General features: G+C 52.4%; 689 protein-coding genes, 8 tRNA genes, 4 pseudogenes and 1 riboswitch (2 of these 702 cut by a window edge). Of the genes and pseudogenes, 320 read left to right on the forward strand and 381 right to left on the reverse strand.

The window, feature by feature from the left end; translation table 11 throughout:
- The 4 genes from SH302x_RS18715 to SH302x_RS18730 all read left to right on the forward strand — a co-directional run.
- Nucleotides 1-1,277 carry the 3' portion of a glycoside hydrolase family 2 protein gene (locus SH302x_RS18715; protein WP_479364035.1) on the forward strand. It extends 1,015 nt beyond the left edge of the window, so only the last 1,277 of its 2,292 coding nucleotides appear in the window; the start codon falls outside the window, past its left edge; the stop codon is at nucleotides 1,275-1,277.
- 118 nt (nucleotides 1,278-1,395) lie between these two features.
- On the forward strand, nucleotides 1,396-3,735 hold the full coding sequence (locus SH302x_RS18720) for a hypothetical protein (RefSeq protein WP_479364036.1): 2,340 nt from the start codon (nucleotides 1,396-1,398) through the stop codon (nucleotides 3,733-3,735).
- 531 nt (nucleotides 3,736-4,266) lie between these two features.
- Nucleotides 4,267-5,601: a metallophosphoesterase family protein gene (locus SH302x_RS18725; protein ID WP_479364037.1), complete on the forward strand. Its 1,335-nt coding sequence runs from the start codon at nucleotides 4,267-4,269 to the stop codon at nucleotides 5,599-5,601.
- A gap of 42 nt (nucleotides 5,602-5,643) precedes the next feature.
- Entirely contained in the window at nucleotides 5,644-9,594 is a 3,951-nt protein-coding gene (locus SH302x_RS18730; RefSeq protein WP_479364038.1) for an ATP-binding protein, read from the forward strand.
- A gap of 31 nt (nucleotides 9,595-9,625) precedes the next feature.
- Here SH302x_RS18730 and SH302x_RS18735 read toward each other — a convergent pair whose 3' ends face one another.
- The 3 genes from SH302x_RS18735 to SH302x_RS18745 are packed head-to-tail and all read right to left on the reverse strand — an operon-like array spanning nucleotide 9,626 to nucleotide 13,151.
- Nucleotides 9,626-11,080, reverse strand: a complete 1,455-nt coding sequence (locus SH302x_RS18735; protein ID WP_479364039.1) for an MlaD family protein — start codon at nucleotides 11,078-11,080, stop codon at nucleotides 9,626-9,628.
- On the reverse strand, nucleotides 11,080-11,646 hold the full coding sequence (locus SH302x_RS18740) for a paraquat-inducible protein A (RefSeq protein ID WP_479364040.1): 567 nt from the start codon (nucleotides 11,644-11,646) through the stop codon (nucleotides 11,080-11,082). The genes SH302x_RS18735 and SH302x_RS18740 overlap by 1 nt, the downstream gene beginning before the upstream one ends.
- A gap of 32 nt (nucleotides 11,647-11,678) precedes the next feature.
- Nucleotides 11,679-13,151: a PhoPQ-activated protein PqaA family protein gene (locus SH302x_RS18745; RefSeq protein WP_479364041.1), complete on the reverse strand. Its 1,473-nt coding sequence runs from the start codon at nucleotides 13,149-13,151 to the stop codon at nucleotides 11,679-11,681.
- Between the two features lie 236 nt (nucleotides 13,152-13,387).
- On the opposite strand from SH302x_RS18745, the gene SH302x_RS18750 reads away from it, so the two are divergent.
- Both SH302x_RS18750 and SH302x_RS18755 read left to right on the forward strand, forming a co-directional pair.
- Nucleotides 13,388-15,058: a sensor histidine kinase gene (locus tag SH302x_RS18750; protein WP_479364043.1), complete on the forward strand. Its 1,671-nt coding sequence runs from the start codon at nucleotides 13,388-13,390 to the stop codon at nucleotides 15,056-15,058.
- Between the two features lie 10 nt (nucleotides 15,059-15,068).
- Complete coding sequence (locus SH302x_RS18755; protein ID WP_479369287.1) at nucleotides 15,069-16,442, forward strand: sigma-54-dependent transcriptional regulator; 1,374 nt, start codon at nucleotides 15,069-15,071, stop codon at nucleotides 16,440-16,442.
- 155 nt (nucleotides 16,443-16,597) lie between these two features.
- On the opposite strand, the gene SH302x_RS18760 is transcribed toward SH302x_RS18755, so the two are convergent.
- From SH302x_RS18760 to SH302x_RS18780, 5 genes are all read right to left on the reverse strand, one after another.
- Nucleotides 16,598-16,810 carry a hypothetical protein gene (locus SH302x_RS18760; RefSeq protein WP_479364044.1) on the reverse strand — a complete coding sequence of 71 codons (213 nt, stop codon included), beginning with the start codon at nucleotides 16,808-16,810 and terminating at the stop codon, nucleotides 16,598-16,600.
- Between the two features lie 148 nt (nucleotides 16,811-16,958).
- Nucleotides 16,959-18,590 (reverse strand): sulfatase, encoded by a 1,632-nt coding sequence (locus SH302x_RS18765; protein ID WP_479364045.1) that lies wholly within the window; start codon nucleotides 18,588-18,590, stop codon nucleotides 16,959-16,961.
- Between the two features lie 61 nt (nucleotides 18,591-18,651).
- A complete protein-coding gene (locus tag SH302x_RS18770; protein WP_479364047.1) occupies nucleotides 18,652-20,487 on the reverse strand; it encodes a sigma-54-dependent Fis family transcriptional regulator in 1,836 nt (611 codons plus the stop codon).
- A 112-nt stretch (nucleotides 20,488-20,599) separates the two neighbouring features.
- On the reverse strand, nucleotides 20,600-21,778 hold the full coding sequence (locus tag SH302x_RS18775) for a sugar transferase (protein WP_479364048.1): 1,179 nt from the start codon (nucleotides 21,776-21,778) through the stop codon (nucleotides 20,600-20,602).
- A 72-nt stretch (nucleotides 21,779-21,850) separates the two neighbouring features.
- Nucleotides 21,851-23,524 carry a GumC family protein gene (locus SH302x_RS18780; RefSeq protein ID WP_479364050.1) on the reverse strand — a complete coding sequence of 558 codons (1,674 nt, stop codon included), beginning with the start codon at nucleotides 23,522-23,524 and terminating at the stop codon, nucleotides 21,851-21,853.
- A gap of 430 nt (nucleotides 23,525-23,954) precedes the next feature.
- Here SH302x_RS18780 and rpsR point away from each other — a divergent pair, with 430 nt between their 5' ends.
- Nucleotides 23,955-24,221 (forward strand): 30S ribosomal protein S18, encoded by a 267-nt coding sequence (gene rpsR, locus SH302x_RS18785; RefSeq protein WP_479364051.1) that lies wholly within the window; start codon nucleotides 23,955-23,957, stop codon nucleotides 24,219-24,221.
- A 637-nt stretch (nucleotides 24,222-24,858) separates the two neighbouring features.
- On the forward strand, nucleotides 24,859-26,004 hold the full coding sequence (locus tag SH302x_RS18790; RefSeq protein WP_479364053.1) for a fatty acid desaturase family protein: 1,146 nt from the start codon (nucleotides 24,859-24,861) through the stop codon (nucleotides 26,002-26,004).
- Between the two features lie 166 nt (nucleotides 26,005-26,170).
- Here SH302x_RS18790 and SH302x_RS18795 read toward each other — a convergent pair whose 3' ends face one another.
- From SH302x_RS18795 to SH302x_RS18805, 3 genes are all read right to left on the reverse strand, one after another.
- Complete coding sequence (locus SH302x_RS18795) at nucleotides 26,171-26,374, reverse strand: hypothetical protein (RefSeq protein WP_479364055.1); 204 nt, start codon at nucleotides 26,372-26,374, stop codon at nucleotides 26,171-26,173.
- A gap of 284 nt (nucleotides 26,375-26,658) precedes the next feature.
- Complete coding sequence (locus SH302x_RS18800) at nucleotides 26,659-27,123, reverse strand: hypothetical protein (protein WP_479364056.1); 465 nt, start codon at nucleotides 27,121-27,123, stop codon at nucleotides 26,659-26,661.
- Between the two features lie 347 nt (nucleotides 27,124-27,470).
- Nucleotides 27,471-27,899 (reverse strand): DUF6210 family protein, encoded by a 429-nt coding sequence (locus tag SH302x_RS18805; RefSeq protein ID WP_479364057.1) that lies wholly within the window; start codon nucleotides 27,897-27,899, stop codon nucleotides 27,471-27,473.
- Here SH302x_RS18805 and SH302x_RS18810 point away from each other — a divergent pair.
- Nucleotides 27,851-28,069, forward strand: a complete 219-nt coding sequence (locus SH302x_RS18810; protein WP_479369325.1) for a hypothetical protein — start codon at nucleotides 27,851-27,853, stop codon at nucleotides 28,067-28,069. The genes SH302x_RS18805 and SH302x_RS18810 overlap by 49 nt on opposite strands.
- A 115-nt stretch (nucleotides 28,070-28,184) precedes the next feature.
- On the opposite strand, the gene SH302x_RS18815 is transcribed toward SH302x_RS18810, so the two are convergent.
- Together SH302x_RS18815 and SH302x_RS18820 are read right to left on the reverse strand one after the other, a co-directional pair.
- The gene (locus SH302x_RS18815) at nucleotides 28,185-28,403 is read right to left on the reverse strand and encodes a type II toxin-antitoxin system HicB family antitoxin (protein WP_479364058.1); all 219 of its coding nucleotides are present in this window, start codon (nucleotides 28,401-28,403) and stop codon (nucleotides 28,185-28,187) included.
- A gap of 538 nt (nucleotides 28,404-28,941) precedes the next feature.
- Nucleotides 28,942-29,958, reverse strand: coding sequence for a hypothetical protein (locus SH302x_RS18820; protein WP_479364060.1), 1,017 nt, complete (start codon nucleotides 29,956-29,958; stop codon nucleotides 28,942-28,944).
- Nucleotides 29,959-31,152: 1,194 nt separating this feature from the next.
- Here SH302x_RS18820 and SH302x_RS18825 point away from each other — a divergent pair.
- From SH302x_RS18825 to tnpC (SH302x_RS18840), 4 genes are all read left to right on the forward strand, one after another.
- A complete protein-coding gene (locus tag SH302x_RS18825; protein WP_479363897.1) occupies nucleotides 31,153-32,385 on the forward strand; it encodes an ISL3 family transposase in 1,233 nt (410 codons plus the stop codon).
- A gap of 565 nt (nucleotides 32,386-32,950) precedes the next feature.
- Entirely contained in the window at nucleotides 32,951-33,334 is a 384-nt protein-coding gene (tnpA, locus tag SH302x_RS18830; RefSeq protein ID WP_479364062.1) for an IS66 family insertion sequence element accessory protein TnpA, read from the forward strand.
- Nucleotides 33,335-33,360: 26 nt separating this feature from the next.
- Entirely contained in the window at nucleotides 33,361-33,750 is a 390-nt protein-coding gene (gene tnpB, locus SH302x_RS18835) for an IS66 family insertion sequence element accessory protein TnpB (protein ID WP_479363297.1), read from the forward strand.
- A gap of 72 nt (nucleotides 33,751-33,822) precedes the next feature.
- Nucleotides 33,823-35,565 carry an IS66 family transposase gene (tnpC, locus tag SH302x_RS18840; RefSeq protein WP_479363298.1) on the forward strand — a complete coding sequence of 581 codons (1,743 nt, stop codon included), beginning with the start codon at nucleotides 33,823-33,825 and terminating at the stop codon, nucleotides 35,563-35,565.
- A gap of 103 nt (nucleotides 35,566-35,668) precedes the next feature.
- On the opposite strand, the gene SH302x_RS18845 is transcribed toward tnpC (SH302x_RS18840), so the two are convergent.
- The 42 genes from SH302x_RS18845 to SH302x_RS19050 form a co-directional block, all read right to left on the reverse strand.
- A complete protein-coding gene (locus SH302x_RS18845) occupies nucleotides 35,669-36,244 on the reverse strand; it encodes a hypothetical protein (protein WP_479364063.1) in 576 nt (191 codons plus the stop codon).
- Nucleotides 36,245-37,572: 1,328 nt separating this feature from the next.
- Nucleotides 37,573-37,899: a hypothetical protein gene (locus SH302x_RS18850; protein ID WP_479364064.1), complete on the reverse strand. Its 327-nt coding sequence runs from the start codon at nucleotides 37,897-37,899 to the stop codon at nucleotides 37,573-37,575.
- A 137-nt stretch (nucleotides 37,900-38,036) separates the two neighbouring features.
- On the reverse strand, nucleotides 38,037-38,294 hold the full coding sequence (locus SH302x_RS18855; RefSeq protein WP_479364066.1) for a hypothetical protein: 258 nt from the start codon (nucleotides 38,292-38,294) through the stop codon (nucleotides 38,037-38,039).
- Nucleotides 38,295-38,463: 169 nt separating this feature from the next.
- On the reverse strand, nucleotides 38,464-39,012 hold the full coding sequence (locus SH302x_RS18860) for an immunity 22 family protein (protein ID WP_479364067.1): 549 nt from the start codon (nucleotides 39,010-39,012) through the stop codon (nucleotides 38,464-38,466).
- Entirely contained in the window at nucleotides 38,942-39,460 is a 519-nt protein-coding gene (locus tag SH302x_RS18865; protein ID WP_479364069.1) for a hypothetical protein, read from the reverse strand. The genes SH302x_RS18860 and SH302x_RS18865 overlap by 71 nt, the downstream gene beginning before the upstream one ends.
- Nucleotides 39,461-39,577: 117 nt before the next feature.
- Nucleotides 39,578-40,381: an ATP-grasp domain-containing protein gene (locus tag SH302x_RS18870; protein WP_479364070.1), complete on the reverse strand. Its 804-nt coding sequence runs from the start codon at nucleotides 40,379-40,381 to the stop codon at nucleotides 39,578-39,580.
- 111 nt (nucleotides 40,382-40,492) lie between these two features.
- Nucleotides 40,493-41,179: a hypothetical protein gene (locus SH302x_RS18875; protein ID WP_479364071.1), complete on the reverse strand. Its 687-nt coding sequence runs from the start codon at nucleotides 41,177-41,179 to the stop codon at nucleotides 40,493-40,495.
- An 818-nt stretch (nucleotides 41,180-41,997) separates the two neighbouring features.
- On the reverse strand, nucleotides 41,998-42,585 hold the full coding sequence (locus SH302x_RS18880; protein ID WP_479364073.1) for a hypothetical protein: 588 nt from the start codon (nucleotides 42,583-42,585) through the stop codon (nucleotides 41,998-42,000).
- Between the two features lie 2,134 nt (nucleotides 42,586-44,719).
- The gene (locus tag SH302x_RS18885; RefSeq protein ID WP_479364074.1) at nucleotides 44,720-45,364 is read right to left on the reverse strand and encodes a rhodanese-like domain-containing protein; all 645 of its coding nucleotides are present in this window, start codon (nucleotides 45,362-45,364) and stop codon (nucleotides 44,720-44,722) included.
- A 382-nt stretch (nucleotides 45,365-45,746) separates the two neighbouring features.
- Nucleotides 45,747-46,274, reverse strand: a complete 528-nt coding sequence (locus tag SH302x_RS18890) for an Xre family toxin-antitoxin system antitoxin (RefSeq protein ID WP_479369288.1) — start codon at nucleotides 46,272-46,274, stop codon at nucleotides 45,747-45,749.
- A gap of 196 nt (nucleotides 46,275-46,470) precedes the next feature.
- Entirely contained in the window at nucleotides 46,471-46,641 is a 171-nt protein-coding gene (locus SH302x_RS18895; protein ID WP_479364076.1) for a hypothetical protein, read from the reverse strand.
- Between the two features lie 297 nt (nucleotides 46,642-46,938).
- Complete coding sequence (locus SH302x_RS18900) at nucleotides 46,939-47,403, reverse strand: hypothetical protein (protein WP_479364077.1); 465 nt, start codon at nucleotides 47,401-47,403, stop codon at nucleotides 46,939-46,941.
- 131 nt (nucleotides 47,404-47,534) lie between these two features.
- Nucleotides 47,535-48,035, reverse strand: coding sequence for a hypothetical protein (locus SH302x_RS18905; RefSeq protein ID WP_479364078.1), 501 nt, complete (start codon nucleotides 48,033-48,035; stop codon nucleotides 47,535-47,537).
- A 117-nt stretch (nucleotides 48,036-48,152) separates the two neighbouring features.
- The gene (locus SH302x_RS18910) at nucleotides 48,153-48,635 is read right to left on the reverse strand and encodes a hypothetical protein (protein WP_479364079.1); all 483 of its coding nucleotides are present in this window, start codon (nucleotides 48,633-48,635) and stop codon (nucleotides 48,153-48,155) included.
- Between the two features lie 114 nt (nucleotides 48,636-48,749).
- Nucleotides 48,750-49,379 (reverse strand): hypothetical protein, encoded by a 630-nt coding sequence (locus tag SH302x_RS18915; protein WP_479364081.1) that lies wholly within the window; start codon nucleotides 49,377-49,379, stop codon nucleotides 48,750-48,752.
- Nucleotides 49,380-49,430: 51 nt separating this feature from the next.
- Nucleotides 49,431-50,096: an EF-Tu C-terminal domain-related protein gene (locus SH302x_RS18920; protein WP_479364083.1), complete on the reverse strand. Its 666-nt coding sequence runs from the start codon at nucleotides 50,094-50,096 to the stop codon at nucleotides 49,431-49,433.
- Between the two features lie 37 nt (nucleotides 50,097-50,133).
- On the reverse strand, nucleotides 50,134-50,685 hold the full coding sequence (locus tag SH302x_RS18925) for a hypothetical protein (RefSeq protein ID WP_479364084.1): 552 nt from the start codon (nucleotides 50,683-50,685) through the stop codon (nucleotides 50,134-50,136).
- A gap of 108 nt (nucleotides 50,686-50,793) precedes the next feature.
- On the reverse strand, nucleotides 50,794-51,447 hold the full coding sequence (locus SH302x_RS18930) for a hypothetical protein (protein ID WP_479364086.1): 654 nt from the start codon (nucleotides 51,445-51,447) through the stop codon (nucleotides 50,794-50,796).
- Between the two features lie 89 nt (nucleotides 51,448-51,536).
- Nucleotides 51,537-52,013, reverse strand: a complete 477-nt coding sequence (locus SH302x_RS18935) for a hypothetical protein (RefSeq protein ID WP_479364087.1) — start codon at nucleotides 52,011-52,013, stop codon at nucleotides 51,537-51,539.
- A gap of 88 nt (nucleotides 52,014-52,101) precedes the next feature.
- Nucleotides 52,102-52,590, reverse strand: a complete 489-nt coding sequence (locus SH302x_RS18940) for a hypothetical protein (RefSeq protein WP_479364088.1) — start codon at nucleotides 52,588-52,590, stop codon at nucleotides 52,102-52,104.
- A complete protein-coding gene (locus SH302x_RS18945; RefSeq protein WP_479364090.1) occupies nucleotides 52,587-53,372 on the reverse strand; it encodes an alpha/beta hydrolase in 786 nt (261 codons plus the stop codon). Before SH302x_RS18945 ends, SH302x_RS18940 begins: the two co-directional genes overlap by 4 nt.
- A gap of 247 nt (nucleotides 53,373-53,619) precedes the next feature.
- Complete coding sequence (locus tag SH302x_RS18950) at nucleotides 53,620-53,973, reverse strand: hypothetical protein (protein WP_479364091.1); 354 nt, start codon at nucleotides 53,971-53,973, stop codon at nucleotides 53,620-53,622.
- A gap of 742 nt (nucleotides 53,974-54,715) precedes the next feature.
- Nucleotides 54,716-55,084, reverse strand: coding sequence for a hypothetical protein (locus SH302x_RS18955; RefSeq protein WP_479364092.1), 369 nt, complete (start codon nucleotides 55,082-55,084; stop codon nucleotides 54,716-54,718).
- Between the two features lie 98 nt (nucleotides 55,085-55,182).
- Nucleotides 55,183-55,788 carry a hypothetical protein gene (locus SH302x_RS18960; protein ID WP_479364094.1) on the reverse strand — a complete coding sequence of 202 codons (606 nt, stop codon included), beginning with the start codon at nucleotides 55,786-55,788 and terminating at the stop codon, nucleotides 55,183-55,185.
- A 342-nt stretch (nucleotides 55,789-56,130) separates the two neighbouring features.
- Nucleotides 56,131-56,535, reverse strand: coding sequence for a hypothetical protein (locus SH302x_RS18965; protein ID WP_479364095.1), 405 nt, complete (start codon nucleotides 56,533-56,535; stop codon nucleotides 56,131-56,133).
- A 454-nt stretch (nucleotides 56,536-56,989) separates the two neighbouring features.
- The gene (locus SH302x_RS18970; protein WP_479364097.1) at nucleotides 56,990-57,433 is read right to left on the reverse strand and encodes an ankyrin repeat domain-containing protein; all 444 of its coding nucleotides are present in this window, start codon (nucleotides 57,431-57,433) and stop codon (nucleotides 56,990-56,992) included.
- Nucleotides 57,434-57,541: 108 nt separating this feature from the next.
- Entirely contained in the window at nucleotides 57,542-57,982 is a 441-nt protein-coding gene (locus SH302x_RS18975) for a hypothetical protein (RefSeq protein WP_479364099.1), read from the reverse strand.
- Between the two features lie 447 nt (nucleotides 57,983-58,429).
- Nucleotides 58,430-58,822 (reverse strand): hypothetical protein, encoded by a 393-nt coding sequence (locus tag SH302x_RS18980; protein WP_479364101.1) that lies wholly within the window; start codon nucleotides 58,820-58,822, stop codon nucleotides 58,430-58,432.
- A gap of 456 nt (nucleotides 58,823-59,278) precedes the next feature.
- Nucleotides 59,279-59,665 carry a type II toxin-antitoxin system VapC family toxin gene (locus SH302x_RS18985; RefSeq protein ID WP_479364102.1) on the reverse strand — a complete coding sequence of 129 codons (387 nt, stop codon included), beginning with the start codon at nucleotides 59,663-59,665 and terminating at the stop codon, nucleotides 59,279-59,281.
- Entirely contained in the window at nucleotides 59,655-59,879 is a 225-nt protein-coding gene (locus SH302x_RS18990) for a hypothetical protein (protein ID WP_479364103.1), read from the reverse strand. The genes SH302x_RS18985 and SH302x_RS18990 overlap by 11 nt, the downstream gene beginning before the upstream one ends.
- A 790-nt stretch (nucleotides 59,880-60,669) precedes the next feature.
- On the reverse strand, nucleotides 60,670-61,263 hold the full coding sequence (locus tag SH302x_RS18995) for a hypothetical protein (RefSeq protein WP_479364104.1): 594 nt from the start codon (nucleotides 61,261-61,263) through the stop codon (nucleotides 60,670-60,672).
- A gap of 760 nt (nucleotides 61,264-62,023) precedes the next feature.
- Complete coding sequence (locus SH302x_RS19000; RefSeq protein WP_479364105.1) at nucleotides 62,024-62,248, reverse strand: hypothetical protein; 225 nt, start codon at nucleotides 62,246-62,248, stop codon at nucleotides 62,024-62,026.
- A gap of 582 nt (nucleotides 62,249-62,830) precedes the next feature.
- Nucleotides 62,831-63,646, reverse strand: coding sequence for a hypothetical protein (locus tag SH302x_RS19005; RefSeq protein WP_479364106.1), 816 nt, complete (start codon nucleotides 63,644-63,646; stop codon nucleotides 62,831-62,833).
- Between the two features lie 109 nt (nucleotides 63,647-63,755).
- Complete coding sequence (locus SH302x_RS19010; RefSeq protein ID WP_479364107.1) at nucleotides 63,756-64,184, reverse strand: hypothetical protein; 429 nt, start codon at nucleotides 64,182-64,184, stop codon at nucleotides 63,756-63,758.
- Between the two features lie 96 nt (nucleotides 64,185-64,280).
- Nucleotides 64,281-64,682, reverse strand: coding sequence for a hypothetical protein (locus SH302x_RS19015; RefSeq protein WP_479364109.1), 402 nt, complete (start codon nucleotides 64,680-64,682; stop codon nucleotides 64,281-64,283).
- Between the two features lie 375 nt (nucleotides 64,683-65,057).
- A complete protein-coding gene (locus SH302x_RS19020) occupies nucleotides 65,058-65,774 on the reverse strand; it encodes a leucine-rich repeat domain-containing protein (protein ID WP_479364111.1) in 717 nt (238 codons plus the stop codon).
- Nucleotides 65,771-66,109 (reverse strand): hypothetical protein, encoded by a 339-nt coding sequence (locus tag SH302x_RS19025; protein WP_479364112.1) that lies wholly within the window; start codon nucleotides 66,107-66,109, stop codon nucleotides 65,771-65,773. The genes SH302x_RS19020 and SH302x_RS19025 overlap by 4 nt, the downstream gene beginning before the upstream one ends.
- A 75-nt stretch (nucleotides 66,110-66,184) precedes the next feature.
- Entirely contained in the window at nucleotides 66,185-66,778 is a 594-nt protein-coding gene (locus tag SH302x_RS19030) for a hypothetical protein (protein WP_479364113.1), read from the reverse strand.
- Between the two features lie 96 nt (nucleotides 66,779-66,874).
- Nucleotides 66,875-67,522 carry an RNA ligase family protein gene (locus SH302x_RS19035; RefSeq protein ID WP_479364114.1) on the reverse strand — a complete coding sequence of 216 codons (648 nt, stop codon included), beginning with the start codon at nucleotides 67,520-67,522 and terminating at the stop codon, nucleotides 66,875-66,877.
- Nucleotides 67,523-67,616: 94 nt separating this feature from the next.
- Nucleotides 67,617-68,102, reverse strand: a complete 486-nt coding sequence (locus SH302x_RS19040) for a hypothetical protein (RefSeq protein ID WP_479364115.1) — start codon at nucleotides 68,100-68,102, stop codon at nucleotides 67,617-67,619.
- Between the two features lie 452 nt (nucleotides 68,103-68,554).
- Nucleotides 68,555-68,773, reverse strand: coding sequence for a hypothetical protein (locus SH302x_RS19045; RefSeq protein ID WP_479364116.1), 219 nt, complete (start codon nucleotides 68,771-68,773; stop codon nucleotides 68,555-68,557).
- A 2-nt stretch (nucleotides 68,774-68,775) separates the two neighbouring features.
- Complete coding sequence (locus tag SH302x_RS19050; RefSeq protein WP_479364117.1) at nucleotides 68,776-69,249, reverse strand: type II toxin-antitoxin system VapC family toxin; 474 nt, start codon at nucleotides 69,247-69,249, stop codon at nucleotides 68,776-68,778.
- Nucleotides 69,250-69,774: 525 nt separating this feature from the next.
- Here SH302x_RS19050 and SH302x_RS19055 point away from each other — a divergent pair.
- On the forward strand, nucleotides 69,775-69,900 hold the full coding sequence (locus tag SH302x_RS19055; RefSeq protein WP_479364118.1) for a hypothetical protein: 126 nt from the start codon (nucleotides 69,775-69,777) through the stop codon (nucleotides 69,898-69,900).
- Between the two features lie 621 nt (nucleotides 69,901-70,521).
- Here SH302x_RS19055 and SH302x_RS19060 read toward each other — a convergent pair.
- The 4 genes from SH302x_RS19060 to SH302x_RS19075 form a co-directional block, all read right to left on the reverse strand.
- Nucleotides 70,522-71,052 carry a hypothetical protein gene (locus tag SH302x_RS19060; protein WP_479364119.1) on the reverse strand — a complete coding sequence of 177 codons (531 nt, stop codon included), beginning with the start codon at nucleotides 71,050-71,052 and terminating at the stop codon, nucleotides 70,522-70,524.
- Nucleotides 71,039-71,167: a hypothetical protein gene (locus SH302x_RS19065; protein WP_479364121.1), complete on the reverse strand. Its 129-nt coding sequence runs from the start codon at nucleotides 71,165-71,167 to the stop codon at nucleotides 71,039-71,041. The genes SH302x_RS19060 and SH302x_RS19065 overlap by 14 nt, the downstream gene beginning before the upstream one ends.
- Before the next feature lie 911 nt (nucleotides 71,168-72,078).
- The gene (locus SH302x_RS19070) at nucleotides 72,079-72,603 is read right to left on the reverse strand and encodes a hypothetical protein (RefSeq protein ID WP_479364123.1); all 525 of its coding nucleotides are present in this window, start codon (nucleotides 72,601-72,603) and stop codon (nucleotides 72,079-72,081) included.
- Nucleotides 72,604-72,608: 5 nt separating this feature from the next.
- The gene (locus SH302x_RS19075; RefSeq protein ID WP_479364124.1) at nucleotides 72,609-72,884 is read right to left on the reverse strand and encodes a hypothetical protein; all 276 of its coding nucleotides are present in this window, start codon (nucleotides 72,882-72,884) and stop codon (nucleotides 72,609-72,611) included.
- 657 nt (nucleotides 72,885-73,541) lie between these two features.
- On the opposite strand from SH302x_RS19075, the gene SH302x_RS19080 reads away from it, so the two are divergent.
- The gene (locus SH302x_RS19080; protein ID WP_479363345.1) at nucleotides 73,542-75,005 is read left to right on the forward strand and encodes an IS701 family transposase; all 1,464 of its coding nucleotides are present in this window, start codon (nucleotides 73,542-73,544) and stop codon (nucleotides 75,003-75,005) included.
- A 957-nt stretch (nucleotides 75,006-75,962) separates the two neighbouring features.
- Here the strand turns inward: SH302x_RS19080 and SH302x_RS19085 are convergent.
- From SH302x_RS19085 to SH302x_RS19115, 7 genes are all read right to left on the reverse strand, one after another.
- Entirely contained in the window at nucleotides 75,963-76,529 is a 567-nt protein-coding gene (locus SH302x_RS19085) for a hypothetical protein (RefSeq protein ID WP_479364125.1), read from the reverse strand.
- A 1,424-nt stretch (nucleotides 76,530-77,953) separates the two neighbouring features.
- Nucleotides 77,954-78,334 (reverse strand): hypothetical protein, encoded by a 381-nt coding sequence (locus SH302x_RS19090; RefSeq protein WP_479364127.1) that lies wholly within the window; start codon nucleotides 78,332-78,334, stop codon nucleotides 77,954-77,956.
- Between the two features lie 597 nt (nucleotides 78,335-78,931).
- On the reverse strand, nucleotides 78,932-79,456 hold the full coding sequence (locus tag SH302x_RS19095; RefSeq protein ID WP_479364128.1) for a hypothetical protein: 525 nt from the start codon (nucleotides 79,454-79,456) through the stop codon (nucleotides 78,932-78,934).
- A gap of 18 nt (nucleotides 79,457-79,474) precedes the next feature.
- A complete protein-coding gene (locus SH302x_RS19100; RefSeq protein WP_479364130.1) occupies nucleotides 79,475-80,527 on the reverse strand; it encodes an SMI1/KNR4 family protein in 1,053 nt (350 codons plus the stop codon).
- Nucleotides 80,528-80,644: 117 nt separating this feature from the next.
- Complete coding sequence (locus SH302x_RS19105; RefSeq protein WP_479364131.1) at nucleotides 80,645-81,193, reverse strand: hypothetical protein; 549 nt, start codon at nucleotides 81,191-81,193, stop codon at nucleotides 80,645-80,647.
- 68 nt (nucleotides 81,194-81,261) lie between these two features.
- The gene (locus tag SH302x_RS19110) at nucleotides 81,262-81,930 is read right to left on the reverse strand and encodes a hypothetical protein (RefSeq protein ID WP_479364132.1); all 669 of its coding nucleotides are present in this window, start codon (nucleotides 81,928-81,930) and stop codon (nucleotides 81,262-81,264) included.
- Nucleotides 81,931-82,069: 139 nt separating this feature from the next.
- Nucleotides 82,070-82,627 (reverse strand): hypothetical protein, encoded by a 558-nt coding sequence (locus tag SH302x_RS19115; RefSeq protein WP_479364134.1) that lies wholly within the window; start codon nucleotides 82,625-82,627, stop codon nucleotides 82,070-82,072.
- A 1,434-nt stretch (nucleotides 82,628-84,061) separates the two neighbouring features.
- Between SH302x_RS19115 and SH302x_RS19120 the strand changes: the two genes are divergently transcribed.
- The 24 genes from SH302x_RS19120 to SH302x_RS19235 all read left to right on the forward strand — a co-directional run bounded on the left by SH302x_RS19120 (nucleotide 84,062) and on the right by SH302x_RS19235 (nucleotide 117,994).
- A complete protein-coding gene (locus SH302x_RS19120; RefSeq protein ID WP_479364135.1) occupies nucleotides 84,062-84,247 on the forward strand; it encodes a hypothetical protein in 186 nt (61 codons plus the stop codon).
- Nucleotides 84,248-85,929: 1,682 nt separating this feature from the next.
- Nucleotides 85,930-94,545 (forward strand): Calx-beta domain-containing protein, encoded by an 8,616-nt coding sequence (locus SH302x_RS19125; protein ID WP_479364136.1) that lies wholly within the window; start codon nucleotides 85,930-85,932, stop codon nucleotides 94,543-94,545.
- 1,132 nt (nucleotides 94,546-95,677) lie between these two features.
- On the forward strand, nucleotides 95,678-96,445 hold the full coding sequence (locus SH302x_RS19130) for a hypothetical protein (RefSeq protein WP_479364137.1): 768 nt from the start codon (nucleotides 95,678-95,680) through the stop codon (nucleotides 96,443-96,445).
- A gap of 433 nt (nucleotides 96,446-96,878) precedes the next feature.
- A complete protein-coding gene (gmd, locus tag SH302x_RS19135) occupies nucleotides 96,879-97,997 on the forward strand; it encodes a GDP-mannose 4,6-dehydratase (protein WP_479364139.1) in 1,119 nt (372 codons plus the stop codon).
- A 37-nt stretch (nucleotides 97,998-98,034) separates the two neighbouring features.
- Nucleotides 98,035-98,238: a hypothetical protein gene (locus SH302x_RS19140; RefSeq protein WP_479364141.1), complete on the forward strand. Its 204-nt coding sequence runs from the start codon at nucleotides 98,035-98,037 to the stop codon at nucleotides 98,236-98,238.
- 423 nt (nucleotides 98,239-98,661) lie between these two features.
- Entirely contained in the window at nucleotides 98,662-99,216 is a 555-nt protein-coding gene (locus SH302x_RS19145) for a Uma2 family endonuclease (RefSeq protein ID WP_479364142.1), read from the forward strand.
- 448 nt (nucleotides 99,217-99,664) lie between these two features.
- Nucleotides 99,665-99,901 (forward strand): hypothetical protein, encoded by a 237-nt coding sequence (locus SH302x_RS19150; RefSeq protein ID WP_479364144.1) that lies wholly within the window; start codon nucleotides 99,665-99,667, stop codon nucleotides 99,899-99,901.
- Nucleotides 99,894-100,472: a DUF6036 family nucleotidyltransferase gene (locus SH302x_RS19155; protein WP_479364145.1), complete on the forward strand. Its 579-nt coding sequence runs from the start codon at nucleotides 99,894-99,896 to the stop codon at nucleotides 100,470-100,472. The genes SH302x_RS19150 and SH302x_RS19155 overlap by 8 nt, the downstream gene beginning before the upstream one ends.
- 325 nt (nucleotides 100,473-100,797) lie before the next feature.
- Nucleotides 100,798-101,352, forward strand: coding sequence for a Uma2 family endonuclease (locus tag SH302x_RS19160; protein WP_479364146.1), 555 nt, complete (start codon nucleotides 100,798-100,800; stop codon nucleotides 101,350-101,352).
- An 884-nt stretch (nucleotides 101,353-102,236) separates the two neighbouring features.
- Nucleotides 102,237-102,488 (forward strand): hypothetical protein, encoded by a 252-nt coding sequence (locus tag SH302x_RS19165; RefSeq protein ID WP_479364147.1) that lies wholly within the window; start codon nucleotides 102,237-102,239, stop codon nucleotides 102,486-102,488.
- The gene (locus SH302x_RS19170; protein ID WP_479364148.1) at nucleotides 102,485-103,057 is read left to right on the forward strand and encodes a nucleotidyltransferase; all 573 of its coding nucleotides are present in this window, start codon (nucleotides 102,485-102,487) and stop codon (nucleotides 103,055-103,057) included. The genes SH302x_RS19165 and SH302x_RS19170 overlap by 4 nt, the downstream gene beginning before the upstream one ends.
- Nucleotides 103,058-103,128: 71 nt before the next feature.
- On the forward strand, nucleotides 103,129-104,013 hold the full coding sequence (locus SH302x_RS19175) for a GDP-mannose 4,6-dehydratase (protein ID WP_479364149.1): 885 nt from the start codon (nucleotides 103,129-103,131) through the stop codon (nucleotides 104,011-104,013).
- Between the two features lie 261 nt (nucleotides 104,014-104,274).
- Nucleotides 104,275-105,537: a glycosyltransferase gene (locus tag SH302x_RS19180; RefSeq protein ID WP_479364150.1), complete on the forward strand. Its 1,263-nt coding sequence runs from the start codon at nucleotides 104,275-104,277 to the stop codon at nucleotides 105,535-105,537.
- A 196-nt stretch (nucleotides 105,538-105,733) separates the two neighbouring features.
- Complete coding sequence (locus SH302x_RS19185) at nucleotides 105,734-106,849, forward strand: glycosyltransferase (RefSeq protein WP_479364151.1); 1,116 nt, start codon at nucleotides 105,734-105,736, stop codon at nucleotides 106,847-106,849.
- Between the two features lie 214 nt (nucleotides 106,850-107,063).
- Nucleotides 107,064-107,756, forward strand: a complete 693-nt coding sequence (locus tag SH302x_RS19190; protein WP_479364152.1) for an FkbM family methyltransferase — start codon at nucleotides 107,064-107,066, stop codon at nucleotides 107,754-107,756.
- A gap of 4 nt (nucleotides 107,757-107,760) precedes the next feature.
- Complete coding sequence (locus SH302x_RS19195) at nucleotides 107,761-108,429, forward strand: class I SAM-dependent methyltransferase (RefSeq protein ID WP_479364154.1); 669 nt, start codon at nucleotides 107,761-107,763, stop codon at nucleotides 108,427-108,429.
- 403 nt (nucleotides 108,430-108,832) lie between these two features.
- Entirely contained in the window at nucleotides 108,833-110,074 is a 1,242-nt protein-coding gene (locus tag SH302x_RS19200) for a hypothetical protein (RefSeq protein WP_479364156.1), read from the forward strand.
- Nucleotides 110,071-111,207, forward strand: coding sequence for a glycosyltransferase family 4 protein (locus tag SH302x_RS19205; RefSeq protein WP_479364157.1), 1,137 nt, complete (start codon nucleotides 110,071-110,073; stop codon nucleotides 111,205-111,207). The genes SH302x_RS19200 and SH302x_RS19205 overlap by 4 nt, the downstream gene beginning before the upstream one ends.
- A 230-nt stretch (nucleotides 111,208-111,437) precedes the next feature.
- On the forward strand, nucleotides 111,438-112,094 hold the full coding sequence (locus tag SH302x_RS19210; RefSeq protein ID WP_479364158.1) for an FkbM family methyltransferase: 657 nt from the start codon (nucleotides 111,438-111,440) through the stop codon (nucleotides 112,092-112,094).
- Nucleotides 112,095-112,143: 49 nt separating this feature from the next.
- Nucleotides 112,144-113,706: a lipopolysaccharide biosynthesis protein gene (locus SH302x_RS19215; protein ID WP_479364159.1), complete on the forward strand. Its 1,563-nt coding sequence runs from the start codon at nucleotides 112,144-112,146 to the stop codon at nucleotides 113,704-113,706.
- Between the two features lie 22 nt (nucleotides 113,707-113,728).
- Nucleotides 113,729-114,781, forward strand: a complete 1,053-nt coding sequence (locus tag SH302x_RS19220; RefSeq protein ID WP_479364160.1) for a nitroreductase family protein — start codon at nucleotides 113,729-113,731, stop codon at nucleotides 114,779-114,781.
- A 36-nt stretch (nucleotides 114,782-114,817) separates the two neighbouring features.
- Complete coding sequence (locus SH302x_RS19225; RefSeq protein ID WP_479364161.1) at nucleotides 114,818-115,870, forward strand: polysaccharide pyruvyl transferase family protein; 1,053 nt, start codon at nucleotides 114,818-114,820, stop codon at nucleotides 115,868-115,870.
- 451 nt (nucleotides 115,871-116,321) lie between these two features.
- Nucleotides 116,322-117,401 (forward strand): glycosyltransferase family 4 protein, encoded by a 1,080-nt coding sequence (locus SH302x_RS19230; RefSeq protein ID WP_479364163.1) that lies wholly within the window; start codon nucleotides 116,322-116,324, stop codon nucleotides 117,399-117,401.
- Nucleotides 117,398-117,994, forward strand: coding sequence for a class I SAM-dependent methyltransferase (locus tag SH302x_RS19235; RefSeq protein WP_479364164.1), 597 nt, complete (start codon nucleotides 117,398-117,400; stop codon nucleotides 117,992-117,994). Before SH302x_RS19230 ends, SH302x_RS19235 begins: the two co-directional genes overlap by 4 nt.
- A gap of 83 nt (nucleotides 117,995-118,077) precedes the next feature.
- Here SH302x_RS19235 and SH302x_RS19240 read toward each other — a convergent pair whose 3' ends face one another.
- Nucleotides 118,078-118,425 (reverse strand): hypothetical protein, encoded by a 348-nt coding sequence (locus tag SH302x_RS19240; protein ID WP_479364165.1) that lies wholly within the window; start codon nucleotides 118,423-118,425, stop codon nucleotides 118,078-118,080.
- Nucleotides 118,426-118,479: 54 nt separating this feature from the next.
- Here SH302x_RS19240 and SH302x_RS19245 point away from each other — a divergent pair, with 54 nt between their 5' ends.
- From SH302x_RS19245 to SH302x_RS19300, 12 genes are all read left to right on the forward strand, one after another.
- Entirely contained in the window at nucleotides 118,480-119,310 is an 831-nt protein-coding gene (locus tag SH302x_RS19245; protein WP_479364166.1) for a glycosyltransferase family protein, read from the forward strand.
- Nucleotides 119,311-119,356: 46 nt separating this feature from the next.
- A complete protein-coding gene (locus tag SH302x_RS19250; protein ID WP_479364167.1) occupies nucleotides 119,357-120,586 on the forward strand; it encodes an acyltransferase family protein in 1,230 nt (409 codons plus the stop codon).
- 239 nt (nucleotides 120,587-120,825) lie between these two features.
- Nucleotides 120,826-121,947, forward strand: coding sequence for an acyltransferase family protein (locus SH302x_RS19255; protein ID WP_479364169.1), 1,122 nt, complete (start codon nucleotides 120,826-120,828; stop codon nucleotides 121,945-121,947).
- Nucleotides 121,905-122,741 (forward strand): class I SAM-dependent methyltransferase, encoded by an 837-nt coding sequence (locus SH302x_RS19260; RefSeq protein WP_479364171.1) that lies wholly within the window; start codon nucleotides 121,905-121,907, stop codon nucleotides 122,739-122,741. The genes SH302x_RS19255 and SH302x_RS19260 overlap by 43 nt, the downstream gene beginning before the upstream one ends.
- An 87-nt stretch (nucleotides 122,742-122,828) precedes the next feature.
- A complete protein-coding gene (locus tag SH302x_RS19265; RefSeq protein WP_479364173.1) occupies nucleotides 122,829-123,965 on the forward strand; it encodes a glycosyltransferase family 4 protein in 1,137 nt (378 codons plus the stop codon).
- A 322-nt stretch (nucleotides 123,966-124,287) separates the two neighbouring features.
- Nucleotides 124,288-125,574 (forward strand): glycosyltransferase family 4 protein, encoded by a 1,287-nt coding sequence (locus tag SH302x_RS19270; protein ID WP_479364175.1) that lies wholly within the window; start codon nucleotides 124,288-124,290, stop codon nucleotides 125,572-125,574.
- Nucleotides 125,571-127,364: an exosortase U gene (gene xrtU / locus SH302x_RS19275; RefSeq protein ID WP_479364177.1), complete on the forward strand. Its 1,794-nt coding sequence runs from the start codon at nucleotides 125,571-125,573 to the stop codon at nucleotides 127,362-127,364. The genes SH302x_RS19270 and xrtU (SH302x_RS19275) overlap by 4 nt, the downstream gene beginning before the upstream one ends.
- 2,282 nt (nucleotides 127,365-129,646) lie before the next feature.
- The gene (locus SH302x_RS19280; RefSeq protein ID WP_479364178.1) at nucleotides 129,647-131,293 is read left to right on the forward strand and encodes an autotransporter-associated beta strand repeat-containing protein; all 1,647 of its coding nucleotides are present in this window, start codon (nucleotides 129,647-129,649) and stop codon (nucleotides 131,291-131,293) included.
- Between the two features lie 764 nt (nucleotides 131,294-132,057).
- Nucleotides 132,058-133,428, forward strand: coding sequence for a tetratricopeptide repeat protein (locus SH302x_RS19285; protein WP_479364180.1), 1,371 nt, complete (start codon nucleotides 132,058-132,060; stop codon nucleotides 133,426-133,428).
- A gap of 634 nt (nucleotides 133,429-134,062) precedes the next feature.
- Complete coding sequence (locus SH302x_RS19290) at nucleotides 134,063-135,997, forward strand: tetratricopeptide repeat protein (protein WP_479364181.1); 1,935 nt, start codon at nucleotides 134,063-134,065, stop codon at nucleotides 135,995-135,997.
- 1,630 nt (nucleotides 135,998-137,627) lie between these two features.
- The gene (locus SH302x_RS19295; protein WP_479364183.1) at nucleotides 137,628-140,093 is read left to right on the forward strand and encodes a polysaccharide biosynthesis tyrosine autokinase; all 2,466 of its coding nucleotides are present in this window, start codon (nucleotides 137,628-137,630) and stop codon (nucleotides 140,091-140,093) included.
- Between the two features lie 840 nt (nucleotides 140,094-140,933).
- Nucleotides 140,934-141,719 carry a PEP-CTERM sorting domain-containing protein gene (locus SH302x_RS19300; RefSeq protein WP_479364184.1) on the forward strand — a complete coding sequence of 262 codons (786 nt, stop codon included), beginning with the start codon at nucleotides 140,934-140,936 and terminating at the stop codon, nucleotides 141,717-141,719.
- Nucleotides 141,720-142,250: 531 nt separating this feature from the next.
- Here SH302x_RS19300 and SH302x_RS19305 read toward each other — a convergent pair.
- Nucleotides 142,251-142,682, reverse strand: coding sequence for a HugZ family pyridoxamine 5'-phosphate oxidase (locus SH302x_RS19305; RefSeq protein WP_479364185.1), 432 nt, complete (start codon nucleotides 142,680-142,682; stop codon nucleotides 142,251-142,253).
- 715 nt (nucleotides 142,683-143,397) lie between these two features.
- Here SH302x_RS19305 and SH302x_RS19310 point away from each other — a divergent pair.
- Nucleotides 143,398-144,765, forward strand: coding sequence for an IS4 family transposase (locus SH302x_RS19310; RefSeq protein WP_479364187.1), 1,368 nt, complete (start codon nucleotides 143,398-143,400; stop codon nucleotides 144,763-144,765).
- A 152-nt stretch (nucleotides 144,766-144,917) separates the two neighbouring features.
- On the opposite strand, the gene SH302x_RS19315 is transcribed toward SH302x_RS19310, so the two are convergent.
- From SH302x_RS19315 to SH302x_RS19325, 3 genes are all read right to left on the reverse strand, one after another.
- Nucleotides 144,918-146,516 (reverse strand): Do family serine endopeptidase, encoded by a 1,599-nt coding sequence (locus SH302x_RS19315; protein WP_479364188.1) that lies wholly within the window; start codon nucleotides 146,514-146,516, stop codon nucleotides 144,918-144,920.
- Between the two features lie 529 nt (nucleotides 146,517-147,045).
- Nucleotides 147,046-151,638, reverse strand: coding sequence for a PVC-type heme-binding CxxCH protein (locus SH302x_RS19320; protein WP_479364190.1), 4,593 nt, complete (start codon nucleotides 151,636-151,638; stop codon nucleotides 147,046-147,048).
- A gap of 80 nt (nucleotides 151,639-151,718) precedes the next feature.
- Nucleotides 151,719-152,834, reverse strand: coding sequence for a Gfo/Idh/MocA family protein (locus SH302x_RS19325; RefSeq protein WP_479364192.1), 1,116 nt, complete (start codon nucleotides 152,832-152,834; stop codon nucleotides 151,719-151,721).
- A 1,189-nt stretch (nucleotides 152,835-154,023) separates the two neighbouring features.
- Between SH302x_RS19325 and SH302x_RS19330 the strand changes: the two genes are divergently transcribed.
- The 8 genes from SH302x_RS19330 (at nucleotide 154,024) to SH302x_RS19365 (ending at nucleotide 164,534) form a co-directional block, all read left to right on the forward strand.
- Nucleotides 154,024-155,877, forward strand: a complete 1,854-nt coding sequence (locus SH302x_RS19330) for a peptidylprolyl isomerase (RefSeq protein WP_479364193.1) — start codon at nucleotides 154,024-154,026, stop codon at nucleotides 155,875-155,877.
- Between the two features lie 408 nt (nucleotides 155,878-156,285).
- On the forward strand, nucleotides 156,286-157,869 hold the full coding sequence (locus tag SH302x_RS19335) for an aldehyde dehydrogenase (NADP(+)) (RefSeq protein ID WP_479364195.1): 1,584 nt from the start codon (nucleotides 156,286-156,288) through the stop codon (nucleotides 157,867-157,869).
- An 83-nt stretch (nucleotides 157,870-157,952) separates the two neighbouring features.
- Nucleotides 157,953-158,906 (forward strand): SMP-30/gluconolactonase/LRE family protein, encoded by a 954-nt coding sequence (locus SH302x_RS19340; RefSeq protein ID WP_479364197.1) that lies wholly within the window; start codon nucleotides 157,953-157,955, stop codon nucleotides 158,904-158,906.
- 296 nt (nucleotides 158,907-159,202) lie between these two features.
- Nucleotides 159,203-160,558 (forward strand): DUF2062 domain-containing protein, encoded by a 1,356-nt coding sequence (locus tag SH302x_RS19345; protein WP_479364199.1) that lies wholly within the window; start codon nucleotides 159,203-159,205, stop codon nucleotides 160,556-160,558.
- Nucleotides 160,558-162,261, forward strand: a complete 1,704-nt coding sequence (locus SH302x_RS19350) for a hypothetical protein (RefSeq protein WP_479364200.1) — start codon at nucleotides 160,558-160,560, stop codon at nucleotides 162,259-162,261. The genes SH302x_RS19345 and SH302x_RS19350 overlap by 1 nt, the downstream gene beginning before the upstream one ends.
- A gap of 283 nt (nucleotides 162,262-162,544) precedes the next feature.
- Entirely contained in the window at nucleotides 162,545-163,069 is a 525-nt protein-coding gene (locus tag SH302x_RS19355; protein ID WP_479364202.1) for a c-type heme family protein, read from the forward strand.
- A 100-nt stretch (nucleotides 163,070-163,169) separates the two neighbouring features.
- Nucleotides 163,170-163,814 carry a hypothetical protein gene (locus SH302x_RS19360; RefSeq protein ID WP_479364203.1) on the forward strand — a complete coding sequence of 215 codons (645 nt, stop codon included), beginning with the start codon at nucleotides 163,170-163,172 and terminating at the stop codon, nucleotides 163,812-163,814.
- 36 nt (nucleotides 163,815-163,850) lie between these two features.
- Nucleotides 163,851-164,534 carry a hypothetical protein gene (locus tag SH302x_RS19365; RefSeq protein WP_479364205.1) on the forward strand — a complete coding sequence of 228 codons (684 nt, stop codon included), beginning with the start codon at nucleotides 163,851-163,853 and terminating at the stop codon, nucleotides 164,532-164,534.
- 8 nt (nucleotides 164,535-164,542) lie between these two features.
- Here the strand turns inward: SH302x_RS19365 and SH302x_RS19370 are convergent, their stop codons facing one another.
- The 9 genes from SH302x_RS19370 to SH302x_RS19410 form a co-directional block, all read right to left on the reverse strand.
- The gene (locus SH302x_RS19370; RefSeq protein WP_479364206.1) at nucleotides 164,543-165,358 is read right to left on the reverse strand and encodes a DUF4198 domain-containing protein; all 816 of its coding nucleotides are present in this window, start codon (nucleotides 165,356-165,358) and stop codon (nucleotides 164,543-164,545) included.
- Entirely contained in the window at nucleotides 165,358-165,927 is a 570-nt protein-coding gene (locus SH302x_RS19375) for a DUF2271 domain-containing protein (protein WP_479364207.1), read from the reverse strand. The genes SH302x_RS19370 and SH302x_RS19375 overlap by 1 nt, the downstream gene beginning before the upstream one ends.
- Before the next feature lie 10 nt (nucleotides 165,928-165,937).
- The gene (locus SH302x_RS19380) at nucleotides 165,938-166,588 is read right to left on the reverse strand and encodes a PepSY-associated TM helix domain-containing protein (protein WP_479364208.1); all 651 of its coding nucleotides are present in this window, start codon (nucleotides 166,586-166,588) and stop codon (nucleotides 165,938-165,940) included.
- A gap of 309 nt (nucleotides 166,589-166,897) precedes the next feature.
- A complete protein-coding gene (gene hpf / locus SH302x_RS19385; RefSeq protein WP_479364209.1) occupies nucleotides 166,898-167,209 on the reverse strand; it encodes a ribosome hibernation-promoting factor, HPF/YfiA family in 312 nt (103 codons plus the stop codon).
- Nucleotides 167,210-167,419: 210 nt separating this feature from the next.
- Nucleotides 167,420-168,253, reverse strand: a complete 834-nt coding sequence (gene larE, locus SH302x_RS19390) for an ATP-dependent sacrificial sulfur transferase LarE (RefSeq protein ID WP_479364210.1) — start codon at nucleotides 168,251-168,253, stop codon at nucleotides 167,420-167,422.
- A 210-nt stretch (nucleotides 168,254-168,463) separates the two neighbouring features.
- Nucleotides 168,464-170,077: a DUF4912 domain-containing protein gene (locus SH302x_RS19395; RefSeq protein WP_479364212.1), complete on the reverse strand. Its 1,614-nt coding sequence runs from the start codon at nucleotides 170,075-170,077 to the stop codon at nucleotides 168,464-168,466.
- Between the two features lie 173 nt (nucleotides 170,078-170,250).
- Nucleotides 170,251-171,741, reverse strand: coding sequence for a DEAD/DEAH box helicase (locus tag SH302x_RS19400; protein WP_479364213.1), 1,491 nt, complete (start codon nucleotides 171,739-171,741; stop codon nucleotides 170,251-170,253).
- The gene (locus SH302x_RS19405) at nucleotides 171,738-172,730 is read right to left on the reverse strand and encodes a putative 2-dehydropantoate 2-reductase (RefSeq protein WP_479364215.1); all 993 of its coding nucleotides are present in this window, start codon (nucleotides 172,728-172,730) and stop codon (nucleotides 171,738-171,740) included. Before SH302x_RS19405 ends, SH302x_RS19400 begins: the two co-directional genes overlap by 4 nt.
- Nucleotides 172,731-172,760: 30 nt before the next feature.
- Nucleotides 172,761-174,029, reverse strand: a complete 1,269-nt coding sequence (locus SH302x_RS19410; RefSeq protein ID WP_479364216.1) for a hypothetical protein — start codon at nucleotides 174,027-174,029, stop codon at nucleotides 172,761-172,763.
- 471 nt (nucleotides 174,030-174,500) lie between these two features.
- On the opposite strand from SH302x_RS19410, the gene SH302x_RS19415 reads away from it, so the two are divergent.
- From SH302x_RS19415 to SH302x_RS19435, 5 genes are all read left to right on the forward strand, one after another.
- A complete protein-coding gene (locus SH302x_RS19415; RefSeq protein WP_479364218.1) occupies nucleotides 174,501-174,797 on the forward strand; it encodes a WYL domain-containing protein in 297 nt (98 codons plus the stop codon).
- A 217-nt stretch (nucleotides 174,798-175,014) separates the two neighbouring features.
- A tRNA-Leu gene (locus SH302x_RS19420) sits at nucleotides 175,015-175,097 on the forward strand.
- A gap of 67 nt (nucleotides 175,098-175,164) precedes the next feature.
- Nucleotides 175,165-175,533, forward strand: a complete 369-nt coding sequence (rpsL, locus tag SH302x_RS19425) for a 30S ribosomal protein S12 (protein WP_479364220.1) — start codon at nucleotides 175,165-175,167, stop codon at nucleotides 175,531-175,533.
- A 66-nt stretch (nucleotides 175,534-175,599) separates the two neighbouring features.
- On the forward strand, nucleotides 175,600-176,070 hold the full coding sequence (gene rpsG / locus SH302x_RS19430; RefSeq protein ID WP_479364222.1) for a 30S ribosomal protein S7: 471 nt from the start codon (nucleotides 175,600-175,602) through the stop codon (nucleotides 176,068-176,070).
- Between the two features lie 1,046 nt (nucleotides 176,071-177,116).
- The gene (locus tag SH302x_RS19435) at nucleotides 177,117-177,398 is read left to right on the forward strand and encodes a hypothetical protein (RefSeq protein WP_479364224.1); all 282 of its coding nucleotides are present in this window, start codon (nucleotides 177,117-177,119) and stop codon (nucleotides 177,396-177,398) included.
- A 100-nt stretch (nucleotides 177,399-177,498) separates the two neighbouring features.
- Here SH302x_RS19435 and SH302x_RS19440 read toward each other — a convergent pair whose 3' ends face one another.
- Nucleotides 177,499-179,529, reverse strand: coding sequence for a hypothetical protein (locus tag SH302x_RS19440; protein WP_479364225.1), 2,031 nt, complete (start codon nucleotides 179,527-179,529; stop codon nucleotides 177,499-177,501).
- A 266-nt stretch (nucleotides 179,530-179,795) separates the two neighbouring features.
- Between SH302x_RS19440 and SH302x_RS19445 the strand changes: the two genes are divergently transcribed.
- The 4 genes from SH302x_RS19445 to SH302x_RS19460 all read left to right on the forward strand — a co-directional run bounded on the left by SH302x_RS19445 (nucleotide 179,796) and on the right by SH302x_RS19460 (nucleotide 185,376).
- On the forward strand, nucleotides 179,796-180,476 hold the full coding sequence (locus tag SH302x_RS19445) for a hypothetical protein (RefSeq protein ID WP_479364226.1): 681 nt from the start codon (nucleotides 179,796-179,798) through the stop codon (nucleotides 180,474-180,476).
- A gap of 209 nt (nucleotides 180,477-180,685) precedes the next feature.
- Entirely contained in the window at nucleotides 180,686-182,680 is a 1,995-nt protein-coding gene (locus tag SH302x_RS19450; protein WP_479369289.1) for a YjhG/YagF family D-xylonate dehydratase, read from the forward strand.
- Nucleotides 182,681-182,739: 59 nt separating this feature from the next.
- Nucleotides 182,740-184,554, forward strand: a complete 1,815-nt coding sequence (locus tag SH302x_RS19455; RefSeq protein WP_479364227.1) for a SulP family inorganic anion transporter — start codon at nucleotides 182,740-182,742, stop codon at nucleotides 184,552-184,554.
- Nucleotides 184,555-184,584: 30 nt separating this feature from the next.
- Complete coding sequence (locus SH302x_RS19460; protein ID WP_479364229.1) at nucleotides 184,585-185,376, forward strand: hypothetical protein; 792 nt, start codon at nucleotides 184,585-184,587, stop codon at nucleotides 185,374-185,376.
- A gap of 30 nt (nucleotides 185,377-185,406) precedes the next feature.
- On the opposite strand, the gene SH302x_RS19465 is transcribed toward SH302x_RS19460, so the two are convergent.
- From SH302x_RS19465 to SH302x_RS19495, 7 genes are all read right to left on the reverse strand, one after another.
- Nucleotides 185,407-186,489 carry a redoxin domain-containing protein gene (locus SH302x_RS19465; protein ID WP_479364230.1) on the reverse strand — a complete coding sequence of 361 codons (1,083 nt, stop codon included), beginning with the start codon at nucleotides 186,487-186,489 and terminating at the stop codon, nucleotides 185,407-185,409.
- A gap of 92 nt (nucleotides 186,490-186,581) precedes the next feature.
- Entirely contained in the window at nucleotides 186,582-186,815 is a 234-nt protein-coding gene (locus SH302x_RS19470; RefSeq protein ID WP_479364232.1) for a hypothetical protein, read from the reverse strand.
- On the reverse strand, nucleotides 186,815-187,426 hold the full coding sequence (locus SH302x_RS19475) for an RNA polymerase sigma factor (RefSeq protein WP_479364234.1): 612 nt from the start codon (nucleotides 187,424-187,426) through the stop codon (nucleotides 186,815-186,817). Before SH302x_RS19475 ends, SH302x_RS19470 begins: the two co-directional genes overlap by 1 nt.
- A 619-nt stretch (nucleotides 187,427-188,045) precedes the next feature.
- Complete coding sequence (locus SH302x_RS19480; protein WP_479364235.1) at nucleotides 188,046-188,426, reverse strand: type II toxin-antitoxin system RelE/ParE family toxin; 381 nt, start codon at nucleotides 188,424-188,426, stop codon at nucleotides 188,046-188,048.
- Nucleotides 188,423-188,671, reverse strand: a complete 249-nt coding sequence (locus tag SH302x_RS19485) for a ribbon-helix-helix domain-containing protein (protein WP_479364237.1) — start codon at nucleotides 188,669-188,671, stop codon at nucleotides 188,423-188,425. Before SH302x_RS19485 ends, SH302x_RS19480 begins: the two co-directional genes overlap by 4 nt.
- Nucleotides 188,672-189,275: 604 nt before the next feature.
- Nucleotides 189,276-191,018, reverse strand: coding sequence for an IS66 family transposase (gene tnpC / locus SH302x_RS19490; RefSeq protein WP_479363298.1), 1,743 nt, complete (start codon nucleotides 191,016-191,018; stop codon nucleotides 189,276-189,278).
- A 72-nt stretch (nucleotides 191,019-191,090) separates the two neighbouring features.
- Nucleotides 191,091-191,276 (reverse strand): hypothetical protein, encoded by a 186-nt coding sequence (locus tag SH302x_RS19495; protein WP_479364238.1) that lies wholly within the window; start codon nucleotides 191,274-191,276, stop codon nucleotides 191,091-191,093.
- Between the two features lie 92 nt (nucleotides 191,277-191,368).
- Here SH302x_RS19495 and SH302x_RS19500 point away from each other — a divergent pair, with 92 nt between their 5' ends.
- Nucleotides 191,369-192,832, forward strand: coding sequence for an IS701 family transposase (locus tag SH302x_RS19500; RefSeq protein ID WP_479363345.1), 1,464 nt, complete (start codon nucleotides 191,369-191,371; stop codon nucleotides 192,830-192,832).
- 26 nt (nucleotides 192,833-192,858) lie between these two features.
- On the opposite strand, the gene tnpB (SH302x_RS19505) is transcribed toward SH302x_RS19500, so the two are convergent.
- The 8 genes from tnpB (SH302x_RS19505) to SH302x_RS19540 all read right to left on the reverse strand — a co-directional run bounded on the left by tnpB (SH302x_RS19505) (nucleotide 192,859) and on the right by SH302x_RS19540 (nucleotide 199,293).
- Nucleotides 192,859-193,101, reverse strand: coding sequence for an IS66 family insertion sequence element accessory protein TnpB (gene tnpB, locus SH302x_RS19505; protein ID WP_479364240.1), 243 nt, complete (start codon nucleotides 193,099-193,101; stop codon nucleotides 192,859-192,861).
- A 26-nt stretch (nucleotides 193,102-193,127) separates the two neighbouring features.
- Nucleotides 193,128-193,511, reverse strand: a complete 384-nt coding sequence (gene tnpA, locus SH302x_RS19510) for an IS66 family insertion sequence element accessory protein TnpA (RefSeq protein WP_479364241.1) — start codon at nucleotides 193,509-193,511, stop codon at nucleotides 193,128-193,130.
- Between the two features lie 112 nt (nucleotides 193,512-193,623).
- Nucleotides 193,624-193,779, reverse strand: coding sequence for a DUF1580 domain-containing protein (locus SH302x_RS19515; protein ID WP_479364242.1), 156 nt, complete (start codon nucleotides 193,777-193,779; stop codon nucleotides 193,624-193,626).
- On the reverse strand, nucleotides 193,772-194,008 hold the full coding sequence (locus SH302x_RS19520) for a MerR family transcriptional regulator (protein ID WP_479364243.1): 237 nt from the start codon (nucleotides 194,006-194,008) through the stop codon (nucleotides 193,772-193,774). Before SH302x_RS19520 ends, SH302x_RS19515 begins: the two co-directional genes overlap by 8 nt.
- A gap of 145 nt (nucleotides 194,009-194,153) precedes the next feature.
- Nucleotides 194,154-196,187 carry an ATP-binding protein gene (locus tag SH302x_RS19525; protein ID WP_479364244.1) on the reverse strand — a complete coding sequence of 678 codons (2,034 nt, stop codon included), beginning with the start codon at nucleotides 196,185-196,187 and terminating at the stop codon, nucleotides 194,154-194,156.
- Between the two features lie 122 nt (nucleotides 196,188-196,309).
- Nucleotides 196,310-197,491: a tyrosine-type recombinase/integrase gene (locus tag SH302x_RS19530; protein WP_479364245.1), complete on the reverse strand. Its 1,182-nt coding sequence runs from the start codon at nucleotides 197,489-197,491 to the stop codon at nucleotides 196,310-196,312.
- 120 nt (nucleotides 197,492-197,611) lie between these two features.
- Nucleotides 197,612-197,685 (reverse strand) — tRNA-Arg (locus tag SH302x_RS19535).
- A 507-nt stretch (nucleotides 197,686-198,192) separates the two neighbouring features.
- Nucleotides 198,193-199,293: a TerC family protein gene (locus SH302x_RS19540; RefSeq protein ID WP_479364247.1), complete on the reverse strand. Its 1,101-nt coding sequence runs from the start codon at nucleotides 199,291-199,293 to the stop codon at nucleotides 198,193-198,195.
- A gap of 310 nt (nucleotides 199,294-199,603) precedes the next feature.
- On the opposite strand from SH302x_RS19540, the gene SH302x_RS19545 reads away from it, so the two are divergent.
- From SH302x_RS19545 to SH302x_RS19560, 4 genes are all read left to right on the forward strand, one after another.
- On the forward strand, nucleotides 199,604-200,557 hold the full coding sequence (locus SH302x_RS19545) for a rhomboid family intramembrane serine protease (RefSeq protein ID WP_479364248.1): 954 nt from the start codon (nucleotides 199,604-199,606) through the stop codon (nucleotides 200,555-200,557).
- Nucleotides 200,558-200,593: 36 nt separating this feature from the next.
- Nucleotides 200,594-201,739, forward strand: a complete 1,146-nt coding sequence (aroB, locus tag SH302x_RS19550; protein WP_479364250.1) for a 3-dehydroquinate synthase — start codon at nucleotides 200,594-200,596, stop codon at nucleotides 201,737-201,739.
- Between the two features lie 253 nt (nucleotides 201,740-201,992).
- Nucleotides 201,993-202,988: a GTPase gene (locus tag SH302x_RS19555; RefSeq protein WP_479364252.1), complete on the forward strand. Its 996-nt coding sequence runs from the start codon at nucleotides 201,993-201,995 to the stop codon at nucleotides 202,986-202,988.
- Between the two features lie 2 nt (nucleotides 202,989-202,990).
- Nucleotides 202,991-204,007 carry a sirohydrochlorin chelatase gene (locus SH302x_RS19560; RefSeq protein WP_479364254.1) on the forward strand — a complete coding sequence of 339 codons (1,017 nt, stop codon included), beginning with the start codon at nucleotides 202,991-202,993 and terminating at the stop codon, nucleotides 204,005-204,007.
- Nucleotides 204,008-204,757: 750 nt separating this feature from the next.
- Here the strand turns inward: SH302x_RS19560 and SH302x_RS19565 are convergent.
- From SH302x_RS19565 to SH302x_RS19585, 5 genes are all read right to left on the reverse strand, one after another.
- Nucleotides 204,758-206,092 carry an HD domain-containing protein gene (locus tag SH302x_RS19565; RefSeq protein WP_479364255.1) on the reverse strand — a complete coding sequence of 445 codons (1,335 nt, stop codon included), beginning with the start codon at nucleotides 206,090-206,092 and terminating at the stop codon, nucleotides 204,758-204,760.
- 9 nt (nucleotides 206,093-206,101) lie between these two features.
- Nucleotides 206,102-206,827: an ABC transporter ATP-binding protein gene (locus SH302x_RS19570; RefSeq protein WP_479364256.1), complete on the reverse strand. Its 726-nt coding sequence runs from the start codon at nucleotides 206,825-206,827 to the stop codon at nucleotides 206,102-206,104.
- A gap of 193 nt (nucleotides 206,828-207,020) precedes the next feature.
- On the reverse strand, nucleotides 207,021-208,310 hold the full coding sequence (locus tag SH302x_RS19575; RefSeq protein WP_479364257.1) for a nucleotide sugar dehydrogenase: 1,290 nt from the start codon (nucleotides 208,308-208,310) through the stop codon (nucleotides 207,021-207,023).
- A 209-nt stretch (nucleotides 208,311-208,519) separates the two neighbouring features.
- On the reverse strand, nucleotides 208,520-209,311 hold the full coding sequence (locus SH302x_RS19580; RefSeq protein WP_479364258.1) for a transposase: 792 nt from the start codon (nucleotides 209,309-209,311) through the stop codon (nucleotides 208,520-208,522).
- Nucleotides 209,312-210,437: 1,126 nt separating this feature from the next.
- On the reverse strand, nucleotides 210,438-211,196 hold the full coding sequence (locus tag SH302x_RS19585; protein ID WP_479364259.1) for a PEP-CTERM sorting domain-containing protein: 759 nt from the start codon (nucleotides 211,194-211,196) through the stop codon (nucleotides 210,438-210,440).
- 422 nt (nucleotides 211,197-211,618) lie between these two features.
- On the opposite strand from SH302x_RS19585, the gene SH302x_RS19590 reads away from it, so the two are divergent.
- A complete protein-coding gene (locus SH302x_RS19590; protein ID WP_479364260.1) occupies nucleotides 211,619-211,903 on the forward strand; it encodes a hypothetical protein in 285 nt (94 codons plus the stop codon).
- Nucleotides 211,904-212,082: 179 nt separating this feature from the next.
- On the opposite strand, the gene SH302x_RS19595 is transcribed toward SH302x_RS19590, so the two are convergent.
- From SH302x_RS19595 to SH302x_RS19655, 13 genes are all read right to left on the reverse strand, one after another.
- Nucleotides 212,083-212,277, reverse strand: a complete 195-nt coding sequence (locus SH302x_RS19595) for a hypothetical protein (protein ID WP_479364261.1) — start codon at nucleotides 212,275-212,277, stop codon at nucleotides 212,083-212,085.
- A gap of 51 nt (nucleotides 212,278-212,328) precedes the next feature.
- A complete protein-coding gene (locus SH302x_RS19600; RefSeq protein ID WP_479364262.1) occupies nucleotides 212,329-213,147 on the reverse strand; it encodes a glycosyltransferase family 2 protein in 819 nt (272 codons plus the stop codon).
- Nucleotides 213,148-213,151: 4 nt separating this feature from the next.
- Nucleotides 213,152-213,793 (reverse strand): methyltransferase domain-containing protein, encoded by a 642-nt coding sequence (locus tag SH302x_RS19605; RefSeq protein WP_479364263.1) that lies wholly within the window; start codon nucleotides 213,791-213,793, stop codon nucleotides 213,152-213,154.
- Nucleotides 213,794-213,806: 13 nt separating this feature from the next.
- On the reverse strand, nucleotides 213,807-214,364 hold the full coding sequence (locus SH302x_RS19610; protein WP_479364264.1) for an LbetaH domain-containing protein: 558 nt from the start codon (nucleotides 214,362-214,364) through the stop codon (nucleotides 213,807-213,809).
- A gap of 22 nt (nucleotides 214,365-214,386) precedes the next feature.
- Nucleotides 214,387-216,024 (reverse strand): exosortase U, encoded by a 1,638-nt coding sequence (gene xrtU, locus SH302x_RS19615; protein WP_479364265.1) that lies wholly within the window; start codon nucleotides 216,022-216,024, stop codon nucleotides 214,387-214,389.
- Between the two features lie 21 nt (nucleotides 216,025-216,045).
- Complete coding sequence (locus SH302x_RS19620; RefSeq protein ID WP_479364267.1) at nucleotides 216,046-217,020, reverse strand: hypothetical protein; 975 nt, start codon at nucleotides 217,018-217,020, stop codon at nucleotides 216,046-216,048.
- Between the two features lie 148 nt (nucleotides 217,021-217,168).
- Nucleotides 217,169-218,263 (reverse strand): glycosyltransferase family 4 protein, encoded by a 1,095-nt coding sequence (locus SH302x_RS19625; protein WP_479364268.1) that lies wholly within the window; start codon nucleotides 218,261-218,263, stop codon nucleotides 217,169-217,171.
- Nucleotides 218,253-219,539, reverse strand: coding sequence for an O-antigen ligase family protein (locus tag SH302x_RS19630; protein ID WP_479364269.1), 1,287 nt, complete (start codon nucleotides 219,537-219,539; stop codon nucleotides 218,253-218,255). The genes SH302x_RS19625 and SH302x_RS19630 overlap by 11 nt, the downstream gene beginning before the upstream one ends.
- A 62-nt stretch (nucleotides 219,540-219,601) precedes the next feature.
- Nucleotides 219,602-220,525: a class I SAM-dependent methyltransferase gene (locus SH302x_RS19635; RefSeq protein ID WP_479364271.1), complete on the reverse strand. Its 924-nt coding sequence runs from the start codon at nucleotides 220,523-220,525 to the stop codon at nucleotides 219,602-219,604.
- A gap of 110 nt (nucleotides 220,526-220,635) precedes the next feature.
- Nucleotides 220,636-221,799 carry a glycosyltransferase gene (locus SH302x_RS19640; protein WP_479364272.1) on the reverse strand — a complete coding sequence of 388 codons (1,164 nt, stop codon included), beginning with the start codon at nucleotides 221,797-221,799 and terminating at the stop codon, nucleotides 220,636-220,638.
- A 37-nt stretch (nucleotides 221,800-221,836) separates the two neighbouring features.
- The gene (locus SH302x_RS19645; RefSeq protein ID WP_479364273.1) at nucleotides 221,837-222,745 is read right to left on the reverse strand and encodes a class I SAM-dependent methyltransferase; all 909 of its coding nucleotides are present in this window, start codon (nucleotides 222,743-222,745) and stop codon (nucleotides 221,837-221,839) included.
- Between the two features lie 96 nt (nucleotides 222,746-222,841).
- A complete protein-coding gene (locus SH302x_RS19650; protein ID WP_479364274.1) occupies nucleotides 222,842-223,600 on the reverse strand; it encodes an FkbM family methyltransferase in 759 nt (252 codons plus the stop codon).
- 49 nt (nucleotides 223,601-223,649) lie between these two features.
- Nucleotides 223,650-225,080 (reverse strand): oligosaccharide flippase family protein, encoded by a 1,431-nt coding sequence (locus SH302x_RS19655; RefSeq protein ID WP_479364275.1) that lies wholly within the window; start codon nucleotides 225,078-225,080, stop codon nucleotides 223,650-223,652.
- 714 nt (nucleotides 225,081-225,794) lie between these two features.
- On the opposite strand from SH302x_RS19655, the gene rfbB reads away from it, so the two are divergent.
- The 3 genes from rfbB (at nucleotide 225,795) to rfbA (ending at nucleotide 228,999) form a co-directional block, all read left to right on the forward strand.
- Entirely contained in the window at nucleotides 225,795-226,895 is a 1,101-nt protein-coding gene (gene rfbB, locus SH302x_RS19660; RefSeq protein WP_479369290.1) for a dTDP-glucose 4,6-dehydratase, read from the forward strand.
- Between the two features lie 137 nt (nucleotides 226,896-227,032).
- A complete protein-coding gene (locus SH302x_RS19665) occupies nucleotides 227,033-227,905 on the forward strand; it encodes a sugar nucleotide-binding protein (protein WP_479364276.1) in 873 nt (290 codons plus the stop codon).
- Between the two features lie 236 nt (nucleotides 227,906-228,141).
- On the forward strand, nucleotides 228,142-228,999 hold the full coding sequence (gene rfbA, locus SH302x_RS19670; protein WP_479364278.1) for a glucose-1-phosphate thymidylyltransferase RfbA: 858 nt from the start codon (nucleotides 228,142-228,144) through the stop codon (nucleotides 228,997-228,999).
- 782 nt (nucleotides 229,000-229,781) lie between these two features.
- Here rfbA and SH302x_RS19675 read toward each other — a convergent pair.
- Nucleotides 229,782-231,041, reverse strand: coding sequence for a cation:proton antiporter domain-containing protein (locus SH302x_RS19675; protein ID WP_479364280.1), 1,260 nt, complete (start codon nucleotides 231,039-231,041; stop codon nucleotides 229,782-229,784).
- A gap of 414 nt (nucleotides 231,042-231,455) precedes the next feature.
- On the opposite strand from SH302x_RS19675, the gene rtcA reads away from it, so the two are divergent.
- The 4 genes from rtcA (at nucleotide 231,456) to SH302x_RS19695 (ending at nucleotide 237,072) form a co-directional block, all read left to right on the forward strand.
- Nucleotides 231,456-232,499: an RNA 3'-terminal phosphate cyclase gene (gene rtcA, locus SH302x_RS19680; protein WP_479364282.1), complete on the forward strand. Its 1,044-nt coding sequence runs from the start codon at nucleotides 231,456-231,458 to the stop codon at nucleotides 232,497-232,499.
- Nucleotides 232,496-233,893, forward strand: coding sequence for an RtcB family protein (locus SH302x_RS19685; RefSeq protein WP_479364283.1), 1,398 nt, complete (start codon nucleotides 232,496-232,498; stop codon nucleotides 233,891-233,893). The genes rtcA and SH302x_RS19685 overlap by 4 nt, the downstream gene beginning before the upstream one ends.
- A 180-nt stretch (nucleotides 233,894-234,073) precedes the next feature.
- On the forward strand, nucleotides 234,074-235,444 hold the full coding sequence (locus tag SH302x_RS19690; RefSeq protein WP_479364285.1) for a Gfo/Idh/MocA family protein: 1,371 nt from the start codon (nucleotides 234,074-234,076) through the stop codon (nucleotides 235,442-235,444).
- Between the two features lie 170 nt (nucleotides 235,445-235,614).
- Nucleotides 235,615-237,072: a 3-deoxy-D-manno-octulosonic acid transferase gene (locus SH302x_RS19695; RefSeq protein WP_479364286.1), complete on the forward strand. Its 1,458-nt coding sequence runs from the start codon at nucleotides 235,615-235,617 to the stop codon at nucleotides 237,070-237,072.
- A 182-nt stretch (nucleotides 237,073-237,254) separates the two neighbouring features.
- Here the strand turns inward: SH302x_RS19695 and SH302x_RS19700 are convergent, their stop codons facing one another.
- From SH302x_RS19700 to SH302x_RS19710, 3 genes are all read right to left on the reverse strand, one after another.
- On the reverse strand, nucleotides 237,255-238,025 hold the full coding sequence (locus SH302x_RS19700; RefSeq protein WP_479364287.1) for a hypothetical protein: 771 nt from the start codon (nucleotides 238,023-238,025) through the stop codon (nucleotides 237,255-237,257).
- Nucleotides 238,026-238,029: 4 nt separating this feature from the next.
- A complete protein-coding gene (locus SH302x_RS19705; protein WP_479364289.1) occupies nucleotides 238,030-238,479 on the reverse strand; it encodes an ATP-binding protein in 450 nt (149 codons plus the stop codon).
- A gap of 101 nt (nucleotides 238,480-238,580) precedes the next feature.
- Nucleotides 238,581-238,940 (reverse strand): STAS domain-containing protein, encoded by a 360-nt coding sequence (locus SH302x_RS19710; RefSeq protein ID WP_479364290.1) that lies wholly within the window; start codon nucleotides 238,938-238,940, stop codon nucleotides 238,581-238,583.
- Between the two features lie 357 nt (nucleotides 238,941-239,297).
- On the opposite strand from SH302x_RS19710, the gene ygfZ reads away from it, so the two are divergent.
- Together ygfZ and SH302x_RS19720 are read left to right on the forward strand one after the other, a co-directional pair.
- Nucleotides 239,298-240,278 carry a CAF17-like 4Fe-4S cluster assembly/insertion protein YgfZ gene (gene ygfZ, locus SH302x_RS19715; RefSeq protein WP_479364292.1) on the forward strand — a complete coding sequence of 327 codons (981 nt, stop codon included), beginning with the start codon at nucleotides 239,298-239,300 and terminating at the stop codon, nucleotides 240,276-240,278.
- Nucleotides 240,279-240,311: 33 nt separating this feature from the next.
- Nucleotides 240,312-241,682: a hypothetical protein gene (locus SH302x_RS19720; protein ID WP_479364293.1), complete on the forward strand. Its 1,371-nt coding sequence runs from the start codon at nucleotides 240,312-240,314 to the stop codon at nucleotides 241,680-241,682.
- A gap of 20 nt (nucleotides 241,683-241,702) precedes the next feature.
- Here the strand turns inward: SH302x_RS19720 and SH302x_RS19725 are convergent, their stop codons facing one another.
- From SH302x_RS19725 to SH302x_RS19735, 3 genes are read right to left on the reverse strand one after another with little or no spacing between them, the layout of a single operon-like run.
- Nucleotides 241,703-242,884, reverse strand: coding sequence for an FtsX-like permease family protein (locus SH302x_RS19725; RefSeq protein ID WP_479364295.1), 1,182 nt, complete (start codon nucleotides 242,882-242,884; stop codon nucleotides 241,703-241,705).
- 34 nt (nucleotides 242,885-242,918) lie between these two features.
- Nucleotides 242,919-244,103: an ABC transporter permease gene (locus tag SH302x_RS19730; RefSeq protein ID WP_479364297.1), complete on the reverse strand. Its 1,185-nt coding sequence runs from the start codon at nucleotides 244,101-244,103 to the stop codon at nucleotides 242,919-242,921.
- A 4-nt stretch (nucleotides 244,104-244,107) separates the two neighbouring features.
- Nucleotides 244,108-245,277, reverse strand: a complete 1,170-nt coding sequence (locus SH302x_RS19735) for a hypothetical protein (protein WP_479369291.1) — start codon at nucleotides 245,275-245,277, stop codon at nucleotides 244,108-244,110.
- 320 nt (nucleotides 245,278-245,597) lie between these two features.
- On the opposite strand from SH302x_RS19735, the gene SH302x_RS19740 reads away from it, so the two are divergent.
- Entirely contained in the window at nucleotides 245,598-246,734 is a 1,137-nt protein-coding gene (locus tag SH302x_RS19740; RefSeq protein ID WP_479364298.1) for an ATP-binding cassette domain-containing protein, read from the forward strand.
- A 38-nt stretch (nucleotides 246,735-246,772) separates the two neighbouring features.
- Complete coding sequence (locus SH302x_RS19745; RefSeq protein WP_479364300.1) at nucleotides 246,773-248,224, forward strand: aldehyde dehydrogenase family protein; 1,452 nt, start codon at nucleotides 246,773-246,775, stop codon at nucleotides 248,222-248,224.
- A 50-nt stretch (nucleotides 248,225-248,274) separates the two neighbouring features.
- Here SH302x_RS19745 and SH302x_RS19750 read toward each other — a convergent pair whose 3' ends face one another.
- The 3 genes from SH302x_RS19750 to SH302x_RS19760 all read right to left on the reverse strand — a co-directional run bounded on the left by SH302x_RS19750 (nucleotide 248,275) and on the right by SH302x_RS19760 (nucleotide 253,847).
- On the reverse strand, nucleotides 248,275-250,545 hold the full coding sequence (locus tag SH302x_RS19750; RefSeq protein WP_479364302.1) for a WD40 repeat domain-containing protein: 2,271 nt from the start codon (nucleotides 250,543-250,545) through the stop codon (nucleotides 248,275-248,277).
- A 24-nt stretch (nucleotides 250,546-250,569) separates the two neighbouring features.
- Nucleotides 250,570-253,311 (reverse strand): leucine-rich repeat domain-containing protein, encoded by a 2,742-nt coding sequence (locus SH302x_RS19755; RefSeq protein WP_479364304.1) that lies wholly within the window; start codon nucleotides 253,309-253,311, stop codon nucleotides 250,570-250,572.
- Nucleotides 253,312-253,400: 89 nt separating this feature from the next.
- Entirely contained in the window at nucleotides 253,401-253,847 is a 447-nt protein-coding gene (locus tag SH302x_RS19760) for a hypothetical protein (RefSeq protein WP_479364306.1), read from the reverse strand.
- 123 nt (nucleotides 253,848-253,970) lie between these two features.
- On the opposite strand from SH302x_RS19760, the gene SH302x_RS19765 reads away from it, so the two are divergent.
- The 5 genes from SH302x_RS19765 to SH302x_RS19785 all read left to right on the forward strand — a co-directional run bounded on the left by SH302x_RS19765 (nucleotide 253,971) and on the right by SH302x_RS19785 (nucleotide 260,836).
- Nucleotides 253,971-255,695 (forward strand): fatty acid CoA ligase family protein, encoded by a 1,725-nt coding sequence (locus SH302x_RS19765; RefSeq protein ID WP_479364308.1) that lies wholly within the window; start codon nucleotides 253,971-253,973, stop codon nucleotides 255,693-255,695.
- 467 nt (nucleotides 255,696-256,162) lie between these two features.
- The gene (locus SH302x_RS19770) at nucleotides 256,163-257,128 is read left to right on the forward strand and encodes an SPFH domain-containing protein (RefSeq protein ID WP_479364309.1); all 966 of its coding nucleotides are present in this window, start codon (nucleotides 256,163-256,165) and stop codon (nucleotides 257,126-257,128) included.
- 14 nt (nucleotides 257,129-257,142) lie between these two features.
- A complete protein-coding gene (locus tag SH302x_RS19775; protein WP_479364310.1) occupies nucleotides 257,143-257,355 on the forward strand; it encodes a type II toxin-antitoxin system antitoxin in 213 nt (70 codons plus the stop codon).
- Nucleotides 257,356-257,717: 362 nt separating this feature from the next.
- Nucleotides 257,718-259,211, forward strand: coding sequence for a glycerol kinase GlpK (glpK, locus tag SH302x_RS19780; protein ID WP_479364312.1), 1,494 nt, complete (start codon nucleotides 257,718-257,720; stop codon nucleotides 259,209-259,211).
- Nucleotides 259,208-260,836, forward strand: a complete 1,629-nt coding sequence (locus SH302x_RS19785) for a glycerol-3-phosphate dehydrogenase/oxidase (protein ID WP_479364313.1) — start codon at nucleotides 259,208-259,210, stop codon at nucleotides 260,834-260,836. The genes glpK and SH302x_RS19785 overlap by 4 nt, the downstream gene beginning before the upstream one ends.
- On the opposite strand, the gene SH302x_RS19790 is transcribed toward SH302x_RS19785, so the two are convergent.
- Both SH302x_RS19790 and SH302x_RS19795 read right to left on the reverse strand, forming a co-directional pair.
- A complete protein-coding gene (locus SH302x_RS19790) occupies nucleotides 260,806-261,702 on the reverse strand; it encodes a DNA adenine methylase (RefSeq protein WP_479364315.1) in 897 nt (298 codons plus the stop codon). The genes SH302x_RS19785 and SH302x_RS19790 overlap by 31 nt on opposite strands.
- Before the next feature lie 42 nt (nucleotides 261,703-261,744).
- Nucleotides 261,745-261,826: transfer RNA gene (locus tag SH302x_RS19795), tRNA-Ser, on the reverse strand.
- Between the two features lie 385 nt (nucleotides 261,827-262,211).
- Between SH302x_RS19795 and SH302x_RS19800 the strand changes: the two genes are divergently transcribed.
- A complete protein-coding gene (locus SH302x_RS19800) occupies nucleotides 262,212-263,744 on the forward strand; it encodes an arylsulfatase (protein ID WP_479364316.1) in 1,533 nt (510 codons plus the stop codon).
- Here the strand turns inward: SH302x_RS19800 and SH302x_RS19805 are convergent.
- Complete coding sequence (locus SH302x_RS19805; protein ID WP_479364317.1) at nucleotides 263,722-266,895, reverse strand: efflux RND transporter permease subunit; 3,174 nt, start codon at nucleotides 266,893-266,895, stop codon at nucleotides 263,722-263,724. The two genes, SH302x_RS19800 and SH302x_RS19805, sit on opposite strands and share 23 nt — an antisense overlap.
- 245 nt (nucleotides 266,896-267,140) lie before the next feature.
- On the opposite strand from SH302x_RS19805, the gene SH302x_RS19810 reads away from it, so the two are divergent.
- Nucleotides 267,141-267,683, forward strand: coding sequence for a hypothetical protein (locus tag SH302x_RS19810; RefSeq protein ID WP_479364318.1), 543 nt, complete (start codon nucleotides 267,141-267,143; stop codon nucleotides 267,681-267,683).
- 855 nt (nucleotides 267,684-268,538) lie between these two features.
- Here SH302x_RS19810 and SH302x_RS19815 read toward each other — a convergent pair.
- The 6 genes from SH302x_RS19815 to SH302x_RS19840 form a co-directional block, all read right to left on the reverse strand.
- On the reverse strand, nucleotides 268,539-269,414 hold the full coding sequence (locus SH302x_RS19815) for a hypothetical protein (protein ID WP_479364319.1): 876 nt from the start codon (nucleotides 269,412-269,414) through the stop codon (nucleotides 268,539-268,541).
- 188 nt (nucleotides 269,415-269,602) lie between these two features.
- Nucleotides 269,603-270,001: a hypothetical protein gene (locus SH302x_RS19820; RefSeq protein ID WP_479364321.1), complete on the reverse strand. Its 399-nt coding sequence runs from the start codon at nucleotides 269,999-270,001 to the stop codon at nucleotides 269,603-269,605.
- A gap of 10 nt (nucleotides 270,002-270,011) precedes the next feature.
- Nucleotides 270,012-274,154 carry an RHS repeat-associated core domain-containing protein gene (locus SH302x_RS19825; protein ID WP_479364322.1) on the reverse strand — a complete coding sequence of 1,381 codons (4,143 nt, stop codon included), beginning with the start codon at nucleotides 274,152-274,154 and terminating at the stop codon, nucleotides 270,012-270,014.
- Between the two features lie 27 nt (nucleotides 274,155-274,181).
- A complete protein-coding gene (locus SH302x_RS19830) occupies nucleotides 274,182-275,504 on the reverse strand; it encodes a hypothetical protein (RefSeq protein WP_479364323.1) in 1,323 nt (440 codons plus the stop codon).
- 231 nt (nucleotides 275,505-275,735) lie between these two features.
- Complete coding sequence (locus tag SH302x_RS19835; RefSeq protein ID WP_479364325.1) at nucleotides 275,736-277,970, reverse strand: type VI secretion system Vgr family protein; 2,235 nt, start codon at nucleotides 277,968-277,970, stop codon at nucleotides 275,736-275,738.
- A gap of 305 nt (nucleotides 277,971-278,275) precedes the next feature.
- Nucleotides 278,276-278,755 (reverse strand): Hcp family type VI secretion system effector, encoded by a 480-nt coding sequence (locus SH302x_RS19840; RefSeq protein WP_479364326.1) that lies wholly within the window; start codon nucleotides 278,753-278,755, stop codon nucleotides 278,276-278,278.
- A 419-nt stretch (nucleotides 278,756-279,174) separates the two neighbouring features.
- On the opposite strand from SH302x_RS19840, the gene SH302x_RS19845 reads away from it, so the two are divergent.
- Entirely contained in the window at nucleotides 279,175-280,590 is a 1,416-nt protein-coding gene (locus SH302x_RS19845; RefSeq protein WP_479364327.1) for a DUF1501 domain-containing protein, read from the forward strand.
- A 7-nt stretch (nucleotides 280,591-280,597) separates the two neighbouring features.
- The gene (locus SH302x_RS19850; RefSeq protein WP_479364329.1) at nucleotides 280,598-283,492 is read left to right on the forward strand and encodes a DUF1553 domain-containing protein; all 2,895 of its coding nucleotides are present in this window, start codon (nucleotides 280,598-280,600) and stop codon (nucleotides 283,490-283,492) included.
- A gap of 234 nt (nucleotides 283,493-283,726) precedes the next feature.
- Here the strand turns inward: SH302x_RS19850 and SH302x_RS19855 are convergent, their stop codons facing one another.
- The 8 genes from SH302x_RS19855 to rplU all read right to left on the reverse strand — a co-directional run bounded on the left by SH302x_RS19855 (nucleotide 283,727) and on the right by rplU (nucleotide 297,004).
- On the reverse strand, nucleotides 283,727-287,395 hold the full coding sequence (locus SH302x_RS19855; protein ID WP_479364330.1) for a trypsin-like serine protease: 3,669 nt from the start codon (nucleotides 287,393-287,395) through the stop codon (nucleotides 283,727-283,729).
- A 227-nt stretch (nucleotides 287,396-287,622) separates the two neighbouring features.
- Nucleotides 287,623-288,306, reverse strand: a complete 684-nt coding sequence (locus tag SH302x_RS19860) for a 3-keto-disaccharide hydrolase (RefSeq protein ID WP_479364331.1) — start codon at nucleotides 288,304-288,306, stop codon at nucleotides 287,623-287,625.
- A gap of 43 nt (nucleotides 288,307-288,349) precedes the next feature.
- Complete coding sequence (locus SH302x_RS19865) at nucleotides 288,350-290,362, reverse strand: PDZ domain-containing protein (RefSeq protein WP_479364332.1); 2,013 nt, start codon at nucleotides 290,360-290,362, stop codon at nucleotides 288,350-288,352.
- A gap of 40 nt (nucleotides 290,363-290,402) precedes the next feature.
- Nucleotides 290,403-291,440: a flotillin-like protein FloA gene (floA, locus tag SH302x_RS19870; RefSeq protein ID WP_479364333.1), complete on the reverse strand. Its 1,038-nt coding sequence runs from the start codon at nucleotides 291,438-291,440 to the stop codon at nucleotides 290,403-290,405.
- Between the two features lie 228 nt (nucleotides 291,441-291,668).
- Nucleotides 291,669-293,336 carry a GH39 family glycosyl hydrolase gene (locus tag SH302x_RS19875; RefSeq protein ID WP_479364334.1) on the reverse strand — a complete coding sequence of 556 codons (1,668 nt, stop codon included), beginning with the start codon at nucleotides 293,334-293,336 and terminating at the stop codon, nucleotides 291,669-291,671.
- 137 nt (nucleotides 293,337-293,473) lie between these two features.
- Entirely contained in the window at nucleotides 293,474-294,784 is a 1,311-nt protein-coding gene (gene hemA, locus SH302x_RS19880; RefSeq protein WP_479364335.1) for a glutamyl-tRNA reductase, read from the reverse strand.
- A gap of 10 nt (nucleotides 294,785-294,794) precedes the next feature.
- Nucleotides 294,795-295,700 carry a hypothetical protein gene (locus SH302x_RS19885; protein WP_479364336.1) on the reverse strand — a complete coding sequence of 302 codons (906 nt, stop codon included), beginning with the start codon at nucleotides 295,698-295,700 and terminating at the stop codon, nucleotides 294,795-294,797.
- A 989-nt stretch (nucleotides 295,701-296,689) separates the two neighbouring features.
- Nucleotides 296,690-297,004 carry a 50S ribosomal protein L21 gene (gene rplU / locus SH302x_RS19890; RefSeq protein ID WP_479364337.1) on the reverse strand — a complete coding sequence of 105 codons (315 nt, stop codon included), beginning with the start codon at nucleotides 297,002-297,004 and terminating at the stop codon, nucleotides 296,690-296,692.
- Nucleotides 297,005-297,210: 206 nt separating this feature from the next.
- On the opposite strand from rplU, the gene SH302x_RS19895 reads away from it, so the two are divergent.
- Nucleotides 297,211-299,232 carry an ATP-dependent helicase gene (locus SH302x_RS19895; protein ID WP_479364338.1) on the forward strand — a complete coding sequence of 674 codons (2,022 nt, stop codon included), beginning with the start codon at nucleotides 297,211-297,213 and terminating at the stop codon, nucleotides 299,230-299,232.
- 916 nt (nucleotides 299,233-300,148) lie between these two features.
- Here the strand turns inward: SH302x_RS19895 and SH302x_RS19900 are convergent.
- From SH302x_RS19900 to uvrA, 5 genes are all read right to left on the reverse strand, one after another.
- A complete protein-coding gene (locus SH302x_RS19900; RefSeq protein ID WP_479364339.1) occupies nucleotides 300,149-303,397 on the reverse strand; it encodes an efflux RND transporter permease subunit in 3,249 nt (1,082 codons plus the stop codon).
- A gap of 12 nt (nucleotides 303,398-303,409) precedes the next feature.
- Nucleotides 303,410-304,708, reverse strand: a complete 1,299-nt coding sequence (locus SH302x_RS19905; RefSeq protein WP_479364340.1) for an efflux RND transporter periplasmic adaptor subunit — start codon at nucleotides 304,706-304,708, stop codon at nucleotides 303,410-303,412.
- Nucleotides 304,709-305,008: 300 nt separating this feature from the next.
- Nucleotides 305,009-305,494 (reverse strand): peptidylprolyl isomerase, encoded by a 486-nt coding sequence (locus tag SH302x_RS19910; RefSeq protein ID WP_479364341.1) that lies wholly within the window; start codon nucleotides 305,492-305,494, stop codon nucleotides 305,009-305,011.
- Nucleotides 305,495-305,539: 45 nt separating this feature from the next.
- Complete coding sequence (locus SH302x_RS19915) at nucleotides 305,540-306,148, reverse strand: peptidylprolyl isomerase (RefSeq protein WP_479364342.1); 609 nt, start codon at nucleotides 306,146-306,148, stop codon at nucleotides 305,540-305,542.
- A 348-nt stretch (nucleotides 306,149-306,496) separates the two neighbouring features.
- The gene (uvrA, locus tag SH302x_RS19920; protein WP_479364343.1) at nucleotides 306,497-309,130 is read right to left on the reverse strand and encodes an excinuclease ABC subunit UvrA; all 2,634 of its coding nucleotides are present in this window, start codon (nucleotides 309,128-309,130) and stop codon (nucleotides 306,497-306,499) included.
- 513 nt (nucleotides 309,131-309,643) lie between these two features.
- Between uvrA and atpB the strand changes: the two genes are divergently transcribed.
- From atpB to atpD, 7 genes are all read left to right on the forward strand, one after another.
- Nucleotides 309,644-310,972 carry a F0F1 ATP synthase subunit A gene (gene atpB, locus SH302x_RS19925; protein WP_479364344.1) on the forward strand — a complete coding sequence of 443 codons (1,329 nt, stop codon included), beginning with the start codon at nucleotides 309,644-309,646 and terminating at the stop codon, nucleotides 310,970-310,972.
- 91 nt (nucleotides 310,973-311,063) lie between these two features.
- On the forward strand, nucleotides 311,064-311,342 hold the full coding sequence (gene atpE, locus SH302x_RS19930; protein ID WP_479364345.1) for an ATP synthase F0 subunit C: 279 nt from the start codon (nucleotides 311,064-311,066) through the stop codon (nucleotides 311,340-311,342).
- Nucleotides 311,343-311,420: 78 nt separating this feature from the next.
- The gene (gene atpF / locus SH302x_RS19935) at nucleotides 311,421-312,167 is read left to right on the forward strand and encodes a F0F1 ATP synthase subunit B (protein ID WP_479364346.1); all 747 of its coding nucleotides are present in this window, start codon (nucleotides 311,421-311,423) and stop codon (nucleotides 312,165-312,167) included.
- Between the two features lie 5 nt (nucleotides 312,168-312,172).
- Nucleotides 312,173-312,793, forward strand: coding sequence for an ATP synthase F1 subunit delta (gene atpH, locus SH302x_RS19940; protein ID WP_479364347.1), 621 nt, complete (start codon nucleotides 312,173-312,175; stop codon nucleotides 312,791-312,793).
- A gap of 79 nt (nucleotides 312,794-312,872) precedes the next feature.
- Nucleotides 312,873-314,381 carry a F0F1 ATP synthase subunit alpha gene (gene atpA / locus SH302x_RS19945; protein WP_479364348.1) on the forward strand — a complete coding sequence of 503 codons (1,509 nt, stop codon included), beginning with the start codon at nucleotides 312,873-312,875 and terminating at the stop codon, nucleotides 314,379-314,381.
- Between the two features lie 107 nt (nucleotides 314,382-314,488).
- Nucleotides 314,489-315,385, forward strand: coding sequence for an ATP synthase F1 subunit gamma (gene atpG / locus SH302x_RS19950; protein WP_479364349.1), 897 nt, complete (start codon nucleotides 314,489-314,491; stop codon nucleotides 315,383-315,385).
- A 63-nt stretch (nucleotides 315,386-315,448) separates the two neighbouring features.
- The gene (atpD, locus tag SH302x_RS19955) at nucleotides 315,449-316,897 is read left to right on the forward strand and encodes a F0F1 ATP synthase subunit beta (RefSeq protein ID WP_479364350.1); all 1,449 of its coding nucleotides are present in this window, start codon (nucleotides 315,449-315,451) and stop codon (nucleotides 316,895-316,897) included.
- 387 nt (nucleotides 316,898-317,284) lie between these two features.
- Here the strand turns inward: atpD and SH302x_RS19960 are convergent, their stop codons facing one another.
- Together SH302x_RS19960 and SH302x_RS19965 are read right to left on the reverse strand one after the other, a co-directional pair.
- Entirely contained in the window at nucleotides 317,285-318,214 is a 930-nt protein-coding gene (locus tag SH302x_RS19960; protein ID WP_479364352.1) for an N-acetylglucosamine-6-phosphate deacetylase, read from the reverse strand.
- Nucleotides 318,215-318,249: 35 nt separating this feature from the next.
- Entirely contained in the window at nucleotides 318,250-318,990 is a 741-nt protein-coding gene (locus tag SH302x_RS19965; RefSeq protein WP_479364353.1) for a glucosamine-6-phosphate deaminase, read from the reverse strand.
- A 167-nt stretch (nucleotides 318,991-319,157) separates the two neighbouring features.
- Between SH302x_RS19965 and SH302x_RS19970 the strand changes: the two genes are divergently transcribed.
- On the forward strand, nucleotides 319,158-320,804 hold the full coding sequence (locus SH302x_RS19970; RefSeq protein ID WP_479364355.1) for a tetratricopeptide repeat protein: 1,647 nt from the start codon (nucleotides 319,158-319,160) through the stop codon (nucleotides 320,802-320,804).
- 225 nt (nucleotides 320,805-321,029) lie between these two features.
- Here SH302x_RS19970 and tsf read toward each other — a convergent pair whose 3' ends face one another.
- Entirely contained in the window at nucleotides 321,030-322,016 is a 987-nt protein-coding gene (gene tsf, locus SH302x_RS19975; protein WP_479364357.1) for a translation elongation factor Ts, read from the reverse strand.
- 137 nt (nucleotides 322,017-322,153) lie between these two features.
- Nucleotides 322,154-322,921, reverse strand: coding sequence for a 30S ribosomal protein S2 (rpsB, locus tag SH302x_RS19980; RefSeq protein ID WP_479364358.1), 768 nt, complete (start codon nucleotides 322,919-322,921; stop codon nucleotides 322,154-322,156).
- A 306-nt stretch (nucleotides 322,922-323,227) separates the two neighbouring features.
- Here rpsB and SH302x_RS19985 point away from each other — a divergent pair.
- Nucleotides 323,228-323,298 (forward strand) — tRNA-Gln (locus tag SH302x_RS19985).
- A 168-nt stretch (nucleotides 323,299-323,466) separates the two neighbouring features.
- Here the strand turns inward: SH302x_RS19985 and SH302x_RS19990 are convergent.
- The 5 genes from SH302x_RS19990 to SH302x_RS20010 form a co-directional block, all read right to left on the reverse strand.
- Nucleotides 323,467-323,619 carry a hypothetical protein gene (locus SH302x_RS19990; RefSeq protein WP_479364359.1) on the reverse strand — a complete coding sequence of 51 codons (153 nt, stop codon included), beginning with the start codon at nucleotides 323,617-323,619 and terminating at the stop codon, nucleotides 323,467-323,469.
- A gap of 29 nt (nucleotides 323,620-323,648) precedes the next feature.
- Nucleotides 323,649-323,915, reverse strand: a complete 267-nt coding sequence (locus tag SH302x_RS19995) for an MBL fold metallo-hydrolase (protein WP_479364361.1) — start codon at nucleotides 323,913-323,915, stop codon at nucleotides 323,649-323,651.
- Between the two features lie 53 nt (nucleotides 323,916-323,968).
- Nucleotides 323,969-326,095 (reverse strand): tetratricopeptide repeat protein, encoded by a 2,127-nt coding sequence (locus SH302x_RS20000; RefSeq protein WP_479364363.1) that lies wholly within the window; start codon nucleotides 326,093-326,095, stop codon nucleotides 323,969-323,971.
- Between the two features lie 400 nt (nucleotides 326,096-326,495).
- Nucleotides 326,496-327,458, reverse strand: coding sequence for an ABC-2 transporter permease (locus SH302x_RS20005; protein ID WP_479364365.1), 963 nt, complete (start codon nucleotides 327,456-327,458; stop codon nucleotides 326,496-326,498).
- The gene (locus SH302x_RS20010) at nucleotides 327,443-328,366 is read right to left on the reverse strand and encodes an ABC transporter ATP-binding protein (protein WP_479364366.1); all 924 of its coding nucleotides are present in this window, start codon (nucleotides 328,364-328,366) and stop codon (nucleotides 327,443-327,445) included. The genes SH302x_RS20005 and SH302x_RS20010 overlap by 16 nt, the downstream gene beginning before the upstream one ends.
- A gap of 215 nt (nucleotides 328,367-328,581) precedes the next feature.
- Here SH302x_RS20010 and polX point away from each other — a divergent pair, with 215 nt between their 5' ends.
- Complete coding sequence (gene polX, locus SH302x_RS20015) at nucleotides 328,582-330,318, forward strand: DNA polymerase/3'-5' exonuclease PolX (RefSeq protein ID WP_479364368.1); 1,737 nt, start codon at nucleotides 328,582-328,584, stop codon at nucleotides 330,316-330,318.
- Nucleotides 330,319-330,486: 168 nt separating this feature from the next.
- Here polX and SH302x_RS20020 read toward each other — a convergent pair whose 3' ends face one another.
- Both SH302x_RS20020 and SH302x_RS20025 read right to left on the reverse strand, forming a co-directional pair.
- Nucleotides 330,487-331,782: an outer membrane protein assembly factor BamB family protein gene (locus SH302x_RS20020; protein WP_479364370.1), complete on the reverse strand. Its 1,296-nt coding sequence runs from the start codon at nucleotides 331,780-331,782 to the stop codon at nucleotides 330,487-330,489.
- A gap of 77 nt (nucleotides 331,783-331,859) precedes the next feature.
- The gene (locus SH302x_RS20025) at nucleotides 331,860-332,351 is read right to left on the reverse strand and encodes a DinB family protein (RefSeq protein WP_479364372.1); all 492 of its coding nucleotides are present in this window, start codon (nucleotides 332,349-332,351) and stop codon (nucleotides 331,860-331,862) included.
- A 143-nt stretch (nucleotides 332,352-332,494) separates the two neighbouring features.
- Here SH302x_RS20025 and SH302x_RS20030 point away from each other — a divergent pair, with 143 nt between their 5' ends.
- Nucleotides 332,495-333,229: an SDR family oxidoreductase gene (locus SH302x_RS20030; protein ID WP_479364374.1), complete on the forward strand. Its 735-nt coding sequence runs from the start codon at nucleotides 332,495-332,497 to the stop codon at nucleotides 333,227-333,229.
- Between the two features lie 87 nt (nucleotides 333,230-333,316).
- Here SH302x_RS20030 and SH302x_RS20035 read toward each other — a convergent pair whose 3' ends face one another.
- Nucleotides 333,317-334,270: a DUF3500 domain-containing protein gene (locus SH302x_RS20035; RefSeq protein ID WP_479364375.1), complete on the reverse strand. Its 954-nt coding sequence runs from the start codon at nucleotides 334,268-334,270 to the stop codon at nucleotides 333,317-333,319.
- Nucleotides 334,271-334,597: 327 nt separating this feature from the next.
- Between SH302x_RS20035 and SH302x_RS20040 the strand changes: the two genes are divergently transcribed.
- A complete protein-coding gene (locus SH302x_RS20040; protein ID WP_479364376.1) occupies nucleotides 334,598-335,101 on the forward strand; it encodes a hypothetical protein in 504 nt (167 codons plus the stop codon).
- Nucleotides 335,102-335,261: 160 nt separating this feature from the next.
- On the opposite strand, the gene SH302x_RS20045 is transcribed toward SH302x_RS20040, so the two are convergent.
- Genes SH302x_RS20045 through SH302x_RS20065 form a run of 5 tightly spaced genes read right to left on the reverse strand, consistent with a single transcriptional unit; the run spans nucleotide 335,262 to nucleotide 341,080 of the window.
- Nucleotides 335,262-339,179 carry an FtsK/SpoIIIE domain-containing protein gene (locus SH302x_RS20045; RefSeq protein WP_479364377.1) on the reverse strand — a complete coding sequence of 1,306 codons (3,918 nt, stop codon included), beginning with the start codon at nucleotides 339,177-339,179 and terminating at the stop codon, nucleotides 335,262-335,264.
- A gap of 2 nt (nucleotides 339,180-339,181) precedes the next feature.
- The gene (locus tag SH302x_RS20050; RefSeq protein WP_479364378.1) at nucleotides 339,182-339,424 is read right to left on the reverse strand and encodes a hypothetical protein; all 243 of its coding nucleotides are present in this window, start codon (nucleotides 339,422-339,424) and stop codon (nucleotides 339,182-339,184) included.
- Between the two features lie 17 nt (nucleotides 339,425-339,441).
- Nucleotides 339,442-339,948, reverse strand: coding sequence for a hypothetical protein (locus tag SH302x_RS20055; RefSeq protein ID WP_479364380.1), 507 nt, complete (start codon nucleotides 339,946-339,948; stop codon nucleotides 339,442-339,444).
- On the reverse strand, nucleotides 339,941-340,213 hold the full coding sequence (locus SH302x_RS20060) for a WXG100 family type VII secretion target (protein ID WP_479364381.1): 273 nt from the start codon (nucleotides 340,211-340,213) through the stop codon (nucleotides 339,941-339,943). Before SH302x_RS20060 ends, SH302x_RS20055 begins: the two co-directional genes overlap by 8 nt.
- Nucleotides 340,214-340,240: 27 nt before the next feature.
- Nucleotides 340,241-341,080: a hypothetical protein gene (locus tag SH302x_RS20065; protein ID WP_479364382.1), complete on the reverse strand. Its 840-nt coding sequence runs from the start codon at nucleotides 341,078-341,080 to the stop codon at nucleotides 340,241-340,243.
- Nucleotides 341,081-343,163: 2,083 nt separating this feature from the next.
- Between SH302x_RS20065 and SH302x_RS20070 the strand changes: the two genes are divergently transcribed.
- Nucleotides 343,164-344,228, forward strand: a complete 1,065-nt coding sequence (locus SH302x_RS20070; protein WP_479369292.1) for a pentapeptide repeat-containing protein — start codon at nucleotides 343,164-343,166, stop codon at nucleotides 344,226-344,228.
- Nucleotides 344,229-346,039: 1,811 nt separating this feature from the next.
- Here SH302x_RS20070 and SH302x_RS20075 read toward each other — a convergent pair.
- Nucleotides 346,040-347,539 carry a hypothetical protein gene (locus SH302x_RS20075; protein ID WP_479364384.1) on the reverse strand — a complete coding sequence of 500 codons (1,500 nt, stop codon included), beginning with the start codon at nucleotides 347,537-347,539 and terminating at the stop codon, nucleotides 346,040-346,042.
- 114 nt (nucleotides 347,540-347,653) lie between these two features.
- Nucleotides 347,654-348,973, reverse strand: a complete 1,320-nt coding sequence (locus SH302x_RS20080; RefSeq protein WP_479364386.1) for a UDP-glucose dehydrogenase family protein — start codon at nucleotides 348,971-348,973, stop codon at nucleotides 347,654-347,656.
- A 244-nt stretch (nucleotides 348,974-349,217) separates the two neighbouring features.
- On the opposite strand from SH302x_RS20080, the gene SH302x_RS20085 reads away from it, so the two are divergent.
- Nucleotides 349,218-350,177, forward strand: coding sequence for a serine O-acetyltransferase (locus SH302x_RS20085; RefSeq protein ID WP_479364387.1), 960 nt, complete (start codon nucleotides 349,218-349,220; stop codon nucleotides 350,175-350,177).
- Nucleotides 350,178-350,190: 13 nt separating this feature from the next.
- Here the strand turns inward: SH302x_RS20085 and SH302x_RS20090 are convergent, their stop codons facing one another.
- Nucleotides 350,191-351,834, reverse strand: a complete 1,644-nt coding sequence (locus SH302x_RS20090; RefSeq protein WP_479364388.1) for a sigma-54-dependent transcriptional regulator — start codon at nucleotides 351,832-351,834, stop codon at nucleotides 350,191-350,193.
- 388 nt (nucleotides 351,835-352,222) lie between these two features.
- Here SH302x_RS20090 and SH302x_RS20095 point away from each other — a divergent pair, with 388 nt between their 5' ends.
- Nucleotides 352,223-352,459 (forward strand): DUF4339 domain-containing protein, encoded by a 237-nt coding sequence (locus SH302x_RS20095; RefSeq protein WP_479364390.1) that lies wholly within the window; start codon nucleotides 352,223-352,225, stop codon nucleotides 352,457-352,459.
- Between the two features lie 147 nt (nucleotides 352,460-352,606).
- Nucleotides 352,607-352,864 carry a hypothetical protein gene (locus SH302x_RS20100; RefSeq protein ID WP_479364391.1) on the forward strand — a complete coding sequence of 86 codons (258 nt, stop codon included), beginning with the start codon at nucleotides 352,607-352,609 and terminating at the stop codon, nucleotides 352,862-352,864.
- An 18-nt stretch (nucleotides 352,865-352,882) separates the two neighbouring features.
- Here the strand turns inward: SH302x_RS20100 and SH302x_RS20105 are convergent, their stop codons facing one another.
- The gene (locus SH302x_RS20105; protein ID WP_479364393.1) at nucleotides 352,883-354,625 is read right to left on the reverse strand and encodes a PP2C family protein-serine/threonine phosphatase; all 1,743 of its coding nucleotides are present in this window, start codon (nucleotides 354,623-354,625) and stop codon (nucleotides 352,883-352,885) included.
- 579 nt (nucleotides 354,626-355,204) lie between these two features.
- Here SH302x_RS20105 and csrA point away from each other — a divergent pair.
- The 5 genes from csrA (at nucleotide 355,205) to SH302x_RS20130 (ending at nucleotide 364,994) form a co-directional block, all read left to right on the forward strand.
- Nucleotides 355,205-355,417, forward strand: a complete 213-nt coding sequence (csrA, locus tag SH302x_RS20110; RefSeq protein ID WP_479364394.1) for a carbon storage regulator CsrA — start codon at nucleotides 355,205-355,207, stop codon at nucleotides 355,415-355,417.
- Between the two features lie 790 nt (nucleotides 355,418-356,207).
- Entirely contained in the window at nucleotides 356,208-359,012 is a 2,805-nt protein-coding gene (locus tag SH302x_RS20115) for a flagellin N-terminal helical domain-containing protein (RefSeq protein WP_479364395.1), read from the forward strand.
- A gap of 249 nt (nucleotides 359,013-359,261) precedes the next feature.
- On the forward strand, nucleotides 359,262-361,979 hold the full coding sequence (gene fliD, locus SH302x_RS20120) for a flagellar filament capping protein FliD (protein ID WP_479364396.1): 2,718 nt from the start codon (nucleotides 359,262-359,264) through the stop codon (nucleotides 361,977-361,979).
- A 183-nt stretch (nucleotides 361,980-362,162) separates the two neighbouring features.
- Entirely contained in the window at nucleotides 362,163-363,266 is a 1,104-nt protein-coding gene (locus SH302x_RS20125) for an exonuclease domain-containing protein (protein WP_479364397.1), read from the forward strand.
- 447 nt (nucleotides 363,267-363,713) lie between these two features.
- Entirely contained in the window at nucleotides 363,714-364,994 is a 1,281-nt protein-coding gene (locus SH302x_RS20130; RefSeq protein WP_479364398.1) for a reverse transcriptase family protein, read from the forward strand.
- Between the two features lie 50 nt (nucleotides 364,995-365,044).
- Here SH302x_RS20130 and SH302x_RS20135 read toward each other — a convergent pair whose 3' ends face one another.
- The 6 genes from SH302x_RS20135 to SH302x_RS20160 all read right to left on the reverse strand — a co-directional run bounded on the left by SH302x_RS20135 (nucleotide 365,045) and on the right by SH302x_RS20160 (nucleotide 371,374).
- Nucleotides 365,045-365,818 (reverse strand): uracil-DNA glycosylase family protein, encoded by a 774-nt coding sequence (locus tag SH302x_RS20135; RefSeq protein WP_479364399.1) that lies wholly within the window; start codon nucleotides 365,816-365,818, stop codon nucleotides 365,045-365,047.
- 4 nt (nucleotides 365,819-365,822) lie between these two features.
- Nucleotides 365,823-366,770, reverse strand: coding sequence for a class I SAM-dependent methyltransferase (locus SH302x_RS20140; RefSeq protein WP_479364400.1), 948 nt, complete (start codon nucleotides 366,768-366,770; stop codon nucleotides 365,823-365,825).
- A gap of 75 nt (nucleotides 366,771-366,845) precedes the next feature.
- Nucleotides 366,846-367,535, reverse strand: a complete 690-nt coding sequence (locus tag SH302x_RS20145; RefSeq protein ID WP_479364401.1) for a DUF4190 domain-containing protein — start codon at nucleotides 367,533-367,535, stop codon at nucleotides 366,846-366,848.
- 53 nt (nucleotides 367,536-367,588) lie between these two features.
- Entirely contained in the window at nucleotides 367,589-369,043 is a 1,455-nt protein-coding gene (locus SH302x_RS20150; RefSeq protein WP_479364403.1) for a hypothetical protein, read from the reverse strand.
- Nucleotides 369,044-369,798: 755 nt separating this feature from the next.
- Nucleotides 369,799-370,287, reverse strand: a complete 489-nt coding sequence (locus SH302x_RS20155) for a hypothetical protein (protein WP_479364405.1) — start codon at nucleotides 370,285-370,287, stop codon at nucleotides 369,799-369,801.
- 205 nt (nucleotides 370,288-370,492) lie between these two features.
- Entirely contained in the window at nucleotides 370,493-371,374 is an 882-nt protein-coding gene (locus SH302x_RS20160) for an RHS repeat-associated core domain-containing protein (protein ID WP_479364407.1), read from the reverse strand.
- Nucleotides 371,375-371,703: 329 nt separating this feature from the next.
- Here SH302x_RS20160 and SH302x_RS20165 point away from each other — a divergent pair, with 329 nt between their 5' ends.
- Nucleotides 371,704-372,840: a XylR family transcriptional regulator gene (locus SH302x_RS20165; protein ID WP_479364409.1), complete on the forward strand. Its 1,137-nt coding sequence runs from the start codon at nucleotides 371,704-371,706 to the stop codon at nucleotides 372,838-372,840.
- A gap of 27 nt (nucleotides 372,841-372,867) precedes the next feature.
- Here the strand turns inward: SH302x_RS20165 and SH302x_RS20170 are convergent, their stop codons facing one another.
- Nucleotides 372,868-374,418 (reverse strand): B12-binding domain-containing radical SAM protein, encoded by a 1,551-nt coding sequence (locus SH302x_RS20170; protein WP_479364410.1) that lies wholly within the window; start codon nucleotides 374,416-374,418, stop codon nucleotides 372,868-372,870.
- 380 nt (nucleotides 374,419-374,798) lie between these two features.
- On the opposite strand from SH302x_RS20170, the gene SH302x_RS20175 reads away from it, so the two are divergent.
- Together SH302x_RS20175 and SH302x_RS20180 are read left to right on the forward strand one after the other, a co-directional pair.
- Nucleotides 374,799-375,497: a pirin family protein gene (locus SH302x_RS20175; RefSeq protein ID WP_479364412.1), complete on the forward strand. Its 699-nt coding sequence runs from the start codon at nucleotides 374,799-374,801 to the stop codon at nucleotides 375,495-375,497.
- Between the two features lie 137 nt (nucleotides 375,498-375,634).
- The gene (locus SH302x_RS20180) at nucleotides 375,635-376,261 is read left to right on the forward strand and encodes an FMN-dependent NADH-azoreductase (RefSeq protein ID WP_479364414.1); all 627 of its coding nucleotides are present in this window, start codon (nucleotides 375,635-375,637) and stop codon (nucleotides 376,259-376,261) included.
- Here SH302x_RS20180 and hemC read toward each other — a convergent pair.
- Nucleotides 376,258-377,178 carry a hydroxymethylbilane synthase gene (gene hemC / locus SH302x_RS20185; protein WP_479364415.1) on the reverse strand — a complete coding sequence of 307 codons (921 nt, stop codon included), beginning with the start codon at nucleotides 377,176-377,178 and terminating at the stop codon, nucleotides 376,258-376,260. The genes SH302x_RS20180 and hemC overlap by 4 nt on opposite strands.
- Before the next feature lie 253 nt (nucleotides 377,179-377,431).
- Here hemC and gap point away from each other — a divergent pair, with 253 nt between their 5' ends.
- The 3 genes from gap (at nucleotide 377,432) to SH302x_RS20200 (ending at nucleotide 379,986) form a co-directional block, all read left to right on the forward strand.
- A complete protein-coding gene (gap, locus tag SH302x_RS20190) occupies nucleotides 377,432-378,430 on the forward strand; it encodes a type I glyceraldehyde-3-phosphate dehydrogenase (RefSeq protein WP_479364417.1) in 999 nt (332 codons plus the stop codon).
- Between the two features lie 197 nt (nucleotides 378,431-378,627).
- Complete coding sequence (gene queF, locus SH302x_RS20195) at nucleotides 378,628-378,990, forward strand: preQ(1) synthase (RefSeq protein ID WP_479364419.1); 363 nt, start codon at nucleotides 378,628-378,630, stop codon at nucleotides 378,988-378,990.
- 3 nt (nucleotides 378,991-378,993) lie between these two features.
- Nucleotides 378,994-379,986 carry a sugar phosphate isomerase/epimerase family protein gene (locus tag SH302x_RS20200; protein ID WP_479364420.1) on the forward strand — a complete coding sequence of 331 codons (993 nt, stop codon included), beginning with the start codon at nucleotides 378,994-378,996 and terminating at the stop codon, nucleotides 379,984-379,986.
- Nucleotides 379,987-380,013: 27 nt separating this feature from the next.
- On the opposite strand, the gene SH302x_RS20205 is transcribed toward SH302x_RS20200, so the two are convergent.
- Entirely contained in the window at nucleotides 380,014-382,260 is a 2,247-nt protein-coding gene (locus tag SH302x_RS20205; RefSeq protein ID WP_479364422.1) for a hypothetical protein, read from the reverse strand.
- Between the two features lie 130 nt (nucleotides 382,261-382,390).
- On the reverse strand, nucleotides 382,391-383,095 hold the full coding sequence (locus tag SH302x_RS20210) for an SDR family NAD(P)-dependent oxidoreductase (protein WP_479364424.1): 705 nt from the start codon (nucleotides 383,093-383,095) through the stop codon (nucleotides 382,391-382,393).
- Between the two features lie 176 nt (nucleotides 383,096-383,271).
- On the opposite strand from SH302x_RS20210, the gene efp reads away from it, so the two are divergent.
- Entirely contained in the window at nucleotides 383,272-383,844 is a 573-nt protein-coding gene (gene efp, locus SH302x_RS20215) for an elongation factor P (RefSeq protein WP_479364425.1), read from the forward strand.
- Between the two features lie 42 nt (nucleotides 383,845-383,886).
- Nucleotides 383,887-385,176: a M48 family metallopeptidase gene (locus SH302x_RS20220; RefSeq protein ID WP_479364427.1), complete on the forward strand. Its 1,290-nt coding sequence runs from the start codon at nucleotides 383,887-383,889 to the stop codon at nucleotides 385,174-385,176.
- Between the two features lie 4 nt (nucleotides 385,177-385,180).
- On the opposite strand, the gene SH302x_RS20225 is transcribed toward SH302x_RS20220, so the two are convergent.
- The 3 genes from SH302x_RS20225 to SH302x_RS20235 all read right to left on the reverse strand — a co-directional run bounded on the left by SH302x_RS20225 (nucleotide 385,181) and on the right by SH302x_RS20235 (nucleotide 394,192).
- Nucleotides 385,181-386,332 carry a helix-turn-helix domain-containing protein gene (locus tag SH302x_RS20225; protein WP_479364429.1) on the reverse strand — a complete coding sequence of 384 codons (1,152 nt, stop codon included), beginning with the start codon at nucleotides 386,330-386,332 and terminating at the stop codon, nucleotides 385,181-385,183.
- Nucleotides 386,333-387,017: 685 nt separating this feature from the next.
- Nucleotides 387,018-387,869, reverse strand: coding sequence for a carbon-nitrogen hydrolase family protein (locus SH302x_RS20230; RefSeq protein WP_479364431.1), 852 nt, complete (start codon nucleotides 387,867-387,869; stop codon nucleotides 387,018-387,020).
- The gene (locus SH302x_RS20235) at nucleotides 387,866-394,192 is read right to left on the reverse strand and encodes a UvrD-helicase domain-containing protein (protein WP_479364432.1); all 6,327 of its coding nucleotides are present in this window, start codon (nucleotides 394,190-394,192) and stop codon (nucleotides 387,866-387,868) included. The genes SH302x_RS20230 and SH302x_RS20235 overlap by 4 nt, the downstream gene beginning before the upstream one ends.
- A 233-nt stretch (nucleotides 394,193-394,425) precedes the next feature.
- Here SH302x_RS20235 and SH302x_RS20240 point away from each other — a divergent pair, with 233 nt between their 5' ends.
- The 3 genes and pseudogenes from SH302x_RS20240 to SH302x_RS20250 all read left to right on the forward strand — a co-directional run bounded on the left by SH302x_RS20240 (nucleotide 394,426) and on the right by SH302x_RS20250 (nucleotide 395,666).
- Nucleotides 394,426-394,728, forward strand: a complete 303-nt coding sequence (locus SH302x_RS20240; protein WP_479364433.1) for a putative quinol monooxygenase — start codon at nucleotides 394,426-394,428, stop codon at nucleotides 394,726-394,728.
- A 149-nt stretch (nucleotides 394,729-394,877) separates the two neighbouring features.
- Nucleotides 394,878-395,222 (forward strand): annotated as a pseudogene (locus SH302x_RS20245) (transposase); the annotation flags it as partial.
- 27 nt (nucleotides 395,223-395,249) lie between these two features.
- Nucleotides 395,250-395,666 carry a hypothetical protein gene (locus SH302x_RS20250; protein WP_479369326.1) on the forward strand — a complete coding sequence of 139 codons (417 nt, stop codon included), beginning with the start codon at nucleotides 395,250-395,252 and terminating at the stop codon, nucleotides 395,664-395,666.
- A 183-nt stretch (nucleotides 395,667-395,849) separates the two neighbouring features.
- Here SH302x_RS20250 and SH302x_RS20255 read toward each other — a convergent pair whose 3' ends face one another.
- A complete protein-coding gene (locus SH302x_RS20255) occupies nucleotides 395,850-396,377 on the reverse strand; it encodes a KdsC family phosphatase (RefSeq protein ID WP_479364435.1) in 528 nt (175 codons plus the stop codon).
- Between the two features lie 41 nt (nucleotides 396,378-396,418).
- On the reverse strand, nucleotides 396,419-397,486 hold the full coding sequence (locus SH302x_RS20260) for a KpsF/GutQ family sugar-phosphate isomerase (RefSeq protein ID WP_479364437.1): 1,068 nt from the start codon (nucleotides 397,484-397,486) through the stop codon (nucleotides 396,419-396,421).
- Nucleotides 397,487-397,902: 416 nt separating this feature from the next.
- Between SH302x_RS20260 and SH302x_RS20265 the strand changes: the two genes are divergently transcribed.
- The 3 genes from SH302x_RS20265 (at nucleotide 397,903) to SH302x_RS20275 (ending at nucleotide 399,617) form a co-directional block, all read left to right on the forward strand.
- Nucleotides 397,903-397,974 (forward strand) — tRNA-Gln (locus SH302x_RS20265).
- 145 nt (nucleotides 397,975-398,119) lie between these two features.
- Nucleotides 398,120-398,506: a tellurite resistance TerB family protein gene (locus SH302x_RS20270; protein ID WP_479364438.1), complete on the forward strand. Its 387-nt coding sequence runs from the start codon at nucleotides 398,120-398,122 to the stop codon at nucleotides 398,504-398,506.
- Between the two features lie 88 nt (nucleotides 398,507-398,594).
- Nucleotides 398,595-399,617 carry a PP2C family protein-serine/threonine phosphatase gene (locus tag SH302x_RS20275; protein ID WP_479364439.1) on the forward strand — a complete coding sequence of 341 codons (1,023 nt, stop codon included), beginning with the start codon at nucleotides 398,595-398,597 and terminating at the stop codon, nucleotides 399,615-399,617.
- A 63-nt stretch (nucleotides 399,618-399,680) separates the two neighbouring features.
- Here the strand turns inward: SH302x_RS20275 and SH302x_RS20280 are convergent, their stop codons facing one another.
- The 3 genes from SH302x_RS20280 to SH302x_RS20290 all read right to left on the reverse strand — a co-directional run bounded on the left by SH302x_RS20280 (nucleotide 399,681) and on the right by SH302x_RS20290 (nucleotide 402,132).
- On the reverse strand, nucleotides 399,681-400,370 hold the full coding sequence (locus tag SH302x_RS20280; RefSeq protein WP_479364441.1) for a TIGR00266 family protein: 690 nt from the start codon (nucleotides 400,368-400,370) through the stop codon (nucleotides 399,681-399,683).
- Nucleotides 400,371-400,382: 12 nt separating this feature from the next.
- Nucleotides 400,383-400,604 (reverse strand): hypothetical protein, encoded by a 222-nt coding sequence (locus SH302x_RS20285; RefSeq protein WP_479364443.1) that lies wholly within the window; start codon nucleotides 400,602-400,604, stop codon nucleotides 400,383-400,385.
- Nucleotides 400,605-400,761: 157 nt separating this feature from the next.
- On the reverse strand, nucleotides 400,762-402,132 hold the full coding sequence (locus SH302x_RS20290; RefSeq protein WP_479364445.1) for a hypothetical protein: 1,371 nt from the start codon (nucleotides 402,130-402,132) through the stop codon (nucleotides 400,762-400,764).
- A gap of 229 nt (nucleotides 402,133-402,361) precedes the next feature.
- Between SH302x_RS20290 and SH302x_RS20295 the strand changes: the two genes are divergently transcribed.
- The gene (locus SH302x_RS20295; RefSeq protein WP_479369293.1) at nucleotides 402,362-404,809 is read left to right on the forward strand and encodes a protein kinase domain-containing protein; all 2,448 of its coding nucleotides are present in this window, start codon (nucleotides 402,362-402,364) and stop codon (nucleotides 404,807-404,809) included.
- A gap of 68 nt (nucleotides 404,810-404,877) precedes the next feature.
- Here the strand turns inward: SH302x_RS20295 and SH302x_RS20300 are convergent, their stop codons facing one another.
- From SH302x_RS20300 to SH302x_RS20320, 5 genes are all read right to left on the reverse strand, one after another.
- Nucleotides 404,878-405,957 (reverse strand): lysylphosphatidylglycerol synthase transmembrane domain-containing protein, encoded by a 1,080-nt coding sequence (locus tag SH302x_RS20300; RefSeq protein ID WP_479364447.1) that lies wholly within the window; start codon nucleotides 405,955-405,957, stop codon nucleotides 404,878-404,880.
- A 22-nt stretch (nucleotides 405,958-405,979) separates the two neighbouring features.
- Nucleotides 405,980-406,774, reverse strand: coding sequence for a glycosyltransferase family 25 protein (locus SH302x_RS20305; protein ID WP_479364449.1), 795 nt, complete (start codon nucleotides 406,772-406,774; stop codon nucleotides 405,980-405,982).
- A 113-nt stretch (nucleotides 406,775-406,887) separates the two neighbouring features.
- Nucleotides 406,888-407,535 (reverse strand): uracil phosphoribosyltransferase, encoded by a 648-nt coding sequence (gene upp / locus SH302x_RS20310; RefSeq protein ID WP_479364451.1) that lies wholly within the window; start codon nucleotides 407,533-407,535, stop codon nucleotides 406,888-406,890.
- A 162-nt stretch (nucleotides 407,536-407,697) separates the two neighbouring features.
- Nucleotides 407,698-409,830: a hypothetical protein gene (locus SH302x_RS20315; RefSeq protein WP_479364452.1), complete on the reverse strand. Its 2,133-nt coding sequence runs from the start codon at nucleotides 409,828-409,830 to the stop codon at nucleotides 407,698-407,700.
- A 213-nt stretch (nucleotides 409,831-410,043) separates the two neighbouring features.
- Entirely contained in the window at nucleotides 410,044-410,307 is a 264-nt protein-coding gene (locus tag SH302x_RS20320; protein ID WP_479364453.1) for a hypothetical protein, read from the reverse strand.
- Nucleotides 410,308-410,793: 486 nt separating this feature from the next.
- Here SH302x_RS20320 and SH302x_RS20325 point away from each other — a divergent pair, with 486 nt between their 5' ends.
- Both SH302x_RS20325 and SH302x_RS20330 read left to right on the forward strand, forming a co-directional pair.
- The gene (locus SH302x_RS20325; RefSeq protein ID WP_479364454.1) at nucleotides 410,794-411,633 is read left to right on the forward strand and encodes a hypothetical protein; all 840 of its coding nucleotides are present in this window, start codon (nucleotides 410,794-410,796) and stop codon (nucleotides 411,631-411,633) included.
- Nucleotides 411,634-412,093: 460 nt separating this feature from the next.
- Nucleotides 412,094-413,206 (forward strand): amidohydrolase family protein, encoded by a 1,113-nt coding sequence (locus tag SH302x_RS20330; RefSeq protein WP_479364455.1) that lies wholly within the window; start codon nucleotides 412,094-412,096, stop codon nucleotides 413,204-413,206.
- A gap of 280 nt (nucleotides 413,207-413,486) precedes the next feature.
- On the opposite strand, the gene SH302x_RS20335 is transcribed toward SH302x_RS20330, so the two are convergent.
- Nucleotides 413,487-414,134 (reverse strand): FMN-binding negative transcriptional regulator, encoded by a 648-nt coding sequence (locus tag SH302x_RS20335; protein ID WP_479364456.1) that lies wholly within the window; start codon nucleotides 414,132-414,134, stop codon nucleotides 413,487-413,489.
- Nucleotides 414,135-414,246: 112 nt separating this feature from the next.
- Between SH302x_RS20335 and SH302x_RS20340 the strand changes: the two genes are divergently transcribed.
- Nucleotides 414,247-414,615, forward strand: coding sequence for a YidH family protein (locus SH302x_RS20340; RefSeq protein WP_479364457.1), 369 nt, complete (start codon nucleotides 414,247-414,249; stop codon nucleotides 414,613-414,615).
- Here the strand turns inward: SH302x_RS20340 and SH302x_RS20345 are convergent.
- Complete coding sequence (locus tag SH302x_RS20345) at nucleotides 414,612-415,943, reverse strand: DUF1552 domain-containing protein (protein WP_479364458.1); 1,332 nt, start codon at nucleotides 415,941-415,943, stop codon at nucleotides 414,612-414,614. The genes SH302x_RS20340 and SH302x_RS20345 overlap by 4 nt on opposite strands.
- Complete coding sequence (locus SH302x_RS20350; RefSeq protein WP_479364459.1) at nucleotides 415,940-418,264, reverse strand: DUF1588 domain-containing protein; 2,325 nt, start codon at nucleotides 418,262-418,264, stop codon at nucleotides 415,940-415,942. Before SH302x_RS20350 ends, SH302x_RS20345 begins: the two co-directional genes overlap by 4 nt.
- A gap of 471 nt (nucleotides 418,265-418,735) precedes the next feature.
- Between SH302x_RS20350 and lepA the strand changes: the two genes are divergently transcribed.
- Nucleotides 418,736-420,532: a translation elongation factor 4 gene (gene lepA, locus SH302x_RS20355; protein WP_479364460.1), complete on the forward strand. Its 1,797-nt coding sequence runs from the start codon at nucleotides 418,736-418,738 to the stop codon at nucleotides 420,530-420,532.
- A gap of 26 nt (nucleotides 420,533-420,558) precedes the next feature.
- Here lepA and SH302x_RS20360 read toward each other — a convergent pair whose 3' ends face one another.
- On the reverse strand, nucleotides 420,559-421,014 hold the full coding sequence (locus SH302x_RS20360; RefSeq protein ID WP_479364461.1) for a hypothetical protein: 456 nt from the start codon (nucleotides 421,012-421,014) through the stop codon (nucleotides 420,559-420,561).
- Nucleotides 421,015-421,463: 449 nt separating this feature from the next.
- On the opposite strand from SH302x_RS20360, the gene SH302x_RS20365 reads away from it, so the two are divergent.
- Both SH302x_RS20365 and SH302x_RS20370 read left to right on the forward strand, forming a co-directional pair.
- Nucleotides 421,464-422,459: a magnesium transporter gene (locus tag SH302x_RS20365; RefSeq protein ID WP_479364462.1), complete on the forward strand. Its 996-nt coding sequence runs from the start codon at nucleotides 421,464-421,466 to the stop codon at nucleotides 422,457-422,459.
- Nucleotides 422,460-422,605: 146 nt separating this feature from the next.
- Nucleotides 422,606-423,574 (forward strand): mechanosensitive ion channel family protein, encoded by a 969-nt coding sequence (locus SH302x_RS20370; protein ID WP_479364463.1) that lies wholly within the window; start codon nucleotides 422,606-422,608, stop codon nucleotides 423,572-423,574.
- Nucleotides 423,575-423,817: 243 nt separating this feature from the next.
- On the opposite strand, the gene SH302x_RS20375 is transcribed toward SH302x_RS20370, so the two are convergent.
- The 5 genes from SH302x_RS20375 to SH302x_RS20395 all read right to left on the reverse strand — a co-directional run bounded on the left by SH302x_RS20375 (nucleotide 423,818) and on the right by SH302x_RS20395 (nucleotide 430,607).
- Entirely contained in the window at nucleotides 423,818-424,249 is a 432-nt protein-coding gene (locus SH302x_RS20375) for a hypothetical protein (protein ID WP_479364464.1), read from the reverse strand.
- A gap of 541 nt (nucleotides 424,250-424,790) precedes the next feature.
- Nucleotides 424,791-426,977 (reverse strand): S9 family peptidase, encoded by a 2,187-nt coding sequence (locus SH302x_RS20380; RefSeq protein WP_479364466.1) that lies wholly within the window; start codon nucleotides 426,975-426,977, stop codon nucleotides 424,791-424,793.
- Between the two features lie 93 nt (nucleotides 426,978-427,070).
- Nucleotides 427,071-428,408 (reverse strand): NupC/NupG family nucleoside CNT transporter, encoded by a 1,338-nt coding sequence (locus SH302x_RS20385; protein ID WP_479364467.1) that lies wholly within the window; start codon nucleotides 428,406-428,408, stop codon nucleotides 427,071-427,073.
- Between the two features lie 150 nt (nucleotides 428,409-428,558).
- On the reverse strand, nucleotides 428,559-429,617 hold the full coding sequence (locus SH302x_RS20390) for a hypothetical protein (protein ID WP_479364468.1): 1,059 nt from the start codon (nucleotides 429,615-429,617) through the stop codon (nucleotides 428,559-428,561).
- A 357-nt stretch (nucleotides 429,618-429,974) separates the two neighbouring features.
- Entirely contained in the window at nucleotides 429,975-430,607 is a 633-nt protein-coding gene (locus SH302x_RS20395; RefSeq protein WP_479364469.1) for a hypothetical protein, read from the reverse strand.
- A gap of 590 nt (nucleotides 430,608-431,197) precedes the next feature.
- Here SH302x_RS20395 and SH302x_RS20400 point away from each other — a divergent pair.
- Nucleotides 431,198-432,724: a hypothetical protein gene (locus SH302x_RS20400; RefSeq protein ID WP_479364470.1), complete on the forward strand. Its 1,527-nt coding sequence runs from the start codon at nucleotides 431,198-431,200 to the stop codon at nucleotides 432,722-432,724.
- On the opposite strand, the gene SH302x_RS20405 is transcribed toward SH302x_RS20400, so the two are convergent.
- Nucleotides 432,721-432,924, reverse strand: coding sequence for a hypothetical protein (locus SH302x_RS20405; protein ID WP_479364472.1), 204 nt, complete (start codon nucleotides 432,922-432,924; stop codon nucleotides 432,721-432,723). The two genes, SH302x_RS20400 and SH302x_RS20405, sit on opposite strands and share 4 nt — an antisense overlap.
- Before the next feature lie 190 nt (nucleotides 432,925-433,114).
- Here SH302x_RS20405 and SH302x_RS20410 point away from each other — a divergent pair, with 190 nt between their 5' ends.
- Entirely contained in the window at nucleotides 433,115-434,122 is a 1,008-nt protein-coding gene (locus tag SH302x_RS20410; protein WP_479364473.1) for an AAA family ATPase, read from the forward strand.
- Nucleotides 434,123-434,157: 35 nt separating this feature from the next.
- On the opposite strand, the gene SH302x_RS20415 is transcribed toward SH302x_RS20410, so the two are convergent.
- The 5 genes from SH302x_RS20415 to SH302x_RS20435 form a co-directional block, all read right to left on the reverse strand.
- Nucleotides 434,158-435,009, reverse strand: coding sequence for a peptidoglycan-binding domain-containing protein (locus SH302x_RS20415; protein ID WP_479364475.1), 852 nt, complete (start codon nucleotides 435,007-435,009; stop codon nucleotides 434,158-434,160).
- A gap of 300 nt (nucleotides 435,010-435,309) precedes the next feature.
- Complete coding sequence (gene fliW / locus SH302x_RS20420) at nucleotides 435,310-435,792, reverse strand: flagellar assembly protein FliW (protein WP_479364476.1); 483 nt, start codon at nucleotides 435,790-435,792, stop codon at nucleotides 435,310-435,312.
- Between the two features lie 102 nt (nucleotides 435,793-435,894).
- Entirely contained in the window at nucleotides 435,895-437,877 is a 1,983-nt protein-coding gene (flgL, locus tag SH302x_RS20425) for a flagellar hook-associated protein FlgL (RefSeq protein ID WP_479364478.1), read from the reverse strand.
- A 2-nt stretch (nucleotides 437,878-437,879) separates the two neighbouring features.
- A complete protein-coding gene (flgK, locus tag SH302x_RS20430) occupies nucleotides 437,880-439,580 on the reverse strand; it encodes a flagellar hook-associated protein FlgK (protein ID WP_479364479.1) in 1,701 nt (566 codons plus the stop codon).
- A gap of 18 nt (nucleotides 439,581-439,598) precedes the next feature.
- Nucleotides 439,599-440,120, reverse strand: coding sequence for a hypothetical protein (locus SH302x_RS20435; RefSeq protein ID WP_479364481.1), 522 nt, complete (start codon nucleotides 440,118-440,120; stop codon nucleotides 439,599-439,601).
- Nucleotides 440,121-440,299: 179 nt separating this feature from the next.
- On the opposite strand from SH302x_RS20435, the gene SH302x_RS20440 reads away from it, so the two are divergent.
- Nucleotides 440,300-442,135 carry a phosphoenolpyruvate carboxykinase (GTP) gene (locus SH302x_RS20440; RefSeq protein WP_479364483.1) on the forward strand — a complete coding sequence of 612 codons (1,836 nt, stop codon included), beginning with the start codon at nucleotides 440,300-440,302 and terminating at the stop codon, nucleotides 442,133-442,135.
- 123 nt (nucleotides 442,136-442,258) lie between these two features.
- On the opposite strand, the gene SH302x_RS20445 is transcribed toward SH302x_RS20440, so the two are convergent.
- The 6 genes from SH302x_RS20445 to SH302x_RS20470 all read right to left on the reverse strand — a co-directional run bounded on the left by SH302x_RS20445 (nucleotide 442,259) and on the right by SH302x_RS20470 (nucleotide 448,152).
- Nucleotides 442,259-443,626, reverse strand: a complete 1,368-nt coding sequence (locus tag SH302x_RS20445) for an IS4 family transposase (protein WP_479364484.1) — start codon at nucleotides 443,624-443,626, stop codon at nucleotides 442,259-442,261.
- Between the two features lie 159 nt (nucleotides 443,627-443,785).
- Nucleotides 443,786-444,601: an enoyl-ACP reductase FabI gene (locus tag SH302x_RS20450; protein ID WP_479364485.1), complete on the reverse strand. Its 816-nt coding sequence runs from the start codon at nucleotides 444,599-444,601 to the stop codon at nucleotides 443,786-443,788.
- Between the two features lies 1 nt (nucleotide 444,602).
- Nucleotides 444,603-445,622 (reverse strand): ketoacyl-ACP synthase III, encoded by a 1,020-nt coding sequence (locus SH302x_RS20455; RefSeq protein WP_479364486.1) that lies wholly within the window; start codon nucleotides 445,620-445,622, stop codon nucleotides 444,603-444,605.
- Nucleotides 445,623-445,742: 120 nt separating this feature from the next.
- Nucleotides 445,743-446,885 (reverse strand): cyclic dehypoxanthinyl futalosine synthase, encoded by a 1,143-nt coding sequence (mqnC, locus tag SH302x_RS20460; RefSeq protein WP_479364487.1) that lies wholly within the window; start codon nucleotides 446,883-446,885, stop codon nucleotides 445,743-445,745.
- Nucleotides 446,886-447,722 carry a menaquinone biosynthetic enzyme MqnA/MqnD family protein gene (locus tag SH302x_RS20465; protein ID WP_479364488.1) on the reverse strand — a complete coding sequence of 279 codons (837 nt, stop codon included), beginning with the start codon at nucleotides 447,720-447,722 and terminating at the stop codon, nucleotides 446,886-446,888.
- Between the two features lie 85 nt (nucleotides 447,723-447,807).
- The gene (locus tag SH302x_RS20470; protein WP_479364489.1) at nucleotides 447,808-448,152 is read right to left on the reverse strand and encodes a histidine triad nucleotide-binding protein; all 345 of its coding nucleotides are present in this window, start codon (nucleotides 448,150-448,152) and stop codon (nucleotides 447,808-447,810) included.
- Nucleotides 448,153-448,400: 248 nt separating this feature from the next.
- Here SH302x_RS20470 and uvrB point away from each other — a divergent pair, with 248 nt between their 5' ends.
- The 3 genes from uvrB to SH302x_RS20485 all read left to right on the forward strand — a co-directional run bounded on the left by uvrB (nucleotide 448,401) and on the right by SH302x_RS20485 (nucleotide 454,117).
- On the forward strand, nucleotides 448,401-450,479 hold the full coding sequence (uvrB, locus tag SH302x_RS20475) for an excinuclease ABC subunit UvrB (RefSeq protein ID WP_479364490.1): 2,079 nt from the start codon (nucleotides 448,401-448,403) through the stop codon (nucleotides 450,477-450,479).
- Between the two features lie 15 nt (nucleotides 450,480-450,494).
- The gene (locus tag SH302x_RS20480) at nucleotides 450,495-451,070 is read left to right on the forward strand and encodes a Uma2 family endonuclease (protein WP_479364491.1); all 576 of its coding nucleotides are present in this window, start codon (nucleotides 450,495-450,497) and stop codon (nucleotides 451,068-451,070) included.
- A 332-nt stretch (nucleotides 451,071-451,402) separates the two neighbouring features.
- Nucleotides 451,403-454,117, forward strand: coding sequence for a protein kinase domain-containing protein (locus SH302x_RS20485; RefSeq protein ID WP_479364493.1), 2,715 nt, complete (start codon nucleotides 451,403-451,405; stop codon nucleotides 454,115-454,117).
- A gap of 2 nt (nucleotides 454,118-454,119) precedes the next feature.
- Here SH302x_RS20485 and SH302x_RS20490 read toward each other — a convergent pair whose 3' ends face one another.
- The 4 genes from SH302x_RS20490 to SH302x_RS20505 form a co-directional block, all read right to left on the reverse strand.
- Complete coding sequence (locus SH302x_RS20490) at nucleotides 454,120-454,698, reverse strand: RNA polymerase sigma factor (protein ID WP_479364494.1); 579 nt, start codon at nucleotides 454,696-454,698, stop codon at nucleotides 454,120-454,122.
- Between the two features lie 85 nt (nucleotides 454,699-454,783).
- Nucleotides 454,784-458,959 carry a DEAD/DEAH box helicase gene (locus tag SH302x_RS20495; protein WP_479364495.1) on the reverse strand — a complete coding sequence of 1,392 codons (4,176 nt, stop codon included), beginning with the start codon at nucleotides 458,957-458,959 and terminating at the stop codon, nucleotides 454,784-454,786.
- 261 nt (nucleotides 458,960-459,220) lie between these two features.
- Nucleotides 459,221-459,304, reverse strand: a tRNA-Leu gene (locus SH302x_RS20500).
- Between the two features lie 76 nt (nucleotides 459,305-459,380).
- A complete protein-coding gene (locus SH302x_RS20505) occupies nucleotides 459,381-460,616 on the reverse strand; it encodes a Glu/Leu/Phe/Val family dehydrogenase (RefSeq protein ID WP_479364497.1) in 1,236 nt (411 codons plus the stop codon).
- A gap of 254 nt (nucleotides 460,617-460,870) precedes the next feature.
- On the opposite strand from SH302x_RS20505, the gene SH302x_RS20510 reads away from it, so the two are divergent.
- Nucleotides 460,871-464,248, forward strand: a complete 3,378-nt coding sequence (locus SH302x_RS20510; RefSeq protein WP_479364499.1) for a serine/threonine protein kinase — start codon at nucleotides 460,871-460,873, stop codon at nucleotides 464,246-464,248.
- Between the two features lie 82 nt (nucleotides 464,249-464,330).
- Nucleotides 464,331-465,386 carry an ROK family protein gene (locus tag SH302x_RS20515; RefSeq protein WP_479364501.1) on the forward strand — a complete coding sequence of 352 codons (1,056 nt, stop codon included), beginning with the start codon at nucleotides 464,331-464,333 and terminating at the stop codon, nucleotides 465,384-465,386.
- On the opposite strand, the gene SH302x_RS20520 is transcribed toward SH302x_RS20515, so the two are convergent.
- From SH302x_RS20520 to SH302x_RS20530, 3 genes are all read right to left on the reverse strand, one after another.
- Nucleotides 465,383-466,522, reverse strand: coding sequence for a GNAT family protein (locus SH302x_RS20520; protein ID WP_479364503.1), 1,140 nt, complete (start codon nucleotides 466,520-466,522; stop codon nucleotides 465,383-465,385). The genes SH302x_RS20515 and SH302x_RS20520 overlap by 4 nt on opposite strands.
- A gap of 191 nt (nucleotides 466,523-466,713) precedes the next feature.
- Complete coding sequence (locus SH302x_RS20525) at nucleotides 466,714-469,062, reverse strand: ABC transporter permease subunit/CPBP intramembrane protease (RefSeq protein ID WP_479364504.1); 2,349 nt, start codon at nucleotides 469,060-469,062, stop codon at nucleotides 466,714-466,716.
- A complete protein-coding gene (locus tag SH302x_RS20530; RefSeq protein ID WP_479364505.1) occupies nucleotides 469,059-469,949 on the reverse strand; it encodes an ABC transporter ATP-binding protein in 891 nt (296 codons plus the stop codon). Before SH302x_RS20530 ends, SH302x_RS20525 begins: the two co-directional genes overlap by 4 nt.
- Nucleotides 469,950-470,363: 414 nt before the next feature.
- Here SH302x_RS20530 and SH302x_RS20535 point away from each other — a divergent pair, with 414 nt between their 5' ends.
- Entirely contained in the window at nucleotides 470,364-471,581 is a 1,218-nt protein-coding gene (locus tag SH302x_RS20535) for a hypothetical protein (RefSeq protein ID WP_479364506.1), read from the forward strand.
- A gap of 223 nt (nucleotides 471,582-471,804) precedes the next feature.
- Here SH302x_RS20535 and SH302x_RS20540 read toward each other — a convergent pair whose 3' ends face one another.
- A complete protein-coding gene (locus SH302x_RS20540) occupies nucleotides 471,805-472,167 on the reverse strand; it encodes a 4a-hydroxytetrahydrobiopterin dehydratase (protein WP_479364507.1) in 363 nt (120 codons plus the stop codon).
- Nucleotides 472,168-472,342: 175 nt separating this feature from the next.
- Here SH302x_RS20540 and SH302x_RS20545 point away from each other — a divergent pair, with 175 nt between their 5' ends.
- From SH302x_RS20545 to SH302x_RS20555, 3 genes are read left to right on the forward strand one after another with little or no spacing between them, the layout of a single operon-like run.
- A complete protein-coding gene (locus SH302x_RS20545) occupies nucleotides 472,343-474,658 on the forward strand; it encodes a DUF1592 domain-containing protein (protein ID WP_479364509.1) in 2,316 nt (771 codons plus the stop codon).
- A 50-nt stretch (nucleotides 474,659-474,708) separates the two neighbouring features.
- On the forward strand, nucleotides 474,709-475,998 hold the full coding sequence (locus tag SH302x_RS20550; protein WP_479364510.1) for a DUF1552 domain-containing protein: 1,290 nt from the start codon (nucleotides 474,709-474,711) through the stop codon (nucleotides 475,996-475,998).
- Nucleotides 475,991-477,559, forward strand: coding sequence for an O-linked N-acetylglucosamine transferase, SPINDLY family protein (locus SH302x_RS20555; RefSeq protein ID WP_479364512.1), 1,569 nt, complete (start codon nucleotides 475,991-475,993; stop codon nucleotides 477,557-477,559). The genes SH302x_RS20550 and SH302x_RS20555 overlap by 8 nt, the downstream gene beginning before the upstream one ends.
- 1 nt (nucleotide 477,560) lies before the next feature.
- Here the strand turns inward: SH302x_RS20555 and SH302x_RS20560 are convergent, their stop codons facing one another.
- The 3 genes from SH302x_RS20560 to SH302x_RS20570 all read right to left on the reverse strand — a co-directional run bounded on the left by SH302x_RS20560 (nucleotide 477,561) and on the right by SH302x_RS20570 (nucleotide 482,233).
- On the reverse strand, nucleotides 477,561-478,067 hold the full coding sequence (locus SH302x_RS20560) for a GNAT family N-acetyltransferase (protein WP_479364513.1): 507 nt from the start codon (nucleotides 478,065-478,067) through the stop codon (nucleotides 477,561-477,563).
- Nucleotides 478,067-480,814, reverse strand: coding sequence for an MGH1-like glycoside hydrolase domain-containing protein (locus SH302x_RS20565; protein WP_479364515.1), 2,748 nt, complete (start codon nucleotides 480,812-480,814; stop codon nucleotides 478,067-478,069). The genes SH302x_RS20560 and SH302x_RS20565 overlap by 1 nt, the downstream gene beginning before the upstream one ends.
- Before the next feature lie 141 nt (nucleotides 480,815-480,955).
- On the reverse strand, nucleotides 480,956-482,233 hold the full coding sequence (locus SH302x_RS20570; protein WP_479364517.1) for an A24 family peptidase: 1,278 nt from the start codon (nucleotides 482,231-482,233) through the stop codon (nucleotides 480,956-480,958).
- A gap of 349 nt (nucleotides 482,234-482,582) precedes the next feature.
- On the opposite strand from SH302x_RS20570, the gene map reads away from it, so the two are divergent.
- Together map and hemE are read left to right on the forward strand one after the other, a co-directional pair.
- Entirely contained in the window at nucleotides 482,583-483,383 is an 801-nt protein-coding gene (gene map, locus SH302x_RS20575) for a type I methionyl aminopeptidase (RefSeq protein ID WP_479364518.1), read from the forward strand.
- A 96-nt stretch (nucleotides 483,384-483,479) separates the two neighbouring features.
- Nucleotides 483,480-485,363, forward strand: a complete 1,884-nt coding sequence (gene hemE / locus SH302x_RS20580) for a uroporphyrinogen decarboxylase (protein WP_479369294.1) — start codon at nucleotides 483,480-483,482, stop codon at nucleotides 485,361-485,363.
- A gap of 69 nt (nucleotides 485,364-485,432) precedes the next feature.
- Here hemE and SH302x_RS20585 read toward each other — a convergent pair whose 3' ends face one another.
- The 6 genes from SH302x_RS20585 to SH302x_RS20610 all read right to left on the reverse strand — a co-directional run bounded on the left by SH302x_RS20585 (nucleotide 485,433) and on the right by SH302x_RS20610 (nucleotide 491,142).
- The gene (locus tag SH302x_RS20585) at nucleotides 485,433-486,158 is read right to left on the reverse strand and encodes a hypothetical protein (RefSeq protein ID WP_479364519.1); all 726 of its coding nucleotides are present in this window, start codon (nucleotides 486,156-486,158) and stop codon (nucleotides 485,433-485,435) included.
- 159 nt (nucleotides 486,159-486,317) lie between these two features.
- Complete coding sequence (locus SH302x_RS20590; protein ID WP_479364520.1) at nucleotides 486,318-486,569, reverse strand: hypothetical protein; 252 nt, start codon at nucleotides 486,567-486,569, stop codon at nucleotides 486,318-486,320.
- Nucleotides 486,570-486,694: 125 nt separating this feature from the next.
- Complete coding sequence (locus SH302x_RS20595) at nucleotides 486,695-487,528, reverse strand: DUF1559 family PulG-like putative transporter (protein WP_479364521.1); 834 nt, start codon at nucleotides 487,526-487,528, stop codon at nucleotides 486,695-486,697.
- Between the two features lie 4 nt (nucleotides 487,529-487,532).
- Nucleotides 487,533-488,471 (reverse strand): SDR family oxidoreductase, encoded by a 939-nt coding sequence (locus SH302x_RS20600; RefSeq protein WP_479364522.1) that lies wholly within the window; start codon nucleotides 488,469-488,471, stop codon nucleotides 487,533-487,535.
- Nucleotides 488,472-488,774: 303 nt separating this feature from the next.
- Entirely contained in the window at nucleotides 488,775-490,187 is a 1,413-nt protein-coding gene (locus SH302x_RS20605; protein ID WP_479364524.1) for a hypothetical protein, read from the reverse strand.
- Between the two features lie 49 nt (nucleotides 490,188-490,236).
- The gene (locus SH302x_RS20610) at nucleotides 490,237-491,142 is read right to left on the reverse strand and encodes a hypothetical protein (protein WP_479364525.1); all 906 of its coding nucleotides are present in this window, start codon (nucleotides 491,140-491,142) and stop codon (nucleotides 490,237-490,239) included.
- Nucleotides 491,143-491,649: 507 nt separating this feature from the next.
- Here SH302x_RS20610 and SH302x_RS20615 point away from each other — a divergent pair.
- Together SH302x_RS20615 and SH302x_RS20620 are read left to right on the forward strand one after the other, a co-directional pair.
- A complete protein-coding gene (locus tag SH302x_RS20615; protein ID WP_479364526.1) occupies nucleotides 491,650-492,162 on the forward strand; it encodes a hypothetical protein in 513 nt (170 codons plus the stop codon).
- 104 nt (nucleotides 492,163-492,266) lie between these two features.
- A complete protein-coding gene (locus SH302x_RS20620) occupies nucleotides 492,267-493,175 on the forward strand; it encodes a hypothetical protein (RefSeq protein ID WP_479364527.1) in 909 nt (302 codons plus the stop codon).
- A 5-nt stretch (nucleotides 493,176-493,180) separates the two neighbouring features.
- Here SH302x_RS20620 and SH302x_RS20625 read toward each other — a convergent pair whose 3' ends face one another.
- Both SH302x_RS20625 and SH302x_RS20630 read right to left on the reverse strand, forming a co-directional pair.
- Nucleotides 493,181-494,320 (reverse strand): trans-sulfuration enzyme family protein, encoded by a 1,140-nt coding sequence (locus SH302x_RS20625; protein ID WP_479364528.1) that lies wholly within the window; start codon nucleotides 494,318-494,320, stop codon nucleotides 493,181-493,183.
- Nucleotides 494,321-494,338: 18 nt separating this feature from the next.
- Nucleotides 494,339-495,796: a trans-sulfuration enzyme family protein gene (locus tag SH302x_RS20630; protein ID WP_479364529.1), complete on the reverse strand. Its 1,458-nt coding sequence runs from the start codon at nucleotides 495,794-495,796 to the stop codon at nucleotides 494,339-494,341.
- 123 nt (nucleotides 495,797-495,919) lie between these two features.
- On the opposite strand from SH302x_RS20630, the gene SH302x_RS20635 reads away from it, so the two are divergent.
- Nucleotides 495,920-497,164 carry a hypothetical protein gene (locus SH302x_RS20635; RefSeq protein WP_479364530.1) on the forward strand — a complete coding sequence of 415 codons (1,245 nt, stop codon included), beginning with the start codon at nucleotides 495,920-495,922 and terminating at the stop codon, nucleotides 497,162-497,164.
- Between the two features lie 86 nt (nucleotides 497,165-497,250).
- Here SH302x_RS20635 and SH302x_RS20640 read toward each other — a convergent pair whose 3' ends face one another.
- On the reverse strand, nucleotides 497,251-497,727 hold the full coding sequence (locus SH302x_RS20640) for a DUF4339 domain-containing protein (protein WP_479364531.1): 477 nt from the start codon (nucleotides 497,725-497,727) through the stop codon (nucleotides 497,251-497,253).
- A 238-nt stretch (nucleotides 497,728-497,965) separates the two neighbouring features.
- Nucleotides 497,966-499,372, reverse strand: a complete 1,407-nt coding sequence (locus SH302x_RS20645; protein WP_479364532.1) for a HEAT repeat domain-containing protein — start codon at nucleotides 499,370-499,372, stop codon at nucleotides 497,966-497,968.
- Between the two features lie 365 nt (nucleotides 499,373-499,737).
- Here SH302x_RS20645 and acs point away from each other — a divergent pair, with 365 nt between their 5' ends.
- The 10 genes from acs to SH302x_RS20695 all read left to right on the forward strand — a co-directional run bounded on the left by acs (nucleotide 499,738) and on the right by SH302x_RS20695 (nucleotide 510,605).
- Nucleotides 499,738-501,702, forward strand: coding sequence for an acetate--CoA ligase (gene acs / locus SH302x_RS20650; RefSeq protein WP_479364533.1), 1,965 nt, complete (start codon nucleotides 499,738-499,740; stop codon nucleotides 501,700-501,702).
- A 138-nt stretch (nucleotides 501,703-501,840) separates the two neighbouring features.
- Entirely contained in the window at nucleotides 501,841-502,425 is a 585-nt protein-coding gene (locus SH302x_RS20655; RefSeq protein WP_479364534.1) for a hypothetical protein, read from the forward strand.
- Between the two features lie 186 nt (nucleotides 502,426-502,611).
- Nucleotides 502,612-503,823: a polyphosphate kinase 2 gene (gene ppk2 / locus SH302x_RS20660; RefSeq protein WP_479364535.1), complete on the forward strand. Its 1,212-nt coding sequence runs from the start codon at nucleotides 502,612-502,614 to the stop codon at nucleotides 503,821-503,823.
- Between the two features lie 89 nt (nucleotides 503,824-503,912).
- On the forward strand, nucleotides 503,913-504,860 hold the full coding sequence (locus SH302x_RS20665) for a class I SAM-dependent methyltransferase (RefSeq protein ID WP_479364537.1): 948 nt from the start codon (nucleotides 503,913-503,915) through the stop codon (nucleotides 504,858-504,860).
- A 142-nt stretch (nucleotides 504,861-505,002) separates the two neighbouring features.
- On the forward strand, nucleotides 505,003-506,763 hold the full coding sequence (locus SH302x_RS20670; protein ID WP_479364538.1) for a cyclic nucleotide-binding domain-containing protein: 1,761 nt from the start codon (nucleotides 505,003-505,005) through the stop codon (nucleotides 506,761-506,763).
- 12 nt (nucleotides 506,764-506,775) lie between these two features.
- Nucleotides 506,776-507,585, forward strand: coding sequence for a hypothetical protein (locus tag SH302x_RS20675; RefSeq protein ID WP_479364540.1), 810 nt, complete (start codon nucleotides 506,776-506,778; stop codon nucleotides 507,583-507,585).
- 4 nt (nucleotides 507,586-507,589) lie between these two features.
- Nucleotides 507,590-509,770 (forward strand): hypothetical protein, encoded by a 2,181-nt coding sequence (locus SH302x_RS20680; RefSeq protein ID WP_479364542.1) that lies wholly within the window; start codon nucleotides 507,590-507,592, stop codon nucleotides 509,768-509,770.
- A gap of 132 nt (nucleotides 509,771-509,902) precedes the next feature.
- Nucleotides 509,903-510,115 (forward strand): hypothetical protein, encoded by a 213-nt coding sequence (locus SH302x_RS20685; protein WP_479364544.1) that lies wholly within the window; start codon nucleotides 509,903-509,905, stop codon nucleotides 510,113-510,115.
- Between the two features lie 42 nt (nucleotides 510,116-510,157).
- Nucleotides 510,158-510,412: a hypothetical protein gene (locus tag SH302x_RS20690; RefSeq protein ID WP_479364545.1), complete on the forward strand. Its 255-nt coding sequence runs from the start codon at nucleotides 510,158-510,160 to the stop codon at nucleotides 510,410-510,412.
- Nucleotide 510,413: 1 nt separating this feature from the next.
- Nucleotides 510,414-510,605, forward strand: a complete 192-nt coding sequence (locus SH302x_RS20695) for a hypothetical protein (RefSeq protein ID WP_479364547.1) — start codon at nucleotides 510,414-510,416, stop codon at nucleotides 510,603-510,605.
- Between the two features lie 82 nt (nucleotides 510,606-510,687).
- Here the strand turns inward: SH302x_RS20695 and SH302x_RS20700 are convergent, their stop codons facing one another.
- Nucleotides 510,688-511,200 carry a hypothetical protein gene (locus SH302x_RS20700; protein WP_479364549.1) on the reverse strand — a complete coding sequence of 171 codons (513 nt, stop codon included), beginning with the start codon at nucleotides 511,198-511,200 and terminating at the stop codon, nucleotides 510,688-510,690.
- 127 nt (nucleotides 511,201-511,327) lie between these two features.
- Between SH302x_RS20700 and SH302x_RS20705 the strand changes: the two genes are divergently transcribed.
- Nucleotides 511,328-512,791, forward strand: a complete 1,464-nt coding sequence (locus SH302x_RS20705) for an IS701 family transposase (RefSeq protein WP_479364550.1) — start codon at nucleotides 511,328-511,330, stop codon at nucleotides 512,789-512,791.
- On the opposite strand, the gene SH302x_RS20710 is transcribed toward SH302x_RS20705, so the two are convergent.
- The 5 genes from SH302x_RS20710 to SH302x_RS20730 all read right to left on the reverse strand — a co-directional run bounded on the left by SH302x_RS20710 (nucleotide 512,780) and on the right by SH302x_RS20730 (nucleotide 519,762).
- A complete protein-coding gene (locus SH302x_RS20710; protein WP_479364552.1) occupies nucleotides 512,780-513,490 on the reverse strand; it encodes a hypothetical protein in 711 nt (236 codons plus the stop codon). The genes SH302x_RS20705 and SH302x_RS20710 overlap by 12 nt on opposite strands.
- Before the next feature lie 22 nt (nucleotides 513,491-513,512).
- A complete protein-coding gene (locus tag SH302x_RS20715) occupies nucleotides 513,513-514,637 on the reverse strand; it encodes an RHS repeat domain-containing protein (protein WP_479364553.1) in 1,125 nt (374 codons plus the stop codon).
- 2,477 nt (nucleotides 514,638-517,114) lie between these two features.
- On the reverse strand, nucleotides 517,115-518,410 hold the full coding sequence (locus SH302x_RS20720) for an RHS repeat domain-containing protein (RefSeq protein ID WP_479364554.1): 1,296 nt from the start codon (nucleotides 518,408-518,410) through the stop codon (nucleotides 517,115-517,117).
- A 399-nt stretch (nucleotides 518,411-518,809) separates the two neighbouring features.
- A complete protein-coding gene (locus SH302x_RS20725) occupies nucleotides 518,810-519,505 on the reverse strand; it encodes a tyrosine-type recombinase/integrase (RefSeq protein WP_479364555.1) in 696 nt (231 codons plus the stop codon).
- Nucleotides 519,506-519,537: 32 nt separating this feature from the next.
- The gene (locus SH302x_RS20730) at nucleotides 519,538-519,762 is read right to left on the reverse strand and encodes a hypothetical protein (protein ID WP_479364557.1); all 225 of its coding nucleotides are present in this window, start codon (nucleotides 519,760-519,762) and stop codon (nucleotides 519,538-519,540) included.
- A gap of 173 nt (nucleotides 519,763-519,935) precedes the next feature.
- On the opposite strand from SH302x_RS20730, the gene SH302x_RS20735 reads away from it, so the two are divergent.
- A complete protein-coding gene (locus SH302x_RS20735) occupies nucleotides 519,936-520,154 on the forward strand; it encodes a transposase zinc-binding domain-containing protein (RefSeq protein WP_479369295.1) in 219 nt (72 codons plus the stop codon).
- Between the two features lie 800 nt (nucleotides 520,155-520,954).
- Nucleotides 520,955-522,445 carry an IS91 family transposase gene (locus SH302x_RS20740; protein WP_479369296.1) on the forward strand — a complete coding sequence of 497 codons (1,491 nt, stop codon included), beginning with the start codon at nucleotides 520,955-520,957 and terminating at the stop codon, nucleotides 522,443-522,445.
- A gap of 403 nt (nucleotides 522,446-522,848) precedes the next feature.
- Here SH302x_RS20740 and SH302x_RS20745 read toward each other — a convergent pair whose 3' ends face one another.
- The 3 genes and pseudogenes from SH302x_RS20745 to SH302x_RS20755 form a co-directional block, all read right to left on the reverse strand.
- A complete protein-coding gene (locus SH302x_RS20745) occupies nucleotides 522,849-523,331 on the reverse strand; it encodes a hypothetical protein (protein WP_479364559.1) in 483 nt (160 codons plus the stop codon).
- A 78-nt stretch (nucleotides 523,332-523,409) separates the two neighbouring features.
- Entirely contained in the window at nucleotides 523,410-524,504 is a 1,095-nt protein-coding gene (locus tag SH302x_RS20750; RefSeq protein ID WP_479364561.1) for an RHS repeat domain-containing protein, read from the reverse strand.
- 353 nt (nucleotides 524,505-524,857) lie between these two features.
- Nucleotides 524,858-525,103, reverse strand: a pseudogene (locus tag SH302x_RS20755) (tyrosine-type recombinase/integrase); the annotation flags it as partial.
- Nucleotides 525,104-525,847: 744 nt separating this feature from the next.
- Between SH302x_RS20755 and ileS the strand changes: the two are divergent.
- Nucleotides 525,848-529,297 (forward strand): isoleucine--tRNA ligase, encoded by a 3,450-nt coding sequence (gene ileS, locus SH302x_RS20760; RefSeq protein WP_479364563.1) that lies wholly within the window; start codon nucleotides 525,848-525,850, stop codon nucleotides 529,295-529,297.
- Here the strand turns inward: ileS and SH302x_RS20765 are convergent.
- Together SH302x_RS20765 and SH302x_RS20770 are read right to left on the reverse strand one after the other, a co-directional pair.
- Entirely contained in the window at nucleotides 529,281-530,906 is a 1,626-nt protein-coding gene (locus tag SH302x_RS20765) for a hypothetical protein (protein ID WP_479364564.1), read from the reverse strand. The genes ileS and SH302x_RS20765 overlap by 17 nt on opposite strands.
- Before the next feature lie 179 nt (nucleotides 530,907-531,085).
- On the reverse strand, nucleotides 531,086-532,102 hold the full coding sequence (locus SH302x_RS20770) for an ATP-grasp domain-containing protein (protein WP_479364565.1): 1,017 nt from the start codon (nucleotides 532,100-532,102) through the stop codon (nucleotides 531,086-531,088).
- Here SH302x_RS20770 and SH302x_RS20775 point away from each other — a divergent pair.
- The gene (locus SH302x_RS20775) at nucleotides 532,090-532,923 is read left to right on the forward strand and encodes a thiazole synthase (RefSeq protein WP_479364566.1); all 834 of its coding nucleotides are present in this window, start codon (nucleotides 532,090-532,092) and stop codon (nucleotides 532,921-532,923) included. The genes SH302x_RS20770 and SH302x_RS20775 overlap by 13 nt on opposite strands.
- A gap of 326 nt (nucleotides 532,924-533,249) precedes the next feature.
- Nucleotides 533,250-534,872, forward strand: coding sequence for an RNA polymerase sigma factor (locus tag SH302x_RS20780; protein ID WP_479364567.1), 1,623 nt, complete (start codon nucleotides 533,250-533,252; stop codon nucleotides 534,870-534,872).
- Between the two features lie 207 nt (nucleotides 534,873-535,079).
- Here the strand turns inward: SH302x_RS20780 and infC are convergent, their stop codons facing one another.
- Nucleotides 535,080-535,586, reverse strand: a complete 507-nt coding sequence (gene infC, locus SH302x_RS20785; protein ID WP_479364568.1) for a translation initiation factor IF-3 — start codon at nucleotides 535,584-535,586, stop codon at nucleotides 535,080-535,082.
- 333 nt (nucleotides 535,587-535,919) lie between these two features.
- On the opposite strand from infC, the gene SH302x_RS20790 reads away from it, so the two are divergent.
- The 14 genes from SH302x_RS20790 to SH302x_RS20855 all read left to right on the forward strand — a co-directional run bounded on the left by SH302x_RS20790 (nucleotide 535,920) and on the right by SH302x_RS20855 (nucleotide 553,074).
- A complete protein-coding gene (locus SH302x_RS20790; protein ID WP_479364569.1) occupies nucleotides 535,920-536,759 on the forward strand; it encodes a M48 family metallopeptidase in 840 nt (279 codons plus the stop codon).
- 63 nt (nucleotides 536,760-536,822) lie between these two features.
- Nucleotides 536,823-539,918 (forward strand): FAD-binding and (Fe-S)-binding domain-containing protein, encoded by a 3,096-nt coding sequence (locus SH302x_RS20795; RefSeq protein ID WP_479364571.1) that lies wholly within the window; start codon nucleotides 536,823-536,825, stop codon nucleotides 539,916-539,918.
- 42 nt (nucleotides 539,919-539,960) lie between these two features.
- Nucleotides 539,961-543,074, forward strand: coding sequence for a M20/M25/M40 family metallo-hydrolase (locus SH302x_RS20800; RefSeq protein WP_479364573.1), 3,114 nt, complete (start codon nucleotides 539,961-539,963; stop codon nucleotides 543,072-543,074).
- Nucleotides 543,075-543,243: 169 nt separating this feature from the next.
- Nucleotides 543,244-544,224: a type I phosphomannose isomerase catalytic subunit gene (locus SH302x_RS20805; protein ID WP_479364574.1), complete on the forward strand. Its 981-nt coding sequence runs from the start codon at nucleotides 543,244-543,246 to the stop codon at nucleotides 544,222-544,224.
- Between the two features lie 4 nt (nucleotides 544,225-544,228).
- A complete protein-coding gene (locus tag SH302x_RS20810; protein ID WP_479364575.1) occupies nucleotides 544,229-545,065 on the forward strand; it encodes a TrmH family RNA methyltransferase in 837 nt (278 codons plus the stop codon).
- The gene (locus SH302x_RS20815) at nucleotides 545,062-545,784 is read left to right on the forward strand and encodes a metallophosphoesterase (protein WP_479364577.1); all 723 of its coding nucleotides are present in this window, start codon (nucleotides 545,062-545,064) and stop codon (nucleotides 545,782-545,784) included. Before SH302x_RS20810 ends, SH302x_RS20815 begins: the two co-directional genes overlap by 4 nt.
- Nucleotides 545,785-545,787: 3 nt before the next feature.
- A complete protein-coding gene (locus SH302x_RS20820; RefSeq protein WP_479364578.1) occupies nucleotides 545,788-546,519 on the forward strand; it encodes a CDP-alcohol phosphatidyltransferase family protein in 732 nt (243 codons plus the stop codon).
- A 158-nt stretch (nucleotides 546,520-546,677) separates the two neighbouring features.
- The gene (locus SH302x_RS20825) at nucleotides 546,678-547,781 is read left to right on the forward strand and encodes a substrate-binding domain-containing protein (protein ID WP_479364579.1); all 1,104 of its coding nucleotides are present in this window, start codon (nucleotides 546,678-546,680) and stop codon (nucleotides 547,779-547,781) included.
- Nucleotides 547,748-548,989, forward strand: coding sequence for an ABC transporter permease (locus tag SH302x_RS20830; protein ID WP_479364580.1), 1,242 nt, complete (start codon nucleotides 547,748-547,750; stop codon nucleotides 548,987-548,989). The genes SH302x_RS20825 and SH302x_RS20830 overlap by 34 nt, the downstream gene beginning before the upstream one ends.
- A complete protein-coding gene (locus tag SH302x_RS20835; RefSeq protein WP_479364581.1) occupies nucleotides 548,986-550,509 on the forward strand; it encodes a sugar ABC transporter ATP-binding protein in 1,524 nt (507 codons plus the stop codon). Before SH302x_RS20830 ends, SH302x_RS20835 begins: the two co-directional genes overlap by 4 nt.
- Nucleotides 550,510-550,570: 61 nt before the next feature.
- Nucleotides 550,571-551,371: a site-2 protease family protein gene (locus SH302x_RS20840; RefSeq protein WP_479364583.1), complete on the forward strand. Its 801-nt coding sequence runs from the start codon at nucleotides 550,571-550,573 to the stop codon at nucleotides 551,369-551,371.
- Nucleotides 551,372-551,660: 289 nt separating this feature from the next.
- Complete coding sequence (locus SH302x_RS20845; protein ID WP_479364585.1) at nucleotides 551,661-551,834, forward strand: hypothetical protein; 174 nt, start codon at nucleotides 551,661-551,663, stop codon at nucleotides 551,832-551,834.
- Nucleotides 551,803-551,973 carry a hypothetical protein gene (locus tag SH302x_RS20850; RefSeq protein WP_479364587.1) on the forward strand — a complete coding sequence of 57 codons (171 nt, stop codon included), beginning with the start codon at nucleotides 551,803-551,805 and terminating at the stop codon, nucleotides 551,971-551,973. The genes SH302x_RS20845 and SH302x_RS20850 overlap by 32 nt, the downstream gene beginning before the upstream one ends.
- Before the next feature lie 123 nt (nucleotides 551,974-552,096).
- Nucleotides 552,097-553,074 carry an NAD-dependent epimerase/dehydratase family protein gene (locus tag SH302x_RS20855; RefSeq protein WP_479364588.1) on the forward strand — a complete coding sequence of 326 codons (978 nt, stop codon included), beginning with the start codon at nucleotides 552,097-552,099 and terminating at the stop codon, nucleotides 553,072-553,074.
- A gap of 57 nt (nucleotides 553,075-553,131) precedes the next feature.
- Here SH302x_RS20855 and SH302x_RS20860 read toward each other — a convergent pair whose 3' ends face one another.
- The 4 genes from SH302x_RS20860 to SH302x_RS20875 all read right to left on the reverse strand — a co-directional run bounded on the left by SH302x_RS20860 (nucleotide 553,132) and on the right by SH302x_RS20875 (nucleotide 557,448).
- Entirely contained in the window at nucleotides 553,132-555,084 is a 1,953-nt protein-coding gene (locus SH302x_RS20860) for a TolC family protein (protein WP_479364590.1), read from the reverse strand.
- A 279-nt stretch (nucleotides 555,085-555,363) separates the two neighbouring features.
- Complete coding sequence (locus SH302x_RS20865) at nucleotides 555,364-555,864, reverse strand: Hsp20/alpha crystallin family protein (protein WP_479364592.1); 501 nt, start codon at nucleotides 555,862-555,864, stop codon at nucleotides 555,364-555,366.
- Between the two features lie 179 nt (nucleotides 555,865-556,043).
- Nucleotides 556,044-556,691, reverse strand: coding sequence for a hypothetical protein (locus tag SH302x_RS20870; protein WP_479364593.1), 648 nt, complete (start codon nucleotides 556,689-556,691; stop codon nucleotides 556,044-556,046).
- 301 nt (nucleotides 556,692-556,992) lie between these two features.
- Entirely contained in the window at nucleotides 556,993-557,448 is a 456-nt protein-coding gene (locus tag SH302x_RS20875; RefSeq protein ID WP_479364594.1) for a hypothetical protein, read from the reverse strand.
- Between the two features lie 328 nt (nucleotides 557,449-557,776).
- On the opposite strand from SH302x_RS20875, the gene SH302x_RS20880 reads away from it, so the two are divergent.
- Nucleotides 557,777-558,181, forward strand: a complete 405-nt coding sequence (locus SH302x_RS20880) for a hypothetical protein (protein ID WP_479364595.1) — start codon at nucleotides 557,777-557,779, stop codon at nucleotides 558,179-558,181.
- A gap of 14 nt (nucleotides 558,182-558,195) precedes the next feature.
- On the opposite strand, the gene SH302x_RS20885 is transcribed toward SH302x_RS20880, so the two are convergent.
- The 4 genes from SH302x_RS20885 to SH302x_RS20900 form a co-directional block, all read right to left on the reverse strand.
- Complete coding sequence (locus SH302x_RS20885) at nucleotides 558,196-559,161, reverse strand: response regulator (protein ID WP_479364597.1); 966 nt, start codon at nucleotides 559,159-559,161, stop codon at nucleotides 558,196-558,198.
- Between the two features lie 23 nt (nucleotides 559,162-559,184).
- Nucleotides 559,185-561,512, reverse strand: a complete 2,328-nt coding sequence (locus SH302x_RS20890) for a PAS domain-containing sensor histidine kinase (protein ID WP_479364598.1) — start codon at nucleotides 561,510-561,512, stop codon at nucleotides 559,185-559,187.
- Between the two features lie 15 nt (nucleotides 561,513-561,527).
- Nucleotides 561,528-562,154 carry a hypothetical protein gene (locus SH302x_RS20895; protein ID WP_479364599.1) on the reverse strand — a complete coding sequence of 209 codons (627 nt, stop codon included), beginning with the start codon at nucleotides 562,152-562,154 and terminating at the stop codon, nucleotides 561,528-561,530.
- Nucleotides 562,155-562,366: 212 nt separating this feature from the next.
- Entirely contained in the window at nucleotides 562,367-562,957 is a 591-nt protein-coding gene (locus SH302x_RS20900; protein ID WP_479369297.1) for a DJ-1/PfpI family protein, read from the reverse strand.
- Nucleotides 562,958-563,230: 273 nt separating this feature from the next.
- Here SH302x_RS20900 and SH302x_RS20905 point away from each other — a divergent pair, with 273 nt between their 5' ends.
- The 4 genes from SH302x_RS20905 (at nucleotide 563,231) to SH302x_RS20920 (ending at nucleotide 572,020) form a co-directional block, all read left to right on the forward strand.
- Nucleotides 563,231-564,187, forward strand: coding sequence for a cytochrome c (locus SH302x_RS20905; RefSeq protein ID WP_479364600.1), 957 nt, complete (start codon nucleotides 563,231-563,233; stop codon nucleotides 564,185-564,187).
- 267 nt (nucleotides 564,188-564,454) lie between these two features.
- Entirely contained in the window at nucleotides 564,455-566,992 is a 2,538-nt protein-coding gene (locus tag SH302x_RS20910; RefSeq protein ID WP_479364601.1) for a helicase HerA domain-containing protein, read from the forward strand.
- Nucleotides 566,993-567,023: 31 nt separating this feature from the next.
- Entirely contained in the window at nucleotides 567,024-570,365 is a 3,342-nt protein-coding gene (locus tag SH302x_RS20915) for an efflux RND transporter permease subunit (protein WP_479364603.1), read from the forward strand.
- A 203-nt stretch (nucleotides 570,366-570,568) separates the two neighbouring features.
- Complete coding sequence (locus tag SH302x_RS20920; protein WP_479364604.1) at nucleotides 570,569-572,020, forward strand: RecQ family ATP-dependent DNA helicase; 1,452 nt, start codon at nucleotides 570,569-570,571, stop codon at nucleotides 572,018-572,020.
- Nucleotides 572,021-572,026: 6 nt separating this feature from the next.
- On the opposite strand, the gene mnmA is transcribed toward SH302x_RS20920, so the two are convergent.
- The 3 genes from mnmA to SH302x_RS20935 all read right to left on the reverse strand — a co-directional run bounded on the left by mnmA (nucleotide 572,027) and on the right by SH302x_RS20935 (nucleotide 575,005).
- A complete protein-coding gene (gene mnmA / locus SH302x_RS20925; protein ID WP_479364605.1) occupies nucleotides 572,027-573,163 on the reverse strand; it encodes a tRNA 2-thiouridine(34) synthase MnmA in 1,137 nt (378 codons plus the stop codon).
- A gap of 271 nt (nucleotides 573,164-573,434) precedes the next feature.
- Complete coding sequence (locus SH302x_RS20930) at nucleotides 573,435-574,220, reverse strand: alpha/beta fold hydrolase (RefSeq protein ID WP_479364607.1); 786 nt, start codon at nucleotides 574,218-574,220, stop codon at nucleotides 573,435-573,437.
- A gap of 17 nt (nucleotides 574,221-574,237) precedes the next feature.
- Nucleotides 574,238-575,005, reverse strand: a complete 768-nt coding sequence (locus SH302x_RS20935) for a glycerophosphodiester phosphodiesterase (protein ID WP_479364608.1) — start codon at nucleotides 575,003-575,005, stop codon at nucleotides 574,238-574,240.
- 331 nt (nucleotides 575,006-575,336) lie between these two features.
- Here SH302x_RS20935 and SH302x_RS20940 point away from each other — a divergent pair, with 331 nt between their 5' ends.
- Nucleotides 575,337-576,677: a glycosyltransferase family protein gene (locus SH302x_RS20940; RefSeq protein WP_479364609.1), complete on the forward strand. Its 1,341-nt coding sequence runs from the start codon at nucleotides 575,337-575,339 to the stop codon at nucleotides 576,675-576,677.
- A gap of 146 nt (nucleotides 576,678-576,823) precedes the next feature.
- On the opposite strand, the gene SH302x_RS20945 is transcribed toward SH302x_RS20940, so the two are convergent.
- Nucleotides 576,824-577,066 (reverse strand): hypothetical protein, encoded by a 243-nt coding sequence (locus tag SH302x_RS20945; RefSeq protein ID WP_479364611.1) that lies wholly within the window; start codon nucleotides 577,064-577,066, stop codon nucleotides 576,824-576,826.
- 525 nt (nucleotides 577,067-577,591) lie between these two features.
- Between SH302x_RS20945 and SH302x_RS20950 the strand changes: the two genes are divergently transcribed.
- The 3 genes from SH302x_RS20950 (at nucleotide 577,592) to rpsT (ending at nucleotide 580,086) form a co-directional block, all read left to right on the forward strand.
- On the forward strand, nucleotides 577,592-579,436 hold the full coding sequence (locus SH302x_RS20950) for an ABC transporter ATP-binding protein (protein WP_479364613.1): 1,845 nt from the start codon (nucleotides 577,592-577,594) through the stop codon (nucleotides 579,434-579,436).
- Between the two features lie 129 nt (nucleotides 579,437-579,565).
- Nucleotides 579,566-579,647, forward strand: a tRNA-Ser gene (locus SH302x_RS20955).
- 166 nt (nucleotides 579,648-579,813) lie between these two features.
- The gene (gene rpsT, locus SH302x_RS20960) at nucleotides 579,814-580,086 is read left to right on the forward strand and encodes a 30S ribosomal protein S20 (protein ID WP_479364614.1); all 273 of its coding nucleotides are present in this window, start codon (nucleotides 579,814-579,816) and stop codon (nucleotides 580,084-580,086) included.
- A 117-nt stretch (nucleotides 580,087-580,203) separates the two neighbouring features.
- Here the strand turns inward: rpsT and SH302x_RS20965 are convergent, their stop codons facing one another.
- From SH302x_RS20965 to SH302x_RS20975, 3 genes are all read right to left on the reverse strand, one after another.
- Complete coding sequence (locus SH302x_RS20965; RefSeq protein ID WP_479364615.1) at nucleotides 580,204-581,178, reverse strand: GDP-mannose 4,6-dehydratase; 975 nt, start codon at nucleotides 581,176-581,178, stop codon at nucleotides 580,204-580,206.
- A 102-nt stretch (nucleotides 581,179-581,280) separates the two neighbouring features.
- Nucleotides 581,281-582,972: an archaeosortase/exosortase family protein gene (locus tag SH302x_RS20970; protein ID WP_479364616.1), complete on the reverse strand. Its 1,692-nt coding sequence runs from the start codon at nucleotides 582,970-582,972 to the stop codon at nucleotides 581,281-581,283.
- 286 nt (nucleotides 582,973-583,258) lie between these two features.
- Nucleotides 583,259-583,810, reverse strand: coding sequence for a transcription termination/antitermination NusG family protein (locus SH302x_RS20975; RefSeq protein WP_479364618.1), 552 nt, complete (start codon nucleotides 583,808-583,810; stop codon nucleotides 583,259-583,261).
- A 360-nt stretch (nucleotides 583,811-584,170) separates the two neighbouring features.
- Here SH302x_RS20975 and SH302x_RS20980 point away from each other — a divergent pair, with 360 nt between their 5' ends.
- The 9 genes from SH302x_RS20980 to SH302x_RS21020 all read left to right on the forward strand — a co-directional run bounded on the left by SH302x_RS20980 (nucleotide 584,171) and on the right by SH302x_RS21020 (nucleotide 599,147).
- Nucleotides 584,171-590,269, forward strand: a complete 6,099-nt coding sequence (locus tag SH302x_RS20980) for an alpha-2-macroglobulin family protein (protein ID WP_479364619.1) — start codon at nucleotides 584,171-584,173, stop codon at nucleotides 590,267-590,269.
- Nucleotides 590,270-590,475: 206 nt separating this feature from the next.
- Nucleotides 590,476-591,597: a UDP-3-O-(3-hydroxymyristoyl)glucosamine N-acyltransferase gene (gene lpxD / locus SH302x_RS20985; RefSeq protein WP_479364620.1), complete on the forward strand. Its 1,122-nt coding sequence runs from the start codon at nucleotides 590,476-590,478 to the stop codon at nucleotides 591,595-591,597.
- 45 nt (nucleotides 591,598-591,642) lie between these two features.
- Nucleotides 591,643-592,569: an LpxI family protein gene (locus SH302x_RS20990; protein ID WP_479364622.1), complete on the forward strand. Its 927-nt coding sequence runs from the start codon at nucleotides 591,643-591,645 to the stop codon at nucleotides 592,567-592,569.
- A 15-nt stretch (nucleotides 592,570-592,584) separates the two neighbouring features.
- A complete protein-coding gene (locus tag SH302x_RS20995) occupies nucleotides 592,585-593,850 on the forward strand; it encodes a DUF6340 family protein (protein ID WP_479364623.1) in 1,266 nt (421 codons plus the stop codon).
- A 72-nt stretch (nucleotides 593,851-593,922) separates the two neighbouring features.
- Complete coding sequence (locus SH302x_RS21000) at nucleotides 593,923-594,873, forward strand: alpha/beta fold hydrolase (protein WP_479364625.1); 951 nt, start codon at nucleotides 593,923-593,925, stop codon at nucleotides 594,871-594,873.
- A gap of 310 nt (nucleotides 594,874-595,183) precedes the next feature.
- Complete coding sequence (locus SH302x_RS21005; RefSeq protein WP_479369298.1) at nucleotides 595,184-595,963, forward strand: NRDE family protein; 780 nt, start codon at nucleotides 595,184-595,186, stop codon at nucleotides 595,961-595,963.
- 99 nt (nucleotides 595,964-596,062) lie between these two features.
- Nucleotides 596,063-596,341 carry a hypothetical protein gene (locus SH302x_RS21010; RefSeq protein ID WP_479364626.1) on the forward strand — a complete coding sequence of 93 codons (279 nt, stop codon included), beginning with the start codon at nucleotides 596,063-596,065 and terminating at the stop codon, nucleotides 596,339-596,341.
- Nucleotides 596,342-596,386: 45 nt separating this feature from the next.
- On the forward strand, nucleotides 596,387-596,824 hold the full coding sequence (locus SH302x_RS21015) for a hypothetical protein (protein ID WP_479364627.1): 438 nt from the start codon (nucleotides 596,387-596,389) through the stop codon (nucleotides 596,822-596,824).
- A 115-nt stretch (nucleotides 596,825-596,939) separates the two neighbouring features.
- Entirely contained in the window at nucleotides 596,940-599,147 is a 2,208-nt protein-coding gene (locus SH302x_RS21020) for a hypothetical protein (protein ID WP_479364628.1), read from the forward strand.
- A 319-nt stretch (nucleotides 599,148-599,466) separates the two neighbouring features.
- Here the strand turns inward: SH302x_RS21020 and SH302x_RS21025 are convergent, their stop codons facing one another.
- The 5 genes from SH302x_RS21025 to SH302x_RS21045 all read right to left on the reverse strand — a co-directional run bounded on the left by SH302x_RS21025 (nucleotide 599,467) and on the right by SH302x_RS21045 (nucleotide 602,774).
- Nucleotides 599,467-599,835 (reverse strand): hypothetical protein, encoded by a 369-nt coding sequence (locus tag SH302x_RS21025; protein ID WP_479364630.1) that lies wholly within the window; start codon nucleotides 599,833-599,835, stop codon nucleotides 599,467-599,469.
- A gap of 79 nt (nucleotides 599,836-599,914) precedes the next feature.
- Nucleotides 599,915-600,331, reverse strand: coding sequence for a hypothetical protein (locus SH302x_RS21030; protein WP_479364632.1), 417 nt, complete (start codon nucleotides 600,329-600,331; stop codon nucleotides 599,915-599,917).
- Nucleotides 600,324-600,779 carry a hypothetical protein gene (locus SH302x_RS21035; protein WP_479364633.1) on the reverse strand — a complete coding sequence of 152 codons (456 nt, stop codon included), beginning with the start codon at nucleotides 600,777-600,779 and terminating at the stop codon, nucleotides 600,324-600,326. Before SH302x_RS21035 ends, SH302x_RS21030 begins: the two co-directional genes overlap by 8 nt.
- Nucleotides 600,780-600,793: 14 nt before the next feature.
- On the reverse strand, nucleotides 600,794-601,558 hold the full coding sequence (locus tag SH302x_RS21040; protein ID WP_479364634.1) for a TIGR04255 family protein: 765 nt from the start codon (nucleotides 601,556-601,558) through the stop codon (nucleotides 600,794-600,796).
- A gap of 358 nt (nucleotides 601,559-601,916) precedes the next feature.
- Nucleotides 601,917-602,774 carry an excisionase family DNA-binding protein gene (locus SH302x_RS21045; RefSeq protein ID WP_479364636.1) on the reverse strand — a complete coding sequence of 286 codons (858 nt, stop codon included), beginning with the start codon at nucleotides 602,772-602,774 and terminating at the stop codon, nucleotides 601,917-601,919.
- Nucleotides 602,775-603,200: 426 nt separating this feature from the next.
- Here SH302x_RS21045 and SH302x_RS21050 point away from each other — a divergent pair, with 426 nt between their 5' ends.
- The 3 genes from SH302x_RS21050 to SH302x_RS21060 all read left to right on the forward strand — a co-directional run bounded on the left by SH302x_RS21050 (nucleotide 603,201) and on the right by SH302x_RS21060 (nucleotide 608,701).
- Nucleotides 603,201-605,969, forward strand: coding sequence for a chemotaxis protein CheW (locus SH302x_RS21050; protein ID WP_479364638.1), 2,769 nt, complete (start codon nucleotides 603,201-603,203; stop codon nucleotides 605,967-605,969).
- Nucleotides 605,970-605,982: 13 nt separating this feature from the next.
- Entirely contained in the window at nucleotides 605,983-606,411 is a 429-nt protein-coding gene (locus SH302x_RS21055; protein ID WP_479364639.1) for a chemotaxis protein CheW, read from the forward strand.
- An 88-nt stretch (nucleotides 606,412-606,499) separates the two neighbouring features.
- Nucleotides 606,500-608,701: a methyl-accepting chemotaxis protein gene (locus SH302x_RS21060; protein ID WP_479364640.1), complete on the forward strand. Its 2,202-nt coding sequence runs from the start codon at nucleotides 606,500-606,502 to the stop codon at nucleotides 608,699-608,701.
- 130 nt (nucleotides 608,702-608,831) lie between these two features.
- Here SH302x_RS21060 and SH302x_RS21065 read toward each other — a convergent pair whose 3' ends face one another.
- The 3 genes from SH302x_RS21065 to SH302x_RS21075 all read right to left on the reverse strand — a co-directional run bounded on the left by SH302x_RS21065 (nucleotide 608,832) and on the right by SH302x_RS21075 (nucleotide 611,544).
- Nucleotides 608,832-609,629: a hypothetical protein gene (locus SH302x_RS21065; RefSeq protein WP_479364642.1), complete on the reverse strand. Its 798-nt coding sequence runs from the start codon at nucleotides 609,627-609,629 to the stop codon at nucleotides 608,832-608,834.
- A gap of 141 nt (nucleotides 609,630-609,770) precedes the next feature.
- Nucleotides 609,771-610,820 (reverse strand): class I SAM-dependent methyltransferase, encoded by a 1,050-nt coding sequence (locus SH302x_RS21070; protein ID WP_479364644.1) that lies wholly within the window; start codon nucleotides 610,818-610,820, stop codon nucleotides 609,771-609,773.
- Nucleotides 610,821-610,908: 88 nt separating this feature from the next.
- Nucleotides 610,909-611,544 carry a TlpA family protein disulfide reductase gene (locus SH302x_RS21075; protein ID WP_479364645.1) on the reverse strand — a complete coding sequence of 212 codons (636 nt, stop codon included), beginning with the start codon at nucleotides 611,542-611,544 and terminating at the stop codon, nucleotides 610,909-610,911.
- A gap of 442 nt (nucleotides 611,545-611,986) precedes the next feature.
- On the opposite strand from SH302x_RS21075, the gene cyaB reads away from it, so the two are divergent.
- The 4 genes from cyaB to SH302x_RS21095 all read left to right on the forward strand — a co-directional run bounded on the left by cyaB (nucleotide 611,987) and on the right by SH302x_RS21095 (nucleotide 616,264).
- Nucleotides 611,987-612,541, forward strand: a complete 555-nt coding sequence (gene cyaB / locus SH302x_RS21080) for a class IV adenylate cyclase (protein ID WP_479364646.1) — start codon at nucleotides 611,987-611,989, stop codon at nucleotides 612,539-612,541.
- A 110-nt stretch (nucleotides 612,542-612,651) separates the two neighbouring features.
- Nucleotides 612,652-613,875: a PQQ-dependent sugar dehydrogenase gene (locus SH302x_RS21085; protein ID WP_479364647.1), complete on the forward strand. Its 1,224-nt coding sequence runs from the start codon at nucleotides 612,652-612,654 to the stop codon at nucleotides 613,873-613,875.
- Between the two features lie 201 nt (nucleotides 613,876-614,076).
- Nucleotides 614,077-614,775 (forward strand): YMGG-like glycine zipper-containing protein, encoded by a 699-nt coding sequence (locus SH302x_RS21090; protein WP_479364648.1) that lies wholly within the window; start codon nucleotides 614,077-614,079, stop codon nucleotides 614,773-614,775.
- Nucleotides 614,776-615,406: 631 nt separating this feature from the next.
- Entirely contained in the window at nucleotides 615,407-616,264 is an 858-nt protein-coding gene (locus SH302x_RS21095) for an RHS repeat domain-containing protein (protein WP_479364649.1), read from the forward strand.
- A 616-nt stretch (nucleotides 616,265-616,880) separates the two neighbouring features.
- On the opposite strand, the gene SH302x_RS21100 is transcribed toward SH302x_RS21095, so the two are convergent.
- Together SH302x_RS21100 and SH302x_RS21105 are read right to left on the reverse strand one after the other, a co-directional pair.
- Nucleotides 616,881-617,045, reverse strand: coding sequence for a hypothetical protein (locus tag SH302x_RS21100; protein ID WP_479364650.1), 165 nt, complete (start codon nucleotides 617,043-617,045; stop codon nucleotides 616,881-616,883).
- A gap of 103 nt (nucleotides 617,046-617,148) precedes the next feature.
- On the reverse strand, nucleotides 617,149-618,756 hold the full coding sequence (locus SH302x_RS21105) for an IS91 family transposase (protein ID WP_479364651.1): 1,608 nt from the start codon (nucleotides 618,754-618,756) through the stop codon (nucleotides 617,149-617,151).
- Nucleotides 618,757-618,965: 209 nt separating this feature from the next.
- On the opposite strand from SH302x_RS21105, the gene SH302x_RS21110 reads away from it, so the two are divergent.
- The 4 genes from SH302x_RS21110 (at nucleotide 618,966) to SH302x_RS21125 (ending at nucleotide 625,162) form a co-directional block, all read left to right on the forward strand.
- The gene (locus SH302x_RS21110) at nucleotides 618,966-621,056 is read left to right on the forward strand and encodes an MTBMA_p00010-related P-loop-containing protein (protein ID WP_479364652.1); all 2,091 of its coding nucleotides are present in this window, start codon (nucleotides 618,966-618,968) and stop codon (nucleotides 621,054-621,056) included.
- A gap of 223 nt (nucleotides 621,057-621,279) precedes the next feature.
- Nucleotides 621,280-622,266 (forward strand): tyrosine-type recombinase/integrase, encoded by a 987-nt coding sequence (locus SH302x_RS21115; protein ID WP_479364653.1) that lies wholly within the window; start codon nucleotides 621,280-621,282, stop codon nucleotides 622,264-622,266.
- A gap of 493 nt (nucleotides 622,267-622,759) precedes the next feature.
- Entirely contained in the window at nucleotides 622,760-624,040 is a 1,281-nt protein-coding gene (locus SH302x_RS21120) for an RHS repeat domain-containing protein (protein ID WP_479364654.1), read from the forward strand.
- Nucleotides 624,041-624,049: 9 nt separating this feature from the next.
- Nucleotides 624,050-625,162 (forward strand): hypothetical protein, encoded by a 1,113-nt coding sequence (locus tag SH302x_RS21125; protein WP_479364655.1) that lies wholly within the window; start codon nucleotides 624,050-624,052, stop codon nucleotides 625,160-625,162.
- Nucleotides 625,163-625,416: 254 nt separating this feature from the next.
- Here the strand turns inward: SH302x_RS21125 and SH302x_RS21130 are convergent, their stop codons facing one another.
- Both SH302x_RS21130 and SH302x_RS21135 read right to left on the reverse strand, forming a co-directional pair.
- Nucleotides 625,417-625,608 (reverse strand): hypothetical protein, encoded by a 192-nt coding sequence (locus SH302x_RS21130; protein ID WP_479364657.1) that lies wholly within the window; start codon nucleotides 625,606-625,608, stop codon nucleotides 625,417-625,419.
- A gap of 1 nt (nucleotide 625,609) precedes the next feature.
- On the reverse strand, nucleotides 625,610-625,864 hold the full coding sequence (locus SH302x_RS21135) for a hypothetical protein (protein ID WP_479364658.1): 255 nt from the start codon (nucleotides 625,862-625,864) through the stop codon (nucleotides 625,610-625,612).
- Nucleotides 625,865-626,249: 385 nt separating this feature from the next.
- Here SH302x_RS21135 and tnpA (SH302x_RS21140) point away from each other — a divergent pair, with 385 nt between their 5' ends.
- The 3 genes from tnpA (SH302x_RS21140) (at nucleotide 626,250) to tnpC (SH302x_RS21150) (ending at nucleotide 628,763) form a co-directional block, all read left to right on the forward strand.
- Nucleotides 626,250-626,585 (forward strand): IS66 family insertion sequence element accessory protein TnpA, encoded by a 336-nt coding sequence (gene tnpA / locus SH302x_RS21140; protein WP_479364659.1) that lies wholly within the window; start codon nucleotides 626,250-626,252, stop codon nucleotides 626,583-626,585.
- On the forward strand, nucleotides 626,582-626,965 hold the full coding sequence (tnpB, locus tag SH302x_RS21145) for an IS66 family insertion sequence element accessory protein TnpB (RefSeq protein WP_479364660.1): 384 nt from the start codon (nucleotides 626,582-626,584) through the stop codon (nucleotides 626,963-626,965). The genes tnpA (SH302x_RS21140) and tnpB (SH302x_RS21145) overlap by 4 nt, the downstream gene beginning before the upstream one ends.
- A 79-nt stretch (nucleotides 626,966-627,044) precedes the next feature.
- On the forward strand, nucleotides 627,045-628,763 hold the full coding sequence (gene tnpC / locus SH302x_RS21150; protein ID WP_479364661.1) for an IS66 family transposase: 1,719 nt from the start codon (nucleotides 627,045-627,047) through the stop codon (nucleotides 628,761-628,763).
- Between the two features lie 1,032 nt (nucleotides 628,764-629,795).
- Here the strand turns inward: tnpC (SH302x_RS21150) and SH302x_RS21155 are convergent.
- Nucleotides 629,796-630,482 (reverse strand): HD domain-containing protein, encoded by a 687-nt coding sequence (locus SH302x_RS21155; protein ID WP_479364663.1) that lies wholly within the window; start codon nucleotides 630,480-630,482, stop codon nucleotides 629,796-629,798.
- A 385-nt stretch (nucleotides 630,483-630,867) separates the two neighbouring features.
- Here SH302x_RS21155 and SH302x_RS21160 point away from each other — a divergent pair, with 385 nt between their 5' ends.
- The 6 genes from SH302x_RS21160 to SH302x_RS21185 all read left to right on the forward strand — a co-directional run bounded on the left by SH302x_RS21160 (nucleotide 630,868) and on the right by SH302x_RS21185 (nucleotide 639,531).
- On the forward strand, nucleotides 630,868-633,342 hold the full coding sequence (locus SH302x_RS21160) for a PSD1 and planctomycete cytochrome C domain-containing protein (protein WP_479364664.1): 2,475 nt from the start codon (nucleotides 630,868-630,870) through the stop codon (nucleotides 633,340-633,342).
- 25 nt (nucleotides 633,343-633,367) lie between these two features.
- A complete protein-coding gene (locus tag SH302x_RS21165; protein ID WP_479364666.1) occupies nucleotides 633,368-634,777 on the forward strand; it encodes a DUF1501 domain-containing protein in 1,410 nt (469 codons plus the stop codon).
- 83 nt (nucleotides 634,778-634,860) lie between these two features.
- Nucleotides 634,861-635,832 (forward strand): ABC transporter ATP-binding protein, encoded by a 972-nt coding sequence (locus SH302x_RS21170; RefSeq protein WP_479364667.1) that lies wholly within the window; start codon nucleotides 634,861-634,863, stop codon nucleotides 635,830-635,832.
- Nucleotides 635,833-635,834: 2 nt separating this feature from the next.
- A complete protein-coding gene (locus tag SH302x_RS21175; RefSeq protein WP_479364669.1) occupies nucleotides 635,835-636,881 on the forward strand; it encodes an ABC transporter permease in 1,047 nt (348 codons plus the stop codon).
- 280 nt (nucleotides 636,882-637,161) lie between these two features.
- On the forward strand, nucleotides 637,162-638,319 hold the full coding sequence (locus SH302x_RS21180) for a DUF1573 domain-containing protein (protein ID WP_479364670.1): 1,158 nt from the start codon (nucleotides 637,162-637,164) through the stop codon (nucleotides 638,317-638,319).
- Between the two features lie 231 nt (nucleotides 638,320-638,550).
- Nucleotides 638,551-639,531 carry a hypothetical protein gene (locus tag SH302x_RS21185; RefSeq protein WP_479364672.1) on the forward strand — a complete coding sequence of 327 codons (981 nt, stop codon included), beginning with the start codon at nucleotides 638,551-638,553 and terminating at the stop codon, nucleotides 639,529-639,531.
- Between the two features lie 89 nt (nucleotides 639,532-639,620).
- On the opposite strand, the gene SH302x_RS21190 is transcribed toward SH302x_RS21185, so the two are convergent.
- From SH302x_RS21190 to SH302x_RS21205, 4 genes are all read right to left on the reverse strand, one after another.
- Complete coding sequence (locus tag SH302x_RS21190; RefSeq protein WP_479364674.1) at nucleotides 639,621-641,024, reverse strand: Gfo/Idh/MocA family protein; 1,404 nt, start codon at nucleotides 641,022-641,024, stop codon at nucleotides 639,621-639,623.
- Nucleotides 641,025-641,142: 118 nt separating this feature from the next.
- Complete coding sequence (locus SH302x_RS21195; protein ID WP_479364675.1) at nucleotides 641,143-642,252, reverse strand: aldose epimerase family protein; 1,110 nt, start codon at nucleotides 642,250-642,252, stop codon at nucleotides 641,143-641,145.
- A 229-nt stretch (nucleotides 642,253-642,481) separates the two neighbouring features.
- Nucleotides 642,482-643,195 (reverse strand): hypothetical protein, encoded by a 714-nt coding sequence (locus SH302x_RS21200; RefSeq protein WP_479364676.1) that lies wholly within the window; start codon nucleotides 643,193-643,195, stop codon nucleotides 642,482-642,484.
- Nucleotides 643,196-643,210: 15 nt separating this feature from the next.
- A complete protein-coding gene (locus SH302x_RS21205; RefSeq protein WP_479364677.1) occupies nucleotides 643,211-644,044 on the reverse strand; it encodes a hypothetical protein in 834 nt (277 codons plus the stop codon).
- A 1,107-nt stretch (nucleotides 644,045-645,151) separates the two neighbouring features.
- Between SH302x_RS21205 and SH302x_RS21210 the strand changes: the two genes are divergently transcribed.
- Nucleotides 645,152-645,922 carry a hypothetical protein gene (locus tag SH302x_RS21210; protein WP_479364678.1) on the forward strand — a complete coding sequence of 257 codons (771 nt, stop codon included), beginning with the start codon at nucleotides 645,152-645,154 and terminating at the stop codon, nucleotides 645,920-645,922.
- Nucleotides 645,923-646,196: 274 nt separating this feature from the next.
- On the opposite strand, the gene SH302x_RS21215 is transcribed toward SH302x_RS21210, so the two are convergent.
- From SH302x_RS21215 to SH302x_RS21250, 8 genes are all read right to left on the reverse strand, one after another.
- The gene (locus SH302x_RS21215) at nucleotides 646,197-647,759 is read right to left on the reverse strand and encodes a glycoside hydrolase family 32 protein (RefSeq protein WP_479364679.1); all 1,563 of its coding nucleotides are present in this window, start codon (nucleotides 647,757-647,759) and stop codon (nucleotides 646,197-646,199) included.
- A gap of 188 nt (nucleotides 647,760-647,947) precedes the next feature.
- Nucleotides 647,948-648,643 carry a response regulator transcription factor gene (locus tag SH302x_RS21220; RefSeq protein ID WP_479364680.1) on the reverse strand — a complete coding sequence of 232 codons (696 nt, stop codon included), beginning with the start codon at nucleotides 648,641-648,643 and terminating at the stop codon, nucleotides 647,948-647,950.
- 19 nt (nucleotides 648,644-648,662) lie between these two features.
- On the reverse strand, nucleotides 648,663-650,327 hold the full coding sequence (locus SH302x_RS21225; protein ID WP_479364681.1) for a sensor histidine kinase: 1,665 nt from the start codon (nucleotides 650,325-650,327) through the stop codon (nucleotides 648,663-648,665).
- A 261-nt stretch (nucleotides 650,328-650,588) separates the two neighbouring features.
- Nucleotides 650,589-651,932: a vWA domain-containing protein gene (locus tag SH302x_RS21230; RefSeq protein ID WP_479364683.1), complete on the reverse strand. Its 1,344-nt coding sequence runs from the start codon at nucleotides 651,930-651,932 to the stop codon at nucleotides 650,589-650,591.
- 177 nt (nucleotides 651,933-652,109) lie between these two features.
- Nucleotides 652,110-653,138, reverse strand: a complete 1,029-nt coding sequence (locus SH302x_RS21235; protein ID WP_479364684.1) for a zinc-binding alcohol dehydrogenase family protein — start codon at nucleotides 653,136-653,138, stop codon at nucleotides 652,110-652,112.
- A complete protein-coding gene (locus SH302x_RS21240; protein WP_479364685.1) occupies nucleotides 653,135-654,088 on the reverse strand; it encodes an aldo/keto reductase in 954 nt (317 codons plus the stop codon). The genes SH302x_RS21235 and SH302x_RS21240 overlap by 4 nt, the downstream gene beginning before the upstream one ends.
- Nucleotides 654,089-654,096: 8 nt before the next feature.
- On the reverse strand, nucleotides 654,097-655,347 hold the full coding sequence (locus SH302x_RS21245) for a tagaturonate epimerase family protein (protein ID WP_479364686.1): 1,251 nt from the start codon (nucleotides 655,345-655,347) through the stop codon (nucleotides 654,097-654,099).
- Nucleotides 655,348-655,418: 71 nt separating this feature from the next.
- Complete coding sequence (locus SH302x_RS21250) at nucleotides 655,419-656,858, reverse strand: N,N-dimethylformamidase beta subunit family domain-containing protein (protein WP_479364688.1); 1,440 nt, start codon at nucleotides 656,856-656,858, stop codon at nucleotides 655,419-655,421.
- A gap of 284 nt (nucleotides 656,859-657,142) precedes the next feature.
- Here SH302x_RS21250 and SH302x_RS21255 point away from each other — a divergent pair, with 284 nt between their 5' ends.
- Nucleotides 657,143-658,093: a dihydroorotate dehydrogenase gene (locus SH302x_RS21255; RefSeq protein WP_479364690.1), complete on the forward strand. Its 951-nt coding sequence runs from the start codon at nucleotides 657,143-657,145 to the stop codon at nucleotides 658,091-658,093.
- Nucleotides 658,094-658,160: 67 nt separating this feature from the next.
- On the opposite strand, the gene SH302x_RS21260 is transcribed toward SH302x_RS21255, so the two are convergent.
- On the reverse strand, nucleotides 658,161-661,496 hold the full coding sequence (locus SH302x_RS21260; RefSeq protein WP_479364691.1) for a DUF4332 domain-containing protein: 3,336 nt from the start codon (nucleotides 661,494-661,496) through the stop codon (nucleotides 658,161-658,163).
- Between the two features lie 1,082 nt (nucleotides 661,497-662,578).
- Here SH302x_RS21260 and SH302x_RS21265 point away from each other — a divergent pair.
- Entirely contained in the window at nucleotides 662,579-663,157 is a 579-nt protein-coding gene (locus tag SH302x_RS21265) for a DUF6580 family putative transport protein (protein ID WP_479364693.1), read from the forward strand.
- 53 nt (nucleotides 663,158-663,210) lie between these two features.
- Here the strand turns inward: SH302x_RS21265 and SH302x_RS21270 are convergent, their stop codons facing one another.
- Nucleotides 663,211-664,722, reverse strand: a complete 1,512-nt coding sequence (locus SH302x_RS21270; protein WP_479364694.1) for a PDZ domain-containing protein — start codon at nucleotides 664,720-664,722, stop codon at nucleotides 663,211-663,213.
- A gap of 262 nt (nucleotides 664,723-664,984) precedes the next feature.
- Here SH302x_RS21270 and SH302x_RS21275 point away from each other — a divergent pair, with 262 nt between their 5' ends.
- A complete protein-coding gene (locus tag SH302x_RS21275) occupies nucleotides 664,985-666,025 on the forward strand; it encodes a sugar phosphate isomerase/epimerase family protein (RefSeq protein ID WP_479364696.1) in 1,041 nt (346 codons plus the stop codon).
- A gap of 108 nt (nucleotides 666,026-666,133) precedes the next feature.
- Here the strand turns inward: SH302x_RS21275 and thiS are convergent, their stop codons facing one another.
- The 6 genes from thiS to SH302x_RS21305 all read right to left on the reverse strand — a co-directional run bounded on the left by thiS (nucleotide 666,134) and on the right by SH302x_RS21305 (nucleotide 670,163).
- Complete coding sequence (thiS, locus tag SH302x_RS21280) at nucleotides 666,134-666,337, reverse strand: sulfur carrier protein ThiS (protein ID WP_479364698.1); 204 nt, start codon at nucleotides 666,335-666,337, stop codon at nucleotides 666,134-666,136.
- A gap of 15 nt (nucleotides 666,338-666,352) precedes the next feature.
- Nucleotides 666,353-666,766 (reverse strand): 30S ribosomal protein S9, encoded by a 414-nt coding sequence (rpsI, locus tag SH302x_RS21285; RefSeq protein ID WP_479364699.1) that lies wholly within the window; start codon nucleotides 666,764-666,766, stop codon nucleotides 666,353-666,355.
- Between the two features lie 74 nt (nucleotides 666,767-666,840).
- The gene (gene rplM / locus SH302x_RS21290) at nucleotides 666,841-667,293 is read right to left on the reverse strand and encodes a 50S ribosomal protein L13 (protein WP_479369299.1); all 453 of its coding nucleotides are present in this window, start codon (nucleotides 667,291-667,293) and stop codon (nucleotides 666,841-666,843) included.
- Nucleotides 667,294-667,467: 174 nt separating this feature from the next.
- Nucleotides 667,468-668,457 (reverse strand): NAD-dependent epimerase/dehydratase family protein, encoded by a 990-nt coding sequence (locus SH302x_RS21295; RefSeq protein WP_479364701.1) that lies wholly within the window; start codon nucleotides 668,455-668,457, stop codon nucleotides 667,468-667,470.
- A 40-nt stretch (nucleotides 668,458-668,497) separates the two neighbouring features.
- Complete coding sequence (locus tag SH302x_RS21300) at nucleotides 668,498-669,436, reverse strand: hypothetical protein (protein WP_479364702.1); 939 nt, start codon at nucleotides 669,434-669,436, stop codon at nucleotides 668,498-668,500.
- Between the two features lie 46 nt (nucleotides 669,437-669,482).
- On the reverse strand, nucleotides 669,483-670,163 hold the full coding sequence (locus SH302x_RS21305; protein ID WP_479364704.1) for a hypothetical protein: 681 nt from the start codon (nucleotides 670,161-670,163) through the stop codon (nucleotides 669,483-669,485).
- A gap of 312 nt (nucleotides 670,164-670,475) precedes the next feature.
- Here SH302x_RS21305 and SH302x_RS21310 point away from each other — a divergent pair, with 312 nt between their 5' ends.
- Nucleotides 670,476-671,936: a sigma-54-dependent transcriptional regulator gene (locus SH302x_RS21310; RefSeq protein ID WP_479364705.1), complete on the forward strand. Its 1,461-nt coding sequence runs from the start codon at nucleotides 670,476-670,478 to the stop codon at nucleotides 671,934-671,936.
- A 188-nt stretch (nucleotides 671,937-672,124) separates the two neighbouring features.
- Here the strand turns inward: SH302x_RS21310 and SH302x_RS21315 are convergent, their stop codons facing one another.
- The 4 genes from SH302x_RS21315 to SH302x_RS21330 form a co-directional block, all read right to left on the reverse strand.
- Nucleotides 672,125-674,905, reverse strand: coding sequence for a PAS domain-containing hybrid sensor histidine kinase/response regulator (locus SH302x_RS21315; RefSeq protein WP_479369300.1), 2,781 nt, complete (start codon nucleotides 674,903-674,905; stop codon nucleotides 672,125-672,127).
- A gap of 320 nt (nucleotides 674,906-675,225) precedes the next feature.
- Nucleotides 675,226-676,281: a M28 family peptidase gene (locus tag SH302x_RS21320; protein WP_479364706.1), complete on the reverse strand. Its 1,056-nt coding sequence runs from the start codon at nucleotides 676,279-676,281 to the stop codon at nucleotides 675,226-675,228.
- 27 nt (nucleotides 676,282-676,308) lie between these two features.
- Nucleotides 676,309-677,028, reverse strand: coding sequence for a two-component system sensor histidine kinase NtrB (locus SH302x_RS21325; RefSeq protein WP_479364708.1), 720 nt, complete (start codon nucleotides 677,026-677,028; stop codon nucleotides 676,309-676,311).
- A 33-nt stretch (nucleotides 677,029-677,061) separates the two neighbouring features.
- Nucleotides 677,062-678,342 (reverse strand): S24/S26 family peptidase, encoded by a 1,281-nt coding sequence (locus tag SH302x_RS21330; protein ID WP_479364710.1) that lies wholly within the window; start codon nucleotides 678,340-678,342, stop codon nucleotides 677,062-677,064.
- Between the two features lie 234 nt (nucleotides 678,343-678,576).
- On the opposite strand from SH302x_RS21330, the gene SH302x_RS21335 reads away from it, so the two are divergent.
- Together SH302x_RS21335 and SH302x_RS21340 are read left to right on the forward strand one after the other, a co-directional pair.
- Nucleotides 678,577-680,298 (forward strand): glutamine--tRNA ligase/YqeY domain fusion protein, encoded by a 1,722-nt coding sequence (locus SH302x_RS21335; protein ID WP_479369301.1) that lies wholly within the window; start codon nucleotides 678,577-678,579, stop codon nucleotides 680,296-680,298.
- 25 nt (nucleotides 680,299-680,323) lie between these two features.
- Complete coding sequence (locus tag SH302x_RS21340; protein WP_479364712.1) at nucleotides 680,324-680,569, forward strand: hypothetical protein; 246 nt, start codon at nucleotides 680,324-680,326, stop codon at nucleotides 680,567-680,569.
- A gap of 81 nt (nucleotides 680,570-680,650) precedes the next feature.
- Here the strand turns inward: SH302x_RS21340 and SH302x_RS21345 are convergent, their stop codons facing one another.
- Together SH302x_RS21345 and SH302x_RS21350 are read right to left on the reverse strand one after the other, a co-directional pair.
- Complete coding sequence (locus tag SH302x_RS21345) at nucleotides 680,651-681,313, reverse strand: glycosyltransferase family 29 protein (RefSeq protein ID WP_479364714.1); 663 nt, start codon at nucleotides 681,311-681,313, stop codon at nucleotides 680,651-680,653.
- Nucleotides 681,297-681,473, reverse strand: coding sequence for a hypothetical protein (locus SH302x_RS21350; RefSeq protein WP_479364715.1), 177 nt, complete (start codon nucleotides 681,471-681,473; stop codon nucleotides 681,297-681,299). Before SH302x_RS21350 ends, SH302x_RS21345 begins: the two co-directional genes overlap by 17 nt.
- On the opposite strand from SH302x_RS21350, the gene SH302x_RS21355 reads away from it, so the two are divergent.
- From SH302x_RS21355 to SH302x_RS21365, 3 genes are all read left to right on the forward strand, one after another.
- On the forward strand, nucleotides 681,474-684,008 hold the full coding sequence (locus SH302x_RS21355) for a PSD1 and planctomycete cytochrome C domain-containing protein (protein WP_479364717.1): 2,535 nt from the start codon (nucleotides 681,474-681,476) through the stop codon (nucleotides 684,006-684,008).
- 3 nt (nucleotides 684,009-684,011) lie between these two features.
- Nucleotides 684,012-685,445 (forward strand): DUF1501 domain-containing protein, encoded by a 1,434-nt coding sequence (locus SH302x_RS21360; RefSeq protein WP_479364718.1) that lies wholly within the window; start codon nucleotides 684,012-684,014, stop codon nucleotides 685,443-685,445.
- 192 nt (nucleotides 685,446-685,637) lie between these two features.
- Nucleotides 685,638-686,561 (forward strand): SHOCT domain-containing protein, encoded by a 924-nt coding sequence (locus SH302x_RS21365; RefSeq protein ID WP_479364719.1) that lies wholly within the window; start codon nucleotides 685,638-685,640, stop codon nucleotides 686,559-686,561.
- Between the two features lie 37 nt (nucleotides 686,562-686,598).
- Here SH302x_RS21365 and SH302x_RS21370 read toward each other — a convergent pair whose 3' ends face one another.
- Entirely contained in the window at nucleotides 686,599-687,786 is a 1,188-nt protein-coding gene (locus tag SH302x_RS21370) for a glycosyltransferase (RefSeq protein ID WP_479364720.1), read from the reverse strand.
- A 194-nt stretch (nucleotides 687,787-687,980) separates the two neighbouring features.
- Between SH302x_RS21370 and SH302x_RS21375 the strand changes: the two genes are divergently transcribed.
- Nucleotides 687,981-689,909 (forward strand): prenyltransferase/squalene oxidase repeat-containing protein, encoded by a 1,929-nt coding sequence (locus SH302x_RS21375; protein WP_479364722.1) that lies wholly within the window; start codon nucleotides 687,981-687,983, stop codon nucleotides 689,907-689,909.
- A gap of 65 nt (nucleotides 689,910-689,974) precedes the next feature.
- On the opposite strand, the gene SH302x_RS21380 is transcribed toward SH302x_RS21375, so the two are convergent.
- Together SH302x_RS21380 and SH302x_RS21385 are read right to left on the reverse strand one after the other, a co-directional pair.
- A complete protein-coding gene (locus tag SH302x_RS21380; protein WP_479364723.1) occupies nucleotides 689,975-691,132 on the reverse strand; it encodes a sialidase family protein in 1,158 nt (385 codons plus the stop codon).
- Between the two features lie 74 nt (nucleotides 691,133-691,206).
- Nucleotides 691,207-691,857: a death domain-containing protein gene (locus tag SH302x_RS21385; protein WP_479364724.1), complete on the reverse strand. Its 651-nt coding sequence runs from the start codon at nucleotides 691,855-691,857 to the stop codon at nucleotides 691,207-691,209.
- Between the two features lie 143 nt (nucleotides 691,858-692,000).
- Between SH302x_RS21385 and SH302x_RS21390 the strand changes: the two genes are divergently transcribed.
- From SH302x_RS21390 to lpdA, 4 genes are all read left to right on the forward strand, one after another.
- A complete protein-coding gene (locus SH302x_RS21390; RefSeq protein WP_479364725.1) occupies nucleotides 692,001-693,893 on the forward strand; it encodes a tetratricopeptide repeat protein in 1,893 nt (630 codons plus the stop codon).
- Between the two features lie 274 nt (nucleotides 693,894-694,167).
- Nucleotides 694,168-695,370, forward strand: coding sequence for an NAD(P)/FAD-dependent oxidoreductase (locus tag SH302x_RS21395; RefSeq protein WP_479364726.1), 1,203 nt, complete (start codon nucleotides 694,168-694,170; stop codon nucleotides 695,368-695,370).
- 300 nt (nucleotides 695,371-695,670) lie between these two features.
- On the forward strand, nucleotides 695,671-696,282 hold the full coding sequence (gene rpsD / locus SH302x_RS21400) for a 30S ribosomal protein S4 (protein WP_479364727.1): 612 nt from the start codon (nucleotides 695,671-695,673) through the stop codon (nucleotides 696,280-696,282).
- Nucleotides 696,283-696,377: 95 nt separating this feature from the next.
- On the forward strand, nucleotides 696,378-697,802 hold the full coding sequence (gene lpdA / locus SH302x_RS21405; RefSeq protein WP_479364728.1) for a dihydrolipoyl dehydrogenase: 1,425 nt from the start codon (nucleotides 696,378-696,380) through the stop codon (nucleotides 697,800-697,802).
- Between the two features lie 7 nt (nucleotides 697,803-697,809).
- Here the strand turns inward: lpdA and SH302x_RS21410 are convergent, their stop codons facing one another.
- The 7 genes from SH302x_RS21410 to SH302x_RS21440 are packed head-to-tail and all read right to left on the reverse strand — an operon-like array spanning nucleotide 697,810 to nucleotide 705,638.
- A complete protein-coding gene (locus tag SH302x_RS21410; protein WP_479364729.1) occupies nucleotides 697,810-698,670 on the reverse strand; it encodes a hypothetical protein in 861 nt (286 codons plus the stop codon).
- On the reverse strand, nucleotides 698,667-699,650 hold the full coding sequence (locus SH302x_RS21415) for a cytochrome c oxidase assembly protein (protein ID WP_479364731.1): 984 nt from the start codon (nucleotides 699,648-699,650) through the stop codon (nucleotides 698,667-698,669). Before SH302x_RS21415 ends, SH302x_RS21410 begins: the two co-directional genes overlap by 4 nt.
- Before the next feature lie 3 nt (nucleotides 699,651-699,653).
- The gene (locus tag SH302x_RS21420) at nucleotides 699,654-700,094 is read right to left on the reverse strand and encodes a hypothetical protein (RefSeq protein ID WP_479364733.1); all 441 of its coding nucleotides are present in this window, start codon (nucleotides 700,092-700,094) and stop codon (nucleotides 699,654-699,656) included.
- Between the two features lie 2 nt (nucleotides 700,095-700,096).
- A complete protein-coding gene (gene ctaD, locus SH302x_RS21425; RefSeq protein ID WP_479364735.1) occupies nucleotides 700,097-702,625 on the reverse strand; it encodes a cytochrome c oxidase subunit I in 2,529 nt (842 codons plus the stop codon).
- A gap of 8 nt (nucleotides 702,626-702,633) precedes the next feature.
- Complete coding sequence (coxB, locus tag SH302x_RS21430) at nucleotides 702,634-703,695, reverse strand: cytochrome c oxidase subunit II (protein ID WP_479364737.1); 1,062 nt, start codon at nucleotides 703,693-703,695, stop codon at nucleotides 702,634-702,636.
- A gap of 39 nt (nucleotides 703,696-703,734) precedes the next feature.
- The gene (locus SH302x_RS21435; RefSeq protein WP_479364738.1) at nucleotides 703,735-705,141 is read right to left on the reverse strand and encodes a cytochrome b N-terminal domain-containing protein; all 1,407 of its coding nucleotides are present in this window, start codon (nucleotides 705,139-705,141) and stop codon (nucleotides 703,735-703,737) included.
- Between the two features lie 17 nt (nucleotides 705,142-705,158).
- Nucleotides 705,159-705,638, reverse strand: a complete 480-nt coding sequence (locus tag SH302x_RS21440) for a QcrA and Rieske domain-containing protein (protein WP_479364740.1) — start codon at nucleotides 705,636-705,638, stop codon at nucleotides 705,159-705,161.
- Between the two features lie 316 nt (nucleotides 705,639-705,954).
- Between SH302x_RS21440 and SH302x_RS21445 the strand changes: the two genes are divergently transcribed.
- Entirely contained in the window at nucleotides 705,955-707,274 is a 1,320-nt protein-coding gene (locus tag SH302x_RS21445) for a ferredoxin reductase family protein (RefSeq protein WP_479364742.1), read from the forward strand.
- 171 nt (nucleotides 707,275-707,445) lie between these two features.
- On the opposite strand, the gene SH302x_RS21450 is transcribed toward SH302x_RS21445, so the two are convergent.
- Complete coding sequence (locus SH302x_RS21450; protein ID WP_479364744.1) at nucleotides 707,446-708,891, reverse strand: TonB-dependent receptor; 1,446 nt, start codon at nucleotides 708,889-708,891, stop codon at nucleotides 707,446-707,448.
- Nucleotides 708,892-709,306: 415 nt separating this feature from the next.
- Here SH302x_RS21450 and SH302x_RS21455 point away from each other — a divergent pair, with 415 nt between their 5' ends.
- On the forward strand, nucleotides 709,307-710,410 hold the full coding sequence (locus tag SH302x_RS21455; RefSeq protein WP_479364745.1) for an endonuclease/exonuclease/phosphatase family protein: 1,104 nt from the start codon (nucleotides 709,307-709,309) through the stop codon (nucleotides 710,408-710,410).
- 22 nt (nucleotides 710,411-710,432) lie between these two features.
- Nucleotides 710,433-711,635, forward strand: coding sequence for a methionine adenosyltransferase (metK, locus tag SH302x_RS21460; protein ID WP_479364746.1), 1,203 nt, complete (start codon nucleotides 710,433-710,435; stop codon nucleotides 711,633-711,635).
- A 150-nt stretch (nucleotides 711,636-711,785) separates the two neighbouring features.
- On the opposite strand, the gene SH302x_RS21465 is transcribed toward metK, so the two are convergent.
- From SH302x_RS21465 to SH302x_RS21490, 6 genes are all read right to left on the reverse strand, one after another.
- Entirely contained in the window at nucleotides 711,786-713,216 is a 1,431-nt protein-coding gene (locus SH302x_RS21465) for a DUF1501 domain-containing protein (RefSeq protein WP_479364748.1), read from the reverse strand.
- A 31-nt stretch (nucleotides 713,217-713,247) separates the two neighbouring features.
- Nucleotides 713,248-716,355: a PSD1 and planctomycete cytochrome C domain-containing protein gene (locus tag SH302x_RS21470; protein ID WP_479364750.1), complete on the reverse strand. Its 3,108-nt coding sequence runs from the start codon at nucleotides 716,353-716,355 to the stop codon at nucleotides 713,248-713,250.
- Nucleotides 716,356-716,583: 228 nt separating this feature from the next.
- Complete coding sequence (locus SH302x_RS21475) at nucleotides 716,584-717,144, reverse strand: tetratricopeptide repeat protein (RefSeq protein ID WP_479364751.1); 561 nt, start codon at nucleotides 717,142-717,144, stop codon at nucleotides 716,584-716,586.
- Between the two features lie 105 nt (nucleotides 717,145-717,249).
- On the reverse strand, nucleotides 717,250-718,503 hold the full coding sequence (locus SH302x_RS21480; protein WP_479364753.1) for an MlaD family protein: 1,254 nt from the start codon (nucleotides 718,501-718,503) through the stop codon (nucleotides 717,250-717,252).
- Nucleotides 718,504-718,524: 21 nt separating this feature from the next.
- Entirely contained in the window at nucleotides 718,525-719,439 is a 915-nt protein-coding gene (locus tag SH302x_RS21485) for an ABC transporter ATP-binding protein (RefSeq protein ID WP_479364755.1), read from the reverse strand.
- A gap of 24 nt (nucleotides 719,440-719,463) precedes the next feature.
- Complete coding sequence (locus tag SH302x_RS21490; protein WP_479364756.1) at nucleotides 719,464-720,324, reverse strand: MlaE family ABC transporter permease; 861 nt, start codon at nucleotides 720,322-720,324, stop codon at nucleotides 719,464-719,466.
- A gap of 468 nt (nucleotides 720,325-720,792) precedes the next feature.
- On the opposite strand from SH302x_RS21490, the gene SH302x_RS21495 reads away from it, so the two are divergent.
- Nucleotides 720,793-722,043 (forward strand): tetratricopeptide repeat protein, encoded by a 1,251-nt coding sequence (locus SH302x_RS21495; RefSeq protein ID WP_479364757.1) that lies wholly within the window; start codon nucleotides 720,793-720,795, stop codon nucleotides 722,041-722,043.
- Nucleotides 722,044-722,074: 31 nt separating this feature from the next.
- On the opposite strand, the gene SH302x_RS21500 is transcribed toward SH302x_RS21495, so the two are convergent.
- Complete coding sequence (locus SH302x_RS21500) at nucleotides 722,075-722,533, reverse strand: DinB family protein (protein ID WP_479364758.1); 459 nt, start codon at nucleotides 722,531-722,533, stop codon at nucleotides 722,075-722,077.
- 182 nt (nucleotides 722,534-722,715) lie between these two features.
- Between SH302x_RS21500 and SH302x_RS21505 the strand changes: the two genes are divergently transcribed.
- On the forward strand, nucleotides 722,716-723,945 hold the full coding sequence (locus tag SH302x_RS21505; RefSeq protein ID WP_479364760.1) for a GIY-YIG nuclease family protein: 1,230 nt from the start codon (nucleotides 722,716-722,718) through the stop codon (nucleotides 723,943-723,945).
- Between the two features lie 81 nt (nucleotides 723,946-724,026).
- Nucleotides 724,027-727,335, forward strand: coding sequence for a PVC-type heme-binding CxxCH protein (locus SH302x_RS21510; RefSeq protein ID WP_479364762.1), 3,309 nt, complete (start codon nucleotides 724,027-724,029; stop codon nucleotides 727,333-727,335).
- On the opposite strand, the gene SH302x_RS21515 is transcribed toward SH302x_RS21510, so the two are convergent.
- Together SH302x_RS21515 and SH302x_RS21520 are read right to left on the reverse strand one after the other, a co-directional pair.
- Nucleotides 727,291-728,052 (reverse strand): prolipoprotein diacylglyceryl transferase, encoded by a 762-nt coding sequence (locus SH302x_RS21515; RefSeq protein WP_479364764.1) that lies wholly within the window; start codon nucleotides 728,050-728,052, stop codon nucleotides 727,291-727,293. The genes SH302x_RS21510 and SH302x_RS21515 overlap by 45 nt on opposite strands.
- A 720-nt stretch (nucleotides 728,053-728,772) precedes the next feature.
- Nucleotides 728,773-729,015: a hypothetical protein gene (locus SH302x_RS21520; RefSeq protein WP_479364765.1), complete on the reverse strand. Its 243-nt coding sequence runs from the start codon at nucleotides 729,013-729,015 to the stop codon at nucleotides 728,773-728,775.
- 9 nt (nucleotides 729,016-729,024) lie between these two features.
- Here SH302x_RS21520 and SH302x_RS21525 point away from each other — a divergent pair, with 9 nt between their 5' ends.
- The 3 genes from SH302x_RS21525 to SH302x_RS21535 all read left to right on the forward strand — a co-directional run bounded on the left by SH302x_RS21525 (nucleotide 729,025) and on the right by SH302x_RS21535 (nucleotide 730,060).
- Nucleotides 729,025-729,174: a hypothetical protein gene (locus SH302x_RS21525; RefSeq protein ID WP_479364767.1), complete on the forward strand. Its 150-nt coding sequence runs from the start codon at nucleotides 729,025-729,027 to the stop codon at nucleotides 729,172-729,174.
- A 388-nt stretch (nucleotides 729,175-729,562) separates the two neighbouring features.
- On the forward strand, nucleotides 729,563-729,724 hold the full coding sequence (locus SH302x_RS21530; RefSeq protein ID WP_479364768.1) for a DUF3309 family protein: 162 nt from the start codon (nucleotides 729,563-729,565) through the stop codon (nucleotides 729,722-729,724).
- 129 nt (nucleotides 729,725-729,853) lie between these two features.
- Nucleotides 729,854-730,060, forward strand: coding sequence for a hypothetical protein (locus tag SH302x_RS21535; protein ID WP_479364769.1), 207 nt, complete (start codon nucleotides 729,854-729,856; stop codon nucleotides 730,058-730,060).
- 823 nt (nucleotides 730,061-730,883) lie between these two features.
- On the opposite strand, the gene SH302x_RS21540 is transcribed toward SH302x_RS21535, so the two are convergent.
- The 7 genes from SH302x_RS21540 to SH302x_RS21570 all read right to left on the reverse strand — a co-directional run bounded on the left by SH302x_RS21540 (nucleotide 730,884) and on the right by SH302x_RS21570 (nucleotide 740,255).
- Nucleotides 730,884-733,232, reverse strand: a complete 2,349-nt coding sequence (locus SH302x_RS21540) for a DUF1553 domain-containing protein (RefSeq protein ID WP_479364771.1) — start codon at nucleotides 733,230-733,232, stop codon at nucleotides 730,884-730,886.
- Between the two features lie 49 nt (nucleotides 733,233-733,281).
- Nucleotides 733,282-734,661 (reverse strand): DUF1501 domain-containing protein, encoded by a 1,380-nt coding sequence (locus SH302x_RS21545; RefSeq protein WP_479364772.1) that lies wholly within the window; start codon nucleotides 734,659-734,661, stop codon nucleotides 733,282-733,284.
- A gap of 242 nt (nucleotides 734,662-734,903) precedes the next feature.
- On the reverse strand, nucleotides 734,904-735,596 hold the full coding sequence (gene bioD / locus SH302x_RS21550) for a dethiobiotin synthase (protein ID WP_479364774.1): 693 nt from the start codon (nucleotides 735,594-735,596) through the stop codon (nucleotides 734,904-734,906).
- A complete protein-coding gene (gene gluQRS, locus SH302x_RS21555) occupies nucleotides 735,593-736,594 on the reverse strand; it encodes a tRNA glutamyl-Q(34) synthetase GluQRS (protein WP_479364775.1) in 1,002 nt (333 codons plus the stop codon). Before gluQRS ends, bioD begins: the two co-directional genes overlap by 4 nt.
- A complete protein-coding gene (locus tag SH302x_RS21560) occupies nucleotides 736,594-737,505 on the reverse strand; it encodes a lipase family protein (RefSeq protein WP_479364776.1) in 912 nt (303 codons plus the stop codon). The genes gluQRS and SH302x_RS21560 overlap by 1 nt, the downstream gene beginning before the upstream one ends.
- A 1-nt stretch (nucleotide 737,506) precedes the next feature.
- Complete coding sequence (locus SH302x_RS21565; protein ID WP_479364777.1) at nucleotides 737,507-738,829, reverse strand: citrate synthase; 1,323 nt, start codon at nucleotides 738,827-738,829, stop codon at nucleotides 737,507-737,509.
- A 55-nt stretch (nucleotides 738,830-738,884) separates the two neighbouring features.
- Nucleotides 738,885-740,255 carry a hemolysin family protein gene (locus SH302x_RS21570; protein WP_479364779.1) on the reverse strand — a complete coding sequence of 457 codons (1,371 nt, stop codon included), beginning with the start codon at nucleotides 740,253-740,255 and terminating at the stop codon, nucleotides 738,885-738,887.
- Nucleotides 740,256-740,496: 241 nt separating this feature from the next.
- Between SH302x_RS21570 and SH302x_RS21575 the strand changes: the two genes are divergently transcribed.
- Nucleotides 740,497-742,482 carry a cation:proton antiporter gene (locus SH302x_RS21575; RefSeq protein ID WP_479364780.1) on the forward strand — a complete coding sequence of 662 codons (1,986 nt, stop codon included), beginning with the start codon at nucleotides 740,497-740,499 and terminating at the stop codon, nucleotides 742,480-742,482.
- Between the two features lie 5 nt (nucleotides 742,483-742,487).
- Here the strand turns inward: SH302x_RS21575 and SH302x_RS21580 are convergent, their stop codons facing one another.
- The 16 genes from SH302x_RS21580 to cutA form a co-directional block, all read right to left on the reverse strand.
- Entirely contained in the window at nucleotides 742,488-743,234 is a 747-nt protein-coding gene (locus SH302x_RS21580) for a carbon storage regulator (protein ID WP_479364782.1), read from the reverse strand.
- A gap of 66 nt (nucleotides 743,235-743,300) precedes the next feature.
- Nucleotides 743,301-743,522: a translation initiation factor IF-1 gene (gene infA, locus SH302x_RS21585; RefSeq protein WP_479364784.1), complete on the reverse strand. Its 222-nt coding sequence runs from the start codon at nucleotides 743,520-743,522 to the stop codon at nucleotides 743,301-743,303.
- 308 nt (nucleotides 743,523-743,830) lie between these two features.
- Nucleotides 743,831-744,478, reverse strand: a complete 648-nt coding sequence (locus tag SH302x_RS21590; RefSeq protein ID WP_479364786.1) for a sigma-70 family RNA polymerase sigma factor — start codon at nucleotides 744,476-744,478, stop codon at nucleotides 743,831-743,833.
- 11 nt (nucleotides 744,479-744,489) lie between these two features.
- Nucleotides 744,490-746,364, reverse strand: a complete 1,875-nt coding sequence (locus SH302x_RS21595) for a serine/threonine protein kinase (RefSeq protein ID WP_479364787.1) — start codon at nucleotides 746,362-746,364, stop codon at nucleotides 744,490-744,492.
- Between the two features lie 135 nt (nucleotides 746,365-746,499).
- Nucleotides 746,500-748,068 (reverse strand): phytoene desaturase family protein, encoded by a 1,569-nt coding sequence (locus SH302x_RS21600; protein ID WP_479364788.1) that lies wholly within the window; start codon nucleotides 748,066-748,068, stop codon nucleotides 746,500-746,502.
- Between the two features lie 40 nt (nucleotides 748,069-748,108).
- Entirely contained in the window at nucleotides 748,109-751,255 is a 3,147-nt protein-coding gene (locus SH302x_RS21605) for an efflux RND transporter permease subunit (protein WP_479364789.1), read from the reverse strand.
- 45 nt (nucleotides 751,256-751,300) lie between these two features.
- Nucleotides 751,301-752,599 carry an efflux RND transporter periplasmic adaptor subunit gene (locus SH302x_RS21610; RefSeq protein WP_479364790.1) on the reverse strand — a complete coding sequence of 433 codons (1,299 nt, stop codon included), beginning with the start codon at nucleotides 752,597-752,599 and terminating at the stop codon, nucleotides 751,301-751,303.
- Nucleotides 752,600-752,800: 201 nt separating this feature from the next.
- Complete coding sequence (locus SH302x_RS21615; protein ID WP_479364791.1) at nucleotides 752,801-753,922, reverse strand: MBL fold metallo-hydrolase; 1,122 nt, start codon at nucleotides 753,920-753,922, stop codon at nucleotides 752,801-752,803.
- 7 nt (nucleotides 753,923-753,929) lie between these two features.
- A complete protein-coding gene (locus SH302x_RS21620) occupies nucleotides 753,930-754,919 on the reverse strand; it encodes a zinc-dependent alcohol dehydrogenase family protein (RefSeq protein ID WP_479364792.1) in 990 nt (329 codons plus the stop codon).
- Between the two features lie 29 nt (nucleotides 754,920-754,948).
- Nucleotides 754,949-756,274, reverse strand: a complete 1,326-nt coding sequence (locus SH302x_RS21625; protein ID WP_479364793.1) for an aminotransferase class I/II-fold pyridoxal phosphate-dependent enzyme — start codon at nucleotides 756,272-756,274, stop codon at nucleotides 754,949-754,951.
- 64 nt (nucleotides 756,275-756,338) lie between these two features.
- Nucleotides 756,339-762,683, reverse strand: a complete 6,345-nt coding sequence (locus tag SH302x_RS21630; protein ID WP_479364794.1) for an SDR family NAD(P)-dependent oxidoreductase — start codon at nucleotides 762,681-762,683, stop codon at nucleotides 756,339-756,341.
- Nucleotides 762,684-763,306: 623 nt separating this feature from the next.
- The gene (locus SH302x_RS21635) at nucleotides 763,307-764,596 is read right to left on the reverse strand and encodes an OmpP1/FadL family transporter (protein WP_479364795.1); all 1,290 of its coding nucleotides are present in this window, start codon (nucleotides 764,594-764,596) and stop codon (nucleotides 763,307-763,309) included.
- 871 nt (nucleotides 764,597-765,467) lie between these two features.
- Entirely contained in the window at nucleotides 765,468-767,114 is a 1,647-nt protein-coding gene (locus tag SH302x_RS21640) for an efflux transporter outer membrane subunit (protein WP_479364797.1), read from the reverse strand.
- Between the two features lie 282 nt (nucleotides 767,115-767,396).
- Complete coding sequence (truD, locus tag SH302x_RS21645; protein ID WP_479364798.1) at nucleotides 767,397-768,599, reverse strand: tRNA pseudouridine(13) synthase TruD; 1,203 nt, start codon at nucleotides 768,597-768,599, stop codon at nucleotides 767,397-767,399.
- Nucleotides 768,600-768,622: 23 nt separating this feature from the next.
- Nucleotides 768,623-769,744, reverse strand: coding sequence for an endo-1,4-beta-xylanase (locus SH302x_RS21650; protein WP_479364799.1), 1,122 nt, complete (start codon nucleotides 769,742-769,744; stop codon nucleotides 768,623-768,625).
- A gap of 92 nt (nucleotides 769,745-769,836) precedes the next feature.
- The gene (cutA, locus tag SH302x_RS21655; protein ID WP_479364801.1) at nucleotides 769,837-770,157 is read right to left on the reverse strand and encodes a divalent-cation tolerance protein CutA; all 321 of its coding nucleotides are present in this window, start codon (nucleotides 770,155-770,157) and stop codon (nucleotides 769,837-769,839) included.
- A gap of 236 nt (nucleotides 770,158-770,393) precedes the next feature.
- On the opposite strand from cutA, the gene SH302x_RS21660 reads away from it, so the two are divergent.
- On the forward strand, nucleotides 770,394-772,019 hold the full coding sequence (locus SH302x_RS21660; RefSeq protein ID WP_479364802.1) for a trypsin-like peptidase domain-containing protein: 1,626 nt from the start codon (nucleotides 770,394-770,396) through the stop codon (nucleotides 772,017-772,019).
- Between the two features lie 145 nt (nucleotides 772,020-772,164).
- On the opposite strand, the gene argC is transcribed toward SH302x_RS21660, so the two are convergent.
- Complete coding sequence (gene argC / locus SH302x_RS21665; RefSeq protein ID WP_479364803.1) at nucleotides 772,165-773,181, reverse strand: N-acetyl-gamma-glutamyl-phosphate reductase; 1,017 nt, start codon at nucleotides 773,179-773,181, stop codon at nucleotides 772,165-772,167.
- A 146-nt stretch (nucleotides 773,182-773,327) separates the two neighbouring features.
- Nucleotides 773,328-775,910 (reverse strand): protein-disulfide reductase DsbD family protein, encoded by a 2,583-nt coding sequence (locus tag SH302x_RS21670; protein WP_479364804.1) that lies wholly within the window; start codon nucleotides 775,908-775,910, stop codon nucleotides 773,328-773,330.
- A 68-nt stretch (nucleotides 775,911-775,978) separates the two neighbouring features.
- On the opposite strand from SH302x_RS21670, the gene SH302x_RS21675 reads away from it, so the two are divergent.
- Both SH302x_RS21675 and SH302x_RS21680 read left to right on the forward strand, forming a co-directional pair.
- On the forward strand, nucleotides 775,979-776,779 hold the full coding sequence (locus SH302x_RS21675) for an SAM-dependent methyltransferase (protein WP_479364805.1): 801 nt from the start codon (nucleotides 775,979-775,981) through the stop codon (nucleotides 776,777-776,779).
- 257 nt (nucleotides 776,780-777,036) lie between these two features.
- Complete coding sequence (locus tag SH302x_RS21680; RefSeq protein WP_479364807.1) at nucleotides 777,037-778,410, forward strand: serine hydrolase; 1,374 nt, start codon at nucleotides 777,037-777,039, stop codon at nucleotides 778,408-778,410.
- A gap of 11 nt (nucleotides 778,411-778,421) precedes the next feature.
- Here the strand turns inward: SH302x_RS21680 and SH302x_RS21685 are convergent, their stop codons facing one another.
- Nucleotides 778,422-779,348, reverse strand: a complete 927-nt coding sequence (locus SH302x_RS21685) for a LysR family transcriptional regulator (RefSeq protein WP_479364808.1) — start codon at nucleotides 779,346-779,348, stop codon at nucleotides 778,422-778,424.
- A gap of 120 nt (nucleotides 779,349-779,468) precedes the next feature.
- Here SH302x_RS21685 and SH302x_RS21690 point away from each other — a divergent pair, with 120 nt between their 5' ends.
- From SH302x_RS21690 to SH302x_RS21715, 6 genes are read left to right on the forward strand one after another with little or no spacing between them, the layout of a single operon-like run.
- Nucleotides 779,469-780,761 (forward strand): MFS transporter, encoded by a 1,293-nt coding sequence (locus SH302x_RS21690; RefSeq protein ID WP_479364809.1) that lies wholly within the window; start codon nucleotides 779,469-779,471, stop codon nucleotides 780,759-780,761.
- A complete protein-coding gene (locus tag SH302x_RS21695) occupies nucleotides 780,758-782,470 on the forward strand; it encodes a cyclase family protein (protein ID WP_479364810.1) in 1,713 nt (570 codons plus the stop codon). The genes SH302x_RS21690 and SH302x_RS21695 overlap by 4 nt, the downstream gene beginning before the upstream one ends.
- Entirely contained in the window at nucleotides 782,467-783,819 is a 1,353-nt protein-coding gene (gene otnK / locus SH302x_RS21700) for a 3-oxo-tetronate kinase (protein WP_479364811.1), read from the forward strand. The genes SH302x_RS21695 and otnK overlap by 4 nt, the downstream gene beginning before the upstream one ends.
- A complete protein-coding gene (gene otnC / locus SH302x_RS21705) occupies nucleotides 783,812-784,444 on the forward strand; it encodes a 3-oxo-tetronate 4-phosphate decarboxylase (RefSeq protein ID WP_479364812.1) in 633 nt (210 codons plus the stop codon). The genes otnK and otnC overlap by 8 nt, the downstream gene beginning before the upstream one ends.
- 30 nt (nucleotides 784,445-784,474) lie before the next feature.
- Complete coding sequence (locus tag SH302x_RS21710) at nucleotides 784,475-785,611, forward strand: isocitrate/isopropylmalate dehydrogenase family protein (RefSeq protein WP_479364814.1); 1,137 nt, start codon at nucleotides 784,475-784,477, stop codon at nucleotides 785,609-785,611.
- A 1-nt stretch (nucleotide 785,612) separates the two neighbouring features.
- Nucleotides 785,613-788,078 carry a DUF5060 domain-containing protein gene (locus tag SH302x_RS21715; protein ID WP_479364816.1) on the forward strand — a complete coding sequence of 822 codons (2,466 nt, stop codon included), beginning with the start codon at nucleotides 785,613-785,615 and terminating at the stop codon, nucleotides 788,076-788,078.
- A 321-nt stretch (nucleotides 788,079-788,399) separates the two neighbouring features.
- Here the strand turns inward: SH302x_RS21715 and SH302x_RS21720 are convergent, their stop codons facing one another.
- Nucleotides 788,400-790,226 (reverse strand): phospho-sugar mutase, encoded by a 1,827-nt coding sequence (locus SH302x_RS21720; RefSeq protein WP_479364817.1) that lies wholly within the window; start codon nucleotides 790,224-790,226, stop codon nucleotides 788,400-788,402.
- 95 nt (nucleotides 790,227-790,321) lie between these two features.
- The gene (locus SH302x_RS21725) at nucleotides 790,322-790,981 is read right to left on the reverse strand and encodes a PEGA domain-containing protein (RefSeq protein WP_479364818.1); all 660 of its coding nucleotides are present in this window, start codon (nucleotides 790,979-790,981) and stop codon (nucleotides 790,322-790,324) included.
- Nucleotides 790,982-791,318: 337 nt separating this feature from the next.
- Here SH302x_RS21725 and SH302x_RS21730 point away from each other — a divergent pair, with 337 nt between their 5' ends.
- Nucleotides 791,319-792,623 carry a PP2C family protein-serine/threonine phosphatase gene (locus SH302x_RS21730; RefSeq protein WP_479364819.1) on the forward strand — a complete coding sequence of 435 codons (1,305 nt, stop codon included), beginning with the start codon at nucleotides 791,319-791,321 and terminating at the stop codon, nucleotides 792,621-792,623.
- Nucleotides 792,624-792,655: 32 nt separating this feature from the next.
- Here SH302x_RS21730 and SH302x_RS21735 read toward each other — a convergent pair whose 3' ends face one another.
- Nucleotides 792,656-793,846, reverse strand: coding sequence for an LptF/LptG family permease (locus SH302x_RS21735; RefSeq protein ID WP_479364820.1), 1,191 nt, complete (start codon nucleotides 793,844-793,846; stop codon nucleotides 792,656-792,658).
- Between the two features lie 367 nt (nucleotides 793,847-794,213).
- Between SH302x_RS21735 and SH302x_RS21740 the strand changes: the two genes are divergently transcribed.
- From SH302x_RS21740 to SH302x_RS21760, 5 genes and pseudogenes are all read left to right on the forward strand, one after another.
- On the forward strand, nucleotides 794,214-795,155 hold the full coding sequence (locus SH302x_RS21740) for an OmpA/MotB family protein (protein WP_479364821.1): 942 nt from the start codon (nucleotides 794,214-794,216) through the stop codon (nucleotides 795,153-795,155).
- A gap of 190 nt (nucleotides 795,156-795,345) precedes the next feature.
- Nucleotides 795,346-795,516, forward strand: a complete 171-nt coding sequence (locus tag SH302x_RS21745; RefSeq protein ID WP_479364822.1) for a hypothetical protein — start codon at nucleotides 795,346-795,348, stop codon at nucleotides 795,514-795,516.
- Between the two features lie 68 nt (nucleotides 795,517-795,584).
- Nucleotides 795,585-796,442, forward strand: a complete 858-nt coding sequence (locus SH302x_RS21750; RefSeq protein WP_479364823.1) for an integrase core domain-containing protein — start codon at nucleotides 795,585-795,587, stop codon at nucleotides 796,440-796,442.
- A 221-nt stretch (nucleotides 796,443-796,663) separates the two neighbouring features.
- Complete coding sequence (locus tag SH302x_RS21755) at nucleotides 796,664-797,161, forward strand: EAL domain-containing protein (RefSeq protein ID WP_479364824.1); 498 nt, start codon at nucleotides 796,664-796,666, stop codon at nucleotides 797,159-797,161.
- 262 nt (nucleotides 797,162-797,423) lie between these two features.
- Nucleotides 797,424-797,618: pseudogene (locus SH302x_RS21760) on the forward strand (IS481 family transposase); the annotation flags it as partial.
- 356 nt (nucleotides 797,619-797,974) lie between these two features.
- On the opposite strand, the gene SH302x_RS21765 reads toward SH302x_RS21760, so the two are convergent.
- Nucleotides 797,975-799,561: an ADP-ribosylglycohydrolase family protein gene (locus tag SH302x_RS21765; RefSeq protein ID WP_479364825.1), complete on the reverse strand. Its 1,587-nt coding sequence runs from the start codon at nucleotides 799,559-799,561 to the stop codon at nucleotides 797,975-797,977.
- Nucleotides 799,562-799,686: 125 nt separating this feature from the next.
- Nucleotides 799,687-800,328, reverse strand: coding sequence for a GntR family transcriptional regulator (locus tag SH302x_RS21770; protein ID WP_479364826.1), 642 nt, complete (start codon nucleotides 800,326-800,328; stop codon nucleotides 799,687-799,689).
- Nucleotides 800,329-800,559: 231 nt separating this feature from the next.
- Here SH302x_RS21770 and SH302x_RS21775 point away from each other — a divergent pair, with 231 nt between their 5' ends.
- The 7 genes and pseudogenes from SH302x_RS21775 (at nucleotide 800,560) to SH302x_RS21805 (ending at nucleotide 811,618) form a co-directional block, all read left to right on the forward strand.
- Nucleotides 800,560-800,958, forward strand: coding sequence for a hypothetical protein (locus SH302x_RS21775; protein WP_479364827.1), 399 nt, complete (start codon nucleotides 800,560-800,562; stop codon nucleotides 800,956-800,958).
- 28 nt (nucleotides 800,959-800,986) lie between these two features.
- On the forward strand, nucleotides 800,987-801,184 hold the full coding sequence (locus SH302x_RS21780; protein WP_479364828.1) for a hypothetical protein: 198 nt from the start codon (nucleotides 800,987-800,989) through the stop codon (nucleotides 801,182-801,184).
- A pseudogene (locus tag SH302x_RS21785) lies at nucleotides 801,132-802,133 on the forward strand (transposase); the annotation flags it as partial. The gene SH302x_RS21780 and the pseudogene SH302x_RS21785, both read left to right, overlap by 53 nt.
- A 231-nt stretch (nucleotides 802,134-802,364) precedes the next feature.
- Nucleotides 802,365-805,037, forward strand: a complete 2,673-nt coding sequence (locus tag SH302x_RS21790) for a ComEC/Rec2 family competence protein (protein WP_479364829.1) — start codon at nucleotides 802,365-802,367, stop codon at nucleotides 805,035-805,037.
- Nucleotides 804,997-806,877, forward strand: a complete 1,881-nt coding sequence (locus SH302x_RS21795; RefSeq protein WP_479364830.1) for a prenyltransferase/squalene oxidase repeat-containing protein — start codon at nucleotides 804,997-804,999, stop codon at nucleotides 806,875-806,877. Before SH302x_RS21790 ends, SH302x_RS21795 begins: the two co-directional genes overlap by 41 nt.
- 73 nt (nucleotides 806,878-806,950) lie before the next feature.
- Nucleotides 806,951-810,157, forward strand: a complete 3,207-nt coding sequence (locus SH302x_RS21800) for a PSD1 and planctomycete cytochrome C domain-containing protein (protein ID WP_479364831.1) — start codon at nucleotides 806,951-806,953, stop codon at nucleotides 810,155-810,157.
- 9 nt (nucleotides 810,158-810,166) lie between these two features.
- Nucleotides 810,167-811,618 carry a DUF1501 domain-containing protein gene (locus tag SH302x_RS21805; RefSeq protein ID WP_479364833.1) on the forward strand — a complete coding sequence of 484 codons (1,452 nt, stop codon included), beginning with the start codon at nucleotides 810,167-810,169 and terminating at the stop codon, nucleotides 811,616-811,618.
- A 946-nt stretch (nucleotides 811,619-812,564) separates the two neighbouring features.
- On the opposite strand, the gene istB is transcribed toward SH302x_RS21805, so the two are convergent.
- The 3 genes from istB to SH302x_RS21820 all read right to left on the reverse strand — a co-directional run bounded on the left by istB (nucleotide 812,565) and on the right by SH302x_RS21820 (nucleotide 817,214).
- A complete protein-coding gene (istB, locus tag SH302x_RS21810; RefSeq protein WP_479363697.1) occupies nucleotides 812,565-813,410 on the reverse strand; it encodes an IS21-like element helper ATPase IstB in 846 nt (281 codons plus the stop codon).
- Entirely contained in the window at nucleotides 813,407-814,624 is a 1,218-nt protein-coding gene (istA, locus tag SH302x_RS21815) for an IS21 family transposase (RefSeq protein ID WP_479363699.1), read from the reverse strand. The genes istB and istA overlap by 4 nt, the downstream gene beginning before the upstream one ends.
- A gap of 676 nt (nucleotides 814,625-815,300) precedes the next feature.
- Nucleotides 815,301-817,214: a ferredoxin gene (locus SH302x_RS21820; protein ID WP_479364834.1), complete on the reverse strand. Its 1,914-nt coding sequence runs from the start codon at nucleotides 817,212-817,214 to the stop codon at nucleotides 815,301-815,303.
- Between the two features lie 278 nt (nucleotides 817,215-817,492).
- On the opposite strand from SH302x_RS21820, the gene SH302x_RS21825 reads away from it, so the two are divergent.
- Nucleotides 817,493-818,773: a tetratricopeptide repeat protein gene (locus SH302x_RS21825; protein ID WP_479364836.1), complete on the forward strand. Its 1,281-nt coding sequence runs from the start codon at nucleotides 817,493-817,495 to the stop codon at nucleotides 818,771-818,773.
- Between the two features lie 6 nt (nucleotides 818,774-818,779).
- Here SH302x_RS21825 and SH302x_RS21830 read toward each other — a convergent pair whose 3' ends face one another.
- Nucleotides 818,780-819,691, reverse strand: coding sequence for a Vgb family protein (locus SH302x_RS21830; RefSeq protein WP_479364837.1), 912 nt, complete (start codon nucleotides 819,689-819,691; stop codon nucleotides 818,780-818,782).
- A 132-nt stretch (nucleotides 819,692-819,823) separates the two neighbouring features.
- Here SH302x_RS21830 and SH302x_RS21835 point away from each other — a divergent pair, with 132 nt between their 5' ends.
- The 4 genes from SH302x_RS21835 to SH302x_RS21850 all read left to right on the forward strand — a co-directional run bounded on the left by SH302x_RS21835 (nucleotide 819,824) and on the right by SH302x_RS21850 (nucleotide 825,609).
- On the forward strand, nucleotides 819,824-822,094 hold the full coding sequence (locus SH302x_RS21835; protein ID WP_479364838.1) for an outer membrane protein assembly factor BamB family protein: 2,271 nt from the start codon (nucleotides 819,824-819,826) through the stop codon (nucleotides 822,092-822,094).
- Nucleotides 822,095-822,157: 63 nt separating this feature from the next.
- Nucleotides 822,158-823,798 carry an outer membrane protein assembly factor BamB family protein gene (locus SH302x_RS21840; protein WP_479364840.1) on the forward strand — a complete coding sequence of 547 codons (1,641 nt, stop codon included), beginning with the start codon at nucleotides 822,158-822,160 and terminating at the stop codon, nucleotides 823,796-823,798.
- A gap of 2 nt (nucleotides 823,799-823,800) precedes the next feature.
- Complete coding sequence (locus tag SH302x_RS21845; RefSeq protein WP_479364841.1) at nucleotides 823,801-825,210, forward strand: N,N-dimethylformamidase beta subunit family domain-containing protein; 1,410 nt, start codon at nucleotides 823,801-823,803, stop codon at nucleotides 825,208-825,210.
- A gap of 3 nt (nucleotides 825,211-825,213) precedes the next feature.
- Nucleotides 825,214-825,609, forward strand: a complete 396-nt coding sequence (locus SH302x_RS21850; RefSeq protein WP_479364843.1) for a hypothetical protein — start codon at nucleotides 825,214-825,216, stop codon at nucleotides 825,607-825,609.
- 5 nt (nucleotides 825,610-825,614) lie between these two features.
- On the opposite strand, the gene SH302x_RS21855 is transcribed toward SH302x_RS21850, so the two are convergent.
- From SH302x_RS21855 to SH302x_RS21870, 4 genes are all read right to left on the reverse strand, one after another.
- Nucleotides 825,615-826,958 carry an ATP-grasp domain-containing protein gene (locus SH302x_RS21855; RefSeq protein WP_479364844.1) on the reverse strand — a complete coding sequence of 448 codons (1,344 nt, stop codon included), beginning with the start codon at nucleotides 826,956-826,958 and terminating at the stop codon, nucleotides 825,615-825,617.
- Nucleotides 826,955-828,238: an alkaline phosphatase family protein gene (locus SH302x_RS21860; protein ID WP_479364845.1), complete on the reverse strand. Its 1,284-nt coding sequence runs from the start codon at nucleotides 828,236-828,238 to the stop codon at nucleotides 826,955-826,957. Before SH302x_RS21860 ends, SH302x_RS21855 begins: the two co-directional genes overlap by 4 nt.
- A 20-nt stretch (nucleotides 828,239-828,258) precedes the next feature.
- Complete coding sequence (locus SH302x_RS21865; RefSeq protein WP_479364847.1) at nucleotides 828,259-829,353, reverse strand: Mrp/NBP35 family ATP-binding protein; 1,095 nt, start codon at nucleotides 829,351-829,353, stop codon at nucleotides 828,259-828,261.
- A 95-nt stretch (nucleotides 829,354-829,448) separates the two neighbouring features.
- Nucleotides 829,449-830,252, reverse strand: a complete 804-nt coding sequence (locus tag SH302x_RS21870) for a class I SAM-dependent methyltransferase (protein WP_479364848.1) — start codon at nucleotides 830,250-830,252, stop codon at nucleotides 829,449-829,451.
- Nucleotides 830,253-830,417: 165 nt separating this feature from the next.
- Here SH302x_RS21870 and SH302x_RS21875 point away from each other — a divergent pair, with 165 nt between their 5' ends.
- From SH302x_RS21875 to SH302x_RS21890, 4 genes are all read left to right on the forward strand, one after another.
- The gene (locus SH302x_RS21875) at nucleotides 830,418-830,804 is read left to right on the forward strand and encodes a DNA-directed RNA polymerase subunit alpha C-terminal domain-containing protein (protein ID WP_479364850.1); all 387 of its coding nucleotides are present in this window, start codon (nucleotides 830,418-830,420) and stop codon (nucleotides 830,802-830,804) included.
- Nucleotides 830,805-831,414: 610 nt separating this feature from the next.
- Nucleotides 831,415-832,176 (forward strand): efflux RND transporter periplasmic adaptor subunit, encoded by a 762-nt coding sequence (locus SH302x_RS21880; RefSeq protein ID WP_479364851.1) that lies wholly within the window; start codon nucleotides 831,415-831,417, stop codon nucleotides 832,174-832,176.
- Nucleotides 832,177-832,236: 60 nt separating this feature from the next.
- Nucleotides 832,237-833,673 (forward strand): efflux RND transporter periplasmic adaptor subunit, encoded by a 1,437-nt coding sequence (locus SH302x_RS21885; protein WP_479364852.1) that lies wholly within the window; start codon nucleotides 832,237-832,239, stop codon nucleotides 833,671-833,673.
- 19 nt (nucleotides 833,674-833,692) lie between these two features.
- A complete protein-coding gene (locus tag SH302x_RS21890) occupies nucleotides 833,693-835,807 on the forward strand; it encodes a hypothetical protein (RefSeq protein WP_479364854.1) in 2,115 nt (704 codons plus the stop codon).
- A gap of 8 nt (nucleotides 835,808-835,815) precedes the next feature.
- Here the strand turns inward: SH302x_RS21890 and SH302x_RS21895 are convergent, their stop codons facing one another.
- Nucleotides 835,816-836,538: a Bax inhibitor-1 family protein gene (locus SH302x_RS21895; RefSeq protein ID WP_479364855.1), complete on the reverse strand. Its 723-nt coding sequence runs from the start codon at nucleotides 836,536-836,538 to the stop codon at nucleotides 835,816-835,818.
- A 330-nt stretch (nucleotides 836,539-836,868) separates the two neighbouring features.
- On the opposite strand from SH302x_RS21895, the gene SH302x_RS21900 reads away from it, so the two are divergent.
- From SH302x_RS21900 to SH302x_RS21920, 5 genes are all read left to right on the forward strand, one after another.
- The gene (locus SH302x_RS21900; RefSeq protein WP_479364856.1) at nucleotides 836,869-838,002 is read left to right on the forward strand and encodes a phenylacetate--CoA ligase family protein; all 1,134 of its coding nucleotides are present in this window, start codon (nucleotides 836,869-836,871) and stop codon (nucleotides 838,000-838,002) included.
- Between the two features lie 136 nt (nucleotides 838,003-838,138).
- Complete coding sequence (locus SH302x_RS21905; protein WP_479364858.1) at nucleotides 838,139-838,831, forward strand: AIM24 family protein; 693 nt, start codon at nucleotides 838,139-838,141, stop codon at nucleotides 838,829-838,831.
- 32 nt (nucleotides 838,832-838,863) lie between these two features.
- Nucleotides 838,864-839,916 (forward strand): thiamine phosphate synthase, encoded by a 1,053-nt coding sequence (gene thiE / locus SH302x_RS21910; RefSeq protein WP_479364859.1) that lies wholly within the window; start codon nucleotides 838,864-838,866, stop codon nucleotides 839,914-839,916.
- A 102-nt stretch (nucleotides 839,917-840,018) separates the two neighbouring features.
- Nucleotides 840,019-841,755 carry a peptide MFS transporter gene (locus SH302x_RS21915; RefSeq protein WP_479364860.1) on the forward strand — a complete coding sequence of 579 codons (1,737 nt, stop codon included), beginning with the start codon at nucleotides 840,019-840,021 and terminating at the stop codon, nucleotides 841,753-841,755.
- Between the two features lie 80 nt (nucleotides 841,756-841,835).
- Nucleotides 841,836-844,820, forward strand: coding sequence for an exo-alpha-sialidase (locus tag SH302x_RS21920; RefSeq protein ID WP_479364861.1), 2,985 nt, complete (start codon nucleotides 841,836-841,838; stop codon nucleotides 844,818-844,820).
- Between the two features lie 23 nt (nucleotides 844,821-844,843).
- On the opposite strand, the gene SH302x_RS21925 is transcribed toward SH302x_RS21920, so the two are convergent.
- Nucleotides 844,844-849,895, reverse strand: coding sequence for an Ig-like domain-containing protein (locus SH302x_RS21925; protein WP_479364862.1), 5,052 nt, complete (start codon nucleotides 849,893-849,895; stop codon nucleotides 844,844-844,846).
- Between the two features lie 232 nt (nucleotides 849,896-850,127).
- On the opposite strand from SH302x_RS21925, the gene SH302x_RS21930 reads away from it, so the two are divergent.
- From SH302x_RS21930 to trpC, 4 genes are all read left to right on the forward strand, one after another.
- Entirely contained in the window at nucleotides 850,128-851,111 is a 984-nt protein-coding gene (locus SH302x_RS21930) for a lysophospholipid acyltransferase family protein (protein ID WP_479364864.1), read from the forward strand.
- A 45-nt stretch (nucleotides 851,112-851,156) separates the two neighbouring features.
- Nucleotides 851,157-851,915 (forward strand): DUF8091 domain-containing protein, encoded by a 759-nt coding sequence (locus tag SH302x_RS21935; protein ID WP_479364866.1) that lies wholly within the window; start codon nucleotides 851,157-851,159, stop codon nucleotides 851,913-851,915.
- A 176-nt stretch (nucleotides 851,916-852,091) separates the two neighbouring features.
- On the forward strand, nucleotides 852,092-853,675 hold the full coding sequence (purH, locus tag SH302x_RS21940) for a bifunctional phosphoribosylaminoimidazolecarboxamide formyltransferase/IMP cyclohydrolase (RefSeq protein WP_479364868.1): 1,584 nt from the start codon (nucleotides 852,092-852,094) through the stop codon (nucleotides 853,673-853,675).
- 13 nt (nucleotides 853,676-853,688) lie between these two features.
- Nucleotides 853,689-854,474 carry an indole-3-glycerol phosphate synthase TrpC gene (gene trpC, locus SH302x_RS21945; protein ID WP_479364869.1) on the forward strand — a complete coding sequence of 262 codons (786 nt, stop codon included), beginning with the start codon at nucleotides 853,689-853,691 and terminating at the stop codon, nucleotides 854,472-854,474.
- A gap of 142 nt (nucleotides 854,475-854,616) precedes the next feature.
- Here trpC and SH302x_RS21950 read toward each other — a convergent pair whose 3' ends face one another.
- The gene (locus SH302x_RS21950) at nucleotides 854,617-856,089 is read right to left on the reverse strand and encodes an SHD1 domain-containing protein (protein WP_479364870.1); all 1,473 of its coding nucleotides are present in this window, start codon (nucleotides 856,087-856,089) and stop codon (nucleotides 854,617-854,619) included.
- A 373-nt stretch (nucleotides 856,090-856,462) separates the two neighbouring features.
- On the opposite strand from SH302x_RS21950, the gene SH302x_RS21955 reads away from it, so the two are divergent.
- Nucleotides 856,463-856,536, forward strand: a tRNA-Arg gene (locus tag SH302x_RS21955).
- 215 nt (nucleotides 856,537-856,751) lie between these two features.
- Here SH302x_RS21955 and SH302x_RS21960 read toward each other — a convergent pair.
- Nucleotides 856,752-857,054, reverse strand: a complete 303-nt coding sequence (locus tag SH302x_RS21960) for a hypothetical protein (RefSeq protein ID WP_479364871.1) — start codon at nucleotides 857,052-857,054, stop codon at nucleotides 856,752-856,754.
- Nucleotides 857,055-857,157: 103 nt separating this feature from the next.
- On the opposite strand from SH302x_RS21960, the gene SH302x_RS21965 reads away from it, so the two are divergent.
- Nucleotides 857,158-857,457, forward strand: a complete 300-nt coding sequence (locus SH302x_RS21965) for a DUF6429 family protein (RefSeq protein ID WP_479364873.1) — start codon at nucleotides 857,158-857,160, stop codon at nucleotides 857,455-857,457.
- Nucleotides 857,458-857,524: 67 nt separating this feature from the next.
- Here SH302x_RS21965 and SH302x_RS21970 read toward each other — a convergent pair whose 3' ends face one another.
- The gene (locus tag SH302x_RS21970; protein ID WP_479364875.1) at nucleotides 857,525-857,812 is read right to left on the reverse strand and encodes a hypothetical protein; all 288 of its coding nucleotides are present in this window, start codon (nucleotides 857,810-857,812) and stop codon (nucleotides 857,525-857,527) included.
- 40 nt (nucleotides 857,813-857,852) lie between these two features.
- Entirely contained in the window at nucleotides 857,853-858,710 is an 858-nt protein-coding gene (gene ilvE / locus SH302x_RS21975; RefSeq protein WP_479364876.1) for a branched-chain-amino-acid transaminase, read from the reverse strand.
- Between the two features lie 323 nt (nucleotides 858,711-859,033).
- Between ilvE and SH302x_RS21980 the strand changes: the two genes are divergently transcribed.
- Entirely contained in the window at nucleotides 859,034-861,796 is a 2,763-nt protein-coding gene (locus SH302x_RS21980) for a YidC/Oxa1 family insertase periplasmic-domain containing protein (RefSeq protein WP_479364878.1), read from the forward strand.
- 266 nt (nucleotides 861,797-862,062) lie between these two features.
- Here SH302x_RS21980 and SH302x_RS21985 read toward each other — a convergent pair whose 3' ends face one another.
- Nucleotides 862,063-862,983 (reverse strand): NAD(P)-dependent oxidoreductase, encoded by a 921-nt coding sequence (locus SH302x_RS21985; RefSeq protein ID WP_479364880.1) that lies wholly within the window; start codon nucleotides 862,981-862,983, stop codon nucleotides 862,063-862,065.
- Nucleotides 862,984-863,577: 594 nt separating this feature from the next.
- Nucleotides 863,578-865,884 carry a TolC family protein gene (locus SH302x_RS21990; RefSeq protein ID WP_479364882.1) on the reverse strand — a complete coding sequence of 769 codons (2,307 nt, stop codon included), beginning with the start codon at nucleotides 865,882-865,884 and terminating at the stop codon, nucleotides 863,578-863,580.
- Between the two features lie 660 nt (nucleotides 865,885-866,544).
- Between SH302x_RS21990 and SH302x_RS21995 the strand changes: the two genes are divergently transcribed.
- The 3 genes from SH302x_RS21995 (at nucleotide 866,545) to SH302x_RS22005 (ending at nucleotide 870,333) form a co-directional block, all read left to right on the forward strand.
- The gene (locus SH302x_RS21995; protein WP_479364883.1) at nucleotides 866,545-867,144 is read left to right on the forward strand and encodes an RNA polymerase sigma factor; all 600 of its coding nucleotides are present in this window, start codon (nucleotides 866,545-866,547) and stop codon (nucleotides 867,142-867,144) included.
- A 17-nt stretch (nucleotides 867,145-867,161) separates the two neighbouring features.
- A complete protein-coding gene (locus SH302x_RS22000) occupies nucleotides 867,162-869,423 on the forward strand; it encodes a WD40 repeat domain-containing serine/threonine protein kinase (RefSeq protein WP_479364885.1) in 2,262 nt (753 codons plus the stop codon).
- Between the two features lie 250 nt (nucleotides 869,424-869,673).
- Complete coding sequence (locus SH302x_RS22005; protein ID WP_479364886.1) at nucleotides 869,674-870,333, forward strand: tetratricopeptide repeat protein; 660 nt, start codon at nucleotides 869,674-869,676, stop codon at nucleotides 870,331-870,333.
- A gap of 522 nt (nucleotides 870,334-870,855) precedes the next feature.
- Here the strand turns inward: SH302x_RS22005 and SH302x_RS22010 are convergent.
- Both SH302x_RS22010 and SH302x_RS22015 read right to left on the reverse strand, forming a co-directional pair.
- The gene (locus tag SH302x_RS22010; protein ID WP_479369302.1) at nucleotides 870,856-871,596 is read right to left on the reverse strand and encodes a 3-keto-disaccharide hydrolase; all 741 of its coding nucleotides are present in this window, start codon (nucleotides 871,594-871,596) and stop codon (nucleotides 870,856-870,858) included.
- A gap of 156 nt (nucleotides 871,597-871,752) precedes the next feature.
- Complete coding sequence (locus SH302x_RS22015) at nucleotides 871,753-872,037, reverse strand: hypothetical protein (RefSeq protein WP_479364887.1); 285 nt, start codon at nucleotides 872,035-872,037, stop codon at nucleotides 871,753-871,755.
- A 396-nt stretch (nucleotides 872,038-872,433) separates the two neighbouring features.
- On the opposite strand from SH302x_RS22015, the gene SH302x_RS22020 reads away from it, so the two are divergent.
- A complete protein-coding gene (locus SH302x_RS22020) occupies nucleotides 872,434-872,763 on the forward strand; it encodes a calmodulin-binding protein (protein WP_479364889.1) in 330 nt (109 codons plus the stop codon).
- 185 nt (nucleotides 872,764-872,948) lie between these two features.
- Nucleotides 872,949-874,742, forward strand: coding sequence for an alanine/glycine:cation symporter family protein (locus SH302x_RS22025; protein ID WP_479364890.1), 1,794 nt, complete (start codon nucleotides 872,949-872,951; stop codon nucleotides 874,740-874,742).
- A gap of 33 nt (nucleotides 874,743-874,775) precedes the next feature.
- Here the strand turns inward: SH302x_RS22025 and SH302x_RS22030 are convergent, their stop codons facing one another.
- The 3 genes from SH302x_RS22030 to SH302x_RS22040 form a co-directional block, all read right to left on the reverse strand.
- Nucleotides 874,776-877,106 carry a site-2 protease family protein gene (locus SH302x_RS22030; protein ID WP_479364891.1) on the reverse strand — a complete coding sequence of 777 codons (2,331 nt, stop codon included), beginning with the start codon at nucleotides 877,104-877,106 and terminating at the stop codon, nucleotides 874,776-874,778.
- A gap of 13 nt (nucleotides 877,107-877,119) precedes the next feature.
- Nucleotides 877,120-877,989 carry an efflux RND transporter periplasmic adaptor subunit gene (locus tag SH302x_RS22035; protein ID WP_479364893.1) on the reverse strand — a complete coding sequence of 290 codons (870 nt, stop codon included), beginning with the start codon at nucleotides 877,987-877,989 and terminating at the stop codon, nucleotides 877,120-877,122.
- Between the two features lie 188 nt (nucleotides 877,990-878,177).
- The gene (locus SH302x_RS22040; RefSeq protein ID WP_479364895.1) at nucleotides 878,178-880,430 is read right to left on the reverse strand and encodes an efflux RND transporter periplasmic adaptor subunit; all 2,253 of its coding nucleotides are present in this window, start codon (nucleotides 880,428-880,430) and stop codon (nucleotides 878,178-878,180) included.
- Nucleotides 880,431-880,629: 199 nt separating this feature from the next.
- On the opposite strand from SH302x_RS22040, the gene SH302x_RS22045 reads away from it, so the two are divergent.
- The 3 genes from SH302x_RS22045 to SH302x_RS22055 all read left to right on the forward strand — a co-directional run bounded on the left by SH302x_RS22045 (nucleotide 880,630) and on the right by SH302x_RS22055 (nucleotide 884,764).
- Nucleotides 880,630-882,078 (forward strand): BamA/OMP85 family outer membrane protein, encoded by a 1,449-nt coding sequence (locus tag SH302x_RS22045; RefSeq protein WP_479364896.1) that lies wholly within the window; start codon nucleotides 880,630-880,632, stop codon nucleotides 882,076-882,078.
- 130 nt (nucleotides 882,079-882,208) lie between these two features.
- On the forward strand, nucleotides 882,209-883,915 hold the full coding sequence (locus SH302x_RS22050; RefSeq protein WP_479364897.1) for a BamA/OMP85 family outer membrane protein: 1,707 nt from the start codon (nucleotides 882,209-882,211) through the stop codon (nucleotides 883,913-883,915).
- Between the two features lie 33 nt (nucleotides 883,916-883,948).
- On the forward strand, nucleotides 883,949-884,764 hold the full coding sequence (locus SH302x_RS22055) for a segregation and condensation protein A (protein ID WP_479364898.1): 816 nt from the start codon (nucleotides 883,949-883,951) through the stop codon (nucleotides 884,762-884,764).
- An 859-nt stretch (nucleotides 884,765-885,623) separates the two neighbouring features.
- Here SH302x_RS22055 and folE read toward each other — a convergent pair.
- Nucleotides 885,624-886,259, reverse strand: coding sequence for a GTP cyclohydrolase I FolE (folE, locus tag SH302x_RS22060; protein ID WP_479364899.1), 636 nt, complete (start codon nucleotides 886,257-886,259; stop codon nucleotides 885,624-885,626).
- A 495-nt stretch (nucleotides 886,260-886,754) separates the two neighbouring features.
- On the opposite strand from folE, the gene recA reads away from it, so the two are divergent.
- The 5 genes from recA (at nucleotide 886,755) to SH302x_RS22085 (ending at nucleotide 892,159) form a co-directional block, all read left to right on the forward strand.
- Nucleotides 886,755-887,810 (forward strand): recombinase RecA, encoded by a 1,056-nt coding sequence (gene recA, locus SH302x_RS22065; protein WP_479369303.1) that lies wholly within the window; start codon nucleotides 886,755-886,757, stop codon nucleotides 887,808-887,810.
- Between the two features lie 242 nt (nucleotides 887,811-888,052).
- The gene (locus SH302x_RS22070; RefSeq protein WP_479364901.1) at nucleotides 888,053-889,762 is read left to right on the forward strand and encodes a hypothetical protein; all 1,710 of its coding nucleotides are present in this window, start codon (nucleotides 888,053-888,055) and stop codon (nucleotides 889,760-889,762) included.
- A gap of 134 nt (nucleotides 889,763-889,896) precedes the next feature.
- Nucleotides 889,897-890,556, forward strand: a complete 660-nt coding sequence (gene trmB, locus SH302x_RS22075) for a tRNA (guanosine(46)-N7)-methyltransferase TrmB (RefSeq protein ID WP_479364902.1) — start codon at nucleotides 889,897-889,899, stop codon at nucleotides 890,554-890,556.
- 63 nt (nucleotides 890,557-890,619) lie between these two features.
- A riboswitch (cobalamin riboswitch) is annotated at nucleotides 890,620-890,855 on the forward strand.
- A 130-nt stretch (nucleotides 890,856-890,985) separates the two neighbouring features.
- On the forward strand, nucleotides 890,986-891,912 hold the full coding sequence (locus SH302x_RS22080; RefSeq protein WP_479364904.1) for a DUF4465 domain-containing protein: 927 nt from the start codon (nucleotides 890,986-890,988) through the stop codon (nucleotides 891,910-891,912).
- Nucleotides 891,913-891,943: 31 nt separating this feature from the next.
- Nucleotides 891,944-892,159 (forward strand): DUF1289 domain-containing protein, encoded by a 216-nt coding sequence (locus SH302x_RS22085; RefSeq protein WP_479364906.1) that lies wholly within the window; start codon nucleotides 891,944-891,946, stop codon nucleotides 892,157-892,159.
- Here the strand turns inward: SH302x_RS22085 and SH302x_RS22090 are convergent.
- From SH302x_RS22090 to SH302x_RS22110, 5 genes are all read right to left on the reverse strand, one after another.
- Nucleotides 892,156-893,154 carry an RluA family pseudouridine synthase gene (locus tag SH302x_RS22090; RefSeq protein WP_479364907.1) on the reverse strand — a complete coding sequence of 333 codons (999 nt, stop codon included), beginning with the start codon at nucleotides 893,152-893,154 and terminating at the stop codon, nucleotides 892,156-892,158. The two genes, SH302x_RS22085 and SH302x_RS22090, sit on opposite strands and share 4 nt — an antisense overlap.
- Nucleotides 893,151-894,023, reverse strand: a complete 873-nt coding sequence (locus tag SH302x_RS22095) for a YfgM family protein (RefSeq protein ID WP_479364908.1) — start codon at nucleotides 894,021-894,023, stop codon at nucleotides 893,151-893,153. The genes SH302x_RS22090 and SH302x_RS22095 overlap by 4 nt, the downstream gene beginning before the upstream one ends.
- A gap of 139 nt (nucleotides 894,024-894,162) precedes the next feature.
- Entirely contained in the window at nucleotides 894,163-894,807 is a 645-nt protein-coding gene (locus SH302x_RS22100) for a class I SAM-dependent methyltransferase (protein ID WP_479364909.1), read from the reverse strand.
- 24 nt (nucleotides 894,808-894,831) lie between these two features.
- Nucleotides 894,832-895,857: a CDP-alcohol phosphatidyltransferase family protein gene (locus tag SH302x_RS22105; protein WP_479364911.1), complete on the reverse strand. Its 1,026-nt coding sequence runs from the start codon at nucleotides 895,855-895,857 to the stop codon at nucleotides 894,832-894,834.
- Nucleotides 895,858-895,912: 55 nt separating this feature from the next.
- The gene (locus SH302x_RS22110; RefSeq protein WP_479364913.1) at nucleotides 895,913-896,215 is read right to left on the reverse strand and encodes a phosphatidylserine decarboxylase; all 303 of its coding nucleotides are present in this window, start codon (nucleotides 896,213-896,215) and stop codon (nucleotides 895,913-895,915) included.
- Nucleotides 896,216-896,564: 349 nt separating this feature from the next.
- Between SH302x_RS22110 and SH302x_RS22115 the strand changes: the two genes are divergently transcribed.
- The 5 genes from SH302x_RS22115 (at nucleotide 896,565) to SH302x_RS22135 (ending at nucleotide 902,071) form a co-directional block, all read left to right on the forward strand.
- The gene (locus tag SH302x_RS22115; RefSeq protein ID WP_479364915.1) at nucleotides 896,565-897,101 is read left to right on the forward strand and encodes a sigma-70 family RNA polymerase sigma factor; all 537 of its coding nucleotides are present in this window, start codon (nucleotides 896,565-896,567) and stop codon (nucleotides 897,099-897,101) included.
- A gap of 16 nt (nucleotides 897,102-897,117) precedes the next feature.
- Nucleotides 897,118-898,140 carry a hypothetical protein gene (locus SH302x_RS22120; protein ID WP_479364916.1) on the forward strand — a complete coding sequence of 341 codons (1,023 nt, stop codon included), beginning with the start codon at nucleotides 897,118-897,120 and terminating at the stop codon, nucleotides 898,138-898,140.
- A gap of 211 nt (nucleotides 898,141-898,351) precedes the next feature.
- Entirely contained in the window at nucleotides 898,352-899,578 is a 1,227-nt protein-coding gene (locus SH302x_RS22125; protein WP_479364917.1) for an SHD1 domain-containing protein, read from the forward strand.
- A 50-nt stretch (nucleotides 899,579-899,628) separates the two neighbouring features.
- A complete protein-coding gene (locus SH302x_RS22130) occupies nucleotides 899,629-900,942 on the forward strand; it encodes a Gfo/Idh/MocA family protein (RefSeq protein ID WP_479364918.1) in 1,314 nt (437 codons plus the stop codon).
- A 157-nt stretch (nucleotides 900,943-901,099) separates the two neighbouring features.
- Nucleotides 901,100-902,071: a Gfo/Idh/MocA family oxidoreductase gene (locus tag SH302x_RS22135; RefSeq protein WP_479369304.1), complete on the forward strand. Its 972-nt coding sequence runs from the start codon at nucleotides 901,100-901,102 to the stop codon at nucleotides 902,069-902,071.
- A 31-nt stretch (nucleotides 902,072-902,102) separates the two neighbouring features.
- Here SH302x_RS22135 and SH302x_RS22140 read toward each other — a convergent pair whose 3' ends face one another.
- From SH302x_RS22140 to SH302x_RS22150, 3 genes are all read right to left on the reverse strand, one after another.
- Entirely contained in the window at nucleotides 902,103-903,611 is a 1,509-nt protein-coding gene (locus SH302x_RS22140) for a hypothetical protein (protein ID WP_479364919.1), read from the reverse strand.
- 78 nt (nucleotides 903,612-903,689) lie between these two features.
- Nucleotides 903,690-904,463, reverse strand: a complete 774-nt coding sequence (locus tag SH302x_RS22145) for an arginyltransferase (RefSeq protein WP_479364920.1) — start codon at nucleotides 904,461-904,463, stop codon at nucleotides 903,690-903,692.
- A gap of 61 nt (nucleotides 904,464-904,524) precedes the next feature.
- Nucleotides 904,525-905,310 (reverse strand): HpcH/HpaI aldolase family protein, encoded by a 786-nt coding sequence (locus tag SH302x_RS22150; RefSeq protein ID WP_479364922.1) that lies wholly within the window; start codon nucleotides 905,308-905,310, stop codon nucleotides 904,525-904,527.
- Between the two features lie 320 nt (nucleotides 905,311-905,630).
- Here SH302x_RS22150 and SH302x_RS22155 point away from each other — a divergent pair, with 320 nt between their 5' ends.
- The 11 genes from SH302x_RS22155 to SH302x_RS22205 all read left to right on the forward strand — a co-directional run bounded on the left by SH302x_RS22155 (nucleotide 905,631) and on the right by SH302x_RS22205 (nucleotide 920,039).
- A complete protein-coding gene (locus SH302x_RS22155) occupies nucleotides 905,631-906,356 on the forward strand; it encodes a cytochrome c3 family protein (RefSeq protein ID WP_479364923.1) in 726 nt (241 codons plus the stop codon).
- The gene (locus SH302x_RS22160) at nucleotides 906,353-909,724 is read left to right on the forward strand and encodes a TAT-variant-translocated molybdopterin oxidoreductase (protein WP_479364925.1); all 3,372 of its coding nucleotides are present in this window, start codon (nucleotides 906,353-906,355) and stop codon (nucleotides 909,722-909,724) included. The genes SH302x_RS22155 and SH302x_RS22160 overlap by 4 nt, the downstream gene beginning before the upstream one ends.
- 101 nt (nucleotides 909,725-909,825) lie before the next feature.
- Nucleotides 909,826-911,283, forward strand: coding sequence for an NrfD/PsrC family molybdoenzyme membrane anchor subunit (nrfD, locus tag SH302x_RS22165; protein WP_479364926.1), 1,458 nt, complete (start codon nucleotides 909,826-909,828; stop codon nucleotides 911,281-911,283).
- A gap of 65 nt (nucleotides 911,284-911,348) precedes the next feature.
- Complete coding sequence (locus SH302x_RS22170) at nucleotides 911,349-912,992, forward strand: quinol:electron acceptor oxidoreductase subunit ActD (RefSeq protein ID WP_479364927.1); 1,644 nt, start codon at nucleotides 911,349-911,351, stop codon at nucleotides 912,990-912,992.
- A gap of 20 nt (nucleotides 912,993-913,012) precedes the next feature.
- Nucleotides 913,013-914,233, forward strand: coding sequence for a quinol:cytochrome C oxidoreductase (locus tag SH302x_RS22175; RefSeq protein ID WP_479364929.1), 1,221 nt, complete (start codon nucleotides 913,013-913,015; stop codon nucleotides 914,231-914,233).
- 34 nt (nucleotides 914,234-914,267) lie between these two features.
- Nucleotides 914,268-914,588: a hypothetical protein gene (locus SH302x_RS22180; RefSeq protein ID WP_479364930.1), complete on the forward strand. Its 321-nt coding sequence runs from the start codon at nucleotides 914,268-914,270 to the stop codon at nucleotides 914,586-914,588.
- Nucleotides 914,589-914,616: 28 nt separating this feature from the next.
- Nucleotides 914,617-915,486, forward strand: a complete 870-nt coding sequence (locus SH302x_RS22185) for an SCO family protein (RefSeq protein WP_479364932.1) — start codon at nucleotides 914,617-914,619, stop codon at nucleotides 915,484-915,486.
- 91 nt (nucleotides 915,487-915,577) lie between these two features.
- A complete protein-coding gene (locus SH302x_RS22190; RefSeq protein WP_479364933.1) occupies nucleotides 915,578-916,666 on the forward strand; it encodes a cytochrome c oxidase subunit II in 1,089 nt (362 codons plus the stop codon).
- Between the two features lie 96 nt (nucleotides 916,667-916,762).
- Entirely contained in the window at nucleotides 916,763-918,436 is a 1,674-nt protein-coding gene (locus SH302x_RS22195) for a cytochrome c oxidase subunit I (RefSeq protein ID WP_479364934.1), read from the forward strand.
- An 88-nt stretch (nucleotides 918,437-918,524) separates the two neighbouring features.
- The gene (locus SH302x_RS22200) at nucleotides 918,525-919,607 is read left to right on the forward strand and encodes a cytochrome c oxidase subunit 3 (RefSeq protein WP_479364935.1); all 1,083 of its coding nucleotides are present in this window, start codon (nucleotides 918,525-918,527) and stop codon (nucleotides 919,605-919,607) included.
- A gap of 18 nt (nucleotides 919,608-919,625) precedes the next feature.
- Nucleotides 919,626-920,039: a cytochrome C oxidase subunit IV family protein gene (locus SH302x_RS22205; protein ID WP_479364936.1), complete on the forward strand. Its 414-nt coding sequence runs from the start codon at nucleotides 919,626-919,628 to the stop codon at nucleotides 920,037-920,039.
- Between the two features lie 13 nt (nucleotides 920,040-920,052).
- On the opposite strand, the gene SH302x_RS22210 is transcribed toward SH302x_RS22205, so the two are convergent.
- Both SH302x_RS22210 and sthA read right to left on the reverse strand, forming a co-directional pair.
- A complete protein-coding gene (locus SH302x_RS22210) occupies nucleotides 920,053-921,474 on the reverse strand; it encodes a hypothetical protein (RefSeq protein WP_479364937.1) in 1,422 nt (473 codons plus the stop codon).
- 313 nt (nucleotides 921,475-921,787) lie between these two features.
- Nucleotides 921,788-922,746, reverse strand: the 3' portion of a protein-coding gene (sthA, locus tag SH302x_RS22215; protein ID WP_479364938.1) for a Si-specific NAD(P)(+) transhydrogenase. 430 nt of this gene lie beyond the right edge of the window; the window shows 959 of its 1,389 coding nt (coding positions 431-1,389); its start codon lies off the right edge, out of view; it ends in the stop codon at nucleotides 921,788-921,790.

Genomic DNA, 922,746 nt, shown 5'->3' on the forward strand with positions numbered 1-922,746 from the left:
GCAAGCAAGTGATCGACGCCCAGGGTATTTGGTACACGCAAGTCTCTGGTATTTGGCAAACTGTTTGGTTGGAACAAGTCAGCCAAAAACGCATTGAAGACCTGACCATTTCCACCAACGCGAGCGAAGGTTCGATCCAAGTTCGCGTTGACGTCGATGGCGGACCAGCGGATCAGATTCGAATGGTTGTGAAGGATGGCGAGAACACCGTGGTTGAGACGACGAGCAAGACGTCAGACGTCTCTGTCAAAGTGCCCAACGCAAAACTTTGGTCTCCTCAGAATCCTCACTTGTATGCGCTGGAGATTAGTTTGCTGGATGCCAGCGGCCAAGTGATCGATCAAGTCCAGTCGTATGCTGGAATTCGAACGGTTGGCAAGACGCAAGATGCCGACGGCTTTTGGCGTTTAACATTGAATGGCGAAGTGATTTTCCATTTTGGCCCGTTGGATCAAGGCTGGTGGCCAGATGGCTTGTTAACTCCACCTTCGGATGAAGCGATGCTGTTCGACATCGAGTATCTGAAAGAGTCTGGCTTTAACATGATCCGTAAACACATCAAAGTTGAGCCTCGCCGTTACTACTATCATTGCGACCGATTGGGCATGATGTTGTGGCAGGACCAAGTCAGCGCTGGCAACAATCCAAGATGGACACGGATGGACCCGAATCCCGAAGACGCGAATTGGCCGGACCAGCACCACCAGCAATATATGCTTGAACTAGAACGCATGGTCGATCATTTGGAAAGCCATCCGTCGATCGTGATGTGGGTTCCATTCAACGAAGCTTGGGGACAACATCGTACGATGGAAGTGGGCCAGTGGATGGTCAAACGTGATCCCAGTCGCTTGGTCAACGTGGCCAGCGGCGGGAACTTTTGGCCCGTGGGAGACGTTGCTGACCATCACAATTACCCGCATCCCGATTTTCCCTTTGACGCTCAGCGTTACAAAGATTTCGTGATGGTTGTCGGTGAATTTGGTGGGCACGGTTATCCCGTTCCCAATCATCTGTGGAACGTCAATGCGGACAACTGGGGTTACGGTGGATTGCCAAAGAACGAAGCGGAGTATCGCGATCGTTATGTAACGTCGTTAGAGATTTTGAAGGAGTTGCAGCGTAAAGGAATCGCGGCTGGTATTTATACACAGACGACCGATGTGGAGGGCGAGATCAATGGCCTGATGACTTATGATCGCAAGGTCATCAAGATTCCGGCCAAAGAGTTGTCCAAGCTGCATCAACCGCTATTGGATAAACCGCTGGGCAAGTAACGCATGCGAGTTCACCCTAGTGCGAATCGATGAGCCGGAAAGCGTTGGCCTCCGGTTCATCGTCGCTGGCGGGATGCTCTCTAGAGCGTTCCTGCTGATCAAATCAATGATCCGCTAGGTGGAAGATACTGTACAGGCAGACCCGATTGTGAGACACTGCGGTTTCCCTATCCAGTGGAATTCAACCAGCGCAATTGTCATGCAAAACAGCCTCTTCAACTTTCAAAAGTTCTCCAGGCAACAGATTATTTCGGCGATTCCCGTAGCACTAGCGCTGCTAATCTTCGTGGTCATTTCGCTTACGCCGCGTAGTCCATACTTGCGGCATAGTTGGGATGAAACGTATGCAATTCCGTTGTCTCTGCTGAGCGTCTGGTATTGGCTCCATTTCCCCAGGACTTGGTTTGCAAATAGTGTAGCGGTCGCGGTCATCGCTCTGACGACTTTTGTATCGTTGGTATCGGATTTCGAAGACCCTTACAAGTACGCCACATTTCACCACTTGGTTGCGATTGCCAGTGCGTCGTTCGTAGCCATTCTTGCACGAGTTTTTTCAGGTTCGAGAATTGAGCTCGGCAGCGATTCTGCCTTACGTTGTCCTGTACAAGATACGAAGCATGCGACCTTGTTCGACTATATCGCCTTAGTCGCCAGCGGAGCTATCGTGGCCTACTGGCTTGCAACAATGTACTACGGCAAGGAACTTCACGTTGTTTTTGTATCAGCAACTTATTCGCTGGCAACATGGACAATGTGGCACGCGATTCAAATTCGAAGGAAGTGGCAAAGGTATATCGCCATTCTGGGAGTAGCGTTGATCTGCTTTGCCGCGATACATCATCTCTCTCATACCGGAGTCGATAATCGTCATTTACTTTACTATAGCGAGTACGATTTAAACAACTTCTCTCTGAGGACATTCTGCTCAACGTTCCTGATGTTATTTGCCTTTGTGTATACATGCCGTCGAAGTGGATTGATCGTCCAGTCTGCAGCCGCGTCTGCTAGCATTGGCACTGTATTCCTCACGCTGACGCGGTACTGCATATTAGCAACGTATTCTGGATTGCTTATCGTCAATGCCTTATTTCCGCACGGGCACAATCCACTTGAAGAGCGAAAGTACGGTGAGGCAGGTTGGCCACTCGTATTTGCGAGCGCACAATTCATCAGCGAGCAACTTGCATTCAGAGAGTTCGAAACATACTCTTACCATCGAGAGTTTTTTGCTTCGGCATTGCTGGTAAACTTGCTTGTGCTTGCGGTGTCTATCGCGTTGTTTGGATTCGGACTCTCTGCCTTGTTTAAAGGATTTCGACCAGAAAATCGCATCGGTTCGAAAAACTGGAGATGGCAGTGCAGCAGCGGTCTGGCGATCATCACTCTGAGCGCTGTTGGGTCGATCTTGCTGGCGTGGTGGACTGGCGGTCATAGGAATGTCGACCAGCATGATCTCGAAACTGCCAACGCTCATTTCTATGCAATTACCGACACATCCGTTCCACCGCTTATCGAGCGATTGTTCTATCCTGAAGGGATTACCAGAGTCAGCAGCTTATTCGGAACTGCATCGAATCTTACGGATTGCACTCGAGTTCTACGGAGTGTTCAGAGCATGGAACTTGATCGCGTTGACTTAGAAACAGTGTCGACGCTTGCTTCGTATCCCCTATTGCAATCCCTGTCGATCAGCGAGCCAATTGGGACGACAGTTTTTCGGGAGCTGATGCAGAAACTAAGGTTAACGCATATTGATTTCTGTGTCACAGAAGATGCGGAATTGGTGTGTGATAGCAAGTTCTTAAGGGTGTTGACTATCTTTTGCGAAGGCGAGTCAACAAGTGTCATTGTTCGCGACGGAAAGAGTCTTGTAAGCCTGACAGCGATACTTGGAGCGGTGCAGTCGAATGCCGTTACTATCGAGAACTGCAGTTCGCTGGAAAAGTTAGATCTGAACCTCATATCGCATTCAGCCGATCTGAAGATTGCGAACTGCAAGTTGCTATTAGAAGTTAGTGTTAGAGGTGACCCGTCGCACCCAACGGGCATGCAGGTGCTTAACGCTAACCTTGCCGATTCGCGAGTTAGATCTTTGGAGTGTCGCAATCTATCGCCGAAAACAGTGGTCAGTCCCACTTCCGAAACTATGTCGATGGACCTCTTGTTTGATCGCCCGACGCCTGACAACATTTTTGAGGGACTAGAATGTTCAGGCCTGCATGATGTGCTTTACCGGGGAGACAAAAATGGGGCCGTGCTTCTTATGAAGCACATGGAGGGGGTGACAGGCCTCGATGCGATCTATATCCGGCTTCCGGAAATGTCACCGGAAAATTTTTGGAACGGGTTTGGTCAGTATCATGCTCCGTGCACTGTGATCGTCGCGGCCTATGGTCTTGATGAATCCCAGGAAGAATTATTGCGATCTACCGCGCCGCCCTTGTATCAGCTCAACTAGTAGACTTAGAGTTGAACTTCCCTTACCGCATCCAACTTATTGATCGTTAGAGTTGGATTTTGCAGCTCAGCTGTGGATTTTCAATAGTCGTCGTTCGCACCGCCGAACGAAACGGCCATAATCGTATCGTTTGCGTAGCAAGCGTCGATATTGCAGCCCGCCTTGTTGATAGCTCACAGGCTAAGAGTATTCTTGGCAGTAAATCGACTGCGGCTACAATCGATTGCGCAAGCGGTCCTGTAAATCGCCGACTAGTTTCTCCAATTTGCTCACATCCATCGCGGCAATCTCATTGTCAGTCCATTCGGGCAGCTTTAGCAATGGTTGTAGCAACCGTACTTTGCCAATCTGCTGCCCAATTGAAAGACCTTCTGATGAATTCCACGCAGTTTGCTTGGCCCCAAAGCCCCCGCCGCAAAACAGCTTTTCTTCAGATTCTCCATTTTACCCAGAAAACCGATGTTGGCACAGACTCACCAATTACACTAGACTACCTCATGTTAGACCACCGTACTGGCGTAATGAAACGCAATGTGTGCTAGCAAATTAGTCTCACTAGATGCTCACGATGATTGGGAGCCGATAAAGATGGGGAAGGAATCCTTTCGATTTATTCACGCCAGCGATTTCCATTTGGAACGACCGCTGACGGACCTGCCGGATCTGCCAGATCACTTGCGAGCAGCCATTATTGACGCCCCGTGGAAAGCGGCGGAGGCGGTCTTTGAAAGCGCTGTGCTTGAAAACGCGGACTTCATGATCTTGACCGGCGATCTATTACACCCCATCGCCTCAGGCGCTTGTGGGCCAGCTTTCCTCCTCGAACAATTCGAATCGCTGCAAAAGAAAAATATCCCAGTCTATTGGATCACCGGAGAAGTCGACGCGCTGGATCGCTGGCCAGAAGCGGTCGCTCTGCCAGCCAACGTCCATCGTTTCTCCGATCGCAAGTCAGAACAAGCCACCTTCCGTCGAGCGGGAGTCCCGATTGCAACCATCATTGGCCGATCGTGCGATGGACGTCAAGCGATCAATGCAGCGGAATTTCATTTCGATGATGACGACCTGTTTCGCATCGCGGCCGCCTATGGCAAAGCGGACGGCGACTCGTTAGCGGGCGAACGTATCGATTACTGGGCGCTGGGCGGCATTCATGCTCGCAAGAATCTTGCCAACGATGGGCACCATATCTATTACGCTGGCACCACGCAAGGACGCTCGATGCTGGAGCAAGGTAGCCACGGCTTCAATGTGTGCGAAGTCGATGCGGCCGGTTCCACTCGCGTTCATACCATCGATTGCGACCTATTTCGTTATAGCGAGCAAGTGATTGATGCTGATGACATGGCTATTGCCGGTGATCTGCGCGCGATGATGGCCAAACGTGTTCAAAAGCTGCAAGCACAAGCGGCTGGTCGGCATATCTTGCTGAGCTGGAAGGTGCAGATGGACTTGGAGAACGCGTCGGTGGTCGGCCCCGCAGCACTCGAAGAAATGCTCGTGTGGCTGCGCCGCGAATTCGGGCATGGATCGCCGTCGGTCTGGTCAACCGATATCGAAGTGATTCCTCCGAAGTCTTTCCCGAACAAATGGATGGAAGAAGACACGATCTTGGGTGACTTTTTAAGAACTGCCACCGATGCTCGCAAGGCTTCATCCAACGCTTTTCCACTGAACGCTTTAATCGACACCGAAACGCCAGGTGGACTGATTTGGCAATCGACCTTAGGGCAAGAAGCGACGGGCCATCATCGCAAGAGCGAACTGGATTTGGCAACACTGCTAGGAGTTGATCTCTTGCGTGGCCACAACGTTGATCTACTGTCATGCACACGTCGTTTTGGTTACATCGAGACCAAAGAGTAATTTTGTACGAGAAGGTAATGGAGACCTTTCCAGGAGCAAGCCATGAAGATTCGCGATATTCAAATTGACGGGTTCGGCGTATGGAGCGGGCTGAGCGTCGATTCGCTGCCAAGCTCGATGGTGGTTTTTTACGGGCCCAACGAAGCGGGTAAAACCACGTTGATGCAGTTCCTGCGGGCGATGTTTTATGGCTTTACGCCCGAGCGTCGTTTGCGCTACCTGCCTCCGGTTCACGGTGGAAAACCCGGTGGCATCATGCGCGTGTCTGGTCCGGGCGGAGGATACGAGATCGCTCGTCGTGCTCAATTGGATGTCGAAAGTACTGCTGGGCAACTGGCGGTCACCAGCGCCGATGGTGTCAGCCAAGGCCAACATCGCTTGTCTACTTTGCTGGGCAATGTTGACGAGCGGATCTTCTCGAACGTTTTCGCGATCGGCCTGCGCGAACTACAAGAACTGAACACACTGGATGATACCGCTGCGGCCGACGAATTGTACAAGCTGTCCAGCGGCATGGACCGCGTCTCGCTGGTGGACGTCATTCGAAAACTAAAGTCCGCGCGACGACAAATCGTGGCTCCCGATAGTGAAAAGGGACAGATGCAAGCGATCATGCTGCGTCGCGATAAACTGCGTGAAGAGCTGGAGCAACTGAACAATCGCTCGCGCCGCTGGAGCGAACTAGCGTCGATTCGCAAGTCGCAGCAAAAAGAAATCCAAGAGCTGCGAACTCGCATTGAAACCCTGACGCTTGAAGCCAAAACGATCGAGTTGGCGATTCAAGTCCGAGACCCTTGGAAGCAACGCAGCCAGCTTCGCGATTCGGTCAAACAACTCAACGCTCGTCTGGACCTGCCCGATGATTCCGAAGAGCGACTGAAGAAGCTGCAATTGGAGATCGATGAAAAACGGCTGGCAATCGAAGAACTTAAAGAGCAACGCGATGGAATTCGTCGCGAGTCGGATGCACTGCCGCTGAACAAAGGCATCATGGGATTGGCGACACGGATCGATGTAGCCAATGAACAGGGGCCTTGGATCGCCGCGTTGCAAAAGCAGATTCATCAACTGACAACTCAAGTCAACGAAGCTCGCGAAGACCTGATCGAAAACGCGAAGCGATTGGGACTGACCGATGAAGACCAAGAATCGTTGTTGAACGACAAACGTATGGCCAATCTGCCAGACCTTTCATCGCAAGCGATCTCTCAGCTAGCTGGCCCCGCCAAAGACGTTCGCACTTACCAAGTGCGATTGAAGCAAGCTCGCGTGCGTTTCGCTAACGAACGAAAAGAGGTCGACAAGCTTACGGAGAAGGTCAAGCACTTTTTAGAACTGCGCAAGCAGCCTGACCTGCCTACCGCATTGGCTCAACAACAAACCTTACTTGGAAACCTACGCAAGCTGGCTCAAGTCGACGAGCGAGTCGACAAGCTGATCAAGCATCGTAAAGAATTGGACACCGAGGCGGTCAACCTTGCCAGCTACCAAACACTGCCGCTGGAACGCATTGGTGTCTTTGGCGTGTTGTTCGTCGCTGGCGGATCACTGCTGTTGGTCGGACTGCTGACGCTTGGGACCAGTTTCGCCGAAAACATTATTCCTAAGAACTCGGCCATGTTCATGGCATTCCTGGGCGCGATCGTATTGATGTTTTGGTACATGTGGATTCAAACAGACCAAAAATCTGCCTCCGGTGACCTCAGCGATTGTGAAAGCCAGATCGATGCGTTGATGGCTCAGATACGTAAGACTCAACAAGAGCGCGAAGAGGTGCTGAAGCTAGTTCCTGAGCAAGGCGGCGTGGTTGAGCATCGCATTCGAGATGCAGAAGCGGAACTCAGTAATCTCGAAGCCTTGCTGCCCATCAGCCATAACCTGGAAGCCGCTCAATTGCGACTGAAGACAGTCACGCGTGAAGCAAAAGAAGCGAGCGAAGGTTTACGCACCAGCCTTACGCAATGGAAACGTACGCTGCAAACATTGGGCTTGGCTGAATCGCTATCGCCCAAGAGCATTCGCATTATGGCCGAAGGCTACGAGTCGCTGGTTCAAAGCCGACGACGCCTGAAAGCTCGCGAAGACGAACTGGAGCAACGAAAAATTGAACTGACGGCAATCGATGCCAAGATCGACGCGCTGCTACGTCAGGTGCTCGCTTTGAGCGGTGCATCCGCCAGTGCGGCTCGCGGGAAACCGACCGCCAGCGAGGGCAATTCCCCAAGCGATCGAGCTGCGAATTCGGGGAACAAGGATTACTCCAAAGCGCAAGCGGCCACAACGCAACGACTGGACCATAAACAAGATCCAAAGCAACGTGTCCCAGCACCCATGTCGTTCTCGAGCGCCACGGCCGGTTACGATACTTCTGATTCGCCAACAGACAAGCTCGCACGTTTGCAATCGATCATTGCGGGACAGCAGCAATTTATCTCCAAGCGACGTGAGCTGAAGGGGGAATTCGACGAGCTGATTCGCAAACACAAAGCGCTGCGAAAAACTACCGAACGCATCATCCGATCTCGCGATGCCTTGCTCGCGGAACTGTCCGTGGAAGATACCGCTCAATTGGCATCCCTGTTGGCCAAGAAGCGTGAGCACGAAAAACTGTTGGCTCAAATTGACGAACGCGAATCGCGAATCCAAGCGATCATCGGTGGCAATGTACCTTACGAAACCGTTGGCCGACTGCTGGAGAACGCGCAAGCGGCTAGCGAATTGGAAAAGCGTTGGGAAGTCATCTCGCAACACATTGGCCAAGCCGAACAACGAGTCTCGCAACTGCTGGAACGACAAGGCGAAACGCAACAAGAAATGAAAACCATCGCGGGCGACCGACGTCTGCTGGAGATCAAGACGGAACTTTCCGTACTGGATCGACAACTGGAGTTAACCGCTGAACATTGGCGAACACTGGGCATCACCAGTGCGATGCTCAACCGCGTTTGCGAAGTGTATGAAACAGAGCGCCAACCGGAGACATTACGTGAAGCGAGCGTCTTCCTCAAGCAATTGACCGATGGCAAGTACCGACGTGTATGGACTCCGTTGGGCAAGAACGCTTTGCGAGTCGAGAATGATAAAGGCCAGGACTTGCCGATCGAAGTGCTCAGTCGCGGGACACGTGAAGCGGTTTTTATTGCTTTGCGATTGTCACTAGCGGCCGCTTACTCACGACGCGGCGTGATGTTGCCATTAGTGCTGGACGATGTGTTGGTGAACTTCGACTCTGAACGTGCCAAACATGCGGCTCGAGTGCTGCGTGATTTCTCGCAGTTAGGCCATCAAACAATCTTCTTTACTTGCCATGAGCACATCATGCGCATGTTCCATGAGATCGATGTCGAAGTCCGCGTCCTGCCCGCTCAAGGCAAATCTGGCGAAGCGACGATCTATCAGCCTGAACCGGAAGAAGTCGTCTACGAGTACGAAGAAGTGTCCGAAGATTCGCAGGCTCAGGAGTACGAAGAAGCTTATGACGAAGTAGAAGACGAAGTCGAATCTCCGGTCGTCGAGGTGGTGACCGAAGAAGTCGTCGAAGAGGCCGTTGAAGAAACACCGGTTGTTGAGGAAGTGGTCGAAACTGTAGTCACGATTGAGCCGCAGCCGCAATTGCCGCCAGAACCTGAGCCCGAGTTGGTTCCTGAACCCGTCGTCGAGGAGCGTCCGCGAAGAGTCCGCGCACAACCGAAGCCTTACCGAGAGGTGGTGGAGTTGGTGGAGGAGCCTGCCGTCGATCATTTGTGGTACGAGCGCGAGACTCCCAATCGTCGGTCTGATCCACTTGAGCGAGAGTATGCAGAGCTTGAGCAAAGCGGGGACGACATGAGCAACACTTGGCTGGATGCAACCAATACGCCAGGTGTAGCCTGGGATTGGGATACATTGTCGATTGAGTCTGCGGAAACAGCACCGAACGTACAAGCCAGTCGATTGCGATTAAACGAAGAGCTCGCCAAGCAAGGCACGTCTCCTTGGTGGCGTAGTTCGTAGTACCGGGACTACGAACACTTCCTACAAACACCTACTTCGGAATTGGCATCAAGGCATACACCGACGCCTCTTCGTCAGCAACCACGATCGCCACCACTGCACGCTGAGCGAGATCCAGAACGACCGAGCCATGCAACGGCTTCGGTAGCTTGGCTGGATCATTCAACGTCACACCATTCTGCGAGACCGACAGACTCGTCGACTCCAACGGCAAGTATCGCTGGTTGCCTTCGCACAATAGCAAGCCCGTCCCTTTTCGCATCGCTGCTAAATCCATCGGTTTCAATTGCTGCGCAGACCAGCTCTCCGCCGCACCAGGAAAGTCTGGCACATGAGCACGATACGCTTGCCCTTGGGCATCCGAACGCAGGCTGACCGCGGACAACGGCCACGACTTGCCTGCACATTCAAACGTCGCGGAATTATCAACGCTGCCTTCTGGCTGCTTGAATAAATCAGCAGGGCCCAGCAACGTACCGTCATCCAGCGCTAGCACCCAGCCGACACGCTGCTGCGATCGCTTCAAACCGTAAAACGAAGTCGACCATTTGAGAGCCGCTGGCTGCATCATTGGCAACGACTTCAAATCTAAACGCAAACCCGGTCCCGAAGCGATCGGCGTTTGCCACTGCCGCCATTGCTCTTCCGCTTTAGCGAATAACTCAAAGCGATGGCCAATTGCAACTTGTGCTCCGGGTGGTTCCGGCGTAGCGAACTCGATACCCCCCAGAGCGATACTTGATAGCGTGTTGGTCTCCATCGCAAAACCGCTGAACCCCATGTTCATTTTGAGGCCACTGCTGTTCCAGAAGACGGTGTTGTTTCGTACCAAGGATTGATAGTCCGCATCGATGGTGGCATTGATGCGAACCCATCTGGAATCTGGTGACAGGCCTATGGATTGGATGCGTCCCACTTCCATACCGCGATACAGAATCGGCGCTGATGCTTGCAGGCCAGCGAGGTTGCTTGTTTCCAAAACTATCTCCAGTGCATCGCCTGGCAACTGCGTAACCGGCGCAGACGGTAAACCATCAAAGACCGTGCATAACTCCGGTTTGCGTCGCGATGGATCAACGGCTATGTATTGTCCTGAAAAGATTGTCTCAAGGCCACGCAAGCCCTGCACACTGGCCTCTGGACGCACGATCCAGTAGCGTGTTCCAACCGTTGCAACTTGTTTAGCATCGGCGCGAATAAACGCAGTGACCAGGACTTGTTCCAAATCTTCCGATAACTGAATCTTCTTGATTTCGCCTATTGCGACTCCGCGGTGCCGCAGCAGATCACCAACTTGCAAGCCTTCCCCTTTTGAGAATCGAATCGTAATTTCGGTGCCTGCTGGCTGTCTTGCGGTGTACGCTGCATAGACGGCCAACGCGACTGCACACAGACTAACGACCAATACCAATCCAGGTATCCCTCGTTGAGGAAGTTCGTTTTTCGCAAGTGCTTTAGGAATCTCGGGCTGCTGGGTTGATGCCATTACGTAGGTTGCTCCTGCGTCCAGATAGCGTGAGGATTAAAGTAGATCGACGCCAGCATATTGCAAATAACGCAGGCCACGAAAGCGATCACCGCAGGGCCAAGCTGAAACTGGATCATGCTGCCCAGTTTGACCAGCATGACCAAAAGTGCGAGCAGTAAGACATCCATCATCCCCCATCGACCGGCAGCTTCTACGAACCGATAGACCCAGGCTCGATGGCGATGGCCGGACCACTGCAGTAGCGTCAATTCGAGTATCCCTAAGATTTTCACAAACGGTAACACGATTGAAAACAACAATACGATCACGCCCACAAACCAACTGCCATGTTGAATCAGCTCGATGGTGCCACCTAGCAAGGAGCTAACATGATGAAATCCAAACTGGTCGATCCGCAAGATCGGCAGCAGTATCGCGGGGAAATACAAGATCAACGCCGCCAACGCAAACGCCAAAGCGGGATCGCGACTCCAATGTTTCGCCGCACATGTTCCAAGGGAAGTGTGGCAGCGACAACAAAAGAAGGTCGCTTGTTCGGCGCGAGCATCAACTTTTTGTATCATTCCACAACAATGACAAGCCTTTAAGTCTTCCATCACTGCGCGGCCTTGGAAAGGATCGTAACATTGGTCGACAAGTATGCCGTGTTGGCTTCCTGCTTGGTCACAAGCTCGGCAAAGAATGCTACGTTCGCGTCATTCTCGTGCTCGATCGCGATCGCATAACGTCCGTCCGCTTGGCGAAACATTGGCAGTGTAATCCACTGGGCATTGCGAAAGTCCTTCGAGTTGGATCTTGCAATCCACAGCGAGCAACTTTCGGGCTCTGTGTCCGGAGTGACCGTGAGTTTGCCGTTGCCTTCGGAGATCGCTTGATAAGCCCACGCCATCGAAGGCAGCGTTTGCTGCTGCTTTCGACTGACATGCAGTGCGGCTAGACTGTTGGTCAAGCGTTCGAAGTCCTTAATCCCGTGCCCATTGTTCGGAATGTACAATACATTTTTTGGGCCGACCAAGTCATCCCAGTACAGGTTGCAAGCATCCAACGTCCAGTAACGATCATTGGTTCCAAAGATCAACAGCTTGGGCAAATCAAGCACTTTGCGATAGGAGTATGGGTCGACGATTTGGCGTAACTCTTCTCCGCGCGGTGTGGCAAGATACTTCGGCAAATCCAGCGTGGTGTAATCTGCGATCTCGTCGCTGTAGACGCCCCAAGTTGCGAGCTGGTGGTCCATCTGCTTGGGCATATTCAGCATATCGATCACGATTGGGGCAATCGCATCGACGCGTTGGTCGACCGCTGCTGTAAGCCAAGTCGTCCAGCCGCGCTTACTGGCTCCGCTAACGGTGAAACGCAAAATCGGGTACTGGAACCGTTCGATCATTTGTTCTTGAGCGACCCCCATGGCCCCCACAGCGGCTTTCACCATGGGCAGCAGCAGCGGCCAGTCTTCGCCTTCGCCCATCAGAAATCTGCGAAACGTTTCGGCAATGATTGCGTCTTCAAAACGACCATCCAAGATCGGCTGAAAGGGGACTTGTTCCAGCAACACGACCGGCGAGTTGGTTTTGGTAGCCAGCGAACTGAGCACTGGAAACTCGCGGGGTAAGTTTAAGCTTTGCGGTGGGCGACCAGCCCAATCGGCTTTCCATGATCCGCCGCCGATAAACAAAATGGCTGAATCGCCACTTATCGCCAAGCCACGCGAGCTAGCAGAAGCGTCGCTGCCCTCCCCGTCGTCGACCGCTTCAACCGCCGCTTGTGGCAAGATCAGCCACATCACATGCCGCCAAGGAATGCCTTGCCACGTCTGCGAAGTTACATTGTAGCGCAGCCAAGTGCAATTCTCTGCACTTCCTGATTCGGCCAGCTCGTAACCGAAACTGTCGTCGGGCTTGGTAACATAAGCGTGCAGCGGCCCCGGCAGCACATGCCGATCCGAATCTGAATGAATCTGCGGAGCTGCGACGACGATCTGAGCCAGCGCGTGTCCACTGCCATGTACTGCCAAGACAACGAGAAGGCAAAAGGAAAACAGGTGCCGCGGGAGGGGTCGTAATAGCATATTGCGTCAATCGTCCACGAGGGTTCGAGATCTAGGAGTGCGTTCCATCCAATCGTACCCGCTAGCGTTGGCGTAGCAACATCCCTGCAGCGGACAACTTTTGCTGCCATTACTTCGGGTGTTTCTGGGGAATTGCTCTGTTGCCCGCCTCGCAAGGTTTGGTATAGCTGCAAGGCACTCTGCCGATCGCTCCTTTAACGGCGGTTATCCCACTGCACATTGTAGCTCGCTCGCCGATGAGTCCGACCTCAACCAACAACAAATCATTCTCAAGCCGCAGGACGATTCGCAAGAAATTGTTGATCGCAACCATCGTGCTCGGGATCGTGGTGATGGTTTTGGGCTACAGCAGCCTGCGCGGCGTGTACGCTTATCGAGATCTAGCAGCCACATTAAGCCATCGCGCTAACGAGTTTCCGATTACAGCACAACTTGTGCGGCACGTCGACGATCTGCGGCATTCGTTTCGCCATATATACGATGAAAGCAACCTCACACCGAAGCTGTTTTCCACCGACAACCGCTGGGGCGAGCGCCGACGATACCGCGATTCCATGCGAGACTTGAAAGAGTCGATCGCTCGCTATCAAGCGAAATTGGATTCCAACTACGTCGAAAATCCATACTTGTCCGATAGCTCATTAGAAGAAGCTAAGCTCGCTCGCATCACAACACTGTTGGAAAACATCTCCAATCGATACCGAGGCGATGATGTCACGATCGATGCCATGACAGCGGCCATTCAAGCACAGCAGTTAAGCGAACTGGCCGAGATGGTTCATCAACTGCCCTCGCTACTTCACACACGCATGGCTAGCGTGCGAGATGAAGTGCGAATCCAGTATCGAATCTGGATCGCGATGACTTGGTTCTCGTTCGCCGTAGCCGCATCGTTGCTCACCGGCTTGATCGCCTATGCAAGAATCGCCGTCATTCGCCCCTTCAAGAAGCTTTTGGAAGGCGCTCGTCTGGTCGCTTCAGGAAAATTCGAACACACCATCGAGATCGATTCGGAAGATGAGATCGCTGAGCTTGCGTTTGTCATCAACAAAGGAACGAAGACATTCCTTGATATCCAGAACGATCTGAACCACGAAGTCATGGAACGCTCGCAAGAAGTGATCCGCAACGAACAACTGGCCAGCGTCGGCTTTCTGGCCGCTGGTGTCGCTCACGAAATCAACAATCCGCTAGCATCGATCGCTTGGAGTGCCGAAGCCCTGGAATCGCGGTTGCACCGCATCCTACATCCAATCGCGGAAAAGACGGGAGTCGAAATCCCCGAACTGGAGACGCTAAAGACGTACCTCAAGCGAATCCAAGACGAAGCGTTTCGATGCAAGGGCATCACCGAACGGTTGCTGGACTTCTCGCGGCTCAGCCAAGTGGAACGCAAGCATGCGATCGACCTTGTTGATATCGTGCAAGATGTCATCGAATTGGTGCGACACTTGGGCCAATATCGAAACAGCAAGATTCGTTTCGAAGCGGACTCCGACGCGATGGCTTGGGCCTCGCCACAAGAGATGAAGCAGGTCGTACTGAACTTATTGACGAACTCGCTCGATGCCCTGCTGCCCGAACGCGATGATCAGGAAGTGCGTGTGACCGTTCGGTCCGATCATCAGTGGGTTAGCCTGACGATTGAAGACAATGGCTGTGGCATGACCGACGAAGTGCGTGCTCATTTGTTTGAACCATTTTTTACCCGTCGACGCGATGGTCGCGGCACTGGCTTAGGCCTGCCGATCACCAGCCGCATTATCGCGGACCATGCCGGACGTATCGCTGCCAGTTCCCGCGGCGTGAATCTCGGTTCTAAGTTTGAAGTGTTAATTCCTACAGTTTCTTCTCATTCCAATCATGAATCAAAACAACAAACGATCGCCGTCTCCGCAGCCGCCTGACCCCAGCAGCTTGTCGATCCTGTTCGCCGACGATGAACGTTCGCTGCAAGAATTGATGCGCATGGAGCTGCCTCAAATGGGGCATCGCGTCACCGTTTGTCCCGACGGACACACGGCGGTGGCCGCTTTGCAAATGGATACCTACGACTGCTTGTTGGTTGATTTGGATATGCCGGGCATGAACGGCATCGAAGTCATCCGCCGCGCGCACTCGATCTCGCCTGCCACGGAAGCGATCGTATTAACGGGGAAACAATCGCTGGAAACCGCGGTCGCTGCGTTACGATTTGGGGTCGTCGATTATCTTTCCAAGCCATGCAAACTGAGCGAACTGGAAAGTCTCCTTGCGCGCATCGCAGCGCGACGTGAACTGCGGAAGCAATACGTTGCCTTGCAGAACGGAACGCCATCGGAACAGCGTAGCGCTCGTCAATTAATCGGCAACCATCAGAGCATGGGCGTCGTTCAAAAGCTTACGTCGAAAGTCGCTCCGACCAATTCGACCGTGCTCATTCGCGGTGAAACGGGGTGCGGCAAAGAATTGGTTGCCCGAGCGGTCCACGATCGCTCCATGCGCAAAGACAAACCTTTTGTCGCGATCAATTGCGGTGCACTGCCTGAAAACTTGATTGAAAGCGAACTGTTTGGCCACCGCCGAGGTGCGTTCACGGGTGCAGATATGGATCGCGAAGGCTTGTTCGAAATGGCCAACGGCGGCACCGTCTTTCTTGACGAAATTGGCGAGTTACCTTTGGCGATGCAGGCCAAGCTGCTGCGCGTTTTAGAAAGCGGCGATGTGCGTCGCATCGGCGACAATCAAGTCAAACATGTCGACGTCCGCGTCGTGTGTGCAACGCATCGCGACTTGGACGACATGGTTGAGCAGGGGTCGTTTCGCGAGGACTTGTTGTTCCGCATCAATGCCTTTGAAATCACAGTCCCTTCACTGCGAGAACGTATCGACGATGTGGAACTGCTGGCCCGCCATTTGTACCTCAGGTTCCATCCCGAGCACGCTTCCCAACAAAATATCTTTTCGCCCGAGACAATCGAAGTGCTTAAGTCGCATCAATGGCCGGGCAATGTTCGCGAACTGGCCAATGTGATTGAGCATGCGACGATTTTGTGCGACAGCCTGCCGATTCAACCCTGCCATCTTCCAAAACATTTCAGCGATCGTCGCTTGCGTAAGGAAGTACGCAACGCGGCGAACGTGGGATTAAGCCCAATGAGTCTGAAGGAACTAGAAGCCGTCGCTATTATGGAAGCAGTGCAGCGTCATGGCGGGAACAAGCCCGCTGCCGCTGAAGAGTTAGGCATCAGTTTGAAGACGTTATACAACAAACTGAACCAGAGTGACTTACCGCTGAAGCGTGCAGGTTGAGTCCTCCGTTCGTAGTACCGCCTTCAGGCGGAATGCACGCGCAAGGAAGACCGGCTAAAGCCGGGACTACGAACAATAGCCGGGACTACGAACAATAGCCGGGACTACGAACAACAGCCGGGACTACGAACCGAGTTAGTCTGTACCGAACCGGATTACGGCTGGTAGACGTAGCCGGGTTGATTCGGACAAGAAGCGCCCTGTTGATAAACCGGAATCGGTGGCGGCATCTGCATCGATGGACGCGTTCCGAAATGACACATGCCCAACCGGTCACACTTCCATTGCTCAACCGATCGCATCACACCGCAACCTGAGGCAGAAACGATAGCTACCAACATGATCGCCAAAAAACAGATTTTGCTCATAATCGAACCTCAGCTATTAAAAAAATCGCAGCTTTCGAAAAATACCACGACGTTAACTAAAGGCAAATTATTTCGTTCAGGAGTTCTGCGGTAGCCGGTCCAGTTGTTACAGACCGTACGCTACAACCGCTGGCGGAACTCACCGCGGCTATCTATTACCAGCCACCGGCCTGGCGGGATCGCTCCGACCATCTGCTGTGTTCGGATCGTAATCGGGATTGAACGTCGGATACTTCCCCGCCACGTCCTCCAACCAATCGCTCAACATCTGTCGCATCTTCGTGACTTCCGGGCGATCTAAATTCAAAGGCTTACCTTCGCCAAGATCATCGCTGAGATCAAACAGTTCCTCACGTTGATCTTCGTACCAGCGAATCAGCTTTAGATTACCGTACCGAATCGCAGACGCAGGCGCGCTGCCTTGGTTACCATAATGCGGGTAATGCCAGAACAGCGGTCGGTTCCGTGGGTCCGAATCAAACGTTGCATCTGTAAGCTCGCGTGCCCGTCGCGATTCCTCATACAATTGAGCTAGCGGCCGCCCATCGTATGTCGTGGTATAGTCGGGATCAGCCAGCGCGTGCAATGTTGGAGCTAGATCAACGCTGCACACAGGGACGTCGGAAGTTACCCCAGTGGGAAATCGCTGTGGATAACGGACAATCATGGGAACGCGAATGCCTCCTTCATACATCCATCCTTTGCCTGCACGCAGCGGCGCGTTCGATGTGGGATAGCCCTCGCTAGTGGACAAGCCTCCATTGTCGCTGGTGAAAATGACTAGCGTTTCGTCGGACAGGCCCTGAGCTTCCAGAGCGTTTAGAACTGTTCCAACCGCTTGATCCATAGCTTCTACCATTCCAGCGTACACCGCGTGGTCTTGGATCAATCGGACTTGTCGTGGAGGTTCTTCGCCAAAAACTTTTCGTTCTGCCGACAAGCTTTCCCGTTTGCGTTGATACTTGGCTTCCAGGTCCGGACGCGCCATCAATGGCGTATGAACTGAATAGAACGCCAGATAAGCCACGAAGGGCTTGTCCTGCACTTTACAGTTCTCGATAAAACTGGCCGTCTGGCGCGCCAGCCGATCTGGAAGATGTTCACCTTTGGGACCATCGCTCAGACGCGGGTTACCATACGGACTAAAGTACTTGTCGCCGCCGTAGGGACCTCCTCGATCGATGCCACCCAAGTTGAAATCGAATCCTTGGTGTTCTGGCCAGTAAGCTTCACCGCCCAAGTGCCATTTGCCGGCAAAAAAGGTTGCGTAACCTGAGCCTTTCAAGGCCTCCGCAAACGTCTGGTATGACAAATCCAGCTCATGCCGATACCCTGCTGGCACCAGCTTCGTGTTGCGTTTCCAGTTTGCGCCGCTGGCGGCTCCTATGTAATCGGTGATGCCCGTCCGTTGAGGCCACAAGCCTGTGACGATACTGGCTCGTGTTGGGGAGCATACCGGACAAGCAGCATACGCATCCGTAAAGCGGACGCCGGTGCTGGCCAGTGCGTCCAAATTGGGCGTCTCGTAAAAATCGCTGCCGGTACATCCTAGATCAGCCCACCCCAAATCGTCTGCAACAAAGACAACCGCGTTGCGAACTGGTCGCCGCGAATCTCCCAACGCGATTCCATCCGTACATGCCAATGTGCATATGGAATAGAGCGAGACGAGAAATCTCGTCGGATGAGGAACAACAGATCGATTCTTTCGAAGCGATCGCGCGTATCGCAAAAATACTACGGTTAAGATTCGGTGTATCGCTGTGTTCTGTGTCAACATGAATCGTTCCAATAGTTTGAGAGGTTCACTGATGCGATTGCGTAACGCAAACGTTGGTCCGCTATCGCTGCTTCATGCCCAACTGCTTCATCTTGCGATAGAGATTGCTGCGCTGCAGACCCAGCGTCTCAGCCGCCTGCGTCATGTTCTTCTCGGCCGCTTCGATATGTTGCTCGATCACCATCGCTTGAAACTCATTGGTTGCGTCCACCAACGTCTTGTCGCGAAAATCATTCGATTCAGCCATTTGGCTTTCTCGGGCGCTGGCTACAAAACGAATATGTTCCGCGTCGATCTTTGCGTCTGGGTGAAGGGCCGCAACTCGCAGCATGACGTTTCGCAACTCGCGAATGTTTCCAGGCCAAGCGTGGGACTTCAGTTTGTCGAGCGCTGCGTCGCTGAGCGTTTGAGCTTCTCGACCAAATTCCATGGCAAAGGTCTGCAAGAAATGGGTCGCCAGCGGTTCAATATCACCGCCGCGATCACGCAGCGAAGGGATCTCGATCGGCACGACGCTTAAGCGATAGTACAAGTCTTCGCGAAACTTGCCAGTCGCAATCAAGCTGGGAAGATCTTGATTGGTCGCTGCAATCACCCGTACATTGACGGATATGGAATCGGAACCACCGACTTTCACAACGGTCCGTTCCTCAAGAACTCGCAGCAATTTCGCTTGGCCGCTCAAGCTCATGTCGCCGATCTCGTCCAACAGCAGAGTGCCACCGCTGGCAAGCTCGAACTTGCCCACTCGCGATTCGTGCGCGTCGGTAAACGCTCCTCGTTCGTGGCCAAACAACTCGCTCTCCAGCAACGTTTCCGTGATCGCCGCACAATTGACTGCCACGAAAGGCTGAGCAGCGCGAGCGCTGGCGGCGTGAATCGCTCGCGCGGCAACTTCCTTGCCGGTTCCATTTTCGCCCAGCAGCAGCACGGGCAAATCCGTTGCGGCAATCGTTTTGAGTTCCTGCTGCAACTTAACAGCCGACGGACTGCTGCCGATCAACTCAAAGGGCTTGGGTTGCGAGTTCACCAGTGCGTTGCGACCGCTGAGCAACGATTGGACTTGTTGCGTGGTGGCGATGGCCGAAGCGGCAATTGCGGCCAATGGCACAAGCAGCTTTTCGTCGATGGCCGTGAAGCTGCCGGACTTTGCGTTGATCAATTCGAAAACCCCCAGTGCTTTGCCACGCCGATCTAACAGCGGCACTGCCAGCAAGGATTGAGTGCGATAACCGCTGACCTGATCCACGCTGCGATTGACTTCGTCCGTTGGATCGTCAGACTTCCAACGCTTGGCCTGCAGCGATTGATAGACCGCTCCTACAATGCCTGCGTTGTCGGGGACACGCAACAATCCTTTGGAAATCCCAATGGCGGGATAGCCCACCAGTTGATGAGCTTTTCTATCGGCCAAAAAAATACTCGAACGGTCCGCGTCAAACATTTCTACGGCCGCTTTGGCAATCGCGTCAAGCAGCTCTTTGATATCGCGAATCCCTACCCAGTGGCTGGCCTGGATGATAATTTCTTCCAAGCGTCGCTTCTCTGCCAATTCGCTATCGGACTGGTTGAATGAATCGACCAACGAAGCGATCCACGAAGAAGATCGCAGCACGACGTCGGGCCGAGCGTTTGAATCTTCGAACCAATACAACACCGAGTCAAACGATTTGGTCGGCACGAGCATGAATGCAAACGGCTCGCTGCGTTGAATGATCCCTTCGCGATTCAGATTCCCGGCGGCGGTTGAAAGCTGCGATTGTTGCTCGGGCCTCAGCGCCGAGCTGCTCATGGGTTGCCAACGTTGGTCTGCTTTGAACAGGAAGCCTGGCCGACTGAGCCCAGCGGCAGCCGAAATCGATTCGAGAATGTTGGCCAGAAGTTGGTGGGAAAGCATGGGGGCAAGCTGTTTTCTTGAGTCCAATCGGTGTAAAACGAGCGAGCGATTGTAACAAGAAATCAGCCAACTTGGGCAAATTAAACCTGATTAGGTACAGGTGTCGTACTGGTTAGTGCCCAACGCGTCCCAAAAAGACGGATGCGAATGTTTTAACGACCAGCAACAAATCGCCGCGCAACGAACGACGATCGCCATAACGCAAGTCCATCCGCATCCAATCGACGAACGGGATCTTGCGGCTTTTGGAGATCTGCCAATCGCACGTCAATCCTGGCTTGGTATCCAAGCGGCGGCGTTGCCACGGTTCGCAGTCGGCGTCTTCGTCACACGGCAGTGGACGTGGGCCCACGATCGACATCTCTCCCTTCAGGACGTTGATCAACTGAGGCAGTTCGTCGATCCCTGTGCGTCGCAGAAAATGCCCTACCTTGGTGACGCGAGGGTCGGCGATCATCTTAAAGGCCGGGCCATCGCGTTCATTGCGTTCTTGCAGCGATGACTTCAGCGATTCTGCATCTTTGACCATCGTCCTCAATTTCAGGATATGAAACTTGCGACCATGTTGGCCAGTTCTTGCTTGCGTAAAAAAAGCGGGGCCTTCTGAAGTGCAGCGAATGACAATTGCCGCCGTCGCGATAATCGGAGCGGCAACCGCTAGGCCAGCCGCCGAGGCGGAAACATCAAACGCTCGCTTCCACCATGGATAAGGCCGCGCGACATACTGATAGATATTCCCAATCGAAACGCTTTGACAACTTACAGGAATTTGCGCAAAGCCCAAATCCGATTTGCCTTCGATTGCGTGATCAAGTATTTGATAAACCGCATCACCGGTCATACGATCGTGCGACGAGTCATCCTTGTCATCCACAAGATCTTCTTTGGGCAACGGTGTCGGCGGATAGTTTACCACCTTCGCTCGAAAGAAGATCCCTTCATCCGCAGCCAAACTGGTAATCGACGTTAGAACTTTGCGAGTCGAACGGTAATCGGCCATCGGCAACAAAATGGCCACTTGGCCACCATCCAGCAAACCGCGTTCGTCTGTGATCCGCAAACGGTTGTGCAAAATGTCCGCGAATTTTTTCAAGCGTTTCTTGTATTCCGAAGAACTGCAATAAAGCTCGGTCACAATCAAGCCAAAACATTGGCCATATCGGTCGCAACGAATGCGTTCCTTGACCAATGCAACCTTCATCTGCTGAGGTGTCAGCAATTGGGCGACGGTCAGCTTGTTAAGCGTATCTGCAGAAATCTGGGGAGTCGTTGGCGTGTAGGCGGCTGACATTCGGCGTGGGTAACTTGAGGTAATGATCAAACAAAGGTGTACATCAAAGGTGGCGCAAGTAATCGAATCCGACTATCCGCGAATGTTTTCTGTCACGTGCACTTTAACCTTGCGGTCAAGTGCGCGTTCCAACTCGACGGGGACTTCCGAACCATTGGCCCGTCCCGACAAAATAGCGTAATCTTCATTCATCGCATGCCGCGTCAAAACCTCATGCAAGCCATCGACCCGATTGGGTTGGCGATAGCCATTGACGGGCGATAGATCATCGTTGACCAATCGATTGGACGATTCACGATAAATCGCCAACGCACACGAGAACAAGCCCGAGAACAGCACGACAATCGCCAGGCCAATCGTTCGCGGTGGTCCGCTCTTCTTAATCACATGCGTCGCTTCCTGACTGATTTGCAAAGCGCTGATCAAGGCCTGATCCAATTCCGCTTGCCGACGAGATTCTTCGCGTTTGTGGCTGTAGTTCTTCAATTCGTCGCGAATCATCTCGACCGAACGAGTCAGTTCCGCCACCTTGATTTCGTCGCCATTGAGTTGCTCGATTTTGCTCTCGTTGGCCGTGATACTCGATTCCAACGACGCAAGCCTGGCTTGTAACGCCTCCAGGCTGCCAACAGCCTTCAGCTTTGTAATCATCAGTTCCTGACGAACCGGATTGATCGCCTCGGCGCTTTCATCAAACTGAGCGTCTTGTTTTCCGAAGGCATTGCGAGAATCATTGAGAGCTTGCCGAGCTTTCACCAACAAAGGATGGCTGTCAGAATACTTCGATGCAAGTTCTGCTTCGGCGACTTCCAACTTGTACAGGTCACCACGCATTCCATCCGAAGCCGCTGATGATCGCGCGGTCGCTTGGCTCTTGGTCATCACTGGTTCAGCCTCGATCAACGCATTCAAACGATCGATTTCCGCTTGCCGCGACACCAATTCGGTTTGCGTTTTCAATAAGTCTTCTTGCAGAACGCCTGATTCGCGGTGCAGCAATTCACGCTTGGATTCAATTGAAATCGCTTTCATCTTGTTTTTGTAAGCAGCCAGTTCCGCTTCCGCGTCTCGCATCCGAAGCAACGTGGTTGTGTACTCACCATCAAAAAAGTTTTGCGAGCCGACCGTGCGGTGAACTTTGACATATTGCTCTTGGAACTCTGCCATTAAAGCTTCAACGATATCGTGCGCCAGCAAGCTGGTATGCGCTTTCGCTTTGATTTGAACCGTGTTCCCTTCCTTGTCGCCGGTTATTGCAATACGATCAGCCACGTACTCGACCGCACCTTGAATCCGCTCCAGTTCAGCCGTTTGTTCTGCGGTTAAGCCCTCTTCCAAATTGTCGTTCATCCCCAAGTACTTATCCATGAACTCGCCGAGCTTCTCCTTCTGCATGCTCAGCCACGACCGCTGCTCAAGAATGCGGTCCACGCCCACACGACGTACCGTGCGTTCCAACATCAATCGCGACCCAAGCATGTCTTTGATCGATTGGATCTCGGACTGCCGAGTGTCCATCAAGCTGGCGGTTTGAGATGTAGTTGCCGATGGGTCGATGGTTACAGTCCCGCGTCCAGCGTTGAGGTAAAATTCGCCCTCGCTGCTGAAGGTATCGCGCAGCATCATCAAAGCGACCAGACCGAGCAAACACAAAGCACCTGCAATGAGCACAACACTGACAATTCGACGCCCAATGGCGTTGAAAATCTCACTGATGGTAAGAAACTCTTCCTTCGCTTTGATCATTCCGCTAGTCCTCTTGAAACGCTGATTGCATGGCACGCGGATACAAAAGTTCAACCTGAACAGTACAAATGTCTCCAAGCCCGTGCGGCTTCTATCATAGCTACAACCATTGCTACCAAAAGAATCACGCCAAAAATTTGGAGAAAATAATCGTTTCCGACGGCGGGTTAAGCTACACATCTCAAAACATGTGCTATGCCGCGAAAGTCGGTTGAGCCCTACTATCCGACATTGAGGCGTGGCAAAGTCGCATACCGGCACTTTGCGTGGAAAATACGGGTCAGAGTAAGGTTTGAGACTTGTTTGCAAGAAAATCTGGCGATATACTCCCCAACCCGGCACCGCCAAGTAGACAAACGCGAAAATACGCGTTTTTCAAGCTGGCCGCCGCCGGTTGATGTACAACGTCCCTCAAAATGTTGATTTAAGCGTGATTAAGCAATCGAAACCAATGCGTCGCCGGCCGCGTACGCGAATCAAGGTCAAACGAAAAGATCCCCTTTTTGTAGATGGCAAGCGTCCTAACCCGATGTATGTGGACTACAAGGATATTGATCTGCTGTCCAAACTGGTCAATCGCCACGGTCGGATCGTCGGTCGTCGCAAGAACGGCTGCACCGCCGTCAGCCAACACGCCGTTACCAAAGCGGTGAAGCGAGCTCGGTTTATGGCTTTGATGCCTTACGTTGCCGAATAGCAGTTCGCCGTCTGGCTAACTCTTCCCCGTCCTGTTAGTTCAGTGCTCAGATGCATCACTGGTTTTGACTGCGTCTGGCTTTTGCATGCGCCCGCCAGTCTTCAAAAATTGAAATCTTAGGGTGGGATGAGCTGAAGAGTCCTTTGCGAAACTCCGCCCCCCTCCCCGCCACTTGCTGACTCCGCGACAAATAAATCCGCCGCGGGAACGAAACAGCTCTCGCCATGCTGGCTGTTGTTTCGGGTCTGGCTTCTACCAGGGCAAGTCATTTTTTGAATCCAGGTCAATCAGCCGTTGAGCGTTAGCTCACGATTTCCAAGAGAACCGATGCTAACGCATTCCGGCTAATCGCGCAGACTGAAAAACTGACTTGCCCTGTGGCTTCTACGTCAGCTATTTGCCATCTAAACAGCAAATGTTAAAATAGGGTGATCGGGTACAATAGTTAGCTTTCGCAAACACGCTTGTAAATTACGTGCACTTGCGTCGATAGTCAAACAACAAGGAATCCACATCAACAACCATCCGATGCGAGCCGTCCGTACGCCTGCGCTGAACAGCATGTACCCAGCCACTTTTCACAGTGCAGCTCAAGCTGTTGGCAATATGAAGCTCTGCAGTGACCACCCTAGACACGATGAGTACAGCAACCGACGAAACGGAGCTTTTGGAAACACCTAGATTCTCTTTGCGACAAGCAAGGAGCTTGGTAACGGGGCTCAATAAACCCAATCCGAAGATCTATTGGATTGACTTTCTAGCAAGCATCTTGACCGGACATTTCTTGTTCGCCGCTTTACTGTACAGCCACTTGTGGTTGTCGGGACCGACCGCACTGGTTTGGACCGCGAAAGCCGCGATGTACGTGGGAGTCGTGCTGCTGTTTATGCGCTCGGCGATGTTCACTCACGAATTGGTGCATTTACCCAAAGAAGGGTTTAATGGCTTTCGTTTCGCTTGGAACTTGCTGTGTGGCATCCCGTTCTTGATCCCGTCTTTCATGTATTACCCGCACGTGGATCACCATCGCCGCAAAAGCTATGGGACAGACGACGATGGTGAGTACTTGAATCTATCGCATCAACCGCCCCGCGCGATCGTGATCTACATGCTGCTGACCTTAGTGACACCGATCGCTGGCTTTTTCCGCTTTGCATTGCTCAGCCCGATCGGCTGGATATTCCCAGCGGTCCGACGCTGGAACTTCCGCCGAGCTTCGACCATGGTCATGGACATCATGTACGAGCGACCAGAAGCTGGAAAACGCGTTATGCGGATCATGACGATTCAGGAAGTGTTGTGTTTTCTGTTCTGTATGTGGTTTATGTTCCGATCGCCCATTCGCTACGGCGTTTGGTATGATCCGCTTTGGCTACAAGGTTACTTGGTCGCGGTAGGCTTGTTATTGGTGAATAACATTCGTACGCTGGGCGCGCATCGCTGGACCGGGGAAGGTTCGCAATTGAGTTTTGAGCAACAACTGCTTGACTCCTGCGACTACCCGCATCGGCCTTGGTTTACTGAGCTTTGGGGGCCTATCGGAACTCGCTACCATGCGACGCACCATTTGTTCCCAAGCATTCCGTATCACAATTTGGGCAAGGCACATCGAGCTTTGCTGGCTGGTCTCCCCCAAGACAGCATTTTCCGCGAGACGGTGAAAGTTAGCCTGCTGGGTGAGATTTATCAGCTTTGGCAACGAGCGATTGCTTCGCGAGAGCATCTGCAATTCAAGCCCCGAGCGGTTGCCCAACAATCAGACTCGCAGTCCAACGCTGCATAAATAGCAAGTGGTATCTACATGAGTCTGATGGACTTTATAACAGCCGTCAGCCTACCTTGCTGAGTGAAACTGCAAGGGTTCATTAAACCGCTTGGGCGATAGCCCCGGTTGTCCAAAGAGACGCCACAAAAACACGAGCCATTTAGCCGCTGGGCGATAGCCCCGGTTATCCAAAGAGACGCCACAAAAACACGAGCCATTTAGCCGCTGGGCGATAGCCCCGGTTATCCAAAGAGACGCCACAAAAACCGGGGCTATCGCCCAATGGCTGATCGAGGTGCGAACGGTTACCACGCATCATGGCTACCTTCGCGTAGTCGGCAAGTGCACTGACTTCGCCAACGCACCAGATGCTTTTCAAGACCCCCATGAGCTTGACTCATGAGTGAATGAGTTTTGCATTTAGCCTACTAGCAAAACGTTTGCTCGTGCCAGATAACCACGCACGGGGCAGCGTAAGATCAAATGCCCGTCATCGGCGACTTATCGAGCTGAACGGGGCCTGAAGCCCAAAGGAAAACCCAAGTTAGTTTGCACTGATTCCACGACCGCAACCATGCCGGGCTTCTTGAACCATGGACTTGAGCATCGGCTCGAAGACTCGCGATGTCAAATCCTTCTTTGTTCTGCTCCATTCTGCGACGCGGATTGAAGCTAATTCGCGACTGGGTTCGTTACGCGGCGCCATGTTTCATTGAATACGCCCCTGGGATCGATTTGACGAAGAGTGTCACCATCAATTTCGAGTTTAACAGTTCCCTCTGTCCCGATGAATGTCTCGGTAAGTTCTCCCGCAAAGTCGGTCTTTGTTTTTAGATCAGATCCGTCAAACTCATATGTGCCACCATGAAGAAAGACGATTTTTCCGGCCTTATCCGGTTGGAGTACGCACCAATGAGTTCCGTTGAACATCTTCAATCGAGTCCCAATGCCGGACGGCGCCCCCGGATTCTCGGCTTTCTCCAATTTCCACGTACCAATCAGCTTGGCGCTGGCGTCTTGTTCCGCAACGTTCGATTTCTCATCGGCAGAAGTGCGAGTCTCGAACACGTTAGACAACGTGAAGAATGGGAGGAGCAGTGCAAGTCCGATCAAGCCTTGGTTGCTGATTCGAATCATGTTCAAATTCCCACGTATTATGTTAGCGAACAGAATTTCTGTGGGAGCAGAACGATGGCATTGACTGAGTCACCGACAATTAACATTGACTTCACGAACGACGCGATCGTCGGCTCCCGTCCACGTACGCCCAACATGGGAGTATGTTTATTGAGTGCGGAACTCGCGAGAGTTCTCAGTCCCCTGTGTTTAGTTCCGATATTCTTACAGGAGTCAGTATACCAAACGCTAACGATCAGCCAACCCGAGCAAGAGACTCAACGAAAGTCAAAAACGGTTGATCGAGGGATTGGCTGTGGCATCGTTTTGTTATTCGATAATTGTAGCGATTCATTTTCCAGAAGCAATCAAGTAGGTACAAGCATGCCGACCACAGCAGATGGAGCAAAGTCAATGTACGAAACGGAATTGAAGGAATCATTAGAACGCGACTTTCTCGGGCAACATGTCGCCATCGTGAGCCAATCCCGACGCCATTTTGTACGGCCTACGTTTTTGGAGGCGGCCTTAGCGGTTCGTGAGGCGGAACCCGACCATATTCCGTTTGTCATTCGAATCGGACACCACCCGCCCCATTTAGGGCCCACGAAATGGGCTGTCAGTCGCTCAACGAGTTCGATCCTGTCTCCCGCGATCGGGACAATATATCCCTCAAGTTCCATCTGGTAGCACGAATGCCCTCCGGTCTGGTTCCGGTACCTAACGCCCGTCTGGGAGGGGATGATCAATGCCGGTCCAACAAGCTCGTAGAGTAGTATCGTCGTTTTTGATTGCATACATACTCCAAGGACGAAAGCTTGAAATCACGCAGCCGCCGCGTTTGATTGACCATCGGATCGGCACTCTGCCGGCGGCTCGCTTGCATTTCTTGGTTCGTCAATTATGGTTCTGGGATTCCGAGGTCACGACAGATTTTGCGAACCAAAAATCATTAATTTCACGGTAACGCGGCACGGCACTCGTCTGATTATTGGCCGGATTAACGTAGAGGCTGTGCTTGGCACCTTCGCGCAGAAGCCCGCATCCGTTAGATGCCAAGTACCGCTCGAGATCTCGACGCTTCATGATGATGTCAGGTCAAATGGCTCTCTCGAGACAGTTTTCCCCACGATGGCTTTCGCAGCGAGTTCTCGGTTGGCATCGAGCACCATTTGCACAGCCTCGCGAAGATTATCTCGAGCCTCCTCGAGCGTATCACCTTGCGTATTAGCCCCAGGCAATTCTTCAACAAAACCGATGTACCCTTCAGGCACCGCCATAAAGACCGCTGTAAGTTTCATGATTGATCTCCTGTGATGCATTGTAGCCTGTTCGGTTATCTGAAGCAAAGCCGCAGTTCAAGATCGTCTGTCTTCAACGATTTATCACGTAGAATAATGTGGTAGCGACCACGACACCAAAACACAGTACGGCCCGCGCAAGCAGGAGCGAAGTATGCAATGCGGTATGAGCGTCAACCCCTGAGTACCAGCCAACGAAGAGCTCTCGTTGGAAATTCGTATTCACCGCAATCTAAAAGCTTGTCTCAACACTTCCAACAGAACCAATATCAGCACTTCGCTAAGCCAATGAGCACGCTGGCAACACGGTCAAGAGTTCGTCAACAACGAGTTGTTGGGTTAAACCACGACTTGTTAAACCAAACCTAGCCTACAGACCAAAGCAAAACCCAAGTTAAGCTGAATCGATTCTGCGGCCGCAACCATCCGGGCTTCTTGAACAAAGGACTTGAGCATCGGCTCGAAGACTCGCGATGTCAAATCCTTATTGGTTCGCGAACCATGGCCGACCCAGCAATATTGAAAACTGAAAAAGTACCTACTGTTTTCGATTCGATTCGTCCGCACTCAATTTACTTCGGAACGACCGAGTCATTTCTTTGAACTGCGGCTCGAATTGTTCGCGGGCTTCTAACCTTACTTGCCCCCAAATTCGATAGAATTCCGTTGGGCCCTTGAATATGGCCGCGACATAGAAGAACTCGGGTTGATTGCTGCGATCGTCGTGAACTGTAGACAGCCCCTCAAATGCATCTAGTCCATCCACTTTCAGTGCAAGAACTTGTTCCGTTCGAAGATCTGAGTGTCCAGCAGATTGAGCATCCGACGTAATCAAATCGTTAAACCACTCGCGTCGATTGTTAGGAGCAACTGGCAACTTGGTATAGAGAACCAGAAACGACGCTTCCCCATTTTTCTGTGGTTTTGGCTTGCCTGATTCTCGATAAATAACGCTTTGCATCCCTGGAAGTGCTTGGCCTAATTTCAGATCCTTAGTCTGAACCAACGAGTAATCAAGTTGATTCAACGGATCCGTCATGCGTTCAGGATTGTATTTGGCCGAAAGTAGGCAACGCTTGAGCTGGTCTTGAATGAGTGCATTTGAGCTTTCTGGAGTAACCGCGGAGATCATTATCGTCTGCTCGTCTTTGCCTGCGATCAGCACCTGAACTTTTTGCCTGATGCCGCGTTCATGCAGACTACTTCCCAAAATCAGCACTCCTTCAATATCGCCGACTCGTACCTTCTCTTTCGATGTTATCTTAAGGTTCTTGCCTAACTCTCCGGACGTGAGCTCCTCTGCATGGCTTTCTGGCGTCCCAGACATTCTCATTACAATAATCGCCGCACCCCACTCCGCAATTGCGTAAGCATCGGTGTTCCCCTGACGCGTTGCACCCTTTGGAAGGTGTAGCGAAATGCCGGTACCGACAATCTCGGTATACGATTCAGCATGGTTTTCGATTTGCCGCTTGTCGACTTGCGCGTTCGCGACGATGGAGAAAGCAACAATTGCGAATGTTGCAGAAAACATTCTAAAAATCTTAACTGTCATGAGTTCCTCAAATGGAAACGCAACCCGCGAACGGCGGCCATCACCGAGCACGAGGAGTTGACTCAACGCAAGTCAAAAACGCCCGATCGAGTGCTTCGTGTGCATGTACGCCCAACATGGGCGTGAGTTTGTGGGGTGCGGAACTTGCGAGAGTTCCTAGCCCCTGTGTTTAGTTCCGATATTCTTACAGGAGTCATTATACCAAATGAATAGCTCGTAAGAAACAGACACGAGGCGAAGGCAACTGCGGAAGGGTAACACACCGTGGGAAAGAGTCTGCAAATCACTTTGACCAACGCCAATCTGACAACAAACAGCTTGGTCAGTCATCCACTAGATGTCCGGAACAGGCTTGCTCTTAAGAGATGAAACGTTCCCAGTAGTGGACCCGCATGCTAGGTGTTGTGAGAGGCAGCACGGGTAACCGGGCCCCGATCTCGATCGCTTTGTTCGGACTTCCATGGCCGCCTAGGCAGGGATACGGCATTCGTCTCTCGTGATCTAATGTCTTCGACAATTCTTGACAGGTCGTTATCAAATTTCGATGCCAGCTCGCGCTTGATGCGTAGGATCTCGTCATTAATGGTATCGTTGGTCACGTCAAATCCCCAATAGTTCGTCTGGCGAGCAGATCAAAGGCGGTGTATACCCATTATCCTTACATATTTGCTCGATAAGCAGTCTGGTTTCAGCGTTTCCGATATGGGTGAAGTTCAGCGTCACGAGGTATTGTAATCCATTAACCGCGGCAAGGGAAATATGAAGAGCATCGCGTGGCTCTGTTTGTGGGATTCCATGGCGAGAAATCAATTCGTTGGCTAGCGATTGCACGCGTTCTTGCCCGGAGGATCGAGTGCCGTCGTCCGCGCTGCTGACGTGTCAGTCTCAGTCAGAGACCGTCTCCGACATCACACTACCGTACCACAGGTGACTTCAACATTCAGCAGGGACAAGAGTGCAAGCGACAGACTTTAGATACCACTGGCTTGTCCAGTGGAGTTTCATGTTTCTCGCTAATACGATGGTACTGCCTGCAATGCCCCCTCTTTGCTCGGCGGCTTTGCCGCCGAGCAAAGAGGGGAGGGACGGGGGCTGAGCGGTTATGTAGCGAGAAGCGTAACAATCCACCCGGCGGTTCTTCGTGGAATTTAGTGGGTAGGTGCGTAGATTTGGCCGTTAGCGTATTCTTTGTCTATGAAAGAAGCAACTACTACTCACTATCATGCGTTACTTGGTTTGGACGACAACTGGAGCGTGCAATCGGTTGATTTTCGCCCTGCTGAGAAGGCCGTAGACATTCACATCAATCATACCGGAACAACTCTGCGTTGTCCTCGCTGTGATGCCGCCTGCTCACAAGCCGATCTTGCCCCTGAGCGAACTTGGAGGCATTTGGATACGATGCAATTTGTGACTCGCATCCACGCCTTGGTTCCCAGAAGCAAATGCTCTCAGTGCGGCGTGTTGACCATAGCGATTCCATGGGCCCAAAGGCACGGACGTTTTACGCTTATGTTTGAACAAGTTGCCATTGAAGTCATTCAAGCTTGCTCATCGCTCTCAGCGGCCGCTAAGCTACTGGGAATAGATTGGGCGGCAACTAATGGCATCATGCAGCGTGCGGTGGAGCGTGGGCTCCAACGCCGAAACATGGACGAAATTGAGCATGTTGGTATCGATGAAAAGAACTTTGGTAAAGGGCAGGATTACGTTTCGGTCTTGACCGACTTGGATCAGCACCGCGTGCTAGAAGTTGTTCCTCAGCGGACGCAGCAGTCTGCAGAAAAGCTATTAAAAACCTTGCCCGAACCACAAAGAGCGAAGATCAAAGCGGTTGCCGCTGATATGTGGAAGGCATTCCTAGCTGCCATCAGGGAAGTGTATCCAAACGCTGCTATTGTGCACGACAAATTCCACGTCAGTAAGTACCTTGGAGAAGCAGTTGATCTTGTCCGCCGCCAGGAGAGTCGATTGCTTGCCGAGAGAGGTGATGAGCGACTCAAGGGCACTAGGCAACTACTGCTATTTGCACGTGAGAAATTGTCGGAGGCGGATCGAAACTATCTCTACCAGTTGCAGCATTCGGACATCAAAACAGGTCGAGCATGGTCGCTTAAGGAGAATTTCAGGCACTTCTGGGAATGTACCGATCGAGACACTGCTGAGATGACGTTCGCTGGCTGGTACGGATGGGCCACACGCTGCCAAATCAAACCGATGGTGAAAGTCGCCAAGATGCTCAAGAGGCACTATGAGGGTCTTATGGCCTACATAGACCATCGAATAACCAACGCGATCAGCGAAGGCTTCAACAGTCGTATCCAATCCATCAAAAGTTCAGCTCGCGGATTTCGCAACTTCGACAACTACCGTACTCGGATCCTGTTCTTTTGCGGTAAACTCAACCTCGACTTGGAAATCCCTTAATCACTAAATTCCACGAAGAACCCACCCGGCAAGCGGGAGGCATTCCAGAGCCATGACGCTTGTCGCGTTCCTTCTGAGCCTAACGTCAGCGGTAACCGAGTCGCCGCCAAGAGACTCGGATTTCAGAAACCGTCCGATTCCGCGACTTCGGTGCACGTACGCCCAACATGGGAGTATGTTTATTGAGTGCGGAACTCGCGAGAGTTCCTAGTCCCCTGCGTTCATTTCCGATATTCTTACAGGAGTCAGTATACCAAATGAATAGCTCGTAAGAAACAGACACGAGCCGAAGGCAACTGCGACCTGCGGCGACTGGGAGTGGGAAGGAAGCCTGCGAAGCACTTTGACTAACGCCAATCTAACAACAACCAGCTTGGTCAGTCATCCACTAGATGTCCAGAACAGGCTTACTCTTAAGAGATGGAAACGGCCCCAGTAGCGGCCTCGCAGTAAGCGTACATCAGAACCAGTGGGTTTTTAGTCGGCGGGGGCTTGATTTGGAGGGTAGGGTTTGATAGCGGCGACCGATGGGGTTGCCGAAACCTCTATGCCAGGAACCTACAGCATGACTCGTGATCTTTCCAAGTCCCAACTCTGGGCTCAACGACTCCTACGTTTTCAGTCGTCGGGTCTTAGCATCGCTCAGTTCTGTCGAAATGAAAACCTTTCGTTCCATGTCTTCAACTATTGGAGAAAGAAGCTTCACTCCAGTCCAACAGCCCTTAATCCTAATCCAACAACTCTTAGCGCAACGTCACCAAGCCAAACGCAATCCGATTCAAGCAACAATACGCTTCACTTCACCATCGAAACACGTGGCATCAAGATCCTTTGCCGCTCTGATTCCTCCAGCGCTGTCGAGACTTTGTTGACATGGGCCGCTCGACAGCATGACAACTCCGGCGATCATCTAGACGCCGGTTTCCAGCAACTCATTGTTCGCAATTAGCCATCCGCAACTTATTGATTCCGTCTATGCTCGCTGTCGCCTCAACCACTCGGGTCTACCTCTACATGCAAGCGGTCGACATGAGACGTTCCTACGATGGCCTGCACGCCATCGTCCAAGCCAACTTTCAACGCGATATTCGACTTGGTGATTATTTCATGTTCATCAATCGTCGTCGTGATCGCGTCAAGATACTCTGGTGGGATCGAGATGGGCTCGCCATCTTCATGAAAAGATTAGAAGCTGGTACCATCCAGGTGCCACTTACTTCAAGCCAGTCCAAGAGCCTAGTCATTGATCACGCTCAGCTTTCCATGTTGCTCAGTGGCATCGATGTCTCCAACATCAAGCGTCGAAAACGATTCTCGGTGCAGGCTCATGTTAGCAACAATACTACCTCGTCATCAGGCTTGTAAAATCTCTTTATCAAGTTACTCTTTTTTGAAGATATTGCGGAACCACTTTAGGGCTTCATGCGTTCAATAAGTATGCAAGACGCGACCTCGAATAATCATCCATCTGACAAGCCTCTCTCGGCAATCGAATTGCTGCAGAAAGAGAACGAGCAACTCAAGGCCAAGCTCCAATGGTTCGAGACAGAGTACCGCAAGTTGGCAGCGATGCTTGCCAACATGCACAAGAAAAAAGAGAAGCATATTTCGCCCGGTGCGACTCCTTGGCTCCCCTTCGATTCGCAAGAAGAACTTGAGCAAGCTCGGCAAGAAGCGGAGGCCGAAGCACAAAAGGTTCTGGATGACGCTCAATCCAAAAGCACGCCCAAAGCCAAGAAGAAACGCAATGAATCGCTCCCGTCGCACCTTCCTGAAGTGAAGGAACTTCGCGATGTTCCAGAGCAAGATCGCATCTGTCCAGAGCATGGTCCCATGGCGATGATCGGTGTCGATAGGACCGAAACCTTGGTTTATGAACCAGCCAAGCTTTATAAGCGAGTGATCGAGAACCCCAAGTATGGCTGCCCATGTTGCAAAGAGCATGGAATCGTTTCTGCCGAGCGACCAACCGGATTGGTTGAGGGTAACAAATACGATTCGAGTATCGGTGCGGTGGTGGTCGCTCAGAAGCTTGACTTGCATCTTCCGCTGTATCGTCAGACGGATGTCTTTGCCAGCAGTGGTTGGACGCCCAGTCGTTCGACATTGCAGAATCTGATGGTGCAAGTGGACTTTGCGTTGCTTGGGTTCTTCATGTTCATGGCCAGGCGTGTGCAGAAGGACTCCGCAGTCGGACTGGATGAAAGCAGTTGTCGAATGCTGATGCCAGAGGAGGAGCCGAAGGTTAAACCCGGTGACCTGAAGACGCAGCGGTTGATCGAGAAGATGCGTGAAGCGAAAGGCAAGGGTGAAGATAGCTTGATAGGGAAGATGTGGGCTTATCGGGGTCTAGATCAAGCGCCCTATAACATCTTTGACTTTCGGATATCGCGTCACCGGGATGGCCCGGATGAATTCTTTCGAGAGAGTCGCTGTATTATTCAAGGTGATTGTTTCTCAGGAAATGAAGCCGTGGTGCTTGATAACCGCGATCGCTTGCAGTTCGCGGCTTGTTGGGCGCATGCGCGTCGTAAGGTTTACGAGGTGTCCAAGGAGAATCCGTATCGGCAAAAGCTGTTGGATATGCTGCAGGGGCTTTACGATGTGAACGCGCGCGAGCAGGGGATGAATGCGGAATCACGAGTGGAGCATCGTCAGCGTTATGCGGTACCGTTGTTGGAGGCGATGAAGAAGTACATTGATAGTTTGGATGAAGGGCAATTGTTTCCCAAGTCGGACATGGCAGGAGCGTTGGGATATATCCGTAACCACTGGGATGCTCTGACGATCTACACGGCGCATGGCCAGATTCCGATCGACAACAATCGCGTAGAGCAGTTGATGCGTCAGGTGGCATTGGGACGGAAGAACTGGTTGTTTGTTGGCAACGTGGAATCTGGCGAGCGGGTGGCTAGGTTGATGAGCATTGTGAGCAGTGCCAAACGTCACCACTTGGATGTCTGGCAGTACTTGAAGGACATTTTGGATCGCGTACTAGCAGGCGAGACTCAATACGAGAAACTTTTGCCGGACGTATGGAAGCAGGAGCATCCCGAAGCGATTCGCGAGTACCGGGCAGAGGAAAGCCGCTATAAATCAGACCGCAAGCAGATAACACGAGCCCGCAGAATCATCTCCGCCAAACTCAAACGCCAGCAAACCCAGGGCCAATCCAACTAACCCCAACAACTGGTTGTGGTGGACGCTTACGCCTCGCATGCTAAGTTGTATGAGTAGCGTCCAGCGTAACCGGGCCCCTATCTCGAGCGCTTGGTTCGTTGAATTATGCTACGACGTTTCTTAACATTTGTCTTCCAAAGGCCATAAGGTCGGGATTGGTGGCGGAGGTTTGCGACGTCCAGCTTAGTAGCAAATTGCGAGGACGCGAAATTCCACGAAGCTCGCATGCATATGCCCACGACGCGATTCCCTCAAGTCCAGACGCGATGCAATGATCATTTGGAACGCTCAAGGCATGTTCCATTACATCCAGACCAGCATCAATATGGTTCGATTCCGTTTCTTCGCATGGGAACAGTACAAATCGATCCCAAAAGTTTTCGCATAAGTATTGCATTGTTCCAGTTTGGGACGCTTGGGACCGAGGATAGGTATAAGGGGCGATGCAATATCTGGCGAAAAAATTGTCATACAGTTTCTTGAGATTGAGTATGCCACGAATCCGTCGTTCCTTTGTACTTGCGCTAAGGTAACAGAAAGGAAAGTCAGTCCGGCAGTTGCTATAAGCCATTGAAAGTCCCAGCACGAGTTGTTCTGGATTGAAGAGATTGTGAATGTCAGGGTCGTCCAACATTCGATCAAGATGATCGAACGCTTCGTCAAGCGAAATTGCATTCATTGCGTCAGAATGTTCGACGCCCCAAGAATCATAGGGCGCTGCGTGGCGGAAGAGTTCCGCTACCCAAACGTTGTATTCCAAAACGCCTCCTCATCGAACGCCACGATTTACGGGGTTCGTGCTGAAAATTTATCGTCATTAACCGCTGGCTCGCGGACTCCCGTGGAATCGATTGTTAAGCGCGCTAGCCGGTGAGCAGCGGCGATCCAGAACCGGTGCGGAAACCTAAATGTAAATTTTCGTTTACCTCGCTTTGGTTTCCTTCCTCTCCTTTAATCACGATCTATTACCCACCCTGGATACGTGCAAAAATACAACAACCCGGTCAGCAAAACGAGTGCACAATCGTCCGAAACTTGAGAAAAAACTACTTCATCCTGAAACATCCTATCCTCATTGCTTCGCGAAAACAGTTTATACACATTCACTTTTCCCATGTTTAACCGGTATCGGCCAACCGTCTCTTGAAACCGTACTGACGGCTTCCAAACGTCAACCGATAACTTTGTATTGCCGGAAAAGTATAGCACTGCTCGATTACAACAACTGAACATCCCCCAAAACGTTGGGATTTCGAGTCGACCCGCGACGCTCCCTGAGTTGCTAGCTAGCGATACATACCCTCGCCCACTGATAGGGCTTCGCTTTCCGTTGAATTCAACGTTGCCGAACGGAGTAGCGAGACTGCCATCGAACTTATGGCTGATCAGGCCCGAGTGTCGCCCCAGCAGCGTCAGCATTCCTCCGGTTTTGCTCTGGGTCGACAAATGAATGGTTGTCTCGATAGGAGCGCAACCAGAAACACGATAGCAGTTAATTGGACGCAGGCCGGCAATAAAAGCTGAAACTTTTGTCATGATCTGGTAGTTCATCACGGCAGTGAACTTTTATTTGTTGGGCTTCACCATTGCGGTCTATCGCAGAACGGCAGGGTTCAGCGAGCCCGAGCAGTTGACTTTGGCGCAAGTCAAAACTACTGATCGGCCGCTCCGTTGCAAGTACGCCCAACATGGGCGTATGTTTATTGAGTGCGGAACTCGCGAGAGTTCTCAGTCCCCTGTGTTTAGTTCCGATATTCTTACAGGAGTCAGTATACCAAATGAATCGCTCGTAAGTAACAGACACGTGCCGACAGCAACTGCGGAAGGGTAACTCGCCGTGAGATGGCAGCCTGCAAAGCGAGCCAAACTGCCTATTCCAGCTCGCGTTCATCCGATGGTTCTGCACCGTCTCTCAGCGCAACTCAACAAACCGGTCCCCGTTTTTTTTAAATTCTGCATATCCGGGCATCTGCGGTCCCGTTCGAATCAATGGTTTGCGATCATCAACTAATTCGTAGATCTCTTCGCACCAGTTTTGGGTGTCGGGTCGTGACCGTAATACTGCCAACCGAACACAGCCACAGCCTTCGCTGCGCGAGGTTTTATCAATTGGTCATATTCACCCCGTTCGAAACCGAAGGGGCTGTGAACGGCCAATCGTTCGGTATTTGCGAAGTTGATCGATAGAACCGTACAGTAAAAGTCATATCCAGTCGGTTGCTGCATGGATTCACCATAGCGACAGACAAATATCCGCCCTGCAACGATGACTTCACAATACTGGTTGCGATAGTCAGCGAACCATTCTGCGAGTGTATGGGTCTTGGTCATCATTGAGGTGTAGAACGTACGCGGTCACTGGGTAAGGGTGATCGGAGCGGAGGCGGTATAATGGCGATGCCAACCGCCGAAGCGGAGAGCACACCTACTCAGGTGCACACATCGATCTGCTGTTTATTACCCCCTCCGGATTATCCGCTGACCGCAACTGCTGCACCCGCGATCCGCAAAAAGATATTTAGCGCAAATCCCACGGTCACAATCCAGAACGGAATCTTCGCCTCTTGGTAATTTAACAGTCCGTACACGAAGGTAAGCGGCGGAATGACAAGACAGCCAATACCCCAAAGAGCCTCCTCGTTGCTAAACGCGAGGACGACAATCCAAAGCCATCCAATTACACCGACGGCAAAAAATGTAAGTAGAACGATCGAGAGCAATGTCGTCATTGGCGTTAGTCTTCCGCGTCGGTGGAGTTGTTCAGTGTTATAGCTGAATAACAAATCAGTGGCAGAACGCCACACGTCACCCGGTCGCGGCAAGTAACGTCTCTAAAAGTCAAAGCACCCGACCTGCGACTTGGGTGCACGTGATTGTTACTCTTGTTATTAGTTCGTATCAGAATATTCCGACAGAATCGAGTGATGATCGATTAGACGTGCGGACAGTGTTCGGAGAATTAACACAAATGATAGTGTCAATCAATGTTGGTTCAAGACGTATGTTCAGAAATTGATCTGCGTGCGAGATTCCGTGAATAGCCGCAAGAAGATCGGTTTTCGCGGGGTAAAACGTACGTTCGATCGCCATTGTCCCAAATGCCTCCAATCCGATCTCAGTCATGAACTTTAAAGAAACTAGGTCGCCGTCCTCTGTGTAGTTTGGATCGACAAACTGAGTCAGTTCATCCTCGTTCGCAAATCTACCACGCGAAACGAAAATATACACGAAATTAATCTCGTCCATTGTCAGGTGCGATTGCAGCCCTTTCCAAGTGTAACGATGGCCATCAACCGGCACGCGCGAGTAACGCCACCATGTCAAAACCGGCCGATCGCTTGCTTCGGTGGACGTCTTTGTTCTGCCTGCTTTTGCGTTACAGGCTCTCGATCCAGTAGATCTGTTTGTGGCCCCGGGATTCGAGTTCACGTACAAGACATTTCGCATCCAGTTCTGATGTGGGATAACCAATTGTCATTGGATTTCCATCGTCACCCTGCCTCCATGCCTGGCAGCAAGACTGGCGTCGCAGGTCAGGCATCGTGTTCGAGAAATGCTCCAACGCCCATTCACGATCAAGCCTAAAAGCGTCCTCTGGATAAACCGAGATTTCCTGCCTCCAGTTTTCTAGGTGTCGCATCGCATGATTCGCATTCGGCTCTGTGGCGCAAACATGGCCACCATCACAAGCGTGAACGAACTCGAAGCCAAGCTGGAGACCACAGTCGTATTCAATGATCCAATAATCAGCATCGCCAAGTCCATCGACCCACTCAACCACAGGCTCCGAGCCAATCCATCGCTTGAAATTCTCTCGACAAATATGAATTTGAAGCAAATCGAACCAAGGACGATCTTTGCATCCAAACACAGTTCTTGGGTCAACGAGCTTCATGGTTTCTCTGGCAGAACGACAGCGATCAGCGGGCGAAAATGGCGCGCGTGATCTTGAACAAAGTGTAAAGCCGAAACACCATTTCCGCTCCTTTGTATTGCTTGGTTCTGCCACTTTTCATGCGATGGAAGCGATTGTCGATACGGCGTCAATTATCGCGCTTGCATCGCAGGCGTAAAGATCCGCACCACCAAAAGGGTTCAGTTCTAGTAGCCGAAGTTGATTATTGCATTCACAGACGTCAAGGACGTAAACAATTTCAGGTTCGGGAATCGACGCAGCAACGTTAGACGCGAAGCTCGCTGCGGCTGAGTTCAATTGCGCGGCAACCGGTTTACGCGTCTTGGGATCGTATGCCGAACCTGCGATGACCGCGCGATTCGCAATCACGAACCGCCATTCATCACCAATGTTCTGGACGGGGGCGGCAACAACAGGAATGGTCTCATCATCGTAGTAGAAGCCATGATCAAGTTTTGCAAGCGTAAGCGTGGCAACCTCGACGACCCGTCCACTGAATGGTTTCAGCGGGCTATCGGGCCGTACAAATATGCGATCAGTCGCCCTCAATCGTTCTGCAATCCCTCTAGCGTTGGCGACCAGTTCATCCGCCGCGCAGATCGTCCAATCAAAGTGCACAAGCCACTGTCGAGCGGACTCGTACCATGAAGAGCACCGAAATGAGTTAACCGAACAGAACGATCCTGGAATCCAATGAAGGTCATCGGCAATTCGAGCCGCATTACCTAGCGAGCCGTGGAATACAACATTCGATTTAGGAACACGCGACGGTACTCCGTCAGACCACCACGCGTCAGTCCAATCAACGAGACGATGCCCTTGCTCCCGGATGGCTTTCCGGATCGGTTCATGTGTGTCAGGGAAGATGTTGGGTTCCAGCACCCACGTTACGTCAGGCATGTATGCATATGTGGCAGGACGGTAGTCATCACCGGGCACAAGGAGTGAGGCAACCACTGCCAAACCGCGTCATCGAGTGCTCCGTGTGCATGGCTTTGTTATCGCACCATGTTAGTAATGCGATTCGAGAAACGTATTGTACGGGATACCATTGTGGACGCCAAACGCAAATCGTTGCCCAAGCGTGATTGCGTAGTCATGGTAGTCATCAATGTTGTCGCAAGCGAAAAGTAGATCAACAAATGCGTTGGTCATCATCGATATCAATTCAAGGTTCCGATTTGTATTTCGTTCCGGTAGACCTCCGCAGTAAATTGCGCCATTACCAAACTGATCTGTGCAAACAAACGGAATCTGGATCAGTGTTCCTGATTGAATTGTTTCGGCCACAAAATCTGTGTTGAGCATCAATCGGTCTGCGTATGTTTCGCCGTCGCACCAAGATTCGCCATCCAGGTTGTCGGGCGATTGCTGGAAGTCGAAAAGGGTCTGCAAACGACCACGGAACCATGGAGCATTTGGAGACTCCGACAACATTGCATTGTTGGCACTGGCTTTTGCAAAGTCTGTCAATGTGATCCATGTTCGACCGCGCACCTCGATCGAGGCGGGAGCAAAGTGAAATGTCCCCGATTCAACTCGGGGCTTCCCAACGTGACGAACAACTCCGAACAATTGCACCGCTTCAGTCATGTTCAGTTTCAGATGCGATAACGCCACCGATGACCGAGCAGTGGCAAGTAAATTCTCCATCAGGAAGCGGCCGATCCACCGCTTCAGTCCATGTACGCCCAACATGGGCGTGGGATGGAAGCCTGCAAAGCACTTGGAGCAACGCCATTCTATCAACAACTGGCTTGGTCAGTCTATTCGATGCCTGGAATCGGCTTGCTCTTGAAAGATGAAACGGCCCCATTAGCAGACCCGCATGCGAGGTGTTTTGAGAGAGGGCTCGCGCAACCTAGCCGCTTATCTCGATCGCTCTATTCTGCATCAAGTTAGTAAATTGGGTCCGAATGACCACAACAACCAGAGAGGAAGCTGTATCACGACCGACCCGAGAAAGTAAGGCAAGATGCTTGGCACTTCTCGTGTTGTCTGAACGGCCCAATGAAACAACAGCATTGCAGTCGCGCCAGACAGTATGATCAGTATTATACCCACCCACCAATATGAAAGTGAATACGGATAGGAATCATGTTCAATTGGCAAATACCAACCGATTGCCGTTGCATAAGCATTTATTGCAGCAGACAAAGGAAATAACAGCCAAACAACAAGACTCCCTGCCCATATTCTGTTCCGATCGCGCTTGGATCGCTTGGGAAAAAATGCATATGCGAAGTAGCCAGCAAGACAAGAAGCCGGAAAGATGCTGTAAATACCAAGTTGCGCAGCGAGTGCACACGGCTTTGCGGTTAAGTATCCGGCTAGCAGAGAAAGGAGAAATCCACAAAAGCAAATTTGGATATGTAGGCAGGTTGGATCGGTAGACCATCTTTGACGGGCAGGAACCGAATTAGGAGCATCATATGGATTCAAGACCGGTCAAACCTCCAATGCCGAACGGCAGGGGGCAGCGGACAGGCGCAAGTGAGCAACCATTTTCAAATCGCTTATTCGCCCGCTCCCTCTGCAAGCCTTTGTTCTCCCTTTTCTTCTGGTACCGAACTGGTGTAATCATACATTTCGTGTGACCATCGTGGATCACCGCCATCATGTTTCACCGGAGATTTCGAAATTCGATGAACGTATCGGTCTACAAGTACATCGTATTTGCCGCGTCTTTCATACGTTGGTCGGAAATCATCGCGCAGAGCACGTAACTCATTCAACACAACATTTGCCCGGTCGTTTTCGAGTTCAATGATCGTGTTCTGAATGAGATCTTTGGTCGCGCCAGAGAAGTAGATGTTGGATTGAAGCCGTTCGAGCGAAGCAACGATCCATGCCACACCGAATGACATGCCTATCGCGCACACGCCTAATGCTATTCGCGCACCACGGTTGTTATAGAACTCAGAAATCAGCCAAGCGATCGGAAACGCGACTACCAAAAACAGTACTAGTTCAAGCATTAGTTTGCCTTGTTGTGCTGTGACCAACTTGATTGGGCGAACGACGGCGGAAGCGGAGTTGCCGCCAGAAAACTCTGATTCAAAGCCCGCACCTTCGGTGGCTCCGCGTCCACGTACGCCCAACAAGGGCGTGAGTTTCCGAGGTGCGGAATTTGCAAGAGTTCTCAGTCCCCTGTGTTTAGTTCCGATTTTCTTACAGGAGTCAGTATACCAAAGGAATAGCTCGTCAGAAACAGACACGAGGCGAAGGCAACTGTGACCTGCGGCGACTGGGCGTGGGAAGGAAGCCTTCAAAGCACTTTGACCAACGCCGATCTAGCAAGTACCGGTTTGGTGAGTCTATCAGAGGTCTGGAACAGGCTTGCTCTTAAGAGTTGAAACGGCCCCCGTAGCGGACCCGCATGTCCGGTGGTGTGAGAGGGGTCCCGGGTAACCGGGCTCCTATCTCGATCGCGTTGTTATCGCAATGTGTCTCTTGGCACTGGAGGTCGTGGTTTACGATAGCATATTGCGTTCACGATGTCTTGCGCCCAAGGCAATAGTTCTCCATTGTCGTCAAGACAGTACACCAACTGGTTGTAATCGTTTATTACGTAATCGCAATTAGCAGGATCGTTATGCAATTGGCGGATTACCGAAATGTCGCGTCCGCCGTATCGAAGAGCATTGACACAACAATGCCTAAGAGCCAAACAAGCGTGATCGATTTCGTCTTGGGTTGCGGGTTGTTTTACGAAGTATGTCGTAATGTTTAATTCGTTAAGTTCAGCGAGCAAGTCGGGAGCGACGGATTCGGGTCCACCGCAAGCAAGACAGTCTCCCATCCAGCAGAGATTTGACTCGCTATCTGCAGAATTTTCACCGGTTGCGTAGAAGTCGCCTTCAGCGTTACAGCGTAGTCGTCGTGGATGCTGTCGATTACTCATCTTTGAAAGCGATAAAGAATCCATGTAAGTCGTGGGTTTGGGGTGGGAGCCATTCGATTAAAATCTGGCGGCTCGGGCCCGTGATCTTGGGTCGCGTTAACTCAACCATTGTCACATTCTTCCAACCCCAAACCTTACGGACTTACAAAGATGATCATTCTCGCTCTGGACCTGGGTAAATTCAAGACCATGTGCTGCTTCCTCAATACCGACACCCACAAACACTCATTCCGGACCGCTCCCACTGAGCAAGAATATCTGACCACTTCAAACACGACACAGTCCAGTACTTCGCAGTGCCGATGAGCACCGAGGCAATACGATCAAGGGTTCGTCAGCAACGAGTTGTTGAATCAATCCACGAGTTGTCAAACCAATTCTAGCCTACCGACCATAGCAAAACCAAAGGTAAGCTGAGTCGATTCTGCGCCCGCAACCATCTGGGCTTCTTGAACAAAGGACTTGAGCATCGGCTCGAAGACTCGCGATGTCAAATCCTTATTGGTTAGCGAGGCACGCGTTCTTGCCCGGAGGATCGAGTGCCGTCGTCCGCGCTGCTGACGTGTTAGTCTCAGTCAGAGACCGTCTCCGACATCACACTACCGTACCACAGGTGACTTCAACATTCAGCAGGGACAAGAGTGCAAGCGACAGACTTTAGATACCACTGGCTTGTCCAGTGGAGTTTCATGTTTCTCGCTAATACGATGGTACCGCCTGTAACGCCCCCCTCTTTGCTCGGCGGCTTTGCCGCCGAGCAAAGAGGGGAGGGACGGGGGCTGAGCGGTTATGTAGCGAGAAGCGTAACAATCCACCCGGCAAGCGGGAGGCATTCCAGAGCCATGACGCTTGTCGCGTTCCTTCTGAGCTAACGTCAGCGGTAACCGAGTCGCCGCCAAGAGACTCGGATTTCAGAAACCGTCCGATTCCGCGACTTCGGTGCATGTACGCCCAACATGGGCGTATGTTTATTGAGTGCGGAACTCGCGAGAGTTCTCAGTCCCCTGTGTTTAGTTCCGATATTCTTACAGGAGTCAGTATACCAAATGAATCGCTCGTAAGTAACAGACACGTGCCGACAGCAACTGCGGAAGGGTAACTCGCCGTGGGAAAGAGTCTGCAAATCACTTTGACCAACGCCAACCTGACAACAAACAGCGTGGTCAGTCATCCACTAGATGTCCGGAACAGGCTTGCTCTTAAGAGATGAAACGTTCCCAGTAGTGGACCCGCATGCTAGGTGTTGTGAGAGGGGTCCCGGGTAACCGGGCCCCTATCTCGATCGCTTTGTTCGGCATATTCTTCGCACGTCAGTGAACGTAACTAGTTAGGCCTTAATCTGGCTTAGTCGGATTTCGTTTCTGTCGATAGGCTTCGCCTTCAAATTTGATCGGTGTGTTGGCAGGATCAACAGCCGAATCAAGTTCCCACACATTACTATATCCGTAAATGTATAGCGTGATGTAGGTTGGGATATTCAATCCAGCGGCTCGTCCTTTGACAAGGGCAGCGGTCCTCACATCATCCGAACTGACCGCAGTCTCGGAAGTTGCGATTTCCCCGAATTGTACGTCGTCGTAGAAAGCGCTATCCTGAATATTGTTTCGACAATAGATTAACACTCTAGTGTCTCGTGTCGGAATAATCTCACGCAAGCTTGCTTCAGAAAATGATGTGTAGGGAAGATTCCTGCTTCTAACGACGCGAAGAACTCGGTGAGACTCTTGTCCTCGTGCGTCAAGAACTACTGTATTTTCATCATTTGCCATCTCGGCAAACTCTTCTTCGGATAAGCGGCGAGCGACGCGTAGCTCTTCCGCAAGTTTCGCGAACTCGATAAATGAAGCTGAGTCGCAGGCGTCACCGGTAACTTTCAGAGCTGGAAAGGCAGTTGAAAAGTAGTCATCTCCATGGAGGACGGCAAAACCGCTCAATACGACTAATGATACTGTTACGAGATTCTTGCCAGCTCTCACCATGATTCTCACTTTCGCCGAACGTTACGGATCACCAAGTCGCCGGAGTGATCGCTCCATTGTCAAAACGCACCATTCGGCGACTTCGGTTCACGTACGCCCAACATGGGCGTGAGTTTGTGGGGTGCGGAACTCGCGAGAGTTCCTAGTCCCCTGCGTTTATTTCCGATATTCTTACAGGAGTCAGTATACCAAATGAATAGCTCGTAAGGTACAGACACGAGGCGATGGCAACTGCGGAAGGGTAACACACCGTGGGAAAGAGTCTGTGCGTAGCGGAACCGAGTGCTAGGTGTCGTGCGAGGGGTCTCGCGCAACCTAGCCCCCTTTCTCGATCGCTTTGTTATCGGGCCTTGCTTCGGCAACCTTCCGAATACTCTTAGTATCAAACTGAAACGGTTGCCCAGTGTCCACTTGCAATTCCTTGATATCTGGATGAGCTGGGATTCACAAGTAGGTTCGACTCTAGTGGATTGATAGCTGACGGAACGACAAGGACAAGTGGCCGATTACCATGCAACGAACAATTCTCAGGCAAGAGCCATTCATGTGCCTTGTCTCTATCGCCGAGGATTTCAGATGCCATAACCAAGACCTTGCTTAATCGGTAAATCAACTCCGATTCAGCAGGTTTGAGCCTGGATGCTGTAGCCTTACGCCGCGCGGCCGTTCGTTTTGCGATGCGAAGAGATTTGTAGATTACATCTTCGCTTATTGCGGATGACTTGACCACGCATGCAATTACCTTTGAAGGAAAGCCCGCTCTGATAATTTTGATGAACTCAAAATCCGATTTCGGGGATCCGACAACGCGTCCATGGACTCCGGTAATCTTTTGACATACTCCATCGCCAACTCCACAATTCAGGCTGTGCCATATAACATAATTCGCAATGCCACATGACAAGTCCACAGGAAGGCCGGACTTAAACTGAGGTGTATAGGTTTTGCAGGGTTTTTGGCTCAATAAAGCGGAATGCGCCAGCCCGATAACGCCTCAGTCCACCAAGCGGAACTGGCGAGAGTGACTGCACCTCACCGGTAAAGCTCTGCGGCCGCAACAGTAACCGTTCACGCCTCGATCATGCAAGCTACAAAAACACGAGCCATTAAGCCGCTGGGCGATAGCCCCGGTTGTCCAAAGAGACACCACAAAAACCGGGGCTATCGCCCTGCGGCTGATCGAGGTGCGAACGGTTACGACGCATCATGGCTACCTTCGCGCCGTCGGAAAGTGCACTGACTTCGCCAATGCCCCAGAAGCTTTCCAAGACCCCCATGAGCTTGACTCATGGGTGAATAAGTTTTGAAATTACCCCACGCCACCTTAGCCTATCCCCTCCCTGTCATGCTCACTAGCAAAACGTTAGCTCGTGTCAGACAAGCACGCACGGGGCAGTGTAAGATCAAAGACTCGTCATCTGTGACTTATCGAGTTGAACGCCGCCGGCAGCCCAAAGCAAAACCCAAGTTAGTTTGCACTGATTCCACGGCCGTAACCATCCCTGGCTTCTTGAACTAAGAACTTGAGCATCGGCCCGATGTCTCGCAATGTCAACTCCTTATTTATTGGTACATCAGAGATTGGTAATAGAGTGTCGTGATTTTAAAAACCTCTGTTTCAAGTAAATGAAGCTAGCCGGGGCTAGCATCGCGAGTAGCCCAAAAATAATACCAATGAAGACGCGACAGAGCCTCATTTCCATTTCGGAGTTAAACACAATTGTGACAGGGCAGATAATCTCCCCAGAGCTATCTTCAACTGCCCTTTTCAAAACATAGGATCCTACTGCTGGCTCAATTGGGTAGCCAATAATTCCCAAATCAATCTTCTCTATCCAACGATCCTTCTGTAGCAAAAGCTTTCTGTGAAAGACTGGTCCTGGTGGAGACCCACCAACTGGGACATAGATCATAATATCCGCTTCTTCTTTGATGACTGCGGTAACTCTCCAAAGTGGATCGGCCAATGAAAACACCAGCCAAAACACGGTCGCCACAATCGCAACAAAATATAACATGTAACTCAGGGAAAAACGCATTTCTTTCAACCACTTGCAAGCTGACGAACGGCCGTGTTCACCGAGATGCGGCAACTGACCTAGTTTCTCAAAACCAGCTACTTACGCATCTTCGTTGCAACGCTTTCCTCCCCATTCAGTACTGCCCATCGTTACGATACCCACACATGATTTCCATAATACTCGAGGCCAAAAAGTCTTTTGATGATTGTGAATTCGTAACCATGCCCTGCCAAAGGGCCTGTTTGCACGTTGATGCGATAATATAGAAAGTACTTCGTTCCTGCGCCGCGTTCTATGTTCAGGTAACCATGATTATCGAATCCTTCGGATTGAAAGACTCGGCCTGCCTCGAATGAGTCAAGTATTCTAACGTTCCGATCATTCAAGCGTGCGATCGACTGATCTTCTAAGCGGCAATCGGTAAACGTCATAATGACGTTATTACCTTTGGCAAAGTTTAGACCGTCTCGCGATTGTTTGTTTCCAGGTAGCGGATTGCCATGAAGCGCCCATTCTGTGAGCTTGGCAATGACAATCCGTTCGTCGGATTCTGTTATGTCGCGACGGAGAGTAGTGAGGCCAAAAGTTAGCGACGCAATAGTAACCGCAATGAGTCCAAGTTTAAAGGATCGCTGTCGGTTTAGATGCATGATGATTTCCTCCGAGATGGCGAACGCGACTAAGCTCAACGGTTGCGATAACCGAGTGGCCGCGGTTAAGGCCCAACTGGTAAACGCGCTGTCGGCCACTCCGCGTTCATGGCTTTGTTATCCACCGATGTCTGGCTTTAGATATTGCTTCCAAATGATATGAGTGAGTTTCTCGTCGTCAGCGCGTGTTACAATTAGGGTCGTCGACATGTTTGCAGCGTTAACAATAATGGTGTGAATTGAGAAGGGAAGTCCTTCTGAATCATCGCTAAACACTGCAGATCTACCAGCGCTTGGTTGAATCCCTAAATTTTCGTCATTCTTTGGATTCCGCGAGAGCAACTCGCGGTAAAACGCGATGACCTTATCCACTGGGTCAACGGTTGTCATTGTAGTCTTTAGTACGATCGAGTAATCGGTGTTTTTTCCGTCCGAGCTAGTTGTGGCGGCATCGGACATTTGTGACTTACCAATTTCAGCGTCAGGGTATCGCCACTTCATAATAGTCCCAAGTAGCAGTATCGGTTCATCTGCATACGCAGGCAAGGAGAGCAAAGCGGTAAATAGAAAAGCTATCGAAAATCTTGCAATTAAACGCATTGATCGGCGCTCCATAAGACAATTGTGAATCTTCGCATTCTAACTTGCCGATACCGGCGTCATTTCAGTAGGATAACACCACCGATAACCCAGCGGCAGCAAAAAATGTTGTTTTCAAGAAATGCCTGATCCGCCGCTTAAGTTCATCGGATTGTTCGTCGCTTCCTCATTGGCACGTTTTAGCGTCCAGCGTCCTTCAAGTCGCGTGTAGCTTCCAATGTGATAACCAATCACATTATATGCCGGATACGACTCCAGAATGCCACTCCAGATAGAGCCAAGTTCTAGTCGTATTGTCCCGCCACATGCGATGTGAGGAATGGTTCCTTGCCCATCGGCATTGAGATCACCTTCGAATTCATGAAGGTCAATACTAGCACAGGTAAGGCAACGCGGAGGGGAATGACGCTGAGCGATAAGGTCGAGGTAGCCACGCAAGATCTTTCGGTGAATCTTCCGAACTGGTGATTTTGAAACAGTTACTTGTCGAGTAAATTGCCAATCGTTAATTCCCCATTGAGCAAAGTTCCAGCGAGTTCGCCAAAGTTCCTTCTCAATTTCTGATCGAAGTGGAAGATCTTCCGATTGAGATACACCGCAATTCTCGCACCAAATCCATCGCCCTCGAACAGGCAGCAAAATCCCGCTTCCAGTTTCATACAGTCCTTCAACGCGATCCCATCCTTCCACGACTTGAACGTCGTAGGTGCAAACATCGCATTTGGCACGTCCACATTGAGGCATCTTTGGTTCGACAGCGCGCCACCGATAACAGCGGCGGTAAAAAAGTTGATTTCAAGAAACGCCTGATCCGCCGCTTGGGTTGATCGGATTGTTTGTCGCTCCCGGTTTTGGCACGGCGTTGTTTGGGTGAATGAACTCGCAATGGTCCAGCAATTGTTCAAGCCGATCGTCGACGACCACATTAGGTTTCGGCAGGAAGCAGACGAAGCAATCTGCGATGCCCAATTTAGTCGCCACGTCGCGAGAGTATTGAGCACCCCCGCGACTCCAACAATATAGCACGTTCCCGGCATTGAACATTTCGCGAACATATCGAATCGTGTTTGGTATTGGAATTTGTTTTGAACCAAATGATCGAATCAGTGTGTCGTCTACGTCGACGAAGATCGCGGACTCTTTCTGGGAAGTTGGATTGGTCATTGTTTGATCTAAAATCTCAGTGATCGTTCCACAAGCGATGTTATTCTGTCCCTCTGCTAGTGTAAACGAAGAGCCATGTTGAAGCCGCGATTGTTGCAGGTCAGGGCGATTGAAGGAAAGAAGTGCGTCCGTAGCGTCCCCCGGTTCAATCCAAATATCCCCCGGTATTGTAACCGAAACATCGTTGTCTTGACCGCGATATCGAAACTGCGGTCGGTAGCCCGTTGTGAACGCGCCGCGACGCCCACCAACTACGGTTGGAGTTGTCAGCAATTTCACGCGCAGATGAGGTTCCATTGTATTGCGACGAACGCCCCGATTCACCGAGTCACGGCTAGTAACGTTTCCATTTTTGAGAACTTATGGCCGCGACTGCGGTGGAATCGACTGTTCTGTCGATTTGTTTCGCCGACTGTGTCAGGTCGGTCATTGCAAAGTGGTTAATTGTAATTCGATCGGAAGGAACGAACGTCGTCAAGCAATCGGATACAAGTTGCAGTTGTTTGCCGGTGAGAACAAGGTCTTTTCCGATAATCCATGTCTTGTTCCGCGTGTCTACCAGGATCATCTGCCTTTCTTCAAAGTCAATGTAAAGCGTCAAAACTTGATCGTAGCGAATGACCCGACAATTTTGTTCTTCTTCGACGCTGCCAAATCGAATTTGGATATCGTCCACTTCAATGAAACGCGTTGTCGGCCAGATAATTCGTTTAAAGGATGCGAGGAAGGTGACGACGGTGATTCCGCAGAGAAAAGCGCCGAATGGCCATAAACCATCGACGCCCGAGAACACCGAAAAAAGTCCGAAACCAACCGTGAATAGCGACAATGCGACGGCAGCCGTTATTTCAGCGCTGTCGTTTGTTCGGCGTTCGAATCGAATCACGTTTCATTTCTCCAACAGAACGGTTGGCATCGCCGAGCACGAGCAGATTACTCGAGGCAGGTCAAAGCGGCGGACCGAGCGCTTCGTGTGCATGCCGTTGGTCTGCCTTCATTTCTTTGGTTCGGGAACATTTGCAGTGATACTAACTTCACATTTTGGCAACAGCTTTTTCAACTCAAGCTCGAGTTCGGAACTCTCCTGTGTGAGGTCGACGAAAATCTGTTTCGCATTCTTGAGCAATGACAATTTGCGTACTCCAGCTTGTGTGATTTTGGATGCGGTGTTGACGTTTTCGATTGATAGGACTTCTAGGGCTTCCCAATGTGATATGACTTCAAGGCACTCATCATTGATGGGAGTTTCCGTGATGATTACGCGAGTCAGCCGTTCGCATTTTGAAAAATGCTTGAAGCCAGTGCCGTCAAACTTGCAATCGCTAATTTGAATTTCTTCAATCGCTTCAAGATCGTTACAGTGCTCAAATGCTTTGTCATCCGCCAGAATATGAGACAAGAATAATATCCGCATGTCACTCAGCGGCTTCAACAATTCGAATGTGTCATTTGTGAATTGATCTCCAATGAACCCAATCAGTACGGTCTTGCTTGGCAATTCCCAATCCCCACCTAATTCGATGATCTTCCTCACGGACTTTTGCTGATCCAGAGGTTGGTCAAGAATGGTCTTAGTCGATTGAGCAAGTGCGGTAACGCCGCACCACTGCGTCAACGTTAGAACTAGCAGTAAATAATATGGTTGCATGTGGAGCGAAGTGTTGGCAGAACAGCGGCTAAAACCCAATCGCCGAGATTGGTATTGATGTAAGTAAACGCGAGACCGGCGACTTGCGTTCATAGCTTGGCTCTGCCAGCCTCGATCGCTTCGCCAGTCAGCAAGCGGTGAGCCGTACAGTATACTGTCAGAAACCAGATACCATTGAGCATCATGACCATCGAACTAAAAACCACAAATACATCCAGCCGTATTTTCAGGGAAGCGCTGAGTACCCAAGAGAATCCAATGATTCCAATGGAAGCGTACCATGATGGGTGCCACCAAGGACATGCCGATCTAAGCACCCTGTGGCGATGTTTCGTCTCGGGCGTCTCTCCTCCCTCCGCTGAATTCAGGCCAAGCTTTGTGTAGGTGATGATGAAGGGAATTGCTAACAGCGCAGAAATCACAAACGACACTCCCGTCACATCCATCGGGCGAACGAAGAACCCGATACCTTCGCCGAGCGCAAAACACAGCATCGCCACGGAAGTTGAGATCGCTATCATACCGTAAACGCGGGCGATTCGAATTTGAGTAACCGTTAACATCATGCAGCTCACTTGGCAGAACGGAACGGCTCAGCGGGCGACGGCGAACGACTCTACCACCGCCGCTCCGTTGCAACCGATGGTCACCCAACTATTCTACCGGATGCTTCTTGCGGTATCGAGCCTGTCCGACGAACCCTGCGGTGATCGACCAGGGTAAAGTGATCGCAGTCAAAGCGGTGCCGATTGCGCCAAACAAAGCAAACGCCGACTCAGTAGTCGATAGTTCAATGATACGCGAAGTACCATCTGCGGTGTTGCGCTGAATGCGTCGATGCATCGTCGCTTCGGCGTAGAATGTCGGCACGATCGGGACAACAAAGAGTAGTGACCAAAGCGTACCGTTGCGAAATCCGGTTTTGAATCCGTGCCATCGCGAGGTTCGCGTCCGCGGAACTGTCCCGGCATCGGTAATGGCGGGCGATTTGTAAGGGTTCGAGGAATGGCTATCCAAAATAACGGTTTCCGTGTTTGCACTAAGGCGGGGAACGCTACGGATCACCAAGTCGGCGCGATGATCTCTCCTTTGGCAAAACGCACCGTTCGCCGACTTTGGTGCATCCGATTGTTCGTTGGTCATTTGCTGGCAGTTTCAACGCGCGTGATGAACCCGTCCAGGTGTTTCAAGTAGGCGTCAGTTAGCCAGTCGTTGTGATCAGCGCCTTCGATTGTAACAAATTGTTTTGGTTCGTTCGCCGCGCGGAAAAGCTTTTCGCCCGTTGAAAATGGAATCGTTCGGTCCACGCTGCCGTGACTTTGAAGCAATGGGCCGCGATAACGGCGAACCAGCGCAACCGAGTCGAGTTTGTCTTGTGGAACTAACCAAGACAATTTCGGATAGTGAACGTCGGCAACTTCGCGAAGCGACGAGAAAGTGCTTTGCAGGATCAGACCTCGCGGTGGTGAGTCAGCCGCCAATTGAACAACAATTGCCCCACCAAGCGATTCACCCATGAGAATCATTTCCGAGTCCTTGACGGCCGCAAGTTCGCACAGTTTCGACCGAGCGGCCGTTGCATCTTGAATTGCCCCTTCGACGGTTGGAGTGCCCTCGCTGCGTCCGTATCCACGATAGTCAAACATAAATACGGATACTCTTGCTTGGGTCTGCAAATATCGTAACCACGGAGCCCGTGATGCAACGTGCCCGGCGTTTCCGTGTGCGATAAGCACCACGGCACGTGCGTCATCGGCGGGGCAATACCAGCCATGCAATTTCGTTCCGTCTTCCGCAGAAAAGGAGACGTCTTTGAATTGCAAATCCTTTGGATTCCAATTTCCATTCGGGAATTTGGACGGAAAGAACAGCAGAAGCTCATCGATTGATTGCGTTTTAGCCTCGGTTGTCGAGTCAGACTTCAATGATTCCTGTGCGTAGCAACGAGTCGTCAATAAAAGTGGGAGAAGGGCCACGATGAGAGCAGCAATCCACCGATTCACCATAACGCACCTTCAGGATTCGACCAACGAACGATCATGTTAACCGAGCCCCCGCCAACAAGGATTCCATTTCGAAAATGAAGGTCGAGAGCTTCGGTCCATCATTTTGTTCGTCGCTATGAAGTTTTGTCGAGGGTCCGAAAATGCCGAATCACCGTTCACAAACGCGCTATTTGCGTCGCCCAAGTAACGATTCGACAAAGCTTAAGGCAATTCCTAACGGAAGCATTATAGGCATCCATATCCATTTATACCACGCGATCAATGGTCGATCGGAGCGGACATATTGAACGTATCCGTCATGGTCGATCATGAGTTCGGGTTTTGACCATCGAGAATTGTAGCCCGTTACGAATGCTTCTTTGTGTTCCCAACTCCTGAGGCACTCCTGATGTGCGGCCGTATCAACCATTCGCGAGAGAGGTGGATCAAGTGCGACCATCGTCGTTGCAATCCAATTGTTAGAATCGCCAAGCAATTCGCCACACAACGAGCAGCACGAGTCATTGCCGAGGAGTGCCATTCAGCCCTCTGTGAAAGTTGGTTGTCTCGATGCGACGAACGACTCGCATTAGCGGGTCGGCGCGAGATGCGTTGATTTCAAAACCGACCCGACCGCCGCTCCGTTGCATGTACGCCCAACATGGGCGTGAGTTTGTGGGGTGCGGAACTCGCGAGAGTTCCTAGTCCCCTGTGTTTAGTTCCGATATTCTTACAGGAGTCAGTATACCAAATGAATAGCTCGTAAGAAACAGACACGAGGCGAAGGCAACTGCGACCTGCGGCGACTGGGCGTGGGAAGGAAGCCTGCGAAACCATGGGTAAGCGCCGAGTCTTTCGACCGCCATCAGTGCGTCACTACCCCACTCGGATGGTTTCTCGCCAAGACCTGCGAGGTCGTAAACGTAGTGCTCAGAAAACAACTATTTAGAAACCGCATAGAGGCCGGTCGCTCTAGCCGAGCGTGCATGAGAACGCGAAGGCAAATCGGAAACGGAGGATTAAAGCCACGTGCTCTTTGGAGTCTCAGTTGAGATCAATCGGAATCGGCGGCCACGGCAAAGCCAGCCTTAAGCTCAGTGTAGGAACCAGACCGACGCCAGCGGATGACACCTCCAATGTCACCCGCCGCCAACTCGCTCTGCACCTCCGATACCGCGTTTACCAGCGAGGTTCGAACCGCCGGATGCGGACCCGCATGTCCGGTGGTGTGAGAGGGGGCCCTGGCAACCGGGCTCCTATCTCGATGCGATTGTTACCCCAGGTCATTTCGCGATCACGTAGTCGAGTACGTTCGCCAATCGTTGTAACAAATCAGCGGCGGATTCCTCGTGTCCACCAAAATGATACACGATTTCAATTGGACGTTCCGGCATCACTATGCATTTGAGAAACAGTTCATCGGAATGACGATCATCCGTGCAGATCATTTCAACGGATTCAGCTAGTGATTGCAAGCGTTCGTCTGCGGTCTTTTGATCAATGTCCGGCATTGCTGCGATCAGCCGGTCAGCAATGAGCTTCATTGCTCGGCTATGATCGACAACCACGCACGCGAACTCGTCGTTCGCGCGTTGCACAACAGTCGCGATATCAAGCCATGACGAGGAAGCATTCGGCGTTAGTGATGTCATTCTTGTTTGCGTGGGGTAACGGAACGCGTCACCGGGTACGCGCGAGAGACTTTCAATTTCAAAACCGGCAGACTCGCGTACTCCGGTGCACGCGATTGTTATTGCTCCGTCTTCGCTTGATCCAGAATTTTGCCGAGACGGTCGCGAAAGAACGTCAGATTCTTGAGTCGAAACTCTGTCATTCCGTGCGTTTCAATCTCGCGACTTAGTGAGTCCATGGAATCCACCAAAGCGCGAATACGAAGTTGAGTGATGGAAAGTCCTTCATGCTTTGCCAACCAAGCTGCCACGTTCTCTTTATTGAGCGCGTAGTGTTCACGAAAGCCTTTCGGCCAGGCGCTCTCGATCTGGTATTGAATGATTTCGAATGACACTTGGCCAACTGTCGGCTTATGGACGGTTGCCCCGTGGAACAGCCCATTATCAATGATGGTTTCGTCGTCGATGCGCTTGAGCAACGCTGGAAAGGCCTCAGTCCCTGCGTCACGCAAGTCGGCGTGTGAGTGCGTGGCAGTCCCTCGGTCGCCAGCAAGTTTGTCGATCAGAGCATCGAAATCAGGTGATACGATTAAGATGGTGAGGACGACGACGGCATACATTTGCGATCTCAGTGCAATAACGACCAAAATCACCCGGTTGCCGCCAAGTGACATTGATTTCAGGAAACGCCCGATCGGCAACTCGGGTGCATGTACGCCCAACATGGGCGTGAGTTTGTGGGGTGCGGAACTCGCGAGAGTTCCTAGTCCCCTCTGTTGAGTTCCGATCGTCTTATTGGAGTCAATATACCAAATGAATAGCTCGTAAGAAACAGATACGCGGCGAGGGCAACTGCGACTTGGGCGAACAGGCGTGGGAAGTAAGCAACAAAGCACTTTGACTAATGCCAATCTAACAACAACCCGATTGGTAAGTCTATTAGAAGTCTGGAACAGGCTTGCTCTTAAAAGATGAAACGGCCCCAGTTGCGGACCCGCATGCTAGAAGTTGTGAGAGGGGTCCCGGGTAACCGGGCCCCTATCTCGATCGCGTTGTTATGGCTCATTCTATCGTATACGCACATTGCCGTCATCCTCTGCGTCGCTACCGACATTGGCCCACATGTACCAGTTACCATCGCCCCTCGGTGTAATCGTTAGTCGCAAACCGCCGTGCGTGTCCCGATGCTCGTAGAATCGTATCGCCTTGTCGTTGGGTGAATACGCGCTCGCACCAACTTGGATCTCAGAACAGGTGAAGACATACTCGAGCATTGGGCATCCCTGGACAGGTTCGACATGGTCAGCAGCAAGTCCAATCGTTCCGTATTCGGGTGTGATCCAAAGCAAGTATCGGAGCCGCGCGTCCGCAAAACTCAAATGGTGTGTTGAAAATCTAGGATCCTCGGCCTCAAATAGCTCGTGTTGAGCATCGAAGAACTCAATGATTTCTTCGAGATTGAATTTCATCATGAATCATTGATGCCAGAACGTCGGCGGTAACCGAGCCGCCGCTAAAAAACTATGATTTCAAAAAACGCGTGATCGGCGGCTTCGGTTCACGTACGCCCAACATGGGCGTGAGTTTGTGGGGTGCGGAACTCGCGAGAGTTCTCAGTCCCCTGTGTTTAGTTCCGATATTCTTACAGGAGTCAGTATACCAAATGAATAGCCCGTAAGAAACAGACACGCGGCGACGGCAACTGCGACCTTCGGCGACCAGGTGTTGGAAGGAGTCCTCAAAGCACATTGACTTACTCGATTCTAAGAATGGCTTGCTTGTTGTGCCAAAGGGAATTCTGGACGAAGCATATTCTGAAAGGATGAACCGGCCCTAGTCGCTGATCCGCCTGCTGGGTGTCGTGAGAGCGATCCCGGGTAACCGGGCCCCTATCTCGATTGGTTTGTTATCCGATTACTGATCAGATTATGCTGTTTCATGATCCGGTGGTGGCCAAGGCCACTCATCCCACTCAAAGTTGCGTACTCCGCCAACACTGCGTAGCCATGATCGAAAGTTAGGCTCCCCATGGCAAACGGCCCAGTCAAGTGGTGTTCCACCGCTCGAATCCACGCTGTTAATCTCCGCTCCGTGTGTATGGAGAATTTTCGCAGCAGCATATTGGTTGTGAGCACAAGCATAGCTAAACGCTGTCTCTCCGTCATCGTTCGCCCAATTGACATTCACACCACTTTCAATCAGTACTTGCATCGTTGCCAAATGTCCTAATTGAGATGCAATGGAAAGCCAACCATCAAGAACTGACTGGCCCTCAAGCGAATTGGCATCAATGGTCTTACGCAACGAGATCGCATCATCACGCTCGATTGCTGCCGATATTTCAGATTCGATGTTTCGGTCTGATCGCATTGTTTCGGATAACGGGAGCCATCACCGTGCATGGTCGAAAATGCAACCACCGCAGAACCGCGTTTTCGAGTGCTCCTTTGTATGGCTTTGTTCTGCCCTTATGGCATGTTAACGATCGATCTCGAGGGTTGGACGACCATGTTCATAAGAGACGTTTATGTTCGGATGCTCCCAAAGCGACCATTCCGTCTGTTCAGTTCCCCGGGTGCTCAGTTGCCATCCGCAGTTGAAGCGTATCAACAATTCTTCGCGGGTGTCGAGCGTCACAGAGAGGACACGAGAATCTCCAAGCAGCTTCAATACCAGCGATTCTGTCAGTTCAGACCGAGGTATCTCAAAACCGAAGTCGTCCGAAAGCAGCCAGTCGTAACCAGCGAATATGTGTCGTTCATGCTTAGTGCGACCGGAACATTGATAAACGCCGACTGAAGGTCCAAATTCGAGGTAGAGTGCTAGGTAATCGCCGAACCAAATCCTCGATACGGGCAACGAATCGAAATGAGAAATGAATTCGAAGAATTCTCTGTCATCAAGCTGTCGTTTCAACATTGAAATCTTCGGGGCAGAACGACAGCCGTCACCGGGCCGCCGGAGAAACGCTCCCCATCGGCAAGCCGCGTGATCGCCCGCTCCGTTGCATGTACGCCCAACATGGGCGTGAGTTTATGGGGTGCGGAACTCGCGAGAGTTCCTAGTCCCCTCTGTTGAGTTCCGATCGTCTTATTGGAGTCAGTATTCCAAATGAATAGCTCGTAAGAAACAGATACGCGGCGATGGCAACTGCGGAAGGGTAACACACCATGGTAAGGAAGCCTGCAAAGCACTTTGACTAACGCCAATCTAACAACAACCAGCTTGGTCAGCATCCACTAGATAACCAGAACAGGCTTGCTCTTAAGCGATGAGACGGCCCCAGCAGCGGGCCCGCATGCCCGGTGTTGTGAGAGGGGCCCCGAGTAACCGGACTCCTATCTCGATCGCATTGTTCGCGGGCTCTTATTCCGGGTTGTCAAGCAAAGTATCGCGAACATCAAAGTAGATCGCCCCTATTGGATCACCACGACTCGGATTCTCCGCGAGCGTTCCGTTTGTATTTCTCCAGTTAAGCTCATCTAGTACTGCGGATTCAATGACAACGCCCCATGAATCATTGAGCAGTACCGGTTCCGGGAGGCAAGCGGATATTGTAAACCCTTGCATGTTTTTTGCGGTCAAGTGTGTTAGCACAAAAGGTCCATCAGCCTTAGGACGCATTCGTAATCCTTCGTCGACCCAGCTAACTTCAGGCCGTGACCAGTACTTGAGGTAGGCAGCTAACGCTTGGAGCCCTGTTGTAAGGATGATGCACAACAGACAAAAGCTGTTTATGTATGTTAATGTCTTTATCATTTGACTAGAAAGGGTCCGATAACGACCGAAATCACACGGTTGCGGCCTAGTGACTTTCCATCAGGAAACGCGCGACCCGCAACACGCGTGCATGTACGTCCAACATGGGCGTGAGTTTGTGGGGTGCGGAACTCGCGAGAGTTCTCAGTCCCCTCTGTTGAGTTCCGATCGTCTTATTGGAGTCAGTATACCAAATGAATAGCTCGTAAGAAACAGACACGCGGCGAAGGAAACTGCGGAATGGTAACACACCATGGTAAGGAAGCCTGCAAAGCACTTTGACTAACGCCAATCTAACAACAACCAGCTTGGTCAGCATCCAATAGATAACCAGAACAGGCTTGCTCTTAAGCGATGAGACGGCCCCAGTAGCGGCCCCGCAAGCCCGGTGTTGTGAGAGGAGTACCAGGTAACCGGGCCTCTATCTCGATTTTTTGGTTCTGTGGGCTGTTGGATTCACCACCGCACAACGTGTAGTCGCTCAATGCTTGTAAAGTGCTCATCTCGCGTCACCAAGGATAGCGAGTGCTGTACCGCGGACGCCGCTATCCAGATATCGTTTTCGGGAATGGGGCGACCTTTCCTACGCAGAAACGCTTTCAGTTCGCCATAGCTGCGTGCCGTCTCAGCATCGCATGGAACCGATACCGCATCGCGAACAAAATCAAGCAGGCGTTGGATATTGTCGTCGACCTTGTTCGAGTTCAACGCCCCGTAGAAAAGTTCACCGATCACCGTGCTGGAAAGATAGAGCTGCGAAGACGGATCCGGCCTTTGAAGTGTTTGGTCCGCAGTCAGAAATGCGATCACGACGTTGGTGTCTAAGAGATATCTACCATTCATTCAAATTGACCTGTTCGCATCCCGCTTCAATTGCCTCAATCATAAATCGGCCTTCGTCGGCGTCGATGCTACCAATGTGCTTGTCGATCGCTTGTACCGACATGCCGGTGCCGATAAGTCGCAGCGAACGCACGTATTCCAGTACGCGCTGCTGAACTTCAGGCGAAAGTTGCCCAAGTTCATTAGTGATTTGTGATGAAATGTCGGTGCTCATGAGCCCATTCTACATCAGAGAAGAAATTCAGGAAACCGTATTAATAATGCGGCACACGGCGGTTCCGAAAAGTGCCCACAGAACGACTAAGTTCAACGGCCCCCGACGTGTGATGCACTAAAGCTCGACACCGCTTGGGAGTGGGGCAGTAGCACGTGCGCCCAACATGGGCGTGAGTTTATGGGGTGCGGAACTCGCGAGAGTTCCTAGTCCCCTGTGTTTAGTTCCGATACTCTTACAGGAGTCAGTATACCAAATGAATAGCTCGTAAGAAACAGACACGTGGCGAAGGCAACTGCGACCTGCGGCGACTGGGCGTGGGAAGGAAGCCTGCGAAACCATGGGTAAGCGCCGAGTCTGTCGACCGCCATCAGTGCGTCACCTACCCCACTCGGATGGTTTCTCGCCAAGACCTGCGAGGTCCTAAACGAAGTGCTCAGAAAACAACTATTCAGAAACCGCATAGAGGCCGGTCGCTCTAGCGGAGCGTGCATGAGAACGCGAAGGCAAATCAGAAACGGAGGATTGAAGGCACGTGCTCTTTGGAGTCTCAGTTGAGATCAATCGGAATCGGCGGCCACGGCAAAGCTAGCCTTAAGCTCAGTGTAGGAACTAGACCGACGCGAGCGGATGACACATCCAATGTCAGCCGCCGCCAACTCGCTCTGCACCTCCGATACCGCGTTTACCTTCGAGGTTCGAACCGCCGATACGGACCCGCATGTCCGGTGGTGTGAGAGGGGTCCCGGGTAACCGGGCCCCTATCTCGATCGCATTGTTCGTCTTACATTTATTCATTTTCGCGCCACCATTTCGCTTCTTCAACGAGAGACTGTCGCATGTTCGGAGTTGCATCTCGTAGCCACAAGTTGATTGTGTTGAGGTATTCATGGCAAGCTATCCCGTCCGCGAATTCTACGGCCAGTGAATGGTCAATTTGAGCAAGCATCCGAAAGGCAATTGCACGACGTGTGACGATGCTGTGATCGTCTGATCGCCTTTCAGATAGCACAATTTCCTTTAGGCATTCAATTGCGAGTGGGTAAGTCGTACCCAGGCATCCCAGAGCGTTGATGGCGTAGGCGGAAACCTCAGTGTTTGTGGTGTGTGCCAATTCAATGATGAAATTTAATACATCGACGTGAAAGGAATTATTTGGATCAAATCCGATCTGGCGAACGATGTCGCCCAACGACAACGCACCATATCCAAGAAGGGCGATTTGAATTTTGTCAAGTTCGTTCGAAGCTAAGTCAACCGCGCGGCAACATTCAAGCAGCTTTGGGAGATGCTTTGCAGCACGTAGTCCCTCCGAGCGAAGAATCAGCGCCGCTCCGAATTGGGTTCGTACGGATGCGGAATCTAATGCCTCGTCGAAATTCAATTGCAACCTCCTAGACGAACGACACGGATCACCAAGTCGGCGCGATGATCTCTCCATTGCCAAAACGCACCTTTCGCCGACTTTGGTCCAAGTACGCCCAACATGGGCGTGAGTTTGTGGGGTGCGGAACTCGCGAGAGTTCCTAGTCCCCTGTGTTGAGTTCCGATATTCTTACAGGAGTCAGTATACCAAATGAATAGCTCGTAAGAAACAAACACGAGGCGAAGGCAACTGCGACCCGGGCGACCGGGCGTGGGAAGGAAGCCTGCGAAACCATGGGTAAGCGCCGAGTCTGTCGACCGCCATCAGTGCGTCACCTACCCCACTCGGATGGTTTCTCGCCAAGACCTGCGAGGTTACGTACAGAAACCGCATAGAGGCCGGTCGCTCTAGCCGAGCGTGCATGAGAACGCGAAGGCAAATCGGAAACGGAGGATTGGTAGATGCGGAGCTTGTGCAGGGATAATTCACGCTCTTATTTGGGGAGATCTGCCGATGTCCCTGCCTGAAAACACGTAGGTCCTTGCGACCGAAACTCAGGGCGTTGCAAAGGCGACTTTGCTCGCACATCAGCAGAAGTCAGCAGCGGCCGTAGTACTGATCTTCGAAGTCCAATCGAAACAGGAAGGGCCAAACGAATCTTGTTAAGGAAGAACTAGCCATAACCTCGAACCGTCCGAAACACATAGAAGCTAGCTTGCGCATTCCCACGGAAGCCGAGCATCATAAAGCCACGTGCTCTTTGGAGTCTCAGTTGAGATCAATCGGAATCGGCGGCCACGGCAAAGCCAGCCTTAAGCTCAGGGTAGGAACCAGACCGACGCGAGCGGATGCCACCTCCAATGTCACCCGCCGCCAACTCGCTCTGCACCTCCGATACCGCGTTTACCAGCGAGGTTCGAACCGCCGGATGCGGACCCGCATGTCCGTTGGTGTGAGAGGGGTCCCGGGTAACCGGGCCCCTATCTCGATGTACGCCCAACATGGGCGTGAGTTTGTGGGGTGCGGAACTCGCGAGAGTTCTCAGTCCCCTGTGTTGAGTTCCGATTTTCGTACAAGAGTCACTATACCAAATGAATAGCTCGTAAGAAACAGACACGCGGCGACGGCAACTGCGACCTTCGGCGACGGGGCGTGGGAAGGAAGCCTTCGAGTTCGTTGGTTAGAAGAGGTTGAAAGTGAACCCGAAGAATAGCATTGAAGTGGACACAACCCGGCCAAATCAAACGCACCTGGCAGTGTGATCGCTAGAGTTCTGCGCTGAAGTTGGAAAGTTGTATCCACCGCAATCCAAAATCTTACCTCAACACTTCCAACAGAACCATCATCAGCACGCTGCAGAGCCAATGAGCACCCAGGCAATACGGTCAAGCGTTCGTCAACAACGAGTTGTTGAATTAAACCACTGGTTGTCAAGCCAAACCTAGCCTACCGACCAAAGCAAAACCCAAGTTAAGCTGAATCGATTCTGCGGCCGCAACCAACCCGGGCTTCTTGAACAAAGGACTTGAGCATCGGCTCGAAGACTCGCGATGTCAAATCCTTATTGATTCGTTCTTGTCATGCGTTATTCCAAGGAGAGCTCGCACGTTCGATTTGCACCGCACTTGATTCGAATTGTCTTTCCTCTAGCAATGACCGTATTGAGTTGCAGCTTTTCTGATTGAACTACTACGGTTTGTGGATCGTTTGAGTCTACATGAGAACCAAGTTCCATGATCAATGAGACGGACCAACTGCCGTCTCCCTTTGGTTCAAGCATACCAAGAATCACAGTCCCAGTTTTTGGAGCATAGTCTTGTTCTGCTCTAGCGCGTAAAGGCTCAGATGAGTAACGAATTTTGCCGCCAAAAAACGGTTTCTTTATTCTAACGTCAACCAAAACTTTTGACTCAATTGATTCATCAATCAAACGAACCTTCAGCGGGATACGCTGTTCTTCAATTGCAGCCTCGTTTACCGAAGACTTCTTAAGTGTATAAACAACCCCACGTGGGTCGGATCCCATGCCACGGGTGATCGATAGTTTCTCACCCTCAAGACGGATGGACGCATCAAACGTCGAATCCCTGCGTTTAACGTTAACAAACGATGCTTCAACACGATCTGCGGATTCATTAATAATATCGGACAATTCGTAAGCGATATCGCCATCTGTACTGTGGATGGTCCATGTACTTGCCGTAAACACATGAAGCGCATCTGCTTTCCGCGAAATTCCCATGACGGCATTAGTAACATTGTCTGTTTCCCATGTTCCCGAAATCTGATCCGTGAATCGGAGTCCCCCCTCTTCGTTGCGGTCGATCAATTGCGCTGATGCTAATGGGATTAATGCAAAGGCGAACAACAAGGCGATAGTAACAATTCGAAGTTGAAACACGGATGAAGTCTTTCTTCTGAAAGAACGAACGACACCCATCACCTAGCCCCCGGAAGAGATGTCTCTAAAGTTAGGAACGCACCGGCGGGGGCTTAGGTGCATGGGATTGTTATTTGCTTGTTTTTGGTTGTGGATAGACGACATTGACCGGTTCCCCGTCAGGGACGTCCACGTTTATGCGACCATTGTATACGAATACGTCAACGTCGAGTCTATTCGCAACAAATTGTGGCAACCAATCCGGAAGTTCATCGACGTATTGATCCGTAGTGCGATTCCAACCAATCAGGTAAACAGGGCCAGGCTTTACCATTGCTTCAAGTTCCTCTGGGGAGGCGGTTGACTCAATTTCGTCCTCAATGTCGGCCCAACCATGTTCACGAGAGACATTCAAGGCAAAGGGGAGAAACGGTACGTTGACCCACATCCATTCGTAGACATTTTCAGAGTCGTGTTCAAATGACTCGGGTGCGGCACTCGGCGCAAGCAGTAATCCGATATCTGGGAACTTCCGATTGAATATGGCCTTGAGGTACACGCACGCCTTTGCAAATAACGATGGCGGTAACCGAGTCGCCGCCAAAAACTATGATTTCAAAAACCGCGCGATCGGCGACTTCGGTTCACCGCTTGGTTATCGGGCATGTTCGGCTTTGTGTCGGGCTGCTTCACGTACCACATTATCTCGGTCTTCCAAAAGTACCGCAAGCACTCGTTGCGTGATCTTCGCGTTGCATGCAAGTGCCGAGCGAACCGACGGATCACTGTCGTTTGACAAAGTGAGTTGAATTGATTCTGGAATTTTACGTTTACGTGCTACCATATCACGAACTTTTGAATCTTGATCGTTGGCCAAAATCTGCAGAATCTCGATTAGAACGGTTTTGTTGTGAGCTACCCAGAATCTCATGTCTGGCATCTGTTCGAGAATATCGAGCCAAACTTGGAGTGGTGCGTCATCGTGAGCAGCGCGATGATACTCTGCTTCGATGGTGCTCTCTCGCAACAATCGGAATTGCTCAGCAGATTCGATCATGGTTCGCTTCAGCCCGATAACGCCCGTGTTCAGCGGCTGAAGTTTGAGATATTGGAGTGATTGAGAGTAATTTAACAAGTCCGCTGCAACACATTGTTCGGCCGCGGTAGAACACGGGCGTTCGGCCGCGGTAGAACACGGGCGTTCGGCCGACGGTAGGGATGATGCGGCGAGCGTTGGATATTTAACTAGACGATATAGGATCGTTAGTTCGGTAAGACGGGCGGCGATGCTGAGGTACAAAGCTCGCCGCCGTCGGCCGAACGTTAGGGATCACGAAGTCGCCGCGTTTGATTTTCAATTGCCAATGGACGCGTTCGGCGACTTTCGTGCATCCCTTGGTTCGCCATTTTTATGCGATAGACGCGCCATAGGTTACGGTGCCTCGTTACCTTTCGGTAGTTTATCACCGTCCCATGCTACATCAAGGGATTCGTGGACAAGCCATATCTCGGGCCGTAGCATCTTAAGGTCTCGTGCGCCTGCCAATGTGATTTCTGTCCCTGTCAAGTTAACGCCTTCGAGTCCACGGATTGAGGCAAGCGAGCTAATGGCGGAGTCGGTTACATTCGTGTTCGAGAGGTCCAGAATCCTCAATTGGCCTACATCCTTCAGTTGTTCCATCGATGTATCTGATGCACTGGTTGAGCCTAGCATCAAATGCCAGATATCGGCGTTTCTCAAATTGCGCAGATTGATCTCTTTGTCCCCGTAGCCCGTGAGGTCGAGACGATCAATTTTGACATAATCCGGCAGTCCCGGATCGTCAATTTCTCCCGTAAATGAAACGTAGCTCAAGTGGTTACGGTTGTTGAATTCAAAGCTGTGAGCGCCCGCACTCTTTAATTGGGATGAGGCGCTCTGTTGCAACCGCCATCCCTCAGTGAAGATCATGAGATAAAGCGATGCGATCGCGGCAATGCCGACAACGACGAATAGTGTCTTGAGCTTGAATCGCATCGAGGTCTCTAAATGGCGAACGACCGCGTTCACCGAGACGCGGCGATAAACCTGAATTCTCAAAACCAGCAATTCACGCGTCTTCGGTGCAACGCATTGTTCGTCCGATCTAATCGTTTCTATGCAAATCATGATGCCAGATCGGCGTTAGTTGTACTCGCGCTTGACGCCGGATCACGGCCGTTTGCAGAGGAGAGTATATCCCAATTGCGTTTTATGAAATAGAGATAGGCCAACACGAGAAACCAATCCATCGCGAATCCGACCCACCTAGCAGTTTCCACCGACACATCCATGGCTGAGAATAGGCGTCCGATCACAACAGCAGACAGATACGTCACGACGAGCATAACGCCAGCGGCGATGAATGGAACGCTTGCAGCTTTACCGGGATGGATTCCGATCTCCTTGGCTCTCCGAAAAAAGCCAACTGTTGCAATGAATGCGACGATCACGATTAGCAACATAGAATTCGAATAGCCACTTATTGTCTCGAAGGACGAACGACCGCGATCACCCAGTCGCGGCAAGTAAACTCACCATCACAAATCGGCCGACCCGCGATTTGGGTGCATCGCTTGGTTCGTCCGGGAATTGCGAAATCGCTGCGAGACTTCGACAGCGTTCTTGGATGACGCTCCGTCCCATGGAAGATCAATAAGTTGTTGCTGATCCCGTCTGGTAAACGATAGCGTTAACGTATTTTTTTTGATTCTAGTGGATGCCCATTGGAAACGATATCCGTCAAGTTCGAGACCGGAAAGTATTTGTCCAGCCAGTCTCTCAGATTCTCGATTGCAGTCTTCCCATGTGAAATCATTTGAAGCGAAGGAAATCGCGAGATCAAATTCGATTTCGGGAAATACGAGCTCCAGGCCGTTTGCGTTTGTCCATTTTACAAGTCCCAGCTCGCGACTAACATCTACCGTAGTGTCACCGCAGCCCAGAACGCCACAGTCGCAACGTCCAACAATCAGCTCGCCACTGGATCGCAATGCAGGTTGCGAGAGGAATTCCGGCGGATCAAGCCCGAGTGTGGATGCGTCAAGCCAGTCGTCGCCATCGATGAGAATGCGCACTTGATGGTCGTTGCTCTGGAAACAAGGCAGTATTCTGAATGCGATAGTGTGGATCATCGTTTACGGACGAACGACTGCGTTAACCGGGTTGCCGCCAGTCAACTTGCCATGTGTGAAACCGTCTACGGCAACTCCGGTTCAACGCTTTGTTCGCTACTCCCAATAGTCTTCCCACTTATCTGCAAACGCTTCCTTCAGTCGCTGCATGTAGGCATTGGTCTTGATCTTTGCCATCCAGACTTTCCCGTCGGACTCACCCTTGCAAACCACGCCCTCAGCCACGCCAAATCGACCTTCTCGAACATCGTCTGCGAATTTGCCGGTTAGCTTACCGCGATAGACCGTCCGTGCAATCGGAAGATTGACCAGATCTTGTACGAATTGGGCTGGCGAAAGAAAGCCGTGCGCGGTTTGCACGTCAATGATGACCAGACGTTTCGTGTCAGTCGACAGGTGCTTACCTGCAAAAGAGTGGTCACCGAGGAACTCTGTGAAGACGATCAGTTCGCTTGAGCCGTAGTATTCAAGACCGGACAAAACTGAAGACAGTTGTTCCACAAAGGCACCAAGGAAGACCTGCGAGCATTCCTCGAGGCCGGGATGCGCCGAGTTAAATGCTGCGATTCCTTGATCATCAAGGTCGAACCGATCTCGACGTGTGCCGAATGCATACCAACCGAGCGTAGCGTCCCAGACCCAATGGATGTTGGTGCCATCGTATTTCTCGAACGCAATGCAGGTGCCAAGCGGTGCATCACCGCTGCCGGGCATCTTCGGATAGACGAGATTAGTACGAGCCACAGAAGGAATACTTGTCTTTGGTAGCGAACGGTGGGATTAACTCAGTTCGCGGGTTTGATTGATTAGTAAGTTGGATGGCCTCGCGAACTTGAGTTCAATCCTTGGTTCGCCGGAGTCGCTCGAAGAATTCGTCACGTCGTTGCTGTGAGAGTCTATCATCGGACTCGATTGCCACAGATTCGTTGTCTCGTAGTGATTCAATCGTACCGACCGCAGTTGTGCCGAATTGCTTTGCTGGCGCTGCTGACTCCGATGATTCCCCGAACACCGAGGTCATTATTGTTGAAAACAAGGAAGGCTGTTTGGGAATGAGTTGATCATCTCTGAATTGCTGAGTTCGATCAATGTACTCGATGCGACGTTCAATTTCCGTGCGGGCTTCAGGAGGCATCTCGTCGAACTGTTGCAGCTGTCGTTTATCAGCACCCATGAACAGTCCGATTTCCGGAACAAAGACTCCGCCCGTTTCAAACGCTATGTGCTCGGCTGCAATGTAAACGTCGCGTTTATAGTTCACTCCTCGCGCCCACCACCCTAACGCAAACGCTGCTGGAAGCATCAAGAATGCAAGGACACTCATACGTGGTCTTGGGACCTTCACATCTAGCCTCAATGTTTGGCGAACGCCACGCATCAGCGGGCCGGCGCGATTGATGCTGATTTCAAAACCGACCCGACCGCCGGCTCCGTTGCATGCGATGGTTCGTGGATCTTTTTGTCAGTCCTGCCGAACCCGCCGCTGTTGCTGGGAGTATAACCGATTCCTGCTCGCCCCTGCAATGTTTTTGTCAGCCCTGCACGAGCCCTGGGCAATCAAGCTGGTTGTTCGCGTTGCGAGTAGTCGCGGCGGTATGGAACGAATCAAGGCACCAGTAGTGAAGCTCGCAGCGTGCTGAGCTTTTTGTCTGTTGAGTTACACTCCAGCGCCGCCGCGAACGCTAAACTCGAGCTAAGTCTTCTTTTGGTTTTGTCTTACATGGGTCAGCGATAGTCCCGACGTTGCGTTGGACTTTGAGCCAAGAACGACCGCGATCACCCAGCCGCCGGCGAAGACGCACCAATGGAAACCGCGTCGTTCGGCGGCTTGGGTGCATCGCTTTGTTCGGACTTCCACCTACGTGGTGGGAAGCTAACCGTGTTCCTTTCACGAGACTTAGCGTCGGCAATAATGAGGTCGAGATCATTACCAAAACGTCCCGCCAACTCACGTTTGATTCGAAGAATTTCGTCGTTAATTGAGTCAGTTGTCATTCTTAAGCTCCCAGCAATTCATCAGGCGAGCAAATCGAAGGCGGTGTGTATCCACAATCACGACAAATTTGCTCGATGGTGGCACGAGTCTCCGCGTTTGCGATATGGCGAAAATTCCACGTCAATAAGTATTGTATTCCATTGACAGCCGCAAGGGAAATGTGAAGTGCGTCGCGGGGTTCGGTTTCGGGGATCCCATGTCGCCTCATAAGCTGAACCGCTAGGTTTCTCGCGTCTGCCGAAACGTCAAGAACCTGAATTCCATCAATCAATTGAAGTCGCTCGTTGGCGGCAATCGAATCACCAGCGCTACATTCGTCAACGACAATTTGCGACACTACCAGTTCGTATCCGTCGCGTATTTCCCACCAGCGACGAGAAGAAAGCTGACGCGCTGCGACGATGATGTCAGCCTGTTGTCGAGCGGCGATATGCCCAACAACAGTCGTTTCAACGTACACGGACGGTTTGCTCATTGTTCTTTATGTCCGAACGGGTGCGATGACCGAATGCGAGCGGGGGACTCTGCGCAAGTCAGAACGCTTGATCGAGCACTTCGCGTCCATCGCTTTGTTCGTCGGTAGTTTTCGGGTTTATTGACGGTTAACGTTATTCGTCCCAGGGATCTTTTAGATTCCTCGCACGAACATGCCTAACCAAAAAGAACGGCAATCCAATTGTAGCAGCAAAGATAAGGGGCAACCAGAATCCGGCTACCACCATCGGAAGGGAATTCCACATCCTCGATCCACTGTCTTTGTCTAATACGTCGAGCCAGATCCACAAAGCAAACCAGAAAAGAAAACTGGTTAGTGCGATCCCGAAAGAAACCAACAAGAATCGTCTTGAACATATATGCAGGACAACTGCCGCTGGAGATACGACAAAAAGGCATGTCGCAAGAATCGCGCCGCCAGCACCAGCTGAGGGATCAATCACGATTGCCTGCCATTTGTTGTAATTGATTCATATAGCCAGTGGCGAACGCAAGCATTCCAAGCATGAAAATCCACCAACATTTTCACCGACGAACGGTGCCATTGACCGAGCCCGAGCAGTTGACTCAACGCAAGTCAAAACGGCCGATCGAGGGCTTAGTGTCCAATGGATTGTTATTGCAATTCTAGCGTCTCGAGCGTTCAATTGCACTAAGTAGCGGCCCGGGGTATATGAAAACCACGTTCACATCAAGGTAAGCGGCGTACTCGGCAAGACGATTCCAGTCGCTAGGTTTATCACGCAATAGAACGCCTCGAATGGGCTTTTCGGCCAATTGCCAAAGTTGGTCAAGGTCAAGTTCCTGCCCGTTTTGTTTCCACGCTATTAAACCCCTCTGACGACTAGGGATTGTCGAAAAGAACGCCGTCAATCTGCCGTCGCGCGCGTTTCTCGGCGTAGTCGTAAACGGATGATCTTGCGGAGGTTCAATCTCAATTCGAGGTGGCGCGTCGGATGGTAATTTTCTTTCAAAGATGGGGCCGCGATTCCATGCTCTAGGTCTCGGTTCATATTGGATCCTTACGTAGCCAGGCTTTTCTGGATCGCGGGTGATTTTGCAAAAATCCGAAACCGAGAAGGGAGACTCCTCTTGGGCAGCGCATACAGACCAACCAGTCACGAGCAAGAACAGAGCTGCTAGTTTGCTCATCGCCTCATCCTTGTGCAATAACGACGGCGGTAAACGAGTCGCCGCCAAAAAACTTTGATTTCAAGAAACGCGTTATCGGCGACTTCGGTTGACCGCTTGGTTATGCCAGATTTGTCTTGCCGAGGTCGTCGTATTCCGGCCAGCCCCAACCGCCATTGAAGTCCTCAATATCGAGTTGAACGTCGCCATAGGATTTGAGAGGCATGAACCCCCCATCCGCTTTTGCATTCAAAAGGACGTCCAAGATCATTTCGCCTATTGCAACAGTAAATGGGTCATCACCATCCTCGCTCTCTTCTTCGGCGTCCTCCTGTAACGCAGGAACAACGAATTGTGTTCCATCAATCTTGATCACAGTAAAATCTTCGCCTTCGAAACTGGATTCGATTGCCTCGATCCAGTGACCAAAATCGATTTGTCGGTCTTCGTCGAGCTTTGTCGTCCATTGCCCATCGCGTTGATGTTGGGGACGCGCATCCGCGTGAATGAAAATCCATCCAGATTGATCGCACGAATAGCCGATTTCAATCGCAGACAGTGACGCTGGTTTGGCAGCGGCAATTGTTTTGACGTTTGATTCGAGTTCGCGACGGAAAACTTTGGCGTCCTCGCGTAGGTCAATTGTTCGCATTGGGTGTGTGCCTCAAATTGATTGGCATAACGCTGGCGATCACCGAGCCGCCGGAGACACGCTCTCCATTGACAAACCGCGCAGTCGGCAACTCGGGTGCATGTACGCCCAACATGGGCGTGAGTTTGTGGGGTGCGGAGCTCGCGAGAGTTCTCAGTCCCCTGTGTTTAGTTCCGATATTCTTACAGGAGTCAGTATACCAAATGAATAGCTCGTAAGAAACAGACACGAGGCGAAGGCAACTGCGACCCGGGCGACCGGGCGTGGGAAGGAAGCCTGCGAAACCATGGGTAAGCGCCGAGTCTGTCGACCGCCATCAGTGCGTCACTACCCCACTCGGATGGTTTCTCGCCAAGACCTGCGAGGTTACGTACAGAAACCGCATAGAGGCCGGTCGCTCTAGCCGAGCGTGCATGAGAACGCGAAGGCAAATCGGAAACGGAGGATTGGTAGATGCGGAGCTTGTGCAGGGATAATTCACGCTCTTATTTGGGGAGATCTGCCGATGTCCCTGCCTGAAAACGTAAGTCCTTGCGACCGAAACTCAGGGCGTTGCAAAGGCGACTTTGCTCGCACATCAACAGAAGTCAGCAGCGGCCGTAGTACTGATCTTCGAAGTCCAATCGAAACAGGAAGGGCCAAACGAATCTTGTTAAGGAAGAACTAGCCATAACCTCGAACCGTCCGAAACACATAGAAGCTAGCTTGCGCATTCCCACGGAAGCCGAGCATCACAAAGCCACGTGCTCTTTGGAGTCTCAGTCGAGATCAATCGGAATCGGCGGCCACGGCAAAGCCAGCCTTAAGCTAAGTGTAGGAACCAGACCGACGCGAGCGGATGCCACCTCCAATGTCACCCGCCGCCAACTCGCTCTGCACCTCCGATACCGCGTTTACCAGCGAGGTTCGAACCGCCGGATGCGGACCCGCATGTCCGGTGGTGTGAGAGGGGTCCCGGGTAACCGGGCTCCTATCTCGATCGTCTTGTTCGCCTAGCATCCCATTTTTTGGTTGATACTGGGTAGCTCAGTCAAAGTTTACTGACAACACTCCAGCCTCACTAAGTTCTAACAAGAGTTCGCGAAGTTTCTTTTCATATTCAGCCGGCCCAAAATTACAAAAACGCGAGGAAACTGGATAGCATTCTGCATAGCAAGCGAACAGAAATGTGTCACGTATCATCGGAAAAAAATCGACGTAAACTCCGCCTTCACTGTCATCTACTATGATCAAATCGTCCCATAACCAACGAACGGGAATCCAACATCTCAGCTCGATCTCGGCGCAAAATGTTTGCCCGCGTTCATCTCGTTCAAACAGATTGATTCCGATTCCGTAGCTCATAAATATCTGGATGATGGAGAACTTTGTACTCCGCTTGATGTTCGCGGAAAACTTTAAGGACTTTGTAATGTCATCTGGGATTTCTTTCGCACATGCCCTCTCAAAAACGTCAACGGCACGCTGCAGCGTAAAGCGACTTTCGCAATTGGATAGATCCTTCATCTCGTCTAGAACATTCTTCCAGATTGCATCGGTGCTTGCGTTCATGTCAGTCATCGGTGAGGAGAACGACAGGGAGCACCGAGTCGCTGGACATCCGCTCGCAATTGGCAAACCGCGTGATCGGCGGCTTCGTGTGCATCCCATTGTTCTTCCTTCGTCAAATTACGGACCGTCCATTTGGTGAAGGACAAGTAGGTCCGTGACATTATCGTCATCATCGAGTACGAGAGCAACAGACCATATGTGGGATACCAAGAATCCTGCGCTCTCTGTTCGGTGGCATCTAAGAAATCGAGAGTTCGAAATGGATTTGTATTCACGCTCATCACCGATGATTCCTGGGCTTTCAGAAAACGAAGCATCGACGAGCAGGTCGCATTTGAATCTTGCTTTTTCCATTTCGGCCCGGGCGGTTGCCAACGGAGTCCCGATTGGAATCCGATTTGAAACGCCGTGAATCATATCATCGCGATTGTCGGCCCGTATTCGATGCGATGAAAGTGACTGGCATCCGCAAACAACGAGCAAAGTGAGTAGAAGCGTGATTCGTTGCATCAGTGAATCCATTCAAACGCAGAGCGGCACCGTTCACCGGGCCGCGGCGATAAACTAAATTCTCAAAACCAGCCATTTACGCGTCGTCGGTGCAACGCCTTGCTATTATGTAGTGCTTTCGTTTGTATAGCAATTTTGCAATTACACCACCGGCTATAGCAAACAAGACATTGAAAACACAATTTCCGATGTAACGAATTCTAGTTGATGCAGCATCCTGATATCTGGAATCATTCAGGAAGTATCTATAGTCGGTATTTCGAGTCAAGCGTTCATTCGGATTCCAGTTGGTGTATGCACCATTTGGAGAAAGAACTGCACTTTAGGGAATCTCATCAATCAAGTCGAGGATTGATCTTGCCACGAAAAAGGCCCTTCGGGAAATTGGAGGTTACCACACCAAACCAATCATCCACAAAGGGCCAAGGATGGCTAAGCGTAAACACTCCGGCAGACCTCCACAAGCTCAACATGCTGCGAAATCCACGTCGTCTCAACACGACAAACGGCAGAGGTTGGTTACGGCCAATCCGAATCGTCAATCCACTGAAGCTGCCAGCGTGCCACTGCTGGGCGGTATAGCCACACTCACTACCGCCATGAGCAGCTTGCTGGACAAGCGAATCGCGTTCCGGCTGCCGATTGTTGTTGCCGGAGCTTTGCTGGCCGGAGGTCGCCGGACGGCCGCCAGTTGGTTTCGATGTGCGGGTGTCAAAGACGATTGGGATCGCTTTTATGAACTGCTTCAATCCGTCGGCAAGAACGCCGCTGCGTTGGCGTTTGCGGTTCTTGGGGTAATCCTCAGAAAGTTTGATCCTGGTGAAAAAGGTTACTGGACGATGGCCATCGACGATTCGCCAACCAGACGATTTGGGCCATGCGTGGAGGCGGCCAACATTCACCACAATCCGACTCCTGGCCCGGGTGATGGAGACTGGCTCTACGGACACAACTGGGTCTGCTTGGCGATGCTGATAAGCCGTCCGCTGTTTGGCATAATCGCGCTGCCCATATTGTCGATGTTGTACGTTCGCGAAGTTGACATCACCAAGCTGAAACAGCGATATGAATGGGAATTTCGCACTAAACACGAACTCGCCTTGGAGCTCTGCCGAAAAGTGATGCGGACCCTTAGAGCCCTGGGAAGCAAGGCTGGGTTCATCGTCGTGTTCGACGGAGCGTATGCAGCGATGGTGTTGATCCGACCGCTGATTGCCGAAGGGGCGATCATAGTGACGAGGCTGCGTAGTGACGCCAAGCTGTTTGAGCTTCCCGTGAACAAAACCGGACAGCGTGGTCGGCCTCGCAAATACGGCAAGAACCGTATCAGCCTCAAAAAGCGAGCGACTAATCGTCGAGGTTGGAAAACGATTAGCTACTGTTGTCGCGGCGTTATGGTCGAGCGTCGCTACAAGACATTTTTGGCGACAAGCCAAGTTGTGGGTGGGACAGTTCGAGTGGTACTGCTGGAATACACCAGGGGTAATTGGGCGGCGTACGTTAGCACTGACGCTTTGATGAGCGTCGAGATGATTCTGAAGACAGCGTCGGATCGGTGGGCGATCGAAGAGCATTTTCATGACGTCAAAGAAATCTGGGGTGCAGGTGAGCAACAAGTTCGTAACGTGTGGTCGAGCATTGGCTGCTGGAACCTGTGCGGATGGTTGTATACACTGGTTGAATTGGAGTGTTGGGATCACACGAGTGAACAACTGGTGGACCGAAGCGATCGTCCATGGGACAATCCAACTCGCCGTCCTTCGCACAATGACCGCCGGCGAGGAATAGCCCGGAAAATGCTGCGCGAAGTATTTTTGAGAGATCTCCAATCTGCCGCCGATCCATCAAAAATACGCGACCGATTCGAAAGACTCTTGGCCCTAGCGGCATAAGCCTAGCACGCTATTCCAACAATCCCCTAAAGTGCAGGAAAGAAGGTATTCAGTAAGGGTCCCAGGAAGCGAGTAGAATTCGCGATGCGCAAGCCCGCCTACCAAGTAATAAAATCCAATACCAAAAATCGCGTAGCCAATCCAATATGGCCGCTCTTCCTCACTAGTTACGAATATCATTAGCAAAGAGAGAATGAGCTGGATCGCAAGAAAAGTCGACAACGTAGCAACAAGTATACGTTCGAGAGTAAGGATCCCAGCAAATCCCAGTGCAACGAAAGTAACGACCAGTAAAATGCTTCTTGTGGTCAATGTGGCATCCAAAGTAAAATAACGTCCAAGTTCACCGATTGACACAGCGTTCACAGATTGGCACATTGAATGCTTTCTTGTTCAGTAACGCACTGAGTGCCACTTCGGTGCAACGCATTGTTCGTCGATCAGTCGGAATCCAGGGTTCGGTTAGGCCAACTCCTCGATTCATCTGGTCCGTCTGGAGGATCGGTCAAGTATACCGCACGAATCGGTTCTGAGATTGGTGAAAACGATGGGTCATTTACATCAATCGGTGAGCGCGTGCCACGAAAGTATACGATTCCTCCATGCGCAACGAATGCTCGTAGTGCCTTCCGAACCAAATCGATCGCAAGGCACAATGATTGAAAAGAGTCTTCGCCGCCATTTCGAGTTTCGGGGAATAACGGTTCAAATGCAATTGGACATTCAACGTACGATCTTCCGTTTAGAGTTGTCCCTTCCAGAGGTCGGCCGATCTCGAGCGTTGCAACAAATACAGCACCATGTTTGTCGCGGCAGTCGAAGGTAGTCGAAGCAATTATGTCTTGCATTTCTGTCAATTCGACAAACGGCTGCGTTCACCGAGACGCGGCGTTAAACCTAAATTCTCAAATCGGCAGGTCAAGCGTTTTCGGTGCAACTCCTTGTTCTGCAATCTTCCTATTTAAATCCTCTGAGTTCCTTCTCTATCTCTTGTTCCATTTTCTCCGATAGTTCAGGAAATCGCTTCATAACATACTCGCTCGAATTTATGCGCCAAATCCTCGCTCGATCTTCTTCTGCAATTACATCGAAAAAAGTTCGCATCCAGGTGCAAGATCCTGCATAGGCTGAAACAAGTTTGCGATCACGCGCAATGACTGTAGTCCACGAGAAACCGTCTGGTTCAAAATTGAGGATTTGATATGGCCCTATTTCTTTGCTAGTAATCGGTTCACGTAGTTCGATAACCTGCTCGACATCTTGCCCCGCTTGCAGGCTGTTCAGGTGCAAGGCTCGAAGCAATGGATCAGTTGTTTGATCCAAGACGGTCAGGGAATTATCCATAGACAACTCGACTACAGGAGAGCGTTCTAATCGTGAAACAAGTAGAACGCTTGTAGCAATCGAAATCGCTAATCCAAGCATGATCGTGAGTTTTATTAAGAACTTCATTGTTGCAGAACGGCGGCGTTGACCGGGCCGCCGCCAATCAACATTGACTTCATGATTGGCGCGATCGGCCACTCCGCGTCTAACGCCTTGTTATTTTGCGTCAGTGATTCAGTATAGCCAATTCCATTCGTTTGGCGACAAACGGCGGACGTATTCGAGATCCAAACGCGGCGATTCATCATTGACGGCAACTATACGGAATTCGTGATGGCCATTGCCAATTTCGGCAGGTGCCGCGTTCACGATTCGGAAGCGAGAGGAATAGTGATGTGCAAGTCTCGGCGAAGAAAGGAAAAACTCACCGCATGATGCCATCATAAATGCGTGCATTGTTTCGCCAACCGCTGGAACGACGGTGTTAGTTTCCATGCAATGATAGTCAATCCCGAGACTATTGACAGCAAGTGATTTTTCGCCGCATTGTGGGCATTGCGTATTGTCCGCCTCGTGATTGCCGAACTCCCTGGCGTTAAGATACCGGGCTCGCATATTCGATGCCCGTATTAGGTCTGTTGTTTGAAATTGTTTGTTGCAATGTGTGCATTGAGGTGTCACGTAGCGGAATGGAACCCTAAGTGGTCGGTCAACCGTCTTGCAATGTCGACAGCGATAAAGCTCCTCGATGAAGCAGAATGGTTCAGTTTGAAATCCACATGTGCATAGCAGTGTCGCTTCGCCAGCAGGTAGGGAAAAGTCCGTAGGTTGCTCGTTCATTGTTTCAGCGACTTAACGCTACACATCAGCGGGTCGGCGCGATTGATACTGATTTCCAAACCAACCCGACCCACGGCCCCGTTTTCAACCCGTTGTTATTCCGCAACTACTTTAGTATTGGTCCTGAAATGGTACCATGAAGGGTTCGTTCTGAACATCCGCGAACTCTCTTCTGAATCGCACGACCGATTCAAGAGTTCCTTGAATGTCGATTGCCCGTTGTAGCGATTCGGCCATCTCTGAATATCGTTTGAGTTTCATCAACGCGTATGATTTCCGATAGTGTGCGGTAAAAGATCGCGACTAAATCGCCAACGATGAGTCAAATTCAGATATGGCATCTTCATAGTGTCCGAGTTCAATTAACGACTTTCCCGCGTAATTTCTGGATGAGATGCCCCAAGGGTTAATGCGCGCGGCAGTTCTGAAATCTCCCACTGTTAATTCCATTTCGGCGGCATTAATAGGGTCGTGAATTCTGACGCCACCACCTGCATCGTAGTGCCGCCATCCCAGTTGCCAATAAACAGAGTAGGCTAACCACCAGCAGCAACCAAGAACCATTGCACCTGTGAGAAAACGCTACAACCGAGTTTTTTTGGATTGGCTAAAGAGATTTCTTTAGCGGAATAATGTCCGCCGTCACCGAGACGCAGCGATAAACCTAAATTCTCAAAAATTGCTATTTACTCGTCTTCGGTGCAACGCATTGTTCGTCGTTAGCAGTTTCATGTTTATAGCGGCGTTGAGAAGCAAAACCAAACATGCGAAAAAACACGTGATCAACGCAGAAGTCCAAAGTAGACCATACCAACCACAATAGCAAGTTGAAGCAGACAAAGCATCCAAATTACAAGCAATACCTTGACGGGCATACACGAGATCTGTAATTGTCCCTCTTTTTCCGGGCTGAATGCAATGGCTGTGAAGAGAATTGCGAATGGGCCAATGAAGGCAAACACGAACGCTCCTATGAAGAGAGCATACCAAATTGACGGAAAAAGTTTAACGGCGGAGATCGCGAATGCGACGAACGCCGTCCCGAGCATAATCGGTGCTATGCCAAACTGCCGCTTTTTGACGCGCAGTCTTTCGTTCTTGTAATCAGTTGCGCCGTTCATGTCCTGGTGCGAGCCAAATAAGTCTGCTGCAATAGCCAACAAGATTGAGCACATAGCGTCAATTTGCAGTATAAAACTTAAATCGACGAACGACACCCATCACCGAGCCTCCGCCAAAGATGTCGATAAAGTCAAACGCCGCCAATCGGCCACTTCGGTGCATGGTTTAATTACTTGGTTTCTTGCCGATTCCATTTCGGTTTCAGCCATCAATCGGTAGCGCTCTGGTGCATTTTGCACACACCCTGGCAGCCTGATCAATACTTGACTGGCAATATGGACAAATTTTCTGCGGACGACTAGCTAGGTTAATGAGCAAGAACAAAGGACCGAAAATCACCGCGTGAGGTAGCGAGAATAAGACAACAAACAACGCCCGTTCGGGACGCGCCGATTTTGTGAGCAGTAGAAATGAACCCACAAGCCCGAGGCCGCTCCAGATAAAGATGAATGGGAATAGATTCATACGCGTTGAGTCACCTAGGGTCAGCCTGTTGGAGCTTCGTCCGACCTACAGTAAAAGTTGTGGTTCGTTTGCATTTGCCAAATAACGGCGGCAATCACCCAGCCCGAGCAGTTGACTCAACGCAAGTCAAAACGGCCGACCGAGTGCTTCGTGTACATGCCATTGTTACGCTTTCAGTGCAGGTAGTCCACTGCGATCGAGTCCCAGTCTAATGTCCGAATCGCTTGCCTCACGGAATCATCAATCGGAAAGGCAAAGTTGTTCTGAAACCATACGATTGTCAATTCAGATCCATCCTTGCTTTTGTCCCGTGCTGGCTGCAAAGATGAGAAACGCCCAAAGCAAACCGTCCCTGGCAGAGTAGCTGGGGTGCCAAAAGGATATTTCCCGTCATACTCAATTGTCGTTTCCGATGGTTCGATCAAATGAACCTTGATTTTCCAAAGTTCCGCGGCTTCGTTACAGATGTATGGGACCATTCTCGCATTGCGCTCGTGAGTGGGCAAGCCTTCAATGAGTCCTTCGTACGTTCGGAACTGGTAGAGTCGCACCAACGCGATCTCACGTCCGGAAGCCAATTCAGTAGTCGAAGGTTCTGTCAAGCGGATTCTCTTAGCATAACGACCGCGATCACCGATGTCGCGGCCAGTAAATCTACCCTCAGGAAGCGGCCGACCCGCGACTTCGGTGCATCGCATTGTTCTTCCATCTTCATGCTACAGATAGAGTCCGTCGGGTTTCTCCATCATTGCGATCATATTCTCAACGAGTTTTGCGCGGCGAGCAGCGCCCGCACGGCGAAATAGTTCGGACAATCGCGTGCCAAATGAAGTCGCAGTAAATCCGTAACTTTCGCGAAAAGATGTTGTCTTTAGTGCCGCCCGGTCGCCCAAGTTGAGCCATAGAAAAATGGCGTCGAGAATTTGTCCACGATGAACGTATTCATCAACCATTGCAATCGACAATTCAAAGTCTCGGCTCTCCGCAACACCGGTTTTGAGCGTTAGGGTCGAAACCTTTTGCATGAATGGATCGTCTCGGATAGATTCATCGACCTCCCTGATTTGTTGGAGCCACATAAGTGCTTTGCGCGCCCAATCTGGTCTGAACGAACCGGGTAGGATGTGATCGGCCCAAAAGCAACCGCCCCAAAAAGCAAGGGGACAAATAAGCGACTGACGCAAGTAGATCGAAGCGTGCGATTGCCGACGAGTTCGCCGAAGTAGATATCCAAGTCCGAAGTGTGCAGCCCCGTATTCCGGAAGAAGTTCGATTGCTTTGCGATAGTGCGATTCCGCGTCGTCAAGCCGATCCTCTGCGACCAGTTGGTCGGCAACGGCGCAATTCCGGAAGGGTGAGTTCGGATCAATTGACAATAACAATTTGTGATCGTCTGCAGCAACGACACCCGTGATGTCGATCGTTGGTCGCGGTACATTTGCCGAGTCAAAAGCGGATTCGAACTCGTAAGTAAGTTTGCGGTCTTCGTTGCGAGCAAGTTGGCAACGACCGGCAGAAGGCATGTCACCATGCTCAGGGATTAAAGCGTAAGCATCGTGGCTGCTATAGGCAACCATCGGCGGTAATTCTTCGCGCCCAATTGGCCAGTAGAATCCGTGGTAGTCGCCGTTCCCGGTTCCAGCGAATGGAAAGAAACCGATAGGCGGATATACAAGGGAATGGACTCTTGATCGAATCGGTGTGCCATCAGGATAGGAGGCGCCCTCGACTTTGAGAATGTCATCGTCATATTCCGTGGGCATCAACATACGATGTCAAATCTACGAAGGCAGAACGACGGCGGTAACGTGGACGCACACGGCGATGTTCTAAAGCAAAAGCCGGATGGATCGCGGCACCGGTGCAACGCATGGTTCGTTGTGGTCCTAATCTTGATCGCATTTTTGCAGATAAGCATACTGCTGCGACAGGACTGCAATACGATCTGCGCTTGTTTCGATCTCTATGTCGGATCGAATGTTTTTTAGCATTTGCTGACGACACTCACGCTGCAACGTTGTCAATGACTGATGTGACCTTGGTCGCCACCAGTCTGAAAATGTCTCTGCTTGAATAACGGAATAGTGTGAGGTTAACTTGTTGCTGCACTCGAAATCCAACATTAATCGCAGTATGTCCTCACAAGCAGCTCCAATCGTGGGACTTGAGATTTGATATGTCCCATCTGCCATTGCGATGACTTCTTCACGTTGAAAAAATGTTGTGCTGGCAGCCGATTTATTCGCCAAGTTGCGAATCAGAGAAGGTATCGATTCCACACCGCCCGATTTCAAACGACCAAATGCCTTTTCGACAACGGAGTCAGCGTTGTCGGCGCTAAGTTGTTGAATACAAATCCCGTAATCGGGCTTTTCTGTTGAGCAACCAACTGCCGCCATCAAAATCATAAGTATGTGAAATCTCATCTTAATCATCGACGAACGTCCGCTTTCACCATGCGACGGCGAGTGATCGACCATGGGAATAAAACGCCCCACCGTCGCTAGGGTGCATCGCCTGGCTCGCCCAATGCTGTCTGCACAATTGGAATGGAGGAAGTCGAAATCCTTTGGACATTTTTTAATGCCAAAAAAGTTACCAGCAGATAAATTGACGACGGTATCAATGCGATTTCTGCCATATCCTTGACCCAGTCAATGGCGGATGAAAGCGGCGGGAAATGGTAGATGTTCGGATTCCCGGCATTCACGTGGTTGAAATGGTTGAAATAGATCAATCCAACGAAAAATGCCCAAATCAAATAGACTAAGTAGCTTATGAATGCACCTGTTCGAAGGCTGATTTCGAGTCGCTTTTGGAGCCAAAACGCTATGAGCGCCGGAACCAAAAACGTCGCAATAGGGGCAATAGGGAGAGTCCAGTTTTCGGTTTCCACATATGCTCTGCCCACGCCAAAAGTAACGCCTACGATAAGCATCAAAACGAAAACATCCGTGATCGAGAAGGTCCTCAACCGTCGATGGGGTCCTGGCTTTGCCTTATCAGTATAAAAGCAAATGAAGTGATTGACACCAAAGAACAGGAGCAAAGAACCGAATGTTGAAGGGTTCGAAAAGAAGGCATTGAGCTTGTCCGTAAAAAACGATGCAAATATGAGTATTATGGCGACCAAAACCTGGAAACCAACACTGTACGTCAATGTTGCCTTCACTTGAGGCTCCGCATTTACAACCAAGGAGGCCGAATAAACTCAATCGACGAACATCCGCGTTCACGGGGCAGCGGGAGTTGACGTTGATTTCAAAAGCCGCTGGCCAAGGCCGCTCCCGTGCATGCGATGGTTCGCCAGCTTATCGCGAAAATACCGGATCGAACGTTGGAAGATTGTGGTCGCCGCGAAGTATTTCTCCGCCCAACCGTTCTATTTGGAATGCTCGAGCCCATTGGTCATTCGAGCGCAAGCCATGCGCAACCTGAGTGACGGCATTGATTAGTCCGTACATTGTGAAATCGGCTGCATCAGTGAATGCAGATTGAATGTCCGATTGTTCGTCGTCATTAATTAACCCCTGTGCGGAGAGGTGACACAAGAACTCGTAGGGCGTGATGATCATTTGCTGTGTAGTGGCCCGAAATCGAGCGAGATCAACATCGAGGCCATCGCCGCTGAATGAACGAGCGATGACAGCTTTGATCTTCAGTGGCCAATTTGCAGGCGGCGCATCAGCGGTTGAGATCGTGAACGATTGCCCCTTTTCGCATTCGAGCAACGCGCCGTTTTCACACGAGACGCGAAACGCTCGGGCACAAGCTAACGTTTCGAAGTCGCCAGATTCGGAGTTTTGCAGGAAGAAGCCAGCGTTCATTTTGTCGCCGACGTCGAGATTGCGGCCGAGATCATGAGCCAACACTGCCAGATGGAGTTGGCCGTTTTGCTCATGGCAATGATCGACGGCGAAATTCCATGGTAAGTCGCGAAGCGCTTCGATGACGTGGTTAAGCAGTTCGAGATTGCCGATCGCATTCGGAGCAATATCGCGATGACGTAAAGCAAGACCATCACGAATGTCCGGACGACCTGTGCGTAGTCGGTTTCGCGGGAGAACGTTGGAAACGGCATCAGTGCGTAGTTCATGACGAGCTCCTATTGATGGCGAACGACGGCCGTCACCGGGCGACCGCCAAAAGCCTTTGGTTTCTAAAATCCGCTCGATCGACCACTCCGGTGCATGCGATTGTTATTTTCCGTTCCAGACAAAGCAGTTCGGTATTAGGATCCGAAATTTTGCGATTGCCTCTTCGGTTACACGAGTTTTGTTGACATTGAGGTGGCGGAGTTCCGTCAGTTGCGTTAGGTACTCGAGTCCAGCGTCTGTCACGTCGGTTCCAGCCAAGTCGAGATCATCCACAACCACAAATTCCTGGAAGACGCAAAGTTCGGCGTCAGTTATAGCCCCCCTAACGAATGACACCAGAACTCTCTTTGAGTCCCAGAGCACCAACCCACCTTTCGCGGCAATTTTTTCACGGCAGTGAGATGTTCGCGATACAGTTTGTTTTCAGTCTCTATCGCAACGGAATCGCATTGAATCCAGTAGTTACGACGTACGATGAGGTCCAGGAATGCCATCGGGGAGAAAAGAAACTCCGCAAATCTGGATCGCCCCGCATATCGTGCAAACCGCATTCGCATCACTGCTTCTCGATTCGCAAACAAAGACGTTTCAGGTGTGAGTGTCGAGAGATATGCAAACGTGTACAAGGAGTGACGTCGCTGCGATCACAATGAATGCGATTATGGAGTCAGCAGTTTCCGAAAATATCATTTTAATTATCCCGGGTTCGGTTCTGGATACGCGATATCTCAGGTTTTATCCCAGGGTAGAACGCATTTTGCGCAGTTCCGAAGGCTGTGCCAAGTTGATTGGCCTTTGTTTGAATACCGGATAACTTCCTGCTTATCCCGGCTTTGGTGGACGGTCGAGTCGGCTCAGATTTGCGCTGATGCTTTCACTCATGAGTGACTCTCGCTTTTGGGCAGCCGCTGAAAAATTTGCCAGTCGCTTGGACCGCTGAGCAACTTTCGCTTTGTTGGACTGCCAGGAGCGTCGATGGCAAAATTGCATTTGCCCGGCCGGGTGGTGTATGTACTTTGAATTTGCATTGAAGAGGTCTACATGCCAATTCGGTTGTTTAAAGCTCGAAGCGCAAACGCTACGCGCGACAAGAAGGATTAACTTTGGTCCCCACGCTTACTGGGCACGTTCGCTCGGTCCATCGGTTTAAGTGATACACAGCCAATTTCCATCGAAGTCGAACCGGTAATTGGCTACCTATAATCCATGCGGCCTACCGGACGGCCCGCTTGGCAACGGTTGCAATTAGTCAGAGCCTTGGAAGCTTATCTGGCCACGGTGCTGGGGCACCAAGACGTCGCGGCAACGATGATTTATAGGCACGAGATGAATCGTCCTGGGATTTCGGTGATCAGCCCGCTGGATCGCGTTGGGCAACCATCCGGCAGATAGCTTGTCGCCGTTGCATCATCGTCCATGAGTTTACTTGTCAACGGCGCGGACTTCGTTCCCGTGGGTAGCACCGTTGGTGTACTTATACTTTTATTAGGGAGCGAGTCTCGCGGATGGTTTGGTGTTGGACAGGTTGGGTAGGTTTCGTTTTGAGTGTGGCTTGGCAAGCGAGCAGGTTGCATCGCGTGGCACGAGCGTTCTATTTTACAGAGGCTGAATGCCGCCGTGTTGTAGCTTGAAGCGGCACGAAGGGGCATTTTGAGGATTTTTTTCTTGGTTCTGCCTGGTGAGTGGGATGTAGGCTGGTAACCAGTAAAGCCAAGCACTGCGATTAACCGCGTGGGGATCGCTACATGTTTGTGATGGTTGGTGACGCGGCCCGATGGGCACGCGGTTAAACGAAGAGGGTGCGGGATCATCAGGCTATCGCGCGTGCAAATGCTGCTCCCTCCCCGGACGCTCGGGGAACTCGCGGCCGACCCTCCCAAGTTGGGAGGGTGAAGTGGGAACGCGTACGCCTAGCGGCTGACGGTTAAACGAAAACGATGCTGGATCATGTGGTGCGTTGGCGTTGATATGCTGCCCCCTCCCCGGACGCTCGCGGAACTCGCGGCCGACCCTCCCGAGTTGGGAGGGTGAAGAAGGAACGCGTACGCCTAGCGGCTGACCGTTAAACGAAAACGATGCTGGATCATGTGGTGCGTTGGCGTTGATATGCTGCCCCCTCCCCGGACGCTCGCGGAACTCGCGGCCGACCCTCCCGAGTTGGGAGGGTGAAGAAGGAACGCGTACGCCTAGCGGCTGACGGTTAAACGAAAACGATGCTGGATCAATTGGTATGTGGGCGTTGAAATGACGCTCCCTCCCCGGTCGCTCGCGGTACTCGCGGCCGACCCTCCCGAATCGGGAGGGTGAAGTGGGCGGGCGGATGTTGTTTGTAGTACCGCCTTCAGGCGGAATGAAGTTGTGTTCACAGCGAGCATCCGGCTGAAGCCGGGACTACGAACTAAGACCGGATGACGGCGGGACTATGAACTAAGACCGGCTGAAGCCGGGACTACGAACGTGGTACTCGCGGCCGACCCTCCCGAATCGGGAGGGTGAAGAGGGCGGGCGGCTGCTGTTTGTAGTACCGCCTTCAGGCGGAATGAAGTTGTGTTTACAGCAAGCATCCGGCTGAAGCCGGGACTACGAACAAAGACCGGATGACGGCGGGACTATGAACTAAGACCGGCTAAAGCCGGGACTACGAACGTGGAACTCGCGGCCGACCCTCCCAAGCTGAGAGGGTGAAGAGAGTGCGGGATCGTAGGCCGGTAACAAGGTCGCGATGTTGTTGCCGGAACTGCGCAAAGCCAATCGATAATCGTTCGACTGGGTTAGTGACGTTGGTCAGGATAAAGCGACCGAAGTTCCGGCAAAGGGGGGCTTTACTTGTTACCGGCCTACGCCACTCCCGAATCGGGAGCATGAAGAAGAGAGGATGGTATACGGTAGAAGTTGAGATGCTCCATGGCAGCCTGAATTGCAAACCGGCACGTTTCGAAATATTTCAAAAAACCTATCGATGAGTAACGACTTTTCTAGTTGAACAAATTTTTCTTGCTAAACTACCACCTTGTTGAACACCTAACTCTGCTGTGTTCCCCGCCCCCGTATTTGATTTACATCACGGTTCCTCTATGCGCACTGGTCGTTTCTCGCTTAAGTCCCGTATACAACAATCTCTAAAACGTAATTTTCGTAAACTGCTTGTGGAGTCGCTGGAAGATCGACGACTTCTGACGAGTGTGCCTAGCTTAAGTGCGGCTATCGTCGCAGACTTAAACGCAACGGTCATTTCGTCGAACCCGACCGAAGCGATCACGATCCAAAATACGACTTATTTTGCAGCTTCATCCGCAGAACATGGTTCAGAGCTTTGGTCGACCGATGGTACTATCAACGGAACCACGATGGTCGCAGATCTGGCTGTCGGCAGCATCAATGGAACGCCACGAAATCTGACGGCTCTCGACAATCGCCTGGTCTTTGTTAGTGAATTCGCTGATGAGGACTCTCCCAGCCTCAGTACAGGCTTATTCACGTACGATGGCAGTGTGGTGACGCGGCTAGCAACGCTGGCTGAGATTTCGTCTGGGTTTGGCGAAAGCTCTGCGGTGTTTGCCCTTGGGAACGAATTGATTGTGGTCTTTCAAGACAGCTTTGGCACCAGTCTATGGAAGACTAACGGCGAAGTCAGTGGTACTCAACTGCTGTCCAATAGTTTGGTGCCTGCTTCGATGAGCATGACGACCGTAACGTATACGTCAGCGGTTCTGAACGATGTCTTATTGATCAATTTGCCAGGTGATGGATTCAGCACATCTTCGACGTTGATTCGCACCAACGGTACGTCGATCGGCACTCAAATCATTCGTAGCAGCGACCCTAGTTTCGGTCCAGATGCTCCGCCAGCAGATATCGTTGTCGCTGGCGGCAAAGCGTTCTTTGTTTCCAATTCATCACTGGATGGTTTGGGGCTGTACGCAACTGATGGAACGGCGGCAGGAACCACATTGGTAAAAACAATCAGTGATGGGTTTTCGATGGCGTCATTGGGCTCGATGGTCGAGTTCGATGGCCTGCTGTACTTTACCTATAACGATGGCTTCGAAGGCAATGACTTGTGGAAGTCCAATGGGACAGCCGCAGGAACGACGCTGGCCGTGGATATCGAACCAGGATTGAACAGCGGGATTGAATCGAAATTGTTTGTATGGCAAGGCGCACTGTACTTTGCGGCCCGCAGCAATGGCAAAGTCGAGTTATTCACCAGCGATGGAACTGCCTTGGGGACACAGCTCGTTTTTGACTCTGGAACTACTTTCGGATTGATTCCGCAACGATTCGCAAGCTTGCCGGGATCGTTTGTCTTTGAGACTTGGGATGGTCAGCTTTGGGGTTCGGATGGTACGTCGACCGGAACGCAATTGCTTGCCAACACAGGCGGATTCTCCTATACCGCGTCGGGTAGTCATCTGTATTTCGTAGCAAATACTGCTGGCTTTGGACGCGAGCTATGGAAGACCAATGGGACGGTAGCTGGCACGCAGCGGTTGTCGGATTTGAACCCTGGCGTTCTGGATGGCGTGGATCAGATCCTAGCCGCGAACTCCAGTGGCGTGATCTTCCGAGGCACCAGTGCGATAGGCACCGAATTGGGCTTTAGCAATGGTACGGTCAGCGGGACTTATTTGATTGACGTAGCGCAGGGAACGCCACCGGCGGACATCGTGGACTACGTGGCTGTTGGAAGTGATTTTTACGTCTCGGCCATTATCGATGGCCAACGTCAGTTGCTGAAGGTGAATAGCAACACAGGTGTTAAGACGGTACTGAGGACGTTTACCTTCAGTTCGCCTACAAACTTAGCACATTGGAATGGCCATGTTTACTTCGCGGCATCGGCTGCTTCCGCTCAAGGCGTTGAATTGTGGCGTACCGACGGAACCGTCAGTGGCACGATACTTTGGAAGGACCTTAACCCCGGCAGCGCGAACAGCAGCCCTCGGAATTTCACGGTGTTTAATAACAGCTTGTTCTTCACTGCAAGGACGGCTGCCAACGGTGAAGAGATGTGGCAGATTGATTTGGGCGACGCGCGGGCGACTCTGTACAAAGAGTTTGTTCCGGGAAGTGCGAGTCCCGATATTTCGTCGATTCAGGTCGTTGGTCAACATATGTATGTGGTCGCCGATTCGATCTTGTATACCACGCTGACGACTGGGGCAGTGACTACGCCACCGCTGAGTGTATTGCACGACAACGTTGGCCGGGGAACGTTGATGCCTTGGGAATCAACGTTGTATTTTGCAGGATACTCGCCGCAGCATGGTTACGAGTTGTGGCGAACCAACGGCACTTTGGGGGGCACTTACATGGTTGCCGACTTAGTGCCTGGCCCCGACAGTTCGTATCCAGGGGGCGGAGTGTCTGTTAGTTCTGGACCTGATTCGGGTGGCGCTGGCGTCGAAAGCAAGCTGATCTTCCGCGCTTCGGTAGCAGAGAACAACCATCAGCTTTGGGCGACGGATGGCACGACGCAGGGGACGGTGCGGTTGACGAATTTTGCGGTCACGCCCGGCGAGTATGGAAATGACATAAGCTACCTGCCATTGCGTCTGAACAGTCTTGGTGGTGTTGTGGTGTATGAAGCTTACGATCCAGTGAATGGTCGCGAGTTGTGGGTTAGCAACGGCACGGTTGCTGGTACGCAATTTTTAGCGAACTTGCGACCAGGAGCTTTTCCTGATCCAAATTTAAGTTTAGACCCCGAAGTAGAGCGATGGAAATGGGAGTCGATTCGCGAATCGATCGTTCATGCAGGACGGCTGTACTTCCGATTGGATAACGGCAGTGGTGGTCCCGAGCTATGGACGACCGATGGTACGCTTGCCGGAACGGGCCTGGCCGTCGAGCTGATGCATGGTGCGACCGGCGGCTATCCTACAAAGTTCAAACTCTTCAATGGCGGTTTGTATTTTACCGCGGATACTCGCGAGTACGGAATTGGAACACTGGAAGGAACTGGCGAACTATTCAAGCTGAATGAGGCCCCAACCTTAACCGGACATACGGCGATCATTACGCCTGGCGCAATGCTGACACACACGCTGGCTGGATTCGATCCGGATGGGAATGCGCTGTCGTACGAGTTCGTAACCGAGCCGAACCATGGGAGCGCGTCGATTACCGGTGGGGTGTTGACGTACACGCCCAACCCTGGGTTCACGGGTTCAGACGTGATGCTGGTTCGAGCCAGCGATGGTTCACTGTCATCCAACACGGCGACAATTCGTGTATCGACGCTTGCTGCGCCCAATCGGCTGTCGTTTACGTCTGCCAGCTCAAGCGTGGTTGAACAAACTGGAGTAACTCGCCTCACTGTACAACTCGATGCACCGGCGTCGGATTTAACCAGTATCCCTTATACCATTGAGGGTGCGACGGCGGCGGCCAATCGAAATGAAGATCGAGGGCTAGTAACGTTCCTGGCGGGAGAGCAAACAGCGGAGATTCTAGTCTATCTGCAGGACAATGACCGCTACCAACCGAATAACCAAACAATTGTTGTTTCGTTGGAGGAGACTTTGGTCATTGGACATGGCGCGATTCCAACGCATACCGTCACCATTTTAGATAATGATAGTTTGCCAGTTGTCTCATTCCCTGATCCATGGCAAACGATCGTGGAAGACGATGTTGTGGTAGCGGTGGCAGTAGGCTTAAGCAATCCATCCGATCAAGTGGTCACGACGACGGTTTCACTCTTTGCCAATTCAGGCGCGACGGCGGGTGTCGATTTCATGGCAGCACCTCAGACGGTCGTCACGTTCTTGCCAGGACAAGTCCGCAAGTTGATCCCGGTCCGAATTGTGGAAGACACCTTGGCGGAAGGTCGCGAGTCGGTCTTGGCACAGATTTCCAGTGTGACCAACGCAACGGTTTCGCAGGACCCAAACAAGTTCCGTCATTTGGTATTCATTCAAGACGATGATATCTCGACGCTTTCACTGAGCCCATCCAATCAAGTGCTCCAGGAGGGTGGAACAGCGAGTATAACGCTGACTCGCAGCGGCGGGAACATGTCATTACCGTTGGAAGTCAACTATACGTTTTCCGGTTCAGCTCAACTTGGCAGCGACTTTACCAGTACAGCGGGCACTTCGTTTTTCTTTGCTCCCGGCCAAACCGAGGTCACCAGAGCATTCCAAATTGCCAGCGATGGGGTCGTTGAAGGTTTTGAGGCCTTCACGCTGATTCTGAACTCCAGCTCTGGCTACATCTTAGGCGAACAAGATTGGGCATATGTTGGAATCTTTGATTCGGACTCGTTGTCACCGAAGATTACGGTATCGCAAACAGAAGTTTATGAAAGTAAAGCATCCAACGGACAGAATCGAACGGTAGATGTCACGGTTTCCCTTTCCAAACCATCGGCCGATACCGTGACGATTCCGGTTCGATTGAGATACGAACAGATTCCACCGCCATCACCGCCACCGCCAGTACTTCCCAAGCCAGTCTATCCAGTCATTGTAAATGGAAAGATTCAACTTCCAGCACATGCGTTTGATCCATTGCCCGTACAAAGACCTTCGAACGACAATATTGCTCGATTCAGCCAAGATTTTCTGTTCGACATCTCAAACTTTGTTTTCGCACCTGGTGTTACAAGTATCACGAGACAATTGGAGATCTTGGCAGACGATGATGTTGAGCGAGACGAATGGATTGGTATTTCGATTGAAAAGGGCAATTTGCTGGCGGATAATAAAGACCTGCATGCGAATATTTTGGTTAAGAACGACGACCGAAACGTCATTTTGTCAGGACCAACTAGCGTTAAGGAAGGTGATGGTTCTTTCGTGATCACAGCGACACTAAATGAGCCCGCTGATATTCCTATCAGTTTCCCAGTCCAGATTTCAGGTACGGCTAATGTTTTTGGTTCGCCCTTGGACGTGACCTTCACAGGCTTAAACCCACGTTCCCCGCAACTGTTTTTCAGCCCGGGGGAAAAGACCAAACAGTTTACGGTGAACATTGTCGACGACAACCGACCCGAGCCAACCAAGGATTTGTACTTCAGAATTGTTCGAACTGTCGAAGGAAAAGTTCAGCTTTTGACTCGCCATGATGTACAACTGCTCGATAACGATACGCCTCCTGTGGTAAGTTTTGGAGCAGGTGACAGATCGCTGATTAGCTACGACGCGAACCTGCATATCATACCGATCCAATTGAGTGGCGTGGCAGGCATTGCCGGCCGAATAGACTTGGAGTTCGGAGGTACTGCGAAGCGAGGGATTGACTATGAAGTCACATTTGGCCTAAAGCCCGGCACCAACTCAATTGATGTCGGTGCCAGTACAACCCAATTCTTCCTTGGTATTAAACCGATGATTGCGATCGATTCCCCGTCTAAAACAATCGAAATCACTATCGTGAAAGCTAGCAATGTTTCGGTGCCGACGTCCGTCCCAAAGACAACACGCGTGCTATACAGCCCGTTTGCAAAACTGTTTTTTCCTCCTCCATCACCCTTAGAGCCAATTATGGCTGGCCAATTTCCATTCAGCATTGAGGCAGCGAGCAAAATTAAGGCCACTGGCTCCGACAACGGAAGCACTGCGTCAGGAGTGGTGACAAACGATAAAATAACTACGTCGACTGGCTCCCTCATGATTTCAACGGCGGCTAAAGGCCTGTTAGCGGGAAGTACCGGATTCCTCGACCTGAACTTCAATGGCGTCAGAGACTTTTTAGATCTGAATGACAATCTGCGGCATGATGAAGGTGAACCGCTGGAGCCATTTGCGACCACAAACGCCGACGGCACATTCGCGTTTGTGTTGTCTCCAGAGTTTGATCGTGATGGTTCGGGTATTCTGGAACCATCGGAAGGTCGAATAGTATTGGTGGGTGGGACGGATTCATCGACAGGACTGCCTTGGGAGATACCTTTGACATCACCGGCAGGGAACTTTGGTGTATCACCGCTATCGACCTTGGTGGAGCATGTTGTGCGTCGTGGCGGCTTGGATATTCCATCGGCGATGAGCAAGACAAGTGACGCGCTTGGAATTCCTGGCTATGAACTAACCAGTCGGCTTGCTATTTATCAAATCTTGGATGGAGATCCGCTGGCCGAACTCGCTTACGCAAGACAAATTCAGATTGCCAGTTTAGCGATACTAGCTGGGAAGTTTGCAGAAGGAACTGGGGGTGACATATCGCAGAGTGCACTCACCGCGTTCAATGCAATGGCCAGCCGAGTGCTGCCAGAGGGAAGCTCGGCAATTCTATCGGAAACCTCGTTTGTTCGCGGGGTTTTAACTGAGGTCAACGCGCAGCAGGAAGCTCCTGCTAACGCGACGTTAATTGATGAGTTGTCGGGCGTCATTGCCAATGCGCTCGGTCAATTGGACGACCTGGCTTCCACCTCATTTTCCAGTCCGCGCACATTCCTAGAGCATTTGACTCGCATCAAGAAGATTCTGAACGGCGAATTTGCAAATGAAGTACGTGCAATTGGTGCAGGAACTCAAAGCGTCGCTAGCCTTACGGCTGCCTATAACAGCGCCACTTTCCCGGTGCTCATTCCACTACAAACGGTTGGCGATGTAATACCGCCGGCGATTGGAGTGTTAAACACATTTGTGATCGAAGGATCGAATGGACAAACATCGTCGATGGTGTTTGAGATCGCCATGTTGGGAGAACATTCGTTGCCTGTCTCCGTGAACTATGCCACGCAGGATGGAACAGCAACCGTTGGAGAGGATTATGTTGCAACTTCTGGCATATTGACTTGGGAGCCAGGAGATACGTCCAGCCGATTTGTGACGGTGGATATACTTGGGGATAACGTTGCGGAATCCGACGAGTTTCTCTTATTGTCACTCAGCCAACCGGACGGAGTTGCCGTACGTGTTGCGGATGGGTATGGATTCATTCTCAATGACGATGAATTCGAGGTCACCTTACCAGGCGGCGAGGCCTTGAATAATGTGTCGATCAGCAGATCGCTCGATCAACTGGTGGTTATGGAAAACAATGCGCTGGTGCGTGATTTGACACTAGCCTTGCCAAGTGTTTTGACTTTAAATTCGTCGGATAGTGAATCGACCGCGTTTGAATTGCACTTTATTGAATCGAGTTTGCGATCCGATTACTACGAGCTGAACGGCGGCTCTCTGGCGTCTTCGGATAGCATCGTACTCTACGGCAGCCAGTTGAGTTACCTGGCGCATGGTGGACCGGATGGATCACTTGCGGCCTTCAAGCTGCAATCACGGAATGCGGGCGGAGCCTCTGTAATTGCTTACCAAGACATAGAGCAGGTTGTCTCGAATTTCGATTCAGTGGATACCGTTCAGCTTCGGCTGGATGCTGCGACAGCCTATGCGACGCTTTCAGACGCAGATGCAAATGAAGATGGTGCCCTGTTGTTTGCTACGCCCAACGGTAGCACTAGCGTTGTCTTTAGAAATCCGAACATTGCCGTTCAAATTGTAAGTTTCCACCTAGGTTTTGCGCTGACGCCCAGTGTGCTCGATCCAGGGTTTGAGGGCAACATCGAGGTGCTGCGGGGTGGCACGATCCTGTCTACGTTGACGATCGACAGACTTTCTCCGGTGGACAGTGAGTTGTTGACGCTTTCCACCGAAGATCCATTGTTCTCTAATTCACCGACGTTCGAGTTCGCGACAGGCGAAGGCGATACAGGGAATTCGTTTTTTACGATTGAGAATAATGCCCTAAAGTTAATCGCGCCTTTGTCCGGCCTTGCGGGCTCAACATTAAACTTACGGATTAAGTTATCCAATGACTTAGGTGAGTCTGTCGAGCAGGTGTTTGCTTTAGAGCTAGAAGGGACAGCCAATTCCGCTCCAACTGATGTTTCACTTAGTGCATTGAGCATCAATGAGAATTTACCCGCTCAAAGCGTCGTTGGCACCTTTTTGACAACCGATGAAGATGTCGGTGACGAGTTCACCTATTTGCTGGTGGAAGGGTATGGGGACGAAAACAATTCCTCGTTTGTTATCGATGGCGATCAATTGAGGACCATCGCCGCTTTTGATTTTGAGCTAAAGTCATCGTACAAGATTCGTGTTCGATCGACCGATAGCGGTGGTTTATCGGTTGAAAAGGACTTAACGATCCATATCAACGATCTGCCCGAACTAGTGGGTAATGTCATGGTCGGTCAAGGTGCCGATCAACGATCGCAAGTCACGCAAATCTCCTTTACGATTGATGGAGTTGTTGCCATCGAAGACGGCGCGTTCAGTGTCGTCAAGCGAGGCGTGAACGGCGGTAACGTCCCCCTGTCGACTGATGCTACCGTTAACTCAAATGGCCAGACGGTGGTAACATTAAGCTTCTCGGGTCCCTTTACTCGGGGACCGAACAATGCCTTGGTGGATGGTTACTATCAGTTGAACATTAATGGGACCTTGATAGCACGTTCTGGCCAAATGCTGGACGCTAATCGAGATGGGGTTGGCGGCGATACCGTCGAATTTGGGAATGACGCGACCGACGATTTCTTTGCGTTGTATGGGGATACGTCGGGTGATGGAGTCGTCGATTTGATCGAGTTCGGGCAGTTCAGGTCTACATTTGGAAAGAGTCCTGGACAAGCTGGCTATAATCCATTGTATGACTTCGATGGTGGCGGGGTTCTGTTGACTGACTTTGGTCAGTTCCGCTCTAATTTCGGCAAGCCAAAACTGCCTTGGCAATAATGCTTTATCGATCGTGAGTTGTAGCTGCTCAGTCATGGCCCCACCGGAACAGGTCCGGTGGTGGCCCTGCGGCTCCGACCGCAGGGATGTTTATAGTACCGCCTTCAGGCGGAATGAAGTTGTGTTCACAGCGAGCATCCGGCTGAAGCCGGGACTACGAACCAAGACGGGCTGACGGCGGGACTATGAACTAAGACCGGCTGAAGCCGGGACTACGAACGTGGAACTCGCGGCCGACCCTCCCAAGCTGAGAGGGTGAAGAGAGTGCGGGATCGTAGGCCGGTAACAAGGTCGCGATGTTGTTGCCGGAACTGCGCAAAGCCAATCGATAATCGTTCGACGGGGTTAGTGACGTTGGTCAGGATAAAGCGACCGAAGTTCCGGCAAAGGGGGGCTTTACTTGTTACCGGCCTACGGGGATTGTTTAACCGCGCGGGCATCGCTTCGCGTTTGTGATGGTTGGTAACGCGGCCCGATGGGCACGCGGTTAAACGACGAGCATCCTCCTTCGTTTAAGCGTCAGCCGACAAGCGTACGCGGGGTAACCAAGAAACCACGCGGCGATCAACCGGAACAATCGGAACTTTTTCCAAACGGCGCTTGCGAACCTCTAATGGCCGCTTATCTTGATTGCATTAGCCTCAGCCCATCCCATTTGCCAACTGAACACGGGTCAACTACTCTTAGCTGCCACCCACGGGAACGAAGTCCGCGCGGAGCTAGCCAAAACCCGTTGCAACTCGCCGTTTCCTTCGGCCAGGCCGCTAACGTCGACCGGAACAAGTAAAGCCCAGTCCGCGTCGGAGTATCGGTCGTTAGATCCACAGCAACCGTCCGCTCTCTTCAACCTCCTTCCGGGGAGGGGTGTTTCGTTTAACCGTCAGCCGCTAGGCGTACGCGTTTCTTCTTCACCCTCCTTCGGGGAGGGTCGGCCGCGAGTTCCACGAGCGACCGGGGAGGGGCGTTTCGTTTAACCGTCAGCCGCAGCAAACAGTAGCAGACATCACTCTGTGTGCCGTCCGCAGAAAAGCCATGTCACGGCACAGCGGAGTGTGCCTACTACCTTGGCACCAAGAACCAAGAACCCGCTTTGCGGCAACTAAGAACTTCCGCGCAGCGGAACGAACCGACCATGATCCCCTATTCCCCTGAGTACTTCGCAGCCCGTGACGCGGCGCTACGCATCGCAACTGCGGGCTTCGAGGGGTTAGATGAGATGGAGCCCAAATTGCCATGTGGGCATGCTTATGGTCTCCACAAGAGTGCGATGCTGACGAGTGACTATCGGGTTCGTTTAAGGAGGGGGATCGTGGACGTTACGCCTCAAGAAGTCATTGACTGCTTGATTCAAGCAAACATCAAAAATTGGTGTTTAATGGGGCTGCATGGTTATGTTGGTTATTTGCCGATGCCTCGAGCAACTCAAGATGTCGACGTGATGGTTCCTTACAGCCAGCGAAAACGTGCCGCGGATGCAGTGGGCGCGCGTTGGCCAATGTTGACGCGAGTGGAGCTGCCACAAGTCATCAGGTTTCTCGATTCGACTGATTTAGATCCAGACGGAAATGCGAAACCGGTCGTCGATGTGATGAATCCGTGGAGTGCATTTCAAGAGACGATTTTGCGAGAGCATGTGCTTACCGATGAGAAGACCGGCAGTCGTTATCCGACGGTCGAAGCGGCCCTGGCATCCAAATATGCAGCGCTGGTTTCCCCCAGTCGCAGTCGCGAGAAAAAGGAATACGATGCAGGTGACTTTCGCAAGATCGCAAAGGCGAACCATCACCTGGTGAATCGCGATTTGTTGCATGCATTAGGCAACCAGATATGGGAAAAAGGCGGCGACGAGGTGCTTAAGTTCATCGAGCTCACGTTGACCGATAAACCGCTACCAATTTAGACATCGGCCCCCCACGCAGCGGCTAATTAGAACCAAGCACCTTTTCGTTTAACCGTCAGCCGCTAGGCGTACGTGAAAGTAGCAGGCACACTCCGTGTGCCGTCCGCTCTTCTTCACCCTCCTTCCGGGGAGGGTCGGCCGCGAGTTCAGCGAGCGACCGGGGAGGGGGCATGTTCGTAGTACCGCCTTTAGGCGGAAGTCTCCAATTTGAGAACATATACCCATTGCCAGCTAAAGCCGGTACTACAAACAGCAGGCGTATGCGTTTCTTCTTCAACCTCCTTCCGGGGAGGGTCGGCCGCGAGTTCCACGAGCGACCGGGGAGGGGCGTTTCGTTTAACCGTCAGCCGCTAGGCGTACGCGTCCTTCAAACCACTACCAATGCCGCCTGAAGGCGGTACTACAAACTAAGAACATCGCGAAGCGATCACCCATGAAACGCGCCATCATCACCGGAATCACAGGCCAGGACGGCTCTTATCTCGCCGAACTCCTGCTGGAAAAGGGCTACGAAGTCCACGGGATCAAGCGCCGCGCGTCCTCCTTCAATACCGCTCGCGTCGACCACATCTACCAATCGCCTTACGATGAAGCGTCCAGGTTCAAACTGCACTACGGCGACCTGACCGATTCGTCCAACTTGACCCGCATCATCCAAGAAGTCCAACCCGACGAAGTCTACAACCTGGGCGCTCAATCGCACGTCGCCGTCTCGTTCGAATCACCCGAGTACACCGCCGATGTCGACGGCATGGGGACACTGCGATTACTGGAAGCCATCCGCTTCCTCGGACTAGAAAAAAAGACACGCTTCTACCAAGCGTCCACCTCAGAACTATTCGGCCTAGTGCAAGAAATCCCTCAAAAAGAGACCACGCCGTTTTATCCCCGATCACCGTACGCTTGTGCGAAATTGTACGCGTACTGGATCACCGTCAATTATCGCGAATCGTACGGCATGTACGCTTGCAACGGCATCCTCTTTAATCACGAATCGCCCCGTCGCGGCGAAACGTTTGTGACTCGCAAGATCACTCGCGGCATAGCCAACATTGCTCAGGGTTTAGAAAAGTGTCTTTACTTGGGCAACATGAACGCACTACGTGACTGGGGGCATGCCAAAGATTATGTCCGCATGCAGTGGATGATGTTGCAGCAGGAGACTGCCGAGGATTACGTCATCGCCACCGGCCAGCAGATCAGCGTCCGCGAGTTCGTTCGGAAGGCGGCACTAGAAGCCGGCGTAGAGCTTGAGTTCAGCGGCCGGGACGCGGGCGAGATTGCCACCGTCAGCAAGATCCTGGACGCAGAAAAAGCACCAGAGGTCTCCGTTGGCGACGTTATTGTCCGAGTCGATCCACGCTACTTCCGTCCCGCTGAAGTCGAAACCTTACTGGGCGATGCCAGCAAAGCGAAAGACAAACTGGGCTGGGAATGCGAGATCACGGTCGAAGAAATGTGTGCCGAGATGGTCGCCCACGATTTAGAGAATGCCCGCAAGCATGCGCTGCTCCGACACCACGGTCACGACGTCAGCGTGGCGATTGAATGACAGAACCAAGAACCAAGATCCCGCTTTGCGGCAACCCATGCTTTCCCCCGAAACCCTAGAATCTTATCGTCGCATGACGCCTGGCCAGCGGTTGAAACTGACGATTCAGCTCATGCAAGGGATGGAAAAAGCGTTATGTAGTGGGACGTCCGAGCAAGTTGAGCGAAAATTTGCGTTGCTGCGGCGGGAAAACGAATTGCGAAATCAAAACATGCTTCAAGCCATTGCGGCATCCAGGTAATTTTATTGGAAAACCCCGTCATTCGTGCTTTGTGGGAGATCATTGATTCTCTTGACGCGCATAGGGTTGATTATGTTTAGCCGTCAGCCGCAGGCGTACGCGTTCTGCTTCACCCTCCTTCGGGAGGGTCGGCCGCGAGTACCACGAGCGACCGGGGAGGGGAGTTTCGTTTAACCGTCAGCCGCAGGCGTACGTAAAGTAACCAAGCACCAAGTACTTTCTTAGTTTAACGCATCAACCGTAGGCCGACTCTCCAGACCCGACTTCAAATACACGACGATGGGGCAGGAGCCCCAACCTACGAATCAAATCATTAGCCGCAATGCGCAGCATACTGGCTCTTTAGTAAATAAAACAACGCACTCGACGCCCGCTCACTGCGCGCTGCGGGTAATAGAACTAAGTACACACGCAGCGAAAAAAATGCCGACCGTTTACCATTCGCAATCCGTTACAGCAGAGGAGCTGCTTAAAGTATCCGCTGATGGCAATCGATATGAACTGATGGAAGGAGTCTTACTTATGATGTCACCGGCAGGAGGACAACATGGTCGATTGGCGAATCACTTAGCATGGCTGCTTAGTAATCATGTCAATGCAAACGCATTAGGGATCGTGTTCGCTGCTGAGACCGGTTTTCGAATTGCGAGCAACCCCGATACGGTTCTCGCGCCCGATGTGGCGTTTGTTAGCCAAGCGAAATTTCAAGGTTTCGAGCATGAGACAGGTTATTTGCCGCTCGCTCCAGACTTGGTTTTGGAAGTTCTCTCGCCCAGCGACCGATTTTCACGCGTCGAAGCGAAGGCGATGGCATGGCTGGATGGTGGCTGTCGCTTGGTGTTGCTTGTTAACCCTGAGAATGAAACCGTACATGCCTATCAATCGCGTCAGCATATCCAAGTCTACGAGAAGCATGAAACCATTGATTGTCATCCCGTTGTCAAGCATTGGTCGTTAGCCTTAGATCAGGTCTTTTGATGTTTTGTGACCGCCTCCGCTAGGCAATGGTAGCAGGCATCACTCCGTGTGCCGTCCGCTCTCTTCACCCTCCTTCGGGGAGGGTCGGCCGCGAGTTCCACGAGCGACCGGGGAGGGGTGTTTCGTTTAACCGTCAGCCGCAGGCGTACGCGTTTCTTCACCCTCCTTCGGGAGGGTCGGCCGCTACCGTAGGCCGGAACAAGCAAAGCGCAGTTCCGGCAATAAGATGCTAGCAATACAAATCCGGCTAAAGCCGGTACTACAAACAGCAGGCGTACGCCTCCTTCTTCACCCTCCTTTCGGGGAGGGTCGGCCGCGAGTACCGCGAGCGACCGGGGAGGGTGGCACCCCCTCATCGTCAACTTGCCAGATGTTTAACCGTCAGCCTCGCTAGGCCGCCGCGTCTTACAACCAAGAACCAAGAACCAAGAACCAAGAACTAAAAGTCATGACCAACCTACCCTCATTCGCGTCTCAATGGGTCCAGCAGTGGAAAGACGCGGCTCCTCGCTTGCAAGCCATTCGCGACGAAGAGCTACGTCGATTGGGTAATGGTGCCAAGGTACCGAGTCCTAGCTATCGCATCTATGATAAGTATCCTGAACGGCACGGAATGGTGATTATGCAGCAGTGGTTTATGCGAGGCTACTTATTGTCGCAGGCCAAGCTGAAGATAGATGAATGACGTTGACCTCGCAGATCTGATTTCGGCAGCAGCTAGGCTTCAAGCCAGTTGGAGAGCGATCGGTTTTCAATTTTGTTTCATTGGAGGTTTGGCAGTCCAACATTGGGGCGAGCCCCGTCAAACCAACGATGTAGATGCAACGATTTGGACTCAGTTTGGAAACGAGCGACCGGTCATTCGCCTTTTAATGGAGCAGTTAAAGGGGCGAATTGAAGACGCGGATCAGTTCGCTTTAGTGAATCGAGTGTTATTGGTTCAAGAAGCGAGTGGAGTGGACGTTGATGTTTCGCTTGCCGCATTTCCTTACGAGCAAGAACTTATTGGTAGAGCACAAGAGCAATCCTTTCGAGGTGTAGGCTTAGTGATTTGCGGGCCGAGCGATTTGGTCATATTAAAAGCGTTTGCCAATCGTCCTCGCGATTGGCAAGACATCCGTGGCATCCTGATCCGCAGCGCCTCGCAGTTGGATTGGAAATTGATTGAGTCTGAATTACGAGTCCTTGCGGAACTCAAGGAGGAACCTGAGATCCTACAGAAGCTCGAAAAACTCCGAACTGAAATCATCCACTAAGAACTAAGAACTAAGAACTAAGAACCTTTTCGTTTAACCGTCAGCCGCAGGCGTACGCGTCCTACTTCACCTTCCTTCCGGGGAGGGTCGGCCGCGAGTACCACGAGCGACCGGGGAGGGGTGTTTCGTTTAACCGTCAGCCGCCTACGTACCTCAGCGACTCCGCTCGCTGAGACAAATCCAATCCCCCCGCGGTCGGAGCCGCAGGGCCACACCAAGCTCCCCTTCGTTTAACCGTCAGCCGCAGGCGTACGCGATCTTCAAACCACTAGCCAATTCCGCCTAAAGGCGGTACTACAAACCAAGAGCCAAGGACGAAGCTATTATGTCCACTGTCCTTCAATTGTCGCTTGCCGAATATGACTCGATGGTCCTTGTTGGGGCATTTGATCGAATTGCGCAAAAGGTAGAGTTGATTCGAGGAGAACTTGTAGCGATGAATCCAGCCGGACCGCTCCACGATGACCTAGTGACATACCTTACAGATTGGTCCGCAGACCACCGCGACCGCGCAAAGACAACCATTTCGTCTCAAACAGGCTTGAATCTTGCAGAGCAAGTCAGTCGTCCCGAGCCCGATTTGCTCTGGTTGCGCAAAGATCGTTATCGGCATGCGCACCCTAATGCGTCAGATGTCCAACTAGCGATCGAGGTTGCCCAAAGTAGCCTTGCCTATGACTTAGAACAGAAACGATTGCTATATGCGTCGGCCGGGATAGTTGAATATTGGATCGTGGACGCCATGTCATGCTGCATCCACGTGTTCACGGACCCAGTTGAAGGCGACTACCGTGTCCGACAGATCTTCAAGATTGGGGAAACACTCGCTCCCCAAATCGCTCCCAATGCAAATCTCCACCTATCCGATCTCTTCAGCTAAGCCCTAGCACATCGGGAAGCGATCAACCAAGAACTTCATTCGTTTAACCGTCAGCCGCTAGGCGTACGCTCTGCTTCACCCTCCTTGGGGAGGGTCGGCCGCGAGTACCACGAGCGACCGGGGAGGGGCGTTTCGTTTAACCGTCAGCCGCTAGGCGTACGCGTCCTTCTTCACCCTCCTTCGGGCAGCGTCGGCCGCTACCGTAGGCCGGAACAAGCAAAGCGCAGTTCCGGCAATAAGATGCTAGCAAGACAAATCCGGCTAAAGCCGGTACTACAAACAGCAGGCGTACGCGTTCTGCTTCACCCTCCCGATTTGGGAGGGTCGGCCGCGAGTTCCACGAGCGACCGGGGAGGGGCGTTTCGTTTAACCGTCAGCCGCAGGCGCCCGCGTCCTACTTCACCCTCCTTTTTGGGAGGGTCGGCCGCGAGTTCCACGAGCGACCGGGGAGGGGCGTTTCGTTTAACCGTCAGCCGCAGGCGTACGCGTTAAGGACCAAGCCGTGAGCTGTAAGTTTTAAGTTACAAGCACCAAACTAAACCTATTGCCGGAACTTCGACAACGGGCGAGACGCCCGGGCACCGCAGAAACCACCTTTTCGTTTAACCGTCAGCCGCAGGCGTACGTGAAGTAACCAAGAACCAATAACCAATAACCCGCGCAGCGGAAACTAAGAACCTCTTCGTACCGGCACCTTTGGAACTTTTTCCAATTAACACTTGCGAACCGCTAATTGCGGCTTATCTTGCTTCAAATAGCCTTATCCTGTTTCCAAATACTAACTGAACACAGAACAACTGCACTTAGCTGCCACCCACGGGAACGAAGTCCGCGCGGAGCCAGCAGATTGAGTAGCATCTAGCACCAAGAACCCGCGAAACGGTATGCCTACAGAAGCCGAGCAAAGATTCATCCAAGCGTGGCGATACGCGGCGCCGGAACTGGAAAAGATCAATCGCCGCGAATTGCAGGAGCTTGACGAAACTGCAGGACTGCGAATGATCGGTGCTGAAGCCAAACCAGCGCATACGCACAGCGGTTTGATTGAATTTCAGGCGTGGATGATGCGCTTGCGGGTCATGCAGTTGAAAAAGCAACTATCCCAGCAGCGAATGCCGTCGCCAGCAGACGAATGATTGACCAATCGCTATGGCAGACGGCTCTCGAACTCCAAGAAAACCTGAAAGCAGCGGGGCATTGCTTTTGTTTCATCGGCGGCCTCGTTGTCCAGCGCTGGGGGCAACCGCGAGTGACTGGGGATGTCGATGCCACGGTGCTGTGCGAATTTGGAGACGAGAAGGAGCTCGCCGAAGAAATATTGCGGCTTTATAAGAGCCGAATTGAAGATCCTGTACCGTTTGCAATTCAAGCCCGCATCTTATTATTGCAGGATGCGAGAAGAAATAAAATTGACCTTTCCATCGGCGGCCTTGACTTTGAACATCGAATCATTGAGCGATCGTCCTTTTGGGGTGTTCAGGGCGGTGGCCAAATTCGCACTTGCAGTGCTGAGGACCTTGTTGTCCTAAAAGCATTCGCTTCCCGAGATCAAGACTGGGTCGATATCAAAAACGTTTTGATCCGGCAATCGGCAAAGTTAGACCGAGACCTTATTCGTGAAGAGCTAAGACCGCTAGTCGACCTCAAGGAAGAACCGGAAATCCTAGCCCGGCTCGAAGCCCTATTCTTAGCCACTAGCCCCTAGCCCCTATCGCCCCCTCCGCCTTCATCACCGGCATCACCGGCCAGGATGGTTCCTACCTGACCGAGTTGCTTTTGGACAAAGGCTACACGGTCCACGGGCTGGTACGTCGGTCCAGCAATACAGTTCGGTTGCGACTGGACCATCTGACCTCCAACGAAGAACTTTACGGCACTCGGCTTTTTCTGCACTACGCAGACCTAGACGACACCACCACGGTTCGGCGGTTGCTCAACAGATCACAACCCGACGAGCTGTATCATTTGGCAGGCCAAAGCCACGTTGGAGCGAGTTTTGAAATCCCCGAATCGACTTGCGAGTTCACCGCGATGGGAACCTTGAGGCTTTTGGAAATCCTTCGGGATCTAACCAAACCCTGTAAGTTCTTGAATGTCGGTAGCAGCGAAATTTTTGGGGCTCCTAAGCAGTGCCCACAAAATGAAGACACTCCGATGACGCCCGTTTCCCCGTATGGTGTTGCCAAAGCGTTTGCGACGCAAATGGTACGAGTTTATCGGGATGCCCACAACTTTTTCGCATGCAATGCAATCTGCTACAACCACGAGTCACCACGCCGTGGAGAATCGTTTGTGACTCGCAAGATTGCGAAGGCTGCGGTTGCGATCTCCCAAGGGCGACAGAAGATCCTGACACTCGGCAATATCGACGCCAAGCGTGATTGGGGGTTTGCACCAGAGTACGTCGATGCCATGTGGCGAATGTTGCAGCAAAATCACCCCGCGGATTATGTCCTTGCGACCGGTGTCCAACACAGCGTACAGGATTTTTTGAACGCATGTTTCCAAGCGATACGAAAGCGATGGCAGGACTACGTTCACTTTGACCAGCGATTCATGCGGCCCAGTGAAGTCAGTAACTTAGTGGGGGACGCCCGTAAAGCTCAGCAGCAACTAGACTGGACACCAACCACGTCGCTGTCTGCGATGGTTCAGACCTAATGCGGAACGATACTGAAATCTTGTATACAAAAATCAACTAGCTGCTTGCGGTTTACCACTATATTCCGACAAATGTTAAGAAACACTTGATTATTCTGTCATGTTTACCTTACATTCACCACTATCGCTTGTGCGGGTTGCGCAGGGCTTCGCGACTTGGCCATGTCATGAATAGATTTCTTAGGTACTTATGGCAGTTGTGACCGTTTCATTAAAAGGGTTTCAGCTGCAGCTAACTGGCGGGGAAAGTAAGACGACGGTATGAGCGAACTTACGACGAAACAATTTCGGGTGTGCCATCTTGCGAAGTACTTCCATCCTTTTCGAGGTGGAATTGAGACACACGTGCGGGAATTGACGCAAGCGCAACTGGCCGACGGAATGAAAGTGGATGTGGTGTGCATCAATCATCGTCGGTCCGATGGCTCGGATGCGTGGAGCAGCCGGACGGCCTGGACACCGACGGTTACCGATGACTGCCAAGGGATTTCGGTGCGGCGATTTGGAAAGTTCGGAACGCTTGCCAGATTCGATTTTTGCCGCGGCATCAGCCGTCATATTCGTGCGATTGAAAAAGATGTCGATGTATTCCATCTGCACGTACCCAATCCCGTTATGTGCGTCGCGTTGGCATTGGCCAAACCCAGAAAACCTATCGTGGTAACCTACCACAGTGACATCGTAAAGCAGCGAATCATTCGTAAGCCGTTCAGTGTCCTTGAAAACCGGGTATTTAAAAACGTTCAACGGATATTGGCGACGACGGCGCCTTACGCAGCCAGTTCCGAGGTTCTCAAAAAGTATGCCGATCGCGTGAACGTTGTACCATTTGGATTGGAACTGGAGCGATTCCTCAATCCGTCTCCGTCAGCTGTGGCGCACTGCGAGCAGTTTCGAGAGTTGGCCGGGGATCAACCGCTGTGGTTGTCGGTTGGGCGATTGGTCTACTACAAAGGATTCAAGACTGCGATTGAAGCCTTGCCGCATGTACCGGGCAAACTAATGATCGTCGGTCAAGGTGGCTTGCACGAAGCGCTGCGTGAACTGGCAGTGCAACTGAAAGTGGCCGATCGAGTCATCTGGAAAGATCATCTCAGCGATGACGAGCTGGTAGGTGCATACCATGCGGCGCGTGGATTTTGGTTCCCCAGCATTTTGCGTAGCGAAGCGTTCGGATTGGTTCAGGTGGAAGCAATGGCGTCCGGTTGTCCAGTCATTAACTGCAATATTCCTGGATCCGGTGTACCTTGGGTCAGTTTGGATGGCGTTTCCGGAGTTACCGTTCCGGTGGGCGATGGTCAGGCATTTGCGGCGGCGGCCAATTCTCTGCTGGATGATAACGTGCGAGGTCGGTTAAGCGACGGCGCCCGAAACCGTGCTACAACCACGTTCCAGTCCCAACGCATGGTCAAGCATATCGAACGGATTTACATCGAGCTCACCGGGGTCACGGTAACGCGGCCAGAGCGAGACGGTCATACCACCTTACAATTAAATGATCTGGTCCTTGAATCGTCGCTGTGATTTTTTACAGTGACGCCCACCTTCAGTGACAAATACCTATCAATGAAGCTGGCATGGTGTTTGTAGTACCGCCTTTAGGCAGAATAGTTTTACTTTTTCCGCACGTGCTGCCGCTTAAAGGCGGTGCTACGAACAAAGCACAAATGGCATTGAGTTTAAACGTATCAATGACAAAAGCAGCTTTTGTAACTTGTTGATGCGGATCCTACACCTCTACGCGGGCAATCTGTACGGCGGCATAGAAGCGCTGCTTCTTACGTTGGCACGTTGCCGAGACCTGTGCCCGCAGATGGAACCCGCGTTTGGACTGTGTTTTGATGGTCGCATCAAAAGTGATTTAAAGGACACAGGCGTTCGCGTTTACGATCTGCCAGGGGTTCGATTTAGTCGCCCTTGGTCTATTTTCAAAGCGAGACGTCGTCTAGGGCAAATATTGGCCAGCGACAAATTTGACGTAGTGGCAACCCATGCGAATTGGCCGCATGCAGTTTTTGCACCTGCGGTTCGCCAAGCGAAGGTTCCCCTAGTCAGTTTCGTACACGATGCATTTCGTACAGTTGGTTGGCTAGACCGATTGGCAGCCAGGACGCCGCCTGATCTGGCGATTGCCAACAGCAAATATACCGCTCAGTTTGTCCCAACTGTGTTTGGCTCAACCCCCGTGGAAGTCATTTACCTGCCGGTTGAATCAAGAGCCGTGGAATTGACAGATCAGCAACGAAATGAGATCCGTCACTCACTGAATACGCCCGTCGATGCGACAGTCGTGATCCAAGTCAGTCGCATGGAAGAATGGAAAGGGGCTCACAATACGATCGCTGCTTTAGGAAAGCTGAAGGACGATCCCCGGTGGATTGCTTGGATTGTGGGCGGCGCACAGCGACCAAGCGAGGTTGCTTATGAGAAAACGTTAAGGCAACTTGCTGACGAACACGGCATAACCGACCGAGTTCGATTTCTAGGACAGCGGCGAGACGTTCCAACCTTGCTTGCCGCCGCAGATATCTTCTGTCAGCCGAACGCTCTTCCAGAACCGTTTGGTATCGTTTTCATCGAAGCGTTATATGCAGGGCTCCCCGTGATCACGTCAAACGTTGGGGGCGGAGCAGAGGTGGTGACAAGTCTCGTTGGCAATAGGGTTCCTCCGAACAACGTTCATGATTTAGCTGCTTCGATAAGAGGCTTCGTTGAGTGTCACGATCCCGGCCTAGAATTGTCCGCCAAAGCCCGCGCGCAGGCACTTTGTAGTCCGATGTCACAGTTGGCCGCATATCGTTCTAGAATCGCTACGGCCCTAAGTACTAAGCTTTAAGCAATTGTTGAATCACTTTTCAAAACCGTGGTTTCGATACCAACCTTCGGTTGCTATTTCTCGTCTCTGGAAGTCACTGAGAACGCCACGTTCCAACGTCGCCGTCCGGTTACCATGGGGAACGAAAATTGAAGTTAATCCGCGAGAGACGATAGGTCGCTCGATATGGTCGACTGGAATCACGGACCTCGTTGTTTGTGAATCAATTTGCAGATTGCTTCGCGCAGGAGATACCGCCTATGACATCGGCGCGAACATTGGATTCATGACTGGACTGATGGCGGCAAGCGTGGGCCCTAGTGGAAAGGTCTGTTGTTTCGAACCAAATCCTAATGTTTTGCCACTTCTGAAACGCAATCTGGAAAGAATGTCGCTGGACGGGCTGCGTGAGCCCACTCTTCATGAATGTGCGGTTGCTGCGTCGACTGGTGAAATGACTTTGCACTGCCCGACGGACGCGGACGGCAATGACGGGATTGCACATCTTTCGGAAGATAGTAGTGGTGGTATCCGAGTCCCAGTCAAAACCTTAGACGATCTTCAGAAAATAGATAACGATCATATTCGCGTCATGAAAGTGGATGTGGAAGGATTTGAAGCCGAGGTTTTTCGGGGCGCTACTTCGGTGCTGAAGAATCGCCACGTGGATTATATAATTTTTGAAGAACATCGAAACGAAACCGCGGAGTCATTTGCCGTATTGCAAGATTACGGTTACGAAGTTTACCGACTCGGCTGGAGTTCGTCGTGCGTATTCAGTGTCCCGCTGAGCAGCGGGCCAATACATTCTAGATTCGAACCGGCGAACTTCATTGCAGCGCCGCGAACAGAATTCGTTCAGGCAGCGTTTCACGACGACGGATTCCGCATTTTCAATAAAGACTTTTGGCGCAAGAAACCGGTTTGAAACAATGGTGACCTATTCAACTAAACAACGAGCTGAACTTAGCCGCGGTACCAGTGCAAAGGCCATCTACGACATGGTCTCCCATGTTATTCAACAGCGCCATTCATCGAAAGGATTAATAGTCGATGTAGGCTGTGGTACGGGCAACCTGTGGAGTTTCGTAAAAAACAGCTTTGATCGTTATGTCGGCGTTGACGTCAAACGCTTTGATGGATTTCCGACTGATGGCGAATTTCTTGAGTTAGACCTTGATACGGGAAAGGCGCCGCTGCCAAATGACTACGCGGATGTCGTTGTCGCAGTTGAGACGGTCGAGCATCTTGAAAATCCTAGAGCCCTATTTCGTGAACTCACACGGATATGCAAGCCCGGCGGCCTGGTAATCGTAACCACCCCAAATCAATTGAGCCTTTTGAGTTTGCTGACGCTATTGTTGAAAAACCAATTCAACGCATTTACGGATCCATGCTACCCAGCTCACATCACGGCGTTATTGGAGATTGATCTCCTTCGTATTGCAAAGGAATGTTTGCTGCTGACGCCAGAGGTACATTACAGCAAGCACGGCAGAATTCCTGGCACTGCACGCCATTTTCCTGGCTGGCTTAGCAATTTCCAGCCCCGGAAATTTTCGGACAATCTTTTGGTGCTTGGACGAAAGCCGACCATATAAAATGCAAACTATGAACGTCGCGAGGGATGCTTTTCGTATAATTGGCACCGTGGTCTTCCGAGCTGTGTACAGCGGTCAATTACTAACGTAGCCTGGGTGCCTCAATCGGCAAGAATCAGCATCGTTCTGAAAGTATCGTGACGCTTATGTCAAATTACATTCTGCTCAACTCGCTCATTACGCCATTACGATCTGATTGCCCGTAAACAACTGACTCCCCGCTCAAACGTCCTACCGCGGCTTAGAATTCACGCGTATTAACTTGGCGACACATTACCTATCGCGTCGAAACTTTGCCTCTGCCCAAAAGAACTCGTCATTTCTAGGGGAATTTCGTAAATCGTTCTGGCTATTGGCTGCGCTTTTCGTTCCGCTGGCGTGCCAACTTGCGCTTTGCGTCGAAGTGCTCGCACCAATTCGAGTTGTCTTCCGCGGCGCTGCATTCGGTTTTTCATTAGTAGCGTTTGCCGCTCTACTGAGTCGAAAGCAGTTTGTAAAAAGCTATCCTCCGCAAACTCTTGCGGTGTGGGTTCTCTTTATTGTCTTTCTCGGGATCGTCAATCCCGAAAGCGCAGGACTGCTTGCTTGCATCGCGACAATTGGCTTCTATGCCGCGGTTATTTCGCCCGTTTTCTGGGTACCGAAATTACGCGTTACGTCCCAAACGCTTCGGTACATCGGCTGGGCGATGTTTTTGTTCCAGGCCACTAGTGCGTCGTTCGGAATCTTGCAGGTCTACTTTCCCGGTCAATTCCAACCGGCGTTATCAGATGTTGTAGAGAGCAGCCAATTCGGCATCGATGCCTACAGAATTCAACTTGCGAGTGGCGAAAAGTCGATTCGCCCGATGGGATTGACCGATATGCCGGGGGGAGCAGGTGTCGCAGGGTACCAAGCGTTTGTGTTTGGATTGGCAATCTATCTGTGCGAGAGAACCGTGTTCAGGTTCTTAGGATTGGGCGGGATTGGTGCAGGCCTGTTTTGTATCTACTTGTCGCAGATTCGGTCGCTGTTGATTCTCGCGGTCGTCGTCTTGATCGCCGCAGTTCTTGTGTTGATCGCCAGTCGACAAACCAAAGTTGCTGCGCAATTGGCATTCATCGGCGGTGCGCTTTTCGTCGCGGCGTTTTTCTGGGCCATTGCGGTTGGTGGTGAGAACACGCGCGCTCGTTTTGCCTCGCTCATCGAAGATAAGCCAGCGGAAGTGTATCAGTCGAACCGTGGAAAATTTTTGGAAAGGACGATCACAGAAACATTGCCTGATCATCCTTTTGGAGCGGGCCTTGGCCGCTGGGGCATGATGTACTCGTACTTTGGTCGTCGATCCGGGGTCGAGATGATTTGGGCGGAAATACAATGGACCGGATGGGTTTTGGACGGCGGAGCATTGCTTGTAATTGCTTACGTCGTCGCGATTTTAATTGCGATTCGTCTGACACTGAAAGCTAGCAGCGTCCCCTCGGATCCTTGGCTTCATCGATTTGCGATGATCATCGTAGCGTATAATGTCGGGGTTTTTGCACAGACTTTTGGGTCGACGCCCTACTCGTCCCAGTTGGGGCTTGAGTTTTGGCTGCTTAACAGCGCCATCTTCGTGTGCGCCAATCAAGTGCGGTCAAAATCAATCGTGAAGGCTTTGGCTTGAACCACCTTCCGCCCTGCGTAGCGATCATCACCGGTGACTTCGTAAAGACCGGAGGAATGGACCGAGCGAATTATGCGCTGGCCAGCTACCTGGCGAGAAGTGGAGTGCAACTTGAACTTGTCGCTCATCGCATTACACCAGAGCTATTGAATTATCCCAACGTCACTTTTCACCAGGTCCCTAAACCTGCCAAATCGTACTTTCTCGGCGCCCGTTTGCTTGCGAAGCGAGGGCATGAGGTTGGTGAGCGAGTCGCGAAACGCGGCGGGCGTGTGATCGTAAACGGCGGTAATTGTCCTTTCGGCGATATTAACTGGGTGCATTATGTGCACGCAGCGTACAAGCCCCAAGCAAGCTCGGTTCTTCGGCGCGTCAAGCGAAGGCTGATGCACCTCCGCTTTCTTCGACTAGAACAAAATTCACTTTCAATAGCGAAGCGAGTGATTGTCAACTCACATGTAACGCGTCAAGACGTGGTCAGGCATCTCGGAATTCCTCAGAGCCGAATCTCCGTGGTCTATTATGGAATCGACGGGGAGACATTTCGTCCGCCGAGTGAGGGCGAACGACTGGCATTGCGGCAAAAGTTGGGTTGGGGCAATTCTCTTAGAGTTATGTTTGTGGGAGCCCTTGGAGACCGGCGCAAAGGTTTTGACACCGTCGCCCGTGCATGGTCGCTATTGTGCTCAAGGAAGGACTGGAATGCGAAATTGGTCGTTATCGGTTCCGGGTCGGAAACCGTGCAGTGGAAAGCGTTCCTAGAGCAAAGAGGCGGCGGTGATTCACTCGAATTTTTGGGGTTTCGTTCCAACGTTCCCGAATACATGCGTGCCTCCGATTGTCTCGTGGCACCAACGCGTTACGAGGCGTATGGACTTGGTGTCCACGAAGCGTTATGTGTTGGGTTGCCGGCGTTCGTTAGTGCATCAGCGGGTGTTGCGGAGCGGTACCCTGAATCCTCGTCTGACCTGCTACTTAAGTCACCTGATGACGTTAATGAATTGGCTGTTAAGTTGGAGCGTTGGCACGCAAACCCGATGCTTTGGTCGAATCAACTTAATGACCTTGGAAAAAGTCTGCGTTCCCGCTCCTGGGATGACATGGCTTCCGAGATGCTTGACAGGATTATTTAGATCGAACACTGAGTTCGGTTCAAGGAAAGTCATGTACGTTGTCAGAGTCATAACAATTTCCGTGCAAACATATGTGAGCTATTATGCTCGCAGCGTAGTAAAGGCATAAATCGAACATGAGCTTGCTTATCGACTTCCTCCGTCCGATTACATTTCGAGGGAAGGCACGCGTTCTGAAGCGGCTTGTCCCGAGTCAGGGCACGGTATGCGCCACAGTTAACGGGTACAAGATGACGCTGGATTTGCACGATTACTGCCAGCGAATGATCTATATGGGCGCCTACGAACGTTTGGAAACGTCTATTGTGAAGTCGGTGCTGCGCCCTGGTTCGACGTTTGTCGATGTTGGGGCCAATGTCGGTTATTTTAGTCTGCTCGCTAGCAAAATCGTCGGGCCTTCGGGAAAGGTGTTGGCCTTCAAGCCCAGCATATATGTAGCAGACCGATTATCCGAAACCATTCGAGTCAATTCCATACGCACGATCGACTTGTGCCGATGTGGTTTGGGTAGCACCAACTCGCAAGCCGTTCTGTCGGACCCACATCCTTCAAATCACACACCCAGCTTTCTATCACCGGGCACCGGTTCGCCCGTTGAAATTCGAGTCTTGGACGAAGTGTTGGACGAAAAAAAGATTGAGCGGGTTGACCTGCTGAAGATCGACGTAGAAGGGTTTGAGTTGAAGGTGTTGTCAGGAACTCAGCGGGCGATCTCTGAGGGAAAGATTCGAAACATACTTATCGAATTCAATTCGCACTGGCTAAATAAAGCGGGCACTTCTTCAAAAGAACTTCACGAATGGCTAGTGAGTACTGGATTCAGTTGTGCGGACACTCCACAAGCGCCTGACGGTCCGCTGTGTAATCGGATTTACGTAAAGGTTTAACTCGTGGCGACCTCGATAGATTGATTGATCTGAATCAGACTTCGCTAAATTGAGCACATCTGAAACAATACCTGTCGCGTATGAAACTAAGCGTGAACAAGTTCTAGCGACGCGAACCGGACGCGCAGCTCTTTCTTGGCTATGGGGTATCGCGTTTACAGTCATTACTTCTCTCGTCGGGCTGGTAAGTGCGCCAGTCTTGCTTCACTATCTCGGCGACGAAAGGGTAGGGACGTGGCGTGCGGCGACCGAGATGAGCGCTTATCTGATTGTGGCAGATCTAGGCGTGTCTCTTGCTGTGGCAATTCTAATAACGCAACGTTGGCATGTGCGCAAGGAACAGTCGTTCGGTTCGATCATTAACGGCGTCGTCGAACTGCAGTGTAAGTTGCTGCTACTGGTTGTACCGATTCACATTGCCGCCTCATTGCTAATTCCGAACCTTATTGAACTTACAGCCCCCGTTCGTCGCGAGCTTACAATCGCGTTACTAATTGGTGTCATACCGGTGGCGGTCTATCCGATTGGATGGGCCCGTTCAGCGTTGGATGCCGCTCAGTTAGGTTATGTAATTCATGTGTCGATGATTTTGCAGTCACTATTCATAACGGTCCTTTCGGTCATACTCGCAATAGCCGGTTTAGGCTTGATTGGACAGGGCATCGCCGTATCGATGGGAGCAATTGTCTGCAGCGGAACATTTTGGATTGTTGCCCGAAAAAAGCTGGATATTAGCACGACACATTCAGAAAAAATAACATTTGGCAAACTCTGGCCAAACGCGCGTGCTTCGGTCACGAATAGTCTCGCGAGGAGAGTGCAAACAATGTCCGATTCCGCAATTGCAGCACTCGTTCTAGGGCCTTTCGCCGTCACTAACATGTTTCTGACTCAGCGTCTTATTGTGCTTACAACGGGCCAAGCTGGCGCGCTTGCAAATGCGACATGGGCGGCATTGCAGGATGTGGCATCGGACGGTGACTCCAATCTATTTTCAAAAAGGTACTGCGACGTTATTCGAATGATCAGCTCACTAGGGCTGGTCATTGGGTCCGCTGCGCTCGCTTTCAACGCTCCGTTTGTCCGCCTTTGGGTTGGTTCTGATTATTTTTCAGGGCCATTTCTCGGTATTGTTACATTATTGAATGTGGTTGTGTCAGCAGTCGTACTCGTACCGGCTTGGGCACTTGATATGTCTGGGGCTCCCGGGGCACGGACCCCAGGGTGCATAGCTGCCGCTTGTGTTAAACTTCTCCTCGCATACCCCTTGCTGCTTTTGCTTGGAGCTTCGGGCGTCGTTGTCGCCGCCCTGTTCACTTCGACGTTCATAGAATTTGCCTGGAACACGAGCAAGGTTAAACAAAAATTTGGCGTCGCAATTGCGGCACAGTGGCAGGCCTTAGGTAGTGGTGTGCTGCGAAGTATGCCTGTACTCGCCACTGGAATTCTCATCGCCCTTTCCGTTCCATCTGATATTTCCACCAAAATTGCGATTGAGTTCGGCCTTGCATTCGGTTTGTTCTGCTTCACATATTGCTGGTTCGGAGTGTTACGGGCAGAAGAACGGCAGCAGGTCAGACACAAACTGGCGCTAGTTTTGCGACGCCGATAGAGCCCGAAACAATGATTGACTAATGAATCCAATCCACCAAATCAGTCAAACTGCGAGGTCGTTTGCATATCGTCTCATGTGCCGATCTCCCTTACTTGCAACACTAGCTTATGCCCGCAATCGAGACTTCCAATTGGAAGCATGGGCATATGTCAATGGATTGGTTCAGGCACGCTGCGACCAACCGAGCGCTGCCGGATGGCGTTATCGTTTGCGCACCAATACGCACATTCTGGAGAAGGGGATCAGCGCGAAGGATCGTCGCGAAGTTTTCGGTGCTAAGCTTATCACGGGCACGGTTCGTGACCTGCTTACGCTTGAAAGCCTGCTTTCATCTGACGCAGATGACGACGACCGTCGGATGCACGAATGGTCGTCGGACGTACTAACTGTCTACTTCGGAGTCGTCGGTTCAGATCCCCGCATCGATGCCGCGCGTCGTCAATTCGAAGCAAGACCATGCGCGTCCCACGGTGGAACCGGCGGCGGGCCGTATCTGCGTGCCGAGCCATCTGAAGAAGGGGTATCTTACAACGATCTGTTGCAACTTGCCCGACAACGAAGAAGTGTGCGCAGTTTTTTGGATTTGCCAGTTCCCCGATCACTTGTCGATCAAGCCGTTGAAGTGGCCGCACTTTCACCAAGCGCCTGCAATCGACAACCGTTTCATTATCGCTTTATCGACGACGCCAGTCTAATCGACAAGCTTCGTGACGTGCCAGGCGGTATTAGTTGCTTCAATCGGTTGCCGATGTTGCTTGTACTCACCGGCGATATGCGTGGATGCGTCGAAAGTGTCGTGAATCGGCACGCGATCTACGTCGATGCATCACTTTCCGTTATGTCGTTCCAGTTCGCGCTTGAAACGCTGGGGCTATCGTCCTGCTGCGTCAATTGGTCCGAAACGCGTGATAAAGACCTCCGCGTTCAATCGTTACTAGGCACCCCTCCCTTCGAGCGAGTCGTGATGTTTATGGTCATCGGTTACCCTGACCGCTCGTGCCTCGTCGCTCACTCGAGTAAGAAAAGCCTCGAACGACTTCGCAGTTATAACAAAAACGGGTCACTCGATTAGTTCTTTGACGTCCATTCAATCCTTCTGAGTTTCCTTATGCGTGTTGGTACCTTGGCATTTCATTACGCTTACAACTATGGAGCGGTATTACAGTCCACCGCGCTACTTCGCGCATTATGGGAGGTCGGAGCGGATGCATGCGTAATCGACTACCGTTCGCCTGTCCATTTCGTCGAACGCCTCAAAACGCGAAATCCCTTGCGGTTGCTGCGTGCAATGCGGACGGATCGTGCGTTCAAGCAGTTTCGTGCAGAAGCATTAGTTTTGTCTGCTCCTTTGAGCACGCTCGAATCGCTTACCGCCCTAAGTCGCGAATTTGATGTCCTCGTCGTGGGCAGCGATCAGGTTTGGAACCTCCACAAAGCGTCTGAACCGGCATTGTTTCTCGATTGTCCGCTTCATGATGGCTGCAGACGGGTCGCTTACGCGGCTTGTTTTGGTTGTGATGATTCACCACCGCATCGTGTAGCACAGGTTGCGCAAGCCATCGAGCGATTTGACAGCGTCACTGTTCGCAACGAAACCAGCCAACGGGTTTTGTCACGAGACTTTAATCGACACGCTGAGGTTGCCGCGGACCCTACGCTACTCGTTGACCTCTCTGACCTTGCCGCCGAACGCCTTGTCGCCGAGGATTACACCTACGCCTTCTCAATTACGTCATCCAATCGGCTGGTGGTCGAGCAAGCAATCAGGTCCCTTCGAACAATTGACAAAAGGTCCATTGTCACTTCGGCAATGACTTGGGCCCCACGCGGGACGCACAAGGTTATCTCGGGCGCTGGCCCTAAGCAGTGGCTTTCTCTGGTGAAACATTCCAAGTTCATGGTCACCGATTCATTTCATGGAACAGTTTTTGCAATCAGGAATCGCGTTCCATTCGCTGTCTGCTTCGCTGGTGATACTAGCGCACGGATGGCTGACCTGCTCTCGCATCTTGGACTGAACGAAAGGATGACTTCTAGCCCAACGAGAGACTGGCTCACCGAGCTGGCAAATGTCGAGATCGAATGGGACCAAGTGCATCACAAAATTGCCAAACTACGCGAACGCTCAATCGCTCTCCTCGCCGACTCATTGAATGTATAGCACCTAGCTGAAACGGTCCCCATACAGCCATCTTTGAGTGCACAGCTTTTACGAATCAACCTAGTCACAGCGTTCCTCGCAACCATGAATTACGATTCCTGGCTGCTTTTGGACAAACATTCACTGCCCCATTCCAAGCGATTCGAGAACCATTCGACGTACGATAGACTTGAATCTTTATAACGCGGGGAGGTCAAAGCGGGTAGCCCCGCTCGTAGTCCCTCGTTATCAGAACGTCGCAAAATTGGTTCTCCGTGCAAGAGCAAACCCAGCAGCAAGCCTCCATTTTTTATATTCAGAATCTACATAAAAGTACTGGTGCAAGATCGCCGCAATGTCCGTTTTATCCAATAAGGGAAACATTTCAAGAAACGCTCGTTTGAGCCCAAGAAAACTACTCACCATTGGGCACTCCTACGTGCTTCGGGTGAATCGGATCTTAGCAAACGAAATGCAAAAACAATCGAATAACGCGTGGGAAGTCACCGCCGTTGCGCCAAATTACTTTCATGGAAAAAACGACATCCGACCCGTTGAATTCGATCCCGATCCGAATGAGGTCATTCGTGTCGCCGCCATTCCAGGTCGTTTTTCAAAACGAGTGCATTTTTTCCACTACGGTTCTCAACTCAAGACAATCTTACGAGAAGGCTTTGACTTGGTGCACGCCTGGGAAGAACCATACATTACTGTGGGCCTGCAAATTGCAACGGCCACCCCCAAGCATGTTCCGCTGGTGTTTCGCACCGCGCAAAGTCTAAATAAGAACTATGTCTTCCCGTTCAACTGGATCGAGCGCTACTGCGTCGATCGGATGAGCGGGTGGATTTTTAGTGGCCGTCTTGTGGAGAAAAATTTGTTAGCGAGACCCGGTTACGCCCAGCGGCCGCGATGCCAAGCACCTCTCGGATTCGACCCCGCAATGATTTACGTCAACCGCAGGCTAGGCGACGAAGTAAAACGTAAGTTCAGCTGGGACAACTCGGTTCCTGTCATTGGCTATCTCGGACGGTTCGTCGAAGACAAAGGGTTGGCGGTTTTGATGGATGCTTTAGATCAAGTCGATGCTCCTTGGCGATTGTTACTCGTAGGAAACGGTCCAATGTTGCCAACACTGCGCAAATGGGCTGAGCGACACACCACACGCGTTGGTTTTTGCACGGACGTCAAACATCAAGATGTCAACGCTTACATCAACGCCATGGATATCCTTTGCGCACCCAGCTTGACGATGCCGAATTGGCGCGAGCAATTCGGACGAATGCTCGTTGAAGCATTTGCGTGTGGTATTCCTGTGATTGGTAGTGACAGCGGCGAGATTCCTTATGTGATCGGAGACGCAGGTGTCGTAGTGCCAGAGCGGGATGCCGTCGAACTTGCTCAAGCAGTCGAGGCAATGCTCGGCGATGAGAAACGCCGCCAGGAACTTGCGGCTCGTGGTCTGGACCGCGCGCACGCAGAATACACTTGGGGTCGAATCGCTAAAAAAACGGTTGGCTTCTTTGAAGAAATTTTGGAAACATCGAAATGAATTTAAAGTTCTGGTTGCAACGCCCGCACCTGATACTTCCCCGGTTGCGATTTTGGCTCTACGAACGGGCCAACACCGATAAGCCGTGGCTTTGTAGGGGGACCGTTGAGTTCTTGGACCGTCACCTTGATGGCAATATGAAGGACGTGGAGTTTGGTAGCGGACGAAGCACGCGTTGGTTGGCCACAAAACTTCAATGGCTGGTCAGCGTGGAACACAACGCCCAGTGGCACAAGATCGTCACCTCCCAACTCCAGGAGTCGGGCGTAAAAAACGTTGATTATAGGATGGTTTCACTGGATCATCCGGACACAATCCCCGACAAAGGGAAGTTCGAAATCACACCGACATATGTCGCAGTGTTGGATGAGTTTGAGGACGCGTCAATCGATTTCGTTCTGGTAGACGGTCATTACCGAACTACGTGCGTGCAACACGCCATCGGCAAGATCAAACCAGGAGGATTTTTGGCAGTTGACGATACGAATATGTGGGACCGAATCGGTGGCGTGCCGGTTCCTGAAAGCTGGAGTTGTGTGGAGACCAGTTCGAATGGCCTCAAGACGGCGAAAATCTGGCAACGTCCGTGTTGATGGATTACGAAGTCGACTTGCATGCGCCATTGAGCAAACCTTGAGGTCTCCGTAGGCGAGATAAGATTAACAGCATTCAAATTTTAACCGGTGAGTATCCGCCCGATCACGGCGGCGTTAGCGACTACACGCAAACGCTTGCCGAAACGCTGGCAGTCGACGATTGGGATGTTCATGTTTGGGCACCCGGGGCCCGCGAATCTCACGAACGGGTCTCCAAGACCCTGACGCTGCATCGCATTTGCGGTCGATTCGGTCTGATCGCTTTGAGGCAGTTGGGGCGCGGGATGAGGTCGATGCCTCGACCACGCCGCCTGCTTGTGCAGTATGTCCCCCACGCCTTCGGGTGGAAAGCGATGAACCTCGCATTTCCGATCTGGCTTTTGTACCGAAGTTGCTGCAAAGGCGATCAAGTCGAGGTGATGTTTCACGAGGTCTCTTACCCTTGGGTGCGTTCGCCGCTGAAGCATAATCTAATTGCTGCGATGAACCGAATCATGGCGGCCCTCTTCGTTATGGCCTCCCAGCATATTTTTGTATCAATCCCGGCGTGGATTTCTCTGCTTCCATTTCGCCGTCGCAAGCCAATTGACGTCTTGGGAATCCCCGCCAACATTCCCAAAGCCGCTGATCACTTTGACCGTGATTCGCTTCGCACACAGATTTTGCCTTCTTCCAATCAAGGCCAGTACATTGTCGCTCACTTCGGAACCTATGGATCACTGATCGGATCGACGCTGGCCGCCACGATCACTGCTTTGCTGCGGGCTAGAAGTGACGTCATGGTGTTGCTGCTTGGTGGTGGTGGCGACCGATTTCGTGAATCATTGCTGGAGACGCTTCGCTCGCAAAAAAGAATGAGTGAAAAGCCAAACGATGGGTGCAGAGACGGGACGGAAACTTGCGACGTTGCCGACCGGATTGTCGCAACAGGGCGGTTAAGTGCAGTGCAAGTCGCGGAACATCTCGCCGTGGCCGACGTCGCCATCCAACCCTATCCCGATGGTTGTAGCGGACGCCGCGGATCGTTGATGGCGTCATTGATCAATGGCGTTCCGGTGGTTACTAATCTTGGGCATCTCAGTGAACCGCTTTGGGCCGATTCAGGAATTTGTGTCGTCCCAAAGCCCGACGAAGCAGCAGCTCTCGTTACAGCGATTGGAGAATTGCTCGACGATCCGGTGCGACGTGAAGCAGTAGGCAAAGCAGGCGAAAATGTCTACGCCGAACATTTTTCATTAGAAAATACGTTACGAGTGCTACTAAGTGCCGAAGCGAATGCGCAATCTTGCAATCTCGACCGATCCACGGCGTGATGCGTTTGCTTAACGCCCGGAATGCAATCGGAGTGTTGACTGAACGATGAGTAGTGTCCTCCAATCCGATCGTACAGAGCATTCGAGCGAATCTACCGCTGGCAAGCCTCGCCCAGAATATGTGAAGTGCTTAGACGGTGTGAGAGGCATCGCAATTCTCATGGTATTATTTTTTCACACCAACGGTCAATTGATTTTCCAAACGAATGCGAGACAAGAAGAGTCTTCATTTGGTCGCATATTCTCATGGATTGCGGACCAAGGATCGCGCGGGGTTGACCTGTTCTTTGTCCTGAGTGGATTTCTTATTACCGGAATTTTGCTGTCCTCGCTCTCAGTTCCTAGTAAGCGATACTTTGTAAATTTTTATATGCGCCGGTCGCTTCGGATTTTCCCCCTTTACTTTGGGATACTTTTTGTAGCATTTGTCGTGGTTCCGATTTTGGGCATTCAATATACGACTGCGGGCATGAAACAAGCGTCGGACAATCAGTTATGGCTATGGCTGTACGCCTCGAACTTTGGCATGGCTTTGCAGGGATTATCGTTCGGACGATTTGGCCACTTCTGGACACTGGCGATCGAAGAGCATTTCTATTTGGTGTGGCCCGCGATTGTGCGAATTTTCGAGGGGAAGAAATTACTTTGGGTTTGCCTAACGATCATCATTGGGGCGACCATCTGTCGGTTGGCGTTTGTCGTTAATGACCAATTGCCTGCCGCGCACTTGTTGACGCCCTCCCGTGCGGACGCGCTCGCTCTCGGTGGCCTTCTAGCGTGGTGTCTTTTGAAGCAGGATGGTCGCTACGATGTTTCGGCGGCATTACGAGATTATGCATGGTGTTGTTTTGCCGTGACCTTGTCGATCGCTTTGTGGGTAGCATACTTGCCCAAATCATCGCTGAGTCCCTACCTCGACAAAGTCCTGATGCCAAGCCTAGTGGCGGCCTGCAGTGCTTCTCTCATCGTCGTTGCGTTGCCGTCAAGTGTTGCCGTGAGCGCATCCTGGCTGCAACGACTGTTGTCACACGGCCTTCTTTGTAGCTTCGGGAAATACAGCTACGGGATTTATGTCTATCACGTCCCTCTCATACCGTTGACTTATGTCGCCTCTACGAAGCTTGCGAGCAAGGTTGGTGTAACGCCCGATTCATTCCCATTTTCCGTTCTATCAATCTTGTATTTTCTCATTACCTGTGTCGCCTGCCTTTGTGTATCGAAGTTGAGTTGGGTGTTTTACGAAAAGCCATTTCTCAACTTAAAACGATACTTTTGATCAGAATGCCGTTGGAAAAACATGTTCTCTTCGTTTTCCAAGTACGACGTTGAATAGTTATGTAGTCTTTGCCGCTGCAAGATACGGCAGGCGGTTACTATTCGTCGGTGAATCTTGAATCATTGATTGCCTCACATTATGAGAATCGCTGATCAACGCCAGAGCGATTGGGGCTTGACTTGGCTGTAATTGTCGCACAATCGAGACCCGAAAAGGAAATCGTAAAAGAACGAGACTCGGTGGACCTACCTGCGAAGCCCGCACTCGCTTCGGATATACCCAGCCTTACAGGGATCCGTGGCATCCTCGCGCTTTGGGTGGTGATCTATCACTTTTGGCCCGATGTACTGGCGCTATTTCCTGCCTGCGATCTCTTTTCGCCGATCATCGGTAGAGGGCATTATGCTGTCCCTGCCTTCTTCATTCTCAGTGGTGTGGTGCTAGCACACAACTACCGGCAACTGGGGGGCTCGCCAACTCTTAGTTCATTTACTCATTTTTTGTTCAAGCGGCTAGCACGAATTTATCCGGTCCACTTTGTGTCATTGATGGTCGTTTTGGCAATGGTGGTCGTGAGCCGAAGCCGCGGATGGAGCATTGATGAGTCTGGGTACAGTTGGTCCGACTTCGGACTGAACCTTTTCCTAGTTCACACATGGGTACCCCATTTTTCACTCAACTGGAACTATCCGTCATGGTCCATTAGTTCGGAATGGTTCGCGTACCTGTTTTTCATTCCATTAATGGTTCTATGCCATAGGTTGTCGGAACGATTGGCTTGGTTGGCATTCGCAATGTCGATCATTGGTACGCTTGCAATTTACTACAGTCCCAAGGATATGCCGTTTCGCGAGTTGCTCTGTGTCGTGCCGACTTTTGCATCAGGCGCGATCTTTGTGTACGCATGGCATGCTAGCACCACTTCGAATGTCGCGTCCATAATCCGATCTACCGCCAGTCGATTGGAAATTGCTCCTTTGGCTCTGATTATCGCGAGTTGCTACGTACCATCGCCTTATTCCTCCGCCTGTCTACTGCTATCGTTGGGAGCATGCATCGCATCGCTTTATGTCGCGGTCCCAACAAACAATAGGCTGTTTAGCTGGAAGCTCGTAAGAAGCCTCGGGGAGGTTTCGTATTCGTTGTATATGACTCATACACTAGCGCAGAAGATTTTATATCAACTGCTGCCGTCGCGGCAGTATGTTGATTCAGGTGTGGTCAGCAAATTAATGATCGTTATCATTTATTCGCTGCTCATTGTTCTGTTCACCTGGGGAATGTATTCTTTCATTGAGCGTCCGGCGAGAAGAATCAAATGGACGAGTCTCTATTCAAGTTCACGCAAGCAATGCGTGTAGGTGCAGGAGTCTTTTGGATGATAGGTATCCGTATGAAATCATGGTTACGCTCTTTGATTCCGAAATCGCTTTTGAAGGCGAGGCACCGTGCAATTCTGGCGAAGGAAAGCCGTCGGAATGCAACCCGTTCGCCGGCTGAGGTTTTTTCAGAAATTTACAGAAATGGAAAGTGGGGGAATGTTCCAGGAGGCTTCTGTTCCGGATCTGGTTCATCGGACGATACTATCACAGTCCCTTACGTCACGACAATAAACTCAATTCTTGGATCTTTTGGCGACAAAAAACCCACCGTTGTAGACCTTGGCTGTGGCGATTTCCAAGTTGGCAGTCGATTACTGAATGAATGCGGCGCCTATATCGGAGTTGAAGTGGTGCCAGACTTGGTACGGCATCTACAAGCGTCAGTGAATGATCCACGTGCACAGTTTTTTTGCCTTGACATCGTAAGAGACGAACTACCCAACGGTGACATCTGCTTGATCCGACAGGTATTTCAGCATTTGTCCAACCAACAAATTTCGGCGGTGCTTAAGAAGCTGGATAAGTACCCTACCGTAATTATCACAGAACATTACCCATCCGCTGACCTCAATATCGAACCGAATCGCGACAAGGTACACGGCAGCGGCATTCGGCTCTTCGAAAATTCTGGCGTGTACTTGGACAAACCACCGTTTAATGTTCCCTCAACAAATATGGTAATGATCCTGGAAGTCAAAAGCCATGGTTTTGAAAATCAATACGATCCAGGAGTTATCAGAACATATCGTCTATCAAATGCCCAAATCGTTTAACGCTGCGCATTAACTCGACTTGTAACTTTATTAAGGAGTCGATGCGCATGATCTATCCAAAACGTTATTCTTCAAAAAAGTTATTGCATGAATGAAGCCTATCGCTTGGCCATTCTTCCCGATTTTCGGGAAGAGCAATGGCCGAGCATGGACTTGGTCGCGGATAAACTTCAGGAGTATTTGACGCGAAGTACCGCGTGTGGCCTGGATGTTGATTCATTTCAACCAGCTTTTCGAAAGATAGCAACAGCCTTGCCGTCTTCGGTCCGTTTGCCAACACGTTTTAACATTGATCGTTTGTTGAATCGATTGCTGGTCTACCCGCGTCAGGCTCGCAAACTGGTTGGCAACTATGATCTATTTCACGTCGCGGACCATACTTATGCTGCCCTGGTTCATTCGCTTCCCCGTGCGCAAACGGGGGTCTACTGCCATGACCTAGATGCCTTCCGCTGCTTAATCGAACCGCAACTGGAACCTCGTCCATGGTGGTTTCGGAAGATGAGCTCCCATATCCTTGCCGGGATGCAAAAGGCAGCCGTAGTCTTTTGCAACTCGATGTTTACACATCACGAGATTGTTTGCCATAACCTTGTTTCAGAACGCACATTGGTTTACGCCCCGCTGGGGGTTTCCGAAGAGTTTCAATACGAATCCAGCTCCGCAGAGTTGCCTGCTTGGTTGCATGCGGTCGGCGATAACCCTTGGATTTTGCATGTCGGCAGTTGTATTCCTCGAAAGCGAGTGGATGTCTTACTCAAGATTTTTGCTCGAGTTCGTCAACAGTGCCCTGACGTGCAACTGGTCAAAATCGGTGGCGAATTCTCGACCGAGCAACGCGGCCTGATCCAGTCTGCTGGATTGGAGTCGTCGATCATCCATGTCACGGGCGTTTCTCGCGCGGAGATGGCGGTCGCTTATCGCATGGCGACCTGCGTTCTCGTCACCAGTGAGGCCGAAGGTTTCGGATTGCCAGTCATCGAGGCGCTAGCGTGCGGTGCTTGTGTGATCGCCAGCGACATTCCTGTGCTGCGTGAGGTAGGCGGAGACGCTTGTTTGTACCAGCATGTAGGGGACGTTGCTCAATGGGCCGATACGGTGCAACAAGTGATAGAAAAGAATGCAATTGCCCCGGCGATTACAGCCAGGTTGCAACAAGCGTCGAAGTACACTTGGGAAAACCATGCGAAGATCATCGCTGATGCGTATGCGAAGCTGCTTTAGTAGCAATGCACAGCATGCGGGCCTCGTTCCAGGCTCTGGCTGGAATGCGAGTAATGAGGCTCCGCCTCACTTCTTTCATACTTCCAGGGAGGCGGAGCCTCCGATGACTGATTCCAAAGTAGCTCAGCGACTCCGCTCGCCGAGACGGGAACGAGAAAGTTCCTCAGCGACTCCGTTCGCTGAGAATAAATCCATGTGGGCGGAGCCACATGGGCACAGTGGCTCAGCGACTCCGCTCGCTGAGTAAGAACAAATCCATATGGACGGAGCCGCATGGGCACGTTGCGCGTTTCAGCTTACAATAGCCTAATCTAATCTTTTCATGCAAATCGTTTTCCTTGCCCCAATAGGACATGTCGGAGGTGCCGAACGTGTCCTGCTGAACTCGCTGCAGCAGCTGAAGGAACGACGGCCCGATTGGCGTCTGCATGTGGTGCTGTGCAGTTCTGGCCCGCTCGAACAATCTGTTCAACGGCTTGGAATTACGACGTCCGTCTGCGCTCTGCCTGCCCGATTCCAAAAGCTTGGCGATGCGCAGGGCAGCTTCTTGCAACTGCTTCGACGCTACATCGCCTCTATTTGGCTCGCATGGAGCCTGCCTCTCTACCTATGGCGATTGAGGGCTCACGTCGATACCTTCGGCCCCGAGCTAATCTATAGCAATGGCCTCAAGACACATCTGTTTTCCGCTTGCATCAAACGTCGCGGTTGTAAATTGATGTGGCATGCGCATGATTTCTACGCATCCAGACGATTGGCCAAACGCCTGCTGGCCTTGGCCGCTGGACGCGTTGACAAGGTGATTGCGATTTCACAAGCGGTAGCCACCGATTTTTCTTTTGTCAGCCGCGTTCCGACTATTGTCGTTGTGCACAACGGAGTCGATGTGGAACGATTCAGACCAAGTGCGAGCTATTGCGATTCTCCGAGCTTAAGCCTTGACGCCTCGTACGGCCAACCCACAACGGCAGCAACCGCGACAGACTCGCGTTCGCATGAAACAGATCTCGATAAAAAGTTGCTGATGACGGACGCCGCCCAAACCGCCATCAAAGTTGGATTAATCGCCACTTATGCCAAATGGAAAGGGCATGACCAATTCATCGCGGCGGTCGCAAGGGTGCCAGGGGTAATTGGATATATCATCGGAGGTCCTATTTATCAGACAGACGGGTCGCAGTGGACCAAGGAACAACTGGAAGTAATCGCTGGCAAACTGGGAATCCGCCAGCGCATCGTGTTTGTCGATTTTCAAACTGACACATCTGCCTTTTATCGCACCCTTGATGTCGTGGTGCACGCAAGTACGAAGCCAGAGCCGTTCGGCTTGACGATTGTCGAAGCGATGGCTAGTGGGCTTACCACGATTGTCTCAATGTCTGGAGGAGCCATCGAACTATTTAAAGACGGGGTGGAGGCAATTGGATATACTACCAACAACGTGGACTCATTAGCAGAAGCGTTGGACGCGATGGTTGCTGATCCCGCCAAACGCAACTCGCTTGGCGCGGCGGCCAGACGGCGAGCCGTAGCAGATTTTTCGCTGCCAACGTTTGGTCGAAAACTGGTAGCCGCAATAGACGATTTATTGATCAAAGAACGCCTATGAATCGTTGGCTTAAACTGACATGTATTGGGTTGGCATTTGCAGCCGCCTTTGGCTATCCGCTTGTCCGCTTCTTCCTCTGGCAACTGGAAAGACCCGAGTATCAAGCGTTCCCATTCGTCATCGCCAGCATTGTCGGAATCACCTATCTGCGAATTCGAAATCAGACCGGCTCACAGACGACGGTTCCACTTTCAAATCACAACTCGCAGTGGTGGCGGAGCATCCTTCACAGCATACTGATGGTGCTCGCATCCGTTGGCGCCTGCGTCGCGGCCTATGCCGGCAGTCCGTGGTTGTCAATGTTGACCTTCATACTCCTGTTAGGGACATTACTCTTTCCGCTCAAGTCATCGGGAATCCAACATCTCGTCGGTCCATGGACGTTGCTTTTCCTGCTTTTGCCGTTACCACTGAATCTTGATCGACAGTTAATCACCAAACTACAACTGCTCAGCAGTTGGCTTAGCAGCCAAGTGCTGGAAGCGATCGGCGTCTTGCATTTGCTGCGCGGCAATACACTCAAGATCTCGACCAAGGATCTGTTTGTTGATGAAGCGTGCAGTGGCATCGTGTCACTAATCACGATTATTTCAGCGATCGCGATCTACTGCGTTTGGCAGTGGCGGTCGCTGGTCCATGCCCTGGCCATGATTCTGCTGGGCGTGGTCTGGACGGTGATGATGAATACGCTGCGCATCGTGATCATTGCCGCCGCGCTGGATTGGTGGCAAGTCGATTGGTCTGAGGGCACTTCGCATACGGTTTTGGCCGTGGTGTTGTTTGTGGTCAGCTTGGGCGTCCTGAAGTTGATGGATGGCTTTCTGGATGAGTTCTTTCAGCCGATCGACACCGATGACAATCCGCTGGGCGAGGAGCAGTTGATGCGAGCCGGTTGGATGTTGCGCGCTTGGGATCGCTGGTTTGCCAATGGCAGGTTGGAGGCTGACGACTGGAAACTGGAGCCTGAATTTCACTCTCCCTCTGGGAGAGTCGCCGCAGGCGGAGAGGGAGCCTTGAGCCGCAATGCGCAGCATGCGGGCCCTGCAAACGACACCGAGGCCCGCACGCTGCGCGTTGCGGCTTATGTTCCGTGGCCAGTTACTGGGGTTTTATTGCTGGCGGGAATTTTACAGATTTGGACCGCTCCATGGGAAAACATTGTGCCGACCGACCAAGAGCTTGATACCGCGATTGCCATGAGCTTCGACGGAAGCTGGAATCCAGTTGATAAAATGGCGGGGATTGCGCTAGTGTCCTTCAAAACCGAGCATCGTGATGCGAGAAGTATTTATGGGGAGTATTCCAAAGTTTGGACAGTAACCAATAAGTCTGGACGGGAGTACATTGTTTCGCTTGATTTCCTATTTGGGCCTGGCTGGCACGATCTACGAGAATGTTATAGTGGCAGTGGCTGGAACATGAGCGATTATCAAGTAATTGAGCGAGCGGCAATGCGCGATCTCAGTAATGCATCCTACGTCCAATTTGACCTGAATCGCGACTCAGATCGTGCAACAGGCTTCGTTAATTTCTTGGGCTTTCGCGCCGATGGTTCAAATGTCCTTCGAAGGTCCGCGTCAATAATCGGCGGATCGATTTCGGGTTTCGTACAACAACTGTTAGATCGGTTTGCGAGTCAGATTACACAAGAGCAGGTAGGAGTCTATTATCAATTGCAAGTTGTGACTTTTGGTGGCGAAATTACGCAGCTTGAGCGGCAGGAAGCCAGGGAGTTATTGTTTATTGCTCGCCAAGAGCTGACGAAAAAGATCGCAATTTTGCCTGAATGAATTGTTGGTGTTTTCACTCAACGGCAACATATCCACCAACCTTTACGTTAACGAACGCTCCATTTTCGATTTACTTAGAAATGCAGCCGTTGGCTACTCTGTCTATTGTTCAAAAAAAGGTTTGTCGCGCGCGTATTCGCCGCTTTCGTGCAATCTATCGCTACTCGTTCTAGGCTCTGCCTAGAATGTTCTTGATGAGGCTCCGCCTCACTATGTGACTGCAGGGAGGCGGAGCCTCCGAGGAATGATTCCAGGCAGAGCCTGGAACCAGTGGAGATTGCCCCTCTCCGCCTGCGGCGACTCTCCCAGCGGGAGAGTGAATGTAGCTCAGTGACTCCGTTCGCTGAGATGACTTCCATGTGGGCGGAGCCACATGGCTACACGTTACTCGTTCTAGGCTCTGCCTAGAATGCTCTTGATGAGGCTCTGCCTCACTATGGTGACTTGCAGGGAGGCGGAGCCTCCGAAGAGTGATTCCAGGCGGAGCCTGGAACCAGGGGCAAATCATGACACCACCTCTCGTTCTAGGCTCTGCCTCACTACAGCGACTTTCAGGGAGGCGGAGCCTCCGAGGAGTGATCCAGGCAGAGCCTGGAACCAGTGGAGATTGCCCCTCTCCGCCTGCGGCGACTCTCCCAGCGGGAGAGTGAATGTAGCTCAGCGACTCCGTTCGCTGAGAAGACTTCCATGCGGGCGGAGCCGCATGGCTACACGCTACTCGTTCTAGGCTCCGCCTAGAATGCTCTTGATGAGGCTCCGCCTCACTACAGTGACCTGCAGGGAGGCGGAGCCTCCGAGCAGTGATTCCAGGCGGAGCCTGGAACCAGAAAACGCTTTGGAGGGTCGGGCGTTGTCGTAGCCATGCGGCTCCGCCCGCATGGAAATTCTACTTTCTACTTTCTCCCCGCTACTTTCTCCCTGCCCCTCTCCGCCTGCGGCGACTCTCCCAGCGGGAGAGTGAAGTAGCTCAGCGACTCCGATCGCTGAGAAGACATCCATGCGGGCGGAGCCGCATGGGCACAGGGACAAAACCTGACGCCAGTGACAAAAAATCAAAAAAATTTCTTGCACTCGTATATACCCGCTTCAGGGCGTTTGCGGGGCCATTGGCTAAGAAGTAACAGGCAAGCGATCGGTATCGGCCAAGTAAAGTTCCTGGGGACACACGCGCGCAGAGTTGGACATTGCAGATTGGCAAGGTCGGTTCGAGACCCATTACCAGCCGCGACGTGAACAAGTGCGAGCGTATAGCCTGGGAATTGGCTGCGTCCTGGCGGGAGGAGCGTACAGGGCGGTTTGGCGGGATCGCGGCCCTAGCGGTGGTAGTGGCAAGTGCCGGTTAGGACGGTAAACCGAACAATTTTGCTTGACGCGTTCCGGTCCATGCCTATGCTAGCAGAGATTCTTGTGGACCTCTCCTCCACAAAGCACAGTATTGGCGGCAAGTGTTGACGACGGCGTCGACCATTCTTGACTGTGATGGATTTGAACGACAAGCCCGGATGCGCCTCGTTCCAGGCTCTGCCTGGAATGTGGTCAATGAGGCTCCGCCTCACTACCGTGACTTCAGGGAGGCAGAGCCTCCGAGGAATGATTCCAGGCGGAGCCTGGAACCAGTTGCCTGGACGACAAGCCCGGATACGCCTCGTTTCAGGCTCTGCCTGGAATGTGGTCGATGAGGCTTCGCCTCACTACCGAGACTTCAGGGAGGCAGAGCCTCCGAGGAATGATTCCAGGCGGAGCCTGGAACCAGTTGGCTGGATGCGACGCGTTGTAGGCTTTGCCTGGAATGCGATTAAGAACTAATCCGAACACCCGAGAAGTAGTATGGGCTTCCAGCCCGTCGAGGGTGTTCGAATAGGTTCTAAGTAGGGTATGCCTCAATGCATTAAAATTGGTGTAGGGAGGCGGAGCCTCCTTGAAGTGATTCCAGGCGGAGCCTGGAACCAGAGCTCCGTCTCAATGCATGAGTAGTGCAAGGAGGCAGAGCTTCCGTGGAACGATTCCAGTCGGAGCCTGGAACCAGGGATGCTTCATCAAACCTTAACTGAATACTCACTGGAAATTGGTAGCAATGGAAACGATGCTTCCTACAATCGGAAAAGTCATTTGGTCGAGGATCGGGTTTGGGCGTTGAGCCGTCGGATGCGTGGCATCGGACGAGATAGGATCGCTCAACATAGGAATGGAGACCAGGTATTTAAATCAACGGTCGCTTTGCGAATTAGATATCGCGAGGCTGGTCAACACGTCAATCGAAACAACATTCAAGAGGTTTTTCAATGTGGAAAAAGAGTTTATTAAGTGTGCTAGGTAAAGCTACGCAAGGGATATGGCAAGGAGAACAATTGCCAGTGCATGTTGATAGAAAGAAGCCGTCGTCTGTTTTTGGGAAACTAAACTTAGGCACTACAAGTATTTGGACTTACTGCATAATTTTTTGCAGTGTTCAAGTTCTCTACTGCAGCAGGACGAACGGCCAAACCACGCGTACTTGGACAGCGACCGGTACTAGTTCTGCTTGGCTATCTAACAACAATTGGTCGCCAAACACAAATTATGCAGGTACTTCACTTCGCAATACCGGAACCGAAACGGCGGGAGCAGCTAGTGACATTGCCGTGTTCTCGAACAACTACGCTGCGGCAGGAGTGAATTTAAATAACACAGGCGCTGGCGGGCTGACTGTTGGTGAGATCCGAGTCTCAGGGACGAACACTCTCACTGTTGGTAATAGTAGTTCGGCAGGTACTGGTCGCACTATCTCTCTAGGTTCAAATACCCCCATTACTGTCACTAATGGCAATCTTGTTTTCGGATCAATTGGAGGAACAGCAGCAAACCTGTCCTTCAACGTTGACTTGGCAGGAACTGCTCCATCGGTAAATGTGGCAAGCGGCAGTTCAGTTGACTTTGGAAGGTCTGGTAACCTAGCTACTGTAACGCTCGGGGGTTCAAATGGATTCTCGCTATCCGGCGGTGGAACAATGCGGATCTATAATCCAAGTACCCTAACTGGTACAATTTCTGTCAACGCGGGAGTACTAGACTCATTTAGCACACTGGCTGATACAGCAGACATTTCCGTTAATGGCGGAAGTTTCAACATGCGAGTTTCAGATACGGTCGGCAGTGTTAGCTTGGAAAGCGGAACGATAACTAGAACCGGCACATCTGCAGTCCTCACCGGGACGTCCTACAGTCTGACAGATAGCGGTTCTATTAGTGCGGTGCTAGGCGGGACAGGTGCACTTACAAAGACAGGTTCTGGAACCGCGACGCTATCAGCGGCTAACACGTATACGGGCGTGACCACTGTAACCTCTGGAACTCTTGATGTTACTGGATCCATCGAAAGTCCAACAATTAATGTTGGGGCAGCCGGAGAATTGAACTCAGCCGGGGCACTGAATCTTACAGCAGGAAACTCTGTCGTCGATGGATTTCTTGATGGTGCGGGATTGGTAACTGTTGGCTCCGGTGCGAGCCTTGGCGGAACTGGTATCATCTTCAATGATGTAGAATTTGCGTCCGGATCAAATCTTTTTGTATCAGACATTAGCAGTCCACTCACCATAGACGGCAATGTGTCGTTCGATGGCTTTGGATTGTCAAACCTTCTCGGCTGGGATTTTTACACAGCCGGTATCGGGACGTATACCGTTCTCGCTGGCGATAATATTGCTACAACGGGACTACTGAACTTTGGAATCGCAAATGCCTTAGATCTGGGTAACGGTAACTTGGCTTACTTCCAAAGCGGTAGCCTTGATGTTGTGATTGCGGCTGTTCCCGAACCTACTTCGATCATTTTCGGATCGATCGCGGCAGCGGCGGGTGGTTTTGGGGCTTGGAAGAGAAGACGTAGAAGTTTGAAGGGTGAAGTTGGAAGTTTGAAAGAAGAAGAAGATGATGTGCTGAGTGCTTAGTTGCTAGATGCGAAAGCCTAGCGGACGGCATTCGGAGGCAGCCTGCTACGTTCGCGTACGCCTGGCGGCTGACGGTTAAACGAAAACGATGCGAGATCATCTGGCAAGTTGACGATGAGTGGGTGCCCCCCCTCCCCGATCGCTCGCGGAGCTCGCGTCCGACCCTCCCCGAAAGGAGGGTGAAGAAGAACGCGGATGCCTAGCGGCTGACGGTTAAACGAAAACGATGCGAGATCATCTAGCAACTTGACGATGAGGGGGTGCCCCCCCCCTCCCCGATCGCTCGCGGAACTCGCGTCCGACCCTCCCCGAAAGGAGGGTGAAGAAGAACGCGGAGGCCGAGCGAGGTTGACGGTTAAACGACGATGGCGAGTTGACTGCGGTTGTGGTTAGCTCGCCTTTTTTGTTGGGCATGTAGCTCAGCGACTCCGCTCGCTGAGAAGACTTCCATGCGGGCGGAGCCGCATGGGCACAGTGGCTCAGCGACTCCGCTCGCTGAGATTAGAGATGTAGGTAGGCGGAGCCTCCGAAGAATGATTCCAGGCGGAGCCTGGAACCAGGCAGATTAACCGTCTCCGCCTGCGGCGACTCTCCCGGCGGGAGAGTGAAGAAAGGCCCGCACGCTGCGCGTTGCGGCTAATGTTCCAGGCGACTTTGTTTCGGCTCATAGACCCAGCAACAACACCAGCCTTCCTCGCAATTCCCCGTCATCCAACTACAATTTGATTATCCAAACTAACGACTAAAAACTGGAACTAGAGCTTATGCCATCCCAACTTCTCCCGTCCTTGCGAATGCTGTGCTGGTGTTTCCTTGTTCTGCTCTGCTTGGGCCAACGCAACTCGGCTCTGGCGGACCTGAACGCCACTTCTGCTGAACCCTCCATGGCGACTACTTCGACCTTCGATATGCTGGGACTGCCAACTCTGGTCGACAACGAAGCGATCAAAAAGAAACTCGAGGAAATCGGCAAAGCGCTCACCAACCGTGACTTGCCTGCCTGCGAGAAACTGATCGCCGAACTCCGGACTCTGGACCCGTCCCTACCAGCTCAAGAGATCATGCTGGCCAGACTGTTGATGCAGGCCGGGAACTTAAGCGAATCGATCGCGCGGATCGAAAAGCATCTGCTGTCCAATCCCACCGACCCGGCCGCTTTTGTGTCGCTAGCGGATATCGCGATCAGAACTCAGCGATGGACCGAAGCGGCCATGTTGGCCGATAAAGCCGACGAACTGCTGAAGAATGATACGACGTTGAGCCCAGCTTTAAAGTCGAATCTGCTGTTTGAACTGCTGGGGCGACGCGCCGATTCGGCGATGCAGCGCCAACAATTAGAACTGGCTTACGAGTGCTTGCAGGAACGACAAGCGATCCGACCCGAGGATGCGACGACTCCACGCGTGATGGGCTTAGTCAAGATCGAGCAGGGGGATTTGCCCGCCGCACTCACGCTGCTGCAACAAGCTCGTAAGCTGGATCCCAAATTGCAACAGCCCGAATTGCTGATCGCCTTGGCACTTTCCAATAAAGCGGACGCACAGGCGGAGACTTGGTTCCGCAACGCGGTAAAGGCGGCGGACGCGACGGCAGAAAGCTGGTCTAAGTATTTCCACTGGCTGCTGTTGCAAAACCGCGCGCAGGATCTAATCACTTATCATGGCAAGATGCCGGAGGCGATGAAGTCCGGTCGTGACGTGAAGTTCTTGCGGGCGCTGGCCGCAAGGTATGAAGGGGATAATGAGTTGGCGGAAGCGATGTTTTCGCAATTGCATCAAGCTCAACCGGACGATCTCGAGGCCGCCGATCAGTTGGCACAGGTCTTGGTTGAATCGGCGGATGAGGGGAAACGGGGCCGAGCGGCTCAGCTGAGCGAAGCGAACTTGCGTCGAGCGCCGAATTTAGAGAATACGGTGGCCACGGCGGCTTGGGTGCAGTTTAAGTTGGGGGCGATCGACGTCGCGGATCGATTGTTAGGGGAGCTGACATCGAAGCTGGCCATTTCGCCTCAGACGGCTTTCTATGTTTCTGAGGTATTGCGTAGTCGTGGCAAGTTGGCGGAAGCGGATCAGGTGCTGAAGGCGGCGAACGAGCAGCCCGGCATTTTTGTGCAGCGAGTGAAGCCGGCCAAGTAAGCCGCAACGCGCATCGTGCGGGCTTCTTTTCTTAACTCTCCCTTCGGGAGAGTGAATGTAGCTCAGCGACTCCGCTCGCTGAGATGACTTCCATGCGGGCGGAGCCGCATGTCTACTCGTTCTAGGCTCTGCCTAGAATGCAAACAATGAGGCTCCGCCTCACTACAACCATGGCGTCAGTAGGGGAGGCAGAGCCTCCGAGGAAAGACCGCCTAAAGGCGGGACTACGAGCGAGGGGCGTGCAACCAGATGCCCCTCTCCGCCTGCGGCGACTCTCCCGGCGGGAGAGTGAATCTAGCTCAGCGACTCTGCTCGCTGAGGGAGTCCATGCGGGCGGAGCCGCATGGGCACAGTAGCTCAGCGACTCTGCTCGTTGAGATTAGAGATGCAGGGAGGCAGAGCCTCCGAAGATTGATTCCAGGCAGAGCCTGGAACCAGACGCTCCGCCTCACTACAGTGACTTCAGGGAGGCAGAGCCTCCGAGGCATGATTCCAGGCAGAGCCTGGAACCAGACGCTTCGCCTCACTCCAGGACTGCGCGTGGCGGCTGATGAAATTCGGCTGGCTTCTTTTGTGAGGCAATATAAACTGTGTTAACTTTTATATCTTGGTCATCAATACACGGCGATCGCACATGCCTTACTCTGACGAGAAGCCAAGTCTGACCGAACGACTCCTACGCCGCTTGTTTCGCTTCATCGATGCATGTGGCTATCTCCTGAGAGTATTCGTCTCGCCCATCGAACGCTCGCTGGCTTGGCTGGTGGCGAAAGCTTTCGGACCTCGCAAATCAACTCTTCGCAACTCGCGTCGTTATGTCGAGGATGATGACCAACTGACGCTGGGCGAAAAAATCTCTTACTCTTTCTTTCGCACCGTTGATCGCTTTGGACGAGTATTCCGGTTCCTGACCGCTCCGTTTGAACATTTCTTCGGCTCAGTCGTCGCGGTGCTATTTCGCGGTGTCCAAGCGACCGAGTCGGCGGATTCCGCCTTATCAAGATTCCTGTACGCACTCGGTACCCCGTTCCGCTGGCTGTGGCTAGCGATCGCTTGGCCGTTTTCGAAATTAAACTTGGACCCAGTCGTCAAACCGATCGTGTTGGGGCTGGGATGGCTAGCTTGGCTGGCCGCTTATCCGTTCAACGCGTTCTTCGGGTTCTTGGGTGCTTTCTATCGCACGCGCTCCCGGCGGTTGATCTGGTTCGCGCTCCCCATGCTGCTGCTGGTCGGCGGACTGGGCTATATCGTCTTTAGTGTAAGCAGTCAGGATAAGCCGCGGATCACCAAACGCTATCAGAAGGCGCTGCAACAAGCACTCGAGGCTCAAGACTTTGCGACGGCGGGACTGTATCAACAGAAGCTGCAACAGTTAGGCACCTCGGTTGATCAATTCGAATTGAAACGCGCGGCAGAGATGCTGAAGGCCGGGCAAATCGACGAGGCGTTCGCCTTGGTTGGTCGCCTTGCGCCGCTGGATAAAGCGGGGATCCCGGCGGCTCACTTTTGGTTGGCGATGCATCTGCTGGGGCAAGCTCCCTTTGATCAAGAGAAGTTGTCTCTGCCAATCCCGCAGCGCTGCGAGCAAGCGATCGCTCATCTGGACCGTTTGCAAGAGTTGGGTGCGGATTCGGTCGAGCTGTCGGTCTTGCGAGCACTTGCTTTTACAACGTTGGGCCGCCGGGATGACGCGAGACAGACACTGGTCTCCAAACGCAATGAACATTTGCCAGCGGCACTGATGCGTCTGCAATTGGATCTGCAATCGGGTGATTCGGATGCTGCCAAAACGGACGCGGCGGCGGTTTCCAAACTGATGGCTAAAAATCCGAAGTTGCAATTGACCGCCGATAGCCAAGCGTTCCAAATGTGGTTTCTCTCGGAAATGATGTTGCAGCGTACCAACGAAGCAGAAGACGTAGCAGAGAAGTGGGTCGGTAAGTATCCCGACGATGTCAACGCCAAGAATGCCCTGATGGCAATGCGTCTGGCTCGTTTCGATCGTCGTTTGGTGGCAGGCAGCAGTACGGAGTTTCCGGAGCTGGCGCGATTGTTTGTGGAAGGCGCGACGATGAATGACCAAGCGTTATTCCCTCAGTTTGTTGAACGACTTCGTACGTTGTTTTTGGCCAGCCAGAAGGGGGATCGGAAAGCGACTGAGATGATTCGGCAGTTGGAGAGCCAGCCGAACTTGCCAGCAGCGATGCTAGAGTTTTTTGGATCGTCGGCCGCGTCGCTGCAGAGCTATGAGAAAGCGCGTCGTTTTTTGGAGCAGGCGGTTGGCTTGGACCCCGAGCTGCAAGTGGCATGGAATAATTTGGCGTTTGTCATTTCGCAAGGTTTTCCGGACGAGCTTGCGGCCGCTTTGCAAGCGGCCGACCAAGCGGTGTTGTTGAACCCTGGTGACATGCATGCGCGGGACACGCGGGCACAGATTTTGATTCGGATGGAGAAGTGGGAGAGTGCGGCCTTGGATTTGGAGATCGCTTTGAAGGCCAATCCGAAGATGGAGAGTGCATTGCGTGCGATGGCTGAAGTGCAAGCCAGATTAGACAAGTCAACGCCATGATCCGCAATGCATCGCGTGCTGGCACTTCAACTTCAACTTCAACTTCAACTTCAACTTCAACTTCAACTTCAACTTCAACTTCAAGCCGCAGCGTGCGGGTTAAACCGTGCCCATGCGGCTCCGCCCGCATGGAAAGTCCACTATTTACTTTCCTCTCCCTGGCTTCTAACTGCCCCTCTCCGCCTGCGGCCCTCTCCGCCTGCGGCGACTCTCCGCCTGCGGCCCCTCTCCGCCTGCGGCGACTCTCCGCCTGCGGCCCCTCTCCGCCTGCGGCGACTCTCCCGGAGGGAGAGTGAAGAAACGCGTACGCTTGGCGGCTGACGGTTAAACGAAGAGGGGGTTGGTTCTTGGAGTGGCCCTGCGGCTCCGACCGCAGGGATGTTCGTAGTACCGCCTTCAGGCGGAATGAGGTTGTGTTTACAGCGAGCTTCCGGCTGAAGCCGGGACTACGAACGAAGACCGCCTAAAGGCGGGACTACGAACATGCGCCCTCCCCGGTCGCTCGCGGTACTCGCGGCCGACCCTCCCGAAGGAGGGTGAAAAGAGCTGACGCTTGATCTTCGTAGGCCGGTAACAAGGTCGCGATGTTGTTGCCGGAACTGCGCAAAGCCAATCGATCAATGACGATTGGGTTAGTGATGTTAAATGGGTTCAAGCGACCGATGTTCCGGCGCGGGGTGGGCTTTGCTTCTTCTGGCCTACGCCCCTCTCCGCCTACGACCCTCTCCGCCTGCGGCGACTCTCCCGGAGGGAGAGTGAAGAAACGCGTACGCTTGGCGGCTGACGGTTAAACGAAGAGGGGGTTGGTTCTTGGAGTGGCCTTGCGGCTCCGACCGCAGGGATGTTTGTAGTACCGCCTTCAGGCGGAATGGGGTTGTGTTTACAGCGAGCTTCCGGCTGAAGCCGGGACTAAGAACGAAGACCGCCTAAAGGCGGGACTACGAACGAAGACCGCCTAAAGGCGGGACTACGAACATGCGCCCTCCCCGGTCGCTCGTGGAACTCGCGGCCGCCCCTCCCGAAGGAGGGTGAAGAGGGCGGACGGCTGCTCTACGTAGGCCGGTAACAAGGTCGCTTCCCTAATTGCCGGAACTGCGCAAAGCCAATCGATTAACGTCCGCTTGAGTTAGTGACTTTGACGTGTATCAAGCGACCGAAGTTCCGGCGTTGGGAGGGCTTTGCTTGTTCCGGCCTACGGCCCCTCTCCGCCTGCGGCCCTCTCCGCCTGCGGCCGCCCCTCCCGAATCGGGAGGGTGAAGAGGCGCTCGCTCGCTACGCGTTGCGGCTAATACCAAGAGCGTGGCCCGCTGTACAAAAAGCCCGCTAAACCTTGTGTAACCGATTTTCAAAGCGATGAGAGATTGCCTGTCTCAAACGTTAAATTCGGATTCGTGCCGGTTAAAGCGGATTTTCTTTTGCGTTTACTTCTGTATATGTGGCTGAGTTTGCCTTAAACTAGCTTGCAAGGTTTCTGCTCGGCATACTACTCAAACGATGTTTTCTCGGTTGGGCGATCGCTAGCAGGACTGTTTAAAGTACTGGTCTCGAACACTCGAATAAGCCTGCCGTGTACCGATTTGACCAGTGCACGTTGCTTTGCTAATCAACAACACCACTTCTCTCGCTTATAATGTCGCTAATCCAATCTTCCTCCGATTACGAACTACAGCGTCCTGATATGCCCATGCGGCCATCAGCCACACCCATGTGGGATGACCATGTCGATCAAGAACAACCGGCAGCCCCTGGCATCGACTATTTGGGAATCGCTTGGCGTAGAAAATGGATTTTGGTTTTGTTTGCTTTGATCGGGGCTGCTGTTGCTTACCTTATCTATGCGCAAACGCCAACGACGTACCAATCTGGTCTGCGTTTGATGATCTGGACCCAGTCGCCGCCAATGCTGGTCAACGGAGATGCCTTAATGCAAAAGGTCTCGCTGCCAAAACATCAAAGCTTGATTGTGAGCGACTTGGTATTGTCCAGTGCGGTGCGGAATGGCCAACTGGACAAACTGGATACGCTCATCGATACTTCGCCCGTGGGTTACATGAAGCAGAATGTCAAAGTGCGAAGTGTTGCTGAATCTGCCGATGCACTAGATTTGACGGTCACTGGTCCGAACGCGGAAGACCTGCCCAGGATGCTCGCGCAAATTGTGACCGCTTATGAATCGATCATAGCGCAAGATTCGGTGGATGTCGGTAAGGATTCGGTGGTCGTCATGGAGACCATGCGGGAAAAATTGGAAGCGGAAAAGAGTGCTGCGGAAGATCGTTATTTTGCTCTCTTCAAAAAACTGGGGCTGACGGAAGCGAACTCTACCGAGCAAATTGCCAACCCTTTTGCCGACAAGATCCGTACGCTCACCAAATTGCAGGAAGATTCTACGCAAGAGTTGGAAGACATCCAAAAACGTATCCAATCGTTACTGGACTTTGAACGCGATGACAAGAAGACCGACGAAACGACCAAGTTGCTAGCGGTCGAGGCAAGACGTTACTTGCAATTACCAACTAGCAACAATGCCAATGCATCGGGAATGATTGGCGAAAGCGATTTATTCAAATCATTGCCTCTGGAGATGCAGCGCGAGTACCAGCGCAAGGTAAAGCAAATCGATGAATTGGAGTATTCGATCCAAGATCGAGAACTGGATCTGTCACGCATCGCCGGCCGATATGGTTCACGCCACTTCATGGTACGCACGATCGAAGCTGACATGGTATCGCGAAAAGAACAACTAGTCGTGTTGCGGCGCGAACTGGAGAAGTTGGACGACGAAGCGATGCGTATTGCGGGCGAGAACAATGATAAGAAACCTATCCGCACAATCGAGGAACTGAATCGCGAAAATGACGGTGAAGCGATTCGGCTGTACGCTCTGGCGCTGCGACGCGATCGCGACCAGTTGAATGAATCTGTGCGAATCAATTCGCAGCGCCTTTTGGATGCCGAACAAATGGCAGCTTCCATTTCGGCGGATTTGACCGAGCTAAACATTTTGAAGAATCAAATCGATGACAAGCGTCAATCAATCCGTGAAGTCTTGGATCGCTTGGCAGAAATGAATGTCCTTGCCGGTAATTATACCTACACGAAAGTACGTGTGATCGACCCACCTGGGCTTGGATACCCCATCGCTCCCAGTTTGATCAAATACGTTGGAATCGGTGTCGTGCTGGCTAGCATGTTGGGTTTTGGACTAGCCTTCTTGATCGATTGGTCCGACCAGTCTTTCCGTAACCCGCAGGAAATTGCAGCTACGCTGAGAACGCCTGTGATGGGCAAAGTGCCTGTGATTCGTGATATCAAGAAGACGAAAGACCGGGCTGCGTCGCTGATTACACTGCATCGCTCTAATTCGGTTGCTTCCGAGGCATTCCGATCCATACGTACGTCGTTGGTCTTCGCTGCCGGCAAAACGCAAGGCAAAGTCTTCATCATTACCAGCGCCTCGCCCGGTGATGGTAAATCGACGATGGCGGCGAATCTAGCGGTGTCGTTGTCACAAATGGGACGTAAGGTCCTGCTGGTGGACGGCGACTTCCGTCGCCCTCGCGTGCATCAAATCTTTGAGACAGATATGAAGCCGGGGACGTTGCAACATTTGGATGAGGGTTCCGCTTTAGAGGATGTGACCCGCCCCGTGGCTGCCATGCCAGGTTTAAACATTCTCACTTCGGGAGGATATCCCAAGAATCCTGGCGAGTTAGTTTCTAGCGCGAGATTCGAGGATTTGCTGATTAAGCTGCGGCGTGAATTTGATTTCGTCTTGATCGATTCCCCCCCCCTGCTGCCGGTGGCGGACGCAATTGGGATGAGTTCCTTTACCGATGGTGTAGTCCTGGTAATTCGCATCCGTCGCGGTGTCATTGTCGCGGCTCAGAAAGCGAAGGAGCAATTGGATATGGTGAATGCCCGGATGCTGGGGATTATCGTCAATGGCGTTGACAACAATCCGTACTACAGTGACTACGGACGCTACGGGTATCGATATGGATATGGTTACGGCTACGGTAGCAACAATGGCTATGGTCGCTATTACGATAGCATGAAGTCGAATTACTACGACAAGATCGAGAATCAGGGGTAGTGGCAACGCGGCCTCATCTGAGTAGGTCCGGTGGTGGCGGTCTGTTTGTAGTACCGCCTTCAGGCGGAAGTGCATTCGCAATCATGCACACCAAGACCGCCTAAAGGCGGGCCTACGAGCGAGGCGCATCATCGTTTAACCGCGTGGGCATCGCCCCGCGTTGGTTGTATCCAGCATTGGCAACGCGGCCCGCTGGGCTCGCGGTTAAACGAAAATGATGCGAGATCAATCAGTGTGCTCGCGTTGATTGCCCCCTCCCCGGTCGCTCGCGGCACTCGCGGCCGACCCTCCCGCGGGAGGGTGAAGAAGGCCGACGGCTGCTGTTCGTAGTACCGCCTTCAGGCGGAGTGAGGTTGCGTTTACACAGAGCATCCGGCTGAAGCCGGGAACTACGAACGAAGACCGGCTGAAGCCGGGACTACGAACATCGGCCCCCCCCTCCCCGGTCGCTCGCGGTACTCGCGGCCGACCCTCCCGCAGGAGGGTGAAGAAGGCCTACGGCTGCTGTTCGTAGTACCGCCTTCAGGCGGAATGAGGTTGTGTTTACAGCGAGCTTCCGGCTGAAGCCGGGAACTACGAACGAAGACCGGCTGAAGCCGGGACTACGAACATCGGCCCCCCCTCCCCGGTCGCTCGCGGTACTCGCGGCCGACCCTCCCGCAGGAGGGTGAAGAAACCAAGAACCAAGAACCACTCCCCCCCCCACTGCGGAACGTTCCGGTTGAAGCGGTTTCTTGCGTTTTCAACGGCCCGGGTGCTGGATTCGCTGCGTGGCTCTGTCTATAGTATGCAAAGCCGTGAATAGCGGCCTTCGAATTCATATCCCATTCTGGCAACATCATGTACCGATCGCTGTTGAGTTTCTTTTGCATTAGCTTTGCGTTACTATCCAGCTCTCAATCCCAAGCCGCACTCATCATTCAGTTCGGGCAAAACGGTGCCATCGGCGTGACGAATGTGTCGGCCGTCGCCGGAAGCACTGTGACACTTGACGTCTACATGACGCAAACTGGCGTTGATCCTAGCAACGGCTTACTAGGCGACTTCCGACTCAGTTCTGGCAGTACGACTCGCGGACTGGGCAGCTTCTTCTTCGAACTTGCGGTCAGTGATACCCTTAATGGTAACGCTCAACGTGATGTTCTGCCGGGCGATCCAACTGCGTTCGTTTATGGACCGGACTTATCTAATCAGACGAATGAATCCGGTTTTCTTGATGATCTTGACAACGTGGTCGTAACGCCTACCGCAAAAGCTCGCTTCGTAGGTTTGGCTCCGTTCAACGCGGTGACTGGGACAGTTTCACCAATCTATGTCGCCGAACCACATCAAACGGTGATCGGTCCCAACACGGGTTCGGCAGCAGCCAATAGCATCTTCCTGGGCACTTTGAGCTTGGAGACAGAACTTGCTGCGGCAGGTGACTACTTCTTGACGTTGTCTGCACCGGGCGGATTCCAAAGCTCATCGCTAGGCGAAAGCTTGTTTAGTCAAGTCGATGTTTCCTATGTTGGAGCAACGCTTAATGTCACCGCGATTCCAGAACCAGCGTCGATCGCTTTGATCGCATGTTCGGCGGGCGCGATGTATCTACGGCGTAGGTCGAAGGCTGTCGTCTGCAGTTAGTTGCGACGACGCAGCTACGAACATGTGCCCCCCTCCCCGGACGCTCGCGGAACTCGCGGCCGACCCTCCCAAGTTGGGAGGGTGAAGAAGGCGGACGGCTGCTCTACGTAGGCCGGTAACAAGGTCGCTTCCCTAATTGCCGGAACTGCGCAAAGCCAATCGATTAATCACGATTGGGTTAGTGATGTTAAATGGGTTCAAGCTACCGAAGTTCCGGCGCGGGGTGGGCTTTGCTTGTTACCGGCCTACGACCCTCTCCGCCTGCGGCGACTCTCCCAGAGGGAGAGTGAAGAGAACGCGTACGCCTAGCGGCTGACGGTTAAACGAAGAGGGGCTTGGTTCTTGGAGTGGCCCTGCGGCTCCGACCGCAGGGATGTTCGTTGTACCGCCTTCAGGCGGAATGGGATTGTGTTTACAGCGAGCTTCCGGCTGAAGCCGGGACTACGAACGAAGACCGGCTGAAGCCGGGACTACGAACACGGTACTCGCGGCCGACCCTCCCGAAGGAGGGTGTAGAGGACGGACGGCACTTCAGCCGTCACCAAACTGAACCGGCGTCGCTTGAGCAAAGCCAGTTACGAGCAACCCACGACCAGGCCTGAGCTCAAAAAGCTGAAAGTCTGACAACGTCGATAACATCTCCATCGTTGGGCCAAGATGATCTCGCATCGCTTGCATCACTAGCCCAAACTGCGGCTCGTTGCGATCGATCACAGCGGCTTGGCAGCGTACGCTTAATCGCTCTCGAGCAAACACATTCTTGGCAACCGCTTCGTCCTGAATCACCATGATATGGCAATCAGGATGATTGATCAGATTCCGCGTGTGCTCGGCCAAAGCGCTCAAGAACACATAGAATCGATCGTCGACAAAAACATAAGGCGCATAACTGGCGTGCGGCTGCTGATCTTCGTTGATCGTTGCAAGCATCAGCGAGCGAGCATTCGCAAGTAGTTTATCCATAGCAATTCTCACTTATATTTACGACGACCATCTCAACGCAACGCCCTTCAATAAAGCGAACTTCGGCGTTTTATAGTACCTTCTTTAGGCGGAATGAGGAGTGTTTAGAGCAAGTATCCGGCTAAAGCCGGGACTACGAACGAAGACCGCCTAAAGGCGGGACTACGAACATGCCCCCCTCCCCGGTCGCTCGTGGAACTCGCGGCCGACCCTCCCGAAGGAGGGTGTAGAAGGTGCGGGATTATCTGGTGAGTGGGCATTGTTATAGTGCTCCCCTCCCCGGACGCTCGCGGAACTCGCGGCCGACCCTCCCGAAGGAGGGTGTAGAAGGTGCGGGATTATCTGGTGAGTGGGCGTTGTTATGCTGCCCCCTCCCCGGTCGCTCGCGGTACTCGCGGCCGACCCTCCCGAAGGAGGGTGTAGAAGGTGCGGGATCATCTGGTGAGAGGGCGTTGATATGCTGCCCCCTCCCCGGTCGCTCGCGGAACTCGCGGCCGACCCTCCCGAAGTGAGGGTGTAGAAGGCGGACGGCTGCTGTCTGTAGTACCGCCTTCAGGCGGAATGGGGTTGTGTTCACAGAGAGCTTCCGGCTGAAGCCGGGAGCTACGAACGAAGACCGGCTAAAGCCCAATACCGCTAAGTTAGTATTCCAAAAAGGCAGGCTTCCTGCGAGGATCGGAGGTGTTGAATTTCATCACCAAGCAAGGAAGCTGCCATGACTCATGTTCGCACGATCTCTCAATCAAAGCAAGATAAGTTACTTTCACATGAGCGAATTACTTGCCTCAAGAGGACTGTTCGCAGTTGCATGCTGAAAGCCGAAGTACGCCGTCGCAAGCTCGAAAAACGAAGCAGTCGAAAATGCCCGGCTGACATGATGGTGTGGTTTACGATCGCCTTGTGGCTATATGGCGACGATTGCTACACACACGTGTTTCGCTGGTTGCACCGATTCTCCATTGGGCTCATGCCCTCATCCAGCGCCCTGACTCAAGCCCGAGTGCGGCTGGGCGTTGCAATCTTGGCATTTGTCTACCAGAAGTTGGTTCACTGCCTATGTGATAGCCAGACACCTGATTCCTTTTACGCAGGTCGTAGGCTCGTGGCGGTCGATGGATTTGTATTGAACCTTCCTGACAGTGATGCCAATCGCCGTGCTTTCGGAAGGCCCAAAAATGGAACAGACTTCGGTGCGTTTCCACAAGCCAGGATCATCGCACTTTGCGAAGTGGGCTCGCACGTCTTTATCAACTTTCTTATTAAGCCAATGCGATGTGGCGAAGCGACCATGGCGAAACACGTTTATCGAAAATTGCCAGAGAAAAGTCTACTTTTGTTCGACATTGGCTTTTGTTCGTACCAACTAATGAACCAGGTCATTGATCAGAAGTCGGACTTCCTGGGGCGTTCGAAAATGAACCGTTGTTTCAAAATTATGCAGGTGCTTTCCGACGGAACGTTTCTGTCAAAGATCTATGCCAACGAGTATGACCGGCGCCATGATCGTAACGGCCAAAGCGTTCGCGTGATCGAATACAAATTGGATGACCCTCAGCGTACTGGCCATGGCCAGACGCATCGTTTGCTGACAACACTGCTTGATGAGCATGAGCACCCAGCCCAGGCACTGATAGTTCTATATCACGAGCGTTGGGAAGAGGAGATTGCTATTGATGAGGCTAAGACTCATCTTCGCAATTCCCCAAAACTCCGCAGCCATAGTCCGGCCGGGGTTGTGCAGGAAATCAATGGTTTACTGATAGCACATTTCGTGATTCGCAAGTTAGCACTTGAGGCGGCAGTCCAAGCTGGAGTGTCGCCGCGTCGGATATCATTTACAGGTGCGATCAAGGTACTGCGAATGTGTTTGGTAGAAGCTCCGCGTTCGCAAAAGTTGTTCCAGCCATGGTACAGCAACATGGTCTTGCAGATCAGCCTTGAGGTAGTTGAACCACGTCGCAACCGCCTCAATCCACGAGTGATAAAACGCACACAAAGCAAATGGCCCAAAAAACGCGACGAACACTGTAATTTGCCGCCTCCAACGCACACTTTCCCAGAAACCATTCGCCTGCTAACTTAGTGGTATTGGGCTAAAGCCGGGACTACGAACAAAGACTGCCTGAAGCCGGGACTACGAACGAAGTTGAAACAGGTACACAAAAAAACGCGAGTACTTTTGTAACTCGCGTTTCCTTGTAGAAGCGAACGGTCTGTGTGGAAAACCATCCCCGCTTACTTTGTAAACTGCTCCATTCGCCATGCGTTGGCATTGCCAATTAGCATGCGGACACGGTTAGGTGACGCATCGTACGCGGCTTGCAATTCTTCTGGAGTGCGAACTTGCGTGCCATTCATTTCAATGATGACGTCACCGGGTCTCACTCGTTTGGCCAGCGGACTATCCACACTCACCTCTTCCACAAGCAAACCTTCCACTTCGGGCAATCCGAGCTCTTGTGCCAATTCGGTATCGACCGGCGAAAGCTTCAACCCAAGTGCTTCCCCTGAACGCCCGGCTGACGCAATGCTCTTCAACTTCTCATCTGTTTGTTCTTCGATCTTCACATTGACCTCCAGCGACTTGCCATTGCGAACAATGCTAAATCGTGAAGTAGTTCCAGGTCGCAGGTTCGCGATATAGCGACGTAACTTGTCCGACGAACGCATCTCAGTGCCATCAACCGAAGTCACGATATCGCCGACTTGAATGCCTGCCTTCTCAGCGGGCCCCCCTGGCGCAGTGGCAATGATGACCACGCCTTTGACCGACTTGTCGACTTTGAACTTGTCATACATGTCTTCTCGTTCGCTGATACCAGCCCCCAAGAAGCCGCGGACCACGTGACCTTCCTTCAAAATGTCGCCCATCACACGATCCACAACCGATGCCGGTATCGCGAATCCAATCCCATTAAAGCCGCCCCCACGCGAAACAATCGCCGTATTGATGCCGATCACTTCGCCTCGAATATTCAGCAACGGCCCACCGCTATTGCCAGGATTGATCGCTGCGTCGGTTTGAATGAAATCGTCGTAGTCAGTGATGCCGAAGTCCACGCGGTTGGTCGCGCTGACAATGCCCGCAGTGACGGTCTGCGAAAGACCAAAAGGCGAACCGATGGCAATGACCCAATCGCCGACATCGACCTTGTTGGAATCACCGATAATGGCCGGAACTAAACCGGTCGCTTCGATTTTGATGACAGCCAGATCGCTTTTTGGATCGGTACCAACCACCTTGGCCTCGAACTCACGGTCATCGCTCAGCTTAATCCGAATTTGGCTTGAATTCTCGACGACGTGATTATTGGTGAGAATGTAGCCGTCTTCGCTGACAATCACGCCGGACCCTTCGCCGCGAGGCCGAATCTGCATTTGCCCTTGGCCAAATTCTTCTGGATCATTCTGGCGAGGGTTGCGAGGCTGAGCTCGCTCGCCAAACTGCTCGGGCAGCCCACCCCGGCCAAAGAATTGGTAGAGCTCCTCGGGCAAACCGTCAGGTAACTGTCCAAAGCCACCGAAACCGCCGAAGGAATCTCCGCCACGACGCGACGGACGCTGACGCACTTCCACCAGCGAAGTGATGCTGACCACCGACGGCTTCGCGGATTTGGCGACATTGCGGATGGCAACAGACAGTGATTCAGCGTGACTGATCGCCTCGGTATCGTTGGCAGAGCGTATTTGCTGTGCGGTGGCGGACTGCTGAGCGTAAACGAGCGAAGGTCCAGAAGCGGTATCGTTTAAGCTAAGTAAAGCTACTGGCGCTGAAACAGCGGCTGCTAATAGTCCGAGTCGAAACCATTTTTTCGAAGCAGCTTGAGATTGCATTTGCACGGGTCCCCAATCAAGGAATAGATTTTGACAGTCTTAAGCGACAGCAAAACCTGCCAGCAAATCGCTTGCCAGTCAGTTTTCCTGCCGTAGGTATGCAGTACGAAAAACATTTTTGATGTGTTCAAAACCTTTTTCAATACCAGCCAGCGTGTGAGAATGACTTTAAGAGCCGCGCGGCCACCAACACCGCCGCCAATCGCTGATCGAGCTGAAGAAACGTATCCGCTCACACCTCGATTAGCCGCAGGGCGATAGCCCTGGTTCTTGTGGTGGCGAACTTGACAACCGGGGCTATTGCCCTGCGGCTCACAAGACAAACAGGGCTATCACCCGGCGGTGAACCCTGACAACCGGGGCTATTGCCAAATGGCGAACCCTGACAACCGGGGCTATCGCCAAATGGCGAACCCTGACAACCGGGGCTATCGCCCTGCGGCTCACAAGACAAAAAGGGCATTGATGTCGGTCCCGACGTCAATGCCCTGATGGTTAACTAAATCTAGTTAGCGTAAATCACGCCGGCTTAATGGCCGCTACCAGCCGATTCGATCGTTACCGCAAATACAATCGGTGCGGTGCCGTCGCCACCTTTGACGAAGTCGATCGACGTCAGCGGCTTGCTGCTGTCAATCGGGATCTTCAGGTAGCGAACTTGTCGGCCGGAAGCGTCGAACGCATACTCCGAGCCAGGCACATCCACCTTCGAAATATAGTCTGCAATCTCTTTGCCGTTTCGCAGCGGATGGTCGACCTTTGTCCCGTCTTCATAAACGCAGCGAACGATCAAGCTGGTACTCTCTTGGCGGATCGCGGGGTACCCCCAGCCCGCGATGCCACCCAACAAGTGGATGGCAGACACGTGGCCAGCAATTGGCAAACTGGTTTGAGTCGGCAGCGTCGCTGCGACGGCACCGCTTTGGCTGCGTAACATAATAATGTTTGCGCGTTGCCCATCTTGTGGATCCTCGACCATAAAGGGCACTTCGCCAAACTTCTTCATTCCCCACTCTTTGAACAGGATGCGTTCTTCTTTGTTGTCACGATTAAAGAACAATCCCATACCACTGCTGGTGGTCGCCGCGCCTGCCAGTGGCACGGGCGTGTACTGACCGCGGTTGGTCAGGAACGTCAGCAAGTCTGCGAACTCCTGTTTGCTCATCAAGCTTTCGAAGCCTTCTGGCATCAACGACTTGGTCGATGCATTCATCGCTTCAATGTCCGAACGCAGAACCTGTTGCTCCTTGGCTTGGCTATCGACGATACGAATCGAATTCTGAGATTCGCCCACCAGCATACCGGTCAACACTCCGCCCTCTTGGGTGAGGATCTGGTAGGTTCGGAAGTTGCCTTCCACACTGCGCGACGGATCGAGAATATGCACCAACAGCTCCGCCTTCGGATGGACCGCCATGCCAGTCAGATTCGGACCAACGGAAACACCGATTTCACCATGCACATGGCACAAGGCACAATGCTTCTTGTACATTGCTAATCCACGATCGACGTCGCCGGGCATGTTGGTAACGGGCATCCAGTCGTCCACCACGCCTTGACGGTTGGTGGTCACGGTCGCTCCGCGCGACTTCATTAGTTCGGCGGCCATCGCGGCGACTTGCTTATCAGGATGGCTGAGCAAGGCCTGGCGTTGGTCTAACTGCAGGTCGGTAAATTGAACTTTGCCAGCAGCGATCGCCGCCAACAATTCCTTGGTCGTCTCGGTACGTCCCAGCAACATGGTCAGCACGCGACCTGTCATTTGAGGCGTGAGTTTCGAACGTTGCTCCAACAGAGCATCGGTCAAGCCTTCGGCTCGCGCGTCTTTCAGGGCAGTGATGGCAGCGGCAGCAACCGAGCTTGGCAATTGTGGGACCAAGAACTCTTCAATGATATCCACAATTGCAGGCGAAGCTGGAGCCAGTAGGATCGCTTGCGAAAACGCGGCAGCTCGTTGCGTGTCGCTGGCGGAGCTATCCATCGCAACTTCGAACAGACTTTCTTGAATCCCTTCGACGATATCTGCAAGATTTTCGATTCCCCATTTGTCAGCCAAAGCCAACACGGCCGCTTTCGCTTGGACGTCTACTTCCGCGGCCAAGAATCGCTCGCGAAGTTGAGCTTGAGCGTCTTTGGAAATGGCAACGCGGTAATCACGGGGCCAGCCTTTCGCTATGCCTTGCCAAACACTGATCGCGACGTTGGAGTTAGGTTCCATCGCCAGCAGTTTCTCAATGTCAGAAGCCGTTGGATTACCGCGAGCGACATGTTCAGCCAGTACCGCCACGCGATTCAGCATGACACTGGGCGTCCACGATTTATTGGCCGCTAAAGCGACTAACGTATCGATCGGTTGCGTAGCGGCGGCCGCGGTCCAAGCGTCAATGAGCAGGTCGTCTTGAACTACCGAGTTGACGCCAGTGGCTAGCGCAGCTAGTTTCTCGGCCGCAATTGCCTCTTCCGTTTGCCCATCCGCAATTCGCAGCAGCACGGCGAGTTGAACTTTGGCATCGCGATCGTTTGCCAAACCAGCTTGAACCGCTTGGCTTACTAATTCCGCGGGACAATTCATAACAGCCGCATGACGGACTGGCCCCGATTGGTGTTGGAAGCCCAACTTGCAAGCCGCTTCAAGAGCTTCAGCCACTGCGTCACCGCCACTTGATTTTGCCAATCCAGACAAGGTCCAGATCGCGTGCATCGCGGCAGGGTTCAATCCGATTTCGTCGATCGACGCGTCCGCGACCAAGCTTTGCAGTTTGGCCAAAGTATTCGCATCCGTCGCAGCTCGTTCGATCAGCAATCGCTGTGCGGTTTTCCGCCAAAACATGTTGCTGTGGCCAAGTACTTCAACCAACTGGGCTGTGCTAGCGGCACCCAAATTCATAGCCGACGCGTCGGCGGTTTCTTCACCATGCACCACGCGGTAGATGCGACCGAAGCGTTTGTCGCGTAGGTCACTTTCGTAAGCGTTTCCGCGACCATTTTCGAAACCGTTCGGAACCGGATTGTGCTGGACGATGTAGTTGTACCAATCTAGAACCCAGACATTGCCGTCTGGCCCGACTTCGGCCATGATCGGTGCTGTCCAGTCATCGACACTGGCGACTAGGTTAAATGAGTTATGGCTTTGATAGCCCGCGCCACGTCGTTGCAGCACAAATGAACCTACCAAGTGACCGGTGGGGCCACACACAAATCCCATGCGGTTCCACCAATCTTTGGGATAAGTCCGCGCTGTATAGACAGCATGTCCCGCTCCGGCTGTGTAGCCACCGTGCACGTCGACTTGACGGATCTCGTTGTCGATGGGGCGAAAGTTCGAGTTGTCGGAAATCTGTTCCAAGGTCTTAGGTGACCAACCGGCGACGTTATCGTAATAGCGATTTGGGATCGCCATGTGCACGCTCGGGCAGTTGTTGGCAGTAGAACCAAAGACGTAGCCTTCCTCGCTGAAGCCCAAGCCCCAGGTGTTATTGTTGGTCGCACGTACGAACTCTAAAGCCGATACACGAATCGTGTGTTTGTTAAAAGTTGTTGTTGGCGTGTTGTCGGCATTCCCGGTCGCTTGGTCGATCGCGTATGCAGGTGCTGTTTCGTCGGCAGGTCCCAAGTCGACTGCGAATCGCCAGAAGCCTTGACGGAAACGCTGCTGGGCCACACCGTTGATCACAGGTTGCGAGTTGTTGTACCCTTGCATGCCCCAAATCCAATTGTCGGGACCGTAGTGAAAATTGCTGACGCCACCATGTGTGTCCCCCAAGGCCCAGCCGGTAATCAACTCTTGGCGGAAGTCCGCTTTATCGTCGCCATCAGTGTCCTTCAAATAGACCGTCGTTTGACCATCTTGCACAATCACGCCACCGCGGTAACAAACCAACGTTGTCGGGATACTCAGCTTCTCAGCAAAGATCGTGAACTTGTCCGCATGCCCGTCACCATTGGTGTCTTCACAGATACGGATGCGGTCAGAGCCGCGGCCTCGCGACTCGAGATTATTGGGATAGTCCGTGGTCTCACAAACCCACAGTCGGCCCCGGTCGTCCCAATTCATCGCGATGGGCTTCCCACCCAATCCGGCGAATGTCGTCGCTGGTTGAGAACCGCTGGGCCAGTACTTATCCATCTCTTTGGCCCAGATCGAAAGCTGAAAGCCTTCGGGAACGGTATAGGTAGTCAACGACTCTTCCGCAGGGATAGGATTCTGCATCAGCGTCTTCAGTTCGCCTTGCGTGCCCCACTTCTCACCTGGTGTGTAGTTAGGGATCTTCGCTCCGACGTCTGTGAAGGCGAACTTCGATTCGTCAAAGGAAGGCGGCACCATCTTCGGCAGCTCAATGTCTTTGGCCATCATCGCCACCGCTGGCTCCGGTGCAACGGCTGGTTCTGACTGGACAGGGTGTTTGGTCGCCCAGCGGATGCCGCGCACAAGCAAGTTTTGGAATTCAGGATGCGCCCATGTCCGATAGTTGTGTCCCCATGCGGTGTAGAACACGCGGCCTTCACCGCTGGTTCGGACCCAAGTGTAAGGTTCGCCGGCAGGATCGCTGACAGGCCCCGATTGCTTGGATCGCACTTCCAAGACTACTTTGTCCGGATTGTGCTTGGCATGCATGTAGCTTTCGTCATACGCGTTGAAGCCCTGGTAGCCTTGCATGATCTCATGGTCTGGCTTGACAACTTCGGTCGAGAAGCGAGTGAAGCCATGGCTTTTGAACTGGGCACCGACCAATTCGACGTACTTGTCACTGTTCAAGAAGCAGAACGAAGCACAATGGACAGGAATTAAACCGCCCCCCTTCGCAACATAGTCCAGCAGCGCTTGCTCCGACTGATCGTCGATGGTCTCGGTATTCGCGAAAATCATCAAGCCCGCATACTTGGCCAAGTTGTCGGCATTGATGTCCGACATTTCTTGAGTATACGTTACATCAATGCCAGCGTTGGCCAGTGGCCCCGCCAAATGACGATAGAACTCCGAGGGGCGGTGATGCCCTTCGTCGCCCAACATGAGGATGGAGATGCGATCAGCACTAAATGCAATCGGCATCGCGGCCAACCAAGCTACCAGGAGGCAGGACATTCGTAGGAATGCCGAACGTAAGCGGTGTTGCAATGACATAATTCTGTCTGAACTAAGGAAGTAGTGAGGGAGTTGTTTTTTAGGTACGGCGTTGGACGCAGTACCGTTCGGGGAGGCTGCTACTTTGACAACGTGAACTCTGGTAACCGCACCAGTTCGCCGCCATTCACAGCGCTGTCGTGAGCACACAAGCCGACGCAAGTCCAGTTGGCGCTGGTACGCGCGTTGGGCCATGGATCACGGTCTTCTACCAGAGCACTTACAAACTCGTTAACCAAGTGCGGATGCGAACCGCCATGCCCGCCGCCTTGAATGAACGACAAGTGATCTGCATCTTGAATGCTCTGCGTGAATTGCTGAATTTCTTTTGGCAACAAGTGAGCGTAATCTGGAACTTCGATCTCTTCGGCGATCTCATGCTCTGGCTTTTTTGCTGTATGCAGAATATGTGGTTTGCCTTCGACCAAAGACCATTCAAACGATTTCTTGGTACCGTAGACATCCACGCTTTCGCGATACTGCCGCGCGGTGTCGAACAAGAAACGCCAAATGTGAGCCGCTACATCACTGTCCTTGATCTTGATATGGCACGACTCAACCGCGAACTTGTTGCCCGATTTCTTGGCGATGTCTTCACGGACAAGCCCTGAACCAAAGCACGACACGTACTCCGCAAGCCCATCCACCAAACCTAACACTGGCGACACCACGTGCGTCGCATAGTGCATCGGGATCATGCTTTCCCAATAAGATGGCCAACCATCCATATCTTGAGGATGCGAAGCGGCCATGTATTGAATCTTGCCCAATTCACCCTTGGTATACAATTCCTTGATAAACAAAAACTCGCGGCTGTAGACCACGGTTTCCGCCATCATATACTTCAACCCCGTGTCGGCGACCTTTTGACAGATCTGATCGCACTCTTTGATCGTCGTGGCCATCGGAACTGTACACATCACGTGCTTGCCCGCATCCAACGCTTTCAGCGACATCCACGCATGGTCGGGAATCGGCGAATTGATGTGCACGAAATCGATATCGGGATCCGACAGAACCTCGTCATACGTTTGATACCGCTTGGCGATCCCGAAGCGATCGGCGGTCGCGTGCAATTCCGCTTCATTGCGGCGGCAGACAGCGGCCACATTCGCAAACGGATGCTTTTGGTAAATAGGAATAAATTCGGCTCCGAAACCGAGCCCAATCATTGCGACATTGAACTGCTTGGCCATGTTGTCAAGCTTTCCTTCTATTTTGGAGAGAACCGGTGAGGCACAGCGTCTTCCTTGGGAATACGCTTACTGAAAAGGTCTATTCTAATAGCGAATACTTTTCCAGTGTTGGACCATTGTGACTGGTCCAACGCCCAAGTCCATGAGCAAATGCGATCAAAACTTGTGATTTTTCACTTATCGAAAAGTACCATTGCCTTGCATTCTGAGCTATTGCACGTCTCATTGAAAGCCGTCGCTGAGATTTTTGCCTGATTTTCGAGCTTTGTTCGAAACCTTGAGCAAAACGGCTGCTACGGCCTCGCATCGACGGACTGGAAGTCCGTCGTGAGCCGGTAACAAGCTCACTTGTCACTGACGCCTTTGCTGCTGACCTTGTGCTCGAGTCGGACAAGCCGACTGGGGACAGCAAGCTCTAAACTACAAGTGCCACCGAGCGGCAAAGACTCGAAGAACCGTACCCTTTGCTCACCACTGGCCCTGTGCCAGTGGGAGCGTGACTGATTGGCTACCTAAACGCCCCCGCTTTTCTGTTCGCATGTTGGATTGGTCGCACAGCGACCAGCCCAACATGCGAAATGATCATAGAGGTGCCTGAGTTGTAGCCGCTCAGTCATGGCCCCACCGGAACAGGTCCGGTGGTGGCCTGCGCCTGCCGGGTGTCTGTAGTACCGCCTTCAGGCGGAATGAGGTTGTGTTCACAGCGAGCATCCGGCTAAAGCCGGGACTACGAACGAAGACCGCCTAAAGGCGGGACTACGAACATAGCCCCCCCTCCCCGGTCGCTCGCGGAACTCGCGGCCGACCCTCCCGCGGGAGGGTGAAAAGAGCTGACGCTTGATCTTCGTAGGCCGGTAACAAGGTCGCTTCCCTAATTGCCGGAACTGCGCAAAGCCAATCGATCAACGTCCGCTTGAGTTAGTGACTTTGGCGTGTATCAAGCGACCGAAGTTCCGGCGCGGGGTGGGCTTTGCTTGTTACCGGCCTACGCCCCTCTCCGCCTGCGGCGACTCTCCCAGAGGGAGAGTGAAGAGAACGCGGACGAAGGATTGGAACTGTTTTTTGGACGGAAGCGACCGAATCGATCTTGCCCCCAATTTTCCAAATCCTCTAAACTCCCAACCTTACGATACACGCCAAGTGCTGATTGCTTGGCCCGCTCCACAGAGGTTTATGGAGGAACCTGTTGATGAATCGCAAGCGAATGTTGTTCAAAGTTGCCTTGATCGCCATGGCAACTAACGTCTGTGTTTCACCTGCTTTGGTTTACGGACAAAGCAAGGTTCCAGCTCGACCCGCGTCCGTGCAACGCGAAGCTCCGGCCACCGCCAAAACAGACGCGAAGGCAGATTTGCCCAGCATCGTTGCGACTATCAACGGCGAACCAGTCTCTCGCGATGAACTAGCCGCTCTCAGCCTTCAACGCTATGGAAAGGAAGTGCTCGAAAGCGTGCTCAATAAGTACTTGATCATGCAAGCGTGCGAGGCCCAAAACGTGGTCATCACCGCCAAAGATGTCGATGACGAAATCAATCGCATCGCTGCCAAATTCAACTTGTCGCCCAAGATGTACCTTAAGCTAATCGAGGACGAACGTCAGGTCACTTACGAACAATACGCTTCGGACATTGTGTGGCCAATGATGGCCTTGCGACAACTGGCTCGCGACAAAGTGACCGTGGACCCGAAGGAAATTGCACAAGCGATCGAAAGCGAGTACGGCAAGAAGATCCAAGTCCGCATGATCGCCGTCAAGGACGCAAACAAGGCGGCTGATTTGCACAAACAAGCCGCTGCGAATCCGGAAGCTTTCAAGGGCTTAGCCAAACAGTTCTCGGAAGATCCCAGCAGCGCCAGCGTCGAAGGCCTGCTGCCTCCGATTCGGCGATTTAACCAAGGAGACACGCTGGAACAAGTGGCCTTCTCGCTGCAGCCTGGCCAAGTCTCCAGTGTCTTCAAGATTGCGGACATGAACGTGATGTTGCAATGCGTGCGTCATATCGAAGCGTCCATCTTGACCGCCGATCAGATGCCAGCCATACAAGAACATTATCGCCGCGAACTGGAAGATCAGCATCTGCGTGAAACAGCCGAAACGATGTTCGCTACTTTGCGACAAAAATCAAAAGTCGAAATTGTTTTCGGTGACGCCCAACTTCAAGCTCAATATCCGGGCACCGCAGCGTTGATCAATCGCCAGCCAATCGCCATGAAAATCCTGGAAGATGAATGCATCAAGCGTTTCGGCCCCTCGGTGCTGGAAGTCGAAATCAATCGACGCATCCTGACTCGCGCGATCGAAGCGGCAAACATTCAAGTTTCCCAAGCCGACATCCAAGCCGAAGTCGCTCGCGCCGCCGATTACTACGGCGTGCTGAAAAGCGATGGAACTCCTGACGTGGACGCTTGGATGAGTCAAATCATGGCCGAATCCAAAGTCAGTCCGGAGATCTACTTGCAAGATGCCGTCTGGCCAACAGTCGCATTGAAAAAGCTGATTGCCGATCAAATCAACGTTTCGGAAGAAGATATCCAACGCGCTTTTGAACGTGACTTTGGTCCACGCGCCGAGATCCTTGCGATCGTATGTTCCAATCAACGTACGGCTCAGGAAGTCTGGCAACTTGCGCGAGACAATCCGTCCGAGAAGTTCTTTGGCGAACTGGCAACTCAGTACAGCGTAGAGCCCACATCGCGCAGCAACTATGGCAAAGTGCCTCCGGTTCGACCTCACAGCGACCAACCACTGCTGGAGCAAGCCGCCTTTAAGCTGCAACCGGGCGAACTATCGGGCATCCTCGAAATCGGCGGCCAGTATATCGTGCTCAAGGGCCAAGGCCGTACGCAACCGGTGAACACGGACGTATCGACCGTGCGAGGTGAGCTGGTGAAGGACTTGCATGAACGCAAAGCTCGAACTGCGATGCAAACGCATTTGACGAAGCTGGTCGCTGAAGCGGCGATTGACAACTTCTTGGTGCCAAAATCGCAGTTGGGTAAGAGCGCCACGCAGCAGTCGTTGCAAGAGTTGAAGACGCGATAGCCATTCGGTCTTTCGATTAAGGAAACGTCCGCAAATAAGTTACTGAATGAGCCGGAACGCGTTACGGTATGTTGCTTTAATCAGCCGGAACGCGAATCAACAGCCTGTTTGCGTCCGGTTCATTCCCGCTAACCGGTGTTATCGCACTGCGGCTGATTGCTATCTTCACGCGGCCTCCCAATTCATAGTCCCGCCTTTCTTAGGCGAGTCGATTTCGTTGGTTTTTTGAGCTCGGCGGGGAGGGGCTGTCCCCTTTTAAAACACATTCTCAAATCACAGGGCCAGAACATGGCACCCTGGAGGATGTCGGCTTTACAGTGTAAATTGATGCGATCATGGTGTTCCTGCCGCAGAAAAGCGGTGTGTACACCCGTAGATCACTTCAACTTCGCTCATTTAAGCAATTCAATGTCAGTTCAACCTATTCTGCTCAACGGTCGTTTGGCTTCCAGTTCCGCCAACGATACTTTCCAAGCCACAAACCCTAATACGGGCGAGCTGATTGCCGAAAAGTTTCCAATCAGCCCGTGGCCTGAAATCGATCAGTGCTTGCAAGCTGCCGCCGAAGCCTTCGTCGAACTAATCCATGTACCACGAAGCGACATCGCGGATTTCTTGAACGCCTACGCTGACGCAATTGATGCCCATGCAGAAGAATTGGTAGCAATCGCGCACGAAGAAACAGGCTTGCCGCTCTCGCCCCGCTTGAAAGATGTAGAGCTGCCGCGGACCAGCAATCAACTTCGCCAGGCAGCCAAGGCGGCGGCAACGGCCAGTTGGACCAACCCCATTATCGATAGCAAGGCCAACATCCGCTCGTGCCTGGAGGCCTTTGGACCGGTGTGCGTCTTTGGCCCCAACAATTTCCCCTTCGCGTTCAACTCGATTGCCGGCGGTGACTTTGCTGCTGCTCTAGCGGCTGGGAACCCAGTCATCGCCAAAGCGAACACGTCTCACCCCAAAACCTCAGCCAAGTTTGCAGCAATTGTGGCTGACGTGTTGGCCAAAAGCAAACTTCCCGCAGCAACCGTCCAAATGATCTATCGGACAAGCCACGCCGACGGCGAGCGTCTAGTCGCTGATCCACGCGTAGCCGCGACAGGCTACACCGGCAGCCGACACGCAGGTTTGAAACTAAAGGCCGCGGCGGATGCGGCGGGCAAGCCTTTCTATGCCGAACTATCTAGCATTAATCCAGTCGTTATTCTCCCGGTCGCGCTGCTCGAACGAGGTACCGCGATGGTCGACGAATATGTCACCAGCGGTCTGATGGGAGCGGGGCAGTTCTGCACCAATCCAGGCTTGTTGCTATTGTTGGATGGTCAGGAAACGGAAAGTTTCGTCAACGGCGTCATCGAAAAGTACAAAGCAGCCAAACCTTCGACTTTGCTTTCACCAGCCGTTTGCAAATCGCTGCAACAAGGCGTCGATGCGATTACCAAATCCGGTGCAACGCTGTGTTCTGGAGGAAAGAAAACCGATGAAGCTCGCGTGGCTTTTGAAAACACCGTGCTGCAAGCGACTTCTGCTCAGTTCTTGAAGTCCAGCGAACAGTTCCAGACGGAAATGTTCGGCAATGCGGTACTGATCGTTCGTTGCGACAGCGTCGAAGCGATGGTGAAAGTGATCGATAGCTTAGAAGGCAACCTCACCGGTTGCGTATATTCGGCGAAAGCTGGTAGCGATGATGCGGCTTATGCAAAGATCGCTCCCCATCTAGCTCGCAAAGTAGGACGTATGTTGAACGATAAGATGCCGACCGGCGTTGCGGTCAGTCCGGCGATGAACCATGGTGGTCCATTCCCCGCGACCGCGCATCCAAATTTTACGGCCGTCGGTATTCCTGCCTCGATCATGCGATTCGCCAAATTGACTTGCTACGATGCGGTGCGTCAAACACGCTTGCCCGCGATCCTGCAAGACAATAATCCAATTGCCGATTTGTATCGCTGCGTCGATGGCAAATGGACCACCGACTCGATCGGCACTTAGTCGTGCCCACGTAAATGGCCAGGGCATCCTGTGACCTCTGGGTGCCCGTTTCTTTTCGAACCGAATTGCATTGAAAGTGGATTATGAAATCGATCGTTGCAGAAAAGCTTTATACCCCGCCAACCATGGCGGAACGCTTTTTGCCCGAGGGCCCTTACCCCTTCAATGACCAAGAGTTCTCTTGGGTTGCCATCCAGCACGGTGCCACAGCCAATTTCGGGTCGTTGAACATATATAATATCGCCAACAATCAGAATCGTTCATTCGTGTTACCGGGTCGCCCCGGATTCGCATTCCCAACTTCGCAGGAACATGTGTTTGTGGTTGGCTTGGAACGCGAGCTGGGTTTGTTCGATATTCAGACCAAGCAGTGGACGGTCTTATGCGACGGCATTGATGGCGACTGCGAAGGGACCATCATTAACGATGGGTTGGTGTACGAAGATTGCTTGATCTTTGGAACCAAGGATCTGGAGTTCAAATCGCCCAAAGCGGGGCTGTATCTGTTTCGCATGAGCGATCGGAAACTGGTGAAGTTGGCTGGCGGGCAGACATGCAGCAACGGCAAAGTGATGTTGAAGTCCGAGGATGGTGCTTTGACGCTGCTGGACATTGACACGCCAACGAAAACAGTCGCGGCTTACGCGATCGACGTCCAACAAGGTTCGCTTGGGGAACGTCGCGTCGTTTTGGATTGCGCCGATCAGCCAGGCTTTCCCGATGGAATGACGATCAGTCCAGATCAGCAGTCAATCTTTATCAGCTTCTATAATCCCGATTTCACGCCAGCCGGCGAAACGCGGCAATTTCAGTTATCCGATGGCAGTTTGATTGCCAAGTATCTAACGCCTGATGCGCCGCAAGCAACGTGCCCTCAGATTTGCAAACTTGGTGACCGCATTCGCTTGGTCATTACGACCGCAATCGAACATATGCCGGAAGAGCGTTTCGCTAAGTCGTCGGCCTCGGGGGCTTTGTTCATTGCGGACCTGGAGTTCCAGAGCGCGACGGAGTGCCCGAAACTGCGTTTGTCGTGAGTCGAGCGGCAGCAATTGTATTACCGTAGTGGGATTCGCCGCTTCGCTAGCAAAACACGCATGACAGTCCGTTTTTCGCTAAATACGGAATTTTCGGAACAGTTTAACACAAAGTCCTACCGATGTGATGAAAGGGAGTTGCTGCGCGATGCAGCCTCCTCTGCAGTTGGCTTGGACGGCCGAGCAAACTGCGGTCCCGTGTCGTTGCTCTTGTCGCTTGATTGTTGAGCGTTGGCGGCGATAGACAAATATGCTGGCTTTTGGAAGGAACCGGAAGCATCCGCTTGCGATCGCACATGACAAGCCTTAGCGTCGATAAACCCAAATTCGATTCCGCACATTCTGGCCCCTGGGCTAGTCGCTGGCCGCGTAAGGTCTTGCGGTCAATCTGGATTGGTTTTTTCATCGGTGCATTGCCCGTCACTAGCAGTCTTTTTTGGCTATCGCTGCTGATCCCTGCATTCATCCAAACACGGATTTGGGCAGTGTTGTTAGCGGCCGGAACAAGTTGGTTTGTTCGTGACAACTTGGATTCGCTGGTTGAACCGCTGGGAAGACGACTGCTGGAATATCAAGCTTTGCAGCCTGCGTTGACGCAGCTTGCAAGCTACAGTCGCTTTCACAGTCTGCATTGGTACAACTCGATCAATATCGCTTACTGTGCCATCTTCTGCTTGGGGTTGCCAGTTCTGTTTCTCAGCAAACAGTTGGCGCTGGTGTTTGCTCGAACTGTTGACCGTCGAACTGCCGCGAAAAAATCAGCCCTCTCAACTCTGCCGATGCCAGTGATTGCCAATGAGTTACCGGCTCTAGAACAAAGCGTTGCGCCGGAGCTAGGTAGCCTGCAGGCAGACATGGACGAGATACGTGAAGTCGTTACGACGGCGGCCAAGCAGCGCAAGTTATTAGTGCACGAATCCCATCGAGGAGATGGGGCTGACGGCGAAAACGCGGCCGCTGCACCACTGGTTTCGCTGCATGTTCACGCCCTGCACGACCAAGTGTGGGAGGATTCTTATTTCGTCACTCAACATGACGAAGGCGACTTGTTAAGCGAACTGTTGGAGAGTATCCCGATTGTTGCGTCGGAATCGAGCGACGATTCGCAAGTTGAACGCACATCGCAATCGCCAACTGCAAGCCACAATTCCACTGATGATCACTGGGAGGCAAGCCCAACTGCTACTACTGCTGTCACCGCAAGCAGGACGCAATTGAAGAAAAAAGATCGCAAGAAGAAACGCGGCAAGCTCACAGTCAAGGAAACTATCATCGATATCGTTCGCTGGAAAACACCGGAAGACAAAGCTGCTGCACAGGCTGCGTTTGGGATCAATACTCAAACGGTTATCGATGTGCATCCGCAACCAAGTCCAGAACTTCGAGGCACTCTTGATAATTCGAGATCGATTGTCATGAACACCGAAACTGATCAAACTCAAATCCACCTATCATTCAATCAAGCTACTCCAATCGCTGGCAGTTCCAAAAGCGATTCTACGATTGGTAATGCAAGTATGTATCAAGCGAGCGAGAAGCCGCCCGTTGAACTTGCTAATACGTCCTATGTGATCGCCCCGGAACCATTGCCATACTTGCTGGGCTACCTCACGAATTTGAATCGCTGCGGTGATAAAGCTGGAGGCCGTTAATGTCACGTTGGAGCACTCGTCTATTTACGCTCGTCCTGCTCTGTGGCGTTGTCTTCTGGGGCTTGTATCAATCCAGTTTGCATCGCCTGCAGCAATCGCTGGCTCAGTTGATGGGTGTACCTACCCATGTTGGATCGATACAAATCGATACCAACGGGCGACTGATCGCGCTGCATGACCTAGAGCTTGGCGGAGATGAGTGGTCCCAATGCCACATCGGTGGCTTATCGATTCAGTCCGATGAAAACAGTTTGCTGCACAGCCAGTCGAGGCTTGAGCGAGTCGTATGCCATGATGTGAAGCTTGACGATGTCGACGATTGGGCGGCCGCTCTATCGAGTATCCAACAAGCGTTATCGCGGCTCGATCCTGATCACCAGGCTGCCGCAGATCCGCTGCCGATCGATGTGGCCGCGGAGTCTCAATCAATCCTCAATCCGATCCTGGCAAGCTGGCGAAGTGAGTGGGAAAGTGTGCGTACAAACTATCAACGCGAGATTAGCTCGCTGCTTGAGCAGTCGGCTGCGATTGGTAGCATGAGCTTTCAGTCGAACAACCCACTGCGGGATCGCGATACAATCAAATCGCATATCGAATCCATTGAAAGATTAACTCAGCGATTTCAAGCTTTAGAAACCGAACTGGCCGACGCGAAAGTCGAATTAGCTGAACGATCGGAGAAAGTGAAGTCGCAGGGCCAAACGCTACTTGAGAACCGTGTCGCAGCGAAAGAGTTACATCAGCGTCAGCAGCAACGCGCTAGGATCGCGACGAATCTAGATGTCTTACGCCAGCAACTGTTTGCATCCATGATAACGCATGCGGGACTGCCGCATCACATTACGGCCAACCTTGCTGGGCGAACGGCCAAAGCGCTGGAGGGGGACTTCTTCGTTCAATCTGATCGCGGCCAAGACCTGCTGGAACGGTTCGCTCCACTCCCCAAGCTTGAGGTCGGCAGCATTGAGCTTGCCGGGACGTGTGGCGGGACGACGCCAACGAGCTTTTTGGGAGCATTCTACCTGGATACAAGCTCCAACACGCAACTGGCGAACTTTGTGGTCGTGACGGAAGTAGATCGCGTCAATGCGGGGCAGCGTTTTACGGGGACCATCGATCGGTCCGGAGTCAGCGAATATGCTGGCCTAGTTCAATTACCCTCGACCAGTCTGCGGACAGACCTTTTGACTGAGCCCAATTATGCCTTGTCGTTTGCTCAATCGCGGATGCAAATCGAATCGACGATGCGCCAGAACGAACACGCGCTAACGCTAACTTGGCAGACCGATAAGGCTCAGCTCAAGATGATGGTGAGCGATCCGCAGCAGCAGATGTTATTGACGCAAGCGCCGCAGGATTTGACTGACTGCGTTGCCATTCTTTCTATCAAGATGACCAAGAATGGTGACATCCAGTGCAGTGCAAATCAGAAGGATAACTTCTTTGGTGAGATGCAGACCGAGCTACAGGCCACTTTGGAACGTTTGACTTCGAGCAAGCCTGATTTAGTTGCGGCCAGTTCGATCATTCAGCAAACGGTAGAGAGCGAGTTACGATTGGCTCAGGCTGCATTTGGCAGTCAAGCTTCTTCGTTGGCAACTCATCTATTGCAGCTTGACCATCAGCGCGAGCGATTGGCCAGCATGGCCGCTCCCAAGCAATTCCGAACGGCAACACGCGCCGACGAGACGAATACTCGTTAGGCAATCGCTAAATTGAAGTACCGTACGACGGACTTCCAAGTCTGTCGACACTTCAACGGACAAAGATGTCCATTGGCACATTTAATCAGAGCAGTTGCCTTAATAGCGGCCCCAACCGCCAGAATTCTTTGTGGTTTTACGCCAATGACCAGGATCTACGCTTGCTGCCTGTTGCAATACTACACCTGAGAGTATAGATTATGCGGCGGTGATTTGCTTACAGCAACTGCCGATCAGCCTTTCGCGGTCGCAGTCCAAGTCTTCTTCCACTTAGGAGTTGGTCATGAAAAAGTTTCTCGTAGGCGCATTGAGCTTCAGCATGCTGTGCGTGGTAGCGTTCCTTTCTGCTGGCGCACAAGAACCCGCGGAAGACCAAAGCAGTCGCGCCGCGGTCGAACGAGCCAAGAAGCAAGCCAAGATGCTCGATACCCTTTATAAATCCGCGATCGTCCTCATTACCGAAAACTATGTTACCGGTACCGAGTCGATGGCCGCTGGCGATGCCTTCCAAGCGCTCTTCCAGTCGATGAAGGATAATGGCTTTCATGAAGTTCGTTTGTTGGATGCAACCGGCGAGCCCTACGATAGCGACAATTCCCCGAACACCGAGTATGAAAAGAACGCCGTCAAAGAGTTGCTTGCTGGAAAGCCCATTTACGAACAAGTGGTGACGGAGAACGACAAACGTTATTTGCTGTCGACCACTCCGATCCCTGTCGTGATGCAAAAGTGCGTTTTATGTCACTCGCACTACGAAGGCGTGCAAGGCCCCATCGGCGCATTGGGACTTAAGATTCCAATTGAGTAGCCGTGCTGCAGCCCGCGCAAGCTGGCTTTGTTGTGCTACCATGAAAAAACGGAATACTCTTTGAGTGAGCTCCGAACGCTTCCCCAAAATCGTTTTGATCATGAGTGAAAACGCTGAGTCCAAGCGGCCGTCGATGTACGAAAGGTTCTTGCGATCTGCGAGTATCCATGCAGACAACTGGCGAGACCCCGAACATGATTTAGAAGCGATTCAGTTGGCAACGCCTGACGAGCGGCGTGCGATTGAAAGCTACTTGATCGCTCGGGGGATTCGCCATTACATCGACGCCGAAGCGCTCGCAATTCTGAATACCCCCAGTGCGCAGTGTGCGCTGCGGGACGCATTTCGAAATGGACCAATGGAGATTCGCGCCGCGATCGCCCACGTCGCACCGGAACTGATCGGTGAAGCCGAGCGGCACCAAGAGCTCCTTGGTCGAATTGAGACATGCGATGCCTATGCAGGTTTAAGCTTAACACTTACGCAGATCGAAGCCACTCACCCGCCGACGGTCCAAGAAGCGATGCTGCGCAGGATCGTTAGCGATCCGGGGGTAGTTGCCGTGCATTACGCTGGGCTGCTACTGTATCTGCATGGCCAAGCGACGGAGCCTTTCGATTGGGCTCAACGTCCATTCTTGTTACGTTTTAATCCCGGCGATGATCGCGATCGTCGCGCGGCTTTTGCAACGCTGTGTCAACTTATTGGCTATGATGACACACGCTTGGTGGTCATGTGGACTTAAAACGGAAGCGATCTTTTTGTTTGGGGGAGCAAAATATTGGGCACACTGATTTGGGCGGCGACTATCGGGCTGCAAGCGGTTGCTGTCTTATTCTTGTCGCGGCATTTGGGGTGGGGAAAAGGGCTCGCGATCTATTCCGCAATCGCGGTTCTGCTTACATGCGTCGCGGGGGCGATGCTGTCGGGACTGACGACGGATCACATCACCTGGAAAAACCGAGTCGCTGGGTTTCTGCTTCCTTGGACGACTTTAGTCGGCGGGGGCCAACTTTCGGCGCTGTTGATTAAGAACGCGGTCGCTGCGGTCGCGTTTGGTTGTGCGGTCGTGGTGGCAGACCAAGTCAGCTTGTTGAAGAAAGTCGCAGGGCCAGCGCCGGTTGATCCCGCATCGGCTGGCAGTTGGACACCCTCGATTGTCTTTTGGCTCACCATCGCTTGTTGGCTGACCATGGCCATAGCGTGGCTATGGATGCTGCGTTCGTTCAACTTCAATCAATCGGATGTCATCTCATCGCTATTGAGCTTGCGTGGCGTTTGGATTCCCTTACTGATACCGCCAGTGGCGACTGGAGCTAGTTTGGTATTGAGGACTTACGGAAAGCATTTGCCTGCTTTATTGGTCGTCGCCATACCGCTGTTGCTGGTCCTGCTGCCAGTACTGATGATGGCAGCAGTGATACTTTTTTACACGCTGATCGGCAAACCGATCCGCTGGAATTAGGCGGAGCGTTATTGCGGCAAGACTTCGAAAGTTGCCGTGTAAGAATACCGAGTTGAAGTTGGGATGCCTTCTAGTTCTGCGGAGCCGCCGTTGGCATTCGCATTGAGCCAATAGCGTCCCGCTTCGGGGAAACTGCAAACGAAGCGTCCGTTCTCATCGGTCGTCATTTTGGCTTCGTTGGGCGCATCGCGATAGCGATCGTCACCTTTGATCAAGACCACTTCTACATTGGCTGCGGGTTGCCCATCGCTGAGCAAGACAAAGGACGCTTTCTCGCCGGCGAACAGATCGTTGGGATGCGTTTTGTCCACGGCTAGCTCTAAACCGGAGCCACTCGGCTTTAATGCGCCAGTGTCAGGTTCGCCGCTGGTCACGAACGCTTCTACGCGGCTAGAACTGCGAGAGACTTGTGCCTCTTGTTTATTCTTCAGATCCAAACTTGCCAGCTCATCGGCATTACCTCGCCAGCGTTTCGTTTCACCTTCTTCTTTCCATGAGGCGGAGATCATGGCCCGTACAGTATTGATCTTGTAAGTACCTTGAGCTGGCAGTTGAATGTCAAACGTCGTGCGATACTTCCCTCGCGTGCCATTCTGCAAAGCGACCTCTTGTCCCTCAGGCCCGATGACTTTGATCGACGCTAGATCTGGGGCGGCGTGGTCCGCAAAGAACAAGCTATTGGAGATTGCGGCGTCCACGGTGAGCCAAGGTTGATTGCCCGAAAGGACCGTGCTGGATGGAATGATCCAGAATCGGTGCGCGTACAACGGCTGCGCGAAACATGTCATCAAGAGTGCGACGGTCAGTGCTTTTCGAATCTTCATTATTTACCTACAGTGGGATGTTTAAAGGGACGGACGGAGAATTGAATTTTGCCAAGTTCCGATTTGCCGGAATCGGAGATATCCACATTTTGCTGCCCGTCCCAAGTGAAGGGGACACGCACCATTTCTCGCCCACCCACCTCGCGGGCCGCTTCCACGACCAGTGTGTATTGAGCGTCTTTCAGTGGAGGTAAACTATGAATTCCAACAGGCACTTCCACGCTGTGATAACCAACAGGACGTGTTGCGCCGCTCACACCATCAATCGGCAGTTTGGCTGTCCGGCCACTCTTGCGCCACCACTGACGCAAGTCCTTCAGCCACGTTGCACCTTCGCCGTTTTTCATGTTGACGTCATACCATACCGCTAAGTCGACGAGGTGTGCATTTTCAGCGTCCTCGATCCACGCGGCAACGTACGGCCGATGATACTGCCCCACATCCAACCTTGGGATTTCGATACGCAATTGGATGCTCAGTGCTTGGCTTTCTTCAGCATTCAATTGGCAAGCTGGATTGCTCACTAGAGACATGACCAGCGTAAGAAGTAGGAAGGCAGTTGGCTTCATAAGTGAAACTCTAATGGACAAACAAGACGACAAGGAAGATGGGAATCAGCAAGCCTGCGAGTACCAGAGGCCAAGTCGAAACGCGACGGCGGGCGTGAATCCAAAGCAAGCCGAGTCCCGTTAAGCTGAAGCCAATGCAGGCGACTGAGAAAAGATCGATGAACCAGGACCAGGCTCGCCCAGTGTAGCGTCCCTTATGCAAATCATTCAAATACGCGATCCAACCTTGGCTGGTCACTTCGTGCAAGACTTCACCGCTCTGAAAATCGATCGTCAGCCAAGCATCACCACCGGGCCGCGGCAAGCTCACATAGAGTTCTTCCTCCGACCACTCCGCCGCTTTGCCTGCCACGTTCACGCCCAATCTTTCCTGCAACCAAATTTGGATTTCATGAGGCAGTGTGAGATTCGACACCGTGGCTGCAGCAGGTAAATCCTTCATGTTTGCCAGCAAGTCGGCTGGCAGCACCGAACTGGATTGCGTGACTTGCGGCTTAGCTTTGAGTGAGGCAGCGTGATTCAGCGTGATCCCTGTGATAGCGAAAAAGACCAGTGACACCAAGCAAACGGCGCTGCTAGTCCAGTGCCACCAAATAAACTGCTTAGCCAAAAACGCTCGGCGATTAAAACTGCGTCGGGGCGTCTGATTGGAAGAGCACATCAGAAGTGGGATTTGGAAGAAAGCAACAACATCGAAACGTAAACGGCCGCCAAGAAAGCTTATTGAGAATACATCTCAACAAGCGGCTGGTCAATAGCCCTCATCTTGCCATGGAGCGAGTATGGCGTCGCAGGGAACTGGCTTGTAGCCTTTGCGACGTCGATGGAAGCTGGCGATGGAAGCCGTCGCCGCTGCGGAAACTGGAAAATCGCTAGAGACGGCTAGAGAGCCGAGAAAGTGCCAGAAACGATTGAAACTGGCACTTGATGAAGTCTGCCTCGGCAATAGCCCTAGGCTGCCACTCAGAAGTTAGGCGTGGTGATGACTTTTGTGGTCGGTCAACTTTTCTTTGTGCTTGCGGACTTGTTGTTCCACCTTGTGAATCGCAGAATCCAACGCGGACAAAACCGTGTCAGCTTCACAAGTCGCAACGAAATCGGTCGTACCCTCGGCCGAAACGTTGATTTCGACTTTCGGTTTGTCGATGTGCCCCAAATCGACCACGACGCCAATCGCATTGATGCGGTCGAACAACCGGCGAATCTTCTCAACCTTCTCCACGACAATGACTTGATCTTCGGACTTCAAATGACCATGTCGAGATGATACGTTGACTTGCACGGATAAGCTCCAATCTAATCGCACATTGGCGATAACGTAGGCGAAAAATCGTTCGAGTCGTTACGGCGTCTTCAGCACAATCATACCCAAAAACGCTCGCCACTGACGGCCATCGGCAGTCGCAATCGACCCGTCTGTACGCAATTCTAGCTCAACAATTCATCCGAGGCGATGGGATATTGAAGGCTTTTAAAATCTCTCTACGGCCCGCTACGGTGTCAAAACAGGGAGTTTGACGCTTGCAAGCACTCGATTCAGCGAGCCTGTCTGCAACCCCTGCAAGTCGACGGTCACATAGCGAAACCCGATCAGCTTGAATTGCTTATCTAGTTCCGGTAGCGCGACACTTGCCAGAAATCGCCCCAAGTCCTGCGACGCGATCTCGATCCGAGCCAGTTGGTCTGCATGCACGCGAACACGCATTTGGTTGAAGCCCAACTGACGCAAATAAGCCTCTGCGGATTCCACCATGGCCAAAGCCTTCGCATCGGCCGAAACCCCATAAGCGATCCGGCTGGCCAGACAAGGTGCCGCTGGACGTTCTGCCACCGACATGCCCCACGCGGTTGCGATCGATCGAACATCGGATTTGGAGAATCCTAGGTCTGCCAGCGGCGTGTGCACCTGATGCTCCGCGCCTGCCTGCAAGCCAGGCCGGTAGTCTCCCAAATCGTCGGCGTTGGTTCCAGAAACGATCGCTGCGTAGCCATGCTCTTGCGCGTACCGAGTGAGTTGCCGATAGAGTTCTGTTTTGCAGTAATAGCAGCGCCGCGAATCGTTCCGTATGTAGTTGGCATCGGCTTGCTCCTGTGTTTGGACCGTCACATGCTCAATGCCCACTTCATGGCAAACACGTTCTGCCCACTGGGCGTCGTAGGAACTGAAAGCGGGTCCTGCTCCTGTTACAGCCACGCATCGATCGCCAAGGGCTCGAACCGCCGCCGCTGCGACTACGCTGCTGTCGACACCGCCAGAGAACGCGACGACGCAGGGCCCAATTGTTTTGAGTTTTGCCACCAAGCGGTCTGCTTTTGAATCATCCATAATTTTACAAAAGGTAGTTGGCATTACTCCGTGGGCCGTCAAAGGTAGTAGGCACGCTCCGTGGGGCGTATTAAATTTCGTTTCTGCGGACGGCACAACGGAGTGTGCCTTTTACTCTGCGGACGGCACAACGGAGTGTGCCTTTTACTCTGCGGACGGCACAACGGAGTGTGCCTGCCACTCTGCGGACGGCACATCGGAGTGTGCCTTTTACTCTTCCGCTTCCGCGTTGGAAACCTGCTCCATGATTTTCGTGTTCCGCTCCACCGCAATCACAATCGTCTGCTCTTCGCTGCCATCACGCGTTCGAGCAGTAATCGGTACGACTTGCCGAGTGTTGGGCATGGGCACGCGAGCGGAAAATGTTCCGTCGTTTCGCACCACCGCCGGCTCGCTTCCGATACTCAACTTAGCATACGGCTGCGTCGAACCAAAAACAACCATTTCGACGTCTAGTTCAAAGTGGAAATCGCGAGCACGTCGCAAGCTCCCGTCGGCTCCACCCCCAAAATCGGCAGCGGTCGGAGCGGCCATGGGACGGCCCAATCGTTCCTCAAACATCGCTCGCAATTCGTCGGGATGGCTTTCCTCGTCATAGCCACCAGACAAACTGAACACACGCTCGGCGTCCCTCGCAATATCCGCCCAATGGTCGTCGATCGCATCGTTCGATCCGGGTACAGGCGTACGGACTTTATTGCTGCGACACAGCTCGTGAAAGCGACTGTTGGGGCACAAATAGCCGATAGCCGCAACGTATACCGACGGTGGCTCATTGACAGAGATATACCAGTTACGAACGCCGCTGTGGATTTCGATGTCGCGGATAATCGATTCCGCGTTGGCCGTCGTTCCTGAATCATCCAAGTGCATGAGCCGGAGGATGGGTTTGACGGAGTGCCACTGGCCAGCTAACGCCGCCTTGGCTCTTTGCACCGCACGTCGGCTGACATCCCAGCTTGCATGCAGCCAGTAGGGATCGCGGACCATTAAGACCAAGCGATCGGTGCCTGGCTCCGGCGGCTGATTGGCAATCGGATTGGAGTGCACCAATGAAGTCCGCGCGTCTTGGGGCCGGGCAAGGTCTTTGCTGCGTTCCCGCTGTTCTTGCAGCGCTCGCAGTTTTTCGACCACCAACGGATTGGTATTGGAAGGCGGCGGAACTGGTGGCGTGGTCGATTGCTTGGTAGTAGAGGATTTGGTTGCCGCAATTTTCTTGACCGCTTTTGGTTCTGTCGCGGCAGCTTCTTTGGTCGAATCCTTCGTAACGACTTTCTTAGCAGTGGACGCGCGTGCAGTGGACGCTTGGGCGGTAGATGACGCCATTTGCTTTGCTGCTTCCACCACGGCCGGCACCGCGGGCTTGGCTTTTGTCCCAGATTTCACCGTGGCGGCCGCCACCGCAGGCTTCGCTCGCGATTTTGAAGCCTGTTCGACTGCTTTCGCGGTCGCTTTCTTGGCCGCCGGAGCGACTGCCGTTGGCTTCTCGTGGCCGGCTGCTACCGCGGGTTTCGCTGCGGGTTTGGTCGCTGGCTTCGTCTCGGTTTTCTTGGAATTTTTCTTGGTAGAGGCAGTCACGCTTGCTGACCTAAGTGCTTGAGCGGTCACGGCTTGTGCTCTTGAATTCGGCTTTGCGGTCGCTCCCGTTTTGCCAGCCGCCCCCGCTTTCCCCGTTGCGATTGTCTTTCCGACTGCAGCAGCGGCACTCTTGCTCTTGGTACTCGGCTTTTTTGTAGGTTGTGCAGCAGCGGTGACCGTCTTACCAGGCTTTGATTTGGCTTTGGCAGGAGCCTGAGCTGCTGCTTTTTTCGTTTTGCCTTTCAAGTCAATCTCTCCACAACTCGGGGGGTGTTCGTCAGGTTAGCGGCACATCGGAAGTCGCAAAATCGCACACCTGGTGCTCGTCCAGTATGCTTGCACTTGGTGATTTTTCCAGCGGTAAGCACGATAATAACCGGCATTTCCGCCCCCTTGGGGCCGAAACCCAAGCTAAACCGCTATCCTTGTTTTCGTTTCGGTTTGGGCTTGGGTTGGCGTTTTTTCCAAGCTGGTTTGTATTTGTCATCTTCCGTGCGTTTAGGGCGGCCGGCAGAGATTTTTCCTGAAAGCGACCGGCGGCGATTTCCCGCTTTGTATTCGACCGTAATCTTTTTCCCGCTGCGTAACGTTTTTGTTACCTGCTCCACGCCACGTTGGGCAGACTCGCCAGCCGCAGCGCCGCTCTGACCGGCGGTTCGGCTAGCTTGATCCCGCGCGGCCTTTTCAGTACCACGACCGCCCACGATCGCTTCGGTTGACAGCCGCCGCCCCCTGACGCGTGAACCGGCGGCTGGAATTGCAACCGCGTAAGGGTGCGACGCGTCCACTTCGATCGCTTGACCAATATGCTTTTCGATCGCGGTGATCATTTCCAATTCAGGCACCGTCGCCAAAGTCAAACTGACGCCCAGCTTTCCAGCTCGAGCGGTCCGACCAATGCGGTGTACGTACGACTCCACGGTCAATGGTACGTCATAATTGATAACATAGCTCAGCGAATCGACGTCGATGCCTCGAGCCAGGACGTCGGTCGCGATCAGCGCTCGGACCTTTCCCGACCTCAGTTGGTGCAGCACTTCGTCACGCGCAGATTGGGACATGCCGCCGTGGATCGCAGAGATCGACAAACCTCGGCGCGTTAGATAACGCGTGAGTCGACCAGCTTGCACGCGACTGTTGGCAAAGACGATCGCGGTTTCGATCTTGTATTTTTCGATCTCGCCCGACAGCAGTTCATACAGCAAACTCTGTTTGTTGGCCGCCGCGATAGGCAACATCAATTGATGGACTTCACGGACAATTGTCGATGGCGCGTCGACGAAGATCTCTTGCGGGTTGGTCAGCAGGGTACTGGCAAACCTACGCGTTGGCGGAGGAAAGGTCGCTGAAAAGAACAGCGACTGACGCTGCTTCGGCAGTTTCGCAGCGATCGTTTCGATAGCTGGCTGAAAGCCCATATCCAGCATGCGGTCTGCTTCGTCCAACACTAGGACTTGCACACGGTCCAAAAGACAACTGCCTTGATCCATCAGATCAATCAATCGACCGGGGGTGGCGATGAGGAACTGAATTCCGGCTGCGAGCAGTTTACGTTGCTTGGCATATCCAACGCCGCCATACACAATTGCATGCTGGAGTTTTGAGCCAGCGGCCAACCCTTCAAAAACCACGCCGACTTGTTGAGCCAGTTCGCGGGTAGGAACAAGGATCAACACGGCGGGTCGCTGCGGAACCGCTTTGGGATTGTCCATCAAACGTTCGATGGTCGGCAACAAGTAGGCCCCGGTCTTGCCACTGCCAGTCATTGCCACCGCGAGCACGTCGGTCAAGGTGCGGATGGTAGGCATCACAGCGGCTTGGATCGGCGTGGGCGCGGTCCATCCCATTCGCTCGGCGGCTGCTGTAAGTTGAGGGTTGTTTAGCAGCGTCGCGAAATTGGGGGAGCTCATCGATGGGGACTGCGATCTGGTTCTATATTGGGCGTGTCGCGGGGCAGAGTGGTTGGCCGCCGCTGGTTTTGAAGAAAACTCAATTGTTGATAAAGCATAACAGTTTTATGAGGAAGGTAACCTGCATCCTCCGCTGCTTTAATCGGATTGGCGAAAATGAATCGAAGCTCCATTTCACGTCCTGCCAAATAATCCAGTCGCATCGATGAATCGTAAGGCACCATTTTGGCCGTATTGTCCATCAACGTTTGCGCATGGCTGGCTCCGACATCCAATCCCAAGGTTTCCGCCGCCCGTTGGACTTCGTCCATCAAATCCCTGGCCAACGTTCTGGCCGCTAGGTCGGACATGATTTCAGCGGTCGACGCATTGAGTGCGACTGATAGACCATTGAAGGGAATATTCCACATCAGTTTTCGCCAGCGGGCGGTCGACAGGCTGGCAGCAATCTCGATCGGAATATTGCTGGCTTGGAATTCCGCCACGATACGAGCAAGCGTATGGTCGGAAACTGCCGGTTGCTGGCCATCGCGGCCACGATAAGCTCCAATTTCGATGCGGCCGTAATCCAAATGTTGGATGTGACCGGGTGCTTGTTTGTTCGAGCACAAGAAGCAACAGCCGCCGACAACACGACCGGGCCCGAGAATGGCGGCCGTATCCGATTCGACGTCCAAGCCATTCTGCAGCACGATGGCGACGGTATTGTCGTGAACAAGGGGCGGCAAAGTGCTCGCCAAGAGATGGTTCTGCGTTGATTTGAGCGCCACGATGATGAAGTCGCAAGGTGGCATTGCGGTCGCAGCGTTGTAGACTTGAGGGGCCTTCAGGGTGAAGTCGCCCCATTTGCTTTCGACGATCCAGCCTTGCTGGCGAACTTGGGATACATCATCGCGGATCAGGAAATGGACATCATGCCCAGCTTTCGCCAGGCACGCGCCATAAAACCCACCAAGTCCACCTGAACCAACGATTGCGTAGCTACTCACTCGCGTGCTCAACTGTTTGGAGTCCGATACTTACCTCGAGTAGGATACCGGAGCAATCAGGACTGGTGGAGGTCCAAACATAACGTGGTCGCCCACACCGACTGCTTCGATATTCTCTTGACCGATAGGAGCCAGTATGGCACATCCGCGAGAGCTTTCAACAACGTGCCATGAACCGTGGAAACCGCGGCTGTAGGCGGGATCAGGTCGCAAGTAAACTTCCGCGCCTCGGGGAAGCTCCATATTGCGATCTTCGAAGTGGACGTAAGCCGTCTGTGTGTTGGGTTCAAAGCTCATGACAACCCCCCCCTCTGGATTAGGAGTGGACAGGGCTGGAGCTTGCGACTGTTGCATCAAACCACGCATCTGTGCAATGCTGGGCCGCCCTGCAGATTTGGTCTGATCAGGCGTTAGCAGCAAGCGGCTGGCTTGAGCCTGAGTGGCTCGATCGCTCAAACGGATCGCGATCGGTTCTTTCACTTCATCCGTCGCTGGCTTGACATCCTTTTTCGGCTCGATCGACTCTGGTGTGCCGATGGTGCCGGTGCCGACTTCGGGAGCGATTTTCTTTTCGTCCAAGCCTTCGGTTTCGGGGACAACCGTTGGCTCTTTGACGTCAGGAACCTTAGGCTCTTCGGGCTCGACATAGTCCTCAATCAGCGGCGGCGCACCACCCGGGCAACACGTACGCAGCGCGGTGGCAGCAGCGGTTCGCACGCGAGCTGAAGGTTCCTTGTAGCAACCGGCATCATCGCGTTCGTAAGCGATCTCAGCCAGCTTGGTCAGCAGTTTTTCGTTGCAGCAGCAGACCTGTCCACAATTCCCGCAGCATTTCTTGCTAGCCGATTCCTGAACTGCGTTGAGCGTTACCAAACGCACTTCTTCCGTGCAATCTTCCATGGAAGCGATGAGAGCGTCGGTCACCGAGCCATCTTTGTCGTAGCAGCCGCAGCCGATCGATGCCAAGTACTTGATCGATTTAACCTTTTGAGGCTTCAAGTCTTCGGCTTGCTTGATCTCAGCCGCCTTTTTGATGGCGGGAACTTTGGAGTACAAGTTGCGAGGATCGTTCAGAGCTCGCATCGGAGTATCAGGCTCTAGACGAGGAGTGTTCCCACGTCGATTGAAAAGTGCGCCTTGAATTTTCTGAGCTCCCTGCGGAATCCCCATGAACGACCACAGTGTCGGCGTGGGAGCTGGAGCAACCGCGGGCACAGCGGCAACTTGTCCAAAAGCACAAGAACTTGATAGCAAGCAAATTGCGGCAAACGTCGAACCCCAAAACATTCGTCGTTTCATATTAACACTCCATTGCATTCGCTGCGATTCATGCAGCCGGTTGGTGCGTTGCTAGCGATCCGAGCAGGCAACTAAGAGCGGACATCTCCATAAAGTCCGCTGAGCGAGTTATGGATTTCTGCACACTGTAGACCTGTCCATGTCTAATCCCGCAGCGTGTTTCCATTGCTCACCTGCTCGTGGTATCGGGAGGGATCTGGCGAAACCTTCGTGAAACTTGCTGAAGCTTCAAAGGATTCAAACGAACCCTCGGCAAAATCGTTAAAGCTTGCCAGGATGCAAGCCTTTGAGCGTGCCGCCTGTGCGTAACGTGCCGGTTGGTGGTACTGAATTTTGACCCTTCCGCTAAAAAACTCGAAAGTCCTGATTGGAAGGACCTAACGTGTCACGCCCCCGGCGAACATAGAGTCAATGGGCAACGTTGCCCGAGATCGTATTCAAACGCAACCCACTGAAAAAGAACACGGTACTATGACAGCTCTTGCCACCCAGCCTGCACCACGAGCACAATTCAATGACCCTCGCTCCGCGATTTCCATTGCTATTGCCGATCCAGACCAATGGGCGTTGCGGCTGACTTATCGGGACCGGAACGAGCAGCGGACGAAACGTTATGTAAGCCCGATCCGCTTCGCCGCCCCCGGTCGCTTCTTGGCTTTATGTTTATGTCGCGAAGAGCCACGGCAGTTTCAAATGGACCGGTGCGAATCGATTGAATTGGTGCCCGCTTCGGCGATGATGATGCCTATGGCCATTACGTTGGCGTAGGCGGGCTCGTTGGTAATACCGTTGAATATCCGGCGGGGCAGTGCGGTGAAGTGGGGACTGGAAAGTCCTTTCTGCCCCTACGGCTCCCCCAGTTTGAAAGCGAAATCAAAAAATCACCCTTAAAAGAGCTTCGTTAGCCCTTGTAAAACTTCGGCCCCTGCGGTTACACTCTGCGATTCTTTGGTGGCCAGAAATGGCCCAGAGATTGCTAACACTCGCCAAAGTGGCGGAATGGCAGACGCGCTGGACTCAAAATCCAGTGGGGTAACACCCGTGTGGGTTCGAGTCCCACCTTTGGTACTTTCGCGGAAATGCTGTTAGCTGCATTTTCGAACAACTTGGTCCCTGAATAACGACTTATTCATTCATGCCTACGATTAATCAATTGGTTCGCCGCAGTCGGCAAATCCAACGTAAATCAACGAAGAGCCCTGTGTTGGACAAATGTCCGTTTAAGCAGGGAGTTTGCTTGCAAGTGCGAACCATGACGCCGAAGAAGCCGAACTCGGCCCTTCGGAAGATCACCCGTGTGCGATTGAGCAACGGCAAAGAAGTCACGGTTTACATTCCTGGCGAAGGCCACAACTTGCAAGAGCACTCGATCGTGTTGATTCGCGGTGGTCGCGTCCGCGATTTGCCTGGAGTTCGCTATCAAGTCGTCCGTGGAACCCGCGATACATTGGGCGTGAACGGTCGTAAGCAGTCTCGCAGCCGATATGGTGCGAAGAAGCCTTAATTGGTCCAACTCGCACTGACATTTTACCACATCCACTCAAAACACTTCTGACGTCGATTTATTTGTATGGGAAAGATTACTGCCTCGCGGACAACGCTCAAGCCGGACCCGAAGTTCAATTCGTTGCTTGCCGCTAAATTCACCAATTGCTTGATGTACGACGGTAAGAAATCGACCGCCTACAAAGTGCTATACGATGCATTGGAAGAGATCCAAAAGAAGATCCCTGACCGTCCAGCGATCGAAGTGTTCGAGCAAGCGATTGAGAACGTGAAGCCCTACATCGAAGTTCGCTCCAAGCGAGTGGGTGGAGCATCTTACCAAGTGCCAATGCAAGTGAACCGCAACCGCCAGCAGTCTTTGGCGTTTCGCTGGTTGCTCGCAGCAGTCCGTGACAAGAAGGGCCGTGCGACGCACTTGAAGCTGGCTGAAGAACTGATGAGTGCTTACCGCAAAGAAGGTGCTGCGATTACCAAACGCGAGAACACCCACCGTATGGCAGACGCCAACAAGGCGTTCGCTCACTTTGCTTGGTAGTCCAAGCACAAGTCGCTTAGAAAATTCAAGAAAACCGGTCTGCCCCCAGACCGGTTTTTTTATTGTCGTCTTCAACCACAACAAGCACGAACTTCGATTGCCTTAACTTGATCAACGCTGTTAACCCATGCGGACATTGAAGCTTGGCTTTGCGCGGTTCCGGCAAGGACGGGAGCGACCTTGATGCCAGCCTACACGATGTATCACGTGGCAAGCGTGGTTTAACCGCGTGCCCGTCGGGCCGCGTCACTGGCGCTCTACAACGCGGGGCGATGCCCGCGCGGTTAAACGACATCGCTTCGCCACAACTTCGATCGCCTTGTCTCGATCACCCCCTTACCTCATGCGGAAATTTACGCTTGGCTTTGCGCGGTTCCGGCAAGGACGGGAGCGACCTTGATGCCAGCCTACACGATGTATCACGGAGCAAGCGTGGTTTAACCGCGTGCCCACCGGGCCGCGTCACCGGCGCTCTACAACGCGGGGCGATGCCCGCGCGGTTAAACGACATCGCTTCGCCACAACTTCGATCGCCTTGTCTCGATCACCCCCATACCTCATGCGGACATTGACGCTTGGCTTTGCACGGTTCCGGCAAGGACGGGAGCGACCTTGATGCCAGCCTACACGATGTATCACGGAGCAAGCGTGGTTTAACCGCGTGCCCACCGGGCCGCGTCACTGGCGCTCTACAACGCGGGGCAATGCCCGCGCGGTTAAACGACATCGCTTCGCCACAAAAAAGTTCAACCGAAACGCCTGAAACGAAAACTTTCTGCCGCATTTTGTCTCAGGGAACCCAACAAAATGGTACTGTCCGCCTTTATACGCACTTTGAGGCGAGTCGCAGGACGCTAGAGCGACGCCGAACCTACTTTCCCACAAAACGCTGGCTGCTGTAGGAACTTAACCTTAAATTGCTTATAATAGACCTATCACGTCAGACATTGTTGCAGGCTGTAGTGGATTGCTTGCAACGCCCTTTCTCCTATGTCCGCAGCAGCAAGACGCGATGAGTCGCTGCGGGTACCCGAGGTCAAATATACATGGCTCCTGCAGCAACCGATCCAACGCCTGCCAAACCAAAACGCGCTCCCCGCGCCAAATCAACTACGCCACGCGTGCGAAAAACCGCGGAACCACCACGCATGAAAATCGTGTGGGCCATTTACAACCAGCATCTGCGCCGAGTGGCCACGTTCAATTTTGATCAGGTCGAAGAAGCAGAAAAGAAGCTGAAGGAATTGACCAAAGACGGCAGCGTCTACTTCAAGCAAAAGGTCAAAGAAGAAGTTGGCTTGACGCCGGCTGCTGAACCACAAGCTTAGTTACTGAGCTTCCTGATACGAATTTGGCTTTGGTTCCAAAAAGGGTTCAGCCCCTTGAGAAACATGTACGAGCTCAGCCAGCTATTCCAAAGCCGACAGGCTACTTCAATTCGGCTTCTGCTGACGATGCGTCGGGCGGAAGCTGTTCTATGCTCGGAGCGGTGCTGACCTCTATCACGTTAGCACTTTGAAAAATCTGCACGAGCGTTTCCGCTTCGCGGAGCAATTCCGCGGCCGCTTCCACCTCAGCAAGCTTGCCCTTCATGACGTCCTCAAGCGCGTTGATCACGGGACGGTTGGCCCGCGGGTGGCTACGGTACTGATTCAGAACGGCTAGTTGATTATTCCAGTAGACTTGCATACCCACAACTTGGTCCAGCGACCGAGTCACTAGTTTCAGGTCTGGCGGAAACTCGGCAGCCGCGCTCAAGCGAACTCGGGTCGCAAACTGCAGGTTCCATACGTTGCGAGGCGTACTGCGGACATAAATCTTGATCGACGCCCCCTCATCGCTGCGGTACAACGTGAGCTCGCCGCTTGTGTTCCCTAGCAATAACAAGCCATCTTCTGGCTCCACTTTTAAATCGCCCACACCTTTGATCTGCAGCTTGGCGGCTGCCCGCGCTCGTTCCAAGCCAACTGGCGGCCGAATCTTCAGCTCCACAAATGCTCGGTCTAATGTCACTTGCGACCTTGTCACTTGCGATTGTTCAACCTGCGGGTCGGTCGCGCTGCCGGCAGCTTGGTCGGCTCCGTCAGCCTGAGCATCATCGCGAGCATCCGTTGCCACATCGTCTGCAACTTCTCGAAACAGCGGTTCATTGCTGGAGGGCAGCAACGAGCCCGCTGCCGACGTGGAATCGTTAGCCATGCCAGGCAGTCCGTCGCCCCCCAAGCTCGCATTGGCGGCCTGACCTTTCAACTGCGATTCCAGCGATTCCTGCATCGCTTCCGCACTTTCCGCTTCGATTAACGCCGACATGTCTAATTCAGGCAACTCAATTTCCGCTGGCACTTGCGGAGCATCCAGGCTCTGCAACATACTCGCCAAGGGATCTGTCGAAGAAGTCGTCGGAACCAGCGAGCCAGACATGGTTGGGCTTGATAAGTCCAACGTCGAAGGTTCATCGATCACAAGGCCCGCTCCGGCCTCGGACTCCGGTGCATCGTTTTGTTCTGAAGCGTCGCTCGCGGCCGATTTCGGACCCGTTGTTGCCGTTGAGTTCTTCTTTGAAGTCGATGGCGTGAGAAGCAGAGTAAGCACCAGCAAGCCGACCAATACACTCCCACTGCTGATTAAAAGCGTTCGGTTCTTCCACCACGCTTGGCCGGTTGAATCCGAATTCTTTTTCGCGATTCGTTTGGCAGTTGAACTTGCCGAAACAAGCTTGCCAGCCTCCGGCAATCTGTCTTTCAACGGTCCGGCAGCAATCCGACGCTTGGCTCCGGCAGCAGTCAAAACTTCGATTAACGATTTCGCATCGCTGGCCGAGGCCGCTAGGGTGCCTTCGGCAAGCCGTGCTAGCAGCGCGGTAGTTTCGATTGGCGGTGTTAGGTCCAATCCACCGGGCGAATCGATATTTGTTTCCCCGATAGTGCTCGAACTGTGGCTCGCAACCTTGGTTGCAATTGCAGCGATATCGACCAGGCGAGCAGTCGAGTCGACGGCAATCAAAGAAATGTCTGCATCAGCCTGACTGAGAGCCCGATCGAGCTGATTTGAGCTTTCGGCGGACGTCCACTGGTTTAACCAGTCCTGAGCGAGTTCCTGCGGCAGATGCCCGCGTCTCAGCAGAAGATCAGCCAGCCTTCGCGAGTTATCGAGCTTAATTGCGATAAGCGCAGCAGGTTGACCGTCAGCGTCGGTCACCATAACGGACTTCCAGGCCTGCAGATACGGCAGGTCGCCTGAGGTGGCTGCAGAAGCATTTGTTGAGCATGGTTGCCAAGGCCCTGGCGATGCAGAGCCTGAGCGCGAGGAATCAGCCAGCAACGACGAGCTCGCGGCATAGAACCACAAGCAAGCTGGCTGTTCTTGAAAAGCGAATGCAAATCCGCAGGCGCTTCCTGCAGGTTGCAAGTTGTGGGGTGCTTGGTCGCTGGGAAAAGAATCAATTCTCGCGTCTGACACCACAACTTATCTCGCTAACTATTTCTTACGATGGCGAATTCGAGCACGCATGCGACGCTTCTTGCGTCCGATCTTGCGACGACCCTTCCCGGTTTTCTTCACACCCACTTCAAAAAATCCTATTACCAGTGATACACTTTAGTTACTACCCAATGCACGCTCTTCCGAGCGGGTCGCGTACTGTACCACACGTCAATCAGGTTTATCAAGGGCTGAAGCGAGCCTTTACGCGGACCATCCTTTAATTTCTCCAGAGATACCCCACAATGGCCAACCGGCTGCCCATCGTACTTTCCCAATCGGAACTTGCAAGTTTGTCTGGCCCATCGGATGATGCGGTCCTTTCGGCCATTTTTTTTGAGCGGGGCTGGGACGCGACGCTGGTGGGAACTCTCGCCAAAATCGAAGTGGGCGGAACAGATGAGCTTTGTATTTCAGGGATTTCTGGACCATTTGTCCTACTGACCCGTGAAAATCTCCCTGACACCGTCGCTCAACTGCAGCGGCTGGGCGTCGAGGGCCGGGTGTTTCAGCCCTTTGCCGCAGCTCAAGAGGCGATTCGGCTGGGCAATTCCGCTCGTTCTATTTTCTACTTTCAGATTACTTCGCAGGACCAGTTCGATAAAACGCTGGTCGAACTACGTCGCATCCAAGATAGTCTCGCGACCAAGGTCGTCTCACTTCAGCTTGCAAGCGGCCCGGCGGCTTCCCAAGCACCACATCCGGCTCCTGCGCCAGCCTCAACGACTTCAACGCCGACTGTCGCGCCAAACCAGCCAACTTCGCCGACTCGTTCAACACCTGCGGTTACTCAATCGTTGCCTGTTTCCGTCGCGGCCAACTCGGTGGCCAACTCGATGGTCGTCGGTGACAGCCCCCAGCGAGCCGCTCAAGAGGACGCGAGGCTGGAAGCACTGCTTGATGCCTTGGACGACGCCAACGTTTGATGTTCCACCGTATAAAATTGTAATGTGCGGTATATCAATGCCGCTCGCTTTGTAACAATCTCTCTTCGCCCCTTAGAATTCTATTGGGGAATCCTATAGGATTTTTCGTTTTAAGCTCGAACTCACCTATGTCAAAAACAACTCTGGATCTTCACGACTGGTTTCGTTGGCCACAAGCAAATGCAGAACTGCCACAGACCCAAGCCGCGCTGGCGGACAGTCCAACGGCAGCATCGCCGGCCACAGCTTCTGCGGCTGTAGACATCGCGCAACTCTTGCCGACTTCCGGCAGTGGTCCGGCTGGCAAGCTGCCTTTGGATGATGACATGTTGCGGAATTGGTCCAGCGGTGACTTGTTCGGTTTAACTCAAAATGCGGGCATGGGTTGGGACTTGCAGCAGATGCTTGGTCCGCAATTTTTGATCTTAAGCACGCAGGGTGGGCTGCGACGCGAAGATGGCCAGCCGATCGCATTGGGATATCACACTGGGCATTGGGAAGTCGGGCTGTTGGTGCGAGCGGCTGCCGAATGGATCAAGGAAGCGGGGGGAGTGCCTTTTGCTGGAGCTGTGAGCGACCCATGCGATGGACGTACGCAGGGAACCGCTGGCATGTTCGACTCGTTGCCTTATCGAAACGATGCGGCGATCGTCTTTCGTCGCTTGATACGTTCCTTGCCAACACGGCGAGGCGTCATTGGCGTAGCGACTTGCGACAAAGGCTTGCCTGCGATGATGATCGCGCTGGCTGGTATGAAAACTTTGCCCAGCGTATTGGTCCCCGGTGGCGTCACTCTGCCGGCTCGCAATACCGAGGACCTTGGCAAAGTGCAATCGATTGGCGCTCGTTACAGCCATGGTGAGTTGAGTTTAGAGGACGCTGCGGCCGCAGGTTGTCGAGCTTGCGGTTCTCCTGGCGGAGGCTGTCAATTTCTCGGTACGGCGGCGACCAGCCAAGTGATCGCTGAAGCGCTCGGCATGACGGTCCCTCATGCCGCACTCGCTCCAAGCGGCCAGCCAGTTTGGTTAGACATGGCCAAGCAAAGTGCGGCAGCGCTTTGGAACCTTTACGAAAAGAAATTGACGCTTGGAGACATCCTCACGGAAGATTCTTTCCACAATGCGTTGGCGGTACATGCCGCAGTGGGCGGTTCGACGAACTTGTTGATTCACATCCCAGCCATTGCGTTTGCTGCTGGATTAAAACGACCAACCTTGCAAGATTGGATTGACATCAACAAGAGCGTTTCGCGATTCGTCGATTGTTTGCCCAATGGCCCGATGTACCATCCGACGATTCGGTTGTTCTTGGCTGGTGGCGTACCAGAAGTGATGTGGCATCTGCGCGAGTTGGGTGCAGTCAGAACCAGTGCGCGGACCATCACTGGCAAGACTTGGGACGAGATTCTGGACGCCTGGCAGAACTCATCACGTCGTCAAGCGTTGCGTGATCACTTGCAACGCATGGACGGAGTACATCCTGACGATGTGATCCTGCCTCCAGCGAAGGCCAAACAAGTTGGCTTGACCAGCACTGTTTGCTTTCCGTTTGGCAACATTGCGCCGGAAGGTTCTGTCATCAAGAGTACGGCGATTGATCCCAGTGTCTTGGATGCAGATGGTGTTTATCGTAAGACTGGCCCGGCTCGTGTTTTCACCACGGAATCCGAAGCGATCGCAGCCATCAAGGGCCAGGGAGCTCAATCGGTAAAGCCAGGGGATATCTTGTTGCTGATAGGTCGCGGTCCGATGGGATCAGGCATGGAAGAAACGTATCAAGTGACCAGTGCACTGAAGCATCTACCGTGGGGCAAGCAAGTGGCGGTAGTCACTGACGCGCGTTTCTCTGGAGTATCAACGGGGGCTTGTATCGGGCATGTGGGGCCCGAAGCGTTAGCGGGCGGACCGATTGGCCGAGTGATGGACGGTGATCAAATCGAAATCATCGTCGACGCGAATCGCTTGGAAGCTACGGTGAATCTAGTTGGAACGGCAGACCAGAAACTATCGCCTCAGCAAGCGGCCGCCCTTTTGGCATCGCGATCCATGCATCCGAAAGTCGCAGCGGACCCACGCTTGCCAGCCGACACGCGATTGTGGGCTGCGTTGCAGGCCGTCGGCGGAGGAACTTGGGGCGGTTGCGTTTACGATGTAGAAAAGATCATCGAAACGTTGCAAGCTGGCGCGAAAGCGCTGGGAAGGTAGAGCGGTGAATCTGGTTTTCGTTACAATGTGCCTCGCTCGCTCCAAAAATTGCAGCGAAAATGTCTAGCCCCCAGGTCACGATGCCAGAACCCGCCAAGCCACTGATCTACCGATATGTCCCAGCATTGGATTCGCTGAGGACCTATTCGTTTACATCCCTACGCAAAGATATCTTTGCTGGGCTCACTGTGGCCGCAGTGGCGGTTCCGCAAGCGATGGCTTACGCGTTAATCTTCGGCATGCCTGTCGAAATGGGGCTGTACACTGCCATCGTCATGACGACCGTCGGCGCGCTTTTCGATTCATCCAAGCAGTTGATCAACGGTCCTACCAACGCCATTTCGATCGCCATGCTAAGTGCTCTGGCGATTGTGCCTGAGGAAAGTCGCATATCGGCCGCCATCATGATGGCGTTGCTGATCGGCATCATACAGACAGCGATCGCTCTCTTTCGATTCGGCGACTTAAGCCGTTTCATTTCGCACGCTGTCATCGTCGGTTTTACAGTCGGCGCATCGATCCTACTGCTGCTGGATCAGTTGAAAAACGTGCTGGGACTGCGTTCGATGGGTGATCCGCACGATCATTTTTTAGTGCGCTTTTGGATGTCAATGACCGGGGGGGGCAGCGTCCACTGGCCAACTTTAGCGATCGCATTAAGTACCATCGTTTCGGCCTTGATCTTTCGATTCCTCAACCAGAAGTTCAAGCTAGGGTTGCCGGAGCTGCTGCTGGCCATCACGATTTCTGCGTTTGCGCTGGCGATGCTTGACCCCGGCAAAACTTCCGGCGTAAAACTGTTGGACACCGTCCCGCGAGCTTTGCCCGGCTTCCAATTGCCGGAAGTGGACTTGAATTTGGCTCGATCGCTCTCCAGCAGCGCGGCGGCGGTGGCATTCTTAGGACTGCTGGAAGCGATGGCGATGGCCAAATCGATCGCCGCAAAAACTGGCCAAAAGCTTGATATGAACCAACAATGCTTGAGCGAAGGCCTAGCCAACATCGCTGGCAGTTTCTTTCGCTGCTTCCCCGGTTCAGGTTCATTAACGCGTTCGTACATCAATCATACATCGGGCGCCGCGACGCAGTGGTCAGGGGTTTTTAGCGCAGTCGGCGTGGCAGCCACGATTCTTGTTCTCGCGCCGCTGGCGCAGTTCATCCCAAAAGCTGCACTAGCCGGCGTTTTGATTTTGACGGCCACACGCATGACCGATGTCAAAGCGCTCAAGTACTACTTGAAGGCTACTCGATTCGACGCCATGATCTTGACGGCCACAGCTCTATCGGCAGTCTTCATATCCGTTGAATTCTGCATCTTGATTGGAGTGTTCTTGTCGTTTGCATTTTATGTTCCACGAGCGGCACAAATCTCGGTCACTGAGTTGACCATTACGGCGGAAAAGGTAATCCGTGAAGTGCAGCATGACGACCCTCGCTGCAGCTTAATTCGCATCTACAATCTCGAAGGAGAGTTGTTCTTTGGCTGTGCTCCAGAATTTGAACGCTTGTTGGATTCGGTCTTGGATACATGCCCGACGGATATGCGAGTTGTGATCCTGCGAATGAAGCGTACGCGCAATCCGGATGCTGTTTGTATGCATTTGCTGCAAGAGTTTATCGAAAAGATGCACGCTCGAAATACCATCGTGATGTTGTCGGGGGTCCGCAGCCCAATGGCAAAGGTCATTTCCAACGTCGGAATTGACAAACTGGTTGGACCTGAAAACATATTTGCGGAGGAAGCGCAGATTTGGGCTGGAACGATCGATGCAATGCAACGCGCATACGCGTTGCTGAACAATGAACGCTGCCGACACTGCCCCAATCGTGTTGCAACCAACGACACACCGCATGACTGGTCTTACATGATTTAACCAAAACATCGACTGCGCAAGACTATACGGATGACGGATACAACAAAGACTTTGCAAAGAAACTTGTATGAGATTTTGACGCAACGAGTGATGGACGCTCAAAGCCGTCAGATCGCTTGCCAACGTATTGCCGAGTATGTGCTGAACAATTCCAAAGCCATCGACGATCGCAATTTCCAACGCGTTTCGCAGTCGGATTTGGCTCGCATGCTGGAGGCCTATGACGAGGCGTTTTTTGACCGCAATTGCTTGGAACTGGCCAAGAAGTTTGGGATGACTTGCCGCTTGAGTTCTAGGATGACTCGCGCCGGCGGCAAGACGACACGCACAGTATACCCCGATCACTTGGGGCGACCTCAACGAACACATTATGAGATCGCGTTATCGACTTCGCTGCTTTTCCAAACCTTTCGCGACAACAGCCGCACGGTACGAGTTTGCGGAGTCACTTGCCACGACCGTTTGTCAGCGATGCAGCGGATTGTGGAACATGAGTTGATCCATTTGGCCGAGATGCTCGTTTGGATCGACAGCAATTGTGCTCAATCTCGGTTCCAGAACATTACGCGTCGATTGTTCGGTCACACGGAACATCGACATGAGCTGGTAACGCAACACGAGCGAGCGAAAGCAGACTTTAATATACGACTAGGCGATCATGTTGCATTTCGCATCGACGCTCAGCAGAAAGTTGGTCGAGTGAACCGCATCACCCGTCGAGCGACAGTATTGGTGGAATCACCCAACGGCCAGTTATTCACAGATGGCAAGCGTTACGAGCGGTACTACGTTCCCCTTAGTGCATTGCGCAAAGTGGAGTGAGTCAATCGGCTGCCGAACGTCTTCTGTAGCCTAGTGCGATTCCGCGAGGAGTTCATCAACCAACGCTTCGATCGACTTGTCGCCCGTTGCCCCTTGCCAGTTTAGCTCCCCCTGCCACCAAGACCGGATGTAGCCCTTCTTGTCGACGACATACACAGTCGGCCACATGGTATTGCCCCATGCGTCCCAATTTTCATTTTGAAGGTCAATCAAGACCGGAAACTGAAAGCCCTTTTCTTTGGCAGCAGCCTTGACCAAAGAGGCATTGCGCTCTGCGGATGTTTCGGGCGTTTGAATTCCAATGACCGTTACACCTCGGTCTGCTAAGGTTTTCTGCCATCGATTGTAGTGATCAAAATTAGCGACGCAGTTGTGGCACTGGAAGGCGTAGAAGTGAATCAAGACTACTTTGCCTTGATGATCAGCAAGCGTTGTTGGTTTCCCGCCTGTCCATTCGCCCGAGTCAATAAGTTCAGGTGCCAATGGGAAGATTCTGTTGAGGCTTGTGGTATCAAAGGGTTTGCCGATCAACTTATTTAGCGAAGCGCGCTGAGTTGCGGTGAGCAGTTCGTTCAGCTTTTTCTGCTCGTTTTCGCGGGCCGAAATTAACTCTTGCTCAACACCAGCACGATCCTTGACTGTCTCGACCAGCTTGCGAGCGACGCTGTCGGTATCTAAGAATATTTTTCGAAGCTCTTGATTCTGCTTGTTGTTCAGCCCAATAGCTTGGGCGATTCCCGGGCGAAGCAGAGAACGTGTTCCTTGCGATTGCAGTTCAATCTCACGCAAGCGTTTCACCTTGTCTTCCCCTATGATACTTTTGAGTTCGCTGAGCAATTGCTTTTCAAGTCCTTCTACAACCTCTCGCTGCTTTTCTTCTGGCAAGTTGCGGCTTCGCCACCATATTCCGTCGATCACGCGTAAGATTTCTAGCAAACGCTCCTCGTCTATCTGGAGACCAAGTTCCTTCTGAACTTCTGGGGCATGAATTAGCTTGAGGAGTGTCTGCGGAATAAAAGGCTTTTGCGGCGATTCATCGCCAAGAACAAAAGTGGTCAGCATGAAAGGTACTAGCAATAGTACGGCTAGAATCATATTTCTGAACGTCTGCATCACAATTTCCTAGTTTCTAAATGGGAATCTGAGTAACCGGCCAAATAACTTACTAAATCGAAGTTCCACTCGGTTCGGTGGCCGCGTAAACACTACTGGACTTCACGTAAAGCGGTCATCAACGCTTCATACTCGTCTTTGCAGCATTTGCATTGCTCCAGGTGGACTCGAACACATTCCAAAGCTTTGGGCATGGTGGTGCCATCGAGTTCCGCTTGAGCAAACTGGTCCATCAGTTCTAGGCAACCATCGCAGTCCAAAGAATCTTCTTTGGTTGTGACTGCCAGTATGATTAAATTGGTGATTTGCTGATAACTTAATAACATTATTTGCTTCCCTCGGAAAGTTCGCCAAAGATCTCTTCGCTCGTTAAACCAGCACGCGCGAAACCCTCTTTTAGTTTTTGCCTTGCATCATGGATCAACTTGTACACAGCGTTGCGGTTCATCTGCAGTTGCTGAGCGATTTCATCGGTTGCAAAGTTGGACAGGAATGCTCGCGTTGCCAATCGTTGCCTATCCGTCAGTTCTGTATCGATTAAATTTTGCAGGATGCTGAAGATCTTAGCCCGCGACTCTGAGTTCGATAAAGTTGGCTCATCAGTAACTGCAACATCCATCGAATAGCCATCGATAGAATTGAATGGCTCCATTGAGACGTCTTGATAGTACTTGCGACGAAGGGCACTGATACCAATCCTCGTTGCGACAGTCATGGCCCAAGTTGTGAACTTGCTACGCCCCTCGTACTTGTCGATCGAATTCAGCACCTTCATCAAGGCTTCCTGAACGATATCTTCCGCGTTGAATGGTTTCCCATAGCGATTGTTAAGCGATTTGCTCAATCCGCGAAGCAATAGGGAGCGAAGCTGCGAAATCGCCTGATCTCGCGCAGCACCTTCTCCTTTGATGAGCGAGTACAGCTCGTCGTCATCCATCACAAGTCCTTCCTTGTTTTTCCATAACTTCCCATTCTTACGGCTAATTTCAGGATTTTTTGTCGATCGAACTTACTGACCGACCAAACTTTCCACGTTCGCGGCGGCGAACCCGCTTCGTTTCGAATTCGGTTGGTGGCTTTCATTGACTTAGTAGGCATGGTGTCGCTCCATTCTTCAACCCGGCATGATGGAGAAATCGAGCTGCGAAATCATGGGGAACATGGGTTTTGACGCAGCAGCCTACGCTGCGCTTACCTCTAGATTTAGAATTTGTAGCGGCATTCCGATTTCGTACTGGGGTCGGCTGGCTGAACATGGGGGGCTTTCCACCAACGTCGGTAGACGTATTGGCCGGAATTGGCAATCGCTGCTTTGTCGTCAAGTTTGCGAATGCATTCTTAAATCGCCTGACGAACTCTGGGTCCGGAAAGATGTTGCGTGACCAAACGGTTGTGCAACAAAATCGAATCGCCAAGAGAGAGACTCGAAGACTGGGGCTAGGCCGTGTTGAGGCAAGACAACAAAGTCACTTTGTAAAGGTGTCTCGGACACATGAAAATTGGCAGGGGACCAAAGACTTCTGTAATCGATGGTCTATCAGAATTGATGAAAGTTACTACCGAGATTCAATCTTTTTGACCAATGCTTTCACTTCAAACTTAAGATTTGGGCTTAGTTCGTTGAGCATATTCTCAAGATCGCGACTTGCATGGGCTACCGTCAGAATTGCAAGCCCGCTCTTAATTTGTACGCAGACTAGTAGGTGCTTTTCAACGCGAAACAAAAGCAGGTCGGTGCCAAGTTCTGGAATCGCTCTCGCTAGATCAGGATTTGATTCAAGCAGTCGAAATGACTTCTCGAACTTTAGCATGTACTTTGCAGCCACATTCTTACCCCAATTCGCAATCGAAAAAGCTTCGACTTCCAAGAGGTCTGAAAGTGCACGATCAGTTAGGTAGATCGCACATGGGGGCAAAGGCTTTTTCTTCGGAGTCACGAACGCGCCTTCTTCAAGATGTCGGCTACTGACCCTTTGAACTCAGTCAGTCGACCATCTACAAGGTCTTGAAACCCTTCAAGCACCCCTTCTCTCAACTTTTGCGATTCAAGTTGAAGCTTCTTTTGCCTTAAGATATCTCGGACGAATTCACTGGGAGTTGCATACATCGTGCCGTCCCCAGAGTTCTGATCGACAAACTCCCGAAGTTCGTCGGTGAGGGATAAGTTAAGTGAGGATGACATGTGGAACCTCCGCAGGAAAGTTGTTTTCTAACCTAATCATGCCACATCGCCCGTTAGATGTCAATATTCGCCATAGGAAAGCCAGGGCAAGTCAGATATTCACATTGCGCATTAGCCGAAACGCGATTGCGTCGGTTCTCTCGAAAAAGGTGAGCTATCGCTCAACTGCTAATTTACCGAAATTCAAAAACTGATTTGCCCTGATAGGGAAGCGGTAGATTTTGAGCGTTTAAGAAGGTCGAGTCCCCTCATTGAGTTTGGCGGAGATGATCCTGCGGGCTCGCGTTATCTGCTTGCGGTCCGATTTATAGCGGCTTTCCTCTGCCCGGTACTGGCGAATTGCTTCGGGATGCTCCTGCTTCCGGCAAAAGCTTTTCGTATTGAGTCTCGCCTGCTAGTACGCGATGCAAAATATCCTCCAAGTACTGCCAGATCATTCGCCTTTTTTTCACCGCGAGAGAAAAGAGAACCGCGAGAGGATGAATGAACAACTATTTTGAAGGCAACTCTGGCGACACTCCCAACTCTGGCGACACTCCCAACTCTTGCGGTGTATTCCTAGCATCTGAGTTCCGTAAGCGTCCACCACAACCAGTTGTTGGGGTTAGTTGGATTGGCCCTGGGTTTGCTGGCGTTTGAGTTTGGCGGAGATGATTCTGCGGGCTCGTGTTATCTGCTTGCGGTCTGATTTATAGCGGCTTTCCTCTGCCCGGTACTCGCGAATCGCTTCGGGATGCTCCTGCTTCCATACGTCCGGCAAAAGTTTCTCGTATTGAGTCTCGCCTGCTAGTACGCGATCCAAAATGTCCTTCAAGTACTGCCAGACATCCAAGTGGTGACGTTTGGCACTGCTCACAATGCTCATCAACCTAGCCACCCGCTCGCCAGATTCCACGTTGCCAACAAACAACCAGTTCTTCCGTCCCAATGCCACCTGACGCATCAACTGCTCTACGCGATTGTTGTCGATCGGAATCTGGCCATGCGCCGTGTAGATCGTCAGAGCATCCCAGTGGTTACGGATATATCCCAACGCTCCTGCCATGTCCGACTTGGGAAACAATTGCCCTTCATCCAAACTATCAATGTACTTCTTCATCGCCTCCAACAACGGTACCGCATAACGCTGACGATGCTCCACTCGTGATTCCGCATTCATCCCCTGCTCGCGCGCGTTCACATCGTAAAGCCCCTGCAGCATATCCAACAGCTTTTGCCGATACGGATTCTCCTTGGACACCTCGTAAACCTTACGACGCGCATGCGCCCAACAAGCCGCGAACTGCAAGCGATCGCGGTTATCAAGCACCACGGCTTCATTTCCTGAGAAACAATCACCTTGAATAATACAGCGACTCTCTCGAAAGAATTCATCCGGGCCATCCCGGTGACGCGATATCCGAAAGTCAAAGATGTTATAGGGCGCTTGATCTAGACCCCGATAAGCCCACATCTTCCCTATCAAGCTATCTTCACCCTTGCCTTTCGCTTCACGCATCTTCTCGATCAACCGCTGCGTCTTCAGGTCACCGGGTTTAACCTTCGGCTCCTCCTCTGGCATCAGCATTCGACAACTGCTTTCATCCAGTCCGACTGCGGAGTCCTTCTGCACACGCCTGGCCATGAACATGAAGAACCCAAGCAACGCAAAGTCCACTTGCACCATCAGATTCTGCAATGTCGAACGACTGGGCGTCCAACCACTGCTGGCAAAGACATCCGTCTGACGATACAGCGGAAGATGCAAGTCAAGCTTCTGAGCGACCACCACCGCACCGATACTCGAATCGTATTTGTTACCCTCAACCAATCCGGTTGGTCGCTCGGCAGAAACGATTCCATGCTCTTTGCAACATGGGCAGCCATACTTGGGGTTCTCGATCACTCGCTTATAAAGCTTGGCTGGTTCATAAACCAAGGTTTCGGTCCTATCGACACCGATCATCGCCATGGGACCATGCTCTGGACAGATGCGATCTTGCTCTGGAACATCGCGAAGTTCCTTCACTTCAGGAAGGTGCGACGGGAGCGATTCATTGCGTTTCTTCTTGGCTTTGGGCGTGCTTTTGGATTGAGCGTCATCCAGAACCTTTTGTGCTTCGGCCTCCGCTTCTTGCCGAGCTTGCTCAAGTTCTTCTTGCGAATCGAAGGGGAGCCAAGGAGTCGCACCGGGCGAAATATGCTTCTCTTTTTTCTTGTGCATGTTGGCAAGCATCGCTGCCAACTTGCGGTACTCTGTCTCGAACCATTGGAGCTTGGCCTTGAGTTGCTCGTTCTCTTTCTGCAGCAATTCGATTGCCGAGAGAGGCTTGTCAGATGGATGATTATTCGAGGTCGCGTCTTGCATACTTATTGAACGCATGAAGCCCTAAAGTGGTTCCGCAATATCTTCAAAAAAGAGTAACTTGATAAAGAGATTTTACAAGCCTGATGACGAGGTAGTATTGTTGCTAACATGAGCCTGCACCGAGAATCGTTTTCGACGCTTGATGTTGGAGACATCGATGCCACTGAGCAACATGGAAAGCTGAGCGTGATCAATGACTAGGCTCTTGGACTGGCTTGAAGTAAGTGGCACCTGGATCTGCACTTTAGGGAATCTCATCAATCAAGTCGAGGATTGATCTTGCCACGAAAAAGGCCCTTCGGGAAATTGGAGGTTACCACACCAAACCAATCATCCACAAAGGGCCAAGGATGGCTAAGCGTAAACACTCCGGCAGACCTCCACAAGCTCAACATGCTGCGAAATCCACGTCGTCTCAACACGACAAACGGCAGAGGTTGGTTACGGCCAATCCGAATCGTCAATCCACTGAAGCTGCCAGCGTGCCACTGCTGGGCGGTATAGCCACACTCACTACCGCCATGAGCAGCTTGCTGGACAAGCGAATCGCGTTCCGGCTGCCGATTGTTGTTGCCGGAGCTTTGCTGGCCGGAGGTCGCCGGACGGCCGCCAGTTGGTTTCGATGTGCGGGTGTCAAAGACGATTGGGATCGCTTTTATGAACTGCTTCAATCCGTCGGCAAGAACGCCGCTGCGTTGGCGTTTGCGGTTCTTGGGGTAATCCTCAGAAAGTTTGATCCTGGTGAAAAAGGTTACTGGACGATGGCCATCGACGATTCGCCAACCAGACGATTTGGGCCATGCGTGGAGGCGGCCAACATTCACCACAATCCGACTCCTGGCCCGGGTGATGGAGACTGGCTCTACGGACACAACTGGGTCTGCTTGGCGATGCTGATAAGCCGTCCGCTGTTTGGCATAATCGCGCTGCCCATATTGTCGATGTTGTACGTTCGCGAAGTTGACATCACCAAGCTGAAACAGCGATATGAATGGGAATTTCGCACTAAACACGAACTCGCCTTGGAGCTCTGCCGAAAAGTGATGCGGACCCTTAGAGCCCTGGGAAGCAAGGCTGGGTTCATCGTCGTGTTCGACGGAGCGTATGCAGCGATGGTGTTGATCCGACCGCTGATTGCCGAAGGGGCGATCATAGTGACGAGGCTGCGTAGTGACGCCAAGCTGTTTGAGCTTCCCGTGAACAAAACCGGACAGCGTGGTCGGCCTCGCAAATACGGCAAGAACCGTATCAGCCTCAAAAAGCGAGCGACTAATCGTCGAGGTTGGAAAACGATTAGCTACTGTTGTCGCGGCGTTATGGTCGAGCGTCGCTACAAGACATTTTTGGCGACAAGCCAAGTTGTGGGTGGGACAGTTCGAGTGGTACTGCTGGAATACACCAGGGGTAATTGGGCGGCGTACGTTAGCACTGACGCTTTGATGAGCGTCGAGATGATTCTGAAGACAGCGTCGGATCGGTGGGCGATCGAAGAGCATTTTCATGACGTCAAAGAAATCTGGGGTGCAGGTGAGCAACAAGTTCGTAACGTGTGGTCGAGCATTGGCTGCTGGAACCTGTGCGGATGGTTGTATACACTGGTTGAATTGGAGTGTTGGGATCACACGAGTGAACAACTGGTGGACCGAAGCGATCGTCCATGGGACAATCCAACTCGCCGTCCTTCGCACAATGACCGCCGGCGAGGAATAGCCCGGAAAATGCTGCGCGAAGTATTTTTGAGAGATCTCCAATCTGCCGCCGATCCATCAAAAATACGCGACCGATTCGAAAGACTCTTGGCCCTAGCGGCATAAGCCTAGCACGCTATTCCAACAATCCCCTAAAGTGCAGCCTGGATGGTACCAGCTTCTAATCTTTTCATGAAGATGGCGAGCCCATCTCGATCCCACCAGAGTATCTTGACGCGATCACGACGACGATTGATGAACATGAAATAATCACCAAGTCGAATATCGCGTTGAAAGTTGGCTTGGACGATGGCGTGCAGGCCATCGTAGGAACGTCTCATGTCGACCGCTTGCATGTAGAGGTAGACCCGAGTGGTTGAGGCGACAGCGAGCATAGACGGACTCAATAAGTTGCGGATGGCTAATTGCGAACAATGAGTTGCTGGAAACCGGCGTCTAGATGATCGCCGGAGTTGTCATGCTGTCGAGCGGCCCATGTCAACAAAGTCTCGACAGCGCTGGAGGAATCAGAGCGGCAAAGGATCTTGATGCCACGTGTTTCGATGGTGAAGTGAAGCGTATTGTTGCTTGAATCGGATTGCGTTTGGCTTGGTGACGTTGCGCTAAGAGTTGTTGGATTAGGATTAAGGGCTGTTGGATTCGAGTGAAGCTTCTTTCTCCAATAGTTGAAGACATGGAACGAAAGGTTTTCATTTCGACAGAACTGAGCGATGCTAAGACCCGACGACTGAAAACGTAGGAGTCGTTGAGCCCAGAGTTGGGACTTGGAAAGATCACGAGTCATGCTGTAGGTTCCTGGCATAGAGGTTTCGGCAACCCCATCGGTCGCCGTTATCAAACCCTACCCTCCAAATCAAGCCCCCGCCGACTAAAAACCCACTGGTTCTGATGTACGCTTACGCTTCAGTAGTGCATCGCCTGCCACCAATCATCCAAGTTTGCAACTTCGCACCACCAAGTCCTTTCGTGGCCCATCGCCAGCAGGTCGAAGGGTTTGGCCTAGTGCCGGTCACTTTTTCAACAGCAGTTGCGAGTGAAAGGTAGTTACTCATCACTACCTCCTCTTCGAATTGTTGCATTGGCAGGAATGAGAATTCGTCTACCGTGGTGCTCGTGGTCCAAGTGGCCATCAGCAATCGCTCGATACACGGTACGAAGGCCGATAGACCTATTGGCAGCGTACTCTTGTGGGGACAGGAACTTGGTGGGCGGTGCGAGAATGCCCGCCAATTGATCGACGATAGCCGTGGCCAATAGCTCGATATCTTTTTTGGATAACATGACTAACCCTATGAAACAGGGCTGCAGTCTCCAAAACAGAAGTGATCGGCTTACATTGGAACATGCCACAGCAAGCAGTGGCTACACTGGCGGATGATATCGAGTCATTTAGCCAGATCAAGAGTTTGTTGAGAAAAATTCAAGACTATGTGGCAATGCCGAGCTTTTCGAAAAAGATTTGGTTTCGCCGTTTAGCGTCCCGAAGTAATCTCGTGTATGACACTACCTGGATATAAGCCTTGAAATGTTCATGGTAGTAAACGTAACCTTCGCCGTCTGGCAATGGCTTGTATCCCAATGGGAGCAACAGTCTCACGAGTGAATCGGTAAGGTCGCAGACAATGTAAGCGAAGAATGGCGTTGAGTCCCTGAGTTTGATTGGCTTTCCGTTCCTACCTTTGGCTTTTCCCTGGCGTAAATCGGAAAAGTAATCTTCGAGTTGTTGATGCGGATTGTCTGCTCGATTGTAGTTTTCCCTTTCCGGCCGCTTGAATTCGATTAGGAAAACAGTTCTCTGCTCGTCTATTGCGTTCTTGCTATCGCCGAACAAAAACGCCGAATCAAAGTACACTGCTAAGTCAGGGCGTTTCGGCGATTTACTCTCAACTGCTTCGTGGCTTCGCATTGGCTTGTCAGACGCAAGATACGAATGGAATGCTAGTCTCTCGTCAATAATCCAAAGATTAGCGTCTTCGTAGGAGATATCATCGGATGTTGATCTAAGAGGAAAAATGATTTCGTGTACCGCATCCTCTAACGGAAAAGCACCTCGTTTATCCATCTCGATCGATCGTTCTAGCGCGTCCAAAGCAGCCTTTCGATCTAATACATACTCTCCAAGTTCTGCTGTGATAAGCTGGCTCTGTTCATTCAACAATTTTCGGTACTCTTGGCGAAACTGCTCAATGTTACGTATGCCAGAGAGTGATTTACGGCTCAACTCACTAAAGCGTCTTGTCGTGTCTGCTTTATAGATGTTGTATACCTTCATGATTTGAATCGAGAGTTCTGAGTCACTCAGCCCCGGCGAAATTCGCATTAATTCCTTTCTTGCATGTCGTAAAAGTACTCTGTATGTGGGGTGAGACGCACAGAAACTTTCAATTCGTTGCCAGTGTTGCTTCTTCGGCAGCGCGATAAATTTCTTCAAACTACGCTTTGCCATTTTAAGAGCAGTTTGACGCAGGTTTTTCAAAGTGAAGACGGGAACAAGAGTGTCACCTTCTACGTCTTCCTTAAGTGTAAATCGCGTCCTGTCATGGGACACATTCTGATCAAGTACACTACTTGATACTTGAGAATAGTAGAAAAATCGCTTGCCTTTGTAGACAAAGCTAGAACTCTGGAAAATATGCTTCGGTTCTAAACGATCGACGAGGACAGGGCGACCATGTGCGCAGTACTTGACTCTGTGCGCCCTTGCGATTTTATCGCTAACGAATAAGTGGCGAATTGAAACTTGCTCATCCGCAATTTTGATTTCGTCTTGCTTTGCGAAAAGCAAGAATTGGTCTTTCACTAGCTCATTAAGATCATGGTTCTCGCCAGCCACGGAATCAATCAAAACTATTCGACAGGGATTCTTGCTGAGTAGGTGGTCCAAAAAATGTTCTGCAAGTTGTGTTGCCAATCGATATGCCTCAAGATTGCACTTTGAAAGAAACTCCTTTCGGTATGCAAACAACTGAACTTTCGTTGTCCTTTCTTCGTCATTTCTTGCTTTGATTAGCCTTGGCCTTTCTACTCCATAGCTATTCGCGGAGAATCGAAAGGTTCGATTACAAACAACTCCGTCTTCGATGAAACAGCTATTGATCTTCACATCTTCGAAACACGCAATAAAAGAGAAACGCCCGAGTCCTTTTCCTCCAATGTCTGCTTTTCTCTGTGTACCGGCTTCTTTGAATGCTTCAAAATTATCGTTTGTAAACCCTATCCCATTGTCGCAAACTTCGAAGCCAGAAATTGGCCCTACTGAAAGAGCGTCGTTTCCGTCCGTCAAGCTACTACTTTGGTCCCGTAGGATACGTACTGATATCGCACCTTTTAGCTCACTGTTTAGCCGCTTATGCTCGGCAATTGCTTGAATTGAATTCGAAACTGCTTCGTAGACTGGTAGCAAAAACCCGTCAGGTTTGATCTCAAGTGATTTTGCTACTCCGTAAGCATTTGCTCGCATAGTTTCCCCCTTCGTCTTGCTGGCTTCCAATTCCCGGCATTTTAACAGAGAAGAAACGAAACTATCACTTCCAATTCCCGAGGGGGACTAGAAATCGTTTAAACATTTGCCGGGCCATGAGCCTAGCTCACCATTGCCGCAATCGCGATAGCTTTTGTTCTGTCGGCTTCGGCATACACTTGCGTCACACCAACTTCGCTATGGCCCAGCAGAACGCTCGCAACTTCTAAACCGTACTTGGCGCGGACTTCGGTTGCGAATGTATGGCGTAGCCGATTAGGACTCCATTTTGGCACCTCGGCGCGTTTGCAAGCCGACTCTATGGCCCCAGCGTAACTGTCTGTAGTGTAGCAGTCTCCAGGCACTTTTCTGGGCTTTCTGCCTTGTCGGCTCGCAGTACCATACCCAGGTCGGTTGCCTTGGTTGAGCGGGGTGACACGTTTGGCTCTTAAAGCTTCCTTGCGTTGTTGTTCAGACTCTTTTGGCGAGAAGCAAGCTCTGTTCGCAGGCCGCAGCAAATAGGGCAGTAAAATCTCTTTCGCTTTTGGGCCGCAGTAGATAGTTCGCTGTTTACCTCGCCATGATGTCTTGTGCTCTGAAAACTTGATTTCCCAAACATCGCCAGATCGATCGACCATCGCGGGGGTTATGTCACATACTTCACCAGGGCGACAGCCGGTTGCCCGTTGGAAAGCCACCATATCAGAAAGCACCTTGGTCATAACTGCCTTTGTAGCGCCTACGGTTGTATCGTCGATACTTTCGATCGCCTTTGCTTCTCTGGCATTGCAGCGGCCTTTCTTTAGCGCATCAACGCACTGAAGCGCAGTTAGATTGCTTGGTGGTAGCAAGCCCTCACCAACTGCCCAGCGAAAAACTCGCCGCAGTCGTTTCATTTGTTTATTGACGTATTGGCGTGATCGGTCTTTTTCCTTCAACCAACATTCCCTCACTGCCTTGAACTCGCAGATGCCAAACTCCGTGGCAGGCAGGGATAGGTACAGGTCAAGCAGCATAGGCTGAATGGCCAACTTCATGTTGATATGCTCTGTGGATTGGCCATAGTAAACTTTCGAATGCCGCAGATAGGCCATGGCTAACTCGCCGATGAGCAGGCCATCGGTTTTTTTGCCCTTCGGAGGGGCTCCTGTTGCAAGGTACTCAGCGATGAAACGCCGGTAAGCCTCCTCGGCTTGCAGGGTTCCATATTTGCCAAGTAGGTAGTCTTTTCCGGAAATGGTGACGCGAGCTTGCCCTGAAGAATGTTTGCGCAACTTGGGAATGCGAATGGCAGATTTTGCCATAGAAAGCACCTTTCAAAAATCGATTTGGGAAAAGTTCCCAAAATCTCAGCTTGCAAAGTGCGTCTCTCACACGGTGTGAGGTAATCGTTTTGCTAACGATTCGCTTGGTAAAGTATCAAGTACACCCAACTTGATTCGAACAAGTAACCTTCGGTTTCGTAGACCGATGCTCTATCCAATTGAGCTATGGGTGCTTATGCATTCAATAGCCAAAGTGTAACGACTACTGGTCACTCAAAGCAAGGGGCTAACGAACACATTTTTTCCTCATTCAGCTCTCGTGGCGACGAATGATGCGTTAAACGCAATACGCTCACGCAATTCCCAGCGACGACTGCTTACCCATCTAACCTTCAAGGAAACGGAATGCTCGGAACAGTTGGCATAGGCTGTCCAAAACCATCTCGAATAAACATCAAAACCCTAAACGGGCTGCTCACGCTGCTTCACAATATAATCCTCTACCGAGTTGCTACCCAATAAAACCCTCTACCGTGCTGCTCCGCTGGAAATTGAACGGTAATGCTGCCCAGTTCGCCGCTTAGGCACGTGGCAGATAGAAGCACACAACCCGTACGACGGACTTCCAGTCCGACTTCACGTGTTCTCGACGGACTAGAAGTCGGTAGTACAAAAGAATTACCGGAAGATTTTAACCTGCCGCTCGGCTCAGCCGCCCTACCAAGCTTTCGCCGGCTTGGCTAAGTCGCCAACGTTCGGCGTCGTGCAGGCGAAAATCCTAACGCAAAACATCCCAACATGGTTGTCCAAAACAGAATGCTCTCAGGCCGGCGAACGTCATGAAAATCCAAAATATGAGGCGGACGATCGGGCGAATGTGGTGCCGACGATATCCCCAGTGGCCAGGATGCAACTAACCAATCATGGTAACCCGCTGCCACTTCGCGACGCTTCGCTTCAAACTGCTGAAAACTACTGTGTGCATCTCCCAAATAGCTCGCGATCGCTGGAGTCCGATCAAATGACCAATCGCTGTTACATCCCCAATCAGTCACTAGCTTGAAACCGATCACAGCTACCAGCAAGTAAGCGGATATCTCAAAGCGTGGAAAGCGATCCAGCAAACGTATGAACAAGGCCGCTGCAAAACGCATCAAGATGACGCCCAGCAAACCACCCGCAATCACCACCCACAACTTGTTCTGACGCGAACCCGCCAAGGCCATCGCAGCCAAAATGGAATCGACCGCAAACGCAATGTCCGTCAATTCAATAATGAGCACCGTTTTCCAGAACGTCCAGTTACTGAAACCGCCCGTCGCGCAGTACGGTCCCTCAGCCGTACTGTCCTTGGGCTGCGCGGCGACATTACCATCGCTGATCAGGGATGCTCCAATGGGAAGCCGTTGCTCAAGCTCGATGTTCTCGCGTTCCAGATTCAGTTCCGCGCCCGTCTTGGAATCAACTAAGTGTGGAGAACCCGCATGGTCCAGCGTGTAACGCTCTTCGTCTTCACCGCTTTCAAACATCAAATGCTTGATCGCTATGTAGAGTAGATAGCCTCCACCTAGCAGCTTTACGAAAGTCCACTGCAATAAGAAACTTGCTGTCGCAATCGCTAATACTCGAAAGACAAAAGCACCCACCAAGCCGTACGACAATGCTCGGCTTCGCATATGCTTCGGGAGCCTTTTTGCAAGCAAGCCTAGCACCAGCGCGTTGTCGATCGAAAGCAGGCCTTCCAAAATGATCAACAGCCCAATCACCACAAGGTCAGACCACTGAATGAGTTGACCAAAGATTTCGATGTCAGAGAGGAGCACGGTGGGGGAAATTTGCATAGGCTACTATAACGCAGTTGCAGGTTGAAAACCGCAGGTGGTTTTCCCTGCTCGCAGGCTGGGGATGGCAGGCGCAACGCACCTGCATTTGCCGTAAAAGATAACCGATCCAAAGGAACTTGCGATAGCCATACTGACCGAACCAATTCACAATCCTTAACGAATCTAGATAGCAATTGCGCATTCCAGAGCTTCAATGGACTTGGAACTCCAACGCCCATGCGGTTTAATGGTGCGCACCGCGTCACATCATTTCCCGCGAACACCCCCGAATTTTCCATTCCGCATAGAGATATAGTAGTACGATTGCATGCGATTCCTCGTTACTTTGGACGGCCAAAAGAAAACTGAACAGTTTGTTGCGTACCTTTTGGCTCAGAAAATCTCGACGCACCTGGAGCCCAGTTCGGGGGCTGCAGACCGCTGGGACTTGTGGGTTCGCGACGAAGATCGCTTGGCGGTTGCCCGTAGCCACCTAGCGGAATTTGAAGCGAATCCCCACGACAGTCGGTACGCCGCCGCGATCAGCCAAGCGGAAATGGCTCTCCAAGAGCAACAAAAACGCCAAGCGAAAGCCGCAAAGCAGATCAAGAAAGGCCGCGAAGTTTTTCAGCAAGACTTGGTCGGCGGCAAGGTACCTCCCGTGACCCTGACGCTGCTGCTGATCGCCATTGCGGTCTCACTGATTACCAAGTTTGGCAACATTCGTGATCCAAATTCGTTTGGCCTAAAACTGTTAGAACAACTCTACTTCGTGAACCCGGCTCTCTACATTGCCTCCGAGCTGGACCCCGCAGCGAACCTACGAAACTTCGAGTTGTGGCGAATCGTCACACCAATTTTCATTCACATGGATCCTTTCCACATTTTGTTCAACGGCTTCATGCTTGTGTCGTTGGGACGGATCACGGAAAGACTGGAAGGCACCGTTCGTTATGCTGCCATCGTATTTGCTATCGCAGTGGTTTCTAACTTGTTGCAGGGCCTGCTGCCTGAATCGATGATGGGTAATCCGATCTTTGGAGGATTATCGGGAGTCACTTATGGGTTGTTTGGATACATCTGGGTCAAAACGACCCTGAACCCTCGACTGGGCATCGCGCTGGCGCCCGGCGTGGTATTGATCTTACTTGCCTGGCTGGGGCTAACCATGTCAGGCGTAATCGGTATCAGAACGGCGAACATGGCTCATCTGGGCGGTTTACTCTCTGGCGCAGGGTTAGCCTACCTCCTTCACAACCTTAACCTTCGTCGACAAGCCTAGCTTAGAACGCCCACTTACCGCCGTCATAGCACTCACATGTTGAATACCACCTTGAACACCATCGTACAAGTTGACTTGGCCCAGCGCAGCTATCCAATGTATTTGACAAGCCATGCGTTCGGTCAACACAGCGAGGTTTACAATGGCGTCTTGGCCGCGCTGCAACCGATTCGACATGCGGTGATCATTCATGATGCTCGGTTACTCACTTCGGTGACACAGCCAATTGTGGATCGTTTGACTAGCAGTGGCATCCGAACGGATCTGATCTCTGTGCCCAGTGGAGAGCAAAGCAAATCGATCGAGCAGCTCAGCTCACTTTGGAACGCCATGCTCGCTTGCCAAACGGATCGCAAGAGTGTGGTCTTTGCGGTGGGGGGGGGCGTGGTGGGTGACCTAGCGGGCTTTGCTGCCGCTAGCTTTGCACGTGGACTTCGTTTCGTACAAATACCAACCACGCTGCTGGCAATGGTCGACAGCAGCGTCGGTGGTAAAACTGGCATCAACTTGCCAGCGGCAAAGAATATCGTCGGCGCTTTCTGGCAACCAACTCAAGTCATCATCGATCTTCACACCCTAAGCAGCTTGCCCAGCCGCGAGTACACCAGCGGTCTGGCGGAAGTGATCAAGTATGGCATGATCATGAGCCATTCGTTCTTCGAGCGTTTAGAGCAATTGGCCAGAGAGCTTGTGGACCGCAACGAACAAGCGTTGCAAGAGGTGATCGCGGAATCATGCCGCTGCAAAGCGTCGGTGGTCACAGAAGATGAACGCGAAACCACTGGCCGACGCGCTATCCTGAATTACGGCCATACGTTCGCTCATGCCATCGAAGCGACCGCCGGGTATGGAAAACTGCTGCACGGCGAAGCTGTCTCGATTGGCATGGCAATGGCCGGTCGACTGGCAGTCCACTTACAAATGATCGACAACGACAGTATCGAACGCCAGAATCGATTGATGCAATCGGTCGGGCTGCCGATCGACTATCAGGATTTTGATCTAGAGGAACTGTGGCAAGCGATGCAAAGTGACAAAAAAGTCGAGCTTGGTAAGTTGGGTTTTATCCTGCCAACGAAGATCGGCCATGTGCAACGCGTTGAAGGAATCACTCTAGCGCAAGTAAAGGCAGCACTGGTAAATTCGCTAGAGGGCAAGTCAGATATTCACATTGCAAAGTAGCCGAAATGAGATACAGGGCTGTTGATTTAATCAGCCGGAATCCGTTTGCGTCCGGTTCGTTCCCCTTAACCGGGTGCTAATGCACTCCGGCTGATCGTCATATTCCAGGTTTGGATTAAATCGACAAGCCCATAGCGTCGGTTCTCTCGGAAACTGTGAGTTGTCGCTCAATGGCTGATGTGCCTAAATTCAAAAACTGACTTGCCCTGCAACTCGTTTGACTAAATGACAATCGACTCTGATCGGATTTCCAATGCCTGCGAATCTCACTCCTCAGTACCACAAAGCAGAACAGCAGTACCGCGCCGCAAGCAACGTTGCGGAAGAACTGGGCGCGTTGCAAGAGATGTTGCGATTAATGCCCAAACACAAGGGCACTGACAAATTGCAAGCGGACCTGAAGAGCAAGATTGCTAAGCTGCGCGCGGAAAGTACAGCACAAAAAAATTCGGCTGCAGGCAAGGGATTTAAACTGCCCATGCAGGGAGCCGGACGAATTCTGATCATCGGTCCACCCAACTGCGGCAAGAGCCAACTGTTATGCAAACTGACACGAGCTCACTCCGAAGTCGCCGATTACCCTTTTACAACCAACGCCATTATACCTGGCATCGCTCATCACGAAGATTGCCCTTTTCAACTGGTCGACTTGCCGCCGGTGACAGCGGATGTCATGGACATCAACTTGTTGAATTTGGTCCGCGGCAGCGATCTGGTATTTTTGATGGCGGATTTAAGCAGTGATGATATCGTGGATGATTTGAGCGCCGTGATCGCTCGTTTCCAAGATGGTAAGACTCGCTTAGGTCGCGAAAGTTACTTGGACGAAGAAGATCTCGGCGTGACCTACACGCGTGCATTCTTAGTCCTAAACAAATGCGATGCTCCCGGCGCTGCCCAGCGTCAGGCGATTCTCACAGAGCTCTTGCCGCTGGTGTTTGAAACATTTTCAATTTCAGCTCAAACAGGCGAGGGATGTGACGCGTTGATGAAGGCCGCTTTCGACCGCATGAACATTGTTCGCGTATATGCCAAAAATCCCAAAGAGCGCGAAGCAGACATGACCAAACCGTTTGCGATTCGAGCCGGAGATACCTTGGTGGAATTCGCTGAGCAGATTCATCGCGATGTGGCAGCAAGCTTTAAGTCGGCTCGTGTGTGGGGCAGTAAAGTACATCCCGCAACCGTGGTCAAACGTGACTATGAACCGACCGATCGTGACATTGTAGAACTGAACATAGGCATCTAAAAATGGTCTTAAATTCGGCACGTAAGCACCCTTTTGCAGTGGTTCATGCTCTTGGTCAACAGCAAGGCGGATTACTGATTGTTGGTCATGGGACGCGATTGCCAGCCGGTCAAGCGCAGTTGTTCCAGTTGGTCGGCTTCATGAAGCGGCTATGTCCCGACGTACCCATTGAAGCATCCTTCCTGGAGCTTTCGCATCCCGATATTGCAACGGGGCTGGAGGCTTTGAAACGACAGGGGACACATCGCGTCCTGATCGTCCCCATCTTGCTATTTGACGCCGCACACGCTCGCCAGGATATTCCCGACGCGGTCCATGCGGCGGCAGTTGATCTGGCGATCGAAGTGCTTGGGCAAAGCGAGCCGCTCAATCTGAACCCAGTGACGCTGGCATTATCTGCGTTGCGCTGCCTGCAAGCTTTATTGTGTACCAATCCGCTGGGATGTAATGAAGCGGCGTATTGTGAGCGTGCAACGAAATGCATTACCGGAAAGCGATATACGCGGGGCATGCAATTGCTTCCTGCGATTCAATCGCGATTTATTGCTCCAAGTCCCGCGCTGCGGTACGGTCCGAACGAGAGCCAAGCCATCTTGGATTTAGAAGTCGACCTGCGCGAGCAACTTTCCGGTGCAGCGCTTGTGATGATTGGCCGTGGCACGTCGGAGACTGCCGCCAGAGCGACAATGCGTCAGTTTTGTCAAATGCGCTGCGAGCAGTATCCTGCCGCTTGGTCGACCGTCGGTTTTTTTGCTGGTGATGAGGTGACGGTGGAAGCCGCGCTGCAACAAGCCGCGCAGCAGTCAGTCAGCAATACGATCGTGGTCCAGCCGCATTTGTTGTTTGAGGGTTTATTGACGATGCAACTGCGAGAACTGCTGGACACGTATCGCTTGCAGTATCCGCACAAGCGATGGTTGTGTGCCATGCCGCTTGGTGGGGATGAAGCGTTGGCACTGACGTACTTGTCGCTTGCCGAGCAGAAGCTGGTGAATCTTTCACAGCAAGACCTCGTTTGACGTGTTAGCGTCGCCCAAGCGCATCGGGCGACTGTCGGGCTCGTCCCGGCTGTCGCAACAAGATTGGTGCGCTAAAGGCAGCACTGGCCAAGCGCATCGAGCGACCGTCGGGCTCGCCCCGGCTGTCGCAAAAGGATTGGTGTGCTAAAAGGCAGCACTGCCCGAGCGCATCGGGCGACAGTCGGGCTCGTCCCGGCTGTCGCAATAGGATTGGCGTGCTAAAGACAGCACTGCCCAAGCGCATCGGGCGACAGTCGGGCTCGCCCCGGCTGTCGCAACAGGATTGGCGTGCTAAAAGGCGACGCCCTCGCGCGGGACCTCCGCAGGTTGGGCGGGCCGCAGGCCCGCCCAACCTGCGGAGAGAGTGGTTTGCGCAGCACTGTTAGCACACCAATCCCATTGCGAACCTGGGCACAAGGCCCAGCTTCGCTACCGCGCCGCCCGCAGGCAAGCACTGGCCAAGCGCTGCCCAAGCGCATCCAGCGACAGTCGGGCTCGCCCCGGCTGTCGCAACAGGATTGGCGTGCTAAAAGGCGACGCCTTCGCGCGGGACCTCCGCAGGTTGGGCGGGCCTGCGGCCCGCCCAACCTGCGGAGAGAGTGGTTTGCGCAGCACTGTTAGCACACCAATCCTATTGCGAAACTGGGCACAAGGCCCAGCTTCGCTGCCGCGCCGCCCGCAGGCTAGCACACGCCAAGCGCATCGAGCGACAGTCGGGCTCGCCCCGGCTGTCGCAAAAGGATTGGTGCGCTAAGCGTCAAATACATCGCGTAGCACAGCTTCTAGATCGACCTGCATTAACTCGCGTTTGATATCGGCAGGTACGAAGACTCGCACACGCTTGACCATGTTATCAAACTGCTGCGTCGCTAACGTCTGCACCACCGGCGACAACTCGCCCAACGTGCGAAATAAACCATCGCCCGTGCGAACGCGTACATCAAACTGTACCTCCAACTTCGCCGGAGGAGCATCAATGATGACATCATGCTCAGACAACTTGCTGCCAACACGCGACGATAACCGACTTGCTAGCTGACTGCTTGCGGCTACTAGATCAGCAAACGGTCGTCTGGCAATAGACCGATGCAATTCTGCCGATGAAAGGACGTCATACTGAGCGGCTCGCTTCAGCAACCGCCGCTGAGTGCCAAACAAACCGTCGGCGAGTGCGAACGCGTCGGATTGTTTGGCTGATTCGATCAATCTTGCTTGAAAGATGCCGTCGCTGCATTGCCGCGCTTGCTGCAGAAACGCTTCACGATCTGGCAGCACGTAGATGATCCGTTGCAACATGGCCGTCGCAGACCGAACCGCGTGGTGCCAGTAAACTTCGCTGAACATGACATATCGCGCAAAGACCATCATCTCGGCCGCCGTGGTCCCTTTGTGCGTGATCGCCAATCGGTCGCGATCCGTGTCAACGCACAGTTGGCTGATCAAGCGTGACTGGTCAAAGTTACGTCCATAGGGCACACCAGCGTGCATGGAGTCGCGATCCAAGTAATCTAATTTGTCGATATCGATCGGTCCGCTGAGCATGCTGGCTAGCAGCGGGTTACGATCGGAATCGCTGACACTGGCGTTCTTTGGGTGCAGCAACGCGAGGACTTGCAGCGGCTGGATATCAAACTCGTGCCTCAGGATTTGTGCTAAATCCGAATCAAGCAGAAAATCAGCCGCGATCGCTTCATGCTTGGGGACAGCTTGCAAGCGGATGTCTTCAATCGCATGAGCGTATGGGTAATGACCAACGTCGTGCAGCAGAGCGGCAACCAAGAACACAACGCACTGCTGAGGACTGCAGCGATCGCGAAACTCAGGCGTTTGTGTCAAGCGTTCCAAAAAAAGCAACGCGTTTCGATAGACTCCCAACGAATGCTCAAACCTCGAATGCTGGGCACCCGGATAAACCATCGACACGAGCCCCAACTGGCTGATCGAGTTCAAGCGACGAAAGGCTACGCTGTCGATCAGTTTGCGAATGCGAGCTGTGACAGGCACATCGACGCCGGGTGGGATGCGAATAAAATTACCTGCCAGTCGCAAGGCTTGTAGTTCGGGGATCTTTAAATAATCGTCCATCGTGTGCGTTCAAAGAATGGTTTGTTGAAGTGCTGCAGCGGCCACTTCATGATCGGTGGTGTCACAAATAACAGCGCCGTCTCGCAAGACGATATTCCTTTTTGCATTGCGAGCGATATGCAAATCGTGCGTGACGAGAATCACCGTAAGATGCTTCTCTGCATTCAACCTTGCAAACATGTCAATCACTTCGCGGCTAGTCTTTGTATCTAAGTTGCCTGTCGGTTCGTCGCCCATCAAAATCGAAGGGTTGGTGGCCAGCGCTCGAGCGATCGCTACACGTTGCTGCTGACCGCCCGATAACTGGCTGGAATGATGCTCCATGCGGTCTCCCAAGCCAACCAATTGCAGCAGATCTTGAGCGCGTTGCCGACGGGCGCGAGCGGACATTCGTTCGCCGTACAGCAGCGGAAGCTCCACATTCTCTAGAGCAGACGTGCGATTGAGAAGGTTGAAGTTTTGAAAGACGAATCCAATCTGCTGATTGCGAATATGCGCACGCTGATCGCGAGTCATATTCACTACTTCAACGCCATCGAGCAGATAACTGCCTGACGTTGGTCTGTCCAAGCAGCCCAGCGTATTCATCAGCGTCGATTTCCCACTGCCGCTTGGTCCGATCAAAGCGACATATTCTCCACGTTCAATGTTCAACGTCACAGACGCAAGTGCGTGAACTTCAACTTCGCCAAGCTGATAGACCTTTGCGACATTGCGCAGTTCGATGAGTGCCATGTAGTAGACGATGAAGTAGAAAGCAAAACGCGGCCAACCTCGAGAGTTGCCGCTCCGACAGATTATAACAACATCGATCAAAGGCAATCGGTAGCTATTGAGAAATCCCAATACATCCGACCAAACGCTTGGTATTTGACTCGTTCACGGCTAGTTCAGGGGGAATTTGTAATATCACGCGTCTAGGGGAACGCTACGCCTTCACAACCCTAGCTCGACCGCTCATGCCGCAGCATGCGTTGCGAGTGTCCACTACGATCGAACTCCAATCCATCAACTGCTGGTAATCGATGTTGCGATGGGCCGTTGAGATCACTGCCGCATCGAATTGCGAAACGGTCGCTTGATCCCAGACAATCGACTTGGTTCCCGCCCAGTGCGAATGCTCGCGACTGGGCCGAATCACGGGTACGTAAGGATCGTAGTAAGCGACCTCCGCTCCTGCCGCCTGCAGTTTGTCCAGCAGCACATAGGTCGGAGATTCGCGATCATCATCCACGTTCGCTTTATAAGCCAAACCGACCAGCAGAATGCGGCTGCCGTTGAGCGGTTTGCGGTCGTCATTCAAAGCTTGAGCGATCCGATCAACGACATACTGAGGCATCGACGTGTTGACTTCACCAGCCAGCTCAATGAAGCGCGTCGATTGCCCGAACTCGCGAGCTTTCCAAGTAAGATAAAACGGATCGATTGGAATGCAGTGACCGCCCAAGCCTGGTCCGGGATAAAAAGGCATGTAGCCAAATGGCTTCGTTTTAGCCGCTTCGATGACTTCCCAGACGTCGATTCCCATCGCATCGTAGACGACTTTTAGTTCGTTGACCAAAGCGATATTCACGCTGCGGAAAATGTTCTCCAGCAGCTTGGTCGCTTCGGCTGCTCGACAGCTACTGACGGGTATGACGCGCTCGACCGCTTGTGAATAGACCTCGATGGCGCGTCGCAAACATTCTGGTGTCAAGCCGCCGACGACTTTGGGAATCTTTGCAACTTGGCTATCCGGGTTGCCGGGATCTTCGCGTTCGGGAGAGAACGCCAAGTGGAAGTCTTTACCCGCTGTCAGGCCCGACCCTGCTTCCAAGACCGATCGCAAGTCTTCTTCGGTCGTGCCTGGATAGGTGGTTGATTCCAAGACGATCAAAGGCGGCCGGTTGCTAGCGACCAAATGTGGAGCGATAGCGCGGCCGGTGTCTAGGACGTACGAGATGTCTGGTTCACGATTTTTGCTGAGTGGAGTGGGGACACAGATGATGATAGTGTCACATTGGGCGACTAGCGAGAAGTCCGTGCTGGCTTGGAGGCGATTGCAACTGCGTTGTTGAGCGATCGTTTCGGCGGGGATATGGTGGATATAAGATTGCCCAGCGTTGATCGCGTTGACTTTTGCGGGATCGATATCCAGTCCTAAGACTTGGACATCATTCTTTGCGAATTGAAGCGCCAGTGGCAGTCCGACGTAGCCTAAACCAATAATTGCAAGCATGAAGATAAGTCTGAAGTCTGAAGTCTGAAGTCTGAAGTCTGAAGTCTGAAGTTTATCAGATTTCCTGGTCGCGAGAGCCCCAGCGACAGTCGGGCTCGCCCCGGCTGTCGCAACAGGATTGGTGTGCTAAAAGGCAGCACTGGCCAAGCGCATCGGGCGACAGTCGGGCTCGTCCCGGCTGTCGCAACAGGATTGGTGTGCTAAAGGCATTACTCACCCCGACGAATTGCGCGTTGATCGTATTCGCCAAAAGTCGCAACATAGGCACTGTATTGATACACTGGCTTCAGCCCGTGGACATACGTCAAATTATTCATCATTTTCAACACGACAAACTCAACAGAATCCGAAACGTTGGCCCCCAAACTCATATGCAGATGGTCCGCAACGATACCACAGCGAGACAGACGCCATTCAAATTTCTTACAAACGCTACGCACCATTTCCTGCGTCCTTCTAACCAAGACTTCATTCACGTTCATCCACCTTTCTTGATGAACCAGCACGATATGTAGGTTGTACCACAATAGGGATCGGTCTATTGAAATCGGCTGACACAAGCGAACATGGTGATCGATAAAGTTCACATCTTCGAATAACTCCGAGGCTCGCCTTGTCGCCATTGGATGGTGGGCAGCTTGATCGGCGATGTACGCCTCAATAATTGACCGCTCCTGCGTCCCATAGCTGCGCAGAGCGTAGTGTTTTGCGATTGCAAAATCCTTGAAGGCTCGCCAAGCGTACCATAAACGTCCCTTTACCCGTTGGGTGATGAATTGAGGGCTTGCATGAGGCAGTGTGCTGAGAGCCAATTGCAACACAGAAGGCTCTGCAAATCGATTAGAGAGAACTCGAATTCCATCCCGCTCCAGCGATTCGGAGACTTCATCGAATGATTCTACGGGTGGACGAGTCCCCTTGAGGAATAGTGTGAGAGACCAGCGTAATTGGTAAGCGAAAGAAACATTCTCAGGGGTGTAAAGCGGTTTGAGGTCGTGCATGAATCGCCCCCGAAAAAGGTAACAATATAGTGTCTTCTCGAAACGATTCCAAGCAACAGCAGCCCTGGCCAAAGAGCAAGCGCATCCAGCGACTGTCGGGCTCGCCCCGGCTGTCGCAACAGGATTGGCGTGCTAAAGGCAGCACAGGCCAAGCGCATCGAGCGACAGTCGGGCTTGTCCCGGCTGTCGCAATAGGATTGGCGTGCTAAAGACAGCACTGCCCAAGCGCATCGAGCGACAGTCGGGCTCGCCCCGGCTGTCGCAACAGGATTGGTGTGCTAAAAGGCGACGCCCTCGCGCGACTTCCGTATTGCGGGCGGGCCGCAGGCCCGCCCGCAATACGGGGAAAGAGGTTGCACAGCACTTGTTAGCACACCAATCCTATTGCGAACCTGGGCACAAGGCCCAGCTTCGCTACCGCGCCGCCCGCAGGCTAGCACACGCCAAGCGCATCGGGCGACAGTCGGGCTTGTCCCGGCTGTCGCAATAGGATTGGCGTGCTAAAGACAGCACTGCCCAAGCGCATCGAGCGACAGTCGGGCTCGCCCCGGCTGTCGCAACAGGATTGGTGTGCTAAAAGGCGACGCCCTCGCGCGACTTCCGTATTGCGGGCGGGCCGCAGGCCCGCCCGCAATACGGGGAAAGACGTTGCACAGCACCTTAGCACACCAATCCCATTGCGAACCTGGGCACAAGGCCCAGTTTCGCTACCGCGCCGCCCGCAGGCTAGCACACGGCAAGCGCATCCAGCGACAGTCGGGCTCGCCCCGGCTGTCGCAACAGGATTGGCGTGCTAAAAGGCGACGCCCTCGCGCGGGACCTCCGCAGGTTGGGCGGGCCGCAGGCCCGCCCAACCTGCGGAGAAAGAGGTTGCACAGCACTTGTTAGCACACCAATCCTATTGCGAAACTGGGCACAAGGCCCAGCTTCGCTGCCGCGCCGCCCGCAGGCTAGCAGAAGGCCCAGTTTCGCTATCGCGCCGCCCACAGGCTAGCACAAGGCCCAGCTTCGCTACCGCACTCGAACATGCCATCTGCCAATAAAAAAACTCCGCACTGGATAACCAGCGCGGAGTTTTTTAAAAGTTTCACAGACCCTAAAGGATCGACGAACGGTTCAGCAGAAACTAAGCGACCAAATCATTCGACTCAGCAGCTTGCTTGTTCTTCATGCGACGTCGAGCGACCACGCCACCGATTCCAGCAATCGCCAAAACCGCCATCGAAGATGGCTCAGGAATGGCTGTGACTGTGCCATTTACAACAAAAGGCTGTGAACCGCTAGCGGCAGTTCCGTTGAAGTAAAATGTTCCGCCGGTGGTCGTGCCACCCCAGGTTACCACCCTAACAGTCACGGTATCTTGGACATTCTGGAGGGCAGCAATTCCGGACAAGTCTATCGCCGCTTGGTTGTTCCCCACGTTATTGGTTGTCCCGCCCCAAGTAATCGCAGTTCCGATGTCAGCAAATGCACCAGCACCAACAGCATACTGCCATTGACCAGTCGTAGGGCCCGACGATGAACGGCGAATGTTGTAAGGATCGATCTCACTTAACGATAGTAGAAATCCCGCGTTGGGAGTAAGTGTGAACGAAAAAAGCTTATCTGCTGCTAATGCATCTTCGAAGGTTGCAACCTGGAACGAGTTTCCTCCAAAGCCTCCTGCTGCACCAGTGCCGGTGGTACCAACGCCGGTCCCTCGAGTCAAGCCACCTACTGCAACGAGCGGATCGGTAGTGTCTGGTGCAAATGGTGACGGACCAAAACTGTCGGTACCACCGGGTAGTGAGCCAAACGACCAACTTGCAATAACCGCTGCGTTCCCTGTAGCCGCGTAAGACAAACAAGCGGCCAAACTCAGGACCGCACACAAAATCTTCTTCATAAACCCTCCGGGCCGGAATCATAAGGCCGGCAAATACTCGTGAAAGATAATCTACGTAATCCGCCAAGTCTTCCTATCTTAGTTAGCGTGCAATCGCGGGAGAACTAGAAAAATCATTAATTTACATTAAGAAATCAACGGTAGCGGCGGCCGCCCGCCGACAAGCCCTTAGCGATTACCAAGGGCGGAACGTGCCGCTTTCCTGCCCACCACCGTCGTCACTTTTTTCAGCCAGTTCCATTCCCAATCTGCTGGCCTCTCTGAATCTGCCGGACATCCAACTCAATCTGGTCAATTCCAATGCCCATCATCCAGCACTAGGCAAACCTCCTCTGTCACTGTGCCATCGCGTTTCTGCTCGCTGAACAGCAAATGCCCCAGCAACTAGCGGCGATAATTGCGTTTGTTTGTTAGAATAAGTGATGCCGCTTGACTCAGTACAGCGAAGTGTTTGCCATACACGCATCGAAAGCAATACACACGAGACCTTTCATGCCAACACCAAAATACACTCCGCTCTATACGCTGAAAGATTACCAGCAATGGGAGGCGACTGGGAGCTCTGGGATGGCGTCGCGGTCGCCATGTCCCTCTCTCCGTTTCGACCGCATCAGATAATCCTGGCTCGACTTGCACAACTGTTGCTCAACGCGATCGATCAAGCCAGTTGTACAGAATGCCAAGTGGTCGTCGAACTGGACTGGTAAAGCTAAAACGCTGAAATCGCCCGGCCGTTCACGCCTCGATCACGGAAGCCACAAAACACAAGCCCCTGAGCCGCTAAGCGATAGCCGCGGTTGCCAAGTGATAGGCTACAAAAGCCGGGGCTATCGCCCAGCGGCTTTTTGTGGTGTGAACGTCTACGAATTGGCCCAGAGGTGGGCAGCTATTTTCCGAGCACGTTGGCTCGGAGGCTTTCGCGACCTTCGAGAAACGCCGCTAGAATCGACGCTTCTTCGGCTTCCGATAGCGGCTGAGAGGTCGGTATGTTGCTAATTCCAATTACAAAATCGTTCACCGAGGTTAGCTTCAGTTTTCCGAAACACTGAGCTTGGTTGGAATGCTTCTCTGTACTACGCATTCACAGTCAAGCGATCCAATTCCTAGCGAAAGCAGTTGTTTCTTGACTCGACTATTTTCTGGCTGCGAGAAACTTTTGTTCGCGAACTTTGACATCAATCATCAACTCGTAAGCGCTACGCATGGCGCTGTAGTAAAGCCCAGGTCTTCCGTCTAAAAAACCCATCCGCAAAAAATAGAGGTACAAAAACATTAGCGCTGGACGGCCAGGAAACCTATAAGCTAGCCTCTTCAACGCCTTTCGCCTGACGTTTGAATCACCCGAAAGTAGTTCGCCGACAGCCAGCGGTTCCTGTGCTTCTCGAAGCAGGTCTTGAGCTTCGAAAGTGCTGTAGCGATTGTGTCTATCGAACCAATGATCAACGCCATGACTGAATGGATGGTGAATGATATGGCCTTCTAAGTTACCAATCGGACCATCCACGACCGCAACGGGATTGACTAGTCGCTCATAGCGAATTTTGCTTGGTTGGAAGACTCGTACTAGCCAAGTGGGGTAAAGCTGTGAGCGCTTTAGCCAGGTTCCCAGAAAGTAGTCCTTTCGTCGGAGCCGGAAAGCCACGCAAGGCGAACTCTTTACGGAAAGTTGGCTAAGTTCAGACTTTAGCTGATCATCGCACTCTTCGTCTGCGTCAAGATAGAATACCCATGGATTTTGAAAGTCAATGTTCTCTACTCCCCAGTTTTGATGAGTCGACCAATTGTCAAAAACCCGTTGGACTACCCGCGCGCCATACGATCCTGCAATCTCGCAGGTTTTATCTGTGCTGAATGAGTCGTAGACTACAATATCGCTGCACCAATCAACCGACTTCAGAACGCGAGGCAGATTCTTCTCTTCGTTCTTCGTAAGAATAAGACAAGAGATCATTGCTTTACTTTCTTGCTACCGCAATCATCGATTTAGCCAGAGGCGCAATTCGTCCTACGCGATGATATTTAACTTCCTTGAAGCCAGCTTCAAGTAACAAGATCCGGAGTGTACGTTCTGACCAGAACTTGATGTGCCCATGGTCCCACAGGGCAGTGAAATGTTCGTCTAGCGTACCGGAGAGCGCCATTACTAAATTTTTGAAGTAACCATGGTATGGTGTTGACAGAATAGCAATCCCACTTGCGTCGACTAGTTGATAAAGTGTCTTCGCAAAATCCCGTGGTGCGTATAAGTGTTCTACAACTTCTAAGCTAATCACTGCGTCGAATGTTCCAAATCGTGCAGATAAATCGTCATAACCTGAGCCGTGCTCGAGCTTCAGATTGGGGTATGCCTTTTGCGCAAAAGCGATGCCTTCAGAAGAAGGATCGACCCCGGCAACTTCGTAGCCGTGACTGGAAAGTTCGAAAGCGACGGAGCCATTCCCACAGCCGAGATCGAAAATCCGGGGCTTTGACTGCGTTTGACGGGTCTGGAAGTGCTGCGTTAATAGTCGTTCAACCGCGGGAAAAATGTAGGCATGAGAACCGTTTAATTGCGCGTCCTCGTATTCATACCCATCGATCGCTTCAATTTCTTTCATACTTTAACTTTCATCAACGACGAAATTCTCGCTCCCGTATTCTAGTTGCAGGATTGCCAGCGACGACAAGCATGGGCCCAATATCGCGCACAACGACAGCCCGCGCTCCTACAACCGTCCCGTTTCCTATATTCACACCTGGGCCAATAAATGCATCAGCGCAGATCCAGACGTCTTCCCCTACCACGATTGGCATTCTTTGCAGCGGCAACCGTCGGTCTTGATAATCGTGCGTCCCGGCGCATAGGTGAGCTCGGTGCGAAACGGCCGTTCGCGCGCCAAGCTCTACGAAACCTAGATTATAGATAAAAACGTGTTCCCCGACTGAGCAGTAATCGCCCAGCTTAAGCATCCATGGGAAATAAATCACAGCCGACGGATAAATGTGTACGTGATCGCCAATCTTTGAACCAAAGATTCGAAGTAGTTGATTACGAAAGGCAAAACAAGGCCGTGGGCTGAACCGAAACAAGGGTCTGCAAAATCCCCAGAGTATTCGCAGCAGAAGTTCCCTCTTAGAATACTTAGTTGCACCGCGATTGGTCTCAGCAGCAATCTCGTGTTCTTTCATTCAATCCCTAATCAGCAACATGCTAATTTCGTTTTGAAACGCCTGATCTTACTTGACTTCGAAAAATTATGAATCTGTCAAGTGCTTCTTGCTTTAATCTATCATCAACGTTAGCCAAAGGCGGGACATACAACTGTACCTGATAGGCCGCGGCCGAAAATAGTGAGCCTCTTACCGTGGGCGAAAGCCTGTTTTTTACGCGTTCCCGAAGTGCGCTCCAAAAATCCCACTGCCCAGGTGCATCCAATCCATTTCCTCGATCGTCAAAAATGGAGAAGTACAGTAAGGCCGTTTCCTTGTTCGAAGTCACGTATTCAGCAGCTACGACGGCCCAGCCAGTAGTCGAATCGTTAGCAATGACGGATCTGCTTACCAGTTGGTGATCGCCACGAAGATAACAGTTTGTAAGTTCATGCCAACCTGGAAATGCTTGATCGAAGGAGGCACTCACGGGGCCAACTGGTGTTTGGTAAGTCCAGATGTCGGACTTTTCACCTAAGTCCGCATCTCTCTCACGATCTTCGCGACGGTGCCCAATTAAAGTCCATCCGGACAGACTATTGGTGACGATTTCAGGATTGATATCAACAAGGACATTGCCTCGAAAAAAATCGATCTTTCTGCTAGCCATCGCTGCTGAAGACGCTAGATCACTCAATTGAAGCGAAAAAATGACCGCGGCTATGCATGTGGTAATCATCAATGAGGGGCGTCGGAACTGTCGCAGGTCAATTCGAGGCCGATCAAAGTCCGCTTGTTGACTTGGTGACGATTGACTTGACGAAGCGGAATTGTCAGGAAGAAAATACTCGATCAAAGAGTCGCTGCTTATAAGTAGTAAGATGGCGATGGCCATGGTCGTATAGCCCAGGATCTCGTGAGGTAGGCCAGTAGACAGATCGATGCCAAACATTACAAGGGCTATCGGGATGCAAGTGATACGTACCGTGTTCATTAACATTGCCCAAAGCACGCTCGAAGCCACTAGCAATACACTTTGGACTAGTCGACGACGTTTTGCAGCCACGATTATCGACGCAAAACATAGCAATGCAAAAAATGATTGCACACCGCTGCATGCTTCCGCGACGCCAAACTGCCCCGATGCAAGCTCCAGAACAGTGCCTTGCAGCAGATGCTCAAAGCGAAAGATGTCCAACCAGGTTGAGGAAACGTGTGCACTCACACGCTGAAGGCTAGTGATAAGCGGATAGTCTGCTGTTAGATTGGGCGAGTATGGCGGTTGCCAAATCAGTAACAGTGGGACACAACAAATAAGTAGTGAATGGGAAGGTCGAACTTTATCGCCCATGTGCAGAAGCAGCATGGCTGCGGCTATTAGAAAACTCAGATAGCCCATCCACGGTGAAGCAAACAATAAACCCACCGATGCAATGAAAACAACAATAGCAGTTACTAACACATTAAGCATCGGTGAGATGGTGTGCCAGACGCCATTCCATGACGTCCATATCAACCAGCCCACCATTACCAAAAGCACAGGGTAGAACTGGTAATGTGGCACAGCCCATAACTTATACAAATACCCAACTACGTAGGGAGTCATCCCTATTGTCAACAGCGCCGAGACGATTGCGGTGGGAGGAACTGATTTCCGTCCTGCATTCTCATCGTTGCCCGTCTTAGAAAATTCCGACATTTTCGCGAAAACTAAAATTCTCTAGACGTTTTTTGAAAGGGAATGGTCTTTGCGACCCACCCCGGCCAATCGTTGACGGCCGATGCGAAGTGCAATAGGCAAGCAAACCAGCAACGAAGCAGAAAAGGGCTCTGGCACAGCAACGATCGATTGCCTAGTTTGCCAAACAGTGGTTTGCAACACACTAATGGCTTCGCTATTGGGAACTGTTCCATAGCCAGGTAGTGTAAATGGGTAGGAAGCCATGGTTTGACCTGTCGGGTCCTCGTTATAAACTGCTGCAAATGTTGAAAGCGCTGCAATGTACTTACCAGCGCTACTAGCATGAATATTGTCTCGGTAGAGGTCGTTGACTGTCTTCAGATTGCCAATACTTTGCCCCGAGGCAATAACTTCTGCGACCGCTACAAGAGAATGCCCCGCCGTAATCAACTCAATATTCTGATAGCCCTCTGCCTTCAGCGTGTCCATGACAAGTTCATACGTGCTTTTGGACGGTATAAAAGTGCCTGACAAGGTAGCATTGTGACTGTTCCAGTAGTCAACAATACTAACTCCCTGCGAGTTAACCATTTCACCCCAGGTCGCATACACAAAAAATCGCGTATCCGCATTTTGAGGATTCTGTCTGGTATAGTCCACAAATGCCTTTATGGAGTCTATTTCTTGCCGTACAGTCGCACCATAAAACGGTTGCAGAAAGACGTTATCCAGCGTCGATGCCAAACCCGTCTGATAAAGTCCAGCGCTTGTTGGCGTTACGCAACTTGCTGTAGGGTTTGCAAAAGTGTTTGTCAGTGGGCGGCCACAATTTATGTGGTATGACGTTGTCGACGGTCTACTTTGCCCCTGGGTTGTTGAGTCGAAGGCTCCAGCTAATAGAATATCCCACGTCAGCGAGTTCCCCACGGCGTAATTTACCATAGCTGCATGCGACTGAAAGAGCAGCATCAAATGCAAAACCAGCGAGAGCATGACTAGCTTGATGTTATTCACTGAGCACATTCTTGAAAGTTACCATGTGTGGATGTGTTGTGAGGACCAAGACGGTCGCAAATAGGTCTTAAGCTTATTGCACCTCGCAACCCTCGTCAACGAATATCGCGTTAAGTCTCAATGTTTTCTAGTTCACGTAGTCGGAACATCATACCTGTTCCAGCGTGGCGATCAGTTTTCTGGCACGGTCGGACCAAGTTTGCAATTCGATCTGATAATCGACATCAGGAAATCGGTCCGGGTTCCGCTCGAAATGTCTACAAATTGCGTCGGCGAATGCTTGCGCCGTGCAGTCAACATAGAAGGCTTTATCATCAAGAAATCGTCGAACCTCACCGACTTCGCAGGTGAGTATCGGCCGTTTCGCCTTCGCATACTGAAAAACTTTGAACGGACATCGAGCCAAGTTCTGTTCACTGAGAGCGATTGGAAAAAGAAGTAGTTCTGCCCAACGGAGCCTATTCAACATATCATCCCACGGCAAGAATCCAGTGAAACTCACGTTATCAAGATCGTGGATAAGACAATACTTCTTGCACTCGTCAAGATCTTGTCCGGCACCCACGATCTCAAAATGCGGCTTCATACCTGCATTGGCTAATACTAGCGCGGCTTCCAGCACGATCCTATGATCCCAATAAGGTCGGATGCTACCCATGTATACCAGCGTACGATCATGATAGGGATTTGGCGCCACTGGCATGGAGAATGGAAGTTCTGCATAGGGGATATACGAGGCATCAGGTCTTCCGAGTTCGATAAAACGTTCACGCAACCAATGACTGCAAGTGACTACTCGGTCGCACCGTCGCCGCATCCATCGGTCGATCAACTGCAAACGCCATCTACGCCAACCAGACTCGCGGTTCAGGCAATGCCAATCCTCCCAGTCACCAACATACCTAACAGATCGGCAAAAACTAGAAAGTAGCAAAGCCCGCATCTCAGGATTCAAAAAATGAACCCAACGGATTTTTTGTCGTTTGAATATCTGCCTGCAATCATACAGAAATTTAATGGCTTCCGAACGAGCGAACTCTATATGATATCGCCTATCTATGCCTTGGTCTGCAGCGGTCGCAATCGAAAAGCACGAGCGAAACTTATCGGGAAAAACTACTGTCGTATGCCAACCCAAGACAGCGAGTTCTGTCGCCAAGGCACGCGCTCTAAGTGAAAGCGTCGATTCTGGCCCGCCAGTGACTATAAATGCGATTGAATCAACTGGAAGATTAGCCGTCATAGCTAGTACTCGCAAACTCGCGATAACTCGCTGTTAGTAGCGTATGGCAACAAATCTGTATCGCAAACACGTTTGCCCAGTTGGTGCGTAAGCTTACGAATGGTGAAAAAAGTAGCATCCATACGCAAAGGCACATAGCAATGAACCCAACAATCTCGAAGGAGACCAATTCTCTCGAGGGGCCCCATGTCAATGGCGCACACTTAATGTGTAGATAAAGCAAATAGAGAAATAAAACTCCGCCAAGTGCACCGCAATAAACAAATGCTTCAGTGATAATTGAATGGATATAGTTATATGAAGTTGAACGATACCCGCTAACACGATAATCATTCGAATATGCAAGACTGCCATACCCAAATAGGGGTCGCTTTTCTACAGCTTCAAGGCCAATGTAAACTCCGGCTCGCCCAGACTTTATCAGCTCTAAAGGGTTATACGGATTTCTCAATGCATTTACCTGCTTCTGCGCCTTCTGTGTAATGAGTCCGCTGCGAGCTGCCGCAACATAGCCATAAACAACGGGCACAAGCACCAAGCAAATCAATGCCACAACTGCTAGAGGTCGGCGGATAAGAAACTGCTTATAGATCAGCGGGATCACGATTAATACAAAAGGTATCGTGACCCCCAAACCGATCGCAAGCCCGTGAGATCTCGCACCGTAATATATAGCAGCAGCGGCATACAGCACGCACGCGGCGACATAAATTATTCTCGGGAATTGGCGCAGTAGCAATACGCAAAAAAGCAAAAGGTGCCCCCCCCAACTGGCAACTTTAATGTCCCAATACTCATTCCGCAAAACGCTCTGCCCTACCTCTAATTGTGGAGCAATAAAAAACTCGCCAAGTACGTAGCCAATCAAATACGGCATGATCGCTTTGGTAAATCTAAGCTGAAAAGCACAAATGGACAGAAAATTGGTTGCTGCAAGACCCACAGTTGCAGCACCGCGTAGAATGCGCTCATTCGGTACTCCGTGGACAGCAGCATCAAGGCAAAGCTGCACAGTTGCGTAGATAGCCAGTACTGCAAAGACAGTTCCTAAAGTTACTCTCGCACTTTCTGGCAACTTCTGCCGCCAAGCCCAAGCAAAAGGAAGGTAGCCTAGTGCTACAAACTCACCGACTCGTAAGTTTCCTGGCAAGCCAGTGTTCCAGCCGAAAGAAAGTCCGAAGAGAAATCCGAAGACCCCTGCTACGCAGAATGAACTTTTTAGTGTTGGAAAACTGCTGGCCGCAACAGCCTCGCCCGTTATCGCGTTATAACTCACGGTCTTTTATCCATATTAATGCTATTCTACTCACGGCAGTATCGAATACTACGACGCAATTACTACGGGTTCTTCCTTGCCACTACAAACATCATCTCGCCGGATAGATCAGCTCTCACCGTTGAGAGCATCCAAAGCTTATTAAGTAGACGTCTGAGAGAAAAAAGTCTATACGGACGTTCGTTTTCTGTCTTGAATTCATCTTCGAGCACAAAGCGTTTACCACCATTCTTCCCAGCAGTAACTCGGAAAAGTATCTGCTTGAGCTTCAGTTCCCATGGGGTGTAGGAGGCTTGCGATTCAACCTTCATGCAATTTGTTGAAACAAGCTTAGGTAGCGATTGGCTGTCGAATAGGCTAACGTGCTGATGCGGAATCCACTTTGGAAACCTATCCTGCATCGTCCTGACGACGCTGGCTTCAAAATTGTCCGTACCTATAACAAGGCATCCGTTTGGCTTTAGGTAGTTTTGCAAATTCACGACAAACGCACTCGGATCAGTGATATGTTCGATAACCTCCAAAAGAAGAATCACGTTAAACTTCTCATCACCGAGTTGTTCTAGTGATCCCTGCACGCAGACACCTAGTACCTGTTGCGCAAATTCACGCTCGGCACGAGAAAGCTCAACTCCCTTTGCATCCACCCCTCCATTATGTTTTAGACGCGCAATGAGATGCCCATACCCACACCCAACGTCCAGGACACTTGCATTCTCTTTTATCACGCCTAGCCGATTCAAAAGTTTTTCATTAACAACCGAATTAACTTCTTGCCCCTGACGCATCCTGAGCCCGCCATAGCCGCCGGCATAATAGTCGGAAAAGGAACTGCTCGCCAAAATCTTCAGCACTTGTAGTAAGCCACAAGCCTTACACCTAACCAGCTCAAAAGAGTCGATTTTTCGTTCCGCTCGAAATTCCATGCCACCACATAGACCACATTTTGATTTCGAAATCCATTGATATGAAGATGGAGTGTTCATGCTATTTATCGCCATCGTAAAGGCGTTATTGGGATTGCGTTAATTATCGCGATGTTTGTTTCGTATCGTATGTTTGCGTAAGCAATAACAAAGGACCTGTTTCAGCTTCGCTATATCTCGCTAACAACAGCCGGTCTTTCGCCATTCCCCAGTAGCCATTGATAGGTACTTGCAAGGTCGCCGGCAATCGCATTCCAGGAAAAGTTCTCGCGTGCATAAACGCGGCCTATTTGCCCCATCGCCTTCAATTCTTGTCGGCTCAGCGTCATAGCGTGATCTAGTGTCAGCTTCAATGCTTCAGGGCCCGTTTCGACGCACCACCCGCATCCGATTCTATCGAGATCAGACCATGGTGTTGCAACAGTGGTTATCACTGGGGTACCACAAATAAGAGCTTCAGCGACTACAACTCCAAAATTCTCGCTATAACTTGGCAGTAGAAATATATCAGCGTCGCGATACAAGGCATGTTTTGCTTCGCCGTCTACATTGCCTACGTACCGGATGCTAGACACCGAACTGACGTTTTTCATAATCTTTTGTTCGTCGGGGCCTGCAATAATCAACTCCCACTGCGGCTTCGCTAGCGTCTTCCAAATTTCGATCAGATCATAAATCCCCTTTTTCTCATGAATACGCGACAAAAAAAGCGCCTTTCGTGTTTTGACTTCATGTGAGTTACCGAGGAACTCACCCTCCGTACACGGGTCATCTACTCCGTTTGGAATGACGGCGATCGGTGACCTACAACCAAGGGCGCGTAATTCGTTCGCTTCTAGGTCGCTAGTTGCATGAATCAGGTCTGCAGATTGAAAGTCGCGACGGCCAAATAGTCTCCAAGCAATTTGCTTTTTCCACTTGCGATGATTCATCGACCATGGTGAAAGCATGCCTCTAGGCGCCATCACAAACCTAATTCCGGATAGATTTCTCTTGCTTTTTCTACAGAATTTTGCGGCCGCGCGGTTTGACCAAAGCCACTGCCCATGATCGTGTACAATCCGAAATTTCCTTTGGGCGTAGAACTTGGTCAATTCAAGATAGAAGTTGCTTGAGGTTGTACGTCCCGGAAAAATTCGTAGTGGAAGGTCTGATGTTAGGTGCAAGGCATCAGGCGTAACAAAGCTGGTGCATAAAGTAGCTTCAATATTGGGTAGACTGTCCAAGGAACGAACAATTGAACTTACCGTCCGCGAAGGGCCGCCGCCCGATGACGTCACACCAGCAATCGTGTGCGCGACCTGTAGTGTTAACTGTTGATTTAGCAAATTCATGTCAATATCACTATTCAGCAACGGAGAGGAACTGCATCTACATTCTTTGCCTGAATAAAGCGATCATGTGATCCTTGGCCGTAATCCAACCGGGACTCCCTCGTCTTTCGACGACCGACGTCAACTTTGTAGGCCATATCTGGTGCAATTTTGTTGTCGCTGCAAACAGTAGGCTCTTGGTAGCCTGCGACCATTGAGTAGTAATTGACTCTCTGTGATGCCTAAATCGTGAATAGTGGATTAAATCTAATGCATGCCGAGAACATAGTTTTTCTAGCGAGACGCGACTGTAGAAACTTATGTGCTCAGGAAGGGACGCATACCAAAGCCTACTTCCTAAGAGTCGCCACGAGTATGAATCGATATCGCTAGTGGACAATACTAATATGCCTCCCGGCCTTAATCGCTCCACTAAAGCGTCGATAAAGGATTGCGGGTTCACCAAATGCTCTAAAACGTCAATGGAGATAACTACGTCAAAGGATAAGCTTGGATCCTGAATATCAAATACCGTCTTCCCAAGCACTGTGACACCGCGGGAGGACGCAACATCTGCCGCTGCACTCGAAGGCTCTATCCCGAATCTATTCCAGTCCGAGCTCATCTGACTTAGCAGAGCACCAGTAAAACAGCCAACATCCAACACCTGCCGACCCAGCGAGAACCGTTCTATGAGCCCAACAAACTTGTTAAAACTCCTGGTCCGTGAGAGTTCTCGCGGTTCGGAATGTTCCCATTTTGTGGACGCAGCTTTCTTGTAGCATTCCAGCAGTATGGATTCTGGGATGGAAGGCCACTTAAATGCAAATCGACATTTCGGACACTTTGCTAGCCAATAAGTCTCGTCAGGCAACTTGGCTTCAACGCCAGCTATAAAAACGGGATTGGAGTGAATAATCTTTCCGTCGCGGACGCACTCGGATCCGCAGATAGGACAACTAAGCATACTTTCGGTTCCTGGTGGTCCTGCCTATAGCTATAGAATGCCGGAACCATAAAGACTTACATTGCGAAGCATTTGACCGTTGGTCCAAGCGTAGATTCATGAAGTTGCTCTCAAACGCTGCACTGCAGACGGCTTAATCCAACTCGCGTCGGTCCACATTGCCTGACCAGTTTTATCCGCCACACATCGATAGATATAGAACAATTCAAAACCAAGATTCTGAAATCGCTCGTGCAGGCTCCATAAAGTTGACTGATTGTCATACATGGGTACTAGACTTGCTTCGCACAAAACAAAGTCGATTTGATCCCGAAAAGTACATTCGCCACCCTCTAGGAGCATCAATTCCGCTCCTTGGACATCAATCTTCGCTGATGTTGTCCCAGTTCTTTTGTTCAAAGCAAACCAATCATCAAGACGTTTGGTCTCAACCTGAACATTGCCTGCGGGCGTCATAGCGCTGGCAACAAATTCCGGTAATGAGTCAGCCGCTTTCAATAAACTATTTGCCTGCTCATTGGCAGTCATGTTGAAGTGCGCTGTACCATTCGTATTTGAAAGTGCAAGCTGAAACGACCTGACTTGCGTGCTTCTGCCGGCAAATCGCATTGAGAGCTTGGAAAATGACAATGGGGTTGGCTCAAAACAGTCTATGTTTGCTTTAGGAAGGAACTGCAACATTCGCTCAGCGCTCTCGCCAAAGTGCGAGCCTATGTCAAATATATTTTTCGTATCGATACTCTTCGCGACTTGGCAGAAATCGTCTATTGGCTGTCGCTCGTTCAATAACCTACGGCAGTAGCTTTTCATACGCCGTGGTGTGAGTCTTATGACACTTTTTAAGATATTAAACATAGAATACTAGCTCTAAACCCTCGAAAACAATCGCAGTTACCATCGCGTTTTAAATTACGGCCCCTTCAGTATGGACCGTTTGAGAAGCGGTGCATATCTCGGAGAAATGTTGCTCTAGCTTCCTCATTCGAGTAGGCAGGCAGATGAAGGTCGGGACCAAAACGCAAATCGTGTACGAGATTACCGATCCCCACACAACGCCTGAGCTCCCAAAGTGCATCGTAAGATATATTGACAACGGCAGGTTAGCCGCAGTCATTACTATGGTAGTCAAAACATGAAATCGGAGCATATTGATTCCATTTAGTAATGTGCCAATCAATATGCCCCAGATTTGAATATTCGACCATAGAAACACGGCACTCACCAATGCAAATTCCGGGATTATGGAGGTTCCAATCCAAAGCACAAATATCTGTTTTGCGAAGGCTAATACTGCCGTTGTAAAAACGGCCGCAATTAAAAAGGACACAATGAATATCCGAAGGAATGAATGTTTAAGCTGAGCAATCTGCCCTGATGCGTAAGCATGTCGAAAGACAGGCCATAACGGAGTAATCAGTAACAATGGGATTGAAATGGCTGGGCCGAAAAGTCGATTGGTAGCCCCCAAATCTGCAGCTCCGTTCAGCCCGACAAAATGTGCTACGACGATGACGTCGGTTTGATACGCGATTGCAACACAGGCTTGTAACGCTACAAACCATTTTCCAGCAGAAAGCACTTGCCAGACGACGCCGCGATCAAACGGCGGTCGAATCGAGAATAGGACGTTGCCCTTTGCGACACTCAACATCACTAACGCTACCAAGTGCGATACCAGCGGGCCACTCAAAAACGCCAGTACAAAAAATATCAGCTTTGCTTTCAAAGCATAGGCAATGACCGTAAAAACGATGGTTGATGCGTAGCCGACCAAATCAGCGGCAGACGTTAGATGCATCTTCTGCAGACCTCGGAGGGCCTTGCCCGATAGGCTTAGTGGTATACCAAGAAAGAAGGTCAGGGTAGAAGCAAGGACCACCTTTCTTACTTCTTCGTTGGCGACATTATTTGGTAATGAAAGAAGCCACCTCCAGTCGACGAAGTACGCGATGATGCTTGTGAACACTGATGCGATTGTGGCCAATGCGACAGTTACAATGGTCGCGTTGTAGAGTATTGAAGGGAGTTTGTCGTCCTGATTCTGAGCATCTGCATCGGAAACAAGGTTGATTACCACGTTTCCGACTCCTCCGTCAACAAAACTCAAAATAGCGAAAAAAGCCGTGATCGCAACATAGATGCCAAACTGCTCTTTCCCCAACGCGTTCACTGCCAGGGGCGTGCATATGATCATCACCACTAGGGAGCCTAGTTTTGCAAACGCCCCCCAAAGAAATCCAAGTCGAAACGATCGCCGACCCAGTAACCCAGACGCTGCCCAATCCAGCTTCTTCCGGACAAGGCCACCAGATTCTTGAATCGGTCCTAGCGACATTTACAATCGTCCCGTGTTACTTACAAATGCCTTAGGCAATGCGGTTGCTCATCCCCGATTTCTTTGTCACGGCGATTTACGTTAATCGGTGCAAGTTCTCTTAGAAACAGCGCGGACCCCGTGCCCGTGGGTGACAGGTGTCAACCAAATGTAGGGGGCCATCAGGGAGGCTGCCGGCCTGAGGCAATGCTGTATTCTACCCTTTTTTTCTTTGCCACTGGCTTTTTGTACCAACCGGCATGCATAGTCTAAACCGGCTTTAGCCTTCTTCAAACGCAATTTCCCCGAAGCTTCATGGGAAACGTCTCTTCCCATTCCAATTGAAACGGCTGGCTTCTCTGCCCAATCAGCGTGCCCTTCGTCCACACCAGACCGGATTGGCTTTCAGCCGCACGGAAAACCTTCGCAAAGTGATTCTCTGCGGCGTTAATCAGTTTTGACTTGGCCGCCTGTGTTGACTGCCCAGCTCCCTCCCACTCGCCACCATTCGGGAATTCCCCTCACCCATGCTTACGACAAGAGCCCGCTGGTCGCTAAACTGGAATCCTCCCCAGACGAAAGTCCGCTGAAACCATCACAACTAGCACTTCACACGAAGAACTAAGAACCAAGAACATTTTTTTCGCCCCGCCCCGGCTGGCTCGTACCTCGCATCCGACCCTCCCCCAGGAGGGTGCGCCAAGCACCAAGCACCAAGCACAATCTATGGACCTTATGCGCATCATCGTTACTGGCGGAGCAGGCTTTATTGGGTCCAATTTGGTCCGGTTGTTGGTGCGGCAGGGCCATGAGGTCCTGAACCTGGACAAGCTGACGTATGCGGGCAACCTCCAGTCACTGGCCGATGTCGCCAACCTTCCGAATTACCGCTTCGCCCAAATCGATATCGTCGACCAAGCCGCCGTGGCAGCGATCTTCCAATCGTTCCAGCCCACGACCATCATGCACCTGGCGGCCGAAAGCCACGTCGACCGCTCGATCGATTCCCCCAGACAATTCATCGATACCAATGTCGTCGGCACTTTCAATCTGCTGCACGCCGCGCTGGCTCATTACAGGTCGCTGCAGCCCGCCGAAGCCGCCAAGTTCCGTTTTCTGCACGTGTCGACCGATGAAGTCTACGGATCGCTGGGCCCCGAAGGTCGCTTCCACGAAGAGACTCGCTACAATCCGCATTCGCCTTATTCGGCCAGCAAAGCGGCATCGGATCATCTGGCACGGGCTTGGTTCGATACCTATGGACTGCCGGTCCTGGTCACCAACTGCAGCAATAACTATGGTCCATATCAGTTTCCCGAGAAGCTGATTCCGGTCGTGATCTTAAAGTGCTTGCGGGGCGAGCCGATTCCGGTTTACGGTCAAGGCACCAACATCCGCGATTGGTTGTATGTGGAAGATCACTGCCAAGCGCTACAGCGTGTGGTTGAGCGTGGTCAAGTCGGCGAAACATATAACATCGGCGGTAATAACGAGTTGCGTAATATCGATCTTGTTCGAATGCTTTGCGGACTGATGGATGAGCTTGCTCCTGAATCGACTCCAGCCAAAACAAGTTCGCCTCGCCCCGTTTCGGGGATAGGGGTTGGAGGTGAGGGGCATTCGTCACTGATTACGTTTGTCGCGGATCGGCCTGGGCATGACCAGCGGTATGCGATCGATGCGTCGAAGATTCAGCGGGAGTTGGGTTGGTCGCCGCAGCAAGATCATAAGTCGGGCTTTCGCAAGACGGTGCAGTGGTATTTGGAACATCGAGCTTGGTGGGAAGCGATCTTGTCGGGAGATTATCAGTTGCAGCGGTTGGGGAATGGGGAATAACGTAGCTCAGCGACTCCGCGTAGCTCAGCGACTCCGCTCGCTGAGTTTGATGTAGCTCAGCGACTCCGTTCGCTGAGCAATGCAGAGATCCCTGCGGGCGGAGCCGCAGGGGCACGACCAAGAACCAAGAACACTTCATGAAAATACTATTGCTCGGCGGCAGCGGCTTTGTCGGGACCGCTTTCCAACAACTGCTACAACAGCAACAGATCGACTATGTCGCTTTGTCGCGCAACCAAGTCGACTACACGCAGCGTGAAGCGTTGGTGGCTGCGATTAACGACATCAAGCCCGACTTTCTGATCAATGCCGCTGGGTATACGGGCAAGCCGAATGTCGATGCGTGCGAGCTACACAAGGCGGACTGCTTGCTAGGCAATGCCATCCTGCCTGGTGTTATTGCAGAAGCGTGCGAGCAGACTGGGCTGGCCTGGGGGCACGTGTCCTCAGGTTGCATTTACACGGGCAGCCGACAGGATGGCTTGGGCTTTCGCGAAACCGATGAGCCGAACTTCTGCTTCCGCACCAACAATTGCAGCTTCTACAGCGGCTGCAAAGCTCTTGGCGAAGAATGTCTGGCTGGCAAGCCAAATGTGTATGTCTGGCGGCTTCGTATCCCGTTCAACCACGTCGATAGCTCACGAAACTACCTGTCCAAGCTGATGCGGTACGACCGATTGCTGGACGCCACCAACTCGATCTCGCAGTTAGATGAGTTTGTGGCGGCAAGTCTCGAGATGATTATTGGGCGCGTGCCCTTTGGGATCTACAATATGACGAACCCTGGCAGCATCACAACGCGACAAGTTGTGGAGTTGATCCAGCGAGAATTGAAGCTAGATAAGCGATTCGAATTTTTTGCGAGCGAAGAAGAGTTTATGGCCAAGGCTGCGAAGACGCCGCGATCCAATTGTGTGATGGACAGTAGCAAACTGGCAAGCGTCGGCATCACGATGGCTCCGGTTGAACAGGCCATCGAGCAATCGCTGCGAAAGTTTGTGAGAAACTAATTTGTAAGGTAACCGTTCACACCACGATCAGCCGCTGGGCGATACCCCCGGTTTATGTAGACAACCGGGGCTATCGCCCAGCGGCTAGATAACCGGGGCTATCGCCTAGAGGCTAGACAACCGGGGCTATCGCCCAAAGGCTAATTGGCTCATGTAAGCGAAACGTATCGCGGACCGAAGCAGAACAACGGCCTGATACGGAATGCCTTGTACCAACACTTTGAAAGAGAAATACCATGAAGGGCATTATACTGGCAGGCGGCTCTGGATCACGGCTGCATCCGATCACTTTGGGGGTCAGTAAGCAATTGATTCCGATCTATGACAAGCCGATGATCTACTACCCGCTCTCGACGTTGATGCTCGCGGGGATCCGAGAAGTACTGGTCATTTCAACGCCACACGACTTATCTGCTTTTCAGCGTCTGCTGGGAGATGGACAGCGATGGGGCATGCAGTTTTCCTATGCGGCACAACCCAAGCCGGAGGGGCTCGCTCAAGCGTTCGTCATTGGACGTGATTTTGTTGGCACCGACGCAGTGACTTTGGTGCTGGGCGACAACATCTTTTATGGACAGGGCTTTCGCAAAACGCTGTCCCATGCGGCTGCCAAGAAGGTTGGTGCGACTGTTTTTGGTTATCGAGTGACAGACCCGGAACGATACGGTGTCATTGAGTTCGATGCGGCAGGCAAAGCGATCTCGATTGAAGAGAAGCCGAAGCAGCCTCGCAGCAATTATGCGATTCCGGGCTTGTATTTTTACGACAATCAAGTCTTGGACATTGCGGCGAATCTGAAGCCATCTCTACGGGGCGAATTGGAGATCTCGGACGTAAACCGCGTGTACTTGGAGCGCGGTGAATTGTCAGTGGAGCTGTTCTCGCGGGGGTTCGCTTGGCTGGACACGGGCACAAACGAATCGTTGCTCGATGCTTGTAATTTTGTAGCGGCGGTTGAAAAGCGTCAGGGGTTGAAGATCGCGTGTCCGGAGGAGATCGCTTACTTGCAAGGCTTCATTGATCGCGAGCAGTTGGCACAACTGGCTAGTGGATTCTGCAACGAGTATCGCGATTATCTCAACGCGATCGACTGATGGGTACGCGATAGTAGCAGGTACACTCCATGTGCCGTCCGCAAAACACGTATGCCGATAACCAAGGTCGCGTGGCTATGGCCGATGGTGACGCGGCCCGATGGGCACGCGGTTAAACGAAGACGATGCGGGATCAATTGGTGAGTAGGCGTGGTTGGGGTGCCCCCTCCCCGGTCGCTCGTGGAACTCGCGGCCGACCCTCCCGCGGGAGGGTGAAGAAGCTGAGTAGGCCGGTAACAAGCCAAGCCAACGCCAGCGCCGGAACATCGGTCGCTAAGGGTTAGTAACGTTGGCAGACACAGCGATGCGTTGCGTGATGGGCTTTGCGCAGTTCCGGCTATAATATAGCGACCTTGTTACCGGCCTACCACGATCAGGGTGAAGCAGGAAGCATACGCCTGCTGTTTGTAGTACTGCCTTTAGGCGGGATAGGGTGTAGTTTAAAGCGAGCATCCGGCTAAAGCCGGGACTACGAACGAAGACCGGCTAAAGCCGGGACTACGAACATGCTGCCCTCCCCGGTCGCTCGTGGAACTCGCGGCCGACCCTCCCGCGGGAGGGTGAAGAAGCTGAGTAGGCCGGTAACAAGCAAAGCCAACGCCAGCGCCGGAACATCGGTCGCTAAGGGTTAGTAACGTTGGCAGACACAGCGATGCGTTGCGTGATGGGCTTTGCGCAGTTCCGGCTATGGAAAAGAGCGACCTTGTTACCGGCCTACGGGACCTCCCGCGGGAGGGTGAAGGAGGCTGACGGTTAAACAAACTATCGAGCGTCGCGCGCCTTCAGACAGCTTGCTTTTCGATCTTCAACATTTCAAATAACGGAGAAGCAATCAATGTGGTTACCACCGCCATAATCACTAACGTCGCAAAAAGCTCTTCGCTAATCACGCCTCGCTGTAAACCAATATTGATGATGATCAACTCCATCAATCCACGGGCATTCATCAACGCCCCTATTCCAATCGCTTCGCGGCCACTGACCCCCGAGTATCTTGCAGCGGCTGCGCATGCAACACCTTTACCTACTACTGCCACCGTCAAGACCGCAGCACAAATCCCCCATAAATACCAGGAGTTCAAAAGCGTGATCTTGGTATTCAATCCCGAATAAGTAAAAAACAACGGCAACAATAACGCGACCGCCAACGGCTGGATGCGCTGGATTAAGCCTTCACTAAACGCACCTCGCGGCATCACTGCGCCAACAATAAACGCTCCAAAAACGGCATGCAAACCTAGCAAGTCGGTGAACCAAGCTCCTAGGCACATACACGCTAACGCGATGGTTAAGCCAGCGTCGGTCAATTCCTGCTGCTGGTCTAGCATCCAACGCGAGCCCTTTGCCAGTAGCGGTGCTAGGATAAAGATCGCTACCGCCAGAAATACTAAGCCGCCGCTAATGCTGTACATCGCTGTCGACCAATTACGATCAAAACTGGCAAGCACCACGGCCAATAAGCCCCAAGCTGCTGCATCGTCGATCGCTCCCGCTCCAATTGCGATGGTACCCATCCGCGTGCCCGTCAATCCTTTGAAGTGAATGATCCTTGCGAGCATCGGGAATGCCGTGATGCACATCGAGGCACCAAGGAACATCATTGCTTCCAGTAAGCTCGTACGCTCGGTAAACAATGACGAGTTATAAAACAGAAACCAAGCCAGCAACGCTCCCAAAGCAAAAGGTGCGAGCATGCCTGCCAACGAGACAGCAACGGAAGCTCGGAAATGGCTGCGAATGATGTCGGTGCGAAACTCCATCCCGACCACAAACATGTACAGTGCAAGTCCTAACTGCGATGCCGGAAACAGGTAGCTTTGCGTGTCGCGGGTCGACTGAGTGGAATCCCAAGGAAAGATTCGCTGCTGCAGTTCTGGCGCGAAGGCTCCGAAGAGCGAAGGGCCAAGCATCACGCCAGCGATCATTTCTGCAACGACTTGCGGTTGTCCTAACCTCTTGGCGATGATGCCGACGATGCGGCAGACGACCAAAATTACGGCCAACTGAAAAAAGAAGTGGACCGCCAGTTCCAAGTTGTTCATTGCTGTCTGCTGTTGCTGGTGAATATGGAAAAGCCGTGGCATGGTAGCAGGCAGTCACCCACTGCCGTGGCAGTGGACTTGCTGCGGTCCACGGAGTATGCCTGCTGCATTGGTTACCGCTCACGGTATGGCATGATAGTTGTTCAAACAACTATTGTCCAGAGCATTGCGGGCGGTGATTGGCGGGAGCTTGGTAGTCGATGTGCATCCCACCAATGGAAGAAGACGAAAATACCATGGCTAAAGGTGAAACGAAGACGCCCTTGGGCTGGTTGCAACGTCGCTGGAACATAACGCGTGCTGAAAATCACTTGCTCTATTTACTTGAGAATTGCGCGAGCCTTGTAACACGGTGAGCTCTCCCTCTGTCACAATGCAAATCAATTGGCAACGCTGGAACAACTCAGGCAACTTATGATGATCGAAATAGATGGCGCTGAAGGCGAAGGGGGTGGGCAAATCCTGCGTTCGTCGCTGGCTCTTTCCATCATCACCAACCAGCCCGTACGGCTATTCAATATTCGAGCTCGACGTTCCAATCCCGGCTTGCAACGCCAACACTTGGCGGCCGTCCAAGCCGCTACGGCCGTGGGAGCTGCGACCGTTTCCGGCGATGCGATCGGCTCGCGCGAACTGGTGTTCCAGCCATCGCAAATCTCGCCAGGTAATTACCATTTTGCGATCGGTTCTGCAGGCAGTTGCATGCTGGTGCTGCAAACCATCCTGCCGGCCTTGATGATAGCCGACGGACCTTCTCAAGTGACCATCGATGGGGGCACGCACAATTCGTCCGCGCCGCCGTTCGAGTACTTGAAGGATTCGTTCTTACCGCTGCTGCACAAGATTGGCCCGGTCGTCGATTTGCAATTAGAACGTGCGGGTTTTTTCCCGGTTGGTCAAGGGCGATGTGTCGCTTCCATTACGCCTTCAACCAGAGGCTTACAACCATTGGAGCTGATCGAACGAGGTAAGAAGAAAGACTTGCAAGCGATCGCCATGATCGCTCGACTGCCGCTGCACGTGGCCCAGCGTGAATTGGATACGGCCGGAAGGATGCTGAACTGGCCAGCCTCCGCTCGCAAAATTGTTGAAGTCGATTCGATGGGGCCCGGTAACGTTTTGTATTTGATGGCACACTTCGAGCATGTTACAGAAGTCGTGACGGGTTTTGGCGAAAAGAAGATCTCCGCTGAACATGTGGCCCGCCGCGCCGCTCGTGAAATGAAAGGTTACTTGGCGTCCAGTGCCCCTGTAGGAGCAGTGTTGGCGGACCAGCTATTGTTGCCGCTGGCAATCGCTGGTGGCGGTTGTTTTCGTTGTGTCCAAATGACCGGCCACACATCGACGAACATCGCGACCATCCAACGATTTTTGGATATCGATATTGTAACAGAATTACAGCCTGATCAATCAACTATGATTCGTATAGGATCGTCCGTTTTGGATGGAAAACAATGAAGACTCGTGAATTAAATAACTTAGGTATTCCCAAAGGTTTGGCGATGCAAGCGGCAGTAGAAGCCGTACGCTTGGCGTCCAATAACGGACTGAAGCGACCGGAACTGCGCGTGCAAATCGAATCGATTGTGGCAGACCCAGCCAACTTCACACAAGACCCTATCTGGGGTCCGTTAGCTGAATCGTTGACGACTGTCTTTGCCGCTCAAGACCGCTACATTGGTCGCGATACGCCGGCACCTTGGCAACAATGGGGAGATGACTTAGAAGCTGGTGCGATCGCGCAGATGGCGGATGCTTGCAAGCTGCCAGTTACGGTAGCCGGTGCGCTGATGCCCGACGCTCACTTGGGCTATGGATTGCCGATTGGAGGAGTGTTGGCGACCAAGGATTGTGTGATCCCTTATGCGGTCGGCGTCGATATTGCATGTCGTATGAAGCTGACGGTATTGGATTTACCCGTCGAGACGTTGGATAACAATCAAGAGCGATTGCGGAATGCGATTGAACGTGAGACTCAATTTGGTATTGGAGCGAGTTTCAAGCGTCGACGCCAGCACGATGTGATGGATGCGGATTGGTCTGTGTCCCCGATCACTTCCGAAAACAAAGACAAAGCGTGGAAGCAACTGGGGACTAGTGGCAGCGGCAACCACTTCGTCGAATTCGGCGTGTTCACGTTGCCGGATGATGACTTGGGGCTGCAAGCAGGAAGGTATTTGGCGTTGCTGAGCCATAGTGGTTCGCGGGGGACCGGAGCCGCGGTTTGTGCTCATTACAGCACGCTGGCCAAGAAGTTGCACCCGGAGTTACCACGCGAGTTGCAGAATCTCGCTTGGCTGGATCTTGATACGCAGGAAGGCCAGGAGTACTGGAACGCGATGAACTTGATGGGCGAATACGCTGCGGCGAATCATGCTTGCATCCACCGCGCGATCGCTGAACATTTAGGCGTCGAAGTGCTGCTGGATATCGAGAACCATCACAATTTCGCTTGGCGGGAAACTCATGGCGGCCAGGAGTTGATTGTGCATCGCAAAGGTGCAACACCGGCTGGGGCGGGTGTTTTGGGGATCATTCCAGGTTCGATGGGTGCGCCGGGCTATGTGGTACGCGGCAAAGGCGTGGAAGCGTCGTTGCTGAGTGCCTCGCATGGGGCGGGACGAAAAATGAGCCGCACGGCTGCGATCAAGCAGTTCCGGTGGAAAGAAGTGAAGCAATTCCTTGACCAGCGTCGAGTTACGTTGATTTCGGCGGGTCTGGACGAAGTTCCGATGGCTTACAAAGACATCGACCAAGTGATGGACGCTCAGCAGGATTTGGTCGACAAGGTCGCGCGATTTGACCCTCGGCTGGTGAAAATGGCGGATGCGGGCGAGCGTCCGGAAGACTAAATCAGATTCCTGAGCGAGGCAGCCAAAGTACGGATAGCTGGCCAGCGAGTTTTGAGTAAGATAATGGCTGTGGAGGGGATTGAATTCCCCTTGCAGTCCTTATATTGTGGCACTTGGCCACGCTAAAACTCACGTCCCAGCTAACCCCGTTCTTCATTCATCACAGAAGGTTGTTCGTCTATGTCCCAGAAATTCCAAGCTAACCGCCGCAATTTTATGCAGGGCGTCGCTGCTGCGGGTGCAGCCAGCATTGTGCTGCCGTCGGCTCGTCGCGCTTTCGGCTATCAGTCCGCCAATGATCGCCCTGTGTTCGCCACTATTGGTTTGCGTAATCAAGGCTGGACGATCACCGACAAATCCACCAAGTTCGCAGACTTTGCCGCGTTTGCAGACGTGGATGCCAACGTATTGGGCTCCATCAATGAAAAGCTCAAGAACAAAACGGGCAAGGCGGCCGATGGCTACAAAGACTACCGAGAGATTCTGGACCGCAAAGATATCGATGCGGTTATGATCGCCACACCGGACCACTGGCATACCAAGATTACGGTCGAGGCCATGTTAGCTGGTAAGGACGTTTACTGCGAGAAACCTCTGACTCTAACCATCGATGAGGGTAAGCTTATCGAGAAGATGGTCAAGCAAACGGGTCGCATCTGCCAAGTTGGTACAATGCAACGGACCGAGTTCGACAGTCGCTTCCTAAAAGCAATCGCCATTGTGCGTAGCGGCCGGTTAGGCGAAATCAAAAAGGTGACCTGCGGCATCAATGGAGCAACGGACTCTCCTGAGATCCCCGCCATCGACGTACCTGAAGGGCTCGACTGGGATACTTGGCTAGGACCTGCACCATTCGTACCGTACCGCGCTTTGCCAGAAATTCGCCAAGGCTACGGCGGAGGGGTTCCCCTTTTCACCAATTGCCATTATGCATGGCGAAACTGGTATGAATATTCTGGTGGCCAGATGAACGACTGGGGAGCTCACCACGTCGATATTGCCACCTGGGCACTTGGAGCTCACGAGACGGGCCCCAACAAGATTACGCCAGTCAGCTTTTCGCTCCCAGTGGATTACGAAAACGGTCATCCCAAAGTAAGCGATCGATACAACTCGCCGACCAAGTTCGAGATTCTTGCCAACATGCCAGGCGATATTCCCTTGGTAATCACCAGCGAAGGGGATAACGGTATTCTATTCGAGGGCACGGAAGGGCGAATCTTTGTTAACCGAGGTCGACTAACCGGCAAGCCAGTCGAGGAACTGGAAAGTAATCCGTTGCCTGAAGGTGCTATCGAAGAGATTTATGGTGGTCCTGTAAGCGAGAACCATACCGAGAACTTCATCGCATCGATGCGATCTCGCAAACAGCCGATCGCTGACGTTTGGACCCACAATCGAATGCTCGAAACGTGCCATTTGGCCAATATCGCCATTCGTCTGGGACGCGAGTTGAATTGGGATCCTGCGAAGCGTGAGATTGTTGGTGATGACCAAGCCAATGCGTTCTTGTCGCGAGAATCCCGCAAGGGCTTTGAGATCAACATGTAGTGGTCGTTGCAAGCGAACCAAATGCAGATACCGTCAGCAGGTACACGGAGTGTGCCTGCTACACCGGCCGGTTCGCTGTTTACGCAAACGGGACAATTGAGTATCCTGCTCATCCACCTTACTAGCGATCGCAAATTTAGCCTTTTTATCAAGCTCGAAATGGAATTCGAATGCTTTTACGCTCTCTCCGCAATGCGATCTACCTCGGACTACTCACGGTCTTGGCGCCGTGGATCGTCTGGAAAGGCATCCGCAAAAATTCGCTAGCTCTTCGTTGGAAGGAACGCTGGCTTGGCTTGGCTGTCGTGCCAGCGGGGGACGATCGCCCAAGCATTTGGTTGCACGCGGTCAGTGTCGGTGAAGTGAACTTGCTGGTACCGATTGTCAAGGCACTTAAGGTTCAACGCCCCGAGTCTCGATTGCTTATTTCCGCTACGACCGCGACCGGTTTGGAACTGGCGGCAAAGCTCTTTCCGAATGAAACGGTCATTCGCTGCCCTCTGGATTTTAGCTGGGCTGTCCTTCGGGTCCTACGTCGCTTTCAAGTTCAGTTGATTGTGCTGGCGGAGCTCGAGCTTTGGCCCAACTGGCTGTCGCTGGCTCGATCGCTACAAATTCCAGTTGCGATCGCCAATGGTAGGTTGAGCGCCAAGTCGCATGCGGGATACCTGCGATTCCGCTGGCTGGTGAAATCGATGTTCGCCGGTCTAACCTACGTGGGTTGCCAGTCCCAAGAATATCGTGACCGATTTGTCGAACTGGGCGTCGAAGCAAATTGTGCGCAGGTAACCGGCAACATCAAATTTGACCATTGTGAAATCGACTCGATGACGCCAAAGAGCCAGTCGATGCGATCCTTACTGGGACTGCGACCAAACCACAGCGCTGCGGTGCATGGGTATCGTCAACTCGCGATCGATACGAACATCGAAGCTCCCATCTGGGTGGCTGGCAGTACGCAGGATGGCGAAGAGGAACTGGTGCTGGCGGCATACCTGCAATTGCGGACTCGGTTTGAGCAGTTGCGGTTAATCCTGGTACCACGTCATCCCGAGCGCGGCGACAGCGTGTTGGATTTGGTTCGCGAAAAACTACCGGACGCAAAGGTCATTCGGCTGAGCGATCTACGCCGTGAGACTTCGCACCCACTGTTCGCAAGCGATCGAGCCGCCCCATCGCTTACGCAATCGGTCAGGAATGGGGACACACCCACAACAGCGTCTGACTGGCAGATTCTGTTAGGGGACACCGTTGGGGATTTGCGATGGTTGTGGAGTCTAGCGGATATCGCTTTTGTTGGTGGCTCGTTCGGCAATCGTGGAGGCCAAAACATGATTGAGCCCGCGGCGTTTGGAGCGAGCGTGGCGGTCGGTCCCAATACCGTGAACTTTACGCAAGTGGTATCCATCTTGAAGGACGCCGCTTGCTTAACGCAGCTTGCAGAGCCTGCGGAGTTATATCCTTGGGCCAGCGAGCAGTTGGCCGATCATGAACAGCGAGCAGCCATCGCGGCGCGTGCGCAGGCGGTGATCTTGCGTCAGCGTGGCGCCTTAGAGCGAACCGTGCAAGGATTGATGGGATGCTTGCAGAATTCGCAGAACGCGTACAAACGACTCGACGCTGCGTAGGCCGGTAACAAGGTCGTTTCAATTCTTGCCGGAACTGCGCAAAGCCAAATGATCAATGTATGATTGCGGTCGTTGCGTGGATCGAGATAAAGCGACCGATGTTCCGGCGCGGGGTGGGCTTTGCTTGTTACCGGCCTACGGTAGCGGACGGCACTCGGCGTGTGCCTGCTGCTTTCAAGGTCCTAGACCGGGAAGGGCTTGCGATCAATGACGTGCTGCAGGTACTCAAGTAACTCAATTCCGCCGTCGGGATAAACCAGATCGCCTAGCTCCTTCAAGATTGCACGGTCCAACTTGGCAACATTGGGCTTCATGATGCTACGCAAATCGACAGCATCCTGCTGTTTACGTTCCCATTCTCGATAAGGCGACACAAGAGCGGCAAACTTGCTAGCGCATGCGGCTTCAATAGTCGGGATGCGATGACCGGTTGTCGGATCGGTGGTATGGAATCGTTCCAAAATCGCCTCATAACATGGGCTAGAAGGCAACATAGCATCAATGACTTGCTTCGTTTGACCATCGATCGCTACTTCACCTGGATCCAGGAAGCGAACGACGACTTCTTTTCGCTCTACAATCAACGTTGGCCAGCGCTTGCAGATCGCGGCAATCGCCCGCTCCAGTTCCGTCGTGTCGACCAGCAGATCGACATCCTGTGTCGCTCGGGGCATCGCCATATAACCAACATATCCATAAAGTCCCATCAACACCCATCGGCGAATGCGTGCTTTTTGAAGGACTTCGATGACTTCTTGCGGTTCCACATTCAAACTCCCATGCCGGTGATCTTTGCGGTAGCTGCGGACAATCGACGTCGAAGTCGCGATACCGCTAGAATGTCCAACTGCTTGGGTTGGCAGACCCACATCGTAACTAAAGTCGCTTACGTGTGGCATCGTCCGTTGCAACGTCGCGAGAATACGTGCGTTTCGTTCTTCGATGGGAAGCATGAGGTCAGTCGTCCGAAGGGCGGATAAACTTTGGGTCGTCCTTGATACGTTTCATACGGACAATGTTACCACATCCCATGAAGTCCACCTCGCTCATAAAGCTCTCGATCAACATCACACCTCGTCCACGCGGTAACTCCAACCGCTCCTCTTGGGTGCAGTCCACCACTTCACTGCGGTCAAATCCGGGTCCCTCATCTTGGATCATGATCAAAAACTCATGATTGCTGATGTGGCAATCCACTTTTACTTTTTTGCTCAGATCTCGTTTGTTACCGTGCTCGATCGCATTGGTGATCGATTCCTCAACAGCCATTTGGATCTGGAACTGTTCGCGACAACTCCAGCCTTCGACTTCCAGTTGCGCGATTATCGATTCGACGACCTTATGCGCCTGATCCATGTCACTGTGGATCACTTTTTCCATCATCCAAGTTCTGGCCTGAGCGCTCATCTGTGTCTAACCCGATTTAGAGGAGAGTGAATTGGTCCAGCCTGTCAGCATTATGTAGCTTTGCCAAGCTGCCAGGGCGGCGCATGTCGCTGGAAAGCTCGCTAAGATCGAAAAGCGGATATCGCGTCTGCTTCGGATTTGCGAATATCGAACACTCGATCCAAATTGGTAATTGAGAATACTTCGCGGATGTCAGCCTTCAGATTGCAAAACTTGAGCCGTCCTTGGATGGATTTCACTTTGCTGTTGAGAGAAATCAGTTTGTTGAGCGCCGCACTGCTCATGAATTCGACGCCTTCAAAGTTCAAAAGAATCGCGTCCCGCTTTTCTTCGGTCACTAAGCTATTGAGCTCTTCTCCCAGAGCTTCGATACTGCCCGAGTCGACAATTTTCTTGTCTACAAATCGTACGATCGAGATTAATCCTTGGTCAGCAACGATGATGCGTTTTTTGTTACTCATCTGGCAGGGCGCGTTCGGTTAAGACATATCGAATGTGGAGATCCAAGAGCTTAGAGGTCCCCCAAAGCTCGGTGACAAGCTACTATTCTAAGCAAACGCTAGGGCTGCGTCCATCGGTTACCCGTTTCATTCAGGGCAAATCAGTTTTTGCATTTTGGCAAATTAGCCGCTGAGCAATAGCTCACGGTTTGCGAGAGAACCGACGCGAACGCGTTTCGGATAAGGCGCAATGTGAATATCTGACTTGCCCTGCCCGCTGAGGCTTCGGCATTGGTGAGCTCGCGTGTTTGGGGTATGATCAAACGGAGGCCCACATTATTTGAAACCAGCACTTTTCATTAGCCAAAATCGTCGAACGTGATCTGCTACCTGCTTGCTCCAACTGTTATCGAATTTACTGGCCGAGATCGACTCAAATGGCTTCATTCCTTTGTAACCAACGAGATTCGACAGTTGACTACCGGCCAATGGTGCGAATCATTTGCAACGGATGCCAAGGGCAAAAGCCTCTCACACGGCTGCATTTTTCGCAGCGATAGTGCGGTGTACTTTCTCAGCGTCCAAGCAAACCAAGCCGCCGAATTGCTACCTCATTGGGATCGCTACATCATCAGTGAAGATGTTACTCCTCGCGATGCTTCCCTGGACCACATCTGGTTCTATATCGAGGCAACGGATATCGAGCCACTGGTGGCGGCGTGCGGTTCGTTGCAGGTCCACGCGGAAAGCGACACAGAACCAATCGCCCAATCCAGCGACACCAAATGCAATATGGTCACTTGGTACACTTGCAAAGATTGCAACCAGCCGATGATGGTCCTGCGTGGGTTTGCACTGCCAGCCAACTTTGCTTTAGTCGGCTTGCCAATCAAACTGCACCAACGATTGCTCGATCAACAGCCATCGCTTTTGGAGCTTCAGCCGCCGGATCGAACGCAGGCAATCGCCGCGTCAAATCGCTTTGCGTGGTTTGGTATCGATTTCCATCGCGATAACCTGCCACAGGAAGTCGACCGGGACTCGCGAGCCATTTCCTTTAAGAAGGGGTGCTACCTAGGGCAGGAGACTATCGCTCGCCTGGATGCGCTGGGCCAAGTGCAAAAGAAATTGTTTTGCGTAAGTGTCGAAGGCGACGCTGAAATCGCTCTGCCAGTTGCGATCCATTGCGGTACCAATGCTACCGGTGAGCCGAATGTCGCTGGCACTTTGACTTCCGCTTATCCAATAAATGGTCAAACGCATCGAATAGGATTTGCTACACTGCGCCGCAAGTATTTTGAAACCAATGAGCCCATGACGACGATCGATGGCCGACGCGTCCAAGTGTACATGGGATAGAACTTCACTCGCTTCCTTCATCACAATAGACCAATGCGACTTCCACCGTTTTTCAAAGACCTTCCCAACGACGCCGTCAAGCGGGTGGTCGAACTGCTGAATCAACCTCAACTGGTGCAGACGGTCAAAGATGCCGCTCAGCAAATCGGAGTTACCACCGAATGGGGCGCGTCACAAGTGCAGGATTCGATGCGACAAGCCAAACGCTGGCTTGATTCCATGAGTTCTCGCTGGAACGCTTCGGCACCTCACTCGGCAGTGCCAATCATCAATGCGACAGGTCTGATTTTCGGTTCGGAGTTTATTCTGCCGCCAACGGAATCGGCCGCTAATGCCGCTTATGCCAGTGTGCTATCAGGAGTTGTTGACGAAGCTGCGGTTCGTCACGAACTAGAAGCGAAACTGGCAAAGCTCGCAGGGGCAGAGAAGGCAGTTGTCTTGCACAACGTCGCGACCGCAATTCAGTACATCGCGATGCACCCAAGTTGTCGTGACGGAGTCGTCTTGCCACGCAGCAGTGAGATTCGCATGCCAGATGGTGGCGATGTGTCGGCTTTGCTTCGCCACTTTGGATCGCCCGTTGAAGTAGGCGCCGTGAACTCGACTACCGTAGAAGACTTCCAGTCGGCGTTTCCGGCCGATGGGGCGAAACGCCGCGTTAGTATTTTGCAAGTGTTACCCACGGCCAACGGCAACGACCAATCCAACACCGCGGAGTTGACCGGCGATGTCATCGCGCTGGCTGCTGAGCACGGTTGGCCTTACATCGAGGTTCGCTACGATGGTGCGTTATGCGATGTTCGCGAGGTTCTGCCGGAAGCATGTCATGTCCACGAACGTATCAGCGCCGGTGTCTCTGCCGTTGTGCTGCCCGGCGACATGTTGCTGAGCGGCGTTCGTTGCGGGGTGATCGTGGGAGCGGCGGAGATCGTGGAACCGATCCGCGAGTTAGCTCGACAACTGGGAGGCTTGGCAAGCCCGCTGACGCAAGGCGTAATGTTGGGCGCTTTGGAAGCGAGCCAAGATCTTGATTCGTGGAAAGCATCCGCGATCGGCGAGATCGTAACCTGTTCAGTGGCCAATCAGATGCATCGCGCGAAACGAATTGCGACTCAGCTTGAGGGATCGATGTTAGTTGCAGAGGCAACGGTGGCTGAGCAATCGATGCCCTTGGGCGGTTCGGTTTGGTCGGGTGCGCATATGCCCACCGCAGTCATCTCCGTAACGCCCAAAGAGAACGTAGAGTCGATTGTGCAGCAGCTTGCGAGGTTCAAACGCCGCGTGGCAGTCAAGCTAACGCGGAATCAAGTTCAAATCGTCATGCGATCGATTGATCCGTCGGACGACCGAGACATCGTAGCTGCCTTTGGAGTCTACGCAGAAGAAGCAACAGGTGGCCAGTAGCGTCTGCGTCAACGCAACAACTACTTGAATAGACTGGCTGGGTCCGATGACAACAGCTTGCGAACGGCTAACGCACCGCCAAAAAGACACATGGCAAGCGTCATCAAAAATACGACACCCATCCGCGAAGGAGTCAGTATCATGACCAAGCCCGTCGTTTCCGTCAGCATCCAAAACATGATGGCGGTGAGAGTGGCTGCCGGGACAAAACCCAGAATCGTCAAATAGACCGACTGGGTCATGATCAAACTGAAGAAATACCGCGATGAATACCCCATCGCTTTCAACGTCGCAAACTCGGCAATATGGTCGCTGATCTCAGTAAAGATAATCTGGTAACAAATAATCGTTCCGACCACTAATCCCATGACCGTACCAACGGTAAAGATGATTCCAATCGGCGTCGATTGGCCCCAGAAACGAATGTCGCGGTCAATCAACTGCTGCTTGGTCATCACATCCCAATGCTGTGGCGCAATCGATTGAATCTCGCGTTGCACGGCTCTTAAGTTCGTTCCTGGCGACAACTGAACCAGTCCAATGTCGACTTCTTCTAGGACCGTGCCGTTGCGATTTCGACCAGCCAAGTACTCGGAGAAATTTTGGTTTGATAGGATAATGCTGCCATCGTTGACAAAGTCGGTGCCGATCTCAACATACCCGACCAGATTGATGGTTCTGTTCAGCAGTTCAATCTGCTGACGCTTCAGCTTTTGAAGGTCGCTGCGTTCCAAGCCGTACATGCGTTTGGTGCGACTGTCCAGCAGCGCGGTGCCTTGGTCGCGGATCAGTTGCCTTTTAGAATCCATCCAACTGCTCGTAAAGACCTGTCCGTCCAGCGGTACACCGATGACGCGAATCGAGCGCGAGGGACGTCCAATGACGCGTAGCTCGGTTCCAACACGAGCAATATAGATGGGCTGGATGCGCGTGACACCAGGGATCGTTTTGGCTCGATTCAGATATGCTCGGTCAAAGCGTTGCTCGCTGGAAAGCGTATATCGAGCGGCGCTGATAATAAACAAATCGCCGTCGAGGATGCGCACGATCTGGACCGTGCTGTCAAATAAACCGTTGCGGAAGCCGATCTGAGAGAACATCAACAGCACGGCGAAACCAATGCCGCTGGAAGCCAGCACCAGCTTACGCCAACTGGTGGTCAGGTTTCGCCAAGCGAGTGGTGTTTGACGTTGAAAAAGCATCTTACCTTCAGTGGTGAGTTCGCTGCAAACAGTCTTAGAACAACGACGCGGGTTCCGCTCGCGATAGTTTTTGGATCGCCAGCAGTCCGCTGACCGTACACATCGAATAGGCCAAGATTAGGACACCCACCGTTCTGGGGAACGTCATAAAGATGGGAAGATCGGCAAGTTCAGCGGTGATCCAGTACAGCAATTGTGCAATAAAGAAAGCGGGCACGAATCCTAGGCCGGCTAGCATCCAAGCTTGACGCAGGATAATTGCCGACACCGCCCATTGGCTATAGCCCATCGCTTTTAACGTGGCATATTCTCCGAGGCGATTGGCGACTTCATTAGCCAGTACCATGTAAACAATCGCCGCTCCGACAATCAACGACAAGATCACGCCCATTTGGAAGATAATTCCAATCGGCGTTTCGCTGAGCCAGTGGTGGTGCTCCCAGGCGATCGCTTCTTTGCGCGAAAGCACTTCGACAACATCGGCCGATCTGGAATCACGCTGTATTAAATAATTGCGGATGCGTTTAGCAGCTTGATTAGGGTCGACGCCAGCCTTCAGTCGAACAAGCCCCAGGTGAACGTCGACTTTCGGATCAATTGCGGCTCGACGAGCAAACCCCACGTCGCTCAGCAGCAGCGCACCGTTGGTGGCCAAGCCGGTCCCTAATTCAAAGCTTCCGGCAATCATGACTTCGCGCCCGCCCAGTTCGCTGCGCACGCCGATATCCTGTGGACCAAAACGTTTACCGTCTTTCGGGCCAAAGTCGCTGCGACTAGCGCGATCGATCAAGACCCAATCGGGGTTTCCGAGCAGATTCAGCTCGCTATCGATTTCGTCAATTTCCAAGACGGGTTTGTCGCGTTCCATGCCCATCATCGCGATACCGCGATACTTCAAATCCGAAGGGCTTTGCCAACGCGTCAGCATGATAAAAAACGGGTCGACGCGGTCCACGTCGGGATGTGCTTCGGCCAGTTCCATCCACAGTCGAGGGAACGTGCGCGTTTCATACAGATGTAAATATTCTGGCGATCGAATCAAGACATCGAATCGCAGTTTGCCGTAAACAATGGTCGCGGTGTTCGCCACCGCGCCGCGAAAGCCTAGCTGAATAAAGATCAGTAGCAGCGCGAACGCCACGCCAGCCACCCATACCGCCGCTCGTCCGGGCACGGCTAGCAGGTTTAGCGTCGATAGCGGAGTTCGATTCAGCCTCATAGCATTACGATGCCGGTTTGCTTTCAGGAGCCGCTTTCAACTTCTGCGGCGAGATCGTCACATCGACTTGCAACTGGACCAGCCGAGCGGCGATCGATTGCTGGTCTGGATCGATACTGATCCTTACGGGGACAGCGCGAAAATCGGATCGCGCCAGAGGGTTCGGCAAACGCATTTGCGGCGAGCCGACCAACGGATCCACTTGAATGACCGTGCCCGACAATGTCGATGGCAAAGCGGCCGAAGACAGCACCGCGCGATCGCCGATCGACAGCCTCGCTACGTCTGCTTCATGCACCTCCGCGATACAAATCATGCGGCTTAAGTCCGCGACTTCAATCACCGGCGTAGGACCCGCTGTTTCGCCGACAGAAGACATCACGGCCAAGACCGTCGCATCGCTAGGAGCAATCACGCGGGTCAATTCCAACTGGACTTGCAAGAGTTCAATTTGTTTCTCCAGCGAGTCAATCGAAGTCGACTGATCGACATTCTTGGAATTCTCTTCGGCGGCAATGCGAGCTTGTTCCGCCAAACGTATGGAGATCTCAGTCGATTCGACCGCTTGCTCCGCATTGAGAATCGTCGAGCGGTAAACTTGTTCCGCCCGCTGGACTTCGATCTCTTTAACATCAATCTCGCTTTGCCCAATCATGCCTCGCATTTGAGGATCTTTCCGCAATGATTGAAGTCGATCGATCTGAGCTCGCAGGGTTTCGATGGTTTGGTTACCGTTGATAGCGATTTCCAACTGCCGTTTGGCTTGGCGAGCGGCAACTTGAGCTTGCTCCAAACGCAACTGAGCGGCTTCCAGTGCTAGTCGCACTTCGGTCTGCTTGGATTTGAGTTGCACTTTGGCTTCGGCTAATTTGGTTTGAGCCGCTTGCAATTCGATTTGGCGAATTTGGTTGGACCGCATGACGACCAGGATATCGCCCTGCGAAACTTGCTGTCCGCTTTTTACGAGAATTGATTCGATTTGGTCACCAGGAATCGCGGACAGTGCGATGATCCCAGAAGCTGGCATCAATCGGCCTTGCGCTGCGACTTGTCGCGAATCGACGACGGTGCGGAAATCGGAGTTCTCGTAAGGCGGATCACTGGGTTCACAGCCCAAGCATAAGCCCAGGACGGCCAGGCCAGCGATAACTTTTGGAGAAACAGCGCGTAGCATCACTCTATGTTGCATAATACCATGGTAGCAAACGGTGAGAGGATGCATCGTTGGAAATGTCGGCGGTCTGGAACAAAGATGGGAAAACCTGGACTCGCTCTGTCGAGACTTTGTAACAACGTACCCCACGACTAGTTCCCGTCGGGTGAAAAATAAGTTTACCAATGGGTTGTAGACCGCCTATCGTACCACCCTGAGCTATGTAACGATTATAACAATTGTAGTTCGCACCAGATTAAAAGCCTATCCGAAAAGGGGTCTGACCCTTTCGAGCCCGTCTGACCCTATTTCGGATTCGCTCTCATTCCCCTTGTGGTTCCATGCAAATAGTCGACTCCACTCATTCGGTCCTCCATCCTGCCGCTACGGAAGCGGTTCCGCCCACGGTGCGAGCTCAGTGCGTCCAACATTTTTTCGGCGAAGGGGAGTTGCGCAAGCAAGTTTTGTTCGATGCGGACCTGATCGCCAGGCCCGGCGAAATCATTATTATGACGGGGCCTAGCGGTTCGGGAAAAACGACGCTGCTGACGTTGATTGGGACGCTGCGGCGCGTACAAGCGGGACAATTGTTGGTCATGGGACATGATTTGGGAGCTGCGTCCGACGCTGGCTTGAACGCGGTTCGCAAAAAGATCGGCTTTATCTTCCAAGCTCATAATCTATTCGATTCGCTGACCGCGACACAAAACGTCCGCATGGCTTTGGAACTGGCTCATCCCCAAAACTCTCTGGCGGCCAATACCAAGATCGCTCAAGAGATGCTAACCGCCGTCGGTCTGGAGCATCGTTTAAACCATAAGCCTAAGCAACTATCAGGCGGCCAGAAACAACGTGTCGCAATCGCTCGCGGTCTGGTGCACCGCCCTCGTTTGGTACTTGCTGATGAACCCACCGCCGCGCTGGATGAGGAGAGTGGCCGCCAAGTCGTCGATTTGTTTCAGAAGCTAGCGACAGAGAACGGAACAACCATCATTCTGGTGACGCACGACAATCGAATCTTGGACGTTGCCGACCGTATCGTGAGCTTGATTGATGGCCGTATCAAGAGCGACATCATGGTCAAAGAAGCTGCGAATATCTCGCGAATGTTGGCCGCATGCTCGGTCTTCGCTGGTATCACGCCGCGCAACTTAGTCAGTATCGCTGATCAAATGAAGACGATGAAAGTCGATGCGGGCGATGTGATCATCAAACAAGGCGATGCGGGCGACCGATTCTTCTTAGTACGAAGTGGTCGAGTGCAAATTGTACGTGATGAAAACAACACGGTAGCGGAATTGACGCAAGGCGATCACTTTGGCGAGACCGCTTTGCTCACGGGGCAACCTCGCAATGCAACCGTCAAGGCCTTGGAACCATCGAGCTTGTATTATCTTGACAAGTCGGACTTCCAAAACGCGATGGCAAAATCGGTTACGCTGGAAGAAGAAGTTCGCTACAGTGTCTTCGACAGGTAACCAACGTCGCTTGTTTGCCAATTAGAAAGTTTCATGCAATGTCGTCTGCCATTTTGCGTCCCAGCTATCCGTGCTACTTGGCGAGTGAGCCAATGTCGCTCAACGAGGATCTCGCTGTTCATGACAAGTACAGCGGCGAGTTGGTTACGCGAGTCGCATTGGCAAGCGAGCGTGAGGTTGATGCGGCGATCACGGCCGCTTGTGATGCGACTGCTGCGATGCAAGCGTTGAAGCCTTTCGAGCGTCAGGCGATTCTGCAACATTGCGTCGGCCGGTTTGAAGAAGCTCGCGATGAGCTAGCGATGATCTTGTGTATCGAAGCTGGCAAGCCGATTAAGGATGCTCGCGGCGAAGTGCAACGCTTGATTGACACTTTTCGCATCGCATCGGAAGAGTCCGTCCGCTTGGATGGTCACATCATCAATTTAGAGATTGCTCCTCGAGCAGCAAATTACCACGGCTTTGTCAAACGTTTCCCGATCGGCCCCTGCTCTTTTATTTCGCCTTTCAATTTCCCTTTGAATTTGGTGGCACACAAGGTTGCTCCAGCCATCGCCGCCGGGTGCCCATTTGTTTTGAAGCCCGCCAGTCGAACGCCGGTCAGCGCACTGCGGATCGGTGAAATTCTGGCGGAAACCGATTTGCCCAAAGGCGCTTTCTCGATCTTGCCAACCACGCGACAAGCTGGAGAAGCGTTGACCACCGATGACCGACTCAAACTGCTGAGCTTTACCGGATCTGCTAAAGTTGGCTGGGACCTGAAAGCCCGCTGTGGCAAGAAAAAAGTAGTGTTGGAATTGGGCGGGAATGCCGCGTGTATTGTGCATGCAGATGCTAACCTGGACGATGCTTTAGATCGATTGCTGGTCGGTGCATTTTATCAGTCAGGACAAAGCTGCATTAGCGTGCAGCGTATCCTTATCCATCGCCCGATCTATGAATCCGTAAAGTCGCGGTTGGTCGCTGGCGCCAGTCGCTTGGTGGTGGGCGATCCAAAAGACGATTCGACCTCGATCGGCCCAGTGATTTCGGTCGATGAAGCCGAACGTTTGGAGCGATGGATCGCCAACGCCCAACAAGCTGGTGGAAAAATCCTGACAGGCGGGAAGCGTGAAGGTGCCCTGGTCCAGCCAACTCTACTGGAAGATGTTCCCGGTGAGTTGCCGTTGTGTGCAGAGGAAGCGTTTGGTCCGGTGGCGGTGCTGAGCGTTTACGATGACTTTCATGAAGCGTTGCGACGGGCTAATGACAGTCGATATGGCTTGCAAGCAGGTATCTTTACCAACGATATGCCGCGGATCATGGATGCATGGGAGCAGTTGCAAGTGGGCGGCGTAATCATTAATGATGTTCCGTCGTGGCGAGTTGACAATATGCCCTACGGCGGCGTCAAAGACTCTGGGCTTGGGCGCGAAGGCATTCGCAGCGCGATTGAGGATATGACCGAACCACGTCTGTTGGTCTTGCGCCGACCTACCACCGCCAGTTAGCAGCCAGACAAGTTGTCTCTTGAGGGCTCGCAGGCCGTTATTCCACCACGCTACCTCGCTCGCAATTTGGCTGCATAAGCGCGAGCGGCAGCAGATCGTTTATACAATTCCGCGTCAAGCTCGTATTCGTACAGAAAACGCTGGGGGATTATGTAGTGATGGTAGTGGTAATCCAACACCTTTTCTAACGCTTCCACCGCTTCGACCGCAAGGAGTATGTTCGCATAATATTCACATTCCTTTTGCGTCAGAAACTTCGCTTGAATCATCTGGTCCACCGCCCTAGCCGCTCGGACGCGGTTAAGCCCTATTTCATCTTCGATGTTCTCAAGCCGAACGCCAGCGGCTGCTTGCACGGTCACTTGAGCGTACATCAGGTCAGCATAGGGCGATGGCAGTTGTTTGCACAGATCGTTCAGATAACGCCCGCCTTGCTTCACCGCACCACCCCAGCCGATCGCCATTCCCACGCAACGTTCGGCATGATAGTCTACAAGGTTAGGGAACAGTTCTAACGTTTCCTTGGTCAGTGGCGCGAGCTCGGCTTGATCATTGCCTAAATCTTGAATGTTCCTCGCAGCGTAAATCATGAGCGTAGGCGTACGCTTCGACTGCGACATCAGCTTCGCTTTTTCAACTTGCAATTGTGACGAGCTGGTGCGATAAGCGTCCTCTAGCTCCTTTGCCGTTAAGCCTTTCAGATTGCCACGTCGTATACGCCAAAGCTTGTGATAATGGCGTGCCAGAGATGTCATGGTGGCGTGCCATGAACCAGTTGCATACCATTGAGCGAACTTCTCTCGCAACGCTGCATTACCCTCTGGCAGGTCCGCTCGGATCCAACTGTAGCCTAGTGTTTCGATGATGTCGCTATAGACCACGTCGCCTGGTTGACCGTTGGGGAAAAACGGCACCTTCTGGATAGAATCCAAAAACAACTCCAATTGCTCAATCGGTTCCGCTTTGAAAACAGCCCATGCGTTGGCAGGCATTTGGCTGCCGGTGCTGTCTAGTCGTGCGGGGCGTTTTAGGACTTGCAGTTTGTCCTCGAACAACACCGCAATCGTCGACGCCGCTTGGCTGAACTCCACGTGCAGTGGGATCGTTTCTTGAAACTCTAAGGGAACTGACGAGGTGCACTCGAGCAAATCAATATCGCTGATCAACGAGTAAGGCTTGTTGTTGGCACTCATCTTCACGCCGTGGATCACAAGCCAGTTGTCGTTTTTTTGCCAAGTCGCTCCATGGCAGCCCAACACAACCGTGCTCGTGGTCAACGGAAGTTTGGTGTCGCTGGAATTTCGATCAAAAGCATAAAGATGGTTTCCATTGTACGCGAAGACCAAATTGTTGGATAACCAAACATCCAGTTCGCCGACCACGCAACAAACTGCCGTTTTCGGGGAATAGTGCTTGTGATTTTCGATTTTGATTTCATTGGTTTCAATCGTCCATCGCACGAGTCCTTTCGTGCTGTTGGCCAAGATGCGGCTGCCATCATTTCCAATAGCGATAGCCGACCCATCGAGCGTACTGATGTTTTGAATGGCATCGACTATCAATTCGCTGTTGAGCCTGTAGAGCGCTGGCTCGGAGCCCAAGACAGCCAAAAAATCGGCACTTGCGGCAGGTTTGATCGCGCGGATTTGTCCCGTGGGCGGCTTCCATTGATTGCGAACCTCGCCGCTTTCCACGCTGACTTGCAACACGCGGTTGTTGTCGCTGGCATACAACGTAGCACCGTCGTGGCTAAAGGCGAGTAAGTTTACTTGCATCGACATCGGCAACGACTTCGACTTGGTACCGCTGGCTGTTTCATATAAGTCAACCGCGTTTCCCGCAGCAACCGCTAACAGCTCCCCGCTGGGCGACAAACTGAAGCATGTCTTGTCACTGCGGCCCGAACGCGCTAGTTCCATCAGCGGGGCCTGCTCGGGCATTTTGTCCTGATAACGTTTCAAGTAAACGTAAGTCAAATCGGACATGCCATCGGGTTTGGGGAGGGGCAAGTCCACGCTGACTGGCTCAAGCACCAAGTTCGCGAGCATCTTTTCGCGGTCAATATCCTCAAAGAACTTGAACTCCGAAGGCGGCTCCATGATGAAACCTTGGCGCGTGATTTGCCAATCGTATCCACCGCGACCTTGCTCGCTAACCCAATTGGGGTCGATATCGTTACTCGCTAATTCGATTGATCGATAAGCAGGCCAATCGCAACCGATGATGCTCGCGATCAGTAACGCCGCGACAGCCGTCACGGCCAGCAGCCCCTGAGGGCCAATGCGATGGATGTGAATTAAATTTGTGGGATGAGCAGACATGGTTGTGTAAACCCTGGGGAGAAATTATTCCAGCGAATCGGCCGAGGCGGATTCATAGCGTCGTTGGTCGATGATTAATCCGGTTGGCTGGCCCTGCAGTCCATATTGGAAAAACGCCGCCGGCATGTATAGAAGCGAACGCTCGAATTCTAATTGGTCTTCAAAGCCGTCGTCATAGATCGCGTCGCTGTTGAGCAACTGTGTAAACGCGTCGCCGTCAACGTCGGCTAGTTGTAGATCAAACTTTGTGTTTCGCGACATGGCCATATATCGCAGCAGGCCTGCCCCGTCGACTTTGCAATTACGCAAGGTGATACGTTCCAGCTTACGTTTGCTTTGGACCATCGCGTCCCAATGCTCGCGTTTCAGTGTACCGCCCGATAAGTCGAGCTTGGTTAATGCAGGGGCCTTCATGATCTTTGCTAGATGATCAGGCGACAGATCAAATTGATGGATCGACAAATTGGACAAACGCGGGTTCTTTGCAATCGTATCGACGATGGCTTGATCAACTACCGCACTATCCAAGCTCAAAGTCCACACACTATCGAACTTTGCGATCGCAGCGGCCGATTTTTGCGTCAGTTGGTTGTCATGAATGGAAAGCAGATGGAAGCCGTTGTTGGCTTGCGCGATTTGCAAAAATGCGTCATCGCTCAGTTGGCACCCGGCGAGATCGAGCATTCCGAGTTTTTTCAATTTGCAGATAGCGTCAATCGTGGGCTGGCCGATTTGCGCATTGAGGATTGCGAGCTGGTAGAGATTCTCGCATTTCAACGCGTCGGCAATGAGTTCATCAGTGACAGTGGCCCCTCCAATGACAAAGTATTTCAAGTCGCGTAGGTTCTTCAGGACCACATCCTTTGGCGGCGTGGAGGAGAACGCCAGGCCAGTGAGTCCGGGCACATTTTCGAAATGGGTGTGCACCATGCCATGCGGCAGATTGATCGCGTTGTTGATTTTCGGTGCATCGACAATCCGAATCGCATCCAGCGGTACAACGGAAGATTCATAGCTGGGCAGGCTGGTCAATTCCGGCGCGTCTTCGATGCGCAGTCGTCGCATCCCATGCATCGAAATGTCCAAGGTTTGGAGTTGACTGTTCTCCTTCAAGCATTGGTTTAACTGCGGTGCTGTCAGTGCGTTGGGCTTCACCGACAAGTGTTTTAAGCCCTGGCAGCCCGCGAGATCAAGAATCTGCTCAAAGGTTAGTTCGGTATCCACCGCCAGTATCGTCTCAATCCCGCGATTGCCCCGCAGTGGCTTGAAGTCGACATTGGCCAAGTTCAATTCAGATAGGTCAATCTGTCGAGGGCCATGGCATTTCCCCAGTGAATCGATCCACTTTTGAGCCAACTGCGTATCGACATCCGACGCATCAAACTTATAAACGTGATCTACGCTGTCGCCAGTGAAATGTAAGAACTGATATTTTTTCAGCGACAAAGCTAGCTTCAAATCACTGGTATCCTCAAAGGTAAGTTCTTCCAGTCCCAGCGGCGCTATTTGCAAGACCTTGAGCAGTGGAGCTTGGCGAACAGAAACATTTCGCAACCACGGCGTACCAGGAATTACTTCCGTACTCGTGACTCGTTCATGCAATTGGTGGGTAACGACCGACACAGAAGTCAGCTTTGGGCATTGATCGATATGGAGGTCAAATCGTTGCAGTGGATCAAGCGTGATGTTTCTCAGTTGCGGTAGATTTCGCAATGTGATCGATACGGGAGCCTCGTTCTTATACTCGTCAAACTCCGCACATGAAATGGTTTCTAGCAGCGGCAAGCCTTCTAGTACGATTTCATCGCTATCATCCTGCGGCGGATGCGGCAAGCCCAGCCAACGCACTTGCGCAAGGACGGGAGCGGATTGTAGTTTGCTAAGCGCGATATCGGTTTTGACCAGATACAAGCTCGAGAGTCGCTGCATCGAACCAAGCGCGTGGATCGCTTCGGCCGTCGTGTTGGTTCGCATGAGGTTGAGCGAAGTGAGCTGCGGCATTGCCTGCAACGTTTTGAACACATGGGGTTCTAATTTGCGTCCAGAGATACGCAGCGACGTCAGCATCGACATCTTGCGCAACTGATCCAGTTTTTTTAAATCGTAGGTGCCGCCGCCGATGCCCAAATTCTGAATGTTCCGACACTTCAATATTTTATCGAAGGTTTCATCATCGGGATTGGACACTCGCATACGGTCGATGCGAATGAAAATCGCATGGCTAATCGCCTTAGGCAACGCCCCACGCATGAACTTGGGTAATAGCAACTGAATATCGGTCGATCCACCTTTTTGGTAAAGTGCGTACGACAGCGCCAATTCCCGTTTGGATGTCGATGTTATCCATTGCCACACGCCGAAGCCAGCCGCGACCAAAAACATGATTGCCAAAAGATCCGTGAGCTTGAAGCGGAACTTGATCTTGTCGACCGAATCGCGGAATCGATAACACAATCCGCCGATCAGTAGCACTGACGCGGTTGTCCAAGCAAGGACGTTGAGGACCAAGGCCCAAGGGTCAAAGACATGGAAGTTGTCGATGCCCGGCGCTTCATACTCCAGAATCAACTCATATTTCAGAGGGAAGCCCGCTTGGAAGATCGCGACTTCTTTCAACTGATTATGCAGTTCGTCGTAGGGCGCTGAATACCATCGCGTCAGTTTGACGCTGGCGTACTCAAACCGCCAATTGCAAACAACCGCCAGTGAAGTAATCAAAACCAGCGCGACCAAAATCGCTGGAAACATTTTGCGTACGATGGACATAAGCTGTGCCGAGGAAAGGAGAGGCAAATGAGCCGCGAAACGTTCCCTCAAGCATAGCAGATTCGATTGGCCCGTGGGCTTGTCAATCGCTAGACCAGATCGTCGTCTGGAATTTCGATTGGATCGGCGCCATCGTCTTCCACATCATCGGCAGAACCGTCATCGATTACGATGGATGGCGAATCGATATCTTCGAGCACTTCATCGTCCTCAGGTTCGATCTCGTATTCGTCTTCTAGTTCTTCTTCAAAGTCGTCGTCGAATTCGTCGTCGAAGTCTTCAGGATCGAAATCATCAAACGGGTCGGCTTGGATATCATCGTCGACATCCAATTCCTCGTCTGGATCGACCTCTTCGGCCGCTTCTTCCTCTTCTTCTTCGTCATCCCACGAATTTCGAGGGCCCCGGACGGGCAACTCCGTCTGCAACGCTTCCTCGTACCAATCCTGCACGCACGTTCCACCAACCGAATGGTCGGCTGTGGTTTCAAATTCGGCTGGCTCCAACCAAGGCGAGTTGAGGATGTTTGTTTGCACCGAAAGGTCCTTTGGAAACTAGGGATGCGACCGCCGCACTGACAGAAGCACTCAATAAATGCTGTTATTAGGTTGAATTGAACGGCTGTCAAGACGTCGTTGCCTCGGGTACAACAAAGCCTTATGAATTCCCTTCAAACGCCTGAAAACTACAACGTCGCGGTGCGACTTTCCGTGCACGCTCGAAACTTAGGCAATTCCATCGCGATTGCCTCGCCGGCCCAACATATACGGAAGGGCGCATATCGCTCCACGTCTGAGCGGGCGTATGACACCATCACATTTGCTGAACTGGATCGTCAAGTCGATTGCGTCGCGGCCGGACTGCAGACCACCGGCATGCAACCCGGTGATCGTATCGTGCTGTTAGTTCATTTCGGAGCAGACTTTATTACGCTGGTCCTAGCGTTACTAAAGATCGGCGTCACAGTCGTGCTGATTGATCCGGGTATGCCACGAGAGCATCTGCTGGCGTCCTTGCAGTCGGCCAATCCGGATGGTTTTGTCGCAATTGCTAAAGTTCAGTTTTTGCTGAAGTTCCTACGCAAAAAATTTCCCAACGCAAAAAAGAATATTACCGTTGGACCAACCTACGGCCTACTGCCAAAGCCGACCTATGCGACGTTGAAGCAGACCGATCGCTCCAAATTGCGTGTCCCCAAAGTTCAACCACATGACTCAGCGGCGATCATCTTCACGACCGGCAGCACTGGCCCTCCCAAAGGTGTGCATTACACGCATCTCATGTTTTGCTCTCAAGTCGACCAACTGACTTCACATTATGGTATTTCACCGGGGGGGGTAGATCTAGCTTGTTTCCCGCTGTTCGGCCTATTCGATGCCGTCATGGGTACGACCACCGTCATTCCAGATATGGATCCGATTCGACCAGCCGATGTTGATCCTCCTCGTTTGCTGGATGCAATCGACCAATGGCAGATCAACCAAGCCTTCGGATCACCGGCGCTGTGGCGATCGATTGGACGCTATTGTGATTCCAGCGCGCGGCACTGCCCCTCGCTGAAGTTCGTGTTGTCAGCAGGAGCTCCCGTGCCGCCTAGTACCCTGATGTCGATTCGCCAGATGATGCATCCCGATGGCTTGATGTTTACTCCGTATGGTGCCACGGAAGCACTGCCCGTCGCGTCGATTGAATCGCGCGAGGTCTTGGACGAGACGGCGCTGCTGACGGAGAATGGTCAAGGGACTTGTGTCGGCACACACTTTAGCGGCATCCGTTGGAAAGTCATCGCGATCAACGATTCTCCCATTGAAGACTTGGATGCCGCAATCGAGTTACCGAATCATGCCATTGGTGAGTTGATCGTTAGTGGCCCCGTGGTTTCCCAGCGATATGTCACGCGTGAAGATCAAAACGCGATGCACAAAATTCGCGATGGCGAAACGATTTGGCATCGCATGGGCGACGTTGGCTATTTGGACGATCGTGGGCGATTCTTCTACTGCGGTCGCAAAGCGCATCGTGTCGAAGTGAACGCCACCACCACGTTGTTCACGGAGCCCTGCGAATCGATTTTCAATCGTCATCCTCAAGTCGCACGTTCAGCGCTAGTGGGCGTTGGTCCAGAAGGAGCAAAGTCGCCGGTGCTGATTATCGAGCCGACTGATCCGCGACTATATCGATCGGCGGCTTCCAAGAAAAATCTGCTGAGCGATCTGAGGCGGATTGCTGATGCGCACGACCAAACCAAACTGGTTAAAACATATTTGGTATATCCGCAAGTGTTGCCGACGGACATTCGCCATAACTCGAAGATCTTCCGGGAACAATTGCAAGTTTGGGCGGCTAAGGAATTGGGCAAGTCAGATATTCACAAGGCGCCTTAGCCGAAACGCGATACCGTCGGTTCTCTCGGAAACCGTGAGCTATTACTCAATGGCTAGCTTGCCTAAATTCAAAAACTGATTTGCCCTGGGCTCGCGCCCTCCCCGGTCGCTCGTGAAACTCGCGTCCGACCCTCTTGCAGGAGGGTAAAGGCGGACGGTACGCCTGCTGTATGTAGTACCGCCTTCAGGCGGAATGGGATTGTGGTAACAGCGAGCACCAGGCTAAAGCCGGGACTACGAACTAAGACCGGCTAAAGCCGGGACTACGAACGAAACACCCATCCCCGGTCGCTCGTGGAACTCGCGTCGACCCTCCCGCAGGAGGGTAAAGACGCAGCGTGCTAAGCACCAATTGGGCTCGGATCGAAATTCTATAGAAATCAAGTTGACACGCCGATATTGAAGAGATATAAAAGTGATATCACTTTGATATTCATTCATCGATTCTTTGACGGTAGGTGTTGATCATGAGCACAGAAAAGCTGTATCAGCCGATGGCAGGCTGGCTTCCACTAACGATCGGTATCGCGGGTATCCCTGCGGCTATCTCGCTTCTCGTGTACACGATTCGCCAAGCGGATCGCTACGATATGCCAGCGAGCTACACGCTGGCCTTGATTCTGACTTCGGCCCTAATCTTGCTCGCTGCGATCTTGATCCTGTGTGGCCTGATCGCTGTCCAACCCAACGACGCTCGGGTGCTGCTGCTGTTTGGCAATTATCGCGGCACGGTACGCAAATCTGGGTTCTTCTGGGTGAACCCATTCTTTACCAAGACTACGATTACGCTCCGCGTCCGCAATTTTGAAACAGGCTCAATCGAAACGAAAGAAGCCAAGGATCAAGCGGGTAAGGTCATTCAAGCCAAGAGTCGCACGAGCGGTAGGCCTTCCAAAGTGAATGATCGCAATGGAAATCCAATCGAGATTTCGGCGGTTGTCGTCTGGCGAGTGGTAAATACGGCCGAAGCTTTATTCGAGGTGGATGACTACGAGCATTATGTTGCGGTTCAAAGTGAAGCCGCGCTGCGATCGCTAGCTTCACGGCATCCGTATGACAGTGAGGATCACGAAATCAGCTTGCGTGGCAGCACTACCGAGATCAGCGACCAATTGCAAAGCGACATCCAGGAGCGGCTAGAGACCGCGGGCGTGGAGGTCATTGAAGCTCGGATCTCGCATCTAGCGTACGCGCCTGAGATCGCCGCCGCAATGTTGCAGCGTCAGCAAGCGCATGCGGTGGTGGCTGCCCGTGCATTGATTGTGGAAGGAGCGGTGGGTATGGTTCAAATGGCATTGGATCACTTGGCGAAAGATAAAATCGTTGAGCTGGATGATGAACGCCGCGCCGCAATGGTATCGAACTTACTGGTAGTCTTGTGCAGCGACCGACATACACAGCCGGTCGTGAATGCAGGAAGCCTTTATAATTAAGGAATGCTTCAAGGATGGCTAAGCGAGATAGCTTTTTGCTACGCATTGATCCCAAAATCTTAGAAGCGATTCGAAAGTGGTCGGATGATGAACTGCGCAGCATGAATGCGCAAATTGAGTATCTGCTGACTCGGGTGTTGAAGGAAGCAGGCCGCTATCCCACCAACTCGGGGCAAGCAGCCGATCAAGATCCCAGCGCGAAGAAGCCCGAAGACTCTGAAACGTAGATTCGAATCGTACTGCCTCACCAAAACGTGGCACCATAAATTTTTTGGAATCAACATCCGCTTTTGATGGTTCGGCCGCAAGCGTTCGCGCCGCTTGAATCCGTCCGTCTTTCAGGGGCGAATCTCTTGCCGCAAAAGTATTCGCAATACAGGGCAAATCAGTTTCTGAATTTAGGCAAGCTAGCCGTTGAGCAATAGCTCACGGTTTCCGAGAGAACCGACGCTATCGCGTTTCGGCTCAGGCGCAATGTGAATATCTGACTTGCCCTGATTCGCAATAAGCCAGGCTCACACGGCTTGATGATCTTGCGTTAAAATGTAGTGTGTACTGGCGATCCTCCCCACCTCAAGTGAGTAACACTGTGTCATTTGTCCTCAGTTTCGACCAAGGAACAACCAGCTCCCGAGCTATTCTGTTTGACCATGCTGGCTCAATCGTTGGAAAAGCTCAACGTGAATTTCGGCAGCTTTATCCACAACCCGGTTGGGTTGAGCATGATGCAGCAGAGATTTGGGAATCGCAATTGCAAGTGGGCCGCGAAGCGTTAGCCAGTTGCAATCTCAGGTCTGGCAATATCGCGGCCATTGGGATAACCAACCAGCGAGAAACGACGGTGCTGTGGGATCGCGCAAGCGGAAAACCGATTCACAACGCCATCGTGTGGCAAGATCGACGCACCGCCGGTCTGTGCGATAGCCTGCGAGCCGCTGGTCATACGCAGATGGTTCAAGACAAAACGGGGCTGATCATCGATGCTTATTTTTGTGCCACCAAGCTTCGGTGGTTGCTTGATGAAGTGCCCGGGGCTAGACAACGCGCCGAGCGAGGCGAATTGGCTTTTGGAACGATCGACAGTTGGCTGCTCTGGAATTTAACTGGAGGCCAAGTGCATGCGATCGATTTGACGAACGCTTCTAGGACCATGTTAATGAATATCCAATCGCAGCAGTGGGACCAAGAGCTGCTGGAGTTATTCGCTATTCCTGAAGCGGTATTGCCAACAATTCGCCCCTCTAGTTTTCTCTTTGGTCAAACGGTGCCTGAGCTGTTTGATGGGCCAATCAAGATCGCTGGTGCCGCTGGCGACCAACAAGCTGCGCTCTTCGGACAAAACTGTTTCGAGCATGGCATGGCGAAGAATACTTATGGCACCGGGTGCTTCATGCTGATGAATGTCGGCACTTCACCGCTGCAGTCGAAGCACAAGCTGTTGACGTCGATCGCTTGCAGCACCGGCAACGAGGTTCAATACGCCCTGGAAGGCAGTGTCTTTGTCGCTGGAGCTGCCGTGCAATGGTTGCGAGATGGGTTAGGCATTATTGAAACTTCGCCTGAAGTGGAATCGTTGGCGGCGTCGGTGCCGGATAGCGATGGCGTGTATGTTGTTCCCGCGTTTGCAGGGCTCGGGGCACCTTATTGGGACGCCTATGCGCGAGGAGCGATCGTGGGAATCACTCGGGGGACTACCAAAGCTCATCTGGCACGAGCAACCTTGGAGGGGATCGCTTTTCAAGTTGCCGATGTGCTGGATGCCATGCGACAAGACGCCAATATCCCCATTAAAGAATTGAGAGTAGATGGTGGGGCGGCCGCCAATGATTTGCTGATGCAATTTCAAGCGGACATTCTACAAGTCGCTGTAGTTCGTCCCAAAGTCATCGAAACGACAGCGCTGGGCGCGGCATTTTTAGCAGGCCTGGCCGTAGGCTATTGGAGCGACGCAAGCGTGATCACGAAGATCTGGCAAACCGATCGCATCTTTGAGCCACAGATGGCCGACGCGGAAGTCAAACGCCGCAGGTCACGATGGTCCGAAGCTCTTCAGCGTTCGCGTGCATGGGAGGAAGTGGCGTGAGTGAACTGCCGCCAGCTCTTTCGCGTTCGACGTCTTTGCAAAATATAAACAACCGCACTACGCCGTGGGACTTGATTGTAATCGGTGGCGGAGCGACTGGAGTTGGAATCGCCATGGATGCAGCCCAACGTGGATTGGACTGCCTGCTTGTCGAGCAATCGGATTTTGGCAAAGGCACATCCAGCCGCAGCACCAAGCTTGTGCATGGCGGCGTGCGGTACCTGCGACAAGGCAACCTGACACTAGTTCGCGATGCACTGCGCGAGCGAGCTTTGCTGTTGAACAATGCGCCACACTTAGTCCACGATCTATCGTTCTTGATACCCTGCCAGAACTGGTGGCAACGATTCTTTTATGGCACGGGGCTCAAGCTGTACGACTTTTTGTCCACTCATGCTAGTTTTGGCCGATCGCGAACGACTGGGTTTCAAGTCGCACAACAGCTTGCGCCAACAGTTGACTCAAAAAAGATGCAAGCTGGAGTGGTCTACCATGACGGCCAGTTTGATGACGCTCGACTGCTGATCAACATGGTTCGTACGGCGCTTGACAGCGGTGCTTGTTTAGCAAACTACATCAGCGTACAGCGTTTGCTGAAGAACGCAGAGGGCAAGGTGAGTGGAGTTGTCTTGCGCGATGAAGAGTCGCAAGCAGAACTGCAAGCGATGGGGCATTGCATCGTGAACGCAACCGGTCCGTTCTGCGATACCATCCGCAAATTGGATGACCAACACTGCCAGCCGATGGTGGCGGCCAGTCAAGGCATCCATATCGTGATTCCACGTCGCTTTTTTCCTGGCGAAGTGGCATTGATGGTCCCAAAGACCAGCGACGGCCGCGTTCTGTTCTTGATACCTTGGCATGATCGCGTCGTCGTAGGAACAACCGATACGCCAATAGAACACGCCACGTTGGAACCGCGAGCGCAAGCGGATGAAATTCAATTCTTGTTGGACACGCTTGCCGAGTACTTAACGCATCCGCCCAAATTAGCGGACATCACCAGTGTATTTACTGGCGTTCGGCCGTTGGTGCGCGGCGACAAGTCGGCGCGCACTGCATCGCTGGCACGCGATCATGTGATTCAGCAGTCCGAATCGGGCATGTTGACCATCACCGGTGGCAAGTGGACTACGGTTCGCAAAATGAGTGAAGATTGCGTGGACCGCGTACTGCAAGCTTTAGGCCGCTCGGCAATCGCATGCACCACGGATCGGCTGGCGATTCATGGATCGCCAACTACTCGAACCACCGCCAGCGACGCTCGACGAACTCAAGCGAGCGACTTGAATCGAGCGTACTATGGAACAGACTTGGCGGCTATCGAGCAGTTGGAGGCCGCCGATAACACGCTGGCCTTTACCTTTCATCATGATTTGCCGATTCGACGTTCTGACGTGTTCTGGGCAGTACGAATGGAAATGGCAAGGACGTTGGAAGATGTGCTTGCGAGGCGAACGCGTTGCTTGTTTCTGGACAGTGCGGCAAGTGTTCAGATCGCTAGGCCAGTTGCCCAGTGGATGAGCGAACTGATGTTGCACGATAAGGCTTGGATTGAACGACAAGTTGCCGAATTCGAAGCGACGGCAAAGAACTACTTGCCTGGTGAAATCGCAGGCGCGTAGTTGCACCACAGGCATTCGGTTTTGGTCTCTTTGACTTTTCCGCTAGCCGCTTTGTTGTCGATCAAATACTCATGACGAATGAAGCCGTGCTGCTGCTCCCACTGGCTGTACAAATCGCTGGGATAGCCGCTCAGCATAAACTTGCCTTCGATCGCGGCCAACGTATCCAGCAATTCGCGATGCTGTTCCAGCGACATTTCATGAGCGTACTCGCCGGTGGTAGAACGTGACTCATGCACATAGGGTGGGTCGCAATAAAACAGTGTGGTCGGTCCATCTTGCTTGCGAATAACATCTAGAGCGTTCTGATTCAGGATCACGACGTTGCGCAATCGAGCATGCACGTCTGGCAATCCTTCGACGACGTTCAACCAAGCGGAAACTTGTTCGTTGATGCGAGATCGAGTTCGATTGCGAGATAGCGTAGCAAAATCGCGCATCAAACCTTGTCGCGATTGCCTGGCGAGAATGAAGAAGCGAACCGCGCGCTCGACTGGCGTAGCATCTGCGGTTGCATCTTCAGTATGGGAAGATGCGTAAGCTTCCTCAAATTCGGCTTGGCTAAACGGAGTCAGTTCGATGCGATGGCGGAAGGCTTCGAAGTCGTCAGGCTTCTGCAGCACTCGCCAGAAGTTAATCAGCTCGCCATGAAGATCGTTGACCACCTCACTGCAGCCACTCTCTGCGGCCGCAAGTTTCTTTTGCCCAGTCGCCATCCAATCGCGATTGGTGTCGCGAGCCAGCAAGATACCGCCGCCACCGAAAAAAGGCTCGACATAATGCAAATGGGGCGGCATCAAGTCGATGATCCATTTGCGCAGATAGTATTTGCCACCATGCCACTTGAGAGGTTGCGTCAACGTCATGCTAAAAATCAAGTGCGGCGGGATTTAAGATATGCGATCAAGCGGAGGGCACGGGACTCGAACCCGCAACCCCTTACGGGGCACTTCATTTCCAATGAAGCCGCTAGCCATTCGCTTACCCTCCAACGATTCGAAGATTCTCGCTGACCAGCGGCAACCGCCCGCCATAGAAACTCGAATTCTCCGATAGCTTAGCAAATTCATCGATTCATGGAATAGGTTTCGGGCCAAGATCTGGATTCAATAGCGGAAGGCGGGACTGCGAACAATCCATTTTCTGCGGAATGGCAGGGCTAGTCAGTTTTCCAGTCTGCGCGATTAGCCGGAATGCGTTAGCATCGGTTCTCTTGGAAACCGTGAGCTCAACGGCTGATTGACTTGGATTCAAAAAATGACTTGCCCTGCGTGGAATGGCCCTCGTCTAGCTTTCGCGAGCCCTTAGCTACACAATAGGTGAACTCGACTTAACCTCCCCAAAGTTTCCTGCCGACCCCCAAGGGCCCCTCAGCATGCTCCATCTTCAACTTTGCATTCGGCGTCTTCCGTACGCTTTGCTCGCGTTCATGTGTTTTACGAGCGTCGTATGCTTGAGCGAGCGTCGATGCCAAGCCCTTCCGCCCCCCAACGTCATTTTGGTGATGACCGATGATCAAGGATACGGGGCACTGGGACGCCATGGCAATTCGTGGCTCCGCACGCCCCATTTGGACCAACTGTATGATCGCAGCGTTCGCTTTGATCGCTTCTTGGTTTCACCAACTTGCGCCCCGACGCGATCGGCGATTATGACAGGCCGACACTCGATGAAAAATGGCATCACACACACCATTCTGGAACGCGAACGAATGGCACTTGATGCGGTGACTTTGCCAGAGATCTTGCGACAGGCGGGCTACAGCACAGGCATCTTCGGCAAATGGCACTTAGGCGATGAAGACGCTTATCAGCCTCAGAACCGTGGCTTTGATGAAGCTTTCATTCACGGGGGGGGCGGTATCGGCCAAGCGTATGATTGCTCCTGCGCCGATGTTCCCAACAACAGTTACTTCAATCCGATCGTGCGCCATAATGGAACTTTCAAGCAAACGGAAGGCTTTTGCACGGACGTATTCTTTTCCGCCGCGTTGGATTGGATTGATCAACAACTGCAGGATCACTCGCGCTATTTCGCCTACATCGCAACCAACGCCCCCCATTCTCCCTACCATGCTCCGCCATCGAACATCCAACGTTTCCGAGCTCTTGGTTTCGATGACAATGCCGCGGGCTTTTACGGAATGATCGAAAACATCGACGAGAACATGGGCCGATTGGTGAAGTTCCTGACGGAGCGTAACGAATGGGAGAACACCTTGTTGATCTTCATGTCCGACAACGGCATGGCTCATGAAGGGTTCCAGCAAGGCAAACCGCTGGGCAATGACGCATCTGGCAGAGAACTGCTTGGCTGGAATGCGGATATGAAAGGGCTAAAGAACTCGCCAGACGAAGGCGGCGTGCGTGTGCCCTTCTTCGTCCGTTGGGAAAACCGATTACGCCCTGGGGTATCGATCGATACGCTCGCAGCGCACATCGATATCATGCCGACACTGGCCGAACTGTGCCGCGCACCATTGCCTGACAATGGTCAAATCGAAGGCCGGTCCTTAATTCCATTGCTTAATCAGGCCAATGGTTTAGACGATATCGATGCCAAGCAATGGGCTGATCGGTATCTGTTCACCCACGTTGGCCGTTGGCCGACCGGCGCAAAGATCGACGATTATCGCACGAAGGGTTACGCAGTACGCAACCAACAATTTCGTTTGGTGAATGGAGAACTGTTTGACATGAAAAACGATACAGGTCAATCCACCAACATCCGTGACCAACAACCTGAAATTGCGGCGGCGATGGAAGCTGCCTTTGACACGTTTTGGGAGCAAGCCAAGCCGATGATGATCAATGAAACTGCCCCCATGTCTCCGGTGCGGCCGTACTGGCAAGCGTTCGAGCAGCAGAAAAACTCCGCTGGCATTCCTAAGTGGACTGCCCGACGTTGACCTCGGTGGGCTGACGCTTCAGCGGCTTGAAGTACCAATGTGTGACCCCACGCAACCAGCGCTGCACGTCATCGACTGCTAGCATCGAGCAGGGGATTAGGTACAACGTGACGCCGGTGGCAAACACTACTCCAAAAGCTAACGAGACCGCCATCGGTATTAAGAATTGAGCTTGCAGGGAAGGGTCGGAAAGCAACGGCAAAAGTCCAACGAATGTGGTCACAGAAGTCAGCATAATGGGGCGAAATCGCCGGCAGCCCGCTTCCAAGGCACTCTGCAGCAAGCTCACGCCACGCGACCGCTGTTGATTGATGTAGTCAACCATCACCAGCGTGTCGTTCACTGCGACGCCAGCCAGGGCCAGCATCCCGAAGACCGACAGGTACGAGGGCACCATCTCCATGTAGATATGCCCCAGCAACGCACCCACGATGGCAAACGGAATTGCGAGCATGACAAAGATCGGCTGCAGCAACGACTGCAATGGAATCGCCAACATGCCGTAGAGTGTGAAGAGCAACAGCCCGGCACCGATCAAAGTTTGTCGACGTGTTTCTTCGGCTTCCGCCACGTAACCCGTGAACTTATAGCTGAGCCCATGCTTGACACAAAGCTCATCCAAACGCGGTGCGATCCTTTTCGCAATCCCGATCATGTCGACCGTTTCGTCCACGGGTTGAGCTCCACAGCGAATGATCTCCGCGCGATCGTTGCGTTCGACGAAGGATGGTGCTTTCGTAAACGCAATCGTGGCCACTGTAGAAAGCGGGACATCAGCGCCCCTTGGCGTGCGAATCTTCAATTGGTCCAGCGTATTAAGCGACTCGCGATCGACGCGTGGCAGTCGAACCATGACGCGGACGTCATCAATGCCGCGTTGCACGCGTTGCGCTTCTTCGCCAAAGAACGCTTGGCGTACTTGTTGTGCAAGTAAAGCTTGAGTCAAACCGAGTTCTGCTGCTCGAGGTTTGAGCGACAGTTCCAATTCGTCTTGCCCCATATTCACTTCGGCCCACGCCGTACTGATCCCTTCATATTCCTCCAACATCTCTTTGATCTCGTAAGCGACCTCGGCCTTTTCAGGCGAGGAAGGACCACGCAGTTCCAGGCTCAAAAATTCTTCGTTATCTTCACCTCGGACCAACGTAGAATCAGAATAGATTCGAAAGTTCGTAGCCTCTGGTATTGGGCCAACGATTTCCAGCCATCGTTTGGACAGCTCGCTGTTCTTAGGGCCCGGTTCACTGCGCAAATCAGGCGAAAGGATCTCCACTGAAACTTGACCAGCAGATTTCTCATAAGGTCGGCCCGCCGAGCGAGCCCCGATGGTCTTAGAAAAGTTCTTGATCAGCGACCTGTTGGTCGCTGGATCAACAAACTCTTCTGCCAACTGCATCAAGCCCGCTTCAATGCGATCAATGTAAGCGGCAGTTACTTCCAAAGGAGTATTATCAGGCAGCTTCAGAACGGCGGTAATTCGCTGGCGATCCACGGTGGGGAACGAGACAAACCCCATACGACCGCCTACGCAGTAACCCACCATGGCCAGCATGATGGCTGAAAAAAACGCTAGCACGCTTAGACGATTGCGTACGGCAAACACCAACGACGGTTGGTAAACGCGATCAATAAAGTACTCCAGACCACTCGCGATCTTTTGTTGGAACCTGGCGAACCAATTCGCTCCAGCATCCTTTCGAATATGTTTCAAGTGCGATGGCAAGATGAACTTCGATTCCACCAGCGAAAACAAAAGCACTGCGATCACCACAGGCGGAATCTGTTTTGCAAAGTCCCCCCACGTGCCATCAAAAAACATCAGCGGAATGAACGCGACCATCGTCGTCAGTGCACCGAACGTCACCGGTTTGGTCACTTCTTCCGCACCAGTGATCGCGGCTTCCAGCGGCGGCATGCCCTCTTTGATCTTGGAATAGATACTCTCTCCGGTAACGATCGCATCATCCACCACGATACCAACCACGATAATGAACCCGAACAAGCTCATGATGTTCGCGGTCATCCCCATGAACGGCATCACCATCGCCGCGCCTGCGAATCCGAAAGGAATCCCAACAACGATCCAAAACGCCAGCGTCGGACGCAAGAACAACCCCAAGACAATGAGAACCAAAGCACCGCCTTGCAGCAATGAACCAATCAGTGTGCTCAAGCGTCCGCGAATGGAAATCGATTCGTCATCCCAAACATACAGTTCAATGCCGTCAGGGAATCGTGTTCGAGCAGAATCGCAGTACGCGCGCACTTTGTTCGAGATATCGATGGCACTTTCATTACCGACCCGCATGACTTTGATAAACAAAGCGGGTTTGCCATTGAAGCGCACCGACTTCTCTCCATCTTCAAAGCCATCGCGAACATCGGCCACGTCACCGATCTTGAGTACCGCGCCGTCCACCGCGCGGATAGGGATACTGGCAAAGTCGGCTGCCGCATACGCTTGCCCCCGCGTACGGACCACAAAGGTCCCGCTTTCACTATCGATCGCGCCGGCTGGCATATCGATAGAGAACATCCGGATGGCATCGACAATATCTTGGAAGCTTAAGCCATAGGAGCGAAGCTTTTCAGCGTTCGCTTCAATCGAAAACTCTTGGCGTCGTGCGCCCATCAAAGTTGTTCGGCTGATACCTGGGATTTCTTGTAGATCTTCTTGAGCACGACGAGCAACGTTGATCAACCCATGTTCATCCAAATCGCCCGTCACCGCAACGTTCAAGACTTCGAACGCGTTGGACGAATCCGGAATGAAAATCCGAGGGCGTTCTGTTTCGGCAGGAAACGTGTTGATCGTATCGATGCGGCCTTTGACGTCATCCAGCAGAACCTGCAAGTCCGTATTTTTTTCGGCCCGCAGCATGATTCTGGCCATCCCCCGCGAACCGTCCGCGTCCAGATGCTTGATCCCTTTGATGCCCTCCAAGGCTTGTTCGACCGGGATCAGGATCGCGCGTTCGACATCTTTGGCAGTGGCGCCGCGATAGGGCATTTCGATAATGACGGTGTTCCAACTGAGCTTGGGAGTGACTTCCAGTGGGACATGAAAGAACGCGGCGTATACACCCGCGACCAAGACACCCATAAGTAGAAAGTTTGCCGCGATGCCGTTCTGAGCGAACCAGCGAATCATCGAATCGTCCTATGAGTTGGCGGGGATCAAGTGAGGGGGAGGAGAGAAGTAAGTGTACATCTCAGGCAGGAAAATCCTTTGTACTCGCGATGATTCGTTTGAACAAGTATCGCAGGGAAATTGCGGTCTAACTTTCGTGAAGTCCGCAGAAGCGACTTTTTCGCTCTTGACATTGCGGCGCGAGAAAATTAAATCAAAGAGTGGGTAGTGTGCAGTAACCTCAACATGTTACAAGGCATACCAGTATGCAAGACAACAAAAACCAAAATGATAGTTCGCTTCTAGATCGATTCTTTTGCGGAATGGCCGAGTACATCTTCCACTCCAAGCTCGGGGTGGCTGATGGTGAATTGGTGGCTTATGTCAGCGACCTCTTGGTTCGTTTTACTAAGACAGACGCATTGCTGCGGATCCGTCAGTTAGATGGTCGGCCGGCAAGTGAAGTCGTCACATTGATGACGGAGGCTGAATCGCGTATCGGCGTCGCCAAACGTGAGGTACATCGTCACATTGGCGATTTCACGTTGTTCTGGACGGGATTGTATCCTGAATCTTTGCGAGAGTCCGCGCACAAGAAGCGCGCGGACAGGTTTCATGCTTATATCGAGCATGGCAAGCGAGCTTATGAGATTGCCAGCGAGATTGAGCCGGTGACTGAACCAGCAGTGCCATCGGAGTTGTTATTTCGTTTGAGCCAGCAGTTTGACCTATGCGCTTACGGTCTTCGCGAAGTCCGTCGTCAATGGGAAGCCGGCGACAACGACATCAGTTCGAACCTCGTAATTTGAATCGGTATACCTCTTCGTTGAACCGTCAGCCGAAGGCGTACGCTTTTCTTCTTCACCCTCCCATCGGGAGGGTCGGCCGCGAGTCCCACGAGCGTCCGGGGAGGGGGGCTATCGCTATGCCAACGCACCAGATGATTCAGCATCGACTTTGTTTAACGTCAGCCGAAGGCGTACGCGTTTCTTCTTCACCCTCCCATCGGGAGGGTCGGCCGCGAGTTCCGCGAGCGTCCGGGGAGGGGGGCTATCGCTATGCCAACGCACCAGATGATTCAGCATCGACTTCGTTTAACCGTCAGCCGAAGGCGTACGCGTTTCTTCTTTACCCTCCCATCGGGAGGGTCGGCCGCGAGTCCCACGAGCGTCCGGGGGGGGGGGCTATCGCTATGCCAACGCACCAGATGATTCGGCATCGTTTTTGTTTAACCGTCAGCCGAAGGCGTACGCTTTTCTTCTTCACCCTCCCATCGGGAGGGTCGGCCGCGAGTTCCGCGAGCGTCCGGGGAGGGGGGGGACTATGCCAACGCACCAGATGATTCAGCATCGACTTCGTTTAACCGTCAGCCGAAGGCGTACGCGTTTCTTCTTTACCCTCCCATCGGGAGGGTCGGCCGCGAGTTCCGCGAGCGTCCGGGGAGGGGGGCTATCGCTATGCCAACGCACCAGATGATTCAGCATCGACTTTGTTTAACGTCAGCCGAAGGCGTACGCGTTTCTTCTTCACCCTCCCATCGGGAGGGTCGGCCGCGAGTTCCGCGAGCGTCCGGGGAGGGGGGGGACTATGCCAACGCACCAGATGATTCAGCATCGACGTCGTTTAACCGTCAGCCGAAGGCGTACGCGAGCCCTGGGCAGCGCTTAGTAGCCTCCAAACATCATTCGCATACAGCTCAATGCCCCCTCAGGTGAATTGCACCATTGGAATTGTCGGTAGGGTTCCGAGTACCGTATTTCATCTTTCAGTTGGTCGTATTGTTTGTGCATCCACTCCTTCAATGCGTCAGTAACTCCCAACTTGCTATCAAGGTAGTCCAAGAGCAAACCGACGCCGAGACCAACAACAACCGTCGCTCCAACGGTTACCACAACCGGCAAGGCGAACGTCGCGCTTGCTGCCGCAGCAGCCGTCGCGGCCACCATCATCGCTCCGGTTGCAATGACGGTTTTGGCAAGGTCCGTTGCCATCTCGGCCGCGCCATCGATAAAGTCTTTGTCGTCGCTGATGACGGTCTCAAGAATATTGATGCCCGAGATGAAGACAAACGAGAAGACCGCCCCGCTTCGCAACGAACTCTTGGTCGCTGTTTTGCCAATCTGATAGCTCAGTACCTTCGCGTTATCGGCGAGAAACTTTGTGCCAGTAAAAATGGTTCGTTGTCCAGCGTAACCTTTGAAGACGATGTATGTCTTCCCCTTAATCACCTTTTCATAGTAGGTGCCCCTGAAGCCAAAATCATTAAACAGGGTACGCAGGGCTGGCGGGTCTTTGATAGTTTGTGCGATGAAAGCGGCTACTGTCTCACCATAGGTCTGCACTTTCTCACCATGGGTCTGCATCAATTCGGTAAGCAACGGCACCAACTCCGTCTTCGATACCACCACGACCTCTCGGTCGCCGCCGCCTTCTTGAATGATCTGGCAGATTGGCTGCGTCTCCTTCCCGACAGATGTGCGAGTTGAACCGTTCGCGGCTGGCCTTGCGCCGCCACAGGATGTTGGACGTGGATCTGACATTGGTTAATGCTCCGGTGGGTAATTAAAGTTTTCAATGGGATTTAGCAATGTCACTGTTGGCGAAAAACCCCGGGGGCTTGGGGCTGGACCCAAACACGAAAACACAGCCTTTAGTCCATTCAACTACTAAGCTAAACTAACACACCGCTTACGCTACTCACGCTGGGCAAAAACATGCTCACGTTGATTTAGTCAAAAAGCTCTGAAAACTGGTTGAAAGGCTTTGCAACAACTTCATTCTGCTCTGCGTCGAGAATACTAAATGGGCAAATCTTAAACAGCGAAACAACAAAAGTACGAAGTACGGCAAGTATATCTTCTGTGGTCTCTTGCCGAATATCGATACTTTGCGTGGATATGTCAATGATGCCAATATAGGGATACGGTTCATCAGGGTTTCGATTGATGGAAGCAACTATGTCTTCTACATGTTTCTTTGATCTACCAACCAAATAGCGTTCATCATCGCCAAATTTGCGCAAATAAATTACGGTCGGCATTGATGACAACATCTCCTTAATTTCCTCGACAGGGAAAAGTTTATCGTTTATAGGTCGTAAAGAGTAAGCATCGATCATCATTTTCACCTTTGATTATTCATCGCCCCGTTTGAGCATGCCCCATGTCCATAACGCCCCGAACGAAACCGTCTTTTTCACTATCTGACATCCCAGCAGTATATTTTGCCATATCAACATCGGATGGTCCTTTTGGTACAGCATTGCCGTTGGAGTCGACCTTGAAAGCTTCATTCGCATAGCTATCAGGTAAAGGTTTACCGCCCGATGATTTCCTAACAGAAACAGCGTACGTTGGTCCAGTACGGTAGTCATCCACCTTCAATCCAGGTGGCACCGTTTCTTTGACTCGAACTGTAGTGCCGTCACTAAGTTCCCACGTCGATTGTTTTACCGCATGCGTTGAACCTTTCGGCGGCGGAAGATTCGAAACCTTTGGTTTTCCATGACTCTTTGTCATGTACTCCATGATCTGTTCTTGATTTTTCCCTGCAAGATCAGGAGCGATCTTCTTTGCGTTCTTGCCATATCCGCTTTTTGGATGATTAAACCACTTTATAGCTCGAGCGGTATCGGGCGGAAGCGTAGGTTTGAACAAGTTCTTAGGTGGTATTGATTTTGCCACTTGTCGCCCCTGTCCAAACTCGCGTTGAACCCGAGCTACTTCTTCTTTCGTTTTTACTGCAGGACTTGACGATTTCTTGCTGGGCGAAGCAGGGTGCAATCCTTCCAAATCGACATGCGTCAACGGATTGCCCGGATAAGCATACGTATTGATACCGCCAGCCAATCCTAATGGATCCGATTGAATGTAACGTCCCAGTGACGGATCATAATACCGATATCGATTGTAGTACAAACCAACTTCGTCATCCGCATACTGACCAGCTAACCGAATAGCAAAATCAATCTTCTGAACCAACACCCGGCCATCACCAAACGGCTGCGATTCCATCTTCCAAACGACCGCTCCCTCAGCATCCACCACTTCGGTAATCTGCCCACGCTGGTCGCTGACCAAATGATATCGCACACCCGATTCCGGCGGATCAGTCAACGATCCGTACTCGATCATCATCAACGGAACAAACGATTGACGATCGCCGTAAACATAAACACGCAATCGCTGGCCATCGAGCACCTCAGCGGCCAAACGTCGATGATCCCAGTAGAATTCCACCTTATGCTGGTCGAACCCGTCGGTCCACTCTTTTGAAATGCGACGATTCAAACCATCGTAGCAAGACTTCCAGCGGAAGCCGTCTTCGCCATTGATTTCAACCAGTTGATCTAGCGAGTTATACGTGTACCGCTGAGTGCGACCATCGATCCGAGCCCGCACGCTCAAATGAGCGCGTTCATTGTAAGTGAACGTTTCTTCGCCAGCCGCCAGCACTTGATTGCCTGGTCCTAGCTTCACCGCACTTAGTTCTGGCTTCAACATCAAATTGTTCGCGGCATCGTGCTGGTACACATCCCGATGGCTGCCACGCACTCGCGAAATCAACCGATGAGCGGCATCAAACTGGTAATCAATCCGTCCAAGCTCGGAGTCATTGGTCTGCAGCAAATCTCCCGCAGCCGAATAACGATGTTGACGGCTGATCACTTTCTGCGATGGCAGTACCGCAACTTTGGCCGTGCAGCGACCGCTTTGGTTGTACGTTACCAACTCCGAAAATCCATCATCGCTGTTCCGTACAAATCGCCCGCGACCGTCTGCAACAATCTTTGTACGATTCCCGGTGGGATCGACCACAACCAATCCGCCGTTCTCCTGACGTTCATACAGGATCTGCAACCGGCCCAGGACCTTCAAAGCTTGCGTTGCCGGGTTCAGCCACTTGTACTCGATGCCTTGTCCATTACGAGCATCTAAGGTTACTTGGTCGAAGATGTCGTATTCAAACGCGACCTTATGCTCTGGCCCCGACACTTCTTGAATCCGCGCTTGCTCAGTGTGCTTGTATTCAAAGACCTCGCCACTCGCCAACTCGATCTTGGCATGCGTGTCATAAGGGCCTGGTTCCAGTTTCAACAACCGCTGGCCACTTGCATCGAATTTGTCGGTCAGCCCGCCGCTGCTGCTGTAGCCATAGCGTTCCTTCAGCTTGCCAGCCCGAGTGATCGAGATCACGCGATCGCAATCGTCATACTCATACTCGGTCGTCGTCCCACCGCCATCGACCACGCGCGTAATCGCCTCGCGCAAGTTGTAATCAAACTTGGTTGCGTAACCGGTTGGATCCCGGAGCTCGTCGACCAGATTCCATGACTTATAAAAATACGACCAAAACGATCCATCGGCATCGCGCTGCCTAGTCACATTCCCATTGGCATCGAAACCAAACTGTTGAACTTGCCCACGCATGTCGGTTCGTTCAACAATCCTGCCCATCGCGTCTATTTTCGTGCCGGCGATGGCAGGTTGAAACGCGGCCAGCGTCGGCAGATTCTGCCGCACTTCATTTGGCAAAGAGGAAAGAGTCGCGTCGACCATTTCGGGCGAAGTTACACCGCCTGACGCAAGCGAACCTAACGTCCACGCAGCAGGGCTATCGGGCAGATTGTAGGCCAGCCCATCGGGGCGATGCGGCTGCAAATGCATCGGCAGCAAGAACTGGCCGCTAGCATCCACACGTCCAATATGACCGCCGTCAGCATCGTACAGATAATCGACTTCATCGCCATTGGGTTCGATCTCTTTGACGATATTCCCTTGGTCATCTTGCTGGAACAAGCGCACTCCGCCTTGCGAATCAATGATCTTTTCAATCGCGCCCGATTCGTCATAGTAATACTCGAAACGCGCTCCATCGGCCCACGTCACAACCGCCAGTTGTTCCTCTGGATGATACTCCAGTCGCAGGTCATACAATCCGTCGTCTCCCCACGAATGGATGCAGCGACCGTGCGGATCGTATTCGTAATGAAAGGCGTATCGATTGCGGTCTTCTTTGCGAACCATCCGCGACTGTTGGTCATACGCGTACCGGCCCTGAGCCTCCAGGCCATCGATCCATTCAACTAAATGCCCCGTTTCATCGTAGCGATAGCTGGCCACAATATTGCGATCACGACCGACAACCGACGCGACAGCAGCGAGCTTTCCGCGGCCATCATAAGCCAGTTGCAATTGCACACCAGCTTCGTCGGTCACTTTGGTCAGTCGATTGTAGTGGTCGTATTCCAGTTGGACTTTTGCGTCCTGTGTGATGAGTTGAGTGGCCGAAAACCGTTGGCGATTTTCATTGCCAAACACGATGGTCGGATGCAAGGCACCGGACAAATGATAACCACTGCCAGATTTCGACAACACCAAGCCATCGTTCTTGGTACGCAGCGACTGTGGATCAAGCGGCGAGAACTCAACCACGTCCCCTTCGCAATCGCGGTAAGTAAAACCCTCTTGCGTCATCGTAAGTTCGTGCTGGAAAACGTGGCGGAAGCCTCGTCCCAGTTCAGAATCTTGCTGGGCCAGCAAGCTAGAATAGAAACGTTGCCACTTTAAATGCGGATACTCGGGATGATCCCAATCGATGAAGTCGTCCACATTCGCACCCGTGACCACATCGATCGGCTCGCCCGCGCGACCACAACTCTTGTTAACGCTGCTGGGCTTCTTTTTCAACTTCTTGCCGACGTCGCCGATTTTCTTTGAAAGCGCTTTGCCAGCGCTGGTCGCTTTGAATTTCTTGAACGCCTTGCCCAGCGCGCTCATTCCAGCTTTCATCCCCATCGCCATCAGCGAAATGGTTGGCGGGCCAGCAACTAATACCGGCGGTCCAGCGGGAATCGTCAGCAGATTACTCGTTGGCATCACCAGCGATTTGACTGCCCCCTTTTTTCGCGGACGCGGAATCGGAGGCATACCGATGCAGTGGCAACTGAGTACCGGCAAGGTCGCATGGCTCAGCGCATCTCCGTCGCAATTGATCGTTGCGACGCCCATAAAGATCTCGCACTCATTAGCCGGTGGCTTGATAAACGTCCCGCCGATCGGAATATGCGGCGGCATCGCGATGCCTTGCGTGCCAGCAAGCGCACGCGGCAATCCATTTATCTTCACGGTGGCACCGACAATCGGCAACAAATCCATTGGATCGAAAATGTAGCCCACAAAGGGGTGGGGCACCGGCAGTGGTGGTACTGGCCCGGGTGGTTGGATGATATGAATATCGATACCGACCACGGGATCGTAGTGTTTAGCGGCTGGCATCATGGTCGGAAGTTCCCGTTCAGTTCACTCTTAGGATTCAACTTTAGCTAAAGCTTTCTTGGCTTCGTCCAACACTCGATAGTATTGGCGACCCAAAAGCTGTTCGCATTCGTGGTTCAAGTCGAAGTTTTTCACCTTCATGCCCGGTGTATCAAGCATGCGTTGCAGATCGTTCAGCATGTAAGGCACAGTGGTTCGAGACCGCATTTCGCTGTCGATATTGCGAGCGCTGGACAAAGCATGTCGCGCGTGATCCCATGCGACTTCGAAATCGCTCGATTGTTGAGCACAGAAGCAGGCCATGCGATGAGCTTCAAAGGACATGTTGGGATCCTGGCTGCGTTGGGCTAAGACCGCTGCTTCGTTGTACAAGTTGCGAGCCTCGCGATACTGTCCGCCAGCGACTTGACTGCCCGCTTCGGCCATCCCCGTCGACATCATCATTTTGATTTTTGCCGGATCGGTGTTCGACATTTGGTGAGCTGCAATGCGAGCCGACTTATACGACTCAATCATTTTCTTCAAATCGCCATGTTTGGCCAGCGTCGCGCCGACGATCATGTGAACAGCGGCCACTAGTGCAAACCACTGGTTCTCAATTGCAATCGTGACTGCTCGTTCGGCTAAATTGGAGACACGTTGAATCGCACCACCGTTGGCAGCCGCCGAAAGTTGAACGAACGTCGATCGGAACTCAGCTCCCGGGCCTGTTGTCTTTAACTGCTGCAAAACTTCCAGCGGCAAACCGGAGATATCCAGCACTGGTGACTGCGTCATCACATGACTAGAGTTTCGGTCAGCCCAAGCGCTGAGCATACAACTGGGCATCCAGTCGACGACCAAGATGCGAACGCTTGGCGGCCATTTGGCAACTCGAATCGGTTGTTCCAGTATTTGGTTCCATAGCTCAAGGCTAGCGATCTCTTCCGGCATCAGGACCAGCGTCACATGTTCAAACAAGTCTGCATAGTAGGCTTGATATGAGGCCAGCAATTCGACGACGGCATCCCAAGGCCGCGTTTTGCGATCTGCCGCACTGATAGCCGGTGGAGCCCAGTCGGAGGGGATTTCCAAAGATGCCAAGTCCGATTTACTATCGTCGATCTCGGCAATTAACTGTTCATAAATTTCGTTCCAATAGCTATCGTCAATCGCGCCAGTGGAAATGGGAAAGTACAGATCGGTCAAACCAGACGCTTCGCTGCCATGGTAGGCCAAGAACGCATCGACCATGCGCCCCGCTTGCGGCTCCAATCGCCATCGCAGAACGCGAGCGGTTGGGTTGGCGGTAAATCGCTGCCAATGTTTGGTTAGCGTATGGATACGCCGCAGGACTGCTTTTTCACCGGACATTGTTTACTCGTAATCGAACAGGGCTTACTCGCACTAAAAACATTCATCACCGACGACGCAACTCACATCGCCCTTGGTTTATTGGTAACCGTTCACACCTCGATCAGCCGCAGGGCGTTAGCCCCGGTTTTTTGTCGCCGCTAACCGTACAACCGCGGCTAACACCCAGCGGCTAATTGGCTCGTGTCTTTGTGGCTTCCATGATCGAGGAATGAACGGTTACGTTTATTTCTATGGCCGCGACTTGCTGCCAGTGGTTGAATCCCAAGCCACCTGCGCTTCCGCTGGCTCGGCCTCTTCGGCTTCCATTGGAGCTTTGGGTTGGCAAGGTTGGCCGGGCGCTGGAGCTCCGCCGGAGTTCAAATTCAACATCATGCCTTGGATCGAAATACCAGCCATGCTGATGTCGATGAAGTTCGCACCAACTTTCAACGACAGTTGCTGCATCGCTTCGATGACGACCGTACCCGCCTTGATATGAGTTTCACCCATCGCACCGGATTCGATCTGTAAAGCTCCACCTACCTTCAAATGCATATCGCCGCCCGCATCCAGCGAATAGCCGCCATCGACCTTGTTGTTGTAGTCACCGGCGACCGTCAAGTGTTTGCCTTCATCGCCCACCTTCTTGACTTCTTTTTTCTCGATCACCACATGCATCGATCCGCCGTCGCTAGCGTCACCATTGCCGACGATCATCTTGACGTTGCCTTCGACATGTTCCTGATGATCACGTTTGACAATCGTACTTTTATCACGCCAGACCAGTTGGCTGAGATCACCGGCGTCGTCTTTACCTTTTTCGGTGCCGACGATTTGATGTTGATTATGCAGCGTCGACTGCTTGGCATCGTTCAGCGTACGCAAGTCGAGGTTCTTTTGAGCGTGCAAGAAAACGCGTTCCTCGCCCGCTTTGTCCTCGAACATTAACTCATTGTAGCCATCGCCACCTTGCGAACTGTTGGTCTTCCAATAGCTGCGAGTCTTATTCGCAGGTAGAGGATAATGCTGTGTTTGCTCGCCGTTGTAAATGCAGCCCGTCACGATCGGGCGGTCAGGATCGCCTTCTAAGAATTCAACGATTACCTCTTGCCCGACGCGAGGAATCGAGACGAACCCCCACGACTTGCCTGCGGAAGGGTAAGCAACACGGACCCAGCACGACACCTTATCGCCTTGTGAGAATCGTTTGTCTCGGCCTTCGCGGTCCCAATGGAAATGCAATTTGATGCGACCTTGTGGATCGGTGTGGATTTCATCCGCACTTGGACCAGCCACCGTGGCGGTTTGGATGCCGGAAATAATCGGCTTGGGCGTCAAGCGGCGTGGACGGTACTGAATATTTTGCGGGACACACTCAAAATGATTCTTGTAAGAGGAAACCGCGTTCGAACTGCTGAAAGGCCCCGGCTGGGACGCCGAATGCGTGATCTGCGTAATCAATCGGTTTTGGCCATCTTGGTCAGGTGCATCATGGTGTGCTTTCAGTTTAAAGCAGTATCCAGCCCCAAACGACTTGCACGTACTGGAGGCGATGACGAGGTCGAAACGAGTCTCCTCCTCTTGGATTCGAATCAACGACTCTTGATCACCGTCGCTAGGCTCCTGGAATTCGCCGGGGAAATCGTACAGTTCGTAGCCCTTGTTATTGGAAAGACTCATCAACTGGTCATCCAGCTTGTCTTTGCCGACCTTCAAGTTTTCGGAAGGCTTACTATGATCGTAATCGGTGTGTTCATATCGCCCAGAGACAAACTCAAAGGAGCGTTCCCAGTGCGTAATATGGTCCGCTTGGTCCTGCCCGCCCGATGTTTGAGGGAAATCGACTTCGGCTTCGGTCGCTTTGGGATAGTTCAGATTGTCGCACAGGGTCAGCGTGTGCTTGTCTTTGTCATGATTAAAGTAGTAGTAGATGCCATACTGCTCCAAGGTCCGCGATAGAAAATTGAAGTCTGTCTCGCGATACTGAACGCAGTGATCGACCTTCCGCGACTTCAGCACCGTTGCATTGCCACTGGATTCCCAAGTTTCGACGTGGTTGTATTCCTTCACTCGCTCCAGGAGTTTGCGGTACACATCATCCAAGGTCTTCTCTTCTTTTTCGGGATGATAGATGTAGCAACGAGCCGCTCGTGTCATGAACCAAGTCCAGGGAGCGATGCGAATGCGATAAGAACGATACTTCATGCCACCTTTATCGGTGTTGACATCCCCGAGCCAGAAGTGACTGACATAGCCGTGCACATAGCGTGGCGACAACGGCGACTTCTTATCAAACCCGCGATCGATTTTGATGCCTTGCGGGAACCCAACGATCTTGTCGGGCGTTAGATCGAGCTTCTTGGAAGTCAAATCGACGAAGAACTCGAACGGCTGCGAGATTTCTTCGCGCCCTGAAAGATTTGTGATGATAGCCTCATCTCCAAAGAGATCTTTGGAGACTAATTCCAGTAATCGGTCGGGCATGATAATCGGCCTTCGATCCGCTTTGTTTGTACGAAGTTAGCGATGGGGGATTCTGTGAGAGCTTGAATCTGCAAGCAACAGGAGATCCGAAAGAACCGCCTGCAGATTCTAGCGATAGTTTCCGTTCTCGTCTTGAGGATCACTGGAGGTCGCTGCCCATTAGGCAGAAACCAACCATGTGAAAGCGAAAAGAGCGAGCACCACGTGGCCTCGCTCGTTCAATTCTCGCTTTGAGCACCGATCCACAGCAGATGCATGCCGTGGACCACATCCTGATCGAACAGCCACCGTAAGGCGACTTGGCCTTAAGCCTTCTCGCCTTGAGCAACCTTCCAGCCGTAGCGGGTATTGCCCTTCTTGGTGCCCTTGTCGTCCATCTCGGTGTAGACCACTTCGAGCTCTTCAAAGTTCAGCGAGAAGCTTTCCATCGGCTTGCCTTGGCCAGCACCGCTGATGGTGTGCGAAGTCACCAAGACGTTTTTCAATTCATATCGCAGGTATGTTTGTCGGGAATCACCGGTCGTAGCCGTGGTGAACTCAATTTCAACCTTCGGGAAAACCTTGCCCAAGCAAACAGCTTCTGCCAGCTTAGGAGTCGACTTGTCAAGCAACTTGGTGCACTGAACGTCTTCCATCATAACCGAACCACGGCGACGGGAAGTGCCGGTTTCGCCTGTGCCTGGCTTGTGAACCATTTGCGACATGCTTTCCAAGTCAATCCACTTTTGATGCTTTGCATCCAAGCTTTCACCGTCAACACCATCAAATTTGATATAAGCAGCCATCGTACTGAACCCTTATGAAGTATCGTTTTCGGGCTTCGTTCGCCCCTGCTCGGGGCTGTTGTTCCGAACTACCGAAACTTTTAACCATTGCCCTTTGCCTTACACTACCGTTCTCGTACGACGCTCGTTTTGGTTGCTTACATTTTAAAAAATCTTTTCAGATGCCTCCCGTGCCGGTTTTGGCAAGGCGATTAGACCTCTGGCTAACTCCATATTGGGAAATGTGGTATGCTAGAGCAGTCGCATTAAACGACGCGAAAGTGCCCATCTTGCCGTGCCGCCATAGTTGACTGGCGCTGCAGATATCGCGTACTTCGCCCCACCCCATCGCGCTGCTGTCGCTACGCTGCTACGTTTTCCTGATGTGTAAGCACCAGCAGACCAGTCGGCGATGCGTTATTTGAGAAAGCCCCCCGCCGATGCAAACCATGCTGGATGTTACGCGTAGACAGTTTCTGAATCGCATGTCGACGGGACTAACTGGTGTGGCCTTGTCGAACTTGCTCACTCAAGAACTGCTGGCTAGTCCGCACCCTGCATTCACAGGGATCGCGAAAGCGAAACAAGTGCTGCAGATCTTCTGCCCCGGCGCAGCTTCGCATATCGATCTGTGGGATCACAAACCCATGCTCGAGAAATTCGATGGCACTCCGCTGCCAGGCGGTGATTCCGAAGTGACCTTTCAAGGCAAGAATGGGAACTTGATGAAATCGCCGTGGGCCTTCGCTCCCGCTGGTCAGTCGGGCAAAATGATCTCGACGTTGCTGCCGCACATGGCCACTCATGTGGACGATATCGCCTTCATCCACAGTATGTCGTCTCGCACCAACACCCATGGCCCTGGTTGTATTTATCTGAATAGTTGTTTTACTCGGGAAGGCTTTCCCAGCGCTGGCTCATGGATCAGCTACGCACTGGGCTCGCAGAACGATAACTTGCCGACTTACATCGCAATCCAAGATGTAAGAGGAGAACCACCCAACGGGAAAGCAAACTGGAGTAACGGCTTTCTACCCGCGAAGTATCAAGCGGTCACCATGTCCGCTCATCAGCCCCTGCGCAACGTCGCTCGACCAAGCCAAATCTCCTTGGAGCAGGAGCTCGCGACTCGCGACTATCTCCAGCAACTCAACCAATTGCACAGCCAAGCTCATGCTGGCGCAGACCAATTGCAAGCGAGAATGGCCGCCTATGAACTGGCTGCCAAGATGCAATTGGCCGCGCCGCAAGCAAGTGACTTGTCCCAAGAGCCAGCCCATATTCACCAACTGTACGGAACCGATGATGGCAATAACCTAAAGGCGTCTTATGCCCGCAATTGCCTTCTAGCACGCCGCTTTTTAGAACAGGGCGTTCGCTTCGTCAGTCTCTACTGTGCTTCGCGTGCCAGCGCCGTCGATGGCTTGTTGAACTGGGACGCTCACAAGACGCTGAAGGCAGACTACGAAAGGCATTGCCCTATCTTTGATCAACCCACAGCCGCACTACTGACGGATTTGAAGCAACGCGGAATGCTGAATGATGTCCTGGTCATTTGGTGCACCGAGTTCGGACGCATGCCAACGCATCAAGAGGGAACGAGTGGGCGCGATCATAACCCTGACGCCTTTACGACGTGGATGATGGGAGCTGGCGTGCAAGGCGGAGTCAGCTATGGTGCAACCGACGATTTTGGTCGTCGCTCTGTCACTGATATCGCTTCTGTATATGACTTTCATGCGACGATCCTGCACCTGCTTGGGTTAGACCACGAAAAACTAACTTATTACCACAACGGAGCCAACCGTCGCCTGACCGATGTTCACGGACATGTTCTCAAGCCTCTCTTAAGTTAAAACCACTATGCCTTCCAATACTTACTCGTTGGTGCTTTTTGGGATTGGCTTGTTTGCCTCAAGCTATTGGTCCCTGCACGCGTTGCAAGCCGACGAGCGTGCAGACTTCTTCGAACAAAAGATTCGGCCCGTTCTGATTGAACACTGCTACCAATGCCATAGCGCTAAATCAGAAAAACTTCGAGCTAATCTGCTCGTCGATTCGAAACTGGGCTTGGAAAGGGGGGGCGATAGTGGCCAACCGGCGCTGGTGCCGCATCATCCCGAAGAAAGCTATCTGCTCCGCGTTTTGAACCATCAAGAACCCGGCTTGGAGATGCCGCCGGACCAACCTAAACTGCCTGACGCTGTCTTGGCAGATTTTGCTGCCTGGATCAATCAAGGAGCGTTCGATCCCCGTGAGGAAGAACTGGTTGAGATCAAACGCGCCGACAAATCGTGGTGGTCGCTGCAACCGCTGGCCAACAGTTTTGAATCGAACTCCATTGACCAATTCATCGCAACAGAACTAGCGAAGTACGATCTCAAGCTCAGTCCGCCTGCCGACGCCAGGACGCTGATTCGCCGTATGAGCTACGATGTAACTGGCCTGCCGCCGACCGCTCAAGAAGTTGAAGCGTACGCGGACGAATATGCGGCCGATCCAAACGTCGCTACCGCCGCTCTGGTCGATCGCTTGCTGGCATCTCCTCGCTACGGCGAACGCTGGGGACGCCATTGGTTGGACGTGGTTCGTTTCGGCGAAAGCAATGGCTTTGAACGGAACTTCTTGATCGACGACTTGTGGCCCTTCCGCGATTACGTAATCCGTTCGTTGAATGATGATAAACCGTTCAATCAATTCATCATGGAACATTTGGCCGGCGACGTTATTGGAAAAGACGACCCCAATGTCGAGATCGGAACTGCCTTTATGGTCGCGGGCCCGTTTGATGACGTCGGCAATCAAGACAAGGTCGCTCAAGCAAACATTCGGGCCGCAACACTGGATGACATGATTACCGCCACAGGCAGTGCGTTTTTGGGGCTAACGATCAATTGCGCCCGCTGCCACCATCATAAATTCGATCCGATTGCTACCGAGGACTACTATCGATTACGCAACGCATTGGAAGGGGTTTCACATGGACGACGCGAGCTTGCAACCAGCCCGCAGCGCGTAGCCTACGAGTCCGCAATGCAGGCGTTGAATGAAACTCTGCGAGGCATCGAAGCGGAACGCAAATTGGTCGATGATGCTATCGAGGCGAAAGCAAATCAAGCTTACCAAAACATGAAGTTCTTAAGACCGAAAATCGATGTCCATGGGACCGACGAATCTTTTGACGCTGTAGAAGCCAGCTACGTAAAGTTCGTCGTGCTGGGGCTGACCAGCGATCATCAATCGGGCGCTCGCAGTCTGCGGCGAAGCGGACATGGGGGCAAGCTGACGGAGTTTCAAGTTTGGAGTGCCGATGATACCAGTCGCAACGTCGCTTTGGCGAGCTACGGCACAACCGTTTCCGGCACAAAATCAATGGTTGCGGAAGACTTTCCAGAGGCGTATGGACCTCAATATTGCATTGATGGTACTTTGGGAGAAGCGTGGTTTATCGGTTCGCCGTCGGTGCTCATTCTAAAATTTGCAAAGCCGGAACGGATTGGTCGCATCACGTTCATCAACGCACGCGGCGACAAAACCATCGACGATAGCCAAGTCCGGGGAGCGACCCCTTGTGAATACGAGATTCAAGTTTCCATGGACGGCCAGTCATGGACAACCGTCGCCAGCGATTCGGATCGCGAGCCATGGTCCGTGGGGCATGGAATTGCGCTTGCACGGCGGTTGCTGCAGACAGCCAGCGAGACGGCCGAACTGGCCGAACTAGATCGCCGAATTGCGGAAGTCAAAACGCAGATCGCTCAAGTTCCACGACTGCCACAATATTGGGTCGGCAATTTCCAGCAACCTTCGGTGGCAACGCATGTCCATCTGGGTGGGGACCCGATGAAGCTGGGCGCAGCCGTCGCACCGGCCAGCCTCGCCGTCCTGGACCAGGTCACAACGGCCTACCAGTTGCCTTCCGATGCTGCCGAAAGCCAACGTCGATTGGAGCTTGCCAAATGGATTGCCAGCGACGATAACCCGCTGACCACGCGCGTCCTAGCCAATCGTGTTTGGCAATATCATTTCGGTTCCGGTCTTGTACAAACTCCAAGTGATTTGGGTTTCCAAGGAGGACTGCCGTCCCACCCCGCGCTGCTAGACTATCTTGCGCAGCGACTGTTGCAAAACCAATGGAGATTAAAAGCGCTTCATCGCGAGATCTTACTGTCTCGGACTTATCAACAAAGCTCAACGTACGACGAAACAGCAGCACGCATCGATCAAGAGTCGCGTCTATTGTGGCGTTTCCCGCCACGACGCCTAAGCGCAGAAGAACTACGCGATACCATGTTGATGGTGGCTGGCAAACTGCAACTCGAACCGATGGGTGGTCCAGGGTTTCGACTGTACAAGTACACGCAGAACAACGTCAGTACTTATTTTCCGCTGGATCAGCATGGGCCGGATACTTATCGTCGATCGGTCTATCATCAGAATGCGCGAGCCAGCGTAGTCGACCTCCTGAACGACTTCGATTTTCCAGACAGTTCCCAAGCGGCCCCCAGTCGTGCAAGTACGACAACTCCGTTGCAAGCCTTGACTCTGTTGAACCATAGTTTTACGACCGATATGGCCGCTTCTTTTGCCGGTCGCTTACCGCCAGGTCACGAGATCGATGACGCTTATCGTATTGCGTTCCAACGCGTGCCCACTGCGATAGAATCGAAGCTTGCTAGTGATTTGATCAAGGCGCATGGCATCGAAGCTTTCTGCCGCGCATTGCTCAATGTCAATGAACTGCTCTATGTCGAATGATCTAGCCATAGCCTGACGACCTAAAGCCTGTTGCTTATTAAATGATCGCACGTCAACAGACTTTTCCTGCGACCTGAACAAGTAACGTTCACGTCTCGGCAGCACGTCAGACATTGCAAATCAATGGACGTCGCTTACCTATTGCGACAAGGTAGTAAGCACGCTTTGTGTGCCGTGACAATTCCCACTGAGGACCGTTGCCTGAAACAATCCCCCAGCTTTGAAAGGTCTGCATCACGAAGGCCAAGCCAGCCTTGGTTGGCCAAACCGCGTCCGGAATTGACCAAAATCGACTGTCGAAATGCCTTCGCCATCGTAGTCATATCGTTCATTGTATCCCGCTTGGTTGGGCAGACGACCAAATGCGGAACGGAACTCGCCGAAGTCAAACAACGTCACCACCCCGTCACCGTCACCGTCACCAAAGCGTGCAAAGAATCCGTCCGCTTCGCGACTGCCAAATAGCTGTGTGTCACCACCAATGCCGTCGCGATTGGCATCCAACTGCCGCCCGGCCCGCGTGAGCTTCGTGCCATCGATACTCAACTGGTAAAAACCGTCCAGTAACGCATTGAAAGGTCCACGAGTAAAGCCGCCGGCAAACTTTATATTTACTATGGTCTGACCACTAGCGTTAGTGCTCGTAGTCCAACTGGTCGCAACAGGACCGCCGCCAACACCGCGCTTGGTTACCGCAAACGCACCGGTGGCTATCTGGATCGCTCCATCAAATACCACCGTGATTTGACTAACCAGCGAACGCTGCGACGAACCGTCGCCAACGACGATGGGACCAACCAATTCAGGTAAATCAAGAACTGAGATGACCATGGTCTTTTCAAAGAATAATCCACCCTGGTCGGTCGCTCGTACGCGAATCGAGTAACTCGACTTCGTTTCAAAATCCAGTGTTGTCGCCGTCCGCAATGCCCCGGCAAAAATCGTAAATCGGGAGTTATCCTGGTCACCCACCCCAGGCACCAACGTATAAGTAAACGTGTCTGAGGGATTGGGATCGGTTGCAGAAAAAGTTCCGATCACTGAATTCAATGGCAGGTTCTCTGCAATACTTTGACCGGACAAGCTAACGTCTGTCGGTGCTCGGTTTGGCACAGTTCTGGTAAACCGATAGTCGGCAATTACCGGCAAATGGTCTGATACAACGGCTAGTGCATTCAAGACCGCAGAACGACTGGGCAAACCCGCCAGTGCCGTATTGCGACTATCATTGATTGCCGCATTGACGGGCAATGATCCGTTAACGCCGAACGATCGATAGCTGGAGGGAACGATATCCAAGCCGACTTGATCCAGCAGTTCTCCGGAGACTAACTGGAAGTCGAATCGGTCATCCAGCCCGCCACCTACTAGCCCCAAACTACTGGGCGGATTCAATGCCGGAGATTGAGTAAACAACGCTCGGTAGCTGGACCCACCGCTCCAAGAACCTGGCCGATTCAGAGGATCGAACGCTTGGCCAGGCCCACTCGCCAGTAACGCTTGGTAACCAGGTTCATTGCTGGTGTAGGTATTGAAGTCACCAGCGTAAATGATATTGCGACCATCGCCCAGAGCATCAGCATTGGCGCGGATGAGATTAGCCTCCACCAATCGCCGATCGCGACTTTCAGCATCGTCAACCGCTTTGTAATGCGAGTTGTAAAGATAGAAGTCGGCCGAACCTGTCGTGCCTACTGGTCGGAACAAATAACGCAAGACTTGTCGCGCAATGCCTGAAGTACTTGGTGTTCCAATCGCGATTTCACTGATCAATTGCAACGTCGATGAGTTGTAGACAACTCCTTGCGTCAACCCAAACTGTGCTCCCTGGTTAGTCAATTGAGTTCCATTCAACGAGCCACGACGGTAGACGTTGGTGCTATATGCGGAATTGAGTATCGACGTCACCAATGCGGTGGTGGTCGCTTGCGATTCCACCTCTTGCAAAGCCAACAGATCAATGGGCCGGCTTATTCCATTGACTATTTCGTTGCCAATACCAACGAGAATTGTGGATAATCCGTTGCGTACACCTTGAGAACCTCCGGCAGCAATGTTGTAAGTCACAAATCGCAAATCGACGGTCTCGGTAATCCCCGCCACCACAGTCACGACAAAGCTTTCGGTAGCTGTCAAAGCGCCGTCGCTGACGGTGAGCGTGATGGTCGACGTGCCTGATTGCCCGGACGCTGGTGCAATTGATACTGTTCGATTCGCCCCCGTGCCACCTAGTACGATGCCCGTTAAAGGAATCAGACTGATGTTCGAACTCGCCGCAGTTACGATTAAGCTCGCTGGGTTCGATTCGGCGTCACCAACAATGAATGGAACTTCCGTGATCGAGGTCTCGAATGGTGTGTTCTGGTCCGCAATGCTTGAAATCGTCGGAGGAGTATTAATAACTAGCGGAGGTGACGAAAAATTAAAATCATCAATCGCCAAACCATCGTCGGCTCCACTCGCATTAAAATCCATCCATCGAATCCAGAAGGTCGCTTCATTGGGAATGTTCAGTGAACGAATCGTCGCGGATCGAGTTGCTCGATTGCTGGCCAAGTTTCCATTTAATGCACCCGTGGTACCTGTAGTGATAACACTTTCGAAATCAAGCTCATTGACGTCGATCCAAGTGCCTGTCGATAAACTGGTCGCATTCAAGCTATACTGAAAATCCAATCGATCGCTGCGCCCCAAAGTCCCCAATCGCCATTGCTCGCCGGTGTAACCAATCGTCATCTCAGTCATTGCCGCACCGGTCAAATTTCGAATTGCGGCTCCGACAGTCGACGTCAAACTACTGCTCAACAGAGTTCCAAGAGCTCGTTCGTTGGAGCCGGTCGCGCCATAACTATAAGTGTCGCCCGCATTCGCAGCACCATTGTTGGCGGTATAGAATATGTTTGCATTGGCCCCCGATTCGCTTAAGTACCAGCCCCCGGGCAGCGTGCTGGATGTGCTAGAAGCGGCCAAAGAATCAAAGTTTTGAGTGTACGTGGTGCCTGCCGTCGAGTACTCAATTACGGCCGCTGGAGCCACCGCGCTGACAATCCCGTCGATCCAGGATTGATATGCGTCGACGCGAGTATTAAAGGACTGATCGCCCCAGCCCGCGTTTTGTAGCGTCCCACCGGAGGTCACTCCAGCAACAACCGCTTGGCCATTGACGTCGATAAAGGAAGGACCACCTGAATCACCCGGCGCAGTATTACTCTCGTTGGAGTTGGCATCAAACGTCCAATGCAATAGTGTGGGAGTGACTCTTTCAAGCGTAGTCGTCCCAACCCGTTTGGTACCGTAAGTGTTGTCGTGGCCGGTTTGGCCAGTGCCCCCCCCACCAAAACCCACTAAAGTCATCAACGTACCAACCGCTGGGGCCGTTCGCCCGATCGGGACGGGTACGATCGAAGTGATCGGCGTATCGAGCCGGTAAATTGCGATGTCATTGGCAGTTTCTTCCCCTAGGTCAAAATCGTTGTAGTTGGGGTGAATAAAGATCTGCGAAGCGTTATACGTTGCATCGCCAAATCGGACTCTGCCCGTAACGCCTTGCGCTTCGATGGCCACATGCGCAGCGGTTAGTACATATTGCGGCGCAATCAGGACTCCAGTTCCGATAAATGCACTGGAACTGCCGCTGCGATATCCAACTTGTGCGACCGACGGAAAGTCGTTGGTAATGGTTCCATTGACGATTCTGGGCGTGACCGTCGTGGATAGGGCGTTCATCGGACGCACGTCAACTACCGTTACCAGCGGCTCGGTATCGCCATACGCCAAATCGCTGGCCATCAAACATCGATCTTCCAGTTTTTCAAAACGCAGGCGCTGTCGGCGTATGCAACTAGGTATTTTACGGTTGATGGAAAAGTTAGAAGGGAGTGTCTTAAACAAACGACGGAGCATGCTGAATCCAAGGGCAATTGATTTGAGTAAACACGATCGACATCCATTCAACGAGACAACCGCCGCATGTCCGAAGTGATGTATGGAGTTCAGAGAGTATATTCCGGTCGTCTAACTTCAGCGTCCCCAAAAAACGCTGCTTTTCGTGAAATTATCGCGAAAGGACTTTGCTGAGATATCGCGATATACTTCTTCGGTTATCTCCGTACGTTAGCCGCCACCGCTTGTTATTGAGGGCTGGCGCTTAAACGACGAATTTCAATGTCCTTGAATTCGACAAAGGTTTTGCCGTTCCCGTGGACTTGCAAACCGATATGTCCATGCTGCGGAATCGCTGGGTCTTCTTCGGTAAAATCCACCGCAGGGACATCATTCACCCAAGTTTGGATGGTGCGACCTTTCGCCAAGATTCGCATTTCGTTCCAGTCATCCTTCTTGATCGAAGCGGCGACTTTCGCTTGGTCTTTGGATTCCGCGATCACTTTGTTGCGGCGGGACTCATCGTATAACTTACCCCACCAACCGTCACCAGCATCGACTTGATAGCCTTCCATTTCCGAACTGCCTTCCACGCGTTGACTGCGAATCTGAATGCCCGAGTTGACGAAGCCTTCGCTGCCACGGATGCGGATCTTTAATGACAACTCGAAATCTTCAAACGACTCTTTGGATGACAGGAAAGTGTTGTGAGGAATATTCACCTCCAGCGACGCGTCGCCGCCAGCAATGACACCATCGGCCACTGTCCACCAACGCTGATCGTCGGGGATGGTTTCCCACCCCTCCAACGACTTTCCGTCAAACAGTGGTGTCGCATCTTGAGCTCGGCTGGAGCTTGAGGGCATCGCGAACACCCCAAGCATGGCAAACAATGCGACACAGCAACGGCCAAACGATTTTAGCTTAAGCATGATCTAGTTCCTGATTTCTCTTCGGCAGGTGGGAGGACGGGCCTTAGTACCAACGTAACGTGGCCAGATAGTTTCGCAATTGGATGGCCGCAGGCGAATTCGCTTCGGAATCAATCTTGTATTCTTCATTCAACGATTCAACGCGGTAACCTCGCTCAAACAACGACTCTTTCAGCTTGGCCACCGGCTTGTTCTCAGGACCAAACAACAAGTCGATTCCTAATTGAGGTTCGACGGCTGGAATTCGCATGCGGTTGGGCACTCGCTCACTGCCGAACACCAAAGCTCGAAAATATTCCCTGCGCTCAAAAGCCGTTACCAATGCGATCGTACCGCCCGCACCAAAGCCACCGACTACGGTCAGTCGATCATCGACTTCGTAGTTTTCGTTCATGTAAGCCAGCGTGCGATCGAAAACCGACAACTCCTCCATCGACCAAGCTTGTGGATCCGCCGATGTCGCAACGCAAATCGTGAATTGCTGCTCACGACAAAAGACTTGCCACGCGTCGACGATACGTTGACGTTCCACTTCCATGCCAGGCTCCGCAGCGATAATCAGCAAACCAAGCGGCTTGGTCGCTGCCCCGTTGGGTACATAGGCAAACACTTTGTTGGGAATATCGGCAAACGGTAAATCGATAATGCCCGACTGCCGCTGTTTCGCATTCGCATCGCTATCGTTTTCGCTACTGGCGGCAGTAACGGCCAGTTCGCTGAGATTGGGGACATCCAGCTCACTAGATGCTGGCCAACGCATCGGTTGCAACTCGATCGTCTTAAGCTCATCAGACTCCGGTGCAACTGTTTGTACCGCCAGTGGGCGCCGATAGTCGTTGAAATCGATCTTGGCAACCAACTGCTCAAGTGTGCTGACTTCTTCACCGGCGACCGAGCGGATCACATCGCCAGCTTTGATCCCGGCCAGATCGGCTGGACCGCCGCGTTCAACGGCCGCGACAACAACCTGTGTTTCTTCGGTGTCGGTCGCTACAGCAACTTCGCGGGGAATCAAGCCGATGAAAGGCTGGCTGTATTTAGGCAGTTCCTGCACCAACTCGCACTCTTGGCTAATCCGTTGACCGTCACGGTCGACCGTAACGCTTACTTTTTGGCCAGCATCCAAGGGCCCAAGCAGATGCCGAAGATGGTTCACGTATTGCACAGGCGTGCCATTGATCTCGCGGATAATGTCGCCTTCACGCAGTCCCGCGTCGGCCAGCGGCGTACCGGGAATGACACCGGCAATTTTGACTTCGCGTTCAAAGTCATCACGACCGACAGGTCGAAATCCTAACAATCCTCGATGGATATCCTTGCCCTCCTGCATGGTCGGTAGACGCTGCAAGATATCTTCTAAAGGGATCGCAAACCCAATTCCGGAATCGTACCATTGTTGGACTTCCCCCTCGGTCGCAATACCGGGGTCGATGGGTGCGATGATGCCGATGACATTGCCATCGATGTCGATGAGCGGACCGCCGTAGTTGATCGGCGATATTTTTGCGTCGGATTGGATCGCTTTGTTCCATATGCGGTAAATGGCGCTCACAATCCCAATCGATCGCGAGGCGACGGCGACGTCAAAGGTCTTCCCCAACGCAATCGACCATTGCCCCACCTGCAATTGATTGCGAGCCACCGGTGTGGGCGTGGGCAATGGCTGGTCGACTTCGATTTTCAGCAAGATCAACTCGCGGCTATGATCGCGAGCGACCAGCCTGGCCGCTTTCCTGGTCCCGTTGGGCAGTACCACAGTGATGGAAGCGGGATCATTTCGGAACTGGAACTGACTGGTAATAATCCAGCCATCGGCACCGACAATGGTTCCCGAAGTGGGCCCTTCAGAGATCGCTTCGCTGTTGACGACCTGCAGGCCGCCAAACGTTTCGATCTGCACCACGCAATCTTGAACTTTGCGCACGGCGGCTTGGAACGCATCCTCTTCGGCCTGCATCAAGGCAAGCGATTCGACACTTTCTTGAGCCCACAGGTGCTGGGTACAAACCGTCACGCAAATCCATCCAGCGATCAAAACGATGAGTCGGTTCAGCATAAAAGTCCAGCGACTGTGCGCGAAAAGGAAGGCATCGAAACTACGATGCGGAAAAATTAAAATCGCTATCTCGAATCGCGGTCGCCATCGCTTTAGGGACTTCGGATTCAGCGAGCACCAAGGCAGCGCGATTCTCTGCCGTCTTGGCACGCATCACTTGTTCGGTAGCAATCGCTTCTGCGCGACGGCGTTCGGCTTGTGCTTGAGCCATTCGCGTATCCGCTTCGGCTTGGTCCGCTCGCAATCGAGCGCCGATGTTTTGCCCCACTTCGATATTCGCGATATCAATAGAGACGATACGAAACGCAGTTTGGTTGTCCAGTCCGCGATTAAGCACTTTTTCGGAGATCAAATTCGGGCGTTCAAGCACAATGTTATGCGTGTCGGCCGAACCAATCGCGCTGATCATGCTTTCTCCAACGCGAGCGATAATGGTTTCTTCCGTGGCACCGCCGATCAACTGGTCCAAGTTGGTTCGCACGGTCACTCGCGCGGTCACTTTCAATTCCACACCATCGCGAGCGATCGCTGACAAAGTGCGAGACAGGGAATGATGCGGATCGGGACAATCAATGACTTTGGGGTGTACGCTGGTTTTCACTGCGTCCAAAACATCACGACCGGCCAGATCAATAGCCGCAGCGCGATCAAAATCAAGATTGATCTTTGCTCGATGCGCCGCAATGATCGCATAGATGATGTTCATCACATTCCCGCCAGCAAGATAATGGGCTTCCAAGCGTTCGGTAGTGACACCATTGGGGCTGTCAATGTTTAGGCCCGATTGGGCCGCCATGATTTTCGCGTTGACGATCACATGCGGGCGAACTTGGCGAAAGTACATGCCGACCAAGCTCGCCATTTTCACGTCCGCATTGCTCATCCAGGCTTGAAACCACAGCGAGCCGAAATTCCAAAAGACAATGGCGAGGACCAAGGCGATGAAGGCCGAAATAATAACAGCGCCGAACAACAGCAAGCGTCCAATACTGAGGTTCGCGCCGCCATCTTCAAAGCCCAAGCGTTGCGCGAAAAACAGTGCCTCGCTCAGATTCCAATAACAAGTCGATAAATCCATGAAGCGTGCTCAAGTTCTTTAATGGAGGTGTTTACTGCCTGTCGACGCCTTTCCCAATGGTACCGGCGGGCATCGTTAGAGTATAGCAAACCGTCCAATGAAAAGATAATCAACCGGTACAAAAAACCATGCATCCACCGGTTCTTCCCTCGCCCAGGTCTTTTTTCTGCCAGCTACAGCTACTAACGCCCACTGGCCGAACACCATTTCGGTCAGCCTCGTTTCTCGCTACGGCCAGACTAGTTCGATGAGCGTCACGGCTTGACGCGCCAGCTTAAAATGAAGCTGACCGCGGCCGTCGGCAAAATTGCTATCGGTAGCATCCGTTGCGACCGACAGTTGGCTTGCGATCCTCAAGGATTGAAGCTGGTCTTGGGTGGGCGTTTGCGGTGACCCCATGGCTATCCAAGCGGTGTACGAATTAGAGTGATTTTGGTCAATCAACCATCGCGTTACAGCGGGACTGCCGCTGGGTTGGCCAGCCAGTTCCAAGTCCACATGAGCGTCGTCACCTGGCAGGTCATCATCGTGGTAGTGCCACGCGAGGACCGTGATACGGTTCCCGTCACGAGCAGCTAGGGCTGCAACATCCGGTTGCTGGCGAACACCCGTTACAAGAAGATCGTCCAAGGGCACGGCTCCATCGCTGTGAACATGAATGCGGTCACCTTGCATACGAGCAAACATGCGAAATACATTCAATACTGGTTTGTCAATTCCATTGGTGGCCAGCGAACGAAATCCAGCGAAATAGGGTTGATCTTCAAATTCAAAAGCCCACGTCAGCGCACCTTCGAGATTGACATTGTGGCGCAGAGCAAGATCCAATTTGCGCGGAAAAATAGCTGCTGTGTAACTCGAATACATCGTGCCGTTTCGATAAGCTCGATCTGGGCCTTTGCAAGCAGCGCAGCCCTCTGGATCGGATTCGCCGATGACGATCGGTGTATCGACAAGCTCAGGGAATTTTGCAATTACCGCAAACGCTTGGTCGATGTCTTTGAGCTGAGCAGCGATACCCATTCGCACATGGTTATCAACATTCGTCGGTTGCCCCTTGGCGTGAAAGGAAACAAAATCCAACGGGGTTCCACGCTGCCCTGTTGCCAGATTGGTCCCGTGTAGGCAGTGATTCAAGAAGCTTTCCAAGTAATCGCCACCTTTACCGCCAGCGATGTCGGGACCACCAACTCTTGCTCGGGGAATGGCGCGGCGAACAGCTCGAATCGCATGATCGTTCAGCTTAAAGAACTCCTCGCGCGTACCACGCCAATAATCGATATTGGGTTCGTTCCAAGTTTGCCAATACCACTGCAGCACTTCCTGCTCGCCATACTTTCCCGCGCAATGTTTAGCCCATTGATACACTAGCTCTTCCCATTTCACAAAGTCCTTGGGCGGATAAGCCCATCCACCAAATAACTCGCTGTAGGTTGCGTCGGGAAAATTGTGTCGATATGGCTCGGGCTTTGTGGAAAGCGCGTGCGGCATAAAACCAATCTGAACGTACGGTCTTACACCTTGCTCGCGGTAGGTGTCAAATATCTGATCGACTATGGTCCAGTCATAAACCGGATTCCCATCGGAGTCTTCGGTGTATGCGTTAGTCGATCCCCATTTCAAGCCGTGCTCGCCATTGCCAGTGACCAGCAAGCTGTGTGTGCGAAAGTAGACTTGGTCTTTCCGCAATGAACCTAATTCGCCCAGCAATTGTTTGCCATGTGGCATGTAGGCATAATTGGGTTCATCCGCGCCGAAGAATCGCCAGATCGGTTTCAGCGGACCGCTGGTATGATTAGCATCGACAGTTATCCGTACGGGAAATGTTTCCGCACGCATGCTCCCACACGCCAAGGTGGCCAGAGCGATGATCATGAAGATTTTGTTGTTGTTCATCTTGATGATTGTAGTTAAGGCGAGGGGATGCGTACCAGCAGCCATCTACAAAATCTTATAGCACTGAATAAAATGCCGAGCGTTCTTTACGGAAGCGTCTCACAAAAACTTCTACTCTGCGATTGCGATCGTTGCCCCTACTGCTGTTCAATCTGGAACAGCTTGCGAAAGGCCAGCAGCAAGTCTGCATTGTCGCCGCTTTCGGTCTCCTGTCGCAGCGATTGCAGTGGCGGATTCAACAGCTTGTTGACCAAGCGGTCGAGCGTCGCTTCGATTTCAGCCCGAACTTCCGTCGGCACACCATGGCGCTCTAGCCGCCCCAGCAAGCGTTCGTATTCGGCCAATTTGATGCTGCTGGTCATCTCCTGCAATGCTTTGATCGTTGGCCCCGATTGCCAAAATTTGGCATCAGCCACAAAACGATCGGTCTCTTCGTGGATAATCGCTTTGGCTTTGGGGAACTGCTTTTTCCGAAAGCTTAAATTGCGTTCACAGACCGCTTGTAAATCGTCCACCGAATAGATGTAGACGTTATTCAGTTCGCCTATCGCTTCTTCAAAGTCGCGAGGCACCGCCAAATCAAGGATCAATTGTGGACTTTTCTTGCGACGACGGATCAGCAATTGCCGGTAGTCTGCTTGAGTCACGATGGGCTGAGTTGCGGCGGTGGTGCTTACCACCAAATCGGCATCTTCCAATTCGGCCAGCAGTCGTTCCCAAGGGGCCAATAACAACGAAGGCTTGCCGTCAAACTCGATGTTCAATTCGTCGACCAACGTCTTCGCTTTCTCCAGCGAGCGATTGATCAAGTGGATCTTCGTCGCTCCCGCGGCTTGCAAATAACGAATTGTCTCTGTCCCCATTTCGCCGGTGCCGATGACGACGATGTGTTTATCATCAAAGCGCTCGAAAAAATCGCGAGCCACTTCGCTGACCGCCACACTGGGTATCGAGATGCGTTTGGCGTGGACTTCCGTCTCGTTCGCCACACGTTTGGCGACGTGGCTCGCACGTTGAAAAGCAGCATGAATGATCGGTCCTGCGCAATTCAAATGACGCGCCGCTTCATAAGCGTCCTTTACCTGCGAAAGGATCTGCGATTCGCCAACCACGATACTGTCCAGTGAACAAGCGACCGTAAACAGATGCTCAATCGCGCGGCTATCGGAACAACTGCTGATGTGCTCGGTGAAGACGTCGTGGGGCAATTGATGGAAGTTCATCACGAAGTCTTTAAGCTGATCGATGGTTGGCATCATCGCTTCACTCATCGCCGCCGCATACAATTCGACGCGATTACAAGTGCTCAGCAAGACAAATTCGGCTTTGGGATACTGAGCGCGCAGCGATCGCAAAGCTTGCTCGGCCTGCGGTGGCATGAACGCCATCCGCTCGCGAAGATGCACCGGTGTCCGATGATGGCTGCTGCCGATCATGTTTAGCTTCATAGGTCGCTCGCTACATCCATGCTTCTGAGGAGCGAACGGAAAAGGCAACAGGCACTCCGACCGCTGTGGCTGGGGGTGTCGTTGCCGAGGGCGTCGACTGGCCATGCGCGTTGGCAAAGACCACAATTACGGCCACAACAGTCATCGCAAAGGTGATTAAGTTAAGGCCAACGGCGCGGGATGTCCCTTGGCGAAACGCTTGAGCCTCCAACGTGATCGCCGATATCAGCCAGACCAAAAGCAGACCGCTGATGAAGATACCGGGCTCTAACCACGAGAGCTGCTCTCTGCGCAAACTGTTCATGATGACGCCACCGATCAACCCCGTGGCGATGCACACCGTGGACGCGATCAAGCAGGTGCGACCAAAGCTGTCGAGATACTCCAGCGACGGCAGTCGAAACGGCCCGCCAACGCCCAGCTTCTTTTTCAATCGCCTCTGCTGCCACAACCGAATGATCGCAACCACAAATCCCAAACTGACCGAAACAATCGCCAGACTCAACGCTCCGCCATGAATGTAACCCCACAACATCGCGGCCTCGCCTGTTCGCGAAAAGGCTATGTCCAGGACCAACATCGACGCGGAGATAATGCCGATGACCAACGGCAATATCAAGATGCCAAAGATACTGTTGGGCCGTCGGATGATCAGTACAAGGTAAGCCAGCGCCAGCCCAAACGCAGCGATCTGGCTCCAATCAAAGAAAGTCGCCGGAATCGTAAAATGTCCCAACGCCTGCCTCGCGGCCGCCTGGCGGTCATACAGAAACATCCCATGCGTCAAAATCGTGACGACAGCCAACACCACTAGCAAAGGAGCTCGCCAAGGCAATCGAAACCAAAGTCGTGTAAGTTCGAAGGCCCAGAGGATCAGATAGCTGACCAAAAAGCATCCAACAGTTACGCCTGTCATATTGTTTTGGATTTAAGGATGCGGTGGGGCAACTCGGAAAAGGCGGGGCGCTGTATATTTCAAAACAAGCATATCATGAAAGTTCAGTGTAACCGTCCACAAAATCACTTCGATTGGGTTCGTAGTACCGGCTTTGTTCGTAGTACCGGCTTTAGGCGGAAAGAACCGCTAACAAAGCGTGATAACTAGCCGCCTAAAAGCGGTACTACAAACTTCCGCCTAAAAGCGGGACTACAAACCACCGCAAAGCCCGCTGGCAACTGGGCGCTTGGGGGCAGTTTCCAGTTCAATTATGGTCGACGAACGCTAATTGATCAAAGGGCCTCAGCGGATTTCGCCGCGACACGATGACGCCGAGCCTGTCGTCAGCCAAATTTGCTCAGTGAAAATCCTGGACTTCGCTGATCCGCGTTGGGCATCGCCCCGCGTTGGTTGAGTGCAGCACCAGTGACACGCGCGCGGCCCGATGGGCACGCGGTTAAACGAAATTACTACTCTCCGTAGGCCGGACGTTCGTAGTACCGCCTTTAGGCGGAATGGGTCATAGTTTGAAAGTTCGCGTGCGTTTGCTACTCTCCGTAGGCCGGCAACAAGGTCGCTCTTGCTCTTGCCGGAACTGCGCAAAGCCAAGCATTCAATGTCCGATTGAGTCAATGTCGCTGATCGAGACAAAGCGACCGAAGTTCCGGCTTGGGCGGTGGCTTTGCTTGTTACCGGCCTACGAGATTGTCCAACCACATTGGTCGTCCCGCGTTGGTTGAGTGCAGCACTAGTGACACGCGGCCCGATGGGCACACGGTTAAACGAAATTGCTGCTCTCCGTACGACGGACTTCCAAATCCGTCAAGTCATCAACGGACAAGGATGTCCGTTGGTACATTGCTTCAACGCAGATGCCTTAAAGTCCCACCAGCGCCGAAAAGCAAAAGAAGAATCCAGCTAGCTGGAACTATTAGAAATTGAGCTTCGCTCGCTTAAGCTTCGCTACACTACGCGTTGATCGATTCGATGTTCACGCGAGTGTACTTTTGGCGGTGCCCTGTACGACGGTCATAATTCTTGCGACGCAAGAACTTCTGGATAAAGACTTTAGGTCCCTTTTCCACCGACAGAACCTTGCCGACAACCGTCGCGCCGGTCACGGTTGGGTTACCCAATTTCAGTCCTTCGTCGCCGCCGATTGCCAAAACGCGGTCGAACTGAACGCTGTCGCCATCCTGCAACGCTTCGCGATAATCAATATCTACGAACTTCCCTTGCTCGACTTTATATTGGCGACCACCATCAACGATAATTGCGTACATGACTGAAACTGTTGAAAAAACCTACGAATTAACTTTTAGAGGGCGAGATGATAACGCACTTCCCCTTGGTCGACTAGCCCAAATCTGAGCTTCCGAAGTAGGTTTATCTCGCTAACATCATGCCTCCTAGCTGCGAAATGGGGCGAACCTGCTTCTCGGTGCCCCCGATTTTTGCATTCTAATTCCGCTGAGCGACGTTTGCGACCATGGCTGGACTAAACGAACACCAAAATAGAGCGGTTCAAACCCTGAGCGGGCCGCTGCTGGTGCTGGCTGGCGCCGGCACGGGCAAAACCCGCGTGGTGACATTCCGCATCGCGAATTTGATCAAGCACGGAACGCCGGCGGATCGAATTCTGGCGGTAACTTTCACCAATAAAGCTGCCAACGAAATGCGGGAACGCGTCGCGCACCAGTTGAAGCTGCCCAAACGGACCAAGAAAAGCGACCCGCCAGTCAAAAAACCGGTTATCGGAACTTTCCACTCACACTGCGTGCAAATCCTGCGGCGACATGCGACCAAGCTGGGGTATCCCGAAAAGTTCACGATTTACGATCGCGGCGATTGCGAGTCGCTGGCGCGATCGGTCTTGCGGGAACTGCGTTTGAACGATGCGATGATCAAGCCTGGCGATTTTTTGTCGATCGTCAGTCGCTGGAAAAGCAATGGAGTCGCCATCGCTGATGCCATGAGTCATGCGAAATCGGACAAGGAGCATCTGGCCGCCAGCGGTTACGCTCGCTATCAACGTTCGTTAAAGCTGTGCGGAGCGTTTGATTTTGACGACTTGCTGCTGTGTACCGAACAACTGTTCCGCGAGCAGAAGGATGTCCGCGAATTTGAAGCGTCACGCTTTGACCACATCTTGGTGGATGAATATCAAGACACTAACGCATCGCAGTATCAGATCATCGCTTATCTTGCCGAGCGACATCAGAACCTATGCGTGGTGGGCGATGACGACCAGTCGATCTACGGCTGGCGAGGCGCGGAAGTCAAACACATCTTGAACTTTCGAAACAGTTGGCCCAAAGCGGTGGTCGTGCGCTTGGAAGATAACTACCGCAGCACCGACGCAATCCTTACTGCGGCCAATACGCTGATCGCTTTTAACAGCCAGCGTCATGATAAGGTCCTGCGAGCCGCTCGCCCTAATGGAAAGCCGCCGCGAGTCCTGCCCATCGCGAATGATCTAGAGGAAGCGAAATTCATCGCCACCGAAATCGCTCATCGTTTGACGACCGAGAAAAATTTGGAGCCGCGTGATTTCGCGATCTTGTTCCGGACCAACGAACAGCCCCGCGTCTTTGAATCGGAACTTCGAAACGCGAAACTGCCGTACGTGCTGACGGGCACCCAGTCGTTCTTCGATCGCAAAGAAGTTCGCGACATTTTGGCTTATATGAAATGGATTGCATCGCCGGAAGATGAAGTCTCCTTGCTGCGTATCATCAACACGCCCGCCCGCGGCGTTGGCCAATCCACGGTCGAGAAGCTGCTGGATGCCGCCGTCCGCTCTGGCTCTCGCATCTGGAAGGTTATGAACCAAGCGGACCAGACAAGTGGGCTACCCAAGGGGGCTCAAGCAGGACTGGATATCTTGCGAAAGCTGCAGACCAGCTACGCGCGCATCTTTGCTGAAAGCGACATGGTGGCAGCGACCAAGTCGTTGATCGAGGAGATTCGATATGACGAAGAAATCCGTCGTAACTACAACGACCCTGACGAGGTGAGTGCGCGGCAAGCGTCGTTGCAAGAGTTGGTCAACGCGGTCGCTCAATATTGCGAAGGCGAACCCGATGCGACCTTAGACAGTTTTTTGGCCGACGTGACGCTCGATGGCCGCGACTTCAATTCAGGCAACGAAAAGCAGATTCAGCGAAACGCGATTTCGCTGATGACTTATCACAGTGCCAAAGGTTTGGAGTTTCCAATTGTGTATATGATCGGTATGGAAGAAGGGATCCTGCCGCACCGTCGCAGTGTGAGTGAAGACACGGTCGATGAAGAGCGTCGCTTGTGCTACGTGGGCATCACGCGAGCCCAAGAGGAACTGACGTTGAGCTTGGCGCTCTCAAGGAAGAAGTGGGGCAAGGATCGACCAACTTTCCCGAGTCGATTCTTATACGAACTGACGGGACAATCGGATAATCCAAATCGATTGCGATCTATTCAAGCCGCGCGGGATGAAGCCAGAGCGATCAAAGGCAAACCGCAGCGAGCTTAGCAATGAGCCGGTAACAAGGTCGCGTCCCACTTGCCGAGTAGCGCTTAGGCCGGTAACAAGGTCGCTATTCCTCATTGCCGGAACCGCGCAAAGCCAATCAGCAACGAACCTAGGGGCTCTCTACATTGATTAACCTTAGCGACCGAAGTTCCGGCGTGAACAAGGCTTTACTTGTGACCGGCCTACGGTCCCATGAACGCGACACTCCGCTCACCACTGGCCCTGTGCCAGTGGGAGCGTGACTGAGTGGCTACAGTCAGCTCCCCAATTTGTCCTTATGGATTGGATCGGCCGCTGTGCGGCCGATCCAATCCATGGAATGAGTGATTGCCCCTTGCATGTAGCCACTCAGTCATGGCCCCACCGGAACGGGTCCGGTGGTGGCCTTCCATGACGTGCTCGTTTCGTCTCGCAGCGTAGGCCAATAACAAGGTCGCTATCCCTATTGCCGGAACCGCGCAAAGCCAATCAGCAACGAACCTAGGGGCTCTCTACATTGATTAACCTTAGCGACCGAAGTTCCGGCGTGAACAAGGCTTTACTTGTGACCGGCCTACGGTCCCATGAACGCGACACTCCGCTCACCACTGGCCCTGTGCCAGTGGGAGCGTGACTGAGTGGCTACAGTCAGCTCCCCAATTTGTCCTTATGGATTGGATCGGCCGCTGTGCGGCCGATCCAATCCATGGAATGAGTGATTGCCCCTTGCATGTAGCCACTCAGTCATGGCCCCACCGGAACGGGTCCGGTGGTGGCCTTCCATGACGTGCTCGTTTCGTCTCGCAGCGTAGGCCAATAACAAGGTCGCTATCCCTATTGCCGGAACCGCGCAAAGCCAATCAGCAACGAACCTAGGTGCTCTCTACATTGATTAACCTTAGCGACCGAAGTTCCGGCGTGAACAAGGCTTTGCTTGTTACCGGCCTACACCGCGTGACGACCAACGATCAATCACGTAATAAAACACCGGCGTCAACAATAATCCAAACACCGTCACGCCAAGCATGCCGGAAAACACCGCAATCCCAAGTGCTCGACGCATCTCCGCTCCGGCTCCAACCGCAATCGCCAGCGGCAACACGCCCAGAATAAAAGCCGCTGATGTCATCAAAATCGGACGCAATCGCAAACGACACGCTTCCACCGTGGCATCCGCCGTAGATTTGCCCGACTTACGCAACTCTTTCGCAAACTCGACAATCAAGATCGCATTCTTACTGGCTAACCCGACTAAAACAATAAAGCCAATCTGCACAAAGATGTTGATGTCCATCGCTGCCATCGCGACACCGATCACGGAGCTAAGCAAACACATTGGCACGACTAAAATGACGGCCAGCGGCAACATCAAGCTTTCGTATTGGGCGGCCAGCACCAAGTAAACCAGCACTACGGATATCGCAAATACCAACAATGCGGTATTGCCCGCGCGAATCTGCAGTAGCGTCAACTCCGTCCACTCCGCATCGACACCATCTGGCAGTTGTTCACGCACTAAATTGTCCACCGTTGACACGACCGCTCCAGAGCTCATCCCAGGCACGGAACCGCCATTGATGGCTGCGGCAGGCACGCCGTTGTACCGCACGACCATCGCCGGTCCTGTGCTTTCGCGAATGCTGGACACCGATCCCAGCGGCACCATCCCGCCGCTCAGCGTTCGCACTCGGAACTGGCTGACTTGATCAGGGCTAACGCGGAACATTGGGTCCGCTTGCAAGTTCACTTGCCATGTCCTGCCAAACTGGTTGAAATCGTTCGCGTAAACACCACCCAAATACAACTGCAACGTTGCAAACACATCTTGCAGCGAAACGCCCAAGGACTTGCATTTCGTTCGATCGACATCGACATACATTTGCGGCGCGCTGGCTCGGAACCCGTTAAACAACCCGATTAATCCAGGCGAACTATTTCCCGCTTGTGCCAACGCGTCTGCGGATTCCGCGAGGCTATCGTAGCCCAAAGCGCCCACGTCGCGAACCATGATCTTGAAACCTCCACCGCTTCCTAAACCATCCACAGGCGGCGGCCCAAAGACCGCAACCGAAGCATCTCGCACCTCGTCTTGAACCAACGCTCGAATCTTGGCTGCAATCGCGTTCGAAGCCTTTTCCGCGTCCAAGCGGTGATGGAATTCGTCCAAAATCACAAAGAACGATCCAAAGTTCGAACCGATCGCATTTTGTATAAACGATTGCCCAGTGATCGCCATCGTGTGAGCGACACCCGGTATCTTCCCATGCCCACTGTGACCAGCGTCGTGATCAACGTCATGATCCTCATGCGGCGCAGCCCCCGCCATCGAAATCAGCAAGCCATCGATCTTCTGCATCACCGCTTGTGTTCGTTCAAAGGAAGCAGAATCTGGCAATCGGACGTCAACTAACAAGTAACCTTTATCTTGCGCGGGAATGAAGCCGACTGGTACCGACGTCATACCCACATAAGTTGCTACTAACAATCCACCGTAGACCAGCAACACGATCGCACTCATTCGCAATGACCAGCCAACTAGTTTTCCGTAACCAGCCGACATGCCATTGAAGAAAGTATTGAACAGCTTGAAGAACCAGCCCAAAATCGCGTTCAGCAACAAGCTCAGTGGATCGCGTTGTTCCGCTTTGGGTTTGAGCAGCAGAGCGCACAGCGCCGGGCTGAGCGTGAGCGAATTGACGGCTGAAAAGAACGTCGATACCGCAATTGTCACTGCAAACTGCATGAAGAACTGGCCGGTGATGCCCGTGATGAAGATACACGGAATGAAGACGCACATCAGCACCAGCGAAATAGCGATAATCGGACCGGATACTTCGTCCATCGCCTTGCGTGTCGCTTCTTTCGGTGCAAGCCCGTGTTCCAAGTTGTGCTCGACGGCCTCCACCACCACGATGGCATCGTCGACTACAATCCCAATTGCAAGAACCAGTCCAAACAATGACAGGTTGTTCAAGCTGAATCCCAAGCCAGCCATCGCAGCGAACGTGCCGACGATAGCTACTGGTACAGCGATCAGCGGAATCAATGTCGCTCGCCAAGACTGCAGGAAGGCGAGCACAACGATAGCGACCAAAATAATGGCATCACGCAGCGCCTTGAACACTTCGGCAATCGATTCGGAAATGAACGGCGTCGTATCGTATACGATGCGATAATCGACATCGTCTGGAAAGCTCGCCTTTAGTTGCTCCATCCGCTCGCGAACGCGGCTAGCGGTATCCAGTGCGTTCGAACCTGGCAACTGGTAAACCGCTAAGCCCACGGAAGCTTGGCCGTCCAACGTACAGGAGGTATCTTCACTTTTTGCTCCCAATTCGATGCCACCAAATTCACGGCCATCTGCGTTGGTACGGCGCGGCGTGACGACATCTTGCAATCGGACAACGCGGCCGCCAGCCCCTGTTTTGACAATGATTTCGCCGAAGCTTTCGGCCTCCATCAGTCGTCCTTGCGTCGACATCGTATATTGGAACGCTTGACCTTGCGGCACAGGTGGTCGTCCAATGGCCCCTGCAGCGACTTGCACGTTTTGTTCTCGCAGGGCTTGCAAGACATCGGGAGCGGTCATATTCAGTGCCGCCAGTCGTTCTGGATCCAGCCAGCAACGCATGCTGTAGTCAAGCTGGCCCAGCAAGCCAACATCGCCCACGCCGGTGATTCTCGCGAGTTCATCTCGCAAGCGAATCGTCGCGTAGTTGCTGAGGTACAATTGATCGCGAGAACCGCCTGGGGAAACTACGTTGACCACCAGCAGAATACTAGCTGATTTCTTTTTAACGCTGACGCCCGTTTGTTTGACTTCGTTGGGCAGTGATGGCAAAGCGAGGTTCACGCGGTTTTGGACCAACACTTGAGCCATATTCAGATCGGTGCCAACATCAAACGTGACCGTCAGATTGTAGCCACCATCGTTGGTCGACTGCGAAGACATGTACAACATGTTTTCGACCCCAGTCACCTGTTGCTCGATCGGCGCTGCGACCGTTTCGGCGACCACTTGGCTGCTCGCTCCCGGATAAAAGCAAGACACTTGGACCGTCGGCGGCGCGATCTCTGGATACTGAGCGATAGGCAGCGTCCAAACGAAGATAGCGCCGACCATCGTGATCACAAAGGAAATCACACCAGCGAAAATCGGACGATCGATAAAGAAGCGTGAAAGCATGGTGTTCCTTTCTTACTCCTGGATCGTAGAGTTTGTGGCGTCCGTGCTGTCCGAAGCTTCATTGGTTGGCGACGCGACCGCAGTTGCCTTTTCGATTGCTGGTGCAGGCGGACCGCTTTCCAATTCCGCTTGGACCGGTTTTCCAGGCCGCACACGTTGCAGGCCGCGATAGACAACTTGGTCACCCGCTTGCACGCCCGCTTGGATGATCCGCCAGCCATCGCGCAAGTTCCCTGGCTGCACAGTTCGGCGCACCGCGTTGTTCTGAGCGTCGACGACATAGACAAACTTGGAACCTTGGTCCGTCCCAATACAGGATTCGGGAACCATGATCGCGTTGTAAGCTTCCGAGACAGGGATGCGCAAACGCACGAACAAACCTCCGGTCAACAAGTTATCGTCGTTAGCGAAAATCGCACGAATGCGAATCGTACCCGTGGCCGCATCGACGCGATTTTCTACGAAGTCGAGTATTCCAGAATGAGGGAAATCCTTCTCGTCGCCTAACTGCAGGAAGCACGGAATCTGCTGCTCGCGCAAACTGGTCGGTTGCTCGCGATCCAACGTCCTGGCGGAATTAGTTCGCCGCAAATAACGCAGCAAGGATCGTTCGTCGATATCCACATAAGCGTACATCGGTGAATTCTTTACGATCCTTGTCAGCAAAGTCCCCGAACCTAATCCACCGGTGACCATGTTGCCCGGCGTCACGTAAGCCCGGTCAATGCGGCCACTGATCTCCGCGGTAACCTGAGTGTATTTAACATCGAGTGCGGTTCGTACTGCGTCCGCTTGGGCCGCAATGATCGAAGTTTCGGCTTCTTTGACTGCGGATACGGCTTCGTCATACTCTTCGTCCGAAACCGCTTTAATATCGTACAGGGTTTTGGTCCGCTTTAGTTTCGAGTCGGCGAGATCCTTCTTGGCTTCCCATAAAGCGATCCGGGAAAGCGATTGTTGATGGATCGCTTCATACGCATCTGGTTCGATGCGAAACAATAGATCGCCATCTTTCACGCGATCTCCATCCTTGAATTCGACGGCCTTAATAAAACCAGAAACTCGCGAACGAACTTCAACGGTCTCCGTCGCTTCGGTACGCCCCACGAACTCATCGTAATCGATGATCTCTTGTTCGATAGCTTTTACCGTTGAGACGATCGGCGCGGCCGCCGCTGGGGGGGCGACCGCTGCAGGTTTACAACCGGCCATCAGGATGCAAAACAAGCATCCGATAGCATTTGACCAGAACCCTAGCGAGCGAGCACTGGCGATATTTCCGAGCCGTAAAGCGAAATTTGTATACGTCATAATCGTAGACCAGAAAACAAGGTGTCAGATACCGTTGTGCGAAGCGAACCCACGTGACCTGTTCGAGGGTAGTTTAGCTTTTGTTCGCATCCCAAACAGCGGCACGCCGAAGTGTTCCTCGAAAAATCATCAGAAACATACGGCCGCGCCGCGCTGGTCAGTACGAATAGGGCCACTGCAAGCGAGAAATTTGCCGCTCGTAGCCACGCCTGAAGGCGAAATCGCAATCTTAGTAGTATCGCCTGCTACAAAGCGCCGCTCTGTGGAAGAAGAACGGCGCAGTCAAACAGATCAGTGGCCTTACAACTCAACAGACAGAATCGTAATGGGCTCTGACGGAACGTCGCCGTGACCGGACTTGTTCCCAGTCTTGACCGCTTCGATCGCGTCGACAATATCCGTTCCATCCGTCACGCGACCAAACACGGCATATCCAACGCCATCTCGCGACTGGGACTTATCCAAAAATCCATTGTCGCTGGTGTTGATAAAGAACTGACTGGTAGCGCTATCTGGAACTGAGGTTCGAGCCATCGCTAACGTGTACTTCTCGTTGGACAGACCGTTGCTCGACTCGTTTTTGATCGGAGCTCGCGTCTTCTTGGAAGACATATCTTCAGTCATTCCACCGCCTTGAATCATAAAGCCTTTGATCACGCGGTGAAATATCGTTCCGTCGTAGTGACCGTCCTTGGCATACGTTTCAAAGTTCGCCGCCGAGATCGGTGCGTTTTTGTGATCAAGCTCGATGGTGATATCGCCCTTGGATGTTTTAATGACAGGCATACTGCTGCTTTACTCTAGAGGAAATAAACTGGACTGGTGAATCGATTAAGGTTTCTCAATAACTTCCATGGCGGTGATAACGACTGGCACGACGGGGAATGATTTCTCGCCGTTCTTTTGGGTCACCGCGCCGGCCGCGATCGCATCGACAACTTCTTGTCCTACCACGACTTTGCCAAAGACGGTGTAACCAAAGCCATCGCGTGATTTGCGACGATCAAGGAAATCGTTGTCTTTGGTATTGATAAAGAACTGGGAAGTAGCTGAATCTGGCGAGGACGTTCGCGCCATGGCGATGGAATACTTGACGTTGGACAAGCCATTGCCACCTTCGTTCTTGATGGGCGCGCGAGTCTTCTTCTCCGAGTTTAGGCTGTCTTTCGCATAGCCGCCGCCCTGGATCATGAAGTCTTGAATAACGCGGTGAAAGACGGTATCGACATAGTGGCCGCTTTGCACGTAGCCAAGAAAATTCTTCACAGTGATCGGTGCTCGTTGAGCGTCCAGCTCCAAAGCGACGTCTCCCTTGCTGGTTTGCATCAACACATACACGGGTTTGGCAGCTTCGTCTTGAGCTGAAACTACCAGCGGACAAGTTGCCCACAGCAATGCGGCAATCAAAAGCGACAATGGTTTTGTAATGATATGGTACATAGTCAATCCGTTATCTGTCTGAGAATACTGAGGGCCATTAGCGGCCAACCTCATATCGCCCAACGCTTAGGCGACCTACCCTTTAAGGTGGAGATTGTAACATATGATCAAGCCTCGGCTAGACAAGGTAGCGGGCCAATACGTCGTTTAACCGCGTGCCCAACGGGCCGCGTCAATGCCACCGGATGCAGTAGTTCGTAGTACCGCCTTTAGGCGGAATTGGCTGGAGCTTCCCTGCAATCGCACGTGTCCGGCTAAAGCCGGTACTACAAACAACTATTGAACCAATGGCTTTACGAAGTTCCGGCAAGAACAACCGCGGTCTCGTTACCGGCCTACGCTACAACGCTATCCTAACGCGGCTTTCAAATAGGCCGCCGTCGCGCTTTGCGGCGTCGTGGCCACGATCGACGGTGCTCCCGCGGCCATCAACTGCCCTCCTTCCGCTCCGCCACCAGGCCCTAAATCGATCACCCAGTCGGCCACCTTAGCGATATCCATGTGGTGCTCAATCACGATGACGGAATTGCCGCGGTCAACAATCCCCTGCAAGACACTGATCACTCGACCAACGTCATCAATGTGCAAGCCCGTCGTCGGTTCGTCCAGCACGTATAACGTTTTGCCCGTCGAAGGCCGCCCCAATTCAAACGCCAGCTTCACTCGCTGGGACTCGCCGCCGGACAAAGTCGTCGATGACTGGCCTAAGCGGACATAACCCAAACCGACTTGCTCCAGCGGTCGCAACAATCGCTGCAGCTTGTCAAAGTTTTCGAAGTACTCAAGCGATTCGCTGATACTCATCTCAAGTACATCTGCCACATTCTTGTGCTTGAATCGAATCGATAACGTCGGACGATTAAAGCGTCGGCCATTGCAAACGGGACATGTCACAAACACGTCGGCCAAAAAGTTCATCTCCAGCTTCTGCTGGCCTTGTCCCAAGCAACTTTCGCAACGCCCGCTGCCGGAATTGAAGCTGAAACGTGTCGCGGAAAACCCACGCGCTTTGGCGTCGCGCGTCGTCGCAAAGACCTTGCGTACTTCATCCCAAATCCCACAGTATGTTGCCGGCGTGCTGCGCGCGGTGCGCCCAATCGGCGATTGATCGATCGCAATCAATTTGTCCACTTGCGAGATACCGCTAATGGTACCATGCAACGTCACTTGATCGACGCCTTGAGCCAATCCTTGCTGGACTGCCATTTGCAAGGTGTCGTTAATCAAAGTGCTTTTGCCGCTGCCGCTCTTGCCGGTGACACACACCAAACAGCCCAGCGGGATGTCGAGGCTTACTTGCCTCAAGTTGTTCAAACTAGCGTTCTTGATATGCAGCGCGTGCTCCCAGTTAGGGACACGATATTGCTGCGGCACCGCAATGCTTTTCCGACGCGATAGATAGTCCGCCGTCAGTGAGCCTTTTGATTTAGCGACCTCCGCTGGGCTGCCGCTGGCCACAATCTCGCCACCATGCAACCCCGACTTTGGCCCCATGTCGATCAGCGTATCGGCCGCCATCATCATCGCCTCATCGTGCTCAACCACGATCACCGTGTTGCCTTGTTGCTGCAGATTACGGATCGCTTCAATCAGTCGCTGGTTATCGTCAGGATGCAGACCGATCGAAGGCTCATCCAAAACGTAACACACGCCGATCAGCCCCGACCCAATGCTGGTTGCCAGCCGCACTCGCTGCAGTTCCCCGCCGCTCAAGGTGTCGCCAGCGCGAGAGATTGTCAGGTAGTTGACGCCGACTTTGCGCAGGAAGTTAACTCGGTTGAGTATCTCACGGCGAATCGGCCCAGCAATCTCCGCTTTGTCGCTTTCCTGAAACTCCAGCGACTCAATCCAGTTCCCAAAGCTGGACAGGTCCATGTCGGACGCTTCTGCGATAGATCTCCCCTTCAGCTTTACTGCCAAGGATTCTGGGCGCAGCCGTTGGCCCTGGCAGACTGAGCATGGCTCACGTCGTGAATCGACAAGCGATGATTCCTCATCGATCGCAGCGTTCGCTAGCCCGGTCCCATCACAAGCCGGGCAGGCACCGTACGGGCTGTTGAAACTGAAGATCCGCGGTTCGACTTCAGCATAACTCACATCGCAATTTGGACACGCGTACTTAGTCGACAGCAAACGTTCTTCCCAAAGCTGGTCCGCGTTGGGTGCATCTTTGTGTTCCGACTTGAGGACCGCTGCAGCGACGGTTCCGTTGGCCAGTCGAATGGCAAGGTGTACCGCATCCGCAATACGAGCCAACGCATCCTCGCGCACGACCAAGCGATCGACGACCGCATCAATCGAGTGATTCTGACGCACCGCGAGATCTGGCGCAGATTCAATATCATAGTATTCATGATCGATACGAGCTTTCACCAGTCCGCTGCGTTGGATCTCGGCCAAGACGTCTTTATGCTTACCACGACGTCCGCGAACCATCGGTGCCATGATGACCAATCGCGAACCAGTGGGGCTGGCGGCCAAAACCTTGATGATCGAATCTGCGGACTGCTGCTCAATGGGAGTGCCGCATTGATAGCAGTGGACGATGCCCAGTCGAGCCATCAGCAGTCGCAGGTAGTCATAGATCTCGGTGATCGTGCCCACGGTGCTGCGCGGGTTCGGCGTGCCTTGCTTTTGGTCGATGCACAAGGTCGGTTGCAAACCTGTGATTGAATCGACGTCGGGTCGAGGTAGTTGATTGAAGAAGCGACGCGCGTAGGCGGACAGAGTGTCGATGTATTGGCGTTGGCCTTCGGCAAAGATGGTGTCGAAAGCCAGCGAACTTTTGCCGCTGCCGCTGACGCCCGTGATGACCGTCAGTTCGTTGCGAGCGATGGCGATGTCGATAGATTTCAGGTTATGCGTCCGAGCACCGCGGACTTCGATTGCCGCCTTGCCAAGTGATCGCGGAGATTTTTTCGTGGGAGCCGTCGCGACGGATGGAACGCCAGCGTCTGCTTGGTTTTGTTTTCGTTTAGGCATAGGGGGCGGTGGTTCAGATGGCGGTAATCGATCCAACGGCAGCGGCGTTGCGTGAGCGGCGAGCATCGAGCATGATGTGTAGATGAATGATAAGAACGGACAAAGTGTTTTTCAGCTAGCTGCATTCGTACTGCAGTGCGGATTGCTGTCGCTGGTTTGCTTTGCGACCGCTGTTTTTTTGTACCAGCCGACTTGGCCCGAAAACTGGCGAAAAATTATTGCCGGCACGCTTCTGGCTTGCAACGCGGCCACCATTCCGCCGGTCCTGATGACTTGGGGGGCAATCAACGGTCGATTTGGCGTTACCGCCGCCCTATTCACTACGCTTTGGCGGACCTTCACCCTGATCGCAGTCGTTATACTGTGGACTGCGACAAAATGGCTCCCTTCTGAATTCGCAGCAAAATGTCTTGTGGGCTGTTATTTTCCTTTTTTGATACTAGAATCCTGGCACTCAATCAGAAAAACTAATTCTTGATTGGACCGATAGACCCTACAAATCCTCTCGAGCTGATGGCATCCGACTTACTACACATTAAAGACGGCTATTTTTTCGAGCTGCCAAAGTCCTTTTGGCCCAGCAACCGAAAGAGCGCGGACGATTTCCCGGACTGGTTCGTGCGAAACGATCCGGATTATCAATCGCACGAGGCGGATCATATCGTCGCTCGACTGGGCGAAATGGGCGTTGATCCAGCGGCTCTATCGAATTTGAAGGCGGAATGGGAAGCATGGAAGTCGGCAAAGGATAGCAACTACGGTTGGCCTCTGGATGATTATCTGGAATTGAAGTTAGATGAGACCGCCGCCGCAGCGAAAAATTATGTTCGCGAGCAACAAGTAAAGCCAGCGGACCCTTTAAAAGCATATTTGGCTGACAAGCCCGAAGCGGGCATGCAGTGGTTTTATAACGTCAAGCACGATCCGAAGCTGAATGACAGTTGGCAGGATTTGCGAGGCGAAGTGAACACGAAATCGTTCGTACAGAAGTATATTGACACTCACGGCAAGCAGTGGGACTCGGCGAAAATCGCCGAATATAACGACGCAATGGCGGGCAAAGTGATGATTCCGCAGTTGCCTGGCGTGCAGTTGCGAAATGCTTATCAGCCTGAAAGTGGATTTGCGATTTCTCGATTCATGGTGATCGAGGTTGTCGTTGCGGTGCTGATGTTGGTGATTTTCAGTTGGCTCGCTCGCAAGATGAGTACCGGGCAATCGCCCAAGGGTAAGCTTTGGAATTTGCTTGAGTCGATGGTGACTTGGGTGAAGACCGAGATTGTCGTTCCTGCGATGGGCGAGCACGATGCGGATCGGTTCATGCCGTTCTTTTATTCGCTGTTCTTCTTTATTCTCGGCTGTAATTTGATGGGGATGTTGCCTTTCGTAGGTGCTCCTACTTCGGCCTTCGGTACGACGCTGGCATTGGCATTTTTGGTATTCGCATTGGGATTGATGATGGGTATTCGTCAGTTCGGTGTGGTTGGCTACTTGAAAAACATCTGCCCAGATTTGGGTTTGCCGTGGTATTTGGCGATCGTGTTGGTGCCGATGCTGTGGGTCATCGAAGCTGCGTCGCTGTTGATCAAGCACGTAGTGTTGGCGGTTCGTTTGCTACTGAACATGACGGCCGGTCACTTGGTGATGTTGGGGATTCTTGGGATTGGTATCAGTGTTGAGGCGGCTCAAATGGGCTTTGCTGGCTGGTCTGCGGTGGCCGCGATCAGTGTCATTGGTACCACGCTTTTGAGTTTTTTGGAATTGTTTGTGGCGGGGTTACAGGCATTCGTGTTCACGTTCTTGGCGGCTTTGCTGGTTGGGTCTTCGATTCACCATCATTAGTTTGTTGAGGCTACGGGGCTAGTTGTTCGTATTTCGCTTTTTGTTTCTTGGTTCTCTGTTTGTACTTTATGTACGTCGTTGAGAGGTAGTTGTGGGTAAGTTAGCTAAAGTCTGTTTCTATTCCTTGGGAATGTTGATGTTGTTGGCCATGCCCGCGTCGGCTGCTGAAGGTGTTGCTGGTGCAATCGGTGGCGGTATTGCCGTGTTGGGTGCCGCTTTGGGTATCGGCATGATCGGCAAGGGAGCGTTGGAATCGATCGCTCGTCAGCCTGAAGTGGCTGGTGTGGTTCGAATCAACATGATTATCGTGGCAGCACTTATCGAAGGTTTGGCGTTCTACGCAGTGTTCGTGGGTTCGCAACAGCCTTGATTTTAGCGCGATTTCGGTTGCGTTTGTGAAGAGTTTGGCTTGCGGTTTTTTCGTTTGCAATTCGAGGGTGGCGACGGCATGTTGTCTCGAGGATTAGTTTGCTTTGCGTTTAGTATTTTGGCGATTGTGCCGCTGTTGTCGGGCGTTGTTTACGCTCAGGATGGCGCTACACCTGCTGAAATATCCGATCCGTCCGAAGTCGGCGGAGCCTCGGTTTTGTCCTCGCATGATGACGGCGCTGCACCTGGCGCAACGAGCCATCACGACGGTCATAATGACCCTGGTCATCACGGTCATTCGGATCCGACTATTGGCGGCGGCAAAAGCTTGGACAGCCTGATGTCGTTTCAATATGAAAAAGCGATCTGGTCGATCGTTATTTTCTTGTTGATGCTGGCTGGCTTATGGGCGATCGCTTGGAAGCCAATCACTGAAGCGCTCGAGAAACGCGAGCGAGTGATCGCAAACGGGATTGCGGATGCAAAGAACGCTTCGGAGCAAGCGTTGGCGAAGCTGAAGGAGTACGAAGCGAAATTGGCTTCGGCAACTGCGGAAGCTACAGAGATCGTGACGCAGGCTCGCAAGGATGCCGAACGAGCTGGCCAGCGAATTGTGGCTGAGGCCCAAGAGGAAGCGGCTCGGCAACGAGATCGCGCTTTGGCAGATATCGAATCGGCCAAGCAAAATGCTCTGTCGGAAATGGCTGCTCGAAGCACCGACATGGCATTCAGTTTGGCTCGTCGCGTGGTTGGGCGTGAGCTGAACACCAGCGATCACCAACAATTGATCCAAGATGCTGTTAGCAAGCTGCCTTCACGGAACTAATCGAAATGTCGGAAACTCCGCGAATTGAAAATGTTTTTGATGATGCCGAGCAGCACATTGGCCGCGTTTACGCGCAGGCTTTGCTGGACGCGGCTGGAAAGTGGCAAGCGTCGGATCGCGTCGTCGAAGAACTCAATGCGATCGTCGACGAAGTATTCGTAGCCTCACCGCAATTGAAAGTGGTGTTGGAAAATCCTCGCATTGATGGCGCTGAGAAAGTGGCCATGATCGACCGTGTCTTTTCGGGCAAGGTGGATTTGACGCTGCTGAAGTTTCTCAAGGTTTGTGCAACTCGACGTCGGTTAGGTTCCTTGCGCAGTATCGCTCGTGCGGCAACTGAAATGCAAGACGCTGCCGCAGGTCGTTTGCAGGTTCAAGTCACTACGGCCCAGGCATTAGATTCGGTGCAGCTTGGTCAGTTGAAGACGCGTTTGCAATCGGTGCTCGCCGCCGATGTTCGCGTCACGACCAAAGTCGATCCCGATATCCTCGGTGGCTTGATCGTTCGAGTTGGTGACACGCTGTTCGACGCAAGTCTGGATGGACGGCTGAAGCAAATGAAGCGGACGACTCAGCAGAACGCTGAAGCGGCCATTCGATTGCGGGTTGGTGAATTAGCAAGTTAACTTTTGATATATCCCATGATGGTTCCGCCGAGCATATCGGCATCCGAACCGCGTTTTTTGGTAACCTACGAGGCTGATTATGAAATTCAATTCCGATGAAATCGCATCGGTGATTGCTGCGGAAATTGAAAAGTTTGGCGACGAGATCGACGTCCGCGAGGTCGGAACGGTACTCGAAGTTGGGGACGGGATCGCTCGCGTCTACGGCTTGTCAAACGTCATGTCCGGCGAAATGGTCGAATTCCCTAACGGTGCAATCGGCCTGGCCTTCAATTTGGAAGAAAACTCCGTCGGGATCATTATCCTCGGCGACTTCTTGACGATTCACGAAGGCGACGAAGTGCGTGCTCTGGGCAAATTGCTGAGCGTGCCCGTCGGCGATGGTGTCATCGGTCGCGTTCTTGATCCGTTGGGCAACCCGCTGGACGGTAAAGGACCTGTTCACAGCACCGAACAGCGGCCTGTCGAATTCATTGCGGCCGGCGTCGCCGAACGACAACCAGTCCACGAGCCGATGCAGACCGGTATTAAAGCCATCGATGCGATGACACCGATTGGTCGCGGACAACGCGAATTGATTATCGGTGACCGCAAGACGGGCAAGACCGCTGTCGCGATCGACGCGATTTTGAATCAAAAGAACACTGGCGTAAAATGCTTCTATGTCGCCATCGGCCAGAAGGACTCGTCGGTCGCCTTGGTCGTCGATGCATTGCGCAAGAACGGTGCAATGGATTATACGACGGTCATCGTCTCCGGAGCATCTGCCCCCGCGCCGCTGCAGTACTTGGCTCCCTACGCTGGGACGGCCATGGCGGAATACTTTATGTATAACGGCCAACATGCACTGATCGTTTACGATGACTTGAGCAAGCAAGCGGTCGCTTATCGACAATTGAGCTTGCTGATGCGTCGTCCACCAGGACGCGAAGCGTTCCCCGGGGACGTCTTTTACTGCCACAGTCGTCTGCTGGAACGATCTGCGAAACTTTCCAGCGAGTTGGGCGGAGGTTCGCTCACGTCGTTGCCGATTATCGAGACGCTGGAAGGCGAAGTTTCGGCTTACATTCCGACCAACGTGATTTCGATTACCGACGGCCAGATCTACTTGCAACCAGACTTGTTCTTTGCAGGGATTCGTCCGGCAATGAACGCTGGTATCTCGGTCTCTCGCGTGGGTGGTAACGCTCAGATCAAAGCGATGAAGAAGGTCGCCGGCGGTTTACGTCTGGACTTGGCCGCCTTCCGCGAATTGGAAGCGTTCGCTCAGTTGGGTACTGAATTGGACCCCGCGACGCAAGCCAAACTGGACCGCGGATACCGCATGGTCGAACTGCTGAAGCAACAACAGTATCAACCGCTGGATGTCGCTGACCAGATCATTGGTCTGTATGCCGCCACGCGTGGTCACATGGATGACGTGCCAGTTGATAAGGTGCGTGCATTCGAGAGTGGCTTGATGAATCACGTCCGAGACCGCAGCCCACAACTATTGGACAAGATCCGCGAAGTCAAGGATTTGACGACCGAAGTCGAAGATGCGATCAAGTCCGCCATTTCAAGCTTTAAATCCAGTTTCAAGGTGTAATAAAGTCGGCGAACGATCGCCCGCTTTATGACCCACTCATTATCCATTTGACACCGCCAGGCGTCTGACAGCGTCAGGTCCATTCAACAACTTCCGGTTAGTACCCTATGGCCAATATCCGTCAGCTTGATAAACGCCGAAAATCCATTCGCAACATCCGCAAGATCACGCGAACGATGGAACTGATCGCTACTGCTCGGTTCAAAAAAGCGATGGACCGAGCGGCAGCGGCGACGGACTACACCAACCGCATTACGGCGATCGTACGCGATTTGGCGAACAGCGGTACTGAGGTTTCGCATCCGCTGCTCCAAGCCCGCCCGACGGTGAATCGAGCAGCGATGCTCGTGCTGACCAGCAATCGCGGTTTGTGCGGTGGCTACAACGCCAGCGTGCTGCGAGCCGGGTTGCAACGCCGAACGGAGCTTGCATCATCCACGCAATCACTGATTACGGATGTCAGCGGCAAGCGTGGGATTGCTGCGTTGAAGTTTCGCGGAGTGCCCGTGGATAAGACTTATAATCAGTTCGACGACGAGCCTTCTTTTACCGATGTGTCGCAGATCGCCGAAGGTTTCCTCAATCAGTATTTGGCTGGTGAAATCGATCGTTTGGATGTGGTGTATACTCGGTTTGTTTCAATCAGCCGACAAATTGCGACCGTCCAAACTTTACTTCCACTGGCCGACCTTGACACAAACACGGGAGCGGGGCCAGTAGGTGGTGTTGGCGGTTCGACCGCTAGCATTGATTACGAGTTTCTTCCGTCGGCTGAAAGTATCTTGGAAGAAGTGGTACCGGCGAGCTTTAAAGTTCGGTTGTACAAGTGCTTCTTGGACTCCGCTGTATCCGAGCAGATCGCTCGAATGGTGGCCATGAAGTCCGCGACCGAGAACGCAGGCGACATGATCAAACAACTTAGCCGCACGTACAATCGTGCTCGACAATCCAAGATTACGGGCGAAATCATGGAAATCATCGGTGGTGTGGAAGCACTCAACTAATCATCGCCTCGTTCATCCAGCAACCAAAACTCACATCAACCTTAATATTTTTCTTCAGCTACCATGACAACAAACGTCGCAAACAACGTAGGCCGAATTACTCAAGTTATCGGATCGACCTTTGACGCAGAGTTCTCGGAAAACAACTTGCCACCGATTTACAACGCCGTCACGATCAACAGCACCGACCGTGGTGTGACGATCGATTTGGTTGGAGAGATCCAACAGCACTTGGGCGGCGGACGAGTTCGCTGCGTCGCGTTGGGAAGCACAGAAGGTCTGCGTCGTGGTCAGCAATGTATCGATACGGGCAAGCCTGTAAGCGTGCCTGTCGGCCAAGAAACGCTGGGCCGCGTGTTCAACGTTCTGGGCCGTCCCATCGACAATCGCGGTGAAGTCAAAGCGGACGCTTATTGGCCTATCCACCGCCCAGCACCGCCGCTGTCGGAACTTTCCACCAACACCGAAGTGTTCGAAACGGGGATTAAGGTGATTGACCTTTTGACGCCGTTCGTCCGCGGTGGTAAAGCGGGTTTGTTCGGTGGAGCAGGGTTGGGCAAGACCGTTATTCTGCAAGAGTTGATCGCTCGCGTGGCTAGCTCGCACGGTGGTTACTCGGTATTCGCCGGGGTTGGAGAGCGAACTCGCGAAGGCACCGACTTGTGGTTGGAAATGCAGGAAGCAGAAATCGGACAAACAGGCCGTAAGGTTATCGAGCAAACGTGTATGGTGTTCGGTCAAATGAACGAGCCACCAGGGTCTCGTCTTCGCGTTGCATTGTCGGCCCTCACCATGGCCGAATACTTCCGCGACACGACAGGGAAAGATACGCTGATGTTCGTTGACAACATTTTCCGTTTCTCACAAGCAGGTTCGGAAGTGTCCGCGTTGCTCGGTCGTATGCCATCCGCGGTAGGTTATCAACCGACGCTGGCGACTGAAATGGGTGCTTTGCAAGAACGCATCACATCGACCAAGAGTGGGGCGATCACTTCGGTGCAAGCGGTTTACGTTCCTGCGGACGATCCGACGGACCCAGCTCCTGCAACCGCGTTCGGCCAGTTGGACGCGTTCATTTACTTGGAGCGTTCGATTTCGGAGAAGGGTATTTACCCTGCAATCGATCCTCTGGCGTCCAATAGCCGTATTTTGGATCCTCAAATCGTCGGCGATCGCCACTATAACATCGCTCGCCGCGTTCAAACAACGCTTCAACGATACCGTGAATTGCAAGACATCATCGCGATTCTGGGTGTTGATGAATTGAGCGAAGAAGACAAACTGATTGTACATCGGGCTCGTCGTATCGAACGCTTCTTGTCTCAACCGTTCTTGGTTGCGGAAGTGTTCACTGGCAAGCAAGGTGAAATCACAACTCGCGAAGATACCATCCGGTCGTTCGAAGAAATCTGCGACGGCAAGTGGGATCATTTGCCAGAGTCGGCGTTCATGTACGTCGGTGCGATCGAGCAAGCCGAAGAGCAAGCCAAGCGTCAAGCGGCTAAGAAGTAAGCTGAGCCTTCGACGTTGTTTTCGGTTGATAGTCGCACAGCGGTGAACCCGTCGTTTAACCGCGCGGGCATCGCCCCGCGTTTATTGAGTACAGCGGCGACAACGCGGCCCGATGGGCACGCGGTTCAACGAAGACGCTTCAAAAGTCGTAGGCCGGTAACAAGGTCACTGATGCCTCTTGCCGGAACTGCGCAGAGCATCTCGAACAATTGCTACATGAGTTAGTGACATTCATTAATTTTCAGTGACCGAAGTTCCGGCGGCGTAGGCTCTGCTTGTTCCGGCCTACTGGCGTTCTCACGAAAAGAGTGGGCGAAGTGCGGGCACGTAGATCGTGACTGATGGTTTAACGAAGACGCTTTAAACGTCACTTGGCCAGTGAGCTTGTCATGCTCTCTGACCTAATAACTGCAGCGCATTGGTTTGCAACATCTGCTGCAAGCCCGCTTCGTCAAAACAACCTATTCTTCGCAAGTTAAGCTCGCAACGATCAAGCAGCGAGGTTGAACCCACAAAGTGTTGATGCACTGCGTCGCGCGCGACCAACTCCTCGTCGATAACGATGCTGCGTTGCCCCAATCGAAATGTACCTTGGCCTAACCCCGCAGCACTAATCGCATCGCTCACACAGACCGTGCGATCAATCCCAAAATGATGGACCAACGTCGGCAACATCCAAATGGGCAAGTGATGTCCGTCGGGAATGACACCAACATACAGCCCCCGCGGCAAACTCAACATCCGCCACAAAATGTTATCGTGTCGCGGCAGAACCGCTGGGCAAGCATTTCCAAAATGCGTAATCATTTGCAAGCCCTGATCCACGCACGTCAGCAGTTGCTCACGGCTGGCATTCGTGTGCCCGGCGGCCACTACCACATCCTTTCGAACCAAATGCCCGGTCGCTTTACCGCCCGGATCACGCTCAGGAGCCAACGTCAGCAATTTGATCCAGCCGCCACCAGCCTCCAACAATCGATCGACCGCTTCGATTGAACAATCGCAAGCTTCGTCGACAGGATGAGCGCCAATGAAACCCGGTTCACGGGACAAGAAGGGCCCTTCAACATGAATCCCGATACACTTGGCTACGTTCGTATCATCACCGACTGTCGCTTCGATACAGTGCCGCAAAGCTTGTATGCGTGTGACCATGACCTCTATGCTATCGGTAATGATGGTTGCTAAAAAGCTGTGTGTCCCCGCGGCCGATAGCTTGGCAGTCGCCGCCAGCCACGCGTCTAAGGTCAATCCGGGCGAATTGAAGTCGACACCAAAACAACCGTTGACTTGGAGATCGACATAGCGAATCGACATTTGCAACCTTTATACTTGATGGGTATGGAGCTGTTCTACTTCGCTTTGCTCAGCCTGCTGGCGGCAGCCAAGTCACAGAAGATCGTTACCTGCGGATGATTCTGTAGCATACTGGCAGGAACTTCCGGAGTGACTGGCCCTTCGATGCTGCGTTGCAGGGCTACTGATTTACGTTCATCGGGTACAGTACAGATCAAACGCTCGATCTGCATGATCTGGTATACGCTCATGCTGATCGCTTGACTCGGCACATCTTCCAGCGACGCGAACCAGCCCTCGCCAACTTGCTGACGACGGCACGCTTCATCAAGTTCGACGACATGGTACGGGTCTGTCGTAGTAAAATCCGCAGGTGGATCGTTGAATGCCAAGTGAGCATTCTCGCCGATACCGATCAGCGCCAGATCGATGGGGCCAAGGGAAATTGCTTGCGATGCGGCTCGGCAAACGTCGTGTGGATTCAATGTTCCATCAAGAAACGACATAGATCGCAGTGGAACTTGAGACGCAAAACGCTCCTGTAAGTAGCGGCAGAACGAGGCCGGATGCTGGCGACTGATCCCAACGTATTCGTCCAAGTGGAAGGCATCAACGCGCGACCAATCGATACCGGGAGTAGTGGTCAGTTGTTTCAGTACGTCAAACTGGCTGGCCCCAGTCGCTACGACCAATCGTACCGTAGATTGTTGAGCGAGTAGATTGATCAATGTTTGAGCAGCAAGTCGCCCGGCGGCTTGGCCGGCAGCCACGCTGCTCTCAAGTATTTGAAGATCCATGAGTTGGTTATGTATAGGAGGGAGGTTGAGGGCACGGGAGCGTCCATCTTGACCATTCGAACTGCTTTTCGCAAGTACGCTTGCACCGATCGAAAAAACGTCGCCGCGTATCTGATATAATCTTGGCTAGCGTCTTACTCACTGGGCAATGCGATTACGAGGGTTTTATGATGCGTCTTTCCAACCGTCTCGTGCGACAAACGATCTCTGTCGCTGGTGTTTTATGTCTCTGCGTTGTGATGGCCCCCTTAGTACACGCGCAACTATCGCCGCAGATCCAACAGTTGCTCAATCGAGCGTCCGTTAAACAGGAGAAGAAGGATTACTTGGGAGCGATCAAGGAGCTTGACGAAGTGCTGCGGCTGGAACCGCGCCGCGCGATCTTCTATCAACATCGGGCCATGCTTAAGGGCTGGAGCGGCGATCCCAAAGCGGCTATCGAAGATTTCTCTGAAGCGATTCGGCTGGCCCCCAGCAATCCGTCGGCCTACATTGGCCGCGCTATCACACGACGCGCCATTGGTGAGTATGCAACAGCGCTTGCCGACTATGACAAGATCGTGGAGTTGACACCGCAGGACGACAAAGCCTATCGAAATCGAGCTACCGTTAAGCGATATCTAAAAGACGACGCGGGTGCATTAAGCGATCTTGATCGGGCGATCGAACTGGCCCCTCGTGACGCAGAGAACTTCTATGAACGAGGCAAGTTGAGGATCGAGGCGAAGCAATATGCTGCCGCAATTGAAGATCTTAATCAAGCAATCGAATTGGTTTCTGATAATCCAGCCTTCTTTGTCTCGCGGGCAGAAGCGAAAAAGGCGGCAGGCGATGTTGCTGGAGCTGGTGAAGATATGGACAAAGTCCTGGCGCTCAAGCCGACCGATATTCTGGATATGCTGGACCGATCGAAACTGAAACAGAAGCAGGGGGATTTGATCGGGGCGATTGCAGAACTGGACCAAGCCATTGAGCTTGAGCCTCAACGATCGTTTCTGTACAGCACGCGTGGGGACATCAAGGCGGAGCACGGAGACCTGGATGGTGCGCTGCTGGACCATGACATTGCCGTTGATCTATCACCCGAAGATGCGTTCGCACACATTGGCCGAGCAGGGGTCAAGATGAAGCGAAAAGAAGTTGACGCCGCGCTAGAAGATTATTCGATCGCCATTCAGTTGAAACCGATGATGGCGGGCAACTACAACTTTCGAGCAATGGCTAGAGGAAGCAGTGGTGATTATGACGGTGCGATAGCCGACTTTCGAGAAGCGTTGATCATTGATCCTGATAATATGGGCGCACTGACCGGCATCGCCAGCACGCTCATGAGGCAGAAAGACTATGTTAATGGGCTTCAAGCTAACTCCGATATCATCGAGAAGTTGCCTGGATATCCTGCAAGTTATGGTCAACGTGGCGTGTGCAATTTTAATCTCGGCAACTACCAGGCAGCGAAAGCTGACTTTGAGAAGTATCTCGAAGTCGACGAGCATGTGATGCCCTTATTTCAAAACAACTACGCATTGTTGCTGAGCGTCTGCCCCGAGGAATCGATACGCGACGCGGAAAAAGCGTTGATGCTTGTGGAGCATTCGATGGAGCAGACCGGAGAAATACCGTACGCGTTGAGTGTGAAAGCTAGTGCTTTGGCATTACAAGGAAACTTCGACGAAGCGGTTGCACTAATGGAAAGAGCTTTGAATGACGAGCGGTTTTCACGGGATGAAGACATCGATGGGGGAGTGGAAGGCAAAGCACGACTCGCCGCTTGGAAGGAAAAGAAGCTATTGTTTTGCTCGCCCAAAAAATAGCTAATGCCCCCGCCTTTTGGCGGAGTTGATCGTTTTCAGTCCTGCCTCTAGGCGGAGTTGCCTCAAGGTAATAGGCACACTCCGTGTGCTGTAACCTACAGCGTTGCTGTGGACGGCAATTGGAGTGTGCCTTCCACTATCGGTTCCCAAAATAAAAATCTGCAGGGACGCTAAGTGAAGCGGCCTGCAGATCAATCAAAATTTAAGAAGTCTTGTGTCGGCAGCTTAACCAACAGCCACGCGCTTGAACTGCAGAATTTCTGCTTCTGGCGCAAAGCTCTTAATGGCTGCTTCCACCGTCTTGCTATCGTCCACCACAAAGAACTGGCTTAGCAAACACATCTGCTGATCCAACAACGTGTTGTCGGCAACAAATCGATCCAGCTTGCCCGGAACGATCTTGTCCCAAATCTTCTCGGGTTTGCCTTCGGCCTTTAGCTCTTCCTTGATCGCCGCTTCAACACTCGCCATCACCTCTGGTGTCAACTGCAGTCGGCTAACATAAGTCGGGACGTTCTTAATTGGCTTGCCAAGGTTCTCAGCCTTGTTGAGTTCGTTCTCGGCACGAATCTGCGACTGAATCGCTTCGGTTTCCTTAGCCACAAACGCGGCGTCGAATTCTTCTGGACTCATGATCGATGGATTCATCGCAGCGATGTGCATGGCCAACTGACGGAAGAAATCCGACGCACCCGCTTTGCCACCGTCTTTGTACGACAGGACAACGCCAATTTTGCTGCCTGCATGAACGTAAGAGGTTAGCTTGTCGCCAGCGACTGCTTGCATGTCCGACACTTCGATCTTTTCGCCAATCAAGCCCGTTTGCTCGACCAATTTCTCAGCTACTGTGCTGCCTTCGAACGGCAAAGCGAGCAGATCCTCGCGAGAAGCAACCGACTTTTCCAAGCCAAGTTTTGCTAATTTATTCGCCAGCTCGATAAAGCCCTCGTTCTTTGCCACAAAGTCGGTTTCGCAGCTCAATGCCAACAAGAGGCCCTTGTTGCCTTCCGAATTGGTTAAAGCGACAACCACACCCTCATTCGCTTCGCGGTCAGCACGCTTTGCGGCAATCTTCTGGCCTTTTTTGCGAAGGTACTCAAGTGCACCCTCGTAATCTCCGCCCGATTCCTTCAAAGCATCCTTGCAGTCCATCATGCCTGCACCGGTAGCGTTTCGTAAAGCAGCAACGTCTTTGGCTGAAATAGCAGTCATCGTAGTTTTTGATCCTTAGTTGATTTGAGGTTTATATGGATTGTAAAAGCGAATGACCTCTCAGCTTCCCAAGAGGTCTCAAGCGGCCAGAGCATGGTCTGTCGCTGGTTGTTATTTCGATGTCATTGCCGAATCAATTAAGCGACAGTTTCGACTTCTTCTTTTTCGGCCATCGACGAAGCTTCTGCAGCAGCCTTCTTATCCTTCTCCTGGAGAACTGGATTTTCTGCTCGACCGGCCAAGACCGCGTCTGCCAACTGCTTCATAATCACATCGATCGAACGAATACCGTCGTCGTTACCTGGAATTGGCAAATCGATTAACGACGGGTCGCAGTCGGTATCGATCAAAGCGACGGTCGCGATGCCCAACTTGCGAGCTTCTTTCACAGCGTTCTTTTCCTTGTTAGGATCGATCAGGACGATACACTCAGGCATGCGATTCATCGTGCGCAAACCGTTTAGGTTACGATAGATCTTGCGATGCTCACGGGTCAGCGCGGACTGCATCTTCTTGGAGAACGTGTTGATCTCGTCGCTGTTCATAATCTTTTCCAGCTCTTCCAGACGAGCCAAACGATTACGAATCGTGCGGAAGTTCGTCAAAGCGCCACCCAACCAACGCTCACTGACGAAAGGCATACCGCAACGCAGCGCTTCTCGTTCGATCACCTCTGTCGCTTGGCGCTTGGTGCCGACAAACAAAACCAGCGAACCTTGTGCGGCCACTTGATTCAAATACTTCTTGGCTCGCAGAATACCGCGGATTGTCTCGCGGATATCGATAATGTGGATCAGATTTTTGCGTCCGTAGATATACGGAGCCATCTTTGGATTCCAACGACTGACGCGGTGGCCAAAATGCGCACCGGCTTCAATCAATTTTTGAACTAGCTCGTTCGACATGAATAAACCTTTCGATTGTCTCGTCCCAGCAAGGCGCATACTTGAACCAGCAAGTACAGGAAAACCTTCGGCCTGCGACCGGAAAAATCCGGGCTTGCAGCTGAGAAGAAAAAGAGGAAATGCAATGGGCGAAGCGAATTGTGGAACCTTTCCACGCCGCTCACCAATTTGGAAGCGTAAAACGATACCCATTTACCGTGCCAGCCGCAACCACAAACGCTATCTTTCGGTCCTGAATTCTATCGAAATTGAGCCAAAAATGCTGTTGTATCGTAACAATATCTGCGGTACATTCTCCGTCACGTTTGCCCCGTGGTGTAATGGCAGCACAACAGATTTTGATTCTGTTTGTCTAGGTTCGAGTCCTAGCGGGGTAATTTCGTTTGATTTCAAACTCGTCTGGACGCGATACTGACGGTTCTCTTAACCGGTCTTTCTTTCCAAAATCGCAACCGTTTCTTCACAAATTACCGCTAGCGACAATTCGTGTTTGTCGAATGTTGATTGCTGGTAACGCGCGGCCTTCAAGCCATTTTCGCGACTTTTTAACGCCCCACACCACTCGCATTACCAACGCTTGCTCGCAATGCACGCTGAGAATCTTGGAAACTAAGCCAGCTACCCATCGTCCAACGGTCGCTTTGAGCGATGACGATTCCGCCAAGCAGCGACGCGGTGGTGGGCCAGCGGTCCACCATGCCCTACGTATAACCTGCCAGTTGTCCGTTCAAGAATTCGGTCCAAACTGGCCATCGATTGAACAAGATTGTCGGCAAAGTAATGATAGTTCGGTCGCCGCTGTACTACCTATATGGTCCGAGTGAACAGGCGTGTGAAGGATCAATGCGAGATCAGAAGTTTCAACGCGGTGTTTGCGGAGCTGCATACGAATCGATTCGGCCTCTTTAGGCGATCCTGTATCGACCAGTATCGGGCGATCGCCGACAAGCAAAAATGCATTGGAGAGTCGAAGCCGTAGATGGTGAATCTTCACGTCGATTGGAGTGTCATCAAAGTTCCCGTGGCAGCCTGAGTCATTACGCTATGCTAATTCTTCGTAGGACGCAACATAAACTTGCCGTAGGATCCTGGGCTTTCGATCGTGACTGTTACTCCCGCATAACCTATGCTTCCGATAGTTGTTCGATCGTTTGGACTCGTCCGGTAGCTTATCTGATAGTAATCCAAGCCATCACGATGCCGAAGGTACTGTAAAGTATAGGTGATCTCGCGTTCCGTCCCCTCGTGCACCACGCTTGAAATAGTAGCCACGGTGTCATCGCCTAGCGTCAGTATGTGCTCGGTGCCATCGCTCGCGACGTAAACCAACTCGCCGCGGTGTCGCTTGGTCGTATGAGGCCAGCCCGCTGGCGACATTTCAGCGAGAGCTTCGAACGTTGATTCAGGCTGCGTCTTTGGCTTCGGTGCTGCTGACTTTACGGCCGTGGCTTTATGGTCGCGAGCGTCGGGGTGGCAGTAACAACTGGCAATCGGTTTTACATCTGCATTCGACCATGCTTTTTGAACTTGCAGTTCCAACGCGGCGCTTTCTTGCGACTTGTTTTGTTTGGTCAATGATTGCTGCAAGCCCAAGAGCGCCCACGCGTTGTTTGGATGCCGCAACAAATCTTCGCGATAAACACCTTCTGCTTCCTGCGCTTGTCCATCGGCCAATAGCAATGCTCCGAGTGCGTGTCGTACTGGTTGCATCCATCCGGGCGGTTCGTCATAGCTCAGTTGGTCTTCCAACGCTACGGCTTGGCGTAACAATTGAAACGCATGCTCGCTGCTGCCCTGGCGGTAAGCGAGCTCTCCTTCCGCCATGATGCGAGCGATTTCGATGACGTCGCTGGCGAGGTTATTGCCCATTCTCCATTGGTCATCGAAGCCTTCGGAAACCTGTTGCAGTTGCTGGATCTCTGATCGAGCGTTGGTCGTTTCGCCCAAGGCAGAAAAAGCGAGTGAACGAGCGAAGTGACGCTCAGCGCGGCTGAATAGTCGCCATGAAGGCGGTTCCGGTTCTGCGAGGATTTCTTTCCATCGACCAAAACGGATCAGCACATGCAGAGCGGTGGGCATAAAGCCATCAGCAATTTGCACATGCTTTTCTAGAAAGTCCGCGGGCACCAAGTGTTCGATTTTTCGAGCTGCTTCCAACGCTTCTTCGCACCGACCTTGCATCATGGCCGCATACGCCAGAAAGTGTATATTGTGTAGAAAGTAGACGCTGTAAAAATCAGGTTTGGGAGCTACGGCAAGATACGCTTCATCGACTTGAATCGCTTTCCGGTTCGCCGCTGCTGCATCTTCATAGCGTCCTGTCCTAATGAAAATATGCGACGGCATATGCACCAGATGCCCTGATCCTGGAACCAAATCCTGAAGCCGCTCGGCCGCTGCAGTTCCCCGCTCCGGCCAGGGAGACGCTTCAATTGCGTGGATATAAAAATGATTGGCCCCCGGATGGTCTGGCGAATGCTTTAAGGTATGTTCCAAGGCGGCCAGGATCTCAATCACACGCCCTTTAGGTGCCGCATCACCGGTCCATAAGTCCCATGGTTGCAGAGTCATCAATGATTCGGCGAACAACGTTCCGACGTCTGGATCGTTGGGGAACTGGTGAAACGCAACTTCCATCGCATCCGCGTAACGCTGGTCCAACGAAGTGCGATCATCAGGAACCGGCATCGCATATCTTTCGCTGACCGCGCGAACCAACGCGTATTCAACGGGTGTTTCGTTATCCAAAGCAGATACGGCCAACTGAGCGGCTTGGTGAGCGAGCCGACTTTGCTCGGCAGCCATGACTGGATTGTTAATATGCAGCCCACGCGCATATGCCGACCCCCACCAAGCCATGGCACACGATGGATCAAGCTCTGCCGCTTTCTCAAATGACCGTATCGCCTCATCATGATTGTAGCCGTACAACAGAAGCAATCCCTGATTAAACCACTGCTGGGCTTCCGCGGAATCCGTTGTAATGGTCCGTGTGTAGCCATCCAAACCCGCATATCTAGCGGCCAGTTGAGCGGGGCCAGCATCCGCCCGCTCGGCAATTGCAGTTGGCTCTGTTTGGGCAAGCGCCGTTTGGCCTGCATTCTGAAAAACGAAGCTTAGGCATGTCCAACAAGCTAGCCAGCCAAGCAGCATAGGAGGAAGCAATCTGACCATTGGTAGCTCCAAGTTCGAGGTGAGATTTCCATTGCCGATCTTTTGCGTCAGTTGGTCGCAATGGATTTCGCAATGGATGTTGCCGAAGAAACCTTGGTTCGCCAGCGGAAGTGCAAATCAACAACCGCTGCTGTGTGGGATGTTACGAATTTCCGCGATCAACAAAACTCCAAAACACCAGGAACATCATGCGGTTTCCCGAGCTCCCCTTGATCGAGTTTCACTTGGTTTCGAAGTGGATCGCGTTTGATTCGCAGACGAAACGGGGCAGACGTCGTTTAACCACATACCCTTCTACGGCGAGGCAAAATCCCAACAAAAGCGACTCGCCTTCAAGTAGTTAGCTCCGGTTTTAAAACACGTTCTTCGCAAATTTGGATGATGATTGCTGAGGCCCAAACTACAAGGGCGCGGGTAGGTCGCGTCGACGGAATCGCCAGATCGCGGCGGCATACGCCACAAACCCTAAACTTAAAAGGACCAAGCTGTATCCCAATGGTCCCAGCCGAAAACTAGTAGTGCTGGTCGCCGGTATCCAAAGCGCTGTGGGACGAACGCCTAAACCTGCCACCGCGTGAACCATCCAGTCGGGTTGATATGCAGCTAGGAAACTAAAGGGGATTAAGAAACTGGTCTGTGGCGTCGATTTGCCTAGCACCAGCAAAAGCGCCTGCAAGATATAAATGCCAACGACGATACCAATGGTCCGCCAACGATACTGATCCCACGCACTGACCAATACCGAAAGCGCCAATACAAAGAAGCCCAACGCAAATAGATTCAAAGTTGGCGCAAGAAAGTATTCGATCTTAACGAGTTCTGACAAAGGCAACATTTGCTTGACCGGTTCTGACCAGAACGGAGTTACCGATACTCCCATGATCATGATCGGTTCAGGATACGATGAAACTAATGTCGAGTTGGTGTAGATGCCGCCAATAATCCCAAGCAAGCTTGCAAGACACAGGATGGCCAATCCCATTACGCTGACCAATCCATGGGCAAAGATCAAATGTGAGCGTGCAATGGGCTGAGCAAGCAACATTTCCAGCGTACCACGATTCAACTCACCACTGACCACATCCGACCCCCGACTGATACTCCACGTCAATATGCACAGCAGCAAAATCGGTTCGGCAAATGAAAGCCCGATCACTCCCTCGTACGTCAAGAACTGCTCCAGCGGTACGGGTGAAAATTTCTCGAACATCTTCATCTGCTCAAGCAAAGGCTGAAATCCGCTGAGCTCAAATTGTGCAACAGTCCAGATGCGAACCCAAGTGAACATCAGCAGTATACTTGCCGAACAAACCAACAGCAGCCAAGCGTCGTTGGTGTACTTTTTAACTAAGATGCGGAACACGTTTCGTAGATAGTCCTTAGACCTAAAGGTTCGATATGCTTGATTGAAAGGCCCTGCTCAGCTAGATAGCGTAAGGCTTCGTCCAGGGAAACATCTGTCGTTGAAACGTCGATCGTACAACCTTCGTTCCGTCCGGTTGCTGCATTCGTCATGGCGGTGTTGACCGTCATTCCACGAGGCAGTGGAGTGTTCAAGCTCGATGAAAGGCGGTCAGGACTGCCAGCGGTAGCGACTTGATAAGTAGCTTTCATCGATTGAATGTTGACTTCATGAACAACGCGGCCTGCTTTGATAACCGCAGCCCGATCGCATAACTGCTCGATCTCATCTAACAAATGGGATGACAAGACGATCGTAGAGCCTACCGCATGGGCTTCTTTAATCAACTGCACGACAACACCGCGGACGGTCGGATCGAGATTGGCGGTAGGTTCATCCAGGATGATCAGCCGACTGCGAATCCCTAAGACGCAAGCGATCGCAAGTTTCTGACGCATGCCGGTCGACATGAATCCGACTAAACGACTCGTGTCCAATTTCAAGCGTTCCGCAATCGAGACGGCGATATCCAGATTTCCATGCGGATGCAGATCACTGAATAACTTCAGCACTGCGGAACCTCGCATCATGCGAAACAGTTTCGCTTCTGCGGGCAAGTAAGCTATTAGCGATCGTACCGCTTTAGAATCTAATTCAATCGGTTGCCCGAAGATTGACGCACTTCCGCTTGTTGCCCTGATATAACCCAGTAAAGTTCTCAGCAACGTTGTCTTGCCCGCTCCATTGGGGCCCAGTAAACCGAAGAGAGAACCTTCGGGGATGCTGAGTGTTAAATGGTCGAGTGCTTTGAATTCCCCAAACGTCTTCACGAGTCGTTGGACATCAATTGCCGGAAAACCTTTTTGCATACAAGTGGTTCAATTTTACGAGTTTAACGATCAATCAAGTTTTGTAGCAATAGTTACAGATATTGTTGCATTCGTGCAGCCCACCGACCCCGTGGATTGCACTGGACCATGTATCTTATGGGTACATCGTGACGACGGACCGACAAAAACCACTCCGCACGACCGTTTGTTCGTCGCACGTTGTTTAGCCGCCCTACCACTTTCAACTGACTTCAATGGATTTTAGCAACACTTCAATAGCCCAACTTTTTGACGAAATCGCCGATTGGCTCGAGATCCAAGGCGAAAATGCCTTTCGAGTTCGAGCTTACCGAAACGCTGCGGAAAACATTCGCGAATTGTCTACGTCGCTCAAAGGCATGGTGGATCGCGGCGAGGACATCGCGGAACTAAAGGGTATTGGAACGGCAATCGCTGACAAGACAAGGGAATTGGTTGCGACAGGAAAAATCCAGTTCTTAGAAGAATTACGAGAAAAGTATCCCGTTTCGCTGCTGTCTCTGATGAACGTTCCCGGGCTGGGAGCCAAGAAAGTCGGTTTCCTGTTTACCGAGTTGGGCATCCGAGATTTAGAATCGCTGCGATTGGCCGCCGAACAAGGTCGCATTCGAATGTTGCGCGGCTTCGGGGAAAAGACCGAAAAAGCCATCTTGCATGGGATCACCATCGCCGCTTCCGCCGCTCAGCGGATGCGAATCGACGACGCCAGTCAACTGATCGAACAACTGCGAGCCTACCTGCAACATTGTCCAGAGATCTCCAAATTTGAGTTTGCTGGCAGCTATCGCCGCAGTCGTGAAACGGTGGGCGACATCGATATCTTGGCTGTTTCACAAAACCCCGACGCGGTCATGAAGTACTTTGCCGAATTCCCCGCTGTCAGCGAAGTCCTCGTCAGTGGCGATACCAAAACGAGCGTACGACTAGCTCAAGCCTTTCAAGCCGATCTCCGCGTGGTCGATCAAGCGTCCTGGGGCGCAGCGCTGCAGTACTTTACCGGCTCACAAAATCATAACATCAAAGTTCGCCAAATCGCGAAAGACCGCGGCTATAAGCTCAACGAATATGGATTGATCCCCAACGAAGATGCCGATGCGGCCACTGTCGACTCATCGTCCGAAGAAGCAATCTATACCGCATTGGGCTTGCCTTGGATTGCTCCTGAGTTTCGGGAAAATCGTTTCGAGTTCAATGACAATTTCGCTGACAGGTCGCAGTCTATCATCCAGTTGTCTGACATCTGCGCCGATCTGCATATGCATACCACCGCGACCGATGGTACCGAATCAATCGAAGTGATGGCGCAAGCCTGCAAGCGAAAGGGCTACACTTATTTGGCCATCACCGATCACAGCCGCCGTGTTTCCATGGCGCGAGGCCTCACGCCCACCCGAGCCCTTGAGCAGTGGGCACAAATCGACGAAATCAATGCCTCGCAATCCCTTGGAATTTACATCCTGAAAGGTATTGAGTGCGACATTTTGGAAGACGGCACCATGGACTTGCCGGATGATGTTTTAAAACAAGCCGACTGGGTGCTGGCCAGCGTGCATTATGGCCAACGGCAACCGCGTGAGCAGATTACCGAGCGGATCTTGAATGCGATAAAGAATCCCTATGTACATGCAATCGCTCATCCTACCGGCAGACTGATTGGTCAGCGCGATCCATACGAAGTCGATTTGGAAGCGGTCATCCAAGCGGCAAGAGATTATGGCAAAGCGCTCGAGATCAACTCGAATCCGCATCGTTTGGACTTGAGCGATGTGCATGCCATGTCTGCGACTGCGGCCGGAGTTTCAATCACGATCAACACCGATGCCCATTCGCTATCGAATTTGGAGCTCATGCATTTTGGAGTGATGCAAGCTCGTCGCGCAGGCATTGCGAAAGATCAAGTGATCAATACTTGGTCGCTTGATCGCTTTTTGGAGTTCACACGCCGTCGTTAAGTTTGCAGGCCGATTCACCCCGTGAACCCGCAGCGTTTCGTTTAACCGCGTGCCCATCGGGCCGCGTTGTCACTGAGTTGCACTCAACAAACGCGGGGCGATGCCCAACGCGGTTAAACCAAGTTACCCATTCCGCCTGAAGGCGGGACTACGAACAACCGCAAGTGACTAGCGCCCAATCACCCACAATTGTTCGTCGGTGCGAATCAGCAACTTGTCTGCAGTAGCAGCCAGCGTCGCACGCGAACTCTGCTCCAAATCAATCGACCCAACCTGCTCCAACTTATCATCAGCCGTCAAGATACTGACAACTCCATCATGCGAGATATTCGCCAGCTTGTCGCCCAGCACCACCGGCGACGATGAATAACTGCCGCCAACGCGCTTGCTCGATAAAGTCTCGCCGGTATACACGTCGACACTGCTCACGATGCCATTGTCAGACCAAATAAAGAGCTTGTCGTTGTGTATCAATGGACTAGGAACATAGCTAGCCGCCTTCTCAATCCGAAATCGCTCTTGGCCCGTCTTGCGGTCAAGGGCTACCACAATGTTACCGCCTCCCCCGGAACCTTCCGATGCAACCACGATTTCATCATTGAACGCACAGGAGCAACAGACTCGCTTGCCGAACGGCAGCTTGTCGAACAATAGCTCGCCACTGGCTACGTCCAACGCAAAAAAACCATTCGAGGAGTTCGCATTGAGCAACGCTTGTTTGCCACCCACGTCCGCCACGCAGGGCACTCCATAACAGACCACTGCTGGTTCAAGCTCTTTCTGCCAGACGATTTCTCCACTTGCAGCATTCAAGGCCACCATGCGATCTGTCCCTGGGGCAACCCCCGGTGGGAGATCGCGAGCGTCTTGGCTGTTGAACACAACAACCAAATCACCAACTCGCATCGGTGAGCTGCCAAAACCATGCTGCGAGACAAACGTCCCCAGATCGCGTGACCACAGTTTATCGCCCTGATGACTCAACGCTTCCACCACCAACGACTGAGGCGAGCCCCAAACATTGTAGACAGCTTTTTCATCCACGCATGGGGTGCTGGAAGCGAACGAACTGTACTTGTGGATGCTGTAAATCGGAAATGCGGAATCATTCTGCCATCGGATCTTGCCGCTCGCCAAATCGATCGCTACCAACGAACGGATACCGCTTTCGCCGTTGGCTGTTTGCAAATAAGCAACGTTGTTCCATATCACTGGCGACCCATTTCCTGTGCCAGGCAAATCGATGCGGTGCAGGACCTGTTCCGCGGTCCAAGGCAGCGGACCATGAAAGCTTTCGAGAACGCCTGTCCCATTCGGACCGCGAAATCGAGTCCACGGATTGTCGACAGACTCTTGGGCGGCGACGCGCGTGGTCACCAATGTCTCAATACTTGGAAGCAGGACACATGACATCGCCACGACCGCTGGAATGACGAATGTTCGATAGAGTTCAAGAAATTGCATGGCAGGAATTTTGTCAGTGAGGACCGAAGTAGGAGGGTAAGGCTTTTAATGTAATTCAAAACGCCCGGCAAATGCAGCTAGATCACCACCGGCTTATTCAATTTTCTCCGAAGCGGCACAATTTGGCCAGCGTGCATCAGTGGATGTGTGGCCATCAACACAAACACCTCGCCGACCGTGGGAAACATACTGCGCAGGTTTTCTGGAGAGGGAGCATCGAGAGCGTCGTCAGTCATCTTGTGAAGCTCTGCTACCACCGCAGCGTTTACGGCATCAAATAACTTCAAGTATTCTTCGACCGTGTGATAAGCGGCGGGGGCGTCTTGCTGCGTATTTTGCATGCCATGGTTAGCGACAAAGTCCTCGGTCATTTCTGGTGCAGTCCCTGGCACGATGCTGTTGAGTAAAGAGGCTTGGGAGCTAATCAAATGTCCCAATTGCCAAGCGATATGGTTGCAGCCTTCGCCAGGACGCTGCAATAGCTCCTCTTTCGAAAAATCGGATACATATGATCGCAGCACGAGCATGCTGGTATTCAAAGTGGCACTTATTGCTGCGCGGGAGTCCATGGGCTAACCTTTTCAAAAAATTGACTACAATCTAACGTTGCCTCACAGGATAACAGATTCTGTTGGCTCTGATTTCGTACCAAGCGATTTCCAGACGCTTGATTTTTACAAACGCTTCCTTTCTCTCACATTGATCGTATTTTATGTCACGACTTGCAAACGCTTCGGTCATCATTACCGGCGGCGCTACAGGAATTGGTTTTGGTATCGCAAAAGCTATGTTACAAGAAGGCGCCACCGTCGCGATCGGCTCGCGGCGGCCTGACGCGGTCGCAAAAGCTGTCGAGCAGCTTGCAGAATTTGGCAAAGCGACTGGACACCCGATCGACGTCTCTGACCGATCCAGCGTGCAGACTTTCTTCCAATGGGCTCAAGCCACCATGCCCCCGACCACAATCTTGGTTCAAGCCGCTGGAATCAATATCCGCGACCGAACCATGCAAGCCATGACGCCAGAAGACTGGGACAAAGTCATGGGGATCAATGCTACCGGTGCCTATAACTGCATGCACGCCGTGTTGCCTGCGATGTTGCAGGCCAAACAAGGTTTGATCGTGAACGTTTCCAGTGTTGCAGGCAAGCGAGCGATCACCCTAGGTGGGATTGCCTATTGCGCTAGCAAGTTCGCGTTGACTGCGCTAGGGACGGCCGCTGGCAATGAACTGTGCGAGCACGGTATTCGCGTCACGAATGTTTATCCCGGAGAAGTAAACACGCCAATATTGGACCAACGTCCGGTGCCCGTGAGTGCAGAACACAAAGCTCGAATCTTGCAACCCGAAGACGTCGCAGCTATGGTGCTTGCGATCGCGTTGTTACCACCTCAAGCGCATGTGCCTGAGCTGGTGATCAAACCTCTGACGCAGCAGTTCTGCTAGCAGCCAGAAGTGCGCGTCATACGGTTCAACCCACATACCGTCTCGGGTGACTTTTTATCTTTGACCGTCGTTGCTCGCTCGGTCAAACTACCCAATATCGATAAAGGCGTGGACGTGCGGAGCACCTCGGAAGTGAATCACGGTACGAGGCCCTTCAATCCGCCACATGTCCCATACGCCGTCCGACTCTAAATCACCGTCGCTGTAGAACGCGAACCGCAACGCGTCCACGCCACCAGCTTGCTGGATCACTTCCATCGCCTCGCTGCTATCCTCCGATCGATAGGGTGCTAAGATCGTTTTCAGAACACTTTGCACCAATTCTTTTTGATCGGAAGTCATCTCCGATACTGCCAGCCCCGCGATCTTGGCCGCATCGCCCTGAGGCGCGACTTGCGATTCGCTGGGAATTTTGGTCAACAAAGCCGCTTGGCGTTGCTTTGGATCTAACGCGTGAAAGACCGTATTCACTTTTTGCGTCTGGTAGTAGAACAAGTTTTCTTTGGCAGAAGACTCTTCACCATGACCATACACCAGCGGTCCGCCAAAAGCGCTATCCTGCATCGTATTTCCATCAGCGCGCAAGGTCAGATGACGACCAGTCAACACCCATTGAAATTTGTCTTCTTTAGGATTGCCAAACAACGCGACGCTGTAAGCTTGCAGGCCGCCGTCGTCGTAATCCATCTGCTCTTGGAGCCTCGCAAAGCCATCTTCGGAGGTCACGTTTTGCACGATCTTTTCAATCAACGCTTGTTGCGACTTGCTGTAGAAATCGCTACCGATCAGCGGCTTGGTTACATGCCAGTTGGCGTGAGCGCGTCGCATTGCTGGGTTATCGAGCCCAAGGCAAATCTCGGGACGCTGCTTGTCGGTTAGCGATTCGTAAAACTCACCGATGAAGTTCTCTGCGGCACTAGAACGTGAAGGCGCTCCGTACAGGAACTGCGGTGCAGTAGCCGCGAGCGTCGTCGCCGTAGCAGTTGTCATCAGAAATCGGCGTCGAGAAACATGAGACGGTTGAGATGCTTGATCATTCATAGAACACAGCTCCAAAAATTGTGAGAGGGTGGTGGTCCACGAGTCACTGCCAGCGGCACTCGTCGCAAACCAATTGGCGGGAAGGGGGGCAATGCCACTCAATGGGATGTTGAGGGCCTTTCATGTGACAGTAAATCTATTCTAACGGATTCCGCGTCGGTCGTGTTAAGCTACTTTTCAAGTCCTGTTCGATATCGCTTGCCTGTTCGCTCAGCCGGTTTTTGGTATCCTGCTAGCTCAGCCAGTCGGACGGATCGTTGCAAAAGGGTCAGCCCCCTTTGGAAACAAAGTCGATCGTAACAAACGCTTTTACAGAGAAAGCACTCCATGGAATCAATTTTCGCAGTGGACGTCGTTTCGCGGATTTTTCACGTTGGGACTGCTATATGTTTGGCTGGAGGTACGGTTTATACGCTGATGGTCTTGCTACCTGCCTTACGCGGGCTTGACGAATCCGCGCGGAAAGAGGTCATGGCCAATGCAGGCAACTACTGGAAACGCTTTGTCCACGGCGGCACTGCCCTGCTGTTGATCACCGGATTCTACAATTACTTTGTGCAGATGAAGTTGCATAAAGGGGACGGACTGTACCACGCATTGATCGGCATCAAAATGCTGTTAGCGTTTGCGGTCTTCTTCATGGCCGCAGTGCTTGTTGGACGTTCGCCCAAGTTCCAGTCGATGCGTGACAATCGCAGCCGATACCTCGGATTGATTGTGCTTTTCCTTGCGATCATCGTGGCGCTGAGCGGCATATTGAAAGTCCGTGGCATTCCACCGGAGATTCTGCTGAAGCAGCAAACGTTGATGACACAGCAGGTCGATCAATAGGCTTGGTCTCAGTCCGTTGCACACTCCGTTTGGACTCAGCCAGATAAAAGGCAGGTAACAAGGTCGGGGAGTTATGCCAGAACTGCGTTTCAGCCCGTGCAGACGGCACACGGAGTGGGTTGTTGGCTTGCGGACGGCACACGGAGTGTGCCTGCCACCATCAAACCGCATAGGGACGGAATTTGCGTATCACGCCGGTCGATTCGCTATACAACAACAATACATTTTTATCTAATCGATTGGCCGCCGCAGAATCAATCAAATGGTTCGAATCGTTGACACTCATTTGCATCATCACACGATACTCGAATTCATGCATCGACTGGCGACTCAACCAACGATTCACGGTATTCGCACTGTCACTGAAAATACAACTAAAAATCCCAACACTCGGCCCATCACGCAGCAACTCTTGAAACATCTTGTCAATCTTCGGCTGATCATCATCGCCAAAACTAAACTCGTCGTTCCTGCGGAGACTACGCAAACGCCCAAGATGTGTCACCATCAACAATTCTGCTGACCACTCCTGAGATTGGCTGGCCGAAACGGTCTCATCATCTAACATCTTCATTCGCGACTGCAAAACCGCGTGCAAAGCCGAGATCGCTTCATCAACTTTGTTGGGAACCACCCGGTTCACCGCAGCGCGATCACTCAAGAATCGCTGAAACAAGCCGACCGAATAAGTATCCTCCTCCCGAGCCGCATCGATCATCGTTATTCGCCGAGCGGTGCTATCGCCCGTTGTTGACTCGGCCAAAAACGACACCGCAACACTCCGCAGCACAGCCGCCTGGTTTTCGTCATCATTGCCAACTACCAAGATATTTTGACCAGATTGACGATGCAACAACAACGACACCATCGGTTCGATAGAAACGCTGTCGCCCAGCATAATCGCGGGCGACTTCTCATTGACCGATTGGATGCGACGCAGTTCAAGCTCCATCGTGGCGGCATCCCACGTCGCTTTGCGATGACCATCGAAAACGACACACTTCTCTAACCCGCCGTGCATCGGGTCGAGCAGTCGCGGACGGTCCGCTAGACTTTCCAGCACGCTTCGTTGCTCTGATTTCGCTAGATAAGCAACTTGAAAAGGCTGATTGCCTTCGATGCGACCACTTTGGTCGTTGTAAACTGCTTGCCCTGAATGCCGCAGGCGTTCAGCGGCCAAGTTATCTTCGCTGAGGATCATCATGGCGTCGGCCCCTTCGCATTGGAGCGCCACTCGAACAGCCATCTGAGCCAGGGTTGTACGTGGCAATGAATACGCCCCACCTAAAGTCTGCGATGCAAGTACCACGTGGATACCAAACGACCTTCCTTGTCGCACAATGCGGTCTAAATACATTGCCGCTTGTTGAGCGAGCTTGTCGTCCTCGGTGAAGATTTCTTGAAACTCATCGACCACAACCAAGATGCGTGGCATCGGTTGATCAGGCCGAACCTGGCACCAACTTGGGACATCTTGTACACCAGCGGCGCGGAAAGCTTCGCCGCGCTTTTGCATAATGCGATCAAGATATTCCAGTGCACTCAAACCAAACTCCCGCTGGCTTTCGATACCGATAATGTCCGCATGACTGAGCGACGCTTCAGAATAGACTTGGAATTCAACACCTTTTTTGAAATCCAAAAGCACTAATCGCAAGTCCTCCGGCGAATAATGCGTAACGGCACTGGTCACCAAAGTATGCAGGAACGAAGATTTACCCGATCCCGTTTTGCCTGCGACCAAAACGTGCTGCGCGGTACCATGTCCCAACCGCAGCGATTGAATGCGGCCAACGCCCGCCTGACCGACAGGGATCGACAGTCCGCTGGCTGAACTGCATTCGTACTGAGCTTGATCCGCAGGGATGATCGCCTCAAAGGGAACTTCGACGCGGTTGGCCCGCAACGCTTCTTCAGCCACCCGACGCAGCACTTCGTTTTGCACTTTGGATTCAGGTGGCTGATCGAAATGGATTGGAAACTCCGCGAGCGTAACATCAGCTACCTTCGCTTGCACAGCGCCCGGTTCATCGCTGTGTTCCAATCGCAAGCTTAAGCCAACGCCGTCGAAGCGATGCAGATCGATGTAGGGCGGTAATGTGAAGTCTTCGTCCACCAGCAACACGGTGCTCACGCCACAGCGACCGCCAGAACTGATCAGCGATGACAAGTAACGCCAAGCGGCTTCATCGACGCCCGCAGGAAATCGCGACCAAATGACCAATCGGTACGGTTCAGCCATCGAACCCGCTTCTCGATTGTACGCTCGAATATCAGGATACTGATCACGCAGCAATTGCTGGATAACGTCTTCCGTATGATGCGACAGTTTGGCAAGTTGTTCGGAGATGTGAACGCTCTGTGTCCACACACGATGATTGACCATGGTTGGATCCGAGTCGGCTAGCTGCATCAGATGCGAGTACTCACGGCCGAGCCCATCCGGATCAATGATAGTCACTTGTAATGCGCCGGGCGGTAAAGAATAAAACGCTCGCAGAACCAAATTACGAATGACGCTTTGTGCCAAGACGTGATTCTTCGAATCACATCGAATCGTCAGCAGCCCATGTTCCACCAGCTTGAAAACCAGCGGCAACTGTGCCTGCAGCGGTTGCGTGCTGGCGGCGCTGAGCGTTCTGCCATGTTGAGCACCAACATCGATCTGCAAGCTACCCAGCGGAATGAATGCTAGTTCGTTGAGCCCTCGGGTGGAACTGCGAACTGCTTGCGCATCATCAGGCCAAGGTGGACAAATCGCTTGGATATCTTGACTTAGGCGTTCAAATCGCTGGTGCGACTGCAGGACTGCAGAGCTTAATCGAAAACGCATATAGGCCGACTGCTGCCGCTCGTGGTCGACCCGACCTTGCAACGTTTGCTGTAATGTGTTTTGTAGGTGGTTCAGTTTCGCTTCGTGCGTTGACTTCAACGTGGCAACTTGTGAGTCCGAGTTGTGAAAGATCGACTGTTGTTGATTTTCAAAGTTTACAAGTAAGTCTCGCCGTTTAGTTGCCTGGCGCTGGGCGGCTTCCATCTTTTTCGCGTCGTATTCAGCTTTTAGCTTGGTCAGTTTATTCGTCACCGCTTCTTCCGCCGCGATCAAATCCTGCTTCAGCTTTTCATCAACGGCTTTGTGGCGGGTAACGAGCACCGATTGCAGATGTTGCTCACCTTTTTCGATGATCGCCTGGGTTGTAGCGTGCGATTCAAAGATCTGGGGCAGCAAAGACTGGATATGTCGTTTCATGAAAGGACGCAGAGCAAGAAATGCGACCAAACCGACAATGATGCTGGCGATGGCAAACGTCGCAATCGCAAAAATAAACCGTGTTGGTGCAGCGGTCGCTGATTGCATGTACCAAACAATCCCCGCCGCCAGGCCACTCATTCCCATTGAGAGCGCCCATATCTGCCATGAGTCCGAAAACCTCGCTACAGGATGATCCGAAAGCGCATTGAGCTGCGTTCGGTTTGCGGCAATTTCGCGGACAATCGCCTGTCGAAACGCGGCAAACGATCCGTCCCCTTCGACACTGGCCACCTTGCCTGCCGCGGCGGGTTGATTCGCCAGTTGAATCGATCGTTTGGACGCGATTTGGTCGGTATCGGTCAAGACTTGATCGTTCTCTAAACGATACTTGCGAAGCTGGTCTTTGTTGGCGTCAAAGGCTTGTTGCAGTTTGGCTTTATCAGCTTTGGCAGTTGCTTGCAGTTCCTGGATGGTCTGTTTGAGCTTCGCTCGGTATGCGTTTCGTGTTTTGACCATCCCTTCGCGCAAATCGGCCAACTCCTTTTTTTCCAACTGCAAGCTCTGCAAGGTCGCCTTATCAAAATAAGTCCAAGACAGATTCGATTCTTCGTCGAAGGCAGTCAGACTGCCAGCGACTTCTTGCGTATGCGTTTGCTGGACCGACAGGATGCTGGCTTCGAATTCCTGTTGCACGTCCCCTTGGCCCTGTAGGGTTGATGCCTGGATTTCTTCTAATTGCGCAGCGCAAGAATTGATGCGGTGTTGCAAGCCCGCAACCGTTCTTTGTATACGACGATCTTTAAGTAGTGGGAGACCTTGCGGCATGGCTATTCTTCCGGCAGTTCATCACGAGTTTGCTGAGCGATCATTGCGGCCAAATCCAGCGTCTTTTGCAAGTAGACGACCAAACGTTTGGCACCTTCTTCCACTGCTGGTAGTTCGGATTCTAAAAAGTGTTTGGAGCGAGCGTCCGACCAATGCTCGCTGACGTGCTGCACATCATTGCGATGACGCGCAGCGACCCGTTGTAGGTTGCCAATACAGCCGACGATATCCTGACGCAATTGCATGGTAGAAGCCCTTCATTTCATGACGGTTCTAGATTGCTATGATGTTCGAGATTGGCATACTCGCGCAGTGGAATCATAATTTGCTTGAGTGTCGATTGTGCCGTTGGTAAGCCGGTTTCAGCCATGTCGAGCACCTGTTGTAATTGAGCTTGAGTTTTCAGGCGAGCTTGCTGCCAATTTTGGCCGATTGGCTTGAGTGAACGTAAGCGGTTTTCGCAAAAGTCGACTCGTTGCTTCGCGACGGCGACCTGTTTCTTTTCGACAGAGCAGCTTTTGCGTTCGTCTTCACGAGTTACTTGTTCGCAGCGACTGAGGGCAGAACGGGCTACTTCCAGACGCTCTTGAGCGCGTTGGTATTGGCGTTTCCAATAGGCAGGAGCTTCACGTTCGAGATAATCGGTGACACGATCCAACTCGATGCGAATAGATTCTGCGTAGCGCATCAGGTCCGCTTGTGTGACAGCCAGGGCTTTTGCAAACTGCTCAAGGGCCTCAAAGCTTTTGACATTCGCTCGACTATCCATTGTTTTGGTACTCCTCAATCAACTCCGCCTTGCGCAGAAGATAGGGTACGTGTCGTTCGCCGCTTTCGATCAACCGCTGTAGTTGTTTCATCTGCTGTTCGAACTCCATGGCAAATTTGCGATGCTCTTGATCGCGCCACGAGGTCGCCAGCTTCCCCATTTCCGCTCCGATCTTACTGGATGATTCTTGCAGCGTAGCGTTAAATCGCTTCAACATGATAGCGAACTGTCGCAGTTGTTCGGGATCGACGATTGCTTGAGCCACGTTGGTATCCTTATTGCTTCTGCTAGTTTACGGGTGAATGGATCGTGTGAGTTGTTTTTGTTGTTGGGCTAGATCGCGCAGCGAGTCTCGTTTGGCGATGCGAGCCTCCTGACTTTCTTGAGTTTCTAAAATTAAGAGATCCAAATAGCGGATGGCGGAATCAAACAGAGCATGCTGCTCCGAAAGAGCGGCGGCTAGTTCCAACGCTCGGTGACGCACTTCTCTTTCCGGGGGGGGCGAACGAAACAGTGCGGCACAGCGGTAAGCGGCTAAAGCCTCGATAACTTGCGAGCGGCTTTCCAGACAAATTCCTAAATTCATCGCAGCCACAGCACGCGTCGCTGGGAATTTCTGCGCGTTGCGGAGTCGCTCGATTGCCTCATCGATTCTACCTAAACGCTTTAATGCGATCGCGGCCGTAATCAGCAGTTCGGATAACTCGGGATGTCGCTGGTAACGAGCCTCGGACACTTCGAATTGCAAAGCGGCCAGTTCCAATTCACTTTGATCCAAGTCGCGCAGATTCGCGGGGCTTTCAAAATCGCGATATTTTGCAGCCGCTAAATCCATCGCTTCACGTGCCAACCGCAGTCGCGTGTCCTCGTACATCCCCAACAGTTTTTCGTTTTCGGGATTGTGATGTGTCCCTAGTTCTAGAACACGTTTTGCGTCACGCCACCGATTCTGCTCGATGTAGATCGAAGCCAGCTCTTCATATGGCCCCGAATTCGCGGGGTTATTCTTGATCAGTTGCTCGAGCGCTTGAAACCGATGGATCGGGATTTTGGGTGCAGCAGCGGCCGTCGGCTCGCTGGGGCTAGGCACAATCGGCCGATACAACTCGCGCGCTAGCTTTTCGTCAATCATGTTGAAACTGCTTGCCAAACCAGGGAGGTGTATTGTTATTCTCGGAGCATACTATCTTAACACATTAGTCGCGGAGCGCCACACGAAACCGTCACCAACACCGGCATAAACGCCGACGAACCAATTTTTCGCAGGAATGCTCAATGGGAGTATCGCTCACGGTTAGTCTGCGAAAAGCGATGGAAATTTTGGCAAGCAGGATGACTTTTCCGGCAACTTACGAGAAGTCGGCAAAAATACGGCGGTTGCAAGTTAACAAACTAAGCCCTGGGAAGTTGAAGTGTTACAATAGAATGCGGGTTTCACTGGAATCCCACGGATTATTCACTCGTCATCCAACATACGCCCGCTGTCATGTCACAAGCTTCGATGCCATCACCGCCCGCACAAGCGTTCGAACCGAACTCGAAATCTGCTGCCGCAAACAAGCCGGTTTTGACTCTGACCGACATGGTGGCAGAAGCGGCGGTCAACCTCAAACGCGTTGAACTTGCCAAAACCGTCCTCGGTGTCGCGATCTTAGTTTGCCTCACGGCCCTAGCGATGGTTCTGATCGACCATTGGGTGTGGCCATTGCCGGCGCTGGTCCGCTGGAGCTTTCTGGCGACCGTCGTCGCTTGTTCCAGCCTGTGGATGATCCGGCGGTTGATCCCCATGTTTGGTCGCAAGATCAATCCGATCTTTGCAGCGAGGGAAATCGAGCGCAAAGTCCCCGAGCTTAAAGATAGCCTCGTCAGCTACATGCAACTGAGCGAAACTGAACATGGACCACCCAAAGGCGTTGTCAATGCAGTTGGCAAGTTTGCGGTGGAACGATTGAGTCGGCATGATCTTGGCGAGTTCATTGCTTCGACCACCCCGCTCAAGTTAGCGATGTTGCTCTTCGGAGTGCTCGTGCTTTCAGCGGCTTACTTTGTCGCGTCCCCCAAAAGCGGTTTCGATTCCTTGATGCGATTACTGATGCCTTGGCAATCGATCGAAGTTCCAACGCGAGTCAAGATTGTCAAACTTGATCCGAAAAATGCGGTCGTCGCCCGCGGCCAACAACTAGAGATCTCGGCCGAACTGCGAGGCTGGATGCCGGGCGATAAAGTCGAGATCGAATTCAGTACTTTCGACGGCCAGTTCATCAATCAAAAAATCCCGATGCAGCCCGAAATCGAAGGGCTAACTTACGTTGGATCTTTAACCATCGGTGCCAATGGCATCCAGCAGGACCTGCAATATCAAGTCCGCGCGGGTGACAGTGTCGCAGGCCCCTATCGCGTCGATGTCGAGCTTGTCCCCCTAGTGGCTGTCGAAAAGATCGACTTGACCTTCCCGCGATATACAAAACTACCGCCAGTAACGCTGGACGGCCCCAGCGACTTTGAAGCGGTTGAAGGAACGAAAGTAAAAATTGTGGCACAAGGGAACCAACCGATGGACAGCGGGCGGATTGAGGTCAATCCCGAAGCATCGTCGGACGATCCGCTCAATATCAAACGGTTGTATTCGATGGTCACCCAAGGCCAAAGCTTGACTGGCTCCTTCCAATTGCAATTGAACAAGTCGAAGGACAACCCCAGCCCCAGCAATTATCGCATCACAGCCATCAGTTCGCTGGGCCAACCTAATTCCGATCCCTTAATCCATGACTTCCGCGTACTGGCCGACGAAGCTCCTGCGGTCGCTTGGACGGAAGCCTATCCCGATACGATCGACTTCCCGATCAATCACGCATCCGACTTTTCCGTGGAAGCGTACGACCCGGACTTTGGGCTCTCACATATTCGCACCAGTTTGCTTCGCGGACGCAGCAAGTTGGAAGACGCTACGTTGTTGCACAATGAAGCAGGCTTGCAAGAGAAAGTCCAACGCACATGGCGCTTTGAACCCGCTCGCATGGGTTTGCGTCCAGGTGATCAATTGACGCTGCAAGCGTTCGCTTCGGACAATCGTCGCGATGCACAGGATGCCAAGTGGGAACCGAACGTGTCGTCGTCTGCACTGTTGAGGATTCGCATCGTGGGTCCGCAAGAAGAACCCACGAAGCTTACAGCCCCCCCCGATTCCATGAAACCGCTGCCAGACCAACCGCTGGATGGCAGCGATATCCAGCCAGACCAACCGCCTGCTGAACAACAACCGTCGTCGGACACCGCCGACGGTCAACCCCAAGACAACGACGCGTCCGCTGTTGGCGCTCAAGACGCAAGCGGCGACACGAAAACGGAACAAACTGGCGAACAATCTGACCAGGCAACGGACGCGATGCAGTCGGAGCAAGCGGCGTCTGAGTCCAACGCAACAGATTCAAACCAAGCGGGCCAGCCAAACCAAGCTGAGCAAGGAAACCAAGCTGAGCAAGGAAACCAAGCTGAGCAAGGAAACCAAGCTGAGCAAGGGAACCAAGGTGAGCAAGGAAACCAAGGTGAGCAAGGAAACCAAGGTGAGCAAGGAAACCAAGCTGAGCAAGGGAACCAAGCTGAGCAAGGTGAGCAAGGAAACAAAGGTCAATCCGGCCAAGGCCAAAGTCAGCAGAAACAAGCAAACCAACCGCAGAACGGTCAATCCGGACAAGGCGAATCCGGACAAGGTGAATCTGGACAAGGTGAATCTGGACAAGGTGAATCTGGACAAGGTGAATCTGGACAAGGTGAATCTGGACAGCGTGAATCTGGACAGGGTGAATCTGGACAGGGTGAATCTGGACAGGGTGAATCTGGACAGGGTGAATCTGGACAGGGTGAATCTGGACAGGGTGAATCTGGACAGGGTGAATCTGGTAAGGGTGAATCTGGTAAGGGTGAATCTGGTAAGGGTGAATCGGGTAAGGGTGAATCGGGTATGTCGCAATCGGGACAGTCGCAATCGGCGAACTCTGCTTCCGATCCAACCGGTACCAGTGAAGCTGGAGCCGAACAAACAGGTGCACCCAAGTCAGGTTCCGCAGAACAGTCCTCCAATGGCCAATCCTCCAATGGCCAATCGACGCAACCTTCCAGCCAGACGCCCTCCAACACAAGCTCGCAAGGCGACCGACAACAGCCTGCGGGAAACAGCGAAAACGGCAAACCGAACACTACTAACCAGAGCGACTCCAACGAAGCTACCGGCCAGTCGCCCCGAGATAGCTCGGACCCCAACGGCCAGCGTGGACGCTTAGACGATGTCAAAGAAAGCGATCGAAATCCCGATACTCCGCTGCATGATGGTGAAGCGATCGAGGAGATCAACAAGTGGATGAAGGAAAAGGGAGTATCGCCTAGCAACGATTCATCAGACAAACCTAATCCCGATAGCCTTGGCGACAAAGGCAGCGGGCCCGAACGTAATGCCGGACAAAATGCTGCTCAAGACAACAATGCGGCGGGGGCTGAGCCTGGTGCTTCTGATCCTTCTGCGTCTGACGCGGCCAATGGTCAGAATGCTCCGCAGCCCGCCAGCGGACAATCTCCCAATGGACAGGCCCCCAGCTCGTCTGCCAGCGGGAATCAATCAGCAGACAGCGGAGATTCCGCGGCTGGCACCGACGCCCAGGGGCAATCTGCAGGCGGCTCAGAACAAGCTAGCGGGGGGGCTGAATCGAACGCTTCGCAGCGTGATGCCACGCAAGCTCCAACGAACTCGCGTCCTGGCAATACCCCCGGCGAGGGCGCTAACCCAGCCGCTGGTGGCTCGGATGACAGCCTGCAAGGGACTGCCAGTGCCGCGCCGGGCCAATCGCAAGCCAACGTGGAGTACGCGAAACAAGCCACCGATCTTGCACTTCAGTATTTAGACCGTCAGCGCGACCAACCGGATCCAGAGCTATTGAAGCGATTGGGCTGGTCGGCCGACGACATGAAGGCGTTTGTCGATCGTTGGCAAGCGGCACGTGAGCGTGGAATTACGCCCAAGGGTTTGAACGACGATTACGCCAACGAGTTGAGAGCGTTAGGCTTAACGCCCACGGAGACAACCAAGCGAACCGCACGAGGCGTCAACGACCAGCTCGGCGGACTCAGCGAAGAAGGCACGCGTTCCAAGCCACCCAAGTCCTTGCAGAGCCAATACGAAGCCTTCCGCAAAGCAGCTCAACAACGCGCCGCCCAATCCGCCAGCGGCAAGTAATTAAGAGTTGTGCTGAGCGAAATGCAGGGAGTTTGCGGGCATAGAAATGAACCTGCCATTTTCCATTAGAATCTCACGCTAAGGCGCGAAGCTCGCAAAGTAGCGTGAGCTGTAGACTTGGCGAGCTTTGCGCCTCTGCTGTTCCCGGGTCTACATGAGTCAACACGACCTTAAGCATTACAGCGGTGGCAATTAGAGAGAAGCCTCGTTACTCATACGGATTGCTGTTCAGCGTTCAGCGCCTTACTGTGCATTTTACGGTGGTTCACAGCAAACCGTGCTGAAAAACTAAGTTTCTGAGTACACATCTAAATCATTTACGCGGATTACAAACCGTGCAATGGTAAGCCAAGGTGAAACTCCGATATCGATTGACGCGTTCATTTGGGTGCATTCACCCGGCACGGCGAAGTCGAAGCGTGGCACAAACCAGAACCAGTTCGATTCTCGACACCTAATCTCGCCATCAACTAGAACTGTTTCAAATCCGAAACTAAGTCCGTCGTACTCGATTGTCGTTTGAAGCGGCCCAGGAAGCTGGACCTTGCGATACAACCATCTGCGCTCAATTAGCTTTGCAAGTTGATGCTGCGCTGGCTGTAGAGAGCTTTCCTGAGGACACTCATACGGGTTCGACGATTGCTTTGATTTGGATGAAGTCAAGGTTGAGTTACGTACATCGATGGATGTCTAGAACACCAAAGCGGTGCCCGATGGGGACAAGCCCCGATCGGACATGCGCGCACGTCTTGCTTTAGCGCACCAATCCTATTGCGAAGACTGGGAACAAGGCCCAGCTTCGCTTTCCGAACGCAGCGACATTTGTACTGTGTGCTTCATCACGTACAACAACGTGTCTTGCTGCTAGTTCACGCCGGCGGCGATGTCTTGCTGCTTCTGGATCAGTCGCAGATACAATTGCTGACTGGTCTTATACATACCGCTCAGTTCCGTCTTGAGTTCGGTTAATCGCGATTCCAATCGAGCGACTTCGGCTCGAGCAACAACGGTCTCCTTTTCAAGCTGCGATAGATCGTCACTAAGCTTCTTGCCCTCGACCTGTTTGGCAACGATTTGTTGCTGGCCAAGTTCGTTGGTTTGCTGGGTCCGTTCAATCTCTCGTTTGGTGGTCTCGATATCTTGTTCGGCTTTGTTGATCCGCAACTGCAATTGCTTGAACGAAAACGCATAGTCGGTCAACGGTCGTACGTAAATGCGGTCGATCAACTGGGCCACTCCGCTTTTGATCAGTTCATCGCCTGGCTCGTATGCAAACACGACATCATCACCAATACGGAACGATACGGTCGCTTGGTCAGCGTTTCGCTTCAATCGCGAATCGACGGTACGACCGCTCAAGTCAAAATAGCCACCCTCGAGAGCGTTGCGAGTTTCGGCACTATCGACTTCCAAGTTGTAATCTTGCACAAATTTCACTCGCAGCCAGACCGATTCTTGCAGTGTGCCTTCTGGAGCACGTTGGCCGTTCAGCAGATAAGCTCGCAGCACGGCCGCTTGTTGCGATTCTTCCATAGTCATCTCGGAAGGCGCTTTATCCAAAATCTGCAATGGGATGCCCAACAAGTTGGAAATCACTTGCGGATTCATGCTGCCAAAAATTTCGCTCTCCGAAGGCTTAAGGCCAGTTTCCGCGAACGCTTGATGCGAATCCAGTGGCATCAATTCATAGACAGACCAAAGTGGAAATCGGTTAGAATTCAACGCCGCTAGTTGTGCTGGGGTCAGGTTGATGGTCGGTCGAAGTTTTGCGGTGCCAATGTCAGCTTCCGTGACAAAGTATTCACCCAAGTAGAACGCTGGGACAATTCGCCCTTCCGCATTGGGTGCTTCGCCGAAAACATAGACGATCATGTCGGAGGCCAAGTTGTCATCGGCTGTTGCGGGATCTGCGGCGGGAACCCCTGGAATCCCGGGATTCGGAGGCACAGCGGGGTCGGCTCGCCCAACCGCAATCGACGCGATATTGTTGGCGAAACCGGTCGGCTGCACTCCTCGCCAAACTCGACCACGATCCAAATTCAAACGTCCCACTTCGCTTAGCAGCGGCATCAGGTTGCTTAAGTCGTTGGTGGGCGCTGTCAGGTCCCCGAACTTAATTTCCGCCACCTGTTTTTTGAGATCGACGTTAGCGGTCCTGGCTCGCGACAATCGCTGGACACTTTCCACCCGCTCGCCGTGCACCAAGCCAACGAAAAACAGGTACGTCACGGAACTCAGAAACAGCAAAAACATAAGAATGCTGTGCAGCGGTCCGACGACCGAAAATCCTTTGACCATGAAGAAAATCATCATGATCAAAGCGACAAACAGCAACACGAGGAAGATGATTGAGTTGAGTTCCATGAGTGCAATATCGCGGCCGAGTGGCTGGAATCAGGTTGTTAAGGGCGTTGAAGGCAGTCCGTATTCTAGTTGGAGTATACTCCCATTTCGATAGGAATTCTCCGATTTGCTGCGTCAAACCTGAGGAGTCGCCTTAGGTCGGCCGATGCTGTAGTAGGTGAAGCCAGCAGCAGACATATCGGCCGGCTCGTACAGATTCCGTCCATCAAAAACGACTTGTCCCTTCATAGCACCACGAATATCGGCTAAATCCAGGTTGCGGTATTCGTTCCATTCCGTGTTGATGACTAGCGCATCGGCGTCTTTCAGCGTCTCCATGACATCGCTGCTGTAGTGGATTTTGTCGCCGAAAACTTTTTGAACATTTTCCATCGCTTCGGGGTCGTGTACCTGAACGCTTGCACCTTTTTCGAGCAAATATTTGATCAGCGTCAGGGCGGGTGCTTCGCGGATGTCGTCGGTTCGAGGCTTGAAGGCCAATCCCCAGACAGCGATGGTTTTGCCTTTGAGCTGGTCGTCAAAGTGCTCGCCAATCTTGTTGGGCATAACGTGCTTCTGCAGTTCATTGACCGCGTCGACCGCTTCCATGATCGATGGTTCGATCCCAAGTTCTCGCGCCATCGAAGCCAGAGCGCGGACGTCTTTCGGAAAGCAAGAACCGCCGTAACCGACGCCTGGATGCATAAAGGCAAAGCCAATGCGCTGATCGTGACCGATACCGCGTCGGACATCATTAATGTCACCATGCATACGTTCGCAGATGTTGGCCATCTCGTTGATAAAGCTGATCTTGGTCGACAAAATCGCGTTGGCCACGTACTTGGTCATTTCCGCGCTTTGGGGGCTCATGACCAAAAATGGCTTTTCCGTCCGCAGGAATGGCTTATAAAGGTCTTCTAAGACCTCAGCGACTTCGGGGCGCCGCACGCCGACCACGACTCGGTCTGGATACATAAAATCTTGAATCGCGGCGCCTTCTTTTAGAAACTCAGGATTGCTGGCCACATCGACATCGCGGCCCAAAATACCTTGCAATCGCTCAAAAATCTTTTGGTTGGTGCCCACTGGAACAGTGCTCTTGGTCACCACGATTGCGTCGTCGCGGAGGAATGGTGCCATCGAGTCGACCACGGTCCAGAGTGCCGTCAAATCCGCCGAACCGTCATGCGCCGACGGTGTCCCTACGGCGAGGTAGATGATTCGCGACGAGCGGACAGCGGATTCCAAATCGGTCGTAAAATCCAAACGTCGGCTTTTGAAATTGCGGATGACCAGCTCGCTCAGGCCCGGTTCGAATATGGGAATCTTGCCATTCTTCAGCCCTTCGACCTTTGCTTTATCGATGTCGACGCAAGTGACGTGGTTGCCGCTGTTTGCAAAACAGGTACCGGTGACTAGACCCACGTAACCTGTACCAATCATCGCAATTTTCATACTAACAAACTTTCCAAATTAAACATAAGTCTCAAAGATAAGCCCTACGGATTGGCCGGAGCCTCGCCAACTGCGGGTTCTCGTAGGATACTTTAGATCGCTGCGAATGAATAATCCATCCTTAACCAAATGAAGTTTGCAGGGATTTCCAAGCTAGAAAAATCGCTAAAATCAGCTCAAATCCATTCGTACACCACCGCAGGATGCACTCAGGAACCACATGCACGCAACCGCCAAGACTTCCATGGAATCTAGTTTTCGAGATCAATTGCCCGACCTGACCGATTCGATCGTCAGTTCGTATCGTCAGGACAATCGGCTGAACCACTTAGATGATTGTCCGCTGCCGAAGTATGACGTCGTGGTGTCGATTTTGGAGGATTTCAAAGACGTGCTCTATCCTGGCTTTCGTCATCGCGAAGGTTTGCATGCGGGTAACGTTGGTTACCACGTCGGGAATCTGCTGGAATCCCTGCACGACAAACTGACGTCTCAAATCGCGCGAGCTCTGTTGCATCGCGATCGTGCACAAGCTGAATTGTCCGATTGTCAATCGGCCGCAGAGTACCAACGGCGCGCTTCAGAAATTTCGATTGAAGCGTTGAAGCACATTCCCAAGTTGCGCGAGACGTTGGACAAAGATGTCGTCGCCGCGTATGAAGGCGACCCCGCAGTCACCAATCATGACGAAATCATTTTCTGCTATCCGGGGTTAGAGGCGATCACGATCTACCGAATCGCGAACTTCTTGGTCCGCTGCAAAGTGCCCTTCATTCCACGCATGATGACCGAGTGGGCGCACAAACAAACCGGAATTGACATCCATCCCGGCGCGACCATTGGCGAGCACTTTTTTATCGACCACGGCACGGGTGTGGTCATTGGCGAGACATGCGAAATTGGCCAATGGGTCAAGATCTATCAAGGCGTAACGCTGGGAGCTCTATCCTTCGCGACCGATGCCGATGGTTCGTTGATCCGAGGCCAAAAGCGACATCCAACGATCGAAGATAACGTCGTGATCTACGCGAACGCAACCATCCTTGGCGGTCGTACCATCGTCGGCCGCGACAGTGTGATTGGGTCCAGCGTTTGGATTACCAGCAGTGTAGCTCCGCGTACGACCGTGGTGCTAGAAAAGCCACGCTTGCGCATCCGCAGTGAACAAGCCGAAGCCGCGATCGAAACCGATTTCCAGATTTAATGGAAACGCGGGGCTACTGAACTGACTGTGTTGCCGTGGTGGCATCGTCTAACTGCAACCGCTTCATCTTTTTGTACAGAGTTGTTCGATTGATCCCCAATGCATCGGCTGTTTCATTGCGGTTCCAGTGATATAACTCTAACGCTTCGCGGATGATGCGGCGTTCGGGTTCTTCTAACGCTTCGCTGAGCGTTTGGCTGGGCCGATACAAAGGCCCTGAGATCGAATCGCTGTTGGAATCGCTGGCAAAGCTGGCTCCGGTCGCTTGAGCAGGCTTCGAATTCAAGATCGATATAGGGATGACGTTGGTATCGATCGTCGGGCTCTTGGTCAATAGAACCATTCGCTGAACCGCGTTTTCCAATTCACGAATGTTACCTGGCCATTGATGGGCTGTCAGCACATTCATAGCGGAATCCGATACTCCATCGATGTGACGGCCGTACTGTGCCGCAGCGACTTGCACAAAATGATTCACCAGCAAAGGGATATCGTCGATGCGTTCTCGCAGGGCGGGCAATTCGACATGGATCACGTTGATACGATAGAACAAGTCCTGACGAAAGCGACCTTCTGCAACCGCTTGCTCCAAGTTCTCGTTGGTGGCCAAGACCATGCGCGTATCGACGGAAACGGTCTCGTTACTGCCCAGTGGCTCGAACTGCAATTCCTGAAGAACTCGCAGTAGCTTCACTTGCAAAGCAGTCGATGCGGTACCGATTTCGTCCAAGAATAACGTGCCCGTGTCGGCTTGTTCAAATTTTCCGATCTTGGCCACGTTGGCTCCCGTAAAGGCACCGGCGGCGTGACCGAACAGTTCGCTTTCCAGCAGGTTATCTGGTAGCGCTCCGCAAGCGACCTCAACAAAGGGGCGCTTTTGTCGGTCCGAACGTTTGTGAATTGCGCGAGCGATCATGCTTTTGCCCGTCCCATTTTCGCCGGTGATAAGCACGGTGGCGCGCGTTTGAGCGACTGTCTCGATGACTTCGAAGATATGCTGCATGCGGAGGTCTTGGCTCAAGATCGCTTCCAAGCCAAATCGGCGATCTAACGCCGCTCGCAGTTGCTCGTTCTCTCGCGTGATTGCTTGTTGGTTACAAGCGCGCTGGAGAGCGGCCAGCAACTCTTGATCGATGATCGGTTTGGTCAACAGATCGAAGGCCCCTTGCTTGATCGCTTCGCAGCCGCTGTCAGGACCAGCATAGCCGGTCATCATCAGTACCGGAGTTTCCGCAGAGTGTTTGCGAGCGAACTTCAGGAAGTCGAATCCGTCTTCATCGTCCAGTCGCACATCACACAGAACCAAGTCGAATTTCTTTTTCTTCAGCCAGCTTTTGCCTTCAGCGATCGTTGCCGCCGATTTGACTTCAAAGCCCTCGGAGCCCAGCCAATCGGCCATGGACTCTGCCAGCCAGCGGTCATCATCGATCAGCAGCAGTTGGGTCGCTTCGTTTGTTTTTCGCATTTTCAGTCTGTTCAACGGCAAATTCAAGGGATCGGAACCACGCATGGGGTTGTATGGCCCGTTGTCGGCTTGCGAGTTGAATGAAGAAATCAACATCGCCGGTGAAAGGTAGTTTGCGGTTTGCATCACATGATGAAAAAATGCCACATCTTTTGCCGTGGTAAACCTCTTCGCAGCCGCTTCGTTCGTCACAAACCGCACAAAGCATGCAGCCCGAGCAGGGCAGAGGGCCCAAAGTCGCCGAGCCCGCCGCTGGCCAAAAGCGTCACTGGATGGACGGGGCGGCGTCCCTCGTTTTTTCGAATTAATTTGTCACTGATTGCTTTCAAAGCGCGGCAGGCTTACACTGAAGCGTGCTGAACGGAACACCAAACCCCATTGGAGTTCCGATAGGATTTAGTGATTTCTGGAAAAAAGTCGCTACTCAGCAACTTCACGAGTGTTGTAGTCAGCTATTGTGTTCGCAGCCCACCCTTTGCGAATGTTTCGGTATCGGATACCGACGGCCGATTCCGCAGACGCTCGACGCAACCGGATGCAGACCGTTCTCTTTTGATGTTTTCTTCGAAAGGTTAGTGCGATGTCAGCAGATTGGTATTATCTCCATCATGGATTTTTTGGCGGTCAGAAGAAAATAGGCCCCATCAGCGAAGTCGATTTTCAAGAATCGATTACCAAAGGAAAGATCACTCCTGAAACGATGGTCTCCAGCACTTCCAAAACGCATGGGCATTGGCTGCGAATGCATGACATACCTGTAGCGATGAAGCTGTACCAGAAAACGCACCCGTCTTATCGCAGCAAATCAAACCCCTAGTTGGCACTCGCGTGCAATTCCAAAAGTTTGTTAATTGCATTTCCAAGAATGCCGATTGACCAAACTCCGGGGTTCGCCCTAACATCAGTAGGGTCATTGATCAACATTAACGACTGAGCAAAGTCGTAACATTGGAAGGAGCTTGTCATGGGAATGGAAAATTACTCACGATACCAACAGAGCTGTATCAAGAACTACTACAACAATCGCGAGTCCATCGCCTTCCAGCGTGTTGGCGAATTAGTGACGGAACTCTATTTGACCGAAGGCAAGAAACGCGAGAAAGTTTGGGACAGTATCGCGTTGCATTTGGGCAAAATGAATGTGCCTCCCGATCGAATTGCTCATTTGCGAGCCCAGGACAAACCCGAATTGGTCGCCAAGTTCATTCAATCGCAAGTTTAGTTAGACTAGCTTTCTTCATTAGACTGGTTTTTTCGCGTTGCGAATCACGAGCAAGGATCGGTCTGCTCCCAACCCATCGCGATTGACCAGCGTGGGCAGCCGATTGGCAATATGCCGCGCGATATCACAAGCCTCTTCATCGAGCATCTCTTTGATTTCACGCAGCAATTCGTTTTGGTCAAACGTCTTGCTGAGCGATCGGCGTTGACGACGCAGTTTGTTATACGCCTCGCCAGAACCGGATCCGCCGCGCCAACTGGTTCGAATCGCCGCTGGGAGGTTCAATTGCGCGACCAAATTGCTGCTCATCCCGATCAGCACTTCGCCGGGTTGCAGCGTAAACTTGGCGCTCTGGATTTGAACCATCGGTGTGGAAGCCAGGAGTTTCGAGGCAACACCCAGCGGACGGAAACCGCGATGCGAAATGATAAACAGTTGGTTATTGCCGGCTGTTACCAGCGAACCGCGTCCGGTGGTTGGATGCAGTTGCAACAGCGAAGCGCTTGCGGCCCAATCTTCTTGTCCGCCGGCGAATAAGTAGTCGCCGACCGATTGCAGGATCTCTGCCGGGCGATGCGAGCGGGTCCAACCTGAACGCACAATCGCGTGAATGGAAGAAGCCACAATAGCGCCTTGAGGTCCACTGCTGATTGCGTCGCCGAACAGTGCCACGATGTCTTGGCTGGGCGTGACATCCCAGTCATGAAATGCCCCCCCCAGCGAGTTCTCGCGGATACTCCAACCGTCCAATTCGATGTCTGCGTGCATCGGCATGGCATCAGGCCAGCGGGCCGCTTGAGCGATCGAGGCTTGATCCAACTGTTTGGCAATGGTGCGTGAGTTTTGCACTTCGACGCCTAACACCGATTGCTCCAGTTCATTCATGACACGACCGCTGGCCATGTTGGCGACTTCAACTTCGGTCGGCGAGTAGTTGCGGGTACGGTCGGTCCAGTACCAGATCGTTCCTTGGGGCATCGATGCGTTACCGATCGGTACGACCAAGGCCGACGCGAATGCTTCAGGCGACGGCCAGTGGTGCGAATACGCCGTATCCTCGATCAACACGGCATTGCCCAGCAGTGCTTCCAGATCCGCCATCGAGCCTCGCAGCGGTCTGGCTGGGGCCAGCAAGCGCTCGATGGGCAGATTCCAACACGCCCGCATCTTTAGCTCGCTGGTCGCATCATCCAATAAGTAGATAGCCGCTGCCGTGGCCTGGATTGACCGACAACTACTGGCCAGAATCGAATCCAATCGATCCGCGATCTCGACGGCTTCATCTGGATTACGCGAGATTGATACATCGGTAGCCAGTTGGGCTTGTTGCTGTCGAATGGCGTTTTCTGCCTTTTCAAGCCTTGCTACCAGTTTCTCAATGGAATGCAGAAGCTGTGTCGCATCGTTTTGCGAGACGGCTGGCAAAGCATGCAGGTCATCACATTCCATCATGCCGTCGACTGGGCTGGTATCGACGACTTCCCAGCGAGGTTGGTTCGCTGCGGAAGATCGATCGTCCGGTTTTGGTCGGCTGGGATTGTTGCCCATGCCTTTCGCAGGCACAGCGGTACCGAATTCGTCCACACAAGCAATGCTCTTGCTCTTCTTCATGGTGGATCGAATGCCCCAACCGGTGGCCTGCGCAAATTTCGCTAGGCATTCGGTGACTTCGTCCGTCCCCATCAAAGGACCATTGAGACGACGGTCATCTGGATTCTCTTCACGATGCAAGCGAATATGTGGATGGCGATGCTGCGTCACTTGAACTACCCAATGATCGAAGGTGCGGAACGAAGCCAAAAGTGCCAAGCAACTTCAACGGCTGCGTAGACTGGATGGCTGGTAGTCATTATCGGAGCTAGTGAAGCTGTAGCGTTGCGAGTTTCGCTTAACGAGCCGCACAATAATAAATAGGTGATGCTGCAATCCTTACACTCCCAATGGGCGTTCTAAACGAACTGATCTGAATATGTTGTGATGTTTCCGAGTCAAACTTACGGGAACGGATTTGACGTGCGTAAAGAAGCGTCAATTGGCGTCGGGGAAAAGCGGTGGAAAAGTAGTAACGCGCAATCGCTACAATCGAAATGGTCACTACGGACAGAAACCGTTACTATAAGATTTAAAATGAAGGCATAACCGCCGATAACTTGTTTGCTGCGGTCGTTAACGCGTTAGCAGCATGCAACGTTTATCTAACGGGCCACTCTCAGTGGCTTTGCGAGATACGATTGAACCTTGCATGCATCGCTAGTCGTTTCGATCAATCGCATGGTAATTGACAACTAAACGTATCGGTCGCATCTGGATGTGGCCGAGTTGACCAAGAAGGAGTCGCTTATGCTGGTGCTATCGCGACATCGAGACGAAAGCATCATGATTGGCGATGACGTTGTCGTCACAATCGTAGATATTCGCGGGGACAAAGTACGGTTGGGGATCCAAGCTCCAAACGATATTCCTGTTCACCGCCAAGAAGTCTACGAGGCGATCAAAAGAGAAAACCGTAAGGCGAATATGATTCAGCCAAACGATTTGAAGGATGTGAGATAGTTTGTGCGCAGCATACTGAACAACTTGTACTTGTGTACGGTTGCAGTGTACGGCCGCTCGCCAAACATCCGCTTCTGCTTCTCTGATGATGGCCACTGACCAACTCATCCGAGTCATGGATTAGACATTCGAACTAGCATCTACTGCAGGCAACAGGCATCGCTTTGGAAAACAGCTCCAAATCAGCAGATGATCTGTCAGTGGATTAAGGAGGTCTGGGGGGATCCGCTCCCCTTTCTGACTAGTTCGCCCAAAAGTATCCGCCGCAAACCCGTTGAGTCCACCTTGAGCCGACTCAACGGGTTTTTGCATTATGTGGGTCTCTACTGAAACAGGCGTTTAGTTCCCACGCGTGTTAAGCCGAAAAACGCAGTTTGTTCGGAATTCCGAAAACGCCATAAACTCTAACGGCTAGGAAAAACGTTGGGGTCGTAGCGGTTGGAAGGATAAGTCGACTTTGAAGGTGCGAAAACCAGTGAATTGTTGGCAGAAACAATGTTCTTTCATGGATTCAGTAGCGCAATTCCGATGCTATGTTCCAGTATGCGTTTTTGCGGGTAGTGTTCATTTTTGAACTATCCCTAATCTTGCATATGACGCCTGACGAGCAAACGTAGCTCCGCGGCGAGTCAGCCAGCTTTCGATGCATTGCGTGATCGGCGATCCATTTCAGGTTGGCATTTTCGAATTCCATTATTGGCAGCTCGTCGCACTGTATCGCGACCACTCCAAACTTGTAGCGATACAGCCGTAGCCCAAAAACAACCGATCCGTCGTAGGAGAATACTCAATGTCACGTATCAATACCAACGTTTCTTCCTTAAGCGCTCAAGCTCGTCTTCAACGAACTAACAAAGATTTGCAAACGTCGTTGACACGGCTGAGCACTGGTCTGCGCATTAACACAGGCGCAGATGACCCAGCAGGTTTGATTGCTAGTGAAGCACTTCGCAGCGATATCACCAGCTTGAATAAAGCACTTTCCAACACACAACGAGCCAGCCAGATCATTGCGACCGCTGACAGCGCCCTTGGGCAAGTTAGCTCGCTACTGAATGACATCCGAGGACTGGTTGTTGAAGCGGCCAACAAAGGTGCGCTGAGCGATGACGAAATTGCAGCGAACCAACTTCAGGTCGACTCATCACTTGAAGCCATCAATCGTATTGCACAAACCACGACGTTCCAAGGTCGTAAACTGCTTGACGGCAGCTTGGACTTTATTACCAAGGCAGGAACAGGCTTCTCGTCGGTTAGTGACCTAAAGATTGACCAGGCCAATCTTGGGGCAACTGGGCGAGTTAGCGTGAATGTAAACATCACCGCTGCCGCGACGAAGGCGAACATCAATAACGCGGGTATTGCTGCATCTACGACTTCCGCTCGCTCGACCGGGACAATTACATTTGGAGCGCCACAGGCAGCCGGCGAAGCAACTTTGCAGGTTGCTCTAGCCAACGCATTTACCATTGGTGCAGAAGCCAGTGGAACAGTTTCGCTAGCCAATGCATTCACGCCAAATGCGGAAGCAAGCGTGACGGACTTCACCCTTGGTGACAGTGGTATTCAATTGAACATTGCGGCAGTCGATGGAGGAGCTGCTGATGGATTAAAGGGTAATTCAACTGCGATTGTCGTCGCAACAGGAACTGATCCTACGACTGCCGCTTACGACGCAGACACCAATACCCTGACCTTGACTCTCGAAGAAGGCGCAAACCAAGCGACAATCGTCGCTGCGTTGGATGCTGCACTGAATGGTGTTTTCGATGTCACCGCTGGTACAGCGGCAGGAACTGCAGTTACTGCCCTGGATGCAGGTGCCTTCACGGGGGAATTTGCTGGTGGTTCAAACACCGTCGCAGCTGGCACTTTCCAAATATCTGCGGTAAATGGTGGTCTGGCCGACGGCCTGAAGGGCAATGACACCTCTTTGGTATTCACCTCCGGCGCTTCCAATGCTGCCGCTTACGATGCCGAAACAGATACCATAACGGTAACTGTTGCAGCCGGTGCAACGATCAGCGATATCGCCAATACGATCAATACCGACCTGTCTGGTAACTTCCTTGCGTCCAACGTAACTAATGGTTCGTATCAATACTCAACCACGGCTAACGGAGCTAACGCTGCGACACTCACCGGAGGTACCAACCCAGTTGCTGCGGCTCAGTTGAATCTGACAGCAACCGACGGCGGACCAGCCGATGGGACGAGGGGAAATACGACTTCAGTGGTTTTCGCGAGCGGAACAACCACGGAAGCGGCATATGACGCGGATTCAAACACTTTGAACATCACGGTTGCAGACGGTGCAACGGTGGATCAGGTCATCGCTGCGATTAACCTCGACAACACCTTCCAAGTCTCGCCAACCACGCTCAATGGTACGTCGCGTTTCTCCGCTGACGACCTTGGAACGGCGACGCCAACAGTTTTGACGGCTGGCACCGACAACACGGTTGATGACGTGATTCAGGTGCGAGCAAAGAACGCTTCGGCGGACTTCGACGTGGCCATCAACTTTGTCACCAGCAATTCAGTTGCTGCAGGTACCGTTTCCGCATCGATTAATGATGACGGTGAAATTGAGATTTTGACCCGCAACAGTGGTGATGTTTCGCTTTCGGCCATCCGCGATGCGATCAATAACCTCGCGGACTACGAAGCTACCATTACTGCTACTGCTGGCGATGGCATTTTCACTGTAGGGACCGACACACCTACAATCGTGAATCTAACCGGTGGAAACCAAGGTGGTGGCCTTGCCGGCGATGTTGTCTTCCAGTTGACCGGCGGTACTGGTTCGGAAGTGTTCCAGTTCGAGAAGGGGGCCTCGCTCGGCAGCATTGTCCAATCCATTAACTTAGTTAAGGATGCAACAGGCGTTGAAGCAGTGGATGACGCAGGAAATCTTGTGCTAACCAGCACGCAATTCGGATCAAAGGGAACTGTGGCAGTCGAAGTCATCAGCGAAGAAGCAGGTGGCAACTTTAGGTCTGGACTTTCGGCATCTCGCGCAAATGGGACCGACATCCAAGCGACCGTCAATGGATACACCGCGACTGGCGATGGAAATACACTGTCAATCAACACTTCGACCTTGGACTTATCCTTGACTGTCGAAGCTGGTTCGACGACTGCCATTAACTTCGAAATTACCGGTGGTGGAGCCTTGTTCCAACTTGGCAGTGATGTGGTCAGCAACCAGCAAGCACGCTTGGGCATCGGATCGCTATCGACCGGAAAGCTGGGTGGTGTCGCTGGTCGTCTATACGAGTTGGGCAGCGGACAAGCGAAAGCTTTGGCTACCGACGCCAATGGTGCAGCCCGCATCATTGACGAAGTGATCGACAAGGTTACCAGCCTTCGCGGCCGATTAGGGGCATTCCAACGTACGACGTTGGACAGCAACTCGGTTTCGCTGACGGAAACCGTTGCGAATCTTACCGAAGCGGAGTCGACTATCCGCGATGCAGACTTTGCAAAAGAGTCCGCAGCTCTAACGCGTGCTCAGATTCTGGTCCAATCCGGTACGAACGTGCTATCGATTGCCAACCAGAACCCACAGAACGTATTGTCCTTGCTCCGATAAACACGGCCTGGACTGATTATACCAAAGACAAGCTCTGCCAGCATTACTGTTGGCAGAGCTGTTTCTGTATTGAGGCGTCTACCCCAACAACCCTGACTATCTAATTTCTCAGGTTAAATCTCGAAGACTGTGAAAAACTCTTAATCAACCCAACAAGACGCATTTCAACTTAGGGAATGCAGCCGGTCGTTCCGATCAAACTAATCGCAGAAGATTCGCACGAGTCCTTCAGAAAACTTTGCAAAACAGATGGGACGCATTACTTCAAACGTTGGACTGATCACCGGGACTGACATCGCCGGTACCGTGAATAAACTCATAGAGTTATCAGCAATCCCTCGTGACCGTCTAGTCGCTCGACAAGAATCCCTGAAAGCCGAACAAGTAATTGTCAACGAACTCACTGCGCTTTTAGTTGGAGTCCAGTTACAATCTACACGTCTAGGAACGACGACCAACCTGTCTGGTTTTAACGTCACATCGTCGAATGAAGAAATTATCAAAGCTTCTTCGTCTGGTAGCGGTGCAGTAGGGTCTTACAAAGTTAGGACGGTGGCAACCGCCCAGGCTAGCTCACAAACCAGCGTGCAATTCGAAAGCCCGTCTGCAGCCTTATCCGCAGGCGAACTAACTATCCGAACTGGCGGCTTTGTCGACCGCCAAACCAATCTTGACAGCCTTCGAGGCGGTGCTGGTATTGAACGCGGCAAGATCCAAATTACCAATCGCGCGGGCGAAGCGCGTACAATAGATCTGCGTTTTTCCGTCACCGCCAGCGATGTGGTCGATGCCATAAACAACACCAGCGATCTAAAGGTTCGAGCGTCCATCTCAGGTGATCGCATCGTGCTTGCAGACACCACCGGCCAAACGACTTCGAATTTCAAAGTCGAAGAAATTGGGGGCGGCCGCACGGCAGCAGACTTAGGCTTTTCGGGCATCAATGTTGCAAGCGAACAAGTCTCTGGCGAAAAAATCGCCTTTCTTTCGTCAGCAAGTTCCATCTCAGAACTGCGAGACGGCCGCGGCCTGGACTTCTCCAAAGGTAATGACCTAACTGTCAATTTGTCCGACGGTTCCAAGGTAGACATCGATCTAGATGACACGGCTCAAATCTCTCGCTTAGGAACGCTGCTCACCGCCCTCAACACCGCCGGTAGCGGAAAGCTGCAAGCACGCATCGCCAGCGATGGCGTCTCGATCGAACTAGTCGACCTCACATCTGGGAGCGACACTTTTAGGGCCTCGGGCAAACTTGCCGATTCCTTGGGCCTCACTGGATCGACGCCTAGTGCAGGAGTGATCTCTGGTGAACGCATTCAATCTTCGCTATCGGGTAACATGCTCAGTTCGCTCAACGGCGGACAAGGTCTAGGGCAACTGGGTTCATTGTCGATCACCAATCGTGCCGGTACCAATACATCGGTTGATCTGTCTGCCGCGACTTCTCTCGAAGAGGTCATTAAGACAATCAATGACAGCTCTGCCGGCGTCGTCGCAAGCTTGAACCGGGCTCGAACCGGTATTCGATTGTCAGATACCACTGGAGCCACAACTTCCAATTTGATTGTGACCGATGCCGGCGCAAACAACACCGCCAATAAACTGGGAATTGAAACGAACTCTGGCAACTCTTCCGTTGAAGGCAAAGCTCTGAATGCGCAATTCGTTTCGCGCCAAACTAAGCTTAGCGCCTTGAATCAGGGCAAAGGAGTCGCAACAGGCAGCTTTACGATCACAAATTCGCGAGGGAACATCGCCGCGGTTAATCTCGCAACAGCGAATATCTCCACCGTCGGCGATTTGATCGACACGATCAACGGACTAAATATCAATGTCGAAGCTCAACTCAATAGCTCTGGCGATGGTTTTGTTATTGTCGACAAAGCCGCTGGAAGCGGACAAATGTTAATCGCCAATAGTGGTTCTGGCAAAGCGGCAACAGACTTACAAATCGCCGGCTCGTCGAAATCGATATCCATCAACGGACAAACACAAGTAGCAATTGAATCGAAACAGAACCAGACGGTTTCTGTCACGCAAGGTGATACATTGCAAAGCGTTGTGAATCGTATCCAAGAGCGGGGAGATTCGGCCATACAGGCATCTCTGCTCAATACCGGTAATGGAAGCGTGCGGCTTATCATGTCGTCGAAAACGATTGGCCTTGCTGGACGTGTTTACGTCGATGGTGAAACGGTCGGTATCAGCAGCTCCCAGTCGGCCATCGCTCGCGATGCCGTCGTTTCTGTAGATCCGGGGGAAGACTTCGGGGGGACGATCGTAACTTCATCCACCAATGAATTCAAAGACGTACTACCAGGTCTTACGCTAAACATCGAAGGTGTTTCAGCAGAGACCATTACTATCAATTCTTCAAAATCCTTCAGCCGAATCGAATCAAACTTAAAGCTGTTTGTGGAACAGTACAATAAGGTCGTCGAAAAGCTGTCCAAAGAGACGGCTTACGATCCAATTACACGGACGAGCGGCTACTTATTTGGGTCGACCACTGCACTACGTATCGAACAAACTCTAAATCGGTTTATTACATCTCGTGTTCCCGGTGGAAAGATTCAGTCGCTGGCAGAACTGGGCCTTAGTGTTGACCAGAGCGGGAAAATGAGCCTCAATAGCACGCGTTTGAACAATGCCATCGAACGCGACCCTGATGCCGTCCAATCTTTTTTTACTGACCAAACGCGAGGTTTTGGGGCTCGCGGAAAAGCTCTCTTGGATAATCTCGTTGGGGTCGACAACAGTTTATTGATCAACCGCAGTAATACCATCCAGAGGCAAGTGGAAGAGTTTGATAAACGCGTCGAAAGCTTGAACCTAAGGCTTAGTCGTGAGCGCGTCCGACTGACCAAACAGTTCGTTGGCATGGAACAAGCCATCGCCAAAATCCAGTCCAATCTCAGCGGTTTGAATTTCTCGATATTCGAACAGAACAGTAACAACCGTTAGTCGCGAACAACGCCATCATCACTGGTAGCATTTGCCGAAAACCAGGGCAAGCAACCTCCGCAAATTTGCGATCTAGAGCTGCCTGTTCAAATTGCATTTGCCCAAACCTGCTTGCCTTCCCTGACCCATTGCGAATATAAAGGGCGTTTGGAAAGAACGCACTTTGTCACGCAGGAGGCTGCCATGCGATTTGTGGCTTTAGATTTTGAGACCGCTTCCGAGCGTCCGGACAGCGCGTGCCAAATCGGCTTTGCGGTCATCGAGGATGGAAAGATCATTCACGAGGTCGTCGAGCTGATTCGACCTCCCAGCATGTACTTTTCCCCACGCTGCATCGCTGTGCACGGCATCCAACCCTCCGCTGTACGTCACGCGCCGACCTGGGATGCGATCTGGGAACAACATCAAACAATCTTGGAAGAATACCCGATCATCGCTCACAACGCGGCCTTTGATTTGAATGTGCTGTGTGCTGCCATGAACGCTTACGGTTTGGCTTGCCCTTACCTTGAATATTCATGCTCGAGATTGATCGCTCGACGCGCGTGGCCAGGCAGAACAAGTTATGCGCTGAAAGCGACGGCGGTGGAACTAGGTATCCAGTTCCAGCACCACGACGCATTGGAAGACGCTCGCACTTGCGCCAAAGTGGTCTTAGCGGCCGCCAAGGACGCAGAGGCCCTTTCGCTTGAAGACATGGAAGCCAAACTTGGGATCGATCGCGGGCGAGTCCAATTTGGAGTTCGAATCGGACCAAAAGCAAAATCGCGCCGCAGTTCTACCCGCGCGAAAGCAAACCCGGATTCCGACGATTCAATACCGGACCAGCCGGACCCATCACCACGCGGCAAACCGCGGTCCTTGAGTGCCAGCGAAGTGGCCTCCAGTGTCGCTAGATCCATCCTGGATGCCTGTGGTGATGCCAAGCCGCTGGAGGGCAAATCGATCGTCCTGGCCGGTCGCCTACTGGGACTTGATCGCGCTTCGGCAGTCGCCTTTCTTGAACGCTTGGGCGGCTGCGTCCAATCGAAGATTAACATGAAGACACAATACGTGATCGTTGGCACGCAAGATGACAGCCCAAGGGCCCAAGGTCCAGCCAGCTTCACCGATTCCTCCACCGCCAGCGCGGCAACTTCAACATCAGCCAACTCGCTCAGCGACCAACAGGCCGCTGATGTGCAACGCCGGAACCTCGAGGGGCAATCGATTCGCATGTTGTCGCAACGGCAACTGCTAGCCCTGATCCCTGGCGGCAGTCAGCTAGCTCGTTCCACTGTTGGCTGAGCAACGTCGAGAAATATCTCCGCAGTGGCACGGTAACGCCCGGTGTCTGCGGCGGCCTTCGCGGTTCGGAACATCAGTGCTAGTCAGTTTTTCAGTCTGCGCGATTAGCCGAAATGCGTTAGCATCGGTTCTCTCGGAAACCGTGAGCTAGTGCTCAACGGCGGATTTGCCCTGTTCGGACCAGCGGCAAGGTTGACGGCAGCTAGAAAGTATTCCATCATGAAGCCTCGCAGGGCGATTTCTGTAAACTAAGTGTTCCAGGTTGGTCAGGCTTGGCTTGATAGGCTTGGATGCACGAGGTTACCTCGTGTTCATTACTACTTCACAGATTGTTAGCTCGAGCGATGCTGCGGCTGCCGTCGCAGAAAAGCTCGAGCATCCGCAAAGGCTGGTTGGTTTACAGAATCGCTTCTGCGTTTATTTGCTTGAAAGCAACGGTGATTTCGCATGCATGGCTTCACAGAAACCGAATTCTGCAAGCTATTGGCCAGCTATTTTTCGCGGCGTTGTTTGCTTGTGACATCGCGCAACGCCGAGTTGCTGACGGAAATTTTTCCCGATCGCCCAACCATTGTCGAGAAGCTCGCCAGCAAACTTTCGTTGGCATTCGACCAGCCATTCAAACGTTATGAGCAGCGTTTGATTTTTCAGCACCTGATGCAGTGGAAAGCAACCGCCAAGCTTGCCGTCAAGAAGAAGCGATTGTATTGGCTGGATGATCGCCAATATCAAATTTTGCAGCGGATATCGCTGGGGTGGTCCGCGCGAGAAATCAACACCTGCGTTGAGTTATGCCGAGTGCTCCGATTCCCGACGCATCGCACCCTGTCCTGGCTAACATTGCCACATCGACGTCGTGAGACCAACGTCTGTCACTACCGCAGCACGCTACTGGCCAAACGCGATGGTGGCGTTCGACTATTGGAAGAGCCGCGTCCGATCCTTAAGCGAGCCCAGCGTCTGATCAACCAAGAAATCCTTTCGAAGCTACCGCTGCACGATGCCGCCCATGGCTACGTTCCCAAGCGATCAATCGTCAGTTGCGTGGTGCCCCATGCGGGAGCAGGCGTGGTGCTGAGAATGGATTTACAAGATTACTTTGCATCAATACCTCAAAAACGAGTCGCTGCCATACTGCGCCGCGCTGGATATAGCGAAGAGGTCTCTTTAGCGATCTCGCAACTTTGCTCTAACAAGTACACCAAGACAAAACCCGGTATGGGGACACAGCAGTTTGTGTTCACGGGCTTGCCCCAGGGTGCCCCTACCTCGCCTACATTAGCAAACCTCGTATCGTTCGCGATGGATCGTCGGCTGACTGGCATCGCGCAAGCCTTTCATTGGCGATACACGCGTTACGCTGACGATTTGGTCTTCAGTGGTCAAACCCGTTGCCGTGATGCAATCAAAAAGTTTGCTACGCTGGTTGCAGTGATCGTTCAAGAAGAAGGCTTTAAGGTCAACTTCCACAAAACCAAGGTCATGTATGACAGCCAACCGCAACATGTCTTGGGAATATGCATCAACGAAAAAGTGAACATGATTCGCAGCGACTACGAGAGCTTGAAGGCGACGATCCACAACTGTGTCCGCCAAGGGTGGCAATCTCAAGCGGGCGGGCAGTTAGAATTCCGGGCTATCCTACGTGGGAAGATCGCGTTTCTCCAGCAGTTGAATCCGGCTCGCGCTGCTAAACTCCTACAGCAATTTGAAAAAATTGCTTGGTGAGCTGCCCTCTGGTGCAGCGGCAGTGTGTATTGCGGCGATCAAGAATCGCATTAAGTCCTGTCCAAGACGCCGCACGCCTGCAATTCGCCTTGAACCGCTGCGTCCCAGCCTCGATTGGACGCTGGCGAAGCAGGCGAAGGATGCAATATTTTAGTAACTACCGCATCCTGAAAACTCGAGCGTCCTACCACCACACGACGTAAGGCTTCGTAAGCGTAATTGCCGATCCCAATCAAACACCGAGGCTGAATCAATTCCAACGAGCCAATCAAATGCCTGTCGCACGCCGCTTGCATCTGCTCGCGAACCGCCTTGGGAAATTTGTCAGGCGTCAAATTCCGCCCACCTTCATCCATGAAAACCAGCGGGCAGTAGTTGAGTACAAAGCTGCGTGCAAAGAACGCGTCGGGGGTTGAGAAATGTTCGCGAAAAAAGGACCATAAACGCCGCCCAGACACCTCCGATCGCGGACAATCCAGTCCCACGACAGGGCGTTTAGGATGCTCTCGCTGCGGCTTTTGAATCTTAGCGTCAATCTGCAGCCAGTCTCGAACAATGTGGACTTCGCCAAACGGTACGCCGCTTTGAGCCATCCCCCACGGACCGGGATTCATGCCCATGAAGACATTGACAGCCGACGGCTGAGCATACTTTGAAAGATAGATCCGATGCGCTTCGCGAGCATACTCGTAAGGGTTATAAACCCAGAGTGTGACCGATGAAAAATCGATGTCCGCCAAGTCGCTCGAGAGCTGATCGGCTAGCTTTAACAAACTAGCTGCCAGCTTCCGATTGGTGGCCGCCCCTGACGATGGCTTGGCCATGGAATCACACTCGTTGCAGGATCAAGACTGTATCGCAAATTTCCGAATCCAGCTTTACCGGTTCGTCGATCTCATACCAGAAATCGTACACGCCAGCGATTTTCAAGCTAGGTACGGATTTGATCAAGGCTTTGATCTGAGGGGCGGTATACAGTCGCAAATGCAGCCGGTCAATGAACTTGAAGGATTCCGTGGGCCGTTTGACGGTCATGGTTAATCGCAACTGTTCAACACGCGTTTTTTCGTCCGACTCTTCGACTGTCAGGGTGTAATAGATTCGCGCGTCTTTGTGTTTGGCTTGCCATTTTTCGGTTCCATACAAGTCGCCATCCTTAGGCCATAAATGCAAACCTAAAATGTAGACGCCCCCCACCTTGAGATGATTGGCAACGCACTCCAAATGCTTTTTGGCCGCTTGCTCAGTCAGTAAATGTCGAAAGGTATTGATTGGATTGATGGCTGCGTCAATCTTGTGTCCCAGTTTGAAGTCGGTCATGTCGCCCAACATCATGTTGGCTTTCTGCTTGCTCTTCTTCAATTCGCTTTTGCAGAAATTTAACATCGACTCGCTGAGGTCCAGGCCCGTAAGCGAATAGCCGCGTCGCGCCAGTTCGACGATCATGCGACCGCTGCCGCAGCCAGGTTCAAAGATCTCTTTGACGGGGAAAGGAACGTACTTCTCGAATACTTTTTCGTAGAAGTTCGCTTCCAGATCAACGCCTTCAGCAAAGCCGGCGTCGTAGTATTCGGGATAGTCATACCAACATTTCGTCTCGGAGGTCGACTTTTTCCCGGCAGCAGCTTTGGCAGGCTTTGCGGCAACAACAGCCGAGTCCGCAACTGCTTTCGCGGGCGATTTTTTCTTGGAAGCCGTGAGCTTGGAAACGTCTGAACGTTTGGAAGTGGACGTCGAGCTAGTGCCCTTGTCCTTGATGGTTTTGTTAGCGGCCAACGCGAGTCCTTCAGCGAAATAGAGAAGCAGGCAATCTTACAGTGCCTTATCTTCGTATCCGACAAAGCACTCGGGTTATTTGACGTAGTCTGCGGTCAGCGTGTAAAACGTGCCATTCACACCGCTTGCAGGCGAGACAGTGTCATCGACATCTAACGTTCCTGCAAGCTTAAATTTGCGGAGCCCCCAACGTGCCAGCAGATCGCCCGTCAAGTTGACTTGGATCATGTGTGTCATCGGCGGTTGCGATCCAAAGCAACAGGTCGCTAAATCTGGCACCAGGACGAACGAGCTGAATGTCTTGCTGCTAACCGAATTTGGCATAATGTAACCTTTGACGAAGATGCGCTGGCCATCCAGTGCCAAAGCTTCAGCCGTCGGAACATCGGCATCGCCATACTTGCTCTTCAGTACGGTGAAATCCACGCGTTGATACCCATCAGGCACTTCGGTGTAATAGACATACGTATGATAAATCGGGGCACAAACCAAAGTGGCCCCACAAATGGCGACGGCCAGCCAAGCCATCCCGCGACCAGTGTATTCTTCCGGATACGCCGCAATCGCTCGCAACGCGATCACTCCGCACAGCAAACCGGTCATCGGCAAGACCATCATCGGCACGAACAAAAAGCCCAGCAAACCCAGAACGCTGAGCACCATGGCGAAAACGGCCAGCCGCGAAATAGATTTGTAACTATCCTCGATCGGCAAATCGTCGGTCTCGAAGGCCGTTGAAGAAGTCAATGCATCAATTGTACTCATGATTCGTACTTTGGAGGGAATGTTTGGACGAGTTGTACGATCTTCCGTTGCGACTAGCTGATACAGCGCTGGATCAGTTGCCGGAAACGTATCACCACCGCAGCGTTCGCGGTGGCACCCGTCAAGACTAGTCCTAGGATCAACGCAAGGTTAACCGAAGTCAGAACAGTTACGGCAACGATTTTCCAAAGGTTCATCTTGGAATCTAGCAACCCGCCAGCCCTCGTGCCAGCGTCGCTGGCCGCGACTGGTTGCCCGACGGCACGCCGCTGGTCGGCCGTTTGCTGAACGAATGCGATCAATGAGGGTGTATCGCCCATCACCGGTTGAGTCATCGCGGGCAACTGGTCGGACTGGGAAGAATCGGTGGGACTGGGCCCCGAGGCAGGCGGCAACGGAAAGAAAGTATTCGCACGTTGGAACGCCTTGGGGTCCACTTGCTCCAGTTCCTTCAGCTTCTCTTTCGCTTCAGGCAACGGGCAAACTCGCAGATAGTTAATGACCGGAACACGAATCCAATTGGTGCTACTGTCCGCTTCGACAAACAGCTTTGCCAGCTTGTCCACTTGGCTCCAATCCTCCCAGCGAGCCAAATCCGGAATGACCAAATCCGCATAGTCAGGTCGATCCAACATGATGCGGAAAGAAGTCAAAAGGCCTTCCCGGTTAATCGCCCCGCCATCGGTGCCCTGGAAACGCAACGCTTGAATCGCAGCATACGTGTCGCCATAGGGGCACTTGGTATTCTTAAGAAACAGTTCATCAATCACTGGCAAACCGTCATCGCCAGTGATCGTCAAATAACAAGCGATCAAGGCATCCAGGCCAGCACGCTGATTAGGGTCTTCGCTACGCAATCGTTTTTCCAACGGTTCAGCATCCGATTTATCGGCCACCAAACCCAGCAACGTGTAGTACAGTCGCTTGCGGTCGGGCGAAACAGCGTCATCATTCAACCAGCCCCATAATTGATCCTTATTAAAATGATCCTTGACGGCTTTGATTTCGTCGTAGGGAGCCAACGCAAATTCGTCGTACGCGTCACCGGACAGCAGCGGTTCAGGACTGTCAAGAAACGCGTAAAAGAACTTCAATCGCTCCGAGGGCGTATCGGGCAACTGGAAGACATCTTCCACGTACTTGCGCGAGGTCGCCGACAGCGTCAACGGCGAGGACCACAACAATTCGTCGCTGGTGACCGCCATGACCAAGAACTCTTTTTCGCTTTTCCCTGGCCCAAAATAGGGAGCGACCAGGGTGTCGCCCGCCTTGGCCAGCTCAGCGCCTCGGACAACCTTGTTGACCTTGAATGTCGCTTGGCCATCGATCGTCTCTTGATCGCTGGGCACCAACGACGCAAAACCGACGACGTCCATGCTGGTCATCTCTTGCCGCAGGGTTTGCGAGGCAGCGCTGCAAAATGGGCAAGCTTCGGTCGGCAAATTGGACCAGAAAAATGCAGCCGCGCAGACCACGCAGGCTAGTAGTATCGACTTTAACACAGACATACGAACTTCTATTTCCTACAGGAGCCGGCAAACCAAGGGTAGAACGCTTCTATTCCGATTGTACGGGTTATCCTCCCGCGGATCTACTTATAATGCTTGTTTCATCATAGGTTATCGCTGCGGGCGTGCCAACAGAAGTTTGCTACCGCAAGTTCGGGTCTCCGCACTGAATTAGCCGTTTGTCACACCATCGTTGATACATTTTGGACTGACTTCACCAAAACTTTCGACCTACGACTTAGCGCACCAATCCTATTGCGACGCGTTGGGGCAAGCCCAACGGTCGCCCAGGGCTCGCCGTCACCAACCAACTGACGCTGCGTTCGGAAAGCGAAGCTGGGCCTTGTGCCCAAGCTTCGCAATAGGATTGGTGCGCTAAGGCATGCAGAAACGAGTCTTGCGAGCCGAGAGGGGTCGCACAAATCATAGCCCGCTTCGCTAACAGGAATTGCATTATGAATTACGAGTGCAACTTTAATGAGCAATTCGAAGATCCATGTCAGCTTGAGAAATCCGCATTTAATGAACAATCATCGAGACAAACTGTGGTCATTTAGTTGCGTTCTAGCTCGATCTAGAGCCTTGCAGTCAGCTAATCGAAATTGGATTAGTAGCTGGTAATTCTGTAGAGAAAAACATTGGCTTTCTCTTTCAAACTTCCCACTTCACCATTCAAACTTCTTCTGGTCCATCCACAGTTCGCCGCCGTTTCACTCACTCGTTACTATGTCTTACTTGGTGAACTTGGTGTACGCTTATCGGCGCCTCGACACCCGATGTGGATTGGGTAGGTTTAGATTCTCAAGTACTTCGCTAAGCTTCTTAATCACCACAGACATCCGCTCTTTTGAGGCCGGTGTTTGTATTAAGTCAACGGTAAACAGCTTGAAAGGAAGCGATTCGGGAGTTTGGGAGCGATCGTCCTGAATTATAAGAATAAGCTTCCCATCATCAGACCTTGGGACCACGTATTTTGATTCATCAGTAACGTATACCACTTTATCAAACTCATCCACAATGCTCGACACTATTGCCTCTCTTTCATTTGAAGATGGCGTATTATCAGCACCAAGAATGTTCCAATCGGAGTTAACAACCTTCCTTCTGAAATCTCGTTCTTGTATTTCTGAATACTTAAATCTTAAGAAAGTAATTCCGCATACAATCGCAAGAGATGCACCTAAGACGAGTATCAGAACAATGGTAAGTCGGCGAATTTTTAGATCTGGTATCTGGTCATTCATTAGAAGATCTACTGTTAGTTACGGACGTTAGTTCGAAATGCATGTGCTCTCGCAACCGAAATGTTATTGACGGGACTAAAGTGGCCAAAAGGTCTGGATTGATAGTTCATACGACTCCTTATGAGGTACCGTCTTAGTATCGGGGGAACTTTCTATCCGGTTCCTTATCACGTACAGGTTCCGGGGAACTTGGACAGCAGCCGCATTACCAGTTAACTGTCTGCTTCCTGCTGACCTTGCCCTTTTCTGCAAATTCGCCACTGACAATTGTGACCGGTCCTGAGTTGAACTCAATAGACCAAGGTTGACTTGTCACTGCGGCATCCATGTAGTATGTGACTGATTGGTCATGAATCAGATAGTCCGTTGATGCAGCCCAATACTCCGCTTCTTTCTTCCCCTGAGAGTCGCATGAAATCTGGACCGTGCAGGTGGTATCACAAGTAACTTCGCACGTCAGATTAGAAGAAGTACCACCTTTCGTGATTGACGAATTCCCAAACAACCCAACGCCCCAATACAGGGCCCCCCAACTACTTGCATGAACGTCTAGAAAATCTTCGCCAACATCGACTTTCAGCAATAGACTCGTATCTGTACGTTGGTTAGGCCCGAACGAGTCATTTGGAGAAAATGGCTGGGAATATTTCCATGTTTTATACTGCACGGATGCTCGACATCCCCGTTTGCCTTCTTTTTCTTTCAGCTTTACCTCATATTCGACACCCGGAGGTGTGCCTAACAGGCGTGGGACGCACCTTCCAGTTGGATCGACGTCATTCAGTGAAAAGTATATTTGGTATGTATTCGCGCAATCCGCATATCCAATCGGATCTCTTCCGGTAAATCTGCCACTATGTCCACTCATCCATCTTGCTCGGAAGTAATGCAAACCGACGGTATGATCCCATTCGCGAGCAGTATAGGCGTAACGCTCTACCACTGTGCCGCTGGAGTTGGTCAAAGCGTAGATCGAGTACTGTTGGTTGCGACGGTGCGCTAATGCAAATTCTGAAGGGCAATCGCTAGTCGAGGGCGCTCGTTGCGATGTGGGATCAACCGGAAATAGCGGGGCTTGAGAGGGCATGCTTGCTATTATAGAGTTGGCCGCCGGGTGGTGGTGCGAGACGGGCGGGATATTTGGCAGAGTTTGGGCAAGGGCCTGAAGGGCCGTAGCAATGATTGCCGGTGTGCCGCAGGCCACCGGACTTTGGGGCTCCTTGAGACCGATAAGCCCGAAGGGCTGGCACAAATCATTTATCTCGGCCCTCCGGGCCTGAGGGAACAACTGCAGATGCAAACCGTGGCCGAATCGGCCACGGCAGCAATTGTGACAAGCCTTCGGCTTGAAGAGGCAGGTGAAGAAGGAGTCTAGCCTTGCTATATTCAATCTCACTGGTGAGAATTGGACGATCTATGAAAAGACGCTCGGTTGCACTCCTCATCGAAACCTCCAACGCCTACTCAAGAGGGCTGCTGGAAGGTATTCATCAATATGTCCGACAGCATGAAGCTTGGTCAATCTACTTGCCCGAGCAAGAACGCGCTGCCAAACCGCCCCCCTGGCTGGCCAGTTGGAAGGGCGACGGCATTATCGCTCGCATCGAAACCAACGAAATTGCGGCCGCCGTGCTTGAATCTAAATTACCCGTGGTCGATGTAAGTGCTGCACGGTATGTCCCCGACATCCCTTGGGTAGAAACCGACGATGGAGCAATCGCTCGACTGGCCGCCGAACATCTTATCCAGCGCGGCTTTCGACACTTGGCCTTTGTCGGTGATCCAGGTTTCCAGTGGTCGAACCTGCGTCGCGAAGCGTTCCACGAATTCGTTTCCTCCGCTGGCTTTGATTGCCATATCCACGACTCGATCCCGAGGATGGATGCCGACTACACATGGGACCGTGAACAAAAGGGCTTAGCGAAGTGGATTTCCAAGCTGCCTAAACCGATCGGTGTCATGGCCTGCTATGACATCAAGGCCCAACAAGTCTTGGACGTCTGCCGCGAATTAGAGATCGCGGTCCCCGAGCAAATTGCGGTCATCGGCGTCGATAATGACGAATTGCTATGCAACTTTTGCGACCCTCCTCTGTCCAGCGTGATCAGCAACACCCGTCGCGCCGGTTACGCCGCCGCATCGCTGCTGGACCACTTGATGTCGGGCGAAACGATCGACACGCCCTCGATCTTATTTGAACCGATTGGGATTGCGACTCGCCAATCCACCGACATATTAGCGATCGATGACGCAGATATCGCGCATGCGCTGCGGTATATCCGCACGAATTTCATGACCGGCATCAACGTCAGTGATGTCGTCAAACAAGTTCCGCTATCGCGCCGCGTGTTTGAAAGCCGATTCGCAAAGGTACTTGGTCGTACGCCCCATGAAGAGATTATTCGTTTGCGAATCGAACGTGTGAAACAGTTGCTCCGCGAAACGGATTTAACGATGGCTGCAATCGCTCACCGCACCGGTTTTCGGCATGAAGAGTACTTGTCCGTTGCGTTCAAAAAGCACGTTGGTATCGCTCCGAGCAAATTTCGTTAAGCGGCGAAGTTCTTGCAAGCCTGCCGCTCAAAGCTCTTGAGTTTGAATAACATGCTTTTGCTGCCGCCGTGGCAGCTTATCTTCGCCCGCGAGGTTGACATCCGCAACTTGAGCGGACTGTTTCAAATCAAATCGTTTCAGGAAACCAGGCCGTTCGCGACGACCGCCCAGGGAATAATCATCCCATAACGCTTGAGCCACCACGGCTGCATCCAGAGAACGCTCTTGAGTCAAATACTTCAGCAGCAGTTCTACCAAATGCACCAGCGAAATCCCGTGCATCCGCTTGTTCTGATCGAACAGCCATTGGCTCAATTGCATCAATTGTTCGAATGCAGATCGCTGCGGGTTGCAAATCAGTGGCAGCGTGTGCTGGAAATTACCACTGTTGCCAATCAAATCCCAGTGCCTTGCAAATCGGCGCAACCGATGAATGTCTTCAAACGACAAAAGTTTGTTGCTGAGAATCTCATAAGGTGGATGCGGGCTGTACACCATCTGCCATGCTTCATCATGACGAATGATAGGCGTGCCTCGCAAGCGTTTCAGCACGCCCACTTGGATCTCTTGAGGTCGCAAGGCAAACAGACGATCAAATCCACTGGCAAAGCTTTCTAACGTTTCGCCGGGCAATCCGATGATCAAGTCTGCATGCAGATGGACGCCAGTCTGCTGTGTCAAGAATCGAAAGTTATCTTCCAGTTTTCCAACGTCTTGTTTGCGACTGATCAAGACTCCCACCTCGGGATTGAACGACTGAATACCAATTTCAAACTGCAACGCACCCGGAGGAAACTGAGCAATCAGTTCTCGCAGCGATTCGGGCAAGCGATCGGGAATCATCTCAAAATGCAAGAACATCCCAGGCTGAAAGCGATCGAGAAAGAACTGCAAGATCGCTCGCCCAACGCGTAAGTTCAAGTTGAAAGTGCGGTCGACAAACTTAAATTGCCGAACACCGCGATCCAGCAAACGTTGCATGGCCGCCAAAAATGGCTCCAGCGCAAACATCCGGACCGGAATCTCTAAGGAAGACAAACAGAACTCACAAGTGAACGGACAACCGCGCGACAGTTCGACATAAATCACTCGGTGAGCGATGTCCTGATCGTCATACAAATCATATGGCATTTGCAGCGATTCCAGGCTGGGAACCGAAGCGTGGCGAATCTTGGGGACTGGCCGATCGCCTGCCACCAGTTGCTCGCACAATTCACGCAGCGCGAGGTCTGCTTCACCGGCAATCACATAATCGGCAAGCTGCACTAGGGGTTGGTCTTCGATTTCATAGCTGACTTCTGGGCCGCCGAGTACGACAATCACTTCCGGTCGAACTCGTTTCAAATCCGCAACCAGCTTGGTCGTCTGTTCCACGTTCCAGATGTAGACGCCTAACCCTACGATCAGCGGTTCTTCACGGAGGATCGTCGCCAGCATTTCTACTGAGCTATCGCCAATCACGAACTCGAGAATCTGCGTTTGGCTGGCCAGCGGCCCCAAATTGGCATGCAGGTACCTCAGGCCAAAGGCCGAGTGGATGTAACGCGCGTTTAATGTGGCCAGTACGATTTTGGCCATAGTTTACTTCTTGGTATCGTTAAAGTGATTCAAAGGTGTCAACAGCAGCCAAACGGAGTTTACCCGATGCTTCTACAAAGGTTCGATCCATCGCCGTAACGTTCCTTAAAGCAGATGTCATGCTTGGTTGTACCTTTGTGAGAAATATTTGATTTAGATTTTAAGCGGGTGCTTCCGCCCAAAGGCGGGACTACGAACAAATCAGCATAACGCGAGGTTGGCACTTTCGGCAGTCACATTGGAAAACTCTGCCTACGCTGCCGCTAAACTTATCCGCAACGCTACTCAAAAATTCAATCGCCGGCTGTAAGAACCACGATTTCCCTCAGTATTCCTGATGAAACACATCTCAATGACGCACTTCTACTACGGAGGACATTATGTTGCAGTTACGTAAATCCAGCCAGCGCGGTCACGCCAATCATGGCTGGTTAGACACTTACCACACTTTTTCGTTCAGCACTTATCAAGATCCGAACTTCATGAACTTTCGGGCCTTACGCGTCATGAACGAAGACCGCGTTGCTCCGGGTGCCGGATTTGGTACACACCCGCACCGCGATATGGAAATTGTCACCTACGTGCTAAGCGGCGCCCTGGAGCACAAGGACTCGATGGGCAATGGAGAAATCCTGAAACCCGGCGAATTCCAGCGCATGTCGGCGGGTACCGGTATTACGCACAGCGAGTTCAATCCGTCCAGCGATGACCCCGTCCACTTATACCAAATCTGGTTGTTGCCGCAGCAACGCGGGATCCAGCCCAGCTATGAACAGAAACATTTTGACGAAGCTCAACGGCTGAATAACCTGCGCTTAGTCGCTTCACCAAATGCCGAAAATGATTCGCTGAAGATACATCAAGATGCTAAGATCTTCCTGGCTACAATCGACGCAGGCCAATCAGTCGAGCACACATTGGCTCATGACCGGCATGCATGGTTGCAAGTTTTGCGTGGCAGTGTGGTCGTCAATGATGTCGAGATGGAAGTGTCCGATGGTTTAGCGGTCAGCGATGAACGCCAATTGCGAATCACGGCCACGGATCGCTCGGAGGTCATGTTGTTTGACTTGGCGTGAGCATAGTTTTGATAGTTAGATTGACGTGAACGAAGCAATCTAACTTCATCGTACAGTTCAATTCAACCCCAGTTTTAAGCTGCACTAAGACATAGTACACCTTCAATTTCTCCTTTAGAAACTAGTGAGTTCTCTACATGGCTAAACTGCTTTACGTCGAATCGTCTCCCCGCAAGAGTCGTTCGAAATCAATTTCGGTCGCCAAAGTATTCTTGGATGAGTACAAAGCGTTGCACCCAAGTGACGAAATCATCACGATTGACCTTTGGCAAAAGACGTTGCCGGAACTAGATGGCTTTTCGATCAATGCAAGGTACCAAGTGATGCATGGCGACGATTTTACGATCGAGCAAGCCAATGCTTGGCAAGAAGTCGTGGACTTGTGCGACGAGTTCAAAGCGGCAGACAAGTATGTTTTCAGCTTACCGATGTGGAACTTTGGAATTCCCTACAAGCTCAAGCACTACATCGATTTGCTCGCTCAGCCTGGCGAAACCTTTACGGTCACGCCCGAAGGAAAATACGAGGGGCTGGTTACTGGCAAACCAGTTCTGGGTATTTATGCTCGCGGCGGCGCGTACGGATCCGATGGCAAGCACCAAGTCGATTTCCAGATTAGCTATCTGCAAACGTTGCTGGGCTTTATAGGCTTCCAAGACATCCACGCCATCGCGATTGAACCGACCATGGGCTCGGCCGATCAGGTAAGAGCCGTCGAAGCAGAAGCCTTTGACGAAGCGAAATCGCTGGCCGCGAAATTTTAAAGGTATTTGTCTGCACCGGCGATACGCAATTGTTGAGCAGCGGCCAGCCCCAATCGCTGGGCAGCCGCGAGATCTCGGTCGGACTTCACGGTTGCAGCCACGTCGGCTTGGATGAAAGTTTGACCATCTGCCGCCAACAATCGGCAACTCATTTTCAATACGCTTTGTTCTAAACTCGCGTAGACACCCATCGGAGCTAAGCAACCAGCTTGCAACTCACGCAACACTGTGCGTTCGGCGGTGACCGCTAACCAAGATGCATGATGGTTCAAACGATCCAGGACCGCCAGCGTTTGGTGATCGTCACTGCGGCATTCGATCCCCAAAGCGGCTTGTGCAACCGACGGCAGCAAACGGTCCAGCGCAAAGTATTCAGTGATATGCTGCTGCATTTCCAGACGATGCAAACCGGCAGCGGCCAGGAGGATCGCATCGTACTGACCAGCTTTCATTTTTTCGATCCGCGTTTCAACGTTGCCACGAATCGCAGAACAACGGATATCGGGACGTAATCGCAATAATTGGGCGACGCGTCGCGGAGAACCGGTTCCAATGGTCGCGCCCTGCGGCAATTCATCGAAACTGCGATAACGTTCGCAAAGCAAACAGTCCCGCGCGTCTTCACGCACTGTAGTCGCAGCGACGGTGAGCCCGTCCACGGGCGCGGTCGGCAGATCCTTGAGCGAATGGACAGCCACATCGCATTGGTTTTCTAGCAGCGCTCGCTGGATGGCTTTGGTGAAAACGCCTACGCCAGCCGATTGTGTCAGCGGCTGGGCACTGCGGGCCGAACGGTCCCCGTCGGTCGTAATCCAAATGAACTCGATATCGCAGCCCAACGCCCTAAGCTGGTCCGCGATAAAGTGTGCTTGCCATTTTGCGAGCGTACTCTCGCGTGATCCGATGCGTAGTTTCATTGGAAATTTCGGGGGTTAGGCCGGTGGCCAGGTAATTTGTAACAGCAGCTCTAAAGGAATTGATTTCGCAGTAATTGCCTTTAAAGTCGGCTCGCTGCGCGTTGCGGACGGCCGAGGACATTTTATTGGACCGGTCCCCACAGCCTTCTATTGCTCGCCCAGCCGTTGGGCGTTGTAGGTTTGGTAAGTCAAAAGTATACTCCGCAACTTACTTCGACTGTCTGATCGTAGTTTTTTGGGAGTATAACGCAACGTGGCTACAAGAATTGGAATTAATGGTTTCGGTCGTATTGGCCGAATGGTATTTCGCGCAGCAGTGCAAAACTTCGGTGGCGACATCGAGGTGGTTGGCATCAACGATTTGCTGGAGCCAGATTATTTGGCTTACATGCTGAAATACGATAGCGTTCATGGCCGATTCAAGGGCGAAGTCGGGGTCGACGGGAACACACTGGTAGTCAACGGTAAGAAAATTCGTTTGACCGCCGAACGTGATCCTGCCGCTTTGAAGTGGGGTGATGTCGGCGCTGACGTGGTCGTCGAATCGACCGGATTGTTTTTGACACTGGACACCTGCCAGAAGCATTTGGATGCCGGCGCAAAGAAGGTCGTTCAAAGCGCTCCCAGCAAAGACGACACGCCGATGTTCGTCTATGGAGTGAATCACAGCACCTACGCTGGTCAGGCCATCATCAGCAACGCATCTTGCACCACCAACTGTTTGGCACCGCTGGCCAAAGTGCTGCATGATAACTTTGGTATCAAGCGTGGTTTGATGACCACGGTTCACGCAGCGACTGCAACGCAGAAGACCGTGGACGGGCCCAGCAACAAGGACTGGCGCGGCGGTCGTGGTATCCTGGAAAACATTATTCCTAGCTCCACCGGTGCCGCCAAGGCGGTGGGTAAGGTGATTCCCGAGCTGAACAAGAAGCTTACTGGGATGGCTTTCCGAGTGCCAACTTCCGACGTTTCCGTCGTCGATCTAACGGTCGAACTGAACAAGGAAACCAGTTACGAAGACATCTGCGCTGCGATGAAGAAGGCCAGCGAAGGCGCGATGAAGGGCGTGATGGGCTATACCGAAGACAAAGTCGTTGCGACTGACTTCCGTGGCGAACCTTGCACCAGCGTTTTTGACGCAGAAGCAGGCATCATGCTGGACCCAACCTTCGCAAAACTAGTGGCTTGGTACGATAACGAATGGGGCTACTCCAACAAAGTTTTGGAAATGGTTCGCGTTATTGCCTAGTTGGGCAAAGCGGTTCTCATTGAGTTCAACGAAAAGCAGCCACTTGGTTTTCCATGATTCCAAGTGGCTGACTTTGTTTACGGCAGCACCGTTCATTTTTTGATACCGGACAGGCCGTCCGGTGTTTTCTGCGACGGCAGCCGCAGTACGATTCCAGTCCCCTTGTTTTTACTTTCCGATCCTTTCAAATTGATATTATGGCTGTAGGCACCCCCTTCCAAGAAGAGCTTGAGTGGTTCGACAATTCGTTTCCGGATCGAGCTTATCGAATCGAGATCAATTGCCCCGAGTTTACGTCGATGTGTCCAAAGACCGGTCAACCAGACTTTGGGACCTTGATATTCGATTACATCCCCGCCGCGAGATGTGTCGAGCTGAAATCGCTGAAACTGTACCTGCAGAAGTTCCGTAACGAAGGTATCTTCTACGAGAACGTCACCAATCGCATCGCGAATGATTTTATCGAAGTGATTAAGCCGCGATCGTTAAAACTTACCAGCGTTTGGGGACCCCGCGGCGGCATTTCCTCTACCATAACCGTTGAGCACCAGGAGTCCTAGATTATGACCATTCGTCCCAGTCTGATGTTGACCGGATTTTCCGACGAGACCGATCAGCAAAAGCGAGCTGAACAGCAGTTTTGTGCCTTCGCAGCTTTGGGGCTGCGCCATTTGACACTGCGGTTCATCGACGTGGGACATGGTATCAAGAACGTGATGCAGTTGACGACCGAAGAGGTTGATCACACCAAGAAATTGTTGAACGATTATGGACTGAAGGTATCTTCGATTGGTTCGCCGATTGGCAAGGTCAAGCTGCGCGATGTGGATGACGGGACAACCAACCGCTATGTGCCCTTCAAGCAGTACTTGGACGTCGATGTAAAGCGAGCTTGTGAGCTGGCTTGTGCATTTCAATCCAAGCTGGTTCGAGGATTCTCGTTCTACCATCCCAAGGGCGAATCGGCCGATGATTATATCTCGGAAGTAGTCGACCATTTGGGCGACATCGCTAGCGTTGTTGATTCGTTCGGATTGACTTATGGTCTGGAAGTCGAGGCCAATCTCGTGGGTCAGACCGGTAAGCTGCTGGGCAGATTATATGAAGCGGTCGATCATCCAGCGATTGTCTTGATTTTTGACGGCGCGAACCTAGTCTGCCAAGGCATGAAGCCGGACCAAGTTTACGAGGAGTATCTAGCGATGCGAGATGGTTTGGGCTGGATCCACATCAAGGACTATCGAACGCCTGCCGAGCGGACTGCGCATGTTGAGGAAGACAAGCTGAGAAATTTCGTGCCCGCGGATTGTGGCAACAGCGGTCATGAGGCGATCTTGCGAGATCTGGCCATGACCTTGCCGGACATTCAAAAGCGGATGCAAGCTCGTGGGGTGCAAGGCGTGTTTGCCGATTTGGAACCGCATGTAAAAGGCGGCGGCCAGTTTGGCGGTTTCAGCGGTCCCGATGGATTCGGCGTCGCGCTGCGAGCTTTCTGCCGAGTGCTTGATTATGTCGGTATCGACTACGATTTGCGGCAGTTCCGCGATATCGTGTAGCTCAAATTCGTCTCGCTCAAGCCAAAACTAGAGATTGGGCAGCGGAGGGCGAGCGGTAATCGGACGAATGGTTGGCACCACTGGGACTGGCATGGGAACCGTGGTCGACGTCATCTCAAATCCGAGTTCCGTGGCCAGTTCCCACTTCGCAAGCTCCGCCCATGGTGCGCCTGGATGATCGTACTGCACACGGTCCAATAGCTGCTTGGCCAGCTTTGCCCGATATTCCGCTTGCGGACCACCTCGCAATTGAGGCGAAGGCAGCAAACGGACCGAATTACGTCGAGCGGCTTCCAGTTCGGCTAAAAGCGCCGGAGCCATCATTTGTTCGCAGACTGCCGTATACTCATATAGCCGGACACTGTGAGCGAGCAACCTGCCCAAGTTTAGATCGTACCAAGCCCGCCAACGCAGCACCTTTTCGTCGCGATACGCTTCGGGATCGACATACTCAATCGACTTCATCGCGGCCAGTGGATTCGCATTCCACGCTTCGTAATCCGACTCTTCGAACTCATGGTTCTGCAGCAACACTTGCAATGCAACTTCAATCATAATCCGATCCTCGATCGCCTGTTTCACATGCAGCGGCACAACCTCTTTCAAATGCAACCGAAAAGATGTTGCCCCCATGTAGTAACCGCGCAATTGCCGAAACGGAAAGTATGGGGAAGCGGTCGAAGGGAACCAAACCTCTCGAGGCCAGTAGTCCGCCGCACTCGTAATCGCCGCAGACTCTATGACCGCTTTGCGCAATGGGTAACGATCGATATCGGTTGCAATCTCGTAAGCGCTTCGATAATCGGGAACGTAATTCTTAAGCCGATCGCCGAGCACTTCTGATTGGTCCCCAGCTCTTCGCAGAGCGACAAAAGTACCGCCCGTGGTCAGCGCTAGCCGCGTCAAACCATAAGGACCGGTAGGCGCCAAAAGGTACTGTCGATGCGGCCCCCCCGTTGCGGCATCTGGCGCTGGGACGACATTCTCTTTGCCCCAGTTGATCGATGCATTCTCGTGCCAGAACGGTAATCTCGCTCGCTCGGGAAAGACCGAATCAGGGCCGCGGTCGACAGGCAGTACCACATAACTGCTCCACGGCGCAGGCAACATCACCTTCTGCAAGCCTTTGCGAGTTCCAAGAACCGACAACGGCCCCACGATACTGACTTTCGCATCGCGCTGGTTGCACAGATAAATCACATTCTCCATCGCACCGAAATCATCGCCGGCTTCATCGGTCCAAACAACGATCTCAATACGCTGTTTGGCACGCCCCGACTGCTTTGGCGGTATGGCCTGCAACACCGACACGATCGCATTGCAGATATTCTCTTTACCCGATGGATCAGTCGGCATATTCAAGATCGATTGCATGACGTCGTCGGGTTTGGCAAGCCCCTGCCTTTGGTAAATTGGCGTTACGCCAGCTCCAAAACCCACCACCATCGTGTTCAGATATCGCCCATGTTTGCGTTGAGCGATCCCCTGGTAAAGCTCGCGCACTTGCGGAGCTAACTGCTGTCGATCCTCAAGCAAACTGATCGAAGCGTCCATCAACCAGACGATCCATAACTCACCATCCTCTTGGTAATTGCCAGCCGATGAATCGAGCCGATTGAGGATCTCACCGACAGCACCTTGCACATCGGTCGCTTCCTTGACACCTTGTTCGGCGGAGACCAACAGCTTATTGGTCATGCGTCGAGCGTTTTTGGATTGGTCTGGCAGGAAACGCGTGACAGAGGACTTCTTGTCGACCTTGCGATTCCTTTCGACCTTCGCCGAAGCGGTTTGCATTGGGCTTTCCAACACGTCCAGCGGACTTTGCACCGGCATACTGCTAGCGATCTCCAGCGGCACATCCAGCGAAACCTCAGCGTTCAAAATCAAGTCGACCGATGCCAATGCGGCTTCGAGTGAAGCGTCCTGGGTATCAGACAACTCCAATGGCTCTTGCGAACTCTGCACGCTGGCCAGTTCAAAGGAGACCTCATCACTCCTTTCGCCTTGCGAGACCGTAATGATTCGCGGAGCATCAAACCCAATTGGGAAGACCAACAATGCCAGTCCAAGGATTAAGGCCAAATGAACGCTCATGCTGACCAGCATGGGGACCGCAGATTCGAAGAACGACTTGCGAGTCAAGAATGAATCCGACGAGGCCAGGTCAGCAACCGATTCGGGCGACTGTTGTTGTTGATCAAGTGATTGGTCAGACTGGGCTGCACGGCCGAAGGGACGAAGACGCTGCCACAAGTTGCTGGCTTTGGACACGATGGAACCCTCTTTGCCTACTTCCTCTAGCGGCTCAGCGCGAGCTGCAAGTGGACTACTAGAACTACTGACCTGTCAACCCGCCTCGCTGCATTATGCGCTTACGGGCGAGCTTTGTCATCAGGCACGATTATTTTCGAATCGTGGACATGCCACCATCGATGCTCAGCACTTGACCAGTCATCCAGCCGCTGGCGGCCGAAAGCAGAAACTGGGCAGCAGCCGCCATATCGTCCACTGAACCGACGCGCTGCAGCGGGTACTTAGCTGCCATCGACTGCCGTTTGTCGTCGCTGGCCAGGAATCGCTCGGCCAGCGGCGTGTCGGTAAGTGCCGGTGCGATACAGTTCACACGGATGGTCGGCGATAGTTCAGCGGCCCAGGTCCGCACCAGCGCCTCGACGGCTCCTTTGGCGGCGGCGATGGAGCTGTGCATGGGCAGCCCCTGAGCGACCGCGATGGTGCTAAAGAATACGGCGCTTGCCTCGCTGCCTCGCTTGAGCGCCGCCAAGGCCGCTTGAAAACTTTGCAAGGCCCCGACAACATTCAATTCAAAATCGGCACGCATCGTTTCGGCGGTCACCGATCGGATCGGGCCCAAATTGATAGAGCCTGGGCAATAGACGAAACCGTCCAAAACTTCGGGCAGTTGAGCCGCCGAGAGTGCGGATTGGGTTACGTCCAGAGCGATCTGTTCGACGCCCAGTTGGTCAGCAAGTTGGCCTGCTGTACGAGAGACGACCACCGGTCTGGCTCCCGCCGCCAAACAACGCTGGACGATCCCGAACCCGATACCGTGACTGCCGCCGACGATCAAAATTGTTTTATTCTGCATTTCACCAAACCTTGGAAAATCGTAACACACCGGCAGTGTAGGCTTTGGGGCAAGCGACCGTCACAGATTACCTACTAGCCATTTGGCGGTAGAAGGCTAAAATCTGCAGCCTTACGCCGGTCGTTTGTGCATGGTTGGCGATCGAAATTTGGCTTCATAAATTTGGAATAATCGACGTGGCAGGCTATAAGACTAGCGATCTCAAAAAAGGTCTCAAGGTACAAATCGATGGCGAACCGTATCTGATTGTGGAGATGAACTTCGTCAAACCCGGCAAGGGCAATGCGCTGTACAAGTGCCGAATGAAAAACTTGATCCGTGGAACTGTTTTGGACCGCACTTACAAGGGTGGCGACGAGCTGGATGCAGCGGACGTCGAGGAAATTGAAACTCAGTATTTGTACAAGCAGGGCGAAACGTTCGTATTCATGGACAATGTGTCCTACGAGCAGTACGAATTGACAGCGGACCAAGTCGACGAGAACTGGAAATATTTGAAGGAAGGCATCCCTGTCGCGATGGTGTTGTTCAACGGGAATCCAATCACGTTGACGCCTCCTTCGCATATTGAACTGAAGGTCATCGAAACCGATCCGGGCACTAAAGGCGACACCGCGACCAACGTAACCAAACCCGCCAAGACCGAAACGGGTGGCGAATTCTCCGTGCCCGGGTTCATTAAAGAGGGCAATGTGATCAAGATCGACACACGAACCGGCGAATACGTGGAACGTACGAGCATAAGCTAACGCTGGCACCAGTGCTTCACGGCTCGCACGAGAAAATGACCAATGGATGACTCGCGAAAAGTCCCTGTGCGGCAAAATCTGCTGGATCAACTGGCCAACGCGAATCGTTTTACAGGCGTTCTGGTCGCGATTCAAATCATCGCGATTGGCATGGTCGCTTCCTTAATCGACTGGCAACGAGTCGTCGACGAACCGCTGCTGACTACCCTGGCCATCGCGGTGGTCGTCGGGCCAACCGTGATGGAAATGTTGCGCACGCTCGCTCAGAAGAAGAAAGAGATTGGCGACCTCAAGGAAGAAACTCGCTTCGGCGAATTCAATAAGCATAACTTACGCAGCTTGTACCTCGACACGCTGCAAAAACTCGGCTTGCCCGATCAACGCATCCCGGTCTACATCACCGCCGATAAAACGCTGAACGCGATGGCACGGCATTTTGGTTTTGGCAGCCTCTTACGCAGCCTCAACGGGATCTATCTGCATCGACAAGTCCTGCACATGCTGACACCGCAAGAGGTGCAGGACACGATGGGACATGAGCTTGGCCATTACTACGCCCACTACTACCGGCTAGATCGCTTTCGCTGGATCTCTATGATACTGGCCGTACTAGCAGGCATGGCAGTGACGCAGTGGCTGGGCATGAACAGCTTTATCATGATCGTGATTTTGTCGCTGTGCGCTGGTTCGGTTTACTTTCTATCCAGCCTTGCTTACGCTCGCCATGCACACGCCATCGAATACCTTTGTGACGATTTTGGTGCTCACACCAATGGTGTGGAAGTGGCCATCAATGCTTTGCTGAAATTGGGCGCAGCCACCGAATTGCACAACTCGATCTTTTTTGAGTCCTTGCTGGCCAAACGCAACGAGAACTTGACGCCTCTGCAAATCATGGAGTCGATCGAACGAGCGGTCCCTTACGGCCATGCTTCACAGGATGAGATCATGAAGTCGGTGCAGCGTGAACTTGGACGACAGAGAGAACAAGGGCCGAGCATCGGCGGCTTCTTCAACTATCTGTGGAATTCCGAGGGCGAAGCGGAAATGAAAGAACAACTTGAACGCACCGCTCAACAATACGAACGTTTAAAGGCAGTACCACGCTTGGATTGGGAATCGTTGCTGGATGACCCAACACAGATTAACTTTCGCGGTTATGCTCTTGAGCGATTGGTGGCTATGATCGAAGCGAACCCCGATACACTGCTGTTCCGTGATCAAATGCCCGAAGAAGGCGCTTCAACGCATCCTCCAACGAAGATGCGTATCTTGTATCTGTGGCACAATCGTCGCGAGATTGAAACAAGTCCCGCGATGCCATTGCGTTAATCTACTACGAGACCTTAGTCAGACGACGCATGATGGCTCCGTTGGGCAACGGCATCACTTTGAAGTCCGCCAATAAGTCGGTGCGCAGAATGTCTTCTGGGGAATCGGTCTCTTCGGCCGCTTCGTACTGGACAATGAAAGCGCCGATCTGCAAGTAGTTTTCGTCATAGATCGGAGGCCAGAACACTTCGGCTTGGTGAGCCAGGGTGCGAGCCAGGAGTCGAGTTGCACGACCGGAGAATCCACTGAAGAGCATCTCCAAACGGCCCAACGACTCACGATAAATGTAGAAAACCAAAGCCGCATCTTGACCACGCGTTCCGCCAGCGTACTTCCATTCGCCGTTGGAGTCTTCATAGTACAAGCCAGGCTGGTCCGCCTTCTGCGATTTGCTCAACTGCATCCCCGCACAGGAAGACGGCGGATGCGGATCGTTCTCACGGTAACGCAGGAAGAATGGCACGCTGCGATCTGTCGGCTTTTCGACGTGGTCTTGGCTGACAAAGGGTTCGCAACCAAAAGCGGAAGCGAACACGAGGTCGACGACCGGATTGCTTTTCACACTGCCCAAACAGACCAGCGATTTGTCACCGTCCACTTCGCCAAAGCTGTCAAAGACGTTGCGAGCACACTCATGAACAACTTCGTCAGCCATCGTCCCAGGACTCCAGACCAACGACTGCTTGAGATTCTCAAGGCTCGCAGGCAGGTCACGCATCCGCGTTTTCCCGTCGGACGAAATCGCTTTCGCTGTACCACCCAAGGTCGAAACTCCGTTGAGCACTTCCCCGGCCAGAACCATGTCGCTGGCGACAATCCAAGCGGTGTCAGCTTTATCGTCATCTGGTGGCTTGCGTACGCCAACGCAAATCTCGAGTCGTTTGCGGCGAGCCAACAGCTCCCAGAAATTCTCTGGCTTGACGGCGAAAAGCGCACCGGGCAAGTCCTCGGCGGACGCGTACCCGTGCTCGATCAAATAGTCACACAAACGAGAGAGCGCTTCAATCGGAATGTACTTTGCCTCGTTTTTCAGAAGCGCGGCAACTTGATGGCGGTCTAGACCAGTGTATTCCACGATTGCCTTGATCGTACCAGGTCGCTTGCGACGATCCGGGGTATGCCCAAGGAGCTCAGCTAGTCGAAAAGCATATCGCATAGTATTCAACTCTGACAAAGAAAAGTCGATTTGCCACTGCACTACCGCACAACGATTATGGGCAGGAACGAATCTGCATGGCCTTACCGTTCTCTTAAAGAGTATATCGCCAACGTTAAACGCCAAGTGGAAACTTTGGCTCTTTTGGAGTTTTATTTCACATTAATTGCCCAGGAGCCGGATATGCAAAAAGCAGTTCGGACGGCAAAGTGCCGGTTAAAGAGTAGTTCTGAGCCCAAATTTTCGACGCAAAGGAGACCTGAACTCCATTCAAATGAAATTTAGTACCCCTTGCAGGTGCTGCGGCTTTTTGTCCATTGAAGCGACCAATAACAGCAAATCTGATGAGAAATTCGTTTAGGTAGATTCATCCGCCGCTAGATTCGTTTATCCTTTGAGGTATGTATGGATGCGAGATTTACCAGACTGCAAAACGAACTCACGTACCACGGAATCATGGCCGCTTGCTTTAACGGTATTGCGGGTAAACGAAGACGATAAGTAGGCCAGCTACAAGTAAAGTGCCCCTCACCAGAACTTCGATCGCTGAAAGTTGCTGAAGGTCATTTAATCGAGCAAAAGTCGATCGACCGGGCTTACGACGCAGTTCCAGCCTACGTGTCGCCCGCGGCCGACTCTCACAAAGGGAGAATGAACCAAGAACCAAGAACTGGCGCAGCGCCTACTAGACCTCTCGAACCAACCGATGCGGCTCAGTGAGCTTGTCATAATATTCGGGTCGACGATCCGCAAAGCGATCAATAATGTGCTCGCCAGGTACTCGGACCAAGCGCTTCTGACGCGGCACTTCGGTATCCAACTCACCAACCACCACGCCTTCTACCAACCCTGCACATTCACTGATCGCTTCACCATCGACATTGCATAATCGACTCTCGCCAATAAAACGAAAACCGCGTTCCAATCCAACTCGATTGACACTCATAAAGTAAACGTGATTCTCAAGAGCGCGGGCGTTCGGCAAATACTTGGCAAACGTCTGCGCTCCCGGCGGCCAATTGGTAGGCAAGATCAATACGTCCGCGCCTTGCAACGCCAGCGTACGGGACGACTCCGGAAACGATGCGTCATAACAAATATGCACGCCGACCCGTAAACCTGCCAAATCATAAACGCCATACGGCTCAGGTCCCATCGCAACAAATCGATCCACCCCCAAATACGGCAAATGGATCTTGCGGTAACAACCCACCACACCTTCAGGTCCCACCACCGGGCAAACGTTATACAAAGTATCGCCCGCTACGACTTCGATCATCCCGAACGCTACATACTTCCCATGCTCGCGGCACCAATCTGCGATGCGGTCTGTCGCGGGGCCAGGAACCGACTCGGCGACCTCCAAAGCTTCCGCATGACTGCGAAAACAGTAACCGGTCAACATACATTCTGGAAAGACAATCAAATCCGCATCGGTGCAAGGCTTGCTATCCAACCACTGCAGCATGCGCTGCATATTAGCCGCCTTGTCGCCAAACGCGACATTGGTTTGAACTCCCGCAATAGTCTTTTTCATGTTGGTTCATCTTCGATGGAGACAATAGCATCCGCAGACAACAGCATCAGTGTCATTGTGATGCGTTCCTTTGGCAACCGGTACTGCCGCGAAATCGCATCGCGGTACATCCGCAATTGCTTGCCATGCCGTTGCTTTTTCGCTTCAATCCATGCCGCCATATTCGTCCCAGATTGAAATGGCTCAAAAAAGTCTGTCTTATAGTCGATGATTTCGGCCGCTACGGAATACGATTCGTCTTGAACCAAGACCAATCGATCGATGGTGCCACGCAATAACATCCCATCTACAAATTCTAACAACCGGCTTTCGTTGCGAATCACCAACTCCAAATTTCGTCCCGTTGCCGCTCGCAGTTTGTCCAGATGATATTGCTCGCGTGAGAGCACTTCGCGGACGCCCTCGTTCTGCAAATAGCTTTCGAACTTGGTAATCCACAAGTCGATATCGATCAGCGGCATTTGCTCTGGCGTCAATGCCTCAAGGGCTTGTTGTTTCGCTCGCTCCCGATCAAACGTGTAGTCGTCTATCCACTGGATATCTTCAAACCAACGATGCACGACGGTTCCCGCGACGGTACCAAACGTGGCCGCTGGGGTAAGGGCACGTTGCAAAGGGATCAGCCGCTGCTCCTCGTGCTGCGAAGGACGCAAGCCGGACAAATGCCGCAATTTTTTGGCCGACGGCTGGGCGTGAAAATCTGGATGCAAGTAAAGTGCAGCCGCATCGGACGAGCCCCCTTGCTCCCCATCCATTGGAAACAACGTTTCGGACCAAGTTGCCTGCGCTTCCTGCTGGACAAACCAGTTCGCATCGCCGTCCTTATACACAATTGCTTCCGCCACATTGCGTTCTTCCGGACTAAAAATCGATAACAGCACCGAATCCCATCGCTGAACCGGTTTCTCCGTCGGCGTGGCATAGACATAGAGCGCTTGGCGAGCCCGAGTGATCGCGACGTAAAAGTTGCACAGCGAGTCTTGCAAACGTGCCATCGCGTCAGCGTTGAACGCGTACTGCCAGTCCTTGTTCATGTATGGTTGCAGGTGGCTGCCGACGCGCCGCGTTACGCCATCGGGCATCGACGTAACATCTTTCACGTTTACCACAAAGGTCGATTGTCGACTTACAAAATTGCGAGCCAGTGCGGGTAAAAAGACGGCATCGAATTCCAGCCCTTTGGATTGATGGACCGTCATCACGCGAACTGCTGCGGGTTTGGACAGCGAGACTTTTTGCGTCTGTATGAACTCGATAAAATCCCGCAGTCTTCCGGTGGCTAATTGTTCGAACCGATACGCCAGTTGAATCAACTGTTCTAACCGCAATTGATCACGATCGTTGCACACCGTTGCGAGTCGCGTCGATAGATTGGCGATCGTTTGCGCGTAACCATCGCTGCTGATCTGCTGGCGAATCCAGTTCGACAGCGATTGCGGCGAGTGTTCATCAGGGAACAGGTCTAACAACTCGCGAGGCGATGCAGAAGTCACATGAAAGTATGCGACGCCATCGCCAGGATGGTCGGCCACAGCGATCAAACTGAGCAACAGGTCGACAGGAGCGGAATCGGTCAACGGATTGCCCCCCTCCTGGCTAGCATCAATCCCTTGCTCGCGCAACAAGTTGATCATATGTGTCACCTCGCTGTTGGTACGCACCAAGACCGCGATCGATTTTTTGGGTGCTTGTTGGTTCAGCACTACGATGTCTTGCACACAGCGGTCGAACAGCGACACATCTTCCAGTTCTTCGGCCTCCGAATCGATCTCCGATTCGTTCTCTTTGCTCTTCTTCGGCTTGGGCCGCCCGTTATAAATTTGTACGTAACCCGGCAATGACGATCGCTCGGTCGCGTGCGCATCAAAGCCCGCTTTCCAAAAAGCGATGGTCTCCTCGCCTTGGCCGTACTTCTCATGCGCATCCAAACGCTGGAATGTATCGTTGACGAATTGGATCACTACCGGGGAACTGCGAAAACTTTTCGATAGCGGTTCGCCTGTAATGCCTTTAAGCTGTTTGGCGATGACTTCGAACAGTTCCGCGACGCCGCCTCGCCAACCGTAAATCGCTTGCTTGACGTCCCCCACGCAAAAGATCGATGATTTCTGCGACTGCATGCCATGGGAGTGGTACACATCCAACGCAAATGGCTCAAGGATCTTCCACTGCGCGGGCGAAGTGTCTTGAAACTCGTCAAGCAACAAATGCTTGATGCGGGAATCTAACCTTTGATGGATCGGCAGCAAGTTCGCGCTGTTCGCTTCGAGGTCGATTTCTCGCTCACGTTTTGCAATCGATTCCAGCCGATTTTGCATCCATGCCGACAGCTTCATAGAAACATCGGCAAAGGTCAGGATGCGTTCACGACGTTTGACCATTTCTAACTGCGTGTGATAATTCGCTAGCAGTTCATACGCGGAAGAATTCTGTTGTTCCAAGATGTTGAACTCTTGCATCAACGTTGAAGCAGCCAGTGTCATGATGGCTTCGCACACATCAGGCTCGACCGGCTTGCGTTGATAAGTCAGCGACCCCGATTGAGCACCGGTCGCTAAGCTCGACTTAAGCCAGGACGCATCGCCGACGAAATACAAGTCGATCAGTTTATCGCGAGCGGCCGCATAGCGTTTATCAGCGCACTTGGAATTGCGGATTGCTTCGATCGCCTCTGTGACGGCTGATTCGCTGGGCGCTGCCGTGAAAAACTTCTGCATCCAAGCGTCGCGCAACGTGGAAAGGTAGATCGGATAGCCCGCTTCCACCGTGGTCGCAATCTCGCGCCACACGCCACGCACCGCTTCACCTTTGCATAACTGCGAAATCAGTGAATACAATTGGTCCTGGTCAATGCTGTGAAACATCCGAGCAATCGCTTGAGCTTGCAACGCTCGTTCTTCATAGGGATCGGCCAATCGCCAACCGGGGGGCAGATTCAGTTCCAACGAAAAGTTCCGCGCCAACTCGTTGTAGAACGAATCTAACGTGCTAATTCGCAATCGATGTAAGTCGGAACACAAACGCGTCAAATGGTGCTTGCAACCTTGCAAGGTGATCACACGCGGTTCGACCATTTCCGTCAATTTTTCGAACTCTTTTTGGTCCAGCAGCGCCAGGGCGATCTGCAGCAACACGCGCTCGAGAATTTCACCGGCTGCCTTACGAGTGAAAGTCGTCGCCAGAATGGAATCGACCGATTCACCGGCAAACAACAACTGGATGACGCGTTTGGCAAGCTGGTAAGTCTTGCCGCTGCCGGCCGATGCGCGAATCAATTTTGAAGAGTACCAACTGTCGGGGATTCGACCGGTGGTATTATCCAACAGTAAACCAATTCGCTCAGGCTTTGACGTTTTGAGCTGGGTTGACTTAGGCAACTTGGCGACCACGCGTCGCGGCGCTGGGGCCAACCGAAACTGGTTGTTCGCCTTTCGATCTGGCGGCGGACTCCAGCGTCTGGCGGCATTCTGTTGCGTGATCGATTGCAGCTCATCGGTCGCATAGATATCATCGTAGCGAGGCGGCCAAAAGATCCCTTTGCGAATGGAGCTGACGACTTCCGCAATCTTCGCATCAGCTTCCGTCAACATTTCATCAGTAAAATCGGCCACTTCAAACGCAACTTGATCAACCGCTTTAGGCAAATTGATATAGCCCACGCTCACCAACCGCTCGATCTTCAAGCCGCGCAGCAATCGCCGGTACAGAGGCAACTGCAACTGTTTCCATTGGTCATCTTGGAAGTGAGCTTTCAATGGCTTTTTGGGATTATCCGACGTTTTATAGTCCCACACTGCATACGTATCAGTGGCCGGATGATAATCGATGCGGTCGATGCGTCCGTGGAAAGTAACGGTGTCCCCATCCACTTGCATCGTGACTCGGTGCTCGCGAGTCACATCGATCTCGGTGGCCCAAATCTGCCAGCCCTCGCGATTACGATCCGCTTGCAGTTCCGCAAATTTCGCCAGTCGTAGCCGAGCTTGTTCTATTTGCACGCGGACAGCAGGAGACGGCAGCTTGCCAAACTTCCGGTCGGCATCTTCCTTCAGTTTGACAAACAACCATTTGCGAATTGGTTCTGCATCAACACTGTTTTGAACCGGAGAATCCTTCAGCGTCGCGACACAATCGTGGATCAAGTCACCGAACTTGTTCGCTTCCAATTCCAGTACATTGTCGTCGACTTGCCGGACACGACAAATCTTCTTCAGATAGAAACGATACGGACAATACAAGTAATCAGCGAAATCGGTGGCCGCAAATGAGGTCAGCGTTTTACCCAACGTGGTATCAGGCAGCGGAATCGGCACATGGGTTTGACCGATAATCGGTCGCCAATTCTTTGCCAAAGGATAGCTGGCCGCTGGCGGCTCGGGTTTCAAGATCGATACAATGCGCGACGCGAGGTCATCGGGTTGCACCGCCAACAGTAAACGACTGGGCGTTTGCGGTGAGCCTTCTGCGTTATAGTGGTTAGTAAAGATTCGCAGATGCTCGCGCGAATGCAGCATCACTTGTAACGCATAACAATCGCGAGCATATCGACGGTCATTGTCCAGCAGGCCCAACCGAGTGCGGACCGCATTGGGCAAAAAAGGATCTCCATTGACCGACTCAGGTACGCGGCCATCATGCACCCCCGTCAACAGCAACACAGGCGTGTCGTCCAAAGTTAGCTCCAACCAGCCCAACAACTCAATGGACTGCGGGTCGTTCAGCGGCGAAAGCCGCTCGTTCTCTAGTTCGCGTTGGACCCATACCATCGCTTCGCTTAGCGTCACGACCATCGGAATATCAAGCGGTAGGTCTTCGATCTGCGCCAGCACGTTTGCCATCATGGAGACCGCTTGGTATTCGATGACATCACGCGAGAGTTCGAGATCGACTTCTCCATCGCCGATCAGATCGGTAAGCACTTGGCGAATCGCTTTGGCCCAATGCTGCAACTGAGCACGTTCAAGCTTCAATGGCTGCAACCACTTGTCGACGACAGCGAGCACGGCTTGAAAAACGCCTGCTTGTTCGATATTCGGGATGTCGGCACTGCGAACTGAATTGATCAGAGTTTCCTGATAATACTTGTCCAGCAACGCGATGTAGTGACTGGGAATGGCAGGATCGCGGCAGATTAGCTTTTCGACGCTGGGCTGTCGCACTAGGGTTGCAAAATCTTCGTAGCGTCCGGTCGCGACAAAGTCGCAAGCCATCCGGATCAGTCGCAGCGGAGCGGATTGCGTTACTGGCATGCCGGCTGCCAGACGCGTGGCAACGTCGCTGCGCTGCAACCGCTCGACCAACGGCGGTAGCACTTCGGGTTCGGGCACGCCGATAGTGATTTCTTGTGCGTTGTATGCCGTTGAAAACTGGCCAACGCAAGCCGCGACACTCTCGGCGACTTCTTCGGTCGTAGAACGAGTGACCAAGACTCCGTTAGGAATCTTGACGCAAACATCCTGCCAGAATTTGCTGTTCAAAGCACCATAGTTATCGAAGCCTTCCTGCCAAGCTTCTGGAGCACCGATTAAAACCGTAACTCGCTTGCCGATCGCGTCAATAAAGTAACGTTGGGCTCGATTGAGTTCAACGGTGCCCAGCATGATGACCTCTTGTTCCGCTGGCAGAGCAGCTTCCTCTTTCTGCAATGCGAAACGTCGAGCCGTTTGAATGTCCCACAGGCCATGCCCGGTCAAGCGATCGAGGTAGCGATTCTGAAGTTTGGACAGCACGCGCCATCGAGCTTCATCCAGATCGTCAGCCAGCAATTCGATCACATCGGAAAACATCGTCAAATCAGAGCTCAGCTCGCGATGCAGCCCAGCGAGCATACCTGCCAACTCCATCCAAGGTTGAACTTGCTCCGGTGCAGGTGGTTGTACCAGCAGCGGACTGAGTTCCTCGGCGCTCAGGCTGCGCAGAGCGTCAATCCAAGCGACCGTTTGTTGCAATTCGCCTGCGAAGGGAAATTTCGCTTTGTACAAACGCTCGGGCAGATCGCCGAAGGTGATGACCTGAGGAGGTCGCAGCAACAGCTTGCGTTCCTCTGCTGTGATCGCCATCAGTTGTTGCAGTCGCCGCGCCGCCAGCGAACTGGGCAGGACCACATAGACGTGATCCATATTCCAACACTCGCCTTGGACATAGCGACCCAAGAATTGGCCAAGGGCTGAATGCAGCAGCGGCCTTTCCCAACCCATAAAGACGCGCGTGACATTGGCCCCGGCGCTTCGATGTTCGCGACGAAACGAATGTTCGGAACGCAGCTTATCCTGAGTTGGTTTACGCGTGACAAGCGGATTGGTTGGCGGAACTGCTTTGGCCACGATGGACTCCTTTCGTTGATGCGAGACAATTATCCTAGGCGGGATTCACTCTAACATTTCGCCACGCAAAGGCAACTCAGCAGATTTTTTGACAAGTTTTTCACCCTCGCCCAGCGTGGTTTCCAGGCGTGATTGCGAAATGAGGCCTTCGCGTTATAGTTGGACGTCACTCGTTTCCCCGTTAGCCGCAGGCTTACGCGAGCCAGCCTACTTTTTCTCGACATCAAACAAGCATGCCTCAACCAAAATCAGTGATTTGCGTTACGTTCAAAATCAAGCCCGATCACTTTGATGAATTCTTGGCCGCAGTGAAATTGCAGGCGAAGAATTCCGTTGAGAAGGAAGCTTGGTGTCATCAGTTCGATGTCTGCACATCGCCCGGCCGGCCCAATGAAGTATTGCTGTATGAAACCTATGACGATGAAGCAGCGACCGTGAAGCATCGCGAGACGCCACACTTTGCCCAATTCAACGCCAAGATTACTGATTGGGTTGAGAGCAAAGATGTCCATATCTGGAACATCGAAGCGAAATAAAGTGGATGCAATCCGTTTCCGCTCGGGCTTGTCCCGGCGGGACGTCAAGTGAGTGGCTACATTTTCGGCAATGTGCCAGCCTATTTAGCTCTCCGCTCGGGCTTGTCCCGGCGGAAGCGACGACTCGCAATTTTTCCAGCCCTACGAAAATGGACCCGATCTACACTGCCGTTAATACAACCTCGGCCTATCAACTCAACTGGTCCATCGCGTTGTTTGGAAAGTCTGCATTGCCAACTCCCGCTCTCTGGATCGACGAACTCAAGACGGTAACAGAGCGAGACAGAGTTCGAGTTCTAACGTGTGAACTTCGCGCTGACAATGTTCTTCACTTTCTGGTAAGTTCCCGCCCAGATTCATCACCGTCAGATGTTCTCCAGAGGCTGAAAGGCAGGCTACAGTACTTGCTTCGAAATCAAATCCCAAAGGCGTTCCGGCGTAACTATCACATTCAGAGTTTAGGAGAGGTGAACGCTATTGTCTTAGACCGATATGTAGATAGTCAGGCGAGAAAACATACGATGGCCGACAAAGACCTGCAAGACGACATAGAGGCTATTCAATTTCATGATACGGGGGTGGACCTCGCGCGACCATTGATAGGGACGTATGGGCAGTATTTGAATTCACTTCAAATTGTCGTTGAGAATATGGACGGCTGGAACGAGACGAGATTGACGCGACTTCGGCGCGTGCGTGACATGATTGTCGGTACCGCAAGAAAGAAGCGTTCGGCTTTATCAAGAATCGGATTGTTATGTAATCACATACATATACTTTTAGGTGCGAGTGTTTCGGAGTCTCCGCAATCGATCGCGCTTTCGTTAATGAACAACATTGCGTATGTCTACGGAAGGACGCCGATTTTGAAATCGAGTTATTATGTCGGGACCTTTGGTGGCTATGATCGAGGCGTCATCCGTATGCATCAACATTGAGACGTTGGCTCCGCCGGGGCAAGCCCGTAGCGGAGGCCGAAAGAAAACCACAGAAAAAGTTTTTGAGAGTCGCTGTAGCCACTCACTTGTATGCTCCGCCGGGGCAAGCCCGACGGAAGCAAGCGACCACTAGGAATTGTAAAGGCGAATGTCGAATTGCTTAGGTCGCCCACATCAACCACTCTACAAGAATTTGCTTGGGATCAGATCATCCCATAAGCGTTTGGCCTTGAGCAATCTTTCGACCAGTTCACGGATCGCTCCGTGACCGCCGGGGGTTTGCAGCGTCCACTTCGCAACCGCTTTAACTTCCGGTGCAGCATCGGCAACGGTAACGGCCAATCCAACTTGATACATCACGGGAATATCGGGCAAATCATCGCCGATGTAACATACATTCGCAGGGTCAATGTTCTCGGCGCGGAAGATATCCATGGCCGCCGGTAGCTTGTCAGCGAACCCTTGTCGCAGCGTGCTGACCCCAAGCTCCGCAGCGCGGATTTTCACGATGTTCGAATTTCTCGCAGTCAAAATCCCAAACTGCAAGCCTGCTTGCATCCACAACTTAATCCCTTGTCCATCACGTACATGGAACGACTTGAGCTCCACGCCGCTGTTGTCATAAGTGATTAAGCCATTGGTCATCACTCCATCAACATCCGATAGAATCATTTGAATGGGACGAGCTAATTCGGTATCGCGAGCAGCCATGAAGCGTGTCAATCAAGAAGTAGTTATCAGCGAGCGGTCGATTAAGTAAACAAGCGAATGGAAACGGGCATGTATTCGGCCGCAGTCTTGCGAACCAAGCCTTGCAAGTCCAATTCCTTCGATGCACCTTTGCCGCGGGAAGCTACCAGTTCAACGACATCAGTGATATCAATCAAGCCCAAAGGCCGCGATTGAGCATCCACGACCGGAAGTTCGCTGATCTTTCGTTGCGCGAGAATCTCGATTGCGTCTTGCATCTTCGCTCCACTACTGATCGCAGTAAAGCGAGTCGTCATAACGTGAGCGACGGGTTGATCGAGTTTGTCTTCATCGCGACGCTCTAGCAAACGAGCGAGATCGCTGTCGGTAAAGATCCCTTTCAATATGCCCGCTTCGTCGACGAGCATGACCGCGCCACTGCGACGTCCTGCGGTCACTTGACGAGTAAATATTTCGCGGACCGAAACGTTGGCAAGTGCCACGCGGCATTGTTCCAAAGGTCGCATCGCTTGGTCAACTTGCAGCAGTCGCAAGCCGAGCGCTCCGCCGGGATGAAAGCGAGCGAAGTCTTCTTCCGTAAAACCTCGGTTCTCACTGACGACCAACGCGAGCGCATCTCCGTAAGCTAACATCGCGGTGGTCGTGGAAGTTGGTGCAAGATTCAAGTTGCATGCTTCGCCGCCGTGCTCGATTTGCAAAACGTGATCGGCCGCTTTGGCCAATGTACTACTTGGATTACCGGTCATGGCAATCAGGCCAGCAGCTTGTCGGCGAATGATGGGCAAGATCCGAACCAGTTCATCAGTTTCTCCGCTGTTGGAAAGCGCCAGTACCAAGTCCTGGGCTCCGAATCGACCAAGGTCGCCATGGATCGCTTCGGCTGGATGAATAAAGTGCGACGGCGTTCCAGTGGAAGCAAACGTGGCAACCAGTTTTTTGCCGATCAAGCCCGCTTTGCCCATGCCGGTGACCAACAGCGAGCCCTTCATATTCAAGATTGCGTCAACGGCGCTACAGAACTCGGGGCCAACGTTGGCAGCCGTTTTTTGCAGCGCCGTGGCCTCGGACTCCATGATTTCGATCGCTCGTCGAACTTGTTTCTGTTTCACGAACGATAAACTTGAGTATTTCATGTTGAGCTTTGCGAATGCCATAACGTCCTCAGCGGTCCCTGCCGAATGCTTTTCTTTGCACCTTAGCTAGTTGGCGGAGCAATCGCAACACGAATCTGCGTGTTTTGCTAGCAACCGTGCCATCGTCGGCGGTTCGTAGTCTACGTAGTCCGGAACAAGGTCGCGGCTACATTGCCGGAACTGCGTAAAGCCCGTCTGTTAAACGATCTATGAGTCCTTGACGTCAAACTACCTCGGCGACCGATGTTCCGGCGCGAAACGCGGGCTTTCCTTGTTACCGGCCTACGACAAAGCAATAGCCACCGTGCACGAAGTGTGCCTAGTTGACTTCATTGCCAAACAGCTATAGTTTTAAGGCAGATTCGAAACGGCGAATGCTGTTTCGACACGTTAGGGGTGTGGTGTAATTGGTAGCACGACAGATTCTGACTCTGTTAGTTGGGGTTCGAGTCCCTACACCCCTACCTTTTTCTTTCCCTCTCTGGACCACTAAGCGTTTGGGCAGGTTGATTTCGCTTGCGATTGACGCGATAATCACCCGCTGAATACTAGAACGATCAAAGTCCCGACGCGACCAACAAGCGTTTTCTCTTTCACCTGGATGAGTGGATGACCCAACAACAACAAATAGACCAACTGAAGAATTTGATCATCATGGCGGCCATCGATGGCAAATTCTCCGAAGGCGAGCTGCTGCTGTTGGCCGATCGCTGCCATGAGCTTGGCTTGAAAACGTCCGACCTGCGACGAGCGTTCGAGGAGGTCACGTCCACAGAAGCGGCGTTGATCATACCACCTGAACATGCTGAACGGATGACGCTGCTACGCTACTTGATGCGGATGATGGCTGCAGACGGAGTTCTAACCGACAAGGAAAAGCAGCTATTTGCATTGGCGTGCGCTCGGATGGGAATCGACCGCGTCGAGATCGATGAGCTGATCGACCAATTGCTGGCCGAACAAAAGAGCGAGCTTGATCCGCGTGAGTTAGCGTAGGTATCGAGCGGATTTGGGCGGCTTGGTTCAAGGTTTGCTCTGAAGGTCGCCCAACGTAATCCCCACACACACTTGAAAGTTCGCGTAGATGACCAACGGAGTCGATTGCTTCGGAATGACTGATGTTGGAATGGTCCGCCAGGACAACCAAGACAGCTTCTTCATCGCGCAAATGGGTGTAACCATGCGGTTTGTGCAAGCGGGGCAAGGCGTCGCACTGCAGCCAGAAATAGCCAGGTGCGAACATGGTCTGCTGCTGGCGGTGGCCGATGGTATGGGTGGCCATGCGGCGGGCGGGCGAGCCAGTCAACTAGCGTTGACCACCGTTTGCAATTTCTTAGTCCGCGAATTGCGGTTCGATCAAACGTGCGAAGCCCGAGATGCACAAATTTGTGAAACGTTGAAGCGTTCGGTTTCAGTCGCTCATCAAGCGCTGATGGATGACGTGGCAGCCGAGCCAACGCGGGCTGCTATGGGTACCACCCTAACGATGGCGTTGGTGCTATGGCCAAAAGCGTTTGTGGTACACATCGGCGATTCCCGATGCTACCTTTTTCGAGACCACACTCTGTCGCAGATGACGCGGGACCATACGGTCGGTCAGTTGCGTGCGGATTTGTCGGCAGGCAGCGCGTCAGCCGAACAAGTAGCACGCTTTGAAAGCGTCAATTGGGACGACGTTCGGTCGAACGAAGCGCTATGGAATGTGATAGCGGCCAATGCCGAAGCGGTTACGCCGGAGCTGGTGCAGTTTGATTTGCGCTACCAAGACACATTGCTGTTATGTTCGGACGGATTACTACGCCATCTGGCTCAGCGGCAGATCGGCATGCATTTGGAGGAGGCGAAATCGGCCGAAGACGTTTGTCGTCTGTTGATCGAAGAGACCAATCGCAAAGGCGGTGTTGACAATGTGACGACCGTCGTGGTCCGGTTCCCATCTGCCCCTCTGGGCTTGCGTGACTTGTGCGAAGAGGACGAATACGAACGTTCGAAGGAAACCGATACGCTTGATTTTCTACAAGGCCAAGTGATAGGCAAAGACGACCTCGAGAACGATGCGAGGTCGACGGTCGACTTTATTATGAACGACCAAACGAAAGCCGACTAAGCATCCCGTCATCTTGTCAGGTCTAGTCAGTTTTTCTTGAGGAGCCTGCAGATTCCCGCTGCGTTAGAAGGCTGCTTCGACAGCGCGCGACAGCCACCCTGAACTCGGTTTGCTGCGCGTTTGATAATACACACGACCAGGCCCTGTGTAGCGATTCACAAACCCTTCTCCGCTGAGCAGTGAGTCCTTAACACTGTCGGTCGCCTTCACCAACTGATACTTCACGCTTTGACTGAATGCGACCACGAATCGATTATCAACGTAGAAGTTCTCGTCGGCGGCAAGTTCTCGCATGATCGATGCCCCATAAGTTTGACAAAAGACGGTGCCATGCCCTTGCGCGCTCAGCAAGAACAATCCCTTTTTCGACATCCAACCTTTGATCCCAGAATACTTCACACTTAACGAACACTCACCGACATTCGCCAAATAGGAACCGCGTGTCAGGTAATAAGTCTGTTGGTCGTCAAGCTGCAACGGTAAGATGTCGCCATACGAATCGGGAGCCAGCCAAACGGTTTCGCCATCGCGTTTGGCTGTGTAGCGTGCGGTAAAGAAGTTTTCACCGCCCGCAATGTTCTTCATGCCGTTGAACCACTTGGAGCCCGTCGAGGAATTGCCGACGTTGGCAGAGATGACAATGCCGCTGGTCATCGACAGCATGCTGTTGGGCTGTGCGGTCGCCACCTCGGCTTCCTGAAGGTTCACTTCAAGGACGGAAAATGTCGGCGAATGCGTGATACGAAATTCCATGCCCGCCAGTCATCAGTCTTCAACGCCTGGAGCAACTCGCTGCTTGAGCATGTAGCCTCCAAAAGCGATCACGGCCAGAATGCCCAAGAAGATAAACAGCGCGACCATCCGAGATACGCCTAAAACTTCCGAGATGCCGGTGATGCAGATGTCATAGATGACAATTCGAATAAACCAACTGACAATCCCGCCAATGCCGCCGCCACGACGAGCAAGTAAGAAAGTAGATTGCATAAATGAATTCCCTTACGCAAAACAAAAAAACCAAAGTGTCCCTTTATGTACATTAGTCGACGGCTAAAGTCAATCAATGGACATTAAATACTCGTCGCCAGCGCCGCTCAGTACCAGTGGACCGGCACCAGTCGCTTTGTTATTGCCAATTGACCGGCTACTTCGTGACTTCCGCTGATTTCTCGGCCGCATACTTGGCGTTAAACTCGGCGGGATCAAATGGGTCTTTGGTCTCCCGCTGCTTCTTTTCCAACGACTCTAGCCTAGCAATAGCTGCGGCGAGCCCTTCGAGTTCCTGGCCGCTGAGCAATTGTCCGCCAGCTCGCGACTGCTCAGCCGCTTTGGCCTGAGCACCCAAGCCCTGGGTCTTCAAATACTCAGCCGCTTGAGGAGCGATCGATTCGGGATACTTGAAAGCGGGGGGGGCAGTCGATGGCACCGTATTGGTCCAAGCTGCGGCAGGTTGAGTTGCCGCGACTGGCTCGGCCGCAAGTCCGGCTGCGAGTTGACTGGATGTAGGTTGCTGCTGGCTGTTGGTACGCGCAATCCACAATCGCAGTTGTTCAATAAATATCTGGTGCTTGGCGTCGTTGACGTTGAGCGCACTTTCCAGCATCTGACCATGACGATTAATCGCCTTTTGGTACAGCGGATGCGTTTCAGGCAATGCATCAGAATGCCCGCGACGACTTGAAACGTAGTTTACAAAGGTGGCCAGGTTTTGCCCTATCGCGTCCTTCGAATTCATTCGCGTGGCATCTAACAAGCTAAAGCCGTTGCTGCTAAAAGCACCGTGACACGCGGCCCGCGCACAGCTTTGCACCAAGACCGGATGGATATCGTTTCGAAAAACGTGTTGCTCCTGTTGTTCCACACGCACAATCTGCTGCGGCTTGTTACCGCGCGCAGCAAGGCTCATGTCGATGGCTTGGGTGACAGCCGCCGCCGCTCCATTAGAAGCCGACGACTCCACAGCGTTGTTGCCTGACGCGGGCGATACTTCCGATGTCTTTGCATTCGCGGGCTCTGGACCGACGGTATAGCCCGATGCGCGCAAAGCCGCTTGGACTTGGCTGTCGCGAAGCATGGCGTCGCGAAGTTCGGTTTGGAATTGCTTGAATTCTTGGCGGTCGGGAATTTCGCGTTTCAAATATTCATAGTGAGGGATCGCTCGATCAAAAAGATTTTGCCGCGCGCACCAACGCCCCAACTTCAGATGATCGCCCAATCCCCAAGTCGGTATGCGGTTGGATTGAAACAGATAAAGCTCGTCCAAGCTTCCCGCAACATGCAGCACTTTGTCCTTGGTGAAGCGAACGGTTCCCGTATCATCCAATCGGATTTCGACTTCGCGTTCAAAGGCTTGGACGTTCCCCTTCAGGACTTCACCGTTGGCCAGCAAGACCATGCCTGGCCCGCTGCGGAAGTACGAAGTTTGCGTTGGGTTTTGCGCGAAAGTTGTCGCGGAGTAACCCATGATCGCCAGCAGAAAGCAGCATGGCGGCAGGACGCGCTTCAATTCCGTCATCAGCGACGATAATCGAGGTGAACAAGATGGAAGCATAATGGCGAGCATGAGTTTGGAAAAACCGGTAACACTGGCACAATAGGAGTGCTTAGTGGCTGCGAGATTGCCATGTCAAGACGAACTTTTTCGGTGCCACAGCCTTTTCCCGCACCGCAGCGGACTTTCGGCAGTACGTTGTGGTAGGATTGAGCGAGTCGACCTTCGTTTTCCCTATGGAACCAAGTCCGTGATGCTGCAAGCAGGCCAATCTCCCATCCCAGGCTATCGTCTGGAAAAATTCCTTGGCCGTGGGAATTTCGGCGAAGTTTGGCAATCGACGTCGCCCGGCGGCACCAAATCGGCCCTCAAGTTCCTGAACTTGGCTCAGCAACAGGGCCGCAAAGAATTTCGAGCCATCCAGCGGTTGAAGCAGATTCGACACGCCAACTTGATGCCGATTAATGCCATGTGGCTGTTGGATCAGAAGGGCAACGTCATTCCCGACGAATTCCTCGACACCGACGTAAACCTGCTGCCCGACACAATCAATTCGACGATGTCGATCAGCCTGCTGCCGCCTGAATCACAAGCCAGCATGTTGGTCATTGCGATGCCGCAAGCGGAACTCAATCTGCTGGAACTGCTGCGTCGGCGACAAGAACAAGGTGACCAAGGCCTGCCCGCTGCAGAACTGTTGGACTACCTCCGCGATGCGGCCAAAGCGATCGATTTCCTCAATTCACCTCGCCATGATGTCGGCGAGGGGGTGGTGGCGTTTCAACATGGAGATGTAAAACCAGAAAATATGATGTTGCAAGGCGGAAGTATCTTGCTGTGCGATTTCGGCGTCGCGAAAGCTTTAAGTGACAACACCGATGTACGCGCCACTTCCATGGGTGGCAGCCTTGCATACATTGCACCAGAATGCTTGGACGGTAAGCCTTCCAATCACTCCGACCAATTCTCGCTGGCCATTAGCTACCTGGAACTGCGTACGGGCGAACTTCCGTTTGAAACTCACAGCACGCAGCAAGTGATGCTTGATCGCAGCAAAGGGATTATCGATCTGAGCAAGTTGCCGCCAGCCGAAGCAAAGATTCTGCAGCGCGCGTTGGCACTAAAACCCGAACATCGTTTTACTTCAGCGTTAGCTTTTATCGATGCGCTGCGCGCTATCGACGCGCCCAAGCCCAAGAAGCGTCCTGTCATAGCGATGGCAGTGGTCGCAGCTTGCATCGCGGTCGCTGGCCCTTTGGGCTATTGGTTGCTGCAAACGCCGCCCCAGCAGCAAGGCTTCATGCCACCACCACTGGCTCCCAAGGAAGATGAACCAATTCGTGAACTGCCGCAAGCTGGTCAGCAACCATATCGCGAAGCCTTAGAGTTGGTCGCCGAAGCGCCGGTTGGTCGCGAGGAACTGCAACAAGCGATCGAATTGTATGCGACGGCACTGCAGGCTGGCTTTAAAGCTACTTTTCCTCGCCCGCAGTTCACTTCATTGACGGCGCCCTATCAACAGCTAGATCGCTTAGAACTGCGATCCGCATTCGCTTTAACTCCCAACGCTCAGCAAGCGGCATGGATCACCCAGGACGGCAAACAAGTAGCAATCGCCGGGACAGTGGGTGCTGCCGCAGCGCAAAGCGTGGACTTGTCGCAACGCATCTTTAGCCTTGCATGGCTTGATGACCAAACTCTGGCGGTGCTGACCCGCGTCGATGACCATTCGAAAAACATCTTCTTCATCGAGAATGCCCAGCCCAGATTGATTGCAGAAAATGTCAATGAAATGGCTTGTGTTGCAGGTCGCTGCTATGCCATTAACGACCAGCAACTGTTCGAAGTCAGCGATCAAGCGGCAAAGCAACTGCGGACCGTGGCTGCCGGTTCCATTTTGAGTAGTTGTCGAAGCTGGGATGCGGCCGTCGCTTATGAAGAGCTCAATACGACCGATGTGCATGTTCTTTTTGGCGGCAAAGTATTTCCGCCGCTAAGCCAAATTGATGACGTTCATCTCGCGAGTGTCTGTGCCACGCGCAGTGGTAGTCGCGATGTCAATCGCAATCCCTCACCGCTGATCGCTTTGACGCCAGCCAGTGACAATCTCCCTTTTGCAGGCATCTATCGCTGGGATGACAATCAGTGGCAGGCCGACGTGATTGATTACGAGCGCGTCGCTTTGCTTTCGCAACTTCCACAAGCCTTTGCGATCCAAGCCATCCAAACAGACGGAAATGATCCCGACTTGGCGGTAGGGCACGAGGATGGCTCGGTGTCGATTTGGCGGAGATCGGATGCGCAATGGTCCTTGCATGAACAATATTTTACTGGTAGCCCGACTCAGGCGGCACCAGCGGCCGCAGTCACGGCCATTGCCAGTTTCAGCAATCGCCAAGGGGCACAATTTTTGGTGTGTGGCACGCAAGATAAATCGGTCTTTATCATCCAGCGGCCTGCGAGCGGGCAATCCTTGGGGGAGGCTGGCGAGTGGACGATGGCGACTTTGCTGGACGGGCGCAACGCACGCGTGTCGGCTACCACTGCAGCAGAACAAATGGATGAACCGAAGTCGATTTTTGTGACCGATTCGCAGATTGTGGTCGAGTTCAAAGACGGGTTATTGGGCTGGTGGAACTTCGCTCATTGTCTGATGGTTTTAGAAGCGTGCCAGAAGGCGAATCAGCCGTTTCCCAATTAGCTTTTGAACCTATGCCAACGGCCTGACAAGCTAGCCTGGGCGCACTGGCAGCGGTACTACAAGCCAAGCTATGTACCAAGCTCGCCTACCAACTGCTCTTCTCCGGCAGCTAGCTTGCCAAACCCCATCAAGTAATACACGCCGCCGATCGCTGCCATCAACAACATGATCAGCCGATAGACGAATCCAACGGCGACAATCACTTTCATGAATTCTGCTTCCTTGCCGATGATCGCTTGAATAAACTCCGTGACCGCCAACTCAAATACTCCCGCCCCCCCCGGCATGATCGGCAATGCGGCGACTGCGAAAGACGGAGGGACTGTTATCAAGTGAATCAACATGCTGGGCGCTACCGGCGATAAAGCTCGTGAAACCATGTAGAATCCAAAGGTCAACGCCAGATGGACCCCAAAACTCGTTCCTAGCTGCATCAGCATCAGCCATGGACGGCCATGGAATTGCCTCGCTGCGGCTGCCATCCGCACGGACAAGCCCCCGACGATCGGTAGCTTTGAAAAGATCTGCGTCGGCAAATACTTACCGAACCCAACCAACACAACGATCCCAACGATCGATGCGATGGCGGCAATCATGACGTACGTGCGAACCATCTGCATGCTGGCCGGCAACGCGGAAAAACCTAATTGCCCATTGGACGCCAGACGCGAGTAGGTTTCGATCGCAATGCAGGTAACCAAGATCAATCCAACTAGCCCAATCACGCGGTCGACGATAATCGACGCGATGACTTCGGGGATCTTTTTGGGAGCAGAACGCGCTGCGACGACCGCTTTGAACAGGTCTCCACCGACAGCGCCGAAGGAGACTAAATTGAATGCGGTGCCCAAGAAGCCAACCCGGACCGCGACCGACAACGGAAATACCACGCCCAGCGAACGCACCAACTGCCACCATCGCACGAAGGTCATTAAATGAGCTAACAGCACCCACAAAAATGCAAGGCACAGAAAGTCCACACGCTTTGGCCCATCGGCGATGCTACGCAGCGACTCTCGGTCGACCTTGGAGAACAAGAAACCAAAGATCGCGCACCCAAGGGCAACCTTGACAATCGTGATCAGAGTTTTCTTTATGCCAGAACGCTTCGGCTTCTGTTTCAAGCTGCCCACTAATGCGTCCGACATGAATCAATAACCAATCGCTTTCTCAGTGATCTAAAACATAAGACGTAAGCCCACCGGACGTTGGACGCCGGCGAATGTGCTGACGCGTCGTACGCAATAGTTTACTTCGAGCCACAAGGCGTGTCGCTTCGTTGTACGCTCGGTAAGGAAAAACGCCCCAGTAGCGTTTCCAAACCGGTAGCTTTTCGTTTCGAGTGGCCGGCAACGACGAAGGCAACTCGTCCGGATTCTGCAACACTGGCAGCGGATCGATTCCTAAGGCTCGTAATCCGTAGAACCACTCACGATCCAGCGCATGGTCGATTGGAACTCGCATCGGCAGCAACTTTTCAATCAAAACTTCGGCCGCATGGCGATTGACGACATAACAGCCAGTCCCACACAACCGCGTCATGTTCACGGCGAGCGAATATTTATTGGTCAAGTCACATACTTTGCGAGGATGCGAATCATGAAAACCGCTTAGTCGCAGAATGTCCCATAGTTCTCGGCGTTCGATAGCGCGGTCGAGAATCGTTTGCAGTTCAGCGGTCGGAGTAATATCGTCCTCACAGACCATCGCCAGGGTGTCTTGAGTCTGCAAAAACATCTTGAGCGTCTTGATATGGCTGAGAAAGCAACCGATCTGTCCCAAGTTCGGTCGTTTGCCGTGAAACCAGCGATATTTCTGCTCGTCAAACTCTGCAATCGGCAATTTCAGCTCCTTGCCGACCACCGCTGGGACGCGTTGGTAGCTGATACCGGTTTGGTCAAGCAAAGCGGTAACGCGCGTCCAACGGTCGACGGCTCGGTCTAGATTAATGACGTACGTTTTCATGAGGTGAGCGAAAGGGAAACGCAAGTTGTCTGGTCTGATTGCTGACGCACAGTGTGCGGAAGATTAGCAATTCGCCAGATGCAGACCTAGACCAGATTCTCGCTCGGGGCCAGCTATTCGCTTTTGGGTGTGTTGAACATGCGATCGCCAGCGTCGCCAAGGCCCGGGACAATGAACTTGCGGGCGTCTAATCGCTGATCGATCTTGCAAACGTAGATCTTCGTATCGGGGAACTCGTCATGCACCGCCGCGATGCCTTCCGGAGCCGCCAAGACGCTCATGACGCGGATGTCTTTGGTTCCCCAACGCTGTAACGTTGCAATGGCGGCTCGTACTGAACCACCGGTCGCGAGCATAGGGTCTAGCACAATCGCAATATCCGCCGCATGGCCTTCAGGCAATTTGCAGTAGTACTCTACCGGTTCCGCCGTTTTTTCGTCTCGGTACATGCCCAAGTGCCAAACTTGCGCTTGTGGCAGGATGCCTTGGACAGGATTGATCAATCCCAGGCCGGCTCGCAAAATCGGTATCAGCGCAATTGAATGAGCTAATCGGTAACCGTCTGCCATATCGACTGGCGTTTGAACGGGTTGGTCCAGCGTCTGGAGATCCCGAGTCGCTTCTATTGCCAGGAAAGTTGCCAGACGATCAATTTGGTGTCGAAACTGTTCGCTGGTTGAATTGCAGTCGCGGAGGACTGTCATATGGCAACGAACTAAAGGATGATCTAACTCATGAAGATTCTTGCTAAACGACACCATCAATATCCCAACAATCGGCAGCGAAACAAAACTTGCTCGATTGTAAGCACTTTCCTCAAACTCGCTACGCAGAAGAAAGCAGTTTTTCCAAAGCAGTTTCTGTAGCTGGGCATTAGCGGCTTGCTCCGGGCTTGGCCTGCTTTGCAGGAATCTGCAGTGGCACTAGGCAGCTCCGCGGTTCTGCTGCTGTTGGCGGCGAAGTCGTTTTCGTTCCGCTTTGCTCAGATTGCGGTACTCTGGCGAATCGTCATCGTCGTCATCGAGCGATCCCATGACCGCTTGACCAGCCAAATTGTTGGAAGTATTTGACGAATGGTTGGACGTCGATGGAATGCTGGTTTGAGCCGGGCGGTTGGAATTTCCAGCGGACGTCGACGGGATTGAGACTTGAGCAGGGTTTTTCGCCGCTTGGGCAGCTTCGGTGCCAGCAGGAGGTTTTAACGTCAAAGAATCAAAGAAGCCAAACAAGCTGGACTTCTTTTTGGTTTTTGACGCGTCAACTTTTGCTGCCGGCTGTTTCGCGGTGGCGGCATCGACCGTGGTTTTGTCGCGACGCGAGAACAGCGAGCGTTTGGCGTTGGCTTGGGCAGTCGCGGGCTCGCCGGCCGTTAATTTCGTGGGCTTGGGAGCCTTAGGCGTTCTTGGCTTCTTGCTGCGTTGGAACATACCCATGGACCAACTTCGTTTCCCGGGTTGCTCGCCATCAGACGCCGTGGTGGCATCACTGGACGATTGCGGCTTGGATTTCGGATTCGGTTGGGTCTCAGTGGCCGGTTGCACAGCGCGTTTGCCAAATGGATTCCAACCTCGCTTTGTTCCAGCGGTCGCTGGGGACGCGGCGTTTGAGGAAGGCGACGATTTCGCGGTTGCGGCAGCAGAGCTTGTGGAGCTGGACGGCACAGATTTGGCGATGGCTTGATCCGCTTGGTCGCTGGAACGGCTGGTGGAGGTAGCGGTTACTTTTTCAAAACCGCTGTTCAAACCGCGATCTCGTAGCCGCTGGGGAGCTCCGACATCGGAGTAAGCGTCAACAGCGGCCTCGGTCTGCGTTGCACTGGAACGTCGCCATGGCAGCCAGCCTTTTTTCGCAGTGGAAGGTTGAATGTTCTGGCCGGTTGCCGACGCGGGCTCTCGCTTTGATACCAAGTTTGGCGTGGCCGCACGTTGGTCGCCCGCTGGGTCGTGCCGCGAAGCGGCGGATGATTCCCGCGGTGGCGAACTTGCGGCTGAACCGATTGCGGTGGTAGCAGCCGCAACGGTGGCACTGGCGACCGCGACGCTAGCGGACCTGTCCGATGCACGGCGGCGAAACTTGGATTGCAGGCCCTGCGCCATACGGCGTGGGTCCATCTGCTCCAGCGAGAGCTTGGGCATGTGCCATTTCTGACGTTCGGCCAGCCATTTGTTTCGCAGCGCGAACCGCTTCTGGGCTTGGATATAGATATGTCGCAGATACAGCATGGATGCCAGGAAGACCGATAGGATGCCGCCCAACCAAGCAGCGCCGACAGTCATATCGACCGTGGCAGGAGTCCAGTCGGTTTTGAAAAGGCCCGTTCCCAACATGGCACTGAAGGCCCACGTCACCAAGCCGCACAACCACAAGGTTACGGAACCGGGAGAGCTCTTTAATTCGGTGCATAGCCTCAGCCCAAGCACTCCGACCAGCGAAGCGAAACTGCCTAGTACAACCGGCCAGCCAGGCAGGCTGAATTGTCGTTGCGTCCATGGGTCGATGGAAGTGCCTAGGATATAGAGAGCTGAAGTGCTCGCGTCAAAACTGCTGAAGAAACAGCCGGCGGCCAAAAACAGCCAGATCCGATATTTCGCTCTATAGTCGTCTAGCTTGTGACGCCGCAATTGGTAGATCAAAAGAGCGACGATGCCTGTAAAGACCCACAGTTGCCCGCCCAGCCAATGACTGACGCTGTGGGGCGAGCGGATGTGGAAGAAGTAGGCCAAGTTGAGGCCGTTAAGGTTGTTTCCCCGAATATGAACAAAGTAGTGCAGGAGCAGCAGCGAGGCCCAAATGGAAACCAGAATGCCCGCCACGGACGCCATCGTCGATCTGCGAACAGGGATCAGTTGGACCAATCTCTGTTGGCAAGCGAATCGGACTTCCTGACTGTAGCCAGGATCGCGGCGAACCCCCAGCGGTTCATCGTCAGCGTGTTCAATCGCGCGGCGTCGATTTTTAGCGCGAACCGCTTCGACCGCCACGCCGCTTTCGGCTGCGACGGCTTCACGCATCGACCGCCGTCGGCGATCGTATCGATCTGCTCGCATTAAAGTCATGATAACCGCAGCTTACAAGCTCTAGATTTGCTGGAAGGAACTAGCAAACCGCAGACATTGCCCTTTCTTGCGCAGGCGCAGGCTTGGCTGTGCCGTTGATCCGTCCAAGATTTGCTCAGCTTGCTAATCGCAGAATTCGCCTTTGCCGTCAAGTGCGAAAGGCATGACGTTTGTGTGTGGTAGGAATTTGCTGGGTGAGGTCGAGCGGTCAGCTTAAGCTGCCATGCGACGCTGCGGAGGCGATTGATTCAAGAATGCATCAGCCGGGCCGCTGAACAGCAACTGTCGCCCCGGTCCGTAGAATTTGACTTGCGATTCTTCCGCAAACCAGATGACCGAATATTCGTTGTACTTCCATTGGCGACCGCAGTACGCTTCCTCACGGATGAGGATTGATTCGCGGATTTGAGCTGGATCGGAAATCCCGACAGCTTGCAAAAATGCGTTTCGAATCGTATCAGCGTTGGGCAGCGGCATAAAACCAGACGGCTTTCCAGAAGTATCTACGCGAGTTGTGAACCAGCAATGCAAACTTTATCGTCGAGACGCTACAAGAAGCACAGTTGGTCAAGTTGCGTCGTGATATCTTGCCGAGACGCTGCAGATCCCGCAAAATCGCAGAAGTGACACGAAAAGTATGGTAAACTAGGAAAGTCGCCGAGCAACTTTCGCGGAAATGGCTCGTAGATAAAGTGGATTTGGTTGCCTTTTCAGCCTAAAAGCAGGGGGAAATGCAACATTACGTTGGAAAAATCTATTGTAAGATTGAAAAGTGCTCGTCTCCGAACCACAATGGCGCGGAACAACCATAACCGGCCTCAAAAGCCGAACCCGATTCCATCAAGAAATTTAGGCTGGGTAGTTTTAGAAGCTTTTCGTTGACATTAACGAATAGCGGTAACTATACTGCCTTTGTCGCTCGCCATGCGGTCCTCTGGCATTGCTTAACAGGATTTACTTTAAATGACAGATCTGGGCAAACTTTTTACCTTCATCGTACTTATTCTCAGTGCGGTCTTTCTTGCATTGTCGGTGGTCGTCAACGCGACGCACATCAACTACAAGGAGAAGTACACCGAACTGGAGCAGTCCAATCGCCAGCTCACGACCAACGTGCAGCAGTTGAAGACGGCGATCGAGCAAAGCCAAACCGCGCTGGCTCAAGAGCAAGCAGCCCGCCGGTCCGCCCTAGCGGCTCTGCAAACGCAAAACAACACGATCTCGCAAACCTTGTCGCAACGCGAAGCGGAAGTTCGTAACCTGCAATCTCAGAACACTCTGCTGAACCAAACCCTGTCGCAAACGCAAAATGAACTCAAACGCGTCACCGACGAAAACGAAAACATCCGCACTCAAATCGCCACCACGTTGCAAGACCGCAACGACCTTCGCAAGCGTATCATCGAAACCGTCGACCAACTGTATAGCCTCCAGTCGACGCACGAAGATATGAAAGCTCGCGTTCGAAACTTGCAGGACGAGGTGACTATTCTGCAAGCTCGCAACAACGCGAAATCCGAACTGCTTGCCGCCGCTGGTCTGCCTGAAAATCCAGAAGATACTCCTCCATCGGACGTCAAAGGCATCGTGACTGCTGCAACAGACCAACTGGTCGAAATCTCCTTGGGAGCCGATGACGGTTTACGAGTCGGGCACCAACTGGAAGTTTATCGTGGTAGCCAATACTTAGGTCGAATTCGCATTCAGCGAGTCAGCGATGACAAAGCGATTGGCGAGATCCTCCCTGGCTTCCGCCGCGGTTACATTCAGCCAAATGACACTGTTGCTGCGAAGATTGGTTAACCAACACAGCAAACCAGGTGCAAGCAGTATCAGCAACTTGATTCGGAATTCAGAGCGTCATGGCAAATCGTAAACAACTCTCGATCTACACCGGCATCCTCATTGTCGCGAACGTCTTTATGCTGTTCGCGTGCATTCTGATGGCCGTGGAATACTTCCGCTATTCTTAATTCGCGGGAATTGTGCCATTCGAAAAGCAGCCGCGTTCTTGCGCATGCTCCGAACCGGGGCTAATGGCTTGCGGCTGATCGAGGTGCGAACGGTTATCAGCGATATAGATGATCTTCGCACTTGCAATCAAGACTGCGTGACTGAGTGGCTGCGGTCGGTATTGCAATCGCCGACCAAGATCAGCGTCAGGCTATATGGTATGGTATGATGGGAACTCCCTCCATCAACAGGCTTAATTAAGCTTGCCCCACTCCCTGCAATAATTATCTCGCGACCAGAGGTCCATCAAATGATGCACTACATTTTCCCGGCCTTCCTATGCTGCTTGGCATTCAATCTCGTCGTCGACTTGAACGCTCAAACCCTGAGCGTAGAAGATTTTGCCAAGCTCGATAAGATCGATGTCCATGCCCATATCCATACTGAAAGCTTAGACTTTGTCGCACTTGCCCAACGCGATAACTTCCGCTTCGCCAACATGGCAGTCTGGTCGGCTCGAGAGCCTGAAACCAATCGCGAAAAACATCGCACGACCTTCGCTCAATATCAAGCGTACCCTGATCGCACGACCCCGGTGGTTTCATTCCCGATCGAAAACTGGGATGACGAAGATTGGGCTGATCAAACGATTGCCTACCTGAAAGATGCATTTGATAAAGGGGCAGTGGGTGTCAAAGTATGGAAGAATATCGGGATGGAGTTGCGCGATCGCAACGGGAAAATGGTGATGGTCGACGATCCAAAGCTTGATCCGGTCTTTGAGTTCATTCGTGCCAACGACAAGATCTTGATCGGTCACTTGGGCGAGCCAAAGAACTGCTGGCTTCCGCTGGACGAAATGACAACGCTGAACGATCGCAGTTACTTCTCCAGGAATCCCCAATACCACATGGCATTGCATCCCGAGATGCCAAGCTATGAAGACCAAATCCAAGCTCGCGATCGCATGCTTGAGAAAAACCCGCAGCTAACTTTCGTTGCTTGTCATCTGGCCAGCCTAGAATGGAACGTCGATTTGGTGGCTGACTTCTTGGATCGATTTCCTAACGCCGTAGTTGAATTGGCCGCCCGCACGGGACAATTGCAGTATCAAAGCAACCAGAACCGCCAACGTGTCGTTGACTTCTTTGTCAAATATCAAGATCGCATATTGTATGGTACGGATCTAGGCGTTGGCGGCAATCAGAATGCAGCGCAGGCTTATCAACAAGCGCGTGCAAAATGGCTGCGGGATTGGGCTTATTTTACAACGACCGATACTATCGAAGTCCCTGAGCTTGCTGCCCCCGCTCTTGGACTTGCGTTGCCTCGCGAAGTTGTAGAAAAGGTCTATGCTCGTAACGCGGTGCGGGTCTATAAAAACTCTTGGCCAGCCTTGCAAGAGAAATATGCTGGTCGTTAAGCAGTCAGCCGTGCGGTAGATGGAAACGTACCACTATGGTAGAAAAATTGCTGCCGCTTCTAGACGCGGAAGTCTGGGCATAAATGCGCTCGTTGGCGTTGCAGAATCGACTCATTCGCATGCCGTAACGGAAACCCGGTTGATACCATTACACCGCAAGAGACGGGAGTGTCGCGAGAGTTGCCTTCAAAATAGTTGTTCATTAAACCTCTCGCGGTTCTCTGATCTCTGGCGGTGTAAAAAAAGTCGAATGAACGGGGAACGATGTAGTACCGTTCGCCTAATCGTTGGCTGTTTTGGCGTGATCGTGGATCATGCGCACCATGGCTTGTACTGCGGGATCGTCGTCGCGGGCCAAGTGGTGGATTACGCCCTCGCGATCCTTCGCGTTGCGATTTTGGCTGACTTTCCATTTCCCGACCATCCGATCGATTTCGATTTCAAAGCCAACAATCGCGCGCAGCATACGGCCCAAATATTCAGCCGGAGCGTCGCTGAGCCTCCAAGGCGCAGGTTGGTTTGATTCATGATGGTTCGTCAATCGATCGAGGAAGCTCATCAGCCAATCTGTGTCCTGGAACCAGCGTATTTTGCCATGCACGTGGACCACGGCATAATTCCAAGTCGGTACAACTTCACCATGCTCCAACTTCGAAGGGTACCAATTGGGCGAGATATATTGATCGGGCCCTTGAAAGACCGCCAAGACCTCGGTGCCGCTAGAAACCTGCTTCCACAGGCTATTCGCTCTGGCAATGTGACCTTGTAAACTTCTATGACCGTTTGCGCCAGCTTGCAGCAGCAGCGGGATATGATTGCCTTCCAACCCACTCGCGGTATTTGCCACAATGAGCGCCAATGGATGATGTCTGATTAGATCGTGCAGAACTTCGGGTCGATGCTCTTCAAAGCTGGCTGGAATGTACATTGCATTAGAAGCAGTATAAAACTGCACGGCCAAGGAATGGGATTCACGAGTTCACAACGCTTGAGCTAAGATAACGGTTTCTAGAAAATAGCCAACGGAAAGAGAGGCCCCTATGGATACTGCCACGCAACTAGCGATGCAGCGGACCGAACTGGCAATCGAACGCACTCATCTCGCTTGGGTTCGCACTGGATTCGCGTTTATCTCGGCTGCGGTAGCAATCGACCGAGCGGTCTTCATGGACGCTTTCGGCGTGGCTCAATCCGCTTCGTTATGGCGAACGGCTGCGCTGGCGATCAGTATTTTCTTATGTATCGCGACAACCGTACTATTGGCCTTGGCAACGCGGCAGTACCTGCGGCAACGTCGAGCGTTGGGTTTGCAAGGGGACGGCAATTCCACCCACTGGCCAACGATATCGCTGGCCATCGTGGTAATTTTCTTGGGCGTGGTTGCAAGTACGCTGATGATCGTCGCTTAACTCAAACCGCTCAGCAAACCATCACCGCAGAAGTCAGGATTCCCAAAAGAAGGAATCTCATAGCCCATTGCAGCCGACAAGGTCATCAACAATCGATTGTGTGGCGTGCCTTTGAAGTTGATTGCTCGACCGGTCTTGAAGCCCAAACCGCCACCCACCAGGACAAACGGAATGTTCTCGCGGGTATGCGAGTTTCCTTTGCCTAGTTCGTTGGTCCAAACAATCGTTGTATTATCCAGCAACGAGCCTTGCCCACCTGGCTCTGGAGTTTCTGCCAATCGTTTGGCAAGATGTGCCACTTGCTCGCAATACCAAGTGTTGATCTGGATCAGCTTTTCGTAAGCTGCTTCGTTCGAATCAGGTTCGTGCGACAGTTCATGGTGCCCTTCGTCGATACCTAACCAACGCATCTTGGGTTGCCCCACACTGTTGGTGATTTGGAAGGTCGCGACGCGAGCAAAATCGGCCGCAAAGCTACTGACCAAAAGCTCCATTTGCATCTTGGTGATTTGCGGCATGTTGTCGTTCTGTTCCTCAATATTCGGAGGCAGCACAGGCACCGCATGCCCAATTTGGCTCTTGGACTGATTGAGTTCGACTTGCAGTTCTTTCTCCAACTCGCGGACCATTTGAACGTGATCAGCCAACAAGCGACGATCTTCTGCGCTGATCATCTTTTCCATGCGTTGAAAATCTTCGGTTAGACCGTCCAGCACACTGGCCAGCAATTCGCGATTCTTGGTTTGTCCGTACAGCTTGTCGAACATTTGGTAAGGATTGTCGATGGGCGCGATCGGTTGGTTCGCTCCCGCATAAGACCAACGCGTCCAAGTGTCGGCACGTTCTGGCACCATCACACCAAATTCCAACGATCCAAATCGCGTTTGAGTCTCGGGGTTGGCTTGCAGTTGGTTCTTCAAATACTGGTCCAGCGAAATCCCCATCGACCAACCGGCTGGCGTATCCGAGCCGCCTTGCACGTCACCTGGGAACAGCTCAATACCAGTTAATAGACACCCGATGCCGCGCATATGCCCGTCACCGTCGCCCTTGATTCGATTTCCCAGCCCCTGTAACGTCAGCGTTTGGTTCTTGAAAGGTTCCAGCGGTTGGAGAATTCGCTTCAGATCAAATGTCTCTGATTTTGAATCCGGCCAGAAGTGATCTGGAATCACACCGTTAGGACTGAAGACAAATATGATTCGCTTCTTGGGTGCCGATGACGAACTGGCAAAGCCCAGCGACGGCAAACCGAAGGCAAAATTAGCCGCGGCTATTCCGATACCGGAATGCAGCAGAAAATTACGGCGAGATTGAAAGGACATCATGAGGCGGGATCCTTTTCGAATAACAGGTGGGAACTGGTTGCGTGAATCACAGCGATCTCAACCAGCAATTCGCGGATGTTGTAGTTACTGTCCGTGAATGTACGTTTTAATCGGTCCATGGTTTCAATGCCATAGGCCGCGATGGGTTGTTTTACAAAGTGCTGGAACGCGCGATTGATGAACGCGGCTTGCGCATCTTCCGATTTGGCAAGATAGGTTGCCAGATCTTTCACACCCGACAATTCTACTTTGGTATCATCGGCACTGACATAGAATCCACTTGCATCAATCGGTTTATCTCGTTCCGATGCTCGGAATCTACCAACAGCGTCGTAGTTTTCCAAGATAAATCCAAGCCCATTGATGCGAGAATGGCAAACTTGACAATTCGCGTCGCTGGTTTGCAAGTCGACTCGCTCCCGCGTGGTCAAATCCGGGTGCAAATCGGGACTCAGCGGCGAAAAAGCGTCATTGGGTGGACGAATCGTGCGACCAAAGATGTTTCGTGTCAAAAATACGCCGCGATGGATGGGCGAACTGGTTTGAAAGTACGCTCGACCGCTGGTCAACAGTGGGTGCGTCAGAACCCCGAATCGCTTCTCAGGATCGCTGACCGATTTGCTCAACCCAGTAAAGCCACCTTCGCCGCCTTCCGCTGGCTGCCACGAATCGCCGTAGAATTCCGCGATGAGCGGTGACGTGTAAGCCCAGTCTGCTGTGAACAATGTGCGGTAGTCACTGTTTTCGCCCCACGCGACATCCTCTAGAAAGGCATCCAATGACTTACGCAAATCCGCCACCAGAGCGGGTGAAAAGCCTGGGAACGCTTCGGAGTCTTTGGTGATCTCGTTAAGGTGGGACAAGTCCAACCATTCATAAAACATCCCGCGAACTTTGGCGCGAGCGCGATAGTCATTCAACATCTGACGCGCGACCTTGCGAATCTCATCCTCAGACTGCATGTTGTCTTTTTTGATTCGCCCCAACAACCACTCATCGGCGGGCAACGAATCGTACAGCATCAATGACAAACGAGTTGCTGCCCGTTGCGAAACAACGTTGGATTCAGAAAGGGCTGGATACAAAAAGCGAGGTGACTTCAGGGCGACCAAGATCACGCGGCGCACCGCTTCCGCATCGTCTTCGGTAACATTCAAATGCTGATCGACATAGCGGCTGACATCGTCGTCTGTCAGCGGAGTGCGAAACGCTCGGGTAACCACGTCGGTCAAAAATGATCGCAACTTCTGTCGCTCAGGCGCTTCGTCTTTCTTTTTACGGCGCAGGTAGTTGGGCCACAATTCATCATAAGCAATATTGGCAAATTCCAGAGCGGCGGCGGTCGTCGAATCATCCCACTGGCGGCTGACAGAGATCCCGCGATCATACCCGTAACTGCGATCGTCTGGCGGCAAGTTCGCTTGCAGTGCATACGTGGCCGGCGCCCAGCCAGCTCGGAGGTTCCGCGCCGGTACAAGCTCTTCGATCCCGTGAGGCGGCACCCATGACAACGAAATCGACGCCGGCGGTTGCTCGGTCTTGCGTTCCCGCTGCCGCATATCGATCTTGATTGGGTAGGCGCGTCCTGCAGTCAAAAACACTGTCTCGCGAAACTCCGTCTTGTCTCCCGATTGAACGTGGTTGTCGATAAACTTGCGGCCATCGCGTCCAAAGTCCATCACAAACGAACAAGTGCTGCGCACAATGATTTCGTAACGGCCGGACTTCGGCGCAACTAACGCACCTTGCCAATTAATGTAGAACTCCTTGGCTTCGATCCCTTCGCCCGGACTTTCGTGGCCCCAGTCAAAGTTGAGTTGAGGGTCGACGCGTTCGATCTTTTTCTGGTCATCTTTCCAACGCTGGCCGTTGAAGCAAATGCCCTTCAGTCCATGCTCGTTGGAAACATCGGGGACACCTTCAAAGGAAGCATACAAGTCTGCAATGCTCTGCCGCAGTTGTTCGGCGGTCAGACGCGTCAGAACGACGCGCGGCGGTCGATTGCGAACTTGAGCCGCTTGGCTGTAGAACGACTCGTAGATATAGGCCGCCACCGCTTTGGCGTCGTCGCCAGCACACGCTTCGGGTTCGCCTTCGGGCATCGTGCGTTCGATGATTGAGATCAGTTCACTGGGCGATGCGTCTCCGACCAGTGCGGCATCGTAGACACCTTGGACGCCAGAGCCCATTTCGCCATGGCAATCCATGCACTGTTTGGCAAAGATCTGCTTGCCACGCTCAACCATATCGGTCGCAGCAGATTGTTCAGCAGCGATCGCTCTCGACAAGTCGCCGATGGCAACCGCAACGAGTGCAAGCAAGGAAATCGAAAAAATACGTAGTGAAACCATATGTATTGAGAGAACTACAAACCGCTCAAACAAGCGATTCTCATTCAGTTGGCAGGCTTTTAGGAGGGAGTCGCGATCGCTCGCGGACTGTCGCAATCGACTCACGACCCTTCAATTATAGCTAAATGATCAAGAAGAAGTACCCTCGGGTACCCGAAAAATGCCGCTTTCGACGCGACTTCCTGCCGCTGTCGAGTTAGCTCCCACCGGTTACGTTGAGTGTGCTTAGCAACGCATTTGTCCATAGCACCGCTTTTAGACGGAATTGCCTGCTAACAAACTTCCGCCGAACGACGAATGTTGCTCGAAATCGTTCACCCAGACGTGTCGAGTTGCATTTTTGGCGTACAATCGCTACCCGCTGCTCCGGTAGCGAACTTGGATCACAATTGCAATCCGCTATTGGCGAACTCGTCAACCGACCGTCACCTTTTTACCACTATGAAAAACATCCGGAACTTCTGCATTATCGCCCATATCGATCACGGCAAATCGACGCTGGCCGATCGGCTCATTCAAGCCTGCGGAGGAGTAACGCAACGCGAGTTCCACGACCAAATGCTCGATTCAATGGACATCGAACGCGAGCGGGGCATCACGATCAAAAGCAACTCGATTACCCTGTCGTACCGCGCCGCCGATGGCCAAGACTACTTGCTGAACTTGATCGACACGCCGGGCCACGTTGATTTTTCGCACGAGGTCCGACGATCGTTGATGGCTTGCGAAGGCGCGCTCATCGTGGTCGACGCATCGCAGGGCGTCGAAGCGCAGACGGTCGCCAATCTGTTTTTGGCCATGGAATACAATCTTGAGCTGTTGCCGGTCATCAACAAAATCGATCTACCCGCAGCCGACGTCGAACGGGTCCGGGAAGAGATCGACGCTGACTTGGGCTTAGATCCCTTTGCCGCCATCCCCGTTTCAGCCAAGACTGGCGTTGGAATCCAGGACGTGCTGGAAGGTATCGTAAAGAGTCTTCCCGCTCCAAAAGGTGATCCTGACGCACCGCTGAAGGCATTGGTCTTTGATGCTCACTTCGATACCTACCGAGGTGTTATCTTGCAAGTTCGCGTCATCGAAGGAACGCTAAAGACCGGCGAGACGATCCACTTCATGCACTCAGGACGCGACTATAAAGTCGACGAACTTGGCTATAACCAGTTGAAACTGACGCGCCGCCAACAATTAAGTGTCGGGGAAGTCGGTTACATTGTGGCTGGAGTGAAGAGCGTCAAAGACATTGAAATCGGTGACACGATTACGCTGGAGAACCGTCGCGCCGAAACGCCTATTCCCGGATACAAGAAAGCCAAACAAGTTGTCTTTTCGTCGATCTATCCGATGAGTACCGATGAGTACCAAGATTTGACGAAGGCACTCGAAAAGCTTGCCATCAACGACGCGGCACTAACCTTCGAAAAAGATAGCTCCGCTGCGTTGGGCTTCGGCTTTCGCTGTGGGTTCCTAGGCCTACTGCATTTGGACGTGATTCAAGAACGATTGCAGCGCGAGTTTGACTTGGGACTGGTCATCTCAGCGCCTTCGGTAAAATACAAAATCGAACTGAGCGATGGCTCAACGGTCGATGTCGACAACCCCAGTTACTGGCCAGATCCATCGAACATTGAATCAACGACTGAGCCTTATATCAAAGCCGCCATCTTAATTCCTGAGGAGTATGTTGGCCCGGTGATGGAGTTATGTCGCGAACATCGCTCGGACAGCCAAACGATGAGCTACCTTTCGGCCGGTCGCGTTGAAGTAATCAGTGAGATGCCGCTGGGCGAAGTGCTCTTCGACTTTTACGACAAACTGAAAATGATCACACGTGGCTACGGTTCCTTTGATTACGTTCCGATCGAATATCGAAAAACGGACATCGTTAAAGTCGACATCCTAGTGAACAAAGAACCCGTCGATGCACTCTCTTACTTAGTCCATCGCGAGAAATCACGAACACGAGCGTTGCATTATTGCGAACAGCTTGCCGAAGCGATCCCTCGACACCAGTTCAAGATACCCATCCAAGGTGCTATCGGCGGAACCATTATCGCTCGAGCTACCATCCAGCCGTTTCGCAAAGACGTAACAGCGAAACTGTATGGTGGCGACGTGACTCGCAAGAACAAGCTGCTGGAGAAGCAGAAGAAGGGCAAGGCGAAGATGAAGCAGTTTGGCAGTGTCAACATCCCGCAGAAAGCGTTCATCTCCGTGCTTCGCAACGATAAAGACTAGCGAGCTTACCTATCGAGCAACCGCGTCTATCGAGCAACCGCGTCGTAAACCGCGTTGGGCGATGGGCTGGGATTTTTGCCTGCGAGTCGTTCGAAATCGCCGCGCAGGATCTTCAGCGCCTGGCGCTCGTGATTGATCTCACTTTCCGTTCGAATGCCTAACTGGCGCAGAACTGGTAGTGGCGGGCACCAACCTTGGACCGCATGCTGCAACAGAAAAGCAGTGACCGCAATCGGCAACGCCACCCAGCGGCGATCGTGGACGACTGACAGAACGCAGCCTGCGAGCGCTAACGAGGCTGCGTTGGTCTCCAGTATACGCTCAACGTCCCACTCTTGATCTAACTCTTCCAAGCGGTGAGTGATTTCCGCCCGAGACGCGCGGCTTAGCTTCCTAATCCGCTGGATGGTTTGGTGTCGAATCTCGCGATTGATTTCGCAAGAAGTATTCACCGCGACTCGTTCACTGGTATCTGGAATCATGACGTTAGCTCCACATGTAGTTTAGTAACCATAAAAGTTGTTAGGGCGTTGCAAAACAATAAGTGTCCGAATCAGCGGCAACGCATTAGCGCTTGGGTTCCCGTTGAAGCCAGGTGCTGCGGCTGATTTACAATCCGGTAAATTATTGTTGAGAAATACCTAAACACCAAAAACGATCCAGCAGAAAGCATTCGCAATCGTCGGATGAAATGATGAGCGAAGTTCGCGCACCGAGTACACCGCGTCGATGGCTGCCACTGGATTAGACTAACAGAGCAAACATCGCGCCTTGCTGACCGGGAAAAGTCCCTCGTGCTCAAGAAGGACCAGCATCTACCACACAGCTTGTCGGACCCTGTCCTTGTTTTATCGACGACAGCGATAGCTTTTCCGAGTTCCTTTTGCTACGTTACGCTTGGCGAACAACCCGTAAACTGCAGGAGTATTGAATGGCACAATCGAGTTCGGTCGGCACGCATCTAAATGACCCTGTAACGCAGCATATGCGGACTGATTTCGCCCGGCTACACGCAGGGCAATCAGTGCAGGGCGCGCTGGAAGAGATCCGTCAGAAACCACCGGAAGGCCGCATCATTTATTTCTATGTGGTCGATGATCAAGATCGATTGCTGGGCGTATTGCCCACACGGCGACTGCTGCTCAGCCCCTTGCACAGCGAGTTGAGCGAGATCATGGTTGCGAAAGTTTTGACGATTCCAGCTTCTGCCACCGTCCTGGAAGCGTGCGAATTTTTTCTGATGCATCGCTTGTTGGCGTTCCCTGTGCTCGATGACCAAAAGCGAGTCATCGGTATCGTCGACGTTGAATTGTACACCGATGAACTAGCAGACCTGGACCGTCGCGAAGACAAAGACGACTTGTTTCAGTTGGTGGGGGTGCATTTGAGCGACTCGCAGCAATCGTCGTCGGTCGCCGCGTTTCGCAGCCGTTTCCCGTGGCTGATTGCGAATATTGCTGGAGGCATACTGGCTGCGTTTATTTCAGGGTTCTTTGAGGCGGAATTGAAGAAGGTTGTGTCGCTGGCGTTGTTCATCCCTGTCGTACTAGCGCTGGCGGAAAGTGTTAGTATTCAATCGGTCAGTTTGTCGCTGCAAGCGTTGCATGGCAAGCAGCCCACGCTGGCGAGCATCCTGAACAAACTGCGGCTGGAGTCGGTCACGGGGATGTTGCTGGGGCTGTGCAGCGCGCTGGCCGTGGCGGCCGTCGCGCTACTGTGGCTGGGCGAATGGAAAGTTGTGCTATGCCTATTTGGTGGTATCGCCGGCGGGGTTACCTGCGCTGCGGTAATCGGCGTAGCGATTCCCAACATCTTGCGTTGGCTAAATCGCGAGCCTCAAGTCGCGGCAGGCCCCGTCGCTTTAGCAACTACCGATATGGTGACGCTACTGATCTATTTTATGCTGGCTCGGATCGTTCTCGCCTGAGTTTAAGAAGTGATCTTCCGTCGCAGGTCCAATACTCGTTAATAAGTAGACCAACATTCCGCGCTAGAGTTGCGCGATTTGTCACTACCGAACGATGATCGAATCCCCCATCGTGCCTTGGGGGGCGACGGAGCTGAACAATATCCATGGATGAAATAGTCGCCAACCCTGAATCCCAGGCAGCATCGAACGTCTCGTTTTTAGACCAGTGCTGGAACATGATTCAGTCTTTGTATTACGGACAGACATGGGCTCAGATTGGCGAAGCCACCCTCGTGCCCGCGCTGAAAGCTTTTGGCATCTTGGCGGCCAGCTATTTTGTTGCGAAGTATCTTGCGCGTATCATTTCGAGACCGATCTGTGCACGAGCCGATCAGACCTTAGGTCGCTTTGTCGAAAAGCTGGTCTACCGAGGGACGCTAGGCTGTGGCTTGCTGGTCGTACTGAGCCTTTTCGGAGTGCGATCGACTAGCTTTGCTGCCGTCATCGCCGCGATGGGGTTTGCAATTGGGCTCGCGTTTCAAGGTACGTTGTCGAATTTCGCGTCTGGCGTTTTGCTGATGGTCTTTAGGCCGTTCAAAGTCGGCGACTTGGTCGTCGCCGCAGGTGTTACGGGGCGCATTCACGAAGTCGACTTGTTTACAACCGCCATCGACACGCTGGACAATCGTCGCCTGATCATTCCTAACAGTTCAATCGCAGGCCACACCATCGAGAATGTCACGTATCATCCCTATCGCCGCGTTGAAGTACCTGTCGGTATTTCCTATTCAGCCAACATGGATGCAAGTCGCGAAGCGTTGTGGAAAGCGATTAACGATTTGGCCGATTGCACGATCGCTAATGACGAACAGAAACCACAAGTGCTTTTGATCGGCTTTGGCGGATCGGCCATTGACTGGCAAGTTCGCGTTTGGGCGCCTACCAAGGAATTTGTGGTAACAAGAGATAAACTTGTCTATGCCATCAAGCGCAACTTGGATGCCGCACAAATCAAGATTGCACTCCCGCGATTGGACGTTCAAGTTGATTCCGCCGACCGAGCAATCGAGCACGCTCTTCAAGGACGATCCGTCCCTCGTCGCAGCCCGTCTCCATCAGCTCCAGCCGCCTAGGCTTCAACACTAGCACTCGCAATGGACTTACCGCCGACGCAGCAACACATGATGCAAAAATCATAGGAAGCCAAATTTAGCTGCGTCGGGGGCAAACCCACTGAAGCGAAGTCATACTATCTGTATTGGAAAGCCCAAGCCACACGTTGAACCAGATGTTGAACCTGATGGCGGCCTTTTGCTCCAAAATGGGCTTTGATTGTAGCGCACTTTCGCATTGCGAATGGCGACCAACTCCAACGACTACGCGTCGCAGTACCCTTCATCTTTGAAATCGTCATCCAGATCCATTTCCACGCGACCTTCCAGCCCAAATAGATCGATCTCGTGTTCTATAACGCGGGAGATCATCGATAGCTGCAACTCAGCCAGCCACTCCGCTCGCGTGACATCGCCCGTGAGAGGGAAACCTGCCGCAACGACGATATGATGAAAGTTAGAATGATAAACCGACAGCGAGTATTGACCATTGTGTTCGATCATTTGGTCCGAAACAATGGAGACCATGAGATGGCCATCTAACCTACGCTTTTTCATCGTATACTCAACCGCATTGATGATCGAGCGAACGGCAGCGATATCAATAGTGCTAGAGCCATCGGTAACTGTACGGAATGTACAGCGCCGTGTGTGCTTTACAACACGAGAAACGATTTTACATCCTTGTGTCAACATAGAAAAATCTTTGTTCATTCGGTCCACCAGCAAAGATGAACATCAGCACTGCTGTGTTCGCATCTTTGCACTCATCTAAAGTTCAGCTCATGTAAACAGATTGGCCGTCAACATCGCCTGCTACTTGCAAGCGCTACCCAAGCACAACCAACGACTGCTGTGGGCTAGCAAGACACAGCACGCACCCCTGATGCCGTGTGTCTTGAGGACACCTGCCCTATAAGCACGGAGCGTACCAAACGAAAAAATTTCACGAACCACCTCAAAATGTAGTGGATTCGATTGATTATTTATGGCCCTCTTCTACGTTTGCCATAAGTGATTCGCTTAGCGACTCCAAATCTAGACCATGCTTTCGCACTCTTCGCCGAGCCTTGAGATAAATAAAACCGGCACGCAAGTTTTCGAACGTCGCAAATTGCGAGAAGCGACGCAGTATCTTGATTCCGTTGAGAATACGTACTAACGGACATCCTTGTCCGTTGAAGACTCAACGGAATTGGAAGTCCGTCGTACGGTAATTCAATTTCTAGCGGTTGCTTTACTTGCAATAGTGCGCTAACCAAGCGAACACTTCCTCGTGCCAAACTTGGCTATTGGCTGGCTTAGTAACCCAGTGCCCTTCATCAGGAAAGTTCACTAACCGACTCGGCACATTCAACCTCTGCAGTGTCGTGAACAATTCAATACCTTGTCCAATAGGACACCTAAAATCGAGGTCATTGTGAATGACCAACATCGGCGTTCGGTATTGACCAATCTTGGCCGCATGAGCTTGGGGCGAATATTTGCGGTAGCTCTCCGGACGATCCCAAGGCACGCCCCCATGCTCGAACTCATCGAACCAAAGCTCTTCCGTTGTGCCCCACATGCTTTCAAAGTTATAAACGCTGCAGTGCGTAACCAGTGTACAAAAACGATCGGTATTCACGGCAAACCAATTCATCATGTACCCGCCAAAGCTCGCTCCAGCGGCCGCCATGCGTTTGGAATCGACATAGGGCAGCGCCGCGACATAGTCCGCGCCTGCCATCAGATCGCGATAGCACTTGCCACCCCAGTCTCCAGAGATCTGGTCGCTGAACTCCTGGCCAAAACCTGTTGAACCGCGAGGATTAGGTAACGCGACCACATAACCTTGAGCGGCCCATAGAACCGGATTCCAGCGATAGCTCCACGCGTCGCCCCACGCTCCCTGCGGACCACCATGGACCATGTATACCGTCGGATACTTTCGCGTCGCATCAAAATCTGGCGGCGTTACCAACCACATTTGCATCTTGCGACCATCTTCCAATTTCACATCCATCGTCCATTGCGGTTGGCTGAGTTGCAGCGATGCAAGCAGTTCGCGATTGGCAAAACTAATCTCACGGACGCTGCCTGCCTTATCGCGAAAATAGATCTCAGCGGGACGAGTATAAGTCGATTCAGCATACAGCAAACCATCGGACGCCAACGGAAAAAGACCGCTGATGCCACCGACGTTATCGGCGATCAAAATTTCCTGTTTCAAAGGCGTATCCAAATGCAACTCGTACACACGATGTCGCGCTTGCCATTCGGTGGTGAACTGCAAACTGCGATTGTCGACCCAGGCGAACTCGCCGACCGATATGTCGTCCTTCAAAGCGTGCTCCACAGCATTTCCAATCAACGCACCGTCAGCCTGAACCGCTTGCGTCGACAGCAGCCAACGATCCGCTTCTGCACCAGCCACGCGTTGCGAACGCCATGCAAGCGTTTTTCCGTCAGGGCTGATCTGCGGTCCACTATCAGCCGCAAGATTCTGCGCGGTCAGCGATTCCCATTGCGTCTTGGTGTTATCAGTGGAAACGCGACACAAATCGTAGTTGGTACTCCACGCTTCTACACTGACTTCTGTAGGGCTAGTAGGCGTCGCGGTAAATATGAGATGAGAACCATCGCTGGAAAAGCAATAGTCGCGGCCAGAGGAAAACGTGGATGAAGTCGGCACGGCGTCACGATTGCCAGGCGTGGCGTCATGGGGGATACCATCGGCGGTGATCACAGAGCCAGTGCGTTTCAGCTTCAATACAAACAGATGTTGACGTTTGCCTTCGACGTAAGAGTCCCAATGGCGATAGAACAAGTGGTCCGCTGTACGAACTTTGCTAACTCGTTTGGCATCCTTCTCTAAATGCTCTGCGTTCTTGGCGGCAATTTCAGCATCGGAACCATCGGTGTACTGCGGATACACGGAGCTGACAAAAGCGATCGAGTTGCCATCGGGCGCCCATGTCGCATTGCTGGCTTCGGTTGCAAGTTCGGTTAGCTGTTTCGCTTCGCCGCCCCCAAGTGGAATGATCCACAGTTGGCTCGAGCCAGTGCGATTTGATTCGAATAAGAGATGCTTGCCATCGGGAGAAAACTTCGGATTAGAATCGCGTTTGCCGAAGTTGGTCAGTTGCTGCGGTGGCGTCGAACCGTCCAACTTGGCAATAAAGATGTTGCTGCGAGTCACATTGTTGGCAGGGTCCGTTATCTCGGTCACTTGATAAGCCACTAATGATTCATCAGGCGAGACGTCCGGTGCCGCCACACGTGCGAAGCGAAAAAGGTCTTCGATCTTCATGGTGTTGGGGGTGGGTTGGTCGGGCGAGGCGGTTTGAGCGAGCGACATATTTGAAAAGACAAACAGGAAAACGAAAAAGTGAGTAGCAACAGTTCGTGACCAGACACTCTGGTGTGAGATAAACGATGTCATATTTAGTGCACTTCCAAGAAGGTAAAAAGCTGGTAGGCGGCAGTACTCGTTAAAAAGTATAGAAGACCTCCGCCTAAAGGCGGGACTACGAACTTATGACTTCAACAAGATACCAACCACACAGGCAGTCATGTTGCAAGCCAGTAGACCACCCAGCATCGCTCGGAATCCCAAAGCCGCGATATCGCTGCGACGCTCAGGTGCCAATGCACTGATCCCACCGATCTGAATGCCAATGGCCGATAAATTGGAGAACCCGCACAAAGCATAGGTCATCAATGTTCTGGTGCGGTCCGTAATCAACGGAGCATCACCGGCCACCATCTGACCCAGTCGCTCGTACGCAACAAACTCGTTGGCGATCACTTTGGTACCCAGCAACTCGCCCGCTGCAATCATGTCTTGAAAGGGTATACCGACCAACAAAGCAAACGGTGCAAACAAGTAACCGATGACTTGCTGCAAGGTCAACGTATAAGCTCCACCGCTGGCTAGTGACACAATGGAACCCAACAACCAGTTGCCCAGAGTGATCAATGCTAAAAATGCAATCAGCATTGCTCCAATATTCAACGCCATCTTCAGACCATCCGATGCACCAGAGGCCGCAGCGTCGATGACATTGATCGGAGTCACCGTCGCAGGCATGTTACCGTTGGCTTTTGCGTCGTTATCGGCCACATCACTTTCGCTTTCGTCGGTTTCGAGTTCCGCCGCCCCTTTTTCGCCAGCAGGCATAGGGACCATAAGTTTAGCGACGACTAAGGATGCTGGAGCAGAGATAAAACAAGCCGTTAGTAAATGTCCCACTTCCACGCCAAAGCTGCTGTAGGCCAGCAGCAGCGAACCCGTTACGGAAGCGAAACCGCCAGTCATCAACGCGTTTAATTCGGACCGATTCATGCGCGAGATGTAGGGCTTCACGACCAACGGAGCTTCAGTATGACCAACAAAGATGTTAGCGGACGCTGCTAGCGTCTCCGCACCGGTGGTTCCTAAGGTCCACTGCATTACATACGAAAAGCCTTTGACCACCCACTGCATAACGCCCAAGTAATAAAGCACCGACATCAGCGATGAAAAAAAGATGACTGTCGGCAGCACTCCAAAGGCGAAGGTGGCCAACAAGCTGCCGCGACTGAGCGTACCAGCGGTTGTGCTGGCGTCTGCCGGAGATTGGCCATTGATGCCGAACAAAAAGTCCGCTCCCGCGTTGGAGCACTGGCCAATGACGGCCGCAAAGCCTTCAGAAGCTTTGAACAAAGGCTCACGGACATAGTCGTTCAGCAAGATTAAAGCGACTACGAATTGCAGCAGAACTCCGCCCACGATGATTCGCCAAGACAGCTCTCGCTTAAAACCTCCAATCGCCCACGCCACAAACATCAACAATATGAGTCCGACGAAGCTAATGGATTTTTCAAGCAGCATGAAAGCGCAAACCTTTTCAAAAATGACTTTTCGAGAACCGCAAGTCCGCCAACTGACAGGGGATACTGTACGACATTCTTGCGGTTTGGCCAACGGTTGGACGACGGCTTTCAGAGAACTTGTCTTCGAATCACCGACCTTCTAGAGCCGCTACTCTATGTCCCAATCGTCCAACGCAGAAGGCTTAGCGCCCGACTCCGCCCCAGACGATCCGGTGTCCCTACGCGCCGATCCTAAATTGCCCTTTGGCCAGTCACGAGGTTCAGGCTGCACAAACCCACTTGTCAGACGCAGCCCCGCACGTCGATACAAATAGAGCACAGGCAACGCGGATAAGACTAAACCTAGTGTATACAGCGTCGAGTAACGAACAGCGTCGACCCTTCCGTTGGTCGGGGTAATCCACCACCAATTACTGAGGTTCACGACCACCAGCGCCGCGACCATGGCGAAGATCTTCCATCCCAAACGGAGTAAACTGCGTCGTCGTCGAAACAGGCTTCTGCCCGATAACATGATGCTGGCGCAAATCGAAAACTGAAATGCAGAATAGACTATATAGGACACGGCGGCGATCAGTATCATCAAGATTTGTGAGGGCCAGCCCACTGGTACATTCGAGTAGGGTACCAGTTTGGCAACCAACAATGCAACGCCCAGCCCAACGAACATTACCAAAAGATAGTCCAGGCCGTAACGCTGTGAATCGTGATCAACAGTAGAACCCACCGCGTATCCAGGCTTCTTTGAAGATCGACGTGGTTGCCGCAAACCAAGCAAGCATAGCAAAGATCGGTCGCCTCGTAGAGCTAGATGCGCGCTACGCTGTAGCACCACCATCGAAAACCAAGCGACCGCTACACCCAAACTGCTAATCGCAACTATCACCAACAGGGGCTCTTGCGGAATTGGTGTTCTTCCATCAGCAGTAAGTCCAATCAGCCACGTCGAACAGAGAATCGTCAACAGCACCAACGCCATACTGCCTCGTTGAACAATACTGGCTCTCCAGAAGGCAAGCAAGCAACCCAGCATCCCTAGCTCAGTCACAAGCATACCGGTAGCAAACATACCAAACTGCACAATCGTCTCGCCATGAGAGCTCGCCAGCCACATAGTGATCAATATGTTGCCAATCACCGCAATGCCAAACAACACCACCGACAAAATCAGCAACCGTAAACTATAATATCGTTTGATTGAGTTCATGATGATCTGGCAATGTCGGCTCGTGAACTTTGGATGATTCAACTTCTCTTACCATGAAGCAGTGCTATGCTTCACTAAGTAACTTATAGTCTAATCGTTTTGGCGATTGCCATTGGGACGCTTTCATCTCGATCACCAACTTGCCACGCCCAATCGGACTTGGCTCATGCGTCCGGTTTTTACGAAGCCAATGAAAAGCTCGGTCGAGGTATCAATTTAGGCAACTTTCTAGAGGTCCCCCGCGATGACAATAGTCAGCGTCAAAAAAGAAAAGCCGTACATCACAAGATTGCGATGTACGGCTTTTTCAGATTTTAATTGTGTGGTGCGTACGAGTAAAAACTCGTAGAGCATCAACTAAGCGCTTGGAGCGTCGCTAGCGGAAGGAGCATCTGCAGCGGGATCAACTGCTGGTGCTGGCGGAACGCTGCTACCGGCTTCGATAACGCCACCGTCGACAACGGTGCTACCACAAGTGGTGCAGCCTTCGACAACAGGTGTGCCGTAGGAAACCATGGAAGTACCACAGCCACAATCGGCTGCTGGAGCGGCAACTGTTTCGCAACCACAGCTTGGAGCTGGTGCTTCGCAACCGCAGCTTGGAGCTGGAGCTTCGCAGCATACTGGTGCTGGAGCTTCGCAGCATACTGGTGCTGGCTCTTCGCAGCATACTGGTGCTGGCTCGCCACCGCACTTGCTCTTGCGAGCGTGCAGCTTGGCTAGCAGACCGCCACCGCCGCATTCCTTCTTAGCGTGCAGCTTGGCGAACAAGCCGCCTTTGCTACCACCACAATCAGCTACTGGAGCTGGAGGGCAGCATTCTTCAACAACTGCTGGACCACAGCAATCGCTTGCAGCAGGTCCACCACATGCCTTCTTAGCATGTAGCTTTGCAAACAATCCACCACCGCAACCAGCTTCTGCTGTTCCGACCATCGCAAAACCAGCGACAGCAAGCGTGCATAGCACAACCTTGAACAATCGGTTCATTCAATCTTCTCCCGACACAAAGGACTATGGGGCGCTCACATCAATGATTCTGAACTCTTATGGGTAACTACGTCACCGCGACGAAGCCCCTTGCCCCGAGCAATCGACGTCCGTCAGACCGCCAAATGTCAATTTGTAGCGACTGGGCAATCTGCGTAAAACGCTCGAATTCCCTGTAGGCTATCAATAGATCAGACACTGTCAACTGACCCTCGGGCGGAATGCTGCAATTTCGTCACAATCCGCACAAATTGCCCAGATTGACTTTCCGAAGGCATCCGATCTTCGCTGACACTGGAAGAATGGAGCTTGCTGGTCCCCCCAATCGTCGCCAAGGGGCCTTCCTTTGCCCAGCAGCCAGCCGATGCCGCGCTGAGAACGACGCTGGCTGGACGGTCCCGCTTGCCCAATCGCGTATCAAAATGCCGGTCGTTTTTCTCGAAAAATCAAGTCGCTCTTGCGTTCGCCGGGCAGAAAACAGTACCACCTTGAGCCATTAGCGAGCCTCACTCTATCGCCTGGCAGCCCCCACCAACTGCCAGCGTTGCAGGAGCGTCGCGTAAGGCTGCCTGTCATCAAGGATTGCGTCAATGCACCGCACTAAAAGAATTGCACTTGCCACCAGTTGCGGCCTGCTATCAGCCATCGCTGCCGCTTCTCCAGCCTATGGGCAGGGGTTTGCGATGCCCGCCGCCATGCCCAACGCAGCGTCTATTCCGCCTCAGGATTACTCCAACGCCAGCGTGCTGCCGCCTCAGAACCAAGGGCAACTCGTGCCCAACGCCGTGGTCAACCAGTCGTTGTCGCCCTCCGCGCCATCTGCTACTGCGACCGCGGCAACGCCCGGTGCTAGCCAACAGAATGACTGGAGCCGACCGATCTACTCGTTCGTCGATCCTCGCAATGGGATCATCTATGACCGGTTCGTGGAAACCGAATCGGTGCCAGGCACCAAATGGGAGCTGGAAGAAAAGCTGGAGAAACGCTGGGTCCCAGAAACGCAGACCGAAACACAACAGGTCACCCGGGTGGAATACGTGCCAGTCCTGTCTTATCAATTATCGCAAAAGACACCGAACGCCTGGAATCCATTCTCCAGCGGTCAACCCTCCGCCCAGTACGTCCCCAAAGTCGACTACCTTCCGGTCAACCGCGTCGTGAGCATGCCGGTCTCGGTTCAGAAATATGTTCAGCGAGACATTCCGGTCCAAGTTCCCAAGCTAGTGCAGGTTACCGAAAGCCGCTCAAAATATGTAGACCGACCGCGTGCTGGCCAGCCCATGGCGACGGCCGCTATGGCCAATGGATCGCCCACGCCGACCACCAACTACGTTACCACTCCTATCGCCGCCGCACCTCAATACGCTTACCCAGGCACAGCGACCGCGGGAGCAGGTGTTCCCTTTGGCTATCAAGTCGGCAATACCATGGGGGTCGCATCGCCGACTTTTTCGATGCAGTCCAACCAAATACCGTCGTTGCAGTATCCTGGTTCTCCGACCATTGCACCGCCGGGCATGTACCAGTACAACACCCTGCCAAATGGCGCAGCGGCGTCGGCCTATTCTGCGAACAGCCAACCGCTGGTCCAAGGCCCCAACGCGTCAAACTTTAACCTCGCATCGCTAAACCCCTTTCGAGCCGCCCCAACCACGCCCACGGCCAACCCGCAACTGGTCCCAATCCAGTCGTCGACTCAATCCTTTAGCGCCAGCAGTGCTCCGACCGGCCAGCCATCGCAACAATACACGGCTAGCTCTTGGACCAATTGGCTGCAGTCCAACGGCCCACTGTTAAAGCGATCGTGGTTTCAAGAAAACCGACTACTGCCTAATGGAAATACGGCAGGGAACCCTTCCCTAGCGTCGGTATCTTCCCCCAGCGTTGGTTTCGGCGGGTCCGTCCCCTACGCTTACATGCCCAACAGTACATCGCCACAACAGTCTAGTGTCTTGCCGCCCAGTTCGCCAAGTGGCACGTACGCCAGTTCGACGATGCCATCGCAGTCCAGTCCAGGGTTCGCAGGCAGTTTGACGGTTCAACCCTCGACGCCGTTGAACACTTACCCAACTCGATCTGCCGAGCAAGTTGGAATGCCCGCAACTCAGTTTCGCTAAAGTTTTTGCGTGGCTCGTCGTTTAACCGCGCGGGCTTCGCCCCGCGTTGGATCTTCTCCAGCGGCAGTGACGCGGCCCGATGAGCACGCGGTTAAACGAAGCTTGTACCGTGCTTCTTCGTAGGCCGGAACAAGGTCGCTTCTCTTCTTGCTGGAACTGCGCAAAGCCGAACCAGCCACCTCCGATTGGGTTTGTGACATTATTCAACTTAAGCGAGCGAAGTTCCGGCGCTAGGCGTTGGCTGTGCTGGTTACCGGCCTACGGCCTACATGTTTCATCCGCTGTCGAACCGGCGCGGCTTCCAGTATGATAAGGCTCTCGTTGAACGTGTCGCAGCGATGCCTGCCTTCGTTAACTATAGCCCTTTTCCATTCATTCATAGAGAGCAACATGAGTTCGGACCCTAACGCAATGCAACAAGAGGCAGAGGAATTCAAAACCCGCTATACGAAAGTTCGCGATCAGATTGGGCGTGTGATTGTCGGACATGACGAGATCGTACATGGGGTTCTGACCGCTATCTTTGTCGGTGGCCATTGTTTATTGGAAGGCGTCCCCGGGCTTGGAAAAACGATGTTGGTTCGAACGCTGGCCGACACCTTGCAACTGGATTTTAACCGCATCCAATTCACTCCAGACCTGATGCCTTCGGATATCCTGGGCACCAACATGATTGTCGAAGACGATTCGGGGCGACGTAAATTTGAGTTTCAACGCGGACCAATCTTTACGCAGATCTGTCTGGCGGACGAAATTAACCGTGCCACTCCCAAGACCCAATCGGCTTTGCTGGAAACGATGCAGGAAGGTACCGTTACCGCTGGCGGTCAGCGACATGTTCTGAGCAAGCCCTTCTTCGTATTAGCGACACAAAACCCGATCGAACAAGAAGGTACCTATCCGTTGCCTGAAGCGCAACTGGACCGTTTCTTGTTCAAGTTAGTGGTCGGTTATTCGTCGCGCGAAGAGCTGAACACGATTATCGAGCGAACGACGACGGGCACGATTATCACGCCGGAGAAGGTGATGAATGGCGAAGAGATTAAACGCTGGCAAGCTTTGGTCCGCCAAGTGATCTTGGCGCCGCATGTGCGCGACTACATCTCGCGGCTAGTGCTGGCTACTCATCCTGAGGGCCCTTATGCGATGCCAGCGACCAATCAACATATACGCTGGGGCAGTAGTCCGCGTGCTGGTCAGTCGATTGCATTGGCAGCCAAGGTTCGAGCATTGCTCGACGGCCGCTTCAATGTTGCATTCGAAGACGTGCGTCGCACATATCTACCAGCCATGCGACATCGCGTGGTATTGAATTTTGAAGCGCAAGCCGAAGGTCTTGAAACCGACCAAGTCCTGCTGCAACTGCTAGAGAACGTCAGCGAGAAAGCCGACAAGTAGCAGCGTGGCTTTACATCGGCCTGAAGGGCCGAACCTTAAACGCCGTCGTAGAAGAAACCTGTATTCTCTTGCACTGTGGGCAAGCGTCTCACCAATGTCATCAATCGATTGCGATCCTCATTGCTCACAATGGTGGTATTGTTCATTCGCAGCTTGATCGCAATATTCGTGCAGTGACTCAAGACATCTGTCGTGGCCGTGTTAGCCACTCGCAACGGTTGGCCTGTCATGGCATGATAAAAAATTGCCTGAGCCAAATGGGCGATCGCTTCAGCTCGGTCAACCATCATCATCGCCGCTCGCGCGTCACAACCAGCATGAGTCGCTTCGTGAAGGATGATCGATTTCTGAGTGGGGGTAACTGCCTCAGGAAAGCCGACCAGCATGTAACCCCGCAGCTTGTCGCCGTCGTTTCTGTGAAAGTATTCGGCGTTTTGCCCTTGGCTAGGATCATAGTAAGCGACCAGAAATCGAGACTCAAAGCGATCGGCGATGTTCGTAAAATCCGATGGCTCAAATACGTCAGTACCCAAGGTAAAGCGAACTCGATTCACATGCGTTTCGCGCAAGACGCGAGCGACCGTTCGTTGGGTCGAATCGTGTGGATCGCCTTTTTGAGGTTGATTGGTTGGGCCATTGAGCGATGCCAGTGTTTGGCCGTTTGGATCAACTCGTTTATCAGGTGACTTATGACCAAGAAAGCGAATTTGAAAGGTACCAATCGCATTCTTAGTGTAACTGCCGGCGATCCCATCCGGCACCAACGGCGGGATATCCATCTGATTGGCGTTGATGAACTTATTCAAAAGGTTTTGAACGATGACAACATCGTCGTGTTTGTTGGCGCCATTCTTGCCAACACTTTTCTTGATTTGTAAGTCAGCCATGATTCAATAGTCCCGATAGGAGTGAGGATGAGAGAAAAGCTCGCCTATTCATTCATCGCCTCGCAAACGAGAGACGCGGTAGCTGGGACGCCATCGTAATTGAATGCACGCCCCGCCAGGAAAAGACGATCCCGCGTAGAAAAGAGTTGTCGCGTGGTCGCGATGGTAGTTGCCCGAAAACTACAGGATTTCAGTCTTTTTGCGGAACTCCGCAACCCTCGAGCTGAGTCGCAATTGCGAGAAGTAACGTTGGGCACGAACCGGCCTGTTGACGACCTGATGCAGCCTCTCGCCCCCGGCTTAAGCCGCTTGGCGACGGCGTGTGGTGGCAGGCGTTGCGGCTGGTACCGCTGCCATTTGAGACGCTGTCACAGTTCCGATCGGCAACGCGAGCACTTGAGCGTCGGTCGTAATAATTTGCACGGCAACTTGACGCGTGGCGTTGAGCAGAATCGGGCTCTTAAGATTCGCGGTCAAGATTCCGTTGTTTCGGCTGACAACCCCTAAGACATAGATCGAGTCGTTAGGACGCAGATGCAGAGGAACCAGATCACGCTGGGCAACATGGACGCGGTAGTTCTCGTCATAGCGACGTGGCGAGACGACGGGAACCGCGACATGTGCTAATGCAACTGATTGCAACCACGCGATGCCGGTGTTCTGAGGATTGGATAACAAGACCCAGTGGCGTGACGATTCGAAACCGATGAGTCCATGTGGCATCAGAATGATGTCGCTTTGCTGGATATTCATCACCCCGAAGCGGCTAGAAGTAATTTGCATGGCTAGGTCCTCTGGCTCAATCTTAAACGCACTCAAACAATTCGCGTTATCGGTTTTATCGGAACAGACAGACTTCCCAAGCGAAAGATTTTGACAAAATGGCTAGATATAATTGAAAAGACTTGCCCCTTTGAGCATGTCGGCCAGCAATTTGAGCGAGGCTTCATAGGCGATCTGCTTTGCACTTAAAGCCGCGATCGCTTCGGCGTAGTCGGTATCCAGCAGCTTGGATTGATCGCTGGCCGCCTGTATGATCTGATCTTCATTTGCCACACGCAGCGAATCAATGCGTTGCTGTTGGATACCGATCTGCCCTCGGATCAAGCTAACGCGGGAGAGGTCGTCGTCAAGCGCAGCAGAAATCCTTTCAAGAGCAGGTGTGTCCCCATCGTAAACTGCGTTTCGCAATCTCAGCAAAGTATTGAAGATACCTTTCGCCTCGTGCGGATTTGGATCGTGACCGCTCAGGCTATACACTCCACCAACCGACGACGCGACCGCTTCGCTTTGGCCTTTTGGCACAAAACCCAGTCCAACAGCCGCTTGAGATCCACCTGAATTGCGAACGAGGATCGGCGTTCCCACATCGGGTGCAACGGGCTCCGCTGCACTCAGCACAAATCCGTTGCCAGCGGGATTGATGCTAATCGTGATCGCCAAAGCGGGATCTTGATTGTCAGGGTGGTTGTTGATGATCGACACAACATCATTGACGGTAATCGCACTGTTAAGATTGACGGAAAATGTGGTGCCATCGGACCGAGTGAAATCGAGATCATTCCCTTCCCCGCGAAAGATCCCTTGACCGTGATTCAGGTCACTGAGTCTGAGATCGCCGTGAAAGGTTTTTAAACCAAGTTGTGCGGCGGTATTGCCGCCAAGTTCACTGATAGAAAAGTCTACGCCACTTAGCCTGGATTGAATCTGAAGACGTCTACCGTCGGGTGAAATAGACGCTTCGACTTTGGCGCCTGAGTTTCTAATGCGCAGCAGGACATCCTCGATGGTTTGTGCTCCGGAGATATCGATTGCATAATCGACGCTTCCTTGTCGAATCGTAATTCCACCCGCAGTGCTCAGCCCCGCTCCATCAAACAGTTCGCTCAATTGCGTGGCAGGCGTTATCGAAGGTCGAAGATTGTTGCCAACAATCGGCAGGTTGGGAGCAGGTGTTGTCGTTTCGATTCCCAAGTCCGTGGCGACATTGCTGGAGCCAACATTGGTGACTCGCAACACGCCGCCAGCACCGTCGGCGTAGTCGATCTGAATTCCGTTGGTGGTGAGTGTCGCAGAGATCGCGCGACCATTGATTTCCATACCATTTATCTTATCCAGCACGTCCGAAACGCGAACGGTCCCAGCAAGATCGACTTGAGCAATCGATGTTCCGTCCGAAAACTGGACAGCTCCTGGGGTGACCCCTGCGCCACCATTGAGCAAGTTGAGCCGCATTTGGGGCGTAATTGTTGGGCTGAGATCGGATTGTCCTACCACACCATCGGAGACACCGCCCAGGGCCTCCAACCCCGCGACGCTGTGAGGCACGAGTGTGCCTTGTAAACCAAAGGTTTCTAGAGTCAGGCTGTTGCCCAGAAACTCAATACCATTGGACGATTTGGCAAATGGTTGTTGCCGGACTAAGCCTCCTGAGAACAAGAAGCGATCTTGGAATTGTTGGTTGCTGATGGCCAGTAGACGATTGATTTGGTCATCGATTTGAATGGCCAGTGACTTGCGATCGGCTTCTGTCGAGATGTTTGTCACCGCTTCTAACGCGATGCCTTTAACCTGCTGCAGTGTATCGGTCAAATTTCCCAGCGCCGTTTCACTGACGGACAGATAACTGTTAGCAGCGTCTAAGTTGACCAGCGACTGTTTTTGGTTTTCTTGTTGTCGTTGTAACGCTAGGACGCGAATGGCGGCCGCTGGATCGTCGCTGGGTCTTACAAAGCGTTGGCCGGAAGAAAGTTGATCGCTAAGCCTTTGGATGTCCGCTTGATTTTGCTGGAGTTGCGTCATGGAACGCGTGCGACTCAAGGAATCACTGACACGGCCGGCAACGATAGGATAAAACGTGTTGGACACAACTACACCATGGTTATAAGAGTGTCGAACAGGTCGCTGACGGCCGAAATGACTCGCGCGCTGGCTTGGAATGCTCGCTGGTACATCAGCAGTTTGGCCGCTTCCTCATCAAGATTAACACCCGTGATGGCGAGGTGTCGCGCTTGAAGCGTATTTCGAAAGTTCTCGATACCCTCAGCAATGGTCACTTGGCTGCTAATATGTTGAGCGGTTTCCGCCACAAACGATTCAAAGGACTCCTGGAGGCTTAATCCATTGAGCGTGGCTTGCCCCGACGTAAAAGCTGCAGCCAATGCGAGTGCATTATGTGCCCCAGACCCAGATCCGTCTGTGCTGATGGCCAGAAGCCTTGGCTCCGATTGTAGTTCCGAACGGACCCGCAAGCTGTTGGCAGTATTTCCCGTGAAAAACGTGTTGATGCCGAGAGCCGCCAAAGCACCGGATGTGTCTTCCGCGAACGTAAATGAAATCGCTTGGGATTCGCTTTCAATTCGAACTTTACCATCGTTACCAATGTACGCTCGAATTCCGTCCACGGCATTAATCTGCGAAATCAACTGATTGCCCGTGGTATCGTTTCCATCGCCAAGCTGCCGGACGTTGATCTCTACCGATCGCGACGTATTGGTCGCTGTGTTTTTCACATCGATACGAAAGGAACCGTTATCGATGATCAAGTTCCTGGCGGTTTGTTCCAAGGGCAAATGCAGGTTGGTCAAGCGTTGGTCGCTGGTCACATTTGAATAGCCGATGGAGCCTTGTCCCTGCGAGTGGATTCGATTGACGGTATAGGCGAGGTTCGCGGTAAAACTGTCGAGCTTGGACAAGAATTCCCCGACTGCTCCGCTGCGCTGTTCATACAAGCCTTTTAGTCGACCGCCATTGACGGCCAAAGGGGCATCCGTATCGACCAGTCGGATTTCCGTAGGGCGATCGGAATTCGAATCATTGTTGGCCACTTTCACTTGCCGCGAGAGCCCGTCGGCCACAAGATAGTCGCCGCCGACGATGACGGTCACCGAGCCATTGGTTTGCTCGCTGGCTTGGAAGGCAATCAGTTCGCCTAGTTCCCCCAACCGCATGAGGCGTTCGTCGCGAAGTCCTACTGCGTCGGAATTGGAAATCCGCCCCCCCTCGGTTTCCACGATCCGCCGATTGAGTTCCGCAATACTGGAAGTAAGACGATTGATCTCCGAAGAGGTTTGGCTGATTTGTAAAGTCGCTCGCTCCGCGATCCCGCCCGCTCGAGCAGACAACTCTTTCAAAGATTGAGTCAGTTCTACGCCACGTCGTATCGCAAGCGCTTGGATCGGCGCGCTTTGTGGATTGTTGGCTACATCTTGAAAAGCATTGCTGAATCGACTGAGCGCCGAAGAAATATCGTTTTCGCCCATTTCATTCAAGGCGTCTTGTAACTGTTGTAAACCCTCGTTGGCGGTCTGGTAGTAGGAAAGCTGGCTTTGCGTCTCCCGTAAGCGATCTGCAACGAAGTAGTCAATCTGCTGCTGGACCCCAACCGCCACGACGCCTTGACCAATGACCGAATCGCCAACGCGATAGCCAATTCCGGGCGCTTGCGCCAGCTCCTGACGAATGTATCCAGGCGTATTGGCATTTGAGATATTGTTGCCAACAACTTGCAAGCCTAGCTGACCTAGACGCAGCGCGTTGGATGATTGTTGGATGGAACTGAAGAGTGACATCGAAGCCTTCTCCCTATTCTAGGCGGTGGAGTCTAACAAGAATCCGCCTTGGAAAGCCTCTTGCTCATCATTCGAATAAGTCGCGGGGGCATTGTTGCCTGATCGAAAGATGAATAGCAACTCATCGATAAAGCTAGATGACTGCTTTACTGACACCCACTGGGCCGCACAGTTTTGTCGAACTCGCACAGCCGCACTCTCGATACGCTTGATCTGATCCCAAAGATCTGTCCTGGCGATGGCATAACGGCCCAAAAACTCTCGCAGCGATCCGATCGACTCACGCACCAAGACTTCTTGCCGCTCGCTCATCAACGCCCGCAGATCTTGCGTCAAAGAGTTACCGCGAAAAATCAGCGTTTCTAAATGATTCGATGGTGCGCCCAAGGTCGCCAGCCGGAACTCACTTGCCCAGTCTTCCCAGTTTTTCAAAGTATCCAGCGAACGCTGACACCAGTTGGCTAGCCACTGTTCATTCAAATGCTCGGGCATAATGGAGGCCTGCGACAAGTTAGCACTAGGAAACTTCGTGATCGTCACGGTAAATGCATCTCTTCGTTATCGTTGATATCGGGTTACGACGCATGACAATTCAGCAAATCCGTTTTAATCGTTAGGTTATGGGCAAGTTCCCCAATTGAACATTGTCGGAATAATGGCATTTGCTAGATTGAAAAGCAGCGCATTCGCCAAATCTTTCCATTCGCTAGAGAACATCTATGAGCACCAAGTATCCAGAAGCGCCTGCTCTTCAACGTATCCACGCACCGGTCCGACACACCCAACTTATGGCCTGGGTCGACCAAGTGGCCGAACTATGTTCGCCCGATGAAATTCGGTGGTGCGACGGTTCCGATCAAGAGTGGTCGGAGCTGTGTGAAAAACTGGTAGACCAAGGGACTTTCAAAAGACTCAATCCAGAAAAGCATCCTAACTCGTTCCTGGCCCGCACCGACCCCGACGATGTGGCTCGCGTCGAAGAACGAACTTTCATTTGTGCCAATCGAGCTTCCGATGCAGGCCCGACCAACAACTGGGTGGCTCCCAGCGAAATGCGAGCGACCTTAAACGAAAAATTCTCTGGCTGCATGCAGGGACGCACCATGTACATTGTGCCGTTCTGCATGGGCCCGCTCGACAGCCCACTGGCTCTGGTCGGTATCGAAATCACCGATTCGCCCTATGTCGTGGTGAACATGAAGATCATGTGCCACATGGGATCGAAGGTCTTAGAAAAGCTTCAACCTGAGGATGACTTTCTGCGCTGCTTGCACTCTGTCGGAGCTCCGCTGGCCGAAGGACAACAGGACGTGGAATGGCCTTGCAACAAAGACAAATACATCGTGCATTTCCCTGAGACGCGCGAAGTCTGGAGCTATGGTAGCGGCTACGGCGGCAACGCATTGCTTGGCAAAAAGTGTGTGGCACTGAGACTCGCATCGGTGATCGCTCGCGATTCAGGCTGGCTAGCCGAACACATGTTGATCATGGGAATCGAAGCCCCTGGCGGACGCAAAAGCTATGTTACCGCAGCATTCCCTAGCTCTTGCGGCAAGACAAACTTAGCCATGCTCCTGCCACCAGATGACTTGGCTGCCAAAGGCTGGCGCACCACACTGGTAGGGGATGACATCGCGTGGTTGTGGCCAGGAAAGACTGGCAAGCTGCATGCGATCAATCCCGAAACGGGCTTTTTTGGTGTGGCACCGGGAACGTCCTGGGATTCTAATCCCGGCGCGATGCATGCGCTGAGCAAGAACTCGATCTTTACCAATGTGGCGATGACAGACGATGGAGGTGTGTGGTGGGAAGGGCTGAGCGCCCCGCCCGCTCATTTGATCGATTGGAAAGGTCGCGATTGGACGCCCGAAAGTCCAGACGTAGCTGCTCATCCTAACTCACGCTTCACCGCTCCCGCTGGCCAGTGTCCAAACATTGATCCGGATTGGCAAAATCCAGACGGGGTTCCTATCGATGCGATTATCTTCGGAGGCAGACGGCCTTCGACGCTGCCGCTGATCTTCCAAGCGTTCGATTGGACGCACGGCGTTTTCTTGGGAGCGACGCAAGGCTCTGAAACGACCGCTGCGGCGGCTGGCAAAATTGGCACGGTCCGCCGCGACCCCATGGCCATGCTGCCTTTCTGCGGCTACGACATGGGTGACTACTTGGGACATTGGCTGGAAATGCGAACGAAGATTCAACACTTGCCGCGAATGTTCCACGTTAACTGGTTCCGACGCAGCCAGGAAGGAAAATTCCTGTGGCCGGGCTTCCGAGAAAACTTGCGAGTGCTGGAATGGATCGTTCAACGATGCCAAGGCCGAATCAGTGGTCACGAAACGCCCATCGGTTGGATTCCTCATTGGGAAGATTTTAACGCTCATAATCTAGCGGGCTTCGACCAGTCGATGTTTGATGAAGCTATGCGTTTCGATCGCAGCGAGTGGCTTAACGAAATCATCACGCAAAGCGACTTCTTCTTGAGGCTCTATCACACCATGCCTAAAGAGCTGATGTGCCAACGTGAGCTGTTGATGGCCCGCTTGGCGTAAAGGGTGACGCCCCAGTTCGTAGTACCGCCTTCAGGCGGACTTCCTAAGTATTTCCAATACTCACTTCCGCCTAAAGGCGGTACTACGAACGATGCGCATGCATCCGCCTAAAGGCCAATACCGCTAAGTTAGCAGGCGAATGGTTTCTGGGAAAGTGTGCTTTGGAGGCGGCAAATTACAGTGTTCGTCGCGTTTTTTGGGCCATTTGCTTTGTGTGCGTTTTATCACTCGTGGATTGAGGCGGTTGCGACGTGGTTCAACTACCTCAAGGCTAATCTGCAAGACCATGTTGCTGTACCATGGCTGGAACAACTTTTGCGAACGCGGAGCTTCTACCAAACACATTCGCAGTACCTTGATCGCACCTGTAAATGATATCCGACGCGGCGACACTCCAGCTTGGACTGCCGCCTCAAGTGCTAACTTGCGAATCACGAAATGTGCTATCAGTAAACCATTGATTTCCTGCACAACCCCGGCCGGACTATGGCTGCGGAGTTTTGGGGAATTGCGAAGATGAGTCTTAGCTTCATCAATAGCAATCTCCTCTTCCCAACGCTCGTGATATAGAACTATCAGTGCCTGGGCTGGGTGCTCATGCTCATCAAGCAGTGTTGTCAGCAAACGATGCGTCTGGCCATGGCCAGTACGCTGAGGGTCATCCAATTTGTATTCGATCACGCGAACGCTTTGGCCGTTACGATCATGGCGCCGGTCATACTCGTTGGCATAGATCTTTGACAGAAACGTTCCGTCGGAAAGCACCTGCATAATTTTGAAACAACGGTTCATTTTCGAACGCCCCAGGAAGTCCGACTTCTGATCAATGACCTGGTTCATTAGTTGGTACGAACAAAAGCCAATGTCGAACAAAAGTAGACTTTTCTCTGGCAATTTTCGATAAACGTGTTTCGCCATGGTCGCTTCGCCACATCGCATTGGCTTAATAAGAAAGTTGATAAAAACGTGCGAGCCCACTTCGCAAAGTGCGATGATCCTGGCTTGTGGAAACGCACCGAAGTCTGTTCCGTTTTTGGGCCTTCCGAAAGCACGGCGATTGGCATCACTGTCAGGAAGGTTCAATACAAATCCATCGACCGCCACGAGCCTACGACCTGCGTAAAAGGAATCAGGTGTCTGGCTATCACATAGGCAGTGAACCAACTTCTGGTAGACAAATGCCAAGATTGCAACGCCCAGCCGCCCTCGGGCTTGAGTCAGGGCGCTGGATGAGGGCATGAGCCCAATGGAGAATCGGTGCAACCAGCGAAACACGTGTGTGTAGCAATCGTCGCCATATAGCCACAAGGCGATCGTAAACCAAACCATCATGTCAGCCGGGCACTTTCGACTGCTTCGTTTTTCGAGCTTGCGACGGCGTACTTCGGCTTTCAGCATGCAACTGCGAACAGTCCTCTTGAGGCAAGTAATTCGCTCATGTGAAAGTAACTTATCTTGCTTTGATTGAGAGATCGTGCGAACATGAGTCATGGCAGCTTCCTTGCTTGGTGATGAAATTCAACACCTCCGATCCTCGCAGGAAGCCTGCCTTTTTGGAATACTAACTTAGCGGTATTGGCCTAAAGGCGGGACTACGAACGATGCGCACGCATCCGGCGAAAGCCGGTACTACGAACAAAGCTCCTGCATCTAATGCTCGGCGTTCGCTTTCAAGATTTCGCGATCGAAGTAGTTGGTCGACATCCCCGCATCAACAATTAACGTTTGAGCTGTCATCCCACTGGAACGCGGGCTAAGCAAAAAGGCGGCAACGTTCGCGGCTTCTTCGGTTTGCAACGCTTTTTTTCGCAGCGTGGCTTTCTCGGCGAATAGATAGGCGTCGACATAGCCCGGAATGCCTGCCGATGCGCTCGTCTTTAACAAACCAGCTCCAACGGCATTGAATCGAACCGATGAAAAGTTCGAAAATGATTTCGCTAAGAAAGCTAACGAAGAATCCAGTGCCGCTTTCACCGGCGCCATGAACCCATAACTCTCGCTGGCCATTCTGGTCGTTGATATGCTGATCGTAACCACCGAGGCCGTTGGGCTGAGCATCGGGCGCAGCGCGTTGCTGATCGCAATCAACGAGAAACACGAAATGTCAATCGATTGCAAAAATTGCTTCCGCGTCGTTTCATGAAACGGCTTGATGCCATCACTGTAGTCGGCAAAGGCAATCGAGTGCACGACGCCATCGACTGTCCAGTTCTTCGCTGCTATTTGATGTGCAAGATGATCGATTTCCTCCTGTCGCTCGACATCACAGACCAACACATCGCGATCGGCCAGCAACTTCTGCAATGATTCAGCTCGCGCGAGCGAACGAACCACGTAGACCACGTGCGCACCAGCTTCTTCTAGAACCTTTGCAATCGCGTAAGCAACACTCTTCTTGTTCGCGACGCCAAAGACAACGATGCGTTTGCCCGCTAGCTGCAAAAAATCACTTGCAGGTAAATTCATTTTAGTAAACTCGATTCCACGGCTCGAAAGTATCCCGCCACATGCAGCCTGCCCAAGACCAACCGACTCCAAATCCAATCAACATCGTTTGCTTGCCTGAACGAAGTGAACCTTCGGCTCGCAATTCGTCAATCAAAATTGGCAAGGTCGATGACACCGTGTTCCCGCAAGACTGCATCCGAATTGGCAATTTGACTTCGTCCACTTTTAAGGCGAGTTGCAGTTGCTCTAGCATCTTGCGTGTTGCTTGATGCATCAGCAACAAATCGACTTGATCGATGGTCAAGTTCCGCTGGTTGAGCATCTGTCGAACCAAGTCAGGAATGGCTGTTACGGTAAAGCTGATCAAGCTTGGACCATCCATGTACAAGCGGCTCTTCCATCGTTTACGATGTCGCGGCTTGATCGCGTCGGATGCAGCGCGTGCACCGCCATCGCTGACAATCAACGTGTCTGCTCCAGTACCATCGGTGCCAAAGCGAAATTGCTGCATGCATTGCTCTTCCCCAGCATAGATCAGAGTTGCCGCCGCCGCGTCGCCGAAAATGGTTCGTAATGATCGGTCTTCGGCATCGATGTATTTGCTGTACGTTTCGGAAGTCAACAGCAAGATACGTTTCGCTTGCTGCGATACAATCAAGCCTTCAGCCAACGACAATCCATAGACAAATCCCGAACAACCTAGATTAAAATCCAAAGCTCCGCAGGACGTTTTCAGTCCCAATCGGTCTTGGATTAAACAAGCGGTCGTTGGCAATGGATAATCAGGCGTTTGTGTGCATAACAGAACATAATCGATCGATTGCGGATCGACTTGGTAGTCCGTAAACAGTTTCGTAGCTGCTTTGACGGCTAGGTCGGACGCTGTTTCACCCTCGGCGGCAATATGTCGAGCGTGAATGCCTGTCTTTTCCGCAATTAAGGGAATATCCCAATCGGGAAACATCGCCTGCAATTGCTCGTTTGTCTCGACCGCCTCTGGATAATGGACGGAAATGGGACCGATCTGAGCATGAGGCACGGCGGAAACCTTTGAGGAGTACGATAATAAAGCTTGCCAAAGGCTGTGACAACAAACAACTTAAGACGTGTTTGTTATACGTAGAACGCTAAATTCCCGCAACGTGGGTCTGCTTCATCCTCATGCCAAAACCGGGAGTTTGCGTGCCTCGGCCGCGTGGTGCTGTCGATTTGCGGCCACGGCTGCATTTTCCCATTCCAAGTCGACCAAGTCATAGAAAACATTGCGTTGCCGCGGAACAAAGCCTGCATCGATGATCGCATTGCGAATTTCATCCAAGGTCAGGAAGTGAACGGTGCCAGCCTCTGCGACCACATTCTCTTCCAGCATCAGTGAACCCATGTCGTTGGCACCAAAGCCCAGTCCCAACTGTCCAATCTTCAAACCTTGCGTAACCCATGAAGATTGAATGTTCGGTACATTGTCTAAATACAACCTCGCGATCGCTTGAGTTTTCAGATACTCAAAAGAACCCGTTGGCGGCAGGTGGGACAGATCGGTATGGTCTGGTTGGAATGTCCAGCAAATGAACGCAGTAAATCCACCGGTTTCATCTTGCAGTTGACGCACGCGGTCCAAGTGTTCAACGCGTTCGGCCAGTGTCTCGACATGACCAAACATCATGGTGGCTGAACTGCGGCCACCCATTTGATGCCAAACTCGCATGACATTCAGCCAGTCATCGGTCAGCACTTTGCCGCGCGTGATCTCCTTGCGGACGCGATCGACAAGAATTTCAGCCCCACCCCCCGGGATGCTCCCCAGACCCGCCGCTCGCAATCGCTCCAAAACTTCTTGCAAGCTGAGATGATTGACCTTGGTAAAGTGATGCAGTTCCGGTGGACTAAATCCATGAATATTGACATCCGGAAAGTCACGCTTGATATCCTGCAGCATCTCTTCATACCAATCCAGTTTGAAGTGTGGATGCAGTCCGCCTTGCAATAGGATTTGGTTGGCACCTAAGGTCCGCGCTTCGGCCACCTTGCTCAGCAATTCTTCTCGAGGCAGCACATACCCCTCGTCGCTCTTAGGGCTGCGATAAAAGGCGCAGAAATCGCAGACGGCCGTGCAGATGTTGGTGTAGTTGATATTGCGATCGATATTGTACGTTCGATACTCCTCGGGATGCATGCGACGCGAAACTGCGTCGGCCGCTGCTCCGATGGCTGCCAAATCATGTGACTGCATCAGCGTTAGCGCGTCATCAAAGCTTAACCGCTGGCCATCGACCACTGAATCTAGGATTTTTTGAATGCTCATCTAACAAGGGACTTTCAGGTTGCAATCCGTCTGGACAGGCTCTTGCAAAAGCCCGGCCGCAATCGCTTTGCTACGATACAAATCCAAAGCGACTCGTTGCGGCTGATCTAGTTTATAGTGTAAGAAACGCGTTAAGTAGGCCATGACTTGCGACTGGCTGAGATTGTAGCCGGCGGCACATTGTTCCGCGATTTGCGATGCGTGCCGCAGTCCTAAATCGCGCTGCGTTTCGAGAGCCAAGCCAAGCTTGTCAAAGGCAGGATGTTGCTGGGCCGACGGAGCTGCAACCCACATCGCAAACACAAATGGTAACCCGGTATGCTCCAGCCAAGCTTGCCCCAAATCCCAACGCTGCTCGAAGGCCTCAGGCAGTTGACTCAAATGCATCGCTCGATCGCCAATAACCAACATTGCATCGGCTTGGCAATCGCTTAGCGACGCCGTTAAAGGCAACTCAACCGTCTGCGTTACCACGCCGAATTTCTCCCACAGCAGAATCTGTGACAACGCCGCACTGGTCCGCGAGCCTTCATCCAAAGCCAGCGTGCGGACTTCAGCCGGCGGCTTACGGAACAAAACCTGCACGCTCCACACGGGCCCTTCGCATGCGATACATGCGTTGGAGATTATGCGGTATCGGGGATTACGAAAATACTCAATCGCGGGGATTAAGCCAACATCCAGCAGGCCGCAAGACAATTCGCTGGCCAACCGACTGGGAACGGCATAAGACAGATCCGCGTAATCTGCCACCGCTTCCGCTAGTCCGTACACCAGCGGTTTGGTATTCAGGTACGATACCGCGCCGATTTTCAGTTTTCTGGTTGCCGAAGTCATGGTTTTGCCTGCGTTTTTGGGCGTCTGGTGCTCGTGCCCGATTGGGGTGACCGTGAAAAACGGCGGTGGATAACATTTATCGGCATTAACCGGGAGGCCAATCCATCGCGCGGCCGCCCAGGATGTGATAGTGTAAGTGTGGTACCGATTGTCCGCCATCACGTCCGATATTGGTTACCACGCGGTAACCATCTTCAGCAAGCCCCAGTTGCGAGGCAACTTTCGCGATTACCAACTGTAAATGGCCCAATAATTCAAGCTGATCGGGGGTCGCGGATTGCAAGGAAGTGATTGGCGTTTTTGGGATAACCAACACGTGTGTAGGAGCCTTCGGCGAAACGTCGTGAAACGCCAACGCTTGGTCGTCTTCATAGACAATTTTGGCCGGAATCTCGCGTTGAATTATCTTAGTAAAAATCGTGTCTGCCATGGCAGTGAGTGACTTTGTCAAGTGGAAGGGGTTTTGGACCAGGGCAAGTCAGTTTTTCAGTCTGCGCGATTAGCCGGAATGCGTTAGCATCGGTTCTCTTGGAAACCGTGAGCTAACGCTCAACGGCTGATTCACCTGGTTTCAAAAAAAGACTTGCCCTGGGTTTTGGACTTTCACGCCGCTGCATTATCAACGAAAATTGAAGTTGTGCAAATCACGATGCAATTCCGTCCTTCAAAGGGGCTCCCTTGAGCAAACCGTTTCAAATTGACAGCCGGTTTCAACCAGCAGGTGACCAACCACAAGCCATAGCGGCCCTGGTCGAAGGAATCCAGCGTGGCGATCGCTATCAAACGCTTATGGGCGTGACCGGCAGCGGTAAAACTTTCACGATGGCCAACGTCGTGCAAGCGACTCAAAAGCCGACGCTGGTGCTAAGCCACAACAAAACCCTCGCCGCTCAGTTGTATTCGGAGTTCCGCGAGTTCTTTCCGCACAATGCAGTTCACTACTTTGTGAGCTACTACGATTACTACCAACCCGAAGCGTACATCCCGCAGCGGGACATCTACATCGAAAAAGACTCAAGCATCAATGAAGAAATCGATCGCTTGCGACTTGCCGCCACCAGCGCACTGGTCTCGCGCAAAGATGTGCTGATTGTCGCGAGCGTTTCTTGCATCTACGGCTTAGGGTCTCCAGCCGACTATGCCAAAATGGTGGTCCCTATCGCTGTGGGTGAAACGATCCAACGCGACGATATCTTGTTGCGATTGGTCGAAGTCCAATACGAACGCAGCGACTTTGAATTCAAACGCAGCACGTTCCGCGTGCGTGGCGACACGCTGGAGATTTGGCCCAGTTACGAAGAGTTCGCTTATCGCATCGAGATGTGGGGCGATGATGTGGAAGCGATCTCCATCATCAACCCTACCAGCGGCCAGGTTGCTTCCAAGGTCGATTCGGTTTCGATCTATCCGGCGAAGCACTTCGTCACGCCCGAGCATCGACTGCTCAATGCCGTCCGCGAAATACGGCTTGAACTAGATGAACAACTTGAGAAATTCAAGAACGAAGGCAAACTCCTGGAAGCCCAGCGACTCAACGCTCGTGTTCGCTTTGATATTGAGATGCTGCAAGAAGTGGGACATTGTCCCGGCATTGAAAACTATTCCCGACCGCTATCGGGTAAAGCTCCTGGTGCCACCCCTGATACCTTGTACGATTTTTTTCCGAATGACTTCTTGCTGCTAGTCGACGAATCGCACGTCACCATCCCGCAGATTCGCGCCATGTACGCTGGCGATCGCAGTCGCAAACTGACGCTGGTCGATCACGGGTTCCGATTGCCCAGCGCGCTGGACAATCGACCGATGAAGTTTGAAGAATGGGAGCAAAAGATCAATCAAGCGATCTTTGTTTCCGCTACGCCTGCGGATTACGAGATGACCAAGTGCGAAGGCGAAGTCGTGCAACAAGTGATTCGACCTACTGGACTGCTAGATCCGGTGATCGAAGTCGTTCCGGCGCGTGGACAAGTCATGCATTTGCTGGAGCAGATTCGCCAGCGGGTCGCGATGGGCGATCGCGTTTTAGTTACGGCGTTGACCAAACGATTGGCCGAAGATCTGTCCAGCTTTCTCTCGGATAACGAAGTCAAGTGCCGTTGGTTACACAGCGAATTAGATGCGTTTGAACGCGTTGCCTTGTTGCAAGATTTGCGTGAAGGGCGCTGTGATGTTATCGTCGGCGTCAACCTGTTGAGAGAAGGCTTGGATTTGCCAGAAGTCTCGTTGGTCGCGATCCTTGATGCGGATAAAGAAGGCTTCCTGCGCAGCGAAACATCGTTGGTGCAAACGATTGGCCGGGCCGCTCGTAATGTGAACTCAAAAGTCATCCTTTACGCCGATTCTATGACCGAATCGATGCAGTTTGCCATCGAAGAAACCGAGCGCCGGAGACGACTGCAGGAAAGCTATAATAAAGAGCATGGTATCACTCCGCAGACGGTACGCAGAAACATTTCGGCTGGCATTCAAGAGGCCGCTGAAGTGCGAAAGAAGGTCCGCGACATCGTGCGTCGCGATACACCTACGGAAGTCGTAACCGAAGCGTACTTGAAAAATCTGGAAGAAGAGATGTTGGCAGCGGCCGAAAGCCTGGAGTTCGAGCGAGCCGCTTCCCTGCGTGACAAATTCCTACGTTATAAAGATAAAATCGGAGAACCAATCGAAGAAGAACAAGCGTCTAAACGCAACGCCGTCGGACGCCAGCGCAAGCGGGTGAGCAACTCGCCAGGCAAACGTGTTCCAAAACCTCGTAGCTAGAACAAGGGAGAGAAGATGAGTAGTGCCGAAGCTCGTTCCAAAATGTCGTTAGCAGAATACCTCGCATGGGAACCATTGCAGGCAGAGAAACATGAGTTCTGGGATGGTCGTGTTTATTCTCAAGCCGGGGGCTCTCGGAAACACAGCCTAGTCGGAGCGAACTTGTTAGGCGAAGTGCGAGCCGTGTTGAAGGGCCACCCCTGCGAAGCGCATGGCAGTGACATGCGAGTCCACATCCGAGCTACAGGCTATCAAGCTTATCCAGACCTCTCCGTAGTTTGCCCGCCGATAGAAGGTGACAGCGAGCACGTCATTAGCAACCCGATCTTGATTGCCGAAATCCTTTCGCCGTCAACTGAAGACTTCGATCGCGGTACAAAGTTTGGTCATTACCGGACCATTCCATCGTTGCAGGAGTATTTAGTGCTTTGGCAAGACATGGCCAAAATAGAACAGCACACCAAGACGGCAGAAGGCTTTTGGCTTCTCCGTGAAATCACCGGACTCGATCAAACCGTCGGCCTGGAAAGCTTGGGCGGAGCGAAAATCAAGCTGGCGGACATTTACGACAAAGTTGGACTCACCGAATAAGCCCTTAATCGCAGATATGCTGCCCAATCGCAGGGCAATCTGAAGGCGACGCATGTTATTGAATGCAGCGAGAGCACAACTCCTTGGGCGATACGTGTTGTGGATTCCTGGCCGTTGCCTGTGTTTTTTGGCTTTTTTCCCTGATAAAGCGCTTTCCTGTGAAAGTATTTGTCCGTTGGAAGCGTTCTATATTTATGGGCTCGCCATGAAATCCATCCGCAGCCATGGCACTGCGGGATTTCGATTTCGCAAGCCCAAGCACTTTTTTCCCGGGTAGCAAATGCTTTAGAATATGCAAAGTGATATCGGTGGGTTTGTTTGAGATGAACACGATGCAAAGGCCTGATTCAAGATCCCTGGAGCGATTTGCAAAAGGCATGGCATCGCCGACCGAGCTGTCAACAGTCGCGCGTTGGCTGGCCAACAACCCAAAGGAATCCAGTACCTTAGATGACTCACGCGAGACCGATGTCTTGTTGCAACACATCCGGGCCGCAGCGTTACTGAATGTATCGTCGGTCGGGAACATCGATTCCATCATCCAAAAGGTGCACGACGCTAGCCAAAGCGGAGTAGTGTTCGCAGATTCGGCGTGGCAACCTCCCGCAAGGTTAGATCATTACCAGATCGTCAACGTTTTGGGACGGGGTGGTATGGGAGTGGTTTGCGAAGCGGTCGACCTGCGATTAAATCGCCGCGTGGCTATCAAGATGATGCGAGCGGAACTGACTGGTGTTGCCGAGCATCATAAACGCTTTATGAAAGAAGCTCAGGCCATTGCCGCGATTGAGCATGAGTCGATCGTGCCCGTTTTAAGCGCTGGGGAAGCGAATGGACTGTCTTACCTCGTCATGCCATTGCTCAATGGCGAAACGCTGGCCAGTCGATTGCGGCGAGGGCCACTGAGTGTCTCAGCGATTCTCCAAGTCGCATCAGACCTTTCGGCTGGCTTGACGGCAGCGCATGCGTCAGGAATCATCCATCGCGACATCAAGCCATCCAACATTTGGCTGGAACGTCGACCGGATGGCAGTATCCGTCGCGCACGTTTATTTGATTTTGGGCTAGCGCGCAGCGTTTCCGCTGACGAACGGTTGACGCAGACTAATCACATCTTGGGAACACCAGGCTATATGGCTCCCGAACAAGCCCAGGGCGGACCTTGCGATGTTCGCACGGATATCTTTTCGTTGGGCTGTGTGCTTTACGAGTCGGCGGTGGGACGGAAACCATTTGAAGGCAAAAGCTTGTTGGAAGTTTTATCCAAACTATTAACGTGTCCTCCAGCCCCAATCCAGCAACTACGCCCGGAAGTCCCTGCTCCATTAACCCAGTTGATTGAGTCCATGATGGCAGTACCGGCCGAACAACGGCCACCAACAACTCAGCATGTCACCCAAGTGCTAGATCAGTTTCGTAGCAAGCTGCCCTCAGCAAAACGGATTGCGCCTTTAAAGCAAAATCCTAAGGTGCGAACTTCGGCAAGGCGATACTCGCGTCGCAACGTTTGGATTGCGGCGGGCCTACTGTCGATGATGTTGGGAGTCATCGCCTGTGGAGTCATCATCACCATCAAGCAACCCGATGGAGCAGAAACCAGAATAGAGACGACCAATGATTCCAAAGTCACTATTCAAGGAACCGGAGCGCTGTCCGTAACCGTCGAGCCATCGCAAGCTCCTCACAATCCCGAATTGCAAAACAGTGTCGGCTTGCCAGAGGCCACCATGGCGACAACCTCGATGAGCGGGCCGCCAGCAAGTCTACCTGTCATTCCATTTGAATATAATTTTGAGCCTTTGGATGAACGAGGCAGCTTTGAAAAGTTGCTAGATATCGGTGCGGCTATGATTCTGCGTTTGCCCGAGGGCCAGCGCAAAGAGGCGCGACAGCCCAGCGATTTCGAGCCAGGATCGGTGCTGGTCGAACTTCGGTTGCAACACAATGCGAATCTGACGGATGAGTTATTCGCCCAGTGCATCGCTAATCGCTTGGAGTTGGAATGGATCGATGTAAGCCATGTGCCGCAGCTACGAGATCCGACTTTGTTCTTCCAAAGTATCAGCAACATGAAGAATTTGCGAGTAGTTGCTGCTTCGTTGCCCTTGACCGACGAGTATTGCAAGTACCTCAGTCAGTGCGTTGAGCTGACGCATCTGCAATGGCTCCATGCAAGGTTTACGAAGGTCGGTGCTGAGCAACTGTTGCGACTGACCAAGCTTAAAGATTGCCGATTCTTCAAGGGCAATTGCCGCGATGCCGATGTCGCTCCATTGATGCAGTTACCGATGTTGGAATCTTTTGCATTTCCGGGCTTAACAGTGAACGGCGATTTTTTGGCAGGTCAGTCCAGAATGCTCAAAATTCGCGAAATAGATTTGTCGGTGACGCAAGTTACCGACGCGACGCTGCGACACTTTCATCGCTTTCCCAATCTCGAGTCGCTGACGATGGAGAGCAATCAAATTTCGGGAAGAGGCTTTGTCTATTTGAAGGACTTGCCCAACTTGAGAACGGCGAACTTCCATGGCTGCCAAGTTAACGATCCAGCAGGGTTGGCTGCGATTGTACAAGCCCCTGCACTGGAGGTCCTGAATCTGCATGTGTGTCCGATCAATGACGAATGTATCTTAGCGATTGCCAGTGCGCCATCTTCCAGGCTGCTATCGCTGGACATCGCAGGCGCAAAAATTTCGGAAGCTTCAGTGAAACTGCTGGCGGGAATGCCCAGCTTGCAAACGCTTGCCATGTTTCGGGTAAGCGTGAGTCACGAAGGGCTCGAACAGCTTGCACAGTCCACATCACTGACCCAATTGAGTATTGGCTCGCCGCACCTCACGGACCAAACGCTTCAGGCCTTGGCGAATCGAGCGAAACCGTGGCGAGACATCTGGATTCATGAAGGTCAACTGTCGGATGCCTGTGTGCCGATTCTCGCCAAACTTCGTGACTTGAAGACCTTGCACCTAGTGGGCAGCCAGATCACGCCGGAAGGATTCGAAGAGTTGCGTAACTCGTTGCCGCAAACGAGCGTTGTCAGATGGTAAGCTCAATCTTCGTCAAGGAAATCGGCCAGGACTTCCCGCAGTTGAGCGAGCACGCGATGGCGAGCCAAATAGACGGCATTGGTGGTCATCCCTAGCTGTCTGGCGACCGTGCTGGCTGGCAATTCGCGAATCGTGACGCCTTCGAACGCGTCCCAAGTCTGCTGCGAGAATTCGTCGCGTAGAAGGTTCAATCCGCGATGGATAACCCATTGGTGGTACTCGTTCTTTTCTAGGTCGACATAGGGGCTGCCGACCGGCACGTCAACCAATGTATCCTCCGAAAGTTTGCGTGTCGACTTTCGCCGCCGATAGTCATGCCCCTGATTACGCAGCAACGTCATCAACCAACCGCGAAACGAGCAACCTGGCAAACGCTGATAAGTCGGTAAAGCAGACATCAACTTGAGCATAACTTCTTGAGTCAGGTCAGTGGCGTCAGACTCTTGGAAGTTTTGTTTTCTTGCCCAGTGCATCAACAGCGGTGTATAGATATGCACAAAGCGATTCCACGATTGATCGCGCTCCCGTTGGTCAGGTGACTTCAGTCGTTCCAGCAGAGTCAAGGAGGTTGTTGTGAGCATTGCCACCAGCCTGGCGCCAAATGGGAGTTCAACAAAACATTCACAAGGAGACGAAGCTTGCTTATGTCCTATGGCGTCGACAATGTCAATCCTTGATTAGCTTGAGAAGCTCGTTGGCGTTTAGTTTTCCGCTGTGCTCGCTGCCTTCCAGGAGGCTTTCGGCAAGATCGCGTTTGGTTGCGTGGAGTTGCAAGATCTTCTCTTCGATCGTACTTGCCAGAACCATTCGGTAAATGGTAACAGGGCGTTGCTGTCCGATGCGGTGCGCTCGATCGGACGCTTGATCTTCCACCGCAGGGTTCCACCATGGATCAAGGTGAATCACGTAATCCGCTGCAGTGAGATTCAGTCCCGTTCCTCCAGCTTTCAAACTAATCAGAAATACGTCCCCCTCGCCGGCCTGGAACGCCTCGACCCTCTCGGCACGAGTGCGAGCGGGGGTGCTGCCATCCAGGTACTGATACTTGATGTTGCGATGCTCCAATTGTTCGCGGAGCAATTGCAGGTGGTCGACGAATTGGCTAAAGATTAACGCGCGATGATGACCGCTGCGAAGCTCGTCGATGGTCTCGAGCGTTTGCGCGAGCTTTGAGCTCTCGATTTGCGAATCGGGCAGAACTAGTTTGGGATGGCAGCACGCGCGTCGCAAGCGCATGATCTCGCCCAAAATCTGCAGCGGCTTAGGCTTGCCGTCCACTGCTTCATTCAGCTTCTCAATTGCCCTCATCCGAATCGCTTCATAGAACGCGATCTCTTCGGCGTTGGGTTCGATGCGCAAGGTGATCTCGGTGCGTGAAGGAAGCTCGCTCAGCACTTGGGCTTTCGTGCGCCGCAGCAGGAAGGGGGCTACCACTCTCTTAAGTGCTTGCCGCACCGACCGGTCATGATCACGTTCGATCGGGATGGCAAATCGCTCCTGAAAATTCTCGGCGTTACCCAGCAAACCGGGGTTTAAAAAATCCATCAGGTTCCATAGCTCGCCCAAATGATTTTCCATCGGTGTGCCCGTCAGCAGGAAACGGCAGTTAGCCGATAATCGCTTGGCTGCTTTGGAACGAAGCGTCGCGGAATTCTTGATCGCTTGAGCCTCGTCCAAGAATAGCGTATTGAAGTTGATGTTCTCGATCGCTTCGATTTCATTTTGCATCAAGCCGTAGGAGCATAACAGGACGTCTCGCGGCGCGAGTGATTCGAGTAATTCTTTGCGAGGCGATTCGGCCAAGATGCGAGGTTGTAGTGTCGGTGCAAATCGCTTGATCTCCTCATGCCAGTTATGGATGACGGATGTTGGAGCAATGACAACCGCTGGGCCATCGGCAGCGCGACTCAACAGTACTGCAATCGCTTGGACCGTTTTCCCCAACCCCATGTCGTCGGCCAAGCAGCCGCCCACGCCCCATGCTGCTAGCCGCAGCATCCAAGCCATGCCCTCCTCCTGGTACGAACGCAGTTCGGCTTGCAGTGTCTCAGGAATGGAAACATCAATTTCGGACGAATGCAGCATCCGCTGCAGGCAGTTTTTCCAGTGAACGTCAGCGTTAACGTTCATTTCGCCCAGGTCCGCCAACAGTCCTGCGTGTACAGCGCCAAAACGCAATTTGCCTTTCTTCGACCGACCGTCACCATACAGGCGGAAATCTTCGATGCGTTGCCGTAGTTGCATACTCAGCGCGAGGAATTCACCAGCCTCCAACTTGACAAAACGACTGGGAGATGCAGACGCTAGTTCTATCAATTGCATCAAATCCAACGTGCGATCCGTATCAATCTTGAGTTCTCCGGAAACCGCGAACCAATTGTTGTCTTTTCGGATTCGAACTCTCATCATCGCGTCGCTGGCACTACCAGCCAGTCGCAACGACCTGCCTTTGGGCCAATGGACTACAACTGCTTTGTTCTTGACCAGCGGCTCCAAATCGACCAGCAAGTCGAGGGCTTCAATCGGGGAAGCAAAACTCGCCGACCATGCTTCATTCATATAACCTGCCAACGTTGCACATTGCGAGATTACAGAGAGTGCGTTCTGTATTTCCTGCTCGAAATTGCGAGTAGCGGATGTAGCTTCGCCATCAATCATTGCGAACAGCGTTTCGCCACCTTCGCCGGGGCGGCATGCAGGCCCACTAGCACCGAAAGGTTGAACATAGAGCTCCGCGCGAAAGCCATCGCCACTGGGCAACAGGTGAAGCTGGCTTGTCGGATCGCCTGGCACCTTCTTTGCCGGGTTAATTAGAGGTGAAGCATCAGGGGCTGATTCAAGGCTACGCTGGCCACTTTTGCCACGAGCGTGCTTGCTTGGTCGTGCCGCCTCTTGCCCAAGGTCGCTGATCTCGGAATGGATCGTGACAACTGCTGCCAAATGCGTAATTGTTTCAAGGACCTTGGCGGACGCAGACTTAGGCACCTGAAGTTTTCCGTTCAACAGTTTTTGCAGTTTCCGATGCGGCTCCTCAAAGAATGTCACCGAAACTTGGCTCGGACCAGTCGTCTCGAATTGCGTTGGAGCAGAATCGTTGGGCGGCGGATCAAGGAATAATTCAATCGCCGAGTCATCGATTTGACGAACGATCAATGCAACCGGCTTTTCTACAACCTCCAATAATTGGTCTCGATTGCCGTATCGATAAATTCGCGGGTGTCCAATCAATGCGCGAGCGCCAGTGCCTTGCTGAAACTTAGTTATTTCTTCTGGGTAGCCGTAGCTCCCTCGTTCTTGCCAGTGTTTGAGCGTTTTGCACAACGCCCGATCTTCCTCGGTCAAGAACGAAAACTCGGGGTCATCTTGTTGCGAGTATAAACGAGACAAAGCGACTTTACGCCCCTTGGACCACTCAGCGCCTTTGCGTGTTTGATGATAGACCTCCAGACCAAATTCATGCTGATTGTAAAACATCTCGTAGATTAATCGGTCGCTGGACGAAGAGCGGTCGTCGGAAGTGATTATTGATGGTTTGCGTTGCGAGCCAAGCTCCGAGATTGCCGCCAATGTGCGCAACCAAGTTGGTTCAGGTTGCACGATCTCAAGCAGACTGGAAGTGCTGCGTTCTTGATGTAGTTTTTCGGAGAGCTCTCGTTGCTTATCTGCAAATTCGAGTCGGGATTTCCCTGCCGCCGCCAAGGTCTCGGCGGCCAGCCAGTAGCATCCACTGGCGCGAAATTCTTCGGCCGCTTCTGGTAATCCACGAACAAACTTGCCCGCACCAGCGTCTGAAGCTAACCAAGCTTGCAAATAGCCGCTCGCCCATCGCGTTATAGGCAGAGCCTTGGACTTATTTAACTCCTCGATCAACATATCTGCTCCACAAGGCGTTTTCGAGGCCAACAGTCCTCGGGCAGCGACCGCGAATGCATCCTTATAAGGCGTTGCCTGATGTTTCAAGGTGTTCGTTACCGTCTTGTACGCCAGTTCCGACTTGATTTGCGGAAGATCCGCGACTGCGGCCAGCGCGGCGACCAAGAAAGCAAGCCCACCTGACTCGGAAAGTGTCCGCGCACTCGAGCGGTTTGTCATAAGTTTGGCAAGCAGCAAGAGTGCTTCATTTGTCTCCCCTTGCAACAATCGCAAGCATCCTTCCACATCGAACATCTTGCCTTGCGTTTGAGAATGGATTCTCTGCAACAGCAAGACATCACCAGCAGCGATCGCCCAGTCCAAAAGCTTTGGCAGCAACGCGTCAGGCAACTTGTCTTGCGAATCGAGATACTGCTGAAATTCTTCGACTGCGTTTGCATCGGCATCTGCGTGCAAAATCCAGTGTGGGATCACCGATCTGAAGAACTCCATTTGGAACTCAGGCTTCAATTGCTCGAAGACACTTTTGTCAAACGGTACCAAAAGCGGCAAACTGGCATCGGTGTTGTAATCCCGATCTTTTTTCCAAGATTCGGAGTCTTGGGAATAGAAGGTAATGTAGAAATCCAGTCGCGCGTTTCTACGTTGCCAATAAGGGCGATCTTGTACAAGCTTCAAATACCGACGTGAGTCGTCGCTAGCGAGAGCACTGCGAACCAAGTAGTCCAGTAGCTGGGGAACGATCAAGCCCGATTGAACGTCCAGAAACCCCAACTGTGACCACTGCTGCACTAAGGATTTCAACAAGACTTGAGTAATCTTCTTGCTGCCGCTTTGCCGCAAACCAAAATGGTCAACGTTCTTAACACCATTGCTCCAATCATCAGGTCTATCTTGGAATGCCAAGATGAGCAGTACGCTCTTGGCGAATTCGTCTTGCTGGATGTAGTTTTGAATGAGGTTATTCATTTCCGCATTTTGGCAACCCTTTCGAAGTTTGTGAAGCGACCAACTGTGAAGTGACCTACAACGGACAGAAATACCGAGCCTTCGGCTCGAAGATGCCAGTGCCCAGGCTTAGCACTTGGATTAGATCGCTATTGCAATGGTAAATGTAAGAGACAACACGCTGGCGACCATGTGCTGCATTCGCTTGCGCATTCTCAATGCCATGGGCACTCAGCAAGTACCAGCAGGCTTAGAAAAGCCTATAAACCAGAGAAGAAAGAGTGCGGATAAGAGGAGTCGAACCTCCACCCCCTTTCGAGGACTAGATCCTGAGTCTAGCGCGTCTGCCAATTCCGCCATATCCGCAAGTGAGTGCTAGAGATTATCGCTTGGCTTTGCATCGGTCAAGTTCCCTAGCTTTGTTTTAAAGCAAATAGAGCTGTTAAGCAAAACCAGCTAATTCGGTGGCGCGGAAAACTCGCTTCAACGCAATCATGAACGCCGCAGTGCGCAACGAAACCTGAGCCTCGGCCGCTTGACTCCAAACGTTTTCAAAAGCGGTCGATAACGTGCGGTCCAATTCCTGACGTACGCGATCCAATCCCCAACGATAATGTTGACGATTCTGAGCCCACTCAAAATAACTGACCGTCACACCCCCTGCATTAGCCAGAATGTCTGGCAGCACCATAATCCCGCGCCGATTCAAGATATCATCGGCGTCAGGAGATACCGGGTGGTTAGCCGCTTCAATGATCGCTCGCGCTTTGATTTGTTCCGCGTTCTTGACTGTAATAACGTCACCCAGCGCTGCAGGAACCAACAGGTCGACATCCAACGTCAACAGCTCATCACCTGGGATCTTTTCAGCCGCTGGATAGCCTTCCAAGGATCCACGATTCTTCAGCGTGTATCGAAATAAATCGGTGATGTCCAAACCCTTAGGATTGAAGTACGCTCCACTCACATCGCTGACGGCAACAATGGGAAACTCCGATTCGCACATAAACTTCGCAGCATGCGAACCCACATTGCCGAAGCCCTGGATGGCAACGCGGCAATTCTTGGGCTGTAAATTCATCCGCTTCATCCATTTGACCGCAAGCAGGCCAACGCCGCGCCCTGTAGCCTCTTCGCGACCTGTAGCTCCATACTCTTCGACAGGTTTGCCAGTAATCACCGCAGGGTTGAATCCGTGATACTTTTCCCATTGATTCCGAAACCAAGCCATCACTTCGTGATTCGTCCCCATGTCGGGCGCGGGAATATCGGTGTCCGGGCCGACGATATCATGGATGTTATCGACGAAAGCTCGTGTGATGCTTTCAATTTCCTTGCGGCTGTATAGTTTAGGGTCGACTGCCACTCCACCTTTTGCCCCCCCGTAAGGCAAATCGACGACGGCTGTTTTCCACGTCATCAAAGCTGCCAGAGCACGAACTTCATCCAGATCTACCGACGGATGATATCGCAAGCCACCTTTCATCGGCCCACGCGCGTTGTCATGCTGCACTCGATAACCAGTCAGCGTTTCCAGCTCGCCATTGTCGCGATAAAAGGAAACTTCGACAGAAACTTCGCGCCGGGGGCTGATCAGCTTATGACGAGCCCAAGCTGGCATATCCAATTGATCTGCGGCTTGGTGAAAATATTTGGCAATGGCGTCCGAAGGTTTCATTATTCCACTTAATATGTAAGGCTAAATCCAAGAAGCGAAATCGCAGTTATACTCGTAGATATCCACAAGGCGGATTCGGAAGGTGTCCTGTCGTCACAATCGTAGCGACAAAACAAGTTCCCGGTAGCCGTGCCCTTGTTCCCAAATCCCCTAAACGCGGCACGATTCTTACGATAACTTGTGTGTCCGGTTCGCCACAATCTCCTACGATACGCTGAACTTCCCTTTACTCCACGCAATCGAAAGCAAGCGGAATGATTGTTACGGCTGTTCAATTTTGGCAAAAGCTCGAAGCCTCCGGCTTGATCGCCGCGGACGCTAGCCGAATATTGGCAGGGGAAATGTCGTCGGAAATTTCTGCCGACCAAATGCTCGAAGCATCTGCGGTTGCCAGTTGGCTGATCAAACAGAAAAAGCTAACTTCCTATCAAGCCAAAGTCGCCCTAGGTCAAAAAGCAGGGCCTCTACGCTGCGGAAGCTATACCGTCATCGGCGAAATCAACGATCCGACTCTGCCGAACTGGTATCGCTGCCAACACGATGCCGCAGCAGGCGATTTTTGGTTGCTAGCGATCCCGGAAGACTTCTTGCAGCGAGATCAATTTCGCCAAAACCCGCCCAGCTTGAAACTAGCGCGTGCCCACGCTGCTGTGCAAGACAACTTGCTTTGCTTTTTAAGCGAACCGCAAATCAGCGACGGCTTTTTGTGCATCGCGTCCAGCAGCGCCCAAGGGCGATCGTTGCTGTCGTCAATGCAAGGCGTTGCCATGCCGCTGCCCACCGCTCGGGCGATCGTCTTCCAAGTTGCCATGGCTTTAGATCGCCTCCATGCCGCCGACCTGGTACACGGCGATGTCGGTATGCACAGCGTATGGTGGGATGGTGACGAGACGATACGCTTGTTGCGAGACCCAATTTTCTTACCCGCCAATCCCCTGCTAGATGCAAATCGCTTGGCCGCCATTCAAGTCGACGCCGCCCAGCGCATGCGCTATGCAGCCCCGGAGTTCACGGCCCCTGGGCAACAGCCAACCATCGCGACCGACTTATATGCACTCGGCTGTTTATGGTACGAATTGATCACGGGCCAACCGTTGATCGATGACGCACCTAGTGCGACGATGGTGAAGTCGATTTTGAACTCGGCTCGCAAGCCCGTTGCAGTTTCCGGATTTGATCGAAACCTACAGCGGGTACTCGACCATCTGATCGCCAAAAATCCAGCGGCTCGATTTCGCTCCGTCCAGCAATTCCTGACGGCATTGCATGGCTCAACAACAGCCCCCCCGGTTGTTGCCAAAGAACGCTTGGCAGAGCCGGTCGCCAAACGCAACGCTTGGAAAGAGGACTCTCAACCGGAACTCGAAAAACCATCGCCTGCCTTACCTGACAAGCCTGCCTTACCTGACAAGCCTGCTTCAACTGACAAGCCTGCTTCAACTGACAAGCCTGCTTCAACTGACAAGCCTGCTTCAACTGACAAGCAAACGCTGGCCAGCAAACTTGAATCACCTGATAAGCCAACATCACCTAGCAAGCTCACTCGCCCCAAAGAAGCAGCGCAGACAGTCGAAAGCAAGGCTCCAGCCCCGCTAACTTCTCAGCCAACTTCTCAAAAGGCGGCCAAACCAAGCTCCCAGCCGCCAACCAAGCCTGCAGTTCCACCAGCGAAGTCTGTCGCGAAAGAAAAAGAAGTGGTTGCCCCGGCTCAACCTCAGGCAACTCCAGCTCAAGCGGCCCCAGCCATCCAACCGGCAGTGGAGCAGACTGCCGCTAGTGCAAACGAGGTTGCAGCGGAACCGGTCAGACTGAACACGGCTGCCGCCGCAGACGAACCTTCCAAGCCGCTGCAGGTCGCTTCCCCAGCTCCGCTCAAATCCAAAGCGATGGCGGCGACCAAATCCGTGCGGTCACCGCGTGGTAACAAACGCAAACGGCCAGTCTGGTTCTTACCAGCCGTTGGCGTGGGTTCGTTGCTTTTGGTTGGTGTGCTGACTTTTACTTTGATGTCCAGCAAACCGACCACGGTCAAACCCAAACCGCGACCGGTCGCTGACAGCACAAGCACTCCACCAACGACCGCGGGGAACAATCGCCAGCCCGATTCCGGGGTTAGGCCTTCAGCCCCCCCGGACCCAATCGCATCGGAATTCAATTTGGTCAGCGACGACCAGCAAACGTTGTGGGCACCGCCGCATGTGCCTGATCCGATACGCTTGAATCTGTTGCCTCCTGGTTTGCAAGGGCTCTTACATTTGAACGCCAATGCAATCGAGAGCCAGAGCGTCTATCGCGAAATTGATGCCGTGCTCGCGCCTGCCTATGCTCTGTTGCGGTCGTCGCTTGAGACGAATCTGCCGTTGCCGCTGGATGCCTGGCGTCAGCTCACAATCGGACTGTACCCCAGCGATATCTCGCAGTGGCCTGATCTGGTGATCCGAGGCGAATTAAAAGAACCGACCGACGTCAGCACTTTGATGGCCAAGTATCCATTCACGACTCCCAGCGAAGAGCTTACGTTTGGGAATCAAAAGCTTCAGCGGAATTCCAATGCCACCGTCAGCATCATCGTCGCATTGGATACGAGCGACAGTTCTAAATCCCAGACGTTGGTGGTTGGCATTCCGCGATTGTTGCAAGAGTTGGTCGCAGTGGAGGGGGGGATCGCTCCGCTCACCAGCCATTTGCAGACGTTGCTTGCCAACAGTTGCAGCCAGAACGATGTGACTTATATTTCGGCAACCAATCTTATGTTGAGCAGTGGTCGCGGTGCATTACAAGATTCTTTGGCAGGCTTGCTGCCCTTCTTGCGAGTGCAAATGCAAGAAGAGATCGCAGCCATATCGCTCTCCAGCAACCTCAAGGAGCGTTGGTATGGCGAGTTACGAATCGTGGGCAAGAGCGCTCAGATTGCCCCCAAAGTGGAAAACCAGTTGAAGTCGATCTTGCAAGCGTTGCCCGATCAAGCCGAGTCGGCTTTGAGCACTTTTTCAGCGAATCCTTACTGGGCCAAAGTTGCATTCCGGCTGCCGCAGCAGTTGCGTACTTGGCAGAATTATTGGCGAACCGGCATTGAAGACGGACATACGGTGGCTAACTTTTATTTGCCTGCCAAAGCTGCCCCCAACTTACTGTTTGCTAGTTGGATGTCATTGCGAACACCGCTGGAAGCTAGCCCGATGCTGGCTGCCGCATCGCCGACCACTGGCCAAGCCCAAGCGATGTCGATGGAGGAAACACTTGAGTTACCGGTGACGATCGGCTTTGACCAAGAGTCTTTGGAGGCCGGCTCGCGCGAGGTCGCGGATGCCTTTAACGCCAGTCTCAACAATCCGCTGTCCAAGATTCAGATTGTGCTCAATGGTGGCGCACTAGAAAAGGACGGCATCACACGGAATCAGCAAATTCGCGATTTCCGCCATGAAAATAAGCCATTCCGCGAAGTCTTGATTAGCTTGGTGCGCAAAGCGAATCCGATAACCACCGTCCAGAATGCAAACGAAGTGGAACAGAAGCTGGTTTGGGTGGTTAAGGATGCTGATGCACGTATCATCGAAATCACCACGCGCGCCGCGGCAGCTAGCGCTAACCTGACCTTGCCACAAGAATTTGTGATTCCAGGCGGCAAGTAAAAAAAGGTAGGTTGTCGCCTGCGGCCACGTGGGTGTTATACTTGAACCAACGTGTAGAACCGCTCAGTTGCAGGAGGACACTTTGAAGTATTACGTTGGTATAGACATTGGTGGAACGACCACCACGATGGCCATTGGGGACGCTCAGCATAACATCGTTTGGGTTTCCCAGCAGTTTGCGACGGATGCTTCGGCGGGTCCTGATGCAGTAGTGCAAAAGATCGCTGCCCAACTCGCTTTGGCGACCTCCGCCTTAGATATCTTGCTGAGCGATATTGCGATTGTTGGGCTTTCCACGCCCGGTCCTGCCACGTTGGACGGGACCTTGTTGAACTCGCCGAATTTGAAACATCCTGCGTGGAACAATTATTCGATTCGTGGCGGCTTAGAAGCAGAATTGCTGAAGACCGGCTTTAAGAGCGAAGTGGTCTATATCGGTGATGGTCAAGCAGCGGCGTTGGGCGAATTTCAGGTTCGCAGCGGTCGCTGGCGGTGGCAGCAGTCCCAACTGTATGAAGCCGACTTAAGCTTGAGGTCGATGTTCATGGTCATCGTGGGCACCGGCTTGGGTGGAGGCGAAGTTCGCGATGGCAAGGTGGTCCGCGGTGTGGCGGGGCGAGCTGGCCATGGCGGACATATCTTCCTGCCTCCTGCTGCATTTCGCTATCCGCAAGACTCTCAGTTAGTCGTCGGAAACGCCAAATCGACGACCGAATCGGCAATCTCATTGACCGGTCTGACACACCAGTTGGCTTATCGACTGCAGTTGCCAGCCTGGCAAGACCACGAACTGAACCATCGACCGGGAACGGTACGTGATAAAGCAAAGACTCTGCGAGAATTGGCCGCAGCCGGTGACGCGTTGGCTAACGAGTTGTTTGATGACCAAGCTCGTGCGTTGGGAATCGGTCTGCTGAGCTTGAACTACATCGGCGACTACGATGCCATCATCATCGGTGGAGGCGTATGTGATTTGTCTTCGTCCGTAAGGCAACGTTACCTCCAACAAGTGCGCCAGGCTTATAGCGAATTTGCATTAGATGGTTTTCGATCGTTTAACGGCATCGATTTTTCGGTATGTGGCGATACCGCTCCAGTGATTGGCGCCGTTGCATTCGCAAAAGAGCAGCACCACTAGGTCTGCTCAAACGGGATCGATAAGCTGCGGTCGTACAAGCGATAGGTCTTGGTTCGGCGAGCACCGCCGCGTTCCAGCGAACCTCGAGAAAGCTGATTGCTTTCCAAGACCCAGGAGAACTCGCAATCATGAATGCCGCGAGCCAAGCAATCAGGAGTAATACGATCGGCGGCGACTAGGCCTAAGCCCCAGCGTTGAAATTCCGGCAGGATGTTGTTGCTGACCATGCGTATGCGCTTGATCTTCTTGCGTCCAAACAGCAAATGCAGGAATCCGAACGGGAACAATCGCCCGTCAATCTTTTTGATCAACGGATTATAATCCAGCAGCCCAAGTACCACTCCGACGGGTCTTCCGTCGACTTGCAAGATCGTCGTCAAATCAGGGTCTAGCAGCAATCGCAAACCTTCAGCCGTATGTTCGCCTTCGGCTGGCGACATGGGGACGAACCCCCAAGTGGAAATTAAGGCTTCGTTATACAGTTTGACAAACAATCGTGCTTCGTCCAGCAACTTGCGTGGGTTTGCCTTGCGGACGGTGACGTTGAATCGCCGTTTGACTTCTTCGATGACGAAGTAAAGCTTTGGATCAAGTTTCTCTAGCATCGAAGCTTCACCTTCGAATGCATACAGATCCTGCGTCTTTTCGAAGCCATGAGCAGTGACCAGCGATTCGTAGTAAGGCGCGTTGTAGGTCATCATAAACGTGGGGGGGGTGTCGAAGCCATCGACCAGCAATCCCAATTCATAGTTCAAAGACGGATTGCACGGCCCCCGCATATCGGTCATGCCATACATTCGCAAAAAGTCTGAAGCAGCAGAGAACAACAATCGCGCAGCTTGTGGGTCATTTTCGCAGTCAAAGAAACCGAAAAAGCCACGTTTTTCTTTAAAACGTTCGTTGTGTCCGTAATTCACAATCGCCACAATTCGGCCGACCACGATACCGTCGCGGCGAACGAGAAAGGCCCGCCCCAGATTTCGCTCGTAGAATGGATGGTGATGAAATCCAGCCAATTCCTCTTGGTTTTGTCGCAGCGGAGGCACCCAATTGGGGTCATCTCGGTACAGGCGCCAGATCAAGTCCATGAACTCGCGCTCTTGCAGTTTGTTTTCAACTGTTTCTACCGTATACAAAACTCAGCCTCCGCGAGAACGACAACTTGCACCGGCAGTCACTATAGCGATTCCCGACGCTTGCCTAAAGGGGCAGGTAGCATTGTAGTGGATCTTGCCAATGATCCGGGGGCACTGGAAACGCTAACACGAACCAAGAAGTCAGCCGATGTGCCGTCGTTCCTTGCGCTGCGCGCGACCAAGGATTGGATTTAGCTGGGTTGATTCGCAGGCGCCAGAGTTTCACGCAGCGCAGGCATAGCATGGCCGTTGACTACCGACGCCGTTTCGTCCTTGGCAGGCTCTTTGAGAAAATAATACAGCAAGCTGATTGCGACCACGCCGCTGATCGCTTGCCAATTGCTGGTGTAGTGAAAACCATCAGCGGTTTGTTCTACAAAAGGCTGTAGAACCGAAGGGGTCTTCTCCCACAATGTACTAGCCCGAACAAACAGCATTGACAAACTGTTATGGCAAACATGGATGATAATGCAGCAAACCACCGAACCGGTTCGCCAAGCGATTAATCCCAGCACGATCCCCATCAACCCTGCCGTGATCGACTGTTGCAGCACGCCATGCGATAGCCCAAAGAGCAATGACGTCACGAAAATCGCTCGGACGGTACCGCGATTGTGCTGCAGGCCGGCAAAAATAAAACCACGAAACGCAAGTTCTTCGCAAATGGCGGGGATCAACGCTAACGTAATCAGTAAGCCGACCAGCGGTGCTCCAGCGAGCATCGAATCGACGCCAGCCAGCGCAACTCGCGTATCGGCGGAAAATGGAAATTCGCTTTGCACCCACTGTGCAAGCTGGATGTAGGTCGGGTGCACACAGATTGCTACCAGCACCGCCGCTGGGATACTTAGCAAAGGCACGCGGTGCAGACGCAAGGCTTTGCGGATCGACGTTGTAAGGAATATCGCCATGATCAAACAAGGAGCCAGTATCATCGCCAACTGCGTGGCAATAGTCGATTGAGCGATATAGTTCCAATTGAGTTCCGTCGCCTGCGATTGCAATCGAGCGTAGAACAAGCCAATCAAAATGATCGCCGCACACAGGGCAGACATGGTCGGTGAAGCAACCTCGTCACGATCACGCCACAAGTGTTGCAGCCAAGCCGCCATGTCAAAACGATCGGTCTCGCGAAACAGGACGCTTTCTGATTCAAACTGCCTCACGGCCCAACGCGTCGCAAGCCAACAACTGGTGCCAGTGACCAAGATCACCATGGGGGCAAACAAGACCGCTTGTGCATACTGGCCTTCGACCAGAGTTCTTGCCAACAGGATCGCGCCCGCAACAGGGAACAAACTGGTACCAATCGACAAACGGATTCCCGGCATCATCGGCAACATCACCAACGGCATGCCAATCACTAACAGCGGCATGAGGTAGTATTGGCCTTCTTTGCTGCTGCGCGCTAGCGCGGCTACGGCCAGAGCGACAGAGCTGAAAAGGATGGAAATCGGCAACAGCATCACCAGCAGCCAACCAATCGCTCCAATGGGCAAAGGCCCCATGGAAACGGTCGTTGGCAGAGCCATACCCATCATGTTTTTGGCAACCACGGCAATCGTGATTTGCATACTCATAAGGTTGAGGACTGCGGTCAGGACGCTAAAGCAGATTACCGCTAGCAGCTTGCCCCACACGATCTCGCGTCGCGTGGCAGGACCACTCAGCAAGGTTTCCAAAGTGCCACGTTCTTTTTCGCCAGCGCACAAATCGATCGCGGGATAGAATGCACCTGTCAAAGCCCAAACAAACATGATCAGCGGCAGGATCTTGGCCCATAAGACCGTTTGCTTTTTGCCAACCTCAGCAACGTCTTGCAGAGAAACAGGAATGGCTTCCAGCATCTTGCGGTCAATTCCCGAACGCACGAGTTCTTTTGCTAGTCGATTGTCACGCCATTCTTGAATCTTGCGGTCGACATTGACGTAAGCGAACTGAGAGCTCTCGCTCGCCAGATCAGCGATAACGCGAACGCTGACCTCTTGAGTGCTGTCGTCAGCAAACACTATCGCGTCGGCTTGTAGTGCCGCCAGCCACTGCCGCTGCTCTTCAAGTGAAGCTGGGACAGTTTGGACACTTGAGGGCAGAGCAGTAGAGTTTGTCGCACCTTGATCCGTAGCGAGCGACTGGGAGTCGATCGGTGAACTGTCCGTCAGGATCACCCATTGGATCCCATTTCCCCGCTCATCGCTGAACAGAAATGTTTGTGTAGGCGATGGTAAACTGGCAGCATTGCGCTCGGTCGGCTTGGCGTTATTGGCCAGCTTTCCATTACCTTGCAAGGAACTCGAGCCTGCGGTTGATTCGACAGCGGATGACGCAAGGAATTCGAGAAAATCGGGTGGTAATTGAGTTGGATTGACAACAGCGATGGTGAGCTGCCGGGGCGTGCGCAGTTGAGCCATCTGCATCATCAACAGTCCCATCAATGGGTACAGCATCAGGGGCAAACAGAAGATGGTGAACATGGTACGCCGATCACGCAACTGATCGCGCAGTTCGCGATGGAACAAGCAACGAACGCGTTTCCAATTCATCGCGAAACTCCTACATTGGTTGCCGCACTTAATTCCGCGACGGCTTGCTGAGTCGCCAGATCTACGGAAGAACGAAATGTTGCACCGGAGTTTTTACTTTGCCTCTCAGCGGCTGACTGGATCAGCAGTTGAATGAACATCTCTTCGAAATCTTTTTGGTGGTGTCGATCGGCCAGTTCTTCCAGCGTACCGTGGTCCAAGATCTTGCCATGATCCATGATGGCCACTTCGTCACACAACCGTTCAACTTCCCGCATGATGTGCGTTGAGAAGATAATGCAGTGCCCTTCTTTTTTAAGGTCTGCGATGATTTGCAGCAGTGAGCGAGCGACTAAAACGTCCAGTCCAATGGAAGCCTCGTCAAAAATCAACACTGGAGGATCATGGATGAGAGCCCTCGCGATCGACACCTTTTGTTTCATGCCGGTCGACATTTTCGCGCCCAGTACATTGCGGATCTCGTCCAGTTGCAGTCGTTCAAAGATTCGCCGACCGCGGCTGTGGATGACATCGTCGTGCAATTGATGAAGCTTGCCGAAGTACTGCACAGTTTCCCAAGCGGTCATGCGATCGTAGACCGCAGTGTTATTGGAAACGAAGCCGATGTTTTGTCGAACAAGGTCTGGATCGGTGGTGGCGTCGTACCCGGCGACTTCGACTGTGCCGCTGGTGGGGGCCAAAATGGTCGCCAAAATTCGCAAAGTCGTCGATTTACCGGCGCCGTTTGGCCCCAGCAGTCCAAAGATCATGCCTTCGGAGGCGCGAAAAGAAACTCCGTCCACAGCGCGAAACTCGCCCAGTCGCAGATCCTCGTAGGTCTTCGTTAAGTTCGAAACGCAAACACCGCGCACAAAATGTTCCTTGATTAAGCCCTCTAGAACGGCCAACGCACTATCAAAGTGCTTAGTCCTATCGGAGAGACGAATACCATAAAGGCAATTCAAATCGCCTTAAAATGCCACATGGTGGCCAGGATATCGCTTGACCGGGCAAGTTGGTCGGTGTGCCAATTTTCGAGCGACAATCCTGGAATCTGCCGCATAAACGTTGCTTTCAGAAGATGACCACGCGGTCATTCTTGATTGATTTCAAAGCAAAAAAATGAAGGAAGTTTGAAGTTGGCAAAATAATCCCTAAAATGGGTAAATTCTGTCGACGGAGCAAGTGCGGTAGCTATACTATTAGCGTTGAGGATTAAGTACGCACGGCCGCGGGACAACCTCCAGTCACGAATTATTTGAAGAAACCGAATCACAGTTTCACACTTGTCGTTTTCCCAACCTTGAACAGGATTCAGCAGCATGATTTCAAAGTCTGTCTTCCGCGCAGCACTCGTCGCATCACTTTCCGTTGGCGGATGCATCTCCACTTTCGCTCAAGAAGCGTTGCCAGCCGAACCGGTTGCAGCAGCCCAGCGAACGGTGTCGACCAACGCCGTCGCAACTCGCCCGCTGAATAACCTGTATGTGAATCAATGGATTCAATTGCGAGCCAGCGGAGAATTGATCGGTAACGTGGTAAAACTGTCGGGGCAATCGTTCTCACCTGCTAGCGACATGCGTGTCGCGCTAGTGAAGAATGGCCAAATCGTTAGTGAGACAGTCACTCAATCGCAGGGCCAAGTGATTCTCAAAGACGTGCAACCAGGTTTGTACACCTTGGTAGCTCGTGGTGAAAACATGATCGGTAGTTTTTCGGTAGTCGTATTGGATACGGATGCGGGCCAGCATTTGCCAGCCGAATTCTCGATTCCTGTTGCGAACGTATCTAGCCAAGCTCTTGATTCGATGTTTGCTGGCCAGTACGCTCCGGGCCGAATGGCCGCGACAGTGATGGCCGAACCGACGGCAGACCCATTGGGACGCAGCCGCAACTACAATGTCCGTGACTACAAAGTCGCTTTGGATTCAGCAGGAACCTTGCACGGTGATTTGTCGTTACCAGGTCTTGCACCTGCCGACAGCAACGTGGGTGGTACGAACGTGGCCCTTTATCTAAATGGTCGCGAAGTCGCTCGCACTCAATCCGATGCCAACGGCCACTATACCTTTGAAAATACAAAACCTGGAACTTATTCGATCGTTGCCAACGGTGCAGCCGGATTTGCCGCGTTTGGAGTTTGTGCCGTTGAAGGCCCTGCTCAACTGTCCGCGAATGAAAGCGGCAGCTCAACTCGTTTTGTCTCTGCTGTTGTACAAGATCCAACTTCGGGATCGGTCGGTTCGGAGCTTAGCCCTATCGGCAACACAGCAGCGGTTGAAGAGTATGCGCTGGAGCCAACCGAAGATCGCGGTGCATTGCTGCCTCAAGGTCCGATGGCTGGTGGCCCGATGGGCGGCGGCGTTGGCGGTGGTATGGGTGGCGGAGCAGGTGCTGGCGGTGGAATCCTGGGCGGTGGTTTTGGCCCAATCGCGTTGCTGGGCGGCTTAGCCGGTCTTGCTGCAGCGATCGCTGCCGACGATGACAACGTGGTCCCACCGACAAATGGTGGCACGCAGGTTGTTACTGGCAACCTATAGGTTTTTCGCAGTTGATTTTTACTAAAACGGAAGGCGAGAGTTTTACTCTCGCCTTTTTTGTTTTAACAGCCAAAAAATCCATGACACGAACCGATTGGGCTCTAGCGCGTCGGTATTCGTCGTCTCTTTTGATTCGTTGGAAAGCTCTGCAGCATGCTAGCTGCCTCCGTGACAGGTGCCAGCATCACCATTCGTGCCTGGCACCAATTAGACAGTTCGCTAGCTACGCGCTGGCAGGATCGCCTAAAGCGTCAATCTTAGCTGCCAGGATAAAGTCGTTCACGCTCAATCCTTCGATCGCGTGGGTTGTCAGAACCACGTTCAAGTGCCGATAGCCCGTTAGGTGTAAATCTGGGTGATGCTGCTCGCGTTCGGCCAACTCGCCGATTTTGTTTGCGAATGCCAATGCTCGCAAGAAGTCTTTGCAATTCCAGTTCTTCGAGATGGCTTTTGCATCGACCGAGAGCTGCCAGCCCACGAGCTCTTTCAGTTGCAGCGTCGCTTGTTCAGGCGAAAACGACGCGATGCCGCCTTCGCAGGGAGTACATTTGGCAGTGTGAAGCGCTTCTCGGGTTTGAGGTGTCATATTGAATCCTAAGCTATAATAAAGGGACGGGATGAAACCATGCTAGCACAACCACCGGCAAACTTGAGTCCAAAATTGGCGGTTTAGCCGCAAACCACCGACTCCGCAGCCGCAGCCATTTGCTTTCCTTGCATCACCTATTGCTGAAATCGTCTCGATGAAGAGTTTTAAGGGAATGAGATATTATCGCACAATTCTGTTGTTCGCGCTTGCCGCATGCTGCAACATCAGTTGGGCGATAGATTGGGTTGCGCAAGAGAAATCGTTCAAGGAGAAGATCGGTCCATTGCTTGCAACCGCTTGTAACGATTGCCACTCGGGCGACGAAGCTTCTGCGGGACTATCGCTCAGCTATTTCCAGACCGCGAAATCGATCACAAAAGAGCGACACACTTTCGACAAAGTGATCGCTCGCTTAAAGATTGGCGATATGCCGCCAGCGGATGCGGAGCCCATGAGCGAGTCCGATCGAAAAGCGTTGATCGACTGGTTAAATAGTCTGCTTTACGATGTAGACTGCGGTCGCGCTACTAACCCAGGCGCGGTGACTTTAAGGCGGCTTACTAAGTACGAGTACCGCTACACGATTCGTGATTTGATTGGCGTCGATTACCCTAAGGCGGAAGAGTTCCCTGGGGACGATGTCGGCTATGGCTTTGATAATATTGGCGATGTGCTGAATATGCCGCCGCTGCTGATGGAAAAGTATATTGCCGCAGCGGAGGAGATCAGTTCGATGGCGATCACATTGCCTGAGCCCGGTCCTTCCATAAGTAATGTTTATCCGTTGGAACGTTTCAAGCTCGAAAAGGGCGGCAGCGTGACAGCTACGGAGATCAACATGTACTCCAATACAAAGGTAGAATTCCAAGAGAATGCACCTTGGAACGGAGTGTTTCATCTGGAGATTGTTGCAGGCGGCACCAAAGCAAAAAACGTTGGCCCAGAGGTGATGGTCATGCTGAATGACAAGCCCGTGGGCAGAAAGACGGTAACTGCCGATGTCGGCAAAGACAATACGTTCGATTTTCCACTAAAGCTGAAAGCGGGCCCGCAGAAGATAGCGATTGCTTTTACCAACGACGAGAACATCGAATTGCCCAATGGAGAAAAGCAAGACCGCAACCTAAAGATCTTTTCGATTCGCTTTTACGGAGCAAAACCGCAACCGCCATTAAACCCGGCGACCGTTCCAGAGTCTCACCGTCGAATCATTACTGTTACGCCCAGCGCGCAACTCAGTAACGATGAAGCATTGCGACGCGTTATATCGCCTCTGGTCGTTTACGTCTATCGTCGACCAGTTAGCAAAGAGGAAACCGAACGCATGGTGCAATTGGCAATCAATGCCATGGAAGAGGGTGAATCGTTTGAAGGAGCGGTTCAACTAACGCTGCAGGCCATGCTGTTATCGCCGAACTTTTTATTCAAAGTCGAGCAACCTAGAGTGCCCTCTGGCGAAGAGTTTCCGCTGCTGAATGATTTCGAGTTGGCCAGTCGTATCAGTTACTTTCTGTGGAGCTCTTTGCCAGACCGAGAACTGCTAACGCACGCTTGGAAGAAGCAACTCCGCGATCCCAAAGTGCTCGAGCAAGTGGTCGCTCGAATGATGGCTGATCCGCGGGCCACGCGTTTTGTCGATAACTTTGCCGGCCAGTGGCTTACGCTGCGGAATCTGGAGAACTTTGAACCCAACAGCAACCTGTTTCCAACTTGGAACCGTGAGATTCGCAGTCTTGCTCGCCAGGAGACTCTTACGTTTATCTACAACGTCTTTCGGGAAGACAAGTCTGTCATAGAATTGATTGATGCGGACTACTCGTATATGAACGAGAAACTGGCTCGGTATTATGGAGTCCCAGGCATCAAAGGCAACGAATTTCAAAAAGTCAGCATGCGTGCTCAACCACGCCGTGGACTACTAACGCATGCTTCGGTTTTAGCGGTAACCAGCAATCCTACGCGCACTAGTCCGGTCAAACGTGGAAAGTTCGTGCTGGATAACATATTGAACACCCCACCGCCGCCGCCACCGCCCGGCGTACCGGAACTGGAGAAGGTCAAGCTGACCGGCAGCCTTCGTGAACAAATCGAGCAACATCGCGCAGATCCTGCTTGTGCTGGATGCCATAAGCTGATGGACCCGTTAGGACTGGCGCTGGAGAATTTCGATGCCGTAGGTCTTTGGAGGACCAGTGATCGAGGCGAGGCAATCGATTCGTCCGGCGTTTTGCCTTCTGGCGAATCAGTCCGCCATGCGGGCGATTTGATCAAGGTTTTGCGAACTCAGCACTCCGAAGAATTCGCACGATGTTTAACTGAGAAGCTCATGATTTACGCGCTGGGCCGCGGTTTAGAGTATTATGATAAATGCGTCGTCGACAAAATATTGAAAGAATCTAAGCCAACAAACTATCGCTTCTCCGCAATCGTAATGGGTATTATTCAGTCAGACGCATTCCAACGCAAAGGCTATCGGGACGAACCATGACCAGAAAACCTCTCTCTCGCCGAACTGTACTTCGTGGCCTGGGCACTGTAATGGCATTGCCTGTATTGGAAGCGATGACTCCAAGAACTGTGCTTGGAGCTGCAGCGGGTAAACCGCCGCTGCGAATGCTGTTTGTGAACACACCCAATGGTGCTCATATGCCAGCGTGGACGCCCAGCGAATTGGGTACAAGCTATACGCTGAATGATACGCTAAAGGCATTGCAGCCCTATCGCGAATACGTGAATGTTTTGTCGGGCCTCACGTTGGATGGCGCACGAGCTCACGGGGACGGCGGAGGTGACCATGCTCGCAGCGGCGCTTCGTTTTTGACCGGCAGTCACCCTCGCAAAACCAATGGTGCAGATATTCAGAACTCTGTATCGGTTGACCAAGTCGCAGCCCAAAACCTTGGCCATTCGACTCGTTTCCCATCCTTGGAGCTTGGTCTTCAAGGCAGTGCCCAAGCGGGCAGTTGTGACTCCGGTTATTCGTGCGCCTATTCCAGCAACCTGTCGTGGCGGAATGCAACAAGTCCGCTTGCCAAAGAAGTCAATCCAGGCACTCTGTTCGACCGCATCTTTGGCAGTGAAAATGTCGCTCAGGCAGCTCAAGCTAAGGCGTCTCGCAATTCGCGTCAGAAAAGCGTTTTAGATTTTGTGATGGAGGATGCGAAACGTATCAACAATAAGCTGGGCGAGAACGATCGTCGGAAGCTGGACGAATATATGTACGCGGTCCGAGACGTTGAAAAACGATTAACCACTTCGAACAAATTGCGCGTAGGCGAAGACGGCATTCCGAATTTCCCTCGACCAGCCGGCGTCCCAAGAGATCGCAGCGAACATGCAAAACTGATGATGGACATGATGACAATCGCTCTGCAGACCGATTCATCTCGCATTATAACTTTTATGTGGGCCAATGAAGGCAACAACGATCCATACCCAGAGATCGGAGTATCCGAAGGCCATCACGACGTCTCGCATCACGGCAAGAGCGATGAGAAACAACACAAGATTCAGAAGATCAATTCCTATCATGCCGAACATTTTGCGTACCTGTTATCACAGCTTTCGCAAGTAAAAGAAGGTGAGGGTAACTTACTGGACAACATGATGATTGTGTATGGCAGCGGCATCTCGGACGGCGACCGTCACAACCACGATGACCTGCCCATCTTGTTAGTCGGCAAAGCAGGCGGACGACTCAAGCGAGGTGCTCACTACAAATACGAAAAGGACACGCCGCTTTGCAATTTGTATGTGTGGATGCTGTCGCAGTTCGGCGTGAAGACCAGCAGTTTTGGTGACAGTAGCGGAACCCTGAAGCTTGGCTAATCGTTCGCAAATCCGTAAAGTACTTCGTGATAATGCGAAACGTCTCCATGCGGAAGGCAAGATCGTTGATGCACTCATGCAACTCGATAGCCTGATCGGGGAGGGACTGGCCAAGGCAGACGATTGGTACCTCACCGGTGTTCTACTGTGTGAAGTGGGCGAGTTCGCGCAATCGATTGGCGCTTTTGAACACTGTCTATCAGCGAACGCCAATCATGTCGAAGCTCGTCACGAGTTAGGGCGATCTTACTACCGCATGGGGGAAGCAGATCTTGCCGCATTCCATGTCGAGCAAGTGGCCGAAACGACCAGCTCCCTAGGCGTTTGGTCTGGCCTAGCAGCGATTGCTCCGTGCGTACCAAGTTATGACCATGCTAAAGTTCTTGCGATTCGTCGCCGTTATGCTGCAATTCTGCGGTCCGAGGAACAACCTGCTCCGGTCTCTCCGCGGGCGGCTTTAACCAGCGGCTCTCGTCTGAAGATCGGTTACGTTTCAGCGCATTTCCATGGGGCAAACTATATGAAGCCCGTCTGGCCCGTGATCCATGCGCATGACAGCTCAGGCTTTGAAATTCACTTGTTTGCAGATAGCGAAGCATCGCAGGTGGATTGGAATTGGCTGCAGAATCCAAACACACGACGGCACTCGATCGCAGGCCTAACCAATGGTGAAGCCGCGAGCTTGATAAGAGCTCAAGAAATCGATGTCCTCGTAGATTTAAGCTCTTACAGCACACCGCGTCGATTAGGCATGTATGTTCATCGTCCAGCGGCCGCGGCGGTAAGCTGGTTCAATCAGTTTGCCACCGGCGGCATCGAGGAAATCGGCCATCTGATTGGTGATGCGACCGTGATTAAAAGTTCGGAAACGGCAGATTACAGCGAGAAGCTGTGGACACTACCGCTAAGTTATCTAACGTTTCAAACGAATCATAGAGCTCCTGAGATTGTCGTTCGAGACGTCGGTGTGCAACAACCCTTTGCCTTCGGCTGCTTAGGCACGATGTATAAGATCACTCCCGTTGTCGTGTCGGCCTGGGTCAAGATACTTCAACAAGCTCCCGAAGCGAAACTGATTTTGTCCAACCACGAATTAAAGTCCCGCTGGAACGGCCAACGTTTGCAGCAGCAGTTTGAACAGCAAGGCATCACTGCTGAACGAATCGAGATCCTGCCGCCAGCTCCGCATTACGACTTCTTGCAGTACTATGGTCGCATCGACGTGACGCTGGATACGTTCCCTTACAACGGAGGCACGACGACGATGGAGTCGCTTTGGCAAGGCGTACCCGTGTTGACCTTCGATGGCGATCGTTGGGCTTCACGAACCAGCACGTCGATTCTGATGCATTCCCCAGTCGCGGAGTTTGTAAGGCGCGATGTGGATGACTATGTCCAATACGCGGTTCAACTTGCAAGCGATCTTGACCAGCGAACTAGGCTTGCGAACCTGCGGCCTCGCCTACGAGAGATGTTGGCCACATCGGATGCTTGCGATTCCACTCGATTGTGCCGAGAGTTAGAATCGATTTACCGCCAGATTGCGTGCGAGGTCATGTAACTTAGTCGCGGAGTATTCGTTGAAAGAATTGCAGGTCGAGCCACTGGTCGAACTTCCTGGCGGCTTGTCGTATCGTTCCACATTGCGTAAAGCCAAACTGCAGATGCAATCGAATGCTCGCGGCATTTTGCGAGTCAATGCCGGCTACCATGCAATGTTTTCCATCAGCAAGCGCAGTATTAACAAGCTCTTGCAGCAAAAGCCGTCCATAACCCGCTCCTTGAGATTCGCGGCGCACATAGATGGAATGCTCAACTGTCGTGCAGTAGGCTTCAAAGGGTCGGAATATTGAATAAGATCCAAATCCGATGAGAGTCGCGTCGTGATCGACGATTGCTTTGATCGGCAAGCCAGCCTCATGCCGCTGCTGCATCCACCTCACGGTTTGCTCGACAGAACGTGGACTTATGTCATAGATCGAACAGCTATGCAAGATTTCATAGTTGACGATTTCGGTAATCTGCGACGCAAACGATAGGTCGCAATCGACGATGCGTGTTGTTCTCATCAGCAATCATTGATATCTTTACAAACCGACTGGTGTTCCAGCATGGTTGCGACCAGTGCCGTCCAACCGGTTTGGTGGCTAGCCCCCAGTCCGCGGCCATCATCGCCGTGGAAGTACTCATAAAACAACGGCAACGAGTTCCAGTGCTCGCATTCGGCATATTGTTTGTCGTGGCCATGGCAAGGCATGCGACCCTCTTTGTCTCGTTGGAAAAGCCTTATCAAGCGGCGTTCGATCTCTTCGGCGACTTGCTGCAAGTTCATCATGCAGCCTGAGCCCGTGGGACATTCAACTTGGAAAGAATCCCCGTAGTATTGATGATAAGTCCGCAGCGATTGAATGATCAAATAATTGATAGGGAACCAGATTGGACCACGCCAGTTACTGTTGCCACCAAAGAAGTAACTATCGCTTTCGCCAGGTACGTAGGACACGCGCTCGGAGCCACCTTCGTATTCGAAAACAAACGGTTGGTCACGATGTATGGCTGACATGGACCGTATTCCATAATCGCTTAGAAACTCGTTCTCATCGAGCATGTACGAAAGCAGTTTTCGAAATCGCTCAATCGAAGGAATCGCGAGCAGACGCATCCCCGGGCGACCGTCACATGAGCCTAATCGCTCGAGGTATGTCATGTGCGCCGAGAATTCAGGCTTGTTCTCAAGGAACCAATTCATGCGGCGCTGGAATCCAGGCAGTCGAGATATCAAGTCGTCGTGCAAGATGACCGGTGTGCACAGCGGCATGAGGCCGACAAGCGAGCGGACTTTCAAGGCAATGCTTTTGCCATCACGATAAATGTGATCGTAATAGAAGCCATCTTCTTTCTCCCACAACCCGAAGCCGTGCAGCGAATTCATCGCTGCAGCGATCGAAACATAATGTTCAAAGAACTTGCTGGCCATATCGCCGTACGCTTGATTCTCTTCCGCCAACTCCAGGGATATTTGTAGCATATGCCCACAGAAAAACGCCATCCAAGCGGTTCCATCGGCTTGATCGAGCACACCGCCACCAGGCAGTGGTTTGTTGCGGTCGAACACTCCGATATTGTCTAAGCCCAAGAAGCCACCGCTGAACAAGTTCTGGCCTCGCGTGTCTTTGCGATTGACCCACCAAGTAAAGTTCAGCAGTAGTTTCAAAAACACTCGCTTCAAAAATTCCTTATCACGACCTCCCGGCGGTCCACTGATGCGATAGACCTCCCAACAAGCCCAAGCGTGGACGGGCGGATTGACGTCGCTGAGCGCCCATTCATACGCCGGAATCTGACCGTTGGGATGCATGTACCATTCGCGGAGGAAGAGCAGAAGTTGGGATTTCGCGAACTCCATATCCACGCGAGCCATCGGCACCATGTGAAACGCAAGATCCCAGGCGGCATACCAAGGGTACTCCCATTTATCGGGCATCGAAATCACATCACGATTAAACAGATGAGTCCATTCGTTGTTGCGTCCCTGCTTTCGCCAATCAGGCAGCGGCGTTCGCGACGGGTCGCCGTCCATCCAACGTTCTACTACATAGAAATAAAACTGCTTGGTCCATAACAAGCTACCGTACGCTTGTCTCGCAATACGTTTTTCTTCATCGGTCAAGTTGCTGGGAATTCGGTCGTCGTAGAATATATCTGCTTCCTTACGACGCTTCTGCATCAACGAGCTGAAGGCACGGTTGGTCGTACAAGTGAACCCCACGTCGTCGTGCACGGCCGATAGGCGCATGTGCAAGACCAATGGCTCATCCGGTTTAATGACCGTCATGACATGAGCGGCGCACTTGGTGCCTGTTTTCTTCGGATTGACGGCCTTGATGTTGCCTTTGACAATGTATTCATGGAAGGCATCTTTGAAGTGCTGTCCTGAAGTAGGCGCTCCGGGATGCCGTTGCGGGTTGGTTGCATTCTCGGTAAACAGCCATTCGACTTGCGTGTTCTTGTGCGCTTTTGAAGTCACCGCAAACTCAAACTGGTACTTGCCCAAGGTCGCGTGCTCGATAGCTACAAACTCGTCGTCTTGCAGGTAGCAGCGCGGCACTTCGGTGCTATCTTCCGGGATTTCGCCCCAATCCCAAGTGTTTCGGAACCAAAGCTGTGGCGCGACATGAATCGCGGCTTCTCTGGGCCCCCGATTATGGATGGTAAGCTCGATAAAGATATCGTCAGGCGCAGCCTTGGCGTATTCAACGTAACAGTCAAAGTACTCGTTATTGGCAAAGACTCCGGTATCCTTAAGTTCATACTCAGGCTCTTGTCGTGATCGATGGCGATTGATGTCGGCCAAAGCTTCGTAGGGAAAGCGGTGCTGCGGATACTTGTACAACGCCTTCATGTAAGAATGAGTAGGCGTTGAATCCAAATAGTAGTAGCACTCTTTCACATCTTCGCCGTGGTTGCCCTCTGGGCCAGGGACGCCGAACAAGCGTTCCTTCAGAATCGGATCTCGCCCGTTCCAAAACGCTGGCGCAAAACAGAGACGACATTGTCGATCACAGATGCCCAGCAAACCATCTTCCCCCCAACGATAGACGCGAGACCTCGCGTGGTCATGAGGGAAGTAATACCAAGGTTGCGCGCTGTCAGAGTAATCTTCGCGGACAGTCCCCCATTGTCGCTCGGAGAGAAAAGGGCCCCAGCGGAGCCAATTTTCTTCTCGGTTCTTCGACTTTGACAACCGAATCGCTTCTGCAATTTTGCTGCTGGTCGAGGATTCGCTTGTAATCTGGTTCTTAGCGCGTTTGGCCATCGCGATTTATCTTTCTAGCTTCAATCAATGGAACTCGCATGATGTGGTGATGTATGAAGCCGCCCCTTTTAGGTTTCGGCCCTTAGGGGAAACCGCTGGACCGCATTGTCTTGGAATCTCCGCTGCTGGCAAGTGAAAAGGCTAGTTTCCAGGCCGACGTTGCTGGAGTCCAGCTTTCATGATTCGGTAAAGGGACAACATCGCGCCCATCAATAGGCCCATGGCAACAAACATGACCGCAACTGGCAAGAGATTTCCAAACTGAACCAAAACCGGCTGCAACCAAAGATTCCAGATCGCATCCCATTTTACCAAGCAGTACAGCGTGGCCATGCACAAATAGGGGCCAAACGGCGTGGCGGCTTCGCCAGTCACTAAAGTAAACACGATTACGATCGGCAAGGCAAAGAGCGGCGCGTAGAAGAAGCTAACGCCAACAATTTGCCACCCTAGAAACGCTCCCACCATCGCCATCAACAACACATCACCAAATCCAAGCGCTTCCACACGCAAGGAAACACTGGCCACGATACGAATAAACCATACAATCCCGCCACCTATTGTCATGCCGCACAGAGCGGTGAACAACGACAACCACGCTTGAGGAGCAATCAGCGTATAAGCCAAGGTAATCAAGAGAGCGCCAGCTACCGCGATACCGACTAATAGTTTCCAAGTAGGCTGCCTTACAAGTCCTGCGAAAAAGTAACGCATGGCTTTACGCACGCCCCGCCGCAGAATGACACGGCGATCGGCCAAGGCAAAACACCATGCCCAAAACATGATGATCGCGACTATCACCCCCAACCAGGAATAGATCCACAACGATGGCAAGTCGGGGGTTGCATAGCTCATCGGTATCAAAGCACCATTCCGACCATTGGGGTCCACGACCCACAACTGCCACTGTGGAATTATCGCCGCTCCCAACAGTCCAATCAGCGTCCCCGGCACCGTGATTAAGTCGGGGATCAACATCTCATCAAAGTCGATGAAGGTCGCAATGACCAGTAGCGGCAGCAGGATGGCATGACCCAAAAAATGCCAATGCAGATCCAGAGAACTAATGGCTGCCTGTGGCCCCCATCCTGGCAATAGTCCACCTTGGGTTTCCCACAAATACAGTGCGACCAACAGCCCAGGCACCACAAGCTCTATCAGCGCGGGACGCACCCAAAACCAGGCTCCCCATTGCTGACTTTCTCTGCGACGCAGCAACCAGCCGAAAACAGGTAAGTAGTGGGACCAATGACGACCGACGGTTGCTCCCGATTTAACAGCCGTCCAAGGGCTGATTCGCTGACCGAAATACGACCAACTAGCAATGGCCCAAGTAGTAAAGGGACCCATGACCAGAAAGCCTAACAGTGCGATGGCCGTCACACGAACTTCAAGGGGCAAATTGGCAAACCAGAGCATTGGAAAAGTCAAAAAAGCAGCCAGACAGTAAACAGACACAGATCTTATCAAGCTTCTGGTGCCTTGCATGCTCGTCGACCGTGTTACAAGCAAAAAACAAGAAGGTAAACTGATTTTTCAGCCTACCTAACTGGCCTTCGCCGTTCCGATCAAGCCTAGCGCTCTTGTGCAAACATTTTCGGCAATTGCAGAACTGAACGACAAAACCTATTCAAAACCGATCCCAGAAGCTAAAATCAGCAACCAAATTTACGAGACACGATCTCCTGTTCACACAGGCCTTCTGGCATGCCTCGCCAGAGCGCCGCTGGATTCCGCAATCTCCCCGCCTAAAGCTATTTCCACGACTATGTTGCAGACCAACACCAAACTTTGCTTGAAAGAAACTGAACGGAAGCAGATGCGGCGAGCTGGCCAGTTCAATGCGCAGTTGATGGACCACGTGCGTCAATTCATCCGGCCAGGCATTACGACCGGCGAAATCGACGCAATCGTTTATGACTTCACGATTGCCAATAAGCATCGCCCAGCCACGCTTGGTTATCAAGGATACCCAAAGAGTTGTTGCACTAGCATCAATGACGTGATCTGTCACGGGATTCCCGACAACACCGTTCTTCGCGAAGGCGACATCGTCAATATCGATGTCACCTCTGTCGTCGATGGCTGGTACGGCGATCAATCGGAAACTTTCTTGGTTGGTCGGTGCAGTTCCGAAGCGATCGCGGTGACGCAATGCGCCTTTGATGCCATGCACGCCGCAATTGACAATTTAACTCCAGGTTGCACTGTCAGTAAGATTGGTGATGCAGTTGTGGCCGTTGCATCCAAACGTGGCTTGTCCGTGGTCCGCGAGTATGTCGGCCATGGTTTGGGGCGCAAGTTTCACCAGTTCCCTAATGTGCCTCATTACCCGGACCGCAAGTCGCGACAAGATCGGTTGGAACCAGGTTTGTGTTTCACGATCGAGCCGATGATCAACAGCGGTAGCCGATTTGGCAAAGTGGACACGAAAGACAATTGGACCGTGCGAACTCGCGATGGCCGCTTGTCCGCTCAGTTTGAGCATACGATCTTGATGACCGAAGATGGCCCCGAAATCCTAACACTAACGGCCAATGGTCCGCAAAAAGGGCATGTCTTTGTCTAGAAAAATCAAAGGATATCTGTGAACGAAGAATCGGAATCTACGGCCAGCTTCAAGGGCCTTCGTATCGCGGCGTTGGAAAGCCGACGGCGCGACGACATGCACCGCTTGATAGAACGTTTTGGCGGCGCACCTTTTGTATCGCCATCGATGCGGGAAGTGCCAATCGAATCGAATCGTGAAGCGATTGATTTCGCCTATCGTGTGATAACCGGCGAAATCAGCGTAGTTATCTTTCTAACCGGCGTTGGCTTTCGACAGTTGCTCGCAGCGATTGAGAAACACGTTGACACCCAACGATTTCTACATGCACTTTCCGACATTACCACTATTGTGCGTGGCCCCAAACCACTGGCCGCTATGCGTGAAGTTGGCTTGCAACCGACCATCCGAGTTCCTGAACCAAACACTTGGCGAGAACTGCTGCAATCGATTGACCAAAACGTATCGCTCAATGCTGTGACAGTCGGTCTTCAAGAGTATGGAGTTACCAACCATTCATTGGTCGCTGGCTTAGAGGCCCGCGGCGCATCGGTCGTGAACGTGCGTGTGTACCAATGGGACCTGCCGCTAGACACCAAGCCCCTGGAAGACAACATACTAGCGATGATCGGCGGCCAGCGAGACGCACTGCTCATTACTAGTGCCCACCAGGTGGTGAATCTACTTCGGATGGCCAGGCAATTGGGTGTCGAACAGAAGCTGCGACAATCGCTTGACCAAATGGCAGTGATGTCCATCGGCCCGACAACCACGGAGATGATGAAGCATTTGGAACTGCCGGTAGATCATGAACCCGACCATCCCAAAATGGGGCACCTTGTCTCCTCTTCTGCGGCCCATACGCAGCGCATCCTTTTTATGAAACAACAGTGGACTTCCAACGCCGAAGAGACGACGAGTATTCGAATGAAAGATCAAGCAGCCAGTACACCAGCTTCCGAAACGGACGAGTTACAAAATAGCCCTTTTATGCGAGCCGTTCGTCGACAGCCCACTGATGTAACACCCATCTGGCTAATGCGCCAAGCCGGTCGTTATATGGCGGAGTATCGCGCTGTGCGTGACAAGGTCAGTTTCCTGGAACTGTGCAAACGACCTGAATTGTGCGCGGAGGTTATGGTCACGGCCGTCAATCGCTTGGGCGTCGATGCTGCGATTATCTTTTCCGATCTGCTGCCTATCCTTGAACCGATGGGCATGGACCTGGAATTCACTGCGGGGGACGGCCCTCAAATCCACAACCCTATTCGACAGCCAGCAGATATTGATCGCGTCCAGGCTTTGTCCAACATGGAACAGTTGCAGTTCGTGGTCGACACTGTAAAACAAACGCGAGCTGCTTTAAAGCCGAACATACCGGTCATTGGTTTTGCCGGTGCTCCGTTCACTTTGGCCAGCTACATGATTGAAGGCGGAGGTTCGCGAAACTATGTTCATACAAAGTCTATGATGTTTGGCGACCCACCCGCCTTTCATACCTTGATGCAGAAGCTAGTGGACTCGTTGGTGATCTACTTGAACGCACAAGTTGACGCGGGAGCCCAATGCTTGCAGATATTTGATTCTTGGGCCGGCTGCTTGTCGCCCGCTGATTACCAGATCCACATACTGCCACACATGCAAAGGCTGTTGGCGAACATCAACCCTCGCGTTCCAGTCATTAACTTTGCTACCGGCAATCCACTGCTGTTACCGCTGTTGCGAGGTGATGCGAGGACGACGGTGGGGGTCGACTGGCGAATCGAGATTGATCGGGCCTGGGATATGATTGGACAAGATCGCTCAGTACAAGGAAACTTGGATCCGACGATTCTTTTTACTGAGCCAGCGACGATCCGCGAGGCGGCCAAGACGATCTTAGACCAAGTCGGCGGGCGCCCTGGGCATGTGTTTAACTTGGGACATGGAATCCTGCCACATACTCCGGTAGATAACGTGATCGGCCTGATCGATGCGGTCCACGAAATGTCGGCGAAATAGAAAACGCGAAAAGGCAGTTGCATAGCACAACTGCCTTAACACCGTTTGAAAGTCAACCGCAGCATTATCCTATCGCAGCGTGTTACCGCTGCTGTTAAGTGGCTGAGCGAACTGTGGCGGCAGGCTGTACCCGGTTGCTTGTTCTTGCTGCGTCTGAGCTGGCGGAGCCTGCAAGGCGGCACCTGTGTTGACGGGCTGAGTAGTCTGCTGAGTAGGAGTTGCAACAGCCGTCGCCTTGGAAATATTTTGTGGCGATTCAGGCAATGTGTCGGCCATGTTCTCGAAGTCAACCATTACTGGATCGGAGTTCTCGCCAGTGTCGATCGCCATTCCTGAGATTCGCCAAGCGTTTTGTTCCAAATGAACGGTGAATACAACTTCGGTTTTTAGTTGACCGCCGGTCTCCGACGGCTCGATCCATTCCGCTTCGACAAAGGCCGCATCCGCGTCTTTGTCGGAAAACTGCGTTCTTCCGATACGGAAGCTGGATTCTTCTGACCCCAACGGATCAATCGTCAGGCCGCGTCGATCGATTTCCTGCTGAGCGACCGTCGTAAGCAACGCACGGGTCTGTGCGGCGTTACCATTTTTTAGGCTGTCCAAGAAGAACGAGACCACCTCGCTGGCAGGCGTCAGCGTCTTGACCATTTCGCCTGTAATGATTGGGGCGGATTGTGTAGCGACAGTTGTATTAGCTGCATTTTTCGCTGCAGTTGGTTCAGTACTTGATTTGCTGCAACCTGCATAGGAGACAAGTGCGACTAGGGCAATCCAATGCTGCCATGACTTTGTCATAAAATCTATCTCACGGAATCGACGTGGAAATGGGGACCATCAACAGCCCGAACACTAAAGAAAAAGGTTCGTCCACGTCAACGTCGATATTGTCGCAAAGGGCACGCAAAGCACTTGTGTTTTCCACAACGGACGGTCAGGAAATTAGCAAGCTATCGACTAAGCACGATTGCGGAGTCGGGCTTGCAATTCTTTCATCAAGCTTTCGATCGCGGCCGAGTCTAGCTCTCGAAATTCTTCGCCTGTCATCTCTGGAAGTTGCAGCATCTGCTGCAGCATTTGGACTTTCCCCAGCCATACACCTCGTGCTTCACCTTCCGATTGAGCCGATAGCAGTCGGGCTTCTTCATCCCGCTGGGCCTTAATTCGCAAGTCGTATAAACGACGCTGTTTTGGTGAGCGTTGAATCATGAACAAAATCTTCAATACTTCCTGAAAAACAGGATTGGGCAGTCTATCCAATAACTGACGAGGTGTCGAACCTTCAGCGAATCGAAACAAGACCACAGAAACAACCTTTTGACCTTTAACCGGCTTTAATCTTCTCGTGCGACATCCTTCATAGCCCGCGTAATAAAGGCTGCCAGAGCCTGGCGATTGGTGGTCTCGGAAAGGAACCGCGTCGAGCCATCGCAGAACAACGTCATCGCTCCGCCGCGATGCAGCGAACGAATCTCATTGTCACCAATCCAGACACTGCGATCATTGATCGATCCCGATTGCTCAAACACATTGCGACCATTGATCCATTCCGAATCTGGACCAGCACTGTCTTCCGCCACAGCCATGGTATTGGATAACCCATCCACAATCTCGGATGCGTAGAAGGAGCGGTCGTAGATAAAAACACCGTTATTCGTGTTGCGTTTGGTAGTCAAACGCTGGCCGTATAAACCACCGTAATCCGAGGGACCACGCAACTGAGGTTTGCGTACCACCGAGGGACAAAGGTAAATCGAAAGTTTCGTGGCGGCGGGCGCCGCGTTGTCAGGATGGTCAAATGGCTTGGTGAAATCAATCTGGTCCGCAATGACGGCTTGATCCAGAAATGGCAGTATGGAGGCTGACCATGCATATTGCCTAGCGTTGGAGCGTGCGTTGGGCCGCCATTCCATACAACCATACGGGAATCGCCGAAACGTCGAATCATAAGCAGTAATTGCAACGCCGATCTGTCGCAAATTTGACATGCAATGCGTGCGCCTAGCGACCTCGCGACTGCTCATCACAGCCGGCAGTGTCAGTGATACCAACACTCCAATCACTCCCATCACGACCAGCAATTCGATCAACGTCATTGCAAGTCGGCAGGATGGTCGATGCCCGTTGATCAGCAAGCTTCGGAAATGATTGGGTCGATGTTCACTCACTGTTCTATTTTGCCCACGTACGATAGTAATCAATGGTCGCTTCTAAGCCTTCTTCCAAAGTAAACTGCGGCTCGTATCCCAACAACTTCCTGGCAAGAGTGATATCTGCAAGGGACTCTCGCACATCTCCGGCTCGTGCTGGCTCAAATTTGGGTTCTACGTTCAATCCAAATTGCTCGGCCAGCATCAGAAGCAATTGCAACAACGTGGTTTGACGACCATCCGCCACGTTGATAACTTTGCCACCCAGGCCACTGGTCTTAGCTGCCAGTAGGTTACCATGGACGACGTTCTTTACAAAGCAAAAGTCCCGGGATTGCTTCCCGTCGCCATAGATAATTGGCGATTGCTGCTGCACAATTCGAGTCACAAAAATTGGAATTACGGCAGAGTACGGACTGTTCGGATCTTGTCTAGGACCAAATACGTTGAAATAACGGATACCCGTCGTCTCCAGCCCGAAACTGTGAAAGAACGCTTGACAATAGTATTCTCCTGCCAACTTCGCCGCGGCATAAGGCGATAGAGTCATCGGCAAATCGCTTTCTCGTTTGCTACTAGTCGGCTGATCACCGTACGCACTGCTGCTAGCTGCATAAATGAAACGGTGCACGCCAGCCTTGGCACTTTGGTTCAGCAGGTTCAGCGTTCCAGTGGCGCACGCGTGGTGAGATGCCAACGGCTTCTCAATCGACAGCGGGACCGATGCGAGTGCCGCTTGATGGAAAACGACCTCCACGCCTTTAACTGCTTTGGCAACTACCGTTTCGTCGCATACGTCCCCTTCGATGAATTCAACGTCGTTCCCAATGGCAGCGATATTTTTGCGAAAGCCCGTGCATAGATTGTCCAGCACCCTGACAGTGTGCCCTTCCTCAAGCAGTCCTTCTGCGATATGCGATCCAATAAATCCAGCGCCGCCAGTGACCAAGCAAATTGCCATGTAGCTCTTCTCTTCCGTTAAATTGACCTCGCCGATGCAATACGGTGCTCACGCCGACAGGACAGTTCGATATCCGTGGAATTCGCCGCAAGCCGTGCGCCTGCGGACAACCAAGGAGTGTACAAAATTAAGTGCCAAAGCGGGAGCCTAAAAGAAAATAGGCACCAGGGCAGTAAAAGAATTGCAGCCGTTTACTCCTCGATCGGCCGCAAGGCATTCGCCCCTGTTTTGGTCGCAGCAAGATGGGGGATTGAAATTTGAAAAAGGCACTCTGCCGCTTAAACAGGAAGCGGTCGGGGAAAGTTATTCAGGCCCCACTTTTTTTAGATTCGCAGCTTGAAACAGATTAAGCCAATTCAATTGCGTTTGTTGGGAAGGCGCTTCGTGGCTAGCAAGTGTATACGAAATGCGATGCACGTCTTGTGGCCCTTTCATAAGACGCACCAATTGGTGCCGGTTTGGTTGCTCCCCAATGCCAGGAATTTCAAACGCCACGATCACGGAATCTTCGCTGATCACCAGGACTTTGTGCTGAGCGTTTTCATATCGCCCAGTGACCTGTTTGACTAGACGCTCCATAACCACGTCCATGCTACCGATCGCAGCCGCATCCAAGATACGTTCCACTTCAAATAACTCCGTCCAATTCGCGATCGTCTCTCCCGGTAAAAAGTAGTGGGCGGACACCGAACCCTTGGACTTGCGGCGCAACCCTACCGTCCAGCCTCGTCCATCAAGATCAATGGTCACAATCTCCGTCGGCCGAAACAACGCGTCGGTAGCTCCTCGCAAATCAATGATCTCGTAGATACGTCGATCTCGCAAATCAATTGCCAAATGTGCATATACCCAACGTAAGCTGTCTGCTTCTAACGTAACGACATGGTCTGGCTCCCCCAGCAAAGCTTTAATCGTTTCCGCAGGCGTACCGGGTGCAAAGACGCCTTGTGCTTCGAAAGCTCGCAGCACCATGTCAGAACCTCGCGAGATGCCGCCATGCTCTGGCTGCAGCTTACGGCCCGCTTTCAATTGTTCCCAAGCGGCCGGTAAATTGTCGACCTGGAAAAGTGCTAACGCATAACGTCCTCGCGCCGCGACGTCATTGGGATCGGCTGCGACGGCGGCTTCTAAGCTAGGCAACAAAGCAGCAATGGCCTGAGTGTCCGTTGGCATCGGCTCGCTGACTTGCGGTGGTGTAGGCTCCAGTTTTCCAACATCATCCATCCTCACCAGTTTGAACATACTGCCATCCCAGAATGCGATCACCTCGGCCGTGACAGCCGCGGCTGTGTGTTTGAATCCGTAACAGCCCTCTACACTTACTCCAGCCCGAGTTGCTAATTCAGCCGCACGGTCTTGTCCATAAAGCTCGACAGCAGTTCCAAACGCTGCAGCGGCGGCCAGCACATCAATCCCTTGCTTCGAGATCTCTTGCTTTTCAATTAAGCCGCTGAGCATCTCAGGCTGGAAGTTGGTCGGTAGCACAAAGTAGCGTGAAGCTGCCACATAATCTTTATTTTCCAAGAGTGGGCAAACGCTCATTAGTGTGTCAACGAGCGATTCTTTGGAAGGCCGCGGAATGATTGCCACACCTGTCGGACCCTGAGTCGATTCTTGCGCAATGCACGCAGGAGAGTTTACTTCCCATAACAGCCCGCAGAAACTAATGGCCGCCGCCATCACAATGTTGAAGCAATGTTCTTGCATGCGAAACATAGTAGGTCCTCGATAGTTTTTGGTTAAAAGGGCACGATGCTTATGCCTGTTAAACCAAGTTGATCGCAGCATTCATGCGTTCGCGCTGGAGCTGCATAAATTGCATCACATCAGGGACGCCCCTAATCACGGTTGCGTAGCCTTCGCCAAATACAGGGACCGCTTTTTCGATCAGAAATGCTGCGACCGACGCTAATGCCCTTGTCTTGTCCGGACTCTTAAAACCATCTCGCTCGCAGTTGGCATATTCCGTCAAGAACTTGTGGCAATACCCGCCCAGTCTAATCCATCGACATGCCAAGTCAGTGTACTTCGTCTCGACGGCTGTACCGGCGATCACCGACCAAGCCTGGGGTAGTTTCGAAACCGTCGCTTCAGCTAATGACAGTCGGTCTCTGATTTTAAGCCAGTTTTTTGCCTGCAAATAGCCCTTCAGATCGTGGATGTATAGGTTCGTTTCTTTTCCGCCAAACACACCCGTTAGCGAATTAGCAACCGTTTGCGCGCGGCTCTTCATTGCCTCTTCAAACTTTATTACACCAATCGGAAGCACATAACCGCCACCGCCCATCGGTCCTAGCGGACCGGGTACGTTATTCTCAAACCACGAATCACGATCCCAGACGCCTTTGTTGCCAATCAAATACTTCCAGACGCTGACCAAATCACCGCCTGTAGCAGCAGTACCCTCATATGCTGCGTTCTCAAGATCTTTGATGATGTCCTCAAGCAACTTCTTTGACTGAGCATTTGATTCTTTGCTCTTGGCTTCGTTGAGTGATTTGCGAAGACGGTAGTAATAGTAAAAGACAGAATTCATATGCTTCGCTGATTTGACGGGATCTGCGTCGCTTCTGGTCATGCCGGCCGATCGTATCTCTTTCGAGGTGATTCTCGCAGGATAAGTACCTAGCAAGAATGAATACTCATTCTTCACGCTGTCTTGGATTGGCATCTGTCGGCCTTTTTCTTACTGAAGAATCAAACTTGGCAGCTAAAAGATTTCTCGATTGTCCATTCGACGAAGTCCCTGAAAGACAACGGTTTCAGACAATAAGGCTATTCTGTCGCAAACCACAAACTGTTGTCGCCTATTATTCATCCCAGTTGCGTAGAATCACTACCTTTACCACAGGTTTACCCGTTTTCTTACAAAATGCAGCCTTTCTTGTGCTCGATATTTCTTAAATCCAGCACGAAATCACCTCGTTGAACCAGGGCAAACAATTGCAGAGGTTCATGCAAACAACTAAATCCGCAAGTCCGATTCCCCCCCTCGCGCTGACGGCACGCTAGTATTCGACTTGCACGCAAGTCGCCAGTGGTGTTATATGTTCAGCGGTACGAAAGCATGTGTCGCACCGAATTTCAGGCGGATGTCCCTCCCAACGCGAATCCTCAATGGCCTAGGATTAGACCGCACATGCTTTCATAGTTCGTTTACAAGGAAGTAGATCCAGCTATGCGAAAGACAGCTTTTGCGATTATTCTCAGTGCTTGCTTTGGAGCACTGCCAACGCTCCACGCCCAAGAAACATTCGCTCCAGGTTTCAATGCAACTCCCCAAACCAATCCTGCATTGACGAGTGACGAAGACATCGTGCCTGCCGGGGACCTCGAAGCGACCCTCACGGAACTTGAAGCCGTACACGCGCAGAACTTCAATGCAATTTCTGCCATCATCGACAAAGTCCCTGCAGAAGCTCGCGCTACGCTTCAGCAAGTGCTTGAAAAATCTCAGCGCGGATATCAGCAAGCTCGCGCCAACCGCGAACGCACCGCGGCCATGCGACAGGAAAAAGCGAACGCTCGTCAAACGAAAGCGCGCGGGAACCAAGGACGGCCAGATAGCCAAGCTCAAGGGCAATCTCCCTTGAACGGCCAAGCTCAAATGCAAGGCCAACGCCCCATGCAAGCCCAGACGCAACCAGCGCACAAGGCGGCCAAGTTAATCGCGGGAACGCTCAGCAATTAGCCCCCAACGGACAGGCCCCCAACGGTCAAAACATGAATCAAGCACGCGGCCCAGCGGCGCCTAACGGTAACCGCCGCTAATCCGACTTTTGAGGCTTGCACTCGTTGAACGAAACATTCTCCCAACGCGTCGACAATTCGGCCAAGCGACTGGTCGCGGTAGCCACCACATGCATGCTCTGCAGCATGATAGGCTTGGCCGGGTGTCGCGCGCTCAAACCTCGGGAGATCGAAGTCCGCAGCCAACAAATCGCCCCAGAACTCCTCACTCTCAATCAGCAGCCAATCGAAGTTGGACAGCGTCGCCCCATTCTGGACGGCATCGGCTGGGTTATCGGCATTCCCGATAAAATTTTGCTTTGGGACAGGCGTGCCAGCAATCACGATATCTCCGACGACACCCTCTTGGTCATGACGGAGTATCTTGAACAAAACAATCTTCCACACGTCAAAGTGCGCGCCAATCAGTACGCTCCGCTGAAAGACTGGCAGCGTTTGCGAGCCAACAAGACCGTCGCATGGCCCTGGCGATATACGCTGGGTGCGCTCTCCGTCGTGGGTGAAGCGATCATTCCAGGCCGTCTAGTGGGCGGCGACCATTTCAATCCGTTTACGCAAACAATCCACCTCTACAGCGATATCCCCGCTGTGGCCGCACACGAAGGAGGCCACGCCAAAGATTTTACACGTCGTACCTATCAAGGTACGTATGCGGCCGCTTACCTGCTGGTTCCACTATGGCACGAAACATTGGCCACCGAAGATGCATTCGCATTCTTTGAATCGCAAGGGGACGTCCAGCGAATGATGGAAGCCAATCGTATCTTGTATCCGGCTTATGGAACCTATGTTGGTAACGCACTAGGTTCTTTTGCCACCAGCTACTCGACACCGATCTATTTGGGCACGGTACTGCTAGGCCATGTCAACGGTCGTATGCTTAACCGTAAACTTGAAGACCAGTGGAAAATGCAAATGGCACACGAAACATCAACCAGCCATCTTGCTCGCTAGTTCCGCTAGCCAATCGCTTGTTGCAGATCGTCGATTAAGTCTGCAGGATGTTCCAATCCGACTGAAATTCGAATCAATGAATCGGAGATCCCGAACTGCTTGCGAGCAGCCGGATCATAGCTCGCATGCGACATGGACGCAGGTTGCTCTATCAAAGATTCCGCAGCACCTAAACTAACAGCTAATCCAAACAGCTTGGTCGACTCACACACTCGTTTGGTCGCTTGCAAGTCACCATCGATTTCAAACGAGATCATGCCGCCACAACCGTCGGGCATCTGTCGCGAAGCCAACTCAAATTGATCATGCGATGGCAAACCTGGGTAATAGACCTTGGTGACCTTCGCGTGCTGCTCGAGAAATCGGGCGACTTCCATCGCGTTGCTGCAGTGTTGTTTCATGCGCAGTGAAAGTGTCTTTAAACCGCGTCCCAAGAGGAAACTTTCCAACGCCGCTAAAACTCCCCCGGTTGCATTTTGAACGAAGTAAAGTCGGTCACAAAGCTCTTGGTCTTTGGCGACCAGCACTCCGGACAAGCAATCGCTGTGTCCTCCCAGATACTTCGTCGCCGAATGCATCACAATATCGGCCCCCAACTCCAGCGGTCGTATCAACGCGGGCGTCGTAAACGTACTATCAATCCCGAACAAACAACCACGCGTTTTGCTGAGTGCTGCAATGTCGGCGATGTCGGGGATCGTCATGCGCGGGTTGCCGATGGTCTCAGTCCAGATCAGTTTAGTCCGATCATTCATCCCCGATTCAATCGCGGCGGCATCTGTGCCTTTAACCAGAGTTACGTCGATTCCACTGCGATTACAGATTTTATGCAGCAACCGATAACTGCCACCGTAGATGTCGCTGGTTGCAACAATGTGATCGCCACTGCTAAGCAGCATGGTAACACAATGTGTTGCGGCCATCCCCGATGAAAACGCAAGCGCGCGGTGGCCGCCTTCCAGATTGGCTAACGTTTTTTCTACGCCATTGCGAGTTGGAGAACCGCTGCGAGCGTAATCATACTGCCCCCACGTCCCCGCTCCAGGTTGCACAAACGTCGTGGCTAGATGGATTGGAGGAACTACTGCACCGGTTTGCGGATCAGGTTCACAACCGACATGTATTGCGCGGGTTTCAAATCGCATTTTTGTCTTTCAATTGACTTAACCAAGAGCCGCTTCGAGATCAGCGATCAAATCAACAGTGTCTTCGATGCCACAGGCCATTCGGATCATGTTATCAGGTATTCCAAACCGGGCTCGCTGGTCGGCTGGATAATTGAAGTAGCTCATCACATAAGGCTGCTCAATCAACGATTCTACGCCGCCCAGCGATGGCCCAATACGCGGAATGCGACAAGCATCAACGACATCGGCCGTTTGACGCCAATCAGCTCCCTTGATGATGAAGGTTACCAGTCCACCAAAGCCACGCATGTATTTCTTCGCAACCTCATGCGTAGGATGCGAAGCCAAACCCGGATAGTAAACGCGCTCAACTCGCGGATGCTTTTCCAAAAAGTGAGCGACTTCATAACCGTTCTGATTGTGCTGTTCCATCCGCAGCGCAAAGGTCTTCAAACCGCGTTCCAATAAGTACATATTGTGCGGCGAATTCACCGAACCCATGATGCCGCGGAGATTTCGTACGCTGTCTAATTTCGCTTTGCTGCCCACAATGGAACCGGCTAGCAAGTCATTGTGGCCACCGAGGTACTTGGTAGCAGAGTGCCACACATAATCGACACCATGATCGATAGGCTTGATGTTATATGGCGTCGCAAGCGTTGCATCGATCAACGTTTCGACCTTGTGCTTCTTGCCAATCTCGACAAACCGGTCAATGTCAATGCAAGTCAAATGTGGGTTGGTTGGTGACTCGCTGACAAGCATCTTGGTACGTGGAGTAATCGCGGCTTCCATCGCTGCGTAATCGCCCGTTTTGACTTGATGGGTTACTACGCCAAAGCGTGCTAGGTGCTTGCTGCAGAATTCACGACTGCGATGATAACACTCGTCGAAGAAGACAATCTCGTCACCCGCATCCAGTTTGCTCATGAACAAACCGACGGCGGCCGCCATCCCGCTGGAAAAGACCACCGCGTCTTCCGCGTTATCGAGCGCCGCTAACTTTTTCTCGCAAACCTTTTCGTTAGGGTTGCCATAGCGACCATACTCTTCTCGCGTTTGCTGCTGCTCGATAAAGTCAATCACCGATTGCGTGCTGGTGAAGGTGTACGTGCTGGTGCAACAGATAGGGTCAGTAATCGAGTCGGCATTTTTCTGCCGCGCTTCCCCAGCATGCACGCTTTGGGTTCCGAAACCATATTTCGAACCGGTGTTTTGCGAAACATTAGGATCCGCAGGATTGGAAACTTTAATGGCTGCTTTTGAATTCATGGCTAGCTCAATTTCAAAATCGTCATCTGCAGAATAGGCAGATTTGGAATAACGGACGCTTTGAGAATATGCGTCCGGCGAGCCGTTAGAGCCAACGTTTCCTTTGTTGGATATCGTTGGTGCGTGCAAACCAAAGTCATGCGCGGGCACACGCGTTGAAGGCTCTTTAGCAGTTGTTGGCTGCAAGCGGCCGCAAATCCCAGTCGCCTGTAGTATAACCACACGGGCGATTTCGGCGAGGCCCGCGAGGTGGATTTGTCAGATTTGTTCCCCGTCGGGTACAATGGATCGGCCCGATCAATATTTGAGGAGCAATTCTCCATCCACCCTCGCCCTTGATTGCCTATGTCGACCAAGCATTTTCATATCCTGACGCTTTCCCTGGCGACATACTTTGCAGCATCTGCATCCTCCTTGTGGTCCCAACAAGACGGGATTATCGACGTTACCGCACAGGCAGCCGCAGGTGATGATGACTCCGACGAAACTCCCTCAGGACCAATCCCCCTAACACCGGAACAAATCGAAGAAGTCCGGCAACTGTTCCAGCAATTGGATAGTGCCAGTTTCCAGACCCGTGAACAAGCGACGCGGGACCTGATTGGCCGTGGCGTCAGCGTCATCGGACTGCTCAACGAGTTAAAACAAAGCAGCAAAAGCCCCGAAGTCATCGCTCGCTGCGCTCTGATCGTGGATCACATCGAACGCAGCGGACTGCCCGTACGCATCGACAGCTTCCTCCGCAGCCCAGCCGATCTCGATACACATCGGTTCTACGGTTGGCCAGACTTCGCAGCCATCGCAGGTACCAACCGTTTTGCGCGTCGAATGTTTGTCGACATGTTGCCGCGCCACAGCCGATTGTGTAACGAGCAATTGACCAACGACAAACTGGTTGAAGTTCAAAATGCAACTGTCAAACTTTTAGACAGTGACCTGCGTGCTTTCAACGAGACCACCATTGCCGATGCGGTTGCACTGCAGTACATCATGATCCGTTTGCAGGAGCAATCGTCGGAAGAGCTTGAGCGAATTGCAGGCCGCTTGGTTTCCTTTGCTCCATATTCCAGCGAACTGAATTCCAGCCAAGTTTCCAAAACACTCAAGCGCCTGACCGGGCGTTGGATTACTTCCGTTCGACGTGATGCCACTCGACCGCTCTTGGTCAGTCTGCACTATGGAATCCCCGAGGGAGCCGATCTGGCACGCAAGGTCTTAAAGGAAGGGACCGCTGATGAAATCATTTACAACGTGGCGATGCAAGCGATCATGGTCTACGGGACTGAAATAGATTTGCCGTTGGTCGAAAGTTACTTTGATAACGATCGCATCGTGTTCCGAGAAAGCGTGTTCGTCGAAGGACGCATCATCGAATCAGCTCAGCAGTTTCGCGATCTTGCTCTCGCGGTTGCGGTCAAGCTTCGCGGCTTCAAGATGAATGATTACTTTACCGAAGCTCAGCCTCACAATTTGAGGGTCTTCAATCCGCAGACGTTGCGCTTTGTAGGCGTGGACATCAACGCCACCCGCGCTGCCGCATTCGAAAAGTATCGTGCCGCACAAAATGCCCCAAGTCCACAGTCAAACTAGCCGCCGGTCAACGCAGTTGCCGTCAGCTTTCGGTGCCAGCCGAGTGCTTGAATTGCTGCGTGGGACAGTCAGCCCTAAGCTCCCCGTCACTTTTTGCGGGGCAGCAAGGAATGCCACCATCGCGACGATTCGCTCGCTTTCTTTGCCGCAGGCTTGCGTTGATGCGGGATCGGCGCACTTTCTTCGATATTTGGCAGAGGAGCATGAGTGGTACGAGGCACCGGTTGCGCAGCAGCTTCACGGATCTTGGCGAGTTGCTTGGCACTCACATTGACCTTCTTGATTCGCCCGACACTCTTGTCGACGAACTTCATGCACTTGGGACAACGTGAAGGTGGCTTTGAAATCGCCGTGTTGCAAACCGGACAAAAGAATTCGGTATCAGGTCGCGCCGCAGCCGCCCATAAGCCATTGATCTCAACAGACCGAACCCAATGGGAGTCATCTTTGCGGACCAAAGTCTCTTCTGCGATATCGCCGTCCCTAATCAGTTCCAGCAGTTCGCTGGGTTTGATGGGGCCAATGGTCCGATCCTGCGTGTCGCGATAATACCAGTCTGGCATAGATTAGATACTCCGCTTTCAATTGCATCTACCAAGCTGGGGAGGAAGGCGATGGTACTCCGTGAACGTTCACCGCATCCAATTGTAAATGGTTTCCCGCCACAATTAAACTAGATCAGCCCAAAAAACTGTCGCTTCCAGCGTGCCGGTGTTCGTGGCGTGCCGGTGTTCGTAGTACCGCCTTTTGGCGGCATAGGTTTTGTCTCGTCGATCGCAAGCCGGTAACGCTATCTTTGTTTCACCGCAGGGCTAGCGTAATTCGATGCTGCTCCGGATCGGTTGAATCCACGCGAACTTGAACTGCTTCCCCCGACTCAAAATCGTGACCAGCAGACCCTTGTGAATCGCGGTCGTCGGTGGGCAAGAACCCGATACAGTACTCGCTTAAGCGTACCAGCACACCGCCACGCACACTGGCTTCAATCTGGCCTTCGCTGACTTCCGCAAAAAAAGTTGACTCGGGTAGCCACGGGTTTTGAAAGTTCGCTTTGTGACTCAGCGCAACAAATCCCGACTCAGGATCAACTTCTGTGACCACGTACTGCCGCGGTTGCGTCAAACGTTCCGAGTAAGGTTTCAAGTTCCGCAAACAAGTCCAATGCATTTCTTCGCTGGGCAAGACACCGTGCAAGCCATTGCTCAGCTCGATCACCGCATGATTGCGTTGTACCTCGACTGCATGTCCCGACACGCGAGTATTGAGTATTTGGTCAGGCTCCGAATGCTTGAGGATCTCTTGGTTAGCGGCTGCAAAAGAACGCAAGAGCCTAGCGCCCCCATGAGCGATATGACCAAACGCTTCTTGATCCGCGTCACCCGATTGTAACCCTCTTAAACCACGCGATGGCTTGCGTTCCAAAGCTTCCTCAATCATGGAGCTAACATCTACACCCATCAACTGCAAAGCTTGCAGTGAATGAGTTCGCAGCCCAACATATTCGCTGCCCAGCTTTTTCAGTAGCGGTACGGCGGGTTCGTGCTTGAAACGCGCCAGCACATTGACCACGTCCATCATGAATCGACGTTCGATCGTCCACGGATTATTTCGATCTAAATTTGGATTTAGCTCTTCAGCCAATTGTTCTGCAGCCAACAACAAACGATCTAAGTGTTCGCTGAGCCCAAACTTTTCGATGATCCTAGCAACACATGCGACTCTCGGGAAATCACCGTGATCCAAGAACTCATCAAAATGTGGCTTGGCTTCCTCGGGATCAATTTCGTAGATCGCTTCTAACGATGCACAAGCGACCCGAGCGTTATCCATCGTGACGCAGTCGAGCAGTTCATCGATGGTCGATTCCACTTTCTTTTCGCCCAACACGACAATCGCCGCTGCCGCAATGGAATCGTGACGATCATCAATGCGTGACAGCAGATGATCAATCGCCGTTTCCGACAACGGCTCGTCGCGATATCGAAACGCTTCGACTGCCGCGAATCGCATCATCGCCTTTTTGTCACGCATCAACGAAATCAATAGTTTCTCTTGAGCTAACGGGGCAATCTGTCTGGCCACCGAACTGGCATGCGTCAAGTTATATCGGGCTCGCTCTAACGAGCTTAAAAGCTGGGGCAAAGACTTTTGCGAGTCTTGCTGATCAGGGGTATTCTCATAGTCGCTCGAGTTAGCGTCTTCAGACATCGCCGTACCTTTCACGTATCGATTTTTGGCAACAAACTCAGCTTAAACTGAAAGCTGAATGGGATTGGCTTGCAGGCTGATCGGCCAAGGCACGTCGGCGTTCAACGGGCTTTGCGTGGGAGCAGGCGGTAAGCGAACCTCAATTAGCAGGTTCGGTAGTTTAACGTCTATTTCATCAATTGGGATACCGCTGATGTTACCCGAAGCACCTCATTTTTTGCCGATTCGGCTTTTTTGGGATATTCAAAGGGCAAAACAGAGCTTTATCGACGCCTAACTGACCACTGGACGATTGACGACGGCCATGCTTGCTAGCACAATCCAGTACTGCCAACTTCATCCTACTCTCCCAGCCTTTGATACCTATGAGCGACGAAATTTCCGTGGACGGCCAGCTTGATCACGTAATGCACGAGCATCGGCTCTTTCCTCCTTCCCAGGAATTCGCCAGCCAAGCTCGCATCGGTTCGCTAAAGCAATACGAAGAGCTTTACCAACGTTCGATGGACGACAACGAGAACTTTTGGGCCCAACTCGTGTCGGAAAACCTCCATTGGTTCGAACCCTTTTCCAAGACCATGGAATGGAACGAACCCTACGCCAAATGGTTCCTCGGCGGCAAAACCAACGCGTCTTATAACTGCTTGGATAAACATATCTCCGAAGGCCGTGGAGATCGAATCGCCCTCTTGTTCGAAGGCGAACCCGGCGACCGACGCGAAATTACCTATGCCCAACTCCATCGCGATGTTTGCCAACTTGCCAACGGAATGAAAAAGCTCGGCATCGTCCCTGGTGATCGCGTCAGCATCTACATGCCGATGACTCCTGAACTGGTCGTCGCCATGTTGGCCTGCGCACGAATTGGTGCCGTCCATTCCGTAATCTTCGGTGGCTTTAGTGCCGAAGCGATCGCTGACCGTAACAACGACGCAACCGCGAAACTACAAATCACGGCTGACGGCGGCTATCGTCGCGGAAAACCACTAGCACTCAAGTCGGCTGTCGATGAAGCGTTGAAGAAGAGCCCTTCGATCGAAAAATGCATTGTGCTGCAACGAACCAAGTCCGATTGCCCGATGACCCCAGAACGTGACATTTGGTGGCATGACTTGATCGCAGATTGCAGCGATGCATGTCCCGCGGAGCCGCTCGACAGCGAACACCCGCTCTTCATCTTGTACACCAGCGGATCAACCGGCAAACCTAAAGGGATCTTGCACACCACCGCCGGCTACCAGTTGTATGCCCGCTACACGTTCGAATTGGTTTTTGACCATCGCCCGTCGGATATTTACTGGTGCACCGCCGATTGCGGCTGGATCACGGGGCACAGCTACGTTGTGTACGGACCACTGGCAGCCGGTGCCACACAAGTTATTTATGAGGGAGCTCCCAACTGGCCCGCCGAAGATCGCTTCTGGGAGATCATCGAGCGATACAAGGTCACGATCTTGTACACCGCTCCGACCGCCATTCGTGCCTTTATCAAGTGGGGCGATCATCATGTTGACAAGCATGATTTGTCCAGCCTGCGACTGCTGGGCAGCGTCGGCGAAGGGATCAACCCCGAGGCTTGGATGTGGTACTACAACAAGATCGGTGGCGGTCGCTGCCCCATCGTCGATACGTGGTGGCAAACGGAAACAGGCGGCATTATGATGTCGCCGCTGCCAGGCGCAATTGAAACCAAGCCTGGCTCCTGTACCAAACCGCTGCCAGGAATCGAGCCGCGAATCTTGGACGAAGCGTTGCATGAGGTCGGTCAAGACCACGGTGGTATGCTGCTGATCGGAAAACCTTGGCCGGGCATGCTGCGCGGTATCTGGGGCGACGCGGGGCGTTATCAGGAACAGTACTGGAGCAAAGTGCCACACATGTATTTGACCGGCGATAACGCTCGGCGCGATCGCGATGGTTACTATTGGATCATGGGGCGCATCGACGATGTGATCAACGTCTCAGGCCATCGGCTCAGCACGATTGAAATCGAAAGTGCCTTGGTATCGCACCCCAAAGTGGCAGAAGCGGCCGCCGTAGGTCGACCGGACGAAATTAAAGGCCAAGCGATCGCGGTCTTTGTGACTTTGAAAGGGGAATCGCCCTCGGAGACTTTGCGTGCGGAATTGAAACAACACGTCCGCAAAGAGATCGGTGCGCTGGCTCAGCCCGACGACATTCGATTCACTGGCGCACTGCCCAAAACACGCAGCGGGAAAATCATGCGACGTTTGCTTCGCGATATCGCCAGCGGCAAAGAACAAATTGGCGACACGTCCACGCTGGAAGACTACTCGATCTTGGCGAAAATTCGCGAAGAAGAGTCGTAGTGCGATAATCGTCGTGAGATAATCTACTGAAACCTGCCAATATTTGAGGCGAACGGATTTCAAAGCGTTGTCAAGGTTAGTACGATACAACCCATTCGACTTCCATTGCTTCGAAACAATAAACTCGGATTCGATACCATGGATTTGATTCCGCTGGTCTGTCAACAATGTGGAGCGACGTTGGAGGTGCCAGCCGACGTCGACTTCATGACCTGTCTGCATTGCAAGACTTCGCTGGCAATCAAGCGAAGTGATTCAACGATTTACACTAAGCAAATCGAGGAGATTTCTGCCAATCTGGCTGTGCTGAATGAAGAGTCAGGCCGAAACAACATGCGAGATCGTTTAAATTCTCTTTCGATCGAATTTCAACGCACAACAAAACTTTATGAAAAGCGATCAGAAGATGGCACAGTGTCTTTGCCATCAGTGGAAGCAGCAGTCACGTTGGGAGTGGTTGCAACGATCGTCTTGATCGTCTTCCTTGTTTATCAGATTACGACTAAGTTCGCTGACGGCGTTAACTTTACTATCGCCGCAATTGGGGTCTGGATGCTTGTAGTCGGAGCGTCTGTTTACAGCTATCAAAAAGCACAAGACTTCGAAGATGAAAAGCGACGATATAGGCGCAAACGTCAAGCCGTCATCCGGGAGTTTTCCCAGGACAATAAAGCAGGTGATCTAACGACGCCGGCAAAAGCCAAGCAAGTTCGAAAGTCTTAAATACATGTGCTGGTTTGGAGCACTGTTGCTGGCATAGTGAGCGAGATTGTCACATCACGCAAATGCATTGAGCGTATCTCGACAAAACAGGAAACTTCAGTAGGTGACAAATCGCAATCGGCGAATAATCTGAGCTATAATTGTTCAGTACATTTCGTGGTTCATTTAAGTAGACTGAGACGTCAAATGCCAAAACGCTCCACCGCTTCCAAGACGTTGAATCAGAAGGTGCACTTAAATGGAGTTACTGGAGCAGTGGTGCGAGGCAAACCACAATCCACGGAGAAAATTCGTTTGGTTTCGCAGGGAGATACAGCCGCAGATTTATCGGCCGACGCGATTGAGCAGCATGTTGTCGACCAGGCAAGCTTGGCAGCACAAGAACGCAAGATCGCTGCGGTCCGTGACGTCGTCAACAGCGTCCCCCCCCATGACGTCGCGACGCTGACCAAAGTGTTAGAGGCAATCATGTCTGGCGCATCCAGTGACGACGCGGCCGTTCTTCGCGAATCATTGGTGGCTGCGCAACAGATCGCTGCTCCCATGATGACTCAGCCAGATGACGAATTGTCTGCGGACTGGCGCTCCGGTGGCTATCCCTACAAAAGCTTGATGCAACGCAGGACTTATGAGAAACAAAAATACTTGCTGCAAGTTGAATTATTGAAACTGCAGTCCTGGGTAAAACAAACAGGACAAAAGCTGATTATCCTGTTCGAAGGCCGCGATGCGGCTGGCAAGGGGGGGACAATCAAACGCTTTATGGAGCACTTGAACCCACGCGGTGCACGAGTCGTCGCGCTGGAAAAGCCCAGCGAAGTCGAACGCGGGCAATGGTACTTCCAACGTTACATCGAACACTTGCCCACGGCCGGTGAAATTGTGCTCTTCGATCGCTCGTGGTACAACCGCGCCGGCGTGGAACGCGTGATGGGCTTCTGCAACGATCACGAGTGCGAAGAATTCATGCGACAGGCTCCTGAGTTTGAACGAAATCTTGTTCGCAGTGGTATTCACTTAATTAAGTTCTGGTTCTCCGTTAGCCAAGCGGAGCAACGTCGACGCTTCAAGGAACGTGAAGCTCATCCGCTGAAGCAATGGAAACTATCGCCAATTGATAAAGCTTCCTTGGATAAATGGGACGATTACACCAAAGCGAAAGAATCGATGTTCTTTCACTCCGATACGCCCGAATCGCCTTGGATCGTTGTTAAATCAGATTGCAAAAAACGAGCCCGGCTCAATGCGATGCGATACGTCCTACATCGGTTGCCCTACGAAGGGAAATCGCTGGAACGCGTCGGCAGCCTCGACCCGTTGCTGGTAGGTCGTGCGAACGTAGTTTACGAACGAGGCGAATCCCACGGTCTGATGCCGGTTCAAAGCACTACCGCATAAAACTACCTTGGCCCCTCAAGTCCAACCGTTCCGTCCTGATACTGTGCGTCGACAGCACTCCATTCCCTCGCCGATCCATTAACTACTCCGTGTTAGCTGAACTTTCCCATTCTGAGCTTTGTCCGATTTGTCGAGGCACAGGCAAGCTCGCCTTTGCACTAAACAGTATTTCCATTCTCCACTGCACCGCATGCGTCCATCGCTATGCCGCGCTGCAACTTTCCAGCGACCATGTCCAGCAGAACTACGGGGACGATTACTTCTTTGCTGGTGGAGCTGGGTATAGCAACTATTTGGCCAGCGAGAAAGTAGTCCGAGCGGCCGCCGTCCGCTATGCGAAAATCCTAAAGCAACAGCTCGAATTGCATACCGAGAGCTCCGTACGGACTAAACCTCATTTGAATACAAACCTTTCATTGCCAGAACGCAGCGATGCGCCGAAGTCTGTCTTTTCGATAGGCACCGCCGCTGGCTTTGATCTGTCGGCATACCGCAACTTAGGCTGGCAGGTTGCTGGCCTTGAACCCAACGCCTCTATGGTTCAACATGCGCAGAATGTGCTGCAACTAGATGTCCAGCAAGGGAGCTTGGAATCCTTTCCGATCCAACGGTCCTATGATGCAGTAACCGCTGTGCAAGTCATGGCTCACTTTGTCGATGTGCAGGCGGCAGCCCAGCAGATGACGCGGTTGTTGAACCCAACTGGATTGCTATTGATTGAAACTTGGAACTTTCGCAGTTGGACCGCAAGAGCCTTCGGAAAGCATTGGCACGAGTACAGCCCACCAACGGTCTTGCAGTGGTTTTCACCAAACTCGCTGGATCGGCTTATGCGCCAGCACGGATTGGTGCGCGTTAAAATGGGGCGTCCCGGCAAGCAGATTCGTGGCGACCATGCGCGAAGTTTGCTGGAATACAAACTAGCGTCGGTTCTATCGAAGCGTGTGGCCCACTGGCTGGTGAAACCTATTCTGCCCGGGCTGGCGTTGCCCTATCCCGCAGAAGATCTTTTTTTTGCCATCTATCGCAAAGCGTGACGTCACCGCGTCGCCTATCTTACGCAGCCTGCCACAATCGTTAAACGCGGAAAATTCGTTTCAACCCGAAAGCTCGCTTGGTCGATGACTAACGATAAGCATTGATGTCCTTTCGCCTCGGTTCGCCTCTACGCATCGATTTATGCTGCAGTTGCATGCTGGAAACAAGCTTAGTCAGCCAGAAGAGTTTGCCTTCGATCCCGAGATGGCAAAGGTGGATCTGCATGGACTTTTGAGCTATCCGCCATTTGCCAGCATCGACGAGTCGAAGTTTCCTAAGGGCCGACAATCGATTACCGACATTCTGAAAAATGACAGCCGCATTCGCCACTTCACGGCTGGCGACGTTATTGTCCGTCAAGGCGAATATGCCAACAGCGCCTTCATTGTGCTGCGCGGTCGCGTACAAATTATCTTGCAGCAACTCCAATACGCCAGTGAATCCGAGAATCGACAGGATAAGCTTGGCGTTTGGCAGCGGTTAGTCGCGTCCTTGCGAGGTGGCAGCAGTTTTCGACGCACTCGGCCGCACAGTTTTGATCGCCCTGCTTCAGCAGCCATTACGACGGCCGTCGGTTTGCGCGATCAAGATGTCAAGCCGCAGTTATATATCAAAGATATCGACGTTGTTGGTTCGACAGCCACCGGTTCGGTCCTCGAGTCAGGCACACTGTTTGGCGAAATGGCAGCCATGACGCGCAGCGCAAATGATTATACAGCCGTTGCGAAAGACGCATGCACAATCCTTGAAGTCCGCTGGCAAGGCCTGCGACAATTGCGCCGCGATAAAGCTTTTCGTCAAGCGATCGATGATCGTTACCGCGAGACCAGCCTGCGGACTTGGTTAAGCCAGCATGAATTGCTGCAATTCTGCCCGCCCGATGTGATCGAATCCATTGCCAGTCAGGCGGTATTGCAAAGCTACGGCGAGCGTGAGTGGTTCGTTCAATATAACCAAGACCGATCCGCTCGCAGCAGCCAGCAGATTGCCGCAGAACCAATCATCTGCAATGAAGGCGATCATGCAGAAAGTCTATTGATCGTTCGCAGCGGATTTGCCCGCAAGAGCTTTCAATATGGCGATTCCCATCGCACCATCTCCTATCTTTCGCAGGGACAAACATTTGGTTTTGAAGAGATCTGCCATAACAGTGTGTTGAATGACCAAGACCAACGTTTACCCTATCAGTATTCCTTGCGAGCGCTTGGCTACTTGGATGTGATACGCATCGATCGCAATCTGGTGGCGGAGGCGGTGATTCCGTATTGTCGCAAGGAATCGCTGCCCGGGCTAATTACGACTCCTCGCTTAGATCGCTTTGCCGCCGTTACACCAGAGCATCTTTATCAACCGATCGAAGATACGCAAGAAGAAGCCTTGCTGGAATTCCTTGTCGAAAATCGACTGGTAAATGCTCGCGAAGCGATGGTCATCAACACCGATCGCTGCACTCGATGTGACGATTGCGTGCGTGCGTGCGCGGCTGGCCATGGCGGCGTTTCGCGATTCAATCGCAAAGGTGTTAGCTTCGGGAATTTCCAATTTACCGAAAGCTGCATGCACTGCGTCGACCCTGTTTGCATGATTGGTTGTCCAACGGGAGCAATTCGCCGCGACAGTCAAACCGGTGTCGTTTCCATCAATGACCAAACTTGTATCGGTTGTAAAACGTGCGCGGACGCTTGTCCTTACAACAATATCGTAATGGAGATCGTGCAGTTAAAAAGCAGCCTGTTGCCTATCCTGGATCAAACCGAAGTGCCGTTGGTCGCTAGCAAGTGTGACATGTGCAGCAACCTGCCGACGGGTCCGGCTTGTGTGGCCGCTTGTCCGCACGAAGCGTTGGAACGAGTCGACTTAAGCGATACCGACAAAATGAGATCATGGCTACAAAAACAATAACCGTGGAGCCTTATGCAAAAGCTTAGACCTTTTTTATCACTGGCCACCGTCGCTCTGGCGTCGATCATTTTCGCGAGCATCCATCGTAGTTGGTTCGAGTCGTTGAAGCGATTCGATTGGCTGAGTGGTTTTACGTTGCTGGCTGTCTGCGTCCTCATGATATTGCTGCCGCTGCGCCGAAAAATGATCCTATTGAATCTCGGCCGCGTGGCTGCCTGGCAACAAGTGCATCACTTCGCGGGCCTGTTTTCCATCGTGGTATTTTTGTTTCACGCGGGGTTATCTGTAAACGGATATCTTGAGTCAGCTTTAGCCTTCGCGTTTGTATTGCTAAGTATCAGCGGACTAGGTCATTGGTATGTCAATCGACGCATCCCCGTATTGATGCGGACCGCGGGCCAGCCGATTCGCTTACAAGATGTCGCTACCAAACGGCACGAGCTTGCGAAAGCTGCCTATGCCGTGGCGCTTTCGGCCGCTACCAACAGCAAGTCTGCCTGCTTGGCCGAATTCTATACTCGAAACTTGGCGGGCTACTTTAAGTCCACTCGGTCTATTGCCTACTATGCTCGACCGACGGGCAAGCTGAAGCGATTCCTGCACACGCAACTGGAAGGTTTAGGTCGCTATCTAAGTGAGGAAGGTGATCACGCGCGAGCCAAGCTGTGCGAACTGGTGAAGCTGCGAGATGATGTCGATTTCCAAGCAGCGATGATGCTTCGAATACGTGCTTGGAATTTGTTCCATGTCGCCTTGACATGGTGCTTTGTGGCGGCTGTCAGTTTACATGTCTACGCGGTCTTCCAATTCTCAGGAAACTAATTGGATGACATCTCTTAAGGACACGCCAGACACGAACACCGCCCTAGGTCGAGCGACTTATTGGCGGCATTTGCAATTGCGAAGATACTTCGCGGCTGCTCTGTGCGTGTTTTTCATCGGCGTTTGGATCCTTGGTTCGCAGTTAGGCCTTCACTATAAGCTGCTGGCGCCTGGCGAATTATCGAATCCTCACGCCCAGCTATGGCAAGGTCTGGATCGCGGACAAAGCTGTGCAAGCTGCCATCCTGGGGTCGCTAAAACCAACGCACTGACACCGCATGAGCCCAACCCTTTTTCACTTGGACGCAATTCGGTTCATCCCGGCATGAGCCAACAGCAAGCCTGTGCAAGCTGCCATAGCAATGACCTGCAACAATTGTTGCGAGGTACACCTCATGATTTAACCGTCGAACAACTTTTAGAACTCGGTTCGGCAAGCCGGGGCACAAGCGGCAACGTGCGACTCGCTTCGTCCCAAAAAACTGCTGGAGATATCCACACCGATTGGCAGCATCGCTCCTTTCAATGTAACGATTGCCATCGTGAACACCAGGGTCGCCAGTTTTCGTTGGCTGCCATGGACAACACGCGTTGCCAAGCGTGCCATCAACAGCGATTCACGAGCTTCGCCAGTGACCATAGCGAATTCACTTCCTATCCCGCGGTTTCTGAATCACCTGCAGTCGCGTTCAATCATCGCTCGCATGCCAACAAGCATTTCCCAAAGCAACAGACGAGCTTTGATTGTGCAACTTGCCATATCGCGTCGGAACCTGGGGAATTTGGCGCAGGGTCGAGCAAGCTGGTACGTACTGCAGGTTTTGAGAAGGCTTGTGCAAGCTGCCATCGAGAGCCCCTAGCCTCTGCCTTGAGCGATGGAATTGTGCTGTGGCAACTGCCCAGCATCGATTTAGAAAAGATCAATGCAAGCACGCCCAGCCAGTCGCTTGCTTGGCCCGATATTGCAAGCGCAGTGACCGACCTGGAGTTCACGCCGCTGGTCAGGCAATTGATCATCGGCCAACTCGATCTCTCTGGTGGAGAAAATGCTCTGTTTGAATCAACGGCCGTCGCGACTTCTACAAACTTAAGCGAGCTGGAATTCGGCGCGTCCAATCCGCAAGCGACCGTGAGCAGTGTCGCTCAAGCTGCGCGAGATTTACTGCGTGCTATTGCAATCGACGGCCAACCGGCCCTGCAATCACGTTTGACTCGCAGGCATGCAGTGGACGAGCAGGACATCTATGAACAACGACTCGTGCAGGAGTTGATCAAGGGCATTCCGCCTAACTTATTTGACGAAGCTTATCGAAGCTGGTTTGGACCATCGCAAGAGCGAGAGGAAGACACTAGCAAGAGCGATGGCTTGTCACCCAATGCGCCCTCACCCTTCTTGCCCCAACTCATGCCACCTCAGCCGGTACCAAATAAGCAAGACAATGCGTTGTTTACTAGCGCCAACGCAGACCAGGAAGACGAGTTGCTGGGCGGCGACTCGTTGTTGGACTCTACCGAAGTGGAATCGCTTCGCGATGCAGGTCGTTTGCCTTTGGGTAGCAATCGCTCCAAGCCCGCGACCGTCACTCAGCCCCAAGAGTACGATGCTCAGCGGCACCTTGCCCAAGGTGGCTGGATGCTGGACCGGCTGCGCAATGCAATTGTGTATGTCCCCAGCGGGCATGGCGATCGTTGGATGCAAGCTTACGCAGAATGGTTGATGATCGGTGATGGCAAGGGGGCAGGTTGGGAAAATGTCCATGGCGACGACCGTTCCAGACAGCGTCAACAGGGAATCATTTCGCGTTGTTTGGAATGCCACGTATCGCCGAATCATCGCCAACAGTTGCCGGATGCGATGACAGCGTTGACGACTGCATGGCGATCGCAAGAAATCAATCCGAAGGAAAAGAAGCTGACGCGATTTGATCATCGGCCGCATTTGACGCTACCGCAACTTCAAAACTGTACCAGTTGTCATGCGTTGAACGAGTTGGCTGAGCCGAGATCGACTTTGGTTTCGACGGCAGGGGCAACCGCTGCTCCGACCATACCAGAGCACGCATTGACACCGCACAGTTCGATGGATTTCCATTTCATGTCCAAGAAGCTTTGCGTGAATTGCCACAACGCCCAGACCAAAGTCCAGGACTGCACCATGTGCCACGACTATCACGTCGCCAAATGATTCTCGCGTGGCAGTCCCTTGCCAGACGGAAGGCTTAGCACACCAATCCTGTTGCGACGCGTTGGGGCAAGCCCAACGGTCGCTCAGAGCTCGCGATCTCAGAACGATGTGACTTGGTCTTCTGTCTTTCAAATGCTCTCACTACTTCAATCGAGCATTGAGGATGCCAGCAAGCTGATCCAGCAGAACCAATCGCCAAGTGCAAATACCTTAGTCGATGACCATGCGCCGCGATGCCAACAATGCGGAGCGGAGGGCATGAGCTTCCAAGAGTTGCGTAGGCCGGAACAGGAACGCGATCTGCCGGAACAGCACAAACAGGTTTCTGATGAAATTGGCTATTAGAGTCCGTCTGGGTAGAAAGTCGTTCGAAGTTCCGGCACTGAATTGTTTGTTCGTTCCGGCCTACAAGAATGGACATCGCTGGACGATCGCGTGCGAGAGGTCTGTACCAAGGCACGCAAGAACATAAGGTTCAAGCAACTGAGTTTCGAAGATGCTCGGCTGCTTCGATCAGAAGCCAATGCCTTCGTGGCCTTCGATGTTGAGTTGCTGTCGGATGACGCTCGCGTCCTTACCGCTTGCAGCTACCTGTTATGCAATGGACAGTTGGATGTCCAATTACCGCTGCCAGAGGTCTAGCATGATGAAAGACTATCAGCAATTTGAACTAAGTAACGAGTGCAACTTGCCTTTAGTGGCTGAGCAATTCGAAGATCCGTATCCGCCAGTGAAATCCGCATTTAATGAACAATCATCAACACAAAATGTAGCCATTGAGCTGCGTTCTAGCTCGTTCTTGAGCCCTGCAAACCGCTACTGCGAATTAGATTAGTAGCTGGTAATTCTGTAGAGAAAAACATTGAGAAACCGCAAAGCTGGGGAGAAAGACCGTCCACAGCTCGCAGCCGTTTTACTCACTCGTTACTATCTCTTACTTTGTCAAGAATAATCGCAATCTCAGATTCAAGATTTTGATAGGCATTAATCATCACCTGAAAGGACAACAACGCCTCCATATGGACTCTCGCCGCAACAATCTCTTGCTCTGACATCCCTGCAGAAATACGCATCTGCACTAGGTTCAAATTGTACGTTTCGGCCTCTTTTACATGCGATTCCAATTCTTCCGGTGTTTCGAAAATTCTGCGACTTAATCTCCTCAACTCATCATTGATTACGAAGAAGCTAGTTGCGATGCTGGAAATTAAAGGTTCATTCTCCAATTCTAAGATCCACCGAAATTTAACTGGAACAACGCCTCGGCGCTGATATTCGTTATACTCCGCTACAAAATCTGTGAATACGGAAATGGTTTCTAGTGATTGTTCTGAATTAACAATAGCCGAGATGTCTAGTTTTCGCAACTTACGCAATAGTTCTTTTAGCTCGAGCCCCCTATCCGAAGTTTCTTGACTCGGGATAAACAATTTTTCAATCTTAACTGCACTTTAGGGAATCTCATCAATCAAGTCGAGGATTGATCTTGCCACGAAAAAGGCCCTTCGGGAAATTGGAGGTTACCACACCAAACCAATCATCCACAAAGGGCCAAGGATGGCTAAGCGTAAACACTCCGGCAGACCTCCACAAGCTCAACATGCTGCGAAATCCACGTCGTCTCAACACGACAAACGGCAGAGGTTGGTTACGGCCAATCCGAATCGTCAATCCACTGAAGCTGCCAGCGTGCCACTGCTGGGCGGTATAGCCACACTCACTACCGCCATGAGCAGCTTGCTGGACAAGCGAATCGCGTTCCGGCTGCCGATTGTTGTTGCCGGAGCTTTGCTGGCCGGAGGTCGCCGGACGGCCGCCAGTTGGTTTCGATGTGCGGGTGTCAAAGACGATTGGGATCGCTTTTATGAACTGCTTCAATCCGTCGGCAAGAACGCCGCTGCGTTGGCGTTTGCGGTTCTTGGGGTAATCCTCAGAAAGTTTGATCCTGGTGAAAAAGGTTACTGGACGATGGCCATCGACGATTCGCCAACCAGACGATTTGGGCCATGCGTGGAGGCGGCCAACATTCACCACAATCCGACTCCTGGCCCGGGTGATGGAGACTGGCTCTACGGACACAACTGGGTCTGCTTGGCGATGCTGATAAGCCGTCCGCTGTTTGGCATAATCGCGCTGCCCATATTGTCGATGTTGTACGTTCGCGAAGTTGACATCACCAAGCTGAAACAGCGATATGAATGGGAATTTCGCACTAAACACGAACTCGCCTTGGAGCTCTGCCGAAAAGTGATGCGGACCCTTAGAGCCCTGGGAAGCAAGGCTGGGTTCATCGTCGTGTTCGACGGAGCGTATGCAGCGATGGCGTTGATCCGACCGCTGATTGCCGAAGGGGCGATCATAGTGACGAGGCTGCGTAGTGACGCCAAGCTGTTTGAGCTTCCCGTGAACAAAACCGGACAGCGTGGTCGGCCTCGCAAATACGGCAAGAACCGCATCAGCCTCAAAAAGCGAGCGACTAATCGTCGAGGTTGGAAAACGATTAGCTACTGTTGTCGCGGCGTTATGGTCGAGCGTCGCTACAAGACATTTTTGGCGACAAGCCAAGTTGTGGGTGGGACAGTTCGAGTGGTACTGCTGGAATACACCAAGGGTAATTGGGCGGCGTACGTTAGCACTGACGCTTTGATGGGCGTCGAGATGATTCTGAAAACAGCGTCGGATCGGTGGGCGATCGAAGAGCATTTTCATGACGTCAAAGAAATCTGGGGTGCAGGTGAGCAGCAAGTTCGTAACGTGTGGTCGAGCATTGGCTGCTGGAACCTGTGTGGATGGTTGTATACACTGGTTGAATTGGAGTGTTGGGATCACACGAGTGAACAACTGGTGGACCGAAGCGATCGTCCATGGGACAATCCAACTCGCCGTCCTTCGCACAATGACCGCCGGCGAGGAATAGCCCGGAAAATGCTGCGCGAAGTATTTTTGAGAGATCTCCAATCTGCCGCCGATCCATCAAAAATACGCGACCGATTCGAAAGACTCTTGGCCCTAGCGGCATAAGCCTAGCACGCTATTCCAACAATCCCCTAAAGTGCAGATCTTAAGATACCGTTCAAGTCCTTGAGAAACAACCAGAGTGGGAAAACCCGGGACCTCCACACATTCTCGGATTAAGCGAATCCCCAAAGCCCATGTTCTTTCGCTCTCCTCGATATCGCCGCTAAGTAGCTTTTCAACTGACGCAACTCCCAACTGTATTATCAAATGCCTTATCAGTAACGCGTTACCTTGGAACCAACCAGTATCCAACTCATCTTGGTTCTCGCGGGCGAAAAACGCGTCTCGAATTCCTCCTTTCGATTTTAAGGAATCTCTCAACCAACCTACAACCAACGCTCGGTTCTCGGTGTCCTTTGCAATTTCTTGAACCGTCTCGACAGGTAAAGACAATGCTAGACTCGACCGTCGCTGAATTTCCAAAGCTTCGGCCCAGCTACCAATAGACCAAAACGTATAAATGTATCGTTGCTCGATCTTACGATCTGCTAACTCGGAAACGATAGAAAAAACACGTCTGCGTTTAGCGAAATCGTAATTGTCGCTTTCGACGGCGTTCAACGGCGCATGAATTGTGAAATAGGTTCTAGTACGCTCTTTCAACTCTTCGCTTGCAATCGAGTCACGACACATTAGAGAGAAAAGAATTAACTGAACATAAATCAAGGTTCTGCTATATACCCATTTTTTATACGCGATCATAGTCATTGTCACTGTTCTTAACTCAGTTCTGCCCTTTGTCGCATTGAAACCCGCATACAGCATTCGCCAAGCATTTCTTTAAACTATCTGCTAATTTCTGACCAAAATCTGGGTCGTTCTTGTCAAATGTTCCAGCTTCGTTACAGCGGTAATCAAATCGATGTTTTTTGAAAGAATTGCAAAATGGCCAGGCGCTGGATTCGCAGCAGCTTCCTTCTATAATAATCCAAAGAGCAAATTGGTTGTACTTGTTTCCGTAACGCTGTTTAACTATCTCACCCACCCCGTCTTTAAAACTTCCGGCCGAGGGGAATCCTTTTCCGTCCACCCACTCTTTAATCACCCCTAGGGTATCGCCAGTTGAGCAAGCTGCGGACACAGATAAGAGATTCAATGACTTCTGCATAACTTCAAGATTGGCTAACTTCAGCTCGGCCTCGTCCCAATATTTTGGTCCCCCTAGCTTTGTCTCAGGTAGCAGATCAAAACCCTTTATACCGATGTTTCCCGATTCTCCAATGGTGCATTCGTCATCGCACAACCCACAGAGCCCTGTGGGATCTGTACTGGAGAAGGGGCGAGAATCCAGCCACTCGTAGAGATTACCAGGACTACCTGAATACCCTATAGGATCCTTTGAGCAAAACCTCCCACTATGTCCACTCATCCACCTTGCTCGGAAGTAATGCAAACCGACGGTATGATCCCACTCGCGGGAAGTATAGGTGTACCTGTTGTTATAGGCGCTGGTGGCTATGACTGAGACGGATGCGTTGAGCACTGTTGGCTGACCATAAGCGGTATACGCGTAGCGCTCTACAACGCTGCCGCTGGAGTTGGTCATAGCGTAGATCGAGTACTGCTGGTTGCGATGCTGCGCTAGTGCAACTTCTGAAGGCCAATCGCTGTTGCTGATCAGCGATGAGGATGTGCAAGTAAAGCAGGCTGCTGCGGACTCGTGATGTGATGACTTGCTATTTGAGACTGACGCGTCAGATGACTTTGCCTGGAAAGAAAAAGAACCATTGAATGAAACAGTGGTGTTCAAATAAGTGACATCTTGAGCGCACAGCGCAGCCCAATCGATAGTCGAGGTTGCTCGACGCGATATGGGTTTAACCGGAAGTGATGTGGCTTGAGACTGCATGTTTGCCATTATAGAGAATGACAGTTGAGCGGTGTTGCGAGATGGGCGGGATATTTGGCAGAATTTTGAGGTTGTCTGAGGGAGGTGCGCATGCAAACCGTGGCCGAATCGGCCACGGCAGCAATTGTGACAAGCCGTTGGCTTGAAGACCCAAGCGCCGCGAATGGTACTGAGTGAATCAATTGGCAAGTGGACGCGTAGGCGGCTCGCCCTCCCCGGTCGCTCGTGGAACTCGCGGCCGACCCTCCCGCAAGCGAGAGGGTGAAGAAGAACGCGTACGCCTGGCGGCTGACGGTTAAACGAAGAAGGCGGAGTCGCTGGGCTACATACTACTCAGCGAACGGAGTCGCTGAGCTACTTGTTACAGGCCATGCTTTGATCGTAAAACCCGCCGGTTTTGGGCCGAATTGGGATCGGAGTTGGGGGCGTGAGTTACTGCCACAATTCGGCCTAGCTCGCACCCCGCCTGCAGCCCGCCTCTCTTACCCAAACATCGTAACCCGCATTCACCCCGCCCCTATTTTTCGATTCGCGTTTTCGCTTTTTCCGGTATAACTTATGTTGTAATTTTCTCCGGGCTTGAGTGTCGAGTTGTCAGTCATGTGCCACAAAATCTGCTCATCTCAAGACGAACTCGAAAGCGTTCAAACTTCCCTCAAGCTCGCATCTTGTCCCCATTGCAGAAAGGTTGGCCACCTTATCCGCCATGGCTTCTTGCGAGGCTATGATGGATCAAACGCATCCAACAAAACTATCCGTGCTGCGCGTGTCTTTTGCAGCAATCGAAACCGGGCTGGCGGATGCGGCAAGACCTTCAGCGTCTGGAGCGCTGAGAAGGTCAAAGGTCTATTCCTCAGCGCGCAGAGCCTTCAAGAATTTATTGTAAATGCCGTAGGCTCAAGCAATAAACGTCAAGCTTTTCGAAAGCTTGATACTGGACGTAGTGACTCGGTAGCCTATCGCATTTGGAAACGCTTTCTTCTCGCACAAAGTCACATTCGCACGGCGCTTATACGATTGTGTGACCCGCCTCAGATCGTCTCTAATAACCCGGTTCGGCTCACCTTGGCGCATCTGCACGAAGCTTTTAAGCAGGATGATTCGCTTTGCTCTGTCGCAGCATACCAAGTCGCTTTTCAGACCTTCCTCATATAAGAATCAGCGCTCAAGAGTAAGCGCACAGCGATAGATCACATGCCAAGTTGTGAGTCGGCGATTGTGGCCCTAAGACGCATGCTTTTCGGTCTAAAGTCACCCTCGAAACATCGACATTGATCGCTTTAGTAGGTGCATACGAAATAGCATTTGATCGAATTGTCATCGTCCCCATCGCAAACATGCAAACGACAAGTCTTCAACAACACAATTCAACAATCGACGGCCCAAGTCGAACGCCTTAAGCTTATGGATTATCGCTTAAAGAATCGTCAAAACCTCTCGCATTCGAGTCTGCCATGGTTCCATCGATTAACATAAAAAGAACACTCGCGGCTTGGCCTTCACGAACAATCGCAGCATGCGCAATAGCTACGCCAAAAGAGGGCGATCACACCTAAAAAGCCGACCCTAAATTAAATGCGATCGCCCAACAGGGACCATCGCATTCTCTTTATCCCGAATAAATAGACCAGAGACGGAAAAGCCCAAGTACGTCGCACTCTCACAGTAGAGCGAGTGTCACTCTTCTCCAAACTTCATGACAATTCGGCCAAACGCCACAGAAACAGCCTCAAATCTCTACCGTCTCAATTCGGCCAAAAATGCGACCGCAATTCGGCCCGTAACAGCTATTGACGGATGATGCTCGAGTCATTACCGCTTGCAGCCGCATGAACTGCATCGAGCAATCAGATACTCAACTACCATTACCGGAGATTTAGGTTGAAAGAGTTGCTTAACTCACCCGGCCGGGAGAGTGGCGAGTCTTGCGAGCCGAGAGGGTGCGTTCGAATCATAGCCCGCTTCGCCAACAAGATTCATGTTTCGAATTACGAGAGCAACTTGCCTTTAGTGGCTGAGCAATTCGAAGATCTGTATTGTCCTGAGAAATCCGCATTTAATGAACAATTATCAACACAAACTGTTGCCATTGAGCTGCGTTCTAGCTCGTTCTTGAGCCCTGCAATCAGCTACTGCAAATTAGATTAGTAGCTGGTAATTCTGTAGAGAAAAACATTGAATAAATGCAAAGCTGGGGAGAAGGACCGTCCACAGCTCGCAGCCGTTTCACTCACTCGTTGCTATCTCTTACTTGGTGAACGGCAACTGACTCCTTTCCTGCTAATGCTTCAAAGAGCGTTCGTATTTTAGTCTATCAATTTCCACTCTCAGAGGATGACCGCTTGGTACTGGCTCCAAAATCATTTCTAAATCAACTCTTGAGGCAGGTGGAAATGGCAACGAAGCATTGTTTCTTGAAATGGAAAGAAATCCAAATAGAAGAAGCATAATCATTACCAATGCAAAGGCAAGATACCTCATTTTGCTAACCCCATGCAACAGCCAGCTACATTGTCGTGGCTAGGAGAATCAGAAGATCCCCTGGACACAAAGGGATCGATGCCGTGAGGACTTGAACGATCCGTAAACCAGCCAAATCGATGACGCATCGAGCTGCTATTTCCTTCTTTGTCATATATTCGAATTTCCTGCAACGCCCCCATCGCAGTAAATCTATTCGGCTTGACAGACATATTTGCTGTAAAATCTCCGAGCACAATTCGACGATTACATGAGGTGCCGCTGTACTCTGGGTCTAAATCATTTATTGATGGATTCGTATATGGGCCAGGTTTAAAACCTGTTTTCGTCGTACCATTGCCAGGCTCAATCAGATTGTACGGCCTGTCCCTACCTTCGGAAACTGCTTGCCACAATTCCCTTTCTTCAAAATCTACTATGCAGTCCCCTGGCTTAGTCTCGCAAACGTCAGCAGAAAGATAAAAGAGCCAGCCATTGTCTATGTGATTACTATTTTTTGAGCTAGCCTGGTATAAACCAGTCTTTCTAAAGTCTTCTTGGTATTGAATCTTAAAGCTCGATATAGCCTTATTTCTTTGATCTCGTTGTCCAGTTGCTAAGTTAGTATATGGAGTGGCACTCAAAAACACTAGATCGAGTTCGGGCACTACATCTCCTTCTGTATGGCGATACCACCTGCAAACTACACATTTCTCCCCATCTGGGTCAAGCCCGACTAGAACTTGCCCCCCAGTGAATGAATACAAATTTAGACCATCACTATAACCAACTATATCTCTTGACAGAAATCTTCCGCTATGCCCACTTACCCACCTTGCTCGGAAGTAATGCAAGCCGACGGTATGATCCCATTCGCGAGCGGTATAAGTGTACCTATTGCCATAAGCACTTGTAGCTATGACTGAGGCAGATGCGTTGAGCACTGTTGGCTGACCGTAAGCGGTATAGGCGTAGCGCTCTACCACGCCGCCGCTGGAGTTAGTCATAGCGTAGATCGAGTACTGCTGGTTGCGATGCTGCGCTAGTGCAACTTCTGAAGGCCAATCACTGGTGCTGATCAGCGATGAGGATGTGCAAGTGAAGTTGGCGACTGCGGACTCGTGTTGTGATGACTTGCTATTTGAGATTGACGCGTCAGATGACTTTGCCTGGAAAGAAAAAGAACCATTGAATGAAACAGTGGCGTTCAAATAAGTGGCATGATCCTGGTTGCATGCCAAAGCCGAATCGATAGTCGAGGTTGCTCGATGCGATGTGGGATTAACCGGAAGTAGTGTGGCTTGAGACTGCATGTCTGCCATTATAGAGCTGACAGTTGAGCGGTGGTGCGAGATGGGCGGGATATTTGGCAGAATTTTGAGGTGGATTTTTGGTGCGCATGCAAACCGTGGCCGAATCGGCCACGGCAGCAATTGTGACAAGCCGTTGGCTTGAAGAGGCAGGTGCCTCAAGGTCAATTGGCAAGTGGACGCGTAGGCGGCTCGCCCTCCCCGATCGCTCGTGGAACTCGCGGCCGACCCTCCCGCAAGCGAGAGGGTGAAGAAGAACGCGTACGCCTGGCGGCTGACGGTTAAACGAAGAAGGCGGAGTCGCTGAGCTACTGCTACTCAGCGAACGGAGTCGCTGAGCTACATACTACTCAGCGAACGGAGTCGCTGAGCTACTGCTACTCAGCGAACAAAGTCGCTGAGCTACTCAGCGGGCGGAGTTGCTGATTTGCCTTCGATATCAGGCTTGGCCGGATGCGTGGCGTCGTGCACTTTACGCAAACGATCGATGGTCACGTGCGTGTAGATCTGAGTCGTATTCAAATTCGCATGGCCCAGCAACGTTTGTAAACTTCTTAAGTCCGCGCCGTTCTCAAGCATCAACGTTGCGGTCGTGTGACGTATCACGTGGCACGCGCCGCTCTTGTGAATCCCCGCCTGATCCAAATAGTCTCGCACCATCTTCGAAGCTTGACCGGGCAGCAGCGGCTTGCCCGTGTTGCTCAAGAAGATTCGATCTGTTGGCAATGCCGCTGGCCCCAATCGCTTGCGACCATGACCGGCCAGCAACCAAGGACGCACATCGGCCAAATACTTTTCAAGCCACTGCAAGGCTCGCACACCAATCGGTACCACGCGATCCTTACGCCCCTTGCCCAAGCGGATCATCAACAACCGACGACTGCGATCAATGTCATAAACCCCAAGCGATAGTAGCTCCTGGCGACGAATCGCACTAGAGTAAAAGATCTCTAGCAAAGCTCGGTCACGGATGCCAAGCTCATCTTTCACATCAGGCTGATTGATTAACAGTTCGACCTCGGGCTCCGTTAAGTAATTCATGGGCAAGCGAACTTCACTCTTGGGCAGTTCCAAGCTTACCGCTGGATTGAATGGCAAGTGTAAGCGTCCACCACAACCAGTTGTTGGGGTTAGTTGGGTTGGCCTTGGGTTTGCTGGCGCTTGAGTTTGGCGGAGATGATCCTGCGGGCTCGCGTTATCTGCTTCCGGTCCGATTTAAAGCGGCTTTCCTTTGCCCGGTACTGGCGAATCGCTTCGGGATGCTCCTGCTTCCATACGTCCGGCAAAAGCTTTTCGTATTGAGTCTCGCCTGCTAGTACGCGATGCAAAATATCCTTCAAGTACTGCCAGATCATTCGCCTTTTTTTCACGGCGAGAGAAAAGAGAACCGCGAGAGGATGAATGAACAACTGTTTGAAGGCAACTCTGGCGAAACTCCCAACTCTTGCGGTGTATTCCTAGCATCTGAGCTCCCGTTCATTCGACTTTTTTCGCACCGCCAACCACTGTTGGCAAAGACATACGCATTCTGTATTCGCCATGCTCCAACCGTCATCGCCCCAACTGCGGTAGGCTTAAGCGTAAGAAATGGCTCGATACGATCCAGTCTTGGGAATTGGATACCAAGTACTATCACGTCGTCTTTACCGCGCCACACGAACTGACTGAGCTATTCGGAGGGGGGAATGCAAATGCATTAGGCACCTATCAGAGCTGCGAAGCAGCGGCATTTTCTAGCCTGGGGTGAAGCTGAGGAACGAAGCGGAACCCCAGGTAGCGTGGCCGATAGGCTTTTGAGCTGCGAAGCAGCGGCATTGGGAAAGCGAAGCTGGGCCTTGTGCCCAGTCTTCGCAATAGGATTGGTGCGCTAAGAGCAAACGCCTCACACTTACCGATCATTTTTGGTTGGCCGCTGAGCGGCCAACCGGAAAAGGGGTGGGGGTTGGCACGTGGCTTAGCACACCAATCCTGTTGCGACGCGTTGGGGCAAGCCCAACGGTCGCTCAGAGCTCGCGATCTCCGAACGTTGTGCCTTGGTCTTCTGTCTTTCTAATGCTCCCGGCTTGTCCGGGAGATTGTTACGTTTCTCGCTACATCCCTACGAACAAACGACCCCTCTACCACTAATGCTCCTGGCTTGCCCAGGAGATCGTTCCGTTTCTTGCTAAAGTCGTTACTGCAAAGCAAGAAGCCGAACGATCCACTGGACGAGCCGGTGGGATTCCCGTTATGGCGGACTCATTGCTGTAGCGAGAAACCCAACCAACCACTGGACAAGCCAGTGGGATTTGGATCGCGCTGCGGTGCATGCATCGACGCGAAGCGGGGCGATGCGCTCAGTCTTCGCCATGAGATTGTTGCGCTAAGAGAGACCGAATTTCTTAGGGCAGCAGAATCAGGGCAGTAGAATAGATTCCATGACCATTCTCCTGCCCCCATTCTCTTGCCCAGACCTCGAGCACTTGGTTCCCAACGCACGAGTTCCGGATCTCCTGCTCGCTGAATCATCGTTTACCAGGGGAACCCAGCGAGAATGTACTTGCAGCTCTGCGTCACTATGGCAAAGCGTACTTGTACGATGACTCGATTCCAAGATACGCGCGGCATGCGCTGGACAAGATCCTCGAATGCCGCTCCGGAGCGTATGGCTCCAGTTGGTTCCGCTGCGGCCAGTGTGATTCCAAACGCATTCTGTATTCGCCATGCTCCAATCGTCATTGCCCCAACTGCGGCTGGCTCAAGCGGAAGAAATGGCTCGATACGATCCAGTCCTGGGAGCTAGATACGAAGTACTATCACGTCGTCTTTACCGCGCCGCATGAACTGACCGAGCTATTCGGTGACAATGCGGCTGAGAGCTATAAGCTGTTCTTCCAGTGTGCGCAAAAGACGCTTCTAGAAACCTGCCAAGAAGCTTTTGGTTGCCGTCCTGGGATCTTGATGACCCTGCACACGTGGGGGCAAAGGATGCTGCCGCATGTTCACATCCACGTCATGATGACCGCTGGTGGTATCGATCTGGAGAGCCAACAGTGGACGGAGATCCCTTCCGATGCGCCGGCGATCCAGCCCAAGCGTCTGGCGGAAGCCTTTCGAAAGAAGTTCATCCGAGGGCTCAAGAGTCTCTTTCGACGTGGCAAGTTATTTCTGAAATCCACTGCAGAGCAATTAGAAGTTCCAGACGCTCAGTCGTTGGCAGAATGGTTAACACCGATCGCAGCCAGGAGCTGGGTCGCAGATGCTCAGCTCACTCCCGATGTACTGGCAACTAAACGACAATGCGCGGTCTACTTGTCGGAGTATGTACAAGGCACGGCCATCAGTGACCAGCGGATCGTCAGCGATGACGGACAAAGTGTTACGATCCGCTTGTGGAATTATCGTAAGGAGCAGTACGAGAAGGAATCGATGCCTGGCGGCGAGTTCGTGCGACGCTATCTGTGGCATATCGTTCCTAGAAGCGTTTATCGCATCCGTTATGCAGGCTTATTCCAAGCTCAAAACCGCAAAGCAAACATCCAGCAGACACGTGCCGCGCTGAACGCATTTAACCATCCGCGTTCAGATGATAATACGGACGATGTGAATATAGTTCGACATAAGTCACTACTGCAATCGAGCATTGAGGATGCAAGCAAGCTCATCGAAGAGAACCAATCGCCAACTGCCAATGTAGAAGTCGATGACCATGCGCCGCGATGCCAACAATGCGGAGCGGAGGGCATGAGCTTCCAAGAGTATCGCAGTCCCTGGCATACGCGTGGTGATATGGGAACAGTGTATTACTTGATCAGCTACTTCGCTGTTATCTGGACATCGCTGGACGATCGCGTGCGAGAGGTCTGCACCAAGGCACGCAAGAACATAAAGTTCAAGCAACTGAGTTTCGAAGATGCTCGGCTGCTTCGATCCGAAGCCAATATTTATTCAGCGTTCGATGTGAAGTTATTAACAGATGATGTTCGCGTCATTACTGCTTGCAGCCGCATGAGCTGCATCAATCAATCAGATACTCAACTACCATTACCGGAGATTTAAGTTGAAAGAGTTGCTTAACTCTCCCGGCCGGGAGAGTGGCGAGTCTTGCGAGCCGAGAGGGAGCGTACAAATCATAGCCCGCTTCGTCAACAAGATTCATGTTTCGAATTACGAGTACAACTTGCCTTTAGTGGCTGAGCAATTCGAAGATCTGTATTGTCCTGAGAAATCCGCATTTAATGAACAATCATCAACACAAACTGTGGCCATTGAGCTGCGTTCTAGCTCGTTCTTGAGCCCTGCAAACAGCTACTGCGAATTAGATTAGTAGCTGGTAATTCTGTAGAGAAAAACATTGAATAACTGCAAAGCTGGGGAGAAGGACCAGCTACAGCTTGCAGCCGTTTTAATCAATCGTTGCTATCTCTTACTTGGTGAACGGCTACACTCATAACCTATCCGTTTAAGTGAAGTTTTTTTCGAATAATTCTTGTAATAATCCAAGAAATTCAAGAAATCTTTCTCTTTCTAGAATTTGGCCAATACGATTTATTAATTCAAGCAAAAATTCGACCGGAAATATCGCCTCGTTAAACTCGCAATATTTTGCTCGTAAAATGATTGCCGATAGCAGACAGCACAACGCAGTAGGGCATTGTTTGGACGTGAAGTTCAGAGATTCCCATAGAAAATCATCAGAAAACAATGCCATAAAATCGTAAGCAGATATTGTGTCTGTAGTAAGCATCCTTTCGATCGCAAATTGAATTATTGCCGTTGTTCTGCCATCAACGAAGTTGATTAATCCATCGATAACACTATCGATTTCAGATTCGCTCATCTCCATCTCATAAGTTGCATGGCTGAAATACTTCGAGTTCTTGATCAGTATTGACAGTGCGGTCCTGAGGTCAATAACGTCATCAACTGCGATAATTCGCATCATTTTGTCAAGGACTTGCGACTGCTCCATCTGGTAGCACACCTATGTATAGCGAAGTACGAAAATGCACAATCCCTCGGTTTAAAATCGAGGTAGAAAGTCTGCTGAGTTGCAATTGTTTTGAATTGCAGTTAAGCAATTTCTATAATTCAAATATTGGCGCAAAGCATGTCCAACATGATTTCCACTAGGTGGGTATACAACATCGCAGCCTGAGACGATGTACGCTAGCCGCAAATTAGCCACATTGCTCCAACATGCCGCGTTCACCGATGCCTTGAAGCATCTTCCGAGCTGTTCAAAACAGCTTTTTTTTGCTGGACCAATTGGTTGGCAACTGCGGCATGGTAATTCTGCAAGTTTGTATGCTTTGTATCCAGCTTGACAGGCTACGTATAAAGCCGCCCTGGCAGCATCGTCCATCGCATCGACTAATTCGCGTATCCTCATTCCAACTGCGATTCTACATTCATCATCCTGAAAACATGCAAATAGTCCGAGTCCAAAACCTGCCGCGATTAACTCAGCTTCAGTCAGCACTGCTGCGCCGCCCAGTATGGGAATAAGTACAATGGGCACTCTGCCATCAGGGTCAAGGTAGAAGGATGGTCGTGACCTGCAATACTGATAAAGATTGTATTCGCCGCGATACTCAACCGGATCCCTTCCAGTGAATCTTCCGCTATGTCCGCTCATCCATCTTGCTCTAAAGTAGTGCAAGCCGACGGTATGATCCCACTCGCGAGCGGTGTAAGTGTAGCGGTTATCATGAGCGCTGGTAGCTATGACTGAGGCAGATGCGTTGAGTACCGTTGGCTGGCCGTAAGCGGTATAAGCGTAGCGCTCTATGACACTGCCGCTGGAATTGGTCATAGCGTAGATCGAATACTGTTGGTTGCGATGCTGCGCTAGTGCAACTTCTGAAGGCCAATCACTGAAGCTGATCAGCGATGAGGCTGTGCAAGTGAAGTTGGCGGCTGCGGACTCGTGTTGTGATGACTTGCTATTTGAGACTGACGCGTCAGATGACTTTGCCTGGAAAGAAAAAGAACCATTGAATGAAACAGTGTCGTTCAAATAGGTTGCACCTTGAGCACACAGCGCAGCCGAGTCGCTAATTGAGATTGCTCGACGCGATATGGGATTAACCGGAAGTGATGAGGCTTGAGACTGCATGATTGCCATTATAGAGCTGGCCGCCGGGTGGTGGTGCGAGATGGGCTGGATAATTGGCAGAATTTTGAGGTTGTCTGAGGGAGGTGCGCATGCAAACCGTGGCCGAATCGGCCACGGCAGCAATTGTGACAAGCCTTCGGCTTGAAGACCCAAGCGCCGCGAATGGTACTGAGTGAATCAATTGGCAAGTGGACGCGTAGGCGGCTCGCCCTCCCCGGTCGCTCGTGGAACTCGCGGCCGCCCCTCCCGCAAGCGAGAGGGTGAAGAAGAACGCGTACGCCTGGCGGCTGACGGGTAAACGAAGAAGGCGGAGTCGCTGGGCTACATATTACTCAGCGAACGGAGTTGCTGAGCTACTCAGCGGGTGGAGTTGCTGAGGTGCCTTCGACATCTGGTTTAGCCGGATGCGTTGCGTCGTGCACTTTACGCAAGCGATCGATGGTCACGTGCGTGTAGATCTGAGTCGTGTTCAAATTCGCATGGCCCAGCAACGTCTGTAAACTTCTTAAGTCAGCGCCGTTCTCAAGCATCAACGTTGCCGTCGTGTGACGAATCACATGGCACGCGCCGCTCTTGTGAATCGCTGATTGATCAACAGTTCGACCTCGGGCTCCGTTAAGTAGTTCATGGGTAAGCGAACTTCACTCTTTGGCAGTTCCAAGCTTACTGCTGGATTGAATGGCAAGTGACCCTTCAAACAAGCCCACTGCAACCAATGCGACAGGGGCAACCCCAGAACTGCGAAGCAGCGTCATTGCCAAATCGAAGCTGGGCCTTGCGCCCAGTCTTCGCCATGGGATTGGTGCGCTGAGGTAATCCTGACGCGCGCGCAAGTCCGATTGGGGCTTGCCCCGTCGGACACCGCATTGGAGTTCTAGACAGTGTGCCCAGCGAACTTAGCACACCAATCCTATTACGACGCGTTGGGGCAAGCCCAACGGTCGCTCAGGGCTCACCTTCACACAACAAATGGCACTGCTTCGCAGCTCAACGGATCGTTGGGCATCGGTACTTTGGGTTTGTACCCAAGGCTATTGAATGCCGCTGCCTTCGCAGTTCAAAGCCAAAAACCGAGAAACAGGCTCTGTTTCTAAACGCTGAAGTCGAGAGTTTTAAGGTAACGCTGAACGAACCCAAGTCGAACCTTGCCCCCGAAATTTTTGGCTGATTTCTCACAAGCCGAGCGGATTGCCATTTCCATCGGCCAACAAATCGAATCCCAGCCACGTGGCGACTCCCGGTAGGTCAGGCTCCATATTTCCGCTTGGGCTTGTCGAAGTGAACCTCGCCGTCAAAATAAGCGACTTTCAATTCGAACGAAGTGCCTCGGAAAGCTGAAAAGCATGTTTAAAGCGGTTGGAACGGACGTAAATTTCCCAAAACAGGAAGAGGAAGTTCTGCAGTTTTGGAAAGACCGAAAGATTTATGCCAAATCCCTTGAGGCACGTGCAGGCGGTGAACCCTTCGTTTTCTTTGAAGGCCCACCCACGGCCAATGGATTGCCCCATCCCGGCCACTGCTTGACTCGGGCAATCAAGGATCTTTTCCCACGTTATCGCACCATGTGCGGTTTCCATTGCACTCGCCGCGCCGGCTGGGACACCCACGGATTGCCGGTCGAAGTCGAGGTCTGCAAGGAACTGGGCATCCACAGCAAAGAAGAAATCGAAGCCTTCGGGATCGAACCCTTCATCCAGAAATGCCAACAAAGCGTTTGGCGCTACATGCAGGAATGGGAACGTCTAACGGAACGTATCGGCTTCTGGATCGACCTGTCCGAAGCCTACGTGACCTACCACAAAAGCTATATCGAATCAGTATGGTGGTCCCTCAAGAGTCTCTTCGATCGAGGCTTGCTGTACCGTGGACACAAGATCGTATGGTGGTGGGCTCAAGGCGGAACGGCCCTCAGCAGCGGTGAAGTAGGACAAGGTTATCGCGAGGTAGCGGATCCGAGCGTCTATGTGAAGTTTGCGATGGACGGCGAGTCCAACACCTCGCTACTGGTTTGGACGACGACGCCTTGGACGTTGCCAAGCAATCATTTTGCAGCAGTCCATAACGATCTACCGTACGCCTTTTGTACCGACGTCGAAAGCGGCGAGACTCTGATTGTCGCAGAGGCACTGGTCGCTGATATCGCGGAAAAATCGAAACGCGAACTTTCGGTGCAACGCGTTGTTCTGGGCAGCGAGTTGGTTGGGAAGACTTATCGTCCACCGTTTGGTTACTACTACGATTCGATCGGTCGCGATCAGGGGAAATTACTGGACGGAACAACGCTGCAGAAAGCTTGGCGCATCGTTCATGCCGACTTTGTGACTATCGACTCGGGAACTGGGGCTGTGCATATGGCTCCCGCATTTGGTGAAGCGGACTATGGCGTATTGATCGATCAGCAATCGCTCTTCGAACCGGCCGATGCACCCAAAATGATCTGTGCCGTAGGCCCTGATGGGCGATTTACCGACGTGGTGCCGGAATACCAAGGCCAGTGGGTCAAAGATGCCGACAAAGCGATCATTCGCCAGTTAAAAGACAGTAACATTCTGTTCTTGCATTCGCAGTATGTTCACGATTATCCGTTCTGCTGGCGTGCTAGCGAAGATCCATTGATTCAGTACCCTCGGGAAAGCTGGTTCATTCGTACCACGCAATTCCGCGATGCGATGATGGAGAACAACCAACAGATCGCTTGGCAACCGGAGCACATCCGCGATGGTCGCTTCGGTAACTTTTTGGAGAGCAATGTTGATTGGGCTCTGTCGCGAGAACGTTATTGGGGCACGCCGTTGCCGATTTGGGTCTGCCAATCAACAGGTAAAATGGAAGCGATCGGTAGCTACGAGGAACTGTTGGCTAAACCTGATATCGAAGGTACCGAAGTCTGGGCTAATGCAAAAGCAGCTAACCCAGAGTTGGTCGACGATTTAAAAGTGCATAAGCCGTATATTGATGCGGTCACTTATCAGTCCCCCTTCGATCCAAAAGCCCGCATGCAGCGCGTTACGGAAGTCATCGATTGCTGGTACGACAGCGGTGCCATGCCCTTTGCACAGTGGGGCTACCCGCATCAAAACCAAGAGCAGTTTCAGCAGCAGTTCCCGGCCGATTTTATCAGCGAAGCGATCGACCAGACGCGCGGCTGGTTTTACAGCCAACTGGCAATCAGCACGATGTTGTTTGGCCGATCGAACGAGCAGCTCAGCTCCCAAGCTTACCCACATCCGTTTCGCAATTGCATTGTCCTGGGGCTGATGCTGGCTGAATGGTATGAAAGTAAAGATGGCAAGCAGCGGTTCTTGAACGAAGACGAAGCGAAAGCTGCGTGCGGCAAGAATTATGTGGCCAAGACGGGCAAGATGAGCAAATCGCTAAGGAACTATCGCAGCCCAAACGAAATCTTTGATCGGTTTGGTGCTGACGCACTGCGATGGTACTTCTATGCGAATCAACCGCCATGGAATTCGATTCTGTATAGCGAGCGGGCGATCCGCGATAGTATCCCGGAATTCATGCTTCGACTTTGGAACGTGTTCAGCTTCTTCTCGATCTACGCAGAAATCGACAAGTTCGCAGGCCCTGCGGATATCGCCGCAAAGCTCGACCAACTGACGCCAGAAGAACTTGCACAGTCATCAAAGTATCGTCCGATCAATCAACGCGGTGAACTCGATCGTTGGATGACCAGCGAATTGTATGGTTGCGTGGAAGATGTGCGAGCTCGCATGGATCGTTACGACAGTTATGGAGCCTGCCAAGCGCTCAACGAACTGGTCGACGCGATGAGCAATTGGTATGTGCGGCGCAGTCGAAACCGTTACTGGGCTGAAGATACTCAATCGGTCGACAAGATCGATGCCTACTGGACGTTGTACGAGTGTTTAATAACCATCAGCAAACTGATCGCACCATTCACGCCATTTTTGGCAGAAGCGTTGTGGCGACACCTTACCGCCAGCGTTAGTTCGCAGGTTCGTGAAAGCGTGCACTTGTGCGACTATCCGAAATCCAATAGCAGCCTAGTCAATCGCGAGTTGTCGGTGCAGATGAAACTGCTACGCGAGATCGCTTCGCTGGGTAGATCAGCGCGCATGGAATCGCGGTTGAAGGTGCGTCAGCCACTTTCGCGCGTAGAGGTCACATTGGTCGATGCGACACATGCCCAATGGCTGAAGCAACACGATGAAATTGTCCGCGACGAATTGAACGTCAAAGAGATTCACTACGGCAGTGGCTCGAGTCCATACATCGAGTACGAAGTGTTACCGAACTTCCGTGCGCTGGGGCCCAAGGTGGGGCCTCTGCTGCCGAAGCTGAAGGCCGCGTTGGCCAACGTTGATGGAGCCAGCTTGCTGGAGCAGCTTACGTCCAAAGGCCATATCGAATTGGACTTGGAAGGCAAAGTGTTACAGCTTGATACCAACGAGCTGCAAGTTCGCTTGAAGGCCAAAGAGGGCTGGGCAGCGGCACAAGGAAAACAATGCGTCGTTGTGCTGGCAACGGAATTGACCGAGGAGCTGATCCAAGAAGGTTTTGCTCGCGATACGATTCGTTTGATTCAGGACCAACGCAAGAAGCAGGGATGCAACTTCACTGATCGGATTGCTATTAAGATGGTCACTTCAGAAGATGCGTTGCTCAAAGCCTTCAAGACTTTTGAAGCGATGATTCTATCGGAGACGTTGGGGGTTCGGTTAGACGTTGCATCGACGATTGACGCAGGAACGGAGCTTCACGAAGCGGAACTTGGTGAATTCACAATCCAGATGCAGATCAATCCGGTCTCATGAGCTGTTCATGAATACGGCTTTGAAAGTCCGCGACTCGCGAGGTGACTTCCGGATGACGCCTCGCGAGCTCTTCCAAGCATTCACAGAGTGCTTCGACGGCCGATTTGGCATCGGGCTGCTGGTGACGATAGTTGGCAAAGCACAGATTCAACAACTGAAGATCTGCCGAATCCGCGTCCAGCGACTGCAGCATCCCGATGACTTCAGCTAACAGGAAAGCGAGCCCAAGATGGCCCGATGCATCGCCCGGTATCGGTTCGTCCGAAATCATTCCTGACCAGATCGGGCCGAATGGATCTTGATCGACGTCTTCTAACCATTCGACAACTTCGTCGTTATCACCGGTTGCATTCTTTCGCTCGAAGGAATCGCACATCTCTTGGTACTCGCGTTGTTGTTCTTCCCATTCTGCACGCGATTCGTACAACGAAAATGCAAACTCATTGTCCAGTTCCAAGTGGTGACCATCAATACCCGTGAAAGCCGTACCAAAAGCACCTTCCGACATCATCATACAAATGGGACAGTCGCAGTCGAGCACATGCGAGTTCGGTTCAACTTCGTCGAGACCAGCAACGGGCACACCCATTCCACGTATGACGCGGCGACGACTGCAATCGATAATAAACCGCGGAGGCGAACCACCTTCATAAGGAGTATCCAACCACAAGCTTTTCGTTTCGCCGAAGTGATCGACTAATTGTTGCTCTCGCCCAGCGTGGTCCACCACGAGCTCATCAGCAAGATTCTTCTCGCACCACAACCAGCCAGCTCCGATCAACACACGGCAGAAATCATAATACATACATAGTTCTTCTCTGCCGAAAGGAGCTGTTTTAAAATTGGAAAAATCGCTTGGTAATCCAATCATCTCACGACAATCGTCGTATCGCCAACGTTGACCGTCGCATACTTTGTCTTGCCAGTTGACACCGCCGTGTAATAGTTGTCTTGGATGACGACCATCCAGATCGTTGCGTGGCGTCATCAGCCAGTCGCGATGGACAGCTACCGTGAATTCATAAAGTTTTTTGGGGTCGCTACTTATCCGGAATGCTTTCCATGCTTCCGAATCAGCGACCGTTAGAATTCGAGACGCAAGATCACGGAATAACGCTTCACCATACAAGAAATCACGATCCGTTTGCGGGATAACCAACGGTGTTTCGCGTGGTTGCAGAACCTGTTCGCACTGCGTCTGCGAATGCAGTTCCCACCACGGCGGCAAATGAATACTGACAGCCCAATGTTGATCTCCCTTCTCATCAGTCATCATAGAGTACATGTCATCACGCTCGATCGGACTATATCCAGGCCCTGTCAAGATCCGTTTCTGCACCATGTCGATGACGACCCAGTTATCATAGGGCTCGATGGCACCCAGTATTTGGTCTTTATCGATAATGGTCCACGGCAGACTGCCAGCGAATTCAGGAACGACGGGGCTGCGATATCGATCCCAACACAAAATCAAGTCATCTTGGTCACCCGGATCTTCGGAAGCTTGAGCGATCATCGTTAATGATGTGTCCACATCCAATCCGCTGAGCAAGTAGCATTTGTAGGGATCGATGACGACAACCGGAGCGACTGGGTATTCCATATTCATAATCGAGAGCACCTTTTGCGCGATAGACAGGAGGCACGTGAAAACCGTCGACAAATCACCGAGTCTTAGACGGTTATGATATCGCTTCTGTTCGGAAAAGTGAATTATATCTAAGGGAGCTCCGTCGGTTTGGTGGCCTGAACGCACTTTTTGCAGCCAACCAGGAATTGCCCAGCAGCCTAGGCCTTGCGCAAATAGTCGAGCACCAATCGAGAGAAATCAATTTGCAGTGTGCGTGCCAGTGCTTTCCAGCCAGGGACCGCGTTGACTTCAATCAACAGCAAGCGTCCGTCGCGAGCGGGCAGAAGGTCAACGCCTAACATGCCGCCACCTAGCGCTGCGGAGGCTTTCAACGCCATGTCCAGTTCCGCTGAACTAGGCTGGTACGGCATCGTACTTCCGCCTCGAGCGACATTAGTGCGCCAGTCGTTGCGGTTGACGCGCTTCATCGCAAACGCTTGATCGCCCAGCACAAAGATGCGCAAGTCAAAGTCATTGTGCGGAATGAACTCCTGTAGATAGATCACCGATTGATTGATCTCCAATGTTCCGAAAACTCGCCATGCAAGATCCGGACAACTTACGCGCATGATCCCGCGCCCTTCGCCTCCAAAGATCGGCTTGACCACCACATCGCCTTGCAATTGTTCAAAGGCTTCCAATGCTTGTTCGCGGCTCTGACACACGATGGTACGAGGGGTGGCAATGCCTTGGGCAGCCACAGTTGCCAAAGTTAGCCATTTGTCGATTGCGATTTCAAGCGTTCGGGGTTTGTTGAGCACTACGCATCCGGACATTGCCATCGCATGCAACGCGTTGACTCGGAAGATGACTTGTTCCAGCGAGCCCAGGGGCATCGAACGGACTAGCACGGCGTCTAAATCCGCAGCGTTAATGCGTGATTGGTCGACGACCAAGGAAGGTTGCGGCTGAACACCCGTTTGCATTTCGACGCATAAGTCGCGGTAAGACGCAATTTGAATCTTTTCATCGCGAGCCGCAGCCCGCTGGAGGTCTTTGGCATACCAACTGTTGGGCTGAGCAAGAATGGCAAGTCGAAATGTAATGATAAATCTCGGCAGGAGGTTGGACAGAAAAGTCGAAACGGTAGGATAATATAGTGAATGGTCGCGGTCGGCGGCTGTTTCTACTCCCACTTTTTCGTTATAGCAAGCCACGCAAGATGACCACCGCATTATTGGATACCCCGCTTCGCATAGGATCTCACGAGCTATCCAGCCGACTGATAGTGGGGACCGGCAAATACGACACCATGGATTTGATGCGTGACTCGTTGGTCGCTTCAGGGGCCACGTGCGTGACGGTCGCTGTGCGACGAGAACGACTGTACGATCGCTCTGGACAAAACATTTTGGATTTTCTCGATCCGAACGTCTACACGCTGTTGCCCAATACGGCCGGTTGTTACAACGCGAAAGACGCTTTGCGCGTCGCCCGCTTGGGCCGCGAGATTTTGAAAGCGTTAGGCAACCCAGGTGCCAACTGGGTCAAACTGGAAGTGCTTGGCGATAGCAAGACGTTGCTGCCAGATCCGATTGCAACCCTGCAGGCTTGTGAGCAGTTGGTGGAAGATGGCTTTGAAGTCCTAGCCTACACCAGCGATGATCCGATCATGGCGGTTCGTCTGAAGGCTGCCGGAGCGGCGGCGGTGATGCCCGCTGGTTCGCCGATTGGATCGGGGCAGGGCGTCTTGAATCCGAACAACATTCGCATCATCTTGGAGTATTTAAAGGACGGTGATGCAGCTTATCCCGTGATCGTCGATGCTGGTGTTGGCACCGCGAGCGACGTGGCGTTTGCGATGGAGTTGGGCGTCGACGGGATCTTGCTGAATACGGCTATCGCGCATGCCCGCGATCCAGTACAGATGGCCTACGCGATGAAGTACGCGTTAGAGGCCGGCCGGTTGGCTTACAAATCCGGCCGTATCCCCAAGCGAATTTATGCGCAGGCATCCAGTCCTGAAGAAGGCTTGATTACATCTCGGCCGTGGTAGTTGGCCGTACAACGAACTTCTAGTTCGTTGCGGATTTCGGTTTAGCCGATAGGCGTAAGCGTAAGCGATGTAGGCCGGAACAAGCAAAGCACTCCTCGCGCCGGAACATCGGTCGCTGAAGGTAGTCAACATTGGCAGTTGCCTTGGTTCGTTGCGGATTTGCTTTGCGCAGTTCCGGCAATAACCAATGCGACCTTGTTACCGGCCTACGCCGGCGCCGCTCGCCCATACCGCAGGAGGGCGACACACTGACACGCCAATCGATTCGGCAATTTTCGATATAATCATCTTTCTTGCGCCGAATTTTCGCGCCACGACGCACTAATATGATTGCTATGATCCAACCGTCGACAAATGCCGAAAACTCGCCGATTACGCTGCCGCTTTATGAGCGGATGAGCGATGGTGAACTACTGGCCTTGTACCAACGCGATGCTTCAGCACAACCGCAAATCTTGGAAGTGCTGATCGTTCGCCATGGCGGCTTGGTGCAAAGCGTTGTCAAGCGAGCAAGCGTCTGCCGCGAAGATGCCGAAGATTGCTTTCAAGCGACCTTTCTTGTATTGGTTCGATCCGTGGACAAAATTCGCAAATTGGACTCGCTACCCGCTTGGCTGTACGGCGTTGCGTATCGAGTCAGCAGTCGCATGAGAGCAGCGACCTTGCAACAACGGCGAACTGCGGCCAACGACAAAATTGACGTTCATCATCTACCCGCAAAGACCAACGAAGGCTTATACGCATCGCTGGAACTAGAACAACTGGACCGCGAACTACAACGACTGCCCGAATCACTTCGAGCCGTTATCGTCGAGCGTTACATGTTAGGCCATACCTTACAGGAAATCAGCGAACGGATGGAGTTGAGTTTGTCGGCCGTCGATGGCCGGCTGCGGCGTGCGCGAGCTTTGCTTCGCAATCGATTGCTCAGCCACGGCCTAAGCGTGACGGCGCTGCTGGCTTCATCCGCAGCAAGTGTGAAAGCTTTGGGAAGCGAGCCAGGGATGGTGGTCTTGCTTTTGCCAGAAATTCAATCGTCAGCGGCAACCACTTCCGCCCGCAGTACCTCTTCTATTCAAAAGATTGTAGAAAGCGAGTTATCCATGATCCATGCAAGCAAGTTTAGTGCTTTGAAGCTTACCCTCGTTGCAGCCACAGTCCTTGCTTGTGGTGGCTTCAGTGTGCTCTTGGCCCTGCAAAACGATGGTTCCAATGCACGAGAAGCTGGTGTCCAAACGTTGGCGATCCAGACCTCTGCTGCCGAACCAAGCAATCAGGTCCGCTCCGATGTGCCACTGGAGTTTTTCTCACAGGCGCCGACGATTGCGGCAAATGCGGATAAAGATACTTCCGATCCGTTTGGTGAGCCGACTGCGACAACGGCCGAGCCTGTCGCGGGCAATCTCTCCAGCGAGGAGGTGCTAAGGCTGCCCAGGTCCAAGCTCTTTGAACATAAAATGCAACTGGAACTCGCTCAAGAGCGTCGCGTGGAAGCATTGCTGATCACAACAGAGCTATCGCCCGATTTTAGTAACGTGCCCTTACGAGCAGCGGTGGCGGAGCTGAGCGACCATTCAGGCATTCCGATGCTGTTTGACGAGCGCGCGCTGGAGAGCGGCATTTCGTCACCTGATGATCCTGTTACTTTGCAAGGGGTCGGTGGGCTTCGGCTGGGTAGCGTGCTGGATGAGTTGCTGAATCCACTGGAGCTTATCTATGTCATTAAAGAGAATCGGTTGGTGATTACGACGATTGATGAAGCCCAACCTACTCTACGTTCCTATTCGGTCGAAACAACCGCGGAAACACTTCAGACGTTAGAGTTGCTCGTACCTGAAATATTGGAAGACGGAAGAAAGTATCACGCACTCGATACAAAATTGATCGTATTGGCGGAAGAACAAGTGCATCGACGCATTCAACGCTTCTTGCTGATGCTCCGCGAGTGAGTGTCCCTCGCCGGTGCATACGAAGGTAGTAGGCACTCTCCGAGTGCCGTCCGCAACCATCATTCGCTGGGGTTGTTTAACCACGTTGGGCAGCGCCCCGGGTTTTCGGTTGCAGAAACGCGGCCCGTTGGGCTCGCGGTTAAACGACGACGGCCCGGTTTGACCTGTGGGCGGCCCGGGCACCGTAAGAACCAAAGTGCGAACACACTACTTCGGCGCGATGGTGCACAGCATGCGTTTGCCTTGTTGAGATGGCGGTTGTTCGACCTTGCCATACTCATTCAATTCTTCGATCACGCTTTCCATGACTCGGCGACCTTCGTCGATGTGAGCCATTTCGCGACCGCGGAACAGAACGGACACTTGCACTTTATCTTTGTGTTTAAGAAACCCGATCGCTTGGCGGATCTTCGTCTCTACGTCGTGGTCACCGGTCTTGGGACGCAGACGAATTTCCTTCGTTTTGGTTTGGTGGGTATGACCGCCGGTTTTCTTGCTGCGTTCATACTTGAATTTGCCGTAATCCATGATTCGGCAAACGGGAGGTTTGACATCGGGTGCAACTTCGACAAGGTCCAAGCCAACATCGCGCGCTTGTTGCAACGCTTGTTCTGTGGGGATGATCCCCAATTGAGCTCCGTCAGGACCAATAACCCGCACAGGAGAGATTCGAATCTGTTGATTGATTCGTGTTTGATTTCTATCGTTCGACATACCCTCGTTTGACTGAAGAAAGCACTAAAACCCGCGTAAATCGCTCAGGCCAAGCCGTACAAAAAAAGTTTTGTGCGGCCCCAAAAAAACTCTAAGGCAGCCTTCGTCCGCGGCAGTCTGGTTAACCTAAAGCCTGCCTGGAGTCGAAAACTCAACCTTAACGTTACAGCAATATAGCTGGTTGTTACTCGCAAAAGCAAGATTTCTTACGGCAATTACCGCAAATTAAGTCTTGACAGCCTGCTACAGCAACCACCAATCCAGGCATCCTATCCGTTTGCGACATTTCGATCTATACGAACCACCCAGAAATAGGGTATTTGGGAGCTGGTTTTGGCAAATACTTTTAATTCGTATCGCCCTATGTGCTTCCATCGTCGTGAACTACTGTTAGGTCTGGGATGCTCGGCCGTCCTTTCGATCGGTTGCCGGTCCACGCCCGTTACCGGTCGCAAGCAATTCGTGGTCTTGCCGGTGCAGCAAGAACTGGCGATGGCTGAAGAAGCGTTCGCTCAGGTCGTCGCGTCGGAGTCCCCTAGCACCAATGCTCGCGTTCAAGAAATCGTTAATCGCGTGGGCATGCGGATCGCTTCGGTCTCGGAAAAGCCTGACTTCCGCTGGGATTTCCGCGTGTTTGCGTCTGCCAGTCAAAACGCATTTGCGTTGCCAGGCGGCAAAGTCGGCGTCTACGAAGGCATTGTGCCCATCTGTCAAAACGAAGCGGGATTGGCTGTGGTCTTGAGCCACGAGATTGCCCACACGATCGCGAGGCACGGTGCCGAACGCATCAGCCAGCAGGCGGCCGTCAGCGGGCTGCAATCAATCTTGGGCTACACCGTCAGCGGTACGTCGGAAGTCGGCCGAACGCTGGTACTGAACGCCTATGGAGCGGCCACTCAGTACGGCTTGCTACTGCCCTACAGCCGAAAACATGAGTTGGAAGCGGACCATATTGGTTTAGCATTAATGGCCAAAGCCGGTTACGATCCCAGCGAAGCGCCCCGGTTCTGGGAGCGATTCGCGTCGGCCTCCAGCGGGCCGCAACCACCGACTTGGGCATCGACGCATCCCAGCGACCTGCAGCGTGCCCAGCAGTTGGCAATGGCCGTACCTCAGGCAACTCTGCTATATCAAGCCGCCGCAATTCGAGTAGGATTGGGGGAGTTGATTTGAGTGATCCAAATATTGCCCGAAATGATGGAAGTTGAACTGGGGCCAGCAGCTATGAACTAAGTGATGGACACCGAGCAATTACGATTACAAGCGGACTTGAAGGGGCAGATCGACGGCGATGTGCTGTGTGATGATTATCATCGTCAATTGTATTCGTCAGACGCCAGTATCTACGAGCTTCGGCCGATCGGCATCGTTCGTCCCAGGCACGCTGGGGATGTGGCTCGCACCGTTCGTTATGCGGCAGAAAATGAACTGCCAGTCTATCTGCGCGGCGGTGGAACGGGGCTTGCCGGCCAATCGCTGGGACAAGGAATTGTCATCGATTTCTCGCGATACATGCGCCGATTGGTCGAAGTGGATGCAGCGGCAGGCCGAGTTCGTGTGCAACCGGGCTTGGTGCTCGCTGAACTCAATCGGACACTGGCCAAACAAGGATTGATCTTTGGTCCAGACCCGGCCGCTCGAGCGGTCACGACCATGGGCAGCGTGATCGCTGTCGATGCACAAGGCAGCCACTTTCCCAAATATGGTTCAGCAGGCAACTGGATTCAATCTTTGGAAGTTGTACTGGCCTCTGGAACCGCTGCGACGCTGGGCAAGCATATCATTCATACCGATACGCGATCGCTGGGTACGCTGCAACACATCGCAGCCGAAGTGGGGACGTTATTGCAAGCAGCCAATCCGATGCTGCAGAAGCCCGCTTGGGATCCATCATTGCGTGGCTGCGGTTTTCGTTTAGAGAAATGCCTTGATGGCGACGTCATTGATCTAGCTCGCTTGCAATGCGGAGCGGAAGGCACTTTGTCAGTCATCACTGAGGCCACCTTACGAGTAGCTAAACTGCCCGCACATCGCGGCGTGGTCTTGCTGTTCTTCGATCGCATGGAAGCGGCCGCCAAGTGTGCGATGGAAATCGCGGCAATGAAGCTGGTTGCGGCATGCGATTTGATGGATCGACGCTTGCTGGAGTTGGCTCGGGAAACCGACGTGCGCTATGATCGTTACTTGCGCCGCGGCAGCGAAGCGATGCTGCTGATCGAATGCCAGGGGGACGAAGCGACAGAGATGCGCAGCAAGCTGACCACGATTATCTCCAAGATGCAGCGTAAGTTTCCTGCCATGGTGGCTTCCCGCATCACTAGCGACTCGCGCGAACGCGATTTCCTGTGGCGACTTTGCCGTCGCGTTATCCAGCGACTCTATCGCGTCAAAGGCGCCGAGCGTCCGGTGCCTGGCATGGAGGACATCAGTGTGCCCGTCGATCGATTGGCAGACTTCTTGTTGGCAGCGCAAAACATTTTCAAGTCGAGACGCATTACGGCGACCGTTTTTTCTCATGCCGCCCAGGGACACTTGCAACTACGACCGTTCGTCGATCTCTCCCAGCCAGACCAGCGGCAAATGTTTCAAGATCTTGCTCGCGAAATCTACGATACGGTCTTGGCGATGAACGGGGTAGTCGCTGGCGAAACCTCGTTTGGTTTATCGCGATCGTGGCTAGCTCGTCAACAACTGGGCGATCGCTACCCGATCCACCGCCGGATCAAAGAATTGTTTGATCCGCAGAACTTATTGAATCCCGGCAAACTCATTACCGACGCGCCGCAGCGACTGACGGATAACTTACGCAGTTTGCCCAATGCCTTTGACGACGTGCCAATACCTTCGACCAAGGACATGAAAGCGGAACGGCGTCTCTCAGCCGCTCAGCGACGCAAAGCTGCAAACAAAAAATCGATCAAACGCCCCGAGGTCCCTGCCGTCATTGATGCCGAAGATGCTGATGCGGAGACACAACTGAACCGTCGTGACGCCATTCTGCCCATCTTGGATTGGGACAGTATCAAGACGATGGGCGAAACCGCCAACGCTTGCAATGGTTGCGGACGTTGCCGTACCACGGCTGACAACGAACGCATGTGCCCGATGTATCGATTGCATCTGGGCGAAGAAGCGAGTCCGCGCGCGATGGCAAACCTCGCTCGTGGATGGTTGGCCGATCAGTTACCCAAACAAGCAGCCGCGTCGGACCAGATGAAAAACATTACCGATCTGTGCTTCCACTGCCATCAATGCCGCGTTGATTGCCCCGCCAGCGTCGATATCCCACGGTTGATGGTCGAAATCAAATCGCAGTATGTTGCGGCCAACGGGTTGTCTTACTCGGACAAATTCCTGTCCCGTTTGGACCGTATTGCCTCGATTGCCAATCGCTTTCCGCGGCTATCCAACTGGGCGCTTGAAAATCGTTGGTGCCGCTGGCTGTTTGAAAAGACCACGGGCATCGCTGCCAGTCGCAAACTGCCTACGATCTCCAATACGACTTTTACCAAGTGGGCGGCACGCAAACGATTGACCCGCATGACAACCCGCAGCGGTTCCCGCAAAGTCCTACTGTTCGCCGACCAATACACCAATTGGCATAACCCGCTGGTCGGTATCGCAGCAGCAGAAATCTTACTCAAAAACCGTATCGAGGTTTACGTACCGCCGACTCCGATGGCTTCTTATATGGCCAAAATTGTGATGGGCGATGGTGAGCTCGCTCGGAAGTTGATCGCTCCTCAAATCCAAGCGATGGCCGAAGCGATCCGCAGTGGCTATGAAGTGGTCACCATTGAACCGACCTCGGCGCTGTGTTTGATGCGCGAGTACCCTTTCTTGATCGACAATGAAGAATCGCGATTGGTTGCGGAAAACACCACCGAGATTGGACGCTATTTGTGGGACTTGCATCAATCCAACGAGCTTGATCTGCAACTCGCGCCGCTTCCACTGAGCGTCATGTACCATTTGCCATGCCATTTGCGGGCCATCGATGAAGAGCAACCAGGCTTGCAGTTGTTAAAACTGATTCCGGCGTTGCAGGTCTTTGAAGCGGCTGCTGGTTGCAGTGGAATGGCTGGCACGTTTGGATTGAAGCGAGCGAATTTCCGCACCAGCTTGCGTATCGGATGGCCATTGATTGGTAAAATGCAAAGTACTCCGGTACAAATTGGATCGACCGAATGTTCAACATGCAAGTTGCAGATGGAGCAAGCGGTCGAGCAACCGACGATTCCGCCAATTGCCTTGCTTGCATACTCTTATGGGTTGACGCCGCAAGTTGGTGAGTGGATTAACCGCCGCAATTATGGCTTAACCGTTCGCTAACCTATTGATAGTGAACTAACCTTCCTTCCTGACACAAAATCAATGATGACACTTAGTTTAAGGCAAAGCTTTGGCCGGCAGCGGTTTGGCATGTTGAGCATCGTTTGCTCGTTGATCATTCTGGCGGACCTTAGCTCAGAAGCAATTGCACAAGAAAAGGCCGTGGTGGAAATATCCGAATCGCACTTCTTGCAGAACACGCGGCAGTTGACCTTCGATGGTTTGCGCAGTGGCGAAGGCTACTACAGTGCTGATGGCAGTTTGCTGGTCTTTCAAAGCGAACGGGAAGCCGACAACCCGTTTTACCAAATCTATCTGCAGGACCTCGAGACCGGCGACATAACGCGTGTGTCCCCAGGCTACGGCAAGACGACTTGCGGTTGGATTCACCCTAACAATCAACAGGTCCTATTTGCCTCGACGCAGTTTGATCCAGCCGCGAAAGAAAAGATGCGAGGCGAACTGGAGTTTCGCGCCAGCGGACAGACGCGACGATACTCCTGGGATTATGACTCGCAGTACGAGCTTGTGCTATGGAATCGTGACGACGATTCTTACCAGCGATTGACGCACGAAGAAGGCTATGACGCCGAGGGCAGTATCTCCCCTGACGGGAAATCGATCGTCTTTGCCTCCAATCGACGGGCATACACCGGTGAGCTGACGCCCAAGGAAGCAGAACTGTTCAAGATCGATCCAGCGTCCGCGATGGACATTTATATCATGGACATCGATGGCTCGAATGTTCGACGCTTGACCGATACCGTCGGCTACGATGGCGGGCCATTTTTCTCGCCAGATGGCCAGCGAATATGCTGGCGTCGATTCAATGAAGACGGCGCGGTGGCGGAAGTCTACACTATGAACACCGATGGCAGCGATGCAAAACGGCTGACGACACTCAACGCGATGAGTTGGGCTCCGTATTATCATCCCAGCGGCGATTACCTGATCTTTACCACCAACACGCAAGGCTTCGCGAACTTTGAATTGTATATCGTCGATGCCGCTGGCCAGCGTGAGCCGGTAAGGGTCACTTACACCGATGGATTTGATGGACTTCCTGTGTTTACGCCTGATGGCATGCGGCTGACATGGTCTAGCAATCGAACCGATTCGGAGAAGACGCAGATCTTTACGGCAGACTGGTCCGATACAGCAGCACGAACTGCGCTGGGTTTGGACCAACCGGATGATGCCGAAAACCTGAATTCCATTTCGGTCTCGACGGCTCGATCGGCAGCGCAGGCGACCGCGGCTGAATTTCGCGCCGTCGATGTCGGTCGGCATATCGATTACCTGTGCCGCCCCGAGTTGGGAGGGCGTTTGACCGGGACCGCTGGTGAGAAAGCCGCGGCCGCTTATGTTGCAGCTTACCTGGAACAAATCGGTTGCACCGGAGTATTCGCGGGAGAAAATCAGCAAACTAGCTTCTTTCAAGAATTCCCATTTGTGGCTGGCATTCGCTTGGGGCCCAAGAACGAATTACGGTACAAGGATGAATCCTTGATAGTCGACAAGGATTGGCGGCCGCTGGCCTTAAGCAACAACTCCACGCTGGCCGATCTGCCGATTGTGTTTGCCGGATATGGGATTGTTGCCCCAGAAGGCCAAGCGACCGAGGAATCACAAAAGGCCAATGTTGCCGAATATGATTCGTATGTGCATTTGGACGTGGAAGGCAAATGGGTCCTGGTCTTCCGCCAATTGCCGATGGACATTACGCCCGAGCGGCGGGGCTATTTGGCGCGTTTTAGTTCGCTGCGATATAAAGCGATGATGGCCAGGGAACGTGGAGCGGCTGGCTTGATCGTCGTCAGTGGTCCAACCAGCGAAGCTCGTTCGCAGTTGGTGCCATTGACTAGTGACGGTTCGTTTTCCGGCAGCCAGATCGCGGCGATCAGCATTACCGATGCGGTGGCAGAGCGATGGTTTACGCAAGCTGGAAAAAATCTGGAGAACACACAGAAGCGTTTGGACGGTGGCGAGCCTCAGATGGGTTTTGAGTTAGCCGATACCAAACTGACGGCGACGGTCGATGTCGATCCAATTCGTGCCACTGGCGTCAACACCATCGGCCTGTTGAAATCGCCGGAGCAGAACGCGCCGACGATCATCATTGGAGCGCATATCGACCATTTGGGCAGTCAAGCGGGCAATAATTCGCTTGCCAAAGAAGACGAGCGTGATGGCATTCACCGTGGGGCCGACGACAACGCTTCGGGCGTGGCGGCGATGCTGGAAATTGCGGAATACTTGTCCAATGAAGTCAAGAACAAAGGCTTGCGTTTGAAGTCCAACATCTTGTTTGCCGCGTGGAGCGGCGAGGAGTTGGGCTTACTGGGATCAGCTTACTTCGTCGAAAATCCACCAGCGATGCTGGAAGATGAAGATCCCCATGCGGCGATGATGCGAGCCCACGCAACACTTAGCCCTGAAGCCGGAAGCGGTGCTCAAGATCCACATGCAATAGAGCCCCATGCTTTTGTCGCGCCGCGATCGGTATCGATCTGCCTGAATCTGGATATGGTAGGTCGGTTGCGTGAGAACTTGGTGTTGCAAGGTACAGGTTCGTCGCCGGTCTGGAGAGCGGAAATCGAGAAACGCAATACCGTGGTCGGATTGCCTTTGATCTTGCAAGACGACAGTTACCTGCCGACCGATGCCAGTACGTTTTATATGGCGGGCATTCCAATTTTGTCCGCGTTCACTGGCCAGCACAGTGAGTATCATACGCCGCGTGATGTGCCCGAGTTGATTAACTTTGAAGGTGCAGCCAAGTCCGCGCGATTGCTAGGGTTGATTGCACGTTCGTTTGCCGCCAGCGGCGACGTTCCCGAGTATTCGGTGCAACAGCGGCCTGAGAACGCTGGCACACGAGCCGTGATGACCGCCTATTTAGGAACGATCCCAGATTATGCCACCGGCGATTTGGTCGGAGTAAAGCTGTCTGGAGTATCGGACGGTGCACCGGCAGCAGCGGCAGGCATGAAAGGTGGCGACATTATTATTGAACTGGCCGGTCGTAAGATTGCGAACATCTACGATTACACGTTTGCGATAGAAGCGTTGAAGGTTGGCGAAACGACTACGGTAGTCGTCAAAAGAGGAGAAGAAGAGTTGAAGCTGGATATCACGCCCGCTTCACGCAACTAAAGTGATTGCGTAGGAATTTAGCACACCAACCCTATTGCAACACGTTGGGGCAAGCCCAACGGGCGCTCAAATGCTAATGCTGTATTGAGCGTGCGGTGGACTTGCCCTATATTCGATGGTCTATTTCTATCGATCAAACATCGCAGTGAGTTCGACTCCTAAGGCCATCATGCTTCCAGATAAACCACTAACGTTCGCTCCTGTTTTCCGCTCTTACCTCTGGGGCGGCGATCGTTTGCGAACGCGGCTGAATAAACCGGTACCCAATAGCGGTCGGTGGGCAGAAAGCTGGGAAGTGGTCGATCACGGTAAAGACCAAAGCGTTGTGAGTTCTGGGCCGTGGAAGGATTGGTCGCTGCGGCAGTTGATCGAGTCCTTTCCGGAGGAGATCCTTGGGACCAAAGGGGCCAAGAATCACAAGAGCTTCCCGCTGCTTTTAAAGTACCTGGATTGCAATGCCGTCCTTAGCGTGCAAGTTCACCCCGACGACAAGTATGCGGCCAAGATGTTGCCACCTGATCTGGGCAAAACGGAGGCATGGTATATCGTCGATGCCGAACAAGATGCGGTACTGTATGCAGGACTAGAGTCGGGCGTGACCAAAGCGGATCTCGCCGAAGCAATCAAAGCGAACAAGACCGAAGAGTGTTTGCACAAGATTTATCCCAAGGCTGGCGACTGCGTCTTTATTCCGGCAGGTACGATTCACGCGTTGGGAAGCGGTCTGATGGTGGCCGAAATCCAGCAAGCCTCCGATACAACGTTTCGCTTGTTTGATTGGAATCGAGTGGACGTCGACGGGAACTCGCGCCCGCTGCACATCGACCAAGCGCTTGAGGTCATTGATTTTGAATCTGGGCCGATCCAACTGGACCCTCAACCAGAGAAATCTTTCGATGCACCTGCTGTTACCTTGGTTCAATGCGACAAGTTCGCGTTGCAGGCACTTGCCTGTGGCAATCACCAATTGGAACTATCGGACACGTTCAAGATTTTGACGGTTCCCAACGGTACGGCCACCGTAAGTTGCTGTGGGGAGGAGCACTCGCTGGCCGTGGGCCAAACGCTGTTGCTGCCCGCCGCAGTTTCCACCGCGAGTGTACAGGTATCTAATGATGCGGTTGTGTTGGTTGCAGGTTTGCCGAGCTGAACCCATGGCAGTACCGCGGTTAATACAAAGCGTTCAGAATCCACTCATCAAGCAACTGCTAGTCTTGCGAGATGCCAAACAACGCCGCCAGCAGCAACTTGTGCTCATCGACGGTCGACGCAATATCGCGCGTGCCATTGCCGCGGGCTGGCAGCTAGACGCTTATCTTACCTGTGATGCCATAGAAAGCTTGCCAGATCAAGACACGCATGACGCCCAGGCCATCAACGCTTACATTCACCAGCGGCAAGGGCATGTCGACTTTGCCATAACAACCAAAGAGATTTTAGCGAAGGTCGCATACGGTCAATCGCTGCATCCGCTGGCCATCGCGCAGGCTCCATCTTCATCGGTGGCTTGGGAGCGATTGCTGCCGGTGCAGTCGCGTGCGAGCTTTTTATTGATGGTCTTAGACCGTGTGGAGAAGCCTGGAAACATTGGCGCTGCGGTGCGAACGTGTGATGCCTTGGGCGTTGACGCACTGCTGCTGTCAGATCCGATTTGCGATTTGTGGAACCCTAACGCGATACGCTCCAGCGCAGGAGCGATCTTTTCACTACCCATGGTTCAAGACAGCGTTGCGAACGTGCAGGCTTACTTGCAACGCCAGCAAGTGCAGTTGTATGCCGCTCGGCTGGAGCAATCGCGTAACTATTTGCAGGTCGCTTATGCAGCCCGTTCGGCCATTATCTTTGGTAACGAAGCGACCGGATTGCAAGATCGCTGGTCGATCGATGTCGAATCGATCGCGATTCCAATGCGAGGCATCGGCGATAGCTTGAACGTCTCGGTTTCCGCCGCCATCATTTTTTCGGAAGTTGTCCGGCAGAGGCAATCATGAGCCAACGGGCCACTGGCGGTTTATTCATTACCGATCTTCATCTCTTCAGCCAACGTTCCGTCGGCCAGCAAGTGTGGGAGAAAGCTGCTCAGGAAATTCAAGCGGCCAAAGTGATCGTTCTGGGTGGAGACATGTTCGATTTGCGGTGGAGCCAACTGCGCAACTTTCAGGATACCTTGCAAGCAGCGCAAACGTGGCTTGAACAAGCGATCGCGAGCAATCCGCGAGCAAAGTGGGTTTACTTGCTGGGGAATCACGATTGCCATCCGCGAATGCAACAGACTTTAGGTGAGTTGGCCGATCGTTATTCGCAGTTTGCTTGGAGCCCAACCACTTATCAAATTGATCGCAATGTTTTCTTGCACGGTGACATCTTAGATGGCAGTCGACATCGCAGCGGCTTGGAAGGTTATCGCTCCGGATTTCATGAGGACCGTTCCAAGGGCCGCGTTGGGAATGCGTTTTACTGGCTGGTAATTCAGTCCAGACTGCATGGTGCAGTCCCAAGGCTGCGACACACTCGCAAGCGAACTTGTGTGCGGTTGATAAACTATTTACAGCGAGAACCGCAAGTTAACCTGGCGGAGGTAGAATCTATTTACTTTGGACATACCCACATTCCACTGTCAGGTTACCGCTATGACCGGTTCCAATTCTACAACCCTGGCTCCGGGATTCGGCATCTGGCCTTTCATCTCACCAAATTCCAAGTTCCCTAAGCCATGAATGACAAGGCCGCTTCTTCGCACGTTGATTCAAGTAGCGAACCATCGCAGCGGACAATGCTTACAGGTTTTGAACCCGCCAAGCCAATCAGTAAACCAACCCAAGAAACCGAGATTCACGGCGATTGCTATTCTGCTGGCGAGCGAGCTTGGATGGAGTATGGACAGAAAGTGCGTGGGACGTTGCTAGCGCCGGTCCTAGGTATGTTGGATCGTCGAGCGGTTTCGCCGGATCATTTGACGATCGCTTCGTTGGCTTGCGGCGTAGCATTTGGACCGCTTTGGTGTTTAGGCTACGCTTGGCCGGCGATCGTTATGTTGTGGTTGCATGTCGTCATCGATGGCTTGGATGGGCCGCTGGCTCGATTCCAAAACTGCGCAAGTCCGCGAGGCAGTTTCACTGATTCATTCTGTGATCAAGTTGTCGTGTCGGTAGTGACGATTGCGTTGATGTTACGATCGCCGGGGCTATCGATCACAGGCGGAGCTATATTCTTGGTCGTCTACACCGGCGTACTGGCGATTGCGATGGTGCGTAACACACTGCAGTTTCCCTATTCATGGTTACTGCGTCCACGGCTGCTAGTGTATCTGGCAATTCCAGTCGAGTTGCTAGGAACCAGCCATGCAATAGAAATAGTTGTCTGGATGAGCAATGTGGTTTTGGGGTTAAAGCTGATATCCGGCTTCTGGAACCTGCGGAACCTACTGGTTGGACCACCAAATTGAGTCGGATAAAGAAGACAAGGCAGGTTTTAACGTTCCTCATCCTTTCTCTTTATTGGCGTATTAAGGGAGTCTGCTTGCCACTTGTGCCAGCCAAAACTACCATAGGGGCTCGTAAGGGGCGTTCCAACATTCTTCCTCCCAATGGTAGTAATAAAGCTGTGAAAACATTTCTCCGATCTTTCCTATGCTACGCAGGTGGTTTAGCTCTGCTAGCTGCAATTGGATGCACCTCTAACCAATCAGCCGACGGAACGCCCGCTAAAGCGAAGACGAGGCGAATTGTTCTGCTGAACAACACCGATTCACCCTTTTGGGACGCTGCTCGAGCGGGCATAAAGAAAGCCGCTGAAGATCTCAAGCTGGCAGACCATGGTATCACAGCGGCAATGGATTCTAACGATGCAACGGGCGATACGGGCCAGATAGAAAAGTTGCGGCAGTATGGCACCCAAGCCGACATCGCAGCCGTGATCATCTCGCCAATTTCATCGACCAATCCAGCGATCGCTGAAGAACTCGATAAGCTGCGCAAGAAAGGCGTCATCGTCGGCTGCTTTGATAGCGACTTAAGTGAAGCGAACCGATCGATTCGAGAGTTCTATGTCGGTACGAATAACGTCACCGGTGGCAAGGTTTTGGGCACTGCGGCCAAAGTGTTGCAAGCGGATGCGGAGTATGCTCAATTTGTCGGAACAGACAGCCAGCAGAATGCGATTGAACGCATGGATGGTTTTACTTCCGTCTATGGTCAGGCCAATCAAAAGGACCGCAAGCTGGACGACACCGATCGCAGCCGCGCTCGGGATAATGTGCGAGACGTGATTGCGCGATATCCCAACTTGTCGATGTTGGTAGGTATCTGGTCCTACAACGCGCCAGCCATCGTGGATGTCGTCAAGGAAAAGGATGCACGCAATCGATTCAAAGTCGTAGTCTTTGATGCTGAACAGTTGGCGGTCGAGCAGATGGCCAATGGTATGATCGATGTGATGGTCGTACAAAATCCGTTTGGGATGGGCTATGATTCGGTGCAGTATGCGTTTGCGAAACTGACTGGCGATGAAGATACACCCAAGTCATTGTTTCCGAATATGGGTCAGCCTGGTGGCGATAATCGCGATACGGGCTTGAAGGTGGTCGTGCCCGATGAAGGCTCGCCAGTTACCGCCGAAGCGTTTTCCGAGTTTGGAGACAGCGTGCAGTTCATGAAGTTCTCTGAGTTCCAACAATGGCTCAAACAATACAATCTGACAAGTTCATGAGCTCCGCCACCGCCAATATCCTCAAGCGAATACTGAGCACCGTCGAAGTGAAGCTAATTTTGGCTTGGCTGGCGGTGGTGCTGGTGACCGTTCTGCTCGATAGCAACCATACGTATTGGAATCAGCCAGGGGAAGCTGCAACGCTGATCCTTCGCAATACCGTCCTACTTGGACTTTTCGCGTTGGGCAGCGCGGTGATCATCATTTCGGGAGGGATCGACCTTTCCAGCGGTTCGGTGATTGCGTTAAGTGCGACGGTCTTTGGTTCACTGCTGATCTTGCTCGACCCAGAAGGCTTTACAGCAGGCACGATCAACACTCCGGCGGTGGTGATGGCGATTGCCGGCACGCTGTTTGTGGGCGTGATGATTGGCACTTTACATGCATGGCTGATTACTTGCGTCGGTTTGCCCCCGTTCATTGCCACGCTGGCCACGCTGGTTGGCCTGCGAAGCTTAGGTCGCGGCATTGCACCGGTGGTAACCGCTGGAAAATCGCAAATCGATTTCCCCGATCGCATGTTGCGTGATACGCTCAAGGACGTCACGACGATGACGATTTTGTTCATCATCGTCGCGGTGGTTGTATGGCTATTGATGAGCCGCACGGTGACAGGTCGGCATCTGCACGCGATGGGCGGTAACGAACAAGCGGCTAAGCTGAGCGGCATTCGCACCGATCGCTTGAAGTGGCTCGCTTATGTCATTGGAGCGGTCACGGCCTCTATCGTAGGTATCATTTCATTTGCCGATGTCGGTTCAGCCAAACCTGACATCATGGCACGGGGGTACGAGCTGAATGCGATTGCCTCGTCGGTCATTGGCGGTTGTTCGCTGCAGGGCGGCGTAGGAACCATTCCCGGCGTGATGTTGGGAGCATTATTTTTGCGAACGGTCATTGATGCGGTCAACAAAGTCGTCGGAGCAGGCGCAGATGTTTACGAAGGGATGATCGTTGGGATCGTGGTTGTGCTGGCCGTGACGTTCAGCCAGCGCGTCGATCGGTCGATCATGAAGCGATACTTTGTTACGCCGATTGGTTGGGCCGTGATTCCGGTGCTGGGGTTACTCTCTGGCATCGCAATGCTATTGTTCTTTGGCAGGCAGGAGTGGTACACGCCAACTTATGCGTTTGTTTTTGCGGCGGTGATCACCAGTTGCTTGATCGTGAGGTCTGTTTACGAGTGGAGGCAGATCAAAGCCAAATGAGCGTACAGCCTTTAATATCGATCAAGAGCATCGGCAAACGTTTTGCGGCAGTCAAAGCGCTCGATGACGTCTCGTTCGATGTACGGCCGGGCGAGTTGGTCGCCATTTGCGGCGAGAATGGGGCTGGCAAAAGTACGCTGATGAAGATTCTGTCCGGTGTGTACACCGACTATGACGGGGCTATCGAGATCGATGGTCGGGAAGTTCGCTTCAGTGGAACGCGGGACGCTGAAGAGGCCGGTATCAGCATCATTCATCAAGAGCTGAATTTGGTCGAACAGTTGTCGGTAGCGGCCAACATCTTTCTAGGACGTGAACTGCGGACACGGTTTGGCTTGCGAGATGATGCGGCGATGGTCGCGCGAGCTAGCGAATTGCTGGCCGAACTGGAATGCGGAATTGATGCGACAGCCCTGGCTGGCTCGCTGCGCGTGGGCGACCAACAGTTGGTTGAGATCGCTAAAGCGCTCAGTATTGAAACTCGCATTCTGGTCATGGACGAACCGACTAGCGCACTGACGGAGGCCGAAGTCGAGCGGCTGTATCGCGTGATTGCCAAGCTGCGTCATCGCGGGACGACGATATTGTACATTTCCCACAAGATGGACGAGGTCTTTCATTTATCGGACCGAGTCGTTGTGCTGCGGGACGGACGCTTCATTGCTCAAGAGGAGACCGCCAAGATTGGGCCGTCCGATGTGACACACTGGATGGTAGGGCGGGAGTTGGAAGAGGTGCAACTGGGACCAAAACTGGAACGTGGGCCCAAATTGCTGGAAGTTCGCAGTTTGTCGCTTCCTTGGCCAGGACATGCCCGCGGATTTCGGCTAAAGGATGTCACCTTTGACCTGCATCAGGGTGAAGTGCTAGGGATTGCCGGTCTGATGGGAGCGGGGCGTACCGAGCTGCTGGAAGCCATCTTTGGCGCGGCACCGCACAAGCCGTCTGGCGAGATTTACTTGAACGGCACTCGTATTGCTCCGACCCACCCGGCAGAAGCACTAAAGCTGGGGTTGGCGTTGGTGACGGAAGATCGCAAACGGTTGGGCATTTTCACCGCGATGAATGTGGGCAGAAACATTTCGCTGTGCAATCTACGCAGCCTGCGACGCGGAGTTGGGATCAGTGCTGTGGCAGAGCGTACGGCAGGCACGGCGATGGTCGACAAACTGCGAATTAAAACCGCAAGCTTAGCCGCTGGTATCCAGAATCTCAGCGGCGGTAACCAACAAAAATGTATTGTCGGTCGTTGGCTGTTGACCCAGCCCAAGGTTTTGTTGCTTGACGATCCGACGCGAGGGGTCGACGTGGGTGCGAAAGCCGAGTTGTATCGGATCATTCGCGAGTTGTGTAACGAAGGAATCGGCGTTATCGTCACCAGCAGCGAGTTGCCGGAGATACTAACATTAAGTGATCGGATCATGGTGTTGAGTGAAGGCAGACAAACTGCGCTGTTTACTCGCGAGGAAGCGACTCAGGCCAAGATCATCAACGCTGCGACTCAGGGTTGGCGAGACTGATCGCTATGCAGATGGTACTTCAGCATTTCATTTATCTTATTGGAAAGACACGGTTCCACGCATGCTTGGCGAACCACTTAACAGTCCCTACGACGTAAACTTCCAAGTGCTGGGCTTTCGTGTCCGGGTGACCTGGATATTTTGGGTTGTGGCTGCGGCATTTGGCTACAGCATCTCGATGGCAATGGATCAAGGTTACGGGGATCGCTCGCCCGGAGCGTTAGTGTTATTGGCGATTTGGATCGCGGCGATGTTCTTGTCGATTTTGATCCATGAGTTGGGCCATTCGTTGGCGATGCGATATTACAACATCGAATCCCACATTGTGTTGTATCACTTTGGCGGTTTGGCGATTCCGTCGCCGTTTCGGCGTCACGATCGCTCTTCAAATCGTCGCCACGGATATGGGCCAGCGGCGCAGTTGTTGATTTCGCTGGCGGGCCCGGTTGCTCAGCTTTTACTAGCGTTTTTGGTAATGTTTTTGGCTTTATCACAAGGATACGCCTTTCCGTTTGTTCAATGGGTAGCCCCCCTATTTGGCATCGCGATCAACGAATTGACGTTTCCGACCAACGCGGCGCTGGCGGCAGCGATCAACTTTACGATCTTCCCGAGCGTTGCTTGGGCGCTGCTGAACTTGCTGCCGGTTTTACCTTTGGATGGCGGTCGAATAGCGCAGCATGCGTTGACGATGTACCAGCGGCGTGACGCGTTGTATGAAGCCACGATGTTGAGCATTGTCGTCGCTGTTATTGCAGCGCTCTGGGGCTTTCAAAATCAGCAAGAGTTCATGGGCATCATGTTCATGATGTTAGGCTTCAGCAACTTCCAAAACCTGCGTGGTGGCATGAGTGGTTTTTGAGTTCTGGAAGTTCCAGGCTGCGATGGGTTCGTGTTGGATTTGCGCGGCTGTTAGAACGCTGTTTCGCTTCGGTGCATCTATTTGTTCTGGCATAGCGAGTACCTGTTTTGGGACGAAGGTGCCGTTTGGCGTGAAAGTCGTGTCAAGAAAAAATTTTGAAAATTGATGCTATTTTTCGCAAAAGGATGTTGCATTACATGCGGGGTTTCGTACAAATACAACGCTATCAAATGTTTATCTCGTTCTTGCGCTCCAAGCGAATGAAACTTGTGCTCTTGAAGGTGACTTCATGAGTGCAACGGACCAAGCCGAAGAGAGCTATGAACGTGATTTTTTGTTTCAAGCTGAGATGCCAGTTCAGCAGATTGAATCACTGCTTCGAATCAATCTGTTTGGCAAATCAGTAGACCCGTTTATCGGAGGTTTAGTCCGTGGCCAAAAAAGGTGCAAAGAAGGCTTCTAAGAAAGCCGCAAAGAAGGCAGCTCCAAAGAAAGCCGCCAAGAAGGCAGTAAAGAAGACAGCCAAGAAAGCAGCTAAAAAGGCAGCTAAGAAGGCCGCCAAGAAATCTGTTAAGCGAACTGCAACCAAGGGTGCAAAGTAGCCTAACGGCGTTAGCTGGGTTTCAACTCACTAATGAAATATCAGGCCGTTGGACTTTTCTAATCGAAAGTTCAGCGGCTTTTTTTATTGGCCGCCCGCGATTTCCCTTCACTTTGGATTCAAGATGACCCGTGTTTTCCTTACCGGCGGTTCCGGCCTGCTGGGCAACAACATTCTTCGCTTGGGCCTAGCTGCAGGCTGCGAATTCGCCACGTTAACGCGAAGCGTCGCGGACGAAACGCCATTCCATGGCCTAAATGTCCAGCGGCACTCGGGAGATCTTCTGGATTCCAGCGTGATTGAGAACTGCGTAAGTGAATGCGACCTGGTCATCCACTCGGCCGCTCACATCCATATAGGTTGGAAGCAACGTGAACAAGGCTTAAAGATCAACCAACAGGGCACCCGCAACATTGTGGATGCCGCTTTGAAGCACAACAAGCCGCTGATACACGTTTCGACCGTCAACACGCTGGCCATCGGTGCGCAGCAGCAACCAGCGGACGAAGACACACCCGGCGACGGTCAGATCGCTTCCACCTATGTCGTCAGTAAACGAGCTGCGGAAGAAGTGGTTCGCGATGGTATACGGCGTGGCCTGCAAGCGACGATTGTCTACCCAGGCTTTATGCTTGGTCCCAACGATTGGAAACCCAGTAGCGGTCGCATGATTGTCGCGTTAGCCAAAGGCAGTCCGCCGATGTCTCCTTCGGGCGGGTGCAGTGTCTGCGATGCTCGCGATGTGGCCAGTGCGATTATCAAGATCGCCAGCCAACGCATTCTGGGCGAGCGTTTCGTTTTGGCTGGGCAGAACATGTCCTACTTTGAATTATGGACCGCGATCGCTCAGCGTTTGCATCGTCGTGGTCCCCTGACCATCCTGCGACGGCCAGGCCAGATCGTGGTTGGCGCTGTCAGCGACTATTTGCTCAGCCGCGGCGACCGCGAAGTCGATACCAATTCTGCGGCGATTCTCATGGGTTCGCAATTCCACTATTACAGCAGCGGCAAAGCGGCCAAGCATTTGGGGTATCAAACACGCCCCTTCGAACAAACTTTGGCCGAGACCATCGACTGGTTGCGCGAGCACGGAAAGCTTTAACCAACGTTGCAACCAACGCCGTCACATCCGCAGTGGCTCGAGGCGACCGCCTGCGGGTTACTTGCCGACTTGGTCTGGTGCGTAGCCACCTTCGGAAACCGTGTAGGGATCAACGCGAATTTCAGCCCCTGCGTCGCGTGGCGTGAAGTGTCGGCCACGTTCGTAGGCATCACGCAGAGCTCCCGCAGAATGGCCTGCTTCCGCCAACTGGACTTGGTTGTAAGCCAGCAGCGAACCCTTCTCTTGATGGAAGTCGCGAATCGCCAGTGTGTAATCAACCAACGAGCGATAGTAGGCGGCGGTGCTCGCCGACAATTGCTGCTGGGCTTGCAACAGGAAGTTGATGTTGATCAAACCTTTTTCGTATCGATTACGCAGCACTTCGACTTGCTGTTCGTCGGCTGCAACGCGATTGTAGTTGTTTTGGACCTGCAGGTACGAGCGGCTGATGGCGCGAGACGATGTGCTGAGGTCATGGATGATCCGCAACTCTAACTCGCGAAGCACGCTGTTTTCTCGGGCCAGGGTCAGTTGCGCGTTTTGCTGAGCGGCACTAGCGCGACGCAAGCCGATATTGTATTGCCACTCTAGCCCTGCTTGCCATTCTTGGAAGTTGCCCTCGGTAATGTTCTGCAGCACGCTTTCGAACTGATTGTCTGGATTACGCGAACCGATCAAATGGTCGCCCAACCCACGCCAGCGATATGACGTCACGGCGTCTAAACGAGCGCGGCGATTGAGACGAGCGGCCAGGAGTTCGAGTTCACGACGTTTGATAAGCCATTTTTGCCGTCTCACTTCGACGCGATGAACGAGCGCGTCGCCAACTGCCGAATACCAATCGAAGTCCACTTGGGCCAAGATCGGCTTATCAATCGGTTTGATCAAGCGACCGTCGGTGGGCGGCATCCCCATCATGTAGCGCAAACGTTGCTCAGCAGCATAGAGACCGTTGACACCGGTCAATGTTTCGGTGACTTGAGTCTCAAACAGATAATATTGCGAGCGAGCTTGCGCTTCCGCATCGGCTTCACCGCCACGCATTCCGACCTTCTGCAGCTCATTGATTCGTTGCCAAGTGCGTAGGGCACTATCGCGACCGAGGACTTGCGCATCCAGGTTACGATATGCGTAGTAAAGTTCCCAGTACGCCGTTTCGACATCACGAATTAAGTTGATCACGCCACGTTCGAAGTCGGCCAAGGACACGTCGGTATTGATGCGAGCGATCAAGACACCGTTGTATTGTCCAATTGGTGAGTTAGGTCCAGCGATCCTATTAAAGGTCACGCCAGAGCCTTGCATCATCGGCTGGCGAACTTCCGCTTGGATCCAGCCCACAAACGAGCTATCGAAAAGCTGATTGGGGTTGTTGTTGCGATCGTAAATGACGTTGCTACGCAGGGCGAACGTAGTCCCGGTCGCGGCGGTCTTGCTCAACTCCGAGATATAGTTCCCGGTGGTTTGTTCGCGCGTCGGGGGGAACAGGCCTACGAAGAACTGGTTGTTGGGCGTATTGTTCTTTTGCCAAAACAATTGCGTCGAAACTTGCGCATCAAACGCCGACAATGCAGCTTCCACACCGTTGCCGGGATTGGATTCAACCACCGACGGATCATACACGGTCAGTGCCGCGTTGGAACCTTGCACGACCGAGCCGCCTAAATCACGAAAGATTTGGCTGCTCTGCAGGCAGGAAGTCAGCACTTCCTGAAAACTCAATTCCCATACCGGCAGTTCCGCTGGGTTCTCGATCGACAGCGGCAATGGGGTCGATTCAAGTCCGGGATTAGGACAGCTTGCGACATCAGGATATTCGATCTGCGTTGCAAAGTTTTGATAGTACGATTTGTCCGTGCTATCTCGCCAAGCGTCGAAACGCTGGACCGGAGCGCGACAACCGGCGATCACCACCGCTGACAGAAGCGACAAAGAGACGTTGCGCCCAAAAGAGGCTCGTAAGGTGCGTACCGAAGATGCTTTGCAGCTCGCTTTGTGACGAATCACCATTTGCGACTTCCCTATCGCGGACGTTCAAATCAAATCGACTTTGCTAGCACAGCCGGATTCATTCCGAGGATGCTCACAGGTGTCATCGACAGAACAACCCCGACAATCGCACGCCGGGACCAAGATACGGGTTCGTTCCTTCAGCAGTGGCACGACCAACTGGAACAACCGGCAAAGTCTTCCATCGAAAAAAGAAAAGGCTCCGATCGCTGTGCGCGAACGAAGCCTTGTACGTCAACAACCGTCAAGGTGACTGACCACATCAAAGAAGTGCGTCGTCTATGCTTCCGATGATTCAAACGCGGAGTTTGGGGTGGCGGCCGCCGCTGATCGAATAGCAATTTGGCGAGCCGCTGGCTTGGGCTGCTTAGGAACGCTGATTGTCAGTATGCCAGCGTCGTAGACCGCATCGATCGCTTCTCCGTTGACCGAATCGGGCAATTGCACCACGCGTTGAAACTTGCCATAGGCGCGTTCCTCACGCCATACTTTTGTGGTCTCTTTCCGTTCTACGGCGGCACGTTGGCCAGAGATGACCAGTTGATCATTCTTCAACTCGATTTGTACATCGCTGGGGGATAAGCCAGGCAAATCCATCGCGACTTCGAATCGATCTTCTTGCTCAAGGATACTCATCCGCGGCGTGTATTGAATGGCGTTCGCTCTTTCAGAGGAGCCATTCTTGTTTTGAAACAGGTGATCAAACACGGATTCTACTTCCGTGGCAAGGTCTTGAAAGCTGGTCGGTAGATTCGCTACCGGTAATACAAAGCGATTCATAGTTCTGCTCCAGTGCTTCGAATTGTTAGCAACAAATCAACCATCAGACGAATTGTCAAAGTGACAGTTCGTTTGGTTTACAGCACCCCCATTTTGCAACCAGCGTGCCAAACAAAAACCCGTCTAGTGGATCTAGACGGGTCGGAAGTAGTTCACGTGGTGAGCAATCGGAATGCTCGTTACAGCGAGATCCTAGGCAGGACAATGTCCACGCTGACTCGAGCTGGAGGCGTTACGGGGCGCACGTTTGGTACGATAGGCACGGGCCATTGTGGCGCGAATTGAACTGGGGTGCCAGGAACAGGTCGATAACGCACCTCGGTAGGCCACGAGTGCTGTGGATAAACGATGCCTGGATGTTCAAACGCGGGCACTGGCGGCATAGCTCGGCGTAAGTCTTTCACGTAACGGTCGAAACGTCTGCCGATATCAGAAACGTAACGCGAGACGTTGCGGTCACTGGCAAGCGCATAATCGGAAGCGATCAGCAATCGTGTTTGCTCATACGAGTGTGCAAACTGCTGAATGTGCGACTCCATCACAAACTGAGGCGTGTTGGTACGGGTCGATTGAATGATCGCGTTGGCGATTTCATCCAAGGTGATGGCGCATCCGGTAGCTGGGGAATAAGCAAACAGTCGCGAGGTGCGGTTTCGCAGATCCTTGGTAGCTCGCTGCAGCTCGACCGCTTCCCCCGTTGCTCGCGACCAAGGGCCGCCAGCTTGACTGACGCCAAACGGGATGAGCAGCAGTCCGGCTAGAACAGCCAAGGCGGAGCTACGAAGTAGTTGAATCGACGAGTTGTGGAAAAGTTTGAAACTGAACACGGCATGATCCTTTCAATCCAGCAGTTGCTAGCGCTCGCAACGATGCGAACCACAAGAGACATACACATTTACCGTGCCATCATAGTCGCAAACGGACAACCCTGCTCAAAATGGTAGCTTCGCCTGCGATTTGCCTCGGAATCTGCCTGGATTCGCCGGAACTGCGGTCGCTAACAAGCTGCGGCGGCGCGTGAACTCAGCCAAACTGCCGCGTTGTCCAGTTCATTTTGATCACACTGTTGTTTCGTTTTGGGTTCCTAGCGGAACAGCGCCGGATACTTGCTGACCCTGCCTGCTTCATTTACATCTCAAGCGAGCAATACTGTTGCAGCAACACAACTCCCAGTATCGCGGCACGCAAGGGCCAGGCTACCGTGCGAAGCCAGTTGGACCGGACAAGCTTTCCGATCCGCTTATCGCTCTTGCCGTCCAACAGTTTGGCGTGGACAGGCATTTGCAACAGGGCGGTCGACGCCCAAATCACGACCAGCAAACCAGAAGCCAGCATCATGGTCGGTTGTAGCGACAATGGAGTATCCACGACCCACAGCCCTAGCATGGCGGATGCTTCGGTCAACATCGGCAAGGCAACCACCCATGTCGTTCGGCGTTGATGCTCTTGCGAATACTTCCGAAAGCTCGACTGGTCGACTTCGGCGAAAAGCGGATAGTGTACAACTTGCACAAACACAATCAGCCCTGACATGAACAAGGCGCAGATCCACTGGACGAGCAAAAAGGCAAACACAAGTGGCATAGAATTGAAAGATCCTGGATTCGACTTGATCGATGACTATGAGAGCGTTTTAAAAAATGGCCTGACCCTCATCGGCGAGGAAAAAACCAATGAAATCGATCCGTCTTCAAAGGGTCAGCGCCCGTTTCGATTCACGTGCTAAGCTATGTATCCCATCGGCCTTGGTCCGCCGCAACAATAATCAAAGCGGGACATTGCCTATCGGCGGCATTGTAGTGCTGCGGCAATCGCGTGATTGGTTGTGTAGAGCGGGGAATGACGGTCAAGTTGTAATCGGTTGGAGTGTACTGCTGCAAGAAAGCAGCCTTAGTCTATTCTCGGAGCGAGCATGCAAAAGACGTCATCCCTGTTGAAAAATGTATTACGTGCTGCGGCGATCTATAATATCGTGTGGGGAGCTTGGGTGATTTTCTTTCCCAACCACTTGTTTGACTGGACTGGCATTGAAAGGCCAAACTATCCAGGCATTTGGCAATGCGTGGGGATGATCGTTGGCGTTTACGGCGTTGGCTACTGGTATGCGGCGAATGACTATGTTCGCCATTGGCCGATCATGCTGGTCGGTTTGTTAGGCAAGATCTTTGGTCCCATCGGTTTCCTCCAGTCGGCGATGACGGGACAATTGCCATGGCTTTGGGGCGTGACGATTCTGTCCAATGACCTGATTTGGTGGCTACCGTTTGGAATGATGTTGCTGGAGGCGCGAAGACATCATGCTCAGCCGACTGCGTAACGTCTTGAATTAGCCTATGGCGTGAGTTGGACTTTGAGCATTCTGGTTTGGCGTGTTGCGCTGCAGGCAAGTTCGTGCAAAACGACCGACCACTGATGTTCGTCGATTTCTGGCATCACTTTGGCTAGAGCTGTTGCAATGCCGGATCGATCCACACCATTGTTGTCCATCAAGCTCCAGTAGAACGTAATTCGCAGGATGGTTGCGAGGAATTGCCGAGGGTTGTTCCTATCGCTCAGATTCTCGGCATGTGGGACGCAGGTGAATAAGCTGGCGATCGTTGAAAACTGGGGAATACGCGAGATAATCTTGGCCGATTGTTGACACAGCTTGGTGAAGTGCAGATGGTGATCAGGATGGAAAATCGGAGTTTCTTTTAAACGCTTCTTCTCGTGATCGCTCATGGACAACATGCCGACCATGAAAACGCGACAAGCGACAAGTTCTTCCGAAGTGACTTCCATATTGAACGCTTCGGCGATGTCCCAAAATCGATCTTTGATCTGTTCAGGTGTTACTAGATGATTGGAGCTCAATTCCGCAAATTCAGACAGCACGTTGATGGACCCCAACATGGTATCAACCAGCAGTTCTTTTTCGATAAACTGGCTATCGTGTTGTTTTTGGGCCTCTTGGATAACGCGACGTAACTCATCCATCTCACAAGGCTTTGACAAAAACCGGAACACTCGGCCTTCGTTGACCGCTTGGATCGCGGTAGCGACATCTTGATTGCCAGTCAGCATGATGAACAGTGCGTTGGGCAAGCGATTGCGCAGGTGTCCAATGGTTTGAATGCCGTCAACTCCTGGCATGCACATATCAACGATGATGACGGAAAATTCTCCAAGGGTGTCGATTAGCTTGTTTGCCGCATCGCAGCTTTCGGCCGTCGATAACTCAAAGTCAAAGCACAGATTGCGTTCAAGGGTCCGCAGCAAAGATCGATCGTCGTCAATGAAAAGTATTCGATTTGCCATTCGTAGTATCTCCTAGCTTCGCATCAATAGGAAAGTTGTTGATGGGTTGAAGTAACGGCTTGACTGAAGGCGGTGAGAACCGGAGCTGCTTCAATTGCACAGCAGGTGTGCTTGATGGGCAGCTTGATTGTGAAGGTTGTGTACAACCCCGCTTCACTTTCGACGGAAATTGTTCCACCGTGCTTTTTGAGAACGACTTGTTGAACGAGCGCCAGGCCCTGGCCTGTTCCCTTGCCCACCGCTTTCGTCGTAAAAAATGGATCGAAAATCTGTTGGCGGATCGATGGCGGAATGCCAACGCCCGTATCATGGAAACGGACATAGACGAAATCCTGATCGCAACTTGTTTGCACGCGAATTTCGCCGAAGATGGATGGTTCAGGTCCAAGCTTCTCCATAATGGCGTCGGTCGAATTGACAAACATGTTCATAAACACTTGGCTCAGTTCGGCAGGAAAGGCGTCGATATGTGGCAAGTCGCTCTGGAAATCGAACTTGACCGTAGCGGTATATTTCCACTGATTGCGTGTAATGATCGATGCGTTTCGAATCAAATCGTGCAAGTCGGTGGGTACAGCATCGTTGGTACCCGGATGCGACATGCTCTTCATAGCCCGCACGATCGAAATCACGCGGCGAGAGGCTTCAACTGCTTCATCGATTGCTGAAGGGGTTTGTTCCCGCAGGAAGTCGTAGCGAAACGACGTCCGCATCGATTGGAACATCTCTCGTTCTTTGCGCCAGTCAATGTCTGAATTTTCTAACAGTTCGACCAATCGATCTGAGAGTGTGGTGAGTTTAATGAAACTCTTTTGAAGGAATTCGACGTTGCCAAACACGCATTGCATTGGCGTATTGATTTCATGAGCGATGCCAGCAGCGAGATGTCCTAGCGACTCAAGCTTCTGCGCCTGACTTAGTTTGCTTTCCAAGCGTTTCTGGTCAGACAAATCGCTGATGAAGGCCACCCACACATCGTGTTCGCCAAAGGCACTGCGATGTAGACTCACGCGACAAGGATATCGCGTGCCATCTTTTCGTTTGGCAAAGCATTCGAAACGCAAAATCTGCATGTCGGAACATCGCAGTTTTTCGACCAGTGCTGTCGAATCCTCCAGGCTTAGGAAATCGATCATACTTTGCGAAAGCAGCTCATCGCGAGTAAATCGTGAATTGCTGCAGGCACCGTTGTTCACTTCAATGAACTGCAGGGAGTGGGCACAAGCGATCAACACTTCATCCGGCGATTCCAGGATGAGCTTCGCTAGATTTCTAGCTCGCAACTGGGCGACTTTGGTAGCCGTGATATCGACGTTGATTACCGCTACGCCGCGCTGCCCCTGGTACAGCACGGGTGACAAACGCAGTTGGAAGTGACGTTGTTCATTGTTATCGCGACAACGATATTCTGCGGCGAAGTTCTCTTCTTGCCCAGCGATGATCGCTCGAATAGCATCTGCGATATCGCGGCTAGTTTGATGTTGACCACCGGCAGAATTCTCGCAACCAAGGATGTAGTTATCTCCCACATTGCACTCATTCCAGTCGTCTTTGGAACTGCAGAAGGTCCGCCATTTTTCATTGGCAAATACGATCGTTCCATTGTGATCTAGGATGCAGAGATGGGCATCGATAGAATTGAGAATCGTTGCCTTGAATGCCTCTGCATCATGCAGTTCTTTAGTACGCACGGCAACTCGCTGCTCCAGCAGGTCGCGCTCCGACTGGAGCTTGCATTGGAGATCGGCGTTGACCAACAATTGCTTCAGATTCTCTTGAATAATGACTGACAGCCCAATAACTTCCAGAAGCAACCACACGGTGTGCTCGATCGGACGCAAGCTGGTGAAGACCGCTGAACCGTAGACCGATTCGGGCCACCAATAGCCGCGAACCAAGTGATCGATGGCAGTGATCGCGACTGCGGGAATGAAAATGCTGCGGTCACGATATGCGACTAAAAATGCGAATGAGACGAACACATGAAAGTGTGCTTCGATGCGTCCTGCATTCAAGTAGATCAACAATGCGGAAAGAAGGACTTGCGCACTGGCGACCACCCATCGCGTAACGATTTTACCGGGCTGAACCAGACAGAGCGCCACTGGCAATGAGACAATCAAACCGCCCAATAAAACAGCGTACCAAACATTTGCATGCACCGTGGCCTGAGTTCCAGACCAGGCGAGCGGGGTTGCGAATGTGGCGAAAACGATGCAGACTAACCATTGCAGAGGCAGCAGTACAGCAAAGGCTCGATCGACGATGCGAAAATTGCGATCCAATGTCTGCCGAAACAACTGCACGGCAGATTGGTCGACATGCTTGGGCTGTGAGAGGAAAAACATCATTACTTTACCTATGGATTAATCCCGCCTGCCTTGCAACGGACAGCCAAATACTGGGCCAGTTAGCGGATCCGGCTGACAAGCCGCCAATGCCTGCGTTGCTTTGGCATAATTTGGATTGTCTGCGGCACAGGAACGACTGGCGGTCAGTCCACCGCGGTAGTGGACCACGGCGTTGGAATCGAGAACAACAACTCCTCCTGATGCATGCAGTTCCAAACTCGCGGCCAGTTGTCCATCCACGTCAGTCTCAATGCGAGCACCAAGTGTGCAGAGTCTCTCTAATTGTTCATTGGCGACCCAATGGCCATTCGCGTTGGTTGGTAACAAGGACAGGATAGTACAATCTACGTCGGGACCAAACTGCTGAAGCAATCGGCTCAGCGCGATCAATGAGTTCTTGGTACAGGGGCATCGCGGATGGACGGCCATGACTACCATCTTCCTATCAGGCGCGGGCAGCAGACGCACTAACGGGGAACTTAATTGGGGAACGCCTGAGATATTTGGCGGCTTGGTTGGCCGTTTGTCATGAAACGCTAACGATGTGAACGCAATAAGAATTGCGAACGACCAAAGCGCCAGCAGCATCGCTCGGTAGCGACGGCTGGGTAACGAACAAAGTAATTTTTCGGAAGAAGGCATAGAACAACCGGAAAGTTGGGAACATTCCAACAACCGTAGGTCGCAAAACGTTGTTCAAGAGTGGCCCTTGTCAGAAATACACAAAAACATCAAGAGCATCGCTGGTACTTAACCGGTCGGCAACGGCAGACGCGGCAGACGCGGCGCAATCCGCAGGCGATCGTTTTCGCGTGAAAGCGTCAAAGCTGTCGCAATTGCTACGGCCCTTGCAATCAGCGCAACTCCATTTGGTAGCCAAGCATGTGGGCGAATGCTCGCATCCAGGCCGGATGAGCGGGCCACGCTGGGGCGGTCACCAGATTGCCTTCAACGTGAACGCTATCCATGGTCGCAGCAGGTTCGACGTACGCTCCACCGGCTTGCGCAACTTCAAATTGAACTGCAGGATAGCAACTGCACTGTCGTCCTTTCAGCACACCGGCCGCAGCCAGGATCTGTGGGCCATGACAAATCGCGGCCACAGGTTTCTGGGCCTCAAAAAAGTGCCGAACCACCTTCAGCACCGCAGGGTTCATCCTCAAGTATTCTGGAGCTCTGCCTCCTGGCAAGACCAACGCGTCATAGCTGGTGGCATCAACCAAATCAAAGGTCTGGTTCAACGTGAATCGATGCCCTGGTTTTTCACTATAAGTTTGATAACCATCGAAGTCATGTATGGCGGTTGTGACATACTCCCCCTTTTTTTTGTCAGGGCAAACCGCTTCGCAATGACAACCAAGCATGGTCAGCATCTGAAAAGGCACCATCACTTCGTAGTCTTCTACAAAATCGCCGACGATGAAGAGAATGCGTTTGCTGGACATCATTAAATTTTTCCTACGAGATACAAGTACGTTGTCGATCGAAAGTGGGTTGGACCGTCAAGCGACGGTTTGCGCGTGCCATTCTACCTCCTACCGATCGCACCGTCTTCAGCCGATCGCACCGTCTTCAGCCGATCGCACTGTCTCCGACCGATCACACTGCGTAGCCACCGATTGATGGCCGCAGCCTCGATAAGATGGTAGAATAGACAGTCGGGAGCGGAATCCGCAACCGCAGCAAAATTAGACCGGTTCCCATGTAAGTGATTTCCCATGTTGCTTCGGCGTCTGCAATACATCGCGTTGGCAATCTTCAGTGTCAGCGTCAGTTCAATTTTGGACGCGCAAACGCCTCCGAAACAGCGTCCCAAGCACCAGCGCGTGGCAGCCCCAGACCTCAACGAGAAATCTTTCCCGGGAGTCTTTTTCGACGACGTTCAAGCTCAGTTAGTGGGTTCGTTGCCTAATGCTGCTCAGACTCCAAGCAGCGCGATGGCTGCGACAACAGCCAGCTCAAATGCCCAAGCCAGCGAGTCGGAGAGCGTTTGGAAAAAGCGAATCGACACGGCCACGTTGGAAGATTTGATCAAAGCCACCAAACTGCGATTAGATCCAGCCACCTCGTCGCCAGCGAAATTTGCCAGCGGAGGATACATGATTGCCCGCCGTGATTTCACGCTGCTTACAGTTCTGTTTGGCGTTATCGAAAACTACCCCGGCGATGTGCGTTGGAAGCATTCGGCGATTCGAGCGAAAGCCGATTTTTCGCGAATTGCGGCCAATGCAAAAGTGGGTTCGCTGCCAGCTTTTAACGAAGCGAAATTAAAGAACCAACAATTCAACGACTTGCTCAATGGCGTTCGCTTGGAAGAGTTGAAGGAAGACCCGCCGGGATGGGGCGACGCGGTCGATCGTCGGGCCGCGATGCAGGTGCTGGAATGGGTCTTACGCGACAACTTGAACAACGCCGTCAACAGCGAGACAGCATTTTCCGACGGGGCGGACCAAGCTCGAAAATACGCTCAGCTAACAGCGACCATCGGTGAAGTGTTATTGCAAGCTGGCATGCCTGACCAAGATTCAGATGAGTATCAACAGTGGACTCAAGAGATGATCGCGGCCAGCGAGCAGATCGCGGCCGGGGCAGCCAAGCCAGATTTCGCAGCGACGCGCGAGGCCATCAGTCGCTTAGACAAAAGCTGCAACAGTTGCCACGAATCCTTTCGGTAGCTGGCCGGGGCAGCGTAAGTTGTACAGCATTTTTGATTGGCGCAAAACACAAACGCGATTGGGCAAATTAGTCCAACCTTGCTAAACATCGAACTTCGCGGGAAGTGAACGAATATCCACAGTAGCGTCCTGCACAAATTCTGTCGGCTGCTACAATAATGCCGCCTCGCGATGGAGTCGGTTGCTTTGAATCAACCGGTCCATCTTGCGGCTTACTCTTGAGGATTCCATTCGACAGTTCTTGGTCTATTGAAAAGCTTAGGTGTTATGGATTTACAGTCAGTTTACGAACTCCCCAGCAAGTTCTATCTCGGCAAAACGTACGACCTAGGCAATCGTCAGCTACAAGACGATTTTATGCTGTATGACAGCAAGGACTTGGTGACGCATGCCCTATGCGTAGGGATGACTGGAAGTGGCAAGACGGGATTGTGCCTGAGCCTGCTGGAGGAAGCGGCTATCGATAATATCCCAGTTATCTGCATAGATCCCAAAGGCGACTTAGGGAACCTGCTGCTAACTTTTCCCGAACTGCGTGGGAAAGACTTTGAACCATGGATTGATCCCATGGAAGCGTCCCAGAAGAATAAATCGATCCCAGAGCTCGCTGAAAACTATGCCAACCTGTGGCGCAAAGGCTTGAATGACTGGCACCAACCGCCAGAGCGAATCGCTCGGTTTCGGGATTCGGCCGATGTCACGATCTATACCCCCGGCAGCAATATTGGCGTACCATTGACGGTATTAAAGAGCTTTGACGCGCCCTCTGCAGAAGTGATTGCCGACGGCGAAACCTTCCGGGAGAAAATCACCAGTGCGGCCTCCGGACTGCTCACGTTGCTCAATATCAATGCCGATCCGTTGACGTCTCGAGAGCATATTTTGCTGTCGAAGATCTTGGAGACCGCTTGGTTGGACGGCAAGAACTTAAGCTTGGCGGATATCATTCGCAATATCCAAGTCCCACCCATAGATCGCGTAGGCGTGATCGACTTGGATAGCTTCTTTCCGCCAGCTCAACGCGCGGCCTTTGCCATGTCGCTAAATAATTTGTTAGCGTCCCCTGCCTTTGCTGGTTGGTTAGAAGGCGAAGCCCTCAATATCAAGAACTTACTCTATGCTGAAGGTGGCAAGCCTCGCATCAGTATAATTTCAATTGCGCATCTGAGCGACAGCGAGCGAATGTTCTTTGTTACCATTCTGCTTGGAGAGTTGTTGGGGTGGATGCGCTCGCAGCCAGGTACGGGATCCCTGCGAGCAATTTTCTATATGGACGAGGTGTATGGCTACTTTCCACCATCGGCCAAGCCACCGTCCAAGCCACCGATGTTGACATTGCTAAAACAGGCCCGTGCATTCGGCTTAGGCATCGTACTGGCCACGCAAAACCCCGTCGACTTGGACTATAAAGGGCTGTCCAACATTGGTACTTGGTTCTTAGGGCGTTTGCAAACCGATCGTGACAAGCAACGCGTGCTGGACGGATTAGAAGGCGCGGCGGCGCAGAGCGGAGAGAAGTTTGATCGCGCGAAGATGGAACAAACCTTGGCGGCCTTGGGAGCTCGCGTCTTCTTAATGAACAACGTGCATAAGGACCAGCACGTCATTTTCCAAACCCGTTGGGCTTTATCGTTTTTGCGAGGTCCGTTGTCGCGTCAACATGTTTCGTACTTGATGCGAGACAAACGCGAAAGATTGGGTCGAGGAACCGTGCCCATGCAACAGCCCAGCCGCATGGATAGCGCGGCAGGAACGGCTAACGCGAGCATGGCATCGCCTGCCAAGCCTGCCAGCGCGCTGGATAGCGCTCGGCCAATTATCCCTGGCGATGTCAAAGAGTTGTTCTGGGTGCAAAGCAAGTTTGCAGCCCGCGACTCAGAGCTCATTTATATGCCAAGCCTGCTTGGCAGCGCGTCGATTCACTTCGTACGGGCCAGCGTGAATATCGACGTCTGGCAAGACGTTAACGTGATGGCGCCAGTACGAGGAGAAGTGCCAGCGTCTGCTTGGGAGAACGCTTTGATCCTCCCCGCCGGTACGCTGCAGCAGTCTCGCAACCCGGACGATGCCTTCATCTACGACAATTTACCGATCGCATTAGCGGCTGCGCGGAATTATAAGGCGTGGCAAAAACAATTGCAGGATTGGTTGTTTCGCACTTATAAGCAATCGGTCTATTTCGCTCCTGCCCTTAATCGCTATGGACGCTTGGGACAAAGCGAAATGGATGCTCGCATCGAATTCGCTCAAAGTGTTCGAGAGCTGCGGGACCGAAAAGTCTTTGAGCTTGAACAGTCGTTCGCAGGTAAACTGGATAGCTTGCAGGTAAAAATGAACGACGCGTTGGCCAAGCTCGCCAAGGAAGAGCAGGTCGCGCAGGGACATTTCTGGGATTCAGCCGTACAGATCGGCACTTCGGTTCTGGGAGCCCTGATCGGACGCAAGAAAATGACACAGACCAACATCACGCGGATGTCGACAGCGGCACGCAAGATGAGCAAATCTTCAGGTACAAAAGCTGAATTGCTGCGAGCCCAATTGCGAGTCGAGGAGTTGCAAGCTGAGTACAATAAATTGGAGCGGCAATGCGACACCGCCGTCGAACAGCTCAAACGCGAGTTTCAGCACGAATCGTTGCGGATCGAAGCAATTGACATTCCGTGCCGAAAAGGCGATATGCAAATTGACGATGTTGCACTATTGTGGATACCGTTTGAACGACATACCAACGGCGACCTGTTGCCGTTGGTTGAGTTGTCCAGCGACGCAGCGGTGGCTTTCAATGTAAAGCGTCGTCGGGCCTAAACAGGCCATATAACTTTACACAGCAAACTTCATGAAATCGATTATTACTTGGGCAGTGAAAAACGGGCCCGGGATCAACGTGCTTTTGTTGATCATATTGGGTATGGGATTGGCCTCGTTTTTTGCGATGCGCCGTGAAACCTTCCCCGAGTTCCAATTAGAAGTGGTTTTGGTGACGGTCCCTTACCCAGGGGCTACGCCTGACGAAGTGGAAACCGGCATCTGCAGCAAGATCGAAGAAGAGATCCAATCGATCTCCGGCATCAAGAAGATTACCAGCATCGCTCGCGAAGGCGGCGGATACACGCTGGCAGAATTAAAAACCAACGCCGCCCCTCAACGCGTACTGTCCGAAATTCGATCGGCGGTCGATCGGATCGGTGTCAAATTCCCGCAGATGGCCGAACGAGCTACCGTCGAACAACTGACCTTTCGGCAACCAGGAATTCGTGTCGCAGTCATCGGCCCCGATGATCGCTCGCCTGACGCAGAACTAAAGCTGCGAGCCATTGCAGAGGATACGCGGGACCGTTTGCTGGATTTACCCGAAGTCTCACAAGCTGAAATCGTCAACGCCAAACCGTTCCAGATCGATGTGGAACTGTCCGAAGATTCTTTGCGCAAGTATGGCCTATCGCTCAGCGAAGTCGCATCCACGCTGCGGCAAGAGAACTTGGAATTGCCAAGCGGTCAAATTCGCACCGAAGGACAAGAGATTCTTCTGCGCGGCAAGAACAAAAGTGAGTATGGCGTAGACATTCGCGACCTACCGGTGATCGCGCAAAGCGGCGGGAGCGTGCTGACGGTGGGCGACCTGGGCGTTGTGCGTGACGAGTTTGAAGATGTCACTTCACTGTGCGAAATCAATGGCCGTCCAGCTCAAGTGATCCAGATTGATCGCACCAGCGACGAAGACCTGTTGTTGCTGGCCGATGCCGTGCATGCCTACGTTGACCAAGCGGCAGCGCCGCCGGGCTACCGCATCCTGGCTTGGGGAGACGAATCGGTTGACGTCCGCGATCGCATTCGCATGTTACGCAACAACGGCTTGCAAGGCGGGATTATCGTCTTTGTCATGTTGGCAATTTTCCTTAACCCGCGTCTCTCGTTTTGGGTCGCCATAGGTATACCCATTTGTATTTTTGGCGCTGGAATCGTGCTGCTTGTACTGGGCCAAACCTTGAACATGTTAAGTATGTTCGCTTTCCTCATGGCGGTTGGGATCGTGGTCGACGACGGGATTGTGATCGGCGAAAACATCTACGCGCACAAGCTTGCGGGCAAATCCAATTTACAAGCCGCCATTGATGGCACCAGCGAAGTACTTCCCAGCGTCGCATCCAGTATTGCCACCACGCTGGTTGCCTTCACGCCGCTGTTCTTCGTATCAGGAGTCATGGGGAAGTTCATTGCCGTCATGCCGCTGGCGATTTTTGCTATGCTTCTGATTTCGCTGGCCGAAGTCACCTTTGCGTTGCCAGGTCACTTGGCTCATGATCGTAACGTGTTAGTGCGACTGTACCACTTCGTCGTGCCAAGCTTTTTGCGTTATGGCTTGACGAATTTTGTAGGCAAGCCGATCGCTTTTAGTTTCTCTTTTCTGGGAAGCAAGGCCGACGAAGGCTTGGAATGGTTCAACCGCAATGTGTACAGTCCCGCGTTGCGAGTTGTCCTACTGTATCCAACAATCCCTATAGCAATGGCGACTTTCATGTGGGTTTCGGCGATTGCACTGGTGCGATCCGGAACAGTGCCGTTCGAATTTTTCCCGAAGTTAGACGGCAAGAATATTATCGCCCAGGTTGTGTACCCCAGCGGTACTCCAGCGTCGGTCACAACCAATGCGATACGCAAGGTTGAAGCGGCTATTCGCGATTTAAGCGAAGAGATTCTGGCAGAAGAAACCTCGAAAGGCATAAACCGAACGCCGCCCCCAGAATACGACAATGGTGTGGCGGGCCCCGTGAAGCTCACGTTCTTGCAAGTTGGTTTCTCCAGCGGTGATGGCGGCCCCAACGCTGCCGCTACCAGCAGCGGTTCCAACGTGGCACAAGTCAACGCGGAGTTGCACGACGCGTCGCTACGCAATGTAACCAGCGAAGAAATCATTTCGCGTTGGCGACAAAAGGCAGGTAACTTTCCAGGTGCCGAACGCGTCACTTTCCAAGCTCAAAACATTGGCCCCGGTGGTAAGGCTCTCGAGTTCAAAATCTTGGCTCCCTCGTCCGCTCAAAAAGACCTGGAGGCCGCCGTTGAAGCATGCAAGGCGGCGCTCGTCAAATATGATGGCGTTGAAGATGTCCGCGATGACAACGTGCCCGGTAAGTTCGAGTTCCAATTCAAGATCAAAGAGTCGGCCAAACCGCTGGGCGTGACTCTAAATGATTTAGCAGACGCCATCCGCAGCTCGTACTACGGAGCAGAAGTCATGCGATTGCAACGCGGTCGCCATGAAGTCAAGCTCATGGTCCGTTACCCGGAACAACAACGGCAGTCATTAGCCGACTTCGAGAACCTCCGTGTCCGCGGCCGCGATGGTATCGAGCGACCTTTCTTGGAACTTGCCGAAGTCACGATTGCTCGTGGCTACAGCGAGATTAACCGATTGGACCAATACCGTTCCATCACCATTTCTGCGGATGTGAATGTACGCAAAGGAGCAAACGCATTTGTGATCGCTTCCGATTTGAAACGGGATCTGATGCCAAAGCTGCTGGAACAATATCCAAGCCTGCGATTTCGCTGGGAAGGCCAACAACAAGAAACCGCCGAATCGTTCCAGAGCATGCTGATCGGCTTCTTTGCAGCGTTATTGGGGATCTATGTTCTGCTGGTGATGGAGTTTCGATCGTATTTGCAACCGCTGATCATCGTTGCCATCGTGCCCTTTGGTCTGGTCGGTGCGATCTATGGGCATGCGTTTATGGGCATTCCGTTGACTTTGTTCAGCTTGTTTGGCATGGTGACACTTTCAGGAGTGGTCGTCAATGATTCGATCGTACTAGTCGACTTTATTAATCGCCAAGTCCGATCTGACCAACCGCTGATCGAGGCGCTGATGACGGCTGGCCAACGACGTTTGCGAGCAGTGTTATTGACCAGCATTACCACGATTGCAGGCTTAATGCCGATGCTAACCGAGAAATCGTTCCAAGCCCAAGCGTTGATTCCAATGGCGACAAGTCTTGCGTTTGGCCTAATGATGAGCACGATTCTGGTGCTCTTCATTGTTCCGTTCTTTTATCGAACTTACGCTGGGTTGGTCACCTTGTTCAGCTTTGACGTCCGCGTGGATCCAAGCGAGTGGATGGAAGGCGAGCATGCCAACGAATCAGCAGATAAGCCCAAGGTGACGGGCGTGTTGCATGCTTAACATCGGCGATTCGATTGCGAACTGCTGATGGCTGAATGAATCCGCTCCAAGCGTATAGGGTGCTGGAGGGGTGGGCAGGATCGCGTACGCCTACACTGACGGTTAAACGATCTGACGGTTAAACGAACTGACTACGGTTGACGGTGAAACGCAGTGCAGCTTTGCTCTTCGAAAAACGTTCGCTTCCGATTAAATTTGTTGCCATGCGCAACACACCATCTTTACATCAACCCACTCTAGTCCTTCAACAGACGTTTGGTCATTACTCCTTTCGCGGGATTCAAGCCGAGGTCATCGAACATGTCCTCTCAGGCTCGCATGCCATGGTGATTATGCCCACCGGCGGCGGCAAATCATTGTGCTACCAAGTCCCCGCGCTCTGCTATGACGATCCCGCTGCGATAACTCTGGTGCTTTCTCCATTGATCGCACTGATGCAAGACCAAGTCCAGTCGCTGCATGCTCGTGGCATCGATGCCACCTTCATCAACTCGTCGCTTGACCGCCAAACGCGCCAGCAGCGCTACCAACAACTCCGCGAGCAACGGTATCGATTGTTATATGTAACCCCCGAGCGATTTCGGAAAGAAGAGTTTTTGGACGCGATCCAGCATCGAAAAGTCCAATTGCTTGCCGTTGACGAAGCTCACTGTGTCAGCCAATGGGGGCACGATTTTCGGCCAGACTACAGCCGTCTTTCGGAGATTCGAAGCTTGATTGGCAATCCAACAACGCTCGCATTGACGGCCACTGCAACCGCGTTGTGCCGAACGGATATCTACCAACAGCTTGGAATCCCCTCTGCTGAGATTCGATTGTTCCACGAAGGTATTGAGCGGCCCAATTTGCACTTGGACGTCGAAGAAGTCTGGGACGAAGCCGGTAAGCTGGAAGCTTTGCAATCATCGCTATCCGATCCAAGCTACGCTGGCGGCAGTTCCATCGTCTATTTCTCATTGATTAAAACCTTAGAACGATTCAGCGACCTGCTGACGACCTGTGATGTAGAGCATCTGTGTTATCACGGCGATCTACCGCGAGAAAAACGCCGACGTGTTCAAGATCTTTTTATGCAAGGCAAAGACAACCTCGTCCTAGCCACGAATGCTTTTGGAATGGGCATCGACAAAGAAGACATCCGCATCGTCGTGCATGCGGAGACACCTGATTCTATCGAAGCCTACTATCAAGAGATCGGTCGCGCGGGGCGAGATGGGAAGCCAAGCTTGTGCCGTTGGCTATATGATCAAAACGATTTGCTAACTCAAATGCAGTTTATTCAATGGGCGAATCCCGATGCTGACTTTTACAGCCGCGTCTACACCTTGTTAAAGGAACATCCTGAAAAATGCCTTGCTTTTGGCTTGGAATGGATGAACGATCGCCTACAAAAAGTCAGTCGTCACGACCATCGTTTGGCGACTGTCATCGCCATGTTCGACCGCTACGGCGTGGTGGCCGGGCCTCGACCACCTCAGTGCTTTGACGTCACTTCGGAGTTGCCCGACTATTTTCAAGACACCCAACGACTAGCCGAAAAGAAACGTCGCGATCAACAAAGGTTGTATGCGATGGTGCAATACAAAGCAGAAACCGAAGACCGCAAAGCGTTCTTGTATCGCTACTTCCTGGACGATGCTCCGCTGGAGGCATAAAGCAAATCACTCCGCGGACTTGATCCAACCGCCCCCTAAGACGCGTGTACCAGCGTAGACAACAGCCAATTGCCCCGGTGCGACGGAATCGACCGGTGAGTGAAATTCCACATGCATCGTTTTGCCTTCCAAGCGACTAACGGAGGCTGGGTGGCTGGACGAGTTGTAGCGAATTTGGACTGACAGTTCGGTTTGATCGTCGATTGTGTCGGTCAGCCAGTTGCAATCTTCAGCCCACAACCGCGTGCGCTGTAGTTCATGACGCTTGCCAATCACGACTTGGTTTTTTGCTGGATCTAATCGTACAACAAAGTAAGGTTCAAGCATTGCGACCCCCAAGCCCTTGCGTTGACCGATCGTAAAGCTCTCTATGCCGTCATGCGTCCCAACTACCGCCCCGTCACTGGTAATGATCGAACCCGATTGACGACCTGAAGCGTTAGCGGACCGAGTGCGCACAAAATCTCCATGATGCCCGCTGGTTACAAAGCAGATCTCTTGGCTGTCCTTCTTCTCGGCCACATTCAGCCCCACGTGGGCAGCCAGTTCACGAATGCGAGGCTTCTCATATCCACCAATTGGCAGCATCATGCGTGACAAGTATTTGCGATCGATGCCAGCCAGCACATACGATTGGTCTTTGCGACCGTCAACGCCGCGGAACAAACCCAGTTCTCCAGTTTCCGTCGGCATCAGTTGAGCGTAATGCCCCGTTGCGACATACTTGGCATCCACCGCATCGGCATAGTCAAAGAGTGCTCCAAACTTGATCCAGTTGTTGCACTGGACACAAGGGTTCGGTGTTCGTCCGGATTGGTACTCATCCACAAAGTAATCGACGATTCGTCGGAAGTCTGATTGCATATCCAGTGCGAAGAAAGGGATGTTCAGCCGATCAGCCACACGCCTGGCATCCATCGCATCCGACGCGCTGCAGCATCCTTGTTTATGGTCACTGCGAGCTTGCACGATGGGCAAGTTCAAATGATTGGGCCGATCCAGCAAGTCCAACTGGCAGGCCGTTGCCGACTCTTCGCCATGCCGCATGAAGACCCCGACCACGTCATAACCCTGCTCAACCAGCAGGTGCGCAGCCACCGACGAATCCACTCCGCCGCTCATTGCTAATACTACGCGTTCCATGGTAAGGGGTAAGGGGTAAGGGGGCAGGCAAAATATCATTCTAGACGTTTTGCAGAAATTCCAACCGCAAATCGTCGTTTACCGGCGATGCCCGCACGGTTAAACGTGGAATCGCCCGTAGGCCGGTAACAAGCAAAGCCACAGCCCAGCGCCGGAACTTCGGTCGCTGAAGGTATACAACTTCACAAACCCCAACGGACATGGACGCATTGGCTTTGCGCAGTTCCGGCAAGAAACAAAACGACCTTGTTGCCAGCCTACGACTGGCTCATTAGAGCGTTTTCAAAAATCTCAACAGCAATTCATTGAATGCCGCTGGCTGTTCGATGGGAGCAAGATGTCCTGCTGAAGCGATCAGCTCGAATTGCGCGTTAGGCATCGCTTTGGCCATCGCTTGCATCCCATCAGCGGGCGTAATGGCATCGTCAGAACCAGCGACCACCAGTGATGGTAATTGGATCTGCGGCAGTCGATCTGTGAAATCCGAGCGATTGGCCATGGCCAGAAGTGCCATTTCAATTGCCTTAGGATCGATGCCAAACATCGTCTGTTCCAACCAGCGGACTAAATCTGGCGACTCCAAGCTTTGCTTGGCCAGCACTTTTTCGACCATCGGTGCCACAGCCGATTTTGTGCCAGAGTCGATCGCTTTGGCCGCGGTCTGTTTGCGCGTCTGAATAGCCTCGGGCGAATCCGCGCTCGCCTTGGTATTAGACAAGACCAAGGCTCGCAATCGCGGTGCGTAACGAGCCCAATACTCAAAGGCGACGTAGCCACCCATCGATAATCCAACCATCACGAATTGGTCGGTCACACCGACCGACTGCAACGATTGTTCGACAGCGTCAGCAAAATCAGCCATGCTCGAGATATCTGCGACAGTCGCTGGAGCGGCCTGTCCAAACCCAGGCAGATCGACCAAGACAACGCGATATGAATCCGCAAGCGGTTTGACTTGTGAGCGCCACAGCGACCGGTCCAGCGGGTAGCCGTGCAGGAAAACTACCGGCAGGCCTTGGCCATGGGTTTCAACGTAACATGATTTGTGCAGTGACACTGGTAAATCCTGTTGGGTTATAAGCCTAATTCTTTACGGATGAACGCGGGACGATTGGTCGTGATCCCAAAAGCGCCCAAGCTCTGAAAGTAGCGGGCGTCTGCGGCGTCATCGATTGTCCAGAAATGGTACTCTTGAACGCCTCCATCGCGCAGTGCTGCGATAAAGTCGGTGTTGACCACTAAGCGCAAGCCCTTCATGCCCACGCCATCGGCTTTTGTGCGAGCCACCGTATCAATGATCTCTTGAGCCGTTGGCAACCATTGGCCACTCTTGTCGTCGAAGCTTGTGAGCCAGTGGATTGGAATGTGCGGCAACTGCTTTTTACACTCCGCAACCGTCTCTGCGTTGAAGGCGATGATCAAAAACTTCCGATTGCCAACTTCAAATTGTTCCAACGCAGACTTCAGCGGCTCAACAATCTCAGGCCCTGTTTTCAGTTCAATAATAAATCGTTTGCCATCAGGGATAACTGCCAGCACGTCTTGGAAAGTAGGAATCGGTTCGCCTTGGAACCGCGAGTTGAACCAATTACCGTATTCGAGTGATCGCAGTTCGGCTAAAGTCGATTTCGCGACCATCAGTTTCTTGCCCCCAGTTCGCTGTGTATCCTTGTCATGGATGCAAACGATTTGATGGTCGGAAGTGACGTAGAAATCCCCTTCGACGCCATCCGCATTTTGTTCGAACGCGAGCCGAAACGCGGCTAGTGTATTTTCGGGTGCGTCAAACGAGGCCCCGCGATGCGCAACGATAATTTGTCCGGATACACAATTTGACCACATCAGGCTAACCATTAAAATTGTGCTGAAACTTATAACCGAACGTGTAAGGCAGTGAGGATTCCAATGTTTTTTTGGAAGTTTTTCGGTCATCATGATCGTCTTAAAGTTTGTGTTAAGTTTACGCTTTACTGCTAAAGGGGAGGCTGATCCACTCCGGCAATCGAGTTTTCCCGAGCGAACCGATTGCGTCCAACAGGGACAGCCCACTTTAGATACTAAGAGTTTAGGCTTGGTGATCGGACCAACCGAGCTTAATATCGTTCGAACAAGCCGGGCTCGATTGATCTAGCCTGTACCAAGGATGTCCTTTTTAAATCGATCAGTCAACAGCGTGTCGAAAAATCACTCGGTCATTCTCCTGTATCATTACTTTCATCCTGACGATGTGATCAGCGCTCGACTGTTTTCAGATCTGGCCGTCGGATTGACAGAAGCTGGCTGCGACGTAACGGCCATGCCATCGATTCGCAGTTGTCACGATGGGAAGGCGGCATATGCCAAACTAGAGACATGGGCTGGCGGAGCGATTGCCAGATTGTGGCGACCCGCGTGGAGCCAACAATCCAACAAAGGACGTCTGGGCAACATGGCGTTTGTCTTATCGACTTGGTGTTGGCGCTCGATTACAGCGCCGCGGGCGGCGCGTCAAACGGTGATTATTGGCACCGACCCCATCCTTTCGATTTTGACCGCCTTTTGTTGGCGGCTATTTCGCCCCCGAGCCCGCATTATCCATTGGTGCCATGACCTTTACCCAGAAGCGGCGGTTGCGGATGGAATGGTCAGCGAGCGGAGTCTAGCCGTACGAGGGCTTAACTGGCTGCTGCGTCATGCGTATCGACGTTGTGATGTAATCGCCGATTTGGGACCTTGCATGCGTTTGCTGCTGCAGCGCACCATCGGCGCCCACCCTGCGGACGCAGATTCACTTCCCGCAACATCCGCAAACACAAGCCAGCAACTTGTCACAACTGCAGCCGGCTCGCAACCCTTCAGCAATACTCCGCACCAAGACATCTTCCAACAGGAGCAGCGAGGTCGAACTTACATCACGCTGCCACCTTGGTCGTTGGTTGAACCATCGGAAGTTGCGGCCACCGACAACCCTGAGCGGCGGACTTTGTTCGGTTCAGCCAACCTTGCGTTTCTCTACAGCGGCAATTTGGGAAGAGCTCATGATTATCAACCCTTGATACAGTTGGCCGACAGTTTGGGGAGCGATTATGCTTTTTGTTTTGCCGGCCGCGGGCCGCAGTTTCAGAAGTTAGAGCAGTCGATCAAGCATTCCTCCAATGTTTCCATCGCCGGTTTTGCGACCGAAGCGGCGCTGCAACAACGTTTAGCCGCCGCGGACATTCATTTGGTGAGCTTGAATCGCCAGTGGACAGGCAGCGTACTGCCTTCGAAATTCTTTGGAGCGATTGCCAGTGGCCGCCCGGTGTTGTTTTCTGGCAGTCAGCAGTGTGGCATCGCTCAGTGGATCTTGCGAATGAACTTAGGCTGGGTGCTGACGGAAGACAATTTAAGCATCGTGGCCGATCAATTGAGAAGCTTTGCGATCGATGCTCACGCTCGAGCGCAAATGAATCGACACTGCCAACAGACTTACCAAGCGTATTTTGCCAAATCGAAACAGATTAAACAGTGGCAAGCCTTGGTCGATAGTCAGTGAAAGCAGGCTGCGTTTCAGACTGCTTCGCTAGACATTCGCAACTCGCAATGAACAAGCTTCCGCTGGTCCGTTTTAAGTTCAGGCGATACTGCGAACCGCTTCGTCACTCGCCTATGTGTTCGCGCGAGTGAGATTGTCGAGTGTGACTACTCTGCCGTGTAACGTCGTGAAGCGCTGATTCGCGAGTTAAGTTTCGCTTCTACGATTGCGGCAGGGCGCGAGTAAATGCGGCTGTCCGGAACCATATCATCGTCCAGCAGCGCTGCTTTGGCATCGGTCGCAGCGTGAGCGACATGCGACTTAAGGGCAATTGGAGCGACCTGTTCGTTACGGCTAACAGTAAATCGTGGGTACAAACCCGCCATGGTTGGCTCGATAATTCTCGCCATTGATAAACCTATGAAAAGATGTTGAAAAGGTGGAGTCGTGTACGTCTTACGATATAACTCGAACGCCAATCTGAGCGTCTATATCGGCTAAGTCGACCATTGCGAAGAGGAGTAGATGCAATGTCGTTAACCACGGATTTCTCGTCATGGACAGTTCTTTATGACCTAACTTCGTTGGAAATTTTGGCCAGATGTGCACTGCTCTTCCATAAGGATATACACCGCAAATCCAAAAGTTTAGAGTCGCAAAGAGTGTGCCAAACAGCGTGCCGTAACGCCACAATCGCCTATGTCGTACTTCGCTCCCTTAAGCCGCTTGCTACGTGCCAACATCGTTTCATCAGTCGAATGAAATTTTTACAAGATTTTGTATTTTGCTACCAAAAAGTACATTGTTTTGCCAAACTCGACAGTCATGTTGCCAACCGATGGCAGAAAAGCCGACGGCAAAAACCTAGAGATTTGTGGAGCGAAGACGTTACAGCACTCCTTAACGAAAGGGAGTCGCCAGCTTAACATTCCGACATGGAACAAAACCGTTCAGATATCGCTTGGTTGTTGGCAGAGTCGAAGGCTTTAGCATTGTGTGGCAAGCAAGCGTGGGCGATGGTGCCCGCTTGGCATCGCGCTGCCTTGGGAACCGCTTCGGGTTTGATGGCGGCCAACTCCTTAGCAAATATCTACCAAGCCTTCTTGTTAGGCTATCTGGTCAATCTGCTGGCCAGCGGATTGGGCAACACCGAAGAGAGCACTTTATTTTGGAGCGCGATGAAGTTGCTCGGAGTGGTCGGCGTGCTGTACCTGATGCGAGAGACTTTCAATATTCTGCGTCGCTACATGGTCGAGAATACTTGCACGGGGCTTAACCGTGACATGCAGTTGCGTACGGCAGCTCACGTCATGCGTTACGACATGCAGCAACTGAATGCAGAGAAGCTTGGCACCATGCACGGCCGAATCTTTCGCAGCGTTGATGGGCTGATTCATTTCATACGTTTGATGTTCTTAGATTTTATGCCTGCGATCTTCACGGGCAGTTTTGCCTTGGTCGCCGCGCTCATGAAACAACCGATGCTGGGCTTGGTCATGTTGGGCGTCGTGCCAATCTCGGTGTTCTTGACGCTGCGACAACTGAAGACACAAAAAGGCGTTCGCTTGCAGCTCATGCGCGACTGCGAGGAAGTCGACGGGATGCTGGTCGAACAATTGGCGGGCGTCGAGTACATCCGCGTGGCGAATACCATCGATCGCGAAGTGGACCGTTTGTCACAATCTACCGATCGTCGTCGGCGGCGAGAATTGAAGCATCACTTTGAAATGTCTTTGTTCGGATCTGGCAAAGCGATCAACGAAGGCTTCTTTAATTTGGCCGTGTTGGCTCTGGCTACTTATATGGCGATCCAAGGCCAGATCAGCTTTGGAGATATCCTAGTCTTTTCCGCGTTGTTTGGCAGCGTGATGTCGCCTTTGAATGAAATCCATCGCATTGTGGACGTCGGGCATGAGTCCAGTTTGCGCATGACCGATCTGCGAGAAATGTTGCTTCGGCCCGTCGACCAGTCCTTTGAAACTCCTGCGATTGCTGCATTGCCGATCGCCACAAAGAATCAGCCAATGATTGAAGTCCAGTCATTGACCGCCAGCTATCGTCAAGGGGATCGCGTTAAGCAAGTGTTGCATGATGTCAGTTTCGATGTCCTGCAAGGCCAGTGTGTGGGCATTGCGGGCCAATCCGGTGGTGGTAAGTCTTCGATGATCAAAGTTCTGCTGCGATTGGTTCATCCGCAGCAGGGGCAAGTCAAACTGAACGGCGTGCCCATAGATTTGTTGGATCGAGCAAGCTTGGCAAGTCTGGTGGGTTACGTCGGCCAAAACCCGTTCGTCTTTTCCGGTACCATCCGCGAAAACATCGCCTATGGCTGTGGTGAAGTGGCCGATGAACAAGTGCAACGTGCGGCGATCGCGGCCCATATCCATAGCGAGATTATGGAGATGCACGGTCAGTACCAAGCGACCGTCAGCGAGCGGGGCAATAACCTGTCGGGCGGACAGCGTCAGCGGATTGCGTTAGCTCGCTTGCTGCTGCGAAATACGCCCGTTTTGATCTTAGACGAAGCGACGAGCGCTTTGGACAATATCAGCGAACGTTTCATTCAATCCTCTTTGGGCGTACGATCGGGCAACCAAACAATCATCATGATCGCTCATCGTCTGACAACGCTGCGGCATTGCGACAAAATCATGGTGTTCGATGCGGGCCGAATCGTAGAAACGGGCACTTTTGAAAACCTCGCTGCTGCCGATGGCAAGTTTGCGGAACTGCTGCAGGCCAGCGAAAGTGAGATTGAGGGCTTGCGAACGTCTTCCTAGGTTACCGTTGGCAGTTCTTGCGGCGAGAGCCAAACCGCTACCTGTTTCGTTTGAAGTCCGCAAAAAGGACTTGCGACACAAGCCTTTGGAGCATACAAACACCGTTTCGGCGAAAGATCGCCGGGACCGGGAGGGTAGCCGAATGGTTAGGAACCTGACTCGAAATCAGGCGCCGGGAAACCGGTTGAGGGTTCGAATCCCTTGCCCTCCGCTTAATTTCCCGCTGGTTTGCAGTTCCTGGCATTTTCGCCTAGACAATTGCCGATAGACATGCAATTATATGCGGCCCGTTTGCAACTAACGGGGTTTTTCAAGTTCAGTCGCGTTCGGCTGTGCGATTACCGCGTTATTTTCGATATTCAGTTCTCTCTGTAGTTATGCCTAACACTAAAAGCGCCAAACATCGACTGCGTCAAAGCCAAGAACGACGCCAACGAAATCGATCGGTCAAATCCACTTTGCGAACCGCGATTCGGAAACTGTACGAATCCGTAGCTTCCAAGGAATTTGATTCGGCCAAATCGCTTATGCCCGGTGTTTCCAAGGAATTGGATCAAGCGGCCGCCAAAGGCGTTATTCACGCAAACAAAGCATCACGCCTCAAGAGCCGTCTGTCGGCTATGCTGAAAAAAGCAAGCACCGCTGCTTAGTTGGTTCGGTTGGGAACGAGCTTTTACTGAGCAGCCGGTTTCCAGCCCCCCAAAATACGCCGCGGTACTCTGCCCCCGGCGATTCTTTAGGTGACATCCAGATGACGGTAAAGCAGGCTAGCCTAAAAGCTCTGCCTGCACCATTCGCTGGGCTAATTCCGGCATCGTCACCGTCGCACTCCAGCCCAACTCTCGTTTGGCTTTGGACGCATCGCCGACCAGCGGCGCACTTTCCACTGGCCGCATCAAACGCGGATCGGAGACTACGTAACGTCGCCAGTCCAATCCGACTTCTTCAAAGCAAGCTGCCAAGAAATCTTCCACACTGCAAAGCTTGCCCGTCGCCAAAATGTAGTCACCAGGCTCAGGCTGCTGCAACATTCGCCACATGCCATCAACATAATCGGGAGCATACCCCCAGTCGCGACGAGCAGTCAAATCGCCTAGCTGCAATTGCTGCTGCTGTCCGCGCTGGATCGCTACGACCGCTTTCGTGATCTTCCGCGTCACAAAGCTTTCCCCACGGCGAGGCGATTCATGGTTGTAACAAATCGCGTTGCAAGCAAACATTCCAAAGGCCTCGCGATAAACACGCACCAAATCGGAGGCAAACGCTTTGGCCACGCCATAGGGGTTGCACGGTCGAAATGCCGTTTGCTCCCGCTGCGGAAACTCTTCCGGTTGGCCAAAAATCTCGCTGCTGCTGGCATGCAAAAGCTTGGGGATCGGCTTCAAGTCACGCAGGATTTCCAGCAATCGAAGCGTACCCATCGCAGTGAATTCGCACGTCGATTCCGGAATGTCAAAACTAACCCCAACATGGCTTTGACCGGCTAAATGATAAACTTCATCCGGCAGCACCCTCATCAAGATTCGCCGCACCGTTGTGGTGTCATCCAAATCCGCATAATGCAAAAACAGCGACCGATTGTAGATGTCTGGCCGCTGGGTCAAATGATCCAATCGGTAGCGCACGGTCGAACTGCTGCGACGCACCAGGCCATGGACATGGTAGCCTTTCTCCAGCAGTAGCTCACAAAGATACGACCCATCCTGACCGGTAATTCCGGTGATTAATGCTGTTTTTGGCATTCACGATTTCGTACAGGTAACGGAATGGGCGCGGACAAAGCCTAATTGCCAATCGCCGCTGAGCGACGACCGCCCCGCCTCGGATCGCCCTCAGTCGTTAAGCTACGGGCTGGTGACGGTTGCCGTCGAAGGAGTGAACTCTATTTTGGTTCGCTGGCCAATAGTTTGCAATAAGGTATTCACCAAGTTGATCACGCTGGCATCGACACGCTGTTGCTCGGCGATGGTCGGATAGAACGCTTCCGCCTCGAAAACACGTGTTTCGTTATCGTCGTCACTAGCCGACAATTTTGCGAAGATACTTTGCCAATCGGATTGCGAATTGCCCTCAGTAGACTCCGGCGGGCGGATGTCGCCAGCGATATCGATTTCCGCTAACACCAAGAAAGCCTGACCGCCTATGGCATTCCGCAGCGGCAGGAAACGGTACGGTAGCGAAGCATCCGCCATCCCATCTGCTGCGCCCTCCACCGGACGCCAGTTCAACTGAGCGTACATCTGGAGCGGTGACAAGCGGCTGCTGCCAGCCGTTAACGCAAAAGTGACTTGCTCCAAACCGCGGCTGTACTTCCAAACAAAAGCTGGAATTGGCGATCCACTGGCTGAAACTTTCGCTTCGATGGCGTAGCTTGCTTTCTTCCAGTCGCCAACTTCGTCGGGCAGCGTCGTCGCTTTCGCGATCTCGGTGGTGTAAGCACTTGAAATTCGCTGTGTCCCCACGGCGCGCTGGAGATTGCTGGCAACCAACCAAGCCGCCATCAGCCCCCCGCCTAGCAGTGTGACTGCAAGCGGCAGAGAGACAAACCGACTTAAAGGCTGCTGCATCGACAAACCAATGGGCGGGCGCGAACGCATTATGGAATCTTCAATCAGCCATTCGTCTTCGATCGCTTTGGACCAGCTCGCAGGCCGCGTCAACGCTAACAATGCGACCTCGAATAAGATGAAAGCGATCAGGACGAGGGTAAACACGGCGGCGCGAGTCAGCAACACGGGCAACTCTTGAGCGCTATTGCCCTGAATATTACCGTAAATCCCCAGAGCGGTCTGAGCGATTGTGCTGTAGACAATCACCCACAGCGGTACGCTCACCACCAACAGGATCGTTGCCAAATAACCGTGTCGACGCAAAGCGAGAAAAACCGTTGCTAGCCCAAGAAAGAAAAAGAAACTGTCCGGACCGCCCGCCACTCGCGTAATCGGAATCGAGAAGAATCGAGAGCTGATCATATTGTCGCTCTGAAGATGCAACACACCAAAGGTATCCAAGGCAGCACTGGTCCAATTACCACCCACGGTTTGCAACGTGCGAATGATGGAGATATCCCAACTGTAAGGCAACGGAATGGCAACCGCGACCAAGGCGACCAAGGCCGCAATCCGGGTCCAACGCGTTTCCCCCATCTGCCCCAATAGCCAACCAAACAATATGACTGCGATCGCGAAGTGGGAAAGCTGAGGCAGGAAAAACCAGATGGAAACCAGACCCAAAACGGCACCAATAGCCGCAATACCACTGGCGAACCAGTAACGCTTCTTATCCGGTTGCGAATATCGAAAATGGACCGCAATCAACGCTACCGCAGCCAGGATTGTCAGCGGCGCGAAACGATAGTGCGGCCGTTCCCAAATTCGGAACGCTTCGACAAAGAGCATCGGCAGCAATCCCAACAAAGGGACAATCCCAACGACAGTTAGCCAAAACGTATCGAGCTGCTCGGTCGACGGTTCGCTGGATGAATCGCTGGCCATCAAATCGTCGATCTTTACAAGGTCGTCAGTGGTAAGTTCCATCGATGAAAGTGACAATGAAAATCGTCTATCTTGGCAAGTGACTTATGATCGATCTGAAACGGGCATACGATAAGCCCCTAGCAATGAAACTCAGATCGCGGCGCCCAAATATTGTAGATTTAGCGGCACGCTTGCAAAACCCTTAAACAGCAACGAATCAATGAAGATTGCATAATGCCCAGCCACATCTGATCATTCAAACCACTTATTGATCAAGCATGCCGCAATCGTGCAAGTCGGCTGCAATTCGCAACCTTTCGTTTAACCGCGATACGATTCCTGCTATTTAGATGACATCCAGTTGGCAGTCATCCAAGGCCACGCTAGCTCCGCGCCCCATGTACCGCACGTGAATCAGGAGCCGGACCGAGTTTTCCCTCCGGACCACAACGCCCTCGAAACCCTTAAAGACTCCATTTCGGACACGAACACGTTGTCCAGCTTCAATTTTCGCTTCGGGTGCGATTGGTTCACCGGTTTGGATCAGTTGGTGCACCTGGCGCAGGTCGGTGATCAAAGAAACGTTGTCTTCGACCTCCAACCAACGCGAAACGCAACCGGTGCAGACGGTTTGATACCGCTGCAACTCCTCGCCATGTACAAAAACATAGTTTGGAAACAACGGTTCGTAAGCTTTTCTAAGCCGACCGTTAGGGGCTCTGTAACGTCGCTCGATAATCGGCGAGTAGAAGTTGATCCTCATATCCGTCAGCATACGCATCAGCTTCTTCTCTTGACGAGCGATCGTATACATGGCCCACCAATTCTGATCCAAGGCCGCGTCGGACATAATCAGCCCGTACGGCCACTGGTCAATCTCAGCATCTAATAGCGGCATATAGGTCAAAAGGAAAAACGAGGTTGCATGAATAACGCGGTGCACTTCATGGGCCGCAACGCTCCAGCAATCTTCTATTGTATCCACACAACAGACAAATCGTCGAGGCAATAGATACGATTTCAACCTCGCGGGTTCCGGCCGAACGTCGATTTTGCTAGCGGTTCCGGTTCTGCGGTTTCCCCGACCTCGTGCACTGCAAGCGGAATAAGATCGCTACAATTAATATTTCCTGGGCCTGATCGTTATGGAGTTGGTCGGTCCAATTGCCTTAGACACAGCTTCAGCGACCTTATCCCTCGGTCCTGCAAGCTGTTTTGCCTCAGCTCTCATCGAAATTTCAGCACGGAGCCCCCCAGCATGCATTTCCCATCGAAGCTTTCTCTTTTTTTAATGACTGCCGTCGCAGCCGGAGTAATCGTGATATTTAGTGTGGCTCAAGGTCAGAACCCGCCCGAGAATCGAAAAGCCGCTTGGCAAGAGGTTGACCAGGCCATCAATACCGGCCTGCCTCAGACGGCCATCGAGAAGTTGACACAGATCGCTGCGGCTGCCATCGAGGACAAGGCCTTTGCCGAAGCTATCAAAGCAGTGGCACTGAAAGCCACTTTGGACGCAAACATCCAAGGCAATAAAGCAGAAGAAAAGATTCAACGGCTCCAAGACGAAATCGACCAAGCCCCTGCTGAAATGAAGCCGGTCATGCAGGCCCTGCTGGCCAACTGGTATTGGCATTTCTATCAGCAAAACCGCTGGCGTTTTATCCAGCGCACCCAAGCGGACAGCTCAACCAATGAAAGCGACATTTTGACATGGAGCTTGCCTCAAATCCGGGCCAAAATCGACCAAGAATTTGACAAAACGTTTGCCGGAAGTGACTTACTGAAAACCACGCGAGCGATTGATTACGCAATACTGCTGGACAACGTCGGCGATAGCAACGATTCAGCCGAAGTCTATCAACTGCGACCTACGATGTTCGATGTGATCGCTCATCACGCGATCGCTTTTTATGCTTCTGGCGAAACGTCAGCCGTCGAAATGGTGGACGCGTTTCAGATCGACGCAGATAGCCCGCTGTTTGCGCCGCGTCAGCAGTTTGTGCAATGGTCTCCTGAAACGTCCGACGAAGATTCATTGACCCTGCGAGCCATCCAACTCTTCCAAGAACTCTTACGTTTCCATCAAGACGACGAGAATCTTTCCGCGCTGCTGGACACCGATATCCTCCGATTGGAATTCGCTAAATCTCAATCCATTGCCAACGAAGAGTTGAAGATCGCTCGCTTCAAAGCGACCATGCAACAGTTCGAAGACCAATACGCGGCTCATCCTGCCAGCACACGAGCCACCGCCGCGTTGGCTCAGCTTGCCTTCGAGGCCAAGGACTACACGACAGCTCACGCGATCGCCAGCCGAGGACTGAAGCGATTTCCTGAAAGCATGGGAGGGGCCGCTTGCTACAATTTGATTCAAATGATCGAAGCCAAATCTTCCGAAGTGCTTTCCGATCGTGTTTGGAACGACGCTCAGCAAGAAATCACGGTTCGCTATCGCAATCTGGATCGTATCCATTTCCGTTTAGTCAAATTTGATTTCGAAAGATATGTCAACAGCGATCGATACTCACCGCTGCAGATGGATCGCAACACACTCGCCGCGATCTTTCGACAGACGCCAGTCAAAGCGTGGGCCGAAGCCTTGCCTGCAACGCCGGACTACTTGGAGAATACGGCGACGGTCAAGGTGCCGAAAGACGTACCAGCCGGGTCCTACTTTCTATTGAGCAGTCATGCTGGCGATTTCGATCTGAAGGACCAAGACCAGCTTTCCATACGCGAAATTTGGGTCAGTAAATTAGGCCTCTTGGTACAAAATGATCACGCGGAATCGTCCAACTCCGGAATCGTCGTTGATGCGCAATCGGGAACCCCTATCGCGAACGCAACGGTTCAACAATTCTTGCGCGACGCGAATAACCGACTGCAGCGCAGTTCTACCCAAACCGACGCCAATGGACAATTCCGATTCCCTGCCAAACAGCAAGGCTACAACCGCTCGCTGCTGCTAGCCAGCTATCAAAATGATGCTCTATCCAGCGAAAGTGCGTACGCGCGATACTGGGAACCGCAACAAATCCCATCACGCACCGAAACCGTGTTCTTTACCGACCGTACCTTGTATCGACCGGGGCAGACGATCCACTACAAAGGTATCTCTGCTTTGATCGACACCAGCTCCGATCGCTACGAAACATTGAAGTCGGGCACGCGGACCGTGGTTGTATTCAACGATGTAAACGGCCAAGAGATCGAGCGTCGCACTCATCAAACCAATGCTTACGGAAGTTTCAGCGGCACCTTTACAGCTCCGCGAGATCGATTGACGGGCATGATGTCGATCATGGTCGCAGAGGGTGCGTCGGGCCAAACTTCATTGCGCGTTGAAGAATACAAACGACCCAAATTCGCAGTGACCATCGATGCTCCAAAGACCGAAGTCAAGCTGGGCGATACCGTCACCATCAAGGGAACGGCACGCGCCTATACCGGTGTGCCCATCGACAATGCCAAAGTGGTCTACCGTGTCATGCGTGAGGTCGACTTTCCGATCTGGTACTCGTGGCGATACTGGTGGATGCCCCGCCCCGCAAGCACTGCGATCGTCAACGGATCTGTGACGACAGCGGCTGATGGCTCTTTTGAGCTAAGCTTTCCAGCCCAGCCCGACGGCAAAACAGAACGCAAGCATGAACCGAAGTTCCACTTCGTTGTTTATGCGGACGTCACTGATGGCACGGGCGAAACACGCTCCAGCAGCCACACAGTCACGTTGGGATTCACGTCGCTAGCGGCCAGTATGTCGACCGATGACTGGCTAACGGTCGCTGAGCCGATCGATATCAAGGTTTCCACCACTTCGCTCAGCGGGACGGGCCAGTCGGCTCGGGGCACAATCAAGATCTACACGCTCAAGCAACCTGAAAAGGTCATCCGCGAAAATCGTGTGCAGTACGAGCCCTATCGGCCCTTTGGGCGCAGCTTGCAAGAACAGCCCAGCGAGCCAACCAGCGATCCGAATACTTGGCCGCTAGATCGTCTGGTATCCGAGATTGACTTCCAGACCGACGCCCGCGGAACTGCGGATGTCAAAGCGAAACTGGAAGCCGGGATCTATCGCGCGATGCTGACGACATCAGACCAATCGGGCAACGAAATCCAAGCCATGCTGCCGCTGACGGTAATCGACGCGGCGGCCAACAAGTTTCCCGTGCGCATCGCTAGCGAGTTGCAGGTGGAAAAGTCTACTCTAGAGCCCGGCCAGTCGCTGAGCGCGATCCTGGGCACCGGTTACGATCAAGCTCGCTTCTGGGTGGTGATCAAACATCGCAACAACATCCTCAAACAGTATTGGACACCAGCAGGAGAAACGCAGCACCGAATCGAGTTGCCGATCAACCAAGAGATGCGTGGCGGTTTTATCGTGACGGCCCACATGGTGCATGAGAATCGCGTCTACGCTCAGACGCGATACATCTCGGTGCCTTGGAGCAATAAGAATCTTGATGTGAAGTGGGAACGCTTCGTTTCGAAACTGGAGCCCGCGCAGAAAGAAACATGGACCGCGATTGTGACCGGTCCCGATGCCGAAAAAGCGGCCGCTGAAATGGTTGCAACCCTGTACGATGCGTCACTGGATGCCATTCAACCATTCTCTTGGATGCAACGCTTCAGTTTTTATCGTCGCGATAACTCGCAATACTCGCTCAGCTTCGAAAACAGTTTTGCGGCTTCGCAAGTTGTCTCTGGCTATCCCATTGACCGACGTCCCGTCTATTTCGTTTATCCACAACTGCTGAATCAGTTGACACAGAACTTTATGTATGGTGCTTTCCCCATGCAGAAGATGCGTGGTGGCATGCGACGAGGGGGATCTGGTGGCCTCGGTGGCGGCGCGGAAGCTTTCGGCGTTGACGCAATGCCGATGATGATGGAATCGGCCATGGCGGATGGTATCAGTGATTTTGCCGCCGCCCCCATGGCGGCTGCGGCTCCGGCAGGCGAAAACATGTTCGCGTTCAATCAAGCGCAAGACGCCAGTGGGTTGGGCAATAGCGGCGCTGGCACTAATTCAGCGAACGTCGATCTTTCCAATGTGGCCGCTCGCAAGAATCTTAGCGAAACGGCTTTCTTCTATCCCCATTTGGTCTCTGGCAAAGACGGCTCAGTGAGGATCGAATTCACGATGCCCGAAGCGCTTACCAAGTGGAAGTTCATGGCGTTCGCTCACGATGCACAAACTCGCAGCGGCGCACTGATCGACTCAGTCGTCACCTCCAAGGACATTATGGTCCAACCCAATCCGCCTCGGTTCTTGCGCGAAGGCGACCAGATCGAGTTTACGGTCAAAGTTTCGAACAAATCCGCAACGATTCAAAAAGGAACCGTCGCCCTCAACCTACGCGATGCACGGACCAACGATGCCATCGACGATCAATTTGCCAACGTTGACCAACAGCAAGCTTTCGAAGTACCTGCTGGCGAAACGCGGTCATTCGCGTGGCGAATCCAAGTGCCTGACGGAATTAGCTTCATTTCGTACAAGGCCGTGGGTTCAACGGGCCGTATCAGCGATGGCGAAGAAGGATATCTGCCGATTCTTTCACGTCGCATTATGCTGACCGAATCGATCTCGCTGCCCATTGGCGGCCAGCAGACCAAAGAGTTTGACTTTGTGAAACTGCGAGAGTCGGCCAATTCCGATACGCTCAAGCACCAATCGTTAACGGTCCAGATGGTATCCAATCCAAATTGGTATGCCGTTATGGCCCTGCCATACCTCATGGAGTTTCCTCATGAGTGCAGCGAGCAAACCTTCAATCGTTTGTATGCCAACGCGCTCGCTCAATACATTGTCAACAGCGATCCAAAAATCGAACGCATCTTTGCCCAATGGCGAGCAACACCTGCGCTGGACAGCCCTTTGACTAAGAATGAAGAGTTGAAGGCGGTCGCTTTGGATGAAACGCCTTGGTACCGTCAAGCTCAAGACGAAAGCCAAGCTCGACGCAACGTCGGCTTGCTGTTCGATAATAACTTACTGCAGGCAGAGCTTAGCCGAGCCATGGAGAAACTGCGTGCGGCCCAAGGTCCCGATGGCATGTGGCCTTGGTTTCCTGGCGGTCCCAGCAACGAGTATATCACCTTGTACATTATGACCGGCTTTGGTCGCCTGCAGCATTTGGGCGTAGCCGTCGATCAATCGATCGCTTTGCAAACCTTGCAAGGTCTGGACGCTTGGATGACGCGAATCTACCAGCGGATTCCACCCGCGGTGCGTGACCAGCAACACTTGTCATCGATCGTCTCGCTCTATCTGTACGGTCGTAGCTTTTATCTGGAGCAGCAACCGGTGGCACCTGAGCATCAAGAGGCCATCGACTATTGGGTAAGCCAAGCCAAGAAGTATTGGCTGCCGCTGGGGCATCGTCAATCGCAAGCACAATTGGCCATCGCGCTCAAACGCTTTGGTGAATTGGAGGCGGCCAAGGGGATCATGGCCTCATTGAAAGAGCGTGCTGTGCAAGACGAGGAAATGGGCATGTTCTGGCGAGACATGGAACTATCGTGGTGGTGGTATCGCGCGCCGATCGAAACTCAAGCGATGATGGTGGAAGCTTTCGACGAAGTCGTCAACGATCAAGAATCTGTGGAAGCATGTAAAGTTTGGCTGATTAAACAAAAGCAAACTCAAGATTGGAAAACGACCAAAGCGACTGCAGATGCTGTTTACTCACTGCTATTACGAGGAGCCGGAAATTTGGCCTCCGACGAACTGGTCAGTGTTTCGCTGGGCGGACAGCCCGTCAAACCAGAGCAAGTCGAAGCCGGGACGGGTTTCTACGAGCAACGATTCCAAGCCGCCGAAGTCAAGGCGTCGCAAAGCGCGGTGAAGGTTGTCAAAGTGGATGACGGTGTCGCTTGGGGCAGTGTGCATTGGCAGTACTTTGAAGACATCAGCAAAGTGACTGCTCACGATCAGAACCCGCTGAAATTGACGAAAGAACTCTACGTCAAGACACACACGGCCACAGGCCCTCAGTTAACCAAGGTTGCTGGCGCGGTGAACGTCGGAGATGAGTTAGTAGTGCGTTTAGTACTCCGAACCGATCGCGACATGGAGTATGTGCACCTGAAGGATCATCGTGGCAGCGGAACCGAGCCCGTCAACGTACTGTCGACATATCGCTACCAAGACGGACTGGCCTATTATGAATCGACCAAGGACACTGCTAGCCATTTCTTCATCGATTACTTGCCCAAGGGGACCTATGTGTTTGAGTATTCGACACGCGTGCAATTGCGTGGACAATATCAAACGGGTTTGGCGAATATCCAGTGCATGTATGCACCGGAGTTTAACAGCCATAGTGAAAGCTTGAGCATTTCGGTGGAGTGAGTAGTAGACGTACCATCTTCTCGATTTGTGCCGTGTTGCGGGCCGCATTTTCGACTCTGGGCAGGGATTCTACCTTGCCTCCATGCCCAGATTGCTGCTACAAGCCAAAATGAAGCTAGGCCATGCCTGAATGCAATCGGTATGGAAACTTCAAATAGCTAGCTCAAGCAGATCCAGAAAAAAGATCGGGAAGGAGTCCGACGCCCATGGTAACACTGTTGCAAATCGCGAATCTGGTCAACGGTACGCTGGTTGGCGTATCGCCAGGCGTGGCGGAAAAGATTACCGTGACCGACGCCTTGCCGTTGGTAGATGCCAGCACTGGGTGTATCACACTGCTGGACAATGCGAACAAGGCGGAAACGTTAGCCAATAGTCCTGCGGTCGCTGCCATCGTCAGCGAAAATGACGTCGACGCCATTCTGACCGCTTGTAAAACGCAGGCGATCATTTTAATCGCCGTGGACCGTCCCCATGACGCGTTTGAACGGTCCATCGAATTGATTCGGCCTCAACATCACAAAGCAGCCGCAGGCATCGACGCGCGTGCTACGATCGCCGACAACGTACAATTAGGTCGCGACGTTTCGATCGGTCCCTTTGTGACCATTGGACCGAATTGCGTCATCGGAGATCGAACCGTCCTGCATCCCGGCGTCCGCGTGATGGCGGATACCGTCATTGGCCGCGATTGCGAGATCTTTCCCAACGTCGTATTTTATCCGCGGACTGTCGTGGAAGACCGAGTCGTTTTGCATGCGGGTGTGGTCTTGGGAGCTTACGGATTTGGATACAAGCAAGCGGAAGGCCGACACCAGCGGACCGCCCAGTTGGGTTGGGTCCATTTAGAATCCGATGTCGAAGTCGGTGCCAACACGACGATCGACCGTGGAACCTATGGTGCCACACGCATTTCGATGGGGACCAAGATTGATAACTTGGTGCAAATTGGGCACAACGTTAAAGTCGGCACGCACAACTTGATCTGCAGCCAAGTTGGCATTGCGGGTTCGTCCAGCACAGGTGCTTATGTCGTACTGGGTGGTCAAGTTGGCGTCCGCGATCACGTGCATTTGGGCGACCGCTGCATGGCGGGAGCTCAGTCGGGCATTGCAGCGGATGTACCGCAAGATGAAGTCGTCATTGGAGCTCCAGCGGCACCACGCAAAGAGGCGATTCAATCGATGATGGCGATCCAACGGTTGCCAGAGATGCGAAAAACGCTCCGTCAGATGCAGCAAGAACTGCAGAAGCTGATCGAAGCTCATCAGACTGCCTCGATCGCTATATCCACTTCTCAAGATGGCATGCAATCCAAAGCCGCTTAGTCATCCACCAAGGCCGTAGGTGCACTTTTACGTGCAGAGAAACGTATGCTTGAACTTTGCAATGAGTTACCGATGCAAGCCTCATGCGAAGACCTGGCGGGTCAGACGATCGGCATTGTCGCAGGCTGGGGGAACTACCCCATCGAAGTCGCCAAGGTGCTGCGCGAGCGAGGTGCCAACGTAGTCACAGTCGCGATACGCAATCACGCATCCGAACAACTTGCTCCACTTTCGCATGCCTATAAAGAGTTCAATGTCGGAAAGCTGGGCGCGCATCAAGCCTACTTCAAGAAACATGGTGTGACCAAAGTCGTGCTGGCCGGCAAGATCTTTAAGGACCGCGTGCTGTTCTCCAAATGGAGCTGGTTGGCGGCGATGCCGGACTGGAAATGTGTGATCACGTTCTTGCCACATTTTATCTTTCGACGCAAAGACCAACGCGATGATAGTCTGCTGCATGCGATAACCTCAGCCTATGAGAACATCGGAATGCAAATCGTTCCAGGGACTCAATACGCCACTCACTTGTTGGCCGAAGAGGGCCTGCTCACTTCCGCACCACTCAGTTTTGCGATTCGTCGCGACATCGAGTTCGGTTGGCTTATCGCGAAACAAATGGGCGCTCTGGATATCGGCCAGAGCATTACGGTTTGTGACCAAAACGTCTTTGCGGTCGAAGCGATCGAAGGGACCGACGCGTGCATTCGGCGGACACATGAGCTGTGCAAGAAAGGTGGCTTCACTTTGATCAAAGTCGCCAAACCACAGCAAGACGAACGCTTTGATTTACCTACGATCGGGCCTCTGACAGTGCAAGCCGTGGCCGATGCGGGCGGCAAAGCGATCGCTATTGAACAAGGCAGAACCATTCTCATTGATCGGCAGGCGACTTTAAGTCTAGCCGATCAGTTGGGCATAACGATTGTGGCGCTGCGTGACTACCACTCTTTAATCCAACAAGCTGCGGCTTAAGGAGTCCTTACACCAATGAAATCGCAAATCTCCAAACGTCTGATGTCGGTCCTCGCGGCAAGCTGTCTGCTGCTCTTGCTTTTGGTAGTGCCTAGTGCAGTTGGGTGCCGAACGAAAGCCAAGATGGCGACTTGGCAACCGCCGGGCATGACGGCATCCCCCGGCGAAGTCCTGCCACAAACTCGAAGCATTGCTTTTGCGCCAATCGCTGGTCCACCAGAGATTCGCGTGCGACTAGAACAAGCCATCAATGCGTCAGTGCCTCGAAACGGCCAGCACATCGCTGTGGTGTATCCTGCGGACTCGCCGATACGGAACTTAGCCATGGAAGGCACGGGCAACCAGTCGCCCTTCAAGCCTGCCAGTCTTCAAAAGGACTTGGCCTTAAAGCCGAGCCAACTGCAGACCAATTCGAATCTACCGGAACTCACGCCATTGGATGCCGCTCGCAATCGCGGAGCGGGTTTGATTGTGCAGGGGAACATTGAACTTGCCGACGTTAGCGATTCCAATCAGCCAGCGAAGTCCACTTTCGCCAACCCCAATAGTCCAGGAGCGGCGTTGGCGGCGCTCAATCAACTAACCAGTTCCAATCGCGCCAAAGATGATCGCATGGTGGTCACTTGGGAAGCGATCGACGTGGAAACAGGGAAGTTTGTTGGTGTCGCCACTATCTCGTTGAGCGTCTCGCAAGCGGAGAAAGAATATCCCGATTTAATCCAAGTGGCCGACCCAGCCGAGCGGTTGATGCTGGGGATTTCGCGTCAGACATGGAGCCATTTTGCGCCATCGGTTGGCAAGCAGGAAGTGACATTGAACCGCCCTTATTGGTCGTTGGGGTCAAAACGGGTTCGGCAAGGAAACGCATTGGCTGAAGAGGGATTGTGGCAAATGGCCGAACAGCATTGGCAATCCGCGGCGACCTCACATAAGTATAACAAGTCAGCCTGGCACAATCTGGCGGTTGCATCAGTCGCTCAGGAAGATTTTGAAATGGCGAGGCTGCGGCTTGGTAAAGCGCGTGGCTGGATTCCTGACAAGCAGATTCAGAAAACGGAGTTGTGGATCGATGCTCAGCAAAAGGCGTATCATCGCGCCTTCGGTTTGCCTGATCGTGAAGGTGGCTGGTTGAATCCAGACCCGCCGCTAGCCCCCCCTCCATCGGATATCGCCGGCGTCGAGCCACGCGATATTGAGGATATGCCTTGGTGGACAGCGATCCCTTTTATGAAACCGCCCGGTTGGACATGGAAGGCGTGGCTCACTCAACCATTGCCCTAGTTCCTTCAAGCTCCGACCTGCCTGTAGTAGCCCTTGTTGAACTCCTCTTACTGCCTACGCCTCGAATCGTTTATGAGATCAAAAGTCTGCGACGTCGCTTACTTAGCTGATTGGATTGCCTCAGCAGCCGACGGTTTTCGCTTCTGCCATCGCTGGATCCCCTGCATACCAGCTCGCGAAGTGAAGCATGTTTGTGTACTCGTGCATGGTTTGGGAGATCACGGAGGTCGATTCGATGAAATTGGCAGATACTTGTCATCGCATGGTGTTGCTGTGCAAGCGATGGATTTAATTGGCCACGGCCGCTCGCCAGGCCGTCGCGGCCGCATCAAATCTTATGAAGGGTTGCTGGACGAAATTGAGTGGAGCATTCAAGAAGCCAGCCAAGTTTGGCGCAACGCGTCGATCACGTTGGCCGGACATAGCATGGGTGGCAACTTAGCGTTGACTTTTGCATCGAAACGCGTCTCGCATGCACCTATTGATTCACCGCGAGATATTCTGCCCTTTCAAACTTCCAGTAAACCACGACGCGTCATCGCAGTAGCACCGATGCTGCGACCTTATGGCAAACCGATTCGAGAAGACTTTTTAAATGTCGGATGTCGATTAGCGCAATGGATTCCGAATTGGCCGATGCGGATGAAGACGCGTCCGGAATTGCTCACTCGCAGCGAGCACAAGCAACAAGAGTATCGAGCCGACAGCTTGGTGCATCGAGTCATGAGTATTCGACTGGGGATCGACTTGTTGATGGCGGGTCGCGCGCTTGCCAGTGCACAGTTGACTTCGAATTTGCCCGCCTTGTTGATTCATGGAACGGGCGATCGATTGGCGGACATCAATGGTTCGCGTGCATTTTGCGAGCGGAATGCGAACGCTCACTTGATGGAGTTGGCTGGCGAACAGCATGACCCTTTCAATAGCGTGCAGAAGGAGTTAGTCAGCGCGAGGATTTTGGACTGCTGTCGCAACGGCATCGTCCATGAGGTAGCAGTGCGAAAACCAGTTTTGGCAGCATAATCCGTTTGCGTAAATTGCGACGGCTGAGAAGCTGCGAGAAGGGCTCAAAAAATAAGGGGGAAATGTTGGCTATTTAAGGGTTGCCAAAAAGCACTTGGTTTGCTTCAAGCGGTTAAACTTCCCTAGATTCGCTAAAAAGGCAAAATTTTCCTCACTTTCTTTGCAATCTAGGGGGTGACTGAAGGCCTTCCACTAAGTTTAATTGTGTTCGAAATGCTCAGGCCTGCTTACCGCACTTGGTATGGCGGTTTGTCAGCCCCCTCACTGCCTGAGCAGCGGACCTATAAACTAGAAAGTGCAGAGCATCCAGATGTGCTTGCTGGCCATTCAGTATCGATTGGTTCCGGAAAGTCCCATCCTAGTCGCCGCTAACAGAGAGGAGTTTTTTCATAGACGTTCCAGCCCGCCTACAATCCAATCTGGGAAACCACGGATACTTTGTCCTGGTGATCAGCGGACCGGTGGAACTTGGATAGGTGCCAACCAGAACGGCATGTTTGTCGGCATCTGTCAAAGGCATAGCGTAAGACCACTCGGGGGCGAAGCCTCACGAGCTCTCTTGTGCCGTGAAGCATTACGGGCCTCTTCAGCTCGTAAGGCGTTAGATCGCGTTCTCGACGAATTGTCGAAGACAGCGTATGAAGCTTTTAACTTGGTAGTAGCTGACCGTGAAAACGGTTGGGTAATTCACCACGATACCAGCGATGACGTTGTCGATTTGCAACCTGGTCTAAATATCATTGGCAGTAAGAATCTTAACGACCCTCGCGATGAGCGTGCTCAGATGGCGAGGAGATTGCTTACACTGCAGACACTTGATTCTGCGGTGAAGTTTCTAGCGGTCGCAAGTCGGGTATTTGCCCGCGGGGTCGCCACACCAGGTCGTCCGTCGATGGTTATGCGAGGAACTGACTACGGTACAGTTTCCAGCACATTGATGGCGCTTGGAGGTAAACCTCGCGATGCGATTTTCCAATTTGCAGATGGGCCTGCGGACCAGCACCGTTACGAAGATTACTCGCCTTTGTTGCGAGACATCTTAAGTCGCGGTTTGCGTGAAGCTCGAGTCAAAATGGCAACGGCTTCATAGCAAGATTCTCAAAAGTTAACTGACATTAACGTCAACTCGCATTGCGGCGATTGAAGCTATCTTCAATCGCCGCAATTGCATTTTAGGATTCGACCGACGATGCCTGAGCAGAACTCAACATCCAACACTCCCAACCGCATACCGTATTCAACGAATGCGGGGCAACCAACTTCCATGACGCGCAAATTGATGGCGTTGTTGGGCGTGTTTGTGTCGTTGTTGTATCTAGCGAATCTAAGTTTCGGCGTTGTGTTGGAGATCCCTGACAACCTTCCCATCATCGGAAATATGGATGAGGTCTTTTTCAGTGGCTTGCTCTTTGCCAGCTTGTCACAGTTGGGAATACGTATTCCGTGGTATAAAGAGTCGAAGAAATAAGGCGTGTCGAACCCACTTTCTCAGAACAAAGAAGGCATAAACTTGATGACTACTTCGCTTGATCACCCTCCCAGTCCTCGCAATGTCTGGTGGCTAAAACTGCTGGTGATTGCAGTGGTGACGCTGCTGAGTATGTTGATCGGTTTTCTATTGGGCTTTGTATCCAGCATCATCACCTCGCCGGGCGATTATGCGAAAGCGTTGCAGACGGGGTGGAAGTCCATGGCCATGTTATGTGCAGCGGTCTTGACGATTGGCAGCGTAAGTTTGGCGATGAAGCGAGCGCAATATCCCGCTTGGGCCGAGAGCACTGCGGCATTTGCTTTCGGGTTCGCGGTCATGAACGGCGTGAAAGCGTACTTGATGAACACCAAAGATCTAATTTGGTCGGAGATGGCCGGTGGTTGGTTCATCGGCGCTTGTGTTGGACTTGGTTTGTATTTCATCAAAAATCGCCGCCGCGAAAAAGACAGAAGCTCCTAATCTTCATCCAAAATCAGCAAGTAATGAATGGGGGAAAAATTGTACCACACCAAGTCAGTCACAGTGGAATCTCTGTAATCTTTCTAGAGCCTTTTACAGCGGAAGCGGTATGCTCATGTCGTCCTTTGTCAAATCAATTCTTGCAAGCATCATGGTTCTTGGTTGCATGCTTTCGATGGGTTGCAACCGGAAGCCCGAAACTGCCCCGAGTATCAGCAAGGATGTGTACTTAAGACCTAAATTGACTGATCTGGTCGATCTTAAACCGCTGGAATCGATCGTGCCTACGCTTGCAATTGATTCTTTGTGGCCAACTTCTGGACCGTCGCCCGATTTTGAGCTACCACCCGATGCACCAGATTTTATTTCACACGTTGTTTCGCAATTCTTAGTAGAGCCGCGGTTGGAACCGATCTACAACTTCCCAAGCGACAAAATCAAAAGCCGTGTGTCGGTTGATTTGTCCAGTGATGGCAAACGGTTATACTTCGTCGACATCAGCAATCAGGTAAGGGTGATTGATCTGGATAGTGGACACACCGAGTATTCTTTTTTATCTCCATTAGAAGGGACCTACGGCATACTATCGGATGTGTCAGGGACCCATGTCTTCCTGCTTGGTGAAACTTCGATGATCAAACTTCAACTCGACAATCAAGTAATTGTTGGGCAGATCGAAGGCTTTACCGATACTCTTGTTGATTTCGACCGAGCTTTGGTTGTTGATGTGCTGGCTGGCGTCACGGAAAGCGGCGAGTTTCTTTTTGTCAATGAAGACTTCGATGCAATCGAGAAGCTTCCGGATATGAAGTCCGAGAGTCAGCATGTTGCAATTCATCCAGAAGGAAAGTACATCGTAAGCTCTGGGAACAGTATTTTATTTCGTTGGTATATCTCGGAAGATCCTAAGCGAGTCGAGGGGCTATATGCTGACAACATCAATTACAAGTATATGCCAGTGACCAGCGACTACGATGCTGATCGATGGAGCGACACTTGGAGCTTGCATGAGTACGTCGGGCAAACCCCTACAAGCACCATTGATTATGCACCACGCAAATTGCCCTTCTTGGTAAACCTTCAGGTTATAGACGCTGTTACGTGCTCATTTGGAGCGGACAGTTGGTGCACGATGGTTGGTATTGTGCCTGAAGGGAAAGCTCCTTACCAATTTGCGTTAAGCAGCATGAGTTGGCGGCCTCAAATGTCGCCTGAGTACAGTGTGTTATTGCCGTTGGAAGCGAGAATGGTGTACCGATTATGGGCGGATCGGTCGGGGAGTCGCGTGGCAGTGCATACTGATGCAGAAGTAAAGGTTTACGACCGTTGCGCCTTTGATGATCCACTTGGTTCGCGAACGGCCTTTCAACTAGCTAAGTTGGTGTACCTCAATCAACTGGAAGCACTTGAGTTCTGCGCGGATTTTCTGGCTAGTCGCGCGTGGCCAACAAAGATGTTAGAAGGACAAACGATGTATGAGTATTTGGCTTATCGTATTGCAAAGGAGTGGGTGTACGTCGAAAAAAATATAGATAATCCCGACATGGTTACCGTCAACGAGCATTTGGAACAATGGAAGATGTCAGGTAGTCATTTGGCTTGTGTCGCATCGGCAGCTCGACACATTGACATGGGATTTGACGCTCGTGGCACCGGTTGGGCAAGCGAGGTGACGCCAGAGGGAGCCGCTGAATTATCGCGACGCGTCAAACTGGCTGCCGTTGATTTGAAGTCCGCTTTGGCGACTGATCGTCCAAGTGGTTACGCATTAGAAACTGCCGTCAAAATTGAAATGCACTTAAATGGAGACTTCAACCGAGCTGTGAAGAACGTGAAGCAATCTATGTCGCTCTACCCAGATTATTTTGGAATACACAGAACGATGATGATGTGGCTCTTACCGCGTTGGGGCGGATTTGAAGGTGCCAACCATCAATACGCTGCCAGTATCGCCCATCTTTATCCGTCAAAGCTACAGGATCGGATCTATACCACACTCATGGTCAACGCGATGGCCTATCTCCAATCCGATTTGCAAGCGACTGAAAGCGAACTAGGAACTGATTTCGAACGATTTTTCCGAGGCGGCGAACAGCTTTTAACTAGTAAAGAACTGACCAGTATTCAATGCGAGACTCTAGCTCGCATGGCAAAAGAGCATCCCAAGTACCGTAGTAAAGCCGATCAGTTTCTTGACTATCAACTTGCGAACTTTACCTCTCCCACTTGGCTTGGCCACCGAATGCGAACCAGGACCGATATTCCGCAGCGAAAGCAAGAACTCATGGGGGCATCTTATCGGGCATATCAACTTTTACGGTAGCTTTATCGAGAAGCAGCTAATTTATAGCAGGGCAAGTCAGATATTCACACTGCGCATGAGCGGAAACCCGCTAGCAGGCTGTTGATTTAATCGAAACTGGCGAAGCAACGGATGTAGGATGGGCACTCTTGCGCGTCTATTATGTGTGAGTCGGCCAAGAGTGGCCAACCTATAACTAAATCCAGCAACTCTTAGCGGCGGTTATCTCGGAAACCGTGAGATATTGCTCAACGGCTCATTTGGCAAGATTCAAAAATCTGACTTGCCCTGGCAAATTATAGGTTTTCATTTTTTCTTGGTTTGTGACTCAGAATCGTATTTAAGCTGGCAGAAGCCGGGATCCCCAATCGACCATCTGTGAATGCGTTTCATAATACACGCACCACGGAAGGCTCCGCCGCATCCCAGGCGATATTCCGCCACCGCCGATCACAACGCGCACACCAGCAGGTAGTTCCGCTCGTAAAATCTGGTGAGAGGCAAGCGCCGATTCCAAATCAAGCACGTGTGTATGTGTTACCCAAACAAACTGCACTTGGAATTCCCGAGCCGCTAACGCTAAGGATTTCGCAGGCAGCGAACAACCCAAGTTCACGGACCGAATACCACGGATCGACAAGCTCAACAAGCATTTAAACCAGCTTGAAATCGAACTGCTGGAATCGTAGTCGCGCCGCGCGCGTTCCACGCATCTGATCGTTGACAATTTGGTTGACTCACACACCAGAGCGGTCGGGCCTCGCGAAACCGACGGCTCCGCTTGCCGATCAAGAGCGTTCCGGAGCCGCTTGCCACTGACCTTCAATCGATGCTGCTAGCACCTTGGCGAGTGCCATTTGGTCTTCTTTACTTGTAGGATATCCGACGATGTTTGCGTGATTCGGATTGTTTGGAAGAATAGGATCAGGAACCACTCTCAATGTACTCTGACAGCAACTACTGGCGCGAATGTTTGCAAGACCGTAAAGTACTTTGCTACGTTGCGTAGCAATATCGAAGCCGATTGCCCAGGTTTCCTCTACCGATGCTTCGCGATGCCGATTCACAGACAACTCGGTCCACTTGTACGGCATGAAGAGCTTATGATTGACGTTTCCATCATCCCTTTTTTCATTGCTGTTGAGGATAAACCTCGCAAGCAATTCGTTATCAGCGATAGGTGGAATGGCCTGCGAACTAATCACCTTCGAACACCCTTGCGATTTGATCAAGAATAATCTCGGGGATTCGTTCAATGTATCGAGCACTGCCTCTGGGGGATTCCGTGCCAATAAGTGCAGCCCAACAGAGTCGACTATCGGGACCGATACTTACAGATAATACGCGGCGCGGTGATCGATACCATTCGAAGTTAATGTGCCCATCAAGTTCGCCGCTAACCACTGGCTGTGGGAAGCCAAGAGGTAGGTTCTGAATAAAACGAATCGAAGCGTCTTTGACTTCTTCCGTTATCGCTACTTCTTCATCATTGAACTTCCAGCTTTCATCAGTTGATTGCCAAGCTTCGAGAACCGACTCAATCGCACCGCGTCGGGACAATGTCACCGATGAATTGAACCGCTCCTGAATTTGGTTTTGCACTTGCTCAATTAAAAGCGCCGCATCACTCGCGCCTGAATGTACTGTTGCCATATTTCAAACGTTCTCTATTGGAAGTGCTTGTCCGCGTCTCTCATGTAAGTGAAAAACACTTTGTTTTTGATGTATCTTAGGTCGCCTAAAGCACGATTCAAGTTCTCAAAAATTACTGCTTCGGTGGTCGAAACGTCGATGTCTACAATCAACACCCGTTTACTCCCAGTTTTCTCGGCAGCGGGCTGCATTGCTCGAATCAGCCTAACTTCATAAGGATAACCTTTTAATGGGATCGTGTCTTGATGAAAAAAGGCATCGGCACGCAAGCCCAGGCCATTGAGCGGAGGCGGTACTTTCTGTACGTATTTTGAAGGCCTTTCATTCTCTTTGAGCGGAATCTGTGAGATGAATCGAACGCCAAGTCCCTCAATGATGGCTGGTTCGCCAAACTTCCGGTACGCCGACCAGAAAGGCATGGCGGCTTCCAGCAGCTTTGGCCACGTATCGTAAGGCTGTAATCGACTAACTACGAGGCAATTGCGTTTCCACTGGCAAATGTACTTTCCGTCGTCGGAATGAAGCCGAAAGCCGTCCCATTGGGATCGGTGGTGCACCGCGACATTGCCGTCCGCTGAACTTTGAAAACCGGTCTCATGTTGCATTTGATCGTGGATCGTATAGCCTGCGAATTCTCTTGCTAGCAGATCCTTGAGTTCCGCCTGCTGAAACGCATTCGACGGAGGCGCAATGAACTGCAGCACGGCCTCGACGATCGGCGCGTTGCTCAGGGAAGCAAATTTTTCCGTTGTGTTGATCTCAAACTTCGGGTTACTCACGGTATTCCTCGATAAAGCATCACTCATCTTCCTAGGGTCGTTATTGTCGCAATTTACTCGGCTTTCGGATAGGCCGAGTCTACGCTGCTTTCGGATCGATTGTAGCTGTCGCTATGAAAAGAAACGCCCATGAGTTTGACAGCTACTCTTGATTCTATTACTCAGTGCCTCGACGAGCGAAATCATCGACCAAGATTCGACTAGTGGGCGAGTGAGCTATGTTCGGAGCGGTGTGACGGACGTTGCTTCGCGAATTGCATCGACAAGATCTTCACGTTTACGCAGCTCGAGCCACGCAGCATGGCTCAGACTGCCAATGTTTATTTCGACGGTGTGTATCAACTCCCGCTGATTGTTCTCAATATGTCGCTTTCTGTGCCTGCAGAAGCCGGGATTCCCAATCGACCATCTGTGAAAGCGTTTCATAATACACGCACCACGGAAGGCTCCGCCGCATCCCAGGCGATATTCCGCCACCACCGATCACAACGCGCACACCAGCAGGTAGTTCCGCTCGCAAAATCTGGTGAGATGCAAGTGCCGATTCCAAATCAAGCACGTGTGTATGTGTTACCCAAACAAACTGCACTTGGAATTCCCGAGCCGCTAGCGCTAAGGATTTCGCAGGCAGCGAACAACCCAAATCCAAGGACCGAATACCACGGATCGACAAACTTAACGAGACCAGCTTGGAAGGGAGCGTTTCGCAACTCGGTGAGAATGTACTTCCCAACCCAACAATTGGCTTGCTTTCACTATCAAGCCTATACTGCTGGTGCAATAGATCGATGGCGATAGCCGCTGTGTTTGAGCAGATGTGCTCTTGATAGATGTCGATCACCCCTTCTCGCCACTTCTGGCCAACTCGCCACAACGCAGGAACGAGATTCTCCTCAATCGATATGATCAAAGCCTCCTTGGACTTCGATTCACGCTGCATGATTCTCGCGATCTCCGTCGCCTTTGCTTCCATCAACAATTCAAAGATGGCGTCAACGTTTAGCGAGGTCGCAAGCGACGCTTCCACAACCGCCCCGGGATTGGATTTCAAGCACTTTGGCCAATACCTTTCAAGATCCATTCGATCGATACGTCGATGGCCGCCAGGCGTGCGCGCAATCGGGATCGAAGCCGCATCACAGATTCGCTTGAATGTCGACGAACTTACGCCAACCAAATCAGCGGCTTCTTGTACGGTTAAGTAGGTTGCTCTCATAAGTCCAAACTGCTTCTTTCAAATCGGTGCCACACCTTTTTGTGTGTGTCTTGGCCCGCTCCTGCTATATGCCATTCGGCTGAAGACGGCTATGGCAACAGAACGATCTGGACGCGGCATGCCGTTGAATCACTTTTGCACACTTTGCAGTCGCGCAGCAGGTTCCAACGTAACTTTCCAACAAGTCGATGCGATCGTCATAACATTGTTTGGTGGTATTGGACGATTCGAACTCCAGCCAAACGTTCAAGCCGCATACATCGGACAACTTGGCCGACTGAAAGCCGTCAATCCGACAACGTGCCCACAGGCTGCACAGTGTTTGCACTCATTGATCCTTGCCTTCCTGCCACTCTCAACGCATATATCTTCGCTAATGCAGGAATCCAACCCAAATGTCACATCCGATTGCTTGAGTTCGAACAGATGACTATTGAAGACGACGAGCTACTGAAAGATTTCGTGATCGAGTCGCAGGAGCATCTTGCGAAAGTTGAAACGCAACTGCTCGAACTGGAGTCAGATGCCGACTTTGCCGACGCTGAGAAAGTCAACAACGTATTTCGGGCGGTCCATTCTATCAAAGGTGTCGCTGGCTTCCTCGATCTGAAGACGGTCGAAAGTCTTGCGCATCGCGAAGAAGAAATTCTGAACAAACTGCGAAACAATGAACTGCGACCGACCAGCGAAGTAATCAATACACTCTTGCGAGCTTCAGACTGTTTAAAAGGACTGCTCGATGCAGTCGAAACTTCCAACGATCAAGATGTTTCCAAGCATATCCAGGAACTAGAACGACTTTCGTTGAACCCCGCAAACTTGCTTGGAGCATGCCCTACGCCAACAGAGTCCAATCCGCCGCTTGATCCTCTTCCGCAAAACTCCGTATGCACAAACAACGAGTCTCGCGATGGCCTGTCGGCCGATGTGTTGCGTGATTACTTGATCGAGAGCTACGACAATCTCAATGTTTTTGAGTCCAATCTGGCTGCCCTTGAGCAACGTCCGACCGACGCAGACTTGTTGAACTCGTTATTTCGTTCAGCACATACCGTCAAAGGTGCATCTGGCTTTGTTGGCTTCAGAAAACTGGAAGCGACCATGCACGCGGTTGAAAGCCTACTCAGCGTAATCCGTGGTGGGGAGCGCCTGATAGATGCGGAAGTGACCAATACGCTTTTCCGAACCGGAGATCTCGTTCGCAAGCAGTTGGAGCATATCGAGAAGAACCAGATCGAAGGGGACTTTGACGAATCAGAAGTCATCCAACGCATCAATGCAATCTCCAAAAATAGCCATGTTCCTCCAGCGCAGCCGCAATTACCCACTGAACCGTTGCCACCAGTTGATCAAGTTAGGGAACTGAAAAGCGTGGAAGATCTGCCGGAACCAACCTCTACGATGGCTAAGCCGGCTGTAGCGAGCAAAACCAATCCTTCGGTTGGCAGTGCGGTGGAAAGCACGATTCGAGTCGACGTTGCATTGCTTGACAAACTCATGAATCGCGTTGGTGAGTTGGTATTGGCGCGAAATCAGATCCTTCAATGCTCAAATATTTTGGCTGACAATGATCTGCAGAGTGCAACTCAGCACTTGAACTTGATTACCAGTGAATTGCAAGAAGGAGTCATGAAGACTCGCATGCAACCCATCGGAAATGTGTGGAGCAAATTCCCTCGCTTGGTCCGCGATCTTGCCACCATCTGCGGAAAACGAGTTCGCATTGAAATGGAAGGCAAAGAAACGGAGCTCGACAAAACAATTATCGAAGCCATCAAGGACCCGCTCACGCACTTGGTTCGCAACAACGTCGATCACGGCATCGAATCGCCGGAAGTGCGAATCGCCAACGGTAAGGACCCTGAAGGGTGTTTGACCCTGCGTGCTTATCACGAGGGTGGGCAGGTAAACATCGAGGTCTCCGATGATGGAGCTGGTTTGAATCTGGCTGCGATCCAACGCAAAGCGATTGGCAACGGGCTTATCACTGCCGAACAAGCCGCGCGGATGCAGGACAGTGAGACAGCGCAGTTGATTTTCTTGCCGGGGTTCTCGACAGCAGAGAAGGTCTCCAACGTGTCAGGCCGCGGCGTTGGAATGGATGTCGTGAAAACCAATATTGAACGCATTGGCGGGACCGTCGATATCACCTCCCGCCCAGGCTTAGGCACGTCGATCAAGATCAAGATTCCTTTGACCCTGGCGATCATTCCGGCCCTGATCATTTCGAACCATGGGAATCGATTTGCGATCCCTCAAGTCAACCTGCTGGAACTGGTGCGTATCGGAAACTCCGACGAGAAGCAGGGGATCGAATGGGTCCAAGGAGCTCCTGTCTATCGCTTGCGAGGCCGACTGCTGCCGCTGGTCTACTTGAGCAAGATCCTAAATTCCAAACATCCTTCGGAAGCCACGGAAGGCAGCCTAAACATCGTTGTCTTGAAGGTGGATGATGGACAATTTGGGCTGGTAGTGGACCAGATTCTAGACACCGAAGAAATCGTCGTGAAGGCCATGGCCAAACAGCTCAAAGGCGTGCCCGTGTTCGCGGGAGCAACCATCATGGGCGATGGCAAAGTGGCTTTGATTCTTGATGTTTCCGGTCTAGCGAATATCGCTCAAGTTGTTTCCAAGGATCGGTATCGGACACTCAATGATGCAAGCCATCGCAAGAAGGAAGACGTGGGACTGATCCAGCAGCTACTCGTGCTGGGAGTCGGCGATCAACATCGGCTGGCATTACCAATTTCGCAAGTCGCGAGGTTAGAGCAGATCCCCATCAAGGAGATCGAGTTTACGAACAAACGGGAAGTCGTTCAATATCGCGGACGTATCTTGCCGCTGGTCCGATTGGCGGAAGTATTCGGCATCAAAGAACCCAAAGTAGTACCACGAGTGAACACGGCTTTTGAAATGGAGTTCTGCGACCTGCTGACCTGTGACGAATCCATCGAAGACCCAGCACCATGCCTCAATATCGTTGTTTATGTCGAAAACGATAACAGCTATGGCTTAGTGGTTTCGCAAGTCATCGACATCGTAGAAACCGCCGTTGATATTTCAACCGAGGGACGATGCGATGGCCTGTTTGGATCCGCCATTATCCATGACATGGTAACTGATCTAGTGGATCTGCCCGCCATTATCAGGAAGCGTCAAATTTCAACATCCCAATTCCAGCTCACCACATCATAGAAGAGGTTTCGTTTTGGAAGCAACAAGACAAGTATGCACGTTCTATCTCGACGACCAAATGTATGGTGTCGATGTCCAGTCCGTGCAGGAAGTAATTCGTTACCAAGAATTGACAGAGATTCCACTGGCCCCCAACGCAGTGGTGGGACTGATCAATCTCCGGGGACAAATCGTGACGGCAATCGATATCCGCAAGCGATTGGCGATTCCGGACCCTCCCGAGCCAAAGCTGCTTATGAACGTGGTCGTGCGAAACGACGACTGTGTGATCAGCTTGCTAGTGGATCACATTGGCGACGTCCAGGAGATTGACCCAGAGTATCTCGAACAGCCACCCAGGAATTTACTTGAAAGCTCAAACAACATGATCAGCGGTGCTTACAAACTCGCAGATCGCTTGCTACTGATTCTAGACACTGACCATGTGTTGGATATCGACTAACCGCTAGCCTACACAAACCGCGTTCACTTCAATAACCAATTATCCACAACGTACCAATCCACAAATTCGAGAATCGATATTAAAGCAAATGGCCACTACAACTCAAACCAAAAAGACCCCATCCAAGCCTGCTACCAAGAAAGCAGCGAGCAAGACTCCCACGACTCGTAAAGCCGACAGTGCGGAACTGGAAAGTTACAAACTGCAAATCGAAGCGTTGAACGCTGAACGTGAGCTTATGTTGGCGGAGATGAACGAACTGCGTGTTCGCGTCGACATCGTAAACCTGACAAGCATCGTATCGGAGTCAGACCTCAAAGGCGACATTGTTTCGATCAACGACAAGTTCGTAGAAATCTCCAAATACAGTCGCGACGAATTGATCGGAGCCCCACACAGTACGACTCGGCATCCGGATATGCCCAAGGAAGTTTTCAAGGAACTGTGGTCAACCATCGGACGAGGCAAGACGTTCCGGGGAGTGATCAAGAATCGTGCGAAAGACGGCACTCCCTATTACGTGGATGCTGTCATCGCGCCGGTGATGGGGCCTAATGGCAAACCGTTGAAGTACATCGGCGTTCGCTATGACATCACAGCCGCTGAGATTGAACGACAGAACGCCCGCGGTATTCTATCTGCCATCGATAACGCGTTTGCGTATAGCGAGTTTGACGTCGCGGGCAATTTGATTGCTGCGAATGAAAACTTCCTCCGCATCATGGGATATCGCTTGGAGGAACTGACCGGCAGACACCATCGCCTACTGGTCGATAGCGCGTACGCAAATTCTGGCGCTTATCTTGAGTTCTGGAACGACCTTAATTCCGGCAAGAGCAAATCGTCGGTATGCAAACAGGTCACCAAAGACGGCCGCGAAGTTTGGACACAGTCAGTGTATGCGGCGGTCAAAGACGAAATGGGACGCGTTGTCAAAGTGGTTGCAATCGCTACTGACATCACAGCGGATCGTTTGCAGTCAGCCGACTTTGAAGGTCAATTGTCTGCAGTCAGCAAATCCCAAGCGATCGCTGAATACTCGCTCGACGGAACGCTTTTGAAATCGAATGAAAACTTCACGAATGCCCTCGGCTTCAGCGCTGAGGAATTAGTAGGCAAGAATCACAGCTCACTACTGGAAGAATCGGAACGCCAGAGCCCTGCCTATCGCGAGTTTTGGGCGAAACTGAAACGTGGTGAGTTCGTATCTTCTGAATACAAACGAGTAGGCAAAAATGGCAAAGAAGTTTATCTGCAGTCGTCCTACAATCCGATTCTCGATCTCAATGGCAAACCATTCAAAGTCGTCGCGTTTTCCACCGACTTGACGCAACAGGTGGCGGTCCGCAACGAAATGCGGAAGAAGGTCGACTACTTGCTCGAACTAGCTTCCAAGGGTGATTTGACTCAAAACATCGAAGCAACTGGCGATGATGCGATCAGCCAAATCTGTCGCGGGCTGGGCGAGTTCTTCGGTGAACTTCGCAAGACCATCTCGTCGATGGCCGACAACGCCGCTTCGCTCTCCGGAGCATCCGAGGAACTATCGTCGGTGAGCAGTCAGTTGAATATCAACGCCGAAGAAACCTCAGCTCAAGCCAACGTGGTCTCTGCTGCTTCGGAACAAGTAAGCCAAAACGTAAAAACCGTGGCCACCGGCGTCGACGAACTAAACGCAGCCATTCGAGAGATCGCGATGAACGCTGGCGAAGCTGCCAAAGTTTCGCAGCAAGCGGTGTCGATCGCGGCTACCACCAACGAGACCATCACCAAGCTGGGGCAAAGCAGTTGCGAAATCGGTAAAGTTGTCAAAGTGATCACCTCGATCGCTGAACAAACGAACTTACTCGCTCTGAATGCGACCATCGAAGCAGCCCGAGCTGGTGAGGCCGGCAAAGGGTTCGCTGTGGTCGCCAACGAAGTGAAGGAACTGGCAAAAGAGACCGCTAAAGCCACCGAGGATATCAGCAAGAAGATCGACACGATCCAAAATGATACTCGCGGAGCAATTCATGCGATAAGGGAAATCAGCGAAGTGATCACTTCGATCAACGATATCTCCAACACCATCGCCAGTGCCGTAGAGGAACAGACGGCAACTGCTAATGAGATGGGGCGAAGCGTGTCCGAAGCAGCCAAAGGCACCATCGAGATTGCTCAGAACGTGGCCAACGTAGCCGTCGCCGCTAACAGCACCACTCAAGGTGCCAGCAACACGCAACAAGCGGCAGCAGAACTGGCTCGCATGGCTACGGACTTGCAACGCCTGGTTTCTCGATTCACCTATTGATTTGATCAATCCAGCAACTTTCATTGGCGTTATGAAATGAAAACGACCGGCAGGTGGACTACTTGCCGGTCGTTTCTTTTTGGTTCGGGTATTTCCAACCTTAGGCTTTGCTTGGATCGCAACAGCTTGATTATCGACCGTCGCGTTTTCCTTGCGAGCGACGATTGACCGACGAGGAGTGTGCGTTGGTGCGGACACTGCCGCTTTGCGAAACCCTAGCTTTCGTCGCAACGGCCTTGGGAACTCGGTTCTGTGCCTTTAGTTCAGCTTTAGGAAGTCCGGCAACACCCTTTCCTGGCGCAGCGGGCACGCTCATTGGCTTGGTTTCCTTCAACTCGACCGCATCTTGTAGCTCAAGTCGCTTATTGCGGCTTTTACTGCTGACAGGCGCCTTCTTCTTTACAGCTTTCTTCGCGGCCTTGGGAGCGGCTTTCTTGGTGGCTGTCTTTGTGCTTATCGCTTTGCTGGCCGTAGCCGTCTTGGTTGCAGCCTTGGCTTTGACGTTCTTTGCGATGCGTGCTGTCTCAAGTTCAGCTCGAACGGTAGCTCGCGTGTTTCGGTGCCCTGCCGAGCGAACTTGCTTGGGAGTCGACGCTGGTTTCGTGCCCGCTTGTACGCCAGCCGCTTCGCCCGACTCGATGACCGCTAGCCGATCGACGAACGCTTGGTGAACTTCGTCAAACAGCTCCACTTTCTTTAAGCTGCGAGCGTTATCTGCTGTCTGACGAGCTCCCGCTGCCGACTGCGACGCTCGCGTTTGCTTTAGCGAGAGGTCTCGCAGTTTGTCGCGCAGCGTACGGCTTCGAGTAACCAGACTTTTCACTTGAGCGACCGTCAAGGTCTTGAGGACCTTTGCCTGCGACTTTTCGAACAAAGCAAACTCGGTATCGGTGCTCAATGCCTTTGCTTGTGATGTTGTAAATCCCATACTTGCAATTCTCTTCCTTATAGCAGAAATCGTCGTGTTACACTTTGTCCGCCTCGCAGGACGACAAATGACAGCAAGCCCGCATTCTACGACAAGGCAGGAAGAGTTGACTACTCCAGATGACCCATTGAGCTGGTTATTCTAGCGTTTAAGAACGATTGTTACTTCACGGCGGTTGTATGCCAGTTGCCTCGCTTTGACTTCGGAAAAGCCCCAGGTCGATACTCGTTGCAAGTACTCCGGTAACTTCAGTGCATCTTCTGGTTCCTGAAGCTTGATGGTCAAGTAAACCGACTTACTGCGATTGGACTCGTGCGTCACGATTGCTTCGACCGTATCGAGCGTGTAATTCGGAGCGACATTGGCATCGCAAGCCAAATGCTGGAACGAGCTGAAGAAACGCCGCTTGAGCGAGATGGCTCGACTGCGAACATGCTTGAACTTTGGATGAGCCAAAAGCGATGGGTCCATTTCCGCAGGATCAACCCCTGTAACTCGCAAACCGATATCGGTGTAGAACTGGCAAGAGCCACCCGGCGAACTGCCAATCTCAACCAGTTTGGCATTCTCCTGGAAATCGATCTCGGACCACAGCACCGTTTCGGCGGCTTTCAGGTAAGCGCGACTGACCATAGTGATAGGCAAGTTCAATGCGGGTACGCCACCGGGCCAACGTTCGTAGACATCTTTAACGCGATGTGTCCCCAACCACCAACGGCCAGGTCGCTCCAAGATAATGTTCGCGACCTGCGCCCCTTCGGGTGCGTTGCCGTTGATCAGCGAGGCTCTCGCATCGCCGTTTGCCTGCAAGTGATTGCGGATCAGGCCGACGACTTCGTCGACTAGCAGCGTTGGCCCCGGTTCAAAATCCCGGTTACCCGGCACATTGGTATCTGGCTCCCAAATGTGCAGATGCGTCCACTCAAGCGTCGACAATTCCTGCAAAGCCTTAGCGACCAAGACGCTGCTTTGCTCCTCTTCCAGCTTGCATAAAATATGCCCCCCCAAGCGAACGAAAGGGTTCTTGGGCACTCCGGTCGACCACACCGCCGTCGGGAAATCACTCTTGAACGTAAGAAAACCATGGTGCGAGTACGCCAAACGGAACGGCGAAGGCTCTTCGCACAACATCTGTTTGACAACCGATTGCATGCCGTATTGGCAGACGGCAAAGTAGTACGGAGTAAGCAATTTTCGACAAATCCTACGTGCGAGACAAAAGCGAGTCGCGCAAGTGTAGTTCGATTCGATGAAGAATCAAAGCCAAACTCTCACCCCATCAAGCTTGCGGCTTGGGAGGTGAAGCCAGCAGTTGGTCGATCTTCTTGTGCAACTCCGTCATCCCTTTCGGTGCTGCACCTCGCCACAAATAGCGAACGATGCCGTTTTGATCGACCAGCAATGTCGACGGATAAGCGAACCCGCCAGCCGACAGCATGCGTGTGATCTGCGTTCGAGTGAATACGGCCGGGTCAGCGTAAATCGGCATGGTAGCATCGATCTGCGACAAATACTGCTCGGTCCTACGAGCCAGCTCTTGCAGATCATCGCGGACCGCATCATCACAAGAAACACTCACAAACTTGACTTGCGGATTGCTTTGAAACTTTCGATAGACTTCATAAAACTCTGGATACTCAACGCGGCAAGGCGGACACCAAGTTCCCCAAAAGTGATACACGACGACTTGGCCCCGAAGCGCTGTGTTGCTCAGCTTTTCCTGTGTCCCACTGATTGGGACTAAATCCAGTTCTGGCATGGGCGCGTTGACAATCGTCGACTGATCACGGCCGATGTAGATCAAAATCATCATGCCAATCAACATGAACAAACCAGCATACAGCAGCCAGCGCAGACCGCTGGAGGGTTGCGTGGGCTGGTTAGATGACGAATTGACGGCGTTGTCCGTGCTCATGTTGGTCGCTCCATGGAGGGAGAAAAATAGCCGAGCCGTAGTCGGCGTCGTGGATTGCTCAAAAATGCTTCGCCTTCTATTGTAGTGTTTTGCCCAGCGCGGCCAAGCAACACCAGGGCAAGTCAGATAGTTACATTGCGCATTAGCCAAAACGCGATTGCCTCGGTTCATTAGCCGAAACGCGATAGCCTCGGTTCATTAGCCGAAACGCGATAGCGTCGGTTCATTAGCCACAACGCGATAGCCTCGGTTCTTTAGCCGAAACGCGATAGTGCGCTATTGCTCAACGGCTAATTTGCCTAAATTCAAAAACTGATTTGCCTTGAAGTGGCAGCGGCAGCGAAATACATAAATGAATTCCGCCTCAAGGCGGTGCTACGAACCAACATGCTCGTTTCCTTGAACGGCATTGCCCTCAACACAACTTCGTCGGGTTGTCTTTATGCTGGAAGTCGAACAGAAGTATCGCGTTGCGGAACTTGCGGAGGTCCTAGATCGCTTGGCCGATCTGCAATTTGTCGAAAAATGCGTCGAGCAACATGTCGACACGTATCTGCGACATCCGGCTCGCGATCTCGCTGTCAGTGGCGAAGCCCTGCGGGTTCGACAAATCGGATCGGAACTCTTTGTAACTTACAAAGGCAAGCGTTTGGCAGGATCTGTAAAAATTCGGCCGGAAATCGAGTTGCCAATCGCCGGCTCGCTGGAGCAATGGCTCGCATTATGGGGAAACCTGGGGTTTACGATTGCCCAGCAGGTACGAAAGCAGCGACAAGTCATGAATTCCGCTCGATTTCCCGACGTGACCATCGCGGTCGACAAGGTCGAAAGACTAGGCGATTTCGTCGAAATTGAACTGCTGATCGGTGATGACAGCGACCAAAATGCGGCTACTCTAGAGATCACCCAGTTGGCAAAATTACTGTCGCTCAGTTCCGTCGAGCCGAGAAGCTACTTGCGGCAGATTCTGGAACTGGATCAGCAAACTGGGACTTAGGTCAACGCAGCCAGCTAGGAGAACCCTGCCCGGGCTGCAATAATGTCGACTTGAGGCAACGGCTTTTTCGACTTCTTTTTTAACCTTCAGAAACCTTGTGTGGTGTAGTTATGAGATTTAGGAGTTTTGGCTTCCTACTCGGAGTTCTTTGTGCAGCAGCAGCTTTGCCCGTTGTGCAACTTCATGCAGAACCATTGGACCTTGATAAAGTGGACCAATCCACGATCGCTGTGCGTGTTGAAAAGGCGTTCTCGAACTTTCAAGTCGAACGGCCAATCTTTATTGATCATGCTGGTGATGGCAGCAACCGATTGTTCATCGGATCGCAGCTTGGCAAAATCTTCGTCTTGCCTAATCCTCAAACCGATGAAGAACCAGAGTTGTTCTTGGATATCACCGATCGCGTAGTTTATAACGATCGACAAAACGAAGAAGGCTTGCTGGGGCTGGCTTTCCATCCACGCTTTAAAGAGACCGGCGAGTTCTTCTTGTACTACACGACCAAGAAGGAACCGCAACTCAGTTACATTTCTCGATTTCGAGTGTCAAAGGATGATCCCTCCAAAGCGGACCCGGCCAGCGAAGAACTGCTGATGCAGATCAAGCAACCTTACTGGAATCATAATGGTGGCACCATCGTCTTCGGACCAGACGGCTATCTGTACATTGGCCTGGGCGACGGTGGGATGCGCGATGATCCACTGCAAGCTGCCCAGGACCTTACCACCGTACTCGGAAAGATCCTACGTATCGATATCGATAACAAAGCTCCTGGCTTGGCTTATGGCATTCCTTCCGATAATCCGTTTGTGAAAACTCCTGGTGCTCGTCCAGAGATCTTTGCCTATGGACTACGCAATGTCTGGCGGATGGCATTCGATAAAGCCAATGGCGACTTTTACGTGGCCGACGTAGGCCAGGACCTTTGGGAAGAGATTAACCTGGCAGAACGCGGCGGCAATTACGGTTGGAGCCATCGCGAAGCTTTCCACGAAGGCAAAAGCAGCAAGGTCGAACTTGCGTCGCCCATCTCGGACCCAATTTGGGAGTATCCGCACAAAGACGACGTTGGCAAATCGATCACCGGTGGCGTTGTCTACCACGGTGAGAAGGTCCCCGAGTTAAAGGGCTATTACCTGTACGGCGATTATGTCTCCGGTCGGCTATGGGCGCTGAAGATCGATCCAGCGACTCGCAAAGTCGTCGAGAATCGAGTCATCGAGTGGCCTCAACACTTGCCCATTGTGACATTTGGCACCGATGAAGATGGCGAAGTCTACTTTACGACAACCACCGCTGGCGGCATCATCTTCAAGTTTGCTAGCAACAAGTAATTTTGCTCATGCCTCCTCCAAGGCATCTGCTATTTCACTTTGTAAGCGTCTGAAGGCTTAGAATGTAGTCTCGACGCGATGCCAGCCGATTGGTATTTAAATGAGAACGCAAATGGAACGGTGAGCGTTCCATTTGCAAGCAAAGCATGATGCTGTTTGCTGTATCGATTCTAACCAACGTCTCGCGTTTGAGGTGCAAGGATGCTATCTCGTCAAATGATCCGCCAAGCGATCTGCTCTTTGGTGGTTACAGGTTCGCTGATCAGTCATTCTTACGCTCAGTCTCAGACGCGCGAAGGTGCTGCGATGGGCGGGCTTGCCGGAGCCGTGATCGGCGGCATCGTCGGCCACCAAAACAATGAAGTGGCCGAAGGGGCACTCATTGGTGGAGCCGTAGGGGCAATCACCGGCGGCGTCATTGGGAACGCTCGTCAGAAAGCTCAGCAGCAGCAACAGCAACAGTACTATACGCAACCGACGCCGGTATATCGCTCGACGGTGCAGCAACGCGTCGCGACACCGTATTACACCAGCGCACCAGCTCAAGTGGTCTCTGCACGCAAGCCGGTTTCGATCGCTGATGTCATCACCATGACACGCAGCGGCGTCAACGATGGTGTGATCCTGAACCAAATCCACACCAACGGAGTGATCAGCAATCCAGAGGTCAATGAAGTTGTACTGATGCATCAGCAAGGGGTAAGCAACGTCGTCATCACCGCGATGCAACAAGCCAACGTTGGCAATCCGACAACGGTCACCTACAGCCAGCCAGCTCCGGTCATCATCGAGGAGCGACCAGCACCGGTCATTGTCACACGCCCCGTACATTCAGCTCCGGTCTACTATCAGCAGCACTATCACACTGCCCAGCCGTACTATTATCGCCGCGGCTTCTAAAAAGCTTTCGGCCCTGCGTTGACATGCTGCACTGAACGATTCGCTTGCTGGCACGGGCGTCTTCAAGCTGAAGGCTTGTCACAATTGCTGCCGTGGCCGATCCGGTCACGGTTTGCATGCGCAGTTGATCCCTCAGGCCCGGAGGGCCAAGACAATTGATTTGCGCCAGCCCTTCGGACTTATCGGTCTCAAGGAACCTCAAAGTCCGGTGGCCTGCGGCACACCGGCAATAATTGTTACGGCCCTTCAGGCTGCCACCTCAATATTCTGCCAATTATCCCGCCCATCTCGCACCACCGCTCAACTGTCATTCTCTATAATGGCAGACATGCAGTCTCAATCCTCATCACTTCCGGTTAAACACTTATCGCATCGAGAAATCTCGCTTAGCGATTGGGATACGTTGTGCGATCAGAATGCCACTTATTTGAACGCCACTGTTTCATTCAATGGTTCTTTTTCTTTCCAGGCAAAGTCATCTGACGCGTCAGTCTCAAATAGCAAGTCATCACAACACGAGTCCGCAGCAGCCTGCATCACTTGCACAGCCTCATCGCTGATCAGCAACAGCGATTGGCCTTCAGAAGTTGCACTAGCGCAGCATCGCAACCAACAGTACTCGATCTACGCTATGACCAATTCCAGCGGCGGCGTTGTAGAGCGCTACGCTTATACCGCTTACGGTCAGCCAACAGTGCTCAACGCATCCGTCTCAGTCATAGCCACCAGCGCCTATAACAACAGGTACACCTATACTTCCCGCGAGTGGGATCATACCGTCGGTTTGCATTACTTCCGAGCTAGATGGATGAGTGGGCATAGTGGTAGGTTTTTGGGAAGAGATTCCCGTGGCTACGCCGATGGCTGGAACTTGGCAATCCCGTACTTCGGTTTCGAAAATGTTGATCCTTTGGGAACTAGCATAATTGTGCAAACAAGAGATGGAGGCAGTGAACGGCATAAGCGCGATTGTCAAGATAATTTAAACATTGACTTTTATGTCAGATTTTCAGCACCTTGCGAAGGGTATTTGATTAAGTTCATCAGGGCAACTTGCAAGAATGCACCATGCAACGGTGGTGAATGCGGCGGCTTTACCTCCCGACGCACTGAAGCAATGCAAGTTCAAAAATTCGCAAAAGATCAGAGCTACGACTATCCTTTCACAGAGAGCCCAGCACAAGGTGGTAGCCCTAGTGGCTGCGGCAGCTTTACACTTTCTGTCACTCTGCGGTATTATTGTTCAACCGATCTACCGCCGGATTTTTCAAATAAACTCGTTCCTCCTTCTAAGTATCCGACAAATTGCTGTTATTTCCCAGCGGGAGGAGATGGGTGGGAAGAAAACCCGAAAACTGGCAACCGCTGGATACAGGATTATCATAAGGGCGAAGGACAAGGCGAATACAAAATAGATCTTGACTGGGAATGTTGTAAGGATTTTAGCTGCTCGTTTGTAGGAGAAAGTAGTGGAGACCCGAAAAGATAATGTCAACAGTATTTTCGATTGGCATAATTACTTGGGTAGCGATTTTCCTGGCGCATCCTGCAGGGGGATATGCTTTATCTCTCGCGATTTGCGTGTTAAGTATGGCGATTGCAATACTTAGGTGCACTTGGAGAACGTCTATTTCATGGATTGCTATAGCCCTTAGGATCAATCATTTGTGCTGCTCGTTGCTAAACTTTGTTGTATTGTTGGCTACGCAAGTTGTATTCATCGCGTTTTATTATCCACCAGACAGTAGGCTACTTTTCTCGCCGGGAGGGGTAGAGATCTCTTTTTACACCGTGCCATGGGATCGACAATCAGATATTTCTTCTGGTGAGTATTTTCCGCCATTTCGGATTGGAAATAGTGAAGGGGCCGCAGATATTACGAGCACAAACATTTTCCGCGATGAGAATCATATCGCAGTCGTTAGCATCAGATATATAGTTATATTGATAGTAGTTGTTTTATCGTCAATTGTGTGGATCCCTCCGAAGCAATGTTCACCAAGTAAGAGATAGCAACGAGTGATTAAAACGGCTGCAAGCTGTGGACGGTCCTTCTCCCCAGCTTTGCGGTTGTTCAATGTTTTTCTCTACAGAATTACCAGCTACTAATCTAATTTGCAGTAGCTGTTTGCAGGGCTCAAGAACGAGCCAGAACGCAGCTTAATGGCCAGAATTTGTGTTGATGATTGTCCATTAAATGCGGATTTCTCTGACTGATACGGATCTTCGAATTGCTCAGCCATTAAAGGCAAGTTGCTCTCGTTACTCATAATGCAATTCTTGTTAGCGAAGCGGGCTATGATTCGAACGCCCCCTCTCGGCTCGCAAGACTCGCCACTCTCCTGGCCGGGAGAGTTAAGCAACTCTTTCAACTTAAATCTCCGGTAATGGTAGTTGAGTATCTGATTGATTGATGCAGCTCATGCGGCTGCAAGCAGTAATGACGCGAACATCATCTGTTAATAACTTCACATCGAACGCTGAATAAATATTGGCTTCGGATCGAAGCAGCCGAGCATCTTCGAAACTCAGTTGCTTGAACTTTATGTTCTTGCGTGCCTTGGTGCAGACCTCTCGCACGCGATCGTCCAGCGATGTCCAGATAACAGCGAAGTAGCTGATCAAGTAATACACTGTTCCCATATCACCACGCGTATGCCAGGGACTGCGATACTCTTGGAAGCTCATGCCCTCCGCTCCGCATTGTTGGCATCGCGGCGCATGGTCATCGACTTCTGCTTTGGTACTTGGCGATTGGTTCTCTTCGATCAGCTTGCTTGCATCCTTAATGCTCGATTGCAGTAATGACTTATGTCGAACTATATTCACATCGTCATCATCGTCCGTATCATCATCTGAACGCGGATGGTTAAATGCGTTCAGCGCGGCACGTGTCTGCTGAATGTTTGCTTTGCGGTTTTGAGCTTGGAATAAGCCTGCATAACGGATGCGATAAACGCTTCTGGGAACGATATGCCATAGATAGCGTCGCACGAACTCGCCGCCGGGCATCGATTCTTTCTCGTACTGCTCCTTACGATAATTCCACAAGCTGATCGTAACACTTTGTCCGTCATCGCTGACGATCCGCTGGTCACTGATCGCCGTGCCTTGCACGTACTCCGACAAGTAGACCGCGCATTGTCGCTTGGTGGCAAGTACATCTGGAGTGAGCTGAGCATCTGCGACCCAGCTCCTGGCCGCGATCGGTGTTAACCATTCTGCCAACGACTGAGCGTCTGGAACTTCTAATTGCTCAGCAGTGGATTTTAGTAATAACTTGCCACGTCGAAAGAGACTCTTGAGCCCTCGGATGAACTTCTTTCGAAAGACCTGCGCCAGACGCTTGGGCTGGATCGCCGGCGCATCGGAAGGGATCTCTGTCCACTGTCGACTTTCCTGGTCAATGCCACCGGCAGTCATCATGACGTGGATGTGAACATGCGGCAGCATCCGTTGCCCCCACGTGTGCAGGGTCATCAAGATCCCAGGACGGCAACCGAAAGCTTCTTGGCAGGTTTCTAGCAGCGTCTTTTGCGCACACTGGAAGAACAGCTTATAGCTCTCAGCCGCATTGTCTCCGAATAGCTCGGTCAGTTCATGCGGCGCGGTAAAGACGACGTGATAGTACTTCGTATCTAGCTCCCAGGACTGGATCGTATCGAGCCATTTCTTACGCTTGAGCCAGCCGCAGTTGGGGCAATGACGATTGGAGCATGGCGAATACAGAATGCGTTTGGAATCACACTGGCCGCAGCGGAACCAACTGGAGCCATACGCACCGGAGCGGCATTCGAGGATCTTGTCCAGCGCATGTCTCGCATATCGTGGAATAGAATCATCGTACAAGTACGCTTTGCCATAGTGACGCAGAGCTGCAAGTACATTCTCGCTTGGTTCCCCTGGTAAACGATGATTCAGCGAGCAGGAGATCGTCTTGGTGCTCACGTTTGTTGACTGATTCAGTAAAAGTACCGTCATAACTGCGACGCATGTAGCTGCATTGTAGAGCATGACCTGCACTATGATGCCGACGCTGATCGATGGCCTCCAAAGAATTCTTTTGATTCTTCATCATCAGCCCTTGCACAAGGCCTTGCTGGCCCGTTCTGCTGAAGGGGCCTGCTTTGAAGAACTTCTGTTTGATTCCATCTATCGCCCACACAAACACTCTTGATGGACCCGCTCTCATGCTTCAACGATCACGAACTTATCAAGATAGCTTTCCACGCTTAGAGGTCTTTCTGACAGCCCCATGGCAAGCGACCGTCGAAGCCTATGCCGATAGTCTGCAAGGGATGCTGGATCGACCGGCGCTGATAACTTTCTTGCAGGAACAGTTTGGGCTTTCGATCGCTCAAGCGGCTCAGTACCAAGTCGGCTTCTCCGATCGCTCGCTGGGCAGTGAAGTTCCAAGCAATCGCGTGAAGCTGGGCCAAGAGATTCGCAATCGACTAACGCAGTTGGGGATCTACAAGGACAATGGCCGAGAGACGATGCGTGGTTACGTGACGATCCCGCTGTGGGATGAAGCTGGCGTGATCTCGGGCATCGAAGGCTGGCGGCTGGATGCCAAAAGCAAGAACCCCCAGCGGCTTGTGATTGGTACGGGATGCAGCAAGCTTGAGAGAAGGGATCTGAACAGGGATCAGGCTTCAGGAGTCAGACTTCAGGAAGAGGAAGTGTTGCAAGATGCAGTGGCTGTACAAGAAGTGACGGGCGATGGGTCGAGTACGAGTACGAGTACGAGTACGAGTACGAGCACGAGTACGAGCACGAGCACGAGCACGAGCAAGAGCACGAATGAAGTTCCGCCGGGCAGCGGCGTCAGCTTCACCGTGGAATCTGAATCGGTGTTGATCACACGCGGTGACCGCAGCTATCGCATCCGAGGGCTGGATCGCAACATATCCAGCTTATCTTTGAAGGTCAACGTCACCGCAGCGCGAGCGGACTTGATTCACGTCGACACGGTCGATCTGATGAAAGCTCAATCGCGCAATAGCTTCCAACGCGCAACCGCTGTGGAGTTGTACTGCGAGGAGGACACCATCAAGCGTGATCTCGGCCAAGTCTTACTCCATATTGAAGAGCTGCGCAATCGCCAGATCGAAGCGGCCAAGGGGATTACTAAACCCGTCGAGCTATCGCCGCAAGAGCAGCAGCAGGCACTGGGCTTGCTGAGCGATCCCCAGTTGATCAGCCGCATCATTAGCGATCTGGATCAGTGTGGCATGGTGGGCGAGCCCTTCAATAAACTCGCTGCGTACCTGGCGGCAACCAGTCGTTTGCTAGACAAGCCACTGGCGATCCTCGTGAGGTCCAACAGCGCAGCCGGTAAGACCACCTTAATGGACTCGATCCTTCATCTGATGCCACCCGAACATCAGTTGCGATTAAGTAACCTTACCAGTCAATCGCTGTACTACCTACCAGCCGGCTCGATTGCTCACAAGATACTGGCTATTAGCGAAGATCAAGGCATCTCCGAAGCAGCGTACGCTTTGAAGCTGCTACAGAGCGAAGGTAAGCTGACGCATGCGACCGTAGGCAAGAACGCTCAAGGGAACTTCCAAATGCAAACGCATGAAGTCGAAGGACCGGTGCAATTGTTTCTGACTTCCACACGCATGCAGTTGGATGAAGAGCTGGTGAATCGATGCTTTGTCCTCACCGTGGACGAATCGAGCCAACACACGCTGGCGATCCAACAGCGCCAACGACAACTCGAAACGCGAGCAGGTAAAGCCTCATTGGAACAGACCCAGCAGATTCGCAGCCTGCACCGCAATGCCCAGCGGGTGATTCGTCCGATGGAAGTCGATAACCCACTGGCCGAGACGATGCAGTTCCCTTGCAGCCGAACTCGCAATCGCCGCGATCATGAGAAGTTCCTCACATTGATTCGCACGATAGCTTTATTGCACCAACACCAGCGTCCCGTGATTTGTGACGAAGCTGGCGTCGAACGCATCGAAGTGGTTCAGACCGATATTGATTTAGCCAATCGTTTGGTCGAACGCATTTTGAAGCTGAGCATGGACGAGCTGACGCCGCAGACACAGAACTGTCTGACGTTGTTGCAGCAACTGGTGGAATCGATCGCAAAAAGGGACGGCGTCCGCAACTGTGAAGTGCGTTTCACAAGACGCATGCTGCGTGAATCGATCCAGTGGAGTGATTACCAAGTATCGACGCATTTAGACCGCTTGGTATCGTTAGAATACGTGCGAGCTCATCGCGGCCGACAAGGGGCCACGTACGTCTACGAACTTCTCTAGTTGCCCGTAGACACCCGACTTCCAGGGAAGTTCCAGGTAACTTCCAGGGGTCAGCAGCCATCATCTAAAGCCTTCTAGGATCTGATCTTAGTGCCTCTCTCCTGGCTTTCAAGCCAGATTGCGAGAGCCCCTGCCTGTCGCCATAGGTGCATCTGCCATGGCCAGGCTTAAGGCATTGGTTACTGGTTTCCCATTTCAGACTTTTTATTTCTAGGTTCCAACCATGTTGTATCCATCTTTGCTGCAAGCGTACTATCTTGATCTTCGCGTATTGAACTGGTCAGAGTCGACCATTGATCGCCGCAAGTCAAGCTTAAGGCGTTTCATTAACTGGCTGCAGGCGCGTGCCATCGATCACATCGGACAGGTTACTGCCGAGCACGTGGCCGCTTATCAACGCAGCCTTTATCATGTAGGCCATCTGCGCAGCGGGGCTCCCTTGGCCAGTTCGACGCAAGCGTCCTATCTATCGACCCTGTCGCACTGGCTGCAGTGGTTATGTTTGAAGGGTCACTTGCCATTCAATCCAGCGGTAAGTTTGGAACTGCCCAAAGCGGAAGTTCGCTTGCCCATGAATTACTTAACGGAGCCCGAGGTCGAACTGTTGATCAATCAGCCCGATGTGAAAGACGAGCTTGGCATCCGTGACCGAGCATTACTGGAGATCTTTTACTCTAGTGCGATTCGTCGCCAGGAGCTACTGTCGCTTGGGGTTTATGACATTGATCGCAGTCGTCGGTTGTTGATGATCCGCTTGGGCAAGGGGCGTAAGGATCGCGTGGTACCGATTGGTGTGCGAGCCTTGCAGTGGCTTGAAAAGTATTTGGCCGATGTGCGTCCTTGGTTGCTGGCCGGTCATGGTCGCAAGCGATTGGGGCCAGCGGCAATGCCAACAGATCGAATCTTCTTGAGCAACACGGGCAAGCCGTTATTGCCCGGTCAAGCTTCGAAGATGGTGCGAGACTATCTGGATCAGGCGGGGATTCACAAGAGCGGCGCGTGCCATGTGATTCGTCACACGACGGCAACGTTGATGCTTGAGAACGGCGCGGACTTAAGAAGTTTACAGACGTTGCTGGGTCATGCGAATTTGAATACGACTCAGATCTACACGCACGTGACCATCGATCGCTTGCGTAAAGTGCACGACGCCACGCATCCGGCTAAACCAGATGTCGAAGGCACCTCAGCAACTCCACCCGCTGAGTAGCTCAGCGACTCCGTTCGCTGAGTAGCCAGTAGCTCAGCGACTCCGTTCGCTGAGTAGTATGTAGCCCAGCGACTCCGCCTTCTTCGTTTAACCGTCAGCCGCCAGGCGTACGCGTTCTTCTTCACCCTCTCGCTTGCGGGAGGGTCGGCCGCGAGTTCCACGAGCGACCGGGGAGGGCGAGCCGCCTACGCGTCCACTTGCCAATTGACCTCGAGGCACCTGCCTCATCAAGCCAACGGCTTGTCACAATTGCTGCCGTGGCCGATCCGGTCACGGTTTGCATGCGCAGTTGATCCCTCAGGCCCGGAGGGCCAAGACAATTGATTTGCGCCAGCCCTTCGGGCTTATCGGTCTCAAGGAACCTCAAAGTCCGGTGGCCTGCGGCACACCGGCAATAATTGCTACGGCCCTTCAGGCTGCCACCTCAATATTCTGCCAATTATCCCGCCCATCTCGCACCACCGCTCAACTGTCATTCTCTATAATGGCAGACATGCAGTCTCAATCCTCATCACTTCCGGTTAAACACTTATCGCATCGAGAAATCTCGCTTAGCGATTGGGATACGTTGTGCGATCAGAATGCCCCTTATTTGAACGCCACTGTTTCATTCAATGGTTCTTTTTCTTTCCAGGCAAAGTCATCTGACGCGTCAGTCTCAAATAGCGAGTCATCACAACACGAGTCCGCAGCAGCCTGCTTTACTTGCACAGCCTCATCGCTGATCAGCAACAGTGATTGGCCTTCAGAAGTTGCACTAGCGCAGCATCGCAACCAACAGTACTCGATCTACGCTATGACTGGCTCCAGCGGCAGCGTCGTAGAGCGCTACGCTTATACCGCTTACGGCCAGCCAACGGTACTCAACGCATCTGCCTCAGTCATAGCTACAAGCGCTTATGACAATCGCTACACCTATACCGCCCGCGAGTGGGATCATACCGTCGGATTGCATTACTTCAGGGCAAGATGGATGAGTGGGCATAGTGGAAGGTTTGTAGGAAGAGACCCGATTGGGTACAGAGGAGGGGATAATCTGTACGGTTTTCTTGTTTTAAGAGTTCTAAACAAACTTGATCCAAGTGGCTTGGAAACGGTTTACACGCCGCCACGGCCAGTTCCAGACAACTCCTGGGGATTGCCTAGCCACAATCCACTGGATGGTCCGCTAACTTTCGATCATAAAGAAAAGAACAAACGATGCGTGTTTTACTTCCCTCCCTATAATGAAAATGGTTATTGGTCTATGGGAGTTGATTCAATACCGCATAATGACGGATATAGCGGTGTCGTAGAAGATCCCTCCACGATTCCGTCGATCATTTCGTCTCGTGGATGTTGCGAGATACTGTTTGTCGGTCATCAGGGGCAGAAGGGTGGCGTGAAAATAAAGAAACCTGGTTCTGAACCTATTCAGGTCTTACCAACTCAAGACAAAGCTCTTGAGACTGGCATTCGCACTGCATTGGAAGGAAATACTTGCTCTGGTTGTTCGATTTTTTTCTACACTTGTGGAGGTGGATATCCTTGGGAGCAGACTGAGGTTCGAAAGAAGATTGCCTCATCAACGGGTTGTGATGTGTATGGCCAGAAAGGAGAGCGGCGACCGTCACCGATTCATCCACGAGATCCGCTCGCATTAGAGGATGGTGGCGAAGGATATTTCTGTACTGCAGATAAAAGTAAATGGTATCAGAAGCCATTCGTAGACGGGTGTTCTGGAAAACCCTTCCGATTCTTTAAAGACTCAACTGACAATCCGATTAGAAAATGAGTGAAATAAATGTCGATTACGCGATGGATGCTATTATTAGCTATGGCAATCGGATGCCGGTCTTCCGACAGCGATTATGCTAGCACGATATTGCTCAAAAACTTTGAAGAAAAGAGTTTTAACGCGAGACCCCACGTTCTGACGGTGAATAGTTTTTCAACTGTTGAAAGCAATCCCACCGCGGATGGGACCATATATACGAAACTGCGTATGACGGATGACCCTAACCGCTTGCAGATTCTAAATACTAAAACCTTTCCTGCATATTTCGATGACGTCGTGTATATGCCATCAGACAACGCGTGGCTGTGTTTCAAGTTACGGTATCGAGAATCTCCGGAGCTTTACCTAATAGACAAACAAGATAGGTCTCACAAGCTGCAATTATCACCTGAATCGAGTCTGTTGACGGGAGTATTTACCACAATTAATGCGTTTGTGTTTTTTGACTATGGTAGGCCTCCAAATGACCATAAATTGCTTCTCTACCAGTTTAAGGACCTCAATTCTGATCCACGACAGTTTAACGAGTTTGAACTAAACGTCGAAAATCAAGCTGGCGACTGGTTTTTGCATGCAAGCACATTCGTGGACGAAAGAAGGAATTTGGTTGGTCTAATATCAGCCGATGGATACCCTTGCGTCTGGCGTCTAAGCGCTTCTGGACACAATCGATTAGAACGCAATGTGCTTGAATACACGAAGCAATTACACAAAAAACAAGGCCCAGGACGGATGGCTGTTTCGTCGAGTAACCGATTCGTTGCAGTTGTTATTTCGGATGACTTAAGCGAGCCGATGCATCCTCTGCACGAGCGACGTTCAGATTTAATGATTTGGGACCTCGACTCAGGAGCGATGACCCATCAATTCTCAGACCTTAGCACATTAGACAGTCAGTCAGTCGAATTCCTAGGTGATGCAAGTATTGCGTTACTTGGTGAGGCTTCGTATTCAACAATCGATTTATCAACGAAGAGGATCGAACGTGTGGAACGTCCAGATACAAGGAAATTTTGCGAATTGTTAGCAATCTCCAACCAAAGGATTTTGCAACTGTGTAAATCCTCCAATGGAAAAATAAAAATAAGTATCGACCAAATTAAAGACGACAGTGAGTGACATTGAAAGATGGTGAGAGAATGCGGAGAATGAGTGTCGATGGCCTATAACAAATTCGTTTATGATCGCACTGGCTGCAGCGGAACCAACTGGAGCCTTACGCTCCGAAGCGACAATCGGAGTTCTTGACCAAGTAAGAGATAGTAACGAGTGAGTAAAAGCGGCTGCGAGCTGTGGATGGACCAGAAGTTTGAATGGTGAAGTTGGAAGTTTGAGAGACAAAGCCAATGTTTTCTCTACAGAATTACCAGCTACTAATTTAATTCGCAGTAGCGGTTTACAGGGCTCAAGAACGAGCTAGAACGCAGCTCAATGGCCACAGTTTGTGTTGATGATTGTTCATTCAATGCGGATTTCCCAAGCTGATGCGTATCGTCGAGTTGCTCAGCCACTAAAGGCAAGTTGCTCGCGTAACTCAGTTCGAATTGCTGATAGTCTTTCATCATGCTAGACCTCTGGCAGCGGTAATTGGACATCCAACTGTCCATTGCATAACAGGTAGCTGCAAGCGGTAAGGACGCGAGCGTCATCCGACAGCAACTCAACATCGAAGGCCACGAAGGCATTGGCTTGTGATCGAAGCAACTGAGCATCTGCGAAACTCAGTTGCTTGAACCTTATGTTCTTGCGGGCCTTGGTCCAGACCTCTCGCACGCGATCGTCCAGCGATGTCCATTCTTGTAGGCCGGAACGAACAAACAATTCAGTGCCGGAACTTCGAACGACTTTCTACCCAGACGGACTCTAATAGCCAATTTCATCAGAAACCTGTTTGTGCTGTTCCGGCAGATCGCGTTCTTGTTCCGGCCTACGCAACTCCTGGAAGCTCATGCCTTCCGCTCCACATTGTTGGCACTGCGGCGAGTCAGCAACTTGCCATTAATCCCACTGGCTTGTCCAGTGGATTGTTGGGTTTCTCGCTAAACGACAGAGCCCGCCATAACGGGAATCCCACCGGCTCGTCCGGTGGATTGTTCGTAAGCGTACATAGGCCGGTGGTGATTTTTGGCGTCGTGGCGTGAAAGTGCGGTGTAGGTTTGTTGCGTTGATGCATGTCCGCTATGCGTATCGCAAGAAAAACTGACTAATGCCGCGAACTACCAGCCAAGTTAAGCTCCAGCTTTGGAAGGAGCGCTTCGAACAATTCAACCTGACCGATCAGACGATCCAGCAGTTCTGCCAGTCGCTGGGTTGCACGCCGGCCACGTTTCACTACTGGCAACGCAAGCTCGGATCCAATGATCAACCGGAGATGCAACCACAGCGGGAGAAGTCGTCTGCCTTCGTACCTGTTGTGCTTCGAGGCAGCAGTTGCCGTTCAATCGTAGTGCGAGTCAATGATGGGACGCGGATCGCTGTTCCTGTTGATGCACTATCAGCACTGGAAGCTGTGCTTCAGCACTCGCAACGGGTGGCGCGATGATCAGCTTCTCACCATTGCTCAAGATCTACTTGCACCGCGATCCGATCGACATGCGCAAGAGCTACGATGGGCTCTTCGGGATCGTGAAGAACGAACTCGCAATGGACGTTCGCAACGGTGGGCTATTCATGTTCATCAACTTGAAACGCAACCGTGTGAAGTTGATGTACTGGGACAAAGACGGAATCGCGATCTGGCAAAAACGCCTTGAACAAGGAAGCCTTCAGCACCCTCAACCAACAGGCAATGCCAAGCATCTGGAGATCGATGCATCGGAACTCAACTTGCTGCTCTCAGGCATCGATCTAGCGAGCGTCAAGCGACGTAAACGCTACGTTGCACCGGTGATACCAAGCACTGATCCAGCGGTCGTAACATGACTAAAAAAACTTCTTACTTTTTTATGTCTTGTTAGCTATGACCACTTGCGCTTTTAGCGAGTGGCGCTATAGTACCAACATGCAAAACGCCAATGAACTACCGAAAGATCTGGACACTGCTCACGAAGTCATCGTGACGCAGTCGGGGTTCATTATGGAGCTTGCAGCGAAGAACGAAAAGCTTGAAAAGGAACTAGCTGAGGCGCAAGCAGCCTTCGCAAAACTGCTAGCTGGTAACCGCAGCGAAAAGTTCGTTAACCCAAAGCAGCAACTGCTTGAGTTCCCGGAGGACAAAGAACTACAAGCTGTTCTTGATGCGGCCAAGCGCCAAGCGGAAGAATCGCTACAGAAGATCACTTACACTCGCAGTGCTCGCAAAGAAAAGACAAAGCTCCGCAGTGATGAATTCCCAGCTCACTTCCGTCGTGAAGAGATCACCGTTGCAATTCCTGCTGAAAAGCAAACGCTGATCGATGAAGGCAAGTTGATTCTGCTGCGTTATGAAGCACGAGAGGTGATGTGCTACAAGCCAGCAGAGGTATTCGTCAAGCGATTCTTGGAGCCGGTCTTCGCTACTGCCGAGGCCCCAAACGTCGAAGCGTTCCGCGTGGATATGCCCGCTGCGTTGGGGGAACAAGGCAAATATGACGCAAGCGTTTCTGCTGCGATCATCAATGGGAAGTTCGGACTGCATATTCCTTACTATCGACTGCAAGATGTCTTTAGCGCCAGTGGCTGGACGCCGACCCGCTCGACGATTGATTATCAAACCGATTTGGCTGCTGAAGCGATTGAAGAGTTGCCCAAGCTGATGATTCGTCGCTTGTTGGCTGGTCAGTACGTGGGCATGGATGATACAAGCGTTACGCTACTGATGCCAACCGAAATCCCCGAAGCGAATCAAGAGTGCTCACGGACGATGCGTTTAATCGAGAAGATGCATGAAGCAAAGCGAAGGGGAGAGAAGTCGTTGGACGCAAAGATGTGGGCCTACTCAGGCGGCGCGGACGCTCCCTACGACGTGTTCGACTTCCGCGCATCCAGGCATCGCGATGGGCCAGCGGAATTCTTGGTTGACTACACCGGGCATGTGATGGCTGATTGTTACTCTGGCAACTTAAGCGTGGTCGTGGCACCGGGCAGTTCGATGACTCGAATGGCTTGTTGGTCGCATGCGCGCCGACACATCTACGAAGCTAGAGAGGTCGACCTCAGCATCAGTGCTATGCCACTGGCGATGATCAACCAGTTGTATGATATCGAGCGTAGAGCTTTGGAGTGGTCGAACGATCAGCGAGCGCAAGTGCGTGAGAATGAATCGAAGCTGATCTTAAGTCGATTGGGAGAGTGGCTGGATGGTCCAGTTGCTAAGAGTGTGTTGCCATCCAGTAAGCTTGGAGCGGCGTTTAACTACGTTCGTAATCATTGGGACGCACTGAATGCATACGTGTTGGATGGCAGGCTACCGATTGATAACAACTGGGTCGAGCGACTGATGAAGCGCGTGGCGGTTGGCAAGAAGAACTGGCTCTTCATCGGTTCGTTGCGGGCTGGAATACGTAACGCAAACTTGATGACGTTGGTAGCCAGCGCACATCGCCACGACCTCGATGTGCAAGTGTATCTCAGAGATGTAATCGAGCACCTAAACCGCGGCACAGCGCCCCCGAGCGAACTGCTGCCCGATGTCTGGAAGGCCAGCCACCCCGAAGCCATACGTACCTATCGTGAAGTAGAGCGCCGCGACAAAGCCGAGCTAGCAAGACTACGAAACGCTAAGCGCCGCCTACTGAAGTAGTCGCCCCGCCTTGGGCGATTCTCCTACCAACGCTCTGTACGCTTACGATTGTTCGGCTTCTCGCTAGTTAACATCGCCCTCTAGCAAGAAACGGAACGATCTCCTGGGCAAGCCAGGAGCATTGGAAAGACAGCAGGCCAAGGCACATCGTTCTGAGATCGCGAGCTCTGAGCGACCGTTGGGCTTGCCCCAACGTGTCGCAATAGGATTGGTGTGCTAAATTCGTCCGCGTCCCCGCCTTCTCCTGCTAGAACTCCAAAGCGGTGTCCGATGGGGGCAAGCCCCAAACGGACTTGCGCGCATGTCATGCTCTAGCGTTCCAATCCTATTGTGAAGACTGGGCAAAAGAATGGGGGCAGGAGAATGGTCATGGAATCTATTCTACTGCCCTGATTCTCCTGCCATAAGAAATCCGGTCTCTCTTAGCGCAACAATCTCATAGCGAAGTTAGGGCACAAGGCGCCGCTTCGCGTCGATGCATGCACCACAGCGCGATCCAAATCCCACTGGCTTGTCCAGTGGTTGGTTGGGTTTCTCGCTACACCAAAGAGTCCGCCATAACGGGAATCCCACCGGCTCGTCCGGTGGATCGTTCGGCTTCTTGCTTTGCCGCAGCGCCCTCTAGCAAGAAACGGAAGGATCTCCTGGGCAAGCCAGGAGCATTAGTGGTAGAGGGGTCGTTTGTTCGTAGGGATGTAGCGAGAAACGTAACAATCTCCCGGTCAAGCCGGGAGCATTAGAAAGACAGAAGACCAAGGCACAACGTTCGGAGATCGCGAGTTCTGAGCGACCGTTGGGCTTGCCCCAACGTGTCGCAATAGCTGTCTAGAACACCAAAGCGGTCGCCGACGGGGGCAAGCCCCGATCGGACATGCTCGCACGTCAGGATTGCTTTAGCTCACCAATCTTATTTCGAAGTCTGGGCACAAGGCCCAGAACCGCAAAAGTAGCGAGAACAGACGCTGCTTTCGCGGAGCGAAAGGCGACAATCACGAAATCAACAGCCCGCTCGGCCGGTGGATCTCCCTGCTTCTAGCAAATCCGTCGCTCCAATAATAGCCTCGTATCCTCATTCAGCTCGCGGGCTAACTGCTCGAGGTACAGCACGAGAAATTCGGTTCGCTTTTCCGACTCCAACCGGCCAGCATTGGTTTGCATCGTATCTTTCAATCGCAATAGCTTTACGAAAAAGTGGTCAATGGTGTACTGCGAATCCATAGCAGCCCGATGAAGCGGAAACGGTTCCTCATCATGGAGAAGCTTCTGTCCCATCGCGCCGCCAGTCATTAAGCAGCGCGATAATCCGATGGCACCCACTGCTTCTAAGCGATCCGCATCTTGCAGTACCTTGGCTTCAATGGTCTCAGCAGCGATCCCTGCCGAGAAGCTGTGGGCAGCAATAGCGTGCTCAATATCGGGGAAGTGTGTTTGCGAATACCCGATGTCTTGCAGGCACTTGATGGCTTGCGTAGCGGCAAGCAAAGAAGCCTGCGGTCGCTGTGGCGAATTTTTGGGGACACACACACAATCATGAAACCAGGCTGCAGGTAAGATCACGTCTGGATTAACGTTTTCGCTGCGTCCAATGAGCTCGACATTCATCAGAACACGACGAACGTGTGAAACATCATGCCCCGAATCTGCCTTGGCCATCAATTCCGATACGATGATGGAAATTGGCTCGTTCCACTGCTGCTTCCAAACTTCCCATGCATCCATGATCGGCGAATATCACTTTCCATTTTCTAAATTTACAAGGAGGAAACTGCAGGTGCCTAGCTGTCCCAGTCGCCGCAGAACCAAGTGCGAGCTCAACGCCCCCTTGGGACTGATCGTACGTCGCTCACTAGCAGTATAAGCGATCGAGGCAAACTGGCCATCGTGCGACTGGCTGCCAATTATCCCCGCATTTGCCTTGGTATTTTCAAGAGTTCCAGCCAATCGCTCCGCACCACTAGCGTGCCTTCGAGCCCGAAGGGAAAGAATTCAAGGTGTTTCAGTGGCGACTGTTCACAACGCAGCAGGTCTTTCGTTATAATAGAGGCTCCCCGCCTATGCATGTTGGCTGCGTTGATGCCCCTCCCTCCAATATCAATCGCTCATTATGAAGTACCTCTTTAGTGCCATCGTCGCGGCTTGTATTGCGATTCCATCGTACGCTCAAGAATTAGTACAAAGCGATTCCGACTTATTCGAAATCTATGTCCGTCCAACCCTCATCAATCGGTGTATCCAGTGTCATGGGGAAGAAAAGCAAGAAGGTGGCCTTTCGTTGGCGGCCATAGAATCAATCCTAACTGGCGGTGATTCGGGGCCTGCGATCAGCATGGAAGTCGGCGCAGAAAGTTTGCTTCTATCGGCGATTCGCCATGAATCGTTGGAGATGCCGCCCGACGGCAAACTTGACGATGCCACGATTGCGGGTATTGAAGCTTGGCTTGCCGCTGGCGCGCCTTGGCCCAGCCAGACTGTCTTGCATCCTAAACCAGTGATCGATGATGAGGATCGTGGTTGGTGGTGCTATCAGCCGATCACAGATCCAGCGGTGCCTATCGTGCAAGATAATGGCTGGTGCCGAAACGAAATCGACCGCTTCATCTATCAGAAGCTTTCTCAGCATGGCCTAACCCCGTCGGCTGAAGCGCCTGGGCAAGTTCTGCTGAGACGTCTAACGTACGGTTTGACAGGCCTGCCGCCTGAGCCTAATAAGCTTGCTCGGCTCGCTACCGGCCAGGAGTTCTACGGCGCTCTGGTCGATGAGTTGCTCGCCGACAATGCCTATGGCGAACAACAAGCTCGGTACTGGCTGGACTTGGTACGTTACGCAGACTCCGACGGCTATCGTGCGGATGCAGAAAGACCGCATGCAAAGCAATATCGTGACTATGTCATCCGCGCGATGAATGCCGACTTACCTTACGATCGGTTCGTTCAACAACAACTGGCCGGGGATGAATTGTTTCCAGGTGACCAAGACGCCGTCATTGCGACGATGTATCTACGACACTGGATTTACGAACATAACCAACGCGATGTCGAGCAGCAGTGGCATGAAATCCTAAACGATGTCACAGAGACTACGGCCGATGTGTTCCTTGCTCAAGGTTTGAAGTGTGCACGCTGCCACGACCACAAGTACGATCCGTTATTACAAAAAGATTTTTATCGACTCAAAGCGTTCTTTGCTGCGTTGATGCCGCGTGAGGACTTACCAGTCGCTGATCTTGATGCACGGCTCGCTTACAACGAACAATGGCAGGTTTGGGCCCAAGCCACTTATTCGATTCGAAAGCAGCTTTACGAGTTAGAGAATCCAACCCTGCTGGCTCATGCAACTCGCGAAGGCTTTGACAAGTTTATCGATGAGATCAAACAGATGGTGGTCAAGTTTCCTGAGGAACGCGACATGTATGAGCGTCAAATCGCGGCCCTTGCCCAGCGACAATTCGACGTCCATCCCGATAAACTTCCCACTTGGCTGGCACCAGAAGCTGAACTGCAACGCCAGAGCTTGCATGCGGAACTGGCTGCCTTGGAACACCTGAAGCCAGCGGCACTGCCAACGCAAGTCTTTGTAGCGACCGATGTCGGTCCCGACGCTCCACCAACCTTCATCGATCGCGACGCCTCGCGGCCCGCGATTGAGCCTGGCTTCCTGACGATCCTGGGCGAAGAACCGGCAAATATTGAACCGATGCCCCCCGCGTTGAATACTACTGGTCGCCGTAGCACGTTGGCTAAGTGGATGACCAGTCCAGACAATCCACTGACTGCTAGAGTGATTGTCAATCGTGTCTGGCAACAGCATTTCGGCGTTGGATTAGTTGCCAGCAGCAGCGATTTTGGTCGCTTGGGAACACCGCCTTCGCATCCAGAGTTGCTGGATTGGCTAGCCAGCCGGTTCATCGAAGACGGCTGGAGTCTGAAGGCCTTGCATCGTCGTATCGTAACGTCGGCGACCTACCGACAAACTTCGCTCCGCTCTGCAGACGAAGCGACTCGCCTGATCGATCCTGCCAACCGACTTCTGTGGCGAATGAATATGCGACGACTGGACGGCGAGGAGATCATGGACTCGCTGTTGGTTGCAAGTGAAGAGTTAGGACCTGAAGGCCGAGCGATCTACCAATCGGTGATGCGCAACTCGCCGCAACCACTTTTGGCCAGCTTTGACGGACCCGATCGAATTCGAAGTATCAGCGAACGCCATCGAACGACCACTGCTACCCAAGCGTTGCTGATGCTCAACAGCGCTTGGACGGTCCAACGCTCGCAAAAAGTCGCCAGCCGTTTTCAAGCGTTGGATCAGGACGCCTTTGTGACAGAGCTTTATCAAACGCTCTTTGCGCGCATGCCAACTGAGCTCGAACGGCAAGAGGCGGTCCAATTCTTGTATGACTACGCGATCTTGGTCGAACAGCAATCCAACAGCGGCGCAGGCAATTTAGCTTCGGGTGATACGCCCGATCCAGCAAGCGATGCGGAGTCCGAGGATGCCCTGCTGACGCCTGCTGTCAAAGCTCGAACCGCCTATACCCACGTGCTGCTCAATGCCAGCGAGATGATCTATGTTGACTAGTCGTTTTCCGATAATGAAGCCACCGATGAGTTCACCCTATTTTTCGCGTCGCGAGATGTTGCTGCATGCTGGCGGAGGATTCGGGGCGATCGCGCTCTCGGGCCTTCTGGGCGCGCGAAGTCATGCTGATGACATACCCAATCCAGCTTCAGCAAGGTTGACCAAGCGTGGGGGCACTGCAAAGTCGGTTATCTTTTTGTTCATGGAGGGCGGGCCAAGTCACATCGATACGTTCGATCCCAAACCTGCGCTAGAGCAACTGGCAGGAAAATCGGTTCCCTCCAGTTTTAAGCGAGTCATCACGGCGATGGGTGAATTTGATTCGCCGATTTTGGCTTCCCAGCGCAAATGGAAACAGCATGGACAAAGCGGCTTGTGGGTATCTGACTGGCTGCCACATACAGCGCAACATGCAGATGACCTCGCAGTGATTCGATCTTGCTGGACCAACGGCATCAATCATAGCGGCGGAGTGTGCCAGATGAATACTGGAAGCCAATTCGCAGGTCGGCCTTCTCTGGGCAGTTGGGTGACCTATGGACTGGGTTCCGAGAACAGCAATCTTCCTGCGTATGTAGTGATGCAAGACAACAAGGCGCTAGTAACCAACGGAGCTCGAAATTGGAGTGCAGGCTTCATGCCTTCGGTCTATCAAGGGACCGCGTTGCAAGTCGAAGGGGAACCGTTTCGAAATCTCGAGCGTCCCAAACATCTCACACAAGTCGAACAAAAGTTCGCTCTGGATTACTTGGCCAATGTCAATCGGCGACATGCTGCAGCGCGAGCGGAATCTTCTGAGTTGGAAGCTCGTATTCGATCCTACGAACTTGCCTTTGACATGCAGAAGCACGCTCCCGAAGCGATCGATCTGTCGCAAGAGACGGCCGAAACGCTCGCTCTTTATGGCATCGACAACAAGTCGACGGCCGCCTTTGGCAGAAACTGCTTGATGGCTCGGCGACTGGTCGAGCGCGGCGTGCGCTTCATCCAGTGCTATCATGGCGCGGGCAGCAAGTGGGACGCTCACAGCGGTATCGAAGCGAACCATACAAAGATGTGTAAAGAGATGGATCTACCGGTGGCTGGTTTGTTGGCCGATCTAAAGCAACGCGGACTGCTCGACCAAACCTTGGTCGTCTGGGGGGGCGAATTTGGCAGAACGCCGATGAGCGAAAAAGGGGACGGACGCGACCACAATTCGACGGGCTTTACGATGTGGATGGCTGGTGGCGGTGTCAAAGGCGGTCAAACTTACGGCACAACTGATGAAATTGGATTGCACGCCGTCGAAGACCGCTTGCATGTACACGACATTCACTCCACAATCCTCTACTTGCTGGGCGTCGACCACCGCAAGTTAATTTATCTTCACAAGGGACGTCCTGAACGTATCGATGAGAACGAAGGCCATGTCTATGATAAGATCATGAGCTAGCTGGTAACATGCCAAGCTTGAATTAGCTAATTTAGCTATTGGTCGCTCTCATATCTGCCTTGGAAGGCGCCGTTGAAACACCCATGTCTGAGTACGCAATCTTCGCAAGCAATCTAGTCAAAACGTATCCAGGCAAAGTACCCGTCGAAGCAGTGCGGGGCATCTCGCTGGCAATCCCTCGTGGCGAATGCTTTGGTCTGCTGGGTCCTAACGGTGCCGGAAAAACAACGACGATGGAAATGCTGGAAGGTATGCACCAGCCAACTTCCGGCGAAATTCGCATCTTAGATCTGCACTGGGGACGCCACGATCGAGAAATCCGTGATCGGATCGGGATCTCGTTACAGGAAACGCGGCTCTCCGATCGCATGAAGGTGATCGAAGCGGTCCAACTTTTTCGCAGCTTTCATTCACGCGGCATGCAACCCGAAGAAGCACTTGCCCTAGTTTCACTGAATGAAAAATCGGACGCGTACTTTGACAAGCTCTCTGGCGGCCAGAAACAACGATTGGCCGTGGCAACTGCAATCGTCGGCCAGCCTGATATTTTATTCTTAGACGAACCGACTACAGGGCTCGACCCCCAATCGCGTCGACAATTGTGGGACGTCATTCGCAAGTATCAGTCGCTGGGACGAACCGTTTTTTTAACAACGCATTATATGGATGAAGCTCAGCGGCTTTGCGACCGTGTGGCGGTTGTCGACCAAGGCAAAATCATCGCGATGGGGCAACCTGCAGAACTGATTCGTCAGTATGGAGGCGAGCATGTGGTCGAATTTCGATTAGCAAACGAATTGCCCTCGCTATCCCTTGCAGACTTTCAATCGTTACCGAGTGTCGATCAAGCTCGCGCGACCGATAACGGCTTTTTAATCACAGTCCATCAGCCGCATGTCGCTATCGCGGCATTATTTGCCTGGTGTGAACAAGCGGGCGTCGAACTGAGCGATCTGACCACGCGTCAAGCCACGCTGGAAGATGTCTTCATCGCGCTGACTGGGCGACATCTGCGTGACGGTAAACTGCCCACGGAAGCGATCGGTGCCAATTAAAAATGTCCGGAAAATATAGTCATCCGCTGATCCAGTTGTGCTCGTGGCGTTTAAACGAGTTTTGGCGAAGGCCCGAGGCGCTCTTTTGGACTTATGGTTTTCCATTGGTCATGCTGCTGGCACTAGGCTTTGCGTTTCGCAACACTACGCCGGAACCGCTGCAGGTCGAAGTCCGCGGCCCCAGGGCGTCGGAGGTGATCGCTAAACTGCAAAGCGATGCTAGCGAGTTGATCGTCAACCGCAGTGATGATGACGGATGGCAAAAGCGTTTGCAGTCAGGACGCATCAACGCCGTGATTGAAACCAGCGTTTCCAGTGATGATTTGAAGATTTGGACCGAGCCCAGTCGCCCCGAAAGCCGAACGGCAAGATGGGTCATCGAGTCTCGCATGCGTGCAGATCAATCGACAATTTCAGCACAAATTGAGGTCCAACAGTTAGAAGCCCGTGGTTCGCGCTACATCGATTTCTTAGTGCCGGGCATGATGGCGATGAACTTGATGGGCGGCGGCTTGTGGGGAGTTGGGTTTGCGATCGTGGATATGCGAGTGCGCAAGTTACTGAAGCGTTTGTTAGCGACGCCGATGTCCAAGTTTCATTTCATGGCCAGCCTCATGATCGTGCGAATGATCTTTGCAACTTGCGAATTAACTGCTTTGGTCTTCTTCAGTTACTTTGTATTTGATGTGCAGTGTGCTGGCAGCTTACTTGATTTGGCGGTGATGTTATTTTTGGGTGGCATTACATTTGTGGCGATTGGGCTACTCATCGCATCACGCGTGCAAACGATCGAAGCGATCAGTGGCTTGATGAATCTGGTCATGGTGCCCATGTGGATTTTAGGCGGCATCTTTTTCAGCAATGAGCGATTCCCTGAATTGATTCAACCGATCTTAAAGTGCTTGCCGATTGTCGCGTTGGTCGACAGTCTGCGAGCGATTATGTTAGATGGGACATCGATCGTCTATCTATGGCAGCCAATTGCCATCTTGATGGCTTGGGCTATCGGTTGTTTGCTAGTTGCCACCAAAATTTTCCGATGGCAGTAAACCGCAAAAGTACGAGCCAATGGCCCGCTGGGCGATAGCCGCGGTTGTCAGGTGAGGGCTCAAAAACAATCGGTCTCGCGCCGGCTAGTGGCGGTATGAAGGCGACTTGCAGTCAACTTTGTACAGCCCGCGCAGCGGTACGAAGAATGTCAACAAAATTTTGCTACATTTCTTGCAGAAATTCAGCATAGCGATTGCCTAGCATCTTTTCTTTAATACAAATACAATGCCAGCGGTGACATACTGAGAGCATTTCTTACGCGGGGGAATGAGGAAGTCGATGGCTAAGATTGTAGGTCGTCTTGGTATTGTGTGGGCATGTCTCGCTTGGCTTTTTCTGGCCAGCTTCAGCCATGGGCAGGAAGCCAATCTGCAAGCTGAACTCGAAAGCAAATTAGTTCGCTCCGAGATTCGATTGCAGGGGGAATCTCCCGTCGTGCAAGTACCGATAGAGATTGGCGAGTACGAGGCCGGGCAATCGGTCAAAATCTCAGCGGTGATCACTAATCGGTCAGGTAGTACTCTCTCCAATCTGACCCTGCACCCAAAGTGTTCGTGTACGAAAGCCACGCTCTCTAAAACTACAGTTGCTGAAGGCGAGGATTTGATCCTGGACGTCACACTTCGATTTCCCCATCGGGCTCTCTATCTGCGCCAGTTTTTTGAGGTTGAGATTCAGGCCAAGGGCATCGTTGAGTATGTGCTCGTGCGATTTCAGGCTGGCATGAAGTCTTTGGTGGCATTTCGAGAAGATAGCGGAGTGCAATATGTGCAGCATGCTTTTGAAGAGAGTGGCTTGAAAGGTGTTCAGGAGAGGCAGCAGGTCCTGATACTATTCAATAAATCCGAGGATGTCAGGCTGGATCAGTTGCGAGTGACGACTTCTTCTGAGTTGCAGTTTGCAAAATGGAAAGTCATTGAAACATCCCCTAAGGGGCCGCTAGGCGAACCGGGCGCATATGCGGTTCAAGGTGAATTTGCAATAACAGACGTCCCACCTGGGGCTGTTGCTGGCGTTTTGGAATTGAGTTTGAACGGTGACGTTAAGGCAGCGTCTAGCTACAGCTTACGTTTGGTGAATCCAGGTTTGTTAGAGATATCTCCATTGGTGTTGCATTTGCGACGCAGTGCCGAGTCGAAAGGTGGGGATGTGGTCGGCTTTCTGCGCATTCGCAATTCGGTGGCCAAGGGGAACGACTTTCAGGAGCCTGCTGTATCAGCAGAAGTTGACGGCCTGCCCAATAGCGCATTGCGTTTGAGCGTTGAGAAGCTGACCGTTGGTGTTTATCGCGTGCAGGCGACGTTTACGGAAGAATTGCTGGACCGTATGGTGCAGCGACGAAAGGCGGATGCAAAGTCTGAAAGTGCTCCGCGTATTACATGGCGTGTGTCGGCGGGGTTGGCCAGCGGGGAGCTGGCAACCGAGCTTGATTTCTAGTTTCGTTTTCGGTTTTGGGAGGTGGATAACGTAATCAGGTTGATCGCCAGTTCAACATATTGGTTGCCGTGAATACAACAGCCATTGATCTACTTGAACTCAGACTGCCTTATCAGCGCTGCGCGAGGCGTTGTCGCGTATTAGCTTCTGATTTTGCTGCCCCCCCAATTTATTCGATGGCTGAAAGTTCGCTGGCCATCAGTCACGGATTTTATAGAGAAAGGACAAGAAATGTATTCATGTAAGGCACGAGCAATATTATCTGTTCTTGGTCTCTCAGTTTTCATCCAGAGTTCAGTGGGGCTGGCGGAAGAAAAAGCAGATGGTGCGCACTACATCAAAGCGTTGGTTGATCAAGCGGAAGCTATTCGAAGATACGATGTTGTGATTAAATCTTGGATGCTTTCAAAAGCTAAAGACGCGAGGCATTCATCCGTTTTTCCTGAAACCGAGGAGACGACGGTGAAACGTGTTGTGTTAGACCTAGATGCGCAACGTGTGTTGTACCTCGAAGCTCCACCTTCTCGTCGCATTGCTCCAGCCAGTCAACTAACGACCCAACCGCAATGGAAATCTAGACTTCAGTTCTTTGATTCCGGAAAGGGCTATAACCAATACTTTTCCTCACCACCCAGTGCGATCGAGAGTTTCGACCGGTTGATGCGTGAATCTGAAATACCTTTGCTCGGATATAGCGGCTTTGGAGGAGAGGCTCCACGAATGTACTCTAGCAAAATTGGAGATAACGCCGAGGTTTATCGGGCGTCCTTGGGTGAATGGCAAGTCTACAAGAAGGTTGGTACGGAAGTGCATTTGAGTGCGGATCGATCTCAGAAAATTACTGCCGCAAACAATAATTCTACTATCGAAGCTCACTCACGTACTGTGCTGGTCCTGAATCTAGCAACACAGACGATTTCAGAAGCGTTGTCATATGAAGCATTTGGCGAGGGGGACTATCGATTAGTCACTCGCAGAACGTTCTCATACAAGTCGAGTAAAGGTCTTTCGTTGCTTACAAACGTAATCCTCGAATCTACGCTTGCTCAAGCTTACCCCGACATGTCGGACGGGGCATTGGTTCAAATAACTAAAACGATTGACTATGAGTGGTTGCAGGTCAACAATGATGACTTCGAGTTTCCGGATCCGTTCAAGTTGCTCAATAATGAAAAGGCAGTGGAAAAACTATTAGAAAGCCCAAAGGAATGACAGCCTATTATCCGGAAGTCAGCTTTTCGGACCTAGTGAATCGACTCGTTGAATCGATCCCAGGATGCAGTAGGCGGATTTAGCAGTTCCTACCCGAACAGTTTCCAGCCGTCTCGGTAATCGCCTTGAATAATCTGTTGCAACCGCTCGTTACCTCCGACAGCAGTCATCTTTTCGGCATCCCATTGAATGGGCTTGCCACTTCGCAGCGATAACAAACCGATCAAAGTGATCTCGGTCAGTTTCGCTCCGTACTGAAAATCCGAACTGGCTGCTGGACCGCCTTTAATCGCATCGATCCAATCACGATGATGACCTTTCGACCGAACGATCGTTTGCTTGGGTTCAGCAACCGACGCCGCGTGAGCTTCTGGATAGATCGCTGGTTTGCCACCGGCGCCACCACAGACCATGATCCCGCTGGTGCCTTCAAACAGAACTCCTCGCGAGGGCAATGCGACTCCAGCAGGGAGCAGTTCCGGTCGCTGCGGCCGCAGTCCGCCGCTGTACCAATGAATCAGCAGATCAGGTTTGTCGGCACGAGGAAAGCGATAGTAGCCGACCTCACCATAGGGAGCGGTATTGGCATCGACTTTGCCAGCCGCAAAGAACTCTACTTCGCTCGGCGCAGATAAGTCCAGGCCCCACACTGCCGAATCGAGATCATGACAACCAAAGTCTCCCAGTGCGCCGCAACCAAACATCCAAAAATCTCGCCAAGCTACCGGAGCATACGCTTCGTGGAAGGACGGCGGCTGGCGTGGCCCACACCATAAGTCCCAGTTCAGGCCTTTGGGGACCGCTTGCGATTCCGAAGGAGGACTAGCATATTGCGGATTCCAACGCAGGGCAGGCACCCAAGAATGAACCTTCGTGATATCGCCGATGGAGCCTTGCTGCAGATGCTCACACGTTTCGCGAATGCCATCGGTGGAATGGCCTTGATTGCCCATCTGCGTTGCCACACCCGTCTCGGTCGCGACCTTGGAAACCAACCTAGCTCCCGCGATGTTGTGCGTCAAAGGCTTCTCGCAATAGACGTGCTTGCCGGCTCTCATCGCGGCGACTGAGATCGTCGCATGAAGATGATCCGGCGTGGCACACAAGATCGCGTCCACATCGGTCGCTTGATCAAGCATTTCGCGGAAGTCTTCGTACTGAGTGCATCGAAACGTACTGTCTTGTGCCTGATAATGCTTTTCGATTTCGGCCGCTGCTGGCAAGCGACCAGCGACGCCTTTGTAGTAAAACTTGCCAAGATCCCAACGCTCGGCGGGATCGACGATGGTTGTGATCCGAACATCCGATAGAGCCATCAAGTCGCGAGCATTCTGCAGCCCTCGACCGCCTGCTCCAACCAACGCGACATTCACGCGATCGCTGGGGGCAACGAATTTCGCACCGCCCAGGACATGCGGGGCGACAATGGTGAAAGCAGTAGTACCTGCGGCTGCTTTGAGAAACGATCGACGCGAGGCAAGGGGCTTGCGCATGGGGGCTGTTCCTTGGGGGAGAACGCATGGAGGTGGGAATAGCGTTCAGTATAGCAAGAAATTGGCAGGCAAACGCAACCAAGCGCGTTTGCCTGCCAAGCATTTCGCAACAAGAACTTTAGCGAGTTGTGAATGCGAATGTCGTCTTCGTATGATACTTTTCGCCGGGCTGGAGAATCGTATTGGGGAAGCTAGGTTGGTTTGGACTGTCAGGGAAATGCTGAGTCTCCAAGCAAAATCCGCCTCGCTTGACATAGGACTTGCCAGATTTACCGGTCAGTCGGCCATCCAGAAAATTGCCGCAATAAAACTGCACTCCCGGCTCGGTGGTGGTGACCGTTAGCACTCGCCCTGAAGTTGGTTCATACGCTTGGGCAGCCAATTGCATTTGGCCATCTTGAGCCGCTTTCTTCAACACCCAGTTGTGATCGAATCCGCCACCAAAGGTCAACTGCTGGTCTTCCACACTGATATCGCGACCGATCGGTTTGGACTGGCGGAAATCAAAGGGCGTTCCAGCCACATCAGCCAGCTTGCCGGTAGGTATCAAGGTCTCGTCGACGGGCGTGAACTGGTCCGCGTTGATCATCAATTCATGATCCAGAATCGTGCCATTGCCCTCGCCTTTAAGGTTGAAGTACGTGTGCTGCGTGAGGTTCACGGGAGTCGCTTTATCAGTTGTCGCGTCGTATGTGATCTCAATTTCGTTGTCATTGGTCAATCGGTAAGTGACGGTCACGTTGAGGTTGCCGGGGTAGCCTTCCTCCATGTCCTTCGACGCATACTCAAGTGCGATCGCATTATTTGCATGATCGAGTGTCGCATCCCAAACCACTTTGTCAAAACCGATGATACCCCCGTGCAGGGAGTTGGGTTTGTTGTTGATGGCCAGCTCATAGGTCTTTCCATCGATGGTAAACATGCCTTTGGCTATGCGATTGCCATAACGACCAACAACGGCTCCGAAGTAAGGTCGGTCGACGGCATTGATGTAGCTTTCCAGATGATTGTAACCCAGCGCCACATCTGCGAGTTTGCCCGATTTATCTGGTACTAAAATCGACGTGATGATCGCGCCATAGTTGGTCACTCTAACGACCATTCCTTGACTGTTTTTCAACGTATACAATTTGATGTTATTGAATTCGCTTTCGGTAATCTCCGCTTTCGCAGATACATTCATAATTAGGCTCGCAACTAGGCTAGTGAGAAGTAATAGTTTTTTCATGGTTTGTCGAAACTGAGACACTTTTGAGGTATTTTCCTGTCCGATCAGCAGCGTCATGCAAGGAACAGTAGACAGCAATCCATTGAACGACAGCGGGCGCTGCCGGGATGGTATCATAGCACAAAACGTGAAAATCGGGATGCGGGTATGCATTGCCCAGCCCCCAAAAGGGAAGCTTAGCAGAAACCCGCCAATAATTTGAAGGCAAGCGTTTTCCGACCTGTAGAATCTAACGTTCCAGCAAGCGATACATCAAATCGAAGACGACCAAGTATGCATTTCCCCAAGCGCCGTCACGAAAGAAAGTGGTACTCTGGTCCAACGAACCAATGAAAGGCCGCAGAACCCAACCCATCTGGATGCCCACGAAACTGTAAATGATTATCCAAGTGAACACCATCCAGCGGTGACGAGCATCCTGCAGGATCAACGGCCGATACAGCCGACGCAATAGGACTTGCACCGACACGCTAGATAACCCAAACATTCCGGCATTAAAAGCCAGCGCTTGATCATAACTGCATCCGCAGGCGTAAACAAAAATAGTGAATGGGGCCAAAGCGGCGAGCACTATGGTCAAAGCCGCTTGAGTGGTCATCAGAGCGCGAACCGCTTGGCCAAATCCAGCATGCAAACCCAACATCGAATTCGCAACATAAAAGCTTGGTAGACTTAGCGCGAACGTGACCAGCAGCAGCATGGGCACCTTGATGGCGGAGTACAACATTTGCAAACTTCGAGTCTCAGCCAATGTGGGAGCAAAAGATCCCATCGCTGCCCCATATAAACCGCCACAAAGCAAGATGGTGGCCAGGATCCTGCCAATCACAAATCGCTTGTTCGCAACACGCCAGTTTTCAACATGTCCGCGTAAGATATCATCCAGCAGATGATACCCGCGACTCACGATACTCGATTTAAGTTTCCCTGTAGGTATGGTCACGGCCATCGGATCGCTTTAGCCTCCGAAGATCAATTGCCACATCAATTGGAAGACAGTCTGAAAAAAGTTTCCTTCACGTTCGCGGAACCAACTGAACGGTCGATCTGGCGAACCGACAAAGGGCCTTAAAACCCAACTCATCTGTGCCCCAACTACAGAGAACACCAATACCCAGACGCGAAAGATCGACGCGGCAGAGGTTGGCTGGGGATGAACATGATCACCGCCGGTTGAACCAGCAACGGGTTCAACGCCTGCATCACTGCGCTGGGCCAAGGCGGTATCGATCACGGACACAGCAGGTTGTTCAGCATGCGTAGTTGGAGCATCGGTGGCGACTGTCGCGTATCGCTTCAACATGCGCAGCAGATAGTTCAAGCCCAAGAAACCGGCTCCGGCGCTCAGCACCACCACCAGCATGAGGATGAAACGATAGCCGGTCAGTCCGCCAGGGGTGCTGAAAGCAAAAAATACAATGATCGGCCCCAGCGATGCCAGAATTGTCACCATCACCGTGATTGCTGCAATCAGCAGACCAAAGGCTGCCGCGACATTCAATCGCGAACCAATCAGCGCATTGAAAACATAAAGCGATGGAAACGTCACGATCAATGTTAGGTAGAATAGCAGCGGCGCCTTGACGGTGGACGCCAACAACTGCATTAAACCATCGCGAGAGTTCGATGCACTGACAGCGGTGAATGATCCAATACTTGCGCCAAAGATCATCGCCATCACAATAGACAGCAGTATGATTCGAATGATTGGAAACCGAACTACAGCGGCGTTGTTGCCGTAACCAAAGTCGCCGCGCAAAAGCGCGTCAAAATGTTTGAATGTACTGAGCATGATGGTTGGCTGTAGCCAGTTGGACGAGAGCGGGAGGTGGTGGCAACAACGACAAGGCAGCTTCGGCTAGGAAGAAGTTCATAAAATTATATTTACGCCGAATAGCATTTCAGGAAAATTCTGTAAAAGTCGACGCTATACAGCATACGTTTTTTGCACCGTGGAGCTTGTTGATCTAGGCGCGAAAGCTATCCCGGGTCGTCGGGGTGGGGAATGCTGGTTGTGCCATTCGAGGTACATCGTTCTTAACTTACGAATTTTGCGACGCAGGGTAGCCTCGGAAATTGGTAGCTTGGATCGCATTTCCGTTTGGGGAGTCTGTTCCAGCAACAATTTCCAGATCTTTCGATCCACGTCGTCTGCTAGTTTCCTCTGGAATTGCTGCAATAGCTCGGTTAGCTCGGCCTGTTGAGTTGAATCCTCGCACCAAAAGCAACTGAGAACGAGGTTTTGTTCATGCTCGGTCCATTCCAACGATACGGTTCTCCTGAGGCTTTTCTGTCGAGCCTTCCGAAGCAAACCCAGGTAGTGAGTGCGAAGGATGTGAACGGACAGTTTTTGTAGCAAAAGCGTGTCCAAATCAGGGTACTTGCCTCGCCGAAAACTTCGCAGTAGCAGCACGATTGTGTCCTGTACCGCATCCTCCGGTTGTTCATGCAACTGACGATACCGTTGTGAATATCGTTTTGCCTGGAGTAGTAGTTGGTCGCACAGCCACGAGCAATGAGTGTAAAAATTGTCCATACAACCTCCCATTCATAGTGCTTGAACAGTACAGTATATCAGTAGTTAGGCTCAACTACCGGACCTTACAGAATTTTCTGGGATTATGACAAACTGCCAAGGAATTTCGGACATCCACACGCCTAAGTTTGCTCAATAGCTCCCCCATGCTAGCTACCAAGCTCGCAAGCGTCTGCGAACAAATCTGTCGAAATTGAAACTTTCTTGATCGCGCTAAGAACGCTAGCGCAGTAAAGCTAATAGTGGCAGTAATGTCGGTTGGCAGTTTGTTTCAGATCTTTGCGACGAACGGACCAGATTCTTGCTCGACCTGCAATCCAAAAATCTAATCTGATTAAGAAGAAGTCCACTATGAGAAGTTATTTGTTTTTGGTGTTGCTTTTTACGGTAGTCTCTTTTTCCAATATTGGAGACGAGTTTTTGTATGGTCAGGATGACGCATTAGATCTGGTAGATGCGGTGCTTCTAAACTCTGCGGCGATTCAAAACTACGATGTTTGTGTCGTGGAGTGGTCAAGCCAGGCTGAAAACGAGGGAGGTCCAGGAAAATTTGATGATCTCGAAGTTACAGTCAAACGCAGAATCGTCGTTGATTATGAAAAAGAACAATTCATCGAAGTCCGAAGGACTAATTGGTCTAGAAATCCAGCACCTTCTGATGCTCCATATAGCGATCGACAACCTGCCGTCAGATTAGAGTTTTATACGTTCAAAGACGGTATCGCGACAGTTGCTCCGTTTGGGAAAGCCATTGACGTTACAAAATCCCTATCATTTTGGGAGTTTTTGGCAAAGGCAGGAGTTCCGAACATTCCAGTTTGCACGTTGGGACCGTATCCTACGATGCACACGAAGTTTGGAAATAATGTCGTGTTGTGTGATCGACTATCGGAATTGTTGCACAAGCACATGTCTGATCCAAAAGGAACGGTGCGAACGATCGGGGATGGAACAAAGTTTGTCCGGTGGGCGACCGAAGATGGTACGTCCCGATCAATGATTTTCGACCCGCGTTATATTCCGGCGGTAAGAGAAAGTTGGGTTCAGAAAGCTTATGATGGAGAGCTCAGAGAAGTCGATCGTGTAGAACGTAAGCTAGAACAAGCAAATGGCGTTTTCGGTTGGCCAGTCTGAACTATCATCACGACAGCATAGCAATGGTGTCAGCATATACTGATGAAAAGGTATCGGCCACAAAAGTGGGTACTGTTGATTTTACGTGGCACCAGTTCAACGAGAAGCAGTTAACTTTTCCAGATACTGCAAAGATTGTTCACTCACCCCAGGACCTGAATACGTTTCTTGACTCGGAAAGCGGAGACTAAATCAGAGTTAAAAACACCGGTGCCAATTACGACTTCCATGGGTCATTGAGCTCATTCAAACGTATTCGAACTCATCGGCAAACTCACTCGTCCTGCGGCCAAATCGAGCGGAGCTTGCGAATCGTGAGATCTTGGATCTGAAGTTCTTCCGAAGCGCTGATCGCATAAGCTTTCGGATCATTATCGGGATGCAGATAGTAGGCCGCACTACTTTCGCCCTGATTGACGAACACTTCGATCGACAATCGGTCGATCAAAACTCGCATCGACATTTTCCCGTCTCTTGGAGAAATGTTTTCTAGCGTCGTCATCCACTGCGGTTCGCCTTTCTCATTGATCCCATGATGCCGCAAAGTCTTATCCACCGCATCGTATCGCAGCGAAACTCGCGGCAAGTCTAATTCCAATATTCCCGTGCTGTTGGCCTTCCACTCCAGGCTTAAATCGACCAAATCAAGCTGACCGACATCCGAAAGCGCATTGACGCCGGGCGCTAAGCGGAAGTTCTTCTTTTGAATTGTCTGTTCGGCCAACGTTTCAATCTCGCGAATCGGATAGCAAAACAGTTTCTGTTCTTCTCCAATCTGCCTCAGCGTTAACTCGTAGGGGAAAGCCATCTGCTGGTTATAGGGCAACCCGAACTGAGCTGCGACGTTGTGATAAGCTCGCATCCAACCGATCTGGATGGCTCGATCGTTGGGAGCGTTATTAAAGGTCTGCGCAGCATAGAAGTTCCCGCGAGTCCCTTGTTGGACTTCGGATTGCGAATGAAATGTTGAGCCATCGAAGAATCCAATCTCGTAATCAAAGCTGGCGTCATAAATGACGCATTTGACTCTGTTCTCATCGCCATCAACGGGAAGAAAGACTACGTCCATGCATTCGAACGCCCAGTCTCGCATCAAATCGGATGCAAAACTCCAGTCAACCAAGTTCCGCGAAGTGAACCAACGAACTCGTCCAGGATTCTGTTGGACCCACAACGCCATGATCCATTGCTTAGAACCTTCATGCCAAAAAACTTTAGGGTCTCTTTCGCCAGAATCAAAACCTTGGTTTTCAACGATTGCCCGCCCTTGATTCCAGTAGTTAAATGTTTCGCCGCCATCGGTACTATACGCCATCGCTTGGTAGAACTTTGGCTCACTTGCAAACGTGAAAAAAGCGCAGATCGTTTTCTGGTCGCCCACTTGCTTTCCCAGCGTATTGTTGTGGTCAACAATCGCAGTCCCAGAGAATATCGTGCCTGATCGGCCATCAACACGATAGGGCAACAAAGCGTGATCCAGTTGAGTCCAGTGAAGCATATCGGGACTTGTTGCATGTCCCCAAGTCATGTTTCCCCATTCGGTGTGTTTGGGGTTATGCTGAAAGTACAGATGATACTTTTCACCATCGAACAACATGCCGTTGGGGTCGTTCAGCCAATTCCGCTTAGAGGTAAAATGGAACTGCGGCCGAAGTGGCTGCGAGTAACCAACTTCGGGGTAGTTCGTCTTGGTGAAGCCTTCGGTTAAGGCGAATTCCAGCGACGGTTCGTGTTGGACGACCGCTTGCGGATCCGCACCGACGTTCGCGGCCTCCTGCGCGTACAACTCACAGACAGAAATACCTAACAAGATCAGAAGTAATGGTCGACACAGCATGGCAGGGGCCCTTAGGACGGGGAGGTGACAGGTGGGTTACGCCTTTGATTAACAGTGAAACGACATGCGTTTCAAGTTTTTGCGAAGTTGCGGGAGCAGCACGGCCCGAGTTATTCTATTGAAACGCGCCAACGACACTAGAGTACGCTTTGCACGAACCGACATCCGTTCGACCACTGGCCCAAAGCTCACTCGTAACGGTAGCCTATCCCATGTACCGTTTGGATAAGCTTTGGCTCTTTTGGATTCACTTCAATCCTTTTCCTGAGTTGCGAGATATGCTGGTCCAGCGTGCGACTGGTTGGCAGGTACTCGTGCCCCCAAGCATGTTGCATTAACGCCATACGTTCCACAACGCGGCCTTCGTTCGCGTTCAGGAGTTGTAGTATTTTGATGTCGCGCAGACTCAAATCGATCCACGCACGATCGCGCCGAGCTCTCAGTTCTGCAGGGAAAACCTGAATGTCTCCCATCGTAAACTCAGAGATATCGCGACGGCCGATCTGTTCAAGTTTTTCACGTGCCAAGCAACGCCGGGCAACGGCCCTGATGCGGGCAACCACTTCCTTGACGGCAAACGGCTTTACAACGTAGTCATCGGCACCGATCTCCAGCCCAACGACTTTGTCGATTTCTTCACCTTTCGCGGTCAGAAACACGATGGGTGTCTCGGCATCCATGCGGCGGATGCGTTTGCAAAGCTCGTATCCGTTGAGTCGCGGCATCATGACGTCCAAGCACAGGAAGTCAGGACGCTGAGCGTTATATTTGTCCCACGCCTGCTCGCCATCGGCCGCTTGCACGACATCGAAACCTTCATCGTGCAGCACTTCGGCCAGCCCGCGGCGAGTGTTGGCGTCATCGTCTGCTAACAAGACTCTCATCTACCAATCGTCTTTCGGTCTATCTAATCTGTTCCGCTGTTAATCTTACCTTAAAAGTGGTAACGCCGTTGTCTACCTGCACGCAGCACTCACCACCATGCAGTCGAGCCAGTTTGCGGACAATGGCAAGCCCAATACCGGTACCGGCGGCCGCTTCCAACGAATTGTCTAACCTGACAAACGGCTCGAAAATACGTTCGCGCATGTGACTTGGAATGCCTGGCCCTCGATCACTGACCTCGATCTGCAGCACGTCTCCTGCTTGCCGCGTAACAACCCGCAGCCATTTCCCAGCGCTGGCGTATTTCTCAACATTCGACAACAAGTTATCAACGATCTGTTGAACGACTCGCTCGTCTAAAATAGCTGGCGTAACCGCGTTGAGCTGGGTTTCCATTTCGATTTGCGACAGTTGCAAACGCAGCTTCATCTGATCGACAGCATCTTGCACCACTTTGTCAGGAACTACGCAGCGTGTGACCAAACTCTGTTCCGATTTACTTCCTCTCGCAAACTGCAGCACATTGTCGATCAAGAATTGCAAACGCTTGGATTCGGATTGGATGGTTTCCAAGCGCACGGCGGCGGCTTTCGCTTGTTCGGTATCGTCAATCTTTTTGAGGTCTCGCCCTAACAAGTCGCAGTAAAGTACGACATTGGTCAGCGGGGTCTTCAACTCATGCGACACTTGATTTACAAAGGAGACGCGTCTAGCCGCCTGCAACATGGCAGAATTCAGCGATAAACTGATTGCGACGCCAAGCCCTACCAGCAAGAGTGCCAGCGAACCAACGCCCAACAGGTAAGGCCAATAAGTTGACCGCCCTTCGATCGCTTCACGCCCAGCCTGCGTCGCGTAACATTGCAACTGCCAGTATTCCAAAGGGGCTTGCAGCGGTTGACTCACCGTCGGCAGCGTCGAGCGCGTCATGGCCGCTAGCACCGCGGGCTTGCCCCATTGATAGATTGGTTGCCCCGTCGTATCGACTAGCTTATAAGCAAACTCAGCTTCAGCATTACGCCGCTCAGCACGCCATGCGTCCTCTGGCAATTGGTTGATGATATCCGCCATCCATCGACCGCGTGGCAGGATGATTAAAAGATTGCCACCGGCAGGTAGCGGCGTTTGGTATCCCAACAAGAGGCTGCGATTATGAAACCAAGCGATCCAGCCCGCTTCATTGGCGCTCCGCGTTGCCGACTGACTTATCACGCGTTGGCTCTGACTTGCAAAACCGCCCTTGGGTTCGAGCGAGCTCGGCGCAATTATCGAGCCTGCCATTTCGCCTGCGGTTTGATTGTTGAACTCCTGCAAGACCTCCAAGGCATCCCGCAATTCATTGCGTTGCGTTGCCGAAAAGGAAGAAAGCGTTTCGGGATAAATGACACGCTTCTGGTCATCAATCGCCACTAGTTGGTGCACCAATACATGCTTTTTCAACTGCGAGAATTGAGCTGGCTCCAGCCCTGCCGCGCTGTCCGACAATCGTTGCATCTGGATCTTATAGTCAGCCAGTACTTTGGCAATGTCGTTTTGCAACGGCAATAAACGCTGCTTTAAGATTTCGTTTGTTCGAACAAGCTGTGATTCCGCACGACGCGATGCGGAAAGCCAGCCAAGCATCACCAACGATGCAATCGCGATGGTGAGTGCGACCCAAAGTAGGATGAGGTTTCGATACATCTGTATGGGATTCGAGGGTTACTTGTTCGTTTAACCGTTAGCCGCAGGCGTACGCAATTGTTGGTAGTACCCCAGTTGGTAGTAACCCAGTTGGTAGTACCGCCTTTAGGCGGAAGCACACCTATCAAAGACCGGCTAAAGCCGGGACTACGAACAAGTATGTCCGGCTAAAGGCGGTACTACGAACGAGTAGACATCTAAAAACAAAGTTCAAACTGCGCGCCGATTTGACGGGCAGTTTGCAACTTAGTTCAAATCGCCCTATCTGCCTAGCTCCGTAGCACCACCATAGGACTGATTTGTCGTCTCGCCATACTGCCGTTGACGCATCAATTTGCGTCCTTCATTCCATTTGCTGGCATCTAAGTTTTCCGCTTGCCACTTGTTCGCTTCCGCACTTTCCGACAATCGCTTGTCTCCTAAAGTGGCTCCGTAGCCACCTAGATAAGCACTGTTGCTTAGCAAGAGTTTGTTTGCTTCTTCAATTTTGCCACCGTCGCGTAGTTCCGTCGCGAGCCGATTCTTTTCATTGGCAATTTGCAGCACGCAGTCGGCAAGTACCTTCTTGTCGCTGCTCTCGGAGACCAGTTCTTGATCGCGGCTGAAACGTCCTGCAATTCGACTAGTGAGTTTATCTTGCGTTTTGGTTTGCATATTTTCATAAGTAACCGCTACGTCGGCAACATGCGTTTGCTCCCCATCCGGCTTGGTGGGGATTTCAACCTCCAGCACAAAGTAGCGTTCTTGCTTCGCATACAGTTGACCTAAAGATATCTCCACCGTACTGCCCGAGATCTCGCTTGGATAGTTTAGAACCTTCACAGGCCGAATCCCTTCTGCCAGTTTGACTTTAAATCGAATATCTTTAGCAATGACACTCATCACGTCGTCAAACTCACGTTGGAACACGTTCACCAATGTCTCTGCAGATTCGATGAAGACGTGATTGCCGTTTCCCGCAAGTGCTAAGCGTGTCATCAGGTCTTCGTTGTAACCAAGCCCCAGGCCCATCGTTGTGACGCTGATCCCTTCTTTGATCAAGGATGCTCCCAACTCTTCCAGTTCGGAGGGACTGGATGGTCCCACGTTGGCCATTCCATCGGACAGCAAGATCACTCGATTGACGCGTTGCGGTTCTAAAAATTTGCGAACCTCTGCAGCGCCCTTACTTGTCCCAGCAAACAGAGCCGTACTACCATCGGCGTGGATACTCTCGATCTTCGAAATGATCATCTGCCGATCGGATACCTTGGTCGCAGGAACAAGAACTTGAACACTATCATCGTAAGTCACGATCGATACGATATCGTCGCTGGACATACGTTCGATGGCCGAAATGGCTGCCTTGCGAGCTTGTTCAATTTTCGCTCCTTGCATCGAGCCTGATTTATCGATCACGATCGCCACATTGGCTTTCGGACGTTCCTTCTGATCCTTCAACGCGAAGCCTGTAAGCGAAATATGCAAATGGTTCGTGGTCTTTTCGCCATCGCCAGCCTTCATGGTCGGATAAGCGAGTTCTACGCTCAGTTTCGCTTGCTCCGCTTGCGCGACTCCGACCAGAGTTACCATGATTGCCATGCATGCAAAAAATGCTTTTCTCACAATTCATCTCCTTGTTCTTGGACGAGCAGGACAGCGAACAAAGCGTCCGCCATCGACATGTCCATTAAACGCGACGCAGGATTCTGAAAGCTGCAGCAGGCGCAAGATAATTGTAAATGATTTGTAAAAACCTGATTGTGTCTCGCCGTAGAGTTTGCACGCTTCATTAGAGCCTCATCAGTCCAGATGGATAATAGCTTTCATCACGCCGGCGGTGGGGTCGATCCAAGTGGGAAACAAGTTGGGCACGTCGTCGAAGCTTCCATGATGCGTGATCCAAGGATCGGTGTTGATTTCACCTCGGCCAATCAATTCAATGATGCGAGTAAAATCCCGCGATAAGGCATTGCGACTTGCCAATATCGTGAGCTCACGACGATGCAAAAAGGGCGCATGCGCAAACTCCAAATTCTGCTGCGTGATGCCAACGTACACAACGCGGCCAGCAAACGCCGCAAACTCCAGCGCGCGTGCCATCGATCGGTTGTTCCCAGTAGCGTCGATCACCAAGTCTGCCCGCTGTCCGCCAGTAAGTTCATCCAAGCGACGCAAATCTTCTTCGTTGCCGCTAATCTGCATCGTGTCAGGAACTTGCATGACCGTTTGCACGAACTCCAATCGCGATGAACTGATGTCCGCGACAATCGGTCGTGCTCCTGAAACTTTCACGAACTCAAGCGCCGATAGCCCAATCGGACCAGCCCCAATGACCAAGACATTCTCGCCCGCTTTCGCCGCGCCGCGATCGACGGCATGACACCCGATCGCCAGCGTCTCAACCAACGCGGCTTGTTCTGAACTGAGTTTGGGTGCTGGATGGACTTTGCGAGCAGGCAATACAATGTGATCGGTCAATCCGCCATCACACATAACGCCTAACGTCTTATGATGCTCGCAACAATTCGTAAAGCCGCGTCGGCACGAGTAACATTGCTGGCAGTTGATATAAGGTTCCACTGCGCAATGATCGCCGGGTTTGACATGCGTCACTTGTGCGCCGACTTCAATCACTTCCACACCTAACTCATGGCCTGGTATCCTGGGATAGGAAAAGAAAGGGAACTTGCCCAAGTAACCGCCGATGTCGGTCCCACACACACCGACGCGATGCACTTTGACGAGGACTTCATTCTCTTGCGGCGAATCAGGCTCCGGGATATCAATCTTTCGCCAAAGCTTGGGTTCCACTAGCTGTAAGGCTCTCATGTTGTCGCCTGGGGGTAATTGTTTTCGGGAAGTCCTTCTTGGTGGCTGATGTTGCGAACCGGTTCAAGTATCTTCTGGACATCTTGAACCAATTCCAAATCCAACGGCTTGCTCAACCACTCGACCCATTTTCGAATGTTATTGGGGTTGGCACTGCCAGCAATGGTAGTAGCCAGTTCAGGGTGAGCGCACGAGAATTGCAATGCCAGCCCAGCGATATCCACGCCCTGTTGGCTACAGAACTCTGCCGCCTTTCGTGCCGCTTGCTGAACTTCCCGCGAATCGCGATGCCAAGCAGGCAACGGCGCGTTGGTCAACAAACGAGCGGCAAAAGGACCAGCATTCATCACACCGATGCCTTTGCTTTTCATGTTCGGCAATAGATCATCGACCAACCGTGTATTTTGCAACGTGTATTGGTTATACGAAAGGATGCAATCCAATTCGGCTTGCTCAGCAACCACATCAAAAATTTTCATAGGATAGCCGCTGATGCCAACGTAACGCACTTTCCCAGCGGCTTGCTGTTGACGCAACGCTGGCAATGTCTCTTCGATGATTTGTTGCAATGGTACAAATTCGATATCATGCACCAAGACAATATCCAAGTGGTCGGTGCGCAGGCGATGCAGGCTCACATCAACGCTTTCAGCCACCCGCTTAGCGGAGAAGTCAAAATGCTGCGGAGCGAAACGCCCTAACTTGGTACACAACAAGTATTGCTCACGAGGCACATCGGCCAACGCGACGCCAAGCAACACTTCCGACATGCCACGACCATAGTAGGGCGAGGTGTCAATAAAATTGAGCCCTAGTTCCAATGCAACTTTGATACTTTCAAAGACTTCATCCAGTTGCACTCCACGAAACTCCGCGCCCAACGACGAGGCACCAAAGCTTAGGCAGGGGAGTTCAAGGTCCGTTTTTCCAAGTTTTCTTTTCTCAATCATCGATGCAGTTAACCAATAAAGATGGGCTTTAAATGTCGGTCGTAAATGTTCTCGGTCACTTGTTTGGCAACCACCGCTTGATTCGCCTTCAGCAAATCGGTGTATCTGGAGCCCGCTTTGGCCGCGACCTTGAACGACACGTGCAGCAATTGTCGGACGCTGGCATTGAAGTGCGGGTTGCCCGGAATATGCCGCAGCGTACTGGCCAGCGTCGGTCCATCCCAGGTGTCGACCACGCTTTGGCCGGGTAAAGCGGAACGATCGATGTCGATCACACTTGCATAAGGACCGCATAGCTCATCAATATGGCTCAGCGCATACGCGTAGATTTCCTTGGCCAAGACCAGCCCATCTCCGCCAGCTTCGGCCAAGCCAATCAATTCCTCAAGCCACGTGGTCCCAGCGGTCTTCACATGAATACCTGCGTTAGCTTGTGCGATGGCACGGCGGATAATCGGATACAAGCTGAATTTGTCGCTGCCACTATGAACGCTCAACTTTAAGTTTGCGGGCAACTCGTAACGGGTGGTTGCATAGCGAATCACCGCCAGATCGCTTACAAACTCCTTTTCAAACTGCTGCAGATCGCCGACATAGTCCACGCCTTTGTTGAATCGACCGGTAAACTTCGGTGCAATGGTTTGTACTGGAATCGATTCGTCCGCCAGCGCTGCGAGAATAATCAATAATTCCGGCGGAGTTTGAGGAGTATCGGTTTCGTCCATCGAAACCTCCGCCACAAATGGTTCGCCCCCTTTTCGCTCTTCAATGTAGCGATAGATTTCGCCGGCTTGTTGCACGGCCAACAGATACTTGCTAGCGACTGATTCTACGTCTTGACGCGAAATGCTAATCGCTTGCTGAATCCCGTCGATATCTAAATTACCGACCAGTTCCGCATGCCGATCTACAAAGTCTGCCACATCGGCGGCCGCAGCAGGTTTGCCAATGGAATCGGCGACATCGATCGTAAAGAAATTAGAAGGCGACAAAAATCGGTCGACGGTTTTCATCTGGATATGGTCTGCGTCGACATACCACGGATGCCGCCAATTCAGTTCCGCAACCGCATTGGCTGCCGCGTCATAGACGCTTTGTGGCTCCGAACCAATAAACGTGTGTTCGCGGTTCGATTTGTTCCATACGGGGATTACCGTCACACCAGCCTGTTCCAGTTTCTGGAAAGCCGCCAGTTGTGATGCGGCTTGGTGAGCGAACCGATCGCCGACCCCGAAAGTAAACTTTTCTAACTTTTTCATAACGACTCCTAGCAAAGACAACCAAGCGATTATCATCGCTGAAATCGAGTTTTGCTCAATGCCACTGACAGTTAGTTGCTCAATGCACGATTTAGCAGATTTCTAGTCATTTGTTGCACTCTAGCATCCTCCTCAGAAAAGTTGCCACGCGCTGCGGGCACGGTGCCGGGCGGTGTAGAGAGCGGCATTGACCACCAGCAAGTCGAAGCATTGAAAACAAAATTGCCCTTCGGCCCATCATAGAACAATGTCGTGTACTCACCTTCCTGCGGATTTCCCCGCGAGTCATTCACATTGCCCCGCGCGACGATTCTCAAGGTCGCATCTTCGCGTAAGGGCGGGCCATGGTATTCCCAGCCGACAAAGTCCGCAATGCGGTCGCCGTTGCTCATTTCGGTACCGGCAAACATCCAATGCGATGCATCGGTCACAGTCCAATCACACAAGCCGACCCCATACGACTTTGCGCCCATTAGCTGGTGCTCGTCGGGGAACAATCGATGGCGAGAAATCACATAATCCGGGGTACCGTCGGGAGCTGGCTGAATGTTGACTTCGCCTGAGATGGAATTGCCGGAAAGGAAAAGCAGGTCAACACCTGCATCACGAGCTTGAGCAACATGGTTATAAATCTCACGCGTCCAATACTCGTCATGGCCTACTGATAAAAACACCTTAGAACGCGTAAGCAAACTCGGCCGCTGGTGCGTATCAAGGTTCGATATATACGTAACATCGTAGCCTTCACGTTCCAGCCAATATGCCAGCGGGAATTCCCACATCAAATACTCGCCCGATCCAACGACTCGATTCGCATTGGCAGGCGACATTGGCAATCCATTATGGTACCGAGCATAGGGTCGTTGGAATCCAATGTCGTTGGACAATTGCGTCTCCCACTCTTTGCCCATGTAGTCATACAACGAATGCCAAGCTGGCCGACGATTGTAAGCCTGCCATGTAAAGTCAGAAACTTGAAAGACCACGTCCGCCGGTCGCTCATCACGAATCACGAATATGATATAGGACTGAGGCCCATCATTCTGCGTGGACAGTTTGGCAATATATACTCCAGACAGCCAATCCACAGGAACTTGCATTGAGAAAGAAGACGCCCATTGGCAAGTGCGCAGCTCTCGTGGTCCGACCACGGGCTCCGCCTGGACCACCCCTTGTAAATCCGAAACCGAGTGGACTTTGCGCGCGCCCGATCCGCCGTAGTATCCAGTGCGATAGATGTCGATGGAATACGCCGACACGGGATTGGTCGATATAAAGAATTGTAATTTCTCCCCGGCAGCATAGGTCAACTGCGATGCATATCCTTCGATAGCTGGAGAGCGATTGTTGGGTTCATTAATTTGGGTTTTCGTAAGGACCCAATCGCTGTCGCCAGCGCGCATGTTCTCTTGAACAACGGCGTTGGAATTGGATTGTGCGTCGCAGCGCAAACAGATTACCGCTGCAAACGTCCAGAACACGGCTAAAGCGAACGTCTTCTCGCACTTCATAGGATGCACCTCGTAAGTTCGTTTGATGAAATTTTGGGGTTTCGCGTGAATAGTGATCGCCTGAGCAAGAAACGCTGGGCTCCCACCTGCCTGAGCCAATCGTAGTCTACGAACATTATGCACATCTTTAGCAGCAGGTGGCAGGGCACACGCAGCAATCCAAAGTGCGGCGATCGCGGTGCAGCAACATTCAACCTGCCACAGCGATCGCGAGTTGCTTCCCATAGCAAGTTGGTTACACTCAGGCGATCAATGTATCGATCAAGTCTGCAGACCATGTGCAAATGAATTCTACTGAGTCCCCACCCGCCCAAGCTTGTGACCTTTCTATGCAGTTGGGTCGTTTGCATTTGCAGAACCCGATTCTGACCGCCTCCGGCACCTTTGGCTACGTGCGAGAAATGGCAGGTATCGTTGACCTTGCGAAACTGGGCGGCGTTCTGCCAAAGACGATTACCGCCTCGCCAAGACCCGGAAACGCTCCGTGGCGAACCGTAGAAACCACCGCTGGCATGTTGAACGCAATTGGTCTGGACAACGATGGCATCGACTATTTTTTGACCAACCACTGGCCCTACTTAGCAACGGTCCCGACCCAAGTCATCGTCAGTATTGCCGGCAAGAGCCAACAGGAGTTTGCCGAACTGGCCGCTCGCATGAATGAGGCCGACGGAGTTGCCGCTTTGGAACTGAATATCTCTTGTCCCAACGTGACAGGAGGCGTGGACTTCGGTACCGATCCACAAGCCTGCTACCAAGTGGTCTCGCAAGCCCGAGCGATCAGTCGCTTTCCCATCATCGCAAAACTTACGCCCAATGTCACTTCGATCGTGCCAATTGCTAAAGCGGCCGAAGAAGCGGGGGCGGACGCGGTAAGCTGTATCAATACCGTGCTAGGAATTGCTATCGACTGGCGAAAACGCCGACCAATTCTCGGCAATCGAGTCGGCGGCTTAAGCGGACCGGCCATCAAACCCATCGCGCTGCGCTGCGTCTATCAGATCGCGTCCGCATTGAAGATACCGATCATCGGCATCGGTGGTATTTGTAACATCGATGACGTGATGGAATTCTTGGTGGCTGGTGCGAGTGCCGTACAGATCGGCACCGCAAACTATTTTGATCCGCAAGTGTCCACACGCTTGGTCAGCGAGTTGCCTGCAGCTTTGCAATCGATTGGCGAAGCAAGTTTACGTCAAATCATCGGCTCGATGCATCGCAGTGTAAGCCAGTAAAGCAAGCCGAAGTCGGAACCACGCCTGCGCCTGCAGCTAACGGTTAAACGAAAGCGGCTCATTCTATTCATGCAGCTTTAATCGAACGACTATGTCGCGACATGCTGATCCATTCGGTGACTTCAGCTCGGTCAGGAGCCGCAGCACCGCGGAGCACTCGTTGCCCAGCCTTGCTGCTGGCAAACGCCAGCGACTTGGCCAACAACGCATCGACATTCTGCAACGACAAAGCGTCGGCCGTACGCACTTCGCACGCGACCAGGATCTGAGCGTCATGGCCCCGCAAGCTTGGTACCGTGCACACCAAGCGAGCTTGGTCTTGCCAATCGATCACCGTCTGCTCGTCGATGCGTCGATCATTCAACTGATCGACGATCATCGCCGGGCTGCTTTCTAGCAAATCGCGAACAGAATGTATTGCAATTGGGATCAGCCGTTCAGCCATCCGAGGACCGATGCTTGGCGCGTCAACCACAGGGCTATCAAGCTCCAGGTAGAAGCGGTAACTGGCGGTCGTGGTTGTCGTACGAACCGCGGCTTGCTTGGCACTAACGCCGCTAGCACTGCCAGCACCATGGCCGCGATGGCTGCTTGAACTGCTGCGTTGGCTGTTCGAAGCGGCGAAGTCGCCTGCAGCTACGTTGGCCGCGGCTATACTGCTGGGCCGTTGTGTTCGAGTCGTGGTGCGCGTTGTCGTTCGAGCGACTGGAGCGCGATCGGCGCGTGGTTCACGATCGGCATAGTCCCGTTGGCTCGCAGCTGTTTCGCGGAGCGAACGAGCAGCCCGCTCTTGCTCGCGGCGTTGACGCCGCAAGCGTTCGTTGCGACCGGATCGCAATCGGATTTGGGAACGTCCTTCCCGCGACGAGACCGACTCGCCGGGGCGACGAACGGATCGTCGCGCGGAGATGATCCAAGTTGTTATGCGTGAAAGCTCGTAACTCGTACCGCTTCGCAGTATGGCTTGGCCGCGGTCGGTAGCAAGAAAGCTTTCGACACGTTGCAGCAATTGAGCGGGCTTCATTTCAGCCAGCATGGTCGGGTTATCGATACCGCAGCCGACCAGCACTCTCGCATCGAACGCTCGCAATTGAGGGACACAGCACATGAGCAGTGCGGCTCGTTGCAAGCTGCGAAACTCAGCGGCGCCCATTTCGGCGACACCCGCGGAATCGGCGATCCAAATCGGATCGGTTTCAATAAACTGACCCACGCGATCTAGCCCCAGCTTTCGCAGACGCAGCGCTAGCTGGCCGTTGACGCCTGGCGCATCTTCGATTCGGCTGGTCTCTGACAAAAAGAACTGTGGCATTGGAACCGTCGCTGGCGGTTCGATGGTCGGTGATGGCTCTGATTGATAGTAGCGTTTGGTTTGAACACGTGGCTCCGCGACATAGTCTGCGTAGTCGGTCGCTTCCGTGGCCAGCAGAGCATTGACGTCCTCGACGGCGCGATAACCCCTAGCCGCAGGTTGCACCGGGGCATACTCGCGACGAATAGTTTGCGTGCGATGAGCGGCGGCCGGCGCAATATAGTCCGTTTGTGGCAGATCACGATACTGCCAATAACGCTGCTCGATTGCCTGGTCGATGCCCGCTGATCTTTGCGTGTTCTTCAGTTGGTCACCCAATCGAGCGACCCAGCCTTGCTGGTGTCGGACGCGCTGCGCAACTTCCTCTTCGCCAGTGAGCAACAAGATCTGTTGACCATCTCGCGCAAACTGCGTCAGCACTTGTGCGATATGGTCCAGTTGTTGACCATGGAAACCGTCCAAAGCATCGTCCAGCAGGAGAGGCAATTGGCCGATGCGATGCGAGGACGATTCAATGATCGCCATACGAATGGCAAGTTCCACCAATTGACGTTCATGGGAAGTCGATGGCGGGACCACAAAGTCGATCGCGGCTGCGTCTGGCCGATAGTCCCGGTAAACTTCGCGGTAGCTTTCAGGCCGACCGTTCTTGGATAGCCCAGTAACATAGCTGTGATCGCGACGCAACGCTTCCATGGCCCAAGTTGGCAGGCCACGAAGCGCTCCGGCCGACAGTTCTCGAATATAACGTTCGATCGACTTCAAGAAAGATGACTCTACGCCATTGCGATATGGACCATGGCCACGCAGTTGAGCTTGCAGCTCGACCAAACGAGCTCGCGTTTGTTCGTACAATGTCCAGCTTTGCAAGACTTCATCCGCATACGACAATCGCTTGTGCAATTCATCCATTTCCCAGGAGACGGTGGCATCGACTTGGACCTCATGACGAGCGTTTCGCAAGTTATCTTCCAACGTGCGAATGCCACGATTGACGGTCTCGATTTCAGTTCGGATGTGCTCCCGTTTGGCATCCAGGTCAGCCAGCCGCTGCTTCATCGACGACAGCGATTCATAGGCAGCCGACGACGAGCTCCGCGTGCGAGCGGTGTGCGTAAAGCTGGGATCTTGATCGTCCAAGCGATCGACATAACCAACCCAAGAACCATAGGCGTCATTGCGAATTTGTGTTGAACGACGGACCTGGCCATTGGAGCTAGCGTGAGTATGTTCAGCTTCATAGCTAGCAGGATACGATGCCGCAGGCGCGTGATGGTCGATAGCGTATCGAGTATCCGCCACTTGTTTTGCGAGCTCGGTCTCCTGCCGTTGCAATGAACTCAGCCGGCTTTGCATTTCCGCTAGTTGTGAACGCCACTGGCCAATCACAGGCCGCGTGTCCACTTCGGTTGTGGTCGTGATGTAGGGTTTGCGTGAGTTCGCTGCCAACTCGGGATGAGCTTGCAGTTCTTCGATGCGATGCGCCAACCGGCGACGCTCGGCCGTCCACCAAGCGTGATCGCGGTCGTCCACGCGCAAGTGATGTATACGCTCTTGCAACCGAAGCTCTTCTGCCTTCAAGCGTCGATAGGTTTCATCATCTTCCAAGTCGAAACGGACAGAGATCCCCAATTCGCGAGCAGCCGCCCAAAGGCGTTCAGGCAGGGTCTCGCCTAAGCGTCCGCAGAAGACCGCATCAAAAGTCTCGCCGCCAATGCGGTGCCAAGGCTGTTCCGATGGCTTGAGCGTATCGATCGCATTGCTTGACAGCCAGTCGTGACGCGTACTCCAGTGGTACGGACCGCTAAAACGATAATCGTTCAGTTCGATCGGGTCAGCGGTGGAGATGACTCGGCTGTTGCCATTTGCATCTGCCCATTGCAGCGAGCCGACGTGATCATTCTGAGCGCGATAATCGCTGCCGGAACGATCGCGATAACGACCGAACAAGAGATGTCGAATGAATTTGGCAATGGTTGATTTACCACTGCCACGTCCACCATAAATTGCGTTTAGTCCGGCCACAAAAGGACCCAAATGGATCCGGTTGTTGTTGCCTTGTGGGTCGATATCGATACTAACGATTCGCATCGTTGATGCCTCCTTGCCAAATCCTTTGTCTTCGATGACCGTTTCTTAGGAAATGCACCCATCGAGGGCATTTCCGATTTGCTAGACCTATGATTCTTTGCATAGAACTAGCAGCGGGAACTTGCGTACCTTACCCTATTCGCGCAGTTTGGGTAAATAGCGAAAGTGCAGTAGTTCGGCCAGGAAAAGAAAAATTTCGCAGCGGATTTCAGCCCTTGGGGACGACCACGTTGGCGGGCGGTTGCCACCATGAATTTAGCACACCAATCCTGTTGCGACACGTTGAGGCAAGCCCAACGGTCGCTCAGAACTCGCCTTCACACAACAAACGTTGCTGAGTTCGGAATGCGAAACTGGGCCTTGTGCCCAGACTTCGCAATGGGATTGGTGCGCTAAGAGCGACCGAATTTCTTAGGGCAGCAGAATAGATTCCATGACCATTCTCCTGCCCCTCATTCTCCTGCCTCATTCTCTTGCCACCCATTCTCTTGCCCTGACCGCGAAATAGGATTGGAGCGCTAAGGCTATCCTGACTTGCGCGCTTGTCCGATTGGGGCTTGCCCCGTCGGACACCGCTTTGGAGTTCTTGACAGCGTACCCGATGATATCCGTCCCCCGATAGAATCAGTCGCCTTTTGCGACTGACTCTATCGGGGTTGGGCCGTAAACTGTGTCGCCGATCGCTCCGCGATCGATACGATAAAGACCGTTTCGATCGGCGGAGCGATCGACGACTATCAAACGTATCGCAGCATTCTCGATAAGAACTGGCCAAAAAAGGACAATTCTCAGGGTCTGTGCCGGGGGCTGGTCGATAATAATTCGACGCAACCGCAGCAGTTGCCCTCGGGAGTGTCAACTTCGCAAGTTTTGGCCCTTGCGGGGTCCCATTCGCTTCGCATAATACGCTTTGCGAAAAGACCGCTTGGCGAGCATCTGCTGCGGAGTGGTAATCCGTTGGAATGTGGGCTGAATACTACGCACTGCTTGTTAGCCCGCTATACTTTCGGAACTTGCCATGAATTTGGCCAGTCCCATGCGCACCGCCCTCCCCTTTAATTTGTTATTGTAAAGCTGACTCCATGAAACGTTCCGCACTTGTTTTTGCCCTTGGTTTAGCGCTTGCTGCGATCGTCTTGAAGCTTTGGAATCCGCCCCTGCCCGAGAATTTCGGAGTGTTTTACGCGTTGGCTCTCTTCAGCGGTTGCTTCCTACGTGGCGTTTGGGCCTGGGCTTTGCCCGTCGTGGCGTTGCTGCTGAGCGATATTGCAGGCCAATTGATCGACGACTACCAACTGGGCGTTTATGCTGCGGTGGCCATGGCGCTGAATTATGCCGGTCTGACGGCCATGACTGGCGTTGGCTCACTTCTACGCAAGAACCAGAACATTTTCCTTGTCGCCGGAGCTTCCTTGGCGGGTGCAGCCGCCTTTTTCTTGCTCAGCAACTTCGGAGCGTTCCTCGACCCACGCATGGGCTACCCCAGATCGTTGACTGGGCTTGCGGAATGTTTCTCGGCGGCCATCCCATTTGCACGTGGGACTTTCTCCAGCAGCTTGATCTTTGGCGTTGCCGCCTTTGCCGGTTATCGCTGGTGGTGCGAATCGGTCGCCGCTCAGCCTGTCACCGCCGCAGTCACGGCCAAGGCCAACCGCGAATAAGCGACGGTTTGGAACAGTCAAACGGTCGCAGTTACCACTGCGAACTTCTCGCGTCAGGGCACACCGAGCTTAATGGCCTGCGTGCGACCTTGGAGATCGCGAATGGTCAAAATTGGAGCGGGCTCTTGGGTCACAAGTCGCTCGAATTGCGAGGGCGAAGCAATCGCAATCTTGTTCACGCTCAGCACCTGCTGCCCCATCCGCAGCCCCGCATTCCACGCTCCGCTCCCAGGCTCAACATCCAAGATGGCAATCGACTGTGGATTGAAGTCGGAGTAACGTGAGTAGTACCGAAACAGCAACTCTGGCGGAAAAGCTGTAGCGTAGTCCACCAAGGCCCCCCGCCAGCGATAAGTGGGCTCTTGCGTGTAAGGTGGTCGATGCGTAATCACAAAGCGTTTGCTGATTCGCACGGTCGTGTCCACATGCAGAATGTCTAATCCGCGGGGCCTGCGGACCGTCAGCGGTACTTCATCCCCTGGCGAGTACGCCGCCAGCTCGCGGAAGATCGCATCGCGAGACTCCAGATCTCGAGGCCCCACATGCGTTATGACGTCGCCTACCTTCAGGCCAGCCACCGAGCCCGGCATGCCGTCGATGACGTTCTCCACCGCCACGCCACGTAAGTTGCGACGTTGCACTTGGGATGCGACATGTCCTGGCTGAATACCCAAGAAACCAAATTCGGGCACCTTGCCTTTGACCAGCGAGTTCGCAATGCGGTGAAATATGCGGTCCACTGGCAATGCATACGTTCCATTCAAGTGCGCTACGTTCGTCTCAAGCCGATCAACACACATGCCAATCAGTTGCCGATCTGCATTGAAGATGGCTGCTCCCGCGAAATCAACATAGTCAACGTGGCTCGTTTGAAAGAGCCCTCCATGAGCATAAATACTGCTGGGCTCGCTTCCACTCTCAACTTCGCCAACGCGTAATCGTGAATCAATGACAGACCTGCGGGTGTTGACCGTAGAACCCCATTCGATACTTGCAGCTCCATCTTGCGGATAGCTGCCATGACATGCAATGCGGAAACAAATCTCGCCCAGCTTCGGTTCCGTGATAGGCTGATCATTCAACGGTCGCAAACGCTCGTAAAACTTTGGATCAGCAATCCGCAGTGCGGCAAGGTTCGTATAAGGCTCCCCTGCCACCACCGCGGCTTGCACTGGAATCAAACTACCATTGGCCGTGTAACCGTTGCTCCACAACAAGTAATCATGGCTTCGCGGATCACCCAAAGCACTATAGGGCACAAGCACCAAACCATCGCTAGTCCAGACAATGCCTGTCGCGTAGCGAGCGGCAATAAAGCCAGGATCACTGGCCGGAACACGGACCGACACATTCGCACCGTCAGCAGCCCTTGGAGCAACGGGTCGCATCGGAGATTTGGATATCGATGCCACGCAAACAACGCTTTGTCCGAATTCTTTCAAAAGGTCTTGCGCAATCTGTTCATGCTCCTGCGTCAAACGCGCAGCGGGCCCCGCAGGCGAGTCGATACTGGGCGTTAACGTATCTTGCGTGAGTGCGACGGAAACGAGCAAACGGCCAGCCATCCAACCAGCAATCAGACAACAGCGAACACCAAACAACAATCGTGGACTTAAGCAGAACAAGTAGATGCACCGAACAATAAATGACGACCAGGAAGTGGAATCGTGAAGCGAAACCGTGAAGCCAATGTCAACTAGACAGCCGGTGATTTTACACGAATTTACGCGAAATCTCAGTCACAAATCGGACCGGAACGCAAGCAAAAGCCGAACTACTTTTCGTGGAAAAAAAATGGGTCTTGGTTCTCGTCAAAGCAGCACATCGATGGTAACATCCCAACCCACGATCAATTATGCCGCACTGCAATTGGATTGGTTTTATAAATCTATCTTGAGTGCCTGCAGCGCTGCATTTTTGCATCTTTCACAGGATGATGGCATCGGATTAGCATGCTCAAAGTGGTGCGTATTGGGCTACATGGAAACAATGTTGGACCCCAAAATTACAGCTCAACCAAATACGAGTGGAAACTCACCCATGCAGCGATCATGGACGTCGCGTCTCGCGGTTAACGAAGTCTCAACCTTTCATTGGAGCTTCGAGGAAGATGTACTTCGCTATCGCCAGCAAGGCTTTCGAAGCCTAGGTGTGTGGCGATACAAACTCAACGAGTTCGGGCTGCATAAAGCCGCCGATTTGTTGCAAGAATGCGACATGACTGTCTCCTCCTTGCATTGGGCGGGTGGGTTTACCGGTGGCGATGACCGCAGCTACAGTGAATCATTATGCGACGCCTTCGACGCTATTGAGCAAGCGGCGGCCCTGAAAGCTGGCTGCCTTGTGGTGCTGACTGGCGGCCGACGTTGCCACACTCGCAACCACCTGAAACGCATCCTTAAGCACGCCTTGAAGGAAGTCAGCGAGGCCGCCCAAGCCCTGAACGTCCAACTGGCCATTGAGCCTATGCATGTAGGCTGCGGAGGGGATTGGACCTTCCTGAACGATCTGCCAGAGACGCTGGACTTGGTCTGCTCGTTGGGCTGCAGCAATGTGGGGATTGTGTTTGACTGCTACCATCTGGGGCAAAGCTCGGATGTGGTCCACTGGCTGCCTTCCATCGCTCCACACGTCAAATTGGTGCAAATCGCGGACGCGAAATGCGCACCGCTTGGAGAGCAGAATCGTTGCGTGCCAGGCGACGGCCTGCTACCTCTGGCTGAAATCGTCCAGGCCTTCGAAGCCAATCATTACCTCGGACCGTACGAAATCGAGGTCCTGGGTGAAGAAGTCGAGCATCTCGATTACTCGACTATCCTGGAGCATTCCGCCAGCCGCATGACGCAATGGCTGGTGCCACACGCATAAGCATCACGTGAAGCCTTCCGCGGTCGGTAACTTCGGAGCCAGCAGGCGCGCGTGAGGTCAACGATGAGTAGTGCTTCGTCAAGACTTAAACTAAGAGTTGACAAAACGCTAGCCGCCGCCGACGAAGGTGACCACTTCGATTTTGTCACCGGGCTGCAGAACCTGCGAGTCGAAACTCCCGCGAGGCACAATTTCCTCGTTGAGCTCGACGGCGCAAAACTGAATGTTTACGCCGCTTGTAGTAAGAAGCTGAGCGACGGTCGAATCAGCTTCGACCGTTTTAGGCTCGCCATTGTAAGTAATGTCGAACATGCGACAGGAAGCAGATTAACGCTTGGAGAACTGGACACCACGGCGAGCACCGCGAAGACCGTACTTCTTGCGTTCCTTCATACGGGAATCGCGAGTCAAGAAGCCGTTATCACGCAGCGAGCCGAAGAACTCTTCGTTCATTCCAACCAAGGCACGTGCGATGCCCATACGAGCCGCACCGGCCTGACCAATCGTGCCGCCGCCGGATGCCAAAATGCTGACGTCGATCGATTCGCGTTGGCCAACGTTGTCTAGCGTTTCCAATACCGCGCGACGCTCAGCATCGACGCGGAAGTAGTCTTCGAACGCACGACCGTTCACTGTGATCTTGCCAGTTCCTGGCTTGATGCGCACTCGAGCCACACTGCTCTTGCGACGGCCGGTGCCTAGGGACTCACCACTGATACGATCTTTTTTTGCGACAACCATGATCTAGTCTTATTGAGAATTCAATGTTTTCGTAAGTGCTACCGAGCGAAGCGTCAAATACTGCTTCGCCTTGATTATTTCTTCTTTTCGCCTAGCTCCAAGACCTGCGGTTGCTGAGCTTGATGAGGATGCTCGTCGCCCGCGTAAACTTTCAGTTTGTCGAGCATGTGACGGCCCAGAGCGTTCTTTGGCAACATTCGCTTCACAGCCATCTTTACCAAGTCCGTAGGCTTGCGTTCCAGGCGTTCGGCGTAGCTTTCCATCTTTTGACGAGTGTAACCGTTGTACCAAGTGTAGTGCCGGACGGCCAACTTGTTACCGGTCATCACGATCTTTTCCGCGTTGGTCACAACCACGAAATCGCCGGTATCCACATGCGGGGTGTAGGTTGGACGGTGTTTGCCCATCAGGATGGTTGCGATATCCGAAGCCAAACGGCCAAGGATGCAATCGGTTGCATCGACGACGTACCAGTTTTTTTCAATTTCGCCGGGTTTGGCAGTGTAAGTTTTTTGTACCGCGACCATTTTTCCGCGTGTGTTCTGCTGTAAGGAGATGACGAACGAAGGCACAAATAGCGAGAACGTCGCCATGTGGGAGGGAAGAGTTTACGAACACGCCTGGACATTGGCAAGTCGAAAACATTGAATCCAGGCCAGGAATTGCAACGATTTTTGTACCAAAACGCGACAAAACTCGATTTAGCCGATCTCGCCGACCCGCGATTGGCGATCTACGATCGGCTGATAACCCAATAATTCCTTGGCAGCCGAAATATTGTAGTAGTGATCCAGTCCCATTTGCAGGGCCACAAACCGCGTCATCGGCGGTTCGCCGCGCAGGCCCAGCAGCCGATAGGACAACTCCAAAGCATGCCCAAGTCGATATGCGGCTTGAACCGATATTCTCTTCTGGGGTGGCGGCAGTTGAAATTGAGCCAAGATGCGGGCAATCCAGTCCCAGCAGCCCACCGGTTGGTCGTCGGTAATAAAAAAAGCTCGCCCGTTAATCGCTGCCGGCCGGTCCAGCAAAACTTCCAACGCGTCGATGTGTGCCCGGGCCGCGTACTCCACATGGACGGTATCAATGATATTCTTTCCGTCGCCGACCACTCGCAATCGTCCCTTCCGAGCTCGATCGACCAATCGTGGTACCAAATGATTGTCGCCAGCCCCCCAAATCAAGTGCGGACGCAACGCACAAACTGGCAGGCGGCCACTAGACTCCAGAACCGCTTGTTCCGCTATCGCTTTCGTACGAGGATAGTCGGCCAAGAATGTTTTGGGATACGGCTCGGACTCGTCAATATTTGATTGCGGTTTTCCCGCAAACACCACGCTGGGCGAACTGCAAAAGACAAATGCGGATAACTGCTTGTCAATCGCGTGGTCCAAGACCACTTGCGTGGCGGTCACATTCGCTCGCTCGAAGTCTCGAGCCCGCCCCCCCACGCCGGCGATGGCAGCGACATGAATCACGGCCTCGCAACCCTGCATTGCCCGCTGGACGTCGTGGTCGCTCGCCGCATCGCCCTGGAACGTCGTGACACCCAGCTTCTGTAAAGACGGGTAGGGCTTACGAGCTAAACCATGGACGGAAAACCCGCGCTGGACCAACTGCTGGCAAATGTGTGATCCCAAAAAGCCGCCATAGCCAGTGACTAAAACCTTTGCTCGTGCTTTGCTCGCCAACAGTCAGACTCCTTGCCCTGCCGCCTTGAACGATTGGTTACTAGCCCTGCGCCGTATGGTCCACTTTGGTCATCAGCAGGCTACTTTCATAGAAAATGCAACTTGTCGCCGCGATGCCCACCAAGCTGTAAAGGATGTCGCCGGTCAAGACAAACACGCCGCTCCAAAAAAGTATGCCGACCAGCACGCCCACCGGACGAAGCGTCCGCACAACTAAACACAGGATGAAAATCAAATGCAACGTCAACCAAACATTGTCTAAAAGCGCTGGCAACCAAGCGCTGCCGGCCAACCAACTAGGACTCAGCAGGCTGCTTTGACCGCTGAAAGCAATCTTCCATATCGCGGTTCCATTCCACCACATCTCTTGAGATAAATGACTAGCCAACGAAACGCTTAACCAAATCACCAAGTGCCAGCGGATCATGGCAATCGTTAGACCTGCCGTCCAGCGATGCTTGTTGTCGGCAAATCCAACTCGCCTGGGCTCTGTCAACCAACCGTTGTCGATCGCCAAATAGGGCAGTAGCGAGCATAGCAAGATTTCCCCCAGCGACTGAATCATGCTGATGCGATGCAACACGCACAGCATCAAGCCCCAGACCACCAACGGCACCAGTCGGCCTCCAAAGCCCGTGATCAGCATCAAAGAGGCCATTGCGCCGCCAAGCAACAGCAGGTACTGGACTGCTTGCCCGTCATAGACAAACAGCGGCGACAGGCGAAAGGCCGCTCCCGTGCCCTCCAGCCCCTCGCCAATCAGGAATCGAGTCACGTCCGCTCGCAACGGACCGCGCGGGCTGATCCAAGCATCTAAGCCGCCGATCCACAGGCTAAAAAATAAAAGGGCCGCCAATCCCAGCGACAAACGGCAAGCACCAGCGGCTCCGGATAGTATCGGCGTGAAGAACTGCCTTTCCAGCCAGCGACTGGACCGATTCGTAATCCAGCGAGAGTACTGCGTGATCGATTGCAACATGTTGAAAGCGGACTATCTGTAGAGCGTGCGTGGAAAGCTGCAAAAGCTAGGGAGCGGGAACAACGGGAACGGTTCGAAAGGACTCGGTGCTGGGCAGCACGCCGATCGTACCATCAGGCAAACGAACTATGCTTGCGGCCAAAAGGATGTCAGGACGCAAGCCTTCAGGCAGATTCCCCGATCGGATGAATCGCTCGGCATACTCCCACTCTTCGCGACGGACGACCGGCTTTTGCAAAACCCGAAACTGGTCATATCGGTTGCCACGACGCTTGGACTCTAGATCGTTCAGCATTGCGGAGACTACCATCGCGACTCCATCCTCACTGCCCACTTCCATCAGACCAGCGATTTGCCCCAAGTAACGTTGCTGCCGCATCCTCGCCAAGCCCGATCCCGCGTTGGTAATCGATTCACTCGCCCAATCAACCCACTGGCCAGAGTCGCCCACGCGAAACTCCACCGCGACCGGCGTTTCAAGTTGCGTCGGATTAGTTACCGCCAAAGGTTGCAAGTCCATTCGCAGATTGGCCGTCACCGCGTAGGGCGAAATATACCCCAGCAGGTCGATTGCAAAGCCCGACAATCGAAACGAGGACGTGAGGCAAATCACCACGACGACCAAATGGACTAGTAGCAGCACAATCCCCCAGGTGCGAAATCGATCGGGAATATGTTCCGATTCGCTGGAGGCCGGCGGCTGGATGTTCGCTTTCGGAGATGGCACGGCTCGTATCGCTTGGCTGATGAAAAGAAGGAAAATGGGGCGGTTCCGTCGGCGCCGGCGGTGCCGCGCAACAAGGCTGACGCCCAGTGTAGTCGACGGCCCAATATTTTCAGCCCCATCTGTGCCGACGGAGAGCGTGCGGAAAAGCGCGCAGATGCGTGCAGAATCGCCCTACTTCTTTGCTAAAACTCTAGCCAAGTTCGCCCCAACAATTCGTAAGGCCTTGCTTTCAATAGACTTAAGGAAATCGTTCGACGCACTCATAGCGCACTGGCCCAGCTATTGCTTATAGTTCGCCTCGCTTCAGTCATAATGGATGACGAACCTTTGCTTTTTCATGCCCGCGTCTTTAAATTCAACACGATGAGCCTCTCCAACGGAAACGCTAAACCGCAAAACGCTGACGCTCATCAATCTCAAATTGTTGATGTGCTGCTGGTCGACGATGAAGAAGACTTCCGCGAATCTGCGGCTGATTTTTTCCGCCGTCGCGGGCATTCGGTAACCGCCGTCGCTTCTGGCAAACAAGCTTTGGAAGCGGTTGCAAAAAAACAATTTGACGCAGCGGTGATCGATGTCCACATGCCGGAGATGGACGGGGTGGAATTACTTACACGTCTGCGAGACAAAGGCGAAGACCTGAGGGTCGTGATGTTGACCGGCGGCGCAACGGTAACGACGGCAGTGGCATCGATGAAAGCCGGCGCGGCTGACTACGTTACCAAGCCGATACGGTTGGCCGATTTAGAAGCGTTGATCCTGCGAGCTGCCGAATCGACGCAATTGCATCGCGAGAACGATCGACTGCGGCAGGCGCTGCTGCGCAATCGACCAACATCAGAGATCTTGGGCGAGTCGCAAGAGATACTCGAAGTCAAACGCTTGATTGGCCGCGTGGCTAGCAGCGATAAGCCTGTATTGATCGAGGGCGAAAGCGGAACAGGCAAAGAATTAGTCGCTCGCGCAATCCATATGCAGAGCTCTTTAGCAGATCGCCCGATGGTCGTGATCAACTGCGCTGCATTGCCTGAACCTCTTTTGGAAAGCGAACTGTTCGGCCACGAACGCGGTGCGTTCACCGGAGCTACGCAAAACAAAACTGGTTTGTTTGAAGTGGCTGATGGAGGAACGTTGTTTATCGATGAGTTTGGCGAGCTGGCTCCATCGCTGCAAGCAAAGCTTTTACGTGTGATTGAAGACGGAGTGATTCGTCGCGTTGGCAGTGTGAAAGAGCGACGTGTCAAGGTGCGTCTCATCGCGGCCACCAATCGAGACCTTGAGCAAGAAGTCCGCGAGGGTCGGTTCCGTGAGGATTTGTATTACCGCGTCAATGTGTTGAAGATCTGGATTCCGCCGCTGCGTCAGCGCCGCGGGGACATTGAGCTATTGGCCAAAAGTTTCGCCAAGAGCCCGTGGCGTTTTGGCCCTGGAGTCTTGGAAACGTTGCGGAACTACGACTGGCCAGGCAACGTCCGGCAGTTGGCCAATGCACTGGAGCGAGGTAAGCTGCTGGCGCAAGGCGAACCCATTATCGAAATTGAAAATCTGCCACCCGAGATTACCAATTTGAGTAACGCTCAACGCGCCTTAAGTTCCTCGCGAGGCCGAGCCAGCTTGGACATCGAGCCGACTGATCTAGAAACGTTGAATCGATTGCATGTCGAAGAAACGCTAGCTCGTGTTAACGGCAACAAAGCCGAAGCCGCTCGACTGCTGGGCATCCATCGTCGCTCGTTGTATCGCTTGCTAGAGAAGTACGCCGTCAAGGCTTAGGCTTTATCTCTAAAGCGATCGGCCCGCTCCGGCAGTTGCTAATCGTCGAATGTTACTCTCAAACAAAACAGGGCAAAACAGTTTTTGAATTTAGGCAAATTAGCCGTTGAGCAGTAGCCCCGAATTCCGAGAGAACCGACGCTATCGCGTTTCGGCAAATGCGCAATGTGAATATCTGACTTGCCCTGTCAAACAACCTCACGCGATTTTTCGAGTGCAGCAACACACGTATTGATCAAGCTTTCTTTATCGATCGGCTTGGTCAAGTGTCGATCACAACCTGCCAAAGCACTCTTTTCACTATCGGTATCCATGGCGTGGGCAGTCAACGCAATAATCGGTAGCGTACAGCCTTTGTTTCGCAGCATACGTGTTGCTTCGTAGCCATCCATTTTTGGCATCTGCAAGTCCATCAGGATCAAATCAATATCGGATGGAACCGTAAGTTTGCCGCTGATCGTCTGGTCCACCGTGAGCGCTTTAACCGCTAGTTCGCCATTGCCTACGACTGTCACGCTGGCACCGAACTTCCGTAGGATAAATGCCAGTAGTCTTTGATTGTCGGGACCATCTTCCACCAGCAAGATTCGAGCCCCGGAAAGAGACTGAGGCGCTTTCACAGCCCCAACCGTCGGGGACACACACGCTTTCACAATCGACTTTTTCGACGTGCGACGCAGCGGCGTCTCGCACAGCGACGAGTGATCAGGTTTGCCGATAGCAATGGTTGCTGTGAATACGCTGCCCTCGCCCAACTGCGATGCGACGGTGATACCACCGCCGAGAATTTCCGCCAGTCTTTTGCTGATTCGCAGGCCGAGGCCTGTTCCACCGTATTTCCGCGTCATTGACGAGTCCGCTTGCTGGAACGAGTTGAACAGTGTGGCAAGTTGCTGATCGGAGATGCCGATGCCTGTGTCGATGACATCGAAGCATATTTTGGAGGGATCCGTTTCGCTTAGGCGAATGCTGATGGTCACACTGCCCACCTCTGTAAACTTAATCGCATTGCCCAAGAGGTTTACAAGAATCTGACGAATCCGCATAGGATCGTTTTGGATCGTATCCGGGACGTTGCTTTCCACTTGAACACTCAACCGCAAACCTTTGGCTAGTGATTTTACCTTCACCAGTTCAACGACGTCTTGAACAAGCTCCACAGGCGAGACGGTGATATGTTCTGGAGTTAGCTTATTTGCTTCAATTTTCGAGACATCAAGGATGTCGTTGATAATAGCTAATAAGTGCTCGCCATTGGGTTTGATCGTATCAATGCACTCCATCGCCGATTCGCTGGTCAGGTTGCTGGCATGCGATTCGGCAAGGAGATCAGCGTAGCCGAGAATTGCCGTCATGGGCGTTCGAATCTCATGGCTCATGTTCGCCAGGAACTCGCTCTTGCTGCGGTTGGCCGCCTCTGATTGCACTTGCGCAATCTTCAGCGATGTAATGTCGGCACTGATTGCAAAGTACCCGCGAATACGTCCGATGTCATCAAACAGTGGGGCGATGGTCGTGTCAAACCAATAAAGCTTGCCTGATTTGCTACGGTTGCAGATTTCACCGTGCCACAGCCCGCCGTTGGAGATGGTTTTGTACATGCTTTCCCACATGCTGGGAGGATGCAGACCCGAGTTCAAGATGCGGTGGTCCTGGCCGATCATTTCTTTGCTGGTATATTCGCTGACTTTGCAGAAGGCCTCATTGACAGACAGAATCCGGCCGTCGACATCGGTCTCGCTTACAATCGCATGTTCGTCAATAATCTTTCGGTAGACATCCAGATTGCGAGAGGCTGCTCTCAATTTCTCTTCGGCTGCGATTCTTGCTTGCAGGTCTTCGTGCAATCTTTCGTTCAGAGCCTGAAGTTGTAATTGGGCTTGTTTGCGTTCCGTAATATCGTGAGAGATTCCGAAGATCCCTGCAACTTGTCCCTGTTCGTCCAGATAGGGGCCCTTCGTGGCTAGGACCGTTCGGGTGACTCCGTTGACGGTCAATGTTACTTCCGCCGTATCCAACATGCAATTCTTCATGATGCTCTGGTCTCGCGCCATAATTTGACGAGCGCTCTCTGGAGGAAAAATCGCCGTATCGTCCTGGCCCAAAACTTCCTGCACGGATTTACCGACAAAGCGAGCAGCCGCCTCATTAAAGAGCAGGTATTTCCCGTCGCGGTCCTTGCAAAAAATGGCTTCTGAAATCCCCTGGGAGAAGGCATTCCACAAATAGGACGTGTGACGCAACTCCGCTTCCGCTCGCTTTCGACTGGTCACGTCTTGCATCGCGCCGACGACGCGACTGGCTTTTCCACTCGCATCTCGAGAGATGTAGGCTCGGTCGTGGATGTCCGCCCAACTGCCGTCCGGCAGCCGGAATTGGTATTCTTCGGTCCAATGCAGACTCGTACTGGCGATTACATTTTGTAGAGATTTAGAAACGCGTTCCTGATCCTTCGGATGGATTCGATCAACCCACCATCGCCATGAATCGTCGCCGTCATTGGGGCGCCCTAAAGCTTTCGCATAACGTTCGCTCCAAGTCACACGACCTTCCGAAACATCGATATCCCAAATCATATCATTGGTCGCCATGATGGCTAATCGGTATCGTTCTTCACTAGCGAGAATCGAATCCTCAGAAGGCTTGCGTTCGGTGATGTCTTGATCAGTGCCTTCGACCCGGACAATTCTACCCTTCGCGTTGCGTGTTGCTTTCGCACTGCTATAAATCCATCGCAGTTCTCCGTCGGGTCGAATAATTCGCAGTTCATCGGCAAACATTTCATCACCACTAAGCATGGCTGCCACGCGAGTAGTTGCGATGTGCTGGTCCTCTGGATGTACCCTGCTCAAAAAAGCTTCGTAGCTGGGCTGAACCGAATGGCTTAGTCCGAATAAATCATACATGGTGTCGGACCACCAAACTTTTCCAGAGTCAGGTTCCCAGCCCCAACTGCCGAGCTTCGCGATCTGCTGAGATTCGCTTAGATGCCGACTGTTGCCGCACCAAGGACGATTCAGTCTCGTCACGGATGTCCATCTCACGAGTCATCTTTGTTTGCTTCCATAATCATGCGCTACGTCGCTGGGCCGCTCTTCATCACAGTTCGAGGCTTGGCAAGCGGTCGAACTCACAACAACTCAACCAACAGCGGCGGTCGCTGTTACGATACCATCGTTAAGCCATCTTGAGCAAGGTCGAGATTGAACTGAGCTGGTAACTTCTACGACGTCTCATCCAAATTGACACATTCGCTCGCTCTAGCGCAACGCGGTGACCACTCCTCCCATCACTCTGCAGCGGTTAGGTCTTGAGCCACACCAATCAATCCATCGACCACTTGAGTCAACCTTTCGAAATCGATGTGCGATATTGTATCTGATGGTGTGTGATAGTGTGGATAACGAAAAGGAGCTGTATCGGTAACCATAATGCCGGGGTACCCCTCTTGCCAAAAGGACCATTGGTCCGACCAACCGACGCCGTCGATCATTTCCGGAAATGCGCCTCGTTGGGCGGGGAACTGGCTGTGCGTGGTAAAAAGATCAGCCACCTGATCTAGCAGGGGCCGGGATTGCATATTCGCCACAAAGCCGATGAAATTACCGGTATCTGGATAAAACGCTGACAATAACGCGGGATACTTTTGACTGCCCTGCGCGTCGTTGTAATAGCCCATCGTCTCCAGGCTGATGACACCGCGGATATTGTCGCCTCGTTCACGACAAGCCCTCGCGTAAACGCGTGACCCCATTTCAAATTCCTTTTGAAAAAAGGGCGGCTCCTCATTTACAAACGCAACGAAACGCAAGGTATGCCGTGGCTTTAGATCCTTAAGCACTTTTGCGAGCACCAGAAGCGATGCTACTCCGGTTGCGTTGTCATTAGCGCCTGGAGAGCCGCGGACACTATCATAGTGGGCTCCAAAGAGTATGATGCCGTCGTCGGCTGTCTCGCCCTTCCGTTCCGCAATGATGTTGCGGCACGATTGCTCTCGGACGACAAAGACTTGCTGATCCACCTCATATCCATTGGAGCGTAAAACGGATTCGACATATCCAGCGGCTTGTTCAAGAGCACGTGGCCGAAACACATTGCGTTCGCCAATGGTTTCAGCCAATTGACGCACATGCAGCTCTAACAGTTCGCGATGGCCCAACTCAAGGTCTTCGGTCGCGACAAGTTCGCTAGAGGCAAGTTCCGATTGCGTTCCCGATCCACTGAGCGATTTAGAAACGTCATCGTTAATGGCGCTAAACCAAATCCCTATAGCCAAACAGAAGAAGGACAACAACAGCAACAAAAGAAATCTGGCTTTGGCTTGGCGGTGATATCGATTCCACATACGCTTGACTCCAATCTTGTTTGTGCCTTACGGCGCCAACCTAGCCACGGTGGGAAATTCGAGAATAAACTTTGTTCCGCGACGCGATTCGCTTTGGACACTAATACGACCTCCGTGCGCCTCAATAATCTTTCTCGCAGTGGGCAGGCCCAAACCACTGCCCCCAGACTTCGTCGAGTAGAAAGGCTCAAACATCTTCATGGCGGTTTTCTCGTCCATCCCAATGCCGGTGTCGATCAAGTCCATCGCCGCGGCGCCGGGTACTGCATAAGTCCGCACGACGAACTGGCCTCCGTCGGGCATCGCTTCCAAAGCGTTCTTGACCAGATTGATTAAGGCCGCTTGGATCGAATCGCTGTGCAACATGACCAAGGGCAAATCGGGATCGAAGTAGCGAATCACTTCCACTCCCTGTTGGTCGGCTTGAGGTTGAAACAAACGCAGCACCGTCGAGATCTGATCGTTCAGACTGCCGGGCGTCATTCCCAAGTCGCGCATGCGAGCGTACCTCAGGAAGTCACGCAGCAAGTTCTGCATCCGATCGCACTGTTGCCGTATCAGATCGATCTTTTGTACCGCTCGGCGCGAACCTGGCCATTGACTCTCTTCCAACTCTTCACTCAGCAAATCGACATTCATATGAATGACCGATAGCGGGTTTTTGATTTCATGCGCCAGCGATCCTGCCAGTTCAGCAAGCTCGTGATATTGACGACGAAGCTCTTCTTCGGATTCCGATACGGACATAACGGGCAATTGGTTAACTGTTGAGTTTGTAGGTCAAGGCGATTGGCTTACGCGACCGATGATGGCCGCAAATGGAATGCCTTCGGGATAACACTGACGGGAATCCAGCGACGCCGCCACGTGGTCTCCCAAAACCTGGAAGCCCGCAGTGGCAGGCAAATCATATTCAATTTCGCCGCGTGGGCCACGGTAATAGATATCTCTGCGCAAGGTAACTTGGTACACAACTTTCGAATCCGCAGTCAAACGCAACGCAAACAGATGATCATCGTTTGTCAGTGCACTTTCTTGCTGAAAACCGAAACGGCTTCCAACCAACACGCCTGCAGCGTTTGAATCTGCATCTTCAGATTCTACATTGCTGGACGGCCAGGACTGATTGCCAGCCGTGGAACGAGCCTCGTTGAATGCCTGGAATGCCTGCGTTTCGGTTGCATTGGTCGTCACCGTTGGATTGGCTATTGAATGGCTCAGCGGAATCGTTAGGTCTTTGTCGCCACAATCGGCCCGAAAGAAACCATCGACCAGAGCGATAGTCAAATGAGTGCGATGGTTGGACTGACCACGGTGCGTCATGGTGGTTTGTTCGCCGGCCCGCGCGATCGTTGTTTTGGCTTGTAAGGAGTTTTGCTGGAGTAATAGGATTGTGTCCAGCTTGTAATCCAGCGAATTTACCTTGAGTTCGACTTGAATCCAGTCGGGCAGCTCGTCTGCCTGCGGAAATCGAATCTCAAGGCCGAAATCGGGGACCGCCACCAGTTCGCGAGACTCTGCGATATCCCAAGGTGACTCGTCCAGCAATGGTGCCGCATGTCTCTGCAGCTTGGACCCGACGCGTGGATAAAGACTTGATGAGCGATAAACTAACCAGCCGTCTTCGATTTCCCCGGCATCACTGGTTCGGACCTGCGACGGTATCGCATCAGATTGGTCGACGAGGATAGCACGCTTGAGAAAGGTCGCAATGTCGGCCGATAAGCGTAGGCCACCGCTCCAAAGGTCACCGCCAGCTATGCGTATCGCTTGCTGAGGCAGCGCAACGACGCGTTTGATTTGCAGCCCGTCGGTTACGCAGGCCCCGGGGACCAATTTTGGATCGATGACGACTACATCTCCAAGGGAAATTCGGCTGACGCTGGGTACCGGCGCAAATTTCAGCCATTGACCGGCAGACATCGTCCAGTTCGCGATCGGACTGGCGCATCGCGGGCAAGGTGGTTGGCTATCGGCATGGGGAGCAGGCGAAAAAAACGACTTTAATGCGCAGTTATCGCAAACAAAATTCGCGCGTTGACCGGCAAATGTTGGCTCCATCGAGTTGCCTGTGACTTGCCCCGTTCGCTCGTCCGACGCTGGCGCCGGACGCTGGCAGCCCGCAAGACTGCAGAGGAAAACTACAAATAAGCAAAACTTGCAGGGTAAATTTGGTTGTCGCATCGCTTCCGCTCTTAATGCCGAATGACAAGATGGTTAAAATCCCACGGGTCGGCGTCGCTCTTTGCACGCCAATCGTAACACAAACCATACGACTTGAGAGAACCAGCAGGGATGAATCGCGACAATTGGGATCTGGACGTCAGTTCGGAGGATTCGGAAGCTCCAAAGCAATTGAACTTTATTGAACAGGAAGTCGAAAAGGATCTCGCTGGAACCAGGTTTTCTGGTCGCGTCTTGAAAACACGCTTCCCGCCCGAGCCCAACGGTTATCTCCATATCGGCCACGCGAAAAGCATCTGCTTAAACTTCGGACTGGCCAAACGCTACAACGGCAAATGCAATCTGCGTTTTGACGATACCAATCCCACCACCGAAGACGACGAATATGTCCAATCGATCATGGAAGATGTTCGATGGTTAGGGTTTGAGTGGGATGAACTGCATTATGCCTCCGACTATTTTGATCAGCTTTATGCCTGGGCCGTCCAGTTGATCAAAGCCAAGAAGGCTTATGTCTGCGATTTGGACGTCGAAAAAATACGCAAAATGCGAGGCACGCTAGTTCAGGCCGGCGAGAACAGCCCGTATCGCGAACGTAGCGTCGCTGAGAATCTTGACTTGTTCGAACGCATGAAGAATGGCGAGTTTCCGGATGGCACTCGGACGCTGCGAGCCAAGATCGATATGTCGCACAGCAATTTGAACTTGCGCGATCCCGTCATGTATCGAATCCTGCATGCCAAGCATCACCGCACCGGTGACAAGTGGTGTATCTATCCGATGTATGATTACGCTCATGGACAAAGCGATAGTATCGAAGAGATCACGCATTCGATCTGTACGCTGGAATTTGAAAACCATCGACCGCTGTATGACTGGTTTTGCAAGTCGCTTGAGATCTATCACCCGCGACAAATTGAGTTCGCCCGCTTGAATTTGACGTATACGGTCATGAGCAAGCGGAAGCTGCTCAAGCTGGTCCAGGATAAACTCGTATCGGGCTGGAATGATCCTCGCATGCCGACCATCAGTGGGATGCGTCGCCGCGGTTACACGCCTGAAAGCTTGCGACGTTTCTGCGAACAAGTTGGAATCGCAAAGTTTAATAGCACCATCGATGTCGTTGTTTTGGAGAACGCGATTCGAGAACACTTAAACGAAATCTGCCCACGCTATATGGCGGTGCTGGACCCCATCAAAGTCGTCATCACCAATTATCCTGAGGGCCAAGTCGAACAACTTGAGGCGGCAAACAATCCAACCAAGCCCGAGGATGGCTCGCGCCAATTGCCGTTCGCTCGCGAACTGTACATAGAACGTGAAGACTTCATGGAAACGCCTCCACCGAAATACCATCGCCTGCAAATTGGTGGTGAAGTGCGCTTGCGTTACGCTTATATCATCAAATGCGAAAGCATCGAAAAGGACGCCGACGGAAACATCACGCAGATTAATTGCACTTATGATCCGGAGACTAAATCGGGCTCTTCGGAATCAGGCACGCGGAAGGTCAAAGGCACCATCCACTGGGTCACCGTCGCGGAATCGTCGAAAGTGCCCGTGCGGCTATACGACCGGCTATTCCACAGCGAACACCCCGAAGATGTGCCTGAGGGCCAAACATTTTTGGACAACCTCAATCCCGATAGTGTGAATTTGGTGTATGCTCAAGTGGAACCGGCGGTGGCGAAACTGGAAGCTGGCTCTCGAGTTCAATTCGAACGCAATGGCTACTTTATTGCCGACTCGTTCGAAAGCAAACCGAATGAGCCTGTCTTTAATCGCATCGTGACGCTGCGGGATACTTGGGCAAAGATTGCGAAACGTAGTTAGTTTTTCTGAATAGGCAGATGTGTTTATGGCTGGCGGGAATGAAGGCAAGCGTTCATCGGGCGCGTTGATCCGTATTGTGGTGATGATTCTATTGGCGGGCGGCGTGTTCCTGGGCGTTCGCCAATACGTGATCAATCAAGAGATGCAAGTCATCGAAAAAGAAGAAGGCGAACAACGCATTGGTGGACTGCAAGCGATCGAGGCTACCGTCGATGAGGACAGTTCCGACGCCGACGACAGTACCAACACCGCCGCCCCCCCCTCCGAGTAATCCAGCGACGAACATCAATTCAAAGCCCGCGGCGAACGCGGAACGGACCTCAGAAGCTACATTCAGTGATGCCCTAGGTTCTTACCGATGAACCGTCACGCGCGGGCAGTTGCTGATCAATTCGAATTCGCGATCAGCGGTGGGTGCGTGCCTTTTGGCATGCACGTGCTTGCTGTTGTAATAATGACCGCCTTTCAATCCGGTGAATCCGTACAAGTCCACATGTTCATGAAACTGCAGCAGTAAATACAAGCCTGCGAAACCTGTGGTGGGAAATCGGATCACTTGGTTTAAAGGATACAGCAGGTCTACGTTTCGGACGCAGTAAAGATCGATCCCTAAATATTCCTTGCAAGTATCGACCAGTATTCCATCGAATGTCTTGGGGGCAAAACAACCTATCTGTGAGCCATCGACCTCTGGATTTTTCAAAATCCCCAAGCGACGATAAATTGCCAGTTTCGCCAGTTGCCGGTTCCACCATGGTCCAACCAGTGAAGCACCGTCGATCTTCCCATGCAAGCACCAATGCGTGATCTTGGAGCCAACCTTCTTTTGATGCCCTGCCAACCGGAAGTTATTCATGCGAATCACGGTTGAGTACTGATCGATCTGCGAACCGTAGTCACTCAGCATTGGACCGTTTCCAATGAAGGCCACAGGTGGGACCATTTGCTGAATTAGTTCCTCTGCAGAAAAAGGATACCGACCTTGGATCTGGTCGATGCTAGCAACAGAAGTCATTTGGTTTCTTGAAGATCTTGAATTTGGGCAACTGCCGCAGTGCCAGCAGTTGGACCGAGTTTCGCCCGATATTGGTCGCGATTTCGCGAACTGCCAACGTTTTTCGAGCGAAAGCGTGTCGCGAGTTAAAGGGAACTTGGCTAGAATATAAGGTATCCATGTGAGCGATAAAGCATACTTGCCCGCCCCTCCAACGCTTGCCCCCACCTCCAGCACTGCCCAGATGCGCAAATTTACTTGTCTAGTCTATTGGTTGATTGCATGTTCGGGGCTTTCGTGGTCCGCGGTAAGCCGAGCGGCAGAACCGGTCGATTTTAACAGTCAGATTAGGCCGATCCTCGCCAAGCACTGCTATGCCTGCCATGGGACCGACGTTGCCCAGTCGAGTCTACGATTTGATCAACGCGAGTCCGCTATTGCAGACGCTGACAGCGGTATCGCAGCCATCGTGCCAGGCCAATCGGCTGACAGCGAGATGTTGCGACGTATTTTGTCGACCGAGGAATCGGAACAAATGCCTCCCGAAGGAGATCGCTTAAGCCCTGCGACGGTCGAATTGCTGACTCGCTGGATTGACGAAGGCGCAGGTTACTCCAAACATTGGTCCTTCCAACCGATCAACGAACCGGAAATCCCTCGCACGAACAATTCGTCTTGGCCACAAAACCCAATCGATGCCTTCATTTTGCAGCGGTTGGAGAAAGAAGGCTTGCAACCTAATGCCACGGCTGACGCAAGAGCCTTGCTGCGCCGATTGACTTACAACATTTTGGGAGTAGCTCCATCGGCAGAGTCGGTTCATGAGTTTGCCACTGTGGCTCAAGCTGAACCTCATCATTTCGATATCCAGTATGAATCCAAAGTAGACGAATTGCTCAGCGACCCAAGATTTGGCGAGCGATGGGCGCGGCACTGGTTAGACGTGGTTCGTTACGCAGAGACCAACAGCTTTGAACGCGATGGCGATAAACCTAACGCTTGGAAGTATCGCGACTATGTGATCAATTCCTTGAACAGCGACAAGCCCTACGACCGCTTTTTGCGAGAACAATTGGCTGGCGACGAACTGGATGAAGTCACTCCCGAAACATTGATCGCCACCGGCTACTATCGCTTGGGAATTTGGGATGACGAACCAGCGGACCCGTTGCAGGCAGAATTCGACGGCTACGACGATCTGGTAACCGTCACTGGGCAAGGCATGCTGGGCTTGACGCTTAACTGCGCGCGTTGCCATGATCACAAGATCGATCCCATTACACAACGCGACTACTATGCGATGGTCGCCTTCTTTCGAGACGTCAAACCGTACGGCCAACGAGGCGACGAAGTTACGAATAGTCAGATTGATCTGCTGCCTGACAAGACGGCCCAGCGCAAGCAGGAACTGAATCACCAACTGCAGCAAATCCAGGCTCGCAAAGTCGAACTTGAACAAACAGCCATTGTCAAAATGGACGCTCCTGACCAACGTGCCACCGAGGGGCCCGAACGCGCCAAAACGCTGGCTCGTTTGCTAGACCAGCATTTAGACCCGGCTGATAAACCGGAGTACAAAAAATTGGTGGACCAGATCAAACGTTTACGGCAAGAATTGAGAACCCTGCCGCCTGATCAATCGGCGCTCGGCCTAGCCGTATGTGACCCCACCCCCCCGATGACCCACGTTCTGTTGCGCGGAAGTCCACAAGCGCATGGCGATGAAGTCCAACCTGCTTTTGTATCGTTGCTCGATGATCCGCCAAACCAATACCCGCCCGCGATTCAACCGCAGGCGAAATCTGCCGGTCGCCGCATCGCGCTGGCGAACTGGATCACCTCAGAAAACAACTGGCTGACCGCCCGCGTGATCGTGAATCGTGTTTGGCAGCATCATTTCGGCCGTGGCATCGTACGTTCTAGCAATAATTTCGGTCAGTTAGGCGATATGCCGACGCACCCTGAATTGCTGGATTACCTTGCGACGGAACTGATCCGCCATGATTGGAATCTAAAACCGATTCATCGCATGATCTTGACCAGCCAGACGTATCGTATGTCCAGCGCGGATCAAGAGCTTGGGCTTGCTCAGGACCCTCGCAACAATCTGTTTTGGCGCTTCGATGCTCGACGATTGTCCGCAGAAGAGCTACGTGACTCCATGTTGCAAGTGACTGGACAATTAAACTTTGAAATGGGTGGTCCAAGCTTCTACCCAGACGTCTCGGATGAAGTCAAAGCGGGGCAGTCAGTGCCTGGCAAGGGGTGGGGAAAATCCTCTGAGGCCGAGAAAGCTAAACGCAGCGTTTACATTTTCATCAAGCGCTCGCTGGTTCCGCCGGAGCTATCGGTGTTTGATTTCCCTGAGACCGATGGCACTTGCGAAGCTCGCTTTCTGACGACACAGGCGGCTCAGTCCTTGAACCTTCTCAACGGCAGTTTCGCACGCTTGCGAGCCGACGATCTAGCCCATGCAACTTGGTTGCCCGCTACCGACGCAAGCATGACGCTGGTTGAAGATCCCACACGATTGCAACCGATGGTCCAGCACGCTATCGCACGAATATATCAACGTGACGTATTGCCCAGCGACCATCAGTTAGCCATTGGTTTGCTCAACACGTTAAAGTCCAAGCATCGTCTGGATGACGCAGTTGCTTGGAAGATGTACTGCCTGGTGCTTTTGAATACCAACGAATTTATGTATTTGGATTAAGCGATGCAAAACTTTTGTGGACGTACTCGACGCGAATTTCTGTGGCAAGGCGGGCTGGGCTTTGGCTCGTTGGCACTCAGTTCCATGTTGGCTGGTCAAGCGAATGCGACGCCGGCTGGGACGGTAACCAATCATCTCCCAGCCAATCTGTCGACGCTTGCGCCTAAGGCAAAGTCGGTCATTTTCTTGTTCATGTATGGCGGGCCAAGTCATATCGATACGTTCGATTACAAACCCAACATGGTTGGTATGGATGGCAAGACGATTACCGTCAAAACATTTGGTCGCGGTGGGCATCGCAACGAAGGCCGCATTGTGGAGCCTCGCTGGAAATTCAAGCAGTATGGCCAGTGCGGTAAATGGGTCAGTGATTTGTTTCCGCATGTAGCGACATGCGTGGACGACATTGCATTTTTGCACAGCATGACAGCAGAATCGCCGATCCATGGTTCCGCGATGTTGATGATGAACTCAGGCAAGATTCTTTCAGGCGCTCCGTCGCTTGGCTCTTGGTTGACATACGGCTTGGGCAGCGAGAACGAAAACTTGCCAGGCTATGTCGTCATGCTTGATCCGACGGGAGGGCCGATCAGCGGCGCAAAGAACTGGTCCAGTGGTTTCATGCCAGCCAGCTATCAAGGCACTATCTTGCGCACGAAAGGGTCTCCGATTCTTGATCTGCAGCCTCCGCAGGGCTTTACCCGCGAGATTCAACGTGACCTGTTAGATTCGATTCGCTCTGCCAACGAAACGCATGCTGCTAGCCGAGTCAGCAACACCGACTTAACAGCCAGAATCGCTTCCTATGAGCTCGCTTATCGGATGCAGGTGTCGGCCCCCGAGCTAGTGGACTTGGAGCAAGAAACGGAAGAGACGTTTAACCTCTATGGTGTCCGCGACGCAAAGACAGCAGACTTTGGTAAACGCTGCTTGATCGCTCGGCGAATGGTGGAACGCGGCGTACGCTTCATTCAGTTATACTCCGGCGGCGCCCATAATGATGACAACTGGGATGCCCACGGCGATTTAGAAAACAACCATAACAAGCATGCGGGAGCGACCGACAAACCGATCGCAGCCCTATTGAAAGACCTCAAGCGCCGCGGTTTATTGGATGAAACGTTGGTCATCTGGGGAGGCGAGTTTGGGCGGCAGCCCACGGCTGAATATGCCATGGGCTCCGGTCGCGACCACAATTCGTTCGGCTTTACCATGTGGATGGCCGGCGGCGGGATTAAAGGTGGCGTCAGTGTCGGAACTACGGACGAACTAGGGGCGACGGCTGCTGATCGACCACTGCATGTGAAGTACTTGCATGCCACGATGTTGCATCAATGTGGACTAGATCCGAACCGCTTATCTTACTTCTTCAGCGGACTTGATCAGAAGCTGGTCGGCGTCGAACACGTCGAACCCATCCGCGAAATCATCTCGTAAAGTCCTACCGCGTGAGCACCAAATTGCCGTGCTATTGGCTCGATTCGGTTCCATTTCATGCGTTGACTTGAGTTTTCCATTGTCAACTGGATGCGGCAAGGGTATCGTCATGCCGTTGCCAAAAGGGCAAAAACACTCTGAAGAAAATCGTCTACTAGAACTTGCTGGCCAGCGCTGGCTCGAATGCTGATTATGAATATCGAATCGTTACTCAACAATACCGCCAATCAATATGGAGTAAGCACCGACGCCGTTCGCTGCCTGTGGGAAGCTTTGCTGCGCGGCCAAGGCTCGATGGCACAATTCAACCACTACGAGCTTGGTGGCTCCGGCCAGTGGATGGCCGGCGGTATGACCATGGTGGGTGACATGTTTAACTATGGGTTAAAGTCTAAGGTCGATGGTATTTGTAATGCATTAGCCGATGCCGCTCGCAACAACCCGCCGCCCCAACCCAACTTCAACAGTGGGTCGTTTCAAAGTCAGTCCAGCGGATCGGGTACCAATTTTATCTCGCAAGGCTATGGACAGAATTGGTGGCCCAGCGATTTAGGTTCACCCAATAGCGTGGGCAGCCAAAACAATCTGCAGTATGCCTACTTCTCCGGCCCGCGACGCTTGGTGATCAATCAAAACGGCAATATCACCATCTATGACACTTTGAATCATTCGATTAGCGGTGTTTCGCAGCAGCAAGGTGGTTCCGACTCGTTGACCTTTTCCAGCCAATTTGGCACCATCCGCGTGAACGATCTGCCGATTGTTCAGCCGCAGTCAACCAATACATCCAGCCAAGACACTTCGATTTCTAATACCCAACAATCACCTCCGGTACCTTATCCAAATTTTGCAGAAGCTCAGCCGCCGGTTTCGTTTAGCCCAGAACCAACGATGAACGATTGGTCTCAGCCACCGATCATCGAAGATACGCCGGTTGTGAATCAAGACATGCTGCCAGCCATGAACTCAAATGGCAATCAATCGCCTGCGTCCAACGGCAATCAAGGCGAAGACCCATTTTCGTTGCTTGAGAAGCTTGGCAAGCTTCGCGATGCAGGGATTTTGACCGACGATGAGTTTGCGAGCAAGAAAGCCGAGTTGCTGAAACGCATCTAATATGCGGGAGTGAGCTCTGAAGTTGGATCGCGTTGTTCTAAATATCAGACCCCTTGTTCATACCAGACACGCTGGCAGGGGGCACATGCTCCGAAAAGATCGCTTCCATCGTTTCAATCCATCGCGGTAGATCATGATTGGTCATCACATACCGCTCTGCATCTGCGACCTGAGCGGCTACGAAATCTGATTGCGTAGATAGCTTTTGCAGTTGTTGGCACCACGCATCGACGTCTGATGGATCCAACAGGCAGCCTCGTTCGTTGTGGCCGATCAGCTTTTGCAAACCGCCAGCTCGGCTGGACGCGATTACGGGAACACGACAGACCATCGCTTCCATCACCACATTGGGAAATCCTTCGTACAGGCTGGGCAAGCACAAGCAGTCGCATCGGGACACAATGGCATGTGGATTGTCGAGTACACCATGGAAGGTCACTTGTCGCTCGATATCCAAAGTATGCACACGCTGTTCGAGTTCGGTGCGCAGAACGCCGTCACCAATCAAATGTAGGTGGAGCGGGTGGCCCAGTGATTGAAGCTTTGCTACGACGTCCAGCAGCAATTGGTGATTCTTTTCGGAGGACAGTCGTCCTAGGACAGCGACATTCAGACCATCAAATCGCGTAAAGGACGATGGCGGAGCGGCCTCGCAATTCGATCGGATCTTTTGATAATGGATGGGGCTGGGCACAATCGTCCACCGATCTGGCGCGATATTGTAGAACGCACTAGCGTCCGCGGCCGATTCTTCGCTGACCGCTAGCAGTCGATCAGCACTGCTGTAGGACCAGCCTAGGATGCGACGTTTCAGTCCCATCCAGCGCTGTCGCGACTGCCCGAAATCTTTGCTAGGCGGGCTGACGACGGTGACCACACGAGCTACGGGTAGCCTGCGCATAGCCGCCGCGCCTAACATCACCGTGTGATACAATCGATCGTAAGTGACCTGGATTTGATGTCGCTTGACAACGTTTCGCAGCTTGCGAACTTGAAGTCCGAACAATGCGCCGGGGATGACCGCATATCGCGAGGCGTCTTGGTCCGCGAAAGCTTCTACCGGGACATCCTTTGGTATCTGGCTCAGCAACGCCCCCATACGGTAAGTCAAATAGAGATGCGGCGATATTCGATCTCGATGCAAATGGTCCAATAACTGCAGCATCTGACGTTCGCTACCGCCGCTTTCCATGGTTGAAGTACAACAAAGTAGGTTTATGGGCATGGAAGCGTCGATGGTCAGGTAAATTCGATCGAAAGTATCGAATAGGTAGCGCAGTGGTGAATCCTGAATCCTATAATAACAAGTTAACTTTTCCAGATGCCCAGCCGCTCCGTGCCGTCGGACCAAGCCATTGGTTTACGCGGACGGAGCAGTTCTGACGATTATTCCAGTTGCATCGACTGCGACAGTTGCACATGAAGCCAACTTCGAGCCATTCATCGCCGAAAGAATCGATCGATCCCTTTGCGGATCTTCCGTTCGATGACGGCTCCAGTCCGATTGACACGGTAGATTCGCGATGGGCAGATTATCAAAAGCAGCAACGCGAGTCTGAGAGAATCCCGTTGTCCCACGCTACCAAGTCGGCGGATGCTAAAAAACAGAGTAGTCCAGCGAACGCGACTCGACTTCCACCGCAGGCTCCCCCGCAGCCGCCCAAGGCGACAACGCAGCTAGAAAGCGCCGCGTCCGAAGCTATTGCCCCCGCCGCAGTGACTCAAGTGAAAAGAACCGCTGGAGCGCCAAGCAAACGTCCAGCATGGCGTAGCCGGGACTTTGCCGCTTTTCTTAGCAGCCTCATTTGCCACACGCTGATCTTCATTGTGCTGATGTCGCTGGTAATCGCGGCAGGTAATTCCGGCGGCGACAAATCGTCTTTGATTGTAACCACGGGTAACCAATCCGAAACCGACATCGTAAGCTTTGAAATACCTTCACCGACCGCCAACGACCAGCAAAGCGCTTTGAATAATCAGCGGCAGATGATGTCCAATTCAGCGCAGCAAGATACGGTTGCGGTCTCGCCGCAGCAAGCTTCCCCATTGGGAGTGGGGCAAGTATCGATCGATATGGCCAGCGCGAATCGAAGCCAAGCGGGATCGGAACTGGATAGCCTGAACGATAGTTCTTCAACTCCGTTTTTTATTCCAACCGGCGAAGTGTTCGGCGGTTTTTCACTGGATGGCCGCCAAGCTGGTAAGCGTCATGAGCTAGCGATGGCCAATGGCGGTAGCGCAGCGACCGAAGCAGCGGTAGAAGCGGCGATTGTTTGGTTGGTCAAGCACCAGTTCCGCGACGGCAGTTGGAGCACGATCCAAGACCACCCCGATTGCATGGGTCGATGCCGCAATGGATCGCGTGAAGATGGTCGCCAAGGCATTCGTCAACCCAAAACGGTAGCCGCAACAGGCTTGGCTTTGTTAGCGATGCTGGGCGCGGGTTACACGCACCGTGAAGGCCCCTATCGCGATGAAGTCTATCGTGCTCTGTCGTATCTGCTGGGTGCGATGCAAAACGGCGATCGCTCGCCTGCCGATCCCCGGATGCCAGGGCAGTTCGTCGCGCATTCGAAACACTTGATGTATGAACAAGGCATTGCGACCTTTGCACTTTGCGAAGCTTACCAGATGACTAAGGATGCTTGGCTAGAACCAGGTTGCCAACGCGCCATCAACTTTATTCGCTCATCCCAGTCCTATGATGGTTCATGGGGTTACTTTCCATCTCAATCCGGCGATCTATCGATCGTTGGCTGGCAGATGATGGCTCTGCGCAGCGCAGCGGCAGCAGGATTAGTCGTGCCAACCACGAACGTTCGCAAGATCGATAAATTTCTCGACAGCAAATCGATGGACAGCGGTACCGTATACTTTTATCGCGAAGTTCGTGCGCCAGTTCCAGAGATGACTGCGATCGGGGGACTGATGCGATTAATGCGTGGCTGGAGTCCTACAGATCCTCGTATTCGAAAGAGTATCGAACATGTTGTCTTCCGCGGCCCTGGCGAAGCCGACGATGGACCTGAATCAACCGATGTTTACTTCAATTACTACGCAACGAATTTCTTGTTTTACAGCCAGGCAAGCGTGTGGCCATTGTGGAACGAAAAGATGAAGGCAATCTATCTTTCGACACAAGCCAAAGAAGGCCATGAAGCGGGCAGTTGGTTTGCTTATGTCGAAGGCATTGAGGGCAATGGCTTTACCAGCAGTGAATCCGACCATGGCTTAAATCAAGTTGGCGGGCGTTTGTATACCACAGCCATGGCTGCTTTGACGCTGGAAGTTTACTATCGCATCCTGCCGATTCAACAAGACGCCACCAAGATCAATTTTGAGCTTTAGGCAAACTCGATCCATCCATCTTCGGTGGATTACTGGAATCGGATCAATAGAAGGCCTACGCGAGGTTACTCTAGCAGCCAGTCCAAATCAAATCTCGCTAGTGTAATCTTCTGATAACCATCGCGTTCGTAGAGGCAAAGAATGTTTCGGTCTGAGAGAACAGCCAAGCAGGAATAAGCTGAACTTCCTGCGTACAACTGTCGCGAAATCGGCCAAGTCAAACCGTCATCTAAACTTGCTCGAATCGTGAGCTTTTCGCGTTTGGTTTCGCTGGCGGGATTGCTAAACAGGAGTATGCCCCTAGGTGACCTCTCGTGTTCCCATGCGAATCGTCTCAAGCTCGCTTGGCAAATAGGATCAATCAGCACGGGATCGATCCGCTGATCGCTCCACGATTGACCTCCATCGTTGCTCCAGGCGATCTGCCTCGCTTTAGCGGACTTCGCATAGCTGCGCATATTCAACATCAGTCGACCGTCGCTCAATTCGACCACTTCGCACTCGTTGACTTCCGATTTGGGAGTGACGCCTGCTAACTGCCAAGACTCGCCGCCGTCATCCGAGAAGATGACATGCGAGAAGTACGATGTCTGGTCGCTCTCGATGACCTTATGATCGCATGGGATGATCAAGCGACCTGCAAAGTCAGCATTGCGCATTTGAATACCAGCTCCAGGACCTGTTGCATACCAAGTCCAATGCGGCAGTTTGACTTGTCGCGTGATCTCCTTAGGTTCGCTCCAAGACACGCCATCGTCCTGCGAATGAACAACGAACACCCGACGTGAATTTTCGTCATAGCCGGGCTGGATATCTTTCTCCGCAATGGAACCAGCGTTCCAAGTTAGCAGTAACGAAATACGTCCACTGTTTTGATCGACCACAGGACAGGGGTTACCAACAGTGTTAGCGCCATCGTCCCAAACGACTTCCAGTTCGGTCCACGTAAAACCGCCATCGGTGGAACGTCGTTGGACCAAGTCAATGTCACCGCTATCGGACAATCCGAACTTCCTCGCTTCGCAAAAAGCGATCAAGCTTCCCGACTTGGTTTGCAAAATCGAGGGGATTCGAAAACCTGCATACCCCGCTTCGCCAGCAACAAACAGATCTTGCTCGTGGAGAAGCGGTTGCGAATCTTGGCCGAGCGCTCTTGGAAGTGATCCGCTGAGGAACGAGAGGCCCGAGAGAATTAGGAGCAGACGCATTGCAAAAAGTGTCATGCGGAATCCCTTAAGTAGTGTGCTGAACGGCTAAAAGGCGGGGAAAGCAAATAGGGCTGACGCTTCAGGGTCGATCAGAACCGCAGCAATTCTCGCATGGCGGCCAAAGTATCATCAGGTCTTAACAAGACTAAACCGCAGGTCATGATTAGAATTGCGATCCCGACGACCAGCCAGCTACTTAGCCGATGGATTTTCCTGGGCTCGGCGGCAAACTTGGCCTGCAAAGTGTGCTGAAGATTAGACCAATTAGTGAGATTTTGATGCCGAGAGCTGCTGGTAATTTGGACTGTTCGTTCACCATTTCGAACTTCGACATTCCCTTCGATTTGAAGTTGTGGACAATGAAACGACAAACCTGCCCATTTGGTTTGTTCGTCCAGGGATTTCAGGCAGTCGCAAAGCTGTTGGACAAATCTGGAGGAATCGGCAGAATAGACCACGATGCGAGGACGCTGCCCCATAGCGACCAAGGACAGCAACAGCAAATACAACATGGTTAAAGCCAGCCAGACCCAACCGCCCATGATGTTGAAAGCCGACTGGGGAAAAAACAAGCTGAATGGCCCGACCAAAAACAACCCAATACAAGCCAGCCCCAACGCCACAAAGTCGCGGGAACCAGACACCACCACCGGTCGTAGTTGGCTGTTACACCAGCCGATTACCGCCAAGTATGTGCCTATGGGCAGCAATATGACAAGTAATGTAAAGGTATCGAACATGGATAGATCCTAGTGATGCGTCCGCAGTCCAGTCAGCACGTCCAGCGTATTGATACCCAAGACCACTTGGACCACCCCAATTTTATAGCGTAAGCCATTTATCACAACCATCTACGGTAAACCTAAAGTTTGGACAGAACACTATGTCAAAAAGAGATGAGGCAAGTTCATCCTCTTCCGCGTCGGAATTCAAGTCGTCGAATTTCGATCGCGGGTGGCTGGACCCCAAGCGTGCAGCCCAAGCGTTTCTCAGTAGCTTCGACCAATGGCGATACTCACGCACGTGGGGTACAGCGGCTGTAGGTATCGTCCCGCTGGCCATTTTGCTTGTGGTATTCGGTGTCGTCATGTGGGGCAATACGTTTGCCGCAAGCAGCCTTCTGACGAATTACTTGGAAGCCGCAGAAGCCGCCGCCCCGGTGAAAGAAGACGGAACGGGCGCTGATGAAGAACTCAAACAGATGGAAGGCTCCAACTCTCAGGCCGCAACCGAGGGTGACGGAACCGCAGAAGCCCAAAAGCTGAAAGAGCGACAGGAATTAGCGGACTACGCGTTTCTGCTGTACCAACGGGTGCTTAATCAGGAATCAAACAACAAACGAGCGAAGTATTATGTGGCGGCTCAAATGGCCCAGCGGGGCGATCTGACCAAAGCAAGGTCGATGATGGACACTTTGGCCCCTGATGACACCGATGGCTATCCCGCCGCGCATGCTTGGAAAGCCTACGACATACTGCGCAGCTCTGCGATGACACAACAATCGGTCGACGAAAAACAGTTAGAGCATCACTTGGATTTGGCTGCGCGATGGGCGGGCACCAGCCCACAACTGTTGATCCAACGCGCCAAGATGTTGGAGGATGACGGCAAGATCAATCAAGCTCTCGCCATGTATTCCGTAGCCGCGGACCGTGACCCAAATTTCCGGCTCCTGTTGGCAAGCGCCTTCCGTCGTCATAACCAGCCCGCTCGCACGCAACAAGCGATCCAGAGTGCCGTGAATTATTACTCCCGTAATCTGAACACGGAAGAAGAGAAGACAGAGGACCGAATGAAGGTCGCCGAAGCCCATCTGTTGAGCGGCGAAGTGCTAAAAGCAGTCGCGGTTTTGGAAGAAGGTCTCGTCCGACGTGAAAACAAAGCGGAATATCGTCGGGCTATTTCTCAAGTCTTGCGGTCGGCGTACATGAGTTCCGCTCAACTCGACCAGTCCAGCTTTAAAGCAAACCTCGTCTTGCTGGATCGAGCAATAGAGGCGGACCCTGCCAATCCAAACCTTCAAAACGACTTGAATAACCTGACAGCGTTGCTGGCTCAACCATCTGCAATTGACGATGGGATTCGATCGCTGAACGACCAACTTGCCAGTGCGTCATCTCCACTGTTGAGCCACTTGCTGCTCGCCAACTTGCACTACATCAAGCAATCTCAGGAAACAGCTCAACTGCATTGGGATTTAGCTCTGAAGATCAATCCGAATATCGTGGTCGCATTGCGAAGTTATGCTTTATCTCTGGCGTTGCAACCAGAACCAAATTTCGATCGTGCGCTTGAGTTGATTGAGCAAGCGGTAACACAAAGCGATAACGCCCCAGACGTGCTCGATGCCAAAGGGGACATTTTGATGCGTATGAACCGCACCGAGGATGCCATCAATGCATATCAAGCTGCCGTGCTCAAGTCCCCAATCATGACCGTGCAAACACGAAAGAAATTGGTCTCCATTTACACCGACCAAGGGGAAGAAGACAAAGCAAACCGCGAAATGAAATTTGTGGAACTGATCGAGCGACGGATAGAGGAACTTCGTAACCAACAGATCGCGGCCACCAAGTCAAAGAATCAAGCGAAATCAGACGATGCGTTGATCAAGGAATTGCAATTAGGCGACCAACCCCTGGAGGACGAAGATTTGAAACTGGAATTGAACCCAGCCAATGCGTCGCAGCAACCGCCAGAAGCAGCTCCAGAGGAACAAGGCCTGGAGGCTCTCATACAAGACCTCCAAAGTGGTAAGGACGAAAGCGAAAACTAACTCCGAAGAAAGCTCGCGAGTCAACGCTGCACTACGCCGTCCCGTCATGGATTCGGGAGTTCGGCACACAAACTGCTGATACCTATACGACAAAGTTGTAGCCCAGTGCTGACACGCTTGTGACAGCAGGCTAGCGATTTGAATCGAGAAGCAGCCTGGAAGATCGACTTTCAGTCGGTTGCTTTCTATAGCTCAGGTCGGCTACGAGATCGAAGTACTAGACCAAACTGAATCCATTTTACCTGTAGCTATACGTTATCCAGCGGCATTGCTTGTGAAGCTCACTTCTCTATCACCGTTTTGGTTCGTGCGAAATGGGCTCATCGCCACATACCCACCCCTTGATCGGAATCTCCTGTGTGATTGCGTGGTCGTCGGAGCTGGTATCACCGGCGCGCTGTTGGCTCAGCGGCTCACCTCCGACGGCCATCACGTAATAGTGCTCGATAGCCGTGATATTTGTACCGGCAGTACCTCGGCCAGCACAGCGTTGATACAGTACGAGATTGATATCTCGATGATCGATATGGCGTCGCTGATTGGCGAGGAAGCTGCCTCGCGGGCTTACCAACTTTCGCATGCTTCGATCGATCAGTTCGAAAGCATCGTGCGATCGTTGGAGGTTGACTGCGGTTTTCAGCGTTGCACGAGCATTTACTTTGCAGAAGAAAAGCAAGCCGCAATCAAGTTAGCCAATGAAGCTCGTGCAAGAATCGCTTTGGGCTTGGACGTGACGTACCATAACGCGGACGAAGTTCGCGAGCGTTTTGGATTGCAAGGCCAAGCGGCTTTGTCCAGCCAGCAAGCGGCTAGTTGTGATCCCTATCGATTAGCGCATGCCCTGCTAGCCGATGCGGTCAGCAAGGGCGCAGGCATCTATGACCGAACCAATGTCGACCGTTTTGAAGACCGTGGCAGCAAGGTTCGCTTGCACACTTCGCGTGGCTTTCATGTCGACGCCAACCATGTGGTCGTAGCGACTGGTTACGAGTCGCAAAGTTTGCTTAAGGAAAAGGTCGTCAACTTAGACAATACGTACGCGTTGGTTTCGCAACCGCTGGTCGATTTGGCAAATTGGCGTGAGGACTGGTTGCTTTGGGAAGCCAAAACTCCGTATTTGTATTTGAGGGTGACTGCGGATCGACGATTGCTGGTTGGCGGAGAGGACGATCGGTTTCATAGTCCAACGCGGCGTGATGCGGCGTTGGCTAGTAAAGCGAAACAGATTGAAAAGAAGGCCCGAGCATTGCTTCCGAACCTACTATGGGAACCCGAGTTCGCTTGGGCGGGCACATTTGGCCGGACTCGCGATGGACTGGCGTATATTGGCGAAAGCCCCGAGTACCCTCGCTGCCAATTCGCGCTCGGATTCGGCGGCAACGGAATTACCTTCAGCGTGATCGCAGCCGAGATGATTTCGCAGCAGATCGCCAGCGGGCAGATGGAGCATGCTGACTTGTTTCGTTTTGGCCGTTAAGATTTGCACATTCTGCGCGATAAAATGGCAAAAAACAGGGAAAAAGGGCAATTCACGTGCCTTGCCCACGTCGCTTTGCCCTTGCCAGTGACGCAGGTTTGGAGGATACTGCTCGACCCGCGAAACTGAGGAAAACCCTCACCAATTCGCATTTACGAAAAGTCGCTTGACCGGCCGCAACGCGTGGTTGTGTTGTTGGATCAAGCTATTCAGCGGTGCGTCCGCCGTTGATTCGCAGACTGTTAATGACGGTCTTGCATGTTGTTCGCTGCTGGGACGAGTGGCAGGAGAGTCTAAAAAATGGCCCGTTATACTGGTCCTAAAACCCGCGTGAACCGTCGATATGGTGCTTTGCTGTATGAAAACGCAGGCGTCACTCGCGCCTTTGATAAGCGTAAGGACAGCACGCCCGGTATGCACCCCAAGCCACGCCGCACTAGCAACTACGGTACTGCGTTGGCCGAAAAACAAAAAATCAAGTACTACTATGGCTTGGGCGAACGACAATTGCGTCGATATTACGCCGAAGCGGTCCGCCGCGTGGGCAATACCGGGGAATTGATGCTCCTGATCTGCGAACGACGTTTGGACAATATCGTGCGTCGCGCTGGTTTGACCAAAACTCGCCCGCAAGCTCGCCAAGGCATCACGCACGGCCATATTTTGGTCAATGGCAAAAAGGTTTCCTCGCCCAGCTACATCTGCCGCGTCGGCGATGTCATTGAAGTTCGCGGACGAGAGACCGTTCGTAATCTGTATCGCGGCATCATCGCCAACAACTCGCCAACGCCAATCGATTGGCTTGCGTTTGACAGCGAAGGCTTGAAAGTCACCGTCCAGGGTGCTCCCGGACCTACCGACATTTCCTTGCCTGTGAACGCAAACATCGTGGTCGAATTCTTGGCTCGATAAGCGTTGCGGTTGGCAGATCTGTATCGTTTTGTCGCTTGTGTTGCAAAGCGGCTAGCTATTTCGGTTAGCCGCTTCTCACTTTTAGGGTTTCATAAATGCACGCACCTTTAGTTGTTTTAGGCGGTGGTCCTGGCGGTTATGCCGCAGCGTTTTTGGCGGCAGACGAAGGCATGCAAGTCACCCTGGTCGAATCGGAAGGTCGGCTGGGAGGTACTTGTTTGCTGCGTGGTTGCATCCCGTCGAAAGCTTTGCTGCACGTTGCCAAAGTGATCCACGAAGCCCAAGAGCTGACCGATGACTGGGGCGTGCAGTTTGAAAAACCTAAAATCAGTATCGATGCGGTTCGCGAGCGGAAGGACAAAGTAATTTCCACGCTCAGTGGCGGCTTAGCTCAACTGGCCAAACGCCGCGGCGTGACCGTCATCAAAGCCAAAGGCCGCTTTGAATCCAGTACCTCGCTGATTTTGGAAGGCGACGACGAGTCAATTCCAGAAGACAATAAGCTGACGTTTGATCATTGCGTGCTGGCCACTGGCAGTATCCCTGCTATGCCGCCCGCCTTTCAAATCGGATCTTCCCGCGTCATGGATTCCACGGGGGCGTTGGATCTCAAAGACATCCCCAAACGACTGCTGGTCATCGGTGGTGGATACATCGGCTTGGAAATGGGCAGCGTGTATGCATCACTCGGTTCCGAAGTCACCGTGGTGGAATGGACCGCTGGACTACTTCCTGGTGCGGATCGCGATCTGGTCAAACCGCTGCAAAAGCGGCTTGAAAAGCTCTTTGACAAACGAATTTATACCAATACAAAAGTTGGCTCGGTGGCTGAAGTTGGCGATCAAGTCGAAGTGACCTTTGAAGGACCCGGGAAATACGGCCACGAACGATTCGATCGCGTCTTGGTTAGCGTCGGCCGTCGCCCTCGCACCTTTGACATCGGCCTCGAAAACACTAAAGTCGAAGTTGACAAACGCGGCTTTGCGGTCTGCGACAAACGGCAGCGAACGGCTGATCCACACATTTTAGCCATCGGTGATGTCGCAGGCGATCCGATGCTGGCTCACAAAGCGACTCACGAAGGCCGCATTGCAATCGAAGCGTTGCTGGGCCATCCAGCCGAATTTGACAAGCTCGCCATTCCAGCAGTGGTCTTTACCGATCCTGAGATTGCTTGGGCGGGTCTGACCGAGGAACAAGCGGTCCGCGAAGGTCGGAATGTGAAAGTAGAAACGTATCCGTGGGCAGCCAGCGGACGGGCTCAAGCTCTCAATCGTCCTGAAGGTTTAACCAAGTGGTTGATCGATCCGGAAACCGATCGCATCGTGGGCTGCGGCATTGTCGGAGCAGGGGCCGGCGAACTGATTTCGGAAGCGGCATTGGCCATCGAAATGGGTTGCAACGTGCGCGACATCACCGAGACTGTGCACCCTCATCCAACCCTCAGCGAAACACTGATGAACGCTGGCGAAGTGTACTTTGGTACGGCAACGGAAATCTATAAACCGAAGAAGCACTAAGTCCAATCTACCGATCTTTGACATACGCCACTGGCGGTTGGATTTGGTCAGGATCAGACTTTGCAAGTTTCACAAATTCACCGATACAAGGCGGACAGCAAAACTGATACGTCTTGCCGCCAATGACCCACGTACATTCTGGGTTCGCTTTGGTTCGCGTGATGGGACAAAGCTGGTCGCCGGGCTTTGGCTGGAAATCATGTTTGGCTTGGAAGTTTACGTAAGCCTCCGATGCCGTTCGATTTCCGTTGGCGACGATATCTTTGTCGGTATATAGTCCGCCAGGCAACAAGTACAACTCTTGCTGTCGGCTGGCCGGTAGATTGGCGGGCATCTCTGGTCCGTCGTTTGGTGGATTCCACGCGACTCCCAATCGATGGCGTGTGCCCTGTATCTGCAGATTATCAATCGTGATCTGCAGCGGAGGCCGCAAGGTCTTAATTTCGACGACGGCCGTGAAACGCGATGCTCGCTTGGAAGAATCGCCGCGGGTGGGATTGGGGGCCAGGGTCGCTTCTATCCGTTGTCCTTGTGCATCTCGTAGCTCGACAAACAACGGCAGTCGGTCCACTTCGATCACTTCGCTTTCATCGCGCCCCAATGTGTAGATCGATAGCTCGCCTTCTTCAGTTAACAACACTTCCGCATGCAATGTATCGCGGGCAAACGAAGCGATGATGCCGCCATGAGCCCCCAACCGATGCTCATGCTCCGAACTCGGACTGCTTGGCAAACTGCTTGGCGTTGATTCGGTTGCAAATCGAGTGAAGCCCCACAGGGCAAAAGAAGCGATGACCGCGACGATGGCTATCGAGTCGACGATCGCGGAGCCTTGCTGGCGGCGAGCGAAGTCCTGTTTGCTATTCATGGTGCTCTGCTGCCGTTAAAGGTATAGCGTAGTTGAATATGTTCTGCCGTTTGGTTTACTCGTTGCGCTAGCAGAATCAGCGACACAAGTAGATAAGAAGCACAAGCTGGCATCCACATAATCAGGCCTGCAAGTTGTTGATCTTCAATCAGCGAAAAGCCCCAGAGCGTCGATCGCCCTTCGTACGTCAGGTACCATGGTTCCGGTGATAGAGTCATCATGACACCCAGAACCGTTGTGTGCAGCGTGGTGCCAAACAGCGACAGCACTGCCAACGGTGCTGCCAATCGCCGTTGACTCATGGGGTCGATCAGCGTGCGCCAGTAAAGTAAGGCCGCGATGAAGAAGCAAAGGTGCTGTGCATCATGCACCCAAGCCCATCGTAATGCTGCATTGTACAGCACCGGGACATGCCACAACCAAGTCACCAGCGCATAGAGTCCCCACATCGCGACGTGATTCCAGCTCGCATCGCTCAGCCAATGAAAGATACCACTGCGACTTGCCAGACGAGCAATCTTTCGCCGGGCTGTTAATGATAGGCTCCAAAAGCAAACGAGCCCTGGTTTCCCAAGCACTAGCAGTGGTGCGGCGACTGTCATCAGCAGCATGTGCTGAACCATATGAGCCCACGCAACCTGTTCGCTTAATAGATCCAGCGGTGAAACAAGAGCAATCGCTAACGCCAACCAGCCCAGCAGAAAGCACCACGCGTTCCACGATTCGATGACGCGACTGACACCCACGCGTTGCCAGATCGCTATCAGACCGCGAGCATAGAACCAACCAAGAAGCGTTAGATTCAAAAGCAGTACGATATCGAAGTTCCAGTCGCTGGCCGTTACCACACGGTCCAGCGGTGCGCCATGTGCCCAAGCGGAGCTTGGCATCAACCACAGACTCAGCAGAACCGCCAAAGGTAGCTTGCGGCACATCCTGAAGTGCCCTGCGTGCAGTAGAGTTCGCGTGGGTTGCAGCATAGGTCAGCACCCCGTCAAGTAAAACCAAATCGGAAGGCTTTGCACAAGAACGATCAGCAAGAAGAATAGGCTTGCAATCCAGCCCGCCTTGGCCAGCAACTGACGGTTTCCGGACCGATCGTACATGTCAGGACTCTCTGGGCGGGCTGGAACTCCCATCTCATGCTGCAGGACACTGTACGCCATCCAAATAACCCAGACTCCAGCGGTAGCCGCTGCGAGTGTCACGGCCAAGATCGCCCATGCAATCCCCGTGATGCCAAACAACTGCCACTGATGCAACTCAGCAAAGCAACCCCATTCAGCGATGAAAGCTACGGATAGAAAGTGCACGGTCCATACAATCCCCCCACCCCAAATACCCGTCCACCACCGACAATCGACATCCATCGAGCTATCGACAGCCTGTGTTGCATCATTGTGTTGGTTATTTGAAGCACTCATGTTTACCCCGGCAAGAAGTATGGCGATAGGTACAAAGCGATGAACCCAAGCAAGCCGACGGCAGCGATCAGCCTCCATTGCAGCGAGGCTAGCTCTAAGTTCAAGAGAATGCTCTCGTGATACTGACGATGTTTATTCTTGGAGCGAACGAAGGCAATCACGCTTATCACCACACCGATCAGTACCGCCAGCAACACAGACCAACTCAACACAAAAAACGCAGAAGCATAGGCGTTGATGATCGGAGTGAATCCCACGGTCCAGAACTCCCAGCACTTGATCGCAATGAAGCTCATTCCACAGACAATGGCTGTCAGCGTTCCATGTCCGGCGTACGACCATTGTTGCTTGCGGTATTGGCTCAGCCCAAAATCTTGAGCCGCCCACCCTGCCAACAGCAATCCATATCCGATGATCGCAGGCCACAAGCCAGGATTGCCAATCTCAGCGGGCGGCCACTGCTGGGAAAACAAGCGTAGATAAAAGTAGGTGTATAGCAAGGCTGAAAAGGCGGCTCCATACATTGCTAGCCAGCAGACCATGGCCCACCAAACCGTGGAACGAGTCCCCGTCGACGTAACAGGTAAGCCAATTTGTGCGGGCAGATCGCTGGTTCGCAGCATCTCCAATACTGCAGTTTGAGGCCACAACCAACGCAACAAGAAGACGATGAGGCTGGCCAAGCCAAACGCAGCCACAATGTATGCTCCGGTTAGAATGCCAATGGCCAAAATCGCAGTGGCAACTGCAGCGACGAGCGGCACATACGATGGGCCAGGCAAATACTGAATTGCTTGCGGCTGCGTGTCGGTGGCATCCGTGATTAGATTGCCTCGCCAATCTTGCGGCTGGGCCGTTAAGGCGCGTTGTAACTGCAACAACTGTGGGTCAGGATCGCGTTCCAATTCCCACAGTGGATGGCGGCCGCGAACGATGGGAAACGTAATGAAAGAGAAAATCGGCGGCGGCGACGGAATCGACCATTCCAGCGAGTCGCCGTTCCAAGGATTATCGCCTGCTTCCGATCCTCGCTTTCGAGAATAGAGCATATCAATCACAAACAGTAACACGCCCAGGGCCATCAAGAATGCACCGCAGGTTGCCAACAGATTGTAGCCCTCTAACTCCAACTCACGCGGATAGGTGTAGACACGCCGCGGCATGCCCAGCATCCCCATGATGTGCATTGGAAAGAAAGTCAGATTGAACCCGATAAAATTAGCCCAAAAACCGACTAACCCAAGTCGCGGATGCAACATGTGCCCGCTCACTTTGGGGTACCAATGATATAGACCAGCAAAGATGGGAAAGATCACGCCGCCAATCAGCACGTAGTGCATATGGGCGACGATAAAGTAAGTGTCGTGGACTTGCACATCAAAGGGTACCACCGCAATCATCACTCCAGTCAATCCACCCAGCACAAACAGGAACATGAATCCCAACGCATACATCATCGCTGGATGGAGCCTGGGGCTGCTTCGCCAGAGTGTAGCGATCCAAGCGAAGATTTGGATACCGCTGGCAATAGCGATCATCAAGCTGGCCGCCGTAAAGAATGTCATCGACAGCGCTGGTAAACCTGCGGCGAACATATGATGCACCCACAAACCAAAGCTGACAAAACCGGTTAACACGATAGCAGCCACGATCAACGCGTAGCCAGCGATCTTCCTGCCCGCGGCAATTGGAATGATGGCCGAGATAATGCCCGCTGCGGGCAAGAACATGATATACACCTCGGGATGCCCGAAGAACCAAAACAAGTGTTGCCACAGCAGGTTACTGCCGCCTCGCTCGACATCAAAAAAAGCGGTCCCTACTGCTCGATCTAACTCAAGGAGCACCGTCGCCGTCAAAAGCACAGTGAATGCGATAAGGATCATGATCCCAACAACCAGGAAGGACCATACCAGGATTGGCATTCGCGCCAACGTCATCCCAGGGGCTCGGAACTTTAAGATCGTCACGACAATTTCTAGACCTGCTGTGAGCCCGGCGACTTCCACCAAACTCAAACCTAATAGCCAGAAGTCGGTCGATATGCTGGTGTAGCGGTCGGTAGAATAAGGTGTGTACCCAAACCAGCCAATGTCGGGGACCTCGCCAAACAGGAAGCTTGCGTAGAAAATCACGCCGCCACACAAGTAGACCCAATAGCCATACGCGGTCAGTCGTGGAAATGCGACATCACGTGCCCCGATCATCATCGGCAATAAGTAAAGCGCCAAACCTTCCAAGAATGGGACGGCGAACAGGAACATCATGGTCGAGCCGTGCATGGTGAACAGCTCGTTGTACAACTGTGGCCCAAGGAAATTATTGTGAGCGATCGTTAGTTGCACGCGCATCAGCAACGCGAGCAAGCCGCCGATCAGAAAGAACGTAAACGCGGTGATCATAAACCGCTTGCCAAGAATCTGGTTGTTGACTTCCGACAAGACGCCGGGAAATCCACGTGCAGGAGCCCACGTCTGCCGCAGACGCTGCTCTTTGTCGCTCATGTTCTTGATGGTCGATTCCATAGTCATGCTTTGTCCTACTTCAAGCTTTCCAAGAATTCGACCAAAGCCAGTAAGTCATCTTCATCTAGCGGCGTCGCGGGCATGAGATTCCCAGGCTTAAGCCCTTGCGGATCGCGAATCCATTTGGCCGCGTTCTCGTGATTGTTACGCAGTAAGCCAGCCGCAATCGTTTGGCGATCACCGAAGTGCGTGAGATCTGGCCCTCGCTTCTGAGCGGCTGGGCGATCACCTACTGTGTGGCAGCTATTGCAGTTCGATTTGAGAAAGACGTCTTGGCCGCGTTGATGTTGCGGATCAAGCGAAAGTTCGAAGGGTTGCTGACGACGGGCTAGCCAAGCATCAAAGTCATCGCGAGACAAAGCGACTATCTCGAGTGCCATCAGTGCATGCTGGACGCCGCAGTACTCTGCACATTGGCCTCGATATACGCCCGGCTTATTGGCTTGTATCCACGCCACGTTCACTCGATCGGGCAGCAGGTCGGTTTTACCCTGCAGATTTGGAATCCACAGGCTGTGCGTCACGTCTGCAGACTTCAATTCCAATCGCACCGGCTCCCCCACTGGAATGCGGATCTCGTTGGCGATTTCAAAGTCAGCGTCAGGGTAATGCACCTCCCACCAAAACTGATGTCCGATGACTTGGATCGTGAGCTTTGTCTCCGGTTGCGCAAGCGACTTCTGCGTACTGACGGAAACCAAGAGGATGGCGATCAGAATGACGCCCGGAATGATGGCTCCGAACCAAACGATGAACCGGTCACCTAAGCCTTGGCGCGCCTTCCCCTCAGGTTGAGATTCAGGCGTTAGGATTGTTGCATGCGAAGCAGTTTTTTGTGGACGCACGGCCAGCCAAGTCAACGTCATGACCAAAACAAATACGGTCGTACAGACCGCCAGCAAGAACCACCACAATCCGGCAATCTGCTGTGCTGACGGACTAGCTGGATGCAGCATCGACTGATGATGATCGTTGTGACAGCCTGCCGCCAACAGGCACACGATCATCACGCCAATTTTGCTAGACCTGCGCATCCAATCGGACCAGCGATCGTTGAAGTGTTGCAGTGGGTTCATGTTCCGTTCCTTGAGATTGCGTTGCCAGCCACAGCAAACTTATTCAGGCCGTCGCGGTAAGGTTTGAACGACCAAACAGAACGCGGTAAGTGCATTGAGTTCGTCGTCGCTCAGCCGACCTTCGTAAGCAGGCATCGCAATACCTGCAGGGGGCTTCAATATGTAGTCGCGAATGGACTCGCTGGAACGCATGTTTTTTAGCTCCGCGAAATCGACGGCCACTTTGCGACCTTGCCCTCCGACAGCATGGCACGAATTGCAACCATAGCGAGCGAACAATAACCTCCCTTGCTCGGCTTCGGGTGACAGCGTAACTCGCGTGATCTCCGGCGGCGGCATGTCTGGCCAACCGGTGAAATCCGAACGTCGGCGATAATCCGATAGTGCCAAGATGGCCAGGATGACTAGCACCACGGCCATCAAAACCAGCGGCCGACGTCGGACGCCGCGTCGAGGGCTGCGATCAACAAATGGCAAGGCGATGAGGATGATGAAAACAAGGATTGGTAGCAGCACGATGAACCAAGGGGCAATTGCAGGGGGTAGAAATGCAATCAGGCCGCTCAGCCACCAGAACCACCATTCCTCGGCTGGCATCGAAGCTTGATCCAAGTTCCCTTTGGGCATCAACGCAGGAGCTCCACGAAAAATCGCCATCGCGAAAACAAACGCAAGCACAGCACCAGCCATCAAACCGGTTTTGAACATCGTAAAGGGAAAGAACAGCTCGCCTTTCTCAGAAGCAACCTCCGCCTCGTACATCGCCTTTTGCTCTTCGGCCGAAGATGCACCTTGCTCTTTTTCGGTATGTGTCACCGTACCTCGTTGAACGACCAAGTACACATGTAAGCCGGTGAGCGCAAACAAGCCCAGCGGAACGAGCAATACGTGAACTGCATACAACCGCGTTAAAGTCATGGGGCCAATGTCATCGCCGCCTTGAACGAAAACAGCCAACGATGTACCCAGCAGTGGCACGCGCTGCAGCATATGCAACATGACGCGCACTCCATGGACGGCACGTTCGTCCCAACGTAATAGATAGCCGGTATAGGCCAGCAGCAACACACCGAAGAACATCAGCACGCCGATAATCCAAGTCCCTTCGCGAGGCGACTTATAGCCGCCAATCATGATTTGTCGAAAGAGATGGTAGAACAAGACCACCACCATCGCGCCGGCTGACCAGTAATGCAGTCCACGAATGAACCAACCCAAAAACTGTGTCTGGCTGATGTACGACACGCTGGCGTGCGCGCTATCGGCTGCGGGTGAGTAGGTGAGTGCCAAGACAGCACCTGTCAGCACTTGGATTCCTAGCAAAGCCAACAACGTCGAACCATCACCGATGTACCAACGCGCTTTGGGCACACGGCGATGAAGTAAGCGGTCATAGATGGGTTGAAGTGCGAACCGATCGATCAACCATTCGTGGGGCTTGCCCATTGCGAGCCTTTCTCGAATTACGTCATAGGTGGAAGGGAGCGAAGATCAATCTCCAAGACTTCGTCACGGACTCGAATCGCATATCGATAAAGTGGAACTGGCGGCGGGCCTGCTAAAGGCTGACCTTCTTTATTGAAAACGCCACCATGGCAAGGGCAAAAAAAGCATTCGCTACCTGCGTCGTAATTCACGGGACAACTCAAGTCCGTGCAATTGCGAGAAAAAACAACAGTCTCGGTTGGATCTGCCTTCCGCCATACATAAACACTCTTGGTCTGCAGCGATTGAGCCCAATCGCCGCGTCCGACGTTGACGATCGCTTCTTGTATTGTTCCCACCTCAAAATCGGAAAGCTTTCCGACCTCACGCCAGAGCGGTTCGTTGCGTCGACTCAAGCTGGGATGCAGCGTCGCCAACAGCGCAGGGATAGCTGTCGCACCAGCGATGGCAGTTCCTCCTGTGCATATCACAACAGAGAGGAGTTTTCGACGATCCATCAGAAACACCCTTTTCAAAACATCGCAAACAAACTTGTTGTGCGATTTGCCGAAGCAAAGCTTATGCCAGTCCGACATGCCACAGGCCGTGCGGCAACGCCTTAGGTCCGATGCGTCGAAACGATCAGCCGATTGTAAAGCGATTCACTAGGCACAAAGATTGCGTAAGGGTTTCAGGGCGCTGAGAAAATAATCTTAAGGTCACGTCGGTGGACTGGAAGCTGATCGAAACCCAACCATCATCGGGGCTTGGTATCAAGCCTTCGCTGCCTGAACGTACAACTTTCAATCACGACGGCCGCGTTGTGGAGTATTTATGACGCAAGTAATCGTTCGCCTGACCTTATGGAGTTTAGTTTATCTCGGATTATGCGTGCTCCCTTTGATGGTCGCTTACATCGATCCACCGATACAGCGACGCGAATTTCTTATTGAACTTGGCGTGGCCTTTGGAATTGTTGGCTATGTCATCCTTGCATTGCAGTTCATTACCACGGGTCGCTTGCGTTGGATCACGCCATTCTTCGGATCGGATTCTCAGGTTAGTTTCCATCGTACGATGGGCATCATGTCACTAGCATTTATCTTCTTGCATCCAGTCATTTTGATATTTGCTAACAATGAATTCTTAAAGTACTTTGATCCTACCGAGAACTTCCTGCGAGCCTTATTTCTTACCGCTGCCAGCATCGGCTTGATCCTGATTATAGTCCTATCGATTTGGCGAGTCTCGATTGGGCTGTCCTACGAATGGTGGTTGCTGACACACGGATTGATAGCTGGCGGAGTGCTGTTGGTTGGCATCGCTCACTCACTGCAAGTCGGCCATTACCTAGGTCAGTTAAGCAATCAGATTGTATTCCTTAGTTTGGCAGTGGTTGCCTTTGGTGTTTACGGTTACGTGCGACTGCTCAAGCCGTTCCGGTTGCGGAGTACGCCCTGGAAGGTAGTCGAAGTGCGACGGGATTGTCCCGAAGTGTACCGCTTGGTCTTAGAAGCAGATGAGCATACTGGGCTGGCCTTTACCGCTGGCCAATACGTTTGGTTGACGATTGGAAAGACGTATTTCCCAGCCCAGCAGCATCCATTTTCAATCATGTCCAGCCAAGAACAGACAAAGCGGTTGGAATTCGGGATCAAGGAGTTGGGCGATTTCACTAAGACCCTACACCAAATCGAAACGGGCACGCCGGCCTATGTCGATGGTCCTCACGGCGCATTCGTCTCCGATTCAAAAGCGCAAGCTACCTTCTGCATTGTCGCCGGAATTGGAGTCACGCCGGTGCTTAGCATTCTGAATACTGCCCGGGACCACAAGGATCGTCGACCATATCGCATGCTGTACGCAAACAGCCACCATGAAGAGATTCCGTTCCAGCAAGAATTAGAGGAGCTGTCCAAGGTTCTTGATTTGAAAGTGACGCACGTCCTAGAAGAGTTGCCTTCGCACTTGGAAGGAGAGTCGGGCATGATCGACAAAGCGACCATTGAACGGCACTATCGAAGCATGGAGATGTTCGATACGCAGTGTTTTGTGTGTGGCCCCATCCCGGTGATCGAGATTGCCGAACAGGCATTGATCGGCTTAAAAGTCTCCGCCCATCGAATTGTTTCGGAACGCTTTGATTTGGTGTAATCGTTGCTGGATTGCCACAGGCGAGCCTAATGCGGCGCCGAGTTGATCGGCGACGCCATTATAATACTAGAGGAGATTCCTTATGAGTCATTTTTGGGCCAGTCTTCTGGCATACACCTATTGTGGAATGCTACTGCTGGCCGCCATTGCGTTTGCGATGCTGAGAACCGTTTAACGACTGATGCTGAAAGCGGGCTGGTAGTCGAAATAGTTCTTCGCTTTGATAACATCGGCAACAGGTGCTGGGACCATCGTCTCCCAACTCGGGTCGCCGGTCTTGATTCGCTTGAGCACTTCGCGCGAGAAGATCTTCAAGCAACTTGGGTCAAAATTGTCCAGCGAGCTAATGCAGCCTCGGTCAATCAGATAGCCATACAGTTTTTCAAGCTCTGGAGCGATGACTAGGTTTTCGCAGTTCATCAATTCCCCCGTACCAGGCTTTTCTAGGGGATAACAGTAGATCTTAAGGTCGTTCTTGAAGAGACGGCCGAACGATTCCAGTACGCCTCCATCAAGTTGCGTGTAGTATTTTTCGTCAAACAAATCCTGCAAGCTGCCTGCTCCCATCGTGATGGCAATACTTTCTTTGGTGTAACGCGCAAGATAAGCGGCCAAACGATAGTATTCGGAGTAATCCGAAATGAGCACGGTCGTACCGCATGCCGCCATGACGTCGGCGCGGGCAAGGAAGTCGCGGAGATTGATTTCGCCTTCGGCTTTCAAGTTGCTCATGGTGATCTCCATCACTTGAACAATCTCTTTGCCCTTGACGTTCGGCAACTCGGAAAACTTCTCATAGGCACAGCGCAGCATATCGACGTTGACGTTGCAAACTGGGCGAAAGCTTCCTCGTTCAACCAAGATCGGTTTCTTGTAGATGAATTCCGAAGGTTGCAAGACTTCGCCGCTGGAAGCGAACATCGCAGCATCGCTCAGCCCAAGCTCCACCAGTTTGAGACTCATGAGGCGATTGTCGACCTGGCGAAACGCGATGCCAGAAAACTCAATCATGTCGATTTCAATACGAGAAGTCGATAGTCCGTCCAGCAGCGAACTTACCAAAAGATCGGGCTCGTGGTTCAGGGAAAAGGCGCCATGGATTAAGTTGACGCCGACGATCCCTAGAGCTTCTTGTTGCAGCGCCGCTTCATTGTCCAACATCCTAACGTGGATAATGATTTGAGAGTCTTCGTCGCGTGGGTACGCTTGGAATTTGATTCCCATCCAACCATGGCACTCGTTGGTTCCCTTGAAGTTCCTGGCCGAGACCGTATCGGCAAATGCAAAAAACGCGCAAGTATCGCCCCGCGCATCTCGCAAGCGGTCCAAGTTCAGCTTGTGCTCGTAATCCAGCATCGCTTGCAAGCGTTCGCGGCACACATAGCGAGATGCTTTACCGTAGATCGCGTCGCTGACCTTCATGTCATAAGCGGAAATACTTTTGGCAATTGTGCCTGCGCCTCCGCCAACGCGAAAAAACCAGCGGACTACTTCTTGACCTGCCCCGATCTCAGCAAATGTTCCGTAACGCCGCTGGTCTAGATTAACATTTAACGCCTTCTGGTGCGTATCGATTATTTCGCGTGAAGTGTTGTTGTTATTGGGCGTTCGTCTCATACCGTAGCAGTTTCTCAGTGACAAAGAGGATCGAAAATCGTAGCCGTTCGCTAACAAGCACGTTGCTGCCAAAGTCCGCGGAGTTTTGGATTGTTAAACCGCTAGCCAAAGGCGCACGTGAGACCTAGAAGGACCTCGAAAACGCGAGTCGGCAGCTTACGGTTAGTCACGGTGATGTCGTGAACGAGTACGAAAATTAGCTGTTTAAACAAACCGGGACTGAGGATGCAAACCACATACCCTCCCTTGCCCTGCCTACCGCTGGAATACGATGTAGCGTGCAAAAGACTGGAGATTCAAAGCATAAGCATCAGAAGATTTTTGAAGCTCAATCGTTGACAGCAACCTTTACGCGCATTTCCGCCTATATTCTAGGCAACTGCTTCTCGCGCCGATCCCTATGGACTTCACTCCCATGTCTCAAACCTCCACTACGGCTGGCACGCAGCGCCCGAAAGTCAATCATCTGGCACGGCCCTCGATAATTGCTAGTCTAGTCCGGTTGTTTGGCAGCTTGGCCGCCGTGGGTTCGGTCGTCAGTTTCTTTGCGGCGTACCACTGGCTGGCGGACATCGCGTCGCAACTGACCGTCCAATTTTTTGTACTGCTAGTCCCGGCAACCTTACTTGCTTGGCATCGCAAGAAAAAATGGCTCAGCGTGGCACTGCTATCGTTGCTAGCGTGGCACTCGCTGAAAATGGTGCCGTATTATTTGCCGCCCCTCGATGGCTTGGAAAAGCGAGCAGGGGCACGTACTTATCGAATCGCGATCTATAATGTCTTACGAACTAACGAACAGTTTCAACCGACTTTGGATGTGGTATTGGGTACACAAGCCGACATCATCTATCTGATGGAAGTTCAGAATGAGTGGGAGCCGTTCTTGTCGAGTGTCAAAGACCTCTACCCTTATCAGAAGGTGCTTGCCGAACCCGACTATACAGGCGTGGCACTGCTCTCAAAGCATCCTTGGCGGAGTTTGGAAGTGCTTCACCTCGGTTATGTCCGCAATCCATCGATTGAGGCCCACATTCTGCTGGATGGCTTATCCGAACAAGAAGTGCACTTCATTGCGACGCACCCTCTGCCACCTTTCGGGGACGTCTTGACGCAAGCACGTGACGAGCAAATGACGGTTTTGATCGATCGATTCCAGCCCGACGGAGCGAACATTCTGTGCGGCGACTTCAATCTCAGCCCCTGGTCGCCGCGTTTTCAGGCTCTGTGCCAGCGCGGATCATTGATCGATGCGTCACTGGGGTTTGGCCTCGCGCCAACGCTGATTCCGATGCCAACCCTGCTGGGCGGCGTCAAGGTCGACCACCTGCTGCGGAGCCGAGCAATTCGTGTGCATCGATATAACGTCCAACGAACAAAGTTCTCGGACCACGGCATCGTTATCGTCGATTTCGCGGTATCCGAGCGGACATTATCCCTCAGAACCCTACCAGAGGCGAATTCTCGTGACTATACTGGGCGGGCCGTGGCCAGAGGGTCGAGCGGCTTTTCGTATCCATAAACCAGAGAGTCAACGAAAGAACATGTCCAGCAGCTACATTTTTTCTTCTGAAAGCGTCGGTGAAGGCCATCCTGATAAGGTCGCTGACACGATTTCCGATGCCATTTTGGACGCTTGCCTTACCGTCGATCCCAAAAGCCGTGTAGCTTGCGAAACATTTGTGAAGAGCAATGTCGTGGTCGTTGGTGGCGAGATTACGATCCCGAAACTGGGCCAACGCCCGATCGGTGATGCGATCAACATCGAAAAAGTTATCCGCGACGCGGTTCGCGGCATCGGATATATCAACGACGATGACATTTTCCACGCCGACCGTTTGTTCGTTAACAATTACTTAACGACCCAATCCCCCGACATCGCCCAAGGGGTCGACGCGAAGAAAGCCAAGCATAAAGACACCGGCGAGCAAGGTGCCGGCGACCAAGGGATCATGTTTGGTTACGCTTGTAACGAAACAACTGAGTTGATGCCAGCACCAATCATGTTTGCGCACCGCTTGGGCCGCGAGCTAACTCGCGTTCGAAAGGCGGGTAAAGTGAAGTGGTTGCGGCCTGATGCAAAGAGCCAAGTCTCCGTCGAATATGTTGACGGCAAACCGACGCGAATCGTTAACGTCGTTATTTCGACTCAACATGCCGCTGACGTTGAACACCCTGAAATCAAGAAGTTCTGTATTGAGCAAATCGTCAAGAAGGTTCTACCAAAGAACATGCTGACCGACGAAACCGAATGCTTGATCAACCCAACCGGTCGATTTGTGGTCGGTGGTCCTCAAGGCGACAGCGGCTTGACCGGTCGTAAGATCATCGTCGACACCTACGGCGGCATGGGCCGTCATGGTGGTGGAGCTTTCTCTGGCAAGGACCCATCCAAGGTCGACCGCAGTGCAGCTTACATGGGGCGCTGGGTTGCCAAGAACATCGTGGCAGCAGAACTGGCCACCAAATGCGAGATCCAATTCGCTTACGCCATCGGCCATCCCAAGCCCGTCAGCGTACACGTTGACACCTTTGGCACAGGCTCTGTTTCTGACGATGTGATTTTGGCAGCGGTCTTGAAAGTCTTTAGCTTCAAGCCAGCCGACATTGTCAAGCACTTGGACTTGTTGCGTCCGATCTACAGCAAGAGCACCAACTACGGTCACTTCGGCAAGGACGATGAAGATCTGACTTGGGAGTCAACGACGAAAGTCGACGCACTTCGCAAAGCGATCGGCAAGAAGTAACGTTGTTGCTTGCTGCTGAATTACGTGCGGCGGACTTCTAGTCCGCCTTTTTCTTTAGCGTGTTTCCAAGCGAGACGCGCGACCATGTCCGATCGGAGCTTGTCCCGACGGACACCGCTTTGGTGTTCTAGACATCTACCGGCCCGCAAATCAAGCTAACAGGCCTCGCACCACCTGCCCATGGACGTCGGTCAGTCGGAAGTCGCGGCCTTGAAAGCGATACGTGAGACGCTCATGATCAAACCCCAATAGATGCAGCATGGTAGCATTCAAGTCATGCACATGCACCGGACTGTCGGTGACATTAAAGCCTAACTCGTCTGTCGCGCCATAGGTTACGCCCCGCTTGACACCACCGCCGGCAAGCCACACAGAGAAACTGCGATTGTGATGATCGCGACCGTCATTGCCGCCTTGAACCATCGGCGTGCGGCCAAACTCGCCACCCCAGACCACCAACGTATCCTCTAGCAATCCCAGTCGCTTCAGATCGCTTACCAACGCCGCACTGGCGCGATCGGTATCTTCGCAATTCTTCTTGATCTGTTTTGTCAGGTCACCGTGTTGGTCCCAAGCTTCATGGAACAATTGCACAAAGCGCACGCCACGTTCGGCCAGTCGTCTGGCGATCAAGCAGTTCCTTGCGAAGTTCGATTCTCGAATATCCTTGATTCCATAGGCGTCCAAGACCGATTGCGGCTCCTGGCTCAAGTCCATCAACTCCGGTGCACTGCTTTGCAGTTGATAAGCCGCCTCGTAGCTCTGGATGCGAGCGGCGGTTTCCGGATCACCTAGTTCATCGAGCGTATGTTGATTCAATTGTTTTAGCAGCTCCAAGGAATCGCGTTGAGCTTGCTGATCAAAGCCTGGTGGATTGGACAAGTACAGAATGGGGTCGCCTTTGCCGCGGAAGGGGACACCGCTGTAAACTGTCGGCAAAAACCCACACCCGTAGTTGCTTGCCCCGCCGCTGGTCCCCTTAGCACTCGTGAGTACCACGTAGCCCGGCAAATTCTCGGATTCACTGCCTAAACCGTAAATGGTCCAAGCGCCGAAGCTAGGCCGGCCGAATTGTTGCGACCCGGTGTTCATCAGGATTTGCGCCGGAGCGTGATTGACTGCGTCGGTGGTCATGCTGCGAATCAAGCAAAGGTCATCGGCGATGGCTGCCGTGTGCGGAATCAACTCGCTAAGCTCCATGGCCGATTGGCCGTGTTTGGCGAACTGATACTTCCCTCCCAACAGTGTGGAGTTCGGGTTAATAAACGCCGCTCGGTACCCCTCGAGCAAACTTGCGGGCGGCAGTTGCCCATTGCGATTGGCTAATTCCGGCTTGTAGTCAAACAATTCCAGTTGGCTTGGAGCACCCGCTTGAAAGATATAGATCACACGTTTGGCTTTGGCGGCATGATGCGGCTGCCGCGCCATCATTGGTCGTTGCTCATTGGCCTGCGATTGCCTTGCGTTTAAGCTAAGCGCGGCGATCCCCGCCAAACCTACGCCGCATTCTCGCAAGAACCAACGACGTGACCAATAGCGACCGATTTCGGATCGAAGCTCTGCTTGGATGGTGCTCTTCATATTCGTATTTCTATTGAGTGAACGCGAATGGCTAGTTTTTGCATAGTGTTTCATCGAGATTCAGCAGGACGCGGGCGACCATCGTCCAGGCGGCTAGATCGCGAGGCGCAACGCCATCAGGTAAAGTGGGCAGGGGGGCGGACGCAGACCCCAAAGCGATCTCACGAATCGAAAGCCAACCGTCACCCAGCCGCTGCCTTTGTTCTGAAAGAGCTTTTTCAATCAACGCGTACTCGGCATCGGTCGCTGTTCGCGAAAGGCACAGACGATAAGCAAAATCCGTCCGGTTGCGATCGTTGTTTCCACCTTCATGGATGATTCGGCTTGCGAGTGCTCGAGCAGCTTCCACAAACACTGGCTCATTCAGAGACACCAATGCCGCCAGCGGTGTGTTGGATCGGATGCGCCGCGTGCAGGCAATATCGCTGTTGGGGGCGTCAAAGCTGGTCATCACGGGATCGGGCATAGCTCGCTTGCGGAACACATACAGCGAGCGTCGGTAGCGATCTTCGCCCTGGGCCTCATGCCAATAATCCAGCTTGAAGTAGTTGTCCTCCAGCACACTTTGAGGCACCGGCGGAAAGATACTTGGTCCACCAACTTTGGACTTCAACAATCCTGAGACCGACAGAGCCAGATCGCGAATGACCTCTGCTTCCATGCGAAATCGAGGCCCGCGGGCTAGTAGATCATTGTACGGGTCTCGCTCCAAAGCTTCGGCGGTGACGGCCGATGACTGCGCATAGACCTCGCTATTGCAAATGGTTCGCAGCAGCGCCTTCTGACTCCATCCACGCTCCATAAAATCCACCGCTAGCCAATCCAGGACTTGTTGATAGCGTGGCATGGTAGCGCGTGAACCGAAGTCTTCTGACGTCTCGACCAAGCCTTTGCCAAAAATCGCTTGCCATACGCGATTGACATGAACGCGAGCGGTCAATGGCGATTGGTCGTCAGCCAACCATCTGGCAAATGCAAGACGGTCTTGGGACTGGTTTTCTGGTAAGGGATGCAACGCAGCCAACACTTGAGTGGTCACGGACCGAGTGGGCTTATCCCATTCACCTCGTTCAAAGACAAACGTGGCGCGAGCCAAGTCTGGCTTGGGCTTGGTCACGCACAACACACTGGTTTCCGCTTCCGGATAACTCGACGCTAACTGCTCGATATGAGCGTAATCCTCGCTGAAGTCGGCACAACCACGTAGCCAGGCAAGGAAGATCGCTTGCTGTTGGCGCTCAGTGAGATTGGGTGCATCGGTTTGTAAGGCGATTGCGGCCGCATGATCAAGAACTTTCGCGGCAGTAGCTGGTTCGTAAGCAATGGCTGCTGTCGAAACCCGCAGCCGCCCGAGCAACAAGTTGTCGCGGCCATTCCCATCTCCGCCATGATTCATATGCAATTGGATGCGCAAGTGCGAGCCTAGAGGCAGTTCCAGCGGCTTGTCCAACGACAGCACGACGGCCGATTCGCTATGCCGCCGAATGGGCCCGCGGTCTGCGCGCCAAGCAGTCTTCTGGTCGTTGTCGATTAAGAAAGCGGCTGGTCCAACGCGCCGCCGTTTGTCTTTATCATAGCCATCATGGAAGTAGTATTCTTCCAAATCATGCTCGCTCTCTTCGAAATCGGCGATCGCTGATTGTATAGGAACGGGTTTCCATTCAGCTTCATCGGGCAATTGGTACATGACCGTCAATTCCGAGATCGCGAAAGTTCCGCGATGACTGCGGCCCGGACCGCGAAATGGCAAATCGTCATGGAGCAAAGCTTCCAAACGTAATTGAGCGATCGTTGTCTGCTCTGGCGTCGTCGTCAACGTAACCACCGCATGGGTGGTTGGATGGCCGAGGATCAAGACCGAGTGGTCCGCTAAAGAAATGGGGTGGTTCAATCCACCTTCCAGCACCGGTTCGGCGAACTTCAGTGAGTTCCAAACCGACAGCTCTTTTCGCTGAGCGTCCGACCAACGCTGCAGTTCCTCTTGCCAATTGGGAACGCGCTCTTTGACACTCGCTTGAATCGACGCGACTTGCTGGTCGATATCTTGAATTGTGGCCAGTTGCTCGTGCGTGTATACCCAAGCTTGGGCTTCGTGCGTATCGTTCACAAACGAAAACATGCCGTAGTATTCATCATGGCTGATAGGATCAAACTTGTGAGTATGGCATTGGGCACATTGAAACGTGAGGCCGAGGATCGCGCGGCCGATGCAGTCCATGCGATCAAAGTTGCCTTCGATGCGGAATTGCTCGGGCACGATCGCGCCTTCTTCATTCACCATGCCATTACGCAAAAATCCGGTTGCGATGATTTGTTCTTGCGTTGGTTTAGGCAGCAGGTCTCCCGCGATCTGTTGGATAATAAAATCGTTGTAAGGCATATCATTTTGGATCGCTTGAAGGACCCAATCGCGCCAAGCCCATTGCTCGCGCGGCAAGTCCTTCTCAAACCCATTGGTGTCCGAGTATCGCGCGACATCTAACCAGTGCCTCGCCCACTTCTCTCCGTAAGCAGGGCTGCTCAGCAGTTCTTCGACCAACTGCTGCGTCGCTTCCACTGGTGATTTCGCTGCCGCGATCATATAAGTGTCCAGTTGCTCTGGCGTTGGCGGAAGGCCAGTTATGTCGAGATATAAGCGGCGACATAAGGTGGCCGTATCGGCTCGCGGCGCGAATTCCAGGGAGTCCGCTCGCAATCGCTGGCGCACTAAAGCATCGATCGCGTTGTCCGCTGGCAACGTAGGGATAGGTTTGACAGGCCGCTTGAAAGACCAATGTTGATCGTACTTGCCACCTTGCTCAATCCATTGCTGTATCAACAGGACCTGTTCCGATGTCAGCGGCGCACCATGTTTGGGCGGCGGCATGACCTCATCTGGATCTGCGGAAGTGATACGATGAATCAGCGAACTGTCGTTCGGCTGGCCTGCAACCACAATGGATTGCTCGTTGAGAGAGTCGCTGAATTGATCCAGCCGCAAGTCCGCTTGGCGTGAGCCTTCATCAGGTCCATGGCACAAGAAGCAGTTCTCGGCCAAGATGGGCTGAATTTGTTTCGCGTAATCAATCGTGTCATTGGCTGTCAGGCGAGCGCAAGCGATAACTGGCAGCAGTAACGTAAGGATTCGAAGGAGACACATGGCAGGATGTTGGAAGGTGGATATGGCAGGAGTACGTGATTATACCACAGCCATGTTAAGCCACCAAATCTCAGCCCTTTTTATGCAGGGCCAGTCAGATATTGAATCCAAGTCAATCAGCCGTTGAGCGTTAGCTCACGGTTTCTAAGAGAACCGATGCTAACGCATTCCGGCTAATCGCGCAGGCTCAAAATCTGACTGGCCCTGCATTTCTATGCCATTGCGGGTTTACGCGGCCACTGGCGCGTCGGTGTCGGCAACTTGTGTTTGTGGTTGTTTGCACAAGGAGCGTTCACGCTGGATTTCCGCTAGCCATTTAGCCGCAGTTTCCAATCGACTGAGTCGATCTAGGGTTTGGAGCGACTGCTCGATGCGATGGGTACGGCGAAGAATACTGGCCAGCAGCAATGCGGCTTCGGCGTCTTCCCTGCCAGAGGCAAAAATGGGATGTAGCGTGGCTTCGGCTTCAAAATATTCGCCGCGGAGATAGGCGCGTTGAGCGGCCCGATAAGCATCGTCGGCTTGTTGGCGACTTGTAGCATTGCGTGCTTCGCCAAACAAGGTCTGCCACCGCATCAGGTTAATAACCAGCGAACCGAGCGAGGAGACAATGATCCCCAGCCACAACAGTCCGACCACGAAACCTGATAGCCACTGGGACCAGAGGAACGTCGCGGTCCATGCGATGTTAAAACAGACGGCGAACAGGATCGTCAGCGCGACACCGTAGATCTCTCCACGCCACCACGCTCTTGCAAACCCAGGCCACATTAACAGACAGTAACGCATCGATATTCCCTGCGACGTAAAACAACCTGCGGTAGGGTAGCAAACTTTTGGCCGTCGTTGCAATTGCGATTATTGCATGCAAATACGGCTAGACTCGCGTTTGGATTATTTGAAACCCGCGCCGCTGGGCGCCGCACGCAAGGCACCTTTGACGCCAAGCTGGCTGGGGTCGCGTGCCACTTTGTCCGTGATAACTCGCACGTCATCGACAATCGGTTGCAAGCGATCGCTGACGCGGCGCACATTTTCCAATGTCGAAATCAGTTGATAGTACAACTGGTCATCCTCGATCAAACGCGCAATGGTACCGTCTCCGCGGTTGAGTCGCTGGGCGAATACACGCAAGTCATTCAACGTCGCGTCAAGGTTTTCTAACGTACGTACGGCTGTCCCGACAAGCTGCTGCGATTGCTGCGACAACGGCTCTGTGAATTCAGCGATGTTCTCAAGAGCCCGATTGGCATTGCCTAAGGTCGCTCGAGCGTCATTGCCAATGCCTTCGAATTCGGTCCCGATCCCCTGCAGCGATTGGCTGAAGTCTTCAAAGCCTCGCAGCGTGTTTTGTGTCTGAGCTAAAACCCTTTCCGCTTCATTAAACAAAAATGGTAAGCGGTTGACGGTATCGCCGATCGTTTGCGGCAAGTTGGCAGCTTCAAATTGTTGTGCAACGCGATCGATGGACTGGACCGTGCGGTTAAAGTTATCGATCGTCAGCGACACGCGCTGCGCCATTTCGCGGAACTGCCCGTCGCCGCCACCCAGCGCGGTTTCCATCGTCGACGCGAGCGTTTCGACACGTCGACTAGCTTGTTCGATCGCCGACAATGTATTGACGAAGTTCCCTTGCATATTGACGATCAAATCCAAAGGATCTCCCGCAACCACTCCACCAGTCAGATAATCACCGTCGGCCATAGTGCTTTGAGCGAACGCAAATTCTTCGGGGTCCAACGCATTGTTCTTCTCACCGCCCGCAACACCATCAAAGCGAGCGATCAGCGTAGATTGTGTCGGTTGCACAAACTCCACAAACGCATCGCCGGTGACCAGCGAACCGGTGGCAATCCGACAAGTCTCACCCTGTGCGATGCGAGCAGTGCGATCCAGTTCCAAGACTAAGTTCACTCCTTGATTGTCATCCAGCAACTTCACGCTCGCAACACGTCCGATTTGCACTCCATTCTTTCGAACCGGGGTATCGCGGCTGACGCGCGGGGCGGAAGGGAAATTGATGGTGACTTGATAGCGATCTTGCAAGAAGGCAGGCATCTTCCCGAAAAACAAAACAAGAACGACGCCGATGACCGCCGAAGCGACCACGACTAATCCGACTCCTAAACGATAGTTGTTTTCTTCCATGGGAGTTTCCTTTTCGACCTTCTACTTGTGGATAAGATCGTAAAGGTTAGGTGTTTCCAGATCACCGTGGCCAGGCGCGCTGGCTCGCATTTCCATCAAACGTTCGCCCGCTTCACCAAGCACAAATTGCCGCACGCGGCGATCACCGCAAGACTCAAGATCTTCTGGCTTGCCATCGAACAAGATCTGCGATTCACCTGGTTCTAAACGTGACACCGGATACAGCATGATAACGCGATCAGCAACCTTTTTGGCGGAATGCATATCATGCGTCACGACCACGCTAGTCACCGGATACTTGCGCCGCGTGCGCAAGATCAATTCGTTGATTACATCGCTCATGATAGGGTCCAAGCCCGTAGTGGGCTCATCGTACAACACCAGATCAGGCTGCAGGATCAAAGCTCGAGCTAGCCCCACACGTTTGCGCATACCACCTGACAATTGCGCTGGACGTTTCGAAAGTACATTATCGGGTAAGCCTACTTCGGCCAAACGATCAAGCAACAGCAAGCGTTCTTGTGGACCGGCTTGGCTGCCGTGTTGCCGTAGTGGAAAGGCGAGGTTTTCTCCGATCGACATGGAATCGAATAACGCCGCATTCTGAAAAACAAATCCGAATCTTCGCCGCAGTTTGGTTAGCTCCAATTCATTCAACGATTGCAGGTCATGCCCATCGAACTGGACCGAACCTTTGCTAGGATTCAGCAGGCCCGACAAACACTTAAGCAACATCGTTTTGCCGCAACCGCTTTCGCCGATCAGCACCAATGTCTGCCCACGCGGAATCTGAATGTTGATGTTTTTCAATACAGTCTGTTTGCCGAATTGTAAAACCAGATCTTTGGTCTCAACCAAGTTGGGGTTTTTCGGCGCAGCATCGCCCGCAGCGAATTCATCGCTTAACGCTTGGTCGTACTGCTGCTGAGTGTTCATAGAAGGGATGACGGAAAGTTTGATCTAAATGAGCTTGGTACCACGTGGCCAAATCGCGAAATACAGCGAGTCTAAAACGATGTTCAGTATTAAATCGAGGATCAAGATGATGACGAAGCTGATCACGAACGAAGAGGTAGCTGCCTTGCCGACACCCTCGGCGCCTGGCTCGCAATGAAAGCCTTGATAACAACTGACTACGGCAATCACGCCGCCGAAGAAAAAGCTCTTGAGGATCCCTGCGAGAAAGTCGTATGCCCCAACGAACTCCTGGGACAGTCGCAAGTACTGCGAATGGTCCACATCGCGAATGATCACGCTGTAGAAATAGCCGCCGATGATGCCCATGAAGTCCGCCATGACGCAAAGGGCAGGAATGAGCAGCACGCAAGCTAAGAATCGCGGGACGACTAAGTATCGGATAGGGTTCGCTCCCATGCTGGTCAACGCGTCGATCTGCTCGGTCACGCGCATGGTTCCTAAAACGGCCGCCATCGCCGAACCAACGCGTCCGGCCAGCATCGTAGCGGCCAAAACTGGTCCCAATTCACGCACCAAGGACATGTTGATGACCGCACCAGTGCGAGATTCCAAGCCGATTCCTTTGAATTGAAAATAGGTGTTATGTGCCAACACCATTCCGATGAACAAGCCGGTCAGCATGACAACCGGCAGCGACAATACGCCGACCGAGTACAAGTTGGGAATCATCGTGCCTTTGCTTGGCCGCGATTTGACCATCCATAAGATCATCTGCCAAGTGAAGAGGCTGAAGTCACCAACGGCTACCAGTGCGCGCAGTATAATGTCCCCCCAGCCTTCGATGATATGGCGAAGATTGGAAGCAAATGTGGCTGGCGTCGAGTACTGGACGTCGGTGGTCACTCCTGATTTCACTTTGGTTAGAGGAAAGGGCTTGGGGCTTAATGCGTTTCAGGGTAGCAGGAACTCTCCGAGTGCCTGCCACTGAAATTCTGTCACGGCACACGGAGCGTGCCTGCCACCTTGGTTTGTCACGGCACACGGAGTGTGCCTACTACCTTGGTTTGTCACGGCACACGGAGTGTGCCTACTACCTTACAACTTGGCTTATCAACGGTATCGATCACAGGGGTTGCGAGGCTTGAGTAAATTTTACGGGCGCGACTTAAGATTCCAGGAATTTTTTGCTAGTTTCGCTTCAGAACCGCGGAAACTTTTCCGACGCCGCTCGGATCAGGCTTCCAAAGTGCTCGCAACGGCGATTGCAGTAAGCTCCAATTGAAGGATAATTTGCAGGCATAATCGTTGGCCGCAGAGAGACAGCTCCTTGTGCGGATTAACGCTGACTCAACACCCTCACTTGGTCCCGTCTTGTCCAATTCACGCCAACCCGCCGATTCTTTGCAGATCACCCAAGCTGCGTGGCCCAGAGATATTCGAATCGCGATCGCTGGTCGGCTGGGAGCGATGTCGCGGGCAGATGCCGCCGCGATTATCAACGAAAAGGGCGGCCAACTGACCGACCGAGGGCTTTCTCAAGTACAAGCAATCGTATTAGGTGCCGATTCCGACCAGGCCAGCGTTGCGAGGTTTGATCCGGCCACGACCGCAGCGATCCAAGCGGGCGAGATTGAAGTCTTATCGGAAACCGAGTTCTGGCATCGTCTGGGCATGGATAATGAACACGATCATGACACCATCGTTTACACGCCGCGGATGTTGTCCGACCTGATTGAATCGCCGCTTCGAAATGTCCGACGTTGGATTCGGTTAGGCCTATTGCCCCCGGTCCGCGTGAACCATCGGCTGCCCTACTTTAATTTCGAAGGGCTGCAGAACGCGAGACGATTGAAACAGTGGACCGATGCCGGTTTATCTGCCGAGTCGATTGTGCGGCAACTGCGAGGTCTGTTAGAAAAGGTGTCGCAATCGCAGGGCTCGGATTTTGAGCGCTGGAACATCCACTTGGAAGGGCAAACGCTCTTGATTTGCGATCAAGGTCACTGGCTGGAATCCAGTGGTCAATTGCGTTTGGATTTTGATGCGCCCGAGATCGCAATCGACGATGAATCGGCGGAGCAGACGGCAACCATCTCGATTGCCACTTTTCAGAACTTGCAGGCGGTCAGCGAAAGCTCTGATGGCTCGATGGACCAGTTGGCTTTGCTGCAGATGGCAGAGCAAGCCGAAGATGATGGCCATTTGGCCGAAGCGGTGGAATGGTTCCGCGTCTTGATGACGCGGTATGGTGCCACAGCCGAATTGCATTTTTCATTAGCCGAATTGCTGTATCGATTAGGGGATGTGAGTGCGGCTCGCGAACGATACTACGCAGCCCTGGAGCTGGACGAACAGTTTGTGGAAGCCCGCGCGAACTTGGGTTGCGTGTTGCTTGAGACAGGTCAGCGGGAATTAGCGATTGCTGCTTTTCAAGGTGTGCTGGCGCTTAACGATGAATACCCAGATGTGCATTACCATTTAGCCAGAGCGCTGGACGACAACAGCGACTATATTCAATCGTCGCAGCATTGGCAGCGATTCATTGAACTGGCACCGCACAGCCCTTGGAGTGTGGAAGCCCACGAGCGGTTGGAAGCGATCACCGACGGCGCGGGCACGTAATCCATCGCTCGCAAGCAGCCGGCGATAGGATTTAGACCATCGCTCGTTTCTTATGAACCCACTCGAGGTGTCCATCCAAGTGCTGGATGTAGTTTTGCAGCATGTATTCGAGGGTCACTTTGCCCGCTTCGTTATGAATGCCAAAACGTTGGAACGCGTCATCGGGAAGCTGGCTGAGAATCAGCCCCGTCATGTGGCGATTGCGATCAAACAGATCGATGGCCTCAAGAGCGTCGATGTCGTTCACGCCTGGCAGATTGCTGAAAGCGGTTTCGTCGTACCCGATCAATAGCGGCTTGTCCATGCACGCGATTCGCTTCATCCGATCGCTGGCGATCAAGTCGCTATCGAGTAGATGGATGGCGATTTGTTGAAGCGACCAAGTGCCGGGAATGGGATGGGCTAGCAATTGTTCTTTGGTCAACCCTTGGTAAGCATTGCGAAGTTTACTGCCGCCCGCGAGGTAGGTTTCGATGAGTGTTCTGTCCATGGTTTTCCTTACAAGATGAATTCCGGCTTCTGTGGCTCCAGCAGAGTTGCGTACAGCATAAAACTGTTTTCCAGATAGCAGTAGCCTTGGCGAGCTGAAATCTGCATAATCTCAGGTCGGCGTTTCTGGGCAGACCGCTGATGGCGTCGATTCTTGCGACCATTAACCTACGGATAACCAGCATGGATGCAATGTTAGAAGAGCAAGCTGAGTTTCATGATTTTGGTCGTGACTGGTTGATGCCTTATCCACGGCCACCCGCAAGCTATGTGGAAGGAACCACCAAGAGCCATTTGCGAACGGCGGCGCGAACTCAATTGCCAAACGCTCCAGGCATCTATGGTTTTGTGAATCGCGAAGGGCGTTTGATTTACGTCGGAAAATCCAAATCGCTGAAAGCCCGCGTGCTTAGTTATTTTCTGCCCAACCACGAGCATGAGAAGGCTGGCCGCATAACCGAGTCTGCGGTTCGCATTCTTTGGGAAACGCAGCCCAGCGAGTTTGCCGCTTTGCTGCGCGAGCAAAAATTGATCTCGCGTTGGCAACCGCGATTCAATGTTATCGGCATGCCAAAACGTCAACGCGCGGCCTACTTATGCCTTGGGCGGGCGCCTGCTGAACTGTTCTATGTGTCTCATAAAGTAGATCCGAAAGCTCGAGTCAGCGAGGGGCCCTTTCACGGCGTGACGCGATTGAACCGCGTGGCCGAAGTGTTGAACCGCATCTTCAAACTGCGCGATTGCAAAGACCAACAAGGTTTTGCCTTTGGAGATCAATTGTTGCTGTTTGAAGATCCGCAGCGCGCCGGTTGTTTGCGAGCGGAATTGCAAACCTGCCTGGGGCCATGCGCGGCACTTTGTTCTAAGAGACAATATGAACAACAGGTTACCGTCGGGATGGACTTCTTGCGTGGTGGAAACGAACGCTTAGTCGATCAACTTGAGTCTAGCATGATGCAAGCGGCCGCTCGTTTGCAATTTGAACAAGCCGCTCGGTACCGCGAAGATTGGCAAGTCTTGCGTTGGATCACTCGCAAGCTGATGCAAAACGAGTTAGCCCGCGACCGCTATCATTTTGTATATCCTGTTCAGGGGACCGACGGCCGCGATATTTGGTATTTGATTCGGTCCGGCAAAGTCGAACATGCGCTGCCGCGGCCACAAGATGCCTCGCAATGGAAGTCCTGTCGAGAAGAGATTCTGCGGTGGGCCGCCAGCAACCAAACCTACGCCAATTGGTACGACGGCGGCGCAAATACCCTGCATATCGTTGCGGCTTGGTTCCGTCAAAACCGCGGTGAATTGTCGCGAGTTAGTTCGCTGGAAAAGCTTCCCAAGGATTTTAAATCGATTCAGGAAGCGGCGGGGAATCCACCATTAAACGCATCTGCGGATGCATGTAGCGTCGCCTAACGAATTGATTAGAATAGAGTCGTGAATATCCTTCCTCAAGCACTACTCTAATTCTGCTTACCGGCAGACATCACTTCGCTTATGCAAACGACCTACCGATTTTTTCGCCGAATCTTCGTCGGCCTTTCGTTGGCATCGCTATTTTGCGGCGATGCGACCATCAGCTTGGGCCAAAACGTGCCCGGCCGTGAATTGCTGAAATACCCCAACGACAACCACAAAGTGGAATTGCCTCCTGCGACCCTACCGCTGCAGTTCACTCAGGGCGAGCGGATTGCACTGGTGGGGGGGGCTTTGGCCGAACGCATGAATCTTTTCGGACACTTCGAAACCCTGCTTCAATTGCGGCATCCAGAAAAGCAATTGGAGATCCGAAATTTCGGCCGACCTGCCGATGAAGTTGCTGAACAGTGGCGCCCCGGCAATTACAGCGATTTGGACGACCCGCTACGAATCTTTCAAGCGGACACTTATTTCTGCTTCTTTGGTTTCAACGAGTCCTTTCAAGGGGCCGCTGGCATCGATGATTTTAAAAAGAGCTATCAAGACTACTTGAACAAGCTGGCTCGAATCGCTGCCGAAGATGTAGCGGGCAAAAAAGTGCGTTTTGTCTTAGTCACACCGATTGCCTTTGAAGATGCCAACGATCCACTGGCACCAAAATCCAGCGAGCGAAATGCAAGTCTCCGCGCGTACACTCAAGCGGTCGTGGAAGTCGGTGCCCAAACCAATTGGCCTGTAGTAGACGTGTTTTCCTTCACCGCAGAAAAGTTTGCTGAAGCGCCCGGTCTGCAGTGGACTCAAAATGGAACTTTCCTGAACGACGAAGGCTACCGCATGGTCGCTTCGCTGTTGGACAGTCAGTTGTTTCCAGGCCAATCGCTTTCGATCAAGAGCAGCCAGTACGAAACGTTGCGAGCAGCCGTGCTCGACAAGAGCTGGGTTCACATGCAAGACTACCGCATGTTAAACGGTTGGTACGTCTACGGTGGTCGCCGTACTTGGGATATTGAAACATTCCCCCGCGAGTATAACAAGATTCGATCGATGGCTCGCAATCGTGACGCACGAGTTTGGGCCATCGCCGCCGGAAAAGAGCCACCCGCCATTGACGATAGCAATACGGGCGATTTGATCGAGCCACCCACTCGCTTCGGCGATCCACGCCAAGCGTATTCCGAGCCCAAAGAACTGCGATACAACACTCCTGAAGAGTTTATCCAAACAACGAAAGTGCCCGCAGGCTTTGAGATCAAACTATTTGCCGACGAGACGATGTTCCCGGAACTGGCCAAGCCCGTTCAACTGACCTTTGACAACAAAGGCCGACTATGGGTCGCTTGCATGCCTACTTATCCGCAGTGGAAGCCAGGAGATGAAAAACCTAATGACCGGATCTTGATCCTGGAAGATACCGATAACGATGGCAAGGCGGATAAGTGTACTGTCTTCTATGACAAGCTGCACTGCCCGACAGGATTTGAACTGTACAACGGCGGTGTGATTGTCACCAACCAACCACGTTTAGTGTTTTTAAAGGATACCGACGGCGACGATAAAGCCGATTTGGAGATTGATCTGCTGGACGGCTGGGGGACTGACGATACGCACCATACGATTGGAGCATTTGAAATGTCGCCCGGCGGTTCGCTGTATATGCTTGAAGGCGTTTCCATGAGCACTACGATCGAAAGCCCCTGGGGACCTCAGCGTTGGCGAGGGGCGGCTGGTGCTTATATCTTCAATCCACGCACGTTGAAGCTGCAGCGATTCACGACGCCAGGTTATGGTAATCCATGGTGTATGACGTTCGACTCATGGGGACAAGGCATTGTGGGCGACGGCACCAACGCTCAGCAGCACTGGGCGACCGGCCTCTCGGGCGCTCAAGATGGCCCGCGACGAGGTTTGGATGCGATCTTTAATAACCAAGGCATGCGGCCAGCGGTTGGAAATGAATTCTTGATTTCGCGGCATTTGCCTGATGATGTTCAAGGCCAGTTTTTCTACGGCTGCGTTATCAACATGAACGGCTTCCCACGCTTCAATGTGCGCGAAGACGGAGCGGCGTTTACCGGTGAAAGAGTAGAAGATTTGTTGTCGAGCACCGACAAGAACTTTCGTCCCACCGATGGACAAATTGGTCCTGATGGGGCAATCTGGTTCGGTGATTGGTGCAACGCTTTGATTGGTCACATGCAGTATTCGCAACGCGATCCGAATCGCGATCAAACGCGAGGCCGTATCTATCGTTTGGTTGCCAAGGATCGGCCCTTGGTTACTCCCGTCACGCAGTTCGACAAGAGCGAATCGGAACTGCTGGAGCAATTCCGTGAATACGAACCCAAAACGCGATATCGCGTACGTCGTGAATTGCAAAGCCGGCCTTTCGAACTCGTCCGCTCGGCCGTCAATGAATGGTTGGTTGGCTTAAAGCCCGAAGATCCAGAGTTCGATCGTCTGCGTACGGAAGCGCTATGGGTATTCCAGCAACACGAAACAGTAGATCGCGATCTGCTGGCGGCAGTGTTGTCATCGAAGACTCCGCAAGCGCGAGCAGCAGCGGTACGGTTTGTGGCCGATATGCGAGATCAGATTCCCGATGCGTTGGATATCTACGCCGTAGCGGTCAAAGACGACAGCCTGCGAGTCCGGGTGGAAGCCGCTCGAGCGCTTAGCTTCGAGAAGAGCCTCCGCGGCGTTGAATTGCTTCTACAGGTTGCGGAGCAGCCGTCCGATCGCTGGTTAGACTATGTCATGGAGCACTCGGTGGGCGCTTTGGAATCGGTTTGGAGCCAACCTTATTCGGAAGGCAAACTCACGAATTTGACCGACGCTGGCCAAAAAGCGATCGATGCCTTTTTGGCGACGGCGCGACCAGGTCTGGCTGCAGCACCTCACCTCAAGATCCTCTTGAACGAGACAGAGGTCAGTGCTCAAGTGCGACGTAACAATGCTTATGCCGCGTTGGAGAACTTGCGAGGCAACGCTCGCAATGGACAGCGCGTCTTCAAGCGTGTTTGTGCGAACTGCCATCAAGTGCGCGGTGAAGGCTATAAGTATGGGCCAGAACTGACCGATGTGGGACGTCGCTTGCCACGGTTTGAATTGATCGAGTCGATCATTGAGCCCAGTGCCAAAATGGACAAGAAGTTCCAAAGTGAAATCATCATGCTCGACAGCGACGAAGTCTTGACGGGCTTCATCGGAGAAGAGAACGATGCCGAGCTGACACTTCTGATGCCCGAGGGCAAATCGCGAAAAATCGTCAAAGAGGAGATCGTGGATCGCAAGACCATGCTGCAGAGCAGTATGCCAGAGAATTTGGGCGGTACGATTTCACCGTCAGAGTTCTTGGACCTGATCGACTACATGGCAGGGTTGCGATAAACGAGCGATACGTCGATGATCACGTGCCCAAAGCGTGATCAACGCCGTCGCAAGAGCAATACTGCTGAGCTGGTAAAGCGTTAGGCCCAGCCAATAGCGTTCCTCGGGACGGAGCCATTCGGTTACGAAACGATACGCCAAATAGCTGAGCAGATAGGCTTTCAGCCGCTGGTGCGTCCAAACGTTCCTCTGCTGCAAGTAGAAGAACACGCCAGCGGCCAAAAGATGAAAAGCCGTTTCATATAACTGCGTTGGATGGCGAAAGACTATCGCGTTGCCATCTGCCGATGGGAAGCGAACACCCCACGGCAGCGAAGTGACTTGACCGTAACAGCACCCAGCGATGAAACAGCCGATGCGTCCAATGCCAACGGCGACCGCCACCGGCAAGACAAATGCGTCACCGGTCATCTCTTGAATCTTTAAGAAGTGTTTGGCTAGCTCGACTGCCAGATAGCCACCAAAGATCCCGCCGAGTATCGTCTTGCCATCTGCGAACCACACGTTGCCAGAGGCCAGACCCGCCCAACCAAACTCCCAAATAAATGGCAGCTTCGCCCCCAGCATTGCCCCCAAGAAGGCGGAGATACCGATGATCATTCGGGTATCGCGGTCTAGTTTCAATCGCTGATTTTGGGTGCGAAAGATCAGCGAACTACCGACCACTGCCAGTAGCATCACCAACGAATAAATTATTTGAGCAACAGGAGTATCCACGAATTCAATCTATCAGGGTACTGGCGTAGCGGCCATTATTTCCTGCCTTCTACAAATTCGACAGTGGCCACCATTAAGATTTCCCATGGTTGCAACGACGTCGCATCAGTCCCCATAGAAAGAATCGCTGAGGAACCCACTGGCATGCGTAGGGTTCCGCCAAGCGACTTTCATCGCGTGGATTGTTTACTCGCAAGGGAATACGTGAACCCGAGCAAAAGTGCCGATGCATTTACCGAAAGCTTTCCGGAATCTCCCTCTCCCACTCGGAACTTCCACTATGCGACCTACCTACTCTCTCTTCAATAAACGTGCCAAGCGTTCCATCTCGCAGCGGCAATCTCGCGATTTCGGTTTTCCAATCAATTCGGAGCACCCACTGCCTATCTCGCTGCGGCAACTAATGCGGCATATAACTTTCATCGCATCAAAACGACGCGGCTCTTGGTGTCGGTGACCGATCGAGTGAGCCTGAGCGGACCGGATCACCCATGACCCTGGCTCCCTTCGCCCCTGTCTTCACGGGAGAAGGGCTGGGGTTGAGGAGCTATGCTTTAACTTTCGTTTGCAACTAAAGCAAACTGAGTATGAACATCGATAGACAGGATAAGCAGGATAAATCGCCTGAACCCTATTCATTGTGAGTATCGATGTTAATCCCCTTCGCTTTGGCATCTACTTGGAGTACTTCGCGACGACACTTTGCTTTGCAGCATGGGCTCACTCAGCCGGATCTAACGTTTCCGCTTTGCGGCCCCTTGCTGGCTCGCCCAGCAAGAGCCAGAGTTTTGTGATTAGCAAAGCGACACCTCCCGCCTCTCCCCGGTTGGCTTGCCAACCGGAAGAGAAGTTTTCATCGCGGCGGCCGAGGGTGATGACCAGCGTTAAGCCATCGGTTTGCTGCGTGGGGGTAACTTTGCTTCCTGCCGGACGTGCCGGCCAGGGGAGCTGTTCCCGTTTCATTCGAGTTCGTTGGCTAACTTCAAAACTGACGCTCATGTCGGCAAGCCGACATGGGGCGAAGCGTTGCCTTTTTTGTTTGCCCAGCGAAGCTGGCAAACCCAGTCGGTGCTTGCCACCGAACTCGCCCCTCGATTATATCCGCCACAAATCTTGCATTAGCTTTTCACCTGCACTTCAAAAAATGCCCACTTCGAAAGCGGGAACTAAGTTTGCCGCACAGTTGTCGCAATATCTGTACCGTACCAACACGCATGGTGCACTATTTTAAGGCAACTTGCTGATTTCAATCGCTCTACAATCTTCCAACGCAAGGTGAATCTGAAACCCTTCGAGCGTTTCATCGCATTTGCTGATAGCGGCATAGTTAGTGCTTATGTGTCCGTTGCAGATACCGATCGCCCAACTGAGCGTTTACCTCGCATAAAGAATGTAAGTGGTTCGACTCACCCTCAAGCCATTAACATGACTTGTCGCGTATACAGCATCATATGGGAGGTTTTTGCTGCATGTCTTTTTTAATGTATTGAACCCCGAAAGCGAATGAATCGTGAGTCCTATTGTCCTAATTCTGGTCATCATCCTGTTACTGTCTTTATTCGGCGGAGGCTATGGCTACCGTCGAGGTAACAATGCGCTGGCTGGCGGCGGCGGTCTCGTTGGGCTCGTGCTGTTGATCCTCATCATATTGTTTCTGATGGGTCGCCTCTAAGGCATGATTCGGCACTATGCCGCAAACCATATCTCGACTCGGTGTTGATCGTGCTGCATCTGCTTTTCTAGTTGGCGATCAGTTTATATTTTCTGTTTCTGAACTTTCAATTCTCAAGGATGGATCGATATGAAGTTTCCAATTTTTATGCTTATCGCAGCCTCGCTCGTTGTCCTACCGGCGTGCGAACAATCTCAAAATGGCAATCAGCAAAATGGAGTAAAAGATGCCCTCGGTGCTCGACCGTATGAAGGCATCAGGGATTCAGCCGAGGACGCTAGCGACGCAGTCAAAGATGCTGGCCAAGAGATTAAAGATGCCGTCAGCGGCAATTGAATGATGCCCTGGACGTCACAGCCAGGCTTCTGTTAATCAGAGATTGGCAGACCTTCATTGTGCAAAGGTCGAACCAGCGTTAGGATCAAGTGATGCGGTATCTCGCAATATCCAACTTCGTTGATGAAACATCGATACCAAATACACGTTCATACGATGACATTGTGTGTCCCTACCTAGTGAAATACGATCTGGTTCGCAAGGCGAACCGATCAAGCGACCGTTCGGGTTCAAAACAATCAGCTACACGAACATGCTCATCCACGAGATCAAGAGTGTCTCTGGGGGCATTTGCGATCTGCGTAACTGCGTTTAAGGCCTTCAACGATACCAATTTTGTTGCCAAATCTGACGGTACGGTAGATATTAGGGGCGATGCTGTTATTTTCGATTGCAGCGGGAGCAAACTAATTTTGAACATCGATAGACACGGTGGCCAGGATCACTCGCCTTCATCGTGTCTATCTTGAATATCAATGTTAGTCCTCTTCGCCTTGGCATCTAGTTGGGTTACTGCGCTCTGATGATTCGGATGAGCGGCACTGATCAATCGCAAGGCATGGCATGGTGGGAAGTCATAATCCCCTAAACACTGCTATGACTTACAATTGCTTGTACGACTACGAAGGTAACCCGAGGCGCCCGGACTATGTTCTCCTCTGGCCGCGCTTTGGCTTGAGATCATCGCAATCGCTTTCTGACGGCAACTATGGGATGCGCCTGGCCGATTCGAGTCACCCCTTCATTTGCTCGCTTCACCCCTTCATTTGCTCGCTTCGCCCCTATCTAAGGAAGAAGAGCATACAACGTAAAGAGTTTTCGGTTAATGCTGAAATAGAAACTCGCGGCTGCTCATCAAGCTCCACAGCAAATCTTCGACGGCGGTGCGATACTCTGGGTCGGATGGAGCGGGCAACTCCTTGATCAAATTTTCGGACTCTTGGGCACTGGGCTCCCGCGCGAAACAACGTAGATAAGCTTGTCGGACTAGCTCGACAGGCGAGTCGGCATGCTGCTTGATGAACTGCGTGACGATACTATTGGAATCGGCCAGTTTGTCATTGATCGTTTCGCCATTATTGATGTGCAACACTTGAACCACACTAGGCTCGTTGCTGCGTTCGCACTCGCACACGATTCGCCGCTGATTGCGACCAAATGAACGCAAGAATTTGTTCTCCACGGCACTGTCATACAATTGCACTGCGCGCGTCCCCTTCGGATAGAAATCGACTTTGCGACGGTCATTGCCTGGGAATTCAATCTGAGTGAACGAGGAATCAACGGTGGTGACCTGCGCGATGCAGTCATGCAAGACTTCCGCCATCAGCCGACGTGGAAAAGCCCGCGAAAAGTGTTGGGTATCAGCCGCGTTGTTCAACCGAACCAAGCTGCTACGCTGGTACGTTTCGGAATTCAGAATCAATCGCATCAACGCCTTGAGATCATATTGATTATCGATCAAGTAATCGCAGAGCAATTTCATGAGTTCAGGATTACTCTCCGGATTGCTTTCTCGCAAATCATCGACCGGCTCAACGATACCGATACCGAAGTAACCATGCCAAACTCGATTCACAACAGCTCGCGTAAAGTAGGGATTGTCGGGATCGGTCATCCACTGCGCCAGCGCGATGCGTCGATCGGTTGGGTCATCGATAGGCAGCGGATTGCCATCCAACGGAGCCGGTGGTTGGGGCTTGCCGCGATTGGGTTGAATCAAATCACCGCGATCGAGCACGACGACTGTTCGTTCAGCGGTTCCATTGCGAGTTTCGCCCGCCCAGCCCTTGGCGCGTACGCGTGCAAACATGTTGGCCATCGCATAGTATTGATCGTTGGTCCATTTCTCCAGCGGGTGGTTATGGCACTTGGCACAACCGATCGAAAGCCCCATAAAAGCTTGGCAAGCGTTCTCCGTCATGCTTTCAGGGTCTTGGTTTAGGGCGTAAAAGTTGGTCGCGCCGTTCTCGAGTGCTTCTCCAGTTGCAGTTAGAATTTCTCTAGCGAACTGGTCCCATGGCGTATTGGTGGCAACGTGATTATGAATCCACTGGTAGTACGACTTCACGCCGTCGACTTGCAAGATGGCTCCGTTAAGCATAAACAGATCGCTCCAGCGATAAGCCCAATAATCCACATACTGTGGTCGTCCCAAAAGTGCATCGACCAGTTTCGTGCGTTTATCGCTGGACGAATCGGCCAGAAAGGCAAGTGCTTCTTCGGTGGTTGGCAAGACGCCCACTGTATCCAAGTAAGCGCGTCGCAAAAACTCTTGATCACTACATCGCTGCGACGGAGCGAGATTCAGTCGACGCAGATGATTCTTGACGGCGGTGTCGATCGCATTCGCTTCCTCAAGAGTATCAAACGCATCGCTGGGCAATTGGTCAGTAAACGGAACCGTAACACGGACACTTTGAATGCGGCTGGAAAACCACACATTAATACTGCTTTGCCCAGCGCTCAGAATGGATACGATGCCTTGATCATTGACTGCCGCGACCGACTCGTTGGTTGAAGTAAACTTTGCCCAGCGAGTCACATCTTCTGAACGTCCGTCAGAATATGTGGCGGTTACAACGAGCGGTTGTTGATCGTTGATGCCCAATCGAACTTCGTTGGGCTGAACGGTAAACGACTGAAGCTTAGATTCGCTTTCGCTGGGTCCTGCGGCTCCTTCAGCAATCCAACGTAGAAGCAATTGATAGTCAGCGCTGTTTTCGTTTAACCGCACGCCGCCTTTGTGGGGTACTTTGCCGGTTGGCTTAAGCAGCAGCAGCGATCGCTCGGGGTAAGTTAGATCAATGCGACGGCCGCGATCCTCCTGTGTGGCCGTAAAGTGATCGGCGGTAGAATCGTAGGCGTGTAAAGACAAACGGAAGCCCCCTTTGCCAGCCAGCGCGCCGTGGCAGGCACCCATATTGCAACCTGCTTTCGAGAGGATCGCTTGGACGTGATTGCTGAACTCAATTCTGCTGGGCAGCGCCCTTTCGCCAGCGTCCGCTTTGCCAATTGAATCCATCAGCGCACGGCTTGAATCCGCCTGAGACTGGGCAGGTACGATATCCGCTTCCTGAGCGCACAAGTTTTTGACGCTGAGCAAGTTATTGGTGCCGATCAACGCGATCGCCAGTAGAAACGGCAGAGATAGAAAACGTACAGTCATCATTTTGTTATTCATGAGGTGGAGAGAGCGTGAACCGAGCACCGCTGGAGGCTTACCCAAACAGCTCATAGATTGGTTTAAAGCCTGAATCAACCAGCGGGAAAGGACGACCATTGGGGCCGGGCAATACGCCTTCGTGATTGAGTCCTAACGCATGCATAATGGTCGCGACAACCTCTGGAGGCTCGGTTGGACGATCGACTGGCACTGCCCCGATAGGATCGCTGGCACCGATCGCTTGACCGCCCTTCACTCCGCCTCCAGCAAAGTAAACCGAGAAGCATTGAGGCCAATGATCGCGGCCACCTGCAGGGTTCACTTTGGGCGTCCGTCCAAACTCAGCGAGATTGCATACCAGAGTGTCATCGAGCATACCTCGGTCAAACAAGTCTTCAATCAAAGCCGAGTAAGCTTGATCATACATCGGCGCGACGATGTTCTTCATGCCCTCAACCGATGTAAATGGTTTGCTGCCATGGATATCCCATGTAATCTCATCGAAGACTGTCAAGAACGTATTGATGGTCACAAAACGAACGCCGGCCTCGATCAATCGACGCGCTAGTAAGCAACACTGACCGAACCGGTTCATGCCGTAACGCTCGCGGATGGCGATAGGTTCTTTAGAAAGGTCAAATGCATCGCGTGCTTGAGTGCTGGTCATCAAGCGATAGGCGGCAGCAAAGTTATCGTTCATCAATTTGGCCGACTCACTGCTTTCGAAATAGCCCACGGTGGAATCGACCACTTCTCGCATGCGTTGCCGACGTTGCAAGCGAACGGTACCTATCGAATCGGGAGGCAGGAGATCGGGCACTTTAAAGTCCGGCTTGGATGGATCAGCCATGAGCGAGAACGGGTCGAGGGCTTTGCCCAGGAATCCACCCGCTTGGCCATTAGGCAGGTTGCCTCCTCCGCGTCCCATGGTTTCGGGCAGTACAACATGCGCGGGCAAATCCCCGCGACGTCCCAAACAATACTCCGCCACAGAACCGACATGCGGCGTATTCACTCCGCCGGAAAATTGACGCCCCGTTTGCATGATTTGCCAACCACTGTCATGCACTGCTGCGCCGCGATGGAAACATGATCGCACAATAGAAAACTTGTCTGCGATCGCCGCATGCTTGGGCAAAATCTCGGAGATTTGAAAATCAGCCCCCTTGGTGGCAATCGGTTGAAAGGGCCCTCGAATCTCGGCCGGTGCGTCGGGCTTCATATCAAAGGTGTCCAGTTGGCTGGGTGCACCTAAGTTAAAGATCATGATCGCGGACTTGTTGGCTTTGGCCGGATCGACCAAGCCCGCCTCTTTGGCTTGCAAGTACCTCGGTAAGGAAAGGCCAATGGCACCCAGCGTTCCCGCTTGTAGAAAATCGCGGCGTGTCGTTCCATTGCAAGTATGCGCAACGGCTTTGGAGATAAAGTCGAGCATGATTAAAAACCAAATTTCAAGATTGCGAACGTCACTTTGCAATGACAAAGCAGGCGGTCATATTGCGGAATGTCGGACGGAACGAATCGGTCCAGGCGGGGCGTAGGACTTGAACCTACCTGTATAAGTTTAGCATAACATTGCGTGAAATGCGAAACTGTCAAAAAAGCCAGTTGTTGGAGGTGTCCCCGTTCACAGCATGACCTCGTCAACCTTCGCGCGAAGGGCTGCCTCGGGTCGCTCTAAATCCCAAGGAATTCTAGCAATTCCTGCGGCAACTCGCCTGCATACTGCACCGCAAAGCAGGCGGGGCAAGCAGGCCCAACTTGCTGCCGATATAGCTCGACAAAGAGAGCTTGGTTTGATTGCCTCAACTGTTCGTTTTGGGCTGTAGTGGGCGTGACGGAGTTAAAAAGAACTGCGGCGATGGCTAAGCCGCGGAGCTGTAGTGCTTGGCACACCAAGTTCGCTTGGTTGATTGCCCCCAATCGATTTTCGATAATGACTATCGTCGGCCATTGCAGGAATTCGGCTAAGTCTAAATTTGAACGATGTTGCGTCAGAGGCGACATTAGGCCACCAGCGGTTTCGACAAACAAGATATCGCACTTGGATTTCCATTGCTCGGCAGCTTCAAGAATCACATCGTCCTCTAACGTCTGGCCCAAACGACGAGCGGCGACGAGCGGTGCCACCGGCAATTCAAAACGATAGGGACAAATCTCCGACAGCGTATACGCGCCGCCCGTTGCCGCTCGCAGCCGGTTCCAATCGCTGGCAGGATCTAGTTGGTCATGCCCACTGGCGGCTGGCTTGAATGCGCCGACCTGATAGCCCGCGGCAGCAAAATGCTTGATCAGTTGGCACGTCAGCGTGGTCTTGCCCACTTCGGTGTCGTTGCCAACCACGGTGAATCCTCGCACACAGCTTTTCATTGAATAGTCCTCATCAAATCGACATCTGTTTCAACTTGGAACAGTGATGGTTGGGCTGGCAGGTTCGGCAGAGGATCAATGGAGAGTAGTTCTTTGGGAGTGACCCGTCGAGGCGCGTCGATCATGCCTGATTTCCACGCTAAAAATCCGACCAGTTGTTGGGGCAGGATGCCTTCGTTTTGCAGCCAGAAAAGTCGCGTGTCGCCATGCCGTTTGGCTAAGCGTTTGCCATCGGTGCCAACAACCAGCGGCAAGTGCGTGTACGCAGGATATGGCCAGCCCAATGCATGATGTAACAAGATTTGTCGAAAGGTGCTATAGATCAGATCGCCACCTCGAACAACTTGATTGACACCGCTATCGAAGTCATCTACGACGACAGCCAACTGGTAAGCCGCTTGGTTGTCGCTGCGCCAAACAACGAAGTCGCCTAAGCTAGCTTCGACATTCATCGATTGCGGGCCATAAAACTGATCCTGCCAATGCAGCACATCCGAAATGGTACGAAAACGCAAACAGTAGCGAATGCCGCGTCGGTCAAATTCATCACAGTCGGTGGCGGTATAACGACGACAGGTACCGGGATAGACTTGGCCATCGAGCGTTGGTTCATGTGGTGCAGCAGCCGCCGCAATATCACTGCGAGTACAAGTGCAGGGATAGATTGCTTCCTGCGCCAATAGTTGCCGTTTGATGGTTTGGTATCGCTCAGTGCGCTGCGATTGAATAATCACGGCTGGCGGAGAGCGATGGTCGCTCAAAAAAGGTTCCTGACACCTTTTTGAGTCCCAGTCCAGCCCCAGCCAGGCTAAGTCGGCGAATACTTGGTCAACAGCCCATGTATTGATCCGCGGGGTTTCAAGGTCTTCAATGCGCAACAGCATGCGATTGTTCGACTGACGTCGGCACAGCAGCCATGCCAGAAGATAAGTTCTCGCGTTTCCAACATGCTGGGCTCCCGTGGGTGAGGGAGCGAGCCTGCCAACCGTCACGCTCATTATGATTCCGTAATCGCAGTCACATGCGACTGTGTTGGGATGTCAGGTAGTGGCGGCAACTGGACTTTCGGGTCCGGAAAAGGACGACCGCCATGATAAGCGTGAACCAGAGCTTGTATGGCTAGGATGTATTCCACCATGGAATGGTCCGTTAGATAATCAACTTTGCCCTTCCGCAAACTTTTCAGCAGCCCGATGAAGCGATCCTTGCTGCGAGACCAAGAATAGACCTTTCGCAAACGCCCCTTATGATCCAGATACAGTTCGTAGCCGCTGTGGCGATAGCCCATCCAGCGCGGTGGGACTCGCGTTACAATGTCGTTGTTGTTCACCCAGCGATAGTGCGCGATCTTAGTGGATGCGATGTAGCGTCGATTTCCAACTCGGGGCGATCCGAACGTAAAAAGAGCTTGTGGGTTCGTCACGATGTTGGACGCTTTGCATCGCGCGGCGCAGACCATCGACATCGCAGCGCCTAATGAATGGCCTGTAAAATAAGTCGCCCGTCGATTCTCGCGGATTTTTGATTCGATCAACGGCCATAAGTGGTCGACCTCGCCATTAAATCCAGCATGCACACGGCCGATATCCACCAGCACGGTCCACGCGTTGGCATCTGCCCGCAGATCATCCCAATCGTTGGGCTCCGTTCCACGCGCGACCACAATCAAATCATGGTCGTTAGCAAAAAGATAAGCCTGAGCTCCATCGCGATCGATAAACTCGGTCAGTTCGACACCTGCTTTATCGGCGATGGCCTGAATGCAATCCGGAGCGAAATACGCTAATCGTGAAAATTCCGCCATGAGCAAAGATTGCTCCAGCCAATGCAATCGATGAATCGGCTGACTAAGTGCGATCGTGATATCATTTGGGATTTTACGATCGGTAACCCAGGCTTTTGTATCCACGTTAGTTCAATTTGCGACTGTCCATGGGAATCCAATCACGCTGGGTGTGACCTGTATAGATTTGACGAGGCCGACCGATGCGAGCATCCATTTGATGCATTTCGATCCAGTGAGCAATCCAACCTGGCAGTCGTCCAATAGCGAACAACACGGTAAACATCTGGACCGGGATACCCATGGCTCTATAGATGACGCCCGAATAAAAATCAACGTTGGGATACAGTTTGCGTTCGACGAAATAGCTGTCCTTCAACGCGACTTCCTCGAGTTGTTGGGCTACTTCAAACAGAGGGTCATTCAAGTTGCGTTTCGCGATCAGTTTATCGCAAGCGGCTTTGATGATGGTAGCTCGCGGATCATAGTTCTTGTACACGCGGTGGCCGAAGCCCATCAAGCGGAAGTTGCTCGATTTGTCTTTTGCCATGTCGACATACTTCTTCACATTGCCGCCATCGTCAGCAATCTGTTGCAGCATGTTCACGCAAGCTTCGTTGGCGCCGCCGTGACGTGGTCCCCACAAGGCGCAGATGCCAGCCGAGATCGATGCGAAAAGATTTGCGTTGCTGGAACCGACCAAACGCACGGTCGAAGTACTGCAGTTTTGTTCGTGGTCGGCGTGGACAATTAACAACAAATTCATCGCTTCGATAAAGTCTGGATCAGCGACAAATTTTTCGCTGGGCACCGCGAACATCATGTTCAAGAAGTTTTCGCAGTAGCTGAGGCTGTTATCGGGATAAATGAATGGTTGCCCGAACGCTTTTTTGTATGCGTAAGCAGCGATCGTTGGGAGTTTGGCCAGCAGCCGATGGACAGAGATTTCCACTTCGGCCGGATCGCGAGGGTCCAACGAATCTTGATAAAACGTCGATAGAGCTCCGACAACCGATGACAAAATCGCCATCGGATGAGCGTCACGGGGAAAACCGTTGTAGAAAGTTCGCATGTCTTCATGCAGCATCGTATGCCGACGAATCGACGCTCGGAACGAAGTGATTTGTTCTTCCGTCGGCAACTCGCCGTAAATCAGCAAGTAGCAGGTTTCGATAAAGTCGCAATTCTGCGCGACTTGTTCGATGGGATAGCCTCGGTAGCGAAGAATTCCAGCATCGCCGTCCAGATAGGTAATGCTGCTTTTGGTCGCACCGGTGTTGGCATAGCCTTCATCCAACGTAATGTAGCCGGTCTGCTTTAGCAGGTTGGAAATGTCAAAGCCATGCTCATTTTCCGTGCCTACAATCACGGGAAATTCAAAGGTTTTGTCTCCAAGGGTCAGCTTGGCAACGGTGGCTTCAGATTTTTTGTCCGCGATCGTATCAGGCATGCGTAACTCTCCAATCGTTCTAATAAATACCAGCAATTGCAGTGTAACCGCTCAGCTACACTTCAGCAATCGACCGTACGGGGACATATGCATCGGAAGGACTAACTTCTGCATCCAAGTGCTGCAATCGTAAAAGTTGAAGCTGGCGATCAGTCGCTTGCAGAATTCGAATTTGAATCGGTCCCACTTGCAACGTAGTGTCCTGCTTGGGAATGGCCCCTAACCGCGTGATAACCATCCCCGCCAAGGTTTCGTAGTCGTCGGATTCTGGCAAATCCCAACCAACAATCTGATTAAACCGCTCCACTGTCACCTTTCCGACCGCATCCACGGTTGCGGAGTTTTCATGCTGCACGATCTCGCTGCGTTCGTCCTCGTCCAGTTCGTCGGCAATTTCGCCGACAATTTCTTCTAATACGTCTTCAATCGTAACAACGCCGATAGTTTCGGAAAAATCGTCGACAACAATCGCCAAATGCGACTTGCGGTGCAAAAAATCGCGCAGCAATTCATAAACAGGACGACTGCCAGGCACCTTCCAGGCTTCGCGCAGCAACGACCGCGTGTCAAAAACAATCTCAGAACGCTCGACCTTCAAGAATTCTAACAAGTCCTTCACAAAAAGAATGCCGACGACGTTGTCCAGCGAACCGTCATAGACCGGCAATCGGGTGTGCCCAGAAGCGACCGCCGCATCGATCAATTCCTGTGGGCTCAGATGAATGTCCAGAGCATCGATTTCACTCCGGTGCGTCATCACGTTCAGCACCGGATACTCGTCCAGATTCATCACCCCTTGAATCATTTCTCGCATCCCTTTTCGCATGAGCCCTTCCCGCTCACCGGCAGTGACCATCGTGCGGATTTCGTCCTCCAAGGATTCTTCCTCGAACGCATCGTCTTGCACTTCGTCCCCCAGACGATGGCCGATCCAGGTGAAGAAGGCTTCGATCGGCTGAAACGGTACACCCGCCACGGCGATGACTTTCCACAGCGGCCATGTGTAGTACAACAACCAAGACGCGCGGTCCTGCACAACCACCTTCGGGAACCATACGCGCAAAAACATCAGCAACATCGTGGTGGCAAACAGAAACGCAAACGTCGCATAGCCCGATACCGAAGCGATCGGCATCTCGTTTCCATACTTGCGTTGCAGTTCCACCGAGGGCAAAAACCCGAGCGCCAGCGACGTGCCAAAAACCAAAATGACGGTCACACCAAATAGAAACAGGTAGGTACACGCGGTACTTCCCGAATCCTGGATATCCAAGATTTGGCCAAATCGCTCTCGCCGTCGCTTTAAATGGCAATAACTTTCTAGCCAACGTCCATTGAAATTGGACAACAAATGATGCCCGAAGGAACCTGTGAAAGCCAGTACCAAGCCAATAACAACGGCATAACCCGCGTTGATGCCATTCATCGGCGTTTGCCTCGCTGAGACCCAACCAACCAGCTAACCATATGTTACGACGCGAACTTTGTTACACTTGCCAAACCTCCCTGCGTTTCCAACACGCATTGGATTATAACTGACGCAGCTACCCTGGATACCAGCCATTTCCAGTTCGTTGAGAGGGAGGGATTGGTAACCGATTTTGAATCGGCGCGCCGCTATGGATAACAGAACCTGTCGATAGTACCTGGGATACGAAAGGTTGAGTATGGAACATGCCCAAGAGTTGCTAAAGAGCTTGGTGTTACTTTTTGTGCTGGGGGTCTCCACGCAATGGATCGCGTGGCGCATTAAGGTTCCTGCAATTCTGTTACTGCTGGCCGTCGGCTCGATCGCTGGCTCATTTTTGCGTTATGTACAGCCTCAGCAGATCTTCGGAGATCTGCTGTTGCCGGTCGTGTCGCTTTCGGTCGGCATCATTCTGTTCGAAGGCGGACTGAACCTTCGCTTCAGCGAACTGAAAACGACGTGGCGTTCGCTGGCGGGTTTGTTGTCCATCGGCGTATTAGTGACTTGGGCTCTGGTCACCGTCGCTGCAGTTACCATTTTGCAGATGCCCATCTCGGTGGCTTTGCTGTTGGGTTCCATCCTAGTCGTTACAGGGCCAACCGTAATCGGTCCATTGATCCGCGATATCAGGCCGTCAGGCCGCGTGGGAGTGATTGCCAAATGGGAGGGCATCGTCATCGATCCCATTGGGGCGTCGCTGGCCGTGTTGGTGTTTAACGCGATCGTGCCATTGTCCTCCGGAAAACTAGATGACGCGATTTGGAACAGTTTTCTGGATATCCTGCGCACACTGGGAGCGGGCGCGATTTGCGGCTTAGTTCCAGCATTGATGCTTGCTTGGCTCGTTCGCAACTTCCTCATTCCTGATTACTTGCAAAACCCAATGACGTTGATGCTGGTGCTGAGCAGTTTTGCCGTTGCGAATTCGCTGCAAGCGGAAGCGGGACTGTTGGCCGTCACCGTCATGGGCATTACGCTTGCGAACTATAAGCACATCGACGTCAGCAAGATCATTGAGTTCAAAGAGAGCATTGCGACGCTGTTAATATCTACGTTGTTCATTATATTGTCAGCACGTGTGCCCATTGATGCCCTAATGGAGCTCGGCTGGCGCGGACCAGCGTTCGCTATCGCGCTGATCATTATCGTCAGGCCCCTGTGCGTTTGGCTGTCAACCATCGGCAGTGGACTGACTTTTCCCGAGCGGTCCTTCTTGGCTTGGTTCGCACCACGCGGGATCGTTGCGGCTGCCGTCTCGTCTGTGTTTGCATTGCGTATGGGTGATGCCGGACAAGCAATGGTGCCAGCAACTTTCTGGGTGATTTTCATGACGGTTTGCGTGTATGGCTTAACGGCTCCCATCGTTGCCAGGAAGCTGGGACTTGCGACCGCCGACGCGCAAGGATTGCTGATTGCAGGTGCGAATAAAACAGTCCGCGAGATCGGCCGGGCTTTAAAAGAACAAGGTTTTAAAGTCACCATGGTCGATACACAATTTCCTCGTATCCGACGCGCAACCCAATCGGGGCTAAACGGTTGTTTTGCCAACATCCTGTCAGAAGAGGTTTTGGATCTTGTCGACTTCGGTGGCTTGGGCAAGTTCCTGGCCATGACCGCCAACGATCAAGTCAACACGCTGGCGACTATGCGGTTTCGCGAGATGTTTGGGCGTTCCAATGTCTACCAACTGAGGTCGAATGAGGTTCGCCCCAGTTATCTCGAGACTCGCTGGCAGAACCATATGGCTGGCCGACCTCTTTTCCAGGGCGACCTGACCTTTGAGAAATTGGACTCGATCCTTTCCGATGGAGGCAAACTATCGGTCTTACCCGCTGAATACTTTTTGACTCTGCAGTCGGAAAACACCGCTTTGCAGAAGCAACGCAAATCCGATGCGAATCTCAAGCCAGTCAAAACTGACGCAACCAATGCAGCCGACCTAGAATCCGTTCCGGCTCAAGCAATTGCACCGCCACAAATGCCAATCGCCCCACAAGCCGACCAGGAACAGCTCGAAAAACCGACACCGACACCACCGCCTGAAGCATGGCCGCTGTTCATCGTTGACGGCAAGCGGTTGATCGTGTGTACTTCGGAAGGAAAACTGGTGTTCAAGCCCGGTCAAAAAGTGATCGCGCTATGCCAAGCAAGCAGCAAAGAAGTCTCGAACCAGCCCGCACGCTAATTGCCTTAAAGCGTTTTGAAGAAAGCAATCAATTCCGCCGCCAACTCCGATGGCTCGACCGGTTTTTCAAACCAACGACTCGGGCCTTCTGTTCCCACTGGTTCGCTGGCAACCGGCACACATCTGCTTAAGGCAAACACGGGCAAGCTTGAAAGTGTCGGATGCTCACGGATTTGCTCCAGCGTACTGCGGCTAGAAAGCTCCGACCCGTCCAAGTCAATCAAAGCGAGGTCCGGCGGCTGGAAGCCGGCTAAACAATAGTTCGCTTGCCAGTGATCCTTGGCTTCTACAATTTCAAAGCCTTTGAGCCGCAAGAAAGCTGCCAGAGATGTGCGAGAAGGCTCGTTTTCGTCCTGCAACAGAAGGCGTTTGCTATAACGGGTAGAAGGTTCGCTAACGATTTCACCCTCATTGCCATTCTCCAAGAGGTCGAATTCCGCTAAGGCCGAGTTCAGCAATCGCATCGCATCGGCTTGCTGGTTGTCTTGCAGACAGCTCGCGGCTTGTTGCAACATTTTACTGGCTGCTGCAATGCGTTGGCGGACATCGGCGGACATAGAGGCCGCGTCACCCGAGTCTGGAATCGGGACTTCGAACTGAGCTGCATAGCCTTCTTCGCGAGCGATCTTCACATCCTTGGGTGCGGTTATCCCCAAGCGAACTTGTTTGTTCGCAATCCGTAACACTTCCACGCAGATTCCAAGCCGAGGAAAGAGCACTTTGTCCTGAGGGCCGCGGGAAAGAACTAACATAGCAGCGAGCGTGGTTGGAATCCGAAGAATGTCAAGAGTGGCCTGCTTTCCCGTTTAGATAGCGTGCTAGCGTTCGCGGAATACGATTCGACCTTTGGACAGATCATAGGGCGAAAGTTCAACACGCACTTTGTCACCCGGGACAATACGAATGAAATTCTTTCGCATTTTGCCGGCGACGTGGGCCAAAACTTCGTCGCCTGTTTCTAGTTGTACGCGGAAGCGAGTATTCGCTAACGCTTGTGTTACTGTGCCATCAACTTCAAATGCTTCTTCGTTCTTAGACATAAACTACCGGAAATGCGCGTCGGACAAACTACCCAAGATTCCATCATGTTCACTCCGCAAAGGTTAAAACAGTTGGAGGACCTTTAGTTTTAGCCATTGATTGCCTTGGCGTCACCACCTGCCGCACTCAAAATCCAATAAAAAGCTGTCAGGGGCAACACTGCGTACCAGAAAAAGCTGTCAGGAGCTGTCTAGAACACCAAAGCGGTGTTCGTCGGGGGCAAGCCCAGCAGCGGACATGCTCGCACCGCAGCGCGATCCAAATCCCACCTGTTCGTCCGGTGGATCGTTCGGCTTCTCGCTACTCTTTAGGAGATTGAGGTCTGAGCGACGGTGCGAAACCGTTCCAGGGCGCGATAGTATCGCTTCTTGGCGGTTTCTAACGGGATCTCTAACATCTCAGCGATGCGCACCAGACTTAAGCTATCCGAATGACGCATCTCAAGGACCTCGCGGTCCAGCGTCGACAGTTCGCTCATCAAACCTTTGACCTTCGCTACCATCTCCTCTTGGGCCAGCAACGAATGTACTGAAACAATGGAATCCGCGAATTGATCTGCCAGCGTATGGCCTTCGGATTCATTCAATTCAAGCTCGCAGTTGGGCGAACGCTTGGCTCGAAAGTGCAATCGATGTGTTTCTGCGACAATATGCTTGCCTATCAATCGTAGCCAAATCGCAGGGTGCACTCGCGGGGATTCGAGATAGTTTGGCAAGCTCGCGAGCGCGCGAATATAGGTTTCTTGCACGATATCAGATGCATCCACTCGGGCCGCTAACCTACGATCTAACCTTGCCGCAACCATCGCTCGCAGTTCGCTGCGCAGGTCATCGAACAGTTTGTCCAGTTCAACACTGCCCCCAATGACAAGACGCGATAGTACTTGCGAGCGATTAAGATCGATATCAACGGCATTCGAGATCGTATCGCGTTTGGGTGTTTCAGAGAAAGTCATGAAAGGGATTCCTACTGCGTGACACTGGGAGTCGCAAATGGCTGTGAATCAAAGGACTCATGCAGCACTCGCTCCAAGTCCGCCGACATGCGGTTGGTGTCGATCGAACCTGGAGGTAGTTTGGCAATAACTTTGGAAATATTGCTGAACCAGTTGCGCAATTGCCCGTCTGGAATGCGCATGGATGCGATTTCGGCAGAGGTGGTGTTGGTTCGACCCGTCAACAAGTAGATGTACCTTTCTGCTTGAGCTTCACTCACTGCACCATTTACGATGGCGCAAGCGAGTTGTTGCAGGAGATAGATCGCTGCATCTTGCTCCCGCTGGTTGAGCCGAGAGGATTTGACAATCAACGATATCCGCATGACTTGAGTGGCTGCAGGCAGAGCGGTTTTTCGATACTCTTGCAGGAATTTACCAAGCGTCTCTTCGCTCAGTCCATTCTCTTTGATCTGCTTACTTACATATTTGATTTGCTTATCGATCTCTTTTTTGGTGGGGTCAGAAAAGCTTAGTTTGTCACCAGATTCGTCAAGCGATTCGTGTAGGAAATCCGCTACGATCTTGACCATATCTTCGTTATTCTTGTCCGCCAGCTTGTCTAATAGTCCAACTGTCGATTGCTTGAGCGACTCGGGATGTACTGCAGGTGTGGGACTGGCGGGCACCACCACCACTGCAGGATTGCGATTGGCATAGCTGAGTGCCGCAAACGCGATCAAGAATGTGCCAACCGAGGCACCTGACACCATCATGATTGCTTGCTTGCGATACCTCTGCCGAAATACTTCATCCGGCTCACGCTTTCGCTTGCGTCGATCACTTGGGGAGTTGCCTTCCATGAATCGATTCAACACGATCTCTAATTCTTGGGCGGTTTGATAGCGGTCCTCGGGCGAGAACTCACATGCCTTCATGATGATCTTCGCTAGATCTTCAGGAATTTCATTGCGCAACTCCGATAGATGTCTCAACATGATCGAATCCCGTTGAGTGATCAGCGACATGTTAGTGCGATCGGCCCAAACTTGCTGCCCTGCTGCTAGCTCATACAGCGTGACCCCCAGTGAATAAACGTCGCTGCGTGCATCGCAGATTCCTCGCAGTTGTTCGGGAGCCATATAGCGCGGAGTTCCAATGGCATCGCCGGTTTGGCTGAGCGACCTGGCGTAGTCGTAGATTTTTGCCAACCCGAAGTCGGTAATCCAAATCTTGCCGTCATTGCCCAACAACAGATTGGCTGGCTTGATATCACGATGCACCAGTCCGCTTTCATGCGCGTGGTGAAGCCCTGAGGCAACGCTGGCGCCGATCTGAGCCAATCGATGCCAGTCTGAATGCAATTGATTAAACTGAAACTTGATACGATAATCACCAGCCCCATTTTGCAGGTCATACAAGCTGTGGCCTTCAATCAGTTTCATTACCAAGTATGCATGCTTGGAATCGTGCCCATAGGTATAGACTGGAACAATATTCGGGTGCTCCACGCGTCCCATCGCTCGCCGCTCAAGCTCGAATCGTTCAACCGATGCTTTGGCAGCAGCCCCCGCGATCGGAATCACCTTGACCGCCACGTGGCGTCCCAGATCCTGCTGGATGGCTTCATAGACAATCCCGACTGCGCCACGGCCTAGCTCGCGAACGATGGTGCAACCACACAGTTCTTTGTCTTGAGCGACGGGTGCAGGTTCGGCGGGCTGCCCAATAGTTTGCTCAAGCAATGCCAAGGCAGGAATTTGCGTCTCGATCTCCTCAGCCAAGTGAGGGAAGGTTTCCTTGAGTAATTCAACGGACATCAAGTTACCATTCCGCAGTTCGGCCAGGAACACGTCGGCGACGTTGGTAAAGCTGATGTCGTTTAAATTAAATTTGGTCGAGGTCATGGGTCGGGTTCTGAGCACACTGGAACAAAAGTTCGCAATCACTTAGAAACCTAGCACCACGTGGCGTACCACAACGCGCCAGAGATAGGGTCTTGCTGAATTCCGCAAAGGACCTCGACGTTTATGACACCTTTTCTATTTGTCCGTATTATAGCGGCTGGTGAACCCTCGCAGCATGATCCGCGATAATCCGAAAGGCCCCAGCAATTTGGCCGCCGTCATCACCCCGCCCATCAGAGCTCCATTCACGCCGGGAGTCCCGACATCGCTACCAGTCAAAAACAAATTCTTCACCGATGTTTTGATATTCCACTTATCGCGGAATATCCGGTTCGCATCGCATGCTTGTCCGTAAATCATACCTGCTTTGTGGCCAGTGAAGCTTTCGACGGTAAGCGGCGTTGATAATTCGTAGTAGTCGACCAGCTTGCGAAAACCCGGCAAATGCTTGTCGGTGTACTCTAGCATTTTTTGCGAGATCGCCTCCTTGCGAGCCTCGTACTCCTCTCCGCGATCTTTCCACTGCGAGCTGGAAAAATCCTTCCAATAGTCGTCTTCCATAAACGATATCACTTGTGCCGTGTGCGGCTCTTGCCCCGGGTTGCGCAGCGAACCAAATGATACAAAGACGCCATTGATTGTATCGGGCGAGTTCTCTCTTCTGGATTGCTCCACGTCGTGATCCATGCGGTCATAGATCCAATAGTTTGCGTCATCAAAACCATGGTCACGCGGATTTTCTTGCATGCCAACAAACAAGATCACTGCAGAAGTTCCTGGTTTGAGCCGATGCGCCTGCGTACGTTCAGGCTGACCGTGCTCGTCACCTACTAGCTTGCAGAATGTGGTATAAGCGCCCGCATTGGAGATTACCTTGGGTGCAGTAAAATGGATCTCTTGACCTTTGTGTATGGCAGTCACTCCCTTCGCGACCCCGTTTACGATGTCAATACTTTTGACTTCGTGATTTACTAGGCAACAACCGCCGCGATCTTCAATGGCTTTACACATTTCGGCCGCCAACTCTTTGGAGCCTCCGATTGGATAATAGCCACCGTTGAAGAAATCAGCCGAAACCGTAGCATGAATACCAAAGGCGCTTTCTTGCGGAGGAGTTCCATAGTCGGGCCACTGGGCGGCCAAGATCGCTCGCAACAACGGGCTTTTGAATCGCGACAAATAGTCGGCTGTCGTCATTCCTACCAGATCCTTACCACCCAAAGTAAAGAGGCTATCGATGGGAGTTGGATATGCTTTTCCAATAAACCAACGAATCAGCCAACCTTGAGCGGTCTTCAAGTCCTTGAAGTATTGAACGATTAGCTCTTTCTCGTCGGGAAATCGTTCAATCAGCTTGGCTTGAAACTCCGGTAGATTGTCGGGGACTTCAAAGCTACCTTCCGGAAAAACAAATCGTTCGAAAGGACTGCCCATCTTGTGCCAGCGTACTCCGCCGCGCGTCGCAAGATCCATCATTTTCCGGGTCAGCGCACCATCCTGCATCTCACCGACGTAATGTACCCCGACGTCCCATTCGTACTTTTTGCGGCGAAAGCTGTGCGTAAAACCACCCAGTTTGAAATGCCGTTCTAAAACTAGAACGCGTTTTCCTCCCACCTGGGCAAGGATGCTGGCCGTTGCCAACCCGCCAATGCCGGACCCTATCACGATGGCGTCAAACTGAGTTTCGCTTGTTTTTTTCATGGAGATGCTTTTGTAAATTTCTATCGTAGGAGTCACTGAACTAAGAAGCTTGGCTAAACTTGATTTCCGCAGCCGGTGTATCTATGTGTTCTGCCGACTTATCGACACGGCGACGAATCAGCATGTGGGTACAAGGTACAAATATCAAAGCGAGTACCGTTGCGCCTAATACACCGCCAGATATCGCAATTGCAATGGGGGGCCAGAACTCACCGCCGCCAAGAAACAGCGGCAGGAACCCCGCGATGGTTGTCATGGTCGTGGCTAACACGTGTCGCGTGTTTTGGCCAATACAAGCTGCCACGGTCGAAACATCGCGTCCAAGATGAGCGGGAATCGCGTTGAGGGCTGCAATCACGACAATCGAATCATTGACGGCGATACCAATCATGGCCATCGTCCCAACCAATGCCGTAAACCCCCAATTCATTTGGAACACCCACAAGGCCCCGATACTGTATCCGACCGCTAGACCAGCCACCAGAAACAGTAAAGCGGTCATACGGAATGAATTCAGCGAAATTACGAGTGCTGCAATCATCAAGGTGAATAGAATCACGCCATTAGCTACCAGGCTTCCAACCGCTTCATCTCGTTCTGCTTCGGCGCCAGCGTAGCGAATGTTGTAACCAGGCGGCAACTGAAAACCAGATGCTTTCAGTTTTCGCTGGAAATCTTTCTGGACTGTTGCCGGCAATACACCCGCACGAATATACCCAGAGACTTCGTTCATTCTCACCCGATTCAGTCTACTGATGCTAGCAGCCTCAGATGATAACTCTATCTTTGAGATAGCACTGATCGGAACAGCTTGGTACCGCTGCGGGTTCGTTCCATCGGTAGAAGGATTGGTCGCTGACAATAAATCCATCGATGCAATACGATTGAGATCACTGCGATCGTCATTGGAAACGCGCACTCGAATCGGCAACTCTTCAGAACCTTCAAGAATCGATCCGCCTGTTACCCCTTCCAACATCATATTCAATTCGTTAGCTATCTGCGTATGATCCAATCCGACCAACCTTGCCTGTTGTTCATCGATCCTGAACTTCACTTTGGGAAGTGAGTTAGAGTAGTCCGAACGAGTTTGCGTGACCTCTGAAGTTTGCGATAATACCAAACGAACCTGTTCGCCTAACTCCTGCAACTTATCCGCATCCGCTCCGAATATCTGGACTTCAATCGGTGCACCGAAGGGAGGGCCTTGTTCCAATTGGCGGGCGAGGCTTGCAACTGCTGGAAACTGCTGGTCCAACATTTCTTGCACGCGTCGAATCAACGCCAAAGTATCAACGTTCGGTTTGCAATCTACAATCGCTTGGCCGTACTGCGGGGAATTCTTGCGATCCGGAATAATGTTGTAGTAAAACGGTGGCGCACTCTCACCGATAAACCAAGCTACTTGCGTAATCTCATTATCCTTTAGCAATTCGGCTCGTATCTGCTTGGCTAGCAATTCCGTTTCTGCAATTGAGCCAGTGTTGGGTAACTCGATTTCGATATGAAACTGATTTCGGTCCGACGGTGGAAAGAATTGCTCAGGCAACAATCGAATTGTACTAAAGCCCAATATCGGTAGCACTAAGCAAAGGATCGACACAAACCCAGGAAATCGAAACAGCAACCGAAGAACCCATTGGTAAGCGTTGGTAAGAATTCTTGGCTTGAATCCATATCGCCACCAACTCGGGGACTTGCGATCAGCCCGCAATGTTAAGCCCGACATTGCAGAATTTATCGTTAACGCAATTGCCAACGAGCAACTAACTCCACAGATTGCAACAATCGCAATAGCTCCAACAAACTCTCCCGAAGGGCCTGGCATGATCGCAATCGGACCAAACGCCAGGATAGTGGTCAACGTTGAAGCACCTAGAGGGGCCGCAAGGAATGAAACGCTAGCGCGAATCGCTTCTAAACGCGAGTGACCTTCCGCTAACTTTTTATCTATCTCGTCGACCACAACAATGGCGTTGTCAATCATTAAACCCAACGAAAGAATTAGCCCAGTGACTGACATTTGGTTGATCGGAATCCGGAACAAGTACATCAGGAACGTGACTAGCAGACAGGACAACGGCAATGACAGGCTAACCAGCCAAGCACTGCGAAAACCCATGAGCACTGTGGTCACGACAAAGATAGCTGCAATGCCGGATAAAAAGTTCGCGAATAACACATTCATGCGTTGATCGACATATGGGTTTTGCTTGAAGACAATGTCCAATGCAATCCCAGGCGGCAAGTCGCTGCCGAAAGCTTCTAGGATCGGCTCCAAAGATTGTGTCCAATAATCTAAGCGATACTCCGCCAGCACAAAAGCTCCCAACGCAACCGCAGGTCGGTCTTCCAGCAACACCATCGAGTTGACTGGCGTACGAATGGATTTGTCGATCGTTGCAATGTCTCCCAGTTCAACGGCGTTGCCTGTCGTATTGATCTGAATAGGAATATGTGAGACACGTGTCAAAGTATCTAGTTCACCGCTTACTTCCAGCAGTAAGCTATCAGACTTGCTGCGCAATTGCCCCGCTGATACTTTGGCATCGCTAGCCAAGATCAATTGGGAAATCTTTTGAGCAGACAGTTGCAGGGACGCGGCTACTTCTGGGCGAATTGAGACCACAATCTCTTCGTCGGGGTCGCCAAAGGTGTCGACCTTCTCAGTGCCAGGTACTGCTTGAATTCCCTCTTTCAACTGTTCGGCCAAACGACGTAGCAGTGAGTATTGCACTGGCGTATCATTATCCCAACGCAAGGCAACAATTAATGCATACGCCTTGATATCTAACTCTTTAAATTCTGGTTTACTAGCCCCAGCAGGAAGATTGATTCGGGCGTCATCTAATCGATCGCGGATGCGAGACCAAACCTGCGGCGCTTCAAGTTTGGTGATACTATCTCGCAATTCGATCGTGATAAAGGATACACCTTGGCGACTGGTTGAGTTGACTTCCTTGATCTCATTGATATCGCTAAGTTTTTCTTCCACCTTATCGGTAACCAGCGACTCAACGCGTTCCGCATCCGCGCCAGGAAAAAAGGTGGTCACAGTCGCGGCACGAGGAGTGAGCAGCGGGTCTTCCATTCGTGGCAGAAGAAAGAACGCAATCGTCCCCGCCACCACAAGCAACAAGATCGCCAGAGCTAAACTGCGAGTGTTGTTATAAAAGAAGGTCTGCATAACGAATTCCTATTCCACTTATTGTTCAGGCAACGATGCCGCGTGTTACTTTGTATTTCCTGAGGTCGAAGCATCGGCATTCACAACAGGTGCCAGAACTACGGTCTGTCCTGTGGTGATCTTCTGCACGCCAGAGGTTACGACGCGTTCCCCTGCAGTAACCGCTCCGCGGATCAAGACTCGCGCGGAATCGATTTGCAATACTTCTACATCACGTCGTTCTGCCACGTGTTGAATTTGGCCCGTTGCGGTATCTTCAATTCGCGTGACGACAAAGATCGACCATAAGCCTTTAGTGCTTCGTACCAATGCCGAAACTGGCAGCCAGAACCCTGTTTGAGGCACTTTCTGCGATAGCTGCAGTTGGATAATCTGTCCTGCCGCATCGATGTTGAAGCTGTTTGAATTCGAACCAAGACTACCTTGCCCAAGACCACCTTGCATCGCCCCTTGGGGATGCGGTTGCAGTTGCAGTATCACTGTTTGCGTTCGCGTTGCTGAATCCAGTTCCGGCAAAACGGCCTTCAGGACTGCGATACGTGGTTGTCCTGCCAGCGAAAGATCGAATTGTTTTGTCGATTTCAACTCGGCGAGCATCTCTGGTGGCACTCCAATTCGAGCTTCCAATGGCGCTAGCTCAAGAATGCGATAAATCGATAACCCTGGTTGTACGATGGCGCCTTCGTCTACATGACGCAGTGCGACCACTGCAGCGTACGGGCAGACCAACTGGCTTTCGTCAAGCTGGACTTTGATGCTGTCGATCTTTGCATCGATCATCGCCAGTTGCCCTTGCTGGGCAGCAATCTGCTCTTTGCGTGTTCCTTCTTCAAGCTCCGACACAAGCTCCATCTGAACCTTCAGCTTCGCTTCTGCAGCCGCCATTTGGTGCTGCGCATCTTCAATGTCTTGCAACGAGATCGCATCCGAATTTGCAAGTCGCTTGCGTCGATTGTATGTAGATTGAGCTTGATCGCGCAACGCTTGATACTCAAGCTGCTGATGCCGGGCCGCTTCAATCGATTGACGTCGCGGTCCGGCAACTAACTCATCGAGCTTTGCGGTCGCAATGCTGCGTTCGGCTACCAAGACCTTCAGCTCTGCTTGCAAAGCCGCTGTATCCAATTCGGCCATGACTTGCCCGGCCTTAATGACATCCCCTTCATCCACGCTCAGTTTTGCAATGCGGCCGATGGTCTTGAAACCTAGATCGCTGGCACGACGAGCTGTCAATACGCCGGTAAATGACCTCGCAAGCCGCACATCGTCCTGCTCTGCGAGCACCGTGGTTTCAACAAAAGTTGTCTGCATTGCGACTTGGTCTGCCCTGCTTTCGCGAAGCATAGTTAGTGCCCCAAGTAATATGCAGGATGATAGGACTGCAAACCGACAGGCGTTTCCGATCGCTGCGTCTGCTAGCGACCTCGAGTGAGTCAAGCACTGGCGCATGAATGGGTAAACCTCTTTGAGTTTGGCGGGGCTGTTAGTTTGCATGATTGTTTTTTGACGCATGATGAGCAATCGGGACGATGACTAAGATGAGGATCAAGCCGAAATGAAGTGGGGGGGGCGTACGGTCCCACGAGAACGACTCCACAGATAATGTTGGCCAACCAGAACGCGTTGAACTTTGCCTTGATTGAGCAAATGATTCAGCAAGCCTACCGTTTCAGCGACCAGGACGGATCGTTCCGCTGGCAACAGGCTTCTGCGATAGACCGCGGTCAGACAGTCAACGGCAGTCCGTGGTGTTGAAAGATATTCGAGCAAGCGGTCAAGAAGTAGGCTCACATTGTCGATCAACTGCTCGCACCGTTTACGCGCTCCTTTGAATGGTAACCCGTGCCCTGGCAGCACCAGCGTTTCTTCACAGGAAATCGCACTTAACTTACGGCAACTGTCGATCCACTCCGTGACCAAGTCTGCATCGGGCTCGCTGGGATGGACGCTGAGGTTCGGAGAAATACTGGGCAGTAATTGGTCACCCACGATGGCAATCAGATCGTTGGACCACAGCGTCGCGTGTTCAGCCGCATGGCCATGACCTATATGGACGGTCCACATCCGTTTGCCGATCTTGATCGTTTCAGATTCCTGGATTCGTTTGTAAGCCCTTGGCATCGCGCAAACCAATTGAGGATAATCGCTTGGCCTTCGTCGGCGATAGGCTTCGATTTCCATAGCGGGTAAGCCTGCTCGCTGTAAAAATTCGACTTGCTCTTGCGAAGGGACACTGCGGTCATCTGTTTGAAGCAAACATGCTTGTAGCCAACAGGTTCGCGTTGCAACCAAGCGAGCTCCCGCCTGCGCGATCAACCCCGCTAGGCCAATGTGATCAGGGTGGAAGTGTGTGCACAGAACACGATTGATTTTCTTGTCGGCCAACGCGGGATTGGCCAACGCGGTATCAAGGGCCGCGATGCACGCCGCAGTATTGCTGCCTGTATCCACGAGCGTCAAACTTTGATCGTCCTCCAACAAATAGGCATTCACGTGGTCTTGAATTCCATCTAATGGAAGCCGAATCCACCAGATTCCGTCGGCCACGAAGCAAACTTCACCTGCTTGCGGAGCCGTATCAAATACTGGTTTCACCAGTTCATAGTTTGGACTTTGCAGGCTGTGAACGGGACTGGCGTCTTGGACCTCACGAGGACTGTTATACATCTTGGCTTCATCCCCTCTTGGATACCGTGACGATAACTTTGCCTGACCGACCGCGCTGTTCTGCGCGGTGAAGGGCTTCGTTGATCGAGTCAATGTTATAAACAGAATCGACTCGCATCTGCAGCGTGCCTTCGCTCAGGTATGAGCACAAGTGGTCATACAGTTGATTGCGTTGCTCAAGCTTTAGTCGGTTAAGCGTCTTGGAAAGCCAGAAACCAACTAACGAGATATTGTGAAAGATGGTTTGGTCAGGATGGATCATGCAGGGTTCGGCAGACAGCATCCCGTAATTTACGACGGTACCACCGTCGGCCAAACAGGCTGCCATGGTTGCCGTGCCTGGTCCCGCCACTGCATCGGCTGCTAAATGAATCGATTCACAGCCTGCAATGGTTTTTAGTTTGGCTGGCAGGTCTTCCGTGTGCTCGAAAACTAGGTCACCGCCGCACTTGGTCACCTCTTCCTTCTGTGATTCCTGGCGTACGAGGTTTACTGTCTTATAGCCTTTCAACGCGGCTAACTGCATGATGCATTGACCAACGCTGCCCAGTGGAGCGGTCTGGATCAGCCAATCTCCCGCTTGCAATTCTGCGTAGTTGTCAAGTATCATCAATGCGGTCGCTGGATTGACCTTTAACATCGATAACTGAATCGGATCGATATCCAAGGGCACTTTATGAACCGTGGTAGCCGCCACCTTGCGACGCTCGGCCCAGTTGTTATTGGCAAGCATGATCACTCGATCGCCAACCTCGAGGTTCTGAACCGAAGAGCCCGCCGCGGATACGATCCCAACGGCTTCCATACCAATGGTGGCTGGCAGCTTTGGCAAAACTCCATATCGACCTGAAAGCATTGCCAGATCGGCAACATTAATGGGAAATGCTTCGATATCGACGACCACTTCCCACGCTGCAGGTGCGCCGACATCCGGGACATCGACGCAACGAGCCACAGCGCTGGGCTGACCAAATTTTGCGATTTGAATCTGTTTCATGATCTTGTTGCGACGCATGGACTGCGAGCTTAAATCACTCCCTTGGACGGTGGCGCTTGTTGTATCTTCTTCGCCACGCAATCGACGGTGTAGTCAATTTGCTGTTGGGTATGATTCGTGTTTAGAAAGAAGCGGAGACGCGATTTGTCGCGAGGTACGATGGGGTACATCATCGGGAAAGAGCAGATCCCAGCATCAAAAAGCTGTATCGATAGCCAAAGTGCAACTTCGGAATCACGTGTCATGATGGGCACGACGCCAGAGTCTTTGCTGTTGTAGGTGTCGAGGCCAGCCGCTTTCGCCTTTTCAATAAAATACGCGGCATTAGCTTGGACGCGCTGCGCACGCTCTGGCTCATCCTGCATCAATTGCAATGTTCGCAACCCTGCGGCGGTGTTGGCTGGAGTGGGCGACGCACCATACAGCAATACTCCGGGAGCATAATTTTTGAGGATTGCGATCAACGGCTTGTCACCCGCGACGTAACCTCCACAAGTGCCAAAAGCCTTGCTCATCGACCCGTACAGAATGTCGATCTCTTTACCGGAGATATTGAAGTAATCCACTACGCCCAAGCCGCGTGGACCAATGATCCCCATCGAGTGTGCTTCATCAACCATCAGTAAAGCCTTATGGCGTTTCTTGATCTCAATCAGTCTTGGCACATCAGGAATATCTCCGTCCATGCTATAAACACCTTCGACTAAAATGAACACGCGTTCGTACTTGTCGCGATGTGTTGCTAGCAGTTTTTCCAATGCGTCATAGTCATTGTGAGGAAAACTGAAACGACGAGCGGTCGTCATCTTGCAGCCAGTCAATGCAGAGTTGTGAATCAATTCATCATAAATGATAAGATCTTGCGAACGGCATAAGTATCCGATCGTAAACGCGTTGGTGCTGTAGCCACCTACGGAAACAACGGCATCCTCAGTATCCAAGACTTTAGAGATCTCGCGTTCGAATTCTTGGTGCAGGTCGACTTCACCGGTAATCGACCGCCCCGAACCAGTGCTGGTACCAAAATCATCGATGGCTTTCTTCGCGAAGTCTTTAACGCGTGGGTCACAAGCGAGCGCCAGATAGTTGTAGCTAGAGAAGTTTATAAGCTCCCGTCCCTCAAGCGTAACCGTCGCATCGGAAGAGCCGACATGCTTCAAGAACTGATTGCGAGTATATTTTTGTTTGTCGTAGTACCACTCCATCGTTGTAAAATCCTTGTACTCTGGGAAGAGTGCAAAATCGTAATACGATGGTTGGACAGGCTTTGAACTAGGCTCTTTCGCGGCAGAACCGTCGTTGGTGCCCAGTGACATACCTTTTTTTAAGCGATCAAAACTGGATTTAAAGTTCATGGTGGAAACTCCCGTAAGTAAACTACAGTTCAAAATGGTTCAAACAGCGAGGCGGTTGTTTTCGCTAAGCGGTCAAGGCAAGTGAATCCGCCATGCCTAGGGTCTTTAGCGACTTGGCCGCAAGAGTTCGAATGGTCGTATCGCCGATCAGTTCCAAGATTGAGATACTGAGTCCTAGTTGACTGTCTAGCAACATTTGGATCTCGGTCGCCATCAGTGAATCAACTCCCAATTGGTTGATCGCTTTGTCCATAGGAATGTTGGCTGGATCCGCTTTCAGAACTGCGGCTACAATCTCGGTGATGAGACTGGCAAGCAATTCCACTTGATCGACTGGATCTAGCTTTTGCAGTTCCTCGATCAGCGCATCCCGCGTCGATGAGTCTTGGCCTTGCGAATCGGCAGCGATCAAACCAGCAAAGCGTGGTGACTTGCCTCCTCGGGTTTCAAATCGCGCCCAATCATTCCAGTTGGTGATGACGGTGACACCGAACTGAGTGACCCTGCGTGCCAGGCCTTGCTTCAGCAACATCAAACCTTCCTCGGAGTTGATGCCGCGTAAACCTGTGTAACGCAAGAACTGCTCGAGCTTCTCGTCTTGTGCTACGACGCCGACATCTGCGATGGCCCCCCAGTTGACACTCGTACCAGGCAATCCAGCGAGTTGTCGCAGATGCGATAGGCCATTCAGGAATCCATTGGCGGCGCTGTATGCAGACTGACGACTGTTACCAACTAAATTCGCGACCGATGAGTACAACACGAAGTGATCTAGTTGCAGATGTTCGGAAAGCTTGTGCAAGTTCCAAGCACCCAACGCCTTGCTTCGCATTACTTTCTGAAAGGTCACTTGATCCATCTCGGCAATCGGCTGATCAATGATCAACGCACCCGAGTGGAAAATGCCCTTAAGCGGCGGCAGCGTTTCTTGAATCTCTTGAAACAGGCTGGCCAACGAGTGGTAGTCGGCAGTATCGCAAGCGGCGGCAACAATCGTTGCTCCGCGAGACTGCAACTTGGCCACAAAAGCTTTTCGATCATCATTGTCAGCACCAGTTCGGCCAGTTAATACAATGGTCTTGGCACCGTTGTCGATCAACCATTCCGCCGTCTTTTGTCCAAATCCACCAAAGCCGCCAGTGATTAAGTAAGTCGCTGCGGGCGAGAAGCGAAGATTCTCCGACTGTACGACAGGTAAATCGCCGCCGGCAGTGTTGTAGTTCAGCACGATTTGCGCGGCCGCATCCCCCAGCGGCAGCTTGCGCCAGGCTAGATCTGCAATCGATACTTCAAGATATGGTTCCGCCGTGAAATCGCGACACTTGAACAGACCGATCGCTTCCGAAATGGCATCCGCAAAGGCAACTTCATCGTGCAACATCACTTGATAATCACAACGCGAGATGCCTGAAACTGTGCTTGGTAAATTGACGGGCCCGGCCTGAAGGTCAAGGTCAATGACATGTCCGCCGACGGTGAGCATGCTGAGATCAAAAGTCACCTGCCAAGCTGACATCGGAACAGCCACGATATCAAATCCACGACCACTGGTTTCCAACTGGACTGCCTCAGCAAGGCCTAGCGGACAAGCAGAGTAGATCGGGAACTCTTTGAGAATTTCGTCCTCCGTATCCATCTTCTGGTCGACTAGCAATGAAACGTGGTAACCTGAACGGCGCAGAGTCCGGGCAACGGTTTTGCCAAAACGTGAAGCCAGGACAAGCGCCGACTTTGGACTGTTGGAAGGGACTTTATCAATCGCGAATTTTGCTCGTGTTTGATTTCCAATCCAGCTAGTTAAAGCTGCAGCGTCAATCTGTTCGTCGATTTCGACGATGTGAAAATCATTGCGAAGTCCAATGAGATGACTTGATAACTCCTTGGGTGCGAAACCGCAAACGCGAGTGCCTGGTTTTAGATCGAGGACGTTTGCGCCAACACGCAATACTCGACCGACGATCTCAATCACGGGTTGGTCAATGCTATCGTTAGCGGGACTTCGCAGCAGATCAACAGGAATAATCGTGGACTCGACACGAACCAAGATATCGTCATCGCCCAACTCGCAAGCGTCCGCTTGGACAACGCGCGCCGTCCCGACGCTTTCGAACTCGGGCCTCAAAGACCGAATAAGTACTGGAGCGTCATCGGTCAGCATGCTTTGCACGATCGAATCCGACGATAGCAGATCGCTATCGACCAGTTCGCTTTGCAACCGCAGCGCGCCACGCAATGCGACTTCATCCTGATCTGCGTCGCAGATTAGCTCCAGCACCGCGTTCTCGATCGCTTGAGCCGAAATGCGGCTAGGCAGATCGATGGAACTGAATCGAAAGCTGTCTAGTTCGTTGTATGCAACGCGGACAAAACCGTTGACGGCAGCTTGAGCAGCCTGAATCGAAGTATCAAAATCCTTGATCGCAAATGCATTTTGGGTCATCACGTAAATGCGAGGTTTGCGTTCGATCTCTTTCGCAATTAAAGCCTGCGTGATAGTAAAGATCTCTGCAATCGATTTCTCACCAGTCGGGTCCGCAGACTCATTGGTGGAAGTCAGCCCGTTCAAGAAAAGGACTCCATCTAGTTCGCCGACATCATCGAACATGCGTATCGCATCTTCGACACTAGCAGATCGCAGTGTGAATTCACCGTCATGGCACTTGTAGCCTTCACCGAAGATGGCTTGCCCCACAATGGTCGCACCGTAACCCTGCATTTGCTCAATCAAGTCGTCAGAAATCTTTGCGTCTTTGCCGATCACCAGCCAGTGGCCAAGTCGTTTTGGCTCATTGAGTGACTCGCAGAACTTCCAGTCGTAGGCCAGGATTTGCCGTTTGACGGGATCTCCCCAATTGTCGACTCGCTCACGTTTTGATGCGGCGGTCAGTCGCATCGAACGCAGGGTGGCAACTACGTTTCCTTGATCGTCTGTCAAGGTCAAATGGCATTCGATGGTTCGAGTTGTCCGCTCCACACATTCGCTGTAACACCACAGCGTGCTTGGCAGATTGCGTTGGTATACGCACAATTCCCGAAAGCCAGTTGGCAAATAAGTAGTGTCCGAATCCTTGAGCATCAGCATCAGTGACTGGAAGCATGCATCCAGCAACGTCGGATGTAAGCAATACTGATCAAGATTGTCGGTTAGCTCAGGCATCATTTCTAGACGAGCCAGAACGACATCCGCTTTTGTATTAGTGCTCAGACGCTTTACCGATTGAAACGCGGGACCGTAGCTCAATCCGATTTGATCCAGGTTCTTGTAGAAAGCACTGATGTCTTCTGTATTCGGCATGCGATCTTGCAGCAGATTCAGATCCAGCCAACCTTCTTCGAACATCTGCAAGCCAGAAAGGTTCGCAGTCAAATGTACCTGACCGGTTCCCAAGCGACCATTTTCCAAGCTGCGAATGGTCGCTTGCCGAGTGAACGGATCGTAGGACGTCACACAATCAAGCCCACGTTCGGCATTGATGATCATGGGGGCCAAGATCTGGACGTTGCGGATCGCGTAACCTTTGGCCGAATCCCCACAGTGAATGGACGCCAGTTCCAGCAACGCTTCGATGTAACCAGCCGCTGGCAGGATGGGTACGCCTGATACCACGTGATCGCGAAGATACAGCATCGGTTCATGATCGAAATCGTTTCGATAAGCTGGCACGCCCGGTGCTTCTTGAATCCCAAGCATTGGGTAATCAATACTAGCGATGCGATCTTGTTTAGCGCGATCGTTCTCATTCCAAAAGAACTCGCGTTGCCAAGCATAATTGGGCAGCGGAATGTATTTCCCATCAGCAGCATAGACCGACCAATCTATATCGCAGCCATTCGCGTAAACGCTCATCATGCCGCGTTGCAGAGTTTCCTGTTCAGGCATATTGCGTCGCAAGGTGAATGCCTGGCGACAATCCTTGCCAGCTTGCTTGATGCAATCACGAAGTGAAGTGGCCAACACCGGATGGGGGCCGACCTCTAAAAAGTTGTTGTAGCCATCCTCCAGCAGCGACTGAATCGCAGTCGCAAATTCGACGGGCTGCCGAACATTCAACGGCCAATAGTCCGCTCCGTACGCAACCTCTTCAACGCGTTTACCTGTCACGGTGGAATAGAGCGGAACGCTTGGCAGTGAAGGCTGTACTTTGCTCAGGACCGACCTCAGGTCATCCATGATGGGATCCATCATGGGGCTATGGTACGGCACTTCTACTTCCAAATGCTTGTTGAAAATGTTCTCGCGAGTTAGCTCCATCGCGATATCAACCAAAGCATCTTTGTTACCTGCAATCGTGATATTGCCAGGGCCGTTGACCGCGGCGATAGAAACTTGGCCAGCATAGGACGCAATACGTGACTCAATCCGGTCACGGCTAAGCCCAACGGCCAACATCCCGCCCATTCCCTTGCAAGTTGCTTGCAGTCGACTGCGGTGATACGCCACTTGCATGGCATCCGCCAGTGACAGGACACCTCCAAAGTAAGCAGAAGCCAGTTCGCCTACAGAGTGACCGACGACCGCTCCTGGGAAGATGCCTGCTGCATTCAAGCATGCGGTCAAACCAATCTGGACAATCAAGTTGGCGGGCTGAGCAAACTCAGTCCTGGTGATTTGTGACTCTTCTTCGTTCTTGAGCATCTCTTGCAAGATCGAGAAACCTGCAACTCGTTGAAACTCTGCATCCGCAGTTTCCACTGCCGTTCGATAGGTCTTGTTTTGTTGATATAATTCTTGCCCCATCGCCCACCATTGTGGCCCCATACCGGTATATACAAACACGGGCTTGCGAATCCCGGTGAAAGGAGCCGTACCACGGACGGCGTTGGGTGACTCGCGCTTTTCTGCTACGGCCAACAATGCTTCTCGCAACTCAGCGCGGTTGCGACCGCTGACCATGGCACGGTTCGAAAGATGAGCTCGATGGCGCGTCGCAGAATAGACGATATCTCTCAAGTCGATCTCGCTGTCCAGTAGCTGAGCGTAGCGTGCAGCGGTTTCTTCAACGGCTTTATCGCTACGAGCCGAAAGCGGCAACACGATAGTTGTCGTCGGAACAATTTGACTGTCTTGGGATGAAACAGGTTGGTCAGTGGATATGGCAGCAGGAATAGCTTCCAGAATGGCATGCGCGTTGGTGCCGCCATAACCAAAGGAATTGACCGCGATGCGCAGTGGCTCGCTAGTCGGTAGATCAATGAGCTCATCGGAGACTCGAACATGCAAATCTGCTAATGGGATCGATGGATTCAAAGTTTGCAGATTTGCGATCGGAGTTGTTTGTCGATGCAACAAGGTCAGCGTAGCTTTGATAATCCCAGCTACACCCGCAGCCGCTTCGAGGTGTCCGATGTTGCTTTTGATCGAACCCACAATCACCGGCGACAGTCCATTGGCCTTACGTGCCGCGCCATAAGTAGCTCCAATCGCGCTGGTCTCTGTTGGGTCGCCAATGGCAGTTCCTGTCCCGTGGCATTCGACATACGAAATGCTGCTTGGATCGATATGATGTGAAGTGCAAACCGATTCGATCAACGCTCGCTGGGCTTCACCGCTGGGCATAGAAATACCAGGCGTTCGCCCATCTTGGTTGCTGCCCGTCGCGAGCACTGTAGCCAAAATTTGATCACCGGCCGCGATCGCTTGGTCCAACGGTTTAAGCAGCACGATGCCGGCGCCTTCACCGCGACCGTAACCATCGCCACGTTGATCGAAACTCTTGCATTCCCCGTCGCGAGACAAGAATTGTCCTTTACACATCCCCATCGGGTATTCAGGTCGCAACATCACGTTGGAACCGCCGACGATCGCCATCTCGGTACGATGGTTCCAGAGATCCTGGCAAGCGTAATGGAAAGCAACCAACGATGATGAACAGGCCGTATCGATGGATAGGCTGGGGCCACGCAAGTCAAAAGTATGTGAAATACGATTGGATAACATGGTCATCATCATCCCAGCAGCGGTATTTTGATTGATCGCGGAACGATTGGCTGCCGACATCTGGGTAATCATGTGGTCAAGCATGAAGCCGCCAACGTAAACACCCACTTGCCGTCCTGCATAGTCCGGCAATATCAAGCCCGAGTTCTCGAAAGCTTCCCACACGACTTCCAGCAATAGCCGTTGCTGCGGGTCCATGTTTTCTGCATCACGCGGTGAGATACCAAAGAAATTCGCATCAAATTTCGTGATATCCTGAGTCAAAAAGCCTCCACGACGGATATACGATTTGCCTTTTGCGATTGGATTCGATGAATAGTAACGCTCTTTGGTCCAGCGATCCGCAGGTACTGAGTCGATAGCACTGAAGCGATTTTTCAACGCATTCCACAAAGCCTCAATATTCTCGAGCCCTTTGGGAAAGCGACATGCCATGCCAACAATTGCAATTGGTTTTAGTTCGCCACTCAAGTTTCTATTCCTTAGCTGTACTCTGCGTAACGTATTCGAACAGACCGATCTGTTCCAAATGAAGTTGAGGTAAACGCAGTTACCTACCAAGCAATCCGATGACCGAGCGACGAGTCGGGACAGGTAGAACAAAATCCCACTCGTATTTCAAGAAAATGATCGGTCCATGATCAGCTACAAAGCTCACAACCGTTAAAGGCAATACCGCTCAAGGAAGCTGGTTAACGATAGTGGATTGGCTACAGATCCTGCATCAAGGAGAGGTCAGAAACTCCACTACAACTGATGGAACGGTACCGCCGTTATTGGTGTAGTTCGAGGTGCAGAGGGCACATTGCAGCAAGGCAATTTGAGACATCGCGCATTAAGAAATGCACGAAGAAAATATTGTCCGAGCTGAAATAAATCCGGACATTGACGGGACTGCACGAAGAATGCCGACGTTGGTCAGCAGTGGAAAAATCAATCACAGAGTCGGATTCAAGCCAACTGCGAATCGAAACTTTTCTTAATACTCAGCTCACAAATAGGACGTTGATTAAGTGCACGTCATTCGCCGGTTTTCCTGCGGCCCTCGTCTTAAAACGCCCTCTTAGGATAGTCGGCACGGCGAGGAAAAAATGCTAGAGCGTCAAGCTACACCACTGATTCGCCGCTCCAGTTCCTCCACATGCGCCACGTCCAAAGCGCCAGGTTAAACCACCGCCAATCCAATAACTCTGAACTGAGGTACTGGTGAAATCACCATGCTGTTCCGAATCCTTGAACATGCCGCCCGCCATCAAGTCCACATCCATTCCTGGCAGGACATCTTGCACACCAACCCCGGCCGATATTCGATTTTGAGCCGTGACTGCAAGTAAACCCTGTGTGTAGCGTACCGCCCGAATGCCACCTGGTTCAACCACACCGCCGATCGACGGTCCCGGGGCCTGATCCATGGGATTCTGTGCCCACACATAACCTCCTCGGAAACGATATCTACCAACCGACAACTGGCTTCCAATCTGGACAACAAATTGGTTGTCATAAACTACGTCAAACGTTTCCGTGTTATCCCACAACTTGTAAAGCAGATCGACACCTAGCAGCAATCGACCGTCCATCAAGGCGCTGTTAGCAAAACCCAAGCCTAGGTTTTCAGGCATGTCTAGTTTTACATCCTGAGTGATATCAAATGGTCCGTTGTTGAAAACAAATCCATTGTCAAAGTTGAACTTCTGCTTCGTCTGGTAATAACCACCCACTGTGTTGAAATCATTGAGCTTGTAATTCGTTCCCAGTGTGCCACGCAATCCGTAATCCATAGTCATGCTGCTTGCGCCAACGAAAGGGAAGTCATATATTCCGATGCCCAAGGCTGCCGACGTCCCGATAGACCATCTGTCAGTAAGGTCGATGCCCAGCGACACAGGCAATGAGAATACGAAAAGGCCGCTACTGGTACCATTGCTCTCCGGAACATCTGTGTAGTTCACTAGCGCACCACTTGTCGTCACAAAGCCGATACCTAATGTGGCTGGCAAGCCGAGTTCGCTAAGATCTTGCGAGACTCCAATGTTCGCGACAGCCGAGCCCGGTGCAGAAGATGTTGCTGAAAACGGCTCGACAAACGGTGGCCCTGCAAAAGGGATGTTTCCAGTCTGACTTTGACTCATGGTCGCCTCGGCCCATGCGCCGCTGAAGGTGAACTGCGTCCCTTGAAACTGCGTCAACGCCGCCGGATTGCCATTCACTGCAGACAAAAAGTCTTGTGGGCGAGCAATGCTCACACCGCCCATTGCGCCGGAGGCTGGCATAAGTGTGTTGTGCAGTTCAACACCGAATGTCTGAGCGTGCGCGGAGCGATGTCCGAATAATAGTGCTCCAGCAACCAACACACCGCCTAAGCCGAATCGAAATGTAAAGTGCATTTTGGGCGACCTTGTTCGTACTCACTCATCAGCGAAACCGTCGAAATATATCGAATGAAAATGCTACCGCATGTAAACGTTTCTCGGTAATTACGCAAACTCGAATGCAAATTGGCAACTATTTCCTTGCTAGCAAATTCATGAATACAGCCCGTCCTGAAGTGCGGTTGGAACTCGGTAAGATTTGTTCCGGTCCAATCGTTAACACCGTCACAACTACTTCAGCTAAACCAATCGGACTATTTCTTCCGATAGTTATTCTGAATCATTGTGTTGAGGTCTGAACCGGCGTGAGAGCTAACTGAGTCGGCCGATAGCAACGCGGAGTTAACAGAGCGGCCGCAATTCGCGCAAGACGAATACTTCGCAGGTTACGACAATGGGATTTTTATTCGTCCTAGAGACATGGCCAAGTCTCCTTATTCCATGCGGGTGAATTTTCAGAATACCAGCCGCTACACGTCATTTGAGGGCAGCGCATCTTCACGGACCGATAGTTCTGGAAACACTGTTCTAATCGTAGACTGCAGTGACTTTGCGCTAACGCGGGGAAGAATGTCTCTTGCCGGCGACACCTTAATGCCGACGTCGAATCTTTCATTTCCTTGACCATGCCAACCGTCAAGGTGCGCTGTTCGAGGTATCTCCGGGAGATTAGAAAGAATCTTGCATCAATCGCAATTGATGCAGTACTAGTCACATCTCGTTGGTTTTAGCCTACGACCGATCGCATGCTGCGCGTTCACCCGAAGAATTCTTCGGTTTTTGGACTCAAATACCACTACCGACACGTGGCCGAAACATGCAGACGCGCCCGTGCATAAGCACGTGATGGCTCAGTAAGTGATCAAGGACCGGAAGAGAATCTCTACTATCGAGTTAGGGTATGCTGGAACGGTGTCGCAACCGGATAGTCTCCGTTCATGCGACCCGAAGCGATTTCGTAGTGCTTTACTTGCAACAAGTCAAATGAAGTCGAGCGAGCTTGATTCGTCGGCTGCGAAAGACTGCTCCCGAGCGGCGGTTGCGAAGGACTCTCACATGCAATCAAAGCTCCCGTCGCAAACGCATTTTCCCAGCCGCCCCCTAACGACTTAAACAGCTCCACCAAACTAGTGGCAATCTGTCCTTGAGCGACGGCTAGCTCGTCCTGCTGAATCAACAACTGCGATTGCAAGACATAGATGCGTCCGTAGTCCAAAGCGCCTCCAGCATAAAGCTCCTTCGACTTTTCGACCGCAATCTGAGAACCAATCACCGCTCGCTGCAAATTGTCGGCGCGGTCAAATCCTAATACATAGGCTACTTGCGCATCTTCGGCTTCGCGTGCGGCATTCAATACGGTGTTCTGGTAGTTATGACAAAGCGCTTCGAACGCGGCTCGCTCGGCCGCCACTGTGCTTTTGATACGACCGTAGTTCAAAATGTTCCAGCTAAACCCGGGCGAAATCAGACCAGCGGTACTCGATCGATTGAATAGGTCGCTGAAATTTTCTGACGCATAACCGATGTTACCAATCAAGCTGATGTGCGGATAAAACTCCGCTTCCGCAATTCCAATCTTGGCCGATTGTGCAGCGAGGTCCCGCTCTGCCTTGCGAACATCTGGTCGACGGCGCAACAAGTCGGCAGGAATTCCAAACGCGAGATTGTTTGGAGGCTGCGGAATCGCTCCAGACCATCCAATCTCACACGACAGATCGGTCGGAGGTCGGCCAAGCAGTACGCTCAATCGATTGTTCGCTTGTCGCCGCAGGATTTCTAAATCGGGCAGCACCGCGCCGGTCTGGCCAACAATGGCTTCCGCTTGAGCGATATCCAATGTCGTGCCCAAGCCAGCCTCTCGCTTCTGTTTGGCAATCTCGAGAGTTTGCTCCTGCGTCTCCAAATTGCGGTTTGCCAGCGCGATCCGATTCTCCAACGTCCGCATCTCGATATACGTTTGCGCCACTTCGGCGACGAGAATGACGCGTGCTTCATCATAGATCGCCGACGTCGCTCCGACATTGGCATCGGCTGATTCAATCGCGCGACGGTACCTGCCCCAGAAGTCAAGCTCCCAACTAGCCGCCATTCCAACCGACCAATTCTCAGGGCGAATATCGGGAGTGAAAACGCCAGGAAAACTGAAGAAGTTTGCCGTATTAGTGCTCAGCCTGGACTTACTGTACGAGCCGTTTGCGACTTGAAGTTGCGGATATAGATTGCCTGCGACGGCATTGCGACGGGCTCGCGCCTCAAGAATTCGTTGGCCCGCCTCACGTAGCGTCAAATTTTGAGACAGGGAATCGTGAATCAGTGCATGCAGCGTCTCGTCCTGAAAATGCAGCCACCATACCGGCAGCAATGCCATTTCGCCCTGCAGCCTGGGGTGTTCGGCTAAAGCCCAGTTGGTTTGCACCATCGCTGGCGGCCGGCGATAGTTTGGGCCGACTTTGCAACCGAAAATCGAAAGCGAGACGATTACAGTGAGCAATAGCTTACAGAGTCGTACATCAAGATTAGGCTTGGCTAGCATTATCGATGCAATTCCCTTTGCATGCGCAATCCGTAAACAGTCTACATAGAGCACTCTTCGGTCATCCACGCGCGCCGCCTACACAGGGCATGCTTGAATCGCCATAACCGACAAGCCCGTTAGAGTCGAGCGGTTGCCTTATCAGGCCAGGGCAAGTCAGTTATTAAATCCAGGTCAATCAGCCGTTGAGCGTTAGCGCACGGTTTCCAAGAGAACCGATGCTAACGCATTCCGGCTAATCGCGCAGACTCAAAAACTGACTGGCCCTGCTTATCAGGCCGATCAATCTTCCTCGACGTTTCCAACGAACGGCTCTTCCATCCCCAACCGCTTGACGATCATCGTCGCGTAGGAGCCGCGTTGCAAGTCAAACTTTAACCTCAGCCCCTTGCGCCCGGCGTGCAGGTCGTCGTCGATCACTTCGTACTCCAAGCCCTGAAGCGGACTGATGGCAGCGCGAAACCCCTTGGAAAAAAAGCTATCTCTAGGGTGCTTGGTACGGATCTGCCGAAGCTCCAAATCACGCCGCGCCAGCACGCGGGTCAAACACTCACGACTCAACGAGTCAGGAATATCTTCCATCGTCATTCGAGCGGACGGCAAAGGCAACTCCAACGCAACCATTTGTTCTATCACGGAACGTTCCAGCCGCACCGGAAATGCGACTTGGCCTGTCTTCAATGGCAACATGAGCACGTCTTGCTGCGCGGCTAGCGTCTGAATAACTTCCGACAATAGTTCATTGAACAGTTGGCTTTGGAACGCAGCCAGATATAAACTCCGTAAGTCCTTGTTGACTGTCCCCCAGGCGCCTTTGAAGTCGCCAGGTCGATCGTTCAAAAATGTAATGATGCTGCGACGATGCGATTTACTGAGCTTCTCTTTGCATGTTTTCCAGTCGCCCCAATGCTCGCGCAAGATCGCTTTCTCATGCTTTTCACTACTGGAGTCAAACGCGTTCGGTTCTGCAAAGGTCAACCACAGCGTTCGCTGGTAGTCACCCCGAATCCACGGGTCAGCAATAAATTCACCTTGTAAGCTGACCGAGCCAAAGCGTTGGTCATCAAAGTAATTGGGAACACCAACCTCTTTTAGAATCGGCATCGCCTCCACCGCAACTCGGACTTGGTCATCCGTGAGATTCCGCAGCACGAGTTCGAATCGGTTGCCAGTGATGTCTTGAGGTTGGAACGGCTTGTAGGTGTATCCCAAACACTCCACACTAAAGCTGGATTGTTGCAATCCTCGGTTAGGCCCACCAGCGATAGTAAAGAACTGGCTCGTCACCGCATGCTTGTCCTTGAGCCCTCCCCAGGACAAGCGATACCGCGCCAACTTCCAACGTTGCTGAAGGGCATTGATCGCTTCCAAGGTACCAATGCCACGCTTCTCTAATCGATATAGCGCAAACTTTCCATTGGCACCGTATTCAATCTCGCTAAGTTCTTCGACTTGGAAATCTTCCGGCAGACGTTTAACCTTCATGCGGTGTGAAGTGGCTCGACTTTCTATTTCTTCAGTACATCAAGTACTGCTTGGTAAGCTGGCTTGGGAGCACCATCGCGATCAAACAGCAACGGATGATTCGTGCGATCCCATGGGAAGTAGTTCAGCCAACTTTCGCCGTCATGAAGATTCCAAAATGAGACTCGAGCAATCACGTCTTCGTACTTATTGAACAAGGCAAATAATTGAGCATACTGCTCTGCTTGTCGCTGGAGAATCTCAGGCGGACAGCCATCTTTGTACGGATCGATCTTCGACATCTCATCGCGATACTTGCCTCCGTCAGCCCACCATCGGGATCGCGGTACAACGTCGATATCCAATTCCGAAACGACCACCTTGATGCCTAGATCGCGGCACTCTTGGAACAGTTTCTCCAGATCCGCAAATTTAATCGTGTCGATTTCAAAATGGCCTTGGATACCCAGTGCATCGACGGGCGCCCCTTGCTCCTTCAACGACTTGAGCAGCCGCACCGTCTTTTCAAGTTTGCCTGGATACTCGCAGTTGTAGTCGTTGTAAATCAGCAGCGCCGTAGGGTCCTTCTCCTTGGTGTACTGGAACGCTTTGACGATAAACTCTTCGCCGCTGGTCCGTGTCCAAACCGAATCTCGCAAGTAGCCTTCGCTGCCGTCATCAAGCGCTTCATTCACCACATCCCACATCGAGACATCATCGGCATAACGACTGACCACGGTGTCGATGTGAGTCTTCATGCGCTGGAGCAACTTTTCTTTCGAAGTTGGCTTTTCGCCATCGGTCAGCCACCACTGCGATGTGCGGTCATCTTTAGCCCACACCAAACAGTGACCAACAATGTCCAGGTTGTGCTCTTTCGCGAATTCGACAAAGCGGTCGGGGGTTTCGAAGTTGAACACACCTTCCTGCGGATGGACGCTTTGTGTCTTCATCGAATTTTCAGGGGTCACTATTTCAAACTGAGTGGTCAGCAACGCCCAATCTTTCTGACGCGTGGGGATGTTATCGCTGACGCCAACCCCAATCTTGTATCGACCGGCGACCGCCTCTTTGAGTGAAGCGGGCTCCTGGCCGCAAACATTCGAAACAGATGCATAAAGCGAAAAAGCCGATAAAGCGACCGCGAGTGATTTTTGAAACAACATGATCTCAGTGATAGAGTGAGGGGATTGGAGTTTGTAAACGCTTGGCAGCCCAAACCGATTCAAAGCATCGATCGTTCGAGCGGTTCTTTAGATTAACTCACCTGGACTTGGCTATCTACCCAGGCTGCATATTCTGGATCAACTTTTGGAATTGGCATCGCCATGATCTCGGGCACCTTGTACGGATGATTCTCACGCAAGCGTTCTATGCAGCGATCAACACAGCGTTGTTCGGTTTTGACCGTGCAACGCCATTCGGCTTCATTCGCCATGGCATCTTGCCACCAATAAAAACTGCGCAGCGGTCCGTCCACTTGCACGCAGGCCGCCAAACGGTCCGTGATCAACCGTTTGGCAATCAGCTCGGCATCGATTTGTGTCGGGAGCGTGGTCGTGATTTGCCAGATTTCCAAGCGTAAGTTCCTTGTGTGGTTACCGTAAACTACTACCGGATTGTGATAGATCTGCGCGTAAACGCAAGGCTTGCTAGCAAAACTACTTCAAGAGAACTTTCAAGTTTTCCTCAAGTTTGCACTTGTGCCCTAAGCCCGGTTCTCAAGACACTCCCGACGACCAATCGTGGGCGGCAAGGAAGCTGCCAAGAAACCAAAAGACAAGTTACTAGCTATCGGGCAAGGAGGCTCCGCAGATGGCGACAAAAGTCGTACTGTGGTCGCGTGTCGTTTACACGGTTCTACTGAGCGTAGCGGCGATGCATTCGGCAATCGCTTCGGACGTGATTCTGCTGGAATTCACTGCGCCCAGTTGCCAAGCTTGTCGAGCGATGCAGCCCACGATTCAACAACTGTCCCAACAAGGTTGGATCATTCGCGAGATTGATGCTTATCAAGAATCAAGTCTCACGCAGCGGTGGAACGTTGACCGCCTGCCGACCCTGATCGTGCTGGTCGATGGCGAAGAAGCCGATCGCATCATGGGGGAAGCGAGCCCCGCACAATTAACGCAACGCCTCGCACGTTTCGCAGGCAACGCCGCCCTACCGCAACGGACTTCGCCGTCGCGAACGGCTCAACCCCAATCACGAATCGTTTCCACCGAAGTCGAAGCTGGGCCTTTCCCCGCGCTGAGCTTTCCAGCGATGGATGACGCGGTTGAGCAAACCGCCATGCTCTCGGGAACCAGCACTCCACTGCAGGCGACGGAGCGATTTCAAGAACTCAGCGCCGTCACGCCTACAACGCTCAGCGCAGGCCGCAGTTCAATGTCCAACGCTTCGGCGACTTCCATCCCGACGATCGACCCGATGGATGCGACCGTTCGCATTCGCGTCGATGAAGGCAACACGTTCGCGTTCGGCACCGGGACCATCGTCGAACAACGCGGTGATGATGTGCTGGTGTTGACATGCGGTCACTTGTTCCGGGGTAATCGAGGGCAGACGCCTGTCTCCGTTGAATATATCAGCAACGGACAATTGACGCCGACCTCTGCAAGTGTCGTCGATTATCAGTGTGAACAAATCGATATTGCCCTGATCACTTTCAAGTCCGCTGCGAAGGTGACCATCGCGCCGATGCGACCGCAAAGTGAACCTTTGGCCGAAGGTGAAAGCGTGGCAAGTATTGGCTGTGACCACGGCGCTAATCCCACACGACGCGATTCACGCATCACGAAACTCAATCGCTACCTAGGGCCGCCAAATGTCGAAGCTGCAGGTGCACCTGTCCAAGGCCGCAGTGGCGGAGGCTTGTTTGATGCACAAGGCCGGCTGATCGGCGTTTGCTATGCCGCTGACAATGAATTGGACGAAGGACTCTACAGCGCACCGCAAATCCTTTACCAGCAAGTTGCCAAGTACGGACTAAATCATCTTTATGACCAGCCCGCCAAGCCAGCCAGTGTGGCCCCAGCGATGGCTCAAACCGCACCAGCTACCCTGCCGGTTTCCGCCAACAGTTCTAGCGCGATCCCCAGCTTAGCGGCCTCCCCACGCGCTGCAGCCGATGACTTGCAGTTCGAATTGCCACGGTTAGTTGACTTGGCCAGAACACAGCCAGAACAAAACGATGCGCCGAAGTACAACGACGATTTCCCGGACAGCAAATCGAGAAACCTACGTTCTGCAACCAACACCAACTCGGCTCCACTTTCCATCAGCCCTGGAGCCGTAAGCAGCCTGACGGTGATTGTCAGGACTTCGACTGGTGAGCAACGTATCTTGGACATACCAGACGCGCCTGCCAGCCTGGTTCAGGCCTTGCAACTGCAAGCCATGCCGGCTGACCAAGGCCCTGCGGCTGTCGCTCGTCGCTGAGTGATGAATTGTTAAGGCCTGTTTCTAAATGGGTCTGGGCCTAAGGCAACTGCTCAGAATAAATGTACCAACGGACATCTTTGTCCGTTGAAGTATCGACTGACTTGGAAGTCCGTCGCACGGTACTCCAATTTCGAGCGATTGCCTAAATGGGTAACAAGCCTAAGCGTTGATCCAGTCCAAACATGCAGTTCATGTTTTGAACGGCAGCCCCGGCGGCTCCTTTGACGAGGTTGTCGATCGCCGAGAGCAAAATGATCCAGCCGTCATTTTCGCGGACCGCGATATCGCAAAAATTGGTTCGCGTGACGAAGCGAGTGGCTGGCAAATGACTGACCACGCGGACGAATGGCATATGGTTATAGACCGTGCGCAAACATTCTCGAATCTGGTTAGCGGTGACTCCTGACTTCGGCCGCACGTAAATCGTAGAAAAAATCCCGCGTTCCATTGGCATCAAATGCGGCGTGAAAACAATATTGGGTTTTACTCCTGTGAACCGCTGGATGATGTTGGCAATCTCAGGCTGATGACGATGCGAACCTACAGAATACGCACTCACGCTTTCGTTGACTTCACCGTACAGATTGGCCAGCTTGGGTGTACGTCCCGCTCCACTCACACCGCTCTTGCTGTCCACCAGAATTGTTTCGACGTCGATCAGCCCTTCTTTGATGATGGGTGACAACGGTAAGATCGCCGAGGTTGGATAACAGCCGGGATTAGCGATCAAGTTAACACCGTTAAGCTTATCGGCGAACAGTTCTGGTAAGCCATAAGGGGTGGTCAATAAGCGAGCCGGATCAGGATGCACTTCGCCATACCACTTTTCATACAGCGCGGCATCGTTTAACCGGTAGTCAGCACTCAGATCGATGACTTTGCAGCCAGCGCTCAATAGCTCCATGACGTAGTGTGCCGAGGCGCCGTGCGGCAAGCAACAATAAGCAACGTCGCACAAGCCAGCGATTTGTTCGGGCTTGAGATCCGCCACCGTGACATCCAAGCGATCTTCCAACTCGGGGTGCACATCGCTGACGCTGCTGCCGTCGCCCTGCCGACTGGTCGCGGCGGTGATTTGTGCTTGAGGATGGTTCATCAGCCAACGGATCGATTCAATGGCTGTGTATCCAGTGACGCCAACGATGCCTACACGTATCATGAGTATTCCTAAAGCAAATCCGAAAAGGGGTCTGACCCTTTAGAGACTATTCGATTTGATTGGTGTTTTTGCCTCGCCGGAGAGGGTCAGACCCCTTTTCGGATAGGTAACAGATGCAGACTGAGAGCGAAGGTGAATTCCAGAATTTACTGCACGCCGACTTCTTTTCGAACCGACTGCAGCACAGGCTTGGTCGTCAGCGAGGGGTTGTCGGAGATGTTGGTCTTGACGGCTTTTGAGACCGCGACTGGAGTGGCCTCGGTCTGCGCGTCGCGATTTGTTTGGGCCGCTTGCAGCGTATCGATTGCGGAAGTTGCTCGGGCCGTCTGCGTATCGCTCTTGCCAGCCCCTTGAACGGCTTGTTCAATAGCGCTCAAGACAGTGCCTTGGGTAAGACTGTCGCGGAGGATGATTGGTTCGGACCCTGCGCCAGCCGGATAGATAGCCAGCAACGGGATCGAATTGCTATTCAGTTCCTGGATCTTTTTGGCGATCGCGGGATTGGGTTTGGACCAATCGGCCAGCATCGGCACGAAATTGTTTTTGGTGAGCGCTTTAGCGACCTCTTCGGTTTCAATCGCAATCAAGGAGTTCACTTGGCATGTGCTGCACCATGACGCCGTAAAGTCGATGAACACGGGACGACCGTCGGCTACAAAGCGTTGCAACTGGGGTTCGTCATAAGGCAACCAGTTGATCAAATCCCTTGGCCCCAAGTATTTTACGGACAACCAACCGCTTAGCACGACGACGCCAACTCCCACAATCCAAGCCCGCGTCTTCACATCGAATTCCGCGTAAGCAGGAACCTTGCCGATAATCCAGCATCCCATGCCTGTCATCACCGCGATGGTAAGTGCGGCGATTCGATATTCAACATCGACCGTCGACACAAACCAGACAACCGCCAACAGCAGCGGGAAGGCTAGGAATTGCTTGAAAGTGATCATCCAATCGCCGGGCTTGGGCAACAGCTTCATCGCTTGCGGATAGGCGGCAAAGATCAGGTACGGCGAGGCCATCCCCAACCCCATGCCCAGGAACATGAGCAGGATGACCCAAGCGGGCTGAGTTAACGTCAACGCGAACACTTGACCTAGCATCGGTCCGCTGCAGGGGATGGCGATCAGCGTGGCAATCAAGCCTTTGCTAAACGCACCGATGGCCCCTTGCCGCGTTGAAAGTTCAGCCGCTTTGCCGTGACTGGCAAACCCTGGCACCGGAATCTCCCACACTCCCATAAAGCTCAAAGCCATCGCCGTCAGCAACACGATGATCGCGATCTGAAGGCCAAAATTTTGGAACTGCTGCCCCCATGCAATCGTTTGGTGCGAAATCAATTGCACCGCGACGGTCATCAAAGCGAAACCCATGAAGACAGCTAAAATGCCCGAGGTGTACCACAAATTCAAGCTTGCGATACGGCGAGGATTACCTCCCGATTCATCGATGAAGCTCATGACTTTCAGCCCAATGACCGGTAGCACGCACGGCATGAAGTTCAAAATAAATCCACCTAACATCGCCATCGCAAAATAGCTAAAAAGCTGGATAGGTGCGAGCGCTTGACGCGGTTGAATCACCAGTTCCGACTCCGTCGCAGTATAGTTAGCACGATTGGCAGCATAGGCCTGTTGAACAGTCGGATAATCGACCGCGGAGATTGCTAAAGCAACAGGGCTAGAGGCCTTGGCGTTTGATTCAACTTGGATTTCGCCACTGAATCGGAAGGCCAACGGTTGATCGCAACTGTTGTCGGTACAAGCTTGAAAGCCCACGACACCAGAAATTGGATAAACGCCTGGAGCCTTATCCGCAGGAACGGCAATGGGGATCTCCCAAGTGACTGTTCCCATGTGATAGGTGGTGCTCAAGACACCGGGGACCAGATCCACGGTGGTAACCGGTACCTTGGTCGATGGAGATCCAACATTCAATGTGCCTGTTTGAGTTACAGCAATCAGCGTCTTTTGTTCGACGTCTTCTTCGCCTTGAGCCATCGGGTACAGATGGAATTCATTATCTGGCTTTCCGATCAACATCAGCTTCACTTGGTCCCCTGGTGCAACGCTGGGAGAACTGAGCATCGCTTTCCATTCCACATGTCCAAGAGGATCGCGATAAGGAGCGTCGGTTGCAATGACGGCAGCATAGAATCCAGCAAACTGAGCACTGGCTTTTGCGCCGTTGATTGGAATACAAGCGCCTTTGCGACACACTTGACCATCGACCTTGATATCGATTGTGAAGTTGGTGCTGGCCAGTTGGCTTTCAAAAGTGATTGGGGCAGACCAAGTGACCGAGTCGTAGAACTTCTCAACCTTGGTACCTTCAAAGCCTTCCATCTCCAGGGTCGTCTCGGGCGATCGTTCGGGGACAAAAGGTCCGGCCAGTGCGATGCCTGGGGATTCAATCTCGATGACCGTGGCCATCGGCCCGCCTTTGGGCTGCGTGGTCGAAAAGATATAGTGTGCTTCTTCTACGTTGGCCGTTACATGCAAGCGCCCGCGTTGGCCTGATTGCTCGGCTTCGTACTTCGCTTCAATTGCTACTGGCGCACCCAGCCCGCCAATAGAAGTGCGACCAAAACCGCCAGACGAAAACGAGTTCAATCCGGTGACATCGCCGCCTTTACCGCCCAGCGACTTTTTGGAGATCTCTTGCGAGAACAACGGACTGCCCACTGCCAACGCAAGGCATGCAGCAATCATTGCAACAATTCGTGTCATAGTCTTCAGTCTTAAAATTTGATACGCTATCATTTCCCAATAACGAACTCTGCAAAGCGAGTATTTTAATGGAAGCTGTTGAAGCTAGCATCTACGATTTCCCTGTCTACTACGATTTAGTTTTCGGTTCGGATTGGTCCGCCGAATTTCATTTTCTGGACAAGGTGATCGAAAGACACGTCGATTGGGGCAAAAAAATGCCCACTCGCTCGAAGATTCGCCTGCTTGAGCCTGCTTGCGGCACAGGTCGCCTTTTGTTTCGGATGGCGAAATCCGGGTGCCATGCGGCTGGGCTGGATCTCAATGAAAAAGCTATCAAATACTGCAACGACCGGCTGAAAAAGAACAAATTGCCCGAAACTGGCTGGGTTGCCGACATGTGCGATTTCGCCGTCGACAAACCTTATGATGCGGCGTTCAACACCATCAATTCTTTCCGACATTTGGGCAGCGAATCGGCCGCTGCGGCGCATTTGAACTGTGTCGCCGAAGCGATCCGTCCAGGTGGAATTTATGCTTTGGGCTTGCATTTGCAGCCTTTGCAAGGCGAGCAAACCGAAGAAGAAAGCTGGAGTGCTCGACGTGGCCATCTACAAGTGAACACGCATATGTGGCCCCGCGATAAAGATCGCCGAAAGCGAGTGGAACGCTACAACATTCGCTTTGACATCTACCAACCCAGCGGGCACACGCGCATCGATGACTGCTTGGTACTGCGGTCCTATACGGCGGCTCAATTCGACAAGCTATTGAAAGCTTGCCCAAAATGGACCATCGCAGAAACATATGACTTTCGCTACAGCATCGACGACCCGATCGAGGTCGATAAAACAACCGAAGATGTCGTCTATATTCTAAAGCGGATTTGAAACGCTCGCGGGATGCACATGTAAGATGACGTAGCCTCCCCACACGGAACGCATTCCTCTGTTAGGATAGAGACCTGCAAATCGAGCTAGGGCTTTGCCACAACTGGTTTCTGGCGTACGACGGACTTCCAGTCCGTCGACCGACACCATGTAGCGACGGACTGGAAGTCCGTCGTACACATAAACTCACCCCTGACTTTAAGCCTTCACAAAGCACCACTCCTATTTATTTTTCACTGCTCAGCGAGAAAACTGCGATGCGACTACTCTTTTTAGTGCTCCTGGTAAGCTTTTTCTGCGTTCACTCTCAAGCGCAAGAGAAACTCAAGTATGAAGAGAAACTAAAAGCACTTGCAGATCCCTACGTCAAAAACCGCGTCTTCCAAAGTGCAGTTGTCGGCGTCGTCTTGGATGGTAAGTCCTGGTTCTATAGCTTCGGTCAACTCTCGCAGGACTCCGCCAAGACGCCTGACGAAAACACGCTGTATGAAATTGGCTCCATCTCCAAAGTCTTCACGGGCTTGTTATTGGCAGACGCTGCGAATCGAAAACTGGTCGAACTGAATCAGCCAATCGCAATCGCAGCGCCGGAACTCGCCCAGCAAAACCCAGATCTAATGAACAAGATCACATTCCAACAGCTTGCCCAGCACATGTCAGGCTTGCCACGCATGCCCGACAATATCCAACCGCCAGATCCCAACAATCCCTTTGCTCTCTACGATCGCCAGATGTTGCATGCGTATTTGCAATCGGCCAAGCTCTCACGGGAACCCGGCAGCCAGCATGAATACTCCAACTTGGGCGGTGGGTTACTGGGCGACTTGCTGGCATCCCAAGCGGGCGTCAGCTATGAAGCATTGCTCACCAGCCGTTTACTCAAACCGTTGGATATGACCGACACGCAGATCGAACTGAACGCGGAATCGAAGTCGCGATTAGCTCCACCCACCAACTCCGCCTTAGCTGCCGACCACGTCTGGGACTTCGATGCACTGGCCGGCGCGGGTGCTATTCGCAGCTCTGCCAAAGACATGGTGCGTTTCATCAATGCAAACTTGAATCCACCTAAAAGCGAGGTCGGCCAAGCGATCGAGATCGCATGGAAACAAACCTTACCCGCAGGGAAAGAGCATCGCGCTATGGGCTTGGGTTGGATGATTGCCGGTGATGGTTCAACTCGATGGCACAATGGACAAACCGGCGGATATCATGCGATGTTGCTGATCAACCGCCAGTTGAAAGCCGGACTGGTATTCCTGTGCAACACCGCCACGATGGATGCCGACCAACTCGCCGAGAGTATGTTTCAAACCATTGTCGGTATGGACGTTAAACCTCGCACCTTTGACGAGGAAAAACAAATCGACCTTGCAACCATCCAGCGTTTGGTCGGTAGTTATACGCTAGCGCCCGGAGTGATTATTACCATCTCGGCCAGTGGCAATCGACTGCTGGCACAACTTACCGGCCAACAGGCGCTGCGAGTCTATCCTGAAAGCGACACCGTTTGGAACTATCGCGAAGTGGCGGCGCAATTGCGATTTGAACTACCCACCGAAGGAGCCGCAAGTAGCGTGTCCTTGCATCAAAACGGCCAAATCTTACGCGCACCGCGTATCGCGGAGTGATGTCGCCGGGACTAGCAATCTTGACCACGGCTGATAAGTTCCAAAAATTCATGCGCGGGCGAACTGAGCTTTCGACCGGCGCGGTAGGCCGCTACGATTTGCACTTGCCCCATCTCCTTGGTTAACGATCGACAAGCTAGCCCTTTCGTAAGATATCCGTGCTGACTGCCAGCTATGATGCCGATGCCTAAGCCTGCACGAACGCACGCAAGTGTGGTGGCCGAATTGTCAGTCTCCACAGCGATTATCAACGGCTTGCGAATCTTGAATCGGAAACAAGCCTGCTCAAACATGCTGCGCCCGATCGTGCCATCGTGGCCTAATACCAACGGATAATCCAACAACTGCTTGAATTCGATCGCGTTGCATTTGGTCAGAGCATGTCGCGGCGGCAACACCGCGAGATATTCGATATGGTAAAGCTGATGATATTCCAAGCCTGAGTGCAGGAATGCTCCAGGGGGTTCGATCATCAATCCCAAATCCGCTTTGCCATCGAGCACCAGTGCCTGAGCGAGTTGATTGTCCGCCGCCATGATGCGAAGCGTCACTTGTCCGAATTGTTTGCGGAACGCTCGTAAGGAAGGTCCAATATCCTCCAAAATCAACCGATTGCCACTTGCAATGCGCAAGCAACTGGGCAGCGAGCCGTCAGCTTGTTCGAGCAACTCAAACGTGGATTCAATGTTGGCCAGTAACGGTTTCAGTAGGTCGTACAACGCTCGACCGGTTGCTGTCGGTTGAATGTTTCGCCCGACTCGGTGAAACAACGCTTTACCGTAAGATTTTTCCAGCGCCTTGACTTGCTCCCACACGGTGGTTCCAGCTTGATCTCGCGCCTGGGCGGCATGAGCGTAACTACCGGATTCGTAAACCAGGCAGAAGGCCATCATCTGCTGGACGGTCAATTTTTCCATACGAAGGTCAATATCGATCATCAGGCACCGCTTTGGTCATTCGGAATTAACGGACATTCAATCGGAATTATACAATAGATCCGATCTTTGCTGCTGGTATCTTAGTTCAGTCGCTCGCATTTCCCTCTCCGGTGTCCGCACATGAATCTCGCATTCAAACCGTTTCCGTATCGCGCGTGGATTGTGATGGCGACTTTCATGCTGGCGGTCTTGCTGTACGTTGACCGTGTGTGCATTTCGGTCGCAAAAGACCGCGTCGCCGACGACCTTAGCTTGTCGGACCAGCAAATGGGCTGGGTGTTTGCAGCGTTCTCGTTGGGCTATGCGCTGTTCCAATCGCCCGCGGGCTGGCTGTCGGATCGTTATGGACCTCGCATCGTTTTGTCGGCCATCGTCAGCATATGGTCCTTGTTCACCGGGTTGTCGGCATTGGCGTGGTCGCTGGCTTCGATGCTGGTCGTGCGGTTTCTGTTTGGAGCGGGCGAAGCAGGCGCTTTTCCTGGCATGACGCGCGCTCTAGTGGCATGGATGCCTGCCAGCGAGCGTGGATTGACACAAGGAATCAATTTCTCGGGTTCGCGAATTGGAGCGGCCTTTGCTTATCCAATCTTAGCTTTGATGATCGCTCAGATTGGTTGGCGGCCCAGCTTTTTGATCTTGATGGGGGTGGGGTTCGTCTGGGTGGTAGCATGGTACATCTTGTTTCGCGATGAACCGACGCAAGCGGCTTGGTTGCCGCCATCAGAACGCGACCTGATCTTGGCGACTCGCAACGATGGTTCAACTTCCAGCGACGCCACGCCGACTTCCGGACAACCCAGCCTTACTTTCGGCCGCATGCTGCGCAGCACCTCTTTGTGGGCGCTGAGCGGTCAGTATTTCGCATCGAACTTTACGTTCTTCTTTTGTTTGACTTGGCTATTTCCACAACTGAAAGTACGCTTCGATTTAACAGGTTTCGAAGCTGGCTTGTACGCATCGGTGCCGCTGCTATTTGGAGCACTTGGGAACTGGGTATCCGGCGTTTGGGTCGATAGGATCTTTCGTCAAGGAGCATGGGTTCACTCGCGTCGACTGCCAGCGATGGTCGGTTTCGCGTTGTCCGCCGTTGGGCTCGTCGGCAGCGTCTTCGCCCAGTCGCCTTGGCTAACTTGCTTATGGTTCAGCTTGAGTATCTTTGGTGCGGACATGACGTTGGCTCCATCGTGGGCGGCCTGCATGGATATTGGTCGACGTCAATCGGGCGTGCTTTCGGGTACTATGAATATGGCTGGTAACATCGGTGCATTCATAACGTCGCTTGCGTTTCCAAGCTTACTTACATGGACGGGCAGTGCGACGCCCTTCTTTTATTTAGCCGCTAGCCTCAATGGCTTGGCCCTGCTGGCTTGGTTAGCAGTCAACCCTACTCGCAGTCTTGAGGCCGCATCATGAACGCTCCACGCCAAGGGTTACTGATCGGCGCAGGTTATTTCAGTCACTTCCACCTCGATGCCTGGCAGCGAATAGAACGAGGCAACATCCTGTGCGTTTGCGACCTTGATCTCCAACGTGCCAAGCGTGTTGCCGAACAGTATGGCATTGCTCACTACTCAGATAATTTTCAGCAAGCGTTCCAGCGACATCGATTCGACTTTGTCGATCTTGCCACACCACCGACCGGGCGAGTTGAATTGATCGGCCAGTTGCTGCCGCATCGAATACCGATCCTCTGTCAGAAACCACTCGCCAATTCGTGGCGCGAGGTACAACAGATGCTCCCCGCAGTCGAAGCGTCCCAAGTGACTTTCATGGTCCACGAGAATTTTCGCTTCCAACCTTGGTATCGTGAAATCAAACGCTTACTAAACGAGGGAGTTATCGGCGATCGCGTGCACTCGATCACAATGCGAACACGCATGGGGGATGGTTGGCAAGCCGATGCGTACTTGCAACGCCAACCATACTTTCGCACGATGCCCAGATTGCTGATCCACGAAACCGGTGTTCATTTCATCGACACGTTTCGCTACCTGATGGGCGAAATAACTCAGTGCCACGCACAAACTCGTCGACTCAATCCAGGCATTGTGGGTGAAGACAGCGCGGTACTTTCCTTTCAATTTGAGAACGGTGCTTGGGGGACTTGGGATGCTAGCCGATACCACGAGACCGATGCAGACGATCCACGCTTTACCTTTGGTGAATTGTGTATCGAAGCCAGTGGCGGCAGTATTTGGCTGGACTCCAGTGGCGACATTCGTATCAAACCGTTAGGACAACCTGTGGTCAAACATGCATATCATTGTCCACGCAATGGATTTGCAGGCGATTGTGTGAAAGCGACGTTTCTCCATTTCTTAGACGTTCTCGATAACAAGGTCGCTTGCGAAACTAGTCTGCAGGAGTACTCAAAAACGTTGCAAGTTGCCGAAGCGAGCTATCGATCGGCGACAACGAATCCATTGCAGTCTTCAGCGAGCACTCCGCCTGCTTTGCCTGCGGGTCAAGCTGTGCGTGGTTTGCGAAAGATAATCGATCTGAGTTTCCCACTTCAACCTAATGCGGATACCTTTCAGCTTGATTCATGTCGCACGAAAGCGACCCACGGTTGGAATGCGACGACGATTACCATGTATTCGCACGTCGGGACGCACATGGACGCACCATGCCATTTTATCGATGGTGCCAAGACTATTGATCAAACAGTGATAGACCGTTGCGTGGGCCCAGCCAAGCTGATCGACTTAACACCAACTGCACCTAAGGAACTGATCACCGTCGAACGCTTCCTTCAATCCGCTCCACCGATTCAGCCAGGCGATCGATTGCTATTGCGAACGGACTGGCATCGAAAATTTGGTACGCCAGGGTATCGCAACGAATTGCCGCGTATCTCGTCCGAGTTAGCGCAATGGCTGGTTGCACAGGAAGTGGCACTGGTTGGCATCGAGCAGTTGTCGGTGGCAGACGTCAACAACTTGGCGGAGGTGACCGAGGTCCACGAGATTCTCTTTCGCGGCGGTGTAATCATTGTCGAAGCGCTCGCAAACCTTGATCAACTCACGCAGCCGATAGTTGAATTCATCGCATTGCCACTCAAAATCATTGGCGGCGATGGTTGTCCGGTACGAGCGATTGCTATTGAGGAGCCCAAGCCATGATTGATCGGATCGTCCTGGGGTGTGTGGCGGATGATTATACAGGAGCAACAGATTTCTCCGCGATGATCACGCGAGTCAACGCTCGTGTGGTGCAGTTCTTTGGTGTCCCAGGCGAGCAATTGCTGGCCAGCCCTGCGGTGAAATCCGCAGTCGTTTCTGCTACAGCAATGGTCGTCGCGTTAAAGACACGCTCAGCGCCGCGCCAGATGGCTATTGAGCAGTCCTTAGCAGCCCTTGATGCACTGCAGAAACTAGGGGCTTCGCGATTTTACTTTAAGTACTGCTCCACTTTTGATTCAACTGCCATTGGCAACATAGGCCCGGTGGCTGAAGCGATGGCCGCGCGGTTGAAGCAATCGGTCGTGTGGTATTGTCCTGCTTTTCCTGAGAACGGCAGGACCGTGTATTGCGGGCATCTTTTTGTTCATGGAGTTCCGCTGCATGAGAGCGGCATGAAGGATCATCCGCTGACGCCGATGCGGGATAGTAATCTCACAAGAGTCTTACAGCCGCAAGTCACATGGCCTATCAAACTGCTGAACCATAGCCAGCTTACGAAAACCCAAGAGGCGGATGTTGATACCGAGCCGTATCACGTCATCGTCGACTCTATTGATGATGGCGATCTGCGCCGCATCGCGACGCTTGCAAGCGATCATGTTTTGATGACAGGCAGTTCAGGTATCAGCGGTTATTGGGCAAGTACGCTGGGGATTGCAACGTCGATCGGTGATATCGATAGAGAAGCTCAAACATTCGTCACTGGTCAAAAGGAGCCTTCTTCGGAGCAACATCCCTTTACAGTCATTTTGGCTGGCAGTTGTTCAAATGCAACTCGCTCTCAAGTGACAACGTTCGAGCAAGCAGGGGGGCCGACGCTGCACTTGAACGCAATGGTTGCAACAGCCGATCGACCTTCTTTCGATGCGGAGGTTCAACGAGTGGCGAATTGGTGTCTGCAGCACAAGCACCTGCCAGCGGTATTGGTGGAATCCGGACGAGATGCTCAAGCGGTCTACGATTTAGCTCAACAGTTAGGGTCTGCACAAGCTGCCGCTGTCGTTGAAGAACTATTTGCAACGATCGCGGCGAAGTTGGCGAATCATGGCGTTCGTCACTGGATCGTCGCTGGCGGAGAAACATCCGGAGCTGTCATCAGAGCACTTGATGTCAAAGCGGTTAGCATAGGTCCAGAGATCGACGCAGGGGTCCCGTGGGTGCAGTCTTTAGATGAAGCGGGCTATTGGTTGGCCCTGAAGTCAGGCAACTTCGGCCAGCCCACCTTCTTTGCGGACGCTTTAAAATGTTTTGAAAACCATGCCACGCGTAAGGAGCCTTGCGATGAATGAACGTGAGCTACGAGAGCAAATGGCATTGCATGGTAAATCTTTGTATGAACGAGGACTTACGCCAGGTAGTTCAGGAAATATCAGCGTTCGATTGCCTGATGGGATGTTGATCACGCCGACCAATTCATGCTTGGGCCGATTATGTCCTGACGAGATATCGCGGCTGGATCCCGTCGGCAACTTGATTTCTGGTAAGCCACCTTCCAAAGAAGCTTTCTTACATTTGGCGATGTATCGATCGCGTCCCAAAGAGCAAGCGGTGGTCCATCTGCATTCAACGTGGTCGGTCGCCGTAAGTTGCTTGACCGACACGGATCCCAACAATGTGCTGCCTGCGATTACCGCCTATTACGTGATGCGAGTTGGCCGAGTTCCTTTGATCCCTTATTTTGCGCCCGGCGACAAGGAACTTGCGCACGCGGTCGAAGAAGCGACTCGTGCTGCTCGCGGCGTGCTGCTGGCGAATCACGGGCCGGTCGTCTGCGGAGTGGACCTCGACGCTGCCGTCTATGCGATGGAAGAGTTCGAAGAGACCGCCAAACTGAATTTGATTCTACGAAACCTTCCCACACGCTTTTTGACTGACAACCAACAATCGGAACTTCATCGCCGATTTCCTTCCTAAACGAGAATAGATCAACGAGTAACTTTGATTATGACTAGCTATAACATCGTTGCCCTGCCTGGTGACGGGATTGGTCCCGAATGCCTGGACGCAACCTTACAAGTTTTAAACGCGGTGCAATTGGCTGAGCCTCAACTGCATTTAACCATTACACAGCATCAAGCGGGCGCGGAACACTATCGCCAACACGGTGTGGCCATTCCCGAGCATGTCTTGCATGATTGCTTGCAAGCGCACGCCGTGCTGCTTGCGGCGATCGGTCTGCCAGACGTACGCAAGCCGGATGGAACCGAAGTGCAACCCGAGATGATGATGGGATTGCGACGAGCGATGGGGCTCTATGCTGCGGTGCGACCAGTAAAACTATATCCGGGCGTAAAGAGTCCTTTGAATACGGCCTCCAGCGGGATCGATATGGTCGTGATTCGAGAAAATCTCGAAGGCCTCTTTGCGTCGTTTGGGCGCGGGTCTGTTTTGAATGATAGCGTGGCGACCGATACTCTGGTCATCACGCGGGAAGGGACTCGGCGGGTTGTGGATTTGGCGTTTCAGTTAGCTCGAAAGCGAAACGGTCGACCGCTGGATGGAAAACGCCGCGTAACCTGCGTGGATAAAGCGAATGTGTTTCGCAGCTTTGCATTTTTCCGCAAAGTCTTCTTGGAAGTGGCGGCGGGCTATACGGACGTTGTTGCAGATACGGCCTACGTGGATGCGATGAGTCTCTATATGGTCACCACGCCCAGCGAGTGGGATGTATTGGTCATGGAGAATCAGTTTGGCGATATCTTGTCCGACTTGGGAGCTGCTATTGTCGGCGGGCTTGGGCTTGGACCTTCCGCAGAGATCGGTGAAGACCACGCATTGTTTCAGCCTTCGCATGGAACCGCACCTCAACTAGCTGGCAAGAACGTTGCTAATCCCATCGCCACCATACTTTCGGCTGCGATGATGCTCGATTGGCTCAGCGATCGGCATCAAGATGCGACGGCTAAACGAGCAGCGCAGCGAATCGAAGAAGCCGTTGCGAGTTTCTTACTTGCTGGAGCCCTAAAGACTGCCGATCAAGGCGGCACTGCGTCCACTTCTGAAGTCGCCACAGCGATCGCTCGACTGGTCCTTTCGCATGTGCCAAACGCAACAACCAATTACTTGGAGACAAAGGTGTAAGATGAGCACGCTCAGAATATTTCCGATCATTGTGCTTTGCTGCCTAGCATCTGCGTCCGTTCGTTCGGCGGAAGTTACAGGTGAGCTTAAGCAGTGGCACACGGTCACGCTTGCTTTCGATGGACCAGCGACCAACGAACAAGCGGAAGTCAATCCGTTTGTGGCATATGAACTCACGGTACGAGTCATTCATCGCGAAAGCTCGATCGCATATGATCTCGTGGGCTTCTTTGCCGCCGATGGAAATGCGGCGGAAACTTCGGCCACGGAAGGAAACAAATGGCAAGCTCGTTTCACGCCACCAAAAACGGGCACATGGGACTTCGAGGCGAAGCTGACTCAGCAGAACGCAGTTGTTGTCCTAAGTAAACCGAGTGGGAGTTTTGATGTTGCGGAATCGGACAAGACGGGCCGCGACTTTCGCGCCCGTGGGCATCTTCAATATGTTGGCCAACGGTATCTGCAATTCGCTGGCAGCGGTGAGTATTTTCTGAAGGCCGGAGTTGATAGCCCAGAGACGCTGCTAGGCTACCACGATTTTGACGGCACGTGGCATGACACATTGCAGCACCCGTACCCGGCACCGCATAACCCTATCAAGTTGCCGTCGTTGGATAAAGGTCTTCACCGCTATGCGACGCATGTCGCCGATTGGCAACCGGGAGACCCCGTATGGCAAGGAAATAAGGGGAAGGGTTTGATCGGCGGCTTGAATTATCTGGCAAGCTTGGGAGTCAATTCTGTCTACTTCCTAACGATGAATGTCAACGGCGATGGACGTAATGTCTGGCCTTGGACAGACCCAATCGCTTTTGATCGTTTCGATGTCAGTAAACTAGAGCAATGGGAGATCGTTTTTTCGCATATGGATCGCCTCGGCTTGCAGATGCACTTCGTGTTGCAAGAAACAGAGAATGATCATTTGTTAGACCAAGGTGACTTAGGTCCCAACCGCAAGCGATACTTACGGGAAATGGTCGCCAGGTTCGCTCATCATCCGGCGATCGTATGGAATCTGGGCGAAGAGAACTTGCAGACAACGCAGCAGCAAGAGGCCATGGCAGACTATCTGCGATCGATTGATCCTTACAAGCATCCTATCGTCATTCACAATGATCATTGGGCCGCCAAGAACTTGCGGGATACGTTTGATCCGTTGTTGGGTAAAGCGGCCTTGGATGGTACCGCGATTCAAGACTTTCACTGGAATGACATTCATGGCCATGTCCGACATTACGTCGACGCTTCAAGAAACGCGGGGAAACCTTGGGTTGTCTGCAGTGACGAAATGGGCGGTGCGAATTTTGGATTGAAGACTGATCAGCAAGATGTCGACCATGATATTCCGCGCAGCAAGGGTTTGTGGGGAAACCTGATGGCCGGTGGAGCGGGCGTCGAATGGTATTTTGGTTGGCAGAACAATAGTCCAGACAGTGATTTGTCCGCCGAAACTTGGCGAACGCGTGAAGCGATGTTTCGTCAGTCAAAGCTTGCCGTCGATTTCTTTCACCGCTATTTGCCATTTGATCGTATGCAGTCAATGGACGATTTGACGATGGCTCATGACGACTACTGCTTTGCCCAGCCAGGTGAGCTGTACTGTGTCTATCTTCCTCAAGGCGGCAATACGCGGCTAAATCTCTTGGACCATGAAGGAACTTATCGCGTGGCTTGGTTCAACCCTCGCACAGGCGGGGAATTGCAATCAGGTTCGGTGCAAGTGCTTCGAGGAGGCCAGTGGGAAAACATTGGCGAACCTCCCAGCGAAGATGGCCGCGATTGGGTAGCATTGATTCAAAGGTCGCAACCGGTTTACACCGCCAATGCGAAGGGCATTATCGCTGTGGAAGCCGAACATTTTTCGCGGCAGGAGCGTGACGATGTTCGGCGCTGGTATGTACTGGAGAAATCGGGCGAGTTGCCTCCATTGGCTGGTGCTGGCGAAGAAACTCGCTGGGTGCGTTCGATGCTATCGGCTGCCCCAAAGGCCAGTGGCAATCAGTTTGTTCGGCTGCTGCCCGATACACGCGTGACACACGACGACACGTTGATCTCCGGCGAAAATTTTTCGCCACAGCCCGGTAAGATGGCTGTATTAAGTTATCCAGTTTTCTTCTCTCAAGCGGGACGTTATTACGTCTGGGTCAGGGCCTTTTCCACAGGCACGGAAGATAATGGTCTGCACGTTGGATTGAATGACACTTGGCCAGCCAGTGGGCAACGTATGCAGTGGTGTGATGGCAAGCATCAATGGACATGGGCATGTGCTCAGCGAACGGAAGCGAATCACTGTGGCGAAGCAATGCAAATCTATTTGGACATTGCGGAGGCCGGCCAGCACACGGTGCAGTTCTCCATGCGTGAAGACGGCTTTGCGTTCGATAAGTTCCTGCTGACACAAGACATCGAATATCGTCCGAAGGATGCGGATGTAAATGAAACGCTGTCTGCAGTTGCGGTAGATTGAAAGAGCCATTCATTCGATGACGGCGAGCTCTGGGCGACCGTTGGGCTTGCCCCAACGCGTCGCAAAAGGATTGGTGTGCTAAGCTCGTACGGGTAACCGGCCCCACCCTTTCTTAAGCCAGTCGCCGAAGGCGGCTGACTTAAGAAATGAAAGCGTGTCATTGGGCTCGCTGTCTAGAACACCAAAGCGGTGTCCGACGGGGACGAGCCCCGATCGGACATGCTCGCACGTCAGGATTGCTTTAGCGCACCAATCCCATTGCGAAGACTGAACTCAAGGCCCAGCTTCGCTTGGCCCTATCGCTAATGCGATTCCCAGTCGCTACTGAATCGTCTTGGCAAACGCTTGGACGGCGACTTTCAGCTTAGCGATTCGTTCCTCAAGTATTGCGTTAGCGGATTCTAAATCCTGCGATTGTTCGGGCGACAGGCTTGCAAAGAAATAGAATTTCACTTTGGGCTCGGTACCACTAGGCCGTACTGCAACATAATTCCCAGCTTCTGCAAGATCCAGGATAACCATGTCGCTCTTGGGGGCATCCAGCGGCGTTGGCTCGCCACCAATGGGCTTGACGGTTAGCGTCTTGTAATCTCGCATCTGAGCGACTGCGGCGTCGCCTAACGTGGCTGGTGTATTGCTGCGGAAGGTGGCCATCAGTTTTTGCATCAACTCCATGCCCTGTGAGCCTTCCATTTGGACATTGATCAATTCTTCGCGATGCAAGCCATGCTGCTTGTACAGATTGTCCATCTGTTGATGCAGGGAAATTCCTTTGGCCTTCAATGACGCCGCCAGTTGGCTCATCAGCAAGCATGCCACCGGTCCGTCTTTGTCACGGCAATAGGTGCCGATCAAATAGCCGTGCGACTCTTCGGTACCGAATGCGAAATGTTCTGGGCCGCAAGCATCCATCAGGCCTGCAATCCACTTAAAGCCAACGTGAATATTTCCTTCACAGCGAACGCCGTAGGACTCGGCAATCTTTGCCGTCAGATTGGTAGTCACCAGAGTTTTGATGATATAGTCACCAGGCTTCGCAAGTCCCATTTCTTTTCGCTTCGATAGCACGAAGTCTGCTAGCAGTGCGCCCAACTGGTTACCGTTGATCGTGCGCCATGGGCCCGTAGTGTCAAGTGTAACCGGAGCGGCGACTCCCAATCGATCGCAGTCGGGATCGGTTGCCAGGATAATATCGTAACCTTCAGCTTTAGCGGTCTTGATGGGTTCGTCAAAGACAGCAACGTTCTCCGGGTTACTGACATTGCCGGGAACATTCGGAAAATCGCCGCTGGGTTCAGCGTGCAGTGCAAAGACGGTGACATTGCTAAAGCCAGCGTCATCCAGTAGTGGCAAGACGGCCGCAGAACCTACGCCATGCAGGGGTGTGTACAGAATCTTGCACTCACGCGGTCCAGGCCAAGCGAATTTGCCGGCCGCTTCACGATACTTCTGGTCGATCTCTTCGGTGACCATGTGGATCTTGCCGGCTCCGATCGCTTGATCAAATGGTACGGTCTTGATCGATTGCACGTTCATCACGCGGTCAATGATTTGGCTATCGTAGGGAGGCAGCACTTGGCCACCGGTTGACCAGTAAACTTTCACCGCATTGTCGCTGGGGGGATTATGCGATGCAGTGACCATGATACCGCAGTCGCATTGCTTTTCACGTACGGCGAAAGATAGCTGGGGCGTGGCTCGCACACCGTCCATGAAAAAGACCTCAAATCCGTTGGCCACCATGATCGACGAGCAAAGTTCAGCAAAGTGGCGCGAGTTGCGACGTGTATCGTAAGCGATAGCGCAGCGCAATGAACCAGAGTTGCCTTTGACCGCCAGTACCATATCGGCAAGACCTTGGGCACTTTCGCCGATGGTACGATCGTTGATGGCGTTGGAGCCGATGGGGTACATGCGTCCGCGGCGTCCGCCGGTTCCGAAGGGGATGACGGTCCAGAACGCATCGTCTAAAGCTTGCCACTTGCCACCGCTGATATGTTCGACGACTTCCGCCTGATACAAAACGTATCGATCTTCGGTCAACCAGCGTTTGATGTTTGCGACTGCCGCGGCGGTGATTTGGCCGCTGAGCAGTGCTTGGTCGAGCTTTTGAAGGGCTGAATCAATTTCAGAAGTGGACACGTTCATCGCAAATAAGTCTCTCAACGAAGGAAAATGCAGTTTGTATTGCTACAGTTTATAACCAACGCAAGCGAGCTTGTGCAGACGTAGATCCACGCGGATTAGTACGGGCGGTAAGCTCCGCCGGGCACCGGTTCAGCCGCTGGGATGCGTTGCGGCAGTGGCCAACTGAAGCCCGCGTCGTTATTGGGCGGCGAACCCCACTCATTGCCCGGCAAGGGCTGCGATGGAAACGCAAGATCGCTGGGGCTGGTCAGCGGTACGCCTGGTGGCAACGAAGGATTGGGCAATGGTTGGCTGGGAATAATTTGGTTGGGAATAGTGGTGGTTGGCAGTGGACCAGAAACCGCGACGCCTAAACGAGCTTGATCCCGCAACTCTTGGCCGCTGGCGATGACTGCCTCCACAGGCACGACCGGTTCGGGCGATAACTGCACATCCACCACCCTTTCGTCACGCTGTTCAAAGGGCCACAATGTTTCGCTTACGAAAGCCAAACCCGGCCATTCGTACCACGGTGGATTGAAACGCCGCAGGAACTTCTCCGTACGGTATCCGTCCTTGATGATCTCAAAATGACGCGTTCCATAGTAAGTAAAACGCGTAGATACAGGTGTCATCCCAATCGGTTGTCGGTCGACATAGACCATCGCGCCGGGTGGATTGGTGCGAATTGTCAGTCTTCGTCGCACACATCCGCACATGGACATGACACAGAAAACGGCGGCCAGGCAAATCGCAGATGAACGGTGGATTTTCATGTAACTGCCTACCAAGACAAAGTCATCCAGTTGGGAAAACGTTAGAAATAGTCGTGTAGATCGCCAATAATTTGCAGGTAAATAGCAGGCAGAACTTCAAGATTCATCGCCATAACCGTTGCAAGTCACATACTTCGTTTGCGATTTTGCTTTTCGGCTACAGCAGACTATAGATTTTGGAAGGCTTGCAGCACTAGACCAATCGAATTAGGTATAGTGTAAAATGGTTCGCGAAATGCTCCTGCAATTACCTGGTCAGCGTAAGTCCTCTGGTCTTGCTCTTTTCACCACCTTTACCAGTCGCAAAAAGGACTTCGCTGCTCAGGATTAACGACTCTTGCAACAGAACTACACGATTCACCAAACGAAAGATCGATATTCTCAGGCCGTGCGCATTGCGGCGCTGAGCGATAAGGGCATGCGCCGGCGCAGCAACCAAGATTCTTTCATCGTGATCACTTCCGAAGGACGCGCGAACTGGGAAAGTGATGGCCACATGTTTGTCGTGGCCGATGGGATGGGAGCCCATGCGGCGGGCGAAAAAGCGAGCTCGATGGCGATCGAGAACATTCCGCATCATTACTGGAAACGCAAAGAAGGGCTCCCGGTCGAACGCCTCCATCGCGCCATGATCGACGCGAACAACGAAATCTATCGCCGCGGCCAAGCCAATCCAGACTTTTACAATATGGGGACAACCGCCAGTACCCTGTTGCTTCTTCCGGAAGGTGGCGTGTGTGCCCATGCGGGCGATTCTCGCATATATCGCCTGCGTGACCACACGCTGGAACAGCTCACATTCGACCACTCCTTGGTGTGGGAAATGCAAGGCGGCAATATCACCGATGAAGCGTTGAACGCTTCGCTCATACCCAAAAACGTCATCACTCGATCGCTTGGCCCGAATGCTTCGGTGTTGATTGATTTGGAAGGGCCATTTCCGCTGCGCGTGGGGGACAAGTTCCTTTTATGCTCTGATGGTCTCAGTGGCCAACTAGACGATAACGAACTTGGACTCTTACTGGGTCTGCTACCGCCCGCCGAAGCGGTACAGGTGCTGGTCGACTTAGCGAACTTACGAGGCGGTCCAGACAACATTACGGTCATCATTGCCGAAATCGTCGATGACATAGTCGCTTCGAATCCGTCGGCGATCGCCAGCGAGCTTCGTCGCCAACAGCCCGCAAAATTCTCATTGCCGTTCGCAGTGACGAGCACGATTTGTGCGCTGACGTCAGTGATCATGCTGCTGGTCAACGAGATCCCTCTAGCTGTGGTCACCATCGTGCTGGCCGCCATCGCCCTGTTAGCAGGGATTTTCCAAATGTTCGCTTCACAAAATCGCTCGATGGCCTTGCAGGAGCGTTATGGGAAAGCCCCCCATCGCAAATTCGACATTCGGCCAAACCAAACCGTGGCCGAAAGGTTGTCAGGCTTGCTGCAAGGGTTGCGAGAGTTGGCCACCGAGAAAAACTGGTCGATTGATTGGTCAATATTAGATGACGAAAATAGCGAAGCGAACGTTGCGATTCGTAACCGGGATTTTGCAAAAGCGATCCGTTGCTACGCTAGGCGAGTATCGTCCGTTCTTAAAGAGTTGCCCGCCCTGAACGACTCGGACAATGAAGATGTACTAAGCTGACTTGTAGGCGGCACGTCCCGTCCCGCGTCTTCTTAGTTGCGATAGATCTTGCGCAAGAAGTACAGCGCCAGTAGGACCATGAACAAGTTCGGCAGAAACGGGCTGTAAGCGGGCCAAGCTCCCGTCTTGGCTCGGTCTACCCCCAAAGCATATAGCGGGTAGTAACCTAACATGACTGGCAAGAAGCAGACAGCAAAACTTGTCGAGTAGTTTGCGCTCCTGCGATAGATCGCTAGCGGAGCGCCTACGACGACGAAGCTCAAGCAACTAAAGCCCAGTGCCCAGCGTCGCCAAGGCTCTTGATCCAGCCTTGCAGTTCTTTTCGCGACGTCTTTAAGATTCGCTAAGTGGTTTTTGGTAACTTCATCTTCCAGCATACCGTATCGACCGGTCAGCATGGCCGTCGAGCAGCGTGAGATGACCGCTTGCTCATGCGTGTTGGTTTCACGCAACAAGTCCGCTTTCGCCACGGCCATCTCGCTCAAGGCCAGCTCGCTAATGCTCATGGCCGTTTGCGCTTTGCGGGCCGCCATCGCTAGCGGCAACTCAAATCGATTCGGGTCCTTGCCACCATACATCTGCCAGTGCTTGCCGTTGTCCCACTGCCAGTTAATCAGTTCGATGGCGAGCGTTTCATTTTCTTCATTCAGACTAATCGAGGCCTTCTCCGCAATGATCGTGTTGGTTTCCGCACCCGAATGGAGAAAGATCGTTGGATGAATCAGCCAGCGGTCTTGAACATCCTCGACGTGGATCACCAAGCTTGGCGATTCGTAAGAGCCTTTGGACCTCAGGTAACCATAAGCAATCTCTTCTACGCTGTGCAGAACGACGCGATTGAGCCCGGGCCGTCCCCAGGATACCGCCACGTCATTCAGCCAAACAACAAACGGACTTACAATTAAACCCAGCACATAGACTGGCACCAAGACTCGGAACGGATGCACTCCAGCACCTTTGACAGCCGTCAACTCATTGTCCGCGGCCATTCTTCCGTAGACACTGCACACCGCAAACAGCAGCGTACTTGGCACCGCGAATTGCAATGAAATCACCGTCGCATACGGCAGCATCTGAAGAAATGCTTTGGCCCCCAGTCCTGCTCCCATCAGCGTGTGCATCACGACGCCAAGCATGATGATCATGGTCGAGCCGATCAGCATAATAGCTGACAGCCCGAAGACCTCGCGCAAGATGTATCGTGAAAAGGAGCGAGGCCACATGGGTAGGTTGCGAAGGAATTTGACCAAAGGCGAGTTGCAAAAGAATCCCAAGCGATTTGTAGCTTGATAGCGACGATTTAAGCAAGCCCAGTGTACGACGGACTTCCAGTTCGTCGAAGGTGGAATGAACGGACTGGAAGTCCGTTGTACTCTGTCGAGAGCGGAATCGATTTGCGTTCTTCGTGTGCACTTCGGCGTAAAGGCGGGACTACGAACCAGATCGAGCGGTATTGTGGCCATCGCAAAGTTTCCAGATTGACTCAAGTTTTCAGTCTTGTGGGCAACAGCGAAAATGAGGTAACCTCCCCGGCAATCTACATCACGGAACTTCAACCGCTACCGCAAACATCCTGTGACCTCACTTGGCATGCAATCGTCATCCCATTGGCAACTCCCTGTAATACGGGGCAGTTGTTGGGTGGCGTTGTTGATCTTGTTCGCGTGCGGATGCAATCACTCGAACCCTTACTTGGCGACGCAGCCCGGCGGTTATTCTGGTTTAAATCAGCCAACAGGCCCCAATGCCATCAACGGCTCGTTGTGGCAAAACCCATTGAATGCGAGCAATCCCGCCGCTGCGAACATGAATATGCAAGCGGCTGCAACGGCTCAAATCCAAGAATTGGAACGACGCGCCAGGTTGCTTGACGAAAACAACCGACAGTTGACTTCACAAATCGCTCAAGTCCAGCAGCAAAGCGATCTGCATCGTGAACGAGCAAACTTGCTTCAGACCCAACTTCAAGAAGCCTCTCGTCAAATGGAGCAAGCGCGATTGGCAAGCCAGCGTTCGCAACAAGATGTCTTGGCCGCCCGCACCGAGGTCAACGGCTTGCAAGCGTCGATCCGCAGTCGAGGCGGTGCCACCTTGGTCGCAAATTCTTCACTGCAAAAAACTGCCGACGCATTATCCGCTTCTGGATTTCCAGCGATCGTCGATGGCCGCGTAATACGGATTTCGATTCCCAGCGATCAATTGCTGCAGCCCAACAGTGGCCAGCTTTTGCCGAACTCGGCGGCAATATTGGATCGCCTCGCGGCCGGTTTAGCTCAGCATGCCAGCCGAAACCGAATTGGCATTGAAGCGCATACCGACAACGGTCCAGCGACCGGCAGCAGCTTGCATCAGTTAGCAGCTTTGCAATCCGCTGCGGTGCTAGAGTACATGCAGCGAAGAAGTCAATTTGCGCCCACCCAGTTGTTCTCGTTAGCTCATGGTCCCAACCACCCAGTGGCTGACAATAATTCGGTGGCTGGTCGAGCTCAAAATCGGCGGATTGAATTCGTCGTCTATCCGGACACGATCTAATCTCCCGGTAAGCGGTATAACCTGAAAGTCGTTGCCCACCAGGTTGCATGGTGTGCGAGAGTTCCATGGCAACGAAGCTACCGGGTTGTGGAAGGGATGGAGCGAGCTTCTTCCTCCTGTTAACGTTTCTCTTGCCGTGCAAAAAGTGCGCTCCGACCTCGCTTTTTTCCAGCAAAAACAGAATTTAGCCATGGCCAGCTTTCGAAACATCTACACGTCCCTCATGCTTGTTATCGCTAGGTCGACGCAGAAGTTACTTGCCCGCCAGGTGAGCTATCTCAAGGCGGAAAATCAAATGCTTCGCAGTCGGCTGCCCACGAAGATTAGTTCAACTCAGCGCGAGAAGAATCGCTTGGTCTGATTTGCAAAGAATCTTGGTCCTGCGCTGAATGAACTGGACACGATCGTTCACCCAGGTACGATCCGGAGATGGATTCGAGATGCATCAGCAAAAAATCGGCGCGCCAAAAAAAGATTGGAAGGCCTCGAACCCCTGAGCAGATCGAGAAGCTGATCCTGAAACTGGCAAAGGACAATGGCTGGGGCTACACGCGAATCCTCGGAGAGCTTCGAAAACTTGCAATCCAGTCCGTTACCCGAAACACTGTCAAAAAAATCCTCAAACGTAACGGATACGAGACCGGCCCCAAGCGAGGACCGGGAACCTGGGACGAGTTTCTGACACGCCATGCGAAAACCATGTGGCAGTGCGATTTCTTCTCTAAGAAGATTGTCTCCAAAACCGGTCTTCGAGACATCTTCGTCTTGGTCTTCTTGAATGTGAAGACTAGAAGCGTCTTCATCACGCCATCCACGTACAAACCTGACGAAGCTTGGATGATCCAGCAGGCCGAAGCATTCGTCGAACACACCAAGAAGGTCAAGATACCTTGCAAGATTCTGATGCATGACAACGACGGCAAGTACTCCAAACCGTTTCTCGCTTCGTTTGCCAAATCCAAGATCAAAACGCGCCGAACTGCTTTTCGATCACCAAATACGGTCGCTTTCGTCGAGCGATTTGTTCAAAGTATTCAGCAGGAATGCTTAGACCATTTCGTGGTCTTTGGCCACAAACCTATGGACGTCCTCTGTTCGGAATATAGAGACCACTATCATCCTGAACGTCCCCACCAGGGATTAGATAACGAGCTGATCCAGAAACCTCGCAAAAAGAAGACAAGCAAGAAACTGGACATCGGAATCGATTCGATGCGATTAAGCGATGTCCGATGCCATGAGCGACTTGGTGGATTGCTCAAAAGCTATAGCCGAACAGCGGCTTAATAGAGTTAGTTTGAGCGATGCTTTTCATTCAGCGATTGAAAACTCGCTGCTGATCGTCTGCGCTGTCGCCGCACATGTCCCACTACTCACAGTGACCTGTAGCGTAGACTGCTTCCTTCGAGATCCCTCCACGTTGTTTCTTCCATCGCGCAAATCTACGAAACGCCAACTTTCGAATTGACGTAGGTTTTTGCATAGGGCGTCACTCGTTCGAAGCTCTTTTGCGATGGAATCATCCTGAACTGGGATTAATCCCGCCCGACAGGTTTATACCTTTGGCCGAGGAAACAGGTCTGATTAAGCCCATCGGAGACTGGGCACTAATGGAAGCATGTAGCGAAGCTAAGAACTGGCCTGACGACATTGGGATCGCAGTCAACGTCTCTGTCATCCAGTTTCGGCAGGGGCTATTGCCCGAAAGCGTTGGGCGTGCAATTGCAGCTACAGGGATTGATGCAAAGCGACTCGAGATTGAAATCACAAAATCCGTTCTTATGAATGAGAGCAATTGCGTCTTAGATCAATTGCATGCGATTAAGGAGCTGGGCGTTCGAATTGCCTTAGACGATTATGGAATGGGGTACTCATCACTGAGGTATCTTAGAAAATTTCCATTCGACAAACTCAAGATCGACAAGTCATTTGTTCAAAACTTGGAACAGCCGATGCCTTGGCGATCATTAGCACTATTGCCAACCTGGGCCAATGCCTTGGCATGATAACAACGGCTGAGGGCATTGAGACAGAGCATCAACTCCGATGCGTTTTGGCCGAATTGTTTACCTAGGTACAAAGCCATCTCTATGGTCGTCCAATGCCGGGCAACGAACTCCAAACAATACACTTTCCAGCTTGTAGAAATGGCATCGTCTTCGGCGATGCATCGTTTCAAGAGAACGCGGGATCTCTCATTACTTTCTAGCTTTTTGCATTTATCGGCATAAATATTGGCCCGAGTGTGCGAATCTGCTACCGTCGGCGCAAACGTTTAACGACACCAATTCGAAAGTTGCATTTGCCAAATTATATGATCGCAAGAATGCTCTCGTGGCTGCCGATTTGCTTAATGACCAAGTGATTCCTTTCTTCGAAGAACAAGATGTGCCATTACTGGCATTCCTAACGGACCGAGGTACGGAGTGCTGCGGAAGCCCTAAACATCACGAGTTCGAGCTGTAACTTGGGATCGAAGGAATCGAACACATGAAATCCCATCGATAAAGCAGTTCCAACGATGAGCATCACCAGACATGCACGCTACTGCTGCGCGCTAACTAAGCGAACTATGCATCAGCTCGAGGCTGCCTGCGCTACGTTATACGACGACACGATGCCATTGGTAAGGCTGTTAGGTAACTTGACTGTAAAGACTACTTCCCCAAACTGACCAAGTTGGGATTGGACACGAATTCGAGCTCCGAGCGAATTGCGACATCCGCTGAAGCCTAAATTGAACAGTACCAAGCATGAAATAGTCCAGGACATAATCCGGTCCGAGCATTCCAAACAATGTCGCTTGGTGATACGCAAATCTACTCGATACGGATAGCTTTCCAATATGCACTGCTTGGCACTTTAAGCTGATCTGGCATGAGCACATTTTGGTAAAGTCGAATCTGTTTACTGAGACCTGCGAATTCGCGCAAGTCTAACTCAATTGACTCCCAACTTAACTCCTGACCGTCGCCTTGAATAATTCTATTGTCGACAATGCGATTGCCCACAAAAATTGACAACTCCCATGCCTTTCCAGGCTCGGACGCAACTTGAAACTCAAGACGCGGCTTGACACTTAAAGTCAGCCTGCGACTGAGATAAAGGCCTCTCACCTCGTCACGTGGGTAGGTGACGAGAGTATCCCCATTAAGGTAGGTGATGCCACGAACCCCTTTCATAGCACCCAGTGGATCACCGCCAAATCCAGCTCGATGTAGTGTCCAATCTGAATCCCAGTACGAAGTAAGATCTGCCAATTTGAATTGTTCAGCATCTTGCTGCTTTGGCGACTGGCGAACAATGTTGAGAATCCCGTTTTCAGCGCGTCCTCCACGTGCATTAACATGTTCGCGTCCTAGCTTTGCCGTTCGCTCTGCGATATCTGAAATCTTCTCATCAACCGGAGGGGTGAGCGTGAGCCTGCCCATTTTGTCCCCGATAAGTCTGTCGTTGAGCTGCATAACAAGCTCAATCGGCAGGCATTTCATGCCTTTCATCGCGCCAATCACCGCGACAGCAGCGGCCGCGCTGTTGTCCGTGTCCGTATGATCCGCTGCTCGCGCTGCAAGATGAACCGTTTTCCAGAAATCGCCCTCACCGAACCATAACGCTGCAGCAGCCAATCCGCCGTTGGCAACGGCATTATTGGTTGCGGGATATTCAATATGCCATCGATCTTCAATTGCCATACAAATCGTCTCGAATGAGTCACCCCGATCTGCACCGTCAATTACCATCTGCACAGCTTGCCTGAACGGCGAACTTGGATCAAGCATCGTGACGGCTTGCCGCACGACGTCACGCGTGTCGTCCTCAACAAACCCGAGGCTCACGGCGGCTGCATTGAAGACCGCCCCATCCACCGCCTCCGCGTAACCGTTGAGATGCCCGTATAGACGTGCCATGCGGCCGGCTTCGTTGGGCATACCAGGTGATATTGCACCATAAATTTCTGCGCTGAACACCGGCCCGATGGTCCACCAAACTCTATTGTTACGAGGATGACCGCAATCCGCAGCAGGAATTCCAGCCTGCAAGTTTGCCAATGCAAACGCGCTAGAACCGTATGATCCGCAGTTATTCAGTAACCACTGGTCTCCAAGCTGATCTACGGTCATTGAGAGTCCATGCTTTTCAAAGGCTCTCAACGCAGCTAACTCGTAGTACCAATCGTCATCAACCCAAGCATGGGTATATGGCCGAGGAAAATTTTTAACATCCTCTACTGCGGCAGTCTTGTGTTCAAACTGCAGTGTAAGGAAAACCGAAAGCATCTGACCGTGCCATATAGCGTTGACACGATCCACGTAGTCATCATGCGTCATCGCGACAAATGTCTGAGCAGAGACCTTAGTAGTGCCAATTGTTGCAAAACAAACAAACAGGAGAAATAGGCGAGTCATGGTAAGCTTCGTTCTCATTAATAAAGTCGCTGATAAGTTCAAATTTAGAAACAGACAATCCTTGAGCGATTTGAACAGCGTGGATTTGAATGTAAGCATGCTGCAAAGTCCTTCTGAAAACGGACCTAGGTTTTGCTTGTAGAAGCCATGATGTGCTTACGCAAGAGCGTCAACGCTTTCTCGGTTCGTCGACTAGTAATGGCTTGGACAAGTGGTTGATGTTCCTGAACGCTCTCGCGTATTTTTCTAAGATCGCGACAATGCACCATCCGGCATAATTGAACTTTCGCATCAAGTCTGCGCAGCATGTCTGCCAAATGCAAGTTCCTTGAGAACTCTGCAATGAGTAAGTGAAAGCGACTGTCGGCTCGAAAGATGACGATTCTATCTTTTGTCTTCAGTGTTGCTTCACATTCAGACGCAGAGTCGACGATGGACTGTAATTCGTCATCGGCTGCATGCCCTAATGCCAAGCGCAAAGCTAAACATTCCAGCTCAGCGCGAAGCACAGAGATTTGTTGCAAGTCATGCTCACTAAACGTTGCAATCTCGATTCCACAACGGGGGCGAATTACAACTACGCCCATCTCCGATAATCGCCTCAGTGCCTCACGAACTGGTGTACGGCTAACTCCAAATTCCGACGCGATTAGATCTTCCGTTATCTCGCTCCCTTGCGGGAGCTCTCCCGATAGCACCATTGAGAATACGTGCTCGACCAGTTGATCAACGATTCCAAATTGAGCCACAAACTTCTTTGGTTTCATTGATTTTCCTAAATAGACGTATCCCTTGGGCAACTCGATCCGAAGATTGTACATTGTATACAATCTGTCGTCAATGCGTCTCGTTCTTCGCATTGGAATAGATATGGCTCCTGAGCTCGACTTTTTCCATTTTGCGGGCAAAAAGTTTGGGGAATTGATATAGGTAAAAATGGCTTCCTTGGGACAGATTGTTGACTTCTCACCGTTAACCATCTGAGCAAGGAAGCCATTATGATTCGCGTTCCGAAGGGATTGGAGCCACTCTTCAACGAGCTACATTCGGATTTTACTAAAGAAGCTACTGCAAAGCGAGTCGTTTGGTTGATGATCGCGGCAATTCTTGTCGTTGGCAACCGAACTGTCTCGGCGTTGATTCGTTTGATTGCTTTAATCGATCAAGTAAATCCATCCACTTATCACCGCGTTTTTTCGCATCGACGATGGAATGCGATCAGTTTAGCTCGAGTCATCATTCGCTTCATTTTGAACCACTACGTGTCAAAGGGAACGATCCGTATCTGTGGCGATGAAACCGTGGATGGCCATCGAAAGCGTTTGACACTTGTTAGTAAATTCATGAAGGATGCAAATCTCTACCATCAGCCCCCCCAAGCGAAAGATCGGAGATAAAGGACGCCCTCGCAAAAAGGGGAAGCCAATGGCTAAGCCGGAAACAGTGGTCGCTCGCAGCTCCAAGAAGCGGTTAACAGTTCAATGGTACGATGGCGGGACTCGCCGAGTCGAAGTTGTGATCGGGACTGGTAACTGGTTCAAGAGCGGCTTTGGATTAACGACAAAAGGGACAAAAGGTGCCACCCACCTATTGTGGGATTTTCCCCGGCAGAAGGCTGGATGAACAACTTGCTGAGCCGACCTCTAACGATGTTGATACGCTTGTTAATGATAAAGTGCGATTGGCGTTGATTCGTAGTCGATTGTCGGACCTTTCGTGGTTCATGCGAGCTTTGTCAGAACCGATCGCTCGACTGGCTAATAAGTTCGATGAATGCACGGGCAGATTCTGGGAGGGGCGCTTCAAAGCGCAACGCATCGCCGATGAAGCGGGCTTGTTGGCTTGCAGCATGTATGTCGATTTGAATCCAGTGCGAGCAGCGATGGCTGCCTCGCCTGAAGAGTCGGTGCATACTTCGGCGTATGATCGTATCAAAGCTTTGCAGGGTGAGCAGATCGAATCGGCTGCGGCTGATCTATTGGTGATCGACCGCGAGGAGGCCCCTCACCCCCAACCCCTCTCCCCGAAACGGGGCGAGGGGAGTGAAAGTAGTCACGCACAGGACTCCCCTTCATGCCTCAGGGGCGAGGGGAGCAAAGGTGCGGAAGAAGCGGGTCGCAAGATTCGTGAAACACCGGTTAAGGAGCTGAAGGCAGAGCGGCTTGCGAAGCGTAAGGTTGGTAGTGGCAAGCGTATACCGCGCGACGGTTGGCTAGCGGCGCTGACGATCGATGGTCGGAAAGCTGCGGGCGCGCATGCGAGCAAGTCGGGCGTGCGAGCCAGTGACAAGGGATTCTTATCGATGTCGCTGAAGGTTTACTTAGCACTGCTGGATTGGACCGGTCATCAGGGGCGGCCTGACAAGCGAGGCTCGGTCCCTGATTCTTTGCAGCCGATTTTGCAGCGCATCGGCATCGAGTCATCAATGTGGTGTGATTTGGTTTGGGGTTTCAAAAAGTACTTTGGTAAGAGTGCTGGCCGACCGTCAAGTCTAAAGTCCGAAGCAGAGCGCAGCGGTCGAGCTTGGTCCCGTGGGCAGCGATCTGCCGCAGGTTGCTTTGCTCGTGGCTGAAGACAGTCAAGCTCACTGTCTAATCTGAGCCTACAGAAATGGTGTTAAAGGTCCCCGTTTAAGATCCATAGATTAGTTTTTTTACCGAAATTAGGGAGACCTCCGATAAGTCCTCCGCAATTGGTGGCACGGTTCCAGCGCTGCGGTAATTCCCCTATACTGAACGCCTCGCCCGTTGCGAGCAGGGATAAGAGTAGGGCTTGGGAAGGATGAATAGTCCTTGCGTTCAGCATGATTTCAATATCGTCCGGGAAACAGCGAACCGAGTCGGAGGCTGCCTTCAAGACAGCCAAGGCGTATGCCAATTCACCCCTGGCGATTGGTTTTGGGTTGGTGGCCATCGGCGTTGTCGTGCGTGAAAACTTCACTGGTGTTTGGCCGTACATATTATTCGGGCTGTTCTTTGCCCTGTCTGGTGGCCTCGTGCACTTTGCCATCCCCATGAATCGCTCCCGAGCTGTTACTTGGTTGGTGTGTGGCTTGGTGGTCATCTTGGGAATGTGGTTGCATGCGGCCAAGCTGCATTCCGTGGCCGCTCGCAGCGATCAATGTACGGCGACCGATCAATGGCAACCGGTGAACTTGAAAGGCTACGTTGTTAGCATCCCCAAGTTCCGACCCGATCGTTCTCCTTTCGTGGATCACCGCCAGCGAGCGGCGAAATCACCCAACGATCAATGGCTAACGGCGATTGACGTTCGATACTATGAACTGGTTGCGACAGGAAAAGAGCAGCGCGAGGTTATCCGCGCTGACGGAGTCGTTCGAATCCTTATTCCTGGTCGCCAGCGGGGACTGCTGCCCGGGGATGCCGTCGATTGCTTGATCAAGTGGCGTCGCATCCCTCCGCCCTCCAATCCGGGTGAGATGGATATGGCCAAACGCTTACGCCAACAAGGCATCTTTGCGCAAGGTAGTGCAAAGTCTGTTCAGCAAATCCGCAAACAAGGGATACCGAGGTTTTGGGATCTGCGTCGATATTTAGGTAGGATTGCAATGGCAGCCGATCAAGCGATTGAGCAGCAAGTGTTTTTTGGACAAGCTCCATTAGCTTCTGCTCTGGTGCTTGGGCAACGCGATCAAATTGAATGGAAGCTCAGCGAGTCACTTCTAGAAACAGGTACGATTCATATGCTGGCCATTTCTGGACTCCATGTTGAGATGGTCGCGATGAGCGTGGGCTTATTTTGTTTGCTTTTAAGGCTACCGCACCGCGTTACATTGCTGACGGTTGCATTGACGATTGTTGGTTATGCATTTTTATGTGGAGCCAACGCCCCAGTACTCCGTGCCATGCTTGCAGTGGTGCTTGTATCTTGCGCTCGGCTATTTGGTTGGAGCGTGAGCCCGTACAACCTATTGTCCTTCGCCGCTTTGTGCCTCATTGCCTTGAGAACCGACTACCTCTGGGATACAGGCACACAGCTTTCCTTCTTGGCAGTTGCCATGTTGATTTTTGTGGGAAGCGGCAAAGCATTCTCGCTTAAAACCGCAGATCCCTTAGATACGATCTTGCAAGAGACCGACCCTTGGTGGCTAACGTGGCGAAGGAAACTTGGCTCGCTATTCCGCGAAAGCGTCCGAGTGAGCAGTTGGGTTTGGTTGATGACGACACCAATCATCTTAAGCACCTTTCATGTAATCTCGCCGATTGCCATCGTCATGAATTTCTTGTTGATCATTCCGCTATGGATTGGTTTGCTGAGCGGACTCATGATCTTGATCGTGGGCCCCCTCCTTCCGCCAGTTGGTATGTTCCTGGGCTTGATTTGCGGTAGTTGCTTGGCATTCACGGAATTGGCGATAGCAACTGTCAGTAAAATCCCCGGCAGTCATTTTTGGGTTCCGACGCCACCGCTGTGGTGGCTGATCGGCTTCTATGTGCTGTTGAGTGGCTTGTTGTTGCTGATGCGAAAGGATGCCAAGGGACGACTGAAGATCTTTGCAGTGATGTCAGTCTATCTGATACTGGGTTGTGTTCCATGGACGGAAGTATTGCCGAACTATATCGCGAAGCACTGGATCTACGGCGAGCGGCAGGGCGAAGTGCCAATCGATTTGGCGATGACCTTTGTCGATGTCGGCCACGGGACCAGTGTCGTGATCGAGTTACCGAACGGCGAGGTTTGGTTGTACGACGCGGGCAGCATTGGCAATCCCGAGCGGTCGTTCTTTCCCATTGCGAATACTCTGTGGCACCTGCACGTTCGAAGAGTTGATCGCTTGTTTCTCAGCCATGCTGACACAGATCACTTCAATGCGATTCCAGCGTTGCTAAAGCGGTTCAAAGTAAAAACGTTTTGCACCACCCCGCAAGTCATGGCGTCGATGGATTTTGCTATCCAGCCCGTCTTAAAAGCAATCGCAGAACGAAACATTCCAGTCGAATTGCTAACGAAGGGGGATGTCATCCAGGCAGGTCAAGCCACTTGTGTGATATTACATCCGCAAGAGGAATCGTTTGCCAGTGACAACGCGGCCTCTCTAAGTATCCTGATAGAGTACAACGGACGTCGTTTATTGCTGCCGGGCGATTTAGAAGGCCAGGGTACGGCCAGATTACTACAAGGCCCGCCTCAGAAAATTGATGTCATGATGGCACCTCATCACGGTTCTTTATCAGAAGATCCAGCCGCGTTGTTGGGCTGGTCAAAACCGGAGCACGTGATCATCAGTGGAGGGATTCGTGCTGCTAGGCCTGCAGTCCTGTCGGCTTTTGCCGGGCCTGTGATTCGCGACGTCTGGGTGACCGCTCGCGATAATGCCTTGCGAGTTGAACTGGATCGCGAAGGCTCGATTGCTGTCAAGCAATGGGCCGTCAACGACTGGAAAAAGATCGAAACGTTAGCCTTGATAGATGACAATGAATTCGAAGATGACGGAGTCGATGCAGACGCATTTTGACCCAACCCGCCAAACCGTGCTGGAGCTAACGGAATGCCTGCGTCGGTTGCAAGTGGATCGCAATCACTGGAATGGGACGCTGGCCAGTTCCGTCCTATCGACGGCCACTGCCGTGAGCGCACTAACTCTCAAAGGCAGTCAAGCAGACTCGTTAATCTCCAACGGATGTGCTTACATCTTACAACACCAAAATGCAGACGGCGGTTGGGGCGATACCGATCGTTCTCGATCCAATATATCGACCACGTTGCTGGCACTAGCAGCGCTTACTTTGGCGAAACGGGATTCGGAAACTCCTGACGTGATGGCGCGAGGTTGGGCTTACGTCCAGCAATGCGGTGGCTGGGACGGGCTGCGGCGGCGTTATGGGAAAGACAAAACTTTTGCGGTTCCTATCCTAACTAACTGTGCGTTGGCTGGCTTGATTGAATGGAAACATGTTCCTGCCCTTCCGTTCGAAGCGGCCGCGTTGCCTCAAGCCTTATATCGCTTCATTCGCTTGCCGGTGGTGAGCTATGCGATTCCAGCGTTGGTCGCGATTGGCCAGGTACGCGAACATTTTTTCCCCATCAGGAATCCTGCGCGGTGGCCAATTCGACAGTTGGCAATCAAGCCTTCATTGCAGGTGCTGCGCAAGATGCAACCCGCCAGCGGTGGGTACTTGGAAGCGGTACCATTAACCAGCTTTGTCTTGATGAGCCTGTCGGCCAAAGGGCTAGCGGATCACCCTGTATCGATCGATGCTGAAAAGTACTTGCGGTCCAGCGTCCGCGCCGATGGCAGTTGGCCCATCGATACGAATCTCGCGACGTGGGGAACTTCATTGGCTATCTTAGCCTCTCTAGCCAATCACAACCTGGACGGTTCCACTGTCTTGCAAGATTGTATTGATCAAGGTGTGATCGATTGGTTATTGTCATGCCAGCATCGGCTACGCCATCCCTTTACCGGTGCCGCCCCCGGGGGGTGGGGATGGAGCGATCTTTCCGGCGCGGTGCCCGATGCCGACGACACGCCAGCGGCTCTCTTGGCGTTAGCCGGTTGGTTAAAGTCAGGGCGATGTGGCGGCGACTCAAAGCAACGGATTGCGCAGGCTGGCGCGATGGGGCTACGTTGGCTATTGGGCTTACAAAATCGCGATGGGGGCTGGCCTACCTTTTGTCGCGGTTGGGGAACGTTGCCCTTTGATCGCAGCGGCAGCGATCTGACGGCGAATGCCTTGCGCGCCCTTTATGCATGGCGTCAGTTGCAGCAAGAGGGCGTTTTGGACTGGGCAGCCGGATCGCTGATTGATCAGCGAACGTCGCTCGACATACCCCGTGCAATGCAGCGCGGCTGGCACTATTTGGACCGTCGGCAAGCGGCCGATGGCAGTTGGCTGCCTCTGTGGTTTGGGAACCAAGATGAAATGGATGAAGCGAATCCCATCTACGGAACAGCTCGTGTTCTAGTCGCTATTGCGACCTGTGGCCGCATCGAATCCGATTCTGCTCGGCAAGCGATCGCATTGTTGCAGCAGCGACAAAATGCTGACGGCGGTTGGGGCGGCGGGCCTTCGGTTCGATATGCCATGCCAGATGGCAGTCCTAGTTTGGAAATGACTTCCACTTTAGAGGAAACTTCGCAAGCGGTTGAGGCGTTAGCGGCCTGTGGCCTAGCTGATTCGCCAGCCGTTCAGCGAGGAACGCGGTGGATTTGTGACGCGGTGAGCAACGGCATGCATTTACAACCGCAGCCCATCGGTTTCTACTTTGCAAAGCTCTGGTACTACGAGCAAATGTACCCAATCGTCTACGCGCTGGCGGCCCTTGGGCGTGTACGAGCCGGTACGATCAACTAGAATGGTAGTGTCGAGAGCGTCGCCAAGCACTCGGCTTCCTGCCCCTGTTGTCCCCTCCCAATTTGCAAGTCTCATGAAATCTGCTTTCACAGACCAAGCTGCTTTTGTCTTTGTGGCAATCGCAAGACACCGTTCCAAAAGCTCAGTCACCATACACTACGCAAGGATAGCCTTTTTGATCATAGCGGGCTGGCTTGTGTTTGCTCCTCCGCACCACGAGCTTAGCGCTAATGAAGCGAACCCCAAGGCCAATCCCATTGAGTTCAATCGGGATGTGAGACCGATTCTGTCCGAGCATTGTTTCGCGTGCCATGGTCCAGACAAGAACCACCGTCAAGCGGATTTGCGATTGGATGTCCCGCCGTTTTCTGACGCCACGGACTTAAGCAGCGGCGCTATTGTGCCGGGGAAACCTGACGTCAGCGAATTGGTGGCCAGGATCATGTCGTTCGATGCGGACACAGTCATGCCGCCGCCAGAGATGCATAAGCCATTAAGCGATACGCAAAAGCAGACCCTCAGGACCTGGATCGAGCAAGGCGCGAACTATCAAGGACATTGGGCTTACACTCCAATCCAACGGCCCTCGCTACCCGCATCGCTGAACGCGCATCCCATCGACGCTTTCATCGATGACAAACTTAAGCAACTTCAATTGCAACCGGTTGGAATTGCCGATCGCCGGACGTTGATCCGGCGCTTGAGTCTTGACCTGTGCGGCTTGCTGCCCGATCCGCAGCGAGTCGAAGCGTTCATTGGCGACAAACGTCCGGACGCATATGAAAGACTGGTAGATGAGTTTCTAGATTCTGAAGCATATGCCGAAAAGCAAACGCTCCACTGGCTGGACGCGGTCCGCTATGCCGATACCGCTGGCTTTCACGGAGACCAAGACCTCGATCTGTGGCCCTATCGTGATTATGTACTGAACGCATTCAAGTCAAATATGCCGTTCGATCAATTCACGCGTGAGCAATTGGCGGGCGACGTACTAGATAAACCAACGCCATCTCAAATGACGGCCACGGCCTTCAATCGACTCAATCGCATGACCACCGAAGGCGGTGCGCAAGATAAAGAGTATCGTGCCAAGTATGCTGCAGACCGCGTTCGGACGGTGAGCATGGTGTGGTTGGGTTCGACATTAGGTTGCGCGGAATGCCATGACCACAAGTACGATCCGTTTACAGCCAAAGATTTCTACTCGATGGCAGCTTATTTCGCGGATATTGATGAATATGGTTTCTATCCCAGCGGTTTCGATCAAGGCGACTGGGGGCCCGTCCTGCAACTTGCTTCGGACTCGCAACGAAAACAACTGGACCAGTTCGACGCCCAAATCGCTCAGTTGGATCGCACGCTGAGCAAAACCATTGGCAACGTCCAGCAGTACGAGGCCCAGATTCAAAAGCTGAAGGAGAAACAGCAAACTGGCTGGCAAACATTAATCCCGCTTTCGGCTTCATCTTCCGAGGGAGCCATCCTAGAAATTAAGTCGGATGGCTTAGTCATCGCTGGTGGTCCTAATCCTGATTTTGACTCTCATACCTTGGTTCTGAAACCTGGTGCTGGCCGATGGACAACAATCAAACTTACCAATGAGACGGATGAATCCCTGCCCGGAAATCGTGTCGCTCGCGGTTGGAAGAGTTTTGTAATATCCGAATTCGAAGTCAAAGTCGCAGGTCCAGAACAACGACTTGCGCCGGTAGCACTGGCCGCTGTCCAAGTCGATCGCGACAGTGACCGATATCCAGGCGAAGCCGCCATTGATGGCCGCGCGGAGACCGGTTGGGCTTGCGAACATGGCCATTCAGCAAGGCATAGCTTGGCGGTCAGCTTTGCCGCTCCGCTGCAAACCGAGGCTGACACGTTGATTACCGTAAGGATTGTCCAACGGTCCGATCGACGGCACGCAACGCTCGGCCGCTATCGGTTATCGCTTTCGCAAGTCCCAGGTGCAAGCATTGAAGCAGACGGATTAGGCAAGTCGCTCAGTGATGCGATTGCCAAACCCCATTTGCAGCGCAGCGAGCAACATCTGCTATTGATCCAGCAGGCCGCTGATAAAGCCGAACGCTTAATGCACCCAGCGAACATGCAGCGTACCGATCTGACGGCGCAGCGGCGACTGCTGGCCGGCTCCATTGCCCGAGTCCTTGTGACTCGTAAAACGGCCGAGCCTCGATTGGTGCGCCTGCTGCCACGCGGCGATTGGATGAACGATGACGGCGAAGTCATGAAGCCAGAACCGCCCGACTTTTTAAACCTGGCGAATGCGTCAGTGGAGCGTCCTGCCACGCGACTGGACCTTGCCCACTGGCTAACCGACTCACGTAACCCCTTGACCGCTCGCGTCCAAGTGAATCGCTGGTGGCAACAGTTTTTCGGCATGGGGCTTTCCAAGCAACTTGAAGACATCGGTTCCCAAGGTCATTGGCCCACACACCCAGAATTGCTGGATTGGCTGGCGGCCGAATTCATGCAGCCATCGATGGTTGCCGAAGGTAACGTGAGCGACAACAGTCACAATTGGAACGTCAAACATCTCTTGCGATTGATCGTCACCAGCCAAGCGTACCAGCGCTCGAGCATCGCATCGCCAGAGTTGCTGGCCAGTGATCCCGCGAACCAATGGCTTGGGCGGCAAGCGACTTACCGAGTTGATGCGGAAGTGATTCGTGACAACGCTTTGGCGGTTGCTGGTCTGCTACATAGAAGTATGGGTGGCCCCAGTGTTCGTCCGTATCAACCCGCCGGATATTGGCTCGCACTGAACTATCCCAAGCAAGAGTACTCGCCCAGCTTCGGCACTGCCCAGTACCGACGCAGTGTCTACATGCATTGGCAGCGAACATTTCTGCATCCTTCCCTGGTAGCCTTCGACGCTTCAACGCGAGAGGAATGTCAAGTTGCTCGAGCGACATCCAATACACCGCTGCAAGCGCTGGTACTGCTCAACGATCCGATCTTTGTCGAGTCCGCCAAAGCTTTTGCCGACCGCGTTTTGCTCTCAGGCATTGGATCCAAGTCGGACCAAATCCAGTGGATGTGTCGCGAGGCACTCGGGCGACCTGCCGACGAGAGCGAATTAAATGTCTTGGTCGAATTTTACGATTCGCAAATGCAAACCTATCGGGCCGACCGAGCAGCCGCAGCACAGCTCGTTTCGATTGGTGATTACGCGGTGCAGTCGACGGTGCCGGTTACTGAGCTAGCTGCGATGACGATGGTCGCTCGCACCATTTTGAATCTCCATGAAATGATTACTCGAAATTAACGAAAGCCAATGATGAACGACTATCAACAACTCGCCTTGGATGCCAGTCGACGCACGTTTCTGCGCTATTCGATGTCGGGACTGGGGTTATGGGCGGCCAACAGTTTGCTCGCCTCCCCTGGCTTTACCCAACAAACAAACTTGCCAGCGTCATCGCTCGGATCTTTGGGCGTGGTGAATCCACTGCACCATGCAGCGAAATGCAAACGCGTGATCTTTTTGTATATGGCGGGTGGGCCAAGTCATCTCGAGACGTTTGACAACAAACCTGAGCTGGCAAAGCTGCACGATACGCCGATGCCCGAATCCTTTACCAAAGGCCAACAGTTAGCCCAACTGCAAGGTAAAGAGCTAAAGTGCTTTGGACCTCAATATAAGTTTCAAAAATGGGGCCAAAGCGGCCAAGAGATCAGCGAGCTGTTTCCAGGTCTAGGAAGCGTGGCCGATGATTTATGCATCATTCGCTCGATGTATACCGAGCAGATTAACCATGATCCTGCGCACACATTCATGAATTCTGGAGCGATCGTGGCGGGACGCCCGAGTATGGGTTCTTGGCTGTTGTATGGCCTGGGCTCTGAATCGCAGAACTTACCCGGTTTTGTCGTATTGACTAGCGCTGGCCGCGGCGGGCAGATGCAGCCCATCGCTTCGCGTCAATGGTCCGCTGGCTTTTTGCCTAGCAAGTATCAAGGTGTGAAGCTGAGCTCTATTGGTGACCCAGTGATGCATATTCGTTCGCCGCAAGGTGTCAGCCCCATGGCTCAGCGACAATCGATCGACGCAATCACCAAACTGAATCAAATGCGACTTCAAAGTACTGCCGACAGTGAGATATTGACGCGGATCGCGCAGTACGAGTTAGCTTTTCGAATGCAGACCAGCGTGCCCGATCTGGTAGATATTTCCAGCGAGACGCAAGCAACACTGGATAGCTATGGTGCAAAACCTGGCGACGGGAGTTTTGCGTACAACTGCCTGCTGGCACGACGACTGGCCGAACGAGGCGTACGCTTTATTCAGCTTTATCACCGCGACTGGGATCACCACGGGAATATTAAACCGGACATTAAGCTGAAAGCCGAGGAGACGGACCAAGCGACTGCTGCACTGATTAATGATTTGAAGCAACGCGGTATGCTGGATGAAACGTTAGTGATTTTTGCTGGCGAGTTCGGACGCACGCCGATGAGCCAAGGTGGCAATGGTCGCGATCATCATATCAAAGCGTTCTCGATTGCGATGGCAGGCGGAGGCGTGAAGGGTGGTATCACTTATGGTGGCACAGATGAACTGGGGTATGCAGCCGTTGAGAATCCGACCAGTGTGCACGATTTCCATGCCACGATGCTGCATTTGATGGGAATCGATCATGCTCGCATGAGTGTGAAATTCCAAGGGCTGGACGCAAAGCTAACTGGCGTAGAACCCTGCCGCGTCGTGCATGAAATCTTGGCTTGACCGCGAAAGCAGCCACCTCACCTCGCGCTGTCCCCCCGTACTGTGTCCCCATGCGCCCACTCCCATAACATATTCACACCGCTAGTGATAAGAGAAACGCAAGAGGAACAATCATCAACTATCTTCAAGACAACTCTTGCGTCACTCCCATCTCTCGCGGTGTAGATCTATCAACCGAATTTCGCCGGTCGCTTCGCGCTGTCCCCCCGTACTGTGTCCCCATGCGGCCCACTCCCATAACAAATTCACACCGCTAGTGATAAGCGAAACGCAAGAGGAACAATCATCAACTATTTTCAAGACAACTCTTGCGTCACTCCCATCTCTCGCGGTGTAAACCTATCAACCGCGTTTCGCCGGTCGCTTCGCGCTGTGCCCCCGTACTGTGCTCCCGCACTGTGCTCCATGCGGCCCCCTCCCATAACACATTCACACCGCTAGAGATAAGAGAAACGCAAGAGGAACAATCATCCACTGTTTCCAAAACAACTCTTGCGTCACTCCCATCTCTCGCGGTGTAGATCTATCAACCGAGTGTCGCCGGTCGCTTCGCGCTGTCCCCCCGCACTGTGTCCCCATGCGGCCCACTCCCATAACACATTCACACCGCTAGTGATAAGAGAAACGCAAGAGGAACAATCATCAACTATCTTCAAGACAACTCTTGCGTCACTCCCATCTCTCGCGGTGTAGATCTATCAACCGAGTGTCGCCGGTCGCTTCGCGCTGTGCCCCCGTACTGTGTCCCCATGCGGCCCACTCCCATAACACATTCACACCGCTTGTCAACGAGCAGATAAATTTGACCCACTTACGAGCATTTAGTTTTGACCCGGGGTTTTGATAGCGTTGCTTTTCGGGATTGCTCCTGTTCTTCGAGTTTCGTTGTTTTTGCTAGAGGTTATTTGTGCTCGACCAACGCGGGGCGTTTACCGCTCGCGAGCAGTTAGTTGCGATCCGCTTCGGAACAGCTACTGGCTGCTCCGCTCTTGCGCTTTTCCCGCAAGCGATAGCTCTCGCCGCGAATGTTCACCACCGTGCTGCGGTGAAGTAATCGGTCCAACGCCGCACTGGCCATCACTGAATCTTCTGCGAATACACTGGCCCATTCACCGAACGCCTTATTGCTCGTCAAGATGATCGGCTGGTTGCGTTCATAGCGATAACAGATCACTTGAAACAGCAAGCTCGCTTGCACCTTATCCAACTGCAAGTATCCCACTTCATCAATCAGCAACACCTTGGGCTGCATCAGCATGTTCAACTGACGATGCAACTGATTTCGTTCCATCGCCTTGCTCAGCTTACTGGCCAGGTCACTTGCCGATGTAAAGTACACGCGATGTCCCAACTCAGCGACCATCACCGTCAGCGATACTGCGAGCATCGTCTTACCAACTCCGGGTGGGCCCAAGAACACCACGTTACGTCCTTCGCTGATATAACGACAGGTCGCCAGTTCATCGATTAAGCGTTTATCCAGACCTGGCTGCGCCGTGAAGTCGAATTCACTCAATCGCTTGATGAAGGGGAACTTCGCGAACTGAAGGTTCAGTTGCACTCGTTTGCGATGTCGCTCTTTGAGTTCTCCATCAAGCAGATACCCTAAGAAGTGCGTGTATGACCAGTCTTGGGCTGCCGCCCTTTGGCTAGTCGCATCCAGATGCCCCCTAGCGACAGTTAAGCCAAGTAGCTCAAGTGCTTCGCTGGCTCGCTCCTGGTAGACTCTCGCACCGTCGCCTTCAGCGTGTAACTCTGGTGCAGTTCTTTGTTCTGTAATCTTAGTGCTCATGCGCATGCCTCCTCAAAGCTGTTTAAACTGCGAACTTCTACCGACTCATCAAGCTTTACATTGCAGTGCCGCTGGCCCACCACGGGGTGTTGATCCAGCGTGCATCGCCATAACTCTTCGATATGCTGGTCATTGGCCACACTCTGTCCGATACCCTCGGCCAATGGATGTTCGGCAATAATCGTGTCGTTGCACCGAATGATAATCTGCGTGCCTTGCATTTGAAGTTGCACGCATTGACCAATGTATTGCGGTGGCACACTGTATCGCGCACGGTTGTAAGATACGAACGTATCTTTGCTGACCTTGCGTTCGACTCTAATGCTCGACACATATGGCCTATTGGGATCAAGCTGTAGAAGTTGGTCTTTCTCTTGCTTCCAGAGTTGCACAGGCTGTTGACCAGTCGTGCCATGGGTACGTACGTTGGCTGTTTCATCAAGCCATTGCTGACCTTGCAGATTGAGCTCGTCAAGGCCCGTAAACTCGCGAGCGTTGAGGAAGTTGCCTTTGATGTAATCGACCATGCGTTCGACCTTGCCTTTGGTGCGAGGTCTGTAGGGGCGATGCGTTTTGACTTCGAAGCCGTGATGATCAGCGAAGTCCGCGAAAGTGCTGTTAAGTCGACCAGCACCCGAACGCACTTGGGCCATGTTGTCGTAGAGGATCGACTGCGGTACTCCTTGAAAGTACTCGAAGGCTTTCTGGTGACACTCGATGAGCGTGGGAATCTTCATGCTCGTTGTAAAGCGAATGAACATCTGCCGTGAGTAGCTCAAGACAATCACAAAGACGTAGATGTTGATGAGCTTACCGGTGGCGTCAGGGAATTTGCCCACGTGGCCCCAGTCGCATTGAGCTTGCTTGGCAGGCGGCGTTTCGAAACGCACGGTGGCAGAGGCAAGCTGCTTGGAGCGAGCCTTCAGCTTATTGATGTAGCGTCGCAAGGAGTGAATCCCACCGCTGTAGCCCATGGCTTCAATTTCTGGGAGTACGCGCGTCGCATCCAGATCGAATTGCTCGACCCGCGAGCGAATATACTCGCAGAAAGGGTCAATCTTTTTTGCTCGTGGCTTTCGCGGTTTGCGAGCATTTGCTGTTTGCAAGGGATGCTCGCCGCGAGCAATTGCGCGGACTGTGTTTCGTGAAAGGTTTGTATCTTTGGCAATAGAGCGAATAGATTGCTTATTGGCCAATCGTGATTTAACATCCATGTATTGATCCACCAAGATCATAGGAATGAAGACCTCCTGTCGAAGTTGCCTGAAACCAAATCAGGCGACCTAGGAAGCCGTGGTAAGCTGGGTGGTCTGGGTCGCCCTAGCTGCTGCGCAGCAGCTAGGGCAAATTCCTTCTCTAATCCCAGCTTGGTGGGTCAATTCCTAATTGCTCGCTACTGGGTCATTTCTTCATGCTCGATGACACCGCTAGTGATAAGAGAAACGCAAGAGGAACAATCAACAACTATTTTCAAGACAACTCTTGCGTCACTCCCATCTCTCGCGGTGTAGATCTATCAACCGAGTGTCGCCGGTCGCTTCGCGCTGTGCCCCCCGTACTGTGTCCCCATGCGCCCACTCCCATAACATATTCACACCGCTAGTGATAAGCGAAACGCAAGAGGAACAATCATCAACTATCTTCAAGACAACTCTTGCGTCACTCCCATCTCTCGCGGTGTAAACCTGAGGTGGTACCATTTGCAGGCGGGGGGATTCCAATTGACACACTCTTAACGATGCGGTGCTGGAAGTCGTGAAAGTCGCCGGTGGAAGCTTCAGGGTGTGGAAATCTTGGGACAGAGGTAGGCTACGAATAAAAAACGCTCGAGAGTTATTTGCTCCCGAGCGTTTCGCATTTTAGATGTTTGCCGAATCGACAAGCGTCAGACTATTGACCGCAGCATGGTGCTGAGATGGCTGGTTGAACACTGCAACCGCAACCAGAAACCGCGCCGGAATCGTAGCCGCCGACCGAATAGCCGGTACCACAACCACCAGCAACGCTACCGCCGCCAACACTGTAGCCGCCAGTCGAAGCCGAACTGCTGCATGGGTTGTAAGTGTAAGGCACAAGCTTTGGTACCATTCGCATGACTTGCACTTGAGCTTCGCGAGTAGTTGGGACTTGGACCTGGACTTGATATTCTTCGACCACTTGTTCGGAAACTTGCTCGTAGCGAGTCTCTTCGTAAGGCTCGACGATTTGTTCTGGAACTTGCATCGTGAAGGAAACCTCTTTGGTGCGTGTTTCGGTACGATACGATACGTATGGGTAGGTTTCGGTCTTGGTCTGAGTTTCGTAGCTCATCACTTTGCGAGTGCGAGTGCGAGTTTCGTCGCGGTACTGAACTACTTTGCGTGAACGAGTTCGTGTCTCGTTGACGTATTCGACGACCTTGCGATTACCAGTACGTTGCTCTGGCTTATAAACCAAGTAGGTGCACTCGTAAGGGATCTGCTCCGATTGTTGTTCGTAGACCGTGTAAGTGATTTCTTCACTGGTCATCTGCGAAGTAACAACAGGGACTTCTTCGGTTACAACGTTAGGTACCCAGACGCGGCGAGTTGCTGTTTGCATCGCTGCGGGTGCACAAGCAGAATTAACGCTTGCGACTGGCATCCCATATGAAACGCTTGCCGAACCACAGCCCATGTTGCTGCCGCAACCGCTGACAGCCGCACTGCTGCCACAACCGTAGCTAGCACTGCCGCAGCCACAACCGGAAGTTGCCGCAGGTGCACAGCCACAATGATTGCTCGCAACTGGAGCACAGCTACCACAAGCGCTGGTGCCCGCTGGGGAACCGCAGCCATTGCTGACATACGACTGACCGGAGCAGGTGGAAATCGGAGCGGGCATCGCGACCGGAGCAACAACTTCGTCAACGATGGTCTCCCAATGGCCGTAGTCTTTTTGGACGCTTTGTGTCGAATAGACCGGGACCGCTCGCTGCACAGTGCGAGTCTTGGTGACTGGCACCGCGTTGGTAACAGTCTGAGTCTTGGTTACTGTTTGAGTCTGCGGTACATGCACCGTGTAGGTGAATTGCTCGTCGCGCAAGCTGGGAACGCGGACGGTATACTCTTCAGGAACATCGACCAGCTCAGGCACCTTCACAGTGTAGTTTTCGGAAACTTCGTTCCACACGGGCACGCTGACGGTAACATCTACCGACTTCTGATTGGTTTCTGGTACCAAGACGGAGTATTCAACGGACTTGGTTTCAGTGACAGGCTTCATGACCGTCTTGACACGGTAGCTTTGCTGTGTGACTGGAACGGTCTTGTTGACCGTCTTTACGCGGTAACGGGTTTCTGTCTGTGTTTCTGTCGCAGGCTGTGCAACAGTTTCAGTGACAAATTGAGGTTCCATGACCACGCGATAGCCTGTTACGGGTTCGCACAGGGACTGGGTGGCTGGTGTGACGTTGGTCGCGAAACCGCCGTCAGCGGTAATGGTTCCGCTGCCGTAATACATCGTGGTGGCCGGAGCGGCATAAGAAATTGCCGGGGCTTCGCACTGAGTTGCGGGTGCAGCGTACTGCATGGCAGGAGCCGCGTATTGCATGGCGGGTGCCGCATACATGGCGGGACCGACCGGTCCGTAACCGCAAGAAGCGGCGGGGGATACGGCTGCATAACCGTAGCCGGTGGCAGCGCGATGGTGGCCGAAAATTCGGCCGTGTCCGCGAGCAGGACCGCACGGATCGGAACATCCGCCGCAGAATGGACCAGCAGCAGCAATTTGTGCAAGTCCCAGCGCTGCGGGCACGAAGGCCAGAGCGAATCGAGATAGCTTCATCAAAGGTGTACTCCAAGATTATGACAACTGCGCAGGCTGTATCGACTGCGCAGATTATGACGTTCGCAACAGATGTTAGTTTTGCCAGCTCTGATTGCAACGGTGCTGAACGGTTGTTCGCAAGAAAAGTGCGAAATACCGTAAGGTTTTTTCGACAGCGGGGGCTCAGCCATTGGCCGATGAGGGCGATGAACTAGAATTCAAGGCATGATCCCGACTGCTTTTTTGGCTGCCGGCCGTGGCAGGGTTTCACCGCACCTTTTTAAATCCATTGACTGATGAATTCATCTGTTCGTTTGTTCCAGGCTGCCTTTAGCTGGTTTTTCTGCGTTGCGCTGATCATTGATCCGTGCATTGCGCAGGACAGCGGCGTCGCTTCAGCTCCGATGCCTCCGCGTGTTTCGCGTGTCCAATTGAAGCTGGTCGTCGACGGAGAAGTGGTCGATGTTATCGAAAAAGGGGATTTGCTGACGATCCTGGAAGAGCGAGAGGAAAGCTTTTTGGTCCGAACCTATAACGGGCGAAAGGGGGTGGTCGCGAAAGTCAACGCGGTGGCGATTGCGGAGTCGGCGGACATCTATACGGAGTTGATCGATGCTGCTCCCAAGCAAGGGCGATTGTACACGTTGCGCGCTGGTGCATATTGGGAACAAGGCAAGCAAGCCGAAGCGCTCGCGGACTTCAATCGTGCCATAGAACTCGGTTACAACCAAGCGCATGCCTATGTTTCGCGAGCCCTTTTTCATGCGGCCTTCGGTGACTTTGAAAAGGCGATTACCGATTATGCGGTTGCGATTGAGAAGGAACCCGATACGGTTTCTCATTATGTCAATCGTGCAGCCGTGTATATGTCTATCAGTGAATTTGAAAAGGCGCGGAGCGATTACGATAAAGCGGTTTCGCTGGATCCTAAGAATCCGTCGCTGATACAACAACGCGCCGTTGCGCTGAAAGCGCTGGGTGATTTTGAAGGCAGTTTAGCGGACTTCTCAAAGTCGATCGAACTCGATCCACGTAGTATCCCAGCGTTGATGGGAAGAGGTTTCGTGTACTTTCAAATCGGAAAGCATCAACAAGCCGTTGAAGACTTTGCTGCGGTGATTGAACTGAATCCCAATGCGGCGGTGGCGTACAACAATCGTGGATACAACTTGCAGCAACTGGGCAAGCATCGCGAGGCAATGGCTGATTTTGCGAAAGCGATTGAGTTAGCTCCTAAGTATGGGCTGGCTCATCAGAATCGCGCATGGATCTTGCTGACGGCAACTGACGAATCGGTGCGTGATGCCAGCGAAGCGTTGAAGTCAGCCTTAACCGCATGCGAGCTTTCGGATTATAAAAACCCTGGTGATTTAGCGGCACTCGCGGCAGCTCATGCGGCCAACGATGAATTTGAGAAAGCGATTGGATGGCAAGAAAAAGTCATTGACGCTGCGTCGGACGACCAGAAGCCATTCGCCACTGCGATACTAAGCTTGTATCAAAGCGACAAGCCTTACGATGCGCAGGCCGCTTTGGAGCTTGCCGGACAAAGCGAGCCACAGCCTAACGGAAAATAGTATCGGTTATGGACTGACTGTTTGTACTTGAAACCACTCTGTCACGACACCATCTCGTGTCGCTTGAAAGACGGTTGCTGCATGCGGATCGACGATAGCGATCTTGTCATCGACTTTAAAGAGGCCAACAGGATTTTGGAATAGATCCGATGTTATTGCTTTCTCTGGTGCGGTCTGAGGAGCGATCTTCCAAATCGCTTTGGCATACCCGTCACTGACCCAAGCGACATCGTCGTCATCGACGATTACATTGTGAGCGAATTCAAACACACGATGGTCGATGACGCTGATTGCCGTGCCGTCAGCTTCGTATCGTACGAGCTGTTCTGCGTTTTGCGAAAGTACCCAGAGTCGGTCTTGGCTGTCTACCGCCAAGCCTCGTGGGTTAGCTTTGGGGTGAATCACTTTGGGCTCTTCATTCGTGTTTGGATTCCAACTCCAGACGGCGCGTCGCTCCAAGTCAGCCACGAACAAACGACCGTCGCTAGCGATTGCTAAATCGACGGGAACACCGATTAAGCCATTGGTGAGGGCGCGAGCGTTTCCGTCATTTTGGATTTGGTAGATTTCTCGTGTCGCGCTATCGCCAACATAGACCACACCATCCTTCGAGACCGCGATGGTACGAATCGCATTGAGCGGTTGTCGAAACTGTCGTTCGCCTTGAACAAATATCGACAGCTTTTCGTAATCATACTTCCAGATGCCTGGCAGGTTACGATCGACGATGAGCAGGTTTTTGTCAGGCAATTGGATGCCATCCAGAGGATAAACCGCGGAACGCTCGCGAATGCCAGCTTCTTGCGCTACCGTCGCTGCGGCAAATACCACGGGCAATATGATGGCGACGCAATAAGAAAAGCGGAATTGCTTCCAATTTGCACTACCGACGTATTCCAAGAGTGTTGAAGATTTCATTTGATGTAGGTGCCAACATTTGCAACTCGCTGAGCCGGTGATAGCCGGGCCACGGGAATTCTTGTAGAATGAACGAGAACTGTGTCATCTTAACGTCACCCCACCTACCCATAAACTACCGAAAACGGAAAGATGCTTTTTTCAACTCGGAATATCTTGCAAGCTTGCTGTATCAGCAGCTTTGTCGCTGTCCAGTTCCTGTCACTTTCAGCACAAGAACCCGCTTCTTCAACGGCCCAGGAAAAGGGCGTTGCGTCAAAGTCGCAAGCGGAATGGGCGCACTGGCGTGGTCCAACGATGGACGGTCATGCCTACGTCGAAAACATCCCTGACTCTTGGTCGCCTGACGGAGAGAACCTTGTTTGGCGTAGTGAAGAACTCGCCTCGCGCGGCACTCCTGTCGCGATGAATGGCAAGATGTATATCGCTTGTCGAGCATTCCCCGAATCGAATAAGGAAGGTGAGAAAACAGTTTGCTTTGATCCGGCAACAGGAAAGATCCTATGGGAAAGCATCCACAATGTCTTTCTGTCCGATGCACCAGCCGAACGCGTGAGCTGGATCAGTCCTGTCTGTGATCCAGAATCCAACAATGTTTATGTGTTGGGGATTTCGGGTGTCTTCCAATGCCTGAACGGGGACACGGGCAAAGTGGTTTGGGAACGATCGATGATGGAAGAGTATGGGATGATCAGCCCGTACGGAGGTCGAACCAATTTCGCCACAGTCTTTGAAGACCTTGTGATCATAAGCTCGGTCATGACCGGATGGGGCGACGCGGCAGTGCCGGCACATCGTTATGTAGCTTTTGATAAATCGACTGGGATGCCCGCGTGGATGTATACCACAAAACTGCGTCCAGAAGACACCACCTACAGCACGCCCGTATTCAAGGTGATTAATGGACAAGCGCTGATGGTCTTTGGTGCAGCCGATGGCGCGGTCTACGCGTTGCAACCGCGAACGGGTAACGTTGCTTGGAAGTATCAAGCTTCACCGCGAGGAATCAACACCACTCCGATGATCGATGAGCAAGGCATTGTGTACTGTGGACATGCGGAGAAGAATCAAAGTGATCGCACCATCTTAGGAGCGTTCTTTGCAATCGATGGTAAGATGTCCGGTGATATCGCAGAAGATAAACTTGTTTGGCGAATCCCGGGCATGACCGTTAGCCGCTGCTCGCCTGTGAAGATCAAAGACCGCATCTACGTCGTCGACGATGGTGGCAAGCTGTATGTGCTGAATGCTGCCAACGGTGAGGAAATTTACAGCAAGAAGTTCGGACGCAGCATGTTCAGTTCGCTGATGGTTGCTGACGGCAAGATCTTCTTGGCAGAAAACTCCGGACGCACATTTGTGCTCAAACCAACTGACGATGGCGTCGAGGTGCTTAGCAGTCCTCGTTTGACCGATGGCGGCGAATGCTTTGCAACTCCCATGGCCTACCAAGGCCGCGTTTACTTGTCGACCACAACGGCCCTGTACTGTATTGGTAAGTCTGATGCGCAGGGGGTTGATGCAGTAGTTCCTACGCCAGCGGTAGAATCGCCAGCGGAAAAGGACCAAGCAGTCGCTCACATTCAATTAGCTCCAGTAGAACTGCTGTTGCGTCCGAATCAATCGATTGCTTTACAAGTCCGCGGATACAACAAAAACGGACAGTTCTTAAAGTTGATCGAAGACGCCGAGGTGACCGTCGAAGGTGGCGGTAATTTGGTTGATGGAAAATTTGTAGCACCATCCACGAAAGATTCAATCGCTGCGTTTATCACCGCCTCGCATGGCGAACTGAAAAGCCAAGCGCGTGTGCGTGTGATTCCAGAACTGCCGATCACCGCCGACTTCAATGACGGCAAGGTGCCGCTGACTTGGATTGGTGCTGCTTACCGTCACCAGCCCGCAAATGTTGAAGGCGATGGGGCTTTGGTAAAAATCAGTACGATTCCAAAGGGGACTCGATCTCAGGCTTGGTTCGGATGGCCGGGCGAGCGTGACTATACCGTGCAAGCGGATTTCTACGCGACCAATCAACGTGGCAAAGACACTACGGATCGTTTGCCCGACATGGGACTGGTTGCGCAGCGATACACGCTAGATTTGAAGGGCAATCAAGAATTACAAATTCGCTCTTGGACTCCTCGCTTAGAAAATCGATTTGCCAAAACGATCCCATTTGAATGGAAGCAGGGCACTTGGTACACGATGAAGTTTCAAAGCGAAACGGTGGGTCAAGCCTGCACGCTGCGTGGCAAGGTTTGGGAGCGAGGCACGGAGGAGCCAGCCCAATGGCAGATTGAGGCGACCGATTCCGTTGGAAACTTGCAAGGCAGTCCTGGCATGTTCGGTAATTCGAATGATGCTCAGTTTTATATCGACAACGTCCGAGTGACTCCGAACTAAACTAAGTTCGGATGCAGTCACTCTACCTTATAAATTCCTACCTACCACTCTCCGCATTTTGATATGAAGAAACAATTCCTGTTTGCTTTACTAGCCGGTCTTACATTTCAATCCGCTTACGCGTTTGACCCCGTAGCGGAGGTCGTTCAGAGATTGCAAAGCATTGATGTTCAACCGCTAGATTGGCCTCAATGGGGCGGTAGTCCGGCCCGCAACAGCACGCCTCCCGATCAAAACATTCCTACTCAATGGGATGTAAAAAAGGGGACGAACATTCGCTGGTCCATGCCGCTGGGCTCCGAAACTTACGGCAATCCAACCATCGCCAATGGCAAGGTTTATGTCGGCACAAACAACGCTTCTGGCTACTTGAGCCGCTATCCAGCCGAAATCGATCTGGGCGTCTTGTTGTGCTTTGACGAGAAAGATGGCACGTTCTTGTGGCAGCACAGCAATGAGAAGCTTCCAACGGGACGCGTTCACGATTGGCCCGATCAAGGGATCTGCAGTGCGCCCGCAATCGACGGCGAGCGATTGTGGTATGTGACCAGCCGTGGCACGGTGGTCTGCTTGGATACCGAAGGCTTCCGCGATAATGAAAACGATGGTCCCTATCAAGAAGAACCCAATCAAGCCCAAGACGAAGCGGACGTGATTTGGGAGCTGGATATGATGAAGGAATTGAACATCAGTCAACACAATATGTGTTCTTGTTCATTGACTTTTGTAGGCGACATGCTGTTTGTTAATACAGGCAATGGTGTCGACGAGAGCCACATTACCATACCCAAAGAGTCTGCACCAAGCTTCATTTGCATCGATCGCAATACGGGCAAAGTACTTTGGTCCGATGATTCCCCCGGTCGAAACATTTTACATGGGCAATGGTCCTCGCCCGCGTATGCCGAACTGGGCGGCGTGAATCAAGTGATCTTCGCGGGAGGCGACGGCTGGCTCTATAGTTTCACCGCCGAAGGCAAAGACGGAAAAGCTGATTTGTTGTGGAAGTTCGATTGCAATCCGAAAGAGTCCCTTTACCTGCTGAACCGTGCGACGCGGAACCACTTAATTGGCACGCCCGTGGTCTATGATGGCTTGGTCTATATCGCAGTGGGTGAAGACCCCGAACACGGTGAAGGCGAAGGACATCTCTGGTGCATCGATCCAACCAAGCGTGGCGATGTCAGCCCAACACTCGTTTTCAACTCCAGCAACCCTAGCAAGCCCATCGCGCACAAGCGACTGAAAGCGTTGGAAGCTGACAAAGGAGACTTCGAACGCGACAATGAAAATTCGGCTGCTGTTTGGCACTATCAAGGCGCCGATCACACGCAATTCGAAACCACCATGCATCGCACCATGGGATCGGTCGCCATCAAAAACGATTTGCTGTTTATTGCTGACCACAGCGGTGTCGTTCACTGTGTCAATGCGAAGACGGGGCAAGCGAACTGGACGTACGATATGCTAGCAGAGTCCTGGGGATCACCGCTAATCGTGAATGATAAGGTCTACATTAGTGACGCTGACGGCGAAATCTCGATTTTCGAATTGTCTGCCGAGCCACAAGATGAACCGATCGCGATGGAGATGGGGTCCGCCGTTTTGACTTCGCCTGTCGCCGCCAACAATACCTTGTTTATTGCGAATCGAAATCGTTTGTATGCTATTGAGGAAGGTGCCAGCAGCCCTCCGAAGAAGTAACTATGAGAGCTCTTGCAACTGCCGGGCTGGTTTTTTGCCTAACACTTTGTCTGAGCCTGATTTCAGCTTCGCCTTGCGGTGCGGAACAGGTTCAACCAAAGGCCCCATTCATTTTAGGGTATGCCAGTCAGGTCAGTTATGCGCCGGGCGAAATTGTCCATCTGCATCTGTCATCCAGTCTTCCGCATGTTTCGTTTCAGGTACAACGGGTCGCGGCCGAAGCCGTGACTGTGCTGGAGGGACAACGGGTCGCTACGCAAATGCATCCGATACCGGATCGCGCTTCGTCCGATGGCTGCAACTGGCCCGAGACGCATCAGTTTCAGATACCGAAGGATTGGAAGAGCGGCTACTATCAAGTCAACTTCGCTGGCTCCGACGGTGCGACGCCCGTCAGTGGTTCACTTTTTTTCATCGTTCGATCGGCGACTCCAGGCGCGAACAGTTCCATCCTCTTGCAGCTATCGACCAATACATACAACGCGTACACCAACTGGGGGGGGCATAGTTTATATGCCTATCATGACCGCGATGGCTTGCAAGGACATCGGGTGTCGTTTGACCGTCCGCTGTCGTCGCAGTTTAGCAACTGGGAACGCCCTTTTGCGGCTTGGGCCGAATCTAATGGCTATGTGTTAGATTATGCGGCCAACAGCGATCTGGAGTTCCATCCTGAGTTGTTGGAGCATTATAAGTTAGTACTTAGTGTCGGGCATGATGAGTACTGGTCGTCACCGATGCGAGATCACTTGGAAGCCTATATTGGCAATGGAGGAAACGTAGCCTTCCTGAGTGGGAACACCTGTTGTTGGCAAGTACGCAGCGAAGACAATGGCCGCGCACTGACCTGTTGGAAGCAGTGGTACAATGGCGATCCGCTGTTCCGCACCGGCAACGACAAACTATTGGCAACCCTGTGGAGCCATCATCTTGTGCAAAGGCCAGAGAATGAATTGACGGGAGTGGGTTTCCTCTGGGGCGGTTATCATCGCAGTCATGGGCAGTTCATGGATGGACCAGCATCGTACGAAGTGCATCGCCCCGATCATTGGTTGTTCAAGGGAACCAGCTTGGCAAGCGGGGATCGGTTCGGTGGCAATGACACAATCGTTGGTTACGAGTGCGATGGGTGCGAGATGAAGTGGCTCGACGGGCTACCTTATCCGACGCACAGCGACGGGACGCCTGAAGGTTTTACGATTTTAGCCTCCTGTCCGGCCAAATGGCATCCCGATGACGCGTATTGGTATGACCGATTTCCAAAGGACAGGCAAGGCGCAGCGGTGTTCGGGGTTTATACTCGAGGCGGGACAGTTGTCACTGCGGGCTCCACCGATTGGGCTCACGGTCTGAGGGGCAACGACCCGCATGTTGTTCAAATCACCCGAAACATACTCGATAAATTGAAGTAAGGCATGGAAACAGAGCTCGCTGCATCTCCAGATTCAACGGTAACAATTCCGCTGGAGTGGAGGTTCCGCAAGCTCGAGCACTTGCATATTTATCTTTGGCTATTCAAAGATATTTGCTGGGTTACCGATTGGAAATGGTTAGGGACGTTCATGATCGTTCCTACGGTCGGATTTGCAGTTGTCATCTTATGGCTCCAGCGTCGACTACTTAGCGAATTGGTCAACAACATAGCCGTATTGTTATGGATTTGTGCCAACTCAATATGGATGATTGGCGAGTTCTTTTACGACGACACGAGTCGACCGTTGGCGATTGGATTTTTCGCAACGGGAATTCTGCTTTTGACCGGCTACTATGCTTGGGTAGGCATAAGCTGGAGGTCGCGAAGCCTGGACTAAGTGTCTTAAGTGCTTACTGCACCCTTTAGCAAGCGAGCCAACAGCGCTTCAAATATGGCTCGCATTAGCAGTTCGCACGACTCGGCGACCGCAAAGTTTTCGCTGAATTCTGCGGTGGCGTCGCTCGAGCCAATCTTGGGTCGAGGCCAGTCGCCCCACTGGGCTAGCAGAGTGCAAATTGGCTGACCAGTTGAAATCACCACCTGAGGTTGGGGAATGTCAGCTAATCGAACTTGCAGTGTCGGGAGCCATTTTTCGGATGCAGCCGGCGCTGGCAGTTCTGCGGCAATTTTGCCTGCTAATTGAAGTACTTCGGTCGGCCAGTGGCTGAGCGGCATCCAGCGCGCGAAAGCCATCATTTCGGAAGAGAGCCGGTCGCTAACCGTCAGCGGGTCGGCAGCGTAGCAAACGCGTTTTGCCATCAATCCAATAGGTGCCAGGCACTTTTTGTGTTCAATAGGTGCCAGGCACCTTTTGTGGGCGCGGGAGCGGAACTGGCTCAGAAGGACGCCAGGCCACAGCTCTTCCGCCAACTCCATGCTGGCCGTCCAACGAGGATTGATCTCTAGCAAGTAAACCTGCTGCGCTGTCAAAACAAGGTCTGCTTGCAAAACTCCTTCAAACTGCAATTCTTCGCTCAGCCTTAAAAAGAATGCTACCATCGCTGCCAACGTTTTGTCCGAAAGGCAGACCGGGCCAATACTTCCTCCATAACGAAACGACCTAGCAGCGGTCGCTCGTTGCAACGGCGACTGAGCCAGCGGCAACATGACCGACAAGACGCGAGCTTGTCCCGTCGACACCTCTACCGCGACACTGACCTCCACGCCATCAACGAACTTTTGAAAGTATTTCCCCTCGAGCTTGTCCTCGTCCGCCCCCCTTTCATCGACGGCTGGCTCGACCCGCAAACCGCCTGCCGAAACGTAGCTCTTTCTCAACCATTGCGGTCCCAACTCCTTTATCCAGTCCCGCATCAGCGGTGGTACCTGCACCTGTAGCGAGTGCGATCGACAGAATTCTGCCAACCAAAACGGATCTCGGAGAAGTCTGAGTTGGGCCGTCGTGGGGCCTAGCAGTTCATGGTGCTGCTCAAGCGCCGACCAAACTTCCGGCATGTTCTCCAACCCACCGCAGGGTAGTAGGAACGCTCTGGGCCGCTCGAAAATCGACTGTAATTCGCCTGTAGCAAAAGAGGCTATCTGATGCACGCTGCCGAATGATTGGGTGTCCCTATCTGCAAACAGATCCCACGCACTGACTTCGATCCCCAACCGATTCAGAGCCTGCGCAGCAGCACGGCATGAGGCGCCAACCAAGATCAACGGCGCTGCACTGTCGAGGCTCAATTCAACATTCCACGAACGTAGCCAAAGAAATCACACATCTGCCGTGGAGCATCTGGGCCGATGATCAACGGCCCTTCCTCTGGTTCGCTGCTCAAGCCATGCGAACCTTTTACTAGCTGGTTATCTAGCGGGATGACATCCATGCGATAGCGAGCGCCAATCTTCTTTTGCAGCAGCCTCATGCCAGCTCGCAGCTTGGATGTCATAAACAACTCGCATGGATCGTAGCCAGGCTTGCGATGGATATCGACCGTACGAGCAAAGTCGGGGGCGTCTTTGTCATCCAACCAATAGTAGTACGAAAACCATGCATCCGGCTCAGACAAAGCAATCAGTTCTCCGCTGCGTGGATGATCCAATTGCAATTCGCTGGGCTGATGAACGCGAGCGACACCGTCAGAGCGTTCCAACAATTTCCGAACGGCGGAAATATCTTCCGGTGCCGGCACATAGACGTGGGCTATTTGATGGTCGCAAACCGCGAACGCTCGACATTCCCCCGGCATCAACATTTCACCATAGGGACCGTTGCGAACCGTCAGATATCCGGCTTCCCTCAATATACGGTTGAGGCAAACCGCCTTGTTTACCGTTCGCAACCCGTACTCAGAGACAACGATCGGCGTTGCTCCAATCTCCTGAGCTGCGGCGATCAGAGTGCCTACGCATGCGTCTACCTCTCGGACTTGCCGCGGATCATGATGTTCAAACCGTTGGAAGTCATAGTCTAAGTGGGGCAGATAAACCAACGTGATTTGCGGTTGCTGCTTTTTCATCACGATCGCACTTGCTTCCGCGATCCAGCGAGAGCTTTTGATCCCCGCCGCGGGGCCCCAAAATGCGTGGAATGGAAAAGGGCCAAGCTGCTGGGTGAGGTTGCAATCGCTGCGATCCAGAATATCAAATGCCTTCGAACCATCGCACCCATAATGTGGCTTGGGAGTAACACTCCATTGCACCGGAGCGTTTTGGTTGTACCACCAAAACATCTTGGCGGTTCGATAGCCTTCATAGAATTTCTCGCCCTGCACCAATCCATTGTGCTGTTGCCAAAAGCGAATTTCGGCCGTGTCGCGGTAGTACCAGCCATTGGCCACGATACCATGTTCACGGGGCATTTTGCCTGTCAACCAAGTGGCTTGAACGGTGCTGGTCACTGCCGGCAGCACAGCCGGCCAACTTTGCGCCGTCCCCAACGATTGGCAATGCGGCGCATGCCGCAAGAGCTTTGGCGTCAAGCCGACAACGTTGATCACGCAGACGCGTTTTTCCTTGGTCATAGCTCGCTCGCCTGCTGGCCTTACGCAAGTACTGGTAAGGGAGATGCCAAGCTTGCGTTACGCGCGGTTTGATCCGCAATCGAGCGTACCAAAGCCCGCGTCGCGGCTTCAATCGGTGCCGCGATGGCAGGATTGTCAAGCGCCGAAGCGAGTTCACCGCTGTCACACTTCTCACGCATTTCGATATGGATCGGCACAGCGCCCAGGAACGGTAGCTTCAATTCTTCCGCTCGAGTCTGAGCCCCCCCTCGACCAAAAATGTCATACGTTTTATTGGTATCTGGGCAAGTAAAACCGCTCATGTTTTCTATCATGCCAAGCACAGGAATCTTGACAGTGCCAAACATCGCAATCGCTTTACCAGCATCCAACAAAGCGACTTCTTGCGGCGTGCACACAATCACGGCACCGGTCAACGGCAGTAGTTGCGACAAAGTCAACGCAATGTCGCCGGTCCCTGGCGGCATGTCGATGATCAAATAATCAAGTTCGCCCCATCGCGTGTCCTTTAAGAATTGCGTAATCGATCCATGCAACATGGGACCACGCCACACAACCGCTTGGTTAGGCTCAACTAAAAAACCCATCGACATCAGCGGTATGCCATTGCACATGATGGGATCTATTTTACCCTGCGATACAGTCGGTCTTTGATTGACGCCCATCAACGTCGGAATGCTAGGACCATAAACATCCGCGTCCATGAGTCCCACTTTGGCACCCAACTTTTGGAGCATCAGCGCCAGAGAGGCCGAGACAGTGCTCTTACCAACGCCGCCTTTGCCGGCCGCAACTGCAATGACACTGCGCACTTGCAATCCAATCTGGCCAATAGCTGGGATGGGGCGATCGTCGGGTACAACCGTCACATCGATCGCTTGAATCCCAGGGCCACTCGTTCGCAAGTGATCCACAAACGCGTCGACGACCTCTTGGGCAATGGGCATCGAATGAGAGGATAACGCCAAGTTGCAATGGATGTGGCCGTCGCTGATCCGCAAGTCGCGAACTTGACCCGTCTTAGACAACGGACGCCCCGTCATAGGGTCTTTGAAATTCTCTAAGGATTTCGTGGCGGCTTGATGTAGTTCGGCGTCGCTGGCCATCAATTTCATCTTTCTGTGTCTAGCTAAATATTCAAGTTTTCGTTTCCCCAAAATTGTAGCCGGGTCGCCCAGGATGCCCAGGGAGGAACTGAAATCCATCGCGATTAAGCGGGTTTCATATGCTTGAGCTGAATATATCGAACGCGGTTTGGCTGCTGGAGGCCGCTGGGAGATGCAAAGCTGGCAGCATCCTGTACCCTCAAATGCCAATTGTGGCAAAGCAAGTAGTCGATGAACTTCTCTCCCAGTGTCCGATAAGGTTCTGCGATGATGGCGATTCCGTCGGGTTTGAGCAACTTCTTAAAGCAGTGATCAAGCGGTGCAAACGCGGCGCGGTCATAGGCGACGTCGGCGGCCACCACGACATCAAACTCGGGCAACCCTCTACATCGCGCCCAGTCTAGCTTTCGGGTGGGCACGACTATACCATTCGCGTAGCCGTTAAGTCGCGCCAGCATCAACGCTGGATGCGCGATATCCGTAGCAAGTACTTCGTAACCTCGCAAACGTAAGCCAAGACTCAAGATCCCGCCACCGCAGCCCAACTCAATAATACTTCGACGTGAACTGTGATGATTGTGCCCCTCGGGTAGCAAAACATCGAGCTGCGACTCAAACACGAAGGCGGATTGCCAGTGCTGGGCCCAGTAAGGTTCGTTGAAGTCGGACGCTGTTAACGTATCTGCAGCCCCAGCAGCGTTGCTTACGTTTGACCGCCGGCAGTCAGCGACATTCGCGTCTTGCAGCGAAGACTCCAGCACGCTCTCCAGATCCGACACAACATACAATGGACGTCGCGCACCGGCGATCTCATGCATCTTCTTTTGCAAGGCGAACTGACGATTTAAGCGATGAAACAGTTGCAGTTCATGTCGTCCTAGCGAGCGATGGAATGCTTGCATTTGCATAGAAATCTTTAGCAAAAATGGAAAAAATCGACCCCAACGCTTTTAACCAATCCAGCAGTCGTTATATTCGCAGCCAGCGAGAGTCATCAGACAAGTGACGCGTTCTAAGATACTTGTTTGATGAAGTGTGTTCATTTCGAAGGACCGTAATGGAGGATACATACAATGACGCGCATACCTATTAGCAAGGCTGATGAGCAAGCCCGTTTGATGAGGGAGCGGTTGGATCTGAGCACGGCCGAAATTGGTTTACAGGTTCGTACGACTAACTGTTTGGAAGAAAAGGGTATTTTCACAGTTCGTGATTTACTGAATAGTCGGCCGGAGATCTTGTTGACCATCGCTAACTTTGGTGAGAAGACCTTGGAAGAAGTATATCAAGCGCTTGAGCGTTTAGGATACTATCGCCCAGAACAGAAGCGACCTAAGCCAAAGAAATCTGCTTCGTCGCGAGCGAGCAGCAAACTGACCAGCGACAAGGCGACGAGCAACGAAGAAAGCGCTGAAGCCGTCACAAGCCAACCGCATCACGAATCGGCCTTGATGTCGTAACTAGTGACTTGCCCGTTAGGCGTTCTTCGTTTAACCGTCAGCCGCAGGCGCACGCGTTCTGCTTCACCCTCCCGTTTCGGGAGGGTCGGCCGCGAGTTCCGCGAGCGACCGGGGAGGGTGCACCCTTTAAACGCACAAGCTCCAGATGATCTCGCAGCGTTCTTCGTTTAACCGCGTGCCCAGCGGGCCGCGTTACTAACGCGCAACAACAAAAACGCCCTTTTTCCGGCATACGCACAACTGCGTTCTATACTTGAGTACAGCAGTGCTTCCTGCGTGCGTTGATGAAGCTTTGAAAAAGTCTCGGCACGCTCCACAATATCATTTTCGCCGACAATTTTCCCATCCTAAAACCGGCACAAACAGCATAGGCTACGCGCGTTTCGGTTAAACGCACCGGGTTTTCTGCCATTTGCCAAGCGCGCATCTTGCTTAGGCGTTACTGTTTCACGACCCAGCGTTGTAACCTCGCTGCCGTCCGGTTGTGACCAGATCAATCGTTATTCCATTTCGCTACACCTGAAGCTCCTTAGTCCGCATGATTTCCACGTTGCGAAAAGCGCTCGTTTGCTGCCTAGCTGCGACGCTTACGTTACTGCCGAAAACCGCCATGTCGCAGTCGAACACTGCCGGCACGTGGGGGGATACTGTCTTTGAAGGAGTGTTGGAACCGATTCGGATTGTAGATGTGGCGTCCTCGGAATTCGGTATCTTGCGAGAGTTGTACGTCAAGCCCGGCACAAAGGTGACCAAGGATGACGTGATTGGGAAATTGGATTCGCGTGAGTTGGAAAGCCAGCTAGTTATTGCGTTGGCGGAATACGAGTCGCGAGGAAAGCTGGCCCAAGTGGAATCCGAGTTAGAGTTGCAAACGCTGAAGGTCGATTTGCTGCGTGACTTGTATGCCAAGTCCAATGCCAATCAGCAAGAAGTCCAGAGGGCCGAAGCGGACCTGCGCATCGTTCAAGCTCGCCTGCAATCAGAACGCGAAAGCATCGAGATTCTACGCTTGCAAGTAGAGCGTTTACGCAGCGTCCTAGACTTGTATCACATCAAAGCGCCGGTTAACGGAGTGATCGTGGAGATACAGCGAAATATCGGCGAGTTCGTTTCCGCTAGTTCGCCTAGTATTGTCAAACTGCATGACGTGTCGCAACTCAAAGCCACTTTCCCACTTACTGAGCAAGAAATAGCTTCGCTGGAAGTAAATTCGAAAATGCAAGTTCGACTGTCCGATGGAAAAGTAGTGGCCGGAACCGTTGACTACATCCCTCCCGTTGCAGACCCGCAAAGCGGTTGGTTTATGGTGACTGTGGTTATCGACAATCCGAACGGATCCATTCGATGCTCGCGATGTGCTCGCGTACGTTGAGGAAGCCTCACTGGCTTGCAACAGCAATAAGCTCTGCTAGAAACAAGATGGCCAAACAAGATGATCTCGACAACAACACCCACAAAAGACGTAGTTGCCATCACGTCGTTAGATCAATTAACCTCGCAACTTGAACAGTTGGCGAATCATCGCGAGGTCCCACTGGCGGCCAACTCGCAACCTGCAAGCGTTCTTTTGCCGCTGGAAACATGCTTCCAAGTCACGAACAAAGATTACCCTCAACAGCTTGCGGCACTGTTAGCCGCTTCGACTGATTGCGATATCCGGTTCTATAAAGTTCAGAAGTCACGCGCACTTCGGATCGCTTCCAGTGGTACGTCCAGTGTGCCATCGAAAACAATCCAGCGCATCGAAGAGCGGCTAGCCTCCGAAGCTTCCGTCGTCCAGCAGATTTTATCTCCGCTGGAACTGCAGCAAGGGGAGATTCTAAGTGCGATCGCGCAAGAACTTGCGGCTGCAACGAACCAACAATACCTGCTGGCCATTCCATCCGTTTTGCCGGGTGGCAATCAATCGATCGTGTGTATAGCATCCGGCAGGCATCGATGTCAGTCGGAATCATTTGGCGTTTCAGTGCGATGGTTGGTGCAGCAACGCGACGTGGTTACCGAATTACTAGCAGCTTGGAATGAATGCCAGTTTGCAAACTCATGGCGAGCGCGAGCTAGTTTCATACAGCGGATTCGCCGTTCGCGATACTTGTACGTTTTCGCTGTTGCCATTATTGGTCTATTTCTGGTTCCGGTGCCTTATCTGCCAGTACGCAAATGCACACTGGAACCGCTAAGTCGACATCACATCTCCGCTCCGGCCGACGGGATCTTGCAAGAATCGTATGTGCGGCCGGGCGAGTCCGTTCAAGCGGGTCAGTTGTTGGCAAAGCTAGATGACAAGCAATTGCTGCGTGACTTGGCCATTGCGACCGCGGAGTTCGAATCCGCATCCAAACGTCGCGAAGTCGCGTTGGCTCAGCGTAGTGGTGGTGAGTTGAGAATTGCGCAGTTGGAGCAGCAACAAGCCGAACTAACCATTCAATCGATAAAGGCAAAATTGGCGCGCACGGAAGTGCGCAGTCCTGTGGATGGCCTGTTGGTGCAGGGCGATTGGTTAACCAACTTGGGGATGCCACTCAAGTTGGGAGACGCGCTTTTTGAAATCTGCGAGCCTGATCAATACATTGCCAAGGTCGAATTGAAAAGTGATGATCTGGATCATATTCAGCCTGGCTGCAATGTGACCTTATGCACCGGCGCTTTCTTGGATCAAGTCAACGGTACCGTGACGCGAATTGAGCCCAAGGGCCAAATCGTCGACGAGCGATGCGTTTTCTATGCTGACGTGGTGCTGGCCAAACAGCATGTATCGTTGAGGCCGGGTCTGAAGATCGATGCCAAGCTCAAGCCGGCTTGGCGTAGTATCGGCTGGCAATTATTCCGCCATCCTTACCGATGGTTTGCAAACTGGTGGATTTGGTAACTCATTACAAGGTCTACCTATGCCAGAAACAATTGTTCGGCGAAGCCCTCATCTCAAGTTTTCCGTCGAAGGCGCACGCGATGTTGTCCGCTACCTTGTGGAAGACGAATCGACCGGGCGTTTTGTACGTTTGGGACGCCGCGAGTATCTGCTGGCAGCCATGGCAGAACGCGATATGGATGTGCAAGAGCTGCTGAAGCGCGTCGTGCAAGCCGCCCCTGAAGAAGATTGGTCAGGCCAATATGCCGAACAGTCCATGAAGTGGCTGACTACCAATCGTGTTTTGCAAGTACAAGAAGGCGGCCAAGCAGGAGCGGGGCCTTCTCAAAATTCAAGCCCTGGCGCAAGCCCAACGAAGGCCTTCGACATATTCTCGTTTCGAGTGCCCTTTCTTCGTGGTGAAGTTATCCATCGCTACTTTGGATGGCCTGCGAAAATCCTAAGTCCAGTCAGCTTTGTGGTCGCGATATGCGTCATGGCATTTGCGCTGTATTGTGGCATCAACAATTTAGCCGACCTTAAACTGCTAGCTTCAAAGCTCTTTGTCCCCGATAGTAAGTACTGGTGGATTTTCGCTTGGCTAGTGCTGAAGACCGTGCATGAAGCCGGGCACGCGATGTTTGCCATTTACGTAGGGGGGGCGGTACGACAAGCTGGCATCTCCTTTTTTTGCTTTACTCCGATTCCTTACGTAGATGTGTCCGACATTTGGCGCAGCCCACGTCGGCGAGATCGGATCCTTTGTTCGATGGGAGGCGTGTTAAGCGAACTATTTGTTTCCGCATGCGCACTCATCCTCTGCTGCATGGTCGATATCCCGTCACTCCAATACGCTTGCATCTCGATTGTAACTTTGGGGACCATTAGCACGTTGGCGTTCAATGCGAATCCCTTGATGCGCTATGACGGATACTATGTTCTGAGCGATCTTCTGCATCGTCCGAGCTTGTGGCAAGATGCAACGCTTGCATGGCAATCGCGGATCAGCATTTTAATCCGCCGTGGGCCTGCAGATATCTCGGGGCATCTAGGATTAGCACTCTATGGCTTTGGGACTTTGGTCTATCGCTTTCTGATGCTATTTGGACTTGCGTGGGGAGCGATCAGCGTCTGGGAAGGACTTGGTTGGATCGCCGTCGGGTTGGCAACTTACAGTTGGTTTGTCGCTCCAGCGCTTGCCAAACGCAAGATAGCGGCAACTTTGCCGCAGAATCCACGTCAACCGCTCTCCCCAACCAAGCTCGCGGTTCTTTCAATAGTACTTGCCAGCGGTATGGTCCTTGCCAGCTACATTCAATCGCCGGTACAACGCGTTGCACCGGGCGTAGTTGTCTATGCCAACAGCGTTGAAATCCACCCTCAATCCAGCGGCATCGTGAGAGAATTTTACGTCGAAGATGGCCAGGAAGTAGCAGCCAACCAACCGATCGCTCAACTTGAAAACCTGAATCTTGAAGATGAGTACCAAAGGAAAGCCGTCGAGCTTGCCATTGAACGCGAACGAGTCATGCAGTTCAACGCTCAGCAAAAGATTGCTGACATGCAAGCGACTCAATCCAAGGTCGAATCCTTGCGACAGCAGTTGGAGATCTTGGAACGCCAAGTCTCCGCACTGACCATTACCGCACCTAAAAGCGGCCGTTTTATTTCTAGCCGAGCAGGCCGGATCATCGGTGACTATGTCACGGAAGAGACTGTTATTGGAATGGTTACCAGCGGCCAAGACTTGCAAGTTGAGGTTTCCATCTCGCAAGATGACATCGATCGATATCGACGCGCTATGCTTGGCAGCCAAGCGAACGCAACCGTATCGATTGGCGGAATTGTCCTGCCAGGCTCTTTAGTGCGAATTGATCCCAAAGCTTCGGATCGTCTGCCGCATTTATCGATGGCGGCCATCTATGGTGGTCCGTTGACCGTCCGGCAAGTCAATTCATCGGCTAATGGCGAAACGATGTTGGCCGATCAAAGTCGATTCGTTGGCCATATTGAAATCCCCAAGCAGTCACGTTCCCTCATCCAGCCAGGACAGCTTTGCGTTTGCTGGCCTAGCGTGTCTTCGGAATCACTGCTTCAACAACTCATTGCGTGGGGACGCCGAGCGGTCACTTCGCTAACGAAACAGCCAACGTAGCGGGCTGGCTAAAGAATAAGGATCGCGATCGTCATGACGGCGCACAGAACCAAGGACGAGTTCGAGAACAACGCCATCGACGACCGCATCCATTCGTCGGTGCGATAGCGGCACATCATATTGCCAATCTCTAACACCATCATGATGGCGGCCAAAAAGATCGCTAGGAAGAACAGCCAGTCTCCCACGCTCAAGCCCTTGCCATTCAGAAAGCTGATCACAAAGGCCGTCGAGATGCAAAGGATCGAAAGAAACGCGATCCCGCGATGCTTGAGGCTTTCCAACGTCCCGAATTGTGCGTAGGCAGTCAATCCGCCAAAAACCACCAAGGCCATTACCGCCGCGGTCGCAGGAATCGATTGATCAATGGTCGACGACAAGGCCAACAAAGGAATCATTACCATGGCGGTCAACACGACGTGAAGTACATACGCGCCAATCTCCACCGTACCATGCGGCCGGGCGTGCAGAGTTCGGCTGGAGCCAAACACAAAGCCCATGTAGGCCGCCAAACCGAGTAGCCACCCCGTGCGTCCGCCGCGCGAGATGAAGCTGAGCACGTCTTCCATGGGCACAAGCCAGAAGAACGCGCATAGTAGAACGATCTGACACAGTGCCGCGACTGCGAAAGTTACGAACGTTCGACGTGTAAACGCAGTGCGCTCGCTGGGAGGAGCGAACGCAGCGTAGTCCTCGAGCCCTAAACGGGCATAAGGATTAGTGGATTCCATAAATACGGTCCGGGGAGAGGACGCCAATTCAGGGGTCAAGTACGCATTAACTTCCATGTGAGTTCAGAATTGGGCGGAGTATCCTACCCTGATATCATACCTTGTACAGTGGGGGGTGGTTCAATACTGATGCGGATAATTTTCCCAAAAAATCGTTTTGAGTGACTTTATTCGCCTTTCAGAACCCTAAATCGGCTTGAACAGGCGTTGGATTCTTGCGAATTCCCCTGCTTGCTATAGTATTTGGTAAAATTTCTCGAAACGAATTACGCTGACGGACCCCCATGCGGCTCCAGCCAGCGTAAGCATTTAAATCAGGAATGGACAAAAATGACCACCGCGGCTTCGCCAAATTTCCCCAAAGCTACCCAAACGGAAGTTGATTCAGCTCGAGAGCAGCTAGACCAACACACTGTCGAATCGGTTCACTGGCATTTTTCTGAAGCCACCGGCTCCCCTTACTGGTTGGGCAAAAAATCGCAGCTTAAATTCGATCCGCTGACGGAAATCAAGTGCTTTGATGACTTGAAGAAGTTTCCTCTATTCGAAGACGATGAGCTGCGTGGCGGTCCGATCAATCGCTGGATTCCTAAGGGCTTGGCCGGAAAACCGACCTATGTCTTTGAAACCGGAGGTACAACCGGCATTCCGAAAAGCCGTATGGTGATCGACGATTTCCGGATCGACTACGAAAATTTCAGCGAGACTTTGCCGGACGAGTATTTCCCAAAGGGTTCGAACTGGTTGATGTTGGGGCCATCTGGACCACGTCGACTGCGATTAGCGGTGGAGCATTTGTGCCAGTTTCGCGGCGGGATCTGCTTCTGCATCGATTTGGACCCACGTTGGGTGGTCAAATTGATCAAGAAGGGTTGGATGGAACACCTGGAAGCTTATAAGAAGCATTGTATCGACCAAGCGATCACTGTTTTGACCGCCAACCACGACATCAAGTGTATGTTCACAACGCCCAAGCTGCTGGAATCGTTGGCGTATGGATTGGCCGAAAAGGGCACCAGCATTCAAGAGATTGGAATCACCGGTATTTTCTCTGGTGGTACCGAGTTCACTCCACAATGGACTCGGTTTGCGGTGGAGGAACTATTGGGTGGTCCAACGGAAGAAAGCGGTGTCTACATGACGCCCACTTATGGGAATACCCTGATGGGTCTCGCTTGTTCGCGCCCATTGACGCCGCCAGACTACACGATCGCTTACTATGCACCGCAACCTAGAGCGGTGGTCGAGGTTGTCGACTTTGATGACCACACGCAGATTGTGCCGTACGGACAGACCGGTCGAGCCAAGCTTTACACGATGACCAAAGAGTTCTTTATTCCTGGTTTCTTGGAGCGAGATGAAGGCGAACGGGAAGAACCGTACAACAAGTATCCTTGGGATGGTATCAGCGGCGTTCGACCTTACCATGCCATCGCTGGCGGAACTACAGTCGGCGTTTACTAGCCCAGCCCACGGGCTTAAAAGAAGTGCTATGCTAATGCTAACGGAGGCTGCTGAAGCCTCCGTTTTTGTCGTTTGCGTCAAGGCCCGTGATCGCACACGGCAATTCCAATTACCCTCACTCGACGAAGGTTGCGTTATGGCACGGTATGGCATTCAAGATTTCGTTCAAAATACGGCTCAACAAGATCTTCACCAAGGCGAGTTTGAGCTAGAAACCGAACGCTTGTTAGAGATTAATCTCGACGGGATGATCTGGACAAAGACCGGCTCGATGGTCGCATATCGCGGCGAAATTAAGTTCGCTCGCGAAGGCATGCTCGACCGCGGTATCGGCAATTTACTCAAGAAAGCGGTCAGTGGCGAAGGCGCCAAGCTGACGAAGGCTACCGGTCGAGGCAAACTGTATCTGGCTGACAGTGGCAAGAAAATAACGATCCTCGATATGCAGAATGATCGCATCTTTGTGAATGGAAACGACGTCCTAGCGCTTGATGATACGTTGAAGTTCGACATTCGTATGATGAAGAAGGTGTCGGCAATGCTGTCTGGTGGCTTGTTCAACATTGAGGTCAGCGGCACAGGCATGCTTGCGATCACTACGCACTATGAACCGTTGACGTTGATTGTTACTCCGGACAATCCTGTAGTAACAGACCCCAATGCAACGATCGCTTGGAGTGGATCGCTGCAGCCAGAATTCAAAACCGACATCTCATTAAAAACATTCCTGGGACGCGGATCTGGCGAGAGCTTCCAGATGTTGTTTCGTGGCAACGGCTTTGTCGTGATTCAGCCTTATGAAGAAGTTTACATGCAGCAAACTTCCTAAGAAGTTGTTGTGTTAGTCGCCAAAGTTTGCTCATGAACCAAAATCTACCGCTTGCCGCAGTTCGCTTACTGGATGCCAACCTCAATCGAGCTAGCGAAGGGCTCCGGACGCTTGAAGACCTAGCTCGATTCCTGCTGGATGATGTTTCCATATGTTCTGGCTATAAAGAGCTGCGTCATACGCTGACGGTTACCTTGCAAGAGTTGTGTGGCCCCGAACGCTATGCAGCTCGTGATGTAGAGGGCGATGTCGGCACGATCGTGTCTACGGCATCGGAGAATCAACGAAGCGACTTGGTCTCCATCGCGATTGCGGCTTCGTCGCGTGTGGAGCAATCGCTGCGATGTCTGGAGGAATGCGCCAAGCTTGCTTCGCCTGTAGTTGCAGCTCAGATCGAATCCCTGCGATACAAGGCTTATCAGAACAACGCGAGGCTTCTGCTGAAGTTGCATCGCAATTGCGGTTTCTTGCAACAAGCCAATCTGTACGTGCTGGTCGATTGCCAACGCCCGTTGTCGGATTTTGTGGACCGGTGCTGCAAGATCTCGGAAGCCGGCGTCGATCTCATTCAACTGCGTGACAAGACGGCCGATGCGTTGCGGTTGATCCAATACACGACGGCTTTACACCAAGCACTCGATTCAAATCGTACACGAATCATCATCAATGACCGTTGCGATGTCGCGGCAGCCAGTTTGGCCAATGGCGTACACTTGGGGCAAACAGATCTCGCGGTACCGGCTGCTCGGCGGTTGCTGCCGGCATCTCATTGGATCGGCCTTTCGACCCACAGCGCCGAACAATTCGAAGCGGCGCAGCAGTCAAGCGTGGACTATATCGGTTGCGGGCCAACCTTTGTCAGTCCTACCAAAAGCTTCTCGTCCTTCGCAGGTCTAGAGTACTTGCGACACGTGGCTGAGCGTGCTGGCCCATTGCCCGCCTTTGCAATTGGCGGCATCCAGCCCGACAACATCGCGGAGGTTTTGTCGACGGGCATTGGACGCATTGCGGTGGCAGGTGCGGTTTGGGCAGCGAGCCAGCCGGTGGAACAAGCCAGACGATTGAAGGATTTTTTGACTCATTAGCCATCTGCTTGGCTGTGAAACGGCATCGCCTTGGTAAAGCGCAATGGTTAGAATGCTGGCCAAGCGCGACAAATCTCCATATATCAAAAAGGTTCATCCCGGATGGAAGAAGATCAACAAACGGTGTTTGGGCATAAGCCTGGTCTGTTCTTACTGTTCTTCACGGAAATGTGGGAACGCTTCAGTTATTACGGGATGCGAGCCTTGCTGGTCCTGTTCTTGGTCAGCCCGCTGGCAGCAGGAGGCTGGGAATGGGATCGCAAAACGGCATTGGGACTTTATGCGTGGTACACCGGACTGGTTTACTTGACGCCCATCATTGGCGGTATTCTGGCGGATAAACTGCTGGGGCATCGCAATGCGGTCCTGCTTGGGGCATTGCTCATGACGCTGGGGCATGGCTCTATGGCATTCGAGCAACCTTGGGCGTTGTACTTGGGACTTGGGTTGCTGATCGCGGGGAATGGGTTCTTCAAGCCGAACATTTCAACGATTGTCGGACAACTTTATAAGGACTTGCCTGACAAAAAAGACGCAGCCTATACCATCTTCTACATGGGGATTAATGCGGGGGCGTTCCTCGGGATTTTGTTGTGCGGTTACATCGGAGAAAAAGTTAGCTGGAGCTGGGGCTTTGGCTTGGCAGGTATCTTTATGTTTCTGGGGATGGTGATGCTTCAATTGGGACGCCCCATTCTAGGCCCTGAGATATCGGCAGCCAACGAGCTATCGGACCATTCGCAAGATGTGCCCGCTCACGTAGAAGCCGACCGCCTGATCGTCATTGCTGTCCTTTCTTTTTCGACCATCTTCTTCTGGATGTCGTTCGAACAAGCCGGCGGATCGATGACGATTTTCGCCAAAGACTACACGCAACGGATCTTGAGCGGCGGGGCTGCGCAGAGCTTCTTTTGGATTAACGCTGCGCTGACAATTGTGCCCTTGCTGATTGTTACCTACGTATTGGCCAAGCTATTCGCGGCGACTTTTCGCAAGATCCCACTTTCGAATATCTCGATCGGAGCGAGCTTTATCGCGATTTGGTTTATCTCTTTGTGGATGCTCAATAAAGAGTACAACATGAAGGCCTACGAAGTGAGCTTTGATATTGCCGCTACTAGTGAAACCAATGAACCGACAGTTGAATCGATCAACACCACCATCCAGTCAGACGTTAGCTATAAGTCAGGCGACAGCTTTTATGTGACGGATATTGAAGGCAAAAGCGGCCTGGGGAAACTGCGCGTTTTAAGCGAGCAGGAAGCTCCGAAGTTTACCGAGAAATACTTGGCGGTGGTAGCGGCCGAGCGGCAGAACGAAACAGAAGTCCCCGCTTCTTGGTTTCAAATCTTGAACTCGTTCTTTATCATCACCTTTGCGCCGTTGTTCAGTCGAATTTGGGAGAGCAAAGCGAACCCATCGCCAGCGATCAAATTCGGTTTGGGGCTGATCCTCTTGGGGTTGGGGTTTGGTGCGTTGGCCATTGGCAGTGCAGGAATCGCTCAAGGTGCGGCCACTGCCTCGGTCAGCATGTGGTGGTTGGTGATCGCCTATGTGCTGCACACTTGGGGGGAATTGTGTGTGTCCCCTGTCGGTTTGTCCTACGTCAGCAAACTCGCGCCGGCTCGGTTAGTTGGTTTGATGTTTGGCGTTTGGTTCCTGGCCTCTGCGTTGGCCAACTATTTGGCGGGATGGACCGGCAGCTATATCGATACCATCTCCGAGAAGTATGGCCTTACCGCATTTTTCTTGATCTACACGATCATTCCAGCCGGTGCAGGAGTCGCGATGTGGGCCGCTAGCGGGTGGTTACGGCGCAAAATGCATGGGATAGAATAGTGCCACAGTAAAGGTACTTCCATGGCGATGGAGCATCCGAGCTAGGGCTCCGTCGCCTCCCCGAACCGAGAGGTTTTCTCATGAGGCGGCTACGCTTACTTCTTATGTCTTGCCTTGCAGGGCACAGCGTCGGTTATGCTCAAACAGAATGGAAACTCCAGCCACTGCCCTACAATAATCCGGGGCTGGTAGTGGATCTGGGCGTTGGCTTGTGGGCGTGGCCGATGCCGATGGATTACGATGGTGACGGCGATTTTGATCTTCTGGTCGCCTGCCCTGACAAACCGTCTAACGGCGTCTACTTGTTCGAGAATCCTACTCAGGATCCGACCAACAAGGCCCCTGTGTTCTTGCTTGGCGTTCGATTGGGACCAGCGAATCACAACTTCCAGGTCTCGTATGTCGATTCAAAGCCAAGAATTCTTGCGACCAATCGCGAGTTGATTCGCTTGGGCGACGGGCGCTTTGATTTTGAAAATCCGAAACAGATATTCCCCAAGTCCAACATTCACCATCGCGATGTTCGGGCGAACATGTGGCGGTATGTCGACTTCGATGGCGACGGGGACCATGATCTGGCTGTCGGGGTAGGCGATTGGTCCGACTATGGTTGGGACCATGCTTACGACAACCAAGGCCGCTGGCGTAACGGTCCTTTGCATGGCTATGTTTATATCATCGAGAATGCGGGAACTGATGCGAATCCAGACTACAACGCGATACCAGTCCAGCTCAAAGCTGGCGGTTCGGTCGTGGATGTCTACGGTTGGCCGTCTCCAAATTTCGCTGACTTTGACAACGACGGCGATTTAGACTTGTTGTGTGGCGAGTTCTTAGATGGCTTCACGTACTTTGAGAATATTGGTTCTCGCACTCAACCAACTTATGCTCCAGGCGTGCGATTGAAGGCATCTTCAGGAGAGCCGCTGAGGATGGAGCTACAGATGATTACTCCAACGGCCTTCGACTGGGATCGAGATGGCGATATGGATTTAATAGTCGGCGATGAAGATGGACGCGTGGCTTTTATTGAAAACACAGGTCAATTTGCTAACGGTGTCCCTGTATTTCATCCTCCAAAGTATTTTCAGCAGCAAGCTGAAACGGTGAAGTTCGGTGCACTAGCCACTCCGTTTGCTTATGATTGGGACGGCGATGGCGACCAAGACATTATTTGCGGCAATACAGCCGGACAAATTGGTTGGTTTGAGAATCAAGGGCTCGATGCGAGCAATCAACTACCCAAATGGTCCGCGCCGCGATTGCTGCAAGTGCATCAGGATGCGGCAAGCGACCCGGTCGACTTCCGTGTGCTGGCTGGCGAAAATGGTTCGATCCAAGGACCGGCAGAAGCAAAGTGGGGTTACACCACACTGACGGTTGCCGATTGGGATCATGATCAAGACCCTGATATCATTTTCAATTCGATTCTGGCGCGTGTAGAGTTGCTTCGCAATGTAGATGGCAAGCTGATTCGAACGCCTATCCAGCATTTGCCGTCGGAATTGGGGGCTGTCTGGAATTGGGATCGAAACCAAACACAGGGATCGCAAACGCAATGGCGAACCACGCCAGTTGCCATCGATTTTGACCATGATGGCCAACTAGACTTCATTGGACTGGATCAAGAAGGTTATTTAACGTTGCGAAAGAGATTTGCGTCTGCTCAGCGACTGTTCATCGACAGTTCCGGGAGCCCAATCCGTTTGAACAACAAGTCAGCGGGCGCATCAGGGCGTGTCAAACTGGCGGTGGTCGATTGGGACGGCGATTCCCAGTTGGATGTCATTGTCAATTCAGAAAATGCGGCACTCTACCGCAACATCGGCACATCCGATGGAAAGATCGTATTGGAACGCATGGGGAATCTTACTGATCGCAAAATTTCCGGACACACTACAAGTCCAGCGGTTTGTGATTTTGATCGCGACGGTCGTCCAGATTTACTGATCGGAGCCGAAGATGGTCGCATCTATCATATTCGCCATGATGCCTGTGTTGTTTTCCCGAAGGAGCCAGCAGTGATTGCCAGCCCACAAGCAGGTGAATTCCAGCCCAAGTTCGCAGGGCATCTTGAGGAAGAGTTTGTATTCGTGAATGCTCCTTTTGCGGAATGCCATGCGTCCACGGTTAGTCAGACCAGCCGTGGCCTCGTGGTCGCTTGGTTTGGAGGGACTAAGGAGGGCAAGCCCGATGTCGGTATCTGGACTAGCTATCATGATGGTAACCAGTGGTCGGCTCCCAAGCAGTGGGCCGATGGTATGCAACACAGTTCACTGCGTTACCCTTGCTGGAATCCCGTGCTGTTTCAACCGCCAGGCGACGCACCGCTAATGTTGTTTTTCAAAGTTGGTCCAAGCCCGCAACAGTGGTGGGGCGAAGCGATGGTCAGCTACGATCGGGGGCGGACATTTCGTGACCGCAAACGATTGCCCGAAGGCATCGACGGCCCGGTGCGTTGCAAGCCGATGTTGCTGAGCGATGAGCAAACGCTGTTGTGCGGTTCATCCACCGAATACGATGGTTGGCGTGTCCACTTTGAAAAGATTGCGTTGGACTTGAGCAGCGGAATCCCATTAAGTGGCTGGCAGCGTATTGGTCCGATTAACAGTGCCAAGGAGTTCAACGCGATCCAGCCAACGTTTCTGCAGCACGCTGACGGACGCATCCAAGTGCTTTGTCGAACGAAGGAAAACGTGATTGCGTCAAGCTTCAGCGAAGATGGCGGCAACACTTGGACAGCCATGAAAGCGATCGATTTGCCTAACCCAAACTCCGGCATTGATGCGGTCACATTGAAAGACGGCCGGCATTTGCTGGTCTACAACCATCTGATCGCAGGCGAATCCGGATGGGGCAAACGCGGGGATCTGAACCTTGCGATCTCCGAGGATGGATTGAACTGGAAGCAAGTCGGTGTCTTAGAGCACGAGGAGAATCAAGAGTTTAGCTATCCGGCGATGATTCAAACCGATGATGGCAAAGTTCACATCAGTTACACTTGGAAACGAAAACGGATCAAGCATTTGACGCTTGATCCGCTTGGTTTAAAGTCCGCTGAATGACTTGCAGCGAATGTTAAGGTACCTTAGATCCGTGTGCCGGCTTTCTTAATTGAATCGACATCGACAGCCACAGCATCGATTGCATAATCAAGTTCGCTGGATGCGAAAGCGTCAGCGAAAGCTTGGTCGCTGAGCGTGGTGGGCGACGATTCGCCTTGCCCAGCTCCCAGTCCCAAGCGGTTCCTAAGGTTCAGGAAGTTGAGCACTGCCAATACGTCCAGCGAACTGATGAAACCATCAGCGTTGGTATCAATGTACAAGCGACGCGGTTGTGTCGATGCAGTTTCGCCTTGGCCTTGAAGCGGAGGCGACAATGGACCAGATCCATGCGAATTGAGACGGTTGATGATGGCCAGCACGTCCAATGAGGTCACGTGGCCATCGTTGTTCACATCCAACGGGTTCAACTGATTGGTAAATCCTTCGCCCGCAGTACGCGTCGAGCTCCCCCCACTGATGGTAATGGTTGTGTCGGTGTAGCGAATTCGCGTCGTACTGACGGGAGCAACCACATCGTAGAACAAGGTATCGCTGTTCGGAACCAAGTCGGCTGGGTCTCCAATAAACGTCAATGTCCCAGCCCCGCGAGCGGTAAGCGTTACAATGAATTGTAGGATTCGGCCGCTGCCCAATCCAGCACCTGTTGTATCAAGCTGCTGAGAGCCAATCTCATTGATAATGCCCGGAACGCGAGCATCACCTGATTGATTCTGAGTATATACGGCTCCTGGGAAGTTGAAATTCACGTCAAAGCCACGTGGTGCATTGGTCGTGTTGGTCGGTGGGTTGACAACGGCTAAATCACGATTGGAAAAGAGAATATCCTGATAAGCTGCGAAAACTCCGGGATCTCCTGATGTGTTTCGCAAGTCTTGCACATAGCCTCGCAATTGGAACTGCTCGTTCACTCCGATGCGGTCAATCGGATTGCCCGCCAAGTCGGTCACTTCCAAAAGCAATTCAACTTCGGCGTCAGAATCCAAGTTACCAACTTGGACTGTCACGGTACCCGTCGATTCGAAACCGACAGCATCGATAATGGTATAGGTGAAAGTGTGAATGCCGCGAGTGCTACCCGCATTGAAGCGAATCACATCGTCAGACGGATCCAGAGTGCCACGACTATCTATGCTTACCGAACCATTGGCTGGTTGCGTGACGCGAACAAGTTGAATAGGTCCGTTCGCACCGCGAATGTCATTGTCCAAAACACGGATGATGTTCTGCGATGAATTCACTGCGAAAATGCCCGTTGGTGAATCATCGACAGCTTGAGGGAAATCGTTTGGATTGGCGATGATCTCGATCGTCTTTTTCAGGTATCGCAGTCGAACGCCTGGCACAGCGGTACCATTGCTATCGTTCAGCACGACATCGTTTTCTGGCGAAACATCGGCCGGATTCGGGAAGAACGTCGCATAGCCAGCGGTACGAGCATTGAACTTCAGCGTCGCTAATCGCACTGGGCCAGAGCGTGCAGCGATGTTTGATGCGGTAGCACCAAGTTCATTGATTAGGCCCGGCAGTTGCGAATCGCCACTTTGCAAGACCACAAACGGATCGGCAAAACTAACGTCGAAATCGAACTGGCTACCCGCGGCAGGTGCGGCAGGTAGAACGAGATTGCTATTGTACAATAGGTCCAGATACGCAGCGAAAACGCCAGGATTCGCGGTGGCAGGACTTCGCAGGTCTTCCACAAAGACATCGACAAAGAACGACTGGCCTTGAACGATTTGAACTGCTGGATTGCCAGCCGCATTACGGAAGTTCAGCGAGAAGGAGACTTCGTCATTATCGCGATCGCCCGGCAGTACATGCACGGTTACTTTGGCAGTCGACGTGTTGCCTTCGCTGTCGACGGCCGTGTACGTAAACGTTTCGGTGCCTTCAAATCCTTGAGCAGGCCGATAGATAACTTGGCGTCCATTGGGTGACCGATTCGCTGTTCCGCCAGCGTTTGGCAAACTAACCGTTTGCACTAACAAACTGCCGGCTTGTCCTTCGACGTCATTGGCCAATACGTTCAAATTCAACTCAGGTGAGTTTACCGAAACGTCAAAGGAATCATCGATAGCTTGCAGTTGATCGAAGAAGAAGTTCACGTTGACGGTTACCGTTTCCGTTTCCGTTCTGGTTATCCCAGCCCCGTTGGATACTTCGACCGTATAACGGAAAATCTCCGTACCAACAAATCCATTAGCTGGCTGGTAGGAGACCGTGTCATTGGTGAATGTGACTTGTCCGCCTTGGGTACCGTTGGTCGCTCCAATGATTCTGGCGGTGAAGCCTTCCAGTTGTCGGACAGGATCGTTGTCCAGAACCGAAAACACATTGTTGGCAAAAGTTGAATTGCGATTAGCGCGGTACGAGTCGGGATTGGTGAACCGTAAATCGGATAACGTTTGGAAGCGATAATCCTCGACTTCACCAGTGTCGGCAGGGCCATTTGGACCAAGTCCAGACGTGTAACTCAATCGGAAACGAGCATACACATTTCCAACAATTGATCCGGCTGGAATCGTAAAGGTGTAAACTCCAGAGACCGCAATTCGGTTTGGAATAATGTTTTCAAACGGGTCGTCGAAATCCCCGTCCCCGTTGAAGTCCATCCATCCTTGCAGGTAAGCGGTCGTGCCGGATGTGTTGGTCACATTTACCATGATTTGGTTATTGGTTGAACCAACAACGAGCGGAGTCACCAACGTTACACCATCTTCGTCGTCCACTCCAGAATTGTCGTCCCCTAAGGCATCGATGCTGGGTATTCCATCTGGCTCAATGTCGACCAGTGCTCCCAAAGACAAGCCCGGCGTTAAACCGTGGCTTGGACCGTTTTGCGCGGCGGTGGTACGATAAGGTGCAGGCAGATCACCCCAATCTCGAGCTGGCTGATTGCCGAAGTTAAATCCGGCTAGCGGTCGTGGCGTGGATGCATCTACCAAATGCTCACGCTCTTGATTCAACGGATAGGTCTGGATGAAACCAGGGGTCAGCACTTCGCGAATTGCATAACTGCCCGTGCCTGGAGCGGCCAGGAAATAAGATCCATCGGCTCGCGTAAACGCACCTGGCTCAAACAAGTCTGGGCGATTATCACCGTCCAGATCCGCATAGATATAAACGCCAGCGATGCCAGGCTCATTCTCGTCACGAACGCCATCTCCATTTAGATCTAGCCACTTGTAGCCGGTAATTTGCTGATTCGCGACGAATTGTCCCAAGCTTACATTGTTAACGGTTTGGTCCAAACCGACATTGACCTCGAAACCATTACCCACTGGTCGGAAATCTCCCACCCCTATGGAACGCACGAAGTAACGTCCAGCAGGAGCTCGCAACGAAAAACTCCCATCGCCACCCGTAAGCGCTCGCGGTTCACCTATATCCGCGGTTCCATTGTTGTTCAGATCCGCATAGACAATCGCGCCGGCAATTCCAAACTCGCCGCTTTGTCGAGTTCCATTCTGATTGAAATCGTTGAATACCAAGCCATTGATCGTGGCCCCTCGCATCCCCGACGCAAGCACATGCGAAACGGTTGCCGCTTGGTTCTCACGCCCCAGCAGAAACTCGCCTGGCACCCCTGGTAACAGTGGCGAGGCAATTCGGTATTCGTCAGGCAAGAACGTTAACTGAATATCATCTGCCGTCCCGAAAATGTTGTCTGGGCCAGCTTCGTTGACCACAAATGGGTCCATCACCGTAAGCACATTGTTAAACGGATTCATGTGCCACAAACCAACTGAATGCCCAAGTTCGTGGGTGGTCGTGCTTCCAATGTAAGCGGCCAGCACATCGATTTCGTTTGCCGAAGGACTCAAAAGCGTCGATTGCACGATCCCGAGGTTGTAGAAGTCACCGCCAAAGGTCATGACAGTCTCTTCCAGTTTGAAGTTACCCACGTCAATGCTTGACGCGATACCTACCACACCAAAAAGAGCCGGATCCTCGAAGAAATTGATGTAACTGCCGGAAATCACCACGCGTGTGACGTTGGGCAGCCCCCAGCGCTCGCCATGATCGCGGCTGTTGGTGATTCGCAGCGCGAAGTTTCCAGGAACTCCATCATTGACGAAGTCGCCGTTTGCCCCCATCACAGGAATCATGGCGTTAAAATCTTTTTGAACTCTGGCAACGACTTTATCGATCAATTCATTGATATCCGCGTCGGTATAGCCGAATGGCCGCAGCGTATCGGCCATGCTAGGCATAGTGGCGATCGGTCCTGAAAATGGACCTGTGAAACCGAACTCAGTACGGTCAACAAACGCACCATCGAAATCCAAGAACAACTCGGGCACGGTGCCAATCGGCTGCTGTTCAATAGGATTGCGGAACAGCTTCATGCGAACTTCGTAAGGCCCAATGCTGCCACCAACACGCAACTGGTAGACTCCGTCCGTGGGGATCACATAAGCGTAAGAAATCAAACCGTCAGTCGATAGAGGACTGTCGATCGGGTAGGCCGTGCCTTGACCCAACGAACCAAAGGAGGTCACCAACAACCGCCCCTGAGCATCAACCAACTCGACATTCGCTAAAGTGAAGGTGGGGCTGAAATACTGCAAGTCAAAAATATCGCCGCCACGAAGATTCAATGTGTAGTGGTCGACGTCGTTGAAATTCACCGTGTTCTGCATTGTCCCCAAAACGATGACCTGCCTTCGGTCTGGATCGGAGGAGTCCAGCGGCAGTAACTGCCCCGAACCATTGGCATTATTGGGTTCGATTTCCGTAACCAAGACAGGCTGGTCGAGGCCCTGAGCCGAATTGCCGTAACCGCTTGGATACTCGGGAATCGCGCCGCCGTAATTTTCGCGACTAATGATCGCATCGTAGTATCGCTGGTAGGCCGCTTGATCGATGAATTTCCCCGTTTGCAAACCAATACGAGGAGCGATGGAGATATCCGAAGTTGGCGTCACGCTCAGCAAGCGTCGATCTTCCAATTGCTCTAAAACGCCCACTTTTCTGGGCGATGCCTTGGCCTTTTTACTGTCTCCTCGCAAATAGGACTTCAACTTTTTGCGATTCGATAGTGCTATAGACAGTTTATTGAGAGGGCTGGCCATCAGTACTTAGACCCAATTAAATGGAAGAAAAATGAAAGCGAATCGGGTTCGATTCTAGTTGCGACTATTGGTGTGTCAACGAAACTAGCCGCCGCTGAGACGACTTTATGAAGCAGAAAGTTCCATTCAGCTCGACACGTTTCCCAATAAAGCTCCCCACAAATGCAAAAACTGGTCTGGACCTCAGGGGCCGTCTTCACGACCATTGCGACCAACCATCGACGATGCCCCTTTGCCCCTACCGCCGCGCGTGCTCGAAATGCAGGAAAGTGCCGACTCGCCCAAAAAGAAACGCTTTAAATCGCTCGATTTCTGCGCTTACCTCGCATTGCGGATCTTGGTTTGCATTGTCCAATCGGTCGAACCCGAGCGAGCTGATCGCTTTTGCCACTTACTGGCCAAGATCTTCACCAGCCCCCTGCGAATGCGTCAACGGCTGATCCGCGAAAATCTAAATCGAGTTTTCCCAAAATGGGGCCGCGGTGAAGTCCAGCAGGTACAGCAGCAAATGTGGCTGCACCTCTTCCGGCTGATCTGCGAAATTGCGATCGCCAAACGCAAAATTCACCGCACAAACTGGTACGAGCACTTTCGTATCCGCAATCGCCCGCAATTGCTCTCCTTCATATTCGACGACCGCCCCAAACTGCTGGTTACCGGCCATTTGGGGAATTTTGAATTAGCAGGATTTGTTAACGGCGTGTTCGGGCTGCCTTCCACCACGATCGCTCGCGAACTGGACAACCCGTATGTCCACAACTATCTCACTAAGTTTCGACTGACCGGCGGACAGCATTTTTTGTCCAAACACAGCGGCGCGGCGGCCGTCCAAGAATTACTCGATACGGGCGCTACGCTCGCTTTGCTGGCTGATCAAGAAGCGGGCTCACGCGGCGTTTGGGTCGACTTTTTAGGCCACCCCGCTTCCTGCCACAAAGCTTTGGCGCTCTTTACCCTGTCCAGCGGCGCGCCGATGATGGTCTGCATCAATCGCCGCCTGAGCGGTATTTTGAAGTTCGAACTGCGAGCCATTGACTCTATCGATCCTCGCAGCACCCACGATCCTCGCCTGCGCGGCGTGGAAGCGATCACCAATTGGTACAACCAATGCCTGGAAATCGGCGTGCGTCAAGATCCCGATCAGTACTGGTGGGTCCATCGACGCTGGCGCGAGCCCCCCCCTCGACTGAGAAAGAAAGCCAAACAAGCCGCCTAGTTCGTCAGCTCGCAACACGACAGCTACGACTCGATCGGTCGTCCCATGGAAACTTCGCTTCACCAATCCATCAAGCGGCAGCTCGCTCGCGACCAAGCGTGGATCGAAGTCGCCATCGACAGCTATCGGATCGACGCGATCGACAGCCAAAACCGACTGGTGGAGGTCCAGCACGGACCGCTGGGAGCTCTGCGAAACAAGGTCTTGGATCTGCGAGAATCGCAAACCTTGCGAATCATCAAACCGATCCCTGTCGAAAGACAAATCATCACACTGCACCCTAAACACAAAACGGTCCTACGCAGCCGAAAGAGCCCTAAACGCACTTCGCCGCTTCAGATCTTCCAAGAGTTAATCCACTTTACCAACTGTTTCCCACATCCCAACGTGATGCTGGAATGCTGGCTAGTGAAGGTTAGCGAGTTCCGCTTTGATCGTCCCAAATCCAGTCGTCGGCGAAAGAAGTACACGCTGCACGATATCCAGTTGGACGAAAAAAAGGACTCCTTCACCTTACAAACGCCGCTGGACTTGGTCCGCTTGTTGCACCTGGACTGGGCGTCGAAGAAATCGGACCCGTCAATCGCTGGCCCAGCGCCGTTCTGTACGCAGGCTCTCGCCTCGCAACTAACCATCGATCGCTGGTTTGCTCAACAAATTGCGTATGTCTTGGTTCGCTGCGGTGCCAGCGAGCGGTGTGGCAAGCGAGGGAATAGTCATTTGTACCAGTGGAGTCCGCTAGTACTGCAAAGTCTGTCTGGCCGGCGCGGTAAAGTACATAAATCGCCAAGAATTGCGGCTTGATCGCCCGTATCTGTCCTTGAAGGAAGTTCGCTTGTCGGCAACGATATGCGAAGTCAAAACTGAACCTAAAGTCGGCTGAGCGGCGAGCGATTTGCCCTTCGCCCAACATTAGGAATTAGCCGACCACCACGGGTTGTGGTCTTATCATTACTACGGAATTTCATAGAGGTACTTCGTTGGACTCTCATCTCCTGTCGGTCAAACGAGCAGTTATTAGTGTCAGCGACAAAACCGGGCTCATCGAATTCGCAAATTATTTAGTCGCCAGCGGCGTCGAAATTTACAGCACCGGTGGCACTCGCCAACACTTAGAAAAAGCGGGGATACCCGCCATCGACATCGCCCAATACACGCAGTTCCCCGAAATGATGGATGGTCGTGTAAAGACGCTACATCCGAAAATCTTCGGTGGCATTCTGGCCAAGCGTGACGATGGCGATCATATGCAAGCGGTCCAAACGCATGGTATGAAGACGTTTGACTTAGTCATCGTCAACTTATATCCCTTCCGTGAAACGATCGCCAAACCGGACGTCACCGAACCTGAAGCGATCGAACAAATCGATATCGGTGGCCCCAGTTTAATCCGTGCGGCAGCTAAGAATTTTGCTTCCGTGGCGGTCTGCGTCAATCCAGCTCAGTACGAACCGATTCAACGCGAACTGCAAGAACACGGCGCTCTGACGCTGCCGTTGCGCCGCTCGCTGGCGGCCGATTGCTTCGCCGCAACCGCCGCCTACGATGCCGCGATTGCCGCCTACATGACGGCCACTCCCGCGACTTCGAAAGCGGATCTGTTCCCCGCTACCTTGAAGCTGGAATGGGAGAAAAGCCAATCGTTGCGATATGGCGAGAACCCGCACCAGCAAGCAGCCGTCTATCGCACCGCGAGCTACCATGGGCCATCGGTCGTCCATGGCCAACAGTTGCACGGCAAAGAACTCTCGTACAACAACTTGCTCGACCTCGACAGCGCACTCAACATGGTGCGATGCTTTGCCAGCCCTGCGGCAGTGGTGATCAAACATAACAACCCTTGCGGTGCCGCTTGGGCGCACAAGCTTTCGTTTGCCGCAAGAAAAGCTTTAGACGGAGACCCGCTGAGCGCCTTCGGCGGCATCATTGGTTTCAATAAGACCGTCGATGCAGAAACCGCAGAGATTATCTGCGAAGCAGGCCGTTTTATCGAAGCGGTAGTCGCTCCACAATTCGATGCAGCAGCAGTGGAAATTTTAACGACCAAGCCGAAATGGAAAGAGTCCGTCCGACTGATTGCGGTGGGACCCATGCCCTATGGAGAGGCCGAATCCCATTATCGTTTAATATCCGGTGGACTGCTGGCGCAAGAAGCCGACAACCTGCCAGCTTCGCCACTGAACTGGAAAACCGTCACCGATACACATGTCGACGATGCGTTGTGGGAAGATATTGCTTTCGCTTGGGAAATGATCCGACATGTAAAAAGCAACGCTATTCTGTTGGCAAAAGATGCTGCCGTCGTCGGCGTGGGAGCTGGCCAAATGAGCCGCGTGGACAGTGTGCATATCTCGATTGAAAAAGCAGGGGATCGTGCTCAAGGCAGCGTACTGGCGTCCGATGCCTTCTTTCCTTTCCCCGACAGCATCGACATTGCCGCCGCAGCAGGTATCATCGCGATCATCCAACCAGGCGGTTCACGCAAGGACCAAGAGGTCATCGAAGCTTGCAACCGCTACCGCATCCCGATGATCTTCACCGGCAAACGACACTTCAAGCACTAATCAGCCAATCCGCATGACCACCATTCTTGATCGCATTATCGCGGATAAAAAACTGGAAGTTGAACGCAATCGGGCGACGATCTTCGAAGCAGAACTGCAAGCAGCTATTGCCGATGTTCCGCCACCTTTAGATTTCTACGCCGCGTTGCATGGCCATGCCGACATGCGATTGATTGCTGAAGTCAAAAAAGCCTCGCCCAGCAAAGGAGTCATCCGCGAGGACTTCGATCCGGTTGCCATCGCCACTGCCTATGCGTCCAATGGAGCTGCTGCGATCAGTATTCTGACCGACGAGCCGCACTTCAAAGGACGGCTGCAGTATTTGAAGAACATTCGCCGCGAAGTGAACATCCCGCTGCTTCGTAAAGACTTTATCATCAGCCGCTATCAAATTGTCGAAGCTCGAGCGGCCGGGGCAGACGCGATTCTACTGATCGCCGAATGCTTGGAGCAATCGTTACTGCAGGACCTGTATGACTTCAGCCGAGAGTTGGGCATGCATGTTCTGATGGAATTGTATGAACCCGAAAACTTACCTCGCGTGCTGGCCACAGGCTGCCCGATTGTCGGCATCAACAACCGCGATTTGCGCAACTTTGAAGTCGACTTGGACCATACGATTCGCTTGCGAGCGGAAATCGGGGCCGATCGTTGCGTGGTCAGCGAAAGTGGCATCTTTACCAACGAACATGTTCGCTACTTGAAGAGCCACCATGTCGACGCCATCTTGGTCGGCGAATCGCTCATGCGTCAATCGAATATTGGCCAAGCTGTGCAAGCTCTGCTTCACGCGACTTAATCCCAATTGGAGCGGCCCAAGCAGTCCAGCTCTTCCATTCAGAGTGGCGATAGCAGTTCGGCTTAGTTCTTTTCTTAAATTAGAGGATCAGAACGGCATGTGCGTCGTACTGCTACCATCCACTCGCTACATGGAAGGGCAGCTATTGAGCAAAGGGGTTTTCGGCTTCTTCCGGGACCGTCTTGAGAAACGCTTGATCCGCATCGCTTAGCTTGTCTACTTTGACCTTCAGTTCTTTGCCAGCGTCGGTGCGCAGTATTACCTCGCTGCCTTCTCGGCGGACCAAAGTTGCTTCGACTTTGAACGCCCCTGAGCGATCGGACCACGTCCGAACCGCACCTGCGTCGCCGACGTCTTCATCGTCGTCGCTGGCTCCTAGTTTTGGCTTCTTCGATTTTGCCAGTAGAGCAATCGTCTTGTCTTGAATGATCAAGTTCTCACGCTTGATATTGCAATCCCATGAGTCCGAGGGCCAATCCTTCCAATGGATATGCAATGTACCATCGCCGTTATCGTCCACAGCGTAGACCTCATACCATTTCGAACCCCAGCAAGCAAACAACACGGTACCCTTCTCAAGCAACAGTTTTTCAGGCAGTTTCTTTGTCTTGGGCGGCAGTGCGATGCGAATTGGATAATCGCATGTTCGACGCTTCGTGCCAAGCGACGAAGTGATACTAGCTTTCTCTTTCAATGCTTCTGCTCGACTCTTGAATTCGGCCAACGCTGTTGGATCTTTTAATTGATCCAACGTGGATTTGGCGACTGCAAAATCACCTCGCTTGTATGGCCATGAGGTATACATATCAGTGGAATCAGAGGCGACATGGATACCTGTTGTCGAGATAATGTAGGCTTCTAACCAATTGCCCGCTCGCTCGACCAGTACAGGCATCCCCTCCACCAGTTCAACCGCATCTGGCAGAGCGACAGCGTCATCGGGAATCGTGAGCAATCCGTTAGGAGTCACGCGAATCTTGGTAGTAAACTGATTGGGATTTGCTTCCAAACGTTTGAGAGTTTCTTTAGAGATTGCCAGCCAACCGGCTTTGGGTGTACGCAGATTGCGTGTGGTCCCACGGAGGTGAACGGTAGCCGAATTGCCATCCGACGCGATGACTTCCGCTTCTACCCATTGGCCATAGCGACCCATCATAACGGGAACGCCTGGTCGCATCAGGGTATACTGGTCGACGGCAACATGATCAGGTGGAAGCGATGCGGGAGGTTTGGAGCCCAACTTATGTTTTTCATAAGCAGCTTTTTCTTCCTCATTCCATGCGCGAGCCGAGGTTGACCCGGATGGGTTGCCAATGCGGATGGTGTTGGAGACAAGGCATTGGCGGGAAAGTGTTTCGGCCCAGGTCACACTGGTCGTAAAGAAGACCTCTAGATCTTTGGTACCGTCGCCGAAGGCACTGAACATAGAGGTCAGTTGGATGGAGCCAGATTGTGGGTTGGGCAGTGAAGCACCCAGGACTTGAGTGCTGCCGTTGGGGCCCCGAGCACCGATGGCGATAATGCCTGAGCCTTCACGAGTGCGAGAATAATCGAAGGTAATGCCTGACCGTCCGAAGCCATCCGACTGCGAGCGGATGTTAGACAATTGATACATAGGGGCATCTGGAGGTGCGACGATTAGCTCTTGGGCTGACAGGGACGGAACCAGGAGGCATACAGTCAACAGGAACACGAGATGGGCGAGACACTTGGAGGGAGCTTGGTGGAACATAGGCAAGTGGTCCGTGCTGCTGGAATTGGAAGATTAAATGCAGGTCGCAACTCGAAACATTATATTCGTCAGTTCAATCAGTTGCAACAGGCCACGCGTCCGAAAGCGATCTTGAATCCCATTAGGTGGGTTTTGCGAGCGACGAACACGCTCTAGCGAGGGAGTTTGGGAGTTTTGGTCGAGCGTGATGGTGAAGTAAACCGGAGCGACTAGAGCTTTGCGATCGTATCGGCATAGGCTAGAATTCGAATGCTTCGGGCTCATAGCTCAGTTGGATAGAGCAACGGATTTCTAATCCGTAGGTCGCAGGTTCGAGTCCTGCTGGGCCTGCTAGATGAATGGTGTGAATTTATGAGGCGTGCTAACGTTGTCCGCTAATCGATAGGCCGGAAACAACCCCAGGTTAGGTTGGTTCAATGCATGGGCCTCAGAAAGATGGCTTCATCAAGGGCGCCGCCCCTTTGGTGACCTATCGATTTTGTTGGTGTTTTGACTCGTCGAAGAGGGCAACGCCACTCGTTGGAAACAGCTCTTCTAAACTCTCATCATGATGCACTTTCTTTGCCCTGATGTGTCGAGGATTCCAAACGACCTCTTCGGACTCGCCTCAGCCGAACTATGTAGATGGCAATCACGATCGCAGCGAACAATACCAACACAACCGAGATGCTGACCACAAGCCAGGCTGGAAACACATTGCTGCCAAAGATCCAAAAAGAGAGGAACCAGACCAACGACACAAACCAAAATACTGCGGGGATGTCCCACCAGTCTGACTTGCTAGCTTCAGGACGTGGGGCCTCTGTTGGCTGAATCTGATTTGTCGGCGGCTCGTAGGGGTTGGGCATTTCGCTAATATATCACGCTGCGTATTTGGTCGCCGGATAATCAGCCAAGAAATCCTCAGCCGTGCACCACTCCATTTGCCCCGATCCATAGTAGACCAAAATCATGAATGGCGATTCGGAGATCCATGCGGAAGACATCGATACTAACAAGGTTGACGAAGCTGTGTTGGCTTTGCTGTGGTTAACGCAGTGCGGTGATAATCGAGCTTGGAAAGGGCACGATTGGGACGCGCTGGATCGTCTGCACCATAAGGGCATGATCCATGACCCCGTTGGCAAAGCAAAGTCCGTGATGCTTACGCCCGAAGGTATGGAACGCTGCAATGAGCTGTTTCGCGCCATGTTCCTTCGTCGCGGCGACTCCACTACCAGAAGCGATGACGGCAAAGAACTTGGCACATAGCCTTAGGTCACTTGCAACGTGCAGTCATCTGGCGGATGCAAAATGATGTGCTAACGAAGCAACCAGTTTAAGCGTCCGGATCGGCCTTGCCGTCAATCCTTTCGTCCACCTCAATTTCTGGTGGCAAAGGCTTCACTTTCTTGATGGAACTTTCGTACTCAGAAAGCTTGGAGTGAATCAACATCACGGTAATGGACAAGGTCATGCCGACCATAATGCCGACGATGACTAAAAAACTAGTGCCCAGCCACTTATCCAAATAGTGTCCGCCGAATACAAAGGCAAGCATCAGCAAGCCCGCCGCGATGGTCCTGGAGAAAGTGTTCAGTACATCGGCTGGTACTTGTTGAGCCATTGTTCTTTTCTGTACTGCATTGCGCAGTGACCTAGTGACGTTAGCGGCGAATCATCCGACGGAACTCGCCGATCAATTGCAGCGTCATGGGACCGACTTTGCCGCTGCCGATGGGTCGCGAATCAATTTCGACGACGGGGATCACTTCCGCCGCGCTGCCGGTCAAAAAGCATTCGTCGCAAACGAAGACATCGTGGCGAGTCATCGGCAGTTCATAGGTCGTGATGCCAGCTTCTTTGGCCAAATCCAGGACTGCATTGCGAGTGATACCTTCGAGGATACCCGCATCCTTGGGGGGGGTAAACAGTTCGCCATTCTTGACGATAAAAATGTTGTCACCGGTACATTCCGCCACTTCGCCTTTATGGTTCAACATCAAAGCTTCACTGCAACCGGCTTGGAGCCCTTCGATTTTCGCAAGGATGTTGTTGAGGTAGTTCAGCGACTTGATGCGGGGGCTGAGAGCCGCTGGATGATTGCGGATCGTGCTGGCGGTGATAATCTTCAAACCGTTCTCATACAATTCGGGCGGATACAACGCGATCGAATCGGCAATCACGATCACTTGAGGGTCCGAGGTGCGGTTGGGATCGAGGCCCAAGGCCCCTGCGCCTCGCGTAACGACCAAGCGGATGTAGGCATCGCTGAGGTTGTTGATTTTGAGAGTTGCGTTGACGGCGTCGGCCATCTCGTCCATTGTCATGGGGATGGTCAGCATGATCGCGCGAGCGGATTCGTACAGCCGCACGAGATGTTCGTGCAATCGGAACACTTTGCCACTGTAGCTGCGCAGGCCTTCGAAAACGCCGTCTCCGTAGAGCAGTCCATGGTCGTAGACGCTGATTTTGGCGTCTTCTTTGGCGTAAAACTTGCCGTTGATGAAAATCTGTAGCGACATATTCAAGTTTTCAGAAGCTAATTCGAAGGATAATAGGAACCCGTGCTGTCGGGGAGGTAAAGTAACGCAGCGGAATGTGTTCGGGACTCGGCACCGGTAAGCCAATAGATTACGGCGAAAGTTGAATTCTTTGAAGCGGCTAGGGCAAGTTAGGCTCTTTAGCAGCCAAAAAACTGGCTGGGTTTGGCAAAAATGCTGATTTCTGCCTTTTGCTTTGGTCTAGCCAACCTTACCGCAACGACTCACAATGGTGCGATTTCCGACAGTTCGGGTTCGCCGTCTGGTTCGCAATTCAATTTTTATCACAATCGGACAAATAAACAGTGGATCGAAGGTTTCTAGCTTGGTTTATGCTGCTGACCAGCCTGTTCTTTTTATGGAACCTGCAAACCCAGCGAGCGCGTCAGCGCGCACAAGAAGATGAACTGAAGGCCAAGCTGCAGGAAGTTGAAGAGCGACAAGCTGCAGAAGAGGCCAAGAAGCGGCTGGCAGCGACCCTGGCAGACTCGGATATCGCGTTGCCACCGGAGCCGGACCTGCAGTACTTTACTTTAGGCTCATTGTCGGCCGAGGATAAAAGGCCTTTGCTGATCACACTGACCAATCGCGGCGCGGCGCTCGATCGCATCGAACTGGTCCAGCGGGATGCAAAAGGTGCTTTCACCTATCGTTCTCTGGACAATCGAAGTGGCTACCCCGGCTATCTCGCTTTTCACATGGTCGCCGATGGCCTCAAGATTGGCGCGGTTCCCCCCGGCTCGCCCGCTCAGTTCGCTAACAGTACGAACCCGGCGTTACCTGACGGTCTGCAAGTCGGTGACGTGCTGGTCGACGTCGCTGGCTTCAAAATTCGTTCCCTGAGCGATTATCATGCGGCGATGAAGCCTTTCGATGCGGGCCAAACAGTCCGCTTTACTGTGCTGCGGCCCAGCGAACCACGGCTAACGCTGGCAGTCGCCAAGCCTATCAACGAACGCGCTTTTGAGATCCCAAATTTTTCCACAGACGCTTCCGACCGGAAAATTGACCCGAAAGCGAGACTGAAAAGCAATGCTGAACCAGCACCAGCGGCACCGCCTGCACCGGTCGATGCTGCAGCTAAACCCGACGCCAACGCGGAAGTGGACGCGGAGCAGATTGACGAAGTTTTCCTGGAACAAGCGGCTGCACCGGAGCTGACGAAGCTCGCTTTCGACTTGAAACTGATTGAGCAGCCACTGGATATTCTACGCAATACCAATCGGTATCCAGCCGAGCAAGTGAACGGCAATGAACAACGCAGCTCGCTGTTGACTACTATCGCGTCCATCGATGGATTGAATATTCGCGAGGGCAAGCGTTTCATGGAAGGTCTCGATGAATTGCTGACCCGAAACTGGGAAGCGAAGATCACGGCCGATGGCGAGGCGATTGAATTTGAATTGCCGCTGAAAGCATTCTTGGTAGGTGCAGGGATCGACGCCGATTTGACGTTAATCAAAAGCTATCGTCTCAAGCCGTTTGATGATTCCAACCCGCTAGGTAATTATGACTTCGACTATTCGACGACCATTCGCAACAATAGCGACAAGTTGCACCGTGTTGCAGTGCGGCAAGAGGGTTTGAGCGGCCTGACGTTGGAAGGCTGGTGGTATTCGGTCAAGCAAAGCACAAGCTTTAGCGCTGCGGGTGCGCGTGACGTGGTGGTTGCTCGCCAGGAAGGGACGCACGAACTGTTCTCTCGCTACAGCATTGAATCGGCTGCCAAATCGCAAGCAACGGACAAAGACGTACCTATTCTCGGCACAGGCGACGGCGAAGCAGCGCGGAACTTGCGATATTTAGGAATCGACTCGCAGTACTTTGTCTCTGCCTTCCTGCCACCCAAGAGTGCGAACAATGGCTTATTCGACTTAAGCCGCAGCGCTGCGATGGCGATCGCGGACGTCGAAGGAGCGGATGCGATTCAGAGCTACAAAGACATTGCGATGAACGTCGGCTTCTATTTTGACAGCCCAACGGCCGAGGTGACCAAAATTAATCCGATGGTCGCGAACTATCGCATTTTTGCGGGCCCTAAAGATCCGGAATTGCTGCAGCAGTATGGATTGTCCGACACGATTTATTATGGCTGGTCAATCTTTGGTATGGTTGCCAAACCGCTGGCGTCGATTTTGCATGGTTTTTACATGCTGGTGCAGAACTATGGCATCGCGATCATGATGTTGACGGTGCTGGTTCGTTCTTGCATGTTCCCGCTTTCATGGCGTGCTTCGATCATGGGCCAACGCATGCAGGAGATCGCTCCCGAGCTAAAGAAGATCAACGAATTGTACAAAGATGACTTGCAGAAACGCGGCATCGAGACGCAAAAGATCTACAAGAAATACAAATTGAATCCAATGGCCAGTTGCTTGCCATTGTTTATTCAATTGCCCATCTTTATTGGGTTGTACCGCGCGGTGAGTACCGACGTAGTACTGCGTCAAAAACCGCTAGTCCCCGGCTGGGATTGGTGCAGTAATTTGGCAGGTCCTGACCAATTGATGCTGTGGCCGACTTGGATGCCAGAGTATTTTGCTGGTAAGGGAACCGGTTGGTTTGGCCCTTATATCAATCTGCTGCCGATCGTGACTTGTTTGTTGTTCATCGTGCAGCAAAAGGTCTTGATGCCAAAGGCCACGGACGAACAAACGTTGATGACGCAACGTGTCATGATGTTCATGACGGTTTTTATGGGGGTCTTGTTTTTCCGTGTCCCGGCTGGCTTGTGCATCTACTTTATCACTTCCAGCATTTGGTCCTTGATAGAACGCACATTGGTTAAGAAATTTTTACCGCCTGCCAAGTTAGTCGCGGTGACCGATGAGGGTGGGACGATTCCCGATGCGCCCAAGCCGCGGCCAGACGGTCGCATGCAAAATCTCGCCGGAGCAAAGCCACCAGAAAAGCTTTCCGAAGTATTACCCTGGCTAAAAAAGCAGATGCAGAAGCCTAATGGCAACGACGCTGCAAGCTCAAGCAACAATCCGCGGCTTGAGTCAGATAAGGCGAACTCCACCGATGCTCAGCGGAATGCCAAACGCCGTCGGCGAAAATCAAAGTAGGGCTGCCGCTCGCAATGGAAGTACCGTACGGCGGACTTCCAAGTCCGTCGAGTCTTTAACGGACAGAGATGTCCGTTGGTACAATCTTTAACGGACAGAGATGTCCGTTGGTACAGTCCTAGGAACTGTCCCGATATAACTTCCGCATTTTCGTTTAACCGCGTGGGCATCGCCCCGCGCTTGTAGTGCGACAAACGCGGCCCGCTGGGCACGCGGTTAAACTAGGAAAGCCGGTCTATATCGGGAAGTTATTTCGGGACAAATCCCTAGCTGCGCTCAGTCCAATCGAAGCCGGACATCTGTGCGAGAGCTAATGTCAAAGCATGTGTCCCGTTGCGACGCCATCCGTTGGCTTGGACCGATTGATATAGCTGTTCAGCCAAAGCCAGACCGGGCATGAACAGCCCCATGCGGCGGCTTTCGGCTAACGCAATTCCCATGTCTTTAACGAAGTGTTCGACGAAAAATCCGGGGTCGAAATTGTTCGCAATGATCCGCGGTCCCAAGTTCGTCAGCGACCAACTGCCTGCGGCTCCGGACGAGATGGACTTGAGCACGGTCTCCAAATCCAATCCCGATTTGTAACCGTAGATCAACGCTTCGCACACGCCGATCATACCGCCCGCAATGAGCACTTGATTGACCATCTTGGTATGTTGGCCGCTGCCAGCGGGCCCTTGATAGACAATGGTTTTCCCCATCGCTTGCCAACAGGGCATCAGCGCATCGACGATCGCTTGGTCGCCGCCGATCATGATCGACAACGTCCCTTCGCGAGCTCCTTTGTCTCCCCCTGAAACGGGAGCGTCCAGCGCGTGCACGCCTTTGGACTTTGCCGTATTGTAAATCTCGACGGCCAAAGATGGTTCGCTAGTCGTCATATCGACCAACACATTGCCAGGCTTCGAGCCAGCCAGTGCACCTTGCTCGGGGCATAAAAGCACTTGTCGGACATCTTTGGGAAAGCCGACGATGGAAAAGATGATGTCGGAGTTTTCCGCTAGCTCGCGAGGCGTATTGGCCCAGGCGGCTCCTTGATCCAGCAAGGTTTGCGATTTGGATTTCGTGCGAGAGTAGACGGTGGCTGAAAAACCACTAGCCATAAGGTGGCCGCACATACTGGCTCCCATCACTCCGGTACCAATCCAACCAATTCGTGTCTTACCAGGCTTTATTTCAAGGCTCACAAGTGCTCTTTCTCAAATGGATGCAGTGCCACACTAAAAATTCAATAGACCGCTTTGCGCCGTGCTGTTCCTCGTACGATTGCCAATTGGATCGAGCGGTACTGCTAAGCCCGCGTACGCCTACGGCTAACGGTTAAACGAATACATCCAATCGAACGCGTACGCCTAACGATTAAACGCGATACCCGTTCAAGGAAGCGAGCAAGGGTTTGTCATATCGCCTTTAGGCGGAATTTGTTTGAATTCTCCACAGGCGCGCGTCCGGCTAAAGCCGGTACTACGAACAAAGACCGCGGTCTACAGTATCCTAGCACGACTTGCCAATAGTTGAATGCTGAAAACTTCCATAGGTGCCCAATGGCAGCACCTGCGACAGCATCACGCATGTTGTTCGAGTGAACACAAAGGCGAATGGCTAAGTGATAAAATGCCACAACGTGGTGCGACAGACGACCCGCATCTTTCGATAACGCGTCCTCTGTCGCCCACGTTGCGACGGTCCCCCTGCTTCTCGTTCACAGCTACTGCTGAATTGATGGTCGGATAGAAGCTTAGAATCCGACAAAGATACCGTTACTTAACCACTCAAAGTTATCAGTATGGATAACTGCCGACACTAGCACGAGCCGTACGTGTGGACTGCGACGCGGGCACGGCCTGCGTTTGATCGTTCAATCGACGCATCGTTTGCGTTGTCTTAGGCTCAATCGGTGATGGAATCTCTTCCGTGCCGGAAGTTCCTCGGTTATCAAACCTCAGCTCTTCACCGTCGTCCGCTGGCGTCGCAGATCCATGGCTGCGAACATTAGGTCCCAAACTTTGCAGGGAAGTCTTCACGGAAGCATCTGAAGTGGTGTTCATGCCCATGAACTGCTCGATGGGTCCCAGCGAGAACACGCCAGGTCGACTTGCTCCGTAAGGCAACTGTACCCCAGCGGATCGTTCACGTGCTTGTTGCTGAGCATCCCAGTATGCTTTCTCTGCCCATGGACCTTCTTGCAGCGCGATGTTGTTGTATTCCAACAGCGAGCCCTTCAACAAGTGAACTTGAATGATCGACTTGTTGTATTCCACCAACGCTCGGTAGTAATCTTGTTGAGCACGTGCGCGGCGTTCTTGAGCTCGCAGTACGTTGTCGAGGATCGCAGGCAGACCTTGGCCGCTGGTGTTCTCACCCTTTTCGAGCAAGTCTTGCCATGCTTGAGCGTCTTTCTCGCTGGCCGCCCATTGGTTCAGCTTGATTTGCGTTTGTTCGTAGTGGCTATTCATCAAGTTAATGTTTTCGCTCAAGGTAAACATCAATGCTAACTCTTTCTCACGCAGCACTTCGACTTCGCGAGCAAGTTGCAGTTGGCTGTTGCGAACCAAAGCCAATTGGCGTCGCGAACCAAATGCGTTGGGATTGAACTCCAAGCGAACCGCAGCTTCCTGATAGTTACCGCCCAGCAGTTCTTCAAAAGCACTGGCTGGTCCGGATGGAAAAGGCTCGTTGCCACCACTGCGACGCGATAGCTCACTGCCGACACCCAGCCAACGATAGAGCGCGGTCACATTGACATCGGGCAGGATTTGATTCTTCGCCGAAACCAATTCAAGTTCACGTTGTTTGACCACCCACTTTTGCTGACGCAGATCGACGTTTCGCAGCAACGCTTCGCCTTGAATATTCCACCAATCGAATTCCACACGAGCAACCGTTGGGTTGTCGATGGGACGCAGCAATCGGCCGTCTGTGGGCGACCAACCCATCAAGTATCGTAGTTCACGTTCACGACCGAAGACGCCGGGATCTGCTCCTGGCAGACTGCCGCCGTACAATGCCAGCTTCAATTGCGACTGGAACTGATGGACTTGAGCGTTGGCTTGAGCTTCCGCGTTGACGGCTACTTCGCCTAGCTTGTAGCGAGGTTCGACCGTTCGCCATACATCCAGCGAAGTGTTATATGCGATCTTCGAGGTCTCGACGTTCCAGTAAGCGAAGTACAAATCCCAGTACGCGTTTTCGACTTCTTTGACGACATTTCGTACGCGTTCTTCGTATTGATGCAACGAGATATCTTCATTGATGCGAGCCAAGACAACAGGGATGCGATTTACCATGGCACCACGTCCACGCAACAAAGGATGCTGCACTTGGACTTCAATGATCTGAGTGTAATCGGACTCAAATTCACGTCCGACGTTACGTGGATCAGCCGATCGCAATGGAATGTTGTTCGCACCGTATTGCGTTTGGGCACGAATCGAAGTCACGCCCCCGGTCGCCATCCGCTTGCTAATGGTGTTCTGATACGTCACATCGTCCGCGACGAACTGCTGCGGATTGAATGGATTGTCTGGAGCTACGTTACGGGCTCGGTCGGTTTTGTTGTAAGACAAGAAGCTCGAGTATTGTGCGTCAAATTCAGACAATGCGTCTTCGACACCGCCAACTTGATTCGCTCGCACGGCTCCTCGAGCCAGCAGTCGGTTACCGTTGCTATCCAGCGCCAACGGCTGCGTGTTGGCAGTGCTGGAAGTGATGGCGGGATCTAGGCCTGTGGTCAACTGCGAAGATGGCGACGACAGGATGCTAGTCGCGATATCTCCGGTGTTTTGATTGCTGCCAGGAACTGCTCGGACAAGCTTGGTATTCAATAACGCTTTGGCAATACATTCTTCCAGCGTAATGTCCATGAACTCATAGTCATGATTGTCTACGGTCAGCGGCGCGTAAGCTTGAGAAGCCTCTGGCAATGATTCGACGGCGACATCTGGATACTCCAGCTCGGTGGCTCGATCCAGGTAATGGGACAAATCGCCCGTGTCATTGAGATAGAAAGGACGCGTAGGATGGCAACCGGTCAGCAACAAAGCTCCGATTTGAAAACCAGCGATCCAGCGTAATGCTTTTTTGTTCATTTCCAGGGGACTCGACTTGGTGTTGCGCGGTGGTCGGCAAGTCTGACTCAATCCGATTCGAATCAAACAATGTGATCTAGCGATCACTAGCCGATTCATCCTTGCGGGATGACCTGCTACGACAAAGTTCCAAAACCCCCCCGGGTTTGTCCTGCATTCCAGTGTTGGCGAGCCCCCCGGCATTCCCAACGCTTGACTGCAATACACGACATTCTGGTGTATCGGCAATCGATTGGGAGAACTTTGAGGGCAATTGCAAAAACTTTCAAGTTTTCTTGCCCCAGCATCAAGTGAACGAGTAGCTACGCGGACTTGTTCGTACATCCCGCTGGTTCCTGAACCATTATCTGCCGTTAAAGCTGGATTCTGCCACGTTTTGGCGAACTGGTAAAAATGAGAAGTTTGGATGTAAGGGCAGAGGAGTTTGCCGGTATTCCCTGGAAGTGGGTGCCCTTGTTCGTAGTACCGCCTTCAGGCTGCTCGTAGTACCGCCTTGCGGTTAAACGAAGCCTGGGTAAACCCGTTAACAACTCGCAAGTTCGTGAATGGTTACGTTCTGCTGGCCGCGTTATAATCAAGCCAGACCGGTGACTTGATTTACACAAGCTATGCAGCCACGCAGTTTGCAAGCGTTCCTGGATTTGCGATTGGAAACGCCATTTGACTGATTCACCTTTAACGCGCGCTACGTTGCTACTTCGGTTGCGAGATGCGAAAGATGATGCTGCTTGGTCCGAGTTTTTACGCGACTATGGCCCCATGCTGTATCGGTTCGCTCGCAGTCGCGGGTTGCAGGATGCAGACGCTGCCGATGTGGTTCAGGATGTCGTGCGACGCGTGGGCTCGGCCATCGCGAGATTAGACTATGAGAAAGAAAAAGGTGGCTTTCGAGCTTGGCTGTTTACCATCACTCGAAATCGTCTGAACACGTATTTCGATTCCCAAAAACGTCGGGGAGCAGTTGGAAACGATACGGCTCAGTATGAGCAGTTGCAACAAACCGCCAACACCAGTGATGATTTAGAGCAGGACTGGGAGAAAGAACATATGCGGATGTTAGCCGCAAAAGCGATGCAAGAAGTCCTGCGAACGGTTGAACCCGCCACGTGGCATGCCTTTCGCCTGACGGCCATCGAAAACGTAGCCGCCCCAGAAGTCGCACATCGACTGAACATGTCGCCTGGAGCGGTCTATGTCGCCAAGAGTCGAGTGCTGGCCAAACTGCGCAGCGTTATCGATCGTTTGAACGTCGAAGCATGATACAAAAGGAAAATCCGATGGCCATTGCCACTCAAAGATGTCTACAACCCGGCGAGATTCAAGACTTGTTGCAGGGAACTGCCGACACGCAGGAACTGCAGCGGATGACCGAGCATGTTGGCGACTGCTCGGCCTGCCAGCGGTCGTTGCAATCAGCCGCCACGGGTGAAGTGGACGTGGGCTCGTTGGTGGTGAACGTAGATCAGTTGCAGCCAGCCAACGAGTCTGCTTATTGGCCTGCGATCAATGGCCTGCGCAATGCGGGCGATACATCACAAGCTGGTGATATTACTTCCGATTCTTGGCCGCAAGCGAAACCATCTCAGTTAAGTTTCTTGCAGCCTTCGGAGGATCCCGCCTACTTGGGCAAGATCGATCATTTTGAGATCGCTCGCATCATTGGACGCGGCGGAATGGGAGTTGTCTTGGAAGCGTTTGATACTCAACTGCAGCGCCAAGTGGCGATCAAGGTTTTGCATCCGGAGTACGCGAAGAATGAGATTGCGCGTCAGCGATTTTGTCGTGAGGCGCGCGCTGCCGCTGCGATTTCGCATGAACATGTCGTCTCGATGTATCAAGTGGCCAAAGAGAGCGAAGGTCAAGTCGCTTATCTGGTAATGCAGTTGGTGGAAGGCCCCACCCTGGAGGCCAAATTGGCCAACGGCATTCCGTTTCCTGCTAGTGAAGTCGCCCGAGTTGGGATGCAGATTGCAGCAGGTTTATCGGCCGCGCATAGCCGAGGCATGGTCCATCGCGATATCAAGCCCGCCAATGTCATGATTGAGGATGAAACCAATCGAGTCAAGCTAACCGACTTCGGCTTGGTGCGCGCTAGCGACGATGTGAAGCTGACCAAAACGGGCATGGTTACCGGGACACCATTGTACATGTCGCCAGAGCAAGCGGTGGGGGCTGTCGCGGATGAACGCTCCGATCTGTTTTCGTTTGGAGCGGTGATGTACGAAATGGCGACAGGCAGATCGCCCTTTCAAGCGCCGACGATTATCGGCGTCATGAAGCGAGTGATGGACGAAATGCCCGAGCCACCGCATCGCGTGAACAAGGATATCCCAAAGAACTTGTCGAACTTGATTATGGCTTTGCTGGAGAAGAAGGCAGAGAACCGTCCCGAGTCGGCGGCCACCGTAGCGGCCATCCTTGCAGGGATCTACGGCGAGTTTGGTCCCGTGTCGCCTTTGCAAGTACCGTCGGTTGCTGCGAGCGATCTGCGTCGCTTGAGCGGCAGCTATCTTGCGAAGGTGCGACGCTATGCCGTTGTGGCGATTGCCGTCAGCGTGATAGGACTTCTATTTCTGGGGACAGGTATCGGCGTTTGGCTGGCGACCAACCGCTTGGCAAGCAATGGCGACAACAGCAAGCTGGCCACGGACAACTTTCCTTCCATCTTGTTGGCAGGCAATCCAGGGACAGTGTGGTCCGTGGACTTTGTGCCGGGCAAAGATCAAATCATCGCCGCCATCGAAGACGGCTCGGTCCGATTATGGGACATCGCTAATCAAAAGATTTTGAAGAGCTTCAATGCCCATCGTGGCGTGATCTGGACCGTGCAGTACCATCCGACGCGTCCGCTGGTTGCGACCAGTGGCGATGATGGACTGGTCAAACTTTGGGACGCCGAATCCTTTGAGTTGATACGGCAGTGGAAAGTGAGCAATGCGGTGCGCGGAATCGCATTTTCGCCGGACGGCGCGTACATTGTCGCTGGAGACCGCGAAGGCTTGCTGCACATTTTCGAAATTGATAACGGCCGCGAAGTGCGATCGAAAACGCTGGTCGGTTCGATCATGGGCGTGGACTACTCCGGCGACGGCAAATTGATTGCGACCGTCGGCACCGACAAAGTAGTACGGGTTTTTGATGCGGCGACGTTGGAGGAGCGTCAAACGTTGGCTGGCCATCAGGGCTCGATCTACAATTTAGACTTCTCAGCCGACAGCGAATTGCTGGCGACGGTCGGATGGGGCAAATCGATCTTTGTTTGGAATACGACCACTGGAGAATTGGTCAAGGAGCTCAGCGGCAGCCATGGGGACACTTGGGGCGTGTCGTTTTGCCAGGATTCCTCGCATTTAGTTACGTCCGGGCATGATGGGCTGACCAGGATTTGGGACGTCGGTACCGGCCAGCAGCTTGTGGCACTGGGCGGCCACGAATCGACCGTCCACAACATCTCACTGGATCATGGGAAGCATCGTATTGCAACCAGCGGCAGAGACGGGGCGATCCGCGTGTGGGACTTGTCGAGCCTGATCGAGTAAGCTTGGAATAGATCCGGCGAAAACTGACTAGCAGAGGCTGTTACGCAGCCCATCGTCGCTTGGACCGTCTGCTTTTCTGCCCTGGGGAGAATTCGGGACGAACTATTTGCAACCGGTCGGGGCGCGAACTAGGATGCAAATAGTTAACTACCACAAACCCGATTGCTTCGTGCAAATCCAGCGTCTGATTGAGAGGCTGAATTCGGGTTTAATATGCTTTCCTGGGTTAGATGGGTTCCGGAATATTTCTATGAAAAAGTTCAGCGCACTTTTTTCTGCCGTTTGTGCAGTTAGCTGCATTCAGGCGTCGGCGAACGCTCAAGGCGTAATGGATGAAGTTTACGGTCGCGGCGTGCACGCTTATTTCGCTGGTCAAACCGACAAAGCGATCGAATGGCTCGATAAAGCCATCGCCGCTGGCAGCGAAGATCCTCGGGTCTACTACTATCATGGCTTGGCCATGATGCAGCAGTCTGGTGGCATTATTGATGCCGGAATAAGCGATTTTGAGCAAGCCGCCAATCTGGAAATCACCTCAGGCCGTGTCGTCAACGTGAGCAAGGCACTGGAGCGTATCCAAGGCGCGACGCGACGCGAGATTGAAGACATCCGCCTGCGAGTTCGATTGGAGAACCGTGATCGATTACCACGAACACCTGCGATTCCAGCTCCGGCCACGGATTTCAATTCGGCCACAGATCCATTTGATCGTGGTATGACTGGCGGCGAGCCTGAAGAAATGGGAACACCTCCATCCAGCAGAACACCAGCTCAGCCGGCCGATCCATTTGATACCGAGCCAGCGGCGCCTGCTCCTGCTGCAGGAGATGATGCCAATCCGTTTGGCGATGACGCTCCTGCGGGCGATGACCCCTTTGGTGCTTCCTCCAGCGATGACCCATTCAACTGATCGCGGGCAGTTTTTTGAAACAGCGATAAACTACTGAGCGGCTGGACTGTGGCGTGTCGTCCTGCCTGGTTGGGCAGCCGAGTCCAGTCGCTCAGTTCTTCGGACACGCGATCGATCTGGCGTTGTAGGCCGGAACAAGCAGAGCCACGCTTCGCCGGAACTTCGGTCGCTTGAGACAGATAACGTCACCGGCTCATTGGGATATTGATTGATCGGCTCTGCGCAGTTCCGGCAAGAACAATCGCGACCTTCTTACCGGCCGACGGAGCTTCCGCCTAAAGGCGGTACTACGAACAACTGCAACCTTGCTGCCGGCTTACATGCCGGCGAGCGTTCAAGAGCGTAGGCCGGAACAAGCAGAGCCACGCTTCGCCGGAACTTCGGTCGCTTGAGACAGATAACGTCACCGGCTCATTGGGATATTGATTGATCGTCTCTGCGCAGTTCCGGCAATAACAATCGCGACCTTGTTACCGGCCTACGGTGTTTCCGCCTAAAGGCAGTACTACGAACAACTGCAACCTAGTCCAAGGTCTTGATGCGAATGTCTTTAAATTCGGCCCACATCGGCTTGCCGGCGTGCAACTGCAGCGCTAAGACACCATCGAGCAACGCGGCATCCGATTCGTCGGTAAAATCCAAGATCAACTTGCCATTCATGAAATGCTGAATGTGATTGCCCTTCGCGATAATCACGACTTCGTTCCAATCATCCAGTTTGAAGATCTTTTGGAACTCTTCTTCGCTCACAAAGGTCTCCAAGGATTCTTTTCCGGAAGCGGTCCATTTGGCCTTTTCACCGGTTGCACAAATGCGTCCACGCTTGCCGCCTTCGTCATAAATGAAACCGGATACGTTCGGATACTTCAACTCGTTGCGAATCTCGTGTTGATAGCCGCGCACAACCCAATCATTGCGAACGCTGCCATCGGTAATGTGCTTGGAACGGTACTGGATGCCTGAGTTGTTTGACTCGTTGCAACGAAAGGACAATCGCAATTCGAAATCGCCCGTCTTGCCATCTTGCCAGATTAGGAACGTATTTCCATTGGCGGGGTTTTCTTCGGTGGTTTCGCCGTGAATCACGCCATCGCGAACGGACCACAGACGACTGTCCCCGCTCCATCCGGACAAATCCTTGCCATTAAAAATACTGGTCAATCCCGATTCAGCCGGCAACTTGGCGTCCGAGTCAGCACGCAGCGAGGAAGCGAATTGGAGACTTGTAACGGCAAGGCATAGACTTAAAAATGTTCGAAGCATCATTCAATCTTTCGATTTAGAGGAATCAGGGAAGGACCGGACGCTCAAGTCCGGTTGGATACGTGTTATCCAGTCGACATTATGATTGAAATGACGACCGATGCGAGTACAGGTGTAAGAATTGGCCAGCTTGCGGAATTCCGCTTGGTAGGTTCGTTATTGCAGTCCCACGATTTCGCACAGTGCATACCACTTGCGAAAAGCGGAAAAGGTATCCATCTTGCACACTGGTTCGCAAGCAAATCCAATCTCGCTGATTTCGATGTCGTCGCCCAGGACGATCAGCGACTCGCCGCCGCTGCGCTGGTCGGTTTCTTGATCTGAGAATTGAGGAGCGATTTGCTGCATCGCTTGATGGACCACCCAGACCGCGGCATGTTCAGCCGAAGGGCTATCGATGATGCGTCGTAGGTTTCCGCTTTGCACGTAGAATTTTGCCATTTGAGTCTTCCTGCTGAAACTGTTGGAGTTCGAACGTAGCAGCAAACCGTCTAATCCGCTTACCAGACTTGGCATGCGTCGTTTGCATGGAAGTACTATCGAGGCGACCGATGACAAGTGTGGTCACGGCGGAAGGCAAGTTCAAAATATTTTTCTTCGCCGAGGCGCACGACGACTAACTTCAATCCACCACCTAGTGGCAAACGACGATTGCGTTTTGCGAGCAAAAGCGTCGGTGGTGCAGATTGTCCGACTTATGCAGTAAGTGCCAGTTCTGCTTCAAGAATCGAATGTAACGTTGCCGATGCTAGATTAGAGAAGAGACCTTGGTTTCGTCAAAGGGCGAAGCGTTGTGGGTCCATCGAAGCACAAATCTTGGCTCGTGGAGATATCGGAATGTTCCGAAAGAAACTGATCGCAGCAGCATTTGCCGCCGCTGTTTTGCCTGGAATGATTTCCGTGGCCAGCGCGCAGCAACCGCAAGCATACGGCTCTGCATGGGGTGGCAACAGCGCACCTCGCGACTTTAATCGCTTCATGCACTACCCTTACGTCTACTACCCGCAGAACTACTACGGCAGCGAGTACTACCGTAGTGCTGATAGCATGTACTATCGCTATCCGCCTGAAATGCAGATTCCGGTCTACAACAAAAAATGGCATAATTACTACCCAACAGGGCAACGCTATCACTGGGGCCACCACTTCATTTTGGACGTGTTCTAAGCGTTCGGCTGGCACCACAGCAAAATTCAAAGTCACACTAACGCGAAGCTCACCCCTTCGCGTTTTTTATTGGCTTGGCCAGTTTTTGCCATACTCAAGAGGGTGCGAAACGTGGCTAAGCATGCTAAACTTTGCCAATTCGGTTTTCGTCACCATGAATTCCCATACCACAGGTTGAATCTCCAGTGAACAACAAAACTTTGCAACCAAGCCACTTACGATTTCTGTCCACGTGCGTGTTGTCGAAGTTTTTCTGGTTCATGCTGGCTATGTCTTTCGTTGGCTTGACTCAAACAAACAGCAGTCTTGCTCAAGAGGATGTGACCACGACATCTGTAGTGGAAAATATCCCTGATCCAGCAGTCGCGCCGAAAGGCTTAGACAAACGTATCGACGAGGCCTTCGCTCCGATCGCTGGCTGGTGGGAAAGCTTGGTCTTTACATCGGTTCCGATCGGTGGTGGCAAGAAAGTGCCAATCGTTTTGATCGTGCTGGTGCTAAGCGCGGTATTGTTTACGATTTCATTTGGATTCATCAACGTTCGGTTGTTACCGTTTGCAGTCCAAGTCGTCTGCGGCAAGTACGACGCGATGGATCACTCCGAAAAGAATGCAGAAGCTCCGCCGTCGACGACTGCTCCGACATCAGACTCCAATGCTCTGCCAACAACCGAGGATAATCAATCAGGGGAAGTCTCGCACTTCCAGGCATTAGCGACTGCTGTTTCTGGCACCGTTGGCTTAGGCAACATATCAGGCGTTGCCGTCGCAGTGGCGGTGGGTGGTCCAGGCGCAACGTTCTGGATGATTGTGTGTGGCCTGTTGGGCATGTCGACTAAGTTCGTGGAATGCACCTTGGGCGTCAAGTATCGTGATATCGAACGCGACGGTACAGTGCATGGCGGGCCGATGTACTATTTGCAACATGGGTTAGCGGATATTGGTCTAGCTCCGCTGGGCCGAGCACTTGCAGTCATATTCGCACTGCTATGCATCGGTGCTTCGTTTGGTGGCGGAAATGCGTTTCAAGCCAATCAAGCGACGCAGCAGATCATCTCGATTTTTGGAGTGGAAAAAGGGGATGTTGATCAAAATGCGTTCTCGTTCCGAAGTGTTCTTGCGTATTTAGTGGAAAGCGGAGCCGCCGGTGCAACCATCGGCTTGATTTTGGCCGTCTTGGTAGGGGCCGTGATCATTGGAGGCATCAAACGTATCGCGAAAGTAACCGAGAAGATCGTACCCTTGATGGCGATCATCTACGTCATCGCAGCGTTGATCATTATCCTGTTCAATATTCGACATCTGGGGACTGCTATTTCAGCGATCATCACGGGAGCGTTTGATCCGGTCGCTGGTGTTGGCGGCATGCTTGGCGTAATCATTGTGGGCTTTCAGCGAGCGGCATTCTCCAATGAAGCTGGAGCTGGCTCAGCCGCCATCGCTCATTCAGCCGTCAAGACACATTACGCTGCCTCCGAAGGCGTGGTTGCTTTGCTAGAGCCCTTCATCGATACAGTAGTCATTTGCACAATGACAGCTCTGGTCATTGTATTGTTCAACATCAATGGCACTTTCGCTTATGGGGATGTTGTCAATAATGCGGTGCTAATCGACGGCCAGCGACTTGGCGGTGTTGATTTGACGTCCGCGGCCTTTGACAGTGTTTTGCCTGGCTTTCGATACATGCTGACGGTGGCCATTGTCTTGTTTGCTGTCTCGACCATGATTTCGTGGAGTTACTATGGTCTACAATCGTGGAAGTACATTTTTGGTCGCAGTCAGACTTCCGATTTGACCTACAAGCTAATCTATTGTGCCTTCATTGTGATTGGCGCTGCGGCAACACTCGATTCGGTAATTCGTTTTTCCGACGCGATGATTCTCGCGTTGGTGTTCCCCAACGTGCTGGGACTTGTACTGTTGACTGGTAAAGTCAAAAAGGAACTGAGTCGCTACTTGGCGGCGGTAAAAGCTAACTGAGTTGCCAAAGAACAAACGGTGGCTGCGGTCCACTTATCTTGTCAATTGCTTGGCATACTCAAGGCTGCGGTCGAGCAGACTTTTACCGGAAGCAGCAAAGACGACCGACGCATTTCCATCTTCAACAAACTCAAGTTCTGAGGCCTGCTCATTGAGACTCAAAGCGACTTCATAGTAAGCCTTGGAGGCATCGCCACCGCGCCAAGCGTCCTTTGAAAAAAGCTGCTGCTGCTGACTGCTTGCGGCTTGGATCAAGTGCGAGATCCTGCTGACTGATGCGTGAAACACGGCATGCGGATATTGCGCAATGCGCACCTTGGCCGACTGCCCCACAAAGACGGCCGCTCGATCTTCTTGTCGCAATTGAATCTCAATGATTGGCTGACGGTCCGCCGAACAAGTATATCCCAGCAAAGTCCCTTGCTCTAATCGACGCCCAATCATGGATGCGGTGAGGATTGAGTTGTGTTGGCCGACCGATTGCGATGCAGCTAAACCTGGCATGGAAAACGGGATGGGCGTTTCAAGCATGGGCAAGGCCGTTGGAACAAAGTGTTCTGCTGCTCGAACCTGCATCGCATAAGCAGCGGACTGACGCTGTAATAGTTCAAAGCGTTGTTGACGCAAACGGCGCACAGTCTCTAGTCTTGGCAATTGATCGAAGGCGGCCTTCTGATAGTATGCCGCTTGCTGTAGCACCGATTGTTTGGAATCAATTTCGTCAATCGATTGCAGAATCCGCATCAATTCACGATCGGCCGAATGACGGGCAAGTCGGATGGTCGTGCCGTCGGAACGTTCTATGCTTTCCAGAGTCGTGGTAGGAGTTGATACATAGATCGGCTGCCGGTCTTGGGTAACGACTAAACCACTAGCTTGAATGCGACGGGGCAGAGGAATGAAAACCGAGGCCATCAGGCAAGCTGCGGCTAAACTCCAAACGATCGCTCGTCCCGCTCGCTGCCAGAGGCGGTTGGCGGACCGAGCCCCCGAGGTAGGAGTGCTTTTCGTAGCCTGAAAGAATCCCTGCCGTGTCGGCTGGGCTAATCGCTGGTCAAGACTGGTCGCGATGCCTAGCACGACAATCATACTGACCATCGTCCACCCAATCTCCGTGACACGCCAAGCGTGGCAGGTCATCAAAAGTCCGACCATGATTCCAAATGCGATCGTATAGCGATAAGCCTTCGCGATCGGGGCATATAATCCCAAGAAGCATAGCAGTGAAAATGATTCGTGGCGAATCCTGGAACCGATCGCCGGTGGCTCGATCAACAAAAGACTCCGAAACCAAGATTGCCAAAGCTGATAGGACGAGCGGTGCAAATCCGCCAATTCCAAGTAATCGCAAAGTATGTGATAGCCGTCATACTTCATCAATGGGTTGGCATTGAACAGAATCGATGTCCCAAGACAAATGGCAATCGTCGCAAAAGCCAACTCTTGCAGTAGGCCCGTCCCCGAGAACAACCACACCCAGATAGCCAGTGCTGCGACGATCAATTCTACGTAAACACCGGCCGCAAAGACCGCCATGCGAGCTCGTCGACTGGAGATTCGCCAAGCATCGGTCACATCAACGTAAGGAAATGCGATACACAAAATCCGCATCACGCCAAGCTCGGTACAACGAGCTCCTTGACGAACACAAACGACGGCATGTGCAGCTTCGTGCATGAACCTCGTTACGACCAAAATGATCAAGCAGCCGATCCATAGACTCCAGTTTTGAATGGTCCCCAAGCTGATCGCCGCACCCCACGCAGCGGCATCAATGCGAGTTATAGCCAACATTAAAGCTAAACAACTGACGGCAATAAACGCGAGCCAAAGGGGGACCGATAATGGGCCAAAAAGCCAATCGACGCGTGGCGCGAGAATCGTAGCAATGCGTTGCGGGCTTCCCAGTCGCAGCCGCTGGTACAGCAATGAACTCAGTGTGCGTTTTAAACCAGATAGCCACTGCGATAGCTCAGACTTTCGCTGGAGTTGCGGTCGTTGAAGAGGCTGCGTGGTTAAGTCGGCCGACTCTTGCTCCAGCCGCTTCTCGGTCGCTAGGTTCAGCAGCAAGTGATTCCGCTTGGCGAACCGCAAGGTCTCTTGAATGCGTTCCAAGGAAGCTGCCTCAAGCGTAAACTCATGTCGTAATCGCTGAATCGCGTCTTTCAAACGAACCGAACCGTCCAAGCTCTGTAACAGTTTGGCGTCTAGGTCTTCGCAGCGATAATGTAGGTTGCTCACAGGATCGCTCAAGATCCACCATGAACGCTGTGTACCGACATGTTCGGTCCATTCTAGGTTCTTCCGTAACGCTACAAGATCGACGTCTGCTTGCGATTCGACCAGCCAAACTGCATCATCCATGATCGTTCTACTTTTAGTCTAAGATTTGCATAGTGACGAGCATGCCGGGCAACAACTGCCAGTACCCGTTGGCTTTATAGTTCTGAATCGTGGCGTGAATACGGACGGTACCAGCACTGGTGACTTCAGGGTCAAAGTGGGTGATGCGACCGCCTACGCGATTTGATTTGTCGCTTGCTTCCATATACGGCAAGGTGACCCAAACGCTGCGTCCAATCAACAACGAGGGGTGACGTCCTTGCAATGGCACAAAAGCATCGACGCGCAGCTCGCTCAATCGAACCAGCGATGCGATACTTTCGCCTGCTTGTACCCATTCGCCTGCCCGTTTGTTGCTTTTGGTCAATTGGCCATCGAAGGGAGCGGCGATTTCAAATTTCTTCAATCTCTGTCGAATGGCTTCAAGGCTTTTCTGAGATAGATCCGCTTTGGCAAGCAACTGCTTTCGAGCAAGCTTCTCATGTTGAAGCTTTAATTGCGCTTGCTCTAGGGACAATTGGCGTGAACGCAGTTCCGCTTCACTGGCCGCCCCACGTCGATCGATTTCGCGATAGTTTTCCAAAGCGATTTTCGCTTCGTTTAAAACTGATGCCGCAAATGCTTCGTCCGTTGTGTCGTTGGCGATCTCTTTCGCCAGTGCGGCGTTGGACATGGCGATGCCCTCTTCCATAAGTACAGCGGTAGCATCCAATTTGGCAAGGATCTGTCCAGACTTAACTTCGCTACCTGGTTGAATATTGAATTCGGAAAGCACCCCTGTTTCTTGAGCGGGCAGTTCGATAGCATCGATCGCGAACACTGGGCAGTTGGGCAAAACCATGCCTTGTGCGCTGTCAGGTGCAGCGACACTCGTAAAATTTTGGGCATGTGAAATAACTGTCAAAGGGAACAGAACGAAGACCGCGGACAGAGCGGAGCTTCGAACGGCAAATATGCGTTGCCTTTCGCTGCGAATCGATGGATACCTCTTAGTCGCCTTTCGCTCCACGAAAGCAGCATTCCTCATCGCAACTTTTGCGGAGCAAAAGGCGACTCTCCTGTAAAGTGCTCGCGCGATGACATCAATAATCTTTACAACCATAACCGTACCTTCGCCCATAGATTGAGCACGAGATCACGCGACAATACCCAAATAACCGGTTGTTTCCCCACGATGACTTCGACGGTCGCCGTCGCTCCTGGCGTTAACTGAGGCACCATCGCAGGATCCACGGTGGCATAGATGGGAACAATGGGTAAACCATCCAAACTGCGATGCAGCACATATTGGCCAGCGCTGGTTGGCTGAACTTGCAAGTCGATAAGCTTTAGCGGCGAGCTGTCCAAGCGACACTTCAACACTGGCTGGCCCATAGTGCTCAAGTAATCTAAGAATTGGCCAAGGTCTTCTTCTCGCAATGCAATCTCGAACCCCCAATCGGATTCAGGATCGTAGATTGTGGCCAACGGTTGCCCGAAGATGACAGGCTTATTGTGAAGCAGCGAGTCGATCTTCCAAGTTCCTACGACGCCTTTAATGCGAGCTTGCACTTCAAGTTCTCGCATTTGCTGTTCAAGCAGCGCGAGACGTTCGGCTTGAGTGCGCAGGATGACCGACAAAGTCTGCATTTCGCCTTCTAATGACGAGCGTTGTTGCGGCGGCAGATCGCTTGATCGCAACAAATGCATTTCGATATCGCGTCGTCGTTGCTCATTCTCCACGCGTTCAGCGACCAGGGACTCATATTCATTTTCCAAGTCGATACTCTTGATGCGTAAGATCGGTTGTTGAGCCGTTACGGTTTGGCCATAACGCACCAGCACATCATCGACGATTCCTGTCGCGGGCGAATACACGGTTTGCAGTTGCGCTGGCACCAGGGTGGCGGGCGCTGTGAGTGTAAGTGGCACAGGAATGCAACACACTGCTGCAAACACGGCCACCAGTAGCCCAATCCGCGTCGACGGTTTGGCAAGAATCCGGCGCACGACGGAAGTCGACTTGGGCCTGCGATTCTCGCGCAGAGTAGATCCAACGGGACTGTGCTGCAGCAGCTCGGTCGACAACCGTACCACCGGCGCGATTTCGGCCATCCTTTGGCTCAAATCCTGCGGCAAGTCTTCAAGCTCGTTACGATACCAAAACAGCAGTAGGCCTACGAAATTCGGATGCTGCTTTCGGTTGGACTGACAAGCGTGTACTGGAAGCCAAGCGATTGCTTGGGTACCAAACAATTCGTGAAGCTTGCGTTCGGCTGGATCATCTGCAGAAAAGACTGCGGTGACTACCGCGGGGGAATCTGCAACATCGATCGCCGCGCGGCGTTGGAAGAACTTGGTCAACTCAAGAAATGCGGTGCCTTGTTCGGAGATGCGAAGTTCATTCGCTCGACAACTTAGTTTGATCGTCGTATGTAAGTCGTTCTGATACGCGTAGAAAGCTTCATCGGCTTGCGCCCAGTGCATGATCGTTTTGACCACGCTTGTCTCTTCGATCTGACCCAAGTCTTTGGGGGAAAGCGTGGCTGTCAGGCCCGTTCGATGTGCTTCGTCCAGTCGCGCTGTGATTTGTTGAGCGGCCTCAAAGACACTTTTGGCTCGTTTCAACTCACGCAGTTCAAAGCTGCGTAGAAAATCTGCGACCAGTTCTGATATTTGAACCACGAATCTGAGATAGCCGCGATGCGTGGCAGGCCCGCCGGAAGGAGTGAGGACCGCTTGTAGCCAGAACCGACACCCGCGAGTCTCCATACGTACCGGTGCATACACTAAACAGTAAGGGCTTGTGTTCGGAGGTCGTCCTGACGGCGAACTGTGTAGCGAAGGAGGCACCAGCGTCGGTTGTTTATCGCTGGCAAGTACATGCAGAATCGCCGCATGCTCTTGCGAAGGATGACCTTCTGGTTCCGATAGCTCCGATGCTGCCTGCAGACTGGCGATTGGCTCGGCGGCCAGTTCTTCGACCGCTTCGATGCGACGCTCGATTTGGAAAAGTGAGTCAAACGGATCGACTTCTGACTTGCTATCGTTTCGCTGTTGTGAAGTGTCCGCAGCTAGCAAGCAGGCAGGCAATTCGATCGCCGACGCTACGGACCATTGTCCCTCTTGAGAAACTTCCCAAATGGCAACGCCGACGGCCCCCATTGCTTCCCGCATGCGTTGCAACGCGATTTGAAAGAACTGCTCGCGATCTTTCAGTTGACGCGAAGCCGCTGCGATATCAGCGACCAGGGCCGCGATTTGGGCACGCGTTTGTCGTAAGTGCTCTGGCTGCAAGTCGAGCACGCCTTCCATCTGGGGAAGTGTAGCGGTACTCGATTCTTGCGAAACCGGCGACATGGTCATGCTTTACCAATAGGGGGGAATGGTTTGTCCAAGCGACACGATTTGACTACCAAATTTATCCCTCTGCATGCAATGGAAGATTGAATACTCCGACTTTATCGCGATTTTAGAATTGATAATCGCATTGCATTTGTCTCGCCGTTTCGCTACTAAACAAGTCCACGACACCATTGTGCAAATTCCATGGAGGGTAATGCGCATGCAGGAAAAACAACCTAATTTGACTGTCCTACGCAGACTGACAACAGTCGGTGCGGTGGGGCTAGTGATGGCCCTTGCATTCATGCCGCAGGCACGTCTGCTGAGCCAAGGGGCCGATAGCGTCCAATCTGCTCTGCCGGCATTCAATGAGCCAAAATTCAAAGACCGGCTCTTTGCCTCCGGCGGTCCAACGCTGCGAGATTCCAAGAATGGCAAGCAGGTGACTCGAGTCATGATCGAAGGTAACGAATCGATCTCGGAGCACAATGTTCTTTCGCATATGCAAACACGAGAAGATCGCATCTTCGACAGCGATGTTTTTGCTCGCGACATTGCGGAACTTTATCGAACCGGCTTCTTCCAGCAGATTCGGCCAACGTTCTTCGAAGACGAAGCGACCGGGACCGTGCAGATCAAGCTGGTGGTTACCGAAAAACCGACCATACGGAAAATTACTTTCCACGGTAACCGCGTCTTCAGCGACAAGAAGCTGCTGAAGTATTGCGGCTTTCAGGTCGGCGACCCCATCAGCCCTCATACCGTACTGGCGGCTCGAAATCGTCTTGAAGAATACTATAAATCCGAAGGCTTCAATCATGCCAATGTCGAGGTCCACGAGGGCGACAAACCCAACGACCGCGAGATTGTCTATCGCATCAGCGAAGGCGAACTGGAACGGGTCGCAAGCATTCGGTTTATAGGCAACGAGGCCTTCAACTCGGAGATCTTAAAGACAAAAATTCGAACCAAGGACGGCAATCGGTACATCCCCAAGCTCACGATGTACATGTTCAATCGAGCTTCGCTGGATACGATCGAAGATGATGTGATCGGGCTGACCGAATACTACCGATCGCTGGGATACTTTGATGCGCGCATCCGCCACACCATGGAGTACGATCAAGCGGGCAAGTTTGTCAATCTGACCTTCGTGATCTCAGAAGGCAAACCTTATCGCGTCCGCAATGTATCCGTCGAGGGGAATCAATACTATCCCACCGAAGCGATCGAACCCTTTCTCGATGTGAAAGCGAACACCGAGTATCGTCAAGCTCGCAAGATGAAAGACGAACGCTTTCTGCGCGATGCATATGGCTCCGTCGGATTCATCTTTTGCGAAGTGATCGCTCGCCTGGAACTGGACCCAGAAAACCATCTCGTCGACATCGTCTATGAAATCGATGAAGGCGACATCTATCGCTGCAGTGATATCAATATTCACATCAATGGCGATAAATCGTATACCAAGCAGCGAGTCCCTATGAACCTGATGGGCTATTTGCGACCTGGTGCAATTATCGATGCTACCGAAGTTACAAACGCGAAACGTCGTTTGAGTAACAGCACGATCTTTGAATCCAATCCAGCCAACGGAGATCCACCCCGGATCGTAATTCGTCCTTTCAATGAAGATGACTTAAAGGGCAGCTTTGAAGACAACTTCTAATGCCAATGCTTGAACAACTAAGATTTGCCAAGCTGCAAGCAACCGTTGCAGTTTGCCTTGAGAAACAACGCACTCTTCGAACTAGACCACAATGATATCGCAACCAAAAACTACGAAAGAGCCATCGCCAATGCGGAAGTTGCGATTGTTTTTGCAGCCGCTTGAGCAAAGCACAAGTGCGCAGTGCATGGCTTTGGGGAGTCGTGCAAACCGCCAGTTTTCAGCGTGTGACATGGTGCAGCGAGTGCTTTGTAGGTGGGTGACGTTTTTGTGCGCAGTGCTGGGCATGAGCCTGCTGTCGATGCCTGCAACAGCTCAAGATATCCCCAATCGGTACAGTAACCAGCCAAGCTTTCAACCTCAGCCAAGCTTCAATAATCAGCCCAACTACAACCAATTGCCCGCTCCGAACTCCGGTTTCGCGCCGGCTTCGGACTATTACGGTGCGCCGACCATCACCAGCGATCCATGGGGGAACACAACTCAAATCGCCCCCCCTCCAGTAAATAGCCAGTCGTTTGGTGCGCAACAGCCCTATGTCACGCAGCAGCCATTTACAACGCAGCAGCAGCAGTTTGCAACTCAGCCACCATTTGGCAACCCTGAAAACGTTCAAGGCTTCCCCGTTCCGAATCAACCGATGATGCCCGGCAACACACTGCCAGCTCCGGTTGGGCTTGGCGATCCGTTGCCGCCGCTCAGTTCACCATGGACGATCAATGCCAATGGAGCCAACACCAGCGGGCTGTATCAACCGCGAGTCCGCGACGTTCCGATCGATGTTTATTTGCAAGAAGCTCAAACGGGGCGATTCATTTTGGGTGGTTCGGTCAATACCGACTTAGGAGTCGCTGGGCAAGTCATCTTGGAAGAGCGTAACTTTGATATCACGCGTTTTCCGCGCGGGTTTCGCGATCTCTTCAACGGAGCATTCCGTGGGGGTGGGCAAAACTTTCGTCTGGAAGCGGTACCCGGTAATCAAGTGCAACGCTATTCGGTAGATTGGACCGAACCGAATCTGTTTGGTTACTCGCCGTTCAGTTTGTCCGTCGGCGGATTCTTCTTCAACCGCATCTATCGTGATTACGACGAAGAACGGTTAGGTGGTCGTGTCGCGATCGGCTATGTGGTAACGCCAGACTTGCAGGTAAGCTCCGAGATTCGTTTGGAGAATGTTGAAATTTCCGATCCGCGAGTCGCCGGTATTCAGATTCTGGAACGCGCTTTAGGTGACAACGACGTTTATACAGGTCGCGTTCGATTGACTCACAACACACGCGATAGCCCGTTCTTGCCTACCGAGGGCCACTTCTTCGAAGCGATCTATGATCAAGTCTTCGGTGAATACGATTTCCCTCGTATCCAGTTGAATTACAGCCGTTACTTCCTGATTCGCGAGCGAGCCGACGGTGGTGGACGTCACACTTTGACTTCTGCACATCGTCTGGGTTTCAGCGGCGAGGACACTCCGATCTTTGAAAACTTTTTTGCTGGTGGTTTTACGACTTTGCGAGGTTTCCGATTTCGCGGTGCAAGCCCGACGGAAAACACTGTGCAAGTTGGAGGACGGATGCAGTTCCTCGGTTCGCTGGAATACATGATGCCGCTGACGGCCGATGATATGTTGCGATTAGTAACGTTCGTCGACTACGGTATCATTGAACGCGATATCGATTTCAACTGGGACAACTTCCGCGTGGCACCAGGACTTGGATTGCGTGTCGCAGTGCCAGCGATGGGACCTGCCCCACTGGCGTTCGATTTTGCATTCCCGCTGAACGAAGCAGACGGCGATCAAACGCAAGTGTTTAGTTTCAGCGTCGGTGTGACTCGATAGATCATTTCACGATCCTCAGCGGTATACGCCATCATGGAAAACTTCACGATCGATCTGGATGTTTATGCAGGTCCTTTGGATCTGCTGCTGTATCTTGTTCGACGTGAAGAACTGGACTTAGTCGATGTCTCGCTGGCGAAGATCACGCACCAATTCATCGACTTTATCGAAGTGCTCGAAACGCTGGACATCGATGGCGTGGGCGATTTTTTAGAGATTGCCGCGCTGCTGGTGGAGATGAAAGCGAAAGCAGTCTTACCAACTCCACAAGAGGAACTGGTATCTGAAGCCGCCGCGTTTGACGAACAAGATGATCAACTGGTCTTGCGATTGCTGGAGTACAAACGCTTCCGCGATGCCGCAAGTGTATTGGAAGAACGTGCTATCGAGTGGCAAATGCGTTATCCGCGGTTGGTCACCGATTTGCCCACACGTTTCATCGCTACCGAAGATCAACCTTTGGAGCGAATCGAAGTTTGGGATTTAGTCAGTGCCTTCGGTCGCATTCTACGTGAACGCCAACCAGCCCCAACAGAAACAGTGATCTACGACGAAACGCCGATGCATGTGCATATGCGTACGATCCATGAAAAAGTCATTGCTCATAAACAAATTGAATTGCAGTCGCTGTTTGTACCTGGCCAGCACAAGAGCACGTTGGTGGGGCTTTTCCTGGCGACGTTGGAACTAACGCGGCATCATGGTTTAGATGTGCGGCAAGTAGGATTGGACGGTCCGTTGCTGTTGATAGCAGGTGAGCGATTCAATCCCGAACTCGAGGTGGCTGAGATCGATAACATGCTCGCCGAGCAATTGAGCTCGTCAAACATCGCGTATCGACCTAGATAATTTTCTCATCATCGATTTCGTTTAACCTTAAGTCGCAGAAATGGAAGTATCTCCCGGACAAGCCGGGAGCATTGGAAAGACAGAAGGCCACAAGGCACATCGTTCTGAGATCGCGAGTTTTGAGCGCCCGTTGGGCTTGCCCCAACGCGTCGCAATAGGATTGGTGTTGCTAAGTTCGCTGGGCACGCTGTCTAGAACTCCAAAGCGGTGTCCGATGGGGGCAAGCCCCAATCGGACATGCTCGCACGTCATGCTTTAGGGCACCAATCCCATGGCGAAGATTGGGCAACAGAATGGGGGCAAGAGAATGGTTATATCGCTCTTAGCGCACCAATCTCATGGCGAAGACTGGGCGCATCGCCCCGCTGCGCGTCGATGCTTGCACCACAGCGTGAACCGAATCCCACTGGCTTGTCCAGTGGATGGTTGGGTTTCTCGCTACAGCAAAGAGCCCGCCATAACGGGAATCCCACCGGCTCGTCCGGTGGATCGTTCGGTTCCTCGCTAGTTAACATCGCTCTCTAGCAAGAAACGGAACGATCTCCTGGGCAAGCCAGGAGCATTAGCGTTAAAGAGGTTGTATGGTCGTAAGCATGTAGCTAGAAACGTAACAATCTCCCGGACAAGCCGGGAGCATTGGAAAGACAGAAGACCAAGGCACAACGTTCGGAGATCGCGAGCTCTGAGCGACCGTTGGGCTTGCCCCAACGCGTCGCAATAGGATTGGTGTGCTAAGTTAGCGCACCAATCCAATGGCAAAAACTGGGCACATGGTTGCCCCGCCCGAAACGGGAGGGTGAAATAGAAGTGTTACGTCGGCGTCTGATGGTCATTCGAGCGCCTTCTCGGAACACTATTGTTAGCGGTGGTGATTCAAGATCAGTCCAAGAATCTCCGTTCGGCTCGCCTGGTCTTCGCGGAAAATGCCGCGTAGAGCGCTTGTCACGCACAAGCTACCTGGCTTCTTGATGCCACGCATGGTCATGCAGGAATGCGTGGCCTGGACGACCACTGCCACGCCGCGGGCGCTGAGTTCTTGCTCGACTAAGTCTGCGATGGTCTCGGTCATACGCTCTTGGACTTGGGGGCGACGAGCTACTTCATCGACGACGCGAGCTAACTTGCTCAGCCCGACCACTTTACCGTCGGGCAAATATCCGATATGGGCTTGGCCGTTGAAGGGCAGTAAGTGATGTTCGCACATGCTATTGAACTGGATGTCGCGTACTAAAACCACTTCGTCATAACGTTCTTTAAAGACACGATGCAGATGTTTGGCTGGATCGGCGTGCAAGCCTGCAAAAACTTCCGCGTACATGCGAGCGACTCGGGCGGGTGTTTCAAGCAAACCTTCGCGATCAGGGTCCTCGCCGACGGCGATCAGAATTTCGCGAACCGCTGCTTCAATACGTGCGTGATCGACAGCGCCTTTTTTGGTAGAGCGGGTGCCGCTGTTACGATTTGACAATTTATCCTCAATCGATGTAGTGATCATATTTGGCCATCCGGCAAGGTTTAGGAATTGCGATGGCACTACAAATCTAAAGCCATCATCTTACGTCCAACTGAATAATTACCAACCGTCAAGCCCGTAAAACTAGGAAAACGGGAGTTCTGTTGCCCCTGAACCCAAGAATGTGTCACAGCCGACGGTCAAATGGCTGGCTGAAAACAGCCTTCAGGGGAAAAAGACGGTATCTGTCACGGGTTGTTACTGAGCTGAAAAGTGGTGCAAAGACAGCGACAACCGTGGAAAGCTAGCGATGAAGGAACGCAAAATTTTCGAAAAAATGCCGCGACTTCTTGAGTCAGTGACCATACGTGTCACAGCCGAATCGGATAATCTTTACAGTTACAGAAAAACGATCCGAGAAAGTGAATTCGAAGATACGTTCAGGTTTTCTTCACGTGTATGTAGTCATCGATAGGAGATGAGGTAATGGCCGCTAAAAAGAAGAATGAAAAAGTCACGGAAAAGACGTTGAACGGCATGGAGGGCGTGCTCAAACGTGAACCTGGGCTTAAGACGACGCTGCAACAGATTGAAAAGCAGTTCGGCGAAGGTTCGATTATGCCGCTGGGCGGCGAAGCTCAACTGAAAATTGAGGGAATTACCACCGGTTCTCTCTCATTGGATATGGCTTTGGGAGGTGTGGGTGTTCCCAGGGGACGGATCATCGAGATCTTTGGCCCAGAGTCCAGCGGTAAGACGACGCTCGCTTTGCATATCTGCGCCGAAGCGCAGCACGCAGGCGGGATCGCAGCGATTATCGACGCAGAACATGCGTTTGACCCCACCTGGGGAAAGAAAATCGGTGTCGAACTAGATACCCTCTTGGTTTCACAGCCCAGTAGCGGTGAAGAAGCTATGCAGATCACCGAGATGCTCGTCAAAAGCAACGCGGTGGACGTCATCGTGATCGACTCGGTAGCGGCGTTGGTGCCCAAGCAAGAATTGGAAGGAGAAATTGGCGATTCGCATATCGGCTTGCAAGCGAGACTGATGAGCCAATCGATGCGAAAGTTGACTGGAGCGATCGCTCGCAGCAAAGCGACCGTAATCTTCATCAACCAGATTCGTGAAAAAGTCGGCGTGATGTTCGGGTCGCCCGAAACGACCTCCGGTGGGCGCGCGCTGAAGTTCTATGCTTCTTGTCGAATTGATATCCGTCGAACCGGGCAATTGAAAGATGGCGAAGAAGTGGTCGGACAACGCGTCAAAGCCAAGATCGTGAAGAACAAGGTGGCTCCTCCTTTCCGTATTGCGGAATTCGACATGATGCACACCGGCGGCATTAGCTACGAAGGCGACGTTTTGGATCTGGGGACGCTGCATAAGATCGTCAACCGCAGCGGTGCTTGGTTCAAGTATGGCGAAGTGTATTTGGGGCAGGGTAAAGAGAAGGCTCGAAACTTCTTGATTGAAAACCCGGAAGTGACTGCGGAGATCCGCGAGAAGATCATGGCTGCAGGCGGTTACGCCGGGCCAGAAGGGATCGTCGACGCCGACGTTGAAGATGAAGCGTTAACCGAAGTCGACAGCTAACGGTTAAGCTGATCGCCTCAAAGTGCCAGCTCAAACGGTTCACCTTCGGGTGGACCGTTTTTTTTTGCTGTGCAATGCTGTCTCAACGAGCCTGAAAAGCAATATTTTTTCGAGATGAAAGCAATGTCTCTGAAAAATATGCGAATATCCCTAAACCCCCTACCCAGATGAACCCGGTACGTGCCACAATATGAACCTTGTACGCTCTGCGAAATCTGTTTTGTAACGAAGGATTGGAGATAATGATTGTGAAAGTACTTCAGGCGCGAACTCTTGGCGCATTGTCTGTCTTGCTCGCGTTGGCGGTGGCCGTGTGCCCAACCATTCGGGCTCAAGAAAGATCTGCTGCTGCGGTCGCGGTGGGCACCGACAAACCAACCGTCGTTTTGGCAATCAACAGTTTCGACAAACTTATCCCTGACCTGATCTATCTGACGCGGGCCTCTGGCCAGCAATCCTATGCTGGCTTCATCACCCTGTTTGCCAATCAGTATGGACAGGGGCTGGATCGAACTCGCCCGATCGGGTTGACCGTCACATTGTTGGATGACGCACAGCCGAAGATGTTTCTGATGTTGCCCGTCAAAGACCTTGACACATTTTTCGCCGCCAACGCGCAATTTTTGACACATGATGAGCTCAGTCAAAATCGTTATTCGCTCACCGTGGGCATGGCGAACATCTACGGTATTTATGAAAATCAATGGCTATACGTCACGCAATTCGAAGATGACTTGGCGGCGATTCCCGCTAATCCAAAAGCCCTGCTTGATCCATTGGTGGCACGCTATGACATCGGCGTCAATTTGAATCTCGGCTCGATCCCCGAAGATATGAAAGAGCAGTTTCTTGCAAATCTCGACCAAGGTTTTGAATCCGCTTTGGCGAATCAAGGCAATGCCAAGACGCCGGCAGAAATGGAAGCCAACCGTCAACGCGGCGAAGCTGTGATGCAACAATTCAAAGACACCATTAACGATACCGAGCAGTTGCTGATCGGATTGAACATTGATCAGAGTGCAAAGATCGTGCAATGGGACTTCGGCACGAAGTTTGTCGAAGGGTCGAAGCTTGCCAAACAAACCGCATTGCAATCTGGGCTCACTTCAAAGTTCCTACAAACTGCTCAGCCGAACGATCCGATTCAAGTCCACTATCGATCGAAACTGGGACCAGATGAAATCGCGCAAGCCAACCAAAATCTCGATATGCAGATGGAGCAACTTGAGCCAACGCTCAAGACTTCCGTCGACGATCCGAAAGCTCGGGAAGTCATCCAGCGTTTTGCAACGATCTTGGTCGATTCCTTCCGCGAGACGGTAGCCGAAGGCGAGATCGATGGTTGCTATACGATAAATTTCAACAATGGACTCAATCTTCAAACTTTAGGCCGCATCAGCAAACCGCAAGAGCTAGCCGACGATTTGCTGGCCATGTTCCGCGAGTATGAGGATGAGAAGTATGCGCCGAAGATTGTGGGCGACGCGGCGAATTACAAAGGAATGAAGCTGTACGCTGGGACTTGGCAATTGCCTCCAGACAAGGACTTGGATGGCTTGCGTGGTGCCATTGGCGAAACGCTTCCTTTCGTACTAGCTTTTGGAGAAAAAGAAGCGGGCTTTGCGTTTGGCGTGAACTCCGAATCGAATCTCAAGTCAGCTATTGATCGCGTACAAGCCGCACAACCAGCGGCCGCGCATCCATTTGATTTGAGCTTCGAGCTAACTCCGGTACTTCAGTATGCGGAAACGCTGGTGAAGGATCAAAAAGCACTTACGATTCTGCAAGCAACGATCGCTAAAGCATCTGAGTTTTCTAACAACGACATGGTGAAGCTTGAGAGCCGAGCCATGAATACAGGCATCATCGCTCGATTGACTTTCGAGGAAGGTGTCTTGCAAGCTTTGGGGACCGCAGCCACCGCTAGTGCCACTCCTCCAGCCCGTCGATAAAAACTTCGGATGACAGATTGTAAAGCTGACGATTGGCCACCAGTCGTCAGCTTTTTTGATTTTACGAGCGATCTATTTTCGCTCCCTCAGGCCTTAAATAAGTCACTTAACGAATAGCGTTACCGTCCTTCAGCATGTCTATCGAGCAGCACGAACCGCAACACGACGAAGTCCCCGAGCAAGCGGAAGAGATTTACGCACAAGCGCATAAGATCTTTCGGTTCGATGGCGATCAAGATCGATTTACCGCCATGCTTGCGACTAGCCGTCCGATTGAGATCGAAGTGGGTTCTGGCAAAGGGCTTTTTCTGCGATCGGCCGCCACCGCTAGCCCTCACATATGTTTTATTGGATTAGAGATTGCGGCCAAATATGCTGCGATGTCGGCCAAGAAGCTAGACTCGCTGGGGCTTAACAATGCAACGTGCTTTTGCGCCGACGGCGTGCGAGTGATGGACGAAATCGTGCCCGCCGGACTGTTGTCGGCAGTTCATGTATACTTTCCAGATCCTTGGTGGAAGGCCCGTCACAAGAAGCGTCGAGTGCTGAATCCGCGAATGATTCAAGCGATCGATAAAGCACTGAAGCCTGGCGGCAAAATGCATTTCTGGACGGATGTGCTGGACTACTATGAATCAACGATCGCGATGATTGGCGAACTGGTTTCTTGGCAAGGTCCTTATTTGGTGCAAGAGCGTGATGCCAGCGATGACATGGATTACCATACGCATTTCGAGCGTAGAACGCGGCGCAACGGGATGCCCGTTTTCCGAACTCTTTACGTAAAGCAATGAATCCTTGCGGCTTGCTGCAAAAAAAGCTAATTTCGTTTGACAGCCGGTAGTCGGCTGGCTAGATTCATCCCAACGTTACAAGGTGCTGCGTATCTATTCCAAGGATAGGCAAGTAACAGGGAACTTTGGTGCAAGTCCAAGACGGCCCGGCCGCTGTGACCAAGTGCTGAAACACACTTTCTTTTCAAGAGCCATTGCTGGCAGCGAAGTTTGGATTTTCCAACGCGTCTGCGGTGAGAAGGCTAGCGAGTGTTGTGGAGCTTGGGAGTCAGAAGACCTACCTCGTACCGCACGGCTGTGCATCCTCCAGGGGGGATGGTCGTGACGCAAGGCCATGCTGCGCACTGAACGGAGCTCTACTCATTTTGTAGAACTGCTGCAGGTCGTCGCTTGACCTTCGAAGTGACTTTATTTTTCTAGGAGCTACCTGTGCTTAACCATTTTTTCCGGCTCTATTGCGCCGGCTTGGTCGCGTTCTGCGCGCTGTTCGCAAGCCACAATATTTCAGCAGAAGTCATCGGCTTTGAAGAGTTTTACTCGGCCGCTTCGCCTGATGCGTTTGAATATCGATTTTCGCCCTCAACCCCTTTAAGCGGATCACTTTCGATCGAAGTGCCAACGGGTGGGTTCTTGATCTACGCATTGTCGTCGAAATCTGCGTTTAGCGGGACTGCACCAGTAATAGACTCGTTCAATTTTTCCAACCCCGACAATTATTGGTTGAACGGAGATGACACCGTAAGTGCCAATGGACAAGGAGCTGGCGGCTCGAACACTTGGCTATCGGTTTACAACAGCAACTTTACGCCACAAGGTCAGGAAGTGGGGGCGGGAGATGCTATCTTCTCATTACCCGCCAATTTTCGTTTTCAACAAGTCAGTATCAACAACAACCTACTTAACAACTTCGCGTACGAAAATGGTTTAGGCGACTTCACATCGGAGTTCATCCCTGGCGATTTCCTGCGAGTGCGATTCTTGTCACTCAATGCTGCAAATAGCGTCATCGGTCAGTCCGATTGGATCGATCTGGCAAGCTACCCACAGGGAGGCAGCCTCAACATGCTTACCGATTGGTTAGACGTCGATCTAAGCGGGCTGAACACCAATCGCTTAGGATTCGAATTCACGGGGACAGACATCAGTGGCACTTTTCTCAATACGCCAACGTACCTTTCGCTGGACAATTTCGTCATAGCTGCGATCCCCGAACCCAGCTCGCTGGTCCTGCTAGGCTTGGCGGGCGGGGCGATGGCGTGGCGGAAACGCCGCTCCCACAAACTGAGCGACGCGTCGACCAACGCTCCGTCACCTAGTGATGTCGCGTCGATCGACACTAGCTCCAGCAACGCTTAACGTTGGACAACGTCCGGGTAAGGAAGCACCGTTGTCCAATCAAGTAATTTTATGCCAACCGATCGCTTCGCCTTGCACCAAACAATGTGCTTTGAACAAGGCGAAAGTTTGCATCGGTTGCGGTCGAACCATCGACGAGATCGCTAACTGGCAACTGTTGTCGCACCGAGAACAACTGCGCGTTGTGGCGCTGGCCGATCAGCGATTGAACTCGGAATTATCCATATGCAGCCAAACAAACGATTAAGCTTTGACGGAACGAAGCACCGCTAGAGCTAGTTCGAAGTCCTGAGGCAACGGTGCGATAAACTCGAGCTCGTTGCCTTTGATTGGATGCACGATCTTCAAGCGATACGCATGCAACGCTTGACGATCAATCACGACCTCTTCATCGGCAGGCACAGATGGCTTGCCCTGCAATGCCTTTCGCAGCAACTGCCCTTTCGTGATCGTGGCATGACCAGCATATAGCCGGTCGCACAAAACCGAATGACCAACATGGTCTAAATGAACTCGGATTTGATGCGTGCGCCCCGTCTTGGGATGGACGCTCAAGTACGAGTAGCCTGCGAATCTTTCGATGACTTCGTAAAACGTCTCCGCGTTGCGACTGGAATGATGGCCATCACGGATCGCCATCTTTTCGCGTTGGTACGGGTGATAACCGATAGGAGCCTTGATCCAGTCGCGGTCGTGATCGATACGACCAACGACGATACAGCGATACTCCTTCTCCACATCACGGCTCTCGAACTGAGCGGCCAGTTTAAAGTGTGCTTCGTTGGTTTTGGCAATCGCGATCACGCCGCTGGTATCGCGATCCAGTCGGTGCACGATACCAGGGCGTGTTGGCCCGCCAACGTCGCTGAGCGATTTGAAGTGGTGCGCAAGTGCGGCGGTCAGCGTCCCTCGCCAATGACCTTTGGCGGGATGTACGACCATCGCGGGGGGCTTGTTTATGATTACCAAATGCTCGTCTTCCCAAAGCACATTCAGCGGAATGTCTTCAGGAATGGGGCCATCGTCTGGAGGGGGAGGCAAATCGATCGTGACGGTATGGCCCGTATGGATTTTGAAAGCCGGTTTGACCGACTGGCCGTTGACTTGCACGTGCCCTTCAGCAACCACACGCCGCAGAAAGACACGGCTGTATCCATCACACACCAAGGTGAGGAACAGATCGATCCGAAGTCCATCTTTGTCGTCTGGGACTTGGAAAGTTAATTGTTGGATGGCGTTCAAGGAGCTTCTTCGGTCGTTTCGGAAGCACTAGGAATTTGAATCGCGTCGGCAGCAGGTTCAGCTTCCTCAACCGGTGGCGTGTTCGGATCAGGGATCGCAATTTCATCCGAAAGCGTTGGTGCTTCGGTGGAACTGGAAGTCCCCAACGGATTGTCCAGCGGCGAAAATTTGATGTCGGGAGTTGTGGGTAATGTCCGAAGGTCTTCTGCAGCGCCCACTGGACGTGGATCGGCTGGCGCATTGGCTTGGAACCAAGCGAAGAACTCCTTACCACGATCGCTTTGCATAAACTCAATTCGATCGGCTAGCGATTGCTGAAGTTTTTCGTCAGCGCCTTCCATGCCCATCACCTTGCGGTACGCGTCGATGGCCAATTGGGCATTTGCTTCGGAATCATAGGTTTTCGCAATTCCCAAGTTCGCTCGAACCGCCAGCATTGAATCGCGGGTATTGTCAGCAACCGCCTGGTATTCCGCGCGGGCTTCCTGCAATTTCTGCAGGGCAATCCCACGGTCAAGGTAAACTTGCATCAAAGCTTCATTCAGTTTGGCATCGGCCGCGATCTGCTGTGCCCACAGGGCGGCCGTCGTGCCAGAATAATCCTGTGCCACCGTCTCCAACTGCGAGACCTGCGTTTGCGAAAAATAGATGTCTGACCACCCCGTCGCTTCGCGTTTGGCAGCCCGGCCCGAAATCAGCGAAATGGCAATCGCGATCGCGACCACCGCCAAAATACCAGCCAAAATCCAAGGAAACAGAGGCTTGAGCTGCAGAAACCAACGCTCGATGCGATCAGCCAATAAGTTGCTTTGAACGTCGGAGCGAGGAGTCGATCGAGCGGGAGTGCCTTGCGCTGCAGGGGTGGACATTTTGCTAGCTTTGGAGAAGTAACGGAGCGGAATTCGCCGAAAGTCCGCAAATATAAGTGCATGCGGTAGCGGACTCAATCCCAGCTTGACCTTCCCGACAGATTAACCCAGATTATTCATCGCGAATAAAGGGCCGCCATCAAGCCTTGTGATCTCTTCGACCCACGACGATGGTAAACAGCGACCAAGGCTTTGTTTTGTAGGTTTTCTCAATTGTCATGGGGATGGCTTGGCAGATCTCTTCCCGCCGTAGATTGGTGCGCCAACCCAAGTGTTTGGTCAACGGGGAAATGCTGTCCATCAGCGGTGCGATCCATGGCTTCTGGCTGCGAAAATGATTGATTACAACCAGTTTCCCATTGGGTTTACACACGCGGTGCATTTCACGCATCAGCTTTGCGACATCGTCGACGACGCTGACCAGATGAAACGCCATGACGTAATCAAACTGGTCATTCTCGAAGTCCAAAGCGGTGGCATTCATATTACGCACTTCAATGTGATCCCATTGGTTTTCCAAGATCCAATCCTGAGCAACATCCAGCATTGCCTGGGATAGATCAACGCCCAGGACATGAGCATGTGCTGGATAAGCGGCAAAGGAGAGCCCCGTCCCAACTCCCAGTTCCAAAACTCGTTGACCTGGAGCGATATTCAGGGACCGGATGGTAGCTTGGATTCGGCGTTCATAGACACGACCAAAGATTCGGTCATAGTGTTTAGAAAACCTGTGGTAAGTATGACTGGAAACGGCCCTTGATTGCGGCGCGGCATTCAGAGACATAAGTTGCGAAACTCGGAGTAAATTCTATACGTTTGGCTGGGAAAGGCTGGCGGGGTTGCTGGTTTCAACACCGACACTTACCTTCGGCTCTGGTTGGATTGGGGAAATTCCCAATATGTGGCGATAGAGGGATTGGATCGGCGACTCGAATGCGAACAGGCACAGAGCAAGCGGTAAAGCTAGCTCGCCACAGGTCAGCGCCGTAATCAATATGACAACAACGCGAGTGAATTGGTAGGACCTCATTTTGCGTTTTCTCCAACGGTTGGCTACGTGACGATAGCAAATGTTGGAAACCATAAGGAAGGCAGCAATGGCGGTAATCACCGGCACCAAGACCATGATGGCGGTGGCGATCCGCGGGGCTGCTTCTTGAGCCCACGGCATGGCATCGGGCGTTGTCCAGCGATTGAGAGCCACCAAGGCTATCCCAAACGAGGCGATAATTCCGGCCGCGGCTGGTGAAGGTAGCCCCGTAAAAAACTCATGCGTGTCGTTTTCATCGGTTTGCACGTTAAACCGAGCAAGCCTCATCAAAACACAGCTAAAGTGCAGCATGCCGATCAGCAGTAAAGCGATCGCGGGCAGGTATTCGTTGAATGCTAAAAGCAGAAACACGGGTGCGGCACCAAAGGAAACCGCATCGCTCAAGCTGTCCAATTGCGTTCCAAAAAGGCTGCTTTGCTTGAGCCGACGAGCGACTTGGCCGTCCATCATGTCGAAAATCATGCCGACAAAGATGCACGCAGAGGCTAGAAACAAAGACCAAGACGGAGTCAGCTCAAAGATCGCATTGGTCGAAAACACGATGCTCATGAGACCGCTGAGCCCGTTGCATAAGGTCAGCAGGTTGGGGATGGCCGCTGGGGTGACCGTGGGTTTTGAGACCGTTCGAATTCGGCGCCGTGTGCGCAGCGGGTTAAGCTCGGTCTGCACGGCGATGTCATGCCGCAAACGCCCGCGGCGTAGCAGTTCAGGCAGCGTAATCAGGCTGCGTTTTCGGTCGCGGCTATGTTTTTTCAGCTTCGCTTGCTTTAGTCGATTGGCCATCTCGATTTGTTTTCGACGGTGTCAGTCTCGCCATGACGCTGGTACCAGCTTTGACTTAATCACCCAGCCGAACGACAAGTTCGACTTGGTTGCTACGTGGAAGGACCAGTTCGGTTCGCGAGCCAATCTTGATCATACCAAACTTTTCCCCTCTTTGGAGTCGATCTCCAATAGTCGACCAGCAAACAATCCGTCTGGCAATAGCGCCCGCGATTTGCCTAACACGAAATCGCAGCCCACGCTCATCGGCCATCTGCAACCGCAGTTCCATTCGCTCGTTTTCGCGTGCCGATTGAGGTCGCAGGGCATTCGAGAACTTGCCGCGACTGTAAGTCTGACCGACCAAGATCGCCTCCACTGGCGACCGATTGGATACGAGGATCTGGCTGCTCTAACGAAATTTGATCAGATGGAGGAGTCACGGACGATTCAGACAACAGCTTTATTCTTTCGTACAGCCGGAGTAACTTCAAATAACGGTGGGCACGGGCGGCTGGCCCGCGTCATCACAATCAATTTGGTCCGGAATGTCAATTTGGTCCGGAATATAGCGGAAAACCTCCGGATTTTCCTTGAGGCGATCCCATGTTTGGCTGCGATTTGATCGATTGCGTTTTTTCTTTGTCCTCGTTCGTACTCTGAGCGACAATTCAGGTGTGTACAATCGCATGATCCGCGAGCTTGTCTGTCCAATTTTTTAGGTTGCCATGGTGCTTCAATCGGCCGAACTATTCGAGCTATTGATCCGCGAGCATTCCCGCATGCTGACGGTCTATCTCAAGGCGGCGGGCTGCAGCGATTCCTTGCTGGACGATGTGTGGCAAGAGTCCATGATTGTCGCTTGGCGAAAACTGGACCAATTCGACCGCACCAAACCCTTTGGTCCTTGGCTACGCGGCATCGCGGCCAAAACGTTACTGGCGCAGCAACGCAAGTCGAACCGCATCGCACTGGTCGGTGACGCCGATTCGCTGGCCAGCCTCAGCCAGCGTCTCGAAAGCATCCACCATTTGCCTGGCGATACGCTGGATGAAAAGCTGGCGGTGTTACGAGAATGCTTGAGCAAACTGAAAGACGCAGATCGCGAGTGCTTGGAGCTGCGTTTTCGAGATGGGCTAAAACCAGCCGCCATCTGCGATCAGTTGGGGCTGGCGTTAGAAGCAGTCAAGAAGCGACTGCTGCGAGCCAAACAACGTGTGCAAAGTTGCTTCGAAAGCAAACTGCCCGAAATGGAACAAGCTTAAACCAGCTAGCCAAGCCATGAATGTGAACAACCCCAATAACAGCAACAACGCCGACCGTGATGAGCAAGTGGAGCCAAGCTGCTCATCGGCCGAGGATGGATTACTGGAAGCGTTACTCCATGAAGTTTATCATCCCCAGGCCAACTCGGCTTTGGACCAACAACGCATCGCTCGCCTGATGCAAGCGATAACGCCCGATGCCCAAGCAGCGCGTAGCACGCTAGCGACGGTTCCCAAGCGAGGGTCTACAAAACCTGCTTGGGGTAAATGGAGCGCACTTGCGATGGCTGCCAGCTTGATGGTCGCCGCCTCGCTCGCTTTCGCCAGTTTTACCACGAGCAATAAGGCGTACGCTGCAGTCGACAAAGTACTTGAAGCCAAACCTACCATTCGCGCTTACGATGTCTCGATGACACGACGACGTCCTATCGGCGGCCACCGAGAAACCAAAGCCAACTTATACTTCGACCAACAAGATCAATTTGTAATGCATGTCCCCTCAGCTAGAGGACTGGATGATGTCTGGATTGGTGGCGATGCTGCCCAGCGTTGGTTAATTCCACGAATGGGCCCCGCTTACATTGGCAATGAAGCATTGGTGGGCAGTTGGTTAGCCAACCGCGATGTACCCAGCACATTCCTCCACATGCCGACCACGCTGCAACGGATGCGACGGGCTTACAAACTGCAACTGCGTGAAGCGGTTGACTTTCAGTTAAACGTCAGCGCCCCAGGCTTAGACAAAGTGCGTTGCAACCATGTCATTGGAAGATTGCGAAAACCCAATCCGCGATCGCCCAGCACCATTGAGTTTTGGTCAGATCGCCAAACCAATGTGGTCTACAAGCTCATGTTGAAGTGGGAGCGAAGCGGTGAAGGCCGTGGGCTTGTGGCTTGTACCATTGAATATCGCGGCTCGCCGGAACTGGACGAAGACTGGTTTACTCTCCAGCGGCATTTATCAGCCAATCGCCGCATCGTCGAAGTTTCTCGTCCAGAAGAGTTACCATCGGATATGGAAGGCGCGAGTTCGCCTTAGAACAGCCTACTCTACAAACGCTGTTCGGCTGTATCGTGCTTTGGCACTGATCGGTAATCGCAGGCCGATAGAAAATCTTAATCGCAGTGCAGCTCGACCGCCAAGCGTCCCCCTCCTTGGACTACAATACAGCGGTGGAACGACCGCTTGTTTGGGCGTTCGACATGGCAAATAAACATGAACACTGCGCAGTTTTGCTGAGGTACTTACTATGAGAAGACTACGATTTCCCCAGATCGCGTTGGCCATCACCGTTGGCTTGGGATCGTTGTCCACGGCGCTGGCACAAGACGCGCCGCTGTGGGTGGATGCGACAGGAAAGTTTAAGGTTCAAGCGACCTTTGTTCGCGTGGAAGCGAATCAAGTCGTCCTGAAGAAAACCGATGGTTCCGAAATCAAAGTTCCCATCGCTAAACTCAATGCGGCCAGTCAACAGCTTGCCAAATCAGAAGCTGCTCGCGTTGCTCAAAATGCGGCACCTAGCAAGGTCATGGAACCTTCTTCTGCATCGACTATCAGCGACAACATGTCGGTCGAGGAGTACGTTGCATTCGTCAAATCGCAGGTGGAAAAGAAAGATTACTCTTTCGCTTGGGATATACTGCCCGCGTCATACCAAAGCGATGTTCAATCGCTTGTTAAGCTGACCGGTCAAAAACTGGATGCTGGCCTACACAGCGACATTGTGGCGACCAAGAAACAACTGATCGGCATCTTGAAATCAAAAAAGAAGCTGATCCTAAACAGCCAAGCGTTGCCGATGCTGAAGTCACCCGAAGCAAACAAAGCGTTTGACCCCGTGGTCAATGCACTCGATGCAGCTTTTGATGTCGAACCCTTTTCCCCCAGCGCACTTAAGAGCGGGGATGTGAAGCCGCTGGTTGGCAAATACTTGACTCGATTGCTGGCCGCCCTCGAACCACTCAGCAATCTGGCTGAATCGATGGGAATGGAAGAAGCCGCTGCGGCACAAGACATCTCGCAAATGAAATACACTATTGAAACGATCGATTCCGATACTGCGATTGTGACTTACAGTTCGCCAGGGCAAGCCGAACAAAGTACGACGTTGGTGCGCATCGAAGGCAAATGGATTCCCAAAGAGCTCGCCGACTCGTGGTCCGATTCGATCGCGAAAGCCAAAGAGCAACTCGAAGCCTTGACTCCACAGAATCAAGCGCTTGCCAGATCGCAGTTGAAGGAATTCAAAACCAGCTTCTTGTCCGGATTGGAAAAAGCGAAAACCCAGCAAGAGTTCGACATGATGCTGCAACCGATTGCCATGATGGCCGCAATGATGGGCGGAGGCATGCAAGGCTTTGGTCCTGGTGGTCCGGGTATTCCAGGCGGTCATGGCGGTCCAGGGTTTGGGCCAGGCGGGCCAGGATTCGGTCCGGGCGGGCCAGGATTTGGTCCAGCAGACTTCGAGCAAGATTGATATAATCCCAAGTATAGCCCCCCGCCTTCTTCCTCTATGGAGACCTTGCCATGATGCGATCTCAAGCCCGCGATCGACGTTTGTTTTTAAAGTATGCTGCGACCTCCGCAGCCGTCGCCTTAGCAGCCGATCCGCATCGGCTACAGAAAGTTCATGGCCAAGCGACTGGATCATCCCCCAACGAGAAGATTGTCGTGGGGGTCATGGGCGTCAACAGTCGCGGCGCCGATTTGGCCAAAGGGTTTGCCAAGCAACCCAATGTATCCGTCGGTGCAATCTGCGATGTCGACTCAAGGGCCGCTGAACGTGTGGCCGGCTATGTTGCCGATTTGCAGTCAATCAAGCCGACGGTTACGCAAGACTTCCGACGAATCCTGGATGACCAAAACGTCGATGTGCTAGTCGTGGCCGCGCCCAATCATTGGCATGCTCCAGCCACCATCCTGGGTTGTGCGGCCGGCAAGCATGTCTATGTCGAAAAGCCTTGCAGCCATACTCCGCAAGAAGGCCAGTGGTCACTGGAGGCCGCTCGCAAGAACAAACGCATCGTCCAAATGGGATCGCAACGCCGCAGTTGGCCTGTCGTTCAGGAAGCGATTCAGAAGATTCACGACGGGGCGCTTGGCAAAGCTCTTTATGCTCGCACTTGGTACAACAACCGCCGACCAACGATCGGCCAAGGCAAACCCACCGACGTGCCGCAGTGGCTGGACTGGAACTTGTGGCAGGGCCCGGCTCCCGAGCGACCTTACCAAGACAATCTGGTGCACTACAACTGGCATTGGAACTGGCACTGGGGCAACGGCGAGTTGGGCAACAATGGCATCCATGGTATCGATGTTGCCAGATGGGGGCTGCAGGTCGCTTTCCCAATTCGCGTCACCGCGGGGGGTGGGCATTATCGTTATGACGATGACCAAGAGACGCCCGACACGATGATGGCCACCTTTGATTTCCCTGAAGGTAAGACTATTACTTGGGAAGGGCTCAGTTGGTCGCCACTTGGCCCGCACGATTCGCGTTTCGGGATCAGCTTTCATGGCACCGATGGCTCACTGGTCATTCGCGGAGCGGACTATGCGATCTATGACGCCAATGACAAAGAAATAGAAAGCAAGAAAGGCGACGGAGGTGATGCAACGCATCTGCAGAACTTCTTGGACAGCATTCGTACCGGTGAATTGCCCAATGCGGATATCGAGCAAGCTCACCGCAGCACGCTACTGTGCCACTTAGGTAATATCGCTTATCGTTGCCAAGAAACTTTGCTGATCGATTCTGCCAACGGACACGTCACGAACAGTTCTGCGGCGCAGCAGTATTGGACCCGTGAGTACCGCGCTGGCTGGGAACCAAAGGTGTAAGCGACTTCCCGCTTGCTCAAGCCCCTCTAGCCCCCCCCTTACACATCCCCGCCCCTTCTAACCTACAGAATGACGTATGTCTCCATCTCTATCCCGTCGATCGTTCCATTGCTTGATGTCGATCACAGCATGCCAATTGCTCCTGTCGCTGGTAACCATGCAACCCATTGGTGCTCAGGAACTAAAGCTAATTCGCGTGGGCATCATCGGACTGGACACATCGCATGCCACCGCGTTTGCCAAAGAGATGAATCAAGTGCCTGCAAGCCCGAGTATGCAGGGCTGCAAAGTCACGATCGCTTATCCTTACGGCAGCCGCGATATCGAATCTAGCGCCAGCCGAATCCCCAAGTACACGGAAGACTTCAAGAGTATGGGGATTGCCATCGCGGAATCGATTGATCAGTTGCTTGGCGAGGTGGACTGTGTGCTTTTAGAAACCAATGATGGCCGCTTGCATCTTGAGCAAGCGGTACAGGTTTTCCGGGCGGGCAAGCCAGTGTTTATCGACAAACCCCTTGGAGCGAACCTTGCAGAAGCCATTGCCATCGCGAAAGCGGCCGAGCATTGGAAGGTGCCAATGTTCTCTAGTTCCTCGCTGCGTTTTACTGAGACCAAAGCCGCCATCCGCGGTGGCAGTGTTGGCCGTGTGTTAGGCTGCGATGCGTACAGCCCTTGCTCACTGGAACCGACGCATGTCGATCTGTATTGGTATGGAATCCATGGCGTCGAATCGCTGTATACCTGCATGGGCGTGGGCTGCGAAACAGTCGCTCATACATCGACCAGCGATTTTGAATTAAGCGTCGGGAAATGGCGTGATGGTCGCATCGGAACTTTTCGCGGCATACGCAGCGGTGCCAGCGGATATGGTGGCCGCGTGTTTGGTGAGAAAGCGATTCAGGACATCGGGCCCTACGCGGGATATTCGCCGTTGTTACAAGAGATCGCAAGCTTCTTTCGCACTGGGCAAACACCGGTTCATATCGAAGAGACGATTGAATTATATGCGTTCATGCAGGCTGCTTTTGAAAGCAAGCAGCAAGGTGGCAAGCCGGTTGCAATACAAGCCGTCATGGAAGAAGCCTCAAAGGAAGCCGATCGACTACTAAGCACCCATATGCGTTAATCGCACATGGTTCTTGTGAAGCAAAAGCAGCCTATTTTAATCGCCACGCATCGAGCCATTCGGTTTCCACTAGCTCCGCTTGGAAATCGTTGATCATTTTCACGTGCATATCGTCTAAGTGCGCTGCTCCGTAGAAGATGCCGATAGTGCGTTTGCCTTTGGCCAGTTGCTCCCTCAAGACTTGCATCGCCTTCGCGTTTCGCTGCGTCACTAAGGTTGATAAACCTTCGGAGTCGGCCAAGCCAGCCAGTTGCATTTCCGAGCTTTCCATTTGCTGAGCGAACACGCGGCGCAAGGCCACGGCTCGTGTTGCTTTGGGCTGCATCAAAGCGGCGACCATCGCTGCGTCTTGACTGCCTTGACTGCTCTGCGCTGCGATCGATGACCCTAGCACTCGAGCGAACATGTTGACGAAGCTGTCTTTGCGTTTACGCATATCCGCCATAAACTCTTCTGGCGTCATGTCGGCATGGACAAAGTTTTTGGCTTCGTAATCGATCGAATCCAGTTGGAACTCCAACTCGAGCGCATCTTTCATCGCCACTTGCAACGAGCTGACAGGATTGATCACGCCTTCTTGGTCTTTGCGTCCAGCGATTCGGATGTCGGGATCTGCAACCAGCTCAAATAACAGCGCGTCATACGTTTTGAAACGGCGGTTCAACTCTTGGTAGTAGCTATGTTCTCCGACGTGGACCGCGCCGATTAAGTCGACTTTCGCACCCGCAAACTCGCCGGAAGTTACCCGATACTTTGCGACGGCTGTTTGCATCGATTGCATAACGTCTTTATCATTGGACAAGACCCGCATGAACAAAGGCTTGGAGGATTGCTGTTCCGCGGTCGGCTGAGCTTGGCCGATGTTGCGATAGGCCAAATCCTTGACCTGTGTAATGCATTGATAAGCGCAGTAACCTAGCGGACGTGAGCGAATGACTTCGATGCGTGTGTCGAAGCGCTTGCCTTCGCGTTGCACTTCGATCATCGGGTCATTATCGATTTTAAAAGTGATCTCGCGATCGGTAACGCTGAGGTGGAACTCGTACCAGCGATCATTGTCAAACGACATAAACTGCGTCGATTCATTTTCGGACGCATCACTGCCATTGATACTGCTGATGCCAACCACTCCGCCGCCCCAACCGCCGACGACTACCGAGCAATATTCATTGCCTACGGGGAAGGTCAGGCAAGCAAAGAAGTCGTTCCCCTCAACACGCTGGGCCTTCCACCGCACTTCGTAGTTCTCCTTGGGAAAGTCTCCACTTTTCCAGTGGACGCCAGTTAAGGGTGTGCCAGTTTTGAGAGTTAACACGCCTGCCTCTAGTGCGACGGGCCCTTGGCCGCCAAACTCAGTTACCGTCCAATGTTTTTCATACGCTTCTTTGGTCAGCAGGTCGGTCCATGCAACCGATTGGGCAGGCGTGCTGGAGCTAGCAGCCGGCTTTGCTGGAACTGAGGTGTCTTGGGCGACGACGGCGCTGCTGGCGCATAACCAACCGAGCAACAAAGACATACTGGCGAGAGGTAATCGTTTCATGATTCGTTTTTGGTTGAGGTGAGAAAACGTCGATTCAATGGTATGAGTAAACTCTGGGGGCAAGCGAGCGGATTTAGGCTAGGGAGCACTGGCTGGCGGCGAGCCATCGGCCCACTGGTGGCCAGGGTCATCGAATCGAACCCACAAGCCATTTATCAATCGCTCTTGTACAACATAGCGGGCTTTGTACCGAAGGTGGGGATTGTTTGCGACATATAAGCCCAGATAGACATATTGCATACCCACGGACTGGGCATATTCGATCAGCTTTAACACCGCATAAGTCCCCAGCGACAATCGCGAGTAGATCGGGTCAAAGAAAGTATAGACGGCTGACAGCGCTTTTTCGCCCACGTCCACAATCGTGCATCCGGCTAAATTATCGTCGACGATGTAAGTCAGCTCTTGAGTGTTACAGCAACTGTCTACAAGGAATTCACGATACTCATCCAAACCAGCGATACTGCCCTCATCGCCCAAACGACGTTGCAAGCGATGGGCGTTGTACAGCGAAACACGCTGTGTATCGACCACCGCAGGACTCATGCTGGTGATAGCTTCGGAATCCCCGCGCTTCTTCACACGTTTGAGCGAAGTGGACATTCGAAACTCATCGAGCACAATGCGGGTGGGTTGGCAAGCTCGACAGAACTCGCAATTCATGTAGTAGAGGAACGGGCCTGAGCGACGTTGGCCTCGAGCGAGCTGAATATCCAACCGCTGGGCTGAGACGTAATGACGCGGGTAGATGTAGGACAATCGCGCGGTCTGGTCGGGCAGGTACACACACTCATGAGGAGCTCCCATGGCTTCGATGAATTGCGACTCGTCGGTAGAATTTCGGGTGTTCATGGGCGAACGCAAATGCACGTTTCGAAATCAGGGGCATGAGTTCGATGTCAACTTGCCTGAATTATAGCAGTTGTTGGCCCGCAGATTGAATCGCCTGCATGCAATTGCGGACAGCCTGCTGATAAATCCAAACGTCGGCGACGTAAATCAGCAGGCGAAAGCCATTTTGGGGAGCTTGGCTTAACTCCGCTGGATCGCTGGCTCCTAGGCAAGCGGCCTTTCCGTGGCGAGTACAGGTCTCGACCACTCGCTTTACCGCATCTTGCAACCGCGGATTTTGGAATTCGGCGGGGATTCCCATCGAAACCGACAGATCGAACTGGCCAACCCACAGACCATCGATCCCGTCCACCGCCGCGATCGACTCGACATTTTCCAGCCCTTCGGTCGACTCAATTTGAGCGATCACCAGCGTATTCTCATTGATAAAGTCAATTTTTTCGCGGATGCTACCCGCTTGATAGCGATCGTGCGCCACGGCAAAGGCACATCCGCGGCGCCCCAACGGCGGGTATTTGGCGCAAGAGACAGCCAGTTTTGCTTGCTCGGCGTTATGGCACATCGGAATGATGATCCCCATGGCTCCAACGTCCAGCGCGTGTGCAATCCAGTGGTACTCGGTTGTGGGCACGCGAACCAGCGGCACAATACCGCGATCGATGGAAGCGCCGGCCAGCATTTTGATGGTTTCTAGTCCCCAGCCGGTATGCTCCATATCAAACAGAATGAACTCCGCGCCGGCAGCGGCGGTAATGGCCGGAAAACTAGGAGTGCCAAACTCCATGCACATCACGCCGGCTGAAACGGCCCCCAGCGACAACTTCTTTTTCACACTGTTTGCAAACATTTGACTCTCGCGGCATTTAAAAATCGTCGATAACTCAAGGCCCTATGGACTAGTTAAAGGATAAAGCGTGCATCATGGGTGGCAACTGTGCGACCAAATGTCGCTAAAGCACAATCCTCTATTGTGAAAGATTGAGCATGACGGGCATACTGTTGGTTTGTTACGAACTGGTTTCTCGAAATGACGAGCTTCGTCCGTTCGGGAAGGGTCTTCTACAGTCGAAGTGATTCTGCTATTCTGTCCGATTCTTAGGTGAGTCGCATAGGATTGGCGGTTCCGACGACACTTTCATCAACTGTTTTGGTGCGGTTCAATTGACGATGCAGCGGTTCATTTTCCCTCGCTGGGTCAATAAATTTGTAGCTCTCATGGGGCTATTGATTGTCAGCGGTGGTTTACTATATGCCGGGCCAATGTTTCTTGGCATTACAAGTCCGGTCACCCTCAACGAGGGCTACAAGCCTGTGCAGCCTGTGCCGTTCAGTCATGCTTTGCATGCTGGCGAACTGAAGATGGACTGCAAGTATTGCCACAATAGCGTGGACAAGTGGGCGCATTCCACGGTGCCGGCCACGAAAACTTGTATCAATTGCCATTCTCCCAAGACGCCCGAAGGTGGTCCGATTCTTTCGGCGGTGCATTCCGAAAGCCCCAAACTTAAGCCGGTTCATGATAGCTGGCGAACGGGCGAATCGATCGATTGGGTGCGAATTCATCGTCTGCCTGACTTCGTCTTTTTCAATCACTCGGCTCACGTCAATCGCGGTGTTAGCTGCGTAAGTTGTCATGGTCGCGTGGACAAGATGGAAGTCGTGTATCAGGCCAAAGACCAGTCGATGGCTTGGTGTATCGATTGCCATCGCAATCCGGAACCGCATCTGCGACCGGTAGAGTATGTGACCAAGCTGGATTGGACCGCTGCGGATATCGATCCCAACGACGAAGAGCTTGGTAAGTTTGCTAATGATCCACAGGCGCTTGGGGCGTATCTCAAGTCGCAGAAGAATATCCATCCCAAAGTCAATTGCGCAGTCTGTCATCGATGAATTCGCCAGTGCCCGCTCCTAACAAGAAGTTCTTTCGCAGCGTAGACCAACTTGAGGGCTCCGCTGAGTTCGATGCGTTTTTGGAACGCGAGTTTCCCGTAGCCGCATCTGAGTTCCCTGATGGGATCTCGCGTCGCCGCTGGGTGCAGCTCATGAGCTCTTCCATCGCTTTTGCAAGTGCGGTCGGCTGCCGCTATAATCGCGAAGAGTTTGCGGCTTTCGTGGTCCCGCCAGAGGGGCGAGTTGCCGGTTTTCCTCAGAGTTTTGCAACGAATTTCGAGTGGGCTGGCCGCGTTGTGCACGCGCTGGCGACTTGTGTCGAAGGCCGTCCAATTAAGCTGGATGGAAACTCGTTGCATCCGGTCTATGCGGCCTCTTCTGGGTCGGAGTTTGCCGACGGCAAAGATGCGAAGTTTGCTCACGCAGGGACCGACACTTACACGCAAGCGGCCGTGCTCTCGCTTTATGATCCCGATCGCTGCGGAGCGGTGCTCAATCGCAGCGACCGCAGTGGCAACGCTCCGATGTCGACGGTGGCCGGTGCGGAAGTTCCGCCGGATTGGTCTGCTTTCGATGCTTATGCCAAACAATCGGCGGCTGAATTGGCCGGCAATGGTGGTGAGGGGTTGGCGATTCTGTATGAGCCCAGCCGCAGCCCAACTTTCAATCGCTTGCTGGCAGAGACAATTGCGAAGCTACCAAAAGCAACGCTGGTTCGCTATGACTCAATCTACCGACGCAGCTTGAGCAAAGCCTTAGAGTCAGTCGGTGCTGCGGGCGCTTCAGCTTTCTATCGATTGGACAATGCGAAAGTGATTGTTTCGATCGATTCTGACTTGCTGGGAACCGATCCAGAAGCGGTTATCAACTCGCATCAGTTCGCCAAACGACGTAATCCAAATGACGGGAATATGAATCGTTTGTATTGCGTGGAAGCTCAATACAGCGTAACCGGTTCGACAGCGGACTTCCGGTTTGCCTTGCAGTCGTCGCAGATGTTGAATTTCTTACGTCGCCTGGAGTCGATGATCGACGAAGGCAAGTCGTACGAGGCGATTGCTGATGAAAAGGTCTACAATGAATTGGCACCTACGGAAAAGCTCGAACGATTCTTAGAGGTGCTTGCCACGGACTTGTTGGCAAACAAAGGGAATTCGGTGGTTTGCGTTGGATATCAGCAGGATGCTGCGGCTCATGAGATCGCAATGCGAATTAATGCCAAGCTGGATAATCTTGGCAAAACGTTGCTGCTGCTAGACGTACCCAATGCACTGGCGGATGTGCCAGCGTTGAAGCTTAATGAATTTGTAGAAAAGTCAAGCAGCGGTCAGTTCAAGGCTGCTTGGGTCTTTGCGCCCAACCCAGTCTACACCGTTGCGGGCGATGTCGATTTGTCCAAAGCGCTGTCTTCGTTAGGAACGGTCGTCTATGCGGCGGACTATGACGATGAAACGGCTGCGGTAAGCACGTGGGTTCTGCCTCAGGCCCATCCGCTGGAAATGTGGTCGGATGTGCTGGGTGTCGACGGGACGTATTCGGTTTGCCAGCCGATGATCGCTCCGGTCACGGGCGGGCGATCTGCAATCGAGATTTTAAGTTTATTGGCTGGCTTTGAGCAATTGGATCCGCAAGCGGTCGTTAAAGAGACCGCCAAGCAGTTGGTCGGCGGTTCGTTTGATGATCGCGTATGGCAAGAAGTTTTGCATGATGGTTACTTGAAGGATAGCGGTGCTCAGCCATCATCGGCTGCGGTTTCCGTTGAGGGTGGGGCGGCTCCTCAAGTTCCGGGAGCGGATCAAGTTAGCGGTTCCATTGCGATTTCCGTCAGCGACCCGGACAACGTCGATGTACGCAATCTCGAAGTGGTTATTTTGCCTTCGGAGACCATTTACGACGGACGCTTGGCAAACAATGCTTGGCTTCAAGAGTGCCCGCAGCCTATTACGAAATTGACTTGGGATAACGCGGCCTTGATGAGCATCGCAACGGCTCGCAAGCTAGGTGTCAAGCAAGGCGAGATGGTGGTGATTCGCCAGGGCGACGCTAGTGCGAAGCTGCCTGTGTTTGTCGTGCCCGGTATGGCGGAAGGCTCGGTTGTTTGCCAATTGGGCTACGGACGCACGCGAGCCGGTACCGTGGCAGGCATGGATGGCAAGTATGCCACAGGCCATTCGCTGAAGGATTTGCGACGCTGGAACCAAGCGTTCATTTTGACGGGCGTGGAAGTCGAAGGCACCAGCGTGCCGTACAAGTTGGCAACGACCCAAGACCACTTCGCGCTGTCCGATCAGCTTGGAATGGCAGAAATCCCACGTCGCGCCCAAACGCTGGTTCGTGAAGGCACGTTGGATCTATATGAAAAAGATCGCAAGTTTGCATATATCGAGCCGCATCATGAGCCCGAGTCGCTTTGGAAAGAGCCACCGGTTGCCGATCCGTATGCTTGGGGCATGTCGATCGATTTGAACAAGTGCACGGGGTGCAGTGCTTGCGTTGTAGCTTGCCAAGCCGAAAACAACATACCTGTGGTGGGCAAGGAACAGGTTTATCGCGGGCGAGAGTTGCACTGGTTGCGAATTGATCGCTACTTTGTCGCGGATCTATCGGCGACCAAGGAGAAGGGTGACTTTACCAACCCGGTGGACCCGCGGATTGTCACGCAGCCGATGGCGTGTGCTCACTGCGAGACTGCTCCGTGCGAGCAGGTCTGCCCGGTAGCCGCGACGGTGCATACCGAAGAGGGGATCAACGCGATGGCTTATAACCGTTGCGTGGGCACTCGTTACTGTGCGAATAACTGTCCGTATAAAGTGCGACGATTCAACTACTTCAACTTCAATCAGAAGTACGGCTATTTTTATGGCTGGCAGGACAAGCGTGAATCGGTCAATACCAAGCTACAGTCCTTGGTCTTGAATCCCGAAGTTACCGTTCGCGGTCGTGGGGTAATGGAAAAGTGCACTTACTGTATCCAGCGCGTGCAGAACGGAAAGATTATCGCTCGCAACCAAGGCCGCAATCGGATCGAGGATGGCGACATTCGGACAGCTTGCCAAGAAGCTTGCCCAACTCAGGCGATCGTTTTTGGTGACTTGAATGACAAGTCCAGCCGCGTGTACGCTAAACACAACGATCCACGTTGTTATGCAGTGCTTGAAGAATTGAACATCAAGCCGCGCACGCAGTACCTGGCGCGTTTGCGAAATGTACCAGCTCGCTTGACGACGAGGGACCAATTGGATCCGCCTTGGAAAGAGGAAGCGCATGGTCATGGGCATGGCCATGATGACCACGGGCATGACGAGCATGGGCATGGCAGCGATGGCGCTGCGGGCCATGATCACGATCATGCTGTAGAGGCCCACTAAGCCGTACGCTTGGTGAGCAAAATTCTGCTTGGACGAGCGGAATGAATAAGAGTACTTGTAGACTTCAAATCGCATTATTGTTTTTTCACGTTTAAAATCCTATGGCAACTGTAGCGACCAGCTTTAATCCGCGAGAAATCGACAACACCGTCGAAATGCCGGGCACGCGCGCTCCACTGGTGACGGGCAATCAAACTTACAGTTCCATCACACAGATGGTTTGTCAAGTTGCCGAGCGACCGCAACCAACGTTATGGTATGTGCTGTTCGGTTTTTCATTGCTGACAGCCATCATGTTTTTCTCCCTGATTGGGTACCTGATTCTGACAGGGGTCGGCATCTGGGGTAACATGTCGCCTGTTTTCTGGGCGTGGCCAATTGTGAACTTCGTTTTCTGGGTCGGTATCGGCCACGCAGGAACGTTGATTTCCGCGATTCTGTTCTTATTCCGGCAGAACTGGCGAACCAGCATCAACCGAGCAGCCGAAGCGATGACGATTTTCGCCGTTATCTGTGCTGGTATTTTCCCTGGGATTCACGTGGGGCGTGCTTGGTTGGCTTTTTGGCTAACTCCGTATCCGTCGTTGAACTTATGGATGTGGCCGCAGTTCCGCAGCCCGCTGCTATGGGACGTCTTCGCGGTTGGTACGTACGCTTCGGTATCGTTGGTCTTCTGGTACATGGGTCTGATTCCTGACTTGGCAACGTATCGCGATCGCAGCACGACCAAGTTCCGGCGTATGATCTATGGAATTTTCTCATTGGGTTGGACTGGTTCGTCGCGTCATTGGATGCGATACGAGAAAGCGTATACGTTGCTGTCTGCTCTTGCGACGCCACTGGTTTTGTCCGTGCACACGGTCGTGAGTTTTGACTTTGCTGTCAGCCAGTTACCTGGTTGGCACACGACGATTTTCCCACCTTACTTCGTAGCAGGAGCGATCTTCAGCGGGTTCGGTATGGTGGTGACGCTGCTGGTTCCTGTGAGAAAGATTTATAAGCTTGAGAATCTGATCACGCTTCGCCATTTGGAGAACATGAACAAGATTATCTTGGCGACCGGTTCCTTGGTCGGTCTGGCTTATGCGACGGAGTTTTTCATTGCGTGGTACTCGTACAATCCTTATGAAACCTTCGCGTTTATCAACCGAGCGTTCGGACCTTATGCTTGGGCGTATTGGATCATGGTGTCATGTAACGTGATTTCGCCGCAGGTCTTTTGGTTCAAGTTTATGCGAACCACCCCTTGGGCAATGTTCGTGGTTTCGATCTTTGTGAATATCGGCATGTGGTTCGAGCGATTCGTGATCACGGTGACCAGTTTGAGTCGAGATTTCTTGCCAAGCTCATGGGGATATTTCCGTCCGACGCTGTACGATGGACTGATGTTCTTTGGAAGTTTTGGTCTGTTTATGACTCTGTTTTTACTGTTCTGCCGTTTCCTGCCAGTCATAGCTATCTCGGAAGTCAAAGGCATTTTGGCAATCCAGAAGCATGCTGCCCACGGACACGGCCATGCCCACGGTCCGGATGAAACGCATGGTAAGTCCGCACATTAGATCCACACAGTTTTAGTTGATTTTTGAATAGCGATTCACACATTATTTCATTGAGTTCCTAAGCAATGGCTGCCCACGCTCCCGAAAAAACCGCAACTCCAAAGCCGCCAAAGTTTCATGGCTGGATGGCGGAGTTCGCTGATGAAGACGCGATGCTGAAAACAGCACGCAAAGTGCGAGATGCAGGATACACCGAAACCGATGCGTTCACGCCATTTCCCGTGCACGGGATCGACGAAGCATTGGGCATCAAACCGACGGTCCTGCCTTGGATCGTGTTATGCATGGGGATGACGGGAACTGCAACAGCGTTCGCGATGCAGATCTGGATGAATGCGATCGATTACCCGTACATCATCTCCGGGAAACCTTTTATTTCGTTCCCAGCGTTTGTGCCTGTCGGATTTGAACTGACGATTCTCTTCAGTGCGTTCACGACGTTCTTGGGGATGTTGGCTCTCAATCGGTTGGTTCGATTCAGCAACCCAGTGTTTACCAACCCAAACTTTGATCGCGTGACCGACGATCGTTTTTTCTTGTTTGTCAACTCGAAAGACAAATACTTCAATCGCGAATCGGTGCGAGAGCTATTGGCCAGTGGTTCTCCGGAATCGTTGGATGAAGTTTTAGAAGATTCCACGCCGGCCAGTATCCCGATGGGAGTCTGGTTGACGATTGTGTTCTTGTTGTGTTGCGCGTTGGCACCTGCTGCCGTGGTGCTGAACATGCGAGCGAGCCGGTCGGATCAACCCCGCTGGCACGTATTCTTTGACATGGACTTTCAACCGAAGAAGAAGGCGCAGGCAGCGACCAGTATTTTTGCTGACGGACGAGCTTCGCGACCGCAAGTGTTGGGCACAGTTGCTCGCGGGCAGTTGTCAAGCTTAGATCCATTCTATCTTGGTTACGATCCAGGAGCAGTCGCAATGACTGCTGGTGACGCGCCATACTTTGTGGCGTTGCAGGATGAAGCGGCACAAGACGATGCCCCTGCGGCCGAGCCTTCTGAACCGACTGCGGCAGTAGAAGTGGAAGAAGTGTCGGTAGCGGATGCGGAAGTTGCGGCGGCTGTCGAAGCTAGTGAGACAGCTCCAATTGAGGCTGGCCAAGCTGACGGGATGAAGGCTGCGGAAGCTCAAACGTCTCCAGAGGAACCACCCAAGACTACGGCTGCAGCGGAGAACCCCGAGGTTTCGACCGAGCCCTCGACGTCTAATGCTCAGTTAGCTGGCGATAAGTCGCCTGCAGATGAGAAAGAGGGTGATCATCAGTCGGATCCTACCACCAGTGCTCCGGTTGCAGATCCTATTGCAGCCCTGCCATTCCTAAAGCAAATTCCGATCGAAGCTTCGGCTGACAACATGCGATTGGGCAAGCAGAAATTCGAGACGTACTGTGCCGCTTGCCATGGTTATTCTGGAGCGGGGGACGGGCTTGTTTCCTTGCGTGCTTCGGCATTAAACCAAGGCGACTGGTTGCCACCAACATCGGTACACGATCCGAAGGTTGCCGAGCAGCCGGTTGGCCAAATTTATTACACCATCACCAATGGCAAAGGCAAAATGGGAAGCTATAGCGCTGTCCTAACGCCGCAAGAGCGTTGGGCTGTCGTCATGTACGTGCGAGCTCTGCAACGAGCGAAGAATGCCAAGATTGAAGATGTGCCTCGCGAACTGCGTGGATCGATTAAAGGACCTGAGTCAAACTAAGCTGTTGAAGTATTACGCATATGGACATAACTGAAGCAAAATCTGAAGACTATTTGTTGCCCAGCCGCTGGCAGGCGCTCGCTATCCCATTGACCGTCGTAGGTGTCGTTTTAGTGGGGCTTAGTTGGCTGATACATTGGACGGGAAGTGGCGAGAATGCAACGAAGGTATTCTTCCATTCTTACCTCGCCAACTACATGTACATCCTGAGTTTCGGGATCGGCGGGATGTTCTTGGTCCTGGTGTCCTTTGTGACACGCGCTGGCTGGAGTGCTTCGATTCGTCGATTTGCAGAGATTCTTGCGGCGACCATACCGTGGTTAGCTTTGTTGTTCGTTCCGATTCTTCTGACACTGCTAGGAAATGGGACTGCCATTTACGAGTGGAACAGCGAATCGCCGCATGGCTTGGTTGCGCAGAAGGTAGGATACCTGAATGCACCGTTTTTCACTGCTCGCGCGATCACGTACTTCGTGATCTGGAGCGTTATTGTGCTGTGGTATTTTAATTTGTCGGTCCGACAAGACGAAACGAAAGACATCGAGTCGACTTTGGCCCGCCAGAAGTGGTCTGGCCCCTGCATTATGCTGTTCGCCTTGACTGTCTCGTTTGCAGCTTGGGACTGGATGATGAGCATTGATGGTGATTGGTACAGTACGATTTACGGCGTTTACTATTTTGCTGCCAGTATGTTCGGCATGTTCGCGCTGACAATCTTGTCTTACTTGTTACTGCAACGAGCTGGTAAGGTTCAGAAGACCGTCACGATTGAAAACTACCATGACATGGGCAAGTTCCTGTTCGGGTTTGTTATGTTCTGGTCATACATTGCTTTTTCGCAACTGTTGCTGATTTGGTATGCGAACATTCCTGAAGAAACCGCTTGGTATCGGATGCGATGGGAAAATGGTTGGCAGACGTATAGCTATGTTCTGATTGCCGCCCACTTTGCGATTCCGCTGCTTGGTCTGATGAGCCGTCATGTTCGCCGCAATCGATTTGGATTGATGTTTTGGGCGATTTGGGCATTGGTCGTGCACTGGCTGGATATGACTTTTTTGGTGATTCCAAATCTAGGTGATTTCTCGATGGGAATCATGGTTGGGCATTTGATAAGCGGCGTGGGCATGTTCGCGATCTTTATTGGGATTGTGATGTTGCGTGCGGCGAACGTACCTTTGACGACCAAGGGCGATCCGCGGTTGCACGAAGCTTTGTCCTACGCAAACCCGATTCTCTAGCAGTTTTTAGTTTACCCTTAGATCGACATTTATTATGGCTCGATACGACGACATTAATTCGCCTGCGGTTGCATACGCGACTGTTTTGTCCTGCGTGGTGCTGTTCGCGGTGATTCAAGCTACTCAGGCATTGACTAACTATTGGGGAAATTCGGCTGAGCAGCAGGCGCTGCAGCGTTCGGAATATACGCTTAGCAACAATTTGATTCGTGAACAATTCAATTCCATTGGCGGTTATCAGTGGGTAAACGTGCCTGGGCTGGACGAAAATGCGGCTCCAGAGAAGCGTTTGCAGATTCCTATCGAGCGGGCTCAAGAAGTGCTGCTTGAGGAATTGAAGACCAGCGGAACTTAGTTCATTTTCCTTGAAGATTGTCAGTACCATGTGTCGGTTATTTGCCCAACTTTGCTTTGTCGTGCTTTCCGTTTTCGGACAGCTAGCCATTGCGCAGCAGGGTGAGGACATGGTACCGCGAGCCGCTCGTGAGATCGGTGTCGACCCGAAGATTGGCGATTATTTGCCGCTGGAGTTGGAATTCGTTAACGAGCGTGACGAAATCGTTCCATTGTCCAAATTGGTGGATGGTTCGGTTCCAGTCTTTATCACTTTGAACTACAGCAACTGTCCCGGTTTGTGTGTCGCGCAGCTCAGCAACTTAGTAAAGACGATCAATGGTCTGAACGACTCCGAGATGCAGCTAGGTCGCGACTTTCGATTGGTTTCTATCAGCATCGATCCCACCGATGATGCGAAGCGTCTAGCAGATACGAAAGACCGGTATGCGCCGCTTTTGAAGGGTCAGCATTCGGTTGAAGGCTGGTACTTTTTACGAGGCAGCATGAAGTCGATCAAGCAAATTGCGGAATCGACCGGTTTTCGCTACACCTACGATAGCAAATCGCAGCAATACAACCATGCGGCAGTCGCCATTGGCGTGACGCCTAAAGGGCTGATCTCCCGGTACTTATACGACATCGCTTTGGAACCTGCGACATTACGACTCGCGCTGGTTGAGACTTCTGAAGGTAAATTAGGAAGCATCGGAGACCAGTTGTTGTTGTGGTGCTATCACTTCAACCCGAACGAGAACAAGTACACTGCCAGCGCCCGTCGGTTAATGTCTTTGGGTGGTGCGGTTTTCGTGATAGTTGGGCTTGCTGTGTCGATTCCATTTTGGTTGAGTCGTCGCGGACGACCAGCGAGCCTGCCCGAGGAACTTGTGGAAAAGGGCCAGCCGACGTCGAACGACTGAGGCGAGTTCCGTACGATACATTAGAATTTTTGGTGTTTAGCCAGTCGACTTTTTGTCTGTGTTACCGAATATGAGCAACTTTATATTTCCGATGATTTCCTTTCTCGGCGTTGAAGGCAAAGGCATTTTCTTTCCTGAGCAAGCTTCGACGTTTGCTGCGGAAGTGGATTGGTTCTTTTGGGCTTTGTTTTGGATCTCGATGATTTTCTTCGTTGGGATCGTGGCGGCCACCGTCTGGTTCGTGATGGCCTTTCGCAAACGCCCTGGGTATCAAGGCAGCACGGAGGCTTTGCATAACAACGCCCTGGAGATCACTTGGACTGTGATTCCGACGTTCATTGTTGTTTGGATATTTGGACAAGGTGTTGTTGGCTTTTTGGACATGATGTACGCTCCCAAAGGGACGGAAGACATCAATGTGGTGGCGCAACAATGGGCCTGGTCATTTACTTATCCCAATGGCGCGATCAGTTCCGACGAACTTCACATTCCAGTCGGCCGCCCTGTGAAGCTGATTATGCGGTCGCAGGACGTTTTGCACAGTCTGTACATTCCAGCGTTCCGCGTGAAGCAAGACGTCGTTCCAGGTCGGTATACCTCGATGTGGTTCCAGCCAGTTTTGGAAACCGAAAAGGTGTCGGAAGACGTGTTGCAGGCCGCCTTGGATGAGCGTGCTAAGGTAGCTGAGAAGACCAAGGTCGATCCGAAAAATGTGCCATGGAATTACTCGGAGCTTGGTTTTACGCCAGAAGGCTACAAGTATTTTCACTTGTTTTGTACAGAGTACTGCGGCCAGAAGCACAGTATGATGAATGTCGCCGTTGTTGTGCACACCGAAGAGGGTTATCAACAGTGGCTGGCTGAAGCGGCAAAGGCGCCGGAAGATCCGGTTGAACATGGCGAATGGCTGTACAGCCGTAAAGGCTGCAAGGCCTGTCACAGCATCGATGGTTCCAAGAACACTGGCCCGTCCTGGAAGGGTTCGTGGGGCAAGCCAGTGCCGCTTTCCGGTGGCGGTAGCGTGTTGTTCGATGAGCAATATGTTCGAAACTCCATTTTGTATCCGCAGCAAGAGATCCACGCCGGTTATGAAGGCGTCAAGATGAACTCGTACCAAGGGCAAATCAAGGACGAAGAGATCGATCACCTGATTGCTTTCATGAAGACCTTGGTGGACTAGATAAAATTATGTTGCTCCGCCCGGCTGTTACGCGGGCGTTAGCTAATTGAAAACTTCCCCTTTTCACATGTCAATTTTTTACGACAGAAAAGCATTATGAGTACCGTTGTTGCAAATCCCGGTGAAATTATCACCAAACCTGAGGAGCCGCACGGCAATTACTTAACCCATACCCATGGGTTTTTGAGTTGGGCGTTGACTCTCGATCACAAGCGAATCGGGCTGATGTACCTGTTTGGCGTCATGGCATCGTTCGCATTAGGCGGATTCTTTGCGCTATTGATCCGCTACCACTTGTACCTGCCAAACGGCGCGTGGTTTACAGAACCTACCAATTACAACCGTGCATTCACTTTGCACGGGGCAATTATGGTGTTTCTGTTCATTATTCCTAGTATCCCGGCAGCTCTTGGCAATTTCTTGTTGCCGATCATGCTTGGGGCCAAGGACGTTGCTTTCCCGAGATTGAATTTGGGGAGCTTCTATCTGTGGATCACGGGCTTGATTTTCTTCCTGATTACCATGGGTGCCTCGCCCATCGACACCGGGTGGACGTTTTACACGCCTTATTCGATTCAGACGCAAGGGTACGTGATCCTAGCGACATTGGCGGTCTTCATCCTGGGCTTCAGTTCGATTTTTACGGGCCTAAACTTCATCGTCACCATCAATACCATGCGTCCGCCAGGGATGACTTGGTTCCGGATGCCATTGTTCTTGTGGGCCATTTATGCAACGTCGATTATCCAGGTTCTTGCGACTCCAGTACTGGGCATCACGGTGTTGTTGTTGACCGCTGAGCGTCTGTTGGGGCTCGGTATTTTCAACCCTGCGTATAACGGTGACCCTGTAACGTTCCAACACTTTTTCTGGTTCTACTCGCACCCTGCTGTTTACATTATGATTTTGCCAGCGATGGGCATCATCAGCGAGTTGATGAGCGTCCACAGCCACAAGGGAATCTTCGGTTATCGATTCATTGCCTACTCCTCGATTGCGTTGGCCCTTTTTGGATTCCTCGTTTGGGGACACCACATGTTTACCAGCGGGATGGGGAATGTAACGACGATCGTCTTCAGTGCGTTGACCTTTACAGTTTCGATTCCGTCGGCCATCAAAGTGTTCAACTGGTTGGCAACGATGTACGGAGGTACGGTAACATTGACTACTCCTATGTTGTATGCACTAGCTTTCATCATTCTTTTCACCATCGGTGGTTTGACTGGATTGCCTTTGGGTGCGTTGTCGACCGACCGTCACTTGCATGACACTTACTTCGTCGTCGCTCACTTCCATTACGTGATGATGGGTGGTACGTTGGTCGCGTTTTTGGGAGGTATCTTCCATTGGTGGCCGAAGATGACTGGCAAGATGTATAACGAGTTTTGGGGCTCGGTCTCAGCCGTGATCGTGTTTGTCGGCTTCAACTTAACGTTCCTGCCACAATTCGTGTTGGGCAGCCACGGCATGCCACGTCGATATGCTACATATCAGCCTGAGTACACTTTCCTCCATCAGATGTCGACTTGGGGAGCTTTCTTGCTCGGCTTTGGTTTGCTGGTTGCGTTGTTCGTGCTCTTGGCCAGCATTTGGAAAGGCGCGAAAGCACCTGCCAACCCTTGGGGCGGAGCAACGTTGGAATGGGCTTGTAGCTCGCCACCTCCACACGATAACTTTAGCCATACTCCTGCGGTCGGCGATCCGTATGATTTCAGCCGTATTGGCTATGACGAAGGTAAGTCGGAATATGTCACCAAAGCTACCGTTTAGTTTTGGTAGTTGAGGTTTTCATAGAACAGGCTTTGCGTAGAATGCGAAGCCTGATTTGTCATTAAAGAAACTTTATTTAGCTGCAATTATGAGCGCAATTGTACCTGTCGATGCTGGGCATGATCAACACGATCACCATGATCATCCAGCTTGGGTAGCCCACCACTTCGAAAATGCCGAACAGCAGTTTGATGCTGGCAAGCTGGGTATGTGGTTGTTTTTGGTCACTGAAGTCTTATTCTTCAGCGGCATGTTTTGCGCCTACGCCCTTTACCGCAGTCAGCATCCGGAGATTTTTGTATTCGCTAGTACGTACCTGAATAAGTTTCTCGGTGCGATCAATACCGGGGTTTTGTTGTTTAGTTCGTTGACGATGGCGTGGGCGGTTCGATCAGCTCAGTTGTCGCAGCATCGAACCTTGGTTGGAATGCTGGGCGCCACCCTTGGATGTGCAGCCATATTCCTAGGTGTGAAGACGGTCGAATATACTCACAAATGGGACAGCGGTTTGCTGCCGGCCGGACTTTACACTTCTCAAGTACCCGGCCATGCAGAGCATTCAAACTGGTTGATGATCCTGTGCATACCGGCTGCGATCTGCTTGGTGATCTCGGCCTTCTGGTATTTTTCGACATTGCTAAAGAAGGATAAATTCCAACGCGAAGTCGCCGGCCCGGTTTTGGTTGCGTCGCTATGCTTCTTCGGAGGTGTTTGGTTGGGATCTGTCTTGACTGCAGATGAGGGATCGGGACATGACTCAGCGCACCATCACGAAACTGCACATGCTGGTGATCATGGGCATGCCTCGCACGACGATCATGCGAAAACCGCATTGGTCAGTACGAATGCGCCGGCCTTGCCTGAAATGTATGGCACGCAATCCTTTCCAACAGAGGTTCGCGTGAATGTAAACGAGATGGAAGTCCCGTTTGCCGATGTGAATCAGAAGAGCAAAGCGGGGATCTTCTTCAGTATTTACTACGCGATGACAGGCGTACATGCACTGCACATTTTGGCGGGTATGGCGGTTCTAACTTGGATGATTGTCAAAGCTGCTCGCAAAGAGTTTCACTCGCAATACTTTGGTCCAGTTGACAACGTAGGTTTGTACTGGCACTTGGTTGACTTCATCTGGATCTATTTATTCCCATTGCTTTATCTGATCACTTAAGAACAACGAACTATAACTATGGCTGCACCGGCACAAGAAACCAATATAGCTCACGGTCACTCGGGAGCGCATGGGCATCACGACGGCGAGTTTGCGCACCCGGCTTCGATCGGTATGCTGCTAACCATCTTCGTTATCTTGCTCGCGCTCACAGGTCTGACTGTTTATCAGTCGACGTTGGAGCTAGGCAATTTCGAGATTTTCTGTTCGCTGGGAATCGCGACCGTCAAAGCGGGCTTGGTCATCATGTTCTTCATGCACATGCTTTGGGACAAGATGCTGAACGGAATCATCTTTTTCAGCTCCTTGATCTTTGTGGCACTTTTTCTTGGCTTCGTGTTAATGGATGCCGACAGCTACAGCGACACCATCATCAACAAAGACACGCTGCAAGATTCCTTGCCAAAGGTCACGGCTGCGTCCGAGAAGTAAGAGCCATCGATAACTACGCAGCAGATTGCGGATACTTACCCTTTAATTCCAAGAGTAGTTCTACGGCTGCTTTAGCGATCTGTTCGCCGCAGCCTGGTTGTAGCGGGCAAGCTTGGGGTTCATAGCCTCCTTCTTCGAATGCTCTGCGTGTTGGTACGTAGAATCCAAGGTCATTGGCCATCGATATCACGATCGTTTTTGAAAACGGCGAAGAGGCCTTGATGGCAATGCCTAGGTCGACAAATATTTCGTGGGGCAGCGCGATAATAGCTGTTGATTGATCGAGTCGAATGGCTTGCAGTTCTACAGGATAGCCTTCCGGGTGGTCCTGCCAAAACCTTTTCAACAGCAGTTTCCTCCAAGCGTCAGCCAGGATGAGAACCGAATTGGATTGATTGTTGGCGTTTGTCAGAGTTTCGTAGGCATTTTGGTATTCAACTTCGCTCAATGGTAGCAGTTCGCTGTGCACTAGACGCGTGGCTGTAGCGAACTGATGGTGCTCAATTTTGTGAGCGTTGGTCCAGGCTCCGGCGATCGTGCCAGCTAGCGCTTTCCCCACGCGACTGGCCGGCGACTCGCTTGTATTGGCGGTATGATCTGAGATATCAACGTGGTTCACATCGCCGGCGCATCCTTGGCAGAATAGATTAGTGGCGTTCGCTGCCTGAAGATTAGATTTAAGAGCTGTATCTAGAACTCCAGGATAGCATGCGCTGAAACTGGACCTTTGGAAGATTTCGGTATGCAGTGCGAAGACGGATAGACTCCCTAAGAGTTGTCCATGCTTGTCGGTCGCGAACAGGAACGGCAAATCCGGATCGATGGGTCCAAGCGGTCGAACGATTTCAGGGTTAGTTCGCTCTGGATTCCAGCTAACGGTTCCGTCCCGCATTAAATAGCGGCGATTTAACGCAAGCCCGAACTGCTGTGGCACCGCGATGGAAAGTTGAGCCGCTTGGCGTTTCTGAAAGGCCTCTACGGCGACTTCTTGCCATGCATTGACCAACAAGCTTTGGTAGTCCAGCGGCTCGTGTGGATCAGAGCCATGGTTCGATTCTTTTTGGCGATGATGAAATAGATCACGCAGAGGACCGAAATACTCGGGAGCTCCGTGGGTATGCGTAGCAGTGATGATGATCTTTGATTCAGAAGTTCCCAGTGCAGATGCTATGGCAGCGCGAGCGAGACCGGTAAGTTCCTTGGGGACAGAGCACAAATCGTTGGCAATCAGGACAACTAGCTGGTCGCTCTGGAGTAGGACCAGAGCCTTAGTGAAAAGTGCATCACGCACTCCATCACTGAATCGTTCGGTGTAGCCACCCGCCATACGCCACCCGACGGGTGGCGTGATATCGCGAGTTGCGAACCCGACCTCAAACGCGGTTGTATTCATGACATCGAGCACGGCTAGGCGGGCTTGGTCCAACGTGCTCATTGAACGGACTGCGACTAGACTGACGTGCGTTAAATTAATCGAGCATTCTTTAGACTATCTAAAGCATTCATTGCTTTACGCAGATGAATGTGACAGTCGTCCAGCCATAACTTGGCAATAAGCTTTCGCCGTTGTACTTGGATTGCAGGACCAATCAAAGTATACGTTTGGAAAACCTATTTGGTCAGCAGTAGAACTGCGGACGAAAGCGATTGACGTTAAAACGTAGTTTTCCTGAGAATTTAGCGTCGGCACTCCAGCATTTCTCAAATGAGCCGCTCTGCTGAAAATGCTGTGTCCCATTAGCGGCGATTTAGAACAGTCGATTGTGTCCGTTGAGCGCAGCCACGCGATAGGCCTCTGCCATCGTTGGATAGTTGAAAGTAGTGTTGATGAAGTACTCCAACGTATTCAGCGGTGGTTGTTGTTTCATCACGGCTTGGCCGATGTGGATAATTTCCGAAGCATTGGCTCCAAAGCAGTGGACGCCCAAGATCTCCAGTGTTTCTCGGTGAAACAGGATCTTAAGAACGCCGATTGCACGACCGGTAATTTGAGCTCGCGCCAAACTCTTGAATTGAGAGTGCCCCACCTCATAAGGGATCTTGGCTTCGGTCAATTCACGTTCCGTTTTACCGATCGACGAGATTTCAGGGCTGGTATAAATCCCGGTTGGGATATCACTATGTCGCAACTTGCTGTTGCTTTCGCCGCTGATGTGTTGGGCGGCGGCGCGGCCTTGCATGTATGCCGCGCTGGCTAAAGCAGGGAAACCTACAACGTCTCCAACTGCATAAACGTTAGGTACATCGGTTTGGAAGTGTTCGTTGACTTTTAAAATACCGCGCGAGTTGGCTTGCAAACCGATGCGTTCCAATTCCAAGTCTTCTGTGTTTCCTGAACGTCCGTTGGCCCAAAGCAATACGTCGGTCTTTACTTGTTTGCCACTTTCGAGATACAAAATGACTCCGTCGTCGCAGCCCTCTATTTTCGCGAACGCTTCATTGTGCCGAATGAGCACACCCGAATCACGTAAGTGGTAGCTTAATGCATCGATGATTTCATCGTCCAGAAACTCCAAGAGCTTCGAGCGTGTATTCACTAGATTGACTTTGATCTTCAAGTTTCGCAGCATAGAAGCGTATTCGCAGCCAATCACGCCCGCGCCGTAGACGGTCACCGATTGCGGCTTGTAGGAAAGTTCCAAGATCGTATCGCTATCGAATATTCGAGGATGGTTAAAGTCCACGCCCTCTGGTCGATAAGGCCGCG

Source organism: Njordella calcicola (assembly GCF_056494125.1).

Excerpts from the sequence above, each read along its gene's own strand:
- SH302x_RS18725 (WP_479364037.1), top strand. The coding sequence starts at position 4,267 with ATGTGTGCTAGCAAATTAGTCTCACTAGATGCTCACGATGATTGGGAG.
- SH302x_RS18730 (WP_479364038.1), top strand. The coding sequence starts at position 5,644 with ATGAAGATTCGCGATATTCAAATTGACGGGTTCGGCGTATGGAGCGGG.
- SH302x_RS18735 (WP_479364039.1), bottom strand. The coding sequence starts at position 11,080 with ATGGCATCAACCCAGCAGCCCGAGATTCCTAAAGCACTTGCGAAAAAC.
- SH302x_RS18740 (WP_479364040.1), bottom strand. The coding sequence starts at position 11,646 with ATGATACAAAAAGTTGATGCTCGCGCCGAACAAGCGACCTTCTTTTGT.
- SH302x_RS18745 (WP_479364041.1), bottom strand. The coding sequence starts at position 13,151 with ATGCTATTACGACCCCTCCCGCGGCACCTGTTTTCCTTTTGCCTTCTC.
- SH302x_RS18750 (WP_479364043.1), top strand. The coding sequence starts at position 13,388 with ATGAGTCCGACCTCAACCAACAACAAATCATTCTCAAGCCGCAGGACG.
- SH302x_RS18760 (WP_479364044.1), bottom strand. The coding sequence starts at position 16,810 with ATGAGCAAAATCTGTTTTTTGGCGATCATGTTGGTAGCTATCGTTTCT.
- SH302x_RS18765 (WP_479364045.1), bottom strand. The coding sequence starts at position 18,590 with ATGTTGACACAGAACACAGCGATACACCGAATCTTAACCGTAGTATTT.
- SH302x_RS18770 (WP_479364047.1), bottom strand. The coding sequence starts at position 20,487 with ATGCTTTCCCACCAACTTCTGGCCAACATTCTCGAATCGATTTCGGCT.
- SH302x_RS18775 (WP_479364048.1), bottom strand. The coding sequence starts at position 21,778 with ATGTCAGCCGCCTACACGCCAACGACTCCCCAGATTTCTGCAGATACG.
- SH302x_RS18780 (WP_479364050.1), bottom strand. The coding sequence starts at position 23,524 with ATGATCAAAGCGAAGGAAGAGTTTCTTACCATCAGTGAGATTTTCAAC.
- SH302x_RS18790 (WP_479364053.1), top strand. The coding sequence starts at position 24,859 with ATGAGTACAGCAACCGACGAAACGGAGCTTTTGGAAACACCTAGATTC.
- SH302x_RS18795 (WP_479364055.1), bottom strand. The coding sequence starts at position 26,374 with ATGGGGGTCTTGAAAAGCATCTGGTGCGTTGGCGAAGTCAGTGCACTT.
- SH302x_RS18800 (WP_479364056.1), bottom strand. The coding sequence starts at position 27,123 with ATGATTCGAATCAGCAACCAAGGCTTGATCGGACTTGCACTGCTCCTC.
- SH302x_RS18810 (WP_479369325.1), top strand. The coding sequence starts at position 27,851 with ATGCCGGTCCAACAAGCTCGTAGAGTAGTATCGTCGTTTTTGATTGCA.
- SH302x_RS18805 (WP_479364057.1), bottom strand. The coding sequence starts at position 27,899 with ATGCAATCAAAAACGACGATACTACTCTACGAGCTTGTTGGACCGGCA.
- SH302x_RS18815 (WP_479364058.1), bottom strand. The coding sequence starts at position 28,403 with ATGAAACTTACAGCGGTCTTTATGGCGGTGCCTGAAGGGTACATCGGT.
- SH302x_RS18820 (WP_479364060.1), bottom strand. The coding sequence starts at position 29,958 with ATGACAGTTAAGATTTTTAGAATGTTTTCTGCAACATTCGCAATTGTT.
- SH302x_RS18825 (WP_479363897.1), top strand. The coding sequence starts at position 31,153 with ATGAAAGAAGCAACTACTACTCACTATCATGCGTTACTTGGTTTGGAC.
- tnpA (WP_479364062.1), top strand. The coding sequence starts at position 32,951 with ATGACTCGTGATCTTTCCAAGTCCCAACTCTGGGCTCAACGACTCCTA.
- tnpB (WP_479363297.1), top strand. The coding sequence starts at position 33,361 with ATGCTCGCTGTCGCCTCAACCACTCGGGTCTACCTCTACATGCAAGCG.
- tnpC (WP_479363298.1), top strand. The coding sequence starts at position 33,823 with ATGCAAGACGCGACCTCGAATAATCATCCATCTGACAAGCCTCTCTCG.
- SH302x_RS18845 (WP_479364063.1), bottom strand. The coding sequence starts at position 36,244 with ATGAATGCAATTTCGCTTGACGAAGCGTTCGATCATCTTGATCGAATG.
- SH302x_RS18850 (WP_479364064.1), bottom strand. The coding sequence starts at position 37,899 with ATGATGACCAAGACCCATACACTCGCAGAATGGTTCGCTGACTATCGC.
- SH302x_RS18855 (WP_479364066.1), bottom strand. The coding sequence starts at position 38,294 with ATGACGACATTGCTCTCGATCGTTCTACTTACATTTTTTGCCGTCGGT.
- SH302x_RS18860 (WP_479364067.1), bottom strand. The coding sequence starts at position 39,012 with ATGCGAAATGTCTTGTACGTGAACTCGAATCCCGGGGCCACAAACAGA.
- SH302x_RS18865 (WP_479364069.1), bottom strand. The coding sequence starts at position 39,460 with ATGAAGCTCGTTGACCCAAGAACTGTGTTTGGATGCAAAGATCGTCCT.
- SH302x_RS18870 (WP_479364070.1), bottom strand. The coding sequence starts at position 40,381 with ATGCCTGACGTAACGTGGGTGCTGGAACCCAACATCTTCCCTGACACA.
- SH302x_RS18875 (WP_479364071.1), bottom strand. The coding sequence starts at position 41,179 with ATGTTGGGCGTACATGGACTGAAGCGGTGGATCGGCCGCTTCCTGATG.
- SH302x_RS18885 (WP_479364074.1), bottom strand. The coding sequence starts at position 45,364 with ATGGTGAGAGCTGGCAAGAATCTCGTAACAGTATCATTAGTCGTATTG.
- SH302x_RS18895 (WP_479364076.1), bottom strand. The coding sequence starts at position 46,641 with ATGGGGGTCTTGGAAAGCTTCTGGGGCATTGGCGAAGTCAGTGCACTT.
- SH302x_RS18900 (WP_479364077.1), bottom strand. The coding sequence starts at position 47,403 with ATGCGTTTTTCCCTGAGTTACATGTTATATTTTGTTGCGATTGTGGCG.
- SH302x_RS18905 (WP_479364078.1), bottom strand. The coding sequence starts at position 48,035 with ATGCATCTAAACCGACAGCGATCCTTTAAACTTGGACTCATTGCGGTT.
- SH302x_RS18910 (WP_479364079.1), bottom strand. The coding sequence starts at position 48,635 with ATGCGTTTAATTGCAAGATTTTCGATAGCTTTTCTATTTACCGCTTTG.
- SH302x_RS18915 (WP_479364081.1), bottom strand. The coding sequence starts at position 49,379 with ATGCCTCAATGTGGACGTGCCAAATGCGATGTTTGCACCTACGACGTT.
- SH302x_RS18920 (WP_479364083.1), bottom strand. The coding sequence starts at position 50,096 with ATGGAACCTCATCTGCGCGTGAAATTGCTGACAACTCCAACCGTAGTT.
- SH302x_RS18930 (WP_479364086.1), bottom strand. The coding sequence starts at position 51,447 with ATGCAACCATATTATTTACTGCTAGTTCTAACGTTGACGCAGTGGTGC.
- SH302x_RS18935 (WP_479364087.1), bottom strand. The coding sequence starts at position 52,013 with ATGATGTTAACGGTTACTCAAATTCGAATCGCCCGCGTTTACGGTATG.
- SH302x_RS18940 (WP_479364088.1), bottom strand. The coding sequence starts at position 52,590 with ATGACCAACGAACAATCGGATGCACCAAAGTCGGCGAACGGTGCGTTT.
- SH302x_RS18950 (WP_479364091.1), bottom strand. The coding sequence starts at position 53,973 with ATGGCACTCCTCGGCAATGACTCGTGCTGCTCGTTGTGTGGCGAATTG.
- SH302x_RS18955 (WP_479364092.1), bottom strand. The coding sequence starts at position 55,084 with ATGACATCACTAACGCCGAATGCTTCCTCGTCATGGCTTGATATCGCG.
- SH302x_RS18960 (WP_479364094.1), bottom strand. The coding sequence starts at position 55,788 with ATGTTGGGCGTACATGCACCCGAGTTGCCGATCGGGCGTTTCCTGAAA.
- SH302x_RS18965 (WP_479364095.1), bottom strand. The coding sequence starts at position 56,535 with ATGATGAAATTCAATCTCGAAGAAATCATTGAGTTCTTCGATGCTCAA.
- SH302x_RS18970 (WP_479364097.1), bottom strand. The coding sequence starts at position 57,433 with ATGCGATCAGACCGAAACATCGAATCTGAAATATCGGCAGCAATCGAG.
- SH302x_RS18975 (WP_479364099.1), bottom strand. The coding sequence starts at position 57,982 with ATGTTGAAACGACAGCTTGATGACAGAGAATTCTTCGAATTCATTTCT.
- SH302x_RS18980 (WP_479364101.1), bottom strand. The coding sequence starts at position 58,822 with ATGATAAAGACATTAACATACATAAACAGCTTTTGTCTGTTGTGCATC.
- SH302x_RS18985 (WP_479364102.1), bottom strand. The coding sequence starts at position 59,665 with ATGAATGGTAGATATCTCTTAGACACCAACGTCGTGATCGCATTTCTG.
- SH302x_RS18990 (WP_479364103.1), bottom strand. The coding sequence starts at position 59,879 with ATGAGCACCGACATTTCATCACAAATCACTAATGAACTTGGGCAACTT.
- SH302x_RS19000 (WP_479364105.1), bottom strand. The coding sequence starts at position 62,248 with ATGTTGGGCGTACATCGAGATAGGGGCCCGGTTACCCGGGACCCCTCT.
- SH302x_RS19015 (WP_479364109.1), bottom strand. The coding sequence starts at position 64,682 with ATGATCGAATCTGCTGAGCAATTCCGATTGTTGCGAGAGAGCACCATC.
- SH302x_RS19020 (WP_479364111.1), bottom strand. The coding sequence starts at position 65,774 with ATGATTTGCATAGAAACGATTAGATCGGACGAACAATGCGTTGCACCG.
- SH302x_RS19025 (WP_479364112.1), bottom strand. The coding sequence starts at position 66,109 with ATGTTGCTAATCGTGATCGTCGCATTCATTGCAACAGTTGGCTTTTTT.
- SH302x_RS19030 (WP_479364113.1), bottom strand. The coding sequence starts at position 66,778 with ATGATCCACACTATCGCATTCAGAATACTGCCTTGTTTCCAGAGCAAC.
- SH302x_RS19040 (WP_479364115.1), bottom strand. The coding sequence starts at position 68,102 with ATGAGTGTCCTTGCATTCTTGATGCTTCCAGCAGCGTTTGCGTTAGGG.
- SH302x_RS19045 (WP_479364116.1), bottom strand. The coding sequence starts at position 68,773 with ATGACAACTGACTCAATTAACGACGAAATTCTTCGAATCAAACGTGAG.
- SH302x_RS19050 (WP_479364117.1), bottom strand. The coding sequence starts at position 69,249 with ATGAGCAAACCGTCCGTGTACGTTGAAACGACTGTTGTTGGGCATATC.
- SH302x_RS19055 (WP_479364118.1), top strand. The coding sequence starts at position 69,775 with ATGAAAATCCACCAACATTTTCACCGACGAACGGTGCCATTGACCGAG.
- SH302x_RS19060 (WP_479364119.1), bottom strand. The coding sequence starts at position 71,052 with ATGCGAACAATTGACCTACGCGAGGACGCCAAAGTTTTCCGTCGCGAA.
- SH302x_RS19065 (WP_479364121.1), bottom strand. The coding sequence starts at position 71,167 with ATGTTGGGCGTACATGCACCCGAGTTGCCGACTGCGCGGTTTGTCAAT.
- SH302x_RS19070 (WP_479364123.1), bottom strand. The coding sequence starts at position 72,603 with ATGAACGCAAGCACCGATGCAATCTGGAAGAATGTTCTAGACGAGATG.
- SH302x_RS19075 (WP_479364124.1), bottom strand. The coding sequence starts at position 72,884 with ATGAGCGTGAATACAAATCCATTTCGAACTCTCGATTTCTTAGATGCC.
- SH302x_RS19080 (WP_479363345.1), top strand. The coding sequence starts at position 73,542 with ATGGCTAAGCGTAAACACTCCGGCAGACCTCCACAAGCTCAACATGCT.
- SH302x_RS19095 (WP_479364128.1), bottom strand. The coding sequence starts at position 79,456 with ATGCGATGCACCGAAGTCGCGGGTCGGCCGCTTCCTGAGGGTAGATTT.
- SH302x_RS19100 (WP_479364130.1), bottom strand. The coding sequence starts at position 80,527 with ATGTTGATGCCCACGGAATATGACGATGACATTCTCAAAGTCGAGGGC.
- SH302x_RS19105 (WP_479364131.1), bottom strand. The coding sequence starts at position 81,193 with ATGATTAAGATGAGATTTCACATACTTATGATTTTGATGGCGGCAGTT.
- SH302x_RS19120 (WP_479364135.1), top strand. The coding sequence starts at position 84,062 with ATGCGGCCTACCGGACGGCCCGCTTGGCAACGGTTGCAATTAGTCAGA.
- SH302x_RS19125 (WP_479364136.1), top strand. The coding sequence starts at position 85,930 with ATGCGCACTGGTCGTTTCTCGCTTAAGTCCCGTATACAACAATCTCTA.
- SH302x_RS19130 (WP_479364137.1), top strand. The coding sequence starts at position 95,678 with ATGATCCCCTATTCCCCTGAGTACTTCGCAGCCCGTGACGCGGCGCTA.
- gmd (WP_479364139.1), top strand. The coding sequence starts at position 96,879 with ATGAAACGCGCCATCATCACCGGAATCACAGGCCAGGACGGCTCTTAT.
- SH302x_RS19140 (WP_479364141.1), top strand. The coding sequence starts at position 98,035 with ATGCTTTCCCCCGAAACCCTAGAATCTTATCGTCGCATGACGCCTGGC.
- SH302x_RS19145 (WP_479364142.1), top strand. The coding sequence starts at position 98,662 with ATGCCGACCGTTTACCATTCGCAATCCGTTACAGCAGAGGAGCTGCTT.
- SH302x_RS19150 (WP_479364144.1), top strand. The coding sequence starts at position 99,665 with ATGACCAACCTACCCTCATTCGCGTCTCAATGGGTCCAGCAGTGGAAA.
- SH302x_RS19155 (WP_479364145.1), top strand. The coding sequence starts at position 99,894 with ATGAATGACGTTGACCTCGCAGATCTGATTTCGGCAGCAGCTAGGCTT.
- SH302x_RS19160 (WP_479364146.1), top strand. The coding sequence starts at position 100,798 with ATGTCCACTGTCCTTCAATTGTCGCTTGCCGAATATGACTCGATGGTC.
- SH302x_RS19165 (WP_479364147.1), top strand. The coding sequence starts at position 102,237 with ATGCCTACAGAAGCCGAGCAAAGATTCATCCAAGCGTGGCGATACGCG.
- SH302x_RS19170 (WP_479364148.1), top strand. The coding sequence starts at position 102,485 with ATGATTGACCAATCGCTATGGCAGACGGCTCTCGAACTCCAAGAAAAC.
- SH302x_RS19180 (WP_479364150.1), top strand. The coding sequence starts at position 104,275 with ATGAGCGAACTTACGACGAAACAATTTCGGGTGTGCCATCTTGCGAAG.
- SH302x_RS19185 (WP_479364151.1), top strand. The coding sequence starts at position 105,734 with ATGCGGATCCTACACCTCTACGCGGGCAATCTGTACGGCGGCATAGAA.
- SH302x_RS19195 (WP_479364154.1), top strand. The coding sequence starts at position 107,761 with ATGGTGACCTATTCAACTAAACAACGAGCTGAACTTAGCCGCGGTACC.
- SH302x_RS19210 (WP_479364158.1), top strand. The coding sequence starts at position 111,438 with ATGACGCTGGATTTGCACGATTACTGCCAGCGAATGATCTATATGGGC.
- SH302x_RS19220 (WP_479364160.1), top strand. The coding sequence starts at position 113,729 with ATGAATCCAATCCACCAAATCAGTCAAACTGCGAGGTCGTTTGCATAT.
- SH302x_RS19225 (WP_479364161.1), top strand. The coding sequence starts at position 114,818 with ATGCGTGTTGGTACCTTGGCATTTCATTACGCTTACAACTATGGAGCG.
- SH302x_RS19230 (WP_479364163.1), top strand. The coding sequence starts at position 116,322 with ATGCAAAAACAATCGAATAACGCGTGGGAAGTCACCGCCGTTGCGCCA.
- SH302x_RS19235 (WP_479364164.1), top strand. The coding sequence starts at position 117,398 with ATGAATTTAAAGTTCTGGTTGCAACGCCCGCACCTGATACTTCCCCGG.
- SH302x_RS19245 (WP_479364166.1), top strand. The coding sequence starts at position 118,480 with ATGAACCGAATCATGGCGGCCCTCTTCGTTATGGCCTCCCAGCATATT.
- SH302x_RS19250 (WP_479364167.1), top strand. The coding sequence starts at position 119,357 with ATGAGTAGTGTCCTCCAATCCGATCGTACAGAGCATTCGAGCGAATCT.
- SH302x_RS19260 (WP_479364171.1), top strand. The coding sequence starts at position 121,905 with ATGGACGAGTCTCTATTCAAGTTCACGCAAGCAATGCGTGTAGGTGCA.
- SH302x_RS19265 (WP_479364173.1), top strand. The coding sequence starts at position 122,829 with ATGAATGAAGCCTATCGCTTGGCCATTCTTCCCGATTTTCGGGAAGAG.
- SH302x_RS19270 (WP_479364175.1), top strand. The coding sequence starts at position 124,288 with ATGCAAATCGTTTTCCTTGCCCCAATAGGACATGTCGGAGGTGCCGAA.
- xrtU (WP_479364177.1), top strand. The coding sequence starts at position 125,571 with ATGAATCGTTGGCTTAAACTGACATGTATTGGGTTGGCATTTGCAGCC.
- SH302x_RS19280 (WP_479364178.1), top strand. The coding sequence starts at position 129,647 with ATGTGGAAAAAGAGTTTATTAAGTGTGCTAGGTAAAGCTACGCAAGGG.
- SH302x_RS19285 (WP_479364180.1), top strand. The coding sequence starts at position 132,058 with ATGCCATCCCAACTTCTCCCGTCCTTGCGAATGCTGTGCTGGTGTTTC.
- SH302x_RS19290 (WP_479364181.1), top strand. The coding sequence starts at position 134,063 with ATGCCTTACTCTGACGAGAAGCCAAGTCTGACCGAACGACTCCTACGC.
- SH302x_RS19295 (WP_479364183.1), top strand. The coding sequence starts at position 137,628 with ATGTCGCTAATCCAATCTTCCTCCGATTACGAACTACAGCGTCCTGAT.
- SH302x_RS19300 (WP_479364184.1), top strand. The coding sequence starts at position 140,934 with ATGTACCGATCGCTGTTGAGTTTCTTTTGCATTAGCTTTGCGTTACTA.
- SH302x_RS19305 (WP_479364185.1), bottom strand. The coding sequence starts at position 142,682 with ATGGATAAACTACTTGCGAATGCTCGCTCGCTGATGCTTGCAACGATC.
- SH302x_RS19310 (WP_479364187.1), top strand. The coding sequence starts at position 143,398 with ATGACTCATGTTCGCACGATCTCTCAATCAAAGCAAGATAAGTTACTT.
- SH302x_RS19315 (WP_479364188.1), bottom strand. The coding sequence starts at position 146,516 with ATGCAATCTCAAGCTGCTTCGAAAAAATGGTTTCGACTCGGACTATTA.
- SH302x_RS19320 (WP_479364190.1), bottom strand. The coding sequence starts at position 151,638 with ATGTCATTGCAACACCGCTTACGTTCGGCATTCCTACGAATGTCCTGC.
- SH302x_RS19325 (WP_479364192.1), bottom strand. The coding sequence starts at position 152,834 with ATGGCCAAGCAGTTCAATGTCGCAATGATTGGGCTCGGTTTCGGAGCC.
- SH302x_RS19330 (WP_479364193.1), top strand. The coding sequence starts at position 154,024 with ATGAATCGCAAGCGAATGTTGTTCAAAGTTGCCTTGATCGCCATGGCA.
- SH302x_RS19335 (WP_479364195.1), top strand. The coding sequence starts at position 156,286 with ATGTCAGTTCAACCTATTCTGCTCAACGGTCGTTTGGCTTCCAGTTCC.
- SH302x_RS19340 (WP_479364197.1), top strand. The coding sequence starts at position 157,953 with ATGAAATCGATCGTTGCAGAAAAGCTTTATACCCCGCCAACCATGGCG.
- SH302x_RS19345 (WP_479364199.1), top strand. The coding sequence starts at position 159,203 with ATGACAAGCCTTAGCGTCGATAAACCCAAATTCGATTCCGCACATTCT.
- SH302x_RS19350 (WP_479364200.1), top strand. The coding sequence starts at position 160,558 with ATGTCACGTTGGAGCACTCGTCTATTTACGCTCGTCCTGCTCTGTGGC.
- SH302x_RS19355 (WP_479364202.1), top strand. The coding sequence starts at position 162,545 with ATGAAAAAGTTTCTCGTAGGCGCATTGAGCTTCAGCATGCTGTGCGTG.
- SH302x_RS19360 (WP_479364203.1), top strand. The coding sequence starts at position 163,170 with ATGAGTGAAAACGCTGAGTCCAAGCGGCCGTCGATGTACGAAAGGTTC.
- SH302x_RS19370 (WP_479364206.1), bottom strand. The coding sequence starts at position 165,358 with ATGAAGATTCGAAAAGCACTGACCGTCGCACTCTTGATGACATGTTTC.
- SH302x_RS19375 (WP_479364207.1), bottom strand. The coding sequence starts at position 165,927 with ATGAAGCCAACTGCCTTCCTACTTCTTACGCTGGTCATGTCTCTAGTG.
- SH302x_RS19380 (WP_479364208.1), bottom strand. The coding sequence starts at position 166,588 with ATGTGCTCTTCCAATCAGACGCCCCGACGCAGTTTTAATCGCCGAGCG.
- larE (WP_479364210.1), bottom strand. The coding sequence starts at position 168,253 with ATGGATGATTCAAAAGCAGACCGCTTGGTGGCAAAACTCAAAACAATT.
- SH302x_RS19400 (WP_479364213.1), bottom strand. The coding sequence starts at position 171,741 with ATGAGCTCCCCCAATTTCGCGACGCTGCTAAACAACCCTCAACTTACA.
- SH302x_RS19410 (WP_479364216.1), bottom strand. The coding sequence starts at position 174,029 with ATGAAACGACGAATGTTTTGGGGTTCGACGTTTGCCGCAATTTGCTTG.
- SH302x_RS19415 (WP_479364218.1), top strand. The coding sequence starts at position 174,501 with ATGACAGCTCTTGCCACCCAGCCTGCACCACGAGCACAATTCAATGAC.
- rpsL (WP_479364220.1), top strand. The coding sequence starts at position 175,165 with ATGCCTACGATTAATCAATTGGTTCGCCGCAGTCGGCAAATCCAACGT.
- rpsG (WP_479364222.1), top strand. The coding sequence starts at position 175,600 with ATGGGAAAGATTACTGCCTCGCGGACAACGCTCAAGCCGGACCCGAAG.
- SH302x_RS19435 (WP_479364224.1), top strand. The coding sequence starts at position 177,117 with ATGGCTCCTGCAGCAACCGATCCAACGCCTGCCAAACCAAAACGCGCT.
- SH302x_RS19445 (WP_479364226.1), top strand. The coding sequence starts at position 179,796 with ATGGCCAACCGGCTGCCCATCGTACTTTCCCAATCGGAACTTGCAAGT.
- SH302x_RS19455 (WP_479364227.1), top strand. The coding sequence starts at position 182,740 with ATGTCTAGCCCCCAGGTCACGATGCCAGAACCCGCCAAGCCACTGATC.
- SH302x_RS19460 (WP_479364229.1), top strand. The coding sequence starts at position 184,585 with ATGACGGATACAACAAAGACTTTGCAAAGAAACTTGTATGAGATTTTG.
- SH302x_RS19465 (WP_479364230.1), bottom strand. The coding sequence starts at position 186,489 with ATGCAGACGTTCAGAAATATGATTCTAGCCGTACTATTGCTAGTACCT.
- SH302x_RS19470 (WP_479364232.1), bottom strand. The coding sequence starts at position 186,815 with ATGTTATTAAGTTATCAGCAAATCACCAATTTAATCATACTGGCAGTC.
- SH302x_RS19475 (WP_479364234.1), bottom strand. The coding sequence starts at position 187,426 with ATGGATGACGACGAGCTGTACTCGCTCATCAAAGGAGAAGGTGCTGCG.
- SH302x_RS19485 (WP_479364237.1), bottom strand. The coding sequence starts at position 188,671 with ATGTCATCCTCACTTAACTTATCCCTCACCGACGAACTTCGGGAGTTT.
- tnpC (WP_479363298.1), bottom strand. The coding sequence starts at position 191,018 with ATGCAAGACGCGACCTCGAATAATCATCCATCTGACAAGCCTCTCTCG.
- SH302x_RS19495 (WP_479364238.1), bottom strand. The coding sequence starts at position 191,276 with ATGAGATTCCCTAAAGTGCAGATCCAGGTGCCACTTACTTCAAGCCAG.
- SH302x_RS19500 (WP_479363345.1), top strand. The coding sequence starts at position 191,369 with ATGGCTAAGCGTAAACACTCCGGCAGACCTCCACAAGCTCAACATGCT.
- tnpB (WP_479364240.1), bottom strand. The coding sequence starts at position 193,101 with ATGCTCGCTGTCGCCTCAACCACTCGGGTCTACCTCTACATGCAAGCG.
- tnpA (WP_479364241.1), bottom strand. The coding sequence starts at position 193,511 with ATGACTCGTGATCTTTCCAAGTCCCAACTCTGGGCTCAACGACTCCTA.
- SH302x_RS19515 (WP_479364242.1), bottom strand. The coding sequence starts at position 193,779 with ATGAGTAACTACCTTTCACTCGCAACTGCTGTTGAAAAAGTGACCGGC.
- SH302x_RS19520 (WP_479364243.1), bottom strand. The coding sequence starts at position 194,008 with ATGTTATCCAAAAAAGATATCGAGCTATTGGCCACGGCTATCGTCGAT.
- SH302x_RS19525 (WP_479364244.1), bottom strand. The coding sequence starts at position 196,187 with ATGCGAGCAAATGCTTACGGAGTAGCAAAATCACTTGAGATCAAACCT.
- SH302x_RS19530 (WP_479364245.1), bottom strand. The coding sequence starts at position 197,491 with ATGGCAAAATCTGCCATTCGCATTCCCAAGTTGCGCAAACATTCTTCA.
- SH302x_RS19540 (WP_479364247.1), bottom strand. The coding sequence starts at position 199,293 with ATGCAAATTTCCCCCACCGTGCTCCTCTCTGACATCGAAATCTTTGGT.
- SH302x_RS19545 (WP_479364248.1), top strand. The coding sequence starts at position 199,604 with ATGCGATTCCTCGTTACTTTGGACGGCCAAAAGAAAACTGAACAGTTT.
- aroB (WP_479364250.1), top strand. The coding sequence starts at position 200,594 with ATGTTGAATACCACCTTGAACACCATCGTACAAGTTGACTTGGCCCAG.
- SH302x_RS19555 (WP_479364252.1), top strand. The coding sequence starts at position 201,993 with ATGCCTGCGAATCTCACTCCTCAGTACCACAAAGCAGAACAGCAGTAC.
- SH302x_RS19560 (WP_479364254.1), top strand. The coding sequence starts at position 202,991 with ATGGTCTTAAATTCGGCACGTAAGCACCCTTTTGCAGTGGTTCATGCT.
- SH302x_RS19565 (WP_479364255.1), bottom strand. The coding sequence starts at position 206,092 with ATGGACGATTATTTAAAGATCCCCGAACTACAAGCCTTGCGACTGGCA.
- SH302x_RS19570 (WP_479364256.1), bottom strand. The coding sequence starts at position 206,827 with ATGGCACTCATCGAACTGCGCAATGTCGCAAAGGTCTATCAGCTTGGC.
- SH302x_RS19575 (WP_479364257.1), bottom strand. The coding sequence starts at position 208,310 with ATGCTTGCAATTATTGGTTTAGGCTACGTCGGACTGCCACTGGCGCTT.
- SH302x_RS19580 (WP_479364258.1), bottom strand. The coding sequence starts at position 209,311 with ATGCACGACCTCAAACCGCTTTACACCCCTGAGAATGTTTCTTTCGCT.
- SH302x_RS19585 (WP_479364259.1), bottom strand. The coding sequence starts at position 211,196 with ATGAAGAAGATTTTGTGTGCGGTCCTGAGTTTGGCCGCTTGTTTGTCT.
- SH302x_RS19590 (WP_479364260.1), top strand. The coding sequence starts at position 211,619 with ATGCCGCTTGACTCAGTACAGCGAAGTGTTTGCCATACACGCATCGAA.
- SH302x_RS19595 (WP_479364261.1), bottom strand. The coding sequence starts at position 212,277 with ATGCGTAGTACAGAGAAGCATTCCAACCAAGCTCAGTGTTTCGGAAAA.
- SH302x_RS19600 (WP_479364262.1), bottom strand. The coding sequence starts at position 213,147 with ATGATCTCTTGTCTTATTCTTACGAAGAACGAAGAGAAGAATCTGCCT.
- SH302x_RS19605 (WP_479364263.1), bottom strand. The coding sequence starts at position 213,793 with ATGAAAGAAATTGAAGCGATCGATGGGTATGAATACGAGGACGCGCAA.
- SH302x_RS19610 (WP_479364264.1), bottom strand. The coding sequence starts at position 214,364 with ATGAAAGAACACGAGATTGCTGCTGAGACCAATCGCGGTGCAACTAAG.
- xrtU (WP_479364265.1), bottom strand. The coding sequence starts at position 216,024 with ATGTCGGAATTTTCTAAGACGGGCAACGATGAGAATGCAGGACGGAAA.
- SH302x_RS19625 (WP_479364268.1), bottom strand. The coding sequence starts at position 218,263 with ATGACGGCTAATCTTCCAGTTGATTCAATCGCATTTATAGTCACTGGC.
- SH302x_RS19635 (WP_479364271.1), bottom strand. The coding sequence starts at position 220,525 with ATGAACACTCCATCTTCATATCAATGGATTTCGAAATCAAAATGTGGT.
- SH302x_RS19640 (WP_479364272.1), bottom strand. The coding sequence starts at position 221,799 with ATGAATTTGCTAAATCAACAGTTAACACTACAGGTCGCGCACACGATT.
- SH302x_RS19645 (WP_479364273.1), bottom strand. The coding sequence starts at position 222,745 with ATGCTTAGTTGTCCTATCTGCGGATCCGAGTGCGTCCGCGACGGAAAG.
- SH302x_RS19650 (WP_479364274.1), bottom strand. The coding sequence starts at position 223,600 with ATGTTTAATATCTTAAAAAGTGTCATAAGACTCACACCACGGCGTATG.
- SH302x_RS19655 (WP_479364275.1), bottom strand. The coding sequence starts at position 225,080 with ATGTCGCTAGGACCGATTCAAGAATCTGGTGGCCTTGTCCGGAAGAAG.
- rfbB (WP_479369290.1), top strand. The coding sequence starts at position 225,795 with ATGCGCATCATCGTTACTGGCGGAGCAGGCTTTATTGGGTCCAATTTG.
- SH302x_RS19665 (WP_479364276.1), top strand. The coding sequence starts at position 227,033 with ATGAAAATACTATTGCTCGGCGGCAGCGGCTTTGTCGGGACCGCTTTC.
- rfbA (WP_479364278.1), top strand. The coding sequence starts at position 228,142 with ATGAAGGGCATTATACTGGCAGGCGGCTCTGGATCACGGCTGCATCCG.
- SH302x_RS19675 (WP_479364280.1), bottom strand. The coding sequence starts at position 231,041 with ATGAACAACTTGGAACTGGCGGTCCACTTCTTTTTTCAGTTGGCCGTA.
- rtcA (WP_479364282.1), top strand. The coding sequence starts at position 231,456 with ATGATGATCGAAATAGATGGCGCTGAAGGCGAAGGGGGTGGGCAAATC.
- SH302x_RS19685 (WP_479364283.1), top strand. The coding sequence starts at position 232,496 with ATGAAGACTCGTGAATTAAATAACTTAGGTATTCCCAAAGGTTTGGCG.
- SH302x_RS19690 (WP_479364285.1), top strand. The coding sequence starts at position 234,074 with ATGTCCCAGAAATTCCAAGCTAACCGCCGCAATTTTATGCAGGGCGTC.
- SH302x_RS19695 (WP_479364286.1), top strand. The coding sequence starts at position 235,615 with ATGCTTTTACGCTCTCTCCGCAATGCGATCTACCTCGGACTACTCACG.
- SH302x_RS19700 (WP_479364287.1), bottom strand. The coding sequence starts at position 238,025 with ATGCTTCCCATCGAAGAACGAAACGCACGTATTCTCGCGACGTTGCAA.
- SH302x_RS19705 (WP_479364289.1), bottom strand. The coding sequence starts at position 238,479 with ATGAGCGCTCAGGCCAGAACTTGGATGATGGAAAAAGTGATCCACAGT.
- SH302x_RS19710 (WP_479364290.1), bottom strand. The coding sequence starts at position 238,940 with ATGAGTAACAAAAAACGCATCATCGTTGCTGACCAAGGATTAATCTCG.
- SH302x_RS19720 (WP_479364293.1), top strand. The coding sequence starts at position 240,312 with ATGCGACTTCCACCGTTTTTCAAAGACCTTCCCAACGACGCCGTCAAG.
- SH302x_RS19725 (WP_479364295.1), bottom strand. The coding sequence starts at position 242,884 with ATGCTTTTTCAACGTCAAACACCACTCGCTTGGCGAAACCTGACCACC.
- SH302x_RS19730 (WP_479364297.1), bottom strand. The coding sequence starts at position 244,103 with ATGAGGCTGAATCGAACTCCGCTATCGACGCTAAACCTGCTAGCCGTG.
- SH302x_RS19735 (WP_479369291.1), bottom strand. The coding sequence starts at position 245,277 with ATGCTACGCGCTGTTTCTCCAAAAGTTATCGCTGGCCTGGCCGTCCTG.
- SH302x_RS19740 (WP_479364298.1), top strand. The coding sequence starts at position 245,598 with ATGCAAATAGTCGACTCCACTCATTCGGTCCTCCATCCTGCCGCTACG.
- SH302x_RS19745 (WP_479364300.1), top strand. The coding sequence starts at position 246,773 with ATGTCGTCTGCCATTTTGCGTCCCAGCTATCCGTGCTACTTGGCGAGT.
- SH302x_RS19750 (WP_479364302.1), bottom strand. The coding sequence starts at position 250,545 with ATGTCTGCTCATCCCACAAATTTAATTCACATCCATCGCATTGGCCCT.
- SH302x_RS19755 (WP_479364304.1), bottom strand. The coding sequence starts at position 253,311 with ATGTCCATCGTACGCAAAATGTTTCCAGCGATTTTGGTCGCGCTGGTT.
- SH302x_RS19765 (WP_479364308.1), top strand. The coding sequence starts at position 253,971 with ATGAATTCCCTTCAAACGCCTGAAAACTACAACGTCGCGGTGCGACTT.
- SH302x_RS19770 (WP_479364309.1), top strand. The coding sequence starts at position 256,163 with ATGAGCACAGAAAAGCTGTATCAGCCGATGGCAGGCTGGCTTCCACTA.
- SH302x_RS19775 (WP_479364310.1), top strand. The coding sequence starts at position 257,143 with ATGGCTAAGCGAGATAGCTTTTTGCTACGCATTGATCCCAAAATCTTA.
- SH302x_RS19790 (WP_479364315.1), bottom strand. The coding sequence starts at position 261,702 with ATGACGTTGACGCAACCTCTCAAGTGGCATGGTGGCAAATACTATCTG.
- SH302x_RS19800 (WP_479364316.1), top strand. The coding sequence starts at position 262,212 with ATGCTCCATCTTCAACTTTGCATTCGGCGTCTTCCGTACGCTTTGCTC.
- SH302x_RS19805 (WP_479364317.1), bottom strand. The coding sequence starts at position 266,895 with ATGATTCGCTGGTTCGCTCAGAACGGCATCGCGGCAAACTTTCTACTT.
- SH302x_RS19810 (WP_479364318.1), top strand. The coding sequence starts at position 267,141 with ATGCAAGACAACAAAAACCAAAATGATAGTTCGCTTCTAGATCGATTC.
- SH302x_RS19815 (WP_479364319.1), bottom strand. The coding sequence starts at position 269,414 with ATGTCAGATCCACGTCCAACATCCTGTGGCGGCGCAAGGCCAGCCGCG.
- SH302x_RS19825 (WP_479364322.1), bottom strand. The coding sequence starts at position 274,154 with ATGATGCCAGCCGCTAAACACTACGATCCCGTGGTCGGTATCGATATT.
- SH302x_RS19830 (WP_479364323.1), bottom strand. The coding sequence starts at position 275,504 with ATGTCCGGTGAAAAAGCAGTCCTGCGGCGTATCCATACGCTAACCAAA.
- SH302x_RS19835 (WP_479364325.1), bottom strand. The coding sequence starts at position 277,970 with ATGCCCGACCGATTACTGGAATTAGTCTCCAAAGATCTCTTTGGAGAT.
- SH302x_RS19840 (WP_479364326.1), bottom strand. The coding sequence starts at position 278,755 with ATGGCTGCTTATATCAAATTTGATGGTGTTGACGGTGAAAGCTTGGAT.
- SH302x_RS19845 (WP_479364327.1), top strand. The coding sequence starts at position 279,175 with ATGCAAACCATGCTGGATGTTACGCGTAGACAGTTTCTGAATCGCATG.
- SH302x_RS19850 (WP_479364329.1), top strand. The coding sequence starts at position 280,598 with ATGCCTTCCAATACTTACTCGTTGGTGCTTTTTGGGATTGGCTTGTTT.
- SH302x_RS19855 (WP_479364330.1), bottom strand. The coding sequence starts at position 287,395 with ATGCTCCGTCGTTTGTTTAAGACACTCCCTTCTAACTTTTCCATCAAC.
- SH302x_RS19860 (WP_479364331.1), bottom strand. The coding sequence starts at position 288,306 with ATGCTTAAGCTAAAATCGTTTGGCCGTTGCTGTGTCGCATTGTTTGCC.
- SH302x_RS19865 (WP_479364332.1), bottom strand. The coding sequence starts at position 290,362 with ATGCTGAACCGACTCATCGTTTTGATCGCTGGATGGATTTGCGTGACG.
- floA (WP_479364333.1), bottom strand. The coding sequence starts at position 291,440 with ATGGATTTATCGACTTGTTATTGGAATCTGAGCGAGGCACTGTTTTTC.
- SH302x_RS19875 (WP_479364334.1), bottom strand. The coding sequence starts at position 293,336 with ATGAACAACAACAAAATCTTCATGATCATCGCTCTGGCCACCTTGGCG.
- hemA (WP_479364335.1), bottom strand. The coding sequence starts at position 294,784 with ATGAAGCTAAACATGATCGGCAGCAGCCATCATCGGACACCGGTGCAT.
- SH302x_RS19885 (WP_479364336.1), bottom strand. The coding sequence starts at position 295,700 with ATGACAGGCGTAACTGTTGGATGCTTTTTGGTCAGCTATCTGATCCTC.
- rplU (WP_479364337.1), bottom strand. The coding sequence starts at position 297,004 with ATGTACGCAATTATCGTTGATGGTGGTCGCCAATATAAAGTCGAGCAA.
- SH302x_RS19895 (WP_479364338.1), top strand. The coding sequence starts at position 297,211 with ATGGCTGGACTAAACGAACACCAAAATAGAGCGGTTCAAACCCTGAGC.
- SH302x_RS19900 (WP_479364339.1), bottom strand. The coding sequence starts at position 303,397 with ATGCTTTCACGCTTCTTTATCGATCGTCCGATTTTCGCTGGTGTGATT.
- SH302x_RS19905 (WP_479364340.1), bottom strand. The coding sequence starts at position 304,708 with ATGACGTATACAAATTTCGCTTTACGGCTCGGAAATATCGCCAGTGCT.
- SH302x_RS19910 (WP_479364341.1), bottom strand. The coding sequence starts at position 305,494 with ATGCCTGTCATTAAAACATCCAAGGGCGATATCACCATCGAGCTTGAT.
- SH302x_RS19915 (WP_479364342.1), bottom strand. The coding sequence starts at position 306,148 with ATGTACCATATCATTACAAAACCATTGTCGCTTTTGATTGCCGCATTG.
- uvrA (WP_479364343.1), bottom strand. The coding sequence starts at position 309,130 with ATGCCTAAACGAAAACAAAACCAAGCAGACGCTGGCGTTCCATCCGTC.
- atpB (WP_479364344.1), top strand. The coding sequence starts at position 309,644 with ATGGCATCCGACTTACTACACATTAAAGACGGCTATTTTTTCGAGCTG.
- atpF (WP_479364346.1), top strand. The coding sequence starts at position 311,421 with ATGTTGTCTCGAGGATTAGTTTGCTTTGCGTTTAGTATTTTGGCGATT.
- atpH (WP_479364347.1), top strand. The coding sequence starts at position 312,173 with ATGTCGGAAACTCCGCGAATTGAAAATGTTTTTGATGATGCCGAGCAG.
- atpA (WP_479364348.1), top strand. The coding sequence starts at position 312,873 with ATGAAATTCAATTCCGATGAAATCGCATCGGTGATTGCTGCGGAAATT.
- atpG (WP_479364349.1), top strand. The coding sequence starts at position 314,489 with ATGGCCAATATCCGTCAGCTTGATAAACGCCGAAAATCCATTCGCAAC.
- atpD (WP_479364350.1), top strand. The coding sequence starts at position 315,449 with ATGACAACAAACGTCGCAAACAACGTAGGCCGAATTACTCAAGTTATC.
- SH302x_RS19960 (WP_479364352.1), bottom strand. The coding sequence starts at position 318,214 with ATGTCGATTCGCTATGTCGATCTCCAAGTCAACGGTTGTTTTGGTGTC.
- SH302x_RS19965 (WP_479364353.1), bottom strand. The coding sequence starts at position 318,990 with ATGGATCTTCAAATACTTGAGAGCAGCGTGGCTGCCGGCCAAGCCGCC.
- SH302x_RS19970 (WP_479364355.1), top strand. The coding sequence starts at position 319,158 with ATGATGCGTCTTTCCAACCGTCTCGTGCGACAAACGATCTCTGTCGCT.
- tsf (WP_479364357.1), bottom strand. The coding sequence starts at position 322,016 with ATGACTGCTATTTCAGCCAAAGACGTTGCTGCTTTACGAAACGCTACC.
- rpsB (WP_479364358.1), bottom strand. The coding sequence starts at position 322,921 with ATGTCGAACGAGCTAGTTCAAAAATTGATTGAAGCCGGTGCGCATTTT.
- SH302x_RS19990 (WP_479364359.1), bottom strand. The coding sequence starts at position 323,619 with ATGGTGGACCGCTGGCCCACCACCGCGTCGCTGCTTGGCGGAATCGTC.
- SH302x_RS20000 (WP_479364363.1), bottom strand. The coding sequence starts at position 326,095 with ATGGTCAGATTGCTTCCTCCTATGCTGCTTGGCTGGCTAGCTTGTTGG.
- SH302x_RS20010 (WP_479364366.1), bottom strand. The coding sequence starts at position 328,366 with ATGCAAAAAGGTTTTCCGGCAATTGATGTCCAACGACTCGTGAAGACG.
- polX (WP_479364368.1), top strand. The coding sequence starts at position 328,582 with ATGGATTTTAGCAACACTTCAATAGCCCAACTTTTTGACGAAATCGCC.
- SH302x_RS20020 (WP_479364370.1), bottom strand. The coding sequence starts at position 331,782 with ATGCAATTTCTTGAACTCTATCGAACATTCGTCATTCCAGCGGTCGTG.
- SH302x_RS20025 (WP_479364372.1), bottom strand. The coding sequence starts at position 332,351 with ATGGACTCCCGCGCAGCAATAAGTGCCACTTTGAATACCAGCATGCTC.
- SH302x_RS20030 (WP_479364374.1), top strand. The coding sequence starts at position 332,495 with ATGTCACGACTTGCAAACGCTTCGGTCATCATTACCGGCGGCGCTACA.
- SH302x_RS20035 (WP_479364375.1), bottom strand. The coding sequence starts at position 334,270 with ATGAATGATCAAGCATCTCAACCGTCTCATGTTTCTCGACGCCGATTT.
- SH302x_RS20040 (WP_479364376.1), top strand. The coding sequence starts at position 334,598 with ATGGAATCAATTTTCGCAGTGGACGTCGTTTCGCGGATTTTTCACGTT.
- SH302x_RS20045 (WP_479364377.1), bottom strand. The coding sequence starts at position 339,179 with ATGCCGCAAGGTCTCCCACTACTTAAAGATCGTCGTATACAAAGAACG.
- SH302x_RS20050 (WP_479364378.1), bottom strand. The coding sequence starts at position 339,424 with ATGCAATTGCGTCAGGATATCGTCGGCTGTATTGGCAACCTACAACGG.
- SH302x_RS20055 (WP_479364380.1), bottom strand. The coding sequence starts at position 339,948 with ATGGATAGTCGAGCGAATGTCAAAAGCTTTGAGGCCCTTGAGCAGTTT.
- SH302x_RS20065 (WP_479364382.1), bottom strand. The coding sequence starts at position 341,080 with ATGATTGACGAAAAGCTAGCGCGCGAGTTGTATCGGCCGATTGTGCCT.
- SH302x_RS20070 (WP_479369292.1), top strand. The coding sequence starts at position 343,164 with ATGGCAGCGATATCCAGCCAGACCAACCGCCTGCTGAACAACAACCGT.
- SH302x_RS20075 (WP_479364384.1), bottom strand. The coding sequence starts at position 347,539 with ATGGAACTCAACTCAATCATCTTCCTCGTGTTGCTGTTTGTCGCTTTG.
- SH302x_RS20080 (WP_479364386.1), bottom strand. The coding sequence starts at position 348,973 with ATGAAAATTGCGATGATTGGTACAGGTTACGTGGGTCTAGTCACCGGT.
- SH302x_RS20085 (WP_479364387.1), top strand. The coding sequence starts at position 349,218 with ATGGAATCTAGTTTTCGAGATCAATTGCCCGACCTGACCGATTCGATC.
- SH302x_RS20095 (WP_479364390.1), top strand. The coding sequence starts at position 352,223 with ATGTCAGCAGATTGGTATTATCTCCATCATGGATTTTTTGGCGGTCAG.
- SH302x_RS20100 (WP_479364391.1), top strand. The coding sequence starts at position 352,607 with ATGGGAATGGAAAATTACTCACGATACCAACAGAGCTGTATCAAGAAC.
- csrA (WP_479364394.1), top strand. The coding sequence starts at position 355,205 with ATGCTGGTGCTATCGCGACATCGAGACGAAAGCATCATGATTGGCGAT.
- SH302x_RS20115 (WP_479364395.1), top strand. The coding sequence starts at position 356,208 with ATGTCACGTATCAATACCAACGTTTCTTCCTTAAGCGCTCAAGCTCGT.
- fliD (WP_479364396.1), top strand. The coding sequence starts at position 359,262 with ATGGGACGCATTACTTCAAACGTTGGACTGATCACCGGGACTGACATC.
- SH302x_RS20125 (WP_479364397.1), top strand. The coding sequence starts at position 362,163 with ATGCGATTTGTGGCTTTAGATTTTGAGACCGCTTCCGAGCGTCCGGAC.
- SH302x_RS20130 (WP_479364398.1), top strand. The coding sequence starts at position 363,714 with ATGCATGGCTTCACAGAAACCGAATTCTGCAAGCTATTGGCCAGCTAT.
- SH302x_RS20135 (WP_479364399.1), bottom strand. The coding sequence starts at position 365,818 with ATGGCCAAGCCATCGTCAGGGGCGGCCACCAATCGGAAGCTGGCAGCT.
- SH302x_RS20145 (WP_479364401.1), bottom strand. The coding sequence starts at position 367,535 with ATGAGTACAATTGATGCATTGACTTCTTCAACGGCCTTCGAGACCGAC.
- SH302x_RS20150 (WP_479364403.1), bottom strand. The coding sequence starts at position 369,043 with ATGTCTGTGTTAAAGTCGATACTACTAGCCTGCGTGGTCTGCGCGGCT.
- SH302x_RS20155 (WP_479364405.1), bottom strand. The coding sequence starts at position 370,287 with ATGAATGACCAGATACCAGATCTAAAAATTCGCCGACTTACCATTGTT.
- SH302x_RS20160 (WP_479364407.1), bottom strand. The coding sequence starts at position 371,374 with ATGCCCTCTCAAGCCCCGCTATTTCCGGTTGATCCCACATCGCAACGA.
- SH302x_RS20165 (WP_479364409.1), top strand. The coding sequence starts at position 371,704 with ATGAAAAGACGCTCGGTTGCACTCCTCATCGAAACCTCCAACGCCTAC.
- SH302x_RS20170 (WP_479364410.1), bottom strand. The coding sequence starts at position 374,418 with ATGGCCAAAATCGTACTGGCCACATTAAACGCGCGTTACATCCACTCG.
- SH302x_RS20175 (WP_479364412.1), top strand. The coding sequence starts at position 374,799 with ATGTTGCAGTTACGTAAATCCAGCCAGCGCGGTCACGCCAATCATGGC.
- SH302x_RS20180 (WP_479364414.1), top strand. The coding sequence starts at position 375,635 with ATGGCTAAACTGCTTTACGTCGAATCGTCTCCCCGCAAGAGTCGTTCG.
- hemC (WP_479364415.1), bottom strand. The coding sequence starts at position 377,178 with ATGAAACTACGCATCGGATCACGCGAGAGTACGCTCGCAAAATGGCAA.
- queF (WP_479364419.1), top strand. The coding sequence starts at position 378,628 with ATGGCTGTAGGCACCCCCTTCCAAGAAGAGCTTGAGTGGTTCGACAAT.
- SH302x_RS20200 (WP_479364420.1), top strand. The coding sequence starts at position 378,994 with ATGACCATTCGTCCCAGTCTGATGTTGACCGGATTTTCCGACGAGACC.
- SH302x_RS20210 (WP_479364424.1), bottom strand. The coding sequence starts at position 383,095 with ATGCAGAATAAAACAATTTTGATCGTCGGCGGCAGTCACGGTATCGGG.
- SH302x_RS20220 (WP_479364427.1), top strand. The coding sequence starts at position 383,887 with ATGGATGACTCGCGAAAAGTCCCTGTGCGGCAAAATCTGCTGGATCAA.
- SH302x_RS20225 (WP_479364429.1), bottom strand. The coding sequence starts at position 386,332 with ATGCGATATGCTTTTCGACTAGCTGAGCTCCTTGGGCATACCCCGGAT.
- SH302x_RS20230 (WP_479364431.1), bottom strand. The coding sequence starts at position 387,869 with ATGAAAAAGACTATTGCGGGAGTTCAAACCAATGTCGCGTTTGGCGAC.
- SH302x_RS20240 (WP_479364433.1), top strand. The coding sequence starts at position 394,426 with ATGCCTCAACCAAAATCAGTGATTTGCGTTACGTTCAAAATCAAGCCC.
- SH302x_RS20250 (WP_479369326.1), top strand. The coding sequence starts at position 395,250 with ATGGCCGACAAAGACCTGCAAGACGACATAGAGGCTATTCAATTTCAT.
- SH302x_RS20255 (WP_479364435.1), bottom strand. The coding sequence starts at position 396,377 with ATGGCTGCTCGCGATACCGAATTAGCTCGTCCCATTCAAATGATTCTA.
- SH302x_RS20270 (WP_479364438.1), top strand. The coding sequence starts at position 398,120 with ATGACCCAACAACAACAAATAGACCAACTGAAGAATTTGATCATCATG.
- SH302x_RS20275 (WP_479364439.1), top strand. The coding sequence starts at position 398,595 with ATGACCAACGGAGTCGATTGCTTCGGAATGACTGATGTTGGAATGGTC.
- SH302x_RS20280 (WP_479364441.1), bottom strand. The coding sequence starts at position 400,370 with ATGGAATTTCGTATCACGCATTCGCCGACATTTTCCGTCCTTGAAGTG.
- SH302x_RS20285 (WP_479364443.1), bottom strand. The coding sequence starts at position 400,604 with ATGCAATCTACTTTCTTACTTGCTCGTCGTGGCGGCGGCATTGGCGGG.
- SH302x_RS20290 (WP_479364445.1), bottom strand. The coding sequence starts at position 402,132 with ATGACGGAATTGAAGCGCGTCCTGCCGCCATGCTGCTTTCTGCTGGCG.
- SH302x_RS20295 (WP_479369293.1), top strand. The coding sequence starts at position 402,362 with ATGCTGCAAGCAGGCCAATCTCCCATCCCAGGCTATCGTCTGGAAAAA.
- SH302x_RS20300 (WP_479364447.1), bottom strand. The coding sequence starts at position 405,957 with ATGTCGGACGCATTAGTGGGCAGCTTGAAACAGAAGCCGAAGCGTTCT.
- SH302x_RS20305 (WP_479364449.1), bottom strand. The coding sequence starts at position 406,774 with ATGAAAACGTACGTCATTAATCTAGACCGAGCCGTCGACCGTTGGACG.
- upp (WP_479364451.1), bottom strand. The coding sequence starts at position 407,535 with ATGGTGTCGTTTAGCAAGAATCTTCATGAGTTAGATCATCCTTTAGTT.
- SH302x_RS20315 (WP_479364452.1), bottom strand. The coding sequence starts at position 409,830 with ATGACTTTAATGCGAGCAGATCGATACGATCGCCGACGGCGGTCGATG.
- SH302x_RS20320 (WP_479364453.1), bottom strand. The coding sequence starts at position 410,307 with ATGCCGCTGCCCAACGCTGATACGATTCGAAACGCATTTTTGCAAGCT.
- SH302x_RS20325 (WP_479364454.1), top strand. The coding sequence starts at position 410,794 with ATGACAGATCTGGGCAAACTTTTTACCTTCATCGTACTTATTCTCAGT.
- SH302x_RS20330 (WP_479364455.1), top strand. The coding sequence starts at position 412,094 with ATGATGCACTACATTTTCCCGGCCTTCCTATGCTGCTTGGCATTCAAT.
- SH302x_RS20335 (WP_479364456.1), bottom strand. The coding sequence starts at position 414,134 with ATGTACATTCCAGCCAGCTTTGAAGAGCATCGACCCGAAGTTCTGCAC.
- SH302x_RS20340 (WP_479364457.1), top strand. The coding sequence starts at position 414,247 with ATGGATACTGCCACGCAACTAGCGATGCAGCGGACCGAACTGGCAATC.
- SH302x_RS20345 (WP_479364458.1), bottom strand. The coding sequence starts at position 415,943 with ATGATGTCCTTTCAATCTCGCCGTAATTTTCTGCTGCATTCCGGTATC.
- lepA (WP_479364460.1), top strand. The coding sequence starts at position 418,736 with ATGAAAAACATCCGGAACTTCTGCATTATCGCCCATATCGATCACGGC.
- SH302x_RS20360 (WP_479364461.1), bottom strand. The coding sequence starts at position 421,014 with ATGATTCCAGATACCAGTGAACGAGTCGCGGTGAATACTTCTTGCGAA.
- SH302x_RS20365 (WP_479364462.1), top strand. The coding sequence starts at position 421,464 with ATGGCACAATCGAGTTCGGTCGGCACGCATCTAAATGACCCTGTAACG.
- SH302x_RS20370 (WP_479364463.1), top strand. The coding sequence starts at position 422,606 with ATGGATGAAATAGTCGCCAACCCTGAATCCCAGGCAGCATCGAACGTC.
- SH302x_RS20375 (WP_479364464.1), bottom strand. The coding sequence starts at position 424,249 with ATGTTGACACAAGGATGTAAAATCGTTTCTCGTGTTGTAAAGCACACA.
- SH302x_RS20380 (WP_479364466.1), bottom strand. The coding sequence starts at position 426,977 with ATGACATCGTTTATCTCACACCAGAGTGTCTGGTCACGAACTGTTGCT.
- SH302x_RS20385 (WP_479364467.1), bottom strand. The coding sequence starts at position 428,408 with ATGCTGCTTGAAAAATCCATTAGCTTCGTCGGACTCATATTGTTGATG.
- SH302x_RS20390 (WP_479364468.1), bottom strand. The coding sequence starts at position 429,617 with ATGAACTCAATCAAACGATATTATAGTTTACGGTTGCTGATTTTGTCG.
- SH302x_RS20395 (WP_479364469.1), bottom strand. The coding sequence starts at position 430,607 with ATGAACCGATTGTTCAAGGTTGTGCTATGCACGCTTGCTGTCGCTGGT.
- SH302x_RS20400 (WP_479364470.1), top strand. The coding sequence starts at position 431,198 with ATGCACCGCACTAAAAGAATTGCACTTGCCACCAGTTGCGGCCTGCTA.
- SH302x_RS20405 (WP_479364472.1), bottom strand. The coding sequence starts at position 432,924 with ATGTCACAAACCCAATCGGAGGTGGCTGGTTCGGCTTTGCGCAGTTCC.
- SH302x_RS20410 (WP_479364473.1), top strand. The coding sequence starts at position 433,115 with ATGAGTTCGGACCCTAACGCAATGCAACAAGAGGCAGAGGAATTCAAA.
- SH302x_RS20415 (WP_479364475.1), bottom strand. The coding sequence starts at position 435,009 with ATGGCTGACTTACAAATCAAGAAAAGTGTTGGCAAGAATGGCGCCAAC.
- fliW (WP_479364476.1), bottom strand. The coding sequence starts at position 435,792 with ATGCAAATTACTTCTAGCCGCTTCGGGGTGATGAATATCCAGCAAAGC.
- flgK (WP_479364479.1), bottom strand. The coding sequence starts at position 439,580 with ATGTCACTCTTCAGTTCCATCCAACAATCATCCAACGCGCTGCGTCTA.
- SH302x_RS20440 (WP_479364483.1), top strand. The coding sequence starts at position 440,300 with ATGAGCACCAAGTATCCAGAAGCGCCTGCTCTTCAACGTATCCACGCA.
- SH302x_RS20445 (WP_479364484.1), bottom strand. The coding sequence starts at position 443,626 with ATGACTCATGTTCGCACGATCTCTCAATCAAAGCAAGATAAGTTACTT.
- SH302x_RS20450 (WP_479364485.1), bottom strand. The coding sequence starts at position 444,601 with ATGAATTTACCTGCAAGTGATTTTTTGCAGCTAGCGGGCAAACGCATC.
- mqnC (WP_479364487.1), bottom strand. The coding sequence starts at position 446,885 with ATGAGCATTCAAAAAATCCTAGATTCAGTGGTCGATGGCCAGCGGTTA.
- SH302x_RS20465 (WP_479364488.1), bottom strand. The coding sequence starts at position 447,722 with ATGACTTCGGCAACCAGAAAACTGAAAATCGGCGCGGTATCGTACCTG.
- SH302x_RS20470 (WP_479364489.1), bottom strand. The coding sequence starts at position 448,152 with ATGGCAGACACGATTTTTACTAAGATAATTCAACGCGAGATTCCGGCC.
- SH302x_RS20480 (WP_479364491.1), top strand. The coding sequence starts at position 450,495 with ATGAGTAGTGCCGAAGCTCGTTCCAAAATGTCGTTAGCAGAATACCTC.
- SH302x_RS20485 (WP_479364493.1), top strand. The coding sequence starts at position 451,403 with ATGCAAAGGCCTGATTCAAGATCCCTGGAGCGATTTGCAAAAGGCATG.
- SH302x_RS20490 (WP_479364494.1), bottom strand. The coding sequence starts at position 454,698 with ATGCTCACAACAACCTCCTTGACTCTGCTGGAACGACTGAAGTCACCT.
- SH302x_RS20495 (WP_479364495.1), bottom strand. The coding sequence starts at position 458,959 with ATGAATAACCTCATTCAAAACTACATCCAGCAAGACGAATTCGCCAAG.
- SH302x_RS20505 (WP_479364497.1), bottom strand. The coding sequence starts at position 460,616 with ATGAAACCTTCGGACGCCATTGCCAAATATTTTCACCAAGCCGCAGAT.
- SH302x_RS20510 (WP_479364499.1), top strand. The coding sequence starts at position 460,871 with ATGATTGTTACGGCTGTTCAATTTTGGCAAAAGCTCGAAGCCTCCGGC.
- SH302x_RS20525 (WP_479364504.1), bottom strand. The coding sequence starts at position 469,062 with ATGAATTGGAAACGCGTTCGTTGCTTGTTCCATCGCGAACTGCGCGAT.
- SH302x_RS20535 (WP_479364506.1), top strand. The coding sequence starts at position 470,364 with ATGATTTCAAAGTCTGTCTTCCGCGCAGCACTCGTCGCATCACTTTCC.
- SH302x_RS20540 (WP_479364507.1), bottom strand. The coding sequence starts at position 472,167 with ATGACACCTCAAACCCGAGAAGCGCTTCACACTGCCAAATGTACTCCC.
- SH302x_RS20545 (WP_479364509.1), top strand. The coding sequence starts at position 472,343 with ATGAGATATTATCGCACAATTCTGTTGTTCGCGCTTGCCGCATGCTGC.
- SH302x_RS20550 (WP_479364510.1), top strand. The coding sequence starts at position 474,709 with ATGGCATTGCCTGTATTGGAAGCGATGACTCCAAGAACTGTGCTTGGA.
- SH302x_RS20560 (WP_479364513.1), bottom strand. The coding sequence starts at position 478,067 with ATGAGAACAACACGCATCGTCGATTGCGACCTATCGTTTGCGTCGCAG.
- SH302x_RS20565 (WP_479364515.1), bottom strand. The coding sequence starts at position 480,814 with ATGGCCAAACGCGCTAAGAACCAGATTACAAGCGAATCCTCGACCAGC.
- SH302x_RS20570 (WP_479364517.1), bottom strand. The coding sequence starts at position 482,233 with ATGCTCTGGTTTGCCAATTTGCCCCTTGAAGTTCGTGTGACGGCCATC.
- map (WP_479364518.1), top strand. The coding sequence starts at position 482,583 with ATGTTGCAGACCAACACCAAACTTTGCTTGAAAGAAACTGAACGGAAG.
- hemE (WP_479369294.1), top strand. The coding sequence starts at position 483,480 with ATGCACCGCTTGATAGAACGTTTTGGCGGCGCACCTTTTGTATCGCCA.
- SH302x_RS20585 (WP_479364519.1), bottom strand. The coding sequence starts at position 486,158 with ATGACAAAGTCATGGCAGCATTGGATTGCCCTAGTCGCACTTGTCTCC.
- SH302x_RS20590 (WP_479364520.1), bottom strand. The coding sequence starts at position 486,569 with ATGATTCAACGCTCACCAAAACAGCGTCGTTTATACGACTTGCGAATT.
- SH302x_RS20600 (WP_479364522.1), bottom strand. The coding sequence starts at position 488,471 with ATGGCAATTTGCTTGGTCACTGGCGGCGCTGGATTTATTGGATCGCAT.
- SH302x_RS20605 (WP_479364524.1), bottom strand. The coding sequence starts at position 490,187 with ATGTTTCGCATGCAAGAACATTGCTTCAACATTGTGATGGCGGCGGCC.
- SH302x_RS20610 (WP_479364525.1), bottom strand. The coding sequence starts at position 491,142 with ATGCCAATCCAAGACAGCGTGAAGAATGAGTATTCATTCTTGCTAGGT.
- SH302x_RS20615 (WP_479364526.1), top strand. The coding sequence starts at position 491,650 with ATGCGAAAGACAGCTTTTGCGATTATTCTCAGTGCTTGCTTTGGAGCA.
- SH302x_RS20625 (WP_479364528.1), bottom strand. The coding sequence starts at position 494,320 with ATGCGATTTGAAACCCGCGCAATACATGTCGGTTGTGAACCTGATCCG.
- SH302x_RS20635 (WP_479364530.1), top strand. The coding sequence starts at position 495,920 with ATGTCGACCAAGCATTTTCATATCCTGACGCTTTCCCTGGCGACATAC.
- SH302x_RS20640 (WP_479364531.1), bottom strand. The coding sequence starts at position 497,727 with ATGCCAGACTGGTATTATCGCGACACGCAGGATCGGACCATTGGCCCC.
- SH302x_RS20645 (WP_479364532.1), bottom strand. The coding sequence starts at position 499,372 with ATGTCTGAAGACGCTAACTCGAGCGACTATGAGAATACCCCTGATCAG.
- acs (WP_479364533.1), top strand. The coding sequence starts at position 499,738 with ATGAGCGACGAAATTTCCGTGGACGGCCAGCTTGATCACGTAATGCAC.
- SH302x_RS20655 (WP_479364534.1), top strand. The coding sequence starts at position 501,841 with ATGGATTTGATTCCGCTGGTCTGTCAACAATGTGGAGCGACGTTGGAG.
- ppk2 (WP_479364535.1), top strand. The coding sequence starts at position 502,612 with ATGCCAAAACGCTCCACCGCTTCCAAGACGTTGAATCAGAAGGTGCAC.
- SH302x_RS20670 (WP_479364538.1), top strand. The coding sequence starts at position 505,003 with ATGCTGCAGTTGCATGCTGGAAACAAGCTTAGTCAGCCAGAAGAGTTT.
- SH302x_RS20675 (WP_479364540.1), top strand. The coding sequence starts at position 506,776 with ATGCAAAAGCTTAGACCTTTTTTATCACTGGCCACCGTCGCTCTGGCG.
- SH302x_RS20680 (WP_479364542.1), top strand. The coding sequence starts at position 507,590 with ATGACATCTCTTAAGGACACGCCAGACACGAACACCGCCCTAGGTCGA.
- SH302x_RS20685 (WP_479364544.1), top strand. The coding sequence starts at position 509,903 with ATGCTCTCACTACTTCAATCGAGCATTGAGGATGCCAGCAAGCTGATC.
- SH302x_RS20695 (WP_479364547.1), top strand. The coding sequence starts at position 510,414 with ATGATGAAAGACTATCAGCAATTTGAACTAAGTAACGAGTGCAACTTG.
- SH302x_RS20705 (WP_479364550.1), top strand. The coding sequence starts at position 511,328 with ATGGCTAAGCGTAAACACTCCGGCAGACCTCCACAAGCTCAACATGCT.
- SH302x_RS20710 (WP_479364552.1), bottom strand. The coding sequence starts at position 513,490 with ATGATCGCGTATAAAAAATGGGTATATAGCAGAACCTTGATTTATGTT.
- SH302x_RS20715 (WP_479364553.1), bottom strand. The coding sequence starts at position 514,637 with ATGCAGTCTCAAGCCACATCACTTCCGGTTAAACCCATATCGCGTCGA.
- SH302x_RS20720 (WP_479364554.1), bottom strand. The coding sequence starts at position 518,410 with ATGCAGTCTCAAGCCACACTACTTCCGGTTAATCCCACATCGCATCGA.
- SH302x_RS20730 (WP_479364557.1), bottom strand. The coding sequence starts at position 519,762 with ATGATCTGGCAGTACTTGAAGGATATTTTGCATCGCGTACTAGCAGGC.
- SH302x_RS20745 (WP_479364559.1), bottom strand. The coding sequence starts at position 523,331 with ATGATGCGAATTATCGCAGTTGATGACGTTATTGACCTCAGGACCGCA.
- SH302x_RS20750 (WP_479364561.1), bottom strand. The coding sequence starts at position 524,504 with ATGCAGTCTCAAGCCTCATCACTTCCGGTTAATCCCATATCGCGTCGA.
- ileS (WP_479364563.1), top strand. The coding sequence starts at position 525,848 with ATGTTTAAAGCGGTTGGAACGGACGTAAATTTCCCAAAACAGGAAGAG.
- SH302x_RS20765 (WP_479364564.1), bottom strand. The coding sequence starts at position 530,906 with ATGAATATGGAATACCCAGTCGCTCCGGTTGTCGTCATCGATCCCTAC.
- SH302x_RS20775 (WP_479364566.1), top strand. The coding sequence starts at position 532,090 with ATGACCACCGCATTATTGGATACCCCGCTTCGCATAGGATCTCACGAG.
- SH302x_RS20770 (WP_479364565.1), bottom strand. The coding sequence starts at position 532,102 with ATGCGGTGGTCATCTTGCGTGGCTTGCTATAACGAAAAAGTGGGAGTA.
- SH302x_RS20780 (WP_479364567.1), top strand. The coding sequence starts at position 533,250 with ATGATTGCTATGATCCAACCGTCGACAAATGCCGAAAACTCGCCGATT.
- infC (WP_479364568.1), bottom strand. The coding sequence starts at position 535,586 with ATGTCGAACGATAGAAATCAAACACGAATCAATCAACAGATTCGAATC.
- SH302x_RS20795 (WP_479364571.1), top strand. The coding sequence starts at position 536,823 with ATGGACACCGAGCAATTACGATTACAAGCGGACTTGAAGGGGCAGATC.
- SH302x_RS20800 (WP_479364573.1), top strand. The coding sequence starts at position 539,961 with ATGATGACACTTAGTTTAAGGCAAAGCTTTGGCCGGCAGCGGTTTGGC.
- SH302x_RS20805 (WP_479364574.1), top strand. The coding sequence starts at position 543,244 with ATGCTTCCAGATAAACCACTAACGTTCGCTCCTGTTTTCCGCTCTTAC.
- SH302x_RS20810 (WP_479364575.1), top strand. The coding sequence starts at position 544,229 with ATGGCAGTACCGCGGTTAATACAAAGCGTTCAGAATCCACTCATCAAG.
- SH302x_RS20815 (WP_479364577.1), top strand. The coding sequence starts at position 545,062 with ATGAGCCAACGGGCCACTGGCGGTTTATTCATTACCGATCTTCATCTC.
- SH302x_RS20820 (WP_479364578.1), top strand. The coding sequence starts at position 545,788 with ATGAATGACAAGGCCGCTTCTTCGCACGTTGATTCAAGTAGCGAACCA.
- SH302x_RS20830 (WP_479364580.1), top strand. The coding sequence starts at position 547,748 with ATGGCTCAAACAATACAATCTGACAAGTTCATGAGCTCCGCCACCGCC.
- SH302x_RS20835 (WP_479364581.1), top strand. The coding sequence starts at position 548,986 with ATGAGCGTACAGCCTTTAATATCGATCAAGAGCATCGGCAAACGTTTT.
- SH302x_RS20840 (WP_479364583.1), top strand. The coding sequence starts at position 550,571 with ATGCTTGGCGAACCACTTAACAGTCCCTACGACGTAAACTTCCAAGTG.
- SH302x_RS20845 (WP_479364585.1), top strand. The coding sequence starts at position 551,661 with ATGAGTGCAACGGACCAAGCCGAAGAGAGCTATGAACGTGATTTTTTG.
- SH302x_RS20855 (WP_479364588.1), top strand. The coding sequence starts at position 552,097 with ATGACCCGTGTTTTCCTTACCGGCGGTTCCGGCCTGCTGGGCAACAAC.
- SH302x_RS20860 (WP_479364590.1), bottom strand. The coding sequence starts at position 555,084 with ATGGTGATTCGTCACAAAGCGAGCTGCAAAGCATCTTCGGTACGCACC.
- SH302x_RS20865 (WP_479364592.1), bottom strand. The coding sequence starts at position 555,864 with ATGAATCGCTTTGTATTACCGGTAGCGAATCTACCGACCAGCTTTCAA.
- SH302x_RS20875 (WP_479364594.1), bottom strand. The coding sequence starts at position 557,448 with ATGCCACTTGTGTTTGCCTTTTTGCTCGTCCAGTGGATCTGCGCCTTG.
- SH302x_RS20880 (WP_479364595.1), top strand. The coding sequence starts at position 557,777 with ATGCAAAAGACGTCATCCCTGTTGAAAAATGTATTACGTGCTGCGGCG.
- SH302x_RS20885 (WP_479364597.1), bottom strand. The coding sequence starts at position 559,161 with ATGGCAAATCGAATACTTTTCATTGACGACGATCGATCTTTGCTGCGG.
- SH302x_RS20890 (WP_479364598.1), bottom strand. The coding sequence starts at position 561,512 with ATGATGTTTTTCCTCTCACAGCCCAAGCATGTCGACCAATCTGCCGTG.
- SH302x_RS20895 (WP_479364599.1), bottom strand. The coding sequence starts at position 562,154 with ATGCCTTCTTCCGAAAAATTACTTTGTTCGTTACCCAGCCGTCGCTAC.
- SH302x_RS20900 (WP_479369297.1), bottom strand. The coding sequence starts at position 562,957 with ATGTCCAGCAAACGCATTCTCTTCATCGTCGGCGATTTTGTAGAAGAC.
- SH302x_RS20905 (WP_479364600.1), top strand. The coding sequence starts at position 563,231 with ATGTTGCTTCGGCGTCTGCAATACATCGCGTTGGCAATCTTCAGTGTC.
- SH302x_RS20910 (WP_479364601.1), top strand. The coding sequence starts at position 564,455 with ATGGATTTACAGTCAGTTTACGAACTCCCCAGCAAGTTCTATCTCGGC.
- SH302x_RS20915 (WP_479364603.1), top strand. The coding sequence starts at position 567,024 with ATGAAATCGATTATTACTTGGGCAGTGAAAAACGGGCCCGGGATCAAC.
- SH302x_RS20920 (WP_479364604.1), top strand. The coding sequence starts at position 570,569 with ATGCGCAACACACCATCTTTACATCAACCCACTCTAGTCCTTCAACAG.
- mnmA (WP_479364605.1), bottom strand. The coding sequence starts at position 573,163 with ATGGAACGCGTAGTATTAGCAATGAGCGGCGGAGTGGATTCGTCGGTG.
- SH302x_RS20935 (WP_479364608.1), bottom strand. The coding sequence starts at position 575,005 with ATGTGGTCAAATTGTGTATCCGGACAAATTATCGTTGCGCATCGCGGG.
- SH302x_RS20945 (WP_479364611.1), bottom strand. The coding sequence starts at position 577,066 with ATGGCGAGAATTATCGAGCCAACCATGGCGGGTTTGTACCCACGATTT.
- SH302x_RS20950 (WP_479364613.1), top strand. The coding sequence starts at position 577,592 with ATGGAACAAAACCGTTCAGATATCGCTTGGTTGTTGGCAGAGTCGAAG.
- rpsT (WP_479364614.1), top strand. The coding sequence starts at position 579,814 with ATGCCTAACACTAAAAGCGCCAAACATCGACTGCGTCAAAGCCAAGAA.
- SH302x_RS20965 (WP_479364615.1), bottom strand. The coding sequence starts at position 581,178 with ATGCCAAAAACAGCATTAATCACCGGAATTACCGGTCAGGATGGGTCG.
- SH302x_RS20970 (WP_479364616.1), bottom strand. The coding sequence starts at position 582,972 with ATGGAACTTACCACTGACGACCTTGTAAAGATCGACGATTTGATGGCC.
- SH302x_RS20975 (WP_479364618.1), bottom strand. The coding sequence starts at position 583,810 with ATGCCGCTATTAGATGCTGAGATTGACCAGTGGCCGTACGGGCTGATT.
- SH302x_RS20980 (WP_479364619.1), top strand. The coding sequence starts at position 584,171 with ATGCATTTCCCATCGAAGCTTTCTCTTTTTTTAATGACTGCCGTCGCA.
- lpxD (WP_479364620.1), top strand. The coding sequence starts at position 590,476 with ATGGTAACACTGTTGCAAATCGCGAATCTGGTCAACGGTACGCTGGTT.
- SH302x_RS20990 (WP_479364622.1), top strand. The coding sequence starts at position 591,643 with ATGCTTGAACTTTGCAATGAGTTACCGATGCAAGCCTCATGCGAAGAC.
- SH302x_RS20995 (WP_479364623.1), top strand. The coding sequence starts at position 592,585 with ATGAAATCGCAAATCTCCAAACGTCTGATGTCGGTCCTCGCGGCAAGC.
- SH302x_RS21000 (WP_479364625.1), top strand. The coding sequence starts at position 593,923 with ATGAGATCAAAAGTCTGCGACGTCGCTTACTTAGCTGATTGGATTGCC.
- SH302x_RS21005 (WP_479369298.1), top strand. The coding sequence starts at position 595,184 with ATGTGCTTGCTGGCCATTCAGTATCGATTGGTTCCGGAAAGTCCCATC.
- SH302x_RS21010 (WP_479364626.1), top strand. The coding sequence starts at position 596,063 with ATGCCTGAGCAGAACTCAACATCCAACACTCCCAACCGCATACCGTAT.
- SH302x_RS21015 (WP_479364627.1), top strand. The coding sequence starts at position 596,387 with ATGACTACTTCGCTTGATCACCCTCCCAGTCCTCGCAATGTCTGGTGG.
- SH302x_RS21020 (WP_479364628.1), top strand. The coding sequence starts at position 596,940 with ATGTCGTCCTTTGTCAAATCAATTCTTGCAAGCATCATGGTTCTTGGT.
- SH302x_RS21035 (WP_479364633.1), bottom strand. The coding sequence starts at position 600,779 with ATGGCAACAGTACATTCAGGCGCGAGTGATGCGGCGCTTTTAATTGAG.
- SH302x_RS21045 (WP_479364636.1), bottom strand. The coding sequence starts at position 602,774 with ATGAGAGCAACCTACTTAACCGTACAAGAAGCCGCTGATTTGGTTGGC.
- SH302x_RS21050 (WP_479364638.1), top strand. The coding sequence starts at position 603,201 with ATGACTATTGAAGACGACGAGCTACTGAAAGATTTCGTGATCGAGTCG.
- SH302x_RS21060 (WP_479364640.1), top strand. The coding sequence starts at position 606,500 with ATGGCCACTACAACTCAAACCAAAAAGACCCCATCCAAGCCTGCTACC.
- SH302x_RS21065 (WP_479364642.1), bottom strand. The coding sequence starts at position 609,629 with ATGGGATTTACAACATCACAAGCAAAGGCATTGAGCACCGATACCGAG.
- SH302x_RS21075 (WP_479364645.1), bottom strand. The coding sequence starts at position 611,544 with ATGAGCACGGACAACGCCGTCAATTCGTCATCTAACCAGCCCACGCAA.
- cyaB (WP_479364646.1), top strand. The coding sequence starts at position 611,987 with ATGCTGGAAGTCGAACAGAAGTATCGCGTTGCGGAACTTGCGGAGGTC.
- SH302x_RS21085 (WP_479364647.1), top strand. The coding sequence starts at position 612,652 with ATGAGATTTAGGAGTTTTGGCTTCCTACTCGGAGTTCTTTGTGCAGCA.
- SH302x_RS21090 (WP_479364648.1), top strand. The coding sequence starts at position 614,077 with ATGCTATCTCGTCAAATGATCCGCCAAGCGATCTGCTCTTTGGTGGTT.
- SH302x_RS21095 (WP_479364649.1), top strand. The coding sequence starts at position 615,407 with ATGACCAATTCCAGCGGCGGCGTTGTAGAGCGCTACGCTTATACCGCT.
- SH302x_RS21100 (WP_479364650.1), bottom strand. The coding sequence starts at position 617,045 with ATGAGTAACGAGAGCAACTTGCCTTTAATGGCTGAGCAATTCGAAGAT.
- SH302x_RS21105 (WP_479364651.1), bottom strand. The coding sequence starts at position 618,756 with ATGACGGTACTTTTACTGAATCAGTCAACAAACGTGAGCACCAAGACG.
- SH302x_RS21110 (WP_479364652.1), top strand. The coding sequence starts at position 618,966 with ATGCTTCAACGATCACGAACTTATCAAGATAGCTTTCCACGCTTAGAG.
- SH302x_RS21115 (WP_479364653.1), top strand. The coding sequence starts at position 621,280 with ATGTTGTATCCATCTTTGCTGCAAGCGTACTATCTTGATCTTCGCGTA.
- SH302x_RS21120 (WP_479364654.1), top strand. The coding sequence starts at position 622,760 with ATGCAGTCTCAATCCTCATCACTTCCGGTTAAACACTTATCGCATCGA.
- SH302x_RS21125 (WP_479364655.1), top strand. The coding sequence starts at position 624,050 with ATGTCGATTACGCGATGGATGCTATTATTAGCTATGGCAATCGGATGC.
- SH302x_RS21130 (WP_479364657.1), bottom strand. The coding sequence starts at position 625,608 with ATGATGAAAGACTATCAGCAATTCGAACTGAGTTACGCGAGCAACTTG.
- tnpA (WP_479364659.1), top strand. The coding sequence starts at position 626,250 with ATGCCGCGAACTACCAGCCAAGTTAAGCTCCAGCTTTGGAAGGAGCGC.
- tnpB (WP_479364660.1), top strand. The coding sequence starts at position 626,582 with ATGATCAGCTTCTCACCATTGCTCAAGATCTACTTGCACCGCGATCCG.
- tnpC (WP_479364661.1), top strand. The coding sequence starts at position 627,045 with ATGCAAAACGCCAATGAACTACCGAAAGATCTGGACACTGCTCACGAA.
- SH302x_RS21155 (WP_479364663.1), bottom strand. The coding sequence starts at position 630,482 with ATGGATGCATGGGAAGTTTGGAAGCAGCAGTGGAACGAGCCAATTTCC.
- SH302x_RS21160 (WP_479364664.1), top strand. The coding sequence starts at position 630,868 with ATGAAGTACCTCTTTAGTGCCATCGTCGCGGCTTGTATTGCGATTCCA.
- SH302x_RS21165 (WP_479364666.1), top strand. The coding sequence starts at position 633,368 with ATGAGTTCACCCTATTTTTCGCGTCGCGAGATGTTGCTGCATGCTGGC.
- SH302x_RS21170 (WP_479364667.1), top strand. The coding sequence starts at position 634,861 with ATGTCTGAGTACGCAATCTTCGCAAGCAATCTAGTCAAAACGTATCCA.
- SH302x_RS21175 (WP_479364669.1), top strand. The coding sequence starts at position 635,835 with ATGTCCGGAAAATATAGTCATCCGCTGATCCAGTTGTGCTCGTGGCGT.
- SH302x_RS21180 (WP_479364670.1), top strand. The coding sequence starts at position 637,162 with ATGGCTAAGATTGTAGGTCGTCTTGGTATTGTGTGGGCATGTCTCGCT.
- SH302x_RS21185 (WP_479364672.1), top strand. The coding sequence starts at position 638,551 with ATGTATTCATGTAAGGCACGAGCAATATTATCTGTTCTTGGTCTCTCA.
- SH302x_RS21190 (WP_479364674.1), bottom strand. The coding sequence starts at position 641,024 with ATGCGCAAGCCCCTTGCCTCGCGTCGATCGTTTCTCAAAGCAGCCGCA.
- SH302x_RS21195 (WP_479364675.1), bottom strand. The coding sequence starts at position 642,252 with ATGAAAAAACTATTACTTCTCACTAGCCTAGTTGCGAGCCTAATTATG.
- SH302x_RS21205 (WP_479364677.1), bottom strand. The coding sequence starts at position 644,044 with ATGCTCAGTACATTCAAACATTTTGACGCGCTTTTGCGCGGCGACTTT.
- SH302x_RS21215 (WP_479364679.1), bottom strand. The coding sequence starts at position 647,759 with ATGCTGTGTCGACCATTACTTCTGATCTTGTTAGGTATTTCTGTCTGT.
- SH302x_RS21220 (WP_479364680.1), bottom strand. The coding sequence starts at position 648,643 with ATGAGAGTCTTGTTAGCAGACGATGACGCCAACACTCGCCGCGGGCTG.
- SH302x_RS21225 (WP_479364681.1), bottom strand. The coding sequence starts at position 650,327 with ATGTATCGAAACCTCATCCTACTTTGGGTCGCACTCACCATCGCGATT.
- SH302x_RS21235 (WP_479364684.1), bottom strand. The coding sequence starts at position 653,138 with ATGAGAGCCTTACAGCTAGTGGAACCCAAGCTTTGGCGAAAGATTGAT.
- SH302x_RS21240 (WP_479364685.1), bottom strand. The coding sequence starts at position 654,088 with ATGATTGAGAAAAGAAAACTTGGAAAAACGGACCTTGAACTCCCCTGC.
- SH302x_RS21245 (WP_479364686.1), bottom strand. The coding sequence starts at position 655,347 with ATGAAAAAGTTAGAAAAGTTTACTTTCGGGGTCGGCGATCGGTTCGCT.
- SH302x_RS21250 (WP_479364688.1), bottom strand. The coding sequence starts at position 656,858 with ATGAAGTGCGAGAAGACGTTCGCTTTAGCCGTGTTCTGGACGTTTGCA.
- SH302x_RS21255 (WP_479364690.1), top strand. The coding sequence starts at position 657,143 with ATGAATTCTACTGAGTCCCCACCCGCCCAAGCTTGTGACCTTTCTATG.
- SH302x_RS21260 (WP_479364691.1), bottom strand. The coding sequence starts at position 661,496 with ATGCGAATCGTTAGTATCGATATCGACCCACAAGGCAACAACAACCGG.
- SH302x_RS21265 (WP_479364693.1), top strand. The coding sequence starts at position 662,579 with ATGAAACGTTCCGCACTTGTTTTTGCCCTTGGTTTAGCGCTTGCTGCG.
- SH302x_RS21270 (WP_479364694.1), bottom strand. The coding sequence starts at position 664,722 with ATGGCTGGCCGTTTGCTCGTTTCCGTCGCACTCACGCAAGATACGTTA.
- SH302x_RS21275 (WP_479364696.1), top strand. The coding sequence starts at position 664,985 with ATGGTAACATCCCAACCCACGATCAATTATGCCGCACTGCAATTGGAT.
- thiS (WP_479364698.1), bottom strand. The coding sequence starts at position 666,337 with ATGTTCGACATTACTTACAATGGCGAGCCTAAAACGGTCGAAGCTGAT.
- rpsI (WP_479364699.1), bottom strand. The coding sequence starts at position 666,766 with ATGGTTGTCGCAAAAAAAGATCGTATCAGTGGTGAGTCCCTAGGCACC.
- rplM (WP_479369299.1), bottom strand. The coding sequence starts at position 667,293 with ATGGTCGCGGTACAAAAAACTTACACTGCCAAACCCGGCGAAATTGAA.
- SH302x_RS21300 (WP_479364702.1), bottom strand. The coding sequence starts at position 669,436 with ATGTTGCAATCGATCACGCAGTACTCTCGCTGGATTACGAATCGGTCC.
- SH302x_RS21310 (WP_479364705.1), top strand. The coding sequence starts at position 670,476 with ATGGATGACGAACCTTTGCTTTTTCATGCCCGCGTCTTTAAATTCAAC.
- SH302x_RS21320 (WP_479364706.1), bottom strand. The coding sequence starts at position 676,281 with ATGTGGAATCGATATCACCGCCAAGCCAAAGCCAGATTTCTTTTGTTG.
- SH302x_RS21325 (WP_479364708.1), bottom strand. The coding sequence starts at position 677,028 with ATGTCCGTATCGGAATCCGAAGAAGAGCTTCGTCGTCAATATCACGAG.
- SH302x_RS21330 (WP_479364710.1), bottom strand. The coding sequence starts at position 678,342 with ATGGAGCCAACATTTGCCGGTCAACGCGCGAATTTTGTTTGCGATAAC.
- SH302x_RS21335 (WP_479369301.1), top strand. The coding sequence starts at position 678,577 with ATGAATCGCGACAATTGGGATCTGGACGTCAGTTCGGAGGATTCGGAA.
- SH302x_RS21340 (WP_479364712.1), top strand. The coding sequence starts at position 680,324 with ATGGCTGGCGGGAATGAAGGCAAGCGTTCATCGGGCGCGTTGATCCGT.
- SH302x_RS21345 (WP_479364714.1), bottom strand. The coding sequence starts at position 681,313 with ATGACTTCTGTTGCTAGCATCGACCAGATCCAAGGTCGGTATCCTTTT.
- SH302x_RS21350 (WP_479364715.1), bottom strand. The coding sequence starts at position 681,473 with ATGGATACCTTATATTCTAGCCAAGTTCCCTTTAACTCGCGACACGCT.
- SH302x_RS21360 (WP_479364718.1), top strand. The coding sequence starts at position 684,012 with ATGCAAAACTTTTGTGGACGTACTCGACGCGAATTTCTGTGGCAAGGC.
- SH302x_RS21365 (WP_479364719.1), top strand. The coding sequence starts at position 685,638 with ATGAATATCGAATCGTTACTCAACAATACCGCCAATCAATATGGAGTA.
- SH302x_RS21370 (WP_479364720.1), bottom strand. The coding sequence starts at position 687,786 with ATGCCCATAAACCTACTTTGTTGTACTTCAACCATGGAAAGCGGCGGT.
- SH302x_RS21375 (WP_479364722.1), top strand. The coding sequence starts at position 687,981 with ATGAAGCCAACTTCGAGCCATTCATCGCCGAAAGAATCGATCGATCCC.
- SH302x_RS21380 (WP_479364723.1), bottom strand. The coding sequence starts at position 691,132 with ATGACACTTTTTGCAATGCGTCTGCTCCTAATTCTCTCGGGCCTCTCG.
- SH302x_RS21385 (WP_479364724.1), bottom strand. The coding sequence starts at position 691,857 with ATGTTCGATACCTTTACATTACTTGTCATATTGCTGCCCATAGGCACA.
- SH302x_RS21390 (WP_479364725.1), top strand. The coding sequence starts at position 692,001 with ATGTCAAAAAGAGATGAGGCAAGTTCATCCTCTTCCGCGTCGGAATTC.
- rpsD (WP_479364727.1), top strand. The coding sequence starts at position 695,671 with ATGGCCCGTTATACTGGTCCTAAAACCCGCGTGAACCGTCGATATGGT.
- lpdA (WP_479364728.1), top strand. The coding sequence starts at position 696,378 with ATGCACGCACCTTTAGTTGTTTTAGGCGGTGGTCCTGGCGGTTATGCC.
- SH302x_RS21410 (WP_479364729.1), bottom strand. The coding sequence starts at position 698,670 with ATGAATAGCAAACAGGACTTCGCTCGCCGCCAGCAAGGCTCCGCGATC.
- SH302x_RS21415 (WP_479364731.1), bottom strand. The coding sequence starts at position 699,650 with ATGCTGCAACCCACGCGAACTCTACTGCACGCAGGGCACTTCAGGATG.
- SH302x_RS21420 (WP_479364733.1), bottom strand. The coding sequence starts at position 700,094 with ATGAGTGCTTCAAATAACCAACACAATGATGCAACACAGGCTGTCGAT.
- ctaD (WP_479364735.1), bottom strand. The coding sequence starts at position 702,625 with ATGACTATGGAATCGACCATCAAGAACATGAGCGACAAAGAGCAGCGT.
- coxB (WP_479364737.1), bottom strand. The coding sequence starts at position 703,695 with ATGAACCCACTGCAACACTTCAACGATCGCTGGTCCGATTGGATGCGC.
- SH302x_RS21435 (WP_479364738.1), bottom strand. The coding sequence starts at position 705,141 with ATGGGCAAGCCCCACGAATGGTTGATCGATCGGTTCGCACTTCAACCC.
- SH302x_RS21440 (WP_479364740.1), bottom strand. The coding sequence starts at position 705,638 with ATGGATCGTCGAAAACTCCTCTCTGTTGTGATATGCACAGGAGGAACT.
- SH302x_RS21445 (WP_479364742.1), top strand. The coding sequence starts at position 705,955 with ATGACGCAAGTAATCGTTCGCCTGACCTTATGGAGTTTAGTTTATCTC.
- SH302x_RS21450 (WP_479364744.1), bottom strand. The coding sequence starts at position 708,891 with ATGAGACGAACGCCCAATAACAACAACACTTCACGCGAAATAATCGAT.
- SH302x_RS21455 (WP_479364745.1), top strand. The coding sequence starts at position 709,307 with ATGTCTCAAACCTCCACTACGGCTGGCACGCAGCGCCCGAAAGTCAAT.
- metK (WP_479364746.1), top strand. The coding sequence starts at position 710,433 with ATGTCCAGCAGCTACATTTTTTCTTCTGAAAGCGTCGGTGAAGGCCAT.
- SH302x_RS21465 (WP_479364748.1), bottom strand. The coding sequence starts at position 713,216 with ATGAAGAGCACCATCCAAGCAGAGCTTCGATCCGAAATCGGTCGCTAT.
- SH302x_RS21470 (WP_479364750.1), bottom strand. The coding sequence starts at position 716,355 with ATGTGTCTCCTTCGAATCCTTACGTTACTGCTGCCAGTTATCGCTTGC.
- SH302x_RS21475 (WP_479364751.1), bottom strand. The coding sequence starts at position 717,144 with ATGCGTTACTGTCTGTTAATGTGGCCTGGGTTTGCAAGAGCGTGGTGG.
- SH302x_RS21480 (WP_479364753.1), bottom strand. The coding sequence starts at position 718,503 with ATGGAAGAAAACAACTATCGTTTAGGAGTCGGATTAGTCGTGGTCGCT.
- SH302x_RS21485 (WP_479364755.1), bottom strand. The coding sequence starts at position 719,439 with ATGAACACTCAGCAGCAGTACGACCAAGCGTTAAGCGATGAATTCGCT.
- SH302x_RS21500 (WP_479364758.1), bottom strand. The coding sequence starts at position 722,533 with ATGGACAGAACACTCATCGAAACCTACCTCGCGGGCGGCAGTAAACTT.
- SH302x_RS21505 (WP_479364760.1), top strand. The coding sequence starts at position 722,716 with ATGGATGCAATGTTAGAAGAGCAAGCTGAGTTTCATGATTTTGGTCGT.
- SH302x_RS21510 (WP_479364762.1), top strand. The coding sequence starts at position 724,027 with ATGCAAACGACCTACCGATTTTTTCGCCGAATCTTCGTCGGCCTTTCG.
- SH302x_RS21520 (WP_479364765.1), bottom strand. The coding sequence starts at position 729,015 with ATGAAACGGGAACAGCTCCCCTGGCCGGCACGTCCGGCAGGAAGCAAA.
- SH302x_RS21535 (WP_479364769.1), top strand. The coding sequence starts at position 729,854 with ATGAAGTTTCCAATTTTTATGCTTATCGCAGCCTCGCTCGTTGTCCTA.
- SH302x_RS21540 (WP_479364771.1), bottom strand. The coding sequence starts at position 733,232 with ATGATGACTGTACGTTTTCTATCTCTGCCGTTTCTACTGGCGATCGCG.
- SH302x_RS21545 (WP_479364772.1), bottom strand. The coding sequence starts at position 734,661 with ATGCTCGACTTTATCTCCAAAGCCGTTGCGCATACTTGCAATGGAACG.
- bioD (WP_479364774.1), bottom strand. The coding sequence starts at position 735,596 with ATGAAAAGCTGTGTGCGAGGATTCACCGTGGTTGGCAACGACACCGAA.
- gluQRS (WP_479364775.1), bottom strand. The coding sequence starts at position 736,594 with ATGAGCGTGACGGTTGGCAGGCTCGCTCCCTCACCCACGGGAGCCCAG.
- SH302x_RS21565 (WP_479364777.1), bottom strand. The coding sequence starts at position 738,829 with ATGCCTGATACGATCGCGGACAAAAAATCTGAAGCCACCGTTGCCAAG.
- SH302x_RS21570 (WP_479364779.1), bottom strand. The coding sequence starts at position 740,255 with ATGAATGGCATCAACGCGGGTTATGCCGTTGTTATTGGCTTGGTACTG.
- SH302x_RS21575 (WP_479364780.1), top strand. The coding sequence starts at position 740,497 with ATGGAACATGCCCAAGAGTTGCTAAAGAGCTTGGTGTTACTTTTTGTG.
- SH302x_RS21580 (WP_479364782.1), bottom strand. The coding sequence starts at position 743,234 with ATGTTAGTTCTTTCCCGCGGCCCTCAGGACAAAGTGCTCTTTCCTCGG.
- infA (WP_479364784.1), bottom strand. The coding sequence starts at position 743,522 with ATGTCTAAGAACGAAGAAGCATTTGAAGTTGATGGCACAGTAACACAA.
- SH302x_RS21590 (WP_479364786.1), bottom strand. The coding sequence starts at position 744,478 with ATGACTTTCTCTGAAACACCCAAACGCGATACGATCTCGAATGCCGTT.
- SH302x_RS21595 (WP_479364787.1), bottom strand. The coding sequence starts at position 746,364 with ATGACCTCGACCAAATTTAATTTAAACGACATCAGCTTTACCAACGTC.
- SH302x_RS21600 (WP_479364788.1), bottom strand. The coding sequence starts at position 748,068 with ATGAAAAAAACAAGCGAAACTCAGTTTGACGCCATCGTGATAGGGTCC.
- SH302x_RS21605 (WP_479364789.1), bottom strand. The coding sequence starts at position 751,255 with ATGCAGACCTTCTTTTATAACAACACTCGCAGTTTAGCTCTGGCGATC.
- SH302x_RS21610 (WP_479364790.1), bottom strand. The coding sequence starts at position 752,599 with ATGCTTCGCGAAAGCAGGGCAGACCAAGTCGCAATGCAGACAACTTTT.
- SH302x_RS21615 (WP_479364791.1), bottom strand. The coding sequence starts at position 753,922 with ATGTATAACAGTCCTCGTGAGGTCCAAGACGCCAGTCCCGTTCACAGC.
- SH302x_RS21620 (WP_479364792.1), bottom strand. The coding sequence starts at position 754,919 with ATGAAACAGATTCAAATCGCAAAATTTGGTCAGCCCAGCGCTGTGGCT.
- SH302x_RS21625 (WP_479364793.1), bottom strand. The coding sequence starts at position 756,274 with ATGAACTTTAAATCCAGTTTTGATCGCTTAAAAAAAGGTATGTCACTG.
- SH302x_RS21635 (WP_479364795.1), bottom strand. The coding sequence starts at position 764,596 with ATGCACTTTACATTTCGATTCGGCTTAGGCGGTGTGTTGGTTGCTGGA.
- SH302x_RS21640 (WP_479364797.1), bottom strand. The coding sequence starts at position 767,114 with ATGCTAGCCAAGCCTAATCTTGATGTACGACTCTGTAAGCTATTGCTC.
- truD (WP_479364798.1), bottom strand. The coding sequence starts at position 768,599 with ATGAAGGTTAAACGTCTGCCGGAAGATTTCCAAGTCGAAGAACTTAGC.
- SH302x_RS21650 (WP_479364799.1), bottom strand. The coding sequence starts at position 769,744 with ATGTTGTTTCAAAAATCACTCGCGGTCGCTTTATCGGCTTTTTCGCTT.
- SH302x_RS21660 (WP_479364802.1), top strand. The coding sequence starts at position 770,394 with ATGGCGACAAAAGTCGTACTGTGGTCGCGTGTCGTTTACACGGTTCTA.
- argC (WP_479364803.1), bottom strand. The coding sequence starts at position 773,181 with ATGATACGTGTAGGCATCGTTGGCGTCACTGGATACACAGCCATTGAA.
- SH302x_RS21670 (WP_479364804.1), bottom strand. The coding sequence starts at position 775,910 with ATGACACGAATTGTTGCAATGATTGCTGCATGCCTTGCGTTGGCAGTG.
- SH302x_RS21675 (WP_479364805.1), top strand. The coding sequence starts at position 775,979 with ATGGAAGCTGTTGAAGCTAGCATCTACGATTTCCCTGTCTACTACGAT.
- SH302x_RS21680 (WP_479364807.1), top strand. The coding sequence starts at position 777,037 with ATGCGACTACTCTTTTTAGTGCTCCTGGTAAGCTTTTTCTGCGTTCAC.
- SH302x_RS21685 (WP_479364808.1), bottom strand. The coding sequence starts at position 779,348 with ATGATCGATATTGACCTTCGTATGGAAAAATTGACCGTCCAGCAGATG.
- SH302x_RS21690 (WP_479364809.1), top strand. The coding sequence starts at position 779,469 with ATGAATCTCGCATTCAAACCGTTTCCGTATCGCGCGTGGATTGTGATG.
- SH302x_RS21695 (WP_479364810.1), top strand. The coding sequence starts at position 780,758 with ATGAACGCTCCACGCCAAGGGTTACTGATCGGCGCAGGTTATTTCAGT.
- otnK (WP_479364811.1), top strand. The coding sequence starts at position 782,467 with ATGATTGATCGGATCGTCCTGGGGTGTGTGGCGGATGATTATACAGGA.
- otnC (WP_479364812.1), top strand. The coding sequence starts at position 783,812 with ATGAATGAACGTGAGCTACGAGAGCAAATGGCATTGCATGGTAAATCT.
- SH302x_RS21710 (WP_479364814.1), top strand. The coding sequence starts at position 784,475 with ATGACTAGCTATAACATCGTTGCCCTGCCTGGTGACGGGATTGGTCCC.
- SH302x_RS21715 (WP_479364816.1), top strand. The coding sequence starts at position 785,613 with ATGAGCACGCTCAGAATATTTCCGATCATTGTGCTTTGCTGCCTAGCA.
- SH302x_RS21720 (WP_479364817.1), bottom strand. The coding sequence starts at position 790,226 with ATGAACGTGTCCACTTCTGAAATTGATTCAGCCCTTCAAAAGCTCGAC.
- SH302x_RS21725 (WP_479364818.1), bottom strand. The coding sequence starts at position 790,981 with ATGAAAATCCACCGTTCATCTGCGATTTGCCTGGCCGCCGTTTTCTGT.
- SH302x_RS21735 (WP_479364820.1), bottom strand. The coding sequence starts at position 793,846 with ATGTGGCCTCGCTCCTTTTCACGATACATCTTGCGCGAGGTCTTCGGG.
- SH302x_RS21740 (WP_479364821.1), top strand. The coding sequence starts at position 794,214 with ATGCAATCGTCATCCCATTGGCAACTCCCTGTAATACGGGGCAGTTGT.
- SH302x_RS21745 (WP_479364822.1), top strand. The coding sequence starts at position 795,346 with ATGGCCAGCTTTCGAAACATCTACACGTCCCTCATGCTTGTTATCGCT.
- SH302x_RS21750 (WP_479364823.1), top strand. The coding sequence starts at position 795,585 with ATGGATTCGAGATGCATCAGCAAAAAATCGGCGCGCCAAAAAAAGATT.
- SH302x_RS21765 (WP_479364825.1), bottom strand. The coding sequence starts at position 799,561 with ATGACTCGCCTATTTCTCCTGTTTGTTTGTTTTGCAACAATTGGCACT.
- SH302x_RS21770 (WP_479364826.1), bottom strand. The coding sequence starts at position 800,328 with ATGAAACCAAAGAAGTTTGTGGCTCAATTTGGAATCGTTGATCAACTG.
- SH302x_RS21775 (WP_479364827.1), top strand. The coding sequence starts at position 800,560 with ATGATTCGCGTTCCGAAGGGATTGGAGCCACTCTTCAACGAGCTACAT.
- SH302x_RS21780 (WP_479364828.1), top strand. The coding sequence starts at position 800,987 with ATGGCTAAGCCGGAAACAGTGGTCGCTCGCAGCTCCAAGAAGCGGTTA.
- SH302x_RS21790 (WP_479364829.1), top strand. The coding sequence starts at position 802,365 with ATGATTTCAATATCGTCCGGGAAACAGCGAACCGAGTCGGAGGCTGCC.
- SH302x_RS21795 (WP_479364830.1), top strand. The coding sequence starts at position 804,997 with ATGAATTCGAAGATGACGGAGTCGATGCAGACGCATTTTGACCCAACC.
- SH302x_RS21800 (WP_479364831.1), top strand. The coding sequence starts at position 806,951 with ATGAAATCTGCTTTCACAGACCAAGCTGCTTTTGTCTTTGTGGCAATC.
- SH302x_RS21805 (WP_479364833.1), top strand. The coding sequence starts at position 810,167 with ATGATGAACGACTATCAACAACTCGCCTTGGATGCCAGTCGACGCACG.
- istB (WP_479363697.1), bottom strand. The coding sequence starts at position 813,410 with ATGAGCACTAAGATTACAGAACAAAGAACTGCACCAGAGTTACACGCT.
- istA (WP_479363699.1), bottom strand. The coding sequence starts at position 814,624 with ATGGATGTTAAATCACGATTGGCCAATAAGCAATCTATTCGCTCTATT.
- SH302x_RS21820 (WP_479364834.1), bottom strand. The coding sequence starts at position 817,214 with ATGAAGCTATCTCGATTCGCTCTGGCCTTCGTGCCCGCAGCGCTGGGA.
- SH302x_RS21825 (WP_479364836.1), top strand. The coding sequence starts at position 817,493 with ATGAATTCATCTGTTCGTTTGTTCCAGGCTGCCTTTAGCTGGTTTTTC.
- SH302x_RS21830 (WP_479364837.1), bottom strand. The coding sequence starts at position 819,691 with ATGAAATCTTCAACACTCTTGGAATACGTCGGTAGTGCAAATTGGAAG.
- SH302x_RS21835 (WP_479364838.1), top strand. The coding sequence starts at position 819,824 with ATGCTTTTTTCAACTCGGAATATCTTGCAAGCTTGCTGTATCAGCAGC.
- SH302x_RS21840 (WP_479364840.1), top strand. The coding sequence starts at position 822,158 with ATGAAGAAACAATTCCTGTTTGCTTTACTAGCCGGTCTTACATTTCAA.
- SH302x_RS21845 (WP_479364841.1), top strand. The coding sequence starts at position 823,801 with ATGAGAGCTCTTGCAACTGCCGGGCTGGTTTTTTGCCTAACACTTTGT.
- SH302x_RS21850 (WP_479364843.1), top strand. The coding sequence starts at position 825,214 with ATGGAAACAGAGCTCGCTGCATCTCCAGATTCAACGGTAACAATTCCG.
- SH302x_RS21860 (WP_479364845.1), bottom strand. The coding sequence starts at position 828,238 with ATGACCAAGGAAAAACGCGTCTGCGTGATCAACGTTGTCGGCTTGACG.
- SH302x_RS21865 (WP_479364847.1), bottom strand. The coding sequence starts at position 829,353 with ATGAAATTGATGGCCAGCGACGCCGAACTACATCAAGCCGCCACGAAA.
- SH302x_RS21870 (WP_479364848.1), bottom strand. The coding sequence starts at position 830,252 with ATGCAAATGCAAGCATTCCATCGCTCGCTAGGACGACATGAACTGCAA.
- SH302x_RS21875 (WP_479364850.1), top strand. The coding sequence starts at position 830,418 with ATGACGCGCATACCTATTAGCAAGGCTGATGAGCAAGCCCGTTTGATG.
- SH302x_RS21880 (WP_479364851.1), top strand. The coding sequence starts at position 831,415 with ATGTCGCAGTCGAACACTGCCGGCACGTGGGGGGATACTGTCTTTGAA.
- SH302x_RS21885 (WP_479364852.1), top strand. The coding sequence starts at position 832,237 with ATGATCTCGACAACAACACCCACAAAAGACGTAGTTGCCATCACGTCG.
- SH302x_RS21890 (WP_479364854.1), top strand. The coding sequence starts at position 833,693 with ATGCCAGAAACAATTGTTCGGCGAAGCCCTCATCTCAAGTTTTCCGTC.
- SH302x_RS21895 (WP_479364855.1), bottom strand. The coding sequence starts at position 836,538 with ATGGAATCCACTAATCCTTATGCCCGTTTAGGGCTCGAGGACTACGCT.
- SH302x_RS21900 (WP_479364856.1), top strand. The coding sequence starts at position 836,869 with ATGACCACCGCGGCTTCGCCAAATTTCCCCAAAGCTACCCAAACGGAA.
- SH302x_RS21905 (WP_479364858.1), top strand. The coding sequence starts at position 838,139 with ATGGCACGGTATGGCATTCAAGATTTCGTTCAAAATACGGCTCAACAA.
- thiE (WP_479364859.1), top strand. The coding sequence starts at position 838,864 with ATGAACCAAAATCTACCGCTTGCCGCAGTTCGCTTACTGGATGCCAAC.
- SH302x_RS21915 (WP_479364860.1), top strand. The coding sequence starts at position 840,019 with ATGGAAGAAGATCAACAAACGGTGTTTGGGCATAAGCCTGGTCTGTTC.
- SH302x_RS21920 (WP_479364861.1), top strand. The coding sequence starts at position 841,836 with ATGAGGCGGCTACGCTTACTTCTTATGTCTTGCCTTGCAGGGCACAGC.
- SH302x_RS21925 (WP_479364862.1), bottom strand. The coding sequence starts at position 849,895 with ATGGCCAGCCCTCTCAATAAACTGTCTATAGCACTATCGAATCGCAAA.
- SH302x_RS21935 (WP_479364866.1), top strand. The coding sequence starts at position 851,157 with ATGGAAACTTCGCTTCACCAATCCATCAAGCGGCAGCTCGCTCGCGAC.
- trpC (WP_479364869.1), top strand. The coding sequence starts at position 853,689 with ATGACCACCATTCTTGATCGCATTATCGCGGATAAAAAACTGGAAGTT.
- SH302x_RS21950 (WP_479364870.1), bottom strand. The coding sequence starts at position 856,089 with ATGTATCAATTGTCTAACATCCGCTCGCAGTCGGATGGCTTCGGACGG.
- SH302x_RS21960 (WP_479364871.1), bottom strand. The coding sequence starts at position 857,054 with ATGCCCAACCCCTACGAGCCGCCGACAAATCAGATTCAGCCAACAGAG.
- SH302x_RS21965 (WP_479364873.1), top strand. The coding sequence starts at position 857,158 with ATGAATGGCGATTCGGAGATCCATGCGGAAGACATCGATACTAACAAG.
- SH302x_RS21970 (WP_479364875.1), bottom strand. The coding sequence starts at position 857,812 with ATGGCTCAACAAGTACCAGCCGATGTACTGAACACTTTCTCCAGGACC.
- ilvE (WP_479364876.1), bottom strand. The coding sequence starts at position 858,710 with ATGTCGCTACAGATTTTCATCAACGGCAAGTTTTACGCCAAAGAAGAC.
- SH302x_RS21990 (WP_479364882.1), bottom strand. The coding sequence starts at position 865,884 with ATGAACAAAAAAGCATTACGCTGGATCGCTGGTTTTCAAATCGGAGCT.
- SH302x_RS22000 (WP_479364885.1), top strand. The coding sequence starts at position 867,162 with ATGGCCATTGCCACTCAAAGATGTCTACAACCCGGCGAGATTCAAGAC.
- SH302x_RS22005 (WP_479364886.1), top strand. The coding sequence starts at position 869,674 with ATGAAAAAGTTCAGCGCACTTTTTTCTGCCGTTTGTGCAGTTAGCTGC.
- SH302x_RS22010 (WP_479369302.1), bottom strand. The coding sequence starts at position 871,596 with ATGCTTCGAACATTTTTAAGTCTATGCCTTGCCGTTACAAGTCTCCAA.
- SH302x_RS22015 (WP_479364887.1), bottom strand. The coding sequence starts at position 872,037 with ATGGCAAAATTCTACGTGCAAAGCGGAAACCTACGACGCATCATCGAT.
- SH302x_RS22020 (WP_479364889.1), top strand. The coding sequence starts at position 872,434 with ATGTTCCGAAAGAAACTGATCGCAGCAGCATTTGCCGCCGCTGTTTTG.
- SH302x_RS22030 (WP_479364891.1), bottom strand. The coding sequence starts at position 877,106 with ATGGATGATGCAGTTTGGCTGGTCGAATCGCAAGCAGACGTCGATCTT.
- SH302x_RS22040 (WP_479364895.1), bottom strand. The coding sequence starts at position 880,430 with ATGACCATGTCGCCGGTTTCGCAAGAATCGAGTACCGCTACACTTCCC.
- SH302x_RS22045 (WP_479364896.1), top strand. The coding sequence starts at position 880,630 with ATGCAGGAAAAACAACCTAATTTGACTGTCCTACGCAGACTGACAACA.
- SH302x_RS22050 (WP_479364897.1), top strand. The coding sequence starts at position 882,209 with ATGCGGAAGTTGCGATTGTTTTTGCAGCCGCTTGAGCAAAGCACAAGT.
- SH302x_RS22055 (WP_479364898.1), top strand. The coding sequence starts at position 883,949 with ATGGAAAACTTCACGATCGATCTGGATGTTTATGCAGGTCCTTTGGAT.
- folE (WP_479364899.1), bottom strand. The coding sequence starts at position 886,259 with ATGATCACTACATCGATTGAGGATAAATTGTCAAATCGTAACAGCGGC.
- recA (WP_479369303.1), top strand. The coding sequence starts at position 886,755 with ATGGAGGGCGTGCTCAAACGTGAACCTGGGCTTAAGACGACGCTGCAA.
- SH302x_RS22070 (WP_479364901.1), top strand. The coding sequence starts at position 888,053 with ATGATTGTGAAAGTACTTCAGGCGCGAACTCTTGGCGCATTGTCTGTC.
- trmB (WP_479364902.1), top strand. The coding sequence starts at position 889,897 with ATGTCTATCGAGCAGCACGAACCGCAACACGACGAAGTCCCCGAGCAA.
- SH302x_RS22095 (WP_479364908.1), bottom strand. The coding sequence starts at position 894,023 with ATGTCCACCCCTGCAGCGCAAGGCACTCCCGCTCGATCGACTCCTCGC.
- SH302x_RS22100 (WP_479364909.1), bottom strand. The coding sequence starts at position 894,807 with ATGTCTCTGAATGCCGCGCCGCAATCAAGGGCCGTTTCCAGTCATACT.
- SH302x_RS22105 (WP_479364911.1), bottom strand. The coding sequence starts at position 895,857 with ATGGCCAATCGACTAAAGCAAGCGAAGCTGAAAAAACATAGCCGCGAC.
- SH302x_RS22115 (WP_479364915.1), top strand. The coding sequence starts at position 896,565 with ATGGTGCTTCAATCGGCCGAACTATTCGAGCTATTGATCCGCGAGCAT.
- SH302x_RS22120 (WP_479364916.1), top strand. The coding sequence starts at position 897,118 with ATGAATGTGAACAACCCCAATAACAGCAACAACGCCGACCGTGATGAG.
- SH302x_RS22125 (WP_479364917.1), top strand. The coding sequence starts at position 898,352 with ATGAGAAGACTACGATTTCCCCAGATCGCGTTGGCCATCACCGTTGGC.
- SH302x_RS22130 (WP_479364918.1), top strand. The coding sequence starts at position 899,629 with ATGATGCGATCTCAAGCCCGCGATCGACGTTTGTTTTTAAAGTATGCT.
- SH302x_RS22135 (WP_479369304.1), top strand. The coding sequence starts at position 901,100 with ATGCAACCCATTGGTGCTCAGGAACTAAAGCTAATTCGCGTGGGCATC.
- SH302x_RS22140 (WP_479364919.1), bottom strand. The coding sequence starts at position 903,611 with ATGAAACGATTACCTCTCGCCAGTATGTCTTTGTTGCTCGGTTGGTTA.
- SH302x_RS22145 (WP_479364920.1), bottom strand. The coding sequence starts at position 904,463 with ATGAACACCCGAAATTCTACCGACGAGTCGCAATTCATCGAAGCCATG.
- SH302x_RS22150 (WP_479364922.1), bottom strand. The coding sequence starts at position 905,310 with ATGTTTGCAAACAGTGTGAAAAAGAAGTTGTCGCTGGGGGCCGTTTCA.
- SH302x_RS22155 (WP_479364923.1), top strand. The coding sequence starts at position 905,631 with ATGCAGCGGTTCATTTTCCCTCGCTGGGTCAATAAATTTGTAGCTCTC.
- SH302x_RS22160 (WP_479364925.1), top strand. The coding sequence starts at position 906,353 with ATGAATTCGCCAGTGCCCGCTCCTAACAAGAAGTTCTTTCGCAGCGTA.
- nrfD (WP_479364926.1), top strand. The coding sequence starts at position 909,826 with ATGGCAACTGTAGCGACCAGCTTTAATCCGCGAGAAATCGACAACACC.
- SH302x_RS22170 (WP_479364927.1), top strand. The coding sequence starts at position 911,349 with ATGGCTGCCCACGCTCCCGAAAAAACCGCAACTCCAAAGCCGCCAAAG.
- SH302x_RS22175 (WP_479364929.1), top strand. The coding sequence starts at position 913,013 with ATGGACATAACTGAAGCAAAATCTGAAGACTATTTGTTGCCCAGCCGC.
- SH302x_RS22180 (WP_479364930.1), top strand. The coding sequence starts at position 914,268 with ATGGCTCGATACGACGACATTAATTCGCCTGCGGTTGCATACGCGACT.
- SH302x_RS22185 (WP_479364932.1), top strand. The coding sequence starts at position 914,617 with ATGTGTCGGTTATTTGCCCAACTTTGCTTTGTCGTGCTTTCCGTTTTC.
- SH302x_RS22190 (WP_479364933.1), top strand. The coding sequence starts at position 915,578 with ATGATTTCCTTTCTCGGCGTTGAAGGCAAAGGCATTTTCTTTCCTGAG.
- SH302x_RS22195 (WP_479364934.1), top strand. The coding sequence starts at position 916,763 with ATGAGTACCGTTGTTGCAAATCCCGGTGAAATTATCACCAAACCTGAG.
- SH302x_RS22200 (WP_479364935.1), top strand. The coding sequence starts at position 918,525 with ATGAGCGCAATTGTACCTGTCGATGCTGGGCATGATCAACACGATCAC.
- SH302x_RS22205 (WP_479364936.1), top strand. The coding sequence starts at position 919,626 with ATGGCTGCACCGGCACAAGAAACCAATATAGCTCACGGTCACTCGGGA.
- SH302x_RS22210 (WP_479364937.1), bottom strand. The coding sequence starts at position 921,474 with ATGAGCACGTTGGACCAAGCCCGCCTAGCCGTGCTCGATGTCATGAAT.